This window comes from Paraburkholderia sp. IMGN_8 (assembly GCF_038050405.1).
Taxonomy (GTDB): Bacteria; Pseudomonadota; Gammaproteobacteria; order Burkholderiales; family Burkholderiaceae; genus Paraburkholderia.
The window spans coordinates 918799-1841544 of record NZ_CP150901.1; the positions used below are offsets into that span (position 1 = coordinate 918799).

Genomic DNA, 922746 nt, shown 5'->3' on the forward strand with positions numbered 1-922746 from the left:
GCGGCGACGACGGGGAGTGCGGCCATCGACTCGCACTACTTTAAGGGCGATAGCGCCGGCCCCGAACGTGAAGCGACGGCGAGTCGCAAGCTTCGCATGACGGGTAAAGCGACTCTCCACGCCGAACAGCTCCGGTTGGCCGACCAACTCGTCTTTCGCATAACCGGATACGGCGATGAAGGCCGGATTGCAATACTCAATGCGGCCGGTCAGGTCGGTCGCAGAAACGAGCATCTGCGACGAGGGGAATTCGAACTCTTGCTGTGTGACAGGATTGTTGTTGCGCATGGCTTTCCTTGGAGGGTGGACGCGCACACGGCGCAGCCCTATCGTCGCTGCGAGCTTTAACGGCATGAACCTGACGGCCTTTAGGGTTTTCCTGGTATTCCGCTCAGGTTTAGTGGACAGGCGGCCGTTCTTGCAGGGTTGGCTCGCCTATGCCGCCTGCATGGCATTCACCGCAGGCCAGAGCACCTGCTCCTGTCGTTCCAGACGAGCCCGGACGCCGCGGATCCCTTTGCGCAGGCCGGTAGTACGTATGGTCCGCCTATTCCAACAATGCGCACCTTTGTTATTCCCGATGTCAAAGACACGGCTTGACAATGGGAGCGGTGAGCTCGTTTCCGTCACACTTTTGCCTGATTATATCATATATGATAATAAACTCATTGACGACGTTATAGTCAACCATGACGAAGTATCATACAATTCACGCATGGATGCGCGTGCGATCGCTGAGTCGGCGCGTTGTGACTGATCGTGCGGCGGGTTACGAATACGGCTCGTGGTGGGTACTGACGTCTCAATAGGTGGGGAATGAATGAAGAATATTGTCTCCGGTCACGCGCTCGAGCTGGGCCAGATGCTTGCCGAAAATGCTGCGCGTGTGATCGCTGTCACAGCCGGCCCGGAAGGAGTCGGCCGCACTGCTGCCGTTGTCAATCTCGCAATTGCGCTAACCAGACAGGGTATGAACGTGCTGGTCGTCGACGAATGTCGTGATGAGCGATCGGCGAGCGCCATGCTCGCAGCCATTCAATCCGCCGACGAGTCGGCTTCCGCAGTACATCGCAAGCTGCCGCGCGTGCTAGCGGTGGACAGTCGTCCGGGGCAGTTCACCTCGACGAGCGCAGTCCATGGGGATCGCGAAGACTTCGCCGGCCTGCAATACGGCGCGGTGGACGGAAACACCCCGGACATCGTGCTAATTGATGCGACACTCGACACCAATGGCGCGCTGTCACCACTTGCGTTGCAGGCTCAGCACATTGTCGTCGTCATGCGCCTGTCGGCTGACGCAGCAGCGGACACTTACGTTTGCATGAAGCGCCTGCGTCTCGCACAAGGCATCGAGGAATTCCGCGTTATTGTGAGCCTGCTTGACGATGAAGCAGACACTCATTCGGTGCTGGAGAGCCTCGAAGTTCTCGCCCGAGATTATCTGGCTGTATCGGTTCTCGATGCAGGCAGCATCTCAAATGATCCGCGTACTACGCAAGCGGCGGAGCTATCGCGCTGTGTTACCGATGCATTTCCCGCTTGTCCGGGGGGCAGCGATTTTGCTCGCCTTGCTGCCGATATGCTGTCCTGGCCCAGGCTGCCCGCAGCATCGCGGCGGCCGCCTGCAACAGCGTATATGCCGGCAACGCGCACAGTGCACGCGTCGACGTTTGCGCTGAATGGCCGCGTTCCAGTCAACGCTTGCCGATCGATCTCCCCGACTCAACAGGAACTCCCAGAGGCCGACGTGTATTCCCTCTACGCGCCATTTATGAAAACGCGACGTATCTTGCCTGGGGCAAAGGCGTCAGAAAGATCTCTGTCGATGCAATCCGAGCGATAGTTATCGATGAAAGCAGCAACTCGCGGTGGCGCGACGTATAAGCGTTCGAACATTGCACTGGGGAAAGCGGATTATGAATTGCGCTGTTGATGTATGGAGGATGACCGTCGTAAGGCTCGGCGAACCACCCACTGGGGGCGGATCTGTCCTCGAAGGTTTGTCTCGCAGACGGTGGATGGGATCGAAAGCCGAGCCCATCGCACGCATACTTGACCAGCCGACCGCTCAAACGCTGATTGTTTCCTGGTGCGATGCCCGCTCCGGACACTATGGTTATCAGACATGGCGTGCAGTCGTCGCGTGCGTGCCAGGCATCTGTGTGTTGACCGGCCGGTCCATTAAAGTCGGAGATGCGATCTACAAGCCGCGCGTCCTTGGGAGCGCACCGGCTAACGCTGACGCGATGATCTGCGCGAAAAGCGTTGGCACGATAAAGCAGCGCAATTGATCTTGTTCGAATTTGCCGATGCCTCGGCGCGCGCGATATTACAGCGCTAGCGAACGCAAGGATACCCCGCGCATCCGGGCGTCAGCAGTCATTGCAAAAAACGGCAGGCTGGCCGAGCCTGCGCCTGCCTGAATCGTCATGTAGCAGACGGACGTAAACGATGGAATATATCGAAAGCTTGCGCCTATTCCGCACAATTGTTGAAGTAAAAAACTTCAGGCGTGCCGGCGAAATGATGGATCTGTCGCCTTCAGTCGTCTCGCGGGCAATCGCAGCGCTGGAAGAGCGCTTGGCGACGCGACTATTTCATCGCTCGACCCGGCAGTTTTCGCTAACCGAAGCTGCTGAGTGCTTTTACCTCGGTTGTTGCCGCATTCTCGACGATCTCGACAGCCTGGAAGCCAGCGCTGCGGGTCACGGTAGACTGCCGACGGGGGTATTGCGACTGGTCGCGCATACGACAGCCGCATTAACGTGGCTCGCACCGCTGATCGCTTCGTTCAAACGCAAGCATCCAAACGTCACCCTGGATATCACATTGACTGAGCGGCCCGTCGACCTGACGGCTGACGGTTACGATCTGGGTATCGTGCTTCCTTTCATGCTGGCTACGGACCTGGCTGTGACGCGGCTTCTGCAGCGGGTGCCGCTCGTTATTGTCACAACGGAAGCTTATTTGAGCAGGCGTCCTCGGCCCCGACATCCCGCTGACTTGGTCGACCATGTGTTCGTCGCCGTCCCTCCGTCAATGCACAAGCCATTCGTCACCTTTCGGATGGACCAGCAAAACGTCGCGGTCCCGATCAACTATGAGATCGCTTCGAACAACCCGATATTCAATCGCGACATCATCCTCGAAGGGTTCGGTATTGGTCTGCTGCCCATTACCCTTGTTGAGCAGGACCTGGAAGCCGGACGGCTTGTCCGTCTGCTGCAAGACTTCGAGATCGCCGATACAGCGGCGGAAGTCCGGTTGGCATACATCGGACGGGCACTGTTACCCGCGAAGGTCAGGGCGTTCATCGACCATACCGCGGAGTTTTTTGAACGGAACATGGAACCGCCCAGTTCTGCTTGCTAGATCGCGACGTGACAGTACGTGCACGCAAACATCCGAAAGGCGGTTTCACCATCTGAAGCGCTGGTGGCGTATCAGCAACCGCTGCAGCAGTCCCGCGCCGTGCTGGAGTTGTGGATGCAGATTCGCACGACGGCCTGGACGTTGGCCCAACTGCCGAGTCTGGCGGTCCGAGACGCCTTCCCGATCGAGGCGGTGGCACCCTCGCGCACGCAATGGCTGTGCATGGAATTTGCGGACGTGCCTTCGCGACGGCTTCGACCGCAAGTCCCAGAAATTCGTCTTCCCGGAACAGCGCAACGCCCCCCGCTTGAGGCTTTAGCCCTGCAACTGTCCGGAGCTCTTTACGATTCATCGCGTTTTGTCGTTGGTTTCGCTAGATCACTGCCACGCACTGGAGCTGGTGAGGGAGCGATGCCGATGTCTAACGTCGAGAAGAAGTTGACAGTGCTGTCGCAACTCTTCGGGCGTTATCCGACGCTTGCGGCCTGGTTGCTATTGCGGGTCAAGCAGCGCCGCGTCCTGCTGCAGCAAATCAACTCCGATGGGCGATCGCGCCATGTCTGCGACGCTTGCAGTTGCGGCACGATGAATTCCTGCGACGGTGAAGGCTGGGCGGGCTGACAGCCGCGGATTATCCGTTCAACACGGCCGGGCACGCGATCCGCTCGCTGTCGCAGCGACTGAATGCTGAGATGCCGCGCGGTCATGGAACGGCCGCACGTTCGGCGGGGTCTCGCCCCTGAAAGGTCAGCCGCGCACTGATGACATAAAGAGTCCGGCCGCGACTCGGCCGTATGAGGTAGTGGAATTCGACGGCCACCGGCTCGACATCCGCGTGAAGGTGGTCGTGTGTGATTCACGGGGCTTCGAGCACGAGTTCGAAATGAAGAACTTTCGTTTTACGGCGTCCGCAATGCGGAGGACGGCAGCCGATACAATTTGCAGATCCATAATATTGCCTAACCGTCACCGCTGCACTGCCGGCTCGCAGTGCCTTCGTCTTGCTACCGCCGGGCAGCAAAGCTAAACGCTCGCCGCTGGCTTGCACGTGTTCATCCGCGTTTGCGGTCCGACGAATCGGACGCGGTCGTCGCCACGTTCAGGCGCAAGCGACGATTGGCGGCGAGAAGCATACCGCATGCAGACAGAGCGCCGATGAGCAACGCGCCCAAAGCCCCACATGCGATAAGTTGGACTCTTGACGGCCCTGACGCTGGTTGCGATGTGTCGCTCTGCTGCATCGATGCTGAGATGTCCGACGCCGCCTTCGGCGCGACGGCCTGTTGCGCGACTACGGTTGCTGCTGGGCTAGACGCCGGGTGGGAGGAAGCTTGCCGATGAGGCTTACGTTTCGGCGCTTGCGCCACGGTGCTCACCGGCCGAGACGCTGCGGCCGCGACAAACGGGGGCGGCGCGGGGAGCTCGATAGGGGGGCGGGGAGGCCCGGCCGAGACTGGTTGGCCCGGTTGCGACGACGGCGGGGTGGGCAAGGCTGGGCTGGGCATTGAAGGAGCGGGGCCGGGACCAGGTGCCTCGATGACCGGAGGTAGCGGGGGCGGTAGAGCCACCATGAGGGGCATATCGACGGTCGTGCGAGCCAATGCGATATGCGCAGCCAAACCCGACGCTGCAACGGTTGAAAGAAGAAAAAAACTTTGGAGTTTCATCGGGTTCTGCTTCGCGAAACTTCGCCTTTTAGTCCGATGAGAGGGGGCGCCGCGAAGCGGCGCTCCAAGTAATGATCTTGGGGTAATTGTCCTTGTCTATCGTCATCGCTGTCCCGTCAAGTCGCTCAATGGCTTGCGCGCGCAAGAATTAGGCGACCTGTCGCGAAGCGGCATGCAGCGGAGCGAGAAGGTTAGCTAGCGCGGTCCGGGCGCTCATTGGGGGAACGAGGGAGGCGGGGGCAACTGCGGCGGGTGGTTCGACACATACTGCTGGATCTGCGCCGGCGTGACATAGCCCAAATGATTGGTGTCGATTTCATCGAAATGCGCGGCGAGAGGCGGCATGGCGGCTTGCACCTGCTCCTTTGTGAGCTTGATGGTGGAGCCGCCGGTCGCGGCTGCAGCGGACGCAAGCTGCGGCGGCACGCTGCTTTGCGCAAACGCCGATGTGCTAATAAGGAATCCAAACATTGCAAAGTGAATCTGCTTCATTTCTATTCTCCTGAGGTTGAGGGTGGGCCCGCTGGCAGTCAGAGTAGCGGCCATATTGGCAAACCGACAAGCTGGTGCGGGCCGCCGGCATATCGCTCGGCCGGACAAATTGCGAGCGATCGGCGGTGGCACCGCTCACCAGTCAGCTACCGAAGCAGACCGGCTTATCCGAAGCCACGTGAGCTGGCGGACCCACAGTCGACGAACTGTTCGCGCCGCCGTAGCTTTCAAATGCTTGCTGCTGAGCCGCCACGCGCGGTAGCGCGGCCTGGAAGTTCATCGAATATTGCATATCGGCGCTCGAGCGGTCGTGGTAGCCCGTCTGTTGGAGCTGAACCGGTTCCGCACGCACTTGCTCAAGCCTTGGCGGACCGCAGCTGTGTGCGAACGCGACGTGGGGATGGAGAGCACTGACGCGACAACGGGAGCGGGGATGAATGCCTTAGCCTTAGTCATGATGAGACCTCCATATCGAGCGTCGGATACAACGGACGTGGGTTTGTGAAACAACGGCCTGGCGGGGGGCGCAAGCCTGAATGCCAATTCGTTGAGCGGCAGTTTATCCACTTACTGTCGGATTACAAGCGCGCGGGAGGCAACGAACAGTTCCCGTTGCAGCAATGTTGCATGCCAATCCCGCGAAGCCGTCCTTACTTTTCGAATATTTCGACGGAAAGGATGCGGCGGTAGCGTGTGCTCGGCCAGAACAGCCGGCAGGCGCCTGATGACGGCCTGCCCGACCGGCAGACTAATACCGAACTTCTGGTTGCAATCCTTGAGCTGTCAAGCCGGAGAGTCAGCCGACCCGGCGTCAAACACGGTGTTGCGGGCCGTGATTGCCCACGCCGTTCGGGCCAGCTTATTGGCCAGCGCTGTTTTGCGACGACTGAAAATTGATGACGTGAACGGCACAGTGGCCTGGCGGCAAACCTGATCAAGAAACAAGTCTTCAGACTGTGTCCGTTTTTAGGACCGTCAGGCGCAAATCTCATCGTGGCGCGGGAGCTATCCCCAAAACGACGCCGAATAGCGATCGGCCGCCGGCCGCTGACGGTTGGTCATACGAAATAAAGGTCGACGGCTACCGGCTGATGTGCAGGACTGAATCCGGCAACGTGAAGTTTTCACGCACAACGGAAACGACTGGACAATCCGCATGCCCCGCCTACGCGGCGCGTTAACCGGATTGCCGGTCGACAACGCCTGGCTCGACGGTGAGGGGCGGGCTGGATGCAGCGGGCAAGCCGGACTTGGGGGCGCTTCAGAAAACGGAAAATAAAGCACGTTAGCGACAGGCCACCGTCGCTTGTCGCCCCTCTCCCGCCATTTGACGCTGCCGCGCGCCAACGACCGCTCACGAACTTGGACATTCTGCCGACCAAAGTGCTCTCTGACGGCTTCACGCGAACGACAACTCGCTGACCTGGCAAGTACGGGGTAACGGATTGAGTCGCTTAACGGGATGTCTGTGGAAGAGCGGGCAAGATCAAGCCAGGGTTCACTTAGCACGACGGCCTGAAGAACATCCTCGTGAAGATGTTGCACCACACCGCTTCGACCGAAGCGTTCGGCAGCTCGTTGCGCATGGTCATGTTGAAGTAGAGGACACCGTCCATCAGTGCGATAGCAGCGAGCGCATGGTCGGCGCAAGGGCCAGGCAACTGCATGTTAGCGCGCTTGCAGAACTGCTCGATGATCGACGCGACCATATCGCGCTTTTCCAGCCACAGAACGTTCACGCGTTGCCGGAATTTCTCGTCGCGCATGGCGTGTAGACGTGCCTCAGCCCAGATGACGTAGTGGTTGTCGTCGCGATAACACTGCGCATACAACAGGGTAAGCTGCTTTTGCAGTTCTTCGCTGCACGGGGCGGCGTCTAGCAGCTTCCGCAGGTTTTCGCGGATGTTCTGATGATCGAGACGGAGCAGTTCGACAAACAGGTCGCTCTTGCTGTTGAAATTCGAGTAGAACGCACCGCGGGTATAGCCGGCCCGGGCGGCGATTTCCTCTACGCTGGTCGCGGCCAGCCCTTTCCTGGCAATGCTCAAGGCCGCTGCGTCGAGCAGACGCATGCGGGTCTGTTGGCGGGCTTCTTCCCGTGTCAATCGTTTGCGTGGCATACGACAAGGTACCCAGCCATCTGGCACATGTAATTCGCGTTATTGAATTTTGGACGTCCAGCCTTGTAATGAAAGCCGATTGCCCATCCCGCGGGTTGACGTGCGGGTTGCGGACCGAATACTTCCATCAGCGCACCCGAACATGAATCAGCCGGGTGCTGCGCGTGGTGCAGGCGAAACGCTGCGCTTCCATTCCTTGATGGCAGGCGACGGCGGGGACGGTTCGACAGGCAGCCGTTCCGGTGCACGGGTGAAATGGAGTCCTCAGCAATGGCCATGGAGCAACGAAGATGGCGAAATTCCATGCTCCTCCTTGAGCGCTATAGGCGCGTGTAGTTGCTACCTGATGGCTACCGCCGCCTCGGATTCGCCAGGTTGCCAACCACCCCCGAGTGCCTTGAAGGCAGCGACCGCTGCACGTGCTGATTCCGTTTGCGCCTGCGCTCGCTCATCCGAGGCGCGCAGCAAGTTTTCATCGGCCTGCAGGACCTCGATCAGGCTGACGACACCTTTTTGATAGGCCGCAAACGAAGCCCCTCGCGCGCGGCCGAGCGAATCCACGCCCTGGGCGAGTACAGCGGCCTGTTCCTCGCGCTTGACCAGTGCCGAAAAAGCGTTCTCTACGTCCTCAGTTGCATGTAGCGCGGCAAGCCGATACGCAGCCAGCATCTCGGCCTCCCGGCCCCGGGCCTCGCTGATCTGCGCATTAATCCGGCCAAAGTCGAACAGACGCCAGCGCAGACCCAGCACGCCGGCAGCCTGGCTGGCGCCGCTCGAGAACAGATCGCCGCTGGCCACTGATGTCGCGCTACCGATCAGTCCACTCAGGGAGAGCTTGGGGTAGTACTCGGCGATGGCGACACCAATACGTGCATTCGATGCGGCGAGCCGTCGCTCGGCCACGATCAGGTCAGGCCGGCGCCTGAGCAGCTCGCCCGGCGATCCCGTGGCTCCGATCTGCGGGGCGGCCGGAATGTCGCCCGCTTCGAACAGTTCCGCCCGATGCGTGCCGGGCTGCGCGCCCAGCATCACATCCAGTGCGTTCATGGCCGCGTCCAGTCCCGTCTCGAGGACCGGGACGGATGCCCGGACCTGGGCAAGCGCCCCCTCGGCCTGCCTCACCTGAAGCTCGGCCGCCAACCCCTTGCCATACAGAAGGTTGATCGTTGAGAGCAGATCCTGCTGCGTCTGCACCTGCCGCCGGGCAACCATCAGACGGGCTTGCAAGCCACGGATGCTGATGTAGATGTCGGCGGTCTGTGCCGCCACAGCCAGGCGCGTGGCCGCTGCGCCCGCTTCCGAAGTCTGGTACTCGGCAAGCGCCGCGTCCCGTCCACGACGCAGCCCACCAAACACGTCCAGTTCCCAGCTCGCGCCGAGATTGGCTTCGTAATCGTTGCCGTAGCGGTCGAAACCTGGCGTCGAGTTCAGGACCCGCCCCAGGGGCGTTTCAACGGATTGATAGACTCTGGCTGCCTGGCCGCTGACATTGCCGGAAGGCAGCAACGCGGCATTCGCCGCCCCAAGTCCTGCACGCGCCTGGGCGACGCGAGCGGATGCCTGCACGAGGTCAAGGTTCTGCTCCAGCGCAAGCGCGACGAATCGTGTCAGTTGCGGATCGCCGAAACCCGTCCACCAGGTGACGAGGTCGGCCGTGGCCGTCGCATGCCGCTGATCGACCGCGCCCTGGCCCTGGAACCGCTCCGGCATCGGTACGTCGGGCCGAACGTAATCGGGACCGACGGCGCAGCCGGCCGAGAGGCTGGCGATGATGAGCATGGCAAGGGTGCGTTTTGGCAGCATGAGCTTCTTCCGGCGAAGAGAACGGGTAATGTGACTATAATACATTTTGGTCACTTGTTGTCGATTCCAGAGAGCGGCGGTAAGCTAGGAACCATGAAAAATGCAGCCACCTATCCCGTTTCGGCCCGCGGCCCGGCCGACCACGACGTGCGCGATCAGATCGTTGCGGCGGCCACCGAGCACTTCAGCCGGTATGGCTACGAGAAGACAACCGTTTCCGATCTTGCCAAGGCCATCGGCTTTTCCAAGGCGTATATCTACAAGTTCTTCGAGTCCAAGCAGGCTATTGGCGAGATGATCTGCGCGAACTGCCTGCGCGAGATCGAAGGCGAGGTCAAAGCGGCCGTTGAAGAGGCCGACCGGCCGCCAGAGAAGCTGCGGCGGATGTTCAAGGCGATCGTCGAGGCCACCCTTCGCCTGTTCTCCCAGGACCGCAAGCTTTACGAGATTGCCGCGTCGGCCGCCACCGAGCACTGGCAGGCGACGATCGCCTATGAAGAGCGCATCCAGAAGCTGCTTCAGGACATCCTGCAGGAGGGCCGGCAGAGCGGGGACTTCGAGCGCAAGACGCCGCTGGACGAGACCGCGATGGCGATCTACCTGGTCATGCGCCCCTACCTCAACCCGCTGATCCTGCAGCACAGCTTCGATTACACCGTGGAGGCGCCGGCGCAACTGTCCAGTCTGGTGCTCCGCAGTCTGTCCCCTTGAAGCGACGCGTCTGTGACTGTTGACTATATTGGTCACTAGAACCATAATGAAAGCCATCATCACTTCGTCGATGGGGCTTTCATGCTTTCGCGTCGCTTCGCCACCTCTACCGTCGTCTGTGCCTTGCCGTTTGCGCTGGTCGCTTGCGGCGCAAAAGCGCCATCCGATCCGCGCACCGAGGCGCCCATGGTGCGTGTCGCCACCGTCCGGAGCGCGACTCCAGCGTCGCGTTCGTTCACGGGAACCGTAGCCGCCCGGGTGCAGAGCGACCTCGGGTTTCGCGTCTCTGGCAAGGTGCTCGAACGGCTTGTGGATGCCGGGCAAACCGTCAGGCGCGGCCAGCCGCTCATGCGCATCGACCCCGTCGATCTGAAGCTCGCTGCGCAGGCGCAGCAGGAGGCAGTTGCGGCCGCGCGAGCGCGGGCGCAGCAGACCGCGGCAGATGAAGCCCGCTACCGCGATCTGCGCGGCACCGGTGCGATCTCGGCTTCGGCCTACGACCAGATCAAGGCGGCGGCGGACGCGGCCAAAGCCCAGCTCAGCGCAGCCGAGGCCCAGGCCGACGTAGCCCGGAATGCGAGCCGCTATGCAGAGCTCGTGGCCGATGGCGATGGCGTCGTCATGGAAACGCTGGTCGAGCCCGGCCAGGTCGTCAACGCGGGGCAGGTCGTGGTGCGCCTCGCCCACGCCGGGCGCCGCGAGGCCGTTATCCAGTTGCCGGAAACCCTGCGCCCTGCGGTCGGTTCGGTCGCGCAGGCCGCGCTCTTCGGCAAGGAAGGCGTGAGCGTTCCGGCCACGCTCCGGCAGCTCTCGGATGCGGCGGATCGCCTGACCCGCACCTTTGAGGCGCGGTATGTGCTGGACGGGGAGTTCGCCAACGCACCGTTGGGCACCACGGTCACGATCCGGATTCCGGATGGACATTCCTCCGCGCAAGGCGGCTTGCAGGTGCCGATTGGCTCCCTGTTCGACGCGGGCAAGGGGCCCGGGGTGTGGGTCATCAACGGCGAGCCGGCAAAGGTTGCCTGGCGGCCGGTTGCGATCCAGCATCTGGACGACGATGGCGCACGTATCGCCGGTCAACTCAGCCAGGGCGACCGGGTCGTCGCGCTCGGCGCGCATCTGCTGCGCGAAGGTGAGCAGGTCCGGCTGGCAGGCCAGGCCGCCGCCCGTATGACCGAGGGAGCCCGTCCGTGAGCGAAGGTCGTTTCAACCTGTCGGCGCTCGCCGTACGCGAGCGCTCCATCACCCTGTTCCTGATCTGCCTGATCTCGCTGGCCGGGCTCATTTCATTCTTCAAGCTGGGCCGGGCGGAGGATCCCGCATTCACGGTCAAGGTGATGACCATCATCACCGCCTGGCCTGGGGCCACCGCGCAGGAAATGCAGGATCAGGTCGCCGAAAAGATCGAAAAGCGCATGCAGGAACTGCGCTGGTATGACCGTACGGAGACCTACACAAGGCCGGGCCTCGCCTTCACGACCTTGACGCTGCTCGACAGTACACCGCCTTCGGAAGTGCAGGAGCAGTTCTACCAGGCCCGCAAGAAAGTCGGCGACGAGGCAGCCAACCTTCCGCCTGGCGTCATCGGGCCGATGGTCAATGACGAATACGCAGACGTCACTTTTGCGCTGTTCGCGCTCAAGGCCAAAGGCGAACCGCAGCGCCTGCTGGTACGCGACGCGGAGACGCTGCGCCAGCGGCTGCTGCATGTGCCCGGCGTGAAGAAGGTGAACATCATTGGCGAGCAGGCGGAGCGGATCTATGTCGAGTTCTCGCATGACCGTCTGGCAACGCTGGGCGTCAGCCCGCAGGACGTCTTCGCCGCGCTCAACAGCCAGAATGTGCTGACGCCGGCTGGCTCCGTTGAGACCAGGGGCCCTGAAGTGCTGATTCGCGTGGACGGTGCCTTCGACGAAATGCAGAAGATCCGCGACACGCCGGTGGTGGCGCAGGGGCGCACGCTGAAGCTGTCGGACTTTGCCACCGTCAAGCGTGGCTATGAAGATCCGGCGACGTTCATGATCCGCAACGGCGGCGAACCTGCGCTGCTGCTGGGCATTGTCATGCGCGACGGCTGGAATGGGCTTGATCTCGGCAAGGCGCTGGACGGCGAGGTCGGTTCGATCAACGCCGGATTGCCGCTGGGCATGAGCCTGACCAAGGTCACCGACCAGGCCGTCAACATCAGCTCGGCGGTCGATGAGTTCATGGTCAAGTTCTTCGCCGCCCTGCTGGTGGTCATGCTGGTCAGCTTCTTGAGCATGGGCTGGCGCGTGGGCCTTGTGGTCGCCGCGGCCGTGCCGCTGACACTGGCGGCGGTCTTCGTGGTGATGGCCGCGACCGGCAAGAACTTTGACCGCATCACCCTGGGGTCGCTGATCCTGGCGCTGGGCCTGCTGGTGGACGACGCCATCATCGCCATCGAGATGATGGTGGTGAAGATGGAAGAGGGTTACAGCCGCGTCGCTGCCTCCGCCTATGCCTGGAGCCACACCGCTGCGCCCATGCTGTCGGGCACGCTGGTCACGGCCGTCGGCTTCATGCCAAATGGCTTCGCCCGATCCACTGCGGGCGAGTACACCAGCAACATGTTCTGGATCGTTGGCATTGCACTGATCGCGTCCTGGGTCGTCGCAGTGGTTTTCACACCCTACCTGGGCGTCAGGCTGCTACCCGACTTCAGGAAGGTCGATGGTGGTCACGGCGCGATCTACGACACGCCGCGCTACAACCGTTTCCGGCAACTGCTGGGGCGCGTCATCGGGCGCAAATGGCTGGTCGCCGGTTCGGTGGTGGCCCTCTTTGTCGTGGCCATACTCGGTATGTCGGTGGTCAAGAAACAGTTCTTCCCGATCTCCGACCGCCCCGAAGTGCTGGTCGAAGTGCAGATGCCCTATGGCACGTCGATCGCCCAGACCAGCGCCGCCACGGCAAAGGTGGAAGCCTGGCTGGCCAGACAGAAGGAAGCCCGGATCGTCACCGCCTACGTCGGCCAGGGCGCGCCGCGCTTCTATCTGGCGATGGGACCGGAACTGCCTGATCCGTCGTTTGCCAAGATCGTGGTGCGCACGGACAGCCAGGATGAGCGCGACGCGTTGAAGCAGCGACTGCGCCAGGCGATCGCAAACGGTCTCGCGTCCGAGGCGCGCGTACGCGTCACACAACTCGTATTCGGCCCGTATTCGCCGTTCCCGGTCGCCTACCGGGTCACTGGTCCGGACCCGGACAGGCTACGCGGTATTGCGGCTCAGGTTCAGCAGGTGATGGATGCCAGTCCGATGATGCGCACGGTCAACGCTGACTGGGGCACGCGCACGCCCACGCTGCACTTCACCTTGCAGCAGGACCGGTTGCAGGCGGTGGGACTGACCTCCAGCGCGGTGGCGCAACAACTGCAATTCCTGCTGACCGGTGTCCCTGTCACTACCGTGCGCGAGGACATCCGAACAGTGCAGGTCATTGCGCGTTCGGCCGGCGACGTCCGTCTCGATCCGGCCAGGATCGGCGACTTCACGCTGGCTGGCGCCAACGGGCAGCGCATTCCGCTCTCACAGGTGGGCAAGGTCGACGTGCGCATGGAGGAGCCGATCATGCGCCGTCGCGATCGCATGCCGACGATCACCGTGCGGGGCGACATCGCCGATGACCTGCAGCCGCCGGATGTGTCGGCGGCGATCACCAGGCAGCTTCAGCCCGTCATGGACAGGCTGCCGGGTGGCTACCGCATCGAGCAGGCCGGCTCCATCGAAGAATCAGGCAAAGCGACGGTAGCCATGTTGCCGCTATTTCCGATCATGCTGGCGATCACCCTGCTGATCATCATCTTCCAGGTGCGCTCGATCTCCGCGATGGTCATGGTGTTCCTGACCAGTCCATTGGGGCTGATCGGCGTCGTGCCAACCCTGATTCTTTTCCGGCAGCCATTCGGCATCAATGCGCTGGTCGGCCTGATTGCGCTGTCGGGAATCCTGATGCGCAACACGCTGATTCTGATCGGGCAGATCCACCAGAACGAACGGGCGGGCCTGGATCCGTTCCACGCAGTTGTCGAAGCAACCGTGCAGCGTGCCCGACCGGTGATTCTGACTGCGCTGGCGGCGATCCTGGCCTTCATTCCGCTGACCCATTCGGTGTTCTGGGGAACCCTCGCCTACACGCTGATCGGCGGCACTTTTGCAGGGACGATTCTGACCCTGGTGTTCCTGCCGGCCATGTATTCCATTTGGTTCAGGATCAGGCCGGGCAACACGGCCAGTCGGAAAGGCCGCCACAAACAGGCCCAGCCTGTGGAACAGATGTTTGAGGACTCGCCCGCCGGTCAGAGGTAAACAACGCCGCGCAGCGAGGAAACGAGATGACGATCGGAGACTGCGTTGCCCTGGTCACAGACGTAAAAGGTAGCGTATTCGTCCGACTCTTCTCCCCTCTGGCACAAGTGAACCTTAACCGCAAGACCAATCCGGCTGCTGATCTGCCTTCCTGTTCCAAATCACCTGTATCGAAGGGAACTGCTATGTCGAATTCCACCGTTGTCGTTGTCACTGGCGTCTCATCGGGTATCGGACGCGCTGCCGCTGAAAAGTTTGCGAAACGGGGATGCCGGGTATTCGGCACCGTGCGCCGTTTAACCAAAGCGACCCCATTACCTGGAGTCGAGCTTATCGAGATGGATATTCGCGACGACGCTTCTGTTCAACCCGGCATTCAATCCATCATCGACCGGGCCGGCCGCATCGATGTACTGGTGAACAACGCGGGCATGAACATGATCGGCGCAGTGGAGGAAACCGCGATCACAGAGGCGGCGTCTCTGTTCGATACCAACGTATTCGGTGTACTGCGCACGACACAGGCAGTCCTTCCGCACATGCGGACGCAACGTCACGGAAGAATCGTCAATGTCAGTTCCGTGCTCGGTTTTCTGCCGGCTCCGTACATGGGACTTTATTCGGCTTCCAAGCATGCCGTGGAAGGACTGTCTGAAACGCTCGATCACGAGGTGCGCCAGTTCGGCATCCGCGTCACGCTCGTCGAGCCGTCCTATACGCGAACCAGTCTGGACGCCAATTCGCCTCAGGCAAGCTCACCAATTGCCGACTATGATCGCGAACGCGACATCGCATCGCGCTCTGTCGCTAACAGTGTCAAGGGCGCCCCTGAGCCCGACGGCGTGGCAAACACGATTGTCGCCGCGGCGCTCGGGAACTGGCGCATGCGTCACACTCCGGCCGGACAGGCATCTCTCCTGAGCAAATTGCGCCGCTTCATGCCGGCCGGTCCCGTCGATTCCAGCCTGAGAAAAGCACTTGGACTCGCCTGAAATCATCGCTCCGATTTCACACGAGGGGCGGGACTGCATATGGTGTTGTTCTTAAAAATTCGGCGCACGGATCCATAACTGAATCCGCAAACGTCGGCTTGGGCGGGCGATGAATTCCCGCGTCCAGACCGATGAAATCTCTACTCCTGCTCACGAGAGGTAGAACATGGAAATTGGCATCATTGGAATCGGCAACATCGGCGGCACGATCGCTCGCAAGCTGAAGGCCGCAGGGCACACCATCCGAGTGGCGAACTCAAAAGGACCGGATGGCGTTCGAGGCTTTGCTGATGGAATCGGTGCAACAGCCGTTGATGCAAATGGCGCGGTCGGGGGCGCTGACGTGATCATCCTGGCGATACCGCTTCCCGCCATGGCCCATCTTCCCACAGGCCTGTTTGAGGCGGTTCCTCCGGAGGTGCCGATCGTCGATACGAGTAATTACTACCCCGGCTTACGCGACCAGCGGATCCCGGAGATCGATGAGGGAATGCCAGAAAGCGCGTGGGTGTCGAAGCAACTCGGCCGCCCTGTGATCAAAGCCTTCAACAATATCCTGGCGTATTCGCTCGCAGAGCTTGGTGTTCCAGAGGGGACGCCGGGTCGCCTGGCCGTGGCCGTAGCGGGTGACAACTCCAGGTCGAAGCAGATCGTCACGACACTTGTGAATGAGGCCGGATTCGATCCTGTGGATGCCGGTCCGCTTGAACAATCCTGGCGGCAGCAGCCGTCGACACCCGCCTATTGCTGCGACTACGGCGCGGAGATGATGCGCAAGGGGCTCGCTGCAGCGGTCAAGGGTGACGCGCCGAAAAAGCGCGATCAGATGCCTGAACTGTTCGTCAGGCTCGGGCCTAACCCGAGCCATGACGATGTCATCGCCATGAACCGTTCGCTTAATCCGCTCACTTGAACGCAACATCGGCCGCTCGAATGACATCCTGTGTATGGTGACGAGCGGCGCAAACTGGCCGGTCTGAGCCGCTCAGCCAGCCTAAGCAAAACAGTTGTCACACTCAACACGCTATCAGGAAATGTTGACGCTAGTGGTCCCGGGCGGGACGCAGTGGCCGGAATCCACCGCGCCGCGTCTTCGGATCCTCACGCCACACGTAATCGCCTGTCAGGTTGATGTGCTCCCAGCCGAGTGGAGAAAGGTATGGTAGTAGCGTTGCGTCGATCGACTCGCCCCGGGCGAGCATTGCCTGCACGGCCCGCTGCAGATAGACGGCGTTCCACAGTACGATCGCCGCGGTCACCAGATTCAGGCCGCTGGCGCGGTAGCGCTGCGCTTCAAAGCTTCGATCGCGGATTTCACCGAGACGATAGAAGAACACTGACCGCGCGAGTGCGTTGCGGGCCTCGCCCTTGTTCAACCCGACGTGAACGCGGCGACGCAGTTCGACGTTTTGCAGCCAGTCGAGGATGAACAATGTGCGCTCGATGCGCCCGATTTCGCGCAACGCGATGGCGAGGCCGTTTTGTCTCGGATAGCTGCCGAGCTTGCGCAGCATCAGCGAGGCAGTGACGGTGCCTTGCCGGATGGATGTCGCCAGGCGCAGCACTTCGTCCCAATTCCTCCGGATATGTTTCTCGCTATATGAGTCGCCAATCATCGACGCCAGTGCGGGATAATCCTTGATGCTGCCCGGCACGTACAGTTTCATATCATGCAGATCACGGATGCGGGGCGCGAACCGGAAACCGAGTAAATGCATCAGCGCGAAGACGTGATCCGTAAAGCCGTTGGTATCGGTGTAATGTTCCTTAATGTGTAGATCTGACTCGTGATAGAGCAGTCCGTCGAGCACGTAAGTTGAATCGCGCACACCGACGTTGACGAGATTCGGGTAGTACGGTGCGTACTGGTCGGAGATGTGGGTGTAGAACATCCTGCCGGGTTCAGTGCCGTACTTCGGATTCACGTGCCCGGTACTCTCAGCGCGCCCGCCGGCCCGGAAGCGTTGGCCGTCCGACGACGAGGTGCTGCCGTCACCCCAGTGGATCGCGAACGGATGCGCGAACTGCGCGTTGACCAGTTCGGCCAGGGCCTGGGAATAGGTCTCGTCCCGAATATGCCAGGCCTGCAACCACGACAGCTTCGCGTAGGTCGTGCCCGGGCATGCCTCGGCCATCTTGGTCAGCCCAAGATTGATCCCGTCGGCCAGAATCGTCGTAAGCAGCAACGTCTTGTCCTTCGCCGTCTCGTCGGTCTTCAGGTGCGTGAAGTGACGGGTGAAGTCGGTCCACGCGTCGACTTCCATCAACAGTTCGGTGATTTTCACGCGCGGGAGCATGATCGACGTCTGGTCGATCAGGGCCTGGGCAAGGTCGGGTACCACCGCGTCGAGCGGGGTGATCTTCAGTCCCGATTCGATGATGATGGCGTCCGGCAGATCGTTTGCCGCTGCCAGCCGGTTGACGGTTTGGAAGCGCTGTTCCAGCGATTGCCGCCGCTCGTTGAGATACTCGTCGCAATCGATGATGATCGGTAACGGCAGCGCGTTGTCCTGCCTGATCGCCTCGAATTTGTTAGCGGGCAACAGATACTCGTCAAAGTCTTTGAACTGGCGCGAACCCTGCACCCAGACATCGCCAGATCGCAGCGAGTTTTTCAGTTCGGCCAGCGCGCACAGTTCATAGTAGCGGCGATCGATGCCGGCGTCGGTCACTACCAGCGACTTCCACCGCGGCTTGATGAAGGCGGTCGGCGCATCCACGAGCATCTTGCGCACACCGTCGTTGTCCATGGTCCGGATAGTGTCGATGGCGTCGAGCACATCAGTGGCCGCCGGTGCGGCCCGCAGCTTCAGGACATCCAGGAAGGCCGGAACGTAACGGCGCAGCGTCGAGTAATGGTCACCGATCTGATGCAGGAAATCGAATGCTTCGGGCTGTGCAAGCTGTTCGGCTTCACTGACACTTTTCGTGAAGGCGTCCCACGACATAAGGGATTCGATCGCTTCGAACGCGTCACCGCCACTTTCCTTCGCTTTCAGCAGCGCGCGGCCGAGCTTCCCGAACAGTCTCACCTTGTCGTTGATTGCCTTGCCCGACCGGTGGAACTGCTGCTGGTGCTTCTTTTTCGCGGCGTTAAAGATCCGGCCGATGATGCGATCGTGCAGGTCGACAATCTCATCCGTGACGGTTGCGGTGGCCTCCACTACGATGGCTGCCAGTGTCGCGTGACGGCGCTGCGCTTCGAACTTTGCGAGATCGGCCGGCGTCATCTGCGCCCCTTCCCGGGCGATCTTGAGCAGCCGGTTCCGGTGAATCAGCCGGTCGAGGCCAGCAGGCAGGTCGACCGCCTGCAGGATCTTCAGTCGGTCGATGTGTTGCAGCATCTGACGGGAACTGGCCTTGCCCGGCGGCAGCCGCAGCCACGCGAGCCACGTCATGCGGCCATCCGCCCGGCGCTGCAACAACTGGTCGAGTCGTTGCCGATGATCGTCCGACAGCGACTCAACGAGCACGTCGTGGATCCGGCGTGTCGCGCGCGTGACCGCCTCCGCACAGATCCGCTCGATGACGTTTGTCCCGGGAGCCAGTATTGCCCGCTGACGCAGGTACTCGAGCAGCGCACGGGCGAGTACGATGCCCTTGTCAGTCTGCATCGACAGGTCAACGAGCGCCTGCACCGCCGGGCGATAGTCGGCTACCGTAAACAGCCGCATCTGCAGCGCTGCCTGCAGTTCGAGCGCATGCTCACGGCGCGTTTGATCCCGCTGTCCATACTCTGTCCAATGCGTCGGTGCGATGCCGAGTTGCCCGGCAACGAACTGCAGCAGCGCAGGCGGTGGCATTTCGCCAGCGGCCAGCGTAATTCCCGGATAGCGCATGAAGCAGAGCTGAACGGCAAATCCCAGACGGTTCGCGGCGCCGCGATGCTGTCTGATCAGTGACAGGTCCGGCTCGCTGAACGTGTAGTGGCGAATGAGGTCATCATGGTTGTCCGGAAACGAGAACAAGCTGTCTCGTTCGGTAGACGAGAGAACTGAACGACGGGGCATGGCGGGCTCGACAGGGGATGGAGATGGTATTGCGACGGAGCACAACACCGATTCCAGCGGACTGAAGGATCAAAAATCAGCAGTGTAATACGATCTATTCAGATAATCCTTCTTATCGTAATTGGCACATTTTTACACTAAACTTCAGGTCATGAAAACGCGTCAGTCCTCGGTCCCCGTTCCGACCCATGAGCCAGAATCGCCGGTGTTTCCCGATGCGGACCGGCTTGCAACGCTGCGCGGCTGGTATGCGGGCCTGTCCTCCACGGCCGCGGTGGACCGTTACTTGTCGCACGGCAAAGCGTCGGGCCGGTCGGCGCGCGGCGTCATCGGCCAGATCCGCCAGCAACTGATCGCGTTCGCCCGGCATCGCCAGCGCACCGATATTGCTGATCTCCTCCAGCATCCCGTCAACGAACGGCTTGAGCGGGCCAGTGCGGTCACACACGCGCTCAAGATACTCGGCGCTTTGCCAGCGCCGCAGCCCCAGATCGCCGACGACGTCGAACTGTGGCTGACACCACGCGCCGTACGCGTGCTGCGTGCGCACGGAATCGCAACGCTCGCGGACCTGACTGTGCGCGTGCCTCGCCGGCGCCGCTGGTGGAGCACGATCCCGGGTCTTGGCCAAACGAGTGCCCGACAGATCGAGATTTTCTTCGAGGCCCATCCGCGATTGACGGAACGGGCGCGCGCACTAATCGCTACGGCCTCTCCAGGCCTGGTCGTGCCGTGGGAGCGGTTGCGGATACCGCATGAGGTTGATGGCTCGCACGGTAGCTTCCGCGCACCCCGGCAGGCCTGTACGCTGGACGCGTCGAACGACTACCAGGCCGTGCAGGCGTGGCTCTCGCTGCACGAGGCGCCCACGACCCAGCGCGCCTATCGCAAGGAGGCGGAGCGGTTGATTCTGTGGGCAATCATGGAGCGTGGACGGGCACTGTCGTCACTCACTACGGAAGACGCGATCGCCTACCGCAGCTTCCTGCGCCGGCCGACGCCGCGCGAGCGCTGGGTAGGGCCTCCACGGCCGCGCACGGCACCGGACTGGCGGCCGTTCGCTGGCAATCTGTCCCCGCGCTCGACCGCCTACGCGCTGTCGGTGCTGGGCGCACTGTTCCGCTGGTTGATCGAGCAGCGTTATGTGCTCGCCAACCCGTTTGCCGGCATCAAGGTGCGGGGCCGCTCTCGCGTCGCACCGCTCGACACGTCGCGCGGACTTACCGAAGGCGAATGGCTGCTCGTGCGTACCATTGCAGACGGGCTCGAATGGTCGTATGGCTGGGAGGCGCCTGCCGCGCAGCGGATGCGCTTCATGCTCGATTTCTCCTACGCGACCGGATTGCGCGCGAGCGAACTCGTCGGAGCGACGCTTGGCGACATCCGCACCGACGAACACGGCGATCATTGGCTGCATCTGGTCGGCAAGGGGAGCAAGCCCGGCAAGGTGGCGTTGCCACCACTGGCACGTACAGCGCTCGACCAGTATCTCGTACAGCGTCGTCTTCCGGTCACGCCGACGCGCTGGGACCCAAAGACGCCGTTGCTCGCGAGCTTGGAGCAGGACAGTACAACCAGCATCACCGGTACCCGCCTGTGGAATGTGATGCGGCGCTTCTTTGATCAGGCCGCTGATGTCATTTCGGCCGGCCACCCCACAGCCGCCGAAAAGCTGCGACGCGCCAGCCCGCACTGGATGAGGCACACCCATGCCACTCATGCACTGGCACGCGGGGCGGAACTGACGACGGTTCGGGATAACCTACGCCACGCCTCGATCGCGACCACCTCGATCTACCTGCAAAGTGACGAGGTTAAGCGGGCACGCCAGATGACTGACGCCTTCGCCGCTCGATAGCGCCAAGCCCGAGCCAGACGTGCGCTGCCGCTTAACGTGCATTATTTTCCGTTTTCTGAAGCGACCCCGACTTTAACGCACTGCAGAATGCGTTCGACAGCGCAGCACTGCTGAAATAACTGTTTTCTTTCGATCGGCACCGTCAACTTCTGGGTGCGAGGCGAAACAGTGGCAGGCATGACCACTGCTCGGAAAGCAGTTGACGGATTTTGGGTGACTTCGGTGAATTGGTGCCACGCAGCGAACCGAGCTGCAAGATGTTTGCGGTAGACGGGGGCGCGCAGCAAATGTCGGTTAAGCGCGAAGTGCTGTCGGATCGGGCCGAAGCTCGAGAGGCATGCCCGCGTGCGTTTCCAATCGCGAAACCCACGCATGGGGCGCTCACGTTCACGGATGGGCTGGTGGCTGTTCCCGGCCCGATTGTTCAGGCGTGCGGCGACTTTGACGAACACGTGTCTGAAGTTCGCCAGATCCGGGATGTCGGCCTTGGCGGCCGTGTAACTGCGCAATTGGTCGGTGACGATCTTGCGATGCACTGAACAGGAACGAAGCACCCGTAAGAAGAAGCGCTTGGCTGCGGCCTTGTCGCGTCGCTTCTGCAACAGGATGCCCAGTTCCGCGCCGTGCCCGTTGATCGGCCGCCACAGCAGATATGGTTCGCCGCGCAGCGTCACGAAACTCATCGAGATGCCAGGTGCTGCCGGGCTTGCGCCGTGCGGCCTTCACGCGATGGGCATAGCCGGCGCCAAACCTGTCAAACCAGCGGCGAAGGGTCCCGTAGGTCACGACCACACCGCGTTCGAACAGCAGTTCCTTGATGTCGCGCAGGCTCAGGTTGAAGCGAATACCAGCGCACCGCGTGGGTGATGACCGTGGGAGGAAACCGGTGGCCGTGATAGAAGAGCGATTTCGTTCTTGTCATCGCGCCATCTTACGCGGCCGCCACGTCAACGTGACAGAACCCCTGGGATCAGCACCTGTTGCCGGCATTTGCGGAGAACACATGAGCAGGAACTGGCTCGCGATCGCAATGGCTCACTTCCCGGCTTGAGAAGGCATCGGGCATCTCTCTGACCACCACCGTTCGGGGGGTTGACAGCGGGATGTGGGCGGCACGTAGCCGTTTGAGGATTGCAAATAGCAGTTCACTTCTTGTGTCCGCGGAGATTCGAGGACTCTTCACATGTCCGGTGACAGTCAGACTGATGCCGTCAGGCGTCAGTTGGCTGAACATGACGGACGGTATGGGATGGTTGAGAACCGATGGGTGATCCATGTAGGCTTCGAAAAGAATGTCGCGCACCTGCTCCGGGTCGATGTCCAGCGGAAACGTAAGCACGAGCGTCGCGACCCCTTGCGTGCTGTTACCCATCGTCACGTTACGCACGTTTTGGGATATAAGCTGCGAATTCGGGACGATTACCGTTGATCTGTCTCCGAGTTGGATTTCGGTAGCACGCACACTGATGCGCCGGATATCTCCTTCGATGCCGGCAATACTGATCATGTCACCCACTTTGACCGGCCGCTCCGCAAGCAATATGAGTCCGGAGAAGAAATTCTTCACGATCTCCTGCAAGCCAAAGCCGATACCTACGGATAGCGCGCTGACGATCCAGGCGAGGTTGTGCCACCGGACGCCGAGCACGGACAGACTTTGCAGCGCGACAAGAATGTAGCCGATGTTGGCATACACCGTCAGCAGTGAGGCACGCATACCCGGACTCATCTCGGTCTTGGGCAGGAACTCCCTGTCCAACCATTTACGGACCGATAGAACCAGGTACACCCCCACGCTGCACGTAAGCATCGCACTGAAGATATGGGCGGGAACGACATTCAGCGCAAGCAGCCGCTCGCCGCCCAGCACGTCAAGGATGCTATCGATCAGATCGGCAGGCGTTGTCCCCAGGCCGCCTGTGAGCAGCGCAATGACTGCAGCGATCATGAGTGCGCTGCGACCGGTTCCGGAAAGGATCGTTGCCACCTGTTCGAGATGGAAGTCCTTCAGACCGAACAGGTGCTTGATGGTTTTGCCGCTTGCGTGCAGCGGCGAAAAAATGCTCTCACAGCCATCATGTGTCAGCTTGACCAGGAGGTAGAGACTGCTCAGCACGATGTCGAACCACACGAGTTCGTAAGTTACGAATCGCGCGACGGAAATATAACCGCAGAGCAATGCAGCCAGAGAACCCGCAACGGACAGGATCACGGCGGCGTGAATCACGCCCGCGAGCGTCGCGCGAGCCTCAGGCGGTTCTCCGGCTGCGGCGAGCGCCGTACGTACCCGGTTTACCCGCAGCAACGACGCCCCGATGGTCAGGGCCACGACCAGCGCAACCAGGCCGCGAGTAAAGATCGTGAACTGAAGGCTGGTATCAATGGCCAGGTTGATATGCTCGACAGCCCCCGAAAACAGCAGTAATGCGGCCAGTGTCCGCGGAAAAGGGCTGAGCGCACGCGCAACCGGGTCCGCGATGGCCGGCAGCCGCCAGGATGGATGCCGGGTACAGAGCAACGCCCGGCCGAGAGCGGCGACCAGCGCGCAGTTGACGATATGTTTACCGAATCCATCGGTGAAGGTCTGAAGGGCGGGGGGCAGCGTCTGCTGACCGGCAATGACAAACGAGACAAGATGTACGGCACATAGGGTGGTCGCCACCGTCGCGAACGTAGTCGATATAGCGATCGCGCTGCGCCGCAAGCGGCCTTCCGGGAGCCGGCGCAAGCAAAACGACCCCAGAGTTGTTTCAAGAATGCGAGCTCCAACTGTCGTGATGGCCAGCGCGATCAGCACAAGCATCGCGGTCGCGAGCCGCCGGCCCGGTTGCCACGCCAGCTGGATCTGCGTCTCGAGCTGCTTACTGAACTCTAGCAGGCGTTGATAGTCTGCCGGTTCCGGATGAACGACAGGCGCCCAGAATGCAGCGCCAAGAATGCTGCCGGTGCGGAGTGCCAATTGGTCTTTGAGATGTTCGTGCAGCAATCGCGCAATCTGTGCGTTTACGTTGGAAAGGTTCTCCTTGATGCTTTCTGCCTGCCTGCCTGACCTCGGCGTCGAGTCGCTCCTGCTGCGCCGTGAGGGCGTTGCGCTGGTGCGCGACGGCGGGCGTTTCCGTATTGGTGTCAGGAGCGGGCGCTGGACCGAGTACGTCGAGCTGTGCATGTGTTCTCGCGAGCTCGGGCTGCAGCGACGTGGTCATCAATCTATCGACGTCGCCGGCAACCCCCCGGCTCATCGCGTCGAGCTCGAACAGCTGAGCATCGCTCGTTGCGGTGGACGCACGCTGCTTGATTTGATCTTCCTTGTCCCGAAGCGCGTTCAGCATCCTTGACGCGCCGGGTACCACGTCAGTCGCGGGCAAAGAATAAGCAGGAGCATGTATGCCGGAAGGCGGCAGGCTCTGCGCGCAGAGGGCGGCCGGCATCCCGCTGGACAGCGCCAGGACGGCAAGGCGAAGAACGAATGAAAGTACTTGTGGCATAACGCGAGGGCGGCGAAAGGGGCGTCCTTGAAAGCTCTTGCTCGTGGCCGGCGGACCGGCCGCCAGTACCGTAACGATGCTGCGGCCGGGCGAAGAGACCCACGAATGTTCGCGAGCGAAATTTTGCCGATGTGAATCAGTAGTGACGATAGTATCATAAACGAGCTTTTTACCAATATCGGACGAATCCATGCAAGCCTAGGGTCTTTTGCGGAAGAACAGGATGCCAAGGCTGATGCTCAGCGATGACCAATACGAACGGACCGGCCCCCTGCTACCAGGCAAATCCACAGACCCTGGTCGGACGGCAGCAGACAATCGATTGTTTGTCGAGGCTGTGCTATGGATCGCGCGCACTGGCAGCCCATGGCGAGATTTGCCGCCCGATTTTGGACCGTGGAATAGCGTGTACCAACGCTTTGCCAGGTGATCTCGGGCAGAGATATGGCATGCGGTATTCGCCGAGCTTGCGGGCGACGCCGACCTTGAGGAGATCTTCATCGACAGTACGATTGTGCGTGCCCACCAGCATGCTGCCGGCGCGGCCAAAAAAAAGGCGACCAGGCGATCGGGCGCTCGCGTGGCGGATTGAGTACCAAGATTCACGCGCTCGTCGATGGCCCGGGTATGCTGACTCGCTTTCACCTGACGGGCGGGCAGGCGGGAGACAGTCCCGAAGCTCTGCCTTTGCTGGGCGAACTGAAACCCGCCAGTCTGGCTGCCGACAAAGCCTACGATTCGAACGCGATCCTGCAACATCTGGAATCGACTGGCATTCAAGCCGTCATCCCCAGTCGCGCCAATCGTCTTGAGCAACGTCCCTTGGACGAACATCTGTATGCCTCTCGAAATCTGGTCGAACGGTTCTTCTGTCGCATCAAACAATTTCGTCGCGTTGCTACGCGATACGATAAGCTATCCGAACGTTTTTCATCATTTGTTGCGCTCTCCGCCTCTTTCATCTGGACCTGCTGATTGTCAACAGGCCCTAGGCGGCGCAGCATGTCCGACAGCGCCAGGACGCAGCCGATGCATTGCAGCGTGAAAGTTTCCCTGGCTGCAACATTGCACGCGAATGGCCTCCGCGCGTCCTCGCCCCAATCCTCGTGATCCGGTTGAGCGCTCGGTGGCACCATCAGCGGTTCGGATATCGGGTCGACCGCGTATTGACAATTTCGCAACTAAGAATTCCAGCGATCGAATGACTGCCCGATGTGCATATACTGCACTGCGCATCTGAGACACGTACCGGGTTGTTCGCCGGCTCAGCAAGTTGAGCAGCTTCCCGTGCTCTGTTTCGTTGCTTTTACGAATCGTTTCCCTCCCGCCTGTCGGGCTTAGCGGGCGTTCGCGCTCGCCGGGTGCTGGTGTGAACGGTAAGTCAGCTTTCTCGCGTACCTGCCCATGCAGTTTGACAGTGGTATGCAGGCTCAGTTATTAAGCAGGAACAGTTATGGCACAACTAATCATGTCCATGAGCGGGCAATCGAGAACCGAAGTCATTCACGAGATCGTGCAGCACGCGCTGCGCAGCGCTGCAACAGCGTCCAACCCGAATGTCGCTATCGATGTGCTCGGCGACGCACTGCTCGAGCTCGAGCGCCTGGTCGCGCTCAGGAGCGTTCTCACGCACTCATCGCCTGCGTGCCTGGATGTGCAACGAGGCTTTCGCGCGCTCTTTCGCGCGCCGAGTGGCGTCCGCGTAAAAGTAAGCGAACCGCCAGGATTGGGGCATTGAGCGCTGTGGCGACTTTTAATACGAGGTATCGCAAATGAAGAGGTGGTTTGCCGCGTTACTGTTTTCGTTCGTGGCTAGCTCGCACGCGGCCAGCGATTCGCCGATCGACGCAAGCGTCGAGAGCGTAGCGAGTACGAATGAAAACGGCGGATTGGTGGTGCTTCGGTCGACGGACGGACGGTGCCATTATTTCGGTGCACTTCAAGAGACTGCCCGCGCGCCTAAAACACTGCGTGAGCGTGTCATGGCCCTGCCAACCGACGGGAAGGTATACGACTGGATGACGGTCGTCAGCTTCTCTTCATGCTTGCAGAAAGATGGAACCTACCGCAGCGAACGGGTTTCGCTGCAGTCGCCAAGTGGACTGCGGCTTCGGATCGGGGACAGTGTTGTGCTGCGATGGTCCATATAGGCGAATTTCAGCGACGATTTTGCGTGGCTTATCGTCGGCAACGCTCGCGACAGCACATTTGTAGCAGAATGCGATCAGCAGCGACTGCGCGACAAGAGAACGACGGGCGGCTAGCGCCGAAAAACAATGCCAGGTGCGTTGAAGTGCTTCGCACCATCCGCCTTCTGGGCAGTGACTCGCCCACAAGTAGTTTTTGGGTCAAAGTTGACGCCGTGCGCAAAAATGATAATAATATCATATGCTAGGAATCGCGAAGGGTTGCACCCCGCGACTCTCGTCTATCGTACCAATGGTTTGCAGCGTGGACACGTCGAAAACCATCGAACGCTGCCTCGCTACCGTAAAGGTGTAACAGATGAATTTGTATTTCAATCCAAATGGCTCGCTGGACACGTGACGAAAATGAAACAACGCATGCCTTTCGTTTCGGCCTGCGTGTGCCTTTTCTCCCTCATGGCGACGACTAGCGGTTGCACGATAGTCACCCCCAGGCCTCACGTCATAGCGATCATCGTGCCGACGATGCCAGGACCACCGGTGGCAGCCGTACCTCTTGCGCCACCGTGTCCGTTCGCTCCCCTGCAGTTGAAAGAAATCATCGGACAACCCGGGGATCGATTACGGAATGGGGTTGCGCCTCCCACGTCGGAGGATCACTCGAGGCCGGAAGGTATCGACGCCAGGCCTCCCAACGCGTTTCGCACAACGACGCCCATCTGACGGACATCGCTCTTCGTGACTGCGGAGCCGGATGGTCAGTGGGTCCACGCGAAACTTTTGGCGCGCGGCTCTCCATCTAGCCGCGATGAGCCACTAGCTTACTCGCCGACAGGCGCGCCTATGACTGTAAATCATCGCCAATCTCTGTTCTGGTCTGCCGCAGCTTTAGCGGCTGGCGTCCTGCTGTGGAACCTGCGAGTCGTTCTTACGCCGTTTCTCCTTGGGGCGCTGATTGCCTATGTCTTGCAGCCCGGCGTGGAGTGGCTGGTACGCCATCGCACGCCGCGCGGACTGGCGGCGTTGCTGATGATGTCTGTGTTCGCTTTGCTTGTGGCGCTTCTGATACTGCTGGTGTTCGCCGTGATTCAAAAGGAAGGGCCTGAACTTATGAAGCGCGCTCCTTTGGTGCTCGCGAAGTTCGATGAATGGCTGAAACCTTCGGTGGCTTTCCTCGGACTGAGCTATTCGCTCGATCCGACCCATATCCGCGACGCGCTGGCGGCCCATTTAAAGGCGGGCGAGCACGGGGCCGTTTTCGCCGTATGGCAGTACCTGCGCACGAGCGGCGACGCGATGATCAGTGTCGTAAGCAACGTGGTGCTGGTGCCGCTAGTCCTTTTCTATCTGCTGTACGACAGGCCTGAAGCATTCGCGCGCATGGAGAGCTTCGTGCCCCGGCGCTGGCTCGGCAAGACGCGCGAATTCGTGCGAGAGATAGATCACATGATGTCGCAGTACCTGCGCGGGCAATTGCTGGTTATTGCAGTGCTAGCCGGGTTCTATTCCATTGCACTGAAAATTGTAGGGTTGGATATGGCGCTGCCCGTCGGACTCCTCACCGCGGTCGCCGTACTTATCCCGTACCTTGGCTTTGCGAGCGGGCTCGCATTTGCTTTGCTCGCCGCGCTCTTGCAGTTCGGCAACTGGTATGGGTTTGGCGCGGTGCTCGCTGTTTATGGCACCGGCCAGATCCTCGAAAGCATTGTTCTTACCCCGAGGTTCGTTGGTCAGCGCATCGGCCTGCATCCGCTTGCGGTCATCTTTGCCTTGCTGGTTTTTGGGCGGCTGTTCGGCTTTTTCGGCGTGCTGCTGGCGCTGCCGGCCAGCGCCATCGTCGCTTCGGCACTGCGTGAATTAGGTCGCCGCTACGTGTCAAGCACACTTTATAGGAATTGACTGGTATCGCCATGGCGCAAACGAATCTTGAAGCTCTCATGTTCGATACCCGTGGACGCAGGGTCACCAAACGCACCCCGTCGCCGGAGCGGCCTGCGGTCGTCGCGGCGACGAGGTCCACTACGCGGGGCGTTCGCCGGAAAGAGGAGACGCGAACCCGTCTGCTGGACGCGGCTCTTCGACTAATGGCCGAACGCGGCATGGAGGGCGTGGCCATTAGTGAAATAACCGCCGCCGCCGACGTGGGCTTCGGCTCGTTCTACAACCATTTCGAATCGAAGGGCGCGATCTATGCTGCACTCATCGAGCAGGTATTCGAAGACTACGCCGACATGCTCGATGTCATCGCGGGTGGGCTGCCCGATCCCGCGGAAGCGATCGCGGTGTCCGTTCGTCACACACTCATGCGGGCGCGCGGCGAGCCGCTATGGGGACGCTTTCTGATCCGCGAAGGACTTTCGGACCGAGCGCTACGCCATGGTCTGGGACAGCGGCTGTGGCGTGATACTCAACGGGGCATTGCAGACAAGCGCTTCTTCATCGCCGATCCGTTCGTCGGTTTGCTTTCGCTCAAGGGTACTTTGCTTGCTGCAGCGGCCGCACAACTTCATTTCATGACGCCCGCGAGTGGCGTACTGGACGGGCTGGGCGCTGAACGTGAGCATTTCGCGGAGCGAACCGCCGCAGTCGTGCTGCAGATGCTGGGTCTCCAGCGCGCCGAGGCGGAGCATATCGCAATGCGGGCTCTCCCCGAACTGAACGGCACCGGAAGGAGCGGGCAGCCGCGACTGCGAACGGTGCCGCTCGGCCCACCCGCGTTGCGCCGTCCTGGGAAGCGCAAGTCATCCGCCGGTTGACGGGCAAGTGGCACCAGCAGTATTCCGTCTGCGCGAGCGGAGGCTTCCGCGTGAAGCCTTTGCCCGCGCTGCATAGCGGGCCATCAAGCTTCTGGGATGGTCGGCAGATCGGGGACAACGGGCAACGGACGCCGTGCAACACGCTCCGCCTCCATACGTTTGAGACCAAACGCCTGCAACACAATGGCCGCAGTGCTTTCGGCGAATATCTCCTCTTTGGACGGGGCCATCTTTCGCACGCGAACGGTCCGCTTGGACGAGGCAGCAAAGTGCAATTCGACGGCAGTCCCGGCCAGGACGGTACCAATCACCGAGATCAGACACATCAGCTGATCTGCGACCACAAAGCGTCTTTGCGAAATCCCTCTTTCGCTATCTCGCAGCAACCGCTGACCCAGACCTCTGTTCAGCGCGCACGGGGATAACCCTTCACGTATGAGCATTCGCCCCCATACCGGCTCCCGGTAGGCGCGCAAGAGCGTATGGCGCACGGATACAGCGACCACCTCCGCCGGATCCGACAACCCGCTCGCGAGACGATCCAGCGTATTGGCGAATTCTTCGAAAAGCCAATCGACGAGCGCCGTGAAGATGCCTTCCTTCGAATCGAAGTGGTTATAGAAAGAGCCAAAGCCGACGTCGGCTGCCTCCGTGATCTGGGCGATGGTGACGCTGTTCATGCCCTTCTCTGCGACGAGCCAGAACGCAGCGTCGAGCAGGCGAGCGCGCGTCTCACGCTTGCGCCTGGCGCCTCGCGGATAGCGTCCATCGCTGGTCTCGCGCGGCGAGCTGGGCGCTTTCTGCGCGCGTCGACGACTGGCGCGCGGGTTCGGGACGTCTGGCATGTTCTCTCCATGATTGTTTTGTACGACCTGATTGTAGAATTAAAAGTCATGATTGACAATCTAATCAGTTATGGGTCTAATGTCACGTGTGCAGCCTGCACAACGGAAGAATGAAGAACCGGATGTGCCGGTGGGCGCGGGTGCAGAACCTGTAAAGGCCTTTCGCCGATGCCGGCGTAAAGGCCAAAAGGCACGAGAGCACGTAAGCATGAAAGCGCGCGGATCCGACCATTTGCTTATTGCGCGCGTCCCATTTGGGATGGTCTGTCGCCGGTATGCCAGGCGATAAGCAGGAAATCTAACGTACTGAAGAACGTTTGCTTGATGCGCCCGAACTGACACAAGCCGTGCTTTCCAGCACGGCTTGTCTGCACAGCCTGAGGCGACTTTTTAACTGGATCACCATCTGCCTTGAACATCGTGAAACATTCCGGTCCTCTAGCGCGTAAGCGTATGCATTCCTTCCTGCCTTCCTTCGTCCGGTCGCCGCACCGGACGCACATCGTGATCGCGGCTTGCGGCGCAATCCTGCTTTCGGCATGCCATCAGCGTGAAACCGTCGCGCCGGAGCCCAAACCCGTCGTTGCCCGCGCCGTTCATACTGATGGACGCATGGTGAGCACGTCGCTGCCCGCTCAGGTACAGGCGCGATACTCCACGCCGCTTTCGTTCCGGGTAGGCGGCAAGGTCATCGAACGGCGGGTGCGCATCGGCGATACCGTCAAGGCCGGTCAGATCGTCGCGCTGCTAGACCCCACCGATCTGCGCAGCAACCTTGCGAACGCGCAAGCGCAACTGGAGGCCGCCGAACATCGCCTCGTGTATGCAAAACAGCAGCTCGACCGCGATCAGGCGCAAGCGCATGCCAACCTCATCGCGCCGGCGCAACTGGAACAGACTCAGGACGCGTACGCGTCGGCTCTCGCCCAGCGCGATTCGGCCCGGGCGCAATTGGCGCTTGCCAGCGATCAGCTCCGTTACGCCAGTCTGGTGGCCGACCATGACGGTGTCATCACGTCTGAAGATGCCGATACCGGCCAGAACGTCCAGGCCACCCAAGCCATCTATCACCTCGATTGGACGGGCGATGTGGATATCGTCTGCGACGCACCCGAGCGGGCCCTGAACTCGCTGACGGTCGGCAGCAAGGCACGCGTGACGCTGCCCGCGCTGCCTGGCAAGACCTTCGACGCACGTGTGCGCGAGGTATCGCCCGCGGCAGATCCGCAAAGCCGCACCTGGCGCGTCAAGCTGACGCTCGCCGCCCCGGGCCCCGAAGTGCGCCAGGGCATGACGGCCAATGTCGCGTTCGATGCCGTCGGCGACGGGTCCGCCGCACAGACCTTCACAATTCCCGTGACCGCGCTGTTTCACCGGGGCGAGGAGCCGGCGGTGTGGGTGGTGCGTGCCGGCAGCGACACGCTCGAACTGCGCCCTGTCACGATCGGACGATACGACGAACGCACGGTTTCGGTCAGTTCGGGTCTGCACGACGGTGACCGCGTCATGTTGCAAGGCGTGCATGCCGTCAGCGCCGGCCAACACGTGCAGCTGGTCGCGCCGTTGCATCCGGAGGATTTCCCGTCATGAACGTACGCGACCGTGAAAATGCGCACGACAGTGCGCCCGTCACCACTTCCACTACGCGAAGTGCTGACGAAAGTGGCTTCAATCTCTCATCGTGGGCGTTGCGCCACCAACAGCTCGTGATTTTTCTGATTGGCCTGGCAACGCTTTTTGGCGTGATCGGCTATATACACCTCGCACAGTCCGAGGATCCGCCGTTCACGTTCCGCACGATGGTGATCAAGACCTACTGGCCGGGCGCGAGCGCCCACGAAGTGCAGGAGCAGATCACGGACCGGATCGGCCGCCAGCTGCAGGCGGCGCCCTTCATCGACAACATCAAGAGCTACTCGCGGCCTGGCGAGTCGATGATTTTCTTCGCAATGAAGGACTCGGCACCCGTCAAGGAAGTGCCCGAGACGTGGTACCAGGTGCGCAAGAAGGTGGGCGACATCGGGGCGACGTTGCCCAAGGGAACGGTCGGACCGTTTTTTAACGACGAGTTTGGTGACGTTTATACCAACATCTACGCGCTCGAAGGCGATGGCTTCTCGCCCGCGCAACTGCACGACTATGCGGACAAGCTGCGCACGGTCCTGCTGCGCGTACCCGGTGTTGCAAAGGTCGATTACTTTGGCGACCCAGACCAGCACATCTTCGTCGAGATATCAAATGCGCAATTGACGCGACTCTCGATCACGCCGCCGCAACTCGCCCACGCCATCGACGCGCAGAACGCGGTCGCGCCCGTCGGAACCATTACGACCGCGGACGACCGCGTGTTTGTGCGGCCGAGCGGCGCGTTCAAGGATCCAGAGGCGCTCGCGAACCTGCTGATCACCGTCAATAAACGCACGTTCCGCCTCGGCGACATCGCGACGATCAAACGCGGTTATGACGATCCGCCGGTGACGCAGATGCGCGTCGGCGGCCAGGCCGTGCTCGGCATCGGCGTGACGATGCAAAAGGGCGGCGATGTGATCGACCTTGGCAAGGCGCTCGACGCCAAAGCGGCTGAACTGCAGGCGACACTGCCGGCCGGTCTCAAGCTGGCTCCCGTTTCCAGCATGCCGCACGCGGTCAAGCAGTCGGTTGACGAGTTCGTGCGCTCGGTCGGCGAAGCAGTTGCGATCGTGCTTGTGGTGAGCCTGGTTTCGCTCGGCTTGCGCACGGGCATGATCGTGGTCATCACGATTCCGATCGTGCTCGCGGTGACGGCGCTGTGCATGCACATCTTCAATATCGGACTCGACAAGGTCTCGCTCGGAACGCTTGTGCTTGCGCTCGGGCTGCTCGTCGACGACGCGATCATTGCCGTCGAAATGATGGCGGTGAAGCTCGAGCAGGGGTGGAGCCGCATGCGCGCGGCGGCCTTCGCGTACTCGAGTACGGCGTTCCCGATGTTGACGGGCACCCTCGTGACGGTCTCGGGCTTCCTGCCGATCGCGCTCGCCAAATCGAGCACGGGTGAGTACACGCGTTCAATCTTCGAAGTGTCGGCCATCGCGCTGATTGTTTCTTGGTTCGCGGCCGTCGTGCTGGTTCCGCTGCTGGGCTTCCACATGCTGCCGGAGCGCAAGGGCCATGCGGGCGGCGGACATGATCATGAGCACGATGTCTATAACACGGGCTTCTACCGGCGCCTGTCGGGCTGGGTCACGCTTTGTATCGACCGCCGCTGGCTGGTGCTCGGTGTCACGGGCGTGCTGTTCGTGATCGCGATGGCGGCCTTCACGCGCGTGCCGCAGCAGTTCTTCCCGAACTCGGAGCGGCCGGAACTGCTGGTCGATCTGCGGCTGCCGGAAGGCGCGTCATTCGAGGCGACGCTGCGCGAGTCGAAACGCCTCGAGAAGGTGCTCGACGGCAAGCCGGAAATCGAGCACTTCGTCGACTTTGTCGGCACGGGCGCGCCGCGCTTCTACCTGCCGCTTGACCAGCAACTGCAGCAGCCGAACTTCGCGCAGTTCGTGATCACCGCGAAGAGCGTTGAAAACCGCGAGGAACTGATGCGCTGGCTGGATCAAAAACTGGAGAAGGAATTCCCCGGCGTGCGCACGCGTGTCGCGCGGCTCGAGAATGGTCCGCCCGTGGGTTTTCCGATCAAGTTCCGCGTGAGCGGGGACGACATCGCGACGGTGCGCTCGATTGCGCAAAACGTTGCCGACAAGGTCCGCGGCGATCCGCGCACGCGCAACGTCCAGTTCGACTGGGACGAGCCGGCCGAACGCTCGATCTCGTTCGAGATCGACCAGAACCGGGCGCGCGAGCTGGGCGTCACGTCGGAGGACGTATCGGGATTCCTGGCCATGACGCTCTCAGGCTATACGGTCACGCAGTACCGGGAGCGCGACAAGCTGATCAACGTCGATCTTCGCTCGCCGAAGAGCGAGCGCGTCGATCCGGCCAAGCTCACGAGTCTCGCGATTCCGACGCCAAACGGGCCGGTTCCGCTCGGTTCGCTCGGGCACATTCGGGACACGCTCGAGTACGGCGTGATCTGGGAGCGTGACCGGCAGCCGACCATCACGGTGCAGGCCGACGTGCGCGGTGACGCGCAGGGTATCGACGTGACCCGCGATATCGAGCACGGGCTCGCCGGACAGAGCGCCAGTCTGCCTGTCGGCTATCGCATCCAGGTGGGCGGCGCGGTCGAGGAGAGCACCAAAGGCCAGACTTCGATCAACGCGGAAATGCCGCTGATGATCATCGCGGTGCTGACGCTGCTCATGATCCAGCTGAAGAATTTCGCGCGCACGTTCATCGTCGTACTGACGGCGCCGCTGGGCCTGATTGGCGTGGTGGCGGCGTTGCTGCTGTTCGGCAAGCCGTTTGGCTTCGTCGCGCTGCTCGGCGTGATCGCGATGTTCGGAATCATCATGCGCAATTCAGTGATCCTGGTCGACCAGATCGATCAGGACATCGCGGCTGGGCATGGACGCTTCGACGCGATTATCGGTGCAACGGTGCGGCGTTTCCGGCCGATCATGCTGACGGCTGCCGCCGCCGTGCTCGCACTCATTCCGCTGCTGCGCTCCGGCTTCTTCGGGCCAATGGCGACCGCGCTGATGGGCGGCATCACGGTTGCCACGCTTCTGACCGTGTTCTTCCTGCCGGCCCTCTACGCGTCCTGCTTCCGGGTCCGGCGCGACGAGCGCGGGATGCAACAGGTCGTCGTCGAGCATACGGAGGTTTGATCATGAGCTTTGCATACAAGACATCCGGCCTCGCCGTGGCGGTGGCCCTCGCGCTGACGGCGTGCTCATTCGGCCCCAGCGGAGAGCCGCCGGCGATGGCTTCGCCTGAGCATTACGGCGCACAGGCGCAGCCGCCGAGGACGGTCGCGGCTGGTGGCGTTGCCCAGCAGTTCGATATTGGCGCCACGTCCGTACCGCAATGGTGGCGGCTTTACCGCTCGGACGCACTCGATGGGCTCGTAGAGGAGGGTTTGCAAAACAGCCCGACGCTGATGGCTACGCAGCGCACGCTAGCGGCCGCGCAAGAGGAGCTTCGCGCGCAGGTCGGCGCATCCACGATGCCGTCAATCGACGGCACCGCGCAGGTCCAGCGCGCACGATCGCCCGTCGTGCCCGGGCTCGGCCCTCAGCAGGTGCAATACAACTATTTTGCGGGCCAGCTTGTCGCGAGCTACAACTTCGACCTGTTCGGGCAGACGCGTTACGCGAACAAGGCGAGCGCCGCTCGCGTGAACGTGCAGGCGTATCAACTCGAAGCGGCGCGGCGTGCGCTTGCGGCTAACATCGTCGGCACGGCGATCAGTGTGGCCACGCTCGATCGCCAGATCGCGCTCACCGAACGGCTCGTTGCCGTCGCCAATGAGGCTGCGAACGAGGACCAGCAGCGCTACGCGCTTGGCTCCGTCTCGCGCGCACAGGCACTCGCTTCGACGCAGGATGCCGCGTCCGTTGCGGCGGCGCTGCCCGCCTTGCGTCAGCAACGCGCGTCGGCCGTGCACGCACTTGCGGTGCTGATGGGCCGCACGCCCGATAACGCGCCGGCCGTTCCCGACCTGGACAGCCTCGCGCTGCCTGAGCACGTGCCTGTCGCGGTGCCGTCCGATCTGCTGCGTTCGCGCCCGGACATTCAGGCAGCGGACGCCGCTGTGAAGGCAGCCGCTGCCGACGTGGGCGCTGCGACTGCGCAGCTGTTTCCAAGCCTGTCGCTTACCGGTTCGATGGGCCGGGGCGGCTTCAGCTGGCCCGCGCTGCTGTCGGGAGCGGGCGGGCTGTGGGCCATCGGCGCGGGCCTGTCGCAGCCGATCTTCCATGGCGGCGCGCTGTTCGCGCAACGCCGCGCATCAATCGATACGTACGATGCGGCGGTTCTGCACTACAAGTCGACGGTGCTGTCGGCATTCCAGGACGTCGCCAATTCGCTGGACGCCCTGGATAACGATGCGCAGACACTCGCCTCGACCGAAGCGGCGGCCCAGGCAGCGCGGGCAGCATTCGACGATACGGTGGCACGCCACCGCATCGGCTCGCTGCCTTCCACGGCGCAGCATGCGAGCGAGCAGCGCTTTCTCAACGCGCAACTCAGCTCTGTCCGCGCGACGGGGCAACGCATGAGCGATACAGCAGCGCTGTTCCAGGCGATGGGTGAGCCGCCTGCCGATCAGAAGGCGGCGTCAACCAAATGATTGCGCGTCCATGAAGCTCTGGAGGGCGACCTGGTTCAACGGGGTCGCCCTCCCCGTAGCAAGAGCCGGAACAACAATAGTCTGGTGTCGAAATCGAGCAGCGTTTGTAGCCAGATAGTGCCGGCGCTCCGCCGACGTTAGCGGCACCGGAATCTCAACTACGTCCAACATGGAATATCGGAAACTGATTGCCTGCCACGAATGCGATTTGCTCTTTTGCAAGCCTGCGAAGGTGACAGGGCACGTCGCCAGTTGTTCGCGCTGCGGTGCGGGTATGACAGCGGCAGAGGGTGCGGACTTGCCCCTGGACCGGACCTGCGCTCTGACCATTGCGGCGCTAATTACCTTTTGTATTGCGCAGGCTTTCCCCGTCATCGAGCTTCACACCAGCGGCATGACATCCAGGGCAACCCTGTTCGGCGCCGTGCGGTCGCTATGGGCAGGCGACATGCGCCTCGTCGCAATCATGGTGTTCTGCGCGTCAATACTTTTCCCGTTGATCGAACTGCTCGCCTTTTTATATGTGCTGGCCCCGCTTCGCATAGGTAAGGTGCCGCCCCATTTCAATGGGATGCTGCGAGTCGTGCAATTCGTGCGGCCGTGGGGCATGGTCGAGGTGTTCATGCTCGGCGTGCTCGTCACAATCGTGAAGATGGTGAGCATAGCCGAGGTGATCCCTGGGCCGGGACTCTTCGCGCTGGGTGCGTTGACCGTGATGCTGGCGGTGGTCGCCACGCTCGATCTCGGCGGGCTCTGGGACATTTGCGACGAAATTAAACTTTCTCGACCCGCTGGCATTCGCTGGCAGAAGATCAGTCGCAGACTCGCGGGGCCGAACGGGCTATTCCGCTCGCACAAAGCGTGGTCAACGGCTTTTGTTACGGCAAGAGATGCAGGGCTTGTCGCCTGTCATACCTGCGGACTCGTCCAGAAGCATATCGAAGATCAATCGCGCCAGTGCTGCTCGCGATGCGGGTCCGTCCTGCACGAACGCCGTCCGGAAAGCCTGACGCGAACCGTAAGTCTGCTTCTTGCCGCTGCTCTTGCCTACATTCCAGCGAATCTGTTGCCCATCATGCACGCAACGTCGCTGGGCCGCGCCGAGGACGACACGATCCTTGGGGGCGTTGCGTATTTCTGGACGTCTGGAGACTGGCCGCTAGCCGTCGTCGTCTTCGTTGCCAGCGTCGTGGTGCCGATCCTCAAACTTGTGATTCTCACGCTTCTCACCGTGGCCGCCCGCCGCGGCTCGGCCTGGCGACTGCGTGAACGCGCAAGTCTATATCGGCTGGTCGAGCGCGTCGGCCGTTGGTCGATGCTCGACGTCTTCGTCGTAGCACTGACGGTTACCCTGGTGCATTTTGGCTCGCTTGCCGTCATCACTGCAGGCTCGGGCGCGCTCGCTTTCGGTGCCGTGGTGATCCTCACGATGCTCGCGTCACATCAGTTCGATCCCCGGCTGACCTGGGACAACGTGGACTCCAAACAGCACGTCCTTCGCGGCGATGAATGAATAGGGTTTTGGCTGCTCCCATGACCAAAACCAACCCGAATCTCTGAAACGGTTTACAAGCGATGCATATTCCCAACCTACCCAGTCCCGCATTCAAGCCGCGAAAACGTTGGCTTCCATCCCTGATCTGGTTAATCCCGTTAATCTGCGCGCTGATTGGCGCCGCGCTGGTGGTCAAATCTATTTCGGAGAAGGGACCGATGGTGACGGTCACTTTCGATAGGGCAGAGGGCCTGGAGGCGGCCAAGACAAAGGTCAAATACAAGGACGTGGAGATCGGTTCGGTACAGACCATCACGCTGTCGAAGGACCTCGGGCATGTCATCGTGAACATACAGTTGAGCAAGGAGGCCGAGAAGTTCGCGACCCGCGGCACGCGCTTCTGGGTGGTTCGCCCGCGTGTCGGTGCCAGCGGCATCTCCGGCCTCGGTACATTGCTCTCTGGCTCGTACATCGGCGTTGACATCGGGCGGTCGACAGAAAGACAAACCTCGTTTGTTGGCCTTGATAATCCACCCATCGTCACGACTGGACAGGCGGGGCATCAGTACACGCTGCGTGGCGAGTCGCTGGGCTCGGTCGATATCGGCGCGCCCATCTTCTACCATCGTATCCAGGTGGGGCAGGTGGTCGGTTTCTCTCTCGACCCGCACGGTGCTGGAGTAATCGTCAATGTTTTCGTCAACGCCCCGTTCGACCAGTACGTCGGCACCAATACACGGTGGTGGCATGCGAGCGGCGTCGATCTTCGTCTCGATTCCAACGGTCTCAAGCTCAATACGCAATCTCTGGCGACCGTGGTCGTCGGTGGACTGGCATTCCAGATGCCACCAGGGCAGGACGCAGGACAACCCGCTGCCGACAAGGCCGAGTTTCGACTGGCATCCGACGAGTCAGACGCGATGCGTGAGCCCGACGGTCAGCCACTCAATGTGGTAATGCGCTTTAACCAGTCGCTGCGCGGACTGTCTGTGGGCGCGCCCGTCGACCTTCGCGGAATTGCGCTGGGGCAAGTTACGGAGATCGGGATTGAATACAACGAAAAGCAGAAGACATTCAGTATGAAGGTGTCGATGGCGCTTTATCCCGACCGGCTCAGCCGGCGCTCCAGCGAGGCGCTACCCGCTCCGGACACAGCCGGCGGCCACGAGTTGCTGCAACACCTCGTCTCCGAAGGGCTGAGGGGCCAGCTGCGAACGGGGAACCTGCTGACCGGGCAGCTCTATGTCGCGCTCGACATGTTCCCGAAAGCGCCTCGAGCGACCGTCGACGTGCGCGAAAACCCGATCGAACTGCCGACCGTGCCCAACACGCTCGACGAGCTTCAGGTTCAGATCGCGGACATTGCAAGGAAGCTGAACCAGGTACCGTTCGACAAGATCGGAGCGAATCTGAACGGCGCACTTGAAAACGCCAGCAGGCTGTTCGGGCACATGGACAGCGAGGTCGTTCCGCAAGCCCGGGACACGCTGGCTGCCGCGCAGAAGACCTTCAGTACCGCCGAATCGACGCTCCGTCAGACCGCGCCGATGCAGGCCGACGTCCAGGATGCGATGCAGGAATTGACGCGCACGCTGCAATCCCTCAACGCGCTCGCCGACTATCTGGAACGTCATCCCCAAGCGCTGCTGTTCGGCAAGAAAGGAGATAAACAATGATGCGATTCCGGTTCTCCGCGCGATGCGCGATGCTGTGGGCGGTGGCTGCCGTTGGGCTGGCCACGCTAGGGGCCTGTTCTTCCCCGCCAGGGCGTTTTTACACACTCGGCACAGGTGACGAATCCGCAATCGAAATCGGTACCACGCACCCGTCCTATCTGATCGACATGCGTCAGGTGAAAGTGCCTGCGTCCGTCGCGAGGAGCCAGTTGGTCGTACAGGTGAACACGGCCCAGGTCAAAATCCTGGAAGACGATCGTTGGGCGTCGCCGGTTGCCGATGAAATCCACAATGCACTGCTCGTGGCCGTGGCGCGGCAGGCGGGCGCGCTTGACGCGAAAGAGTTCACACGAAGCGACAACGTTCCTGTGTACCAGATTTCGGCCGACGTGCAGCGTTTCGAGTCGTGGCCAGCGTCACACGCGTTGATCGACGTCGTATGGAGCATACGGGCGTCGAATGCGTCGCAAACGTTGGTCTGCCGTAGCCTGGTCAGTCAGCACGTGTCCGCGGGCTATGAGGCGCTCGTCGAGGGGCACCGGCGCGCAATACAGACTCTCGCTGCACAGATCGCCGCGGGCCTGCGGGACTTGTCAGCAAGGTCAACGACGGTGCACGGCGGAACGGGGCAGGCGGCGTTATCGTGCCCATCCCTCGCGCGACCATCCGACGCGGGAATTGAGGCGCCAGTTCTGGGCGCGGCGCACTGATCATCCCGGCGGTCGTATTTCGGGGAAAGCTTTGCGAGGCTTGCACGGGTCAGCAGAGCTTTCAACCGGACCGGCAGTAACAAAATTACAGTCGACTGACGGTCACGTGCAGCGTCGTCATCGCCAGTCGATGACTTGCATGGCCAGACGGTGTCTACACCGGCGTTCCAGCTTACTCGGCTTCGGTAGTCTCCTCGACCAGCGGCAGCGGACGCGCCGCGACCCTCTCCGCCTCCGCGCGCTTGAGCCCGAGTATTTGCAGTAGCGTTGCCGCCGTACGCTCGGGCAAATGCTCTCCGCTGAATCCGAGCTCCTTGATGACGTCTGCCGCCGGCGCTCCCGGAGCAACATAGTTGAGTTCGGCAGCAATGGCAGAGAGCACTGTGCCGCCGACGGAAAGAAAACCGACGAACGGGTCCGTGACCAAGAAGCGCTTGGCCGCAATGCCGTTGCCGATATCCCGCAGCAGCCGCTGACCCAAGCCGCGGGTCAGAGTGTGTGCCGAAAACCCTTCGCGTATCAGGAACCGTGCCCACACGGGATCACGCCGCGCTCGCATCACGGTATGGCGCACGGAGACGGCGATCACCTCTGCCGGGTCGGAGAGGCCACCGGCGAGGCGGTCCAGCATATCCGCGAATTCCTCGAACACATTGTCGACGAGCGTCGCGTAGATAGCCTCCTTCGATTCGAAGTGGTTGTAGAACGAGCCGAAGCCCACATCGGCGGCCTCCGTAATCTCGTTGATAGCTACGCCCTCCATCCCCTTTTCAGACATGAGCTTGAGCGCTGCGTCGAGCAGGCGGCCACGCGTCTCGCGTTTGCGGCGCGCGCCGCGCGGCTCGCGTTCTTCCGCAGCGGTAACCGGGGAGACCGGCGCAGCACGGGGAGTACGTTTCGTTGTCCGGGACTTTGATGTGGTCGGCATGGCGGATCCAGTTTTGGCTATACCCAAGTATAGATTCAAATGTCTTTATTGACAAAACTATCAGGTATGAGTTTAATGTCGCTAAGGGCGACCCTTGAGCCAGCCTAACAAACTACACATAGAGACTCTAGGTGGAGAGATTGTGGAGACAGGAACAATAAGCGGCGTCGCGCCGAAAACCCGGTGCGGGGGGCTTCCCCCGCAGATCGTGGTCGCGAATACGCTGTCGCGGCGTTGTGCGTACAGGCTGGTCATCGACAGGTCGACCGGACTGCTGGCGGCGCTCCCTCCGCTCGCGTTGAGCAGCGAAGTGCTGCGCCTCCTTCAGATCGTGCCCGTTAGCCGGCGCGATTCAGAGACTATCGCCGTTCCGCCGGTGCGGATGAACTCGCCGATGCTGCGGCAGTTTGACTCAATCCGTTTGCTCGGCAGCCCGAGTCTCACGCGCGCCTGCGCAACCGAACGCACCACAGATCAATCTGATAAACGCATCTTGCGGGACGCTGCTCGTCCGGGCCGCTCCTCCGCGAAGCGGTCATATCGTGCGCAAAAGCCTTGCCTTGCTGGACGGTTCCGTCAGCGCACCGGCTCAGCCAGCGCAATCCGCCATCCGAACCGTTTTATCTCCGTTCAGCCATGAAACTGACTACTGCACAGCCGGCCCGTCACCCCAATCCCACGTCGAAAGCGTCGGCATTAGCCTATCTGATATTCGACCGGCCAGACCTTGGGAAAGCCGAGCAATTTCTCAATGATTTCGGGCTACAGACCGTATCGCGCGATGAAGCGCAATTGCTTCTGCGAGGAACGGGTGCTTCGCATTACTGCTATGTCGTCCGGAAGGCGCCGAAATCCCGGTTCGTTGGTTTTGGGCTACAGGTCGACAGCAGGGCGGATCTTGATGCACTTGCAAAAGTGCCTGGCGCCTCTGAGGCCGAACGGTCGTCCTTGCCCGGCGGCGGCTATATCGTACGGTTGACCGACCCTTCCGGCTTTCGCGTCGATGCGATATGGGGCCAGGCGCCAGCTTCGACGCTGTCGCATCGGCCGCCATTGCCGTTCAACTCCGTGGATGCGGCCGTCCGGATCAACGGGACGCAGCGACCGCCCGAGTGCGCGCCCGAAGTTATCCGGCTTGGGCATGTCGTGCTCGAACTCGCCGACTATCAGGACACCTGCGCATGGTACACGCAGCATTTCGGCTTCATCCCGAGCGATGTGCAGGTGCTTCCCGATGGCTCGCCCGTTGTCGCGTTCATGCGGCTTGATCTGGGTGACAAGCCGGCCGATCACCATACGCTCGCGCTTGCACAAGGCTTCCTGCCCACCTACAGCCATAGCGCCTACGAAGTCGTTGACGCCGACGCGGTCGGCATGGGCCAGCGCGTCCTGCGCGAGAAGGGCTGGACGCACGCGTGGGGGATCGGCCGGCATATCCTGGGCAGCCAGATCTTCGACTACTGGCAGGACCCGTGGGGCAACAAGCACGAGCACTATTGCGACGGCGATCTCTTTACGGCCGATGCGCCGTCGGGTCTGCACGCGGTGAGCCGCGAAGCAATGGCGCAATGGGGGCCGACAATGCCGCGCAGTTTCACAAAACCCAAATTCACGCCCGCGAGCATCGTGGCGCTCTTCAGGAACCTGCGTCGCAGCCCCGACCTGACGCTGAGCAAGCTGCGCTCGCTGGCAAAGATTTTCGCCTGAACCAACCCCTTCCATAGAATCCGGAGATCGACAAATGGCACTTCACGTTCTGCATTATTTGCATCAAGACCGCGCCCAGTGGGGCGTGGTCGCTAATGGCGCTATCACGCCGATTCCCGGCGAGTTCGAGTCGACCGCCGAATTTATTGAGGCCAACCCGGTCGAACAGCTGCTGGTGCTAAGCGGTCCGACGATTCCCGAATCGGAAGTGCAATGGTTGTCGCCCGTGACCGCCAATCAGCAGTTCATCTGCCAGGGGGCAAATTATCGCCAGCATATGATCGAGTCCGGTATGGACCCGGATGTGAAGAAATTCAACATGATCTTCACGAAGGCGACGAGCTGCATCGTTCCGGCCGACTCCCCTGTGGTGAAGCCAAACGGGGTGCAGTTCCTCGACTACGAGATCGAACTCGGTCTCGTCCTCAAACGCGACATAACGTCCCGCGAAACTGTCACCGAGGAGAATCTGCATGAGTACATCGCCGGCGCCGTGATCGTCAACGACTATTCCGCGCGCGATGTCCAGATTCCGCAAATGCAGTTTTACAAGGGCAAAAGCTATCGTACGTTTGGCCCTGTCGGCCCTTACCTTTGTCTCCTGGAGAAACAGGACATTTCAAAGCTGAAGGAGCTTGTGCTGACGCTGACGGTAAACGGAACGGTTCGCCAGAATGACTCCACAGCGGGCCTCGTCTACGGACCGGCGGAGACCTTGACGGAGCTTTCCACCATACACGATCTACGCACCGGGGACCTGCTCGCGACCGGCACGCCCTCCGGCTGTGCGCTGAGCATTCCGTCACCTGAAAAGCAGCGCGCCGCGGCGCAACTGCCTGAAGCGGAAAAGTGGCGTCTGTTCCTGAAGATGCAGGAGGAAAGGCCGCAGTATCTGCGCGTGGGTGACGTCGTGGAGGCGCATATCGTCAGCCATGACCGCTCGATCGATCTGGGCGTACAGCACAACGTCGTTATGGAACAGGCGGCATGAAAGGCGTCGCAAACGTACACGATGTCCTTGCCATCGAAACGCAGGGGCAACCGGCGGATCTTCCGTCGAGTACCTACGAGATGATCTGTCGGGGCGCCGCCATCAATCCGGCGGCACCCGCACTTTCGTTCTTTGCAGCGGCCGACGACCACCGGAACGCCGAGTGCTGGACGTATAGTGAACTCGTGCGCGATGTCACGCGAACCGCGAATATGTTTGCGCGCCTGGGAGTACACCGCGACTCGGTCGTCGCATACGTTCTGCCCAACCTCCCTGAAACGCACTTTGTGATCTGGGGCGGGGAAGCCGCCGGGATTGTCTGCGCGATCAATCCGCTGCTTGAGAGCGAGGCCATCGGCGAACTGCTCAATGCCTCATGCGCGAGCGTGCTCGTAACCCTTGCGCGGTTTCCCGGAACCGACCTTTGGCAGAAGGTGCAAGCGGTGCTGCACAAGCTCCCTTGCCTGCAGCATCTGGTGCTCGTGAATCCGGCCGACCGCATGCCGGGTGAAAAGGGATTCGCGGCCCGGGCGCTGCAACGTGGCGAGTGTTCAAGACTGAATGGGCCTGGCGGCGTTCATGGTGCCGTTCCTGCGCATGTCGGCATCCACGACTTCAGCACAGCTATCGCAAGGGAGTCCGGGGTGGCGCTCAGCAGCACGCGTCAAATGAGCATCGATGACGTATCGTCGTTCTTTTGCACGGGCGGCACCACCGGGCTGCCGAAGATTGCGATTCGCCGGCACGGCAACGAGGTGGCCAATGCGCGGAACGCGGGTCAATTCTTCGGCGAAAGCATTGGTCCGGGAAAAACGATTTTTTGCGGACTGCCGCTTTTCCACGTCAACGCCGTGATGGTGACAGGTCTGCTGGCGTTCTCGCGCGGCGCCCACGTCGTGCTCGGCACACCACAAGGTTATCGGGGTGAGGGCGTTGTAAAGCGCTTCTGGGAAATTGTCGAGCATTACCGCATCAACTTCTTCAGCGGTGTCCCGACACTCTACGGATCGCTGCTGGACGTTCCGGTTGGCGAGCACGATATCAGTTCGCTCGAGTGTGGCCTGTGCGGCGCCGCCCCGATGCCGGTGGAATTACTTCGCACTTTCCAGGATCGCACAGGAATCAGAATCCTTGAGGGCTACGGTCTCACGGAAGGTACCTGCATTAGCAGCGTGAACCCTCCGCTTGGCGAGCGCAGGGTCGGTTCGATTGGTCTTCGTCTGCCCGGTCAGGCAATGAAGGCAGTCGTGGTCGATGAGAGCGGCCGGTATGTACGGGATTGCGTTGCGGATGAGGTCGGCCAGCTGGTTATCTCCGGCCCGAACGTGTTCGCTGGCTATACCCGGCCTGAGCAGAACAGTGGCATCTGGATGGAAAGTGGTGATGGCGGGCGCTGGCTCAATACTGGCGATCTCGGACGCTGTGACCCCGACGGTTACTTCTGGCTCACCGGCCGGAAGAAGGAGTTGATTATCCGGGGTGGACACAACATCGACCCCGCGGCAATCGAAGAACCATTGCATCGCCATCCCGCAGTCCAGATCGCGGCAGCCGTAGGCCGTCCCGATATGCACGCGGGTGAGTTGCCGGTTGCCTATGTCCAGCTAAAGCCGGGCACAACGGCAACGGAAGCGGAACTGGCCGAGTTTCTGCGTCACGAGATCAACGAACGCGCCGCGTTGCCAAAGGGGATACGGATCGTGGATGCGATGCCACTGACGGGCGTCGGCAAGATCTTCAAGCCTGCACTAAAACGTCGCGAAACGGCGGACGCCCTGGAGTCGGCCCTCGTAGAGGCTGGCGTCGAGGATGCAATCGTTAGCCTCATTGATGACATCTCGCGTGGAATTTCACTTCACGTCGAACTTGGCGACCCCGCGTTCGAAGCATTGGCGACTTCCGCGCTCGGACGCTTTCCCTTCGCATTTTCGATCTCGACCGCCGCGAGGCCATCGCGGGCGGAGCAATCGACGGGGACGGACCCGGCAGCAACAGATGCGCAGGGCAGGCCAACGTGACACGAGCCACGACGTCAAAGGGACGTGTTCGGTCGTGCGACGGGATTAGAGGTTAATCGGAAGTACCCGCCGAGATGCCGCGTTGAAATGCTTTCCAGCGTATTTGATTTAGTACACCTATTCGTTTGGAATGGAAAGAGGATGAGTATTGCATCAGAAAGGTCTTTGCGTTCGCAGGTCGAAAAATGGCTCGGGCCCACTTCTTCGACACCGGTTCGGGTTACCCGATTCAGTCGCGCGCGCTCGAATCAGAGACCCTGCGTGCGTATCGAGCTACTGCTACCGACTGGCCCGCTTGGATTCCTTTTCTTTCGGCACCGCGACGGTACGTGGTGCGTGTTCCCGCCTGAGACGGAACGCCTGGCCATGCATGCTTACTAGGGTGCAGGGCGATCGGAGTAGGCGCGGTGTAGCTGTACGAAAGGAAGAGAAAAATCAATTGAGTAGATCCAGCTGCGACACCAACCATTCATAAAAATTTCGACACAGAGCGACAGGAGAAGAGACATGAGGAATTACAAACGCGCGATCAGTTCGGTCGGTATGGCGGCTTGCATCTGCTCGGCTGCGCTTATCGACAATGCCAATGCGCAGTCGGCCGGAAGCATAACGCTGTCGACAGGATGGCTTCACGTCGCGCCACAGGGCAATGCAACGCCGCTTACAGTAGAAAGCGTCGGCGGCATTGCGGTGAATCAGCAACTTTCCGGCACCGGCGCGCATGCCAGCTCAACGGATACGATGGGAATTACCACCGAGTATTACGTCACCGACAGCATCGGTGTCGCCACGCTCATTGGACTGCCACTCACAGTGAACCTGGTTGGTGATGGCACGCTCAAGAAGTATGGAACCCTCGGGTCGACGAGACCGATGCCGCCCGCTATCGTCCTTCGATACCACCTGTTTGCAGCCCAGTCAAAATTCCGTCCTTTCGTCGGATTAGGCGTGAACTATACGTGGTTCACGCAGGTTCGGACAACCAATAATCAGTTCGTAACCGATAACCTTGGTCCGGGCGGCTCGGCACACGCGTCACTCAGTTCATCCTGGAATCCGGTATTCGAGATCGGGGCAAATTATGCGATTACAAAACACTGGTCGGTCGGAACCGCTGTCGGTTACGTTCCGCTAAAGACTCACCTTACCCTGGACGGGACGACCGCAACCGGAACGCACATCGTTTCCAGATCGACGCTCCGAATCAATCCGGTTAACGTCTTCATGAACGTCGCCTATACGTTCTAGCGGCTACGACCAGCGTTTTCCGGCATCCACTTTGGCGGCAGACCGTGCCGCCAATGCACCAGACTTGAGGTTTCAATGCTCATCGAAGACATCGAATACGTTATTTTTCGCCACCCGGACCTGGCCGCGGTTCGAGCCTTCATGGTCGATTACGGCTTGCTGGATCTGCAGCAGGGCGGCGACATGCTCTATCTGCGCAGCTACGGCGACGCGCCTTTCTCCTACGTCTCGACCAAAGGCGAGACGGCGTTCGTCGGTTTCGGTTTTCGCGTGTCCTCGCGCGAGGCGCTCGACAGGCTGGCGGCCCGCTTCGGCTCGGCCGTGACCGAGTGCCCGCATCCGGGCGGTGGCGTGTATACGGCGGGGACCGATCCCGATGGCCGGCGGCTGGAGTTCGTGTTCGGCGCCGAACGTCTCCCTCGGGTTCCGTCCGGCGGAGCTCCAATCGTCTGGAACGACGCCCATGCCAGGAACCGACTGGGCCACTTCCAGCGCCCGGTATATGGTCCGTCGCACATCCAGCGGCTCGGCCATGTGGCCGTCTTTTCGCCGACTCCGCAGGAGATGATCTCGTGGTATTGCGAAACGTTGGGCATGAAGCCGTCGGAACTCATTTACCAGGGTGACGAGAAGAACGTTGTGGCCGCATTCATGCACCTCGGGAAAGGCGCGGAATGGACCGATCACCACACCCTGGCCATTGTCGGCGGCAAGGCGGCCGGCTTGGACCACGCCTCCTTCGAGTGCCGGGACATCGATGATCTGGGCGTCGGCCACATGGTTATGGGCGACAAAGGCTACAAGCGCCGCTGGGGCATTGGCCGCCATTTCCACGGCAGCCAGATTTTCGATTACTGGACTGATCCCGCTGGCTTCCACATGGAGCATTACGTGGACGGCGATGTGGTCAACGGCGACTCGCCAGTCCTGAGCTATCCGTTCGGACGAGAAACGCTGCTGCAATGGGGCCCTGCCTTCCCGGGGCTCTGATCCAACGCACGGCATATCTGCGCTTGGCCGGGCGGCTCGTCAATTCGGGGAACTGGTCAGCCATGCCCGGATGTCAGCGCCCCGCATCAAAGCAACACATTGGATTGAATAATGAAACGACAGGTCCTCAAGACCATTCTTTTTGCCTTGCCCAAAGTCCTTGACCTGACGGCACACCGCTTTCCCGCCTATCGTGATCGCCTGAAAGAGCGCGATCTGGTGGCCTGGATCGGACTCATGGATGAAAGCATCGGTCGCGTCATCACGTTCAGGAACGGGCGCGTTCGGTCGCGCGCCGGCAGGCATCGGCGGCCCGACGTGCGCATGGCTTTCAAGGATGTGGCCACCGCCCTGAAGTTCCTTTCGCCCAAGCCGGATCAGGGCGAAATCATCCACGCCGCCAAGAACTTCAAGGTAGTCACTGAGGGCGAAGACGAACTCCTGGTTTGGCTATTGCAAACCCTGAGCATGATGCAGACCGTCGGCCTGCCGATGGGCACACCCATGCGCGATGGTACCCGCCGCTACACTACCTGCACCAACGGCGGCCCTCTGTTCGTCTACGTCAAGGATGGTCGCGTCGTTCGGGTGACACCCATCGATCTGGACAGCACGGATGCGCCAAGTTATGTGATCGAGGCGCGCGGACGCCGCTTCAGCCCGCCACGGCGTGGATTGGTCGCGCCCCATGCCTTGACGCTCAAGTCGCTCGTCTACTCCGACAAGCGCATCCTTCATCCCATGAAGCGGGTGGATTTCGACCCTGACGGCGAACGTAATCCCCAGAACCGGGGCACGTCTGGTTATGTGCGTATTGGTTGGGACGAGGCCTTGGACATTCTCGCCAAAGAAATCAACCGGCAGAAGCGCGTTCACGGTCCTGGTTCCATTACCTTCCCCATGTCGTCCCACCACCAGTGGGGCAATGTGGGCTACTACCTCAGCGCGCTGACGCGCTTTGCCAACCTGATCGGCTTCACCCGGGTCGCCGCAAATCCGGACAGTTGGGAAGGCTGGTACTGGGGCGCCATGCATCATTTCGGCAACTCGATGCGCATCGGCGTGCCATCCGGCTATGGCGGCGTCGAGGATTGCCTCAAGGAAGCCGACATGATCGTCTTCTGGTCCTGCGACCCCGAAAGCACCAACGGGGCCTATGCAGGTTTCGAGGGCACGCCGCGGCGCATGTGGGCCAAGGAACTCGGCATCGAGTTCGTTCATATCGACCCGCACTGCAACCCGTCCGCCCAATTGCTGGGCGGGCGCTGGATTCCGATCCGACCGCAAACGGACGCCGCTTTCGCCACCTCCATCATGTATGTGTGGGCCCTTGAGGACTTGTACGACAAGGATTACGTCGCCACCCGCACGACCGGGTTCGACGAGTGGAGGGCCTATCTTCTCGGCGAAACCGACGGCATTCCCAAGACTCCCGAGTGGCAGGAGAGCGAGACCGGCGTGCCGGCCAAGGACGTCCGTGCGCTTGCGCGCCGATGGGGGAACAGGAAGGTCCATCTGGCCGTCGGGATGACCGGCGCGGGATTCGGTGGCGCGGGCCGAGGCGCGACGGGAGCGCAATGGGCGCGCTGCATGATCATGATGATGGCAATGCAGGGCTGGGGTAAGCCGGGGGTCAATTTCGGCTGCCTTGAAGTCGGTGTTCCCCATGACCTCCATTTCTATTTCCCCGGCTACGCGGACGGCGGCATTTCCGGCGACCTGGCGTGGACCGCCAATGCGGTGAACAATTACCAGCGCATGCCGCACATCCTGACCATGAATCCTGTCAAGCAAATGGTCCCGCGGCAGCAACTGCCCGACGCCATCATCAACGGCCATGCCACGGGCTACCTCTGGGACGGCATCTCGCAGGAAGCCCAGTTCGCGCCGTTCAGCTACCCGATGCCCGGGTATTCGCCGATCCACATGATCTATCGTTACGGCGGGTCCGCCTTCAGCACGGTGACGAATTCCGGACGCTGGGCCGATGCCTATCGGCACCCAAGCATCGAGTTCGTGGTCAACCAGTCGATCTGGATGGAGGGGGAGGCCCAGTTTGCCGACATCATCCTGCCGGCGTGCACTGCGCTGGAGCGCTGGGACATCGGCGAATGGTCGAATTCCGGGGGCTACGCCCATCATGGGTACGGCACGGTCAATCATCGCATGATGACGCTGCAGCACAAGTGCATCGAGCCTTTGGGCGAGTCCCGCTCTGACTACGACATCTTCACCGCGATCCTGACCCGGCTGGGTCTGGGCGGGGTGTTCACCGAGGGATGCAGCGAGCTTGACTGGGTCAAGCGGGTCTTCGACTCGTCGGATCTGCCCGATTACATTTCGTGGCGCGAGTTCTGCCGCAAGGGCTATTTTGTCGTGCCAGCCGAAAAGCCCGAGTTGCGCCATCCGGTGGACATGCGTTGGTTCGCCGAGGGCCGGCGGAAAGACCTTCAGGAACCACATCCGCTGCCGTCCCAGTTCGCCGAAAAATTTGGAACAGGACTGCAGACGCCGAGCGGCAAGCTGGAGTTCGTGCCGGAGTTGCTGAAGCGGCACACTGCGGACAATCCCGAGCGCCCGGCGCTCAACCGGTATATCCCCTCCTGGGAGGGGCTGCGCTCGGACCTGGCTGAGCGCTATCCGCTGCAGTTGATCGCCACTCACAGTCGTTACAGCTTCCATACCCATAGCGACGGCAAGAATTCCTCGGTTAACAGCATCGAGGACCATCGCGCGCTGATCGGCGGACACCGCTTCTGGCTGCTGAGGCTTGGTCGGGAAGACGCAGCCGTGCGAGGCATTGCCCATCGCGACCTCGTGAAGGTTTACAACGACCGGGGCGCGGTGATCTGCGCGGCCGACGTCTCGCCGCTGGTCAACGCGGGAGTGGTCAAGTCGTACGAGGCGAGCGCCGAATTCAAACTGATCGAAATCGATGGCGAGCGCGTCGAAATCGGCGGCTGCATGAATATGCTGACCCCTGACCGGCCTCAAACTGCCGGCACGAGCAGCATGAGCCCCAACTCCTGTCTCGTGCAGGTCGAAAAGTGGCGAAGTGCCGAGGCGTTCAAGCTCGGTCGCGCAGCGTGAGGAACATGGAATGAGCAAGTGGAATCTGGTTATCAAGGTCGGGCGTTGCGAGAACTGCCAGAACTGCGTCATTGCCGCGCGCGACGAGCACGTCGGCAACGACTTCCCCGGTTATGCCGCGCCCGCCGCGGCCGACGCCGAAAGTCCCGTGCGCATCCTGCGCCGTGTTCAGGGCGACTCGCATATGGTCGAGACCACGTATCTGCCGGTCATGTGCAACCACTGCGACGAAGCGCCGTGCATGAAGGTGGGCGGCAGCGCCATTCGCAAGCGCGCCGACGGCATCGTCATCATCGATCCGGACAAGGCGCGAGGCCGGAAAGACATCGTGAAGTCGTGCCCGTACAAGGCGATCGTCTGGAATGAAGAGCTTCAACTGCCGCAGACCTGGATATTCGATGCCCATCTGCTGGACCAGGGTTGGCCCCGGCCGCGTTGCCAGCAGTCCTGTCCCACCGACGTCTTCGAGACGGTCAAGCTCGATGACACAGCGATGGCCGAAAAGGCTAACCGAGAGGGGCTCAAGGTTTTGCGGCCCAACCTGGGCACGAAGCCTCGCGTGTGGTACAGCGGCCTGGAGCGCTGGGAAACCTGCTTCATTGGCGGAAGCGTCAGCGCGCAGATGGGAGAAGTGGTCGAGTGCGTCACGGATGCCGTCGTCGCCCTGTACGTCGGCAATGAGAAGGTGGGCGAAACCGTCTCCGACGGCTTTGGCGATTTCAGGTTCGGTGGCCTGGTCAAGGGAAGCGGCCTCTACCGGGTCGAAATCCGTCATGACCTTGGCAACGCCTGGCGCAAATGCGAATTGGACGAAAGCGTGTACCTGGGCGAGATCAGGCTCGCCCAGTCGACAAACGGCGTGGGGGTCGCGTGATCATGAGCACCGCAACGACGCTGCTTTGACTGAGACCGGCGGACCCTATCCAACTGGAGAGACGAAGGACCGCGATGCCCCGACCGGGAAGAGGCGAGGTTCTGGTCCGGGTCGAGGCGACGTCGGTCAATCCCATCGACGTCAAGCGCGCCAAGGGGTACGGCCGGCGTCTCCTGGGCCTCAAGGGGGCAGGAAAGTTTCCTCTGGTCCTCGGCAACGATTTTTCCGGAGAGATCGTTACCGTCTTGCGTCGCGCCGACGACAGCAGTCCCCACCAACCTGAGCCCTCAGCCTCTCGTGGAACCCGACGTTCGAGGTCGGATTCAACCTCGCGCTCAGCAAGCATCCTGGAATCAAAGCCTGGGTGACTTTTATCCCGACGTCGACCCCGCTCAAGACCGACGCATTGGATGCCGTGGGTATGCACGGCGTGACAAAGCTGCACGTCCATACGAATCCGCTCATCACGCACCTGGACCTCGTCTACACATTCTGAAGATGGCTGCTGGTTACGCTCCAAGGGAGCGTTGGCTGGACCGCAGATGAAGAAAGGGGCGTGCCACATCGAGAGGGCAGGACGGCGCGAAGCTCGCGCCGTGCTCCGCACGGGCTGCGCAGGCAGGACCCTGGTCGCCTGCATGCGGGACGGTTTGATATTACATGGCGACACGCAGCGTGCAGCACCAGTGAGTGGTTTCGTTTGCCGCACCAGGCTGCCGACGTCCGCTTCGACTCCCGCCCGTTTCGGTGCCTGTGACGGATGCGTCCGGGATGGGCGCTTCCGCGTCCCGTCATTCCGCTGTTCGGTATGACGATTCACCTTTTGCCTTCCCCTCAGTGTAAACTTTATCGTTCATGTTGACATAACCATCATTATTGAGTTTAATGTCATGTTATGGCGTAACCGATGTCACAACGGAGGGCGGTGTCATGGACGCAGCCACGTGGCTGGCGCGCAGTCGGGAAGTTGCCGGGAACATCATGCATGTACCGCAAAAGCGTGCACGGGGCGTGCTCGGGTCGTGTGAGAAGCGATTGTGCAGAGCCCTCGATACTGGGGTCAATCGCAGCTCTGAGGTCAAGCCGTTCGTGGCGTCACTCACTACCTGGAGGACTTGGCATGAGGCCGTTGAACTCGCGCAGCGGTCCCTCCGTTTCTGGGACACTCGCCTTGCGCCGCGCTGTGCGGGCTTCGCTCGACTTACCTCGGAGCGCTGGTCGACGCGACCTCCAGCGGGCGCGCGAGGTGAGCTCGTGTGCATCGTCGACCGACGGCATTTTTACGCCTTCGAATACCCTGGCAGAAAGCCGGACCGCATCAAATTCAGCAGGCTGATAGAGCTCGCGAGGCAACTTGATGAACGCAACGCTCCTATCCGCAATGGCGGCACTGTTCGGTGCATCGATCGCTGGCCTGACATCCGTTGTCACGCAACGCACGCAGGCGAAGGCAGAGTGGCTTGCGCACGACCGCATCCGCCGGCAGGACCTCTACAAGGGGTTCATCGAGGAGGCGTCGCATTGCTATGTCCACGCGCTTCGGCACGATGAGCCAGACCTTGCTGCTCTTGTCAGTCTGTTCGCGAAGATAAGCCGTATGCGTGTCCAATCCTCGACAGAGGTTGCGAACGAAGCCGATCGGGTTGGACGAAAGATTGTGGATACCTATCACGCCCCGGAAAAGACGTTCCTTCAACTGCGCGAAATGCTCGCCGACGGTTCGATCGACATCCTCGGCCGATTCAGCGACGTTTGCCGCGCCGAATTCGATTCGCTGCGGGCGCAGCAATTCTGAGTGAAGAATCAACCCGGAGTTTGCGCGAACCCTCGGGGTTGGGGCCTGACATTGTCAAATCTCCTGTCGAAAGAATCATTGCGAAACCCGTCATCTGACACGCGCGGACATGTGATGGCGCCGCAGATGGCGATCCGACCGGTACGTTATGCCATGAAACGGGAACGCCTGACACACGCACAGCGCAGGGAGCAGACGCGAGAGCGTCTGCTTGAGGCTGCGCGGAAGATGTTCGTCAAAAAGGGATTGGCCGCTACCAGCGTGGAGGACATCGCCGAGGCGGCCGGCTACACGCGCGGCGCGTTCTACTCGAACTTCGACGGTAAGCCGGAGCTGCTGTTTGAGTTGCTGCGCCGGGACCACGATAGCGCGCAGGTCAATCTGCGGGCGATCATGGAAGAGGGCGGCACGCCCGCGGAAATGAAGGCGCGCGCCATCGCGTACTACAGCCGATATTTTCGTGATCAAGACTGCTTTCTGCTTTGGGTCGAAGCCAAACTACTCGCGTATCGGGACACCGCGTTTCAGGAGCGCTTTAACGCGTTCCGGCACGAAAAGCTCGACCAGATCAGCGCGTACATCCGCACAGTGTCAGAGCGCGACGGCAGGCCATTGCCCCTGCAGGCGGACGCGCTCGCGCTCGGCTTGGTGAGCCTGCACGATGGTGTGCAGTTTTCCAGAATGTGCGATCCGCAGACGGCGAGCGACAAGGTGATGCAGACCGTGCTTGCCGGATTTTTTTCGTGCGTATTGTGGCGGCAATCGGAAGAAATACAGCACGCCGATCATCGCGCGGGCGTGCCCGGCCGCGGCCGCGGACGTCGGACGCCCACCGCGGGCGCCGACAACATCTGTGACCCGGGTCCAGCACGATGAAATTGAAGGCAACTGCCAGGGCAACGCGCTGTACCCCGCTCAGCCTGTCGGTCGTCAGAACTCGGCCCCCGACAGAACCCTTCAGTCTCGTACGGTTGGCGCGGGTAGTTGTATATGTCAAGCTGTCAAAGGAGATAACCATGTTTTACGACCACACGAATTTCCAGAAGATCGATCACCGAAGCGGTAAGAATGATCGGAGCGACGTGGGTTCGGCGTCCAACCATGTCGTCGAGGTGATCAACCCCACTCCGGCAAGGAACTGGGCATGGGCGCACCACAGCGACTCATACGACTGGATGGACTGGCACAGTCCGTTTCCTGCGACGTCCTCGGCCTCGACATCCGGCTGACTTGACGGACCATGTGTTCATCATTGTTTCTCCTTCGATGCACAAGTCATTCGTCACCTTTTGAATGGAGCAGGAAAGCGTCGCGTTCCCGATCAACTACGGGATTACGTCGAATAACCCCATTTTCAATCGCGACATCCTGCTCGAAGGATTTGGTGTTGGCGTGCTGCCAACACCCCTTGTTGAGCAGGACATAAAGGCCGGACGGCTCGTCCGCCTGCTAGAAGAATTCGAGATCGCAGATACTGCTGCGGAGGTTCGCCTGGCGTACATTGGACGTGCACTGTTGCCCGCGAAGGTGAGGGCTTTCATTGACCACGCCACGGAGTGTTTCGAAGGAGGCGTGAAGGCTTTGGCCGCAGTTCGTTAGGTGGCCCCGCATTGGTGCGGTATCCTAACGTCATCTATCGGCGGCGATGTATCGCGCGGCGCTGTTAGCGGTCCTGTTGATTGGAGTCAACGACGTGACAGGCGCCGTGCGCACTGCAACCCGACTTGGCCGCCAGAGGCAGCTTGCGGCGCTGCTCGTGCAAAGGTACCGCGGGAAGCCCGTGTTACTCCCGAGCCTGCCCTGATGCACGAGATGCGAGCGCTTCCGCAGCCATTGCGCTTGCTGCTCGGTTGCGCGCGCTGCGTTTCAACTCGGAGTTGGCCGCCGCAGTGAGCCAAGGGCGGAATTGCGAACTGCTGCCGGTGGCGTTGCCTGTGCATCCGGATGCTTTTGCGTCTGATGGTTTCCACCCCAACTGGTTGGCGTACCAGCATTGGGCAACACAACTGGCCGGGCGAATCAGGGAACTCGAATCGCATCCGTCGTCCATTGGCTACTGACTGGGAAAATCGCCGCAGACTCCCGACAGACTTCTTGAGGCTATCCATGCATAACGAATACTTTCAGATCAGCAACGAATCCGGCATCGCACATCTCCAACTAAACCGCCCCGACCGGCTCAATACGATGGGCCCGACCTTCTTCACCGGGTTGCGCGACGCCGTGCTGGCGCTCGATGACGCGGGCGACACTCGTGCCCTGGTCATCAGTTCCACCGGAAAGCATTTTTCGGCCGGCATGGCGCTCGACGTGTTCACCGGCACGACGGATGTGTTTGACAACAGCAGTCCACGGGCCCGGTTGGGTTTCCAGCACGCGTTGAGAAATCTGATGGATTGCTTCGATACGCTCGATCAGGTCCGGTTTCCCGTCATCTGCGCAATTCAGGGCGGCTGCATCGGCGGAGGCCTCGATCTCGCCGTCGCCTGCGACATTCGCACTTGCACGACCAATGCATTCTTCGCACTGCAGGAAACCCATCTCGGCATGACGGCTGACCTCGGTGTGCTTCAGCGCCTGCCGAAGATCATTCCCGCCGGCGTGGCTCGCCAGATGGCCTACACCAGTGAGCGGTTGAGCGCCGAGCGTGCATTGGCAGTCGGCCTGGTGAATGCCGTGTTGCCCGATGCCGAGGCGCTGCTCCGGCACGCGATGGAGCTGGCCCGAACCATCGCGTCGAAGTCCCCGCTGGCCGTTGCCGGGTGCAAGACTGCGATCAATTTCGCGCGCGATCATAGTACGTCCGAATCTCTGCGACATATGGCCTTGCTCCAGAGCGCCATCTTCGACACCCAGGATCTTGCCGAGGCAATTTCGGCCTGGCAGGGAAAGCGACAGGGACACTTCGACGCGCTATCGCCGCTGACAGCCTGCCAGACGGCGAATCCGCATGACCGGGAACCGCTGCAGGCCAGTCGCGCGTCCGCTGACGCGCAGCCGTCCCGCTCCGAAGATCACAACCTGACGAGACTATCGATGCCCTATTCCATTGAATCGACCGTCCGCGACTTGCTCGGCAACGACACGACGAAAGCGATCATCGAGCAGCATTTACCCGGTTTTTGGTCCTACCCGCAAATCGGCATGGCACAAGGCATGGGGCTGTCTACCGTCGCGAAGTTCTCCAACGGCCTGATCACCGAAGACGCGCTTCGGAAGATCGACGTAGCCCTCAAGGTTTTGTCGCGGTAAGGCTTGCCACAGGTGTCCGGCATCGAGTGCGGCTATGGCGGCGGCAAGGTGTTTGATTGCGTCTCCATGACAGTGACGCGGGGAGAGATAATCGCGTTGATCGGTCGCAATTGTGTGGGCAAGTCCACGCTGATGCGTGCGCTGAGCGGCCCGTGCAGGTCGAGGAAACCCGACATCGGAGACCGCGCCAAGTTCCGGCTTGCGCATCTGGGTGAACGGAGAATCTATAGTGGGTCGGCAAAACGCTTATGCTCGCACAACCCAAACGTTGCCATTGACAGGGTGTTCGGACCGGCGAAGAACTGGGCCGACTCGCAAACCCGCATCTGGCCAAGACCGATCTACCGTCGCAAATTGATCGAGGGTACGCCGATCACGGATTCCGGCTGATGGCGATCGGCAGCTTCGGTTGAACGCGTGATCGCTGATTACTGTGGATAAAAGCAGCGCCAATCTAGCCGCGCTGGAAGCGCTCGACGTGGACCGGCACACGCCGATCAAGGTCTGGCAGGGTACTCAACAACGGAACGGGCGTTCCGAAAGAAACGCTCGCAGCATCAACCCCGCGGCCCGATCCCGAGCGAGTCCGCTCCGATGTTCACGAGCAGCGCATGAATTTGTGCGACGACGGCCGCCCCCTCACCGACCGCGGTCGCCACACGCTTCATCGAACCGGCCCGTGCATCGCCGACCGCGAATACGCCTTCCACGCTTGTCATCAGATTGGCAGATGTCGCGTCCCCGGCGCGCCGCCGCTCGCCCGCGGGCACCGCCGCGCCGGTCAGCACGAACCCGTGCGCATCGAGTTCGACGCCGCACGTGCGCAGCCAATCGGTATTGGGATCGGCGCCCGTGAAGAGGAACAGATGCTGCACGTCAAGACGTGCGGCGCCGCCTTCGAGCGGCGCTTTCAGCACAACCGACGCAAGCCCGGTGGCATCCCCCTCGAGCCGCTCGACTTCGGTATGCGGATGCACCGTCACGTTCGGCAAGCCGGCGATGCGATCGATGAGGTAGCGTGACATCGTCGCCTCGAAGCTGTCCCTGCGAATCAGAACATGCGCGTGCGCCGCGTGCCCCGCGAGAAAGACGATGGCTTGACCTGCCGAATTGCCGCCGCCCACGAGCGCCACCTCGGCGTCCTTACACATGCGTGCTTCGAGCGGCGAGGCCCAGTAGTAGACCCCGTGCCCTTCGAAGGCTTCGAGGCCCGCGATGGCCGGCCGCCGGTAGATCGCCCCGCTCGCGATGACCACCGTGCGCGAGAGCACCGAGCCGCCGCCGCGCGTGTCGAGCGAATACGGCTGCTTGCCGCAATGCAGCGCCGTCACTTCCACGGGAATGGCGATGCGTGCGCCGAACTTGTTGGCTTGCGTGAACGCGCGGCCCGCGAGTTCCTGGCCCGAGATGCCCGTCGGAAAACCGAGATAGTTTTCGATTTTGGCGCTTGCACCGGCCTGTCCGCCGAACGCTCGACAATCGAGCACAAGCACGGACAGCCCTTCTGATGCGGCATAGACAGCCGCGGCGAGCCCCGCGGGACCGGCGCCAACGATCGCGACGTCGTAGACCTGCGACGCGTCGAGGTCGGACAGGTACCCGAGCGCCATGGCAAGCTGCGTGTCGCTCGGCGAGCGCAGAATTGTGCCGTCGGGGCATATCGCGAGCGGCAGATCGCCGGGCGCCGCGCCCAGCTGCTCGATGAGCAGGCGCGCTTCGCAGTCCGTGGCCGCATCGCGAACGCTGTGCGGATGCGCGTTGCGGGTGAGGAACACGCACAGGTCGTGCAGCCGTGCGTCGTGGCTGTCCCCGATCAACATCGGCCCTGCACCCGCTTCGATGGCCGCAATGCGCCGCAGGATAAGCGTATGCAGGATGCGCCCGCCCAGCTCCGCCTCGCCGTTGATGAGCGCGCGCAGTTGGTCCGGCGGAATCACGAGCCCGTCAATGGGTTCGAGCGCAGCGACATCGACAATCGCGTGCTGGCCCGACAACTGACCGACGTCCCCCACGAAATGGCCCATGCAGTGCTCGGCCACAACCTCGGACCGGCCCAGCCCGTCCCGGCGGGCCACACTCGCTGCGCCGCTCAGCATGAGGATCAGCCCCGGCACGGGGTGACCAGCCTCGATCAGCATTTCACCCGTGGCCCAGTGGCGAGGGGTGCCAAAGCGCCGCACGCGTTCCATTTCATCCGCGGTGAGAGCATAGAGTAGCTTATTCAGCATTTCGCCGGTGGCCCAGTGGCGGGGGGTGCCAAAGAGTGGCGCGCGTTCCATTTCATCCCCGGTGAAGGAGTGACGCGTGCTACCGATGCTGGTATCGCTGCCGGGTTCTTCAGCGGAATCGTGAATCATCATGCAACTCCAGAGAAGGCAGCAAGGCGTCCCGCCGGACGAGCACCGCGCTGCTTTCGCGTGTACCAGGCGCCTGGAAATCGCCTTCACTATGGAGGGAGGGAGCGGATCCTCCCACCATACGCCCATTCTCTGCTGCCCGAGCGTTGGGCGCTCGCGAAGAACACTTCGTGCGTCCTATTCCTCATAGGAGTTTGGCTCGAAGGCCTGCCACCGCCGGTTGCCGCACTAAAAGTACGCGTGCCCCACTCATCGAACGCAAAGGGGCGAGCCAGCCGGTGTGCGTTGGCGAGTCCCTGTCACGCTGCTTCTGGTCTTACCGGTAAAAGGGTTAAGGCGCTATTGCGTGGCCGCGCCTCCTGCCCGGATTGTGCTCGGTCCTTGCCCGGTGATAAAGCTGGCCAAGGTGATCAAGAAAACTGCCGTGGTGTTGGGCGTGTGCGATGCCTTCGTCGGCAAGCGCATGGTGAAACCGTACGTCTGCGAGGCCGGCTACCTGCTCGATGAAGGCGCGCTGCCCGAACAGGCAGACAAGGCCACCGAGAAGTTCGGCTTTGCAATGGGATCCCTTGGTGAGCTTGCCCCCGGAAAACGGATCTCTTGCTGAAGGTAAAATTGAGGCAAGGAGAACAGAAGATGTCCGGTAAGGTAAAGCGGGCGCAGTACACGCTCGAATTCAAGCTGGAGGCGGTCCGGCTTGTCAGGACTAGGCAGAGCATGGCGGCAGTGGCGGCCACGCTGAACATGCCGGAGCAGACCAGCACAACTGGATCAAGTATGCAGAACCGGAGATCGGGAAGCTGCCGGAGGGAGATGCGCTGGACCTAGAAAGGACATGCGTCGGAAGTCCCTACGTTCAAAGTACACAATCGGCTCATCCGTGCTGCGCGCGCAGCACTAGCTCTGCAGTCGCGTTGAAGAGTGCAGAACCCAGTAGATTCTGACCGCCATCGCAAACTACCACGCAGCCGGTGATGTAAGAGGCGAGCGGCGATGAAAGAAATGCCGCTAGCTGACCAATATCGTCTACGGTTCCCGTCCGAAGTAGCGGAACGGCGGCAACCAGTTTTTCCTTTTCCGCAGGATCGGAGAGGCGCTTGAGCCCTTCCGTCTCTTCAATGGGACCGGGCACGATGCTGTTGGCTCGGATGCCGAATCTTCCCCATTCGAGAGCGATGTTCTTCATCATCATGTCGATGCCCGCCTTCGCAGCGCCGACATGGACCTGAAAAGCATGAGGCATGTAAGCCATGCCTGCCGATATATACAGGATCGTCCCTCTGGTCCCCTTGAGCTGCTCAAACGCGCTGCGAGTCGCATTGAAAGATCCAAGCAGATCGATATCGACGACTGCCTTGAAACCGTTGAGCGACAGTTTCTCCGCAGGGGCGAGAAAGTTGCCAGCGGCACCGCAGACCAGTACGTCCATTGCACCGAGTTCCGTTCTCGATTGCTCGACCGCCGCTTCAAGTGCCGCGCCGTCGCGCACATCGGCGCTGACCGCGCAGACCTCGGTGCCGAACGCGCGCAATTCCTCAGCTGCTGCGTCGAGTTTTTCTTGGGTGCGCCCGCAGATGGCGATGTTGGCGCCCAGCGCGGCGAAGTTCTTCGCTACACCGAGATTGATGCCACTGCCTCCGCCGGTGACAAAAACGGTTTTGCCTTTGAACAGGTCTTTCGCGAAATACTGGGTAGAGAGCATGGCGACGCCTCAGAAAGTGCGGAATGAGGTCTCGCTTCCTTTGCGTGGAAGGCGAGGACTAGGAACGGCCTGACAGGAAAGTGTTCACCCGCCGAATTGAGTATTCGAAGAGAAACTTCTTCATTTCGATATCGACCTTTTCGACGGTGGCATCGTCGGCACCGGCCATTGTGACGATAATGGTAAGGCCGTGCTTCCCAACCTCTTGCGCCTCGATCTGGACTGATGCATCGAGAGCAAGGGCTGCGAATGTCGACTCGAGCAGCCGTACTATTGCATCGGCCCGCAGCGCGGGCTTATAGACTTGCCGACCGCAGTAAGCGGCAACGATCGAAGCGCACGAAGTTGCCGGGGCGCAAACAGTACTGCGTTTGCCTCGACGGTCGCAATGCCCGGCAACGTCAGCCGGAAGGGGCGACCGTTGATGGAAAGCAGGAGCATCACGAGTGGACGCTTGCACAGACCGGCAACGAGTGCTCCGTCGCGACGACGAACATACGCGGTTGGAACAGACCGCGTGGCGTGAGGGCGGTAGCTGGCAACGAATCTCTCCTTGAAACAGGAAGGCTGCCGACTGGGCCTGGTTCGCGGCCGCCGTGCAAGCCGGCGCCCGATGCGTCAACGTGCCTGGACGCTGCTTCCGTTAACCACGGCCTGTGGCTGGACCCCGTTTTGCGTTCGACGCCCGACGCCCGACGCGCACGCCGAGCAGGCGCAGTCTCTGGTTGAGCGTTACCCGCTTGAGGTATGCGCCCGCCGCGCGCCGTATCGCCCCAGCATCGGCAGTCGGTGCCGGAAGCGTCAGGTCGCGTGTGACCGTCTGGAAGTCTGCGAACAACAGCTTGATGCCGACCGTCGCCATGCCGAGCGCAGCGAGCCGTTCGGTCGCCTTCGGACCGATCCGGTTGACCTTGCGCACGGATAACTGCCATATCCGTACCGGGACGTCTGCGTGCATCAGAAGCGTCAGCCCGTCCGGCTTGTCGAGTTCGGAGCCGATTTTCGCGAGCAACTTGTTCGGCGCGACGCAGATCGAACAGGACAACCCGGCGTCGCGTACCGCCTGCTTGATGTTCGATGCAACGTGGCGCGGGTCACCCGCCACGTCCGTGGGATCAATGTAGATTTCGATGCCGCGATCTTCGATCTGCGTCGTGAATCCTCTTTCCGGTCAGGAACCGGCCACGTCGGCGCCATTGCCGCGGATGTAGGGCACCGGTCCGATGTCGCGCGCCGCCGCGAGGGCCTCGATCGCGTACCGGATGGAGACCGCGTCATTGAGCGAGTGGAACGTGCCGTCCTCGTTGAAGCTGACTTGCGCGCCTTCGATCCAGGCGATGGTGATGGTGTCCTCGGTGTTGTCCTCGGGGGTGTAGAAGGTGTGCACCGAGCCGCCGGGCTCGTACAGGTAGGAGCCCGCCGTCTGCGGCTGGTCGGGGTACTCGCGATACATCCAGCAGCCCTGGATCGTCCACACCTGCGCGGTACCGGTGTGGTAGTGAATCGGCAGGGAGCGACCGGGTTCCACGATGGCCATGAAGACCCACTCGCCGCGCTCCAGGTCCAGGCGCAGCGGCTTGATGTGGATGCCCGGAAAGACATCCCTGATCAGCGGGATCTGCTCGATGTTGACGGTCAGGAGCTTGTCCTGGGGCAGGGCGGGCAGCGGCAGCGGGGCGCCGGTGGACGTGGTGGGCTGCGTGAGAATTCTTGCGTTCATGAGTTGTCTCCTGCTGTTAGTGGATGTAAAGCAGTGGATGGAAGCCGCCCTTTGATAAGGAAGCCGGACGCAGGCTGCTCCGGCAAACAGCGCAGGGAGGCCGCGGCCCCGCGCGGAAGAAACAGGAAGTCACCCGGGGCGAGACCGAAGTCCTGCCCGTCGACACGTGCGTCGATCCGTCCGTCTTCGACGTAGAGAACCTGCTCGGCGTCAGGCTCCGTGCTGCAGACCGATGCGCTGCCGGCAGGCATGCGCAGCGCCGCAATGTCGACCCAGCGCGCGCCAGCGGTCTCGCGGTCGATGAGGGGAACCGTGCCGGTGGCGGCGTCGCCGGCGGCAAGCACGCGCACCTTGCCGTGAGCGGGCGAGGCCGCAGCGCCGTCGGGTTCCGTGATCGTGTGCGCCGGGTTCTCGCCATACGGCGGCGTATAGACGACCAGCACACGCCCGGGCTGGTCGCTGGTCACGCGAAACGAATGGAACACGCCTGCCGGCACGTAGGCCCAGGTCCCGGGCTCCATCGCTTCCACGCGGCCCTCCGCCCCCGACTCGCCGGTTCCCTCGATCATGTAGGCGCATTGCTCCAGGTGGGGATGCGCGTGCGGGCGCGCGCCGTGCGATTTCACGATCGTGCCGACCAGCACTTCGAGCGCCGTCGCGCCGACAGTCTCGGGGCCGATCACGCGCACGTTGGAGGTGCCGGTATGGTTGGCCGGCGAGTAGGCGGCAAGGTCTGCCGCCCGGATCACGGTTGGGACGGTCTTCATTCCGGCTGGCTCCCTGCAGTGAAGCCGGAAGCGGCGGGGCGGTTGCCGACGATGACAGGCTGCCCCGTCCTGGCGGCCAGCAGGAAGAAAAAGTTGCTCATGCGCATGCAGTCTCCAAATTTGAAATGTCTATTATTAGAATGTTAGGCACAGTTTAGGCATGAACGAGAAGGTTCGTCAAGTACCCTGATTCTGGATAAGCCAAGAGCTTGATAAGGACAAAAGCGCCTCACAAACGGCATAAGATCATCTATTTCCGACAACGATATGCAGGCGGAAGGAGCCGCGCGGAAACAGTCTAATGGGACGGTTTTGCCCCTGATGGATGATTTCCTGGTTCTTCGAGCACCGTGGCGAGCAGCTTCCTATTCCTGGCGATATCCCTAGGCAGCGTCTCGAAGACCCGGGCGGGCACGTAAATCTCGGCGTAGCAGAACGGCTCGCCGGAATAGGTGTGCAGCTTGCGCACGCACACGTATTCGTCGGCAGGCCGATCGTCCGGCCCAAGCAGTTCTTGGGACACCGGAGTGCCGCGCCGGACTTTGAGTATCTCGAAGACAAACCCCTTTGGCGCGGCAAACGGATTGTTGATCGCCAGGTCGAGGTCGCCCGTGACGGCGGGCAACGCCCGAACAGGCCGGGTTCGACTCTCTTTCTTCTCTCAAAACCTGCGCCAACTTCTTCGCCGAAGCACACGCACACGGCCTTTTGCCTCCGGCGCTGAGGCTGGCGAGCCGTTAAAAGAGTCGCAGCAAGGCACACCCTTAGCGTTTGTAGAGGCCGGTCAGCGTAGCCGTGGCGAGCGTGTTCTGGTAGATGAAGAAGCGCACCACAGCGTTGGTCGCGTTGGCTGGCAACCCCAGCTTGGGCACGCCCAGCGCGTGCACGGTGAAGATGTAGCGGTGCGCGGGCAAGCCCTTGGGCGGGCAGGGACCGCCGTAGCCGATGGTGCCGTAGTCGTTGGCGGCCTGAGTGCCGCTGGAGCCCAGGTCAGTGCCGTCGGTGGCGCCCAGGCCCTCGGCGAGTTGGGTGACGGACGAATCGATGTCGAACAGGATCCAGTGCCAGAAGCCGCTGCCGGTGGGCGCGTCCGGGTCGTACAGCGTCAGCGCGAAACTCTTGGTGCCTTCAGGCGCGCCCTGCCATTGCAGCGTGGGCGAACGGTTCTGGCCGGTGCCGTCGTAGCCATCGAACTCATGCACGAGTTGCAACGGATCCTGATTCTTGAATTCAGGCGATGTTAATGTGAAGTTGCTCATGCCATTTCCTTTCACGTAATTTTGAGAACTCAGAAAGCTGTATCGCTTGCACGTGCCCGCGGCCTCAGGACGATCCCATCACCGTCAGCACACCTCGAACAGGCTGGCGGCACCCATGCCGCCGCCGACGCACATAGTAAGCACGACGTACTTGGCACCGCGGCGCTTGCCCTCGACCAGGACATGCCCGACCAGGCGGGCCCCGGTCATTCCCCAGGGATGGCCGACGGAAATGCCTCCGCCACTGGCATGCATCTCATCGCTTGTCTCTCGCGTTCGTTTTCATCTTCACCCCGTTCCTTGCGCATTCTCACGCGTCTTATTTATCGGAACCGGCATCGATGGCACGGTCGCCCCTCGTCGGCCAGGAGCCCTTCGCGAGTCACATTATGCGGACAGGTGCGCCGTGGCCCGGGCATAGGCAGCGCCCATTTCCGTAATTGTCGGATTGCGGCGTAGTGTCAGGCCGCCACTGACCTGCAGGTCCTGTCCCGTCATGAAGCACGCGTCGCTTGCCAACCACAGGGCCGCTTCGGCGACGTCGTCCACAGTGCCAATGCGTCCGAGCGGATAGCAGGCCTCGAAGGCCTGCAATATTTCGGGGATGTTCAGGGCGTCACCCGACATCGGCGTGCGGGTGATGCCAGGAGAGATCGAATTGGCGCGAATTCCGAATTGGCCGAACTCGTTGGCCACACAGCGCACGACATGGTCGGTGCCAGCCTTGGTCCCCATATAGGCGGCATGGTTCTCGAGCATGATCGTCGCGGTCGCCGACGAGATCATGATGATCGAGCCCCCCGGCGTCGAATTTTTCCTCATGGCTTTCACGAGCGCCTGCATGAACTGAAACGGCGCCTTGAACTGGAGATCCATGATCGCCTGCAGTTCTTCTTCACTCGTGTCTTCGAACGGCCGGAGAAGTCCCCAGCCCGTGGCGTTGATGCCGACATCGACGCGGCCGTAGCGCTCGCGCGCGAAGGCGACGAGCGCATCGATGTCTTCCTTGCGCGTGAAATCGCAAAGCCGGCTGGCGCCTCCGATTTCGCTGGCCAATTGAGCCAACGGCTCCGCGTGTCGTCCAGCCACAACCACGCTGGCGCCCTCGCCGGCGAAGCGTCGGGCAATGCATTGCCCCATGTTGTCTTTGCCTGCGGCGCCGACCACGATCACGACCTTACCCTCAAACCTCTTCATGAAACTCTCCTCTTGGCGGTGTTCGTTCTCATGTCGCACTTTCCCAAGCTCGGTCGTGATCGATCACCATTGATTGATCCGGCTGGTGTCGCAAGGCGTGGCTCTGCCGCGCCCTGGATGCGCCGCTCTTGCGCTGCGCCGATCAATACGACTTCGGCAATCCGAGCGCCTGCTCGGCGACGTAGCACGGCGCGAGTTCCTGCGTTACCGGCGCGAGCAGAGGCAGCACGGCTTTCGCGCAGGCCGCGCTCGACGTGGTACTCCTGCGCGAAGCCGAGTCCGCCGAACCAGCCACCCCGCGCGACGGCCTCGTAGAACTCGCCGGGCCAGCGCCCGTCGCGCTCGAGCCAGTAGTCCGCGCCGAAGTCGGCGCAGATTGCCTCGACGGCGTCGCGGATCGCGAGCTGGTCGTCGGAGAAATCGAAGTTCACGACGGCTGCAGCAGGCTCTCGGGCACCTCGACCGGCATGTCGAGCAGCATCTGCGCCATGCCCTTGCCGAGCGGATCGTTGCGCAGCGAAGCCATGCCGCCGCCGCCCAGCGCCCGCTCGCACACTAGGTTGATGGCGTTGATGCCAGGCAGCTCGTATCGGTGGACCGACCCCTGCACCAGGTGGCCGAGGTACTGCTTCACGCGCTCGGGCGTCACCTGGTCCTTCAGTACCGGCAGCAGCGCCGGATGGCGCGCGATCAGACCGATGTTGGACGTGTCGCCCTTGTCGCCGCTGCGCCCGAAGGCGATCTGCACGAGCGGCACGGTCTTGCGCGGGCCGTCGGGCAGCGTGATCTCCGAGGGGGCAAGCGGTTCCGGCGCGACCTGGGGTCGCAGCGGCGGCAGCGTCGCGGTAAACGTCTCCTCGCCCAGTGTGACCGTCGGCGTCACTTGCTCCTTCGAAATGAGAAAGGCGAACTGCCGCAGCACGGGCGCCACCGAGGGGCGGCCACCTGCGCCGGTCGTGCCCGGCGACCAGGAGGTGCCGGGTGCGGCGAACTCGCGGCTAAACGTCTCCAGCGCCCGCCGGTTGGCATGCGTCACGGTCAGGCGCAGCACAACTTCGCGCGTCGGCAAGGACCGGGCGTGCGGTCCGTAAGCGGACTCCGTGCCGAGAAGCTCGATATGGGTGGCCAGGAAATCCGCGAACCCGCTCTCGCGCAGCAACCGGCGGCCGCGCTCGAGCAGCGCCTCGCCAGTGCGCTTCGCCTTGGCGGGGGCATCGATGCCGACGATGGCGAGCTGCGCCGACACCTTGAAGCCGGCGGGCACGGTGGAGCTCACCTTGTACGTACCGGTCGGCGGGCGGCCGCGGGCGCCGCTCACGAGCACGCGATGCGGCTCGGGCTGTTCCATGCGCACCTGACGGAAGTCGCACACCACATCCGGCAGCAGGTAGTTGGCCGGATCGCCTATCTCGTACACAAGTTGCTCCCCGACCGTCGCCGGCGTGACGAGCCCGCCGGTTTCCGGCGGCTTGGCGACGACGAAGCTGCCGTCTTCGCAGCACTCGACGATCGGATAGCCGATATTGGCCCAGTCGGGCACGTTGGCCCAGTCGGTGTGCAACCCGCCCGTCGCCTGGCAGCCGCATTCGATGATGTGGCCGGCGAGGCTGCCCGCGGCGAGCCGGTCGAAGTCGTCGGCCGCCCAGCCAAACTCGTGCATCAGCACGCCGAGGGTGACCGCACTGTCGACGCAGCGGCCGGTGATGACGATGTCGGCGCCTGCGGCCAGCGCCCGCGCGACCGGCAGCGCACCGAGGTAGGCATTGGCTGTCACCAGCCGTTCCGGCATCGGCTCGCCGCTGGACATTTCCAACGTGCCGGCCGCCCGCATCGCGGCAGCGAGCGGTAGCACGTCGTCGCCTTCGACGATCGCGATACGCACCTTCACGCCGAGCTCGTCGGCCAGGGCCTGCACCGCCGCGGCGCAGCCCTTCGGGTTCACGCCGCCGGCGTTGCTGACGATGCGGATGCCCTGCTCGCGGGCCTGCTTGAGCACAGAGCGCAGCGCCACGGTGACGAAGTCGGTGGCGTACCCTTCCTCCGGCCGTTTCATGCGCGCGCCCGCGAGGATTGACATCGTCAGCTCGGCGAGATAGTCGAACACCAGGTAGTCGATGCCGCCCGTGCGCACCAGTTGCACCGGCCCGACGCTGCTGTCGCCCCAGAAACCCGAGGCGCCGCCGATGCGCACTACCTTTCCCGCGGCTTGCGGCTTCACTTTCCGGTCCATTGCGGTTTCCTCTTGTCCTTGTATGCGGCCAGGCCCTCGCGCGCGTCCTGCGTCATCGCCAGCAGGCCGATCTGCCCTTCGCCGAATGCGATCGCCTCCTCGAAGGACATCGAACGCATCGCCTTCATCGCATACAGGCCACGCCGCAGCGCGGTGGGCGAGTTGGAAAGCAGGCGCGACAGCAGGCGCTCAAGCGCGCCGTCGAGATCGTCCGCCACCTCGTTGACCAAACCGATGTCGCGGGCCTGCGCGGCGTCGATCGGCTCGCCCGTCAGGCACATTTGCGCGAGCCAGCGCTGCGGCACCTGGGCCTGCAGCACCGCGAGCACCTGCATCGGAAAGACGCCGACTTTCGCCTCGGGCAGGCCGAAGATCGCGCGCGGGGTGGCGATGGCGAGATCGCACATCGCGAGCAGGCCCATGCCGCCGGCCATGCAGGCGCCGTTGACCCGCGCGACGAGCGGCACGTCGAGCGTGCGCGCCGTGCGCAGCAGATCGGCATAGGCGCTGGTCGGCGTGGCGTAGTCGAACGCGAAGGCATTTGCGCCCAGGTCGGCGCCGGCGCAGAACGCCTCGTCCCCGGCGCCGGTGAGCACCACGGCGCGGATCGTCTCGTCTGCCTTCACGCCATCCAAGGCTTGCTGCAAGGCGCCGATCACTTCCGCATTGAGGGCATTTCTGCGCTCCGGACGGTCGATGGTGAGCACCAGCCGGGCGTCCTGCCGGCTGGCATTGACAACGTTCTTCATGTTGCAACCTCCACTTCGCCCGATGCCGTCGTCACTTGCGTCACGCCGGTCTCGACCATCTCGCGAATCTGCTCCGCGGAGTAGCCCGCCTCGCCCAGCACTTGCGCGCTGTGCTCGCCCAGCAGCGGCGGCGGGCGCAGCGGAGGCAGCGGCGTCTGCGGCCACTCGCTCGGCACGGCCATGGTGCGCAGAACGCCCTCGGTAGGATGGTCAAGCTGCTGGAAGAACCCGATGTCCCGCAGGTGCGGATCGTCCATCAGCGACTCGAAGGTGTGCGCCGGCAACAGCGGGATGCCAAGCGGCTCCAGCAACTCGCGCCATTGCTGCGTGGTCTTCGTTTTCAGCTGGTCGGAGAGGATCTCGTACAGCGCCTCGACATGCTGCGTGCGCGATTCACCATCGGCAAACCGCGGGTCGCTCTCGAACCGCTCGGCCTCGCCGACCGCGCGCATGAAGGCCTTCCACTGTTCGTCGGTGTAGACAACGAGGCACACCAGACCGTCCTGCGTGGCGTACGGCCTGCGCTGCGGGTTGAGCAGCCGCGGATAGCCGAAGCCGCCGCGCGGCGGGACGAACGTGTGGCCGTACAGATGGTCGCCCAGCATCATCTGCGCGGTCGTCTCGAACATCGGCACCTCGACCGCCTGTCCGCGGCCGGTGCGTTCGCGCGCGAGCAGCGCCGCGCAGATCACGCCGAAGGCGTACAGGCCCGTCGCCCGGTCCGAGAGGTTGAGCGGGGCATAGCGCGGCACGTCGGAACCGGCCCGTACGCTGGCCTCGGGGATGGCGACTGCCGCCTGGATCAGGTCGTCGAAGGCGCGCGAGTCCGCATAGCGGCCGCGCTGGCTGAAGCCGAAGGTGCCGACATAGATGATGCGCGCGTTCATCTGCCGCACCGCCTCGTAATCCAGCCCGAGGCGCTTCATCGCCTGCGGCCGCACGTTGTAGACCAGCGCGTCGGCCGTCTGCGCCAGCTTCAGCAGCGCTTCCTTGCCGGCGGGCCGCTTCAGGTCCAGCACGATGCTGCGCTTGTTGCGGTTCACGTTGAGGAACAGCGGGCCGGCACCCGAGCGCCCGCCGGGCCCGACTGCGCGCAGCATGTCGCCGCCGGGCGGTTCCACCTTGATCACATCGGCCCCCAGGTCGGCCAGCATCTGCGTGGCCGAAGGTCCCATGACGACTTCGGTGATGTCGATGATGCGCAGGCCCGCGAGCGGGCCGCCTTGGTTGGAGTCGTTTTCCATTCTATCCGTGCTCCTCTTTCCGGTCAGGAACCGGCCACGTCGGCGCCATTGCCGCGGATGTAGGGCACCGGTCCGATGTCGCGCGCCGCCGCGAGGGCCTCGATCGCGTACCGGATGGAGACCGCGTCATTGAGCGAGTGGAACGTGCCGTCCTCGTTGAAGCTGACTTGCGCGCCTTCGATCCAGGCGATGGTGATGGTGTCCTCGGTGTTGTCCTCGGGGGTGTAGAAGGTGTGCACCGAGCCGCCGGGCTCGTACAGGTAGGAGCCCGCCGTCTGCGGCTGGTCGGGGTACTCGCGATACATCCAGCAGCCCTGGATCGTCCACACCTGCGCGGTACCGGTGTGGTAGTGAATCGGCAGGGAGCGACCGGGTTCCACGATGGCCATGAAGACCCACTCGCCGCGCTCCAGGTCCAGGCGCAGCGGCTTGATGTGGATGCCCGGAAAGACATCCCTGATCAGCGGGATCTGCTCGATGTTGACGGTCAGGAGCTTGTCCTGGGGCAGGGCGGGCAGCGGCAGCGGGGCGCCGGTGGACGTGGTGGGCTGCGTGAGAATTCTTGCGTTCATGAGTTGTCTCCTGCTGTTAGTGGATGTAAAGCAGTGGATGGAAGCCGCCCTTTGATAAGGAAACCCAGCGCGCGCCAGCGGTCTCGTGGTCGATGAGGGGAAGCCTGCACCGTGCCGATGGCGGCGTCGCCGGCGGCAAGCACGCGCACCCTTGCCGTGAGCGGGCGCGGCGGCAGCGCCATCGGGTTCCGTGATCGCCGGGCCTCCAGTTGAAGTAAAAATCTAAATGTCCAATGTTAGAAGATTAGGCGCAAAGAAGACGCCTTGTCAAGCCGGGATCCGCTTCTTGATTTTCGAGATCGTGTGGACCTTTACCTTGCGAGCCCACGGTCCATCGATGGTCCGCAGATTCCGGGCCACGAGATGCGCCAGGCCAAGCTCGTCAGCAAGCTGCGAAATGGCTGCCTCTACATCGAGCGACAGGTTGGTGACAAGCACGTCGTCACCGTGGAATACCAGGCTGTTCGACCAGAGAAAGCCGATGGGTGCCCCATCGCGATCGATGCCGCAGAAATCGCCGAGCTTGGCGATCACGGCCCTGCGTCGGCTCGAGCACGAGAATCAAATTGGATTGATTGCACGCGATCCAGAGGTTGTCGTGCTCGTCGATTTTCAGACCGTCGGGGCCGCCGCCGATCCGGTTGACGAAGACTTCAGGCGTGCCGGGCTCGAGCGTCGAGCCGGTCACCGGTATCTTGACAATGGTGTCGTTCGCCGTATTGGTGACGAACAAGGCCGTCTTCTTGTTGTTGAACGCCAGACCGTTCGCGCCGGTGGTTGGCGGTATCCTCGTCGGCTTGAGCAGTGGGCTGTTGACCCATGCCGACGCTTCGTCACCGTCGGGTCCGACTTTCCAGATCATGCCCTGGTGGGCGTCGGTCACGTACACGTTGCCGGCGGCGTCGAACGTAATCCCGTCGAGGCCGGAGTGCTTGTCCGTGACCGTCATGAACACGGATGAGGCACCCGTGTTGGGATCGACGCTCAGGACCTTCCCGGCCCCGTAATCGACCGCGAGCAACTTACCCGTCTGTGGAGGGAAGCCGACGTCGAGCAACAACCCTGCTCGAGCCCTTGATGCCGACACTGCGCAGGCGCTTGCCCAGCGGGTCGAACACAAGGAGCGTTCCCTCGCTTGTCCTGGGTTTGTTCGCCGCCACCGTGACAACGTAGACGTTGCCCTCGCGGTCCACGGCGATCCCCTCGGGATGCGCCTCACCGGGGGGCAACGTGGCGAATGTCTCGACCTTGCCGCGCTCCCAGGCCTTTGCCGCGAGCGGCGTCGTCAGCAACATCCAGCAATATCAGCATCGATCCGAATTGGTGTCGTAGGGCGTGGCCCTGCCACGCCCTGGATGCGGCTGTTTTGCGCTGCGCTGATCAATACGATTTCGGCAATCCGAGGGCCTGCTCGGCGACGTAGCACAGCGCGAGCTCCTGCGTCACCGGCGCGAGCAGGGGCAGCACGCTTTCGCGCAAGCCGCGCTCGACGTGGTACTCCTTGGCGAAGCCGAATCCGCCGTGCGTACGGACGGCACGCAAAGCCGTCTCATAGCCGGCCTCCGCAGCCAGGTACTTGGCCGCAGTGGCCTCGACGCCGCACGGCTTGCCCGCGTCGTACAGCGCAGCGGCCTTCCACATCAGCAGCTCTGCCGATTGCAGACGCATCCAGCATTCGGCCAGCGGATGCTGGATCGCCTGGTTCTTGCCGATCGGCCGCCCGAACACGACGCGTTCCTTGGCATAGTCCGTCGCACGCTCGAGTGCCGTCTGCGCGGCACCGAGCGCGGCAGCGGCGACGAGGATGCGCTCCGGGTTCAGGCCGTGCAGCAAATACTTGAAGCCCTGGCCTTCCTCGCCGATGCGATCCTCGACAGGGATCTCCAGCCCGTCGATGAACAGTTCGTTCGAGTCCACGGCCTTGCGCGCCATCTTCTCGATCTCGCTGATGCGCACCTGCGAGCGGTCGAGGTCGGTGTAGAACAGCGTGACGCCGTCCATCGGCCGCGCGCATTCCTCGATCGGCGTCGTGCGCGCCACCAGCAGGATCTTGTTGGCGTGCTGCGCGGTCGAGGTCCAGACCTTCTGGCCGTGCACGACATAGCGGTCGCCGGCGCGGCGGGCGAGGGTTCTGACGCGGGTGGTGTCGGAGCCGACGTTGGGCTCCGTCACGCCGAAGCAGGCGCGATGCGAGCCGTCGATCAGCGGCGGCAGCATGCGCCGCTTCTGCTCCTGCGTGCCGAACACGACCACCGGCTGCGGGCCGAACAGGTTCAGATGCACCGACGACACGGCCGCCGAGCCGAGCTTGCCGATGGTGCGCATCACCATCGCGGCCGCCGCGATCCCGAGGCCGGCGCCGCCATGCTCCCTGGGCATCGTCACGCCGAACCACCCGCCGCGGGCAACGGCGTCGCAGAATTCGCTGGGCCAGCGCCCGTCGCTGTCGCGCTCGAGCCAGTAATCGGCGCCGAAGTCGGCGCAGAGGGCCTCGACGGCGTCGCGGATCGCCAGCTGGTCGTCGGAGAAATCGAAATTCATGCGGGGCGCTCCTGCAGCAGGCTTTCGGGCACCTCGGCCGGCATGCCGAGCAGCATCTGCGCCATGCCCTTGCCGAGCGGCAGCGAAATCATGCCGCCGCCCGGCGCCCGCCTGCAGACGAGGTTGATGGCATGGATGCCTGGCGGCTCGTTCCTGTGGACCGGCCTCAGTTTGGGCTTGGCCATCGTCTTGGGCGTGCCGAACTGCTTGATGTCGGCGCCACCGGAAAACGCCGTGCCCGGATGCGAGACGAGACAGGCGCAGGCCCCACGAGCGGTCGGCCGCCAGATGGCGACGTCAGAGGTCGAAGGTACGACCCACTCGCCACTGATGAAGAAAGAAGAATTGCGTCGGATCGACATGCCGGGTCTCCAGGTATCTGAGTGGGCATTATACCTAAATGTCGAATATTGGAATGTTTAGGGCAAACAATTAGCTTTGCTGAGTCTCATGTGGGTGTGGCTGAGAGCGCGGCGCCAAGCGGTGCGATATTTCGCGCACCCAGCAGGATGAGTTCGGGGTCGCCGCTAACGTAACATTCGCTCGACGGAGCGCAACCAAGCGCGCAAAGATGGGAACCCGAAAACACCGACGACGCGAGCACTGAACACGCCGAAGCCGGGCGTTTTCGGTCTTGCCAGTCGGATGCTTTCGGTGTCTGCGGTGGTTACGTTTGTGCTTATGGGTGTTTACTTGAGGTTCAAGCGAGAGCTTTCAGCCCCGCTTGCGCTCGCCGGCCAGTCCGGCTGGGGTTCGGTGATGCCGGGCATGCTCTTCAATACGGACACGGGGAAGTCAATCTCCGAGACGTAGCGGTCGCCCCGATACCAGGTGACACCGGCGTACAGCAATTTGCCTTTGCCGTCGACCAGGCGCCGCGACATTTTCGCGACGGGGGAGGCGAACGGCATCTTCAGCATGTCGCACAGAGGAAAATCGGCGGGCATTACGGTTAGGCGTTGCCGCACGCGTTTGCAGCGCGTGCCCAGTTCGTCGAGCACCGCGGCGAGCAGCTTCCTTTTCTTGGCGATGTCCCTGGGCAGCGATTCGAAGACCGGCGTGGGCACATAGATCTCGGCGTAGCAGAACGGCTCGCCGGAATAGGTGTGCAGTTTACGAACGCACACGTATTCGCCGTCCGACGAGTCGTTGGGCCCGAGCAGCTCCGGCGGCACCAGAGTGCGCCGCCGGACTTCGAGTATCTCGAAGGAAAGCGCATGCGGCGCGGCGAACGGATCGTTGATCGCCAGTTCGATGTCACCGGTGGCGGCGGGCAGCGCGGCCACGTGGGTGCCAACACCCCGCTGGCTGCGGATCAGCCCTTCCCTGGAAAGCAGCTCGTACGCTTGCCGGACAGAGACGACGGCGACCCCAAAGTCGTTTGCCAGTTGCGTGATTGACGGCAGCTGCGTGCTGAGCGGGTAATCGCCGTTCGCGATCCGATGCCTCAGTAAGGAAGCCAAACGCTGATATTGTGCAACGCCGCGTTCGGCCCCCAGCTCCGGTCGCTCGGCCTTGATGTCGACATGACTGTTGCGCTTGATCACAATGGCCCTCACCCGAATGTCTAACATTCGAATTATATCAGGACCGGCACCGGTCGTCGCTTGCCCGCCGCTCCGTGTTGTACGGGGTTTTCCTTCTAAAACGGGCTCGCCATCAGCGATAACTCGCGCAGGTAACCGGCCAGCAGGTCGCCGAAGGTCATTCACCCTTCGGCCCTTGGCGTAGTCGACGAACAGGCCGCTACTGCGCTCTAGTTCCAGGCGCTGCTTGATGTCGATGACCTCTTGCTTGCCTGATCCGTCCGGTGGGCCAGATCGACCGGCAGCTCATCATCAACGAGAAGCCGAACATCGACCAGATCGTCGCCACGCTGGGCCTCAAGGAACTGACCCAGGGCACGCTGATCCGCAAGCTGTGCACCTACACCGCGCCGAATCCGACACGGCGCGCGATATTCGAGTTCGACAAGCTCATCCGCAGCATCTACACGTTGCGCTATCTGCGTGATCCGCAACTGGAACGAAACGTGCACCGCTCACAGAACCGTATCGAGTCCTTCCACCAGGTACGCTCGACCATTGCGCAGGTCGGTGGAAAGAAGGAGTTGACCGGTCGCACCGACATCGAAATTGAGATTAGCAACCAGTGCGCCAGACTGATCGCCAGCGCGATCATCTACTACAACTCGGCCATCCTTTAGCACCTGCTGCCGAAATGCGAGGCGAGCGGCAACGCCAAGGCCGTGGCGCTGATCACCAAGACGTCGCCGGCGGCCTGGCGGCACATCCTGCTAACGGGCATTACACCGTCCAGAGCGGCGGCAACATGATCGATCTGGACGCGCTCCTGGCCGGGCTGGGGTTTGGATGACGGAAATTTCGGCAGTTCCGGCTTACAGCCCCAGGTACCGGGTCTACGAGGGCTCTTCGCCCCGAACCGGGGAAGGGACAGACTCAAGCAGTCTCGCAAGCCTGGCGCGCTGCTGCGGAGTCAGCCCTCGTGTAGCGCTCACCTGCTGAACACGTCCGCGTCAGTAGGTCCTGCTGAACAATGAATCTGCGCCATCCGCTGACAGGATCCGTTCGAGATCAGCAATCGCGTCCTCGGCTGTTCGGGGCGTGTAAGGGCTCTCCCCATCTCCGGGTCCTTTTTCTATTGTTGTTTTCATCCAGGTCTCTCATGGGGTTACCGACTGGGTCCGGTCCGTACGCCAGGCTTCAGTTGAGCCTGTTTCTGTCAAACAACAGATGCGCGTGTGCTCTCGCTGAACAGCGACCATGCGCCCCCCCCGGAACCGCGACGTGCTCCGGCCGACGCCTCGGCGTGACCCATCGCACGCGCACGGCACCGGGAATGGTTAGCAAAGCCCTGCAGTGGCCACCCACGCCATCTTCTCGAACTGCCTGAGAACGGTGTTCAGCGACCCGGTGAACGTTTCTGCAAACGATATCGTCATGTCCTCGAAACCACGTTCGCGGTTGGTCACAATCTGGACGCGCTCGATGTCACGGGCGACCGGCATCAGCACCTGCCAGACTGCGGCGTACGAACCGTGATCTGATGGCCTTTGGGTTAATAGCCCGGCAATTTCGTGTGTCATCCTCCAGCCCTCTCTCCGATGTGTGTGTCTGGTTATCCGCACGGGCAGTGCGGTCACATTCGCCCGCGCGTTTGATGCCACCACTCATGATGATTCAGATGCCGTAGCATTCTTGCCCGTGTCCGCTCACGGCGATAGTGACCAATCACCATGAGCATCGCGATACTGAGGGCCGAGCCCCCGATGATCAGGCCCATCCAGGTTTCACTCATGACACATTCCTCTCATGGAAGCACAGGGGTGTTGCGTGAATGGTTCACGCCGGTTCGTGCGGTCTCCCTGCACGAACCGGCCGGCGCGCGCGTCCTGTTACTGCATGTGCTGGCCACCGTTGATCGCGATATTGGAACCGGTCACGAAGCCGGCATCGTCCGAGCACAGGTAAAGCACGAGCGCCACCACTTCTTCGGGCTTGCCAAGACGCCCCATCGGGATATGGGACAGGACCTTCGTATCAAGGATCTCCTGCGGAATCGCCGTGACCATCTTCGTCGCCAGGTAGCCCGGTGAAATCGTATTGACGGTCACGCCTTTACGCGCCACTTCCAGCGCCAGCGATTTGGTGAAGCCGTGCATGCCAGCCTTGCCTGCGGCGTAGTTGGTCTGACCGACTGAAACTTTCGAACCGTTGACAGAGGAGATGTTGACGATGCGCCCCCAGCCGCGCGCGACCATCTCTTCGCACAACGGCCTGGTCATGTTGAAGACCGAATCCAGATTGGTGCGAATGACCGCGTCCCAGTTGACCTTGTCCATCTGTCCTGCGTGATCCCGGCGTTGTTCACCAGGACGTCAACAGGACCGGCTTCAGCCCGAATTCTGGCCACGCCGTGCTGGCAGGAGTCGTAGTCGGACACATCGACTGGGTATGCGCGAAAGGTACGGCCCTGAGTTTCCATGCTAGCCAGCCATTCGGCTACGCCCGTGTTGTTCGGCGAGTGCGTGATGACCACCTCATAACCGGCGTCATGCAGTTTCGTGCTGATCGCTTCGCCAAGGCCGCCCATACCGCCCGTCACTGCAGCGATTCGTTTCGTCATTCTTTCCATCCGTGATCGTAATATCGCGGGGATCTTCATTTCGTGAAGGCGCGCGACGCTTTCTGCCAGAACGGATCTCCGAGAAACGGGCGGTTTCTCGCCCGTCTACCGAATTTGCACCACAACCCCTTGGCCTTCCTCGCCGATGCGGTCCACGACGGGAATCTCCAGCCCGTAAATGAACCACTCGGTCGAGTCCATGGCCTTGCGTTGCATCTTCTCGATCTCGCTGATCTGCGCAGGCGAGCGGTCGAGGTCAGTGGAGAAGGGCAGCAGGATCTTGTTGGCGTGTTGCGAGGTCGAGGTCCGGACCTTCTGGTATCCGCTTCTTGATTTTCGAGATCGTGTGGACCTTCACCTGGGCAGCCCACGGTCCATCGATTGTCCGCTGATTCTTGGCCACGAGATGCGTCAAGCCAAGCTCGTCACTATGCTGCGAAAGTGCAGCGGCGTAATCCAGAGACAGGTTAGTGACAAGAACGTCCTCGCCATGGAATACGAAACTAGTCGGCCACAGAAAGCCGATGGGTGCCCCGTCGCGATCGATTCCGCCGAAGTCGCCGAGCTTGGCAATCACCCGGCCCTGCGTCGGCTCGAGCACGAGAATCTCGTTGGACTGGTTGCACGCGATCCAGATGTTGTCGTGCTCGTCGATCATGAGTTTGTCGGGGCCACCGCCGACGCGGTTGACGAAGACTTCAGGCGTGCCGGGTTCGAGCGTCGAGCCAGTCACCGGTATCTTGACAATCGTGTCGTTCGCCGTGTTGGAGACGAACATCGCCGTCTTCTCGTTATTGAACGCCATATCATTCGCACCGATGGCTGGTGGTAGCCTCGTCGGCTTGAGCAGCGGGCTTGTGACCCACGCCGACCCTTCGCCGCCGTCTGGTCCGACTTTCCAGATAATGCCCTGGTGGGCGTCGGTCACGTACACATTGCCCGCGGCGTCGAACCCCAACCCGTCGAGGCCGGGGTCCTTCCCCGTGACCGTCATGAACACGGATGAGGCACCCGTCCTGGGATCGACGCTCAGAACCTTCGCGGTCTGGTAATCGACCACGAGCAACTTGCCTGTCTGCGGATGGAAGTCAATGTCAAGCAATAGTCTGCTCGAGCCCTTGACGCCGACAGTCCGTAGGTGCTTGCCCTGAGGGTCGAACACAAGGAGCGTTCCGTCACTCGTCTTGGGTTTGTTCGCCGCCACCGTGGCGACATAGATGTTGCCCTCGCGATCCACGGTGATCCCCTCGGGATGTGCCTCACCCGGGGGCAACGTGGCAAAGCGCTCGACCTTGCCGCGCTCCCAGGCGTTGGCGGCGAGCGGCGTCGCCAGCAACACCAGCAATGTCAGCATCGGCAATATCAGCATCGTCTTGACTCTGTTCATTCTCATGTCGCACTGTTCCAGGTTCGTGGGGGTTGATGGATCGTTACGCCAGTCATACGATTTCGGCAATCCGAGCGCCTGCTCGGCGACGTAGCACAGCGCGAACTCCTGGCTCACCGGGGCGAGCCGGGGCAACACGCTTTCGCGCAAGCCGCGCTCCACGTGGTACGCCTTGGCGAAGCCGAAGTCGCCATGCATACGCACGGCACGCAATGCCGTCTCGAAGGCGGCTTCTGCTGCGAGGTACATGACCGCCGTGGCCTCGACGCCGCAGGGCTTGCCGGCGTCGTAGAGCGCAGCCGCCTTCCACATCATCAGCCTGGCCGATTGCAGGCGCGTCCAGCATTCCCATCAAAGCCACGGTAACGATGAACATGCGCTTGCGGCCCAACCTGTCGCCCATCGCTGAAAGGAGCATTCCTCCGACAGGCCTGACCATATAGCCGGCCGCGAAAATAGCGAGTGTCTGCAGCGCGCTCAACCAGCGCTCAGCGGCGGATGAAAAGAACACCCGTCTAAGCGTTGGCACCATGACCCCGAAGACGATGAACTCGCAATACTCCAGTCCGCCGCCCAACATCGCGATGCCGAGCATCATGATTTGCGTTCGGGTCAGCGGTGATGCGGCGGCGGACGCGTCATGCAGGCGTTCTGTCGAGGCATGCCGCGATATCGGCGTTTGCTCCATCCATGTGTCCTCGTTTTCAGGGGTTGCTTTAGCAAGGGACGCAGTTGGCGACAGCGTTCGGAAAGTGCGGCGCCATTCGCCTTGTCGCAATAGTTATAAACGTCTATTTATAGAACTATAGTATTCGACGCCGACCGTCCACGCAACTCAGTATTACTACGGGGTGTCCATGCACGTGTGCTTTCGCTCAATATGACATCGGAAGTCCCAGGACCTCTTCGGCGATGAAGCTGATGCGAGAATGGTAGGGCGAGTCGCCGAGCGTGTGGGCTAGGCATGGCACGCCGGCGCGATCGAGTTTTTCGATCCGTTAATTCTGAGGAGTCCGTCGAATCCGCACTGACGCCCGCATTGTCCCACGCGCTATTTTTTGGATCCGGGTTCAGTTCCTTGCATAGCTGTTTTCTTCAAGCCCGTGGGATTTGTGTTTTGCAGAATCGTTGTCAGCACAGGTCGACTGTGCACTCAAAGATTTACTCAATTCGTGTCCGTCGGACGCACCAACAAACAGATAGGAGACGTGCATGCGTGCCATCAGTCGGGGAATTTGCGGTGCTACGTTGGCTCTTTTAGCAGGCCATGCAGTAGCGCAGTCGAGTGTGACACTCTATGGCGTGGTCGACGTTTTTGGTCAGTATCTGAACAACGGCGGAACTCATTCCTTTTCCGAAAGAAGTGGCGGCTCCACAGCGTCCCTTTTCGGGTTCAAGGGGAGTGAGGACCTCGGCGGTAAATTGACGGCCGAATTCGACCTCGAGAGCGGCTTCAACGTGAACAACGGGACGTTCTTCGCGGACAGCAATGCGCTCTTCTACCGTCAGGCGTGGATCGGGTTGAGTCATGCCGACTTCGGTTCGCTGACCTTCGGTCGTCAGTATCAACCGAGCTTCAAGGTCGTCTATCCCGCCGACCCCTTCCGCATCAACGAAGTGATTTCGCCGATCGCCGCGGCCGTCCTCGCAATTGACCGAAACACCTTGTCGACGCAGTACGCCACCGGACGCACCAGCAATTCGGTCAACTATCAATCGCCGAATCTGAGCGGTTTCACGTTCAACGCGATGTACGCGTTCTCTGCGACGGTCACGCAGCCTTTGCCGTCAACGTCGGGGAATTTTCTCGATGTATCGGCAACCTATTCCAACTATGGTCTGTTTGCGGGTTTCGGATATCAGTATCAGCATGCTGGACAGCTGAGCTTTCCCGGACTTCCTGGCCGCCTGGATCTGGTGGGAACGGCTCACTACACGGGGGCACTTGCTTACCGGTTCGGCATCGTGAACCTGCAGGTCGCCTATCTGTACGTGCAACCCAAAGATGCCGCGGCGGGTTCACTCGCGGCCCGTCTTGGTACGGTCCATTCCGTCAGCATTGTTGAAGTGGGGGCGACGATTCAGGCGACGGCGCAGGATGCCATCCAGATCGCCGTAATTGAACGTAATGTGCGTGGTTCACACGACAACACGCCGGGAATAGAAGTGGGCGCAGAACATTACCTTACGAAGCGCACGTCCGTGTACATGCGGGCAGGCTATATGAAGAACAATGGAAGCGCGACGACGAGCTGGCCCGGCATCACCGTGACCGAACCCAACGCGTCGCAGACGCTGGTGCTGATGGGCATGACGCACCGGTTCTAGCCGACACGGCCGTGCCCGGCAGCGCTAACTGGTCGCACGGCTTCGTGGATGCGAGGCGAAAGCCTGTTCCTGAAGCGCTCACCTTTCGGCGGATGGCTCTGCGTCCCGGTCGTGCCGAAGGTGGAATCGCTCTGGACGCAACGCTGCGCGCTGCGCCGCAGGCGATGGTAGTGCGCCACCGGCGTGACCTGTCCGCGCCGATCGCCGGCGTCGGAGGAGTTGGGGCGCGGAAAACGTCAGCCGGAGTACGCCGTCGCGCCATTCACTTGCGGCATGACCTGCGACGCGGCGAACGTGCCGAACCTCGCCGAGCCAGTCAATCAATGCCCGCTGCCGCTCGGCGCCCCAACTCCGTCACGGAAAGTGCAACCGTCAATCTGCGACTCCGAATACCGAAGTGCATGACCGCTCAAAAATCCGCTGGCGGCGCCGGAGGCACAGCGGTCGCCGCTCAGCCCCCAAAGGTCACGCTCAAAACATCGAGCAAGAACTCTCTTCGAGGCTTTGACGGCGGCCGCCGCCGTTCAAGGCACTACTGATTTTCAACAGCTTCGACGGGTACAACCGCATGGCGAGGCCGTTTGGCAGAGGACGCAGAGTTGAGGTTGCTTTCGACAGTCTCCACTGCCTGCTTGGCGGCTTTCGCCGCAGTTTCGTACGCTGAGTTGACCGTCTGGCTTGCTGTCGTGATGAATGTCTTCCATGCCGTCCATGCGGTTTCATTTCCCGACGGCGCGTTTTTCGCGAGGCCGTCGATGAAAGCCTGCGCATCGCTCCGGAGCTGCTTGTACTGTGCTTCGGTGAGCGCCGCAAATCCGGCCTGGGTGCTGGAGAGGATTTCGTAAACGTGGCGCCAGTACGACTGCACCTTTCCAGTGGCGGGTTGCGCCTCACTCGTCGGTTGCGAAAACAGCTCCTGTGGCTCTTTGGCCAAAAGAGCCTTGATGACGACTTCCTGATTTTCAGCAAGGGTCGATTTGACGGCTTGAACGTTCAGCTCGACGAGCTTTTCGACGCCTTCAAACGCTTTATTCAGCATAGCAAACGTTGTTTCGACGCCGGCTTTCTGTGCGGCGACCAGTTGCTCAGTCGTAGGACTGCTCATCGATATCTCCATGAAAAGTAGAAGTGCCTGAATGTCCATAACGGCAGCTCACGGACAACAAGACACAGAGTAGATTCGGTGGTGCGGTGCAGCAATATCGCATTCTAAGGTCGCGTTCGCGTATGTCAATCATTTGTTGGATGAAGTCACCTTGTTTCACGCAAGCGCACCGGCTAACCCCTGTCGTGCTTGAGGAGCAGACGTTGTGTAAGTGAAAACCCGCAAAGGACGCGCCCGCTTCAACTGGGAACCCTTTTAATCAATTGTTTGCGGTGCAGCAAAACGGATGGCGGTCCATCTTCGGCTCGGTGTCAAAATGGCGAACAAGTCTTCTCCAGTGCCCGGCTCTCGCTATCTGTTTTTGAGGCGACTGTGTCGCCGCTGGTCGCGTAGCTCCGGATTGCGGCGACGCTGACCATCATCCACGAAGCCTGTTTGCGACGTCTCCTACTGAAGAATCCGGGCGCAGTCTTCTACCGCGGAAATACAAGAGTGACCTCGATGCAAGGCAAAGATTTGTTCAGAGTTATTTTTCATTTGACAGTAGTGCGCACGCTGGGAAATAGTTGTGCAAACTGCCTGTATGCAGGTCCGCGGTCAATGACCCGAAGGTGGCAACGCTGAGTCACCTGGGTGTCACGACCAACACGTTCGACGCCGCGAAAGGCGTCGGCACCAGATGGCATAAAAAATAGATGCTGAGAGACGTACAAGATGAATGTCCATGAGACGAATATCGGTCACCTCGACCGTAGCATCGAGGGCGTCCGCCTGGTGCGAGCCCTGGCCGCGCGTCTCGACAGGGCCTTCAAACGGGCAGACATCGGCTCGGCGCGCGCAGCGACGTGGCTGGGCGTACCCGAATACGACGTGCAATATTGGCCACAGGGAATCACCGTCCCGCCGTTGAACGCCTGTATGCGTCTCGCCGCCGACCTCAATCTCGACGGTCACTGGCTTTGCACCGGGCAGGCAACTGTCATCGACTAACTTGTATCCCGTTCGAATCACGCGAGTCACGCGTTCGCGTGTCGTGTGCGCCCATACGTCCTGATGCTTCCTCACGGTCGGCATCGCGGTCACGGCAACAGGGTCGGTGACTTTTCAGACGGAGCATTCAGGCGTGCATCTAACCGGGGAGTCAAGGTAAAGGCAGTTAAACACGAGCGGGCATCTGACGACGTTGGCCCATCAACGATTACAAGATGGAACTGGCGCGCGGCGCCTCCTATATCGCGAGCGCGCTGCACGGGGAAACGCTTCACGCGGCGGTCGCGGAAACCGTTGGTCAGTTCGATGCTGTGCATGGACGTGGCAGGCTGAAGACATTTGCGGGCTGCCTCTCCTGAGGTTGGAGCGGCGCGACAAGCTGGAGGCAGTCAAGGTACTTCGCGAGTTCATGGAACATGGACGCCGGCAGGAGGTGATGCCCCGCGCTCCACATGAATCAGCGTTTGGCAGTAAGTCGTCGCCCGAAAGAAGCCGGCGAGACAGTCGTTGAAGGGCAAGACGCGAGTGCAATGAACGAAGCTGCTCGTACGTCACTGCAGGTTGCCGCAGAAAGAAGCCTTGGCTGAGACGCGTACGCAGATGGGAGCTTGATTGATTCCCGGGAAAAGAATTTGATCGTTAACCGTAGCAAAAACGGGGGGTGGAGCATGACACAGCGAATTGCATACGTAACCGGCGGTATGGGAGGAATTGGTACCGCGATATGTCAGCGACTGCACGCGGACGGACTGACGGTTGTGGCGGGATGTGGGCCTAACTCGCCGCGACGCGAGCGGTGGCTGGCCGAGCAGGCGGAGCTTGGATTTTCCTTCGTCGCCTCGGAGGGCAATGTCAGCGACTGGGAATCGACCGAAGCTGCTTTCGCAAAGGTGAAGAAAGAAGTGGGTGACATCGACGTGCTCGTGAACAACGCTGGCATTACGCGGGACGGAGTGTTCAGGAAGATGTCTCGCGGAAACTGGAACGATGTCATCAACACAAACCTGACGAGTCTCTTCAACGTGACCAAGCAGGTTATCGAGGAGATGGTCGGCAAGGGTTGGGGCCGCATCATCAACATTTCGTCTGTGAATGGACAGAAAGGGCAGTTCGGCCAGACCAACTATTCGACAGCAAAAGCCGGTATTCATGGCTTCACGATGTCGCTGGCCCAGGAAGTGGCGACAAAGGGCATCACCGTGAATACGGTTTCGCCGGGGTACATCGGAACCGATATGGTTCGTGCCGTACGCCCAGAAGTACTGGACGCAATCGTACAGAGCATCCCGGTACGCCGTCTCGGGGAAGCTACGGAAATTGCCTCGATCGTCTCGTGGCTTGCCAGCGCCGAAGCAGGCTTTGCGACCGGTGCAGATTTCTCATTGAACGGTGGCCTGCACATGGGCTAGCAGTCATCTGCGGTTGAGGGAAGTCCGGATGCGTCCGGCTCTGGCGTTCATGACAGGGCGCCGGAGCCAGCAATGATGGGACATTCAGACGACATTTCATGGGGCTGCGGTTGCGCAGGTTCGACATGCATCGGTCGTACCGATACAAAGACTTCACCATCGAGCTGGATGCCGGGTCCATCGACGGAATGCCACTCGAAAAAGTCCGTTCCGCCCCGGCCGATACGCGCAGCAGTCTGCGTTTCACGCGCCACAAGTGCCGAAATAATTCAACGGTTGAGCGTTAGTCAGGACGACCGCCGATCGTTTGCCAGCGAGGCCGAAGCATTGATGAGGGGCTACGGCGCTGCCCAGAGCATCATTGACGGCATGGTAACCGGCGCCGCGGTACGGGCAATACGTTGAGCGCGTGTTCCGTCCGCTTCGAGCTGTTGAGGGCAGTGCGGACGTTCCGCAGACTGTCGAACTAATCGAGAGGCTGAATTGCAGATGCCGTTTGCAATTGGTAACTGATCGATGGGCGCATTGGCAATTTCATCGAACAAAGTGGGCCGTACGACGCGAGCACCATCAATGCCTATCTGACGGCGCCGATGTGGGATTGACTGCGGCGGGTGCCTCGTACTTGGGATTCTCGACTTCGGTCTAGGTTCGCTTATATAGTGACAGACTGCGGGCAGCGACTGTTTTCCTTTCACTGCCTTTTCCAGCGTGCACCCTATCCGACCATGGCCATGCATCCACCCGGCGCGACCGTACCGATCTCCCTCGTCCAAGGTTTTCTCGACGGCGTGAGCGCACGGTCAGACGTCCTCGACCGATACCTCGAAGGAGCCAGCATCTCTCCAGCCCTGTTGACTGAGCCCGGCGCGCGCGTGACGGAGGCGCAGTTCGCGGCGCTGTACCGCGCACTGGCAATCGAGTTCGACGACGAAATGCCGGGCATCTTCGCCCGGCCATTGCGCAATGGCACGCTGAAATTCCTGTGCCTGAGTCTCCTCGACGCGCCGAACCTGGAAACCGCGATGCATCGGTTCGGCCAGTTCATGCATATCGTGCTCGATGACTTCCGGTTCGAATCCCGCCGCAGCGCTCTGGTGGCTGATGTCGCGCTAGGACAGGGAGCCGCGGCCGTCAGCGTCCTTGGTCAGGAATTGATGCTGAAACTCGCGCACGGCGTGGCGTCCTGGCTCGTCGGCCAGAAGATTCCGCTGCTGCAAGTCCGCTTTGCGTTTCCGCGTCCACCGCATGCGCATGAATATCTCTACCTCTTTCCTGGACCTGTCCAGTTCGACTGTGAACAGACGCTGATGCAGTTCAGCGCGTCTTTCTTCGACATGCCAATTCGCCAGCGCAAGGCGAACCTGCGTAAGTTTCTCGCGCGGGCGCCCGAAGACTGGATCTTTGTGGCGTTCGACGAACAACTCACGAGCCACCGCGTCAGGGAATACCTGGCCTCCCGCTTGCCCGACATGTCGTCAATCGAGGAAGCCGCGCAAGGCCTGCACTGCTCGGTGCGGACGTTGTGCCGCCATCTTGCCGCCGAGGGTGCCGCGTTTCAGACGCTGAAGAACGAATTGCGACGGGATATCGCGATTCAACGCCTCACGGGAACCGAGGACACGATCGCGGCGATTGCCGGCGACATCGGCTTCGATGATCCGACCGCCTTCCATCGGGCCTTCCGGCACTGGACGGGCAGCACACCCGGCGCGTATCGCCGCGGCACCTGATTCCATCGACAACACCGGGCCTGCGCGAGAGGCCGGTGTTGTCGCGCATCGGCCGTCATGAACGGCGCCGCGCCAAGGCGACTCGGCCGGATTGCTCGTATTCCCTGGCCGACTTTGTCAATAGATGGTCCGGTTTGGTCAACCGGATTCGCGATGTTCGAGGCTACGATGCCCGTCAATCGTTGCCGTGCAGGACCTGACGTTCCAGTGTCATGGCACCCCTTTAAATTCCACCATTGGGAAGACACAGGATGAGCTATTCGGCCCCCGTCAAGGACATGCTGTTCGCCATTAATGAACTTGCAGGTCTCGATCACGTATCGACGCTGCCCGGCTTCGAGGACGCGACGGTTGAAACTGCGCAGGCAGTGCTCGAAGAAGCCGCCCGCTTTAACACGGACGTGCTGGCGCCACTGAATTTCGAAGGAGACAGGAACCCGAGCAGTTGGAAGGATGGTGCGGTCACCGCCTCGCCGGGCTTCAAGGAAGCATTTCAGCAGTTCGCCGAGGGCGGCTGGCAGGGTGTCGTTCACCCCATCGAATATGGCGGCCAGGGCTTGCCGAAACTGCTTGCCACACCGTGCATCGAAATGCTGAATGCCGCGAACCTGTCGCTTGCGCTGTGTCCGTTGTTGACCGACGGCGCGATCGAGGCGCTGTTGACCGCGGGCAGCGAGGAGCAGAAGCAACGCTACGTGCCAAAGCTGATCTCCGGCGAGTGGACCGGTACGATGAACCTCACTGAACCGCAGGCCGGTTCCGATCTCGCGCTCGTGCGCACACGCGCCGAACCGCAAGGCGACGGCACGTACCGGATTTTCGGAACGAAGATCTTCATCACCTGGGGCGAGCACGATATGGCGGGGAACATCGTGCACCTTGTGCTCGCGCGCATACCGGACGCGCCCGAAGGTGTGAGGGGTATTTCGCTCTTCATCGTCCCGAAGTTCATGATCAACGACGACGGCACGCTTGGCGCGCGCAACGACGTGCATTGTGTGTCGATCGAACACAAGCTGGGCATCAAGGCGAGCCCCACTGCAGTGCTGCAATTTGGCGATCACGGAGGCGCAATCGGTTACCTGATCGGCGAGGCGAACCGCGGCCTCGAGTACATGTTCATCATGATGAACGCGGCGCGCTTCGGTGTCGGCGTGCAGGGCATCGCTGTTGCCGATCGCGCGCACCAGAAAGCCGTTGCCTATGCGAAGGAGCGTGTGCAGAGTCGGCCGGTTGACGGTTCGGCTAAACAGTCAGTGGCGATTATTCAGCATCCCGACGTGCGCCGCATGCTCGCGACGATGCGCGCGTTGACTGAAGGAGCCCGTGCGCTCACCTACGTCGCTGCTGCCCACAGCGACATCGCGCATCGTCACGCCGACGAGGCGGTGCGAGCCGACCATCAGGCGATCTACGAATATCTGGTGCCAGTCGTGAAGGGTTGGAGTACGGAGCTGTCGATCGACGTCGCGAGCCTGGGCGTACAGGTGCATGGCGGGATGGGTTTCATCGAAGAGACTGGTGCCGCGCAGTACTACCGCGACGCGCGCATCCTGACGATCTACGAAGGCACGACTGCGATCCAGGCGAACGACCTGGTCGGACGCAAGACGCTCCGCGACGGCGGCGCGGTCGCCAAGGTGCTGATTGAGCAGATTGACGAAACCCTCTCAGCGTTGTGGGAGCATGCCTCGTATGAGTCCAGCCCAGCGTTCCAGGTGCTTTACCGTCATCTTGCGGCAGGTCGCGTGGCGCTGGCGAACGTCGTCGAGTTTGTGCTCGCCCGAGCCCAGCAGGAACCGAACGTGGTGTTTGCCGGCAGTGTGTCGTATCTGAAGCTGGCCGGCATCGTGCTGGCTGGCTGGCAGTTCGCCCGGGCGCTACTGGTGGCCACGGAGAAGCGCAGCGACGATCCGTCGTTCTACGACGCGAAGATCGCGACGGCACACTGTTTCGCGACGCAGGTCCTGCCGCAGGCACTCGCGTGGGAAGCGGCCATTGTCGGCGCGCAGGATGACGTGGGCGTGCTGGCGCTGACGGAAGACCAGTTCTGATGCAAGGGGGGATCATGACTGAAGCTCGCCTCATCGAGCAATACGGTCCACGCGAGTCGATGGAATACGACGTCGTGATCGTCGGTGGCGGCCCGGCTGGCCTGTCCGCAGCGATCCGCCTGAAGCAGCTGGCGGCGGAACAAGGCGCTGAAATAGGCGTGTGCGTACTGGAAAAAGGCTCGGAGATTGGGGCTCATATCCTGTCGGGCGCGGTGATGGATCCGCGCGCGATCACCGAACTCATCCCCGACTGGAAGGAAAAAGGCGCGCCGCTGACGGTGGATGTGACCGAAGATAAATTCCTGTTCCTGACAGAGACGAGTTTGAAAAGCGTACCGGTCTGGGCATTGCCGGATAACTTCAAGAATCACGGCAACTATGTGATCAGCCTTGCGAATGTGACGCGCTGGCTCGGTCAGCAGGCCGAGGCGCTGGGTGTCGAGATTTTCCCGGGCTTTCCGGCCGCTGAAATCCTGTACAACGACGACGGTTCGGTTAAAGGCGTCGCCACCGGCAATCTGGGCATCGGCAAGGACGGCGAGCCGACCGAGAACTTCCAGCTCGGCATGGAACTGCACGCCAAATACACGCTGTTCTGCGAAGGCGCGCGTGGACACCTCGGCCGTCAGCTGAACGATAAATTCAAGCTGCGCGAAGGCGCCGATCCGCAGGTCTACGGGATCGGCATCAAGGAACTGTGGGAAATCGATCCGTCGAAGCACAAGCCGGGTCTGGTCATGCACACCGCCGGCTGGCCGCTGGAAAACGACACCTACGGCGGCTCGTTCCTGTATCACATGGATAACAACCAGGTGGTGGTCGGCTTCGTGGTGGGTCTGGGCTACACGAATCCGTACCTGTCGCCATTCGAGGAATTCCAGCGTTACAAGACGCATCCGGCGATTCGCGCTGTGCTCGAAGGTGGCAAGCGTGTGTCGTACGGCGCGCGGGCGATCACCGCGGGTGGCCTGATGTCGCTGCCGAAGCTGGTGTTTCCGGGCGGCGCGCTGGTCGGCGACGATGCGGGTTTCCTGAACGCATCGCGGATCAAGGGTTCGCACGCCGCGATCAAGACCGGCATGCTGGCCGCAGAAGCTGCTTTTGAAGCCGTACAGGCAGGTCGCACCAGCGACGAACTCACCGCTTATCCGGAGAGCTTCAAAACTTCGTGGCTGCACACCGAACTGCATCGCGCGCGCAACTTCAAGCAGTGGATGAGCAAGGGCCTGTACCTTGGCACGCTGATGGTCGGCATCGAGCAGAAGCTGCTGGGCGGCAACGTGCCGTGGACGCTGCATCACCAGCATTCGGATCACGAGATGCTGAAGCCCGCATCGCAGTGCAAGCCGATCGTGTATCCGAAGCCGGATGGAAAGCTGACGTTCGACCGGTTGTCTTCAGTGTTCATCTCGAACACGAACCACGAAGAAAACCAGCCGGCTCACCTGACGCTAAAAGATCCGTCCGTGCCGGTGAACGTGAACTGGCAGACGTATGCCGGTCCCGAATCGCGCTATTGCCCGGCGGCGGTGTACGAGTTCGTGAAAAACGACGACGGCAGCGAACGCCTCGTGATCAACGCGCAGAACTGCGTGCATTGCAAGACATGCGATATCAAGGACCCGACGCAGAACATCGTCTGGGTGACGCCTGAAGGCGGTGGCGGTCCAAATTATCCGAATATGTGATCGGCCGACAGCGCTTCGTTTCAAGAAGGGCGCAGCAACCAATTCAAGGAGCAACTGATGCAGAGAGAAGTCGTTGTTGTCAGTGGTGTACGCACTGCCGTCGGGAAGTTCGGCGGCAGCCTGAAGGATCTGCCACCGACTGAGCTCGGCGCGATCGTCGTGCGCGAGGTGCTGGCGCGTGCGCAGCTCGCGGGCGACCAGGTCGGCCATGTCGTGTTCGGAAACGTGATCGCGACCGAGCCCAAAGACCTCTATTTGGGGCGCGTCGCCGCGCTTAACGGCGGTGTCTCCGAAGCGACGCCGGCCTTTACCGTCAACCGGCTTTGCGGGTCGGGCCTGCAGGCCATCGTCTCTGCTGCGCAAACCATTCTGCTCGGCGACGCGGATGTTGCGATCGGCGGCGGCGCGGAGAACATGAGCCGCGCCCCGTATGTGACGCCCGATGCGCGCTTCGGTGCGCGCATGGGCGACGCCCGCCTGATCGACATGATGCTCGGCGCGCTGAACGATCCATTCCATGCCGTGCCGATGGGGGTTACCGCGGAGAACGTCGCGCGGAAGTACGGCATCACGCGTGACCAGCAAGACGCACTGGCGCTGGAATCGCACCGCCGGGCCACCCGCGCGATCTCCGAGGGACGCTTCAAGGAACAGATCCTCCCGATAACGCGGAAAGTCAAAGGCAAGGAGGTCGTGTTCGATACCGACGAGCATGTGCGTCAGGACGTCGATCTGGCGGAACTCACCGGGATGCGCCCGGTGTTCCAGAAAGAGAACGGCACGGTGACGGCCGGCAACGCCTCCGGGATCAACGACGCGGCAGCGGCGGTACTGATGATGGAGCGTAAGAAGGCCGAAGCGCTTGGACTCAAACCGATGGCACGCCTGGTGTCGTACGCGCATGCGGGTGTCGATCCTCGTTACATGGGGATCGGCCCGGTGCCTGCCACGCGCATCGCGCTGGAGCGGGCCGGCCTCACTATCTGTGAGCTCGATGTCATTGAGGCGAACGAGGCGTTTGCCGCGCAGGCGTGTGCGGTGACGCAGGAGTTGCAGCTCGATGCGGCTAAAGTCAATCCGAACGGCTCGGGCATCTCGCTCGGCCATCCGGTCGGTGCGACAGGCGCGCTGATCGCGGTCAAGGCGCTTTACGAGTTGCAGCGCATCCACGGGCGCTACGCGCTCGTGACGATGTGCATCGGTGGCGGGCAGGGCATCGCGGCCATCTTCGAGAACCTTCAGTGAACGGCACACGAGAACTTGCAGGAGACGACAGATATGGCAATTGAAACGGTAGGAATCGTCGGCGCGGGCACGATGGGCAATGGCATTGCCCAGACCGCCGCGGTGTCCGGACTGAAGGTCGTGATGATCGACCTTGCCGAGGCGGCGTTGGTGAAGGGAATGGCGACGCTTACGTCCAGCCTCGACCGGCTGGTCGCGAAAGAAAAAATCGATGCAGCCGCGCGCGATGCCGCGCTCGCCCGCATCGAGACCTCGACCGACTATCAGCGCCTTGCGAACGTCGATCTCGTGATCGAGGCCGCCACGGAAAGCACTGAACTGAAGGTGCGTATCCTGAAGCAGATCGAAGCCTCAGCTCGTGCCGACGCGATCATCGCATCGAACACCTCGTCGATCTCCATCACGGCGCTTGCATCTACGCTGTCAGATGCTTCCCGCTTCGTTGGTATGCATTTCTTCAACCCGGTACCGCTGATGCCGCTGGTGGAGATCATCCGTGGCTTGCAGACGAACGATGCCACTGTGCAGGCGATCCGCGAACTGACGACGCGGTTTGGCAAGTCGCCGATCTGCGTCAAGAACGCCCCAGGTTTTGTGGTCAACCGGATTCTGGTGCCGATGATCAACGAAGCGTTCTTCGTGCTTGCAGAGGGCGTTGCCACGGCGGAAGAGATCGACGCCGGCATGCGTCTTGGCGCGAACCACCCGATCGGCCCGCTAGCGCTCGCAGACCTCGTGGGGCTTGACGTCTGCCTGTCCGTGCTAGACGTATTCGCGAAGGATTTCGGTGACCCGAAGTACCGCGCGTGCCCGCTGCTGCGCGAATTCGTGGCCGCCGGCCGGCTTGGTCGGAAGTCTGGGCACGGTGTCTATCGCTACGACTGAGCAGCATGGCGATGAGCGAACAGCACTCGATCCGGTCGGCATGAAGGAATCGAAGGTCATCGTCGCGGTCAAAAAGGACCCGGAAGCGTTGATTTTCGGCGTCGCCGCGCCCATGTAGTCGCCCTTATTTTTTTGGAAAACCAGACAGGTATGGAATACTCAACGATCAAGGCGACGTTGTCCTTCCGTGACGAGTCGCCGAGCGTGGAATTGCCACTCTACAAGGGCACACGTGGCCCGGACGTGATCGACGTCCGCAAACTGTACGGCCAGACTGGCAAATTCACGTACGACCCGGGCTTCATGTCAACGGCGGCGTGCAATTCGGCAATCACCTACATCGACGGCGGCAAGGGCGAGCTGCTGTACCGCGGCTACCCGATCGACAATGTCGCGCAGAACGCCGACTTCCTCGAGACCTGCTATCTGCTTCTGAAGGGCGAACTGCCGAACGCGCAGCAAGCCGAAGAGTTCGTGAAGACCGTCACGAAGCACACGATGGTGCACGAGCAGATGCACTTCTTCTTCCGCGGTTTCCGTCGCGACGCGCACCCGATGGCGATTCTGGTTGCCGCAGTCGGCGCGCTGTCGGCGTTCTATCACGACTCGCTCGACATCAACAATCCGCAGCACCGTGAAATTTCCGCGATCCGCATGATCGCGAAGCTGCCGACGCTGGTGACGATGGCGTACAAGTCCACGGTGGATCAGCCGTTCGTTTATCCGAAGAACGACCTGTCGTACAGCGCGAATTTCATGCGCATGATGTTCGCGAACCCGGCGCAAGAGTACAAGGTCAACGACGTGCTGGTGCGCGCACTGGACCGTATCCTGATCCTGCACGGGGACCACGAGCAGAACGCATCGACCTCGACCGTGCGACTCGCCGGTTCGTCGGGCGCGAATCCGTTCGCGTGCATCGCAGCCGGTATCGCGTGTCTGTGGGGCCCGGCTCACGGTGGTGCGAACGAAGCGGCACTGAACATGCTGGAAGAAATCGGCTCAGTCGACAACATCCCCGAGTTCATCGCGAAGGTGAAGGACAAGGAATCCGGCGTGAAGCTGATGGGCTTCGGTCACCGCGTCTACAAGAACTACGATCCGCGTGCGAAGCTGATGCGCGAAACCTGCCACGAAGTGCTGGAAGAGCTGGGTCTGCACGACGACCCGCTGTTCAAGCTGGCTATGGCACTGGAAAAGATCGCACTGGAAGACGAATACTTCGTGTCGCGCAAACTGTACCCGAACGTCGACTTCTACTCGGGTATCGTGCAGCGCGCGCTGGGCATTCCGACGGCCATGTTCACGTGTATCTTCGCGATGGCACGTACGGTCGGCTGGATTGCACAGTGGAACGAAATGATCGCCGATCCGGAACAGAAGATTGGCCGTCCACGTCAATTGTTCGTTGGAAATGGCGCTCGCACGGTACCCGCTCGCTAGTTCGTGCGCGGACATAGTGAACTTGTCCCGGTGAGGCAGATCTGCCGTTTCGCGTGACGGAAATTCTGCTTCGCTTCATCCAATAAAGCGTTCCCAAGACGTTGAAAGAGGGGTCTATGCACATCGGAGTGCCAGCCGAGACACGCGCGCATGAAACCCGCGTCGCCGCGACGCCCGAAGCGGTCAGGAAGTACGTGACCCAGGGCCATCGGGTCACCATCCAGAGCGGCGCCGGCACCGGCGCGAGCTTTCCTGACGATGCCTTTGCCGCGGCCGGCGCGGAAATCGTCGACGCGGCCACCGCGTTCGGCGCTGATCTCATCCTCAAAGTCCAGTCCCCGACCGATGCCGAACTGCCGATGCTCAAACGCGGCGCTGTATTGGTCGGCATGCTCGATCCGTTCAACGCCGACAACGCGCTGAAACTCGCCGCGGCCGGCGTCACCGCCTTCGCGCTCGAAGCCGCACCGCGTACCACGCGTGCGCAAAGCCTCGACGTACTGTCGTCGCAGGCGAACATCGCCGGCTACAAGGCGGTGCTGCTGGCGGCGACGCTTTACCCGCGCTTCATGCCGATGCTGATGACCGCCGCCGGGACCGTGAAAGCGGCGCGCGTGCTGATTCTCGGCGCGGGCGTGGCCGGCTTGCAGGCGATCGCGACTGCCAAGCGCCTGGGCGCGGTGATCGAAGCCTCCGACGTGCGTCCGGCCGTAAAAGAGCAGATCGAATCGCTCGGCGCCAAATTTCTCGACGTGCCCTACGAAACCGACGAGGAGCGCGAAGCCGCGCAGGGCGTCGGCGGCTATGCGCGGCCGATGCCGCCTGGCTGGCTGCAACGCCAGTCGGCGCTGGTGCACGAACGCGCGAAACAGGCGGACGTGGTGATCTCGACCGCATTGATCCCGGGCCGCGCCGCGCCGACGCTGATTTCCGTCGAAACCGTCCAGGCGATGAAGCCCGGCTCGGTGCTGGTGGACCTCGCGGCCGGACGCGGCGCCGAATATGACGGCCGGCGCGGCGGCAACTGCCCGTTGACCGAAGCGGACCAGGTCGTCACTAAACACGGCGTGCAGATCGTCGGCTATACGAATCTGGCCTCCATGGTGCCCGCCGACGCGTCGTCCCTGTACGCCCGCAACCTGCTCGACTTCCTCAAGCTGATCATCACGAAGGAAGGGGCGCTGAACATCGATCTCGCAGACGACATCGTCGCGGCCACGCTGCTGGCCCGCGACGGCGAAGTCGCGCGCAAGGCCTGAAGCAAACCACCACTACATAGGAGAGCGGCGATGGAAGTCATCAACCACACCGTCATCAACCTGATCATCTTCGTGCTGGCGATTTACGTGGGCTACCACGTCGTCTGGAACGTCACGCCTGCGCTGCATACGCCGCTGATGGCCGTGACCAATGCGATCTCGGCGATCGTGATCGTCGGCGCGATGCTGGCGACGGGCCTCACGTTAGGCACGCCGGGCAAGTTCTTCGGCACGCTCGCCGTCGCGCTGGCGGCGGTCAACGTATTCGGCGGCTTTCTCGTGACAAGGCGAATGCTGGAGATGTTCCGCAAGAAAGAGCCGAAGAAGCTCCCCGCTGACAAGGCACAATCCACGACCAGGGAGAACGCGTAATGAGTCTGAACGTCGTCACGCTGCTTTATCTGGTTGCGTCGGTCTGCTTCATTCAGGCGCTCAAGGGGCTGTCGAATCCGAAGACGGCGCGCGTCGGCAACACCTTCGGCATGGTCGGGATGGCGATCGCGATCCTGACGACCCTCGTGCTGATCACCAAACAGGCTGCCGCGCTCGGCTCGAATCTCGGCCTGGGACTCGGCCTGCTGCTGGTCGCGCTGGTGATTGGCGGCGCTGTCGGTGCGTTCGTCGCCGCGCGCGTCGAGATGACCAAGATGCCGGAACTGGTCGCGGCGATGCACTCGCTGATCGGTCTCGCGGCGGTGTGCATCGCGTATGCGGTGGTGTCGGAGCCGTCGGCGTTCGGTCTGGTCGATCCCGAGAATCCGGTGCCGGGCTTCCTGCCGTATGGCAACCGCGTCGAACTGTTCATCGGCACGTTCGTCGGTGCGATTACGTTCTCCGGTTCGGTGATCGCGTTCGGCAAGCTGTCGGGCAAGTACAAGTTCCGGCTCTTCCAGGGCGCGCCGGTCGTCTATGCGGGGCAGCATCTGATCAACCTGATGCTGGCGATCGCGATGCTCGGCTTCGGCGCGATCTTCTTCCTCACGCAGTCGTGGCTGCCGTTCATCCTCATGACGGCGATCGCGTTCGCGCTCGGGGTGCTGATCATCATTCCGATCGGCGGCGCGGACATGCCGGTGGTCGTGTCGATGCTCAATTCGTATTCGGGCTGGGCGGCGGCGGGTATCGGTTTCTCGCTGAACAATCCGATGCTGATCATCGCGGGTTCGCTGGTGGGTTCGTCCGGTGCGATCCTGTCGTACATCATGTGCCGTGCGATGAACCGCTCGTTCTTCAACGTGCTTCTCGGCGGCTTCGGCAACGAACCGGGCGCAGCCGCTGCGGGTGGTGCGGCGGAACAGCGTCCGGTGAAAGCCGGTTCGGCCGACGATGCGTCGTTCATGCTCGGCAATGCCGAAACCGTGGTGATCGTGCCGGGTTACGGCTTGGCGGTGGCGCGTGCGCAGCATGCGTTGAAGGAACTCACCGACAAGCTGGTCGAGAAGGGCATCGAGGTGAAATACGCGATTCACCCGGTGGCCGGACGGATGCCGGGGCACATGAACGTGCTGCTCGCGGAAGCCGAAGTGCCGTACGACATGGTGTTCGAAATGGACGACATCAACGGCGAGTTCGGCCAGGTCGACGTGGTGCTGGTGCTCGGCGCGAACGACGTCGTGAATCCGGCGGCGAAGAACGATCCGAAGTCGCCGATTGCCGGCATGCCGATCATCGAGGCGTACAAGGCGCGTACCGTGATCGTCAATAAACGTTCGATGGCAGCGGGTTACGCCGGCCTCGACAACGACCTGTTCTACATGGACAAGACGATGATGGTGTTCGGCGATGCGAAGAAGGTGATCGAGGATATGGTGAAGTCAACGTAACATGAGCACAGATGGTCCTAGTGAAAATGGGGTCGGCATATCGATTAGAGTTGTCAGAGCAAAACGAACGGATGACCCGCGATAAGCAAGCTGAAGAGTCGCAGCGAAGCAGGCTGCAACAAGGCCGAAGTAGAGCTGCAGCCCATCGTGTTCGTCGATACCTCGAGAACGTGGCGCCAAGGGGGCGTTCATGTAGGCAAATTTGGAAGCGAGAAACAATAGGTGAAAAGCTCGCCGGGGAATTCACGAAGAATGTCATGGCCGTTCTTGATTTCGCGCCACGCTTGTCGTCAGACGCGAGCAAAATTGCCTTCCGGCTGTCCGAAAAGACGGACTTTGCTGAGTGTGCTATTACACGTGAGGCACTTGAGGCGCATTTCTGGCTGCCGCCAGGCGCCGACGAAGTCCGTACGCTCAGAACGTTTGCAGATGGCTGCGAACGCATTATGGCTGTCGCGGAAAGAAAAAGGCGGGGACGCCCCGGTCACCCGTCCGGCTGATCATTGCTGACTTCCTCGCCAAGCGCTAGGCCGCCGGTAGACGACGGTTGGGCCGCAAACTGCCGATTGCTCGTGCATCGGAGCTCGAGTTCGCGAAGGACTGGCACCACAGCAAGAAAAGCACGACCGTTCAAATGTTGCTTCTTGGCACCTATGGTGTGGTGTTGCGTTGGTTTGGTTTTTCAGGTTTTGTTATATTTCAACGGGTAAGGCGGCCGAGTTATCCACAGGCTATTCCCTTTTTAGGAGTTGCCTGTTGCGCGCAGGCGGCCCCCATATTTGTTGCGTTTCTCGTGGCGGAGCGACGCAACAGGATTTCGCCTGACATCGCTCACTTGCCGCCCAGGTGTTGCACGCCCGGCTTTACGCCGGCTGGCCGATTTGCGTCTTGGGGTTCACGCCGAGGCGCCACAGCACGTCGATGTTTTTGAGATAGACGGCGACGTCTGCGCGTGATGTATGGATGATCGAATGTTCCTGACCTTCCGCGGTATCGATCTGCGCGGTCCACGGGTCCTCCAGGCACTGGCAGATGTCGTTGATCTCGTCGCGATACTGTTCCAGTCTGTCCGCTTCCCAGTTCCGCGCAACGTCGGGTTCCAGCAGAACAGTCAGTACACCTTTTCTTTCCCCGATATACCGTACAGGGGGAAGCAGACCACTGATGTACATAACCATTATCGCGTCGATCACGCGGTCGTCGTGATCTTCATCCCAGACGACGGCGAAATCGAGAAACGCACACCGGTCGATCCGGTTCAGCAACTCGTCGTGCCACACCGGCGCGCGAAGCACCGAGTAATGGGTGCCACGGCCGAGCTTGCCCACCGGGTGGGTTTCGTCGTACAGGGTCTGGAAGAAGTGGCAATAGGACATCTGATGCTCCTTTCGGGAGGGAGGCAGCGTTCGGTTCGCTGTGAACCCGCGCTGTTTCGTAGCCTGGAGGATTCGGTAAGCACTATCGGTTGACCTTTTTCCCACCTTGCTGTGCCGGCATGGCCGAGACCGGTGCCGTCGGTATCGCGCCGCATTCTGCAAGCCTGTCACGGGCATCCCGGTGATGCGCATAGAACGTCGCCCACTTGCTGAAGCCGCCGAGTTCGCCGACGGCGCGCAGCATGGCAAGGTGCGAAGCGGTCAACAGTTGCACTGTGGCTTCAAGTTCGGCAATCCGGGCATCCTTGTCGGCAAGCGATGCCGCGGTATCTGCTCCGGACCGCTTGGAAACAAGTCCGCGCCAGCGTCGGTAGTCGGCCTGCCGCTGCTGATATTCAGCAAGCAGTCTGCTGCGCGACTCGCTGCGGGTGATCGACGATGCTGCCTTGATGGACGGATGTAGTCGTGCAACGGCGCGCGCGGTGATGTCTTCGTCATCAGCCAGCAGTGTTTCCAGAATCTTGCGCATCTGGTCGTCGACGCTGGATGGTGCGGTCTCGTTCGGTTCAGTCATCAAGTACTCCGCGTTGCCGGGGCAGTGACAGGTCAACGCCGTCAGGATAGGGATGTTCACCAGGCGGCGTCGCGAGGAGCTTCTGTACGCCGGCCAGCCGCTTTTCGGCATGATCGAGCTGGTTTCTCCAGCCAACGCTCGTTGAAGGACGGGCCCTGATCGTCTCTAGTGCCCGCGCGAACTTGCCCTCGAGCCGGATCAGATTCTGCCGGTGCTCCGGCAGGTCGGTCGCCGAGAGATGGCGGCAGTCGGCGAAGCACTCGAGATGCCTCGGGCAAGGGTCGACAGTGAACGAGTTCAGACAGTGCCCGTAGGGGGTGGCGTGGAAGCCGTCCGCTTCCGCACGCAGGTAGTCGTACGCAGCGGCGTCGCCCTCGGTGGCCTGGATGTGCATGAACGCGTCAACGATCGGTCCGCTGGCCTTGCCGCCCTTGATGAGTCTGGCAACCGTGCTGGCTTTCTCGCCGAGCATGATCTCGACGTCCTCCGGAATCTCAATCTGCTCGAGATCCTCAGCAAGGCTACGGTGATCGTATTCATAGCTCTGGGCAACACTGCGCCGGTTGAACCGCTTCGAGATGATCGTGTCGGCCACGCCGAGCCGGAACAGCTCGGTGTTTTGCAGATGGCGCAACATGTGCGCCTCAATCTTCATGACGCGGTCTTCATCCGTTTCACCATACTTAGCGAACAGGTTTGGCACAGCACCATCGTCTAGCAGGCCATCTTGGATAAATTCGGGATCCGGGCGGCTTACGGCAATATAGCGGGATACGTCACACAGGCCATCGTTGCGCTCTTCAGCAAGTGAGCGCTTCGGTTGCACGAAGAGAAGCTCCCAAGTCTGGACGGACCCAACGGCCAGCGGCAAGGGAGTGATGTCGGACACCTTGGATGGTGTCGCGCGCCGGATGTGTTCCTCAAGCTCGCCGACATGCACATATGTATCGTGCCAGTTCATACGTTCGGTAGGCCATCCTCGGTTGCTAGTGGGGGCAATAGTCGAGCCGTTTGAACGGCGGAAGCACAGTTCGATATCTCCGCCTCGCATTTTGTCCAACAGTCTCTTGCCAAACTGATATACGGCCATGTCAAGCCCGTTCACGCCATCTCTTTGCTTCTGCCGCTGATAGTTGTGTATATCAGCAAACACACCCGGCCCGAAACCTTCCCGATAGCGCTCGATGAACAGCTGCCGTTCAATATTCAACCAGAACGGGTTACCCGTGAGACGCGGGTAGATTTCGACGAAAGGCACGACACTGTCTACCGGATACCATGGCAGCAACCGACCTGTTTCGCATTGCAGCTTCAGTGTCGCGCGCAGCGGTTCCGTTATCCTGGCCACGTGGTCAAGGCTCTCTGTCAGCAGAGTCTGGAACATCTCTGGCACCGGCTGCGTCTCTTCACGCAGGATGCGGCTGTCCGATTCATCATCCTGCTGCTTTTCCGCGAAGTGCCGCAACATCAGGGATCTTGAAATGCCCCCGGCGTCGCCAGCCCGCCGTCCTTTTGCATCCAGATAGACGCGCTCCCGCTTCCAGTCAACGGGGAGCAGCGCAACTTCACCTGCACGCAGGCCCGTCACGATCAGGGTACGCACCGCCGCAAACCGTAGATGATCCATGAATGTGCGCGGCGTTTCGGTCATCACGATGCGCGTCAGCTCCCAGAACGCCCGGCGTTCGGGCAGGCGCTCGCGGCGCTTGCGGGCCTCGAGATCATCGCGAAGCTCGTCAGGTGACCATGTATGTTTGGCCCTGATCGCGCTTTTGCCTTTCATCCGCGGAACGGCAAGCGCCGGATACAACGGGCTGGCGTCGCAGATGTGCTGGGCGTCGAGCACAATCTTGACGATGCCCGCAACTGCTGCCCCCAGTTTCCCCGAGGCCTGGACAGCCGTGCCAATGCGGACGGCAACATGCAGGTCATCAACTGTTAGCGCCCACGGCTCCTTGTCCACGCACGTTGCAATGATCCGCAGAGGGCGTGCGACGCATTGCATTACGTGAGCAACGGTGTTGCGCCTGAACAGCAGCTGCTCGGCAACCGCGGCCTTGACGAGGTCCTGCCATGCGGCGGTCAACGGTCGCCTCGCCAGCGGCGCAAGACCACTTTCAATGCGCTCCTTGTTGAGGATCGCCAGCGTCTTCACGTCCGGGCCGAGGTCCCGCAGGTAGTAAGTCGGTGGCGGCACGTCGCCGGCGGTGACCGTCAGGTTCCAGCCTGTGTCATCCTGCGCGGAACCGAGCTTGTTGAGAGGCATCGCCCAGCGCAGACCCTTTTCGCGAACGAGAGCCTTACCCAGCTCGATAAACGCAGAGTAATGGGGATTCATTGATCCTCGTTTTCAAGTTCGGCTATGACCGCCTGTATCTCGGCGATCGTACTTTGCAACTGCAGATAGGTCGGAGACCGTGTGTCGCCACGCGAGCTTTGCTCGAAGAACATCACCACCTCGCGCATCGAGGCTAGCACGCCCTCGTGCATCGCCTTGTCATGCAGGGGCATGAACTTCCTGCATCCATAGCACGACGTCACCGGGTTATAGGGGCACGCGGGCTGTCCAGAAGTGCAGGCGCCGATGCCTGCAATCGGAATGCCGTGAGGCACGCCGGCGATCTGCTGGTCACCCTTGAGTTGGGTGAGTTCTTTCGGGGAGATGAACCGGTCGTGCGCGATCCTTGCCACCCGCCGGTACACATCCGACGCGCCGAGCGCGCGGTTGACCCGCTCGGCGTGCGAGGCCGACGTCCGGAAGTACGCCAGTCCGGTCTGGACGTACGAATGCCCCATGAATTCAGCGAGCTCCTCGTGGCTGGCACCTGCATCAACGAGCCGTTGGGCTGCTGTATGCCGCAAATCTGTGGCTGAGCCCCGATCATCGGAACCGATCAGCTTACGCACCAGTGCAGCGATGCGAGCCCCAGCCTCGGCGATCGATTGCACATTGAAGAAGCGCGCGTTCCCCGCGGCTCCGTCGAGCCGCCGCCATTTATCCAGCACAACGAATACCGGTGCCCACTCACGCTTGACCCGACGCGTAAGCGGGCGTCTCTTCGAGTTACTTCGCTGCTTTGCCATGTGGAAGGTCAGGTGAACGGTCGGCGGCCCACCAGGAGCGTCATGCCAGATGCGAACGTTCCGCATATGTAGCATCGCGATCTGGATGGGCCGCATGGCGAATTGATAGGCGCAAAGCAACATGCCTGCGTCGAGGATCGTTTCGGCCGAAGAAGCCGAGACTGCCGACGACCCAAGCGCCGCAACCAGCTCATCCAAGTGCCTCACAATTGCCGCTTCCTCATCGACAGACAGGAAGACGTCCCCTGAGCGCACCCCTGCATGGGCATCGCTTGCCGGTCCCGGCAGGGAAGAGTGTACGAATTCCTCGTAGGTTGGCGACCAGCCGCATAGCCTATGGGCACACAGTAGCCGCAGCAGCGTCTTGGCGAAGCGGTATGCATCCGGAGGCAGGTCGCGGGCTCGTATGATGGTCCACTCGCGACTGATCCTGTGTGGACCGGCACCCACCAGTTTCTCGACTTCTTCAACCGGGAAGTGGGTCGCGCCGCCTGCTGCCTTGAAGGCGGACGCAACATGAAGTCCTTCACCAAGCAGATACAGGAAGAGCTGTTTTACCAGCATGCCATATGCTGCCGGATAGCGGACAAAGTCCAGCTTGTGGATTCGTCCGTATATCAACAATCTGAACGCTTCCGCTTTGTCAGGCGAGGCAATGGAACGGATGACGTCATCGAACTCGTCGTAGTAGCGGATAACCGGAGGGAGCTTGGGAAGCGAAGAGACAACGCTGGCAATGTGCCCATCACCATCGAGAGCGGCATGAGCGGGACGTTGACCAGAATGCTGACTCATCGTCACAGTCCTTTCGGGATGGCGCGAAGCAACGCTACACGTTCGTCGAAGCTGTCGTTCCAAACGTCGGCAAGCCGGTCTTCGAATACGGCCCGTGCATAGCGTGAAGGCATGACAGATTTTTTGGACCAACCGAAGAAGGTTCGCACCTTCTGCAAGTCCTCGTCCATTGCGTCACCCTGTTCAAGCAGTTGATGAAGCCGCATAACCACGCTCGTGTGCCTCAAGTCGTGAGGGGTGACTGCATCCTTGTTGCAGCGGTCGATCAATTCCTCACGCACCGCGGAGGGCAATGCATCTGAAGCCTTGCGAAACGCCTTCGTCAGCGATTCAGTCGCCAGGGGATTGTCGAGATACGAACTGAGCAGGAAGGGATGACTGGGGCGGCCACGGTAGTTTTCGACGTAGGTTTGAACCAGTTGCGCCGTCACCTGACTGACAGGAATCTGGCGCACAGAATGAACGTTTTTGATGCCTGGCTTCGAGTACCTCGAGTCAATCGTTTCCTCAGCCTCGTCGTCCTCGTATTCGTTTTGCTGCACATTGATCCAATGACGGAGCATTTGCCGCTTTTTCTCGAAACCGGATTTCACGCAGTCGGCCGTCAGCAACAGCAGCTCGCCGCGTCGCAGGCCTTGATGCAGCATGAGCACAAAGGCGACGTAAATGCGCCAGCGCGTCTTGCCATTCTTGAAGGGATTCCGGTTTGACTCCGGATCCAGCATTTCGTAAAGAGCTTCAACGACGGAAGACGGCAGCGAGCGAATGGTCTCGACATGGCCGCTTTTCCGCACGTGCAGTTGACCGTATAAGGTCGACAGCCGGTGCAACCGAGCCACCACATCGCACAGCCGACTGTCCGGAATCCGGCTTTTGGACAGCCAGGTCAGCACGTCGGTCACAAACACGAGGCCGGCGTGCCAGCGCAACTCGTCGGCTCTGGTCGCTCTCGGCCGGTTCCGGATCACAACAAACCATGACTCGAGGACGTCAGCCAGCGCCCGGTCGTTCATCTCAGCCAGCGCATCATCCAGGCCATTGACGCCGAGAATGCCGTCCGCGTGGCGGTACAGGTCTTCGATGTATCGAAGCGCGCCCGTTTGAGTGGATTCGGCAAGATGTCCCATCGAAACCAGCATCCACACGTTGGCCCAGTATCGAGGGACGGCGGAATCGTCCACGAGCGCGACGCCGCGTAGACGACCAGGCACAAGCGGATTCGAGAGCTGCAAAAAAGCCATGAATTCGCGCAACAGCAAAAGGTACGCAATCCTACGTCGCTGTTGCTGACGACTTGATGACAGACGCCCGATGGGCGCAACAGTAAAAAAGGTACCTCTGATGTTGATAATTTCTTTTATGCAAAATCCGCGAACGGCAGGGAAGCCCCCAGCTCTCTGTGCCATGCGGTCACCAAATGGTACACGCTTCAACGCTGGCGCTATGCCTGCAGCCGCAGCGGCGCTGAGGCCTTAACTGCCGTCATAGCATCTTCGGTGTAAGGGAGGCGTGGGAGGCGCAGCCGAGATAACACCCGTTATCGCGGCGAAGTCCGTCCGGTGCGCCGATGCTGATCATCTCCTGCTTGTGTTCAGCCGAGGACCCGGCACGGTGCGGACTAATCTTATTTTTCTAACTTGTCCTCAAGACTTCTTTGAATGAGGGCGCGCATCGATTTACTTCGCTTCACATGCGCTAGCCGCATGACTGCGCTAGTGCTCGGTGTCCGGTTCATTGAGCGTAGCTCTTGTACGGCCCAAACCACACGACGTTGGGGTAGAGCGAGCCTGGCACTTCGTACTTGTTGGCTAAGTTCGTGATCGAATTTTAGGGTCACTTTGATCATCGCAACCGAGAGGCGCGCACGATTGCCCAGTTCTGCATAAGATATGGCGGCAGGGAAGCCGTCAGCGGCGAGCGCTGACCGTAAAGCATCGCGGATGACCGCCGTCTGCGCCGTCTGATACCTCTTTGCGTTGGTACGTGCTGAACTCGGACCAGGTTGTTCCACTTCTTGCCGTCTTTCGTCCAGACAAGCGTTTTGTGAAAGTTTTGCACAATAGTCGCTGAGCCATATCGAATCGCGTATGCGAGCCCGTACTCCCGCGCGGCTTCGGATGGCCGGCTTTATTAGATCTGTCTTCGTCCCCCTTGAGGCGTAGGGTCTTTTCAGCAACTGCCGGATGGACGCCCGATCCGCGTTCACGGTAGGCGCTGCGGGAAACGCGTGGCTGTGCGGAAAGTGGCGGCGTAACCAGCTTGAGTCGCGAAGCCTGACGTTCCAATAGTGCAGGGCGCCATTATCGCCTGAAGAAATCCAACGATTTTCGCTGGCGCGTTGTAGCAGGAACGCTCGGGAATTGCTAACAGAAGGTGCGGCGCTGCTTAAGGAATTTTTTCTATTCTTCGACACCGCCGCCCGCACCTTGAACTTGCTGGAACACTGACTAGCGGTCTCAAACTCAATATTCAGTGCGGCCAGAAGAGCGCAGCATTGCACCGAGCGATAATTTTGGAACTTTTCGACCTCTGGAATCCACACCATGTCCGCCTCGGTTACGGCATTCTTCAGTGTATAACGATCACCGGTCAAAAATTCGCCATACGCGTCTTGCATAACCCGTCTGCAGTTTGCAGGACCGATGGCCGTCCGGAGGAACGCACGCATTTGAGCGCGGGTGCATATAGGCGTACCAGATACCAGTGCGTCAGCGCTAACCTTCATCAGCTTTCCCCGGACGTCGGACACTTCACGCAGAGTGACGCTAGCGGACAAATCGTATCCGCAGATGCATGTCATTCGGAGTAACTTAATCACGCCTTCGGCAAGCGCTGTGGGTGATCTGCCGCACCTCGGGCAGGCCGAAAGAAGACGGACGCTATGCTCGGGGCAACACATGACATTTGGCAGTTGGTGCACACGATGCCAATAGGGCTCGCCTGCCGTCTGGACATCGCAGGACAAACATTCCGGGCAGAATCGGATGCCGGCGGCGGCGCGGTATTGTTGTGCGACTTGTGCTAGTTTTCGTATGGGTTGACCGCGATCGCCGCAGAGAATCGGAAGCGCTTCTGTACCCGGTAAGATGCCTTCTGCAGGACCCCCTGCATCGAAGGCGAGCCAGTAGGGCAAGGTCGTTCGCTCCAGCAATACCTGCTCGTAACTCTTTGCCCCCAAGAGCTTGATTAACGCATCCAATGCAGGCGTAAAGTCGGGGATGTCGAATACCTTCGTCTCTGATGACTTGATACCCACGTCGCGTAGGAGAGCATGCCATGCCCCTTGACCGTTGTGTAATTCGTTTCGCGCGAGCCACGATCCGAAGAGTTCGTCGTGGTAGGGCGCGAGTGTAAAGGGAAGTGACATCACAGAGTACCTTTCCGATGCTCTGCAGCTATCGTAGGGAACGGTGTAATTGTGCGAGTGTCGCTCGGCCCGTTTGCCCAGCGCGGCAAACGCACGGAGTTGGTCGCTGCAAACACCAGTAGCCCATTTGGAGGCTGTGAAGATCTCGAAACGTGTACAGGCCGGCCACGACGCACAGTTTTTTCGAGGCACAAGTTATATTCACCGAGAGCGTGCATTGGTGAGACGTGCGGATGTTTAATTTTGACGGTCTCGAACGACGTCCCGTAACAGATAGCAATGGAGTCCGCTCGGGGCAGGAACCGGATGCCAGCGCCAACGGTGCAGCCTTGTAATACGGGCGTCCGGAAGGAGCGCAAGGTGCCGGCAACATCGCTGTTCGGGGTATCGTGCTTTCCGTTTGGCCTGCCGCTTGGACCTCCAGCCAGTAGGGCAAAGTCGCGCGCTCCAGGAGAACCTGCTCATAACCTTGGGCATCTAATATCTTGAAAAGAGCCGCGATGCTAGGAGGAAAGTTCGGAATGTAGAAAGTATGCGCATCCGAAGACCGAACGCGTACTTCGCGCAGAAGGACACGCCGCGCTCCCAGTCCATTGTGCAATGCGTTTCGGGCAATCCAGGATTTATTCACTGTCACGGCTGACTTAGAAAGATCTGGATTCCTGACATGCAGACTGAAAATAATCAGGTACATTTCGTTCAATATCTCTTTGAGCCCATGATTCGCCGCCCAATCGCGTTTTCACCACGAAGCGGACTATTTCGAGATGGCGCGAGAAGAATCGTAAGGTTTCCTTCCGTAGGCAAATGAGGTTTTCCGTTAAGCGCTGTCACGGGCTTCTTTCCTCAACCACGTCTTTGATCAGGTCGGAGTTCTGTTTGTTCCGTGTAATTCGGGCAACGACGGTAACCGACGCTATGGATAACGGCATCCCTTGCCCGTGGATCATCCTGACAGCCCATTCAATACGACGTCGAGGGAGTGCCTCTTTCGCATGCTGAACGTCGAGGGCAAGGTCGCTGTCCTGTTTCAACGTTCTCTTTGTCATTGATACGGTCATTCCGGCCCTGGTCGCAAGTGTCCGGATTGTGATGCGGCTTGGAGGGGGGGGCATCGCCGCTAACCGCGGTCAAGGCGTTGCGAAGCACGCTGACCATGCGGGAGACGACCGCCAAACCTGCGACTGGCGGAACAGTTGTCTGTAACCGGGGTTGAACGACAGGGCCCACGCGGAAGTCGAAATACCGGCGTCGCTGTTTTTCAAACCAGGTGGTGTCCCGGATTGCGGCTCTCCTCCCTGCAACGGTCTGTGCAATCAGCCGCCAGTGGTAGGTTCTTGTAGAACCATCCGGTATGGAACGATTGGCAGACCAGCGAATCAATTCGCGGTCTTTCTGCATCGAAGGTACTTCGGTAAAATGGCTTTGCGGGAAGTTCTGGCGTAGCCATTCGCTATCGAGTAGGCGAAGCACCCAGTAGTTCAATCCGTCTCTTGACGCGGACTCGCTTGGAGCAGTCCGTGCGCGTTGCAGCATCACTTTCCGTGCGGCTTCGATAGATGGAGCATTTCTCGGTCTGCCGCAATCAACCCGGGCATCCTGGCGATTGCGAGTTGCTACGGCATCGCGCTGCGCGGAACGAAAGTCTATGTTCATTGCAGCTAGTAGTGCGCAGCAATCGTTTGCACGGAGTTGTGAGAAATGTCCGGAGGTTGAAAGCCACAGCCAGTCGTCACGGTCTGGAAGCGCCGGGGGAAGGGTAGCTGTTAGGAAGCGATCTCTATAAGCTTCGTCGATTATTGGTCTGAGTTCACGAGAGCGCACGCGTGATCGAAGGAACGCTCGTATCTCTGTGCGGCTACAGGCTGGCTGGCGAGCAATCAACGCATCGCGGCTGATAATCGCGAGCTTCATCCAGGAACTCGTCTTGTCAACCGGGACGGCTGACTTATTGAGTTCGCAGCCGCACTCGCATTTCGTCAGCGGGAGGGGGATGCGACCGGTATGATCTGGTATGTAGGCGCGTCCACAGCGAGCGCAGCAGGTTCGCAATAGCACGTGATGATCAGGACAGCATGTCACATTGGGTAACTGATGCGCTCGATGCCAGTATGGCTCGCCGACAGTCAGGATGTCTTCGTCTAGGCATCGGGGGCAAAACCGGATTCCCGCCCATGCCCTGTACCGCCGGGCCATTGCTGAAACTCTTTTTATGATGCCTTTGCGCGTACCAAGCACAGGAAGCAGACTGGTGCCCAGCAATGTGCCGCTATCTGGCGCACCGGCGTCAAACGCGAGCCAGTAAGGCAACGTCGTGAGGTCCAGCAATACCCGTTCATAGCTCTCCATGCCGATACTTTGCAGGAACGCTTCCATTGGGATGGAGTAAGTCGGTATGTCAAATACGTAAGCGTCTGATCGCAACCCGAAACCGGCTTCATGTAGAGCGGCATGCCACCAGCCATCGCCATTATGAAGGCGGATACGCGCAATCCATGAACCGAGAATCTCATCGGGGCGAGGAGGAAGCCAGAAGGGCGGGGCAGACACGATGTATTCATTCCGGGCGTGAGCGTGATAAAGACGTGGTTCGGTTGGCATTGCCTCCGCCGTTTTTTCGTCACTCGTACTTCAACAAGGGATTCTCAACGGGAAAAATGGGATCGGTGGTTTCTGCGGCTTTCTTTTTTCCTTTACCGGTCTCAAGGTGCGCTTTGCCGTCCGGCGGGTCAAACCGGCCCACGCTGCAAGGCTCCCGACGGTCACCCGGGCGGGAGAGTCTTCGCCTGTCATCACGGTGCGGGTCCGGGCTGGGAAAGCTGTCCCACTGGGTCCACTGGCCATACGCTGCCTTGATGACCGGTCCAAGCTCGCGAGAGTGTAGGCGTGATCGGAGAAAGGCGTGCATTTGGGAGCGACTGCACACCGGCAGGCGGGCCAGCAGAGCGTCACGGCTCACAATCGCCAGTTTTTGCCGGACGTCCGCCTTGCCCGCCCGAATGGCGACCTCATTCAGTTTCAACCCGCATTCGCAGTTCAGTCTTGGGAGGGGAATGCGACCGATTTCATCCGGTATGCAGGCCCGGCCACAGCGAGGACAGCAGGTCTGCAGGCGAACGCGATGATCCGGACAGCATGTCACGTTGGGCAACTGATGCGCACGGTGCCAGTATGGTTCACCGACGGTCCGGACGTCCTCGTCCAGGCACCGAGGGCAAAACCGGATTCCGGCCCGTGCCCTGTACCGTCTTGCCATCGCTGAGACACTGCGTACGACACCTTTGCGCGTGCCAAGCAAGGGAAGTAGATTGGTACCAGGCAGAAAGCCGCTATCTGGCGGGCCGGCGTCAAACGCAAGCCAGTAAGGCAGCGTCGTAAGGTCCAGCAGGACCTGTTCGTATCCAGCCATTCCGATGCGCCGAAAGAACGCTTCGATCAAGGGCGAGTAGGCCGGGATGTCGAACACATATGCATCCGAGCGTGGTCCATAACCTGCATTGCGCAAGGCAACCCACCACCAGCCATCGCTGTTATGCAGTCGGAGACGTGCAAGCCATGACCCGAGAATTTCGTCGGGATGAGGAGCGAGCCGGAAGGGCAGGGAAGACACGATCAATCCCATTTACAGGTGCAATACGTCGAGGGGCGCATCGGGCAGGACGCCAGCGCAGCCCTTCGCCTTCACTCGTATTTCAGTAAAGGTCTCTCGACGGGAAAGTCAGGTTCATCCGTTTTCGCGGTCTTCTCTCGCCCTTTGGGGGACGCTGGGCGTTGCTGATCTGCGTCGTGGGCGGCAAGGAGTTCATCGAATTCATCTTCCACGGTTGATTGCTCCGGTGGTCCCACCTTAAGTTGTTTCATCAGATCCCAGTACGCTTTGCCCCAAAGGAGATCGTCGAATCTCTGAAGTTTGGCAAGATTCCTCGTGCGTAATGCGGCGATGGCGGGTTGCAGGATGGCCATGTCGGTCGCCATTGTGCGGCGGAAGCCCGCTTCGTCCACCACTTCTGCCCCGCCGATTGCATTTTGTTGCGTCAGCATATAAGACAGCACGGCGAAGGCAGTGTCACCCGCCGAAGCGTCGTGCCACGCATTCCGTATTCCGTCAGTCAGCCTTTTCTTATGCTTAACGTACATGTAATCCCACTTGGTCTCGCAGAACTCCTTCCACTCGGGGCTGTTTCGCGCCATAGGAACGAGTGCTACGCAGCCGGATGACGCCGATTTTCGCGTATTCCTCACCACGTTAATCAGCACCTTGTCGATGGCCGGCGTCGCCATAAGGAACAGCGATATGCCGAGACGTTCGACGATTTCACTAAAAAGGTTGAGTACAAACTCTGCTGTTGCCCCTTTGGCCGCGCGAAGATTCTGAACATCGTCGATCACGACGATTCCAAGCGAAACGGCCGTGGCTACTGTATGCATGAGCTGAACCATCAGTGCAATCGTACGCACGCTTTCGGCGGCCTTCCGGTACTTGGTATCGCCAAGAATGCGATCGATCTCCTCGAAGAACTGGACGCACAAGCTCCTCAGGGTTGCATCATGGGGGACCCTAAGTACAATGTACACGATCTGACGCACCATCAAGGGGCGATCACCATAGGCACTGTGTTCGATGAGCTGTGGGTAGCGCAGGAAGAATGCGTTGCAAAACGTGCTTTTTCCCATTCCAGTGATGCCCATCAACAAATGTCCCTGGGCGGACGATTTCCAGTCGGATGGGAACGGCAGCCCATCTGCGCAATTGGTGGCGAGTGCATGCCGTCGCTGGATATCCGTCGCGTTGAGGGGATTGCGAGCTACGTAAGATTCCCTGAGGATTTTTGCCAGGTCAAGTGCACTTTGTCGATATTCTGGAATCGGGTAGACGACGTCTGAGAGTGTCGAAAGCTCCATGGTCCGAACGATTTCCGATGCTAGCCGAAGCTTGGGCGTCGGTTTATCGGGATAGTTCGACAATTGCAGGAGAAGGGTCTCCTTTGTTTCCGGTAAGGGAGGCAGGGCCTCAATAAATGCGTTGCCATCAAAGCGACGGATGCCTGTACGCACGTATACCGCGGGCACTCTTGTAACCGTTCTCATTTTGCTTTCCTCTGCCGGTGGATCGCTGCCAGCGTCCTCTCACGTTCCTTCCGAGCAACCGTCTTCCAGTCGACCTCGTCCACGCGCGCGTTGCTCCCAGGGTCATCCTGTTTCTGGGGCCGGTTTTTCGTCATGCGTTGCTTGATATCCGTTGTTTCGCGCTCGCGCGTTGCCCGCGCTGAGCTTCGCAGTTCGGACGCAGACTTTCGTTTGGATGATGGTCGATTTGATTTGGTGGTGGGCGTGGCGAGCGTTGCGACACGCTTTCTGCGAGCCTGAGTGTCTGCCTCAGCCCACAGAAATGAACCCGTCGTGGACAGGGCCTCCTCCTCGTCGAGAGACAGGCCACGCAACTCTTCCGCGGAATCGGCCGTCATACGGAACTCTGCCCAATCGTGCTGCGTCGTGGGGATATAAATGGAACAGGGGAAGGTCCGGTCATAACGGACGCCAATTTTCTTTGAACGATTTGTCGACCTCGCTGCGATAGCCATCGCTTCGGAATTGGCGGGGAGATAGGTTCGGTTTAAAAACCTACAGGCACCCCTGCCGATGGATCCCATGTCCGATGCCGTCAGCAGCCGCTTGTAGTCGGCGTCCGTGAGCGGCGGGGAGTGAAAACCGCTGAGATTTTCAAGTCCCCACAGGTAGGCGTGCGTCGGAGTTGGTAATACATTTGCCTGCAGGAGCGCCTTGCGTCGCCTCAATGCCGTATGTGGGCGATTATTGTGCCGTACGACCTCATCGACCAGCGCACGGTAGAGCTCCGCGAGTGCACGGACGGCCACGGCTTGTGCCTGACGGGCGGCCTTTTTGGTTTTTGGGTCAAGCGGTCGATCTTTATACGATCCTTTCATCCCCCAACTGGACATACGTTTCTTAAGAACGCCGATTGCTCGTTCGACAATAGCTTTGCCATCGGGGCACAGGGGAGGCAAATATGTTAGCTCAATGAGCAAGTCATCTGCGGCCGCCTGCTTGGTTGACTCACATAGAAGTTCGGATCCCCGATCAGCAGTTATTACTGCACTCAGCCTTCCGTATGGCCATTCCGTGTCGTTGATATTGACGTTCATCCAGCTAAAACGTGCTTTTCTCGAAGTCATGCAGATGAGCAGGAGGTAGCGGAGTTCATCGTACGATGCAGACTTTAGCGAGACATAAACTCCGGTTACAAATCGGCTCCAGCGGTCGATGGCAATGTAAATGATCGGAGTGCCTAGGATCTCGGATGGATTGTCTGACTTCACAAGGAAAACCCTGCCACCCGTGGCGTCGATTTCCGTTATCTCGCCCGGGCTGGTCGCCTGCAGGGTTCCCTTGCTGGTGAGCCGGCGCTGCGCACGATCTGTTTTAGCGTCTACGTCAAATATTTTTGCTTCTTCGCAATAGTAGCGAAACTGTCGCAAGGTAACGGGCTCTGCACGTAGATCATTCTCGTACGCATTGTATTCCTCAGGGTGGCGAACTCGGAATTCGTTGGCGAGATATCTATCGTGAGCTTGCGATACCGTGCTGTTTCTGTTCCGGCAGAACTTCGAATATACGCGAAGCATATCTTCGACATCATCACTGGAAACAACAAAATCGTTGACGCCGTATCGTTCAGTTTGGACGGACTTCCGACCACGTCGCTTCGCAGGTTCGCCGTCGTTCTTTAGATTTCGCTTTCCTGTGCGAAATTCAGAATCAGGCTTTCTGCCGGGAGGAAGTGGAAGTAGGGTGTGTTTCGTGGAACCGAAGTAATAGAATCGTAGTACTAAGCGCTTGATAGTAGTAGCGCTGGTTTGTGTATCCTGTGCTCTCTTTGCAATCAGGCTGGTAAAGTGTTGCCGGGTGAGATTGTGAGCGTCGCAAAACTTGGTTATCAATGGCTTGACCAGATGCCAGGTGTGTTCGAGAGTTCTCGCGGCGCTTGAATTTGTATCAGGGACATCCGATAGACCTGGGGGAAGGGACAGGTGTCCCCACGTTGCATTGATCGTCTTCGCGAGGCGATCAAGTTCGCCAAGCTTTAGTTTTCGTGGGCGTCGGGCGTTTCGCACTTCATTGGGTTCCCCAACCCACATGACGTAAGCGCAATTGTCGAAGAGATGCGTAAGCCGAAGAAATCGAGTCTTATCGTTCTCGGTCACACGCAGCACCATGCCTGCGCATGGTCTCGCGAGAGGGGCGGGTTGAAAGTCAGGCATCGTTGACCTTACGCAATACCACCGGGCGGTTCTTCGCAATACGGTCCGTCAGGGAGACAGGAATACGATGTGACCAAGCGCAAAAGCGAAATAGATCTAGTGCAGTATCGGCTCGAATCCGTAGTTTCTTGCGTGCCAATTCGACCAAATCATCGAGAACGAGGTTGTTCTGATATTGGGCCATGAAATTTTCGGCGAACAAATCGGCAATTCTCCCGTCCGGTACGTACCTGTGTCGATACCAAGCGCGAACAAAGCGCAGTGCGTCGAGTACCGTTCTATCGAGCTGGGAGGTATCAACCAGTGTCCAATCGATATCGTGATCGTTGCACCATTGCTGCTGAACCTGCTTCAGGCGTCGATCTCTTATGCTCATATGATGACAGCCGACTAGCGCTACGGCACGATAGCGAACATCTGCTGGACCAGTCTCCGTGATCAGGAAGTCGACACTCAGCGGCTCGGGGAAAATGTCGTGTCGGGGATGATTGACCTTGAATTTTTGGGATAGTCGCAAGGTACTATCGATATCGAGAATCGGCCATGTTTCCCTGATGTCCGCAATGTGACGAGAGCGTTCTATGAGGAAGAAGTACGTTCGCGCTCGATCGTCAAGAATTTCATAGCGGCGGTCTACAAGTATGCCGTGCACACACGCGACGGTCCCTTTGGTGCCGGAATTCTGGATGTTTTTCCAGGGGCGGTACGACGTACGCGAACCTATACCTAACCCTCGCCGGACCCGAGATCGCAGGTACGGCGGATAAAGGTCCGGATCGTTTTCCCATTCCATGATGCCTATAGAATAGTTCGCGATAGCGAAAGATCCATAGTTTTGGAAGAAAAGTCCCTAATTTTAGGAATTTGAAGCCAGACTTCAAATTCCTAAAGTGATGGATTTTTTCGTCGGCCGGGAGGCCCACTCTGCCGGGGTTTCGTGTTTAACTGACTAAAAATTTCAGTTATGGATTTTTCTGAGTAAGATTTGGTGTTGTTTCTTCGCCGGTTCTTTGGCAGCGGCCTTCATGGCATAGCTAGGATTTTAGCCTCTTGTCGGGAAGCTAGGCTTTACAGGAAATTTAGTAGCTAGGCACAGGGTGTTGCCGGTTCCAATGACGCCTCTGTCGCGTCGCTGGGCCCACCGTCAGAACCAGGAACAGGCAGCTTGTCGGCCATTGCTGACATTGGGCGGGCTCGGTTCTACGTCGGCAATATGGCGAATTGCTGACGATGGCGGCATTGAGCAACCCGACGGCAGCTTCCTGCATCAGCGAACTCACCCTCCCGACCCTTTGCAGCCGGTGGCTATACTCGCGTCGAATGGCTGGTGATGGTCGGACTCCGGCCGTTGGAACCCAAGGCGCTTATCCGCTCGACCGGAGCCTTGCCTACAGGCGTTTGCAACGTGTGCGATGCGCCCGAGGACCGTTACCCGAGCTGCCGTGTGACAGCTACGCGAGCGGTCAAGTCTCTATGACGTCTCCCATCACATCTTTGAGCGCTAGTAAAACGCTGAGCGAGGAAAGCGTTTGTAGGCGGCCTTTTTAGCTCGATGATTTCCTCTGTACTTAGATGTTTCGACTGCTCGGAACAGAGAGTACGCTGGACGACTAAGTCCCACTTTCGCTGATAACTTGCAGACGCAACTCCTTCCGCATTACCTTACCGGTGGCGGTCATTGGCAAGGTTTCAACGAAGCGAATTTCGCGAGGATACTCGTGAGCAGCAAGCCGGGTTTTCACATGTTGCTGGATATCACGCGCCAGATTTTCATCACCGACAAACCCTGCGTTGAGGACGATAAACGCCATCACGATCTCCGTGCGCGCACTATCGGGCGCCCCAATAACCGCAGCCATATAGACAGCAGGGTGGCGCAATAAAGAGTCCTCAATTGCCCCGGGCCCTATGCGGTATCCTGCGCTCGTTATAACGTCATCGTCACGGCCGACGAAACGAAAGAAACCATCCTGATCGCAGGTCGCCAGATCTCCCGTGACGAGATAGCGGCCCCGATACTTCTCGCGGGTCGCTGCGTCAAGTCGCCAGTAGCCCAAGAACATGACAGGGTCAGGGCTCTCGACGCCGATATTCCCGATCGTCCCGGGTGGCTGCTCCTGTCCCGCATCATCAACGATCTTAACGCGATGCCCCGGCACGCACCGACCGATTGCACCAATGTGTGGCTCGTAGAGGGCAGCACAAGATGAGAGAACGACATTGCACTCGGTCTGACCGTAGAACTCGTTGATTGTCACGCCCAGCGTGTTCCTGCCCCACTCGATCAGTTCCTCGCCTAAAGTCTCACCTCCACTTGCAACGGATTTAAGCGACAACGACCAGCGCTCCGGCCGCTCCACAGCCCGCATCATCTTCAAAGCTGTCGGCGGAAGAAACGTATGCGATACACCGTGACGCTCCATCAGATCGAATGCCGCCTCCCCATCAAATTTCGCAAATCGCCTCGCGAGCACCGGGACGCCGTGATGCCACGCCGGCAGCAGGACATCAAAGAGCCCCCCAATCCAGGCCCAATCAGCAGGGGTCCACATCAAGGTTGCGTCGGTCGGAAATCCTTGCTGTGAAAGCTCGACGCCCGGAAGATGTCCCAGCAGGACCCGATGCGCATGAAGCGCCCCTTTAGATTTTCCGGTAGTTCCAGACGTATAAATAATGACGGCGGGGTCATCGGCCGTCGTTTTGGCGGCCGTGAAATCACCGGACGAAGCTTCCAACTCGCCCCAGAACGAATAATTCCCCGCTTGAGTTCCCGCCTCTCCACCGTCGACGTTATAAATGCTTTGCAGTTCTGGCAGCGACTGTCGGATGTCCCGTAATTTCTCGATGCCTGAAAGATCGGTAATTAGCGCGACGGTGCCGCTGTCGCCCAAGCGGTGCTCAATAGCATCGACGCCGAACAAGGCAAAGAGTGGAACCGCAATCATGCCCGCTTTGTACACAGCCAGATGCGCTATCGCCGTTTCAGCAGACTGAGGAAGGAAAATCGCGACCCTGTCACCACGGCGCGCACCATGACGCAGAAGCGAATTTGCAAAACGGTCCGACAGCGATTTCAGCTGATCGAACGAATACTTCGTCGCCTTCCCATCATGGTCCTCATAAATGAGGGCAAGGCGCCCGCTACCGTCGGCCCACTTGTCGCAGGCGTCCACACCGATGTTGTAGTTTGCAGGGATATTCCACGCAAAGTCCGCTGTAATACTCTCGTACGTCTGTCCTTCTAGCTTCATCTCCGCCCCCAACTATCAAAGTACCTCTGTGCTTAGTCCTGGAGCCCTTTAGGCGGTTCGTAGCGAGGGAACCCGTTATATTCGGTGATTCGCTCAGCGTTGGCGAGCGGCCAGGAATGTCGGGCGTTGGGAACCCCGCCGTCCACGCGGATCACTGTACCGTTAATGAAGGTCGAGGCCTCCGAGAGTAGGAAAACCGCAGCGCTCGCAAGCTCAGATTCGGTACCAAAACGTTGAAGCGGCACTTTATGCTTCAGTTGGCGAAGCAATGCCTGGTATTCTTCGTTATAGCTGTCCATGCCTGCGGAGGCGATCCACCCCGGCGCCACGGCGTTCACCCGAACGCCGGCATGCCCCCATTCACAGGCTGCCGTCTCGGTCAAATTCCAAACACCCGCCCGTGCGGCGCCCGAATGACCCATCCCGGGCATGCCCCCCCAAATATCCGCGAGCATATTCACGATCGCACCACCGTGACCTGCCATCCATTGGGTAAAGCACTCGCGCGACATGAGGAATGTCCCGTGCAAGTTGTTACGCACTACAGCGTCCCAGCCATTCAGTGAGATTTTTTCCAGCTTTGCCGGGAATTGTCCACCGGCACAGTTAAACAGGCCATCGATGCGACCGAAGTCCGCGAGAGCCGCCGCAACCGTCTGTTTCACGCTGGCTTCATCGCGAATATCGCAAGAATATAAGCCGATTCGGTCCGCACTTTCCGGATAGTCCACAGTTAGCTCGTCACGAACCGCAGTCAGTTTGTCCGGATTCCGTCCGACCATGATCAGCGTCGCGCCCAGCGAGGCAAGCTCATGCGCCGTGCAGCGACCAAGGCCACTTCCGGCACCGGTTACCATCACAACTTTTCCATCAAACAGGCCCGGTCGAAACACCGAACGGTAGCGGGCACTGACTGATTCATTTACGCGGTCCTTCATATCGTCTCTCCGAATTGGCGATGCGGGCGCCCGGCCTTTGGTGCCGATTGTTCCGTAAAAAGGCCTGTTCGCCAGGGATAGTGGCTCGGCAGGCGTTTTAACCCGCATCAGATACATATCGTGAATCATGCTTCCATCTGAGCGGATATCCGCCGCTGACTGTGTCGGGTCAGGCCAGGTTGAACGGCAACTGGCGCTGCGGCTTGCCGGTGAGGCTCGCAATGGCGTTGGCAAACGCGGGCGCCAGCGGCGGCAGGCCGGGTTCGCCCATGCCGGTGGGTGCATCGGCGCTCGGCACGATGTGGACATCGAACGCCGGTATGTCGGTGATGCGGGCCACGGTGAAGTCGCCGAAGTTGCTCTGCTCCACCTCGCCGTCTTTCAGTGTGATTGCCGAACCCGGCAGGCACATCGACAAGCCCATGACCGCTGCTCCCTGCACCTGGTCCACACTGCGGGGGTTCACGGCCAGGTTGCAATGCACCCCGGCGGTGACACTATGCAGCACGGGACGCGACTCCCGCATCGAGGCCACCACCACGTAGGCGACCACCGAGTCGAAGGACTCATGCACAGCCACGCCCCAGGCACGGCCGGTCGGCAACTGCTTCCTGCCGTAGCCGCTCCTGTCCACCGCCAGTTGCAGCGCAGCGCGGTGGCGCGGATGCTTGTCGCCGAACAGGCGCATGCGGTAAGCCACCGGATCCTGCTTCGTGGCGCGTGCGATATCGTCAAGCAAAGTCTCCATCACGAAGGCAGTGTGGGTGGAACCCACGCTGCGCCACCACAGCACTGGAACGTTGGGCGTGGGGTGGTGCACGGTCAGGCGCATCGGCAGCGGGTAAGGACCACGCATGCCCTCCGTGGCGGTGGCGTCGATGCCGTTCTTCACCTGGAATTGCTCGAATACCGTGCCCGAGGTGATGGACTGCCCGACGATGACGTGCTCCCAGGCCAGCACGTTGCCGCGCTCGTCGAAGCCGATGCGTGCGCGGTGCAGATGCAGGGGGCGATAGTAGCCGCCCTTGATGTCGTCCTCGCGGCTCGAGAGCGTGCGCACCGGCGCGTTCAGGCCGACGGAACGGACGGCCTTGGCCACCTCACAGGCTTCGACCACATAATCGCTCGTGCCCGCGAAGCGCCGGCCGAATCCGCCGCCCGCCATCTGCACGTGCACCTTCACCTGCTCGGGCTTGAGACCCAGCACACGCGCGGCCGCGACACCGTCCAGACCGGCGCACTGGGTGCCCACCCATAGCTCGGCGCGCCCGTCAGAGAGCTGGACAGTGCAGTTCAGCGGCTCCATCGGCGCATGGGCCAGGTACGGGAACACGAACTCGGCTTCCAACTGATGCGGGGCAGCGGGCAGCGGCGTCATATCGGCGTCGAACTGGCGCGGACCAGGGCGAATGGCCAGCTCGCGGTACTGGACCAGCAACTGTTCGCTGTCCACTTTCTCCACGGAAGCCGTGTCCCACTGCAGTTGCAGAACGGCGCGTCCCTGCCTGGCCGGCCAGTAGCCGTCGGCCACCACGGCCACGCCTTCGCCACCGCGGTCCAGCGGCACACGCAGCACGGCCTTTACTCCCTTGATGGCGCGTGCGGCGCTGTCGTCCACCGTGGTCAGTCGCGCGCCGAACACCGGCGGATGTGCCACCACGGCGGTGAGCTGACCGGGCAGGTGCGTATCGATGCCGAAGTCCTGACGTCCACTGCTCTTGGCCTGCGCATCGAGGCGCGTGGTGGGGCGGCCAATGATGCGGAAGTCCTTGGGGTTCTTCAGCGTGACCTTCTCGGGCACGGGTAGCGCCATGGCGGCTTCTGCCAGTTCGCCGTAGCTCAGCCTACGGCCACCGGCGCCCAGCACGGTCCCGGCCCGCGTGCGCAGCGTGGCCACGTCCACTTTCCAGCGTGCTGCCGCCGCGGACAGCAACATCGCCCGGACGCGCGCGCCGAGCTCGCGGTATTGGGTGAAGCTGTTCTTGACCGACTGGGAACCGCCGGTGAGGTGAATCCCGAAAAGCGGGTCGACGTAGGCAGCATCGTTCGAGCCCTGCCGGCTGCGCACCAGATTCCAGTCCGCGTCGAGTTCTTCGGCAAGAATCATCGGCAACGCAGTCTGCACGCCTTGCCCGAACTCCAGTCGGTTGATGGTCACCGTGACGTCGCCACCAGGAGCGATTTGCACGAAGGCCGACGGCTGTTGCGTCGGCTTCAGGGCGCTGGCTGCCTGGCCGCTGCCGTTGGTTTGGCCTATGGCCAGGTAGGGAAACACGCCAAGCGCCAGTCCGCCGACACCCGCCAGCTTCAGGAAGCTGCGGCGCGGCAGCGTGGCGGCTTCCCCGGCCCTGTCCCTGGTCAGCAGGTGCTGCAGGGCGCGTGGCATTTCGCTGTAGTCGAATTCAGGCAACATGGTGGCTCCTTCAGACCAGGGCCCTGGCGGCGTCGGCCACCGCGGCGCGGATGCGGGCATAGGTGCCGCAGCGACAGATGTTGCCGGCCATGGCCGCGTCGATCTCGACGGCGGTCGGCTGCTTGCCGCGAGGCAACGACTTCAGGAACGCCGCGGCGCTCATGATCTGGCCGCTTTGGCAGTAGCCACACTGGGCTACGTCGTGCTTGACCCAGGCTGCGTGCACGATGGCGCCGACTTTGTCGCTGCCGTCGGTGGTGGCTTCGATGGTGGTGATCTGCTTGCCCTGGGCCACCGAGATCGGCGTAATGCAGGAGCGGATGGCCTGCCCGTCCAGATGCACGGTGCAGGCGCCGCACAGCGCGGCGCCGCAGCCGAACTTCGTGCCCGTCATGCCCAGCGTGTCGCGCAAAGCCCAGAGAATGGGGGTGTCCGGGGCGACGTCGACCGTGTGCTCACGGCCGTTGACGTTGAGCGTGCTCATGATGGGTCAGTCCTTCGCAGTTAGGTGTGTCGTGACAAGGGCAACTCGCCTCGCGATCAGAAGCCGCCGTCCGTCGACTTCGAAAGCGCCTCGAAGGCGTGCACTGCCTTCAATCGAGCCTCCACGGCCGGCCCGACCGCCGCCAGCGCATCGCTACCCGCCACGAACACTCTGGGCGGAGTATCCATGCCCACAAGCTTTACCAGGACCTGGCCGAGCTTGTCCGGATCGCCCGGTTGCTGGCCGGCGTAGGGGGACCACATCTCCTCGGCGCTGACCTCGGCGGCTGCGTAATCGTCGATACGCTTGTCCGGCCATTTGGCGTTGGCTGCGTCCAGCAGGTCCGTGCGAAAGAATCCCGGCTCGACCACCGTGATCTTGATGCCAAACTTTCCGACCTCTTCAGCCACAGCAAGCGAAAGGCCCTCCACGGCGAACTTGCTCGCGCTGTAGGCGCCGCAGTGCATCAGGCCGACAGCGCCTGCCACGGAACTGACGTTGATGATGTTCCCGGAGCGCTGCTTGCGCATGACCGGCAGCGCTGCCCGCATCACGTTGCTCACGCCCCAGAAGTTTGTCGCGAACAGGTGTTGAATGTCTTGCGTTCCCAGTTCCTCGTAGTTGCCTAAGAGGCTGTATCCAGCACTGTTCACCACTACATCGATACGACCGAACTTCTTTTGCGCCTCTTCGACCACGGTCGTTGCCTGCGCCTCATCGGAGACGTCGAGCCGGAGAATCTCCAGGTTCTCGCCGGCCAGGTCGCGCAGGGCATTGCCCACTTTGTCCAGGTTCCTGCCTGTGGCAACGACCCGATCACCCGCCTTCAATGCGGCCCTCGCTGTACCAGCGCCGATACCGCTGCCAGCACCCGTGATAAACCACACTTTGCTCATGCTTAAACTCCCAGTCCTAGTCAATGCCCTTCACTCTAGGCAGATTGACTGAGAAGAAAAACACCCTGGTGCTGAACACGCTTTGAAGATATTCTTCAAAGTATGAGACTCAACCAGCTTGATGGACTGCTCGCATTCTGGAAGGTCGCAGAGCACCGCGGGTTCTCTGCCGCCGCGGCAGCGCTCGAGGTCTCGCCTTCTGCGCTCAGCCAGGCGATCCGCCATCTGGAGGCACGGCTCGGCGTCAGGCTTCTCAACCGGAACACGCGCAGCGTCAGCCTCACTGAAGCCGGGCAGGCATACCTGTCCCGGATTGGGCCGGCGTTGAGCGACGTGCTGGAAGCCGGAGAGCAACTTCATGAGCTTCAGGGCCGGCCATCGGGCGTCCTGCGCATCAACGCAGCGCGAATCTCGATCGCCATGGTCCTCCAGCCGCTGCTGGCCGGGTTCCTGAAGGCCTATCCGGACGTCCACGTGGAACTGACGAATGACGAGGGCTACGTGGACATCGTCGAAAGAGGGTTCGACGTCGGCATTCGAATGGGAGAGAGTGTCCAGAAGGACATGATCGCTGTGCCTCTCGGTGGCCCGGTTGCCGTATCCATCGTTGGATCTCCCGGCTACTTCAAGCAGCATCCCGTGCCACGGCACCCCTCCGATCTGATACATCACAACTGCGTGCGATTCAGGTTTTCAGGCAGCGGGGCCATTCACAAGTGGGAGCTCGAGGTCGACGGCCGTATCGTCGAGTACGAGATCAGCGGCAATCTCACGATCAGCGACTCATTGTTCTCGGTTGAGGCTGCGCTGGATGGGATTGCACTGGCGTACACGTTCGAGCAGCTCGCGCTTCCTCACATCCGGGCCAGGAAGTTGAAACGCGTCTTGAGCAGCTTTTCACCGACTTTTCCAGGGTTCTACCTGTACTACCCCAGCAGACGGCAGCAGCCTGCCAAGCTGAAGGCTCTGGTGAATTACGTACTGGCGTATTCCAGCTCCGGGACGATTGGAATGTCAGCCACCGTGCTCGCGACAGACGTGTAGTAGTACGCCGATTTTTTCGGCGACCGAAAGTCTGCGTCGGGCCGATAAATTCTGCACAAAGGTCAGCATCGCGCGACCATTAGACAGTGGAAACAACGAAACAACCGCCGACTGTACCGACGGCCATTCGAATCAGGATGCAAAATTCGAATGGCCGGTTTGCCCCAATCAACGGTCAACCGTTACACGAAAAACAGCATTTCACCCTGCGAGACGCCGAGATATTTGGCTGGCGCTATGTCGCCGATTCACGGCCCCCTGTTCACTTGAACGGGAGTTCCGATGCGTACGCCAAGCTGCGTCGCGGCGCTGCCGCGATTCACGGCGATCTCGACAAGCCCGATCGAGTTTTCGTACCAGAAGGCTTGACCGGCCATTGCGTCGGAAAAGACCCGGGCATATTCGACGTCGGCATCTGCAATGCTCAGCCGTGCAGTCCTCGGCACCGCTCCAGCCCGCAGCCCCGTTAGTGCATTGCCGTAGTGATCTATGTATATGATCTCGGCGAGATCGCCCGCATCCAACTGTACACGCAAGCCTGTCGTCTCAACGAGCTTGTCGTGAGGCGACGCGCCGCGGCTGACCCATGCTGCCATCGGGGCGAACAGGTCGCGACCATGAAATGAGGCGGAGAGCGCGGCGGGACGCCAGATAATCCGCCAGGTCCGGGTACGCGCCGCGCGCGCCGCCACGACCGAGAGCAGCCCGTTGTCCGGCCCGACGAACCGCTGCCCGTCGGCTTGCAGCACGACGGCATCCCGCTCGCTACCCACGCCGGGATCTACCACGGCCAGAAAGACACTATCTGGCGGATACCACTGCGCAAGTGCCGCGAGCAGATGCGCGCCTGCCTGCGAGTTATAGTTTGGGGCAGTATGCAGCACGTCGATGATGGGGGTGCCGGCTGCCGCGTGTCGCAGCAAGGCGACACGTACCTGTCCAACATAGATGTCGTCGGCCCCGAAATCGGTAAAGAGTGCGAGCATCGCATAGCCTCCCTTGCAGTCCTGTACCGCCTTTCAGGTCAGCGTTCCTCGCATCGCGGTGATGAGTAACCGCGATGCGCATGTCTCCTGCTCCGTTCTGGCCGGGGCAAGGCCTGGCGACGCATCGCCGTGCGCGGGACAGGTCCCGATTGTAAAACCTCGCTTCGCGACGGCGAAGTGGTGGCGGACCGCCGTCCGATACCGAAGTCTGACGATTGGGAACGACATGCGCCTGAGAGCGGACGCAAGCCGTCGGCCGGATTTCTGCCGATGGCACGGCTGTCGGCAGGGTAGCCGCTACAGGTGCCGGCGGCAGCAACGGCACGGAGTAATCGGGCAAGGCCTGGACCTCGGCCAGCCGGCCTGGTAGCATCAGTGCGAGATGCCGCGACGTACTGCGGCCCCTGCGATTCGCTGCATGTCTCTAGAGATAGCCGTATGGAAAAGAAACGATCGCGGGCCGGGCGCGAAATCTCGTGCCCAACGATCGGCGCGTTACTGCGTTACCGGACGCGCATCGTGCGCGTCATTGCGGAAGCCCGCGGGCAACGCGCGATGATCGAATCGCTCGATACCACAGGCAGGACCTTCGTGAGCACGGTGAAGTGGGTCAGCCTGCGTGAGCTGGGTAATCAGCTTTTCTGAAGCTGGATCTCTTCGCGGGCGATCGTCGGTCATTCCGGGATGCCTGCGGATCAGATACCTCGGCTCTCGAGCTTCGATATGGCCGCCGGTGCCCGAACGTGGCGAGCGCGTGCTCATCCCATCACACTGGATGCGGAAATTTGCTGCTCGTATACTGGCGCTGACATCGGGAAAGGAAAGAGTATGCGGCGCGTGATTGTTCGGCGGTCTCCAGTTCACGGCAAAGGCGTGTTCGCCATGCATGCGCTCGCGGCGGGCGAGCGCGTGCTTGAGTACAAAGGTGAAATCACCTCGTGGCGAAATGCGCTGCGCCGTCACCAACGTGAAGGCGTCGAAGGCCATACTTTCCTGTTCGGTCTGTCCGATGGGTCCGTGATTGACGGCAGTCGCGGCGGCAATAGTGCACGCTGGCTGAATCACGCTTGCGCACCGAACTGCGAGACTATCGAGGACGAGGGACGGATTTTCATCCACACGCTGCGGCCGATCGAGCCGGGCGAAGAACTGTTCATTGAATATCTGCTCGCCACTGACGATCCGCCGGATGAAGACGTTCGGGCGCAGTACGCGTGCCGGTGTGCCGCGGCGAACTGCCGTCAGTCGATGCTGGCTGACGCAGCGTGAAAGGGGGGCGGGAGAGTCAGTTGGCAGCATTACAATCCTCAAAATTGCTGTGAGGCCGAAGCGGGAGAATGATGGATTCATCCAGATCGGCGTGGATGTGTTTTTCCTTCCCGATGTGCTGAAGCCACTGTTGCCAAAGGGAGGTGTATCGGACGATGCCCCTGGCGCAAACACGAAGGAGCAGATGTCGCTGGAGCTTGACGATCGGTGGTGACATTGATGCCAGCGCGTATGTCGACAGCTATAGGGGAGCGGTCTTATGCAGAAGCGGAAGTACGCACGAAAGAGCGCAGGGACAGTGAGTCTGCCGGAACTGCTGGACCGGCTTGAACTGGCCCTGACGGGCACACCCGCTCGTGTGTCCGTCTGTCGGGCGCTGTCGGATCTGAACCGCGGGCTTGGCTCGACCAGCGAGAAGACTGCTGGAGGGCGCAGTCGATCCGGGTCCCCGCGGCGTCGGCGCCAAACCGCCGTCGAAACCTTGCCATTGTTTTCTTGAATAAGCGCCAACAGCCGAACACCCCACATCCGGTCGTTTCTGCGAAGCGCGACCGGTTGATCGTTTCCGACGTGTCGACAGCAAAAGTTCGAAGCAGCTACGGGTATGAACAAGGTACGCGCTTATGCTCTGCAGCACATGAACGCGTACCTTGTTCATCCCCCATTTTCCGATGGAACGCGCGGCGCTGCCCTGGTGGGTGCCGAGCGTCGCCTTGAGCGATCATTCGTCGTTCTAGCGGCGGGGCAGTCGTCGCGCGGGCGTTGGTCGGCCAGCGCGCGGCGGTGCATAGGGCCGCGGTGCTCGGCGTCGATCACGCCGTATCCGGCGCAGTGACGGGCGAGGGACTTGGCGCCCGATCGCTTCGTTATACGGACAGTGCGGAAGTACTTGGGGCAAACCACGGATGATTCGACAGTCGGCAACCGGTACCGCCTGGAGTATGGCGGCCGGGCGCCAACGTGAGCGCCGTGCTCGGCAATCTGGGCAGCCATATCTGACCGTCGCGAGCAAGCGTGTCGCCTTCTCGATTTGCTACGAAGACTTCCAGTGGTGGCCGAACTGGCGCCTACTTATCGAACGATCGAATGTGCTTGTCGGCATGTCGAACGGCTGGGTCAACACCGACTTGGCGATCGACGCCACTCAACGGCAGAGCGTGGAGTCGATCGCGCGGCTTATCGGCGTGCCGCTGTTACGGGCCGCGAACCGTTAGGCCGGGGGGCACGGACGACGTGGTGGCGGCGCCGCCTTTCCTTGTGCGGTAAGGCTTCCTCCAAGGCGTGAGCCGTATCCATCACCTGGAGGACAAACGGGACGGCGCCGTGACAATTCCGGTCATTGGCCTCGACAAGCTTCGGAACGAGAACTTTCAGCTTTGATATGAGCTCCTCCAGTGTATCCGCCTCCGTGAACAAACCTGGAATGTTGTCGCTCCGTGCGACCCAGACGGCAGACTCGGTGTTCCAGAATGCCGTAACTTCTACTTCTGCCATGGCGCCCCCTTCGGTTGCTCGACACGAATGCGCCTAGTGTTTGACGACGAAGGATAAGTCTACGCTCCGTTTTGCGATGTCGAAAGTCGGGTGTTCGCGCATATAAGGAAATTTTTCGCATGTGCCCGCCGCGTGAATGGTTCCGACAAATCGGTCGCTTCACCAACGTTGACGGTGATCGTCCTGCCGTTTTGGCAGGCTTGGCTGCACCCGATGTCCCGACACCGCCAATCAGCAACGTCGAACCGAACATCTCACTCTTCGATGCCATCCGCCTGCCGACACCGACGATCCGCGCCTTGTCGCGCCAAACTGCACTCTCGATTGCATCGAAAGTAGATACATACATAAAGAAGTGTCGAACTCGGCACGCAAGGCGCGCAAGTCGTCGGCTGAAGCTGCGGTCGCCGCGGGCACCGATTCGCAGCGCTTCTGATAGGCGCGCGGGGCACGCATGAAGTGCGGAGAATCGCCGCCAACACGCATGCAGTATGCATGTGCACGCAGTCCGTGTCTTGCCGAGCCCAGTCGCGCCGGTGAGAAGCAGATGTACGTTGCGGATCCAGTCGCATCTGGCGAGCGTGGTGAACACGTGCTCGTGGAGGCGGTGTGTGCCGATATGCGATGCCTTCAACGCAGGCTTGCAGATTCTTCAGCGTCGCCGCTTAGAGCGAGCGTTCGACGGCCAGTGTCAAAGCAGTGGTATCCCCAGTCGAACTCCCCGGGGGCGGTGTATCGCTTAATAAGGTGTGCGCATTGAGGTCGTAAGTATTGCCTGCAACCAGAATATGTAGGCGTATTCCAGTCAGGCCTACCGGGTCGTCATGGCGAACGGAATCGACTGTGGAATGGCGCGGATTCGATCCGTCGATAATGGTGACCCCACCGCTGCCTACGACCTCCAGCGTATCGTCTGGGCCGATGAATGCGGCCGTATCCTCGTCCAGTCCGATGCCGACCCCAAATGGCGTAGCGGCCACTGCCGTCAGCAGGCGCCCGAGTCGATCCCGCTGACTGAAGTGTTGGTCGATGATCAAGCGGCTGATGAGCCCCAGGCCGGGTGCCAGATCAACCATCCCGGCACGTGGCGTGGCCCCGCTCTTGCCGCCGGCGATCATCGCGGCGGACATCGCGGAGGCGCCGGCCGAGGTGCCGGCTATGTGCATGCCTGCTGCGTTGCGGGTGCGCAGCTTCTCTGCCGCCGACGTGCCGCTCAGGATCCCGGCAAGGCGCACCTGGTCGCCTCCTGTCATGAAGACCCCATCGGCGCGATCGAGCTCCTTCAGGTATCTCTCCGACTCGCAGTCGGCGGGGGTCTTGAACGGCAAGATACTGACCCGATCAGCCCCGAGGGCGCGAAACACCGTTTCATAACGATCCCCGGTGTCATCCCGCGACGAGGCCGTGGGGATGACCGCGATGTGCGCACGCGGCCCACCGCAAAGCGTCACAAAGCGTTGCAGGATAACCGGGTTCTGGACCCGGTTCTCGGCGCCACCGATGGGGATAATGAAGCCTCGCATGACACCCTTCGACCGTTTTGCGGGACGCATCATTCAATCTCTCTTCAAGCTTGACCGGCGACCGTGGCGGACCCGCCCCTGGCACGGCAATCGCGGTTTTCCGCTGATCATTCGAGCAGCGCCATGACGATGCTGAATCAATCGGGTGGCACGCTCGTCAGCGCTTCGCGGCGAATCAAGCGCGTTCAGTTCATACTCCAGCAAACCGAGCCGAGACGCCGGAAGGAGCGATGCCTGCACACATTTGCGCGTTTTCGCGTCGCGATAGGTTAGTAGCTGTCCCACCCAACAAGCAGTGTACATAAAGAACATATTTCTCGTTCTGCTCGCGCTGAAGCAGGCAGGTCCGTCTCCGCAGGCGACGATGAGAAGGTTCAGGCAAGGGCATTGCGCGAAACACTGGGCGCGAAATTATGAAGAGTTCTGTTGCGACTGGCGCGACCTGTGGTTCAACCAACGGTCGAGCTTCCGAGTGGGGTCATCGGTGACGTGGTGCTGGCCGCAGGAGGCATCGTGTTTCCTTCGCCTGCGGTGCTCGGCGGCACGAATGCAGTTCTCTACACGGCCGCGCTTGCCGACGATGATGTGATCGAGGTTTTTCGATCCGTAAGCGTCCGATCAGTCACGACTCGCGGTGATGATGAGACGAAGAGCTTCCATGGGTCTGTGCAACTTCTGCGGGCACAGACAGGTGTCCGCTTAACAAAAGCGGCCATGCAGACGGACAGCGAGCATTCAGGAACCGTATCGCTCTTTCAATACGCCGCGCGGGTCGATGACCGCGCGCGACCGATACGGCGCCCACTTGTACCCGACGGGCGGAAGCCCGAGCACCGGCCACGGGTAGCACGGGCGTAACGTGCAGACCACCATGTTATGCACGGCGGGCGTATTCTCCAGCGCAACCATGTGTTCGCCCTGTCCGCCGGTGTAACCCGGCGAGGCGATCGCCGCACTGGTGTCGTCGAGCAGCCATTTCTTGTATGCCGGATCGCTCCAGGCCTTCGCGACCACGCGCGCGCCATTGGGCGGTCCGACCTTGTGCGCGTATGTCTCGATCAGGATATCCGGGGCCTCGGGATCGACGTATCCCTTCTCTACCAGCAAGGATTCCAGCGCGCGCACGCGCAAGTCCATCTCCGACAACGCACTACTTTCGTGGTGGTGAGCATCGGCGTGCCGATGCCCTGGTCGGTTCCCTTGAGGATCGCTGATTGAAGTTCGCCCGGGAGATTGCCAAACAGGACCAATATGGTTGGCCCAGGGCGCAAATGCAAACCGGCCGGATGCAACCTGGAGCGCCGCGTGCTGCTGAGCCTCGCGACCGCGGACACTACTTCGCCGTCAGCAATGAAGATTCGCCCCCGAATAGGCTGGTGCAGGCCAAAGCAGGAGTGGGTGGTTCCTCCGGCTGTTTCTGGCCATACTCGGGCAGCAGTCGCGACGGGTAGTAGTCGACCCAAACCCGCCTGTCGTATTTCTCAGAAGCGGACGCTCAAGGAGCGACGCGGGCGGCACCACCTTGCCTGCATTCAATGATGTTCATTCACCTCGGCCAGTCGCGAAGGTGCTTAAATGCGCGCGATTTTTGGTCGTCCCAGCCTTGATCCTTGGTGATCAGCGCGGTCAGCATCTGGGTTAGATTGCGTGATGAATGACCGCTATCGAGGACAACGCGCGCATCGACCAGCGCCGCCGTTGCGCTGGCGGACCATCCAGAGTCGCCAACGAGCGGCTGTGAATGGGCTCGTTGTCCCCACGGTCGTCGAATGAACACCGCCGACGCTAATCAAGGGGACCGGATCGGACAACAGAAAAGTCCGAACCGACAATTACAGAAGAGAGGTTGCTTTATCTCGAATTATCGCTATTTTTGTAGTGGAGTTCTGCATGCCTGCCCCGACGCTTTGTGGCGGGTTTGCGGCACAGCCTTGGCCGCCAACCGACCATGGCGGCTCAGCGCACGCGTGGCGCGACCTGTTTGCACTACACGATGGTGTACGCAGCCCTCAAGCGCAAGACGGAACAACGGCCGCGATGCCGTCAACACCGTCATCGCTAAAACCGTTGCTATCCCACTGATTCAATGCCCATAGCCGTCACTACCGGCGGAGCAGTTTAGCTCAAAGAATTTTTAGCGAAGTGGACGCGCCTTTCGTGCCGTGCCTGTGGCCATCTCCGTGCGCCGCCTCCGCTTCGCTAAAAATCCTCTGCACGAGAGGACGAAAGCGGAGGGAGATCAGCCAACGATTGTTATGACAATTCGTCGTATTTTGAATGCCGTTTAGTGCCTCTCTACGATGGCTCGAAGGGGCTGCGGCTTACCTGAAATCAGAACTTCAGGAGGTCATTCGATGGAAATCAAGTCAATCGTGGCTTACCAGGGACCTAATATTCATGCCCACTTCCCGGTGATTCGGTGCACCGTCGATCTGGGGGTGCTTGAAGAATGGCCAACCGTGCGCCTCGGCCAGGGTTTCATTGATCGTCTCCTTGGCTATCTGCCGGGCCTTCAGCAGCATGGCTGTTCCTACAATACCCCCGGCGGGTTCGTGCGACGCATGTGGGAAGGCGAGGGAATCTGGCTGGGTCACGTCATGGAGCACATGGTCATCGAACTGCAGAAGGTTGCAGGCTCGGATGTGAGTTTTGGCAGGACGCGTGCCGCCGGTCCGTGCGGGCATTACGAGATAGTCTACGAATACCATGACGAGGATATCGGTCGGCAGGCCGGAAAGCTGTCCCTTGCCTTGATCGGGCATCTGCTTCCTGACGAGCTGAAGCCGGAGCGGGACCTCGATGAAGAATTCGACTTTGAACGTGAACTGAATGATTTCATCCGTTATGCGCGGAGTCGCGACGTGGGGCCAAGCACTGCCGCGTTGGTGAGCGCCGCTGGGAAGCGTGCAATCCCTTGTACGCGCCTGAACGGCGAGAGCCTGATGCTGCTCGGCTACGGGCGCTTCCAGAAACGCATCAAGGCGACGCTCACGAGCGAGACGCGTCAGATCGCCGTAGATCTGGCTTCGGACAAGGAGGAGACCAATAGGATCCTGCGTGACGCGGGCCTGCCGGTGCCGAGGCAGCGCAAGGTCTTTAGGGCCCGGGACGCCGTCCGTAGTGCCGAAGACATCGGCTATCCGGTCGTGATCAAGCCCATGGACTGTAATCACGGGCATGGCGTATCCACTCAACTTACAACGCCGGAGCGAGTGGAACTAGCTTTCGACAGGGCCCGGGAGTACAGCAAGGCAGTGCTCGTCGAAAGCTATATCCCGGGGTCTGATTACCGCATGCTGGTGGTCAATGATCAATTGGTGGCGGTTGCCAGACGCATCCCTGCACATGTGTTGGGCGACGGCGTTCGCACCATCGAGGAGTTGGCGGAAGAGGTCAATCGGGATCCACGCCGGGGTGTGGGGCATGAGAATGTGCTCACCCGCATCGCGCTCGATGGCGTGGCAGAACGTCTGCTGGCCGAAAAGGGTTATAGCCCCGCGACGGTGCCTGAGCCTGGCGAGACCGTCTATTTGTGTGCCACCGCCAACCTCTCCACCGGTGGCACAGCCATCGACGTCACCGATAGCGTGCACCCGGACAATCGGGAAATGGCCGTCCGGGCGATCAGGGCCATTGGCCTGGACGTCGGTGGTGTTGATTTCATCACCACCGATATCTCCGCGTCGTATCGTGAGACTGGCGGCGCCATTTGCGAGGTGAATGCCTGCCCGGGTCTACGGATGCATCTGGCGCCGAGCGACGGCACGCCCAGGGACGTGGCCGGGCCCATCATCGACATGCTGTTTCCACCCGGTGCTCCAACGACCGTCCCCATTGCAAGCATTACCGGCACCAACGGCAAGACCACCACGTCGCGCATGCTGGCCCATATCATGAAGCTGGCGGGCTACACGGTTGGTCTGGGTACAACCGATGGCGTCTACATCGACGGACGGCTGACTGTGGAAGGCGACATGACCGGGGCGACATCCGCGCGCATAATTCTCGCGGATTCCGCTGTCGACGCCGCCGTACTGGAGACGGCCCGGGGCGGCCTGCTGCGGTGTGGTTTGGGCTATCCGGAGTGCAACGTGGCGGGCTGCCTCAACGTGACCGCCGATCACCTGGGCCTGCGTGGGGTCGAGACCGTGGAGCAGATGGCCGAGGTCAAGCGCATCGTCATCGAAGTGGCGAAGGACATGGCTGTCGTCAACGCTGACGATCCCTTATGTCTGAAGATGGCGGATCATAGCCACGCAAACCGCCTGGGCTACGTGACCATGAACCCTGCCCACCCGCTGGTCAATGAGCATATACGGGCGGGCGGGGTGGCGGTCATCCTGGAGGAAGAGATAAACGGCCACATGATCACCCTGTGGGACGGTGGTCACCGTTTTCCGTTGCTGTGGACGCACCTGATTCCGGCCACGGTGCAAGGGCTCGCTCTGCACAATGTGCAGAACGCGATGTTCGCCGCGGCGCTCGCTCGCGGTCTCGGGATCGATCTCGAGGGCATCCGCCTGGGCCTGCGCACGTTCGAAAACACCTTCCAGCAGACCCCCGGCCGCTTGAACATCTATGATCAGCATCCGTTCAGGGTGATTCTGGACTATGCGCACAATCCGGCGGCCGTGAAGACCATGTGCGCTTTTGTAGACCGGCTGGGCGCCGCGCGCGCGAAGATCATTTCGCTGACGGTCCCGGGCGACCGCCGTGACGAGGACGTCCTGGAGATCGCGCGTATTGCGGCCGGACACTTCGAGCATTACATCTGCCACCGGGACTGCGACTCGCGTGGGCGGGCTCACCTCGAAGTGCCGGAAATGCTGTGCTACGCGCTGCGCGAGAACGGGGTCGGGGCAGAGCAGATCCAGGTCATCGCCGATGAGCAGGCAGCGAATCAATCGGCGCTCGAGATGGCTGGCCCTGGCGATCTGCTCCTCCTGTTGAGCGAAGACTACACGCGTGCCTGGGAGCAGATTGTGCACTTCAGGCCCAATGGGCAAGCAGGGCATGCGGCCGAGAGAAGGCCGGTCCCGGTCAAGGTCCACTTGGACGACCTGGGCGGGTTCCATGGAGATCATTCGTGACGAGCGCGGCGTGCGGCTGGCGCGAGAGATCGAAGACTGAATGAGTTTTCGCCGTGGTTACGACGACATGCCAGGCGGTCTCAAGCTGACCTGGTGACAGGGCTCCAGGGCGGGTGAAGCATAAGGCCCATCCTTCGTGGAGTTCAATACCTTGGAGAGTCAAAATGGACGAGAAACAGAAATTTCTTCTCTACAACGATAACGACACCACGCTTGATGCCTTCGCGAAGCGGAGGATGGCCGTCGAAGTCGCCCTGGACTTCATACGTAATGAAGCAATGAGCGGGTCTTCGCGCAATTCCGTGGATTACAATATGAGACACCTCTCGGACTACGCCGATTTTATTCAGGAAGCCTTGAGAGGCAGTGAGCGAGAAGCCTTTAGTGGCAGGGATCGAGAAGCGTCGAGAGGCAGGGATCGAGAAGCGTCGAGAGGCAGGGATCGAGAAGCGTCGAGAGGCAGGGATCGAGAAGCGTCGAGAGGCACGGAGCACTAGCGGGCCTGGTGCGCTTGTGCATGGCAGGCGCAGCGCACGCTCTTGAGGAACTCTGTCGCGGTCGCAAGCGGCGCCTCCGAGAAGACCTGGAGAGAATGGGTCGGGCGTATGCCCGGCCCACGCCAGTCTGCGAGTGCGCCCCGGGCAAAGGGAATCGGGAAGACAGGGAATAACTGTTATTTTGACCCACACTGGCTTACGTTGCTCGGACTCGGCCCGCTTCAGCCTCAGAGCATCTGACGCGTGGAGGTCACAGACCTCTCATTTGCATTAATTCTGCCTTCACACTCAGGACGATTCCGCTCGCCTGTGTAACGGCAAAACAGCAATTTTTGATTCACGCCTGTGCATCTGTCGGTAGACCCGCGGACGACTCACGCCGTGCCGGGCGGCCAGGGCGCTGATCGGTTCAGCGGCCGCCAAAGCCCGAATGGCCATCACGTGGCGTTCGTTGGTAGCCAGTTTTAGGGGGCAGCGCAAACGGATAGATTCATTGCGACGTAGCGTTGAAAATGGGGCCATATTATCTCGTACTATTCTTCGCTCCTCGCCGATGTAACCCCGTTGAACCTCGCCCGGTGTCGAACGGAATAAGCGCTTCCACACAAACGCATCCAAGCCGCCGACTCCAGCCGCGGCGGCTTGTAGCGACAGACCAGATATTTGATGGTGCAGGTTGCTTTATCTGTAGATGTCTCTATTTTTAATAGACCGTCTGCCGGACGGGTCGATGGCTCCGAGTTGATTGAAGAACGCCCGTGTGTCCTCCTGGGAACTGCGCTCTTCGTCACTCCTGCGTAACGCATGCGACACCGCTAGGAGATCATCCGATGGAAGTCAAGTCGATCGTCGCGTATGAAGGCCCCAACATTCACGCCCATTTCCCGGTCATCCGATATACCGTTGATCTGGGCGCGCTGGAGGAATGGCCGACCGGGCGGTTCGGCCAGCGATTCATAGACGGTTTGGTCGGCTATCTGCCGGGCCTCGCACAGCATGGCTGCTCGTATCAGTCCCCCGGCGGACTCGCGCGGCGCATGACGGAAGGCGATGGCACGTGGCTCGGCCATGTCATGGAGCATGCAGCCATTGAACTGCAGAAGATGGCGGGTTCGGACGTCAGCTTCGGCAAGACGCGAGCTGCGGGTCCGCATGGCCACTACGATGTCATCTACGAATACCATGAAGAAGCCGTCGGCCGGCAGGCCGGAGATCTGGCATTAGCGCTGATCGAGCATCTCTTGCCTGCCGAGTTGAAACCGCAGACGGATATCGAGACGCAGTTCGACTTCGAACAGAAGCTCGACGATTTTCTCCGTGATGCGCGCAGTCGCGAGGTGGGGCCGAGCACGCCAGCATTGATGAAAGCCGTGGCGGACAGGGCGATTCCGTGTACGCGGATGAACGCGGACAGCCTGATACGACTTGGCTATGGGCGCTTTCAGAAGCGGATCAAAGCGACGCTCACCAGCGAGACGCGTCAGCTCGCAGTCGACATAGCCTCTGACAAGGAAGAGACGAACCGGACGCTGCGGGACGCCGGCTTGCCGGTGACCATGGATAGCAATTTGAGGCATCTTTTCGAATACGCCGATCTGATTCAACAAGCATTGGCGCGCAGAGAGCCGTAATGGTTCAGACGCACCCCGGGTACCGGCGCTGTGCTTCGCCCATCGAACCGACAGGAGGACTGATGATCACCGCGATAAGACCGCTCTTTTCAAAAAACATCAGCTCGATCGATAGCAATGAGGAGGACGCGATCTTTGTTGTGGACCCTGATCTCGGCGGGCTGGGCAGGATCGATGTCCGCACGGGCCTCTTTCAGTGCCTGCTCAATTTCAAGCATTTCAATGAGTTCGAGAGAGCGGCGGCACTATGCATGCGGCCCGACGGCACGATCCACTATTGCCGTTCCAATCTAATCCACACAGTCAGCATAGAAAACGGCTCGGTACATGCCGCAACGGGACCGATCACGATCGATGCTGCGCAAAGCATCGTTGGTTTGTGCTGGAAGGACGGCCGATATTACGTCGCCGACGTGACGGGCAGCCTGCTCGTTGTCGAGAACAGCGAGTTGATACGGACGGTTCGCATTGGAAACGGCATCAACGACATGACGCTGCACGGCGATCGGCTCCTGATACTTCGCGGCGTCAGCCGTGCCGTCCATATCGTTGATCTTGATGGAACACATGTCGCATCGGTTACGGTACCGCATGACGGCGCGGTGGGCATAGCCGCTGTCAAGACGTCCGATGCGAAAGAGCCGTGCGTCTATGTGTATTACAACCAGTGCAATTGGGACGTGTTTGACGACGCGGGCTCGGAGCTGACGTCAAACGGGAGCGCCAATATCACGCTCAGAAACGACGCCCGCGATGGATTCATCGAGCGGCTCGACTATCAGATCGCGGATCTCGGTCGAGGAAACAATTTTTGCCTGTCGGGAGGCTATGAAATCGAGTTCACCTATGCCGAAATGCTCAAGCCTATTGGCGATATCCTCGACGAGCTGGAAGGCATCAAGCTGTGTATCAGACTGTCGATACCCGTCGACACGCCGAGGCAAAAAGTCAAATCGCTCGAGACGATCGGCGATATTCCCGCGGCCGTCACAGAGGACGAGGAAGGTAACGCGATTGTCGAGTTTGACCTGACCGGGATAAGGCTGGACAAGGAGTGTCGTATTTTTGGTTACCACGCGATCATCGACGCTTACGGTATCCGGTACAAGTTGAACGGCGCGAGCACGGACGACTATCCTGCCGATATCAGGCGGCGCTTTCTGAAAGAAGAGTCCCGCTATGACATGGGCAGGCAGGAATTGAAGGATATTGCGGAGCGCTTGCTTGCAGGCATTCCCACGCAAGAGCGCGGCAATGTGATCAGAATTGCCAAAGCCGTGCGCGAATACGTCTATAGCCGGCTCGGGTACCGCTGCAACAGCAGATATACGAGCCCCGTCGAGACGTTGCGGCTCGGCGAGGGAACATGCGGCAAGTACATGGAGCTGATGATCGGGCTGCTGAGGCTTTGCGGCGTCGCTTGCCGACCCGTCGGCGACTTCAAGGTACCCGAGTACAAGCTGAGGTATGTGCCGGTCGGCTCGATATGCACACCCGATAACGATCACGCGTGGGTGGAATTCTATGTGCCGGAGGTCGGATGGGTTCCGATGGAAAGCTCGTCGGATGGCGTTCCGGAAAAGCACGACCGATTCTTTGGTGCGCTATCGTGGGTCTATATAGAAAACAGCAGGACGGATAAGATGTGCAAGATATGCAAACCGGGCTCGTGGGAAAACATCGATCAGGACTTGCGGTATTCGGAATTATTTATTCCGGAGATTCAGATCAGAATCCTCAAAGCGCTCAGGCCGTCATTGGATCCGTCACATTAGCGCCCGATGCTGGCCATATGCGCAGACATGTCGTAGGCGTCGTCTTCAACCAGAATGTCGAGGTGCAGGCCGACCATGTTCACCGGCGCATGGCGGCGATGGGGATGAATCGCGGAGTGCTGAAGTCGAGAGGTATCGACGACGGTGATGCCTCCCGTCCCCACAACTTGCAGCTTCTGGTCCGGACCCGTTTGCAAATGGCACGAACACGACCTTGTAGCCGCTATACGGCTTGCGATTCCACGATCCATGCTGACCGACGAATGCGCCGCTCCAATAGTGTTTGGGAAATAGCCGCGCAGTGTAAAACACCAGTCCGAGCAGTCGAATCGCGCGAAGCCATGGCACAGTTCGGTGAACGATCCGGACCAGATAATCGGGATGAAGAGCGGGGCGGAAAGTTGAACTTCAAACGATCTAACAGGAAGCTGGGGGACGGGGAATGCGCCAGCTTCTCCATGTCGTAGTGAAAACCTACCCAGTTTCGTTTCAAGATCGGATGGTAGCTGTTGGTGCTAACCCGGTTGTGCCACGCGGAGAAAGCCGCCGGTACTAGGGGGTACCCAATGTAACAAAGCGTCGCGCCGGCGTTGATCTGTACGGGAAGAGCGTTCCCGCCAGCTGCGTGGAAGGTGGACCCGTCACATCGCCTTCAGATCAGGCAGCAGTCTTTCGCACTCTCTCCTGACAACGCCATAGCACTCGCACACGCGCTTTTCGAGTCCAGGTCGGTCCAGCACCTCAATACGGCCATAGCTGTAGCGGATCAGTCCGGCATCCTGCAGTTTCATCGCCGCTTCCGTCACGCCGGCTCGCCGGACGCCGAGCATGTTGGCGATCAGTTCCTGCGTCATCGTCAGTTCATTCGACGGTAGCCGGTCGATGCTAAGCAGCAGCCACCGACACAGTTGCTGGTCAATTGAGTGGTGCCGGTTGCAAACGGCGGTCTGCGCCATCTGCGTGATCAATGCCTGGGTATAGCGCAGCAACAGGCGTTGCACCGCACCCGCGCGATTGAATTCCTCTTTCAGGACACCGGCATCCAGTCGATAGGCGCGTCCGGCGCTCTGCACAACCGCCCGGTTCGGCGTGGTTTCACCGCCCATGAAGAGCGCAATGCCGATGATGCCTTCGTTACCCACGATGGCAATTTCGGCGGATGCGCCGTTCTCCAGTACGTACAGCAACGAAACGATGGATGTTGCCGGGAAATAGACGTGGTCGAGACGGCAGCCAGGCTCGTAGATGACCTGCCCCAATGACAAGTCCACTGGCACCAGGTGAAGAGCGACGCGCGCCCACTCCGCCTCGTCCAGCGCCGCGAGCAGGTGATTGCCATTTCGATGATCTTCCTTCAGCATTTACCACATCCCTCACAGACAGTCTGGAAACTGCACCGCTTTCGCCGGCCCGTTCCTGTGCGTGACACGTCGAAACAGATATTCGAGGCACCGCGCATGGTACATCGAGCATATAGTCACGAGTCTGTTTTCACACTAAACCCGTTCTCGCCTGGTCCGTTTGCGACACTGGACGACAGAAGCGAAATGCCCCTGCATCTGAAGGTCGATCAGTCGCCGCGTAATAGGCGCTACACTGGCGCTCCAGCAGTCATCGGCGATGCATCATGAATGATTCCAATAACACTTCTATCGCGCCCGGGCTGGCCGTCTCTCCCCGAATAGTTGCGATCGGCGCGTCGGCCGGTGCCCTTCATGCGCTGAGCCTGTTTTTCAGGGCGGCTACCGCGATTCCGAACGACGTTGCGTTTGTGATCGTTGTCCACCTGGCTCCGGGCTCCGAGAGCCATCTCCCGGGGTTGCTGGCCAAAGACACGCCTTTGCCTGTGTCAGCCATCGAGGATGGCGCAGTGCTGCGAGCGGGGCACGTCTATGTCATCCCGCCGAAGGTATCCGTCGTTATCAGGCAAGACGCGTTCAGGCTGCGGGCCGCCGTTGATCGTCCGGCAATTCCCATGCCGATCGACGAGTTCTTCACGTCGCTGGCCGCTGACCAGCACGATCGCGCCATCGGGATCGTGCTCACTGGCGCGAACGCGGATGGTTCAGCAGGCCTGAGAGCGATCAAGGCGGAGGGCGGCATGGTGATGGCGCAAACCCCTGAAACGGCCCAGCACAGCGCAATGCCCAGCCATGCAATTGCAACGGGGTTGGTCGATTATGTGCTGCCAGTCGAAAGCATGCCTGCTGCACTGTTCGATTACATCACACGCTCCACCGCCGGGACGTCGCCGACCTCGGCTGATTTTGCGCAACAGGTCGATCTTGAACCGGTGCTCAGGGCACTTGCTGCAGCCGGATCGGATTTCAGGGGCTACAAGCGGGGAACACTTCAGCGTCGCATTGCCCGCCGCATGGTGGTCAACCGGGTCGACAGCCTTGATGCTTACTGCGAGATCCTGAGAACCACGGCCGGGGAGGCTCAGGCGCTTAGCCTGGACATGATGATCGGTGTGACAGAGTTCTTTCGCGATCCCGATGCATGGACCGCGCTGTCCGAACGCGTTCTGACTGTCCTTCTGGAAGAACCGGACAGCGAGCAGCCCGTTCGCGTCTGGGTGCCGGGATGCGCGACAGGCGAAGAGGCCTATTCGATGGCCATGCTGCTGACCGAGGAAATCGAGAAGCGCCGGGCGACGCGGACGTTCATGATCCTTGCCTCTGACGTGAACCGCGTTGCGCTGGGACGCGCACGGCAGGGCATCTATTCAGCCAGCGTGGCGTCACCGGTTGGTGAAGCGCGGCTCGAGCGATTCTTTCAGGCGCACAGCGATGGATTCCAGATCCGGCAGGAACTTCGCGAAACGGTTCTGTTCACTCCGCAGAACCTGATTGCCGACCCGCCGTTTTCCCGGGTCGATCTGATCAGTTGCCGGAACCTGCTGATCTACCTCGAGCCGGAGGCCCAGCAGCGGGTGTTTGAGCTATTCCACTTCGCGCTCAATCCGAAACGCTATCTGTTTCTGGGGCGATCGGAGAGTACCGACCCTGATTCTACCCAGTTCCAGGAAGTGTCGAGGGCCTGGCGTATTTACCAGCGCAGTCCGGTCGTCGCGCCGACAGTCTCTGGCTACCGGTTTTCCGCCAGAACGGCACGCCGCGAGGAATTCCCGCCCGCGAGCCGCGTCGGTGTCCGCAGCAAGGGGTACGCGGAACTGGTCAACGCCACGCTGCTCGAAGAGCACCATGCCGCATCGGTGCTGATCAATTCCGCTCACCAGGTGCTCTACGTGAGCGGTTCGACAGATGAATACCTGACGCAACCGGCAGGTGAGCCGACCGGTAACATTCTCGACATGGCGCGCGAAGGCCTGCGCTTGAAACTACGGATTGTATTGCGCCGGGCGATTCAGGATCACGCAGCCTCACCGGTCAGTGAGATCGTCGCTGACGGAGGTGCACCTGCGGTAAAAATCACGGTGACGCGACCGTTCGACACGACGCATGCCGGCAAAGCCTTGCTTGTCATCTTCGCCAGGTTGCCGACGGTCGACCGGGCTGTGTCGATGGTCCCCTCCGGCGAGGATTCCGACCTCTGGCATCTCGAGAGCGAGCTTCGCACGACGCAGGTTGAGCTCGGCAGCACGATCGAGGAACTGGAAGAGAGCAACAGCGAATTACGGGTATCGAACGAAGAAATCCTTTCGATGAATGAGGAATTACGCTCCGCAAACGAAGAGCTCGAAACTTCGAAAGAGGAACTGCAGGCGGTCAACGAGCAGTTGAATGTCGTCAATTCCCAGCTCGAGCAGAAGGTCCATCAGTTGGAGATCCTCAATGACGACGTCACGAATCTGCTTGCCAGCACGGAAATCGCGACGCTGCTTCTCGACCAGCATCACGCGATCAGACGCTTCACACCAACCGCAGGGCGGATTTTCGGACTTGCGCCGCCTGACATCGGACGCGCGATCGTCGATGTCCTCGGTAATCCGCTTGGCGACGCGTTGCCGGAGGATGTCGACCGGGTGCTTCGGGGCCTGGACCAGAAGGTCGAGAAGGAAATCGAAACCGCGACCGCGGAATGGTATGTTCGCCGTGTCACGCCGTATATCGCGATTCGCGGAACGCCGCCTGCTGGCGTCGTGGTGACCTGGACCGATATCACCCATGTCAAGCTGTCCGACCTGCGCGCCCGACGCCTTGCCGCAGTGGTTCAGGATTCGAACGACGCGGTGACGGTATTCGACCTCAAAGGCCGCTTTCTCGCCTGGAACAAGGCTGCGAGTGCGATGTATGGTTACAGCGAGACCGAAGCGTTGCGCATGACCGTCTCCGACCTGGTGCCACGCGGTGCCAGGCAGGATCATCTCGACTTCATCCGCCATGCTGAGCACAACGAGGCGCTGCATTCCTACGAGACACAGCGGGTAACGAAGGACGGGCGCGTGGTCGATATCTGGCTTACGCTGTCGGTCCTGTCGGACGACGCCGGCAACGTTATCGCGGTGGCATCGACTGAGCGCGACCTCGTTAACCGCAGCGTGAGCAATGCTCACCTTCGCGAGCGTGCTGAACAGCTGGCTGTAGCCGACCGGCGAAAAAACGAATTTCTGGCAATGCTTGGCCATGAACTGCGCAATCCGCTTGCGGCGATGGTTTCAGCCGGAAATCTGCTCGCGTCGGAAATGATCGCAGATTCACAGAAGGCGTGGGCCGCCGGCGTCATACAGCGGCAGGGTCGCGCGATGATGCATCTCGTGAACGACATGCTCGATATCTCGCGGATAACGAGCGGCAATATCGAGTTGAATCGACAGACGGTTTTGCTCAAAACGATCGTCCAGAGCGCCATCGAAGTTTGCCAGCCGATCGTCGATGAGCGTCGTCATACGCTGTCCGTCTCCCTGCCGGAAGAATCCATCTGGCTAAACGCGGACCCGACGCGCCTCTCGCAGGTCATCGAGAACATCGTGATCAACGCGGCGAAATACACCGCGCCCGGAGGAGCCATCCAATTGCGGGCGACCAGAACGGCTCATCGGCTATCGCTCAGCATCAAGGACAACGGGAGAGGTATCCCCTCCTCGATGCTCGGGAGCCTTTTCGACATGTTTGTTCAGGGACCCGCATCCGATAGCCAGCGCCAGAACGGTCTGGGTGTCGGCCTGTCCGTGGTGCGACGACTGGTCGAGTTACATGGCGGCTCGGTTCGGGCCGTCAGCGACGGCAAGACCGGCAGTGAATTCATTGTCGATCTGCCGCTCCACCCGGGACCCAGCGCCGGGGAGCAGGTCAATTCGCAGCCGGCACCGGTCGCCGTGCGACCAAACCGGATTCTCATTATTGATGACAACGCCGACGCGAGTGAGGCCCTGGCGATGCTTCTCGCAAACGAAGGTCATCAGGTCGAGACCCGCCTGGATGGTGTTTCGGGAATCAGCGCGGCGGCAACTTTCAGCCCTGACGTCGTACTTCTTGACATCGGACTCCCCGGCATGGACGGTTACGAGGTAGCGAGAAGGCTACGTGAATCCGGATCCAATCGAAACGTGATTCTGGTAGCCGTCACCGGGTACGGACTGCCGGCGGATCGCTTCAGGTCGGCCGAGGCTGGGTTCGACCACCATCTGACCAAGCCAGTCGATTATGAAGCATTGATCCGGTTGTTTGGCGCGGGAATGGAGGGGAAGTCGCATACGTAGTGAGCTCGATAACGGCAGGTAAACGCCGGCGCGCCTGCAGCCGCTTTTCGTGCAGACTGAAAGTACGCACGACACACGCGGAAAACCGGATGCGGTAAATCGGTCTGTGTAAGAGCTTCCGACTCTACTGACCAAGCACTTTCCCCTGTAGCACGCCGAGGCGTGCGCTCCCCAATCGTCGAATCTGTTTTCGACGATTGGTCGTGGTGCCCGCACGGCCAGGTGAGGTAAGCGATGGTTCGCGATGCCATGTTGTCGCCATGGTGCGGCAACGCACATATCTTTCGCGACCGCACTCGATGATGACAAGCCCGCAGGTCTCGTGCAGATAGTCATCAGGCGCGTGCGCCCGAGTCGATTCGAGTTGGGTTTTCCATCAGACGCTCGACGTCAGGTAGGCGGCCGGATAGGAACCGTAAGGAAGTGACGAATTGGCACCGAAGCGGCACTTGCACGAAGCGCGCGCCCTGCACACTTATCCTGCGCAGGGCCCGTCGTGGGGTTATCGCTTCGATCGAACATTGTGGCGCCGGTGCAGTCGCAGTAAGGCCCGCGATATCCGCCCTTTGCGAGCCACTGACACGCATTCGCTACGATCTGCCTTTGTCCGTTCAGATCAAGGGCGGAGGTCCGCGTAAATTCGATCTGCGGAGAGACGTCTCCGCTCTTTTGCTCAACGTACCAGAGGTCCTGCGGAAACTCGACGGCCGGATCGGCCGTCGGATTACCTGCCGGAAAATTGGCCGCGTCAGAGTATTTGGTCAGCGTCCAACGGCGCCTCTCAAGCGTTCCAACGAGGTCACCTAGGACCAGACACATTGCCGCGATAATTTGAGCAGGGTCATCAGGTGTAGCCGACACGCACACAGGCGTTCGTAGCCCTCGGTGCCCTTGAATTTCCATGGTTGCTGGCGTGACGTGCGCGCGGCGTCAGTTGCTGAGTCTCCGATGCCACACGACCGACTCCGTGTCGACCATACCGGCCGTTCAAGTCCTCCTTGCCAGCGGATTCTCAATGTCGAGTTTCGAGGGGGAGGGTAACAGGCGCTATCGACACCACCATTGGCGCATCCGCGGCGGGCGTCAGCGGAACGCCACTGTCCGGTATGGCGAATCCCAACAGACCGGAACATACGCTTAGACTCTGTGCGTATCCGGACGGCGCATCTTCAGTGCAGCAAGGTGCACGAAGCCTTCGATCCATTTCACACTCTCCTTTTCGCGAAAGCCCTAGTGTTTTCTCCGCCACGCGGGTCCTATTATGAATTGACCGGGGTGGCGATGCCGCGTCCTGCTGCGACGCGCGACGACATGCGGACACGCAACGACGGACGAGGTGACCGTCCACGACAGGCTGCACCCGTCTGGAGAAACCAGCCGGAGCAAGTTGATGAGCGCGCCTGCCAGAAATCCAGCCACCGGCCAGCGAGGCAAACGGGGGCGAATGCTGGCCATTCTGGTGGCATGCTGTCTGCTGTGCCAGAGCCTGGCGGCGAATGGGTCGGACGATGCTGACAGGTTGCTCGAGACGTATCAAAGCCTGATTCCAAGGCTCGACCATAACCAGTTTCAACGGCGGCTGTATCTTGATTCGGAGGAGTCGCCATCCACGCTCAAAGGCGAAATCTACGCCGTGATGGACTACCCATTCCCGACTGTCGACGGCGCACTCAATGACCCGTCGCTAGGCCCGGTGAACTGGTGCGAGGCGTTGATCCTGCATCCCAATATCAAGTATTGCCATGCCTCCAGCGGCAGCAACGGCAACACGCTGATCGTGAACGTCAGCAAAAAGGAAGTCGCCGAAGAAATCGGGACCACTTACCGCGTGCAATTCGATTACGACGCAGCGACCACCAGCACGGGATACTTGCAGGTGAAGCTCCACGCTGACAGCGGACCGTTGAACACGCGGGATTATCGGATCGTTCTGGAAGCGGTGGCCCTCAACGGCGACCACACGTTCCTGCATCTGACCTATGCCTACAGCTACGGCGTGATCGGGCGTCTTGCCATGAAAGCTTATCTGGCCACCTTCGGACGCGGCAAGGTCGGCTTCACCGATATCGCTGATCCGTCAGCGGCACAGGCGGAATACGTCAGCGGGGTGCGCGGTCTCGTGGAGCGCAACACCATGCGCTACTACCTGGCCATCGATGCCTATCTCGGCGCGCTGTCGAGCCCGCCCGACAAACGGCTGGAGCAACGCCTGAACAACTGGTTCAACGCCAGCGAGCAATATCCGCGACAGCTGCACGAAATGGATCGACAGCAGTATATGCAGATGAAATATGACGAATACCAGCGGCAGCAGACGAAGCAGTAGTTGGGGAATCGAGCCGGAGCGACACGCCGACGCTGGGCTTGGCGCAACGCGATTCGATATGGAAATACGCGCGCAAACATGAGGATCGTGAGCACGGCGCTTTTTCGGGTCACGCAACGACACCAGGCTACTCGAATCCTTTTGCGTGCACGCCTATTTGGCGGGATGGGGGCGCATGCCCTGGCACTCGGCGAACCGGCCGGATCGTGATCGGTGTACTCGGGATACGCCACGCAAGCGCCGCCGCGTGGGGGAATCCGGCTGCTGCGTTCGCCGCGCCGTGCCGCCGATCCCGCTGGCCCAGCGGCACTATTTTCCCGATCTGTTGCCTCAGGGCAGCGAGATCGTTCGCGCCGTCGGCAGTACGCCCGACGATCCGTTCAGTCTCATTTATCTGACGCTCATCGCGGCGATCAGCAATGCGGAAAAGTACGTGTACTTGACCAACGCCTACTTCGTCCCCGACCCGCAACTCGTCAGAGCGCTCGTCGATGCGGCAAAGCGACGTCGACGTCCGGCTGATTCTGCCCAGCCACTCCGATTCGGCATCCGCGTTTTATGCGGGCCGCTCGCACTACGAAGATCTGCTGGAAGCGGGCGTGAAAATCTACGAGAGACGTGGCGCCCTGCTGCACGCCAAAACGGCGATCGTGGATGGCGTCTGGTCGTGCGTCGGCTCCAGCAACCTGGATTGGCGCAGCGCGCTGGACAACGATGAGATCAACGCCGTTATGCTAGGCCGGACATTCGCACGGCAAATGGAAGCTGCATTTACGGAGGACATGGCGGGATCCGATGAGATCGACGTGGCGAGCTGGAAGCATCGATCCTTGCTGCTGCGCCTGAAGGAGTGGACCGCCCGATTGTGGGGGCAGCTTCTTTAGCTGCGCAAGGCGCGTTCCTGATCGCGAAGGTCTCTGGGGGACTCGGTGCAAAGAATCCTTATGCAATAGGGCTTTTCGGGCTTCTGGCGTAAGTAAGCGTCCGTATCTTGACGCCACCCCTGCAGCGCTTCAGGCTACCGCGCCAAACAAGGCGCCGACACCTGCTGACACGCCCATTGCCAAAGCACTCCAGAAGACCACGCGGATAACGCCGGGGCCGACTTTCGCTCCGCCCGCTTTTGCGGCCAAACCGCCGAGAATGCCTAGTGAAACCAGAGCAGAGAGGGTTGTAGCAGGGAGCAGCACCGATTCGGGCGCGAGTGCGGCAATCATAGCCGGCAACGTGGCGCCCACCGAAAACCTGCAGGCAGAAGCCAACGCGGCTTGCAAAGGTCGGGCGCGGGTGACTTTCGAAATGCCGAGCTCATCTCGCGCATGAGCACCAAGTGCGTCGTGCGCCATCAGTTTTTCGGCAACCTGCCTTGCAAGCGGAAAATCGAGCCCACGACGCACGTAGATTGCAGTCAATTCTCGATGCTCGCGCGGAAAGTCAGCATCGAGTTCGGCCTGCTCTTGGGCCAGGACTGCCTTCTCTGTATCTGCCTGCGAGGAAACAGATACGTATTCTCCAGTCGCCATTGACATGGCCCCAGCCACCAGCCCAGCCATCGCCGTGAGCACAATGCTTCCATGAGCGGTGTGTGCTGATGCTACGCCGGTGACAAGGCTCGCCGTCGAGACAATGCCATCATTGGCGCCCAGCACAGCGGCGCGCAACCAGCTGATGGATTCGAGACGGTGCCGTTCCTTATGTCGCCCTGGCATAATTCCTCCACATTGGAAACGTTGATGCACTCTCTCATGGCGGGTGGACGCAGGAGCAGCCTGATTGTGTAGCTACGGTAGCGGCGCGTCACTTGGTCGACGGATATTGACATACCGCCGTGCTCGGGCGACAACAACGTTTTGAATGTCAGCCGATCCCATCACCAAGGATTGCCATGGACTTCGATTACGACTTGTTTGTCATTGGCGCGGGATCGGGCGGCATCCGGCTGTCCTGGATGGTCGCCGCCAGCGGTGCCAAAGTGGCGGTCGCGGAGCAAAGCCGCGTTGGCGGAACCTGCGTGATCCGCGGCTGCGTGCCGAAGAAACTGCTGGTCTACGCGTCCCGCTACGGCGAGGACCTGGTCGATGCCGCCGGTTATGGATGGCAAGTCGAGACGAGAGGCTTTTCGTGGGAAACGCTGATCGAGCGCAAGAACCGCGAGATCGACCGGCTCAACGCGGCCTACGTCGGGATGCTGGAGAACGCCGGTGTCACGCTCTGCCCAAGCCGCGCTGTCATTGCCGATCCGCACACCGTGGTGATCGCGCAGGACGGGCGCCGCATTACTGCCCGCCATATCGTTGTCGCGACCGGTGCATGGCCGGCACTGCCGTCGATTCCGGGCGTCGAGCACGCCATCACGTCGAACGAAGCGCTTGAAATGCGCAAGCTGCCGCGGCGCATCGCCGTGGTCGGCGGTGGCTACATTGCGGTCGAGTTCGCCGGCATCTTCAATGGGCTCGGCTCGCAGGTCGACTTGCTGTATCGCGGCGAGCAGATCCTGCGCGGGTTCGACGACGACGTGCGGCAGATGCTGGCGGACGAGATGGCGAAAAAAGGCATCGCGATCCGGAACCGGACCAGCGTGCTCGCACTTGAGAAGGCGGCCGACGGCACGTTGCACGCGACGCTCGATTCCGGCGGCCGCGGTGACTATGACGCGGTGCTGTTCGCGACCGGCCGCGCGCCGAACACTGGCGGCCTCGGACTGGAGGCCGCCGGCGTTGCACTCGATGCCACGGGCGCGGTGGTGGTCGACGCGTTTTCGAGGACCCGCGTCGAGTCGATCCACGCGATCGGAGACGTAACCAACCGGGTGCCGTTGACGCCCGTCGCGATCAATGAAGGTGCCGCGCTGGCGGCGACGCTGTTCGGCGGACGGCCAACCCCGGCCGATCACGACAATGTGCCATCGGCGGTATTCAGCCAGCCGGAAGTCGGCACCGTGGGCATGACCGAGGCCGAGGCACGCGCTGCGTTCGGCGAGCTCGACCTGTACAAAACATCATACCGTCCGATGCGCCACGCGCTGAGCGGTCGCGACGAGCGCTCCTTTATGAAGCTGGTCGTCGAGCGCGCGAGCCAGCGAGTGGTGGGCGCGCACATGGTGGGACGCGATGCGGCCGAAATCATCCAGGGCGTCGCGATCGCGGTGAAGATGGGCGCGAGCAAGGCGCAGTTCGACATGACGGTCGGCGTCCACCCGACTTCGGCCGAGGAATTCGTGACGATGAGGGACCCGTGGGCGCCGCCCGCTTCGCCAACATGCCCGGTGTCCGGCGATCCGGGGTTACAGACGCCGCGATGAAACTGCAGGATGCCGGACCGATTCGTCACCATCGCTGCAGCCATATCGCGGCGTAGGAGCGGCTAGGGCTCGACAAGCGCGAGTGCGATGTCTCTGCATGATGGACCCCTCCTGTTCCAAAGAATAGGTGTCCACGAAACCGGGTCAACTCCACTTCGTGCTGGCAAACGGCGATCGATGCGTCACGCATCCGTTGCGTTTCTGTTCCGGGAACAGGCGCTCCGCGTCGCGCGAGCGTCATTCGCGCAACTGCCCGCGCGCGTCGTCCCGTTTCGCTGCGAGGAGTCTGCCGTGGCCACAGCAGGCCCGACCTCAGACCGATAGCATCAACGCCATCGCGAAACTCGTCCGCACCTTCATTCATCTGCTCCACGACCACCGTGTGGAATCCTGAACAGCGCGCCGACGACCCCAGTAGGGGCGGAGGTGAGTGTCGACGTTCGGCTATGACTTGTCATTTCGAGTTCTTTACCGAAAGCGGTCACCGTCGGCCAGTCACTGGGTCACTATTCGTCGCATGATTCGCGTCGCGCCTTGAGCTTCGGCCTGCATGGAACGTGACGACGCGGCGCGCCGCAATCAGAATCGCTATCCGGCTTTTCGGTTTGCGTGCGGGACGCTGCGATTGCGAGCGGCGGCACTCAGATCCACGTCACGATGCCGCGCCAGTCGATGCCGACAGGCGAAGCAGACAGCACCGACAGCAAAATCGTCTAAAATTAATCTGCTCCGATCCTGATTTGAACAAGGGGAAGATAATGATTCGATTGATTGCATGGATGCTGATTGCTGGTACCGCAGTTCTCGCCGGTTGCAGCACGATGGCGGGCGTAGGCCAGGACATTTCGAAGGGCGGCCAGGCGATCAAGAATGAGGCACAAGAGCCCAAGTAAGGGAGCCAGCTGAGGGAGCGCGCCAACGAAGTCAAGAGCCGAGGTCAACAAGCCCATTCGCTGCCAATCATCGCAGCAGACGCGGCGCCGTGATGGTGCCGCGTTTTCAATTGCGCGCGGTGATCGTCTTATTGTGCCGTGAGCTCGATTGCCGACGTATCCGCATCGCCCCCTCGGGGGCAACAAGGATGTGGATGTCGCCTGGCGTAGTGTCGCCGATCCTGCGCTTCCTTCAACTTCAGTTCACCTGGCTTCCTTCGCATTCAACGGTTCTCGCATAACTTGTAGATGCGGGCATAACGGAGGGGATGATTCAGGCGCCCGCGACGCCCTCCGCACCGCGGTCTGTCGACGGCGCTTCCCTTTTCGCAAAAAGACCACTCCTCAGTAAGTGGGAGCTGCTGTCATTGTTAAATTCGTCCCATTAGCACCAGGATGAGCAAGATCACCACAATTACACCGACAATGCCGCTAGGGCCATAGCCCCAGCTCCGACTGTGTGGCCAGCTCGGGAACGCGCCAACGAGAATCAATATCAAGACAATCAGAAGAATTGTACCTAAGCTCATGGTTTGCTCCGTTTATCAAGCACGAAACGTTTTCCTGCACGAGTATCGCGAGGTTCGCCGGCGAGTTCGCTCCAACGTTCCACATTCGGGACGTTTGATTCTTGAACTGTTTCCCGTTACTTCAATGACATCCAGATTCATTTCAATCCCCCTTGACCCGTAATTCAACTAGCAAAAAAAGCAAAAATACACATCACATATTGTTCGGGTTCCCTCAGACTACTCCGTGCGGTTAGAGGCCTGCGAGCGCGGCAGATCTAACGAGTGAGCCATGTCCACACTCGCTTCCATCCGCGGCTCGTTCAGTCTGCCGGCGCAGCGGCGACTTCGCCTCAGAAGGCTTTGCATTAACTCTGCTCCTGAAGGTCCAGCCCAACCAGGTCCATCAACGCCGAGCCACCGATTCTATTGATAGTGCAGTGCAGCGAAGATACAAACGAGTCCGAATCCTGCAGTCCCCCTTAACGTGATCGGTCGCTCAGCGGCAAGAACATCCCGCACCCGAGAGGCATGCCGAGGGGGCCTCCGACAAGAGCCAGGCTGTTCGTCGGGCGAAAGTTGGAAGGAAATCGCCGGCAAGAGACCTCTGCCACGCCGGCCAAGGCTAATGACAGGTTGAGGGGAGCCGTGGCGAAAGAAATGTGGGTTCGCCGTTATCAAATCTTCTTAGTGTTGGTCGACCCTTCAATGGGCCAGGTGCCCCCACGCTACTCGGAGTCTTCGCGCGGCTTGTGCGTCTCACCGCCCACACCCGGGAAAAAAACGTTCAACGCGTCCCGGACACCTTCTGCTAGAGTCGCCTCCGCGCCGATAGCCTCCGTTTCGCCAGACCTGGCGGGGTCGGCGCTCAAGCCGCGCCAATGAGTGAATACGAGCAAAGGCTTTTCAGTCCATTCACCGCCGCCAAACTTCGCAAAGGTCGTCTCCCCACTCACAAGTTGCACCTCGTACCATCCATCGCGGACAGGGGTGTATTTGTCCAGCGGAAACCAGTTGGTTGTTTGGATTCCCATAAATTCCTCGTTGATCTGTCGCTGCCTGTACGTCGAAGTGTCAATCCAGCCAGACTAACCAGTGGTCGATCTCGTCATGCAAATCGCTCCACGCTGTTGGGTGCTCTCGCAGGGCCTCGATCCATTCGAAACGCGCATTCACCGCGCTCTTCTAACGCCTCCATGTACATCTCGGGTCCGCCCATTCCTCTGGCGGGCAATTGCCGATTCCGCGACGCAGCGCGGAAGTTTTCCGGCCCACGACTGAGTGTTCGCCGCTCAAAGCGTGGCTTCAACACGCGTCGGATTCGGATCGATAGATTGATCGTTCACCAGTGGCGCGATGAACGCATGCGCGTTCGATTTGCAGTCGAGTTGTGCATCCAGAGTGTAGGCGCAGCACAATACTGGAGCGAGCCCCGAGCCTATTGCAGCAAGCACTGTTGGCGTGTTGAGAGCGATCTTGGTCATGATTGTGGTGCCGCCGGTACTGTCCATCGAACCCTCTCATGTCCGGCGGGGGATGTCTGTACGGTAGCGGTCAAGACCTGTAGCTCAAGTTCCTGCTGCCGCCTCCTACCGAGGCGTTGTCGGTTGCAGCAATGTGAACCTGGCGCTCTTGATGCAGTTGTTTTTACTGGTCTGAACGCCAGCGTATAGACTTACCACGTCGTCCGCGGGACGCTGCTATTTCAACCTGCGCATACCAGTGATCTTCGGGTCGCTCTTGCGAGGCGGGCGTTTGCGTACCGCCGGTTGTGGGTGGTCGCCGGGCGCGAAGTGGAGATCAGCATGTCAATTTATTCAACGTCTTTCCGGTGGTCCGTCGGTACTCCCGGCGCTCGCCACGCTGACGACACCGATGGAATTAATGAACGCCCTCTGAGCCCGACTACCGTCCTTCGCTTCAATGCCTCCCGACCAGCCAGCGGCTACGTCAACGCCCCGCAGATGAAGAATCAGATTGTCGCGATGGTGGCGCACGAGCTTCGCCGACCGTTGACTCCGCTCCAGATCGCCACCCAGCTCATCCGCAGGTCGCACAGATTGCCCGGCTGGCCGAGGATTTGATGGACGCGACGCGGATCGACCGGGACGCGCTTCGTATGACGCAGATATTCGATCTTTTCGTGCAATCCAGCAGAACGATTACGGCGAGCGCCGGCGGTTTGGGGGTGGGTCTTGCCGTCGTGAAAGCCGTCGCGGAATCGCATGGCGGAACGGCACGCTGTCCGCGCTCAGGTGGATCGCTTCTTCCACCTCGCTGTCGACGCGCTCGTCAGGCACGGCGCTTTGTCCCATGAAGTCGACGATTTCGCGGTCGGTGATATCGCCGAGAAGCACGCGGTCGACAGCTGTCTTGCCGTCGCGGATGATGGTGCACACGTCCGCGATCTGCCGAATCTCGCACATCCGGTGAGACACGAAGAGGACGGCGAGTTCGGTGTCCGCTATCAGTTTGCGCAGGACGGCAAAGAGGCGCGCCGTCTCTGCTGCGGTGAGGTTGGCAGTCGGCTCGTCGAGCAGCAAAAGCTTCGCGCCGGAACCGAGCGAGCGGGCAATCTCCACGAGTTGTCGTTCGTGCAGTGTCAGATCGCCTACCAGACGTCCCACCGACTCTCGCGCGAAGTGCGGGTCGATCAGCGACAGTGCTTCGATTGCGAGCGCCTTCGACGCGCGCTCGCTGTAGGTGCGCATAGCGCGATGCAGGCGCGGCAGCGCGACGTTTTCCGCGACCGAAAGATGCGGCAGCAACGCCAGCTCCTGATTAACGAGCGCGATCATTCCCGAATCGACAGGCGATGCTGATGAAGCGCCCATTTCGTGTCCATCGAACTCGAGCGTGCCGCTATCCCGCTCATGCTGGCCCGAGATGATCTTGATGAACGTGGACTTCCCCGCGCCGTTGCCGCCGAGAAATGCATGAACTTCGCCCGGCGCGATGGATAGATCGAATCCCTTCAATACGCTCGTCGGGCCGAAGCTCTTGACGATCGAACGTGCATGCAGCAAATACGGCTGTTGAGCCATCGCAAATCTCCATTGAAACGAAATCTGGACGCATGCTGCGAGCACCTCGTGCCGTGCTCCGACGGCGAGGAGGAGCGCACAATATGTGTCAGGGTGATTCCCTAAGCCGAAAGGAATGTAGCCGGCGTGAAGGCCCTCAGGGAACCAGCTAGACGTCCCTAAGCATTAGGCGCTCACACTGTGCCGCGTCGACTCGGGCATCGTCGCCACGGTTGATAGATCGTTGCGCCGAACTGAGGAGGGATTCGGATGGGTCATGTTTTGTCTCCTGCGCGATGCTGCATCGCGCAATGCTTGTATTGGAGCGGGGGTCCTGTCATCCCGCCGCCCCGGCGCAGAGGAGGCTTGCTTTTTCTATTCGTTTCCACGCCGCTTGGTGTGAGAATGGCAGCGTTGACCATCAGTGAGCAATGCAGTTTTCTTCAACTGCGCCTGAAAAAAATTTGACTATGCGTATTCCACCGCTCAAGGCGATCATTGCCTTCGAATCTATTGCCCGGACGAAAAGCGTAAACCGCGCTGCCGAGGAACTCGGCCTGACGGCGTCGGCCGTAAGCCACCAGTTGAGCAATCTCGAATTGATGATCGGTCACCCCTTGTTTCAGCGAACCGGGCGCGGCCTCATCCTGACGCCCACGGGCGAGCGATATCTGTCGGACGTAACGGGCTCGTTGGCGGACCTAAGCCGGGCAACCGAGCGCGCTTCAAGTCGCAAAGATGTTGACATCCTGCGCGTGCATTCAAGCCCGAGCTTTGGGCTCATGTGGCTGCTACCGAGGCTGTCGTCTTTCCAGGAGGCCAACGGAGATGTTCAATTGAACGTCGCGTGTTCATACGAAGACGTTTCGTTCTCGAACGGCTACTACGACATTGATATCCGGCACGGTTACGGCGGATGGAACAACCTCAAAGTAAAGACTGTGCGCGGAGAATTCATCGCCCCGCTAGCGTCACCTCGATACCTGGAGCGTCACCCCGTTGCCAACCCCGAAGACTTGCTCAGTCACCGGCTTATTTATTCCGAAACGCCTCTGGTCCAATGGCGGCAATGGTTTGGGCGAGTTGGGGTGGCTGGCCAGAGCAAGACGTTTGACTTCTCGTTCGACCGTTCATACATGTCTATCGAGACAGCGGCGCTTGGTCTCGGAATAGCGCTAGAAAGCACCATGATGGCCTCGCGGAAGATTCGCGACGGCGAACTCGTCCAGGTATTCGACAGCAGCCAGTCAGTGGAAGTTGCGGCGCATCATCTGGTTTACCCTAGTCAGAACGTCGAACTTCCGAGGGTCGGCAAGTTTCTGTCGTGGATCGAAAATGAGATCGAACGCGGTGCGTCTGGTTCTTAGGGAAAAACGCTAGGACCTGAAAATTTCTCAGCTTCAGTTGAATGAAACTGCGTTGATGCGTAGCCGGGGGACGACGAAACTTCGAGCTACACCTAGTTCATCAACGGAGACGCGACATGTTGCTCGAGAATCAAGTGGTCGTCATTACAGGCGCGGCGTCGGCACGCGGCATCGGCAAGGCAACGGCGAAAGTGATGGCGGCGCAAGGCGCGCGCATAGCCATCCTCGACCTGAATCAGGCCGACGCCGAAAGCGCCGCACGCGATCTCGGCGACGGGCATCTTGGCGTGGCTTGCGACGTGACGGACAAGGAAGCGTGTGTGTCCGCCGCAAATGCCGTCGTCGCCAAGTATGGCCGTATCGACGCATTGGTGAACAACGCCGGTATTACGCAGCCGATCAAGACACTCGATATCACCCGTAACAACTTCGACGCGGTCATTGGCGTGAGCCTGCTCGGGACGCTGTATATGTCCCAGGCGGTCATCCCGCAAATGAAGAAGCAGCAAAGCGGCAGCATCGTCTGCATGTCGTCGGTGTCGGCACAGCGCGGCGGCGGCATCTTTGGCGGACCGCACTACAGCGCGGCGAAAGCAGGCGTGCTCGGGCTCGCCAAAGCGATGGCGCGCGAATTTGGCGGCGACCATATCCGCGTGAACTCCATCACGCCCGGTCTCATTCAGACCGACATCACGGGCGACAAGCTCACGCCGGAAATGCGTGCGGACATCATCAAAGGCATTCCGCTCGGACGTCTCGGCGAAGCCAACGACATTGCGAACGCCTGCCTCTTCCTCGCAAGCGGACTCTCGACCTATCTCACCGGCATCACGCTCGATGTCAACGGCGGCATGCTGATTCACTGACGTTCTGCACCCGTGTGCGCTGGCATACCGGTGCATGTTCATGACGCACCCGGATCAACCGAGGCGTCGCGCCGCTTGAGCGGCCCCAAAGTTCGACGCTGAACTCAATGCTGACCGGTGAGTTCGGCCGACAGGAGACACCCATGAAATCCAAACTGGCCGCACCGGGAATCGGTGCAGAGCTGTCCGCTCCCGGCGATGTCGCAAGCTTCGAAGCGAGAACCTATACGAAGGTCGCACGCCGGCTCATTCCCTTCCTGATGCTTTGCTACCTCGGTGCATATCTGGACCGGGTGAATGTCGGTTTCGCCAAGCTTCAGATGCTCAACGACTTGCGCTTCTCTGAAACCATATACGGTGTCGGCGCGGGCATTTTCTTTCTCGGTTACTTTCTGTTTGAAGTACCGAGCAACGTCATCCTGCATAAGGTCGGCGCTCGCAACTGGCTTGCTCGCATCATGCTGACATGGGCACTGATTTCCGCGAGCTTCGTGTTCGTGAAGTCGCCCACGCTCTTCTATGTTCTGCGCTTCCTGCTCGGCGTCGCGGAAGCCGGCTTTGCTCCGGGGGTGATTCTCTACCTCACGTACTGGTTTCCCGCCGCGCGGCGCGCGAAGGCGCTCTCGATGTTCTTCATGGCGATTCCGCTGGCCGGCATCGTAGGCGGCCCGCTGTCGGGCTGGATCATGCATGCGTTCCAGGACGTACACGGTCTCGCAGGGTGGAAGTGGCTTTTCATGCTGGAAGCTCTTCCTTCGCTGGTTCTGGGCTTTGCCATCATCCTTTACCTTGACAACGGCATTGCGGGCGCCAAGTGGCTGACCGACGACGAAAAGGCCCTGCTCAAGCGCAACGTCGAGAACGACCGCACGCAAACGACCGAGCACGGGTCCATCCGCTCGTTCGTCGGTGACCGCCGACTGTGGTTGATGGCTGGGATTTACTTCTGCGTCGTTCTGGGTCAATACGGCCTGACGTTCTGGCTGCCGACGATCATCCGGCGCACGGGTGTAGCGGACCCGCTGTGGGTGGGTATCCTGACCGCGATTCCGTACATCTGCGCCATCATCGCGCTGCCGCTGCTCGGAAGCAGCGCGGACAAGCGCCGCGAACGCCGCCTGCATCTCGCCATTCCTCTGCTGGTCTCGGCTGCCGGGTTTGCCACTTTGCCGATGCTAGGCAGCGTGGGCGCCTCGATCGTATGTGTGAGCATCGCTGCCGCGGGCATTCTCGCGTCGTCATCGCTCTTCTGGGCGCTGCCTACGGCGGTGCTCGGCGGCATGTCCGCGGCGGCCGGCATCGCCGCGGTCAACTGCTTCGCAAACCTCGCAGGATTCTTCTCGCCGGCCATCGTTGGATGGCTCAACGACTTCACGGGAAAGCCGACCGCAGGCCTCATCTTCATATCAGCGGCCGTCGTGCTTGGCGCGGTGCTGGTGTTCTTCGTTCCCGCGAAGACCGTCAACCGCTGAATCCGACTCTTTTAAGGAGACACGCAAATGAGTACTCCAATTCTCGAGGATGTGACGCTCGCCGAGCGCGCCTATCGCATCCGACGCAACGCCCTCCTGATGGGCGAAGTGCAAGGCCAGGGCTATATCGGGCAGGCCCTCGACATTGCCGACGTGCTGGCCGTTTCATATTTCGGCGCGATGAATTATCGTCCCGCCGATCCCGAGTGGGAAGACCGCGACCGGTTCCTGCTTTCGAACGGCCACTACGCCATCGCGCTGTATGCTGCCCTGTTCGAAGCGGGCATCCTTCCGCAGGACGAGCTCGAGACGTATGGCAGCGACGACAGCCGTCTGCCGATGTCAGGCATGGCGAGTTACACGCCGGGGATGGAAATGTCCGGCGGATCGCTCGGCCAGGGCCTGACCATTGCGGTTGGCCGTTGCCTGGGCCTGAAGCGCAAAGGCTCGAGGTCGTTCGTCTATACGCTCTTCTCGGATGGGGAACTCGACGAAGGCGCGATCTGGGAAGGCCTGATGTCGGCGGCGCACTGGAAGCTCGACAACCTCATCGCGATGATCGACGTGAACAACCAGCAGGCCGATGGCCCATCGACGCAGATCATGGCCTTCGAGCCGCTGGTTCCGAAGCTCGAAGCCTTCGGCTGGTATGTGCAGCGTATCGACGGCAACGATATCGATGTCGTGAAGGAAGCCTTCGACAACGCGCGCAACCTGCAGGAAGCGAAGCCGCGAATCATCGTATGCGATACGAAGATGGGCTGCGGCGTGCCCTTCCTCGAAGAACGGGAGAAGAACCACTTTATTCGCGTCGATGCAGACGAGTGGCAGTTGGCGTTGCAAGCACTTGATGAGACTTTCGCAGGGAGAAAAGCATGAGTTCGGTCGTCGATAAAAAGCCTCGCCTGAAGACCTCGGCGATGATTGCGTCCATCGCGGGCGAAGGACAAGTTACTCGCTCGGCGCCGTTCGGCCATGCGCTCGTCGAGCTGGCTCGCACCAAGACCAACGTCGTCGGCATGACCGCCGACCTCGGGAAATACACCGACCTCCACATCTTCGCGAAGGAGTTTCCGGAGCGTTATTACCAGATGGGAATGGCCGAGCAACTGCTGATGGGCGCGGCCGCTGGCTTTGCTCACGAGGGTGCGCAGCCGTTCGTGACCACATACGCGGTGTTCGCGACGCGCCGCGCTTACGACTTCATCCACCAGGCCATCGCCGAAGACGACCTGGATGTGAAAATCGTCTGCGCTCTGCCGGGACTCACGACCGGCTACGGCCCGAGCCACCAGGCGGCCGAAGACCTGGCACTCATGCGAGCAATGCCGAACATGACGGTAATCGACCCGTGCGATGCGCTCGACATCGAGCAGATGGTGCCGGCCATCGCGGCGCACGAGGGCCCGGTCTACGCCCGGCTTCTGCGCGGCAATGTACCGGCCGTGCTGGACGAGTACAACTACCAGTTCGAACTGGGCAAAGCCAAGATGCTTCGGGATGGGTCGGACGTACTGATCATCTCGTCCGGCATCATGACGATGCGCGCCCTCGAAACGGCGAAGGCGCTGGAAGCGGACAAGGTGGACGCCGCCGTGCTGCACGTGCCCACCATCAAGCCGCTCGACACCGAGACCATCATCCGCGAGGCGAAGCGGAGTGGTCGCATGGTCGTGGTCGCAGAGAATCACACGGTCATAGGCGGATTGGGTGAGGCGGTGGCGACGACGCTGCTGAGTTCGGACGTGTCATGCACCTTCAGGCAGGTTGCGTTGCCGGACGCGTTCCTCGATGCCGACGCTTCACGACCGCTACGGGATCTCGACGAGCTTGATGGCGGGTAACATAAAGCAGTGGCTAGCGTGAAAGCGGCAGGCGTTACTACAAAGGTATAACTGCTTCCATACAGGATCTTCAGAGACGTCTCGTCTTGTCTTCATCCGGGATGGATTTGGCCCACCGTCACGGTGGGCCTTTTCATTCTCGTTCGATAAGCAGCTAACCTTTAGGTTTTTGAGTGGCCGGGATTCGCGAAAAAGACGACCGCCGCCAGACGTTAGAGGAAGGGGCGCAGGAGCAAGCCCGGCTGTCCAGCGCCGGGCGAAGAAACGTTAACCGAGTGAGACCCGGTTTGCCTGTGCTGCGTGTACCGATTCTCTGGGTCCCCGCTTTGCAAGTGTCAGGACCAGGATTGCAACGGCCGTTACGGCGCATGCCCCTGCCATCCAGGCGACCGTCTGGATGAGTCCGCCGGAGAACCTGCGAACCGATTCGACAACGAGCGGACTCAGGAAATTACCGAGGAAGAACGATCCCATATACCCGCCAGTAGCTCGACCGCTTTGCGCGAACGGCACGCGCGCCAGTGTCCACGTGCCGAGTAGCGGAAGCGCCATGCCGGCGCCCGCCGCGGCAAGAAAAGCGCCCGCAACGGTCGCGTTCACGCCTGTGCACGATGCGATGATAATGAAGCCCAAGCCGAGCAGTCCGAAGGCGAGGACCAGAAGCCGGTTGATCGGCCATCGCGCGAGCCGGTGAAAAGCAAACGAACCCACGGGTATGCCGGCATTGGCGATGGCACCCCCGAAACCAAGAGTCGGCGGTGCCGTGACGCCGCGCGCGCTGAGCAAAAAGCTGATCTGGACCGGCACGACGAAGAACATGACAGACGCGAACAGGATAAACAGGCAGAGGGGGCCGACCTCGCGCCACGGAAAGGGCAACTTCTGAACGGGTGCATGCTCCGCATGCGTTTGCTCGGGTTCCCAGATCATCACCGCGATAAACGGAAGGAACAGGACCGCGCATCCGTAGACCAGGAAAGGCGTGCGCCAGCCCGCCGCCAGGCTGCCGAGCCCGCCGCCCACCGCGAACATCAAGGCGGCCACGACGGAGGCCGACGCGTGCTGCATCGTCAGCCATTTCTGTCGCTGCACACCGGAGAAATAATTGGCGACGAGCGCGGTGGCGATCGTGACGATCGCCGCCTCCGCGAGACCGATCACCGCGCGCGAGGCGGCGATCGCGTAGAGGTTTTTCAGCCAGAACGGCAAGACGCCGGCAACCGCATAAATCGCAACCGCGGCCAGATAAAGGCGCTTGCGTCCGAACGCGTCGACCAGCGATCCGACCAGCGGGCTGAACAGCGCGATCATTAGCGCGGGAATGACCAGCACGATCAGCGTCAGCACGTCCGCATTCGGGACGCCCGCATAGTCGTGTCGCATCTGCGGAAGGACAGGGGCAATCAGCACTGCACCGGTCGAAGAGAGCCAGCAACTGGCCATCAGGAGCCAGCCATGTCGCGTGCCGGCGACGCGTGCCGGCCGGGCTTCAGGGGAAAGATGAGTCATGTCGTCTCCAACGTTCTTGTATTGGCTGCTCCTGACGCAGGGCGCCAGGAAACGTGTCACTGTCCGCGGACAGAACAACGGACATCGAGCGCCGGGTCCGGGATCGCCGCCGGTTTCAAGTCAGCGACCGGGGGCGATCCCTGTCCGGTATTGTTAGAAGGCCACCTGATCGTGACCCTTCAGATCGAGCATCCGTCTCGCTTCGTCCGGCGAGGCGATCTCGATGCCCAGTTCGTCGAGAATCCGGCAAATCTTGCGCACCTGGTCAGCGTTGCTTTGAGCAAGCTCGCCGCGGCCGATATACAGGCTGTCTTCGAGGCCGACCCGGACGTTGCCGCCCATCAGACTCGCCATCGTCGCGACAGGCATCTGATGCCTGCCGGCCGCCAGCACGGACCAGTTGTAGTCGTTGCCGAACAGCCGGTCGGCGGTGCGCTTCTGATGCAGCAGGTCCTCGGCGTGGGCGCCCATCGCGCCGCGCAGGCCGAATACCGTTTGCACAAAAAGCGGCGGCTTCACGAGACCCTTCTCCAGGAAGTACTGCAGGGTGTACAGATGGCCGACGTCGTAGCACTCGAATTCGAAGCGCGTGCCGCCGACCTTTCCGACATGCTCGAGAATCCACTCGATGTCGTCGTAGGTATTGCGGAAGATCAGCCCGCGCGTGCCCTTCAGAAACGGCACCTCCCAGTCATGCCGCCATTCGCGCTCGCGTTCGGCCATCTCCGATAGCACCAGGTTGAGCGAGCCCATGTTGAGCGAGCACATCTCGGGCTTGAGCGCCCGGCCTGCCGCCGTGCGCTCCTCGATGGGCATGTTCGGACCGCCGCCGCCCGTCGAAATGTTGATCACGGCGTTGGTGGATGACTTGATGGCCGTCACGAAGCGTCTGAAGATGTCGGGGTCGCCGGAGGGGCGGCCGTCCTCGGGATTGCGGGCGTGCAGATGAATGATCGAGGCGCCGGCCTCCGCGGCCGCGATGGATTCGGCTGCGATCTGTTCCGGCGTGACCGGCAGAAACCGCGACATGGAGGGTGTATGAGCGCCACCTGTCACTGCGCACGTAATGATCGCCTTGCTCACAGCGGCTCTCCTTCGACGAGATCGAACAGCACGAACGCCATCCGGCACGGCTTGTCCGAGCGGTTCGCCCAGCTGTGATTAGTCGCGCGCTGGATCAGAACGTCTCCGGGGCGCATGAGTGTTTCTCCTTCGTCGAGCAGCGCCCAGATTTCCCCTTCGAGCACGATTGCATAGTCGAGCGACTCCGTTTTGTGGAACCAGAAATGCCGTGCGCCGGATTTGTCGCGCACGCCGCTGTCGTCGAGGAATTGCTTGAGTTGCGCTTCGTCGTAGTTTTCGTCGGGCGGAAAGTCGACGATACGCAGCAACGAGCCGCCTTTCGAATGGAAGCCGAACGCGTGACCGGCCGGCGCCGGTTCGTCGCCGGCTGCACGCGCTTCGCCTGTGGCCCACACGACGTGCGCGAGTGGCAGCCCCGGCCGGTTCGTTCTGTTCGGTGTAGGTCCATCCGACACGAAGCAGGACTTACCTTGGGTGTTGGTGCCCGTGACGATCCGCCTGACCGGGCGATACCCGTCCGTGTTCGCCTGCTGCAAGCCCTGATCCTTTACCAGCGTCTCCATGTTTTCTCCATTAACGAGTCGTACCGTATCGTTAATCAGTCGTGGTTGACTGTCAATAGGGAAATTGAGCAGGGAAGATTCGCGATTTTTGGCCGCATTCACGCTTGACAAATATGAACGGTCCGTTTTGTAATGGCGGCAAGCAAATTACAACGGCCGGGATTCATGGAGACAGAGAAAATTCGCGTGATGTGGTTTGTGCCGCCGCTGCTTGCGCTCGTCGCAAGTCAGGACGCACAGGCAATGACGGTCCACGCCGATCGCAACTGCTCGTCGGATGAGCAGTTTGACGCTCTCGTGGCCGGGGACGTGGATGCGGTCGTGACGTCGATGGACAATGTCATCGGCTGGAACCGCCGCGCGGGGCCGCGAGACTTTCGCGTCGTCGCTCAGGTCGAGCGAACCACGCCATTGACGGTGGTCGCGCGGCCGCAACTGCGCAACCTGCACGATCTGCGTGGCGCGGACCTGCTGGTCGATGCGCCGGACAACGGCTTCGTCGTTGCGCTCAGGGCCATGCTGCGCGATGCGGGCGTCGCATCCGATGCAGTGCGCCTGACGCCCGCAGGCGGCGTCAAGGAGCGCTTCGACGCGCTCGTGGCGGGACAGGGCGACGCAACCTTGCTGGGACCGCCCTTCGATTCGATGGCGGTTGCGTCGGGCTTCGCGCGCATCGCCAGTGTGCAGGAATCGTACCCAGACTTTCCCGGCCAGGGGGTCGTCGTGCGCAAGGCTGGCGAGGCGAACCCCAATGTCGCGGCATGGCTGCGAGCGCTGGAGCGCGCCCGCCGTCGCATTAGCGGGAACGCGGAATCTGCGCGGCAGGCGGTGCTGGCGGCCGGTTTTCCGGGCACCGTTGCAGAGGCGATGATCGCGCAGAACCCCGGCTCGCTGCGCCCGACGACGGAGGGCATCGCGCTGCTCATCGCGCACCGCCGGTCGCTCGGCCTGGTGGGTGCGGACAATGACTATTGGACCATCGTCGACGATTCGATGGTCGAGCAATGCATGGGAGGCATGAAGTGAAGCGATATGCGCTTGGAACGTTTTCGGTGGGGGATGGTGCCCGGTTTGTCGGCTTCGTCGTGAATGATCGCGTGACCTCGCTTGCCGAACTGGCGGCGGTTTATGGTGAACGCGATCTGGCAAACGCGCCGGGCGTGCTGGCGCTTCTCGAGACCTGGTCGACGAGCGAGCCCGCGCTGGGCCGTCTCGCCGCGAAAGTCTCGGGAGAAGAGGGCGGATGGTATGCGCTGTCCGAGTTGTATACACACCCGGCCATCGATCTGCCGCGCCAGATTTTTTGCACAGGTGCGAATTACCGCAAGCATGTCGTCGATCTGACGGTGGATGCGAAGATCGGCCCTGACGGACTCGACGAAGCCGGGCTTCGACGCTGGGCGGAGACCATGATGGATGAACGGCTCGCGAACGGGGAGCCTTACGCATTCACGAAGCCGGTCTCCGCTGTCTCCGGGGCGTTCGATCCGCTGGTGTTGCCGGTCACGACAGTGAAACCGGACTGGGAACTGGAGCTGGCCGTCGTGATTGGACGTGGCGGCTACCAGATTCCGCGCGAGCAGGCGCTGGACCACGTGGCGGGTTACACCATCGTCAACGACATATCGGCGCGCGATCTCATTCCACGCACCGACTACAGGATGTTGGGCACCGACTGGCTGCGCTCGAAGGGGCAGCCAGGCTTTCTGCCGCTCGGGCCGTATCTGGTGCCGAAGGCATTTGTGCCGCAGCCGCATCGTCTGCAGATGCGGCTCACGGTGTCGGGACAGGTCATGCAGGACGAGACGACCGCCGACATGCTGTTCGGCATCGAGCGCCAGATCGAATATATTTCGCGCTATTCGCGGCTTTTGCCCGGCGACGTTATCTGTACCGGTTCGCCCGCCGGCAACGGCACGCACTACAACCGCTTTCTGCGCGATGGGGATGTGATGGAGGCTGAGATCGAAGGACTGGGCCGCCAGCGACAGATCTGCATCGCACAACAACATGGCTGACCTGACCGAAGCGACAGTACGCCGCGACAATCCCGATCGTGCCTTGCTTCACGATCTTCTGTCGGCGCAAGCTCGGGACGTCAGGCTCGACATGAACCCCGCGTTGGTCTCTCTTCGCGCCACCTTGCTTGCGGGTCGCGCAGGGGCGCTGTCTATTGGTTTCACCGCGCCGGACTACTCGGTCCAAGGCAATGGCGTGGTATCCGGTGGGACCCTTGCATCGATGCTCGATCTTGCGATGGCATTGGCCTTGCTCTCGCAGCTTCCGCCCGGTCGCACGTGCGCAACCATCAGTCTCACCGTCAATATGATCGAGCCGGGGTATGTCGGAGAGTTCGTCGCCGATGCCCGCGTCAAACGTCTGGGCGCTCGCGTGTCGTTCGTGGAAGCCAATCTGCACGATGCAGCAAGGACGCGGTGCGTCGCCACTGCCACAGCCCCGTTTGCAGTATTCGATGTGCGCGGCTGATTTCACACCGCGTTGTCTTCGATATCCCGGGTAGTCCATCGTCGCAAGTACTGAGCGCCAAAGAGCAGCGCGAGGGTAGGTCGCTCATGATTTGTGTGTCAAGAGCGACGACCCAGGAGCTCATCATCGATTTCTGAATCATGAACGGAACACCCGATAACGCTCGCGAGGGTAGTTGAAATGCGGAAGGACCCTGGCGAGCCTGCGAGGTCAAGCTTTGGCAGCACCGACGCAGTTTGCCGCGGCACACAATGGCCGCTTTATATCTGTTGCTTTGGCAGCATGGCCTCCATGCGCATGTGCGATTCGATGCTGCCTGCTCTTGCGGGGGAGTTTGCGGTCCCTGCCGACCGCGCCTCGCAGACCATATCGTTGTTTGCAGTCGCCTACGGAATCTTTCAGTTGTGCTCCGGGCCGCTCGGCGACCGGCTCGGGAAAATGCGCGTGATCGCGCTCTCGGCGTTTGCCTGTGCGCTTGGCAGTATTGGAGCGTGCGTTGCAGGAAGTCTGGACGAACTGCTTGCCGCGCGGCTTTGTTCGGGTGCCGCGGCTGCAGGCATCGTTCCATTGACGATGGCGTGGATCGGCGATCACAGTCCGGACGGCGAGCGTCAGGTAGCGCTGGCGCGTCTGATCGGTGCGACCGTCCTCGGCATGATTGCGGGGCAATGGGGCGGCGGAGCACTCGCTTCCTCTTTGGGATGGCGGACTTCCTTCATGTCGATCGGTGCGGTGTTCGCGCTCGGCTCGCTGACGGTGCGAAGCGTATCGCTGCGCATTCCGCGAGACACACCGGCGAAGCAGCTGACGTTCGTACGCCAGACAATCGAGATTCTCGGCGTAAGCTGGGTGCGTCTCGTCTTGCTGGTGACGTTCGTTGAAGGCATGTTTGCCTACAGTGCATTGGCATTTATGCCCACCTACCTCAACACCTCGTTTGCACTGCCTTCGTCCGAAGCGGGACTGATCGCCTCCAGCTACGGAATGGGAGGGTTGATTTTCAGTCTGAGCTCGAAGCGCATCATATGGCGCTTGAAGGACGTTCGTCTGGCGCGAGTGGGAGGGCTGTTGCTCGCAATAGCACTCGTTGTGCTTGCGGGCTCACCGGCCTGGTGGCTGACCGTCCCTGCCTGTGCGCTCGCCGGATTTGGCTTTTATGCACTTCACAATGTCTTGCAGAACCATGCCGCGCAGATGGCACCGCAAACGAGAGGCACGGCCGTTTCGCTATTTTCCTGTGTGCTTTTTTTGGGGCAATCGTTCGGAATTGTGTTGGGTGCGTGGTCGATCGGTCACGCTTCAGTGCGCATCCTGTTCGCTGTCTGCGCGCTGGGACTGCTTGTTCTTGCCGTCGTCTTTGCGCACTTGTTAACGGCAAGGCACGCGCCGCAAATGCCAGGTGTCCTTGAGTGAGCCAGCAGTCGCAATATGACAACCCGCTCTGATGAGGGACCGGTGTCGGGCGATGCGGCCGCAACGCCCGACACCGCGCCGCTAGAACTTGATGAAGGCGTTAAGCCACAGCGCATTGCCGTAGGCGGCGTTGCGCGCATATATATGACGTTGCCAGTGAAGCACGGCGCCCCATTTCTGCGTTGCATAGCCGACCTGCGGCCCCATGGTTAGCTCGTTAGTCCGATGTCCGTCGCCGAACGCAGCCTGTCCATCGATCTTGTCGTCGTTGAGCTGGGTATTCGCATACCCGCCAACGCCGACGAGCCAGTTCTGGTTGATGTGGTAATTGACACCGTAGTCTGCGGTAAGCTGGACGCCCGACTGATAGTGGGTGGCCGAATTGACGCTGCTGTAGTTCAGGTTGATCTTGGAGCTAAGCTCGAGCTGCTGGAGCGGCATCCAGGTAAACGCATAGGCTAGATAGAGGCTCGTGACGTTGTTTCCCGGATTGAAAAGCCGTGTCTTGTCGTATGAACCCCACGGGGCGACGAAATCGACCTCGACAGTCTGGAAATAGTGCGGCGAGGCCCAGCCAACGAGCACGCCGAACAGTGGGTCGCCAAATCCCCGTCCGCCGCCGGAGAGCCCAAACGACGGCAGGTGGAGGGTGCCGTCGATGTAGGGAACGGCAGTCTGGACGGCGACGTTGCCACCCAGAATGGTTGGTGTTTCAAAGACGTGAACTGCTCGCAGCGCATGGGCCTGCACGCCGCCATTGGCCCCTTGCGGACTACTGTTGCCGCCACCGTCGCGCAGTGACGTCATGTCCTCGAATTTGTTGTAGCTGTAGATGTATGTTCCAGGGCCCCCAAGCAGCCCGCTCATCACGGTCATGATCCCGGACGGGTAGCTGCTCGTGCCGTTTTCAAGCGCAAAAGCAGGGCTCTGGGCCAGACCGGTCACGACGCACGCGACGCCGTAAAGTTTGTATCGCTTCATTGCAGTGTCTCCTGTATTTGTAAGTTTTTGATTCGTAGTACGAAGTTATTGTTCTATGAACATGCTTCTGTATGTGTGTCGTCAGCTTCATGCTGACGAATCTTCGCAAAAACAGCCGGTGATTTCGTCAACGCGGCATCGGGAAGAGCGCGCTGACGTACCTGCCTTCTTCAATCTTCAGGGTGACGGCCTCGAGGTACTGGCCCGCGCAGGGTCCCGATATGCACAGGCCGTCATGAAGCGTGAATTTCGCGCCGTGGCCGTGGCAAACGATGTGATTCGCACCCTGATCGAGATAGGCATGCTTTCGCCAGGGAAGAGAAGCCCCGGGCCAATGCGGACACGAATTGATATAGCCACGCAGGAGCTCGCGCCTGCGCACGACGAAAAGGTCGTCGACGCCGCGCCCCTGCAAGTCGAATCCGCGTGCGCCAGTCGGCGAAAGCGCGTTCAACTCGCACAGGCGGATCCATTGAACGGTGCCGGAGTCTGGCATGGCGTTTCGCGTTCAGGATTGCTTTCAGGATTGTGCTGTGGGCGGGCCTCCCGGCGCCCACGTCTCGCGCCACTGGAAGAGGAATTCCTGTGAGTTCTCCGCGATGGCGGGGGCAACACGGGGAACCCAGGAGTCATCGAGCTGATCCATGTCCGCGTCGTATTCGATATGGCAGCCCATCGGGCTATTGAAATACCAGAACCAGTTCGAGCCGAACCGGTGACGCCCCGGTCCCCAGAACGATTCATAACCCTTCGCTGCGAACGCGTAGCCTGCTCGCAGCACCTCCGACGGACCGCCCATGTGGAACGTGAAGTGGTCGCAACCCTGCATGGCCGGCGGGGTCTTGATGAAGAACAGCGTGTGGTGATCGAGGGTGCCCCGCGGGCGCAGGAACGGGCCCATTCCAGTGAAACGGTCGTTGACCCGGAACCCCAGCCGGTTCACGTAGAACGCCTCGGCCTTGTCCGTATCGGGCACGAAGTAGACGACGTGCGAAAGCGTCCGGGGAAGCGGCGGCGGTTCGTCGCGATTTGCCGGCGAGCCCGTAACGTTCAGGCCGCGGTGCGCATCGCCCGGGGCGTTGACCTGCTCTGCAGGAAGTGTTGGCGTTCGGCGCACGGACACCTGAAATCCCAGGACGAATCCCGTGTCGTCGGTTGCTTCGATGGAGCCGTCCGCCAGAAATTTGACCTCGCGATCCTTGCCCAGCTCGTGCGCGATTTCGTCGAGTGCCGCTCGATCTTCCACGCCGTAGATCGTCTTGCGTAGCTGATTGGTCGTCGGCAGCGTCCACTTCGGCAGCGCCGGGTCATCCTTGTGGCGAATGACGACGCCCGTCCCGTCGAGAGCCGCGAATGCGCCATCGCCTGTTGGCGTCAGCCCGTAGTCGGCGAGAAATGTCGCGCAGCTTTCGACGTCGTCGACGCCGAAAACGAGTGTGTCAGGTCCAAGGATTCTCACTTTAAGCGTCCTGTTGAAAGAGGAAACGTGATGTCGATTAATACGATACGATGCGGATCATAATATTCCGCTTGCTCTGGATCACGCAAGAGGGGTTCGGGTTTCCACGCGACTTTTCAGCATGAGGAAAAACCCTCGCTTACGATACGTAGCGTATCGTATATATAATGAAACGGTCGCTAACGAGGGTGCGTGTGGTTGGACCGGGGAGGCCGGTATTGCCGCCGTATTCAGAAACTGGAGCCGAACAATGAAGCTGGGTCGCATCGCTGTGAACGGGCCGGATGGGGATGTCGCCCGTCTGGTGCTGGTATTGCCTGAAGAGGGGCGCGTCATCGATCTGAAGCGCGCGTCCGTATTGGCGCTGGAGAAACAGGGGGCGACGGGAGAGTCGGCGCGCCGGTTATCGGAGGCGCTCTTTCCCGGCAGCATGTCGGCGGCGATTGGTCTGGGCGGGCGGTTTCTCGACGCGGCTCGCCGCGCGGAGAGCGAGCGCCCCGATGAGGCGTCCGTGCCGATCGGAGAAGTGAGGTGGCTCCCGGCAACCGATCCGTCCGTTGTCCGCGACGGGTTGACGTTCATCGGACACATCAAGGGCTTTCACGAGAAGATCGGGCACAAGCCGCATGAGAGCCTGCTGAAGGTGCCGGGCTATTTCAAGGGCACGCCGCACACCGTGATCGGCCATGATGCGGAAGTGCCGTGGCCGGGTTACATCGGGCATATGGATTACGAGCTCGAACTCGGATACATCATCGGCCGGCGCGGCGGTAATCTGAGACCGGATGAGGCGCGTCCCTATCTCTTCGGTATCACGGTGTTCAACGACTTCAGTGCCCGCGATCGCCAGTCGATCGAAATGCCGATCCAGATGGGGCCGACCAAATGCAAGGACTTCGCCTATGGGGTTGGTCCGTGGATCACGACGATCGACGAATTTGCCGATCTGGACGCCATTTCGATGGAAGTGCGGGTCAACGGCGAGACCTGGGGGAAAGGAACGAGCGCGAACAAGCTCTGGAGCGTCGACGAGCTGATCGCATGGGCGAGTCTGGGCGAAGTCTTGGAGCCGGGCGACGTTATCGGCTCAGGCACGATGGGAGGTGGCTCCGCGCTCGAACTCGATCGCAAACTTCAGCCCGGCGATGTGGTGGAGCTTGAAGTGGGCGGGGTCGGTATCCTCCGCAACCGGATGGGCCAGCCACAGTCCGGATTGTGGTGGCCCGAGGAGCGCGCTCCCTTCATGTGAGTTGACGCGACTACAACAATTTCAAGGAGACACAGTCATGGCTTCGCAGCACAAGGTGCTTGTCGTCGGCGGAGGGATCGCTGGCATGACGCTCGCACACGGACTCGCGCGTGCCGGTTTGGACGTGAGGGTCGTGGAGAGCGGCCACCGAACGGATCAGCAGGGAACCGGCATTTCCCTGCTTGGCAACGCGTTGCGCGCACTCGATCGCGTGGGGCTCGCCGATAGTTGCATGGCGGCGGGATCCGGATGGGACACGGTCAGTGTGCGCAACGATGCAGGCGAGATTGTGAACGAGCGGCGTCCACCGCGTACTTTCAGGCCGGACGCCCCCGGCGCGATAGGCATCATGCGGCCGAAGCTGGCCGAGGTGCTCGAAGGGCAGGCGCTCGCGAGCGGTGCCCGGATCGACTACCGGACCACCGTCGAAGATTTCGAGCAGGACGGCAGCGGTGTGTCATACCGACTTTCGACGGGCGAAACAGGGCGCTGCGACCTGCTTGTTGCCGCTGATGGAACGTATTCAAAGACGCGTTCCAAGGTATTCGGTAGTGAGTATCAGCCGACCTATGCGGGACAAGGTGCGTGGCGTTTTACCGTTGAGCGTCCCGCGGAGTTCGACGGGCTGGTGCTGTACAAGCACCGGGACGGCCGCGCGGTGGGCGGCCTCCCGTTATCGGACAAGCTTTGCTACTACTTCTTCCTCGAAAATGCCAAGGTCCATGCGCATATGCCGCAAGACAGGCTGAGCGAGATGTTCAGGGAGCGTCTCGAGGGGTTTTCGGCGCGGGATCTTCTCGCGGCGATCGGGCGTTGCGATGGCACACGCTACATCAGTTACCGCCCGTTCGATATTCTGTTCATGCCGCAACCGTGGCATCGGGGGCGAGTCGTATTGGTGGGAGATGCCGCGCATTCGGTCACGCCGCAGTTGACATCGGGTGGTGGCATGGCGATTGAAGACGCGGTCGTGCTTACCGAAGAACTGACCCAGCGGGCGAGTATCGACGATGCACTCGTGGCGTATGGGCAGCGTCGCTACGAGCGGGTGAAGCGCGTTTTCGACATCTCACTGGCCATCTGCCAGGCAGAGCAGGATCCACGCGCGGATGGGCGACGTGCCGTCGAACTCCTGTTCGAGGGGTATGGTGTGCTTGCCCAGCCGTTCTGAGCGGGGCGAGTGTTGCGCCCATTAGAATGGGCGGCCCGGCGCCGATGATGATTGGCAACCATCCGACGGCGGCCGGGCTGCAGCTCAGCGCAGACCGAACAACTTCACCCGCACCGAGCGCAGATGCTCACGCATCAGTTGTTCGGCCTTGCCCGGGTTGTGCGCGCGAATGGCGTCCACCAGCAAGTGATGTTCGCCATCAGTGTCGTGTCGAGGCCCGATCTGGGGGGTGAATACCTCCTCCATGCGGGCGTCGAGATTGACGCGTACCTGTACGCGCATGGTGTCGTACAACATGAGAAGCAGGGCGTTGTGCGTGGATTCCGCGATGGTGCGGTGCAGGTGCTCGTCGAGGCGCTTCCACGGAACGAAGGGTTCCGTGCTCGCCATGTCGGCCAGGCACTGGTCCATTGCGGCGATGTCGGCAGGCGTTGCATGGACCGCGGCCTGCGCGGCGAGTTGGGGCTCCAGCACTAGCCGGGCATCCATGATGTCGTCGACGCTGATCGACGATGACCAGCTCTCGTCGTCCGGCTGAACCTCTCTGGGACCGACGAACGTGCCTTTGCCGACGTGGCGCCAGATAAGCCCCTCGTCCTCCAGTCTTTTGAGCACGGTGCGCAGCCGCCCCCTGGACACGCCCAGTGCATCGCTGAGCTTTGGTTCAGGCGGCAGGCGCAGGTCTCCACTCTTTGCCACGTGGCCCTCGATGTACTCGCGCAGCCGCAGCACATCGTCATCGATCAATCTTGCTTGTTCCGACATCCCCATTGCACTCCCAACCGAGGGAGCCTCTCCTGTCCAGATTGTGACCGTTGATCAAGGAGCACTCGTGCCGGCCTTGTACGTCCCAATTTTGAGGTCGCATGAAGCCGGCGCGGCGGGCCGCAAGCGCGTAATCAATTGATTCGCGGGGTCGCCCATTGAGCGCATCAATAGGGAAGTCATTATGCACTAATTCGACGCGGACCCCTTGATATAAGAGGAATTGCCTAGTTTGAAGCGACTCAATATTTGTATTGATGTATTGTAAAGCTTGCATTGATTGATGTGAGGCGTGTAGCATCGGGTCCATACGAACAGCCCCGAACGTGGGGCCTGGAGACACTGCATGTTCAGCACCCTGTTGGCAGCCTTGCGTTCCCTGCCGCTTAAGGCCGCGGTCATCGAGCCGGCGCCGGCGTCAGCTCGCGCGACCTGGATGATCGAGCCCGCGCACACCCACATCGGCTTTTCGGTTCGCCACCTCGGCTTGACGCGTACGCCGGGAATCTTTCGACGCTTCCATGCACAACTTGCGTTCGACGACCAGCGTGTCGAAGCGTCGAGCGTTTTATTCGAGATCGAAGCGGCGTCGATCGACACGGCTCTCGACGTCCGCGACGAACACCTGCGCGGCGCCGAGTGGTTCGACGTTCAGTCGCACCCGACGATCGTCTTCGTGTCCCGCTCGGTGCGGCATACAGAGGGCCGCCAGTACGTGATCGAAGGCGATCTCACCATTCGCGGCATCACGCTGCCGACCTCTTTCGATTCCACGCTCATCGATCGCGCAGTGAATCCCTGGACGCAGAGTCCCGTGGTTGGCTTCGAGGCAACGGCCAACATCAGTCGCAGCGCCTATGGGATGGATGCAATCCCACATGCGCTGTCGGACACGGTCCAACTGACGATCGCGACCGAGGTGACTTGCCAACCCTGATCTAGGGCATGCATCGGATTGCGCAGAAACGCATTAATGCCTCTTGCCGGCAGCCAGCTCCCTTCAAATCACTCTTTTCTTTTGCTCATGACCACCACCTCGTTTGCTCCTGTGTTCGTCTCCAGCGAGGCCGCCAAGGCCGTCTTTGACTGGACAGATGCCATACGCGCGCTGCAGTCGGCCTATGCCCGTCCGATTTCGCGCAGGTCCACCCCGCCGCGTACCGTGGCCGTCGCTGGCAAGACCTGGCTGCGCACGCTGCCGGCCGTGCCGGTGGGCGGCCGCTACTACGGCGCCAAGATCATGGGCATGGCGATGGGCTCCGCCGTGCCCGGCGTGGAATACGTGATCGTGCTGTTCGACCAGGAAACCAGCCGCATCGCGGCGTTTGTCGACGGCAACCTCGTTACCGGCTTCCGGACGGCAGCCACCTCGGCAGCCGCACTTGACCGGCTGGCACCTGGCGGAGCCGCACGCCTCGCCGTGCTCGGCAGCGGCCTGGAAGCCACGATGCATACACGAGCCATCGCCAGCGTGCGAGATCTGACGGAGGTCGTCGTCTTCAGCCCGACACCCGGGCGGCGCGCCGCATTCGCCGAGGCCGTGACACGCGATCTCGGCGTGCCTGCCCGCGGTGTTGCGTCGGCGCAAAAAGCGGTGGAAGGGGCCGATCTCGTGCTTGCCGCGGCCCGCTCCCGGGGCGAACAGCCCATCCTTTTCGGCGACTGGCTCAAGCTCGGCGCGACCGTCGTATCGATCGGTTCGACCATTCCCGAGCAGCGCGAGATCGATGTCTCGGTCGTCGCTCGCAGCGACATCATCGTGTGCGACACGCTCGAGGAAGTGCTGGAAGAAACCGGCGACATGCTCGCGGCCCATGAAGCCGGTATCGCATACAGGGACAAGTCATTCAGCCTGGCGGATCTGATGAGCGGAGAAATCGACGAGCGCCTGAAGGGCGCCGGGAGCCGGATGTACAAGTCGGTGGGCGGCGGCCTGCAGGACATCGTGGTGGCGGAGCTCATCCTCAACAAGGCGATCGAGGCCGGCCTCGCGACGACGCTGCCGATCGAATTCGAAACGAAGCGCTGATACACGCGACATTCAATAGCAACGCAGACCAAAGGAGCACAGCATGGCCCGCTACACCAGAAAGGAAGCCCGCGAATGGGCACGTGAGCATCTCGTTGGCGTTGCCAACGTGACAATTCCGACGATGACATCGGACTTCAAGCGCATCAACGAAAAGGCAGTCCGCCACGACGTCGAACTGTCGATCAAGCACGGCTTCGTCGGCTCTCTCTCATGCTCGGAAGTGGCCATCACGCAGGCCCAGTACGGCGAGTTCTGCGGCATCATGGCCGACCAGGCTGCGGGCCGTCTCGTCATCGTTCATCACGCGGTCTTCAATACTCTTGAGGACAACATTGAGGCGATCAAACTGGCAGAGGCGGGTAGTGCCGACCTGGTGTTGCTCGGCTATCCCCCGTACTTCTATCCGAAGTCCTACGACGAAGTGTTCGAGTACACGAAGGCGATCTGCGCCTCGACGAATCTTGGCGTGATGGTGTTCCCGCTGCCGGCCTGGGGCTTCTCCCGCCTGCATCCTGCCGACATTCCGCTGCCGGTGCTGCGCCGGATGGTGGATGAGATACCCAACGTGGTCGCGATCAAGGCTGAAGGCGGTATGCCCTACATCATGTCGGCAATCGAAGTGCATCGCGAATTCCACGAGGAAGTCGTCATTTCGTCTCCACTGGAATATGAGTACGTACCGCTCGCGCAGGTGATGGACATCCCGTTTTGCGGCACCAACTACTCGGCATATTACGGCCCGCTGTTGCCGCGAATCCACAAGCTGATCCGCGCTGGCGAATACGACGAGGCCACGCAGCTCTGGTACCAGATGGACCCGGCACGAAAGGCCTTTGCCAGCCTACCGATCGCGGCCAACGGCCTGCTCAACCGGATGCTGTGGAAGTACCAGGCATGGCTGCAGGGCTACAACGGCGGCCCCATGCCGCATCCGACGCAGCGTGTGTACCAGCGCGACATGACGGTCTTGCGCAAGGGCCTCGAAGCAGCCGGCCTGAATCCGACAAGCGATCCCGACGAGGCATTCTTCGTCGGCCGTAATCCTGTGTGAGAGCCGACCGTCATGAATGAACTGATCACGCTCCCCCTGAAGGACCCTGGCCTGCTGCGCCAGGCCATGCTGATCGACGGCGAATGGGTGCCCGCCGACAGCGGCGAGACGCTGGATGTGCGCAACCCGGCCACCGGCGAACTGGTCGCACGCGTGCCCAATGGCGGCGCGAACGAGACCCGCCGTGCAATCGCGGCAGCCGAACGCGCGATGCGGGTCTGGCGCAAGGCGTTGCCCAGGGAACGCGCCAAAGTGTTGCGCACGCTGTACGACCTGATGCTGGCGCACATTGACGACCTCGCTATCATCATGACCGCGGAGCAGGGCAAGCCGCTCGTTGAATCGCGTGGCGAAATCCTGTATGCCGCCGGCTTCATCGAGTGGTTCTCGGAGGAAGCGAAGCGCGTCTATGGGGACATCATTCCCCGCAACGTCGATGGCCGGCGCATCCTCGTGCAGAAAGAGCCGATCGGTGTTTTCGCGGCGATCACACCTTGGAATTTTCCGTCCGCAATGATCACTCGCAAGGCCGGCCCGGGGTGGGCCGTCGGTTGTGCCGGGGTCATCAAGCCGGCGAGCCAGACGCCGCTGTCCGCGCTGGCATTGGCGGTGCTCGCTGAGCGCGCCGGTTTGCCGCCGGGCGTATGCAACGTTGTCACCGGCTCGGCTCGCGCCATTGGCGGCGAGCTCACTTCCAGCCCTCTGGTACGCAAGGTATCGTTCACTGGTTCGACGGAAGTCGGGGCGCAACTGCTGGGGCAGTGCGCGCCGACCATCAAGAAGACCAGCATGGAGCTGGGAGGCAATGCTCCGCTTATCGTCTTTGACGATGCGGACGTGGACGCAGCCGTAAAAGGCGCGCTCGCCGCAAAGTACCGCAACGCCGGGCAGGCTTGCGTCGCTGCCAATCGCATACTGGTGCAGTCAGGCATCTATGATGCCTTCGCCACGAAGCTCGCCGAAGCCACGGCCGCCCTCAAGGTAGGCAACGGCATGCATGAAGGTGTGGTGCAGGGGCCTCTCATCAATGAGGACGCTGTCCGGAAGGTCGAAGAGCATATTTCGGATGCGTTGTCCAAAGGGGCTCGTGTGTTGACCGGCGGCAAACGCCACGCGCTCGAAGGCTTCTTCTTCGAACCGACCGTGCTGGCCGATGTGTCTCGCGACGCCCTGATCTTCAACGAGGAAACCTTTGGACCGGTTGCGCCGCTGTTTCGCTTCGAAACAGAAGAGGAGGCAATCGCGCTAGCCAACGATACTCCGTTTGGTCTGGCCTCCTATGTCTTCGCGCGTGACGTGGGCCGCATCTTCCGTGTTGTCGATCAACTTGAGTTTGGCATGGTGGGTGTCAATGAGGGCTTGATCTCGACGGAGGTTGCGCCGTTCGGCGGGGTCAAGACCTCCGGTCTTGGTCGCGAAGGTTCGAAGTATGGCGTCGACGACTACCTTGAAATCAAGTATGTAGCGCTCGGCGGACTTTGAGGCTTCGGATGGCGTCGGCAGACGTTGTCATTCTGGCGGGGACGCCGGGTTAGCGTTTTCTAAATTCGGCAGGCAATTAAGATACGATGTGTCTTATAATTCCGTGCTGCGCGTTTCGCGCTCGCGGTAACGCGTTCGCCCAGGTGTCCAAGGCGGCGCGTACATCAACGCGATATTGCCAGCCGACTCTCCTTTACGCCAATGAAGACAAACGCCCAGCTTCCCGTTACAGCACCTTCCAGCGCACGAGGCGTCGGCCGACCACGCAGCGAGGAAACTCGCACGCAGATTCTTGCTGCGACGGTTCGCCTGCTTGAGACCCGCACGATTCAGTCGATCTCCATCGAAGCGATCGCCAAGGAGGCAGGGGTAGGGAAGGCGACGATCTACCGCTGGTGGGATTCGAAAGCCCTCGTCGTGATCGATGCGTTCATCGAACACCACCTCGTCAAGACGCCGATGCTGCACGATTTGCCGCCCGGCGAAGCTATTGCGGCGCATCTGATTTCGCTGATTCACGAATATGCTGGATGGTCCGGCAGGATCGTCGCACAAATCATCGCTGAGGGGCAGGCCGACCCCGCCGTGTTGCGCGAATTTCGCGAGCGGTTTCACTATGGACGTCGGGCGCTTGTCCGTGAAATGCTTGAGGAGTGGCGAGGTGCAGCGAAAATACGCGTGCCGCCGAACATCGAGACGCTAAGCGAACTCCTGTACGCGCCGGTCTACATGCGTCTGCTGGTTGGAAATGGCCCACTCGACGACCATTTCGCGCGGGAACACATCAGTTACGTCTACACCCTGCTGGGCGTCGAGGTGCCGGATATGGCGCAACTGGGCGAGCGGATGAAGCGGAAAGTGTCCACGAAAAAGACGACGGGTGCTGCACGCTGAGGCATTAGCCGACTTGCTGCACGTACGTCCTGGAGTTCAGCTTTCCTGGCACGCCGGTTTCGGCCCCACGTTGGCAGCACTGCGCAACGCGATCTTCGGGATAGGGCGGCGATCCCGGAAAAGCGCCTCAGAGTTCGCTATACGTTTGAGAAAAGTCTGCTGGACTTTCCGTTGCATTGAGTGCGCCGTGCCTGGCTACGAATCAGGGCTGTTCCGGCTCCACTTCATTCTCGATGGGGTACCGGCCATCTCAGAGTCCAGAAAGAGACGACCATCCAGACGGCCATTCAGCCGGGTGACGAAGCCCGCCGCTTCATCCATATGTTCGCGCATCAGTTCGCGGACTCTTTGCGCGTCCCGCGTTCTGATCGCCGCCAGTATTTCGGAGTGGCAATGGACATTGGCAGCGCCGAACTTCTCATGCTCTTCGATAGGTGTGTCGGTACTGAAAACGACCAGTCGTCGAAGCAGCTCGTTGATCATCTGGCAGATGAAGCGGAGAAATGGGTCGGGGTTGGCCATGGCGAGAATGTCGTGGAAGTCCAGATCCGCCTGCCGCTGCCGCACGAGACTGGCTGTTTCCTTCGCTGCCGGCGCACAGGCCTCGATGTTTGCTTCGAGGGCATCCAGCTGCTCGTCCGTGATGAACGGCACGGCGCCCGCGGCGAGCTCCGGCTCGAGCAAGCGGCGCGCGTTGTAAATGTCCTTCATGCTGATGTCCTTGAAGAACAAATAGTTCTGCACCAGCTGCAGCGTCCTATCCAGCGGCACTTCACGAATGGTCGCTCCGCCTCCCGGCCCCGGGCTGATAGTGATCAGCCCTTGCACTTCTAATGACTTGAGCGCTTCCCGCGTGGTGCTCTTGCTCACTGAAAACAGCTCCTGCAGGTCGCGCTCGTTAGGCAGCTTGTCGCCGGGCTTGAGATTGCGCTGTGTGATCAGGCGCTTGATGTCCTCGGTGACCATGTCGGCCCGCTTCACTTGCTGCTTCAATTGAACTGTCGGGTATACCCGCATCGCACGCGCTTCCAATTTGCCTACTCCGTTGATCTTTATGGGGAAAAGGTGGGTTATCCGGATAATCCCGCAGTCCCTTGACTCCCGGAATTTGAGTATATACGATCCAGTTCATCCTATTTATCATGATAGTTATGATGATCATGACCATAGCTAGTGACTGGAGAAACGCGTGAATTCATTCCTTCCGGGCGCCGCGCCGACCCCGCTCTGGGCAGCGATCCATACGCCCTTTCAGTCATCGCTCGAGCTGGATGAAGCCGGCTTGCGTCACAACGTTCGGCGCTACGTCGAGATCGGATTGCGTGGCGTTTTCTGCAACGGCCTGATGGGGGAGGTCTGGGCGCTAAGCCTTGAGGAGCGCAAGCGGATCGTTGAGATTCTGTGCGATGAAGGACGCGATCGATTGGGCGTGTCGGTCGTCATCACGGCGGCGTCGGTGAACGAGACAGTGGATCTCGGCCGGCATGCAAAGGCGGCCGGAGCGGATCACGCGGTATTGATGGTTCCCACCTCGGGCTCGCGTTCCGACGAACAGCAGCTCGCGTACTTCAGGCTGATCTGCGAGCGCCTGGATATGCCGATCGTGCTTTTCAACGCGGCGACGGCGGCGGGCACGGCCCTTTCGCCCGCGTCATTCGCCAAGGTATGCGAAATACCGCAGGTCACGATCCTGAAGTCGACCGCCTACCGCGAGAATTTGCAGCTCCGGGCGGCAGCGCGGAACGGCGTCGTGGTCTCCGACCCGCTCGAAGAGCACTACCTCCGGAATCGTCTGGACCATGGGCAACGCATCCTCTACGCCGACCCCGAGCCCTATCTCTATCAGGTGCCCGGTTACCGCCCGATCGCCGACTACGTCGCGAAACTGGACGCAGGACTCGACGCCGGCCAGGTCATGGACGAGCACGAAGCGCTGTCGCCGTTGCGAAGCGTCTTCAACAAATGGGTCATGGACCCGCTCATCGACGGCCACATGCCGAACGCCGCGCTCAAGCACTGGTGTGAATTGATCGGCCTCGCGGGCGGGCCTGTCCGCCCGCCTGTTCAGCCCCTCTCCGGCGCGCAGGTGCGCGAACTGGAACGCGATCTCGTTCGCTGCCATGCCCCCGGATTGAACACCGCAGTTCTTTCGAGCTGAATCGTGACCCCCTTACGTTTGCATCGTCTATTCAGGGAGACCGCCATGACCGCATTTGACCGACGTACATTTCTCAAGCTGCTTGCCGCATCGGGCGCTGCCGCATCGTCCACGCTAATGAGCGACCTCGCGAGGGCGGCGGCCGGCCCCCTTACGGTCGGGATTCTGTATTCCGGCTCCAGGCAGGACTACGGATACAACCAGTCGCATGCATTGGCTGCCGCAGAGCTGAAAAAAGTCCCCGGGACCAAGGTCGTGGAGGAGGAGCGCGTACCGGAGACGATCGCCGCACAGCGCACCATGGAAGGGATGATCGTCCAGGACGGCGCCAGGCTGATCATTGCGACGTCGTTCGGCTACTTCAAGCCGCATGTGCTCGAGATGGCCAGGAAATACCCGGACGTCACGTTTGCGCACACGGGCGGTGTCTGGGCGCCCGGCATGCCGGACAACGTGGGCACGTTCTACGGATACATCTTCGCCGCCCAGTATCTCGCGGGCGTTACGGCGGGCCACATGACGAAGTCGAAGAAGCTGGGCGTCGTGGCGGCCAAGCCGACGCCGAACCTGATTCGCAGCATCGACGCATTCGCCCTGGGCGCCCGGTCGGTCGATCCGGGCATCAAGGTTCGCGTGATCTTCACCGGCGATTGGGTGCTTCCCGTGCGGGAAGCCGAATCCGCGAATTCGCTTGCCGACCAGGGCGTCGATGTCATCGCATGCAATGTCGACAGTCCCAAGGTCGTGGTCGAGACCGCGGAGAAGCGCGGCGTGATGTCCATCGGGTATCACTCGAGCCAGGCCGACGTCGCGCCCAAGGGCTTCCTGACCGGCGCGGAGTGGAACTGGATCATGCCGTACATGGAATACGTGAAAGGCGTTCAGGCGGGACAAAAGCCGGTTCACTATCTCCGCGGCGGCCTTGCCGAGAAGTTCGTCCGCAATACCGCGTTCGGCAGCGCGGTGCCGCAGAAGGTTCGTGACGCCGTCGCCAAGGTCCATGCCGAGCTGGTATCCGGCAGCCGCGTGATCTACTCCGGTCCTTTGTCGGACAACAAAGGCAATGTCGTGATTCCGGCCGGCACGGTCTATCGCGACAGCGATCGCGCGCTCGACACGATTCACTATCTCGTCGACGGCGTGATCGGCGAAGTCTAGGAGCCGCGATGAATCAGACCGTTATGGTGAAATCCGCCGCGACGATCGCGCGGCCCGGGCGCATGCATTCCGGCATCGCCTTTCCCGCCATTGCCGTTCTCGTGGCATCCGCGTTGTTCTCGCTTTTCGTCGCGTCGAGCGGAAACAATCCTGTCGACGTCTTCTCGCTGATTTTTGTCGGCGGCTTCGGCAGTGCGTTCGCCTGGCAGGACACGCTCGTTCGCGCATCGCCTCTGATCCTGGTCGGCCTCGCGGTTGCGTTGCCGGCGCAGGCCGGGATGGTGATGATTGGCGGGGAAGGGGCGCTGGTGCTCGGCGGGCTGGCCGGCGCCGTCGTGACGCTGCCGTTCGCCGGCGCATCGCCGTGGCTGATGCAAGCGGCCATGCTCGGCGCGGGTGTCGCGACCGGTGCGTTGTGGTTCGGCATTGCCGGCTTCCTCCGGCAGTACCGGGGGCTCAACGAGACCATCTCGAGCCTGCTGCTCTCGTACATCGGCATCGCGATCTTCCATCACCTGACGGAAGGCGCGCTCCGCGATCCGGCGAGCCTCGACAAGCCGTCGACGCACCCGATCGACCCGAGCTACATGCTGCCGGCCATCCCGGGCCTCAACGTGCATGCCGGACTGCTCGTGAGCGTCGCGCTTGCCGTTCTCGCGTATTTCGTCCTGAAGTATACGTTCGTCGGCTTTGCGCTTCGCGTGGTGGGCGGAAGCCCGAAGGTCGCCAGGATGATCGGGCTATCGGTGAATTGCTGGGTTGTCGGCATTGCCGCGATCGCCGGTGGCATGGCGGGTCTCGCGGGTGCGATCGAGGTGGCTGCCGTGCAAGGCACCGCGAATTCATCGTTGATCGTGGGGTACGGCAACAGCGGCATTCTGGTCGCCTTTCTCGCCCGGCAAAACCCGCTCGCCATCGTGCCGGTCGCCTGCCTCATCGGTGGCCTCCAGGCGAGCGGAAGCCTGCTGCAGCGCCGGCTCGACCTTCCCGACGCCACGATTCTGGTGTTTCAGGGCTTGATCTTCGTTTGCGTCCTGGTGGCCGACGCACTTTCTCAAACCTATGCTCAGGCGGACCGGAGGGGATGATGAGCGTGACTTCAATCGGTTGGGCGGCGTTGCCGCTGGCCATCCTGGGCGGGGCGATCCGCGTGTCGACGCCCTTCATTTTCGTCAGCCTCGGCGAATGCATCACCGAGAAATCCGGCCGTATCAATCTCGGCCTGGAGGGCAACCTCGTTCTGGGGGCGATGGCCGGCTATGCCGTCTCCTATCTGAGCGGATCGCCATGGCTCGGCGTCTTCGCGGCGGGACTCGCCGGCATGTTCCTGGGCGCCTTGCACGGCCTGCTGTGCAGCGTGAAGCGGGTGAACGACACCGCGATCGGCATCAGTCTCATGGTACTGGGCACCGGCCTCGCGTTCTACCTCGGCAAGCCGTATATCGAGCCGAAAGCGCCTTCGCTGCCGTCGATCGATCTCGGCCTCTGGTCGCACGTTCCGCAGCTGCGCGCGGCCCTCGACGTCAATGCACTGTTTCTCGTTGGGATCGCGCTGGCGTTCGGCATCTACGTGTTTCTGAACCGCACGGGATGGGGGCTGATGCTGCGAACCGTCGGAGACAGCGAGGACGCCGCGAGAGCCTTGGGATTTCCGGTGCTTCGCACGCGGATCCTCGCCACGATGACGGGCGGCTTTCTTGCCGGCATCGGCGGCAGCTTTCTTTCGCTGTCCTATCCCGGGAGCTGGAGCGAAGGCCTGTCGAGCGGGCAGGGCATCATGGCCGTCGCTCTCGTCATCTTCGCTCGCTGGCGCTCGCTGCGCGCCCTGTGCGCCTCGCTCCTGTTCGGGGGCGCCGGCGCAATCGGCCCCGCACTGCAGGGCATGGGCATCACCGGCTACTACTATCTGTTCAACGCGGCGCCTTACGTGTTGACGCTGGCGATCATGATCGCATCCAGTTCGCGCGCAGCGCCCTTCGCGGATGCGCCCGGCGAGCTCAACCTCCATCGTTAAATACGGCACTTCGCGATCGGCGAACCAACCAGGAGTTTGGCATGAGCGCACTCAGGCTCGACATCACGGACATGACCAGGCGCTTCGGAGCGGTGACCGCGCTGGATCGTGTTTCCCTATCGGTCAAGGCCGGCACCGTTCACGCGTTGCTGGGGGAAAACGGCGCAGGGAAAAGCACGCTCGTCAAATGCCTGGTCGGGTTTTATCAACCTGACGAAGGCGCGATTGCCGTCGACGGCGAGGCGAAACAGATCGCATCGCCGAAGGACGCGGATGCGCTGGGTATAGGCATGGTCTATCAGCACTTCACGCTGGTGCCGTCGATGACCATTGCGGAGAACCTGGTCGCGAGCGCGGCAAAGCTGCCTGGACTCATCAACTGGCGCCGTGAAATGGAACGGCTGAGATCGATTACGCACGGCTTGCCGTTTTCGATTGATCTTGATGTCCGCACTTCGCAACTGTCGGCGGGGGAAAAGCAGAAGGCGGAGTTGATCAAGCAGCTATATCTCGGCCGGCGCCTGCTCATTCTCGACGAGCCGACATCCGTCCTTACTCCTGACGAAGCGGAGCAGATCCTCGGCTATGTTCGCGAACTGGCGTCTACGGGCGTGCTCAGCGCAATCCTGATCACGCACAAATTCGACGAGGTGCGCAGATATACCGACAACGTCACGATCTTGCGAAAGGGGGCTGCGGTGCACCGTGGCGCCGTGCGCGATCTGTCGAACGGCGAGATGGCGGAAGCCATGATCGGAAGCCCTCGGGCACAGGAGAAAGAACGCAAGGCCAGACCGGTTTGCGCTCAGGAGCGGATCCTCGCCATTGAAAACCTGACGGTCAAGGGCGACATTGGCCTCGACGTGGTGAAGGGTATCGATCTTCACGTGAAAAAAGGCGAGATCGTCGGCGTAGCTGGGGTATCGGGCAATGGACAGACCGAAATGGTGGAAGCCCTGATGGGCCAGCGCAGCAGTCACGGGGCAATTCGCGTCGGCACGAAGCGATTCCATGGATCGCGCAAGGAGATTGCGGCGCTTGGTGTTTATGGGCTCCCGCAAGAGCCGTTGAAGAACGCCTGCGTGGCAAGCATGTCTCTGGCCGAGAACCTCGCTTTGCGGAATTTTGATCGGCCACCGATCCGCAAGGGATTCTTTCTGAATCGCAGGGCGATCCATGCCCAGGCCGCCCGCCTCGTGAAGCAATTCAAGGTCAAGGCGGGCGGGCTGGACGTCCGGATGAACACGCTATCGGGCGGGAACGTGCAACGCGCGGTGCTCGGGCGCGAGCTGACGCAGGACGTCCGGGTCCTCATCGCTTCGAATCCCACGTTCGGCCTGGATTTCCTGGCCTGCGAGGAAACGCACAATCGGATACTCGAAGCCCGCAATAGGGGAGCGGGGGTCTTGCTGATCTCGGAAGACCTCGACGAGCTGCTCCAACTCGTCGACCGCATTGTCGTGATGAGCGGCGGACGCATTGTCTACGAGGTGCCGGCGGAGCACGCGGAAAAACATATCATCGGCAACTACATGGCCGGCGATTCCATTCGTTAGCGACAAGCAGCGAGCAATCGTGATGACGAACATGGCGAACGTCGCAGGTCTGATGGCGATAACACACGGCTACAAGCCATCGATTCGTCAAGACGTGCTGGTCTTCGCGACTTGCTTCGCTGGGACATTCGTTCTGGTGGGCGCGGATTTCATAGCGGGATTCCTTCCTTACTACTACCTGACCATGTGGATCTTACTTTCGATCTATCTCGTCTACTTCATCGTGAGACTGATAAGTAGCGGGGCGATGTTCCGTGCGATGGCCATGGTCGTAGCCCTGGTCACTTCGCTCGCCATCGCGGGAATCTACGACTTCTACAAGATTCCGGGAGAAGAGACGAACGTTGTGTTCAATTTTTATACGCTGGCTCTGTGTTCGTGGGCGTACTTCATGGTGGCGATGTATTACGGCTACTGTGCGCTGGAGCGTGCACAAGACGGAAGGCAAGCGTTAGCGCGACCCGCCCCGTACGGTCGATAAGTGAAGAAGGTGACTCAGTTGAGAATCGGAATTCCGAAGGAGCAGAGGAGCGGTGAGCAACGCGTCGCTGCCACGCCCGAAACGGTCAAAAAGCTCGTCACGCAAGGATGTTGCGTTTCTGTCCAGCGCGGCGCGGGCTTGCCGGCAAGCTATATCGACGATGCGTTCGCTCAGGCGGGCGCGGAAATCGTCGATGCCGCCACGGCCTTATCCGCCGAGATCGTCCTCAAGGTGCAATCGCCCAGCGCAAGCGAGCTTGCGATGCTCAAGCCGGGCGCCGTGCTCATCGGCATGTGTTGTTGTTCGTTAATTATGCTAATGGTGTCCATACCTTGCGCTAATGAAAGACGAGCTGCAACCGCTTGTGCGGCGGGGCTGAGCGGGAATTTCTCGTTGACTTGTTGACGTTGCGCTTAAGCAACGTGCGACGGAATGTTCACTATTTTTGCTAGCGCGTTCGGCTTGTCCCTTAATTCTGCTAACGCGTATCGAGCTTGACGCGCGAGATCAGGCGAGAACAAACGACCCTGAACGTTGGAGTGTGTCGTAGATGACCCGCCGCAGCGTGAGGCCGACCAAGAATATGGCTTACGCTAAGCATTTTCTGCGGGTGACAGGCGGTCGTCCTCATCCATCCGGTGACCGTAGTCCGTAGGGAAATCGCGTCGCAAATGACGGGAATCAGCTGCGGACCCCAGCCGAGTTGCGTTAGCAGAATTTATGGACACTACTAGCGCTTCAATGAACGCCATTAGCATAATTAACGAACTCCAACAACTACGGCGCCCGGCATCGCAAGGGCTTCCGATCAGCAGCAGCATCGCCGAGTCCGCGGTGAACCAGGTTGTCAGCTACCGTATGGCCAAGAAGCGACAGATGCGCTGGACGGACGAAGGGGCGCACTGCATGGCGCAGGTCAGGGTTGCGGTTTTGAACGGGGAATTCTCGCCTCGTCGCATCTCGGCGTTCAAGATTGCCGACACGGATTACGGCAAATGCATCGGGCCAGCGTCGGCAGGCAGCCGCCGACGGACAGAACAGACCGTGCAACCGTGCCGTAAGCCAGGGATCCCTGACGAAATCTGCCTCCCCAACTTTTGCACGCTCTCTGGCTATCCGTGCTCGACAAGGAGAATGCCGCCGCTCGCAAAGGCATTTTCATGATCGACGGTCAGCGTGATTTTCGGCCACCATTGCGAACCGGACTTCGCGAACAGCTTGCTCTTTTCGGCACCCGCGATTTTGATTTCCACCAACGTAGCGCCCGTGTTCCGCCAGAGCCATTCGAGACCCGGCTTGTGCGGCTGGAGGCTTCCGTTCGGGGATATGCCGCCTTGCGGAAAAACCATCACGTTCGCGCCTTGCCCCTCTGCGGAGCGCTCGGGTCGTCAATCATGGTGAGGTTCCTTGGGTAAGGAGTCGGTCGGCCAGCTCGGCGAGGCCGCGTAGCGGCACACCGATCCATGCAGGTCGGTTGGCGGCTTCGTAGCAGACCTCGTAGGCGGCTTTTTCGAGCGTGAACAAATCGAGCAGCGCAGCGGCATCGGCGGGCGTGCGCCAGTCATGGCGGAGGTTCGCGGCAGCTTTGGCATAGGCCGCGCAAAATGCGTCCTGCGACACCGGCAGGACGCGTTCGATCAGTGTTTGCTTGCGAGCGCGGGCGGCGTCGGTCAAGTCGCCCAGACCGGTGCCGCCTGCGATTGCTGCGGCATAGTAGAAAGACCGCAGCATGCCGGCGACGTCGCGCAGCGGGCTGGTTTTCGCGCGGCGCTCGGCCAGTGCGCGGCCCGGTTCGCCTTCGAAGTCGATGAAATAAGCATCGCCCTGCGCGACCAGGACCTGGCCGAGATGCAGGTCGCCGTGAATCCGCATGCAGAGCGAGCCCTCGCCGCCTTCGGCGAGCTTGACCACGGCTTGCAGCAATGTCGCGCGCAGTCCGATCAGTTTGCCGGCCATCTCGAGCTCAGGCTGGCTCAGCACGCTGCCGCTATCCGCCTTCGCCGCCGCCAGCAGGGCCGACAGTACATCGAGCGCGCGCGCAATCTGCTGCTGCGCCGAGTCGGCCCATTCGCGCGCGTCGCCGGGGCCGGCGCAATACGGCGCGAAGGCCTGATCGTCGGTGTCGCGCGCGAGTACCGTGTGCAACTCACCCAGTCGCCGCCCGAGGATTTTGGCCATCCGCGCAAATTCGTCCAGTGCGCGGGCGACCGCATGGTTCAGGGCGTCGGTTGCCGCTGCGCTGACGATCGCGGTGTCGGTGGCGTCACCCGGTGCCAGCGGTTCGGCGCCGACCAGCGATGTATCGGCGACATCGGCGATGACACGGGCCAGCGCATCGAGCGTCCATCGCCAGGCATCGCCCTGATTGTCGATAAAGTCCTGGATCACCGCCAGCACGGTCGGCGTGCCATCCGGCGTGATGCGCGAAACCTCGCCGAGCAGCGGCGCAATATGGGCAAAGCCGGCATCGGTCAAGTAGCGGGCCATTTCCGCTTCCGGATGGATGCCCTGCAGGACCCGCCGGATCAACTTGAGTATCGCGCGCTCGCCGATCACCACCGAGCTGTTCGATTGCTCGACCGACAGGTAACGGATCTCCACGTCGTCCGCCAAGGTGACTCCGGCCATCCGCGAAGTCGGGATAAAGCGCAGCTCACCTTCGGCCTCGTTACTGCAGCTTAGTGTGGCGCCGGTCTGTGTCAGTTCGAACATGCGCAGCACGAAGCCGCGCAGCGCAAATGCGTCGGTCAGGAAGCCGACCTTGCGGCCGCGCCGCACGCGGGCCAACGCGAGTTGCTCCGGCAGCGCCGAGGCCGCTTCACCCTCGGCGACAAACCCGAATGGCAACACGTAGCGGGCGGTGTCGCGGCTCATGCGCGTCTCGATTTCGGCCAGCAGCATCGACTGCGTCGTGTTGCCTAGCTCGACTGCGACTGCGATCCGGGTCTGCTGCAGCTTTTCATTTTTTGCCGCGTACCAGCGACGCATCTGCAGGTAGGCCGGCAGGATGTCCTGTTCCAGCGTATGGCGTACCGGGGCGCGCAACACATCGGCGATGCCCTGGCGCAGCACCAGCGTTGTCAGTTCGGGCATGCTGGCGAGGCCGGCCGTGCGGAGCGCCAGGAGCTGCGGGTCGGTGCTCAGCACGAACCAATAAACAGCGTACGGTTGCAGCGTCAGCAGATAGGACAGTTGGCCGATCGGCGGGAACGCGGCGCCGCCTATCATTTCGACGGGTACGCGGCCGGCGAACGACGACATGTCGAGCTCGACCGCCTGTGAGGCGCGCGACATATTCGCCACGCACAGCAGCGTTTCTTCTTCGCCTGCGCTGCTGCCGCTGTCGGCGCCCGGCGCTTTGTAGTCGCGCAGATAGGCGAGCACCTTGCGGTTGTTCGGGTAAAGGATTTTCAGTGTGCCGCGACCGAAGGCGCGATGCTGGCTGCGCACTACCAGCATGCGCCGCACCCAGTTCAGCAGCGAGTGACGGTCGGCACTCTGGGCTTCGACGTTGACGGCCTCGAAGCCGTATAGCGGATCCATGATGGGCGGCAGCACCAGACTTGCCGGGTTCGCGCGCGAGAAGCCGCCGTTGCGGTCCGGCGACCATTGCATCGGGGTGCGCACACCGTCGCGATCGCCTAGATGAATATTGTCGCCCATGCCGATTTCGTCGCCGTAGTACAGCACCGGGGTGCCGGGCAGCGACAACAGCAGCGAATTCAACAATTCGACCCGGCGCCGGTCGCGTTCGACCAGCGGCGCTAGCCGGCGCCGGATGCCGAGGTTGATCCGCGCGCGCAGGTCCGGCGCGTAGAAATTCCACAAATAATCGCGTTCTCTGTCGGTCACCATTTCGAGCGTCAGCTCGTCATGGTTGCGCAGGAAAATCGCCCACTGGCAGTTCGGCGGAATATCCGGCGTCTGGCGAAGGATATCGGTAATGGGAAAACGGTCTTCCTGCGCCAGCGCCGCGTACATTCGCGGCATCAATGGAAAGTGAAACGCCATCTGGCATTCGTCGCCGGGCGCGTCTTTCTGCTCGGGGTCACCGCCGAAATACGGGCGCACGTCTTCGGGCCACATATTGGCTTCGGCGAGCAACAGCCGAGCCGGATAGCGCTGGTCGAGGTCGGCACGGATCTGCTTGAGGATCGCATGGGTCTCGGGCAGGTTCTCGTTCGACGTGCCTTCGCGTTCGACCAGATAGGGCACCGCATCGAGCCGTAGCCCGTCGACGCCGATGTCGAGCCAGAAACGCATCACCCCGAGCATCGCTTTCAGCACCTGCGGATTATCAAAATTCAGGTCCGGCTGGTGCGCATAGAAGCGATGCCAGTAGAACGCATTGGCCACCGCATCCCAGGTCCAGTTCGATTTTTCGGTGTCGCAGAAAATGATGCGCGTATCGCCGTACGCGTGGTCGTGATCGGACCAGACATAGTAGTCACGCGCAGCCGAGCCAGGCTTGGCCAGGCGGGCACGCTGGAACCACGCGTGCTGGTCGGAGGTGTGGTTGATTATCAGCTCGGTGATGATGCGCAGCCCGCGCTGGTGTGCTTCGGCGATAAAGCGACGCACGTCGGACATATTGCCGTAGTCCGGATGCACAGCGCGGTACTCGGAAATATCGTAGCCGTCGTCGCGGCGCGGGCTCGGGTAGAACGGCAGCAACCAGATGGTGTTGACGCCAAGCGTCGCAATATAGTCGAGCTTGGCGATCAGGCCGGGAAAGTCGCCGATGCCGTCGCCGTTCGCATCGAAAAACGATTTGACGTGCAACTGGTAAATGACCGCATCCTTGTACCAGAGCGGATCAAGGTCGGCGACGGTGACCTGTGCGGTCGCGCGTCCGCTCGCGCCGGCCGCTTCAGCGGCCGGCGCGTTCTTGTTGGTAGTGCCACGACGGGACATGCTTTGGGCTCTGGTGCAAATAGCGAAGGCGAGCGGGGCGCGGCCCGCTTGCTTATCATCTCAGCGAGCTGAAAGGACCGCCGTCCATACAGCGGGCGCAGGTATCTTTGAGGTGCAGCTTTGTGAGGTTGAACTGGCCTTTGCGAATGCGACGCACCAGCTCGATGCCGGAGACCGTAACGGCGGCGTTTTTGAAGCGCTTGAAACCGAGCATCGCATTGACCCTGCACTTGATGTTGCGATGATCCTGCTCGATCAGGCTATTCAAGTACTTCGACGATCGCAACGTCGTGCTCTCGGGCAGCAGGTCATCGGCTTTCATCTCGCGCACCGTGCGGTGTAACGCTGCATACCCGTCCAGGGTAATCACGACCGTCGAACAACTTGTCGATGCTTCTCAACTTACTCATCGGCTTGCCATGCGCTCGCCAAAACCCCGAGCGTAACCGATCCGCCCTCCTATTTGCACCAGAGCCAGCTGGATCAATGCGTTGGAATGATCGGTCAGTCCGACGCCGGGGCGCCCGCATCACCGGTTTCAGCCGCGTCGTGAACCGCCATCTCCTTCTCGACGAGCGCACGGGCCTTGTGCCAATACTCGTCTGCGCACCCTTCAAGGCAACCGTCCTGTTGCCAAAGTTCGTACGCGCGCGCACGGATTTTTTCTTCCATTGTCATATCGCTCATTGCAATAGTCTCCGTTAGTCGCAGGGACGGGAGGGGAGTACACATAGCGAGCGCCGCACCCGTGCCGCAGCTAGCTTCGAAGCAGTCACCGGTACCGTCCATCAGAGCAGCATAAGCCTGTTGCGTGCTGTTGAAAAGCGGAAGCAGCTCCGTCTGCTGTGTCCGCACTACTCGTAGGAGTATCCTCCGCACTGAGGCCAATCTCCTTACCAGTTCATGCGATGCCTGTTACCGGTCTCGCGATGACGGCGATCGTCGTCGGCATGCAGGTACTGGCTGGTGGTGGTGAGCGACGCATGGCCAAGGTTGTCGCGCACCAGACGCAGATCGACCTGCTGGTCGACCATGTGCGAGCCTGCGCTGTGGTGCAGCCAGTGCGCCGAAGCGCGCTCCAGTTGGGGTGCCGTCATATTTCGACGAGAAGTAGGAGAACCCCGGATTGCGCGGCCGCAGGCGGAGTGTGTAAGATGAAACGACGTCAGCGCTCCTAGCGCGATGTGTGTGTTCTTGCCGCAGGAATGTCTGCGGCTTTTTTTATGCATTCGGAAAGGTTGTCCTGCGTCTGCCGCTACCTATCGCTAGACATGTGCGCCTTTAGCCTCGGCGATTTCGAGAGCATTCTCGTGGATCCATCCGACAGCCCATCTGTTCGAGAACGCGATTGCTTCAGCATCAGTCCCAAAATCCGGAAGGTTGATGGCCGCGAAGATTTCTGTCTCTTCATGGGTAGCGGGTTGGACCTGAAAAATCCGCGCTTGCGCAAAGAAGCGACCGACTGAGAAGGCAGGAATGCTATCGACGCGGAAGTTGCGGTAAGTGACTCCCATGGTGGACCTCCATTGAGTGAGTCGCCGCACCGTTAGTGTGGAAGCGCCTTAAGTGTACGTCGTTCCAAAACTGCGTAGGCTAGTGGTTTGCGAGTCTCATAGCCCTATGAGCCCGGCCAACGTTTTTGCGCGTGCTTATGTTTTTAAAGAATTTGCGTCAGCCTGCAAAGTCGTTTTGACGGGTAGTGCGAGGCGCGCACCCTCGATCGGCGGGAGTCGGCCAGAAGCTGCGACGCGCTTTTTACAGAGCTTTCAAATCGGGCAAAAGTCGGTCGAATTCCCGTTTTACCACGGCGTAGCACTCGCACACGCGCTTTTCGAGCTTTGGCCTGTCTAGCACCTCGATATGGCCATGGGAGTAGCGAATCAGCCCCGCATCCTGCAGTTTCAAGGCCGCTTCGCTCACGCCGGCTCGCCGGACACCGAGCATGTTGGCAATCAACTCCTGCGTCATCTTTAGCTCATTCGAACCCAGGCAATCGAGACTGAGTAGCAGCCAGCGGCACAGTTGCTGATCGATCGAATGGTGCCGGTTGCAGACCGCGGTCTGCGCCATCTGCGTGATCAGCGCCTGGGTATAGCGCAGCAACAGTCGTTGTACCGGCCCGGCCCGCAGGAACTCCTCTTTCAGAACCCGGGCATCCAGTCGATACGCCTGCCCCGCACTTTGCACGACCGCCCGGTTTGGCGTGGTCTCACCGCCCATGAAGAGCGCGATGCCGATGAGCCCTTCCTTGCCCACAATTGCAATCTCAGCCGATGCGCCGTCCTCCATCACATACAGCAACGATACGATGGAGGTCGTTGGAAAATAAATGTGGTCCAGGCGATCGCCTGACTCGTACACAGCCTGCCCCAGTGGCATATCGACCAGCACCAGATGCGGGGAAAGGCGTGCCCACTCGGCTTCGGGCAGAACCGCAAGCAGGTGATTTCCGTTGGGATGATGCTCGTCCGGCATGTGTCACTCCTAGACGCCCTGTCCGGCGCCGCCGTGTATTCGTAGAGTCATGCTGAACAATATCAGGTATTGGGGACAGGTGGGGTGACTCAGAAAGCATTGATTTGACCCGTAAACTGTTGATCCTGGTCGGTGGGCCTTTTGTCTTTTTACAGCGAACCTGGTATTAGCAAACAGGAAGTGTGCTGAGAAATGTGCCAGAGCCCTCAGAGCCGTGAGGCGGATGGCGGGTATCCGACGCACAACATCCGTCGGTTCGGGCGCTACAAGCTGCACCTCGATCGCACGTCTCACCCTGGGGACGAAGGCTCGTCACTGATTGGTCGTCGCTTTAGTGACGCGCATCGCCGGGAGGCAGAGCCGGTCTTAGCCCGCAAGTGCGCCGGAAGGGTTCGTTTTCGTACTGCCTTGCTGTACAAAAAAGGTCGCTCATCGAAGGGTTGATGGCGGCCTGAACGCACGTCTCGAGAGCCGCAGTCGGCCCTGAAAACAATCATGCTGCCAGCGCAACAAATCTGTTTGTACGGTAGTGGGCACGTTCATCGGCCAGATTTAAGCGCCACCTCAATCCCTCCACCGCATAGGCGACGGCGGCATATTGCCCGTGGCGCGAGATGGCGCACAAGTCTCTCGCGGCGTCACTCCTTCGCGGCGGCACCAGAGATCCGCTTAACGTGCGGTGCGATGAGTCTATCGAAGCAGTTCAGAGTTACGATGATAAGAAGCAGGGCTAATACGACAAGCTGCCCAACCAGGAAAACCGGCACGGCAAATATGGCCCACAGCACCAATTTGAGCATCTGGCCCCCCTGGATTGTGCGATAGGTCGACGGAAGCTGGCGGCGACCTTAGCGGCTCGTTCCGAGGGCTTGCTGTCAACCCTCGAAAGCATCATATCGCGACCCGTCAGATCTGTTTGTACGGTAGTGGACGCAGGCCGCCGACGGGCTGGGAGACGCGCCAGGTGCAGCGCTGACACGCAGAGACAATGAGGCCCGCAAAGCCGTTGCAAAGCGGGAGGGTTGAGCGCGAAGTGTTGACGGGTCAGGCCGAAGCTCGAGAGAAACGCCAAAGAATGGATGGCGAGGCGTGAGGGCGTGTGCAATCGGGCGCCGTGCTGGAATCACGTAGGCAGCCAGGATCCCGAGGACTGCAGGTCGTTGACCGCTATCGTACCGACGTGCCACGTCGCATGTAAGAACATTGTGTTCCACCCTGCGCGCTCCAGCGATTTTCGGGTCGCTCTCGCGAGGCAGGCATTCGCGGGCAGCTGGTTACTGGCGTAACCCGGCAAGTCTTTGTTGTAACGGAACGCCAGATGCCGCAGCGCATCACGCAGCCGTGATGGATGAAATGATCGAACGTCCTTTCCGGCAAACGGCCGTCGCCTTTCTCAACGGCTATCCGTCCATTGATGACCCTGTCGACGCGCCGCAACTGAAGGATCAGATTCTGGCGGTCGTGGCGCACGAGCTTCGCGGACCCTTGAGTCCGCTGCGCCTCGCCAGCCAGCTTATCCGCAGGGTGTCGGCGGATCGGCCAGAAGTGGTTCGGTCGATTGACGTGATCGACCGCCAGATCTGCCAGATCGCCCGCCTTGCTGACGATCTGATGGACGCCACGCGAGCCGGCCACGGCGCGCTCCGCGTACACAGGACGTGCGTTGACCTCATCGACGTTCTGGCTGATCCGTTCGAGGCGGCTGCACTGGCAGCGGCCAAGCGCGGCCAGATACTCACCCTGCAGGTTCCGGACAGGGCGCTACGCGTTGAGGGCGATCCGGTCCGTCTCGCGCAGGCCATCCACAACCTGCTGCACAACGCCGTGAAATACACGCCGGCGGATGGTCGCATCACAGTGACCGCGCGCGCGGAGGGCAAAGACCTCGTTGTATCTGTCAAGGACAATGGACTGGGCATATCGGGCGCGCTCCTGCCACATGTCTTCGACCTCTTCGCTCAAGCCAGCCGGACGCTTGCGGCGAGCGCCGGTGGGTTAGGCGTGGGCCTTGCCGTCGTGAAGGCGATTGCCGAGGCGCACGGCGGCACGGTGACGGCGACCAGTGCCGGCCCCGGTACCGGCAGCGAATTCACGCTCCGGCTGCCCATCGTCACTAACTCTAGTCAGAATGTCTGCCTGCCCGGTCCGGATACCCGATAGCTCGATCCACTACGCTATTTCTGAATAGGTCCGGCTTTTCATGTGGAAACATGATTCCGGCGCCATCGCTTCGTTTTGGAAAGCTGTCCAGGCGCCGATCAACCCGCGGCGGCACGTCGCAACACCGGGCGCCTTGATGCCTGAAGGAGTGACGTATAGCTGTCGACGTAATTCTGCGCCATCGTTCTGGCACCGAAGCGACGTTCGAACTGGGCGCGGATTTCCGTACGTGACAGCTCATCAAGACGTTGCAGCACACTTACGGCACCCTGCAGGTCTTCGCAGATATAACCGGTGATGCCTTGGTCAATCACTTCGGGTACCGAGTCACGATTGAATGCAATCACTGGGGTACCGCACGCCATCGCCTCGATCATGACAAGGCCGAACGGCTCGGACCAGTCGATCGGGAACAGCAGCGTCTTCGCACCCGAGAGGAACGCGGGCTGCTGCTCGTTGATTTCGCCAAGGAATTCGACGTGCGCCTGCGACATCAGCGGCTCGATCGTGGACTTGAAGTATTCCTGGTCGGTCTTGTCTATCTTGGCGGCGATTTTCAACGGCAGACCGCCTTGTGCAGCGATCCTGATGGCGAGATCGGGGCGTTTCTCCCGACACATACGGCTGAGGAAAGCGAGGTACTGCGGCTCCTTCTGCGTTTGCGGCATGAGCAGCTCTTCCGGCAGACCGTGATGAATGGTGTCCAGCCAGTTTGCCTGCGGCAGCGGCAAACGTGATGAAGCGGAGATCGACACGACCGGCGCCTTCGGAAACGTATCGAACACGGCCTGCAGTTCCGGCAGGTCGAGGCGGCCGTGGAGCGTTGTCACGGACGGCGTGTCGAGCTGGGAGAACAGCGAGAACGGCAGATCGTCGAGGTGGAAGTGCAACACGTCGAATTCGTGGGCGACACGGCGCACCTGTTCAAGCATCAGCATGTGCGGGGCGAGCACATCGCGGGTCGACGGGGCGAGGCGCAATGCACGCGGCCAGGCCGCTTCGAGCGTCGCCTTCGTGTGCGAGTCACCACTTGCGAACAGGGTCACGTCGTGCCCCAGGTCAACGAGCGCCTCGGTGAGGTAGGACACCACGCTGAAAGATCGGCGGCAATATTGATCGTATTCGCCACGAGCAGGAGAATAACCGTGCCTTAGAGCCCGCTTGTTTTGTACCAGGTGATGCGGCTCGCCAGCCTTGAAGCGTTCGAGCCGCTCGCCCGTTCCAGCCTGGATTACCGTCCAATGCCCATCTCAGGCAAGGCCCTACGCTTGCTGCCTTTGTTCGACGCGGCCGTCTAATGTACAGGCTCGCCCACCCGATCGGACATGAGCAGCGGGACGGATCGAGTGAAGGGCGTTGACCGCTACCGTACAGACGTACCCTGCCGCAGGTGAGAACGTAGAGTTACACCCTGCGCGCGCCAACGATTCCCGGGTCGTTCCCGCGAGGCAAGTATTCGCAGACAGCCGGTGACCGGCGCAACGTAGCACGTCCTTGTTGTGACAGAACGCCAGAAGCCACGGCACGTTCCGCCAGTTGGTCGCGACCCAGGCGTCGCGCGGCTGTTGAAGGGGTGTCGAACTTAAGGAGGGCATCATGTACAACGCTTACTTTGCCAAACCAACCTTCTGCATCGCACTGTGCGCGGCCCTGTCTCTGAGTGGGTGCGTGGCCCCTGGCGGAAGCATGCCTTACGGTTCGAATCCAGCGCAGCCAACCTATGAGCAACCGACGTACGCCCAGCCGACTTATGTGCAGCCCACATATCCACAGCCAGTCGATAGCGGAAACAGCTATCGAAATTCACCTCCGGCAAGCTCCGCTTACGGTCTTCAGTACGGGGTTATTTCGACAATTCAGCCTCTCGCGAGCGCCAACGCGCTGAGCCCGGGCAGCGTAATGGGCACAGTGGTGGGTGCAGTTGTCGGCGGTGTGGTCGGCAATCAGTTTGGGGGCGGACGCGGCCGCGACGTCGCGACCGTGGTGGGTGCGCTTGGGGGGGCGGTGGCCGGAAATCAGATCGGACAACAGTACAGCAGTTCGACACCGAGCGCTTACCGAATCGTTGTGCAGGTCAATGACGGCTCGTCACGCTCGTTCGATGTCGCCAACCCCGGCGATCTCCGTCCGGGCGACCGTGTGCGAATTGACGGTAACCGGCTGGACCGTTATTGAGTGGTCGGCATGCCAGTGTCGCAGACTCCAGCACTTCATCGAGCTTGTTGATCGGAGGGGAGGTGGAAACTGACTGCATTGACGCCTTCACTGCGAAGTATGCGACTTTCGCGACCGTCTGCCGTTGCGACGAACGTTGCCGCCGCGCCACTGCTCGCTGACAAACATCAGCGGAGACCGGCACTTGTCGAGGCATCGATACTTGAGCGAACTGAATTGATACGCGCCTGCGAGCCCCAATATGGAGGCACCGAGGATCCACCCATGCTACGCCAATCCGGGAGAAGACGTTCGAGCCCGACGGGCGGATGGCCGCTCCGGGGTCGACTTGCGACAGACGCGACCCGGTCGAAGGCACCATCAGTCGGCGTGGTGCGCCATCCAATCATCGTCGTTTTCACCCGATACCGCCTCAGCTGAGCACATCTGACAGGGTCGATCGCCAGAAAATGGCGAGCGAAAAATCGATGCTGGACCGATAAATAACGTTATCAGTCCGTCTCTGATTTTGAACTAAACTGCCGATCATGAAAACGCGTGACACCTTACCCGTCGACCACACCGGCCCAAACTTCCCGGACGAAGCCGAACTCGCGGCGCTGCGCGGGTGGTACGCCGGCCTGGACGCGCGGGCCGCCATTGCCCGCTACTTGGGGGATCGGCGATCAGCCGGAGCGTCGTCGCGCGGCGTGCTCGGCCGGATTCGCCGCCGGCTCGTCGCGTACGCGCAGGCGCGCCATCGCGGGGATCTGGCGGGCGTCTTCGTCGATCGCGCGACGACAGCATCGGCGGATCGGGTGGCCGGCGCAATCGAGACGCTGCGCAATCTGCCGGTGCCCGTACCGATGATCGTCGATCCGGTCGACCTGTGGCTGCCCGCACGCATTGCCGAGGCTCTACATGCCCACGGCATCCGGACGCTGGCCGACCTGACCGTGCGGATTCCGCGACGGCGGCGCTGGTGGTCGGTGATCGCCGGACTCGGTGCTGCAGGCGCACGCCGCATCGAGGCTTTCTTCGCCGCGCATCCCGCGCTGACCGAACGGGCGCGCGCGTTGATCGTCGCGGCGCCGTCCGGCAGCATTGTGCCGTGGGAGCAGTTGCGTGTGCCGCACGAGGTCGACGGCTCGCGCGGACAGTTCCGCGCCCCGGCGGACGCCTGCCTGCTCAAGGCTTCGAATGACTATGAGGCGGTTCAGTCCTGGCTGTCACTGCACGAGTCGGCGGCCACACAGCGCGCTTACCGGAAAGAAGCCGAACGCCTGATTCTGTGGGCGATCGTCGAGCGCGACTGCGCACTGTCGTCGCTCACCACCGACGATGCGATCGCCTACCGGAGTTTCCTGCGGCGGCCGACGCCGCGTGAACGCTGGATCGGACCGTCGCGACCGCGACACAGCGTCGAATGGCGGCCGTTCATCGGCCCGCTTTCGGCACGCTCGGCGGCGTACGCGCTGAACGTCCTGTCGGCGCTGTTTCGCTGGCTGGTCGAGCAGCGTTACCTGCTCGCGAATCCGTTCGCCGGCGTCAAGGTCAAGAGCCACGCACGGCGTGCCGGACTGGACGTATCCCGAGGTTTCTCCGAAGGCGAATGGCTGCTGATCCGCACGCTCGCCGATGGCCTCGAGTGGTCGTACGGCTGGAGCGTGCCGGCGGCGCAGCGCCTGCGCTTCCTACTGGACTTCGGCTATGCGACCGGCCTGCGCGCGAGCGAGCTGGTCGGCGCGACGCTCGGCGACATCCGCCGCGACGAGCACGGCGATCACTGGCTGCACGTGCTCGGCAAGGGCGGCAAGCTCGGAAAGGTGGCGTTGCCGTCGCTCGCCCGCACCGCGCTCGATCAGTCTCTCGTGCAGCGCGGACTGCCCGTAACACCAGCGCGTTGGGACCCGGCGATGCCTCTCGTCGCGAGTCTCGATGAGGATGGCGCGGGCATCGAAAGCACGCGGCTGTGGCGCGTGCTGAGGCGATTCTTCGTGCTGGTGGCCGATGCGATCCAGGACGAACGGCCGGCAACCGCTGAGAAGCTGCGGCGCGCCAGCCCGCACTGGATGAGACACACGCACGCGTCGCACGCGCTCGCGCGCGGCGCCGAGCTGATCATGGTGCGCGACAACCTGCGCCACGCGTCGATCTCGACGACGTCGACCTATCTGCATAGCGACGAGGTGCAGCGAGCGCGGCAGTTCGATCAGGCATTCGAGGCGCGAAAGGCCTAAAGTATGAGCGCGTCGATCGCAAATTGGCCAAATGAGGCGGCCTGGTGACGAACGAGGTCGCGATTGTGCCGCCACAACGACCAAGGTTTTGCAATGGGATACTCGATTCGAACATTTCTGATCACGCCGGACGACGTCATCCGGAAGATCGGAATGACGCGTTACTGGAACATGCTCGGTACTCCGGACAGTGACTGCCTTCCGGAGTTTGCGGATCAGCGCGTGCGCCTCGCAAACCTGACCATTGAGTTGGTGGACCGCAAGCCCGTGCACGTGATCAATCGGGATTTTGTGATTGTCACTTTTGATGCTCAGGGCCGTCTCAATGTCGGTCAGATCATGCAGCGAGGTAGCTCGCTGTTTGAAGTCTTCATGGCCTCCAACCTGAGCCGTTACGACAAGAAAGGCACTGCGAAGGTTGTCGATGCGACGGCCCGCTTTACCGTACAAGGAAGTCAATGGACGCCAACACCGGCCTTGAGCCAGGCCCTTGACGAGGCAGCACTGGGGTTGCGACGGCGCCCTGGCATTTAGGCGGATAGACGCTTATGGCGATCCGCGCATAAGCCGGGCGCATTTCATAACCAAAAGGCTTATGATAGAAAATTGCGCTTACCTTGTTCATACCCCTCTTGTCTTCGCCATTTTCCGTTGAATGATCAGCATCAACGGAAGGCTGCAACGATAGGGCCGCCTTTTGGGCGGCCTTATCGTCTACCTGGAGAGCGCACAGTACGGTTCGAACGCCCCTCGCAACTCAGGAGACATCCCGTCAGGTCGACGAGTTGCCTTCAACGGTCGTCGGCATCGCGACCCGCAGACGCCGGCCGAGGCGGGTTTACGGTTATGGCGGCACCAGTAAGTACCCAGGCCCGCTGGCTGGGCGCGAACCGCGGCGCCAGGGAGCCGTCATTGATTTCGCGCGTGACGGCAAAGCGACGGAACGAAGTCGCCGGTAAGAACAGGCGGGAATTGTCCGGGAACCCATCGCTGGGAGTATCCACGTCTCCCTCGCGTGCCGATATTACGCCGTCGCCATTGGTATCGACCCGTTTGACTTCGGCCACATAGGCGTCGTACAAGCGCTGCGGGAATGGCGTGCCCTGCTCGAACGATGCCACTCGCACATAGGTGTCCAGGTAGATTTCGTGGGCCAGCCCGCTCGGGATGAAGCGCTGGCGGTATTCCCGCTGGTTATCGACGTTCGCGTCGAATCGGTCGGGGTCGCGCGGACCCGCACCACCCAGCGGAGCCGCATTGTTCGGATCGTCACCATAGTCGATCGGACTGTTCTTCACGCCTGCCGGTCCGGAGCCGGGAATCAGTGACGAGAGCGCGCCAACTTTGCCGGCTTCAAAGGTACCGGGGATACCGCCGGTAAAAGGCAACTCGTAGAGTGGATGGATCCAGTTGGTCGTGTAGTTGAATTCCCAGTAGCCGTGACAATCAGACTGCTGCATGCAGTTAAGCGCCCCCATGCTTAGCTGGATCGGCACGATATTGGTCTGGCGGTCGGGGAAGTGGTCGGAAGCGTCGGGCAAATGCGGTGCCCTGCCATCCATTGTGAATAGCCGGCCCGGCACGTTGTTGTGTGTACCCATCTCCCGCAAGGCGGCCGCGTCCGCGGCTGTCATTGTGCCGAACTGGGCGTGCCCGTCGGGTCGGGGTGGTGCGACATCCGGCACGTGTAAATCGTGGATCATCCAGCCCTCGTACCAGCCGCTTTCGTTGTTAATCACAAACAGATATGACAGGTCGGTAAATACATCGATGAAGGCACGAACGTTGTTGGGATCAGTGGGCAGCCCAGGCTTCGGTTCGACCACCAGGCGCACCGCACCGATGGTTGGCAAGCCGCAGTTGGCGCCAGTTGCCGTCAGCATCGCCTGGTCGTTGATGCCCGGGAATCGTGTCGTGAACGGATTGGGTTCGAATCCTGTTGTGGACAGCAGGTAATACTGGAACAGCTGGCTGGGTTTGTCGGCCTCGGCAAAGGCCTGAATGGGCAAATAGGAATGGGGCCGCTCGGCCATCCTTTGGAGGAGATCCTGCAGCGGATCCGGCAGGTGCGCGATGTCACCGCGCTGACGCACCAGCAAGCCGTCAGCGGCAGCGTTCGGATTCGGATGGCAAGGTGGCGGCGGCTGTTCCGCGCATGCCTGGCCTGCGGCCAACGCGGCGATGAAGGCGGCAGCGGACAGGCTGGCAGCACGAGAAACCAGTGGTCTGAAGCTGCGGGGCTTGAATAACGATTTCATGATTGCTCCTGAGGTTGACCCGCTTCGACGGACAGATCTGCAGTTAGGTAATGATGTGTGGCTTAACCTCCATTGAAAGTTGAGTCGCGGGGTGTCCATGGTCGGGCAGCGGGTCGCCTGTCACAGGGCATGACGCTGCCTCGCGGTGGGCAACCCGCGATGCGATGTGGCTGGGTGAAATCGGCAAATCGGATGCCGTGAGAAACGTGTTGAGTAAACGGGTTGGAGAATGAGATATTCCGGGCGCGGCTAAAGAATGCAGCGGCAGTCATAGCTGTCGGAGTCCATTGTGCGCTCGTGGAAAGCTTTTCGAGGTCGACAACCGGCAGTAACAGTGCCCGCTGTCGCTCGGAGTTCGTCGCCGCGACCTGTATGGAAACCATGCCTCGCGCGGATTGCGTCGCGACGGGCGACGGGAGATTTACAAGTTGGCGATAAGACCGCGTCGTTATCGCATCCGGATTGTTCAGCTACGCATGGGGTGGGTTTCATAACAAAGCAAGTTTATGAAGCAAGCGCGTATGACGCGCTCCGCGTACTTGCCACAACATCGGGCTGTATTCTCGAACTACCTTAAGGCAGGCTGAAGAAGTCGCAGTTCGTCGTCGCAGCAGCAGTAAAGTTGCGTCAAGTTGCAGGCGTAACGGCGTCGCCGTAGTTTGATCGCGCCACGTCGCCCTGGGCGGAAGAACGATTGCTTCCAATGGCGCGTTTGCGCGCGCCGTGAGATCCGGACCTGCTTGCCGCGCGATTCATTTTTGTCGCACCGGAAGAGCGGACGCTCGACATGGGTTGTTACGGTGGCGCACCCTGACGTTGGTTTTGAAGACGGCGCGTTTTTTTGCCGCGCTGGTGCGCATGTATGAGCAAGTGTTGATGTTCGTTAATTCCGATAGCCATGTTCATAGTTTGCGCTAGTGAAAGAAAGCTCGTGGCCCGCCTCAAATAAGGCTGGCAGCGCGGAAGTCTGCCTACGCTGCCGTTGCGTTTCAGCAACGCATGTTCCGCCGTGTGTCCGCTAATTTTGCTAGCGCCGCCGAAGTGTCCGTCATTTCCACTAATGCGGCTGTTTAGCTTCTCAGCAGAAAAGGACTGGCTCGGCCGGAGTGGGCGTAAATTTCAGCAGTCGTTGCCGCCACCATATGTTGGCGTACACAAACCTCGCTAGCCGTGTTCACAGGTTTGCGAGCGGCGGAAAACGCTGTATCCCTTGCTGGGGAAGGGCAATCCGGCGATCTGGGGCGACTCGGCGTCTGTTGCAGTTGCACAACAATCGCGCTGCATACTGTTCAGTAACTCCGCTAGCGCGCCTTGCTGGCAGGCGTATCAAAAACGCCGATGAGGCGTGTCGAGCAAGCGCGCTGATGCGCGGAATCCAGTTCGACGTTCGATGATTGAGCATTTCGAGAAAGTTTGCGCCCGCTTGCAATCGTTGCTTTCGCAAGCGTGACGAGGAAACAGATCTACCCCTTCCATGAAGGACTATTCTGGCTTTCCAGTCGTCGCCGAGTCGATGGCGAATATGCTGGACCGAGATCAGTGCCGCACAAAACCACGTTCGCTTCAGCGTAGCGACGCACAATGCTCCGATTCAATTCCTCGGTCGTATGCAAGCTGCGCTAGCAGAGTTTGTGATCACGTTAGCGCCGCTGTGAACACGGCTAGCGCTAGTTGTGATCTCCTACACCAACTCATGGAAACGGAACAGCGGCGCGCTGCTGTGGATCAGCTGAAGGAGCAAAGATGGAAGCTCATCAAGCTTGAAGACGAACGCTCCAGGCTTCAGGACCGGATCGCCATGCTTGGCGACAACGGTCGCGCGGATTTGGAGTTCAACAAGTTGAGGTTGCGGATCCGTGAACTGACGGTCAAATGGATGGATGTCCTGAATACACCCAATGTCTCGCGTGACATCGAGATCGACCTGGATTTTCGATTCAGGTTTGGTCACGAGCCGGTAGATATTATCGGCGGCAGCACGAAGAGTCGGTTGATTCTGGCAATCCACGCAGCTCTTTTTGAACACTATCTGACGATTTGAAGAGGTTTCTCGACGCCCTGTGTCTTGTCTGCGATGAGTACAGCGGCCAGGTACTCATATCTGCGTCGGAATATAGACATGCGATTCGCGACGATGACAAGGAGTGGCTGCCAACGTACGACGGTGTCGAGAAGAAAATGTACCTTGGTTCACCAAAACAGGATGCCTAAGCCTGAGTGGCTCAAGGTGATCGCGCAGTCATTGGTGGGCGCGTATGCGATAGGGGCGGCGACCCGACTGGGCCAGGCAATGATATCCCCTCGTTCCCGTCCATGCGGCTCGAGTAGCTGTAGGCGGATGCGCTACGGTCCAATACTGCATGGGCGAGAACGAAACCGCCCCTTGCCCGAACGACTTCGGCGTGGGCGTGGGCGCGCAGCGCCGAAGCCCCATCGCTTAGAGCAATTTGGCCGCGGACCGCATGCGGCGCTTTCGCTCCTTTTTCAATGCGCGCAGTGTGGCCTGATGTACATCCGCATCCGGGAAAATTTCCGGGTGAGCGCTAAGCAAGGCCTCACTGGTGACAATATCGTTGAGCGCACCAAAACGCCTGTGAATCTCGCCTAAGCTTTTTAATGGTTTCAACTCCCGCTTTGTGAGCATGGGACCGAAAAATTCGAGCAGACAGCGGACCTTTTTTCCGGACTTGCGCACCTCATGGAGGGCATAGGCGCGGCGTTTCGCTCGGGCGGCTGCGCGCATCTGCCCGTGAAGTGCGCGTTGTGCAGATGCCAGCCGCTTGCTCGCGAATTTCGTCAACAATGTCGAATCGCCGGTGGCATTTATGGCTCTGTTTGCATCCGCAACTGCATTTTGCAGGGCCGCACTGGCATCCTCGTGCGAGAGCGAGCGTCGGCTGGTTTCCAAGGCTTGTTTCCGCGCATTCATGAGGCGAGCGGTCGGAGTGAAAGCATTCGGGGCAGTTCGGCCATGGAGCTCAATCGCGATGTCCCAATCGCGAGTCCCTCCTGCCGCGTCCGCAAGTTGCTTGAATAGCGCCCGTTGATTCTCTTCAACTTGCAGATCTAAGAGCGGCCGGTATGCCCAGAACAGCGCTCTCAATCGCCTCAGCGCCACACGCAATCGATGCAGGACTTCTGCGTCAGGGTTTGTGCTCAGCTAGCGAGTTGGAAACAGCATTGGCCGTCTACCCGCGCAACAAAGGCCATAAGCGGTCTGGTGCCTTATTTGCATGTTCGTTAGCTCGGAACGCCACAATCGGTAAGCGTGAGGTCCAGCACTCGAACCGATTGCCCCAAAAGAAAAACGCCCCGCAGGGCGTTTTCCAGAACCTCGGGACAGCAAGGAGCTCGCGCTCCCCCGCCGACAACACCCGATCAGAACTTGTGGCGGATACCGACGCGGAATGCCAGCTGGTTGTCCGCACCCGTGCCCGACGTGTTGAAGTAGCTCGTGCTCGAACCGATCTGCGCTTGCAGATCTTGCGTGCCGTTGTGGCCTGCTGCGATCTGGTAGATACCCAGTGCATACACGTCCGTACGCTTGCTCAGTGCGTAGTCGATGCTCAGGTCAGCCTGGTTCCAGTGGCCCGTGTTGGCATTGCTCAGGTGCATGTACGTGTAGCCTGCGCCTGCCGTCAGGGCCGGCGTGAACGCGTACTTCGCGCCCGCTTCGTATGCAGCGAACGTCGTCGTACCGCCCGAGATCGGCTCGAAGCGCGTGTTCGTGTACAACGCCCACAGCGTAGCTGCACCGATCGAGTAGCGGCCGCCGACGCCGAACGTGCGCAGATCGCGGACGTTGCCCGTCGACACGTTGGCGATGGTCGTCGAGAACGCCGGCGTCGATTGGCTCGGGTAACGGATGTCCGTGTACGCCGCGCCGATACCGAACGGGCCGTTCGCGTAGTTCAAGCCGAAGCTGTATGCACGCGACGAACCTGCGACCGGTGCTGCGGTCGTGCCGCTTGCCGGCGAGCCGGCAAATGCGCCAGCCTGGTTCGAGAAGCCATACATCATGCCGAAGGTCAGGCCCGAGAAATTCGCGCTGCTGAACTTGACCGAGTTGTTGATGCGGCTCGACGTCAACTGGTCGACGTCGTTGATGTGGTAAGCGTAGTTACCCGCGACGGTTTGGCCACCGGTCGAGTAGTTGCCGCCCAGGTAGTCCGTCGAAAACGAGTACTGGCGACCGAACGTCAGCGAGCCGATGTCGTTCTTCGACAGACCGACATACGCTTGACGGCCGAACAGCGCGCCGCCCTGGCCGAGCGTGCCGTTGCCGCTGTTAAAACCGTTTTCCAACACGAACAGTGCCTTCAGGCCGCCACCGAGGTCTTCGGTGCCGCGCAGGCCCCAACGGCTGCCTTGAGCAACGCCGTCGTCGTACTTGAAGAGCTTGTCGTGGCTGGTGCCCGACTTGGAGTTGTTCACGTAGCTGATACCGGCATCGATCAGGCCATAGAGCGTGACGCTGCTTTGCGCGTGGGCGGCGCTGGCGAAGACGGCGAGAGTAGCGGCGGTCAATACTTTCTTATTCAAGGCAATTCTCCGATTAAAAATTAAGCGATCGCGACGCCGGCTCTCCGGCGAGGTCGTGCGATGGGGCGAAATTTAAGGGAACGCAGAGTAAGGTATGTGACAGCTTCAGTTATTTTTATCGTCTGTCGCGCCGGCGCGACATTCACATAGCTTCGCTAACAGAAATCGCTCATATAGCCCGCGTATAAGCTTTTTCCATTCCGTGCGGATATGCGTATGAAAAATGATTGGTTTTGGGGCGCCGCGGCGGCATGCGACGATGCGCCCCTATCAATCAGAATCGCTTGTGGGGGAACGTATGCAACGCCGGACAATCATTCAAAACCTGCTGGTTATGGCCGCCGTTTCGTTGGCGGCAACGTTTGCGCACGCGGACGACAAACAACTCAGGATTGGCACGATGAGCGGTCCGGATGCACAGATCTGGTCGGTGGTGACCAAGGTGGCGGCGCGCGAAGGACTGAACGTCAAGGTCATCGAATTCAACGACTACGTGCAGCCGAATGCCGCGCTGGACGCCGGCGACCTCGACGCCAACGGATTCCAGCATCAGCCGTTTCTCGACAGCCAGATCAAACAGCGCGGCTACAAGATCGTCAACGTCGGTCTGACCTATGTGTCGCCGATGGGCTTCTACTCGAAGAAGCTCAAGTCGCTGAAGGACTTGGCCGATGGGGCGAAGGTCGGCATCCAGAACGATCCGTCGAACGGCAACCGTGCGTTGCTGCTGTTGCAGAAGTACGGCGTGCTCAAGCTGAAGCCCGGCGTCGGCACGAACGGTGTCAATGCGACGCCGCTCGACGTCGCCGAAAATCCGAAGAAGATCAAGCTGGTCGAGCTCGATGCCGCGCAATTGCCGCGCGCGCTCGACGATCTCGACGCCGCGTCGATCAATACCGACTACGCGGTCAAGGCCGGCCTGCAACCGACCAAAGACGCCATCGCGATCGAAGCCTCAAAGGTCCGTACGCGAACCTGATCGCCGTGCGTGCGCAGGATCGCGATAAGCCGTGGGTCAAGAAGCTGGTCGCGGCCTATGAATCGGACGAGGTGCGCAAATACATCGATACGCAATTCAAAGGCGCGATCATTCCGGCGTTCTGAACGATCGGGTCGATTCTGACTTGACCGCCGCCGCATGAATGCAAATCGCCCGCTACTCGGGCGGGCGATTTGCTTTATAGCCAAAGACTTGCAGGGCAGCGGCCGAGCCGCGGGCCGGGTTGCCGGTTAATTGCTCAACAGCGAACCGCTTCTGAACGCCTTCGCGCCGGCAATGCGCGCGAACTCCAGCCCAGCCGTCGCAAAGCGCGTCAGATGCCGTGCGTACAGCACGCCGGCCACGCTGCTCTTCAGCGTCACCACGCGATCGGTCAGTGGATCGACGATATCCGCGATCTCATGACCCACGTCGACCCAGGTGCCGACATCGCAGCGGTACACCAGCACGCCGCTGATCGGCGCGACGAGCGGTTCGGCGCCGGCCAGCGGCGTCGCGGCGAATTCGAGCGCCGGCAGCGGCGCGGGCGTGCCGTCGATCACGCCGCGCGACGTCAGGTACTCGATGATCGCTTGTGCGTCATGGTCGGCGTACTCGTACGACACCTCGCGCTGGCCGCGCAGTTCGATCGTCACCGAAATCGAGCCGTTCGGAATCGGGAAGCGGTCGCCGTAACGGCCGCGCAGATCCGACCAGCAGAAGCTGTGGATTTCGTCGAACGGATTGCCCACCGAATTCAGCGCGAGCAGCGACGCCTTGGCGTCCAGATAGCAGGCGAGCGGCTCGACTTCCGGCCACAGATCGGGGTTCGTGTAGAGGTGCATCGCGGCTTCCCAGTCGCAATGCAGATCGAGCACGACGTCGGCGTCGTAAGACAGCTTTTGCAGCGCCAGGCGTTGCGATTCGAGTTCGGTTTCCGGCTTTTGCTCGTCGAGCGCCTCGCGCATCGCCGCGCGGATCGCGAGGCGATTGGCGTCGATGTCCCCGGTCAGGCGCGCCTCGATGCCCGGCTGCACCAGCGCCGCCAGTTCGTAGAAGTTGCGGTTGAAGTTCTGCGCGGTATTCGTCTCGAAGCGGCCGCTCAGGTGACCGAGAAAGTGCTGATTCAGGCCGATAGGATTTGCCACCGGCACGATCACGACCTCGCCGCGCACCTTGCCGGCGGCTTCCAGCGCCGCGAGCTTGCGGCGCAACGCCCACGACACCAGCATGCCGGGCAACTCGTCGGCATGCAGCGACGACTGGATGTAAATCTTCTGCCCGCCGCCGGGGCCGTAGTGAAAACTCGTCAGGTTGCGGGCGGTGCCGAGCGTCGGGGCAATCAGCGGATGGGTTTGGGTTTGCATGGTTTTCAAAGTGCGCCGGCGAGTGATGCGTGCCGCGCTATGTCGTTGATTACAAGGGAAAGAGTAATTCGTGGTCAGTCTACGGCGGGCCGTCGCGCGGCGCCTCGATCGCACGATCTTAGCCGATATGGTGCGGCACGTGGTTTTGCGCGGCGTTCTGTGGATCGCCGTGCAAACGAAACGGGCCCCGCGTGTGGCGGGGCCCGTCTTCATTACGCTTCCCGTCGGCGCGCTGTCAGGCACGCCGTACTGGATTAGCTGCCGTACACGTCGAAGTCGAAGTACTTCTTCTCGAGCTTCTTGTACGTACCGTCCTTGATGATGTCGGCGATGGCCTTGTCGACCTTCGTCTTCAGATCGGTGTCTTCCTTGCGCATGCCGATGCCTGCACCGTTGCCGAGGATCTTCGGATCGTCCAGATCCTTGCCGACGAAGTCGAAGCCTGCGCCGCGCGGCGTCTTCAGGAAGCCGATCTCAGCTTGCACCGCGTCTTGCAGTGCGGCATCCAGACGGCCCGACAGCAAGTCGGCGTAGACCTGATCCTGGTTCTGATACGGCACGACCTTCGTGCCCTTCGCTTCCCAGTATGTCTTCGCGTAGGTTTCCTGGATCGTGCCTTGCTCGACGCCCACCGTCTTGCCCTTGAGCGAATCAGCCGTCGGCAGGATGCCCGAACCCTTCTTCGCCACGAGGCGCGTCGGCGTGTTGAACAGCTTCGCCGAGAAAGCGATCTGCTCAGCGCGTTGCGGCGTCATCGACATTGACGACAGCACGCCGTCGAACTTCTTCGCCTTCAGTGCCGGGATCATGCCGTCGAAGTCGTTTTCGACCCAAACGCATTTGGCTTTCAGGCGTGCGCAGATTTCATTGCCGAGGTCGATGTCGAAACCAACGAGCTTGCCGTCCGAGCCCTTCGATTCAAACGGGGGGTAGCTGGCGTCAACGCCGAAACGGATAGTCGACCAATCTTTAGCGTGTGCGCCAATCGAGACGGTGGCAAGCAGAGCAACCGTCAAAGCCGCTAGCAGTTTTTTCACTGTTTAACTCCTCGGTGTAGTTCAAATACTCCCACATGCGGTTGTGCCGCGGCGGGACGCCCGGCGCGACTCACGACCGGACTTGGGTTTAAGCTGCCGGCCGGGGCGGCCAGCAGCGCGCGCCAAGCTTATCAGGTCAAAAAGATTGGGTAGTTAGTGAAACACCGGATAGCGGGCGAGAATAGCTTCTAAAGCCTGAATATGGTGGAGATTTGACGGCGCCGCCGATGCACGCCGCAACGCGGTTATGCATCATTTACTGTCTTGTAAAGACGCTGTAAAGAAGTTGGCTAATGCTTGGATTCGAAGCGAATTGCGGCGTCGACTTTCGGCGTCTTTAACCTTGCCGATCAGCATGCTGTAAAAACCGCCCGATTCCTTACCGGGCGAATTCGCGAGTTCTGGGCTGAGGGCGCCACATCAGGCGGGCTAGAGAGCGCGCTGAACGCTCCGATTTGGTTAAAGATCTCGCGAGACCGCCCGTTATACATAAGGCGAGCGCGTTTAGTGCATCTTGCCAGCAGCCTGTTTCTGTCGACCCCGGCGAGGCCCGACCAAAAACGCGCTTCTTGGCGCTATGATCAACGCGTTGCGCGCATACCGCACGGCGTAAGCAATATCTGTCTGAACAAAGTCATCGAGCACCGCGCCGGCAGGCGAATGCCGTGCGGCTGTGGACTCTGGTCGTTACGGCATCCTGCCGAATGGTGTTGATTGAATGCACACGATTTGGAGGGCAGATGAAATGCGTTGCGGCATCCCATCCTTCTGGCGGCGAATCGCATCCGGTGCAAGACGCTCGAAGCCATCGCGCAACGGCGCTTTTCCCGGTTTTTTGACACTGCTGCCAAGCGTTGTTTTCTGCGCTAGCCTGTTGTCGGCGGCGCCGGTCGCCGCTGGCGAGAAGGTCCTGCGTGTGCTGGCATGGCCGGGGTACGCGGACAGCGACGTGGTCAAAGCTTTCGAAGCGCGTTTCCACACGAAGGTGGAAGTCACGCTGGTCGATTCCGACGAGGCCCTATGGGACCAGATGCACGCCCAAGGCGCGCCGCGTTTCGACGTGCTGGCAGCCAACACCGCCGAAATCCAGCGCTATACCCGTGCGAATCTGCTGGCGCCGCTCGATCTGGCCAGTCTGCCCAATACCAGAAGACAATTGCCGCGTTTTCAGGCGCGGTCGTCGATCGCAGGACTGACCGCGGCAGGCAAGGTGTACGCCATTCCATTCACGTATTCGTCGATGGGGCTGATTTATGATCGCAAGCAGATCGCCGTTGCGCCGCGCTCGATGCGCGAATTATGGAACCCGCGCTACCGCGGCAAGGTCCTCGACTTCAACAGTGCCCAGCATAATTTCTCGTTCACCGCGCTGGCACTGGGTTATGCCCATCCCTTTCAGCTCGATGCCGCGCAGATGCGCCTGATCGCTCACAAGCTGGTCGAGTTGCGCCGCAATCTGCTGACGTATTACACGCTGCCGGAAGAGGCGACCGCGTTCTTCATCCAACATAAGGTGGCCTTGATGTTCGGCAACTATGGCACCCAGCAGGTCGCTTTGCTGCGCCGCGCCGGCGCGGACGTGGGTTATGTGATTCCCGACGAAGGGGTGCTCGCGTGGCTCGACTGCTGGGCGATGACGAGTTCGGCGGCCGATCGTCCGCTCGCGCTCGCGTGGATCAATTACATGCTCGAACCGGACGTGAGCGAATTGTTGACGCAGCGCCAGGGGCTCGCCAACACGTTGACGGCGCCTGCGGAAAACAGCGACTACGCGCACATCGTCTGGATCGGTCCGGTGGAGGATATCCAGCGACGCGAGGAGCTGTGGAGCAAAATCGTGTCGGGAGACCGGTCGGAGCGCTTTTGATCATGCACCGAGGTCTCACTTTCAAGTTATCGGTGCTGCTTGCGTGCATCGGCGTGCTTGCGTCTGGAGCGACCGGCTATTACGCGTATCGTGCCAATCGCACGATGCTGGTGAACGAAGCCGAACGCAGCCTGCTGACCTCGACGGAACTGTTGGGTCAGCGCCTTTCAGTGGAGATCGGCGACGCCGCCGCCGACGCACAGGTGCTCGGCGGCATGCCGTCCGCGGCCGCCGTCGCGCAGTTCGACAGCGGTCTCGGCGCAAATGAACCGCGCGAAAGGCTGGCGCAGGTATTCGCCAGTTTCATGGCTCACCACCCCGAGTATTTGCAGATCCGTCTGATCGCCCGTCAGCACTACGGGCTGGAATTGATCCGTTTCGATCGCGATGCCAACCGCGCGGTGCGAGTCGCGGGGAGCGCCTTGCAGGAGAAAGGCCAGTTTGCGTACGTGTTCGATACGCTGGCGCTGGCACCGGGCCGCATCTATACCTCGCCGATCACGATCAATCGCGAGTACGGCGCGCATTCCGCCGAAGGCAAACCGACGCTGCGGCTCGGCACGCCGGTGGCGAACGCAAGCGGCGCGGTGGTGGGCGTCGTGGTCCTCGACATCGACCTCGCCGGACTGCTCAAGCGTTTGCAGAGCGATCTGCCAAGCGACTACCAGGTCTATCTCGCCAACGAGTGGGGCGATTTCCTGGTCCATCCCGATGCCTCGCAAACATTCGGCTTCGACAAGGGGCGGCGCGTCTTCATGCAGGACAGCTTTGCCGCCACCAGGCCGCTCTTCGAGCAGTCCAGCAGCGAAGTACGTCTGAACGGCCTCACGCTGCCGGGGCAGGCTGCGGGTCAGGTGCTCGCCTTCGTTCGCAGACCGTTCGGCGTGTCAGAAGGCAACCGCTTCATCGTACTGGGCCTTTCCAAGCCGCTTGCCGACGTACTATCCGGCGCCAACCTGCTGGGCGATCGGATCATTCGCATGGTGTTGGTCTCGAGCACGTTGGCGATTTTCCTCGCGATCCTGTTTGCTCGCGCGTTGACCAAACCTTTGCATATTCTGGCGTACGCCGCGACCCATCTGTTCGCCGGGCACGCGATGGAAACGCTGCCGCTCAAACGTACCGACGAAATCGGCGTACTGGCGCGCTGCTTCGATCGTCTGCGCCGCGAAATCAAGTCGCAAATGGATGTGCTGCATAACAAGCAACATGAACTCGTTCATCTCGCCACGCACGATGGGTTGACCGGCCTGCCCAACCGCGCGTTGTTCATGCAGAAGCTCGAGGCGGCGATCGAAGAGGCGACGAGGCGTGGCGAACGGCTTGCCGTGCTGTTCGTCGATCTGGACCGCTTCAAGCAGATTAACGACCAGTACGGTCATTCCGTCGGCGACAAGGTGCTCGTTGGGGTGGCGCGGCGTCTGAGGGATGGGCCGGCCGCAGCAGACGTCGTGGCGCGCCTGGGCGGCGACGAGTTCATCGTGCTGCTCGAAGGCTCGCGTTCTGCCGACGCGGCGCAAAAGATCGCGGCGCGGATCATGGACACGTTGAATGAGGAACTGGTGATCGACGAACACTGTATGACGGTGGGCGCCAGCATCGGCATCAGTCAGTTTCCGGTCGATAGCGCGACGGCCGAGGAGTTGCTGCTCAACGCCGACGCCGCAATGTACGCGGCCAAATCCGGTGGACGTTGTGCGTATCTGAGCTACCGGGACCTGCTTGACGCGCAAAAGCTCGAGCAGGAGCGAGGCATGCAGGAGGACGCGGAAGGCAGCGGGCCGAGTCTGCTGCCGGAAGCGCCGGTTTGACGCGGTGAGCCGTGCTAAGCGTGCTAAGCGTGCTAAGCGTGCTAAGCGTGCTGAGCGTGCTAAGTCCGGCGGTCCGGATGCCCGCGGCAAGGGCGGTGTTCATTGCGACGCGGCTATCGCCCCTCGTGCGCCGTTTTCATGGAGCAATTGCAATGCGTCATGAAGGGTTGTTGTGAAGAGCGGCAGCGCGGCAAGCTTCTCCGGAAATACTTCGCGCACGGACAGTAACGCGGCAAGCAGCGCCTGCGGTTCGCCACGCGCCGACGCTGCGAGTGCCTTCAATCTATCGCCAAGCGGATCGCTGATTTCATAATGCGTGCCGTCGTCCGCATGGCCACGCAAAAACATCATCCATGCCGCGATCGCCAGTGCCAGGCGCGTGAACGGCTGGCCCGCCTCGATCCTGGCGGCAATCGTGCCGAGCAGGCGCGGCGGAATCTTCTGACTGCCGTCCATCGCAATCTGCGCGCAGCGATGTTTGAGTGCCGGGTTCGCGTAACGCTCGAGCAATGCATCCCGATAGGCGAGCAGGTCGAATGAGGCGGGCACGCTCAGCGTCGGCGCGATTTCGTGCGTCATCATCGCGTGAATGAGATTGCGCATGCCGGGGTCGGCGATCGCCGCGTCGATGGTGTCGAAGCCGCCTAGCATCGACAGATAGGCGAGCGTCGAATGCGTGCCGTTCAGCATGCGCAGCTTCGCCAGTTCGAACGGCGTGACGTCGTCGACGAGTTGCGCGCCGACCGCGTCCCACGCGGGACGTCCCCCCGGAAAACGGTCTTCGATAACCCATTGCCGGAACGGCTCGCACGGCACCGGCGCGGCGTCCTGATAGCCGAGTGCGGCGGCGGCCGAAGCGCGTTCGTCATCGGTGGTAGCCGGCACGATGCGGTCGACCATTGTGGATGGAAACGCGACCTCGGCGGCGATCCAGTCGGCCAATGAAGGATCGAGTTGCCGGGCGAACGAACAGACCACCTGACGCAATGCAGCACCGTTATGCGCAAGGTTGTCGCACGACAGCACGGTGAATGGTTTGCCGTCCGCGATGTCCGCAATACCCGAATTGTCGCGCCGCTCGCGCAACGCGGCCACGAGAATGCCCGGCACCGTGCGCGGCGAGAGCGGGTGCGCCAGATCGTGCGCGACGGCGGCGTCGTCTAGCGCGACCTCGCCGGTTTTGGGGTCGCGGCAATAACCTTTTTCAGTCACCGTCAGAGAAACTATTCGCACCAGCGGATCGGCGAGGCGCGCGAACAGCGCTGCGAGATCGTGCGGCATGGCCAGCACTTCTCGCAGTGCGCGCACGACGGTCACCATCGCGCCGTCCGGCCCGCGCTCCACCACGCTGTATAGACCTTGCTGTTCCATGAGCGCGTCGCGCTTGCCGACGTCGCCTTGCAGCGTCACGCCGCAAATGCCCCAGTCGCCACCCGCGGCAAGCATGGCTTCTTCCGTATAAAGCGCCTGATGCGCGCGATGAAAATTGCCGATGCCCAGATGAACGATGCCGATGCGCGGCTCGCGCCACTGCGCAGATAACAGGTGGGTTTCCAGCATGGGCAATGCTTGACGGCTGAGGCGAGGCAGGGCGGCGGCAGATGTCATGAGATGGAATCCAGGTAGCTGAAACAGCTCTAAAAACGTCGTCGAAATAGTATCGATTAGCGGGAAAACAGCGGGAAAACCCTGATTTGACGCCTTGATATACTTGTATGGTAGCATCGTTCGAACGGCGTGAGTGATGCATGACATACGTGTTTTCGCACCTCGGCCACTGCTCGAAACCACCACGAAAAGCTGCAAGTTGCGTGCCGCATGTCGCGGTCTGCAATTCGCCTCTGCAAGGAAGCTGTCATGAAGATCGTTCGCGCCGATGTGATCGTCACGTGCCCGGGCCGCAATTTCGTCACGCTGAAAATCGTCACTGACGAAGGCGTGCACGGCATCGGCGATGCAACGCTGAACGGCCGCGAGCTCGCGGTCGCGTCGTATCTGAAAGACCACGTGTGTCCGCTCCTGATCGGCCGCGATCCGGGCCGTATCGAAGACACCTGGCAATATCTGTACAAAGGCGCGTACTGGCGCCGCGGGCCGGTCACGATGACGGCGATCGCCGCGGTCGATATGGCGCTGTGGGACATTCTCGGCAAGGTGACGGGTATGCCGCTGTACAAGCTGCTCGGCGGTGCGTCGCGCGACGGCGTGATGGTGTACGGCCATGCCACCGGCCGTGACATTCCCGAAGCGCTCGATCGCTACGCCGAGCACATCGAGGCCGGATACCGGGCCATTCGCATTCAATGCGGCGTGCCGAATATGCGTTCGGTGTACGGCGTGTCGAAAGGCAGTGGCATGTACGAGCCGGCCACCAAGGGCGCGGTCGAAGAACAGAGCTGGTCGTCGGAAAAGTATCTCGACTTCGCGCCGAAACTATTCGAAGCGGTGCGCGACAAATTCGGCTTCGACACGCATTTGCTGCATGACGTCCACCATCGTTTGACGCCGATCGAAGCGGCGCGCCTCGGCAAGTCGGTCGAGCCGTATCGGCTCTTCTGGATGGAAGACCCGACGCCTGCCGAAAACCAGGCCGGCTTCCGGCTGATCCGCGAGCATACGGTTACGCCGATCGCCGTCGGCGAAGTCTTCAACAGCATCTGGGATTGCAAACAGTTGATCGAGGAGCAGTTGATCGACTACATCCGCGCGACCTTGACGCACGCGGGCGGCATTACGCATCTGCGGCGTATCGCCGATTTCGCTTCGCTGTACCAGGTACGCACCGGTTGCCACGGCCCATCCGATCTGTCGCCGGTGTGCATGGGCGCGGCGCTGCACTTCGATCTGTGGGTGCCGAACTTCGGCGTGCAGGAGTACATGGGCTTTCCTGCCGAAGCGCTCGAGGTATTCCCGCATGCATGGCGTTTCGACAACGGGATGATGCATCCCGGCGACGCGCCGGGCCACGGCGTCGATATCGACGAAGCGGCTGCCGCGCGCTATCCGTACGACCCGGCCTATCTGCCGGTCGCACGTCTCGAAGATGGGACGCTTTGGAACTGGTGAGCGGGTAGTGCAGCAGACACGTCCGCGCCAACCTTCTCGTCATCTTCTTCTTCCATCGCGCAGCACTGAGCGCGCGACTATTGCCCTACCGGAGTTCACCATGCTGGCAGCCGTCCTTCACGAACCCAAACTGATTCGCATCGACGAAGTCGATCCGCCCGAACCCGGCCCAGGCCAGGTACGAGTGCGCGTGCGCGCCGGCGGCATTTGCGGCTCCGATCTCTCGTACTACTTCAAAGGCAAGAGCGGCGATTTTGCGGTGCGCGAGCCGTTCGTGCTCGGGCACGAAGTGGCTGGCGAGATCGATTCGCTCGGCACGGGCGTGAGCGCGGAAACGAGCCTGACGCCCGGGCAGCGCGTCGCCGTCAATCCGGGGCTGGCGTGCGGGACGTGCCGCTTTTGCATCGGCGGCATGCCGAATCACTGTCTCAACATGCGCTTCATGGGCAGCGCTTCGACGTTTCCGCATACGCAAGGCATGTTCCGTCAGTACATCGTCGTTGCGGCGCGGCAGTGCGTGCCGGTGCCGAATGGTGTCGATTTCGCTCAGGCGTCGATGGCCGAACCACTTGCCGTCGCGTTGCACGCGGTGAAGCAGGCCGGCTCGCTGGTCGGCGCGAGCGTCCTGCTGGTGGGCTGCGGGCCGATCGGCTGCATTCTGCTGACGGTCGCGCGCCGTGCGGGCGCGCATCGCACGGTTGCGCTCGATCTGTCGAGCCGCGCGTTGCAGGTTGCCTGGCAACTCGGCGCGGATCAGGTCGTGAACGCCGCCGATCGCGCCACGATCGATCAATGGTCCGCGCAGCGCGGCACCTTCGACGTCGTCATTGAAGCGTCGGGCAGTCCCGCCGGTCTCGACACGGCGTTGCGCTCGGCGCGTGCGGGCGGCACAGTGATCCAGGTGGGCAATCTGCCGGCCGGCCAATCGCCGGTGGCGGCCAATCTCGTGATGGCCAAGGAACTCCGCTACCAGGGCTCGTTCCGTTTCACCGACGAATATGCGATCGCCGCCGATGAAATCGCCTCGGGCAAGGTCGATTTGCGCCCGCTGATGACGCATGCGTTCGCGATGAACGAAGCGAACCACGCATTCGAAGTGGCGCTCGACCGCTCGCAGTCGATGAAGGTGCATCTGAACTTCGACTAAGCACTGACCGTTACCAGGGCGTCGCATCCGCCGCGCCTCCACAATTCATTCAAGCGCCCGTCAAGAGGCGAACCGAAGGAGACATTCGATGATCAAGAGCCAACGCTGGTTTGTCGTCGCGCTGTTGTTTCTGGCAGGCGTGATCAATTATCTCGACCGCTCGGCGCTGTCGATCGCCGCGCCGCTGATCCAGAAAGACCTGCACTTCTCGCATGCGCAGATGGGCATCGTGTTCAGCAGTTTTTTCGTCGGCTATGCGCTGTTCAATTTTGTCGGCGGCGTGCTCTCGGATAAGGTCGGCGCGAAGCGGGTGTTCGGCACCGCGATGGGCGTCTGGTCGATTTTCTGCGGCGCGACCGCGTTGGCGACCGGCATCGGTTCGCTGATCGTGCTGCGCGTGTTGTTCGGCATGGGCGAAGGTCCGTTCAGTTCGTCGAACAGCAAGATGGTCAATAACTGGTTCCCACGCAAGGAAGTCGCGAGCGCGATCGGCGTGATCAGTTCGGGCACGCCGCTCGGCGGCGCGCTGGCAGGCCCGGTGGTCGGCTTTATGGCGGTGCAGTTCGGCTGGCGCTGGGCCTTTGTCGCGATCATGATGCTGGGGCTCGTGTGGCTCGTATTGTGGGCGGCGACGACCACCGAACATCCGCACGAGAATTCGCGCGTGACGCCTGACGAGATCGAACTCATCCGTGCGGGCCAGGCCGATGAACATGCCATTGCTCACTCCGCCGATGGCGAACGGCTCGGCCTGGGCCACTTTTTGCGCAAGCCGATCATTCTGGCGACCGCCTTTGCGTTCTTCTCATATAACTACGTGTTGTTCTTTTTCCTGTCGTGGTTTCCGACCTACCTGACCGAAGCGCATCACCTGAGCTTGCACGACATGAGTTTCGCGACGGTGATTCCATGGGTGCTCGGCAGCATCGGGCTTGCGGCAGGCGGCTTCATCTCGGACCTCATCTTGCGTTTGACCGGCAAGCCGCTGCTGTCGCGCAAGATCGTGCTCAGCACATGTCTCGGCACGGCGGCGGTGTGCGTTGCGTTGGCCGGCCGCGTCGCCAGCATGCAGGGCGCGGTCGCGCTGATGTCGGTGTCGATCTTCTTCCTGTATGTGACGGGCGCGGTCTACTGGGCCGTGATTCAGGATACCGTGCCGCGCGAACACGTGGGCGGCGTCGGCGGCTTCGTGCACTTGCTGGCGAATCTGGCCGGCGTGATCGGGCCCGCGGTGACCGGCTTCATCGTCGAGGCGACGCACGGCGCTTACGGCAGTGCGTTCGTGCTGGCGGGCGGGGTCGCGGTGCTCGGCGCGGTGTGTTCGCTGGTATGGATTCGCGAGCCGGGCGCCAGCGCGCTGCGGATGAAACGTGCATGGTAGTATGGTGCGACGCGCCTGCATTGGTTTGTCGCGCGTGTCGTCTTCCTCGTATTTCATCCGCTGTTCTGCCTGATGCCGAATAAAAACCTCCGCGCTGCCGAGTCGTCTTTCTCCGCCGATGCGGCGCTCGCTGCACCTCGCACGCGACGTCGTGCGAGCTTCCAGGCCGGCCCTCGCGTTGCGCTCCCGGATCTCGCTGCCGACGTCTCGTTCGATTCCCACGAGCCGATCGGCAAACAGATTTTCCGCGCATTGCGCCAGGCGATTTTCGCCGGTCAGTTGGTGCCGGGCACGCCGCTCTCGGAGAAGGAAGTGTCCGACATGTTTCAGGTGTCGCGGCAGCCGGTGCGCGAAGCGTTCATCAAACTGGTCGAAGCGGGCGTGCTGCAGGTATTGCCACAGCGCGGCACCTTCGTTAAACGCATATCGCCGCGTCAGGTGCGTGAAGGCCGCTTCATTCGCGAGGCGATCGAGACCGCGGTAGTCCGCAAGGCAGCCGTGTCGATCACCGACGAACAGTTGCAGGCGCTCGCCGACAATCTGCGCGATCAGAAGCTCGCGGCGAAATCGAACGACACTGCCGCGTTCCTCGCGCTCGACGAGGCGTTTCACTATGCGATTGCGCAAGCCATCGACTGCACGGCGGCATGGGACACGATTCAGGACATCAAGGCGCAGATGGATCGAGTGCGTTATTTGAGCTTGCCCGACGTGTCGCCGCTCGATCTGCTGATCAAGCAGCACGCAAAAATTCTGGCAGGCCTGCGCGCGCACGATCCGAGCGCCGCTGAAGAAGCGATGCGCAACCATCTGCGCGAGATTCTGGTGTCGCTCGTTCCGATTGCCGAGCGCAACCCGGCGTGGTTCGAAGCGGACGAGCCGGAGCGCGTGCCGCTGTCGACCTGACGCGCTTCGATAAGCAGCCAGCACGCCTTCAGTCTCGCAGGCGGCCTGAGAACCTCGCCGCCTGACCGACTGCTCCCCGATTCATCCATCCCGGCCGCTTGTCGAAACCGTTTTTTCGACAGCCAATCATCAGACGATTTCACAACCGAAACCACGAGGCAACTTTGCTTCGAACGGTGCTTCGCCGAGCGCCGAAGCAATCGTTTGCGCGGATCTTGAGGTAACTCTTTTTGATTTTCGCGGGTGTCTTTTACGCCTATCAACTTTCTCCGCCAGCCTGCCGAAAACCTCGATATAGCAATGAGACTGACAGGAGATTCGTGTGAAGCGACAGGTGTGGTTTGCGGTAGCTTTTCTCGCGTTGGCCGGATGCGCACAGATGCCCCCGTCGACTGCCACGCGCCCGGACAAGGCACCAAACGAGGTCATCAGTTTCGAGATTCCGCCGGACGCGCTCGGCGCGCGCGACCCGCAGCTCACCGTCGTGCTCGCCAAAGCAGGTGCACTGGCTGCCGCGCAGAAGCAGTCCACAGTCGTTCTCGTCACGGCGTTGGGTCAGGACTTTGCGTACCTGAATCAGGCTGTCTGGAAGGGCGTGCCGGCCCAGCGGATGACAAAGGTGAGCTTCGAGAATCGGACCGCGGGCCTCGGTCAGCCGTATAGCGTGTCGATCAGGACGGTTCAATGAAGGAGGCCATCGTGATGGTCCGGATAACTTTACTGGCGGTGGCAACGCTTCTGGGCGCGCCGGCCTTCGCGGGGCAGCCGGGCGCCGACCTGCAGTCGGCGAGCGCTTTTCCCGCTGCGGCGGACAAGGTTTATCCGCCGTTGCCGACGCTGGCGATGCTGCCACCGTCGAGCGGCGACGATGACGACGTGCCGGTGAAGCCGACGCTGCATCGAAAGAAGCCGCGTGCACCGGTACACGTTCAGGAGATCAAGCCGCCTCCGATCCCGGTCGCACGGCTCGTCGTATCCGACGCCTCGCATGCTTACCTCGAATCCGTGCAACGGCAGATCGACCAGGCGTCGATCAAGTAAACCGGCCGGCGACCCGGAGCTCACTACTCTTTAACGCTATCAACGGGAAGGATGAATCATGTCCTTGAAAATCTGCCTCGCTGCGCTCGCATGCTTTTTGGCGTGCGGTTCGGCGCACGCAGCCGACGATTGCTTTAATCAGGCGGCGGCTTATCAGGGCGTCAACCCGTGGGTGTTGCGCGCCGTTGCGTGGTACGAATCGAAGGGGGACCCGAGCGCAATCCGGCAGAACGCGAACGGTTCGATCGACGTCGGTCAGTTGCAGATCAATTCGATTCATTTCGGCGACCTTAAGCGCGAAGGCGTACCGCATCGCGCGCTGACCGACCCGTGCGTCAACGTCTACGTGGCCGCCTGGCTGCTGAAACAGAAGATGGTGAAGCACGGCAATACCTGGCGCGCGATCGGCGCCTATCATTCGGAAACGCCGAAGCGGCGCGACGCCTATGCACGCGGCATTCAGAAGGTACTGGTCGCATGGGGGCAGTTGCCGTCCGACCGCTAGACATGCCCAGCAGCCCAGCACGAGCGGACCATCCGCACCGGGCATCAAAGCCGGCATGATGTGAACCGCGCACCGCCGTCACGTATCGTTACGCACTGTCACGCGCCGTCACGAAAACGCAGCTTTGATCGAATATCATGAGGCACCCGAGGGCCTCGATTTCACGCGCGACGCAGCGCCATGCATGCCGCGTCGTGCGGAGAACGGCGCCTTGCTAACCGCGCCTGCTGAGGCCTCCCCGTGATCGGATCACATACGCGTAAAGCGGCGGTGCTGGTGGCGCTTGCCGGTATCGGCCTTGCCATCGGCGCGCCTTTTGTCCTCAATTCACAAGCCGCGCTCGCTGGGCTGCGCGACATCTCCTTGTACGTCTTCGTCGCGCTTGTCGCGAGTGCCGCGGTCAGCGCGATGGCCAAGGCCGGCAAGCTGCATCTGATGCAAACCGCACTCGGCTTTCGCGTGAGTTTCCTGCGCACGTTCGCCATCACCCTGGCCACCGATTTCGCATTTCTGGCCTCCCCGCTGGGCGCGGCAGGCTATGGGGTCAACATCGGTTTGCTGCAGCGCGCCGGCGCATCCTGGTCGCTGGCGACAACGGTCGTCAGCGCGGATCAGGCGCTCGACCTGGCGTTTTTCGCGACCGCTGTGCCGATTTCCCTTCTGTTTGCATTCGGGCCGCTCACGCAAGTGATCCCAGGCGCGAGTGCGCCTATCGTGTTCGGCGTGCTGGCCGTCGGTGCGTTTGTAGCGGGCGTCTTCTGGTTCAACCGTCAGCGTGTGGCGGTGGCATTGGATGCCACCGGCCGGCGGGTTCGTTGGCTGAACGAGCGTCGAGCGCGGTTGAGCCGGTTTTGCCGCAGCGTTCGCGGGCAATGGCTGGAACTGGTCGCCGTGCCCAAGTGGCGGCTTGCCGCATTGTTACTGCTGACGACGCTGCAATGGCTGCTTCGCTATGGCGCCATCTGGTTTATCTTGCGCGAACTCGGCTACCGCCTGCCGTTGGGTTTCGTTCTGGCCGTGCAGGCGGTTGCCCTGCATGCCGCGCTGTGGACCGGCGTGCCTGCGGGCGGCGGCACTGGCGATATCGCGCTGGCTGCCGCGTTCGCGAGCTGGGTGCCCCGTGCGAGCATCGCGACGGCACTGGTGCAGTGGCGCTTCGCGACGCTTTACTGTCCGCTGATGCTGGGCGCGGCGGGTTTCGTTGCGCTTGCAACGAGGGGCAGTACGCTCCCCGCGGCCGAATGAGCCCCGAACGTCAAAGCAAACGGAACGGCGCGGCGAATGCGCTTCACCGCGAGTTATCGGGCGCCTTTCTGATACGCGCCGAAAAACGCGCCCGTGGGCCGTGGTCGATGCGTAAGCAAAGCAGTTGAAAGGTCTGTGAAATCAGTGCGAGCGGATAAACCACCTTCAGGAGGTCCGCGATCATGCGCCATTCCGCACGGATGCCCTTCCAGTAGCCGAGTTTCTCGGTCTTGCGAGCCTGCGTGACGTGCGGCCAGTGAGTAACCGCGATGGGCAGGCGGCGCTCGATGATCCGGCGGTTCATGAACACCTCGACGCCGAAGCGTGGCAAGCCATGAACCTCCTGCAGCACTTCGCCCAGCAGCGTTTTTTTGACCACCCGTTCGCCGGAAACGAAATCGAGGCCGATGGCGCGAAACGCCAACAGGCTGTTCTGGCGCAAGCTCAGGCTCACTTGTGCGTTGCCTTGCAAAACGGGCAGGGCGAGCGCACTGATGTACTCGGCCGTCAGACCCTTCAAATCGGCATCCAGCAGCATGATCAACTCGCCTTGCGCGGCAGCGATCCCGGCCGCCATGGCGGCGCTTTTACCGCGGTTTTCGCCGCACCGGATCAACTGTACCGGCGTGAAGCGCTCGACGACCTCGGCGGTGCCGTCGGTCGAACCGTCGTCCACCACGATGACTTCACCGAACAAAGGGTGCGCGGCGGCCACGGCCAGCACGCTGCCGATGCGGGGCGCTTCGTTGTAAGCACAGATGACGCAGGAAATTCGTGGGGGACGGCGCAGTGGGGAACGAACAGTCATTGGCTAGGCCGTTACGAAGAGGGAGGTGCCTCGCTGGACGCGCTGGGCGCGTTGGGTAGCGGTCCAACCGTCACTGCCCGCGCCCAACGAGGCTTGAAAGCATCTTCAAACGATTCGCGCTCCGGCCCGATAAGTCGCGCGCGGCACCGGCAGCGTGTCGAGCATCGTCACACGTACGAAGTCGCCACGCAAGCCCGGCGCGATCGCGCCGCGGTCGTATAGACCGGCCGTGCGAGCCGGCTCGGCCGAAACGGTCGCCATGGCGCGCGGCAAACTCCAGCCGGCCTTGTTGACCAGTTCGAACACGGCGGTCAGCAAACTGGACGGCACGTAATCCGACGACAGGATATCGAGCAGGTCCGCTTTGGCCAGTTCGAGCGCGGACACGTTGCCCGAATGCGAACCGCCGCGCACGATATTCGGCGCGCCCATGATGGTCGAGATGCCGTGCTCGCGCGCGGTCTCGGCGGCGATGCGCGTGGTCGGAAATTCGGCCAGCACAATGCCCTCGGCCTTGGCTTGCTCGACGTGCTCGATCAGCGTGTCGTCGTGGCTCGCGACCGGAATGCCGAGCCGGTTGCAACGTGCGACGATCTCGCGGCGGTGCACGTCGGCGTAACGTTCCTGCTCGACGGACAGTTCGGCCAGTGCGGTAGCCACATGTTCGTCGCTCAGCTTGCCGTTGCGTTCCTGAAAGCGGCGCCATTGATCGCGATCGTGCCATTGACGCTGACCGGGCGTGTGGTCCATCACCGAGGCAAGCCGCAACAACGGATGCGCGCACAACGAGTCGAATACCTCCACTACGTCGGCGGTCGCGATTTCGCAGCGCAGATGCAGGAAGTGTTCGGCGCGCAGCAAGTTGCGCTCGGAGAAGCGCGTGAGCGCTTCGGCGCATTGGGTTTGCAAATCGCGGCCACGTAAGCCGACATTCGAGCGCGAACCGATCGCAAGCGCATCGAAAACCGTGGTGATGCCGGCCGCGGCCACTTGCGCGTCGTGGATCACGAAGGCGGCATCGGTGTTCCATTGGACGCCCGGACGCGGCGCGAGATGCTTTTCGAGGTTGTCCGTGTGCAGTTCGATCAGGCCCGGCAACAGATAGTCGCCGTCCCAATCTTCTGCTTCGCGTGCCGATGTCGTGCCGCGCTCGACGTCGCGAATCGCGCCGTCTTCGATGCGGATCACGCCGGTGAATACTTCGTCTCGCGTCACGATGCGAGCGTTTCTGATCAACATCGACTTGCTCCGTAGTCAGTCAGACTTGAGTGTTTTAGCTCAGTGCCTAGTGTAGTGCCGTTTCGTGTCGCTTCGTGCCGGCTAGTGGCGCAGCGGCGGCTGGAGTTCGAGACGACGTGTCGCAACCTTGTGGCGCGTATCTTCGTCGTGAAAGATACCGACGATCGCCGCGCCACGCTCGCGCGCTTCGACGATCAGATCGGCGACCACGTCACGATTTTCCGCATCGAGCGAGGCGGTCGGTTCGTCGAGCAGCAACACCGGATGCCCGGCGATCAAGCCGCGGGCAATGTTCACGCGTTGCTGCTCGCCACCGGAAAAGGTGGCAGGCGCCAGCGTCCACAGCCGTTCGGGCACATTGAGCCGGGCCAGCAGCGCGGCGGCGCGCGCACGGGCTTCATCTTCCGCCACGCCGCGCGACACCAGCGGCTCGGCTACGAGCGTGAGCGTCGGTACTCGTGGAATCACGCGCAGAAACTGGCTGACATAGCCCACTACGCTGCGGCGCAGACGCAACACGTCGCGCGGCTCGGCGCCGGTGATCGAGACCGGTTGCCCATCATCCGCGCCATCACGAATGGCGATGGAACCCGCGCTCGCGAGGTAATTGCCATACAGACACCGCAGCAACGTGCTCTTGCCCGCGCCGGACGGCCCGACCAGCACCACGCACTCGCCGCGTTCGACGTCGAGCGAAACATCGGCGAGCGCTTCGATTTGCACGCCGCCCTGGCCGTGCAGTGTGAAGGTCTTGCCGATATTGGACGCGCGCAGCATCAGCGCGGCGTTGTCGATGAACGCGCGATCGGCCGCGCGTGATTCAATGCTTGTTTGGATGGATCGCATTGTGAGCCTCAAACCGGCAGGACCGAGGAAACCAGCGTTTGCGTGTACGGATGCTGCGGATCGTCGAGCACCTGATCGGTCAGACCCGCCTCGACCACCACGCCGCCTTGCATAACCATCAGGCGATGCGCGAGCAAGCGCGCCACGCCGATATCGTGCGTGACGATCAGCACCGACAGATGCAGTGTGGACGTCAACGTGCGCAGCAGATCGAGCAGGCGCGCTTGCACCGATACGTCGAGACCGGCGGTCGGCTCGTCCATGAAGACGAGGCGCGGGCCCGTGACGAGATTGCGCGCGATCTGCAAACGCTGTTGCATTCCGCCGGAAAACGCCGACGGATATTCGTCGATACGGGTGGAATCCAACTCGACGCGCTCCATCCATTGCGTCGCCGTGTGGCGAATGTTGCCGTAATGACGCGCGCCGATCGCCATCAGGGGTTCGCCGATATTCGCGCCGGCAGAAACGCCGCTGCGCAGGCCGTCGCGCGGATTCTGCTGCACGAAGCCCCACTCGGTGCGCATCAGCAGGCGCCGGCGCGGCTCGGACAAGGCCAGCAGATCGAGCATCTCGCCATGCGTCGCCGCGTAATGCAGCGAGCCGCTGTCGGCTTCGGTCTTCAACGCGAGCGTATTCAACAGCGTGGTTTTGCCCGAGCCGGATTCGCCGACGATGCACAACACCTCGCCCGGATAGAGATCGAAGCTGACATTCGTGCAGCCGTTGCGGCCGCCGAATTGTTTGGTGAGCGAACGGGCGCTCAACAGCGGCGTCATGCTGTCTCTCCTTTGCGCGGTTCGTCCTGATCGCCGCGGCGTTCGTGGCAGTAGTCGCTATCGGAGCAAACGAACATCCGCTTGCCCGCATCGTCGACGATCATTTCGTCGAGGAAGCTCTTCGTCGATCCGCACAGCGCACAGGCGTGCTGCCACTTCTGTATCTCGAACGGATGATCGTCGAAGTCGAGACTGCGTACCGGCGTGTACGGCGGAATCGCGTAAATGCGGCGCTCGCGGCCGGCGCCGAACAATTGCAGCGCGGGGTTCATGTGCATCTTCGGATTGTCGAACTTCGGAATCGGCGACGGCGAACTCAGATAGCGGTTGTTGACGATCACCGGGTAGTCGTAGGTGGTGGCGATACTGCCGTGATGGACGATATCCTCGTATAGCTTCACGCTGATCAAACCGTAGTCGGCCAGCGCGTGCATCTTCTTGCATTCGACGACGCGCGGTTCCAGTTTGAACAACGGCTCGGGCATCGGCACCTGGTAGACAAGAATCTGCTTGTCGGTGAGCGGCTTTTCTGGAATCCGGTGACGTGTCTGGATGATCGTCGCCTCCGCCGTGCGCTGCGTGGTCGCCACGCCGGCAGTGCGGGCGAAAAAGCGGCGGATATTGACCGCGTTGGTCGTTTCGTCGGAGCCCTGATCGATCACTTTCAGCGTATCGCGCTTGCCGATGATCGCTGCGGTGACCTGAATGCCGCCGGTGCCCCAGCCGAACGGCAACGGCATTTCACGCGAGGCGAACGGCACCTGATAGCCAGGTACGGCGACGGCTTTGAGCAACGCGCGGCGGAGCATGCGCTTGGTCTGCTCATCGAGGTAAGCGAAGTTGTAGCCGTCCGCGGCGCTGTCGAGTGAGGTATCGGGCGCGTTCATGCGGCTTGCTCCTGCGTCTGAGCCTGGTCCTGAGCCTGGTCCTCGTTCGGCGCGCCGTGCTGCGCACGCAGGCGCCGAACGAGTTCGAGTTCGGACTGGAAGTCGACGTAGTGGGGCAATTTCAGATGCTGGACAAAGCCGGACGCTTCGACGTTATCGCTGTGCGACAGCATGAATTCGATGTCCTGGGTCGGCGACCCGAGCGTTTCACCGAGTTCTTCGGCGCGCAAGGCGCGGTCCACCAATGCCATTGCCATCGCTTTGCGCTCCGAGTGGCCGAACGCGAGACCGTAGCCTTGCGTGAACGTCGGCGGCACCTCGCCGCTGCCGGCAAACTGGTTGATCATCTGGCATTCGGTGATATCGATATCGCCGATTTCCACGGCTTCGCCCAGTTCGTCGAGTTCCATTTCAACGGCTATCGTGCCGAAGCGGATCTCGCCGGCAAACGGGTGCGAGTGTGCGTAGCCGCGCTGCGTGGCATAACCCATCGCGAGCAGAAAACCTTCGTCGCCGCGCGCGAGATTCTGCAGACGCGTTGAGCGGCTCGCGGGAAAGGCGAGCGGTTCGCGCGACAGATCGCCGGGTTCCCGCGCATCCGGCGTGGGGCGTTCCTGTTCGATCAGACCTTCGCTGTCGAGCAGCGTGACGACACGCGGCATGGGTTCGGCTTCGGGCGGCGCGGCCTGAATGGCGGATGCCGGCGCGGCCGCATCGGTTTTAGTGCCGCCTTCAGTGTCACCGTCAGCCAGCAACGCGAAATCCAGCAGACGCTGCGTGTAATCGTAAGTCGCGCCGAGCAATTGACCGCCGGGCACGTCCTTGAACGTCGCGGAAATACGGCGCGCGACCTGCATGGCTTCCGTATCGATTGCCTGCGTGTAGCCGAAACGCGGCAACGTAGTGCGATACGCGCGCAGCAGAAAGATCGCCTCGACCAGATCGCCGGCGGCCTGCTTGATTGCCAGCGCGGCCAGTTCTTCGTCGTAGACCGAGCCTTCAGTCATGACTCGCGCGACGGCGAGGCGCAATTGCTCGCGAATCTGCGCGACGCTGAGTTCGGCGAGCCGCGTATCGCCGCGGCGCGCCTTGTCGAGCAGACGCCACGACGCCTCGATCGCACGTTCTCCACCTTTGACGGCAACGTACATCAGTTCACCTTTGCTTTGGTTGTGCGCGGCAGACCGATCAGCGTGCTGCCGCAGACGAGATAGCAATCGATGCCGCACGGAAAGAGCGGCGCGAGGGCGGCGCGTTCGCGCCAGAAATGCTCGGGCAGGCCGACCGGCGCGATCGTCGCGGTGTGTTGGATGCCAGGGCCGCTCAGCACGACCGGCGTGCCGCCCGTGAGCGCTTCCACGCGGATCAGCAGCGTCACCGATTGTTCGGGCGATTCCGCTTCGCCAAGCGCAAAGCTTTCCAGCGACGGTAGTGCGCCTGTGTCGTGGATATAGGCGAAGGCAGCTTGCGCCGGTTCATCGACGAGCGGCGCGCCGGTATGAAAGCGCAGCGCCGAAGCCAGGGCCGCATCAGGTTGCGCGAGCCAAACGGGCGTGGCGTAGTCGCATAGCGTGAGCAGCGCGGCGAATGCGGCGAGCTCCGCGCGGGTTGCCCGCACCTCCGGCAAGCCGTTCTCGACGACGCCGACTGTGCCCGGTCGCGACAGCGCGTCGAGCAGGGTGCGGAATACCGCCTGGGTGTTGTGGACCGGGTCGGCGAAACCCGGCGTTAACCTGGACAATGCACTTTGCGAGTTTTCCATCAGTCGCCCCGGACCATCGTGAAGAATTCGACGCGTGTCGACGCGGCGTCATGGCGGTGTTCAACGCGTTTGGCGGCCTGCTGTGCTGCAAACGGCTCGATTAACTGTTGATGCAGCGCGGCGCGATGCTCAGGCATTTGCAGCAGCGCGTCTGCTAGCGCAGCGAGTTCGGCGCGGCGGCGGTCGCGGCCCAGATGACAGGCGACGCCAACCGCGGCTTGAGTATCACCGGTACTGCGCAACCGCAAGGTGGCGCGCGTCACGGTGGCTTCGCCGAGATTGAACGGGTCGCCGGTGCCGCCGACGCGGCCGCGCACCATCGCGAGGCCGATTTCGGGTGGCCTGAGCCAGTCGTAAACAGGGGCCGGGATGCCTTGCAGCGCGCGTTCAAGCGCGGCTTCGAGATCGGCGCGCGGCGTGCGCGCAAGCACGGCCATCCATGCGCGCCGCATGGCGGAGGAAGGCGAGGCGGAGGTGGCACTCATCGAGACTCCTGTCGGCCTGAGTTAGCGCTTTAGCGCTTACTCAGGCCCCATGCAAGATAATTGCGGTTGATCCAGCGAGCAGACATTTGACCATCTATTCGTCTAAACGTCTAGACGTTTAGAGGTAGACTTGTTGCGTGTTGTCGCACGCGGCCGCCATTTCACATTTCCATCACGGCTTGCGCACTACAATGCACGATAGAGCGAATATTTGAACCCAAGGGAATGACAGCACCATGACATCGAACGACAACGCGACGCCGGGCACGCTGCTCGAACGCGGCGCGGGCGTTGCCGTGTGGCGGCAGATCGAGCAGATTCTTGCCGCGGAAATCGCGGCGAGCGGTTTTGGCGAGGAGGGCCGCTTGCCCAGCGAAGGCGAACTGGCCAAGCGCTTCGACGTGAACCGGCATACCGTGCGCCGGGCGATGCTGGGTCTCGCCGCGCTCGGTCTTGTCAGCGTCGAACAGGGACGCGGCACCTTCGTGCAGCCCGGTGCCATCGACTATTCAATCGGCCGCCGCACACGTTTTACTGAAAACTTGCGGCAGCAGCATCATGCGGCAGCGGGCACGATGCTGTCGGCCGCGCGCGTGAAGGCCGAGCCGAGTGTCGCGAAGGCGCTCGGCCTGCGGGCGGGTGCGTCGGTCTATCGGATCGAATCGCTGCACGAGTCGGACGGCGTGCCGCTCACGTTCGCGCGCAACTGGTATCCGGCGGTGCGTTTCGCGGATCTGCCAGAGGTGCTGGAGCGCACCGGCAGCATCACGAAGTCGATGGCGAAATTCGGCGTGACCGATTACTTGCGCAAGTGGAGCCGCATCGGCAGCGTATTGCCTGAGCCGGAAGTGGCGCGGCGTTTGAATATCAACCGGCAGCAGCCGGTGCTGTGGGTCGAGAACGTCGATGTCGATCTGGAGGGCACGCCGATCAAGTACGGCTTCACGCATTTTGCCGCTGACCGTGTGCAACTGCTCGTGGAGCACGACGTATGAGCGGCGCCGTCTGGGGCGCTGATGCACGTTTCGCGGTGTACTACGCGCCTTCGCGCGATTCGGCATGGTGGCGGGCGGGATCGCAGTGGTTGGGCCGCGATGCGGAAAGCGGCGAGGAGTGCGTGCCGCCGCAACCGGAAGGCGTGACGCGGCCATTGGCGGATTTGACCGAGGCGCCACGTCGCTATGGATGGCATGGCACATTGGTTGCGCCGTTTCGTCTGGCCGACGGGGTGACTCAGCACGACGTGCTGCAAACGGCGCGTGAATGGGCGCACTCGCAAGCCGCGTTCATGTTGCCGGTAGGAGCCGCGACGCTCGGCGATTTCGTCGCGCTGCGTCCCGCGGATCAGGATGGCGAAGCGAACATCGGTGCCGTCGCCGCAAGCGCGTTGCGGTCGCTCGATGCACTGCGCGCCAGGCCGTCCGCTACCGATCTCGCCCGCCGTCTTGCCGCGCCGCTGAGCGAACGGCAGCGCGCGCTACTGGTCGAATGGGGTTATCCGTACGTCTTCGACGAATTCCGTTTTCACATGACGCTATCCAATTCGCTGGCCGATGCCGATGAGCGTGCGATGCTGGTCGCATGGTGGCGGGCGCAAACGCCCAGGCTCGGGCCGCTCGCAATCGACCACGCGGCGCTCTTTGTCGAGCCTGCGCCCAGCGCGCCGTTCGTGTTGTGGCAACGTGTGCCGTTTCAGAACCGTGAGGTGAATTAACGATGGCAGGTCGTTTGATCTATGTAATGGGGCCGTCCGGTGCGGGCAAGGATTCGCTGCTGGGTTTTGCGCGCAGGCGCTTGATGGGCGAACCGATTCTGTTTGCGCATCGCTACATCACGCGGCCGAGCGGCAATGGTGAAGAACATATCGCGCTGAGCGTAGAAGAGTTTGCAGCGCGTTCCGTGCTCGGTCTGTTCGCGCTCGAATGGTCGAGCCATTCGTTGCGTTATGGCATCGGTATCGAACTCGATGCGTGGCTCGCGCGCGGTTGCACGGTGGTCGTCAACGGTTCACGTCAGCATGTGCAGCACACGTTGGCGCGTTATCCGCGCACGGCAGTCGTGCACGTGGACGCTGCGCCGCACATTCTCGAAGCGCGGCTCGGCGCGCGCGCACGCGAGTCCGCGGAACAGGTCACGGCAAGGCTCGCACGGCGTGCGCCGTTTTCGTTGCCTGACGGAATTCGTTGCAAGACGATCGATAACTCGGGTGAACTCGATGACGCTGGCCATGCGTTGATCGATTTTCTGATGGCCCACGCCAACACGCGCTAGGCCGGCACGACCATCTGTTGCGGCATCGGCATTCGCGCCGGCGTGCGTGTAAAAAACGCACGCCGCCATCAAACTAGCCGCGTCGCGCCACCATCTCCGACACCGTCTGCGCCGCCCGCTGCAACGGTTCCAGAAACGCCTTCACCATCTGCCTGGCCGAATTGCGCTGAGCGTTGCCGCTGATATTCATCGCCGCGATCACGCGCCCCTGGCGGTTGCGAATCGGTGCGGACAGCGAAATCAGACCGCCTTCCAGTTCCTGATCGACGATCGCCCAGCCCTGACGGCGCACCTGTGCGATCAGTTTTTTCAGCTCTTCCTTGTCGGTGACCGTGCGCGGCGTGTGCGCGTAGAGCGGCGCCGAACTCAGGGTCGCGTCGAGCGCTTCGTCGTCGAGTGCGGCGAGCAGCACGCGGCCCATTGACGTGCAATACGCCGGCAAGCGGCTGCCGATCGACAGATTGATCGTCATGATCTTGTGGGTCGGCACGCGCAGCACATAAACGATCTCGGTGCGATCGAGCACGGCCGCCGAGCAGCTCTCGTGCACCTGCGCCGACAGTTCTTCCATCACCGGCTCGGCGAGGTTCCAGAACGGCATCGAGGTCAGATACGCGAAGCCGAGATCGAGAATCTTCGGCGTGAGACGAAACAGGCGGCCTTCGGCCTCCACGTAGCCGAGCGTCTGCAAGGTCAACAGGATGCGGCGCGCGCCCGCGCGCGTGAGGCCGGCGGCGGCGGCGACGTCGGTCAGTGTCTGTTCGGGGCGCGTGGCGTCGAACGCGCGAATCACCGCGAGGCCGCGCGCGAACGACTGCACATACGAATCGCCCGGTTTGTCCGGGGCCGGTTCGGCGCTGACGGGAACGGCGGAAGACGGCGGCAGGACTTTGCTCATGGGCCTTTGCTAAAAGCGTTCGAAGAGGGCGTATGCCGGTCGCGGACAAGCGAGACAACCGAGGCACGACCGGGACAAAAGCGGGGCGGCGCGATGTCGCGGAAAGCCGTGACGATAGCTTAAGCCTTCCTTTTCGCCAACCTCGCAGGTTTTTGGATCGATAGCCCAGGGTTTGCATGGATGCAGTCTGGATTCAAAATTTGTATGATGACCAGATAACATGATCAATCGAGGCAATCGATGTTCGACAAGATTCCTGCCCGGGCACTGAGCGACACGGTCGCGCAGCAGCTTCTCAAGCAGATCGACAAAGGCACCTTCAAGCGCGGCGGCAAGCTGCCGACCGAGGCCGTGCTGGCGCAGCAGTTCGGCGTGAGCCGCACGGTGATCCGCGAGGCGATCTCGCGGCTGAAGAACGAAGGCGTGGTCGAGCCGCGCCAGGGCAGCGGCGTGTTCGTCGCCGCGCACGGCGCGATCCGGCCGTTGCGCATCGATTACGCGGAAGCCGTTGAGGCCGGTTCGGTGCTGCAAATCCTCGCGCTGCGGCGGGCGATCGAAGCGGAAGTCGCATCGGAAGCCGCCATGCGCCGCAGCGACGCCGACATGGTGTCGATCGATATCGCGCTCGCGAAGATCGACGAAGCGGTGGCCGAAGGCGAGGACGGCGTCGCCGAGGACGTCGCGTTCCATCGCGCAATCGCTGCGGCCACCGGCAATCCGTATTTCCTCAAAACGCTCACATTCCTGAATCAGTACCTCGAAGCGGGCACCCTGGTGACACGGCGCAACGAAGCGCTGCGCGAGGACTTCTCCCGTCAGGTGCGTGAAGAGCATGCGGCCATCGCCGCCGCGATTCGCGCGGGCGATCCGATGGCGGCGCGCAATGCGGCGCGCACGCATATGTACAACGCGGCACGGCGGCTCGCGGAAGCGGGTATTTGCTGAGCTGGGCCGGGTTGGGCGCCATTGGGGCGCCCGCCGCTCACGAATTCTCAAAGGTCAAACATGTCCAGAAATGTCGGTGTCATCGGTCTTGGTGCAATGGGCCTGGGTGTCGCGCGCTCGTTGTTGCGCGCGGGTTTTCGGGTTCATGCGTGCGATCTGCGCAGCCAGGTCCTGCAAGCGTTCGTCGCGGAAGGGGGCGTGGGTTGCGCCTCGCCTGCGGAACTCGGGGCGCAATGCGAAGTGGTCGTCACGCTGGTCGTCAATGCCGCGCAGACCGAAGCGGTGCTGTTCGGTGCACAAGGCGCGGTCGCTGCAATGAAGAAGGGCAGTGTGGTGATCGCCAGCGCGACAGTCGCGCCGGACTTCGCGATCGAACTTGGCAAGCGGATCGAGTCGGCCGGTTTGCAGATGCTCGATGCGCCTGTGTCGGGTGGCGCGGCGCGCGCCGCATCCGGTGAAATGACGATGATGACGTCCGGCCCCGATGCGGCCTATGCCGCGTGCGAGGACGTGCTGGCCGCGATGGCCGGCAAGGTGTATCGCCTCGGTTCGGCGCACGGCGCCGGGTCGAAAGTGAAGATCATCAATCAGTTGCTGGCCGGCGTGCATATCGCGGTGGCCGCCGAGGCGATGGCGCTCGGTTTGCGCGAAGGCGTGGATGCCGATGCGCTGTACGAGGTCATCACGCATAGCGCGGGCAATTCGTGGATGTTCGAGAACCGCGTACCGCACATTCTGAACGGCGATTACACGCCGCTGTCGGCGGTCGATATTTTCGTGAAGGATCTCGGCCTCGTGCTCGATACCGCGCGCCGTTCGAAGTTTCCTTTGCCGCTCTCGGCAGCGGCGCATCAGATGTTCATGATGGCGTCCTCTGCCGGTCACGGTGGTGAGGACGATTCCGCGGTGATCAAGATTTTCCCCGGCATCGACGTGCCGGCGGCGAAATAAGCGCTGGAGCCCGCTATGACCACCCCGTCAAGACGCGCGCTGCTCGGCTGTATCGCCGACGATTTCACCGGCGCCACCGATCTCGCCAACATGCTGGTGCGCGGCGGCATGCGCACCGTGCAGACCATCGGCGTACCCGCGTCGAACGAAGTCATCGAGGCCGACGCGCTGGTCGTCGCGCTGAAATCGCGCACGATTCCCGCTGCCGACGCGGTCGCGCAATCGCTCGCAGCACTCGACTGGTTGCGCGCGCAAGGATGCCGCCAGTTCTTCTTCAAATACTGCTCGACGTTCGATTCGACCGATGCGGGCAACATCGGTCAGGTAACGGATGCGTTGCTCGATGCGTTGTCGCCGGACACGGAAGCAACGGCCTTGACGATCGCCTGCCCGGCGTTTCCTGAGAATGGCCGCACGATCTATCGCGGTCATCTGTTCGTCGGCGATACCTTGCTCAACGAGTCCGGCATGGAAAACCATCCGCTCACGCCGATGCGCGATGCCAACCTCGTACGTGTGCTGCAACGGCAGACCGGGTCGAAAGTCGGCCTGGTGCGTTATGACGCCGTTGCCAAAGGCGTTTCCGCTGTACGCGAAGCGTTCGATGCTTTGCGTAACGACGGCGTGCGGATGGCGATTGCCGATGCGGTGTCGGACGCGGACCTTTACGTACTCGGCGAGGCATGTACCGATTTCGCGCTCGTCACGGGCGGCTCCGGTGTCGCGCTAGGTTTGCCCGGCAATTTCCGCCGTGCAGGATTGCTCGCGGAGCAAACCGACGCCGCGCAGTTGCCTCGAGTCGAAGGATTGTCGGTCGTACTGGCCGGCAGCGCATCCAAAGCGACCAACGCGCAAGTGGCGGCGTGGCGCGAAACGCGGTCTTCGTTCCGCATCGATCCGCTGGCGGTTGCGCGCGGTGAGCCGGTGGTCGAGCAGGCATTGGCGTTCGCCCAGGAGCACTTCGGTAAAGATCAACCAGTGCTGATCTACGCCACTGCCACGCCCGACGAAGTCAAGGCCGTGCAGCGCGAACTCGGTGTCAACGAAGCGGGGCATCTGGTCGAAACGACTTTGGCGTCGATCGCACGCGGCCTGCGCGAGCACGGCGTACGCAAGTTCGTGGTGGCGGGCGGCGAAACCTCGGGCGCGGTGGTGCAGGCACTCGACGTGCACACGCTGCGCATCGGCGCGCAAATCGATCCCGGCGTGCCGGCCACCGCGACGACCGGCGGCGAACCGCTCGCACTGGCGCTGAAATCCGGCAACTTCGGTACGACCGACTTCTTCGAAAAGGCGCTGCGCCATCTCGATGGAGCGGCGCAATGACCGGCACGCCCGCACTCCATACGACGAACGAGGCCAAGGTTCGTGAAGAAATCTGCGTGACCGGCGCGAGTCTCTATCAGCGCGGCTACACCGTGGGCACCGCCGGCAACATCAGCGCGCGTCTCGACGACGGCTGGCTGATCACGCCGACCGATGCGTGCCTGGGCCGGCTCGACCCCGCCGACATCGCCAAAGTCGATCTGGCCGGCAACGCGGTATCCGGCGGCAAGCCCTCGAAGACGCTGGCGCTGCATCGCGGCATCTATGCGCGCAACGGCGAAGCTCGCGGCATCGTCCACACGCACTCGACCCATCTGGTCGCGCTGACGCTAGCCGGCGTCTGGAGCGACCAGGACGTGTTGCCGCCGATCACCCCGTACTACGTGATGAAAGTGGGACACGTCCCCTTGATTCGTTACAAGCGTCCGGGCGATCCACACGTAGCCGGGCAGATCGCCGCGCTCGCCGATACCGTTCGCGCTGTTTTGCTCGAGCGCCTCGGCCCGGTGGTGTGGGAGCGCTCGGTCGCGCAGGCGTCATATGTGCTCGAAGAACTCGAAGAGACCGCGCGCCTGTGGCTGATGACGAACCCGCGGCCCGCGCCGCTCGACGAGGCAGCACTCGAAGAACTGCGCACCGTGTTCGGCGCGCGCTGGTAGAACCCGACGTACACAAAGCCAGGCGCCCCACGCGGCGCATCAGACTATCCATAGAAGGAGACAATGCATGAGTTCCTATCAGACGGCATCGAGCCGCCCCATTGCAGCGGCTGCGGGACAACCTGGCGCTGCTGAAGTCGAACGCACCTATAAGAAAGTGTTCTGGCGCATCGTGCCGTTTCTGATGCTGTGCTACGTGGTTGCGTATCTGGACCGCGTGAATGTCGGTTTCGCGAAGCTGCAAATGTCGCAAGACCTCGCGTTCAGCGAAACGGTGTTCGGCCTCGGCGCCGGCGTGTTCTTTATCGGCTACTTCCTGTTCGAGTTGCCGAGCAACATTCTGATGCACAAGCTCGGCGCGCGTATCTGGATCGCGCGGATCATGATCACGTGGGGCCTGCTGTCCGCGCTGTTCGTGTTCGTCAAGACGCCGATGCAGTTCTACATCTTGCGCTTCATGCTGGGGCTGGCCGAAGCCGGTTTCTATCCCGGCGTGATTCTGTATCTGACATACTGGTTTCCGTCGCATCGGCGCGCGAAGATCATCGCTGTGTTCATGTCGGCGATCCCGGTATCGGGGATTTTCGGCAATCCGCTGTCGGGCTGGATCATGCAGTCGTTCCATAACAACTCGGGTTTCGCGGGCTGGCAATGGATGTTCCTGATCGAGGCGATCCCCGCGATTGCGATCGGCATCGCGACGATCCTGTATCTCGACAACGGCATCTCCAGTGCGAAGTGGCTGAGCGAGCGTGAAAAGCGTTTGCTCACCGATGAAATCGCCGCCGCGCAGCCGCAACAAAAAGCGCAGGCGCACTCGCTCGGCGCGGTGTTCCGCGATCCGCGCACCTGGTGGATGTCGCTGATCTATTTTGCGTTCGTCACCGGGCAATACGGCTTGACGTTCTGGATGCCGACGCTCGTCAAATCGACCGGTGTGAGCGGCGCATTCGAAATCGGCTTGCTGAGCGCGATTCCGTTCCTGTGCGCGATCGTCGTGATGAACCTGATGGGCCATAGCGCGGACAAGCGCCGCGAGCGCCGCTGGCATCTGATCGTGCCGGCGCTGTTCGGCGCGATCGGCTTTACGGTGGCCGCTTCGTTTGCGGACAATACGGTGGTGTCGATCGCGTTTCTCTCGCTGGCGGCGGCGGGCGTGCTGACCTGCGCGCCGCTGTTCTGGTCGCTGCCGACTGCGTTCATGTCGGGCGCGACCGCTGCTGCCGGCATTGCGATCATCAATTCGATCGGCAATCTCGCGGGTTTCGCGAGCCCCTACATGATCGGCTATCTGAAGGATCTCACGCATAGCACGCAGACCGGCATGTATGTGCTGGCCGGCATGCTGGTGATCGGCGCGATTGCCACGTGGCTGACGCCGGCCAGGCTGGTCAATCGCTAAACCGATGTCGCGCGCCGTGCGCCGTTTATGGCGGTTGCCGCGCGCTGATTCAACTGTTTTCAAGGAGTTGCTGCCATGCCTCGCTTCGCCGCCAACCTGACGATGATGTACAACGAGCACGCTTTCCTCGACCGTTTTGCCGCCGCGGCAAAAGACGGCTTCAAAGCGGTCGAGTTTCTGTTTCCGTACGATTTCCCCGCCGCGGATATCAAGGCGCGGCTCGACGGCAACGGTCTGACCCAGGCGCTCTTTAACGCTCCGCCCGGCGACTGGGCCGCGGGCGAACGCGGTATTGCCTCTCTGCCGGGCCGCGAAGATGAGTTCCATCGCAGTGTCGAAACCGCGCTCGATTACGCGCGCGTGCTGGGAAACCGCACGCTGCATGTGATGGCGGGTTTGATCGGCGCGGATCAGCCGCGCGCGCAGCATCGCGAGGTGTATCTGAAGAATCTCGCGTATGCCGCGAAGGCCGCGCAAGCTGAAGGCATCACCGTCGTGATCGAGCCGATCAACACGCGCGATATCCCCGGCTTCTTTCTCAACCGCCAGGACGACGCGCAGGCGATTTGCGCGGAAGTGGCTGCGCCGAATCTCAAGGTGCAGTTCGATTGCTATCACTGCCAGATCGTCGAGGGCGATCTCGCGGTGAAACTCAAGCGCGATATGGCGGGCATCGGCCACATTCAGATCGCGGGCGTGCCTGAGCGCCATGAACCGGACGTCGGTGAATTGAATTACCCGTATCTGTTCGACCTGATCGACACGCTCGGCTATGACGGCTACATCGGTTGCGAATACCGGCCGCGTGCGGGCACCTCGGCAGGCTTGGGCTGGATGAAACCGTATCTGCACAACGCTCGCCAAGAGGAACGAACGACATCATGAAAGTACTGATTACCGGCGGCGCGGGTTTTCTCGGCCAGCGTCTCGCGCGCGAACTGCTGGCGCGCGGTTCATTGAAGGGCGCGGACGGCAAGCCGCAAGCCATTACCGAACTGGTGCTGCTCGACGTGGTGCGCGCGAGCGATTTCGGCGACAGCCGTGTGCGCACGGAAGTGGGCGACATCGCGGAGCCGCGCGTGCTCGAAAGCGTGATCGACGCTAAGACCTCGGCGATTTTCCATCTGGCCGCGATCGTCAGCGGCCAGGCGGAGTCGGATTTCGATCTCGGCATGCGCATCAATCTGGACGCGTCGCGTTTGCTGCTCGAAACGTGCCGGCAGCGCGGACACAAACCACGTGTGCTGTTCACGAGTTCGGTGGCGGTTTACGGCGGCGATCTGCCCGAGGTCGTGCGGAACGACACCGCGTTGAATCCGCAATCGTCGTATGGCGCGCAGAAGGCGATCGCCGAACTCCTGCTCAACGATTACGCGCGGCGTGGTTTCGTCGACGGCCGCGTGCTGCGGCTGCCCACTATCAGCGTGCGGCCGGGCAAGCCGAATGCGGCGGCGTCGTCGTTTGCGAGCGGCATCGTTCGCGAGCCATTGAACGGCGAAGCGGCGGTGTGCCCGGTAGCGGGCGCGACGCGCTTGTGGCTGCTGTCGCCGCGCAAGGCGATCGAAAGCCTGATCGCCGGGCTGGAAATCGATGCAGCCGCGCTCGGCCACCAGCGGGTGCTGAATCTGCCGGGGATTTCGGTGACTGTCGACGAGATGGTCGCGGCACTGCGCGAGGTCGCCGGCGACGAGGTTGCCAGGCGGATCGTCTGGCAACCGGACGCGCGCGTGGAGAAGATTGTCGGCAGCTGGCCGGGGCGGTGGGATACGTCGCGTGCCGAGCGGCTCGGCCTGAGCGGCGACCGCAGTTTCGCCGATGTGATTCGCGGCTATATCGAAGACGAGCGGGTTCAGGTCCGCTGAGAAAATACTCCCCAAGCCTCGTGCCGGTGGTCCTCCACGGGCCGCCATGCTGATTCGAGCGGCACGAGCGCGCCATTTGTCTGATGCTTTGCGCAGGCTGCAAGGCTGCACGTATTCCCTGGTACTGGCGTCGCTTTGCTTGACACGGTTTCCGCCACACGCCTATTATCGAGTCTTAATGTTCGATATATGACCTATTGTTCGTGTAAAGAACAAATGGCCGCGATGTCGAGCCCATGATTCATCATCCTGCGCTAAGCTGATCTGACGTGACGGCCGCCATGCAGCCGTTTTTCGTTGCGCTCGCCTGGGTCGATGCCTTTGCGCATCCAGCCCGCGCCATGCGCAAGCGGCCGGCGCCGCTAGCCGGTAGCAGCGCACGCAGCACACCAACTGGAGACATCACATGACCGAAGCATTCCTGTGCGACGCCATTCGCACCCCGATCGGCCGCTATGCGGGTTCGCTGTCGTCGGTTCGCGCCGACGACCTGGGTGCAGTGCCGCTCAAAGCGCTGATGGAGCGCAACAAGGACGTCGACTGGAACGCGATCGACGACGTGATCTACGGCTGCGCGAACCAGGCCGGCGAAGACAACCGCAACGTCGCGCGCATGTCGCTGTTGCTGGCCGGTTTGCCGCAAGGCGTGCCGGGCTCGACGGTGAACCGCCTGTGCGGGTCGGGCATGGACGCGGTCGGGATCGCCGCGCGTGCGATCAAATCGGGTGAGGCCGCGCTGATGGTGGCCGGTGGTGTCGAAAGCATGAGTCGCGCGCCGTTCGTGATGGGCAAAGCAACCAGCGCGTTTTCGCGCCAGGCCGATATCTTCGACACGACGATCGGCTGGCGTTTCGTCAACCCGTTGATGAAGCAACTCTACGGTGTCGATTCGATGCCGGAAACCGGTGAAAACGTCGCGACCGACTACAACGTCAGCCGTGCCGATCAGGATGCATTTGCGCTGCGCAGTCAGCAGAAGGCGGCCCGCGCGCAACGCGACGGCACGCTCGCGCAGGAAATCGTCGGCGTGACGATTGCGCAGAAGAAGGGCGATCCGATCACCGTTTCACAAGACGAACACCCGCGCGAAACCAGCCTTGAAACGCTCGCCAAACTGAAGGGCGTGGTGCGCGCGGACGGCACGGTGACCGCCGGTAACGCATCGGGTGTGAACGACGGCGCCGCTGCGCTGCTGCTCGCCAACGAAGCCACCGCCAGGCGCTTCGGCCTCACGCCGCGTGCGCGCGTGCTGGGTATCGCAACGGCCGGCGTCGCGCCGCGCGTGATGGGCATCGGCCCGGCGCCCGCCACGCAAAAGCTGATGGCGCGTCTGAACATGACCATCGACCAGTTCGACGTGATCGAATTGAACGAAGCATTCGCATCGCAAGGGCTTGCCGTGCTGCGCGCGCTAGGTGTCGCGGACGACGACGCGCGCGTGAACCCGAACGGCGGCGCGATCGCGCTCGGTCACCCGCTCGGCATGAGCGGCGCACGTCTGGTGACGACGGCCATGTATCAACTGCAACGCACGCAAGGCCGCTTTGCTCTGTGCACGATGTGTATCGGCGTAGGCCAGGGTATTGCGATCGCTATCGAACGCGTGTGAAGCGCTAGCTCTGTGTAGCGAAGGCGGATGCGTCGTCGGACGCGAGCCGCCGTGCTAGCGGTCAGACAGCTGGGTTCATCGAAGCCCGCGTGTCTGATCGGCTAACACCTCCAAACACCCCTCAATGCAGGGGTGTTTGCTTTTCTACTGGCGAAGTTTCGGGCATCGCGTCACATCGCAGCATGTCATGCTAACGCGGCGCCGGTGGACCCAGGTTCAGCCCTGCCAGCCGCGCCAGCAAGCGGCTGACCCGACCACGGCGCGCGGGCAACGCGCAGCTCAACGAGACGCGCGCGGCAATCTCGCCATCCGTGCTGAGCCACACGCGTTCGCCGCGTTGCAGGCGAAACTCGCTGCCAGGTTGGAGCCAATGATCGTATGGGGAACTGACGCGTGTGAGCCATACGCGGGCATCTTGCACACAGAGCGCGCTGTCGGCATCGACACGCCATGTCAGCGTCGCGCCGGGCATCACGGAAAAATGCACCACCACCTTCGGGAGACGTTCATCGTGCTGGTACGCGTACCGGCTTGAGTCGTCATCCATGCACTGCGGGCTTGCCTGATCCATCTTGCTCTCCGTCATCGAGCCGGCGGACGGAGGCGCCCACAAAACAAAAGGCCCCTTCCGTTACCGGCGGGGCCTTGGGGGTCTTGTTTTGCAGATTCAGACTGCTAACGCGCACACGCTCCCGAAGGCCAGCCGATGATGGCTCGCGTTGGGTTTTTAACCGCGTGGACGGTGAAGGTGTGCGTCAACATGAGAATGAGTGTGCCGTTTTGCCGCAGGTCTTGTCAATAAAAAAATCGCAATAGATTCAAGCGGGAAGACCGTAATGTGCGCCGCTTCAGCGCGCCGTGCCGGCGGCGCCGTTCAAGCGAATCTGTGCGGCAAGCGCGCTTCGCCATGCATAGCGCTTGCAATCAGCTGGCCAACGCTCGACTCATCTCTTATGTGCGTTAAGCGCCGCTATCCACCATCACCGTCGTTCGCACGCGCAAATACGCCAACGCGCAGGCCGTCATCACCAGCGGCCACAGCAGATACCACCCGGTCGCCACACACAGTCCCACCACCGCGACCAGCGCAACTCGCGCGCAGCGCTGCGCCCAACTGCCGCGCGGCAGCAGACGCAAAGCAGCGGCGGTGCCGAGCGCGTAGACGGTGACGAACGAGCCCGTTGTCAGCAGTACCAGGGGCCGTGGACCGACGCCTGTCAACGCCACACATCCCAGCGCCAGCACCGAGAGTCCTGCGACCACGCCGAGACTGCGCCGCGGCACGTCACCCGCTCGGCTGCCGGCGGCGAGCCACGCAGGCAGCGCGCCGTCGCGGCCAAGCGCGGCGCCGAGTTTAGCCGCGCCTGCGAAATACGCGTTCATCGTGCCGAGCGTCAGAAGCAACGCGGCGGCGGCTGCCAGAATCTGCACCTTGCCGCCGAGCCCCAAAGCCAGCAGTTCAGCAAGCGGCGCGCTCGACGTGCCTGCAGCCGGCCCGAGCACCATCACGCTCGAGGCCGCGATCGCCATGTACAGCATGCCGACCACCACCACCGCGATGCCCGCGGCAATCGGCAGATCGCGCGCCGGGCGGCGGAATTCGCCGGCTAGGTGGGTGATCGCTTCCCAGCCGGCGAAGCTCCACACCAGCAGCGCGGCAGCGGGCACGATCGCGAGCCAGCCATGCGGGGCGAACGGATGCAGATTGGCGAGCCGGGCGTGCGGCGCCGAGGCGGCCACCGCGGCCAGCAGCAAGGCGACGAGCAGCGCGGCCAGCACCAGTTGCAGGCGTCCTGACACGGTCACGCCGAACAGGTTGGCCGCCGTCACGACGCCGATCAGGGCCGCTGCGGTGACGAGCACGGTGGACTGGCCGCCGCCGAGCGCCGACGCCACGTAGGCTCCGCCGAACATCGCCGCGGCCGGCGAACCCGCCGGCACCGCGAAGTAAAAACACCAGCCGACGACAGCTGCGGCGCGCGGCCCGAACGCGTTGCGCACATAGGTGGAGACGCCGCCGGCGTCCGGATAGCGCGCGCCGAGCGCGGCAAAGGTGGCCGCAAGCGGCACCGAGAGCATCACGAGCGCGAGCCAGGCCAGCAGCGACGCGGGCCCCGCGGCTTCGGCCGCCAGTGCGGGCAGTGCGATGACGCCGGTGCCGAGCACCGCGCCGACATAGAGCGCCGCGCCTTGTATGACAGTCAAACGGCCGCCCGGGGATGTCGCGCTCATGCGTGCGGCTCCTGAAGGGTGCGTTGAAATATGAATACGGTCATTGCTTGAACTCCGCTCGATGACGCAGCCAGGGATCGCTGCCAGCCACCTTTATAATCCTCAATAGCTGACAACCTATGTCAGGATATTTTGCCGAGGAACGAAATTGCGCACGAGCCGGCTGGTGTCGATGCTCTTATTGCTACAGGTGAGAGGCCGTGTGACTGCGCAGGCGCTCGCCGACGAGTTCGAGGTCTCGATCCGCACCGTCTATCGCGACGTCGAGCAGTTGGGTGCGGCGGGCGTGCCGGTCTATGCCGACCGCGGCCCCGGTGGCGGCTTCGCGTTGCTCGACGGCTATCGCGCGCGTCTGACCGGCATGACCAGGGCCGAGGCCGAAACGCTGTCGATTGCGGGTTTGACCGGCGCCGCGTCCGACCTCGGTTTGTCCGAACAGTTGCACGCTGCGCAGTTGAAGCTGGTGAGCGCGCTGCCCGATGCCGCGCCGGACGCGTCGCCGATCGGCTCGCGTCTGCATGTCGATACCGTCGACTGGTATCGGCGGCCGGCCGCGCTGCCGCATTTACCGCTGCTGGCGAGCGCCGTGTGGGAGCAAAAGCGCGTGTCGATGCATTACGAAAGCTGGGACGCCGACGGCCAGCGCATTCGCGATCCGCTTGGTCTCGTGCTCAAAGGCGGTGATTGGTATCTGGTCGCGCGCGCGCGCACGCAAACGCGCACGTACAAGGTCGCAGCCATTACGCAACTGACCGTGCTGGACGAATTGTTCGAACGTCCCGCGGATTTCGATTTGCGCGCGGAGTGGACGGCTTCGGTGGCGCGTTTCGAAAAGGGCTTGCTGACCGGCACCGCCAAGTTGCGCGTTACGCCGGAAGGGATGAAACGGCTAGTGCGCCTCGGCGCCGCTGCGCTCGAGCAGGCGCGCAGCGAGCCGTCATCGAAAGCGGGCTGGCTGGACGTTACGCTGCCGGTGGAGAAGATCGACTACGCGGCCGAACAGTTGCTGAGTCTCGGTGCGCATGTCGAAGTGCTGGAGCCGCGCGAATTGCGCGAACGGCTGCGGCGCCTCGCGCGGCGTATTGCAACGCTTAACGCATGACGCAGTAGAACCGCATCAGCCGCGATGCGGTCCCACGATGCCGAGCTTCGCAATGCGCCGGTACAAGGTCGCGCGCGAGATACCCAAAGCCTGTGCGGCGGCGTTCGGCCGCCATTGATGGCGCGTGAGCGCCTCGACAATGCGCGCGCGCTCGTCGCGCGGGTTTTCGTGGGGGGCGGAATTGCTCGATCGGCTTGAACTGGCATTGGCGGTAATGCAAGATAGTCCGTCTGCATGCAGGGCACTGTCGGATCTGAATCGGCGGCTCGGTTCGACTGGCGTGAGTTCCACTGCGCGGACGAGTGCGCCGATGTTGGCGCGTCGGCTCCATTGGCTTACTATCGAATCCCTGCCGCTGTTCTCGTGAGCGGTACTGGCGTAGACCGCATTATTCCGGTCACTCCAGATTCCCAGTGGCACCAGGGATTCGTGCCGTCGAAGTGACAATTTCATTTCCACTCCGAACGAAATAAAGGCGTCCCTTCGCGTCAGTCCGCAATAATTCCGTCAATTCGCATCGCAGACCGCTGTCAGGGCGCGACAGCGGTTTCGGGCCGAAATATCGCACATTTCGAACGTTAGAACACCTGTTTTGCGGCGGTTATAGGATGGCTAGCCCGAGAATTTCTTTTGACGTCGCCGGACGGCCCGCACCACGCCGCTGTTGACACCCGCGCGGCACCTCGTAGGTGACAACTTTAATGTGGTCTACGGTATCAGCGCGCCGTATTCCCGCATGCCGGACCAGGCGGTCATCCCCGAGTTGCAAAAGATTTCCATCAGCGCTTCAGGTGACCACTTGCGGACCAGCGCGGGCCTGAAAACATAGGTCCAAGGCCAGTTCGTACGATTCAGCACCTTCACGTGCTCGCTGGGTTCGTTAAAGCCAACCGGCAGATCCAGGCTGCTGATGATCTGATACTCCTGCGATGTAAGCAATCCTCATCAATCGCTATCGTTCACCCAAATCGCCTTACCGCGACAGAACCTCCTCGAGTGCACAGTAGTCGCCAGCGATTCGGAAAGGCAGAAAACACAGTGACGTTGGCCGCATTTGACGTGTGCTTCTGATTGTCACTGCTCGTGAATCGAAACACACTATTGATGATATATTACATATCAGAGTGCGAGGCATTTTCTTGCAAGAACGTCCCATTACGGAAAGGAATCGCCATGAGCAAGGCATTGGAGGGTCTGAACATTGTCGACTTTGCACACGTGCACGCCGCCTCCTTCGAGCGGCGCGTCTTTGGATAAAGCTCGTCTCGCCCCGAATCGGGACATGCCTGAAACCGACTTTCCCGATACCGGATCTGCGTGCTACGTGCTTGTAGTCGGATGGTGGTAGGAATGTTTATTACTGTGCGAGTCGCACCTTCGTTCCAGGTTCCGCAATGTTCGATCCTTCGCTGTTTGGCCGTCTTTCGTTCACCCCCGCTGAGCTGGCCAAAGACCCATTGCCCCCAGGCCGCAACCGTCTAGGCATCGCTGACGAGCGCGACTCGGTACTGTTCGTGCCGACCGGGCTCGACGCACTTGGGCCGGTACCGCTTTTCGTGATGTTCCATGGCGCGGGCGGCTTTCCGGAGAAGGTTCTGCCTTTCATCGAAGAGCACGCCGAGCGCGACAAGTTCCTGATCCTCGCGCCGCATTCGATGTATCCGACCTGGGACATCGTGGTTGGTGGCAGCGGCCCAGACCTCGATCGGCTGCATCGTGCGCTCATCGAGGTCACTTCCCGCTACCGGATCGATCGCGACCATCTGGCATTTGCCGGGTTCTCTGACGGCGCGAGTTACGCGCTGTCGATCGGCATTACGAACGGCGACATCGCGAGCCACGTGATCGCATTTTCCGGCGGCTTCATGTCTATCTTCACGCAGGAAGGCGCGCCGAAGGTGTTCATTGCGCACGGCTTAAACGACGAACAACTGCCGATCGAGACCAGCGGCCGCGCGAACGCAACAAAGCTGAAGGCGGCCGGCTACGACGTGCAATACATCGAATTCAACGGTTTGCATGCGATCCAGCCGGTCATTGTAGGCATGGCAATCCAATTCTTCCTCAAATAGCGTGCAGGTCGCTGTCGGCCGGGTTGCCGGACGACAATCAGATGGGAGTGTGTTTATGGACTTTGAAATACCGGAATCACTGGTTCACCCCCTGCTCGCGATGATCGAATCCGAATCGCCGCTCGCAAGACAACTGAATGAGCACGGTGTGTGTCACGGCAAAATGCTGGTGTCGAGCAAGCTGTTCGATTCCAAGTCGCTGAATACCCTGTATTCGCTGAGCAAGGCGAATAATGAGCGCGCGCTGATGTTCCAGATGCTTGCGCTCGACAACATCTACAACGCACCGCAGGCACGCACGATTCCGTCGCTGGATCAGCTTGTGCCGGGCCTCGTCGCGTATCTGTCGCGCGAGGCGATCGATGGCTGGCTTTACCGCCGCGCCAAGGATGGCACGCTGCTGCCGTGGCTCGTGCGCCGGATGCGTTACGTCGAGCCCGATCAGGGCATGCCGTACGTCGTCGTCGACATGCTGGCGAATACGATGCAGTCGGCCAACTCGGAGCGGACCGACCATCAGATGCGCCTCTCGGGCATGACGACGTCGCTCGTGATCAACCGTCACGACATCGTCAACCGCACGATCCCGGAACTGCTGGCGGAGTTCGGGTTTTACAAGGAGTGCGCGGAATTCAAGCTCGAATACGAACGGCACGCGCAGCGCTTCCTTAAGTTTCAACCGCGCTTTGGCGCGCAGTTCGTCGTCTCGAAGGCGGCTTTCACCGTCGATGCGAAGGGTGTCGCCGAGCTAACGCGCATCGTCGACGGCGTGAGCGCGAAGTGCGTCAACGACGAAGAGACGCTGGAACGCCGCTTCCAAATGACGACCGACGCCGATTTCTGGCGCGGCGCGAACGTGGACACTGGTTTCGAAAAGGTCCCGCTGCATTGCTACGTGTGCCTGTTTCATCTGGAGTGGCATCGGAATATCTGGGTGCATGTACAGCACATAACCGAGTATCGATACCAGCCCGAACTGCGCGACAAGCTGGTCCTGCCCAATCATCATCGCGATCTGATCGACATCCTCACGTCGAAAATGAGTGTGTTCGTGCAGGACTTCGTGCCGGGCAAGTCGGGCGGCACGACGATCCTGTGCCAGGGCGCGCCGGGACTCGGCAAAACGCTGACCGCGGAGATCTATTCGGAAGTGGTCGGCAAGCCGCTGTACCGCGTGCATTCGGGGCAACTCGGGACGACGGCGGCGTCGGTCGGCGCGACGCTGTCCGGCATCCTGCAACGCGCGGCGCGTTGGGACGCGATCCTGCTGCTGGACGAGGCTGACGTCTACATCCGTCGCCGCGATAACGATCTCGAGCACAACGCGATCGTCGCGGAATTCCTGCGCACGCTCGAGTATTTCAATGGCCTGCTGTTCATGACGACCAATCGCATCGACGATGTCGACGACGCGATCCTGTCGCGCTGCATCGCAAAGATCCAGTACGAAACGCCGCCTAAGCCGGACGCGATGCGGCTGTGGAAGCTGCTGGCGGAGCAGTTCGGCGCGGACCTCACTGATGATCTGATCGAAGCGCTGACGAGCGCGTATCCGAAAGCGAGTGGACGCGACATCAAGGAACTCCTGAAACTTACGGCCCGCTATTGCCGCGCGAAACAGATCCCGCTTTCGGAGGATGCGTTCAGGTTGTGCGCGTTATTTCGCGGGCATGCGTGACGGGGCGTGCGGAAATGGACGGGCACGCAGCCTGATCGCCAGCAGCTTGCAATTTAACGCCGCTAATGGCCGACGCCCTCACTGATGCGAAAAATCAGTTGCTCGCCGTCAGGAAGAATCTCCGCATTCGGACAAACTCCTGGACCTGCTGGCGGCAGGCGCCGCGCGGAACTCGCAATCTAGTGAACCGATTGATGGTACTTCAATGCAAGCAATGGCTGCTGCTGCGGCGTCAAGCTTGATCAACATGGCAAACGGTATTGGGTGGACGGACTTGGCTCTGTCAAAGTTTAACAACAGCCGTTATACGTCGTTGCGCTCGATGCCCTGACGTTGCGGTCATTGCGATCGTGACGATGCACCGCGCTGCGCTGTCTTCGTGGTTCGTTGGCGAACTGTTGCACGAAGTTGAATCGCTGGGCGCGGTCGCCGAAGAACATGGCACCGGCGCACTGGCGTTCCACTTCTATTCGCTCGCCGCGCCTCGAGGCGCAAGCGGCAGGCGGACCTGGAACGTCGTACGGCCCGGACGCGAATCGACGCGAATCTCCCCGCCGTGCCGCTGGACCACCGTCTGGTACGAGATGTCGAGACCCAGCCCCGTGCCCTCGCCCAACGGCTTGGTCGTGAAAAACGGCTCGAACAGGTGCGGCATCACTTCCGGCGCGATGCCGGGCCCGTTGTCGGTGATTTCGATCACGGCATCGTTCGCGTCGCGGCCAGTGCGGATGACGATCTCTCCCTTGCCCTCCATCGCGTCGATGGCGTTGTCGATCAGGTTGGTCCATACCTGGTTCAGCTCGCTGCCATACACTACCAGGTGCGGCAGGCTGCGGTCGTATTCCCTGCGCACGGTGACCCCGTGCTTGAGCCGGTGGTGCATGATGGTGAGCGTATCTTCGATGCCGTTGTGCAGATCGACCGCCTGCTGCGGTGCCTGGTCCATGTACGAGTAGGACTTCATCGCTTTGACGATCTCGGAGATGCGCACCGCGCCGCGCCGCGTTTCCTCCACCAGCGAACGCAGCTCCAGGGTTGCCGCGAGCCACCGGATGCCGGCCGCAAACTGTTCCTCGTTCAGGCGGGCCGCAAGCGGTTCGAGGTCCGCGGGCCTGATCCCGATTCGCGCGAGGCACGGCGCCATCAGCCATGGCCTCGCGATGCCGAGCGTCGCCAGCCAGTCGAGAAGCGCGTCCTCGGCCTCGCTCTGCCGCAGCGCGTCGGCGGCGGGGCCGTTCCCCGGTCCCTTGCGCGCGCCGAGGCTGTCGAGCGCGCTCATCGCGTCCGGCGGAATGGTGCTGTGACTGAGCGCGACCGCCGCATCCTTCAGCATCGCGAGTGTTTCGACCGCGCAATCCGCCGTGCGCGCCACCGCCGCCGACGGATTGTTCAGCTCATGCGCGAGCCCGGCCGCGAGGGTGCCTAATGCGGCCAGTTTCTCCCGGTTGCGCACGGTCGCCTCCAGGGCGGTGAGGCGATCGAGGGAGCTACGGAAAATCGACCGGCTGAAAGCCTCGGAGGCCACCAGCAGTTCCTTGAATGCGCGTTCCGAAAGCAGCGCCAGGTGGCCGTCGGTCGCGGCGGCGACCGTGCCCGGAGAAGGCGTACCCGCGAGCAGGGATGCGCCCCCAAAGAAGCTTGGCGCGATGAACCGGTTAGTGGGAATCTGCTTCGCCCCGGAAAACTTCGTGGCCTGGCACTCTCCTTCGAGCACGACGAAAAAGACGGGCTTCGTTTCGCCTTCACGTGCGAGAACCTCCCCCGCTTTTACGTCGACTTCCGTCAGGTGTTCGCCCAGCCACCGCAACCGTTCGTCCGACAGATCCGCGAAGGGCGGCACTGCGCGCAGTTTTGCAAGGTCGATCATAAGGTGGCCAGGTATTGATGAACCAGATGCACGGTGATCGAGCCTTCGCCCACGGCTGCCGCGACGCGCTTGATCGAGCCGGCGCGCACGTCACCCGCTGCAAAGATGCCGGGCACGCTCGTCTCCAGCAGGAAGGGGTCTCGAGCCAGCGGCCAGCCCCGCGGGCGCTTGCCGTCCGTGAGCAACGCGCGCCCGGTCACCACGAAGCCGTAGTCGTCGCGCTCCACGACATTGCCGAGCCATTCGGTGCAAGGCTCGGCACCGATGCAGATGAACAGGGCGCTGGCCGGGACGACTTCGATCGCGCTGGTGTTGACATCGCGCAACGCAATTTCCGATAGATGGCCTTGTCCGTCGACGCTGGCCACCAGGGTATGAGGGCGCACACTGACGTTCGGCGTCTCGTCGATCTCGTCGATCAGGTAGCGCGAGACCCCGGCACTGAGCGACGGGCCACGGCACACGATCACCACATTGCGCGCGTACTTGCAGAGGAACATCGCGGCCTGGCCGGCCGAATTGCTCGCGCCAACCACATAGATTTCCTGATTCGCGCAGCAGGCCGCTTCGGTCATCGCCGCGCCGTAGTAAACGCCCGCTCCGGTGAGACGCTCCACGCCGGGTGCGTCGAGCTTCCGGTACGACACGCCGCTCGCCACCACGAGCGCGTGGCAACTCACCTCCGAGCCGTCGGAAAGGGTGACGAACTTGTAGGGACCTTCCACCCGTGTGCCGACCGCCCGCTGGGTCAGGATGATCTCGGCGCCGAATCGCTTCGCCTGGGTGAGCGCGCGCCGCGACAGCTCCGCGCCGCTCACGCCGGCGGGGAACCCGAGGTAGTTCTCGATGCGGGAGCTGGTACCCGCCTGTCCGCCCGGCGCTTCGTGCTCGATGATGGCCGACTTCAAGCCCTCCGACGCGCCGTATACGGCAGCCGCCAGCCCCGCCGGTCCGCCGCCCACGATCAGCATGTCGTAAAAGGGCGTGGTCGAATGGGTGACGAGTCCGACCTTGTCGGCGATCTGCGCGATCGTCGGGCGGCTCAGCGCAGAGCCGTCCTCGAAAATCAGCACCGGAAGCTGGCTCGCGGCGGCGTCGAGCGAACTCAGCAAGACGTCAGCCTCGCCGCCGCTCGCCACGTCCAGCCATTTGTATGGAATATGGTTGCGCGCCATGAAGTCGCGCAACTGGTGGCCCTGCGGCGACCAGCGATGGTCGATCAGGCGGATCCCCTTGAAAGTGCCACGCCACGTGGTCTGCCAGGCTTCGAGCAGATCGTCGAGCACCGGGTAGAAAGTGAGCTCCGGCGGATGCCAGGGCTTCAGCAGGTAATAGTCGAGCCGAACCTTGTTGATCGCGCGGATCGCGACGTCGGTGTCGGCGTACGCCGTCAGCAGCACCCGCTTGGCTTCGGGAAACAGCGCGATCGCCTGTTCGAGGAACTCGATGCCGCTCATTTGCGGCATGCGCTGGTCGACGAGGAACAGGGCGACCGAGCGGTTCTGCAAGCGCAGCTGATGAGCCGCTTCGAGCGCTGCCTGCCCCGATCCGGCACGCACGATCAGATAGTGCTCGCCGTATCCGAGCCGCAGGTCGCGCGCGACTGCGTCAACCACTTCCGGGTCGTCGTCGACCGCGATGATGACGGGCTTGTCCATGTCGATTGCGGACTCGATAGCGGCGCCGGCCAACGGACTGGACATGATCGAACGCGGGGTCGGCCGGTAAACGGCCGATCTCATGCGGCCCGCCGCAGTGCACATATGTCTCTACAAGCCTAGCACTTTAGTCCGGGGTTGCCAGATCGGTCTTCGCGGACTGCTTTACCGCCTGCTTCACGGCCCGCCTTGCGGCCGGCACTTCCTGCGGGCTTTTGCGCGCAGCGCGTCGGCCCGGGGCCGTCCAGCGGACGCAGCGCGTCACCGATGTGAGGGCTGCATCGTTCGTCCCCGTCGAGATCGAGCGGCAGCTGGAGCGGCGCATCCCTGCGCGCTGCTCCGCGAGCACCGTCGCCTTCGTTCATCGCAGCGCGCAGCAGGGTCCCCTTGTTTTCCGTAAAAAAAGTGACGGTAGGAAATCGAGCGCTAGTGGTTGTTCTTTTGCTATTAAGCCCTACCCAAGGATGAACGAGCGCCGCTGAAGAACCTCGGCGCTGTGTTCGGGAAAGAACTCCGAGCGTGTGCTATTGACCTTTCCATGAGACGCGAAACGGAATTCTCACCCGAGATCCCAGCTTTCCACCTGTTGGCAGCAGAATTGGCGTGGATATCGCATGAACAGTGCACGCGGGAAATGGCGTCGTACGAGAAGGATGTGTACTACTACCGAGAAAGCCTTCCCCGTGTCGCGGAGTCTTACGAGCGATTCAAGGCAAGTTGTGCGAGCGAGGTGGGTGACCGGGCGGTGTCCATTCATCTCGGTGGACAGCGGCCGGTTCAACAAGATCACGATGGGCTGCGGAAGCACGGCGTCTTTTGCAAATGTGCTTGACGAGCATGCTGTTGCGATAGCCTCCAGATAGCTTCAGCATTACCGCCCAACGAGCGGTTTCGACCGTCGCTTCGCGTAATCCGCCGGTGGGCACAATCGTAAATTTTTCGCCAAAACGTCTGTAGCTCTTTGACGAGAAAGGTGAATCCGACTCGGCGCTACTTAGGAATTGCTTTCGCTGAAAGTGGTAAACGTACCTGAAACGTCGTCGCGCGCGGCTGCGAGTTGACGAGAATCGTTCCGCCGTGCCGATTGACAACGATGCGGTAGGCAATATCGAGGCCCAGGCCAGTCCCCTGGCCAACCGGCTTGGTGGTAAAAAAGGGCTCAAACACCCGCGACTGGATCTCCGGCGGAATACCAGGACCGCTGTCAGTGATCTCGACCACCGCGTAGTCTCCCTCACGGCGCGTGGAGATGACAAGATCGCCGCAGCCTTCCATGGCGTCGACGGCGTTGTCGATAATATTGGTCCACACTTGATTGAGCTCGCTACCATACACCTGAAGACGGGGTAGGCTTCGATCGTATTCGCGCTTCACGGCGATGGCCTGAGTGAGCCGGTGGCGCATGATGGTGAGCGTATCCTCGATACCATCGTGGATGTCTGCCTCCTGTTGCGGCGCCTGGTCCATATATGCGTACGACTTGAGCGCCTTGACCATGTCGGAGATGTGCGCTGCGCTGCGCGTGGCTTCCTCCAGCAGCGCGCGCAGCTCGATCGTCGCACCGAGCCACCGCATACTTACGTTGAATTGTTCCGGAACCAGACTTTCGCCGAGCGGAGCGATGTCATCACACACGATTCCGCTCGCAATCAAGCTGGGGGCCACGAGCCAAGGCTTCGCGACCCCCTGGGCAGCCAGCCAATCGCTCAACGTGCTTTCCTGAGCGCTTCTCGCCAGGTCGTCCGGGGGTGACTGTGTCGCCTTGGTACCAGCACGCGCGCTCAAGGCGTGAATGGCTCTGATTGCCTCGTGGGGAATCGAGCTGAGGCTGAGGGCATAGAGCGATTCATTCAGAACATCGCGAACCTCGTTCGCGCGGTCAGCCGCGCGCGCCAGTGCCGCGGCCGGGTTGTTCAGCTCGTGCGCAAGGGCAGCCGCCAGCATACCCAATGCAGCCATCTTCTCTCGGGTGCGCAGCAATGCCTCAAGGTTGGTGAGGCGCTCAGCCGTGGCGCGGAAGATGGTTCTGCTGAAGGAGTCACAGCACGCGAGCAACTCGCGGAGCACCTGCTCGGAGAGCCGGACCAGGTGGCTGTCGGACTCGGCCTTGAGCGTCGTCAACGATGGTGTCCCCGCGAGCAATGGCACCGCACCACAGAAGCTTGGCGCAACGTATCGACGAACCGGCATCTGCTGCCCGTCGATTAGTTTGCTCGCCACAATTTCGCCGTCCAGGATGACAAAAAAGCCGCGAAACGTCTCGCCTTCGCTGCGAAGCACTTCCCCTGCTTTGACGCGCACGTCCTCAACGTTCGCTTGCAGCCACTGCATGCGCTCTTCGGATAGGTCCGCAAAGAGCGGCATCTCGCGTAAATTTTGCAGCGCAACCATAGGTTCACCAACTCTTAGTGAACGAAATACACTGTGCCTTATGACGTGACTGAATTGTGGCCATGAACCCATGGTTTCGCAATGGGCCGATTGCTCTGCCGTCATATCACTAAAAGAAAGCGCTGGTGAGGCTGGGGATTGCAGCACTGGAAGACAAGATCGTCCAGTGCGCGGTGGTCGAAGTGCTGAACGCGATCTATGAGGAAGACTTCTTCGGGTTCTCGTACGGGTTCCGGCCCGGACGTAGCCAGCACGATGCGTGGCGCTTGAGCGCGACGCCGGGTTTTTCAATCGCGGGGCGGGCGCAAAGAGGCTTTCGTTGGCGCAGGCGTCGTGATCCTTGCCGGCGACCGTGGCCGGTGCTGCAGGTCATCCTGCGGATAGCGTCTGCGCTATCTCGTCCCAAGCCGCCGGATGGTTGGCGAGCGCAGGCCCGAGAAGTTTCAGTGGCCGACTGCCGCTCTTAAACGCCCGCCAGCGCCGGTAAATCAGAATCGCACGACGAGCGCTCCCACTGTGACCCGGCACGCAACAGGTGCGACGCGTTGTTGACGCTCACTGCGCTTTCCCTGCGCGTCGCGAAGCATACCGGATAGCGCGCGTTCTTTTTCTCGAGAATGACCTGGCTCAGGAATTCCGCGCTGTACGCTTTGAGCAAATGCGCATGGTGGGCCTCTATGTACGCGGCGATGCGCTCCCGTTCGCCGTCGATGGTTGTGAGCGACGTGAGGGTGCGCTCGTCCCAGCGAAACCGCAGACCCAGTTCCGCGAAAGCGGTGTTGTATGCGCAAAGCTGCGCCTGCATGTCCTGGTCGCGCTCGGTTTCATGTGCGCTCAGGCGCGAGTGGCTCATGATCGTCTCCTTCGGGCGGATGGCTTGCCAGAAGCATAGGATCGGCCATAAATAAACAACTGTTAAAGTTATTGTGACAAACCATAAATGTTTGCTTATGCGCGGAGTGAAGCCGACGCCGGCACGCTGTGCCCTGACTTTCGATTATCCGTTGGACTGACCGCGCAGCAGATCGGCGTCGACGTGGGTGATCTGCGCGATCTGCGTGGCGCCTTCGCCGATCAAGAATTCCTTGAACGCAAGCGCGACAGGGGCAGGCGTTTGCTCTTGCGGTGCACCACGTACCAGTGGAGCATCACCGGAAAGCCTTGTACGTCCGGTACGGCGAGGTGACCGACCTGCAGTTCCAGGCCGATGGTATGCGCGGAGAGGAAGCTGATGCCCATGCCTGCAATCACCGCCTGTTTGATCGTTTCCGTGCTCCTGATCTCCATGGCGACATTGAGCCTGGCGACTCCTCCCGCAAACCCGTCTTCCATCGAATGCCACGTGTCCGAGCCTTTTTCGCGGACGATGAACGGCTCTTTTGCGATCGTCGACTGAGGGATACGCTTGTTGCCCACAAGCGGGTGTCGGGGCGGCGCGACGATCACATAAGGATGAGGCGCAAACGGTTCGTTGCGCGTATCGAGGTCCTGCGGCGGCCGCACCATGATCGCGAGATCGGTCAAGTTGTTCGCCAGCTGATGCAGCAGTTCCTCGCGATTGTGCACCGCCAGGTTGAGCTTGACGTCGTCGTTGCGGCGCACGAATTCGCCCACCATTCGCGGGAAAAAATGGGCCCCCGCACTGATCACCGCAACGTTCAGTTGGCCGCCCGCAATGCCCTGCAGGCGGGTCATCACTTCGTCCATTTCGCGGAACTGCTCGATGATCGAGCGCGCGTAAGGAAGCATTTCGGAGCCCGCTGGAGTCAGATAAATTTTCCGGCCGAGCTGCTCGAACAGGGCCAGTCCGGCGTGCTCCTCCAGCTGTTTGACCTGGGTTGAGACGGCGGGCTGCGTCAGGTACAACTCGTCGGCCGCGCGCGAGAAGCTCAGATGCCGGGCGACCGTTTCGAAGATCTTGAGTTGGCGCAGGGTAGCGCTTTTCATGGCTGACGTTCGTTGAGGCACCGACGCATACAGGATGCCTGATGCAAACCATAAAATGTTTTAACTTTCACTGATCGCCGTTCTCGCGCAGCATGCCCCCAGATCCCGTGAAGACGCAACCACTTTTACAAGACCGTTTTGCGCGCCCCCGCCGGTCTTTTGTTGTTGGTGCGATCCCCATCTGACCGACCCTTAGCGCTTCATTGCCCGCGTGCATGCAAGCGATGAAGTGATTCGACAACGTAATTCAACGTGCCACTCGGGCGCGAAGAGTTCTAGAAAGAAAGGAGATGGAGACATGGGACATTCCAACGTGGACGAGCCGGGCAGCACAGCACTACGGCATAACCGGTGGGTCCAGCTGGCAATCGGCATCGTTTGCATGGGGCTGGTGGCGAACCTGCAGTATGCGTGGACCTTGTTCGTCGTGCCGATGGACGCGGCGCATCACTGGGGGCAGGCGGCAATTCAGACTGCGTTCACCATCTTCATCGTCACGGAAACCTGGCTCGTGCCAGTCGAAGGATGGCTCGTCGACAAGTTCGGGCCGCGTCCTGTCGTCATTGGCGGTTCGCTGTGTGCCGCACTCGGCTGGATCATTGACGCACACGCAGGCAGTCTGGGCGCACTGTACATCGCGGCGGTGATTGCGGGCGTTGGTGCGGGTTGCGTCTACGGCACCTGCGTCGGAACCGCGCTCAAGTGGTTTCCCGATAAACGCGGCCTGGCGGCGGGTCTGACTGCGGCTGGCTTTGGTGCCGGCGCGGCGGTTACGGTGATCCCGATTGCCAACATGATCCAGCGTTCCGGCTACGAGCACACGTTCATGTTCTTCGGCATTTTCCAGGGCGTCTGCATTCTGCTTCTCGCAACCTTGCTGGTGCGCCCGAAACCGCCCGCGAACGCGGTCGCCGCCAAACGCGTGGTGGCCACCAAACTCGACTACACCCCCGGCCAGATGATCCGTTCGCCGCTTTTCTGGGTGCTGTACCTGATGTTCGTCTTCGTGGCGGCAGGCGGCATCATTGCGACCGCGCAACTCGGCCCGATCGCCAAGGAATACGGCTTCGCGAAGTTGCCGGTCAGCCTGATGGGCATCACGCTGCCGTTGCTGACGATGACGCTGTCGATCGATAACCTGTGCAACGGTTTCACGCGTCCGCTGTGCGGCTTTCTGTCGGACAGGATCGGCCGCGAGAACACGATGTTCATGATCTTTCTCGGCGAAGGCATCGCGTTGCTCGGGCTGATGCAGTTCGGCCACAATCCGTACGCATTCATGTTCTTTGCAGCGGCCGTGTTCCTGTGCTGGGGCGAGATTTTCTCGATCTTCCCGGCGACCTGCGCGGACACGTTCGGCAGCAAATACGCGGCGGCCAATGCGGGGACGCTTTACACCGCAAAGGGCACAGCGTCGATGCTCGTGCCGATTGCTTCGGTGTTGTCGGCGAATGGCTCGTGGAACACGGTGTTCATCTGTGCGGCGGTCGTGTCGATTACAGCGGCGGTGTCCGCGAAATTCATCCTCGCGCCGATGAGACGGCGCTGGATCGACCGAACGGTCGAGGCCGGCGCGCTCGCCAAGGGATATCTCTGATTACCGGAAATGGACATGTGTGCGCCATGACGGCGTTGAAGCGCCAATAGCCGATCGAAATATCTGGGTGGTCGGATTGGGTTAGCACATGGCGACCACGGAAATATCCCGTCTTGATTGGATAAGGCCCCCGCCGGCCGGAGGCGGTCCGCGTAGCAGCACATAGGGAAGGTGGCGAGCAACCCGAATCGGCTGATTCTGCGCGTGATTCTCATCGGATCGAAATGGAGGTTTTGGGTGTGATATCTATTTTTATTATTAGTTAGCATAATTAATTAATATTGGAGGAGATGATGAGAATAAGGAATCTGAAACCGCGTCATGCGGCGGCTTCGCTATGCCTGTTTGCAGCTGGCAGCGTGACCTGTTCGGGAGGAGCATTCGCTCAGGCAAAAGCGGCGGATGACGACAAACAACAGATCCAGTTGTTGAAACAGCAAATGGAAGCGCTCAATAAGAAGCTCGATGCGCTGATGACAAAGCAAGCCCAGACAGCGAACAGTCAGCAGGCGGTCAGCCCCGCTGTCGCAAGCACAAACGCAGGTACAGGTACAGGTTCAGGTTCAAGCGCAAACACGGGTACAACCTCAGGCGCGCAAAAAACATCGGATGCCGACGCCTCCGGGTGGGGCGCCGGCATGCCGCCCAAGCTTAAGTCGTTGCTGGCTGCGCTGGGGGATATGGAGTTCTACGGCAATCTCGATCTTTCCGTGGACTATGCGACCAAGGGCCTCAAAGACTCGTATGTCACGCCGGGCGGGACTGTCGTCTCGCCTAGAGGGCATATGGGCTGGCAGCCCGACGTCTCATCCAATCTTTCCTATGTCGGCGTTCGCGGCAAGCGGCCATTCGGTTCCGACGCCAGCCTGGCCTTCGTCTATCAACTGGAAACCCAACTGGACATCTCGGCAACCTCAGGGTCTTCCAATTCGAACTCCGCTCAGGATTCAACCGTCAAGGGCGCCCTGACGTCGCGCAACAGCTTCATCGGCGTCGCATCGCCCGCCTGGGGCGCGTTGAAGATCGGCAAGACCGATGCGCCCTACAAAACGTCGACCGCACGCATGAATCCGTTTTCCGGCATGCTCGGCGATTACTCCGTCATCATGGGTAACACGGGCGGCGACAATCGCGTCGAATTCGGTACGCGGCTGGACCATGCGATCTGGTATGAGTCGCCCAGTTTCCATGGCTGGTCTCTCAACGCACTGGTTTCGCCCGGGCAAAACCGCGGTTACGAAAATTCGGTGCAGGCTTCGGGTGAGTCGAGTTGCACGGGCGGCAATGTCCCTGGTAGTGGGGGAAGTCCAATTGCGTGTAACGACGGCAGCTACGGGTCGGCCTACAGCGCGAACCTCGCCTATAGCAACGGCCCCCTGTACTTTACGACAGCCTATGAGATACACCTCGGCGTAAATCGCTCAAGCGATGTCACGAACACGCCTGCGGCGCTGGCTTCGCCCGATGGGACGGACCCCAACGATATCGGCAACGAATGGGCATTCAAGGTCGGTGCGCAATATAAATTCCCCACTCTGACCACGGTGAGCGCCATTTATGAAGTGATGCGCAGAAAGATTCCGGCCTACCTGCAAACACAGAACGAGCGGAGCCGTAATGGCTTCTGGCTCGCCCTGACGCAGGAAATCACCCCCAAGGACAGCGTGAGCGTCGGTTGGGCGCACGCCAATCGCACGCCGGGTGACCCGGGGCAACACAACACGGCTCCCGCCGACCCGAACGCTATCGGTATCCCGAATCCTTCCAACGGCGCCAATATGGTCACTGCGATGTACAAGCATGCGATCGACAAACATGCAACTGTGTATGCCGACTATGCCCTGGTCATCAATCAGGCGGCAGCGCACTATGCGCTGGGCGCAGGCGGGCGAAGCGTCACCGTCGATTGTCATGACGGCAGCTCGATCTCCCAGGGTGCGCCGTTTTGCTACGCGGGCGGCAGAGAAATGGGTTTCTCCGTCGGGCTGAATTACAAGTTCTGAAAGCGCTGTCAACCTGGCGGAGGCGGAGACGTAAGCAGTCGGGGGCGTCTCGGGGTACCCAGGATTCGGATTTCGTACGCCTGGGTACGCTCCAAGCTGATCGTCGCCGGCAGCTCGTCGTGCCGTCCGTTTCCGAGCCGCCTACGGACGCCGCGCCGTCCGCCAGCGCTGTTAAAGGGCGGGTCTGTGAGCGTCGCGTCCGTCACTGGCGCCCGTCGCCTCGACTGTTTCTTTCCGGTCACCTTCCATCGCTGCAGCGTCACCGCCTTCCGCTGCCATCCCACACCTTCCAGCGCACTTCGCAGACGATTACAAAAAGCGCCTTGAACTCCCCATATACGGAATATAATATTCTGTATATCTAAGCTACGCGCGGATGGCATATCAGGCCGCGGCAGCCACACAGGAGGACAGCCGCGCCGGCCTGTCGGCAGAAGATTCGGGCGGCGGGCCCGGCAAGACCGTCACAATGGGTTATCCGAATCTGGGGAAGCAAATTATCAATGTCTGATGATACGCAAACCGGTGTCCGCCCAGCGCCCCTCACACTGGCGCTAGTACCGATCAATGCTTCGGCTTCGTTGCGCGATCAGGCGTACGCAAAGCTGAAGCAGGCCATCGCCGACGCCGACATCTATCATTCGCGCGAGGAAATCCGGCTCGACGAAAAGGAACTGACTGAAGCGCTCGGCGTGAGCCGCACGCCAGTTCGCGAAGCCATGACGCTGCTCGAGCAGGAAGGTTTCCTGCGGACGGTGCCGCGGCGCGGAATCTATATCCAGCGCAAGACGAAGAAAGAAATCGTCGACATGATTTGCATGTGGGCGGCGCTCGAAAGCATGGCGGCCCGGCTTGCGACGCTGCGCGCGTCCGATGAGGACATCGCGGTGCTGAGGCATATGTTCGACAATTTTCGCGACACGACGCCGGCCGAGCACATCGAGGAGTATTCGGAAGCGAACATCGCGTTTCACCAGTCAATTGTCCAGCTGTCGCAATCGCAGATCCTCCTGGACACGATGAAGAACCTCTTCGTGCATGTGCGCGCGATCCGGAAGATAACGATCGCGCAGAGTGACCGCGCGTTGCGCTCGATCGTCGATCACATGCGCATCATCGAAGCACTCGAGAAGCGCGACACCGAGCTGGTCGAGCGGCTCGTGCGCCAGCACTCGCTCGATCTCGCGGCGTTCGTCGAAGCCAACTGCGACTTCCTCGACTGACGACGCGATGTCCTTTGGGTGCTGAATCAAGAGGGCAACCGGAGAGAGGGCGACCGGAGCACACCAACCCGAAGCACCGGAGCGGCGAAGCGCTGAAACGCCCGACGCGTTGCAGCGCTTCTCCTTCTCGCCCTGCACCTTGTTCACAGGCGCCTACCGGGTGTCCCTCGCGCTTACCGGGTGCCCCTCATCGCACACGAACCATCGTGTCGCCCAACGTGGCCAGTGAAGCGGCCACGTGAATACCCGCCGGTTTCATTGCGTCGAACTTTGCGGTCGCCGAGCCTGCGCGGCCGCGAGATGATCGCGCCCGCGTGGTTCGCGCGTGCAGCTGCGCCGGGTTCGAGCGCCGACGCGCTTCTGGGTGTCTGGCAGCGCGTGATTTGAAATACGAAATATTACATTCCATTGACCGCTCGATTGGTACACCCATCGATGCGGGCCCGTCAGAATTCGACGCTCGAAGGCCAATTTCGGCGTTATCAAAGCTTTGTGCGCCGCAAATCGATTTTCGTGGGTCGCCTTTGAATTCGGGCGTTTCACGTCCATCGCAGCGCAGCAATGACATCACGGCATCAAAATGCGCTTGAACAAATACTGTGTGTGGAATATTGTATATCACGATGCACGCCACGACCCGTTGAGGAGAGACGCCATGCCAGAGCCCGGGGACATCCTGCCGCAGAGCACCTCATCGACCGCAATGACGGCCGGGTTGATGAAGGCTTGCACATCCTCCGCGTCCTCCACCTGCAGGTTGCCGTAACGACGGCCCGCCGCGCAGCACAAGTTCAATAGAAGGCAAGACAGCGAGACATCTCAACATGACAAACGACGCACAAGCTACCGAGACGACCGACGGATTCCACATCGTCATCGATGCGCTGAAACTGAACGACATCCACACCATCTTCGGACTGGTCGGTATCCCGATCACCGACCTGGCGCGGCTTGCGCAGGCGGAAGGGATGCGTTTCATCGGCTTCCGTCACGAACAGCACGCGGGCAATGCGGCGGCCATTGCCGGTTTCATGACGCAGAAACCGGGCATCTGCCTGACGGTGTCGGCGCCGGGCTTTCTGAACGGCCTGACGGCGCTCGCCAACGCGACCACCAACTGCTTTCCGATGATCCTGATCAGCGGCTCGAGCGAGCGCGAAATCGTCGATCTGCAGCAGGGCGACTACGAAGAAATGGACCAGTTGAATGCGGCCAGGCCGTACGCGAAGGCCGCGTATCGCGTGCTGCATGCGGAAGACATCGGCATCGGCGTGGCGCGTGCGATTCGTGCCGCGGTGTCGGGCCGCCCGGGTGGCGTGTATCTGGACTTGCCGGCCAGGCTGCTCGCGCAAACGCTGGATGCCGTGAAGGCGCAGCAGTCGCTGGTGCGCGTGGTCGACGCCGCGCCGCGTCAGTTGCCGGCGCCGGAATCGGTCAAGCGTGCGATCGATGTGCTGAAGAGCGCCAGGCGTCCGCTGATCCTGCTCGGCAAGGGGGCGGCGTACGCGCAGGCTGACGCGGAGATCCGCGCGTTTGTCGAACAAAGCGGCATTCCGTATCTGCCGATGTCGATGGCCAAGGGCCTGCTGCCCGATACGCACGAGCAATCGGCGTCGGCGGCGCGCTCGTTCGTGCTGCAGGAAGCCGATGTCGTCGTGCTGATCGGCGCGCGGCTGAACTGGCTGCTGGCGCACGGCAAGGGCAAAACGTGGGGCGCGGAGCCGAAGAAGTTCGTCCAGGTCGATATTTCGCCGACCGAAATCGACAGCAACGTCGCGATTGCCGCGCCGGTGATCGGCGATATCGGCTCGTGCGTGGCGGCGCTGCGCGCAGGCCTCGATGCGGGCTTCGCGAAGCCGGGCGCCGAGTGGACCGGCGCGATCGCCGAGCGCAAGAACAGGAATCTCGCCAAGATGGCCGCGACGCTCGAGAAGAACCCGTCGCCGATGAATTTCCACAGCGCGTTGCGCGCGATCCGCGATGTGCTGAAGACGCGCCCGGACATCAACGTCGTCAACGAAGGCGCGAACACGCTCGACTACGCGCGCAGCATCATCGACATGTACGAGCCGCGCAAACGCTTCGATTCGGGCACGTGGGGAATCATGGGCATCGGCATGGGCTTCGCGATCGGCGCGGCGGTGACGAGCGGCAAACCGGTTGTCGCGATCGAAGGCGACAGCGCGTTCGGATTCAGCGGCATGGAACTCGAAACCATCTGCCGTTACGACCTGCCGGTTTGCACGATCGTATTCAACAACAACGGCGTGTATCGCGGCACCGACGTGAACCCGACGGGCGGCAAGGACGTCGCGCCGACCGTGTTCGTGAAGGGGGCGCGCTACGACAGGATGATCGAGGCCTTCGGCGGGGTCGGCTACAACGCGACCACAGCGGAAGAACTGACGAAGGCGCTCGTCGAAGCGATCGCATCGGGCAAGCCGACCTTGATCAACGCCGTCATCGATGAAGCGGCGGGCACCGAAAGCGGCCGCCTGACCAATCTGAACCCGCAAAGCGCGGCGATGAAAAAGTAATCCAGGGCAACCACGGAGATATCAAAGTGACCAAACCTCTCGAAGGCATCAAGATCATCGACTTCACCCACGTTCAGGCCGGCCCCGCGTGCACCCAGTTGCTCGCCTGGTTCGGCGCCGACGTGATCAAGGTTGAAAGACCGGGTTCGGGCGACGTCACGCGCAACCAGCTGCGCGACATCCCCGACGCCGACGCGCTGTACTTCACGATGCTCAACAGCAACAAGAAGTCGCTGACGTTGGATACGAAAAAGCCCGAAGGCAAGGAAGTACTCGAAAAGCTGATTCGCGAATCGGACGTGCTGGTCGAAAATTTCGGTCCGGGCGCGTTGGACCGGATGGGCTTTTCGTGGGAGCGCCTGAACGAACTCAATCCGAAGATGATCGTCGCTTCGGTGAAGGGCTTCAGCGACGGCCATCACTACGACGACCTGAAGGTCTACGAAAACGTCGCGCAATGCGCCGGCGGCGCGGCGTCCACCACCGGCTTCTGGGACGGTCCGCCGACCATCAGCGCCGCGGCGCTCGGCGACAGCAACACCGGCATGCATCTGGCGATCGGCATTCTGACGGCGCTGCTCGGGCGCGACAAAACCGGCAAGGGCCAGAAGGTCGCGGTGTCGATGCAGGACAGCGTGCTGAACCTGTGCCGCGTGAAGCTGCGGGACCAGCAGCGGCTGGAGCGCGTGGGTTATCTCGAGGAATATCCGCAATATCCGCACGGCGAATTCAGCGATGTGGTGCCGCGCGGCGGCAATGCGGGCGGCGGCGGTCAGCCGGGCTGGGTGCTCAAGTGCAAGGGCTGGGAAACGGATCCGAACGCCTATATCTACTTCACGATCCAGGGCCACGCGTGGGAGCCGATCTGCAAGGCACTCGGCAAACCCGAGTGGATCGACGACCCGGCTTACAAGACCGCTGAAGCACGTCAACCGCATATCTTCGAGATCTTTGCGACCATCGAGGAATGGCTCGCCGACAAGACCAAATTCGAAGCGGTCGACATCCTGCGCAAGTTCGACATTCCATGCGCGCCGGTGCTGACAATGAAGGAACTGGCCAACGATCCGTCATTGCGCGCGAGCGGCACGATCGTCGAAGTGCCGCACAAGAAACGCGGCACGTATCTGACGGTCGGCAGCCCGATCAAGTTCTCGGATCTGAAGCCGGAAGTCACCGCGTCGCCGCTGCTCGGCGAACACACGGACGAAGTGCTGGCGAGCCTTGGCTACAGCCAGCAGGAAATCTTCAACCTGCGCGAAGTCAAGGCTGTTTGACGGCGCAAGCAGGTAGAACTCGACGTATCTGAAGTTTCATTTTCGGAGCCTGCATGTACGGCGCCCCGAGCGGGCGCCATACCGACTTGAATAGCCGCTTTTCCAAATCCGGACAGCCTCCATGCAAACAGTCATCGACCTCGAGCAACTGGTCGCAGCAATTGGCGATGCGATCATCATTTCAGATGCCAAAGGAAGCATCACACTGTGGAACCCTGCTGCCGAGCGCATGTTTGGTTTCACGCAAAGCGAGGCCTTGGGGCAGTCGCTGGACCTGATCATTCCGCAACGTTTGCGCGAACGTCACTGGGACGGCTATCACAAGACCATGGCAACCGGGCAAACCCGCTATGGCCACGACGTATTGCGGGTGCCCGCCGTGCATAAAGATGGTCGCGCCATGTCGATTGCATTTACGGTGGCCTTGCTGCATTCCCCGCAACATGAACTGACGGGGATTGTCGCCGTGATTCGCGACGAAACCAGCCGTTTCCAGGAGGAGCGCAATCTGCGCAAACGCCTGGCCGAACTGGAAGCCCAAGCGGGAGCGTAACGCAGCGCCAGCCGCGTCGATCCGGTTGACTTTCTCTCGTGACGATCTATCAGGAAGCATCCGATGCACGTCGAAGTACTGGGACAATACCGGCTCGAGTTGTCCGCGAGGCAGTGGATCCACAACGGCGGCTGGACCGCCTACGTGGCGATTCGCACGGCCGAAGAAAATCATCCGGCACAACCCGATCTCCTGCCGTACCAGCGGGTCGTCGACGAGGCTGTCTTTGAAAGCGAGGAAGCCGCCATCGCCGGCGCGCGTCGCGTGGCGCTGGCGCTGCTCAGTCCGGCAACCCGGTAGCCCGGGCGTGCAGGGCGGGTACAGATCAATTTAGGGGAACGCGAGATGGGCAAAGCATTGGAGGATGTGAGAATCCTCGACTTCACGCACGTGCAATCGGGGCCGACGTGCACCCAGTTGCTGGCGTGGTTCGGCGCGGATGTGATCAAGGTGGAGCGCGCCGGCGCGGGCGACGTCACGCGCGAGCAACTGAGGGATATCCCCGAGGCGGACAGCCTGTACTTCACGATGCTCAACCACAACAAGCGTTCGGTCACGATCGACACGAAGAACCCCGAGGGCAAGCAGGTGCTCGAAGCGTTGATCCAGAAGTGCGACGTGCTGGTGGAGAACTTCGCGCCGGGCGCGCTCGACCGGATGGGCTTCACGTGGGAGCGCATCCAGGCGCTCAATCCGCGCATGATCGTGGCGTCGGTCAAGGGGTTCGGCCCAGGGCCTTATGAAGACTGCAAGGTCTACGAGAACGTCGCGCAATGCGTGGGCGGCGCGGCCTCGACCACCGGCTTCGACGACGGTCCGCCGGTTGTCACCGGCGCCCAGATCGGCGACAGCGGCACCGGGCTGCATCTTGCGCTTGGCATTGTCACCGCGCTGTATCAGCGAAAAACGACAGGGCGTGGTCAACACGTGCTCGCCGCGATGCAGGACGGCGTGCTCAATCTGTGCCGCGTGAAACTGCGCGACCAGCAGCGCCTCGAGCGCACCGGCGCGATGCGCGAATATCCGCAACATCCGAACGGCACCTTCGGCGAAGCGGTACCGCGCGCGGGTAACGCGTCGGGCGGTGGTCAGCCGGGCTGGATTCTGAAGTGCAAGGGCTGGGAAACGGACCCGAACGCGTACATCTACTTCATCACCCAGGCGCCGGTGTGGGCAAAGATCTGCAACGTGATCGGCAAGGAGGAATGGGCCACCGATCCGAACTACGCGACGCCCGCCGCGCGCCTGCCGCATCTGAAGGAGATCTTCGCCGAGATCGAGCGCTGGACGATGACGAAGACGAAGTTCGAGGCGATGGAAATCCTCAACAGGTATGACATTCCGTGCGGCCCGATCCTGTCGATGAAGGAGATCGCCGAGGAGCCGTCGCTGCGTAAGACCGGCACGATCGTCGAGGTCGATCATCCGGTGCGCGGCAAGTATCTGACGGTCGGCAATCCGATCAAGCTGTCGGACAGTCCGACCGAGGTCACGCGCTCGCCGCTGCTGGGCGAACACACCGACGAGGTGATGGCCGAACTCGGTTACCACCCGGATCAGATCGCGCATTTACGTGCGGTCGGCGCGATATGAGCGCGTAAGCCAACCGTCGGCACGCGTTTGACGCGCCGCACGCCGTACAAGACATCGCCGCGCGACCGGTCTGATCGGTCGCGTGATTGCAGCAAAAAAAATCGAAGGAGACATTCCCATGAAATCGTGGATACGTTTTCGGCTCGCCGATGGCCATACTGGCTTCGGCGTGCTGGAAGACCATCGCGTCACTGAATACGAAGGCGACATGTTCGGCGACGCGGTCCCAAGCGCCAACGTACTGAGCTTCGATGACGTGACGCTGCTCAATCCGTGTGTTCCTACGAAGGTGGTCGCGTTGTGGAACAACTTCCGCGCGCTGTCGGAGAAGCTCGGCAAGGCCGCGCCTTCCCATCCGCTATTTCTGATCAAGCCCTCCACCTCCGTAATCGGCCCGGGCGAACCCATCCAGCGGCCACAAGCCTACGGCGGCAAGATCGCGTACGAAGGGGAACTCGCGATCGTGATCGGCAAGCGCTGCCGCAACGTCCCGGTAGACGAGGCGAACGATTACATTTTCGGTTACACGTGCATCAACGACGTGACCGCGGCCGAACTCCTGAACGAAGACCCCAACTTTGCGCAATGGTGCCGCTCGAAGGGCTTCGATACGTTTAGCTGCATCGGTCCTGCGATCCAGCGGGATTTCGACTGGCGTAAAGCACACGTCGTGACGCGGCTCGACGACGTCGAGCGGCAGAACTATCCGCTGTCGGACATGATCTTCTCGCCCGCCGAACAGGTCAGCCTGATCTCGCACGATATGACGCTGTTGCCCGGCGACGTCATTGCTATCGGCACATCGATTGGCATCGGCTCGATCAAGGACGGCTCGACGGTCGAGGTGTCGATCGAAGGGATCGGCGTGCTGTCGAACACGCTGTCATCAGGGGCCTGACATGGCGATGACGATTGCAGTGCCGCGCGAAGTCCGCGCGGGCGAACGCCGCGTCGCGGCGACGCCCGAAACCGTCGGCCAGTTGCTGAAGCTCGGCTTCGCGGTGAACGTCGAAGCGGGCGCGGGCCTTAGGGCATCATTCGACGATGACGCGTATCGCGCGGCCGGCGCGCAGGTGGTCAGCGACACCCGTGCGTTGTGGACCGATGCCGATATCGTGATCAAGGTGCGCGCGCCCGAACTGAATCCGGAGCTCGGGCTGGATGAAGCGACCTTGCTGAAAAAAGGCGCGACGCTGATCAGCTTCATCTGGCCCGCGCAGAACCCGGCGCTGCTCGCGCAGCTCGCCGACGGCGGCACGAGCGTGCTGGCGATGGACTGTGTGCCGCGCATTTCGCGCGCGCAGAAGCTCGATGCGCTTAGCTCGATGGCGAACATGGCCGGTTACCGCGCGGTGATCGAAGCCGCGCAGCATTTCGGGCGCGTCTTCACCGGACAGATCACCGCTGCGGGCAAGATGCCGCCCGCAAAAGTGATGGTGATCGGCGCGGGTGTCGCCGGGCTCGCTGCAATCGGTGCGGCGCGCGGCTTGGGCGCGATCGTGCGTGCGTTCGACACACGTCCTGAAGTCGAGCAGCAGGTCGAAAGCATGGGCGCCGAGTTTCTCAAGCTCGATGTCGAAGAGGAAGGCAGCGGCTCCGGCGGTTACGCGAAGCAGATGAGCGCGAAGTTCATCGAAGCGGAGATGGCGCTGTTCGCCGCGCAGGCGAAGGACGTCGACATCATCATCACCACCGCGCTGATTCCGGGCAAGCCGGCTCCCAAGCTCATTACTGCGGCGATGGTCGAAGGCATGCGGCCAGGCAGCGTGATCGTCGACATGGCCGCGGAGCAGGGCGGCAATTGCGAACTGACGCAGCCGGGCGAGGTGGTATCGGTCAAGGGCGTGACGATCATCGGTTACACCGATTTGCCGAGCCGGATGGCGACGCAATCGAGTCAGCTCTACGGCACCAACATTCGCCATCTTTTGACCGATCTGACGCCGCAGAAGGATGGCGTGGCCCGCATCGAAATGGATGACGACGTGATGCGCGGCGCGACCGTCGTGTATCAAGGCGCTGTCAGCTGGCCGCCGCCCCCGCCGAAACAGGCCGCGATCGCCGCGCATCGCCCGCCGCCCGACAAGCCCGCGGCGAGCCCCGTCGATCCCGCGGAACAAGCGGCCGCTGCGGCTCGCTCGCGGTATACATCGCTCGTCTTGCTAGCGGTCGCGGCGTTGGCGCTGCTGGCGCTCGGCGCGGTGGCACCGCCCGCGTTCGTCGCGCATCTGACGGTGTTCGTGCTGGCGGTATTCGTCGGCTACCAGGTGGTCTGGAATGTGACGCCGGCGCTGCACACGCCGCTGATGAGCGTGACCAACGCGATCAGCGGAATCATCGTGATTGGCGCGCTGCTGCAACTCGGCACGCCGAATGTGCTGGTAACGGTGCTGGGCGGCGTCGCTTTGCTGGTTGCCACGATCAACATCGCGGGCGGGTTTCTCGTGACCCAACGCATGTTGAAGATGTTCCAGCGCAACTAAGGAGTGGTCATGCTGAACGGAATCGGCAACATTGCGTATTTGGGCGCGAGCACGCTGTTTATCCTGAGTTTGCGCGGACTGAGTCATCCGACGAGCGCGCGCCGCGGCAATCTGTATGGCGTGGCGGGCATGCTGATCGCAGTCGTTGCGACGCTGATCATCGCACAGGGCGCGGGGATCGAAGTCGTATTGGCGGCGGCCGTGATCGGCGCAGCGGTCGGCGCACTGCTGGCGCGGCGTGTCGAGATGACCCAGATGCCGCAACTGGTCGCGATATTGCATAGCTTTGTCGGGCTGGCCGCGGTGCTGATCGGCTTTACCAACTATCTGATGCCGGCCGGCGAGTTCGGCGGCGCGGAGCGGGTGATTCACCTGTCCGAGATTTATCTTGGCGTGTTTATCGGCACGATCACGTTCACCGGTTCGATCGTCGCGTTCCTGAAGCTGCAGGGCACGATCAGCGGCAAACCACTCGTGCTACCGGGCCGGCATGGGCTGAACCTGCTCGCGCTGGTGCTGTGCGTCGCGATTGGCTACCGGTTCCTCACGGCGCCGTCGGGCGCAGACGGCATCGTCGCATTGCTCGTGATGATCGTGCTCGCCGCGGCGCTCGGCGTGCATCTGGTGATGGCCATCGGCGGCGCGGACATGCCGGTTGTCGTGTCGATGCTGAACAGTTACTCAGGATGGGCCGCCGCGGCCACGGGCTTCATGCTGAGCAACGACTTGTTGATCACGACCGGCGCGCTGGTCGGCTCGAGCGGCGCGATCCTTAGCTACATCATGTGCCGCGCGATGAACCGCAGTTTCATCTCGGTGATTCTCGGCGGCTTCGGCGCGGCGAGCGGCACGAGTTCGGCGGATATCGCGGGGGAGGTGGTGGCGACCAGCGTTGACGAAGTCAGCGCGATTTTGCGCGACGCGTCCGAGGTCATCATCGTGCCGGGCTACGGGATGGCCGTCGCGCAGGCACAGACGACCATCAGCGAAATCACGCGCAAGCTCGACGGTCTCGGTGTACGGGTGCGTTTCGGCATCCATCCGGTCGCCGGACGCTTGCCGGGCCACATGAACGTGCTGCTTGCCGAAGCGAAGGTGCCGTACGACATCGTGCTCGAAATGGATGAAATCAACGAAGATTTCAGCAACACGGATGTCGTCCTGGTGATCGGCGCGAACGACATCGTGAATCCGGGTGCGCTCGAAGATCCGGGCAGTCCGATCGCGGGGATGCCGGTGCTCGAAGTGTGGAAGGCGCGCACGGTGGTCGTGTCGAAACGCAGCATGGCGACCGGCTATGCAGGCGTGGACAACCCGCTCTTCTACAAGGACAACACCCGGATGCTGTTCGGCGACGCGAAGGGCAGCGTCGACGCATTGCTGAGACAACTCGACGCTTGACCGGCTGTTGCCGCGCTCGCTCGCCCGTCACCTCACCTTACTGACCGATTATGATCCGCCTACGCAAAGCAAAGATCGTCGCGACCCTCGGCCCCGCGACCTCCGATCTCGAAACGATTACCCAACTTTTTCACGCCGGCGCTGATGTATTCCGGCTGAATTTCAGTCACGGCTCGCACGAGGACCATCGGCGGCGCTATGAGCTGGTTCGCGAGGTCGAGCGTGCTTCGGGCCGGCCCATTTCGATTCTGGCAGACATGCAGGGACCGAAGCTGCGCGTCGGCCCGTTCGCCGAGGGCAAGGTGATGCTCGTGACGGGCGCCGAATTCGCGCTCGACCGGAACCCGGCGGACGGCGACGTCAATCGCGTATGCCTGCCCCATCCGGAACTCTTCGACGTCGTCGCCGCCGGCCAGTCGCTGCTGCTCGATGACGGCAAACTGCGCCTGGAAGTGCTCGACAACGACGGCGAGCGGATCCGTACCCGCGTATTGCACGGAGGAACGCTATCGGATCGAAAAGGGGTGAATGTTCCCGACGCGATACTGCCGATTCCCGTGCTGACCCAGAAAGACCTGATCGACCTGGAATTTGCATTGTCGCTCGGCGCCGACTGGATTGCGCTGTCGTTCGTACAGCGTCCCGAGGATTTGATCGACGCGCGCGAACTCATTGGCGAGCGCGCCGGGCTCATGGTCAAGCTGGAAAAGCCGGCGGCGCTCGATCGGCTCGATGAGATCGTGATTGCGGCCGACGCGGTGATGGTCGCACGCGGCGACCTGGGCGTCGAGCTTCCGCCCGAACGTGTGCCGGGTGCCCAGAAGCGCATTCTTCGCTCCTGCCGCAGCCACGGCAAGCCGGTGATCATTGCGACACAAATGCTCGAATCGATGATTTCAGCGCCAGTGCCTACGCGCGCCGAAGCATCGGACGTCGCGACGGCGATCTACGATGGCGCGGACGCCGTCATGCTGTCTGCGGAGTCGGCCAGCGGCGGCTTTCCCGTGCAGGCCGTGGCGATGATGGAGCGAATCATCAAGGAGGTCGAACATGACCCGCTCTACCGGAGCCTGCTCGATGCCCAGCATGAACTTCCGCTGGGCACACCGGGAGACGCCATCTGCGCGGCACTGCGCGATGTCGCGCAGACCATCGCTGCAGTTGCGACGGTCACGTACACGACGTCCGGACACACCAGCCTGCGGGCCGCCCGTCAACGTCCGGTCGTGCCGATTCTCAGCATCACGCCGAAGCTGTCGACGGCGCGGCGTCTTGCGCTGGTGTGGGGCGTGCATTCCACGGTCAGCCCTGACGTCGAATCGGTCGACGAGATGGTGAGTGCCGCGTGCAGCATCGCCGCGAGACAGGGCTTTGCAAATTCAGGGGACCCGGTGGCGATCGCGGCGGGCATGCCGTTCGGCGAATCTGGTACCACCAATTTGCTGCGAATCGCCAGAGTCTAGGCGACGCCGCACGCAAGCTGGACGGGTAGACGGAGATAAGTGGCCGGAGCGCTTTCGATCGTGCGCGGGCGCGCTCGCAGTGACTGCAAAGTTTCGAGGATGTATTAACGATAGCTAATATGACGCAGAGGAAACTTTAACTTTTGTTAATTGTTGAAGCCGTCCATCATGGTTCAAGCGCCATGACAGTTCAGCCTTGACATGCAGGTGTTTTGATCAGGCAAGCAAACAAGTCAATAGACGGAGATAGAGAACGTGTTACAGACTGACACAGCCTTCAGCGGCTATACGGCGCGGCGGCATAACCGCTGGGTCCAGCTGGCAGCCGGGATCGCCTGCATGGGTCTCATAGCGAACCTTCAATACGCATGGACCCTCTTTGTCGTCCCGATGGATGCCAAACATCACTGGGGGCAAGCCGCCATCCAGCTGGCGTTTTCGATTTTCATCGTCACCGAAACCTGGCTGGTGCCTGTCGAGGGTTGGCTCGTCGACAAGTTCGGTCCTCGTCCTGTCGTCATTGGCGGGTCGATCTGCGCGGGTTTGGGCTGGATTCTCGACGCCTATGCGCCGAATCTGCCGGTGCTCTACGTCGCCGCTGTGATTGCCGGTATCGGAGCAGGATGCGTTTACGGCACCTGTGTGGGCACGGCGCTCAAGTGGTTTCCCGACCGGCGCGGTTTGGCCGCCGGTCTGACCGCGGCGGGCTTCGGCGCCGGCGCCGCGCTGACGGTGATCCCGATCTCCAACATGATCCAGAGCGCCGGGTACGAGCATGCGTTTGTGTTCTTCGGCGTGTTCCAGGGCGTCTGCATCCTGCTGCTGGCAACCTTGCTGGTGCGCCCGAAGCCGCCGGCGCATGCGGTTGGGGCCAAGCGCATCGTCGCAACGAAGACCGATTACACGACGAAGCAGATGATTCGCGCACCGCTTTTCTGGGTGATGTACGCGATGTTCGTGTGCGTCGCGGCAGGCGGCATCATTGCCACTGCGGAGATCGGTCCGATCGCGAAGGAGTATGGCTTTGCGGCGATGCCGGTCAGCGTGCTGAGCGTGACGTTGCCGCTGCTGACGATGACGCTGTCGATCAACAATATGTGCAACGGTTTCACGCGCCCGCTATGCGGTTGGGTCTCCGACCGGATCGGCCGTGAGAACACCATGTTCATGACCTTTATCGGCGAAGCGCTGGCGCTGCTGGGGCTGATGCACTTCGGTCACAACCCGTACCTGTTCGTGCTGTTTTCCGGACTCGTGTTCCTGTGCTACGGCGACATTTTCTCGAATTTCCCTGCGACGTGTGCCGACACGTTCGGCGCCAAATACGCGGCGGGCAATGCCGGTACGCTTTATACCGCCAAAGGGACTGCCGCCATGCTGGTGCCTGTGGCTTCGCTGTTGTCCGCGCACGGTGGATGGAACGCGGTGTTCATCTTCGTTGCGTGTATTTCGTTGATGGCCGGTGTGTCGGCGAAGTTCATCCTGTATCCGATGCGACGCCGCTGGATTCTGAACTCCGCTGCGCTTAGCACGGCATCGGAAAGCCACTTTCGACCGTCGCCTCTCGGTTCGCATGAGTGAGCGCTGTTGTAGTAGCGCTCACTCGGCATGCAATGCGGGATCAGAACGTGAAGGCATCCCAAGGCCGCTCTGCAGGAGACTATCTTGGCCGGTTCGAATGAGTTGATTGAGCGGCATATCCGCCGTGGTGGTTCCCTGCTCGCGGTACTGCACGCGATTCAGGATGAACTCGGCTACGTGCCGCCAGACACGGTTGCGCCGCTCGCGCGGGCGATGAACCTGTCGCGCGCGGAAGTGCACGGCGTCATCACCTACTACCACCACTTCCGCACGCAGCCCGCCGCGCCCGTCACGGTGCAGTTGTGCCGCGCGGAGGCGTGCCGCAGCATGGGCACCGAAGCGCTCGCGCAACATATCGAGGCGCACACCAGCTGCCGTTTCGATGCGGAGCATCGGCATGACGCGACGGTGGAACTGGAATCGGTGTATTGCCTCGGCCAATGCGCGCTCTCGCCGGCAATGATGCTCAACGGCACGCTGCACGCGAAAGTCACGCCGCAAAAGTTCGACGCGCTCTTCGCCGCCGCCAGCAAATGCGTGGAGGTAACGGCATGACGTGCGTTTACGTTCCCCGTGATTCGTCGGCGCTCGCGCTCGGCGCGGACGCACTGGCGCAGGCGATCGAAACCGAAGCCGCGCGCCGCGGTATTGAAATCGAATTGGTCCGCAACGGTTCGCGCGGCCTGTTGTGGCTCGAACCGCTTGTCGAAGTCGCAACGGCCGAAGGCCGCATCGGCTATGCGAATGTGGAAGAGACCGACATCGCCTCGCTGTTCGACGCCGGTTTCATCGAAGGCGGCGAGCATGCGCGCCGCGCGGGCGTTGTCGATGAGATTCCGTATCTGAAGAAACAGCAGCGTCTGACCTTCGCGCGCATCGGCATCACCGATCCGCTGTCCATCGACGACTACGTCGCGCACGGCGGCCTCGAAGGCTTGCAGCGAGCCCTGAACACCGACGGCGACGCCGCCTGCGAAGCCTTGATCGAATCGGGCCTGCGCGGCCGCGGCGGCGCGGCGTTCCCGGCCGGCATCAAATGGCGCACGGTGCGCGGCGCGCAAGCGGCGCAGAAATACATCGTCTGCAATGCGGACGAAGGCGATTCCGGCACCTTCTCCGACCGCCTCGTGATGGAGAGCGATCCGTACGTGCTGATCGAAGGAATGATCATCGCGGGCGTCGTGACCGGCGCGACGGTCGGCTATATCTACGTGCGCAGCGAGTATCCGCACTCGATCGCGACGCTCGAAGCCGCGATCGCCAAGGCGCGCGCCGCGGGCTGGCTCGGCGACAGCGTGCTCGGCTCGGCGCACCGCTTCGAGCTGTTCGTCGCGAAAGGCGCGGGCGCCTACGTATGCGGCGAGGAAACCGCGCTGCTCGAATCGCTCGAAGGCAAGCGCGGCATCGTCCGCGCGAAGCCGCCGGTGCCGGCGCTGGTCGGCTTGTTCGGCCAGCCGACCGTGATCAACAACGTCATCACGCTCGCAACGGTGCCGATCATCTTCGCGCGCGGCGCCGCGTTCTACAAGGACTTCGGCATGGGCCGCTCGCGCGGCACGCTGCCGTTCCAGCTCGCGGGCAATGTGAAGCAAGGCGGCCTCGTCGAGCTCGCGTTCGGCGTGACGCTGCGCGAACTGCTCTACGACTACGGCGGCGGCACGGCAAGCGGGCGGCCGGCGCGCGCCGCGCAAGTCGGCGGTCCGCTTGGCACCTATCTGCCGGAAAGCCAGTGGGACATTCCGATGGACTACGAGGCGTATGCGGCCGTCGGCGCGGTGGTCGGCCACGGCGGCATCGTCGTGCATGACGACACCTCGAATCTCGCCGAACTCGCGCAGTATGCGATGCACTTCTGCGCGCTGGAATCGTGCGGCAAATGCACGCCGTGCCGGATCGGCTCGACGCGCGGCGTCGAAGTCATCGGACGGATTCGCAACGGCGACACCTCGACGCGGCAAGTGCAGCTGCTGCGTGACCTGTGCGACACGATGGTGTCCGGCTCGCTGTGCGCGATGGGCGGCATGACGCCGTTCCCGGTGCTGTCCGCGCTCGACCATTTCCCCGAAGATTTCGGCCTCGATCACGCGCCCAAAGCGGCCGCGGCCTGACCCAGGAGCCTCATATGTCCGACGTGCCCAACTCCCCTGCCGGTGGCTGCGGTTCCGGCAACTGCGCGTGCAAATCGCAAGCACTGCAGACACAACAACAACGCGCGCCCCGCTCGTTCTTCGACGACACCGACTACGGCACGCCGCTCCGTCATGCCGACATCGACGTCACGCTCGAAATCGACGGCCAGGCGGTGACGGTGCCGGCCGGCACGTCGGTGATGCGCGCCGCCGTGGAAGCCGGCGTGAACGTGCCGAAGCTTTGCGCGACCGACTCGCTCGAACCGTTCGGTTCATGCCGCTTGTGCCTGGTCGAAATCGAAGGCAAGCGCGGCTATCCGGCCTCGTGCACGACGCCGGTCGAAGCCGGCATGAAAGTGCGCACGCAAACCGATCGCCTGCAATCGCTGCGGCGCAACGTGATGGAGCTGTACATCTCCGATCACCCGCTCGACTGCCTGACCTGCCCCGCCAACGGCGACTGTGAACTGCAGGACATGGCGGGCGTGACCGGCTTGCGCGAAGTGCGCTACGGCTTCGATGGCGCAAATCACCTGAAGGACAAGAAGGACGAATCGAATCCGTACTTCACATACGACCCGTCGAAGTGCATCGTCTGCAATCGCTGCGTGCGCGCCTGTGAAGAGACACAAGGCACGTTCGCGCTGACCATCGCCGGGCGCGGCTTCGAGTCGCGCGTCGCGGCCAGCGAAAACCAGCCGTTCATGGAATCGGAGTGCGTGTCGTGCGGCGCGTGCGTCGCCGCGTGCCCGACCGCGACCTTGCAGGAAAAATCCGTCATCATGCTCGGCCAGTCCGAGCATTCGGTGGTCACGACGTGCGCGTATTGCGGCGTCGGCTGCTCGTTCAAGGCGGAGATGAAGGGCAACCAGGTCGTGCGGATGGTGCCGCACAAGAACGGCCGGGCCAACGAAGGCCACGCCTGCGTGAAGGGCCGCTTCGCATGGGGTTACGCGACCCACAAGGACCGCATCACCAGGCCGATGATCCGCGCGAAGATCACCGATCCGTGGCGCGAAGTCAGCTGGGAAGAAGCGCTCAGTTACGCGGCCTCGGAGTTCCGCCGCATCCAGGCGAAGCACGGCCGCGATTCGATCGGCGGCATTACGTCGTCGCGTTGCACGAACGAAGAAACGTATCTCGTGCAGAAGCTCGTGCGCGCCGCGTTCGGCAACAACAACGTCGACACCTGCGCGCGCGTGTGCCACTCGCCGACCGGCTACGGCCTGAAGACGACGCTCGGCGAATCGGCCGGCACGCAGACTTTCGCGTCAGTCGATAAAGCCGACGTGATCATGGTGATCGGCGCGAATCCGACCGACGGCCATCCGGTGTTCGGCTCGCGGATGAAGCGCCGCATACGCGAAGGCGCGAAGCTGATCGTGGTCGATCCGCGCCGCATCGATATCGTCGATACGCCGCACGTGAAGGCGTCGCATCATCTGCAACTGCGTCCGGGCACCAACGTCGCGATCATCAACGCGCTCGCGCATGTGATCGTCACCGAAGGCCTGCTCGACGAAGCCTTCATCGCCGGGCGCTGCGAAACGCGTGCGTTCGAGCAATGGCGGGCATTCGTCGCGCTGCCTGAAAATGCGCCGGAAGCCACCGCGGAGCTCACCGGCGTGCCGGCCGAAGAAGTGCGCGCCGCCGCCCGCATTTACGCCACCGGCCACAACGCCGCGATCTACTACGGCCTCGGCGTCACCGAGCACGCGCAAGGTTCGACGATGGTGATGGGCATCGCCAACCTCGCGATGGCGACCGGCAACATCGGGCGCGAAGGCGTCGGCGTGAATCCGCTGCGCGGCCAGAACAACGTGCAGGGTTCGTGCGACATGGGCTCGTTCCCGCACGAACTGCCCGGCTATCGTCACATCAGCGATCCGATCACGCGCGCGCTGTTCGAAGAAGCATGGAACGTCACGTTGCAACCGGAACCGGGCCTGCGCATTCCCAACATGTTCGACGCCGCGGTGCATGGCACCTTCAAGGGCCTGTACTGCCAGGGCGAGGATATCGTGCAGTCCGATCCGAACACACATCATGTGTCGGCGGCGCTGTCGTCGATGGAATGCATCGTCGTGCAGGACATTTTCCTCAACGAGACCGCGAAGTATGCGCACGTGCTGTTGCCGGGTTCGTCGTTCCTCGAAAAGGACGGCACCTTCACCAACGCGGAACGCCGCATCTCGCGCGTGCGCAAGGTGATGCCGCCGGTGCCGGGCTACGCCGACTGGGAAGTCACGGTGCTGCTCGCGCGCGCGCTCGGCTATGAGATGGACTATGCGCACCCGTCCGAAATCATGGACGAGATCGCCCGTCTCACGCCGACCTTCCACGGCGTTTCGTACAAAAAGCTCGACGAGCTCGGCAGCATCCAGTGGCCCTGCAACGAGAACGCGCCCGACGGCACGCCGACCATGCACATCGACACCTTCGTGCGCGGCAAGGGCAAGTTCGTGATTACGAAGTTCATCGCAACGCCTGAAAAGGTCACGCGCAAGTTCCCGCTGCTGCTCACCACGGGCCGCATCCTGTCGCAGTACAACGTCGGCGCGCAGACGCGCCGCACCGAAAACTCGCGCTGGCACGACGAAGACCGTCTGGAACTGCATCCGCACGACGCGGAAGAACGCGGCATCAAGACCGACGACTGGGTCGGCATCGAATCGCGCGCGGGCCAGACCGTGTTGCGCGCGAAGGTGACCGAGCGGATGCAGCCGGGTGTCGTCTACACGACGTTCCACTTCCCCGAATCGGGTGCGAACGTGATCACCACCGATAGCTCGGACTGGGCCACCAACTGCCCGGAATACAAGGTTACCGCGGTGCAGGTGATGCCGGTCGAACAGCCGTCGCAGTGGCAGCAGGAGTATTCGCGCTTCAACACCGAGCAGCTCGATCTGCTGAAGCAGCGTGAGTTGGCCAATGCAACGTCGGGTAAGTGAGGCAAGCCATGGATGACCAGAACCTGATCGACATGGCGAACCGGATCGGCGAGTTCTTCGAGTCGATGCCGGACCGCGAAGAGGCGCTGGCCGGCATCGCCGATCATATTCACCGCTTCTGGGAGCCGCGCATGCGGCGCGCGTTGCTGGCAGTGCTCGATACGCCGAACAATGAGGCGTTGTGCCAGATCGCGCGTGAGGCGCTGGCGGGCCATCGCGCTTGGTTGACGCCCGTTCGAGCATAAGCGGCGAAGCCTGCGGCGGCGTCGCATGCGCCCGCGATACGGCGCACGGTGATGACGCCCCGCTGGGAAAAATTCGCATCGTCGGAGTCGAAACGGATGTCGATTTCGACGCGACAGCGTTCGTGACTTCAAAACAGGAGGAGACAGATGAAGATCTGTATTTATGGCGCCGGCGCGATCGGCGCGTACCTCGGTGCACAACTCGCACTGGCAGGCGCCGACGTCAGTTTCGTGGCGCGCGGCCCGCACCTCGCCGCCATGCAGGCAAACGGCGTACGTCTGCAGATCGACGGTACCGAGCGTATCGTCAAGGTGCGTTGCTCAGCGGACCCGCGTGAACTCGGCGTGCAGGACTATGTGATCGTTGCGCTGAAGGCGCATTCGGTGCCGGGCGTGGTGGGCGCGATGCAGCCCTTGCTGGGGCCGGACACGGCGATCGTTACCGCCGTAAACGGGATCCCGTACTGGTATTTCTACAAGCATGGCGGCGAATTCGCCGGCACCACGCTCGACAGCATCGACCCGGGCGGCAAGCAGTGGAACCAGCTCGGACCCGAGCGGGCGATCGGTTGCGTGGTGTATCCGGCGGCCGAAATCGTCGAGCCCGGCGTGATTCGCCATGTGTACGGCAAGAAATTCCCGATTGGCGAGCCGGGCGGCGAACAGACGCAGCGGATCCAGAAACTGCACGAAATCATGGTGGCGGCGGGTCTGGACGCGCCGATCCGCGACACGATCCGCGACGAGATCTGGCTGAAGCTATGGGGCAATCTCTGCTTCAATCCGATTAGCGCGCTGACCCACGCGACGCTGGACGTCATCACGAGCAATCCTGCAACGCGTGCGGTATCGCGAACAATGATGCTGGAAGCCAAAGCGATCGGCGACCGCTTAGGCGTGCATTTCCGCGTGGATGTCGAAAGGCGCATCGATGGCGCGGGTGCGGTCGGCGCCCACAAGACCTCGATGTTGCAGGATCTTGAAGCCAACCGCCCGATGGAGATCGACCCACTACTTACCGTTGTCCAGGAAATGGGCCGGCTGGTCGGCGAGGCAACGCCGACGATCGATACGGTGCTGGCATTGATCAAGCTGCGCGAGTGCATTGCGCAGCAAGCGCCGGTTCAGGCAGCTTCTTCGCCGGTCAAGGCTGTTTCTTCATCTTCGGAAAGCGCGGGCCGGACGGTGGCGGCCTCCCGCGCGGCATAGGCGCGGCGAGCGCGCCTCTCACGGATGGACCCGTGCGCCTGCGGAAGTGTGCACGGACCCGCCGTGAGTGCAGTCGTCGCTCAATATCGAATCGGAAACGGCGCAGTCCTCGCGAGGGATCTGGTGCAAACAGGTGGCGTGGTTGAGATATTTATTATAGATATGGATACCTTATCGACTGAACAGGACAAAATTCCAGACGGAGGGCGCAGCGATGTCCTCGAGCGCGAGAGCGGCGAGGTCGAACTGCCCCTTGCGAAAGCGATGCATCAACTCGATGCCTGAAATCGTGGTCGCGGCGCTCCTGAACCGTTTGAAGCCGAGCATCACGTTCGTTCTGGACTTGATGTGACGATGGTCCTGTTCGATCAGATTATTGAGATACTTCGAAGACCGCACCTTCGTGTCCTCGGGCAGCAGGCCATCAGTTTTCATCTCACGCAAGGCCCGGTGCGAGGCGGCATACCCATCGAGCGTGACCGTCTCCGGTGCCCGGCCCTGATGTTTGATTGCTTTGCTGAAAAAGGCTTTTGCCGCAGCCACATCGCGCTTTGCCCTGAGCATAAAGTCTACCGTCTGGACGACCCGATCCACCGCCCGATATAGATAAACCCATTTGCCCCGGATCTTCAGGTACGTCTCGTCAACTCGCCACGACCGTCCCGCAGGTGTTGCGAAATGGTTCCAGCGCTTGACGAACTCGGGCGTATAGCGCCGCACCCAACGCAGGACCGCCGTGTCCCCCAAGGGGACTTCCTGCGGGGCGTGAGCAAGCGACAACCCTCGCTCAGCCATCATCTCGACGATATCGCGCAGGCAGAGTTTGTAGCGCAGATACCAGCGCACACAAAGAATAATCACGTCACGGTCAAAGCGACGGCCCGCGAACAGCCCGTCCAGACTCTTCAGTTTGCTCATCACGGGCCCCCAAATCGGTCAGCCCGACACTCTATCCGATTCGTTGATAGCTATTTGCACCACAGCCTTGAGTATCTGGTCGCGAACGATCGACGAGCTCGCCGGGCTTTGATCGCTCGCGTTGACGTGCCGTAGATGGATGACCGCGAGGCGATCCGGCGTGTCAGTGAGAATGACGCGATAGGTCTGCGTGCATGGTCGCCCTGACTCGTCAGGAAAGATCAAGTCCGCGAAAGGAGTTTGATAAGGCATGCGAATCTCCGCAATGGGTATGTCCGGTTCGGATGGACCGACATAACCAGCCTACGGAGTGCAGCGGGAAGTCAAAGGCAACACCAGACCAGCGCGCATAAACCAGGAATCGAACAGCACCCGCACCGGCTTGTCGGCCACCCCTGCCAGTGCGCGCAGCAGCGCCAGCGCAATCACGAGCTTGTCGCGGTTGCCGGTCGTCGGCACCAGGCGGGAGAGAATCGGCAGCACCAGGTTGGCTCCGCCATGGCCGAGCACGCTCAACCCGACGGTGACCCAGCACTGCGCAAGCAGGAACGGTGGCCGGTTGGTCTTGCGACTGTGGTCGTGGCGATATCAGCAACTGGGCGCCGACGCCGAGGAACGCGGGACCAGCGTACCGTCGAGGACCAAGGTCAGCACGTCGAAGGGTAGCACCGACAGCACCAGACGAAACAGCGCGCGGGCCGGGTGCACGGTGCGCACGCTGCCTCGCTCGATCAGCTTGTAGTAGGTGGTCCAGCGGGACGGCGACAAGCAGGAAGCTGATCCATTCGGACAGGCACAGTCGGGCGAGGTTGGACAGGGACATGAGCAATTGCATGGGGATCGAAAACGATCCTCACGACTCCTGCCTCATGTCAAGGTTTACGATTGCATAATACATTTTCCGCCCCGCCGACCTGGCCGGGGACGCAGATGTCTAAAGTTCAGACGGGTTCAAATGCTTCGGTGAATCCTCAAGAACGGGGGTGCGTAAGCCAATCCCTACAGGATTCCACGAAAGAGTTGATTGCCGCAATTGACTGGTGCGTCAATACTGGCAGGCCGAAGGCATGCGCGTCATCAGTTTTCGTCATGAGCAGAACGCAGGCAACCCAGCCGCGATTGCCGGCTTTATCACTAAAAGGCTGTCTAAGAAGTAAGCTTGATGGAGAGCCACCTCCGCATCGCAGCACGCACTCCCCATCTAGAATTCCGTCAGACTGCAGCATGATGGACTCCTTATGAAGTCGATTCAGCGTTGACGGCGTAGCGGGGGCAGGGTGGAGCGGCGAGGAAACGGTGACCAGGTCACGGGTCTCGTCTCCCGATTCACTGTGACGGCCAGCATGCGTTGCGGTTTGAACATGTCGGCTTTCCACTGGGTCTCGATCCCGGGATGTTGTGACAAGGCGGCCTGGTGGTTGACACCCGCAAATTTTCAATCTTCCGCGTAACGTCCAAGGCCCACGCTGCCAAGCAGCGATACCGCGGAGAGTCCGTTGAAGAAGACCGCCAGCGGCAGCCACTCGCCCTTGTAGTTCTGTGCCAGCATGGCGCCGATCAGCGGGGTCGTACCGCCCTTACCAGGACTAATTTGGTCATGGCATCGTTTGCGATACGTCCGTCGCGCCGGTACGTATCGCGAAGTATGAAGCGTGAAGAGGGGACTAGCTGCGGTAATCGGATTGCGGGTCGTCTATGAGCCGTAGCGCTGCGCGCCACGCCAAGTTCGCGATTTCCGCCGAGTCTTCACGATTGAACTGGGCAGCGGTCAACTCGCAGACTTCGCGCGGCGGAATGCGCAGCGCGGTACCGCCGGCCAGCGCCTGGATCTGCGCCTGGCAGGCCCGTTCGAGAAAATAGATTTCGTGAAATGCTTCGGCAGCCGTGGCGCCCGCTGCGAGCAGCCCGTGATTGCGCAGGATCATCGCCTTGCAGGAACCAAGATCCCGAACCAGACGTTCGCGCTCGCCGAGTTCGAGGGCGATGCCTTCGTAGTCGTGGTAGGCGAGCTTGCCGTAGAACTTCAACGCATGCTGACTGATCGGCAGCAGCCCATGCTCCTGCGCCGACACGGCGGTTCCGGCCGCCGTGTGCGTGTGGATCACAAAATGCAGATCGTCACGCGCCGCGTGAATGGCCGAATGAATCGTGAAACCCGCGGCATTCACCCGGAATAGTTCCGGCTCGCTGTGCGCGCGCTCGTCGATGACGTTGCCGTCATGATCGATCTTCACCAGGTCCGACGCGCGCATCTCGTGAAAAAGTACGCCGTAGCGATTGATCAGGAAGGTCGGCGGCTCTCCCGGCAGGTCTGGCAGGCGCGCCGTGATGTGCGTGTCGATCATGTCCGTCATGCGGAAGTGAGCGACCAGACGATAGAGCGCGGCGAGCTCCTGTCGTACGTGCCTTTCTGCATCGAATTGGGCGTCGAGCGGCCCGGCTTTTTCGATCATGGGATCGGGCGTGTGCATCGTTTGCATTTCAAAAGACTCCGGGTTCGCATAGGCTGTCGTGTGTGTAGTGTTCGCCTGCGCGGAAGGCTCGTCAACTTTATTGTTCTAATGCCGATCATTGGACGCATGAATACTGTGCGGCATGAAGCATTGCAGGACATCGCGAACCGGCTCTTTCGCGTCGAGACGCGCCGGAATCGCTGCTACTGCGCGACTGGATTCGCGAGGTGTGGCAAGACGTGCATTCGTCGATGTCGGCCCGGGTGTCGGCACGCTGACGAATGGCGACCACGTGATTCCGCTCTACACGCCGGAATGCCACCAGGGCAAGTTCTGCCTGTCGCGCAAGACCGATCTCTGCCAGTCGATCCGCTCGGTCGTGCTGTACTAAGTGAAATGATCGGTCAGCTATTTCTGATTGCCGATAAACAGATTAGATGGAGTTGGGCGCTCCTTTAGGTGCTTCCAAGGTTCCTTCGAATCCTACAATGGTGCCTGTCACATAGCGAACAGTGGTGGGTTAGAAATGGCAGACAAGGCGATGTTGGTGGTCAGTGCGCACAGCGCCGACTTCGTGTGGCGTGCAGGCGGCGCGATCGCACTACACAAGCAAAATGGATACCGCGCGAAAGTCGTGTGTCTTTCGTTCGGCGAGCGTGGCGAGTCGGCCAAGCTTTGGCGCAAGGGCGACATGACGATCGAGAAGGTCAAAGCAGCGCGAAGGGAGGAGGCCGAGCGCGCCGCGGAAATTCTCGGCGCCGAGGTCGAATTCTTCGATCTCGGGGATTACCCGTTGCGCGTATCGGACGATGCATTGATGCGGCTTGTCGATGTTTACCGCGACCTGCAGCCGGCTTTCGTGTTGAGCCATTCGCAGAAAGACCCGTACAACTTCGATCATCCGCTCGCCATGCATGTTGCCCAGGAAGCGCGCATCATCGCGCAGGCTGAAGGCCATCACCCCGGGCAGAAAGTTGTCGGTGCACCGCCCGTGTATGCGTTCGAGCCGCATCAGACCGAACAGTGCGAATGGATGCCGAACACCTTCCTCGATATCACCGAGGTGTGGGAGACCAAGCGCCGCGCCATCGAGTGCATGGCAGGTCAGGAGCATCTTTGGGAATACTACACGCGCGTCGCATTGCAGCGCGGCGTGCAGGCAAAGCGCAACATCGGCATCACCGCGGTGCGCGACATCAAATACGCAGAGGGCTATCAGCGCGTAACGCCGGCTGTCACGGGAGATCTGGCATGAAACGGGGCGTCGTGGTGACCCATATCCGGCGTGCCGACGCGCGCGATGTGGCTGTGCTGCAGCATGCGGGCGCTGCGACCGTGCACGAGGCACAGAGCCGCTTGGGCCTGCTCGCCTCTTACATGAGACCCATCTACTCGGGCCCGGCAATCGCGGGTTCGGCGGTCACGGTGCTCGTGCCGCCGTCGGACAACTGGATGCTGCATGTCGCAGTCGAACAATGCCGCGAGGGCGACGTTCTTGTCGTGGCGCCGACCTCGCCGTGCGAGGATGGCTATTTCGGCGATCTGCTCGCTACCTCGCTTGCTGCACGCGGTGTGCGCGGATTGATCATCGACGCGGGATGTCGCGACGTCGCCTCGCTCAAGGAAATGAAATTCCCTGTCTGGTCGAAGGCAGTCTCCGCGCAAGGTACGGTCAAGGAAACACTCGGCTCGGTCAATATTCCGGTGGTGTGCGCGCAGCAGATCGTGAATCCCGGCGACGTCATCGTCGCGGATGACGACGGTGTCGTCGTCGTTCCGATCGACACGGTGGCACGCGTGGCGCAGGCGTCGCAGGCGCGCATGGCGAAGGAGGAGAAGACGCGTTCGGTGCTCGCCGGCGGCACGCTCGGCCTGGATTACTACGCCATGCGCGAGAAGCTCGCGGAAAAAGGCGTGCGCTACGTCGCCTCGGCCGAGGACCTTTGACGGAGGGCACGGCGATGTCCAGTCACTCACAAACGCGCATCCCCTGCATGATGATGCGTGGCGGCACGTCGAAAGGCGCTTACTTCATGGCGTCGGATTTGCCGGCCGATGCAGCCGAGCGGGACCGTGTCCTGCTCACCGTGATGGGCTCGCCCGACCCGCGTCAGATCGACGGCATCGGCGGCGCCGATCCGTTGACGAGCAAGGTTGCGATCATCTCGCGCTCCACACGCCAGGATGCCGACGTCGACTATCTGTTCGCGCAGGTCTTGGTGAACGAAGCGCGGGTCGATTTCGGGCAGAACTGCGGCAATATTCTCGCGGGCGTCGGCCCGTTTGCGATCGAGCGCGGCCTGGTTGAAGCGCGGGACGGCAGCACGCGGGTCGCCATTCACATGCTCAACACCGCTCAGATCGCGGTTGCCACGGTCCGCACGCCAGGCCGCCAGGTCGCCTATGAGGGCGATGCGCGCATCGACGGCGTGCCTGGCATGGCGTCGCCGATCCCTCTCGAGTTCAGGGACACGGCCGGTTCCACATGCGGCGCGCTGCTGCCAACCGGCCGTCTTCGAGATACCGTCGACGGAGTCGACGTGACGTGCATCGATAACGGCATGCCGCTCGTGCTGATTCGGGCACGCGATCTGGAGCGCACCGGCTATGAGACGCGCGAGCAGCTGGAAGCGGATGAGGCACTGAAGGCGCGCATCGAAAAGATCCGGCTCGCGGCGGGACCGATGATGAATCTCGGCGATGTGAGTGCGCGCACGGTCCCGAAGATGTGTCTCGTCGCTGAACCTCGCCATGGCGGAACGATCTGTACGCGCAGCTTCATCCCGCATCGCTGCCATGCATCGATCGGTGTACTCGGCGCGGTGAGCGTCGCCACTGCAGCGGTGCTCCCGGGCACGGTCTGCGACGGCATTGCCGATCTGGACAGCGACGGTACGCGAAAACGCGTATCGGTCGAGCATCCAACAGGCGAGTTCACGGTGGAACTTGCCCTCGGCGGAGAACCGGACCGGCCCGAGGTGCTGAGCGCCGCGCTGTTACGCACGGCAAGGTGGCTCTTCGACGGGGCGGTAGGCATTCCTTCTTCCGTATGGCAGGGGCGGGCATGAACGGCCTTACCCGGTTCGCATTCGTTGGATTCGGCGAGGCTGGCGGCATTCTCGGCGCCGCGCTTGCCGCGAAAGGTATGCAGGTATCGATGTATGACCTGCGACGGGACCTGCTTCGCGAGAAAGCCGTCACCGCAGGCGTTCGTGTAGCCGACACCCTGGATAGCGCGATCGACGGCGCGAACATTGTTGTGTCGGCTGTGACCGCGCAAGCCGATATCGAGGTGGCCGAAGCGGTCGCACGATGCATTGCGCCGAGGCAGACCTACCTCGACATCAATTCGGTCTCACCGCGCACCAAGCAGCACGCGCAGGCTTGCGTCGAGGGGGCTGGCGCGCATTATGTCGAGGCTGCTGTCATGGCGCCTGTGCCGCCTTATGGGCTTGCCGTGCCCATGCTTCTGGGCGGGACGGACGCCGCGCGCGTCGCCGCGCTACTGAATGCGTCCGGCTTCAATGCGCGCGCCGTCTCGGAGAAGGTCGGCGTAGCCTCCGCGGCGAAGATGTGCCGCAGCGTCATGATCAAGGGTATTGAAGCGTTGACCGTGGAATGTCTACGCGCCGCGCGGCGCTACGATGCCGAGTCGATCGTGCTGGCGTCGCTTGGTGAAACGTTCGACAAAATGCGCGATGCCGCGGATCTGCCTGGCTACCTGGTCAGCCGGGTAGCGGAACACGGCCGCCGGCGCGCGGCTGAAATGTGGGAAGTGTCGCAGACCTTGCAGGAGGTCGGCATCACGCCGTTCATGAGCGAAGCGTGTGCGCGTCTGCAGGACAGTATTGTTAATACGATGTCGCAACGGGACATCGACTATCCATCGCTGCCCGTACCGTTCGACTGGCGTGCATTCTTCGACGACCTGTCAGGCGAGGCATTGTGAGGTGGTGCGGCGACTAACTGCCGGCCATGCTGATCGTACGCGTCACGTCGACAACTGACAGACGGATCGCATCGATCAACGCACGCGCAGCGGGGGACGGGGTGCCGGCTGCGCGCATGGTCAGTCCTATGTCGCGCCGGGTATTGTGCAACCTGACGTCGAGCACCGCCAGCTGACCGGACTGAACCTCATAGTGCAACTGCTGGGCCGATAGCGCGGCAACCATGTCCGTGCCGAGCAGCAAGCCTCGAATCACCGCGAGGTCAGCGGTCTCGACCGTCGGCATGGGCGGCTTCACTTTCATCCGCTTGAACTGCGTTTCGAACAACCCACGAGCCGGCGCGTTGCTGCGCGGCAAGATCCATTGCGCGTCGCGCATGTCCATGACTGTCAGATCACGCGCGTGAGTAAGCGGATGATCGCGGCGAACCAGCACCACCATATCTTCCGACATCAAGCGCTCGTTTTTCAGGCCGCTGGCGGCGTCATTGTCGCGCAGCGCACCGAGAATGAAATCGATATCGCCCGCGCGCAGCCCCGCGACCAGTGCCTCATAGGCGCTCTCGTCAGTCACGACCCGCACCCCCGGATTCTCCGCGCTCATCCGGGCAATCGCTCTGGGCAGAATCAACGTGCGCCCAAGCGGCAGCGCGCCAACGGTCACCGCGCCCTGGATCTTGCCGTGCAGTGCGGCGATATCGTCGGGCACATGCCGTAACTCGTTCAACGCGCGACGCACGTGAAGCAGAAACGTCTCGCCTTCAGTCGTGAGCAGAATGCCGCGCGGGCTGCGATGGAAAAGACTCAGGCCGGAGCCGCTTTCCAGCACGCGAATAGCAGTGCTCACGGCCGGCTGGCTGATGCCAAAGGTCTTCGCCGCACTTGGCATGTGCCGGTGACGCGCCAGTGCGGTGAACAACTGGAGCCGCCGGGTGTTGAGCAGATACGCCGGCAGTGCGCCCTCTACCGCCGGCCGCCGGCGCGCCTGTTTTGCTGAACACCACTGCGCAAGTTCCTCGAGTTCGGCGAAGATCCGCTCGCAACGCTGCAGCACGGCGCGGCCAACCGCGGTAGGGAGCATGCCCGAGGGGCTGCGGTCAAAGAGTGGCTCGCCCAGTGCCGATTCGAGTTCCTGCACGGAACGGGTCACCGCCGACTGGGCGCGAAACAGCGCCGCTGCCGCACGCGTTGCGCTGCCCATATCGGCAACGAGTCGAAACGCGCGCAGTTGCGCCAGGTTGAGAAGTTCTTTGTTGCTCACGGATGGTGACGCTCTGGCTGGCGGATTGTTGTTGGCGGGGCAGCCTGTGCCGTCGTCATGCCGCGCCTGCGATCAGGTGCAACGCCGGCAGCGACAGATTCAGGCTTTCTTTCGATATTTGCGTATGTTCTTTCATCAACGCCTCCACGCGCGCGCCTTCACCTTTTTTCAACGCGTCTGTGATCGCATGATGCTGGCGATGTGCGTACATGAGCATCATGAACTGGCGTTCCCTGGCGGATTCGTCGAAGGCGATCGTGAAGGGCTAGACGAAAGGAATTTTGTCGTTCAGGCTCAAAGCGGCGCTGACTGCCATGTTCTGCGCAGCATCGACGATGAGCGCGTGAAAGCGCCCATTCATCGCTGCATATCGCACGTCGTCGCCTGGCTTTAGATGCCCTGCGTTGAAGATATCGTCACCTGCCCGCAGACAGTCCTCGAGAGAAGCCGCCAACGCAGCGCCCACTCCGCCTTCGGCGACCGAGCGGGCGGCGAGTCCTTCGAGTACGCCTCGCACGTCGATGGCGTTGAGTACATCGCGGACGCTGAAGCGCCGTACGACATATCCACGCGCGCCCGACCTGTCGAGCAATCCTTCCGCGGACAGCACGCTCAACGCATAGCGCAACGGCGTGCGCGACACGCCGAGCCATTGCGCGAGCTGCGCTTCCACCAGGCGTTGCCCGGGTGAAAGCTCGCCGGCAAGAATCTTCTCGCGCAACGTCTGAACAATCGCCTGCTGGGTAGTCTCGTTCATGGGTCAATACTCTTTCGACGCCGTCAAGTATAGCGACGCGCCAAGCCTCGCACCACGCTTACAAACCGGCTTGCGACTTCGTTTCAGTGCCATCTGTTTTGTTTATGGTATGCGGATAACCGGATGGAGGGGGCCGAAGACGATTCGCGCGCTCGGGATACCAGGCGCGCTTTACGTGGTGGGGCTTGCAGCGGCTGCCGGCGTGTCCGGGCGGGTGCAGCCAGGCGCCTTACGGGCAATTTATCGCGATCGCATGTGGTTTACCCGCACTTCCTGAAAACCCATGCAATTTATATCTTTGTATCCCAAGATGGTTGCGATTGCTACCTCCCCGGTAGCCGCGGCCCATCCGATTGGCGCGTGGGTGCGCGCAGCGCGAAGTAACGGAAGACAACGATATGGCAAGGATCATTGGTGGGATCGGTACGTCGCATGTGCCGACTATCGGCATGGCGTACGACAAGGGCAAGCAGAACGATCCTGCGTGGGCTCCGCTATTTCTCGGCTACGAACCGGTAGCCAGGTGGCTCGCCGAGCGCAAGCCGGACGCGATGGTGATGTTCTATAACGATCACGCCAACAGCTTCTTCTTCGATTGCTATCCGACGTTCGCGCTGGGCGTCTCCGCCAATCACGAGTTTGCGGACGAGGGCGCGGGCAAGCGTCCGCTGCCGGACATCGCGGGTCATCCCGATCTTGCTATCCACATTGCAGAGCAGCTCGTCGCCGAAGAGTTCGATCTCACGATCTTCCAGGACCGTCCGCTCGACCACGGCTGCAACTCGCCGTTGTCGCTGATGCTGCCGCATGAGGGCGGCTGGCCGGTGGCGCTGGTGCCGTTGGAAGTCAACGTGCTGCAGTATCCGCTGCCCACCGCGAACCGTTGCTACCGCCTCGGTCAGGCGCTGCGTCGCGCGATTGAGTCTTTCGAGCAGGATCTGGATGTGGTGGTTGTCGGTACGGGCGGCCTCTCTCACCAGGTCCACGGGGAGCGAAGCGGCTTCAACAACACGGATTGGGACATGGAGTTCCTCGATCTGATCGTCCATGATCCGCAGCGCCTCGCGGCGATGAACCACGTCGACTACGTGCGGCTCGGCGGTGCTGAGAGCGTCGAGACGATCATGTGGCTGGCGATGCGCGGCGCGCTGGGGCCGAAGGTCCGCGAGCTGCATCGCAATTACTACCTTGCGACGAGTACCGCGATGGCGGTGACGATCTACGAAGATGAGGTGGCGCAATGAACCCGCAGCTGGTCGGCATCGAGGAACTGACGGGTACGTATCCGTTCGATATTCGCCAGAGCATGAAGGCGATGCGCCTGAACCGTTTCTTCTGGCAGATGCGTGAATCGCAGGCTCGCACACTTTGGCTGGAAGACCGCACGGCCGCGTACGACGCGGCCGGCCTGACGGCAGAAGAACGCACACTCGTCGACAACACAGACTGGATTGGCCTGATTCGCTATGGCGTGTGTTTCTTCGTCCTCGAAAAATTTGCGCGAGTAGTGAAGATCACGAACCTGGGGATGTACGCGAGCATGCGAGGCGAAACGCTCGAAGCGTTCCTGAAGACACGCAGGGTGCCCGAAGCAGTCTGAAGCAACTCACCCCCTGCGCCGCATCCGTTTGGCGGCTTTTCATTTCGATACCAATAAGACCCCGGATTCGACAGAAATCGCGGGCGGGAAAACTATTTTCTCCGGAGACACGCATGAAATCTGCAGACTCAGTCGACATCAAGGCGTTCATCGACGCGCGAAAAATGTCGCCGTACCAGTGGCTTGTCCTTGTTCTATGTTTTCTGATCGTCATGATGGATGGACTGGACACGGCCGTGATGGGCTTTGTCGCGCCCGTCATCATGCACGACTGGAACGTCAGCCGGGCGGCCTTCGGCCCTGTCATGAGCGCCGCAATGGTTGGGCTCGCAATCGGCGCGCTGGCCGCGGGACCGATTGCCGATCGCATCGGACGCAAGAAGGTGCTGATTGCGTCCGTCTTCTGCTTCGGCCTGTTCAGCCTGATCTGCGCATTTGCCGAGTCGCCCATCCAGCTTGTCACGCTGCGCTTCCTGACGGGACTTGGATTGGGCGCCGCGATGCCGAACTCGACGACGCTTCTGTCCGAGTACGTCCCAACGCGCAGCCGATCCCTGCTGCTCACCATCATGTTCACGGGGTTCAACTTCGGCTCGGGTGCCGGCGGCTTCGTGGCGGCTTCGCTGATCCCGCACTTCGGCTGGCGTGCGGTGTTCATGTTCGGCGGCATCCTGCCGATCCTGAGTATTCCCTTGCTGCTGTGGCTGCTGCCTGAGTCCGCGCGCCTGATGCTCGTGCGCAAGATGGCGACTGAACGTATCGCGGCAACGCTGGGACGGGTGTGCGGATACCCCTTCGGGCAAGACGTGCGATTCACCGCACCTGAGCCGGCGATCGCCGCGAAGGCGCCCGTGCGCATGCTGTTCGCGGACGGATACGCCGTTAGCACGCTGATGCTGTGGGTGACGTACTTCATGGGTTTGCTGATCATCTATCTGCTGACTGGCTGGCTGCCGACGCTGATCAAGGACGCGGGCTTGCCTGTCGAGCGCGCTGCCGCGATCACTGGGATGTTCCAGTTGGGTGGGACCGTGGGGGCGGTGGCTGTCGGCTTCGCGATGGACCGGATGGATCGCAATGCGGTGATCGGCGCGGCGTATCTGCTCGGTGGCGTGTTCATCTTCGCGCTGGGCATGGGGACGCTCAAGTCGAACCTGCTTCCGGTTCTCGTCACGTGTGCCGGCTTCTTCATGAGCGGTGCGCAGACCGGGCTTAATGCACTCGCGCCAACCTGCTATCCGACCCGCGCCCGGGCAACCGGCGTGAGCTGGATGCTTGGGTTCGGCAGGCTCGGCGGCATTCTGGGTTCGCTGGTGGGCGGTGCCTTGCTGTCGCTCGGATTCAGTTTTGCAACCGTATTCTCGGTACTCGCTGTACCCGCACTCATCGCTGCCGTGGCCATCGTCATGAATCGCCTCGCGCTGCGCTTCATTACCAGTCCCGTGGCCGATGCATAAGCGGATCTGCAGCGGTCTTATAGAAAGAGGCGGTGACTGCCAACGTCACGACATCCGTCATATGACGCGTTTCAAGGAGAGCAGACATGGGTGGCAATTTCAGCGTGAGCGGAACTGAACTCAACAAGGGTATGACGCCAAACGTTTCGGACTGGCCAAGCCGCAAGGCGATGATCCGCGCCGGAGTGATCGGTGGATTGATCGGCGCCGTGATCATCTGGATTTACGAAGCCCTTATCTGGGTAGGGGCGCAGCACTTGATGCCGTTGGCGGGTATTCCACGCAACGCGACGGGGCTGGTGTTCGGCAAGCAGGTGCAAGAGTCGCTCGGCATATGGGCTTATGTCGTCGGCACGGGCATTCACTTTGTGTTCGCGACTGCGTGGGGCGTTCTGTTTGCGACGATCTGGCCGTACTTCCGCCGGCGCGGATACGAAGCGACTTTAGTGGCGTTGTTTTACGCGGTGTTGGCGTGGATCGTGATGCATGTGGCGATCATGATCGCCTCCGACAATCATCCAAACTATTACGACCCGGTCGTGATCATCGGCGGCTTCATGTCCCACATCTTCTTCACTGTCCCACTGGCCCTGACGGTGAAGCGACTGCTGCAGCCTCGGGGGGAATAGCGCAACTAGCTTGATGAGCCTTTCGCAACACAGCTGATTAAGAATTTCAACGACACGTAGAAGACCTGGAGATTTGGAGAATGGATAAGAAGAGCAGACGAGTAGAGGCAGTGCTGTGTGGGGTAGCGATTGCGACCTCGGTGCCGGCCTTCGCTCAAAGCAGCGTCACGTTGTACGGTATTGTCGACAATGGCATTGCCTATCAAAGCAATTCGACGAGCCTCGGTTCCACGAGCGGCGGGAAATCGGTCGTCAAGATGACACCCGGCGTGTGGGCGGGCAGCCGCTTCGGCTTGAAGGGCGCCGAAGACCTGGGCGGAAACACGAAAGCGATCTTCCAGCTCGAGTCAGGTCTCAATTCGGCAACGGGCGCCCAGCAATATGCCAACGCGATGTTTGGACGCCAGGCGTGGGTCGGCGTGACTAACCCGGCGTACGGGACGTTTACCGCGGGCCGGCAATACGCGTCGTACTACCAGCTGCTGTCGCCCTACAGTCCGACGACATGGATCACGGGTTTCTATGGCGCGCACCCTGGCGATATCGACGGCCTCGACACCATCTACCGGGCGAATAACACGCTGGAATATACGTCGCCGAAGCTCCATGGCCTGACGGTCAGCGGCTCGTATTCGTTGGGCGGTGTCGCTGGCAGCGTGAACCAGGGGTCGACCTGGGCGGCGGCTGTGCAGTATGCGATGGGTCCGGTTGGTTTCGCTGTCGGCTTTTCGCGGATCAACAACTCGACGTCGGGTGGCGGCGCGTGGGGTGCGGATTCGACGACCACGAACGGCGGCAGCCAGATCGGTGTGTCCGCGCTGACGAACGGCTATCAGACCGCGCAGGCGCAGCAGCGCTTCGCGGTAGGTGCCGGTTATACCTTCAACAGCGCGTGGGACGTCACGGCGACCTACTCGAACGTTCAGTACATTCCGGGTAGCGGCTCGAAATTCCACGACACGGCGATCTTCAACACCGGCGGTGCCGTACTGCACTGGAAGCCGCTCACCACCTGGGATTTCGGCGCGGGCTATAGCTATACGCGCGCCACGCGCGCGAACGGCATCCAGAGTAACGCTCAATACCAGCAGTTCAATCTCTCCGAGTACTACGCCTTGTCCAAGCGCACGGGCCTTTATGCATTGGAGGCTTATCAGAGGGCGAACGGCAAGACGCTGGGAACGAACGGCGCTGGGCAAATCATCAACGCGACGGCGACAATCGGCGATGGTTTCAATTCGACGCCATCGTCGTCAGCCAGCCAGTTTGCGTTCGGCGTGGGTATCGTTCACCGGTTCTGACCCGGGGCTGACGCGCGGGGCATCGCGCCGCTATCCGTTTCAGCGCGGCATCGCCTATTTAAGGCGGTGCCGCGTCGTCACGGTCGAAAACCGAAACATCCCAGTTGCATCAAGCGCTTCCCGTGGAATTCAAGCCGCCGGTGCAGCCGGCGCGTCCGGGGGCGTGTACTTCCGTAGCCGCTGGGAAATCAGATGCGAAGGCCGTTCGATCATCCGGTAGAACGCATAGCTGATCGCGAACGCCAACGCCACCTGGACGAACCATGCGAAGCGGGATGTGTCGTCGAAGCCAGTCATTTCCAGCAGTGCAAGCGCCATCTTGTGGCAAAGATAGAGGCTATAGGACCACGCGCCGAAAGCTGCCAGTCTGGACCAGATGCCGGCTTTGGAAGGCGTGGCTGTCTCCGCTGCGATCCAGATTGCCGCAAGAAACTGAAATAGCGGCAGCGTGATATCGGGCGTGATCAGCGGCACGATTGCCGGCTTGAGATTCGATTCGGATAACAAAATCATCACTGCCGCCCCGGCCGCGACAACCGCCACTCTCAGTGCAACCAGATGGTTTGCCAGGGAATGAGTGGTCCGGTCGAGGCCGCGCTTGATCATCATGGTGAGCGGCGAATACGCGCCGCGTATGTGGAACTGCTCCGCATTGCGCTGGGTTTCCGCGATCAGGCAGCCAAAAATCCAACCAGCCGCATACAGTAAAGCCGTACCCGGAATTCGATACGTTTCATAAACGCAGCTGTGGCAAACGGGGTGCCCAAACAGACGAACCACTGCCACCATCACACCGGCCGCAATCGTGCTGCCAATGATCATTTCGCCGATGTAGCGAAACCGCGGGCGCAAGACTGGGTAAATGGCGTAGTACACCATCTCGCAGTAGAGCGACCAAAGCACGGACTCCAGATAATTTTGCCCCGTCGGTAAAGGTTGGACGAGGCACAGCAGGATAACCAGCGGTAATCCGATGCGGATGAATCTGGACGCGTAATAGTTGATCGGCTTGAGCGTGACATCCTTCTGATAAGCGTTATGGATGCAGTAGCCGGAAATGACAAAGAACACGATGACGGCGGCGGGACCCGCAAACAGCGCGGTCGACCCTGACCACAATGCGCCGCCCAGGAAGGCGAGCCGGTGTGGCAGAAGTTCTTTGAACAGGGGCGGACGAAAGTGATACATCAGCACCCAGACCGCCGCGAGGAATCGAATGGCGTCTATCTTTAACGACTTGTTCAGATTTGCGGACGCTGACAGATTCAAGGTGATCGCCATTTTCTGCCCCTCTTATTCAGGCTGCGACGATCTTACCTCCGGGGTAAACAACAAAAATCGAAAAAAATGGCGAAATTAATCACGCCGCAGGCTGCCTCGCCTCGTGATCTGGCGGTGCGTGAACGCGCGGCCTTTGTCGCGCCCGCCCCGATGATGTCGGATTGCAGCGCATCCGGTTGCAATTCTACGAGTCATCCAGGCGAGCGCGAGAGATCATCTTTGCACTTCAATATTGCGGATGGGTGACGGACAAAATAGCCCGGCGCGAGTGAGATTCAAGACGCCGTACGCGGCCCGCGATGCGATGTGATGCGCTGCGTTGGCGATGTCACCACGCAGTAACAGTCGCGTGTTTCCATAGGTTACCTATCCTTACCGGCCATTACATCGGATCAGCCTCGGGCGAGTCCATTTGCGCCTCCGGCTTCGCCCATTTCTCCCCCCGCGTACACGTCACAGGAGCCAAACATGGCAAGCACTCGACGTATTTCCGCAACCAACCGCATTTTCAATCGCACCTCTTTAGCGTTCGCCGCGTTATGTTTCGCGACTAGCGTCGCTCACGCGCAAGCGTCACCCAAGCCGGTGCAGACGCCAGGTTTTACCCTAAGCGTCTTCGCGGCTGCTCCCAGCGGATCCTCCGCGCCCGACTCTCTGGCCGTACTCGACGATCACATCTGGGTTGCCTATGCAAACGGCGGCGCGCCGGATGGCACGGGCAATGCTCAAAGCCAGATTGTCGAATACTCGCGAGACGGCAAGGCCTTGCGGACCTTTACTGTGGCCGGCCACAACGATGGTTTGAAGGTCAATCCCTACACCCGTGAAATCTGGGCGATGCAGAACGAGGATGCGAATGCAAATCTCGTCACGATCAATGCGGCGACGGGTCTGACCAAGCTCTATACGTTTGGTAAGCCGCCGCACGGCGGCGGTTATGACGACATCGTATTCAAGGACGGTCAGGCCTTTCTCAGCGCGTCCAATCCGACGCTTGACGCCAACGGCCTCAATACGGGGCCCGCGATTGTTCGCGCGATCCTCCACCCGAACGGCACGATCGACGTTTCCGCGGTGTTGTCTGGAATGCCTGATGCCAGCAACATTCCGTTTGGCAAAGTGGCGAAGCTCAACCTGACCGATCCGGATTCGATGACGCTGACGCCGTCGGGTGATGTTCTGCTCGATGATCAGGGAGACAGTCAGCTTGTCCTGTTGCGCTCGTCAGGCGATGAACCGCGCGTGGAATTTTTGCCGCTGCTCGGCAAAGTGCAGATTGACGATACGGTGTTCGCTACAGCGCGACGGGGTTTTCTCCTCGTGTCCGATACGAAGGCGAATACCGTTTACAAGATCAGTGCCGATGTCTGGCAGCGCGGCGCGGCTTTTTCCGCATCAACGGGCGTAGCTGCTGCGCCCGGCCAACCGGCGGTGCCGGGTTATGTCGGCCAACTCGATTTGCGCAGCGGAGCACTGCTGCCGTTGGTGACCAATCTGCAAGCCCCGCACGGCATGGCCTTCGTACCGGCTGAAGACGACGGGCAGTGACGCGATTGCGTTGCCTCGCGCGAGACGGTCGCTGAAAGCAGCACCCTGGCGATCGTCTCGCCCAGCGCGTCCTGACCCGATACCTGCACGGGTCACCATGAATGGCCAGACCCACTTCCATTTCCTGATACTTTTAGACGACCACGACACACTTCCCAGCGGCCGCGTTGCGCTCCATCAATTCGTGGGCGATCGGGACCTCGGAAAAGCCGAATACATGTGCGGCCCGACCTTGATATAGACCGCTCGCCTCGAAGTCCACGATCTGTTGCATTGGCACATCCGATAGCGGAAAGTCGGGAGCCCCGAAGTTGAAGCTGCCGAAAAAACTCATCTGAACGCCGCTTGGCATCTGGCCGAGCGGATTGAAGTCGACGAGCGGCGCGAGCCCCCCGAGAAATCCGGCCAGGCACACGCGACCGCCCCGACGTGTGGCGCGCATCGAGTCGAGAACGGTGCTGTTTCCGATGAGGTCCAGCACCACGTCGGCCTTGCCGCCTGGCCAGCCTGGCGCCGTCAGTAACTCGCCCGCGAACTCACCCGCAGCCGTCACGACATGTGCGGCCCCACGCGAGCGCAGCAAAGCTTCGCCCTCTGGCCGGCGGGTGGTTGCAATCACCTCCGCGCCGAGTCGGCAGCCGATATCGATGGCGGCCAGCCCAAGGCCCGACGTCCCCCCGCGCACCACGAGTCGCTGCCCGGCACTAATTTCGAGGTTTCGGTGAAGGCACGTCCAGGCGACCGCATAGGCTTCCGGCAGGGCAGCGAGACGTTCCCAGTCGAGTGTGGTTTCAACGGCCACGACATTGGTTGCAGGTGCGACGACGTATTCTGCATAGCTGCCATCGATCGTTCGTCCCATCCCGCCCATCAGCGCCACAACGGTCTGGCCCTCGCGCAGGATCCCGCTCGCATCCGACACCACTGACCCAACACATTCGATGCCGCTTACTTCCGCCACCTCTCCCCACAACCCGCGCCGCATATAGAGTTCGGCCCGGTTCAGGCCAAATGCGCGAACGCGAATCAGCACGCAGCCTGGTTTTACGGCTGGCAGCGGTCTCTCGACAATGTCGAGCACTTCGGGACCGCCAAACCGCTTCCTCACGATTGCCTTCATGTCGATCTCCTCAGTGGGAGACTGAATGGTAGGATCGACAATCGTCGAAGAAAATTACTATATTTCGACAGAGACTGAAGCCAATTTCTACAATGAACGAGCCCACGCTCTTACAGTTGCAGTGCTTTGAGGCGCTGGTTGCCGAAGGCAGCTTTGCCGCGGCCGCAGTGCGTTTGAACCGGACGCATCCAACGGTCCATGCGGCTGTGAGTGCGCTTGAAGCTCAAGTGGGAATGGTCCTGCTCGACCGGGCGGGGTACCGTGTCTCGCTCACCGCGGACGGCGCGGCGTATCACGCGCGCGTCGCGCAGTTTCTTCGTCAATATGAAAATCTCCGGCGCGAAGCGGCTCAGCTCGCAGCCGGACAGGAGGCGGAGTTACGCGTCGCCGTGGGTGACCTGTGTCCATTGCCGGAGACACTGGGCACGCTCAAACGGTTCTTTGACACGAGTAGCGGCACGCGCCTGACGCTTCTGTTCGAGGCGATTAGCGGTCCTTGGGAGCGGCTGCAAAACGGCGATTGCGACCTGATCTTCCATCACCTCGACAAACCGTCGCCAGCGATCGAAGCCGTCGAACTCTTCGAGGTAAAGCTCGTGCCGGTCGCCGCACCGGGGTTTCTCAAGCAGCCCCCTCACGAATCGCTCACGCCTGATGACTTGAGGCCCTACGTTCAATGCATCATTCGCGACACAAGCAAACAGCCCTCGGAGGCCAATTACTATCTGATCGAGGGCGCGGCAACCTGTACCGTGCCTGACCAGTTGATGAAGCGTGAGCTGATTGTGCAAGGGCTTGCGTGGGGCCACATGCCTTATCACCTTGTTGCTCGCGACCTCGAGGACCATCGGCTGGTGTCGCTGGAAGGGCGGCACCTGCAAGGCGCGACGCTTAAGCACTACGCGGCGCGGCTTCGAGATGCCGCGCACGGCCCAATTGCGCAGCGTCTTTGGAGTCAGTTGCTGGAGCAGGGTACACGTTGAGCACGTGGCACCTCGACAGGGTAATAGGCAGAAGGCAGAAGATTCGCCGCGAACATTAAATCCCGCATCAGCGCCCGTCATGCGGCGGGGCGTGGTTGCTTTTGTTGCACGGCTATTTGCTGCGGAGCGGCTCTCCAAGGCAGTATTTCCCGTAAATCAGACAGTGCGACGGAACATTGTTTGGCTTCGCACTGTTGGGTGGCCCTTGCGTGGAAAGGCGCACCGTATCCACAGCGGGCAGCTGACAGGTTTCGTACACGGATGCGAACATAAGTAGCGTCATCGCCCCGGTCGAAAGAAGAACGGCCGAAAACGTGTGATTGAAGTGTAAGCGGTTCATAGCAGTATTCCCCTAACAGCTAGGCTCAATCCCGTTCGCGTTGTCCAGATGTCTACCCGGTTCGACGGTTAGAGCTAGCAGAAAACGTCTTGTTGCAGCCTGTCTCGCTAACCTCCCTGAGTCCAGAACAACTGGCTGTACGACTTGCGCCATTTCCGATGTCCGCCACCGGTTCCTGTCGCATAACACCTATGCGTACGCGCGTTACGCGACAGTATTGACCAGCGCCGCAGGCACGCGCCTGTCGGCACGGGCAAACCTGGTGCGGTCTTCAGCGCATCTGTCGAACCGTTCGAATCACGCCGATTAGCAGGACTGACCAAACCAGCGTCATCAGGGCGCAGGCCCACGCGACGATGAGAAACCACTCACTGAGACTGAGCGGTTTGTCTCGTGAAGTCCTGCGGACGCGCGCCATCCGGTCGCGAGGCCAATACAGATTCGACATGCGTAAGGGTGTTTATCGCCGACAGATGACGTCGCTTGCGTATGCCGGATAAGAGCGCGGGCTTACGAGACGAATGTTTTGACGCGCTGCCAGAATGCGGCAAATTTGCACGGTGCGGGCGCGTGCAGGGCAAGCATGGCGTCGTAGTGGAGGCGCGATTCCTGGACGTGCGGCAGGTGCGACAGAAGGAGGCCGAAGGTCATGATATTTCTCCGTGCGTATATCGCTAAACGCGTGGCTTAGTGCGTGGCTTGACGCGGTTCGCGGAAAGCCAGCAGACGGAGAGGTTGTGCGTATCACGCGCAGCAACGAAGGTCTACTCGCTTTCCTTGGGCAAAAGCAAAAATAAAGGTGAGCGGCATATGGGGTAACTGTCACCGTCCGGCATGGCGGCTCCTTATCGGCGTTCGTACGTGCGTCTGCTACGTGTTTGCTGCGCACGCGTTGATCCACGCGTCCGCTCGCGCCGTTAATTCGAACGGACGCGAGCAGACGCAGCCGAGAGTGGATGCTCGCGACGCGGTGCCATTCGGACGCGCGTCATCACAACGGCCATATGGCGCTATTTAGGGTGCACGGAGAGGGTTACTATGGCGCGCACCGTCTGCCTTAAGGCAAGACGGCGGCTGGATGAAGAGAGCGCGGACGTCCTGCCGGTCAGGCAGCGAAACTGTTCGAAGGTCGACTACTGCAGGTGTCCAAGGCATTCGCCCCGTTTGTGAAAGCGCCCGCAGTCTGCGGAGTGCGAACGGCAGGCTCGCGGGGGCGACCGCGATCAGTCTGTCACGCCGCCGTAATTTCGCTGCCCCCGCAGACGCTTCGCGATCCGGCCGAACGCGTACCACTGCTGCGCGATCAAGCCGTCGCCGTATGAACGTGCTGCGCCATGCGGCATGGGCAATTGATCCCGGATGCCGGTCGGCTCGACCGTGGGGTCCCACGACGCGGTCCGGAACATCATGTCCCACCACGGAAACAGCACGCCGAAGTTGCAGCCGTAGCGCGTGCCTTCATGGCCGTATCCGACCGCGTGATGACGCCGATGAAAAATCGGGCTTACGATCACGCGCTCGAGCAGCCATCCATAAGGCAAGCGGGCGTTCACGTGTTGCACGCTTTGCATGAAATTGCCAACCGCGACGAGTACGACGAACTGGGACGGCGGTACGCCGATAAACAGCGAAATCGCTGCAAAAAACGCTGCCTGGATAATGTCGTCCAGAAAGTGATTCCGGTCGTCGGCCCACAGCGACATCTGCTGCTGGCTATGATGCACTGCATGCAATTCCCACCATACGCCGAACCGGTGTTGCCAGCGGTGATACCAGTAACCGAAGAAGTCGAGCACAACCAGATAGATGACGAACGACACGACCGGCTGATCGGTGACGCCCGGCCAAAGGCTGTCGACGTCGATGTTCGGCACATCGTAGATCGCCATCAGGCTCTGCCAATGATTGAAAAGCGGCTGGAGCAAAAAGAAAAACGCGATATTGAGGATGCCGAGCTTGGCGATCCACGTGTAGATCACGTCGGCGCGCAGCGCCTTGCGGTCCGACCAGGTTTCTACCGGGCGCAGTGCTTCGAGTGGCCGCAACGCGAGATACGTCACGAGGATTTCAAGCACACCGATGATCACCCAGTAAAGCGCGTCGTAGGTGTCATCGTCGTAGTCCATCAAATTGAACCGGTAAAGGAACGGCTGGACGACATCGACATACAAAAGTGTTTGTAGCGCCGAGATGCCATTGTTCAGCTGAGCGACGATTTCGTGGATCATCTAAAGCCTCTTGAATTGCGGGAACCAGTAAAGCAGGGGAGCGAGCTCAGTCCGGATCGATCAGCGTCAATTGCGCTTCGCCGGAATCGAGCACAATCACTTTATCGGCAGCCTGAGCCAGATTGGTGACTGTCGGCGTCGAGTAAGCCAATGCGGCAAAAACACCGGTTTTTTTAATCGAAACGATAGAAATCGACATCTGGACCACAGACGGGTGGAAAAATATACTGGGTAGGATGGCGGTACGGCCGGTGAAAAGCGATCAACGCGCGTAGACGTTGACGCGTTAACGCGCGAGGTCGCGCTGTCGATGACAGGCGACACTCTGTTGAAAGTATGAATTACTCGATGAAGCAGTGCCCAGTATTTTCCGCACTTCTTGCTGGATGAGGCAAACATGGATGATCGCCTCAAGGAGAAGGTCCGCCACGGTACGTTGACCGAAAAGACGACCATTGCGATCCGCGAGGCGCTCGATGGGCACCGCGGCGGGATGGCCATGCTCCTTCCGTTCGCTGGCCCGGCGGTGGTCGTATCGGTCGCCTATATGGACCCGGGCAATTTTGCAACGAACATCCAGGCGGGCGCGCGCTACGGCTATTCCCTGTTGTGGGTGGTGCTGCTGGCCAACGTGATCGCGATGCTGTTTCAGGCGCTCTCGGCGAAACTTGGCATTGTCACGGGGCAAAATCTTGCGGAGTTGTGCCGCGCACATTTCCCGAAGCCGCTCGTCTGGCTGATGTGGGGCGTGAGCGAGGTTGCCGCGATGGCGACTGATCTCGCTGAATTCCTCGGCGGCGCGATCGGCCTCGCGCTGCTTTTCCATATGCCGCTTCTCGCAGGCATGGTCCTGACGGCGCTGATCACTTACGGTTTGCTGCTGTTCGAGAGAGCGGGCTTCAGGCCACTCGAGCTGGCGATCGGGGCACTCGTGGGTATCGTCGGGCTATGTTATCTGGCAGAGCTTTTCCTGACGCCGGTTCATTGGCCGGACGTGGCCGGCCACCTTTTCACACCGCAGCTACCCGATGCGCAGGCGCTCACCATTGCGGTCGGCATCATCGGCGCAACCGTGATGCCGCATGCGCTTTTCCTGCATTCCGGGCTGACTCAGGGCCGTGCGCCCGCAAGAACCGAAGGCGAGCGTGTGAAGCTGGTGCGCTTCTCCAATATTGAGGTGATGATCGCGCTGACGATCGCCGGACTGATCAACATGGCGATGGTCATCATGGCCTCCAGCGCATTTCATGCGGGCCACCCGGAGGTCGCGGAAATCGAGTCCGCCTATCACACGCTCGCTCCGCTGCTCGGAATCGGGGCGGCAGGCGTGTTCCTGCTGTCTTTGATCGCCTCCGGAATATCCAGCTCGGTCGTCGGGACGATGGCGGGGCAGATGGTCATGCAGGGTTTCGTCGGCTTTCAGATTCCGCTTTGGCTGCGCCGCGTGGTCACGATGATCCCGAGTTTTCTTGTAATCGGCTTCGGCGTGAATGCCACCCAGGCACTGGTCGTCAGCCAGGTCGTGCTGAGTATCGCGCTACCGTTTCCGATGGTGGCGCTCGTGTGGTTCACCTGCCGGCGCCAGGTGATGGGCGCGTACCGCAGTCACGCCGTGACTGCGGCGCTGGCTACCGTGGCGGCTGTCGCCGTACTGTCCCTCAACCTCGTCCTGGTGTTGCAGATTTTCGGAGTCGAGATACCGGGCTTCGCTACGTGACGAAATGTTCGTTGCCGCGTGGAGCGCGGCCGTTCGTCACCGTGCAATCTCAAACAGGAGATTGCATCGTCGAATCTCCCGCAGCCAGGATGAAGTCCACAAATGCTCGGAGCGGGCCTGGCATATACGTTCGGCTGGGATAGTAAAGAAACGGTCCGCTGAACGATTGCCACCACTCGGGGAGCACCGGTATGAGCGCGCCGCTCTCGATTGCCGGGCGCAGAAACTCATCGAAGGAATAGACAATACCTAGCCCCTCGATGGCCGCGCCTCTTTGCAATTCGATCACGGATGCGATCATTGGTCCGTTCGGCTCGATCCGCACGACCTCGTCGCCCTGCCTGAATTCCCATGTCGCCAGCGCGCCGCTGTCGAAGCGGTGTCCGATGCACGCGTGGCTCACCAGTTCGTGTGGATGTTGCGGTATGCCGCGAGCCGCGACGTAGGAGGGCGCGGCCGCTGCGACGAAGCGTTGGACGCGCGGGCAGATGGGCACGGCGATCATGTCGCGCTCGAGACGTTCGTCGTAGCGGATGCCGGCATCGAAGAAGAGATCCTGCCGACCTTGCGCGAGCTCGGTATCGGCGTGACGGCGTGCGGTGTGCTGTCGCGCGGCCTGATCAGCGGGCACTGGAGCAAGGACTCAGCAGGGAAAGGCGATTTTCGCGCCATGAGTCCGCGCTTTCAGGGGGACAACCTCGATCACAATCTCGCGCTCGTGGATGCCCTTCGCAAGGTGGCCGATGCCAAAGGCGTCTCGGTCGCGCAGATTGCCATTGCGTGGGTTGCAGCGCAAGGCAGCGATATCGTGCCGCTCGTTGGCGCACGACGGCGCGATCGTCTTGCCGAGGCGCTCGGCGCGGTCGACGTGACGCTCACCGCAGAAGATCTGGCCGCGATCGCGCAGGCAGTGCCGAACGGGGCCGCGGCAGGTGAGCGTTACGCGGCGGCGCAGATGGCGCATCTCGACAGCGAAAAGGGAAGCCACGGCCACGCGGCCTGATTCAACGGTTTCTCAAGTGTCGCTCTTGACCTTGCGTGGCGAGCGTACAGAGCGCGGTTTCTTTTTGGCCTCAGGAGAGGCCGGCCACTGGTTGTCGTCAAGCAGCCGATCGAACAAACGTCCGCGCTCTTTTTCGGAAAGCGGGCACAGGCCAAGGAGGGCCGTAAAGACAAGGCCTCTGGCTGCTGCCCAGCGCAGGAGCGCGAGTTCCGGGTCGGCTGCCTCGGCCTTGATGCGTTTGACTTTTTCCGCAGTGACCTCGCGCATGGCGGACAGGAGAGAGGGATCTTCAACCAGCGCGGCAAGGATGGCAAAACCCGCGGCATGGGGATTGTCCGTGGCTTCGCGCATGGTTGCGATCTCTGTTGCCAGATTGGGCTCGGACTTCGTCGCGCCTTCCCCAGCAAGATAGTCTCGCGAGAACTTATCGAAATACTCGATCTCGTGCTCGAGCAACGCCTTCAGCACATCTCCTTTGGTGCGGAACTGATGCATCAGTCCGCCCTTGCTAATACCGCTTTCGCGAGAGATCGCGTCAAACGTGAGTTGACCCGGACCGTCGCGGGCAACGACGGTGAGCGCAGCCTGGAGGGCCGCTCTGCGGGAGCGTTCCGAACGAGTGGGATTATCCATGGCTTCTCTGGAGAGTTGTCGCGAGTTCGCATGACCGGAAAAAGTACGCGAGCGCGGTTGAACCCCGCATTTTACAAGCACGGTTCCGCTGACGATCGTTTGAACCACGGCGCCCCTGGGAATGGACGCCAGCCGAACGCCACTGTCGTGCCGGCGATTTCGATGGAGCCTTCGCCGTAAACATGAACGCCGCTGGGAATCTTGATCGGCGTGGAGTTGTGATCTTCGCACCATGGAGGTGGTGTGCCAATAACATTTAAGGCGCTCAGGCAGGCTAAAACAATCTGAATGTAACGATTGATTCGCAAGACTTGTTATGATTATATCAATCGTTGTAGCATAGATGCGGATACATCGTCAGCCGCTGGTTGTGCGTCGCATCAAAATTTCGGATGTCTCATGCCTGAAAGTCCTTCCTTGTCTTCTTCGGTCATCGCGCTGCGCGGCGGCCCACTCATCCATCCGGTCCGCAACCCGGGCACGACGTTCGACGCGTCATGGCTGGATGGCCTGCGCGTCAACCAGTCCGCGGTCGAACGGCGTACGTCCACGCTTGCCACGCGCCGCACCGTCAAGAAGGATGCGCAGGCCGCGTGGCTGCTGAAGGCCGTCACCTGCATCGACCTGACAACGCTCAACGGCGACGACACCGAAGGCCGCGTGCGGCGCCTCTGCGCGAAAGCGCGCCAGCCGGTGCGCGCCGATCTGCTCGAAGCGCTCGGCATCGCGCCGCGGGGCATCACGACGGGCGCAGTCTGCGTGTATCACCGCTTCGTCGCGGCGGCAGTGGATGCGCTGCAGGGGAGCGGCATCCCGGTCGCCGCGGTATCGACAGGTTTTCCAGCCGGGCTGATTCCGCATCCGCTGAAGCTGAAAGAGATCGAGGCTTCCGTCGCGGACGGCGCGATGGAAATCGACATCGTGGTGACGCGCGAATACGTGCTCACCGGCAACTGGCAGGCGCTTTACGACGAAGTGCGCGACTTCCGCGCGGCGTGCGGCCCAGCGCATCTGAAGACGATTCTGGCGACCGGCGACATCCGCACGCTGTCCAACGTTGCGCGCGCATCCATGGTCTGCATGATGGCCGGCGCCGACTTCATCAAGACATCGACCGGCAAGGAGGGCGTCAACGCGACGCTCGACGTGTCGCTCGTGATGGTGCGCATGATCCGCGAATACCAGGCGCGCACGGGCGTGCCCATCGGCTTCAAGCCGGCGGGTGGCGTGTCGAACGCGAAGTCCGTGCTGTCCTACCAGATCCTGATGAAGGAAGAACTCGGCCGCCCGTGGCTCGAACCGGCGCTGTTCCGGATCGGCGCGTCGAGTCTGCTGGCCGATATCGAACGCCAGCTCGAACATCATGTGAGCGGCCGTTATTCCGCTTTCAACCGTCACCCCGTAGCCTGAACACAAGACCGATCCCATGAGCGTAGCCGAGTATTTTTCATCGATGGAGTACGGTCCCGCACCCGAGGACGACCAGGCCGCGCGCGCATGGCTCGCGCAGCACGAGGCGAGCTTCGGGCATTTCATCGGCGGCGCGTGGCGTGCGCCGGCCGCCGGTGAGCGCTTCGTCTCGCACGCGCCCGCGACGGGCGAACGGCTCGCCGATATCGCCCAGGGCGATGCGGCCGATATCGATGCGGCCGTGGCCGCTGCGCGCACCGCGCAACCGGGCTGGCTCGCGCTGGGCGGCGCCGGACGTGCGCGGCATCTGTACGCGCTCGCGCGCATGGTGCAGCGCCATAGCCGGCTGTTCGCCGTGCTCGAAGCGCTCGACAACGGCAAGCCGATCCGCGAAACGCGCGATATCGACGTGCCGCTCGTCGCGCGTCACTTCCTGCATCACGCGGGCTGGGCACAGTTGCAGGACAGCGAATTCGCCGGTTATGCGCCGCTCGGCGTGGTCGGTCAGATCGTGCCGTGGAATTTCCCGCTGCTGATGCTCGCGTGGAAGATCGCACCGGCGATTGCAACGGGCAACTGCGTCGTCCTGAAGCCCGCCGAATACACGCCGCTCACGGCCTTGCTGTTCGCCGAGCTCGCACATCGGGCGGGCTTGCCCGCGGGCGTGCTGAACGTCGTCACGGGCGACGGCCTTACCGGCGCGGCGCTCGTTGCGCATCCGCAGGTCGACAAAATCGCCTTTACGGGTTCGACCGAAGTGGGGCGATCGATCCGCTCGGTCACGGCCGGCTCGGGCAAATCGCTGACGCTCGAACTCGGCGGCAAGTCGCCGTTCATCGTGTTCGACGATGCGGACCTCGACGGCGCTGTAGAAGGCGTAGTCGATGCAATCTGGTTCAACCAGGGGCAGGTCTGTTGCGCGGGCTCGCGGCTGCTCGTGCAGGAGGGGATCGAAGCGCGCTTCATCGCGAAGCTGAAACGCCGCATGGAAACGCTGCGCGTCGGCACCTCGCTCGACAAGAGCATCGATATCGGCGCGATCGTCGATCCGGTGCAGCTCGAACGCATCGAGTCACTGGTGGAAAGCGGGCGGCGGGAAGGCTGCTCGATCTGGCAATCGCCCAATGCGACGATGCCGGCCGGCGGCTGCTTTTATCCGCCCACGCTCGTCACCGGCGTGGCGCCGGCTTCCACGCTCGCGCAGGAAGAAATCTTCGGCCCGGTGCTGGTGACGATGAGCTTCCGTACGCCCGACGAAGCCATCGCACTCGCGAACAACTCGCGCTATGGGCTCGCCGCCAGCGTCTGGAGCGAGACGATCGGCCGCGCGCTCGACATTGCGCCGCGTCTTGCGTGCGGGGTCGTGTGGATCAATGCGACGAACCTGTTCGACGCGGCAGTCGGCTTCGGCGGCTATCGCGAATCGGGCTATGGGCGCGAAGGCGGACGTGAGGGCATCTACGAATATCTGAAACCGCGTGCGTGGCTCAACCTTGCGGAGCGTCGGTCGGTGGTTCCCGCGGCACGCGCAGGCGAGCGTAGTCAGTCGGCGAATATCACGCTGATCGACCGTACCGCGAAGCTGTTCATTGGCGGCAAGCAGGTGCGTCCAGATAGTGGGTATTCGTTGCAGGTTCACGCGCCGGATGGCACGCCGGTCGGCGAAGTGGGCGAGGGTAACCGGAAGGACATTCGCAACGCGGTCGAAGCGGCACGGGCGGCGCAGAAGTGGTCGCAGGCGAGCACGCATCACCGGGCTCAGGTGCTTTTCTATCTTGCCGAGAATCTTGCCGTGCGCGCGGACGAATTCGCGCGGCAACTCGTCGCGAGAAACGGGGTGACGGAAGCGGCGGCGCGTGCGGAAGTCGAAGCAGCGGTGGCGCGCCTCTTCACCTACGCCGCGTGGGCGGACAAGTTCGATGGCGCTGTGCATACGCCGCCGCTGCGCGGCGTCGCACTGGCGATGCACGAACCGCTCGGCGTAATCGGCATTGCCTGTCCGGACGAGGCGCCGTTGCTCGGCTTCGTTTCGCTGGCGGCGCCCGCGCTTGCGATGGGCAATCGCGTCGTCGTGTTGCCGAGTGAGGCGTGTCCGCTTAAGGTCACCGACTTTTATCAGGTGGCCGAGACCTCGGACGTGCCAGGCGGCGTGCTCAACATCGTGACGGGTGAACGCGGCGCGCTGCTGCCGGCGCTCGCCAAACACGACGATGTCGATGCCGTCTGGTGCTTCGGCAAGGCGGCGGATTCGACGCTGGTCGAACGCGAGTCGATCGGCAATCTGAAGCGTACTTTCGTCGATCACGGACGCCAGTTCGACTGGTTCGACCGATCGAGCGAAGGCCTGCCGTTTTTGCGTCAGGCCGTGCAGGTAAAGAACATCTGGATACCGTACGGAGACTGATCGACAGTCGGAATAAACGTCTGAACGACATGCACGCCAACCAGAAAATGGAGGAGACAACGTGCTGAAGAATCTGGACCTGCTGTTGAACACCGCGCTGCTGAATGCCGATGGACTGATCGCGACTGTTGCCCCGCGAGGGGAACGCACATGAACACGCCTCAGGAACGAAGCGGGCGCGTCGTCATTCTCGGCATATACGTCACCGACCTGACGTTTCGCGCTGAGCGCATGCCGCTGATCGGCGAGACGATCGCCGGCTCGGCATTCGCGATGGGGCCGGGCGGCAAGGGCTCGAATCAGGCGGTCGCGGCGGCGCGTGCCGGCGCCGAGGTGGTCTTCTGCACCCGCATCGGCAACGACGCGTTCGGCGCGATTGCACGCACGACGTGGGCGGCTGAAGGCATCACGGCGCGCGCGTCGGTCGTCGAGGGTGTTTCCACCGGCGCGGCGCATATCTTCGTCGACGACACCACCGGCATGAACGCGATCATCGTCGCATCCGGCGCGGCCGGCACGATGATCGCAGCCGACGTCGACGCGATCGAAGCCGACATCGCCGCCGCGCGCGTGTTTGTCACGCAGCTCGAACAGCCGCTGCCTGCCGCGCGCCGCGGTCTGGAAGTTGCGCGCAAACACGGCGTCATCACCGTGTTCAATCCGGCGCCCGCGTTGCCGCTCGACGACGGCATCTTCCCGTTGTGCGACTACATCACCCCGAACGAAACCGAAGCCGCCGCGCTGACCGGCATGCCGATCGCGAACGCCGACGATGCACGCCGTGCCGCCGACGTGCTGCTCGCCAAAGGTGTCGGCGCGGTGATCGTCACGCTCGGCGAAGGCGGCGCGCTGCTGCATTCGGCGACCCAATCGGTACATGTGCCGGCTTACCAATGCGGTCGCGTGGTGGAAACCGCCGGTGCCGGCGACGGCTTTACGGGCGGCTTCGCGGCGGCGCTCGCACGCGGCGACGATGCGATCTCCGCGATGCGCTTCGGTTGCGCGCTCGCGGGCATTTCCGTGACGCGTCCGGGCACGGCGCCTTCCATGCCGACGCTCGATGAAGTGAAGCGGGTATTGAACCATTCGGGTCAGACGTCCCAGGCATTCTGACTGTTTGCGCAGGTTGAAGGAGATCGTCATCACCATGAAGTCCTCGTTCGCCGCTGGAAAGCTGTTTGCCGACCGGCAACTGAATTTCTTGCTGATCGTCAATGTGCTCGTCGTGCTGGTCGCGACGTGGCTATCGCACGGGCAGTTCGTCGATATCGACAACCTGCAATCGATGGGCGGTCAGTTGCCCGAACTCGGTTTGCTCGCGCTCGGCATCATGCTGTCGATGGTGTCCGGCAACGGCGGGATCGACCTGTCCGGCGTCGGGCTTGCCAATCTGTCGGGCATGGTCGCCGCGATGGCCGTGCCGCACTTCGTCAACGGCGACGACTCGCCGATGCTCTATACGGCGCTGTTCTGCGCGATCGTGGTGGCGGTGGGGCTGCTGGGCGGGCTCCTGAACGGCGTGGTCATCGCGCGTCTCAGACTCACGCCGATTCTCTGTACGCTCGGCACGCAGCTTCTGTTCACGGGCTTTGCCGTGGTACTCAGCAACGGCGCATCGGTGCACGTCGACTATGTCGACCCGTTGTCGAATATCGGTAACGGGACGGTGTTTCAGGTGCCGATCGCGTTCTGCATCTTTATCGCGGCAGTCGTCGTGCTGGGGTGGCTGCTCAAACGCAGCCCATTCGGCCTGCGCCTCTATCTGATGGGCACCAATCCCAAAGCCGCGTTCTATGCCGGCATTCCGCGCGCGCGGATGCTGATCACGACCTATGCAATGTGCGGCGTGCTCGCTTCGCTGGCAGGGCTCATCAGCGCGACGCACACCTCCAGCGCGAAATGGGATTACGGCAATTCATACCTGCTGATCGCGATTCTGATCGCGGTGATGGGCGGCGTGAATCCCGCGGGTGGCCACGGCCGCATCATCTGCGTGTTCTTTGCCGCGACGGTGCTGCAGTTTCTTTCGAGCCTGTTCAATCTGCTGGGCGTGTCGCAGTTCTTCGGCGATTGCGCGTGGGGTTTTCTGTTGTTGTTGTCGCTGGCGTTTGCGGGCGGCGAGCGGGTGCGCGCGATTTTCGGCTTCGGCGGTGGTGGTACTGGCGTCAGCACCCGTGGCGCGGGCACGGCGCCGAAGCGTTAGCTCGAGAGCCGGCGCAAGCAGAAGACGCAACAGGGGTTTCAGTACGCGGCGGACAACGAGCCCTGGCTGTCCGTGACCGTGAAGAGGGGCGACATCGAACGATAAAGGAGACATCGCATGAAATTGACTCGACTGGGTGCCGCGCTTGCAGCAGGCGCCCTGACGGTGGGCGTGATTGCCGCTGCGCAGGCTGCGACCAACGAGACGATCGTCACGGTCGTCAAGGTGACGGGCATCAACTGGTTCAACCGGATGGACGACGGCGTCAAGGCGTTCGCGAAGGACAACCCCGGCGTGAACGCCTATCAGACCGGCCCGGGCCGTGCGGATGCCGCGCAGCAGCTGAAGATCATCGAAGACCTGATCGCCAAAAAGGTCACGGCGATCGCCGTGGTGCCCTACGATCCGCCCACGCTCGAACCGGCGCTGAAGAAAGCGATGGATCGCGGCATCAAGGTGGTCACCCATGAGGCCGACAACGCGAAGAACACGATGGTCGACATCGAAGCGTTCGACAACACCGCATATGGCGCCGGCCTGAACGAGCGTCTCGCCTCATGCATGCACAGCGACGGCAAGTGGGCCGTGCTGGTCGGTTCGCTCGGCAGCCGCTCGCAGGTGCAGTGGGCGGACGGCGGCATCGGCAACGCGAAGGCCAAATATCCGAAGATGAATCTGGTCGAACCGAAGCTCGAAACCAATAACGACGGCGAGCGCGCGTATGAAGTCGCGAAGGAAGTGCTGCGCAAGCATCCGGACCTGAAGGGCTTCCAGGGCTCGTCCTCGCTCGACGTGATCGGTATCGGCCGCGCGGTCGAGGAAGCCGGCATGCAGGGCAAGATTTGCGTCTACGGCACGGGCTTGCCGACCGAAGCGGGCAAGTTCCTCGAAAGCGGCGCCGTCAACGGCATTGCGTTCTGGGATCCGAAGCTTGCGGGCATCGCCATGAACAAGGTCGCGCAGATGCTGATCGATGGCAAAACGGTCGAGAACGGGGCCGATCTCGGCATTCCTGGCTACACGAAGGTCACGGTCGCCAAGGGGCCGGGCAAGGGCATCATCGTGCGCGGCCAGGGCTGGGTGAACGTCGACAAGTCGAACTACAAGCAGTATCCGTTCTGATCCACGTTTCATGTTTTATGTGTCACGGCGTGCCCATGTGGGCACGCCTTACCTAGCGGTTCGCCATCATGAATCAAGACGTATCGTCACCGCGGTCTCGACCGTCGCAGCCCGTTCTGCAGGTTGTCGGCGTGCACAAGCGGTTTACGGGTGTGCATGCATTGCGCGGCGTGAGCCTGTCGTTCGAGCGCGGTCAGATTTATCACCTGCTCGGCGAGAACGGTTGCGGCAAGAGCACGCTCATCAAGATCATTTCCGGCGCACAGCCGCCTGACGAAGGCGAGCTCATCATCGAAGGCAAAAGGCATGCGCGGCTCTCCGCGCTTGAAGCCCTCGCGGCAGGCATCGAAACGGTCTATCAGGACCTATCGCTGCTGCCTAACATGAGTGTGGCCGAAAATGTCGCGCTCACTTCCGAGCTGGCCCTGCACGAAGGCAGGCTCGCCCGCACGTTCGACCGGCGCGCGCTGGCGCGCACGGCGGCGCGTGCGCTCGAAGCAGTCGGTCTGCCCGGCGATCCGGATTTTCAGTCGACGCTCATCGAACAATTGCCGCTCGCGACGCGTCAGCTCGTCGCGATTGCCCGCGCGATCGCGAGCGAGGCGAAGTTCGTCATCATGGACGAGCCCACGACGTCGCTCACGCAAAAGGAAGTCGACAACCTGATCGCGGTGCTCGCCAATCTGCGCACGCAGGGCGTGACGGTGCTGTTCGTGAGTCACAAGCTCGACGAGTGCTATGCGATCGGCGGCGAAGTGATCGTGCTGCGCGATGGACAAAAAATGGCGCAGGGACCGATCGCGCAGTTCACGAAAGCGCAGATCAGCGAATTGATGACCGGACGTCATCTGTCGAACGAGCGCTATCGTGAAGGTGGTCTTGGGCACGACGTCGTGCTCGATGTGCGGGGTTTCACGCGCGCCGGCCAGTTCAATGACGTGTCGTTCGCATTGCACGGCGGCGAAATTCTGGGTGTTACCGGTCTGCTGGATTCGGGGCGCAACGAACTTGCCCGTGCGCTGGCAGGCGTCGCGCCGGCGCAGTCGGGACACGTCGTGCTCGACGGCCGTGCCATTTCATTGCGCACACCGTCGGACGCGAAACGACATCGCATCGGCTACGTGCCGGAAGACCGCCTGAACGAAGGTCTGTTCCTCGATAAGCCGATCCGCGACAACCTGATCACCGCGATGATTTCCGGTTTGCGCGACCGTTTCGGTCAGATCGATCGCGCACGCGCGCAGGCGCTTGCGGAACAGACGGTGAAGGATTTGCAGATCGCGACGCCCGGCGTCGACAAGCCGGTGCAGTCGCTGTCCGGCGGCAATCAGCAACGCGTGCTGATCGGCCGCTGGCTCGCGATCGATCCGCGCGTGCTGATCCTGCACGGACCGACGGTCGGCGTCGACGTCGGATCGAAGGACATCATTTACCGCATCATGCAGCGCCTGTCGCAACGCGGCATCGGCATCATCCTGATTAGCGACGACTTGCCCGAACTGCTGCAGAACTGCGACCGCATCCTGATGATGAAGAAGGGGCGCGTCGCAAGTGAATACCGAGCCGACGAGCTGAATGAAGCTGACCTGTATCACGCGCTGCTTTCGGAAGCGGCATAGAGGACGCCAATACCCATGAACTCGCGCATGAATCCGCGCATGAACCAGACCATGACCACTCCGACCGTCGTCGAAGTCGCGCCCGAGGTCACGCCGCCGAGCTTGCGGGCGAAGCTCGCGCGCAACCCCGAATGGTTCACCGTCGCGCTGATCGCGGTGACGTGCCTGATTGTCGGTGCGATCAATCCGCGCTTCTTCCAGCTCGCGACGCTATTCGACCTGTTGCACTCGGCCACCACGATGTCGCTTTTTGCGCTGGGAACGCTAGTCGTGCTCGCTTCGGGCGGGATCGACGTGTCGTTCACCGCGATCGCCGCGCTGACGATGTACGGCATCACCAAGGCAGTGTTCGCATGGTGGCCCGACGCGCCCTTCGCGCTGATCCTGATCACGGGCGCGCTCGGCGGCGTCGTGCTCGGTGTCGTCAACGGCCTGCTCGTGCACCGGTTGAAAGCGCCTTCGCTGATCGTCACGATCGGCACGCAATATCTGTATCGCGGGCTTTTGCTGACGTTCATCGGCACGAAGTTCTTCATGAACATTCCGCACAGCATGGATCGTTTCGGCCGCATTCCGCTGTTTTTCTATCACACGGCTGACGGACTGCGCGCGGTGCTTCCGGTTTCGGTGCTGGCGCTGGTGGCGGCCGCCGCCGTCACGTGGTGGCTGCTGAACCGGACGATGATGGGGCGGGGCGTCTATGCGATGGGCGGCAGTCTGGCGATTGCCGAGCGGCTCGGCTACAACCTGCGCGCGATCCATCTGTTCGTATTCGGCTATACGGGCATGCTCGCCGGTATCGCCGGCATTCTGCATGTGTCGAACAATCGTCTCGCGAATCCGTTCGATCTGGTCGGCTCGGAACTCGATGTGATCGCGGCGGTGATCCTGGGCGGCGCGCGCATTACGGGCGGTACGGGTACGGTAGCGGGTACCTTGCTCGGTGTCGTGCTCGTCACGCTGATCAACAGCGTGCTGATTCTGGTCGGCGTGCCGAGCACCTGGCAGAAGGTGATCATCGGCGCCTTCATTCTGATCGCCGGGACGCTCTTCGCGTTGCAACGCAAAAGCTGAACGTAGCGATTGGCACGCTCGCAGCGCGACGCGCGCGCCGTCGTGGCGTCGTGCTTTGGGCGATTACCGGCGTTTGCGGAGCTCCTGGCCTTTTTCGGTGATGATCGAATCGAAGTCGTCGATTTGCGAGAAACGCACCGCTTTCACAACGCCGAACTTGCTCTGGTCCACCACCAGATGCCGTTCGACGGCACTCGCCATGGCGGCCTGTTTCAGCGCGACTTCGTGAAAATTCCAGCAGGTGACGCCGCGTGCGGTGTCCACGCCGCCCGCGGAAATGAACGCCTTGTTAATCCCCATGCGGCGCAGCATCTCCAGACTTTCTTCGCCCGCAAACGAATCTGACGACGGCACATAGACGCCGCCCAGCAGAATCATCCGCACATTCGGCTTGCGCCGCAGAATCTCCGCGACATTCAACGAGTAGCACACCACGGTGACATGGCGCTCGACCGGAATCAGCCGGGCCAGCGTGGTGAGCGTCGTGCCGCAATCGATGAACAGCGTTTCGTTGTCGCCGATCAGCTTCGCCGCAATCGCGGACGCTTCTGCCTTGGCCTGCGCGAAGTGGTCTTTTTCCTCTTCGAGCGAATAGCCGGCATTGTTCGGTACGTCAGTCGCGCTGACGATGTAGCCGCCGAGATACGTGAATCGTTCCGGACTGCCTGCGATGTCGCGCCGGACAGTCATCTCCGATACGCCCAGCAGGCTGGCGGCGTCGCGCAGGCGCATCACGTTTTGCCTGGCCAGCGCATCGGCGAGGGCGCGGAGGCGATCGGGTTTCAGCATGGAGGTCCTGTCGCGCAGTGTGGGTGGGGCGTTATGTTTTGTTCGATTTGGTGAAAGAATTATAACAAGCCCTTGCCTGCGCGGCGAGCCTGGCGTGATTACCTCAAGATGTGCGTTGAAGCGTTTGCGCAGTCGACGTGTTGTGGTTTGCAGGCTCCTCGTCGAATCTGTAGAAGGAATGCGGGGTTGTGCAAAGAATCGAGTCGACGACAGCGGGATCCAGTCCAAGGTCCAACAGCGTCGATAACGACTGCCCGTAGTCCACCACATGTTCATTCTGTGTGTGGGGCCAGTCGCTTCCCCACATCAGGCGCTCAGGACCGAAGTGTTCCAGGAGTTGGCTCGTCGCGTCACGGACAAAGCTTGAATCAGGAGCCGTACAGCGGTACGCACCCGAGATTTTGACCCAAACCCGCGCTGTCTTGCCAAAGCCAAGAAGCGTTTTGAATCCGGGGTCGCCTGTTCCCTTGTCTGGGTCGGGTCGCCCGAAATGGTCGACTACAACCGGCAATCCCGCATCGAGAAGGCAGTCGATCAACGGTGCCAGGTCATGCGCTTGCCTGTGCAATTCGACATGCCAACCGAGTCGCGACAGTTGGTCCAGCAGGGTTGTCCAGGATTTCGCGCGCAGGTCTGGTAACGCCTGCTCCATCAAGTTGAGCCGTACGCCGGTAATGCCTTGCTCATGCAGGTCAACTAACGTTTGTTCGGAGATATCGGGCGCGACAACTGCAACGCCCCTCAAACGGCGGGTGTCATGTGACAGTGCTTGCAGCAGATAGCGGTTGTCGGTCCCGAGAAAGCTCGGTTGCACCAGAACGGCCTGGCCGATGTCGTGGGCATTTAGAAGCCGCAGGTAGGCGGCGAGCGTTGCATCGTAGCCCGGCGCGTAGCGCCTTCCGGCTGTCAGTGGCAAGCCCCGCTCGAAGACGTGCGCGTGTGTGTCCACGCGACAGGGTCGCGACTGTACGGTGAGTACTGGAGCGGTCATCGTCATCCCCGCGGAGGGTTCAAGGTCAACCGCGCATTGTCGGCAGCATCGGGGGTGTGTTCCCGCGCAGCCTCACGTAGCCGCTTGCCGCGCGTCTCGGGAAGGAGCAGAACGGCGACCATCGCAAGTCCGTACGCAACTGCCGCGTCAATGCCGATCGCTGCGCCGAGCGACATCGAATGACTCATGTAGCCGACGAGAACCGGGAAGGCCGCCGAGGCGATGCGCCCGAAGTTGTAGCAGAATCCAACGCCGGTGCCGCGCATGTCGGCAGGGTAAAGCTCATTGAAGAGGGGCCCCAGGCTGGCTGGGATGCCCGCGGCGAAAAACCCGAGCGGGAAGCCGAGAACGAGCATCTGTGTGTTGGTCAGCGGAAGCATCACGTAGGCGAGCACGGTGACGATGCAGCAGAACGCGAACAGTGCAATGTTGCGTCGACGGCCAATGCGGTCGAGCAGATACGCGCTTGCCATGCAGCCGCACCAGAAGGCAACGATGACAACCGCCAGATAGCCGCCGGTGTTCAAAACCGAGAGGTGCCGCTCTTTTGCAAGGAAGGTTGGCAGCCACGTCATGATGGCGTAGTACCCGCCGTGAGCGCCGGTGCCCAACACCGCGCCGATGAGGGTGGTCCGGATCACCCGTGGCTGAAAGACCTGGGTGATTTGCCCCAACGCGGAGACCTTGGGTTCCGCGCTTGCCGGAGCGGCGCGCACGGGTTCCTTGAGGTTGCGCCGTACGAAGAGAACCAGGCCGGCCGGCAACAGGCCAACAGCGAACATCACTCGCCACGCCGTGTCCGCCGGTAACCAGGAGAAGACCGCGGCATAGAGCAGAACGGCCGCGCCCCAGCCAACCGCCCACGCGCTCTGCACGGCGCCCATGGCCCTGCCGCGGTGTTCGGTCCGGATGGTTTCTGCCATCAGCACCGCGCCCGCCGCCCATTCGCCGCCGAATCCGAACCCTTGCAGCGCCTTGAGGACAAGGAGTTGAGGGAAGTTTTGAGCGAACGCACACAGAAACGTAAAACCGGCGAACCACAGAATCGTCATTTGCAGCGTTCGCACCCGCCCAAAGCGATCTGAGAGCGCCCCAGCGAGCCAGCCGCCGAGCGCTGAAGACACAAGCGTCACGCTGCTGATCGCACCGGCCTGCGTATGGTCGATGCCATAAGCCGCAATGATGGCGGGAATGGCCAGCGTGAACATCTGCACGTCGAGCGCATCGAGTCCCCAACCTGCGAAGCACCCCCAAAAGGTGTTGCGCTCGAGGGGCGTGCCTTGCTTATACCAACCGAACATACCTGTCTCCGTTCATGCATCTCATACAGTCATATATATGACTGTATGACAAGTCTAGGCCGCCAGGCGAGAATGTTCATTCGGGATTAACCCTCGATAACTCGCCGGTTTCGGATGCGGTACAGTGGTAGCTCCTGTGAACAACTATATGAATCCATGAATGCGTCGTCTTTCCTGACCAAGCCAGATGGTCGATTGCCTCGGTATCAGCAATTGCGGGACGACCTTGTCAGCCGGATTGCCGCGGGGGAATGGGCGCCTGAAGAAGCCATCGCTACAGAGGCGGAGCTTGGTGAGTTCTATAACGTATCCACTGGTACGGTGCGTAAGGCAATCGATTTGCTGGTTGTCGACGGTGTGCTCACGCGCAGCCAGGGCAAGGGAACGTTTGTTCGCCGGCCCCGCTTTGATTCATCGCTGTTTCGCTTCTTCCGTTTCAAGTCGCGTACGGGTGAACCAGTGCGGCCGACTGCGCGCGTGCTTAAACGCGAAGTGGTCAAGCCCAGCGAGGAGATTCGGGCAACGCTGCGGATGAAAGCTTCCGAGAAGGCGATTCATCTGTCACGCGTCCGGCTGATCGAAGGGCAAGCTGTCCTGTCCGAGGAAATCTGGCTGCCTCGCGCCCGCTTCGAGCCACTGGCCACCTTGCCGCTCGAGGATTTTGAGGACCTGCTGTACCCCCTATACGAGCGGCTCTGCCGGCAGATTGTGGCGTCCGCCACGGAAATTCTCAACGTGGAACAGGCCACGTCCGACGATGCATCGCTTCTGGGCGTGCCGGCCGGCAGCCCCGTGATTCTGGTTCACCGCGTCGCGTCGGACTTTGCCGGGACGCCGTTTGAATGGCGCAGCACACGCGGCGGCGCCGCCACTTTCCAGTATCAGGTCGAAATCCGCTGAGCGGCAAAACCGCCTTCAAGACGAGGGCGGTGTTTCGATGCCGTCCCGCACCGGGTGCGGGTATCACCTCATAGCGCGCATTTCAAATTCATACAAACATATATATGACTACATCAATTTGGCTGATTTCGCCGACGTAGCGACTGCCGCTCCATGACGGGATGGTCGCAGTCGGCCAGCGAGGAAACTGGAGCAGACCATGTCTACACCGACAGGATTTGAGCAGCAGGTCATGAAAAAGATGGCGTGGCGGCTGATGCCGTTGCTGATCATCATGTTTCTCATTTCGTTCATCGACCGCCAGAACGTCGGCTTTGCCAAGCTGGAGATGGTGCATGCCCTCGGCATGACGGAAGCGTCATACGGTCTCGGGGCGTCGCTATTCTTCATCGGCTATCTCCTCTTCGAAGTGCCTAGCACGCTTGCGCTTCATCGCTTCGGTGCGCGGACATGGCTTGCAAGAATCATGATTACCTGGGGGATCGTCACGGTTTTGATGGCGTTCGCCCGGTCGCTACCGGTCTTCTATTCGTTTCGCTTCGCATTGGGTGTCGCCGAGGCAGGTTTTTATCCCGGCGTCATCTACTACCTCACCCAATGGTTTCCGCAGAGTTACCGCACCAAGGTGCTCGGGTTCTTCACGCTGGGAAGTTCGCTGGCGAACATGCTCGGCTCGCTGATTGGCGGTCTTCTGCTCACGCTCGGCGGAACGTGGGGATTCGCAGGTTGGCAATGGGTGTTCATCGCGACGGGCATTCCGGCCATCCTGATTGCATTTGTCGCGCTCAAGTTTCTACCGGATTCGGTGAAGGACGCGCCGTTTCTTTCACAAGGGGAGAAGGACGTCGTTATTGCCGCGCTCAAACGTGAAGAGTCGGTTGAGGCGAAGGGGACACGGCCTTGGGGCGCGCTGCTCGACCCGAAGGTTCTTATGTTCGCGCTGACGTACATGCTGATGTCGACTTCGCTGTACGGCGTGACCTACTGGATGCCGACGCTTCTGAAAAGCGATGGCGTGTCGTCGTCGCTCAATGGCGTTCTGAACATGATTCCATGGGCGCTCGCAACGCTGCTTCTGCTCTGGCTTCCCGGAAAGCTCAAGCGCGAGCGCGTCGTTCTGAAGGCAATGAGTCTGGTGGCGGGAATCGGGGTGGTCTGCTTCGCGTCGAGCCTTGTATTGCCGAGCGCCTCGATGCGCTTCGCCGCCCTGTGCCTGGGGGGAGCATGCATTCCGTTGCTGTACCCGTGCTTCTGGTCGCTTCCCCCGCGGTTCTTCACGGGCGCGAGAGCTGCGGCGAGCGTCGCGGCTATCAATGCAATCGGCAACCTTGGCGGGTTCGCCGGTCAGAACCTGATGCCTTATGTCGGCAAGGTGGCTCATAGCCCCGTCGCGCCGATGCTGGTGCCGACCGCCTGTTTGTTCGTGTTGGGGATTGGAACCGCTGTCGCCGGGCTTGCTAGCGCGCGTCGCAGGATGGCGCTGGAGTCGGCAGCGGCTCGCTCGATTTAGTGTGCCGGCATCGCCCGTTTGGACTTATTGCCCACCTCGGGCGTGACCGTACTCGCTTGCAATAGCGTCTTGCGAAGACGATTAAGGCGATTGACGTTGCCGGAGGTCTACCCCGGCAGCTTGTATATCTGCGGCATCGCCTTCTGCCTGCCAGCCGCCGCCCAGCGCTTTGTAAAGCGCAACGCGTTCGAGCGCCGTGTCGCGCTCGCTTTGCGCGAGTTTGTCGTCGGCGGCATACAGCGAGCGTTCGGCATCGAGTACGGAGAGGAAGTCGTTGAGACCTTGCTTATAGAGTCGCGTCGCGATGGTCACGGCTTCCCGGTCGGCAGTGACCTCGGCCGCCAGCCTCTCGTGCCGTACCTTGGACTGCGCATAAGACACGAGCGCAGTCTCGACATCCCGCAGCGCGCCGAGAACTGTCCGTTGGTACGCGGCGGCGGCCTGACCGGTCCGCGCTTCTTCAGCGCGCATTTCGAAGCGAACCTTGCCGGCGTCGAAGATCAGCCAGTTGATGCTCGGTCCGATCGAGAAATAGCGGCTCGGCGCGGTTAGAAAAGTCGACGCATTCAGGCTCTCCAGACCCGCAACCCCGGTCAGCGAGAAGTGCGGATAAAGATCGGCTTGAGCGACGCCGATGCGGGCGTTCGCGGCGGCAATCCGGCGTTCGGCGGCGCGGATATCCGGCCGGCGGCGCAGAAGGTCGGACGGAAGACCAACGGGCACATCCTCGATCGCCGAAGGAATCGCTTGTGGGGTATCCAGCTGGGCGAGCAGTTGTTCCGGCGGATGACCGATCAGCGCACCGATTCGATAAATGGATGCGCGTTCATTCGCCTCGAATGTCGGAACGACGGCTTCGGTATCCGAGACTTGCGCCTGCGCACGCAGCACGTCGAGACGCGAGGCCAGCCCCGCATCGAATTGCGAGCGGGTCAGCGATAGCGAGTCCTGCTGGATCGACAGATTGCTGCGGGCGACGGCGAGTTGCCGCTGCACGCCACGCAATTCGATGTAGTTGCGGGCGACCTCTGCGAGCAGCGTCAACTCGACATCCCCGCGGTCCGCCACGGCGGCCTGATACGACGCGTCAGCGGCCTCGACGCCGCGTCGCTTGCCGCCGAATACGTCGATCTCCCATGACGCGTCGAACCCGGCCTGCCATAGATTGCCGTTGGCGCCCGGACCGAGACCGCCAGGCGGTACGCCGACCGGCACGTTGGCGCTGCCATGGGTCCGGTCGTATTTGGCGCCGACGTCGACGCTCGGGTATTGATCTGCTCCAGCGATACTGCGCAAGGCCCGCGCTTCGCGTATGCGTGCTTCGGCAATAGCCAGGTCCGGAGCGGAGCGTAGCGCGTCTGCCATGAGCGAGTTGAGCGTCGCGTCGCCAAAGCCTTGCCACCAGGCATCGTTCGATGTTTGCGGTCCTTGCGTGGCGCTCGTTGCCGAGGCCGTATGTTCCGTAAAACTCGCCGGCATGGCCGGTTTCGGCGGCACATAGTCGGGCCCCACGGTGCAACCCGCGAGGAGCCCTGCCCATGCCGCGGCGATAGCGGCGATGACGGCGACATGGCGCCGCCGGTAAAGAGGAAGCCCCGCTGGCCGCGCTGCCGCTAGTTCCAGAAGCCAAGCCATGCCGGGCGCTCCCTCACGAAGATTTCCGTCTCGACAGACATGCCCGGCGAGATCAATTTAAGTGCTTCCCCAGGGTTGTCGAGTTCGATTTTCACCGGCACCCGCTGTACCACCTTCACGAAATTGCCCGTTGCATTTTCCGGCGGCAGGAGCGCAAAGTGCGAGCCGGTCCCGCGTTGAATGCTGTCGACGTGACCGCGAAGCCGCAGGTCCGGAAACGCATCGACGAGGACCGTGACTTGCTGGCCCGGTCGCACGTGGGTCAACTGTGTCTCCTTGTAGTTCGCGGTCACATAGAGCTTGTCCGGGACGACCGACAACAGCGTCTGCCCGGGCTGCACAAAGTTGCCCTGTTCGACGCTCTTGTTCGCGACACTGCCGGACTCGGTTGCGTAGATTCTGGTGTACGACAGGTTGAGCGTCGCCTGCTCCAGCGAGGCCTGAGCCTGGGCGACGGCGGCCTCCGCCGTTTTGACCTGGGAGCGCGCAAGCTTCGCCTGCGCTTGTGACGCGTCGACCTTGACCTGGGCCGCGGTAACAGAGGCGCGTGTACCGTCGGCGGCCGACTTCGCTTCGTCGACCCGCTCCGACGACACGGCGCGCACATCGGCGACGGATTGCAGCCGTGCGAGGTTGATGCCGGCAAGCTTCGCATTCGCTCGGGCCACTTCAAGCTCCGCCTGCTGCTGGCCGGTATTGGCGTCGGCCACCGCGACCTGATTGCGCGCCTCTTCCAGCTTGCCAACGGCCGCCGCGACGTTGGCGCGCGCCTGGTCCACCTGAACGACGTAGTCGCGCGGGTCGAGTTCGACGAGGAGATCGCCGGCCGTCACCTTGCTGTTGTCGTTGACATGCAGTGTCTGCACGTAAGCCGGGACCTTGGGGATGACCGAGACGAGATGCGCGTCGATATAGGCGTCGTCCGTCTGCTTCTCGTAGAGGTCCGGCACCAGGAAATACGCGGCGATTGCCAGCAGCACGATCAGCGCGAGTATGCCGAGAATCAGCCCGCGTCGATTGGCGGGCGGCGGGGGCGGAGCAGGTGCAATGACGGGCGGCGGCGTGGTTGCCGGTTTTTGAACCGGTGGTGCTTCGCTCATCGCTGCCTCCGGCCGCGCAAATGGATAGGGGTTGGAAGAGACACTGTTTTCATGGCCGCGCTCCTTATTTTTTGGCCACCGGGGTCGGCGGAATGATGGGAACGAGGCATAGCGCGATGACACCGACGACCGCCATGAAGGCGAACGCATCCGCGTAGGCGAGCGTGGCGGCCTGGTGTGTGCCTGCTTCGGCGAGAACGCTTAGTGCTGCGCGCTGGCTCTCGATGGGGGTATAGCCGCCGCGCGCGACCAGCGTTGCGCTCACCGAAGAGAGCCAGTCTCGCGTCACGGGATTGTCGTGGCGAAGGTGTTCGAACAGGCGCGATGAATGAAGCGTCTCGCGATGCCCGATGAGAATGGTCAGCAGCGCGACCCCGAGCGAAGCGCCGAACTGCCGGAAGGTCATGTAAAGGGAGACGCCGTCGAGCAGCTTGTTCTGCTCGATTCTTGCCACCGTGCCGCTGCCCACCGCCGGCAACAACGGGGACAGGCAGCAGGCGTAAAGAATCAGCGGAACCACATAGTAATAACCAGGCGTGTCCGTCGTCAGCAGGCGATTGAACAGAACCATCGACGCGATCAGCATGACGAGAGCAATCACGATCGTCTTGCGTTGGCCGATTCGCGCGATGAGGCCGACCATGAGCGGCCGGATGGCGGCTGCGGTCAACGCATAGATGCAGATGATCTGCCCGGTCTGGGTCGCGCTATGGGTATGGGTCGAGAGATTGCGCAGAAACTCGGGCAGAACGAACAGGCTGCCCGACAGGATCATGCCGGTGAAGACACCGATCAACGCGGACGACAACACGTAGCGGTCACGCAGCAGACCGAGCCAGAGCAGCGGCGTTCGATTCGCCGGACTCGCCTGCCAGACGACGAACAGAAGCAGGGCCGTGCCGCCCGTCCAGGCGAGCACGCGAATATGTAGCGATCCGAACCAGTCGTCGATCTCGCCGCGATTGAGGATGATCTGAAGCGAGATCAGCGCCGTTGCGAGAAGAGCAATGCCGAGCCAGTCGGTGCTGACCACGCGCGCTGAGGCGGGCGGCGGGAGTGTCGGGAAGTAGCGGGCCAGCAGCCATATCGCGGCGGCTGCATAGAGCAGATTCGGCAGGAAGATCAGGCGCCAGTTGAAATGGTCCGTGATATAGCCGCTGACCAGAAGCCCTGCCGCGCTCGACAGATAGAGCAACGTGGAAGCCTTCATCAGCGACGGGCTGCGCTGCGGTTTGGGCATCAGCACGTAGATGCTCGCGCGCCACCATACGACGAGACCCGCCCCGGCCAGCCCCTGGACGGCGCGCCAGATCAGCATCGAACTGAGATCCGGAGAGATCGCGCAACCCATCGAGGCGATCGCGAACACGACGATGGTCGAGAGCAGGAAGCGCTTGTAGCCGTAGTGCCCAGCCATCCAGATCGAGACGGGTACGCCGAGAAACAGCGCGCAGCTATAGACGGTCAGCAGCCAGCTGGCTTCGTCCGCGGACACGCCCAACGTGCCGGTCAGATCCGCCAGCACCAGGTTCATGCTGTCGAACGTATAGAACTCCATCCCGGTGGCGAGGCCAAGGCCTACGAGCAGCAGGCGGGTATGCGCCGGCGACATCACGAGCGTCGGCGCGGGCGGAGGCGAAGCGGGCATCGCTGCCGGCCGTGCAGTGTCACTCATGGCAGGAGCCGATCCGTACTTGACAGGCGATGATCACGAGAAGAGCCGCAAGACGGCATGCATCGCCGCGGTGATGAAGAAGAACGCCACGCCAAGCAAGGTTGCGCAGATTGCCCCTGGCAGGCGCCACGTGGATGTGGACATGGCCTTCATGGCTGTGTGCCCCGGCCACGCGATCCTGCGTCCGCGACCGCGCAGGCCTCGGGCGAACACGGGTCGTAAGGCATAGAAGGCTCCTTCAAGATGACGTGCGTTTCCAGGCAACGTCAGGAAAGCGCACAGACCGGGCTCAGTTGCCGCACCGCACGACGGCCCCGGCCGGTCCTGCGCGCTATCCAGTGGGACAGCTTCCGACATCGGCACAACAGATCTGAAGACGGTGAGGCGATGATGCCGCATGGCAACCTTAAAAGTCCTTAGCGGGTCATAAATCCTGCTAAAAGCGCCGGTCCCCCAGGCATCGACAACCGGTGTCCCAGTGTTCCGTGCGCGCTCACGCGGTGTCCGCGGCTACGTTTAAGAACGTTTAAGGCAGTCGTCAGGACATTTAGCGCGCCCTCACCCTAATCTGCTTCCCAGGTCGTGATGCCGCATTGGTCTCAAGCCGGCGCGTCACATCGTGGAATCCCGCGCGTTCCGGGCGCGGGGCAACGGATCATCCAGGGCGGCGCATAAGTGCGTCCCGCGATCTACGTGAGCATCGTGGCCCGGCAGAAGCATGCCGGGCGAAACTGACAGGAGCGCGATGATGAAAGCGCCGGTACAACCCGCACGCGTGGCGGATCTGGTGATCTACAACGGCAGGATCGTGACGCAGGACGGCCAGCGCTCGTTCGTCACCGCGCTCGGTTGCAGCTGCTTTGCGTTTTGGACGGCAGGGCGCCCTCGATGAACCGCCTCGATTCTGACCCGGCACCGGCACCCGCATCGGTACCGTCATGCACGGCCGACGCCGCGCTGCTGTTCCTGCGTGTCGCGGCCAGCGTGCTGGTGCTGATGGTGCACGGCCTGCCGAAGGCCATGCACTACGCCAGTCAGCTGGCGGCGATCGAAGACCCGCTGCACCTCGGCAAGACGCTGACGCTAGGCTTTGCGATCTTCGCCGAGGTGCTGTGTCCAGTGCTGATGATCGCGGGCATCGCGACGCGGCTCGCCGCGTTGCCGATCATCGTGATCACGCTGATGGCGCTGACGCTCGTGCATCCTGAGTGGACGCTCGATCAGGCGCAGTTCGCATGGATGCTGCTGATTCTGTTCGGCACGATCGTGATCGGCGGCGCGGGACGCTACCGTGTTGCCTGGTTTTTGCGAACGCCGGCGAGCCGGCGCGCATGATGCAAAGTGGAAAGACTGGCGAGCGATCCGCAAACAGCCAGCCGTGCAATGCAGGCGCAGTCCCGATGCGCAGACATAACCGAAGGTTCAAAAAATTTGATTTGATCAATCAAAAATTTGCGCTATTTGCGGGCTACGAACTGCCGTAGTATTCCCCAAACTGGTGATCCAGATAAGATCCTGCTCGTGGAGCTTTTCAGGGTCCGGTTGCCCACGCGTCCGTCCTGACCTGAAAACCCATAGAACAGACGATCGTGACATACGCAAAGCCGTCGCTCAATCAATTCACTCTCCTGGATTCGCGAGCTTGCGATGATTCAAATTGGACAACTTCATATTTCGCTCGAGCATCGCGAAATACGCTCGCATGGCGAATCAGTGCGTCTCGGCAGCCGCGCCTTCGACATCCTTGAATTGTTGATTTCCGCCAAAGGGGCGCTGGTCTCCAAGGAGGAGATCATGCGGCACGTCTGGCCCGACACGATCGTAGAGGAAAACAACCTCCAGGTGCACGTTGCGGCGATACGCAAGGCGCTGGGCGCGGATCGCGACCGCATCGTGACAGTGCCGGGCCGTGGCTACCGTATGACCGGCATGAAGATGGCGGCGGGCGCTGAGATAGTAGATGTGGGCGAGGGCGCCCTCGCTACACAGCGGTCAAATACGCACAATCTTCCTCTCCATGTGTCGGCATTGGTGGGGCGGCAATGCGCCGTCGCGGACGTGCTGGACGCCATCGAACCCGCGCAGATCGTGACGCTTGTCGGCTCGGGCGGCATCGGCAAGACGTGCCTCGCTATCGAAGCGGCAAGACAGATGCTGCCGCGCTTTCCTGATGGTGTGGCGTTCGTGTCGCTTGCGCCGGTGTCGGACTCGCGTTTTGCGCTGGACGCACTCGCGATGGCGCTAGGCATGAAGATTTCTTCGAGCGGCCATTCGCTTGCGCATATCGCGCATGAAATGAGGGGCAAGCGCCTGTTGATCGTGCTGGACAATTGCGAGCACGTGGTCGAAGCAGCTGCCGCGATGGCGGAGGCGCTGGCGGCAGCCGGCGAGGGCATGCGGGTGCTGGCGACAAGTCGCGAAGCGCTGCGGGCGCGTGACGAAGTCGTCTATCCAGTTCTGTCGCTCGACGTGCCCAGCCCCGGAAACCCAAGCGATGACGTGTTGGAGACGAGTGCGGTCCAGCTGTTTCTCACGCGCGCTCGCGCTGCCGATCCGCAATTTTCGTCCGACGAGCGCAGCATTTTTCTGATCGGAGAGGTCTGCCGGCATCTGGACGGTATTCCGCTCGCCATCGAACTGGCCGCGGCGCGTGCCGCGGTCCTTGGCATCGAGGTGTTGGCGGCGCGCCTCGACGACCGCTTGCGGATACTGTCGGGAGGTTACAGGACGGCGTTGCCGCGCCATCAGACGTTGAAGGCGACACTCGACTGGAGCTACCGTCTGCTCGACAACAGCGAACGTGTCATCTTGCGCTGGCTCGGCATGTTCGTCGATGCGTTCACGTTCGATTCGGCCTGTTACGTCGGCGCGCAACTCAGCCTCACGCAGGCGGAAGTGCTGAATGCGCTGAGTGGCCTCGTGTCGAAGTCGCTGGTGATCCGCGCCGACGGCAGCGCTTCACCGAGGTATCGTCTGCTGGAAACGACACGTGCCTATGCGCTGCAGCGACTCGACGACAACGGCGAGCGTGGCGCTGCCGCACTGGCCCACGCAAAATCGTTCTGCGAGCGCTTCAAACGCGCGCGCGACGATCTATCGGTGACGTCGCCGCAAGAAGGTCTGGCGGATTTCACGCGTGAAATCGGCAATGTGCGAGCCGCGCTCGACTGGGCTTTTTCGGCCACGGGCAATCGCGAGGTCGGCGTCGAGCTTGCCTCGATTGTCGTACCGTATCTGTTCGATCTTTCACTCGTCGACGAATGCCGTAGCCGCGCGCGCGCCGCGCTCGATGCCGCGCGTGGCGCAGACGCTTCAAACTTTCCGGCCGAAGCGCGCTTGAGGCTGACGACGAGCTGGGCGGCTGCGCTTGTCTATACGCAGGGTCCGACCAGGCAGACGCTGGACGCATGGTCCGAAGTGTTGACGCTTGCCGTTGCTGTGGGCCATGCCGGATTTGAATCGCGCGCGTTGTGCGGACTACGGCACTCGTATCAGGCGGGCGGCGAGGCGCGTCAGGCGCTGGTCGTGGCGCGGCGCTTCGAAGCGCTGGGCTGCCAGTTCACCGATGCGACGCACAGGCTGATCGGCCGCCGCATGGAAGGCGTCGCGCTGCACTACGTCGGCGAGCAGCGCGTGGCGCGCCAGAAGATCGAAGAGATGTTGAGCGCCTGGGTATCCACTGCTCATCGGTGGAACACGATCGGCTTCAGGTTCGACCAGGCCATCGTCGCGCGGGCGCTGCTCGCGCGCGTGACGTGGGCGCTGGGAGACACTGCAGGAGCGATGCGGCTTGCCGGGGAGGCGTTGGAGGCTGCCCTTCAGCACGATTTCGAACTCGTGACCTGCTATGTGCTCGGCGACGTTTTTGTGCCGCTAGCGCTGCTCACGGGCGAGCGCGCGGCGGCGGAACGCGGGCTCGCGATGCTGAAGCGTATCTCGTCGCGTGTATCGCTATCGATCTGGCACACCTGCGGCGCATGCTACGACGAGTATCTGTTGTCGCTTTCCGGCGAGCAGCCTTACCGGCTGGCGCAATTTCGCAGCGCGCTGGACGAACTTCGCGACATCGACTTTCTGGCGCCGCTGACGATGCTGCTATGTCAGTTCGCACGCGCGCTGATGCGTGCGGAACAGTACGCAGAAGCGCTGGCCGCAATCGACGAAGCCTTGCAGCATGGCGAAGAGACGGGGGAGCGGTGGTACTACGCCGAGCTGTGCCGTGCGAAGGCGGACGTGATGCGCACATTGCAGAGGGACGCGGATGCCGAAGCGTGGTTCACGACCGCGCTGGAGTCGGCGCGCCGGCAGGGCGCCGCGGTTCTCGCGTTGCGCGCCGCAAGTAGTCTCGTGCGGCTCTGGATCGAGCAGGACCGCCTGGGTGAGGCGCGCAGGTTGCTGTCGCGAGCGCTTGCTCGCTTGAGCCGGTACCCGGCCGATCCGGATGTTCGCGACGGGCGGGCCTTGCTGGCCGAACTGGAGGCAAAGATCGCCGCCGTGGACGACGAGGACCGCCGGCCGGCCTGTATCGGCGCCTGACACGTTCCGGCAGCCGTCATGCGTACGGATGCCCGACGAAACGCTCCACGAGATCGGGCGCATCGAGACGATCGATCCACCAGCGCATCGCCTGTCCGGTTTCGTCTTCGCGCCAGGCCATATAAAAGTGTGTTACTTCCCGCATGCCGAAGACCTGCTTGGCAACGAGCTCGCCGCGTGCGATAGGCGCTGTCGCGAGGCACTCGGGAATGGTGCCGACAGCGAGCCCTTCGAGTTGCGCAGCGAGTTTGCCGGCGAGCGTGGGCAGCGTCAGGCAATTCTGCGTAGCGGCGGCGCCGACGGTGCGCGGCATCAATTCGCGCGAGGTATCGCCGATGACCGCGCCGCGATGGCGCGCGACGGTTTCCATGGTCAGCGGATCAGGAAGCGCCGCGAGCGGATGGGTGGGCGCCACCACGAAAACATGGCGCATCGAACCGATCGGGCGGGCGACGAGATTGGGCACGTTGGGTGGATCGCCCGCGGCGCCCACCACGAGGTCGGCACGCCGCGTGATCAATGCATCCCACGTGCCGCCCAACACTTCCCGGGACAGGCGCAGGCGCGTCTCCATGTTCATGTCGTAAAACGCGTGGACGTACGGCCAGATCGCGTCGAAAGGCAGGATCTCGTCGATGCAGATGCGCAGTTCCGATTCCCAGCCGTGTTGCACGCGTTTTGCCTTGAGCTCGAGTTCTTCGGCGCCTTGCAGCAGACGCCTGCCTTCCTCGACCACCACCCGTCCTGCGTGCGTGAATTTCGCCCGCCGGCCGCTCCGGTCGAACAGGGCGACTTCGAGGTCGCTCTCGAGCTTCTGCACCAGATAGCTCAGCGACGACGGCACACGATGCAGAAGTTCGGCGGCCTCCGCGAACGTACCGGTGCGATCGATTGCATCGAGTACTTCCAATACCTCAAATGACAGCTTCATCAACGATTCCTGGGGTGGTTGCCTGATTGCGCCTGTCCTGGACCGCGCGTGGTCCGATACCGTGGATTGTCGCACTGAGCGGGAGGCCAGTGGCGGCACACATGCGCCCTTCAGAAGTCTTCAGGAAAAGATAGCGCGAATTTGTTCTCGCCAGAATAGGGTGGACTCAGGCGATGCCTGGTCTGTGGAAGGGGAGCCGGACTTCGAGGAATTGCGCCTGAAGCGGCTGTTGGGGGCGTGAACCGGGGCAGATTGCCCCGTACCGCGGCTTTTCCCCGGTGTTTGCGGAAAGGACTCGCGCTAGTGCGCGCCTATCGGGCTACAAAGCGGCCTACAAAGCAAGCCTGTCCATTTCGCCATAAACGCGATGCAGCCACACCTTGACGCGCTGCCGCTCCAGCAAGCCGAGCCCATTGGCGGCGCGATCGGGGTGATTGACTGCCGCCCAGAAGCTCGCGCTTTGCTGATCGATCTTCTGCATCGTCGTATCGGGCAGACGGCGCAGGGAGATCACGCTGGCGCCAAGCGCTTCGGCTCGGGCGCGTTCGCCGGACGCATCCAGAATCTGGAAACGGTCACCGCGGATTTCATTCAGGACGAGCACAAGCTTGAGGCGTCCGCCGAACTGGTCGAGCCACTCCCGTAGCAAATCGACCGAATCGCGTCCTGCGTCCATCACGTGCCACCAGGTCAGCTTCAGTCCATGCTCTTCCGCGAGACCGATCACGTCCGCATCGTCTAACCATTGGGAGAGGGGCTGCTGTGTCTGAGCGGCGAGATCGACCAGAACGCGCCGCTCGGGATCCTCGAGTGCGTGTTCGATGATGGGATCGAGACTGTCATGCTGATCGAGCACGGCCGGTGCGGCAAAATCGGCATAGAAGCGCAATAAGGCGCCATGCGATTTGTCGGTATCGAAGCCGACGAACGGCATGCTCCGGTCGATAAAATGCTGGGCTAGCACGCGCGCGACGAGCGATTTGCCAACGCCGCCTTTTTCGCCACCAATGAAGTGGATATGGCTCATTTCTGCTGATCCTTTGTGGTGATGCTGCCTGAGTCGAAAAGGACGGTACCAAACTTCGGTGACGTATCCGCGAAACAGGCTACACGGAAAAGAAATGAGCGGCGGCAATACGATGCGTTTTTACACGGCGCTGCCAAACTGAAGCGTTGCTGCTTGGGCACAATGAGCGCAGCGCTGTCTTCCTGTCGGTCCTGTATAAAGAGGTGACCAAGCGTGACAGCGCCGGCGAGACCGCAGTCGAATCGTTTTAGTCTTCGCGGTGATGGTGCCTGTGGTGACGCTTGCCGCCATAGCTACCGTGACCGTAGTCATTCGAATACGCATTACGCGACATATTGCCACCTAACGCCGCACCCGCGCCGCCGCCAACGGCCGCGCCGACCAGGCCGCCAGTGCGCCCGCCCATCGCATTGCCTGCCGCAGTGCCGGCTCCGCCACCCAGCGCGCCGCCGATGATCGCGCCCGTGCGCTCATGACCGTGCGACGTCACTGCGCCACCAGCGCCACCGCCGACCGCACCGCCGACCACAGCACCCGTGCTGCCCCCGAGTGCGCCGCCGACTGCAGCGCCGGCAACGCCGCCGAGCGCGCCGCCGAGGGCATTGTTCATGTCGCCGGCAACAGCCGGCAGGGACGCTGCCGCCGCAAGCGCTCCGATGGCAATAATCTGGACGAGTTTTTTCGACATATGCAAACCTTTTCTTTGTTCGAAGGACGCCGGCCAATCGCGTATCGACTGGCGTCCCGTTACCGTTGTGAGCCCTGATGGGGCGGTATCCGCCCATTGACCGGACATCGCGCCTGCTCATGCACTTGCGCCGATCGTGCCGACCGTGTGACGTGAAAAACGCGTCTTTTCCGATTTTCGGCCCGAAGAATAGCATTTCCCCTCGCCGATTCCATCCAGAGATCTGGTAACAGACTGTTAAGAAATGCAAGTGTTGATCGGCGCTGATAGGGCCAGAAGCCGACGACTCGCCCGGTCTGCGCGACGGACTATCGCGGGGCGAAAACCGGGTTCATCTGCCGCGCCCGCCTGGTGGCATCGCTGCGCATGTCGAGCGAAATGATCGCCACCCAGAGCGAACCACATCGCAACATGGAAAAGCGGGAACACCGTAGTTTTCTAAAAGATAACTTCTCATTACGCGGGCGTTCTTTTGACTTCTCTATGGAAGGCATTGAGAGACGTTTCATTCCAGATCAAAACGTGCACAATATTTTTCGCGTGTAGAACCAGGGCCATCCTGTTGAACAAGGGACGGTCGCGCTTTATCACCCATGCCGCGCCGCACCAACGATTCACCTCCCTCCAGCGCTCTTCCATCTCCAGACAAAATTCCGCACGCCGCAAACATTACATGAGCGGCGTGAATGAGCGCCATCGATGTTTCAGTTCGATTACACGCATAGCGCACACTGAATGCAGATCATAAATAAGATTTACTTTCCGATTCTTTCTCGTGCCGCCATTGTGTGAGCCATACAGCCGGTCCATAGCCACAATCCGTGCGCCGCTCAGCAGCGTCCATGTGAAATCTGGCTATCTCTTCAGTTAACGATTTCTTAAGAATCCTTAAGAAATCGTTCGTTGACCGTAGTCGCTCTCGATCAGGTGTGGGCCGTGTTCCTCCACACCAACGGTAACGCACGGCGTCGATCAATCTGACGAGAAATTCCAGTACACAGGCCGATTCCTGGACCGGTGGTCAGGCCATTAGAAGGGTAGGAGACAAATCGATGGAAAAGCGTCTGATGAGCGTGATGCTGCTCGCTGTGGTCACCTTGGCCGCCTGCGGAGGTGGAGATAAGGTCAGCGATCCGCCGACACAGCCGAAGCTGCTGATGAACATCGCAGTACCCAATGCTTCGAGCCCCCCATTCAGTTTCGACATCGGCTACGTGGAGGCCGGCAAGTACTTTCTTGCCGACCGGAACAACAAAGCGATCGATGTCGTGGACACGAAATCGATCGCGTTGATCGCGCAGCTCCCTGGGCCATTCATCGGTGCCGGCGCCACGACAAATGAGTCCGGGCCCGATGGAATCGTGGGCATCACCGGCACGAATACGATCTATGTCGGCGACGTCGACTCGGTCAAGGTGATCGATACGGCTGCGCAAAAGACGGTCAACACAATCGTCATCAGCAATTCCGGATCGCGTGTCGATGAAGGCTGCTACGATCCCGACGATCATCTCGTGATGTACGCGAGTCCCGGAGATTCGCCGCCGTTCGTCACGTTCATTTCCACGCTGACTCAAACGCCAGTGGCGAAGCTGCCTTTCAACGGTTCGTCGGGGCTCGAAGCGTGCACATACGATTCCGCCTCGAAGAGCTTCCTGATCAACAATGACGGGACCTCAGCCAACCCCGACGGCGAACTCGATGTCATCACCGCGAGCTCCGCGGTAGCGGCAAGCCCTTCTGTCAGCAAGTCGTTTCCGTTAGGGAAATGCGGACCGACGGGGATCGTGCTGGGCCCGAATAACGACGTGCTCGTTGGATGCGATCCGCCGGCCGGCAACCCCCTCATCACGCTGATCCTCGATCGTACGAGCGGCGCGATTCACGCAAGCGTGCCATTTGGCGGAGTAGATCAGGTCAACTACGATCCGGCCTCCAACCGCTATTTCCTGCCGGCCCGGCACTATGTCGCAGGTGGTACCGCTGCCGCGTCGGGATTCGACCCGCAGATGGGCATCGTCGATGGAGCGTCGCGGCAACTGATCTTTACGATTCCTGTGGGCAACGGCGCGCACTCCGTCGCCATCGACAGCACGCTCGGGCAAGTGTATGTGCCCTTCCAGTCAGGCGCGGGAGGTTTCCCTAACGGCGGCATTTCGGTGTTCTCCACCCACTAGTCTTTCCGGTGTGGGGCGTCTTCCGGCGGACCAGCGCGACGACCGCCTCAGCAATGACAGGGCTGGGGCGGTCAGCTTGGGACGCAAGTGTCGACGCCTGCTCCGGTTGTGCAGACAAGAGGCTACATGTCGTGCCCGACCGTGCGCAGAAAATCGCCGGCTGACGTCCGCGTATTGATCGCATTGATGATATCGGTGAGGAACCACGGCAGGATCAGCTGCGTGTCGGGATCGCTCACCCCGACGCTAATGATTGGCGCATTCGCGGGCGGCGCGGTGTATTTCTGGCCGGTCACGGCGGCTGGCGTGGGCACAAGCGTATCGGGGTGCGCCGTATGCGCGAGATGACCGCTGGCATCCGGCCACGCCGGCGAACACGCGGCAGTGACCAGGATAAGGGGCATGGCAAAACGAAGGGCGGTCATAACGTGATCTCCAGAGAAGGGTCAGGATTTGATTGCCCCGGACGTTCACCGACACTGGCCGTCCCACGGCGCGCGTCGGCAAAGGACTGGGCGACGATTGGAATGCGGCGTCGCCGGTCGGGTGCGTCGGGTGCAATACCCAGCAACTCTGTCATTGCATCTATCACCCTATTTGCGTCCAGCGTCAACAGGCAATCGCTCCAACTGTGAATGTGGGCTTCGCAGCCCTCCAGCTTGCAGGGCACACACGCGCCGGTTCCCTGAAGCAGATAGACGTTGCCTCGCCGCCCCGAACCGGAGGTCATCCAGGGGCTGCTGCCGGTCCAGCCCTTCGGCCAGGGTCCCCAGCGAACCGGATTCGATGGGCCGAACAGGGCGAGGGTCGGGGTGCCGGTCGCAGCCGCGATGTGCGAGACCGAGGTATCGGGGCCCACGAAGAGCCGCGCGCGCCGAATCACTTCGGCGGTTGCAGCGAGGCTTAGCTTTCCCACCAGATTGACGGTGTCGCTTCCCGCCTGCTCACCAATATCGCGCGCATACGCCACTTCAGCTGCCGCCGGGCCGCCTGTCAGCACAACGGCATAGCCGCGTGCGTGCAGGAACGCCAGCACGGCGATCCAACCTTCGGCATGCCACATCTTGTAGGTATACCGCGGATACATGTGCACCACCGCGTAGGGCTTGCCGTTGGTGGACGCGAGCAGCAGATCCAGTTGTTCGAGCTGCGCCGGCTGATTCAGTACCGCGGGCGGGACGACTTCAAAGCAGGGCGTGATGCCAAGCAAGGCCATCAGCGACACACCGCTTTGGACAGTGTGCACGCTGTGACCACGCTCGATCACAAAGCGGCTCAGCATCAACCTTTTGAGCCAGCTTTTGCGAGCTGGCGCGACGATGCCGATTCGCTTGCGTCCTGCCATCCAGCAAAGAAAACTGGCGAGGCTGGACGTTCGCAGTGAGCATCCGAGATCGTATTTGCGCCAGATTTTGCGGACATCTGCAACACGCTCAGTCGGCTTCGCATGAGGCGTTATACAGACGATACGTCTGATGTCGGGATTGTTTTCCAGCACCTCGCCGGTGCCTTCGAACACCAGCATATCGATTTGCGCATCGGGCCAACGCGCTTTCAGGGAGCGCACCGCAGGGGTGCTGAGCAACACGTCGCCGATACGGCCGGTACAGATCACGAGAATCGAGCGGGGCGGGGCGGTGTCGGGGAACAATGCGGCCATGTAGCGCTCTCTGGGTGGATTCACACGACAGTACCGACCCGATAGCCGTCGCACATTTTCAGTAGACCTCGGGCATGCCTGCCGGGCGGTGTTTGAAGCGCCTGTGGACCCAGTAGTACTGGTCGGGAAGGCGCAGGATTTGCCCTTCAAGAAACGCGTTCATCGTGCGTGCGTCGAGCGTTTCGCTGTCCGCGGGAAAGTTTTCGAGCGGATCGAAGATGGTCAGTTTGTAGCCGCGAAATGCGGGCAATACCTCGGTTACAAAGGGCACGACGCGCGCACCGCCTAACTTCGCGAGACGTGACACGGAAGTGAGCGTGCAGGCCGGCACACCGAAGAGCGGCGCGAACACCGAACCCGTTGTTCCGTGGTCCATGTCCGCCGCCAGCATCACGGGAACGCCTGAGCGCAGCAGCCTGACAACATGTTTCGCACTCGCGCTGCGTTCGATCATGTCTGCGCCGAACCGTCCGCGCTGACGCCGTGCGAGCGCGCAGACACGCGTGTTCGACATGCGCGTGTAGAGCGCGGCGACCGGCAGACGCGAGGAATACAGCATGCAACCTACCTCGATTCCGACGAAGTGAAAGCCCATGAATATTGTAGGCGGCGCGTGCGGATCGTGCAGATCGATGCGACTGTCCATCTCGACCAGCCGCTCGATCGTGCGCAAACTGCCGAACCACTGAAAGCCCCGCTCCAGGTAGCTGCGCACGACGTGCTGGAAATGCGCGAGCGCGAGGTCTTCGCGCTCGCGTTCGGTCTTCAGTGGAAAGCACAGGCGCAGGTTGACGAGCACCACGTGCTTACGGTGGCTCGGCAGCGTGTACAGCGCGGCGCCAAGCGCGTTGCCGGCTCTCGCAACCAGCGCGTACGGCAGAACCGACAGTAGCCGCAGCAAACCGAGCAGCAGCCAATAACCGAGACTTTTCATGCTGACGTCCATTGTCAATTGATACATTGATGGCCATGCAGTTCAACGTGCATCTGGACCAGCCACGCAAAGGGGCAGTCATCGTCAATCCATGCTTCGAGACCGTGCTTTTCGATCAGTTGAACCTTATGCGCTTGCCTCGCTGCATCGAACGCTCGCCGTGCGCCCCAGCGCAGCACCAGCATGATCAGGGCTGCGAGCAGAAAAATGCTGCCCTGGTAAGGCAATGTAGGCATGCTGTCGTCGAACAGGCTGATCAGCGACGCGAGACTGATGCAGGGGGCAACTGCGATAGCTATCGAAACCGAACAGAGCACGAGGTTGGCGCGCAGCGCGGTCGCAGTACTGGCTTTCATGGACACGCTCCCAAAGTCAGATGAACCAGGTCTTCATGCTGGACGCGCATGGCTTACTCGACACTTACCGGTGAGCTGCGCAGACCGTCATGCGTCGGCCGTGCAGCTATTGAAGCGAGGGATCCGCGTAGTCCGGCAACTTGTCGGCGTCGCCGGATTTCGTCGAGAGCATGCGGCGCCTCTGCAGGTAGAGGTCGCGAGTGAACGAATAGGGATCGATCGCCGCCTGCGAGAGCAGATTCGACGCGTTCAGCAGATCGGCGCGGGCGCTGACAAAGCGGGTGCCGGTCACAGATGCCTGGACAGCAACCGGTGCTGCCGCGAACGGGTTGAGGAAGCTGTCGACGGCGACGTTACTCACGTCCCGCACGCTGCTCGGCCCGAACAACGGCAACACCAGATACGGCCCGATCGGTACGCCGTAGTGAGCAAGCGTCAGCCCGAAATCCTGATGATGCTTGGGCAGCCCCGCGGGCGTCGCCCAGTCGATCAGACCCCCGATCCCCAGAGTGGAGTTGAACGCAAAGCGCACCACATCCTCGCTCGCGTCCGTCGCTTTCAGCTGCAGCAGGTCATTGGCAAAGTTGCCGATATCGCCAAGATTGGAGAAGAAGTTGCGTACCGCGGTTTGCACCGGTGACGGCATCACCTTTTGATAGGCCTTCGCGGTTGGTTTGGCCACATAGGTGTCGACTTTGTCGTTGAACGAGTAAATGGTCCGGTTCGTCGGTTCGAGCGGGTCGCCGGCGGTGCGCCCGGGCCCCGTCGCACATCCCGGTGAAAGAAGCACCGTGGCGGCGAGCGCCAAAGTATTCAGATCGCGCCTTTTCATCGCGGGACTCCCGGTACAGGAATGACAAAAGGGGTACTAACCATGCGGCGCAGTGGCCGTGGCAAAGGACAGTCGATTCGATGGTGCGACCGGAACACTTACCGGCCACTTACCAATTACCTTGCGATCCCTTACCGCTAACACGGCGTGAATCGCTCTGATCGGAGCAGGCGGCGCGATCCGGACGGTAAGTGTCAGGTAAGTCGCCTGGCTGCACGATCGCGGCACGTACTGCAGCGACGCGGCTCAAGGGGTGCACGATCCGGCCCGCCGAGCTCGAATCGCACTACCGCAACCCCGTTGAGACTTTTCAATGACTGACCTGCTCGATCTCGAAAGGCCGGCGACTGCATGCACACCCGCTGCCGGCCATATCGCCAAGCGGCGCTTCACGCCCAGGCGCACGTGTGCCTTCTAACCGCCAGCGAAGCGCTGCCAGACGGGGGATGGCCGTGGGGCTCATCTGCAGCGTACTCGATGCATGTTCGGTGCAGCCCCCTTATGTGCCGCCCGCGCTCGAGGTTCGTCCGGACTGGGCGAACCTGCAGGCTCGCGCGCCGGTTACCCTGCCTCCTGAAGAACAATGGTGGACAGCGCTGGCTGACCCGGTACTCGATGGCTTGATCGAAGCAGCCTTTGAGAGCAGCCCGTCGCTGGCCGTTGCCGCCGCGCATCTCGACGAGGCACGTGCGACGCTGGGCATCCAGACCGCTCAAAGCCGGCCACAGGTTTCCGTCAGCGGGAACGCGCTGCGCGCTCGCGTTCAAAGCGGGGGCGGCGGCATTGGCAGCGGTGGCAACACGATCGTGGGGTCGGAAGTCACCGGCGGGCCGACTTTAGCCTGGGAAATCGATGTGTTCGGCCGCTTGCGGCAGGCGCAAGCAGCTGCCAGCAGCCGGCTTACCGCCCGCACGGCGGATGCCGCCGCAGCCAGGCTTCTGCTGGCGGCACAGGTGGCGGGCACCACGACATCGCTACGTGCATGCCGGGCCGTGCTGAACGTCAGACGCTTCGATATCGAGTCACAGGAGCGCGACCTCGTGCTCACGCGCCAGCGAGTCGCGTTGGGATTTGCCGCACCGGTCGACGAAAGCCGCGCGCTGAGTTCACTGGCTGCCGCTCAGACGAACCTCGTCGCCCAGGACGAAACCTGTGTGCAGGACAGGGATGCGCTCGTCGAACTCACAGGACTCAGCGCCGCCGAGCTGGACACGCGCCTCGGCGAGGCTGCTTCTGTGCCGCCGGGGCACAGCGACGATTCGTTTGGGTTTCCTAAAGTTCCGCAAGCGACGCTAAGCCTGCCGGCAACCGTGTTGGCCCGCCATCCGGCCGTCATCGCCGCCGAGCGCGAAGCGGCGGCGACCTACGCCGAAATCGGCGTTGCTCGCGCCAACCGGCTGCCGGTTTTCAATCTGACGGCGGCGCTCACCGGCAACTGGATCAGCGCGTCCGGGTCCACGCTGTCCTATCTGGCGTGGTCATTGATGCCGGCGGTCAGCGCGCCGATCTTCGATGGCGGACGGGGCGCAGCGTCGGTCGACGCGGCGACCGCGCGCTACCTTGCCGCGCTCGGCAACTTGCGCGAGACCGTTCGCACGACGACACAAGACATTGAAAACGCGCTTTCGGCGCAGGCCCATGCAAGCCAGCGGCTCGCTGCGGCGGCGCGCGCCCAGGATGCCGCGCAGGCCACGCTGGCGGCGACCGAGTCGCAATGGCGGGCAGGCGCGGTGAGCCTGTTCCAGCTCGAAGACACGCGCCGGCAACGCGTAGCGGCGGACGAAACCGCGGTCGATGCGGCGCGCGCCAGCGTGCAGGCGTGGGTGGACGTGATCCGCGCGTCGGGCAATGCCGCCACATTTGCGACCCTCGGCACCTCTGGCACCTTCGACACCTTTAGTGCCGCGCACACTCAACCGGATTGATACGACATGTCCCACTCATTCACTACTCGAATCGCCGGGCTCAGCCGTGATGCCACGACCCGGCGGCGCGCTGCCGCTGCCGCCTTCGTTGCTATCGTCCTGCTCGCGGCGCTGGGCACCGTCATCGCGTTTCGCGCCGGTTCGTCCGACGACGCCCATGCGACCGTCGCCAGTGCACTGACGGTCGCGGTCGTGACGCCGCATCACGAACGCTGGACCCGATCGATCGACGCGTCCGGCGCAATCGCGCCATGGCAGGAAGCATCGATCCGTTCACTGGTGGCCGGCGCGCGTCTGGCGGAAGTCCGTGTCGATGTCGGCGACACGGTGAAGCGTGGTCAGGTATTGGCCCGTTACGACACGGCGATGCTGCAGGCCAACGTCGCGCAGATGGCCGCTGCGCTCGCGCAGGCCGAGGCGAATGCGCTTCAGGCCGGCACCAACGAATCCCGCGCGCTGCAGATGAAGGACAGCGGCGGCATCAGCATGCAGGATCTGCTGCAATACCGGACCGCGGCCGCGGTGACGAAAGCACAGGTCGGCGTCGCGCGAGCCCAGTTGCAGGCGCGCAGGCTCGACCTGCAGAACGCCAGCGTCGTCGCGCCCGACGACGGCACCATCAGCGCACGCGCCGCGACCCTCGGCTCGGTGACGCCGGTCGGCGAGGAATTGTTCCGGCTGATCCGGCAGGACCGGCTGCAGTGGCGAGCGGAAGTGACGGCCGCCGAGGTGTCGGCGATCGTGCCCGGCCAGCCCGTCTCGCTGACGCTGCCGGATGGCAGCGCGGCGCACGGCGTCGTGAGCCGGATCGCGCCGGCGCTGGACCCGCAGTCGCGGGTCGTCATCGTCTACGCCGATGTGGAACCGGGCTCGCACGCGCGCGCCGGCATGTACACGGGCGGCCGCGTCGCATTGGGTGCGAGCGATGCGCTGGTGGTGCCTGCCTCCGCGCTCGCCATGCATGACGGACGCAGCAACGTCGCCGTCGTCGTGGCTCGTGATGGCGTACAGCGCGTCGCCTTGCGGGAAGTTCAGACCGGCAGGCGCGAGGGCAGCGTCGTCGAGATCGTGCGTGGTCTCGCCGGCACGGATCGCATTGTCCGGGAAGGGGCGGGCCTGCTGAACGAAGGGGACATCGTAACGCTCGCGCCCGCTCCCGTATCGACCATAAGCGAGGCGCTGCAATGAACTTCGCATCATGGTCGATTCATCACCGGATTCCGGTCGTGGTGCTGTTCATCTTTCTGTCACTGGCGGGATTGTGGGGTTTTCATCGCTTACCCATTCAGAACATGCCGGACCTCGATCTGCCGACGCTCAACGTCACGCTGACGCTACCCGGCGCGGCGCCGCTTCAGCTCGAAGCGGATGTTGCCCGCAAGGCCGAGGATGCGCTCGCCACGCTGCAGGGCCTCAAGCATCTGAATACGCAGATCGTCGACGGGCAGGTGCATATTCAGATCAAGCTGATCGTCGGGCGCAATCTCTCCGATGCGCTGAACGAGGCGAAGGACGCACTCGACGGCATCCGCTCCGAGCTGCCCGCCGATCTCGATCCGCCTGTCGTGACGGCCGTGAGAAGCGACGCGAATCCGATCATGACGTTCGCCATTTCGTCCTCCCGATTCGACGAAGAGGGCTTGTCGTGGTTCGCCGACAACGCCGTCAGCAAGGCGGTGCTGGCGGTTGACGGGGTTTCGCAATACGAGCGGGTCGGCGGCGTCACGCGCGCGGTGCAGGTGCGAGTCGATCCGGTCAGCCTCGCATCGACCGGTGTGACGGCGGTCGATGTCTCGCAAGCGCTTCGTTCGATGCAGATGGATGCATCGGGCGGACGCGGACGCCTCGGGCGCGGCGAACAGTCGATGCGCGTGCTCGGCACCGTGCCGCAGGCGAGCGGAATCGCACGCTTGCCGATCGTCCTCGCCGACGGGCGCTCGATCAGGCTGGACCAGGTCGCACGTGTCGAAGACAGCTTTGCGGAACCGGTTCAGACCGCGCTGCTCGGCGAGCGGCAAGTGGTCGGCTTCAGGATCTACCGCGCCAAAGGTGCCGACGAGACCCGCATCGCGACCGATGTCGAAGCGGCGCTCGAGCATCTTCATGCCGCGGACCCGACGTTCTCGTTCCAGCTGGTGTCCAGCACCGTCGACTATACGAAGGAGCAGTACAAAGGGTCGATGGACATGCTCTACGAAGGCGCGCTGCTCGCTGTGCTGGTGGTGTGGTGGTTTCTCCGGGACGGCCGCGCGACTCTGGTGGCTGCTGCCGCATTGCCACTGTCGATTCTGCCGGCCTTTGCCGCCATGCAGTGGCTCGGCTATTCGTTGAATACGCTCACGCTGCTGGCGCTGGCGGTCGTGACCGGCGTGCTGGTCGACGATGCGATTGTGGAAATCGAGAATATCGAGCGGCATGTGCAGATGGGTAAGCCGATCCGCGAGGCCGCAACCGACGCCGTCACCGAGATTGCGCTGCCGGTGATCGCGACGACCCTGACGCTGGTCGCGATCTTCCTGCCTACGGCGCAAATGAGCGGTGTGCCGGGGCTGTTTTTCAAGCAGTTCGGCTGGACGGCGGTGGTCGCGGTCCTGATGTCGCTGCTGGTCGCGCGGCTGCTGACGCCGATGATGGCTGTCGCCATGCTGAAGAACGCGGCGCCGCGAGAACAGGCGCCGTCACGGTTGATGCAGCGTTATCTGCTGGCGGTGCGCTGGTGCCTCGCGCACCGCAAGACGACGCTGGGCCTGACCGCGGCGTTTCTCGCCGGCTCAGCCGCGCTGATTCCGCTGATCCCGAGCGGCTTCGTACCGGCCTCCGACCGCGGGTTCGTCACGATCAATGTCGAGTTGCCGCCGGGCAGCGCACTGGATTCGACGCTCGCTGTCGAGCGTGATGCGCGGCAGGCGCTGGGCGGCATTCCAGGCATCCAACGCATTTTCAGCGTGGCCGGCGGTAACGCGACGACCAGCTTCGATTCGGCGCAGACCGCCGGTGTTCGCTTTGGCTCGATGACGCTCATGCTGGCACCGCGCGGTGTCCGGGAGTCGCAGGCGACTATTGAAGCGATGGCTCAGCGGCGCCTCGCCAGAGTGCCGGGTGCGCGTTTTTCGCTCGGCAACGGCGGCCTCGGCGAGAAGCTCGAACTTGTCCTGACCAGCGACAACACCCCCGCGCTGACCGAGAGCGCGGCCCGGGTCGCACGCGAGATGCGCGGCATCCGTGGGCTCAGCAACGTGGCCTCGTCGGCGAGCCTGGAGCGGCCCGAGATCGAGATCCGGCCCGACATGGCGCTCGCGGCCGAACGCGGCATCAGCACCGCGGCGATCGGCGAGACCGTGCGCATCGCCACCAGCGGCGACTTCGATGCACAACTGGCGCGACTCAATCTCGACGACCGCCAGATCTTCCTGCGCGTGCAGCTCGGCGATCGCGAGCTGGAACATGTCGGCGCGGTGTCCGGTTTGCGCCTGAAGGGGCGGGGTGGCCTGGTCCCGTTGGGATCCGTGGCCAGTGTCTCGGTGGGAAGCGGGCCTGCGGCGATCGCACGATACGATCGCAAACGCTTTGTTCTGCTATCGGCCGACCTCGGCACGACGGCGCTCGGCGAGGTACTGACGTCGGTCAAGGCACTGCCGTCGGTCCGCGCGCTGCCCGCTGATGTCCAGCTGCTCGACAGCGGCGACGCCGACACCATGGCCGAACTGACGTCCGGCTTTCTCTTTGCGATGGTGACGGGCATCCTCTGCGTCTACCTGTTGCTCACCGTTTTGTTCAAGGACTTTCTGCAGCCGGTCACGATCCTGTCGGCGTTGCCGCTGTCGCTAGGCGGATCGTTCGTGATGCTGCTCTTGACCGGCAGCGAGCTCGACGTTCCCTCGATGGTCGGACTCGTAATGCTGCTGGGCGTCGTTACGAAGAACTCCATCCTGCTGGTCGAATATACGATCCGCAATCTGCAGCTGCAGCAGATGCCGCTTGTCGACGCGCTCGTCGATGCGTGCTCGAAGCGGGCGAGAGCCATTGTGATGACGACCGTCGCGATGACCGCGGGCATGCTGCCGATTGCGCTCGGCTTCGGCTCGGACGCGAGTTTCAGGCAGCCGATGGCCTTCGCCGTGATCGGCGGCCTGCTGACCTCGACGGCGCTGAGCTTGCTGGTGGTGCCCGTGGTGTTCTCTTACGTCGCCGGCTTCAGGCACCGCGCCGCGCGCTTGTCCGGGCGTTTATCGGACCGCTTGTCAGATCGCATCAAGCCGCGCTGCGGATAAGGCCCTTTGGCCGCTTTGGCCATTTTCCTGGCCGTGCCGTCAAAAATCATTTCTGGTCGTCCAGGATTGCCCGAGTAAGTAGCGAGTAAGTCAGCCGCTCTTAAAGTCGATTCCGTCTCATCCCTCTACTTTAGGAACGACTGTGAAAAAAACCTTTCGTCGTGAGTACCATGTGTTGCTAGCCGTGGCGTCCGTCTTCCTGTATTCGGGCAGCGCGTGGGCGGACGATGTCGGCGAAGATCACGCCGAAGCAGACTCCTCCGGCTTCACCGTGCTGAGCAATGCCACGAATGTGACGCACTGGGGCTTGGGCGTGGGAGGCGGTGTCGAGGCGTCGCCGTACAAAAACGGCAACACCAAATTCTCGCCGATCCCGCTGATTTCCTTCGAAAATAAATGGGTCCACGCGTTCGGCACGACTGTCGACCTGAAGATCGGGAAGTGGGACAACGTGAGCTTCGCGCTGCGCGGCGATTTCGCCATCGGCGACGGCTACAAAAATTCCGACGCACCGATCCTGAATGGCATGGAGAACCGCGGCGGCGCGTTCTGGTACGGCCCGGCGCTCGCCTGGAAAACGGCATTCGGCACCCTGGAGGGCGACTATCTGCTGGGGGGGAATAAGGGCGAGCGCGCCAAAATCGACTTCAGCAAATCCTTCGATTACGGGCATTTCTCATTCGAGCCACATGCCGGCGTCGAATGGCTGAGCAGCAAGTACGTCAACTACTACTACGGCGTTCGGTCCTCGGAAGTGCGGGCGGGGCGCCCCGAATACACTGGAAAGGCCGCCTACAACATGTCGGTCGGCACGCGTGTCGACTACAAGTTCACGCGCCATCAGATGGTGATTCTGGATGTCGGTGTGTCGCACTCCAGTAGCGGCATCACCAACAGCCCAATCGTAGGCCGGCGTTATATTCCTGAAGCCAGGCTCGGCTACCTTTATCAATTCAATTGAGGACGGCCTCATGTCGCGAGTTGCAATTGTCGAGGACCGTGAGCGTCTCGCGTCGCCGCCCAATGGCGTAGTGTCGTTGATCGTCGTCCGCTTCACTGGTGAACCGCTGTCAACTGCCGCAGTTGCTCCAGCAGCTTGACCGCCGGGCTCGGCAAAATACCCTGACGCCGCCGGAACGCCGTCAAGGTGCGGCGTCCCACCAGCCCCGGAATCGGCAACGTATCGAACACGCCGGCCGCGCTTTCGGTGTCGTACATCGGCGTAGCCATCCAGCTCAGAAAACCCGCGCGCGTGACGAGGCTCTTCAGCACGGTAATCGAGCGGGTTTCGACCGCGATACTGGGCATGCCCAATCCATGCTCGGCGAACACGTGCTGCATGTGCTCGAACGGACCTGTACCGCGCGGCGGCACGCACCACAGCTGATCGAGCGTGTCGGCAAGGCATAGATCCGCTTTGCGCCTCAGCGGATGATCGAGCGCGGCGACCACATAGCTCGTGTCCTCCCAGCGGCAATCGGCGATCGCGGCGATCTCGTCCGTGTCGGGCACCGCCATGCTGAGCGCGAGGTCGATCTCGTGTTTCATCAGGCTATCGGCGAGCCGGTCCCACACGCCCTCCATGATCTCCACCCGCAGATTCGGCCAGCGCGCGAGCACGCCACTCACCGCGAGCGGCAGCACGAGCGTCGCGATGCTCGCCACCGCGCCGACCCGGATCGTGCCTTTAGCCAGGCCGCGCATCGCGTCGATTTCCTCGCGTGCGTGGTCGGCCTCGCGTTGCAGCAAGGCGGCGTGCGGCAGCAGCGCGCTGCCGATCGCAGTAAGCTGCATACCCTTCGAGTGCCGTTCGAACAGGGGCGCGCCGACCTGATCCTCGAGCCGCTTGATGGTGCGGCTCAGCGCCGGCTGTGTGACATGCAGCACTTCCGCGGCACGGCCAAGACTGCCGCTCGCGACGATGGTCGCGAACGCATGCAATTGCTGGAGGTTGAAAGTCATGCTTAAAAGTAATGCCTTTTCTCAAAAAAGGCAATTTTCAATCAAGAGCCCGCTTTCGATAATGGGCGCTCAAGAAACGGCGCTCATCGACAGCTTTGCATGGGATTGGAGTAAGCGCTGAAGCGCTAACTCCACTCGACAGCTTTGCATGGGATTGGAGTAAGCGCTGAAGCGCTAACTCCACTCGACAGCTTTGCATGGGATTGGAGTAAGCGCTGAAGCGCTAACTCCACTCGACAGGAGACAGGCATGACCAGCAACGCGCCCCGTTCAGACGCATCGGGTACCTCTCGACACGCAGCGTTCACCGTGCGCCACGCCGTGATCGACCTCATGCGCCACCTCGGCATGACTTCCGTGTTCGCCAACCCGGGTTCGACGGAACTGCCGCTGTTCCGCGATTTCCCGGCTGATTTCCGCTATGTGCTGGGCTTGCAGGAAGCTGCCGTGGTCGGCATGGCCGACGGTTATGCGCAGGCCACCCGCAACGCGTCGTTCGTCAATCTGCATTCGGCGGCGGGCGTGGGCAACGCGATGGGCAATATCTTCACCGCATTCCGCAACCGTACGCCGATCGTGATTACAGCCGGCCAGCAGGCCCGCTCGATTCTGCCGTTCGACCCGTTCCTCGCCTCCACGCAGGCCGCCGAATTGCCCAAGCCGTACGTGAAGTGGAGCATCGAACCGGCGCGCGCCGAGGACGTGCCGCTGGCGATCGCGCGCGCTTATCACGTGGCGATGCAGGAGCCGCGCGGACCGGTGCTGGTGTCGATTCCCGTCGACGACTGGGACCGGCCAGCCGAGCCGGTGGCGGCGCGCGTGGTGAGCACCGAGACGCGGCCGGAGCCGTTCGTGCTGGCGCAGATCGGCGCCGCGCTCGATGCCTGCGAGCGGCCGGCTTTCGTGGTCGGCGGCGCGGTCGACCGGGCCGGCGGCTGGGACGAGGTGGTCAGCCTCGCCGAGCGCCACAACGCCCGCGTGTTTGTCGCGCCGATGTCGGGCCGTTGCGCATTCCCCGAAGACCATCGCCTCTTTGCCGGTTTTCTGCCGGCCATGCGCGAGAAAATCGTCGAATTGCTCGGCGGCCACGACCTGATCTTCGTGATCGGCGCGCCGGCGTTCACGTATCACGTCGAAGGACACGGGCCGCATGTGCCGGCAGGCGCCACGCTATGCCAGCTGATCGACGATCCAGCGATCGCGGCGTGGTCCCCTGTCGGTACCGCCGTGGTCGGCAATATCCGCCTTGGCGTGGCCGATCTGCTGACGCGGCCGGCACCGAAAAAGCGCCCATTGCCCGCGCCGCGCGCGGCACGTCCACGCGCCGAGCCGTCCGCGTTGATGTCGGTCGCGTTCGCGTTGCAGACCCTGGCAGAGGTGCGCGATGCGAGCGATATCGTGGTCGAGGAGGCGCCGAGTTCGCGGCCCGTGATGCAGAACTATCTGCCGTTCACGCGCAGCGGCACCTTCTACACGATGGACAGCGGCGGTCTCGGCTACGGCATGCCGGCCGCGGTCGGCGTCGCGCTGGCAAAGCCGGGCACGCGCGTGATATGCCTGATCGGCGACGGTTCCAGCATGTATTCGATCCAGGCCATCTACAGCACCGTACAGATGAAACTTCCGATCACGTTCGTGATCCTGAACAATTCGCGCTATGCGGCGCTGCAGGACTTCGCGCCGGAATTCGGTTTCGCTGCCACCGATCCGGTGCAGGGCACCGATCTGCCCGGGCTCGACTTCGTGGCGCTGGCCGCGGGTATGGGTTGCCCCGGTACGCGCGTGACCGAGGCCGGGCGCCTGCATGACGTGCTGCGGGAAGCGTTGGTGTCGTCCGGGCCGATGCTGGTCGAAGTCGTCGTGGCCTGAGCGCGAGCTACGCCCGCACCGATAAAACTTTTCGTAGGAGACAAACACGATGCAGACCATTTCGATGCTGATCAACGGCGTAGCAGTACAAGCCAGCAATGGCGCCACCTTCGAGCGCCGCAATCCGCTCGACGGCGAAGTGGCGACTCGCGCGCCCGCGGCGACCGTCGCCGATGCGGTGGCCGCCGCCGATGCTGCCGCAGCGGCGTTTCCGGCATGGTCCGCAATGGGTCCGAGCGAGCGCCGCGCGCTGCTGATGAAGGCGGCGCACGCGTTGGAAGCACGCAGCGCAGCGTTCGCCGCGGTGATGGCGGCGGAGACGGGCGCCTCCGCGATGTGGGCGGGCTTCAACGTCCATCTCGCCGCAGGCGGGTTGATGGAAGCGGCGGCGCTGACCACGCAGATCGGCGGCGAGCTGATTCCGTCCGACGTGCCCGGCAGCCTGGCGATGGGTGTGCGGCAACCGGCAGGTGTCGTGCTCGGCATCGCGCCGTGGAATGCGCCGGTGATCCTCGCGGTGCGCGCCATCGCGTTGCCGCTCGCGTGCGGCAATACGGTCGTGCTGAAGGGCTCGGAAATCTGTCCGGGCACCCACGGCCTGATTATCGAAGTGCTGCAGGAGGCGGGTTTGCCCAAGGGCGTGGTGAACTTCGTCACCAATGCGCCGGCCGATGCCGGGGCGGTGGTCGAAGCGCTGATCGCGCATCCGAAAGTGCGGCGTGTCAATTTCACCGGCTCCACGCATGTCGGCAAGATCATCGCGGCAACCTGCGCGCGTTATCTGAAACCCTCGGTATTGGAGTTGGGCGGCAAGGCGCCATTGATCGTGCTGGACGACGCCGATCTCGATGCCGCCGTCGACGCTGCCGCATTCGGTGCATTCGCCAACTCAGGGCAGATCTGCATGTCGACGGAGCGGATCATCGTCGATGAACGGATTGCCGAGCGGTTCGTCGGCCAGCTCGCACAGAAAGCACGCGGCTTGCCGCTCGGCGATCCGCGCAAGGGCCCGGTCGTGTTGGGTTCGGTTGTCGACATGAGCACGGTCGAGCGTTGCAATGCGCTGATCGACGACGCGCTGGCCAAAGGCGCCACGCTGGTCTGCGGCGGCAAAGCCGACAGCACGCTGATGCCCGCCACGCTGCTGGACCATGTGACGCCCGCCATGCGCATCTACGGCGATGAATCGTTCGGTCCGGTGAAGGGCATCGTGCGTGTGAACGGCGAAGACGAAGCCGTGGCCTGCGCGAACGATAACGACTATGGGCTTTCGTCGGCGGTGTTCAGCCGCGACGTGGCGCGGGCGATGAATGTCGCCAGGCGCATCGAGTCGGGCATCTGCCACGTCAATGGGCCGACCGTTCACGACGAAGCGCACATGCCGTTCGGCGGCGTGAAGGGCAGTGGCTTCGGCCGCTTCGGCGGGCAGGCGGGGATCGCGGAGTTCACCGATCTGCGCTGGATCACCGTGCAAACCACGCCGCGTCATTACCCCTTCTAAAGACTCTTTGGTACTGCAATCGCCACGTTCAACGCGATCGTAGTATGTACACCTGAAAGAAAGCCATGCATCCACGTCATGGCTTTTGCGCGAAACGGCAATGTCAAAGGCCGCCTGCTCGCTCACATACTGACTACAAAAGCGCGGCTGTCAAAACGCGCACATAAACCAGGAGACAGTTTCATGACTAGTTATGTACCGCCGGCCAATGCACCAGGCGCACCCGGCGCGGCCGGCGTGCCGCTTGCCGACCATCAGGCGGGTATCGAAGAGGCAGGTCGCGCGGTCGACATTGGCCGTACGCTGGACGAAGGTCCATACACGACAATGCAGAAGATCGTGGTGTTTCTGGCGGCGTTATCGATCGTGCTCGACGGCTTCGACAGCCAGTTGATCGGCTTCGCGATTCCGGTGCTGATCAAGGAGTGGGGTGTGACGCGTGCGGTGTTTGCGCCGGTGGTGGCGGCGGGTCTGATCGGCATGGGAATCGGCAGCGCGTGTGCCGGATTGCTGGCCGATCGCTTCGGCCGCCGCTGGGCGGTGATCGGCAGCGTGCTGGTCTTCGGCACCGCCACGTGCGGCATCATCTTTGCCCACGATGTCCTGACGATTGCCGCGCTGCGCTTTGTCGCCGGCCTCGGCATCGGCGGCGCGTTGCCCAGCTCGACGACCATGACCGCCGAGTTCACGCCGGCCCGCCGACGCACGCTGGCGGTGACCGCGACGATTGTCTGCGTGCCGCTCGGCGGAATGGTGGCGGGTCTGGTCGCGCATGAGATTCTGCCGGCGTACGGGTGGCGCGGGCTGTTCCTGATCGGCGGTCTCATGCCGTTGGCGCTCGCGGTGCTGCTGCTGTTCACGTTGCCCGAGTCGCCGCGCTTTCTTGCGCGTCGGCCGCAGCGCTGGCCTGAACTCAACCGCCTGCTTGGCCGTATGTCGCGGCCCGTGGCAAACGGCTGCGTGTTTACCGACGTCCGCGAACAGGCCGTGGAGAAACACGCCGGTTTTACCGCGCTGTTCCGCGATGGCCTCGCGTTCGATACGGTCGCGATCTGGTGCGCGTTCTGCATGTGTCTGCTCGCCGTGTACAGCGCCTTCAGCTGGCTGCCGACGATGTTGAGCACGCAGGGCCTGTCGGTGTCGGTCGCGGGTGCGGGACTCACGGCATACAACCTTGGCGGCGTGGTGGGCGCGTTGCTGTGCGCGGTCGTGATCGCTCGCGCCGGTTCGCGCTGGCCGTTGATTCTCTGCAGCGCGGGTGGCGCGCTCAGCGCCTTACTGCTGCTCGGCGTGAACATTTCCGGGCATACCGGCTCCGGGCATACCGGCTTGCTGATCTTCGGTCTCGGTGTGCACGGCCTCTTTGTCAACGCGGTCCAGTCGACGATGTTCGCGCTTTGCGCTTACGTCTATCCGACCAGCGTGCGCGCCACCGGCACCGCGTCGGCGCTCGCGTTCGGGCGGCTCGGCGCGATTGCCAGCGCATTTGCGGGTGCGGTGGTGATTACGGCCGGCGGGGCGTCGTCGTATCTGTGGATGCTTGGCATCGCGATGACGATCGTGATGGTCGCGCTGATCGTCGTCAAGCGGCATATTCCGAAGCCCGTCGTTTGACGGACGTCATGACCTGAACGGGTCTTAACGGCGGCCGTCGAGCGCGACACGCGGATCGCCGTCATCTGAAGCGGGCAATCTTCGACGTTATAAGTCGGTGTGAATAGCGATCGGCGTTGCCACGCCTGTAATTAGTATGACTATATAAAAACACTTCGAATGGAACGCGGCTGGATCGTTGCGCGCTTTTCAAGCGAAGCACCCATCAAGGAGACATGGAGACGATGAAATACAAACTCGCATTGGGCGGCATGTTGCTGGGCATCAGCGCCTCGTCGTTCGCGCAGAGCAGCGTCACGTTGTACGGGATTATCGATACCGGCATCGAACTGGTCACGCATGCGAATGCCGCGGGAGACAGTGTCGTGCGAATGCCCGGCATTACTGGCGAGTTTCCGTCGCGCTGGGGCATTCGCGGCAAGGAAGGCCTGGGCGGTGGGCTGTCCGCCGTATTCGTGCTGGAAAGCGGCTTCAACACGAAAAGCGGTACGCTGAATCAAGGCGGCCGGTTGTTTGGGCGGCAGGCCTATGCAGGGCTCGAAAGTCCGTACGGCACGCTGAGCTTTGGCCGCCAGTACACGATGACGTACTGGGCCATCCTCGATTCCGATCTGCTCGGCCCCGACATCTACGGCGGCACGGGTTCATTCGACCAGTACATGCCGAGCGCGCGCAGCGACAACACGATTGCGTACAAGGGCACGTTCTCGGGTTTCACGGTCGGCGCGACCTATTCGTTCGGACGCGACTCCGCGGGTACCGGCAATTCGCCGGGGCAGGGCACCTGCGTAGGCTCGATCCCGGGCAGTTCGCAGAGCTGCCGTGAATGGTCGGCGATGTTGCGCTATGACATGAACGGTTACGGCGTGGCGGGCGCCTACGACGAACAACGCGGTGGCCCGGGCGCGGCCGCGAATCTGTTCGACGGCACCGCGCCATTCGCGCTGACCAATTCCGGCGACAAGGACGTGCGCATGCAACTGAACGGCTACGGCCATATCGGTCCGGTTAAGCTCGGTGCAGGCTGGCTTGGGCGTCATGTCGAGACGGTCTCGCCGGGACTGCCGAATGTGCGCTCGAATCTGTATTACCTGACTGCCGCGTACAACGTGACGCCTGCGTTCATTCTGGATGGCGGTGTGTACCGGATCATCAATCGCGCCGACGACACGCGCGGCACGATCGCCGCGCTGCGCACCACGTATCTGCTGTCGAAGCGTTCCGCGGTTTACCTGCAAGGCGCGTATCTGTTCAACAGTACGCACGCGGCCTATACGGTGAGCCAGGGCGGCGGGGGCACGACACCGGCACCAGGTGTTGGACAACTCGGCGTGATGGCCGGCATCCGGCATTCGTTCTGATGGAGTAGCGAACGTCATGATGGCCGCGTTAGGCGAAAGCCGCTGCGGCCCTGGACGTAAAAACGGCCACGTCGGTTTTTCCGAGGTGGCCGTTTTTTACTTTAGATACCGCCGACGCACATGTACTTGATGACCACATAATCGTCGATACCGTAGTGCGAGCCTTCGCGGCCGAGACCGGATTGCTTGACGCCGCCGAACGGCGCCACTTCGTTCGAGATGAGGCCCGTGTTGATGCCGACCATGCCGTACTCGAGCGCTTCCGCGACGCGCCAGACGCGGCCGATATCGCGGCTATAGAAGTACGACGCGAGGCCGAATTCGGTATCGTTGGCGAGGCGGATCACTTCCTCGTCCGACGAGAAGCGGAACAGCGGCGCGAGCGGGCCGAACGTTTCGTCGCGGGCGACCTTCATGTCCGGCGTGACATCCGCGAGCACCGTCGGTTCGAAGAAGCCGTGGCCGAGTGCATGGCGCTTGCCGCCGGTGAGGATGCGTGCGCCTTTGGCGAGTGCGTCTTCGATATGCGATTCGACCTTGAGCACGGCCGCTTCGTTGATGAGCGGACCTTGCGTGACGCCGTCGTCGGTGCCGCGGCCGACCTTGAGTTGTTCGACTGCGTCGCGCAGTTTCGCGGCGAACGCGTCGTAGACTTTATCGTGCACGTAGAAGCGATTCGTACAGACGCAGGTTTGGCCGCTATTGCGGTATTTCGACGCGATGGCGCCGGCGACGGCCGCATCCAGATCCGCATCTTCGAAGACGATGAACGGCGCGTTCCCGCCGAGTTCGAGCGACACTTTCTTGACTGTCGGCGCGCACTGCGCCATCAGCAGACGACCGACCGGCGTCGAGCCGGTGAACGACAGTTTGCGCACGATCGGGTTGCCGGTCAGTTCCGCGCCGATGGCTTTCGGCTCACCGGTGACGACGTTGAACACGCCGCGGGGGACGCCCGCGCGTTCGGCCAGCACGGCGAGCGCGAGGGCTGAGAGTGGAGTGGCCTCAGCCGGTTTGACGATGATTGGGCAGCCGGCGGCGAGGGCAGGACCGACCTTGCGGGTGATCATGGCCGCCGGGAAATTCCACGGCGTGATGGCTGCGCAGACGCCGATCGGCTCTTTTGTCACGACAATGCGTTTGTCGCCTGCCGGCGTGGGGATGGTGTCGCCGTTGACGCGTTTACCTTCTTCGGCGAACCATTCCAGGAATGAGGCGGCGTACTGGATTTCGCCTTTTGCTTCGGCCAGAGGCTTGCCTTGTTCGGCCGTTAGAATTTGCGCGAGGTCGTCGGCGTGCTCGAGCATGAGGTCATGCCATTTGCGTAGTACCGCTGCGCGGTGCTTGGCTGTGGTTGCTCGCCATGCTGGCCATGCTGCGTTTGCTACGTCGATGGCTCGACGGGTCTCTGTTGTGCCCATGCGGGGCACGGTGGCGATTGTTTCGGCTGTGGCAGGGTTTTTTACTTCGAAGGTGCTCGCGTCGTCCGAGTCTTGCCATTCGCCCGCGATGTAGGCTTGTGTCTTTAAAAGGGTTTTGTCTTTTAAGGTCAAATTCGTCATTTTGTCGTGCTCCGTGTACTTTGGATTTTGATGGTCTTTTTGCCTGCGCGGCGCTTGTCGTCTGTGTGCCTACGGCGCTGGCCTTTCCTTGATTTGATATTGGTTTATTAGCGTTCCCCCTGTGCGGGGGGGCACCTACTTTTCTTTGCCGCCGCAAAGAAAAGTAGGCAAAAGAAAGCGGCTCAAACCGCCAACTCTTAAGCGGGTCCCCTGGCTTGGAGGAGGTAGTGGAGCATCTGGAATCGGTGTTCTCGCACATTCAGCGTGAGTGACAAGGCAGTCATACTTCCGGCGGCGCTGCGCGCGCCGACGCGGTACTTCACAAAACCGACCTCCATTTTCGCGTCAACGTTTCGTTCGGCGTGGTGCCCGCACTCCCACAATTCAGCGCCTCGCCAAGGCGAAGCCGATGGCACCCAACCGCGCGCAAACGAAGCCCTTGGTTTCCCTCGCCGACCGTTCCGGCGAGCACGCAGTGCGCGGCGGGAAGAATGACGCCGGAGGCGCATACACACAATCGGTGTTGGGAAGTACCGCTGCGGCGCGCGCAGCGCCGCCGGAAGAATGACTGCCTTGTCACTTACGCCGAATGTGCGAGGGCACAGATTCCAGATGCTCCACTACCTCCTCCAAGCCATGGGACCCGCTTAAAAGTTAGCGGTTTGAGCCGCTTTCTTTTGCCTACTTTTCTTTGCGGCGGCAAAGAAAAGTAGGTGCCCCCCCGCACAGGGGGAACGCTAATAAACCAATAACAAAACAAGGAAAGGCCAACGCCGCAGGCACACAGACATAAAGCGCCGCGCAAGGCAAAAAAACCCTTAAACAACAACCGCCACGGTCTCCTTAATCACGTCTTCAAGAATAACCAAAGCCTCATCGAAGACAGAATCCTGAATAGTGAGCGGAAACAGGAACCGAACGACGTTCGAATAAACACCACAAACGAGCAACAACAACCCGCGCTCAAGCGCACGAGCCTGCACCCGCTTGGTGAACTCAGCATCCGGCTCGGAAGTGCCAGCCTTGCAGAATTCAACAGCAACCATCCCCCCAGGCCCGCGCACATCGGCAATCTGCGGAACCTCGCTTTGAAGCGCGATCAGCTTCGCTTTAACGCGATCACCAAGCACAACAGCCCGCTCGCAGAGCTTCTCTTCATCGATGATATCGAGCACAGCATGCGCAGCAGCAACCGCCAACGGGTTACCGGCATAGGTGCCGCCCAGGCCACCAGGCGCCGCAGCATCCATCACGTCGGCGCGACCAACGACACCCGACAACGGCATGCCGCCGGCCAGGCTCTTGGCCATCGTCATCAGATCAGGCACCACATCGTAGTGATGCATCGCAAACAACTTCCCGGTACGGGCAAAACCCGTCTGCACTTCATCAGCGATCAGCAAAATCCCGTGCTCATTGCACAACTTCCGCAATGCACGCACAAACTCGGGCGGCGCGGGATAAAAACCGCCTTCGCCCTGAACCGGTTCAAAAATGATCGCCGCGACACGCTTCGGATCGATGTCGGCCTTCAACAGAAACTCGATCGCCTTCAGCGAATCGGCAGTCGTCACGCCGTGCAGCGGATTCGGGAACGGTGCATGGAACACGTCCGAAGGGAACGGACCAAAGCCGAGCTTGTACGGTGCAACCTTGCCGGTCAGTGCCATGCCCATCAGCGTGCGGCCATGAAAACCGCCGGTAAAGGCAATCACGCCCGGACGGCCGGTCGCAGCGCGGGCAATCTTGATCGCGTTTTCGACCGCCTCGGCACCCGTCGTGAAGAATGCCGTCTTCTTCGGATAGTCGCCCGGCGCGCGTTGATTGATCTTCTCGGCCAGTTCGACGTACGACGCGTACGGCACGATCTGATACGCAGTGTGCGTGAAATGATTGAGCTGGTCGCGGATCGCCGCCAGAATCTTCGGATGACGGTGGCCGGTGTTGCACACCGCAATGCCCGCAGCGAAGTCGATGAAACGGCGGCCCTCGACGTCCCACAACTCGGCGTTCTCAGCGCGCTCGGCGTAGAAATCGCACATCACGCCTACACCGCGCGGCGTGGCGGCATCCTTGCGGCTCTTCAGTTCAGCATTCTTCATAGTCATCTCCTCACTCCTCGGTTTTTGCGGGGGGCCGCCGATGGACGCCGCGCCCACAGCGCAGCACATGCAGCGACTATAATGAGATTTGGCTCTTAACTTCAGAGCCATTTCAATAAAAATGTAGGAGCCAATCATGCGCGCGAGCGTTTTGTCCGACTGGCTGGCGCAGCGCCTCGATCGTGGCAACGGCCAGCCGATCTATCGTCAGCTGCATCGGCTGTTGCAGCAAGCGATTCTGTCGCGTGAATTGCCGGCGGGCACGAAGGTGCCGTCGTCGCGTTTGCTGGCGCAGGAACTGGGCATCGGGCGCAATACCGTTACCCAAGTGTATGAGCAGTTGGCCCTCGAAGGCTATGTGAGCTCGGCGACCGGGCGCGGCACCTTCGTCGCCGATAGTGCGCCGGACGAAATCGTCGGCGCGCCCGATGCCGAGGCGCCCGCGGCGCGGCCCGAGCCGCTCCCGCTGCCGTTGCAGGCCAAGCGCGCGCTGTCCACGCGCGGCGCGAGGCTGATTGCGGGCGCGGGCGTGTCCAAGCGTCAATGGGGCGCGTTCATGCCGGGCGTGCCGGATGTCACAAAGTTTCCGGCCCGCGTGTGGAGCCGCTTGCATAACAAGTACTGGCGCCGGCTGCGTCCGGACCTGCTGACTTACGCGCCGGGCGGCGGCCTGGCGTTGCTGCGGCACGCGCTGGCGGACTATCTGCGTACGTCGCGCTCGGTGCGTTGCACGCCCGAGCAGATCATCATCACGACCGGGATTCACCAGTCGGTCGATCTGGCCGTGCGCCTGCTGTCCGATCCGGGCGACGTGATCTGGACCGAAGACCCCTGCTATTGGGGCGTGCGCAGCGTCATGCACGTGTCCGGCCTGCAATCGCGGCCGATCGCCGTCGACGAAGAGGGCATCAATCCGTCCGCCGACGACCTCGCGCAGCCGCCGAAGCTGATGCTCGTCACGCCCTCGCATCAATATCCGCTCGGCATGGTGATGAGCCTCGCGCGGCGCCGCATGCTGCTCGAATATGCGCGGCAGAACCAATGCTGGATCATCGAGGACGACTACGACAGCGAATACCGCTACGGCAGCCGGCCGCTGGCATCGCTGCAAGGTCTGGACACGTCCGGCCAGGTGATTTACGTGGGCAGCTTCGGCAAGACGCTGTTTCCGGGTTTGCGCATCGGCTACCTGGTCGTGCCCGAGGCGCTGGCGGAGAGCTTTGCCACCGCGAGTGCGGAGCTGTACCGCGAAGGACAGTTGCTGCAACAGGCGATGCTCGCGGAGTTCATCGCGGAAGGGCATTTCACGTCGCACATCCGCAAGATGCGCACGCTTTACGGTCAGCGGCGCCAGGCCCTGCTCGACGCCGCCGCGTGCCGTTATGGCGATGCGCTGCCGGCAGTCGGCGGCGATGCCGGTTTGCATCTCGTGATGCAGTTGCCCGAAGGCACCGACGACCGCGCGGTGGCCGCGGCGGCGCTGGAGCGCAATATCGTCGTGCGGCCCTTGTCGGGGTATTACGCGCAACCGTCGCTCGCGCCGTCGGGCTTGCTGATCGGCTACGCGTGCGTGCCGGACGAAGAGATCGCGCCGGCCTTCAATACGCTCGCCGATGCGATCGACGCCACGCTTGTGCAATTCGCGTGAGCCTGAACGTACGCGTGCGCATGCTTCACCGCTTCAAATCCGGATTGGGACGGCACCCAGCGTGATCCGTGCGCGGGCAACGATGGCGCCGCGTTCAGGTCACACGCTCCCGCAGCCACGCGGAAGCCAGATCGATCGCCGTCACGACCACGATCACCATGATCATCACCGCAGCGGTCTGCGCATAGTTGAACGAGCGGATCGCCTCGTACAGCACCACGCCAATGCCGCCCGCGCCGACCATGCCGACCACCATCGCTGAGCGCACGTTGGATTCGAAGCGATACAACGCGTACGAGATCCACAACGGCAGCACTTGCGGCAGCACGGCGTAGATGATTTCGTCGAGACTGGTTGCGCCGGTTGCGCGGACGCCTTCGGCCGGACGCGGATCGATCGCCTCGACCGCTTCGGCAAACAGTTTGGCGAGCACACCGGTGGTGTGCACCCACAAGGCCAGCACGCCGGCGAACGGACCGAGGCCGACCGCGACGATGAACAGCATCGCGAAGACCATTTCGTTGATCGCGCGGCAGGCATCCATCAGGCGGCGCATCGGCTGCACGATCCACATCGGCGCCATGTTGTGCGCGGACATCAGCCCGCACGGCACCGCGCACACCAGCGAGAGGGCGGTGCCCCACACCGCCACCGAAAGCGTCACAACCATCTCGTGCAGATAGTTGCGCCACTCGGTGAAGTCCGGCGGGAAAAAGTCCTTGGCGAACTGGCCCATGTTGCCGGCGTCGCTGAGCAGGTCGAGCGGGCGCATGTCGGCGCCGTGCCAGGCTCCGCCCAACACGGCGAGCACCGCGATCCAGCCGAGCAGCGACAGCCAGCTGCGCTTGCCCGCGGCCGGCGCGGCATGCCGTGCCGCCGATGCCGCGAGCGCCTCGTTCGCGCGCGCCGGCGACGTGACCAGATCGGCCGTGTTCATTGCTTCGCTGCGGGCACGTTGAGCGCGCTCAGCTTCGCATCGAGCGCGGCCAGCTGGGTCTTGCGGTCGTCAGCGGAAAGATGCGTGTCGCTCTCGATCTTCTGCTTCTGCTGGAACAGCGCGACCTGGCGGATCGGCAGCAACTGTGCATCCGTGGAGGCCGCGAAGCCGGCATAGCCGGTGATCGCCGCCATCACCGCCTTTTCATGCGGATCGGACTTCGCGTAGTTCAGGAAGAAATTGCGGATCTTGTCCTTGGTGGCTTGCGGCAGATCCTTGCGCCACACCAGCGGGTCCGACGGAATCAGCGGCGAGGTCCATAACACCCGCACTTGCGCGAACTTGTCCGGATGCTGCTTCTTGAGCGTGTCGAGCATCTCGGTGTTGTTGGTGGCGATGTCGATTTTGTTGTTCACCACGGCCAGCAGGTTCGCCTCATGGCTCGACGGCAACACGGTCTTGAACGAGGTGTTGACCGGCGTATTGTGTTTGGCGAACAGGTAGTAGCCCGGAATCAGCGTGCCCGATGTGGAGTTCGGATCGCCGAAGCCGAGCGTGACGTCCCTGGTGTTCCTGAAGACGTCATCGAGCGTCTTGAAGCGGCTGTTCACGTTGGTGATCAGCACCGAGTAATAACCGGCGTCGCCGTTCGCGTACTCGACCTTGGCGAACACTTCGCCTTGCGAGCGATCGACCGCTTCGATCGCCGAGGCGTTGCCGAAATAGCCGACCTGCACTTTATTGAAGCGCATGCCTTCGATGATGCCGGCGTAGTCGGTCGCGAAAAACGCCTTGACGTTCAGGCCGGTTTGTTTGTTCATGTCGTCGATCAGCGGTTCCCAGCGCTGTTTCAGCACGGAGGACGAATCAGTCGAGATGATGCCGAGATTGATGTCTTCGGCTTGTGCGGTGGCGACGCAGGCGAACGCGGCGGCGCCGACGGTCAGCGTGATCAATGAACGCAGGAATTTCATCGGTTGAGATCCGGTTGAGTGGACAGAGTCGGGAAGCGCGCTTAACTCGAGTGCGCTGGATTGAGGGCAAACGCGTAACGCGTCGAGGCGGGTGTTTCGTCAGGCGTCGCTGCGGTGCTTTCCGCAGTGTTGGCGCTGTTGGCCGTGTCGTCGAGCAGTTCGCGGGCGTCGTCGCCGTAAAGCTTCTTGAGCAGGGCCGGGGTCAGCGCGGCGGACGGGCCGTCGTAGACGATCTTGCCGCGTCGCAACGCAACAGTGCGCGGGCAATACTGCATCGCGATGTCCACCTGGTGCAGCGACACCAGCACTGTCAGCTGATGCTCGATATTCAACGTACGCAGCATGTCCATGACGCGGCGCGACGATTCGGGGTCGAGCGAGGCGATCGGTTCGTCGGCCAGCACGATGCGAGCGCGTTGCACCAGCGCACGCGCCAATGCCGCGCGCTGCTGCTGGCCGCCGGAAAGGGTGGCGGCGCGTTCGCGCGCATGTTCGGCAATGCCGACTTCATCGAGCGCGGCCATCGACAAAGCCCGCTCCGCACGCGGAAAACGCCCGAACAGACGGCGCCAGAACGGCAGGCGCGCCAGCGCGCCGATCAGCACGTTGCTTTCGACCGACAAGCGGTTCACCAGATTGAATTGCTGAAACACGAAGCTGATATCGCGGCGAATGCGCCGCACTTCACGTACGATGCGGCCGTTCTGCTGAATCGGCCGGCCGAGAATCTCGATCCGCGACGGCTGCGCATCCGAAGCGGTGAAGCCCGCGATATGCCGCAGAAGCGTCGACTTGCCTGAGCCCGATGCGCCGATCAGCGCGACCATTTCGCCGGGCTCGACGCGCAAATCGATTTCGTCCAGTGCCTTGCGGCCGTTGCCGAACGTCTTGCTCAGCCGTTCGATACGAATTGCTTCCCGAATCGCTTCCATAAATAAGTAGCCCTTGATGCATCCGGCCGTTGTCGGAATGTGTGGGGCTCATTCTAGGAAGCGTCTGTGACGGTTGAGTGAAGGCATCGCAACGTCTAGACGACTATATCTTTTAGTGTCCGTTTTGCGTCTGCGGCAAGGCAAATTGAAGTCAAACGGCTGAACAGAAAATGACACCCTTATGACATGATCTGCGCGGGGCGGGCCTGGCTGTTCATGATCGCCGCAAGCCAGGCTATATTGCGTCATTCGCTGTGCCGTCCCCAATAACCTTGCAGTTCCATTCGCCGTCGTCATGCAGCCTTTGAGTTTTCTTCCCGACAGTTTTGCGGAGTACGAAGATCTCAAGACGATCCTCGAACAGGGCGGCGCCAACTTCGAAATCCGCACCGCCTGCGAGACGACGGTGCGTGGCAGGCATTTCGCCGTGCACACGGCGAGCATGGGGTCGAGCGACCCCCTTGCGCCGGCGATCGGGTTTTTCGGCGGCATTCATGGACTCGAACGGATCGGCTCGCAACTCGTGCTCGACTACATGCGCGCGCTGCTGGCGCGACTCGAATGGGACGAACTGCTGGTGCGGCAGCTGCAATCGATTCGTCTGATCTTTATGCCGATCGTCAATCCGGGAGGCATGTGGGCCGCCACGCGCGCCAACCCCAATGGCGTCGATCTGATGCGCAACGCGCCGCAGAACGCCGACGAACGTGTGCCGTTGCTGGCAGGCGGTCAGCGTCTGGGCGCATGGCTGCCCTGGTATCGCGGCCCGCTGGGCGCGCCGATGGAGCCCGAAGCCGCGGCGCTGCTACGGGTAGTCGAAACCGAACTGGCCGCGCGGCCGCTCAGCATCGCGCTGGACTGCCACTCGGGTTATGGCTGGCGCGACAGTATCTGGTTTCCGTATGCGCGCACCCGCAAGCTGATGCCGCATCTGCCGGAAATGTACGCGCTGAAGACCATGTTCGAACGCGCGCATCCGCATCACGGCTACGCGTTCGAACCGCAGAGCCACCAGTATCTGTTGCATGGCGATCTGTGGGATTATGCGTACGACCGCACGCCGCCACCCAACGTATTTCTGCCGATGACGCTCGAACTGGGCTCGTGGCTGTGGATCAAGAAGAATCCACGCCAACTGTTTTCGCGTCAGGGCATGTTCAATCCGGTGAAAGCGCATCGCACCGCACGCGTGCTGCGGCGTCATGCGAACCTGTTCGACTTTCTAGCGCGCGCGGCGTTCTCTTCGCAGCGCTGGCTGCCGGAGGGCAGTCGTCGCGAACAACTGCTGCAAAGCGCAATCGACCTTTGGTATAAGGCGGAAGGCGTATGAGCACGTGGATTCTATTGCGCGGACTCACACGCGAAACACGGCACTGGGGCCGCTTGCCCGACTTGCTGCGTGACGCAATCGGCAGCGATCGCCTGCTGCTGCTCGATCTGCCCGGCAACGGCGAGTTCAACAATTTGCGCGCGCCGGCCGCGGTGGCGGATATGGTGGGCTTCGTGCGGCTGGCTGCTTTGCAAAGTAAGGCGACCGGTCCGTATCGCGTGCTCGCGATGTCGCTCGGCGGCATGGTGGCGACGGACTGGGCGCAGCGTCATCCCGGCGAGATCGAGCGGCTCGTGCTGATCAATACCAGCATGCGGCCGTTCAGCCGCATGCACGAGCGGCTGCGTCCATCGGCATGGCCGACGCTCTTCGAGGTGGCCGCGCATTGGCGCGATGCCCAGCGCGCCGAAGTGGGCATTCATCGGTTGACGTGCAATAACGTCGAGACGCTGGCCGCCGATCTCGCCGCATGGAGCGAGATTCGTCAAAACGCGCCGGTGAGTCGAGGCAATGCGCTGCGGCAGCTATGGGCGGCCGCGCGCTTTAGCGCCGGGAGGGAGAAGCCGCGCTGCCCGACGCTGCTACTGTCCTCACGCGGCGACAAACTGGTGAACCCGGTATGTTCCGCAAAGCTCGCGGTGGCGTGGGGCGCCGCGCATCGTGAGCATCCACTGGCCGGTCATGATCTGCCGCACGACGATCCGGCGTGGACCAGCGAGCAGGTCCGCGCGTGGCTGGCGCAGGATGCGGGCGCGTCGAAAGCCCCGCTTTAAACAGCGAACAGTAGACCCTATTCGGGGCTTCCGCTAGCGGGTATAACCTATGTGCGGTCGCACATCGCTTTTCGAGCGGGCAGGTGCATAATTCCTGTTCGGACGATGCATGCGATTCAAGCGATATACGGTTATTGCCGGCCGCCGGGGAGCTCATCATGCAAGCGAAGAATGAAGAAGCCGTCACGCACCTGCTGAACGATGTCTTCGAATTTGCACGTGGGCGATTGCCTGAAGCAGCCTTCGCCGTCGTCGAGCCTTTTTTGCGGCACTACTACGATTTCGTCGACGCAGACGATCTGCAAAGCCGCGCCATTGCCGATCTATACGGCGCGGCGCTCGCGCACTGGCAAACCGCGCAGCGCTTCGTGCCCGGCAGCGAACGGCTGCGCGTCTATAACCCGATCCTCGAACAGCACGGCTGGCACTCCGATCACACGGTGATCGAGATCGTCAACGACGACATGCCGTTCCTCGTCGATTCGGTATCGATGGCGGTCAACCGGCTCGGGCTTGCGCTGCATTCGGTCGTGCATCCGGTGTTTCGCATCTGGCGCGGCCTCGACGGCAGCATCGTGCGGGTGGGCCAGGGCGCCGCAGAGGCAGCCGATACGCGTTCGCAGCTTGCCTCGTTCATCCACTTCGAAGTCGATCGTTGCGGCGACGCCGCAAAGCTCGACGCGTTGCGTGACGAGATCGCCAGGGTCTTGCACGACGTGCGTGCCGCGGTGGAAGACTGGCCGAAGATCGTCGAACTCGCGCGCGTCACCATCAAAGGCATGAAGGCGGGCGAGGCGGGGCCGGAAGGTGTCGAGGCCCGCGCGTTCCTCGAATGGATGGTGGCCGATCACTTTACCTTTCTCGGCCAGCGCGACTATGAACTGGTGCAGCACGATATCGGTTTCGGCTTGCGCGCCGTGCCCGGCTCCGGACTCGGCATTCTGCGCGACGCGCAGCCTCCCGCGGGCGCCGCTGAAATCACGCCGTTGCCGCCCGCCGCGGCCGATATCATCTCCGGTTCGTCGCCGATCTTTCTGACCAAGGCGAACTCGCGGGCAACCGTGCATCGGCCCGGCTATCTGGACTACGTCGGCATCAAGATGACCGGTGCGGACGGCAAGGTCACGGGCGAGCGGCGTTTCATCGGTCTGTATACGTCCACCGCTTATCTGGTGTCGGCCTCGGAAATACCGATCGTGCGCCGCAAATGCGCGAACATCGTGCGGCGCGCCGGATTTTTGTCGAAAGGTCATCTGGCCAAGTCGCTGGTGACGGTGCTCGAAACCTATCCGCGCGACGAACTCTTCCAGGCCGAGGAGAACCAGCTCTACGACATCGCGCTCGGTGTGCTGCGTTTGCAGGAGCACCAGCGCACGCGTCTGTTCGTGCGGCGCGACCGCTTTGATCGCTTCGTGTCGTGCCTTGTGTTCGTTCCGCGCGACAAGTACAACACCGATTTGCGCCAGCGCATCGCCAACCTGCTGGCCGACGCATTCAACGGCGCGAGTGTCGAGTTCACGCCGCTGCTGTCGGAGTCGACGCTCGCGCGCATTCACTTCGTCGTGCATGCGAAACCGGACGGCATGCCCAGCGTCGATACGCGCGAACTCGAAGCGCGGCTTGTGCAGGTATCGCGCCGCTGGCAGGACGATCTCGCCGACGCCTTGCTCGACGCATTCGGCGAAGAGCAGGGCAATCGCCTGCTGCAACACTACGCGGATTCGTTTCCCGCCGGCTATCGCGACGACTATCCAGCCCGCACCGCGGTGCGCGATATCGAACTGATCGAACGCGTGCAGGGCAGCGAGCGGCTCGCGATGAACCTGTACCGCCCAATCGAAGCGGGACCGCGTGCGTTTCGCTTCAAGGTCTATCGTGCCGGCCTGCCGATTGCGCTGTCGCGCAGCTTGCCGATGCTCGAACATCTGGGCGTGCGTGTCGATGAAGAGCGGCCCTATCTGATCGAGGCACAGGGCGCGACGCCCGCGTGGATTCACGACTTCGGTCTTGAAGTCGCGGACGATACGGAGTTCGATATCGAGCGCGTGAAAGACCTGTTCGAAGAAGCGTTCGAGCAGGTGTGGACGGGCGCAATCGAAAGCGACGATTTCAACCGCCTCGTGCTGCGCGCGCACCTGAATGCGCGCGAGGTGACGATTCTGCGTGCTTATGCCAAGTACCTGCGGCAAGTGGGATCGACTTTCAGCGATGCCTACATCGAACGCGCGGTGACCGGCAATCCGGCGATCGCCCGCATGCTGGTCGAGTTGTTCATCGCGCGCTTCAATCCGGTGTTCGGCGACACGCGCGAGGCGCGCGTCGACGGCTTGTTGAAGACGATCGACAGCGCCCTCGATCAGGTGCCCAATCTCGACGAAGACCGGATACTCCGGCAGTTTCTCGGCGTGATCAAGGCGACGCAGCGCGCGAACTATTATCGCTTCGACTCCAACGGGCAGCCGAAACCGTATCTGTCGTTCAAGTTCAATCCGGCGCAGGTGCCCGGTTTGCCTGAACCGAAACCGATGTTCGAGATCTGGGTGTACTCGCCGCGCGTCGAAGGCGTGCATTTGCGCGGTGGCCGTGTCGCTCGCGGCGGACTGCGCTGGTCGGATCGCCGCGAAGATTTCCGCACGGAAGTGCTCGGCCTGATGAAGGCGCAAATGGTGAAGAACGTTGTGATCGTGCCGGTCGGCTCGAAAGGCGGCTTCGTCGTGAAGAATCCGCCGCCGCCGACCGATCGCGATGCCTGGATGCGCGAGGGCGTTGCGTGCTATCAGACGTTTTTGCGCGGCCTGCTCGATTTGACCGACAACCTCGCGAGCACGGCGGTGGTGCCGCCGCCGGACGTGGTGCGCCACGATCCTGACGATCCCTATCTGGTGGTCGCTGCCGACAAAGGCACGGCGACGTTCTCCGACTACGCGAACGCCATCTCGCAGGAATACGGCTTCTGGCTCGACGACGCATTCGCGTCGGGCGGTTCGGTCGGCTATGACCACAAGAAAATGGCGATCACCGCGCGCGGCGCATGGGAGTCGGTGAAGCGGCATTTCCGCGAGATGGGCGTCGATACGCAGACGACCGACTTCACCGTGGTCGGTGTCGGCGACATGTCGGGCGACGTGTTCGGCAACGGCATGCTGTTGTCGCCGCATATCAAACTGGTGGCCGCGTTCGATCACCGGCATATCTTTCTGGATCCGAATCCCGATCCGGCGGTAAGCCTTGCCGAGCGCGGACGCCTTTTCGTACTCGATCGTTCGAGCTGGGCCGACTACGATCCCTCGCTGATCTCCGCCGGCGGCGGCGTGTTTCCACGCACCGCCAAAACGATTCCGTTGTCCGCGGCGGTGCAGGCGGTACTCGGCATCAACGCACCGGCGCTGGCGCCGGCCGAACTGATGCGCGCGATTTTGCAGGCGCCTGTCGATCTGCTTTACAACGGCGGCATCGGCACGTATGTGAAGGCGAGCCGCGAAACGCATCTGCAAGTCGGCGACCGCGCCAACGATGCGATCCGCGTGAACGGTGCCGATCTGCGCTGCAAGGTGGTGGCCGAAGGGGGCAACCTCGGCCTCACGCAACTTGGGCGCATCGAATTCGCGCAGCGCGGCGGCCGGATCAACACCGATGCGATCGACAACTCGGCGGGCGTCGATTGCTCGGATCACGAAGTCAACATCAAGATTCTGCTCGGCCTCGTCGTTTCCGATGGCGAGATGACCGAGAAGCAGCGTAATGCACTGCTCGCGGAAATGACCGATGAAGTCGGCCTGCTGGTGTTGCAGGACAATTATTACCAGACCCAGGCGCTCTCGATTGCTGGCCGTTATGGCACCGAGTTACTCGATGCCGAGGCGCGCCTGATGCGTTGGCTCGAACGTGCGGGTCGATTGAATCGCGTGATCGAATTTCTGCCGACCGATGAGGAAGTGGCCGAACGCCAGGCCGCAAGACATGGCCTGACTTCGCCTGAACGCGCAGTATTGCTCGCCTATAGCAAGATGTGGCTGTACGACGCGCTGCTCGAATCGTCGATGCCGGAAGACCCGCTCGTCAGCGACATGCTGATCGAATATTTCCCGAAGCCGTTGCGGCAGCGCTTTAGCGAACCGATGCAGCGGCACCCGTTGCGGCGCGAAATCCTCGCGACGCACCTGACCAACGCATTGGTGAACCGTGTGGGTTGCGAGTTTGTGCATCGCCTGATGGAAGAGACGGACGCGCAGCCTGGCGAAATCGTGCGGGCCTGCATTATGGCGCGAGACGTGTTCGATCTCGATGAGGTATGGCGCAGTATCGACGCGCTCGATAACCGCGTCGCCGATGATGTGCAAGCGCGCATGTTCGTTGAAGTCGCGCGGCTCGTCGAACGCGCGGCGTTGTGGTTCCTGCGGCAACTGCAATCGGGCGCGGTGAGCGACGGCGATGTCGCCGGTCTGCTCGCGCGTTGCCGCGACGCCGCGCAACGCCTCGCGCCGCAATGGCCCGTGCTGTTGCCGACCGCCGATCTGGAAGCGCTGTCCGAGCGGCAACGCGTGCTGGCGGATGCGGGTGTCGATAGCGAACTGGCGGTGCGGATCGCGAGCGGCGACATCTCGGCGGCTTTGCTCGATATCGCCGAAGTCGCGGCCACCTGCGGGCGCAGCCTGGAGCAGGTGGCGGGCGTGTATTTCGCGCTCGGCACGCTGCTGAACTACAACTGGATCAGCGAGCGCGCGGTGGCGTTGACGGCGCCGACGCACTGGGACATGCTGGCGCGCGCCACGGCGCTGGCCGAACTCGCGCGTCTGAAGCGCGCGTTGACCACGAGCGCGCTGGCCGACGCCGACGAAGCGTCGACGCCGGATGCACTGGTTCATACCTGGCGCGAGCGGCGCACGTCGCAACTGGAACGCTACGCGCGGCTGCTTGCCGATCTGCGGGCGACCGGCGGCGCGAGCCTGTCGATGCTGCTGGTGATCGTGCGTGAGATGGCGGCGCTCGAAAGGGCGTAGTACGGCGGGCTGTGGGCGAGGGGAGACGGCGCAGAACGTAGCGCAAAACACGGCGCAGAACGGCGCCGGTTGGACGCATGCCGCCCGGCATGCCCATAATACGAACTATTGCCAACCGAAAGCTCGCCGAAAACTCACGGAAAACAATTAACGACGATGAAAGAAGAATCGCCGAAAGCCATTTTTTACGCGCTCGCCGCCAACCTCGGCATCGCCGTCTGCAAGTTCGCCGCGGCCGCGTTCACCGGTTCCGGTTCGATGTTCGCCGAAGCCATTCACTCCACCGCCGATTGCGGCAATCAGCTGCTGTTGCTGTTCGGCCTGCGTGAAGCGCGCAAACCGGCGAGCCCGCTGCATCCGATGGGCAAGGGTCGCGAAATCAATTTCTATTCGCTGCTCGTCGCATTGCTGCTGTTTTTTGTAGGCGGCGCGTTTTCGGTGTACGAGGGCGTGCATCGTCTGTTTGCGCGCGAGCCTCTGCAGTATGCGTATGTGGCGCTGGTAGTACTCGGCGTTTCGGTGGTGCTCGAAGCGCTGTCGTTGTGGGGCGCCGTCAAGGAGATCCGCAAAACGAATCCGGACAAAAGCATGTGGCGCTGGTTTCGCGAGACCCGCGAATCCGAGCTGCTGGTCGTGGCAGGGGAAGATATTGCCGCGTTGGCCGGCCTCGCGATCGCGTTCGTTGCAGTGCTTCTGACGATGGTGACCGGCAATCCGCTGTATGACGCGTTGGGCTCGATCGGCGTGGGCCTGCTGCTGATGGTGATTGCGTGGCTGGTGGCGCGTGAAGTGAAGTCGATGATCGTCGGCGAATCGGCGAGCCCGGAAGTGCGCCGTGCGATCGAGGCGCATTTGCGCGCACGTAACGAGATTCGCGGCATCATCAATATGATTACGCTGCAATGGGGCCGGCATGTCGTGGTGGCGGTGCAGGCGGAAATGATCGACTACGCGAGCGGCCGCGCGTTGGTCGATGCGATCAACGTGATCGAGGCCGATTTGCAGGCAGCGTTTCCGCAAGTGCGCTGGGTGTTTTTCGAACCGGACGTGCCGCGCGTTTGACCCTCTAATGCCTGACTCGATCCGCGCCGATTGATGAATTTTGCTTGAAAGCCTATTGCTCCCGAGGTGGTTGAAGCGTGCCGCCGTGATGCCAATAATGGTTTCACGGTTTTCCACTTCACCAGGAGCAACACATGCGTACGTGGTTCATTACCGGCGTCAGCAGCGGCTTTGGCCGCGCCCTCGCCGAACGTCTGCTCGAGAAAGGCGAGCGTGTTGTCGGCACGTTTCGCCATGCAGCGGGCATCGCGGAATTCGAAGCGCTACCGAACTCGAACGGCCGCGCATTCGGCGTGCTGGCCGACGTCACCGATGAGGCCGCCGTGTACCGGGCGGTGCGCGACGCGGAAGAACGCACGGGCGGCATCGACGTGCTGGTGAACAATGCGGGCTACGGTCTCGAAGGCGCGATCGAGGAGGCCACGCTCGATCAGGTGCGCCACCAGTTCGAAGTCAACGTGTTCGGCGCGGTCGCCGTGATGCAGGCGGCGCTGCCCTCCATGCGCAAACGCCGCGCGGGACACATCGTCAATATCACGTCGATGGGCGGGTTGACCACGTTTGCGGGCGTCGGCATTTACAACGGCAGCAAGTTCGCGCTCGAAGGCATCTCCGAGGCGCTGGCGAAGGAAGTCAAGCCGCTTGGGATCAAGGTGACCATCGTCGAGCCAGGCGGTTTCCGCACCAATTGGGCGGGTGGGTCGATGGTCCATGTCGAACGCCGGATCGGCGATTACGACGAGACCGCGGGCGCGTTCCGCAAGGCCTTGGAGCAGCGCAACGGCCGCCAGCCAGGCGACCCGCAAAAGGCCGCCGATGCGATCATCCTCGCGGTCGATGCGCAAGAGCCGCCGCTGCATCTGCTGCTCGGCCACGACGCGTTGCAATGGGTCGGACAGAAGCTCGGCGCGTTGCAAGCGGAGTTGCTGAAGTGGGCGCCGGTTTCGGCGGGTACGAACTTCGATGCGTGATCGATGCGGTCGACGTAATGGGTGAGCGACGCCCGGTCCGGCCTCAGGCACGGGCAGGGCGTTTAGCGCCCGCAGCGGTTTTGAGCTTGGGCTTCGGCTGTGATTTCGCTTTAGGCGCGGCTTGTGGTTCGCGCAACGCCGCAACGAGGCTTTCCGGAAGCGCCGCGCGGTTCGTGACCTGCTTGATGAAATCGATAAATACGCGCAGCTTGGGCGGCATGCTGCTGCGATTGAAATAGTACAGATACAGGTTCATCGGCGGACTCCAGTCTGCGAGAACCTGCACCAGCTGCCCATTGCGCACGAAACGCTCCACGTAGTGATTCATCAGATACGCCACGCCGACGCCGTCGAGCGCGGCTTGCAGCATCAGAATCGAATCGTTGGTGGTCAAGCGTCCGTTGACTTCGATCTGCACGCTCTCGCCGTCGCGTTCGAATTCCCAGCGATATAGCGTGCCGGTGCTTTCGCCGCGAAAATGCACACAGTCGTGATTGCGCAGCGCCAGCGGATGGTCCGGCACGCCGCGCCGCGCGAGATATTCGGGCGACGCGACCACCGCCGCCTGCAGATCCGACAGTAACGGCACCACCATCATGTCTTTCTCCAGCACGTCGCCGAAGCGAATGCCGGCGTCATAGCCTTGCGACACCACATCGGTAATGCCGTTGTCGATGGTGATGTCGAGACCGATGTCGGGATGCGCGTCGAGAAACTCGCGCAGCACCGGTTCGAGCAGCATCACACTGGCGCTGCGCGGCACGTTCAGACGCAGGATGCCTGCCGGTTTGCCCGACGAGCCGGCCATGTCCTGTACCGCAAGACGCAACTGGCTGACGAGCGGCTCGACGCGCGCGAGGAACGCAGCGCCCGCTTCAGTGAGGCTGACGCTGCGCGTGGTGCGATTGAAGAGCCGCACGTCGAGACGATTCTCGAGTTGGCGAATCGTATGGCTGATCGCCGAGGGCGTGACGCCGAGCGCGATTGCCGCCGCGGTGAAGCTGCGCGCCTCGGCGACGCGTACGAACACGCCCAGTCCATCGAGTCCGTCTGATTCCACTTGTCCTCGTCCCTCGCAGGTCTGCCGTTTATTGGAAGCCGGTTACCGCATGCGGCACATACAGTTCTTCGAGCTGGCGGATTTCGTCCGCGCTAAGATTCAACGACAGCGCCGCGACCGCGTCGTCCAGATGATGCAATTTGGTCGCGCCGACGATCGGCGCCGTAATCGGCTTCTTTTGCAGCACCCACGCAAGCGCGACCTGGGCGCGCGGCACGCCGCGCTGGCTGGCGATCTGACCGACCCGCTCGACGATGCGGCGATCCGCGTCTTCGGTTTGCGCGTAAAGCGTACGGCCGAATGCATCGGTTTCCGAGCGCGCGCTTTCGGTGTTCCAGTCGCGCGTGAGGCGTCCGCGCGCCAGCGGGCTCCACGGTATCACGCCGATGCCTTCGCTTTCGCATAGCGGCAGCATCTCGCGTTCTTCCTCGCGATACAGCAGGTTCACGTAGTTCTGCATCGTCACGAAACGCGTCCAGCCGTGTTTTTCGGCGACGTGCAGCGCCTTGGCGAATTGCCACGCATACATCGACGATGCACCGATATAGCGCGCCTTGCCGGCCTTCACGACATCATGGAGCGCTTCCATGGTTTCCTCGATCGGCGTGGTGTAGTCCCAGCGGTGGATCTGGTACAGATCGACGTAATCGGTGCCGAGGCGCCTCAGGCTGTTGTCGATCTCCGCCATGATCGCCTTGCGCGACAGACCGGCGCCGTTCGGCCCTGGATGCATGCGGCTGTTTACCTTGGTGGCCAGCACGATCTCGTCGCGCTTCGCGAAGTTCTTGAGCGCGCGGCCGACGATTTCTTCGCTGGTGCCGTCGGAATAGACGTTCGCCGTATCGAAGAAATTGATGCCGTGGTCGAGCGCCTGCTTGATGAACGGGCGCGCCGCTTCGTCGCCGAGCGACCAGGGGTGCGTGCCGCGAGACGGCACGCCGTAGCTCATGCAACCGAGACAAAGACGCGATACATCGAGGCCGGTACGGCCGAGTTTCACATAGTCCATCGTGGTGCTCCTGTTTTGAAGTGCACAAAGGCGGTGCGTGCAGCGGACCTTCGATTATAGGAAGCGGTGGGGCGCGATTGACAAGCTGATCCGCATGCTTTGCTGAGCAGGATTTGACAATGGTGCAGGAATTTACACATCGCGTAGTGGAAAATAATTTCTTCACATCTATACTTCTTTCGGCTTGAAAGCAGCACCTTCTCCCAATCCGCATCACAAGCAAAAGGAAGGATCACGATGCTGACTCGCACACTCGGTGCAATCTCTGCTATTACGCTGGCGGCCTGCGCGGCCTTTTCAGCCGGACCCGCCAACGCGGACGACAACGACGGATTCGCGCAAGGAGACGGCGGCTCGCGCGGACGGCCGGTCAAGGTAATGATTATTTCGATGTTCGGGCCGGAGGGGCAGGTGTGGCTCGACCGGCTCGGGCCATGGCGTGACATTCCGGTCGATGGGTTGTCGCCCGATTACCCGAATGTTCATTGCAATAAGCAGGACGTGTGCGTCATGACTACTGGCATGGGGCATAGCAACGCTGCCGCGTCGATCATGGCTTTGACGTTTTCACCGCGGTTCGATTTGCGGCATACGTATTTCATGGTGGCTGGGATTGCCGGGATCGATCCCCAGCAGGGGACGGTTGGGTCCGCCGCCTGGGCGAAGTATCTGGTCGACTTCGGGATTCAGTGGGAGATCGATGGGCGGGAGATCCCTCCTGGCTGGAGTACGGGCTACCTGGGGATCAATACCAAGAGTCCTACCGATAAGCCGCCGCTTGACTATCGGACTGAGGTTTTTCAGTTGAACACTCAGCTTGCCGATACGGCTTTTGCTTTGTCTCATAGTGTCGTGCTGGCTGATAATGCGCAGGCTCAGGCTGCTCGGGCCAAGTATTCTTATGCGCCTGCCAATCGGCCGCCTACTGTTGTTCAGTGCGATACGTTAGCTGGCGATACCTGGTGGTCAGGGACGCTGCTTGGGCAGCGGGCTCGGGATTGGACCAGGATTCTGACCGATAACAAGGGCGTCTATTGCACCACGCAGCAGGAGGATAACGCTACTTATGAGGCGCTTAAGCGCGCGGCCTCTGTGCATAAGGTCGACTTGAATCGGGTCGCTGTGCTGCGGGCTGGGTCTGATTTTGATCGGCCTTACGATGGGCAGTCTAGTGCGGATAATCTGCTCAACTATGCTGCGCAAGGGGGCTTTACTATCGCTATTGAGAACCTCTTCCGGTCTGGGAATCCGCTTGTGCAGGATATTGCCACGCATTGGAGTGAGTGGAGGGACGCCGTGCCGCGGCGTTAGGAGTTTTTTGCTTTCGCGGCGCTATTGGGCTGTGTGCCTGCGGCGGTGGCCTTTCCTTGATTTGTTAGTGGTCTATTAGCGTCGCCCCTGTGCGGGGCAGGCACTTACTTTCTTCACCGCCGCAAAGAAAGTAAGCAAAGAAAGCTTCACACCGCTAATTCTTAAGCGGGTCCCCTGGCTTGGAGGCGGTAGTGGAGCATCTGGAATCAGTGCTCTCGCACACTCCGCGCCGGTGACAAGGCAGTCATTCTTCCGGCGGCGCTGCGCGCGCCATGGCGGTACTTCCCAACCCCGATGGGGCGTACGCGCTTCCGGCATCATCCTTCCCGCCTCGCACTGCGTGCGCCGCGGACGGGGCTGCCAGGGAAACCAGTGGCTTTGTTTGCGCGCCATGGGTGCCATCGGCTGCGCTTCGGCGAGGCGCTGAATAGTTGAAGTGCTAGTCAATTCGCCAAACTAAATGCAGCCGCGAATTACAAGCCACTTTGCCGAACGAAACGCAGGCGCGAGTTACGCCGGCATGGCTAAGAAACGCAGCCACGAGTTACGCTAGCGCAGCAAAGGCAAGCCGTTAAGCTTGAACGATCGCTGGCGCTGGAAGCACCCGACGGACCCGACGGTTTTATGAAGTACCGCTACGGCGCGCGCAGCGCCGCCGGAAGGATGACTGCCTTGTCACTAGCGCGGAGTGCGCGAGGGCACGGATTCCAGATGCTCCACTATCCCCTCCAAGCCAGGGGACCCGCTTAAGAGTTAGCGGTGTGAAGCGGGGCTTTCTTTGCTTACTTTCTTTGCGGCGGCAAAGAAAGTAAGTGCCTGCCCCGCACAGGGGCGACGCTAATAGACCACTAAGAAAGCAAGGAAAGGCCAACGCCGCAGGTACCCAGACAAACAGCGCCGAGCAGGCAAAGAAACCAAGGAAAGGCCACCGCCACAGGCACAACAACCAAAGCGCCGCGCAGGCAAAAAAACCAAAAAAACCTATCGTTGAGGCGCCCGATACGGCGTCCAAACCGCCGCATCCGTATCCCAGTGATCAAGCTCGGATGGATTCATAATGAGCTCCTTTATAAAGAGTGCATGCCAGGCACCGCAACGACAATTTCTTTTGGAAACCGAACCATTGCGGCGCTGCCGCTTACTGCCCACGAGCAACGCGAGTAACGTCAGGGCTTGTGCCTTCCTGCAACGCAATACGCGCGGCCTGCGTCTGGCCGATTAACCCTTTGTTTGGATAAGTAGTCCGATTCAACGAAGGCAACGACCCATCGCGATACGCAGCGACCAGTTCCGCTTGCACTTCAGCGCGTGTCTTGCCGCTCGTGCTCGGCGTGGGTTGCGTTTCGTATGTACCAGCGCGGCCAATTCCTCCGCTGCTGCTGCTTTGAGCAAACACCGGCGCACTCGCGACCAGCGAAAGAACAAGACCTGCTATGAGTTGGCGTTTCATGATTCACTCCTGTCGATTCATTCGCAGCACAAGTAGCGCCGCGACAGGGTGAAATGTAGGCTCTGAGCCGATGCGGATAAATCGCACTTTCGCGAAATGAATTGTCGCGTTTTCAGAACAATCGCGGCAACTCAAGCAATCGCGGCATTAGAACCGCGATTGGAATTCACTATTTCAATTACTGTACTTCAAATCAACGCCGATTAAGCCACCCACTCCGTTATCACCGGCGTATCGAGCGTCGGAGCAGACTCGCGTTCTTCAAAAGTACGTTTCGTGCAAGTCGCGTCAAGCGAACCGCGGCCGCTCAACAATGGGCAGCGGTCGAACAACTCTGCAATCCAGTCTACGAAAACACGGACTTTCGGAGACAGATGCCGACTGTGCGGATAGACTGCGGAAATCGGCATCGGTAACGGCTTGTGCTCAGGCAACACCTCGACCAACTGGCCCGAACGCAGATGCGGCAGCACCATGAAGAGCGCCGGCTGAATCAGGCCGAAGCCTTCCAGTCCGCATGTCACGTAGGCATCGGCGTCGTTGACCGACACGATGCTTTTCATCTTCACTTCAATTTCTTTGCCATCAATCATGAAGGCCCAATCGATTGTGCGCCCCGTGCGGCTCGAAAAATAATTGACTGCTTTGTGATTCTCGAGGTCTTCGAGCGAGGTGGGTACGCCCGCACGCTCGATGTAGTCCGGCGACGCGCACGTCACGCCCTCGAACAAACCGATCCGCCGCGCAACCAGCGACGAATCCTGTAGCGCGCCCACTCGCACCACGCAATCAACGCCTTCCTGCAACAGATCGACAGGCCGGTCCGTCAGTCCGAGTTGCAGGTCGATGTCCGGGTAGCGCGTGTGGAATTCACACAGCGAAGGAATCACCAGCAAGCGGCCGATCGATCCCGGCATGTCGATGCGCAGCTTGCCGTGAGGTTTTTTATTGCCGCTCTGAAAACTGGCCTCGGTCTCTTCAACGTCCGCAAGAATGCGCACGCAACGCTCGTAGTACGCCGCGCCGTCGGGCGTGAGCGACAAACGGCGCGTGGTCCGGTGCATCAGACGCGTGCCGAGGAACGATTCGAGATTCTGAATGATGGTGGTGACCGATGCGCGCGGCAGATCGAGCGTTTCCGCTGCACGGGTAAAACTGTTTGTGTCGACGACACGCGTGAACACTTGCATGGCCTGAAGCCGGTCCATTGCAAACCTCCAGAAGGGGCGGGCGTTCTGAGCAAACGAGCGAATCAGCAGAGCAATTGATTCGATTGTTCAGAGACGCCGAATTGTGTTGCCGGATTATAGGCATTTATTTACGAGTCTGCCGAACCCACAATTCGCACCATTGAAGTTCTATGCGCATTGCGCGGCTCGACATGGATGCATTTAAACCGCCGTACTCTTTTATGCCTGCCGGCAGCGGTCCGGCACAGGCCGACAGCACGGCACTCGACGTCACTGACGTCCAGATCGAAGGACACGCACAGGACATTACGTTGCGTTTGTACCGGCAGCCGCAGAAAACCTCACTGCCGGTACTGCTTTATTTCCACGGCGGCGGTTTTACCAAGGGCTCGATCGATCAGGCCGACTTCGCCGCGCGTTATTTCGCAGAACACTTACCAGCATTGGTGGTGTCGGTCGGTTATTCGCTGGCACCGCAGTTTCCGTTTCCCGCAGCGCCGGAAGACGCGCACCGCGCGGCGCTGTGGGTGCAGACCCGGGCGCGCGCGTTCGGCGGCAACAGCAAGAAGGTCGGCGTGGCGGGCCACGATGCGGGCGGGCAGTTGGCCAACTGCCTCGCTTTCATCGCGCGGGACCGTGGCGACGTGCGGATCGCCGCGCAAGCGCTGTTCGGACCGATGCTCGATCCAAGCCTGACGCGTCTCGGCGACGAGCAGCGCCTGGGCTCGGACATTACCGCGAAAGAATGCGCGGCGTGCTATCGCGCGTATCTGCCGCAAGCGTCGCAACGCATGCATCCGTATGCCGCGCCGCTCGAATCGTCGCGCCTCGCGGGCCTGCCGGCCACGCTGATCGCGACGGCGCAAAACGATGTGCTGCATGTGGAAGCGGAGAAATACGCGAGCAGTCTGATCGACGCCGGCGTGCTGACCCAGGTGGTCCGCTATCCGAGCGTCTCACACGCCGCGTTGGCGGACCATCCGCCTGCGTTGCAGGAGGCCGTGCGATTTTTTCAGTGGCGCTTCGATGCGCGCGCCCATCGATAAACAGAACTTTAACCAACGATACCGGGAGCTTCTCATGACTATCCTTCCTCTTTCCCGTCGCCGTCTGGCGATTGCCGTTCTAGCCGTCGCAGTAGTGGCCGGGGTGGGCACGTTCGGCGCGATCCGCGTGGATGCGAGCTCGCCCGCGGCGCCCACCATCGTGCCGGAAGTCGATGTCGCCACTGTGGTGCAAAAGACCATCACCGACTGGCAGAGCTATTCGGGCCGCCTCGAAGCAGTCGAAAAAGTGGACGTGCGTTCGCAGGTGCCGGGCACGATCGTGTCCGTCAATTTCAAGGACGGCGCGCTCGTGAAGAAGGGCGACACGCTGTTCGTGATCGACCCGCGTCCGTACGCCGCCGAAGTGGATCGCGCCGAAGCACAGCTGGCGGCCGCTCAGGCGCGCACGGGCTACACGCAAAGCGATTGGGAACGCGCGCAACGCCTGATCGCCGACAACGCGATCGCCAAACGCGACTACGACGAGAAGCAGAACGCCGCGCGCGAAGCGAGCGCCAACCTGAAAGCCGCACAAGCCGCCGTCGAAACCGCACGCATCAATCTGGGCTACACGAAGATCGTCGCGCCGGTGGCGGGCCGCGTATCGCGTGCGGAGATCACGGTGGGCAACGTCGTGTCGGCGGGCGCGAGCTCGACGCCGCTGACCACGCTGGTGTCGGTTTCGCCGATCTACGCATCGTTCGACGTCGACGAACAAACCTACCTGCAATACCTGAGCCGCGCGAAAGATGGCGGCAAGGTGCCGGTCGACCTCGGTCTCGCGGATGAAAGCGGCTACTCGCGCAGCGGCACGATCGAATCGGTCGACAACCGGCTCGACACGTCGTCCGGCACCATTCGCGTGCGCGCGCGCTTCGATAACCAGGATGGTGCATTGATTCCGGGTCTGTATGCGCGCGTGAAGGTCGGCGGCAGCGAGCCGCATGCGGCTCTGCTGATCGACGACGCGGCGGTGGGCACCGATCAGGACAAGAAATTCGTGCTGGTGGTCGACAAGAACAACCACGTCGTGTACCGCGAAGTGTCGGTGGGCGGCATGCAGGGCAACCTGCGCGTCGTCAAGGGCGGCTTGCAGGCTAGCGACCGGATCGTGGTGAACGGCATCCAGCGGGTTCGTCCGGGCGATGCGGTACGCGCTCACATGGTGCCGATGGACGCCGATCAGGATCCGAACAGCGCGCCGCTCGCGCAAACGCGTGCGAAGGCGGACAAGAATTCGTGAGCCTCGTGCGCCGCGCTTCGGTTGTGTTTCGGTCGCGCGCGCATGCTCCAACGTTAAGAGCTTCCAATGAACATATCCAAATTCTTCATCGATCGGCCGATCTTTGCCGGCGTGCTATCGGTCTTGATTCTGCTGGGGGGCATCATTTCGCTCTTCAAGCTGCCGATCTCGGAGTACCCGGAAGTCGTGCCGCCTTCGGTGGTGGTGCACGCCCAGTATCCGGGCGCGAATCCGAAAGTGATCGCCGAAGCGGTGGCTTCGCCGCTCGAAGAGCAGATCAACGGCGTCGAGAACATGCTGTACATGCAGTCGCAAGCCAATAGCGACGGCAACCTGACGCTGACGGTCACCTTCAAGCTCGGCACCAATCCGGACCTCGCGACGCAACTGGTGCAGAACCGCGTCAACCAGGCGCTGCCGCGTCTGCCGGAAGACGTGCAGCGCCTCGGCATCACGACCATCAAGAGTTCGCCCACGCTGACGATGGTGGTCCACCTGATCTCGCCGAACAATCGCTACGACATGACGTATCTGCGCAACTACGCGCTGCTCAACGTCAAGGATCGGCTCGCGCGGATTCAGGGTGTAGGCGAAGTGCAACTGTGGGGTTCGGGCGACTACGCGATGCGTGTATGGCTCGATCCGCAGAAAGTGGCGCAACGCGGCTTGACCGCGACCGAAGTGGTCAACGCGATTCGTGAGCAGAACATTCAGGTGGCGGCCGGTGTGATCGGCGCATCGCCTTCGGTGCCGGGCACGCAATTGCAGTTGTCGGTGAACGCGCGTGGCCGTTTGAAGACCGAGGGTGAATTCGGCGACATCATCGTCAAGACCGCGCCGGATGGCGGCGTGACATATCTGCGCGACATCGCGCGTATCGAACTGGCGGCGTCGGAATACGGCCTGCGCTCGCTGCTCGACAACAAACCTGCTGTGGCGCTGGCAATCAACCAGGCGCCTGGCGCGAACTCGCTCGCGATTTCCGATCAGGTGCGTGCCGCGATGAAGGAACTGGCGGAAGACATGCCGGCGGGCGTCGAGTACAAGATCGTTTATGACCCGACGCAGTTCGTGCGCTCGAGTATCGAAGCGGTGATACATACGCTGCTCGAAGCGATCGCGCTGGTGGTGATCGTGGTGATCGTGTTCCTGCAAACGTGGCGTGCGTCGATCATTCCGTTGATCGCTGTGCCGGTGTCGATTGTCGGGACCTTCTCGTTGCTGCTCGCGTTCGGCTTCTCGATCAACGCGTTGTCATTGTTCGGGATGGTGCTCGCGATCGGTATCGTGGTGGACGATGCGATCGTGGTGGTGGAGAACGTCGAGCGGAACATCGAAAACGGGCTCAGTGCGCGTGATGCGACGTATAAAGCCATGCAGGAAGTGAGCGGGCCGATTATCGCTATCGCGCTGACGCTGGTTGCCGTGTTCGTGCCGCTCGCCTTCATGACCGGCTTGACGGGCCAGTTCTACAAGCAGTTCGCCATGACCATCGCGATCTCGACGGTGATCTCTGCATTCAACTCGCTGACCTTGTCGCCGGCTTTGTCCGCGATGCTGCTGCGCAGTCACGGCGCTAAGGAAGACTTCCTGACGCGTGTGATGAATCGTGTGCTCGGCCGCTTCTTCAAGGGCTTCAACAAGGTGTTTCATCGCGGCTCGACGGAATATGGCCGCGGCGTGACGGGCGTGCTACGCCGTAAGGGTGCAATGCTCGCGGTCTACGCGATCCTGCTGGGCGCGACGGTGCTGATTTCGCGCGTCGTGCCGGGCGGCTTCGTGCCGGCGCAGGACAAGGAATACCTGATCGCGTTTGCGCAGTTGCCGAACGGCGCGTCTCTGGATCGCACAGAGAAGGTGATCCGCGATATGAGCGCGATTGCGCTGAAGCAACCGGGCGTGGAAAGCGCGGTGGCGTTCCCGGGTTTGTCGGTGAACGGCTTTACCAATAGTTCGAGCGCGGGCATCGTGTTCGTCACGTTGAAGCCTTTCAAGGATCGTGGCGGCAAGAAGCTCTCGGCAGGCGCGATTGCCGGTGCGTTGAACCAGCAGTACGGCGCGATCAAGGATTCGTTCGTCGCGGTGTTCCCGCCGCCACCCGTGCTGGGTCTCGGTACGTTGGGCGGCTTCAAGCTGCAGTTGGAGGATCACGGCGCGGTCGGCTACGCGGAGTTGAACAAGGCCGCGGAAGCGTTCGTGAAGCGAGCTGCAAAGACACCTGAACTTGGCCCGACCTTCTCCAGCTATCAGATCAACGTGCCGCAATTGAACGTCGACCTGGATCGCGTGAAGGCCAAGCAACTCGGCGTGCCGGTGACAGACGTGTTCAACACGATGCAGATCTATCTCGGCTCGCTGTACGTGAACGACTTCAACCGCTTTGGCCGCGTGTATCAGGTGCGGGTGCAGGCCGATGCGCCGTTCCGTCAACGTGCCGACGACATCTTGCAGCTGAAGACGCGTAACGCCGCGGGCGACATGGTGCCGTTGTCGTCGCTGGTGACGGTGACGCCGACGTATGGCCCGGAAATGGTGGTGCGCTACAACGGCTATACGGCTGCCGACATCAACGGTGGGCCGGCGCCGGGCTTCTCGTCGGGCCAGGCGCAGGCCGCGGCTGAACGCGTGGCAGCCGAAGTCTTGCCGCACGGTGTGAAGCTCGAATGGACCGACCTCACGTATCAGCAGATTATCGCGGGCAATGCTGGCTTGTGGGTGTTCCCGATCAGCGTGCTGCTCGTGTTCCTCGTGCTGGCCGCACTGTATGAAAGCTTGACGTTGCCGCTCGCGGTGATCCTGATCGTGCCGATGAGCGTGCTGTCCGCGCTGACCGGCGTGTGGCTCACGGGAGGGGACAACAACATCTTCACGCAGATCGGTTTGATGGTGCTGGTGGGGCTATCCGCGAAGAACGCGATCCTGATCGTCGAGTTCGCTCGCGAACTCGAGCATGACGGGCATACGCCGCTGTCGGCGGCAATCGAGGCAAGCCGCTTGCGTCTGCGTCCGATTCTGATGACGTCGATCGCTTTCATCATGGGCGTGGTGCCGCTGGTGCTCTCGAGCGGGGCCGGTTCGGAGATGCGTCATGCGATGGGTATCGCTGTGTTCTTCGGCATGCTCGGCGTGACCTTGTTCGGCCTGATGCTGACCCCTGTGTTTTATGTAGTGTTGCGTACGCTGGCCGGCGGGACGATTCATGTCGCGCAGAAAGACGCGCCGCACTATGCGTTGCCGGCGACGGACGCCTGAGGAGAAAACAATAATGAAGCGGTTTGAATCTTTGAGCGGATGGGGCCGGGCGGCAGCCAGCGGTTTGCTGGTGGCGCTGCTCGCGGCCTGCTCCGTGGAGCCTACGTATAAGCGGCCGGAGGTGGATACGCCGGTCGCGTTCAAGGAGACGCCGGTCGCGTCGCCGCAGGACACGGGCACGTGGAAGCCGGCGCAACCCGCCGACGATGCGCATCGCGGCGAATGGTGGACGGTTTTCGGCGATGCAAAGCTCAACGAACTGGAGCAGCAGGCCGCCGCGGCCAACCAGGACTTGAAGGCGGCGGCGGCGCGCGTGCAGCAGGCGCGTGCGGTGACGCAAGCGGCGAAGTCGGACTGGTTCCCGAAGCTCGACGCGGGCTTCGGCCCGACGCGCGAACGGGCATCGGCGGCATCGCAACTCCAGCCGGATAGCGCGGGCGGTACGACGGGCACGATCTGGCGCGCACAGGTCGGGGCGTCGTATGAAGCCGACCTGTTCGGGCGGGTTGGTTCGAACGTGAATGCGTCGCGTGCGGATGAGCAGCAGAGCGAAGCACTGTTCCGTTCGGTGCAACTGTCGCTGCAGGCTGACGTTGCGCAGAACTACTTCCAGTTGCGCGAGCTCGATACGGATCAGGATCTGTACCGCCGTACCGTGGCGCTGCGCGAGGACACACTGAAGCTGGTCGAACGGCGTTTCAAGGAAGGCGATATCGGCGAACTGGATGTGTCGCGAGCCCGCAATGAACTGGCGAGCGCGCGTGCTGACGCGGTGGGCGTGGCGCGTCAGCGGGCTGCCTCCGAGCACAGTCTGGCTATTCTGCTCGGCAAGCCGCCGGCGGATTTCTCGTTCGCGGAAGCGCCGCTCGCGCCGGTGACGGCGCGGGTGCCGGCCGGTTTGCCTTCGGCGCTGCTCGAACGGCGGCCGGATATTTCGGCGGCGGAGCGGGCGATGGCCGCGGCGAACGCGCGGGTCGGCCTGGCGAAGTCGGCGTTCTTCCCGAGGCTCGATATCACCGGCGCTTTCGGCTATGAATCGGCGACGCTCGGCGATCTGTTCAAGTGGTCGAGCCGCGCGTTCATCCTTGGGCCGCTCGCCGGTACCGCGTTGACTTTGCCGCTGTTCGATGGCGGCCGCCGCAAGGCGAATCTCGCGCAAGCTCGCTCGAAGTACGACGAGGATGTCGCGCAGTATCGTCAGCAGGTGCTGGTGGCGTTCCGCGAGGTGGAAGACAACCTGGCCGATCTGCGTCTGCTCGACGATCAGATTCGCGAGCAGAACAACGCGGTGGAGGCATCGCAACGGGCCGCGCATCTGTCGCGCACGCAGTACACGGAAGGCGCGGTCAGCTATCTGGATGTGATCGACGGCGAGCGGCAGGTGCTGATTTCGCAGCTTCAGGCGAGCCATTTGTCGGGCACGCAGGCGGTGTCGACGGTGAATCTGATTCGCGCACTGGGTGGTGGCTGGGGGGGTGTTAACGCGCCTGATGCGGCGGGGGGGGCGGTTGCGCCTGCGTCCGCACCTGCGGCTCTGGAGCAGGTGGCGAAGCGGTAGCGTTGCTTTTAATCGTTAGTTGGCTGGTGATGGACGCCGGGTCGCGCGAAAGCGCGGCCCGGCGTTTTTTATCGTCTGTACCGTGCGGTGCTTCCAAATCATTTTTCCCACTTTCCTTCCAGAAATTCGTTCGTAGACCGCTGGTTTGCCGCCGTCTATCATGATCCGCGCCGCATCTGGAGAGCGGCGCTGACGACTCTCGTGCCGCTCGCCAAACCTCTTTACGTGGAAATTGCATGAACGAAGCTCGCCGTCCCGAGCCGCGGGAAACGTTGCAAACAACCGCTGCACCCGCGGTGCACGATCTCGCCGGCTTGCTCGACGCATTACATGCCAGCGCCGCGCAACGCGATCGCGACGGCGGCCACGCCGCGCAGGAGAAACAATGGATCGCCGACGCGGGTCTGCTGACGCTGGCCGTGCCGCGCGAATTCGGAGGCGCCGGCGCACGCTGGCCCGACATCTACGAAACGATCCGTTCGATTGCGCAGGTCGACAGTGCGCTCGCGCATCTGCTGGGCTTCACCTGCTTGCAGGTGGTCAGCGTCGATGTATGGGGCAATCCTGAACAACGTGCACGCTATCTGAGCGGCACGGTGGAAGGACGCTGGTGGTGGGGCAACGCCGTCAATCCGCTCGACACGCGACTCGTTGCACGTGCAATCAGCGATGGCGGTTATCGTCTCGACGGCCAGAAGGGTTTTTGCTCCGGCACGCGCGGCTCGCAGATGATGACCGTGTCTGCGCACAATCCGGCAACCGGCAAACCGGTCTTCGCCGTCGTACCGACGACGCGCAAGGGCATCACCGTCCATGAAGACTGGAACCCGATCGGTCAGCGGCAGACCGACAGCGGCAGCGTGTCGTTCGCGCAGGTCAAGGTCGAACCGCACGAAGTGCTGGAGCGCGCCGACACGCCATACGCAAGTCTACGCACGCTGATCTCGCAGCAGGTACTGACCAATCTGTTCGTGGGCATCGCTCAGGGCGCGCTCGAAGAGGCGCGCACCTACGTCACGCAGCACGGCAAGCCATGGATCAGTTCCGGCGTCGAGAAAGCCGCCGACGATCCATACCTGATCCAGCGTTTCGGCGAGATGCGTTTGCAAGCGGTCAGCGCGCAAGCGCTGGCAACGCGCGCCGCCTACGCGCTCGAAGACGCATGGCAACAAGGCCCGGCGCTCGCTGCCGAAGCACGCGCGCACGTCGCGCTCGCTACTTCGGAGGCGAAGATTCTCGCGCACCGCGCCGCGCTCGACGTCAGCGAAAAACTGTTCGACGCCTGCGGCGCCCGCTCGACGCACGCGCCGCTCGCGCTCGATCGCTTCTGGCGCAACGCGCGTGTGCACACGCTGCACGATCCGCTCGACTATCGCGTGCGCGATGTCGGCCGCTACGCGCTAAGCGGGACATTGCCGGACGTTTCTTTGTACACTTGAGGCGGTTCGCGGCGGCCCTGCAGGCGCGCCGCGTTTCATCCACCTCAAGAGACCACCGGATTGCAGTTCAAACTACCGACTACCGCAACAGCGCCGTTTTGCCCATCCGAGGTGCAAGGCACGGTCGCCGGCTCGCAAGGCGCACCTTTCTGGAAAAAAATCCTGCAATTCGCAGGACCCGGCCTGCTGATTTCGATCGGCTACATGGACCCCGGCAACTGGGCCACCGATATCGAAGCCGGTTCGCGTTACGGCTACAGCCTGCTGTTCGTCGTCATGCTGTCGAGTCTCGCGGCAATGGCGCTGCAATGCCTGAGCATGCGTCTGGGTATCGCCACCGGGCGAGACCTCGCGGAGTTGTCGCGTACGCGCTATTCGCCTCGCGTCGCGCGTGCCCAGTGGCTGCTCGCGGAGTTGTCGATCGTCGCCTGCGATCTGGCCGAAGTGCTCGGCGGCGCGCTGGCTTTCCATCTGCTGTTCAAATGCTCGCTGACTACCGGCGTGTTGCTGACCGCATTCGATACGCTGATCGTGCTCGGCCTGAAGGGCAAGAATTTCCGCGATCTCGAAGCGATCATGCTCGGGCTGATCGCGACCATCGGCGTCGGTTACATCATCGAGTTGGCGCTGGTGAAACCGCATTGGCCGACGGTCGCGCAAGGGCTGATTCCGTCGTGGCAGGCGCTCAGCGTACGTGAGCCGATGTATCTGGCGATCGGCATTCTCGGCGCGACGGTGATGCCGCATAACCTCTATCTGCATTCATCGATCGTGCAGACACGCGCGGTGAAACGCGATTCAGCCAGCATCAAGTCGGCGATCGGTATGTCGCGCATCGATACGATTGTGTCGCTGGTGATCGCACTCCTGATCAACATGGCGATCCTGATTCTTGCCGGCGCGGCGTTCCATGCGACCGGCCACAACCAGGTCACTGAAATCGAAGACGCGTACAAGCTGCTCGCGCCGATCGTCGGTACCGGTTTCGCGGCGGTGCTGTTCGCGATCACGCTGCTGGCCTCGGGACAGAGCTCGACCTTCACCGGCACGGTGGCTGGGCAGGTCATTATGGAAGGCTTTCTGAAGCTGAAAATCCCCTGCTGGCAGCGGCGCTTCATCACGCGAGCACTGGCCTTGATCCCGGCGCTGATCGGCGTGCAGATGATGGGCAACGGCGCGGTTGGGCAACTGCTGGTGGCAAGTCAGGTCGTGCTGAGCCTGCAACTGCCGTTCGCGCTTTATCCGCTGATCCGCATGACTAGCGATCGTTCGCTGATGGGCGAATTCGCCAACAGGCTGCCGACGCGGCTGCTCGCCTGGGCGCTGTTCGTGGTGATCAGCGCGGCGAATTTGTGGCTGGTGGTGCAGACGGTGGGGTGGGTGGGCTGAGAGTCGAGCCGGCTCGGCGCCGGACGCCGAAAAAGAGAGTGACAAAGCAAAGCGGTCCGCGACAATGGCGGACCTCTTTTTTCAAGCGCTTCGGTTCGAATCAGGCCGGACCAGCCCGCATCGATTCAATTCAGGCTGCTTGCGCGATTTGCGACGCTTCGAGCGCCTCCTGCCGGGCGGCGGCAGCCTTCTTGGTCTTGCCGGCGCGCGATGGCGGCTGGCAGGCGCCGCACACGACATTGTGTTGCAGGTCGTGCTTGTGCGCGACGAACTTGCCAGTGCAACGGCAGCACTTGGTCAATTGCAGGATGTCGGCGTCGAAGAAGCGCACCAGCGTCCACGCACGTGTCAGGTCCAGCACCGGTTCGGTCTCGCTGTGCCGGCAATGTTCCAGATACAGCCGATACCCTTTGGTCAGCGCATCCAGATGCGAGCAACGCGCTTCGTTCTTCAGGAACAGGTACGTGTTGTAAAACAACGATGCGTGGATGTTCGCCAGCCACGTCATATACCAGTCCGCCGAGAACGGCAGCATGCCCTTGGGCGGCGATACACCCTTGACCTCGCGATACAGGCGGATCATGCGGTCGCGCGACAGCGTCAACTCGCTTTCGAGCACTTGCATGCGCGCGCCGAGTTCAATCAGCGCGATGGCACGGAATACTTCTTGTGCGTCTTCCGTCAGGCTACGCTTGAGCATCGCAGTCACCTCGTTTTAAGCAAACTGCTCGGCAGGCTGGCCTGCAAGCAAGATAGCCGTGTGAGTCGGTGCAACTGCCGCATGCTTCGCTGTTTGCGTCAACGCCGACAACATCGAGTGGTCGTTGAAGCGGAAGAAGCATAAAAGCTGATCGGAAGCGGCCAGCTTGACGATCTGCGCGAGCGACAGCCCGGCAAGCAAATCAGCCAGTTCCGATGACAGGCCCAGCCGGAACATCCCGACCGGTTTGTCCTCACGCAACATACGTTGCGCGAGCATGATGTAAGACAAGTTAATCTCGCGGATTGAATCCAGCGTCTCGCTGCTGCGGTCCATTTTTTCTGTTTCCGAAGCCCCGAATTACGATGTCGGCATTTTTTGCCGTTATGTCTTTTCTGCCTCACCGGAAACGATGACCTCCGGCTACATGTCACCACCTGATACAGATCGCGACTTCTTGATACAAGGAGTTACATTTCGTAACAGCTTGGGACGAATTGTATGAAGGGCAAAACAAGAAATCAATCCCTTCTCGAAAAAATATCTCAAAAAAATGCATCAAATTTCGGTAACTATTTCACAGTCCTGTAATAGATGTGGCCGAGTCGCTTTGTGGTCGACGAAGTTTTCATTTGATCCGTTCAAACCCTTGTGTGGTGGGAGCCTGGTCGGATTTCTCAGGAAGCGGAAGAGGCGCGGCTGGGGGGCCGGGAAGTCGCACTTTGGCGAGAAAGGAAATGGAAAGAAATCTCAATAAAAGTAATAAATACCGGTATTTGACATTGCGATGGGGACAAATCAGAGGCGTAACATATTGGTGCGGCCCCAGTTACAAACAGGAGCGTATTTGTAACTTCTAGAAGCCGGTCAGGTGAATTCGCCAGACGGAAAGACCGAAAGTAGGCGGCAGGCGTGTGCCCAGCACGTTGCTGGCGATCGCGGCGACCAGTCAGAGCCTGTCGTACAAGCTGCCTGACACGGCGCCGCAAAAATATGCGCCGATGTTACAACCGCAGGCCAGCCGGGCTCCGCAGTCGGGCATCAGGCCGCCGATTACCGCGGCGATCAGCAAGCGGGCCGGCACTTTCCAGGCCGGCGTGTAACGACCGGCGGGCGTAGCGGCTGTCCTGGCGCTGAGGATGATGCCGGTAGTCGTTACGGAAGTGCCATCGTGTGTAACAGGAGACCGCACAAGAGACCGCAAGACGCGCGGTGGTGCGGACATCGGGTCGGCGTTACATGAAGCGTGCCATCAGATCGGCATCGTGAAACACGCCGTCTATATTCAACGCGGCGACCTCGCAGCCATACTTGCGAAAACCAAGCGATTCATAGAGTCCGCGCGCCGCCTCGTTGCGACTCGTGACCACCAACTGGATTTGTCGCAGACCGTCGATCCTCGACGCCCGCGCCAGCAACTCGTTGAGCAGCGCACGCCCGACGCCGCGGCCCGCGGCTTCCGGCGCAACATACATGCCGACCAAGGCCGCCTTGTGCCGCTCCTTGTCGCGCTGATGGCGCTTCAGCCCGACCACGCCGATCAGCGATGTTTCGGCCGATACATATGCGCCCAGTAAAAAATCGCCTTCGGCAGCGCGCGAGATCTGCAGCATCGCGTCGTGCTGCGCAGCGCCTTTGGCCAGCGCGTCCTCATAGCTCTGCCCGAACGACTCCGGATGCGCCTTCAGACCGCGCAGGCGAAGCTGGAAGTACGCGTCGCGGTCGGCGGGGCCGAGTTGGCGTACCAGTAGGGCGTCGTTGTTCAAGTTCGTCTCCGGTGCAATTCGAATCGGACAGCAGGTTGTACGGGTTCGTGTTCGAGTCTGCCAGGGTTCGTCTATTGCGCTATGGCTTCGCTGTTCCGGCGGCCTGAGTTTCCGCGCGTTGGGTTTCGGCGAACGCGCGCAATGCGGCTGCGGTCTGCTGATCGGCGGGAAAGAACGCCTCGATTGCGAGTTCCGATAGCGTCACGTCGACCGGCGTGCCGAACACGGTGGTTGTGCTGAAGAACGACAGTACCCCGATCGGTGTGCGCAGCTGCAGCGGTACAGCGATCTGGCTGATCGCGGTGTTGTCGTGCCCGGTTGCGTCCGCGTCAGGCGGTGCAGGATAGGCCGCCAGCTCGTCGCGCAGTGCGCTCAGCGCGTCGTCACCGCTTACTTCGATTTGCCGCTGCAGTCGAGCCAGCACGTGCGCGCGCCATGGGTGCCAATTGACGATCGACGCTGCGATGCCGTCCGGATGCAAGCTCAGGCGCAGCGCGTTGACCGGCGGTTTCAGCAACGCCGGGTTCGCTCCGGCCAGCAACGGAGCGAGCGCGTTGTTCGCCGCAATGATGGTCCAGTGGCGGTCGATCGCGAGCGCCGGATACGGCTCGTGCCCCTTGAGCACCAACTCGACCGCCTCGCGGGCGGCGGCGAGCTGCGGGTCCGTCAGCGGACGTTCGCGAAACAGCGGCGCATAACCTGCCGCAACGAGCAATGCATTGCGAGCTCGCAGCGGCACGTCGAGCCGCTCGGCAAGATGCATGACCATTTCCCGGCTCGGCACCGCCCGGCCCGATTCTACGAAGCTCAGATGCCGCGTCGAAATATCGGCTTCGGCGGCGAGTAGCAACTGGCTCATTCTTCGCCGCTGCCGCCATTCGCGCAGCAGATCGCCGACAGTGCGGCTGGCCGTCGGCGCGTTCGACGGAATGGTCTGCGCCAGAGAGAGTGTGTTCATGCTGCCGATGATAGCCAAAGCGCGCTGGCGATCCATTACCTGACAGGTAATGGAATACCCGGCAAAACGGTTGACCTGGTTGATGGCTTCGCTGCCAGGAACCAGAACAAAGGCGCTAGACGTGCATGGTTTCAATATCCCGCCGTGCCTGCTTCGCAAGAAATCAAACGCATGGACCTTTGTGTGCGGTGGCGCATACCGGCGGCCAGCTCAAGCCGGGGCCGAAACATGGCGGGCGCAGATCAGGCAGGCGCCACGCCCTCCGGTACTGCGTTGAGTTTGATGCCGAGCGCGTGCAGCAGTTTGAACACGGTATCCATACGCGGCTTGGAGCCGGGCGCGAGCGTTTTGTAAAGGCTTTCACGTCCGAGTCCGGCGTCGGCCGCGACCTTCGCGATGCCGCGCGCTTTTGCGATGTCGGCAATCGCGGCGAGGAGGAGGTCGGCGTCGCCTTCTTCCAGCGCGGCGTTGAGATACTCGGCGATCATTTCCTCGCTATCGAGGTAGTGCGATGCGTCGAAACGGGCGGTTTTGATCTTGCTCATGACAGTTCCTTTCTGATTGCTGCCCACATTGTTTTGGCGTGCTTGATGTCGGCTGACTGGGTGGACTTATCCCCACCGCAGAGCAGCAGATACACCATGCGCCCCTGGCGCGCGAAATAGATCCGATAGCCGGGACCACAATCGATGCGCATTTCGGACACACCGTCTTCCAGCAGCTTTGCATCGCCGAAATGACCGCGCTCAGCGCGCCGCACCCGGACCAGGATTTTCGCCCGCGCCTTGAGGTCGGCGAGGCGGGCAAGCCAGCGATCGAATTCCTCGGTGCGGTTGATCGTGTACACAGGCGGTGAACCGATCTGCTGATAATTGTATCCATGTAGATACGTTCTTGCAAGTGTAAAAACCATATTTAAAAAAGCGGCTCGTGTCCGCGCTCGTTCAGTTCGTCGCCATGCCGCGAGCTCGCGCCGCGCGGCCCCCATTTGCCACACGAGGTTAGCGGCGGGTGCCGTCCCTGACGATTCGGCCAGATGGCCAACCCTGCACACATCGAGACCATGTTCAGCGCAGCGGTGAGTGCGCATGCTTACCTGCGACGTAATCGACACGCCGCACGCAAGCCGCCAATCTTCATTCCGAGCCCGCCGCACACACCGTGTCTGCCGAGCGTAGTGCTCAGTGATGCCACTCAAGGAGTTTGTGATGAACGCGCATACCGACCTGATCGACCGTTACTTCGACGCCTGGAATGAAACCGATGCGGCGCGCCGTCGCGAGCTGATCGCCGCGACATGGACCGTCGATGCCGACTACCTCGATCCGCTGCTCTCAGGCGCGGGACACGACGGTATCGATGCGATGATCCGCGCGGTGCATGAGCGTTTCCCGCATCACACGTTTCGACGCACGACGGAAGTGGACAGCTTCGCGAACCGGCTGCGCTTTTCGTGGGAGCTGGCGACGCCCGAAGGCGCGGCGATCGTCAAGGGTTCCGACTTCGGACAGGTCGACGCGAACGGCCGCTTGCAGACGGTGACCGGCTTCCTCGACCAGGTTCCTGGCGCCGCGTGACAACCTGCAACGCTTTCTCACGGAGACGATCATGCTCGAGCCCGCTGCCGCCACGGCTCCCGGTACTTGTGTCAAGTTCGCGCGCCTCTCGGGCGCCGTCGACGCCCTTTGCAGTGCGATCGCCGGTTTCGCGTTGCTCGCCGGCGCGCGTGCTTTCACGTTCACCGCATTGCTAGCCTGGCGCGAGCCGGTGCTGGGCGGCGCCGGTCTCGTACTACTGGCGTTGGTGGGATGGCTGCGCTGGCAGTGGCGCAATGATGCGGCGCCGCACTTCGTGCAGAACGGCCGATCGTCAATTCGGCCATAATCGACGTTCAATGCGAGCCGGTCGTGAGTCGATCGGCACACCCTACCGGGGCTGACCGGCCGAACCCCGACAGTCAGCCCTCCAATCGGACACCAAGGAGACACCGTGCTGAAGAATCTGGACCCGCTGTTGAACGCCGATGTGCTGCACGCGCTACGCTCGATGGGGCATGGCGACGAGCTGGTGATTTGCGACGCGAATTTCCCGGGCGCTTCAGTGGCGCATACGACGGTGCTGGGCAAGCTGCTTCGCCTCGACGGCGTGAGCGCGCCGCGTGCGATTCGAGCGGTTCTGTCGGTGATGCCGCTCGATACGTTCATCGAGCATCCTGCTTCGCGGATGGAAGTGGTGGGCGAGCCAAACGCGATTCCGGCAGTGCAGCGCGAAGCGCAGATCGAAGTCAATGCCGCGGAAGGGCGCGACGTGCCGTTTGCTTCGATCGAGCGGTTCGATTTTTATGAGCGCGCGCGTAAAGCGTATTGCGTGATCGCGACTGGCGAAGAGCGGGGCTATGGCTGCTTCGTATTCACCAAGGGTGTGTTGCTCGCGCCGGATACCCCGCGGTAATTGCAGCGCGCAGCGTGCCGCTCACTTTTGCCCGAGCTTGGAATAGGCGGGCAATACACCTATTCTCAGATGCAAACCGGGGAACTGCGGCCGCCCGGCCGGGTCTGCTGCTTATTCATTTATAGGAGCATCCTCATGACGCGTCCCGTCGATTCCGGCGTCATCCTCATTGCGCGCATCGCCCTTGCCGTGCTCTTTCTGTGGGGCGGCGTGATGAAACTGCTGGGCTATGCGGGTTTCGTCGGCTATCTGCATTCGAAAGGCGTGCCGTTCGTGCAGGTCGCGGCACCGATCGCGACCGCCGTCGAGGCGCTCGGCGGTTTGTTCCTGATCGTCGGCTTCAAGATGCGCCCGCTCGCGCTCATTATGGCGGTGTATACCGTGGCAACGGCGGTGCTTGGGCACGACTTCTGGAACGGCGCCGATCCTGTCTTGCAACGCGACATGGTGATCCATTTCTGGAAAAACATCGGTATCGCCGGTGGTTTCCTGCTGCTGTTCGTGACCGGAGCGGGCCGTATCAGTATCGACGGTGCGCGTGCGCCACGCGGCGGGCTGAATCGCTGATAAGACAGGCCGTGCTGGTCGCTTTTGATTCCGGCTGTCATCAAGGGGGCAAAGAATGATTCAAAATTTCGAGCAAACCATTGGCGGCAAGGTTACGCAGTTGTGCGCGAGTCTCGGCGAAGGGCCCACGCCGCATCGCGTCATCATCAGTCTGGCCGATTCGGCTACAACACTGGTGATTCTGGATGCTTCCGGGCTTATCGGTACGATCAAGGCCGAGATCGAGGAGCCGGAAAAGCTGATCGCCGACGCAATCAGCAAGGCGCAAAGCGAAGGTCTGATCGAGCGCGCCATCGATACCGGCACGATTCAGGAGGCGTCGCTTTAAGCGTCGTGCGGCTGCTTGTGGCGATCAGCGTGGCTCGGCTGTTCGTACAGGCCCTGACTTGCGTTCGCTCGCCGCCCGCGTGTGCGGCTCGGGATGGACGAGGCACGCGAAGGCGCCGGCCAGCAACAGCAGTCCAACAGAGATCGCGGTTGCGGCCTGCAGGCCGAAGACGATGTTGGTGGATGCCGTCCCGCTTGCCAGTGCGCCAAAAGCAGCCACGCCCACTGCACCGCCGGCCTGACGCGCCGTATTCAATACCGCTGACGCGGTACCCGCGCGCTGCGGTTCGACCGATGCAAGCACAGCGGTCGTCATCGCCGGAACGGCGAGCCCCATGCCCGACGGAATCAACAGGAACGGCAGCAGGAGACCCGGGAGCGGCGTCGACGCATCGACCAGATGCAGCAGCCCATATCCGAGCGCCGCGGTTACCGCACCGGCGATCATCGGCACGCGCACACCGTAACGGCCGACCACCCAGCCGCTAGCCACGTTGGAAATCAGGAAGCCGCCTGTCAAGGGCAGAAACGCGAGACCGGCCTGCAAGGGCGTATAACCGCGCGCCCGCTGCAGATACAGGCTCAGCACGAACACCATGCCGTAGTAAGTCAGGTTCACGCAGATGCCGAACAACACCGGCGCGCTGAAGGTGCGCTTGCTGAATAGCGACAACGGCAGCATCGGCGCGGCGACACGCGTTTCGACCATGACGAAGGCAACGGCCGCGACAAGTCCCAGCATGAAGCCGCCCGCGACGATCGGATGGGCCAAACCCAGCGGGCGCCACTCGATCACAGCGGCGACCAGGGCGGTTAGCGCGACGATCGCGAGACACTGGCCGCTCAGGTCGATGCCGCGCGGACGGGGCCTTTGCTGTGGAGTCGAGCGCTCGTCGGTTCGTGCCGTGGCTTGATGCGCTGTTTTCGCAGCTTCAGGCCGTGGCACCCACAGCAACGTCGCCAGCAAACCGGCCGCGCAGATCGGCAGATTGACGAGGAAGATGCTGCGCCAGCCGAACGCCGCGATCAGCAGACCGCCGGCCACGGGACCGGCCGCGATCGAAATCGCGCCGGCGGCGGTCCACAGCCCGACAGCACGTGCACGGAGCTTCGGATCGTGACCGTATGACTGATTGAGCAGCGCCAGTGAGTTCGGCAGCATGGCGGCCGCGCCGATGCCTTGCCCCGCGCGCGCGGCGACCAGCATGGCGGCGTCCAGCGCCAGTCCGCAAGCCAGCGACGCCAGCGCAAACAGCACGATGCCGGCCGCGTACATGCGCCGCGTGCCGAACCGGTCGCCGAGCACGCCGGCGGACAGCATCAGCACGGCGAACGCGAGCGTGTACGCGTCAACGACCCATTGCAGTCCCGCGACGTTCGCATGCAGGTCCGCACCGATCTTCGGCAGCGCGATGTTGACGATGGTCACGTCGAGTTGCGTGACGACGAAGCCGACGCTGACCGTCGCGAGGATGCGGGCGAGCGCGGGCGTGAGGGAGGAATTGGGCGTTTTCATGCTGGTGACGTACAAACGAAACCTGTGATAGGTTGTCTCTGTAACGTATTGATTTTTAAGGAATGTCGTATAAATCAAGTTTGAGGCTCGAACAAATAAAACTGACCTAGACGTTGCACGCTTCTTCTCGCAAGAGACAAACAAAACCTGTTCTGCTGAAAATCGACGTCGGAAACCAGCCGAGTCCACCGATCCATTCAGCAGCAAACGGATGGCCTGAGCGATTGCACAAATGGTGGTTGCGTCCTCACGCTTGCAATGTAGCTACCCAGAGTTGGGCAGATTCGCCGTAAGTCATAAGAGGCTTTCGCAAGCGGACGATTATGAGACTTCGCTAGCTGGAATATTTCCATCCGTCCTGAAATTTGGAATGCAGGAAATTGGGGTCGAAATCAGAAGTTCGGTGGCAGTTAGAGGCGGACGCAGGAGTGGAATCCAGATGTAATCGAACAGTCGAGCGGGCATGCGCCGCACCACGAATGCGAGAAAATTGTCCACAGTTTCTGTTGGCAAAGCTGTGGACAAGTGTGGCGCGACGCTGATAACGGGTTGATCCAGCGATGAAACTTGGTGTTGCGATGGTCGCGAGCGTAGTGTTGCGCTTCGCGCTATGGGTATTTCGCGTCGCAAGTTTCTCGGCGCTCAGCCAGAAACGATCGCAGCAGCGACGCACTGTATCGCGTCACTTAGATTTGCTGTCTGCTATTGGCAAGGACGTCGACAATCTTCTCCCAGCGCCCATCGGCCCTCATTCGACTGTAGAGCATCGGGCTTACTGAGAAACCCCTGCGTTGATTCCAGAGTTCGCTCCAGGCTATTCCCGTTCCCATCTTGAGTATGGCGCCATTGACGACGTCACGGAGTAAATATCCAGATGGTCGGCCGGGGCGGTCAGCGTCCCGGCGATATGAAGCGATTGGCTCAATGACGGCCCATTCCTGGTCAGTCATGTCCCATTCGTTGTTAATCGGTCTCAAGCGAGCATTGCGGGTCTTGCGTTGTGTAGCACCGCTGGAAAAGATGTAACGTTCCCGATTGTTCTTTGCCCACTCAAGGGGACGTTCGAGCGGATTCAGTTCCAGAATGTCGCTGCTGATAGCGTAGAAAGTATCCCCAACATACTTGCCGTGTACGGACAGCAGCACTTCGGCAGCGGGAAGCTGTATAGCAATCTTTCCGGCACATGCGAAGCGATAGACGCTGTTCCACGCGCGGTACGCTGTTGGGTAGGCATAAAGCCACTCCATTCTTTGCGTAAAGTCGTTTGCTTTCTTTGCCTTCCAAAGTTCTTTTCGTGGAGGAATCGCTACCGTATATTGGTCACCATTTAGAATTGGCGAGCAAAATTGCTCTAGGCCGTTCGGTACATAAATGTATTTTGTGATGTGGTTGTGAGGGCCGAACAGGCTACGCTGAAGTAGCCATGTCGGAAGCACGACTCGTGTTCGTTCAGTTGGTATGAGATACGCCTCATGGCGTTCTGTAACGCCCGATTGGATACTAAATGCCGTGGCGTATTCGCGCGGTGACGCCCGCTCCCAATGACAGAACGAGGTCCTCAGCGTTATCGCATCCGAAACGCTTTTGCCTGGCCTGGACTTATACACCTGCTCCGGGGGGAGGAATCTTGCCTGACCTGACTGTTCAAGTCCGACCAGTGTCAATTTGCCATCAATCCGCTCAAACCGATCCAGCCACATGAAACGTCTCCTTTGATATCAGAAAACGTGTAGGCACAGGGTTTATTTAGGTAGGCGACCGACTGCTGTGTTACACAGCCTTTCGCGAGAGGGGTTCGGCACCGCGACAGCCGTTGGCTGCTTGCGGACATTTAGGGGGACGGGACTAGGTATCTGCCAGGATGCTGTTCAAGCCAGATTTGCGAGCACGCTGTGCCTCACAGGCAGCGGGCGCGGCTGAGGGCGAGCGTTCCCGCGTCGAGCCGCAACAGCGGCGTCTGACAAATGCAACAGCGGTCGTTATGGCGAAACGAAAGACGAAAGGCGACTGCGCTGCCTATGCATAACGTCTTGGCTTGGCTGCAAGGTGGATGGGAGCTTCGGCAATATCCTTTTGCCGAGTCTCAACTTTTAGACGCTTAACGGCTGCTCGAACGGTTGCGCTTCGGCTCGCCGACTAACCGCAAATTCCGTTCGGCGCTCAAGCGACGCTTTGCGTTTTTCTTCGGCGTACACGATGAAGTCAGACAGTTCGCGTTCCATGGCCGATTCTTTGGTGCCCTGTTTCCATCTTGCGGCTCTGTGTCGACGGCGCGTGACTCGAGCCAGTATCAATGCAGACGTCGCAGCCTTGGCGCATTCGTATTCAACATGCCCGCAAAGGTCCACCGGTTCACCGAATTCCCGAAAAGTTTCCACGTGCTCTCGGGCAGCATGCACTGTAGCTGGGTACTCGCGCAACTCGGAGACAACGCCGCGGCTTAAGACTTGCCACTGCAATTTGTCTGGATAAGCAAAAACGGGGATAGAAACGCCTTTGCTGGCGTCGTGGATCGTATGGTCAATCGACGCCGAAGCTGCCCACGCAGCTTTATGCATCATCGTCCGGCAGGTCCGAGCGTAGCTTTCCAGCGATAGCGCAAGTTCCAACGCGGTGTCATGTCGCTGCCGCTTGCGCGCGCGAACATCTTTTGCCGCAATCCAAGCGAGCGATACACAAGAGCCGAGCGCTGCTGATACCAACGCCAAGCTTACCGGAGTGTTGCAGCTAAGTTGCTGGAGATATTCAAGCCATTCCCGCTGCATACGATGCGCCTCGGAGAAAAGAGGTCCACAGAGTATAAGCAATCGTTTGCGGGAGTATGCAGAACAAAAAATGCGATGTGTGTTTTCGCCACAAATGCTTTGTTCAGTCGACCGGCATCTTGACAGAAGATGCGAAGTGGGGGCTCCAGCTGTTTAGGATCTGCCGCAGAGTCTTCGAAGATTTGAGTCTGCTCTGCCGCATCGGCGTCCGGCGCGACGACCTTGGTTCGGACCCAGCAGCGGGTTCATTGGACGAGCAAAGCTGACGGAACGCTGGCCATGCGCGGGCACGGCCGTCCGTGCTCAGGCTCGAGGTCGTCATCATGCCCACGAGCTCCCTGCAAGAAAAGGCGAGGATTCGTGTGGTATCGCCGAGCTTACCGTTCGTGCTGCGTGCGGACTTATATGCACGAGCGTCGGCTGGTCGCCAAGGAGAGAGGAAGCCCTTGGGCTGGTAGACGACGTGTCATACAGATAAAAACGATCGCTATTCGACTGTGTTGGCATCGAAGTATTGCTTCCCTGCCTTTGCCGGGAGCGCCCCGGCTAATCAGTCCACTTATCGAAATGACCCATCGACCACAGACCATTCAAATCTTCCTGCCAGGGGGCGACCCACGCGGCATTCGAATTGCGGAAATCACAACGCGCATCGTTCAGGTCATAGAAGTCCCCCGTAGCCTGCTGGCGGATTTTCTCAATATGAGAGAAAGCGAGCAACTGGCCTTGTATTTTTTGGTCGGGGAGAGGGATGATGGTCCGGGCAAGCGTCTTTACGTTGGTCAGAGCGGTGACATCCGCAAGCGTCTCGCCGCGCATAACAAGGAAAAGGACTTTTGGGAGAAGGTGCTTGTCCTAACGACACGAACGGAGAGTCTCACGTCCACTCACGCGTTGTTCCTGGAGTCTATGTTTATCCAGGAAGCAAAGAGAGTCGGTCGGTACGAAACTGAGAATGCTAACGAAGGAATGCGCTCACACACTCCACCTCCGCTGGTTGCGGACTGCCTCGAGATATTCGAAACTGGTCGCGCACTGCTTGCATGTCTGGGTCATCTCGCTTTTGAGCCATTGACCAAGCTTGCCTCCGACGCGTCATCCAAAGACGTCCTGTTCTGCAGGCGCGGCGGCACCACAGCTCAAGGAGCATACACCGAGGAGGGGCTTGTTGTTTTCAAAGGCTCATTGGGTAAAGCAGAAATCGGAAAGGGATTTCAAGGACACGCATTTGCCAGGCTTAGAAACGAGCTGCTTCGCCAGGGAAAAATCATGCTCGACGACGGGGTGCTGATTTTCAAGGAAGACGTTCTCTTCTCGTCACCAAGCGGCGCATCTGCCGTAGTGTGCGGGGCGGCGTGCAATGGCTGGTTGGATTGGAAGGACGCCGTTGGCCAGACATTGCATGACCTCAAAAGAAAGGACACTGTGTCATAACCGACTGACTTTTCCGCAGGGGTAGCCTTATTAGCAACCGCAGGCGAAGAACCTTGGTTCCACGAAAGACGAGGACGCTAGAGTAGTCATCCTCTATTTCGTTAACCTGCTGTCGGGCTAAAGACGTACGATCCGTCAGTCATCGCGACGCTGTCTGTCTAATGGCTGACGGCACGGCGCCCCCTGAGGCGCCCCTTGCAGTCAAAGGCAGAACTCAAAGCTGTGCGGCACGAGCAATTTGCGCGACCATCGTGTCAAGCGGCGATTGCACAAATTAGTTTTAGCTTTTTGCCGGCATGGCTCCACTCAATTGAACCAGCCTTCAACCAGTCTCTCTACGAGGCCCTTGTCCGCCCCGGGATTTTCGCTGACGTAAGCCTTCCGCAGATTTTTACTCGCCAAAACCTTAGAACGGTCAACGAGATTCGTGAAGATTGCGGGCTTGGTTGAAGTTCCATCTGTAGGCATCGACGTGTGAAATCCAGCTGCTCCGTCATGCTTCCATTCGGTATCCGAGATTTCAAGTGTGGGTAGGTGCTTGCGTGAAACATCAGAGACAGCTCGCAAGTCGGAAAAATGGTTGAATCGGTAACGCGCCAGGACACATTTCCCTTTAAACACGAAGAGCACTGGTATCGAGCGTCGAAACCGGAAAAGTTGAGGCCAAAGATACTCGTTACTGCACCAGAAGCTCCGATTTATGCTCAGTGTCAAATCTGTGTCTTCGGTGCTGCTGTTCGTCCAGTAAAAGCACTCCAGGTTGGCCGGCGCAGACAGTATGTGCTCCGCCCGTAGCCATCGCTCCGGCAATCGAACAGCGAGAACAGAATTTTCGTCGGTGAGCGAGCGAAGGCTTCGAGGCAATGCGTCCGCGTCGATGACGTAGCAGGTGCTTCCGCCCCGGAAGGCTCTCCGGATATGGTCGACTTCAGCATTCCACTCGTCGCTGCATGTTACCGGGCTTGCGGGCTGTTCCTGCGCTGAATCGCGACGTTTGACCATATCCCAGATGCGTCGCACCCAAGCAGCAACCTCAGTACCGTCTTTTCCATCTTGACGCACAAATTGCTCAATGACATGAAGCGCTTCGGACTCGTTCTGCTCGGCGCGGAGCAGAGCGCGAATAGGGTAGCTAATGCCGACCCACAGTCTCTCTACCTCTTTCATCTGCTTTACGTACGACCAGACATGATTGAAGTACGGCGAAACCGCGCCGGTAGCTACTATCTCAGCAGCGACATCAGGGAGGTCCTCCTCAAGCCAATCGCCCACGACCGAAGTATAGATTTTGCACCAGAACTCTGGGTCATATCCGGTGTCGAATGCCAGCAGTTGTTGCCGCGCGTGCCGCAACGCTATCTTAAGCGTCGGCGACGTGTCCGGGTCCAAGCCATCTGGTGCACCGAATTCGGGATTGCCGGGGCGAGGAACATCAAAGAGACACGGTGCAGACAAAGTCTGCTGCGCATGTCGGTCCGTTCTGTCGTCTTCGTGCCGTTCGAACGCAGTATGCAGGACGAGGCTGATACTATCGCGGGCCGCGGTGTCGTTGCACTTCCAGTTTCCCTCGGCGATGGCGTATAGCACATCTTCTAAAGTAAGGTATCCCCAGTCCTCAGCAGGGATTCCACAATCGTCGCAGGCTGAAAAGAATGCTTCGACGCGCAACTATTCCGCCACTTCGCGCAGAGAGACATAGTGGCGAAGAAGCTCAACGAGTTTGTCTGTCTGACCTGTTTCACGCACAGGCTTGACGAGAGACGGCTTCAGTCTTTCGACTGCCCAGACGATGGCGTCAGGGGCAACGATAGGCTTGCCGGGTGCGCAAGACTTGTCCATTTTTTCAAGCAGACGTACTGCGTAATAGAAGGTACGTTCAACAGCGGTAAGTTCGAGGGACGGTCTGTTTTGTAGTTGAATGGTGTATTCCGGTGACGACATTTTATTGACCTGTGGGATTCGGCACGGGTGTGCCGGGAACGATGAAAATCCGTGTAACGATCGTTTTTAGCCGTTCGGTCGATTTCCCGGATTCACATCGCAGATTACGCAAACAGTGCTTCGGCCTCTGCGGGCCCGCGACCGTGCGGAATTAGGAAGCAGGCGTGGGCACGAGCTTGGCATGTCGTCGCAATCCAGATGGGCTCGCGACGAAGACCTGCGGTGCAACTATCCGCATTGCGCCCCACCGCCTGTTAGTCCTGAATGGCCTTGTACAAAGCCGTGCCAATGCGGGTGACGATGCCGACGATAAGTGCATTGCCCATCAACATTGCACGAGCGGTCGCGGACACCTTCGGCAAGTCGGTGAATCCGCGCGGAAAGCCCATCAGTTCCTCCAGTTCTTCCGGCGTGAGTCTGCGCAGGAGCCCAGATTTCTCGCGAATGCAATGTTTGGTGCGCGATGGCGTGCTGCCGCCTTCGGAAGTGATGATGGTCCGCGCGGGCCTGTTCAGCGGGTCGGGAAAAGCCATGCTGCCTTCCGAATAGTCGTAAGCAAAGCCGTTCTTTTCCCGAGCGACGCTCTTTGCGCCTTTCGCTACTTGCCACGCGTCTTCTGATTCTGTCTTGACATAAAAATCCGTCGGAACAACACCAGTTTTGCCGATAACGTCTCCCAGCGTGAGCGGAGCCTCGGTGCCGGTGAACTCGGTGAAATCTTCAATGTCCTGCGCACGCGCCGCGCACGTCCACACCTGACCGTCGCACATGAACCCGGAGTTTGCGAAGCGAGTTTTCCCATTCGAAAGTGGGCGATAGCCAAGCTGCTCTCCGAACGGGTCGCTCTGAACTGTGAGTGCCGGCGCGTACCCATCAAGTTCACCGGATAGCACGCTGGGTAGGGCAGCATTCAGAACTCCCTCGGAGTGCCACTCGCCGCGTTGCCTTGTTGCCGCCGCCTTTGTCCGGCCATAAAGAGCGGTAGTGACGTGGTAGGCGACTATGAACACACGACGGCGCCGTTGAGGGAATCCATATTCAGCTGCATTAACCACGCGCCATTCCACTGCGTATCCGAGGGAGCCAAGCGCGGCTAGAACGACGGCGAAGTCTCTTCCGCGTGATGACGCTGGCGAAGACAGCAGACGGTCGACATTTTCAAGTATTAGATACGGCACTGGTTCGCCGTCAGCGAATCGCTGCTCGAGCAATTTCGTAATCGACCAGAAGAGGACACCTTTCTTGCCCTCAAGTCCATGCGACTGCGATAGAGGGCGAGCGACGCTGTAGTCTTGGCACGGGAAGCCGCCAACTACCAGGTCTGGCTTCGCATCACGAATAGCCTGCTGACCCGTCGCCGACTCGAGCGCTTGAGCTATGTCTTCGTTAATGTGAGCGTCTTGCGGCCAATGAGCGGTGTAGATTTCGCTTGCGTGCTGCCTTTTCTTCGATGGCTCGAACTGGTTGCTAAGCGTGACTTTATACGGCCTCCCGTGCACGGCTTTGAGTGCGGTCGTGTTACAAGCAGCCGCATCGTTTAAATACATGGCTGCGCCACTCGATGGAATGTCCCCAGAACGGGATGACCGCACCTCCGGCAGTGCCGCTCGCCCGCGCTCCGGTCGACTGTCGTTCGCGACGAACTGATCCGTCCCACACTGAGCTGAAAGCATGGGCTTAGCGAGCAAACTTCAATCATCTCGGTTATGGTGTTATAGTCGCATATATGAGAGTTTCGGGGCGTAGACGCAGACGTCTGCAGCGGTAGCATCGGTCCGGTGAGAAAGCAGGAGTTCGCCTTGAACATCGGTGAGATGCACTGAGCTAAGGGGGCGGTCAATGAAAGTACGAGAGCTATTGAAGTCTCTGCGGGAAGTGGACGCAGATAGCACCGTGTTGTTCCTCGCTGAACACGCAGACGCCGACGACGCCGATGAGGTTTGCGAAATCTGCCTGGCACCTCGTCTGTGGACGCACGAGGTAGGAATGTATGGCGGCCGTGAATACCAGTCATGGTATCCATATCCGCCTGAGTCGCGAGACAGCGCGTACACGTCGGTTAGATATGAGCCGAGAAGAGTGGTTGTGCTATCGACCGGCCCGACGAATCTCCGATTTGTTCGGCCCGAGGACATGCTGCCAGATCCCAGGCCGAATGAGCGCTAACAGCGGGCGCCCAATGGAGCGTTCGATGTGCGTTGCCGTGCCCAGACAAACGACGGGTGTACGCTGGCCGACCGGACAGACAGATGGGGTGGAAAATTCGGAGCCGGGGTGCCATTGACAGGGGGATGCAAAATGCCGGTGCCATACGAACGTACGCGCGCGGTGCTTGATGGGCGCGAGTTTTTAATTCAGCTGTCGGTTGCAGCGGACAAGGGTGATCTGAGCAAGTTTCACGCGCGGGCACGTGCGCTACTCAGGCACTATCCAGAGGCCGTCCATCTTCATCTCACCGCCGCGATGGCCCCTGAAATCTGGGCGGACCCAGACTCGGTTGGGCGTGGGTAGGTTACCGCACTTCGTAAGTGGGAGGCCGGCCATGACGCACGCCGAACGTGTGTATCAGTGGTTCGACAGCGTCCCATTCTTCGTCCGTCAACTCCCACTTCCCGATTCGCGATAGAACGCGAGAATCGACCGTCTGAAGAGCAATGCGTCGTTCGGCTTTTCTCGCATCAAATGTGAATTCACGCAGAACATTGTTGGCCCATTCGTGTCATGGCGATGTCGCTTGCACACACCTTCGTGCCCAAGCTACTAGAGCGTGTTAGGAACTTTGAAGGACTGGCACCGCGTGAACAAGCATAAGCATCGCGAAGACCACAAAATGAAGCCCGGCGAGGGTTTCGGGTAGCCGTTCATAATCACGTGCGAGACGGCGGAAACGGTTGAGCCAGCCAAAGCTGCGCTCGACCACCCACCGCCGGGGCAGCAGTACAAATCCCTTTTTCGCTTCCTCCAGTTTGATCACCTGCAGTTCAATGCCTTCGTCGCGTGCGGCCTGCGCTGGCTCTTTGCCCGTGTATCCCTGATCCGCAAATGCCACCTTGACGGTATGTCCCGTTACTTGCTGAACCTGACGCGCAAGCTCTGCCACCTGTGCGCGCTCCTGTTCATTGGCTGGTGTCACGTGCACCGCCAGCAACTGTCCCAAGGTGTCCACAGCAATGTGCACCTTGCTGCCGCGTTTGCGCTTATAACCGTCATAGCCCGCGCGTGGACCACTCTCGCAGGTCGACTGTATCGTGCGACCGTCCAGAATCACGGCGCTGGGCTGGCCCTGCCGTCCCTGTGCCACGCGTATCACCGAGCGCAGGTCGCAGACCATGTGCTCAAAGCAGCCTGCCTGTAACCAGCGTTGAGTCTGCTGATACACCAGTTCCCAAGGTGGGAAATCATTGGGCAGCATCCTCCAGGGCGCGCCGGCCCGAGCCATCCAGCGTAACGCGTCAAACATGTCGCGCAGTTCGTATTTGCGCTGCGGCGCCGTGACGTCCATCAGCGTCAGATAGGCGGCCGCGAAGCTCCATTCTTCGTCGGACACGTCGGTCGGGTACCCTTTGCGGTCTGCTTTTTTCATCCCGCCAGGATACCAGGTCTCACACCAAGTGCCTAACACGCTCTAGTGCGAAGACCCTAGTGCGGATCTCAGTAACTGCTTTGCCCGGGTGTACGCAGGTCAAAGCGTCGCGTATGCGGTATCCTCGCCGTGTTTCACCCAGCAAAATCGCAACTCGAAGGCGAAATCATACAACGACGAAATCGCGCAGTCTGACCGTGCGCAGTCGGAAGGCGACCGACCATCAAGTTTCAAGATCGGCATGCTGTCCACAAGCGACAAGGGCCCGTTGTGATCGTTGTCCGGCCTCATGCCTAGGTCAGGTCCACCATGTTCCTCTTGACCGCCGGGACGGCTACCGTGCAGTCGGGAAAGCGCGTCTCAAACTGTTGAGGTGTCACTTCTTGACAGCCCCTTTCTGCACACAATGTCCGGACCCACAGATAGCGCAGGTCGTCAAAGTGAGTATAGGGATGCGCTACAAGAACAGATTTGACAGAGCCCACGTACAAAATGGGGAGTTCATGCCTCATCAACCTGAATATGTCATACGCTTTCTGCGCATCGAGCCACAACGCATTGATTCCAACGGAAAACACGGACACTGGCGCTACGTTACCTTCAATCCGAACGAACCTGTGTTTGAACCCTTCGACGGCGCAAAGAAGAGTCGGGTCCGCGAGCCATTGGTCAGCAACTCTCACAACGATACAACGCTTTTCTCGTGATTTGCCCTGCAGGCTTACTGGTAAAGACCTGTCGTTAATCACATAGAAGCTCGTCGGAGACGCAAGGCTGTTTCGCACTTCATCGATGATGGCGCAGACATCGTCAGTCTCAATGAAGGGGTATTTTGAGTCGTGGCGTGGATGAGGGAGCCTCTGTTGCCGGCCGATGATAATTCGCAGCGCCTCCCGTGCGATCGTCTCGATCGCAAAATCTTCATATGCATCGTCTTCTTCTGTATCGTCCCAGTCGTCAGCGTAATCTTCGTCATCTTCCCATCCTTGGCCGTACTGCCATTTTTTGGTATTTACATAAGCCTTTTCTGAAATATATTGCTTGACTGCATCGATTTGAGCCTCGTCGCTGATTTGAGCGAGAATGGCTTGCAGGTCGAGCGGCTTCATTCCGCTCACCATCGACTCTGCTTGTTCCGACAAATGGAGCCGTTCCTTAAGTCGGCGATGAAACTTCTGCTTGAGGTCGCGTGTTCGAATACTCTCCGCCAATTCGGGCTCGTCTTCTTGCATCCAGCTATAGACGTCGTTCGAATCGATGTGATGCCAGAATTCCAATGTATGGCATTCCCAGACTTCGTTGAGTATTGATACCGCATAGTCGACCGCTTTTTCGGTTATCGCGTCTACTTCTGCGCCGCGAGGGATTGCTGCATCGGTATTGAACTGCTTATCAATGTACTGTTCCATGGTTTCCTGGTTTTACTGATTTAATTGAAACTTTCGGTTGCGAAACAACGGGCACGATTTTTCATGGCTGAGAACCACTGAAGCTCTTGAAAGCGTGGTTGAATATATGTAATAAACTTCTAAGGAATCCAAAGCGAGCTGCGACTGTGCTCGCCATTACGTCAAGGTGCGAACTGCACTGGACCGTAAGGGCGCGTTACCGAGGTCGAACCACACGCAGCAGTTAAGGGCTGTGATTTAACGGTTCTGCCTATTGGGTGACGCGAGTCAGCGATGGAATCCGCGAAGAGGTTTGATTGATAGCATTAAAATATATGTGCAGTCTTGCCAGCAGCGTAAATTGAGCCCTCTTAACAGGAGTCAGGCAAGGGAAACGGAGGGGCGAACCCTCCGCGCAAGAAAGAGGTTGAAGTTGGCCTTGAGAAAAGAGACGACCTTATGCCGAAGCCCGCTCGGTGGGAGTTCCGCGCATTACAAAATTGTCGAATAGCTCAATCACGTTACTCTCTGCCGGCGGTTGATCATCGAAGGGGCGCTCATGACTTTGCGCGACTAGCGTCGCCACCCCCAGGTCCTCATCCGTCTCAGACGTGTATGGATACTCTCGCAGTACCTTCTTATCCTTGAACAGCCAGAGCGTCACCAGTCGCGAGAACCCGGGTGGGATCGCCGCAGCGATAGCTCGCTCGGACACAGCGACGTTTCCGTCCGCCAGTGCGAGACAGGCAGCAGATTCTCCATCCGGTGTGACACGAACCTCAACTCGAAGTGTCCTGGAAAGATATGGAATGTCCTGTGAATCCGTCTCCGGCAGAACGATGACCAGACACTTCTCCTGGCGGACAGACGTGACTCCCAGGAGAGTGCCCAACTCGACGACGTAGGTAGCGGGCGCTGGCTGTTCCTCAGCATGACGTTGCAGCACCTCGACGAGGTCAAGATTGAGATTGTCTTCGGTGCACACTTGCGAGTTCTGACTATCAATGATTACTCGGATTTGTTCCATTTGATTGGCCTAAGGTAGTTGCTGTTCATCCACCGCGTTTTACTGCGGTATGTTGTATAGGTAACGCAGCGCGCGCGTCGGGCTTAACTTGTACTGTTTCTCGCGTGGCCCTTCGTCGCCAGATTATGGAGACGCTTTCGTGCCGCGTCTCGGCAATCTTTCACAGTTCGGCCAAGCGATGTCAGATAAGTTTTTCCGCTGTCAGCGGCGTCGATGCAGCGATAGATATCGAATGCGCGTGCGCCGGCGGAAATACCGTCCGCCTGCAGTTGCGCTAGATTTGAAAATGCGCCGATACGGCGGAGGTCCGTGCCGATCTGCGCAAGCGCCGCTGCGGCACTAGATGGGCGCTCTGCGGCGGTAAGCGCAAAGAAACGCTCGGCATTCTCTTCGTCAAATGCGTTCATCCACATCTGCCGACGGATTTCAAGGATGAACTCGTCCAGCGGCATCGCCATACCCATTTCCGGTGGAAGGCTGCGCCATTCGGGCAGGTATGCGTCGAGTGCGTCCAGAACCGTCGAGAAGTCAAAGGCCTGCCAAAAGCCACGAACGGGACGATGCGCTGACTCGGCAACGGTGAGCACATTCAGCACGTTCACGTGCTCTGCTGAAAACCCGCAGTCCTGCATGAAGGAGACCATCTCGCTAATCAGTTGCTCGCGACGGACTTGCGGTCCGCATTCGTCGGCCGGTAAATCAACTTCTTTCCATTTTGACATTAAGGTTTGCGTTTGCATATTTGAATATGGAATATGGTGGTGGTCATGAACAGAACGTCTCGATGGCGCTAGATTAATCGTAGTCAGCGACGAATTCAATAGGATTCGTAAAATATCCAATTATTTATACGGATCGCCTCGGTGCGACGTGATATCCGTGATTTTGTTCAATGAAAACAAGGCGTTGTAAAATGTGATTTACCGATTGAATACGCTCAGGATGGTTGCGTAAATTTTGCATGGCTTAAATACTATGTTGGCATGTGAGGCGCTCTGCAATATGATTTTCATGTCCGCATTGATAACACGTCCTGTCAATTTTTATACACTTTTAGAATGATTCCAGATAATTCGAAATCGAATACTCCGATTGGCCATGCAGCGCTGCCGCTCGGCGCGCTTGACCGAGCGAGCACCTATGCGCCGTTCTCAGAAGACGCGGCCAGGATGCGGTCGGCTACGCCCGTTTTCGTTACGCCAATAGCGACAGACGTGGCCAACAAGCTGAAGGGGTTAGCTTTGTTCAGGCTGGGCAGCATGGAGATTGACGGATGTGTTGTCCTGACAGCCAGGGTGCAAAAAGGCTCAGCACAATTTGTGTGGCTTGCTGACGCCACGGACCCGGACGTGTGGTCTGGTCTCGATAACATGAGAAAGACTGGTCAGGCCGGATTCGCTTTCATTAATGACGAAGACACGTGGTTCATGCAGTACAAAATCGAGCATCCAGGAACCGCGATCGACCGTCATCGGCGACAGCTTGGTCGCAAGGATGCCGACTTCCTAAGAGTTGCCGGCTCGCTCATCGCCCATGGAACAATTCAGGAAATGGTCTCGAGCATCATTCCGGGTTTGACAGTTGAGCATTCGCAAATCAACATCCTCGGAACACGGCGTGTGCGAGCTGCGGCAGAAGCCTTGGGCGGAATGCTTGTGCGGAAAAGCTCCGATGTCGCAACCTTTGCTGCTAGCCTCATGTCGGCGCCAAGCACCGTGCAGTGAATCTGACATCCTCCTCCCCGTGAACGGGGAGGGTTCCTGGTGGGGCGCCGGGGCACAACGCAATGGTCGCAAACGAACCGCGTTGCTCAGACCGGCAGCAGCATGCGCTGCTGTTGCTCCTCAACAGGAATTTCAGGCGAACCGCTCTGACAGCCTGCGAAGTCAGGCTATGGGCTGGCTGGGCCAGCCTCTTGCGGCTTGATGTCGTACCAGCCCGCCTGCTGCAGCAAGGATGCGAGCTCATGCCAGGCTTTTTCAAGCACTGGCGGCTGGTGCGTGTTCCCTTCGGAGTTTCTCGCCAGGAACGCACTGTAGAGGTCGCGTTGTACGCGACCTCTACCATCACCGAACACGTGCCGGCGTTCACTGAGCTTCTTCTTTCTGAACGTGTCGGTTGTATGGTCGTACTGGCTGGTTTTTAACCGGTACACATCGATGATCTGACGCTGCCCGCCGGCTCTGTCAGCCTTGCGGGTCAGCTCGCTCATGAAGTGCCCCGGTGCCCGGACGCTGATGCTGCGTCCGTACCGTCTCTGCAAGGCTTTGGGAGAGACGCCATCATCGCGCCACGTCCGGGCCTTGCTCAGCAGGAGGTTTGTGTCGCGCCCGTGCGCCTGCCTGCGCACGTCCGCCTCGTAGCGATACATCTCCGCCATTCGACGTTCGGCCTGCATCTGTCGAAGCGAGCGCACCCAGCTTCGGCAACCCTTCCTTGCGCGGCCATCCGGGTGATAGTTGCCGGGATTGTTCGAGCGGCGTTGCCGGTCGATGTGCCGCTGCAAGCGGCGAATCTCAGCGTGCGGGCGCTCGACCTCCGGGGCAAATCGCTGCAGACCGGCGTCGGCGTGCGTGACCCACGCAATATTTGATGGGCCGATATCGATGCCGCCGACAGTCCCCTCGGGCGCGATCCGGTGGAGAACGCTGGCTTTAACGGGTGCCTTGCCGTCCTGAACGAGCTGAACGAACCAGTGCAGCTTACCGTTGAGCGTCTTCCAGACCACCCGGCAGTATTTGGTTCGGAACTGCAGGGCGGCTGCAAGCCATTCATCCTTTCGCAGGTCAGGCAGACTGACGGGAATGACCCATCCCCGTTCGACCTGAAACGAACTGGGCCCGGCATTCCAGCGCAACATCCCGTCGTTATTTTTTCCTTCGAGACTGTGCAGCGGGCGGTGCACGCCCTTGAACCTCGGACGGCCGCGCTTGCCGTAAAGAAACTGTTCAAGTGCAAGAAAGACGCGTGTAGCGATGGCCTGGGTTTCGTGGGAGCCGATCCGGTCCGCAAAGCCCGCTGCGTTCTTGTGCGCTACCGCGAGGGCGTGAAAGGCGTATTGCGTGAAGCGGTGTGCTTCGCGCACCGCCCTGAAGGCGTTGTAGCGTCCGGTGCCTCTGGGCAGCCTGCGTGCGGCGGACCAACGCTCGTCGCCGCGAATCGCATCAACAATACGCAAGCCGTCCTGCAACGTTACGTTGAATATCCGCTTACCGCATTCGAGACGCGAGCGAAGTCTGGACACGTCGCTCAGCGACGTGTCCAGTGGCAAGGTAATGATGAAGGTCGGGCGCTCTTTGCGCGGCATTTTTGACTTCGGCCCGGTCCGATAGCCGGACCAGCAGGGTTGCAATGCTACGTATAGCGAGCGTTCCTTTTAGACGTGCGAGCGAAGTCGGGCACGTTGCTGGGCCACGTGTCCAGTAGCAGTGAAACTGTGAGAATTGGATGGTATTTACGCGGAATAATCCCGTCCGGCCTCGCCTCGGGGCGAGGCTCGCAGGGGTGGATCGACCTGTATAACGACCACCCGATTACAAAGGTTTCGCTAACTCCGCCCTGAAGGACGGAGTTAGCGCGAAAATCCCTTCGGGTCAATCGAAAACCGGGAGCCAGCGGCGTCTGTAAGGACGTTTGGCCGGTCGGCAGAGAGCGCCTGCTGTGTCTATAGTCTCTTCCCGAAGCACCAGAAGAGTGTGCGGTTGTTAAGACTCTCGCGCGGTCAAAGCTCTTGCTTTGGCTATGCCGCCCGTGAACTTCGGCATACGGAGCTAGCGCTCGCGTGACGACGGACCGCGCCACGGATGTTGCGTCGCTTTGCAGAGACGTTGCGCAAATGGCGTGGAGAACATTTCCGAGGTCGCCTAGTTTCGGCGATTTAAGGTCGCGGACGGGAAATTCTCGAAGAATATCTGCAACAGCAGATACTGCAAGGTAGTGAAGGTCGCTGTCTCCGCTTGACGAATCATTAAGGCAGGGCGCCGTTCCACAGACATTCGGAAATTTGGCCAGGATACATTGGTGTACGTAAGGTAAGCGGTTCCGTAAAATTTCTCAAGTTGGCTTGATAAGCAACGTGGGACACAGCCTTTTGAAAAACTAAGTCCTAGTTCTTCGACATGCTGCGCGTGTGCGCGGATCTCGTCGAGGCGCGCCGAAAAGTTTCCCTCCAGTGCGTCTTTTGAGTCCATGGCCACCGCGTCTAAAAGATGCTTGGACAGGGGAAGAACTATCTCGATTCCCGGATCATCCGAGGGACACGCTTGGGCGCGAGAAGGCTCGCACCACCCCAGCGGGATATCTGTTCCAAGAAGCGGCGAGCGGTGTTTTGTACACGTATACACTCCAGGCAGCACATGCAGTCTATGCCAGTACGATTCCCCATGCTCCCGCAAGTCGTCGAGCAAGCATTCCGGGCAAAAGCGACGACATGCCAAACGGCTCCACGGCGCTCCCACAAGCCAGTTAAAATCAGACCGTATTTGCGGGGCGGCCGCGACCAGGCTCGCACGTAATCGCTCGCGATGTCCGTTTGTCATAAACGCTGTCACATATGGATAGAGCGTGTGATTAACGAGGATCTCGTCGTATGCCATGCCAGTCGAATCTGCGATTTTTTTCAGCGCGAATGGATTCAGGAAATGGAGTCGCTTCCTGCCCACGCCCGTAAGATCCTTAAGGACCTTGTCGAACGGAATACCGAGGTGCCGTGACGCCCTGATCAAAAGGCTGCTTGTCAGTTCGTCAGGATAGGGGCGAGGGAAATACATTTCACTATCCCAGATCGAGTAGAGAATCCACGTCGGAGACAGCGCCCATATTGCGTAAATTTTCGAAAATTGTATTGCCGTTGTTGGCCGCGTCGTTGATTGCCTTGCGATAGTCGTCCGGAGCGAGTTCCTGCGCAACACTACTGGCGGATCTGACCTTGGTCTTCTTGGTACTTCTGTGTGGTGTTAAAAGCTCAATTGCGGTTTTGGTACCATCAAGGACGCTTTTTGCTTTCCCCTGTGCCTCTACTGCGTTCGCGACGCTTAACGCACGGTCTTTGTCCACGCCAACGCTCACCAGCGCCGATGCGATCGTCGGAGTGAAGTCCTGATGGCCAAGTGTCACCGAGCCTTTCTGGTTGCGCAATCCCTCGTACTTGTTCAGGGAGCCCTCGAGTAAACTAGCGAATTTGATGGGCGCTATGTCGCCGTATTGGTCGAGCAGTGTCGCGTCGCCCGACCGGTACGCATCTATCATCGGATGAACTCGCGTAAAGTCGCGATTCCAGACGAGCTCGAGAGTTTGGGCGGTGATTGTTTCGCTCGAGTCGATGATTGACTGCCACTGGCAGCAAGCGAAGAGCTTGATTGCGATGTCGATGATTCCCTGGCTGTAGTAAAACAGGAGGTCAGCAAGCGCCTGAGTGAGCGCGACAGGTTTCTTCAGCCACTGGAATACCCACAGTGTCGTAATAAAATCCTCCCATTCGAGGGGGTTCTGAAGGTCATGGCTGGCGGAAAGGTGGCCCCACTCGGGGAAGCCGCTGCCAACGGAGCGCCGGCCTTGCCGGAAATCCAAGCCGAGCACTTCAACAGCCTTATTTGTGCCCACGAAGAGAATGGGGACACCGAGTTCGTTGGAAGCTGAAACGAGGGCGGCCATCAGCTTTTGCGTGTTTTTGCTGCCGTGCTTCAGATTCTGCACTTCGTCCACGATGAGAATGCCAACGCAATGGATATGCATTACCCGGGCAACATGATTCAGCAAGGTCTCGACAGATATGGTGACTCTACCGTATTTCTGGTAGTAGTTGCCGTCTGGAACCAACTGGTCAATTTTTCGAAGAATGGAATGAGCAAGGCCTTTGATTGACGCTCCGTCATGTGGCGTTTCGATATGAAGGTGCGTAATTTGTGTTATGTCCAGGTCCGGATGGTAAATCGCCTGAGGATACCGCGCCATCAGGCGCTTCAGAGTCGTCGTTTTGCCTTGCCCAGATACGCCGATCAGTGCACTCGAGTATTGTGAAGTTGCGTGCACTAGATCGTTTATCGGGCTGAATGCCTTTCCGGCCTGTTGAGCTTCATAAAGTTTTTGGAACACCTGGACGTGCGCGGCTGTCCGCGGTGTCCGTCCGACATACCCCTGCCGTAGCATGGTATCCAGCGCCCAGCCGAGTACGACATGGCGTTCGAGCGGTGCCATAAACGCTGAAAGTTCGGCGACCAGATGCAGCCTCTCGAATGGCGGCCATGTTCGCTGTTCCTCTTCGAAAGAGGGCAGTGCATGGAGGTACTCTCAGAGTGCTTCGTCGTCCAGAGCCGGTGGCAATGCTGCGATGAGTGGGTTGTTCCGAAATCGCGGAATCCGCTGTTCCGTGTAGACGGCGGTTACAGCAGCCGACATAATGTTATTTCGCGATTCCATTGAGCATCTTCTGCTTCTTCAGTCGTAGCTTTTCCTGAATTGAAAGCGGTCTGGTCGGTGTTTCGTCTGCAACTGGCTGTAGCTGCGGCGCGGTTACGGTTGCGGAACGGTCTGGCATCGGGACGACGTTATCTGGCAAACCGGTGGGAAAGGGCGGTTGCTGAGGAGGTGAGGGTCTTGCTGCCTCACGTTGTCTGCGAGCTTGTTTTTCAGCCTCACGGTCAGCCGCGATGTCAGCCTTACGGGAAGAGCGTGATTTGCCTTTGGTTGCTTCCTTCATTGCGGCGTGCGCCGGTTGCGCGATGTCTGCAATGAATTTCTTGAGGTTGATTTTCTCCTGCAGGGCATTATCTTGACCCTCTTGCAGAAGTCGCGTCACAGTCTTCTGCACGTATTTGACTTCCGCAAACGAGTAACCCCGGTAAGGCTCACTTGTCGTGGTAAGTTCGCACGTGTATGACTTGCGAGCGTCCTGCGGATCGTGGACGATTATCGAATTCACAAGTCGACGGTCGTAGGAAACATTGACGTCAAATCTGCCACGGTTCGCCGCGCTCACGAACCATCCCTTCTTTTCTATGTCCTTGCACGAATAGAAACAGCCCTGGAAGAGAATACCTTGTTCAGTAACAGTCGCTTCGTCACGGGGAAGCAATTGAAGGCGCAGATACTCTTCGCTGTAGCGTGAAATAACGCCCGCGCTGTAGATGACGTTGTCCTCCCAGATTTCGCGTGGAGCAGGGCTGACCCCACGGAGCGCCGCCCTCGGGTCGAGCGGATATTTCTTCATCTCGCGACGGTTATGGGCAACGATTGCGCGCAAGATTATCGCTATAAATTCGTCAAGCGTGAGGCATGCGTCCCGATCATAGTGCTTTCCCCGACGTCGAGTCACGTTTGAGGGTGGTTCGTACCCGGGCGTAGCGGGTGCGATTGACGCGTGAATCAGTTTGAATCCACACTCAACTGTGCCTTTGTTTTGTGGCGAGAGAGGAGGCGCGTTCGAAATCGTGCTCTCCATCCCGTCGCATATGCGGCTGCTGTTGCGGGAAATCATCTCTCCGCAGTCGCCGAGGAATTTCTGCGGAAAAATTCTGTCAGCCGGCCAATCTCGCGGGTCGTAGGGAACGCCATACTTGTGGCAAAGTGCTGCCTTGTCTTCGGCCAGGCTTAGAATTGCCTGTACCGCTGTTTCCCAGCCAGGATGCTCCAAACCTACATAGAAGCCGACGCAAAGGCGACTGTACCTGTCATAGATGAGATACATCGTCGGCTTGCCGATAATCTTTGACCGGTCTGCCTGCGCCACGAGGAAGACGTCGGCGATGGTCGCGTCAATCTCATAGATGTACCCGACACCGATTGCCTCATATAGCGCGCTGCCAATTCGCTGGTCGTGATCGCGCTCGAAGTCCTTGTTCCCCTTTTTGCGGCGTAGAATTGTTTCCAGGGAGAAGCAACGCTTCACCACCGTATAGAATTGCCGATAGGAAGGGCGTTCCCCGGACGGCTTGACGAAGCTGTCGCCGTTACCGTCCTGATACGAGTAGTGCTCCTTTAGCATCTCCTGATATGCGTGCTCGAGCGTAGATACGTCCCCGTTCAGGTAGTGCTCATTGACTGCGTCCTTGACATGTTGGTCATCGACGCTACGGCTCATCTGGTAAATCTCGTAGCGGTTGTCAGACGGGCGTCGTCCTCGGGCATTAGTAGCTTGACGCTGGTTCAGACCAATATTGGGAAAATCTGGTAGCAAGGCATCCTGAGTCTGGCCGCCACGCCAGTAGTTGCGCAGATACTTGTTGATTGTGGTCTTTGATACGCCAGTCTCCTCAGCGCGTGCCGATACCAGTGGCCCACGCAGTTTCGGGTCAAAAATTGCAGCACCGGTAAGGAGTGGACTGATGATTTCCCATGCCTCCTTGCGCCTCTTTTTTGCCGCGTCCGTGTATTCAGACACACTCCGTTGGCCAGTGCTCGTCACAAGAGCCGACTTGTGCTTGTCCATGTCGTCGAGCAGCGCGGAGTAGGAACACTTTCTGGGCCACGTGGACTCGTCAGACACATTGATGACCCAAGCCTCGTCGGTCTCTGGCGCGACTTGAAGCAGCCGGTAACAAGTCCCTGTTTCGTTGTGGTACAGGTCATTCTTCAGGAGCGCCATTATTGACCTCCCATCGCACGAAGACCTTCCGTCTTGAACGTACAACGGAAGCTGGCCAAGGGCGCGCTCGCAAGGTCGGGGTTGCTCAAGTCACAAATCAGGACACGCTCGTGCATCAGCAGTTTCGCTATGCGCAGCCCTTCGCCCGGATTGAGGCCCTGTCGAATCTCAAAATTCCGACAATATTCCTGGAGTGGCTGATTCCTGGTCGATCTTGCAAGGTCATGAGCCATGATGAGCGATTGTTCGCGCAGGGCACCGGCATATCGCTCGTCTTCGCCGGACTTGACCATGCCACCGCGAATCCACTCGATGTTGCGAATCTTCTGCATCGGTAGTTCAGAGTGGAAGGCGAGGCGGTGCGGAATGTCCATTCCTGCAAAGTACGTTCGTGTAATCTGCAGCTTCTCGATCTTACGTGGATCTTCAGAATCCTCGGTCCGCTTGCAGTCCCACGCCTCGAGTCGCTTTTGGTCGTTTTCATGGAAGTCGACCAGGAAGTCGACCGTCATAACCGTGGGAACTTTCGTCCCTGGATAATACGGGTGAGCGATGCCAAGGGCGGCAGCTATTTCGAGCGTGAGTTCCCGGTCGAGCGGGTATTCCTCCCGAATGCCGGTGACACGCTGGGACCACTCAAGAGCATAGAACGTATTCGCTTCGACATCTGATAGCAGATGTACGCTGCGACCGCATTTCGGGCTGTGCGGGCGGCTGACGCGTCCAAGGGAGGAGAGGTCGAACGCCTCCAGCCACGGTTTGTAATTGGCACCTTCCCCGCGGCCTCGGCCTTCGGCCTGCCATTCCTTGATGAGCGCTTCCGTCATCTTTTTTGGGCCACGTCCCATTTCCTCTACTCCGTACGATTGCAAGTGCCGGGCGGAAGACGCCAGGCTTCAAGTGCGTGTAGATACCCAAATTCGCACAACGCTTAAATCGCTATACGAAAAAACATAGATCTTTTATGTGGCGTAAAGATCCCACATATGAGACTATAGGATGGCCGTGACGAGAGTGCGAGTGATACTCGCGCTTTTCGTCTGGTGTGGCATCAATGATCGACTGGAACCGTGAGGCAAAGCGTTTGCTTCGGGCTGAGCTCGTGCGTAGGCAGATTGGCTACAAGCAACTGGCCGTTCTGCTGGAAGGGCTCGGGGTGGAGGAAACCGAGCGTTCAATAGCGAACAAGATCTCGCGAGGGGCCTTCACGTTCGTTTTTTTCCTGCAGTGCATGAAGGCGCTGCGTCGGCCTGCGATTCACATCGATCTCACCGACATCGGGGAGTAGCAGGGCGTAAGCGGGCAACTTGGCGGTGGCGAGCGCGGCAGTGTTGTCCTGCTCGGCGGATATGCGTTGCGCGGCTCAAGCCCGCGTAAGTGGCGATTCGAGGACTGACTGAGGGAAGGCCGGCGACTGGGTGAGCCGATCAATCGAGTGGATTACGAATAGGTGTGCGAATTAAAGTGGAATCTGCGTCCATCGTGACCCTCTCAGCCGACTCAGATTTGTCTAAGGTGATTGCTGGGAAGATGGTGTTGGGTTAAATGTTAAGGCGAAACCCCGGGAAAGGTAAGGCTGCGGCACTTTGGATTGCCTGAATGTTCGTAGATGAGCGGCCCGTGGGGAGGAGGGGAAGTGAAGATCCAGATTGCGTCTGACCTTCATCACGAGATGGCACAGCACCGCGCGGATCTCGCTGCACCACTTCCAGTGACGCGTGAGACGGATGTCCTCGTTCTGGCTGGGGACATTCACGAGGGCAGCAGAGCTATCGACTTGTACAGCGGTTGCCGTGTCCCTGTCGTGTATGTCACTGGCAATCACGAACCGCTTGGGCACGACTATCAGAAATTGTTGAGTGAACTTCGCGAGCGTGCACAAGGAACATCAGTGCGTTTTTTGCAGGACGATGAGCTCGTTCTTGGAAACGTAAGATTCCTCGGTGCGACCCTTTGGACGGACTACAGCCTCTACCCATTACGGCTTAACGATGCCATGCGTGCTGCCGGTGCGGCGATGGTGGAGCATAAGGGCATCAAACAGGGATCAGGCCGCTTTTTCCGACCCGAAGACGCGCGTGAACATCAGGGCCGGACACTGCGCTGGTTACGCGAACGTCTCGATGAGTCGTTTGACGGAAAAACAGTCGTGGTCACGCATCACGCACCGTCGGGCATGTCGATCCCTCAAAAGAACCGGGCACACGTTCTTGCCGCCGCATATGCCTCGAACGTTGAACTTCTGGTGATCAAGGCGGATTTATGGATTCACGGTCACATTCATGCATCAAGCGACTACCGGATAGGTGATTGCCGCGTGATCTGCAATCCGCGAGGACGACCGGGCAAGAACCGCGACAACCCAGATGTGCCTTATGAAAACGCGAATTTCGACCCGTCGCTTGTTATTGAACTGTAGCAGTCTACGGAATTCCCGGGAGAGAGTGATGCCAATCTACGTAGGCACTGCCACTGACGACAAACCCGAGATTTTGCTCGAGTGCTGGTCTATCCGGGAGACAGATAATGGAGACCGTCACTTCGTCGGGTTTAACACAGCTCATTGTGATGGCCGTGTAAGCACACCAATAGTCTCGTTTGATCCGCGCACCAGATTGGGAGTGACGTCTAGTTGTCGGCAGTATAGGCTCATAGGTAGGGCTGGTTTTGACAAAGACGCCGAGTACGTCTGGAACTGGGCGGTGAGGGTCTGGGACATATCAAACTGGTCTGACGTCACGGGGCAACTGTGCCCGGATTGGCGAAATCCGGTCCCGGAGGCGGAGAGGACTGCGGATTCATCTCGAATCGACGGATGCCTGACACCGCCTGCGGATGCTGAGGGAGGCTAGCGAGTTTCCTGCCTCAATATGTTCGGGAGCGCGTCTTCTCGACGTCGCTTACCGGAGATTCGTATGGCCTGAGTCGACTGAGCTACAGCACGCTGAGCCATGTTCTTGAGTATCGGCGGACGATGATGGCAAAACGAAAGTGCGAACGTAAACGGCCTGATGCAGCGAAATTGCAATCGCTTTCGAGAGAGTTGGGAGCCGCTTTGCGCAAGAGTGGAGCTGCAGCCATACTTAAGCAGATGAGTCCGCGCGAATTCGTCGACTTCATGACCAGTTCGTCCTTCGAAATAGGACTTATCTTCAAACGTGATCTCAGAGACGCACTCTATGACATGCGGCGGGACTCGAGCAGAAAGCGGTCACGGGCTCGACGTGGCACAGGTAAGTAGATTCATCTCGAATTAGCGCGTGCCAGGCGGGGATGGTTGCCGACGCCCCACGGTACCTCTTTGACCTTCACGCCGCACTGGCGGCAGTCGACGTGGCGCATCGAATAGAGCAGAATCACTGCGAAACCCCAGACCGGAATGAATTCGAAGCGACGTTCATGGAGTCTGTCATACCCGCTGCCAAGTTTGTTGCAACACGAGCAGATCGGCTTGGAGCCCTTGCGCGGGCGCGCGTCAAATTCAACGCTCTGGGTCGCGTCGCACAGGCGTGCACCTTCGTACACGAAACCGGGAAAATGATGGCAGGCATTCAGCAATCGTGTCAGCAGCATGGCTAGCAAACGAAGAAGCGTCGGTAAGACAGATATGGTCGCGCGCGGAATGAGCGACCTCGAACGCTTTGTGCCTGACTTGCAAAATTGGGCGGCTTGCTGGAGCGTCGAAGACCAAGATGTTCCATATAGATGGCGATGATGCGAGCAATTGGTGGCCGCGCGAAGTCGATTTGAGAGGTGAATCGTGTTGAGTTCGAGGGATGACGCATACAACCTACTGGCCGAGCTTGGCGCCAGTCTTCGCCTTGTTCGTCATGTCAAGCTGGTCGGCGAGGCCGCCGACTTGCTGATACAACGCTATCGGTCAATGGGCCTAACGTTCGATGCCCAAGTAGTCGAGATGGGCGTTGCGGTCCACGATGCTGGCAAGATCCTGTATCCGAACGAGCTCGACGGACCGGGCTCGTTACACGAGCCCGCCGGGGAGCAGCTCATGATTGAGCACGGCGTACAAGCCAACATCGCACGCTGCTGCATCACGCATGCCGCGTGGGGTGATGAGGGTGTGTCGCTTGAAGAACGGACCGTCGCCCTTGCCGACAAGTTGTGGAAAGGCAAACGGGAGGCCGAGCTTGAGCTTCTGGTGATCGATGAAGTCGCCAAGCGGCTGGGCGTCGGCCGCTGGGACGTGTTCGCAGAGTTAGATTCGACATTCGAGGACATTGCGGTCGGCGCAGGTGACAGATTGAAACGCAGCCGAGTCTGATGGTACTACGGTGATCGACAGCACACCGACTTGGCAACCGACTGCAACCGGATCGTAGCGTCGCCAGCTCATACACCACACTTACTACCGCTACCCCTGCGACAACAACCTGCACGTACAGATTTGTGCACCCTTAAGCTAACGGTGGAACACCCAGACCAGGTGACATGACTGCACTATGCTCGCGTCTCGTCCCATGATCGGCCGAACAACTGAAGACGCAAGCGGCGTGGTTCGGGGAACATTGCCGCGAAGCCGGTTTTAGCGATGTCGAAGTCGTCACCGATTTGGGCCGTGTCCCGAACTGCTGTAAGAAAGGGCTACATGACTTTCCTGCTGGAGATCGTTCGCGGGCGCGTCGCGCGGCGGACGATAGTAATGAAGGATCGGAGACTGCGCTTTGTCCGCGAAGGAGCCCGTTGCAGGCGGAGTTAGGCCGTCGTGCGTCGGGATTTGTCAGAGTTGTGCAGCCCCTTCTTCCGTCGTCGATCCTCGAGCATCGTTCCCCTGCAGTCGGGCAATGAGCAATAGCAACGGAATTCCTCTCGAATCTTGCAGCTGTGGCGTCCATCTACAACCAGCGCGTAGTCGAGCGTGAGTTCCTCGCCAGGTGATATGTCGCGCAGCGCGTAAATGAAGATGCAGTTATTCGACAACTCGGCCTCGCAGTTCGGCGAACATGCGTGATTCAACCAGCGCGCACCGTTTCCGCCTTTGCTGCCGTCAATGACGATCCCTTCCTCGACGTCGAAGAAGAACGTGTGCCCAGGCTGTGAGCGGTCACTTGGCAGCTGGTCCAAAACGTCCTTCCAGCTGACTCGAGCGCCCTTGTATTCGCAGACGAATTCGCCTGCGACAATGGTGTTGTTCGCAAAAAGGCCTCGGCCATGCACCGGCGAACGGCGCACCACAAATCGCGGACGTACTTTGCGGGCGAGTTGATTCATGAAAGCGTCGCCATTTCGGAAAGGGGGGCGCAATGCCGGCGAAGCCACTGGCATAGTTTGCAGACATCCAGATGCTGACCAGGCAAAATCTAACTGTCAATTGGATCGCAAAGCCTGACGCCAGCCCAGTGGTCAACGTTGTGGGGGAATGCGGTGACCGGCTGGTGGTTCGCTTTGCACGGGTTTGCCGCCTACTTCAAAGCCGACGCAATCCAGCGCCCGGCGACGGCAGCAAGTTGTACCGGCACGGCGTTGCCCAATTGACGCATGGCTTGGGACCACGAGCCCGGGATTTCGAGTGTATCCGGCAATCCTTGAAGTCGCGCAGCTTCCCGAACTGTGAAGTGACGACTGGTTCCGTTGAGGTCCACCACCATGTTTTCGCCGCCAGGCACGCCGTGGACGCCTGCTTTGAGCGTCTTTGCCGGCTCATCGATAAAGCTGCCGGTGTGGCCTTCGTATTGCTTTCCTGCCCGACGAGGTTCATGTCCGCTTACGGCGGCTTCAAAGGATGGCGCACCTAGCCCGAGGAAGGCGTCTCGGCAGGTAAGCCAGGCCGCTTCTTCTAGAGCGTGTTAGGCACTTGGTGTGAGACCTGGTATCCTGGCGGGATGAAAAAAGCAGACCGCAAAGGGTACCCGACCGACGTGTCCGACGAAGAATGGAGCTTCGCGGCCGCCTATCTGACGCTGATGGACGTCACGGCGCCGCAGCGCAAATACGAACTGCGCGACATGTTTGACGCGTTACGCTGGATGGCTCGGGCCGGCGCGCCCTGGAGGATGCTGCCCAATGATTTCCCACCTTGGGAACTGGTGTATCAGCAGACTCAACGCTGGTTACAGGCAGGCTGCTTTGAGCACATGGTCTGCGACCTGCGCTCGGTGATACGCGTGGCACAGGGACGGCAGGGCCAGCCCAGCGCCGTGATTCTGGACGGTCGCACGATACAGTCGACCTGCGAGAGTGGTCCACGCGCGGGCTATGACGGTTATAAGCGCAAACGCGGCAGCAAGGTGCACATTGCTGTGGACACCTTGGGACAGTTGCTGGCGGTGCACGTGACACCAGCCAATGAACAGGAGCGCGCACAGGTGGCAGAGCTTGCGCGTCAGGTTCAGCAAGTAACGGGACATACCGTCAAGGTGGCATTTGCGGATCAGGGATACACGGGCAAAGAGCCAGCGCAGGCCGCACGCGACGAAGGCATTGAACTGCAGGTGATCAAACTGGAGGAAGCGAAAAAGGGATTTGTACTGCTGCCCCGGCGGTGGGTGGTCGAGCGCAGCTTTGGCTGGCTCAACCGTTTCCGCCGTCTCGCACGTGATTATGAACGGCTACCCGAAACCCTCGCCGGGCTTCATTTTGTGGTCTTCGCGATGCTTATGCTTGTTCACGCGGTGCCAGTCCTTCAAAGTTCCTAACACGCTCTAATGGTTCGACCGAAGCCGTCCATTTCAAAAGTTTGGCGCGTGCAGCGCGAGAAATCGCGTCATCGGTCGGGCGTGGCAGGCCGTGGCTTCGCCAGTATTCGCCGGTTATCCACTTGTCGAAGGCGAGTCGGCGTTCACTGTGCGTCTTCTCGGGAAATGGCGGCAGGGTGCCACAGTCGACCCGAACGCCGGCAATGAGAACTCGCTCGCGCTTCTGGGCGGCCCCGTAGTCCGCTGCATTGACTCTGATGAGAGTGACTTGGTACGTTGGGGCATTAACAGAATCTTCGAGGCCGCCTCGTTCGAGACGATGGAGCACCTGGCCGAGGTATTCGCTGAATGCCGGCCGTAGCAGTCCTTTAACATTTTCGAACAGAAACGCCCGTGGCTGCATCTCCCGCACGGCGCGTATTGCCTCCGGCCACATATCACGCGCATCTGTTGGCCCTGCAGCTCGGCCGCCGTTAGAGAATGGCTGACAGGGCGGCCCGCCGGCGACGAGGTCGACACCACGATAGCTGGTCCAGTCGATGGTCCTGACGTCGGTTTCGAAGATTTGGAGTGAGTTACCAGCGCCCTTATTCAGATAATTTGCGCGCAGAGTGGTGCACGCTGCCGCGTTGAATTCGGCCATCGCCAGGTGTTGAAAGTCGGCAATCTCTAGGCCTTTCGCCATACCGCCGCAGCCGGCAAACAGTTCGACGCATGTTGGGCGACTGCCGCCGCCGTCGAGCAGATTTTCATTTTGTACGCCTGCGACTGCAGGCGCGTTTACTTTAATATGATCTTCGATAGAACGCATAACACGAGCTCAAGTAAAAGCTCGTGTAGGAGCGGTTTTTAGCCGTCGTCTGCGTTTGTAGTCTCGACAGTTCTCAATGCAGTGTTTCGATGGAAATCTGGAGCTGTTTTAGCGCCTTCAGACCGGGTGACCGGTCAGCCGTGGCTAGTGCCCGCGCTGCCCGGACGCCGTGGACGAGATAGAACGAGTGAAAAATAATCAAGGCCTTCGGGAGCGAGCGGGCGTTTTCACGAAGCGACGCCGTTTCCTCGGGATCGGCGCTGCGTTGGTGTCCCTTCCTGCAGCTGCTACCGAATTTTTCGCCAGCAATGCCACGGCGCTCCCTGTCGACTGGAGCGACCAAATATCGCCAGTGCGACAACCTGAGAACATCGACCTGTGCTGGCTCGCTGCTGCAGCAATGATTCAGTCATGGCTTGCCCAGCGTTCAGTTACCTTGGCAGACGCCGCGCAACGACTCGGACGGGACTACGAGTCCCTGTTTGCAGCTGGAGCAGGACTGCCGCCGGCCAAGATTCCGGATATGGCGGCGAAGCTCAACATGAAAACCGCACCGCTCGCGACCTTGCATCCGGACTGGTGGGCGCAGCAGATGACTTGCGGACCGATGATTCTCATTGGAATGACGGAAATCTCGCCTGGGCCTCACGCACGGGTACTGCTCAACATCGGTCCTGGCACCGATATCGAGCACACAAGCGTGAAATATATCGATCCTCTAGACGGAACAGTCTATCTGCGCTCGATGGCAGCGCGGCAATGGTTCTATGCGACGCTGCCATTGCAGCACCCTGACAAGGTGCCACCGACGCAGGTGCTCTATTTTGATGAAGAGCCGACAAACTCACGACTACAATTCAGTGTGCAGGAGGGAGCCCGGATACTTGTTCAGTAGTTCAGACTTGCTATGTGCTACCGCTCACTGTTTGAACCATCGCTTGGATACGTTATCGACGATGATCTTTGCGTGAGCGTCGGTTTTTGCCCTGATTTCCGCGAGCTCGGCCGGTGTCTGGCTCATGGCCATACAGGTTTGGCGGTAGTCGGGCATCTTGATGGAGCAGGCCATCGCCATGTCCTTGCTGCGCTTGATATCGCCGCTGTCCCGATAGAACGCGATCACGTCAGGCCACGTACTGGGGGCCTCACCGAAATACGCGAATTGCTGCTGGACGTATGTTTGAGCAAGCTGTCGGTTTGTGGGAAGGATGGCATGAGCGAGTTGCATCTGCAGATGCCATGAGCGTTCGCGTGAATCAAGATTGCGCATGAACACCTGCGCCGCCGTGACCTTACCTGAGGTGTGAGCGAGCGCCATTAGATTACCGAGGTAAAAATCTGGCATCGCATCGTTAAGTGTCGGGCCGGATGCGGCCTGTTGAGCAAGTCTCAACGCATCAGGATATCGGTGTTCGGCCTCGAGCATTTCAATCTGTGGGATGAGCGCGTAGTGGCCAAGGACAGCCTTGGTTCGCGGCTGATTTCTTGCGGCTGCCCATGACTGTTCATGTGCGGGCGGTCGATTTGCTGCAAGCAGCGGTGCGACCGCCTTGCTGAGATCATCCTCGCGTGCCGCACCTTCTGGATGCGTGTCGCGGATGGCCGCCGCTCCAGTGACAATTGCGCTGTCAATTGCCTGTGTGGCATCAAAGGCTTTTTGCTTCAGGCCAACTTGCCCCTCGGCTAACGCAGCGTTCAGCTTGCTGAGGGCATCGTTAATGCTGGCTAGCGCCTGCAGCGGGGCCGCTGCGTCAGATGCTACGGCTGGAGGGGGCGGTGCCTTTGGAATCGAAGCGAGCGTACGGGAGGTGCACAGGCACGACAAGACCAGCTACAAGAACTGGAAGCAGTCAGTGCTGGGGGCGGGGCAGCGACAACCTGGTGTATTCGAGATGTTTTTTTCGTCCAGCCTTCTGATGTCGCTCAACCCGCTTATTTCAGGTATTCCAGCGAATTTGGAAGAGGCTCGAGAGCGTATTGGAAGTCAGCTAATTTCAAAGCTTGATGAGCGTGGTATATCCGCCCGGAGGACAGTAAAACGGCCGTGTCTGCCTACTCACGTACTGTTGATCGCGCTGACACCGAAGGATGAGTGGGCGCGTGCAAAAGCGACGTGGATAAAGGTATCTGCCGCCTTTGCCAATCGGGCGAAGGTAAGTGAGGACATGGTTGAAAGGGCGATTGCCTCGTGGGAGAAGCTTGTACCCGATGTTCTTACTGAAGTCCATAAAAGCAAGGAGCTTCAGCCGCTCGTGGAGCTTGCGCTCTCGTCGCCGGCGGTAGTCTTTGGCCGGGCGCTTCTGCGGCACTGGCCAGAAGCTATGTCCGATAATCAGATTCGAGGCGGCAAGGGAGTCGCTAGCACTTCTGGTCGTCAGCTCACACAGGAGTTCGCGCTGTTTGGCTTGCGTCGGTACCTTGACACCCACTGATTCTATGCCGCGCTTTCGAAGGCGAGACAGAAAGATTTCTCAAAGATGCTGATGCAGGCTGTTGTAGAAGGAAATCTTGAAGCTGTCCTGGACGAACATTTCTGGTTGCTGAATCGGACCAGTAGCGACCCTTGGCCGTCGCGATTGAAAACGCTGGAAGCTTCACTGGCATTGAGCGGCGGGCGAACAGTTCTTCACGAGAACGGGCGTCGTCCGAAGACTGGGCGGATCCGATGCCATGTCGCACTTCCGTTACACGAAGCAAAGATTGAGGAGGCTAAAACCGGAACTGACAGTGGTAAGAAAGACGATGAGGCGCCGGTACGTCCCGACCTGGTCAGAAACGCTTTCAACACTCCCTTCTGGCCTATGGTTCTGACGACGACGTCAGTTGGACAGGAGGGTTTGGATTTCCATCTGTGGTGCCGTGCGATTGGTCACTGGGATCCGGCACGCGGTCCGGTCGAGTTGGAGCAACGGGAAGGGCGCGTCGACAGATATGCCTGTCTTGCGGTGCGCCGCGCATTATCCCAGAAACTCGGACACAAAACCGCCGGGAATATGGAAAGCCCATGGGCGTCAATGAGCGACGTTGCGCACGAACTTGAAGACGACGAGCAGATGGCGCCTTGGTGGCGGCTCGACGGAGCAACTACCCAACAACTTTACTTTAGCGCAGCTGGTAGCCGTGAGTTGGAATTGCGACGGCGCCTGGAATGGGGACGTGCGTTCTACCGTATGCTGTTGGGAATGCCGGATGCCCGTGCACTTCTGGACGAACTCCAGGCAGGGGACGCACTTACAGAGGAGGCGGCCTCTCGGGCGGCGTTGCAGCTCAGCGCGTGGAAGCTCGCGCAAAAAGACCTAAGCCTCTCAAAGAAGAAACCATGAGTCTGAAGCTAGAGCGGAATTGATGGGCGCGGGATAAAAATGTTTTGGGACGCCTGCGTTTCTCCAGAATCCTTAAAAAATCTCGTGATTGACCATGGCACAGAAGATACGTGCAGCTACTGCGGGAACAGGACGCATACGGTTACCGGGTGTAGAAAATCCCCTTGAAACGCTGTGTTCAGATTTGTTCACGGCCCGCACTCACTGCTGCAAACTCCGCACTCTCTCGTCCATTAAGTCGTTTTCTTCAAAAGGCAACCGGCGCATTGTCAGGGAACGCCCGTAGGAGGCGCAGTCTGTCGCAACTAAGGAGGCTTCTGTTCGTGAGCATCGTCGCTTCGACAATATTTGGGAGCTAGTGTTCGTCAACTCGCCAGCACAGTAAAAATAACGTCTATTACGCCCGAATCGATACCAATGGGATCCACGAACGTGGCATAGTGCGATTGTTTATCAACAATAGGGAGAGTTTCAATGGCGACACTAGAGCAGATCCAGGCAAAACTGAAGAAGCTCCAGGCTCAGGCTGAAGCGATGCTCGCGAAAAAAGCACAGGATGCAGTCGACAAGATTCGTGCGTTAATGCTTGAGCACGGCCTTACTACTGCGGACATTGAAGCAAAAGCGAAGGTGACGCGAGAAGGGAAGACCTCGAGGAAAGTTGCGTCGAGCAATGGGAAAGTTGTGGCGAGCGTCAAAGCCAAAGGCGCACCCAAATATCAACACCCGAAAACGGGTGCAACGTGGAGTGGCCATGGGCGAGCTCCGGCGTGGATCGCCGACGCAAAGGATCGCGCCAAATTTTTGATTGCAAGTGTGGCCGACACTGCCGTTGCTATGAGCGAAGCCACTACGGGTAAGACGAAGGCTGCAGCCAAAAAACCGACGGTCACCACCCGCGCAGTTGGTCGCAAGGGGCAGCCGAAGGGGCCGCAGCCGGCCATGTACCGCGACCCGAAGTCTGGAGCGACGTGGAGCGGGCGAGGCCGCGCGCCAGCTTGGTTAGGGACGGACCGCAGCAAATTTTTGATCGATGGCGCAGTTGCGGAATCGAAGGAAACCAGCGCTGGTGCGACAGCCAAGCCGAAGGTTGCACGGGTCATGAAAGCAGCGGCCAAGAAAAGTGCAGTCAAGAAGGTCGTTGCGAAGAAAGCAGCTACGAAGAACGTAGCGACTGCGAAGAAGTCCACCGCAACGAAGGCGCCGGCTGAGAAAGCCGCTACTGCGCCCACTGCAAAAAAGGCCGTAGTCAAAAAAGCACCGGGGCGGAAGGCCGCAGCGAAAAAGGTGGTCGCTGCCGCTGAAGTTGCACCGGTGCCGGTAGTCTCTGCTGCTGAAGCAACGGCCTAGCGAGCCGGAGAGGCAAGTTGCTAGTGGCGACGGGATGCAAAGTCCCGTCGCCACTGGCACGTTAGTCACGGCTGGCCAGAATAAATCCGATAGCTACTCATATCAAAAACTCTTCATCAAAGAAACTCTACGTTCGATATGTTAGCTATGCCTTTGGCGGAAGAACCGTTATTCGAGGGTTGCCGGCCTTCGGCCGGCGGCGGCGTCATCGACGCCTGTTTGCCAAGGCAGCGTCACACTCCGCTGCTGGGCCGTGAGGCGCGGTAACGTCGTCCTCCTCAGCGGGGACAACCGTTTCCCATGCGAAGACAAGACGATCTGCATGGGCAGTTTTGTGCACCTTCATACTAACGGCGGATGTCGTCTCCAACTTCGATGAGCCTTGAGGACGGGATTCACCTGCTGCAGCAAAAGTCGCTACCGATAATGTCTAAGAACAAAAAAACAAATGGTGGCACGCCAGTTAGCACACGACACTGCTCGTCAGCCGTTGCACACGGGATATCTCTTGCCAGATCAATGACTTGGCACGTTAATAGGCAGGATATCCACAGCCTTGCTAACAAAATCTGTGGATAAGCGCTCGCGAGGCTAGGCTTGCGACATACCGAAGCCATGGTTATCCGGTACGTCGACGCTGCGACTGACAGCTTGCTGGCGCTAGATCCCGCTTTGCCCTGAGCTTATTATGGTATTCCTTGGCGGTCCAATCGAGGCGTTCGACGAGGAAATATAGTCGGCGAGCGTAGCCAGCTACGAGGAGAAGTCAATGTATTGCGTGCCAATTCCAATATAACCGTGGATCTGCGTCCGGCCGCCCGAGACCGCAACGCTGTACCAGTCGCTTTAACCAACTCCGAACGTACGGCGCTCGAACAGGCAATTTCCACAAAGTTCTTCGACCGTGAGGGATGGCGTTCTGACGATCGTGGGCGCGTCCTAAACGGGAATGGGAGAGTGATCTTCGACGTGGGCTTCGTCATAGGACTACGGAAGCGACTGGGCTAAAATTGCTGATCACCCGCAAAGTGAAAATCTCGCTTTCAAGACTGACAGGCGTCGCTTTGATTGCCCTTGGGGTGACCAAAGTCGGGATAGATTTTGTCACCTGTGACGTTGAACCGGGGAGATGAATTGAGTCCTTTCGGAAGGGCGAACGCAGGGCAAACTTTCACGATCGACTGCTCCCCTCTATGCAACGAACGACTAGGGCAGGTTAATAGCGGTTGGAGGCTATCACCCAGTATGATGAAGCGACTGTGCTGCACGGCGATTCGGATAAGTCAAACCGCTCATGCGCGTTGAACCGCCGTCAGCAGGCTCATGATTAGGCAGAGCTTGCCTCCACTCGCATAGCTCGCGCGCCTACGGAGTGGCTGAAATAATCGTTAGCATGTTTGCTTAATCAGCATGCCTCAGTTCCTCGGACAGCATCCGATACGGGTGCGGTTTGTCAAATGATAAGTATCGCATGACTATCGGAACACTTGCGATCGATCCGTTTCATCAACCGATCGGAAATAGCAGGGTTGCGCGGTCTGAGATTCATGGCTTCCTCCAGATTTACGCGTTGCGGAATGCTCTCAAGGATGATTAAGCGTCCTGACCAGGGGTACGACAATGCACGAAAAATATTGATTCTGTGGAAAACGCCACAGATCGGGGCGGGCGACTTACCGATCACCAATTCGCCTTGGACGTGTTCTCAGTCAACCGCCCCTTCACCGCCCAAAAGCGTGGGGCCGGTATCGTTCGGGCCGGCAGTGGATGGCGTGCGACCGAGAAACCCAAGCACGACGAGCGCGGAGGCCAGCGTGATTGCCGCAAGAATATGGAGCAGGATGCGGAACGCGCCATCGTACGCCTGCGCAAGAATGGGCTGCCCCAGCGTGGGCAGAAGAGCGACGGCATGTGGCAGATCGCCGGTTGCCACGCGCTGGGCGGCTTCCGTGGCGGCATTGCGCGAAACGAGCGGGAACGCTGCGAGTGCGTCGGATAGCCTAAGACGTGTGAGGACCGCCAATATCGCGCCGGCGATTGCGAGCGTCATGCCCTCTCCCGCTACACGTGTCGTGCTGAAGATGCCGGTTGCCATGCCCGCGCGTTCCTTTGGAACGACGCTGACTGACAAGCCATCCATCAGGCCCCACGGCAGGCCGGCTCCGACTCCGATGACAAAGAGCGGAAGCGTCAGGGCGCCGGATGGCGCGTTAGGCGCGATATCACTGAACCAAAGCATACCGACGGCCGCTACGACGAGTCCGACCGCTGAAATGACACCGGCCGACATCCATCGGGTGAGAAATGCGGCCGTGATGGGCACAAAGAGCATCGGCGCCGATAGCGAGAGCATCATCAAACCAGCCTCTATAGCAGAATGTCCTTCAATGCCGATGAATCGCGTGGGCAAGACCAGAAGTAGGGTGACGTAACAAAATGCCGTCGCTAGCGGGAGCACCTGCACACCCACGAAGCGTGGATAGCGAAACAGCGACAGGTCGAGCATTGGCCGGGCAGCGCGCTTTTCGATCCAGACGAACGCGAGGAGCATTGCCACGGCGCCCGTGAACAGTACCACGATGAGAGGACTGTTCCAGCCGCTTTCCGGCCCCTGCAACAGCCCGAAAGTGAAAAGTGTCAGCGCGGCGGTAAAGCTGGTGGCGCCGGGCCAATCGAGACCCATGGCACTGGGGTCGTACGATTCTCTTAGCTTCGGAATTCCGAGTGCAAATCCGGTCAAGCCGATTGCGGCATCCACCAGGAAGAACGAACGCCAACCGAACGTCTCCGTGAGAAACCCGGCGAGTAGTGGGCCAAGCGCCAAGCCGAGGCCGAAGGTGGTGCCGAGCATGCTGAACGCTCGGGCGCGCCGATGTCCGTCGAACTCCTGCGCGAGCGCTGCCGAAGCGCCGGCCAGGACCAAGGCGGCGGCAATGCCCTGTAGCGCACGTTGAAAATCGACCCACAACAGAGTCGGCGCCGCGGCGATTCCAAGTGACGTTAATGCGAAAAGCACCAGGCCTATTGCGAATACACGCTTTCGTCCGAACAGATCGGCAAGCGTTCCAGAGGCCATCAGACTGCTGCCGAAGCTCAGCATAAAGGCGTTGAGAATCCAGTTGACCGCCGCTGGGCTCCCTCCCAAGGCGGTGCCGATGGTCGGCGCAGACACGGCCGCACCGCCGAAATTTAGCGGCAGCACGAGCACTGCGATGCAAATGCCCACGAGGATCAGAATCTGTTGCGAGGCGCTACGGGGGGCTGCTACGTCTATGGTTGGCACGACACAGGCCGAGGCGGCCGGTCGTGGTGCGGACGGAATACCGCTCTTTTCCTGCACGGACTACCTCTCTGTTCAACTTCCACGGTTATGCTCATCAGGACACGCGAATTCGCCCGGATCAATTTCGGGCTATCGCAATGCGGTTCGCGTATGACCTCTCATCTCCCGGCCTGCATCCGGTTCTACGCCGATAAAGTAGGGGCCGAGATCAGCACCAGCACAGCCACTAGCAAGAAAGCAACCCGGAAATCAGCACTGTGAGTGCTGTGCGTGATTTCCATGAACCAGGACCGCAGCGTGCGGCGCGATGATGACCGGCTGGCGGTTTGACAAAGGCATGAGCGGAGAACGGAATCTCGGTTGTGCGACAGGCCCTCAAACGCTTCAGATTGAGGCGCTTGCAGTCGGTGGCAACAAAGATGGGGCTCGCTTCGCGGCAGCCTTAGATAATGGATGGGTGCGCCCGGGGGCTAGTGAGACTCTTCATCGAACCTGGAGGATATACTCTATCAAATCATAAGTCGTCATGTGAAGACTTATCTTCTAAAAATAATGGAAACGGGAGTGTCATGAAGGCCAAACCTAAGGATGTTGCAGAGCCGGGCAGCAAGGCCGTAGCGGGTCGCGCTCCGATCAAGCGGCCGATGAAGAATGCACCGTAGCGTCTGCCACGCGCCGAGCGTCAGGCCCGCGTGCTAGAGAAAGCCGCCGAATATTTCGCCGAGCACGGCCTGAACGCGCAGACTCGTGCGATTGCCGAGGCTTGTGGCGTGTCACAACGTTTGCTGTATAGTCTGTTCCCTAGCAAGGCTGCGTTGATCGACGAAGTTTACAAGCGCGAAATTGTGGGGACCTTCAAGGCGATGTGGTTTGTTCAACTGAAAGACCGCAGTGTGCCCATTGAAAGCAGGCTCAATACTTTCTATCGCGAGTACTACGACACCCTGCTGACTCGGCAGTGGCTTCGCCTGTTCCTCTGCTCGTCGCTTGAAGATCTGAAAATGGCACCGGCGTACACGAATGCTGTCGTGACGCATGCGCTTGAGATCATTGTCACTGAGACGGCACACGAATTAGGACGCGGCGTACCGGCCGAGCCAGCTCATCTGATCGAGGTGGGCTGGCTGCTGCACGGCGCGGTATCCCACCTTGCGATTCGCCGCCGTATTTATTCGAACGACAACACAACGCCCAGCGACGCGGTGATTGCGATGCACGTGCGCGCCTTCCTCACGAGCGCGCCAGCGCTGCTTCCGGCGCTGGAAGGCTCCTGAGCGTGACGCGTTGGCGGCCTCGTCCAGCGCGGAAGATAACCATCAACCGACGCGCGAACGCGCGCGTCGTGGACCACTTCGCCGTACGGTACGAATTGACCGAAGTCGCCCGGAAGCCATCAACTGGTTTCCAGGCGGTCGCCGCCGACGCTTCTCAAGCGGGTGCTGTGCTCGAGCTGCAATAGGTTTTGTGTTCAGTCACCGATCGCTCGGGCATCTTGCTCCGTGTCCGCTTGCTCACGCATGAGCAGGAGCAGCGCGATTAGCACAAGGAGTATCGTCAAGCCAACAAAGAGCAACGTCGCGCGCTGAATGTCAGCGATCTGCACTGCGATACCGAGACCGATCACGGGTAGTGAGATCGCCACATAAAGCACGACGAAAACTGGACATGACTTCCGCTAGCCGGTGCGCAGGCGCCGCCGACGCGATCTCGCCCAACCCGGCGCGGAAGCTGATGCCCTGTCCGACCCCAGTCAAGGCGGTGCCGAGCAATAACGCGCCGAGTGAGCGCTGTCCCGGGCTCAGGTAAGGCTTATATTGGGTTCCGCCGTAGTATCACACTGATGCCGTGGTCTAGCTGCTCCCTTGATCATTATCACGAACGCGCTTGCGCCAATCAGATAGAGGCCCATTACCAACAGTCCGGCAGAAAATGAGTTGGTAATTGACGTTCTCCCCGCCCTGAAGGACGGTGATTCCTGACCTTCGCAGAGTCAGGTTCCTGTTTCACAGCAGTCTGCCTTTCAGGGAAACCCTGTCAGGTCTTACGTCCGCTCCACAGGCTTAACCTACCGCGGGCGCCGCGGTAGCTGTTGCGATTAAATCCGGCGCGAGGATGTTCCTCGCGCCCGGACTCGCCGCAACAGGTACCAGATCTCGCTTTCTTCGCATCCATCCCTCCCGGCAGGCCATTCGTCGGCACAACGCTCAAGGGGTTGACGTCCTCCCCGCCCTGAAGGACGGGGTATCTCGGCGGTTCAGGATGATCTGGTTGTCAACCATTTCCCGAATTCTCAACAAGAGTAGTACTCGTCGGCCAGCAGCATGTCTTCGAAGAAGGCCCCGAACCGTTTCTGCGGATCGCGCAGGTGGATCTCGAGAATCCAGCGTACGGCCGAAGGCGTCATCTCAAACTCCGCAAGCGAACCGGTGTGGATGGCTGCATGAGGAAACTCCGATACCCGATGGCCCGGCAGGTCAAAGTTGAGTTCCCAACCCATGGACTGGGCGACCTTATCCGCATAAGCGTAAAGCTCCAGGCCTGTGAGCCGCTCCTTTTCCCAGACGTTGCGTACGTCGTGGAACAAGGTTTCGGCATCGCGCGCGCACTTTTTGTATTCGGGCTGATATCCCACGATGAAGGAGGCACCACCGTCGCCTTCCCAGGCGTCGACCCGGGGCGCGATGTCCAGGAAGAAGATGTCGTTCTCCTGTAATACCACGCCTGCGACGGATGCCTGCTTCATCGGCTTGATCGTGTTGACGCCGAAGCGAACGCGTGTGGGGTGCCAGCTCAACTTCATTCCCGACTGAATCAAAAGCTCTTTTGCCATGGCGACAGCATCTTCCTCTACCATGCCGGGCTGGACACGACGCGCGATGTCGCTGATTGCCTGTCGAGTCCGCTGGCGAGCTAGCAACATGCCGTCCACCGAAAAGCCAGGGCCAACGCGTTCGGCCGTTTGTACAATTGTATTCATCATTCCGAGAATCTCCTGTCTGTTAAGGATCCTGCGATCCAGCCGGGGCAATAGAGTGAATTATGGGAATGACACGAGGAGCGTTGTCGTCAAATGGCCGTCAAATTCCAGCCAGGATGCGGTGAAGTCGGGCCAACAGGGAAGAGTGGGTGTTCGGAGGGGGCTTCACGGACATTAAAGGGAATTTTCCTGCCACTACAGGCGTGGTAATTTCTTCGTGCGGTTATCGTTTCAACGCGCATTTCGAGCAACGCCGGCTTCCGGCTTATTACCGTCCTCCCCGTTCGTGCCATGACCCGAATCGTCTGCCTGCTTGTGTTTCCCGGTGTCCAGTCGCTGGATGTGAGTGGTCCCATGGACGTCTTTGCAGAAGCAAACCGATTTCTGCCGGCGGACGATCGCTATCAGCTAGAAGTTGTCGGTTCCGAAGCCGGCTTGCTGGCCTGCTCTAACGGTCTGCTGATCCAGGCACAGTGTGTATTTCGCGAGGCAACGGGACAATATGACCTTCTGTTGGTGGCAGGTGGTCCGCCACTTGTCCATCAGGATCTTGGCGAGGATCTTCACGCTTGGCTGCGCTCGGCAGTGCTGCGGTCGCGCCGGTTCGGCTCGATATGCAACGGCACTTTCATCCTGGCCCGCGCCGGCCTGATTGGCGATCGCACTGTCACGACCCATTGGAACGACGCCCCCGCGCTCGCCGAACTCTGCCCGTCGGCGCGGTTGGAAGTGGACCGCCTGTATATCCAGCACGGGTCACTTTATACGTCCGCCGGGGTGACTGCAGGCATCGATCTGTCGCTGTACCTTCTGGCGCAGGACCACGGTGCCGAGGTAGCCCTAAATGTGGCAAAGCGCCTCGTGATGTTTGTGCAGCGCGGTGGCGGTCAGTCGCAGTTCAGCCCCTACCTGACGCCGTACGTGGAACCAACCTCACCGGTTGCCCACGTGCAGCAGTACGTCCTGGGCCATCTGGGCAAGGACCTTAGCGTGGCCGTGCTGGCTAGGGTGGCGAACATGAGCCCGCGCAATTTCTCGCGCATCTTTGTCCGTGACACCAAACTGACGCCAGCCGGTTTTGTTGAGAGCGCCCGCGTCGATGCGGCGCGCGTCATGCTGGAAGACGGCACCACGCCCATCAAGCGCATTGCCTATGAATGCGGTTTCGGCGACGCACACAACATGCGCCACGTTTTTAAGCGCCGTTTCGGCGTGTCGCCGCGGCAATACCGACTGAATTTCAGTTCTCCCACAGTCGGGACAGCCACACAAGGCTGAGTCCTCAAGTGTGACTTTCAGGAGCAGTTCGTTCGGGAGCGCCATGTAACCTTCTTTCGCGGCGAGATACGGTGAATGTCCCGATCAGTGAGGATCCTATCGCAAAGCGATTCAGAATCGAGTGCCCGCCGATCATCCTTGCCAATGTCTGTTTACATCGCCCTGTCTCCTTCAGCCGCCTGCCAATGGATAGGGCGGGCACGGGTTGTTCAAGGACTTCTCGCCGGAAGAGTCGCTTCTCACGACCATGACGCTGCCCGCCGGTGGGCAACCCGCAAGGCGACACTGTCTGGTTTGTCGGGTTCAGGTCTTCGAATTCGAGCGGTGAACGGTAGCCCAGGCTGCTATGCAGGCGGCGTACGTTGTACCAGCTCTCCAGAAACCAGAAGAGGCGGCGCCTGGCCTGCTCAAGGGTGTCGAAGTGCTCGCGCGTAAGCAACTCCGCTTCAAGCGTGCCGAAGAACGGATTCACACATCGCGTTATCGAAGCAGTCTCCTGCGGTACCCATCGAGGGCTGCACGCCCGCCTCGCGGCAGCGTCGTCCGAAGGCGATAGAGGTATATTGGCACCCTTGATCGGAATGATGGATCACGCCTTCAGGGCGCCGCTGCAGCAACGCCATGTCCAGTGCACGCAGCATCAGTTCCGTGTACAAGTGACTGGACATCGCCCAGCCGACGATGCGCCGGCTGAACACGTCAAGCACCACCGCCAGATACAGGAACCCTTCACCGGTCGGCACGTAGGTGGCGTCCGCCACCCACAATACGTTGCGCGCTTCGGCACTGAAGTGCCGGCGCACCAGATCGGGCGCGCGCCGCGCTCCCGCGCGTTGACGCGTGGTGACCTTCCAGTGCCGCCGGCTTGCGCCACACAGACCCGCCATACGCATCAGGCGCGCCACGCGCTTGCGTCCCACATGCACACCATCACGCGTGAGCTGCACATGAATGCGCGGCGCCCCGTAGGTGCCACGCGAACTCGCATGCAAGGTACGGATGCGTGCGAGCAGGTGCGCGTCACTGCATGCCTGCTTCGACGGTTTACGCACCAGCTACGCGTAGTAGCCGCCGGTGGAGACCTGCAGCAGCCGCGCCATCGTGGCAATGGGCCAGCGGGCCCGGTTCGCCTTCATGAATCCGTACCCTTCGGCGGTACGACCCCGGTCTCGCGGGCGAACCAGGCGGCCGCGTGAGAGAGAATATCGCGCTCCGTCTTCAGTTGCCGGTTCTCGCGGCGCAGCCTCGTGAGTTCCTGCCGCTCGGCCGTGGTCAGCCCGTCCTGACGCACTCCCGCGTCACGATCGGCTTGCGCCACCCAATTGATGATCGTCTGCGCGGTGGGCTCGAACTCGCGCGAAAGCTCCTCAGGCGTGCGCCCCGCCTTCACCAGCTCCACCATTTGCGCGCGGAATTCCGCCGGGTACGGCGTGCGATGCTTTCTCATCACGGCACCTCCTTCTCAAAAGGATAGGTGTCCGTTTCGGCGGGTCAACTTCAGGCGGATATCCACAAGCCCATCTGAAGGACTTCAGCGGAACGTTGCAGGCCGATGCGTTTGCGGGTTATGTGGCGCAGGAACTTATGTTGCGTGCGAGGGCCCATGATCTTCGAAAAGGGGCAGCATTACTGTGGCACCTGTCAATGTCCTGATATCTGATACGCACAAATTTTCTCTAACTGCTGCTATTGCGTTCCGTATCTCGCTGGCAGAGTGCTGGCTAGGCAAACTCTCTCATCTGATGCATGCGATCTTCTCGTCGGGATCTGAACGCAAGGTCTGGTGGCAATAGGGTAATACCGTTGTCGTTTAGAGCATTGGATATGACGTCCTACATTCGGATTGTCTCTTTTCGAGTGACGGCGCGCCTCACTGCTGGGTTCTTCGTCGCTTCCGTTGTTAGTTCGTCTGTGCATTCCAATGCGGCAGAAAGAGTTGTCTCGTCAGGTGACGCTGCGCTTGCGGCCAATGTGTGGCAGTCAGGAACTATCAGACTCGGCAGTTCCACTCAACCTCGCTTTTACACGAAGTGCGAGCTTGCCGGAATAGTCTCCTTTATCCCGGCGACCCTTATTGGACCTAATGCGGGGCCGATCTCGAATTTGTCTACTGCTTGCGTCTTGATGATCAATAGGAGCCACAAGCTAAGCAAGGGTTCAGATTCGATTGCGAGCTCGACGTCGCGGTCTGCGACGTTGCTGCATGCGTTGCCGTGGACTATCGGAGCTCCCCAACCGGGCGAGCGGCGCGATACGGTTTCAAATTCGATGCATTCAAGAGCCGCATTAGTGAGGTTCGACCGAACGCGCGGAACTTCGCAGACCGAAGTCGCGTCGCCGCCATCTGACGGTGCAACGCGCAACGCGAGCGAACCGCATCTGGCCCACGCACCGGGCATAGTGGACCAGCCGGTCTCGCCCGCATCGGTAACCCTGGATCCTGAAACGGCAACACGGCTGTTTGGTTTCGTCCTGTTGTCGGTCCTGTTCGCAATTGTGCTCGGAGCCGCTGGATGGTTTTTGAGTCGATGGCTGCGTTACGACAGCTCGTTGTTGCGTGCGGCGCGCGTAGGATTGCGACGGGGCGAATTTCGTTTGGAATATCAGCCTGTAATTGCAATAAGCGAGGCTAGGTGCATCGGCCTTGAGGTGCTACTGAGATGGAACCATGCGAAGTACGGCGGATTAGGGCCCGCGCACTACATGCCATTCATCGAAAAGAGCCGCTTGATTCGACCGTTGACACGTTTCGTATTTAAACAGGCCAGCGACGAGTTGCGTGAGATTGGCGTGTCGAAGTCCCTCTATTTCAGCCTTACCGCGAGCGTCGAATATATCGCAAGCCGCTCCTTCACGGAGGATCTCGACCGCGCTGACGAAGGCGGGATGCCTTCACTGATTGTGAAAATGGATTCGACCCTCATCAAGGCATTTAGCAGCCGGCTTATCCTCGTCATGAAACAGGTGCGCGAGAAAGGTGTGCGCTTTGCTTTGTCAGGCGTTCGAACGGAAATTGAACTGCCTGTGGGTATGTCATTTGAAATGTTGAAGATCGATAGGGACGTACTCGCATTGGACGACTGCGAGCGATCGACAAGGATCACTGCGCTGACGAAGATGGGACATGAGTTGGGTGCGGTGGTGGTTGTCGAAGGCGTTGAAAATGCGACCCATCACGACATCGCACGCGCGAGCCACGCCGAGTTAGGGCAAGGTTTTTTCTATAGCCGCGCCCTCAATGTCACGCGATTGAAGGAATTCCTGCACAGAGACAATCCAAAGACTTCGGGGTCGAGTGCAACCTCGACCATGCTAGGCTGGCGTGTTCTGAATCACTGAGTTTGGCTGTGATCGGCGGTCGTTCTTCTCGGCACCCAGGGAACACGTGGTAGGGCCGTACCTGCAAACTAACGGCCGGCCTCGCGTAGAGCATTGACCGAGGCGTCAAGTTCCGCGGTAGTGCCTATACGCCATGCGGGCAAAAATGTCAAGGGTAAATCCAAGTGCTCCAATTACAAGGATGGTGGCAGTCAACTCAGAGTAAGCCAGTCGGTCGCGTGTATCGAGAATAAGATACCCGAGCCCGCCGCTCACGCCGAGCATCTCCGCAGGGACGAGTACGATCCACAGAATGCCGATCGCAAGTCGCACTCCTGTGAGCACGTGAGGTGCAATGCCGGGTACATAGATATGCCACAACATCTCCGCCCGCGTCGCGGCAAGGCTCTTGCCCAATTCGACCCAGCGCCGGTCGATCTGGTGGACGCCCGCTGCCGTGCTCATCATCACAGGCCAGACGGCGGCGAACGCCAGCAGAAAGTAAACCGCATTGTCTCCAACGCCAAGTGCCATAACCGCAATCGGCATCCAGGAAAGCGGCGACACCATACGCAGGAACTGCAGCGTTGGCGATAGCGCGTGCTCAAGCCATTTAACGCGTCCGATCGCATAACCTGTCGGCACGCCGACGGCGAGTGCCCACCCCAGTCCGATGGTTACGCGCTTGAGGCTGGTGACGATATGGCTGAACAACTGGTCCTGCGCGACCAACGTCGGCAGGGCCGCTAGTGCGCGCAGAGGAGTGAACTGGGCAACCATCGCGTTCTTTCCTGAAAGCAGCGCAGTGGCGAGCCACCAAAGCGCGACGGCGGCCGCAAGACCAAAGCCGCCGAGCGTCACGCTGAACAAGCGTGAGCGGTGACGATACGCGGAGGTGGGAAGGGTATGTGGAACTTTCCGAGGGAGAACACTAGACAACGATCGTCTCCTTGCGCGCAAAGCCGTCAGGCAGGCCGAACGCCGCCATGCCGCCTGCTCTTTCAATGCTCTTCTTCACGAACCGGTCATCGACGAGATCACGAGCGACAAATGCGGGGTCCAGCTTACCGAGGAACTGGTTCGAGCCATCGACCTGAGCGGTCTTCAGGTGACGAACCAGTTCTTCGGTGTAGCCCGGATACGGGTAGGGCTGAAAGTCGATGCGTTTGGCGTGCCAGTCCGCGTGCATGATGGCGCGGTCACCGAGATATCTGCTCTCGTCTCCCGTTGCCGGTGCCAGCACGCGCGCGAGCAGTTGCGAAGCATGCGGCGTGTAATGATTTGGTCCCTCCCTCGATAGCAGCTTTGCCGCATCCTGAGGGTGAGTGCGGGTCCATAATTGCGCCTCGACGATTGCGTCGACGACTTTCTGCGACCATTCGGGACGCTGTGTCAGATCCTGTTCATGCATAAACACGACGCAGCAGGCGTGATTGCGCCACACGTCTCCCGTAAAGCGGAGAATCTTTCCGAAATTCAACTGTTCCGCTGCCGCATTGAAGGGCTCGGCGACGATATACCCTGCAATCTGCCGCGATGCGAGCGCTGGGGGCATGTCCGATGGCGCCATCACGATCAGGTTGACTTCCTTCGCCGTCAGCGGTCCTGCTTTCTTCAGCACCGGCTGCAGTCCCCGCGCGCGGAGCATGTCCTGCAGAACGACGTTGTGAATGGAATACCAGAAAGGAACGGCAACGCTTTTGCCACCTAGGTCGGCGATTGTCTGGACCTCAGGCGCTACGGTCAGCGCGGAGCCGTTCACATGATTCCAGGCAACGACCTTCGCCGGCACCTGACTGCCGTAGCGCGCCCAGATGGTCATCGGAGAAAGCAGATGAATGACGTTTACCTGTCCCGAGAGGAATGCCTCGACCAGTTGCGCCCAGCTACGCAACAGCACGGGTTTTTCCGCAGTGATACCCGGCGCCTCGAAATAGCCATTGCTATGCGCGACCAGCAAGGGCGTCGCGTCCGTGATGGGCAGATAGCCGATGCGCACAGGCGCATTAGGTTCGGCGGCGGCTTTCGCAGTGAGCGCGCCCAGCAAGGGCGCGGCCCCCGCGACCGTAAACATGGACGCGAGTTTCAGGCATTCGCGGCGGGACATTCGAAGTTGGGACATCTGAGTTTTCCCCGTGTTGGATCAGGCGGCGCGAAACATCGAGCTATGCAGTGCCCTCAGTATCTGAATGCGCAGTTCGCCGAGGGCTTGGATCTGTGTCGCGCGCGGCTCGGGTACGTCAACGTTCCACTGGTTAACCATCGTGCCGTCATTCCCGAGTAACAGGATGCGATCGGCGACGAGCAGTGCCTCGTCGATATCGTGCGTCACCAAAATGGCGGTGGAGCCGGTATGCCGTACAACCTTAACCAGGAGTTGTTGCATTTCGCCGCGCGTCACTTCGTCGAGGGCACCAAATGGCTCGTCAAGAAGTATTGACCGCGGCTCTCGTGCGAGACAGCGTGCGAGCGCTACGCGTTGGGCCATTCCTCCAGAAAGCTGGGAAGGCGACCACGTTCGTACATGCTCAAGGCCCACTTCACGAAGAGCGTTCGTTTCGCGTGACTGACGGGTTAAGCGAGAAAGACGAGGCTGCCGTGCAAATTTCAGACCGAACGCGACGTTGCGCTCCACGGTTAACCAGGGCAGCAGACACGGGTCCTGAAATGCAAATACGACATCAGCGCGGGGACCGGAAACGACCTCATCGTCAACCTGAACCAAACCTCTTGTAGGCTGGACCAGTCCCGCAACGATCCGCAAAAGCGACGATTTTCCTGCTCCGCTCGGACCGAGAATGGCAACGAGTTCACCTGGCTCGACAGACAGGTCGATGTCGTGCAACACACTTCGCGTTGGATAACTTGGCGTGACGCGAGCGGTGCGTATACGCGCGCCTGTCATTACAGGCTTGTCCTATACAGTTCCAGTTGAGTTTTCAATTGAACAAGACTCGGTGTAACGATAGGAATGAATGAGGCCTCGCGTACGCGGCGCGCGGTGTCTCCCGGGTTGCACAAATAGCCTCGTCCGCCAGCTGCTTGTACTTCCAGGCTCACTGCGGAGTTCACGGTGTTGGCGAGCGCGATGCGGAGTTCGAACAGGTGCGATGGGTGCCGCAGATAGTGACCGTCGGTCACGCCAACCAGGAGTTGTCCGGTTTCACGAGTGAGTTTTGTCGCAGTATCGTTGGCTTCGGCTTGGATTGCCGTACGCGAACCCGCGCCTGCATCGGCAACTGCAGCCAACGCTCGCCGGGCCAGGCCGATAGACATTCCGCACTGAAGTCCCAAAAAAGCGGGGCGCACTTGCGTCAGGAAGGTTCGTGCGTCGTCGGTGATCCTGTATTGGTCGTCGAGGGTCGTTCCTTCGAGTCGAAGTGCGGCCGTGTTGCTAGCTCTCATGCCGATGAGCTCGAGGTCATCGCTGCGCTGAACACCGTCCGCGTTGTGTGGAATTGCGAAGATGGACGCCGGTGCTCCGTCGGCATCCTCAAACGCAGCGGCGGCAAGGAATCCCTCGCGACGCAAGTTTGTGATCCAGGGCAGGTTGCCACTGAGCGACCAGCCAGTCGGAGTTCGGGACGCTCGCATCTGAAGCAACTCGATGCTCGACAGATACTTCATTGCGTTCGACAACCCACTTGCACCGGCGATTTCTCCAGCCAGCAGTGGGGGCAGCCATCGGTCGCGCAGCTTGCTGTTTGAACTCTGTACGACGTATTCGATGAATGTTCGGTGACCCCACAGTACGAAGGCCGCAGTTAGGGAGTGTTGGGCGACTCCAATGACAGATTCAATGGCGGTCGCAATCGTGCCTCCTGAGCCACCGAGCGCAATAGGCACCCCGGTACGAAAGATATCTGCATGCGCGAGTGCGGGTAGTACTTCTCCCGCACGAGACTGATCAAGATCGAGTGCATTAGCATGCGAGTCAAGCCAGTTCGAGAGTTCGGTATGCTCTATCTCGTCATGCTGAGCCTCGGGTGCGAGAGTACTCATGCAATGACCGCCTTCGGCTCCCAGCGGTAGGGCGCGAGTTGTGGATTCAATTCATTCTGGGAAAGATTGTTTGCAAAGTTGCAAAGTGTCGCAAGACTTACGCCCAGAATGACTTCAAGCGCGTTTGCATCGGAGAACCCGGCTGTGCGGAATGCGGTCAGTTCTTCGTCTGATACGTTACCGCGCTTTGCGATTACCGCACGAGTGAACACAGCTACTGCATCAAGTCGAGTATCGGGAAGCGGTTGCTGGTCTCGCACGGCCCTAACAAGACTTTCGGGGAGTTGCGCCTTTTTCAGAGCAACAGCACTATGACCTGCAACGCAGAAGCCGCAGCCATGAATGCCCGCTGCTGTGATTTGAACGACCTCGCGCTCCGCCAGTGTCAATCCGCTGCGTCCGTTGATTTCTCCGACCTTCAGATATGTCTCGAGTGCCGTGGGCGCATTCGCGAGTGACGCGACGAGATTTGGCAGGAAGCCGTTGTTTGCAAGCGACTTTTCCAGATAAGGGCGGCTAGATTCGGGAGCGGTGTCGATCGTGTGCAGTTTAAGGCGGCTCATGGCTTTCTCACTAGATAAAGCCTCATTGTTATCGCGTCGCTTGGTGACAACAATACGCGTCCGTCTGCAATTTATGCGGATTCGTCTCGGTACTAACGGATCAATGCATAGGTGCACCAGCTGTAGCCGATCTCCGAGAGACCGAATGGATTCGCGCTCGTCGACATGCCCCGGGTAGTAGCCCTGTCACTCGTTTGAATGCTTGCGCAAATGCCGACTCCGATTGGTATCCAACGTACTCCGCCGCATGCATGGTACTTGCCCCTTGCCTAAGCATTTCCGCTGCGACCTTCATTCGCAGTATTGCAAGGAATTGTGCAGGCGGCTGTCCGCAAACGTCGGTGAAATGTTTGCAAAAACGAGCTCGGGACATGTGACAAAACGCCGCCATTGAGTTCGTCGACCATCCTGCTCCGGGTTTTTCGATGATGGCGTTGACCAGCGGCGAATATTCTGTACGACACATCACCGTCCAAAGGCCGGGCGAGCAATCGTCTGAACTCGCGGCGGCACGTAAGGCATATAGGAAAAGTACATCGGTAAGACGATTGATTACGGGCGACGGAGTGTCACCGGTACGAATCGCCTCTGCGCGGATAAGCTCGAACACAACGTGTGCTCCGGCGAGTCTGGCGTCTGAATGCCGCGCAACGATATGCTCTGGAAGGAGTGACTGCAGTGACTCCCCAAGATCGGATCTGAACTCGAAGAAACCGCAAGCGAGTGCCACACTTCCGGCCTGAGACAATAAGACGCCATTGTCGTCCTCCTGCAATGGAGTCATGCTGCCCGCTCCGACGGAGAAGTGCTCCGTACTGGGTGCATGGGAGTCGGGCGACAGGCAATGAACTACGTCATGAAGGAAAATTGCAGCGTCCCCTTTTTCGAGGCGTGTGCTGCTGGGAGGGCGTCCATTTTTCGACGGAATATGAAGCCAACATTCCCCTTCGAGAACAATATGGAAGCTCGCCCGTTGGTGCCCCGCGGTTGAAGTTCGGTAGGAGCCACAGTATTGCCCGACGTGAAAGAGCGTGCTGTGCAGTTCTATACTCGAGAGCAACCAGTCAGCAGCTTTATCAGTACTTATCAGCATGGTTTTCAGTTGCAGGATGTTGAAGGCGAGCCCAAGGGAGCGTTCAAGATTACTTGTCCTGTGTGCTTTAGCAACAATCGTTTCGTTCGAAGCTTATGCCCGGAAGCTATAACGAGCGGCAACTGTCGTCGGCCCTGCATTTGCTCGTGTAATGTCGCGGGTTGGCAAAAGCCGGACAGGTGAATGATCTGTTGAAACTACCGGTGGAGCAGTGAGTGGTTGAATTTGCCCCATGGCTCGGGCGTCTTGCCGAGAATGGATGCGAACATCGCGGGATGTTGTGGCTCGGTCAACGGCGGAATTGGCGATCCAACTGCAATCAGTTTGGTGCGAGCTTAAACTATTCGATGTCGATTCGAACGGACGCTTACGTTACGGTCGATTACCCAGCAGTGAATGGGTTGGACCCAACTGGCGCTAAAGCAGTAGCGAGCCTAGCAAGCCGGTTATCTTCGTCATGAACTGCCGAGATACCCCGTTCTTCAGGGCGGCGAGAACGTCAAGAAGATGGCGCGTGTCCGGCGTGCGCTCGTTGCTCGCGCCGGAATAAGAAAAGTCCTGCGGCGGCACGTTACGAGACCGTTTTCTCTTTTAACTATGACTCGGATGCGGTTTCGAGTAATTGGCCAAGGATCTTTACAGATCCTTCAATCTTGGCAGTGAGCGGATGGCCGAAGTTGATTCGGATACACTGACGGTATCCGTGGCTCGCAGAAAATATTGGACCGGGGGCGAGGCTCAAGCCCTGTGAGATTGCCTGTCGATGCAGTTCCATCGCATCGACTTCATGTGGGAGTTCAAGCCAGAGGAAATAGCCTCCTTCTGGCTTCGTCCATCGCACGCCTGGCGGCAACCATCGACGCAGTGCACCGTCCATGTCGACAAGCTGATTGCGGAGCGCGGTTCGAAGCTTCCGAAGGTGCTTGTCGTATCCACCATGCTGCAAATAGTCCGCGATGCCTGCTTGCGCCGGGATGCTGGCCGACAGCGTGGTCATCAGCTTGAGATTTTGTACCGTAGATGAATACCTTCCGGCAGAGACCCAGCCGACTCTGTAGCCAGGTGCTAGAGTCTTGGAGAATGAACTGCAGTGCATAACCAGTCCTTGAGTATCGAAACCCTTGGCGGGGATAGGGTATTCGGGCTGGAAATGGAGTTCTCCGTAAACGTCGTCCTCGATCAGGGGCACATCGAAGCGCGTCAACATTTCAACGAGAGCCTGTTTTTTTGCGGTCGACAAGCTTGTCCCGGTCGGATTCTGGAAACTGGTCATGAACCAGCATGCCTTCACTGAATGCGTGTTCAAAGCGTTTTCCAGCGCGTTCAAATCGAGCCCTGTTTCGGGGCTGACAGGTATCTCCACTGCTCGAAGGTCCAATCGCTCGATTGCCTGCAGTGCGGCATAAAACCCCGGGGATTCAACCGCGACGACGTCGCCCGGGCGTGTGACCGCCATCAGGCAAAGATTGAGTGCTTCGAGAGCACCATTGGTTATGACAATATCGTCAACCGATTGTGGTATACCCATTGCCATATAACGAAGTGCGATCTGCCGTCGAAGGTGCTCATTACCGGGCGGCAGGTCAACGACAGTGCTCCACGGATTGACCAGGCGCACAGCATGCCCAAGCGATTTCGCCAGTCGCGCAAGAGGGAACAATTGCGGGGAGGGAAATGCCGATCCTAAAGGAACAATGCCGGGGTGTCGTGCAGCCTCCAGCACTGAAAACACCAAGGTGCTGATGTCCACCTTTCCTTCAATAGTGACATCGTTCGACTTTTGACTACTTACCAGACCTAGGCTCGCGCCGCGTGCGACGTAGTATCCTGACCGCTCGCGCGCGCGAATGAGACCCCATTCCTCGAGCAAGTAGTACGCGCGTGAGACGGTCGCCTGACTAACTCCATGCTGCGCCATCATCTGGCGTAGCGATGGCATTCGCGAGCCTGAGGGCACTCGCCCCGCTCGTATTTCGCTGGCCATCCCATTCGCAAGCAACTCGTAACGATTCTTCATTTTCAGGGTATCCCGTGAGCTGTTCGGTCGTGCGCGTAGTTGGGACTCCACGGCTTTCCCAGCGGGCCCGCCGTCAGCTTTTGTAATCTTTGGCTGGCTTCGCCATTGAGGTCCGCGACGCCTTAAATACAGCGTTACCGTCCATCCGTCTGATCACTTTGCGATATCCATTGCGCAATGGTGAAGCTTGTTCGGACAAAGGCGGGACTCGTACGATGTGCATCGGCTTGCAGGCCATCTATGTTCGGAGCAGTGTGCTAAACCAGTCTATCGGCGAATCGCACAAATATCCAAGACGCCAATGATACAGGTAGCTGCGTCGTGAATTGTCGTTGCCTAGCAACGTCGGAATCGGGCGTATTGTTAGCCTGGTTCGGGCATCCCTGTCTAGGTCGGACTGAGGAGATTCAAATGCGGCATACCGTCGCATTTGCAGGCGCTACGCTGGTTTATCTGCGATTCCTCGCCGCAATGGAAAATCGATTCTTAAAACTATAAGCTCTCCACTGGTATTGCTAGAGTAGCCACTTCGCAGCCGCGATGTTCGAGATCGCATACCGATGCGACTCGCTGCTTAGCGAGTCATCCACATCAAATGTTCTGTTCCGTTAGATCAGGAAGGCGGTCAGTCGAGATCGCCAGCGACCACGGCGTTCGCCAGGGGGCAGCCCGGCGATCGCTTCCTGCACAACGGGGTCGTGAAAAAGCGGCCGGCAGCGTCGCGCGACGAAATTCCGGCCCGTGTGTCGAGATGCTGTAGCCACATCTGCAAGGCGGCGATGGACACGTCGAAGGGATATGCCTGAGCGTGCTCGGCGTCGCGGCGTTGTGAATGTAGTTTGATTCGAAGCAGTCGCGGCACCGCTGTTGGCGCCGCGCCAGTATGTGGTCGTGGACGAAATGTGAAGGTAGGAAACATGGTGCGTGCGCCGAAGGCGCGGCAGGATGCCGCCGGGCGCTGGTTGCCAAACGGCCGGAGCCAGAAGGCCGGGTTGAATAAAGCCATTCTCCAGAGCACCTGGGGTCGCACGCTAGACTTCACGGAATACAAGGCGCAACGACGCAACAAGCTGGTGCTGGTCGTGGCGCCGCATCACACCTCCCAGGAGTGCTCCCGCTGAGGGCGCACTCGCCCGGAGAACCGGCAAGGCGGCCGGTTTCTCTGTGACATTTGTGGGTTCTCAGCGCACGCGGACACGAATGCCGCATGCACCATCCGACGGCGCGGTATCAAGCTGCTGCGCGACGGCGTGCCGGAGGCAAAGCCCAGGAAACGTGTGTCGTTCCGAAAGAATCCGAACAGGGCGGGACGTCCGATGTGCCTGTGGAGCGCGTGTAAGACGCGCCGGCATCGCAAGATGACCGTCGTGCAGTGTGCAACGAAGCAGGAAGTTGAGAGCTGCGAAGCTGGAAGCACCGGCCTTTAGGCCGGTGAGATGTCACAGGGTTCTGCTGTTGCGAAATGTCTGTCATCTGCTCCTGTCGGTGTGAGGTCGTTTTCCCTATGCTGGCGTCGTACCAGAAGAATCGACCCAGCGAGTGGTAAGTCTGTGTCCGGCTAACGATAGGGGGAGAAGTTTTGTCGGCTGATTCATTCGAGTTCTCGAGTTCTGCGTCGCGCGTGGCGACGTCGCCTATCCGAGAGCTTTTTGGTCTGCTTGATTGCCCTGACATTGTCTCCCTCGCTAGTGGATTGCCGTCGAAAGAAGCTCTTGATATCGACGGGCTGAGCAAAGCGACAAGCATGGCAGTCAAGCAATCCGCGGCTGTTGCATTCCGGTACGGAGCAACAGCCGGCTATGACCCGCTCAGAGAGCTTCTTGTTCAACGGGAGAGGGATAAAGGCATTCCCGCGGAGAGGGGGCGACTGCTTGTCACGTCAGGCTCGCAGCAAGCGATTGACTTGGTTTGCCGGATCCTCGTCAACCCGGGTGAAAACGTAGTCGTTGAGGCACCAACCCGCTTGGGGGCATTGCTAACGCTCCGGTTTCAAGGTGCGAAATTGAGAGCGGTGGTGACGGACGAGGAAGGCATTGACGTCGACGAACTGAGGCGTACAGCCGAACTTCACCGTCCAAAGTTGCTTTACCTGATTCCTAGTTTTTCGAATCCGACTGGACGAATCACCTCCCTCAAGCGACGGAAGGAAATCCTCTGGCTTGCGAAAGAGTTCAGGTTTTATGTCGTTGAAGACGACCCGCACAGTGAACTCTACTTTAATGAGCCGCCGCCGCCTTCGCTTTACGCGCTTGCTGATGATGAGGAGCGCGACTGGGTGATTCATATCTCAAGTCTTTCGAAGATATTGGCACCAGGCTTGCGCGTGGCCTGGCTGGCCGCACCGCAACGGTTAATGGGGCACCTAACTACCGCAAAGCAGCTATGTGATACCCACACTTCTATGTTGTCACAATTGGTGGTGTTTCATTATCTCAATGGAGGCTCACTTGAGCCAGCATTGAGCCGTGCGCGACGCTTCTATGTTGCTCAATCTGCCGTAATGAGTAAAGCAATCAGGACCGAGCTGAAAGGAAGTGCCTTCAAGTTTGCTCGACCAGAAGGTGGACTTTTTTTCTGGGGACGGCTTGAGGGGCTTGACACAACTAAGGTCTTGGAAGATGCGATCCGGTCTGGCGTCGCCTTTATGCCCGGGGCCGCGTTCTATACAACAGATTCAGTCAACGACTGCCTTCGCTTGTCGTTTGCGAGCGCCACTGCAGAGCAGATTGTTACGGGTGTAAAGCATCTGGCGAAGGTTATTGACCGTTGGAGTTGATAAGTGTCTGACCATTGGAGGATTGGCATAAGTGAACTTTATGATTAATCTCTGCGGTCCAATGGTGGCCTTACTAACGCCGTTTAAGATTGACAATACAGTTGATTTCAAAGCGTTTGATCAGCTGATCGATTTCCATGCTTGGTCGGGGACGACAGCGGTTGTTGTGGCATCTGCAATTGGCGAGGCACAGACCCTGTCAATTGAGGAACACAGTGCCTTGTATCGCGCGGCTGTCCAACGTGCGGATGGGCGCATCGCGACAATTGCCGGAATTGAGTGCCAGTCCACAAGAACTGCTTGTCAATTTGCATGCGAAGCTGCAATCGCAAATGACTTTCTATCAGCGGAGCCCAATCCAATACCGGCGAAGTTCCTTGTAGGTGAGATGGGGTTGATGAGATCAAACGTGCGGCCACCGCTCGCTACTTCTTCTGAACTTGCAAGTAGGTTTGCTACAAGTTCAGGTGCGCACCGCTGGACCGGATCTGTTTCCTACGAGGAAGTAGGCTGAAACAGATACCTCGAGCTACACACGCGAAACAAGAAATCAGGCGGGGCATCCTGACAAATTGCGATTCTTGGAGACTCGGCTCAGCGCTCTTTCATAAAGCGCCTAATTGAGCGCCTGCCGCTGAACCATCGAAGGGAGAAAGAGTTCATGGCGGCGCCGAGTAGCGCACCAGAGCGAGTGCCAGAACCAATGTCGATACGATAAGATAAGAATCCACCTGTAGTGGACTACAGGCGTCGTATTTTGAGAATAGAGCGCGGATCTCTTCGTCGGATGGGAAGCGCTTACGGGGGTGACACGATCCAGCCGATTCAACCAGCGCGGTCTCGATGAGTGATGTAGGTGAGCTCTGTCCGTGTTGGGTAACGGTCGAATCAGGCGGATGCAGAGCATTGCCTCCCCCGAGAAGGGGGGGCAAGAACCGAAGCAAAATGCTAGGCTAAGGTCGGCCGCAGCGTTTTCGTGGCGCAGTCGCCCGGCTTTTACTCAGCGCAAGCGATCGAACTACGCGCCCCGATTCATTGATGACGCCGATCAAGGAATCCAGGGCTGCTCGTCCTGCTAACCTTGACCGTTCGTTTCCTGATTTTTGCAATCTACTTCAGTCCGAAACCGAGCGTCCGTAACGCGCTCATAAGCCGATCACGCCCCGATAGCGCCTCGGGACCACGCACGCGGCGGGAGGCTTGCGTAGTCCAATCCAGTTCAGCCATGCGTTGCAGACGCTGGAACGCGTTCATGGTGGCGTCGTAGTCCGTCAGCGCTTCACTGGATTCCTGTTGATAGCGCTCGAGATGCATGATCACGCGCTGAGGCAGGCGCGGCTTGACGTCGGTCTTGACTGCGGGATCTGGATAGCCGATGGTCAGTCCGAACACCGCGAACGCTTCAGGTGGCAACCCCAGCTCCTTTGCGACGTCTTCCGGCTTGTTGCGCATGCCGCCGATATAGCAGCAGCCCAAGCCTAGCGATTCGAGCGCCACTACCGCATTTTGCGCGGCGAACGCCGCATCGGCCACCGCAACGAGGAAAGCTTCGAAGTAGTCGAGGCCAGGAGTATTCGCCCCCGCAACATCGGAGACGCGGCGCAAGCGCGACAGGTCCGCAATAAACACCAGGAGCAAGGGCGCCGCCGCTACATGCTTCTGGTTGCCCGCGTAAACAGCAAGGCGCTTCTTGCGGTCAGCGTCGCGCACTGCCACCACGCTCCACGCCTGCAGGTTCGACGAACTGGACGCGGACTGCGCCGCAGCCATGACCGTCTGAAGAAGATCGGCTGGCAGTGGCTGGGTCGAATAGGCTCGCACCGACCGGTGACTTAGGAGGGTTTCGATCACATCGTTAACGCGCGTGTCCGGCGCATTGGGCGTTGGCAACCACGACGTTCCGTAGCGGTTGCGCATTAGCGCATGCAACGTTGGAGCATCCGTTGCCTCAACGCTTTCAGTATTAAGCTCACTCATGTTCAGCTCTTTCTCGTCAAAGTTCGTGGGTGGGAACAATCACCGCCGGCGACGATAGCACCATCGCGCAAGGCCAGCAATCGCAGTGCTCCGACTATGCGCCAAAGAATCACGCGTTTCTTTTCCTGCTAATGGACCAGGCTCGCGGCTGGCTGAACGCGCATTTGCGGCAACCCCTCTAATTGCCATTGGCGCTCGTTAGCACAGAGGAGAAAAGTGATATCACGGCAAGAAGCTAGTTGTTTAACGCGTCGGAAGTGCGATTAGCCAATCGCTCGCTTTTGCGTCAACCGGGACGGGTGGCCGATACCGGTTGCGTTTCCCCGTGCGACCGCGGCGACTCCTGTTACTCCGCCCGCAGCATGAGCGCAGCCGGCTATCTTTGGTCGTACATTGAGGTCGCTGGGAGGCAACTGAATGTCCGCTTGCCCTGAAATCTATTGATTAGTCGCGCCTGATGTAGCAACCGGACTCGGCTGCACAGAGACCTTCGGAGCTCTGTTGTAAAGCATCAAGCTGCATTTTATGGGTATTCAACCGCGCAGAACGTCGACATATTTGAGGAACTCGCGTACGGCGTGAGCGCGCTCATGACGACGGAATGCGAGAGCCACCTCGGAGACAATTGGCTTGCCCACAAGTGGGCGATAGATGACACCAGGAAGTGTGACGCAATCACACAAAGTACGGGGTACAACGGCAATCATATCTCCAAGCGAGACACACGCGAGAACGGCAGCTAGTGGGCCCGGCCTCGGGCCCAGCTTGGGTCTGAAGCGGCCACGGCGAGCCACCTCCAAGGTACCGAAATCCTGCTCTGGAAGGGCGAAGCACGCTTCGCGCAACTGGGGAGGCGCGATCGCTGGGTGGCCGGCAAGTAGTGAATCCTCCGGAATGGCGAGGACGAACTCGTCTCGGTACAGGCCTACTGCGTGGATTCCTTCGGGATAGTTCATCGGCGGTCGTACGTATGCGACGTCGAGTTCACCATCGGCGAGCATGGATGGGACCTGGTCCATAGGTGCCTCGATTAGCACGACATCAACCTTTGGTCGATATTGCCGGAAACCCTTAATGGCCGTTTGCATGATGCCTGCGAAGGCTGCGGATGCGACGTATCCGATCTGGATTCGACCTAGTTCGCCGCGTTCGGCGAGCTCAGCCAGTTCCCGCCCGCGTTCGAGAGATGCGAGTGCTGCGGTTGCCTCCGGCAGGTAGGCTTCGCCCGCTGCAGTCAGTGAGACAGAGCGCTTGGTTCGATGGAAAAGCCGGACCTGCAGGAGCCTTTCTGCTTCCTGGATCTGTTTGGTGAGAGAAGGTGGGGCAATGCCTAGTTCGTCAGCGGCCCGCGCAAAGTGCAGGTGCCTGGCAACCGCGATGAAACATCGGATGTGGCGTAGTTCAAGTTTCACAGTATTAGCGATTTGATGAATATTATTGAATAATTTTGATATCGACTGGAAATGGAGGAAACGCTAACATTTTCACTAATCAATTAATGCAATGGTAATGAGATGACTCGATTGAATCAAGGAGAACGGGAGCCCGGAAGTATTGATGGGCTCGCCGTCGTCTCCTGTGTGCTCCCGCAGGCAACACCAGTAGAAGGCACAGGCACATCGTCCTGGTTTCTCCTCGCGACGGCTTCCGCTACCTGTGGACTGATCACGCTGGACACAAACGTGGTTGCAGTGTCACTACCTTCGATCGCACGATCGTTCCATGCGGGTTTCGCTGATGTGGAGTGGGTGGTCAGTGCATACATGGTCGCGTTTGCTTCATGCCTGCTTCCGATGGGGGGGCTGGCAGACCGTTACGGACGAAAAAAAATGATGATCGGAGGGCTGGTCCTATTTGCCCTGGCCTCCCTTGGATGTGGGCTCGCTCCGTCGGCGTCGTTTCTTAACATGGCGAGAGCCATAAAGGGGGTGGGTGCCTCGATGTTACTTACTGCGGCATTGGCAGTCATCGCTAACGCGTTTCCCGGAACAAAGGAGCGAGCCCGGGCCTGGGCCGTCTGGGGAATGACGATGGGGATCTCGACGACGGTGGCACCATTGGTCGGTGGTGTGATTACACAGTGGATTGGCTGGCGGTGGATTTTTTTGCTCAATCTTCCGGTCTGCGCAGTGTTGGTCGTGTGTGCCCTCCGATCGATTGTGGAGTCGCGAAATCCGAATGCCGGTCGCATTGATCTTGCAGGTAGTGCGCTCTTTGGCTTTGGCTTGGCGCTAGGGATATGGGCGCTCATCGGTACGCAGGACGATGGCTGGGACAGCGTGCGGACCGGGCTTCGATTTGCAGCGTGCGTGATGTTGCTCGCCACTTTTGTACAGGTCGAACGGAAACGAGTGCATGCCGTGGTCGATCTATCCCTGTTTTCTCAGCCCAGATTTGTGGCAGCCGTTCTGGGCATGTTCGGATATGCGGCATGTGCACAGGTAATGATGACGTTTCTTCCGCTGTATCTTCAGAACGCGTTCGGCTGGGCAGCAGTGAGTGCTGGCGTGGGCATGCTTCCCTTTGCACTGGCGATGATCGTGGGTCCCTGTATCGGGAAGCGCCTCGCGGCGCGTTTGTCGATTGCTTCCGTCCTGTCGATCGGCCTTACTCTGGTTGGCGTAGGCAATCTGCTGACGGCGGTGGTTGCTGGAGGCAGGCAGTATTGGTTAGTTGCGGTCGGTATGATCGTGACTGGAGTGGGTGCCGGAATACTTAACGGCGATACGCAAAGGGCAATTATGGCGTGCGTACCGTCCCACCGTACGGGCATGGCGTCCGGTATCAGCACGACAACTCGGTTTACCGCAATCGTAACCTCGGTTGGTGTACTGGGGGCAGTACTTTCCTGGCGGACGCAAACTTTGCTTGATCAGAGTATGGCGGGCGAAGGAGCAGTCAGAGCCAACCTTGGTGGAACGTTCATATCTGATCTTCTGGCTGGTGATACGGCGCATGCGATTTCCCAACTGGCGCCTGCGGTTCGGGTGGCGGTCGAAAGCAGTGCATCCGCCAGTTTTGCGGGCGGATTTGCCGCCACGTTAATGGTTGCAGCTGCTTTGGCGCTGGTAGTTGCGTGCGTTGTCTGGATGCTGGCCGGTCGTCCAGACAAACAGCTGTCCCGCGCAGTGGTGCGATCGTAGAGCAAATTTTCCTTGAGATGATCCTCTGTTCAAGGGGTTATTCAAGAATGTGTGAATTAATCTGGGCGTAGGTGTTAATGACACGTGGCGGCGCGCTGCACGAAAATTGGAGCTAGTCGTCTCCCGGTGCGCCAAGCGTTCACACGGAGGTGTTCTGGAGCGCGATGTTACTTGCGGCCATAGAGAAGGGAGTTGAGTAATGGATCTGGCAAGTCGTTATGCGAGGATTGGTGTAGTTGTCGCTTTATCGCAGTCGCTCTCCGCGGGGGCGGCGGCACCGCTCCCTTCCGGTCCCCAACTGGACCTTGCAGCCGCTCGCAATGTGGTGACTGTTGCCGAGCAGTATGCTGCATCAAAAGGATCGCCGTGCGCAGTTGCGGTCGTCGACGAAGCAGGATGGCCGATCCTCGTCGAGCGAATGGATGGGGTGTCGGCTACTGTTGCGCCAGAACTAGCGTCGGGAAAGGCTCGCACCGCTTGCTGTTCAAACGCCCGACGTCGGACCTTGAACAGGCTGTCAATACAGTGCGTGCTGCGGCGATCACAGCAGGATTCAACATGATGCAGGGAGGGCGGCCTCTTATCGCGAACGGGCATGTTATCGGAGCTGTTGGCATCAGTGCAGACTCGCCTGCACACGATGATGAAATTGCCCGAGCCGCTCAGGATGCATTGGGCCAGTAGTCCGCTGGGCCGATTCGCTTTCGAAACGAGCCGCCAGAGAGCGCTTCTGGAGTGAGATGGCGCTGGCGATGATGGATCAGGTGCTTATTGTGACGTCGGAACTGAGTTCCTGGAGAACGGCGTCGCCTCTACCTGACACCGGGACATGTTGACCCGACCGCGAATCTGCACGACCAGTACATCTGTTTTCGCGGGACCACAGTGGAAGAAATATGGCCGGTTGACGCCCGTGGACTTAGTCGATAATAAGGAGAACTCTGAACAACCGGTCGAAAGCGCCGAGCTACCTTTTTAAGTTTTACTCACCGCTCACCGCAGATCGCGTCGTACGTAGTTCCGACTTCAGCCATGTGATGAACAACTCAATGTAGCTGAATTGCGGAGAGGCGGCAGACCAGGTTGCGTAGTAAGCGTGCTGCCCTTTGGCGGCGATCTCGAAGAGCCTGACAAGCAGGCCACACTCCAGCCATGACTGCGCCATCAGTTCCCGCGCCAGTGCGACCCCCTGTCCACTTAGTGCGGCCTCGACCATCAGTCCTACGTCTACGAACTGTGGGCCAACGATCGGTTCAGGCAGGTCAAGTCCCGCAGATTTGAACCATGGGCGCCACGGCTCGATCGGGCACCTCAACAGATTCGCTCGCGCGAGATCAGCCGGTGTATCAAATGGACCGTGCCGATCCAGGTAAGCGGGACTGCACGCGGGGAAAACGGGTTCGTTCACCAGTTCAGCTACCTCTAGACCCGGATAGTTCCCGCTCCCGAATCGGATTTCCAGGTCGGCGTCGTCCGCCGTCAATCCAACAAAGGGTACTGACAGCTGCAACACGACCTCAACGTCCGGTTGCCGCTGCTGGAAAAACTGGAGCCGTGGAACGATGATCTGCCGGGCAAACGTAGGTGGCGAAGAAATACGGAGTTGAACCTGGTCGTTTCCAGAGGCGCTTCGCGTAGGGTAGCGGCTCAGCGATTCCAGGGCCTCCCGGACCACATCCAGATACTCAAGACCTGCCGAGGTCAAAGTGAGCTCGTTGAGTGAGCGCTTGAACAGGCTCACTCCCAGGCTTTCTTCGAGCTGCTTGATCCGATGACTGATTGCGCTGGGCGTAACTGACAGTTCGACCGCCGCGAGCGCGCCGGAGCCAAGACGAGCCACAGCTTCGAAGGCAACGAGGCATTGAAGAGGAGGTAATCGTGAAAAGCGTCTCATATCATTATCCGATCAATGCGGATGGGCGTGCACCGCGGCCGACGAGGCCCACTTTGCCGGAGGTTCATGGTACGGCCGGGTCTCGCCCGATTCAATTATTTTCAACGCTACATCAAAAAAATATCAACGGACCGGGCGTGCATGTCACAACGCTGACGCCTGAGAATAGCCGATTCAATATTCCTAGACAGAGCGTCCGTCATGAAAATCTCTAATTGGAGTGAGACAAACGAAAAGGCAAACGTGCCGGAAGTAGCAAGTGTGCGGATCCGACCGGTGATGGTCCCCCTGGACCCGCCGTTGCGAACCGCCAGCGGCGTGATGGCGTCGGCGCCTTTGGTGCTGGTCGATATTGGAACGGAAGGCGGCTGTGTGGGACACGCATACATCTTTACGTACACACCAACTGTGCTACCCGCGGTTACACGGCTTCTTGAGGATGTCTCACGGTTGCTGATCGGCGAACCACTTGCTCCAAAAGCGATAATGAGGAAGCTCCGTAGTCGCTTTGTGTTGCTCGGAACGCCCGGATTGATGGACATGGCGCTTGCGGCACTCGATATGGCAATGTGGGATGCCCATGCGCGAGCCTCAGGACAATCGCTGGTGCGTCTTCTCGGTGGGGAGCCCAGGCCGATCAAGGCTTATGCGAGCTTTGGCATGGATGGGCTTGAGCGGGCGCTCGACGTCGCGGCAAGCAGCGTTGAGGTGGGCTTTCGTGCGATCAAGATAAAGATCGGCTATCCCACGCTGAAGGAAGACCTTGACGTGATCCGGAACGTTCGGCGAGTCATCGGTCTGGATATCGATCTGATGGTTGATTACAACCAGGCTCTGAGTGTCCCAGAGGCAATTCGCAGAGGTCATGCACTTGACGGCGAGGGGCTCACTTGGATTGAGGAGCCTACGGCGTGTGATGATCTTGATGGACACGCGCAGATCGCTTCAGCCTTGAGGACGCCTCTGCAACTTGGAGAGAATTCGTGGGGGGCGAAGGGCATGATGACAATGATTTCGCGACGCGCTTCTGACCTTGCAATGCCGGACCTGATGAAAATTGGCGGCGTTACAGGGTGGCTCGATGCCGTTTCGATCTGCGAGGCTTGGGGCGTGCCAGTCTCTAACCATTTCTATCAGGAGATGAGTGCACACCTGCTCGCGCTATCACCGGTCGCTCAATATCTTGAGTACTTTGGTCTGGCAGACGCAGTCCTTGCCGCGCCTTCGGTTTCTATCAAGGGATATGTCACGCCATCGGATAACCCGGGTGGAGATGTAGGGTGGAACGAGGACGCGGTGTTCCGCTTTACTCCCGAGTAAACCCGATTGAGACTGATTTTATCCGGAATGAAAATAACTTCAATGTACTAAGAGAATAGTTTTTTATTGGCTTGAAGATAATGGATTCGCCAACCCTGACATTCTTAATCGAGGTGGGGAGCAGACATCCATTGGAGGATCAAGTGAGTAACGAAACTGCGTTCGAACAAAACTATCCTGACGTGTCCTACTCTGCACGTAGCAGAGTTTTGCTGGTGAAGTCTTTTTCGCTCTTGATATTGATGCTTGCATGTGCTTAACGCGATCTCTTGTTCCAACGAGTTACGGAACCCCTACGGACTGGATGTTATTCCCTATGCGAGGTGCTGTGGCCAAAGTCGTGAACCATGGATCCCGCGACAGGGAACCACGGATTTCGAGCGCACCGGTATCCGCGATCGGAAGGTGGCTTGCACGGGGATGAGCGCATCGTCGATTGAGTGCGATTGCGCGGTGATCGATCTACTGCTGAAGCGGAAAAAAATTGACAATCGATGTGCAAAACATTCAATTGCACCGCCGTGTAGGGACCTCCAGAATGTCGTTTCCATCCCGTCCGGTACGGCACCTTGACTATGCAATTGCAGCAACTCGCCTGCGCATAACACGGAAAGTGCCGCGGCACGCAAGAATGACCTAGGAGACGAGTGGTGCGTTCAGTCAAAAAAAATCGGATTTCAGCAGTGTTCGCGGCTGTGATTGTGATTCTCTTTTCAGCATTCATAGGCATGTTTACTTTTGGCCGGGACGTCTTTGCCGAGCCAGTCGTTCCAGGCGTGCCATGGAGTGCCGTCGTCGAGCCATTGCTGATTGTGGTTGCCCTGCTGATAAGCGTGGCGTATTCGTTGGTGATCGGGCGTGTTGAGCGTTCGACTGGAGAGGTATAAGTATGGTCACGACACACACAAACGGAGCCGCGCTGTTCTGTTTCTTTGCCTTCCTGCTCGTCACTGTCGGTATCACCGTTTTCGCTTCGCGCAAGGCACAGTCTGCCAGCGAGTTCTTCAATGCAGGCGGACAGATTGGCGCTGGTCAGAACGCATTTGCCATGGCGGGAGAGTTTCTGAGTGCTGCTGCACTGCTTGGCATGACAGGAGCACTGGCTCTCACAGGTTTTGACGCAATTCTGTACAGCATCTGTGTTGTTGGGAGCTGGCCTCTGATTCTCTTTGGACTGGCGCAGCCGATCAAACGACTGGGAACGTTCACACTGACCGACGTGATTGCATGGCGTCTGTCGAAACAACCGGTCAGAATCGCGGTCGTGCTGGCTAGCATCCCGATCGTGCTGTTCTATCTGATTACCCAGTTGATTGCTGCAGGTGGCCTGGTCAATCTGATTTTTGGGCTTCCGTATTTTCCCGCCGTCGCCTGCGTCGGGGCGATCATGCTTTGTTATGTGCTCTTTGGAGGAATGCGGGCCACAACCTGGGTGCAGATAATCAAGGCGATCCTGTTGCTGGGCGGCGCGATTGTGCTGACAGTGCTTGTACTGTCCCGGTTCCAGTTCAACATATTCACGATGCTCAGAGCCGTCACGGCAGCCTATGGCATCGAAGTCCTCGCACCACGCCCGAGTCACGGCATCGCTCGTTGGGACACCATCTCCCTTGCAATCGCCATGACCGTCGGCGCTCTCGGTATGCCGCAGATCCTCACGCGTTTCCTGACCGTCAGCACGCCGGCCGAAGCCAGACGATCGGCCCTGTATTGCACCGGAATTGTGGGCGTTTTTCACATCATAGTCTTGCTGCTCGGGTTCGGCTGCCTGGCGCTTTTGGGACGTTCGGCAATCGCTGCAGCTGGTGGTGGCGGGAATATGGCTGTGCCGCTGCTGAGCCGCATGCTCGGTGGCAACGCTTTTTTTGGCTATGTCTGTGCGGTGGCGTTTTCCACCACGCTGGCAGTTGTGGCGGGACTAACCTTGTCTGCTGCAACGACGTTCGCACATGATATATGGGCTGGCGTCGTGAAGCAGGGGCGATCGGCCAATGAAGCACGAGTTGCGCGCGTCGCAGCAACTGTTGTGTCCATAGCAGCCGTTTTCCTTGCGCTTGCATTTGAACACCAGAACGTGGCGTTTATGGTGGGACTGAGCTATTCAATCGCGGCGTCGGCGAATTTCCCGGTTCTCGCGCTGGCGCTTTTCTGGCGGCGGTTGACCACAACTGGTGCTGTATGGGGGATTCTCGTAGGCGCAAGCTCTGCTGTTCTTCTGATCATGCTTTCGCCCACCGTGCAAATCGATGTTCTGCACCGGACGCCTGCAGAATTTGCCCGTCTGTGGTGGTGTTTTCCGATGAAGAACCCGGCGCTGTTCTCGATTCCGCTTTCCTTCGCATCGGCCATTGCCGCGTCACTGTTCACGCGGGAACCTGCGGCGTACAGCGGCTTCGAAGATATGCAGCGAGTACTTGGAAATTCACCCGCGCAGCGTTCCCGGTCCGCGACGGAAGAACTGGTCATCTCGTCAACCCAAGCAAACTGACTGAACATAAGAGAATATGCCAAATCAATCGTCACAGCGCATCAATCGTACAAATCTGAAGATTTCCGCGGCCGATGTTGTGTCTGGAATAACGGTGCAACTGGCGTCGCCGGAAGTCATCGAAATGTGTGGGTCATCGGAGTTCGATTTCGTCTGGATCGACGCGGAGCACGGGTCGTTTGACCTCGAACGCGCAGTCGAGATGTTCCGGGCGGCGGATGCACAGGGAATGACCCCTCTGTTTCGTGTGCCAGCACTCGATGCGGCCTCGATTATGCGTGCACTGGATGGTGGCGCCATGGGTGTCATTGTTCCGAATGTTTCGACTGCAATTCAGGCACAGGCAGCTGTGGATTACGCACGATATAAGGTGGGTAGCAATCGCGGGCTCCGTGGAGCCTGCCCCAGTACGCGTGCGGCCCGGTACTTAGCCGATGATTGGGACAGTTTTGCACGCTGGTCCAACGAGAACGTTACGGTGTGGGCGCTAATAGAGACAGTTGAAGGGGTCGCAAATATCGATGAGATCCTCGCCGTTGAAGGACTCGATGCGATTGCGCTCGGGCCGTTCGACCTCTCTCATGAGATAGGATTCAGGGGGCAACCGTTTCACCCGGAAGTCACGGGGATGCTTGAGCGGGTGGTCGAGAAAGCGCGTAGCAGGAATGTGGAGGTGGTCGCCTCTCTTTTTTCGGCAACTCCGTCGGATCTGGCTGCGGAGCGCGATCACTGGCTTGCGAAGGGGGTCCGGCTATTTAGCGTGGGCAGCGACAGGGCTGTGTTCTCGCGCGCCTTGAGAGAGCGAGCCGCAATGCTGAAACCGTCATCAATGCGCTAGCGGCTGTTATCTGAAGCAGTGTGTGGTAGTCCGCCGAACGAAGTCTCGCTCCGAAATCGACTCGGACGACGCGCTAGTGGCGGCGTAGTGTGTTCGATACTCCTTCGCGCATGGCGTTGAGGTCAGCATTGCGCGACGTTGCTTACGGGGGCTACTCCTGTTTCGCGCGCCAGTACGTGGGCCATTCCACGCTTTGTTCAGATTGGACACTGAGATATGACGGCGCCAGTGGACTTCGGGATAGCGATACGGTTGGCAGAATGGCCGCACCAACCTTCGCGGCAAACACTCGCGGTTAGTCCTGGCCGAACCGAACGGCGATCTGGCGTCTGGCGTCTTCGATGATGGCGATGGATGAAGAGGTACTTGGTGTCTGTGCCAATGGACACCAGTACCGTGGGGCGTAATATCGAGGCCAGTGCATAGATTCTGGTCAAGCCATGCGATATTCAATACCTCCCATTCACTGCCTGACGGCATTTGAGACGGTTGCCCGTCTTCGCAGTCTCAGCAAGGCGGCCGACGAGCTGCATGTTTCCGCGAGTGCTGTCGGACATCGACTGCGGCAACTGCAGGAAGGCCTAGGATTCAGGCTTTTCACGGGGGCGCAGGGCGAATACATATTAAGCGCAAAGGGCACCGAGTATATTGAGGTGGTAAAAACGTGCCTTGCCTCACTCAATCATTTTCCATTAGAGACATCACGCTCGAGTGCTCGGCGCACATTGAGAATCGCTTCACCGCCGAGTTTCGCACGACAGTTGCTGGTTGCCCGGCTGCCCGATTTCATCAGGCGACATCTGCGGTTGAACGCTTCGCTTCAACTGTCTGTCCCACTGGTTGGTTTAAAATCGGACGACGCTGATATAGAGATTCGTTTTGGTGATGGCCGCTACGAAGGGCAGGAAGTCATTCCGCTGCTATCCGAACCGGTATTTCCCGTGTGTAGTCCACAGTACCTTGCTCGCCACGGTCCATTTCCGCGCCCAGAGAATCTGGCAAAGGCCACGCTGCTACGAAGCGCGCTCGAGCCCTGGAGACCGTGGCTCGATGTGGCAGGACTGGACTGGTCAGAGCCGGCGGCCGACGTGGATTACTTTGACATGGGGCTCCTGCTCGAGGCATGCGTGAACGGACAGGGGGTTGCGCTCGCGCGTCAGACAATGGCAGCAGGCTATCTGGGAAGCGGAACACTGGTGCGCCTTTTCGACCTGACTGCGTGGCCGACGTACGGTTACTATCTGACAGTGCTGCCAGAAAACATGGAGCGCCCAGAGGTCGCAGACTTCATCTCCTGGCTCAGAGAGGTCGTGGCGGAACCGGAATCGTCCGACGTCGCGCATACCATTGAGCCATCCGGTTCAACCGGCAGGTCGCTTCAGGTCGACAAGGGATAGCGCGCGACGGTCGTGCAGCCGGGCAATCGATCACTCGACAACCGGCTCAAGATTGAAGTGAAGGGCATCGCATCGCCATACCTCGACGCCGTCGCGATAGAAGACTGCCTGTCCGCTCGTAATGTTGCATCGGCCTTGTGGGAACATCGATCCATGACCGTTAACGGCAGCGGCCAGCGCGTTCCGTTCCTTGCATGTTGCGTTGTATTGGCCTTCGCGTACTGCGTCCATTGTCGTATGGCCTTTCAGGGATGCAATCATTTTTTGCCGGCCCGATGGATGTAAAGGGGCGATCGTAGCGAATGGATCCGGTCTTGCGCATCGCACTTTCGCCCCGGTGACGGGTAGCAGCCGATTCAGGCAGTGGCCTTCAGTGCAATGCGGAATTTATGCAGCAGCGGCTCGGTATAGCCGCTCGGCTGTTCGCGCCCCTCGAACACCAGCGCGCAAGCCGCCTTGAACGCCAAAGAGCCCTGAAAATCTGGCGCCATCGGGCGGTAATGCGGATCGCCGGCATTCTGCCCGTCGACGACCTTTGCCATCCGTTCGAACGTCTCTTGCACCAGTTCGCGCGTGACGACGCCGTGATACAGCCAGTTGGCAATGTGCTGGCTGGAAATACGCAGCGTCGCGCGGTCTTCCATCAAGCCGACGTTGTTGATGTCCGGCACCTTCGAGCAACCGACGCCCTGATCGACCCATCGCACCACATAACCGAGAATGCCCTGTGCGTTGTTCTCGACTTCCTGGCGGATTTCGTCGACGTTCCACTTCGCGGCTTCGACAACCGGAATCGTCAGCAGGCCGTCCAGCAGCTCGTCGCGCACGCTGGCGAGATCGATCTTCTCCAGCTCTTTTTGCACGGTCTGCACGTCGACTTGGTGATAGTGCAGTGCGTGCAGTGTCGCAGCGGTCGGCGAGGGCACCCATGCCGTATTGGCGCCAGCCCTGGGATGCGCGATCTTCTGATCGAGCATGGCATGCATCAGATCCGGCATGGCCCACATACCCTTGCCGATCTGCGCGCGGCCACGCAGCCCTGCAGCGAGGCCCACCAGCACGTTGCTGCGCTCGTAGGCACCGATCCACGCGGTCGACTTCATCTCGCCCTTGCGCAGCATCGGACCGGCTTGCATGGAGGTATGCATCTCGTCCCCGGTGCGGTCGAGGAAGCCGGTGTTGATGAACGCGACACGTGCCGACGCTTCGGCAATACATGCGGCTAGGTTGACGCTGGTGCGGCGCTCCTCGTCCATGATGCCCATCTTGATCGTGTTGCGCTGGAGGCCGAGCAGGTCTTCGACACGCGTGAACAGTTCGCTCGCAAACGCGACTTCCGCTGGACCGTGCATTTTCGGCTTCACGATATAGACTGAGCCGGTGCGCGAATTGAGCTTCTGCCGGCGGTCGTGCAACGCACACAGCGTGGTGATCACCGCATCGAGAATGCCTTCGGGAATCTCGTTGCCGTCGCGATCGAGCACCGCGGGGTTGGTCATCAGGTGACCGACGTTGCGGATAAACAGCAGCGATCGACCGTGCAGCTTTACCTTCGAACCATCCGCGCCGGTGTATTCGCGATCGGCGTTCAGACGGCGCGTGAAGGTCTTGCCATTTTTCGTGACCTCTTCGACCAGATCGCCGTTCATCAGGCCGAGCCAGTTGCGATAGAGCTGGACCTTGTCGCCCGCGTCTACCGCGGCGACCGAGTCTTCGCAGTCGATGATGGTGCTCACCGCCGCTTCCATGAGCACGTCCTTGACATACGCCGCATCGGTCTTGCCGATCGGATCGTTCGCGTCGAGCTGGATTTCGAAGTGCAGCCCATTGTGCTTTAACAGCACGGCGGACGGCGCGCTCGCTTCACCTTGATAGGCGATGAAGTGTGCGGGCGTCTTCAGTCCCGCGCTGCCGTTCTTCAACGTCACAACGAGCTTGCCGTCTTCGACGCTATAGTGCGTGGCGTCCGCATGCGAGCCGTTGGCGAGCGGCGCGGCTTCGTCGAGGAACCCACGTGCGCGAGCAATCACGCGCGCGCCACGCACCGGATTGAACGCGGCTTGCCTTTCCGCGCCATCGGTTTCGGGAATTGCGTCGGTGCCATACAGTGCGTCGTACAGGCTGCCCCAGCGCGCGTTGGCGGCGTTGAGCGCATAGCGCTGGTTCGACAGTGGCACAACGAGTTGCGGGCCAGCCTGTTCGGCGATTTCGCGGTCCACGTGGTCGGTCGTGACTTGCACTGTGGCAGGCACCGGTACGATATAGCCGATGCTTTCGAGGAAGCTGCGGTACGCGCGCAGGTCGCGCACCGGACCCGGATTGGCGCGATGCCAGTTGTCGAGTTCGGTTTGCAGGCGGTCGCGCTCGGCCAGCAGCGCGCGGTTCCTGGGCGCCAGCTCGTGCACGAGGGCGTCGAAGCCCGCCCAGAAAGCGGCGCTGTCGATACCGGTGCCGGGCAGGGCTTCCTGTTCGACAAACTGGTCGAGATTCGCGGCTACCTGCAGTCCGCTTCGCTTGGTCATCTGAGTCATGGACTGCTCCATTTGATTTGGCTGAGGCCAGTGTGAGGGCACCGGCCTGTTCCCTTCGTTTTACTTCGCAGGCTGCGATGCTGCATTTTTCAACCGTTGAGCACGGCGGCACCCGCCTTGGCCACTTGCGCGTCCTGATCCGCCTTCACCCCGGAGACGCCGACTGCACCGATCACCTGGCCGTCGACAACGACCGGTACGCCGCCTTCCAGCATGCCGGCAAGCGGCGCGCTCAGGAAAGCGGTGCGGTGGCCGTTGATCATGTCTTCATACCGCTTCGATTCGCGTCGGCCGAGCGCCGAAGTGCGGGCCTTCTCGGTGGCGATGTAGGCGCCGATCGGGGAGCAGCCGTCCAGACGCAGCAGGGTAAGCAGGTGGCCGCCGTCATCGACCACCGCAATCGCGACGGCCCATTTGTTCTTCTCGGCCTCGGCGCGCGCGGCGGCGAGAATCTGCGTCGTTTCGGCAACGATCAGCACGGGTTTCGTCAGCATGATGATTTTCCCTTTCGATTAGAGGTTTGGTCTGCCACAAATGTCAATTTGTATCGGTCAGGTACTCACTCCGCCAGTCTGAACCGGGGCGCGGTACGCATGCGGAGGGGCTGCCAGCTGCGGCCCCGATGTCTTCGCGATATTGCTGGATGTTTTTGGCGGTCGGATCAGGGTTCGTGGTTCCCCAGGATTGACCGCAAGCTACGAAGCAACGCATCGCATTCATCGTCGGTCCCGACCGAGATGCGCAGGTGCTGATTGATTCGCGGTAGATCGAAATGCCGGACCAATATCCCTTGTGACCTCAGCAACGCAACTAGCGTTGTCGCATCGCGCGCGGGGTGACGCGCAAAGACAAAGTTTGCAGTGGAGGGTGTGACCTCGAACCCTTGTGCGCGTAATCCTTGTGCCAGGCGTTCACGGCTTGTGATCACTTTGGCACAGGTCTTGCGGAACCACGCATCGTCGTCGTACGCGGCGGTCGCTGCGACCTGTGCAAGGCGGTCGACTGGGTAAGAGTTAAAGCTGTCCTTTACTCTCGTGAGGGCATCAATGAGTACTTCATTGCCGAGTGCGAAGCCGACGCGCATCCCCGCCAGAGAGCGTGCTTTCGATGTTGTTTGAATTACCAGAAGATTGGGGTGGCTTGGGATCAAGGTCACCGCGGATTCTGCACCGAAGTCAACGTATGCCTCATCAATCACGACCACAAATTCTCGGTTTTCCGTCAGCAACCTGGTGATGTCCGTCAGCCGCAGCGCAAGGCCTGTGGGAGCGTTGGGATTGGGCAGAAGTACGGGACCGCCAGACGGGTCGTAGTCGTCAATGTTGATGGTAAAGTCGCGATCGAGTGGTTTCGCGTCAAACGCGACGCCGTACAATCTCGCATACACCGGATAAAAGCTGTAGGAGATGTCAGGGAAGCGTACAGGCCTGTCGTGCTTCAGGAGTGCCTGGAAGACATGCGCAAGCACCTCATCCGATCCATTTCCAACAAAAACCTGTTCGCTGGATAGTCCGTGGTACCGCGCCACGGTTTGGCGCAGGGCGCGCGACTCCGGATCGGGATATTTGCGCAGTGAATAGCCGTCCTGATCCAGCTCTCGCCGGATTGCATCGACAACGCGCGGTGAGGGTGGATAAGGGTTTTCGTTCGCGTTCAGCTTTACCGGATTCGCGTGCGCAGGCTGTTCGCCCGGTACGTAAGGTGTCAACTGGTGGACGACATCACTCCAGAAATGACTCATTCAATCTCCAGATACGAAACGCCGATGCCTGCCAGCTGGCGGACGCTATCCCCGGTGGCGAGGCTGCCGCTGTCATGCATGCTCATCCTCGAACTCCTTCATGTACTGGACAAGCATTTTGACCCCGTCCAGAGGCAGTGCGTTATAGATAGACGCCCGCATGCCACCGACTAGCCGGTGGCCCTTCAACTGGAGCAACCCGCGAGCTTTTGCTCCGTTGAAAAACGCTTCGTTGCGGGTCTCATCGGCCAGATGGAATGGCACGTTCATCCTTGAGCGGAACGGGCGGGCAATCCTGTTGATATAGAAGCTGCTTGAATCGATGGCGTCGTACAGAAGTTTCGATTTTTCAATATTTTTTGCTTCAATTGCGGTCAACCCGCCCTGCTGTTTGAGCCACTTGAATACCAAGCCGGCAATATAAATTGCATAGGTCGGCGGGGTGTTATACATCGAGTTGTTCGCAGCAATCGTTCTCCATTCAAAAGCGGATGGACAGATTGAAAGCGCTCGATCAAGCAGGTCCTCGCGAACTATGACAACGGTAACGCCGGCGATACCAATGTTCTTTTGCGCACCTGCGTAAAGTACGCCGCACGCAGAAACATCCATGGGGCGCGAGAGGATGTGAGATGAGACGTCCGCCACAACGGGGGCTGTAGGCACATCGGGAATTGTGAAGATCTCGACGCCGTCGATGGTTTCATTGGTACAGAGATGGAGATAGGCTGCATCCGGGGAGAGATCCCACATGTCGACGAGGGGCACATATGTGTAACCATCGTCGCTCTTCGCCTGTGCGACCAGACGTGGAGTGCAGTATTTATGGGCTTCCTCGAAAGATCTGCGAGACCAGGTCCCCGTCACGACGTAGTCAGCACACCCAGCCGCGTGCAGGAGATTCAAAGGGACGATGGCGTTTGAACCAATCCCACCGCCCTGCATGAACAGGATCCGGTGAGACTCGGGAACGTTCAGGAGCTCTCGCAGGTCGGCGAGCGCGGCTTCGTGGATCGACGTGAATTCCGTGCCCCGATGGCTCATTTCCATCACGCTCATACCGCTGTCTTGCCAGTCAAGCATTTCATTCGCTGCTTGACTTAGCACTTCTTCGGGCAGCGTTGCCGGTCCGGCGGAAAAATTGAATGCACGCATAGGAAAAGTACAGGATGTATTCGGACGTGGCGCGCTGGGCGCACGTTGGCGTTAGACCGGGCAATCGTTATCTGGCCATGGTCGCGAGGACATCCTCGAGGCAGGTAATGAACAGGTTGGCGTTCTCGCTGACCTGTTCGGCCTGATATCCCGGTCGATACAGGCTACCGCCAAGCCCGAAGCCACCAGCGCCAGCCTCCATAAACCCCCTGACACTGCTAGGGGTGACCCCACCGACAGGCATGATTCGCATCTGCGATGGAATGACGGTGCGCCAGGCGCGTAGTGTGGAGGGTGACAGTCTATCCGCAGGAAACAGTTTAAGAGCGTCGGCACCGTTGAACAGCGCAGCGAATGCTTCAGTTGGCGTGGCCACTCCGGGTGTGCAGGCAAGGCCCGCCGCTTTGGCGGCACGGATGACAGTCGGATCACTGTGGGGCATAACGATCAGTGTTCCGCCCGAGTCGGCCACGTCGGTGACTTGGCTGGGCAACAGTACCGTGCCTGCTCCCACCATGACCTCGGGAGGCAGCGTATCCCGTAGCGTACGTATGCTCTGGAGAGGGTCCGGGGAGTTAAGGGGGACTTCGATAGCGCGAAAGCCTGCCTGATAGAGTGCTCTCCCTATCGGCGCGGCGTGATCGGGTGTCAGACCGCGCAGAATGGCAATGAGGGGGCAGGTGTACATGGCTGCGGCGAAGCCGGCGTGGGGTAGCAAGGGGATTCGGTCGGGCAGTGTCTTGTTCATCTTTTTTCCATTTTTTCCGTGAGACGTCGTTGTACGTGATGGTATAGGGGCGCTCGAGGAACAGAGTGCTACTGGGGGTGATAGCTCAGGCGCATTAGCCGCCGAGCAGTAGTACATGGAATTCAAGTGCTACTGCTCCGACGCAAACCACGCCTGCACACGAGAGTCCGACGAACCAGAGTCCGCGCGTGAGTGCCGTACGCATTGCAGGGTGTCGGTCAGTGGTAGTGAAGTTCCGCATGGTCAGTCTTGCCGCGGAAGACCCGGTAACCGAGCGTTGTATAGATAAGAATGATTGGCACGATGATTACGGCACCGACCAGCGTGAAGGCCTGGCTCGAATGGGGCGCTGCTGCTTGCCAGATCGTGATACCAGGCAGGATCGCGTATGGCCAGATGGTGGCAAGCAGCCCGATATAGCCCAGCAGGGCGAATCCAAGCGCAAGCAGAAACGGTGTGATGCCGTGGCGCGAGTGGACGGCCTTGTGCATTCCCCAGGTGCAGACAGCAACCAGAACCGGGATAGGGATCAGCCAGTGCAGAACGGGCGAATCGAACCAACGAGTCGAGAACATCGGTGCGAGAAGCGGTGTCCACAGTGTAACCACGATAATCGTGAGCACCTGGAGTGCGGTCAGCGGAAGTACAGCGCGGTAGAGCTTGCGCTGCAGGTCGCCATCGGTTTTCGCGATCAGCCAGCAGCAGCCAAGCAGCGCATAGGTAACGAGCAACGCGAGGCCGGTGAAAAGACTGAAAGGTGTGAACCACTCGAATGCGTGACCGGAGAACTGACCGTTGACAACGGGGATTCCTGACAGCCAGGAGCCAAGAACTACGCCCTGGAAGAACGTAGCACAGGCAGATCCGCCGATGAACGCGAGATCCCAGAGCTGGCGGGTCCGGCGCGCCTTGCCACGGATCTCGAACGCGACGCCGCGGAAAATCAGGCCGATCACCATGAAGAGCAGCGGAACATAGAGCGCGGATAAAACGACCGAGTAGACCATCGGGAACACTGCGTACAGCGAGGCGCCTCCCAGTACCATCCAGGTCTCGTTACCGTCCCATACCGGTGCGACACTGCTCATCATCCGGTTGCGATCCTCGTCGCGAGGAAAGAAGGGAAAGAGGATGCCGACGCCCAGGTCAAAGCCGTCGAGCACGATGTACATCCCGACACCAAAGGCAATGATTGCCGCCCAGCAGATGGTGATATCCATGGCGTAGATCCGGTAGGAAATTTAGTGACGGTCAATAGTGATCTTTGCGGTTTCCCTAACCTGTGTGGCGATAGGGACCGGGCTGTGCTGCAATGAAATGCTGGCTCCGCTTCCGCCGGCCTCGGGTGAGAGGGCGGGGCCGGCGCAGGCAAGCTTGATCATGTAGTAGATACCGGTGCCGAAGACGAGCGAATAGACCACGACGAACGCGAAGAGCGATACACCGACCTGTTGCGCGGTGATGGGCGAGAGCGATTGCGAAGTGCGCATGACGCCATAGACTACCCACGGCTGACGGCCGGCTTCGGTAGTGATCCAGCCCGCGAGCAGACAAATGAACCCCGATGGTCCCATCACCAGCACAAAGCGTTGAAACAACTGTGAGTTGAAGAGTTGGTCACGACGGCGCAGCACAAAGCCGGCGACGGCCATCAGCGCGATGAGCATGCCAAGTCCAGCCATGATGCGGAAAGTCCAGAAGATCAGCGTGGAATTCGGCCGGTCTGCGGGGGGAACGGATTTCATGCCGACGATCGCGCCGTCCCAGCTATGCGTGAGGATCAAGCTTCCGAGGTGGGGAATCGCGACACGGTAGCGGGTTGTCTCCGCGGCCATGTCCGGAATGCCGAAGAGATTAAGCGCCGTGCCGCGTTGCTCGGTATCCCAGAGCCCTTCGATGGCAGCAATCTTGATCGGCTGATAGCGCCGGGTGTTCAGGCCGTGCGCGTCGCCGACAAGAATCTGCAGTGGTGCGAAGGCGAGCAGCAGCCACAGTGCCATCGAGAACATCGTGCGCACGGCGGGGTCGCGTCGTCCGCGCAGCAGGTGCCATGCTCCAGTGGCCGCGACAACCAGAGCGGCGACGATGAAGGCCGCGAGTCCCATGTGGGCCAGCCGGTAGGGGAACGACGGATTGAAGACAATTTTCCACCAGTCGACCGGTACCACGCGGTTGTTGACGATGGCGAATCCCTGCGGCGTTTGCATCCAGCTATTCGACGCCAGGATCCAGAACATGGAAATGATCGTCCCGATCGCGACGAGCGCAGTTGCCCCAAAGTGGGCGACGCGGCCGACGCGATTCCAGCCGAACAGCATGATGCCCAGGAATCCCGCCTCAAGAAAGAACGCTGTCATGACCTCGTAATCGAGCAGTGGCCCGGTAACGCCACCGGCGAAGCTCGAGAACCCGGACCAGTTGGTACCGAATTCGTAGCTCATCACGATCCCGGACACAACGCCCATGCCGAATGCGACAGCAAATATCTTCGACCAATACAGACACAGGTCCTTGTAGACCTGACGCCCCGTCTTGAGCCACAGGCCCTCGAGAATGGCAATGAAGCTCGAAAGCCCGATGCTGAGGGCGGGGAAGATGATGTGAAACGAAACGGTAAAGGCGAACTGGATTCGCGCAAGTGAAAGAACATCGGTGCTGACCATGATTTGATGCCCGATTTGCCTGTACGACCCCGGGGGACCGTCCAAGGCAAGAGTAGAGAGGAGCGCCGAGCGGAATCAATTTTTGTTGATCGCCCGTTTGAAAATATTCTCAACCTCATCTGGCTCATTGCAAAGCAGCACTTGAGTGCAAAAAAAGCACAGCAGCCCCTTGATAGATGTGGCATTTCGTCTCATGTGCGTCGCTGCGAGAGCGCCCTGGGCGGGTACGACCTGTGACCGAACGCCCGTGCTATCGCGCATATTTCCGCAACGGGCGCGTTTCATCGATCGCTGCGCTCGGGTTATCGACCAGTTACGGCGGACGGTCGTTCAGTGCGAAACACCCACAGTGCGAACAGGGCGAGTAGAAGTTCGGCTGCAGCGAAGGTACCCAACGCTCGAGTAAAGCTGTATTGGACGATCTCGCCAAAGATGAGGCTGCCGGCACCGAAGCCGACAAAGAGTGAAAACACGTTCAGCCCCATAGCCAGTCCGGGACGTTTGCCACCGAGGGACGTCACGATGCCGGCGAAGAGCGGTTGTGTGGTGTCGTAACCAAGGGAGAGCACAATCGCAGCAAGCGGTATAAAAAGAAGCGGCAGGTGCAATAGCAAAGCGGCGGCAGCCATGGCGCTGAGGCACAGCCCAACTGGAATGAGAATGGCACGCCCCCACCTGTCTGCTGCACGACCGATAACGGGGCCGAGCAGAAAGCCGGGAATACCGTAACCGAGCAGCGCGAGTCCGATACCTGTCGGTCCGAGGTGATACTGTCGTTCGATGAACACACCGAGCCAGGTAAATACCCCTGAATGAAACATCGAGTTGAGGAAGACGTAGGCATAGGTGCGCTGTGCGCGGATGGTAGTGAGCAAGGTGAGATATCCGGATACCACCTCACCGAGCGTGCCGTTGACAGGCGACGCTGCTCTCGTGATGTGTGTTCCGTAACGCTGGAGCAATGCCAGGGTGATTGCTCCAGCTACACCGACAAAGATAAAGAGTCCCCGCCAGCCGACAATGGGTAGCAGCATCGCGCCGAGCGGCGAACCTACTGCCATACCCCCGGCCATGGCGCCGAACAACCAGCCAAGAGGTCGGCCCCGCTGTTCGTAGGGAAACAGCCGGCCTACGAGCACGAGTGCGAGTGGGACGACACCGCTCGCGCCCAGCCCGGTTAGTATCCGCCACGCGGTAATTTGCTCAATAGACTTGGCTGTCGCAGTCCCTATCGTTAGGACCGTGAATGCGGTCAATGATGCAGAAATGACGCGGCTAACGCCAAAGCGATCAGCCAGAGGGCCATAGACTAGCGTCGCTATGCCATATGGAATGAGATACGCAGGTACGATCAGGGCGACGGTTTGAACTGACGTACTAAAAGTCTGGGACAGGGCGGGTATGATCGGCGCAACCATATACGCCTGAAAGAAGATGAGGAAAGTCACAGCCGCGAGCATTCGAAGCAGGCGCTCCCGGTCGCCATGACCGGTCTGCGGTGGGGGTTGATTGCCGCTTGTCATATCAGTTTTACAATGATGAGTTGGATCTGCTGTTGGAAAATGTCCAAGATACGGAATGGCCGGATGCTGGCCATTCGACGTTGAGACAACGTGAATGCAGGAGGCACGTTGCTCTTCGCTGCGTTACCGTTCGTGACGAAGGTCAACAGCGCCACTGTCAGTGATGATTGAGGCGAAATCATGGAATCTGGCGAACCATATCGGATCGACCTTTCCACATTTACCAGCGTTGACAACGAGATGAGATTTAAAGGAACTCGTTATTGCGATCCGTTTGACCGCAGCATCCAGAAAGTGGTTACAGAACGCGCCACGGACTTCGTCAAAGCCGCTTGCTGATATGAACGCGGTGTTGATTCTGAGGTTTCGAAGCACGGCGATACTTTCGTCGGAGAAGAACGTGGCCGAGTTATGCGCGTAATGTCCCCCGAGCAGGACTATCCGTACGTTTGGTTTCTGGCGCAACGCATTCGCGACGTCGATTGAATGGCACACGACCGTAAGGCTGATTTCGCCGGAAATTTGACGGGCCAGCATTGCCAGGGGCTCACCGCTGTCAATGAAGACCGTCTCACCGTCCGTGAGGTGCTTAACTACGGAGCGGAGTGTCTCGGATACGGTGGTTTGCTTCAGGCTGGTCGTTGACGTGGCATTAAAGGTCAGAGGGCCACGGAAGACATGGCCGCCAAGGCACACAAGCCGGCCTGTACTGGCCGCGATGTCTCGGCGCACGGTCATCTCCGACACGCCAAGTATCTTGGCGGCCTCTCGCAGACGTACAGGGCGCCTGTAGCACAGCGCTTCGAAGAGATGATCAACTCGTTCTTTTCCCGTCATCATCTGGTCCTGGTTATGGAAAAGGGACTTGCGCATGATCGGAGACGAGTCAGACCGAGTGAGCAGAAAGGACGGCAAAAAGGCCGTTGTGCAACGAGTCAAGCCGGCTCATACGTGGGGGCTCGCCCGCCTCCTGGCCGTGATTGCGTCTCTGTAAATCATCCATATGTCGTGCGTGAGGGCTTCACCTGGCGCAACTGTTTCGAATCCGGGAATGTCTTCGCAAAGTCCGAGAAGACAATCGCAGAAGGTTTCGAAATCTGCATTTGCTCCTGCCTGCTGAGCGATAATTTTGGCCAGATTGCGTTTCTGTTCGGAGGAGAGAGTTGACAGCACGCTGAGTTCCGGAAAACGGGTTGGATTGAGCTCTAGATATACCCATCGGGTGATGGGATTTACAAGGACGGTGATGTGTTGAACTGAAAACGGACACCATCGCCGACGGACGGACACATGTGACAGCGGTCGCAGACGGCTTTCACAGAATCGATAGTCAGGCAGCAACTGCGTCGGACAGGCGTTCGGCGACGCGATCGAGTCGCAGTACTGCCTCGTCGATCTCGGCGTCAGTGACCGTCAACGGCGGCAACAGCCGAAGTACGTTGTTGCCTGCTGGAACACACAGGAGTTTGTGCTCGTGCAGCATCGCAAGAACTTCCCTGACGGGAGGTACGCACTGCAGGCCAACCAGAAGGCCAGCGCCACGCACTTTGCTGAAGACCGTGGGGTATTTCGATACAAGTTCGTCTAACCGCAGCATGAGCCTGAGGGACGCATCTCGTACCCGCTCCAGAAACGCCGGGGCACTGATGATATCGAGCACCTCGCTGGCTACAGCCATGGCCAGCAGGTTGCCACCGAACGTCGATCCATGCGTCCCGGGCTGCATGACAGACCCGACCGCTTCAGTTGCAAGGCACGCTCCGATCGGGAAGCCACCACCGAGCCCCTTTGCCGCAGCCAGGATATCTGGCGTAACGTCTTCGGCAGCGTAGGTAAAGAGACTACCAGTACGACCGATGCCGGTTTGCACTTCGTCGAGCAGCAGCAGAATCCCGTAGAAATCGCAGAGATCACGGAGTGCATGAAGATAGCCGGGCGGCAATGGGCGGATGCCGCTTTCTCCTTGGATAGGTTCAATGAGAATGCCGGCGGTATGCTCGGTGATGGCTTCTTCGATCGCAAGCAGATCGCCGAAGGGTACCTGGTCAAACCCATCGACACGCGGTTCGAAGCCCTCCAGATACTTCTCCTGACCTGTGGCCGCTAGCGAACCCAGTGTCCTGCCGTGGAAAGCGCCTTCGAGGGTGATTATCCGGTTGCGCTGTGGCGCGCCGCTGCAATGGTGATACCGACGGGCTGCCTTGATGGATAGTTCAATCGCTTCGGTGCCGGAATTACAGAAGAAAACGCGATCGGCGAAACTGAGTTCGCAAAGTTGGTCGGCCAACATCTCCTGTTCAGGGATCGTGTAGAGGTTTGATACATGCCACAGCTTCTCTGCCTGACGCTGAAGCGCCTGGACGAGCCGCGGGTGACTGTGTCCCAATGCGTTGACCGCGACGCCGCTGCCAAAATCGAGGTAGACGTCGCCGTTGGGCGTAAACAACGTACAACCGTGGCCGCGTTCGAATTGTATCGGCGCACGGGCATATGAGGGAAAAAGATGGGATGCTACCTGGGAGGTCATGTTGATGGTGTCAGTAAGCTAGGACAGGTCAGTGCGCCGGACGGCACCAAGATATTCATGCGTCACCCAGTGCTGCTGTATTCATTAAGGAGCGTTAAGTTCAGATGTGATCGTTCGTCGCCACGTCGATGCCGTAGATGGTCTTACTCTTCAACGGAGCATTGAAGGTCACGGCCGTGCGGGCGGCAGTGTCTACCCTGAGGTCGAAAACGTCCGGCCGTGCATAGTGGCCCACGACGTCAAGGTCGAACTTCCCACGTTCGCAGTCGTCGGAATCGATGTTTGCGAATAGCAGGCCTTCCGTATCGTGAAGTGGACCTGCAAGGATATCGCCCAGCGGCGACACGATGACGCTGCCTCCCTGAATGAGCACGGTTTCTGGGGCGTCGCCCTGGACGCACGCATACTCATCTGGGGCATCGGCGCGAGTTGCGTACTGACACGCACTCAGCACGAAGCAACGCCCCTCGTATGCGATGTGGCGCATGGTCGCTTTCCAGATATCCCGGTCGTCCACAGTAGGAGCACACCAGAGACGAATTCCTTGAGCGTATAGCGCACTCCGGAAGGAGGGCATGTAGTTTTCCCAGCAGATGGCAGCGCCGAACCGCCCATAAGGCGACTCTGCCAACTGGATTGTCGAACCGTCACCGCATCCCCAGATCAGTCGCTCGCTAGCGGTCGGCATTAGCTTCCGGTGCTTGCCGAGCAGCTGTCCGTCTGGTCCGAAGTACACTGCAGTACAAAACAGGGTACCTCCCTGGCGTTCAATAACGCCGACGACCAGATAGGCCTTCAAGGCCGCAGCGAAGCTCCCGATCCGGTCGGTCTCCGGGCCCGGAATCTCGATGGCACCCTGCCAGTAGCGCAGGAATTCGTCGCGTCCCTCTGCGGTGCGCGATCCGACCCTGGCACCAAAGTCCAGACCCTTGGGATAACCACCAATGTAAGCCTCGGGAAAGACAAGAAACTCAATGTCCTGTTTCTGCGCTTGCGCACACCACATTTCCATGTCATCAAGCGTTTTAGGGGTATTGAAGATTTGGGAGCCGACTTGAGCGACTGCGACGCGAACCATGATTTCTTTCTCCTGTCAGACCAACCGCCGGTCGGGACGAGTCGTCAACTATGACTTGAGTGGCGATCTTAAACACATCTGTGCGGAGCTGATAGAGACAGTTGACAGCAAAAATGCGAATGCAGGTATTAAACAGGAGTTTGCGTTTGACTATGCGACGGTTATCCGGTCTTTAATCGCCTGCAGTGACAAACTGCTGCGGTTGTTCTCTACGAATCTGCATCTATACAAAGTCTGCCTGGTGTGCAGATAACCTAAGTTCCAATGCCGGGTAGACTCCGACCTATCCGCCGGCGTCGCTCTGGAATAGGCGCATAAGTTACTGGTGAGCAGGTCTAAACCTACAGAGCTTACGGTTCTCTAGTTATTGTGTGGCGTCTTTAGGACCAAGCCTCGACACGCATATACTGTCCGAGCTTTTTCAACGACATAGCCCGAGCGTAGCGCTATGACATCGTTTGAGGGCGAACGCTCGACGGCGGGAAAAGACGCTCGGTGCTCCGAAAACGCAAGTTCAAGCTGCTTCTAGAGTATTTTTCAAGACGAAGTAAAGACCTACCGATTGACGTCCTCCCCGCCCTGAAGGACGGGGTCTCACGGCGCTGCCAGATGAATGTGCTCGAGAGCGATTCGAAGATCGACGCATGATTCGCGGCTGCTGGGAGCTATCTGAATCTGCTGCGCCAGATTACCCGGTATCTGCTTCTATACCTGAGGTTGTGGTTCGGCGAATAATGTTGTGAGACTCCCTCTATCCTTCGGCCCAAAAAGCATTGGGATAAGTGCGTGAGTTCCCGGGCATCACACCTGAACCCGCAAAGCTTGTTGTTTTCGGCCTGCAGGACACAAGCATGGAGTCCCGGCGCAGTGTGCCGGGCCTCTTCAAGTGGCTTGATAATCGCGCATTTATGCTGTGGCACACATTGAATCCGTCGGCTCATAAACGTCTACCTTCCTGCGGTCGGTTTCTCCTGGGCGGGTGTGGCGTTAATTTCAATTTGATCCGTGACAACAATAAGGTTTAACGCCAGTTGTGTCGACGGACGAGCATGCGTGGAAGGGGCGACGCGGTACGAATTCGGGGTGGCGATAATTGCTTGCTGTTCCGGAATTGATGAGCATGCGGACATCTCGGCGCACGACGGTTTAAGGCGAAAATGATTCTGTAAAACCCAATGAGAGAAGACGACGGTCGTAAGCTTTCGCATGAAGCGCTCGAACAAATCCGGATCCACGCAGTCATGCGCGTCCAGGCTGGTGAGTCGCCAGGGAATGTCATTCGTGCGCTTGGATTCACCCGGCCGCGCATCTATGAATGGCTGGCAGCCTACCGCAGAGGCGGCATTGAGGCGTTGCGTTCCAAGCCGGTTCCCGGGCGCCCCATGAAGCTGTCCGTAGAAGATGTGAACTTCATATACGAAGCTGTGACTACCAAGACCCCAATGCAATTGGAATTCGAGTCTGCGTTGTGGTCGCGTGACATTGTGCGCGAACTGATCCGTCGCCATTTGGGGATCGGGATGTCGAAGAATTCAGTCGTTAGGCTGCTTAGTAAGCTCGGGCTTTCCGCACAACGGCCTTTGGCGCGCGCATATCATCGCGATCCTGAATTGACCGACACATGGATGCGGGAGCAGTACCCGGCAATCGTGAAGAAAGCTAGGTCCGTCGGCGCACGGATCATGTTCGTGGATGAGTCGATGGTTCAGTCGGGCTGTCGCAGCGGGACGAGCTACGCAAAGAGGGGAAAAGCGTCGCTAGTCGGGGTAACGAATGGACGCTTCAAGGGTAATCTGATTTCGGTGATCAACTCTCACGGGGAAGTACGCTTCATGTTTGCTGAAGGCCCGTTGAATGTCGAGGTATACGTCGACTTCGTGACGCGACTACTCCTTACCGAAGACGGCCCAATTTTTCTGATTGCAGATGGCCAGTCGATACATCAAACGAAGGCGGTTAAGCAGCTCGCTGCGCAGTCCGACGGTCGCTTGCACATGTTCCAGCTACCGCGTTATTCATCAAGCCATGTATCTTGATGGGCCGCCGTAGTGTCGTGAGTTAGAAGTTCGTAGAATCAATTCTCCGTTCTTTCCGGAATGACGAAGTGCTGGTCACCACGCCGCTCGAAATCGCGTAGGCTCGACGCGTTCGGGTTATTACAGAACATCGCCTGGTCCGCGAAAGTGGCTCGGCGCTGGAGCCGGCTTCACCGATAGTTAAGACGAGCACGGGCATCGTGACATTCATATGTGGAGCCGACCGTATCATTCATCAATTGCTGTGTTCACAGTTTCACCACATTGGCCGCTGTCGATGTGTTTTGCAGTAACGTCGCTCGGACGGATCCGGGCGCTTACGTCAAGGAAAATTTTATGACTGTGCGTTCTGGCAAGCGCAACTTCGCGCGCATTGACCGACTTCCCCCTTACGTCTTCAACATTACCGCCGAACTCAAGCTCGCCGCCAGACGCCGCGGTGAGGACATCATCGATATGAGCATGGGCAATCCCGATGGCGCCACTCCGGCGCATATCGTGGCAAAGCTTAATGAGGTAGCTCTACGGCCCGACACGCACGGCTATTCGACGTCCAGAGGCATTCCGAGGCTACGTCGGGCAATTTCGCGGTGGTACGAAACGCGATACGGGGTGGACATCGATCCAGATAGCGAAACCATCGTTACGATCGGATCGAAGGAAGGTCTCGCCCACCTGATGCTCGCTACGCTCGATCGTGGAGACACGGTCCTCGTGCCTGACCCAAGTTATCCAATTCACATCTATGGTGCGGTCATTGCTGGTGCAGATATCCGCTCTGTGCCGCTGATTCCAGGCGTTGATTTCTTCGCTGAGCTTGAAAACGCGATTCGGGGCAGCTACCCGAAGCCGAAGATGATGATCCTCGGTTTTCCGTCTAATCCGACGGCGCAATGCGTCGAGCTCGATTTCTTTGAACGTGTGATCGAACTGGCGCGAAAGCACGATATTCTTGTTGTCCACGATCTCGCGTACGCGGACATTGTGTTCGATGGCTGGAAGGCTCCTTCAATCATGCAGATACCCGGTGCGAAGAACGTCGCTGTCGAGTTTTTCACGCTATCGAAGAGCTATAACATGGCGGGTTGGAGAATCGGCTTTATGGTCGGAAACGCTGACCTGGTTCATGCGCTTGCACGCATCAAGAGCTACCATGACTACGGTACGTTTACTCCGCTTCAAGTCGCCGCAATCGCTGCGCTTGAAGGTGACCAGCAATGTGTCATGGACATTGCTGCCCAGTATGAGAGCAGACGCAATGTCTTGGTCAAAGGGCTTAACGAAGCCGGATGGTTGGTCGATCGGCCGAAAGCCTCAATGTATATATGGGCACGCATTCCGGAACCCTATAGTTCGCTGGGCTCGCTTGAATTTGCGAAGCGTCTGCTTGAAAAGGCGAAGGTGTCCGTATCACCCGGTATTGGATTCGGCGATTACGGCGATGGCTATGTGCGTTTTGCGCTGATCGAGAATGAGAGCCGCATTCGTCAGGCTGTACGGGGGATTAAGTCGATGTTCAAAGTCGATGGTCTGGTCAATCCGGCGACCGAGGTAACTCCGCTGGCGTGACGGCGCCGAACGGTTGAACTAAAGTGCAGGGTCTCCGGGCGGGGCCCGACGGCCCCGCCAGGCACGCGCGGTCAACTTTCTCTGGAACTACTGCAACGAGCTGTCGGTAAGGGCGTGGGAACGGGAGCGGTGGTTCCTCTCGGGCTACGATTTTCATCCATTCACGAAGGGCGCCGGCAAGGCAGGACTTGACCTTCACTCGGGCACGATCCAGGCTGTCACTGAAGAATATGCCACGCGCAGAAAGCAGGCCCGGAAGGTGAAACTGCGCTGGCGGTCGTCGCGTGGTGCGCGGCGTTCGCTGGGCTGGATACCCTTGAAGGGAAACGCAATCCGCTACCGCAACGGACAGCTGTTCATCGGCCAGATGGTCCTGTCGCTGTGGGACAGCTACGGCCTCGCGGGCTACGAACTCGGCGCCGGCAACATCAGTGAGGACTCACGTGGCCGGTGGTATATCAACATCTGCGGGAAGCTGGGCCCACAGCAGGGGCCGCGTCACAGAGAAGCAACGAGGTCCGTTGGCATTGATCTCGGGCTGAAGGATTTTGCTGCCTTGAGCGACGCACACGTGGTCGGTCCGGCGCGCCACTATCGCGAGCTTGAGGCTAAGCTTGCGAAGGCGCAGCGCGCGCGGAAGAAGGCTCGCGTGCGTGCGATTCACGCGAAAATAAAGAATTCCCGGAAAGATCAGCTGCATAAGCTTTCCACGGCGCTCGTGCAGGAGTATGGCGCCATCTTCATCGGCAACGTGAACGCTTCGGCGCTTGCGAAGACACGGATGGCGAAGTCCGTGCTCGACGGGGGCTGGAGTTCGTTCCGAACCATGCTGCAGTACAAGTGCGATTACGCGGGCGTGTGGTTCGATGAGGTCGATGAAGCGTATTCAACCTAGACCTGTAGCTGCTGTAAAAGGCGCACAGGCCCGAAGGGCCTGGAGGGACTTGGAATGAGAGAGTGGGCCTGCCTCGAGTGTGGCGCGTGTCATCATCGCGACATCAATGCGGCAGACAACATTCTCGCGGCGGGACGTCGCCGTCTGGCAGTAGGAATCCCCGTCCTTCCCGCGCCCTGCGCGGCAGCCGCAGGCTGAGGGCGGGGAGGACGTCAAAATTAGGGCTTCATAAGATTGGCGTTTGAGCGCCTGAGAGTCCACCGCTAGACGTGGATCGACGAGGAGCAATTGCTGACGCTCGCCAACCCGCTCGCGAAGAACGCCTACGGGCGATATCTGAAAAACATTATTACGGACCAAGTTGCATGACCATCCTAGTAACCGCTACGGCACTGCCTGAAGTCAAGATTATCGAGCCGAAAGTGTTCGGCGACGCGCGGGGTTTTTTCTTCGAAAGCTTCAATGCGAAGGAGTTCGCCGAGCAGGTCGAGACCGGCGTCGAGTTCGTGCAGGACAACCATTCGCGCTCCTCGAAAGGCGTGCTGCGTGGCTTGCATTATCAAATCCAGAACGCGCAGGGCAAGCTTGTGCGCGTGGTTGAAGGTGAAGTGTTCGACGTTGCTGTCGACATCCGCAAGAGCTCGCGGAATTTCGGCAAGTGGGTGGGCGTCACACTGTCGGTGGAGAACCATCAACAGTTGTGGGTGCCGCCTGGTTTCGCACACGGGTTCGTCGTGTTGAGCGAATCGGCGCAGGTCCTCTACAAGACCACCGATTACTGGTTCCCTGAATACGAGCGCAGCATCGTCTGGAACGATCCCGCGGTCGGCATCGAGTGGCCGATTAACTTCGAGCCATTGCTGGCAGCGAAAGACGCAGCAGGCAAGCGTCTTACCGATACTGAAGTTTACGCCTAAGGGGTTGCCGCATGAGCGCACCTGATGCCAGGCGGACGATTCTCGTCAACGGTGTTAATGGTCAGGTTCGCTTCGAGCTCGTGCGTACGCTGCAAGGGCGTGGCAGCGTGGCAGCGTGGTCGCGGTCGACCGCGTCACGCTGGATCCGTCCAATCTGAATCAGGTCCGTGTCGTTGTTCGAGACGTGCGGCCTGCGCTGATCGTCAATCGTTGTTAGCAGCGGATGGATGGCGGATAGAGCCGGCATTTGCGTTGAAGGTTGCCGATTTCGCAGACGGCATCGACACGCGAAGTTGTGCTGCAATATGCAATGGCAACTCGAAGGCTCCGATTCAGTGCCGGGAATGATGCGATCTATTGAGCGCCACGCGCTTACCGTAAGTTTGAAGGTGCATAAACCTGCACATGCAGATTGTCTTCGGCTACAAAACCCTCAGGACAAAGGTTGGTAACCGAAGGGACGCTTCCCGTGAGCGTCCAGTGTTGAACGCCTCCTACCGGGCGGAGAGCAGTTGCCTATAATTGCAACGCCTCCATGTTCGAGAGAAACTTCATCCCATTGGACAGGCCGACAGCGCCCGCGAGTTCACCGCTCAGTAATGACGGGAGCAGACTCGCACGTAGCGCTGTATTCTCGCTTTGAAGCAGGCATTCGATGAACGCTCGCTGTCCCCAGAATACCAATGCCGCCGCCATTGAATCTTCAGTTATCGTCGCGATTGCGTCAATGGCATGCAGAATGGTTCCACCGGAACCGCCGATATCTGTCGGAACGCCGATACGGAACAGGCCCGCTTGTCCCAGTTGAGGGAGAACCTGTGAGGCGAGATGACGATCAAGATCGAGTTGTTCGGCTCGCGCCTGAAGCCAGGTCGAAACCTCACGAATCCGGAACCTGACGTGGGCTGGCTGATCCGTTAGCGGATGGACTCCAAAGTTGTCGTTCAGCATCACGTCGGTGTCCATCGAAAATCCTGCAACTCAGCGTTCATTTCGTTCTGGGTGAGGTTATTCGCAAAATTGCAGAGGGTCGCGAGGCTCACACCCAGCTCTATCTCCAATGCGTTCGCTTCGGTCAGTCCCGCATTTCGAAACTCCTCGAGCGATTGACCGTCGACCGCTCCATGCATGGCAATGACAGACCTGGTGAATATCGCGATGGTGTTCAAGCGTGTGTCGCTGAGAGGCCTATTACCTCTGAAGGCAGTGACGAGATCTGACGCGAGGTCTGGTTTCTTAAGGGCTATTGCCGTATGTCCGGCTACGCAGCAGGCACAGCCATGTATGGTCGCAGCGGTAATCTGAACCACTTCACGCTCGGCGAGCGTGAGCCCACATCGACCACTGATCTGGCCCAGTGTGAGGTATGCCTCAAGCGAGTCGCGCGCTTCTGTCAGCGATGCGACCAGGTTGGGCAGGGATCCATTGTTTGCAAGTGCAGTCCTCAAATATGACCGACCCGCTTCTGGTGCGGTCTCGATGGTGTGTGAGGGTAGACGACTCTAAACCGGTCTTGGGCGTATATGGACACGTGCACTCACAATTGATCGTCCTCGCCGAGATATGCGTAGCGGCCGTCACGCGCGCCCTTCAGCGCGTCTACGTCAGAAAGGAAGTGCGCGATCAGGCAGGTAGCCAATGCGCCAAAGGAAAGCGCACTGATCGAAGCGACGAAGAGGAGTTGCATACCGAATCCTATCAAGTTTTTACATGTTGGAATGGTAGACGGACCAGCGGAGGAATTGCAGAAGCAGTTGACGGAGAAACGATAGACGCAGCACTAAATATTCCGTTCATCGGCGGAAATTTGCGTGAATCTGAATCTGCTGCGCTTTTTTCAGGTGGCGACTGATACTTGTACAGCCTGTGGCTAACGTCCTACGGTGACATTGCATTGCTGACTGCGTATTGGACACAGAGCGCGGCGGGACCTCAAAAGTATCTCGTCTGCAATGCGGACGAGGGTGACTCGGGCAACTCCGTGTTGGGTTGAATGCGCTCAGGGGAACTCGTCCAGGTGTAGTCAAGTTCACAAATCAGCTCGCTGGTGAGTTGGGTGCTTTCCGCTGGACCTGGAATAACTGCGAAATCGATCTCCCCGCGCTTCAGTTTTCTCTCGCAGCGAGCTGTGAAATCTACTTGTGGTTCGAGTACAAGCTCGGGGAAAAGCGATTGCACCCGGCGTACGAAGGCGGGAAACCATGTGGTCGCGACAAGCTCGCTGATACCAAATCGGCATATGCCCCGGAAGGTGCTGGAAGGTGTTACGTCGGTCCGTATCCGATTTTGAATCTCAAGCATATGGCGAGCATGTTCGATAAGGCGCTCGCCGGAGGCCGTCAGCAATGCACGCTGGCTCGATCGATTGAATAGGCGCGTGTCCAGCTCAGCCTCCAGCTCTGAGATGCGCTTGGACAACGTCGATGGCGTAAGGTGTAGACGAGTTGCTGCAGATGCAAAATTCCTCAACGTGGCTGTCCAATAAAAGGCTTCAAGTTGCTTCAGTGTCATAGCGGCATCTCTATCGATGGATTGCCCAATTTTTCGTTGGATTTCTGGATTGCCCACTAACCAGTCCGCGACCAGCCGAGGTGTCGGTCGGGTTAGAGGGCGAAAATTCAGTTGAGCGGTTCTTGTATGTGTCGAGACCTGCCGGTTGAGTGTCGGATGTTCTGCTGATTTTGCGCTCGACGCAATTCAGGGAAACCGGGGGCGTGAACCTGCCAGACTAAGCCGCGCAAAGCGTCACGTGACGCTTTGCGCGAGATAGGCACTGGACCACTCGTTTGAATGTGCACAAAGCTGCACCTACTGATTAGCCTTGCGCCCCTTCTTGCCCCATGCGAAGGCCGTCCGCAGTGCATCGGTCACTCGTGCCGGCCGGGGCGACGCGAATGCGTAACGGCCTCGCTCATTGCGATGCAGCCGCAAGCACAGCACGATACCTGCCGGCGCGCCGTGACGTAGTCGATGCCCAAATGCTTGCTTGCACCCGGCGGAAGTCGATCCGGGATATGGGCCTCGATCGTACACGCGTGGCCGGAATTTCGACGCGACCACCACCGGCGGGCCGCCGTCTCGTCTCCCGATTCGACGAAAATGAAGTGGTGCGAGCGACTGGTCTGCTGTTGGCGACGGAACGATCCGCAGCTGTCCCAACGAATCAGTCTTCCGGACGAAAACACTTTACTCCCGCCAGAACGTCCTCTCGCAAGACATTGCTTTGCCGCCTTGGGCCGCCATGGTCCTTACACAACCTAGCCTTCCTGGTCAGATACGTGCGTGTTGACGGCTAAAGTATTTAGAAATTTAACTTTCGGGCCTGCTTCGCTATCTTTTCCAGCAACTGCACCTTACGTCCGACAACAAAGGTTCGTTAGCATGAGATGTGTGATATTTCGATTCCCTTTAATTTCTGGCGAGGTTATTGATGGTTCGTGTCGGTGTTGCCCAAGTAGGATCAAGGATTTTCAATACGAAGGCGACGCTTGGTCTTATGGGGGATTGGTGCCGAAAAGCGCGAGAGGGGGGCGTCCAGCTTCTCGTGTTTCCCGAAGCATACATCGGAGGGTATCCAAAGGGGCTCGACTTTGGCGCTCGCGTTGGATCTCGCACATCCGCAGGCCGAGAGGACTATCTGCGATATTTTCAAGGCGCCATCGAGGTTCCAGGTAAAGAGGTTCGAGAAATGGGCAGATATGCTGCGTCGATGAATGCATACCTAGTTGTTGGGGTAATTGAGCGAGATGCTGGAACGCTTTACTGTACCGCCTTGTACTTTGGACCGAACGGTGAACTGTTGAATAAGCATCGAAAGTTGATGCCTACGGCGAGCGAGCGACTCATTTGGGGATTTGGAGATGGATCGACTATTGGGACTGTCAACTCTCCTTTCGGTCGGTTCGCTGCCGCGATCTGTTGGGAAAACTACATGCCATTCTACCGAATGGCCATGCACGCGCAGGGCATTCGTCTGTGGTGTGCGCCGACCGTTGACGATCGAGATATCTGGCAAGCGTCCATGCGTCATATTGCGTACGAGGGACGTTGTTTTGTCTTAAGCGCTTGCCAATTTATGACGCGCGCGCACGCGCCAGAGCAATACGACTGCATTCAAGGGGATGAACCGGACACCGTGTTGATCGCTGGAGGAAGTACGGTGATTTCGCCGCTCGGGGAGGCGGTAGCCGGACCGATGTATGGCTGTGAAGGTCTTCTTGTCGCCGATATCGATCCGGAAGATTGCGAGCGTGGAAAGTTCGACATGGATGTGGTGGGACACTACGCGAGACCGGATGTATTTCGCTTGGAAGTTGATACAACTTCGAGGAAAGCCGTGATTTTTCGTCAAAGCCCTCCATTTCCGGAAAGTAGCTTCGATGAAAGCCTTGACGGCGTGGGTGCGAAACTCCGCGAGTCTGCTTGTGAACGCAACGACCCCGTCTAAAGAGAGGTTTCTAGCATCACGCGTACATCCTTTTTCTTCTAAATCGATGCAGTCTTAAAAAACAGCGGTAAGCAAAGCGTGCGCTCAAAAAAGATAGGTGACTCTCATGTACGATAGACGCTCGTCGGTGTTGTTTTCAGACGCCGTCTCCGATAGTGATGTGATCCTATATCGACATGGGTGTTGGGCAGACACAGCAGATGGTCGTAGTCTGCTCGATTTCAACAGTCAGAGTTCAGGTGGAGCTTTCGGTCACCACAATGCACGCTTGGACGCCGCGGCCATCGCCGCGTCATGCGCATATCAGGAGAGGGGTGAGCAGGCGGTTGTTGAAGCACAAGACGGTTTATCAAGAATATTGTGTCAGGCAACCTTCGCAGACCAATCAATTATCTGCTCCGGGGTAGCATCGGCACGTAACCTTGCCATTGATGCCGCAATTGCATTGTTTCGCGAGCGTAGTCCTGTAAGCGATAGCCATATAATCCGATTCTCACCGTCCGAAGGCGCTTGTAAAGTCGGTAAACGAGCGGGAGTGACACGTAAGTTATCACGTGCTGCGTTGAACGGATCAGGGCATGTTGACGCAAAAATTCGTCACATCAATGGAGGGTTTGAAATACTTGAGAAATCAATCAACTACGGAACTGCGGCGATACTCGTGGACTGCATGGAATGTGGATACGGGAGGCCGCATCTGACAGTCGAGCAACTCTCGGAATTGCGTGATCTTTGTGATTTCTATGATTTGCAACTCATCTTTGACGAAGGACGCATTGGCATAGGCAGATCGGGGCATGTGTTCGCATATGAGCCAATGGGTGTGGTCCCCGATGCTCTTGTGACAGGCCGAGAGGTCGGTGGACCATTCAAAATCGGCTTCTGCCTCATGACTAGCGAAGCAGCGCAAGGGGTGTCATTGTGCCGTGAACCCAAGCGGACAGTAGCGCGTGCGTCCATTAAATCGATTGCTTATGCATCGTCGGCTATCGCTATGACGACTGAGCGCGCATTTGCGACCCATGTTCGTTCGATGTCACGGCGAATAACTACAAGACTAAAGAGACTGGCATTGAAGTTTCCATTTATAGTAAGAAATACAAGATGTGTTGGTCTCAAGTTCGAAATTGAATGTTTTTCGCAGTCTCACGAGCTACATCTGTTGATGAAGGAAGAGGGGCTGCTTAGCGCGATTTCTCAAAGCGAAAAAATCGTAATTACACCGCCGCTTGTTATAACCGCGAAGGAGGTTGACGAGGGGCTGGTCCGTATTACTCGTGCCTTGACTCGCCTTCAAAAATCACGGAAACCACCTGCTACTGCTTGAAATCTGGTTTTCCGTGTATCGATTTCTTCGAGATGTTGCGTCATAGTAAGTTGGACGCAGGAATTTCGTAATTTGGTTTGTGTGATTGGCAGACATTGTTTCAACTAGAATGCAGCGAAGGATGATGAAATTTCCCCACACTTTCGTTGGGCATGCATTTATCTCGAAACCGGCAACGCCGGTCGCCGCCCCGGAGTGCGGAAGGCACCCCTGGTCGCGGCAACAACGTCGCGCCCCTCAGCAGGGACAACCGTTTGCCAGCGAAAACAATCTGCATGAGCAGATTTGTGCACGTTGAAACAAACAGCTAGGTCTGTATGTATCCATTCGATATTGGGCATGCGATGTTGCCCTCACCAAGTGCCTCCCTCAAGGTCGCCTCAATGCCCATGCACAGCGCGGTGAGTGGGAGATCATTGGGCTCTAGGCCAAACGGATCCTCAAGTTCTGCTCCGAGCTCTTCCAGCGCAAAGAATGTGTAGGAAATGAATGTGGCGATGATGGGCGTCATGAGGCCGATAGAGTCAACGAGGCCGAATGGAAGCAGCAGGCAATACAGGAATATCGTTCTATGAATTATCACCGAATAGGTGAACGGAATGGGAGTGGCGGCAATACGTTCGCACCCACCGATTGCGTCGGAGATCTTTCCCATTGATACTTCAGTCGCTTGTACGACCGCGGGTGACACATTGCCATCGCGTAACTGCTCACCGATCCATTCGCTAGCCATCTGTAGAAGTATTGTTGGCTTGTAGATGACGTCGTTCAACCTGATACATTCCTCCCGCGATAGGAGTCGCGCAAGATCTGGGCCGGTATCGGTGCCTCGGAGTTGGTGCCGAAGGGCGTGAACAGTCGCGATCAATCTGTACACAAACACGTGTGTTGTTGACTGATTAAGCATTAGCGTAATTGCTTGTCTTGTCGCTGAACGTGTGTCATTGAGTAGGATTCCCCAAAGGGTTCTCGCTTCCCAGAAGCGTGCATAGCTTGTACTGTTCCGAAATCCTAGAAATATGGCTAGCGTCAAACCAATTAACGTGAACGGAACAAAGTTCATCGGCACTTTCCAGACGAAAAGGCGCCCGTGAAACGCAACGACCAGCGCCGAGAACACAGATGTCAGAGCAAGGCGTGGGGCAATCTGAGGTAAAACTGACCCTCGCCATACGAAGAGCATGCGGAGCCAGTGTAATCTGGGGCGAACTATCATCGTCGAGCTGGTTGGTGGCCAAAAGTCTATTCGACCTTCGTCCGGTTAAATCCAATTGAGAAGTCGAAGGGTTGATTGCTGGAAGAGGCGGTTTTTGTGGCTACAGCTGTCAGGTAAGCTCCGTCCGTCGAGAGCTTTTCGTCGGCGACAACGCGAGGGGGCAGAGCCCAGCTTGAGGGTTCTGTCAAGGACACGAAAACAGTGCGGGGTGAAAAATTGACGACAGGCGTGGTCCATACCAGAGTGAATACAGACATCAGAAAATCTTTGTCATCGTATACGAGAAAATTTGTTCGTATGTCGTATGTCGTATGTCGTATGGCAATTGATCGCAAGATACCGAGTCAACTGTAGTGCGATTGAACCTTCTTTTCGCCAAGGCTAGTCGATTCCGCTATTGCAGCATTCGGCCGATGTTGTCCGTAAGCGCAGTAGCTACTGCCAATCGGCGGAACGTCCCGCTGGCACGTTGAAGCAGCGGTACCACAAGTACAACCCATCGATATTGAGAGCGAGGTAGCTCTCGTCTGCAGTATGGCCGAGTCAATCACGGGCGTGAAAAAGCCTGCGGCACTCATAGACATTAACAATACTACGAGGCGGCAGGAAGGAGGCCGGCCGACTGTACGAGCAGGGGGCACCCGTCGTGGTCAGCCAAGCAAGAACTAGTCAGCTTTCGGCAAATTGTGATGTACTCGCGACGTTTCGGCAGCCGTGACCAATAGGGTGAACGCTTCGTCTATGCCCATAACCTTTCTGGCTGCCTTTTTCGCCTTGTTCAAAACCTCGTATTTTGTTTCTTCGGAGACGCGGCTGTATTCCGCAGGAGGCAGTTCGAATGAAACCCCCTCAAGCGTGATAGTGCGCCGAAAGCCTTCCGCGGACATCTCTTCATGTAGTTCGTTGTATTTTGCCGATCCTGGCGTCGCACCATGGAGTTCAACACGTACGGTGAAATTCATTAATATAACCTCGTCAAAGTGAACGGTACCCATGCTAACCCCAAGTTGGTTGTTTGTTGCCAGTCACCCAGCCCCTTGCATGTTTCGGCCACGATATTTAGGCATACCTGAGCCTGTCCGTGAATGTTGAGTTGGTAAGATTCCATCATCACCGTCGCATTTGATGTTTAACGCAAGCAGTGAATTGACTACGCCGATAGCTCGAAGGTCCGTGTCATAAATAATCGCCGAGAAGCGTCACTCCAATGCCATTCTTCGCAATATCGCCCGGCTAGTGTGCGGAGACTTCAAAATTTGCAGATATCGTTGACAGGAGTGGCTTTAGGTGCAGGTCGATACCTTGGCCGAGATGACATTTATCTTGTTCAAGCGGGCCCTTCGACGCATGTGAACAATCTCAGTCGCTTGGACATCATCATAACGTGTGTTATGTATGACACAAAGCAGCAGATGAAGCGAAAGAGATGCAAGCAGATCGAAACTGCTTGGTGATAGTTTCTGTTAAGACTGAGAATGGAGCATGTTGAGTCTGTGCGAACGATCAGGATGGGAGGAATTATTCAGGTCTTTTGACGATTGACATAAGGTCGGCTGAGAGAAGCTCAAAAAAAGATCCGCCCACATGGGTCGGCCATAAGATAAGGTCTGCTCGGAAAAGCAATGAACAAGCTCTGGAAGCCGCCAATGCCGTTCGCGGACGATCTGGCCGAGTCGCCGCACCGCCCGTGTTCATCGTGCGGTTCGACCCGTTGATTTGGCGACAGTCTCGCACGGTTGATTGCAAAGTCAGTGCTGTTCGAGAGCGCGTACACAGCGCCGAACTTGATGCAAGCATAGTTGTTGCTCGAGTACTTGATGGGATTGCTCATGCCCACTGAGCGGTTCCCACACACGTGGAGGTGGCTAACCATGTCGTGTTGAAGCGGAAGGAACTGGGAGATTTTGCTGTCGAAAAGCAAAATCGGTGATCGTCTCCTAGTGCCTGAAGGCGATGAAGCATGCATCCTTTAATAGTTGAATCAACTCTGCGCCCGGCGGCTTCCGATCAATCAGCTATAGGTAGATCAATCCGACGAGGGCGGCATTATATGTCGTTTGCGTTGCCGGCTGCTCTCGTCCACGGAAATTGACGTCCTCCCCGCCCTGAAGGACGGGGTCCCACGGCGCTGCCAGATGAACAGCGGTCTGTGGAGGCGGACGCAGCCAGGTCTTGAGTCAGGCGCTCGCACCTCTTGCCCATGGGGCGGTCTGAGTCCGACTCGGTTCGATGCCCGGGCCGAGTCGGCAAATAACTGCGTCGATGAAAGAAGCGTCAACTGCTGATCGCCAGGCCAATTGAATTGTGATTAGATGCTGCTATTTAACGGATGGGTCACGTTAATGTCAATGCTCGACTTTGGATCACTGCGTGCCTTGGTCTGTGTGGCCCGAGAAGGCAGCTTTACGAGGGCGGCCAATTGTCTGCATCGGACGCAGCCTTCTATCAGTCATCAAATTCGAAAACTCGAGGAAATGGTTGGCGAGCGTTTGCTTGACCGATCAAGGTCCGAAAACTCGGTGCGTTTAACCCGTACTGGTGAGATTCTTGTCGGGTACGCGTGGAAAATCCTAAACCTAGTCCACGAAGCAGAGGAAGTGTTGAAAGCGGATTTGGGGGCAGCGGATGAGCATCCGGAGAGGCTCCAAGATGTGGAGGTATCGTGTCGCAGAGCGAACAGTGTGGGACAGTAATCTGCTTACTTTCCTGTGTGCGGCCGGTAGCATGGATTTATAGGTTTCTCGATCAGTTTCAGTTAATGCCCATTTAGGTACTCCAAGAGTTGGATATATGGAAAATCGGTCAGGTACATCCCTTCTTGATGAGTATGGGCACAATCGACTACGCACTGCATATCGAGATCATTGGTTAGGGTTTCAGGAACCGGATCTGGTCCGGTGGTTGGAGGAGCAGGCCGAGAATCTCGACTCGTCAGATGGTTGTGCGGATGAGATTTTATCCCGCTTGGGGAAAACGAGTTTGCTGCGGGTGGGAGTAGCTCCGGCCGATGGATCGATTTGTGATGCTATTGAGGTCGTTGCCTCACTAGCAGAGTACTCAATGACCGCGGCCTTCGTCTTCTGGAGTCAGAGGGCATTCATCGAATGCCTGGTGAACGGCACAAGTGATAGGCTACGCTTGGAACTGCTGGGTCGACTCTGTCGAGGCGAGGTGGCCGGGGCGGTTGGACTTTCGAACGCAATGCGATTCCTCACAAGGATGGAGCCCCTGCAAGTTACTGCCTCAGAACATGGCGAACGGGATGGGATGAGGCATTTTGCTCTCCAAGGAAGGCTCCCTTGGGTTACAAATATCCGGAGGTCGGAATTCGTTGTTGCGATTGCTGCTGCGCGTGAGGAGGGGGGTGCGCCTGCGATTTACGCGGTCCACGGTGGCGACGCTGCGCTCATTCGTGCCGAAAGTATTGATCTGGTCGGGCTACAGGCCAGCAATACGGCAGCATTGGAGTTCAACGGGGCCGTTGTTGGCGAATCGTCAATGATTTCAACTGACGCGGCCAAATTCTTGGCAAAGGTCCGACCGGCATTCCTCGGTTTGCAGTGCGGATTGTCGATCGGTTTGGCGCGACGATGTCTGCGCTCCGTCGCACACGCGTTGCCCCATGCCAAAGCCATGCTGGGAAACGACGCATCCGCATTGGATGGTGAACTGAAGGATCTTACGCAGCGGTTATTCGACGGAATTTCGGACGGAAAATTCGCGCTAGAACCTCAAAGCCTTTTCAGAATTCGAATCAGACTTGCTGATGTTGTCGATAGCGCTTCGCGACTCGACCTCCAGGCCACTGGCGCGCGAGCTTATGTCAGAGGAGCCGCTACCGGTGTTGCGCGCCGGCGGCGGGAAGCGATGTTCATTCCAATTGTTACACCCAGCATCGTACAGTTACAGGCTCAACTCAAGGGATAGAAGTTTCTTGTACGGGCGCTTGGTGCAAGCCTGCTGTTCTGCTACTCGGAAGAGCGCGGGTGCTTGATTGATAGGAGCCGGTTCCTACTTTCGTTGCGCTGAGGCAGCATGCTCTTCAATTTTCACTCGAGGAGTTGAGTGAGTTATGAGTTCGACCGTTGGCTAGGCTGATTGCTTTGAAACTGCTGCCCGGATTTATTCGCCATCTGCTCCTGTGTTTGGGTCTGTACTATCAGGACAATTCGGGAGCGGTCAAAATTCCACTCTGCGGTGAGCGACCATGCGAACGGAGCATCGCCCCTTCGAGAGGGTCGCAGCATCACGTAAAACTAATCGCTCGTGCGATCCGTCTCGTGGGCCGGTTTCGCAAGTCGTATAACTTCCGTTGGCTTTCCGGATTTACTATTTATGCACTCTAGTTCTCTTACCGCTACCTCCGATCTACGTTTAACCGAACTTGCACACGGAGGTGGCTGTGGTTGCAAGATAGCACCAGAACTGCTTCGACAATTACTGAGTCGATCAGAGGTCTTCTGTGAGTTTCCGGATCTACTGGTAGGTACGGAGACGTCCGATGACGCAGCTGTTTACAAGATCAATGACACTCAGGCGATTGTCGCGACGACTGATTTCTTCATGCCCATAGTCGACGATCCGTTTGAGTTCGGGCGCATCGCAGCGACGAATGCGCTATCGGATGTCTATGCAATGGGCGGTCGGCCACTGTTGGCGCTGGCCATCACTGGTATGCCGATCAATAAGCTCGCTCCACACACGATAGCTTCAATTCTTGAAGGCGGGGGGTCTGTATGCGCGAGCGCTGGCATTCCCGTCGCGGGCGGGCACTCGATCGACTCAGTGGAGCCGATCTACGGACTAGCTGCAATTGGACTGGTGAATCCGAATCGGATTGCGAGAAACAGTCGTGCTCGTGCCGGTGATGTTCTAGTGCTTGGAAAACCTCTCGGAGTGGGTGTCCTATCTGCCGCTTTGAAAAAAAGATGTCTAAGTGATCAAGGTTACAAGTCAATGCTCGACGTAACGACACAGTTAAATCGAACGGGTACTGTTCTGGGTTCAGTGGATGGCGTGCATGCGATGACGGATGTTACGGGGTTCGGTGTTCTAGGTCATCTGCTAGAAATATGTCGAGGTGCCCGGTTAGAAGCACGGCTAACGTACTCCGATTTACGATGGATGCCAGGTGTTATCGAGCTGGTCGAGGGGGGCATGGTGACGGGTGCGTCTGGTCGTAACTGGAAATCTTACGGGGCGGATGTAACGCTCGCTGATGATTTACCCAGCTTCGCTCGAGATCTTCTCACGGACCCTCAAACGTCTGGCGGCTTGCTCGTAGCGTGTGACCCGAGTGTGGTCGGCCACGTTGTCTCGCTATTCCATGGCGATGGCTTCGCTGATGCGGCTGTGATTGGAGAGCTCGTTGATGGTGAAGCGAGGGTTAAGGTGAATTAAGGTGGGCTGGGGCGAAAACACCTCCAGTGAAGATGCACGTCGGATTGAGCAAACTCTATCGGTGCAAGTGAACGCTGTAATCAAATACACAGTCAGCGCGGTGGTGACACTGAAGCCGAGCACCACCCACACCAACACGCGCACGCGGCCATAGCGGTCGGCCAGCGCGCCACCAAACATCCCGCCGATGGCTGAAGCGACGAGACTCACCGTGGAGATCGTGCCGCCAATGCCGATCGAGAGGTGCAGCGACGTGAGAATTGCTCCTAGCGCGAGCGCAAACATCGTGTGGCCGAAACCGTCGAGCCCCCACCCTAGCGCGGAAGCTGCCACCACGCGCCGGTAACCCGTCCTGTCTGTAGGTTTGACGCCATCGACCGCGTTGGTAGATGTCAAATCATCAAGCGAAAGAGAGCGCTTCATGCCAATGCACCTGTGACGGAATAGATTGAATCCATTTTGATATGGTCCGGGAAGAATTCTGATTTCTGTACGACTACGTCTTTTAGCAACGGACACGAGCAAACGGAATAGGCACGACAGAGCCACGCGTATTTGCAGCGTTGAAACGCGTTATGTGGTTCAAAAGGGCTCCGCTGCATCCGTATTGCGGATAATCAGTCCGTTGCGAGATCCGTGCTCGTAAATTGCCGAAGCGACGTCCTCGGCGTTTTGTCCAGCATGAGTTTCAACACGTCGGGCCGGGAGAAATGTCCGGCGCCGTCCACCAACCGCTTCATGTCGATGATCATCTGGAAATCGAGGTCAACTATCAGGATCTGTTCACTTTCCGCGGTGGCTTTGCAAATGTATTTGCCGTTCGGCGCAACCACTGATGACGCACCCCCGCCCAGCCGTAAATCGGCTCCGCCGAATTCGCCCAACGCGTCGAGCATACCTTGATTCAGCACCGCCGTTGGCGAGACAACGAAGCACTGACCTTCGATGGCGTACTGGCGCGCTGCGGCGTCCATTGCCTCGATCGACCAATGAGCGCCGCGGGGCCAGGCCCCCACATGGATTTCTTGTCCTTGTGCTTGCAGCGAGTAGCGGAATAATGGATTGGTATTCTCAAAGCAAATCAATCCGCCGACGCGCCGTCCGCCCAGTTCGAACACGGCAAGATCGCTGCCGTCGCCTTGTCCATAGAGCATCTTTTCTTGCAGCGTAGGAAGCAGCTTGCGTCTAACGCCTACGATGGCCCCGGAAGCGTCGATAAAAGCCTGCGAGTTATATAGCGTTCCGCCCACTACCTCGTTCATTCCCAGCACCACGGAGCAGGCATTGTCCAGGCATCGCTCCTGAATCGGAGCCAGGTCTCCCGCGCGAACGTCGACGGCTTGCGCGATCAGCTTTCGGCCAAGTTCGATAACTGGACGAGACGATTCCCGCAGGCCCCTCATGTCATACGCCTGCACGAACATCGACCAATACGGATACCCCGACACGAATGCTTCTGGGAACACCGCAAGCTGAGCGCCTTGCTTCGCTGCATCATCAATCGCGTTGCATGTCTTTTCGATTGTTGCCGCTCGCTCGAAGGGCACGGGCGCGGCCTGAACCACTGCTACTTTCATACAGATTCCTGAATTATTGAAAAGAATCGACAGCGTTGGGTGGCCCTTTCGGAACACAGTCGGCTTGCTCTCTTACCCTGGCATACCCATTCTCATGCGTTTTCCCGTGCTCGCGGTCCAACGTTCGAGTACGGCGTCACCCTACTGGCGATCCGGCGGTCAGCTTCGTTCGCGCGTCAATCCCGGGCAGAGTGAGCACCGGGTTCATCATAGGTCGGCCCAGACATGCGCCGAACCGCCGCCATAAATACCCCTATCGACGGCATTTGTGGCTGATTCCAAAGATCAAGGACTGCTGGAAGGGCTATCCGTAAAGACCCCAAAGTGGTTACCGAGAGAAGGCAGCACATCCGCAAAGCTTTTCGCGAAGCTGCGTCGCCAATACAAGCACAAGCGTGCGAATAACGGGACAAACAACACAATTGGGTCACCCACTAGTTCTTACCCTTCTGCGTCGAGCTGACATTCAGATGCGACCACATAACGAGAAGCTAGACCCTCCGCACGGATGACCTGCCGAGCGGCCCGAAGGAGTGAATGACCGCTTCCATGAGGACTTGTTTGTCAAGCCGTTTTTGATTGCGGGAAGGGCTTGGACTTCATGGGGGCCCCTGAATGTTGTTGAGCGCGTGAAGCCTTTGCACGACATGGCCGATCGATCCTGGTCCGAGGTCGGGGTGTGACGAGCGTTCGAGCCAGTGCTCAAACGAACTCCTATCCGTGCAGGGCGCGGACACCCTCCACCTCATGCAGCATGCGCGCAGCGGGCGCTGGAACACCCCAGCTGTTTGCACGGTCACGGGGTTGCCGTGACCCGCGATCATTGCGGGCGCGCAGACCTTCGATCATGGTGATGTGTCGCGTGTCAAGCCGTTGCGTGAGTACGGGTGCTGCCGGAATTTCAGGCAGCCGCCGGCTTGAGCAAGGCCCCGGCCGGGATCTCCCGGTGCTCGAGGCAGCGCCACGGCGCGATGCCGAGGTGCCGCGCCAACGCCGCGATGCCCACGCACCGCATGCGTTTGCCGCTGCTGGCAAAGCGCCGGTTAAGCCACTGGGTCAGGAGACTGTCGGGCTGCAGATGCAGCCAGCGCCAGGCCAGTTCCAGTTCGACCAAAACGATACGGACGACCGGGCAAGCGCCGAATTCAGCGAGGCGAATCTGGGCGATACACGTCTGGTGCAGCGTCTTGTTGCCTTGGCGCGCCGGCTTGCGTGCAGTCCGCAAGGTTCCTTTCCACAATCGCTCAAGCCAGCCGAACTGAAGGCCGCGTACCGATTCTTCGACAACGCGCAGGTTGATTCGAACGGGATACTCGCGCCGCATATTGCTCAGACGCTCGATCGCATGAGCCAGGCACAGGTTGTGCGGGCGGTGCAGGACACGACCGAATTCAACCTGTCGCATCTGTCTGCCACCGAGGGGCTGGGCTACGGCACGGGCAACAATCCGCACGGCCTCTTGATGCACAGTTTGCTTGACATTTTGCCGAGCCCCTAGGCACGTTTATGGGGTAAGCGGGCCGGCCCAGAGGGGGAGGGCTAGCAAAGCCTGGCCGGGTTCGCATATCCTCTTGTTTGTGTCGCCAAAGACGATCAGATGTCAGCCTGCAGATGATTTCCGCCTGTACCCGCGGCCGGAACCGTCGGCTATCGCGCGGGAGCTGATCGAACGGGTTCTCGAGTCACGGTCTTCTCGGTTCTGATCCTGCTTGCCGCGATAACGCCGGCGGCCACGCATATCGCAATGAAGTACCACCCGTACGTATAGTCCTTCTTGCCAAGCGCATCGACTGTCACCAATGCGGCGAAAATTTTTGCCGAGAAGGCGGCGACGAAGTAGCCGGCTCCATTGACGAATCCCATCGCCTTCCCGTAGACCTCAGGTGAAAAAATTTCCGCGGGCAGGGCAAGGAACGGGCCCCACGCCATGTTTCCGAAGAAGCCCATCCCGCACAACGCGACGGCCAGCAGGATCTGATTCGCATGCTGCAACGATCCCAGCAGGAAAACAAACGGCGCGAGTCCGATGAAGCAGACGAGGATCATGATCTTCCGGTTGCCGCGGAATACCTTGTCCGACATCCAGGATGAAAGCAGGCTGCCGACCGCCCCCGAAACGAAATAAAGTCCGCTCCACCAACCCATCGTCTGCAGCTTGAAGCCGAATGCGTCCGAGAGATAGAGTGGGATCCAGGTCAAGGCGCCGTATAGCGTGATCTGCATCACGATGTCGACAAAGACCACCGCGACGTAAGTCGGATTCTTGAACAGATCGAGGAAGCGGACCGATCCCCCTTGAGAATCGTCTGCTGTGCGTTCGCGTACTGACCTTTCTTGATCGTGCCTGCGGCGATTTCGTCGCGATAAGCGTATTCAAGATCGTCTTCCGTCGCTTTCGGATACTGCTCCGGACGATCGAAGACGAGCAGGGCAATCATCACAAGCGGGATTACGCCCATTGCGCCCGTCACGAAGAACACGACGCGCCAGTTATTCGCATGCGCCGCGAACTGTGTCGCGAGCACGCTTGCCCAGGCGGGTGTCAGGATCCAGGCCCACGCGAGGATGGTTTGCGCACGCGCGCGTCCTTCCTTGTTGAACCAGCGCATCAGGATGCGGGCGGAAGGCACATATTCGGTGCCGACCAGAATCCCAAACAGCGCCATCCGCCAGAGATATTCATCCCGTGTCTGGATCAATCCCATGTACATGGTCATGACCGACCATGCAATGACCGAGAAGATCAGCACTTTCTTCGCGCCGAAGCGGTCCGTCATCAGACCGGAAACGTATTGCGACGGCCCATAAAACAGCAACATCAGAAATGCGCCGGTGCCGATATCGGTGGTCGTCAGCCCGAGGTCATGGGCGATTGCCGGATTCAGCACGCTGCTTTTCACCCGGTCCAGATACTGGATGCTGTACGCGATGAACAGCACGATCGCGATGACCCAGCGGTACGCCATTCGGTTTTTCATAAGCCGTCTCCTCTTTAAGTGCTTGAAAGTAAGCGATATGTGTGTGGTATATTAGCAATATGTTGACAGGATAGTCGTCGTATATATAAAGTGTCAACAACAGAAAACAGTCAGGAGGAGATGTGGATCAGAGCCAGGTGACGGCCGTTGATGGACGTCCGGTGGAAACGCTTTCTGCTGATGTATTTATAACGGGGGGCGGCGCGGCGGGCCTTGCTGCAGCGGTGACCGCTGCGCGACAGGGGTGTCGTGTCGTGCTCGCGGAGCGCTACGGATTTTGCGGCGGCGGCGCGGTAGCGGGTCTTTCCGGCACCGTGTGTGGTCTTTACGAGGCGACCGAAAACGGCAGCGGTCCTGCACAGGTCGTGCATGGTTTCGTCGATGAGTTCATCCGGAAAATGCGTGAGCGCAACGGCCTTGGCGATCCGGTCAAGTACGGGAAGACGTGGACGCTGGTTCACGATCCGCTCGTATGGCGCGAGGTCGGCGATGCCTTCCTGCGTGAAGCAGGCGTGACAGTGATCTATCACGCCACGGTCACCGAGGTGCTCATGGAAGGTGAGGCGTTTCGGGGCGCACAGCTGTACACGAAGCAGGGCAAGGCTCGCGTGTTGGCACCCGTTACCATCGACGCGAGCGGTGACGCCGATCTCGTCTCGATGGCCGGATGGCAGACAACCATGGGTGATAACGGCCACGTGCAGAACCCGACCATGATCTTCAGGCTCGGTGGCGTCGATGTAGAACGTTTTCTGGCCACCTACGGGGCGGACACGATCATGCCGCCGGAAGTCTCCGCAAAGATTGCGGAGGCGAACGGAAAGGGGTATCAGCTACCGCGCGGCAAGATCTGGTTGTTTCCCACCACACGCCCCGATGAACTGCTCTGCAACTGCACGCGCGTGACAGGTTTGGACGGGCGTGAGCTGAATCCGGTCATTCATCGCGACTTCACGGAAGCCGAGTTCGAAGGCCGTGCACAGGTTCGCGAGTACGCACGCTTCTTCAAAGATTTCCTTGCTGGTTGTGAGCGCAGTTGGGTCATCGATACCGGTGTTCAGGTCGGTGTGCGGCAAACGCGGCAGGTTGCCGGCGCCAAGACTTTGCGCAACGCTGATATCCTCGCCGGCGCCAAGTTTGCCGACGGAATCGCGCGTTCGCCCTGGCCGATCGAATTGCATAGCGGCAGCCGGCCACGCGTCGAATGGCTCCTCAACGATTACTATGAAGTGCCCTTCGGATGTTTTGTGCCGGCGGCAGGTGAAAACCTGCTCGTTGCCGGGCGCTGTCTGTCGGCGGAGCACGAGGCTGTCGCATCAGCACGGGTGACTGCCCAATGTTTTTCATATGGTCACGCAATCGGCCACGCCGCGACGCTGGCATCGAAGGAACGCATGAGTGTCCGGAAAATCGCGGGCGAAGACGTCCGTCTTTTGCTGAATCGCGACGGCGCACAACTTAACTGAAGGGATGAAAGATGGAACAGCGAAAGCTTCGCAGCAGCTTTACACCGGGCACCACCCGTTGGGCCGTTCGACGCGCGCAATGGCTTGCGATGGGACTGTCCGAAGAGGATTTCGAAAAACCGAAGATTGCCATCGTCAACTCTTCCAGCAAGCTGTCGGTCTGCTATCAGCATCTGGATGGCGTGTCCCAGGTTGTTCAGGATGCGGTGCGCGCCGCAGGTGGCGTACCGCTGGAAATTCGGACGGTTGCGCCATCTGATTTCGTCACGAGTGCCGGCAAGCAGGGCCGCTATCTGATGCCGACGCGCGACCTGCTCGTCAACGATGTCGAAGTGCAGGTGGAAGGGGCTGAACTGGACGGCATGGTGCTGCTCGCTTCGTGCGACAAGACGACGCCTGCTCAACTGATGGCTGCGGGGCGCCTGAACGTCCCGAGCATTATCGTCGCTTGCGGATTTCAGCTCGGGTCGCAGTGCGGAGACCATCACGTCGATATTGAGGAAGTGTACAAATCGGTGGGGGCGTACAAGGCGAAAAAAATCACGCTCCAGAACCTAACGGACATGACGTGCCATGCGATCAAGGGTCCGGGCGTGTGTGCAGGGCTGGCGACAGCCAACTCGATGCACTGCGTTGCTGAAGCGCTGGGTATGGCACTGCCCGGGAACGCACCGATTCGCGCTGGAAGCGATGAACTCAACGGCTATGCCGAACGCGCGGGGCGGGCGATCATGGATCTGGTCGAGAAGGATATCCGGCCGCGCCAGATCATGACCGCAGCCGCATTTCGCAACGCAGTGCGAACCGCTGTCGCGATCGGGGCCTCGGTCAATGTTCTGCGACACCTCCTTGCAACCGCGATCGAATCTGAATGCGATGTGGACATCATCAGGGAATTCGAGGAAGCCGCCTCGCTCGTTGGGCAGATCACAAAAGTGCGTCCGAACGGCCCCGATCGAATCGAGGATTTCGCCGCTGCTGGGGGGTGTGCTGGCGCGATGAAACAGTTGCAAGGCGTCCTCGATACATCAGTGATGACGGTCAGTGGTTTGACGCTTGGCGAGAACCTTGCGGCGCGGCCTGCGCCGGACGAAAGCGTCATCGCGCCAATGTCCCAACCGTTCCGGGCAGAACCAGGGCTCGTCATCATTCGGGGAAATCTCGCACCGGACGGTGCGGTCGTGAAGCTTTCCGCGGTTCCGGCAAGCGTCCGGCGATTTGTTGGTCCGGCGGCGGTCTTTGAAGATGAGAACGACGCGATCAACGCTATCGAGCAGAGTAAAATCGCGGCTGGCTCAGTCGTGGTGTTGCGCATGCTGGGCCCGAAGGGCGGGCCAGGCACGGTGTTCGCGGCGAGTTTCATGGCAGCGCTTGTTGGCGCAGGGCTTGGCGAGACCGTCGCGGTGGTGACAGACGGCGAACTGTCTGGCCTTAATAGCGGCATCACGATTGGTCAGGTGATGCCGGAGGCGGCCGAAGGCGGACCGCTCGCCGCCGTTCGTGACGGCGACACCATCGCAATCGATCTGAACAGAAAATCAATTGCGCTGGAGTTGACGCCTCAGGAGCTGACCGAGCGGCTTGCCGCCTTGCCACCGTTGCCGCCGACACGGGAAAAGGGGTGGCTCGCAATGTATCGCCAGCTCGTGCAACCGCTCTCGAAAGGCGCGGTGCTCGGCGAGCGATAATTCAACAATGCAGTTGGCAAATCGAGAGATACGTAATCATGAATGGGCCTGTTCCGCTTCCTTCCACGGTTGATTCTGACGACCAGAGTCTGGCCGAGCAGGCCTACGCACAGATCGAGGAACGAATTGCCACGATGGAGTTGAAGCCCGGCCAGATCGTGTCGGAAAATGGACTGTCGAAGCTGCTGGGCCTGGGCCGTACCCCTGTGCGTGAGGCCCTGCAGCAGCTTTCGCGGGAAGGGCTGGTTGTCATCCTGCCGAAGCTCGGCATCGTGGTCTCGGAGATTGACGTTCGCAAGCAGTTACGTCTGCTGGAGGTCCGTAGGGAGGTCGAGCGGCTGCTGGTCGGTGCGGCGGCGAAGAACGCGGACTCCGCGCAGCGCGCCCACTTTGCACATCTTGCGGACCTGATGCCTGTCGCAGGGCGCAGTAACAACGGCAATGAATTCCTTTCGCTCGACCGCACGTTCAACAGGCTTCTGGTCGAAAGTGCGAAGAACGAATATGCGACCTCGGCGATGAAGTTGATGCAGGGCCTGTCGCGACGCTTCTGGTACGCGCACTCTGAGCGCTTCGCCAATCTGCAGGAAACGGCGCAACTCCATGCGGACATCGCGAGCGCCATTGCTGCAGGCAATCGAGATGGCGCAAGGGACGCGCTCGATCGGCTTATCGACAACGTCGAAGCGTTTACTCGGGCCACTCTCGAATCCTGAACGGGCTTCCGGCCGTCCAGTCCGTCGATGAAAGGCTTCGTGCCGTTGCCGACGGCAGTCAGGAAATCATCTATTTGCTGCTCGTGAAAGAAGTACAAGGAATCTGCGGAATTGAAATGCTCCGCATCCGCTTTTCTCCACAAGGCGAGCATTCCTTCTTCGCTTTTGATCGTCCAGTTATCGTTGTAAGGCGGTTCGGTGATGGTCGAGACGCCGGCGATGAAGATCGCACCGCCTCCGTCTGCATGCCGACCGACGCGCCGTTATCTCCGTGAATATGGACCTTCCCGTACAAAGCAGGATTCTGTGAGTTGCTGACCAGAATGTTGGCAATCGCGCCGCTTTTGAACTTGATGATGGCCGCCGCGGTGTCTTCGACTTCGATGTAGTCGTGGTTGACGTTCTTCCACACTCCGTAGACCTCATCGATATCGCCCAGATACCAGAGCAGCAGATCGAGCTGATGAGGTGCCTGGTTCACGAGCACGCCGCCTCCTTCGCCAGCCCACGAGCCACGCCATGGATCGCTTTCGTAGTACTGGCGGTCGCGCCACCCGAGCATGGCGACATTCCCGATGACAGGGCGGCCGATCTTGCCCGCATCGATGGCCTGCCTGATTCGCATCGCGGACGGATAAAAGCTCCGTTGGCACACGACGCCGACCGTGCGCCGGTGTTCTTCGGCACATGAAAGGATGACATCGCAGTCTTCGAGCGAAGAAGCGAGGGGCTTCTCTACGAGAACGTGACAGCCGCTTCTTAAGGCGGCGATCGCAACGGGGGCATGCTGAGGATGCGGAGTGCAGACGCATACAACGTCGACCTGCGCGGCTTCCACCATCTCTTCGACGCTATCGAACGCACGCACGCCGTATTGTTCGCCGAAGGCCTTTGCTCGATCGAGAGAGGTGCTGCATACCGCGACGAAGTCCGAGTTCTCGAGATTCGAGAGCGCCCGGGCATGGAAATGACCGACCTTTCCGCAACCGACGATGGCCGTTCTGAGTTTTTTCATGATGAATCGGTGTTACGTCGTTAGTTTGAAGGCGAGCGAAGCGCTGCTGCCACCGGTCCGGTGGCAGCACACGATGTCGATCGCGGATTGCGTGACGCCAGGAGTAAAGGGGCATCCATCGGCTTGATGGCGCGGCAGGCTCCTGACGGCGTGCCACGGTCAAGTGAAGTCGCTGCAAGCGCAAGTCGACTTCACGATGGAGCTACTGCGATCCGGCCAAGTTGGACATCTGTTTATGACCTGCGATCCTTCAGGGCGCCCGGGGGGCGATCTCGGCCGCATCAGTCTCTACGCGTTGAGATGGGGCCCCAGCAGTGACAGGTCTGCAACTGAAAGACGATCGTGCGCGGTCTGCACCTGATGCCAGTACGGGTAGAGCAGGGGTGGCGCGCTCACCTTGTCGAGCCGCTCGCGATGTTCGGCGCTCAGCCTGAGATTCGCCGCGCCGAGGTTGTCGAGCAGTTGCTTCTCGTTGCGTCCGCCGATGATGACCGACGTGACGGCGGGGCGCCCGAGCGTCCATGCGAGTGCGACTTGAGCGGCCGAGACGTTCTGTTCGCTGGCGATCTCGACAAGCGTGTCGACAATCGACCACAGTCGTTCGGCGTCGCGGATCGGCGGCTCCGTCCAGCCGGCGAACTGGCGCGTGCCCTCGGGCGTCGCGGCGCGGCGGTGCTTACCCGACAGCAGGCCGCCTGCGAGCGGGCTCCAGACGAGAATGCCCAGGCCTTGATCGAGCGCGATCGGCGCGAGTTCGTATTCCGCTTCGCGTGCTTCGAGCGTGTAATGTATCTGCTGGCTCACGAAGCGCGGCAGACGATCGCGTTCGCTCACATGCAATGCCTTCATCAGGTGCCAGCCCGAGTAGTTCGAGCAGCCGACATATCGGACCTTGCCATGCCGGACAAGCAGGTCGAGCGCTTCAAGCGTTTCTTCGAGCGGCGTGAGTCCGTCCCATTCGTGCACCTGGTAGAGGTCGATCACATCGGTCTTGAGACGGCGCAGGCTCGCCTCGCAGGCTTCTATCAAATGGTGCCGCGACAGACCCCGGTCGTTCGGGCCGTCACCCATGGGGAAGCGGGCTTTCGTCGCAATCAGCACGCCGCCTTTGCGCTTGCCGCCGAGCGCCTGGCCGACGATTTCCTCCGACGCACCGTTTGAATAGACGTCCGCAGTATCGATCAGGTTGACACCCGCGTCGATGCACATGTCGATCTGTCGCCGCGCCTCGTCGAGGCCAACCTCGCCGACGCTCGCGAATTTGCCTTTGCCGCCCATCGTCATCGTGCCTAGCGTGATGGTCGACACCTTGAGGCCCGAACGGCCAAGTTGACGGTAGTCCATGATGAAGCAATCTCCATATATGTTGCGAGGATTTACAGCCGGCGTGCGGTCGTTAAGTCAGATTGCGCCCGCATTTCGTGCCCAGTGTTCCTTGACGTCCCCAGACGTTCGACGATAGCGGAGATTGAATTACCATTCCAATAGAAAGATATGATTCAATTGTGCGGGTTTCGTGATTAACCGTCTCTGCAAGAAAGAGTGCCAACGTGGATTTAAAGCAGCTGGAACATTTCGTGGCCGTCGCGGAAGAGCGGCATTTCACGCGCGCGGCGCGGCGCCTCAACCTCGTGCAGTCCGGATTGTCTGCGTCGATCCGCTCGCTGGAAGAAGACCTGGGCGGACCGTTGTTCAATCGCAGCACGAGGCGAGTCGCCTTGACGCCTGCCGGCGAAGTGCTGTTCGCAGAGGCGCAGCGGGTGCTGGCTGCCGCGCGCGACGCGCGGCACGCCGTAACGCAGGTTCACGGGCTCGCACGCGGCCGGCTGAGTATCGGTGCGATTCACGGCCTCGCGCCTTTCGTCGACCTGCCCGCATCGCTAGGACAGTTTCGGGCCGCGTTCGGTGGGATCGATATCGAATTGACACTGGACGGCTCGCGCGCGTTGATCGACGAGGTGAGGGAAGGGCGCCTCGACCTCGCGTTCACACAGCCACCGGATACGTCGCTCGATGGTGTCGGATCGCACATGTTCGCATGCGAAGGAATGGTCGTCGTCTGCGCGACGCATCATCGCCTCGCGGGCGCAAGCGGGCTGTCGTTGGCCGATCTCATCGACGAAACATTCGCCGACCTGCGCCCGGAGTGGAGCGTGCGGCGGCTCGTCGATCGATGCTTTGCGGCGGCAGGGCTGCAACGCCGGACCAGCTTCGAGGTCAACGACATGCCGATGTTGCTTGAACTGGCCGCACAGGGGCTTGCGATCAGCATGGTGCCCGAATCGGTGGCCGCCGCGAGGGGGAGCAACACGCGCGGCGCGCCGGTAGCAACGGCGAGCCTGTGCGAAGCCGAGGAGCCCTGCTGGGAACTCGCGGCCGTTTTTAAGGGAAGTGCGGGAGAACCGCTCATACCCGTCGCCCGTGCTTTCCTGGACTTGCTCAAATTGCCCGCGGTGACAACCTGACGCTCGACTGGCTCCGCGCGGCGATCCTGAACGTGGCGGTAAGCGAACATCCAGTGAACGTGGCCGAATGTCGCTGGCGGGTCACAGCCGTCCGCGCCATGCTTCGGACCGCTCCCCAGCGGTGCCCCCTGTCGGTCACGCAAAAAAAGCAGTCATGCTACGATCGTCGACTCACTGTTCGAATGGATCGGGATCGGGATTGCGACCGCTTGGTGGCGCCGCGATTCCGGCGCTAACGAGGATTCTGATGACTCATTCTGCCCTGACTCCGGGCGCCGTCGCCGTGATCACCGGCGGCGCCGCCGGCATCGGCCTGGCTGCTGCCAAACGCTTTGCGCAGCTTGGGCTGCGCATCTGCATTGCCGACCTCGGCACCGACCGCGTTGCGCGGGCGGTGGGGGAAATCGCCGCGCTGACTGCAAACGGCACGCAAGACGTCTTCGCGGTTGAGACCGACGTCAGCGTCGCCGACGAAGTTCGCCGCCTGCAAGCAACCGTCGTCGAGCGCTTCGGCGGAACAGATGTGCTGATGAACAACGCGGGCGTTCAGCCCGGCAGCGGGATGTTCGGTCCAGCCGAGAACTGGGAGCGCGTGCTGGGTGTCAACCTGTGGGGCGTGATCCACGGTACGCAGGTCTTCGTGCCGGACATGATCAAGCGCGGTCGTCCGGGGCTCGTAATCAACACCGGTTCAAAGCAGGGCATCACGACGCCGCCGGGCGACCCCGCATACAACGTTGCGAAGGCCGGTCTGAAATCGTTCACCGAAGCGCTGCAGCACGAACTGCGCAACACCGTCGACTGCCAGATCAGCGCTCATCTGCTGATTCCTGGCTTCGTGTTCACGGAACTGACACGGAACGGCCGCGTGGAAAAGCCCGTCGCCGCATGGACGCCCGAGCAGACCGTCGATTTCATGTTCGAGCGTCTCGACGCCGGCGACTTCTACATACTGTGTCCCGACAACGACGTGCCGCGTTCGCTCGACGAACTGCGCATTCTATGGGCGGCTGGCGATATCGTCGAGAACCGGCCCCCGTTGTCGCGCTGGCATCCGGACTACGCTCGGGCATTCGAAGCGGTCATCAAGCAGCCCCGTTGACTCAAGGGCCAGCACTATGTGGCAACAAAGTGAAACCTATCCCGATCCCGCAGTGGAAGTGCTCGATCCGCGCTTCCTGAAATACCGGATCACGAACGCGGCGGTCGAGCGGCTTGCGACGGGCATGCGCTTCGGCGAAGGCCCGGTGTGGTTCGGCGACGGCCGCTTCCTGCTGTGGAGCGACATTCCGAACAACCGCATCATGCGGTGGGACGAGGAATCCGGCGCGGCGTCGGTATTTCGCAAACCCTCGGGGTACGCGAACGGCAATACACGGGACCGCCAGGGGCGGCTCATCACCTGCGAGCACGGCAACAGGCGCGTGACGCGCACCGAGTACAACGGCGCGCTGACCGTGCTGCTCGACCGCTTCGACGGCAAGCGGCTGAACTCACCGAACGACGTGGTCGTGAAGAGCGACGACAGCATCTGGTTCACTGATCCACCGTTCGGCATCTCATAACAACTATGAGGGTGTCAAAGCTGAGCCCGAGCTGCCGACCAACGTCTACCGCTTCGACCCGGCCACCGGCCGGGCGGAGGTGGTCGCCGACGACATCGTCAATCCGAACGGCATCTGCTTCTCGCCCGATGAACGCCGCCTCTACATTGTCGAATCGGGCTCGAAGCCGCGGCGCATCCGTGTGTACGATGTCGAGGACGGTCGGCGCCTCGTGCACGGGCGCGTGTTCGTCGATGCGGGCGAAAACGGCGCGCCAGACGGTTTCCGTTGCGACACGGACGGTAACCTGTGGGCCGGTTGGGGCACTGGACCAGGACTCAACGGTGTGATGATATTCGCGCCGGACGGCAATGCGATTGGCCGCATCGCTCTGCCCGAACGCTGCGCGAACGTCTGCTTCGGCGGCGCAGCGCATAACCGGCTGTTCATGGCGGCTGGGCAGTCACTGTACGCGCTATACGTCGATGCGACTGCGGCGGTCGCAACCTGAGCGCGGCCGCCGTGCGTCCACGCTGAGCGCCTGCACCAGCGCCTCATGAAACGGCGTCAGCCGGGTCGACTGCAAGCGCTGCTGATACTTCGGTTCTTCCTGAACCTCCATGTTCAGGTATTTGCTAATCGTGTTGCGCGACAGGCTTGTGAGACGCGCTATCTCGCGTACCGACTTGTTCTGGCGGTGGAACATCCGCCGCACCTTGCCAATCATCGTCATCGGGATCATCCTCAAATACCCTGCCTGAAAAACTAGCAGGATAGGTTGATTGCCCGGCTCAATTTTCAGTCGGCACGATCCCTACAAGTGGCTCAATTTTCGGTCGGCGTAAACAGCCCGCGACGGACAGGCCGGGCTTCTTGGGATGACGGAGATGCCCGTAGTACCGCTGAAGCCGGGTATTCAGCAGAGTCCATTTTTCTGCGGAGTGGGCACGATCTCCTGGGCAGTTTAGGAAGATATATCAACGAGATAGCGTCGCCAACTTGCTGCTGGACTGCGCACAAAAATTGTTAGGCGCAGCACCGCCTAACGGGTAATGCCGGTGGAGGGAAGGAGCTTGTGGTGCAGCGCGATGGCCGCAAGCGACACTCCCGGTCCCTGGCATGCCGCAACGACCTGAGCCTTGAACTCGTGGCTGTAGCGGCGGCGACGACGCCGTCCGAGCGGTGTTTCTTCAATAGTGTTCACGTGTCCACCTATTCGTGGACACGATGCTCCCAAGACCTTCAATGCAACTCAAGACGGGTTGCCCGTGTGCTTACAAACATTCCGCGCCGCAGAGTGGTCCTCTGGTCGCATCGTGGATGCGCTCCGTTCAGAGGTGAAATGCCCGCACTGCCCTGCGAAGGTATTGCGCTTGAGCTTCGAGCGCACTCGCCGCCTGGACGCCATCTTGAGCGAACGCCGCATTTTTCTGCGTCATTCGGTCCATCGTCGTCACGGTAGCATTGACCTGGTCGATGCCTGCACTCTGCTCGCTCGATGCGCTGGCAATCGACTCGACCAGTTGCGAGACACCGGTGACGGCACCCATCAAGTCGACAATGGTTGAGCCGGCCCTGTTGACAGCGTTGCTGCTCAAATCAACTTCTGATGTCATGCCCTTGATTAGGGCGTCGATCTCCTTGGCGGCGCGTGAACTACGTTCGGCAAGCGCGCGCACTTCCTGTGCAACCACCGCGAAGCCTCGACCATTTGCGCCAGCCCGCGCTGCCTCCACGGCCGCATTCAGCGCCAACAGGTTTGTCTGAAACGAGATGCCTTCGATTACTGATGTTATCTCGCGTACGCGTCCTGAACGATGCGCAAGTTCGGTCATTCGCTCGATTGCATCTTTCGCAGCACGGTCACCATCTCCAGCCTTTACGGACGCGACGCGTGCAAGGGCATGGGCCTGCTCTGCGTGCTCAGCGTTCGCCTTGACCGTCGATGCCAGTTCCTCCATCGTCGCGGAAGTCTGCTGAATACCGGCGGCCTGTTCTTCTGCTCTGGCCGCTAGCAGCGTGTTCCCCGCAGCGATACCGGCTGACGCTTCAGTAATGTTTTCAGTTGACGCCCGGATTTCCCCAATCATCGATGCAAGGCGTGCCCGCATTGCTCCCATGGCGAATAGAACGCTCTGCGTATCGCCGGGCTTGACATGGACGCTCACTGAGAGGTCTCCGCCGGCCACTTGTCGGGCTACTTCCGCCGCAAGATGTGGTTCGCCGCCAAGATCCCGAAAGAGGCTCCGTGCCATAGCGAAGCAAATCAGCGCAACTACGCCTAGTCCGCCCAGTACGAACACCACGACGACAAGTTGGACGACATGACCGGAGGCACGTGCGCGGTCGTATTCCTGCTGCGCGACGACCAGTTCCATGTTGCGTAGCGCTGTACCCTGTGCGCGTACTGCCTTCGTCGTTGGTTCAATGGTCTGAGTCTCGACCCACTGAGCCTCGGAAAGATTGTTCGCGGCAAGTAATTGCACCGCTGGACGAAGGCCCTTGTCACGCAAGGAGGCCCAGTTCGACAGAAACTGCGAGGCAAGCTTGCTCTCTTCCTCGGCAGGCGTATTCGCAAGATGCTGCCCCATCAGCGCGTCCACCTGCTGGATGCGACTCGCGGTGGCTTCAGTTACGCGCTTCGTTTTGTCTGCGGACGGGTCGAGAATGGCGTCGCTTACCGAGAAGCGAGTGTCCGCAACTAGTTCGTCAATTGTCGAAATATTTTGCACAGCCTTCGCGCGGCCCTCAAACATGAGCTGCAGCGCGTTGGTTGCGCGGGTAACGCTTATCAGGGCAGTCGCACCTATTACAAGCAAGACAAGGGCCACTGCCGCAGTGACAAAAACGAGGCGGCTTTTAACTGTGAGGTAGCGCATTGATAACCTGCCAAAACCGGAGTGGCGCCACGATCAAGTGCTTGCAGAGTGGTGCCTATCAAATGGAATCGCTGCACACATCGCAGCAGGGCGACTTGATTACGGCGGACGGCCAAGATAATTTAGTGAAAGTTTCGTGACTGAAGGCGGCGGTGTGGAGCATGTGGCGGGAGTGTGTTCGACACTACAAACCTATCGCAGAGCCAGAGTGCATGAAAGAGCGACATCAACCTGCGGCAAAGGGCAAACGCATCGGCACGGACCATGTGTCCGGCAAGTGATGGAGCATTCCTTTAACGATTTCATCCTGAACCGCCGAGATACGCCGTCCTTCACGGCGGCGAGGACGTCAACCAGATTGGACCGTTCCGGCGAGTCTGGCACCAAGTGGCGCGTTTTCCGCCATGCTGGTGGCGCGGCGTCGAGGTTCGGATGATCAATGAATTTACGATCTCTCCACGTGTGAAACTTCGCGATAAATTTCCCATATTTCGCGTAGCGTTTTTCTTTCTGGAACGACATTTTCAAAGCCGGGGATATCTTCGAAAAGCAGCAGAAGGTAGTCGCAGAATTTTGCAAAGTCTCTTTGACTGCCTGCCTGCTGGTTAACGATGAGGGCTAACTCCCGCTTCTGATGATCTGTCAGTGGTGTGCGCACGATTCAGGATAGTTGTAACGATGACCGTTTTTGAATGATGCGCATGAGTCCACGCAGCCACCGAAGCGTTAATCAATTCATAACGATCTAAATCAATCGAGTGAGTTCGTTTGAGTTGCGTTGGCGCACGCGAAATTTCAATGAGTAGGCTCTGTTCCCATTCTTTGCACCATGGCAACGAGTTGACGGGCTCTCTGTCTAATGGACGAGAAGTCACCGGTTTTTGCGCATGAGGTCAGGGCACCGCCGACGCCAACCGCAACTACTCCTTTTACAAACCAACGGCCGACGTCGTCTACAGATACCCTACCGCTGGGCATCAAAGAAGCTTGCGGTAGCTGCGCACCGATACTTTCAATGTGGGTGAGACCGCCAGTGCTCGCAGGAAAGATCTTGACAATATCGGCGCCTGCCTCCAAGGCAGATAAGACTTCTGTGGGAGTGAAGGCGCTGGGGATCGAAACAGCTCCGTATCGTGAACAGACGCGGATCATTTCTGGTATGACCGAAGGAGATAGCAGAAATGACGCTCCCATTCGGATCGCTGTAGACGCTGTATCGGCGTCTAGGACGGTTCCAGCACCTACGGTGATATCGGATATTTTTGCAAGTTCGCTAAGGACTCCTAACCCGTTGACTGTCGTCAGAGCGATTTCAATGCACGTGATGCCGCCTTCGCAGCAGGCGATAGCGGCGTTAAGAGCGACATCCGGATCCTTTTCCCTAACGATAGCGACAATCTTGGAGGCGCGTATCCGGTCGAGCGTATTCAATTTGTTCATCGTGGTTTCGTGGCGATGATGCAACCTCTGTCCTAGCTCCCGTTCAGGCGCATAAGCGCATTTGCAGGCCCCGATTGGTGGCGTTCCTTGAATGACAACCGACAGTCAAGGCGAGCAACTTTGGACTAAATCCATACATGAAGAATGGTAGTGACCATTGTGTGGATACTAATGCCTCTATGTACGTAAAGGCAACAACCTCACGGCTCAGTATGCTGACCGTCGATCTGCTTGGCCCTGCTATCACAAGGGTCTGGCTCATGTCTGATCGAAGCTGATGCGACACCAGGTCGCATCCATCGAAACCTCAAACGCTTTTTGATCTGGTTTAGCTGACGATCGCCTTGAGCCCGTATCTCGTGCGGCTCCCGGAGGAGGATGGCATCTCTCTAGAACGCGTTCACGGGGGGGCGCGTCAATTTGATACAGATTCGTCCATGTGAAACTCCAGAAAAGTGCCATACAATCGCGCTCAACTTTTGACGTTTGTTACTTGTATGTAGTAATAGAAAGTTTGTATGGTATGAGGGCGCATTGGGGTGGCAAAGGCGCGTGCGTGTCGCGCTGGTCAGTCCACTTTTAGCCGTCTTCCTTCTACTCCTTGGGGCGACCACAGAGGAAGGTCTTAGTATGAGAGAAATCTGCAGGAACCTATTTCGATACTCCGGCTTGGCACTTGCGCTTTCAAGCGTCAGCGGTTGCAGCAGCTGGGTACTGTTCGACACGAAAGGCAGTGTCGGTCTTCAGGAGCGTGACCTGATCATCCTGTGCATCGGGCTGATGCTATTTGTAGTCGTACCGGCCATCTTATTGACCTTTGCGTTCGCGTGGCGGTATCGAGCGTCCAACACAAGTGCTCGTTACACACCTGAATGGGCGCATTCCACCAAGATCGAAGTGGTTGTTTGGGGTGTTCCGCTGTTGATTATTATTGCGTTGGCAGTGATCGTCTGGACGTCAACTCATAAGCTGGATCCGTATCGACCTCTTGACGTTCCAGGCGAACCGATCAATGTCGATGTGATCGCAACTGACTGGAAATGGATTTTTGTCTATCCGGATCTGGGCATCGCTACGGTCAATCAACTGACGTTTCCCGCTCATCGGCAGCTGGCGCTCAGAATTACTTCAAATTCTACGATGGGCACCTTTTTCATTCCGCAACTGGGGGGGCAGGTGTATGCAATGGCCGGAATGCGGACCCAACTGCACTTGATGGCAAACGAAGAAGGCAAATACCGAGGGATGTCAGGCAATTTCAATGGTCCTGGTTTCTCGGACATGAAGTTTGTCGCAAATGCCACCAGTGAAGAGGATTTCAAGCGCTGGGTTACGCAAGTGAAGACTTCCCCCCTGACGTTGGATTTCAACACTTTCCTTAAGATTGCAAAACCTAGCCAAGGCAACGGGGTTGTGCAGTTTTCACAGGTACAGCCAGGCCTGTTCAAAATGGTCATCGATCAGTTCGTGGATTCCGGAACCGTTACCGCAGCGGCCCATGCCACCGCGGACGTAGGCTCTTCGTCGGAAAAAAAGGAGTAAATAACTCATGTTTGGCAAATTGACTTGGGCGGACGTGCCATTGCACGAGCCCATCATCGCCATCACTCTGGCCGTCATCGCCGTGGGCGGACTAGCTGTGTTGGCGGCAGTTACGTATTACCGCAAGTGGACGGTCTTGTGGACTGATTGGATTGTCTCAGTTGACCACAAGCGCATTGGCGTTATGTATATCTTCGTTGCCCTTATCATGCTGGTACGAGGATTTGCAGATGCGATTATGATGCGGACGCAGTTGGCACTCGCCGGGCCTGGCCATGAAGGATTCTTGCCTCCGCATCACTATGATCAGATATTCACCGCCCATGGCGTGATTATGATCTTTTTCGTTGCGACGCCATTTATCGTTGGTTTGATGAACGTCGTGGTTCCGCTGCAGATCGGCGCGCGCGACATGGCATACCCGTTCTTGAACGCATTCAGCTTTTGGCTGTTTGTCGTCGGTGTCGTTCTGGTTATGTTGTCATTGGGAGTAGGGGAATTTGCCCAAACCGGTTGGGTGGCCTATCCACCGCTCTCCGACATCCAGTTCAGTCCCGGGGTAGGGGTCGACTATTACATTTGGGCTTTACAGGCATCGGGGCTTGGGACGCTGCTTACCGGCGTCAACCTGTTCGCGACAATCTTGAAGATGCGTGCACCAGGTATGACGCTGATGAAGATGCCCATCTTCACATGGACAGTCTTTGTAACCTGCGTGATTATTATTGCTGCCTTCCCGATCTTGACCGTTGCATTGGCCGCACTGGCGCTTGATCGTTATCTCGGTTTTCATTTCTACACCAACGAACTCGGCGGTAATCCTACGATGTACGTGAATCTCGTATGGGCGTGGGGACATCCCGAGGTATACATCTTGGTTCTTCCTTCGTTTGGTGTCTTTTCGGAAGTAACCGCTACGTTTGCTCGCAAAAAATTGTTTGGCTACAAGTCCATGGTCGGTGCAACGCTGGCTATTGGCATCCTGTCGTTCCTCGTGTGGTTGCACCATTTCTTCACGATGGGTTCAGGTGCGAATGTCAATAGCTTCTTCGGCATTATGACAATGATCATTGCCATCCCCACTGGCGTGAAGATCTTCACCTGGCTATTTACCATGTATCGCGGGCGTGTGGAATTTACTCCACCCATTCTATGGACACTTGCGTTTCTGGTGACATTCACTATCGGTGGTATGACCGGCGTGCTGTTGGCTATCCCGGGGGCGGACTTCCTGCTGCACAACAGCCTTTTCCTTGTTGCGCACTTTCACAATACGATCATTGCTGGGGCACTCTTCGGCTATTTCGCTGGATTTTATTACTGGTTCCCTAAAGCATTTGGCTTCAAGCTGAATGAGCGTCTAGGAAAGTACTCTTTCTGGTGCTGGGTCATTGGGTTCTACTTGGCGTTTATGCCTTTGTATATGCTGGGATTCATGGGCATGACGCGCCGCTTGAATCATTACGACAACCCCGCCTGGACGCCTTATCTGCAGGTGGCGCTGGTTGGAGCTGTTTTTATTCTTGCAGGCATTGGTTTCATGATCCTGCAGATAATAGTGAGCATCCGTGACCGCAAGAAGAATCTCGATCTGACAGGCGATCCGTGGAATGCTCGTACGCTCGAATGGGCAACGTCGTCGCCGCCTCCGTTTTACAATTTTGCCGTGGTGCCTCGAGTAGACAAAATAGATGCATTCCACGAAGCGAAAAAACGTGGTGTGTCGGCGAAGCAGACAAAGTACGCACCTATCCATATGCCCCGCAGCACCGGGGTTCCATTTGTTATAAATGTATTTATTCTGCTTCTCTGTTTCGCGCTCATCTGGCACATCTGGTGGCTCGTTGGAGCAAGCTTTGTCGCTACGATTGTTACCGTCATTATGCGTTCATACGACGACGACACCGACTATTACGTGTCGGCCGCGGAGGTAGAACGCATCGAGAACGCACGCCGTTCACACCTGACGCAAAGGGCCTGAACTTATGTCCACTCAAACATTAATTGAAATTACAGACGACCGTGTCCATGAAAGCGACGAACACGCTCATGCCCACGACGAGAACGCTCACGGCTCGGTTAAGGTGTTGGGGCTCTGGGTCTACCTGATGTCGGACTGTATCCTTTTCGGATCGTTATTTGCCTCATACGCGGTGCTAAGCGGTGCGTTTGCAGGCGGCCCTGGTCCGAAGGATATCTTTGAGTTGCCGTACGTGCTAGTCGAAACATTCGTGCTGCTGTTTTCGAGCATCACCTACGGCTATGCCATGCTAGGTGTGCATCGCCGTGATCAGCGCGCTGTCCAGAGGTGGCTGGCTCTGACCTTCGTACTTGGAGCAGTTTTTATTGGTATGGAGGTGTATGAGTTTCATCACCTGATTGCTCACGGTTACGGTCCGAATAGAAGCGGATTTCTGTCAGGCTTTTTCGCACTCGTGGGAACCCACGGTCTTCACGTAGCGTCTGGCCTGCTTTGGATGGCAGTAGTGCAGCACCAAGTCGCGACAAAGGGATTGACGGCAACGAATGTGACTCGCCTTTCCTGTCTGAGCTTGTTTTGGCACTTTCTGGACCTTGTCTGGGTTTGCGTCTTCACTATCGTCTACCTCATCGGAGCGTTCTGATAATGTCAAATCATGCGACTAACCGCGCCGGAGAAGCTCACGGCACCGCAAAATCTTACAACGTCGGATTTCTGTTTTCGATAATCCTGACCGTAATCCCATTTGCTTTGGTTATGCATCCGGTGCTTCCGCGCTCTACTACGTTGCTAGTGGCCGTAATTTTGGCCGTCGTGCAGGTTATCGTGCAACTTGTGTATTTCTTGCACATGAGTCGATCTTCCGAGGGTGGGTGGAACTTGATCAGCTTTGTTTTTACGTTGGTCATCCTCTTCATCATTGTTGCGCTATCGGTCTGGATCATCTGGAGCATGCATTACAACATGATGATCAACTGATGCGGCAACGCGCACGTTCAACCGTGGACTACTCAGACATGTTTCGCCCATACCTGCAGCTTACAAAACCCGGCATCGTGATCGGCAATCTCATTTCCGTCACGGGAGGCTTTCTGTTGGCCTCGAAAGGAAACGTGAACTGGATCCAGGGCTGCATGGTAGTACTGAGCGTCGCGCTTATCGTTGCTTCTGGGTGCGTGATCAACAACATCATCGATCGCGACATCGATGGGCTGATGACACGTACCCGGAGCCGTCCCATGGTTACCGGCAGAATCCCTGTCGGACTGGCGCTGCTCTATGGATGTGTCTTGGGCGTGGCGGGAACAGCGATTCTGTACGGTGCGACTTCATGTCTGCTACCGGTGATACTTGTGTTGCTGGGCTATGTTGTATATGCAGGCCTTTATAGTCTCTACTTCAAACGAAATTCGATCCATGGAACACTGATTGGAAGCATTTCTGGGGCCATGCCGCCAGTCGTCGGATACTGCGCGGCTAGCGGCGGATTCGATGGAGCTGCGGTGACGTTGCTGGTGATGTTCAGTCTCTGGCAGATGCCTCACTCGTACGCCATTGCCATCTTTCGCGCGAGAGACTACAAGGCTGCCTCGATCCCCGTATTCCCAGTCATGAAAGGCATTTCAACCGCCAAGCGGCACATTGTTGCTTACATCGTAGCCTTCACAGGCGCGACGCTCATGCTCGGCGTTCTGGGCTATGTTGGCAAGGTCTACATGCTCGCTGCGCTCATAGGTGGGGTTTACTGGTTTTGTTTGGGACTCGCGGGCTGGACAGCCAGTAACGATATCAAATGGGCGCGGAAAATTTTCTTCACATCAATCGCCCTCATAACCGTACTAAGTGTGGCGATGTCGGTGGATTTCCATCGACCACTGCCTGCCCAGAGCCTGGTTTTCCAGGGACAGTAGCTGCCACTTGTCGCAATGACGGAGACAGGTGTTGGGTCGACCTCGTCAACGCGAACACCCAAATTAAGCGCTCATGTACGGTCACCTGATTGGCTGACTTTGTGCCTTCGTCGGGTGTTGCTTTTGGGACAGGGGACGTACTATGTTGACGTCCTCGCCGCCTTGGAGGACCCGGTCTCACGGCGCTACCAGTTGACATCCTCCCCGCCCTGAAGGACGGGGTATCTCGACGGTTCCTGATGAAGGAGGCTCTAGTGGTGGCTCTATTGAGCGTCGTACCGGCCGCGTTTGCCGAGGCACCGGTATGCCAATGTCATCTCTAACCATCGACGGATGCTGAATGCGACTCCTGCCTATGAGCGCACCGGCGGCTACTTAGTTCGTCGTGAGGAATTCAAATCGTTAGCTTGACGGTGAACAAAACTGCGCATGCAAATTGTCTTCGCATGTCAAAGGGCTGCCTCCCTACGAAGGAGACCGGCGCAAACGCCGCCGCCACGGGTACCTTTCGCACTCAGGTGCGGCGAGCCGCTCCGGGTGGCAAGCCAGTGCTCGCGCATCTTTCTGTACGCTGCATGGACGCCGCGTCTCTCTTCACTACACCTCAAAGCAATTGCCGAAGGTCATCAACGCAGTCTTGAGCGCTCTCCTCATAGCGCAGGGCGAAACGAAGATGCCCGGTGGTGTCAATGACGTAATCGAGCGAAGAGTGTTCCATGGTGTACGAATCTCCTGAGGGAACCTTTCGATAGAAAGCACCAAAGGACTTGGCGACATTGGCCGTTTGCTCTGCGTCACCGTATAGACCGACGAACGTCGGATCGAATGCAGTTGTGTATGCCTTGAGGATTTCGGGAGTATCGCGCTCGGGATCGACAGAAACAAAAAGTACCTGCAGTTTCTTGCCTTTGTCTCCAAGTAACGCCTTTATTTGAGCGGCACGCGCGAGGGATGTCGGGCAGACGTCGGGACAATGGGTATAGCCAAAGAGCAGGATGATTACGTCACCGCGGAACTCGTTCAGGGATCGCAGATTTCCGTTGAAATCTCGCAACTGAAATGTGCCAGCAAGGGGCAGGGTTGACAGGTCCACTCCGTGCAGTTTCGACGTCTCTTTCTGATCGCAGGCCGCGAGACTGAACAGCAAGACTGAACCGAGCAGGAGGCGGCGACGTCCGGGTATAAATGGGCTGCTATCGGACAGCCAGGTCTTCCTGGTGCGAAACATGTGGGAAACTCCATAACTGGCTCGCGATGGAGTTCTGCGCGCATCGCGGACCGACTTTGTCGCCGCCTTCATCGTGTGAAATATGATGAGACAGAGTTTTTAATGGCTGCCACTGGGCTTGGTACTCCAGGGGCAGTAGCAACCGACGACCACCGTTGTGGGGAAGGGTTCGACATGCCGCCCGGCAACGAGCTTGTCCAGAATGGGCTCGACAAAGCTATTCGTCGAACTGCAGACCAGACCTTGGCTATACGGTCCGGCATACGCCAGTTTGCCGTCCGGTCCCCAGATGGCCATCGATGGACTTGCCGGTATACGCTCCATCCCATCAATATGGGACAAGGGTTTGAGCTTGCCTCGCAAAAAGGCAGGCAACTGTCCGCGCGTGCCTGGTTTCTGCACACTGTAGAAGTCAATATTCGATCCCCTGAACATCGTAATCAGATAGTTCAGATGCGCGTCCGTATTCTCGTTGCAGGTTGTGCAGTCAGGGTCCCAGAAATGCACAACCCGGATATGACCAGTGTTTCCTGCCAGTTCTGGTGGCAGGCGCAACTGCGCATCCTGAAATAAGACGGCTTTATCGGCATAGCTCGTCAGACCACCAACGCCGAAATACCGCCATAACCCAACTCCAGTGGCTATCAGGATGGCCGAAGCTGCACACAAGAAGAGAACAACAGGACGGCGACGCAAGAAGGGGATGGCTGACGGGCCGCGATCGTCCTCGTGACTTAACGACATTTCAATACACTCCACTAGCGCTTGGCGTGGCTAGCGCCGGTGCTGGAATTTAAGCTGAAATTGTTTCTCCATCTCCCGGCATGAATCTTCTTGGAAACTACGGGAGGGTGACGATTGAGCGAGGTCTTCGCTGCGACGCCGGCACTCATCAATGGCGCGACGCTCACCGGCCTGGACCGCGGCCGTTTGAGGCCGCGAGATCCCGTATACAAGGACCCCGAGGATCAAGGCGACGAGCAGTATTGCGCTCAGTAGTAACAGTAGGAATTGCTGCCTGCTTGCATCGTCGCGTCGTTCTTGAGGATTCGCAATTTCCATACAAATGTGTAAATTTTAACTGACATACATTAATTGTACGGAATACCTGCGCAGCTTTGTTGTGCTCGGTCGACCGGTGCGCTGTTTTGTCGTACTCCTGGTGGGCGGTCGAACTTGCGTCTTCTTGTCGCGGGCCTAGGGCAATGTAGGGCGCGGTCGAACCCACTTTCCGTGCCCGAGACTGCTACGGGCCGCGTAGTTCTACTTTGGTCGCCGGGACAGGAAGTCGGTCTCCAGGCACCACTAGCGCGAACCTTGGTCGTAAGCGGCCGGTGCGTGCGCGTTGGGCAGGCGCGGCGCGCCACCTTCTTCCTGCAGCAGTGCGATGGTTTTTTGCATGGTTGTCAGTCACGCGTTGCTTCTATATCTTAATCCATACATTGAGTTATAGTACGCATACACAAAGCAGCAGATGCATACAAACTGTAACCAGGCAATTTTTCGGGATTTTCAAGCCAAATCGGCATCGCAACTGGCGATACGATGAGGGCAGCCGGTTCGTCCAGACATGGGAAAGATAGGCAATGACTGAGCGTTTCTTGATTTCAGCCAATCGGTTGCGTGATGGAGCCGTCGTCTGGCTCGACGCCCGGCATAGTTGGGTGGAAAGTTTGGTGGATGCGTGTGCGTTCGATGAGGCCCAGCTTGAGGCGGCGAAAGCAGCGGGGCAGGTCGATGCGCTCAACTACATCGTCGCGCCGACGCCACGTGCGGCGCACTTGGTCGGCGGGCGGCCTGAGCCGGTCGACTTTCGAGAATTAATCCGTTCGCGCGGTCCCTCGGTGAGAGCGGATCTCGGCAAGCAGGCATCCGATTTGGAGCGACGTTTGCCACGTCGCACGCCGCCTCTCGTTTCGGTCGATGTGAGTCACGCAGGGATATACCGATATGATCACTCCGAGCGCGAATTCCTGAAGGATCGCGCAGCCCAGTTCGGCCAGCAGGTTGAGCGCCGCCTATCGGGTGAACTCGATGAGGAGGAGTTCAAGGTCTATAGGTTGATGAATGGTCTGTATCTTCAGTTGCATGGCTACATGCTCAGGGTGGCGGTGCCCTATGGCACGCTGAGCGGCATTCAAATGCGTCAACTCGCGTATATTGCGCGGACATACGACAAGGGATACGGACACTTCACTACCCGCCAGAATCTGCAGTTCAATTGGCCGCGCCTTGACGATACGCCGGAAATTTTGTCTGTTTTGGCCGACGCCGATCTGCACTGTATTCAGACAAGTGGAAACTGCGTGCGCAACGTAACGACAGACCATTTTGCCGGGGCTGCCGCCGATGAAGTTGTAGACCCACGAGTTCACGCTGAGATCCTGCGGCAGTGGTCGACAGACCACCCAGAATTTACTTACCTGCCACGCAAATTCAAGATCGCCATCACGGGCAGCCCGGTCGATCGGGCTGCCGTCCGATTTCACGATATCGGAATCCTTGCGCGTAGGAATGACAAGGGTGAAACCGGGCTTCAGGTGTACGCGGGGGGCGGGTTAGGTCGAACTCCGATCGTCGGTACGAAGGTGCGTGACTGGCTCCCCGAGCGTGATCTGCTCAGGTATGTCGAAGCTATCCTTCGCGTCTATAACGCGTTGGGTAGGCGTGACAACATCTACAAGGCCCGAATCAAGATTCTCGTCCGTGAAATGAAGCCCGGGAAGTTCATCGAGATGATCGAAGAGGAGTTCGCGGGGCTGCCAACCGATCGGCAGTATGTCGAGCCGGAAATTGTACGGGCCATCCAGGCTCGGTTCGTCACGCCGAATTTCGAGAGATTGTCGTCTGACTCGTCGGAGTTCAGTACAGCATTGAACCAAGATAAGGCCTTTGGCCATTGGGTCCGCAGTAACACCCATCCGCACAAGATGCCGGGCTATATCAGTGCGGTCGTTTCCTTGAAACCGCCCGGTGGTATTCCTGGCGACATCAGTGCCGAGGAGATGGAGGCCATTGCCGAATTGGCGGAAGCTTATTCGCTCAACGAGGTTCACGTGTCTCACGAGCAAAACCTGGTGCTTCCGCATGTGAAGTTAAGCCAACTGTATGAACTGTGGGGAGCGCTTGGGGCGGCAGGTCTGGCTACGCCGAATATCAATCTGATCTCGGATTCCATCGCGTGTCCGGGTCTCGACTATTGCAGCTTGGCAATGGCGAGGTCGGTTCCGGTCGCCCAACGTATCGCGTTGCGCTTCAACGAAGACAAGCAGCGCGATATCGGTGAACTGAAGCTTAACGTCTCAGGTTGCATCAACGCCTGCGCTCACCACCATATCGCACATATCGGGATTCTGGGCGTGGACAAAGGCGGCGAGGAACATTACCAGATTACGCTGGGCGGTAGTGGGGATGAAAAAGCAGCCGTAGGTAAGATTCTGGGGCCGTCCGTCTCTTATGACGATGTACCTGCCGTAATAGAGTCCATCGTGGACGTGTACCTCAAGCAACGGGAAGACGGTGAACGCTTTATCGACACATACCGCCGTCTAGGCATCGATATTTTCAAGGAGGCCATCCGTGGTTTTGATTGATAGAAGCGGTGCTGTCACCGAGGATCCATGGGATTATCCTCAAGAGGGACGGGACCTTCTGCATTCACAACACGCCAACTCTGAACGGATTGTGGTCCGTTTGGAACAGTGGGGAGAATTTGAGTCCAGGTTCGGCGCTAGTGCGTCCGGAATATGGGTGTTCGCCGAACAGGACGCAGGCAGTCTAGTCCCGCTGCTTGACCACGTCGAACTCATCGTAGTCGAATTCCGCGCGTCCCGCGACGGCCGTGGATTCACGCTCGCCCGCATGCTCAGGGAGCGCTATCGATTCGAAGGCGATATCCGCGCCGCAGGGCCGTTGCTCCCAGACCAGTTCGCCGTCCTTCTGCAGTGCGGTTATACGAGTTTGCTGGCCTCGTCGCGTGTCCCCATAATCCGATGGCGCGATGCTGCTGTTTCGCTTGATAAGGCGAAAGCGAAACCACGGACGTTTTTGGATCGCCTGTCTCGCCAGAGTGGCGGCTAGCATTGACCGTAAGCGTCGTGGTGATCGCACACATTCAGTCTGGATTTACGGTGTCTAGCGGCATCCGAAATCGGGCGATCGCCTTCCGATTACAGCCCGATGCATAGTAGCGGTTTCTCTCGCAATGAACGGACACCGTGGCGAGGGCCGGTTTTTTTACTTCACGCTACTACGTGGCATCTAAACAGTCAGCGTAGCCGCAGGCTCTGGAACTGAGAGATTTTCTTGTAGAGCCTCGACCGATAACTGAAACAAGAGCACTTATCATGTCAATTGACTTTCTGTCGCTGGCAGTCAGCGACGTGCAAAAGCTTGCCCCTTACGTTCCGGGGAAGCCGATAGATGAGTTGGAACGGGAGACGGGATTGGCCGCGGGAGAAATCATCAAGCTGGCTAGCAATGAGACACCGTTGGCTGTGAATCCACGGGTTATCTCAGCGATTGAAAAGGAACTCGAAAACGTCACTCGATATCCGGATGGGAACGGTTTTCGGCTTAAGAAAAAGATTAGTGATCGTTTTGGCTTGGCACCCGACGGCATTACGCTCGGTAATGGCTCCAATGACCTTCTCGTCATGATTGCGCAAGCCTTCCTCACCAAAGGCCGGAATGCGGTTTTCGGTCAACATTCGTTCGCGGTCTATGCCTCGGCGACAGCTGCCGCCGGTGCCGAACGGCGCGAGATTCCTAGCAAAGATTGGGGCAATGACCTGGATCGGATGCTCCTGGCCATCGATGGCGACACGCGAATCGTGTTTATGGCCAATCCGAATAATCCTACAGGCACCTGGTTCGACCGTGACGCACTCGTACGATTTCTTGAGCGGGTTCCGGCTCAAACGCTGGTCGTCCTGGACGAGGCATACATTGAGTATGCGGACGATTCATCGTTGCCGAATGGTCTGGAATATGTAGCCTGGCACCCGAACCTCATCGTTTGCAGGAGTCTGTGCAAGGCATATGGGCTTGCAGGTCTGCGCGTCGGATACTGCGTGTCTTCACCGCAGATCGCTGACATCTTGAACCGGGTGCGGCAACCCTTCAACGTCAACAGTCTGGCACTGGCTGGTGCCTGCGCAGCAATTGACGACGAGAAGTATCTCGAGTTAGGGCGCGAGGTGAACAGGCAGGGGCGCAAGCAATTGCAGGGCGGCTTCACTGAGCTTGGCCTGAACTGGATACCCTCTCGGACCAACTTCGTTACGGTCCATCTGGGGCGCCCGGCTGCGCCAATCTACGAGGCCCTGCTACAAAAGGGGGTGATTGTGCGACCGCTCGCCGGTTATGGCATGCCTGATCACCTTCGGATATCGGTCGGAACGCAGCTCGAAAACGCGCGCTTCCTCGATGTGTTGAGTGCAATCCTGAGCGCGGCAGGACAAGAATGATGGAGACGGTGTCACGTGACTTGTTTGACCGTGTAATGGTGCCAAACTATTCGCCAATGGGCACGGTGCCGGTGCACGGCTCAGGCTCCCGGATTTGGGATCAGAATGGCAAAGAGTACATCGACTTGTCGGGCGGAATTGCGGTGAACGCCCTTGGTCATTGCCATGCTGTTCTGGTCCAGGCCCTTGTGGAGCAGGCGCAGAAGTTGTGGCATGTCTCCAACATTTATACAAACGAGCCCGCCTTGCGCCTCGCTAGCGAACTGACCCAGCGCACGTTTGCCGACCGCGTCTTCTTCGCTAACTCGGGGGCAGAGGCTAACGAGGCCGCATTTAAGTTGGCGCGCCGATTTGGAATCAACACAGGCGGTGATGCCAAGTACGAAATTATCGCGGCTAACAAGAGTTTTCACGGGCGCAGTCTGTTCACCGTAAGTGTGGCCGGTCAGCGCAAATATTCGGAAGGGTTCGGTCCTGCCATCGGGGGTATTCGGCACGTAACCTTTAACGATGAGGTCGAACTGGAGGCGGCCGTTTCCAACGCGACCTGCGCAGTGGTGCTTGAACCCATTCTTGGGGAAAGCGGTGTACTTCCAGCCACGCTGTCCTATTTGCAACGGGCGCGGGAGTTGTGTGACAAGTATGGTGCACTGCTGATTTTCGACGAAGTGCAGACGGGCATGGGGCGTTTGGGCTCACTGTTTGCCTATGAACATTACGGTGTCGTCCCCGATGTCATGACCATCGCCAAGGCGATCGGCGGTGGTTTCCCACTGGCGGCAATGCTGGCGACGGACGATGCCGCTCGACATCTGTCGGTCGGGACGCACGGGAGTACCTTCGGCGGAAATCCGTTGGCGTGCGCGGTGGGCGAAGCGGCGTTGCACTACATCAGCCAGCCAGATGTTCTTCAAGGCGTTACCTCCCGGCACACGTACCTGGTTTCATCCTTGTGTGAACTGGGCAAGCGGCATGGGTTGTTTGAGGGCGTCCGTGGCATTGGGCTGTTGCTCGGCTGCGTCCTGACTGAGCCTTGGAAAGGGAGGGCACGTGAGCTCGTTGAGATGTTTCTCAGCCACGGTGTCATGGTGTTACAGGCCGGACCGGACGTTATTCGTCTGGCACCCAGTCTGGTGATCGAACAAGGCGAAATCGACGAGGGACTTGCCCGGTTGGAAGCTGCAGCGATGCTGCTTAGCCATGTCCAGCGAAGCACATCCGAAAATGTGGAGATATAAAGTGAATACAACGAAGGAGTTTCTGAAGATTCGGGGCAGTCTTGTTGCCTTGGTGACCCCCATGTTCGCCGACGGCGCGATTGACTGGGACACGTACCGGCAGCTCATCGACTGGCACGCTAGCAAGGGAACCGATGGATTGGTCATCATGGGTTCGACGGGCGAGACGCCCACGATCCCACCGAAAGACCATATCGAACTGATCAGGTTAGCTGTGGAGCACGCCGCTGGCCGTATTCCGGTCATCGGCGGCACAGGTGCTAACTCGACTAATGAAGCCATCGAACTGACGGCTGCCGCACAGGAGGCCGGCGTGGCGGCGTGTCTGTCGGTGGTTCCGTACTACAACAAGCCCACGCAAGAAGGTCTGTACCAGCATTTTCGCGCGGTGACAGAGAATTGCGACGTGCCGATTATTGTTTACGACGTGCCGAGTCGGACCATCACGCGGTTGACGGTGGATACAATTGTCGCACTGGCAGAACTGCCACGTGTGGTAGGCCTCAAGGACGCGACCGGTGATCTGGCGCGTGCGAATGAATTGTTTGCGCGCCTGCCACGAGGTTTCTCGGTATTTAGCGGCGACGACGGCAGTGCGGCCGCACTCATCCTCATGGGCGGTCACGGCAACATATCCGTCACGGCAAACATTCTGCCCGATGTGATGCACGACCTTTGTCATGCCGCTCTGGGGGGCGACCTGGGAGCAGTTCGGAGGTTGAGTTATCAGCTCGCTGCGCTCAATCAGGCGCTCTTCGTGGAGTCTAATCCGATTCCCGTCAAGTGGGCGATGAGCCGAATGGGGTTGATCCGGGAAGGGATACGCCTTCCCTTGACGCCGCTCTCGCAATCCCAGACGAAAACCGTTGAAGCCGCAATGCGCGACGCAGGTATCGAATTATCCTCGCGCCGTGGCGACGCGTAGCGCATCCCGACGCTGATGCCGAATTTCGTTAGAAGCGAGCGCAAGTCCAAGGAGAACAGTCTGCGCCGACGACCGGGAGCGCTAGATGTTGTTGTAGCTCACGGCTCGCAACGTTTCTTTTCTTCCACGCGTAGATCATCCGTATGGAGCTGCCGCATGCCGGGCCTGTCATCGTATATGGGTGCAGGTTTTTCGGTGGAGACCTCAGCCGGAAATCTGTCCCAGATTCATCAACTCGGGCAGAGTGCACCGGGAACGCAAGTTAATATTGCGTTTCTCGGTAACGAAACCTTTGAGCAACGTCTCCATGCTGTGGCGACGATTGCAGAGAGCGGCTTGGAACCTGTTCCCATTCTCTCTGCTCGCAGGATTCAGTCGGCCGAGGCGTTGGAGTCCTTCCTGATACGAGCCAACGGTCTAACACGGGTCAAAACAGTATTTCTGGTCGGAGGCGACCCCGTCGCGCCGCAGGGCCCTTTTGCAGATTCATTGGCGCTGATACATAGTCCCATCCTGGGACGGTGCGTGCCCGAGAAGGTGGTCATTGCCGGCTATCCGGAGGGGCATCCTCGTATCCGGGATGACACGCTGTGGGAGTGCCTGCAGCACAAAGTCGCCCATCTGGAATCGAAGGGGCTCGACGTCGAAATCACGACCCAATTGGCTTTTGACGCGGAGGCGGTCGTGGCGTGGATCGAAAGGGTTCGGCGCTCGGGCATTCAGTCATTGATTCGCATAGGCGTTCCTGCGCCGGCAACCATGGTCGGCCTGATGCAGTTCGCGGCTCAATGTCGAGTTACTACGGCCTTGGTATCTCTGCAGAAACACGGTTGGCCGACTTCCTCGATGCCGGAACGCGCCAGCCCGGAAAACTTTCTGGTCAATCTACGGAGGTACCTTGACCGTCGATTGCTCAACAACATCGCATTACACATTTTTCCGTTGGGCGACTTGCCCCTTGCTGTCCAATGGTTTCAAACCTTCTACGGAAAGCCAGCGGCTCGCAGCGCAGTGACATAGTTGCCGAGGAAATGAGATTCCGGAAGAGGGCGCGGCTATCACTTTCGCATGTGAGCAGCGGATCTGCGATCGATCTGGTGAGTCGGGGAGGACCTGTGCGGTTCTGGTTGATCGCGGCAGCCTGCGCGATGTGGTCACAATATGCGTGGGCGAACTTTGGCCGAACAGGGTGGACGAGCCGGAACCGCGCGGGCACGAATTCGAGCTGCTCGGAGACGTCCTCGCCGAGCAGCCTCATTGCTGCACCGCATTCGCGCAGACCTCAGGTGAGTCGGGCAGATGTGTCCTGATCTCCCGAGTCAGGTGATCTGACAGCGGTTTGCGTTGGATCTGCTCTGGCTACCCGAACGTCGCGATGGGCGCGTCAAGTGGATCTATATTCTAGATGACCACCTCGGTGCGCTCCGCTGGCTTACTTGCCAGCAACGCTGAAAGGTTTCTGAGCGCTGTCGAAAGCTGGTTGCGATCTCGGCCGCCACCAAGTGAAACGCGGATCGCGCTAGGAGGTTTGCCCGGGCCAAGATAGAACGCGTCCGGTGGCGTAACCGCAAGGCCGTCGGCGCGTGCGGCCCGTGCGAGGTCGCGTGCTTCCCAATGATCGGGTAAAGGATGCCAGATATGAATTCCTTGGCCGCGCGTCGAACGTTCTAGGTTGGGAAAGATGTGAGCTGCCAATTGCTGACGTGCACGAGTTTCGGCCTGAACGCCTGCGAGCAGGGCTTGAGCGGAGCCGTCCTGAATCCAGAGGGTAACTAGCGCCGTAGCTAACGGCATAGCCATGAGCGCAAATGACCGCATCGCGGAGAGAAAGCGGTCTTCTATCGCCGGATCAGGTAGAACGACAAACGCCGTGCGCAGACCAGGCGACAAGCACTTGGAAAGAGTCGAAATGTAGAAAACCCTGTCCGGTGCGAGAGTTGCCAAAGGCGCGGGAGCGTTGTCGGCGAACAACCAGTAAGGATCGTCCTCGATGATTTTCGCGTCTGCCCGAGCCGCCGCCGCAACAAGATCCCGCCTTCGATCAATGGGGATTGTGCGTGCGGAGGGGTTTTGTAACGTTGGGTTGATATAGATCAGTCGAGCCCCGTGCTCACGACAGGTGCGTTCGAGTGCATCGGGCTGCATGCCAGCTTCATCTCCAGAGACTGGCTCTATACGTCTTCCCAGTTGTTGGACTGCAGTGCGCAGGCCGGGGTAAACGAGTGACTCCGTGAGAACTGTATCACCGGGTTGAGTCAATGTGAGAATGGCAGCGGCAAGAGCCGCCTGTGCTCCTGGGCAGATCACTATCCTTGAAGTTTCGACTGACTCGAACATCGGCGAGAGCCATTGAGCCGCGGCCAACCGATCGGTTGGGCTTCCGCCACCTATGTGATACGTCATCAATAGATTGACATCGGAACGCGTCGCCAGGTGCGATAACCCCTGCTTAAGGAGCGTTGACAGATCCACCTGTGTTGGAGCCGGAGGGATGTTCATGCTCAGGTCGACCCATTGCGTCAGCTCCCCTGGCGGTGCGCTCACGTACGTACCGCGGTGGCCGTAAGCTTCCAATAGGCGGCGTAGACGTGCTTCATCATAGCCACGTGTAACAGTAGTCAGGTCGACGCCGAGGGCCTCCGCTAGGAGTCGCTGCGGAGGAAGTCGATCGCCTGGATGGAGCGTTCCTTCCGAGATCGCTTGCTCTAACAGGTCTGCGATTTGTAGGTATCGGGGGCCGCCGTCGGGCGACAACGGCGTAACCCAATCCATTCCTTTGTTAACAGGAGGTTTCTTCCGTTTGAGGGCCATATTTCAACGCAGCGTGCAGTGTGACAAGCCGATAGTATTGCCTGAATTTCCAAATAAATCCATACATGTTCGACGTGTATGATCCGAGCCTTAAAGGCAACGAGGCGGCAGAGCAACTGGATGTGAGTGTCCGTACATGCGGCGCTGGCACCTTGTATGGACTGGCGTCCTTGAGACGAACTGTCAGAGAGACCCGTTACCGTCACGATACGTTACGCGCGAGCCATACAGGCGCAGATGAGCTTGCCGGGGAGACGGTCTGTTGCGCCCGTGTTTCCCAGGATAATCAGGCAGAACAGCTGGAGACTTAGGATGGGCCGCTCGAGACGTACCGCGCTGAGTCCAGCTTCACAGGTATCAAAGTCTTGAGTGACTTGAACCGCCGACTGAACTTCCGAAAGAAGTGCCGGCAGCGTCTATCCTGTGCTTTCGCTTGCTTTTCTTTTTTTGATGCAACGGCTGGCCTTTCTGAACGAGGGCAAGCGTCTCGTTGGCGTCAACGAGTTCCCACACTGGTGCCTTTCGTAGTTGTTGATCGTACGTTGTTACGATCTGCGCAAATTGCGTGAATGTCTCCGGTTCGAGAAGCCACGTGCCGGTCTCGCGGCCGCGGTTAAATATCGTCTTAATCCCTTGGTCGGCGGTTTCCAATTGCTCGAAGATTGTTGTTTCGTAGCCCGATTCGGCTAAAAGTCCTGTAAGTATTGTTGCGCCCATCAGCGTCTTGACAGCACTCGCGTTGCCACGACCTCTTCGCAACGCATCAAGCGCGGCGTGCACCGACAAAGAGAGTTTGTCAGCTTCCACGCGCGGTAGTGGAAGTAGCAAAGACTTGTTTTGGCGTGCGCGCACGACATCTACATTTCGATAAAACGGGATAAGTCCGGCCATGTTTTACAGGGCGTTTAAGTAAAATGGAACGCAAGAACCATGTGCAATGGAGTACAGCGACACATCAATGTGACAATGGTGCACTTCAGTAGATCTACCTGGCTGGTCGGCTTGGCAAAAGCATTGCTACCACTCTCCATTTGCAACTGGAGGGAGCACGAAACCATACGCGTACGCTGACGGTGACTTGCATTCTTATATCAGTTTTCTGGCTTGCGAGCTTATGCATTCTTTCTATCCTCGGGTATGCCTACACGGAGAAACAAGGTACCGTTACATGCAGAACACTATCCGGGCTCTCCGCCTCCGACTGAAAGACACGCGCGCGAGCTGCAGAAGCAGGCAATTACGTGTGACTGCCTGGCGTAGCGTTCATGCGGTGTACAGAGGTATGGTGCGCGAGCAATGGCTCGCACCCCTCGGTCGCGGCGACAACGTCGTGCCACTTAGCAGCGACAACCCGTTGTCCTGCGAAAACAATCTACATGAGCAGATTTGTGCACATTGAAGAGAACGGTGCAATACAGCGCGAGGTGGAGAACCGGGACAATATGTCTCCCAGTTCTCCGTCTAAGGTGGTCAGGACTGGCGGTTAGCGTCGATCACGGTCAACGCAGCCATGTTAATGATGCGACGGACTGTCGCGCTGGATGTCAGAATATGCACGGGCGCATTGACGCCGAGGAGGAATGGTCCAACTGCAACATTGCCTCCGGCTACTGTCTTCAGCAAGTTGTACGCTATGTTGCCGGCATCAGCATTGGGGCAGACCAAGAGATTGGCGGCGCCTTTCAAGCGCGGGGTAGGCAAAACGCGTGAACGCAAAGCTTCGTCGAGCGCGCAGTCTCCGTGCATTTCGCCGTCAACCTCCAGGTCAGACGCGTGCCGAATAATCAGTTCTAGAGCCCGTCGCATCTTGGTTCCAGATGCTGCGCCACCCGAACCGAAATTTGAGCGAGACAATAAAGCCGCTTTGGGCACCAGGTTCAGGCGCCGCATATTTTCAGCTGCGGCTATCGTGAACTCAGCGATCTGTTCGGCTGTTGGATCGTCGTTGACGTGTGTATCCACGAGGGCCAAGGTGCGTCCATCAAGCAGGAGGATGTTCATCGCCGCGTAGGTCTGAGATTCCGCCTTTTTGCCGATGACCTGGTCGACGAATCGGAGATGATCATGATACGCCCCGACTGTGCCGCAGATCATTCCGTCAGCATCACCCAGCCGCACCATCATCGCCCCGATCAGGGTCAAACGGCGCCGCATCTCGACCCGTGCCATTTCCTTCGTGATTCCGTCACGGCACATGATTTCCCAATACGTCGTCCAGTATTGACGAAATCGCTCATCGTGCTCGGGATTGGTTACCTCGACGTCTTGCCCGAGTTTTATTCGTAGCCCGCATTTCTGGATCCGCGAAAGCAGTACCTCAGGACGTCCGACGAGAATCGGGCGTGCAAGATTCTCATCGACGATGACCTGCACCGCTCGCAAAACCCGTTCGTCCTCTCCCTCCGTGAAGACAATTCTGGATTTGCCACCACTTCGAACTTGCAGCCGCGCCGCTGCAAACAACGGCCTCATGAACGCACCTGAATGATAGACGAACTGTTGCAACTGCTCAGCATAGCTCTCCATGTCTGGCAGAGGCCGAGTGGCTACGCCACAATCCATGGCGGCCTTGGCGACGGCCGGGGCAATTCGTGCAATCAGGCGCGGGTCAAATGGCTTCGGGATAAAGTAATCGGGGCCGAAGGAAATGTCGTAGGTGCCATAGGCGGCTGCAACAACCTCACTTTGCTCGTCTTCAGCAAGGGCCGCGATCGCATGCACTGCCGCCAACTCCATCTCTCGTGTGATCGCCGTGGCGCCGACGTCTAGAGCGCCCCTAAAGATGTAAGGGAAGCAGAGCACGTTGTTAACCTGATTGGGGTAGTCCGAGCGCCCGGTTGCGACGACCGCATCATCACGAACGGACCGCACAATCTCAGGCAAAATCTCAGGAGTTGGATTCGCGAGGGCGAGAATCAAGGGGCGTGATGCCATACTCGCAACCATTTCAGGCTTGAGCACGCCGCCAACCGATAGGCCCAGAAATACATCGGCGCCGTCGATGACTTCATTCAACCGTCGAGCCTGAGTCTCCTGCGCGAAGAGCGCCTTGTCCGGGTCCATCAAAGTTGTTCGACCTTGATAGACGACGCCTTCGATATCTGTTACCCATATATTTCTTCGGGGCAAACCAAGCGCAATCATAAGTTCAAGGCATGCCAGGGCTGCGGCTCCGGCGCCGGAAGTCACTACCTTTACTGCAGAAATATCTTTGCCGACCACTTTCAGGCCGTTAATCAATGCGGCAGATACGGTAATCGCGGTGCCGTGTTGATCGTCGTGGAAGACAGGTATCTTCATGCGCTCTCGCAGCTTTCGCTCCACGAGGAAGCATTCGGGCGCCTTGATGTCCTCAAGGTTGATACCACCAAAGGTGGCCTCGAGACCGGCAATAATGGTGACGAGCTTGTCCGGGTCTGTTTCGTTGATCTCGATATCGAAAACATCGATACCGGCGAACTTTTTGAACAATACCGCTTTGCCTTCCATTACTGGTTTGGATGCCAACGCTCCGATGTTGCCGAGTCCCAAGACTGCAGTCCCGTTGCTCACCACGCCTACAAGGTTTCCTCTGCCGGTGTAGCGAAAGGCATTGAGTGGATTTGCTACGATTTCTTCGCAGGCGGCTGCCACCCCAGGCGTGTACGCCAACCCGAGATCTCGCTGCGACGCTAACGGCTTGCTTGCAGTGACTGATATCTTTCCGGGAACCGGAAACTCGTGATAGTCCAACGCCGCCTGTCTATCGGTCTTGTTCATGTCCATTCCTTATCGTGGGGAGCGGCCGTCATTTCTAAAAGATTCGCGGGATTTGCGCGATGCTCTGAGGCCGCGGTTAAATTTCGGCCGGTCTGGTTGCTGCAGCCTCGCGACCTTCAGCGGTAGATGGTTATCCGAAGTCATCAGGAAGCGATACTTGACTGAGAAGAGACCGGATTTCGTGCTTCCAGAGCAAGCTCGGAGCGTATTGCAACCAGACGGGCAACTACCTTGCACTGGAGAATGATTCTATGGATGCGCGACAGGCGCGGCATTTTGATTTAGTATGGAGCTATCATCTTTTTCTGATAAGCGTTCTGTTAGATGGCGTTATTCGACTCAGTCGGGATTGCCAGAAGGCTTGGCACACGCCTCAAAATGCGTCATTTGATGTTGCTGCTCGAGATAGAAGAGGTTGGCTCCCTGACTCGTGCAGCCGAGCGCGTAGCAAGCAGCCAACCAGCGGTGACCAACGCTCTCGCTGATCTGGAGAGTATGTTTGGCTCACCGTTGTTCGAGCGGACCACGCGCGGAATGGTCCCAACCTCGCTAGGCGAAGCGGTTCTCGCGAGAGCGAGAGTGATAACGCAGAATATCGAACATCTGGTGTGTGACATGGAGGTGATCGCATCGGGACACGCTCCGAAGGTGCATATCGGCGTTACTCCGTATGTTTCAGGCGAGATGCTTTCGAAGGCCATTCGCCAGACCCCCTCGCAGGCCGGACGAGAACTGGCTTTCTCTGTCCATGAGGGTGCCAATGATTTGCTTCTGAAGCAGTTGCAAGATCACGCGCTGGACGTTGTGATCGGCCGTGCCTCCCCGAAACTGGGCACAGAGCGTCTCAGGTTCGTGGTCTTGCGTCAGCAGTATCCACGGCTGATAGCGAGCCGGCGCTTGGCATCCAGACTTGCGCGGACGCCGCTGAATTGGCAGAAACTCGCTGAGCTTGATTGGGTCTTGAGCGCTCCGCAGACACAGATGCGCGAACAGGTTTCTGATATTTTTCTGGCGGCAGGACTTGTTCCACCGGTGCCCATCATAGAAAGTCCGTCTCCAAAGCTGATCGGGGAACTCGTTGTTGCCAGCGAGAGATTGGTATCGATCGTCCCGGATGATATCGCTGAAGAATTGGCCCGCATATCTGGCGTTTCAATAGTTCCTTATTCATTTGACTGGACGCTGCCACCCATTGCTATTTTCACGCGTGCAGGTGAGCCGGAGCGACCAGCGAATATCATCTTCGCTGAGTCTGTGCATAACGTTTGTCGCGCTACGCCGACGTGAAAAAGGTTGTACATGCAGCCTGCGCGAATAGTCCCGGTCGTTCGTCCGGCGAGACGGGGCAGAAGAGTCGCGAAGAGGTGCGGCTTATGTTGGACACTGACGGTTTCTATAACTTGGTTTGAAGTGGACGGAACTGTTGCCTTCGTGAATGCCAGATTTTCTACTGCTCCAACGTAGATTTTTGAGTAACTTTTTGACTGTCGCTACGTGGTCGTCGCCTGAAGGCTGTTAAAATTTGCAGCTGACGTGTCTGCGTCAAAAATTTCGATCCCGCTCGCACTGGCTTTTGCCCGACGTTTAGCGACGGCCGCAACCGATGCGATATGCTCGCTATGCAATCTTCGATTCAACCGTTCCGGGTCGACGACAACACATCCCGCTGACATCGTGACGAAGCAAAAGAAGGATGGGTTCCCACGCCTGTCCTCCCCGCTGATGCCGCCCGCGTCACGGTCCTCCGCGGCATAGAAACTGACAGCACTACGGTTGAAGTCACGTATCGCGTTACGCATCCGTGATTCCCAATCCGGACTTCGAAACAGAATAAGGAAATCGTCACCGCCCACGTGCCCGAGGAAATCGGACGTCGGGTCGCAGGCGCCGGCGAGTCCGGAGGCCGCAAATTTCAGGACTCTGTCGCCTTGCCAGTAGCCATATTGGTCATTAAATGGTTTGAAGTTGTTCAAGTCGACGTAGCATGCAGTGAAAATCATTTCGCTATCGAGTAACCGTTCGATATGTGCGCTAATCGGGACATTTCCCGGGAGAAACGTAAGAGGGTTAGAGTATCGCGCAACCTCGATTCGTCTCTCGGTGACCGCTCGCACGAGACTCTCACCCGTCCCAAGACCGGCGTAGGAGCCATTCTCCGTAATGATGAAGCCATCAGCGAGGTAACGATGATCGTCGCCCGATAGAAACTGCAATATCTGGTCCAGACTCGTCGATTTATCGATTATCGCAGGCGATACATTTGCAAACGTGAGACATGAGCGCTTGCCAAACAATTCACGATGAAATGGTCTGGCGTACTGGTCTGTGAATACCCGGCGGTTTAGAAGTGCAACGGGCTTACCATTTTCAACTATTGCCACAGCATGCAAGTACGGTAACTCACCAAACAGTTGCGCCACTTCGTCATTTTTTGCGCACGTTGGAAGGCTGGGAGCGTGCACCACCATTTTTTCAGATAACACTCCCGCGGGAGTTCCTGTCGGCGAGGCGCGCCTTCTTTCGGGGGAGACTGAGATATGTGGTCCCGCCAAAACGCGGCTTGCTTCATCCGCTATCTCGACGCTCGGTCGTGCTGAAGGTCGAGCGATCAGGTATCCCTGGCCACAATCTATGCCAAGGTCCCTCAAGACCGTCAGGTCTCTAGTGCTTTCTATACCCTCGGCAATCAAGCGCGTGCGGCTTTCCGTTGCAAAGCTGAGCATGGCACTGACAGCCGAGTATTTTAACGGATCATCCGAAATCCCTTGAACAAAGAAACGGTCAATTTTGACGAGATTGGGCCTCAGCTTTAGCCACAAGCTCATGCTTGCGTTCTCGGTGCCGTAGTCATCGAGTGCGAGGCACGCGCCTCTTGATCGAATGACGTCTATGACTTCAATGAACCTCGCCACGTCCGAGACCACACTTTTCTCTGTCAACTCGATCACGATTCGATTTGCCTCAAGGATTGTGCCTTGCATGAATGCAAGCGGGTCACCCTGATCAGCAGCTCGACATAGTGCGTCTGCACTGAAGTTGACAAATAACTTTCCTTTACACTGAAGTCCTGTGAAAGCATCAATGCACGTACGAGCGGCTAAAAGTTCGAGTTCAACTGATCTTCCTTCAAGCGCCGCTTGGGAAAAAAGCTCGTGCGGCATCTCGATGCCGGATCTCGCGGGTCCACGGATCAGTCCTTCGTAGCCTTCAATCGATCCATCTTGCAGAGCCACAATCGGCTGGAAGAGGGGGCGCAATCCTCGATTGCACAGCACCTCTTGGACGGTATTGCTTCGAACCCTTGAAACCTCGAAAGTGCGCATGTTGAAGATAACCTTGCGGAGGACATCAAATTTACGTCTGATCTGACGCTGACATGGATGAATCTTTCGTGATTGATTTCGGCTAGAGAATGTGTATTGGACCGGTGCGTGGTTTCGTGCGATTGACCGACGGGCTCGTGCACCCACCTTTGCAGTATTCTGAATGTTCTTCACGTTTTACGACGACTGTCTTACCCGCTGACGCGGGCTCCGACATACGAGGCAATTTGTCGAAAATTTAGCGTGTTATCGCCGAGCCAGTCATTGCAGGAATGAGCGAGGCGAAGCTATCGAGGGCCTTTAAATGATGGCAGGAACGAAAGCGACGGCGTGACCCATTCCATCGCACACAGGCTATTGAGGCTGTTTTTCGCGAAATTCCGGCAGTTGCTGGAGAAGAAGTACTTCCCCGCGGGTGTCGTACTGATCCTGATTGATTGGGCTGGCAGTCGAGTATCTGCGCGGTCATCCGGAGCGGCTCGCCGTCCCGGAGTGCAAAAGACAAATTTGAGACACTCGGTTTCCAGCTTGTGAATCTCTGAATAACCACTATGGTCTCCCGTCTATGGATGGCAGCGGTATGCGTACTAGCGAACCAGCGCAGACAGCTGCACGACGATGCGTGGACGAACTACAACTACGCATCGGACAGTGTCTTTACAGACGGCAGTGTGAGAGCGCGAAGGTGCCGATGCCAATTCAAAATTTCTATAAGTGTTGTCAAGGTGTGGATTGAGAGGCTGGGTGGCTTTGGCTCGTCTGGTTTGAAGACTGGCATTTATGACACGACAAAAATAAGGGCTATTCAGAATAAAGTGTGGAACCGCTCTCGGCGTATAAAGCCGCTGCCTAGATTGCACATCCCTGTCCCCGATGTGCCTACCCCTTGCCGAGAAAGCCAGCCACTGCGTCGATTACACGCAGTTACCTCCTCAAAGTCGCACCGGAAGTCAATCCTGGCAAGCTTGCCGCGCTCGCGGCTCTGGGCTCGGAATGGACGCGCACGGCTACCGCGGCATTCCGCTGGTACTGGCGTCCGTTTCTCCGGCACGGCGAGTTCGTACGGCGCCCTCCCGTAAGTGGCCCTGGCTCGAAGTTTCCCCGCACCAGGCTTGTTACGTCACAGAAAGACCTGTTGCTGGTCGCGCTGGCCGCCCAGGTCGATAGCTGGCCGGCAACCTGGTCAACCGCGATCGGCGCGCGCTGGGAGTGGTGGCTGACGAGGGGCTGCGTCATGAGCTGTGGTGGATCAACCGGATGCGCCTGTGGCGCGCTCCGAACGCGCGACACAACGAGGTGCTCTAGACGCTGCGTGCCGGAAGCGACGAAGACAAAGGTCTGTCGTCGATCTCTTCTACAGCCTCACGTATCGCGCGCCGCTGGTTCGATGCCCATCTCAGAATCCACAGGCTTCCCGACCCTGCCGGGCTGCCGCCGCAATTCAACGTCAACAGCGCCCAGTTCGAGGAAAGCGCCCGATCGAAGTTCCGGCATTTCGGCTACTGGGCAAGGCTTTCCACGCTCCAGCGCGGGCGCCGTATCGAGGTGCCGGTCCAGTCGTACGACTGGTTCGAGACGCAGCCCGGCGAACTCTCCCAGACCCTCACCCTGCTGCAGCGTGAGGATGGTCTTTACCTGAAACTTACCCGGGGGAAATTACGGGCGGCATTGACAAGAACCAGCGCGGACGTTCCGTGCTGGAGCGTGACACGGCGCCCACCAGCCGGCACGAGTGGTGGTCTGGGACGCTCGAACGGTGGGCTACGCGATTGCGTAGCCTGCTTGACGCAGCCCCGCCCGCATCAACATGGAAGTGGCGCCTCGTTTGGAGGGCGCGTACGGGTGCGCTGGCCTTGACGGGACTGCGGGAGCAGGCGCAAGCCTTGCCCGCGGACCTGCGCCAACAACTGGACGGCTGGCTTGCAGCCGCACCCGGTTCGCATCTGCACAAGAGGATTTGAGCGTGATTCGGTTTCGACCCAGATCACTGGAGCGACGCATTCCACACTTTAATCTGAATACCCAAAGAGTCAATGCGCGAAAGCCAGCGCCAGGCCAGATAGGCGTCAAATGCACCGCAGCCAATGACGCCATTTTCATGTTCTTAAGAAGGTCTCAATAGCGGCGATTCTTTTTTTCCAACGGAATTCTTCTTGGAAACTCCATTGGCGTGACTCTCGGTAACATTGGTAAAATTCTCAAGGATTCCCAGTTTTTTTAGCGTGAAATCGCTATCCTTGGAAAGGTGATGATCGCGGCCGACATTTCGGGCGGGTCGTTGAATCGTGCAGGCGAATTGCGCGGGTGGCCTTGCGGCGGCAGTCCAGTAGCGGTAGATTGCGGAGATGTTCGCCGGGATCTTTTTGGCCAGCTCTTCCCGTTGATAGGGCCATCGAGTCAGGGTTTCCTCCTCCGATGTGAGATTGGCTGCGCCGAGCAGATGGAGTGGACGTAGCCATTCCCGACCTTTAGGATCGTCAAAGAGCGGCTGCCAGCTCTGCCTGCGCAGCGCGACGCCGTCCATAAAGCCAATTGCCCACGGTTCGGCTTCGATGTACTCATGCGCATCGCGGCCATAGGCGGCCTTGTCGAACACCGGTTCGAATCCATCCGGATTGCTCAGTCTGAGGATAATGCCGTTGTAAAACCTCAGGATCAAGTCGAGGATGCGCTGCGCCTGATCCGTTGTTTCGACGTCGGGAGCGCTGTCCTTTCCCGGTCCCCAGACGCCGGGCAACCAGTCTTTCAATTCAAGGATAGTTGGCCCGATTGAGATAGCGGTCAAATACCCCTCTAGACTATCGAGCATCAATGTTTCGTCCGATGTCAGATCAGACATCAGAAATTGATCAAGCTCATCCATGTCTTCGTCGGACAAGGGTGCCAAAATTCGGTTCCCGTTGGATAGTGATTTCGACATGGCTGAAGCTTCCAAAATGGTAAGAGTTTTTGGCGCCATAACAGTACCAGCAATTTGGCTGACAAAAAATTGTAAGGAGTGCGTAAGTACGAAATTCGTAGATGCTGACCACTTAAGCATTTTTGCATCCTTCATGTAGCTTTAACCTATTTTCTGCGTTGCTTCGACTCAGGCTAGGATGTGCATGTTGCGAATTTCGTGAACGACTGGACGAGTGGAATGAAGCGTTCGATTGTCCGGTGGCCCTGTTGGCGGATATGTCGAGCGATTCTTGGCGATATCATTCGGATGCTTGACGTCTTCGACCGGGGAGAGCGTCTCGCGCTGGATATTGCCCTCCCGCAACGCCGCGAGATTGATGCCGATCCTGTCGAGTATCACCGATGCGATTCTGTTCCAGGACCTTCTCGGAGTAGCACCGGGCGGCGAGTTCAGTCCGCCCAGCAAGAAACCGGAGTTCAGCCGTGTTTCTCGCGTTATCAATTGCGCGGTGTAAGTAGTTCCAATTGTTCTTGACCTTGTTACTGGTCTCGTCCGTCCCCCAGTTGTGGCTGACTGAAGTTTGTCTGGGCGAAGCGCGTGTTCAGGCCTCGGTCGAGGCTTGACCGCCCAGTAGTGCGCGGCGGAGCGATCCACCACTATAGTCGGCTCACCCGTCATCTCTTTCCGATGACGAAGGCAAAGGGCGGCGGCAGCGCAACAGCGCTCACAAATCAATAGCATATCGAGCGGATACTGCAACCGCTTGAACGCCCCTCCCACACCCGGAATCAAGCTCTTCATCGTCGAACGAGTCCTTCGTTTTCCCGAGGCCAAGATAGTGGATCTGTTCATTGCGACATCCTTAGTCGGCCGATGACCTGTCTTCAACCGGCTATGCCTAGGGTCTCTTGTTGATCGACACAGTCGTGCTATCCATATCAGCGTCGGCATAACATCGATATCGCCATCCACGTAATACTTATATATGTAAAATGTATGAATTCAAGGGAGAGTTAACCCTCAGCGTTCCGTTTCCCAAGGGTCAATTCCGCCGTGGTTGAAGGGGCAGGCCAGCGTGGCAGCAAGGATTAGACGGATTGCCGAGACGCATATCCCGAATCAAGGGCAAATGAAGTGACAGGGTCGAGAGCGATCTGCGGTCTCCTGCGCAGTTCTGGCTGGAAGGCTGGTGCGCCCAGATCAAGGAGTGCGGTTGCGGGTGGGGGGCAACGCGAAGGCATCGCTGCCAGCGCCGCCAATCCCCGGCGGACGCAGTCGGGCGGTGAACTCCGCACGTGTCCCGGCGCCATGATTGGCTAGCTAGAGGTGAGGGTCTTCAAGACTCGCGGGGAATGCGCCAGGTGGCAGAAGGGCGCTCGCAATTTCCATTCGGGCCCCGGTTTCGTTGCAGATTGCTGCGACGATGGCGTCTGCTACGTCATTCTGAATCCAGCGCGTCGCGGCCGTGGCCGTCAAAGCGCAAGCCATTGAGGCGAGGGGAAGTATTCCGCCGGCTAAGCGTTTGATGGAGCGCGCGTGCGCGTGTTTGCCAAAACGGATGTCGGCGATTCCTTTGTCCGCAATCCTGCCGGCTCTCATTCACATCTGAAGTCTTGAGGAGGTGAGGGTTAACCATCCTTTCCATCCCTACAGAAATTCATACAATGTACATATAAATGCATCAAGATCGATCGTTTGGTTGGATGGTGGGTGGCATAGGCCATATACCGATGTGGCAGGTCATTGTCGGAAGAGGCGTCGGCGCATGAAGTTGTGGGTCTAGATGCATTCAACAGCCGAACAACGTGTGGGTGCCGAGCGTCGACAACGCTGCCTCGAACTGGGAGCGGTTTGAGGCGCCGGTGGCTCTCTGTGGTGTCTCTGAAGAAATAACAATGCACAGACTGTGCTGCTAGGCGCCCAGGAATACTACACAGATCGACTGCTAGAAATGAGCGGCGATAGACGGGGTCACGGAGGTGCTGAAATGCCCACGTCTTACGAAGTACTTGGTGAATTGGTTGCCTGCATGACCTATTGGCACGTTGCTCGCAAGGTGCCGCTTGCCAACGACAGCTTCGTCCTTGAGGACTATGTCGAGCACCTGCGCGAGTTCATCGAGTTCCTCCGACCGGTCACCCTTGGGGTATCGGTTCGCCAGTCGATTTTGCCAGCGCTGTTCACGATCTCTTCGATAGCGCGCAACGGCGAGTCAACGCGTAAAAGTATGGCACCGACTAGCGATCGGAGCGATGTACGTCGAGGCCGCACGGTGGTCTGCGAACTGGTACTCAGCAAGCGACTCGACTCATTCGAACGTGGGCTGATTGACATCGTGGAGGCCAGCCCCCTCAGTGAAGGGCGCAGCGCATTTCCAGGTCTCGTACGTGGGGCGTTCGTCGAGATGAGTCTGTCCCATAGCGTTACGTCGCACCCGGATTTCAGCTTCTGCATAGCTGTCGGCGACACCGAAGCGGCCGACTCGCATCGGTGCGTCTATGACGAATTCGGCGCTGTGCTGGACAGGTCTGCCGAGTGTTACCTAAAGACTGTTTGCGTAGCCTTTCAGGTAGTGCGCCGTCAGGCAATCACGGATATCGCATTGACCTCAATCGAAGTTGAACGACATCTGGCGCCTGGACCAGCCCCGCGACGTACACGACCTCAGCACCGGCTCCGATATGTCGCGCACGCCTTGCGGGCGCTACCTGTTGCAGTCGCCGCGGCATTTTTTTTGGAGCACGTGCAGGGCGCCGAGATCAATCCACGAATTCACGATGAGATCCGTCGATACGAGCCGTCCGGACGTGTGCTGCGCAGGCACCGAAGGTGTCATGGCATATGGCGGCTAAGCGCCTATGCGATGCGACGAGGTCAAAGTGAAAATTGGGGCGAAGAGGTTTTCGGGAGAAGCAGATGAATACGGGAACTGGATCTTTACGTTCGGTGATCGAAAAATGGCTTTCGCCGAACCCGGCGATGCCATTGCGAGTTGCTGAGTTCAGCCGTTCGCCGTCGAACCGGAGGCGCTACATACGAGTCGAGTTGGCACGATCGACGGACACACTCGCGCTCTTTTTCTTTCGGCACGATGACGGCACTTGGTGCGTGTTCCCTAGCGAGGCGGAACGTCCTGCGATGGGTACGTGCTGGCCGTCCCACTGATCCTTCGTAGGCGCTGCGGCAACCGAGTCGGAGAGGCCTGGTTCGGCCGACTTCGATTCAGATCTCAAAAGGAAGTTCTTGAGGCTGAGGCAGGAGGAGCGTTGATAAACCATCCCCATTGCACGTTCTCCGCTCAAGAGAGCGAGGGCGTGGGTACGCCAACGCGGTGGAGTGTAGAAATCGCCACTGAACCGCCGTTAGGTGCGCATCTGGTTACACCGCGCCGCGGCTATAGTCACCACGGCATATACGTAGGTGACAGCAAAGTAGTGCATTACGCTGGACTCTGCAGCTCATTGCGAGTCTGCGCAGTGGAAGAATTGTCCATAGTAGATTTTGCTGCGGGTCATGCAATTTGGGTCAAACAAGAACGATGCCCAGAATATGTTGGTCAGGATGCCATTCGGCGGGCTCGCTCTCGATTGGGAGAGAACCGCTATCGGCTGTTGACCAATAACTGCGAGCACTTTTGCTCTTGGTGCCTGTTTGGGGAAAGTCACAGCGAACAAGTGAGACAGTGCATCGCCCACCCCTATATGGCGATATGTACGGCGATGATCCTGGTAAAGAGGTTTCTCGAGAGTAGGTCGAAGGTCCGGAATAAATTTGCGCCTGAAAGTTTCAATTGATCGAACGTGTTAGAGCCGGACAGTTAAGTTTGTCCATCCTCGTAGCGGGTTTGATCGCAACAGCTACCGCGGGACGCGCGGTAAGTTAAGCTTGCGGAGCGGACGTAAGACCTAACAGGGTTTCCCCGAAAGGCAGACCGCTGTGAACAGGAACCTGATTCTGCGAAGGTCAGGAATCCCCGTCCTTCAGGACGGGGAGGACATCAATGATGCAAAGGTTCGGCTTGCGTGAGGCACCTGCTCTCACTGCAACTACGAAATTGGCTTCTGATTCCCGCGGCTAGGGGCTGACGACCCGCGGACATGGCGACTCAACCCTTCAGATTCCAGCTTTGCTGATGAGGTTTCCCTCCTCCTGAGCTTGCAATTACCCACTTCTTTTTAGCGCAAGCTCATAGCCGAGCTGAATGTCTGTTAGCCGTCGCATCCCGCGCCAGATCACAGTATTGCCTGGTGGAGGATCACTGGCGCGCGCGAGGTACCCACCCAGTTGAGCGAGTCTTATAACGTTTCGTACGAGAGGAGGCGCCTGTGCGTTGTGAGGCGTGTCATGGACAACGCGCTCAAGCAGTTCAATTTCAGTGCGTGTGAAGGCGAGTTCGGCGGCGGACTGCGGCGCTGATCGGCCGAGCATTGTGAGCCAGAATATGCGCCAACTCAGGATGCAGAAAACCGCGATCAGGTTCGTAAGCCGATCAGCTGTGCGAAGCCGGGACTCTTCAGCTTTGCAGCCCGATTTCAGGATTTTGTGGAAGGTCTCGATTTTCCAGCGCATCGAGTACCAGTCAAGTTTCTCGATTGCCTCGGTACGAGAGCTTACTGGGAGGTTGGTGATCAGTTTCCATTCAATGCGAGGACGCCCGGGCGGCGGATTGCGTTCCTGAGCATGAAGGACTGTCATCTGTAGCGCAGGATAGCGGTTCTGCTTGCCGATGGGGGGCAGCACAGTCATTCGCTGGTAGCGCAGTTCAAGCGTCACCGTCATTGGCCGACCCGCCGCGTCGCGAAGCTCGACGCGATGCAATCCCTTGACCTGAACCTGCTGCATAACCTTGGAGATCGTGAGCTGGCCATCTCCCGCGAGCCGGTCGACGCAAGTCCTCACCAGGAAGTAAGTGCACAGGTCATGGGCAGTGGAAAACAGCTCGTAAATATCGCTTTCCCGATCACCGATGTGAATGCAGCGGACAGGGGCGTCGAGAAGCTCAGTCGACTGGCGCATATTCTCCAGCCAGCGCCAGCTTTCTTTTTCTTCAATCGGTACGCGCGTCGGATTGATGTGGCGTTTGAGTTCCGAAGATCCCTTAAACTGCTTTCTCGTCCAGAACTTCACCGCCGCCAGGCCAAGTGGCAGTCCATCCGTAGTCACAACAAGGCTCGAATGCATCAGGATACCGCACTGCGTGAGCGGCTTCGACGGACCCGTGCCGTTCTTTCCTGTTCGCAGGGACGTCTTGCCGGTGTAGCCGATGAGTTCGGGACGCTCCCTCTGATACGAGAATGTGGTCGTGTCCTGCAGGATAAGCACGGGCCCATCGGTGGCCATGACACGTGCAGCGCTCGCTTGGAAATGCCCGCTCAGGATATCGTGTTCGTTGATGCGGTCGTTCGACAGAAACCGGTAGGCGGCCTTGGTCGAAGCCCAGTCCTGACAGGCGAATGGAATAGTCTGCCCCATGCCGTCCCACAGCTTTTCCAGCAGGCTTGCGAAGCGGCGGCGCAATCGGGTGTCCTGGAATTCGCTTCCCCGGACCTCCAGATCCAACCGCGACCGATCATCCGCCTGTCGCTTGCCGGCCATCTCGCTCGCACTTGGGACATGACGTGTGCCAGGTTACCAGGTTTCGCGGCGAAGATGTGGGTAATTGCAAGCCTCCTGAGACGCTTACGTAGCCTGCGAATCAGTGGCGAGTTCATGGTCGGTTTTGCCGCGAGCCGAGGCAATGCTCTCGTAAATTGCAATGTGTTGCGCTGCCGTAGTGTTCCATGTATAGCGGGCCGCCAACGCAGGTCCGTGCTTTCTAAGTCGTCGCGTGGTCGCTGGCTCGTCAATCAAACGAGCCATTCCAGCAGCGAGGGAATCTGGCTCCCCGACTGTAGTAAGAATCGCATCCTCCTCATGAACGAGAAATTCACGAAAAACCTCGATATCTGAGGCGACGACGGGTAACCCTGCGCCTGCAGCCTCCAAGATTGCAAGCCCCCAGCCCTCGTTGACCGATGGAAAGACGAACCCATCAGCGGCGGCAAACCATTCGGCAAGCTCTTTTTCAGTGACAGTGCCCAGGAGGATGAGATCGTTCCCAAGCTCGAGGCCAAGCCCTTGCAGCGACGACAACACATCTTCACGGTACTCCCGGTAGTCCTGAAAGGAGTGGCCGCCGACTACCGCCAGTACCGGCGAATTGCGTCTGCTTGCCTTGACCTTGGCAAGTGCCTGTATGAGGAATCGGCTCCCTTTACGAGGCTCGATACCCCCGACGGTGAGATAAAGGAAGCGGCTCTCCGCTCCAACTCGTCGCCTTAGTTCGGCTAATCGATCGCCATCTAGTGACACGGCGAAACGTTCAGGCCGGACGCCGTTGGTGACAATCGCGGCTTCCACGCCAAGATCGGCCTTTAGTCGATCTTGCCAAAGCTTGCTAACGACCAGGATTTGATCTGGCTCGATAATGGCGTTACGTTGACAGTCAATGAGGGCCTGCGTAGTGAAGTCGTCGACATGATGAACAGTCCGAACGAGATGGAATTTTGCACCTGCGTCACGTACTTTGGCCGCTGCGCGTGCCGAGATGCAGTCTTGGCTATGGACGATGTCGAAATCGTCGCGCATCTTGCTCAGTCCTGCGGTCATCGCGTCGATCCAACTGAACACGCGTTCTTCCAGCGTGTCCGCCCAAGGTGGCGTGTCAATCATCCGCACTGGGACGCTAACGTCTCTGAAGAATCTCGCACCAGGCTCCCCCATCGCAATAACGGTGACCGCCATGCCAGCTGCCTGGAGAGCCTCAGCGAGTTCCAGTGTGTGCACGACCCCGCCTCGCGGCTTTACCGAATAGGTGGTCAACGCGATACGGGGGGGAGATACACCCTCAGTTAAGCGAACGATCGATGGCGTCATGTCAGAAAATGTGCATAGAAGGACGTCGTAAGCAGGATGTGAAACGGGCGGAGAAATCAGCCAAAACCGCAACGAGGCTCAAGCAAGATCAAGCCCATCGGGGCCGTCGAAACGGCGGCCTGTCTGCCGGGCAGCATAAATCGCAGTGCCAATTCCAACGGCATTGCGAAACCGGCCGACACAACCGCCGTAACGAACATCGGATATTACTATAGTACATATATCTAGTCGTATAGTAAATGATATTCCACGATCATGTGCTCCTTAGAGCTGAGGCTGGAAAATGAGATCGCGGGGAGGGATGTGTGACGAAGCAGGAAGTTGAGAGCTGCGAAGCTAGAAGCACCGGCCTTTAGGCCGGTGAGAAGTCACCTTAGGCAGCCATGACTGCGAGGGACGCGCGCAGCTCGGTCAGGACTAGCGCGGGGTCCCGCAGGACTAACGCTGCGGCCGCCAGTGCTGCCCGGGCCGCGGTTGCCGTAACGATACAGCCGGCCTTCTGGAACGCTTCCTGCTGCGCCTGGTGGCCTTGTGGGTCGCGCGCGGTGCCTAAAACGTAGACGACCACGGCGGCCCCAGAGCGCACCACTTCTGCCGCTACAGGGGCGAGAACGCTGGCCGGATCCGGATGAGCGCCATCACCGATGACGACGTCGAGCAGCACGGCCGCAACCGTCGGATCTCGTGCCTGGTCACGCAGGTAGCTCGAGCGCGCCTCGGCGTCGATCATAGGGTGTGGGCGTCCATTGGTGTACTGCTCTTCGCCGAGGTCTAGGCAGACGTGCGCGTGGGCTCCGGCGGCTTCGATTGTCCATCGATCGTCCAGGGGCGTATTGGAGTGGATGGGGCCGATGTGTCCGATGGCTATGTTCATCGCCTCGTAGCACAGAGTCCCGCCGCTGAATAGACCTATGAGCCGGGTTCGGCTGGGTGCCAAGGTGGTGACGACGTTGGCGAGATCGTTGGCTAGGTTGCCCGCGACATCTGGCCTGTCCACACCTAGCACTTCGAGCGTGCGCGCAGCGCCTTGCTCCAGAGTGTCCGCGACGATGACGTTGGCTGGAGCCGCCAGTGGCTTGCGCAGGCCGATCAATGACGCCACCAACGGCTTCTTCGGCACACTAAGCAGCTTTTCTGCGACTTCCGGGGAGGGTACTTTGGATACGAGCAGGATGGTACGGGTGGCTTCGTCTGCGTCGAGGGCGCGCAAAGCCGACTCTGCCATCAGGCCGCCAACCTCTGGCGAGAGATCGCGTCCACCGAGGCCGATGACATGCGAGACGCCGACGCCCCATCGGTCGAGCAGGCTCATCACTTCCTGCGCACCGGTTCCGGCGGCGGCTACGATGCCCACGGGGCCTGCGCCCACTCGGTTAGCGAACGCGAGGCCGGTGCTTCCGAGCATCGCGGTGCCTGCACCTGGCCCCATCACGAGGAGTCCGAGCGACCGTGCGCGCTGCTTGAGCGCGATCTCGTCCTCCAATGGAACGTTGTCGCTGAAGAGCAGCACGTGCAGACCAGCGCTCAGTGCCTTTTGCGCCTCTAGCGCCGCATATTGCCCCGGGACCGAGATGACTGCGATGTTAGTGGCAGGATTTTCCTGGAGCGCCGCGCGTAGGTCCGGTGTGACCTGCTTTTCTTCGGTGACCTCGCCGGCTACAGCACCGAATAACGTCTCTGCCGCCGTGGCGATCGCAGCGGCGGCAGACTCTTCCTCCGCGGCGCGAACCGCAATGACCAAATCATTGATGCCGGCTTTATCTAGACCGGTGGTGAAGCCCTCTCTGGCCAAGGTCACGATGTTGGCAGGGGTCGCCATGAGCGCGCAGCCCCACTCCACGCCGGATGCGGCGAGCACGGTGCGGGTCGTCTGGAGCAGGCGAACGCTGTCTTTGTACGAGTTAGGGTGGACGGTGATGAGGTGGGCCATCGGATGGGTACCTTTGCTGACTGAGGGAGAGACGACGGCGATGGCGAACGATGCGGGTTCCGCGGTCGCTTTCGATAGCGCCATGCGATACGTCAAGGGTGGCGTTAACGTGCTTCAGAGTACTAATCGATGAGACTCGATAAGCGCAGTGCCTAGCCACCAGCCGGGCGTTTCGTTCATGTTGGATGGCGAGATTGCGGCCTCACTGGTCGTTGCCATCCACAATGAAGACGCGCCATCGCTGGCGAATCATAGGGCGCACTGATCTCGCCATTGGTTTGGCATTCTCGTACTGCATGCATCATGCTGGATGCCCCGCCGGCCCTTTGCGACTATGGCATTGCTTCCGGGCGCGAAGACTGCAATCTTGGCCACGGTTGCTCCTGTGGCTGCCTGCCGGGTCTGCGGACAGTTCGCAGCAACAGCATATTGGTTGCGTTGCGATATTTGTCGCATCATGCACGATGTATATCGTATAGTAAACAAATTGTGGTGACGAGCACAAGAGGAATCGATCGTGAATGACCGTGCGTCCGGCGTCAAAGCGGTGCGCATGCCCCGAGCAACGTGCGCGAAAATGCACGTGGCATCCACGCTCACCGTGATCTCGCAGGTTCAGCCACCCTAGGCGCGAATTGGTCACGTTCGTGGTGTCGGTCGGCAAACTTGCTCACTCTCACTTGCGAGATGGCTCGATGCCACTCCGGGAGTTGATGGTTGGACGGGGAAGGGGGTGCCGAGGACTTCGGGATCCATCGTCCGGTCATTCGTGATCGGATCAATTCATAAACCGGACGGCTATGCCAGAAGATATCCCATTGGTTTTGCCGGACTGTCTCCGTTGACATCGTTTCCTATAGTGGGAAAATTCGTTTGACTATGATAAAAGAAATCGGGTTGTAGCCACGAGCATCCGACACAAGCCTGGTTCAGGACGAAGCTCATCCGTATCGGTAACTATTGGAGCCAGTCGCAAATTGAAACCATCGAAGATAGCTCGAGGTTTTTCAGAGCTAATCCGTGACTCGCAAGCCGAGGCCAAGTGGACTGAGACATCGTCCGAGCGCCGCTCCCGTCAAAACCGCCACGCGGTTCATACCGCTTTGTCCTTAAAGGAATAGGCATGTCAATAGCTAACCGGCGTACAAGGCTTGGTAAGCTGTCCTTGGTCTCAGGGACAGGGGTTCCACGTCCCGTCGATGATCACGCGACGTCAGCGCCTTCGCTGCCCGAAGGATGGTTCTGCGACGAGGTGGGTCTTGTCAGCGAGACTGCCGCCGTCGATCGCATTCCCGGGCCTGTACGTCTAGAGCAGGAAGATTAAAGTCGTGTAAGAGCATTGCCTGCGAGACCGGTCTTCGCGTCCGGTATTGTCGTCATCTTAATGGCGAATCTCATAAAGAATATTGCTCAGGCTACGGACATCCGCTGACGTACCAGCCGCTGGGTTTGGCCGCTTTGCCCAGAGAGGCAACTGTGAGAAACGATCTAACCGCTCACTTCACCATTAGACTTCGCGTGTTCGTCAACGGGCAAGGCGCCTTGGCGTTCACTGATGTTGACCATTGGAATCCCAACGCGTAAATCATGCACGTCCGGGCCGCACGCGGACACAGTTGCGCCGGATACGGTGGCCGGTTCCCCTGCCTCGGTCTTCCACACAAGCCGATGGTGTTCGATTTCTCGAAGGCGGGGCCACTTGATTGGCCTAGGTGTCCCGACTCGCTGACGCGCGACGCCCCGGTCGATGTCGGCGATGAGCTTCTCTGCCCGAGCCTGACACCCACTGCGGCCGCCGTAGCGTAAGCGTCTTCCTCATCCCCACAGCCCGGTCACTGACTCCTTTGTTAGATCAAGTAGCACTCGGTTCCTGTCATCGTCGACTAGGACTAATTCGCCACCGTCGACGGTCTTGCCCACGCGAGCACAAATCAGCCCCTTGGACTCGAATATGGCTGCACATCGCTCCGTCCACTCGGGTTCGACGGCCAGCCAGAATGCATAGGTGGGAAACGAGATTAACCACCTCAGCGGATCGGTATCCGCCGGCATCGGGAGCTTGCGTATATCGACGGTGGCGCCGCAGCGCCTGAATTCGAGCAGCATTGCCAGTGAACCCAGCGGTCCGGCCATCGACACATCCTTTGCGGCGACCGCAGCCCCGCTCGCAGCGACTTCGGCCAATAGTCGAACATCGCGGGCCAGCGTCGAACGTTGACGTTCGATTGTGGTGAAGAATGGAAAGTCCTGTCGCATCACACCGTCAAGCGAACATGCAAACAGCAGGTCCTGCCCTGGGCGAATGTTCGCCATGGTTAACACTCGCTCGGCATGGCCTACGGCAAACGCCGAAATCGACGCCTCGCCGTCGTGCTCGGTGAGATGGCCGCCGATGATTGGTACATCGTACATGCGCGCCGCATCGGCCATGCCGCGCAGCGCCTCGGATGTAACCTCCCGTCGGCCCACCACTGTGTTGACGACACCGCGAGGCACCCCCCCCATGGCGGCAACATCGTTAATGTTCGCGAGTATTGCCGCAATGCCTGCGCCATAGGGATTGGCGGCAACGAACGCCGGCGAGATAGCCTCACCGCAGGCGACGATCTGTCGGCCGTCTATCTCGACGATTGCACCGTCATCGCCTGGTCCGTGGATCGGATCGCTCGAATCGACAAATCGACGAACGGCCGAAATGCTCTGTTTACCTGTAAGCCCTGTGTGCTGCCGGACAGCGATCACAATGGCGTCGAGAAATGCGTGCGACGGGTCGTGAGGGGTGAGCATGTCATAAATCCTATAGTAGACGACACAAGGGGGATCAATTGGCGCCTCGGTCTATTGAGTAAATGGGCTCGTGTCCTGTTCTTCAGCCGATTGCATCGAAACATCTATCGGGCGTGAGTGGTTAGGGTGTGCCCGTGGTGTGTATTATAGTAAATGTTGTAGTAACATGGTGTCTGAAAAAGCCAATCATCGCTGACACGTGAAAACGTGTGCCCACCTCGGAAGGAGTCTCGTGGAAGCGCTACCCGTTGTTGAGCTGCCAAGATTAGTCAACGTCGTGAATATCGGTTTGCCGCTGTTCGAAACAGCGATCCGAAACCAAGGTGTTACGGTCGTCGGGGTTGACTGGCGGACACCTGGCGGGGGAGTGACTGAAGTCGTGGCGGCACTGTCCAGGCTAATGGGACCCAAGTCTGCGAAGATCGATCAGGCGAACGCTGAAGTCATTTCGCGCTTGAATAATGGGGTGCCCATGCTGAAGGCCATTGATCGGGCAGGCGCGGTGGTGCCCGGCATGAGCGAGCGTACCGTTCTTCATTGCGGACCTGCCATTGAGTGGGAGGATATGTGCGATCCGCTGCGCCGTTCCATCAAGGCAGCGATCATTGCCGAAGGTTGGGCCAAAGACACGGAGGCTGCAGGTTGCCTGGCTGACAGAGGGGAAGTGGAGTTGCGGCCAGCCAATGAGCATTCGGCCGTGGTGCCGATGGCAACTTCGGTTGGCCCGTCGGCGCCGGTTTACGTATTGGAAAACGCGATCGGCGGCACAGTTGCATACGCTAGCATCAATCAGGGCTCGGGCGAGGTGCAGTGGTTTGGCGTTGACAGCGACGCAGCAATCGAACGGTTGCGCTTCATTCGTGATGCAGTGGGTCCTGTGCTAGCAGAGGCCATCGCCAGGAAAGGCGCGATCGATGTTCTTGCGCTCGCGGCGCAAGGTGTAGCAATGGGCGATGACGTCCATATGCGAGTGCAGGCGACGACCAATTTGTTCCTGCGTGATTTGCTCCCGTACCTGATTCGCAACACACATGTTGCCACGCCCGAGGTTGCTGCGTTCCTTAGTGGCAACCATCTTATGTTCCTCAATGTGGCCATGGCAGCCGCCAAGTCGCTGGTCGACTCGGCCTCGTCCGTCGAACATTCGAGCATCGTGACCACGATGTCGAGAAACGGAGCCACCTACGGAATCCGGCTGCCCGGCGCGAAGAGCAAGTGGTTCATCACCCAGTCACCCCCGATCCAGGATGCTCTGTATTACGCCGGCTTCGGTCCGGAGACGAGCGCCCGCGATATCGGTGATAGCGCAGTTCTCGAATTGATCGGTCTTGGCGGCCCAGCGGCGGCCAATTCGCCTGCAGTGGCGGGCTTCCTCGGAGGTCGCATGTCCGACGCGATCGCTGCGACGCGAAGCATGCAGCGGATCTGCTCGGGAGAAAGCGTGAGATTCCGCCTGCCGATTCTGGACAACATCGGGACGCCAGTGGGTGTCGATGTGCGCAGAGTGGTCGAACTCTCGATCACGCCGGCAGTGAACACCGGCATCATCCACGCACAAGCAGGCACAGGGCAGGTTGGAGCCGGCGTAGCGTGGGCACCGATCCAATGCTTCACCGATGCGATGCTGGATCTCGATCAACGAATCCAATGACAGCGCACAGAATTTTATTGGCTACCAGCATTGGTGACGGCGTCGCAGCAGCGTGCTCGTCTGCAACGACGCCATCGGGCGGTACTGGCAGAGTCGTTGGCAGGTTCTCTTCGGGTTTCTACGTCGAATCGGCTACGAGCCTGTTCGCCGTGGGCGGCCCGAGTATCTCTGCCGGGCCAATTCACCTCGTACTTGAGTCCTCACCGCCGCTACCGCGTGAGGGTTCGATCGTGCACCTTGGGGCTGAATGCCTGTGGACGGACGCGGGCTCGATCGTTCTGTCTCGTGTTGCGAGGTACCGCCCTTATCTGCCATCTCCCGCGCAACTCCGCGCAATTGGACCGGTATTGGCGCGCCTCGGGCGTTTGGTTTCCGTGCCCGGCGATGCTGCTCATGTCTGGACGGCAGTCGAGGACGCCATCGGGCGAATGAATCTTCATGTGGCGAGGCAGTTGTTGCAAGGCGTCGGAAGCGGACTCACTCCCACGGGAGATGATGTACTTGCCGGTCTTGTGCTATTCGTTCGTTGGGCCAAGCCGTTATCCAGGTTGCCCGCTGAAGTCGCCGAGCGTGCAGCAACCACTCATCTCAGTCGCTGTTTCCTCAAGTGGGCAGCCCAAGGTCAGAGTATTCAACCTATCCATGACCTGATCGACGCGGCTAGGAGTCTGGCATCTCCAGGTGACGCGTCCGGCACTAGGGACGCGCAACATCGCTTTGAACGCGCGGTTGCAACCGCTGCGTCTGTTGGGAGCACCTCTGGCAACGCAATGCTGTCCGGTCTCGCTCTCGCAGCCACAGCGTGGCCCATGACGTCACAGCAGAAGATGCCGTCACACGCAAATTGATTAGGTTCGAAATGTTTAAGCATTGTCAGCGGAATCTGTGGGTAGTTTGATGTGGTTCAGGAGGGTAGAGGAAGCACTACATTTTTCTCGGGTGGAATCAATTGGTCGGAGCTTGGAAAGCGGGGCACCGAAGTCGTGGAATTGATTGAAAGCCACGGTCCGGATATCCATTACGGCGGAGTCTAAGTCATCTTGATGGAGTCTGATGCAGTGGTTACCAAACGTCCAAAGGTGATCGCCGTGACGGGGGAGCGTTTAGCAAGCATGCCGGTGGAGCGGCGTGTGTCGCAAGAGCAGAGTGAAGACCCTCACGAACACCTGTCCGACTGGATGCTCTAGTCCTCGAACCGCCACGAGGCGCCCAGTCCGGGACAGAGCGTCAGTGTGCGTCCGATTCTTAGGCGGCAATAGCGTCCCTACCGATTCCCGCTCGCTGGCTAACTGTGTTGCTGACCGGCTGCTCAATGCATGTGAAAATTTCCCCGGATTCGTCTATGAAAATGGCGGACTCCCGAGCAATTCGACACCATCGAGACAGGTCTGCGAGCACGCAAGGGTCCCAGACCAATCGACTCATATTGCAGCGAGGCGGGCAGCGGCTATGACACGCACACGGCACGCAGTTTTGAATTTATTTCCACTTGGGGTTTCGCGGTGATTAAAGGTACAGGCCGGCGTCTTTGCTGCACGCATGGCGAAACTGGACGGCATCACAACAAGGGTATGGAGGAAGGATGGGCGTATCAGAACAGGTGAACTCACCCGTTGTACCGGGACGAGGCGTGGGTTACAAAAAGGTCACGATCGGTGCTGTCATCGTGCTTCTGGTTGCCGGCCTTGGCTGGCTCTTCGATGCGATCGTTATCAACATCTTTTCGCTTTTGCTGCCACAGATCGTCGCGGATTTCCACGGCGGTCTCCTGATGGGGGGATTCATTACCTCCATGTTTCTTGTGGGATATACGCTAGGCACTTTTGGCGGGGGGATTCTCGCGGACTATCTGGGGCGCAAGCGCACCTTGAGCTTTTCGATTGTTATTTACAGCATCGGGATGGCTGTCAGTGCATTCGCCCCGACAATTGGTTCGTTCAATTTCCTGCGTTTCCTAACCGGCGTGGGCGGCGGTATGGAGCTTCCAACCTCTGCTGTCTACGTTGCCGAGGTTTGGCCAAAGCGTTTACGGTCGCGCGCCATGGGTCTCATGCACTCGTTTTATCCCGCAGGCTATCTGGTGGCTGCGGGACTTGCTGCAACCGTGGGTGCGCACTTCGGCTGGAGAACCGCCTTCTTTGCGTGCCTCGTTCCCGGTCTGCTGATTTTTGATCGCAAGAATGCGGCTCGAGGAATCCGAGCGATTCCAACAGGTCATGGAGGCAATCAGACAACGCACCATTACGCGGCGCAAAGTAACGGTGCTAGAACTATTCTCCAGCGCATTCAGGCGGGACTTGATTGTCCATGGCCTCATCTGGATTGGAGTTGCGTGGGGCTACTGGGCATTTGCCATCTTCGCTCCGTATTACCTTCTTAAGGTGATGCATTATGCAGCCGAGCAAACTTATTTCTATATCGCCATTTTCAACGTGGTTGGCATAGTTGCCTCATGGATATTCGGCGTGCTTTCCGATCGCGTCGGCCGCCGGCCTATCGGCATCGTATGCGCATTGCTCGCCATCGGAAGCATGCTGGCGCTGGCCAACAGCCATGCTCCGCTGCTCATCCTGTTTTTCGGATCGTTGGAATTCGCAGGCATTTATGGCGCTTGGGTCCTGGGCGAGACCTATACGTCGGAATGCTTCCCGACAAAGATACGTGGGACCGCATTCTCGACATGCTTGACGATCGGTCGTATGGCATCGATTCTGGCGCCGATAGTCGTTGGGTTCATCGCATCCAGGACTTCGTTGACTTTTGCTTACGAAGTCAGCGTTATTCCTTGGATTTTGCCGATTGCTGGCTACCTGCTCGGCCGCGAAACCCGCGACTCCGAGCTGTCCGACGCATGAGGAGAAACGCTACCGGAACGAACGCGGCATCGCACGACATAGGCAAGAGTCGTATCGAATTCATCCCCGGACTGAGGACCTCGGCCTTCAGGGCGAGGAGGACGTCAAGTCTTGAACTAACGACGATGTTGAGTATGAAGTTGGCCGGAGCCTGTGAGGCCAACCGCTTAGGCAGCGACCTGGCAAGTTTCTTTGCCGCTTAACGGCACTTTCTTCTCGTGGATAGCTTTGCGGATTCGATTGATGTATTTCCGATCCTAAATGCTTACGGGATGTTGATGTCCACTTCTTTGGTCCGCCGTACTCTCCCGCCCGATCGCGCAGGGTCTCATGGCGGAACCGGGGTCGCAGTGTGAATCATGGTTGACAAGAGGCAGCGACGATTTGTGCACAACAGCGATCGTCCAGTCAGCAGAACTGCATCAACCTAGACGTGAGGCGCGCGGCGACTGTCGGCGGCGCAGCAGTACAACGAGAGAAAAGCCGACTCCGGACCTGTTTCGGGAGAGTGCCGTTAGACCTGTTGACATGTCTCTTGTACGGCATCTACAATAGGAAAAATAACATCTCCGATGGGAGATGAAATGCGCTGGGATCGAGACCGAAGGAGACGGCCGTGAAAATTGTCGTGATTGGAGGGGGGGCTGCGGGGCTGGGTGCGGCAGGCGCTGCGCTGGGGGTGAACCCGTCAGCGGAGATGAATGTGTACGCCGAGTTTGAGGACGTCGCCTATGGCCCGTGTGGCAGTCCTTTATTGCACGGCAAGGAAATCGAGTCGATCGAAAAGCTGTTTGTCTCAACCAAGCAGCAGTACGACGAGCAGGGCGTCAATTTTCACTGCACCACGGTAGAGTCCATCGACACCCGCAGCCATACGATCAAGGTACGTGGTGAAGGAAAGGTCAGTTATGACCGGCTGGTTATCGGTACTGGCTGCAACTATGTGGACCCGGGTGTGGACCGGCATGGCCTGAAAGGTATCTACGAGGTCAAGAACATTCGTCACGCCGTGGAGTGGGACAAGTACCTTGATACGGTCAAGGAAGCGGTGATTGTCGAGTGCGGTCCGATTGCCCTGGAAATGGTGTCGGCACTCGTTCACCGAGGTATCAAAACGACGGTGGTGGACCCCGGGCAATGGCCGATGGCGGGCGTGGTCGATCCGGACATCATCGCTCCGGTTCGCAAGGGTTGGGAGGCTGCCGGCGTCACGACGATGTGGGGAGAGCGCGTGACGGCGTTCGGTGGCAACGGCACGCTGACGCATGTCGACACCACGGCCGGCAGGATTCCTGCGCAGCTGGCGATAATCGGGACGCGCAAAGTGTCCAACAATGCGCTCGCGAAGGCGGCGGGCATCGAACTGGGCGGCACGGGTGGCATCGTAATTGACTCCCACATGCGTACGTCGGCACGCGATGTCTTTGCCGCCGGAGACTGCACCGAGATTCCGCATGGCGTCACCAATGTCCCGCTGCAGGGCCTCTCGGGCAGCCATGCCTATGCGCAGGGCAAGGCGGCGGGCACGAATGCCGCCGGCGGCAACCGTGAGTACCAGCCAGTCTATGTGCCTTGGGCGATGCTCGCGGGGGAATGGATGATCGGTGGCATTTCGTTTGGTGAAACCTCGGCGGCTGCGATCGGCATCAAGTTCGTGAGTGGGGTTGCCAATGGCATCACCCGGGCGCGCTACTTCCCGGGGGTCAAGCCGATCACGGTGAAACTGCTGGCGGATCCGGCGACACATCGGCTGATCGGGGCGCAGATGGTTGGCGGCGAAGGTGTCAAGGAACGGGCGGACTTTCTGGGTGTCGCAATCCGTGCCGGGATCACCATCGATGAACTGGCCAGCATGGAGAATGTGTACTCGCCCGCGATCGGAGCGCTTAACGAGCCGATCAACATGGCCGCGCTGGAAGTGATGAAGAAGTTCTGACAGGAGGGTTAGTCATGTCGTTCCCGAGTTGGTTTCGATCAAATTCGGAGTACTACATACTATATGATGCTCAGGCCCGCGTGGCATGGAAATGGGGTATCGATATGTACGCCGCTCGGCGTAGCCTGAAGGATCGCTTCTGGCTGCAGGTTTTTGTGCCTATCTATCGGGCGCTGCCGTGGAGGCTGCGACCTGCAGTTATGCAAGCGCTTCCCGGTAGTCACCGACAGGTGTGGCCAAAACAGGGATCACGCCCCCCGAAGCCGTAGAAGAGGCGTTCCGCCCGGCGTTTGTGACTACGGGCAAACACTGACCCACAACCAATGAGGAGTCACCGTGCCTAAGACAGTTACCGTCGATCCTACGACGATCGGAGACATCCTGTTTGCTAGTTTTTGTGCGCACTTATCGATCGCTGTCTTGGGGGGATCGACACTTTGTTATGCAGGCGCTTCCCGGGAGTCATCGACAGGCGCGGCCCACGCCGAGGCTCCGCACTCCGATGCAGTGGAAGAGGCGTTCCGCCCGGAGTTCGCGGCTCCGGGCAAACACTGACCCACACCTATTGAGGAGTCGAAGTGCCTAAGACAGTTAGCATCGACCCGCCGAAAAGCGGGGACATCCTGTTCAATGTTGAGGAAAAGGTTTTCCCCGACTACAAGGCGTCGCCAGGCGACAAGGCGTACGTTTTCATGCACACCGTTCCCTTCGAGGGTTCAGTCGGGTTCGTGAACATGCTTACGGCAACGCGACTGCAACGCAAGGGTTTCGAACTTTCGTTCATCCTGTTCGGTCCGGGCGTGCTTATGGCGGCTGCCTCGCGTGGCTACCCGGCAGTCGGCACAGAGGCCTTCGCCGGCAACCTCGCGTATAACCGGCAACTTAAGACCCTGATGGATGAGGGCGCCAAAATCTACGCATGCCGGTTCGCGATGGGTGCGCTGTACGGGATGCGCGAGGATGACCTTATCCCGGGTGTCAAGGCAATCAACCCGCTCGACGTGCTGGATGCAAACATCCAGGCCTGGAAGGAGCGCGCGATCCTGATTACTACCTGGACGCTGTAGTTCGGCAGATATGGCGCAAACGTAGCTCAAAGCATTGCAATAATTCTGGAGAAGAAGCATGCCAGCAAGTCCGCAGGCGACTTTTTTGAGGCTGCCCGAACGATCGGTTAAACCTCGCCGTACCGGGCTCACGCATGTGCTCGATAAGGGTTGTACGCTGCTGACGACTCAGGAAGTGCTGTCGTCTGTTGCGGGGATCATCGACATCTGGAAATTCGGATGGGGGACGGCGTATCTGGATCCGGCTGTCCGATCTAAAGTGGTTGAACTTCACGCAGCCCAGGTCAAGGCTTGCACGGGTGGCACGCTACTCGAGGTGGCGTGGTTGCAGGGTCGAACCGAGGAATTCTTTGCGTTCGCGTTAGACGTCGGTTTCGACTGTGTTGAGGTATCCGACGGTGCGACTTCGATGCAGGTGTCTGAGAAGCGCGAACTGATAGCGCGAGCCCGAGAACTTGGATTCGTGGTGTTGGCGGAAGTGGGCAGCAAGGATCCGACACGGGCGGTCACGCCCGCGGATTGGCATGATGAAATTGAAGGTGATGTCGCGGCCGGCGCCAACTGGATTGTCGCCGAAGGTCGCGAGAGTGGGACTGTTGGTCTTTATGACAAGAACGGCGAGGTCCGGGAGTCGCTCCTTCAGGTTCTGGAGAGCAGTGCCTACGCCTCCAGGATCATCTACGAGGCACCGCAGCGTGCGCAGCAGTCGTTCCTGCTTCGGCTTCTCGGCTCCGAAGTGAGCCTTGGCAACATTGCCCTCGACGAGGTGATGGGCCTTGAGGCACTGCGGCTGGGATTGCGCGCCGATACCCTCGGAAGCGTGCCTGGTGAACTGGTAATTAACAGCGAAAGAGGTCTCGGTGTTTGACTTTGACCCATCCGCTCCGAATGTGCTGCCATCGCGCTATCGCCAGGTTGCGCTGAGCACTGATCTGGAGAGTCTTGAGCCGGACTGGCTTGAGCAGCATTTTGTCGGCCGCGAGGCATACATGCGTACGCGGTTTATCGTTGCTAGAAAGGGGCGCGACACTGCACTGGTGGAAGTGGATCGGCCAGCGAGTTCGGAACTGTTTTCTTGCGTCACAAGTGCTCGTGTGCTAGCCGACACCTCCCAATGCCGCTATGTGGTTGCCCCCAATGTCGACTGTGGTGTGCCGTCAGATCTGGCAGGCGTAGCGATGGCTCATCGTGACGTGTCCTGCGTTGTTGTCGAAGGGCGATATTCACATGTAAGCTTCATTCTCAACGCCGCCCCATTGGTTTTGCGCGTCCTAGACATCGTTCCGCCGTTCCCTTCGAAGCTGCTCGATCAGGTCCATCGCGTTCTCGAGACAGCAGAGAGCCTACCGCCAGTCGTTGTCGAACCGATCCTTGTCGACAGTTGCGCCAAGCTGGCTGAAGCCTGCGAACCCCTTCCGGGTAAGGTGCTGATCCCGTGCCGGGGGTCGGGCATTGAGTTGGAGGGAGTCGCCGTAGCGTATCTTGACGAACGCCCTCCGATTGCTGACTGGACCTTACTGGGGTGCGAGCGCTCCCATCAGATCCATCGTTGGTTTTATGGCACAACTCCGCCGACGGTCGATATCTGCCCGGTGCGGTTCGTCAGTGAGAGCAAAGGAGCTGAAGGTCCCATGCTGACGCGATGCTGCCTCATGCAGGAGGGCGTAGAGGAGCGTCGGTTGGCGACGTTTGTTCCATGGGGTTCGTCGCTTGATGAGGTTCGTGAAGCAATCGAGATGATTGTGCGCCGGTCGGGGGTAGCATGGACACCCACCTGATCGACTCGGAAATCTTTGGGCATCAATGGGCCAGCACGGAGAGCCGTGCCATTTTCGCGGAGAAGGCGCGCGTTACGCGGTGGCTCGAAATCGTAATTGCGCTGGCTCGGGCGCAGGCCGAATGCGGGATCATTCCCACCGAGTCTGCCGAAAAGATCGCGCAGCTTCGAGGTGTCGAACTGCCGATCGGCGAGATCGGTACGCGTACCAGAGAGACGTCGCACTCCACACTCGGGATGATCCAGGTGCTGCGGGGCATGCTGCCGGGCGAAGCTGCCGAGCATATCTACTATGGCACCACGGTACAAGATATCACCGATACATCGCAGGTAATCGAGTTGCTCGCCGTTGGTGCATTGCTCTGGCGCGACCTGTGGTGGATAGAGGATGCTCTGCTACAGCTGGCGATCCGGCACCGACTGACTCCGATGGCGGGGCGTACGCATGGACAACCGGGTGCTCCAATTTCATTCGGCTTCAAGGTCGCATCGTGGGCCGACGAGATCGGTCGTCATCTGCAACGCTTGCATGACGGGCACAACCGTTGGCGGGTTGGGCAGCTCGGCGGGGCAGTTGGCACGCTCGCGTTCTTCGGGGATCGCGCGCTCGACTTGCGGGCCGCGTTCTGTCGCCAGTTGTCTCTGGGCGAACCGGACGTCTCGTGGCTTTGCGCGCGAGACCGGCTGGCCGAGTTTTCGCACGTTGTGGCGATGTGCGTGTCCAGCTTGGCGCGCATTGCAAACGAGGTGTACGCCCTGCAGCGACGAGAGATTGGCGAACTCGCAGAGAGGACTCGCGCGTCAGTTGTCGGAAGCATTACTATGCCGCACAAACGCAATCCGGAGGTGAGCGAGCAGATCGTGACGCTTGCCCGCCTGGTTCGGTCTCAAGCGAGCGTCCTTACCGACACGATGGTGAACGAGCACGAGCGTGACGGAAGAAACTGGAAGGCCGAGTGGGTCGTGTTCCCTGAGATATGTCACTTTGCCTTGGCTGCCACCACCATGGCGCGAGAGTTGGTGTCTGGTCTGGAAGTCAACTCGGACGCGATGGGTAGGAATCTCGGCGTCAACTCGTCGTCGGAGCGCCTGCTAAGTGCGATGTCAGTTCGTTTGGGGAAGCACCGTGCCCAAGGATTGCTGCAGGACGCCTACCGTCAGGCGCACGAGGAACAACGCGATCTGTCGGCTGTGCTTATCGGAGTGGCAACCGAAGCGGAACTCGCCGAACTATCTCATGTGAATATTGGCGCATCTGGGCTGATGGTCGACCGCGTGGTCGACACCGCCTTACGCCGCCGGGCATCGGAGTCGGAACAATGGCAATGAACGAATTACCCCGGGCTCGGCTCGGGTCTTTCCCCACGCCCTGCGAGCGGGCTTCTGACCTTGGAGCGGTACTCGGGGTCGATGCCTTGTGGGTTAAGCGGGATGACCTGATCGGGTACTCGTGGGGTGGCAACAAGGTAAGACCGATCGAGTTCCTCTTGGGCGATGCTCTCCAGCAGGGTGCCGATACCGTTGTCGTGTGCGGCGGTCCGACGTCGAACTTCGCAGCGCTCATGGTCGCGGCGTGCTCCCAACATGGCCTTGCGGTTCACCACGTTAGCTATGGTGAGCGTCCTTCCCGTATACCAGCAGCGTTCGAAGTTTCGATTCAGTCGGGTGCCGTGGTGGAATTTACGGGCTCATCAGATCGCGAGACCATGGATGCCACAGCGGACGTCGTTGCCCGTCGACTCCGTGCCCATGGAAAACGTCCTTATGTGCTGCCCCGCGGTGGCGCAACGTCTGTTGGCGCGCTTGGGTTCGCGAATGCGGCGCTCGAATTGAGCGAGCAGCTTAAGCTGCTCGGAATCGATGCTGTCACCGTCGTGGTCCCCGTCGGCTCTGGCGGTACGATCGCGGGCCTGATTACCGGATGGACATACGCGCTCGACGCCGGAAATCAGACGGAACCGCTGGACGTCGAGATTGTCGGGGTGAGTGTTTCCAGACCGCCCGATGAGATGCGCGAAACCATCGAATCGGTTGTCCGCGGTTGTGGAGCGACCGCGGCAGAGGGCGTCCTTCGGCCGCTGGCAAGTCGCTGCCGATGGCGCCTGGTGGACGGACGCAGCTCAGGGTTCGGTGTCGCGGATGTGTGGGACATTGAGTTGGTGGAGGAAATTAGCCGCCAGACACGGTTCCTCGTTGACACGACCTACAACGGCAAGGCGATGCGGTGGATTCGCGAGTCGGCAAGTCAACTTTCGCGGCCTGTTGTCTATTGGCACACCGGCGGGGCGCTCGGAGTCGTCGACCGCATTTCGGCTCGAAGTGCAGAACGGGAAGCGCCCTCCATAGAGGAATGCAAACAATGACTTTCACTGGCACAGGTATCCCCCTCCGTCGATTCGAGGGGCCTTCTTCGGACGAACCAGCACAGGAACTGATCGATGCTGGCTTCGCATGGGAGATAGCGGACGCGCCGTACTTGCACCACGGCCTTAACGTGGCAGACTTGGGCCATGTCCTCGATCTGCATCACCGAGGGATCATCCCCGACGCTGCAGCGCGTGCGCTGTTAAACGTGCTTGTCGAAGCCTATCGCGTCGATGCTGCCGACTTTCCCTACGATGCCCGCTACGGCGAACCGTACAACTCCCGTGAACGCCACTTCGCTGCGCGCATCGGTGACGCAGCCGGTTGGCTGCACGCCGGCAGGCCTCGGCGCGAGGCCGCGCGTGTGGCGCTGCGCGTCGTTCTGCGTCGACTGACCGCCGAGCTGCTGCAATCGGCGGCCGCTTTTGCCGAGACCACTGCAACGGTTGCTGCACGGCACCGCGACGTGTTTATGGCCGACCAGACCTACCTCCAACAGGCTCAGCCGTCTACTTTTGGGCACTACCTGCTCGCGTTTGCTCCCCCCGTTCTGCGTGACAGCAAGCGGCTGCTCGATGCACTCGGTGAGATCAATCAGAGCCCGGGCGGCGCCGGCTGCGTCAATGGGAGTCGGTTGCTCGGCGACCGGACACACTTTGCCAACTTGCTAGGCTTTGACGGGGTGATAGACCACACGCGGGATGCGATGTGGCAGACAGACTGCTTTGTCGACGTCCTGGCCACCAGCGCGAGCGTGTTGTTGAATCAGTCCAAGTTGGCCGAAGACCTGGAGATCTGGTCAAGCCAGGAGTTTGACTACGTCGACCTCGCCGGCCCCTATACGCGTGCCTCTGTATTGATGCCCCAGAAGCGTAACCCTTATTCGCTGTCCATCGTTCGCGGAAGCTGTGGCGTGCTAATTGGACGTTTGACCGGGTTCCTGGCCGTTGTCAAGAGCCCTTCAGCGCGTAGCGATAACCTGATTTACGGGTATGGGGAGATTCCGCGGGCACTTGAGTTTTCAACGAAGATCAGTAACCTGATGCGAGGCGTCGTGTCGACGCTGACCGTGAACCAGGCCCGCATGTGGCAAGTCCTTGAAGACGGCTTTAGTCAGGCAACCGATTTGGCCGAGCACATCATGCTTACTGCTGGGATCGACTACCGGACCGCCTATAGGGTTGTTGGCGAGGCCGTCAAGACGGCTAGTCGTAAGGGATTGCGCGGAATTGATATAGATTCGCGTGCGATTGACGAGGCGGCGCAACTACTCGGGATTCCGCCACTCTTGCTCGATCCAAATGACCTTGCAAGCGCTTTAGACCCTCGCGCGATTGTGGCCACCCGCACCGCTTCTGGTGGAGCTGCGCCGGACGTGGTCGCCGCAATGGCTGAGCGCGACGTAGCGCGGGCAAGCGACATGGCTGCTCACGCCCACAGGCAACTCGCTAGGTTTACGCAGGCCGAAACGGATCTTCTAAGCCGCGTAGAGTGGTTCCTTGCGGGAGGTCGGCGATAAATCAGCCAGTTAGGTTTTGTCGCGCCGTTCGCATCGGATTTGCTTCTTTCGAAACACATCATGCCGAGGTGTCGGCAACTGGGATGATCTGGTTGCCCTTGTTAATACTGCAGTTGTAAATTGATACGACAGTTGATCACAATTACGATGTAACAGGCGGTACGGGCAGTCGCGAAGGCGTAAGAACGCGAACTGAATGTATCGCACGAACGACCTGGATTGTTCTTCCGGCATCCGGAACGCCTGTAGCGCCCGGTGGACTATGTTAAGGGGCTGCTTGGCGTGGCAGAGCACATGAGCGGCGGAATAACTTGCCGAATTGATCGGTGAGACGATACCGGACGGCATGCAACATCTGCTTGAACGGGCGCGGCGGAATGCCGCAAGCGACGTTGTGAAGCAACAGGTTGTTGAAGCTTTGATATGCGTGACTCGGTGCTGATTACCTGCGGGGCTGGCTCAGGCAAGAAGCGTGAGCGCTGGGCCGGTGTCGAGCGCCAATATTGCAGCACGGCAAGGCGCATAGAGAATGGCTAGGTCTGCTATTCCTCTGCTATGCCACTTACGGCGGCGGGGGCATTTCATCGACCGCGAACGCTCTGTGCCGCAACGGTCGAACCCGTCGCTGCGAGCGATGCGAACTCACGATCGGTTTGGGAGCAGTCAGGGGCGAATGCAAGTTTGAGCAGTATGAGGTGCGTCGATTGCAGAGCTAGTATGGGCATATTATTTGGCCTCTTCTGGTTCGTGCCGCGAGTCACTCTTGGGACGCAAGGCAAAACACATGAAGAATTGGTGCTACTTAGTGTGCGCGAGACGGGGCAGGTGAAGGTGCGACGCTTCTGCGTCGAGTTGTCAATTCATTCGCTCACGTGATCTCCCGGATGACGGCATGCCTGTCAACTTGCTTCCGGCCGTACCGCTACCGAATGCGTGGTTGTGCGTCGCTGGCCCCGCGACAACTGAGGCTTTTACTGTGTGTCACGAACGCAGGCAGACCCTTATGGTGCTGTATCAAAGATTGGAGGCCGGATCTTTCGAAGCCGACTTGCAAGAGCAGCCTTCAAATTTCCCGACGCCACTAAGTTAAAAGGGCTCGGGGGTGAGCGATTGCGTAAAAGTCATTTTCGAAGATGTCGGGTACGTATCGGAAAGACAAGTGCAAACTAACTATCCGAAGACGCATCTTTTTTCAGTAGAGATACTGTAACCAGTGTTGACTGCGATACCTGTGTGCGGCCTGTCGATAGTTGGTGCAAAGGTGGCGTGGGCATAATACGGTTTGGATGAGGAACGCAGGGACCTTGTTTCGGATACAAACGGACATGACAACGAGCTCGGCAAAGCCAGGGAATGTGCGATGGCAGTGCACCAGCGCACCAGCGAGAGCTTCCGGGAGGGATGTTTGTGGAAACGGCTCGGTGGGCACAAGCGTGCCTGGGTGTCCGCCTCAAACGGTTGCGTAAGAACTCGGGGGCCGCCGACGCTCGAGATGCACGCTCAAGGCGACCATCAACTTTGGGTATTTGTGCTTCTAGCGCAATATCTGACGGTTTGGTCCAGAAGATCGTTATGTATTGTCCGTCGAATGCATGCGGGTCGTGGCCTCGCAACGTTATACTGCGAGCACCCTCCGCCAACGACTATCGCTGGATTTCGCACGAAAAATGCCATTGTTGAGTTGTGCCGTTGGTCGTAGCATCGTTGCGATGCGAAAGATGGCTTTAAGGACCGCATCGAATGGATTCCTGATGAGAGAAACTGACGCGCCGCAGACCGGGTGGGCCGTGGAGTCGAGGCCGGCGAAACGGAAGGGGATGATATCTATCTAGACCGATACGAATGACCAGGCTCGCTGCCTCGCTGGCAATGCCGACCTGTTAGAAGTGGCTCACAGATTGGTGCGCAGGTGGTTGTCAATCTGGCTGTTGACAACAAGTGCAACGAGGCTATGAGAAAATTGTCATCGGTTGCCGCCATTTGCTTGTTCCGGGGCAAGGCAACGAACGATTATGGACAGTGCACGCGTGCTCAAGCCGACCAGACGGTTCAATAGTCCGCTTGGTATATTTCGAGTCTGCGCAATGCGCAAGCAGCTGATCGTTCGCGATAGGGGCAATCGTTACACATCGTTCCTCCCGCAACCGATGGCTGGGGAGGGTTCGAGATATTTCGGGCGGGTGAAGACTGGTTCGTTTCTTGATCTGGCTCTATTTTTTGACAGTAAACTGCCCTCCAGTCGGCGATCCTGTCGATGAGCTTGTCTAGATTATTCTTCGATATCTGATGATGCCGTGGACACCTATTAAAGCAAATCAACTATTTTTCTCTGGAGGATCTGTTGGCTACAAGAAGGACCAAGACGGCGAAAGTTGCCCTGGATGAGCCTGTCAAAGGGCAAAGGGACGTAGCTGAAATAGTCAACGGGGTAGGGCAGCGGATAGCACTTCTTCGCAATAACCAGGGGTTGTCCTTGCACCAGCTGGCAGTGAGAAGTGATGTCTCTTCAGCAGCCATTCACAAGATTGAACGAAGCAGTATGGTGCCCACCATCACCACATTGCTCAAGCTCGGCGCGGCCTTGGGAGTTTCGGTGAGCTCTCTTCTCCAGGAGGACGAAGCGATCCCCGATCCTGTTCAGTTTACGGGCGCCACCGAACGTCAAGCCGTCTATACGCCTCACAAAGGCATTAGTCTGGAAGGCATTTCCGGTTCCTATCGACAGTTTCGAATAGCGGCAGCAATTGCCCGCGTGATCCCCGGAGCAACAAGCGGTCGGAATCTTCTTCAGCACCCCGGTGAAGAACTTGTACACGTCATTTCGGGCGAAGTCGCGTTTCGGGTTGGTGATCAGGACTTCCAGTTAAAGGCAGGTGATTCGCTGCACTTCAGTGGTGACGTGCCCCATCATTGGGAAAATACCACCAACAAGCCCGCGAACCTGATTTGGGTCGTCTTTCGTAATGAATAACACGCATGCAGAACGTGCTGGCGCCGCAATGCAGTTCGCGAATTGCCCGTCATTGCCCTCCAATCAACTCGCACATACACGCCCATGAACAAGGTATTGCGTCTCTCCGATCTGATCGCCGACGGCAAGCTATCCGGCAAACGCGTGTTTATCCGCGCCGATCTGAACGTGCCGCAGGACGATCAAGGCAACATCACCGAAGACACCCGTGTCAGCGCCTCCGTGCCGGCGATCAAGGCCGCGCTGGACGCAGGCGCCGCCGTGATGGTCACCTCGCACCTGGGCCGCCCGACCGAAGGCGACTTCAAGCCGGAAGACTCGCTCGCGCCGGTCGCGAAGCGTCTGGCCGAGCTGCTCGGCCGCGACGTGCCCCTGGTCGCGAACTGGGTGGAAAACGGCGTGAACGTGGCGCCCGGCCAGGTCGTGCTGCTGGAAAACTGCCGCGTCAACAAGGGCGAAAAGAAGGATTCCGACGAACTCGCGCAAAAAATGGCGAAGCTCTGCGATATCTACGTGAACGACGCGTTCGGCACCGCGCATCGCGCCGAAGCCACCACCCACGGTATCGCCAGGTACGCGCCGATCGCCTGCGCCGGCCCGCTGCTGGCCGCGGAGCTCGACGCGCTCGGCAATGCGCTCGGCGCGCCGAAGCGTCCGCTGGTGGCGATCGTCGCCGGTTCGAAGGTGTCGACCAAGCTGACCATCCTGAAGTCGCTGGCCGAGAAGGTCGATCAGCTGATCGTCGGCGGCGGCATCGCCAATACGTTCATGCTGGCCGCGGGCCTGAAGATCGGCAAGTCGCTCGCCGAAGCGGATCTGGTGAACGAAGCCAAGGCCATCATCGACGCAGCGAAAGCGCGCGGCGCCTCGGTGCCGATCCCGACCGACGCGGTCACGGCCAAGGAGTTCTCGCCGACCGCCAAGGCGGAAGTGAAGGCCGTCGCCGACGTTCAAGACGACGATCTGATCCTCGACATCGGACCGGAAACGGCCAAGGTGCTCGCCGCACAACTGGAAAAAGCCGGCACGATCGTGTGGAACGGCCCGGTCGGCGTGTTCGAATTCGACCAGTTCGGCAACGGCACGAAGACGCTGGCTGACGCGATCGCCAAGTCGCCGGCGTTCTCGATTGCAGGTGGCGGCGACACGCTCGCGGCGATCGCCAAGTACGGCATCCACGACAAGGTCAGCTACATCTCGACGGGCGGCGGCGCCTTCCTCGAATTCCTCGAGGGCAAGAAGCTGCCGGCGGTCGAAGTTCTGGAATCGCGGGCTTAACGCACTGCCGAGCTCAAACGACCATTGACGAGAGTGCAGGTTGTTCGTCGACGAGGTCGGCAACGATCTGCAAGCTTCTGCGCAGTTCTTCTCGGGAGGCTGGCGCACCTAAGCCTAGGCGTACGGCTTCGGGAGCAGGTCCCAAAGCGAAAGCATCGCTTCCAACGACGCCAATGCCAAGCAGACGAAGCCGGGTGGTGAACTCCGCTCGCGTCCAGGGGGCCGGGATCGGTAGCCATAGGTGAAAACCCTCGGGGCTCGCGAGGAATGCGCCAGGCGGCAGAAGGGCGCTCGCGATTTCCTGTCGTGCTGCGGTTTCGTTGCGGATTGCTGCAACGATGGCGTCTGCTGTGCCATTCTGGATCCAGCGAGTGGCGACCGCGGCCGTTAAAGGAGACGCCATTGACGTGAGGGAGCGTATGGCGCCGGCCAGACGTTTTGTGGAGCGGACATCCGGTGGGACGACGTAGGCCACCCGAAGGGCGGGCGACATACATTTCGCCACCCCTGCTATGTAGTAGACAAGCTCAGGCGCAAGAGCGGCAAGCGGAGTAGGCGCCTCGCGAGGCAGCATGCCGTAAGCGTCGTCCTCGATGATGGGCACGTGGTGTTTGCGCGCGATAGTCACGATAGCTTCGCGCCGCTTCAACGGCATGGTCGCGGTCGTCGGGTTGTGAAGCGTCGGTGTGCAATAGAGAGCTTTGGGTTTGTCCGTCCGGCACACAGAATCGAATGCTTCCGGGATTACACCATGCTCGTCCATCCCCACGGGAACGAGCCGGATTCTCAGATGTGCAGCTAGTGACCGAAAACCCGGATAGGTCAGCGATTCAGCGCAAATCGTATCGCCTGGCGCGGCTAGCAGACCGACCACAGCGAGAAGTGCACCCTGGACTCCGGGGCAAATCATCACCTGTTCAGGCGAAAGCGCCGAAAGCCGCGGAGCCAGCCACATTGCCCCGGCGCTCCTGTCAGTTACCGTTCCACCTGGCTCCTGGTAACGAAGAAGCAGGTCGAGTCCACCACTGGATTCGAGGCTGGTTATTCCGCTCCACATACGCGCTACGAGTCCGGCGTCATCAAAGCGCGGCGGCAGGTTCATGCTCATGTCGATCACGCCAGTGGCCCCGGACTGCTCCACAGCTGCAGGCTTCGCGCGCACATAGGTGCCTTGTCCTACTCGACCCTCCACGAGACCGCGGCGGCGTGCTTCGGCGTACGCCCGGGTGACGGTCGTGAAGTCGATGCTCAATGCCTCCGCCAGGCTGCGCTGCGTGGGCAGCCGCGTGCCTTCTGGCAGAACTCCCGACAGGATATCTGACGAGAGCGCGTCGGCAATCGCCAGATAAACTGGCCCATCCGACTTCCTGACTACTGGCGTCCAAGTACCCGCTTCTTCGCTTCTGGCCATCGCACCCTCATAAATCCAGATATATGTATATTGTAAGCCATGGTGCGGCCGGGCGACTAGAGGATCCTCCGCCTTCTCGATATAGGCAGAAACTTACGCGACGAGCCGGCACCGTTGATGATGGCGGAAAGCGAAAAATTCGTGACGCTGGTTGTCTTTGCCTCAATCACGACCGCGAACTGGCAGTAGCTCCGAATATTCCCGCTCGAGATAGGCCGACGTGTTTTCAAGCAGGAATGTACGGTAGGCCTGACTCGCCGGCGACAACCATTTGCTTGTCATGTGAACGATATGCCACGCGCGATCGATCGGTGTGCCGAGGACATCAAGGAGCACAATTTCCCGGGATCTCAATTCAAGCGACAAAGTGTGTAGCGACAGCACACCGATCCCCATGCCCGCCATGGCAGCCTGTTTGATCGTTTCATTGCTCCCCAGAGTGGTCACTTTAGCGGGGGTGAACAGGTGATCCCTGAACATCCGCTCGGCGACTGCACGCGTGCCGGAGCCTGGTTCGCGCAGCAAGAAAGTTTCGTGCCGTAATTCCTGCAAGTCAAAACGTTTCTCATTGCGCAGCGGATGCCCGGTCGATGCCACGATGACATAGGGATGCGGGGCGAGTGGTTCGGATATCGCATCGAGCTCGCGGGGCGCTTGTCCCATCAGGGCTAGATCGATTGCATTGTCTCGCAGCAGGCCAAGCAGGGTTTCGCGATTTCCTTCCGAAATCCTTACGTCCACCCCGGGGTGCTGTTTCACGAACTGCGCGAGAAGTTTTGGTAAAAAATATTTCGATGTACTGATAATGCCGATTGAAATAGAACCAAGATCAAGGCCCTTTAGGGCTTGTAAACCGTCCTCAGCATCTTTAATTTCGCCGAGAATGCGCGACGCGTGGTGAAGCAGGCGATCTCCAACTTCGGTCAGCGTCAATTGTCGGTTGATACGCTCGAACAGTGGGAACCCGACAATAGATTCGAGCTGTTTGAGTTGCATCGATACGCCGGGCTGGCTCAGGTGCAACTCTTCGGCGGCGCGCACAAAGCTCGCGTGTCGCGCGGCGGCGACGAAGATTTGTAACTGGCGGAGTGTGAGTGAACGGAGCAGGGACATGGCTAAGAAACAGTTTCCTGAAGAACCCCAAGGGTTGTTAGCTTGAGACGTGTCTCAGTTGGCCTCGATCGTCGTGACAAATGGATCGAAGGGGCGGCCAAGCCGGTCATGGATGAGGAAGTATTGGCACTGTTTGAACCACTGCCGCATCCCGAAGGGCCGGGTACTTTTTTTGTTTTAGTGTCTCGTCCCCACGACGGTGCCGGACCGCTTTTCTTGAACCAGCATCCCGTTCGTACTGCGAGCCGAAGTCCCTGTGAGTGTCGCCATCGTGCCCATCGTGGGGAGTACATGGGCAGCGTTGATGTCGCGCCGACATTCATGAAGCCTTCCTCAAGCTCGGCAATTGATTGATCTGCTTAATACTTCTCGACGAACTCAGCAGTCTTGACGAAACCACCATCGCGGGGCGCGACTTACTTTTTTCTTATGTCGCTGCTAAGAATAATTGAATTTACCTTATCCCTCAATAGCCTTAACGTTCCTATACCGAACAAGCCAAGAGAGAGGACTGAATGAATACCGTTGAAAAAACAAAGGAAGTCACTGCCAAACCGCGCAAGCGTTACGACGCAGGTGTACTCAAGTATCGCGAGATGGGCTACTGGGAGCCGGACTATGAGACGAAGGATACGGACATCATTGCCCTGTTTCGTGTTACGCCCCAAGACGGTGTCGAGCCAGAGGAAGCAGCAGCTTCTGTCGCCGGCGAATCGTCTACGGCCACCTGGACGGTCGTCTGGACAGATCGCCTGACGGCGTGCGACATGTATCGTGCCAAAGCATATCGCGTCGAGCCGGTGCCGAATAACCCGGAACAGTACTTCTGCTGGATCGCCTACGACTTGTCGCTGTTCGAAGAGGGGTCGATTGCCAGCGTGACCGCGTCAATCATCGGAAATGTATTCAGCTTTAAACCACTGAAAGCGGCACGACTCGAAGATATGCGCTTTCCGGTGGCTTACGTGAAAACCTTCGCTGGGCCGCCGACCGGTATCATCGTCGAGCGCGAGCGTCTTGATAAATTCGGTCGTCCGCTGCTCGGCGCGACCACCAAACCTAAGCTTGGCCTGTCCGGGCGTAACTATGGCCGCGTCGTGTATGAGGGGCTCAAAGGCGGTCTCGACTTCATGAAGGACGACGAGAACATTAACTCGCAACCTTTCATGCATTGGCGCGACCGGTTCCTCTTCGTCATGGACGCTGTGAACAAGGCGTCGGCTGCGACAGGCGAGGTTAAGGGAAGTTACCTCAATGTCACCGCCGGCACCATGGAAGAAATTTATCGGCGTGCCGAATTTGCCAAGGAGCTGGGCTCAGTGGTCATCATGATCGACCTGATCGTGGGTTGGCCATGTATCCAGTCAATCAGCAATTGGTGCCGCCAGAACGACATGATCCTGCATCTGCACCGCGCGGGTCACGGCACATATACCCGTCAGAAGAATCATGGGATATCGTTCCGCGTGATTGCGAAATGGCTACGCCTGGCTGGCGTCGACCACATGCACGCCGGTACCGCAGTCGGCAAGCTCGAAGGCGACCCGCTTACCGTTCAGGGTTACTACAACGTCTGCCGGGATGCAGTGACCAAGCAGGACCTGTCTCGTGGAATTTTCTTCGATCAAGACTGGGCGTCACTGCGCAAGGTGATGCCGGTGGCATCGGGGGGGATTCATGCGGGTCAGATGCACCAGTTGCTCGACCTGTTCGGCGACGAGGCGGTCCTTCAGTTCGGTGGCGGTACCATCGGCCACCCCCAAGGCATCCATGCCGGCGCCACCGCCAATCGTGTGGCACTCGAAGCGATGGTGCTGGCACGCAATGAAGGGCGCGACATCAGGAATGAAGGGCCAGACATCTTGCGCGAAGCTGCCAGGTGGTGTTCGCCGCTGAAGGCTGCGCTCGACACGTGGGGCGAAATTACCTTCAACTACACGTCGACCGATACTTCGGATTTTGTACCGACTGAATCGATAGCCTGAAACTACGTCGAGCAATGCAATTCAGGAATATAGAACAAGAGGACATCATGCGTATTACACAAGGCACCTTTTCCTTCCTGCCCGATCTGACGGACGGGCAGATATCAAAGCAGCTCGAATACTGCCTGAATAAGGGCTGGGCGGTTGGTATCGAATACACCGACGATCCACATCCTCGCAACACATTCTGGGAGATGTTCTGTCTGCCGATGTTCGATTTACGCGATGCAGCCGCGATCATGCTTGAGATCAGCAATGCCCGAAAGACCTTTCCTAATCACTACATTCGGGTCACGGCCTTCGACGCGACGCATACGATTGAATCGGTGGTGATCTCCTTCATCGTCCATCGGCCGCAAGACGAGCCCGGTTTCCGGCTGGTCCGGCAGGAGGAGGCAGGTCGCCGGGTCCGCTACTCGATCGAGAGCTACGCGGTACAGTCGCGCCCCGAGGGGCAGCGGTACTAAGTGTCATCCCCTACCACGGAGATTGGAATGTCTGCGCCAGATGTCATCGAGCAATCAGAGTCCCCTGACACGTTGTCGAAATTGCTGGCTGCGTCCGGAGTTCTCGAGTTGCTGGGGCAACTTGACCGGGAGCTGATTGGATTGGCACCAGTCAAATCGCGCATTCGAGATGTCGCAGCACTGTTGTTGGTGGACAAGCTGCGGACGGCACGTGGTTTGAGTGCAGGCACGCCCAGCCTGCACATGTGCTTTACCGGCAACCCCGGCACGGGCAAGACAACCGTCGCCATGCGCATGGCAACAATCCTGCATCAATTGGGCTACGTTCGAAAAGGGCATCTGGTGGCCGTGACGCGCGACGATCTGGTGGGTCAGTACATCGGCCACACCGCGCCTCGCACGAAGGAAGTCATCAAGAAGGCGATGGGCGGTGTGCTTTTTATCGACGAGGCATATTACCTCTATCGTCCGGAGAACGAGCGTGATTATGGCCAGGAGGCCATCGAGATACTTCTGCAGGTAATGGAAAACAATCGGGATGATCTGGTTGTGATCCTCGCAGGCTATTCAGACCGCATGGATCGATTCTTCGAATCTAACGCTGGAATGTCGTCCCGTATTGCGCATCACATCGACTTTCCGGACTACAACGTCGAAGAACTCCAGCAGATCGCGGACCTGATGCTTGAATCGATGCAATACCGCTTGAACGAGAAAAGCAGGCAGGTATTCGCAGATTATCTGGCGCTGCGCATGGCGCAACCGCACTTCGCCAATGCCCGCAGCGTGCGCAACGCGCTGGACCGAGCTCGCCTGCGGCATGCCTCACGCCTGCTCATGGACCCCGATGTTGTGGCCGATGATGCTGTGCTCAGCACCATCACTGCGGATGATCTGCTTGCTAGCCGGGTGTTCAGCCGGCCTCAGGCCAGGGAGTAAATCGTGCAAGCATTAATTTTCGACGTCGATGGGACACTTGCCGACACCGAAACCGCGCATCTGGAAGCCTTCAATTCCGCATTTGCTGAGGTCGGGCTTGACTGGTGCTGGGACGAGTCGCTGTACACGCGTCTGCTTCGCGTGGCTGGGGGAAAGGAGCGACTGCTGCATTACTGGACCGTTGTCGAACCCGAAGAAGCGATCGGCAGCAAGATGAAAGACACTATCGATGCCGTACACGCAATCAAAACTCGCCATTACGTCGAGCGCGTTAGCCACGGCCTGCCGCTGCGTCCGGGAGTGAGCCGCCTTATCGACGAGGCTAATGCCGCGGACGTGCCGGTCGCGATCGCTACGACCACGACGCCGGCTAATGTCGAGGCGCTCCTGCGCCCCGCGCTTGGAGTTCATTGGCGCGAACGCTTCGCGGTGATTTGTGACGGGGTCACCAGTCCGCTCAAGAAACCAGCGCCCGATGTCTATCGTGACGTACTGCGACAGCTTGATCTACGCGGGGAGGATTGTCTGGCCGTCGAAGATTCGGAAAATGGATTGCGCGCCGCGCTCGCTGCCGGCATTCCCACCGTCATTACGTCGAATGCATATACCGTGGAACACCGATTTGACGGTGCGCTGGTCGTACTGCCGAGCCTCGGCGACCCGGAGCAACCGATTTCACAGCATCTGCCTGACGCGGACCATCGTTGGGTGGATCTCGCCGCCCTGAACAAGTGGCACCGTGGCACTCTTTTCGAGGCGACGTGACATGAACATTGCACCGATTCGTATTGCGCCTTCCATCCTTTCTGCCGATTTCTCGCGGCTGGGTGATGAAGTGCGGGCGATCGAAGCGTCGGGAGCTGATCTCGTGCACTTTGACGTAATGGACAACCACTATGTGCCGAACCTCACAATTGGCCCGCTTGTCTGCGAGGCGATCCGGCCTCATGTGTCGATTCCCATCGATGTGCATCTGATGGTCGAGCCGGTTGATGCGTTGGTGCCGATGTTTGCGAAAGCGGGCGCCAACATAATCACCTTTCATCCTGAAGCCAGTTTGCACGTGGACCGCACTCTTAGTCTGATCCGGGATCACGGGTGTCAGGCCGGGCTGGCGTTAAACCCGGCCACGCCGCTCAGCTTTCTCGACCATGTCCTCGACAAACTTGACATGGTGTTGCTGATGAGCGTGAACCCTGGGTTCGGCGGACAGAAATTCATTCACAGCACGTTAGACAAGCTGCGGCAGGTGCGTGAGCGCATCGACTGTCATCAGAAAAACGGTGGGCACCCGATCTGGCTGGAAGTCGACGGCGGCGTCAACGCAGAAAATATCGCCGAGATTGCTCGCGCGGGTGCGGATACTTTCGTCGCAGGCAGCGCCGTCTTTGGTGCGCCAGACTCCGATGGCGGTTACCGGACCATCATACAGCGCCTGCACAAAGGAGCGAGCGGCGCCGTGCACTGACAGATCACGACTTTCTGAATACACGATTGACTATAGGAGACGGACCGTGCAGTTAACCCAAAAACTCACTCTTGCGCAATTTCTAATTGAGGAGCGCCGGCCTCATTCGGATGCCGCTGACGATTTCAACAACCTGATCCTCAATATCGCCACGGCCTGCAAGCAGATCTCGCGAGCGATCGCGTTTGGTGCCTTGGCGGGCGTGCACGGCACCGACGGCGTGGTCAATGTGCAGGGCGAGCAGCAGCAAAAGCTCGATGCCATTAGTAACAACGTCTTCCTGAGCATCAACGAAAGGGCCGGTAATCTGGCGGGTATGGTATCGGAAGAAATGGAGGCGCTTTATCAGATTCCCGAACAGTATCCGCGCGGAAAGTATCTGCTTTCGTTTGACCCCATCGACGGCTCGACAAACATTGATGTGAATGTATCTGTTGGCAGCATTTTTTCCATTCTACGTGCACCGGAAGGTGTCGTCGATGTGGTCACAGAAAGCGACTTTCTGCAGCCCGGCAGCAAACAGGTGGCGGGAGGTTATGCGATCTATGGTCCGTCCACGATGCTGGTCCTGACCGTCGGCAACGGCGTCAATGGCTTCACGCTCGACCCGGATTCCGGCGACTTTATCCTGACACATCCCCAACTGCGCATCCCGGAAAAGACCCAGGAATTTGCCATTAACGCTTCCAACAGCCGTTTCTGGGAACCGCCCATCAAGCGCTACATTGCCGAGTGCCTGGAGGGAGAAGCCGGTCCGCGAGGAAAGAATTTCAATATGCGATGGGTTGCATCGATGGTCGCTGAAGCACATCGCATTGTCATGCGCGGCGGAGTCTTCATGTACCCGCGCGACGGTAGGGATCCCTCCAGGGCGGGGCGACTGCGACTCTTATATGAGGCAAACCCGATTGCGTTCATCATGGAGCAGGCCGGTGGTTACGCCAGCACCGGTACCCAGCCGATTCTGTCCGTCCAGCCGAGCGCAGTGCACCAGCGTATCGCTTTAATCTTTGGCTCGAAAGAGGAAGTCGATCGGCTCGAGTCTTATCACACGGGTCAGTCGCCAAGCAGTTTGCCCGATCCACTGTTTCGCGAGCGCAGTCTGTTCCGCGAATCTGCCTGAGGCCGAGACCATGTCAGAACGTTACCCCATTATCGCCATTACGGGCTCTTCCGGTGCCGGCACAACATCTGTCACCCGCACTTTCGAGCATATATTCCGTCGTGAGCGTGTGAAATCCGTGGTTATCGAAGGTGATAGTTTCCATCGTTACGATCGGCAGGAAATGAAGGTCATGCTCGCGCAAGCTGAGCGAAGCAACAACATGGATTTCAGTCACTTCGGCCCAGAAACGAACCTTTTCGACAGGCTCGAAGGCCTACTTCGATCTTATGGCGAGTCAGGCACTGGTGTTCGACGGCGTTACCTGCACAGCGCGAGTGAGGCCGCTCCTTATAACCAGGAGCCAGGTACATTTACTGAATGGGAATCGCTCCCGGAAGATACTGAACTGCTTTTCTATGAGGGACTGCATGGGGGTGTGGTGACCGACAAGGTCGATGTGGCGCGCCATGTGGATCTGCTGATCGGCGTCGTACCAGTGATCAACCTGGAGTGGATCCAGAAATTGTGGCGAGACAAGTCGCAACGGGGCTATTCGACCGAAGCGGTAACCGACACGATCTTGCGCCGCATGCCGGATTACGTGAATTACATATGCCCGCAGTTCTCTCGTACCCATGTGAATTTTCAGCGTGTGCCTTGCGTCGATACGTCGAATCCGTTTATTGCACGGGAAATCCCAGCGCCGGACGAGAGCATGGTCGTGATTCGGTTCGCAAATCCGAAAGGCATCGATTTTCAGTATCTCCTGAATATGGTGCACGACTCGTTTATGTCCCGCGCCAACACCATTGTGGTACCCGGCGGGAAGATGGAACTAGCGATGCAATTAATCTTTACCCCTTTTGTGCGACGCATGATTGAGGGCAGCAAACGCGCGCAGCGCACAAGTTGAGGACGTCTGCAATGAATGCTCCAGAAACCATAAATCATGCGGTGAGATGCGCCAGTGCGTTGCGTTTTCTCGCCGCGGATGCCGTTGAGCAGGCCAAATCCGGCCACCCCGGTGCGCCGTTAGGCATGGCGGAAATGGCAGAGGTAGTGTGGCGCCGACACCTGCGGCATAACCCGGCGAATCCGAGCTGGATCAACCGTGACCGCTTTGTGCTTTCCAATGGTCATGCTTCGATGCTGTTGTATGCCTTGTTACATCTGAGTGGCTACGATCTGGGCATCGAGGATCTGAAACAGTTTCGGCGGCTCCATTCACGTACTCCGGGGCACCCTGAATTTGGATTGACGCCCGGCGTGGAGACCACTACCGGGCCCCTCGGGCAGGGGTTGGCCAATGCGGTGGGCATGGCACTCGCTGAGAAACTGCTTGCCGCCACTTTCAACAACGACGGCCATACGATCATTGACCACTTCACCTATGTATTCGTCGGTGATGGTTGTCTTATGGAAGGCATCAGTCACGAAGTGAGCTCGCTGGCTGGCACACTCAAGCTCGGGAAACTGATCTGCCTATATGACGACAATGGCATTTCCATCGACGGCGACACGCGCGGATGGTTTGGCGACAATACAGCGCAGCGCTTTACCGCGTATGGCTGGCATGTCACAACGGTCGATGGTCACGATGCTGAGGCGATCGACGAGGCTGTGCGCGCAGCCAAGCTCAACGACAAGCCATCGCTTATATGCTGCCGCACGATAATTGGTAAATGCGCTCCGACCAAGGCTGGCGGGCATGACGTGCATGGCGCACCACTAGGCACGCACGAAATCGCGGCCATGCGCGAAGCATTGGGGTGGACGGCCGCACCTTTTGAAATCCCGTCGGATGTGGCCGAGGCATGGAATGCGCGTCCCCAGGGCGCGGAATATCAGGAAGAGTGGGATATGCACTTTTCCCGTTACCGTACCGCGCACCCCGACCTGGCCGGAGAACTGCTACGCCGTTGCGAGGGAATCCTTCCGCCGGGGGTGGTGGATGGCGTGATTCAGCTTCTGAGTGCGCCGTCGTCTCCCCTTCAGCAGAAGATCGCTACGCGAAAGGCGTCGCAGTTGGTTTTGGAGCACCTAGTGGAAGCCTTGCCGGAAATGTTGGGTGGTTCGGCCGATCTCTCCGGCTCGAACCTGACCAATGTGAAGGCCTCAAAGTGGGTGAATCATCACGGAAGCGGTAATTATCTGAGTTATGGCGTTCGCGAGTTCGGCATGGCCGCAGTGATGAATGGTGTTGCCCTGCATGGCGGGCTGATTCCGTACGGCGGCACATTCCTGGCGTTCTCGGATTATTCTCGCAACGCGATCCGGATGGGAGCCCTGATGAGGCAGCGTGTGATCCATGTGCTGACGCACGATTCGATTGGCTTGGGCGAGGACGGCCCAACGCACCAGCCGATCGAGCACACGTCCAGTTTGCGTCTGATTCCCAACAACCACGTCTGGCGTCCTTGTGATGGCGTAGAAACCGCGATTGCCTGGCTTGCAGCCGTGCAGCGCGACAAAGGTCCAAGTTGTCTCGTGCTATCGCGGCAGGCATTGACACCATTCGAACGTAGCGCGGAGCAAATCGAAGAGGTCAAGTACGGTGGTTATGTGTTGCGTGACGCTGCTGTGGTCGAGGTCGTGCTGATCGGAACCGGCTCCGAAGTCGAGATTGCTATTCATGCGGCGCAAATCCTTGCCGGGCAAGGCATCGGTGCGCGCGTGGTGTCGATGCCGTGCGTAGAATTGTTTCTTGCGCAGGACGCCGACTATCGCGAAGCCGTGCTGCCGGCGGCTGTACCCCGCGTGAGCGTGGAAGCGGGAGTGACCTGGTTTTGGCGCGGCATGGTAGGAGAGGGGGGCGAGTGCGTTGGCATCGACAGCTTCGGCGAATCCGGGCAGGCCGACGCACTGTATGAACACTTTGCCTTGACCTCTTCGACGGTCGCAGATCGCGCAGAGTCGCTTGTTCGACGTCAAAGTGGTCGGTGATACAAGCTTCTCGAAACGGTTCGAATCGACTCGGTCTGTCCGCTGGTTGGCATTACGACAGACCCTGTCGCTTTATCTGAGCTGATCGCAGCGGGCTTTCTCCCTTTTGTTCGGTGACGGCAAAAGGACCGCCGTCATTTGCGGTGCCGGCGATGTGTATCTTAATACACGAAAAACATCATACACAGCATTGGATAAATTTAGGAGTACAGAAATGGCACTAGTTTCATTGCGTCAATTATTGGATCACGCGGCGGAGTTCGGCTACGGGATCCCTGCGTTTAACGTCAACAACCTTGAGCAGATTCACGCCATCATGGAAGCCGCGTACGAGACGGATAGTCCCGTCATTCTCCAGGCTTCTGCCGGAGCCCGGAAATACGCCGGCGAGGCCTATCTTCGGCACATGGTGTTGGCGGCTGCAGAAACGCACCCGGAGATTCCGGTCGTGTTGCATCAGGATCATGGATCAAGTCCTGCAGTATGTCAGGCATCGATCCGATCTGGCTTTACCAGCGTAATGATGGATGGCTCGTTGCGCGAAGACATGAAGACTCCGTCAGACTATGAATACAACGTTGCGGTGACGCGACGCGTGTGCGAAATGGCGCACGCAGTTGGGGTTTCGGTCGAAGGCGAGCTTGGATGTCTCGGTTCGTTGCAAACGGGTATGGCCGGTGAGGAGGATGGCTCTGGTGCTGAGGGCACACTGTCGCATGACATGTTGCTGACGGATCCCGAACAGGCCCAGGATTTCGTCTCCCGCACTGGGGTCGACGCGCTCGCGATTGCCATTGGCACGAGCCATGGTGCCTATAAGTTCTCGCGCAAACCTACTGGCGACATTCTGAAAATTGACCGCATTCAGGCGATTCACGACAGGATTCCGAACACCCATTTGGTGATGCACGGCTCGAGTTCGGTACCACAGGAATGGCTTGACATTATCCGCGAGCACGGCGGCGAGATCAAGGAAACCTATGGAGTGCCCGTCGAGGAGATTCAGCGAGGTATCAGAAGTGGTGTGCGCAAGATCAATATCGACACCGACATTCGACTGGCAATGACGGGTGCCATACGAAGGGCATTGACGAGTGACCGCAGCGAGTTGGATCCGCGCAAGGCCCTGGAGGCAGCGAAGCGGGCTGCCAAGGACATTGTGCGCCTGCGCTACGAGGCGTTCGGCTGCGCTGGTCAGGCGTCGCGAATCCGGCCGGTCCCGCTGGAGCGGCTGATTGCGAACTACCGGCAACGAGAGAACGCTGTGGCGGCGTGAGACAGCGAGCATTCTGACTTCCGTCCCATGAATGACGAGAGACCCTATGACCATTAAGATCGGCATCAACGGCTTCGGCCGAATCGGGCGCATGGTGTTTCGCGCTGCAGTTCAAAACTTCGCGGACGACGTGGAGATCGTCGGTATCAACGATCTGCTCGAGCCCGACTACCTCGCGTATATGCTCAAGTACGACAGCGTGCATGGTCGCTTCAAGGGCAAGGTCGTGGTCGACGGCAATACACTGGTGATCAACAATAAGAAGGTGCGCCTGACTGCCATCAAGAACCCGGCTGAGCTGAGGTGGAACGAGGTGGGTGCCGAGGTGGTGATCGAATCCACGGGCCTATTCCTCACCAAGGAGACCGCCGAAGCCCACCTGAAGGCGGGCGCCAAGAAGGTGATCATGTCGGCGCCGTCCAAAGACGACACACCGATGTTCGTCTATGGCGTGAACCACACGAGTTACGCTGGCCAGGCCATCATCTCCAACGCCTCGTGCACGACCAACTGCCTGGCGCCTGTGGCCAAAGTGCTCAACGACACGTGGGGCATCAAGCGCGGCCTGATGACCACGGTGCACGCGGCCACAGCAACACAGAAGACGGTGGATGGGCCAAGCAACAAGGACTGGCGGGGTGGCCGCGGCATCCTGGAAAACATCATCCCCTCAACCACTGGTGCGGCGAAAGCGGTAGGCGTAGTGATTCCAGAGCTAAACAACAAGCTCACCGGCATGGCTTTCCGCGTGCCAACCTCGGATGTCTCGGCGGTAGACCTGACGGTCGAACTGAACAAGGAAGCGAGCTACGCGGAGATCTGCGCGGCGATGAAGGCTGCCTCGGAAGGCAGCATGTCTGGGGTTCTGGGGTACACGGAGGATAAGGTGGTTGCCACGGACTTCCGGGGTGAGCCATGCACCTCGGTGTTCGATGCCGAGGCTGGGATTGCGCTGGACAAGACCTTCGTGAAGATTGTGGCTTGGTACGACAACGAGTGGGGTTATTCCAACAAGTGCGTGGAAATGGTGCGCGTGCTAGGCAAGGGCTAGGCTGAAGATCACTTTTCGGCAGTCGTTTGCCGAAGGAGAAAGAAACAGGAGCGATTTGCTCGCATCAACGTTCGCCAGGACACCAGCCAGCAACGGTGCCAGGCGATCGTTGACGCGTTCCTGAGGGGCTGGTCGCGGGCACTCGTGTGCCAAATGGTGAGTTCTTCACCTGATTAAGAGCGTGCACAAAGTACACAGATTATTTTGGCAAGTACTTTACTTCAATCTGTCGACTCCGCGCCGAATATCCCGCCTTTACCTAACACGTTAGTTAGGTATTCACGCGAACTTTGATTGAGAGAAATTTCGATGACACCAACCATCATGCCGATTAACATCGGCAATACTGCATTCATGCTCCTTTGCTCGAGCTTGGTTATGCTGATGACGCCCGGGTTGGCGTTCTTTTATGGCGGCTTGGTTGGTCGCAAGAACGTCCTGGCTATCATGATGCAGAGCTTTACCTCGCTTGGCTGGACGACGGTGCTTTGGTTCGCGTTCGGTTACTCGATGTGCTTCGGACCGTCATGGCACGGAATAATTGGCGACCCAAGATACTACGCCTTCATGCATGGCGTAACCTTGGACAGTATGTACATGGGCAACGATGCGGGTATCCCACTCATAGTTCACGTCGCCTACCAGATGATGTTTGCCATCATCACGCCGGCGTTGATCACCGGTGCCTTTGCCAACCGCGTCACCTTCAAATCCTATTTCCTGTTTCTGACGGGATGGTTGATATTCGTGTATTTCCCGTTTGTCCATATGGTGTGGAGTCCAAGTGGTCTATTGGCAAAATGGGGGGTCCTCGACTATGCAGGTGGTATCGTAGTACACAACACTGCCGGATTTGCCGCTTTGGCCTCCGTTCTGTATGTCGGTCGTCGCCAAAAGGTCGATCTCAAACCCCATAATGTACCTTTGATCGCACTCGGATCCGGGTTGCTTTGGTTTGGCTGGTATGGGTTCAATGCTGGGTCTGAATTTCGAGTGGATGCGGTCACTGCGTCCGCTTTCCTGAATACGGACGTTGCGGCGTCATTCGGTGCCATCACCTGGTTGCTTACTGAATGGCTTTGTCACGAGAAGCCAAAGTTCGTAGGCCTGTTGACGGGAGGAGTGGCTGGACTTGCGACAATCACTCCTGCTGCCGGTTATGTGTCTGTCGGTTCGGCTGCACTGATCGGTATCTTGGCTGGTTTAATTTGCTATTACGCTGTTGCACTCAAAAACCGATTGGGCTGGGACGATGCACTCGATGTCTGGGGTGTTCACGGAGTCGGTGGCCTTATCGGTACTATTTTGCTCGGCGTATTCGCGTCCAAGCAGTGGAACGCAAACGGTGCGGACGGTTTATTGTTCGGCAACACCTCTTTTTTCTTTAGGCAGTGCGGTGCGGTGATTTTATCCGGTGTGTGGGCGTTTCTCTTCACCTACTGCATGTTGTGGTTCATAAATATGATCACACCGGTCAAGGTCAGCCCAGCAATGGAAGAGTCTATGGATGAGGAACTACACGGCGAGTACGCATACCTGGAGTAAGCGGGGGGCACGCGGCGATTTGGCCTTAGTGCCAGATAACCGCCGACAGTAGACGAGTTCATCACGCGGGGTATGTCTACGCTGTAGGTGCTGATGGACGGTGACCTATCCCGGCGAGTTCGATGCAAAGAAACCACGGAATTCACACAAAATGGCCGCCTCTCGTGTTTGCTGCCTGGCCAGTTCGGTCCGGTCTACATCGATGCACAATCGAAACCGTTATCCATGGCTAGATTTCCTCAATGGCAACAGAGCAACCAGATCCAGTGTAGCGTGAGAATTGTCAAGCCCCGAGTCGTACGACAGATTGACCGGGCCAAGGCCTGCTTGGCGGAACGCGTCATTGACGGAAATCACGTTGCCGGACGAGATCTGATGAGGCTGTCATGGCGGTGTCGCTCGACCTGTCTGCTGCTTGGCGGAGGGCGGTGCTTAACGGCGGATTCAACGAGAAGCTCCACGTCCCACACTGTCAGGGCGCGGCGAGTGGACGTTCGACTGCATGTTGTTCTTGGTCAGATCGTTGAGCACAAACGGAAGTGCTCGCTGTTTTCGCACGCGCGCGTGGTTGTCACCTATGAAGCCGGACAGAGAACGGATGATGGATGCTTCGAGCGCTACGCTCCCGTGGCATCGACTGCAATATCGTCGATGCCACGGGAGCATTCCGGTCGAGCGCGCAAGCTGCTCGTTAATCTCTGTTCCTGGGATGAGCTCGATCCCTGTTCGTTTGCCGAGCGACTCGTGTTGTGTTCACTCACCTGTCACTACGGCATGCCAGCGCTGGGCGGAGTTGTGCCGACGATCTCAGCGTTCACAGCCTGGTGTCCCGAGTTAGAAGTTCGCAGTTAAACATTGCGATTGACGGAGGGGATTCGGCCGGCGTAGGACAAGTTGTATCACACGTGTGTAAGCAGGACCGTGGCATCAAATGCGATGAAGGAGAAGTCGTGAATAGTGCGAAAAACTCGTTGCGCGAGATGGTCGAGCAATGGCTCGCCCCAGATCCGGCGAACGGGCTTCGGGTCATTGAGTTCAGAAACAGACGATCCAAACACGAATGCTACGTATGCGTCGAGACATTAACGGCGGCGGGTCCCGTTGCGCTGTTCTTTTTTCGTCATCAAGACGGCGCGTGGCGCATATTCCCACCGAATCGGGAACGGCCGGCGATGCGCACCGCCCAAGATTAGGCGAACTTTTAACTCACCACACTAGGTGGTCCTCGCGGACTTCAACTCCATCATTGGGCGGATCAACAACAGGTAGAGTTTCCATGGGGTTCCTTTCGAGGGTAGCTCAGGCCTCGATTTTGCGACGAGTGTCAGCAGTTGCCGACACGGATGATCCTCCTTCTGAACCGGTCTTGTGGCGGCTGCTCACGGCCGGCCACCGGATTCACTTTTTATCACGACCAGTTATCGGTGTCTACTATAGGAATCGACACCAAAGGAAACGGTCCGACGAAATGAGGGGGCAATCATCCGGCACTCCCGATCTGTCGTGAAGTGATCCGATCGCGAAGGACCTGCCGGTGGGCCATAAAGTCCTCGAGACGAGCATGTTCCGTCCAGTCCTCAATGCCGGGGCTTGAATCGAGCAACTCACCAGTCAGCGGAGCGAGTTTGACGACCAATACGATGAACATGACCGCGCCGCGCTCTGGGTCCGGCTGAACCTGCGAGATCACGGCGAGTCCAGATGCCACATGCATTTCGGTGCATCGATAGGGGTCGATCAGCCCGGACTCAAGCTTGCCGGACTCATCAAGCACCACCCAGGCCGCTCCAGATTCACGTGCGGCCTCGATGCGGCCGCGCCGCGCGTGACGTTGAATTTGCTCGCTGATTTCGCGCTCGCGCAGCGCAAACGCGGCCCCCACAATCTGCTCCCGGGGAAGAGCCTGTGCCAGCAGGCCGCGCGCGGCCGCGACGGATGAGAACATCGCGGTTGCCTGTGGCCACATGGCTATCAGTTGCTCGACCGATTCTGCCGTGTGCATCTCGTCTGCCAGAGCGCGTACAGCCACGATGATCTGCTGGTAGCGCGACGGATCTGAGGCCGCAATGGGATACAGATGTCTCTCGCATTCTGCCCAGGACAGGTGCGCCGCTTCGATGCTGGTCGTGGCTTCAGTCATGATTACGTCCTCTTGTGCCCGGTACTCCGTTTGTTTATGATACGATAAAAATCGTGTCCCATACGACATGTTTTACTATACTACTACTATCTTGCTGCGGCGTGCTGCTCGCTGGCTAGACAGGCAGCAGGAGCAGGGGTGGCCAGGATTGCATCGTCGCGGCGGGAGGAAATCCCCCCGGCTGTGAGGGGCAGCAGGAGCACCCAGAATGAGCAGCACGAGAATGCGATAGCGATGGCGAGGGCCGTGGGTCCAATGATTTGGCAAGGGGGCACATCGTCATTGTGGATCGCAACGACTCGCAGGTCGGCAATCTCGCCATGCAGTATGAAGAAGGCGTCCGGCCGGTTCCGGCTCAACCACTGCTCGCGGTGACGGCCGTAACGCAGAAGACGCTCGGTGGCCTGATCAGCCTTGCAGCGCATAAAGTGTGTGGCGCGGAGATTCTGGGGAGGCGTATCGGTCATCAGGCACGTGGTTGTCGCTCACCACGCCCCGACGTTCAATAAACTGACCAAGCTCGATCGAGCAGCTCTTTAGCGAATGGCAGATGAATGAACTCATGGTAGCCCGTGGCTTGACCATGAACCCTGATTCCAGGCGTGGCTACCGGCAGGTGGTCGCATCGTTGGAGTCGCGAACCACCTTCGAGGCCAATGCGATTGCGACCTCGATCGGCTTCGGGTGGATCGTGGCGACCGTAGCGCTGTACATCGCATCAAGAGTACGGCGTCAGCCCGTTCGGGCACGCTCGGGCTATTGCCGCGATGTTCTGGAAGCGATCTCGAAAAACGGCCAAGAGCCCTGACTAAGGAGCATTTACACCATGCAGAAACGTCTCATCACTTTTGATCTCGACGGCACATTGCTCAACTCCGCACCGGAAATTACCGCCGCGGTCAACCTCACGCTGGCCTCGTACGGGATACCACCCCTAAATATGGGAACAGTTATCGGATTTATCGGACAGGGCACGCGTGAATTGATGCGACAGGTTCTTGCGGCCGTTGATCCAGCATCGCCGGAAGATGCTCTGGAAACGTGGCTGCACGACGTCATGCCGGTGTTCATTCGAGAATACGAAAATTCGGTTGGTACACTGGCTCAGCCTTATCCGGGGGTAGAAAAGGGACTGGTCACGCTACAGCAAGCTGGAGTGCGAATGGCTGTTGTCACCAATAAGGAGGAGCAATTTGCACAGAATTTGTTGGCAGCGACCGGATTGTTGTCGTATTTCGAAATGGTGATCGCGGGTGACAGCCTTCCATACAAGAAGCCACACTCTCTGCCGATCGTTCACGTTCTTGAGCAACTTGTCGTATCGGTGCAAGACGCGGCGCACGTCGGTGATTCCCGCATTGATGTACAAACCGCGCGTAACGCGGGAGTTACAGCTTGGGCAGTACCTTATGGCTACAACCATGGCGACCCGATCGAGCTTGCCCAGCCCGACCGCATCTTCATGTCGATCAACGATCTGGCAAATCATGTCGTTCCGGCCATATCGGCGTAGTGTTGCCGGGAGAGCGGTAAGGAGTAAAGGGTGAAAGTCCCCGGCTACGAAGATTTAGCCAATCACGTTTTCCCGAGTCATGCGCCGCGTGTCGTGAAGCCCCCGGTGGAGCGTTTCCAGGGGCGCGTGGACGAGTCATTGGGCCATGGCAGAACGTTATCCCAGGTGCAGATTTGTGTATACGGAAGGCAACGCGGCGGAGCGCGATACATGCGATTGTTGCGGCGCTCCAGCGTGGTCTGAGACCTTGGCACGCGGAGACGCTTCCTACCTAAGAATCGGGAGATATCTCGCCTTGCCAGTCTCATCGCTAAGGCGAGGAGCCGTAGCGATGAATTTCGTCACTCTGTTATCGACCCGTGGCGGCGCGGTTACAAGAACGCCTCGACACGGGATGCGATGAAGTGGATCGCAGATGCTTTGGTCCTGCACCCGCGAATCTTTCATCCGTGGCCGGGTCGACGCTTCGCCGTCAGCCACCCAAGGCGCTCATGCCAGAGTTGACTGCCCTCTATGACCCGACCCATCGACACTACCTCAAGGAGGTCATGATGATTGCTCCGGTTAGTGAACGCCCCACCGACATCGGGTCACCCACAGTCGCGGCCTTGAACGTCGGGCTCAAGGTCCATCCCGTGATCTTGGCCGGCGGCTCCGGCACACGGCTGTGGCCTCTGTCGCGGGAACAGCACCCGAAGCAGTTGATCAACCTGCTTGGTGAGGCATCGTTGCTGCAACGGACCGCCCGCCGGCTTGAATCACTCGAAGCCAGTTACGCGCTTGCCGGGCAATTAATCGTGGTTGCCAACGAGGCGCACCGCTTCACGACCGCCGAGCAAATACGCACGAGCGGGAGGGCCGCCACGTTAATACTTGAATCCGCCCGGCGCGATACCGCCCCTGCGCTGACCGTCGCGGCGCTTTCAATCGTCGCGGAAGATCAGGATGGCATCATGGTCGTGATGCCTGCGGACCACGCCATCACGGATATCGACGGATTTCACGCTGCGGTGGCGGATGGCGTGCAATACGCTGCGGCCAACCAGATCGTAACTATGGGAATTGTGCCCACGCGCGCTGAGACAGGTTACGGCTACATCCGGCTCGGGGCGCAGCTTGAAAACGCAGGCCGACTTGGTGCGTACAGGCTCGATCGATTCGTTGAAAAACCGCACCGTGAACTGGCCGAACGCTATTTCGAGTCGGGGCAACACTGGTGGAACAGCGGCATTTTCATTATGCTCGCGTCGACGTGGTTGAAGGCAATCAAGCATTTCCAGCCGGCCATTTACGACGCGTGCGAAGCGGCCTACGTAGGCGGCAAGGCGGATGGTGATTTCTACCGGTTGCAGAGTGACGCGTTCACAGCTTCGCCGTCGACATCGATCGATTACGCCGTAATGGAACAGCTCGGCAGCGATCAATCGGTGTGTGCCGGCGTGGTCGTGCCATTGCAAGTGGGATGGTCGGATGTCGGCTCCTGGGATGCAATCTGGCAGACCTTGCCGAAGGACGAGAATAACAACGTCGGTCGCGGCCATGTGATGTTCGAAGGCGCAGCATCGACCTTCGCGCATTCGGAAGGGTGCCTGATTGCGTGTGTGGGAACTCACGATCTCGTTGTCGTCCAAACCCCCGATGCGATTCTGGTTGCCGACAAGTCGCGAGTGCAGGACATAAAGAAAATTGTCTCTCGGATTCGCGCTGCGGGAGGCACTGAAGCAGCATGCCATCGGAAGGTTAGCCGCCCATGGGGCCACTATGATTCGGTCGACGCTGGCGAGCGCTTCCAGGTCAAACGCATTGTTGTAAACCCCGGGGCACGACTATCGCTGCAAATGCACTATCACCGCGCTGAACATTGGATCGTCGTGCGCGGTACAGCACTCGTCACACGCGGTGAAGAGCGTTTTATCGTCTCCGAAAACGAGTCAGCTTATATTCCGCTGGGGGTTATCCACCGTCTTGAGAATCCGGGGAAGACGCCGCTCGAAATCATCGAAGTGCAGTCCGGCTCATACCTCGGCGAGGATGACATCGTGCGCTTCGACGATTCCTATGGTCGGCAATGACCATAGCCATCGATCACCATTTGGCTTCTCGCCGCGGTCGCTTATACCGGCCGTGTGTCGGAGGACTGAGTTGCCAAGGTGCCGTTTGCTGCCGAGCTTGAGTCGGTCCGTCGGGTTCGGTCCGGTTCTTTTCAAAAGCTTTGCGCATACGGATGAACTGTCGACGATGGCACGCGCTAGGTCGTGCTGGCCACAATGGCTCGATGAGTGACCGCAGTTCGCGGTCTATGAGCTCTTTAGCCATCGCTTCCTGTCGGACAAAACAAGAGATGAAGCTAACACCGAGCGGGAAAGGTAAACAGCCCCGATAGGTAATCTGGCAAAAGCTTTTAAGATAACTTCACCGAATCGTTCAACGGCCATCGGGAGTTAAATTTCCTATGCCAAGCAAGGCAAACGCTTGCGACATGACACCGGCCCGGCGCCACTGCAGCCATTTGATATAGCACGTCTGCTGAGGCGGGTAGTGTTGAGGCAGGTGATGCCACTTCTCACGATTCTCGAAGACCCATAAAATCGCCTCGAAAATCTCGCGAGGGTGCCGGCGAGGTCGACCAGAACGTGCCAAGGTATCTTGAGGAAACAGGTGAGAAACCCGATTCCAGTCTTCATCTGATAGAGGAGTGGGCGACATGCACATTCTCCGATGGCCGTTCGGTATCGTTAAATCATCCGAAATCAGTGCCGGCATCTATTGTGATCCGGTGATTATCCTTAACGGCTCACACGATGGTCGGCTAATTTAAAGCTGTTCTTCGTCTGTCTTTCCTTTCCACAGGGTACCGAACCATTTACGCAAGGCGTCAACGGCGACAATTCTCCCCGTCACGCCTCCCTCCAAGGGGGCGTGTCGTTCAGCAGCACGCCGCAAAGTGTTACCTGCCTGCCACCGCTCGTTCGTCCCCAACTCCCTCGCGATACGGTATTTTCGCAACAGTCTTTAAGCTTTATGGCCTCCTCATATTTTGCACTGAGAGATTACAGAGCCGGGCTCGAGGGGCCTCTATGCCCGTTGCCGATCTTGTCGACGACGGCTGCCGGGGTGTAGCTGGGTCTGAAGAGGACGTCAGTAACAGGCCTGTCCAGGTGAGGGTTGCGCTGTCGCTGCGGTGATAGCTGATGACCGTCAGGCTGGGCAGAGGAGTTCATTGTCGACATCGACCGGAGTATCGAGCGTCAGCGAGTCGGGGCACCCTGGCCAGTCAAGTGGCCCAGCCTTCGAGAGATCGAACAACATCGGCTGGTGTGGAAGACCGAGATAGGGATAGACGTTGCCGTCGCAGCACCAGCCCAAGCGCTCAAAGAATGTGACGTTGGCGAGTTGCACGTTTGCCTCCATCAACTTGCCGCCATGCGCCGCCGCTGTGGCGGTAGCAAAGCGCACGAGCTGGGCGCCAACGAGCGATGCGCGGTGCTGCCTGAGCACGGCCAGCCGGTCACCGCGCCAGCGCCCGTGAGCATCAATCGGGTAAAGTCTGACGGTTCCGGCGCAGCTATGTCCGCGGGCGGCCAGCACATGCACGACTTGCGCGTCGGCGTCCCAGCGGTCTACGTCAGTGAACACCAAGGCACCTTGCTCGTTGACGAACACGCGGTGCCTGATGGCGAAGTGAGCGGCCAAGTTTGCTGGGCTAGCGCGCCACACGGCGATTAGTGGATCGTTCATGACCGGATCGGAATTACAGGACGCCCGCGGGTGATTGGGCCCGACAGCGTGAGGGTCTGCTCCATTGCGCCAACCACGGAGCACGCCTGGCATCGTGCGCAACCTGCCGACACCTTGTCGGCAGTGATGCCACGTTCGACGAGATAGGGGGCAACTAGGCGGGCGATGCGTTCGGTGTATTCACGGGGCGGCGGCAGCGCGTCCGCCATGAGGCTACCGGGGACAGGCCGCAGCGGGACGAGGAAGGGATAGACGCCGATATCGATAGCCCGCTTGCATGCCGCTACGGTGAGTTCGGGATCTTCACCCATTCCGAGAATGACGTAGGTGCTGACTTGCCCTTCGCCAAACCGTTTGACCGCATATTCCCAAGTCTCGAAGTACCGTTCAATGCCTGTGCGTGCCTTCGGAGGAGCGACTCGAGCCAGGACTGCGGGGTCAAAGGTCTCGATGTGGATGCCAAGGGAATCGATGCCTAGGTCGGCGACGCGATCGATGACCGAAAGATCCTCGGGTGGCTCGAACTGCACCTCAACGGGCAAGCCTGAGGCTTCCTTCATTGCGTTGCCACAACGAGCGACATACAGGGCGCCCCGGTCTTTCGCACGGGTGGAGCCGGTGGTCAGCGTGATGTCCACCGCGCCGTCCAGCCGGGCGGCGGCGGCGGCCACTTCGGCCAGTTGCTCCGGTCGCTTGACTTTTACCGTGTTTCCGGAGGCGAGCGAGACTCCAATGCCGCAAAAGCGGCACTGGTCGTCGTTGCCCCAGTAGGCGCATGTCTGTAACACCGTGCTGGCCAGCGAGTCTAGATGCATCAATGCGAGCTTCCAGTACGGTGTTCCGTCGGCGGTGCTTAGGTCGTAGAACTTCGGGCGATCTGCCGGCATGGCGGCGGCGACCCGGACACCGTTGCGGTAGATCCCGTGGCCGAGGTCTTCGGCTTCGAGCGTATACGGGCTCGCCGTGACATAGGCCGCGTCAACTGGCACGGTCACGGGGGAGCCTTCTATCCACAACATTCCGGCGTCGGATGGACCCGCACCGCCTGACCGGCGCTCGAACGGCGCCTTGATCTTGATGCCCTGTGCCTGCAGGTCAAGGATCAGATCCGACAATCTTGTTCCATCTTCAATGGTCGCGATTTTGCGACGAGTCTCGGCAGTTTCTAACACGGATGATCCTCCTCCTGAACGGGTCTCATGGTGGCTCTGCTTGACGGGCCGCCTGATTCACTTTTTATCATGAGCAATTCTCTGTGTCTACTAAAGGAAACGTTTCTGTCATCGAAAAGTCACTCGATCCATTACCGTCAGCGACGCCGTTGATCTCAGCCCGTTCTTCTGCGTCAGAGGGCGCGGCAGACCGGCAGTCTCATTTCACGATGACCAAGGTGCTATGGACCTCCATCGAATCATAAGACTCCACGTAGTCCACTTGCCGGCAAAGGAAGCCAGTGCATATAAGCGGATTTTATAAGCTTTTTCTGTGCAAAATTCTACGAAAACTCAAGGAGCCGCTTGGAGAGTTGGAACACGGAATCGAGAGTCGTCTAGTGGGTTGCACTACACCTACCGGTGCTCGTGTTTAACAAGCGGACCGCCTGCATACAAAGAAAAGCTATGCCAAGGTGGTCTCAAATCGGGTTGCTGACCGGCAATGTCATACGCAAAGATGCCGTCGCGTCCAATCCATTACGAGACCTGGTATTTACTATAGTATACGACACGCGTCGCAGATCAATAAACTTGCTACCACTTAAGAGGCGGAGGTTGGCATGGATCGGATTGATGGCACGGGTGGAATGCAACGCCGGGGAACTGTCGAGATCGAGCGTCGTGAGCCCACAGTTCTGATTCCTTGGCGTGGTCGGGCGTTGGCACTGGGACTGGCATTGATGGATGTTTCGGGTGTCAACCTCGCTGCTGCCCTTAACGGCTTGGAGCAGCGTCATCCACTGAATTGTCTCGTCGATGGCTGTCAAGTGCAGGCTGGTGGCGACGCGGGAGCTTTGTGAACGGATCCTCAACTTTCTCTCCGCCTCAAGGAATGCCACTACAACCATGACCGAAAAGACGAGTCTTGCTTCTCCTGAGATGACTTCGCTGCGTTCAGTTGAGGGCATGTGGCGCGGCGGTCTGCGTTGCGACGTCACGGCGCAGTCTTTCGTCATCGTTGTCGATGAACCTAAGAGCGTGGGCGGAACCGACAGTGGCCCGCAACCAACGGATTTGTTCCTCGCCTCTGTCGCTTCCTGCTTTACGCTTGCCGTGGCGTATAGCGCTCGAAAGCAATCTATCGAACTGGACGGCCTTTCGGTTACGGTGACGGGCACGTACGACGGCCCTCGCTTTCGCGCAATCAATATCGTGAGCCGACTGGGCTGCAATCCGGCCGAGGTGGCGAAGCTTGTGCGCGCTGCGGAGCGTATCTGTTACGTAACCAATACGCTGCGATCCGATGTTGATATCGCCGTAGAAGCAAGCGCCGCCTCGACGTAGGAGTATCGGTCTAAGCCCGTCCTACCGGGAGCGGCTTACTGGTCGGCTTTTAAGTCGGTTAGCCGAGCATTGTTTAGCAAAATCAGTGGGTGCATTTCGCAAGTTCGACTACCTGACATGAGGGATTTTGAGTGGAACAGTACATTGCGCGGAGACCATCCTTAGCAATAGGAAATGCGTTAGCTCGCGACCCGTACGGGTTGTATACCGAATGGCGGCGCCGCGGACCGATCCATTGGACCGACGAGCTATTCGGGGGCGCGTGGCTATTGACGAGCTACGAAGGCGTGCAGTCGGCGCTTCGAGACACGCGGCTTTCGGCACAACGTACGGGTGGTTGGGTGATGCGAAATGCGCCCAAAGGAAGTGAACGTCGACGTGAGCTGATCGGACTTCAGCAACTGTTTGCTCGTGCCATGCTGTTCGTTGATAAGCCGAGTCACCCGCGCCTGCGTCGTGCGATGCAGATTGGATTTCGACCTGACGCGATTGAAGCGCTCAAGCCCTTCGTGTCCGTGACCATTGAGGAACTGCTCAACGACATCGAACGAGGGGGTTGCCACGAACCCTCTGACTTCATCGCCGGGTTTGCGAGGTTGTTGCCTGCGCGAGTGATCGCCAAACTGCTTGGGCTCTCTCATGTAGATCAGTCGGAATTCCTGACTTGGTCTGCGGACCTCGCAACCTTCATCGGTGCTGGGTTTCCTAACGAAGACCAAACGCAGAGGGCGCTGCGCAGTATCGTAGAGATGGGTCGGTACTTCGAATCTGTCATTCGTGACCGCCAATATTTAGAGGGCGAAGGCCTACTGGGTGTGCTCGTGAAGGCGCAGCAGTCCGGTCAAATCAAGGAAGGTCCGGAGCTGCTTGCGCAGTGCGCGATGCTACTGTTCGCGGGTCACGAAACGACACGTCATCTACTTGGAACCGCGGTGTATTGGCTTCTGCGTCATCGACGGACCTGGGAGGCGTTGAAGTCCGACCACTCCCTGCTGAAGAACGCAGTACGTGAGCTGCTTCGCTGGGACAGCCCCGTCCAATACACGGGGCGGCGTGCAAACTGCGACTTCAGTCTATACGGGATGCAAATACGGCGCGGTGATTTGGTGCTTCCTCTCATCGGCGCGGCAAATCGCGATCCGGGGCGATATGAGGACCCGGAAGAACTGCGGCTCGATCGGCAGGTAGGGATGCCGTTGTCGTTCGGTTCGGGTCCTCATGTCTGTATCGGAGCAACGTTGACGTTGATGGAGGTTGAAGCGACCATCGCAGCGCTCCTTCGGCGGTGGCCTGAGTTGCGGATCGCTGAGGAGCGAGACGACTGGATCGCTTCGCCGCTCTATCGCGGGTTTGTCTCGTTGCCGCTGTGGCCCAAGGGGATCGTGCAGAGGCCGGTAGCCCGCGCGGCAGGATGCGGTTCGGATAGTCATTTTGATTGCAGGTCTGGTCTGCTGACCGCCATTGACGACCGAGACTAGCCGCGAAAGACTTTTCCCTCCAATCAAAGCAGCCGGTGATAACCCTTTATGACCCGTGCGGCACATGCCGACGATCGCCGGGTAGAGCGTCGGATGCGGTGCCGCGGGAGCTGCGACGCGCGCTGTCGACCGTTGCGCGCTCGCGATCGTGCGTCCACCGGAACGGGTGCGGCTTGAACATTAGAGAGCCGGTGATTGACTTCCGCCAGTACGGCGCAGAGAGCGGGTAACCAGGGTTTGTTTCGAGTGTGCGCCAATTGACATGTTTGTCTCGAGGCATATACCATAGGAAATGATATGTATCGGATAAGAAATAACGTTGTCACTGGAAATGGAAGGAGTCGGCCGTGAAAATTGTCGTGATTGGAGGAGGGCCTGCGGGGCTGGGTGCGGCAGGCGCGGCGCTGGGGGTGAACCCGTCAGCGAAGATGGATGTTTATACGGAGTTTGAGGACGTAGCCTACAGTCCGTGCGGAATTCCTTTCGTGCACGGCAAGGAAATCGAATCGTTCGAAAAGCTGTTTCTCGCGACCAAGCAGCAATATCAGGACCAGGGCATCAACGTTCACTATACGACGACAGTCGAATCCATTGACACCCGAAACCATACGATCAAGGTGCGCGGTGGAGCAAAGGTCAGTTATGACCGGCTGGTCATCGGTAGTGGCTGGAACTACGCGGATACTGGTTTGGACCGGCATGGCCTGAAAGGTATTTACGAGGTCAAGAACATCCGCCGGGCGATGGAGTGGGACAAGTACCTTGATACGGTCAAGGAAGCGGTGATTGTCGAGTGCGGTCCGATTGCCCTGGAAATGGTGTCTGCACTCGTTCACCGAGGTATCAAAACGACGGTGGTCGACCCTGGACCATGGCCGATGGCGGGCGTGGTCGATCCGGACATCATCGCTCCGGTTCGCAAGGATTGGGAGGCTGCCGGCGTCACGACGATGTGGGGAGAGCGCGTGACGGCGTTCGGTGGCAACGGCACGCTGACATATGTCGACACCACGGCCGGCAGGATTCCTGCGCAGCTGGCGATAATCGGGACGCGCAAGGTGTCCAACAATGCGCTCGCGAAGGCTGCGGGCATCGAACTGGGCAGCACGGGTGGCATCGTAATTGACTCCCACATGCGTACCTCGGCACGCGATGTCTTTGCCGCAGGAGACTGCACCGAGATTCCGCATGGCGTCACCAATGTCCCTCTGCAGGGTCTGTCGGGCAGCCATGCCTATGCCCAGGGCAAGGCGGCGGGCACGAATGCCGGCGGCGGCAACCGTGAGTACCAGCCAGTCTATGTACCCTGGGCGATGCTCGCCGGGGAGTGGATGATTGGTGGCATTTCGTTTGGTGAAACCTCGGCGGCTGCGATCGGCATCAAGTTCGTGAGTGGGGTTGCCAATGGCATCACCCGGGCGCGCTACTTCCCGGGAGTCAAGCCGATCACCGTGAAACTGCTGGCGGACCCGGCGACACATCGGCTGATCGGGGCGCAGATGGTTGGCGGCGAAGGTGTCAAGGAACGGGCGGACTTTCTGGGTGTCGCAATCCGTGCCGGGATCACCATCGATGAACTGGCCAACATGGAGAATGTGTACTCGCCCGCGATCGGAGCGCTTAACGAGCCGATCAACATGGCCGCGCTGGAAGTGATGAAGAAATTCTGACAGGAGGGTTAGTCATGTCATTCCCGAGTTGGCTCCGATCAAATTCGGAGTACTACCTACTCTGTGACGCTCAGGCCCGCATGGCGCGGAAATTGGGCATCGATATGTACGCCGCTCGGCGTAGCCTGAAGGATCGCTTCTGGCTGCAGGTTTTTGTGCCTATCTATCGGGCGCTGCCGTGGGGACTGCGACGTGCAGCTATGCAAGCGCTTCCCGGTAGTCACCGACAGGTGTGGCCAAAACAGGGATCACGCCCCCCGAAGCCGTAGAAGAGGCGTTCCGCCCGGAGTTTGTGACTACGGGCAAACACTGACCCACAACCAATGAGGAGTCACCGTGCCGAAGACAGTTACCATCGACCCGCCGAAAAGCGGGGACATTCTGTTCAACGTTGAGGAAAAGGTTTTCCCCGACTACAAGGCGTCGCCAGGCGACAAGGCGTACGTTTTCATGCACACCGTTCCCTTCGAGGGTTCAGTCGGGTTCGTGAACATGCTTACGGCAACGCGACTGCAGCGCAAGGGTTTCGAGCTTTCGTTCATCCTGTTCGGCCCGGGCGTGCTTATGGCGGCTGCCTCGCGTGGCTACCCGGCAGTCGGCACCGAGGGCTTTCCCGGCAACCTTGGCTACAACAAGCAACTGAAGACCCTGATGGATGAGGGCGCCAAAATCTACGCATGCCGGTTCGCGATGGGTGCGCTGTACGGGATGCGCGAGGATGACCTGATCCCAGGTGTCAAGGCAATCAACCCGCTCGACGTGCTAGACGCAAACATCCAGGCCTGGAAAGAGCGCGCGATCGTGGTTACCACCTGGACGCTGTAACAACACCGCCAGCCGCTTCCCGCAGTTGGGTGGCCGGAGAGGCAGAAAGTTTCCTCTCCGGCCCAAACGTCGCGAAGTGGGTCGCACCGACGCACTTCCATCTTCAACAGACGGCGTTATTTCTTAAGGCGCCGGCTTGCTATGCATTGCACCGACGTTCTATTACACCTCTAGATTTTGGAAATATCGTCCCTCTAAACACATTTACTCCTTCTTAAGGCTGAGATCACCATGTCTGAGAAACGCATCGTCCGTGCCGCCGCAGTCCAGATTTCACCGGACTTCGAGCGCGTCGACGGCACGCTTAATAAAGTCTGCGAGGCGATCGATCAGGCGGCGCGCGAAGGCGTGCAACTGATCGTCTTTCCCGAGACCTTCGTTCCGTACTACCCGTACTTCTCGTTCGTGCGCACGCCGGTTGCGGCTGGCGCCGACCATATGAAACTTTACGAAGAGGCGGTGGTGGTCCCGGGCCCCGTTACGCAGGCGGTCGCCGAGCGAGCCCGGTTGCATCGCATGGTAGTCGTGCTCGGAGTGAACGAGCGCGATCATGGCAGCTTGTACAACGCCCAACTAATCTTCGACGTGGACGGGCAGTTGGTACTCAAGCGCCGCAAGATAACGCCGACGTATCATGAACGGATGATCTGGGGGCAAGGCGATGCAGCGGGATTGAAAGTTGTGCAGACAGGAGTGGGGCGCGTGGGCGCGCTCGCCTGCTGGGAGCACTACAACCCGCTTGCCCGTTATGCATTGATGACGCAGCATGAAGAGATTCACTGCAGCCATTTTCCGGGGTCGCTGGTGGGCCCCATCTTCGCCGAGCAGATCGAAGTGACGATCCGCCACCACGCGCTAGAATCGGGCTGCTTCGTTGTCAATGCAACGGGTTGGCTGACCGAAGCGCAGATCGCCTCGATCACCCCCGACACAAACCTGCAGAAGGCGCTACGCGGCGGCTGCAATACCGCGATCGTATCGCCTGAAGGGCAGCATCTGGCGGCGCCATTGCGTGAGGGTGAAGGCATGGTGATTGCGGATCTCGACATGTCGTTGATTACCAAGCGTAAGCGCATGATGGATTCGGTTGGCCACTATGCGCGGCCCGAACTGCTCAGCCTCGCGATCAACGAGCGGCCTGCGGCGCCGATTACGCCAATGCCAGCGTGGGGCGCTCCTGTCGGCACTGATCTCAACTCGGCCGTGGGGTCGCGCGATGAACCGCAGCGAGACCTCGCAAGCCGCGAGCCGGCACTGAATGACTGAACTGTAGTGTGAGTCAGCTCGCGATTGCATGACCCGGCGGCGAAGGGCCGTCGGGCCAGAAGGCCGCGACAGTGGATGGTGTGGCGGTCATGGAATCGAGAGATAGGAGCCAGAAAGCGGCATGATTGCGCGTGTGACCACAATCACGTTGCAGCGCAATTTCGACCTGTCGCAGTGTTAAGTATTAGTTTGGTCAGTGCATAGACGTCGTCGTTTGCTTGCGTTCTGTATCGCTAGGAGTGGGGGAGAAGTGTTGGTCTCAAGAGGGAAGTCAGAGATATCACAGACGGGAGAAGCTTGACGTCCTTCCCGCACTGAAGGACGGGGTATCTCGGCGGTTCAGGATGAAACGTCCCCCTTGACGATACGCACGTATTCCAGAAAGTCGGTCACCCTCTCGAAGAAGTGAGGATGGAGGTTTCTGTCGCAGAAGAATCGATTCTCTGGGCCCACGAAAATGTTAAGAACGGGTCGCTCAGAACGGCCGTGAACTTCTGAAATGTACAGGGCGAAAGGCGCGTACAGATCGGTAGGCTGACCAAGTAGCTGTTAAAGCTTGACTTTTGTTTGCGACAGCGACTTTTACGAGAGCTCGTATGACGCCTTCTAGCTATGCGCGAGTGATTGCTCTGAAGAGCGTTGGAAGCTTGCCATCAAGCAGCACGCTTTGCTCAAGATGGTGTTTCGGTGATCGGCCGCACAGACATGCGCTTTTTGATGCGAAGGGAAGCCTCGTGTTGTATGTTCTTCTGCATACTGGGGAGGTGATGGGCGCGCGCAATCCGCTCGAGAGTACTTGCCAGCAGTAAGTCTCAACGACGATGAGCCGCATGTATAGGCCACTCGACCATCGCCGTTGGGTAAGTCTTATTGGACCGTTTGACTTTCAGCTACACCTTGATGTAGCCACCGGCCGTTGTATTCGGCTTCCTCTTTGTGCTTTGGGGAGGCAAACCTGCAGTGGTTGACTTGCCAATCGTCGCCTTCTCGATCTCCGCAGTCAGCGTAGCGTAAGTCTGGTCACCTCGGCTTCTTTTGGCCGCCCGTCTCTTGGTTCGAAGACGCTGAATTGCTTTACGCTCGCGCTTGCGTGCAGTAATGGCCATCGCATCTCCGTTTCTATGTTAGTTGGCTTTTCGAAGGTCTTTCCCGTTGCGCCGTTGCATCTCCAGATGCCCGGCCTCGGTCAAAACGACGGACCGGCCTTCCAGCGTAATCCATCCATTCTCAGACATCGATCGAATGTGCGGCAGATTGCGAACGAACTGAGCAAACGCGGGATTTTCCTGTCCAGTCTCTAGTTCAACGGTACTCCGGATGTCGAATCTGTGTCCGGAAGTTGCGCCATCAAGCCAATTGAACACCATGCTGATTTTATCTTCAACGGTCATATCCATATCTAATTCCTAAAAGTATTCACAACGCGTCAGGGATTTCAACGATACAGTCCTCGCATTGCTACGACAAGGGGTTCCGATAGCGCGCATTGAACACCTTTCGCTCATTCGGAAAGCCCGCTATAGGTCGCGCAACATTTCTTCGTGTTGCAACAGGGGTAATATCAATGAGTTGCACCCAAAGGACACGGTCCACTCGACCGGACCATCTCCTGAGTCTCGCGTTGACAGGTATGTCCTGTCAGGCTGCTTTAGGGCTTTGGTGACCAAGTCACTGCGAGCCGCGATGACGAGAGCGAATCGCTCTAGTGTCTTGTCCTTGAGATGCTGGGGAAAGTAATCGCGTGTAACCAGGCACGCCGCGTTGTTTTCCTGTAGCTTGCGAAACTCTTCCAGAGTCCACCGTTCGAAGTCATGCCTAGCAATCAAGGACTGGGGGGCGGACTTTTCGCTGTCGTGCCGGACTGGTTGCTGGCGGCGTTGCGACATGCCGCAAAGTTCCGCAACTGGCGCCGGAAGAACGTTCTTCCATTCGTGTTTCGGTCTTTCGCGAATTGTAGATAGCACGCCTGGAAAGAATTCGTCGCAGTGCGGTTGCTCGGCCCTGCTAGGGAAAAACCGCCCCTGCTCGACTTCAAAAGCAATGGTGGCCGCTGCTGAGAGCATGCGACAGTATCGTGACAGCTCGTGTTTGAAAACGCCGACTAAGCCGCGAACCTCAAGCACGTCCAGCAGGTCCGGATGGTCCTCAAAAATCCAGCGCTCGATGATTGACGCCTCCAAGGTATTGAAGAACGACAGACCATTCTCAAGTTCCGAAATCAATTTCTCGGCGTAATCCAAGCCCCATTGTGTCGGGTCTTTCTTGTACTGGTCGAGGTAAGAATAGGGTGGGTCGGGTTCCCATTCCGGGTCTTCGCATCGGGCGTAGTCGAAGTCGAGGACATCGTGGAAATCATCAGAGGAGACATTCAGTTCGGCGGCCATGTTCGAAAAAAAGCAATTGGAGAACAGGTATTGCGATGGCTTTTATCCACTGCTTCGTACTCGGGATGGCTTCCAGTTCTGATGTTGACGTGGGTGCCTGCCCACCGCCGCGCAGTTCCAGCGTCACATTGCTAAGTCGGCAGATGTTTATGAGCGCTGTCGCAGCCGTTCCGGAAGAGGCAGAGAAGCAAGAGATGCGACTTACCGTTAGTCCGCAGGGGTGGCCGGTGAACATGTGTAGACCGGAGGCATAGGTGCCAGATGTTGCCATCATTGCATCTTCACCCCTGAACTGAAGTACGAGAACCCCTGTACATAAAGTGTCAACGATGTCCTCGCACGAGTGTCGATCATGTCTCCCGTCTATACAAAAAACCAGGAACGGATTGCAGGTCGACCCATGAGCGCGCCGGGCGCCGCAAATGGGTAATGCAGATATGGCGTCACCCCCAACCTCCGGGGATTGTTTTCACGAGCATTCGGCCACGAAACCTTGGAAAAGGGTGAATCATCTGTGCTTGATGAGACGCGGTCGATGTCAGATTTGTTTGCGATTTGTTTTCGCAAAATCAGTTTTCTTTGTCGCAGACTTTGACCGGAGGCGGCTGCACAAGGCTTTTGCGCGATATAAGGTCTGGCGACCTGACGAGGGCAGGCGCTGAGCGACGCTTGGTCTATGCCAAGTGTTTCGCTTTGCGCTTACAGACCAGAGCCTGTTGCGAAAAATCTTTTTGCGGATCAGAGGGTTAGCGCCAAATCAGGTTTATTTGTCTGCGGTCTCTGCGGAGTGGCTCGGCCATAGCACGGGTTTATTTGTCAGAAACAGCCAAATCAGGTTTGTTTGAATCAGATCAGGTTTCGATTGAACGTCACCAATGCGATACATCGTAAGTTCGACGCAGCGCACCATGTTTCGCGACGGCATGAAGTGTCGATGTCGCTAAAACAACGCGTAAAGCAGGGCATGAGCCCGAGGGGGGACAACGGCGCGCCGCGTGGCGCGCCGTTGCGATGCTACGCAATCAACGCGCAATCAACGCGTTTGTGTCCGCGGCGCATCCTTGATGAAGAACGTGGTCAAAGCACCAACGACGCACAGCGCGCCGACATACAGCGGCGCGGCCATCGGGTTCGACTTCATCATCAGCGACACGGCGATCGGCGTGAGGCCGCCGAACACCGCATAGGCGACGTTATACGAGAACGAGATGCCCGAGAACCGCACGACCGGCGGGAACGCCTTGACCATCACGAACGGAATCGCGCCGATCACGCCGACGAAAAAACCCGCCACGGCGTACAGCGGCACCAGCGCCGACGGATCGACGGCAAGCTGCTGGAACATCACGTAGTACGACACCGCCAGCGCCAGGCCGCCGATGAAAATCGTGCGTCCCGCGCCGATCCGGCCAGCAATCGAGCCCGCCATGACGCAGCCGATCGTCAGGCACAGTGTCGCCACGCAATTGGCCAGCAGCGCGGTGGCCGGTGCGATATGAAACTGCTTCTGCAACAGCGTCGGCGTCATCAGAATCACCACGACGATCGCCGCCGACAGCATCCACGTGAGCAGCATCGACACGATCACGGCGCGGCCATGGTCGCGCAACACGGCTTTGAGCGGCACTTCTGCGGCAATCGCCTTGCGCTGCTTGAGTTCGGCGAACACCGGCGTTTCATGCAGCCAGCGGCGCAGATAAACCGAGAACATGCCGAACACGCCGCCCACCAGGAACGGGATGCGCCACGCGTAGGCGGAGATCTCCGCCGGTGCGAAATGGCGGTTCACCGCCGAGGCGATCAGCGAGCCGAGCAGGATGCCGGCCGTGAGACCGGCCGTCAGCGTGCCGCACGCATACCCGACGTGCCGCTGCGGCACGTGCTCGGAAACGAATACCCATGCGCCCGGCACTTCGCCGCCGACCGCCGCGCCTTGCATCACGCGGAACAACAGCAGCAGCACCGGCGCAAGCACGCCAATGCTGGCGTAGGTGGGCAACAGGCCCATCATCAGCGTCGGCACCGACATCAGCAGTACGCTCAGCGTGAACATGCGCTTGCGGCCGAACAGGTCGCCGAAGTGCGCCATGATGATGCCGCCGAGCGGCCGTGCCAGATAGCCCGCGGCGAAGATGCCGAAGGTCTGCACCTGGCGCAGCCAGTCCGGCATCGCGGCCGGGAAGAATAGTTGACCGATCGCCGGCGCGAAGAACACGAAGATGATGAAGTCGTAAAACTCCAGCGCCCCGCCCAGCGCGGCGAGGCCGAGCGTCTTGTAATCGCTGCGCCCAAGAGGGCGTGGAGTGACAGCCTGTGCTCCACCCAGATTTGTTGCTTGCATTGCTATGTCATTGTCTTGAATTGAAAGCCACGCGTAGCGCGTGGAATGCGGCGGTCGTCGGGCGAGAAGTGTGGCAAGCGCTGGGTAGAGCACGGGACACCGGCGTGCCGGCCCGGATAGGGCGGGCGCGATGACGACTGGGGCCAGGACGGGATTTTACAGGATGAAAGCGATTCGACTCGGGAAGTGCTTAATTAGATTGGAAAAAGTTCCCTTGAAGTCGTTTTTCTTCGGCCGCCCGGCCTTGGTATGTGGGATCGTTGTACGTGGTGTGGAAGTCTGCTGTCGGAACGCGACGTCGGCTCGTCAGATCGGGGTGCCGGACATGCAATTTAGGATTGCTCCTATGTAATAGAGAGGGTGCCTCTCTGAGAATCGCGTCCGAGCTATCAGTTGAGAGTCATCGCCATGCGTATTGCCATCCTCCAGTGTGACCCCGCGCAGCGTCAGTCGATCGAGAGGATCGTCATGCAGGCCGGACACACCTGCATGAGTTACGACGACGGTCTAACCATGTCGAAAGCGCTTGCTCATTCCACAGTTGATCTCCTCGTGCTGGATTGGCAGGGCACACGCTTGTCCGGCGCCGAAGTGCTGAGGTCGGTGCGGGCGGTGAGTGGTGACCGCCTGCCGGTCCTGTTCGCTTCGGCCGAAACGTCGGAGGAGCGTGTAGTGCGCGCTTTCACCGGTGGAGCGGACGACTACGTCGGGCTGCCGGTGCGCCCAGGCGAGTTCCGCGAGCGCATTACCGCGCTCTTGCGCCGCGCCTATCCGGACCGTTTCAGCACGGCGGGCTTCGATGTCGGCCCGTACCATTTCGACGCCCGTCGCCAGCTCGTCATGCTGCGCGGGCAGCCGGTGCCGCTATCGGGTACGCAATACCGGCTGGCGTCGCTGTTCTTTTCCAATATCGGTCGCGTGATGTCGCGCGATCATATTTTCGCGATGGTGTGGGGCCGCGAATTGCGCGAGTTCACGCGCACGATCGACAGCCACGTATCGCGCCTGCGCCTGTTGCTCGAAATCGAGCCGCAAAACGACTTCCGCCTGCAACCGGTGTATAAGAGCGGCTATCGGCTGCTGCATCTGCCGCAAGGCGAGGGCGGCGCGGTGAAGCAGGCCGCCTGAGCTTATTACGGCCCGCGCCGGCGTTGCGAGCCGCTCAAGTAGCCCGCAACCCTCGTCACTCAAAGCGACGGCAACGCCGGACGCGTCTCGAGCGACCGGCGGATCAGCGCTTCCACAGCCTCGCGTTCGTCGCCGATCAGCGGCAGGCGCGGCGGCCGCACCGGTTCCGTGCCGAGTCCGACGATCGCCTCGGCCAGCTTGATGTTTTGCACCAGCTTCGGCGACACGTCGAGCGCGAGCAAGGGCGCGAACCAGCGATAGATTGCGCGGGCTTCTTCAAGGCGGCCCGCCTTCAGCAACTTGTAGATCGCTACCGTCTCGCGCGGAAATGCGCACACGAGACCGGCCACCCAGCCATGCGCGCCCATCAGTATTGCTTCCATCGCCAGGTTATCGACGCCGCACAGAATCGCGAAGCGGTCGCCGACCACGTTGATCAGATCGGTCACGCGCCGCACATCGCCGCATGATTCCTTGATCGCGACGATTTTCTTTTCGTCGGCGATTTCGGCGAACATCTTGGGCGTCATGTCGACGCCATATGCGAGCGGATTGTTGTAGATCATCAGCGGCAGTGCGCTGGCATCGGCGACGCTGCGGAAGTGGTGCAGCGTCTCGCGCCGGTCGGACAGATAACGCAGCCCCGGCAGCACCATGAAACCGGCCGCGCCTCGCCGGCTGCCGGCTTCGGCCTGACGGCAGGCGTCGAGCGTGCTGTTTTCGGCGATCGTCAGCAGAACCGGCACGCGGCCGCGCGAGGTGTCGACGGCGATGTCGAGTACTTGCAGCTTTTCGTCCAGAGAGAGTGTCGACGCCTCGCCGAGCGATCCGCACACGATGATGCCGTCCACCCCCGCCTCGATCTGCGCTTCGATATTTTTGCCGGTCCACGCATGGTCTATGCTGAAATCCGCGTTGAATTTGGTAGTGACTGCGGGCAATACGCCTTCCCAGATATGCGCCACGACTGCTCTCCTGAATGTGATGAGTCGAAGCGCAGTGTAAGCATGGAAATTACTGCCGTCTTGCGCGATTGCCGCGTACTGAATGACGATTTCAGCATAGTGGTTGTGCGTGCAGGCCCGTCAGATTGAAGTTTGGCGGATGTTTCAAGATAGAACCGCACATGTGGCGAGGTGGCGGCCATAGCGCGCCCCAAGCGCCTGGCGCTGCCGCTACACGCGTACTATCCAGACGCCGCCAGCGTCAGCTTCAACAGCGCGGCGTGCCGCAAAACGCGCTGTCGGGCTATGCTGAAATCGTCACAATCCGCGCGCACACGCACCAAGACTTGCTAGCCCGGCATTCCTACCATGGACGTCATGAAAACCTTGAACATCATCGACTCGCACACCGGCGGTGAACCGACCCGCCTGGTGGTGTCGGGTGGGCCGGATCTCGGCGGCGGCACGCTGGCGCAACGCCTCGACGTGTTTCGCACGCGTTTCGACGACTGGCGCGCGGGCATCGTCACCGAACCGCGCGGCTCCGAAGTGGTGGTCGGAGCGCTGCTGTGCGAGCCGGACGACCCGGCGTGCGCGGCGGGCGTGATCTTCTTCAACAACGTCGGCTATCTCGGCATGTGCGGACACGGCACGATCGGCCTTGTCGTCTCCCTTGCGCACATGGGACGGATCGGGCCGGGGCGCCATCGGATCGAGACGCCGGTCGGCGTTGTCGAAGCGACACTGAACGAGGACGGCAGTGTTGCCGTGCGCAACGTGCCAGCTTATCGGTACCGCAAAGGCGTGCAAGTAGACGTGCCGGATTACGGCACGCTGAGCGGCGACATTGGATGGGGCGGCAACTGGTTTTTCCTTGTCGCCGAACATGCGCGCGTGCTGGAAGCCGCGCACATCGGCGAATTGACTGCATTCAGTTCGGCGATTCGCGACGCATTGATCGCGCAGCGCATCACGGGAGCGGATGGTGCTTTGATCGACCACGTCGAACTCTTCGGACCAGGCTCGCGCGACGGCATCGACAGCCGCAGCTTCGTGCTGTGTCCGGGCAACGCGTACGACCGCTCGCCATGCGGCACCGGCACGAGCGCGAAAGTTGCCTGCCTCGCCGCCGACGGCAAGCTGGCCGAAGGCGCGGTGTGGCGCCAGGAAAGCATCATCGGCAGCGTGTTCGAGGCAAGCTATCGCCACGCCGACGATGGCGTTTCGGTGATTCCGACCATCACCGGCCACGCGCACATCATGGCCGAAGGGCGCCTGTGTTTCGACGAGCGCGATCCGTTCGCATGGGGCATCCGCACGGCATGACAGCGGACGCGGTGATTGTCGGGGCGGGCATTGTCGGCGCGGCCTGCGCGGCGGAGCTGGCCGCGCTCGGCATGCGGGTCGATGTGCTGGACGAGCAGGGCGTCGGCGGCGGCGCGACCGCGGCGGGCATGGGCCATATCGTCGTGATGAACGATTCGCCGGCGGAATTTGCGCTGAGCCGCTATTCGCGCGAGTTGTGGCTGGAACTGGCGCCGCAGTTGCGTCCTTGCGATGCATTCGCGCGCTGCGGCACGCTGTGGGTCGCAGCGGACGACGAGGAATGGCAAGCCGCGTGTACGATGCAGGCCGCGTTTGCCGCACAGGGCGTCGCCGCGGAACTGCTCGACGCGGCTGCGTTGCGCGAGTGCGAGCCGGCGCTGGCGGAGCCGATGGCAGGCGGCTTGCGGATCGAGCACGACAGCATCGTGTATGCGCCCACGGTCGCGCAGTGGCTGCTGACGCAATCGCCGGGCGCGGCGAATATCCGTGTGCGGCTGGGCGCGCAAGTCACCGCGATCGGCGTGCATGGCGTGACGCTCGCCGATGGCGAGCGCGTGAGCGCGGCGCACGTGATCGTCGCGAATGGGCTCGGCGCACAGCGGCTCGCGCCGTGGCTGCCGTTGCAAGCGAAGAAGGGCCATCTGCTGATTACCGACCGCTATCCCGCGCTGATTCGTCATCAGCTGCTCGAGCTCGGCTATATCAAGAGCGCGCATCATGCGACCGGCACGTCGGTGGCGTTCAATGCGCAACCGCGGCCTACGGGCCAACTGCTGATCGGCTCGTCGCGCCAGTTCGATACCACCGATCCCGCTGTCGAGATGCCGGTGCTCGCGCAAATGCTGCAACGTGCCGCGCGCTATCTGCCGGTACTGCCCACGCTCAATGGCATTCGCGCGTGGACCGGCTTTCGCGCGGCGTCGCCGGACGGTTTGCCGCTGATCGGTCCGGCCGGCGATTGCGCGCCCGGTGTCTGGCTGGCCGTCGGCCACGAGGGGCTGGGTGTGACGACGTCGCTCGCCACCGCCAAGCTGCTCGCCGCGCAAATCACGGCGAGCGCCGCGCCGATTTTTGTCGAGCCGTATCTGCCGGCGCGATTCACCAAACGGGACTGTCATGACTAACTCGATGATGGCCGGCGGCGCGCAGGTTCGCTTGACGATCGACGATAGACCTATCGACGTCGAAGCCGGCACCACAGTCGCCGCCGCGCTCGTCATGGCCGGGATACGCGGCACGCGGACTTCGGTCGGCGGCCAGCCGCGCGCAGCGCTGTGCGGCATGGGCGTGTGCCAGGAATGCCGCGTCACAATCGACGGCCGGCAGCATGCGCTGGCGTGCCAGACGCTTTGCCACGACGGGCAAACCGTGCACACGAGCATCACGGGCTTCACGGGCACACGATGAAACAGCACTTCGATATTGTCGTCGTCGGTGCCGGTCCGGCTGGGTTGAATGCTGCACGTGCGGCGGCGCGCGAGGGCGCGTCTGTCGCGGTCCTCGACGACAATCCGCGCGCGGGCGGACAGATCTGGCGACAGGGGCCCGGACATGCGCCGCAAGCGCCGCTACACACGTTGCTTGCCGCCTTGCACATGCAAGGCAACGTCACGCTATGGCCTTCGACCCGCGTGATCGCGCCGTTGGCCCCACGCGGTTTGCTGCTCGAATCGGCCGGGCACGGCGGTGTGTGCGTCACCTATGAGCGATTGATCCTGGCGACCGGTGCGCGCGAGCGCCTGTTGCCGTTCGGCGGCTGGACGCTGCCCGGCGTGAGCGGCGCGGGCGCGCTGCAGGCGCTCATCAAAGGCGGCATGCCGGTGCGCGGTGAACGGATCGTGATTGCCGGCAGCGGTCCATTGCTGCTTGCCGCGCTAGCCACCGCGCGCGCCGCCGGGGCGCATGTGGTGGCGGTGGTCGAACAGGCATCGGCGGCGAAGGTCGCACGCTTCGGCGCGTCGCTGTTCGCCGAGCCCGTGAAGTTGTGGCAAGCCGCTCGCTTGACGCGCGGTTTTGCGGGCTTGCGTTACTGGACCGGCAGCGTCGTGCGGGAGGCGCAAGGTGACGGTCGCGTCGAGCGCGTGACGATCCGGCGCGGCAAACGCGACGTGACGCTGGATTGCGACCGCATCGCGTGTGGCTATGGACTCCTGCCGAATATCACGCTCGCGCAAGCGCTAGGATGTGAGATCAGCGATGCGGGCGAGATCGTCGTCGACAGCGAGCAGCGGACTTCGATCGACGGCGTGCTGGCCGCCGGCGAATGCACGGGCATCGGCGGCGTGGAGCTGGCGCGCGTGGAAGGCGAGATCGCAGGCGTCGTGGCAAGCCACGTCACCGGAAGCCGCGCCGAGCTGCACACGCAATGTACTGAGCGTGCGCGATGGCGGCGTTTCGGAAAGCGCGTCGAAGCGGCGTTTGCATTGCAGGACGCCGCGCGCGCCACGCCCGCCGACACCACGCTGCTCTGCCGTTGCGAAGACGTGAGCATCGGCGAAGTGCGCGCCTATCCGAACTGGCGCGAGGCCAAGCTGCATACGCGCTGCGGCATGGGGGCGTGCCAAGGAAGAATCTGCGGCGCGGCGGCGAGCCTGTATTTCGGCTGGCAAGCCGCCGCGCCGCGCCCGCCGTTCAGTCCGGCGCAAATCGGCACGTTGATGGCGGTGAGTGCCGAGCCGCCGCCGTCTGAATGACGCCAGGTCCAAAGGACCCGTCCCCCGCGGGGACATCCTTCGGGGCGGATATTGTCACCCGCCGCCTGGCCCTATAATCGACTGCACAGGCCAACCGCCCAGATGCATGGACAACCGGCACAAAAGGCACAAAACGGGACACGCACGATGAACACGCTGGCTCATCCGCTCGAAGCTGACGACGCAACGCTGTCCGGCATGCTGTCGCATTTCACGCTGCTCGAGCCGGTGTTCGACGCGATGCCGGACGTCGTGTTCTTCGTCAAGGACGCGCAGGCGCGCTATGCGCTGGTCAACCGCACGCTGGCTTCCCGGTGCGGCTACAAGGAAAAAGCCGCGCTGCTCGGCAAGACCGCCGAGGACGTGTTTCCGCGCCGCTTCGGCCGCATCTACACCGCGCAGGACAAAGCGATCATCAACGTCGGCAACCAGATGATCGACCAGCTGGAATTGCACCTTTATCCGGGCCGCCAGCCCGGCTGGTGTCTGACCTGCAAACAGCCGTTGCGCGATGCGGCGGGCAAGGTGGTCGGCCTTGCCGGCATTTCGCGCGATCTGAAAGCGGACGAGGGCAGCCATCCCGCGTATAGCCGGCTCGCCGCGGTGGTGCAGTCGATCCAGGAAAACTACGTGCAGCCGTTGAATTTGAAACAGCTCGCGGCGATGGCGGATATGTCGGTGGCGCAACTCGAACGCTACTTTCACAAAGTGTTTCATTTGACGCCGCGCCAGGTGTTGCTGAAAACACGTCTCGACGCCGCCACCGCGCTGCTGGTTTCGCATGACAAGGTCACCGACGTTGCCGCGCTCTGCGGCTACACCGACCATAGCGCCTTTACACGGCAATTCAAGGCGACCGTCGGCGTGACGCCGACCGAGTACCGGATGCTGCTGCACGGAACCGCGCGAAGCTGAGCCGCTGTACATGGTTCGTCGCAAGCATCACTATTACGTCTACGTCGTCCTGCTGGACGACAAGGTCTGGAACGAGGCGCGCTTTCGCCGCGCGAATCCGGACTACCGGTTCGACAGGCCTTGCGTGTATGTGGGAATGACGGGGCTGGACCCGGATCTGAGGTTCGACCGGCATAAGGCCGGCATTCAGGCAAATCGCTATGTGCGCGATTACGGCCTGCGCCTCGTGCCCGAGCTGTATGAAGTGTTCAATCCAATGCCTTACCGCGGCGCACAGGATATGGAAGTGGAATTGGCGATTGGGCTACGCGAAGCGGGGTATGGCGTGTGGCAGGCGTAAAGCCTTACTTCACCCCGAGCCCACGCAGCACTGCATTGCCTTCAGGCGTCAAGCGGATATGCGACGAGCCGGCATCGCCGGATACCGTTTCGATCAGGCCGGCTTCGTGAAGCTGCGGAATCTCGGGTTTCGCGGAGGCGTCGATCGGCGCGTGCAGCAACAGCAGCAGCGTCGCCAGTTCGTGGTGGCTCAGCAGGCGGCGCAAAATGGTGGGCCGCCGGGCTGGAGCCTGCGTGTCGTTCGTGTTGTGATCGGGCTGGTTCATTGAACGCACCTTTTACGGAATAGTGTCGGACGGATCATGCGGATGAAGTCTTAAACGATTCTTAAGACTGCATTGTCCTGTAACACCGTGACACTATGATTGCGTCGGAACAAGTTACCGATCGTTACGCTTGCCGATTTTTACCTCACGGCGCGCAAGTTTTGCTGGCCGACTCGATCCACAAATTGGCGATATGGCGTTTGCCCGCATAGAAGCGGTAAATGGTCGCGCCGTTGTCGCTGCGCACCTTGACGATATTCGAATCGCCGAAGTCGAGCATCTGGCCCTGCGGGATCGCCGTCGACTTGAAAGCGGCGTTGTGGCTGGTCGCCACTTGCGTCAGGCAGGCGACCACGTCGTTGACCGAGCGTTGCGTGGTGCTGTCGGTGACGGGTTCGCCGGCATCCGGGTTCTTCTGAAAGTACGCGCAAGCGCTAAGCAGCAGTGGAATTGACAGGACTACGGCAAACTTCTTCATATCTCTCCTGGCGTTTCGGTCCGGCCGACTGTGGCGCGGCGCCCAACCGAAGGCGCCGCCGCGTCGCACCGGACCGCGGATCAACCGCCATTATATCGGTGGAGCGGGCTCGCCCGAGCAAGCGCCGCGCGGACCCAACCGATTCGCCTGGCGCGCCGGCTGACCACCTACTTGCGGCGCTGCGCCTGCGCCGCGAGGCGCACGGCCGCATTGGCCGCGCCATAGCCGTCGTAGCCGCCGCGCCGTTCGACGATTTCGAGGAAAAAACGCTGGTCGAGCAACTCTGTGTAAGCGTGGAAGAATTCGCCGCCGCGTTCGTCGCGGTCGTACAGGATGTTGTGTGCGCGCAGCGCGTCAAGCGTCTCGTCCGGCAGCGCATAGCGGGCGGCGAGGTCGTCGTAGTAATTGCGCGGGATGCGCAGCACCGGCACGCCGTCGGCGACGAATTCGGGGATCGCGCTGAAGATGTCGCCAGTGCTGAACGCGACGTGGTTCAGCCCGGAGCCGTGATAGGTGTGCAACGCCTCGGCCACCGCCGTGTGACGGTCCACCGACGCATTCAGCGCGATGCGCACCGAGCCGTCGTGGCTGCGCAGCGCGCGGCTGCGCACCAGCCCGTAAGGATCCGGCACGAGCACGCCGGGCTCGGCTTCGAAACCGAAGGCGGTTCTCAGAAACAGCACCCAAGTATCCAGTGAATTGGCCGGCACCGACAGACAGACATGGTCGATGCGGGTGAGCGGACCCACTTCGCTTGGACCGTTGATGTCGGTGAGGACGAAATCGGCTTCGAACAGCGTGGGCTGGTCCGGCGCTTCGTCGACGAAATAGTTCAGGCTGCCGTCGGGCGCCTGCACGGCGGGCAATACGCGCTCGTTCGGACCGATCTGGCCCGAGAACGGCGCGTAACCGAAGCCGGCGGCGCGTTCGAACGCCTGGTTCGCATCGTCGACGCGAAAGGCCGACGCGCACAGCGACAAACCATGCTGCTGGAAGAACGCGTTGGCGAACGAATCGGGTTCGGCGTTCAGCACGATCGACGCCGCACCGTGCTGATACAGCGTCACATCTTTCGAGCGATGCTGGCCGGCCTGGCGAAAACGCAGCTTGCCGAGCCAGTCGACGAGTTGCGCGCGGGTCGCGTGGTCGACGGCGAATTCGAGGAACTGATAGCCGACGTGCGCGGGCGCGGCGGGTGACTGATAAAGCTGCCCGACCGGCTGCTGCGCGGATTCGAGCAGCGCCCGGGTTTGCTCCTCGAGGAACAGCAGGGAGCGGTGGCCGTCCGCGGCGGTAATCGCGGTCGGCGCGGCGCGAAAACCGTCGTTGAAAATTTCGAGCGAAAGCGGCCCCTGGTAGCCGGTTTTGACGACCTGGGCGGTAAAGCCCGCCAGATCGAAGTCGCCCTGGCCCGGAAAGCAGCGGTAGTGGCGGCTCCATTCGAGCACGTCCATGGCCAGCTTCGGCGCATCCGCGATCTGCACGAAGGCAATGCGATCTCCCGGGATGTCGGCGATCGCCTCCACCGAATCGCTCAGCGACAGCGTGTGAAAGCTGTCGAGCACGAGCCCGAGATTCGGATGATCGACCGCGTTGACGAGCTTCCACGCGTGCCGGTACGTCTTCACATGTTTGCCCCAGGCCAGCGCTTCATAACCGGCGATCACGCCGGCTGCTTCGGCCGAGCGGGCCAGTGCGCCTAGCTGATCGATCATCAGCGCGTCGTCGCAAATGGTGTCGGGAGACACGTTGCTGCACACCAGAATGCGGTCCGTGCCCAGTTCGTGCATCACGTCGAACTTGCGCTTCGCCCGATCGAGATTGCGCGCGAGGCGCTCCGCGCTCACGCCGTCGAAATCGCGGAACGGCTGGAACAGCATGATTTTCAGCCCGAGATCGTCGGCAATGCGCTTCACGTCGGCGGGCGAGCCGTCGAAATACAGCAGATCGTTCTCGAAGATCTCGACGCCTTCGAAGCCCGCCGCCTGAATCGCGGTCAGCTTTTCGACCAGGGTCCCGCTGATCGACACGGTGGCAATCGAACGTTGCATGAACGGCTCCTGCAAAAAAACGGTGAAACGGCTGCTGAAAAGGGCGCGGACCGGCGTCTGCGTCAGTGTCCGCGTGGCTGGCGCCGATCATGTTGCGATGCGCAAAATGATCTATTTCGTTACCTGACGCCAGTAAAAAGCAGGCCGCAATGGCCCAATTTAGCCCAAGTTTTTGCAAGTCTATACAAACTAACTAGATCGTACAAATTAGAGCAAACCCCGAATGACGGATGCCGCCAATGCGCGCACACTGCACTCACGTTACAAAGAAGCGGCGTGTCTCATGGTCCGCTTCATGGTCCGCTTCATGGTCCGCTTCATGCGTTATTTTGCAGGAGTAGTTGTCGTGAGTTTTGCATCAGTGCTGGTCCTCAACGGACCGAATCTCAATCTGCTGGGCACGCGCGAGCCGGCCATCTACGGCTCGGAAACACTCGACGACGTCGCGAGACTTTGTCGCGACGCGGGCGAGCGGCTCGACCTGTCGATCGACTTCTGTCAGTCGAACGCCGAGCATCAGCTGATCGACTGGCTGCATGCGGCGCGCACCAAGGTCGACGGCATCGTGATCAATCCGGCTGCTTATACGCATACGTCGGTGGCGATCGCCGACGCGCTCTCCGCGATCGAAAAACCTGTAATCGAAGTGCATATTTCAAACGTGCATCGGCGCGAGGCGTTCCGGCATCACTCGTTTGTATCGGCGGTGGCCGAGGCTGTGATCATCGGCTGCGGCACGCAAGGTTATGTGCTCGCGCTGGAGCGGATGGCGGCCATTCTTAAGAATAGGGCGGCTAAATGAACACGAAGTCTTATCTTGTCGGCTTGATCGGTTCGGGCATCGGCGGCTCGCTGAGCCCCGCGATGCATGAGGAAGAGGGCAGCCGGCTCGGCTTGCACTATGTCTACCGGCGCATCGATCTGGAAGCATTGAAGCTCGACGCCACAGCGCTCCCCGATCTGCTCGTTGCGGCTGAGCGCATGGGTTTTAACGGCCTGAACGTCACGTACCCGTGCAAGCAGAGCGTCATCCCGCTGCTCGACGAGCTGTCCGACGACGCGCGCGCGCTCGGCGCCGTGAACACGGTTTTGCTTAAGGACGGTAAACGCATCGGCCACAACACTGACTGGTCTGGTTTCGCCCGCGCGTTTCAGCGCGGTTTGCCGGATGTGTCGCTGGAGCGCGTTGTCCAGCTGGGCGCGGGCGGCGCCGGCGCGGCGGTTGCCCATGCCGCGCTGACGATGGGCGCGAAAACGCTCACGCTGTTCGATGTGGATGCTACGCGCGCCGCGTCGCTCGCCGCGGAATTGCAAAAACGCTTTCCCGCGTCGACCGTGAGCGCCGAGGGCTCGCTTGCCGAGTCGCTGAAAGCCGCCAACGGCCTGATTCACGCAACGCCCACCGGGATGGCGAAATTGCCCGGCTTGCCGTTGCCGGTCGAATTGCTGCACCGCGACTTGTGGGTCGCCGACGTCGTCTATTTCCCGATTCGCACCGCGTTGTTGCAGGCGGCCGAAGCGCTCGGCTGCCGCACGCTGAGCGGCGGTGGCATGGCGGTCTATCAGGCGGTCGACGCAATGCGCATTTTCACCGGACTGGAACCGGACGCCGAGCGCGTGTACACGCATTTCCAGTCGTTGCTGGAAGGCTAGTCCAGTCACACGCTTCTGGCGCACGAGCAACGTACAAGAAGATCACCGACGATAAGAGAACTTTGGAGAAGACATGCCCCAACCGATTCATTCCAACCCCGCCGGCGCGACGCTGCCGGGCGATGCCGTGGTCAGCACGACACGCCGTTCGAAAGCCCGCTTTCAGATTCTCACGCTGCTGGCAGTCGGCACCATGATCAATTATCTGGACCGCACGGTGCTCGGCATCGCGGCGCCGCAGTTGACCAAGGAGCTCGGCATCAATGCCGCGCTGATGGGGCTGTTGTTCTCCGTGTTCTCGTGGAGCTATGTGGCCTCGCAGATTCCGGGCGGGCTGTTTCTCGACCGTTTCGGCAGCAAGATCACCTATTTTCTGTCGATGACGTTCTGGTCGCTGTGCACACTGGCACAAGGGCTGGTGCATGGCATCGGCGCGTTGTTCGTGTTCCGGCTCGGTCTCGGCGTGTCGGAAGCGCCGTGTTTTCCGACCAATAGCCGGGTAGTGGCGACGTGGTTCCCGCAAAGCGAACGCGCGATGGCAACCGGCACCTACACCGTCGGCGAATATATCGGCCTGGCGTTTTTCAGCCCGTTCCTGTTTATGCTGATGGGTGTGTTCGGCTGGCGTTCGCTGTTCTACGTGGTGGGCGGCGTGGGCATCGTATTCGGCTTCATCTGGTGGGCGTTCTATCGCGAGCCGCGCGATCATCCGTCGGCCAATCAGGCGGAGCTGGACTATATCGAAGCGGGTGGCGGTTTGACGCATCGGAAGAAGGATGCTGGTGCTTCTGGTGTCTCCGCCGCGTCCGCCGCGGCAGGCAAGAGCGGTTTCGAATGGCGGACCATCGGCCGCCTGCTCAAGCATCGCCAGTTGACCGGCATCTGTCTCGGCCAGTTCGCCGGCAACTCGACGCTGGTGTTCTTCCTCACCTGGTTTCCGACGTATCTCGCCACTGAGCGCCATATGGCGTGGCTGAAGATCGGCTTCTTCGCGATCATGCCGTTCATTGCCGCGTCGATCGGCGTGATGTTCGGCGGGCTTTTCTCCGACTGGCTCCTGCGGCGCGGCAAGTCGCCGAACGTCGCGCGCAAGCTGCCGATCATCGCCGGCCTGCTGCTCGCCTCGACGATCATTCTCGCCAACTATGTCGAGAGCAACGTGGCGGTGATCGCGATTCTGTCGGTGGCGTTTTTTGCGCAGGGCATGGCCGCGCTTGGCTGGACGCTGGTGTCGGATATCGCGCCCGACGGCCTGCTCGGCGTGACCGGCGGCATCTTCAACTTTGCGGCCAATCTGGCCGGCATCGTGACGCCGCTGGTGGTGGGATTCATCGTCGCGGCAACCGGCTCGTTTGTCGGCGCGCTGGTGTTCATCGGCGCGGTCGCGTTGATCGGCGCGCTGTCGTACATCTTTATCGTCGGCGATATCAAGCGGATCGTGCTGGCGGATTGAACGGCGCCTGAAGCGCTGGAAATGAAAGGGACGCGGCTTGCCGCGTCCCTTTCGTTATTTCAGTCTTCCTTGCGCACGAAGCGCAGCACGGCATCGACGATCATCGCGCGATGCCGGGCGCGCAAGCGCGGATGCGACGGATCGCGGCCGAACGCCGTGCCGAAGGTATGGCGATTGCCGATGCGGTGAAAGCACAGCGAGCTGATCAGCAGATGCAGGTCGATCGCATCGACGTCGCTGCGAAACTGCCCCGCCGCGATACCGCGTGAGAGCAGATCCTCGATCGTATGAATGACCGTGACGTTACGGCCTTTGAAGGTCTTCACCTGCTCGACGTACTTCGCGCCGTGAATGTTTTCGATCGTCACGAGGCGCACGAAGTCGCGCTGGCGGTCGTGATAGTCGAATGTGAACTCCACCAGCGCGCGCATTCCCTCGATCGGGTCGAGTTCGCTGACATGCAGATCCTGTTCGAGCGCGCGAATGTCGCCGTACACTTTTTCCAGCACTGCCTGATACAACCCTTCCTTGCTGCCGAAGTAGTAGTACAGCATGCGCTTGGTAGTGTTCGTGCGCTCCGCGATCGCGTCGACGCGCGCACCCGTCAGCCCCATTGCGGAGAACTCCTGGGTCGCGACGTCGAGAATGTTGCGCTTCGTCTGTTCGGGATCGTACTTGCGACGGGCGTCGCTACGCCGGGCGTCGGACGGGATGCCGTTGATATCAGGCTCGGCGGCCTTGCTTCCCTTTTTCATTGTGTATTCGAGCGGCAGTGACGGCGCATTCTAGCATGGTGAAAACGACGTCCGGAGCGGGTCCCGGGCATAAGCGGCGGCATAAGCGGTGGTGTACGGAGCAGCATCACAGCGGTGGGCGAGGTGCACGGCGCCGGGCTGCGAGCGCGTCGCGTGTTTGCATTGTGGTGTAGGTCAGTTGAGCGGCTGCCAGACCGAGCGCGCCGTACGTGCGCGTCAAACCGAAGGCCGCGAACGCTTCGGGCACCGGCCGTTCACCGGAGATCGCCGCCGCCAGCAATTCGCCGGAGACGGTGGTCGGCGCCATGCCGTGACCGCCGAAGCCGACCGCGTACCAGACACCGTCCGCACTGCGGCCGATTTGCGGCATCTTGTGCCGCGCGTAGCTCATCAGGCCGCCCCAGGCGTGCTCGATACGCACGTCGTGCAACTGCGGATAGACCTTCAGCAGATCGCGTCTCAACAGGCGCGCGATGACCTCCGGCGCGCGGTCGCGTACCGAGATGCGGCCGCCCCACAGGATGCGCGTGTCGGGCAGCGGGCGGTAATAGTCGAAGGCGAAGCGCGTGTCGTAGACGGCGGCGGATGTGTCGAGCGCGTCTTTCAGGCGCGCGCCGAGCGGTTCGGTGGCCATCACGTAGGTGGCGATCGGCAGCACCGCGCGCTCCACTTTGGCGTAGACGTTGCGCGCATAGCCGCCGCCTGCCATCACGACGTGGCGCGCTTCGATCGCGCCGTGCGGCGTGTGCACGATAAAGCCGGCGCCCTCGCGCTGCAAGCGCACGACGGGCGACTTCTCGTAGATCTGCACGCCTGCGTCGGCCGCCGCTCCGGCGACACCGAGTACGTATTTCAGCGGATGAAAATGGAACGCGTTGTGCTCGAGCAGGCCGCCGTGATAACGGCTCGTTTTCAGTTGCCGCGCAAGTCGCGCTGCCGGCACGGGTTCCCACTCGACGCCGAACGATTCCTGCATCAGGCGCCGCTGTGTGTCGAGCCGAGCGGGTTCATCGAACCAGTTGGCGAGGATCACGCCGGCGTAAGTCGCGTCGCAATCGATGCCGTAGCGCTGGATGCGGCGACGCATCAGATCGACGGCGTTGGTGGTCAGCGCATAGAGTTCGCGTGCGCGGGCCGGCCCCAGGGTTTTCAGCAGATCGGCGCAATCGAGACTATAGCCGCCGAACACGAATCCGCCGTTGCGTCCCGATGCGCCGAAGCCCACTTGCTGGGCCTCGAGCACGACCACCTCAGCGACGCCGCGCTCGGCGAGTCCCAGCGCGGTCGACAAACCCGCCAGCCCGCCGCCGATAATGCACACATTGGCGCTGTGGCGGCCGGACAGCGGAGCACGTTCGGGGCGGGTAACGGTGGCTTCGTAATAGCTTTGCATCCGGCTAGGGTAGCGGCAATCTCGCGCACACGTCCAGCCTTTGCTCGTGAATAGATGTAGCGGCGCATTGATAGAACCAGCGATAAAACAATCGCCGGCATTTGCAGACGGCGAATGCCGGCCCGCCAGGCACCTTTGCTCCGCTACTTGCTCCAGCGCAACACCAGCGGATCGAGCCGGCGCGCGACCTTCAGCAAGCCTTCTCGCGTGGCCGGATGCATCGGCGGCAATGGGTGGCGCACCGCGTCCGAGCGGATGATGCCGCCTTCCTTCATCAACGCTTTGCACGACGCGAGACCGCCCTGGCGGTTTTCGTAGTTGATGAGCGGCAGCCATTGCTGATAGTGCGCGGCGGCCGCTTCGGTATCGCCCGCGGCGTAGGCGTCGACGATCAGGCGGATGCCGTCGGCATAGCCGCCGCCGGTCATCGAACCGGTTGCGCCCGCATCGAGATCGGCCATCAAGGTGATCGCTTCTTCACCGTCCCACGGACCGATGACCGCGTCGCCGCCCAGTTCGATCAGCTCGCGAAGCTTGTTCGCCGCTTGCGGCACTTCGATCTTGAAGTACGACACGTTTTGCAGTTCGCGCGCCATCCGGGCGAGGAACGGCGCAGAGAGTGCCGTGCCGCTGACCGGTGCGTCCTGGATCATGATCGGAATCCCGATCGCGTCGGATACCGCGCGATAAAACTCATAGATCCCGCGCTCGCCGATGCGGATCGTCGCGCCGTGATACGGCGGCATGATCATCACCATCGCGGCGCCGGCCGCCTGTGCGTTGCGGCTGCGTTCGGCGCACAGGTGCGAGCTGAAATGCGTGGTCGTGACGATCACCGGCACGCGGCCCGCGACATGCTCGAGCACCGCGTGCATCAGCGTGTTGCGCTCGTCGTCGGAGAGCGCGAACTGTTCCGAGAAATTCGCCAGAATGCACAGGCCGTTGGAGCCCGCGTCGATCATGAAATCGATGCAGCGCTTCTGGCCTTCGAGGTCGAGACGGCCGGCGTCGTCGAAGATAGTCGGGGCGACGGGGAACACGCCGCGAAAAGGGACCTGGTTGGATGCGTTTGTCATGATGGCCGGTATGAACGAAGGTTGAGGGAAGGCTGTGAAGCGAGGGTGTTTTGAATGTCTCCGGCGTTGACTATACGGCGAGGTTCGCAAAGCTGTATATTGAATTGTTTCCATCTTGTGATCGCTTTTGCGACTCACCTCGCTGCCAGCTCGAAGCGCGCCGATCCCATGAAAGACACCCTGAACGTATTACTGTCGAGATTGCGTATGAAACAGCTGCAACTGCTGATCGCGCTCGACGATCACAAGTCCCTGCACAAAGCCGCCGGCACAATGTCGATGACGCAATCGGCCGCTAGCAAGGCGCTGCAGGAGCTCGAATCGATGCTGGAGGCGCCGCTCTTCGAGCGCTCGAAGAACGGCATGATCCCGAATCAGCTCGGCCATTGCGTGATCCGCTACGCGCGGCTTCTGGCGACGGACCTCACGTCGTTGTGTCAGGACGTCGCCGAAATACGCTCAGGGCGCGGCGGCCGTCTGGTGATCGGCGCGATCATGGGGGCGATTCCCGAGCGGGTCGTGCCGGCGCTGAACGAATTGCATGCCGGGCAGCCGAATCTGTCGATCGAGGTGGTGGAGGATACGAGTGCGCGGATGCTGCTGCAACTCGACGAAGGCCGCCTCGATCTGGTGATCGGCCGCGCGGCGGTCGCCGCCGATCCGTCGAAATACCACTATCGGCCGCTCGGTGACGAGCCGTTATCGGTGGTGGTCGGTTATAGCCATCCGGCGCTGCCGAAGAAGGAAGTGAAATTGCGCGATCTGGCCGGGCACCGTTGGGTGATGTATCCGTCGCATATGCCGCTGCATGCGTTGCTCGAACGGGAGATGGATCTGGCCGGCCTCGACATGCCGGACAATCCGATTTCAACCGCCTCCACCTTTGTGACAGTCGCGTTACTGCAAAGCAGTCCCGATCTGGTCTCGCTGTTACCCACGGGTATCGCCGAGTTGTTCGTCCGGCAAAAAATGCTGCGCATGGTGCCGGTCAAACTGAAGTCGCCTTCGCAGACGTTCGGCATCGTGACGCGCAAGGGCGGCGTGCTCTCGCCGGCGGCCGAACAGTTTATCCAGTTGATGCGTGGACAGAAGGAGGGGGAGGCAGCGCAAAAAAACGTCTGAAACGGCGGTTTTTCGGAGCGTGAAAGACCCCCAATATCGCATGGCAACTCGCGCTGCGCCATGCTTCGCGAGAGGGTGTTGCAGCGGCGACACTTTCGGGTAAATCCGAACCAATTGTGCGCTTCGGTTCCGCGCTACACTTACTGGAAGGTGCGCCTTAACTTGCAGCGTGGCGCCCGCCTCGGAGAGCAGCCATGAATCGGCCACTGGTTCGGTTTCCGCTTCGCGCGACAGGTAGGGCACCTGTCTGGAAGTGGCTCAAATGGGGGCTGGTAGCGGCATTTTTGTTTGCGCTGGCATTGGCGGCACGCTTTTGTCAGATCGAAATCGAAACCTCGCGGTTGCAGGCGCGCTATCTGTCCGAATTGACGAGCGACGTCGCTTTTTCCGTCGCCGACGGTCCAAGTCATTCCATCCGCTTTCCCTTAGCCGACCACGGTCCCTACGACAGCCGCCTTGGCTACGCTTTGCTGCCGTCATTCCAGCAGCGCCTGCTCGAACGCGGATTTGAAATCCGTTCACAGGCGCGCGATTCCGAGCGGATGCTGTGGCTGGCGGATAACGGTTTGTTCTTGCCTTACGCGGAAAAAGATCAGGCCGGGCTGCAACTCTTCGACGGCACCGGTACGCCACTCTTTGGTGCACAGTTCCCAGGCCGCGTGTATGACGACTTTGACGCGATTCCGCCGCTTGTCGTGGACTCGCTGCTTTTTATCGAAGACCGCTACCTGCTCGACCCGAATCAACCGAACCGCAACCCGGCAATCGACTGGGGACGTTTCAGCCGCGCGCTGGCCGATCAGGGCGCGCGTTTGTTCAACCGGCATCAGTCGACGCCCGGCGGCAGCACGCTAGCTACGCAGATTGAGAAGTTCCGTCACTCGGCGGGCGGACGCACCGCGGCGCCGCCGGAGAAATTGCGGCAAATCGCGTCGGCCTCGGTGCGTGCGTATCTGAACGGCCCGCAGACCATGCCCGCGCGCCAGCAGATCGTCGTGCACTATCTGAACTCGGTGCCGCTTGCCGCACAACCGGGTATCGGCGAAGTCAACGGTATCGGCGACGGTCTTGCCGCGTGGTACGGGCGCGATTTCAATGACGTGAACCGCATCCTCAAAGCGCCTTCGACGCTAGAGAATCTCGACGAGCAAGGCATCGCGTTCCGGCAGGTGCTGTCGCTGATGATCGCGCAACGTGCGCCGTCGTATTTCCTGAATCACGGCTATGCCGAACTCGAACGCCTGACGGACAGTTATTTGCGCCTGCTGGCGAGCAACAGCGTCATCTCGATCCCGCTGCGCGACGCCGCGCTGTCCGCGCAAGTGGAACTGCGTCACGCGTCCAGAACGCCGAACGCGGACTCGTTCGTGTCGCGCAAAGCCGTGACGTCGATGCGCTCGCATCTATTGGTGGCGCTCGGTATCCCGAGTTTCTACGAACTCGACCGGCTCGACCTGCAGGCGACCGGCACGCTCAACAACGCTGTGCAGCAGGCGGTCAGCGAACGGCTCGCCGCCGCGGCGACTCGCGACGGCGCAAAAGCCGCCGGCCTCGTGGGATACGAAATGCTGCGCGCGTCGGACGATCCGTCGCGAATCGCGTATAGCTTCACCCTGTTCGAACGGCGCGACGGCGCGAACCTCGTGCGGGTGCAAACCGATAGCGTCAACCAGCCGTTCGACATCAATTCGGGCGCGCGCCTGAATCTCGGTTCGACCGCAAAACTGCGCACCCTCGTGACGTACCTGCAAATCGTCTCCGAGCTGCATGCGCGTTATGCACCGCTAAGCACAGCGGAGCTGAAAGCCGTCAAACCCGATCCGAACGACAGATTGACGTACTGGGCGCTCGATTACCTGTCGCATACCTCGGACCGCTCGCTGCAAGCAATGCTCGATGCGGCCGTCGAACGCAAATATTCGGCAAGTCCTGGCGAGACGTTCTACACGGGCGGCGGCGCGCAGACCTTCAACAATTTCGAAGCCGACGACAACGGCCGCATCCTGACTGTGCACCGCGCGTTCCAGCATTCGGTGAATCTGGTGTTCGTGCGCCTGATGCGCGATATCGTGCACTACGAGATGGTTCAGACCACCGGGCCGTCGTCGCAATGGCTTGGCGATCCGGCGACGCGCAAGATGTATCTGACGCGTTTCGCGGATCAGGAAAGCCGCGTGTACATGAATCGTTTCTACACGAAGTATCACGGCAAAACCCCCGATCAGGCGCTGGCATTGTTGCTGCTCGGCGTGCGTAAATCGCCGCCTAAAGTGGCGACGGTATTGCGCAGCGTCGCGCCGGATGAATCCAACGCGTGGTTCAACGCGAAGATGCGTGCCGCGTTGAAGAACACGCCGGCCGCTTCCATGCTGGACGATGTGGATCTCGCGAACCTTTACGACAAGTACGCGATCGACCGCTTCAATCTGAACGACCGCGGCTACATTTCGAGTGTCCATCCGCTCGAATTGTGGACCATCAACTATCTGCGCGAGCATCCCGATGTGACGCTCAACCAGATGCAGAACGCGAGCCGCGACGTGCGTCTTTCCACGTACTCGTGGCTCTTCAAGACGCGCTATCACGCCACCCAGGATCGCCGCATCAAGCGGATGGTCGAACAGCGTGCGTACGCTGCGATCGGCAAGTCATGGCAGGCGCTCGGCTATCCGTTCGCGACGCTCACGCAGTCGTATGCGGCGGCGATCGGCGCGTCAGGCGACCGGCCGGCCGCGCTCGCGCAACTGATCGGCGTGATCGCTAACGGCGGCAACAAGGTGCCGACCGAAAGCCTCACGCAACTCGACTTCGCGAAAGACACGCCGTATGAAACGCATTTCGAGCGCGCGGCCGTGGCGCCCCAACAGCAGTTGTCGCCGGAAATCACCGGCGTGGTGAGAGGGTTGCTGCGCGACGTCGTAACGGGCGGCACAGCCCGGCGTCTCGCGCAAGGCATGACGTTCCCCGATGGGCAGACACTCGAGGTGTATGGCAAGACGGGTACCGGCGATCAGCGCTTTAACGTGTTCGCCAAAGGCGCGCGCCTGATCGAGTCGCGCAAGGTGAACCGCAGCGCAACTTTCGTGTTCGTGATGGGGGATCGTTTCTACGGCACGCTGACCGCGTGGGTGCATGAACCTTACGCGGCGCGTTACGAGTTCACGAGCGCGTTATCGGTGCAGCTGCTGAAGTCGCTCGCGCCGGTGTTGCAGCCGTTGCTGCAGGAGCAGCCCGCGAAAACCGCTTCTGCGACGAAGATAACCGCGGCGCAATAATGCCTAGTAGTCGGCGTCCACCGCCGGCTTCAGAAACAGCTCATGCACCGGCGCGAAGTGCGCATAGAGCGGCAGAATCGCGCCGCCCATCGCGCGCGCGTCCGCGCCGATGGTGCCTTCCAGCAGTTGCGGACGCACCATGCCTTCCCATTCGAAACGATCGAGCACACGCTCGGTACGGCGGATGATTTCGCGTACCAGTTGCCGGTCGAATTCGCCGTCGATCACCACCGCTTCCAGGTCGAGCAGCGCCGCCGCGTTGGTCAGTGCGTTGGCAATCGCGGGGCAAGCGGTGTCGAGCCATTGCTCGGTCTGCCGCCACAACTCCGGCGACAGCGCACGATGGTCGTGCGCGGCGGCGGCAGGCGCGCCCGCATCGCTCAACAGCTGTTCGAGCACAAAGCCGGATGCCGCATGCAGTAATTGCCGGGCAGGCTTGCGCGCGCTACCGTCCCTGAGCGGAATCGAACCGACGGCGCCCGCGTTGTCGTGCGGTCCTCCATGCAAGCGGCCGTCGATCACCAGACCGCCGCCGATAAACGTGCCGACGAACAGATACAGAAAATTGTGAATCCCGCGGCCCTGGCCCATCACGAGTTCGGCGGCGCAGGCGGCGGTCGTGTCCTTGGCGAACTCGACGGGCAAGCCTGTCATTGTCGCCACACGGCTGCGCAAGTCGATCTCGTTCCACGCTTCCAGCGCTTCGGGCGGCGCGCCGAGAAAGTCACGCCAGCCGCCGAGCCACAACGGCGCGGCCACGCCTACGCCGACCACTTTGCCGGCCTTCGCGCCGAGCGTCTGGTTCACGCGCGCCAGTTTGCTTTCGAGCGCGGGGAACAGCGTGCGCGGATCGGGATAGGCATACTCGAATACATCGCGGCACACCACGTGGCCCGCGAAGTCCATCGCCAGCACGTCGAGACTGCGGCGTCCCACCTTGATACCGATGGTGTACGCGCCCTCGGCACGCAACGCGATCGGCACCGACGGCTGACCGATCCGGCCGCGCACGCGCGCCTGCTTCTCGAGCAGTCCGTCGTCGATCAGACGCTCGACGATCATCGAGACCGTCTGCATCGACAGGCGCGTGAGACGGCCTACGTCGGCTTTCGGCAGCGGCCCGTGCAAGCGGATCGCCTGCAACACGATCCGTTCGTTGAACTGCCGCATGCCGACCTGATTCGAGCCGACCGTGCGTTTGAGGGGCGAGCGGGTACCGGTGGTTTCCATCGTCGAGTGCCGCCGCTCAGCAGGATGAAGACATCATGCAATCGCCTTGACGTCCGCTGTCTTCGCGCCCGTCATGATCGCGACAGCCTCTGACATGTGGATGTCTTTGGTGTTGACCAGCGCGGCGCGCCGGCCGAGCCGCTGAATGTGAATGCGGTCGGCGACTTCGAACACGTGCGGCATGTTGTGGCTGATCAGGATCACCGGCAGGCCGCGGTCGCGCACCCGGCGGATCAGTTCGAGCACCATGTTGCCTTCCTTCACGCCGAGCGCGGCGGTGGGCTCGTCGAGAATCACCACGTGGCGCGCAAACGCCGCGCTGCGCGCCACGGCGACGCCTTGACGCTGACCGCCTGAGAGGGTTTCGACCGCCTGGCGCATCGAGCGGATGCCGATCTGCAAGTCTTTCATATGCGAGGTCGCTTCCTCCAGCATGCGGCGCTTGTCGATCATCTTGAAGATCGAGCCGCGCCAGCCGGGCTTGAGCAACTCGCGGGCAAGGAACAGATTTTCGGCAATGCTCATCGCGGGCGCCACCGCGAGTTCCTGATACACGGTTTCGATTCCTTGAGCGCGTGCATCCAAAGGGCTGCGGAATTTGACCGGCTTGCCGTCGAGCAGAATCGCGCCTTCGTCGGGCACCGTGGCGCCGGAAAGGGCCTTGATCAACGACGATTTGCCCGCACCGTTATCGCCGATCACGGCGAGAATCTCGCCGGGCAGCACTTCGAAATCGCAACCGTCGAGCGCGGTGACGTTGCCGTAGCGTTTGACGAGTCCGCTTGCCTGCAGCACGGGCATCACGGCAGAAGCGGAAGTAGATGTCGACATGACTGACTCCTGTCGGCCTGAGTTAGCGCTTTAGCGCTTACTCAGGCCCCATGCAAGATAATTGCGGTTGGGTGATCAACCGCGACGATGAGAGAGTTTGTCCGCGGCGACCGCGAGAATCACCAGCATGCCGGTAATCAACACCTGGTACACCGAAGAGACGCCGATCAGCGTCAAGCCGTTGCGAAACACGCCGACAATCAGCGCGCCGAGCAGTGTGCCGACAATCGACCCTCGCCCGCCGAAAAGACTGGTGCCGCCCAGCACGACCGCGGTAATGCTGTCGAGATTCTCGGTTTGCCCCGCTTGCGGATCGCCGACGCCGGTGCGCGACACCGACAGCAGCGCGGCGATGCCGTAGATCGCGCCGGCCAGCGAATACACCGTGAGCAGGATCTTTTGCGACGAGAGGCCCATCAGGCGCGCGGCTTCGGCGTTATTGCCGAGCGCGTACAGATGCCGGCCGGGGACGGTGTCGCGTAACACGAACCACGTCGCCAGATACATCAGCAGCGTGAGCACCGTGCCGTAGGTGACCTCGGCGGGACCGAGCTTGAACGTGTTGCCGAAGAACATGATCGCGTCCGGCAGATTCGACACGCTTTCCGCGTTCGAATAAATCTGCGTCAGCGCGAAGGCAATGTTCAGCGTACCCAGGGTGACGATGAACGCGGGCAGTTTGATGCGTGTGATCAGTACGCCGTTGAGCGCACCGAATAGCGTGCTCGCGGCGATGCCGCACAGAATCGCAAGGACGGGCGGCACGCCGAGCGTGACCGCGAATTTGGTCATGATGATCGAGCCGAACGCCATCACCATCCCGCATGACAGGTCGATACCGCCGGTGAGCACGATCAGCGTCTGACCGATCGCGATGACGGCGACCACCATCGTCTGCTGCAGGATCAGCGACAGGTTCTGGAAAGACAGAAACCGGTTGCTCTGCGAGATGAAGAAGCCACAGGCAAGCACCAGCGCGATCAGCGGACCGATTTCAGCGAGCGACGGCAAGCGGTCGGTGAAGTGGCGCGAGTGGCTGACAGGCGCGGAGGGAGTCGACATGATGGGTGTCCTCGATGCATGAGCGTGGCTGGCAGGCCACGCGGCAAGTCCGGCGGCGGCCCACCAGGGGAGACCGCCGCCGCCGTACTATGTGCGTTACTTGTTGCCCCAGCAGTTGTCGAGGCCGAACTTCGAGTCCTTGCTGTCGACGCCGGACATTGCTTTGTCGGTGATGAGCGTCACGCCGGTGTCCTGATAGCCGGAGACCTTCTTGCCGGTCTTCGCATACTCGACGCCCGCCGTCACGCCGAGCGACGCCATCTTCAGCGGATACTGTTGAGAGGTTGCGGCAATCGCGCCGGCCTTCACATTGCGCACACCTTCGCAGCCGCCATCGATCGAGACGATCATCACGCTCTTATCCTTGCCCGCTGCTTTGAGCGCGCGATAAGCGCCGGCAGCGGCGGGTTCGTTGATCGTGTAGACGACGTTGATGTCGGGCGACTTCTGGAGGCAGTTTTCCATCGCCGTCTGGCCCTTCGACTGATCGCCGCGCGTGTCCTGGCTGCAGACCACAGAGGGGTCGCCTTCCTTCACGCCGAAGCCTTGCAGGAAACCGTTGTGGCGCAACACGCCGACCGACACGCCAGGCGCGAGGTCGAGCGTGGCGATCCTGGCTGGCTTGCCGTTCAGCGCGGCCTTCGCGTATTGGCCGATCAGCACGCCGGCTTTGAAGTTGTCGGTGGCGAAGAGGGCGTCGGTGGCATCTTGCGGATCGGTCGGCGTGTCGAGCGCGACCACCATCACGCCGGCGGCGCGCGCTTTCTTGATGCTCGGCACGATGGCTTTGGTATCGCTCGGCGTGATCAGAATCGCTTTCGCGCCGGCCGTCAGCATGTTTTCGATCGCGGTGACCTGGCTCGCGTTGTCGCCGTCGAACTTGCCGGCCGCGGTGAGCAGCTTGGCGCCGTCTTTTGTGGCAGCTGCTTCGGCGCCCTGTTTCATCTTGACGAAGAACGGGTTGGTGTCGGTCTTGGTGATGAGACCGACGACCGGTTGGTCGGCAGCCTGGGTGGCGCTCGCGCACCACACGGCGGACGCCGCTACGCACATCGAGACGATTTGCCTGGCGACAGGATGCCTGCGGGATTTCAGATTCATGGGACGCTCCTCCGGTTATTGGTAACGATGTCGTGGACTGCGGGCGGTTGGGCACACGAACGCTGCGCGTTTGCAACCTGGTGCTACGGGACGGCAGTCCGAAGCAGACCGCCTAAATCACTCAGCTTGATTTAGTACAGCAGGCGCGCGGACGCTCGTCAAGAAAGCGATCGGCCGGGACGGTGCTGCACCGGCTTCGCTATAAACGCGGCGCGCCTTATGTGACAGGACTTTTCGGGAGTGGTGCGCTGCAAGATGGAAGCGCGGGACTTGGGGAAAGTCCTGGCTCGGTTGAAAGCTATTTGAATGCTGAATGAGGTTTTCGCGAGGGGTTAGCCTCTTATCTATCCGGCAGCAGAAAGAGAGGCCGGTCGTCTGCGCGGCAAGTGAGATTCAGGCCGCGTTCCCATGCAACCGTCATTGGATGGGCGACCGCGGCAAACTCGGAATGCGCGGCTGCATAGTCGTGCAGTTCAGTCGTGGCTTGCTGAACGCCGTGCGCGACTGCATCGAGCGCATGGCGAACGCGCGCGGCGGACAGATCGCAGGCCAGACGGCCGAATTTCATCAGCTCGCTGTGCTTCGGATAACGGCTTGTACCGTTGAGCGTCAGAGCCAGCGGGTCATTGGGGATATAGGCTTGCGTACACACGATGTCGAACGCGGGCGCAAGACGAACGTCTTCGAGCGGATCGTCATACAGGACGCCGAAGTTTTTTAGGTGCGCGTCGCCGTTACGCAGCGCGCAAGACAGCGCGAGCGACGTAAAGAACTGCGACAGCGCTTCAGCCTTGTTTTGCGGCGAAACCATCTCTTTGATGCGCCTGGCGATACGCTCGTACGTGGACTCGTATTTATCGCTAGTCGGCATCACATAGAGGGAGCAGAAGTCCTCGAAGCCGCGATAGTGACCTTCCGGCGCCAGATCGAAACGCTCTACGATCAGCAGCGCGCCATCGTCGGATAGCGATACACGCGGCACAGGCAATCCCGCAATCTCCGCGGCGCGCATGCAGAAGAACTCGTTTGCGGCCAGCCCCGGAAAAACGGCTGGGTCGAACGACTTGACGATGTGCGTGGTGCCGCGCACCGCGAGATGGTTCGGCCGGGTCTCGTCTACCGCGCGCACGAGTACTTTGGGTTGCACGCCGGCGACGCCGGAGTAAGTCGCGTATTCCTCGAAGATGTTTTCGAGCAGACCCTCTGTGCCGGGCTTCGCGAGCAGGCTGGAGAGTTGCAGGTTGGGCGCCGCCTCGACACGGGTAGAAGTCTCCGCGTAGCGAAGGCGGCCGATCTGCGAATGCCCGACCACCTGCAGAACCGAGAACTCGTCGGGATAGGCTGCGGTTCCGCGCAGCATCCGCATCACTCTGTCGAGCAGATAGCCTTCCGGAATGTTCGACTGGAAGATCGGATGCAGATGGCTGTAGATCTTGAACTGGTCGGGTCCGACCGGCATCATCAGAGACACCTTGTCTGCCGGTGTCGCCTCAGGAAGATAGTTGAAGACGTAACAATTGGCCTCGAGCGCGCTTCGGTCAAGGATGCCGATCGGCTTGCTATTGTTGAAGACGTACATGATCAGTCCCGCTGCGCCGACGTACGCGTTGCATTGAGCGTTGCCAACTTCAGGCGCTCATTCTCGGCAAGCTGCTCATCCCAACTCAGCAGCTTTTGCTCTCGCGGCCGGACGACGAGTTCCAGGTTGAACTGATCGCAAAGCGCCATGACTTTTCGGATGCCGACTTCGCTGACCGTGCCGTTCTCGATTCCCGAAATGGTGGCCCGGCTCATTCGCAACGGGCTGCCAGCCTGCTCCTGGCTCAGGCCCTTCGCCTTGCGGGCGGCACGAATCGCTTTGCCAATTTCACTAAAGTCCATGATTGCACCGTATGTAATGCATAAAATTTTAAGATGCCTGAGTTGATGCATCTTTAACATCTTTTTGCATTATATTTGATGCAAAATGGAAATCAAGATGAACGTATCATATACGATGCATTGATGGCAAAATCGGTCTTATTTTTTATAAATGCATTATATAAGGTGTAATTCAACTCGGCGACAAGCGCGTCGTGGCCGATACGCACCGAACTGTTCGATAATGCCGATCGCCGTTTTTGTACTGTTCGACATCCAGCTGATACGGGCACTGGAGGTTGCCGACTGCGGCCATCAGACACGCAAGCTCATCGGCGGGAATGAGTCGCGGCACACGCACCGGGATCTTCGGAATACCCCGATGCTCAACAACGGTCTGCGCGGTGTGTCGTCCCACTCCCATGCAGCGGTGTTACGAAAGAACTGAGATATATCTTTCGCTCATCTGGACGCATCGCCGCCTCTCCACACTGATGTCTTTCGCTTCGGCGAGTCCAGTCAAAGAGAAGATGATGAAGTGGCCAGCACTCGCAATCGCTGCAACGACCCTCGCCGCGACCGGCGCGGTTGCGGCTCAAGGAATGCCCGAGAGTCAGGGCAAGACCCGGGAGCAGGTGCGCGAGGAGATGATTCAGGCGCGGCGGGACGGATGGTTGCCGTACAGGCGGCATGACTATCCTCCGAGCACAGCGACCATCAAAAGGAACAAGGAACTTTACGCAATCGCCCATCCGGACGATGCAGCGGTCAAAGAAGCGTCCGCAGACGCGAAGTGAGCATCCTTGCGGCTTGTGCCTGGCGTTCCATCGGCGACGTCAACACTGACCTGCCGACGCTTCATTGAGGGCGCCCGGCACTCACGCCCGCCAATCAGTCAATATATCTGTCGCCCGGACGGTCGCGGCGTCGCGAACGTCGCCGTGCGTTCGCCATGCGTCGCACGGCGTCAACATCCCCCTCATCGCAAGTTTCAAATCCCACGGTCGCCGCCGAATCTGGAGTACATCCGGAACAGTCACGCGCCGTGTTCAGCTCTCTGTCGAAGATGACAGAAATATCATCCTCGCATCATCTTTGCACCGCAGCAGAACCGTAGCATCGCTCATACCCCTTCATGACTTCACCCTTCCATGCTCATCCGCCACCTTGCTGCCGCACTTGCGATTGCCGCAGCAACCCCAGCTTACTCACAGTCGATATCACTCCCGGCGGACAGTAGCCACCAGCCGCCAGCAGGCGCCGCCGTGACCACGGCCAGCGAAGTCGCGCTGACGCCGTTGTCGCTCGACGACGCGCTCGGAATCGCGACTCAGAGCAATCCGTTGCTTCGCGGCGCGCGCGCCGATGCGGACGCGTCTCAAGGCACGTTCATGCAGGCGGGCGCCCGACCCAATCCAGAGATATCGTTGCTGCAGGAGGGGTTCGGGGGCACCGAGCGCACGACTACTGCGCTGGTGAACCAGACTCTTGAGCTTGGCGGCAAACGTCGGGCTCGGCTGGACGTCGCTTCGTACGGGCGTGAGGTAGCACTTGCTTCACTCGACGGTCGTGGGGCGGCTCTGCGTTCGGATGTCGTTGCGGCCTTTTATGGATTGCTAGCAGCTCAACGCCAATTGCAGGTCGCGCAGGAGTCGGCAGATATCGCAGAGCGGTCCGCAGAGCTTGCCGGGAAGCGCTCGCGCGCCGGCAAGGTTTCTCCCGTCGAGGCGACGAAAGCGCGGGTTGCAGCGACAGGCGTCCAGATTGAGCTCGCGAATGCGAGGACACGCGTCTCGACTGCAGGGGAGGCGCTGGCCAACGCAACGGGCAGTCCGCTCGTGCGGGGACGGTCCGCAACCGGCGACATCGAAACCGTGCCGGCAGTCGAACCGCTATCGCAACTCCTGCAACGTCTATCCAACGCGCCTCTCTCGCGAGTCGCCCGAGCCGAAATGCTCCGCTCCAACGCCACCATTTCAGTGGAGCGGGCAAAGCGTATCCCCGACATCACAATCAGTGCTGGGATGAAGCGGGTCATTACCGGCGGCATACGGGACAACCAGGCAGTCGTCGGTGTCTCCATACCGCTTCCCCTGTTCGATACGAACAAGGGCGCACTCCTTGAAGCGGTTCATAAGGCCGAGAAGGCGAACGCCGATTTCGACAGCGAAAAGGCACGACTGCAACTGGAATTGACCCAGGCATACGCGAACTATGAGAACTCGACGCACGCTGCGCGCAGGTTGAAGACCGACGTCCTGCCGGCCGCGCGCGAGGCGCTCGATGCCATGTCGCGAGGATATGAGCTCGGCAAGTTCGGTTTTCTCGATGTGCTGGACGCACAGCGCACGCTTTTCCAGGGGCAGTCGCAATACGTGCAGGCTTTGACCGACGCGCATCTTGCCTACGCCGACATCGGCCGGCTCGTTGGCATGCCCCTGCGCAGCGACATCGACCAGACGACCCATTTACCTTGAAGGATTCATCATGACGCGCAGAAAAATCATCATCGCCACGGCGGCCACCATCGGTGGCATAAGCATTGCGCTTGCGGCGTTGGCATTGACACGCGAGTCGTCAAGCACCGCATCTGTTTCTGGAGCCGTTGAAACGTCGCAATCGGCGGAGGGAGCCATTGGACAGCATGGAGGGACCGTGCTCAGAAATGGCGCAATGGCCGTTGAAATCGTCCTGTCCGAGAAGCCCGGCGATGCCCGTCTTGTCGTCTATCCGTTTATCGACGGCAAGCCATCCGATAAGGGCGTGGCAGTGTCCGGCACCGTTACTCGCTACGACGGTGTGAAAGAGCCGCTGCAGTTCATGCCTGCGGGTCAAAAGTTCACGTCCACGCAGCCGATAGCCAAACCCCATGTATTTGATGCGTCCATCGACCTCAAGTGGCTAGGGCAATCCGCATCATTTGCTTTCTCTCGCGTCGATGGTGCGGTCGCGTTGAGTGCCGAACAGGTAAAGGCGGCTCAGATTGGTCTGGCTCAGGCTGGCCCGGCGCAAGTCGTCACGTCATTCCAGCTTCCTGGCGAAATTAGATTCAACGAGGACCGCACCGCTCACGTCGTGCCGCGTGTGGCTGGTATCGTCGAGCGCGTCACCGTATCAATCGGAGAGAAGGTCGAGAAAGGACAGTTGCTCGCGGTCATCGCAAGTACTGACCTCGCTGACCGCAGAAGCGAACTCCTGACTGCGGAGCGTCGGCTCTCGGCTGCACGAACCTCATACGAGCGGGAGAAGACTCTCTGGCAGGAGCGGATTTCCGCTGAGCAGGACTATCTCCAGGTGCAGGTGCAGTTGCGCGAAGCAGAGATTGCCACGCAGAACGCTCGGCAGAAGCTGTCCGCTCTGGGCGCTCCAGTTTCTGCGGGCGCACTGAACCGCTACGAACTGCGCGCACCGTTCACCGGAACAATAGTTGAGAAGCACGCGACACCTGGCGAGGCAATTGCGGCAGATGCGAATGTTTTCGTTGTCTCCGACCTTTCATCCGTGTGGGCCGAGATGGCGGTGCCCGCCCAGCGGCTGAACGATGTTCGAGTCGGCCGCGAAGCAACCGTGAGCGCCACAGCGTTCGAATCGAAATCGAGCGGCCCCATCGCGTATGTAGGCGCGCTACTGGGAGAACAGACCCGCACGGCACCGGCGCGTGTTGTGCTGCCGAATCCTGACGGCGCGTGGCGTCCGGGCATGTTCGTCAATGTCTCGGTGGACGCGGGCAGACAGCACGTGCCGGTCGCAGTGGCGAGTGACGCACTGCAGGATATCGAAGGTGCGCAGGCAATCTTTGTGTGGTCACCCAAGGGATTCGTTGCTCAAGCCATCGAGACTGGACGCCGTGATGATCATGTGGTTGAGGTTGTCAAAGGGCTTAAGCCTGGTCAGCAGTATGTCGCGTCCAACAGTTTCGTACTCAAGGCCGAACTCGGGAAAGGCAGTGTTGAGGAAGAGTAGCTCCAAAGCCCCGAACCTCTGACGACCTGCAGCAGGCAGGTTGCGCACCCCTTACCCGGTTTCATAGGACCATCTCAATGTTTGAGAGACTGATTCGCTTCGCGATAGCACACCGCTGGCTCGTCATGCTGGCTGTTATCGCTGTCGCAGCGCTGGGCGTTTACAGCTACCAGAAGCTGCCGATCGATGCCGTGCCGGACATTACCAACGTCCAGGTCCAAATCAACACGTCAGCGCCCGGATATTCGCCGCTTGAGGTCGAGCAGCGCATAACGTATCCGGTAGAGACCGCGATGGCGGGCCTGCCTGATCTGGAACAGACGCGTTCCATCTCGCGCTACGGTCTGTCCCAGGTAACCGTCATCTTCAAGGACGGGACCGACATCTACTTCGCGCGCCAGCTGGTCAACGAGCGAATTCAGGAAGCAAAGGACAAGCTGCCACCTGGCGCCGCGCCTGCGATGGGGCCGACTTCAACCGGGCTCGGCGAGATTTATCTGTGGACAGTCGAAGCTGACGCCGCGGCGCACAAGCCGGATGGGACACGCTATACATCCGCGGACCTGCGCGAGCTTCAGGACTGGGTCATCAAGCCCCAGCTCCGCAACGTACCAGGCGTCACCGAGGTCAATTCCATCGGTGGTTTCGTCAAGGAGTTCCGCGTCGCACCGAATCCGACCAAGCTGATGTCATACGGTTTGACGCTGGCAGACGTGGTTCGCGCGCTCGAGCGTAATAATGACAACGTGGGTGCCGGATATATCGAAAAGCGCGGTGAACAATATCTGGTGCGCGTGCCTGGGCAGGCACGCTCGGTCGAGGATATCTCCAATGTGGTGCTGACAAACGTCGGCGGCGTACCTGTGCGCGTGAAAGATGTCGGGCAGGTCGATATCGGTCGCGAATTGCGAACGGGCGCGGCGACGGCGAATGGCGAAGAGGTGGTGCTTGGTACCGTGTTCATGTTGATGGGAGAGAACAGTCGTACCGTCGCGAAGGCTGTCTCAGTCAAGATGGATGATGTCAATCGCACGTTACCTCCGGGCGTGCGTGCGGTGCCGGTCTACGACCGTACGGTGCTGGTCGAAAAAGCTGTGCAGACGGTGAAGAAGAACCTCCTCGAAGGTGCGGTTCTCGTTATCGTCATTCTCTTCCTGTTCCTCGGCAACATCCGGGCGGCGCTCATTACCGCGCTCGTTATCCCGCTGTCGATGCTGATGACATTCACCGGGATGGTTAATGCGAAGGTGAGCGCCAACCTCATGAGCCTCGGGGCGCTCGATTTCGGCATTATTGTGGACGGCGCGGTCGTGATTGTTGAGAACTGCGTGAGACGCCTTGCTCATGCGCAGACGCTCGCAGGGCGACCATTGAGCCGCGAAGAACGTTTCGCCGAAGTCTTCGGGGCATCGCAGGAGGCGAGGCGCGCCCTCATTTTTGGCCAGCTCATCATCATGGTCGTCTATCTGCCCATCTTTGCGCTCACGGGCGTCGAGGGCAAGATGTTCCACCCGATGGCGGTTACCGTCGTGATGGCGCTCGCCGCAGCGATGGTGCTGACGGTCACCTTCATTCCTGCCGCAGTTGCGCTGTTCATCGGTCAGCGCGTTGAAGAAAAGGAAAACTGGCTGATGGGCCGGGCACGACGGCTTTATGAGCCCGTGCTCGCCGCGTTCATGACGCGCCCAAAGCGTGTGCTGGTCGGCGCAGTAGTGATTGTCACGCTGACCATGGGGCTGGCGACACGACTTGGCAGCGAGTTCATCCCGAGCCTGAACGAGGGCGACCTTGCCGTTGCCGCGCTACGCATTCCCGGCACGAGCCTCTCACAGTCGGTGGACATGCAGAAGTCCATCGAGAAGACGCTCAAACAGCGGTTTCCAGAAATCGACCGTGTTTTCGCACGGACGGGTACGGCAGAAATCGCCGCAGACCCGATGCCACCAAACCTGTCCGACGGTTACGTCATGCTAAAACCGACAGACAAGTGGCCCGACCCGAACAAGTCGCGTGACCAGCTCGTGCAGGAAATTGAGGCCGCGCTCGCGGAACTGCCGGGCAATGCGTATGAGTTCTCACAGCCTATCCAGTTGCGTTTTAACGAGTTGATTTCGGGCGTGCGTAGCGACGTGGCAGTCAAAGTGTTCGGCGACGACATGGCCGTGCTCAATGGAACCGGCGAGAAGATTGCGGCGGCGCTTCAAAAAGTGCCAGGTGCGTCGGAGGTTAAGGTCGAGCAGACCACCGGATTGCCGGTTCTTACCATCAACCTGGACCGCGACAAACTCGCACGGTACGGCGTGACAGTAGGAGACATTCAGGACACGGTTGCAGCTGCTGTCGGTGGGCAGAAAGCGGGCACGCTGTTTCAGGGGGACCGGCGATTTGATATCGTGGTCCGGTTGCGGGACGAGCTTCGCTCGGATATCGAGGCGATTAAGCGGCTGCCGATTGCGTTACCATTTTCGCCGCAAGGCGTCGCGAGCGGCCCGGTGGTCCAGGCGCCGTACGTCCCGCTTGCGGAGCTGGCGACGGTCGAGGTTGCCCCGGGCCCCAATCAAATCAGCCGGGAGGACGGCAAGCGGCGCGTGGTCGTGAGCGCGAATGTGCGCGGCCGTGACGTGGGCTCGTTCGTCGCGGATGCGCGCGAGAAGATTCAACAGGACGTTCAGGTTCCCTCGGGTTACTGGTTGTCGTGGGGTGGACAGTTCGAGCAATTGCAGAGCGCGAGTGAGAGATTGAAACTCGTCGTCCCGCTCGCGCTCTTCATGGTGTTCGTCCTCCTTTTCATCATGTTCAATAATGTGAAGGACGGCTTGCTGGTGTTCACGGGTATCCCGTTCGCACTGAGTGGCGGAGTGCTGTCGCTATGGATGAGGGGCATCCCACTGTCCATCACCGCCGCCGTCGGGTTCATCGCGCTGTCAGGCGTCGCCGTACTGAACGGGCTCGTCATGATTTCCTTTATCCGTAATCTGCGCGGGGAAGGTGTGCAACTGGATGTGGCTGTTCGCGACGGAGCGGTGACGCGGCTCCGGCCGGTATTGATGACTGCGCTGGTGGCGTCGCTTGGCTTTTTGCCGATGGCATTCGCGACGGGCACAGGCTCGGAAGTGCAGCGCCCGCTGGCGACAGTTGTAATTGGTGGCATCCTGTCGTCGACGGCTCTGACATTGCTGGTTCTTCCTGTCCTGTATCGGGTCGCCCATTCAGCGTCGTTTCGTTCCGTCGTTATGGACGGGTTGGTAAAACGGGCGTCAGGTCGGCTACTGCGCTGGTTCGGTATTCCTTCGAGGTAGTGTTCAATGCGGATTCTTTTAGTGGAAGATGAGCCGAAGACCGGTGTCTATCTTCGTAAAGGCCTGGCGGAGGCTGGGTACGTCGTTGACTGGGTCGAAGATGGCATCACCGGCCAGCATCAGGCCGAGACGGAGGACTATGACCTCCTCATACTCGACGTGATGCTGCCTGGGCAGGACGGCTGGACTCTGCTGCAAAATCTTCGGCGCTCGAGGTCGACTCCGGTGCTGTTTCTGACGGCGCGTGACGATGTAGGAGACCGGGTAAAAGGCCTGGAACTCGGGGCAGACGACTACCTTGCGAAGCCGTTTGATTTTGTCGAACTGGTTGCCCGCGTGAGGTCCATACTCCGCCGCGGAAAGCCGGGTGAGTCGACGATGCTCAAAGTTGCGGACCTCGAACTCGACCTGACGCGGCGCAAGGCCACACGTCAGGGCGATACCGTTCTATTGACCGCGAAGGAGTTCACATTGCTGTGGCTTCTGATGCGAAAAGAGGGAGAGATTCTGCCCCGCGCGACCATTGCGTCCCAGGTCTGGGATATGAATTTCAACAGCGATACCAACGTCGTGGACTCGGCCATCAGGCGGCTCCGTTCAAAGGTTGACGACGCCTACGAACCCAAGCTCATTCATACAGTGAGGGGGATGGGGTACGTGCTCGAAGTGAGAGGCAGTGGGAATTGTTAAAGCGCCTGGTTCCACGAACCCTCCGCGCACGGCTGACTGCGCTCATCATCCTGTCGACATCGTCGATTCTCGCCGTGAGCGGATTTGCCCTCTATGAAGCACTAAGAAGCCGTATTGAGTCGACATCGGCCGAGCAGATATCTGGCACGATGTCCTCGCTGCAGGTGCATCTGACCGAGATTCAGACGACAGACGACATTGGCCGCAATGCCGAGATGTGGATAGACCAGTTGCATGGGCATCAGAACATGGACCTGGCCATCTATGACATTGCGGGCAATCGCCTGCTGAGCACGGCAGGATTTCGACCATATGCCCCGATTCTGACAACCCGGACGACGCACGCTCCGATGAGTCTCACACCGGCGCGCTCCAGGCTCCGCTACATGGTTATGACTGTTCCACTCGAGGGGGCGGTCGGGCCGTCAGTTCGCGTCGCGATTCAATATGACGGGACCAATGACCAGGCTCTTCTGCGGGCGTATGCGTACACAATCGTCATCATCGAAGTGCTCGGTGTGATGCTGGCAGCTGCGTTCGCGTATGGCATCGCAATGCTGGGCCTGAGTCCGCTTCGCCGCCTCGTGGCCCGCGCGGAAGAAATGTCGACGAGTCGCCTGGCGCACCCGTTGCCCGAGCTTGATGCATCCGGAGAACTAAAGGAGTTGGGCCACGCGTTCAACGGCATGCTTGCGCGGCTTGACGAATCGTTCACGCGGTTAAGTCAGTTTTCGTCGAATCTTGCCCATGACATGCGAACACCGTTGACCAATCTGCTTGCCGCTGCCCAGGTTGCGTTGTCGCAGACCCGGACCGCTGCAGAGTACAGGGATGTCATTGAATCGAGCATCGACGAATATCAACGCCTGTCCAGGATGATTGAGGACATGCTTTTTCTGGCGCGCTCGGAGCAAACCGACGAGCCCCTGTCTGTGCGAAATCTGGATGCTGCCCATGAGGCAGAACGCGTCGCCGGCTATTACGAGTCGATGGCGCAGGACGCCGAGGTCACAATTGAGGTGAAGGGAAGCGGTACCGTCTGCGCGGACCTTCTTCTCTACCAGCGCGCGCTGAGCAACCTGCTATCCAATGCCCTCGCGCACGCCCCGAAAGGGTCGACAATAACGATTGACTGCAGGGAAGAGTCAGACTCGACAACGATTGCCGTATCGGACACCGGCCCCGGAATCGGAGCGCAACATCTCACTCGGATATTCGAGCGGTTCTACCGTGTTGACCCGTCCAGGCACAACTCGGCTTCCGGCACCGGACTTGGGCTGGCCATCGTAAAGTCAATAATGGACAGCCACGGAGGGCGATGCGGCGTGGAGAGCGCGCCTCACGTTCGCACAGCTTTCTGGTTGCGCTTCCCGCGCCGCGAGTCCTGAACCAACCGCACCATTGACGGCGCCGCTGCCCGCCTGTGGCGGACAGTCACCGTGCGCGGAGGCTGACGCACATCGCGCCCAGGCCGCCGGGCGGCTTTCGTCCGGCGGCGCTCACGTTTATCGAGCAGCGAGGCTGTCATGATGGTCGGCCGTTGGCGCAGTTTCGCCTGCATGCCTCAAAATCGCATGAAGTTCCTTGTTGCGGGCAATAGTGTCAGCGTTCGGCGGGTACTGCGTTTTGCTTACTGGTGTCACGCCGTCATGCTGAGCCCGAATCAGTTCCTCGCGAACTTGTTCGCGAGACTTGCCTTGCGCCTGCGCCGCCTGGGAAGCTGCGCCAATAGACACTATTGCTGCCACGGAAAGTGCGAAGAGTTTTGCAGCTTTCATTTGAATCTCCTTTGTTACGACCACCGGTTGGCGAGTCAGGCGTCCAGTATGAGTAGCCGACAGTGCGCAATCGTGACCGCCACATGGGAAAAATGTCAGATTCGCCGCTCTAACGACCCGCGGTGACGCGCCTGCACGATAAGCCCCTGCGTCTCGGTCAGAGGGTCGAAAGGCCGTTGTCTTGAACGGACTCTGCCATGCCTAACCTGGCAGCCACGCTGTTTGTGCTTACCTGCCTGCGACGGTTGCTTGCGGGATGAAGCCACGTTCACTTTTGCAATTGAGTGGAGGTGGGTACGTCCGGGGCTCAAATGAGATTTTCGTCACGTTGGCGTCACGTTGGCGCAGGGCCCGCGGAGCAGGATGCGTTCTCGATGTCGTTGCGGTCACTCAACCGCCGACCTTTCCTTCCCGAACCAGCTTGCAGGCCGAGGTGCACTCTTGTGCTGTTCGTTTCGCTGCCCGTCTAACGTGAAAGCGGTCGCTTGCGGGGAGGCCGTCCGCCTCCACATCATGGTGAAACATGCGCGTATTCTTGTTGAAATCTCTCTTCGCGGCCGTTATTGTCGCAAGTCTCGCCGGATGTGCTACGCCCGACAGCAAGCCGATAGTCGCTGGCGACACATCGCCCCGAGTTCAGGAGACGAAGGCGTTGACGGACCTTGCGCCGGGCGAACAGGTGGACTATGCCGGCCATCGCTGTGGGAATCCAAACCTGCACGTTAAGACGCACCTGTGTATTTTCCCGCGCCGATAGCGATGCCATTCTCGCGTCAATAGACACAGTTGTGCGTGAGTAATCGCCAGTGGGCGTTGGCTGTGTGCGATGATTTTTGAACTACACCTTGGGACATGAACGTATGAAGCTCGAATTTTACAGGATTACCCAGAAGACGATTTTGGGGTTGGTGCTGGGTATTGTTTCATGCTACACATTTGGCGGCACACCAACCATGAACTGGGAAATAGACTCAAAAGGGAGTCCAATTACCATTTTAACGTTTGGGTTAACTGTCAACGCGACAGCGAGTCGCGATGAATTTTATTTTGCCAACCAATTCGGATTTACAGGCGGTGGGGGTATTGGATATATTGGAATGCAGCCCACGGCTTATACGTCGGATGGAGAAATGCAATTTAGAGTTTTATTCAGTAGCTTCCGAAAAGGAACGGTACCGTTGTATCCGAGTTGCAAAGGTGGCGCTGACGGCTCCACGGATGGAGCCACGTGTCGTATCTATGTTCCGGCGACTTTGGGGGCCTTGTACAAGCTAGATGTCAAAAAAGATGGGAATGTTTTGACGGGAACTGTTACAAACACGAAAACAGGTCGGGTGGATGTAATTGGAAAGTGGTCAGTAGATAATGAGGCCGGTAATTTGTCTCGAAACCAGGTTTCTTGGGTCGAAAACTATCTTATGAATAATTCGTCGTTTAAACTGACGTGCGATGTTGATGGTTGGCCATACTATGAGGTGAAATTTTCAAACCCTGTAGCCAATGGTGGGACTTTGGCCGGACAGATTTCCGAGCCCGATCAAGGCTCGACAGCATGCCCTGGCGCACTAGTTTGGGTTCACGATTCAACGGGCACTCTGCTGCAGGGGGGGTATAGATAAGGTTTTGTCGCAATAAGGAAGGCAAGTCAAACAAATGTCGGTATGGTAAGGACTACTCACGCGACCAACGAGTAGAACTGCTGCGCGGGAGTTTGCGCGATGCCACTGTCTTTCATCTGGCCTTTGACGATCATGTGCATGAACTCGATGCCGCCCAGAATGATGCGTGCACAACGGAAATTCTTGAAGCCCAGCATCGGTCGGGTGCGATGCTTGATGGCACGGTGGTCCTGGTCGACGACGTTGTTCAGATACTTCTTCTGGCGGATCCTGATCGGCGCCTCACATTCAGCGTTCAGCGTTGAGCGCCTGTAGCGCCGCCAGATTTGATCCGCTTTTATCAATCGTCACGGTCTCCGGCTCGCCGTTCTGGGCAATCGCCTTCTCGAAGTAGCACCGGGCCGCAACCTTGTCACGATGGGCTCGCAGCAGGAAATCGATCGTGTTGCCAGCTTGGTCAGCATCACATCGAGCGGATAGTGCAGACGCTTGAGCACCTTCGCCACAGCCGGATTCAGGTTCTGCTTCATCGATCAGATCGTTCGTTCTCGGGACTTCAGCATAGCAGGTCCCTTATTGCGACAAAGCCCCGAACACTGGACCTGCTCGCCGAGCGTCACGGTTTCCCCAAAGTGCATTGATGAAATAGGCACGCGTGCTCCATGCATCGAGCTGATTTGCATATCTGAAATGGTCGTTTTGCCGGCGTGTCGAGGCCCTTTAGGATGGCCTGATTTTCTGCCCCTCACGCGAAGCTCAATATCATGTCTACCGTTGCCTATCCGTCGAGCGCAATCGACTCATCAGCCGCGCACACTGCCGGTGCTTCCGCTTCCCACATCATCCGCTCCGCGCAAGATGTGTCGCGTCTCGTCAACGCGGGCGCCGCGAAAGGCAGCAATGCGCGGGTGGTGATCGCCATCGCATTAGGCGGCGTGTTTCTCGATGCCTACGATCTGACCTCGCTTGCATACGGCGTGAAAGACATTGCCCGCCAGTTTGCGTTGAGCCCGGTGCAGGTCGGCTTCGTGTCATCGGCGATTACTTTCGGCGCGATTCTCGGCGCATTGTTCGGCGGTTATCTGACTGACCGCATCGGCCGATACCGGGTGTTCATGGCCGACATGCTGTTCTTCGTGGTCGCTGCGATCGCCGCCGGACTCGCGCCGAACGCATGGGTGCTCGGCGGCGCGCGCTTTTTAATGGGTTTCGGCGTGGGGCTCGACTTGCCGGTGGCGATGGCTTTTCTCGCGGAGTTTTCCCGCGTGGCGGGCAAGGGCAACAAGGCGGCCAGTGTCGCGGCGTGGTGCCCGGCGTGGTATGCGGCCACCAGTACCTGCTATTTGCTGATCCTCGGGCTCTACGCGATTTTGCCGGATGCGCACCTTGGCTGGCTGTGGCGCCTGACGCTCGCGTTCGGCGCGGTCCCGGCGATCGTGATCATTCTGGTGCGCAGCCGCTATATCAGCGAATCGCCGGTTTGGGCAGCCAATCAGGGCGATCTTGAAGAAGCCGCGCGGATTCTGAAGCGTTCATACGGCATCGACGCCGTGGTGGAGCGCGGCACTGCGCCGGTCAAGGCGCCGCGCGCCGCGTCGTGGCGCAACTACGGCGTGCTGTTCAACGCGACGTATCGGCGCCGCACGATTCTCGCCGCCGTGATCGGCAGTGCCTCGTCGTTCGGATATAACGCGATCATTTTCGGTTTGCCGGTGATCATCACGAGCTTCTTCCATCAGGGGCCGCTTACGACGATCATTGCCGCATTGGCGTTGAATCTGGGGTTCGCGTTCGTCGGCGGCTTGATCGGCGTGAAGACCGCGCCGACCGTCGGCGCGTGGAAGATGACCGTATTGGGGCTCTCGTTGCAGTTCGTATCGCTGATCGGCCTTGCGTTGATCGGCAAGCCGGGGAGTGGCGTCCTGGTCGTGCTGGCCATCCTGTTGCTCGGCGGCTATCTGTTCGGACAGGGCCTCGGTCCCGGCTCGCATTCGATGACCTATGCGTCGCTGAGCTACCCGACCTCGCTGCGCGGTATCGGCGTGGGTTTCAATCAGACGCTGGTGCGCTCCGCATCGACGATTTCGCTGTTTCTGTTCCCCGTGCTGGCGGCGGCGCTCGGCACCAAGGTGTTCTGGGTCATCGCGATCGCGCCGCTGACGTCGCTGCTATTCCTTTCGTTGATTCACTGGGAGCCGTCGAATTACGACATCGACGGCGAAGATTACCTGGTGTCGGCAGACAAATGAGCAAAGCGAAATTTGTTGGTTGGGACCTGCCCGGACCGACGCGATACCTGGATTTCCGGCAGTACTGCGCAGCCTGTGTCGACGTATTCGTCCGAGTCGCGTTAGAACATCGGGTTTATCACTCCAGCAGATAACCGTATCGGATTTGCTTCGTTGTCGTCGCGGCCGTGCGCCGGTAAATTCGTCTGACTGCGCCCTCGTGGGCGTCCTCCGAACAGATTCGATGAAGCGTTTCCTGTGACAACTGCCATTGCATCCACCACGGCCGGCGATCCCGGCCACGCTAGCCCAGCCCGGCGTATCGAGATTCGCGCTTTCGGCGGCCCTGTCGGCGCTGAAGTGCTGGGTCTCGATCTCAACCAGCCGTTGAGCAGCGAAGATTTCGCGCGCATTCGCCGCGCGCACCTTGATCACCATGTGCTGGTGTTCCGCGATCAACGCATCACGCCGGATCAGCAGATCGCGTTCAGCCGCCGTTTCGGCCCGCTGCAGATCCATGTGCTGCATCAATTCCAGTTGCCGGGCTACCCGGAAGTGCTGGTCGTATCGAACATCGTCGAGAACGGTCGGCCGATCGGTCTGGGCGATGCCGGGCATTACTGGCATTCCGATCTGTCGTACAAGGAAAAGCCGAGCCTGGGTTCGCTGCTGCATGCGCAGGAATTGCCGTCGGAAGGCGGCGACACGTTGTTCGCCAACATGCACCTCGCGTGGGACACCTTGCCCGCGCATTTGCGCAGCGCCGTGCGGGGGCGCTCGGCGGAGCACACGTATCTTGCGAAATACGCGGAATTGCAGAAACGCAGCCCGTGGCGGCCGAATCTTTCTGCCGAGCAGATCGCACAAGTGAAGCCGGTGGTGCAGCCAATCGTGCGCACGCATCCGGAGACGGGGCGTAAGGCGCTTTTCGTCAGCGAGCATTTCACGACCCGCGTGATCGGGCTGCCCGAAGACGAGAGCAAACAATTGCTCGAGGAGATTTTTGCGCACAGCGTGCGTCCCGAGCATCTGTACCGGCATCAGTGGGCCGAGCACGACATGGTGTTCTGGGACAACCGTTCGTTGATGCATCTCGCCGCCGGCACGCCGGACCATCTGCGCCGCAAGCTCTATCGCACGACTATCGAAGGCGATGTGCCGTTCTGACGGCAACTTTGCCCGCTTCAACCATCGCACGCTAACCGGAGTTCCGATGCTCGCCAAGTTTCGCCCGACCGCTGCGCGGTTATCCTTTGCTCGCCGTTTGACCGCAACGATCCTGACCTTATCGATGGGCGCGGCCGGCTTCGGCGCAGCCGTACCCGCGCATGCTGAAGGACAGATCCGCATTGCCGAGCAGTTCGGGATTGTCTATCTGCTGCTGAACGTGGCGCGCGATCAGCAATTCGTCGAGAAAGAAGGGCGTAAGCAGGGGCTCGACATCAAGGTGGACTGGGCGAAGCTGTCGGGCGGCGCCGCCGTCAACGATGCGCTGCTCTCAGGCGCGGTGGATATCGCGGGCGCCGGCGTCGGCCCGTTGCTGACGATCTGGGACCGCACGCACGGCAGGCAGAACGTGAAGGGCGTCGCGTCGCTGGGCAATTTGCCGTATTACCTCGTGAGCAACAATCCCGAAGTGAAGACGATCGCCGATTTCTCCGAGAAGGACCGCATCGCGGTACCGGCCGTCACCGTCTCGGTGCAATCGCGCGTGCTGCAATACGCGGCGGCGAAACGCTGGGGCGACAAGGATTACAACCGGCTCGACAAGCTCACCCAGGCATTGCCGCATCCGGATGCGGCCGCGGCGATTATCGCGGGCGGCACGGAAATCACCGGGCATTTCGGCAATCCGCCGTTTCAGGAGCAGGAGCTGGCCGGCAATCCGAAGGCGCATATCGTGCTGAACTCGTATGACGTGCTGGGAGGCCCGAGTTCGGCAACGGTTCTATACGCAACCGGGAAATTCCGCGACGACAATCCGAAGACCTACCGGGCATTCGTCGATGCGCTGGCCGACGCGGCGCGTTTCGTGACAGCGAATCCGGATGCCGCTGCGGATATTTACATCCGTACCAATCAATCGAAGATCGACCGCGATCTGCTGCTGAAGGTGATCAGGAATCCGCAAGTGCAATTCAAGGTCACGCCGCAGAACACGCTTGGGCTCGCGCAGTTCATGTATCGCGTCGGGGCGATCAGGAACGAGCCGAAGTCATGGAAGGACTATTTCTTCGACGATCCGGCGACGGCGGCGGGAAGCTGATCATGGCGTTTTTCTCCAACTTCGCTAGACATTCATCGGCCCGTATGGTCTGCTTACAGGGAGCGATCTGATGGTGGCTAATCCCACGCTGCTGTTTCCCAACCGCGCTGAGCAAGCAGGCAGTCCGCCGCTTGCGGACGGCCCGGCGACCAGTGAAAAGTTGCTCGCGGTCGAGCACGTCAACCTCGAATACCGCACCCGCGAGCGGATCGTCCGCGCCACGCACGACGTGAGCTTCGACGTCTACGGCGGTGACCGCTTCGTGCTGCTTGGACCGTCCGGTTGCGGCAAGTCGACCTTGCTCAAAGCAGTCGCGGGTTTCATTCAACCGAGCTCGGGCAGCATCTCGCTCGACGGCGAAGCCGTACGTGGCCCCGGCGCCGATCGCATCGTCGTTTTTCAGGAGTTCGACCAGTTGCCGCCGTGGAAGACGGTTCTGCAAAATGTCGCGTTCCCGCTGCGCGTAGCGAAAAAGCGCTCGCGTGCGGAATCCAACGAGCGTGCGCTGCATTATCTGGAGAAGGTGGGTCTCGCTTCGTTTGCTCATGCTTATCCGCACACTTTGTCGGGCGGCATGAAGCAACGGGTCGCGATTGCCCGCGCGCTGGCCATGCAACCGCGCGTGCTGCTGATGGACGAACCCTTTGCCGCGCTCGATGCGCTCACCCGCCGCAAGATGCAGGAGGAACTGCTGCGCTTGTGGGAAGAGGTGAACTTCACCTTGCTGTTCGTCACGCATTCGATCGAAGAGGCACTCGTGGTCGGCAACCGGATTCTGTTGCTGTCGCCGCATCCCGGGCGTGTGCGGGCCGAGCTCAACAGCCACCAATATTCGCAGGACAGTTTCGGGCGCAGCGATTTTCAGCGCGGCGTCGCGCGTATTCATCACCTGTTGTTCGAGCAGACGGAGGCCGTGCAATGAGTTCTCCCGTCACCTTGCTGCCGCCGGTTCGCGAAGAGTATGAACGTCCGCTCGAACCGCTCGGTGAACTTGCGCTCGAAGCGCCGCTGCCGCTCGGCAAGCGGATTTTTGCGCAAGCCTGGTTGCGCAAGACGTTGATTGCGCTGGTGCTGATCGCCGTGTGGGAGATCGCCGCGCGCGCCGTCGATAACGATTTGCTGTTGCCGACTTTCGGCGCGACCTTCAGTGCCTTCGTACAAGGTATCTGGTCCGGCGAACTGCTGCAGAAAACCGCTGTGTCGATGTCGGTTCTGTTGCGCGGCTATCTGCTGGGCGCCGTGCTCGCGTTCGTGTTGACGTCGCTGGCTGTGTCGACACGCGTGGGCCGCGATTTCCTGTCGATGCTGACCGCGATGTTCAATCCGTTGCCTTCGATCGCACTGTTGCCGCTCGCGTTGCTGTGGTTCGGCTTGGGGACCGGCAGCTTGCTGTTCGTCCTGGTGCACTCGGTGTTGTGGCCGCTTGCGCTCAATACATACTCCGGTTTTCAGTCGGTGCCCGCGACGCTGCGCATGACGGGCCGCAACTACGGGCTGACCGGCTTGCGTCACGTCCTACTGATTCTGGTGCCGGCGGCGTTGCCGTCGATTCTCGCCGGCTTGCGCGTTGGCTGGGCATTTGCTTGGCGTACGCTGATTGCGGCCGAACTCGTATTCGGCGCGAGTTCCGGCAACGGTGGCCTTGGCTGGTACATCTTCCAGAATCGCAACGAGTTGTACACGGATCGCGTTTTCGCTGGGCTGGCGGCGGTGATCGTGATCGGCTTGCTGGTCGAGCATCTGGTGTTCGATACGCTCGAGCGCATCACCGTGCGGCGCTGGGGTGTGCAGCATTAGCAGACAGTGTGGGAGAGGCGGGCAGGCGATGGGAAAGGGCGAATCGTGGGATTCGCCCTTTTCCATTCAGCGCCGCCTGTCATCGACAGTGGCTCCGCCTCGGGCCGCTACCTTCCGCGCGAATGATATTCTTGCTCGCAAAAGTGCGACCGTCGTTTCGACCTTCATAGCGCGGCAACCCCATGGAAAACCTCCTCAAAAAACTCGACCTCACTTCGCTGCGCCTGTTCGTTGCCGTCTGCCAGGAGCAGAACATCGCGCGCGCGGCCGAACGCGAGTTCATCGCGTCTTCCGCGGTGAGCCGGCGCATCGCCGAGATCGAGGCGCTGATCGGCCTGCCGGTGATACAGCGCCAGTCGCGCGGCATCACGGTGACACCGGTCGGCGAGACCGTGCTGCGCTATGCGCAGGCGATCATCGGCAACATCGAACAGATGAGCGCCGAATTGTCGCGCTTTTCTTCGGGCGCGAAGGGCCGTGTGCGCGTGGTGGCGAATCTGTCGTCGATCGTGCAGTTCTTGCCGGAAGACGTCGCGGCGTTCGGGCGCGCGTTTCCCGAAGTGTCGATCGAACTGGAAGAGGAGAACAGCGCGGACGTGCTGCGTATCGTCGACGAGCATGGCGCGGACTTCGGCATCTGCAACGCGGTGGCCGGCAGCGAGGCATTCGAGCAGGTACCGTATCGGGAAGACCGCCTTGCGGTGCTGGTGCCGGGCGGCCATCGTCTGGCCGACGCGTCGCGCGTGACGTTCGACGACCTGCTCGGCGATAGCTTCGTCGGCCTGCGCAGCGAGAGCGCGCTGACGCAGCTTCTCACACAGCAGGCGGCGAACGCCGGCCGGCGGCTCGACGTGAAGATCCGCGTCAGCAGTCTCGACGCATTGTGCAGGATGGTGCACGCGGGGCTCGGCATCGCGATTGTGCCTGAGCAGGTCGGCCTGCTTTATCTGAATGCGCTCGACGTCCGCCTGCTGGCGCTCGGCGATGCCTGGGCGGCGAGGCGTCTGGTGATGATCTTCAAGGCCCGCGACCAGTTGAGCGCCAGCGCGGCGGCGCTGGTGGGGTTTCTCGGCAACCAACCGTAGCGCGCGGCCCAGCAGCGTTCGCCAAACGAGACGTCAGCGTTGCCGGACCGGCACTTCGGCATTGCCCTTGCGCGCCTTATAGTGAGCGCAAGGAGAATGCAATGGAAGATACGATTCGTCTGGACGGCCGCGTGCTGTATCTGTCGGAAGACCCCGCGGTGCTCGAGGCGCAGCTCGCGGGCGAAAATTTCACGCGTGCCACGGCCGGAGCGCTGCGCGATAACGTTTCCACCGACGAAATCACGCCAGTCACTGTGATGCTCACTTACGACGAGCGCCTCGGCCAATATCCCTACGTTGGTTTCAAGGCCGGCGAGCGCATGCCGATCGGCCGCAATGCGATCAGGGACGGCGGCTTCCAGGTGACGGTGGCGGGCAAGCGCTACGGCAAGGGTTCTTCGCGCGAATCGAGTCCGTTGGCGGAGTTGTCGGCGGGAATCCGCTTGATCGTCGCGGAGAGTTTCGAGCGTATCTATCAGCAGAACTGCGACAACATCGGCATTCTCACCACGACCGATTTCTCGGTGCTCGATCGTCTGATCGCGGGCGAAGCGGTGCCGATCGACGAATTCCTCAAAGGCCGCGATGCGCTCACGCAGCAGATCATTCGCAGCGGCGGCCTGCTTGCGTACAGCAAGTTCGCGGACTGGCCGGCGCCGCGTGTGCGTGATGTTATGAGCGCGGCTGGCACGCATGCCGCGGCGGAGCGCAAAACGCTGGTGGAGAAGATCATCGAGCGGCATCTTCATCCGGGCATTGAACGCGCGCAACGCGGCGACGGCGTGTTCATCGCCGCCGACTGGCGCTTCAGCCACGATTACTTCACCGGCATGTGCGCGCATCTGATGCATCGCGCGTTCGGCAAGCCCGCGCCGTTGCATGCGCCGGATCACATCATCGCGTTTCAGGACCATCTGGTGCTCGCCGCGCAAAGCATTCCGCACGTGCGCGACGGTTTGCTGCCGGGCGTCGCCAATCTGATGGAAGGGCATACGTCCTTCTCGCGCGACTATCCGGTGCGCTCGCATGGCGCGCTCGACGGCACGCCCGGTTCCGAAGGCATCTGTCATGCGCTGATGGCGGAGCAGTACGCGTTGCCGGGGCAGGTTGCATGCGGCACCGATTCGCACACGCCTCATTCGGGTTCGCTCGGCTGTCTCGCATTCGGTGCGGGCGCAACGGAAATCGCCAATAGCTGGGTGACGGGCTACGTGCGCTGCAAAGTGCCGGAAACCTTGCGCATCGAAATCGACGGGACCTTGCGCGACGGCGTGACCGCCAAGGACGTCGTGCTGCATCTGTTGCAAATGGATGCGATCCGCTCGGGCGGCGCGATCGGACTGGTGTTCGAATACGGCGGCGAAGCAGTGCGCGCGATGTCGATCGACGAGCGCGGGACGCTGACCAACATGGTCGCGGAATTGGGCGGCTTCACCGGCATTGTCGAGCCGGACGAACGCACCGTGGCGTTTCTGAAGGAGCGGCGCGGTGTCGATTTCGTCCTCGAAAACTGGATGAAAAGCGATGTGGGCGCGACCTATCGCGACACGATCCGCATCGACGCCACCGCAATCGAGCCGATGCTCGCGCGTCCCGGCGATCCGGGCAACGGCGTGCCCGCGCCGCAACTGGAGCAGGACGTCGCCATCGATATCGCGTACGGCGGCTCATGCACCGCGGGCAAGCGCGAAGACTTCGACTTCTATCATGAGGTGTTGCGCTGGGGCGTGGAGCAGGGCATGCGGGTGCCCGACGGCAAGCGTCTGTTCCTGCAATTCGGCACGATGGCGGTGCGCACGTATTGCGACGAGCAAGGCTATTTGCCGGTATTCGAGCGCGCCGGCGTGACGCTCGTGATGCCGGGCTGCGGCTCGTGCGCGAACTGCGGACCGGGGCAGTCCGCCAATGCGAACGAGGTGACGATCAGCGCGATCAACCGAAATTTCCCCGGCCGTTCGGGACCGGGCAATGTGTGGCTCGCGAGTCCGTACACGGTCGCGGCGAGCGCGCTGGCCGGGAAAATTACCACCTTCGAACAATTGAAGCGCACACGCGGCTAGAATGCTGGCCGGACCTTGGGCTCCGGTATCGTGAAACGCGCGTGACGCGCGCAGGGTACGAAAGGCCGGCACCAGACCGGCCCCGACCGGCCTCGACAGGCATCACCTGGAGACAAACAACATGGCATTCCCCGATCACGCAGCGTCCGTCGCGCGCAGCGACGGCGCGGCGTCTTCCATCACCGCCACTGCCTCGTCGGCCACTACGCTCGACGCCGGCAGCATCTCGGCGCGCCTCGACCGCCTGCCCGCCACGCGCTCCGTCTGGAAGCTGGTGGTGCTGCTGAGCCTCGGTTTTTTCTTCGAACTGTACGACCTGCTGTACTCCGGCTATGTCGCGCCGGGCCTCGTCAAAAGCGGCCTGCTGACTGCGACGACGCACGGCCTGTTCGGCTCGACCGGCGTCGCGAGTTTCATCGCCGCTTTGTTCTCGGGGCTTTTCATCGGCACGATTGCTTGCGGCTTTCTGGCGGATCGCTTTGGACGCCGCGCGGTGTTCACGTATTCGCTGCTGTGGTACACCGCGGCCAACGTCGTGATGGCGTTTCAGGAAACGGCCACGGGCCTGAATTTCTGGCGCTTCGTCGCGGGTATCGGCATCGGCGTCGAACTGGTGACGATCGGCACGTACATCTCCGAGCTGGTACCCAAACAGATTCGCGGCCGTGCATTCGCGTGCGAGCAGGCGGTCGGTTTCACGGCGGTGCCGGTGGTCGCGTTTCTGTCCTATCTGCTGGTGCCGCGCATGCCGTTCGGCATCGACGGCTGGCGCTGGGTGGTGCTGATCGGCGCGCATGGTGCGCTGTTCGTCTGGTGGATCCGGCGCGCGCTGCCGGAAAGTCCGCGTTGGCTCGCGCAACAAGGGCGTCTCGCCGAAGCCGATCGCGTGATGAGCGAACTCGAAGCGAAAGTGCGTAGCGAGTATGGCCGCGAATTGCCGCCACCCGCGCCGCCGGTGCCGGTTGCGCCGCGCGGCAGCTTCCGCGACATGTGGGTGCCGCCGTACCGCAGCCGCACGCTGATGATGACGATCTTCAACATCTTCCAGACGGTCGGTTTCTACGGCTTCGCAAACTGGGTGCCGACGCTGCTCATCAAGCAGGGCATTACGATCACCACGAGCCTGATGTACTCGAGCGTGATTGCGCTGGCTGCTCCTGTCGGACCGATAATTGGCCTGTTTATCGGCGACCGCTTTGAGCGGAAGACTGTCATTGTCGTGATGGCGGCTGTGAATATCGTATGTGGCCTGTGGTTCAGCCAGGCGTCGGGCGCGGTGTTGCTGGTGAGCCTCGGCGTGTGTCTGACGCTCGCGGGCAATATCATTTCGTACAGCTACCATGCGTATCAGACCGAGCTCTTTCCGACCAGCATCCGCGCGCGGGCGGTGGGCTTCGTCTATTCGTGGAGCCGCTTCTCCGCGATTTTCACGGCCTTTCTGATTGCGTCGGTGTTGAAGCACTTCGGCACGACCGGCGTGTTCGTGTTCATCGCCGGTGCGATGCTGATCGTGATGCTGGCAATCGGCTTGATGGGGCCGCGGACCAAGGGCCTTGAACTTGAGCAAATATCCAGATCAAGCTACTGACAATGAACCAGCAGGAATGGGCGGGGGCGGTTGATGTGCCGCCGTTCGGCACGCTGCCACTGTAGGCCTTCAGGCGGGACGATCGTCCGGGGCGCGAGGTGAGTCGAGTCATGCCATTTGCGACCATCGCAGCGCTGTCAAATGCTCATCAAGAAAGGACAGGCGAGATGTTCAGGCAAAACTCCGCTGCCTGCTGCCCAGCGATTTTACTCGTGGGTTTCATAAGCCATCCTTGGCCGCCTTGCCGCGAGAGACCCGCAGCGTCCGCTGCATCGCATCTCCAATCTGCCGCCACAGGAACTCAGCCGCCGGAGAAAGCCGCCGCCCGACGCGCCTGAGAATCTGACTGCTGAATTCACGCGCGATGGGGTGCTCCAGTTCCAGCGCGACGAGCCTTCCCGCGTCGAGATACTGCCGCGCCGCGTCGGTCGACATGAATGCCACGCCAAGCCCCGCCGCCGCGATGGCTTGGGCCGCGGAAAAAAGATCGCAGCGGTAGGCCGGCGCAAGATTCAGCCGTTCCGCGTGAAGGATCGCATCGAGATACTGCTGCGCGCCGAACCGTTCCGGCATGAAAATGAGCCGCTGCTCCTTCAATTCGTCGAGCCTGATGTGCCGCGGCCCGGCCGCAGCCAGCGCATGGCGCGGGCTCACGAGCGCGCAGAAGGGCGCCGCCCGGAAAGACTTTGCCCGGATCGCCGGGTCGCGCTTACCGCCCGCACAGAGCCCGATATCCACCTCGTCGTTGCGCACCATCGCCGTGATGGCGGCGGTCGGGCCGCTGTGCAGTTCGACCACGATATCGGGAAACTCCGCGCTGAACCGCTCCAGTGCGATCGCCAGCAGATTCTCGACGAAGCCCTCGCCGACGCCGATTCCGACCCGTCCGCGCCGCAGGCCCCGGAAATCCTCCAGTTGGGCCAGCATCTCGGCGTCGCGCCGGGAGCTCTCGCGGAAATGCTCGACCAGGCTTCGGCCAATGTCGCTCAGCGCCACCCGGCGGCCGTGCCGCTCCAGCAGGACCACCCGATGCTTGCGTTCGAGCTGCGCGACCTGGCGGCTGATCACGGACGCATTGATCCCCAGCGCGTCAGCCGCCGCGCGCACGCCGCCGTGCACCTCGATCTCGTGCAGATAGCGCAGGCTCCGCGTGTTGAGCGCGTTGTCCCGGTCCGCCGATTCATCTTTCTCCATGCCGTCACCTGTTGACTCGCAGGTCAACATTATCATCCCTTGAACGTCATTGATCAGGGTTTATTGCAACGAAATACTGACCCGATTATTTTCTACCGAATGCAATCCGACCATGGCAAGCACGCCGCACTTTTGCGCACTCGACGATACGAAAGACCTCCGCGACGAGCTGAGCACCATTCGCCGTCACCTCCATCAGCACCCCGAGCTGGCGTACCAGGAGTTCCAGACGGCCGATTTCGTGGCGCGGCAGTTGGAGAGCTGGGGCTATCAGGTCACGCGCGGCCTCGGCGGCACCGGCATGGTGGCGTCGCTCACCGCGGGTGACGGGGCGCGCGCGGTGGCCGTGCGGGCCGACATGGATGGGTTGCCGATCACCGAGGAAACCGGGCTGCCTTACGCCAGCGCGCACCAGGGTTTAATGCATGCGTGCGGCCACGACGGGCATACGACGATGGTGCTCGGCGCGGCGCGCCACCTCGCCCGGACCCGCCGCTTCAACGGCACGGTCCATCTCGTGTTCCAGCCCGCGGAGGAAATCGGTGCGGATAGCGGCGCGGAGCGGATGATTGCCGACGGCCTGTTCGAGCGCTTCCCGTGCGAGGCGATTTTCGGGCTGCACAATCACCCCGGCTATCCCACGGGTACGTTCATGTTCCGCAGCGGTCCGTTCATGGCAGCGTGCGACACGGTGGACGTCACGATTCACGGTCGCGGCGGGCATGCGGCGCGTCCGCATCTCGCCGTCGATCCGGTGGTGATCGGCAGCACGCTCGTGACCGCGCTGCAGACGGTGGTCTCGCGCAACGTCGACCCCATGCAGACGGCCGTGATCACGGTGGGCGCATTCAACGCGGGGCACGCGGCCAACGTGATTCCCGAATCGGCACGTTTGCAGATCAGCGTGCGCTCGTTCGACGCCGAGGTTCGCAAGCTCCTCGAAACCCGCATCCGCGCGCTCGTGGAAGCGCATGCGAGCGCGTACGGCGCGCGGGCCGACATCAAGTACATCGCCGGCTATCCGGTGGTCGTCAACAGTGAACGGGAAACCGGGCTGGCGCTGCAGGTGGCGCGCGAGCTGGTCGGCGACGAACAGGTGATCGACAAGTTCGGGCCGATTGCGGGCAGCGAAGACTTCGCCTATTACCTGCAACACAAGCCGGGTTGCTTCCTGCGCCTCGGCAACGGCGAAGGGGCACCCATGCTGCACAACGCCTCCTACGATTTCAACGACGACAACCTCACCGTCGGCGCCGCCTACTGGACGCGGCTCGTCGAGCGCTTCCTCGCCGAGGCGGCCTGAGGCGTCCGGACACCATAAAGCAGGCGCCGCGCGGTGCCTGAGGCATCGCGCAGAGGCGTTGCGCCTGACCAGATCATCAATGGGGATTTATTCATGTCAGTCAATCCTGTGTCGTCAAGCATCGTCGAGCAGAATCGTGCTGTGTCGTCGAGCAGAATCGTGGTGGCCGCGACCGTCGGCAACTTGCTGGAGTTCTACGATTTCACGGTCTACAGCTTTTTCGCGTTGACGATCGCGAAGCTTTTCTTCCCTTCGCACGATCCGATCGTCTCCACGCTGATGGCGCTCTTCGCGTTCGCGATCGGCTTCGTCGCGCGTCCGCTCGGCGGCTTCGTGCTCGGCCGCTACGCGGACAAACGCGGCCGCCGTGCCGCGCTGACGCTGACCATTTTCCTGATGGCGCTCGGCTCCCTGACGATCGGCCTCACGCCGACTTACGAGTCGATCGGCCTGGCGGCGCCCGCCATCATCATCGTCGCGCGTCTGGTGCAAGGGTTTGCACAAGGCGGTGAGTTCGGCGCCGCCACTGCGACGCTGCTGGAAACCGGTTCGGCCAAGGGGCGCGGTTTCCGCGCGAGCTGGCAGCTGGCCAGCCAGGGCGCGGCCGCGTTGCTGGGTTCGGGGATCGCGGCGATCCTCACTTATCAATTGAGCAGCGAGCAACTGCTGGAATGGGGCTGGCGTACGCCGTTCCTGATCGGCACGCTGATCATGCCAGTGGGCGTCTATCTGCGCCGCCATATCGTCGAGGAGCCGCCGAAGGCGGAAGCGTCGAAGCAAGTCGTGCTCGAAGGGTATCTCGTGCGCAAGTGGTTCCTGACCGTGTTCGCGATCATGGGCATGACCGTGGCCACCTATGTGCTCATGTACTACATCCCGACGTACTCGATCCAGTACCTGAAGATGCCGGCCAAGCTGTCGATGCTGGTGTCGATTTCGGCCGCGGTCGTGTCGCTGACGTTCTGTCCGATATGGGGCGCGCTGTCCGACAAGATGCAGCGCCGCAAACCGCTTACGATGGCGGGGCGCGTCGTGCTGATCGCGCTGCTGTATCCGGCGTTCTGGCTGATGAACCAGTTTCCGTCGCTGCCGGTGGTGATGGGGCTCATCATCGTGCTGATGTTCTTCTACACGATGGGGTCGGCGCCTGCTTATGCGCTGATGCCGGAGAACTTCCCGAAGCACGTCCGCGCCGGCTATCTGGCGAGTGCGTATGCGGTGTCCGTGTCCGTGTTCGGCGGGACCGCGCAACTGGTCGTCGCGTGGCTGATCCGCGTGAGCGGTAACACGATGGCGCCGGCGTGGTACATGATCGCGTGCGTGATCATTTCCCTGATCGCCGTGTCGATGCTCGAGGAAACCGGGGGACGGGAACTCACCTGAACGGAGCGCTCAGAACAACTGTTTCTGACCGCTCATCAGCGTCGTGAAGTTATCGCGCAACATCGGCAGGATAGCGTCGGCGACGGGCTGCAACTGGCGCGTCAGATAGTGCTCGTAATCGATCGCCGAGCGCAGCGTTTCGAGCGGTTCCGGTCCGGCGACCGTCATCACGTAGCTGATCCAGCCGCCGTTCTGGTATTGCAAGGGCCGGCCCTGCCGGCGATTGAACTCGTCGGCCACGCGTGCCGCGCGGACATGAGGCGGCACGATGCGCTCGTAGTCGCCGAGCGGTCTGCGCACTTGCTTGCGGTACACGAGCTGGTCATCGAACTTCCCCTCCAGCGTATCGCGCACATAGTCGCGCACGTAATCCTCATACGGCTGCTGTCTGAAAATGCGTAAATAAAGCTCCTGCTGAAACCGCTGCGCAAGCGGGGTCCAGTCGGTACGCACCGTTTCCAGTCCTTTATAGACGACGTCCTCGCTGCCGTCCGGCAGAACCGTCAACCCGGCATAGCGCTTCTTGCTGCCTTCTTCGGCGCCGCGAATGGTCGGCATGAAGAAGCGCCGGTAATGCCGTTCGTATTGCAGTTCAAGCGCACTGTCGAGGCCGAAGCGCTCCCGCAGATGTTGCCGCCACCACTGGTTGATGTGTTCGACAAGCGCCCGGCCGATGCGGCTCGCTTCTTCCTCGGTATGGGCGGTTTTCAGCCACACGAAGGTCGAATCGGTATCGCCGTAGATGACCTCGTAACCTTCGGCCTGAATCAGCTCACGTGTGCGATGCATGATTTCGTGGCCGCGCATGGTGATCGACGACGCCAAACGTGGGTCGAAGAAGCGGCAGCCGGTGGAGCCCAGCACGCCGTAAAAAGCGTTCATGATGATCTTCAACGCCTGCGAAAGCGGCTTGTTGTGCTCGCGCTTGGCCGTTTCGCGTCCTTGCCAGACCTGGCCGACGATCGACGGCAAGCTGTGGCGATCGCGCGAGAAACGCGCGCCGAGAAAGCCCGGCACCGATTGATCGTCGCCGGGATTCTGCATGCCTTCGACGAGACCCACGGGGTCGATCAGGAACGTGCGAATGATTGACGGATACAGGCTCTTGTAGTCGAGAACCAGCACCGAATCGTAAAGACCGGGCCGCGAATCCATGACGAAACCGCCCGGACTCGCGGCGCCCGCTACGTCGCCGAGATTCGGCGCCACATAGCCTTGCCGATGCATCCGCGGCATGTACAGATGCGTGAACGCCGCCACCGATCCGCCGCTGCGGTCAGCGGGCAAGCCGGTGACAGTCGCACGCTCCAACAGGAACGGCAGCAACTCTGTCTTCGCGAAGATGCGCGTGACCAGCTCGCAATCCTTGAGGTTGTATTGCGCGAGAGCGGGCTTGTCTTCATCGAAACGGCGCTGGATTTCATCCATCCGCTGATACGGATTGTCGATCGACTTGCCTTCACCCAGCACCGAGCGCGCGACGTGTTCGAGACTGAACGACGGAAAACTCCACGTCGCGGAGCGCAGCGCTTCAATGCCGTCGATGATCAGTCGGCCGGCCGCACCGGCGAAGAAATGATTCTGCTTGTGGCCGTGCTCGCGCCACTCCATCACGGCGCCGCCACGTCCCAGCCGCAGCGGCACGCGATACTGTTCGGCGTGCTGCCGCAACACGCGCAAATCGAACTGCACGAGGTTCCAGCCGATGATGGCATCGGGGTCGTGCCGCTCCAGCCACACGTTCAGCTTTTCGAGCAACTGGGCGCGTATCTCGCAGTATTCGAGCTGGAAGTCGAGCCCGCCGGGGGCGCCGTTCGGCGGGCCCAGCATGTAGACCTGGCGCTGTCCGCAGCCTTCGAGCGCGATCGAGTAGAGCTCGGCGCGAGCGCTGGTTTCGATGTCGAGCGACACCAGTTTTAATGACGGGCGATAGTCCGTGGCAGGCTTCAACTCGCCGTTCAGCAGCGCGCCGTTGTCTTGCGCCTCGCCGCCGAACCACACCGGCGCGGTGATGAAACGCTCCATCATGTAGCGCTCGGGCGGGAAGATATCGGCTTCATAGACGTCGACACCGCCTTGCTTCAAACGCTTCTCGAGCCCCGTCAATTGCCGGTACTGCGGGCAGTAAAGCCCCATGACCGGCCGACGCTGGAAGTCGCGCAGATCGAGCGGGCGCAATTCGATCTGCGTTTCGCGGCGCAGGATCGTTTCGGCGCGCTCGCGGTGCGCGGCCGGGATGAACGCAACCGAAGGCTGTGGACGCAGACGGATGTGACGGGGCCCTCCGTCTGTTGCCAGCCAGAAATCGACCTCCGTGCCGGCCGGCGTGTCGCGCCAATGTCGGGTCAAAATGAAACCCTGTTCAAGCTCAGTCAAACGTCCACCTCGAAACGGCCACCATCGCCATGCGCAATTTTACCGCCATGCGTTTGTTGCCGTGGACGTTGCCGCCGCCGCGCCGCCGTTTGCGTGTGCCCCGTGACTGCAGCCGCGCCGCGTAGTCTGTATGATCGTTTTGCAGCGATTCCTTTGGCACAGTCGATGTGCCGGTCAGTCTACTAAGAGCGGAGTGAGCAATATGACTTTGGGTAAACTTGTTGTTGTGGTCGCCGTGGCGGCAACCAGCTTTGGTGCACAGGCGCAAATCGCCGGCACCCAACCCCTTAGCGTCACGGTCGAGCAATCCAACGCGCTGCTGAGCGGCTGGAGTGCGAAGAAAAGCATTCTCGGCAAGGCCGTATACAACGACCAGAACGAGAAGATCGGTTCGATCCGCGATCTGGTGATCGCACCCGATGGTTCGCTGTCGGCTGCAATCGTCTCCACAGGTGGGTTTCTCGGCGTGGCGTCGCATGACGTAGCCGTGCCGGTCGCGGCACTCGATATTCGCTCGGGGAATTTCTATCTGGCAGGCGCGACGAAAGACGCGTTGAAAGCGACGCCTGCGTTCCAGTACAGCAAGGTTCAGGCGCCGCCGAAGCCTAAAAAGCTGACCGGGCAGTAAGTTGTCTATCAGGCTTCCAAAGCGAGCGTGGCGAAGGTGCCGAGCCAATGCTCGCCCATATAGTCGCCGGCCACGTGCGCCAGCGCGCATTCGAGATGACGCTCGGCCGACTCGAACAACGCGACCCGGCCTGCGTCGCCGACGGGCAGCGCGCGCGCCAGCGACCGCTGACACCATGCGCGACTCAGGTTCAAGCCGTCGAGGTGGGCGATCTTGCCATCGGTGCGATCCGTCACGGTAACGGGTTCGAACAGGGTGGCGGGTTGGCGCGCGCCGAGATCCGGCAGAAAGCGGCCTAACCATGCAACGAACTGCGCGGGCGGCAGCACACGCCGCATCAACTCCGCTTCCATGAGCGAAGGCGACAGGAACTCGTCGCCGGCGGGCTCCCATGCCTGACACGCGACGTCGTTCAGAAACCAGCGCTCTGCAGTGCTCACCAGCAGCGCTTCGAGCGATTCACGCGAGGTTTGACGCGCGAAATCGAGCGTTAGCGCGAGTGCGAACGCCATGTTGAAGTGCGTGCCGACACGCAGCGGGTAAGTCGCTTTCGGCAGGAAATCTTCGAACCGTTCGACAAAGGCTTCGGTGAGCGGCACAAAGGTTTTGGACCAACGCGCCGCTTCCGAGAGCTTCAGCGTCTGGAGTTGCGCGCTCAGCGCGAGCAGCCAGGCCCACCCATAAGGACGCTCGAAGCCGCGGTTGTGCGGCAAGTCGAGATACGCGCGTTCGCCGGCCACGTTCGCATCGGTGAAGTGCTCGTCGACCACCGCGATAATGCGCCCCGCTTCGGGCAGATCGGGAAAGCGCTCGAGCAGATGCAGAATCAGCCAGTAGCCGTGCACGCACGAATGCCAGTCGTAGCTGCCGTAAAAAATCGGATGCAATGCACTCGGGCCCTGCACGTCTTGCGGACCGGCGAGGGCGTGGGTCAGCTTGTTCGGATACTCGCGCGTGAGGTGGTTCAGTGCGAGATTGGCAAATTTGGACGCGAATTCGGGCGTGAGTTGAGCAATCATCGAGCGCCTCCTCAAAAGCGGAATACGAAGAGATATATCAGTATGGTATTGACCCTCAACAATAGCAAAGCCTCCGGCCATCGGGCTTCATCAGGCCTTTCTTGCCGCACTCGATTTCACCTCAGGTAAAGGGAGCCGAGCCTATGCGTTGCGGGTGCTCTGTTTTAAAGGAGGATGGGGCAGCAAATCCAAAGCCGACGGCAAGTTCAAAACCATCCCAACATTTCGACAGCCGCCGATTTCTCGAACCCAGCACAATTATTCTATGCCGGTACGGCGACCGGGGCCGACTCGCTGCCAGCGTCAAGCATGCGCACGGCAAAGCCGTAGCAGCGCTCGATCAGTTCGGGCTGCATCATTTTGTGTGGCGTGCCCTGCGCGATTATCGTGCCTTCCGCGAGCAAAGCGATCGCGTCGGCATGACGCGCCGCCAGATTCGGGTCGTGCACGATCGCCAGTGCACCTATGTTCCAGCGGCGCGCCACGTCCCGGACTGTCGCAAGAAGACCGTGCTGGTGGGCAATATCAAGGGCGGCAGTCGGCTCGTCCAGCAGGAGATACCGGGGCATTGCCCGAACGTGCTCTGGACAGATACTGGCAACAGGCCAGATCTGGGCAAGGACCCTGGCAAACTGGACGCGCGCCAGTTCGCCCCCGGACAGTGTCGTGATGTCGCGCCCTGCGAGTCCACCGGCCTCCGCCAGTGCCAGGGCCTCGCCGACAATCTCCCGATCGCGCCTTGAAGGCGCGCCGCCGCGTACATGAGGGTAACGCCCGAGCAGCACGATTTCCTCGACGCTGAACGGGAAAACAGGCTGGGAAGATTGAGGCAACACGGCGCGCTGCAGAGCGAGGCGTTGAGGCGGGATCGTACGCAGCGGTTCACCGTTGAGCGTCAGATCGCCGCTGATGCGCAAAGCACGCATTGCGCCTGAGGTGTCGAACTCTCCGGCCAGCGCCTTGAGCAGCGTACTTTTGCCGACGCCGTTGCGTCCGAGGAGCGCCGTCAAGGCACCGGGCTTCACGGCTAGCGAAAGGTTCCGTAAAACCGTGATTGCGCCTCGCGTCACGCTCAAATTGCTCGCGATCAACATCTTATGTCTGCTCCATCGGATTCACTGAAGTGCCGCTCACAAGCCGAGTTGACCGCGGCTGCGCCACAACAGCACGAGGAAGAACGGCGCACCGAGCAACGCGGTGAGGATGCCGAGCGGTACTTCTGCCGGCGCGGCCACGGTGCGCGCAGCCAGGTCTGCCAGCACGGTCAAGGTGGCCCCGAGTAGCATGGCGCCGGGCATCACCACACGCTGGTTCGGGCCGCATGCGAGCCGCACGCAATGAGGAGCCACCAGCCCGATAAAACCGATCACGCCGGTGCATGAGACTAACGCACCCACGCTCAGCGCAGAAGCAGCCAACACCGTGCGCTTGACACGTTGTGTCGGCACGCCCAGATGCTGCGCCTCAGTCTCGCCAAGTTGCAATGCATTGAGCGCATGGCCGTTGCGTGCGATCAGGACGACGCCGACCAGAACGAAAGGAATCACCGCGGCAAGCATTGGCCATTGTGAGCCACCGAGGCTGCCCAGGCTCCAGAACGTCAGGGAGCGGAGCTGGGCGTCGTCGGCGATGTAGGTGAGCAGCCCGATGGCGGCGCCCACCAGCGCGTTAATCGCGATGCCCGCCAGCAGTAATAATGGCAACGCAAGCCGTCCGCGAGCGGAGGCGAGCCGATAAACCAGCGCGGAAACTGCCAGAGCGCCGACGAACGCCGCAACCGGCAGGGCATACAGGCCAACTGCAGCAAAGGACGCACCCAGAAGCGGCCCGAGCACGATCAGCGTGGACGCGCCCAGGGCGGCGCCGCTCGAAATGCCAATCAGTCCCGGGTCAGCCAGTGGATTGCGAAAGAGCGCCTGCAAGGCGCTGCCGGCAGCACCGAAGCCCGCGCCGACGAGCAGCGCGAGCACTACACGCGGCAACCGGATAGTGAACAGCACTGCCTGGGCTTGCTGGACCGCAGGGTCATTCACCACGGCGTCGGAGCCCGCCGTTAGCGCGGACCAGACAACCAGGGGCGCCATGCCGTAAGCGCCAATGCAAATTCCAGCAAGTATCGCCCCGCAAAGCGCTACGACGAGGCAGCACAGCAGCACAGCCGCGCCCCGATGCCGTCGGTCAGCGAGGGTGAACGATTCCGCATGAGAGGCATGGTCCGCTGGCATACCGGGACGCGCTGCGCTTGATGTGTTCATCGGTTTGGTGGCAAACGTGTGTTCGTCAAGCCTGCCCCAGACGCTGGTTGAGCGTCACCACGGCAGCAGGCAATCGAGGGCCAAAGCCGAGCATGAACAGGGTGTCGAGCGACTCGACCCTTTTCGCCCGGCCAGCAGGTGTGGCGCCGAAGCCAGGACTCGCGAGCAGCTTCTCAGCACCGCCAATCGCGCTCAGCGCTTCATCGGTGGTGAGCACGATGTCGGGTGCCGCACTAACCAGTGCTTCGGCGGACAACGGCCGGTACCCGTTGAAGCCCTGCATCGCGTTGCGCGCGCCGGCATAGGTGAGCATGGCATCTGCGGCGGTGCGCTGCCCCGCGACAAACGCCTGATTGCCGGTGTTGTTCAGCACGAACAGCACGCGCGGTGGCTGGGCGCGCGTGGCGAATGGCGATGTGCTGATTGTCTGGCGGGCCACCTGCCATTGCTCGTTAAAACGAGCCTGTAGCGCCTTGCCTGCCTCGTGCACATCGAGCGTCCGGGCGATGCCGCCAATCTTTTCGCGTACAGAGTCGACGTCATGGCGCTCAGCAAATGTCACCACTTCCACACCTGCCTGCTTCACCTGGCTTAGTACGTTCGGCGGTCCCGCTTCCGAAGACGCCAGAATCAGGTCGGGCCGCAACGACAGCAGCCCTTCCGCCGATAGCGCTCGCTGATAACCGACCTTCGGCAACGCGCCTGCAGCGGCGGGGAACGTGCAGGTCGTATCGGTTGCGACCAGCACGCCGCGTGCATTCGCTTGCGCGTCAAGCGAATAGACGATTTCGGCCAGCGCTCCGCCAACCACGATTACCCGCCGTTGGCCCCGCTGTGCGTCCGCGCGCATCGAAATTCCAGCGAGCAGCAACGCGGCGCCGCCAAAGACGAAGGCGCGGCGAGGTCCCTTAACGCGCCCGGAATTCATACCGAAGCCTCGTCGAGCAGGGGGGCGAGTTCTGCGATCAGTTCGCGCCATTCTTCCAGTTCGGGCGCGCCGGGTTTGCGCGCCCCAAACAGCATGGCGATGTTCTCACCCTGTAAGTCGAACAGTTCCAGAGACGTGACAATGCCGTCGGACGTCGGCTTACGAACCACCCACGCACTCGCAATCAGGTCCGTGCGCAGATGCAGGTTGAAACCCGGGTCTAGCACGTTGAGCCAGGTACCCATGACACGGATGGTCTTAACCGGGCCGGTATGAATCTGGATCATGCCGCGATTGCCCACGAACACCATGATAGGTACGGCGGCCTCAGACGCACGGACCAGTAGATTCTGCAATGCTCCGGTTGAAACGGGTAGCGCATATCGTCGCTCCGCGAGGCGCAGCGCCTGCGTGCGAGCAAGCCCAAATTGACGCAGCATGCCAAAGAACTGATGCGTGTCGCTCATTGCGTCCCACGCCGCATGAAATGCCGGCACGTCGATTTCGCTATCGTCCTTGACGACCGGCGAGGCCGCCAGTTCGCCCAGCATCAGCCCCGGCACTTGTTCCGCAGCGCTCCAGCGCTCGACGAAAGCGTCGAATGCCACGTGATTGCTGTGTTCGCGCAGGAAAATCTTGTGCACCGCGTGGCCTTGAGCATCGAAAAATTGCAGGCTCTTCTGTTCACCGTGAGCAGTCGCCTCCCGCACGGCGAAGCCCGATGCCCAGTGCTGGTAGAAGACCCGCAAGTCAATGGCGCCGCCCAGTACAAGGCCGACGTCGCCGTTGTGGCTCATGTTCCCGTACTGCCCGTCTTTTTCATGGACGGCCGCTTCATTGCGCGTGAGCGCCATGACTGGACCGAGATGTGGCACTTCTTCGAACAGCTCGATAAAGCGCGGCGTCAGGCGCACGACATGCTCGCCGGTAAACGCGGCGAGTGCCTCGCCTTCGCTGATGCCGAGTGCGAGCGCGGCATCGCGATTACGCAGTTTCTGCTCGGTCCTGAGCTTGACGAAGGCATGACGCAACTGTTGCAACGAAGTCGCGTCAAGGCGAGCGGTGTTTTGCATGGCAGGCTCCTAAGGTTGAGGATAGCGTAATGAAAATTGGAGAGGTCGAAGTGCTCGCCGTTACATGTCGATCTTCATGCTGACGGAGACGTTGCGCCCAGGCGCGGTATACGCGTCCTTGATAGACGACGTATCGGCGATGCCTCGCACGTCCGACCAGTTCCAGTACTTCCGGTCAAACAGGTTGAACACGCCGAGATACGCGACCACGTGCTTGCTAAAGCGATATCCACCGCGCAAGTCGACCACGAACGATGAAGGCGGTGCGAAACACGTTGCCGAACTGCACCCTTTGGGCGTGATGTCGCTGGACTTTTTGGCAGCTTGGAACAACAGGTCTGCCTGTGCGAACCATCGTTCGCCCGGCTCGTAACGCACACCGAACACGGCGGAGAACGGGTTGACGGTGTCGAGCGGCTGATTCGCGGCTCCCGTGTTCTCAACGCTGCCTTTGGTGAAAGCCATGGCTGTCTTCACAGAAAAACCTTGCGGCAGGAACCACTCGGCTCGCCCCTCAAGACCGTGAATGCGAGCCTTCCCAAAGTTGACGTACTGGAATACGAGCGGGTCGGTCGGCGTGCCGGTGCCGCCAACGGTCTGCTGCGAGATGAAATTCCGATAGCGGCCTGCGAACACCGCCGCGCTATAACTCAGCGGTCCGAAACCGGTGCCAAGTTTGCCGCGCAGACCGGCTTCAATGGTGTCGCTGGTTTCCGGCTTGAGGTTCGGATTGCCGATCGACGTGTAGCCGTAGAGCGGGTTGGCAAAGCTGTTGTTCACCTGGTCCGGCGACGGCGCACGAAAACCATGGGCATACTGGGCGTACGGAATGAGCGCCGGTGACACTTCGTAAAGCACGGCAAGCCGCGGCGACAGCGCGTTGTCGCTCGATGAAACCGGCGTGCCCGCGTACTGCGGGTCGCCTGTCTTTGCGCTGAGCCGGTAGCTATCGAAGCGCAGGCCTGGCGTGACTGTCAACGCGCCGAAACTGATCTGGTCCTGCAGGAAGGCACCGAGAAGCGTGTAATCGGTATCCGGAAATGCCTTGTTGGGGAAGGACGCTTCGCCCGCACCTGGAACCGTGCCGTTGCGCAGGTTGGTCACCCGGTCGATACTGCCGTCGCCGCCGTACAGGAGCTTGTGCGTCAGGATGCCCGTGTGAAAGGTGCTCTCCGCAAACGCGGAACCGCCGACGATGCGTTCGCTGTAATTGTTCTCCCGGCTTCGCGACGGTTGTGATCCGCGTGTCTCATAGGACTTCTGGTCCTGTGAAGCGTCCTGGTAGTAGAACTGCACATGCGCGATCTGGAAGAATCGCGCAGCTTCGTTACTGAAGTCGTAGTCGAGGCTGTAACGGTTGCGCTCAAGGCGGTCGTTTGCCGTCAGCGCGAGTGTGGTCGGTGGATTCACCGCGGACAGCACATTGGTGTCGATACGCTGCCTGACGGTTTCGGCCGTGAACTTGAACGTGTCGCGTGCCGTCGGCTTGACCACAAGCTTGCCGAGTACCGATTCAGAGTAGGTGTCCTGAGGATTCGCCGTCGTGCGGTTAGGCCCCGCCGAATTGTTCGAGCCGGTGCCGTCCAGTTCGTGGCCGCGCCGGCCATCGGCTATCACCATGCCCTGGATCATGTCACTGCCGCCGGCGGCCTGAACGGTCGCGCCGAAGCTGCGGTCGGCCGATTCGTAATTTGGCCGCACAGAAAAGTACGTTTTTTTGCCGTAGATGTTGAGCAGGTCTTGCGGGTCTTTGGTAATGAAGTTGACGGCGCCGGTCAGTCCATCGCTTCCATACAGTGCCGAGGCCGGACCTCGCAGAATTTCGATGCGCTTCAAGGTGCCGATGTCCGCATAGTCGCCGCGACCCGCTTCCAGCGGACCAAAGCTGAACGAATTCGGCAGACGGATACCGTCCTCCATCAGCAGGATGCGGTTGCCTTCGAGGCCACGGATATTGATGCTCGAGTCGCCATCGCGCCCTCCGGCTGTGGCTGCCGAAGTTGGCCGATAGGGTGTGCGCCGAACAGTGACTCCCGGCTCGTACCGCAGCGCGTCCTTGATGTTCTCCGCCTGCTGTTCTTCCAGGTCTTCGGCCGTGATGACGGAGACGCTGGCTGCGGTGTGGCTTGCCTTCGTTGCAGTCCGGGTCGCAGTAACCGTTACCGGGTCGAGCAGGTCCGAGGTACTGCGCAACTCGGCATATTGCGCAGCGCCTTGATTGATAGCGGTAGCAGACGATTCCGTTGCCGCATGAACATGAGGCCAGAAGCCAACGACGCCATAGACTCCAGCAAGCATGACGGACAGCGGACGTCGCGCCAGACGAGAAGAATGCACGTGAAAATCCCCGATGAAGAGGCCCGATAAGCTCGCTGGGTGATTCACGGCACCTGGCTGGCAGCCCAATAAAGGTTGGGCTGGGCGTGGTTAACAGGTAAAGCTCAATTAATGAAGTCGTTAGCTTTATGAAAGTATGACTTTATTGATAATGAGAATCATTGTCAATAGCAGTCGGGGCGCGACTTGGGAATGGTGCCCGTGAATTTCGAGCCACAGGCAAGTCAGAGCCGGGAATGCTCGCGCTAGCGCGGACACTCTCCGCTGCACTCGATCAGCGCAGGCGCCCTAGAACAGCTCGCGAATCCGGTGGTACATCATGCCGAGTTCGAGCGCCGGCCCGCGCAATGCCGGGCCGCCTGGAAAGCGCGCATGCCGCAACCGCGCGAACAGATCGAAGGCCGCCGTTTCGCCCGCCATCGCTTTCGCGACGACGCGTCCGGCGATGCCGGTCAGCGCGACACCGTGGCCGGAAAAGCCCTGCACGTAAAAGTAGTTCGGATCGATCGAGCCGAAATCGGGCGCGCGATTGCGCGTCACGTCGACGAAACCGCCCCACGCATGGTCGATCCGCACGTCCGCGAGTTGCGGGAACACACCGATCATGCGCTTGCGAATCTCTTCGCCGAGTTGCACGGGCGACGCGCCGGTCGAGCTCGCCCGCCCGCCGAACAGCACGCGATGATCGGCCGAGAGGCGGAAGTAATCGAGGAAGAAGTTGTTGTCGCAAATCGCCTCGCGTCCGGCGATCAGCGCGTCGGCACGCGCTTTACCGAGCGGCTCGGTGGCGACGATGTACGACGCGATCGGTGCGATGCGCGCGGCGACCGGCGCAGGTAACACGCCGCCGATGGTCGCGTTGCCACACGCCGCGACGAAACGGCAGCGCACTTCGCCGGTAGCGGTACGCACGATAGGCCTCGCGCCGCGCACCACCTCGATTACTGGCGAATGCGCGAACAGTTGTGCGCCTTCACGCCGCGCCGCATCGGCAAGACCGAGGCAGTATTTGAGCGGATGCAGGTGGCCTGAAAACGGATCGTAGACGCCGGCCAGATATCGTTGCGAAGCGACGCGCGCGCGCACGTCGTCGGTGTCGAGCCACGCGAGTTTCGTATAGCCCCAGCGCTGCGATGCCGAATCCATCCACGCGCGCAAGTCCGGCACGCGCTTCGGTTTGGTCGCCACCGTCAGGTAGCCCGCGGTGAAATCGCAATCGATCCCGTAGCGTTCGATGCGCTCGCGCACCAGCGCAACGCCTTCCACCGACATCGCCCACGCGGCGCGTGCACCGTCGAGACCGAGTTGCTTTTCGATGATTTCGTCTTTCGCGAAACCCACCAGCGTCTGCCCGCCGTTGCGGCCCGATGCGCCCCAGCCCGGGCGATGCCCATCGAGCACGACCACCGACAAACCGCGCGCCCGGCATTCGAGCGCCACCGACAAACCGGAGAAACCCGCGCCGATCACGCAGACGTCGGCGTCCAGCGTGCCGTCGAGCATCGGATCGTCGACGAGCGGACGGGCGGCGCTCGCTTCATAGTAGGAGTTGGCGATCAGCGCATCGGCGCGGCGGTCGAGCGTGTTAAAGCCGGGAGTCGGAGCATTCATCAAAGCAGGTCCTTCATTCGATACCAGGCCATCGCGAGCACGAGGGCAGGGGTGCGCAGTGTAGCGCCGCCCGGAAAGTCACGGTGACGAATCTTGCCGAACAGATCGAAGCGCGACGCCTGGCCGTCGATCGCCTCGGCGATCAGTTTACCCGCGAGACCAGTCGTGTTCACGCCGTGGCCCGAGAAGCCTTGCGCGAAATAAACCGTCGGCGACAGGCGGCCGAAATGCGGCGCGCGATTCATCGTGATATCGACGAAACCGCCCCATGCATAGTCGATCTTGACGTCGTCGAGTTGCGGGAAGGTTTTGAGCATGTCGCGGCGCATCGCTTCGCCCAGATTGCGCGGCGCGAACGTCGAGTAGCTGACTTTGCCGCCCCACAGCAGGCGGTTGTCGGGAGCGGGGCGAAAATAATCGAGCACGAAGCGGCTGTCGCACACCGCGGCTCGCGCGGGCATCAGCGCTTCCGCGCGGTCGGGGTCGAGCGGTTCGGTGGCGATCACGTAGGTGCCGACCGGCATGATTTTGCTGGCCACGCTGGGCGCCAGTTGGCCGAGGTACGTGTTGCACGCGAGCACGACGAATTGCGCATGCACCTTGCCGCGCGCCGTTTCGACCACATGCCGGCCGTTTTCCTGGCGCAGCGCGGTGACGCAGCTGTCCTCGAAAATCTGCACGCCGGCGGCGCGTGCGGCGCGCGCAAGACCCAGCGTGTAATTCAACGGATGCAGATGGCCGCTGTCCGGATCGAACAATCCGCCGAGGTAGCGCGACGATTCGACGTATTCGTCGAGGCCTTCGTTCTCGACATAACGAAAGCGGTCATAGCCGAAGCGCTGTTGTGCTTCGTCGCGCCATTTTCGCAGATCGTCCGTATCGCGCGGTTTGTTCGCGGCGGTCAGATAGCCCAAGGTCAGATCGCAATCGATCTGATGCTTCGCGATGCGACCCTTGACGATATCCAGTGTCTCGAGCCCCATGTCCCAAACACGCTTCACGTCATCCGCAGGCATGAACTTCGCAAACGTATCGATATCGCACGCAAAGCCGCCGATCAACTGGCCACCATTGCGGCCGCTAGCCGCCCAGCCGACTTTCGATGCTTCCAGCACCGCGACCGAATGGCCGCGTTCAGCGAGGTTCAGCGCAGTCGAAATGCCGGTGAGTCCGGCGCCGATCACGCAGACGTCGACCGTCAGCGTTTCTTCGAGCGGGGGATGGCGAGTGGTGTCGTTAGCGGTTGCTGCGTAATACGAGGCGACGTGAGGCTGGTTCGAGAATGGGAGCATAGGCAGAGCATGCAGGAGAAGCCTGAACGCGCGGCCTTTGGTAAAGCCAGGCCGCGCGCTCAGACGGTACGGATTAGAACGAGTAGATGAACTGCGTCGCGAGCAGGTCGTTGGACTTGCCGTACGAGCCGTCGTTCTTCAGGAACACCTGTTTGTTGGCCCAGTCGTGACGATATTCGACCTTCACCGTGATCTGCTGAGTCGGATAGAACAACAGGTCGAGCGAAACGTCCTGACGGGTGGCGCCCTTGCACTCGAAGCCGAGACCGCCGTTCGCCTGCGAATTGGCGAGGCAGTCCGCGCCGATGCCGAAGCCGTTCGCCGTGTCCATACCGCGCGAATTCAACGCGATGCCACCGCCGCCGCCGCCATTCTTGCTGTCGACGAGCAGGTCGTAGCGCACCGTCGCGCCCATGCGGCCCACCACCGGCAGATTGAACTTGCGGTGCGCGAGCAGCGACAGGCCGTACCACTGCGCTTGGCCGCCGTTGAACGCGGCGTTCTGCGCCTGGCCGTAGTCGATCTCGGCGTTGTACTGCACGTCGGCGAGCGTGTAGGCCAGGTCGGCTTCGGTGAAGAAGAACGTACTGCCCGCGCCCGGCGCATTGCCGCCTACGCCGTAGGTGACCGCGCCGGTAGTCGCGTTGGTCGCGCTCGGCAGCGTCTGACGCCCGATGTTGAACGAACCGCCGATATCGAGTGCGCTCGACCACGTATAGTCCGTACGCGCCGTGAAGGTCGGGATCTTGTTGCTCGTCGTGATCGGATCGCCCAGCGAGTTGGTGCCGATCTGCGTCGTCGCGCCATACGTGCGGTACTGCTCGTTGCCGAGGAAGAACTTCCACGCCCAGTTGCCCGAGGTGTAATTCGCACCGATACCGACATAGCTGCCCGGATCGGAGAAGTCATACAGCAGGTTGTGGGTCAGCGTCAGCATCTGGTTCGATTGCTGCACTTCGTAACCGCCGAAGCTCGGAATCAAACCGGCGACGAGTGTCGTCGTCGACGTCAACGGCACATTGACCACCGCCGTATTCAGGATGTTGTTGCCGATATTGCCGTGTTCGTTCGTCAGCAGCGTAATACCGTTGCCGCGGTTCGGCATCAAGGTGATCTCGGCCGACGGCGCCATCGGGCCGACACCGAAGGTCTTCTTGATATCGAGGTACAGATCGCCGAACGTACTGTTGAAGTAGTTGTAGGCGCTCTCGTGGTTCGCGAACAGGAACGACGAGCTGCTCTGCGCGCGGTTATAAATGTAAGTCGGGTCGATATAGCCCGTTATCGACAGACCCGCGATCGGACCTGTATTGGCCGCGTCCACCAGCGAGTCGACCTTCAACTGCTGATTGGCGATCTGCTGCTTCATCGACGTGACTTCGTCGTTGGTCAGCGTCGCGCGGGCGCTGCCGTACTCAGGCGACGAGATGTCGACCGGCGCGGCTGCCGTTGCCGGGGCAGGGGCAGCTGTCGCCGCCGCTGCCGCCTTCGGTTTGCTGGCGACTTCTGCCCGGAGCTGCTTCACCTCCTTTTGCAGCGCGTTGAGCTGGGCCTGTAGCGCCTTGATCTGGTCGCTGGTGGCATCTGCCATGGCAAAGCCCGGCAAACTCCCCGCCACCAACAGACAGATGAGCTTCTTTCTCATGCAAATTCTCCTTATTGGTCGTATTGCAAAGGACTTCTTATGCGCGTGCCGTATCGAGCGATTGTCGTGCGGTGGCTTGTTGTGGTGCGGCAGGCAACGGGTCGGCGGCTTCGGCGAGCGCGAAAGCCATCTGCATGTCGCGGTTACGCTTGCGTTCGCGCAGCTGCATCCAGCGGTTGACCGCGATCACGCCGATCGTCACCGTGGTGATGAAAATCGTTGCAAGCGCGTTCATTTCCGGATTCAGACCGAGGCGCACCCGCGAAAACACGACGAGCGGCAGCGTGGTCGAGCCCGGACCGGACAAAAAGGCCGACAGCACGAGGTCGTCGAAAGAGAGCGTGAACGACAGCAGCCAGCCGGACATCAGCGCCTGCGAGATCAGCGGCAGCGTGATCAGGAAGAACACCTTGAAGGGCGTGGCGCCGAGATCGAGCGCGGCTTCTTCGAGCGACTTGTTGAGCTCTTTCACCCGCGATTGCACGATGATCGCAACGTAGGACACGCACAGCATCACGTGACCGATCCAGATCGTGAAGAGGCCACGCCCCTTCGGCCAACCCAGCATCTGTTCGAGCGCGACGAACAGCAACAGCAGCGAGATGCCCTGGATCACTTCGGGAATCACGAGCGGCGCGTTGATCATCCCGGCAAACAGCGTGAAGCCGCGAAAGCGTCCGAAGCGGGCGAGCACGAAACCGGCCCACGTACCGATCACCACCGACGCACAGGCGGTCAGCAGGCCGATCTTCAACGAGAGCCACGCAGCGTTCAGCAGTTCCCCGTCCTGCAACAGCGCCCCGTACCATTTGAGCGAGAATCCGGACCAGACTGTGACGAGCTTCGACTCGTTGAACGAATACACCACCAGGCTGATGATCGGGATGTACAGAAACAGGAAGCCAAAAGTCAGCACACCCGTGGAAAGCGTTCTATTTGGCTTGATCATTTCGTGCCCTCCAGTTCCTTGACCTGGTAGTACTGGAACACGGCCATCGGCACGAGCAGCAGCAGAACCATCGCGACGGTGACGGCGGATGCCATCGGCCAGTCCATATCGTTGAAGAATTCATCCCACATCACACGGCCGATCATCAACGTATCGGCGCCGCCGAGCAGTTCAGGAATCACGTACTCGCCGACTGCCGGAATGAACACCAGCAGGCTGCCGGCGATGATGCCGTTCTTCGACAGCGGCAACGTGATGCGCGTGAACGCGGTCCACGGTTTGCAGCCGAGGTCATAAGCGGCTTCGAGTAGCGTCAGATCCCTCTTCACCAGGTGCGCATACAACGGCATCACCATGAACGGAAGATACGAATAAACCATGCCGATATACACGCCAATATCAGTGTGGTAAAGGCGCAACGGCGAATGAATCATGCCGATCGCCATCAGCGTGTGATTGAGCAGGCCGTCGTCCTTCAGAATGCCGATCCATGCGTAGACGCGAATCAGGAACGATGTCCAGAACGGCAGCATCACGCCCATCATCAGCAGGTTGCGTTTGGTCGGCTCCGAGCGGGCGATGTAGTACGCAATCGGATAGCCGATCAACAGGCAGAAGAAGGTCGAAATCCCGGCCATCTTCAGCGAGCTGATATACGTCGCGACGTACAGATCGTCCTGCAGCAGGAAGGCGTAGTGGCTAAGCTGCATCGCGAAGTGCACCATGCCGTCCTTGACCGTCACGAGGTCCGTGTACGGCGGAATGCCCAGGCGCAGATCGGCGAAGCTGATCTTCAGCACCAGCACGAACGGCAACGCGAAGAACACCGTGAGCCAGAGGAACGGCACGCCGATCACGGTCGAGCGGCCCGACGGCACCAGCATCGAAAGGCGGTTTTTCAGCGCGCCGAGCAAGCGGCTGCCGGACGGCGCACCGAGCGCCGCGGGGGAGGTGGGGGCGGGATTTCTCATTGCGTCAGCACCACACCGCTTGCCGGCGACCAGTGGACGAACACGTCGTCGTTATAGGAAGGCGCACCTTCGCTCATCAGGTGCGAGCTGGAGAGATTCGACACCACGGTCTTGCCGCTCGGCAGGCGCACGTGATACAGCGAATAGCTGCCCATGTACGCGACATCCGAGACCACACCGCGCGCCCAGTTGTGCGGCGTGCCCGGCTTCTCAAGCGACACCTTCACGCGTTCCGGACGCACCGAGATGCCGACCGGCATGCCGAGCGGACCGGTAATGCCGTGGCTCACATACATGCGCGTTTCGAGGTCTTCGCTTTCGACGAAGATATGGTCCGGTTCGTCTTCGACCACCGTGCCTTCGAACAGGTTGGTCGAACCGATGAACTCCGCCGAGAAGCGGCTGTTCGGGAATTCGTAGACCTGGCTCGGCGAGCCGATCTGCACGATGCGGCCTTCGCTCATCACCGCGAGGCGGCCGGCCATCGTCATCGCTTCTTCCTGATCGTGCGTGACCATCACGCAGGTGACATCGACCTTTTCGATAATGTTGACGAGTTCGAGCTGGGTCTTCTGGCGGATCTTCTTGTCGAGTGCCGACATCGGCTCGTCGAGCAGCAGCAGCTTGGGGCGCTTGACGAGCGAGCGGGCGAGCGCGACGCGCTGTTGCTGGCCGCCCGAGAGCTGATGGGGCTTGCGCTGCGCGTATTTGCTCATCTGCACGAGATTGAGCGCGTCGGCGACGCGTTCCTTGATCTCGTTCTTCGGCGTGCCTTCCTGCTTGAGGCCGAAGGCGATATTCGCTTCGACGCTCATATGCGGGAAGAGGGCGTACGACTGAAACATCATGTTGACCGGCCGTTTGTACGGCGGCATTGCCGCGAGATCTTCGCCATCGACGAAGATACGGCCGGAGGTCACCGACTCCAGCCCTGCGAGCATGCGCAGTAGCGTGGACTTGCCGCAGCCGGAACTGCCGAGCAGCGCGAACAGTTCGTTCTTCGCGATGCTCAGATTGACGTTGTCGACAGCGGTACTGTCGCCGAATTTCTTCACGACGTTTTCGATGCGGACAAACTCATCCGATTTCGATTTCGTCGTCGGAGCGGGGCGGGCCATCTGAGTGGCGCCGGCTGCGCTATTTAAGGTCGTCGAGTTCATGATGTAACCATTCCTTGCGGATCGCGGGCGCAAGTGTCTCCATACGGGGCGCTGGAAGCGGCTCGCAAGATACGCTGCGATCTGAAAACATGGGACTGCGCGCAGGTGGGACCCTGAAAGCGCGCAGGCTGACTACCGTTACTGCAATTCATGCGCTCAGGGTTCGAGCGATCCCTGAGCGCGGGATCAATGCTTCGTCTGATTGGCCAGAATCAATGGCCGGTTTTGAGCTGCGCCCAAAGACGGTTTTCGAGGCGCAGGATGTCGGTCGGCATGGGCTTCATCAGCGTCATCTTGCCCAACACTTCGTCGCCCGGATAAACGGTCTTGTCTTCCGCGACAGCCGGCGTCACGAACTGGCGCGCGGCCTTGTTCGCGGTCGGGTAGAACACTTCGTTAGTAATCGCGGCGTTGACCTTCGGGTCTGAAATGTAATTGATCCACTTCAACGCGGCTTCAGGATGCGGGGCGTCTTTCGGAATCACCATTACGTCGAACCACAGCAGGCCGCCTTCCTTCGCGTTCGAGAATTTGATCTGATACGAGCGCTTGGCTTCCGCACTGCGGCGGCTCGCAATGCCGACGTCGCCGGACCAGCCGAGCGCGACGCAGATGTCATTGTTCGCGAGATCGTTGATGTAGCCCGACGAGTTGAATTGGGTAATGTATGGGCGGACTTTCTTCAGCACTTCGAAGGCGGCCTGATAGTCGGCGGGGTTCGTGCTGTTCGGGTCCTTGTGCATGTATTGCAGCGTGGCGGCGAACACGTCGACGGCCTGGTCGAGGAACGACACGCCGCAGCTCTTCAGCTTCGACAGATTGGCCGGATCCAGCACGAGGGCCCAGCTATCCACCGGCGCGTTGTCGCCGAGCGCCTTCTTGACGGCCTGTACGTTGTAGCCGATACCGTCGGTACCGTAGGCCCAGGGCACACCGTACTGGTTGCCCGGATCGGCGTCGGCGATCATCTTCATCAGTACGGGGTCGAGATTGACGAGATTCGGCAGCTTCGATTTGTCGAGCTTCTGGTACACGCCGGCCTGGATCTGCTTGGCCATATAGTTCGACGTCGGCACCACGATGTCGTAGCCGGAACTGCCGGCGAGCAGTTTGGCCTGCAACGTGTCGTCGCTATCGTAGTTGTCGTATTTGACGTGAATACCGGCTTGCTTCTCGAAGTTCGGAATCGTGTCCTTCGCAATGTAGTCCGACCAGTTGTACACGTTCAGTTCCGTATCGGCCGCAAGGGCCGGCGTGACCGACAGCGCCGCAAAACCCGTGAAGGCGAGAAGCGCGGCCCCCGCGACCGCATGACGAAGATGACTAACGCTCATGGTTTTTTCCCTTGATGTGAAGAACCGGCATGAGCATGGATCGTGGGTACGCCCATGCCGGAACGAACTGCCGTTACGAAATTCCGAGTTGTTGTGCCGTTGCATCGATGGCTTTTTTGGCCTTCGAAACGATTTCATCGATTTCCAGCTTCGTGATCACGAGCGGCGGCGACAGCAGCATCCGGTCGCCGGTGGCGCGCATGATCAGGTTGCCGTTGAAGCAGAAGTCGCGGCAGATCGTGCCGACGTCGCCGCCATTGGCGAAACGCTTGCGCGTTTTCGGATCTTCCGCCAGTTGCACGCCCGCCACCAGCCCCACGCCGGAAATCTCGCCGACGATCGGATGGTTAGCGAAGGTTTCTCGCAACTGCTTCTGGAAGTACGGACCCGTATCGGTCTTGACGCGCTCGACGATCTTCTCGTCGCGCAGCACCTTCAGGTTGGCGAGCGCGACCGCGGCGGCCACCGGATGCCCCGAGTAGGTGAGACCGTGATTGAAGTCGCCGTTCTCGATGATCGCTTTCGCGACGCGATCATGCAGACCGACCGCGCCCATCGGGATATAGCCGCTCGTCAGGCCTTTGGCCAGCGTGATCAGATCCGGTTCGAAGCCGAAGTGTTGATGCGCGAACCATTCGCCGGTCCGGCCGAAGCCGCCGATCACTTCGTCGGCGACCAGCAGAATGTCGTACTTGCGGCAAATGCGCTGAATTTCCGGCCAATACGTCGAGGCCGGGAAGATCACGCCGCCGGCTCCCTGGAAAGGCTCACCGATGAACGCGGCCACGTTGTCCGCGCCGATTTCGAGAATCCTGGCTTCCAGTTGCTGGGCACGCGCGAGAGCGAATTCTTCCGGCGTCAGATTGCCTTGCGCTTCACCGAAGAAATACGGCTGGTCGATGTGCACGATGTTCTCGACCTTCGATGGCATCTGTTCATGCATGTAGCCCATGCCGCCCAGCGTGCCGCCCGCGATCGTCGAGCCGTGATAGCCGTTCTTGCGCGAGATCACGAACTTTTTCGAATGCTTGCCTTGCGTCGCCCAGTATTGATGGACGATGCGCAGCACGGTGTCGTTGCCTTCTGAACCGCTGTTGCAATAGAAGAAGTGATTGAACGGCTCGGGCGCCAGTTCTGCGAGCAACGCCGACAGTTCGATCACCGGCGGATGCGTCGTCTTGAAGAAGGTGTTGTAGTAGGGCAGTTCCTGCATCTGCCGGTACGCTGCGTCGGCCAGTTCCTTGCGGCCGTAACCCACATTGACGCACCACAGGCCGGCCATGCCGTCGATCACCTTGTTGCCTTCCGAGTCCCACAGGTAGACACCCTGGGCTTTGACGATCACGCGGCTGCCGCTGCGATTCAACGATCCCATGTCCGAAAACGGATGGATGTGATGCGCGGCGTCGAGTGCGCGGTATTCGGCGGTGCTGCGTTGCTGCTGTGCGGCCTGTGCGCTGGCGGCGGGCTGCGCCGGCTGCACGTATGCGACTTCTTCTGTCCTATAGCTCATACTGCCTCCAATAGTTCTGCGTTTGCGTTGACGTCCCTGACGGTCTCAGACCCGGCCTTGGACCGGGCCTTAAAGCCGGCCTTAGACGTGCAGCAGCAAATGCCGGCGTTCCCACGAACTGATCACGCGGAAGAACGCTTCGTATTCGGTTTCTTTCAGTGCGAGGTAGGCTTTGACGAATTTCTCGCCGAGCACTTCGGCGATCGGTTCGCATGCGCCCATCAGCGTCAGGCCCTCTTCGAGATTGCGCGGCAGCTGGTACGGCAGCTCATAACCGTCGCTGAGCAGCGGCTCGGTGGCTTCGAGGTTCTGTGTCATGCCCAGGTAGCCGGCGGCCAGCGTCGCGGCGATCGCCAGATACGGATTGCAGTCCACACCCGGAATGCGGTTTTCGATACGGCGCGCGGCCGGCCCCGAATGCGGAATCCGGAAGCCCACGGTGCGGTTGTCGTAACCCCAAGCCACATTGATCGGCGCGGCCATGAAGCGCGACAGGCGGCGATACGAGTTGATGTACGGCGCGAAGATCGGCATCAGCGCGGGCGTGTATTTCTGCAAGCCCGCGATATAGCCGGTAAACAACGAGGTGGGCTTGCCGTCCTGACCGGTGAACAGGTTGTGGCCGGTTTCTTCGTCCACGAGGCTCTGGTGCATGTGCATCGCCGAACCCGGTTCGCCTTCCATCGGCTTGGCCATGAAGGTCGCATACATCTTGTGACGCAGCGCGGCTTCGCGCACCGTGCGCTTGAACAGGAACACGCTGTCGGCGAGCTTCAGCGGGTCGCCGTGCATGAAGTTGATTTCCATCTGCGCGGCGCCGACTTCGTGAATTAGCGTATCGACTTCCAGTTCCTGCACTTCGCAGTATTCATAGATGTCTTCGAACAGCGGATCGAATTCGTTGACGGCTTCGATCGAATACGCCTGGCGTCCGGTTTCCGGACGGCCGGTGCGGCCGATCGGCGGTTGCAGCGGCAGGTCCGGGTCCTTGTTCATGTCGACCAGGTAGAACTCCAGTTCGGGCGCGATCACGGGCTTCCAGCCCTTGGCCCTATAGAGTTCGAGCACGCGGCGCAACACACGGCGCGGCGAGATCGCAACGGGCGTGCCGTCGAAGTGAACGCAATCGTGGATCACCTGGGCGGTCGGGTCGACGGCCCACGGAATCATACGGATGGTGCTTGCGTCGGGAACGCAGACCATGTCCGGGTCGGTGACGCCCGTGAGCGTGCCGTCTTCCGGATAATCCCCTGTGACGGTCTGGATCATCACCGCCTGCGGCAAGCGCATGGATTCGCCCGATTCGAACTTGCTGCGCGGAATGATCTTGCCGCGTGCGATTCCAGCCATATCCGGAATGATTGCTTCGATCTCGGTGACGCGGTTCTTTTTCAGAAAATCGTCGATGTCATGCATGATTGTTCTCTCAGTTTAGTGCGCCACCGGCTCAGGCATGCGTGGCAGCGGCGGATGCCGCGCCATAGCCGGCCTTGGTGCGCATTCGATCGCGGCAGGCGTCGCCGAACGCGCGAAAGATCGCGGTGGACAGCGCGTCGTTCGCGTGCTTCCACTCCGGGTGCCACTGCACACCCAGGGCGAAGGCGCGCGCGTCTTTCACGCTCACCGCTTCGATCAATCCGTCCGGCGCGGTGGCTTCGGCCACGAGGCCCTCGCCTAACCGCTCGACGCCCTGGCCGTGCAATGAATTCACACGCGCTTCATCCACTCCGCCTGCAAGACGCTGCAACAAGCCGCCTTGCGTAAGCGTGAGCGAATGCGACGGTGCGTATTGCACGTCGAGGTCGTCTTCCTTGTTCTCGCGGTGGTCGTTGAAGCCCTCCACCGCGTGAACGCTTTGATGCAACGTCCCGCCGAAAACCACGTTCATTTCCTGGAAGCCGCGGCATACCGCCAGCACCGGCACGCCGGCCTCGATCGCCGCGCGCAGCAGCGGCAGCGTCGTCGCATCACGGGCGGCGTCGTGCAGCGTGCCCGGCGCGCTGGGGTGGCCGCCGTAGCGATGCGGCTCGACATTCGAATAGCTGCCGGTAAACAGCAGGCCATCGACAGTGGCCAGCACGTCCGCGGTGGACTGTCGCTCGCCGAGCGCCGGCAACAACATTGCCAGTGCCTGTGAGCCGTCAACGATCGCGGCGATGTACTTCTCGCCGACCACATGCGACGGGTGGACTCCCATCATCGTTCTGTCAGCGCTGATGCCGACCAGAGGTTTGGTTCGCATAACGAATAGACGTGTGTGTCCCCCAAGAGGACTTCCTTCGGGGCGTTCACCGCGGGACGCGGCATGAACAACGTTAAACCCGGCGCGGCACAGTTCCGCAGCCGGGCGTAAGGCGCCAGGCCGCCGGGTAGTGCAGGCGGTCGTCGTCGACGAAACGCGCCGCGCGTGGCAATCAGACAGGCCGTTCGATTCGATCCACTGCGGTGCGCAAGCAATCTGATCCGCATGAAGCGCGCAGGCGGCAGACGGCACCGCATACGCACGAACGCCTGGCTCAATAGAGCGCGCTCACGCAAACGGACGAATCGAACGGCGAAAAGAAGGGAGGCGCTACGGCAGCAGCGAGGCGACTTCGTCCGTGCGCACAGCAATGAAGGCGCGCGCGGAGATGGAGTTGTGGCGTCGGACTGAACGGCGGGACAGGATCGTGAAGACGGACAGAAAGCGGCGGAACGCAAGGCTGCCGTTGCTGCCGTCGGCGATGGCGCCGTCAGCGCGAAGACATCTCGCCTGACTACGATTCCATCTCACCAAAGGGCCTCGGACTCTCACGATTACACTCGACTAGCGACGTTGAAAGTATTGAACGCTTGCTCGAAAAACGTACAGGGCGTTTAAAGAAGCATGACGCTGGGATGATCGCCGAAACCGTAGCGAAGCGGGTTCGCTGCATCACAAAAGACATTTTGGTGCTTCGTGACGTCGGCATGACGATCGCCTGAGAACCATCGTATACGAGCCAATAATGCCGTCAAATCATTTTTATAAAAGATTTATAAGGGCTTTCCCGAGGGCATGGCTAGAATCCCACCGGGTGGGAACGTTCGTTGCGCCAATCATATTTCGGAATGCTTTCAGGGTTTTCCCCAGCGGCGCAACGATTAAAGTGATTAGAATATTCAACACTCGCGCACAGCGCACTGTTCTGGTCCACGCGCCTCGATCATCTTCATATGTCAGAGAATTCAGCGATGTCCATAGAAGTAGCCACCCGCCTGCAGTACATCCGTAAGAAGAATGGTCTGTCGCAGCGTGAACTGGCCAAGCGGGCGGGTGTGACCAACGGCACGATCTCGTTGATCGAGCAGAACCGCGTGAGCCCGTCGGTCGGCTCGCTGAAGAAATTGCTCGAATGCATACCGATGAGTCTCGCCGAGTTCTTTACCTTCGAAGTCGAAGTGGAGCGCTCGGTGGTGTCGCGCCGCGCGGACATGCCGAACCTCGGCAACGAATCGATCGAGTTCTATCTGGCGGGCTCGAGCGTGAAAGACCGCAACATGGGCATTCTGCGCGAGGTCTACCAGCCCCTGTCGGATACGGGGCCGGAAATGCTGGAACACGCGGGGCACGAGGGCGGCGTGGTGGTCAGCGGTCAGATCGAATTGACCGTGGACGGCACCACGTGGCTGCTCGATCCCGGCGACAGCTACTACTTCGAAAGCCGCTTACCGCATCGTTTTCGCAATCCCAGCGCGGAGCATCTCTGCGAGATCGTGTCGGCCAATTCGCCGCCAACGTTCTAAAGACTCCGCGCCAACGCGCTGCGACGCAGTTCAATGCCGCATGCGGTTGATGCTGCATGAAGTCGATGCCGAGATGCGTCGAGCGCACAACATTGAGGCATCCTGATGGACAAGAAAACTCTCTCCTTCTGGCAAGACAAGGCCGCTGCGCTTTCAATCGAAGGCCGTGCGTTTATCGACGGTGAGTACCGCGCTGCCGAGGGCGGCCGCACGTTCGACTGCCTGAGCCCGATCGACGGCAAGTTGCTCGCCAAGGTCGCCGATAGCGGCGCGGCCGATGTCGACGCCGCGGTGGCGGCCGCCCGCCGCGCGTTCGATTCGGGCGTATGGTCAGGCCTGAATCCACGCAAGCGCAAGGCGATCCTGCTGCGCTGGGCGGCGTCGATCCGTGAACATCTCGACGAACTGTCGCTGCTGGAAACGTTGGACGCAGGCAAACCGATCGCCGACACGACCACGGTGGACGTGCCGGGCGCGGCTTATTGCGTGGAATGGTTCGCCGAGGCGATCGACAAGGTCGGCGGCGAAGTGGCGCCCGCAGATCATCACCTGGTGGGACTCGTCACACGCGAGCCGATCGGCGTGGTCGCCGCGGTGGTGCCGTGGAATTTCCCGATTTTGATGGCGTCGTGGAAATTCGGTCCGGCACTGGCCGCGGGCAACAGCGTGGTGCTCAAGCCTTCGGAGAAATCGCCGCTCACCGCGATCCGCCTCGCGCAACTCGCTTTGGACGCAGGTATTCCCGCTGGCGTGTTCAACGTCGTGCCGGGCGCGGGCGAGCCGGGCAAGCTGCTGGCGCTGCATCAGGAGGTGGATTGTCTCGCCTTCACCGGTTCGACCAACGTCGGCAAGCTGATCATGCAGTACGCCGGGCAATCGAACCTGAAGCGCGTGTGGCTCGAACTCGGCGGCAAGTCGCCGAACATCGTGATGCCGGATTGCCCCGATCTCGACCGCGCGGCGAATGCGGCGGCCGGCGCGATCTTCTACAACATGGGCGAAATGTGCACGGCGGGTTCGCGCCTGCTCGTGCATAAAGACATCAAGGACCTGTTCCTCGATAAGCTGATCGCGGCGGCCCGCAGCTACACGCCGGGCAATCCGCTGGATCCGCAAACCTCGATGGGCGCGATTGTCGATAACGTGCAACTCGAGCGCGTGCTGGGCTACATCGAAGCGGGCCGCGCCGAAGCGAAACTGCTGCTCGGCGGCTCGCGCGTGAAACAGGAAACCGGCGGCTTCTATATCGAGCCGACCATCTTCGAGATTCCGGCGTCCGGCGCGAAGGTCGCACGCGAGGAAATCTTCGGGCCGGTGTTGTCGGTGATTACGTTCGATACGGTTGAGGAAGCGATCAGGATTGCCAATGACAGCGAGTACGGTCTCGCCGCCGCGGTCTGGACCTCGAACCTGACCACCGCGCACGAGGTGTCGCGCAAGTTGCGCGCGGGCACGGTCTGGGTCAATTGCTACGACGAAGGCGGGGACATGAACTTCCCATTCGGCGGCTACAAGCAATCGGGCAACGGCCGCGACAAGTCGTTGCACGCGTTGGAGAAGTACACCGAGCTGAAGTCCACGCTGGTGCGGCTGCGCTAAAGGATTCGCAAGCCAGCGCGGCGGCGCGCGTATAAGGCGCCGCCGCGTTCCCAATGAATCCGAAGCCGGACGCCGCATGCATCACCTGGAAGCCCCGCGTGTGGCGCCGGCATGTCTATCAGGTATCAGGTCATCCATGACTGAACTCGTTTACGGCGACGGCGCGATCCGTCGTTCGTCGCTCTATGGCTCGTCGATCGAAAACACCTATGCGGGTGTGTTGTCGTTCATGCGACGCAAGTACACCCGTGAACTCGACGGCGTCGATGTCGTGGTCTCCGGCGTGCCGCTCGATCTGGCCACCACGTTCCGCTCGGGCGCGCGTCTCGGCCCGGCAGCGGTGCGCGCGGCCAGCGTGCAGTTGTCGGAGTTGCATCCCTATCCGTGGGGCTTCAATCCGTTCGACGATCTCGCCGTGACCGACTACGGCGACTGCTGGTTCGACGCGCACAATCCGCTGACGATCAAGGAATCGATCGTCGGGCATGCGCGCACGATCCTGCGCTCGGACGCGAAGATGCTGACCCTCGGCGGCGATCACTACATCACCTATCCGCTGCTGATCGCGCATGCGGAGAAGTACGGCAAGCCGCTCTCGCTGATCCATTTCGATGCGCACTGCGACACGTGGGCGGATGACAGTCCGGACAGCCTGAATCACGGCTCGATGTTCTACAAGGCGGTGAAGGATGGCTTGATCGATCCGAAGACCTCGGTGCAGATCGGCATTCGCACGTGGAACGACGACTTCATGGGCATCAATATCCTCGACGCCGCGTGGGTCCACGAGCACGGCGCACGTGCCGCGGTGGAGCGGATCACGTCGATTGTCGGCGAGCGGCCCGCGTATCTGACCTTCGATATCGATTGCCTCGATCCCGCGTTCGCGCCGGGCACGGGCACGCCGGTGGCGGGCGGTTTGTCATCGGCGCAGGGGCTCGCGATCGTGCGCGGGCTGGGCGCGTTGAATCTGGTGGGCGCGGATGTCGTCGAGGTGGCGCCCTCGTATGACCAGAGCGAGATCACCGCGATAGCCGCCGCGCATATCGCGTGCGATCTGCTGTGTCTGTGGCGGCAGCGGAAGGTTGCTGAGCGCTAGGCACTTTCTGTCGGCTTGATGCAGAACCGGCTCAGCCCATCGACTGCGATCGATCGGGCTGACGCCGGCCTTCGCGCAAGCCGAGCGTGTAGGCGGCGAGCGCACCGCTCATGATCGCCAACTGCCACAGCAGCATGTCGCTGCCCCGTGCTTTCATCGCGAAGCCCGCGACGAGCGGCCCCACGATCGAACTCGCGGTGAAGGTGAGCGACACCAGCCGCATATTGCGTGTGAGCGCGGCTTTGTCGCTGCATGCCGCCGCGTACATGCCGAGCGTGATGAACGAGCTGTTCATGCCGCCGAGCAGCAGCGCGCTTGCCGCGGCGAGCCACGACGCAGGCGCCGCAACCGCGAAACCGCAGATCGCCACCGTGCCGAGCGCGGCGCAGACGATCACGGCGGCCGCCAAACCCGCGCGATCGGCGAACCAGCCGACCGGAAGTTGCAAGGCCATCCCGCCGACGCCGAACAGCGTGAGCAGTGTTGCCGTTTGCGTGGCGGTGAGACCGTGCGCGTCGGCGAATAGTGGAAAGAGACCGTAGAGCGCGCCGTCGCCGATGCCGCCGGCGGCGACGACCACCATGCCGAGGCTCACCAATGCGCCGATCGGCTCGCTGCGTTTGACGGTGCGTTTGACTTTATTCGGGCGCACAGGCCGTGCTGCTTCGACAGGAGGCCTGTCCGATGTGGTTAGCCACAGCGGAAGCGCCGCGGCGAACGTGAAGGCCGCACCGGCCGCGAACGTGATCCGCCCATCGACCGCGCACCACACCGCCAGTGCCGGGCCGATCACGCCGGCGGTGGCGATCAGCGCTTCGTGCACGCCGACCACACGCCCACTCGATTCAGCGGGGACGAGGCGATAGAGCCATGTTTCGTTGGCGATCCAGCGCAGGCCGATGCCGAGGCCGGTCAACATACCGGGCACGAGCCACAGCGGCCACCACAGCGCGCTCATCGTGGCGAACGCAGCGAGCGTGGCGGCAAGACCGAGCGACACCGTGCGCTTCGCGCCGATGCGCGCTACCAGCCACGGCGCGATTAGCAGGCCGGCCAGCATGCCGGTCCATTGCGCGGCCGAAAACAGACCCGCGCGCGGTGCGTCCAGGCCGCGATGGGCCAGCCACACAGGCAGCACCATAAAACCGATGCCGAACTGGCCGACCTGCGACAGCGCCGACACGCCGGTCAGTGCGGCGATCGCGTGCCAGCGCACCGGCGCGGCGGCAGTCATGTGCTGCTCCGCGCGGGCATTGGCAGACCCTGTTCACTGCATTCGACCGGGCAGCCGGCCTTCAGGCAGGGACCGTCGTCGCAAAGGCGGCACAGTTGCATTGCGTGCGCCGGATCGCGGGTTTCGTTCCAGAGGATCTTGATCAGCAGGTTTTCGAGCACCTCGCGCTCGTTATCGTCGAGCCGGCCGACGATGCGTTGCAGCATGCGATCGCGTGCCGCTTGCAGGCGTTTGGTTTCGCGCTTGCCGGAAGCGGTCAAAGCCAGTGCGACTGAACGCTTGTCCGCGCCGGATTTCTTTTCGACGAGACCGGCCTCGACCAGGCCCGCGACGGCGCGCACCGCGGCCGGGTGTGAGAGGTCGACTGCTTCGCGCAGTATTTCAATGGACGAGTTCGGGTATTGACCGATCGCATTGAGAATGGCGCGGGCGGTGGGGCCCGCGAGCGCGTCGACCGAAGTTTGTGAGTTCATTTCGTCTGTGACCAGCAGGGCTAATACGCCGAGTAGGTTTTCTGTGCGTTGGGTCATGGGAGCACCCTTGATGTGTGCAATGTGCATATATGTATGCTGCACATGTTTGGTGGGGAGTGCAAGTGGTTTTTTTGCCTTTTGCGGGGGCATTGGTTGTGTGCCTATGGCGTTGGCCTTTCCTTGATTTCTTAGTGGTTTATTAGCGTCGCCCCTGTGCGGGGCAGGCACTTACTTTCTTTGCCGCCGCAAAGAAAGTAAGCAAAGAAAGCGGCTTCACACCGCTAATTCTTAAGCGGGTCCCCTGGCTTGGAGGAGGTAGTGGAGCATCTGGAATCGGTGTCATCGCGCATTCCGCGCTGGTGACAAGGCAGTCATACTTCCGGCGGCGCTGCGCGCGCCGTAGCGGTACTTCTCAAAACCGATAGCGGATATACGCTTCCGGCATCATTCCTCCCACTCCGCACTACGTGCGTCGCGGACGGGTCTGCATGGGAAACCCTGGCTTCGTTTGTACGCATTGGGAGCCATCGGCTTCGCCTCGGCGAAGTACGCGAATGTGCGAGCACGGGCCATCACGCAAAGAGAAGAGCCGGTACAGCAGAGAGGATTGGCAATGCAACGACGATCCAACGCGCCGGACGAAACGCGAGCACCGCGGCGAGGCATGGGGGGCGCGAGGGTGCGCCACCGCGCCGCGCAAAACGTTGACGCGAAACTGGCAGGCGGTTTAATGAAGTACCGCCACGGCGCGCGCAGCGCCGCCGGAAGTATGACTGCCTTGTCACAAACGCTGAATGTGCGAGAACACCGATTCCAGATGCTCCACTGCCTCCTCCAAGCCAGGGGACCCGCTTAAGAATTGGCGGTGTGAAGCCGCTTTCTTTGCTTACTTTCTTTGCGGCGGCAAAGAAAGTAAGTGCCTGCCCCGCACAGGGGCGACGCTAATAGACCAATAACAAATCAAGGAAAGGCCAACGCCGCAGGCACACAGCAAGGAAAGGCCAACGCCGCAGGCAAACAGCAAGGAAAGGCCACCGCCGTAGGCACACCAAACGCGCCTTAACACTTACACATCATCGGCCGGATCATACGGCACCACTTGCTCATGTTCGTCAGGATGATTCCTCGCGACAATAGCTCTAGCAGCCGTGGTCTCATTCAGATTAAACGGCTGATGCGGCACGCCAGGCGGAATGAACAGGAAGTCGCCCGCATCGGTGATGACGGACTCGCGCAGGCCCGGGCCATAGCGGGTTTCGATGCAGCCCTCGAGCACGTAAATCGCGGTTTCATAATCGGCGTGCAGATGAGGCTCGGCGTGCCCGCCCGGCGGGACTACGACCATGTACATCGACAAACCTGTCGCACCAGCCGTACTCGCGGAAATCCCGACGAAGTAGGGCAGCCGCTGACGCGTCGCCATTTCCCGGTCAGGGCGCACCTTGATAATGGGCGCTCGCGCGTCGTGTGAAACATCTGACATATTCGCTCCTGCTCAATCCGGACAAGGCGCCGTCGCTCTCATGCGCTGTGTTCAAGCGCTCATGAGTTCAAAGTCTAGGCGATGCACGCGTACATATCAGGTTTTGTCGGCGAGCGCGAAGGGCCGCCCGGTTATTGCACTTAGCGGCCCGCAGCGCGCGCAGCCGTCCCTGCGCCTAGCCGGTCCTTATCCCCAAGGAGCGCGGCGCGCAATCTCGGCACTGCGAAGTCGATGAAACTGCGCGTTTTCAGCGGTAACGGCCCTTGCCCCGCGTGCATCAAGCTAACCGGTATCGGTTCGGGTTCGAATTCCCGCAGCACCAGTTGCAGCTTTCCTTCCTCTACGGCACGCGCAGCCTGATAGGACAGCACGTGCGTGAGCCCTACGCCTGCGATGGCTGCGTCGATAGCGGCTTCCGCGGTATTGACAGACAGGCGTGGCCGGATCGGCACGGACTGCTCCAACCGCGCGCCGCGCGCAGCGAAAGTCCAGATCGCCCCGGACGGCAGTGCATCGAAGTTCACGCAGGCGAAACGGGCAAGGTCGGCAGGAGTCTTCGGTCTGCCGCTTCCCGCAAGGAAATGCGGACTGCCGCAGACCACCCGGCACACAGTGCCGACCTGAGTAGCGACCATGCTGCTGTCGGGCAGCCTGCCAATGCGCAAGGCCACGTCGATATGCTCGTCGAGCAGATGCAGCGTGCGGTCCGCCAGCACCAGCCGCACCGCGATTTCCGGAAACGTCGCGAGGAAGTCGTTGACGATGGGCAGTAGATGCAGACGCCCGAACACCATCGGTGCAGTGACGACAAGATCGCCGCGCGGCGTGCTGTATTCGCCCGATGCCGCGCTTTCGGCATCGGTCACCTGTTCGAGGATCAGCTTGCAGGCGGCAAGGTAGGCGACGCCCGCGTCGGTCAACGTCAGCCGGCGCGTGGAGCGCACCAGCAGCCTCGCATTCAGATGGACTTCGAGTTCCGCAACCTTGCGGCTGACTGTGGGCAACGGCGTGCCGAGCTTGCGGCTGGCAGCGGAAAAACTGCCGGTTTCCGCCGCTGCCACGAAGATTGACATTGCCTCCAGGCGATCCATAGAGCCTCTCGATCCGCGAGATTTGATCTGCCGAAAATACAGGATTGTCAGTGCTTCTGGAAGGGCTGGCCCGGTCCCCACACGGGGGCAGGCGTTGCATGCGCCGCTAGCGCGGGAGCATGGCGCCGCACGCCGACGAGCCTGGCGGCACGATTGCTACAATCGTCGTGCATTTGCATACTTGCATATACAAAGGAGACACGCCATGGCAAACCTTCAGCCGATCAGCCGCTATCCCGTGCCGGAGCCGGGCGAATGGCCCGACGACATCCGGGCTCGCATCCTCGAAGTGCAGGAGAAAGCCGGTTTTGTCCCGAACGTGTTCTTGACGCTGGCGCATCGCCCGGACGAATTTCGCGCGTTTTTTGCGTATCACGACGCGCTGATGCTCAAAGAGGGGGGACTCACCAAAGGCGAGCGCGAAATGATCGTCGTCGCCACGAGCGCGGTGAATGATTGCCTGTACTGCGTGGTCGCGCACGGCGCGATTCTGCGCATTTATGAAAAGGCGCCGCTGCTCGCGGATCAGGTGGCCGTGAATCATCGCAAGGCGGATATCACCGCGCGTCAGAAGGCCATGCTCGACTTCGCGCTGAAGGTCTGCCGCGAGTCCGGCACGGTCGGCGATGCAGACTTTCAGACGCTCCGCGAGCACGACTTTTCGGACGAAGACATCTGGGATATCGCGGCGATTACCGCGTTTTTCGGCCTGTCGAACCGGATGGCAAATGTCATCTCAATGCGTCCGAACGACGAGTTCTATCTGATGGGACGCGTGCCGAAAGCATCCGCCGAGACAGCGCAAAAATAGCAGCGGCGCTTGCTTCGGATTTCAGATCGAGCCGGCACAACGCGTAGACTGTGCTCGGGTTCGCGCCGTGGTGCGCTTATACGCTTGCTGGTCTGGACCGCAGGGTCGGCGAGCTCACCGCGGTGTCGTCGATCGGGAAGTGCAGCATCGCCGCTACGAGTCCGGCCACGACCGTGGCCTCCCACAACAGCGAATACGAGCCGGTCAGATCGAACACCAGACCGCCTAGCCACGCGCCAAGAAACGAGCCGATCTGATGGCTCAGAAAGCAGACGCCGAACAGGCTCCCGAGGTGGCGCGTGCCGAAGACCTTCGCCACGAGTCCGCTCGTCAACGGCACGGTCCCGAGCCACGTCAAACCCATGACGGCCGCAAAAATCGCCACCGAAGCGGATGTTTTCGGCAGCAGAAAGAACGCGCCGATCGTCACGCTTCTAATGAGGTAAAGCCATCCGAGCACATGATGTTGGCGGAAACGTCCGCCCAACCAGCCGCATCCCCAACTGCCCGCCATGTTGAACAGGCCGATCAGCGCGAGCGCCGTCGCTCCCAGCCCGATAGGCATGTGGCAGAGCGACAGATACTCCGGCAAATGCGTGGCGATGAAGGCGAGCTGAAATCCGCAGGTGAAAAAGCCGAGCGTCAGAAGCCGGTATCCGCGATGCCGGCAGGCCTGAGCCAGTACCTTGCGCAGCGGCATGGCGGGCGGCTCCTGCGCCGGCATACCGTTGCTCGCGCGGCGGTCGAGAACCATGCCGAACGGCGCGACCACCAGCATCAGGAACGCCAGCACGAAGAGCGAAGTAGACACGCCGGAACTGAGTCGAACGCTTTGCACGAGTGGAACCATCAAGATCTGACCGGCCGAGCCGCCGGCGCTGACGAGACCCATCGCCATGCTGCGTTTTTCCGGCGACGCGATGCGGCCGACAGCCGGCAACACCACGCCGAAAGTCGTGCAACTTACGCCGATGCCGACCAAGAGGCCCATGCCGACAATCAGCATCGCGCCCGACGGCGCCACCGCCGCGAGTCCTAGGCCGGCAGCGAAGGTGGTTGCGCCGAACGCAACGACCGGCGCCGAACCGTAACGGTCCGCAGCGGCGCCCGCGAACGGTTGGGCGAAACCCCACACCAGATTGTGTAGCGCGATCGCAAAAGCGATCAGTGTGACCGGCAGGCCGCGGTCGAACGAGAACGGCCCGATGAAGAGGCCAAAGGTCTGCCGGATGCCCATTGCAGCGCTCAAAATAAGCGCGCCGGCGACGATCACGAGCGTCGTCTGGTTGAGGGTTGGGATGAAGCGTCTGCTATTTGTGGTCGACATGGTTCTGATCTCCTTCGACACCATGGTCGCAGCGAGCGTCAGAAGCGGCAAAAGAAAAGATTTTGACGACAGGTGAGCGGTGCTCACCTGTCCTGGCCGAGCGGGCTGGTTTAGTTGTTGGCGCTGCGCGGTCCTGCATCGGTGACGGCAGGCGAATGGTCGAAGTGCTCCGCCTCCGTGAGCAGCCACCGTTTGAAGTCGAAGAGTTCCGGGCGATGATCTGCACTCTCCGAACTCACGAGCCAATAGGCGGTGGTGGAACCTATCGTCTGTGGACTGGCTTCGACTAATGCGTGGCTGGCAAGATCGCGGTCGACCAGCGGCCGTCTGCCGAGCGCGACACCCAATCCCATCGCCGCGGCTTCGAAAGCCAGTTGGATCGTGTCGACGCGCAAGCCATCGGACAGATCGATTCCGTTCGTGTCGGTCGAGCCTGTCGTGTCGGTGGTGCCAGTGGCGCCGGTGGCTTCGAACCAGGCTTGCCAGTCTTCGCTCGCCGCGTTCACATGAATGAGCGTCGCGCGACGCAGATCGACGTTGCCCTGCTCGTCGAGCAGGCTCTCGCGGTAAGCGGGGCTGCACACCGGCACCAGCCGTTCGCCGAACAGCCGTGTCCACGCAGTGCCCGCGACCGGAGCCCGGCTCATGCGGATGGCGAAATCGAAACCGTCGACGGGAAAGCCCACCTGGCGATGCGACGTATCGACGGTGACGTTCGCATTCGGCCAGCGCGCTCGAAAACCCTGCAAGCGCGGCAGCAGCCAGCGCGACGCCAGCGTCGGCGCGCAACTGAGCGCGATCGTGCGATTCGGCCGGTTATTCGGCAGACGCTGCGTGCCGATGGCGATCAGCGAAAACGCTTCGGAAACGTAAGACAGGTAGTCGGCGCCCGCTGGCGTGAGCGACAGTCCGCGCGGCTCGCGCACGAACAGCTCGACGCCGAGCGCCTGCTCGAGTCCGACGATTCCTGACTGATAGCGCTGGGCGTCACGTTCAATTCCGCCGCGGCGAGCTTGAAGCTCTGATGCCGCCCGGCCGCCTCGAAGAAGCGAAGCGCGGGCAGGGGGGAAGACGAAGCGGCATGGCACATTCCCAAGGGCGGCGCGGCGGGCGCCGTGACGGTGTTATAGCGCGCCGGCGCGCGCATGCTTTTCAGCAAAGCATACCTTGCAATCAGGTGCCGGTTCTCGTCCGCGTTGGGCATGGACACTGCCGCGCCGGATTTGCGTTCCGCAGCGGCCGCAATAATTTCGCCGAAGTTGTCGATTTGCCGAGGCGCCGTTCGTCGTCGCTATATGGCGGCGAAAATGCGTGGGAGCGGCAATGCACTTGCCGATCGCTCGGCCTCGCATCGCGCCCTTTATCCTTTTTCTGCAAGAGGAGATCGCTGATGACTGACGCAAGCGCATCCGCACAAACGCTGAAGCCGGCCAGGCTGCTGGCCGAATTGCCCCGCCGGTTTCCGGGGGAGAGCGCCGAATATCGTAGCGCGCGCAACGACCTGCTGGCCGAAGAAATCGAGTTGCGGCGCCACATCGAACGAGTGGCCGCGCAGCGCCGTGCGTTGCCGCCCGGCGGCGTCGTGCCGCAAGATTACCGTTTCGAAGGTGAAGAGGGCACGGTGACGCTGTCGGAAATGTTCGGCGCACACGATACCCTCGTCACCTACAACTGGATGTTCGGCCCGAAGCGCGCACGGCCCTGTCCGATGTGCACCTCGTTGCTGAGCGCGTACGACGGCGAAATGCTCGACATCCTGCAACGCGTGGCGTTTGCGGTGATCGGCCGCTCGCCGATCGAAAAGCTGGTCGCGTTCAAAAAGGAGCGAGGCTGGCGGCATCTGCGCTTGTATTCGTCGGGTGGCAACAGCTTCAACCGCGACTACGCCGCCGAAGATCCCGATGGCGACGACTACGCCGCTTTCAACGTTTTTACTCGCTCGGGCGGGACGGTGCGGCACTTCTGGGCTGAAGAGATGGGGCCGTCGATAGCGGACCCCGGTCAGGACCCGCGTGGCGCACCCGACCCGATGCCGATATGGACGGTGCTCGACATGACGCCCGGCGGCCGCGGCAGCAACTGGTATCCGAAACTGGAGTACGGCAGCGCGCCGTGACGCGCTTTGCAGCGCCGGGCTAACCCGGCTTTGGTTTGCGGCCACGTCCGGCGCACGCGGCCATCGCTTCGCGCACCGCGTCGCGGAGACGGGAGGAGAGGGGAATTTTGAAAACACAAAGGATAACTGAGTGCTGAAATGGAGGCGGTATCCGGCTAACCGAACTCTTCGCATCCTCGCGACGTTTGCGCTGCACACGCAGCTTCATGAATCGGTGGCCCGGATGTCACCTTGAGCTTGTTCGAGCGGATTTGAACGCGTTTTGAACAGACGGTAAATACGTCCTGCGAGCGGTCTGTGGCGAGTCATTTCTTCCGCGGGAGAGTGTGCTACGTTGCACAGTTCAGGAGCGTACGCGCTGCATGGCTGCTGCCCTTTGCGTCCGGGTGCGGCGTATCCCGTAGGACAATCGATCAGCAACGATCTTTCGCGTTAGAGCGTCGGACACGACAGCACGCGCTGCGGTGCGAGCGTCGTTCTAGGTTCGCCGCTTTTGGCCGGCGCACCCTGAGTGGGTGTGGAGATCAAACGGACGCTGTTCAAACCGGCATCCGCCAGCACATATTTTTCCGGGCTATTTTCGGGCTGCCAGTACGCGTGATACGTGCCGCCATCGACGAAGAGCAGCAGCTTGCCATGCACTGTTTTTGTGCCGCTGACGAGGTCGACCGGTTCGCCGTCGCGCAACCGGAAGCTCTGGGAAGGGGCTGAATTTGCCGTTCCGACCAGCGTGGCGCACGCGGTGTCGTCGGTCGCCGCGAACGTGCAAAACGACGCGGCGAGCAGAGCCGATGTTGCAATATGGCGAAATTTCATCGTTTTGTAACTCACCGATCTTTAATTTCCGCATGCGGCGCCAACGGCGAATGCCGAATATTTGCGATCCACCTTAACATAGGCGGAAAAGCCCGCCAGCGGTGGCCTGCCCACGCTAAAGCACTGAAATTGCAACGGATTGTGATGCGCGGCGGCGCGTTGTAAGGCGGCAAGAGGCCGTAAGCTCGCGATTCTTATGGCGCTTTGCGATAAAAAAACGTCAAATTGGCGCTGGGCGCCTGATACAAGGCTTACACCCAAGGTTTGCGCGAATACGCGCCTATGCGTTAGTGTGTCGGTCCCGGCGCGACAGATGTGGCGCCGGTTCCATGATTACCATACGGGAAGTGCTATGAACAAACAGGAACTGATTGATGCAGTCGCCGCAGCGACGGGCGAAAGCAAAGCGGCCACCGGCCAAACCATCGACGCGATCGTCGACGCGGTAACCGCAGCAGTGGTGGGCGGCGAGACGGTGCAACTGGTCGGTTTCGGTTCTTTCTCGACTGGCGCGCGCGCTGCACGCGTGGGCCGCAATCCGTCGACGGGTGCCGAGATCCAGATCGCCGCAGCCAAGACGGTGAAGTTCACCGCCGGCAAGGCGTTCAAGGAAGCCGTCAACGCGTCGTAATGCAACGCGCCTCGCGCCGGCGCATCGCCTCCCGCCACTGAAACGCGCGGCGAACGATGCATCGGGCGTGAGGAACAACGCGCAGCCCAACCCCGGTGATGTAGACAATCGGCGGTTGGTGCGGCGCGTGCGGTGCTTGTGTGCGCTCCTGGTGACTGCCAGGCTGCGATCAGCGCGCGCGCCGTTGCCGGGTTGCTGCTGCCAGTGCGTCGAGCGCCGGTTCGGTTTGCGCCCAGCTGACGCACGCGTCGGTAATCGACACGCCGTGGCGCAACGGCACACCCGTCTTCAGATCCTGACGGCCTTCTTCCAGATGACTTTCCAGCATGACGCCGATGATGCGGTGCTCGCGCTGCGATAGTTGCTGCGCGATATCCTGCACCACATCCAGTTGACGCAAGTGCGACTTGCCCGAGTTCGCGTGCGAACAGTCGATCATGACCTGCTCGCGCAACCCTGCTGATTTGAGTGCCGCGCAGGTTGCCTCGACCGATGCGCTGTCGTAATTCGGTCCTTTCTTGCCGCCGCGCAGAATCACGTGGGCGTCGTCGTTGCCGCGCGTCTCGAAGATGGCGGCCATACCCATCTTGGTCATGCCCATGAACGCGTGACTCGCACGTGCTGCGACGATTGCATCCGCGGCGATTTGCACGCCGCCGTCCGTGCCGTTCTTGAAACCGATCGGGCAGCTCAGTCCCGATGCAAGCTGCCGATGACTCTGACTCTCGGTCGTACGCGCGCCGATAGCGCCCCACGCGATCAGGTCCGCGATGTATTGCGGGCTCAGCAGGTCGAGAAATTCGGTGGCGGTCGGCAGGCCGAGGCCGTTGATATCCAGCAGCAGTTGCCGGGCGAGGTGCAGACCTTCGTTGATGCGGAAGCTGCCGTCGAGGCGCGGGTCGTTGATATAGCCTTTCCAGCCCACTGTCGTGCGCGGTTTTTCGAAGTAGACCCGCATCACGATCAGCAGATCGTTCTTGCACGTGTCGGCGGCTTTCTTGAGCAGGTGTGCGTATTCGATCGCCTGATCGTGATCGTGGATCGAGCAGGGGCCGACGATCATCACAAGGCGGTCGTCGCGGCCGTGCAGGATATCGGCGATCGCCACGCGGCTTTCTTCGACGAGCGTCTGGACAGCGAGCGGTACGGGCAGTTCATCCTGCAACAGGGCAGGGGAAATGAGCGGACGTACCGCGCCGATACGAACGTCGTCGATGCGCGTGGTGTCCTGGGTGGCGTCGGCAGAGCCGACTTCCTGGTCGTGCAGAGGATTGTCGATGACGCTCAAAATATTCTCCCGGGCCTTGATGATGAGATGTCGATGGCTGAAGGCCTGATGCCTGTTCGTTGCCGGGATTATGACACTCGTGTGGCGTTATCGGGCTGCCGCGTCGGAGCCTGTTGTCAGAGGCGCTTGATGAGCGCCATCGCGGCCGCCGGGTTGCGTTCCTTGAAGCCGCTGATGATGTACAGGTAGACGTCTCGTGCTGTGATTGTATCGGGTGCTTCGGCTGATGTTTCGAGGTCTTCCGGTGTTTTGCCTGCGGCGAGTTGGCGGGCGCGCTCGGCCCATGCGTCGAGGGCTTTGGTCGAATAGCCTTTTGCCTGTTTGTCTGTTGTGCCCATGATGCGGGCGTAGACGAATGGCGCGGTGATATCCGCGATTTGCGGGTAGTCGCTGTCGCCGGCTAGCACGATTGCTACCTGGTATTTTTTTGCTAGCGCGATGAATTCTGGGGTTTTGAAGCTTGCGTGGCGGACTTCGATTGCGTGCCTCAGGTTTTGACCTTCGATGCTTTGCGGCAGCAGTTTCAGGAAGGCTTCGAAGTCTTCTTTGTCGAATTTTTTTGTTGGCGCGAATTGCCAGTTTATGGGGCCTAGTTTTTGTTTTAGTAGCAGTACGCCACTGGCGAAGAAGCGTTCTATTGTTTCATTGGCGTCCGCCAGGATTTTTCTGTTGGTCGCGTAGCGAGGGGCTTTTAGCGAGAAGACGAAGTCTTCGGGGGTTTCCTGATACCACTTCTCGTAGCTCGAGGGCTTTTGCAAGCCGTAAAAGGTGCCGTTGATTTCTATCGAAGTGAGGTTTTTGCTCGCGTATTCCAGCTCGCGGGTTTGTGTCAGGTCTGACGGGTAGAAGGTGCCACGCCAGGGGGCGTAGGTCCAGCCGCCTATGCCGATTCTGATGTTTGGTTTTTTTGCCGTTGGCATGGGGGGCCTGGGGTTTTTGGCTGCGCCGGGGAGGGGATAGATTAGCGGATTTTTTTGCCTATGCGGCGCTTTGTGTCTGTTTGCCTGCGGTGTTGGCCTTTCCTTGATTTGTTAGTGGTCTATTAGTGTCGCCCCTGTGCGGGGCAGGCACTTACTTTCTTTGCCGCCGCAAAGAAAGTAAGCAAAGAAAGCGGCTCAAACCGCCAATTCTTAAGCGGGCCCCCTGGCTTGGAGGAGGTAGTGGAGCATCTGGAATCTGTGCCCTCGCGCACTCCGCGCTGATGACAAGGCAGTCATACTTCCGGCGGCGCTGCGCGCGCCGTGGCGGTACTTCCCAACACCGATCGCAGATTGGCGCCTCCGGCATCATCCTTCCCGCCTCGCACTGCGTGCTCGCCGGAACGGTCTGCAAGGGAAACCAGTGGCTTCGTTTGCGCACGGTGGGAGCCATCGGCTTCGCCTTGGCGAAGTGCCCAAACCGCCAGGCGGTTTGATGAAGTACCGCTACGGCGCGCGCAGCGCCGCCGGAAGAATGACTGCCTTGTCACTAGCGCGGAGTGCGCAAGGGCACGGATTCCAGATGCTCCACTACCGTGACTGCGCGGGGGACCCGCTTAAGAATTGGCGGTTTGAGCCGCTTTCTTTGCTTACTTTCTTTGCGGCGGTGTATAGACCGGGGACATAGCTGACAGGTGTGCGGGGACATGGTTGACACTTCCGGGTATTAAAACGCCCGGTCCCGACCATGCCCTGGAACGCAAGAGACACCATGAGCCTCCGACAGGAATTTGTTCATCTGGCCAGTCAGGACACCCTGACGATCACCGAGTTGTGCCAGCGCTTCAACATCAGCCGGCAGACCGGCTACAAATGGCTTAAGCGTGGCGAGAACGCGCTGTCAGATCAATCACGGCGCCCAGCCACCAGCCCCTTGAAGACTCCCGCTGCCATGGAGCAGGAAGTGGTGCGGCTGCGCCAGGCCCATCCGCGCTGGGGCGGGCGCAAGATCAGTCGGCGCCTGCAGGATCTGGGCTTTGAGGCGGTGCCGCAGCCCAGCACCGTGACCGACATCCTGCACCGGCATAACCTGATCCTGCCGACCGATTCAGCAATGAGCGAACCGTGGAAGCGCTTTGAACACGAGCAGCCCAACGTACTCTGGCAGATGGATTTCAAGGGTCACTTCGATACCCTCCAGAAGCAGCGTTGCAGCCCCCTGACGGTGCTGGACGACCACTCGCGTTTCAGCATCCTGCTGCGTGCCTGCGGGCCGACGGACACCTCGACCGTGCAGGCGGGATTACGTGAGGCGTTTGGGCACTACGGCCTGCCGTTGCGCATCAACACCGATAACGGCTCGCCGTGGGGTTCGCCCAGCAGTCCGGGGCAGCTTACCGAGCTGGCCGTCTGGCTGATCCGGCTGGGTATCCGTATCAGCTACAGCCGGCCGTATCACCCGCAGACCAATGGCAAGGATGAGCGGTTTCACCGTACGTTGAAGGCTGAAGTGCTGAACGGACGAAGCTTCGCTACGCAGGAGCACGTGCAACAGGAACTGGACCGCTGGCGCACCGTGTATAACTGCGAACGTCCGCACGAGGCGATTGGCATGGACACGCCGGTCAGCCGTTACAAGCCCAGCCCCCGGGCGTATCCATCGATCCTGCAGGAGCCTGAATACGGCCCGGACGACGTGGTGCTACGAGTCAGGTCAGATGGCCAGCTACGCTTTAAGGGACGGAAACTTAAGGTCTCGAACGCACTTTATGGACTGCCGGTTGCGGCACGCGCAAAGGTGGGCGAAGACGGCGTATTTGAATTCTGGTTTGCACATCACCGCATCCTCACCCTTGACCTGAGGAGCGAGAATCACTGACCATAAAGTGTCAACGATGTCTCCGCACGTTTGTCAATCATGTCCCCGGTCTATACACGGCGGCAAAGAAAGTAAGTGCCTGCCCCGCACAGGGGCGACGCTAATAGACCACTAAGAAAACAAGGAAAGGCCAACACCGCAGGCACACAGCCACAAAGCGCCGCGCAGGCAAAAAAACTATTCCGAGTCTTCAACTTTCCGCGCCTTGCGCACCCCGACGTGCGCTTCCTTCGCAGAAGATTCCTCAAACCGCCTCGTGGCCTCCGCCACTTCCAGTTGAAATTGTTGCAAAGCACTAACCGCCACATCAGGCGGCATAAGCGCCGTCCACAGCACATCAATCAACTGCCCCGCGGTAGCATCAATATCGATATGCCGATTCGCCAGCGTAGCGTCCCACAGCACATGTTCCATCGGCCCAAACACCATTGAGCGAAGCAACCTCAACGGCATATCCGATCGAATCTGCCCCGTTTCCTGCCCCCGTGCCAACACCCGCATCAACGGCGCGGTATACCGGCGCTGCAATTCGGTCAGCGCCTCGCTAAGCTCATGATGCCGCGCCCGGCCCTCCGACAAAACCAAAGCACACAGGTCGGTGCCATTGACCAGCATCAACCGCAAATGCGTCCGCACAATGAAAGCAAACTGCTGACGCACACTGCCATCGCGCGGCAAGCCCGATTCGATCGCTTCAATAATCTCGTCATACCAGTCGCCAATCACCCGCGCGCATAACTCCCGCTTGCCACGGAAATAACTGAACACGGTCGCCTCGGAAATGCCCAGGCGCTGCGCAATCTCCGCCGTCGTCGCGCGCTCGTATCCCCTCTCGGAGAATACGTCGCGTCCCGCCTGCAGAATCTCCTTCACGCGCTGCTGCGACTTGCGCCCGGCCGGCTGGCGGCGCGAGGCAGGTAACTCGGCCTTCAAGGCAACCGTCATATGAGTCCAGTTCAGATTTGTGAGGAAGATGGCCCCGATGACGTCAATCCTATCACGTATGAATGCCGATAAAGGCCCAAAAGTGAGTTTCTGAGTAACACTCAAAAATACCTATTGACGCTTACGTAAATCTAGCGTGAAATGCGCCTTGAGCGTTGCGCGCCTCGTGCGGGATGATGGTGGCAGCCCACAAGGCCGCACCGTCCGCTGAGCCGCACTCAGACACGCCGGCGCCCACCATGGCCGGCCGCCAACGAAATTCTGGAGACACAGCAATGAGTAACCTGCCCGGATTGCAATTCCCGCTCGGCGAAGAAATCGAAATGCTGCGTGACAGCATCGCGGGTTTCGCGGCCAAAGAAATCGCCCCGCGTGCCGCGGAAATCGATCGTACGGATCAATTCCCCATGGACTTGTGGCGCAAATTCGGCGATCTGGGCGTGCTCGGCATGACGGTTGCGGAGGAATACGGCGGCGCGAACATGGGCTACACGGCGCACATGATCGCGATGGAAGAAATCTCGCGCGCGTCGGCATCGGTCGGTCTGTCGTATGGCGCGCACTCGAATCTGTGCGTCAACCAGATTCATCGCAACGGCACGGAAGCGCAAAAGCAGAAGTACTTGCCGAAGCTGGTCTCGGGCGAACACGTCGGCGCGCTCGCCATGAGCGAGCCGAACGCGGGTTCGGACGTCGTCAGCATGAAAATGCGCGCGGACAAGAAGGGCGACCACTACGTGCTCAACGGCACCAAGATGTGGATCACCAACGGCCCGGATTGCGACACGCTGGTCGTCTACGCCAAAACCGATCTCGAAGCGAATTCGCGCGGCATCACGGCGTTTATCGTCGAGAAGGGCATGAAGGGCTTCTCGGTCGCGCAAAAGCTCGACAAGCTCGGCATGCGCGGCTCGCATACCGGCGAGTTGGTGTTCCAGGACGTCGAAGTGCCGGAAGAAAATATCCTCGGTCAGTTGAACGGCGGCGCGAAAGTGCTGATGAGCGGTCTCGACTACGAGCGCGCCGTGCTCGCCGGTGGCCCGACCGGCATCATGGTCGCGGTCATGGACGCGGTCGTGCCGTATATCCACGACCGGAAACAGTTCGGTCAGCCGATCGGCGAGTTTCAGCTGATTCAAGGCAAGGTCGCCGATATGTACACCACGCTGCAAGCGTGCCGCGCGTATCTGTATGCCGTTGGCCGTCAACTCGACACGCTCGGCAAGGAACACGTGCGCCAGGTGCGTAAAGACTGTGCGGGCGTGATTCTCTACACCGCCGAAAAAGCCACGTGGATGGCCGGTGAAGCAATCCAGATTCTCGGCGGCAACGGCTACATCAACGAGTATCCGGTCGGCCGTCTGTGGCGCGATGCGAAGCTCTATGAAATCGGCGCGGGCACCAGTGAAATCCGTCGCATGCTGATCGGCCGCGAACTGTTCGCCGAAACAGCTTGATCGACAACGCTGCGTAACAGCGCTGTCTCAGTGCTGGCCCATAAGAAAGCGGCGATAGCAACCACTTTGCATGGGATCGGAGTGAGCGCTATGGGACCAGAGTAAGCGCTGAAGCGCTAACTCCGATCGACTGCTTTGCATGGGACCAGAGTAAGCGCTGAAGCGCCAACTCTGGTCGACATACGAGTGCATGGGATCGGAGTAAGCGCTAAAGCGCTAACTCCGATCGACATACGAGTGTATGGGACCAGAGTAAGCGCTAAAGCGCCAACTCTGGTCGACACAGGAGAAGCCACGCAATGCCGAATATCGAATCAAAGCTGAATCCGCGCTCGGACGATTTCCGCGCCAACGCGGCAGCGCTCGAAGCGCTGGTCGCCGATCTTCGCGCGAAGGTCGAGAAGCTCGCGCTAGGCGGCGGGCAAGCGGCGCGCGACAAGCACACGAGCCGCGGCAAGCTGCTGCCGCGCGATCGCATCGAGAAACTGCTAGATCCGGGCACGCCGTTTCTCGAGTTCTCGCAACTCGCGGCCTACGGCATGTACCACAACGATGCGCCAGGCGCTGGCGTCATCACCGGCATCGGCCGCATTGCGGGGCAGGAGTGCGTGATCGTCTGCAATGACGCGACGGTCAAGGGCGGCACGTACTATCCGGTCACCGTCAAAAAGCACGTGCGCGCGCAGGAAATCGCCGCGGAAAATCATCTGCCGTGCGTGTATCTGGTCGACTCGGGCGGCGCCAATCTGCCGAATCAGGACGACGTGTTCCCCGATCGCGACCACTTCGGCCGTATCTTCTATAACCAGGCGAATCTGTCGGCGGCGGGTATTCCGCAGATCGCCGTCGTGATGGGTTCGTGCACCGCGGGCGGCGCCTATGTGCCGGCCATGAGCGACGAGTCGATCATCGTCAGGAATCAGGGGACGATTTTCCTCGGCGGCCCGCCGCTCGTCAAAGCCGCAACCGGCGAAGTGGTGAGCGCGGAAGACCTCGGCGGCGGAGACGTGCATACGCGTCTGTCGGGCGTGGTCGATCATCTCGCGCAAAACGACGCGCATGCGTTGGCGATTGCGCGCAGCATCGTCGGCAATCTGAATCGCGTGAAGCAGGTGCCGGTGGCGTTGCAGGAACCGAAGCCGCCGCGCTACGACGTGAAGAGCATGTACGGCGTGATTCCAGTCGATACGCGCAAGCCGTTCGATATCCGTGAAGTGATCGCGCGCATTGTCGACGACTCCGCTTTCGATGAATTCAAGGCCCGCTACGGCACCACGCTCGTGACCGGCTTTGCGCATATCTGGGGGCATCCGGTCGGCATCATCGCTAACAACGGCATTCTGTTTTCGGAGTCGGCGCTCAAGGGCACGCACTTCATCGAACTGTGCTGCCAGCGCAAGATTCCGCTGGTGTTCCTGCAGAACATCACCGGCTTCATGGTGGGCCGAAAATACGAAAACGAAGGCATCGCGCGTAACGGCGCGAAGATGGTGACGGCCGTGGCGACGGCGAAAGTGCCGAAGTTCACGGTGATCATCGGCGGCTCGTTCGGTGCGGGCAACTACGGCATGTGCGGCCGCGCGTATTCGCCGCGTTTCCTGTGGATGTGGCCGAACGCGCGGATCTCGGTGATGGGCGGCGAGCAGGCCGCATCGGTGCTGGCCACCGTCAAGCGCGACGGTATCGAAGGCAAGGGCGGCTCGTGGAGCGCGGAAGAGGAAGAGGCATTCAAGCAGCCGATTCGCGATCAATACGAGCATCAAGGCCACCCGTACTACGCGAGCGCGCGTCTGTGGGACGACGGCGTGATCGACCCGGCGCAAACGCGCGACGTACTCGGTCTCGGCCTCTCGGCAACCATGAACGCACCGATCGAAGACACGCGTTTCGGCGTGTTCAGAATGTGACAATGCGCTGAGCGCAGGAGCCTGAACCATGCAATACGAAACGCTGAATGTCGCGTTTAGCGCTCAGATCGCCACGGTCACGCTGAATCGTCCGGACGTGCGCAATGCGTTCAACGAAACGATGATCGCCGAAGTGACCTCGGCCTTCACAGCCTTGAACGGGCGCGACGACGTGCGCGCGGTCGTGCTGGCCGCGAACGGCAAAGCGTTCTGCGCGGGCGCCGACCTGAACTGGATGAAGAAAATGGCCGGTTACTCCGACGAGGAGAACCGCGCCGATGCGATGCTGCTGGCGAACATGCTGTCGTCGATCTATCGCTGCAACAAGCCGGTGATCGCGCGCGTGAACGGCGATGCCTACGCGGGCGGCATGGGTTTGATTTCGGCATGCGATATCGTCGTCGCCGTGGACAGCGCGCGCTTTTGCCTGTCGGAAGCGCGTCTCGGCCTGATTCCCGCGACGATCGCGCCGTATGTGATCCGCGCGCTGGGCGAGCAGGCGTCGCGCCGCTACTTCACGACCGCCGAGCAGTTCGATTGCGCGACGGCATTCCGGTTGGGGCTGGTGAGCGAAGCGGTGAGCGCCGGGCAACTCGATGCGACGGTCCGGCAAATCGCGGACACGCTCTGTGCGAACGGTCCGCAAGCGGTACGTGCGTGCAAACAACTCGTGCAGGACATCGCGGGCCATGAGTTGAACGATGCAATGATCGAAGACACCGCAGCGCGCATCGCGCGCACGCGCGCCGGTGCGGAAGGCCGCGAAGGCGTCGCGTCGTTCCTCGAAAAACGTACGCCGTCCTGGCGCAACTGACGCGCATCAGCACAGATTCCAGGGCGCTTGCAGGCCTTCACGAGAACAACAGTCCCAGAACGCGACACCTAATCGAGACATCTCATGTTCAACAAGATCCTGATTGCCAACCGGGGCGAGATTGCGTGCCGCGTCGCGGCGACCTGCAAGCGGCTCGGCATCGCGAGCGTGGCCGTGTATTCCGATGCGGACGCCAACGCGAAGCACGTCGCCGCCTGTGACGAAGCGGTGCATATCGGCGGGTCGGCGGCGGCGGAAAGCTATCTGCGCATCGAGCGCATCATCGAAGCCGCGCGCGCCACCGGCGCACAAGCAGTGCATCCGGGCTACGGCTTCCTGTCGGAAAACGAAGACTTCGCGCATGCGTGCGAACTCGCGGGTATCGTCTTCATCGGACCGCCGGTCGAAGCGATCGCCGCGATGGGTTCGAAAGCCGCGGCGAAGGCGCTGATGCATGCAGCGGCCGTGCCGCTCGTGCCGGGCTATCACGGCGACGATCAGGATGCGCGGTTGCTGCATCGTGAGGCAGATGCGATTGGTTACCCGGTGCTGTTGAAGGCAAGCGCGGGCGGCGGTGGCAAAGGCATGCGCGTGGTCGAGCGCAGCGAAGATTTCGCTGCCGCTCTGGCCTCGTGCAAGCGCGAGGCGGCGAGCAGCTTCGGCAACGACCGCGTGCTGATCGAGAAGTATCTGACGCGGCCGCGTCACGTGGAAGTGCAGGTGTTCGCGGACCGTCATGGCGGCGCGGTTTATCTGTTCGATCGCGATTGCTCGGTACAGCGGCGTCACCAGAAAGTGCTGGAAGAAGCGCCGGCGCCGGGCCTGTCGGCTGAAATCAGGCGCGAGATGGGCGAAGCGGCCGTGGCCGCGGCGCGCGCGGTGAATTACGTCGGTGCGGGCACGGTCGAATTCATCATGACCGGCACCGGCGATTTCTACTTCATGGAAATGAATACGCGCTTGCAGGTCGAGCATCCGGTCACGGAAATGGTGACGGGGCAGGATCTGGTCGAATGGCAACTGCGCGTCGCCGCGGATGAACCGCTGCCGCTCACGCAGCAACAAGTCAGGATCGACGGTCATGCAATCGAAGCGCGTATTTACGCTGAGCATCCGGCGCGCGGTTTCTTGCCGTCGACGGGTACGCTCAAGTATCTGCGCATGCCGGAAGGCGTCGAGTTCAGCATCAGTGCGGCCGGCTTAGGTGACCCTAGCCGCAAAGCGCCGGTACGCATCGACAGCGGCGTGCGCGAAGGCGACACGATCACGCCGTTCTACGATCCGATGATCGCGAAGCTGATCGTCCACGGCGCAACGCGTGAGGAAGCGCTGGCGCGTCTGAATCGCGCGCTGCGAGCCTGCGAAGTGGTCGGGCCGCACACCAACGTCGAGTTCCTGCAACGTATCGTCACCAGCGAGCCGTTTGCGACCGGCGATCTCGACACGGGTTTGATCGAGCGGCATCACGATGCGCTGTTCGCGCCCGTGAAAAAGCCGTTCAAGGAGGCGCTCGCGCTCGCCTGCGCCGCATTGTTGACGCGCGAAGGCGGCACCGCGCACGGCGCGTCGCCGTGGGATGCGCTGTCGCACTGGCGCCTGAACAGCGGCTACACGCAAACGCTCGGCTGGCGCAATGTCGACAATGACAATGCCTTCACCGTGACCTTCGCGCGCGACGGCAGCACGCAAACGCTCGAACACGACGGCGTGCGAGAGGACTTCAGCTGGTCGGACGGCGCGGGCCTGCATGAATTCCGCGCGACGATCGGCGATGCGCGAGCGACAGGCCGTGTATTCGTCGATGGCGATACGTTCCACGTCTTTTGCCTCGGCGCAGCGCTCGCGTTCGAATGGCAGAACCTGCTCGCGCATGCGGCGGACGCGGAAGGCGGCGAAGGCCGCCTGACCGCGCCGATGCCGGGCAAAGTGATCGCGGTACTGGTCGAACCGGGCACCGTGGTGGAAAAGGGCACGCCGCTGATCGTGATGGAAGCGATGAAGATGGAGCACACGATCGGCGCGCCGGCGGCGGGTACGGTGTCGGAAGTGCTGTATGGCGTCGGCGATCAGGTTGCCGATGGGGCGCAGCTTCTGGTGCTGGATGTGGAATAAACGCGAGGCTCAGGCGAGGCGCGGATAGCCGACGGCTTGCGCCTCGTTTTCGAGTTGTGTGATGCGGTCGTAGTCTGATAGCGAAAACGAAGAAAATCCCTTCAAACGCAGGCGTTTTGCGCGAGCAGGTTGTGCCGACAGCGCATCGCTCAGAGACTCTCGCAGTGCTTCGATAGTCGTCGAAGGCACCGTGTTAGAAGCAATCAAAGGCAAACCCGGCGACAAAACCGTTGCGCCGATCTGTCGAACTTTCTCCGCCAGTTCCGGCAATTCATCGCGGAAAAAAGCGAACGTCACGCAATCGATCGCGGCGACGTCTGCTTGATTGTTGGCCACCGCACGCAGTGAACCGAGATGCGAGCCGGTGCGCACGATACCGCCAAAAAACCGGCCACCGCGCGCAAGCGGCGCCACCGCATGCCGGAACACATTCATGCCGCTATTCGAATCGCCCTGGTTGTACGCTGCGCGTGCGCCACGGCAGTCCGCCAGCGAATCGAACGGCGCGTCCGCTCGTGTCACCAGCACGCTTGAATAAAGAGCGCCGTCACAACCCGGCACGTCGAATCGCGGCGTCGCGATCAATTGCACATTCTCGCGCAAGCCATGCATCAACGGATAACCGCAAGTCTGCGAGATCAGCAGATCAGGGCGTCGCCACAGCGCGTGCAGATCGCCATCAGGCTCTGCGATACGGCCCGCCGGCTCGACCGCCCGCAACACATCACCCAGCCACTCGCGCCAAACAGAGGCGAGGGCGGGCGTCACGTTATACATCGGCAGGGCGGCGATCCAGGTCATGCACGGGATTCTGACATATCGGCCACGCGCTACATGTCCACTTGTGCGGACAGGAAGACGGTGCGCGGCGTGCCGGGCCAAACCGAGCTGTAGTTCGCTGCGGCCCAGTAGCGCTTGTCGGTCAGGTTCTGCACCCCGGCGCGAAATACGGTGGACAGCCCGCCGATGCGCGTCAGATAGCGAACGCCCGCGTCGAACCGTACATAGCCCGGCAGATCGACGGAGTTCTGCGCGTTCAACGGCCGGTTGCCGACGTAATAGACGCCCGCGTCGACGCTCAGACCCGTGACGACCGGAATGCGGTAGTCGAGGAATGCGTTCGCCTGGAAGCGCGGTACATTGGCGGCGCGCTTGCCCGAGGTAGAGGGGTCGCCCGTGTCCTCCTGGACGGTATCGAGATACGCCGCTCCGGCCACTACCGACAAATCGCGCGTAGCCCGTCCGTTCGCGGTCAGCTCGACGCCGGTATGGCGTTGCGTGCCGCCTTGCACGTAATAGTTCGCGCTGTTGACGTACTGCAGCGTCTTTTCGATGCGGAACACGGCGGCATTGACGCTCACGCGGTTGGCGATGTCGGCTTTCACGCCGGCCTCGTATTGCTTGCTTTTCACCGGCGAGAGATACGTGCCGGCATTGAGCGTGTTGTACGGCGCAACGCCACCCTGTTCGAAACCTTCAGCGTAGCTGAGGTAGGTGGACAGATTCGGCAGCGGCTTGAAGATCAACCCCGCCGACGGCACGTTGACGCTGGTTTCGTAATGCGACGCCGCGCCGGACGCCGGATACGAATCGTTGCGATATTTCACGTGACGCACGCCGAGCGTCACGCTCCACTGCGAGCCGATATCGATCAGGTCGCTGATGAACACGCTCGGCTGGAAGTTCTTCGTTACCGTTTTCTGTGGGAACACCGTGTCCGTGGGCGCCGGCGAATAAACCGGATTGAAGATGTTGCCGACCGTCAGCGGGATGGCAGCAAAACCCGCTTCGTGCGAATCGTAGTTGCGGGTCGAGATGCCGGTCACGAGCTGGTGTTTGAGCGGGCCCGTGTTGAAGTTGCCCGACACGAACGTGTTGGTCGACAGGACCCGGAAACTCTGGTCAGGCGACAGATAGATGTCGCCGCTCAGAATGTCGCCGTTGGCGGCGACCGAGTAGACATCGGGAAACGCGGCGTCGCGGTTGTTGTACGACTGCGCGATCTGCGTGGTGAAGCTCCAGTTCTCCGAGATCTTGTAGTCGAAGTGGGCGCCGAGGTTGAACGTGCTGCTGCGGTATTGCAGCCACGGCTGGCCGAGCAGTGTGCGCGGATCGAATTGAGGCGGCAGCGAGCCGTCCGGTTGCAAGCCGATCACCGGTTGGGCGGCGAGCTTCTTGTCCTGATAGTCGAAGTCGAGGCGCAGCAGCGCGCGTGGCGTGATCGCCCAGTCGAGCGCGCCGCTCACGAAAGTACGCGTGCGGTCGCCGCTATGGTTGAAGTTGCCGACTTTCTCGCCCGCCACGTTGAAGCGGTAGCCGAATTGTCCGTCGCCGATCGGACCGCCGGTGTCGACCGCGCTGTAGTAGCCGTCGTAGCTGCGGATTTCGGCGATGGTGCTGACGAAGCGGTCGCGCGTCGGCCGCTTGATCACGTAGTTGACCGTGCCGCCCGGTGAATTCACGCCATACAGGAAACCCGACGGTCCCTTCAGCACGTCGATGCGCTCGGTGTTTTCGAGCGGTATGTCGTAGTAGGGCGCCACCGGCATGCCGTCGCGGCGCATCGTGTTGGTCCAGTCGATTGGAAAGCCGCGGATGCTGATGTTGTCCATCGCGCCGCCCACGGCGGTGTTCTGCACCGATGGATCGTTCTTCAGCACGTCCATCAAGGTGCGCGATGCCTGAGCGGTGATCAGTTCGCTCGAATACGATTCGACCGACATCGGCAGGTCTTTCGGATCTTTCGAACCGAGCGCGCCGACGTTGACGTCCGGCACCGCGTACAGCGAGGGCCTGGTGCTTTGCACCGCGACGGTGTTCAGCGTGCCCTCGGTGCCTGATGCCGCGTCCGCGGCGGTGACGACCGTGGCAGCGGCAACCGGGGCCACACTCGCTGCGCCCGCCGCTTCGGCTGCTTCAGCTGTTTCGACGGTGACCGCATTGTCCGCGGTCTTCTGGTAACGCAGGCCGGTGCCTTGCAACAAGGCGTCGAGCGCGGCTTGCGGCGCCATCGTGCCTTTCAGCGCGGGCGCGGTTTTGCGGGCTACGGCTTCGGGCGAGAACGACACCTGCATATGCGCCTGCCGCCCTAGTTCGAGCAGCGCCTTGCCGAGCGGCTGTGCGGGCAGATCCACACTGACCGTGCCGGTTGAGGCGGTCTGTGCATGCAGATGAAGCGGCGCAAAAGCGAGCGCGCAGGCGAGCACGATAGCGGCTTGCGTGCCCGACTTGCGGCTGACGAGCGCCAGCGTTGAGGCAGGTTGACGGATCCGTCGATTGAGTCTGGTCTGAAACGACATCGGGTTTCCTAAGTGGTCTTTCCCGTATGACGTTTGCCGGGGTGCATCCCCCTACCGGTTTGCAAAAATATTTTTCGGTGAACCGACGAGCAGCACGCCGGGCATGGCGTGCACGTTGAGTTTCGCGGCGGCGGCGAGCACGCGCACGGCGGTATCCGGGTCGCGCGGGTCGACCAGCGCGGACACCCGGCGCTCGCCGGCGCTCCGCTCGGCGAGCCAGATGCGCCGGTGCGTGTAGCGCTGCAAGTCGGCCAGCGCGTCGCGCAAGCTCACGTTTTCGAAAGTCAGCGTGCCTTGTGTCCAGCCTGCGATGGCGGCGGCGTCGGTGGTCCGCGGCGTGCTCACGCCCAGCAGCGTGATATCGGCCTCGTCACCGGGACTCAGCACGCGCGCCGCGGAGGGCTCGTCGCAGGCCGTACAGCGCAGCGCGACACGGCTTTGCAGCACGGCGACGCGCGAATGGCCGGCCAGCGCTTCGACCGTAAAGCGGGTGCCGAGCGCGGTGGCCTCCGCGTCGCCGGTACGCACCACAAAGGGTTTGGACGGGTCGTGCGCGACCTCGAACAGCGCGCGGCCGCGCAACAAACGGATGTTGCGCGCCGTCGGCGTCAGCTCGACGGCAATCGCCGACTGCGCGTCGAGCGTGACGTTGGAGCCGTCGGCGAGTTCGACCGTGCGCACTTCGCCGATGGCGGTGGCGGCGTCGGCGAGCGCCAGCACCCGCAACGAGTCGCGGTACAGCAACACGCTGCCGGTGAGCAGGAAGGCCAGCACCGCGAGCGACATGATCGCGGTGCTGGATCTGTTGCGGCGCCGTTTGGCGCGGATCGCACCGGCGTCGACCGCGGACAGTTTGTGCCAGATATCCAGCAGTTCGTCGTATAGCTGCGCGTGGCGCGCATCGGCGGCGTACCACGCAGAGAACGAACGGCGCTCGTGCTCATCGGGGTCGCCCCCGGTGTTCAGCACCACCCAGCGCGACGCGGCGTCTTCGAGCGCGCGCTCGTCCAGCTGGCGAGCGGACGCCGCGGCCCGCGCCGACTCCCGTGTCTGCCGCGAACCCGCTGAAGCAGGCGTCGCCGATGTGCGATCGTTCAAACGTCTAGTCCCTTAGCGCCATGCGGCACGCCAGCAGCACCCGCATCATGTGCTTTTCGACGGCCTTCACCGAGACCGCCATCAGCGCGGCGGTTTCACTGTGACTTTGGCCTTCGAGCTTGTGCAGCAGAAACACCTGCTGTGTGCGCAGCGGTAGCGCAAGGATTGCCGCCTCCAGGCGTTTGACGGTCTGGCAGGCGATCGCCGTGTCGGCTACATCGGGCGCGGTATCGCCACTGCGCATCGCCGCGTAATCGTCGGTCATCGCGCGCCGGCGGCGGTCTTGCCGATGCCAGTCCATCGCGACGTTCGATGCCACCCGGAACACGTATGCCTTGATGGAATTGAGTGCTGCGGGCATTTCCGCGCCGGCCAGCTTCAGGAAGGTCTCCTGGGCGCAGTCCTGCGCGCTATCGCGCGAGCCGGTGCGGCGCGACAGGAAGTCGACGAGTTCAGCGTAGTGCGAGATGAGGGTCTGAGTGGACGGTTGCACAGTGGCAGACGATGGCGGAAACGTGGCAGTGAATGGTCAGGTTGTCGGAGCGCGGGTCGGTACACAATGCGAATTGCGTAAATGACAATTATTCGCATTTATGCGAATGTGTCAAGCAAACGCAAGCGGACTGAGGGTTTTTAGTCAGGCATACGGCGCGGTCTGGGCGAAGACCGGATGGCGGATCGACTTCTGGCCGAACTCGATTGACGCAATGACACCCTTGCAGGGCGAGGCGCAACCGTACGAGAGCTGCCTGTTTGGGGGGGCGGGTTTGCTGCCGGTCGCAACAAGCGAGGCGATACCGCGATGCAGCGGCGCGCCAGTTCCACGTTAAAGATCAGCGGCCAACCAGCCAACAGCGTGTCCGTGAGCAATCTGGCAGTCATGCCGTAGACATGATTCGCAGAACGTACTGTAATCTAGAACAACACGGTTGGCATCGCGTTTCCATTGGCCTCGGGGCTCCTGCGTTGTAGGATTGAAATACGCAGGCAATCGCCATACCGGGTCCGTGCACGACATAGGTTTTTCTGCACGCGGTTAACAGCGTTGTGCTGTCCTAGTCCACCTCGCGGTCACAAGGCGCTCGCGGAAATGAGTTCCCACCCTCCAGTCGCTGCAACGGAAGAAGCAGCCGACTCAAACTCGCCCTCTGATCGTGCCCACGCAGGGCCGATAAAGTGTGAAACGCCGGTTGCCGAAGCGTTTCTGCTTCTGGCTGCATCGACCGCTCAGGAAGCGGTACGGCGAGTACATAAGCTGGATTCGAAAGCAGATCCCGAGGTCTTGCACAAGCTTCGCGTCGCGTTACGCAGATTGCGCTCGCTTTGGTGGGCATATGAACCGCTGCTCGACAAAAAGGACGCGAAATTTCAGCGTAGCGAGTTCAAGTCTCTGGCCGACGCTGCCGGCAAAACACGAAACTGGGACATCTTGCGCGACCTGCTCGCCGCCGACCCGTCGACGAAGCACTCGTTTACGGCACTTATCCAGTTGGTCGACGAACACCGGGCCGACGCGCTCTCGTTCAGCCGGAGGGCGATCGGCAATGCCGGCGTCGAGCAGATACTGGCGCGGGCGCTTGCAGGCGCCCGGCACCAACTGGACACGCGCGCCGCCAGTCCGTCCCTTGCTGCTTTTGCAGAAGAGCGTGTGAAACTGGCTGAGAAAGCCTTGAAAAAAAGAGTGGAGCGAGCAGCATCGCAAAACGACGTAGTCTACGCCGCGCTCCATGAAGTGCGCATCGCGGGAAAAAAATTGCGATATCTGCTGGAGTTCTTCTCGCCAGTCCTGGATGGCAGCCATCAGGCCACGATCGAGCGTTTGAGCGTGGTGCAGGACGAACTGGGGAAGCTTAACGACCTCGTCACGAGCGAAACCTTGCTGCGGGAATATGCAATTCAGCTGGGCGAACCGAAGCATGTCAAGGAAGCTGTCAGTTATCTGAAAGACCAGCAATTGCATCATATGCACAAAGCGCACGAGATATTGCGCACGGTATGCTAGCCGTTCAGCCGCCGACCCGCACCAACCCGCAGTGTGGTTATCTTCCGGCGGATTTTCGTTTCTTCGATTCCGCTCGGCGCGACAGGTCGGTAAGCAGCCACTTTGCCACGACTTCGGGCCCATTCAGGCCGTAGTCGGCAAACTTGATGTCATTTTCGAAGTAGACAATGACCGTACCGCTCATGACGCGATACCGGCCGCGATAGCGCAAACCATTCAATTCGATTTCAATTTCCCTGGTTGTTTCATAGTTGTCGGCCATCAATCCTTACTCTGCGGTCGTGCTGATTTAACAAACGGTACGCAGCCGAATTGCCTTCGTCAACGACGGGCAAACCCGCGAAGGCCGGGAAGGCTGTTCAGGGTCCCGGTATTTTCACACCGTCGCTGTGTTCGGCCAACGTGTCCCCACACATTTTCGACTCAGTTTCGCCAGGTGTATTGGTGCCAGAGGCCATCGCCTTGACGACATCTTCAAAGCCGGGCTGGGCCATGAGGCACGCCTGACTGCCGAAGAGACGGGGTCATAACCGCAGGGTGGCATCGCCAATATGGAAATGCTTAAAACTGTATATACTGTTTGTATGGTTTTATCGATCAGGAGATGATTGTGAACGAGGCCGGCACCAGGAAGCCGGCCAGGAAGGCCTTTCACTTTTTCAGGCGAGGACCGAAGATGTCGGATAAGCATCTCTCCAGCAGGTTTGACCTCGACCTCAACCTGCTGCTCACCAGGTTGCTCGAAATGGGCGGATTGGTCGAGGCGCAGATTGCGCGCGCGATGGAGGCACTGAACGCGTTCGATCTGACACTGGTCGAGCAGATCCTCGAGAGCGAACGCCGGCTCAACGCGATGGAAATTGAAATCGACGAAGAAGTGAGCAACATCATCGTTCGTCGACAGCCCACCGCTCGCGACCTGCGACTCCTGATGGCCGTCTCGAAGTGCATCACCAACCTCGAGCGTGCCGGCGACGAGGCCCGGAAGATTGCGAAGCGAATCCGCCGCATTGACGAAAAAAACGCGGGGTTGACCGTCAACATCGCCGAAATCAAGGCCTCCGGCGAAATGGCCGCAGATATTCTTCGCCGGGCGCTGGATGCCTTTGCACGAATGGATACCGCTGCAGCAGCGCAAATTGTTCGGGATGACGAAGCCATTGATAACGAGTTCGTGGCCTTCGTGCGCAAGCTCATCACGTCCATGATGGAAGACCCCCGGACAATCCCGGTGGGTCTCGATTACCTGTTCATAGCGAAAGCCGTCGAGCGTATTGGCGATCACGCGACCAACATTGCCGAGTTTGTCGTCTACATTGTTGAGGGTACCGACGTTCGCCACGCGTCACGGGAGCAGATCGAGCGTGACTGAACAGTATCCGCGTCCGGCTACTCAACTCCCCACGGGCGACGCAAGATAATCCCAGTCGTGCAGGAAGATCTGCTCGAAATAAGCCGCGGCATCGACGTTATGGATGATCAGTCCTGCATCGCGATTGCGCAGCGTACCATCCGCCGACCAGTTCTGGCTGCTGACCATCACGACACTCCCGTCGACGACGATGCCCTTGTTATGAACGTTCGCCTGGCGCCGCAGTACGGACGAGGGGATGCCCGCTGCGACTAGCTTCTCAACCCACGCGTCGTTCTGGAACTGGCTGGTAATCAGACGCACGTCGATCCCCCGGTCGATAAGCGCCTTCACGGCTGCGATCAACGCGTCATGCTGCGCATCGGCAGGATTTCCGCTCGGATGGATATATTGAGTCTGCATGTAAAAGCGTCGCTGGGTGGATTCGATGAGCGCCTGCACATGCGGCTGATAGTTATCGGGCGTGAGTAGCGGCTGGATCTGGACGGTGTCGGTGAGTGTCTTCGGGGCGAAGAACTGGCGCGGGGCCTTGCCGGCCGCGAGCGCTTCGATCGGCACGTCGAGGGCGGCGGCTCCATTCCCGGCAATACCAAGGCCCTCTGTTTGAGCCGCGACGATCACGTGGTGCGAGACAGCGTAGTCGTGCTGGAGGAAAGCCCGAAACGTGTCCGCCAATGCCTTGCTGGTGACGATGACATGCCAGTCGCGATCGTGGGTCGTGGCGAGCTTGCGTGCGGCTGCCACGTCCGATAGATCGATTTCCGGCTGATTGCTATTGTTCCAGTTGCCCGAAGAAAGCCAGAACGTATCGTCTTCGCGCACAGCAACCTTGATGTGATACGCGTTCGGATAGATCCAGACGGGTGCTTTCGGATCGGCGTTAGTGAGCGCCCAGGTGCCGGCGAAGCCGGCGCCGAGACTGGTTGACAGATCGGCCTGTGTCTCTTCGTCCGTTTGATCGGCTGAAGGGTTCTTCGCCGGATGGTCGAGCGTGAGCGTTAGTTTTTTGCCGCCGGCAAGCGCATTTTCGAGGGCGGTGAGAATGTGCGCCGAGGTGAAGTCGTACATGCCCACGACCAGTTCTTCGCGAATGCCCGCGATAAAACTCGATAGCTCGGCCCATCCCGCATCGGGGCTCGCGTGCAGGACGAGCGAAACCGGCGCGGTGACTGCGTCGAGACTCGCTTCAGGCGCGGGTGTGTACGGAATCTCTTCTTTATGCGCGCGTGCGGTGGCGAAGGCAGTCAGCGGCATTGGCGGATTCGCGAGTGCGTTGCCTTGTCCGTCGAAAAAGACTTCGTCCGCGAAATCCGGTTGCCGAAGTTCGTGCCGTGCTTCGGCCAGCGCGAAATATCGCGCCGGGTCGAGCGCGCGCAGCGATTCCATCGGACCGGCGGCGCGCACGTCGACGGGTACGCCTTCGAACTGCTGCGGCAGCGAAGCTTCTACCGCGGCACGTTTGTCCGGCATCGTCGTGACGACGATGGCACGCGTGGCGCCGCTGGTAAGCGTCGACCATTGCAAGCCGCTCCGTACCGACAGGATGCCCGGTTGCCTGAAGGACTCGGCGTGCGCGTCGAGCATCGCTCGAATGTTGATCGCCTGCATGTCATGGGGTGCGCCGGCGGGTCCACTCTTCACCGCGGCGAGCGCCGCGGCGAACAATGCAGCACGGGTCGGCAAAGCGCTCGCGAACATCATGCGCCGGGCATCGCGCCGGATCACGGCCGGTGCGCCCGCCTTGAGATGCGAGAGCGATCGTGAAAACGGAGTCAGACTGTCGACGAAGCTGCGCAGAGAACGCCCGCCCGTCAGCGAGCCGCTGCCGGGTTGGCCGGTCGCGAGGCCGACGATCTCGGGCGCGCCGAAATGCCGGACTTGCTGGAGCTTGTTGTTCCGCGGATTGAACCAGGTGAGGTAGCCGTTCGGCAGCACCTGGCGCGGGCGGCTTATCCGGCCACTGAAACTGTACTGCGCGCCCGATGTGCCGGCGGGATCGAAATAGTGAGGCGTGTAGAAGTCCGAAACGAGCACGGTGTCGATGAGATAGGCGTTACTCGCGTCTTCGGCTGGATCGCAGATCTCGACCAGGAATTCGACTTTGCCGTCGCTGTCATGCACTTCGTTGTCGACGATCGCCACTGCATTGGCAGCAGTGAGCCGGTTACCACTGGGATCGACCAGCATTTCAAGTACTTCGTGACTCGCCGACAGAGACCAGGTGTCGCCGGCGAGCACCACGGCGAACGGCTGGTTGTGCTCGGTCAGGTGAAAGCCGGCCGCGCCCGACTGAACTTCGTCCACGATGTAGACGGGCCAGACACCCGGATCGATATGGTCGGCCGATTCGAGGGCCATGACCGTGCCCGACACGCTCCAGATAGGGCCGAGATCGCGGCTGACCTGCAGATTGAGCGCCTGCGCGACGCGGACGACGTCGGTGTAAGGCACAGCGGTGGATTGCGAAACGATTCCAACGCGAGCAGTCAACATGGCATGCCTCCTTTACTGGTTGTGCGGCGGCTGCTGCCTAGCGTGCCGCGCTGATATGGCGCGGCAATGACAGAAATGCGGAATGCATTGAGCGTTCCACACGAATGAATTCCAATGCGGCACGTCTTGAATTTTTTGTGATTGAGTTCGCCTACAAATAGTGACGGGAACAATTACGTCTACTAAACTGGCTTTACTCATACATATCTGAGGGCGTCGCGATGAAAGCAAAACGAATGCAACGCGGCCTTGCGGCCCTGTTGCTGTCGCTGGTCCCCATCGGGATGGTCTATTCGCAGACCGCCACGACCGGCACCATCAATTTCACCGGCAGCATCACCGATGTTCCCTGCGAAATCGATTCGACTGCCACCAGTAGTTCGGTGACCATGGCGAAGGTCTTCGCGAACGACTTCAGCGGAGTGGGATCGACCACCGGCACGACGTCCTTCGTTATCGTGCTCAAGAATTGCGGGGCGTCGACCACGGGCGCGACGGTGCTGTTCACGGGCACGACGGACAGCACCAATTCCACGGCGCTGCAAACGACCGTCGGCGGAGCGGGCGGGGTTGCGCTGCAACTCGTCGACGATACCGCCACCCCGATCAGCATCGGCTCGAGCAGTAAGGAGTACACGATCGCCGAGGGCGACAATACTTTCAACTTCGCGGCGCGCTATATCGCGACGTCGGCAACCGTGACGGGTGGCGCGGCCGATGCCACGGCGGTGTTCGCGCTGACGTACAAGTAGCCGGCTCCGAACCGTCCGGCGCATGCGGCCGGGCGAGTATGCAAAGACTGGTTTCACCCACGCGGCGTCCACGCCGTGGTTTTCCCACAGAGAGACGAAATATGCGCTTGCCTATCGTTTGTCATGCCGCTTTTGCCGCCGTGCTGGCCTTTAGCGGCGTCGCAGCCCACGCCGGCATTCAGGTCGGCGGCACCCGGGTGGTGTTCGAAGCGAAGGTCGACGTGCGCGATACGTCGGTCGCCGTGCGCAACAAGGGCGAGACGCCGTACGTGATTCAGATTTTCGTCGACGACGGAAATGGCAACACCCGCCGCATGCCGTTTACGGTCACGCCGCCGCTCTTTCGTCTGGACGGCGGCAAGGAGCAGCTCGTCAGCGTGCGCTATGTGAAGCGGGGCGCCGGTTTGCCGCAGGACGTCGAATCCGTCTACTGGATCAACGTCAAGGAGATCCCGCCCACCGAGAAGCGCAAGGCAGACGTCAACACGCTCAAGATCGCCGTGCTCACGCGCATCAAGCTCTTTTACCGGCCGGCCGGCCTGGCCGGCAGCGCGGCCGGCGCGCCGTCGCAACTCAAATGGTCGGTCGTGCCGAACCCGATCGGGCATGGCGCGGCGTTGAAGGTCAGCAACCCGACGCCGTATCACGTGACCTTCTCGACCATCGAGATCCAGGCCGCGCAGAACGCAAGCATCAACGTGGACATGGTGAATCCCAGGAGCGACTTGATCATTCCGATTCCGACCAAGGCGGTCTCGCAGCCCGGTCCGGTCAAATTCACCTATACCACCATCAACGATTACGGCGCCGTCACGCCGACAACGGAAGTGACCGCGCAACCGCCCGGATCAACAGGGGCTTCGACACAGTAAGTAAGGATGCCGATGATTCGGCATCGTAGTGCCGATGTCGGCCGTTCGCGCCTACGAGTGACCATGCTGGCCGCTGCGCTGGCGGGGCTTTCGTCAGCCGCTCATGGCGAGCGGGCGTTCGAGTTCGATCCTGCGTTTCTCGAGCTGGGCGGCGGCCAGGGCGGGGCGGATCTTTCCGTTTACGCGACGTCGAACCGTGTGCTGCCGGGCGTCTATCTGGTGTCGGTCTTCGTCAATGGCGAGGCGATCGAGCGGCGTGACATCGCGTTCGCGTCTGACGGCGCGCAGGCAGGCCGGGAGGACGCAACACCCTGCCTGAGCGCCCGGATGTTCGACGAATGGGGTGTCAACGTCGCTGCGTTTCCCCGGCTGGCGCAGGCCGACGGGGACGCGTGCGTCGACATCGCCGACAGCGTTCCCGAAGCGCGCGTCGACTTCGACAGCTATCAGTTGCGGTTGAACGTGACGGTGCCTCAGGCGGCGATGAAGCGCCGCGCGCGCGGCTCGGTGGACCCGGCGCGCTGGGATCAGGGCGTCAACGCAGCACTGCTCGACTACCGGCTCAGCGCCGCGCAATACGCGGGCAGCAACTACGCGTCCGTCAACTCGCGCACGACGCTGTACGCCGGCTTGCGCGGCGGCATCAATCTGGGCGCCTGGCGGTTGTCGCATACGTCGTCGTTCTTGAGGGGGCTCAACGGTCAGAGCCGCTTTCAAATCATCAATACGTTCGTGCAGCGCGACATCGCCGGCTGGAACAGCCGGCTGATGGCCGGCGAAGGTACTACCCCCTCCAACATCTTCGACGGCTTCCAGTTTCGCGGCGTACAGCTCAATACCGACGAAACCATGCTGCCCGACAGCCTGCAGGGTTACGCGCCGACCGTGCACGGCATCGCACAGACCAATGCGCAGGTGACGATCAAGCAGAACGGCTTCGTCATCTACAGCACCTACGTGCCTCCCGGACCGTTCACGATCGACGATCTCTATCCGACTTCGTCGTCGGGTAACCTGGAAGTGACGGTCACCGAGGCCGACGGGCACGTCACGACGTTTATCCAACCGTATTCCGCCGTGCCGATGCTGTTGCGAGACGGTTCGTGGCGCTACAACGTCACAGCGGGTCAATACCGTGACGGCATTTCGGGCTCGCATCCGAGCTTCGCGATGGCGACGGTTGCGCGCGGCTTGCCGGGCGAATTCTCGTTGTACAGCGGGTTCATCGGGGCCGGCATGTATCAATCGGTACTGGTCGGAATCGGCAAGAATCTCGGCTACATCGGGGCGATATCGCTCGACGTGACGCACGCGCGTAGCGCGGTCGATCTGGCCGACAGCAGCACGGTGTCGGGGCACGCGTTTCGCGTGCTTTACGCGAAGGCCGTGGGCGGTTGGGGCACGGATTTCCGACTGCTCGCGTACCGTTACTCCACCGCGGGCTATCGAAGCTTCGCGGATGCGGTGCAACTGCGAGACGGCAGCGAGCCGGCCGCGCTGGGCGCGAAACGCCAGCGCCTGGAAGGCACCGTGAACCAGAGTCTCGGCCGGTTCGGCTCGATGTATGCGACCGTGGCCGTGCAGACGTACTGGGGCAGCACGGCGCGCAGCACCCAGTACCAGCTCGGACATAGCGGAAACTGGGGACGCGTCAGCTACGGGGTTTATGCGAACTGCAGCAAAGGAAGCGGCGTGCCGTCGAGCTGGAACGTATCGCTATCGCTGTCGATGCCGCTGGAAGCGCTGTTCGGCGGCCCGCGAACGCCGGCGGCGGGCGGCGGCAGCTCGAACGTCACCTACTTCGTCAGCCGGAACAACGAGAACCACGTCAATCAGCAGATGACGATCGGTGGCAGCAGCAGCGATCAACGGCTGAATTACAGCGTGGGCGTCGCGCACTCCAACCAGTCGGACGTGAGCGGGTCGGCAGCGACGAGCTACCTCGCGCCGTTCGGCCGCTACGACGCATCGATCGCCAGTGGACAAGGCTATTCGCAGGCCGCGTTCACGGCGGCGGGCGGCATGCTGTGGCACGAGACGGGGCTGTTGCTCACGCAGCCGCTCGGCGATACGGTGGCGATCGTGGACGTGCCGAACGTGAAGGGCGTGCACTTCGAAATGCATCCGGGCGTGAGCACGAACCGGGCCGGCGAAGCGGTCATTCCGCGTCTGAATCCATACCGCATCAACCGCATCGTCGTCGATCGGCGCCAGATGCCGCAGGACGTGGAGATCCGCAACCCGGTGAGCGAAGTCGTGCCGACTCGCGCGGCGGTCGTTCAAACCCGCTTCGATTCCGTCGTCGGCCACCGGGCCATGTTCGCGTTGACGCGCCCTGACGGCTCGTCTCCGCCGCAGGGCGCGACCGTCGAGAACGACGAAGGACAGGCGCTCGGCGTCGTCGGGATGGACGGCGAGGCGTTCGTGGCCGGATTGCCTGACCTCGAAGGACAGTTCGTCGTTCGCTGGGGCGCGGAGCGGCAGAAACAATGCGGGGTGAATTACACGCTGCCCGAGAAAATGGCGGTCGGTGCGTATCTGGCGGTGGAGGCGACATGCGATTGAAACGGGAATGGTGCGTGCGATTCCGTGGCTTCCGCGCGATGCGCGCGGCGATGCTCTGCATGTGGTTCGCCATTGCCGTGCTGCCGATCGGCGCACGCGCGGCGACCTGCGAAGGCGACAAGATGCTCGTCACGCTTCCGGCCATTAAGGTGGCGTCCGACGCCAGCGGTCGTGGCTACACGCAGGCGACGTTCACGGTGGCCGGTGGGCTGCTGTGGCACGGCAGCGCGCTACTGTTGCCGCAACCGCTGGGCGAGACCATGGGCGCAACGGCGGAAAACGACGCTGGCCACGTGCTGGGCGTGGTGGGCATGGACGGCGAAGTCTTCGTCGCTGGCCTGCCGGACCAGCAGGGGCACTTAGGGTACGCAGGGGCTCCAATCGGGAGCAGGCGTGCGGGGTGGGCTACACACTGCCAAAACCGGCGGCTGATGGGGCTTATCCTTCTGCCGAAGCCGTTTGCCGATAGAGAGGTCACTCCATGCTGACACGAAGCCGATGGAGCCGCGTGGTCCGCCGTGCGGCGATCGCGATCCTGTTCTGCCTGCCTTGGTGGGCGCATGGATCGACGTGCCGGAATATCGGCAGCAGCGACAAGACGACACCCAACACGCTGCTGACGTTGCCCAGTATCACAGTTGCATCTGATGCCCCGGTCGGACAAATTCTCTGGAGCCAGTCGGATATTGCTTTTACGGTGCATTGTTCCTCTGGCATCCTTGATTGGGCAACAATCGTCCAGTTCTGGCGACAGGATTTGACATTGCCGGCATACGGGCTAGAACTGCTGCTGACGTACAATGGCGATCGCGGCAGCGGCAACACAACGATTTCCACAGGCATTAAAGGCGAGAACGTCGATTTGTCGGGGACGGTCAATCTGGAGTTGCGCAAAACGGGCACAACGCCGTCGCAGGGCACCGTGGCCGAGATAACACGGACCTTGTTTTACCTGACGGGCGGACAAAACCAGAATGCCGATGCTCCGCAGGTTCTCGCCGGCTTGAACAACATCAGCTTTGTTTCCTACACCTGCGACATCGACACGGGGTCGCGCAGCATGACCGTGCCGCTGGGCGACGTGCGCGTCGACCGCTTTACCGGGATGGGTTCGACATACGGAGATCTGAATTTCAACATCGGCTTGACCTGCACGCAGCCTTCCGGAACGTACAACGTCGCACTCACGTTTTCCGCGACGGCCGACAGTTCCGGTGCGTCGGGCGTACTGGCGATCACGCAGAGTACGGATGCGGCGTCCGGCGTCGGCATTCAACTGCTAATGAGCAGTTCACCGGTGACATTCGACACTGTCCTCGACGCCGGAAGCGCGACCGCGGGCGCGACGATGACGATTCCGATGACGGCGCGCTATTACCAGACCGGCAGTGTCGTTACGCCGGGCGCGGCGAACGGCATCGCGACGTTCACCATCAGCTACAAGTGACGCACGCCGCGGCGGCGAATCGGCTCACGCACCCGCGTCCGTTCGCAAGGAGCATGACGCCGCGAGCGGCCCTTTACGAGGCAACCCCTGATTGGAATTCATTCGTGGGGAACGCCCGAAACGGGCTGCAGTGCAAGGCGTGAGGAGCGCCGTTTCGCCGCGCCAAACAAGCGACGAGCGACGCCGCAATGCGGCCCGTTTCGGGCGTTCGCAGGCGCGTTTCATATGTGAACAGGCCCTCGCGTGCCGTGCGCCCTGACAAACTTCCATGTCTTCGACCCCGCCACCGAGACGAGCAGATACATGGAGTCGCGGTCACGGAGCTTATAGGGCTTGTCTTGCGGTTTGGCGTTCAGCAGTAGCGGGTAAGTCAGCTTCATGGAGCTCTCCTCGACGGATAACTTCCATGAATTTCCCCCGCAATTTACCTGCAAAACTGGCGGAAACAGGCGGATTCCTCTGGATGAAATCGGACAGATTGTCATGCACCGGACGCGCGACCGGAGCGAATGCGTAAAGCCTCAACCATTCGCTGTAACCCTGTACGAGAAAGCCTCCTGAGCGTTCTACGTATTGCTGGCGGGACGTTTCATAGACTTCCCGGAGTGCAAACCAGGGGACATGAGGTAAGTCATGGTGGACCAAATGATAGTTGTTGTTCAGGAACAGCAGCCGCCAGAACCACGCCGCTTCATTGATGACGGTACGATGCTCGTGAGCATGCGCCGCGCGATGTTCCTGAAACGAGCGGATCGAACCCAACGCCAGCGATGCATATCCGGCACCGATAATGAACAGCCACGCGGGTATCCCGCAAGCACGCTGGAGCCACATCGTCAGCGCGGCTAGCGCAGCGAAATGAGCAAGCCACACCGGCACGTCGCGCCAATCGCCTCGCCTGATTTTCGCCAATGCATCCACACCGGTTGCCGCAATCGCGAACGCCGGCCCGACCAGCAGGCGGCCGATAAACGTATTGCGGAACGTCAGCAGCGCACGAATCGGCCAGCCAGCACGAACCCATACCGCGTGGCTCACGAAGTAACTCTCGGGGTCGTGCTCGGGGCGCGTCAGATGCGGATCGTCGTGATGCTGAAGATGCGAGTCGCGATAGATGCGATACGGAAACCATACCGCCAGCGGCGCGAAACCCAGCAGTGCGTTGACGAGCGGCGAGCGGGTCGGATGACCGTGCAGCAGTTCGTGTTGCAACGACATGTACCACGCGCCCAGTAGCGCCAGCAGTGCGGTGGTCAGAGGCAAGCCGAGATCGCGCGCATGCGTCGCGACGCCGAACCATCCTCCATAGATCGTAACGAGCAGCGCCCACGTCGGCCATTGGGTGCGCCATGTCCAGCTCGCGGCGAGCCGGGCGAGCGCTTTGCGTTGGGTATCGTCGAGGTAAATCGCCATCGGTTGGATCGGTCGGAATGCACGTTGAGGCCGATCCTACGGACCAATCCGCTGCACAAGAACCATTTTGTTTAGCAATGCATCTGCAAAATCGTGCATAGGCGAGGGCTACATCGCCATGCCGTATTCAGTTGAACGGTTGATATCAGAGCATGAACGTTAGAGGCTGGCCGGTTTTACCGCCGATGAGGAAAGCGTGATCCGCCGCTGGCTGGTGAGCCTTGCCGGCGAAGAAGAGGGCGAGCGCTAAACGTGATGGCGGGAAGGTGCGTCAGCCGCCGTCCGCCACGCGGCAGGCATGATCGAGCAGTCCTTCCGCCGTGCCGCTGCCGTTGTCGACTTCGGTGCCGCTATTCACCACCAGCCAGCCGTCCTGCTCGGCTGACGATCCCGCGCCCGTCACAAGAATGGTTTGCGTGGCCATCGTGTCGGCGCCCTTGTTGTCGCGCGCGACCAGACGGAACGGATCGCTTCCTTGCGTGAGCGCGGTGACTCGCATGATCCGATAGCGGTTTCCGTCGAGCGTGTCCCAGCGCCACGTGCCGGGCGCATCATGCGCGTGACGCGCGAGCGCGTTGCTCACGTCGCCGCGCATGCAATCGATATGGATATGCAGTTGCTGCTGCGAGCGCCGGAAAGCGGAATTGATCTCGAGGCCGAGCCGATTGTCGGGCAGCGATCGCTTGACCGACTTCTCCACGTAGTGCCGCGACGCCCACGCGTCGGCCCAGTAGTCTTGCGCATGGGCGTCCAGCACGCGCGGGCTTTCGATGCCGGTGATGCGGTCGGTCGGAATCAGCAGATACTGCGATCGGCCGGCGATGTCCTTCAGAATCGCATAGCGTTTGTCGAGATCGACTGCCGTGCACTGCTCCGACGTGCCATTGGCCTGCTGCGACGGCACGCAGCGCAAATTGACGATCTTCCATAGCGCGTCGGAATCGACTGCGGCGAGGCGCGTGCAGGCGCCGGCGAGCACGACCGATAGCGCGACCGCTATCGCCGCGGCGCTTCGCCACGGGTTTCGCAATAGTCCTCGCTGCACGCGGTTGGCCGTCCGCATCAAAGCGCCGGCGCGGGGAGCACGCCGAGCAATTGCTCGAACGCGACGCCGATCGCCAGCAGCCGCCTGTCGCTGCCTAGCGGGCCATCCAGTTCGAGGCCGACCGGCAAGCCGCGTCGCGTCATTCCCGCAGCCAACGATAGCCCCGGGATGCCCGATGTGCTGGCCGGATCGGTATTGCGCAGAAACGCGTCCATCGTATCGATCGGCGCGGCGCCGTCGATCGATACCGTCGACGAACCGTGCACGTCGTCGATCGGCACCGCGGCGAGGCGGGTGGTCGGAAACAGCAGCGCGTCGAGACGCTCGTCCGCGAAGGTCGCGGCGACATATTGCTGCAAGCGCGGCCGCCACTGGTTCAGCGCCGCTTCGTATTGCGCGCCGAGCGTATCGGCGAGGACGGCGTCGTAGATCGCGCGCACGTCAGGGCTCGCGATGCGGGCCGCCATTCCGGCCACGGTCTTGACCGGCGCGTCGTTAGCGACGAGCCAGGCGAGCACGTCCTCGCGCGCCTCGTGGATCGCAATCGGGCCGCCGATCAGACCGTTCAAGGTATCCAGTTCGCTCATCTCGACCGGCACGAAGCTCACGCCGGCCGCTTCGAGCCGGCTCAACGCGGCGCGCGCGATGTCCTCCACCTGCTTTTCGAGCCCCTCCCACAGCGGCGCGGGCAAGCCGATGCGCAGTCCGTTCAGCGCGACCACCGGCAACGGACCCGCGCCGGTGATCACGCCGTCGAGCAACGCGATGTCGGCGACCGTGCGCGCCATCGGTCCCACCGTATCGCGCGTATGGCTGATCGGCACCACGGCGTTCGGATCGTGATAGCGCCGCTCCGCGCCGCCGTTGCCCACCGAAGGACGAAACCCCGCAATGCCCGTCAAGGCGGCCGGAATGCGGGTGGAGCCGCCGGTGTCGGTGCCCAGACCCGCGGGCGCGATGCGCGCGGCAATTGCCGCGGCGGTGCCGCCCGACGAGCCGCCCGGAATCAGCGTTGGGTCGTACGGATTGCGTACCGGGCCTGCATGCGTAGCGAGATTCGTGCTGGTGATACCGAATGCGAGTTCGTGCATATTGGCTTTGCCGAGCACGATCGCGCCGGCGTCGATGAGACGTTGCACCGAAGGCGCGTTGGTCTTCGGCGCGAAGTTTTCGAGCGCGGGCGTGCCCGCCGAAGTTTGCAGGCCGGCCGTGTTGATGTTGTCCTTCACGACCACGGCGAGACCCGCGAGCGGCAATTGCGCCTTCGCTTCGGGCGATAACGCGTCGATGCGCCGCGCGGCGGCCAGCGCCCCGTCCAGATCGATTATGGTCAGCGCGTTGAGGCTCGCGAGGGAGGCGGCGCGGGCCAGCAGCGTGGCGATGTAGTCGGCGGCTTTGAGCCGCCCCGACTGGATCGCCTCGACTGCCTGAGTCGACGTCAAAGCCAGTTGTTCATCGACAGTCCATGTCATGGCCGACGTCTCCTTGATGGGTGCGGCCGGTTCGGCGCGATGGTTTCATGAAGCGTAGCGCAAAGCGTGCGAGGGTCGGCATCAGCCTCGGACGCAGCAGTCTCGCATCGTAACCGCTCATGCGCCGATCGTTTTCCGCCAGGCACAGTTCGATCAGTTCACGTGCTTCCAGCGCTTCGCCGATCACGCTGCTGCTCTCGGGCAGGAAGTTGGAATCGTGGGCGACGCCTTGGGCGTCGATGCCTTTGGCGATGGCGATGCGCTGCCAGATCAGCACGCCCCAGATCGCGGCGACCCGCAGCGCATGCCAGGGCCGGCGCCACAATGGCATTGTGCGCCGATGCCACGCGACCCAGTTGGCGAAAAACAGAATATGGCGCGCCGCTTCCTGAATCACCGGCTCGAAGGTCTCGACCAGCGCCTCGGGAAAATAGCCCGACTGCTGCGCCGAGCGAAACAGCCCGAAGGCGAAAAAGCTGTCGATGCACTCGCTGTAGCCGGTGCGCATCCAGGCCCACTCGGCGTCGCGTGGCGCCGAGTGGGGCGGCTCGGGCGCGATTTCGACGCCGTACGCGGCGATCAGCCTGGAGAGCACGCGCTTGTGGCGCGCTTCTTCGTCCGCATCCATCATGAGCGCGTCGCGCAGCAGCGGATCGCCGATCTGCGCGGCATAGGTGCGGACATCGATCGACGCGCGGCCTTCGGTCTGCACCGCGATGTCCCAGATCGGCAGCGAACACAGACGTTCGAGCGCGTCCGGCGGCAGCGGCGGCCATTCGATCATCGCCGGTTTGTAGGGGTTGTGGGTTTCAAGCAGCATGAGGCAAAACATCTGCTTGTGAGCTTCTGAACCGGTCTTCACGCGGGCGGGGCCGCGGAATGTCCAATGGCGTAGGGTGCGGCTTCGGCAGCATCTGTCAGTGTGTCGGACATGGCAGGCGTACAGAGGGCGAACGGACGTATCGCCTATTCTGGCACAACCATTTAAAACCCGACGCGCAAGCCCGCAGCCTGTGCCAGCCTGCCCGGCGGTCTACGGCGTTACTTGCGGCTGTCGATCCACATGCGTCCCCAGCGGAACGCATAGGCGAGCGCGTGTTCTTCGTCGAAGAAGTAATCGAGTGCGTCGAACGAATAGGCCTGGCCCTGGCTCGCGGTGGTTTTCTCGATGGTCAGGTTGGCGGCGAACAGACCGTTGGGTAGGCGTTGTGCCGCCGGTGCGACTTCGTAGCCCTTGTAGCGGATATGTGAATTCATGGTCGTGGCGGTGAGTGTGCCCGCTTGCATTGCTAAGGAGGCCGGCGTTCGAGGCGCAACCCTGTGCGTCAGGCGGCCGGTGAGTAAGGGGGCAGGGTGAAGCGTAGGCCGCGCCGCGCAGCGGGTGAACCAATCTTTCGTCGTAAGCAAATCAGCGAGGTCCTGGAACCGTCTTCAGGCGGTCGGATCGGACCAAAGCCGCTGTTTTCACACACACTATCCGACGCCGTTTTCGGGCAGTCTGTTCTGTGCCGCACGGTTCGTGCAAAGGCGTTGCGGCTGAGTGCGAGTGCCGGGTTTGGGCTTCGACGGGATCGTGGGAAAGGGACGCGCTGCTGGTACGGCCTGAATGCGTGAGCGTGCGAACTCAACGTCGCGTGAACCGGCGTGGACAGTTCGTGGACAGCCGTCAGCCGTTGCAATGCAGGGAGCGTCGTGGACCGCTTTCGGACCACGACGTAGTACGAAAAAAGCGTTAAACCGCGTGCAGCAGCCGCGCAGGCTGTGCTTCCTTGAGCGCGTTGCCGAGCGGCGCAGCCGCCGGCGCGCGATGCGCATTGAACGCCAGCGCGAATTGCGCGGCTTGCTGGCCGACCGTTGCGAGCTGGTCGACCACCTTGGCATCCGAGCACGTATCGACGGTATCGAAGCGGGTTTCCAGCGTATTGATCCCGGCGCCGAACGGCGTCGGCCAGCCGCGCAATGCGTGCACGATCGAGCGCAGGGAGGTCAGCACCGAGCCCGCGGCCTGCCAGCCGTAAGCCGTGACAATACAGCCGACCGCGCGGCCATCCAGGTACGGACGCTCGTCGGCGCGCAGTTCTTCGAGCGTGTCGAGCGCATTCTTGACGAGACCCGACACCCCGCCGTGATAACCGGGCGTGGCGATGATCAGCGCGTCCGCGTGGCGCACGGCTTCGATCAGTTCGAGCTGTTCGTCGGTGCGTTGCGGGTTTTCCGGGGCGTAGTGGGGCAGGCTATGCAGGAAGGTGCCGCCGAACAGACGGGTATTCGCGCCGGCGGCTTCCGCGCCGCGCAACGCAAAGCCGAGCGCGCGCTCGGTCGACGACGCGGCGCGTGTCGTGCCGCCGATGCCGATGACGAGAGGCCGGCGGTGATGATCGAAACTGGTCAACGAAATGCTCCTTCGGTAGCGGCTGGCGGTACGCTGGCGCGGGGCTGCGCGAGAGACGAACCGGGACGAACCGGACTTTGAAGTGTCATCTTAATGACGCCCGCCAGCCCCGCGAAGCGACTTTTTGTTCTAACGATATAACCGCGCGGGTTATCGCGCGGTCGGCGGGCACTGTGGCAGGCGACCGGGCGGGCTTCGATCCGGATGCGGCGCGCCGTGCAATGCAGCTCAGGCCGCGCCGGATAAGCATATGGCGAACGATTGTTTGGGGGTGCGATGACGCGAGGCTATGATCGAATCGTCTCCTCCATGACATCTCCTTGACATGGGACTTGGCCTCGCTGCGCCAGTGGCGGGGCCTTTTTTTGCCCGGCCTTTCATTTGCGTAAGTGTTCGCGCTTCACAATAAAGCAGTTTTTCGCATGCTACGATGGTCCACGAAGCGATTCCCGCCGAGGTCGAGCAAGCGATGGCAACCCTATATGACACGCTCGGCGTGCACGCGCACGCCACCAGCGACGAAATCAAGCGCGCCTACCGGAAGGCCGCGATGAAGTGGCATCCCGACCGCAATGCCGGCGCCGAAGCCGTGGCGCGCGCCACCTTCCAGGAAATCAAGGACGCGTACGCAATCCTGTCCGACGCCGCGCAGCGCAAGGTGTACGACGCGGTCTATGCCGAGCAGATGCGCGGCTGGGAAGCGCGGCACGCACGTCAGCAGCAGGCGCAAGCCGAGCGCGAGGCGGCCGCGCGGGCGGCGGACGAAGCCGCGTATGCGGAAATGGTTTCGCTGGCCATGCGTTTCGCCGACGAAGGCCACAATCGCGATGTCCTGTTCGGCGTGCTGCTCGGGCGCCGGTGCGAGGCGCGGCGGGCGGCGCAGATCGCCGATAGCGTGACGGCATTGCAGGCGGCGCGGCGCGAGGCGGAACAAGCGGAAAACGCCGAAAGGGACGAGAAGGCCGAGTTTGCCACCGAGGCTTCCGAGGCTTCTGTGGCACCTGCCAAAGCCGAGGCGGCGGCAAAGGACGAATCCAGCAGCCACGTCAACCACGCGAGGCGCGAAGAAAGTCCGCACGACGCTCACCCGCTTGGTGCGCTGGGTGGACTCTGGTATCAGTTTCTGAACGGCCTGCGACTTTGACTCGCGGCTGAAATTTCCGGTGGACCACATTCGCGTCAACTCTGACGCGAGCTCATCGATATAAAGATCGCTCACGCCGCAGTCCGCGTGTGCGTCCGGTGCATTTGTCCGGTAGACGATGGACGTAGACCGAATTCATCGAGGTAGCGGCCTTTAGCGCCGGGGAATCCGCTTCTAGAATCAAAGCACACCTGCGGCTCATTTCTTTGCGGTGGATTTTATTTCCCAGCGAGAAACCTGCTTCGCCAGGCTTCACCTTGTCGATTGTGAGAGGCTGACGGCCATGGTTACTTTCATCGTTGTAGTTGCTTTAGCGGCGTTCATTCCATACGTTGCAGTACCAGGAATTGAGAACGGGGTGAAGGCCCTGGCTCCCCATCCGGCGGCGTCGGTCCGCTTTGACGCTTCGCCTCCGACGCCTGACGGCGGGGCGGACGCCGCCAATCGGATTCTCTCGGACCGGCACGAAAGCGAGGCATCCGTCTGAAGAGAGGCTGCCGAACCGATATCCTCATTCCTTCCTCCAAAAAAGCGCCTTAAACGCGTTCGTATCGCGGATCTGTATACCCCTCCCCCCTATCTATATTCTCCAAAATGTCTATACTCCCCCCGGGTATAGACGGAGGATGGTATGGGTCACACGATTCAGGATAAGCAGAAGCTCCTCAACCGCGTCCGCCGCATCAAGGGACAGGTCGAAGCCATCGAGCGAGCGCTCGCGGAAGAGCACGGCTGCGCAGACGTTCTGCAACGCATTACGAGTTGCCGAGGCGCAATGAACGGCCTGCTTGCCGTCGTGCTGGAGGACCACATCAGAAACCACCTTGTCGACGCGGAAACCGACGAGGAGTCAGGGGGCAGCGCGACCGAGCAGATCATCGAAGTTGTTCACAGTTATTTCAAATGAGCAGGGCAGGGAATGAGTGATTTCAAGAATGCCGCGTTCGGCGCGGGACATGACCACATCTTTCTGGGTGCTGGCCATGAGAAGAACGAGCGCAAGACGTGGGCGGTGATCGCGCTATGCAGCGCGATGATGCTGATCGAAATCGTCGGTGGGAGTATGTTCGGGTCGCTTGCGCTCGTGGCCGACGGTCTCCATATGTCGACGCACGCAGGCGCCATGCTGATTGCCGCGCTCGCTTACACGTATGCACGCAGGCACGCTACCGATTCCCGCTTTGTGTTCGGTACCGGCAAGCTTGGCGATCTCGCCGGATTCACGAGCGCCATCGTGCTGGCAATGATTGCCGTGCTCATTGGCTACGAGGCGGTTGCGCGTTTTCTGTCACCCGTACCGATCCACTTCGGCGAAGCGATTCCCATCGCGGTGGTCGGCCTGCTGGTTAACCTGGCAAGCGTGTGGCTGCTGAGCGGCGGCGACCACGGACACAGCCATGGGCATAGCCACGAACACGGTCATGGTCACGACGACCATGCTCACGAAGACGAGGCGCAGAAGATTTTCGCGCCGCCCGGTGTGTTTGCCATCTCCATCTTCGAGGATGGCGTACCGCCCGTTTTCCGGATTACGCCGGCGACGGAGGGTTCACGACTGGACGCATCGGCAGTGTCCGTGACTACGGTGCGACCCGATGGCACGCAACAGGTATTCGCGCTGGCGGACCGTGGTGGCTATCTGGAATCGAAGGAAGACATTCCTGAGCCGCACGCCTTCAAAGCCATCGTGCGGATGCCGGACGGCGAGCACGAAGTTGCGTTCGAAGAGCATGAGCACGGCCACGACGCGCATGAGGCAGCAACCCGGGACCACAACATCCGGTCGGCCTACATTCACGTCATGGCCGATGCCGCGGTTTCCGTGCTGGCAATCATCGGTCTGGTGCTGGCGCGCGCGTTCGGCTGGCTGTGGATGGACCCGCTGGCGGGTGTCATCGGTGCACTCGTGATTGCAAACTGGTCCTACGGCTTGATGCGCGACACCGGCGCGATTCTGCTCGACATGAATCCCGACAGGCGTATGGCGGACAATATTCGTCACGCTATCGAGGACCGTGGCGACAAGGTTGCCGACTTGCACGTATGGCGGGTGGGGCCGGGTCACATGAGCGCCGTAGTCTCGGTTGCTACCGGCGAGCCACAGCGGGATTCACGCTTCTATCATGCCGTGCTCGAGCGCTTCAAGGGGCTCTCGCATGTCACGGTTGAAGTGCAGCCTCCGCGAGCATCGGCCTGAACCGTGAAAAGACGCGCGCGGCTAATCAGGATCGACTGCTCGGCCGCGCAAGCGGGCTTCCCGCAAAAGGATCGTTTTGCCAATCCACGCGCGGTTTTGCAGGCGGTGTGGCCGCCGGCTTGGCCGACAATTCGAAGTGGTCGATTGATTGGCCCGCGCTGATTGCCTGTTTAAGCCATTGGGGCATTTCCCCCTGGCCGTCCCAGGTATCTCCCTTGGCGCTCCGGTAGCGCTCCGCATTTTGTCCTGCAGCTCGCCCGGATTGCTCAGACGCTAGCGCCGAAGCCAGGTCTTCCGGCTTGATACCAAACTCTTCCATGCGGCGGCGGAGATACGCAATCATGCTATCTCGCTTCCTTTCGTCCATAAGATATTCGTCCTTCTAAATCGTGCGGCTTTCTGTCAAATGCAGATTGCAAGGGGCCACGAAGACAGCGAGCCCATGTAATGGGGTCGGCCTGCGGGGCTAGGTTTTACGTACGGTTGGATGAGCGTCACGGCCGCAATGGAAAAGACGGTGCTGACAACACACGGGTTGCGAACGCCCGGTCTCATAGGCAAGTTCCGTCAACTCGACGGCGCCTCGCGCGGGCCAATTTCTGCGTTATGTCGATATCATAGCGCACTGTACGGCCACCGCACGCCGTGTTGCGCTGGTTTCAGCCGGAGCGCCCATATCGCCAGTTGAATTCCTGAGCACCCGACCTATAACAAAACAGCAGAGCAAACAATCTGCACTTCCAGCCGTGTGAATACTGATTCCGGCAAAAACGCGAGGTCGCGGTCGACATCAGTCGAAGGCTTGGCAACTACATATTCATTTAGTTCTGTGACTCGCCGCAGCAGCCCCTGTATCAGGGCATTCGTCCGTCAGCTCGATTTGGCTACATGGCGTTTTTTCGCGGATTGGACCCTCGGGATATGAAAATTTTCCCGATCGGGCCAATGCTGCTGCGCCGCATTCGAGGAGTCTGGACATGAAATTACGTTTAGTGGTGGCTTTGGCAAGCGTGGTTCTGTTGCTGGCGCCGACGGCAGCCGTCGCGCTGGACAGCCAGCAGGGCCGCGCACTGATGCTGCATAACGCAAACGAAACAGCACAATCCAATACCGACATATCGCTCGGTGAAACCGGACAGGACGCAGCCTACGGTGGCGTGGCCGGTGGCCAGTCGGAGGCCGGAAGCCGGCAAGACCGGCCGTGCACCGCCGGAGTGCAATGCAGGGTTTATTTTGGTCAATGACACGTTGGAGCATCGCGGCAAATTCGAATACCCATACGATCGAGTCCAATTTTTCGGGCTCGTCAGCGACCGATTTAACACGATGTTACGGTGTAGACGGCTCAGGTTTTCACTGGGTGACGTTTAAAACCGTTGTCACAGGCAGGCGATTATCGCCTGCTTTTTTATTGTGACTATTGGTCCGGATTCGATTAGTCCGGTGAAACCATCCCAATCCCACTCGTTGTTTAGTTACTCGCAAACAATACTATGTCGATGGAAAATAATCTGCCGGCGAGCAATGTCTCACCGGAGGATGGCCGCTCGTCGCCTCTACGTTCGTGGCTGGCCGTCGTGGCGGTTGTCATCGGCAGCCGCATTGCGGTTCGGCGATCTGGTGGCTCTGTTGCGCCGGCCGCATCCGCGCAGAAGCATGCTGATGGTTGCGCTCGTGTTTGACGCGCAACCTGAAAATGTCCGTCGCGGCGATGGTCTCGCTTTTGATGTTCGCGCTGCTGTCGATGCCGCTTCTGCAGCATTCGCCATGGTGCTTGCGTGGGGCGTCTCTTTCGGCGCGCTCGCTTCCTTTGTGTTTCAGCGTGTGGATTTAACGCGCCACGCCGGACTCGCCGGAAGCAGGCTCCGCGCTGTTTGTGAGCATCATCCAGGTGGCCATCGCACTCGGGTCGCTAGTGGGTGGTGTGGTGGTCGACCACGTCGGCATTTCTGCTGACTTCCTCTTCGGCAGCGGGCTGGCGCTGCTGGGGCTCGCCACACTCGCCAGTTTTGCGGGGCGCGAAAAAGGCGTCGAGGCTGAGGCGCTCGCTTGCCCGGCATCTTCGGAGTAGGGGGTAAACGAACGCTGATTTGCGTCTGAGTTTTCGCGTCGATAAACGGTATATACTGTTTGTATCGTTTATACACCTGGAGATTTCTGATGACCGAACCGACCGTCAAAAAGCCGTCAAAGAAGGCGTTTCATTTTCCCACGGGCGCTGTCGAGGCACCGGAGGCTGCGGCCGAGGTTGCAGAGCCGGCGGCGACCGTAGCCAAGAAAAAAAGAAGTACAACTGCCAAGAAGGCATCAAAGAAGCAACCGGCTGCCAAGGTGAAAGCTGCGCCAGTCGATGCGGCGCCAGTCGATGCGGCGCCGGTCGAAGCTGCGCCAGTCAAAGCTACGCAAGCCAAAGCAGCCGCGGAAGCGAAAGCCAAACGCGCGAAGAAAGAGAAGGTTGTGCGAGACAGCTTCACCATGCCGAAGTCGGACTACGACAAAATTGCGGCACTGAAACAGAAGTGTCTGGCCGAGGGCGTTTCGGTGAAGAAGAGCGAAATCCTGCGTGCCGGACTGGTTCTGCTCGAATCCGCAGCGCCGAAGCGACTGCTCGCGGCGGTGTCTGCCGTTGAGCAAGTCAAGACGGGCCGTCCCGCAAAAACGTAAGCTTGCGATGGGCGTCGGTGCGATGCAGCTTGTCCACCAGCTGGCCCATCGGTCTTTTTCCCAGCCGGTTTCCGCGGTTACGGCGGTTACATCACCGTGGCGAGAGGTGCAAATGGGGTACCCGGCCAGCGTGTCCCGCAGACGCAGCCGGCTGGATAGGGCCTGCGCGGAATTTTAGCGGCGACGATTTCCGAAGCCGTTGATTGGCCCGCTCTCCGGATAGCTGCTTTCGAACGTTTGATGCATGCGCTTTAACAGCGCAAGGTATTGTTGCCCTTGGGGCGTTAGAACCGTCTGCGCCGCAATGGCGTTGGTTTCGTCCCAGAGCCGTTCGAATTTGTCACGGGCGATGGTGTCGGGCAGCTTCGACGCCATCAGATCCGCAAAGTCCTTGTCGATGGCCTCCGGCGAACGCGCAAGTTTGGCAGTATTTTCGGACATCTCGCGAATATTCGAAAAGGGTTTAAGTTGACTTTGCGTGATTCACAGGGCACCACTGTAGCTGGCCGACCAGCCTGACGGCTGGCCGCCGGCGCTCTTTGAGTCATTGTACTGTCACGGACCTGCAAGACTCGCTTGGCAAAATCCCGCACATAAGCAAAATACATGGTCGGGGAATGAGATTGACGAGGAAATATAACGTGCTGTTTCTCTGTCGGGAGAACGCAGCGCGCAGCATTATCGCCGAGGCTTTGCTGCGCGAGCTGGCCGGCCATCGATTCGAAGCGTTTAGTGCCGGTAAAGAGCCGGCCGCACGCGCCCACCCCCTCACGATCGCTCAACTACGCGCGGGCATCTCCGACCTGCGTCCGCTCAGTCCGAAAAGCTGGCTCGAATTTACGGGTGAATGGGCGCCACGGATGGACCTCGTCATCGCGCTGGACGACAGCGTCGACGAGTACCATGCGCCGACGTTTCCCGGGGCGCCTCCATTTTCCAGATGGAATTTTGCAGACCCATTGGCCGAGGGCATGACGCTGCGCGAGCGCGAGCGCTCATTTGAAAAGGTGTTCTGGCAGATAGTGCGGCGGGTCAGCGTTTTCGCGGCGTTGCCTGGATGCGCGGTGACTGCGCCGGTGCGTGTGCCGGTCGTCAACGAACCACCTTATGGCGACGAGGCGTATTGTGCGACCTGAGCGTCGCGAAGGCAGGACTCCAGCGTGGTGCTCACGGGCGTGGACTACCCGCAATAAATCGCATCCTGGAACACCGCGCGAAGATTACTGACAAAGGCCGTCGCTCGCTTGTGACGGCTGGCCTCTCTTGATGCGCTGCTGGGGGCGATGGCCAGTACGTCGACAATCCCCTTCGTCGAGACGCTCGTTGCGAAATTAGCCACGTCCGTTACCTTGACCCAACAGCAACGCGTAATCTCGTTGCTGGGCACAGGGCGTTGCCCTTGTGCAATCTGCGCGGCAAACACGTGGTGACACGTGTGCGCACCGGTAAAGCCGAACATGTATCGCACGCTCACCGCATCAAGGCGGGTTTCCTCCATCAACTCGCGCACCGCGGCTTCCTGAAGGTCTTCGCCGACCATGGGCCTGCCGCCGGGCAGTGACCAGCGAGAGCCTTCCCGGCCGACCAACAGAATGCGCGTACCAAGCCGACAGATGACAGTCGCTCGTTGCTTCACAGTGTCTCTTCCACTTTTGGGACCGTGGGTTGCACGCGCGTCCTGCACACCTGATTTCGGCGCAGCGGGGACGGCTCCAGTACGGTTCCTGTTCTCCACAGAGCGTGGTAACGGGTTCCCGTCACGTCAATCGCTCCGCCCTCGGTAAGGGTGTGTCCGACGATAGTCGTTCTGAAGTGTGACAATTTTGTGGCGTGGGTAGCGCGGTGCCGGTCTTCAAAACCTTTGAAGCCGTCACACGATGGAGTCGCGCTTGCGGGATGACGAGAATCGTCGAGGAGGTTACGGGCTCCTTTGCCGATAGCTGCTTGCCAGGGCCAGGACCAGAGCCAGCGCTTGCGTAGCTACGTTTTCCGCCAAACCGTCCGCGAATTGGAGCGCATCGACGAAGATGGCTAGGTGACGCTTGCGCTGCGACTGGGCGACGGAGAGCCAAGCCTCGCGAACGCGCGCAGCCCGCATTCAACGACCGCTTCATTTCGATATTTCTTGAAATATCGAAAAGGTGTGACTATCATCCGCCGTATGGACTCAAACATTGCCATTCGCTCGCTTGCCGCGCTCGCCCACGAAGCGAGGCTTGCCGTCTTCCGCTTGCTCGTTACGGCGGGTCCTGACGGCCTGCCCGCTGGGAAGATAGCTCAACAGTTAAACGTCTCGCCCTCGAGCCTTTCGTTTCACCTGAAAGACCTGTTGCATGCCGAACTCGTTTCGTCGCGCCAGGAGGGTCGCTACGTCTTCTATTCGGCAAACTTCGATGCGATGAACGAGCTCATTGGATTCTTGACCGAGAACTGCTGCGCGGGCGCGCCTTGCGCGACCGTCGACGCCCTCAAGCCCTGCTGTGGAGAAGAGTCATGAAACGCATGCATGTACACGTGTCAGTCGAAAATCTCGCGGACAGTATTCGCTTCTACTCCGCGCTTTTCAGTGCACAGCCGGTCGTGGCGAAGGATGACTATGCCAAGTGGATGCTGGACGACCCGCGCGTCAACTTTGCGATTTCGCAACGCGGCCATGAGGTCGGCGTGGACCATCTTGGCATCCAGGTCGAGTCGGATGAGGAACTGAAAGAAATGAACGCGCGGCTTGATGCCGCTGCGCTTCCCAGGGAAACACAAACCGGCACGGCCTGCTGCTATGCCAGGTCCGATAAGTACTGGACCATGGACCCTCAAGGTATCGCCTGGGAGACGTACCACACGCTGGATTCGACTCCGACTTTCGGCGTGTCGCGCGCGAAGCCTGTCGATGAGACGGCAGGTGCATGCTGCGCACCCACCGCGTCGACTATCACGTTCCGGAGCCGTTCATGAGCGACCGGACCTACAACGTGCTGTTTCTCTGCACAGGCAATTCGGCTCGCAGCGTGCTCGCCGAGGTCCAGTTGAATGCGCTTGGCGGTGGGCGGTTCAGAGCGTACTCAGCCGGCAGTCATCCGAAGGGCCAAATCAGCCCGTTGACGCTGCAACTCCTGCAGCAAATGGGGCTTGCCACAGACGGCCTGCGAAGCAAGTCATGGGACGAATTTGCCACCCCTGATGCCCCGGTGATGGACTTCGTCTTTACCGTATGCGACCAGGCTGCAGGGGAGCAGTGCCCAGTCTGGCCAGGGCAACCCATCACTGCGCACTGGGGCGTTCCCGACCCGGCCGCAGTCGAGGGTTCCGACGACACGAAGAAGCGCGCCTTCAAGGATGCGGCAGCGACACTACGCAAACGGCTCGAACTCTTCAAGAGCCTGCCGCTTGCCTCCCTCGACCGCCTCGCGCTGAAAAAGCAAGTGTCCGACATCGGGAAATCACCACTATGAGGTTGCGTCATGCCATCGTCGCCGAGTCCTTTGGCTCGGCGCTGCTTCTCGCTACCGTCGTGGGTTCCGGCATCATGGGCGAACGACTTGCCGGCGGCAATGCGGCAATCGCACTCCTCGCCAATACAATCGCGACCGGGGCTGGTCTGGTCGCGCTCATTGCCACCTTCATCAGCATCTCGGGCGCACACTTCAACCCGTTGGTGACGTTCGCCGAGGTCTGGCTTGGCAAGCTGCGATGGAAACATGCTGCGGCCTATGTCGCGGCGCAAGCCGTCGGTGCGATTGCCGGAGTGATAGCCGCTCACGGGATGTTTGACCTGCCGTTGATAGAAGCATCGCGGCACGTACGCACGGGTCCATCGCAGTGGTGGAGCGAGGTGGTTGCCTCGTTCGGCTTGCTCACGGTGATTCTGAACGTCGCGAAACGACGAATGGAGTTCGTCCCGGTGGCGGTCGGCGGCTATATCACGGCGGCCTACTGGTTCACGGCGTCGACCTCGTTCGCCAACCCGACGGTCACCATCGCACGTTCGCTCACGGACACCTTTGCGGGCATCCGACCTGTCGACGCACCGGGATTCATCGTCAGCGAACTGATAGGCGGCGCCCTCGCAGTCCTCCTGTTCCGCTGGATGGAGCGTACACATGATTCATCGGGCAGTGTTCCTCAAGCTGTCAACAAAGAAGGTGCCAGTGGTGACGCTGGACGTCTGCGCGAGGAGACGGATGTGCAGATTGACGTAGCCGGATTGGGTGGCGGGCAGAGACGCTAGTGCCCACGGGAGGTGAAAGCGCAGTTCTTCCACCTTGGCGATTCGCCTGCGCTTACAGGGTGGGCAAGCGCTCGAAGATGTCAAAGCGAAGAAACGGGGGCGGCACCTCGGTTACTTCAAGCTCTTCAACCAGCGCAGCCGACATGCCCTCGCTTAGCCAGGCGCACATGTTGGCGAGCTGCTCCGGCGAGCCCTGCAGCATCGCCTCAACTGAACCGTCCATCCGGTTACGGACCCAGCCAGTGACGCCGAGCGAATGGGCGCGGCGTACGCAGGCTTCCCGATAGCCGATTCCCTGCACGGCGCCACGTACCCGCACCAGCCGGGTTTCAAGCGGCTCGTTCTTATCGCCAGATTCCATGGGCGTACTCCGATGCACGTTGATACTCTTGCGAGGGCGTTTCAGTGAACAGGCTCGGCCGCAATCGCATGCTTGCGCATCTTTTCCCACAGGCTCTTCCTGGAAATGCCGAGGGCGTGGGCGGTTTCGGATATGCGGCCATGGTACTGCAACAACGCGGCGCGAATAAACGCGCTTTCGCAGGCAGCCGTGATGCTTTCCTGCTTCATGGAGAAGTCAGTGGTAACAGTACGGCAAAGCACGTCCAACCTGGAGCGCTATCGACTGAAATTGTGCCACCAAGCTGCGTCGCGATTTGATAGCTTACCCACAGACCGATGCTGTACGACCGCCGTCCCGCGGCTACCGAAACCGAGCCGAAGGGCTCGAACAGATGTTCCATGGCATTTCCGGAGATGTGCTGACCGGTATTCGATACCGTGATTTGCAGTCCAGCACCGTTGACTGCAAGGCAATGAACAAACCCAGCATCAGGAAGTCGACGAAGAAAAGCGTTTACGACGAACCAAACGACACCGGCCAAGCGCGCGCGAAAGTAATTCCCGATCCACTTTTGTTATCGCCCCCTCCAATACTCGGATTGTTCGCGCATCGCACCGCTCGTATATTTGCTGAACAGAAAGCAGAACCAGCAGAAATACAACAACTGAAAGGCACGCCGTTCGCGCGTGCCGCAGGAGCACAGCGATGAATCGAATCGATCTGGAGGGGCGCGTCGTCGTCATTACCGGTGGCGCGCGCGGCATCGGCTACGCGGTGGCGCAACGGGCATTGAACTCGGGCGCCTCGGTCGCGCTGTGGGACATCGACGCGGAGCGGCTGGCGCGCAGCGAGCGCGAATTGAGCGAACTGGGCAAAGTGTCCGCCGTCGCGGTCGAACTCACTCAGGAAGCGGCGGTCGCTCAGGCGGTGGCGCAAACCGTCGCCGCCCATGGTGCAATCGACGTGCTGATCAACAGCGCGGGTATCACCGGCGGTAACGGCGCGACATGGGAGCTGGACCCCGACATCTGGCGTCGTGTAATCGACGTGAATCTGATCGGCCCGTATCTCACCTGTCGCGCGGTCGTGCCGCAAATGCTCAAACAAGGCTATGGCCGGATCGTCAATATCGCGTCGGTGGCCGGCAAGGAAGGCAACCCGAACGCGTCGCACTACAGCGCGTCCAAAGCCGGGCTGATCGGCCTGACCAAATCGCTTGGCAAAGAACTCGCAACGAAGAACATTCTCGTCAACGCAGTCACGCCCGCCGCGGCCAAAACCGAGATCTTCGATTCGATGTCGCAGCAGCATATCGACTACATGCTCTCGAAGATCCCCATGAACCGTTTCCTGCTGCCCGAAGAGGCGGCTTCGCTGATTCTCTGGCTGGCGTCGGAAGACTGTGCGTTCAGCACCGGCTCGGTGTTCGATCTGTCCGGCGGACGCGCGACGTACTGAAATTGAGTGCACCGCGCCCGACGAACCAACAACGGAGCCCTGTTCATGGCCATGCCCACTATCCGGCACGTGCGTGCCTTCATCGTCCGCGGCGGCGGTGCCGACTATCACGACCAACCCGACGGACACTGGATCGACGATCATATTTCAACGCCGATGGCGCGTTACCCGGAGTATCGGCAGAGCCGCCAGTCGTTCGGGATCAATGTGCTCGGCACGCTGGTGGTGGAGATCGAAGCGAGCGACGGCACCGTCGGCTTCGCGGTGACGACGGGCGGCGAGATCGGCGCGTTCATCGTCGAGAAACATCTGGCGCGTTTTCTCGAAGGCCAGCTCGTCACCGACATCGAGAAGATGTGGGATCAGATGTACTTCTCGACGCTGTATTACGGCCGCAAGGGTGTGGTGCTGAATACGATTTCCGGTGTCGATCTGGCGTTGTGGGATCTGCTCGCCAAGGTCCGTAAGGAGCCGGTGTACCAACTATTGGGCGGGCCGGTGCGCGACGAACTCGTGTTCTACGCGACCGGTGCGCGTCCGGATCTCGCGAAGGAAATGGGTTTCATCGGCGGCAAATTGCCGTTGCAGCACGGTCCTGCTGAAGGCGATGCAGGGCTCAAGCAGAATCTGGACAAGCTGGCCGAGATGCGCAGCCGCGTCGGCGGCGATTTCTGGCTGATGTTCGATTGCTGGATGAGCCTCGACGTGCCGTATGCAACGCGGCTCGCCCAGGCGGCGCACGAATACGGCCTGAAATGGATCGAAGAATGCCTGCCGCCGGATGATTACTGGGGTTACGCCGAACTACGCCGCAACGTGCCGCGCGGCATGATGGTCTCGACCGGCGAACATGAAGCAACGCGCTGGGGTTTTCGCATGCTGCTGGAGATGCAGTGCTGCGATCTGATTCAGCCGGATGTCGGCTGGTGTGGCGGCATGACGGAGCTGATCAAGATCTCCGCGCTCGCCGATGCGCACAATGTGATGGTGGTGCCGCACGGTTCGTCGGTGTATAGCTATCACTTCGTCGTCACGCGGCACAACTCGCCATTCGCCGAGTTTCTGATGATGGCGCCGAAAGCCGATGAGGTGGTGCCGATGTTCACGCCGCTGTTACTCGATGAACCCGTGCCGGTGAATGGGCGGATGAAAGTGCCTGACACACCGGGCTTTGGCGTGCGGTTGAATCCGGAATGCGCACTGGTGCGGCCTTATCCGCGTTGAAGGCGCGTTGCACGCTCAATGAGCGATAAGACTCAATGTCGATCCAGCCAAGGAGAATGACGTGCTGCTCAAGGACAAGGTCGTGATCGTCACCGGCGGCTCGCGTGGCATCGGCCGCGCGATAGCTGTTGCGTGCGCAACCGAAGGCGCGGATGTAGCGATCAACTACTGGGGCGATAACGACGCATCATACGGACGCCGTTCCGCCGTCGAAGAAGTGGTCGGAGAGATCGAGGCATTGGGGCGGCGTGTGATCGCGATTGAAGGCAACGTCGCCGCGCGCGAGACCGGTCAGCAACTCGTGAGCCGTACCGTCGAAGCATTCGGCAAAGTCGACGTGCTCGCCAGCAACGCCGGTATCTGTCCGTTCCATGCGTTTCTCGACATGCCGCCCGAGGTCTTGGAGTCGACGGTGGCGGTCAATCTGAACGGCGCGTTTTATGTCACGCAAGCGGCTGCGCAGCAAATGAAAGCGCAAGGCACGGGGGGCGCGATCGTCGCGACGAGTTCGATCAGCGCATTGGTGGGCGGCGGCATGCAAACCCACTACACGCCGACCAAAGCGGGCGTGCATTCGCTGATGCAATCGTGCGCGGTCGCGTTGGGGCCATACGGCATTCGCTGCAATTCGGTGATGCCGGGCACGATCGCGACCGATCTGAACGCGGAAAATCTCGCCGACGAAGCAAAGAAAGCGTACTTCGAAAAACGCATTCCGCTCGGCAGATTAGGCCGTCCGGAAGACGTTGCCGATTGTGTAGTGTTTCTCGCGTCCGATCGCGCGCGCTATGTGACCGGCGCCGCGTTGCTGGTGGATGGCGGCCTGTTCGTCAATTTGCAGTAACGCCGCGCGATGCCGATTTCAATTGACCGAAGCAGGTGCGATCGCGGAACCCGGTGCGGGAGCGGCGGGGTCGTCGCGCGCGAGCTTGCGCGAAAAACCGCGCAACAGGTCGATGAAACGCAGCGCCGGTTCGGCGAGCGCTTCTTCCTTGCGCGTGAGAATGCCGAAGCCCGCGAGGCTCTTGCCGATTTCGAGCGGCAGCACAACCAGCAGCTTGCCGCGCACATGATCGCGCACGACCGACTCCGGCAGCATCGCCACCGCATCGTAGTTTTCAAGCAATTGCAGGGTCGCGAAGATCGAAGCGCATTCGGTCAGGTTCACGGGCGTGGCGAGTCCCGCGCGCGCGAGTTCCTCTTCGAACAGTACACGTGCCGGACTGGTGACAGGTTGCGCGACCCACGGCCAGTCGATCAATTCCCGCAAAGTGATGGAAGCGCGCTGCGCCAGCGGATGCGCCGAACGCACGACCAGCAGCAAGGTCTCGCGCGCGAGCGGATCGAAACTGAAGTCGTTGTGCTGCAGCGGACTGGTCAGGCGCCCCAGCGCCAGATCGACTTCGCGGCGATGCAGCAATTGCACGACCTGATCGCTGGTTTCGCCGAGAATGCGCACGTTCAGCAACGGGCTTTCGGTTTTCAGCGCGGCGACCGCCATCGCCAGCAGATCGGGCGCGGCGCCCATGATCGCGCCCACGGTCAACTGGCCGTGTCCGCCGCGGCGTTTGACGTCGAGGTCTTCGGCAAAGCGGGTCAATTCGGCCAGCGCGCGCCGCGCGTAAGCGAGCGTGGCGACGCCGAGCGGGGTCGGCGTCATGCCGCGCGCGTTGCGCTCGAACAGCAGGAAGCCGAACGCGTCTTCGATATCGCCGAGCATGCGGCTCGCGCTGGGCTGCGCGACGTTGACCGCCTCGGCGGCTTGATGGAGATTGCGCGCGTCGTCGAGCGCGACGAGCAGCGCGAGGTGCTTGAACTTGAGCCGATTGACGAGGGCGACGGCAGCTGAGTGTTGGCTCATGGTTGCGGTGCGATTCGGTTTCTGGATCGCCCAATCCCAACAACGGATTGAGATGCTATCGACGCAGGAATTATAGTCGCTTCAGACGCTTATACGCTTCGCCGGGAAAGCGCCCGAAGACGACGGGAGACAGGCCGCAATGGAAACAATCGCTTTCCGGATGGTGCTCAACCCCGGCATGCGCGAGGAATACGAACGACGTCACGCGCAGATCTGGCCCGAGCTGGTTGATGCATTGCACAACGCCGGTGTGCGCGACTATCGAATCTTCTTCGACGAGGACTCTCACTATCTCTTCGCCATTCTGACCCGCGACACGAATCATCGAATGGACGAGCTGCCGCAACTCGACGTGATGCGCAAATGGTGGGACTACATGGCCGACATCATGCACACGGCCCCCGATCACACACCGCTTCAACAGCCGCTCGAGCTGGTCTTTCATCTGAGTTCGCTTAGCTGACGTTGCTGACTTTGTGCCCCCAATGGGCGGAGGGTGTCGCATGCAGGTCGTCGATTCGCATATCCATCTGTGGGATCTGAAAACGCATCGCTATCCATGGCTGGAAAATCCGGGCGTGTCGTTTGTGGGCGACGCACGCGCGTTGAAGCACGACTATCTGCTCGCCGATTTGCTCGGTGAAGCGGGCGATATCGAGGTGCTGAAACTGGTGCACGTCGAAGCGAATCACGATCCTGCCGATCCGGTCGAAGAAACGCGCTGGCTGCAGTCGATTGCGGATCGCGCCGAATCGCGCAGGATGCCGAACGCGATCGTCGCGGCCGTCGATCTGTCGGCGCCGAACGCGCCGCAGGTGCTCGAAGCGCATGCGGCGTTCGCCAATACGCGCGGCGTGCGGCAGATCCTGAACGTGCACGGCAACAAGCTGTTCGATTACGTCGGCCGGCATTTCATGCGCGAGCCGCGGTGGCGCGAGCATTTTGCATTGCTGCGCCGTTACGACATGTCGTTCGATTTGCAACTGTATCCGTCACAGATGGAGGAGGCGGCAGCGTTGGCGCGGGAGCATGGCGACACGCTTTTCATCGTCAATCACGCGGGGATGTTCGTGGACCGCGATAGCGCTGCGGGTTATCGGGCGTGGCGGGACGGTATGCGCTTGCTGGCAGGTTGCAGGAATGTGGCCGTGAAGATCAGCGGATTGGCGATGTTCGATCATCGATGGACCGTTGAAAGTCTGCGGCCCTATGTGTTGGAAACGATCGATACGTTCGGCGTGGAACGCGCGATGTTCGCGTCGAACTTTCCGGTCGATCGATTGTTCGGGTCGTACACGGATTTGTGGCATGCGTATGCGTCGATCGTCGGCGGCGCGAGCGCGGCGGAGAAAGACGCGCTGTTCTGCCAAAACGCGGAACGTATCTATCGCATCTGAAGAAGACCTCACAAGCCAGGCACAAAGAAGGAGACAAGCAGTGCAGCAACCGACATCCGCTGTGCCCAGGCTCGAACTGCGGCATGCGAGCAAATCTTTCGGCCGGGTCCGTGCGCTATCCGACGGCGATCTCGCGCTATGGCCGGGCGAAGTGCATGCGCTGCTGGGCGAAAACGGCGCGGGCAAATCGACGGTAGTGAAGATTCTCGCGGGCGTGCATCAACCGGACACCGGTGAGCTTCTGATCGACGGCGTTGCACGCCGCTTCGCAACACCGGCTGAAGCGCGCGATGCGGGCCTCGCGGTCATCTATCAGGAGCCCACTCTGTTCTTCGATCTGTCGATTGCGGAGAACATCTTCATGGGGCGCCAGCCGGTCGATCGGTTCGGCCGCATTCAGTACGACGCGATGCGCCGCGAAGTGGACGGCCTGCTGTCCTCGCTCGGTGTCGAGCTGCGCGCCGATCAATTGGTGCGCGGGTTGTCGATCGCAGATCAGCAGGTGATCGAAATTGCCAAGGCGTTGTCGTTGAACGCGAACGTGCTGATCATGGATGAGCCGACCGCCGCGTTGTCGCTGCCGGAAGTCGAGCGGCTCTTTGCGATCGTGCGCAAGCTGCGCGAGCGCGATGTGGCGATTCTGTTCATCACGCATCGGCTCGACGAAGTGTTCATGCTGACGCAACGTGTAACGATCATGCGCGACGGCGCCAAAGTGTTCGATGCACTCACGGCGGATCTCACGACCGAGGCAATCGTCGCGAAGATGGTCGGCCGCGATCTGGAAAGCTTTTATCCGAAGGCCGATTGTCCGGCGGGCGAAGTGCGCTTGTCGGTGCGCGGCCTCACGCGAGTGGGCGTGTTCAAAGACATCTCATTCGACGTCCGCGCCGGCGAGATCGTCGCGCTGGCGGGCCTGGTGGGCGCAGGGCGCAGTGAAGTGGCGCGGGCGATCTTCGGCATCGATCCGCTCGACTCCGGCGAAATCCGGATCGGCGGTAAGCGTCTCACAGCGGGCCGGCCTGCCGCGGCGGTGCGCGCCGGTCTCGCGCTGGTGCCGGAAGATCGCCGGCAGCAAGGTCTGGCGCTGGAGTTGAGCATCGCGCGCAACGCATCGATGACGGTGCTTGGACGCCTCGTCAAACATGGCCTCATCTCCACGCGCAGCGAGACGCAACTGGCGAATCAATGGGGCACGCGCTTGCGCCTCAAAGCCGGCGATCCGCATGCGCCGGTCGGCACGCTGTCTGGCGGCAATCAGCAAAAGGTCGTGCTCGGCAAGTGGCTGGCGACCGGCCCGAAAGTGTTGATCATCGACGAACCCACACGTGGCATCGACGTCGGCGCCAAGGCCGAGGTGTATAGCGCGCTCGCCGAACTGGTGCGCGACGGCATGGCGGTGCTGATGATTTCAAGCGAATTGCCTGAAGTGCTCGGCATGGCCGATCGCGTGCTGGTGATGCACGAGGGACGTATCAGTGCGGATATAGCGCGCGCCGAAGCGGACGAAGAGCGCATCATGGGCGCCGCGCTCGGTCAACCGATTCCGCCGTTAGGGCACGCCCCGAAGGAAGTCCCCCGCACCGAAGGACGTCCCCTTGGGGGATTGGGGGGCGCTGCATGATGCGCCATTCCTCGACCCATCCCGCGCCGGTTCAGGCGCCCGTTGCGAAGCGCGCGAGCGCAAGCTCCGGCGGCTTCCTCGCGAACCTCGCCAAAAGCCGCGAGACGACGCTGTTCGTCGTGCTCATTCTGCTGATCGCCGGCACCGGGCTAGCGAAGCCGCAGTTTCTCAATCTGCAAAATCTGCGCGACGTGCTGCTGAATGTGTCGATCATCAGCTTGCTGACGGCGGGCATGACGGTAGTGATCCTGATGCGGCATATCGATCTGTCAGTGGGATCGACGGTCGGCATCAGCGCCTATGCAGTCGGCAGCCTGTATGTCGCGTTTCCGCATATGCCCGTGATCGTCGCGCTGGCCGCGGGGCTTGCGATCGGTCTGGTGGCGGGCAGCATCAATGCACTGCTGGTTGCGGTGGGACGCGTGCCGTCGCTGGTGGCGACGCTTTCCACGCTCTACATCTTTCGCGGCGCTGACTACGCGTGGGTGCACGGCGGGCAGATCAACGCGACCAGCTTGCCCGACGCGTTTTCCCGACTCGCTACCGGCGCTTTCGTCGGCATACCAACGCTCGCGCTGATCGCTATCGTCGTGCTGGTCGGTCTCGCTGTCTATCTGAAACAGTTTCGCGGCGGCCGCGAACACTACGCGATCGGCTCGAATCCCGAAGCTGCGCGCCTTGCCGGTGTGAACGTCGAGCGTCGCGTGATGGCGGGTTTTCTGCTGTCCGGCGCGATAGCCGGGTTCGCGGGCGCGCTGTGGCTCGCGCGTTTCGGCACTGTCGATGCGAGCACCGCGAAGGGTATCGAATTGCAGGTGATCGCGGCAGCGGTGGTGGGCAGCGTCGCGATTACTGGCGGCGTCGGCACGATTCTCGGTGCAACGCTCGGTGCGCTCGTGCTGGGCGTCATCAGCATCGCGCTGGTCGTGCTGCACGTGTCGCCATTCTGGGAACAGGCGATCGAGGGCGCGCTGATCGTCGCCGCGATTACCGCCGATACCTTGCTGGCCCGCTCCGTCGCCAAACGCATGATGAGGAAACGCGATCATGGCTAGACCCGATTCCGCCTTGCTCACGCGCAAACGCGAAACGCCGCTGCAATGGGAAGTATTGCTGGTGATCGTGCTGGTTTTGTCGCTCGCGCTTGGGCGGTTGTTGTCGCCTGTGTTTCTCACCGGCGCGAATCTGAGCAACGTATTGGCGGATCTGACCGAGATCGCGTTGATGGCGTTGCCGATGACGCTGATTATCGTCGCGGCGGAAATCGATCTGTCGGTGGCGTCGGTGTTGGGTGCATCCAGTGCGTTGATGGGCGTGCTCTGGCATATGGGCTTGCCGATGCCGGTGGTGATCGTGCTCGTATTGATTGCCGGCGCGTTGGCCGGCTTGCTGAACGGATTGGTCATTGTGAAGCTCAATCTGCCTTCGCTCGCGGTCACGATCGGCACATTGGCGCTGTTTCGCGGCCTCGCGTATGTGCTGCTCGGCGATCAGGCGGTGGCGGATTTTCCGGCGGCTTATACGGCGTTCGGCATGGATACGCTGGGTGCAACGTTTATTCCGTTGCCGTTTGCGATCGTGATTGTGGGGGCCGTGCTGTTTACCGTGTTGCTGCAGTCCACCGCGTTTGGCCGCAGCCTTTATGCAATCGGCGCGAACCCGACCGTAGCGGCTTTCTCCGGCATCGAAGTAGCGAAAATCAGGCTGCGCCTGTTCGTGCTCTCCGGCGCGATGAGTGCGTTGGCGGGCGTCGTCTATACGCTGCGGTTTACCAGTGCGCGCGGCGACAACGGCGAAGGGTTCGAGCTGTCGGTGATCGCGGCGGTGCTGTTCGGCGGCGTGAGTATTTTCGGCGGACGCGGCTCGATGATCGGTGTCTTGTTGTCGCTGCTGATTATCGGCGTGCTGAAAAATGCGCTGACGCTCGACGACGTATCGAGCGAAACGCTCACGATCGTCACCGGCGTGCTGCTGCTTGCATCAGTGCTGATTCCCAATTTGGTCGCCCGTTGGCGTGCGGCGCGCGACCGGCGTTTCATCGCGAAGTCTGCGTCTTCCCTATAACTTCCTCGTAAAACCGGCTGACAAGAGAAATACCGACAACCCGAATAGCATTACGTCCAACAACCAAAGCAGGAGACACTTCATGTTCAAACCTCTACGTCACACCGGCACGGCCGCGCTTTGCGTTGCGCTGCTGGCGATCAGTTGCGCGGCGGGCGCCGCCGGCCTCAAGAGCGGTCTGAAGATTGCGTTCGTGCCGAAGCAGATCAACAACCCGTACGAAGTGATCGCCGATGACGGCGGCATGGCCGCAATCAAGGAATTCAACGGCGCAGGCAAGGTAGTGGGCCCATCGGATGCGGGCGCATCGTCGCAAGTGCAATACATCAACACCTTGATCACGCAACGGCAGGACGCGATCGTGATCGCGGCGAACGATGCGAACGCCGTCGTGCCGTATCTGAAGAAAGCAATGTCGCAAGGCATCAAGGTCGTGACCTTCGATTCGGACACGGCGCCTGAAGGGCGGCAACTGTTCGTCAACCAGGCGAATGCCGAAGGTATCGGCCGCGGACAGATTCAGCTGGTCTCGAAGCTGATGGGCGGCGAGGGCGAGTTCGCGGTGCTGTCGGCCACGCCGAACGCGACCAATCAGAACACGTGGATCAAGTGGATGCAGGAGGAGCTGAAAAAACCCGAGTATTCGAAGATGAAGCTCGTGAAGATCGCATACGGTAACGACGACGATCAGAAGTCGTTCGTCGAAACGCAAGGCTTGTTGCAGGCGTATCCGAATCTGAAGGCGATCATCGCGCCGACCACGGTTGGCATCGCTGCGGCGGCGCGTTATATCTCGACGTCGTCGAGCAAGGGCAAAGTGGCGGTGACCGGTTTGGGTACGCCCAACCAGATGCGTGCGTTCGTGAAGAACGGCACGGTCAAGGCGTTCCAGTTGTGGGACCCGAATCAGCTGGGTTATCTGGCTGCTTACGCGGCGGCGAGCCTTTCTTCCGGCGCGATCAGCGGCAAGGAAGGCGAATCGTTCGACGCAGGCAAACTGGGCAAGCGCACGATCGGGCCCAAGGGCGAAATCATCCTTGGACCGCCGACCACTTTCGATGCGAGCAATATCGACAACTTCAACTTCTAGTCCGCTTCACGATAAACGAGGCACGTCGGCGGGCACCGCTACGCCGACGCGTGCGGCGGCCTCGCGATACAACTGCGTCTGATTGATCTTCGCCGCAATCCCCGCGTAATCCGCGCGCCTATCGATCATTCCCCAGCGTTCGAACTGCGTGAGAAACCACGCGCCCTCGATCGCGTGCGGGTAATTCACCGTGCCATCGTCGAAGAATCGAACCGGCAGACGTTGCGGCATCGATGTTGCAACCTCATTGCCGAGCCGCGCCGCAATCAGCGCTTCATCGATGCCGATGAATTCGGGCCGCGCGAGCCAACGCGCAATCTCCGCGCGATGTCCGGCGCCGTCGAGCCAGCGGCACGCTTCGAGCATCGTCTGCACCAGCGCGCGCGCCGCATTCGGATTGGCAGTGACGAAATCGCGCCGGCACGCCAGCACCTTCTCAGGATGATTGGGCCAAACCTCGCTCGTATAAGCGACCGTGCGGCCTACGCCGTGAGCTTCGGCCATGGCGTTCCACGGCTCGCCGACACACAAGCCGTCGAGCTTGTCTTCGGCGAGCGCCGCGACCATTTGCGGCGGCGGAATCACAACGCTTTCGATATCGCGCAGCGGATGCACGTCTTGCGACGCGAGCCAGTGGTACAGCCACATCGCGTGGGTGCCGGTAGGGAAGGTCTGCGCGAACACGGGTTTGCGGCCGAGCGTGGTCAATGCCTTGGGCAAGGTGCCATGTTCGGCCAACGCATCCGCGAGACGATTCGACAGCGTGATCGCCTGGCCGTTGCGATTGAGCACCATCAGCACGGCCATATCCGTTTGCGGACCGCCCAGTCCGAGCTGCACACCGTAGACGAGACCGTAGAGCGCGTGCGCGGCGTCCAGGTCGCCGCAGAGGAGTTTGTCGCGCACGGCAGCCCATGACGGCTGGCGACATAGCTCAAGCGTCAAGCCGTGGGCGTGCCCGAATTCGAGCAGCTTCGCGGCGACGAGCGGCGCGGCATCGGACAGCGACACAAAGCCGAGCCGCAGGTGCGTTTTCTCGAGCCGCGTGGGCGTGGATGATGGGGTCAGGGGGGCGGGAGAGTTCATGAGCAGCGCTTCATTTGAGCGAGTCTGCCGCGGCGACGATGGCGCGCGCGACCTCGGCGAGTTTGACGCCCTGGTTCATCGCGCGCTTGCGCATGTTGGCGTAGGCGGCGTGTTCGGTGATTTTCTGCTGATCCATCAGCAGGCGTTTGGCGCGGTCGATCAGCTTGCGTTCGGCGAGTTCGTTTTCGACTTGCGCGAGGCGTTCGCGCAGCTGCGATTCCTGCGCGAAACGCGCGAGCGCGACTTCGAGAATCGGCGCGAGCCGCTCCGTCTCCAGTCCTTCGACGAGATAAGCGGTGACGCCCGCGCCGACCGCATCGCGAATCAGTTGCTGGTTCGCGTCGTGACTGAACATCAGCACGGGGCGTGGCGCGGTGGCGTTCATCACGGCGAGTTGTTCGAGCGTGTCGCGCGACGGCGATTCCGTATCGATGATGATGACATCCGGCCGTTCGCTTTCGACCACGCGATGCAGCGCTTGCGGCGTCGCGGTGCCGGCGAGCATGTCGTAGCCGAGCCGCGCGAGGGCATCGCGCAGATCGCCTATGGGCTTATCGGTATCGGTGACGAGGAGGACGCGCAGCATGAGGTGTGGCTTATCGGATCGCCGCAGGCGTTGAGTACGCTACGGCGAAGTCGAACAACATTGTTCAACAAATTATGTGCTGAAGCGCGCAAGCGTGTGCGTCGCGGGCCAGCGAGTCGTATCGAGAGGCCAAAACAGGTATGGCTTCGTCGCGTCCAGCATCGTTGCCGGATAAAACGTTTAAGCAACGGCCGTGCCAGAAGGCGGCCGGCTGATAAAGGCGAAGGTAATCATGGCGTTGCGAGGCCGGTGTGTGGGGTCGGCTGCACCCTGACGGGGCACGGCATCGCTATGCACCGAACCGGCGCATAGCATGAGTCGCAATACGCTGAGGGCGTACTGCAGCGTGGTAGTGGATTACACGTCAGACCATGTCGATAATTCATCCCGTACTGCTTCGATCACCGCGTCCCACTCATGAGAGATGCATCAGGTTCGGACTTTGCGAGCATTTGAAATCCGCCGCTGCTGGAATCTTGAAGGCTTCTATTTGTTCGTCGGATAACTTACCCAGCGCGTCAGACTATCGGCGCGCCTGGTCAGGAAGAGCGGGTCGTCGAACAGGCGCGCAGAAGCGCCGCCGGAGACGATCTCGGGGCGGTATTCGGGTTGTACCAGGAAGCGAGGAAGGGGGCGAAACATCCGCTGGCGGCGGAAAGCACCAGGCGCCGAAGCGAGGGATAAAGCAGGCAATAAAGCAAAGCGACGCCGCGGCGCGCCGCTCAGGCCCGAGTCATCGAGTCAAGCCGGAGAAGGCGCGCGAAAGGCTTCGCGAACAACTAGCTGCATCTGGGCAATCGGTCACGCAACAATTGCTCAGAAAGCGCGGTCAGCGTGCCGCCGGCATCAACGACGACGGAATTGTGTTTGCGTATTGCGGGCGCCGCCGCCACCGGAGGCGCGCTCGTCTTTGTGACGGAAATTGATCCGGCCTTTGGTCAGATCGTAAACCGACAATTCCAGCGTGACGCGGTCGCCCGCGAGAATACGGATGTGGTTCTTGCGCATGCGTCCGGACGCGTAAGCGCCAACCACGACGCCGTTGTCGAGCGTCACGCGGTAACGGCTATCCGGAAGTACTTCGTCGACGATACCGTCAAGTTCAAGCAGTTCTTCTTTCGCCATGCATAACTCCTGGTCGATGGGATAAGTGGGTGTTGGTCGATAGGCAGAGCCGCTCGGCACAACAACATCTGATACGTATGACGGAGGGCTCAGGAGCCTCCCGCCGTGCGGCAATAGCAGCGGATGCGCTGCTATTGCCGCTCAAAGATCGGCGACAGACTGGCCTTCGATGCGGCCGTCGATCAACTGCTCGGCGTGCGCCATGCACGCAATGCGTGCCTTGCCCGTGCCGTCGAACGGAAACAGATACTGCAGACGGAACACACGGCCGTCTGCCGCCGGATTGGCGCCGACGCGGCAAATGCGTACCGATGCGTCGTAGCCTGCGTCCGGATTGCGGCCCGTCTGCGCGTCCGTCGGGCGGCGCGGATAGACGAGCGGGTGAATTTCGTAACCCTTGTAGGTCTTGACTGCTGAATTCATGAAGCACATGTCCTGTATTACGTGGCTGCCGTGTCACGCGTGTTACGCGCGGCACGACAGACCGGGCAGCGCAGCACCTTGGGGCGCGCCGCCATGGAAAAAGGTTGGCACAGGCCCGATGGCAAGGGCTTGAGCGCGGCCGCGCAAAATCGCGGATTCGATGGAGAAGAAACACGCTGATGTCGCGCAGACATCGGGCGTGTAAAAGCTGAACAACTCAGCTGCACAACTCGCGACGGCGAATGCATGCGGCGCATTGCCGGAGTGACGGGATCGCCGACAGGCGGCGGTCGAACAGCCGGGGATGGTGCGGAGATGCCGATTTGGACTGCCGGTGCTACGGATGCGGAATACAGCTATTCCAATATGATGCACTAAATGGGGCTAATTGGATAGCAAAAAGTTCCGCGCATGGGCAAACCGTCCAACCGGCGGGGGTTTGGGCGAGAAAGACCGTCCGCGGGCGACGCGCCGGCGGACGCGGACGGCATGGCGTCGTGGGGGGAGAGGGCGGGCGACGTTCAGCGGGAGGTTTCGGCGACGCGTTTTTGCAGCTCGCGCGATGCCGCGAGCGGAATGCGCGCGTCATCCCAGCCGGCCAGCCATTCGACTTCCTTCGACGTAAAAATCTGTCCGTGATTGCGCAGCGTGTATTGCAGTGAATCGATGATGTGATTGCGGATGATTTCCGGCGTGCCTTCGTCATCGAGCACGGCGCGAAACGCTTCGAGCGTAGCCATCTGTTGCTCCGTGAAATAGATGGTTCTTTTATCGCACGAAAAAAAATCGCTCGCCAAGCGGACAAAATTCGCCGTGTGCCGACGCACCAACATAAACGTCTGCCGCTGCGGTCGCCGCCGCTGATCGGGGTGGCTACAATGGCGAGCTGACGTGCCAGGCTGCGCAACCTTGTTGTGCTTGCAAGGCTTGCTGGTTTCAACCCCGGCGATGCCGTATCGGCTCACCTGAGCGGAGCGGCGCCGCATACATCCAAGACTGCGATTTCCAATGGGCAAGACAAAAGTCTCTCCTGTCAAAGACCTGCTGCTGGACCGCTACGCTCCCATTGCCGACGGCATCGCGGCGCTGTTCTATCCGTGCGCCGAAGTCGTGATTCACGACCTGCGCGACCAGACCATTGCGTATCTTGTGAACAACCTGTCGAAGCTCGAAATCGGCGGGCCGTCGGTGCTCGACGAAGTCCACTACGCGGCACGCGGCCGGACCATCGGTCCGTACGAAAAGCTCAATTGGGACGGGCGGCGCATGCGCTGCGTGAGCAACATCCTGTTCGACGACGAAGGCAAGCCGGCCGGCATGCTGTGCGTCAACTTCAATATCGCGGTGTTCGAAGACGTGCGCTCGACCCTCGATCTGTTCATCAAGGGCGGCAATCTGACGGACGCGCCCGCGGAAGAACTGTTTCGCGACGACTGGCAAGACCGCATCAACACGTTTTTGCACGGCTGGCTGCGCGAGCGGCAAATCGGCGTTAATGCGCTTACGCGCGAACACAAGCGGGAGATCGTCGAGGCGTTGCACGCACAAGGCGCGTTTCGCGGCCGCAGTTCCGCGAACTACGTGGCCGCCGTGCTCACGATGGGGCGCGCGACTGTCTATAAGATTCTGAAACAGATGAAAGAGGGCGGCTGATCGGGCGGCTAATTGGGCGGGGTGCGCGGCCGAAAAGCGCTGCAGTTTTCAATTCAAGGAGGATTCGAATGGTGCGTTACCGACACTACAAAGGCGGCATTTACGAACTGCTTTGCGAGGCCACGCTGGAGTCCGATCCGACGATCACGATGATCGTCTACAAAGCCAGCAATGGTACGATCTGGACGCGTCCGGCTTCGGTGTTTTTCGAGCTGGTCGAGTACGACGGCGACAAGGTGCCGCGCTTTGCGCCGATCAATTGACTGGCCTGCTCACGCGAATACGCGGGCGCCGGGCCGAATGAAAAAACAGGAAATCTGAATGCGTCTATTGCTTGCCATCATTCTGCCGTGGTTTCAGTTCTTTACGATCGGCCGCCCGTTTGCCGGGATCATCTGCCTGATCTTGCAGATTACGTTGATCGGCTGGATTCCGGCCGCGATCTGGTCGGTGTACGCGCTTAGCCAGTACAACACCGACAAGAAAATCGAACGCGCGATGGGCGGCCGGCAGTAAGGCTTGCGGTGGCGTTCGCAGCAGCCGTGCTCGCTAGCGCCGGTGCCGGGCGTGGGACGGGTGGTTAGCGCGGCGGCAATTCGACCGCGTCCGGCGCTTCGATCACCACGTCGGTTTCCGCGATCGCCACGCACGGCAGGATATAGCCTTCGGTCTTTTCTTCCCGGCTGAGACCCGGCCATTCGATCGTGTAGCGCACGCGCCCCGCGGTCATTTTGCATAGGCACGTGCGGCACGTTCCGTTGCGGCACGAACGCGGCAGACGCAGGTTGACGAAACCGGCTGCTTCGAGAATCGTCAGTGAATCGGGCGCTTCGAAGGTTTGGCCGAGCGGTTCGACGCGAACGAGAGGCGGGCGGACAGGGTCGGACATCGTGTGGAATGGTGACGGAATGCGCCACACTTTACACGGAGCGCGCGACGCTCACCCAGTGCCCGCCGCGCGCCTATTCCATTCACACAGCATCGCCGTTGCGCTTTCAGTGCGTGCTACCGCGCCGCAAATACCGGTACACCGTATTGCGCGCGAGCCCAAGCTCACGGGCCGCCGCCGATACATTGCCGTCGAGCCGCGCTAGCGTCTGGGCGATTAACGTCGTCTGCCAGTCTTCCATGCGAGCGGGCGAGGCCGCGACCGGTGCCGCAGCGGCATGCACGCCATTGCCATTGTCATCGCACGAAGCCGATGTGGGCGGCTCCGCGATGTCGTCAGACGCGGCATCGATGCAATCCTGCAGGAAGTCGTCCGGCAAATCTTCGAGTTCGATCTGCGGCGTGCCTTCGGCCATGATGCTTGCGGTGCGCAGCACGTTCGCCAGTTGCCGCAGATTGCCCGGCCAGCGGCATTGTGCAAACTGCTCGAGCACGGCCTCGGACACGCGTCGCGGCAAGCGCTCGCTGTCGGGTTGCAATTCCAGCATGCGCGTGACGAGGGCCGCCAGATCGGTGCGATCGCGCAGCGCCGGCAAGGTCACGACGAGTCCGTTGATCCGGTAATACAGGTCTTCGCGAAAGGTGCCGGCTTCGATCATCGCGCGCAGGTTCCGGTGGGTTGCGCAGACGATGCGCAGATCGACCGGAATTGCCCTTGTGCCGCCGAGCGGCACGACGGTGCGCTCCTGCAGGACGCGCATCAGCCGCACTTGTTGCGCGAGCGGCATATCGCCGATTTCGTCGAGAAACAGCGTGCCGCCGTCCGCCTGCACGATCTTGCCGACGCTGCCGCGTTTTTTAGCGCCGGTGAACGCGCCGTCTTCGTAGCCGAACAACTCCGCTTCGATCAGCGTATCCGGCAACGACGCGCAGTTCAGCGCGACAAAGGGTGCGGCCCGGCGCGGCGAATCGTGATGGATCGCGCGGGCGAGCCATTCCTTGCCGGTGCCGGTTTTGCCGAGCACCAGAATCGGGATATCGCGGCCGCGCAGCTTCGCGACCCGCCGCAGGATCGCGGAGACTTGTGCGTCGCCGGTGTCGAGCGTTTCGAGCGTGGCGCGGGGCGCCAGTTCGCACGAACGAGCGCTGGAGCGCGTTTCGCCCGCGGCCACCATCCGCGATGAGGCGGCGAAGCCGTCTGCCGGCCCGACGTAGCGCGGCGCCGCATATTCGCCGCGCGCCACCACGCGCACGCCGCTTGGCAGCGTCAGCACGATGTTCTCGCCCGGTGCGCGGGTTGTCTGCTGTAACAGCGTGGCGAATGCGATGCCGAACAGCGCGTCGAACGGTTGGCTTTGCAGATTGGCTAGCGGCTGGCCGAATTGAAACAGGGCACTGCGATTTGCCGACTGAAACGTGCCATCCGGCGCGAACGCCGCGAGCCCTTCGAACAGCGTGCCGATGAATTCCGCGCGCGCATGAAAGTGGATGCGGATCGAGTCGGCGAATTGATTGGAGAACAGATGATTTTCAATCATCTGCGCCGACATCCGCACGAGCGCCAGCGTGTGCTTGTGAAAACCGCGCGTGTCGCCGCTCACATCGAGTGCGCCGATGGTGCGCCCGAACGGGTCCGCGATCGGCGCACATGAGCAGGTAAGAATCCGGTTGGCGTGCAGAAAGTGTTCATCTGCATGCACGACGGTCGGCTGCCCGTCGATGAGCGCCGTGCCGATTGCGTTCGTCCCGCGATCCGCCTCGGCCCACGAAACGCCCGGACATAGCGCGACACGATTGGCTTTTTCGACGAAGTCGCTATCGCCGAGACTATGCAGGATGACTCCGCGATTGTCGGTGAGAAGCACCATGCTTTGGGTATCGACGATCTGCGCGTGGAGCGTCTCCATGACAGGAAGAGCGTGGATATAAAGCGACTGATTCCGATCGACGAGTTCACGCAGCGCGGACTTGCGCAGCGGATGAAAGTCTGGCGTTTCCGACGCACGCAGGCCGACTTCCAGCGAGCGCGCATGAGCTTGCGCGATGACATCAGGCCGACCGATGGTGGCCGGCGTGGCAGGACGATGGATCAAAGCATGTCTCCGGTAATACGGACACAGCGGGTACGTTGCCCGCCGTTGTCGTTCCGCAGCGCACCATAAGCGGCGCGCCGGCCGAACATCGATATTACAGGACGAAGCAAAGACCGCGCAGCGCGGGAAAAAACCAGGGGAGCGGCGTGAAGAAGTACCGCTCGGCGCGCGCAGCGCGAGCAATCGGGCCTGAACCAAACGCAGACGCCAAAGCCGGCTAGTGGTTTTGTGAAGCACCGCTATGGCACGCGCAGCGCGAGCAACCGACCCTGAACAAACACAGACGCGAAAACGGCGGGCGGTTTTGTGAAGTACCGCTACGGCGCGCGAAGCGCCGCCGGAAGAATGACTGCCTTGTCTCCAGGGTGGAATGTGCGAGAACACAGATTCCAGATGCACCACTACCGTGACTGCGCGGGGGACCCGCTTAAAAATTAGCGGTTTTAGCCGCTTTCTTTTGCCTACATTTCTTTGCGGCCGGCGCCCCGAAGGAAGTCCACTTGGTGGACAAAGAAAAGTAGGTGCCGCCCCGCACTGGGGCAACACTAATAAACCAATAACAAATCAAGGAAAGGCCAAAAAAACAGCAGGGCTACGCCAAAAAACCTCTCGGGCTACGCCCAAAAACCAAACAAAAAAGGAAAAACTTGCACCGCGCTACAACTCGTCTAAAGTAAATCCAATCACCTCCGCGAGGCGCGAACTACGCCAATGACGCAAAAGGAGTGATAAGCCCGCGCCACCGGCATTCGAAAAGGAGGGGAAAAAAGGCAAAAAGCGCGATTCCATCAGACTAGCGTGCGCAGCACATCCAACCCATGCGCAGCACCCGACCATTTAGGTGAACTCCCATGCAGATACTATTCCCGAACGAATCCCCTGAATATTCAGGGCGCGAACTTACCTTGGCGTTCCCGGCGATGGTCGATGGAGAGAGGGTGGAGTGCATGATCACCGCCGAGGCACTTGAGGACCATTTCGGCGCCGCGTCGCCGCGTATTGAGGACATGATTGGCGCATTCGACGCGCACCGGGCTCGCATTGAGGCGGCCACGAGGCGTTTGCTGTCGGAGACGAGAGCGCAATGCCTGATACTCCGCAGTGGCTACGTGCGTTTCTACGAAGCAAACTGGCGCAACTGAAGGAGGACGCGCTGACTGGCTGAAAGCAGGGAAGAAAGCCGCGCTAATGCAACAAACGCAACAAACGCAGACCAAGGCGCGGCGCCAGCAACAAAACTGTCAGCGGCCAGTCATGCCGCTAGCGTAGCGTTCGCGCGCTAAAGAATCAAAGAACAATCAAACCATCCGCCGCCGCGTCCGATCCTTGATCGAGCCACGCGAGGGTCACCGCATGCCCAATCATCTGATGACAAAGCGTGCCCGACCAGAGCGGCACCCATCGATCCAGATCTAACCGAGGTTAACCGCTCTGCGCCTCAGCGCGCCGCCGCGCTCACTCGCTGCCGAGGTAGAAATAACGGAACAGGAAAATCGCCGCGATAACCCACACTACCAGCTTGACCTTACGCGCCTGCCCGGTCAGCAGTTTCAGCCCCGCATACGAAATAAAACCGAACGCGACGCCGTTAGCGATCGAGTAGGTGAACGGCATCAGCAGCGCGGTCAGCGCGGCCGGCACGACCTCGGTGGCGTCGTCCCACGGCAGATCGAGCATTTCGCGCAGCATCAGACACGACACATACAGCAGCGCCGGCGCCGTCGCATAGCCGGGCACCACGCTTGCCAGCGGCGCGAAAAACAGCGCCGCGAGAAACAGCACGGCGACGGTGAGCGCCGTCACGCCGGTGCGGCCGCCTGCCTGCACGCCCGACGCGCTTTCGATATACGCGGTGGTCGACGAGGTGCCGAGCATCGAGCCGGCCAGAATGGCCGTGCTGTCGGCGAGCAACGCGCGATTGAGCCGATACATCTTGCCTTCGACCAGCAGGCCGGCGCGGTTGGCCACGCCCATCAGCGTGCCGGTCGCGTCGAACAGTTCGACGAGGAAGAACACGAGGATCACGTTCAGCACGCCGCCGGACAGTGCACCGCGAATGTCGAGCTGGAACAGCGTCGGCGCAATCGACGGCGGCGCTGAGACGATGCCGTGAAACTGATTGCCGCCGAAGAAAAAGCTCAGCACCGTCACTCCGACAATGCCGAGCAGGATCGCGCCGCGCACCCGCAGATAGTCGAGCGTGACGATCGCGAAGAAGCCGACTACGGCGAGAATCACATGCGGGTTATGCAGGTCGCCGAGCGTGACGAGCGTGGCCGGATTGCCGACCACCACGCCGGCGGACTTCAGCGAAATGATCGCCAGAAAGAGCCCGATGCCGCCGGTGATCGCAATGCGGATCGAATGCGGAATCCCGTTGACGATCACTTCACGCACGCGAATCAGCGTGACGATCATGAACAGACACCCGGAGATGAACACCGCGCCGAGCGCGGCCTGCCAGGTGAAGCCCATGCCCTTGACCACCGTGTACGCGAAGTACGCGTTCAGGCCCATGCCGGGCGCGAGCGCGATCGGATAGTTCGCGTAGAGGCCCATGATCAGCGAGGCCAGTGCGGCCACGATGCAGGTCGCGACGAACACCGCGTCTTTCGGCATGCCGGCGTCGCCGAGAATCGCCGGGTTGACGAAGATGATGTAGGCCATCGTCAGGAAGGTGGTCAGCCCAGCGAGCACTTCGGTGCGCAGGTTGGTGCCGGCGGCGTCGAGGCCGAAGTAGCGTTTTATCGAGTCCATGAGGCGCTTCTCTCGTCGTTTCAAAAGTGTTTCTTGTTGGGGCGTGTGATGCGTAACGAATGCCCAGGGCCGGCGCGCCGCGCGATGCGACACTGAAGCTCGGCCGCTCGAGCAAGGCTACGGGCGGATTGTAATCATGATTGGTGGCGGCAAACCGCATCGCGGGGACAACGTGCGAGGCGCAAGGTCATTCGGCGGGTGGCTCGTCAGGCATGTGCGGCGCCGGCGCATCGGATTGGAGCCGTTGCCGTGCCAGCCAGCGATCCAGCTCACCCGCGAAGTTTTTGCTGTCGCGTGGGCTGAACGCCGCCGGTCCGTCGGTATCGACGCCGCTGCTGCGCAGCTGGTCGAGCATCGAGCGCATGCGCAGCCGTTCTTCGATTGTGCCCGGCGTGTACCAGTTACCGCGCGGGTCGAGCGCCTGCGCGTTTTTGGCGAGCACGGCGGCGGCCAGCGGAATATCGGCGGTGATCACGAGGTCGCCGGCGGCGACGCGCTCGGCGATCAGGTCGTCGGCGGCGTCGAAACCGGCCGGCACCTGGATCGCACGGATCAGCGGCGACGGCGGCACGCGCAGAAACGAGTTGGCGACCAGCGTGAGCGTCATGCCGGTGCGGCGCGCCGCCCGATACAGCATCTCCTTGATCACGACCGGACAGGCGTCGGCGTCTACCCAGATTGGCATCGTTCGAATTCCGGCTGCGTGGGGAAAGGGGCGAGATGATACCTTGCCAGTGTGCGGGGCGGGGCGGCAAGCGAATTTATGTTGTTCCGGCGTGAAGCGGCCGGCGTTCAAACATGCGGCGAAAGATGAAGCCCGGTGGGACGGTTGCGCGACGGCGCGGGTGAAACGGATTCAGGCAGAAGGATGCAGCAAGAAAAGGTCATTCGCGAGGCATGCCAGGCCGACATTGCCCGCGACCGTTGCAGTCGCGGGCGGCCAGGCATACCGCGTTAAAACTGGACTCACTGAGCGGGTCCGACTACTGCGTCACGCTCCCGCCCGATCCCTGCGCCCGCCGCGCGGCGACGATGCGGCCCGCACGTAGCGCGTTGTCCGGATAGTTGATCCAGTCGAGCGGATCGTAGCCGGCGGCGCGCCAAGCGGCCAGATCGGCTTTCACTTCGGCACGCGTTTTCGGCGCCGACGGATCGTAAGGCCGCGCCGACGTCTGCGCGAACGCCGTGCTCATACAAACGGCGGCAAGCAGTGCGCCGAGTCCAATTCGAGAAACGATTTTCATGACTAGCTCCCGTGGAGCGGTTAAAAATGACCTCCGTATTTTAGTTTTCAGCAGCCTTTCGAGTAAGACGAAGAAAGGCAATGCACCATTTCATTCAGCGATTCAAAGCGACCCACGGCTCACGCTTGTGGCGGCTTGCTGAAGCGATCCAGTACCGCGCTCAGCAGATCGATCGGCAGTGGAAACACGATGGTCGAATTCTTGTCGGCGGCAATCGTCGTGAGGGTTTGCAGATAGCGCAACTGCATCGCCTGCGGCTGCCTCGCGAGGGTCTGCGCCGCTTCCAGCAGATGCTGCGAGGCCTGCAATTCGCCTTCCGCGTGAATTACCTTGGCGCGCCGTTCGCGCTCGGCTTCGGCCTGGCGCGCAATCGCCCGGATCATCGTTTCGTTGATGTCCACGTGCTTGATCTCGACGATCGACACCTTGATGCCCCACGCGTCGGTCTGTGTGTCGAGCACTTTCTGGATGTCGGCGTTCAGTTGCTCGCGCTCCGCCAGCAGTTCGTCGAGCTCGTGCTTGCCGAGCACTGCGCGCAGCGTGGTTTGCGACAACTGGCTGGTTGCTTCGAAGTAACGCGCCACCTGAATCACCGCCTTCTCCGGATCGACCACGCGGAAATACACCACCGCGTTGACCTTCACCGAGACGTTGTCGCGCGTAATCACGTCTTGCGGCGGCACGTCGAACACGACGGTGCGCAGATCCATCCGTACAGCCTGTTGCACGATCGGGATGATCAGCACCAGGCCCGGCCCCTTGACTTTCCAGAAGCGCCCGAGCATGAAGACGACGCCGCGTTCGTACTCCCTGAAAATCCGTATCGCTGACGCGAGTAGTACGGCCACCAGCAGAATCAGAATGCTGCTGAAGCCAAATGTGAAACCGATCATGAGCGTTCTCCTTGTTGTATTGCTTCCGCGGGCTCAACGGTCAGCGTCAGGCCGTGCCGCGCGGTGACGCGCACCGCATGGCCCGCCGCGAGCGGCGCCGTGCTGGACACCCGCCAGCGTTCGCCGTGTACCCGCGCCCAGCCGGCCACCGTCCCACCGTCCGGCAGCAGACCGCCGTCGAGCACGACGCCGAGACTGCCGACAATCGCTTCCGAGCCGGTCACCACGGGCCGGCGTCTGGCGCGCAACGCGACGCTCGACACCGCGAACACGAACACGACGCTGAACACGGTGACGGCGGCGATCATCGGCAGCGGAATGCCGTAGCCGGGCACATCGGTATCGATCAGCATCAGCGCGCCGATCGCGAACGCGACCACGCCGCCAAAGCCGAGCGAGCCGAAGGTCGGCAAAAACGCCTCGGCGATCAGGAACGCGGTGCCGAGAAAGATCAGGCTGAGGCCGACGTAGTTGATCGGCAGCATCTGCATCGCGAAGAGCGCGATCAGCAGACTGATCGCGCCGACCACGCCCGGCAGCACAAAGCCCGGATTGGCGAACTCGAAGAAGAGGCCGTACATGCCGATCATCAGCAGAAGCAGCGCGACGTTCGGGTCGGTGATGACCGCGAGGAAATGGGTGCGCCAGTCGGCTTCGAGCGTGACGACCTGCGCGCCGGCGGTGCGGAGTGTGACGTTGCCGCGAATCGTATTGACCGTGCGGCCGTCGACCTGACGCAGCAGATCGGGCACGTCGCGCGCATTCAGATCGACGACATGCTGCTCGAGCGCATCGCTGGCCGACAGGCTGACGGCTTCGCGAACCGCGCGCTCGGCCCACTCGGTGTTGCGTCCGCGCATTTGTGCGAGGCCGCGGATGTAGGCGGCGGCGTCGTGGACCTGCTTGCGCAGTTCGGTCGATTGGGTGTCGAGCGGCAGTGTGCCGCTCGCTGCACTAGTTGCATTGGCCGCACTGGCCGCACTGGCCGCACCGGCTGAGGCCGGCGTCGCGGGCTCGGTTTTCGGTGTGCCGGGCATCCCAGGTGTTCCCGGTGCCCCGCCAGGCGGCTGCGCGCCGCCAATGCCCAGTTGCACCGGTGTTGCCGCGCCGAGATTGGTGCCCGGCGCCATCGCTGCGATGTGGCTGGCGTACACGATGTAGGTGCCGGCACTCGCCGCGCGCGCGCCGCTCGGGCCGATAAATGCCGCGACCGGCACCGGCGAGCCGAGAATCGCCTTGATGATCTGCCGCATCGACGTATCCAGCCCGCCGGGCGTATCGAGTTGCAGCACGGCGAGCTGAGCGTGCTCGTCGTCGGCGCGTTGCAGGCCGCGCACGATGAAATCGGCGCTGGCCGGATCGATCGCGCCGCTCACCGGAATCACGATGATCCGGTTGGGCGCGGCGGCGGCCTGAAGCGGCGAGGGGCCAACGGGCAGCGCTGCCGCAAACGTCAAAAGTACGCCAAGCGCGGTCATGCCGCGCATCAACCGGCCCACGATTCCGCTATGGATAAGCGGACGATGTGGACCAGACTGCCGGAACGGGAGACGCGGATACGTTCTCATCGCTGACGGCCGCCACGCCGCATCGACGGATGTCGAGCGGCGCGGGCCGCAACCCCAAAAAAGGCTGGCCTGTTACTAACAGCTTAGTCCGATTCCGCGCGCCGCGTGAGATCCGTGCGCGCCGGCCGGTAATCGGTCGGCCGCATGCCGGTCCACTTGCGAAACGCGCGATGAAACGCGCTCGGCTCGGCAAAGCCGACGGCGGCGGCGATGTCGGCGATGGTGCGGTCGGTATCCTGCAATTCGCCGATTGCGATGTCGCGCCGCAAGTCGTCTTTGATCGACTGATACGTATAGCCTTCCTGCTTCAGACGCCGCCGCATCGTCGCCTCGGCGACGTTCAGGCGCTGCGCCATCTGATCGGCGGCGGGCCAGCTGAACATCGGCAGCGCGCGCAGCATCTTGCGTACGCGCGCGGCGAGCGAGCCGGGATTGCGATACTTGACGATGAAGCTGCCGGGCGCATCGCGCAGGAACGGCTTCACCGATTTCGCCGTCTGGATCACCGGCAGTTCGAGAAACGCCGGCGACAGATCTACGTAGGAGTCGGGCTGATCGAACGTCATATCGTCGCAGAACATCAAGCGGTATTCATGCGCGGCGGGCGGCTCCGCGCAGCGAAAGCGCGCTTCGAGCAGCGGAATGCGCCGCCCGACCAGCCAGCACAACAGGCCGTAGACGACGATGAAGTAGGTCGCGTAGGCGAACATCGCGGGTGGCGGCGCGCCTTCGCGTTCGACGAATCTGAGCCGCACGCGCTGCGCGTCGGTTTCGATCTGCGCGCCGAGGTCGTCCAGCACCAGCCGCATGAAGCCGACCGCGCGCGCCAGGGCTTGCGCGCCGCTGCGCGCGGTCAGCGCCGTTTGCGTCATCGCGATGAAGCTGCCGCTCTTCATGGGATGCGAGTCCTGGCCGAAGAATTCGTCGTCGAGCGCGCGGGCGATGCCGGCCCACAGCGCGCCGTATTGCGCCGACGACACCCGGCTTTTTGGCGACGCGAGCATCGGCGCGGCGATGCCGGCGGCTTCGGCGAGCGGCAACGCATCGAGCCCGCGCGCTCGCGCCAGCGCCAGGGTTTCCTCGACGAGGCTCACGGAAATCGTGCCTTTATCGTTTTTCATGAGTGTCCGGCTTGTTTGGCAAGGCTGGTAAATGCGCTCAACATTTTCCTTGTGGCGATTCGCTAAGCCTTTGAAAACGCAGCTCGAATCGGGTTTGCATGATCTCGGTATGGTAAATGCGCTCAGCCAGAATGATCGGGCTGAGCATCGAACCTGTCCAGCAGCTTCCCTACACTTGCCTGAACCGTTCGCGAGCCGGAGGTCACATCAAGGCCGCGACCAGACGCAAAAGACAGGATCGAGCCATATGGACAGCTTCTACACCGATGAACAACGGATGATCCGCGACGCCGCCCGCGACTTCGCCTCCGAGCGCCTCGCGCCGAACGCCGCGCAGTGGGACCGGGACGCGAAGCTGCCCGCGGAAGTCGTCGCGCAGATGGGTGAACTCGGCTTTCTCGGCATGATCGTGCCGTCCGAATGGGGCGGCTCGTACACCGACTACGTGGCCTATGCGCTCGCGCTCGAAGAGATCGCCGCCGGTTGCGCCGCATGCGCGACGCTAATGAGCGTGCACAACTCGGTCGGTTGCGGGCCGATTCTGAACTTCGGCACCGACGCGCAGAAAGACCGCTATCTGCAAGACCTCGCCACAGGCCGCCGCATCGGCGCCTTCTGCCTGACCGAGCCGCAAGCCGGGTCCGAGGCGAACAATCTGCGCACTCGCGCCGTCTTGCGCGACGGCAAGTGGATTCTCAACGGCAACAAGCAGTTCGTGACCAACGGCGCGCGCGCCAACATCGCGATCGTGTTTGCCGTTACCGATCCCGACCGCGGCAAGCGCGGCCTGTCCGCGTTCATCGTGCCGACCGATACGCCTGGCTTCAACGTCGGCCGGCCCGAGCACAAGCTCGGCATTCGCGCGTCCGATACGTGCCCGATCTCGCTCGACGACTGCGCGGTGCCCGAAGTCAATCTGCTCGGTGAACCCGGCGAAGGCTTGCGGATCGCGCTGTCGAATCTCGAAGGCGGGCGCATCGGCATTGCCGCGCAGGCAGTCGGCATTGCGCGGGCCGCGTTCGATGCCGCGCGTCTCTACGCGAACGAACGCATCCAGTTCGGCCGTGCGCTGAAGGAGCATCAGACCATCGCCAATATGCTCGCCGATATGGCGACCCGGCTGAACGCCGCGCGCCTGCTCGTGCATCACGCGGCGCGGCTGCGTACGGCGGGCAAGCCGTGTTTGTCGGAGGCGTCGCAGGCCAAGCTGTTCGCGTCGGAACTGGCTGAGGAGATCTGCTCGAACGCGATCCAGATTCACGGCGGCTATGGCTACCTCGAGGACTATGCGGTCGAGCGGCACTATCGCGACGCCCGCATCACGCAGATTTACGAAGGAACCAGCGAAGTACAGCGGATGGTGATCGCGCGCCATGTCTGAACGAAAGCGCGGGCAATTTGAGCGCAAAATAGCCTGCTCAATAACATAAAAGCGGAGCGCATACCGCGCCACCAGCATGGGATCGGAGTAAGTGCTTTGCATGGGACCAGAGTAAGCGCTATGGGGCTGGAGTAAGCGCTAAAGCGCTAACTCCAGCCGACACGCCAACTCTGGTCGACTGCGTTGCATGGGACCAGAGTAAGCGCTGAAGCGCCAACTCTGGTCGACACAGGAGACGACGATGACTGCAGCGAAGGACTTTTTCGACGCGCGTGACCTGTTATTGCGCCATCGAACCGACTACGACCGTGCGTACCGCGAATTCGCGTGGCCGGCGCCAGGCGAGTTCAACTGGGCGCTCGATTACTTCGACGTGATCGCGAGAAATAACGACAATCCGGCGCTGTGGATTGTCGACGATCCGGCGAGCGAGGGTTTGCGTCTGTCGTATGCACAGATGTCGGAGCGCTCGGCGCGCATGGCGAATTTCCTGCGCGGCGTCGGCGTAGGGCGCGGCGACCGTTTGCTGCTGATGCTGCCGAACCGCGTCGAACTATGGGACGTGATGCTCGCGGCAATGAAGCTCGGCGCGATCGTGCTGCCCGCCACCACCCAGCTTTCCGCCGACGACGTGCGCGACCGCGTGCAGATCGGCGGCGCGAATTTCGCGGTGGTCGATTGCGCGGAGCTGGCGAAGTTCGATGCACTGGATGTGCCGCTCACCCGCATCTCGGTCGGCACGCCGCGCGACGGCTGGATCGACCTCGCCGCGGCTTACGCGGCATCGCCGCAATTCACACCCGAAGGCGTCACGCACGCCACCGATCCGCTGCTGCTGTACTTCACCTCGGGCACCACCTCGAAGCCGAAACTGGTCGAGCATACGCACCAGAGCTACCCGGTCGGCCATCTGTCGACGATGTACTGGATCGGTCTGCAACCGAACGACATCCATTGGAATATCAGCTCGCCGGGCTGGGCAAAGCACGCGTGGAGCTGCTTCTTCGCGCCGTGGAATGCGCAGGCCTGCGTATTCGTTTTCAACTTCCCGCGCTTCGTACCGAAGGACACGCTCGACGTGCTGGTGCGCTTCAACGTCACCACGCTATGCGCGCCGCCGACTGTCTGGCGCATGCTGGTGCAGGAGCCTCTCGCCGACTATCCGGTGAAGCTGCGCGAGATTGTCGGCGCGGGCGAGCCGTTGAATCCGGAGATCATCGAACGGGTGAAACACGCATGGGGCGTCACGATCCGCGATGGTTTCGGCCAGACCGAAACCACCTGCCAGATCGGCAATTCGCCGGGCCAGCCGGTGGTGCCGGGTTCAATGGGACGCCCGCTGCCGGGCTACAGGATCGAACTCCTCGATGCCGACGACCAACCCGTGAGCGAAGGCGAAATCGCGTTGCCGCTGGCCGAACGTCCGCTCGGTTTGATGACCGGCTACGCGAACAACGCCAATGCGACCGCGCAGGCGATGCGCAACGGCTTCTACCGCACGTCCGATGTCGCGCTGCGCCGTGACGATGGCTACTACGTCTACGTCGGCCGCGCGGACGACGTCTTCAAATCGTCCGACTACCGGCTGAGCCCGTTCGAACTCGAAAGCGTGCTAATCGAACATGAGGCGATTGGCGAAGCGGCCGTGGTGCCGAGCGCCGACGCACTGCGTTTGTCGGTGCCCAAAGCGTTCGTCACCGTGCGGCAAGGTTACGAGGCCGGACCCGAACTCGCACGCGCCGTGTTCGCGTTCTCGCGCGAAAAACTGGCACCGTACAAGCGGATTCGCCGTTTGCAATTCAGCGAATTGCCGAAAACCATCTCCGGCAAGATTCGCCGCGTCGAGTTGCGGCGCCGCGAAATGGAGCGCGAAGCCGAACCCGCGCGCCTGCCCGGCGAATACTGGGAAGAAGATTTTCCGGATCTGCGTTGATTCTTTTTCATTTCTAGTCACTGTCCGGCCGCCGCGCGGCCACTGCACAGGAGTTTCAGCATGAGCGCAATTGCTTCGACCCAAGCCGGGCGACAGATCGCCACCGTCAAACTGCTGATCAACGGCGAGTTCGTCGATTCGAAGACCACCGAGTGGCGCGATATCGTCAACCCGGCTACGCAAGAGGTGCTCGCACGCGTGCCGTTCGCGACCGTCGATGAGGTTAACGAAGCAATCCGCTCCGCGCACGCTGCCTTCAAGACGTGGAAGGACACGCCGATCGGCGCGCGCATGCGCATCATGCTCAAGTACCAGGCGCTGATTCGCGAACATATGCCGCGCATCGCTAAGACCTTGAGCGCCGAGCAGGGCAAGACGATCCCCGATGCCGAAGGCGATATCTTCCGCGGTCTCGAAGTGGTGGAGCACGCAGCGTCGATCGGCACCTTGCAGCAAGGCGAATTCGCGGAGAACGTGGCGGGCGGTGTGGATACGTACACGCTGCGCCAGCCGATCGGCGTGTGCGCAGGTATCACGCCATTCAATTTCCCCGCGATGATCCCGCTGTGGATGTTCCCGATGGCGATTGTCTGCGGCAATACGTTTGTGCTGAAACCGTCCGAGCAGGATCCGTTGTCGACGATGCAACTGGTCGAACTGGCGCTCGAAGCCGGCGTGCCGAAGGGCGTGCTCAATGTCGTGCACGGCGGCAAGGAAGTGGTCGACGCGCTTTGCACGCACGAGCTGGTGAAAGCGATTTCGTTCGTCGGTTCGACGGCGGTCGGCACGCACGTTTACCGTCTCGGCAGCGAACATGGCAAGCGCGTGCAATCGATGATGGGCGCGAAGAATCACGCCGTTGTCTTGCCCGATGCGAACCGCGAGCAGACCCTGAATGCGCTGGCCGGCGCGGGCTTCGGCGCGGCGGGGCAGCGCTGCATGGCGACCTCGGTGGTCGTGCTGGTGGGCGCCGCGCAGCAATGGCTGCCCGATCTGGTGGCGAAGGCCAAAACGCTGAAGGTCAACGCAGGCAACGAACCGAACACGGATATCGGCCCGGTGGTCTCGCGCGCGGCGAAGCAGCGCATTCTCGGCCTGATCGAAGCGGGTGTTAAGGAAGGCGCAACGCTCGCGCTCGACGGCCGCGACGTGAAGGTGAGCGGCTATGAACAGGGCAACTTCATCGGTCCGACGGTTTTCACAGATGTCACCACCGAGATGGAAATCTATCGCACCGAAATCTTCGGTCCGGTGCTGCTGGTGTTGAGCGCGGCCACGCTCGATGAGGCGATCGCTCTCGTCAACCGCAATCCGTTCGGCAACGGCGTAGGGCTCTTCACGCAAAGCGGCGCGGCGGCGCGCAAATTCCAGAGCGAGATCGACGTCGGCCAGGTCGGCATCAACATTCCGATTCCGGTGCCGGTGCCGTTCTTCAGCTTTACCGGCTCGCGCGGCTCGAAGCTCGGCGATCTCGGACCGTACGGCAAACAGGTCGTGCAGTTCTACACGCAGACCAAAACCGTCACCGCCCGCTGGTTCGACGACGAAACCGTCAACGACGGCGTCAATACGACCATCAGCCTGCGCTAAGGCCCACTGAGCGTACTAGGTTAAGTGCAACAAGCGCACGCGAAAACGGAGACGACACCATGAAAATAGGCTTTATCGGACTCGGCAACATGGGCGCGCCGATGGCGCACAACCTGCTCAAGGCGGGCCACGCGGTCAACGTATTCGACCTCAGCGCGCAGGCCGTGCAGGCATTGGTCGATGCTGGCGCGAAGGCTGCGGGTTCGCCGAAAGCAGCGGTGAGCGACGTCGAATGTGTGATCACGATGCTGCCTGCCGCTGCACATGTGCGCAGCGTGCTGACGGCGGACGACGGCATATTCGCCGGTATTGCCAAAGGCGTGACGATCATCGACTCGAGCACGATCGACCCGGCAAGCGTCAAGGCTTTCGCAGAACTGGCTGCGCAGCACGGCAACACCTTTGTCGATGCGCCCGTGTCGGGTGGCACCGGCGGCGCGGCGGCGGGCACGCTGACCTTTATGGTCGGCGGCAGTGCGAGCGCGTATGAGCAGGTCAAGCCGGTGTTGTCGGCGATGGGCAAGAACATCGTCCATTGCGGCGATACCGGGACCGGACAGGTCGCGAAGATCTGCAACAACCTCGTGCTCGGCATCACGATGGCGGGCGTGGCCGAGGCGATGTCGCTCGGTGAAGCACTCGGCATCGACCCGAAGGTGCTCGGCGGCATCATCAATACCTCGACCGGGCGTTGCTGGAGTTCGGACACGTATAACCCGATGCCTGGCGTGATCGAGACCGCGCCGTCGACGCGCGGTTATACCGGCGGCTTCGGCACCGATCTGATGCTCAAGGACCTGGGCCTCGCCACCGACGCCGCGAAGTTCGCACGCCAGCCGGTATATCTCGGCGCGCTGGCGCAGCAGCTCTATCAGACGATGAGCACAAAGGGCGCAGGACGCCTGGACTTTTCGGCGGTGATCAAGCTTTACCGTAACGACGGCAAGGACGGGGGCGCGAAATGATCGAACTCGACTACGCGCACGATGGCACCGTCGCACTGCTGACGCTCAGGTGGCCACCCGCGAATGCGTTTACGCCAGACGGTTTGCTGCAATTGCAGGAGACTGTCGAACGCCTGAACGGCGAGGCGCGCGTGCGGGCGATCGTGATGACTGGCGACGGCCCCAAGTTTTTCAGCGCGGGCGCCGACCTGAACACCTTCGCTGACGGCAATCGCGAAATCGCGCGTACCGTGGCGGCGCGCTTCGGCAGTGCGTTCGAAGCATTGCAGAATGCGCGTCCGGTGGTGATCGCGGCGATCAATGGCTATGCGATGGGCGGCGGCCTCGAATGCGCGCTGGCGTGCGATATCCGCATTGCCGAACAGCATGCGTTAATGGCTTTGCCCGAGACCGCGGTCGGCTTGCTGCCATGCGGATGCGGTACGCAGACGCTGCCATGGCTGGTCGGCGAAGGCTGGGCGAAGCGGATGATTCTGACTGGCGAACGCGTCGATGCGGCCACCGCTTTGCGCATCGGCCTGGTCGAAGAAGTCGTGGAAAAGGGCGCCTCGCGCGAGGCCGCGCTAACGATGGCGGCGCGCGTCGCGACGCTGAGCCCGCAGGCGGTCGGCTTCAGCAAGACGTTGATTCACCAGGGACGCAACGGTGTGCCGCGCGCCGCTGCGCTGGCGGTGGAGCGCGAGCGTTTTGTCGATCTGTTCGATGGTGCGGATCAGCGCGAAGGCGTGAATGCGTTCCTGGAGAAGCGCGCACCGCGCTGGCAGGTTACGCAGGATGAGCACGTGGAGCAGGAGACACATCGATGAGCGCCTTGCAGAGCGTAGCGATCGAAGCGAGCGTGGAGGCGGAGCGGGAGATTCTGTTTCGCGTCGTCAACCGCGTGGCGATCATCACGCTGAACCGGCCGGCGGCGCTCAATGCGTTGTCGCACGCGATGGTGCGTGAACTTGCGGTACTGGTCGAGCATTGCCGAACTGACGACGGCATCGTCGCGCTCGTGCTGAAGGGCGCGGGCGCCAAAGGCTTTTGCGCCGGCGGCGACGTGCGCGAAGTTTACCGGCTGGCGAAGAATGGCGACAGCCGATGGCTGGCATTTTTTGTCGACGAATACCGGCTCGATTACGCGCTGCACACGTTTGCGAAGCCGGTGGTTGCTTTGCTCGACGGCATTACGATGGGCGGCGGCATGGGTCTTGGCCAGGCGGCGCGATTGCGGATCGTGACCGAGCGCAGCCGGATCGCGATGCCGGAGACGCGCATTGGTTTTTTGCCTGACGTCGGCGCGACGCGGTTTTTGAGTGTGATGCCGGCGGAGGTCGAGTTGTATGTCGGCCTGACGGGCGTGACGCTATCTGGGGCTGATGCATTGCGGCTGCAACTGGCCGATATATGCGTGCCTGCGGAGTGGCTCGCTACGTTTGAGGAGCGTTTGCAGCGCATGTCGCATGAGGGGGATTTGCTGGCGGCGTTGCGAGGGGTGTTCGAGCCGCCATGCAACATTATTCCGCATGCTGCGTTGGGGCCTTTTACGCAGTTGATTATGCGGCATTTCGATCGGCGCTCGAGTGTCGAGCGGATGGTCGCGACGTTGCGGCATGATTTGGACCGCGAGCCGCCGCGGGAGGTTCGGCAGTGGCTGCAGGCTACTTATGATGCTATGACTGGGCATTCGCCTACTATGTTGTGTGTTGCTCGGGAGGCTTTATTGCGGGGGCGGCAGATGACACTGGCTGAGTGTTTTCGGATGGAGTTGGGGATTGTTAAGCGGGTGATTGAGGAGGGGGATTTCTGCGAGGGGGTGAGGGCGCAGTTGATCGATAAAGATCGACGCGGGAGGTGGGCGCCATTTAGCCTGGCGGAAGTTCGCTCAGAGAGAATTCGGTGGTTTTTGGCTTCGCCATGGAGAAGGGAGCAGCATCCGTTAGCTGCTATGGGAGCTGAAGAAAGGTGATGGTTTTGCCTTTGGCGGCGGCATTTGTTGTTTGCCTGCGGCGTTGGTCTTTTTCTGGTTTATTTGCCTGCGCGGCGCTTGTTGTCTGTGTGCCTACGGTGTTGGCCTTTCCTTGTTTTGTTATTGGTTTATTAGCGTCGCCCCTGTGCGGGGCAGGCACCTACTTTTCTTTGCCGCCGCAAAGAAAAGCAACCGTATTGGAAGTCAAGCGGCGAGCTGTCCCTCAAGGTGCGAATTGTCGGTCGTGGAGAGCATTTTGTGGGCGCGCGTAATCCTCGCGACCCGCACGATTGAGCAACCTGCAGAAGGTGGGCATGGGCGGCGTGAATGCTTGCGTTAAAAGCGCAACAGCCGGACGCAACCCTGCCGGAAGTCAGTCAGCCGATGGTCTCCAGGGTGTCGAGTTGTGGACCATGGCGTTGAGCGTGACGATGAGTTTGCGGATGCAGGCCGTCATGGCAACCTTGAACGGCTTGCCGGCGTTGCGCAGACGGTCATAGAACGCCCTGATGGTGGGGTTAAAGCGCAGCGCAGGCACGCAGGCCATGTACAGCGCGCGCCGCACGATGGCGCGGCCGCCCTGGATGCGACGCTTGCCGACATGCTTGCCGCTGTCGCAATTGAAAGGTGCGACGCCGGTGAGTGCGGCGATCTCGCGGCGGTTCAGCGAGCCGAGCTGGGGCATGAAGGCGATCAGCGTCGCGGCAGCGCCGGGGCCGATGCCGGGCACGGAGCGCAGCAGGTCTTCCTTCTGGCGCCAGGCAGGTGAAGAACGCAGGAACGAATCGATGTCATGATCCGCGAGCCTGAGCTGCTGTTTGAGCCACTTGATGTGATCGTTCAGGCTCCCGCGGGCTGCGGCATGGGCGCGCTCCAGGCGTGCTTTCTCGGCGACCAGCATGTCCATGAGCTGGGCCCGGCGCAGCAGCAGGGCCTGCAACTGCTCGGTCTGTACATCGTTCAGGGGGCGCACGACGGGCTTGATGGCAGCGGCGAATTGAGCAATGACAAACGCGTCGATGCGATCGGTCTTGGCGCGCGTGCCGGTGGCCCTGGCGAAGTCGCGCACCTGTCGGGGATTGACCGCGACAGCGGGCAGTCCGGCCTGACAGAGCGCCCTGAGTACGGCGAGCTCGAGCTTGCCGGTGGCCTCCATGACGATCAGTGTGGGATTGAGCGCGCCAAGGCGCTGGACCAGCTGGTCGATGGCGACGGTTTCATTGTCGACACTGAAATGTTCGGTGGTGTCGTGGATGGCGACATCGAGGGTGCTGCCGCTGACGTCGATGCCGATATAAACGGAAGAAGAAGGCTGGTTCATCACGGTACCCATACTTGCAGGAAAATACGAGCTCGGGGCTCAGTCAACTGTTCGGGTTAAGAGGATGAAAAGGACAGTCGCTCAGGCTTTTCTGCGGGCTCGAAGCACTTTAGGCAGACGAGCTGACTGTCCATGTGGCGACAACTGATCGGATCGGCGCCACAGGAGGGAATATACAAGTAGGCAAAAGAAAGCGGCTCAAACCGCTAATTCTTAAGCGGGTCCCTCGGCTTGGAGGAGGCAGTGGAGCATCTGGAATCTGTGTTCTCGCACATTCAGCCTCGGTGACAAGGCAGTCATTCTTCCGGCGACGCTTCGCGCGCCGTAGCGGTACTTCATAAAACCGTCGGGTCCGTCGGGTGCTTCCAATGCCTACAGTCGTTCAAGCGTAACGGCTTGCCTTTGTTGCGCTAGCGTAACTCGCGGCTGCGTTCCTTAGCCACGCTGACGTAACTCGCGCCTGCGTTTCGTTCGGCCAAGCGGCTTGTAATTCGCGGCTGCATTTAGTTAGGCAAACTGACTAGCACTTCAACTATTCAGCGCCTCGCCGAGGCGCAGCCGATGGCACCCATCGCGCGTAAACGAAACCACTGATTTCTCTTGCAGATCGTCCCGGCGAGCACGCAGTGCGAGGCGGGAAGGATTGTGCGGCAAGCGCATACATCCCATCGGTGTTGAGAAGTACCGCTACGGCGCGCGCAGCGCCGCCGGAAGTATGACTGCCTTGTCACCGGGGCGGAATGTGCGAGGACACTGATTCCAGATGCTCCACTGCCTCCTCCAAGCCAGGGGACCCGCTTAAGAATTAGCGGTGTGAAGCCGCTTTCTTTGCTTACTTTCTTTGCGGCGGTGTATAGACCGGGGACATGATTGACAAACGTGCGGAGACATCGTTGACACTTTATGGTCAGTGATTCTCGCTCCTCAGGTCAAGGGTGAGGATGCGGTGATGTGCAAACCAGAATTCAAATACGCCGTCTTCGCCCACCTTTGCGCGTGCCGCAACCGGCAGTCCATAAAGTGCGTTCGAGACCTTAAGTTTCCGTCCCTTAAAGCGTAGCTGGCCATCTGACCTGACTCGTAGCACCACGTCGTCCGGGCCGTATTCAGGCTCCTGCAGGATCGATGGATACGCCCGGGGGCTGGGCTTGTAACGGCTGACCGGCGTGTCCATGCCAATCGCCTCGTGCGGACGTTCGCAGTTATACACGGTGCGCCAGCGGTCCAGTTCCTGTTGCACGTGCTCCTGCGTAGCGAAGCTTCGTCCGTTCAGCACTTCAGCCTTCAACGTACGGTGAAACCGCTCATCCTTGCCATTGGTCTGCGGGTGATACGGCCGGCTGTAGCTGATACGGATACCCAGCCGGATCAGCCAGACGGCCAGCTCGGTAAGCTGCCCCGGACTGCTGGGCGAACCCCACGGCGAGCCGTTATCGGTGTTGATGCGCAACGGCAGGCCGTAGTGCCCAAACGCCTCACGTAATCCCGCCTGCACGGTCGAGGTGTCCGTCGGCCCGCAGGCACGCAGCAGGATGCTGAAACGCGAGTGGTCGTCCAGCACCGTCAGGGGGCTGCAACGCTGCTTCTGGAGGGTATCGAAGTGACCCTTGAAATCCATCTGCCAGAGTACGTTGGGCTGCTCGTGTTCAAAGCGCTTCCACGGTTCGCTCATTGCTGAATCGGTCGGCAGGATCAGGTTATGCCGGTGCAGGATGTCGGTCACGGTGCTGGGCTGCGGCACCGCCTCAAAGCCCAGATCCTGCAGGCGCCGACTGATCTTGCGCCCGCCCCAGCGCGGATGGGCCTGGCGCAGCCGCACCACTTCCTGCTCCATGGCAGCGGGAGTCTTCAAGGGGCTGGTGGCTGGGCGCCGTGATTGATCTGACAGCGCGTTCTCGCCACGCTTAAGCCATTTGTAGCCGGTCTGCCGGCTGATGTTGAAGCGCTGGCACAACTCGGTGATCGTCAGGGTGTCCTGACTGGCCAGATGAACAAATTCCTGTCGGAGGCTCATGGTGTCTCTTGCGTTCCAGGGCATGGTCGGGACCGGGCGTTTTAATACCCGGAAGTGTCAACCATGTCCCCGCACACCTGTCAGCTATGTCCCCGGTCTATACACGGCGGCAAAGAAAGTAAGTGCCTGCCCCGCACAGGGGCGACGCTAATCGACCAATAACAAAACAAGGAAAGGCCAACACCGTAGGCAAACAGACACAAAGCGCCGCGCAGGCAAAGAAACCAGGAAAAGACCAACGCCGTAGGCAAACAACCATGCCGCCGCCAAAGGCAAAAGCAAAAACTAAAACATCATCCTTCTGCGACAGCATCAGCCCGCATAACCCCCACCGGGGGCGAATCAACCACCTCAGTCGTCGAGCGATTCGTGAACCGCTTCGGCCCCCTGTTTCCAGTAGCTGGCAGCGCGAATGCGTGATTTGTCGACGCCACGTTCAGTGCACAAGTGATAGCGCACTGCACGCATCGTCGCGGATTCGCCGGCCGCCCACACGTAGCCTTCGCCGTCTTCGGGCAGATAGATTTCACGCATCGCCTGCAGCAACGCGTCGCCGCGATACGCCGACTCGCTGCGATAGCGCCAGACGATATGCAACTCGGCTTGCGTCGAGAATTCGATGCGCGCCAACGGGTCAGCCACTTCGATCACCGCCGCGACGCGCGTGCCGGCAGGCAGTTCTTCGAGGCGGCGGGCGATGGCCGGCAGCGCGGTGTCGTCGCCGATCAAAAGATGCCAGTCGAAGCCGGTGGGTATCACCAGCGACCCGCGCGGGCCACCGACGCCGAGATATTGGCCGACTTCGGCTTGCGCTGCCCACGTCGCTGCCGGCCCGGCCTCATGCATCGCAAATTCGATGTCGAGTTCGCGAGCCTCGCGGTCGAAGCGGCGTGGCGTGAAATCGCGCGCGATCGGGCGTGGCTGGTCGGCGGGGAACACGGGGCCGTCCGGGCCGGCGACCGGTACCACGGGTTTGTCGGCGCCAGGTTCCGGGAAGAACACTTTGATGTGGTCGTCGAATGAAGCGGAGATGAAGTCGTGCAGATCCTCGCCGGTGAAGGTGACGCGAATCAGATGCGGCGTCAGCGCGCGAACCCGCTTGACCTGCAACAGACGGAACTTCAGCGGGTGCCGCACGCGGTTGACCGCCAGATCGGCCCGGTTGTTATTTGCCGGCTCATTGCTTAACTCATTTGTCAGCATTCGGTGCTACTCCTGTTGGTTGGATCGGCGCGCGAGGATGCGGGGATGCAAGTGTGCGTAACGACATGTCATGGCGCGCGGCGCTTATGCAGCGCGATTTCAAACGGTCTGGTCGCCGCCGTCGTTATCGTTTTTGCCTTCGATTTCCTGTGCCGCACGCATCAGGATCGCGGCGATGCGGCGCTGTTCTGCGGCCGGCGCATTGTCCCGGCGCAGCAGCGCATGCTTGAGCGCGCGGCGCGCTTCGTTCAGTTCCGGCAGCCAACCACCTACGCTGATGTCGGCCGGTTCCTCGCCGGCAAAAGCGCGGCGCACGGAATCCATCTTGCGGGCAATATGGCTTAGTTTCGCGAACATCAACTCGACGCGGTCGCGGTTGGCGCTCAGATACTCGCGGCCCGCTTCGGCCAGTTCGTAGCGCTTGCGGTTGCCTTCGAGTTGCACGGTCACGTAGCCGAGCTCTTCCAGATACGTGAGCGCCGGATAGACCATGCCGGGGCTCGGGCTGTAGAAGCCGTTCGAGCGGGTTTCGAGCGCCTTGATCAGCTCGTAGCCGTGGCTCGGCTGGGCGTCGATCATCGACAGCAGCAGCAATTGCAGGTCGTCGGAGCTGAATTTGCGGCCGCGCGGAAAACCGTCGCCATCGCCGCCGAAGCCGCCGGGACCGCCGCCGAAGCGTCCGCCGCCGCGGTGCTCGTGATGGCGGCCGATTGCGTGCCACAGCGCATGCAGCGAGAAGCGGTCGTAGCCGTGATGGCCGTGATGGCCGAAGCGCCGGCTGCGGCGGAACTCGCCACGCTCGTCGCCATGAAAGTCATGCCGGTCGCCGCGCCTGTCGTGCTCATCGCGCCCTTCGCGACGGCGCTCGCCGCCATACTCATGATGGCGGGTGGACGCGTGCCAAAGCGCATGCAGCGAAGAATGGTCGTGCTGGGCGTAGGAACGGTCGTCCGCGTTGCGCGACCGGGAAAAACGGTGGTGACGACGCATCTTGAGTGCCTCATTTGTGTCTTAAGATGTGTCGTAAGATATATATCTAAAGATAGTTTGTCAAACTACTTTTCAAGAGATATCGGCGCACAACAAAGTCTGCTGGAACGGAAGGTTCGCCGTTCGGATACAACAAAGTCTGCAGCACCGGGAATATTCGGTGTGCGGCGCACAATTGCGAGTGCGTTATGGCTATCGCTGATGGCCTGTCGATAGTTGGCGAGGGCCGCTTGTCGCAAGGTGGGCTGGCGGCCGTAAGCGTGAATTGCTCGCTTCGGCTCTGACCAACCCGGTCCGTTCAGGGTTGCGTAGGGCGTCAAGGGACACGCCCGAGCGCGCGGTCGTTCCTGCTGCTACGGATCCAGGGGGTAGGCGGCGCTGACCGAGTTCACGCGCGATTTGCAGCACCCGGGGTTTCGACTGGCACCTTCGAAGCTTCAGACGCCGCTATCCAACTGTCCAGCTCGGCGGCACACAAGCACTCGTCGTTGCCGTTTGCTTGGGTCGCACCTTGTTGGGCAACACCCGCGACGCGGAACAAGTTCGTCAACCATCGGGCCGCCGGAGATGCCCTTCCGGATTAACGAGTTGATCTCGAACCTCTGCAAGGCACTGCGCGGATATCGTAGATACAGTTTCCTTAGACCGGCGCCAACTTGCCGTAGCCGTGTAGACGGCGCGGGCGCAATATAACCTGCGGCGCTACCGCATCGGCGTATGATTTCTCCGTCACATTCGACGCAAGACAGCGTTATGAGAAATCGCCACATCAGCCTGTCGAGTGCCCAGTCCGGAATTGAACGCCTGATTACCAAGTTAACCGCGAAACGTGGCTTCATCGTCTGTCGTGCGGGCAAGCCTGTAGTGAAGTTGGTACTTCCAAGTCCATGTGGACGACAGGTGCGCCGCGTACCTAACCCGCGGCGACGAAGAAGGCAGCGACAAGTCGGTTCGCAATGACCGGCCACGGCAAGGAGTGGGGTTGGTCGGGATTCTTGAATATCTGAAGCTTCGGATATTTACGAATCTCGGCCAGACCTCGACTATTCTTCGCGCGGAAAACTCCACAACGGTAGATGGGTACGCGAGTAGCGATGTACACGGAATACTAGCGACCGTCTGCACCTCAAGGCGCCGGCTTCGCCTGCCCATTCTGGCCAGCGCTCATCATCGCATTTCGTTCCGCTTGATGTTTGGCGGCAACCTTTTCTTGTGCAGCCTGAATGTCGGCGGGATATGAACCGTCGTCGCCCTGGGACGGGTTGTAACCCGCCGCCTCCAGCTCGTAGAGTTCCTGCATGACCTCTGCGCGCGTGACTCGATGCGTCGCCGGGTCAGGCATGGTTTGCGCAAACACGCCAACTGAAGTCGACATCAGAATCGCGCCTGCGACCGCCAGGTTGCGCAATGACTGGTCGAATAACCGAATTTGTGAGACTGATTTCATGGCGATACTCCTAGTGTTTCAAGGTGCTTGTTCGCAGGATAGACAGGGCGAGCCGAGAATCAGATGAATGACGGGGCCTCAGCATTGGCTCGAGCTAACAAGACGCAAGTTCAATGAGTCGTGCTGTCGTCGATAGACGCGCTCTGCTGCACAAAATGGTCGTGCTTGATGCGCTTGACCTGTGCTGCGTAAATTGGGTTGACCTCGGGGTACGACGTTTCTGTGACGTAGTTCAGCCCGCTTTGCTGTGCTTCGATCAGTTCGTGGTAGACCTCGGCGCGGGTCTTGCTTTGAGCAAACGCGCTCGATGAGGTGAGAGCGGCCAGAGAAATGACGATCACAATGGATTTATCCATTTCAGACTCCTTAGTGTTTCATGAGTATTGTGCGATGTGCATTGAGTAGACAGCGTTTGGTCGACGGATATTCCCGGGCTTGTGAAAAAGAACGCGGGCACCCGTGCAACGCCCCAAATAATTTCGAGCAAGATCGGAATAAACGTGCCGCGTCCCTGGTAAAAGCCGTCATCCGGCATCGTCGTCAAGCCGGACGGAGCCACGCGCGAATGACCAGGATGTCGGTTGACGTCGAGCAGGTCGCGCATGGTTGGAACACGGACATCCGTGGTGCGGATGCGCCAATGTCTTGCGGGTTAATGGCAGGCAATCTGGGGATCACACAATGAAGAAGCAACTTCTGGCATTAGCAACTTTGTGCCTGCTGGCAGGTGTCGTCCATGCACAAAGCAGCGTGACGTTGTACGGCCTGATCGATGAAGGATTCGAGGCCGTTAGCAATGTGCCGGTGGCTCGCAAGACCGGCGGCGGAACCAAATACGCGCTCGACGCTCTCAATGGCCTGAATAGCACACGCTGGGGTTTGCGAGGCACAGAGGATCTGGGCGGTGGCCTTGCTGCGGTATTCACGCTCGAGAATGGTTTTGACCTCAATACCGGCAAGCTCGGGCAGGGTGGTGCCGAGTTCGGACGCCAGGCTTTCGTTGGCTTGAGCAGTAGCCGATTCGGCACGCTCACGCTCGGCCGTCAGTACGACAGCGTAGTGGACTATCTGGGCAACTTCGAATTCGGCGATTCGAATGTCGGTACGGCGCACGCGGCTCACCCAGGCGATCTGGACAACTTCAATAACAGCCGTCGAACCAACAACGCGATCAAGTTCAGGAGCATCGACTACTCAGGGTTGACGTTCGGCGGCGTATACAGCCTGGGAGGTGTGGCGGGATCGTTCACGACTGACCAGGTGTATTCGCTCGGGGCGGCCTACAAGCAGGGGCCGCTGGCCATGGGCGTGGCTTACCTGAACGTGAAGAACCCGGCGGCTTCGCTGTTCGGCAGCAACCCCGCCGATACGGCAACATCCAATGGACTGACGGGCACGCCGGTCTTTAGCGGCTACGCTACGGCGCAGTCGTATCAGGTTATCGGCTGGGGCGGTTCCTATGCGCTCGGACCTGCTGTGTTCGGCGCAACCTATTCGAACATCAGGTTCGGTGATATCGCGGCGCTGGAGCGCAGCACGGCGGTTTTCAACGATGCCGAAGCGAGCTTCCAGTACCACGTGACGTCCGCTTTCCTCGCGGGCATTTCTTATAACTACACGCGCAGCAGCGAGGTGACGGGCAAGGTCGGCGGCGTGAACTACAACCAGTTCGCCATCGGCGCGAATTACACGTTGTCGCCGCGCACGGACGTCTATGCAGCGGTCGTCTATCAGACGGTCAACGGCCGCGATTCGACGGGGGCACCCGCCGTCGCACACGTGAACGGCGTATCGCCGTCGACTAATCAGCATCAGGCGGTGGGCCGGTTGGGAATCCGTACGCGGTTCTGATCGTCACACGTCGACGCGTGACGCAACCGTCGGCCTACCGAGTGGCGCCGGAGGCGTGCTAACCATACCTGGTTCGCTCATTGTGAGCGCCGCGCTGTTGGCAGCATCGAACTGTGTACGCGCAAACGTCGCTGGGGTCCGGCACACATCACATAACGCGTGCGGAGGTTATGTCTGAACTCGAAGAGCTGAAGTCAGCCGGATATAGCCCTTCTCCAGCCGCCGATCTGTACTGCCCTCCCGACATTCAGGCGGTCCAACAGCGGGTCGAAGCCAAACGTCAGGCGGAATAGAATGCGCTAATGGGCTGTAACGACGCGGTGCAGACCCGATCCGCGCCTTGATCAAGATTGACGATACGTCTATGAAAAACTCCTTCCTAAATGGCTCCACTGCACGCGGCGTCGTGGCCGCGTTGAGTCTCGCGACCTCGCAACTGGTGAACGCCCATGCCTACCCGAAACATCAGGCGCCGCCCCCTGGGGCTAGCATGTCTGTTTCGCCAAAGGAAGTGTCGATCGATTTCGATGACGGACTCGAAGCCGAATTTAGCGCGATCATGGTGACGGATGCACAGCGCAGGTCCGTGACGCTCGGCAAGGCGATGGTCGATTCGTCCAACTCGAAACACATGTCGGTGATGCTGAACCCGCTAGCGCCTGGTGTGTATACGGTCACGTGGGTTGCGGTTGCCGCCGACGGGCATCGCACGGAAGCCGAATACACCTTCACGGTCAAATAGCGGCGATCTCGCTTGGCGTTGTGCTTGCATTAGGAGTTCAGCAATTCTTTCTGCAATCTTCGACGCTCAAGTCCGTTGCGCGATTGGCCCGCGATGAAGGCGCTGACGGTCGCGGACCTCTCCCCGTCGCGAGGATGAGTGATGGCATCGGTGCACCCAAAAAGGGCGAGAAGCGGGCAAATAGCCGGCTCGCAATACCCGAAAAGTCAGAGCTGAAGTGTGGGTCGACGACTGACTGATGAACTCCCACATGCCGAGGACGCGCTCAAGTTGCGCGGCTTGTTCAGCATAACCCTAAAGGAATTCCTTGCTGATGTCGACGCTCGATCGTTGGCCGACGTGGTGGTAGTTCTCCTCGAGCCATGCCCCGGCCTCGGTCCGTCCCTTATCACGCAAAGAGCAAAGAAAGTTCCAATCGGCGTTGTACTTGCTCGACACACCGAGTGCGGCCATTGTCTGGTCGGACCGAATCGAGTGGATCAACATTTCCTTCATCCCGCCGGGCTCAATCCTTCGTTGCTGGATCAGCTCGGTTACGAAAGCGATTGCGCGCATCTCACGCATCAGTGACGAATTGAAGCTCACTTCGTTCATGCGGTTGAGGATATCGGCCGGCGTGGTTGGTACGCCGGGGCGCACAATCGGATTGATGTGGACAATCACTACATCGTGTGTTCCGCAGGTATAGATCAGGGGGAAAATTGCCGGGTTACCGACATAGCCTCCGTCCCAGTAATGTTCGCCGTTGATCTCTACCGCCTGGAACAGCGTTGGGAGGCAGGCCGAAGCAAGCACCGCCTCTATACACAGTTCCTGGCCAGAAAAGATTCGTATTTTGCCGGTCTCAACATTAGTTGCGCATAGATATAGATGTATCGGGCAATGTCTTCGCAGCGCGTCGAAATCGACGTGTTGGTCCAGTATCCTGCGCAGCGGATTCATGTTGTGGGGATTGAACTGGTACGGTGACAGGATACGAAGAACAATGTCCGCCAGTAGGTACATGGGCGAGTGGTCCAGTCCGAACGTGTGGGTTCCTTTCAACCACGGTATCTTGCCGAAGGGGTCGTAGCTCTCCGCCGATTGTGCAACGGCGCGCCAGAAGTCGTGCAGCGCCTGGCGCGCGTCTTCGGAATCACCCGTTAATAGACCGTGGGCCAGCACGGCGGCATTCATCGCACCTGCACTGGTGGCGCTGACGCCTTCAATTAGAAGCCGGCCGTCCTCCAGCAGGCGGTCGAGCACGCCCCAGGTGAACGCTCCGTGCATCCCGCCGCCTTGCAGTGCGAGTGCGATCGTCTTCTGCGCGATCTGCCGCTTTCTGTTCTTTGTAGCCATCGAAAACCTCCTCAATGCCGGGTCCAGCCACGCCCCCGATTACCTACCCGTCCCGGCCGTTCTCGCATGCCTATGTTCAGTTGGCGCCACGCCGGCATGGCCTGGTTCTGAATATAAAGTCCTGTCACGTCAATGTTCACGCCCTGAGAAGACATTCGAGTGAAGCCAAGGCATCAAAAAGAAATACTACGTTGCATCGCTGCGACGCACGATGTCATGTCTCTACCGCCCGTGTCTTTAAGGCAGAACGTATCGATCGACCAGCTCGAAAGGATGGCCTTGAGACCGTAGATGATGGCTGATCTGCGTGTTCGCGGTGGTGCCCTCAGGCGAAAACGGCAAGCTGATCTCGGCCCCGAACGTTTATCCTTCTCTTGAACGACACCTCAGGTACACCCGCGGCGCGCTCGGGCGCCGCGGGTTGCCGGATGAATTCCGCCTGAATCCGCACGTTTACGTCGTCGCCTACGGCCGGGAACCACGTCGATAGTCCAAACCTCGCGCGGCTGAAATGGCCTTCCGCCGAGAAGCCGAGCGTGTCCTGTTTCGTCAGCGGATCGGGTGCGAAGCCGTTGAACGTCACTTCAAGCGTGACCGGTTGCGTGGTGCCGCGGATCGTCAGATCGCCGGTCAACGTGCCGCGGGCGTCTCCTGTACGCTCGAAACGCGTGCTGACGAACCGGATCTGCGGGTAGTGCGCCACGTCGAACATATCAGCGCCTTTGACGAGCTTGTCGAGGAGCGGCACGTTGGTATCCACGCTGGCGGCATCGATGGTCGCCGCGACTGAACTCCTGTCGAGCCCGCCTTCGTCCCAGTCGAGCTTTGCGGTCGCGCGATCGAGGCGCATCGTGAAGCGCGAATACTTGAAGTGATCGACGTCGAATGTAATGCTCCAGTGGTGCTGATCAAGTTCGTACTGACCTGGCGGCACTCGCGTTTCAGACTGGCTGACGGTATGCGTGACCACCTGGAGCGGCGTGCATGCAGCGACCATCGCGAGCACCGAAATCCACAACGCACGCGCGACAATCGCAAGAACGGAATGCTTCTTCATCGCTTTCATCCCTGTGCCCGACCAGCGTAACAAGAGCGCAGGCGATACGACCAACACTGGATCCAGTTAGGGTGCCGTTGATGGCCCGCCAGCGCGCATTCGAATCAGCCACGTGACATGCCTGGATTCGATGACGATCAGACTCCCAATTCAATGCAGCCAGCTATCTGCAGTACATCCTGCACCAGGCCGGATCGTCTTGACCCTCAATTTTTCGACGGCGGCACGACATAGGTCCTCACGCCGGCTAGTGGCGATCCGTATCCACCAGACTGCGCATTGTTCGGCAAACCATTGGCGAGTTGCGCCCGCGGATCCGTCGGATTCAGATTCAGCTCTCCCGCCTGCCGATCACCGTGGGTGGGATACTCGCTCCCGCGTGCAGCCTGCGGCAGCAACCGGGTGCTGTTCTCGGGCGCGTTGATATCGTCATATGGGCTGAGACCTTGCGCCGCGACGCTACCCGCGGCGATACACGACACCGCTAGCAGGAGTCCTCTCAATGCCATCAGTGCGCGCGGCACGATCGCTCTCTCGAAAACGTTTTTCATATCACACATCCTTAATGTGCCGAAAGCGCGAGACCCGCTATCGACCTTGTTCTTCATAACGACGCTCTATACAACAAGGCGGCCGAGTCGGCTTCCTCATTCCCAGCGTCGGTTCGCTGCTTGCTTCGTCATGCGCGCAACATCCGGTACCCCTGAGCGGTTGCGATGATGCGCTTGCTGCCTAATTTTCGGTATTCCTCGCCGTGGTTGCGTTCGGTAGCACCAGATGCGCCTGTTTCATGCGTGTAACCTGCTCCGTGAAGATCGGGTTGACGTCCGGGTAGGAGGTTTCGGTGACGTTGTTCGGGCCGTTCGCTGTGCCTCGATCAGTTCATCGATAGACCTCCGCGCGGGTCTTGATTTGCGTAAATGCACCTGACGACGCGAGAGCGGCCAGAGCAAGGACGACCACTGCAAATTCCTTCATTGCAGACTTCAGACCGTTTTGCGATATGCAATGAGTAGACTCTGTTTCGTCGCCGGATATTCCCGCAGCCTGTGAAAAAAGGGAAATTTGCGCGGCCGAAACACCTAAAAATGAGATCGATTGTGATGCGAGTGATCGAGCCGTGGTCCCGTTGACCGGGTCAACGGGCCACATCTTCAGGCCGGACGGAGCGATAAGCGAAGGGCGGGTCCGGGTGTCATCGGGGATGTCATGCGGGACGTTCTTGTTCCGGCCGATCCCGGGCATGGCGGCGGAGGTAGGGGCGATCGTTGGACAACTGCACGGTTGGGCGTGCCACGGTGTCCTCTTATCGCAGATGTCAAGGATGCCTTTTTGTCCTGCGAAAGAGAGTAGGGAATAAGGATGCCGGTTCAGTGGTTTACCCGTGCAGAGCGCCGTGCGCTGGAGTCAAGTGGACTGTGGACATCACGCGCTCGAAAACCAAGGAGTAGCAACATGAAATCGAATTCGCTTAATCGGCTTGTTGGTCAATCCGCGCGTGGTTCGTTCATCGTGAGTGCGGTGCTGATGGCAACGTCAGCCTGTGTGTACGCGCAAACGTCGGCGGAGCCCGGCACGCATCAGATCACCCGTGCAGAAGTGCGACATGAACTCAAGGAGTTGGAGGCGGTCGGATATCGCCCTGTTCCCAATGATCTCTACTACCCAGATGACATTCAGGCGGCGGAACAAAGGCTGGAGGCCAAACATCAAGCAGAAAAGAATGCGCTGACGGGAGGAAGCCAGATAGCGCAGACAAAGCGCACGCCATGAATGCGACGGATTGCGTGTACGGGTCGCACACGGTTTTTCGAAGCCGGGCAGGGTCGGTTTGAGGGTCGCCCGTCGATAGTTACGAACAACGCTTTCGGCTTGATGAGGAGCGCAGGCAAAAAGGTACAGGTCTCGCATTGCTCAGCAAGTGGCATTCGGACTTTGGGGGCTGCTGGTAAAGAGGCGCCACGACGCGAAGCGTCTGGCAAGGTGACATCGATAGTGAGCGGCATCGGGGGGCGCACCTTTTGATCGCGAAGTGCTGATGGTTCGTAAGCCGGCGTTCACTAAAGCGTGTCTGACATTGGTCCATTCGTGAATCCGTGCTCTGGCCCACGGGGGACTGCGCGGCTCGTTGAGGACAGGCTTGCTCGGCACGCGCGCGCACGCGCCGGGCAGCCGACAAAAAAGAGCGCTTCGCCACGGTTTTGCTACGCGCTCCTGTCTGCGATCACCAGCCGTCTACCATGCACCTTCGTCCCCCTTGACATCAGACGTCGAGAGAACTGCCATTTAGGAGCCGAAGAACAGCTGGCAGTAGCTGACCGGACCTACGCATTCATTGCTGCTGGTCTGGGGCAGGGACGTGCATCCAGCAGCCATCAGTCCCGCGAACGCGGCGGCGATCCAGACTGCGCGGCGAACGCACGACGAAGCCTTCTTGCCTACGGGCTGGCTGCGCAAACCTGGGATGCCGTTCGCCGCCTTGTGGTGGCAGGCTGCGCCGGCGCTGTGCGCACCGGGGATCGGGCTGTCGCGAAGATCGAACTGGTTCATTTGCACTTCTCCTGTCTTCAGGTTTGAGCGAGGGACGGGCCTGTAGGTCTTTGCACTTTCAGGCGCGGCATCGCATGGACATGAGCATGTCTCATCGACGTGCACATTTAGTTAGCTTTATTGCCTGAAGTACCGCCGCTCCCACCCTTGCTGGCTGCATTTTGTTGAGGTGAGCTGCTGTTGCTTCATGCGAGTAATCTAGGCCGTGAAAATCTGGTTGACGTCTGGGTACGAGGTCTCGGTGACGAGTTCAGGCCGTATTGCTGCGCTTCGACCAGTTCCTGATCGACTTCGGCGCGCGTCTTGCCTTGAGCAGCTGCGCCCGGTGACGCGAGAATGGCCAGAGAAATTGTGACCGCGGCGAACTTCTTCTCTGCAGACTCCTGAGCGTGATGTGCGATATGCAATGTAGACACCGTTTCGTCGCTGGATATTCCCGCGCCTTCAATAAAACACATTTGGCCGACCGCAAAGTCAGTTCACCGTCGGCTCGCCAGCATCAGGTGGCGGGTCGGTATTTGCCACCGATTCTGATCACGTCGCCGTGACGCGCGTGCCAATGCGATCCTGGTGCGCGGCCACTGCAGCCAACCAGGGCGCGAACCGGTTGCGCCAACCCCACGACCACATTCGAAATGTGCGGCGGGCTGGAATAAAACGGATGACCCGGCAGTCTATGCATTGAATCCAGTCGGAAGGCCCGTCGGATAATCTGGCGGTCTACCTCCTGAACCTAATCGTGAGGGCACTATGTCGTCAGATCTTCCATCCGATCCGTCGCGCCGCGGCGCGTTGAAATGTCTCGCCTTCGGTGGCGTAGGCACCGTGTTTGTCCTGGCCGGCGGTATTCTCACGCCGGTGGAATTAGCCCTCGCCGCCACAGCGAAGGATTCGTCAGTTGCCTCGGGCGTTCCCCTGTTCCTGCAGATCAGCGACACGCATATTGGTTTCAACAAGGAAGCCAATCCGGATGTCGCCGGTACGCTCAAGCAGACGATTGATTTTGTCAACGCCATGCCGGTCAAGCCGGCGCTGACGATTCACACAGGTGACATTACGCATCTTTCCAAACCGGCAGAGTTCGACCTCGCGGCCCAATTGTTGTCGGGCCTGAATATTACCGAGTTGCATACCGTGCCCGGCGAACATGATGTGACAGACGGGTCAGGGACGGAATACTTCAACCGCTTCGGTCAAGCCTCGGACAACAAAGGTTATTACAGCTTCGACCACAACGGCGTGCACTTCATCGGGCTGGTCAACGTAATGCATTTCAAGCCGAATGGATTGGGCGGCTTGGGCGACGACCAGCTCGCCTGGCTGGAAAACGATCTGAAGGGGCGCTCGTCCAGCACGCCGATCGTCGTCTTTGCGCACATGCCAATGTGGACGATTTACGAACCTTGGGGGTGGGGCACCGGCGATGCTGGCCAGGCGATGAGCTATTTGAAGCGCTTTGGTTCGGTCACCGTCCTGAATGGGCATATCCATCAGATCGTGTCGAAGGTGGAAGGCAATATCACTTTCCATACGGCGCGCTCGACGGCGTATCCGCAACCGACGGCCGGCAATGGGCCCGGCCCCATGCCGCTGACAGTGCCGAGCGATCAGCTTCCGAGGATGCTTGGCGTGACCAGCATCAAGATCGTGCGCCACCCGCTGAAGACGACACTTGCCGACACGACACTCGTCTGATTCCAGACACCGCTCATCCACAAGGATCCTAATCATGCGAACCACTTTCTTTCGTCGCGCCTTCGTCGTCTCCCTCGGCGTCGGGATGCTGATGTCGGGAATCGCTTCCGAGTTCACCGTCGCGCAGGCGCAGGAGGCCAATGCGGTCGTGATAAAGAACTTCATGTTTTCGCCGATGTCGCTCACGGTCAAGGCCGGTTCGACCGTGACCTGGAAAAATCTCGATGGCGAACCGCACGTGGTTGTCAGCGACTCCGGCCTGTTCCGCTCCGGTGCGCTCGATCAGAACGACACCTACCAGTTCAAGTTCGATAAACCAGGTGTCTACAAAATCTTCTGCGGGATACACCCGAATATGAAAGAGACCATCACTGTGCAGTAGGTGAGCTCAGGTGAAAGTAGTGCCGCCAGAGGTTGAGTAACCGTCCGGAAGAAGGCGCGAGGACGCGGTGTTCACGAAATTGACTATGGGACCCTGGCGGCGCATACACCATTCCCTTGGGTGCGGAGGACGGCGGATAGACTTTGGATGATCCGCGAAGGTCGAAGGAGGTCAGGTGGAAGATCTTGTCGAAGCTGGCCGGTACCGCCCTGGTTTGAGCGCCGCTGACAGCGTCGGCTCGTGGCGCTGCTTCCGGCCGGTTCAGCAGCCAGGTCTCGCGCAGCAAGGCGCCTTGTGATCAGAAGGCGCACCGACTCAGCGGCATACGGTGATCAGTTCTGGGGTCTCGATAATAGATAGTCTGGTCGGACAGCGGACCCGAACATGCCGGATCATCATCATGGGCTCCGCCGACTCAGGGTGTCGGCTTCGTCTGTCCGGTCTGGCCCAGGCCCATTACTGCACTTCTTTCCGCTTGATGTTTGGCTGCAACCGTTGCTTCCGCGGCCTGAATATTGGCGGGGTAGTCAACCTCGTCGCTCTCGGACGGGTTATACCCGGCCGCCTCCAGTTCTTCGAGTTCATGCCGCACTTCCGCGCGAGTGAGCTGATGTGCGGCAGGGGCAGACGAAGTTTGCGCATACACGCTGGCTGAAGTTGCCATCAGCACCGCGCCCGCGACAACCAGCGCACGTAATGCCTGGTCAACAAACTGTTTCATTGAATCCGATTTCATAGTGGTGCTCCTTGCTTCTTGGGATGCTGATTCGCGCGAAGGTCGGCCTGGGCTGAACATGATGCGAGTGATGGTGACAGGACGGAAAGCATGCGTGTCGTCAACCGCCAGGCAAGATCAGCCGGGGCGAGACGCGTGTTCAATTCATAGTGCTGTCCGTCATGGTTGCGCGCTGTTGCGCAAAATGCTCCTGCTTCATGCGGGCGACCTGCGCCGTGAAGATCGGATTGACAGCCGGGTACGAGGTGTCGGTGACGTAGTTCAGGCCGTTCTGCTGCGCTTCGATTAATTCCTGATAGACCTCGGCGCGTGTCTTGCTCTAGGCAAATGCGCCCGATGACATAAGAACGGCCAGCGATATGGCGGCAATGGCGAGCTTCTTCATTTCAGACTCCTGAGAGTAGTGTGCGGTATGCAATGAGTAGACGCCGCTTCATCATCGGATATTCCCGGGGCTTCAATAAAAAGCATTGGCCTGACTGTCGACGTCAGCTTGCCGTCGGCGACAGGCATCGGATGGCTGGTCGGGGTGATGTCGGCCGTCCGCGGAGGCTTTACCGTTTCACAGGCAGGGTCACGTTCGCGAGGGCAGAGAGTGCGTCGTTGTGACCTTCAGCGCGGATGCAATGTCTCTGAGATCACTCATCCGTCTGCCGCGCTCCAGGGCGTCGCCAGTCGGGATGGGTAGAATTAGGCGAGGGCTTCGGATCGTGCACCGGACGGGGCGTGGGGAGCAGTTGACTGGCGGCGCAAGCCGGAGATAATCCACATCGGCAGGCTTGGTTAGCTTGATTAATTTGCGTCAGCCGAGGCTTTCCCCAAGGTTTCTCCGCACACCTGTATCGATCACATGACCTCCGCGTGGTACGCCAGAGTAATACGGCGCGATTTTGACCGTCGGGGAATAAAAACGACGTGCTGGCGGTCTGATAACTGTCGGTCACGGATTGCGGTTACTGCAGGAATTTCACAATGGCCGATCCAGTCAGCGCGCAGCGCTTTGAGAAGCTCGTGTTACCTCATATGAATTCGGCCTTCAATGTTGCGCGATGGCTGACGCATAACGACCAGGATGCCCAGGACGTGGTGCAGGAGGCGTATCTGCGCGCGTTCCGGTTTTTTGGCGGATTCCGCGGCGACGATGCCCGCGCCTGGTTGCTAAGCATCGTGCGCAATACCTTCTACACCTGGTATCAGCAGAACCGGGGCCACGCACCGGATACGTTGGAGTTTGAGGAAGACATGCATAGCCTTGAGACGAGTATCGCTGATCACGACGACAGTCCTGAAGCGATGCTCATACGCAGTCAGAGCCAGAAGCGGGTGCACAAGGCGTTGCAGAGTCTGCGTCTGGAATACCGGGAGGTGATCGTGCTGCGGGAGCTGGAAGAATTGTCGTACAAGGAAATCGCCACCATTGTGGGCATCCCGATGGGGACGGTGATGTCGCGCCTCGGACGCGGCCGCCAGCAACTTGCGGCGCTGCTCGCCCCGACGGATCAGGAGGTGTGATGGATCACGAACAGGCCTTCGAACTGCTGCCAGGCTATCTCGACCAGGAATTGAGCCTGTCCGAGGCGCTCGAATTCGAGCGCCATCTGGCAGGCTGCGAGCAGTGTCAGCAGGTCTACTCGCAGCACCGCCAGGTGAGTGCGCAGCTCAGGCAGGCGGATTTGCGCGTCGAGGCGCCCGTGGAACTGGTGAAACGCATCAAGGCGGCGTTGCCGGGGCGGCCATCGCTCTGGCAACGGCTGGTTGATCTGTTCGGTTGGCGCCGCGGCGAAGGGTCATTGGGCTGGGCACCGGTTGGCGCGATGGTGATGAGTGTGGTCGCGTTGACGTGGAGCGCGGGGTTGTACCTCTCGGTGCCGTCGAGCGAGACGCGCCTGAGTCAGGAACTCGTGGACAACCATGTCCGCTCGCTGCAGTTCAATCACCTCTCGGATGTGATTTCAACCGACCGGCACACGGTCAAACCGTGGTTTGACGGCAAGCTGGACTTTGCGCCGCCGGTTGTCGATCTGGCGCAGCAGGGATATCCCCTGGTCGGCGGCCGGCTGGATTACCTGAACGGGCGGCCGGTCGCCGTGATGGTCTATCGGTACAAGCTGCACCCGATCAATCTTTATGTGTGGCCGGGCGATGACGCGGGCGCCACGCCTCATATCTACCAGCGGCAGGGCTATCACCTCGCGCACTGGAGTGCTGCAGGAATGAATTACTGGGCAATTACCGATGCCGGGGACATGGAACTGAACAGCTTCATCTCGGACCTGCGAGCGCATCCCGCTTCCTAGCTGGCGCCAGCTCGCTGTCGACACTACCCCTTTTTCGCGGCGGGCGCTGAGTGCCGCGCAATATCGCGAAGTGTTGTCAGGCCTGAGGCATCTGGGACGCCTTGGACAGCACACGGACGGGAACCGGGCCATTGCGGCCTTTCAGGTGTGCATCAAGCTGCGGCAGGTCTGCCGCCGAAACGCCGGCATGCTGGAATACCTGTTCGGACACAATAGCATCGCAAGCGATTTCTTTTGTCAGTTCCTCAAGTCTTGAGGCCACGTTCAGTGGGTCACCAATTGCCGTGAATGTCACATGCTCGCGAAAGCCAATTTCACCCATTACAGCCCGGCCGCAATGCAATCCAATGCCAAACCGGATGGGCGTTTGCAACTGCTGTTCGAGCGCAGCGTTGAGTTGGTCAATGTTGGCTGCCACCAACGGCACCGCGCAGAGCGCCTGGCGACAAGCAATGGCTGGCTCGCTGCGTAAGCCAAAAATCGCGAGCACAGCGTCGCCCATGAACTGGTTTGGCATACCACCCGCCTGGACCACCGCGGCACAGACAGCGCTCAGGAAGCGACTGACTACGAATATGCTGTCGAACGGTAGTTGCGCCGCCGCAAGCTGTGTGGAACCCCGCATGTCCACGAACATGAACGCCGCGAATCGCTCTTGCGGCATGACGTCCCGCTGACGCCGTTGCAGGAAGGCCGTGGATGCGGCCGGCGGCACCAGTGGCCACACGGAGAGATCATGGGTCGGCCGCAACTGGCACGCAAGACGCACTGTCTGCGAGTCAGCGCCCAGTCGCGCCAGGACACGCCGCTCCGCCTCGGCTGGAGTTGGCAGCGGCACATCGCTGAGCACGCGCACCCTACACAATGTGCATCGGGCACGCCCACCGCACGTGCTGGCATGCGGAACTCCGGCCATCCGGCTAGCTTCCAGCACCGAAAATCCGAGCGGCACGAGTACCTTGCGCCCGTCTGGATATAAGATGCAGAGCTGTCCGTGCCGGCGCTCCCGGACCGTGCGCAGCAGCCGCGCTCCAAGTACCAACAGCAGCGCGCCACCATCGAAGAGCAAAAAGTCGTTGCGCAGATTAGCGAGCCAGAGATTTTGCGATCCCGTCCCGACGACCGTCGGCCGAGTCGCCGCGGCGCGCCAGACGGGATCCTGCGCAAGCGCGATCACTTCCCGTCCGCCTTGGAGGAAGCCTAGCAGAGCGAGCACCGGGAGCAGCACGGCGACGCTCAGCAGCACGCTCCGCCACGCCCCAAACCACGGCTTCAGCCGCAACCAGAACCAGACGCCACAACACCCATGCGACCAGGCGACCACCAACAGCATCAGCTGCGCCCGGCCGAAGAATGGCGAAGCGATCCAGAACGAGTACAACAACTGCGCGTAACCCTTGTTCAGGCCGAACGCGGCAAATGCGACCCGCGTATTGGCGAGATGGTTCGCTAGCAGCGGCGGAATGCACAATCCGAGGACGAGTTGCGCTGCCTCACCCCGATTCCAATGCACCGAGCGCCGCTCATACAGAGCCCACAGACCCAGGAAGAAATGCGTCACGAGCGCGCTGTACAGCACGCCTGTTCCAAGCCATCCTTGCCAGATAAACTTCTGTACAAGCAGACCACGCTCCAGCCACGCGAGCGAGATATTCCCCAGCGAGTGATTCAGGAGGTGTGCCCCTACATAGGTGAACAGCACCAGTCCGGTGGTCAGCCGAACCGATCGCACTCCCGCTGGCCGCCATCTTTGAAAACTGGGAAAGCTCAGCATGCTCTGCTCTCCACCCTCTCGATCAGAGGCATTTCGTTGGGATATCGACCGGCGGCCTCGGTTCGACGTGGTTGCAATGCGTGTTTAGTCATGCATCCACCGACTTGCCGCCAAGGTCGTGGAGCCTTTTGAGAAACTGTCAGCTTGCACCCGGCTTGCTTGCGACGCCAAGCCTGGTGACCACGTGGATTGACACATTACAGTGGAGCTGGATCTTTCGAAGCGTGCCTTTAGGGATCTTACTATTGTCGATCCAGCGACTGACGAAACTGAGTGCACGCGACTCACGCATCAACGATGAGTTGAACAGGCGTTGTCAACTTGCCGCGAGTGAGACGAAACGCCGGCAGGTGTGACTTTCGTTCAGAAGCCAGTCGACGGATTTTGGGCTTGTTCCGTGAATTCGCGCCAGGCAACGAACCTTGCAGCAAGCTGTTTGCGATACAGTGAGGCGCGCAGCAGATGCCGCTTGAGCGCGAAGTGTTGTCGTATCGGTCCGAAGCAGGAGAGAAATTGTTGTGTGCGTTTCGGGTCGCGAAAGCCGCGCATGCGGCGCTCGCGTTCCCGGGTCGGTTGGTGGCTGTTCTCCGCCCGGTTGTTCAGCCGGGCGGCCGCTTTGACGAACACGTGCTTCACGCTGACCAGCTCCGGAATGTCAGCCTTTGCTGCCGGATAGCTGCGCAGCTGGTCGGTGACGATCTTGCGCGGTACCAGGTTTGAGCGCAGCACACGCTTGAAGAAGCGTTTGGCGGCTGCCTCGTCGCGCCGCTTTTGCAGCAGGATATCGAGTTCGGTGCCGTGCTCGTCAACAGCACGCCAGAGCAGGTACGGTTCCCCACGCAAAGTCACAAACATCTCATCGAGATGCCACGTGCTACCCGGTTTGCGCCGCGCTGCCTTCACACGGCGAGCCAAGCCCGCACCGAATTTGTCGCACCAGCACCGGATCGTCTCATACGTCACGATCACGCCGCGCTCGACGAGCAACTCTTCGATGTCGCGCAGGCTCAACTGAAAGCGAAAATACCAGCGCACTGCGCAACTGATGACGCTGGCTGGGAAACGGTGACCGTGATAGAGCGATTTCGTTTTCTTCATCGCGCCATCTTACGCCACTGATAAATCAACCTGACAGCGCCCTTCGATGCCAAGGACATAGCCCGCTTGCCCGACCAAGATGACGGGGTGCCCGTACGCGGAGGAGCACCTTGAAACCCTGAGTGACCTCGTTCGCGGCGAGGATGTGCAAGTGCGGCATTGACAGTCGCGGCGGCCCGCTTGACAGCGGAAGTCGTCACAAGGGCCGGCGCCCGCCCGGAATGCGTAGGCAGACCTATTGTCCGTGAGTGATCGTACCGTGCGACTGCTCGACGTTTGATACCGGCCGTTGAACCTCTGGCGACTCGACCGGCTGCTCCGGGTCGAAATGCGTCCGCCGAGCGGCGCACGGTTAGTGTGCCCAATTTTTGCAATTCAACAGAGAACCCCGGCATCAACCAGCAAATACGGACACCCCAAACTTTTTGGGGTGTCTGCGCGAGTGGTATCAAAAAATCGACTGCGCGGTAAGCGTGGTCAACCATTCCAATGCCAGCACGCCGGCCAGCGAATTGCCATTGCTATCGAGCCCCGGTGACCACACGCACACGGCCATCTCGCCCGGCAGCACGGCGACGATCCCACCGCCCACGCCGCTTTTCGCCGGCAAGCCGACCCGATAGACGAAATCGCCCGCCGCATCGTAGGTGCCGCAAGTCAGCATCAGCGCCGATAGTCGCTTGGCGGAACTGGTGTCGAGAATCCGTTCGCCGGTGGAGGGCACAATCCCGTGGTTGCTCAAAAACAGCGCCGCCTTCGCCAGTTCGACACAGCTCATCGAAATCGCGCACTGCCGGCAATAAGCGTCGACCACCACTTGCGGCGGCATTTCCATGTTGCCGAAGCTCGCCATGAAGTGCGCCATCGCCCGGTTGCGGTGAGCGTGCTGCAATTCGGACTGGGCGACACGCGAATCGTAGTCAATGCTGGTTTCGCCGGTCAGACGCCGCATGAATTCGACCAGCGCCGTCTCGGCTTGCACGAAACGGCGGCACAGCACATCGGTGACGACAAGCGCGCCGGCATTAATGAACGGATTGCGCGGCTTGCCCTGTTCGGCTTCGAGCTGGACCAGCGAATTGAAGGCGGTACCGGATGGCTCACGCCCGACGCGCTGCCACAATGCGTCGCCGAGCAGCCGGAACGCCATCGTGCAGGCGAACAGCTTGGAGATGCTCTGAATGGAAAAACGCGTGTCGGCGGCGCCGGTGCGAAACACTTCGCCCGAGTTCGTGACGATCGCCATGCCGAAGCTGTCGGCGGGGATTTTCGCCAGTTCCGGAATGTAATCGGCGACCTTGCCGGTGCCCAGATAAGGCTGGAGATCGCGATGAATCTGTTCGAGGATGGATGAGTAGTTCATTGGGCTCGGCGCGTTGAAGCCGCGATTTTACTGGCAACCTGAAGCGAATTGTTTGTCCGGCGCGGCGCTGCCGGGCTCGAACACTGCTTCGCGACGACTATGCTAATCTTGCTGCCTTTCCAACTGCAACCGGGCAAAACGGACATCCATCATGGGAGCCTTCGATCCGGACAGCTTCGAGCGTTCGGTATTCGTGGTCGAGGAGCGGTACGACGCGCTGGACGAGCCGTGGCACGCGTACCGGCGCGCGCGCCTGATTCATGCGAACGAAGGCGTGCTGACCGTGCGCACCGAAACCGGACGGTGGGTCGTGCCGCCGGGCCATGTGGTCTGGATGATGCCGAATGTGTTGCATCGCCTGGCCGCGGCCGAGCCGGTGCACCTCTACTCACTGTATGCCGATGCGGATGCCGTGCCGCTGGCCGAACAGGGCGGCGCGGTTGTACTCGACCGGCTGGTGGAGGCCTTGCTGATGGCAGCGGCCGATTTGCCGAAGGACCAACCGCTCGATGCGCAGTCCAGGCGCCTCATACAGGTGTTGCTGGACCGGCTGCCGGGCTTGCCCGCCGCGCCGCTGGCGGTGCACTGGCCACGCGATCCGCGCACCCAGCGGATCGCCGATGCGCTGAACGCCAACCCGGCGGAGCAGGCGGTGCTCGAGGATCTGGCGGCAGCCGCCGGCGTCACCGCTCGCACCGCGGCTCGCCTGTTCGTCAAGGAGACCGGGCAGACCTTCGGCCAGTGGCGCCAGCAATTGCGGCTGCTCGTTGCACTCGAGCGCCTGGGCGCCGGCGCCAGTGTCACGCAGGTGGCGTTGGAAGTAGGCTACAGCGATGTGTCGTCGTTTATCGCAGTGTTCCGCGAGGCGTTCGGCGACACCCCGGCGCGCTATTTCCGCTGAGGTAGTGGCGCAAAAGTAGCTGCACAAAACGCGCCGTTTCGCGCATTCGAAGCGCCACCCTACCGTCGCCCTCAGTGCGCGCCCGCCGCATCCGGGCCGCCGCCGCCTTTGGCCGGCCGCGTAATCCAGATCAGCGGAATGATCAGAATGAAAATGATTGCCGACACATAGAAGATGTCGTTCAAACCCATCATCGCGGCCTGCGTGTTCACGGTGAAGTCGAACAGCGCATGCGCCGATTGCGTATTCAGATGCAACAGCGACTGGGTCGAATCGATCTGCTGATTGAAAAGCGGGTTATCGACGGTGGCGCGTTCAGTGAGCCGCTCGTGATGCAGCACCGTGCGGTTGTTCCACTCGTTGCCGGCGATCGAGGTGCCCACCGCGCCGCAAAACACCCGCACGAAATTCGACAGACCCGCCGCCGCCGGAATCCTGTTCGGCGGCTGGCCGGACAGAATGATCGACGTCAGCGGCACGAAGAACAGCGCCATCGGAATGCCTTGCAGCAGCGTGGGTAACACGAGGTGCCACGTGTCGATTTCGATCACGTACTTCGAGCGCATATAGAACACGATCGCGAAGCCGATAAACGCGAGCGTGGCGATGACGCGCGCGTCGGAGCGCGGCAGCACACGGCCCATCACCGGCGCGAGCAGCACCGCGAAGATGCCTAGCGGCGCGGTCACCAGCCCCGCATCCACCGAGCGGTAGTTCAGATACTCCTGCATCCATTGCGGAAGCAGCACCAGGTTGCCGAAGAACACGCCATAGGCGACCGAAATCGCAATCGTGCCGCCGAGGAAGTTACGTTGCGTGAAGAGCCGCAAATCGACGATCGGATTCTCCTCGGTCAGCTCCCACACGAGGAAAAACGCAAAGCTGATCAGCGCCGTGATGCCCAGAATCACGATCACCGGCGACGAGAACCAGTCGAGGTCCTTGCCCTTGTCGAGCATGATCTGCAACGAGGCGACCCAGGTAATCAGCAAACCGAGGCCGACCACGTCGATCGGCGGTTTTCTGATGGCGGATTCGCGGGTGCGGTAGATCATCCACGTGACGCCGGCCGCGAAAATGCCGACCGGAATGTTGATGTAGAAGATCCACGACCAGCTGTAACTATCCGTGATCCAGCCGCCGAGCGCAGGGCCGGCAATCGGGCCGACGGTCGCCGTCATGGCCCATAAGGCGAGTGCGGTCGACGCTTTCTCCTTGGGATAGGAGCCGAGCAGAATCGCTTGCGACAGCGGAATCAGCGGGCCGGCCACGGCGCCCTGGAAGACTCGCGCGACCAGCAGGATCGGCAGCGTCGGCGCAATGCCGCACAGCCACGAAGCCAGCACGAACATCAGAATCGCGCCGACGAACAGCTTCACCTGGCCGAAGCGCTGCGTGAGCCAGCCGGTCAGTGGAATCGACACCGCGTTGGCGGCGGCGAATACCGTGATGACCCACGTGCCCTCGTCGACCGAGACGCCGAGGTTGCCCGAAATGGTCGGGATCGCGACGTTCGCAATCGACGTGTCGAGCACATTCATGAAGGTGGCGAGCGCGACGGCGATGGTCGCCAGAACCAGTTGGCCGCCTTTTAACGGCGGTGGCGAGGCCGGCGGCGCGGCGGTTGGCGCGGAAGTGGGCTGGCTCAATCAATTCTCCGGACGGAAAACCTACGGATGGTCCATTCACCGCTCGCAAAAGCATACCTGCATTCACGTGTTGACGTGGTCGGCGCGGGCAGGCATGACGGCAAACTCACGGCAGAAAGCAATCTGGCAGCGTATCCTCGCGCCAGAGGCAACACGTTGCCGCGCGGTTTGCCGCGCGCGCAGAAACACGAACCGAGAGCACAGAGAGGAAGGAAACGGATATGGCCTGGGAGCAATTCGAACACGGCTGGCGGCGCGCGCCGGCCAATGCGCCTGCCAAGGCATTGGTGGTGCTGCTGCACGGCGTCGGCAGCAATGCACGCGATCTGATGCCGCTCGCGGACATCTGGAGCGAGTCCTTGCCGGACGTCGCCTTCGCGTCGCTCGACGGCAGCGAGGCATTCGACGGCGGCTTCGGCGGGCGTCAGTGGTTCAGCCTGCGCGAGGTCGTCGAGGCCAACCGCGAGGCGCGCGTCGCCGCGGCCTATCCGGCGCTGCGGCGCATGCTCGAAGCCGAACTGGCGCACTGGCAGCTGGATTTCAGCCGGCTTGCACTGGTAGGCTTTTCGCAAGGCTCGATCATGTCGATGCATCACGTGGCGACCAGCGCGCAAGGCGCTGCCGCTGTCGTCGCGTATTCCGGGCGGCTCGCCTCGGCGATCGTCGCGCAAAACGGCACGCCGCTCACGCTGGTGCATGGCGAAGAAGACGAAGTGATTCCGGTGCGGGAGCTCGAACGCGCCGCCGATGCCTTCAGCAACGCCGGCTACACCGTCGACGCCTACGTGCTGTCCGGCACTGGTCATACGATTAATGCCGACGGCGTCGAGCTCGGGCGCGAGGCGCTGGTGAGCGTGCTGGGTCCGTTGTCGCGAGACTGACACGGCCCTGATTGAAAAATTGGTCTAAAGAATTTGATCTGCTTGCCGTTAACTGCTCATTAGCATGAGAATCACCCCCGCCGCGCGGATCGCGCAGCGCCCGTCAGGGCGAACCACGCGGCACGGGTGACCGGGGGCGCATTTTCCAGACTGCCCGGCAAGGGCGGATAACGACATACCAGAGCCTTCCTATGGCCAGACCGACGCCGCATTACCCGCTTTTCGATCGCTTGTTCCGTCATGCCGTGGCGGTGGACCTCGGCACGGCCAACACCCTGATCTATACCGACGACGGCGGCATCGTGCTGAATCAGCCGTCGGTCGTCTGCTTCGAGAAACAGCCTGCCGCCGGACAAAAGCGCGTTGCCGCGGTTGGCACCGAAGCGCGGCAACTGCTCGGCAGGGCGCCGCGCAATCTCGAGGCAGTGCGGCCGATGCGGCACGGCGTCATCGCCAATTTCTCGGCCGCCGAGCATATGATCCGGCAATTCGTCGACATTGCGCGCCCGCGGCCGCTGTTCAGCCGCCGCGCGGCTTTCACGCTGTGCGTGCCGGCGGGCGCGACCCAGGTCGAGCGTCGCGCGATCAAGGAAGCCGCGGTGGCGGCCGGCGCGTGGAAGGTGAGTCTGATCGGTGAATCGCTGGCGTCGGCGGTCGGCGCGGGCCTGCCGGTGTCGGAGGCGAGCGGTTCGATGGTGGTCGATATCGGCGGCGGCACCACCGAAGTCGGCGTGATCGCGCTGGGTGGCATGGCGTATAGCGGCTCGATTCGCGTCGGCGGCGACAGCTTCGACATGGCGATCGTCAATTACGTGCGCAATCTGTACGGCGTGCTGCTAGGCGAGCAAACCGCCGAGCATGTGAAGAAAAGCATCGGTACGGCCGTGCGTGACGTGCCGATTGCGTACATGAACGCCACCGGGCGCAGCGTCGACGACGGCCTGCCGCGCACGGTTCAGCTGAGCAACCACGATATCGCCGACGCGATCGACGGCCCGCTGCGTCAGGTGATCGGCGCGGTGAAGCGCGCGCTCGAAACGGCGCCGGCCGAGCTGGTGACCGATATCGCGCACAGCGGCATTGTGCTGACCGGTGGCGGCGCGCTGCTCGGCAACCTTGGCCAGCGGCTGACCAATGAACTGGGCCTGGGTGTCCGCGTCGCCGACGAACCGCTGACTTGCGCGGTGCGCGGCGCGGCTGCGGCGGTGGCGGCCGGTTTGCTGGATGAATGCGCGTACGAGTGACGTGCCGCGGCAGTGGCGTACCGCGCATCGCGCGCCGTACGACGCAAGCTTCGGCGTACATTTGACGCCAATGTGACAATACGCGACGCGTCCCATTTGCCGGGACGCACGCTCGCTTTCCTTTCCCCGATTTTTTCGAGCAGGCATCGCTGCATTCAGGCGTTGCCGCGCCGCCCGTGAATCCGCCTGTGAATCAACCTGTTTCTGCTTCGTCTCCATCTTTTATCGAACTGCAAAGTCGTTTGCGCATGCCCTACGTGGAAGCCGGCGAGGGCGAACTGCTGCTGTTCGTGCACGGCTCGCTGTGCGATTACCGCTATTGGCAACCGCAACTCGCCGGACTTTCGAAGCATTACCGCTGTGTCGCAGTGAGTCTCACGCACTACTGGCCGGTGACCGATACCGAGCCGGACCTGCCGTTCAGTTGGAGCGGGCATGCGGATGAAGTGGCCGAGTTCATCGAACGTTGCGGCGCAGGGCCGGCGCACGTGGTGGGGCATTCGCGCGGCGGCTGCGTGGCCTATCATTTCGCGCGGCGCCATCCCGAACAGGTGCGCACCTTGACGCTGGCCGATCCCGGCGGTCCGTTGCAGATCGCCGGGAGGCCACCCGCGCGTTTGCCGGAGACAGTTAACGCGTTGCGCGCCAAAGCCGCGCAGCTGATCGAAGCAGGCGAAGTGGATGCCGGCTTGCAGTTGTTCGTCGATTCGGTGAGCCGGCCCGGCTTCTGGGCGATGAGCACGCCGGGTTTTCGCAGGATGGCGACCGACAACGCGCACACGCTCGCGCGCCAGTTCCGCGACCCGTTGCCCGCGTACGTGCCGGAGGAGGCGGCCGAGGTACGCTGCCCGGTGCTGCTGATCGACGGCGAAAAGAGCCCGGACATGTTCCGGCGCACGGCAACCGCACTGCAATCGTGGCTGCCGGACGCGCGCCGCGAAACGGTGCGCGGCGCGTCGCACGGGATGAGCCTCGCGCATCCGGCCGCGTTCAATCGCTATGTTGATGAATTCATCCGTGCAATGAGTGCACGCTGAGCGCGCAATGAGCAGCAATGAACGCGCGCTGAGTTCCGCACAGCGATGCGCGCGCGGGTGATCAGCACGCGCGGGTCAGAACGTATGAAGCTCAAGCTTTGCGATGCGCGTCGGTATCGAGTGCGCGTTCCGCTGCTTCGCCAACGAGGCCGTGATAATACAGATGCACGCCGATCGCGAGCGAGTCGTTGCGAATTTCGTGGAATGCTTTCCACGCCTTTACCGGGTCTTTGAACAGCAGGTAGTGCGCTTCCCGCGCGATCAGGTCAGCCACTTCATGCAGACCGTGGCCGTGCAATACGTTCACCAGCGCATCGAGACTGTGATGGGTGCGTGCGTCGGTACGCGGATAGAGCATATGCAGCACCGCGACGTTTTGCGTCTTCAGCGCCGCCGACAAGGCGACGACGATGTCCTGATGATTCAGCGCGGTGACGATGCTGTCTTCGTTGTGGACGTGATCCGGAAACAGCGTTTCGAGAGAGGCATTCATCGGGTCCTTCCTGTTCTTCTGGCTGATTAAAAAAGCCCGCCGTAGGACGGCGGGCCAAAGACAGCGATGTGCTTGCAGGGGAAGCAAAACACGGATCCAGTATCGCAGAGCCGCCGCACTTGTGCTGCTCGACAGCCGCAAAACATTGTTGCATTGCGCGCACCAACTTTCATTTGGCTGGCAGGGCAGGTTTGCGTGTGCAATGCGCGTGTGCAGTGCATTTCTGCCCGGTATTTGCACGTGGCTTTTCAGGCAACGAATGTTGCGCCAGTCGAGATGGATTGTTGCGGTCAATCGGCGCAATCAATGCATCATCGAACCGTAGAATGCGAAGCGGAGCCTGAGCATGCGTGACGAGCGACGATCGAGCATGCCGGCACGTGTGCGATATGACAGTGAAAGGAAACGTGTAGATGAACTCGAAGACACACGCAACGCTGAGCTTTTCCGACAGCGACCAGACGATTGAATTGCCGATTTACCAGGGTACGCTTGGGCCGGATGTCATCGACATCCGCAAACTGTATGGCCAGACGGGCAAGTTCACCTACGACCCGGGTTTCATGTCGACGGCGGCCTGCAATTCAGAGATCACGTATATCGATGGTGACAAGGGCGAGCTGCTATATCGCGGCTACCCGATCGACAATCTCGCGCAAAACGCCGACTTCCTCGAAACCTGTTATCTGTTGCTGAAGGGCGAGCTGCCGACTGCGCAGGCGAAGGAAGAGTTCGTGAAGACTGTCACGCAGCACACGATGGTTCACGAGCAGATGCATTTCTTCTTCCGTGGCTTCCGCCGCGACGCGCACCCGATGGCGATTCTGGTGGCGGCGGTGGGTGCGTTGTCGGCGTTTTATCACGACTCGCTGGACATCAATAACCCGCTGCACCGCGACGTGTCGGCGATTCGCATGATCGCCAAGCTGCCGACGCTGGTGGCAATGGCATATAAGTACACCGTGGGCCAGCCGTTCGTGTATCCGAAGAACGACTTGTCGTACAGCGCGAACTTCATGCGGATGATGTTCGCCAATCCGGCGGAGGAATATAAGGTCAACGACGTGCTAGTGCGGGCACTTGATCGCATTCTGATCTTGCACGCCGATCATGAGCAGAATGCTTCGACCTCGACGGTTCGGTTGGCGGGTTCATCGGGTGCGAACCCGTTTGCTTGCATTGCGGCGGGTATTGCTTGCTTGTGGGGCCCGGCGCATGGCGGCGCGAATGAAGCTGCGCTGAATATGCTGGAGGAGATTGGCTCGGTCGACAACATTCCCGAGTTCATTGCGAAGGTGAAGGACAAGAACTCCGGCGTGAAGCTGATGGGTTTTGGCCACCGTGTGTATAAGAATTACGATCCTCGTGCGAAGCTGATGCGGGAGACTTGCCACGAAGTACTGGAAGAGTTGGGGCTGCATGACGACCCGCTGTTCAAGCTCGCGATGGCGCTCGAGAAGATCGCTCTCGAGGACGACTACTTCGTGTCGCGGAAGCTGTATCCGAATGTTGATTTTTATTCTGGCATCGTGCAGCGGGCTTTAGGTATCCCTACGGCGATGTTTACCTGTATCTTTGCGATGGCTCGCACCGTTGGATGGATTGCGCAGTGGAATGAGATGATTGCTGATCCGGAGCAGAAGATTGGGCGCCCACGGCAGTTGTTTGTTGGGCAAACGCAGCGCGAGGCTAAACGGATCGAGCAAAGGTAGTTTTTTTGCCTTCGCGGCGCTCGTGTTCTGTGTGCCTGCGGTGTTGGCCTTTCCTTGATTTGATATTGGTTTATTAGCGTCGCCCCTGTGCGGGGCAGGCACTTACTTTCTTTGCCGCCGCAAAGAAAGTAAGCAAAGAAAGCGGCTTCACACCGCTAACCCTTAAGCGGGTCCCCTGGCTTGGAGGAGGTAGCGGACCATCTGGAATCGGTGTTCTCGCGCATTCCGCGCTGGTGACAAGGCAGTCATTCTTCCGGCGGCGCTGCGCGCGCCGTGGCGGTACTTCATCAAACTGCCCGTTGGTTTCGGCGCTCGGCGGTACTTCGCAAAGCCGCGCGCCGGATTGGGTGCTCGGCAGTACTTCGCAAAACTGCCCGCCTGGTTCAACGCCGACGTTTCGTCCGCATAGTGGCTGGCACTCCCAAACTTCGGCACTTCGCCGAGGCGAAGCCGATGGCTCCCCACAAAAAAAGAATTACCCACTGGATTCCCTTGCAGACCGTTCCGGCGAGCACGCAGTGCGAGGCGGGAAGGATGATGCCGGAGGCGCCTATCTGCGATCGGTGTTGGGAAGTACCGCGACGGCGCGCGCAGCGCCGCCGGAAGTATGACTGCCTTGTCACTAGCGCGGAGTGTGCGAGAGCACCGATTCCAGATGCTCCACTGCCTTCTCCAAGCCAGGCGACCCGCTTAAGGGTTAGCGGTGTGAAGCCGCTTTCTTTGCTTACTTTCTTTGCGGCGGCAAAGAAAGTAAGTGCCTGCCCCGCACAGGGGCGACGCTAATAGACCACTAAGAAATCAAGGAAAGGCCACCGCCGCAGGCACACAGAAACAAGCGCCGCGCAGGCAAAACAAAAAAAGCTCTGCATCTCCCATGCCACAAAACCCAGAAACTCACATATGTTAAGGTCGTCTGACACGCACAGACCTTCTACAATCGGAAGCGATGGCAGAACCCCGAAACCGGAAAGCAAAAGCGAACACCATAGGAGCGACCCTGATGCAGCAGCCAGAAGCCCTCGGCGGCCTATCCCACTCGGGCGGAATCGACCACCTCGACCTCGAGCCGGACGGCGCATTCATCCCGACGGAAAATTTAAACGTCGCGAGCGCCACCCAGCACGTACTGAAGTCGGGTGACACTTTCATCGTCAACGACCCCCTCGGCGATATCACCGGCCACGACGACGGCTTGTTCGTCAACGACACCCGTGTCCTCTCGCAACTGCGCCTCACGTTCGGCGGCCGCGCGCCGTCCCTATTGTCGGGCAGCGTCAGCAGCGACAACACCTCCTTCACCGCGCACCTGACCAACCGCCCGTTGCCGCCGCTCGGCGGCGATAGTACCCCCGAAGGCGTGATCCACGTCGAGCGCGTACGCGTGCTGTCCGGCACCGTGCTCAACGAAGCAATCGAACTCACCAACTACGGCACGAGCGACGCCGTGGTACCGCTGTCGATCTCCTTCGCCAGCGACTTCCGCGATATGTTCGAAGTGCGCGGTCTCAAGCGCAATAAACAGGGGCGTGTGGAACCGGCTCGCATCGAGAACCGCGAGGTGCTGCTCGGCTACATCGGCCTCGACAATGTGGCGCGCAACGTGCAGATCGCCTTCTCGCCGGAGCCGGACAAGCTGTTCGCCGACCGCGCCGACTACACCGTGAAGCTGCCGGCGCAAGCGTGCGTGTCGATCTATCTGTCGGTCGCCGTGCAGGTCGTCGCGCAAGCGGACAGTCCCGGCGCGGGCGTCGCCAGGCCGACGCACTCGTTGAGCGAAGCCCATCTGTCGCAAATCGACGCGGAACGCCCGCGAGTCGGCCGCACCGCGGTGCGTGCCGCGCTGGTCGACGCCCACCTCGTGATGCGCGAACGGCGCCGCGCCACCGCGCGCGTTCGTTCGAGCAATCCGCTGTTCAACGCGTGGATCGACCGCTCGTTCGCCGACCTCGGTCTGCTGACAACCGATCTCGCCACCGGCCCGTATCCGTATGCCGGCATCCCCTGGTTTTCGACGCCGTTCGGCCGCGACGCGGTCATCACGTCGTTGCAAACGCTCTGGCTGCAACCCCAATTGGCGGCCGGCGTGCTGCGTTTTCTCGCTGAGCATCAGGCGCGCAAGAATTCGCCGTTTCGCGATGCCGCGCCCGGCAAGATCATGCACGAGATGCGCAAGGGCGAAATGGCCGCGACCGGCGAAGTGCCGTTCGCGCTGTACTACGGCGGCGTCGACAGCACGCCGCTCTTCATCGTGCTGGCCGGCGCCTATGCGGCACGCACAGGTGACCTCGCGTTGATCGACGAATTGTGGCCGGCGCTCGAGCGCGCGGCGCAGTGGGTCGCGGGCGTCTGCGACAAGAACCCCTACGGCCTGCTCGACTATCAGCGCGAGTCGGATGGAGGACTCGCGAATCAAGGCTGGAAAGACAGCCACGATTCGGTATTCCACGCCGACGGCCGTTTTCCCGACGGCCCGATCGCATTGGTCGAGGTGCAGGCGTACGCCAGCGCGGCGTTCGATACCATGGCGCATTTTGCCAAGCTGCGTGGCCTGTCCGAGCCGGCGGCGCACTATCGGGAGCGGGCGAAAAAAATCCGCCAGTGCGTCGAAGAAAAGTACTGGATGGAAGAGTCCGGTTTCTACGGCATCGCGCTCGACGGACACGGCGAACTGTGCCGTGTGATGGCGTCGAATGCGGGGCATCTGCTGGCCTTCGGTCTGCCCGCGCGCGCGCGCGGCGAAGCGGTGGTGCGCGCGCTCGACTCGACGCTGTTCCACACCGGCTGGGGTGTGCGCACGCTGGCCGCGAGCCAGGCGCGCTTCAACCCGATGGCGTATCACAACGGCTCGGTCTGGCCGCATGACAACGCTCTCTGCGCGCGTGGCCTGTCGCGCTACGGCGGCAAGGCGTCGGCGGTGAAGCTGTTGCAGGCGTTGTTCCAGGCGGCGGTCAATTTCGACATGCGCCTGCCCGAGCTGTTCTGCGGTTTCCCGCGGCGGCGCGGCGAGCCGCCCACCGCCTATCCGGTCGCCTGCCTGCCGCAGGCATGGGCTGCGGGGTCGCCGTTCATGATGCTCGAAGCCTGTCTTGGCATCACGATTGACGCAACCAGGCGCGAAGTGCTGATCGAACAGCCGATGCTGCCCGAAGGCATCGACTGGCTCGAAGTCGGCGATTTGCAGGTGGGCGATGCGTCCGTGTCGATCACGTTCCGGCGCATTGGCGCCAAGGTCGTCGCGTCGGCCGAGCAGGGCGACGTACGGGTGGTCGCCCTGCTTTAACCGGACGCTTAACCAGGCACTGAGCCCGGCACTTAGGCAGACGCCTAAGCAGCCACAACTAGCACGCTGGAATTGCTGTTGGATGCGATGTCCCGGGTGGTAACATTTGTTGTCATCCTTATCGACCGTTCGCCCGGTATATCGCATGCCAGACAGTTTCGACCAGCTCGCCGCCCTGATCCGGGCGCGCTTCTCCGAACTGAGTCCGCAGTTCCAGATGGGCGCAGGTTTCCTGCTCGATCATCCCGACGAAGTCGCGGTCTCGTCGATGCGCAAAGTGGCCGAGCGGGCACAGGTGCAACCGGCGTCGCTGGTGCGGTTGTCGCAGCAACTCGGTTTTCCCGGCTGGAACGAATTGCGCAACCTGTTCGTCGCGCGCGTGCGTACCAGGCCCGAGCCTCTCACCAGCCGCGCACGCTCGCTGGTCAAATCGAAAGACGCGCTGGCGAACGATCTGCTGGTCGCGCAACAACACAACCTCGAAGTCACTGCCGCGCACAACGGTCGCGCGATCGTCGAAGCGGCGCGTCTGCTGCGCCGCGCGCCGCATGTACATGTGGCGGGTTTTCGCTCGTGTTATGCGGTGGCCTTCGGTCTCGTCTACGGCTATCGGTTTTTCCGCTCGTCGGTGTCGCTGCTCAACGGCGAAGCCGGCACGCTGGAGATGCAGCTGCGTACGGTCGAGCGCGATAGCGCCACCGTCGTCATCAGTTTCGCGCCGTATTCGGTGGAAGCGGCGCGCGTCGCCGAAGCCGCGCTGGAAAAGGGCAGCAAGCTGATTGCGATTACCGACAGCGCGGTTTCACCGATCGCGCTGAACGCCGACAAGGTGCTGATCTTCTCGCACGAGAGCCCGTCGTTCTTTCCGTCGCTGGTGGCGGCCACGGCGATCGCGGAATCGCTGGTCGCGCATCTGCTCGCACTCGAAGGGGCGGGCGCGGTCGAGCAACTCGGCATCGCCGAGCAGTCGTTGCATGCGAAGGGCGCGTATGTGCCTTGAATGTGCGTTGAATGTGCCTTGATTTTCCTCATTTGACTCAAGCGGATTGCTTCCACGGAGCAGGGCTGCTTCGTTCGTATCACGGCCGTACCGTTTGACAACAAATGTTGTTTGAAAGTATAAAGACGTATCGATTGTTGAATGGGTGCGAAACGGTGGTGTCGACGCAGGAGTTGAGTCTTTTTCAGGTGACCGGTGAGCCGTATGACATCGGCTACCGGTTGGGCGAGCTTGCCAGGCCGGTGTTCACCGAATACATGGTGCAAAGCCGCGCGTGGCAGGCGGTTCGCCGGTGGCGCGGCGATCCGGTCGTGCAGCAGCTGCGGCGGGCGGCCGAAGCGCATTTTCCGGCGCTGCTGGTCGAACTCGATGGCATGGCGGCGGGGCTCGGCTGGTCCGCGGATGACATCTTTCTGTGGAATTGCCGTGGCGAGCTGATTCACAACGCGCCGGACGGCTGCACGACATTGGCGGCCGCCGGCAGCACGCGTTTCATCGCGCACAACGAAGACGGCGATCCCTATTTGCGCGAGCGCTGTTGTCTGGTTCAGGTGCAACCGGCCGGCAGGCCGGGTTTTGTAAGCTTCTACTATCCGGGATCTTTGCCGGGACACACCTTCGCCGCGAATCGCGCCGGTCTGGTGCAGGCGATCAACAATCTGCGCATCCGCGTGCCCACCGCCGGCGTGCCGCGGATGATCCTCGCGCGGGCGGTGCTCGATGCAACGTCGCTCGACGAAGCGCTGCGAACATTGCGCGATGCGCCGGCTGCAAGCGGCTTTCATCACACGCTCGGCTGCGCGGGCGATGCGCGGCTCATGAGTGTTGAAGCAACCGCGCAGCGATGTTCCGTGCAAACCGTTGCGAACCTCGCCGGCCATGCGAACCATCTGATTCACACGGGTTGCGAGGCTGAAGCGCAAATCGTCACCGATTCCTCGCGCGACCGTCAGGCGCGTGTCGAACAATTGCTGCCCGCGCTCGCCAGTCCATTGAACGCCGCGGCGTTGCTCGACGTATTGCACGATCGTGCGCCTTCAGGCTTGCCGATCTACCGCGACGATCCACTCGACCCCGACGACGAAAACACGCTCGCTACCGCGCTCTTCGAGATCGGGAAAACGGGTGTGACGATGCAGGTTTTCCGGCAAGGCCATCTCGCATTCGACACCTTCATCGCACGCACTGCGCCTCTGCAGGCCGGCACGCTGACCGGTTAACAAGGAAAAAACATGTCCACCGTATTCCACCGCTCGCCGAGGCAGTCGTTGCCGGTTGCCGTCGCCGGCGAAGGCATCGAGATCATCGATTCCACCGGCAAGCGTTATATCGACGCCTCAGGCGGGGCCGCCGTCTCGTGTCTCGGTCATAGCAACCAGCGCGTGATCGACGCGATCAAACGGCAGGCGCAGCAGTTGCCGTATGCGCACACCTCGTTCTTTACGACCGAGGCCGCCGAGGAACTCGCCGACCGTCTGGTGGCGAGCGCGCCGCAAGGGCTCGAACACGTGTACTTCGTGTCCGGCGGATCGGAGGCGATCGAAGCGGCGCTGAAACTGGCGCGTCAGTATTTTGTCGAGAGGGGCGAGTTGCAGCGCCGTCACTTTATCGCGCGCCGCCAGAGCTATCACGGCAACACGCTGGGCGCGCTGGCGATCGGTGGCAATGCTTGGCGTCGCGAGCCGTTTCTGCCGATCCTGATCGAAGCGCACCACGTGAGCCCTTGTTATGCGTATCGCGAGCAGCACGCTGGCGAAACCGAAGAGGCGTTCGCGCAGCGTCTCGCCGACGAACTCGAACAGAAGATCCTCGAACTCGGCGCCGATACGGTGGCCGCCTTCGTCGCGGAAACGGTGGTGGGTGCGACAGCCGGCGCGGTGCCGCCGGTGCGCGAGTACTTTCGCAAGATCCGTGCGGTGTGCGATCGCTACGGTGTGCTGCTGATTCTCGACGAGATCATGTCGGGTATGGGACGCACCGGCTATCTGTACGCGTGCGAAGAAGACGGCGTCGCGCCGGACATCCTGACTATCGCCAAGGGACTCGGCGCCGGCTATCAGCCGATCGGCGCGACGCTGGTGAGCGAGCGGATTTACCGGGCGATCGTCGGCGGGTCGGGGTTCTTTCAACACGGGCACACCTATATCGGCCACGCGACCGCGTGTGCCGCGGCGCTCGAAGTGCAACGCGTGATCGCCGACGAGCATCTGCTGCCCAACGTGCAGGCACGAGGCGAACAGTTGCGCGGGCTGTTGCGCGAGCACTATGCGCAGCATCCGCACATCGGCGACGTGCGCGGGCGGGGTCTCTTTGTCGGCGTCGAACTGGTGAAGGAGCGCGCGAGCAAGACCCCGTTCGACGCGCAGCTGAAACTGCATGCGGCGATCCGGCGCGAGGCGTTCGCACGCGGACTGATGGTGTATCCGATGGGCGGCACGGTCGACGGCAAGAGCGGCGATCATGTGCTGCTGGCGCCGCCGTTCATCTGCACCGCGCGCGACATCGACGAGATCGTCAGCCGGCTGGCCGACGCGATCGACGGCGCGCTGGCTTCCATTCAGTAACTCGCCACTTCCTGTGAGATTGCGATGACCGAGCGTTTACCTCGCTTCGACCTGTCCGCTGCCACGCCCGAACAAAAGGCCGTGCTCGACGAGATTCTGTCCGGCCCGCGCGGCAATCTGAATGGGCCGTTTCTCGGCTGGATTCACAGTCCGGAACTTGCCCAGCAGGCGCAGCGTCTCGGCGCGTTCTGCCGCTACCGGACCGGCTTGCCGCTGCGCCTGTCGGAGCTGACGATCCTGGTGACCGCGGCGCGTTGGCAGGCGCAGGCGGAGTGGTACATCCACTATCCGATCGCATTGGAAGCGGGCGTGGCCGAAGCGGATGCGCAAGCGCTCCTGCACGGGCAGCGCCCAGACTTCGCCGATGCAGACGATGCGTTGATTTACGATTTCGCGAGCGAGTTGTACGACACGAAACGGGTCTCGGACGCGACGTATGCGAAGGCGCTCGAGCGCTTTGGGCACGAGGTGGTGATCAACCTGGTCGGCTTGCTCGGCTACTACGCCTTGGTGGCGATGACGTTGAACGTGTTCGGCATGCGCGCGGTGGGGCAGGAGAGTTTGCCGTTCGCTGAGTAGCGGCAAGACAGCTGGGGCATCGGCCTGGATCGGTGGTTTTTACGAAGCCCCCGCCGAACGCTACTCGCAATAAAAGCGCCCCGGTTGCGAGTTTCGCAACCGGGGCGCTGGTACTTCTGACTACCGCTTTACCTGCTCTTGACTACGCTGCCACTTGCGCAGCTTGCCGACTGTGCAGCTTGCGGCTTATTGCCCGCGATAGGTCGAGAACGGACCTTGTTGTACCGAAGACGGCGCACCGGAAGCCGACGAGACGGCGCTCACGCCCCCCACGTCTTGCGAGCTCTGAGCAACCGCGGCCACAGTGGTGCCGGTCTGCGGAACGCTCTTCGGATAGTTGGTGTCGTTCTGATTCAGGAGGCCCGCTTTTTGCGCGGCCACCAGTTCAGCACGCACCTGTGCGCGCGTCACCGGACCGTTTGCCTGCTGTGCGAACGAAACAGCCGGGACGATAAGAGCGGATGCAACGATTACTGCGGAAAGAAGCGATTTCATGATGACCTCCGGTTTTCGATTGTTGATCAGATCGACTTGAATTGCGTTTCCTGATCTGTTGGAACGAGTTTATTTTCCGTAGGGCAAGTAAAAAAGCGCCTTTCCATGAAAAGATTGTTACGAATTTTGAAATGGTCTGGAAGCGGTTTCACGGGCCTGCATCGTCACGACGCTGGCACACAGAAGCGCCTATCATGAAGTTCGGTCCACGTCCGCGCCCGCAGCGCCGCGCGGCACGCCCCGAAGGAAGTCCTCTTGGGGGACTCGCGATCGATGCCGAAGCCGCAAGCACCCGGACGGGACCGTTGCGGCGGGCATCATGTTCGGTTAAAGAGCGGCGTCAGGCAGGGCACAACAGGAGAGAACGATGAAGCGCAAGGCATCAGCAGTCTGGCAAGGCGGCCTGCAAGACGGTAAGGGCTCGATTTCCACCGACAGCGGCGTCCTCAAGGAGACTCAATACTCGTTTTCGACACGTTTCGCGGACGGCATCGGCACGAATCCGGAAGAGCTGATTGCGGCTGCGCACGCGGGTTGTTTTTCGATGGCGTTATCGGCGGAACTGGGCAAGGCCGGCATCAGGCCCGAACATATCGGCACCACGGCAACCGTCACGCTCGACAAGGATGGTGGCGGCTTTTCGATCACCGCGGTGCATCTCGATGTGGCGGTGAAGATCCCCGGCGGCGACAAAGCCGCATTCGACAAAGCCACCGCGGACGCCAAGGCGGGCTGCCCAGTATCGAAGGTATTGAACGCAACGATCACGATGGACGCCAAGCTCGAAACCTGAGCGCGTGGTTCTTCTGCTGCGAAGATATTCGAGGCCGGCGGGCGGGTAGCACTCGCCGCCGGCATTGACCTGTTGATCAACACTCACGACGGTCCGCTGCCGCGCTTCGCGCGCGGCGCGGTCGTCGTCTTCCATGGAACCGTCAATGACAACGCAAACAGAAAAGGCACGGCAATTCCAGTCTTATCACACAGCCAGCGAGGCTTTCATCATCCCGAATCCGTGGGACATCGGCACCGCGCGGTTGCTGGCGCTGGCCGGCTTCAAGGCGCTCGCGACCAGCAGCGCCGGCTACGCGTTTTCGCGCGGCTTGCCGGATAACTCGATCGGCCGCGCGCAGATGATGGTGCACCTCGCCGAGATCGCCGGCGCGACCGATTTGCCGGTGAGCGCCGATCTGGAGAACGGTTTCGGCGACGCCCCCGAAGATGCCGCTGAAACGATCACGCAAGCGGCAGCTGCAGGCGTGGTCGGCGGCTCGATCGAGGATGCGACCGGTCGCGCCGACGAACCGATCTACCCGTTCGAGGCCGCGGTGGAACGGGTGCGCGCGGCCGCCGAAGCGGCTCGCTCACTGCCGTTTCCGTTCACGCTGACGGCGCGCGCCGAGAATTACCTGGTCGGCCGGGCCGATCTCGACGATACGATCCGGCGCCTGCAGGCCTATCAGGAAGCCGGCGCCGACGTCCTCTACGCGCCCGGTTTGAAGACGCGCGAAGAGATCGCCGCGGTGGTCGGCGCGCTTGAGCGGCCCGTCAATGTGCTGATGGGTTTGCAAGGCGTGCTGCTCAGCTTCGACGAACTTCAGGCGCTGGGCGTGCAGCGGGTGAGTGTGGGCGGATCGCTCGCGCGTGCGGCGCTCGGTGCGTTCCTGCGGGCGGCGTATGAAATGCGCGATCACGGCACCTTCAACTATACGAAAGACGCTGTCAGCGGCAATGAAATCAATCAGCTTTTCACCACCGCATCGCAGAAGTGGCAGAAAGAGCGATGAGACAGCCCTGACCATCCGGCTACGAGAACTCGCCTTGATTTATTGAACGGGTAGTCATAATATCCGTCACATGAAGCAATCTGGCAATTCCAACCAATCCGCGAAAAAAGGTGGCGAGGTCTGCCCTCGGGGCCGGCCGCGCGAGTTCGACACGGACACCGTGCTGGCGAGCGCGAGTCAGGTTTTCTGGAACCATGGCTATCACGCCACCTCGATCGACGATCTCTGCAAGGCGACCGGCCTGCTACGCGGCAGCCTGTACGGCGTGTTCGGCGACAAGCACGGCATCATGCTGGCCGCGCTCGATCATTATGCGGAGGGCTCGGTCGCGCGGCTGGCTGAACGGCTGAATGCGCCAGTCGCGCCGGAAGTGGCATTGCGCCACGCTTTGATGCATTACGCGCGGGTTGCGAGCGCGCTGACGGGCGAGCGCAGTTGCTTCATCACCAACACCACGTTGGAGATGCAACCCGGCGACGAAGAGCTGCGCACGCGCGTCGCGGCGATCCAGCGCCGCATGGCGACTTTGCTGGCGGCGGCGGTGATTCGCGGCCAGGCGAGCGGCGCCTTCGATTCGACGCTCGATGAAAAGGCCGTCGGCGACTTCCTGCTGTGCGTGATACAAGGATTGCGCGTGCTCGGGCGGGTGGCTCATGGAGAAGACGCGCTCACGAACATCGTGAACGTCGCCATGCGCGCGCTCGTCTAATTTTTTTTGCCTAATTTTTGAACGATCAGTCATGAATTGCGAAACCATCAAGTCCGCTCCGGCAGCATTTGCCGGACCCGCTGGACCCGCCGCCGCCGTGGTGTGCGCTGTTGAACAGACCGCGCCGCGCTTTGAGCGCCAGGGGCTCGCGCTCGCCGTGCTGTTCGTCGGCGCGTTTCTCGCGCCGCTCGACTATTTCATTGTCAACCTTGCGTTGCCGTCGATCCATACGGGGCTGAACGCCAGCGACGCGCAGTTGCAACTCGTAGTGTCTGCCTACGCGTCCGCGTACGCCGTGTTGCTGATCACGGGCGGGCGCCTGGGCGACCTGTACGGCCGGCGCCGCATGTTCATGACCGGGATGGCGGCATTCGTGGTCGCCTCGGCGTTGTGTGGTTTTGCCACCAGCGGCCACATGCTGGTGATCTCGCGGATCGTGCAGGGCGTGGCGGCCGCGGTGATGGCGCCGCAAGTGCTGGCAACGATTCGCGCGGTCGTGCCGCTGCATCAGCAGACCAAAGTGATGAGCTTCTACGGCTTCATGTTCGGCATGTCGTCGATCGTCGGGCAACTCGGCGGCGGCGCGCTGATCACGTATCACCCGTTCGGACTCGACTGGCGCATCATCTTTCTGCTCAATATTCCGATCGGCATTCTCGCGTTCATCGGCACGTGGAAGTTCGTTCCGGAGAATCAGCCGGCCACGCGCATCGGCATCGACGTGAAGGGTGTCGCGCTGCTCTCCGCGGTGCTGCTGCTCATCATCTATCCGATGACGCATGGCCGCGAAGCCGGCTGGCCGGCGTGGACCTTCGCGATGTTCGCGCTTGCCGCGCCCGCGTTCGCGCTATTCGTGGCGACCGAGCGGCGTGTCGAGCGGCGTGGCGGCCATCCGCTGGTGGATCTGCAATTGTTTCGCAACCCGGCGTTCGCACTGGGTCTCGTGCTCGCGTTCCTGTTCTATTGCAACAGCGCATTTTTCCTGACCTACGGGATCTTTCTGCAAACCGGTTTGCACTGGAGCCCGCTCGCTTCGGGCATGGCCATCATGCCGTTCGCGGTCGGCTTCGTGGTCGGCCCGCTGACCTCGCCGGCCGTGGTCAATCGCATCGGCGGGCATGTGCTGACGCTCGGCTTTTCGATGATGACGGTGGGTTTCACGGTCACGGGCTGGTCCGCCACTCACGCCGCTATGCCGGACCTGCTGTTCTATTGCGGGCTGGTGTGCGCGGGCGTCGGCCACGGCCTGTTGCTGCCGTCGATCATGCGCATCGTGCTGCTGGAAGTCGTACCCGAGAAGGCAGGGCTCGCTTCGGGCGTGGTGTCGTCGACCTTGCAGATCGGCTCGGCCTTCGGCACCGCGGCGATCAGCGGCGCGTTCTTCGGCGTGATCGGGGGCCGCGCGACGCCGGATGCGTATGCGCATGGGTTCCAGTACAGCCTCGCAATCAATGCGTTGCTCATGCTCGCGTGTATTGGTTTGAGCGTGCTGCTGGTGCGGCATCAGCAATTGGCATTGCGCCGGGTTGCAGCGCCGCTTTGATAGCGCGCGGAGAAAACGATTTCAACTACGCTGCCTAAAAACTTTTATGCACTTTAAACAAAGTGCTTCCGCAGCATCGCGGATTTACCGGTGAGTTTTCCGTTCACAGGTAATTTCGTTTTAACGGCGATCAGAATAAACCCGAATTAAATCGCCATCCGTAGATTAGATGTGACAAAAACCAGGACGCATCTTTTACGTGCCGATTTGAGTCGCTGCCGTAAAATTTCCTATCGTGCAGTGCCGCATGGGCGGGGGTTGTCGCTGTTTTTGAAGGGTTTTCCCGAGATATTCAGCCGATGGAGCGAGTCGAAGAGACACTTCGGTGCGGTTGGAAACAGTATCAACAAAAAGCACTTGCGGCGGATAAATTCGATTGCTAATCTTGGCAAACTTTTTAGAGGTTCTCTTCAGTAGGTCGAATGTCGAAATGCGCGTCTCAATGGCCTAAAACCACTTAACAGGTCCGTAGGGGAATGAATATGCTGACCGCTACCATTGACGAATTCCAAACTCAGCCAGCCGCACGCTTCAGTGCCGGCGACGTCGTTACGTTGAAGGAAGGTGGTCCGCGCATGACCGTGACCTATGCGGGTCCCGTGGCGCTCAATCCGGGCGACTGGCTGATCTGCGAATGGTTTGACGAACACGGCGAACTGCGCCGCGAGATGTTTGCGTACGAGAGCGTACGGGCCGAGCCGCGCTCGATTCCCGCGGCCTCCGTGCTGTGGGGCAGGATTGGGCGGGCGGCTTAAAGCCGCGAGTAACAGCTCCGTCATTGAACTGTGCCTATAGACTTGTGACTCAGCCGGCCCCGTAGAGGCCGAAGATCGCTTGCGCGACGAGGCTAGGGGAGCGCGCGGAGGTGGGGCGAGGCGTTCGGCTGCCCAGATGTCCCCCCGCTGTCGCGTCCGCCCCGATCAGAAGCGCGCTCATCAGATACTCCACTGCCTCAGACATGGGCTGCCTCCTTCGGCGAGGCTGACGCAGACGGCGCTCGCGCGCTCACCACCCAGCAAGCAGCGGTGTAGCGAACTTCGATTCCATGCACATAGGGATCGAAGGCGGCACGGACCGTCTCGATAACTTGCGTGCGCGTGTGCTCGTCCGCCTCCTGAAGGATCCTGCCGACGGGGCCGAGCCGGCTGAGGTAGCCGACCAATTCCTTTTCGGGCAGCGTGCAGTCCACGTCGATCGGCCGGATGTCGATCCCGGCCCAGCCGCTCTCGTCGAGGATGGAAGAGATCCGCTGCCGGTCCGCGAAGGCGAACTGCCCCGGCGCGCCTGGTTGGCGGGCGGGAAGGTTCGGGCGTAGCGGCGCCGCGGCGCGCTCGGGGGTCGTCATGAACGGATTTTCCGCGGCACTGCGCCAGGCGATGAACCGGAGTTCGGCGTCGTTCGTTGCGGCGCGCCGCAGGTTCGCGAAGGCTTGGACCGGGTTGTCGAAGAACATGACGCCGAAGCGCGACATGATCCTTTCGAAGCTCGCCGGCTCGAAGGCATGGGTCTGCGCGTCGGCACAGATGAAACGTGCCGTCGAGCCATCCCGTTCGGCGCGTGCCTGGGCGGCGGCGATCATCGGAGCCGAAATATCGGCGCCGACGCAACGCCCCTTCGCGCCGAGCCGCCGCGCCACGGCCAGCGTCGTGCTGCCCGTGCCACAGCCGACGTCGAGCACCCGGTGCCCGGATCCGGCACACGTCATGTCGACAAGCAGGTCTTCAAATGGCTTGAACATCTCGTCGAGCACCTCCTGCGCTGCCACCCAGGCGCGTCCGGCGCTGCCGTTCCAAAGCGCCGTCTGCTCGTTTTCAGTCTGCTGGTTGACACTCATGGTCGTTGTCCTTTGCTTGCGCCCCGGGGAGCGGAAGCTAAACTATGCAAGTTCAAGTCGACTTGAGGTCAAGAGGTGAACAAGCTAGACATCGCCGAGGTGGCGCAGCGATCCGGCGTTCCCGCATCGACGCTGCGGTTCTACGAGGAAAAGGGGCTGATTGCCTCCTGCGGCCGGCGAGGGTTGCGCCGCCTGTTCGATGCGGGCGTGCTGGAGCGGCTGGCACTGATCGCGCTGGGGCGCGCCGCCGGCTTCTCGCTTGATGAGATTGCGCTGATGTTCGCACCGGAGGGGCCGCCGCGTATCGACCGGCAGATGCTCGCGGCCAAGGCGGAGGAACTGGACAGGACGATCCGCAAACTGAGCGCCATGCGCGACGGTCTGCGGCACGCCGCGGCTTGCCCCGCACCGAGCCATATGGAATGCCCCACCTTCCGTCGCATCGTGCGGGCCGCCGCCTCTGGCGCGATCCGAGCGCGAGAGAGGAAGGCTCCGCCGCCACCCTGGAATTAGTCCGGCGCGCAGCGGAGCGCTATCCGTCGATCAATTTCAATCCCGCCACCGAGAGCACGATCAACGTCATGCAAATCACACGGGGCGCGGAAACCGGGTCGTTGAAAAGCATCACGCCGAGCACGGTGATGCCGAGCGACCCGATCCCAGTCCACACCACGTAAGCCGTCCCGGCCGGCAAATGCTTCATCGCCAGCGTCAGCAAAAACACGCTGCCGAGCGCGGCTGCAATTCCGCCGATGCTCGGCCACAGGCGCGTCCATCCATTTGCATATTTCAGCGCCAGCGCCATCAGGATTTCGACCGCGCTTGCTGCGAGCAGAATTAGCCATGCCATCGTGAGCTCCATTGATGAGTGAGTGGTTAATGAGCGGCCAGCTTAGGGCTATAGTGATGCGCTCACCATTACTTACCCACTGGTAACCATGGCATTGCCCGAGTCCGTCAACGAGCCCTTCGCACCGGCCGATCAGCCCTATCGCGGCGACGTCTTCGACGCGGCCTGTTCGTCGCGCCTCGCGCTCGAACTGATCGCGGGGAAGTGGACGCTGCTTATCCTGCCGGCGTTATTGTCCGGCCCGATGCGCAACAATGCGCTGCTGCGCAAGATCGGCGGTATTTCACAGAAGGTGCTGACGCAGACGCTCAAGGAACTCGAGCGCAACGGTCTGGTGATCCGCGAGGCGCAGCCGGGTGCGGTGGCGCATGTGGAGTACCGGCTCAGTGAACTGGGACGAACGCTCAGTGACGCGCTGGTGACGCTCGATCATTGGGCCGAGGAAAACGCGGCCAGGCTCGACGCTGCGCGTGAACGCTACGACGCGCGGCAGCAAACGCACCGCTAGCTGATGGCGGCCTGATCGCTGCCGGGTTGCTACATGGTTGCTACATGGTTGCTGCTTATTTAAGGGTGCTTATTTTCCGCTTGCTCACGCGCCGTTGCGCGCTTCTTCACGCGCATCAGAAGCGCCGACGAAAACGATCTCATCAGCACGACCTTACGCTTCTGCACGATTTCACCCGCGACATTCTTCGGCGGGTTCGGCTGCAACGACCAGTAGAGCGCGAGCAGCCAGCCGAACCCGGTCCAGCCGATGCACGCGTTGAACAGCGCCAGCGTCAGCAGGTCGTGGCGCTTGCGGCGGTCCGCCAGAATCGACGGCAGGAAATACAGCGCCAATGCAAGCACCGCGGCGATGGCCTGAACGACGATATTGCCACCCATAGCCCGGCTCTCCAATACACGACGTATGCCACGATTGTCGCGCGATTGCCTTGTTTGCGCACCTGATTTACCCCTTGCCAGGCGGAGCATCGCCAGCGTCTCGCGCGTGAAAACGCGGCGAGGGGTTTAGCCGGTTCTTCATCAGGACTATCATGGGCGTTTCGACTGAACAGAACCCGAACGGACCGCCATCATGATCTCCGACGATACGACCCAGCACGCTCAGCGCATCAACCACGACACGCTACGCGAATTCGTAGACCGCAAATGGAACGACGAGATCGTGCCGGCGCTGACGGACTACATCGCGGTGCCTGCCAAGAGTCCGGCGTTCGATCCCGACTGGGTCGCGCACGGCTATCTGGAGCGCGTGATCACCGATGCGGCGCAGTGGGCCGAACAGCAGCCGGTGCGCGGTCTGAAGCTGGAAGTGGTCCGTCTGCCGGGCCGCACGCCGGTGATTTTCTTCGAAACGGCCGCCACCCGTTCGGGCAGTGAAGAAACGATCGTGCTGTACGGCCACCTCGACAAGCAGCCTGAGTTCGACGGCTGGCGCAACGACCTCGGGCCGTGGACGCCGAAGCTCGAAAACGACAAGCTGTACGGCCGCGGCGGCGCCGACGACGGCTACGCGATTTACGCCAGCCTGACGGCGATCGCCGCGCTGGACGCGCAAGGCATCGAACGTCCGCGCTGCGTTGGGCTGATCGAAACGTGCGAGGAGTCGGGCAGTTACGATCTGCTGCCGTACGTCGACGCCTTGCGCGAACGTCTCGGCAAAGTGGGGCTGGTGGTGTGCCTCGATTCCGGCGCGGGCAACTACGATCAACTGTGGCTCACCACGTCGCTGCGTGGCCTGGTGGCCGGCGACCTCGAAGTCCAGGTGCTCGATGAAGGCATCCACTCGGGCGGCTACGGCGGCATCGTACCGTCGAGCTTCCGCATCATGCGGCAACTGTTCGACCGCCTCGAAGACGCGTCCAACGGCAATCTGCTGCCGAAGGGTTTTCATTGCCCGATCCCGGTCGAGCGCCTGCGCGAAGCAGAGGCGACCGCCCAGATTCTCGGCGACGATGTCTGGAAGAAAATTCCGTGGGCCTGCGGCCAGGATGGCCGCCAGGTGCTGCCCACCACCACCGATCCGCAAGAGGCCTTGCTCAATTCGACGTGGCGTCCGTCGCTGTCCGTGACCGGCGCGGCCGGCTTGCCCGCTCTCGCCGATGCCGGCAACGTGCTGCGCCCGCGCACGGCGTTCAAGCTGTCGCTGCGCCTGCCGCCGCTCATCGAGGCGGAGAAAGCCGTCGCCGAACTGAAGTCGCTGCTCGAATTCGATCCGCCGTACAACGCCAAGGTGACCTTCAAGCCGGACGCGGGCGCGGCTACCGGCTGGAGTGCGCCCGATCTGGCGCCGTGGCTCGCAACGGCGCTCAACGACGCATCGCGTCAGCACTACGGCGCGGACGTCGCGTACATCGGGCAGGGCGGCACGATCCCGCTGATGAACGTGCTGAAAGCCGGCTTCCCGCAGTCGCAGTTCATGGTGTGCGGCGTGCTCGGGCCGAAGTCGAACGCGCACGGGCCGAATGAGTTTCTGCACGTGCCGTATGGCAAGAAGCTGACGGCAGCCGTTGCCGAGGTGATCGCCGCCGCGCCTTGAGCGCGGAGCAGGCCGACCGCTGGTCGGCGCGTCTGCCGCATCTGCAGCAACGCCGCGTTCGATCAAGCGGGTGAGTGGGTCACCCGCGCCATTTATGCCATTTGAATGCTCCGCGTCTGGTGGCGCTGCCCGGCAGCCCGCCAATAGCAAAAACAAATACCCACAAGCTATATTTTCGATTGCATTACCTAATCAAAAATTACTTCTTTTGCTTCCCATTCCGGCAAGAAATTCCGTATTTGCTCGTTCACTAATTAGTTGGCAGTTTGCTGTCTTCGTGCCGGTAATTTCGCCCATCTTCGGTGCGCAACCGTTTGCGCTCGCGTGGTGTTTTAAACAACGCCGGTCCTCCCGCCACAGCTCCGCCTGGCGTGCTTTTGAACATGCTTTACATTCATCTGTTCGTTACCCCGCTCCCATCCGATTCTGGTCTGCTTTAGGCTCGCATTGCATTGCCAATGTTTAACCTTAAAAGGACCATTCAAATGAATCTGCATAGCCACCACGCCTGCCGCCCATTCCTCGAAGCCGGCAATTTGTCGCAAGTCTCCGCTTACTACGAAGAAGGACGCAACGTCATGTGGATGATGTTGCGCGCGCAGCCGCGTCCCTGTTTTAACCTCGAACTGGTGCACGACATTCTGGGTCTCGCGCAGGCAGCGCGAGAGTCCGGCTTGCCGATCGACTTCTGGGTTACCGGCTCGTTGATTCCAGGCGTGTTCAATGTCGGGGGCGACCTCGATTTCTTTGCCGACGCGATCCGCTCGGGCAAGCGCCCGGCGCTGATGGCCTATGCGCGTGCCTGCGTCGATTGCGTGCATGCCGCGGCGCGCGGCTTCGATACGGGTGCGATTTCGATCGCGATGGTGGAGGGCTCGGCACTTGGAGGCGGGTTCGAAGCCGCGTTGGCGCACCATTTCCTGCTCGCGCAAAACGACTCGCGCATGGGCTTCCCGGAGATCGCGTTCAATTTGTTCCCGGGCATGGGCGGCTATTCACTGGTTGCACGCAAAGCGGGCATGCGCCTCGCCGAAGAGCTGATCGGCGTGGGCGAATCGCATACGGCGGAATGGCACTTCGGCAAGGGCCTCGTCGACCACCTGTTCGAGCCGGGCGAAGCCTATATGGCGACACGCACCTTCATCGACACGCTCAAGCCGAAGATGAACGGGATTCGCGCGATGCTGCGGGCGCGCCAACGCGTGCTGCAACTGTCGCGCGCCGAGCTGATGGAAATTACCGAAGACTGGGTGGACGCCGCCTTCACGATCGAGGAGAAGGACCTCGCTTTCATGGAGCGGCTCGTGATGCTGCAAAATCGCCGCACTGCCAACCTGCGCCAGACGGCGGCCACTACGGCCAGTTTCGCCTGAGTCGACCCTGGCTCAACGTCAATAAGCCGCTGGCGAGGGTCCCCCACCAAGGGGACTTCCTTCGGGGCGCCCCCCAAGGGGACTTCCTTCGGGGCGCGCGGAAGCTCAGGCAATCAGTCTGAGCTTCTGTCTATCCTGCAACCAGCGTTCGAATTCCAGGACCGGCATGGCCTGACCGTACAGGAAGCCTTGCACGTAGTCGACGCCCAGCCCCCTCATGAACATCTCTTCCGATTCGGTTTCGATGCCTTCGGCGACCACCTTGAAGTTCAGCTCCTGAGCGACCGCCACCATCGAGCGCACCAGCGCTTGGGCTTTGGTATTCGCGTTGATCGAGCGCACGAAGCTGCGATCGAGCTTGATGACGTCGAGCGGAATGCGCCCCAACTGCGACAGCGACGAATAACCGGTGCCGAAGTCGTCGAGGTGGACCTGTGCGCCGAGCTGACGGAATTGCCTGATCAGATCGATCGCAGCCGCTTCGTCCTCGATCAGGCAACTCTCGGTGAGTTCGAGGTCGATCAGACACGGGTCGAGCCTGGCGTGCTGCAGCGCTTCGCTGAAATGCCGGACCACGGCGGTATCGACCAGTTGCCGCGCCGACACGTTGATCGCGACGCGCAGGTTGTAGCCGTCCGCCTTCCATTTGGCGGCTTGCCTCGCGGCCGTTTCCATGACCCAGCGGCCGAGCACGCCGATCAACCCGGATTCTTCCGCATAACGGATGAACTCGGCCGGCATGATCTGCCCGCGTTCCGGCGAATTCCAGCGCACCAGCGCCTCGACGCCTTGTACGACGCCGGTGGCGAGCACCAGCTTCGGCTGATAGTGCAGCGTCAGTTGACCCTCTTCGAGGCCGCGACGCAGGTTGGTATCGAGCCACATGTACTCGGCGACCTTGCGGTTCATTTCCGGCGAGAACACGCGGTAGGTGCGCTTGCCTTCGTCCTTGGCGACGTACATCGCCGTGTCCGCCGAACGGATCACGGATTCGAGGCTGTCGCTGTGCTCCGGATAGAGCGCGATGCCGATCGAGCAGCCGGTGTAGACCTCGACCAGCCCAAGGCTGAACGGCGTGCGCAGACGTTCGAGGATGCGCTGCGCGGTGGCTTCGAGTTCGTGAGCGGTGCCTTTGGCGGCGAGCACGATGAATTCGTCGCCGCCCAGACGCGCGAGCGTGTCGTCTTCGTGCAGGCAGGTGCTGATGGCCGCCGACACATCGCAGATCAGCCGGTCGCCGAATACGTGACCGTAGTGATCGTTGACCTTCTTGAAGTTGTCGAGATCGAGGAACAGCACGCCGACCGATTCGCCTTCGCCGGCTTCTTCGATGGCGGCGCGAATCTTGTCCTGGATCGCGTTGCGATTGGCGAGGCCGGTGAGCGAATCGGTATTCGCCAGTTCGGAGAGCCGTTCCTGCGCGTTCCTTTCTTCCGTGATGTCGGTGCCGGAGCAGATCAGGAATTGTTCTTCGACACCGCTGCCGCTGTGCACGAACTTGTTGCGAAACAGGAACAGCCGTTCGCCTTGCAGGGTTTTGACGCGACGCTCGACTTCGTATGACACGCCGCGATTGAAGAAGCCCGCGATGTTCTGGCTCGACGCCGCGCCTGCCTCGGTGGACATGAACAGCGCCCACACATTGCGGCCGATGATGTCTTCCTCTTTCACGCCGGTGAGTTCTTCGGCGAGGCGATTGAAGCGCTGTATCCGGCCATGCCTGTCGACGATGACGACGACCGAGTTGACTTCGGAGACGACCTGTTCGGCGAACGACAGACCGTGGACCAGATCGCGGGCGACGGATTCCGTGTCGTCGTAGGCCGAGGCGGTGCCGGCCCAGGTGTTGCTGGACAGTTTTTTGCCGACGAGGTGCAGCCGCAGCGGTTCGCCGAACAGCCGCACGTCGAGGATGAGACTCGAGGTGACGCCGGTGAGGCAACGGATTTGCGAAGCCTGCTGGGGATTTAGCGGAATGGCGACATTGGCGGGCACGTCACCGGTGACGGGGGTGAGTTCCAGCGCGTTGCTGTCGTTCGACAAACGCCAGCATGGGCTGCTCGTGCCGAACTGCGCATAAAGCACCTGGTCGTGTTGGTCGTCGTTCATGAGATTCCCGGCGGAGTGTGCCTGCGGGCCTGCAGTGGTTGCGGGTTGACGGGCAAACAGTCTTCATCAGATGTAAGACTTGTCCCATTGTAGCGAAGCGGCTGGAGTTCGGGCTTATAAACATTAACGGTTTCATAAGCTGGGGCTTTAGGTTTTTGTCGCTGGCGCGGTTTGTGCTCTGGTTTTTGCCCTTCAGGCGGTTTCTGTCTGTTTGCCTACGGCGGTGGGCTTTGCTTTCGTTTTTGTCTACGCGGCGCTTATGTCTGTGTGCCTGTGGCGTTGGCCTTTCCTTGATTTCTTAGTGGTCTATTAGCGTCGCCCCTGTGCGGGGCAGGCACTTACTTTCTTTGCCGCCGCAAAGAAAGTAAGCAAAGAAAGCGGCTCAAACCGCTAATGCTAAGCGGGTCCCCTGGCTTGGAGCTCAGGATTACCCACATCTCGTGATGTGAATCACCCGTCCTGGCTAAAGATCCGGTACATCTCGGTGATTTCGTGAAGGACCAGGAACCCTCGCCACATGACGGTGGGCCCGGGCGGGTGATCATGCTTACGGTTCAGATAACCGCCGAGTTTGGCGATCCACAGTACGACTTCGCCTAGCGAAGGCGTTGCCACCGGTGGTTTTGAGGTGCGGTTGGCGCGGCAGTAAAGCGCGCGCCATTCGTCGGGCTGAAGTAGCACTTCACACGACAGATCCGGGTCGGCCCGACCCAGCAGCGTGGCGTACATGATTCGCCAGCTGATCACTGCAAATAGCGCGGTCGCGCGGACGAACCGTTCAAGATTGCCGAACTGGCGCGCCTCGATCCGACAGCCGCTTTTGAGCACACGATGCCACGATTCGATCGTCCAGCGACGTGCATACCATTCGAGTCGTTCAAGTGCATCGCTCAGCGTGAGCGTGGGCACAGAGCTGAGCAGCATCCACTCGAGCGGCTCGACGCCCGCTGGCGGATCGGTTTCAAGTGCGTGGATTGCAAACACCTCCACCGGGGTGAGCCGGGCGCGCCCGGTGCCTTTGGTCGACGCTCTGGGTGGTGCAATCAGGCTGACCTGCGTGCAACGCAGCGTCAGACGCGCAATGCGCCGGGCCATGTTGCGGTGTGCCGGCAACTCCAGCTCGATTTCGCCCAAGGGGGCGCTCGCCGTCACCGTGTCCCAGAGATAACGCTCGGGGTGCGCCGTCCGACGGTCCCATGCCGCACGAATGAGCCAGTCTACGCCAGCAGGCCGCTCGGCCACGAACACTTCATAGACGTCGCTTTCGCGGTCGCCCACGCCCACCATGCGCGTATCGGGACATCGGGTCTTAAGGGCTGCCAGATGGTTCAGACCCTCAACCCATTTAACGCTTTCCTTGTCATTGAAGTCGCGCTTTGAGCGTTGACGCCTGCGGCCCAGATCTGCGTCATCGCGCACCCACGTCTTCATGCCCAGCACGCCGAGCGGCAGGCCTTCCGGTGTCACGGCCAGCAGGCTGTGCAGCATGAAGCCGCGCGACTGGTTGCCCGTGCCGTAGCCCAGGCCTTCGGTCGCGCCCAGATGCGTCAGGTTGAATTCGGTTGTGTCCTGCACCGCGAGCACGACTGGCACCTGGGTCATGCGCTTGAGCGTCTGGTCTACGTGAGGTGCAAGCACACCGTCCGTATCGACCTGGTCGTTATCGAAGAAGCGATAGGCCGCCTTGAGTTCGGCGGCATCCATGGAGCGTGGAAACGAGCAGTCCGGTGTGCTGGCAAGCCGGCGTGCCAGTGCAACGAGCCGATTCGTCAAACGGGCATCGCCCAGATTTGCCGCACCGAATTCGATGTCGGCCCAGTCGTCCTGGTCATCCTGATTCTCGGTCGAAGGCAATTGCGTCTGGTTCCTGTGGCGGTGCCTCAAGTTAACACCACCTCAAGCTGTTTACAAGCGCTATCCCGGCACAGATGTGGGTAATCCTGAGGGCTTGGAGGAGGTAGTGGAGCATCTGGAATCAGTGTTCTCGCACACTCCGCGCTGGTGACAAGGCAGTCATACTTCCGGCAGCGCTGCGCGCGCCGTAGCGGTGCTTCATTAAACCACCCGGCGCTTTTGGCGCCTGCACCTGGTTCGGCGCGGTGGCTCGCACTCGCGTCCCAAATGCCTGGCCCTCGCGTCCCCCATTCCTTGCCGAGCCGCTAGCGTTTCTGTCGAAGTGGTGGCCCGCATTCCCACTTCGGCGCTTCGCTGACGCAAAGTGGCCCGCACTTTCGCAATTCAGCGCCTCGCCGAGGCGAAGCCGATGGCTCCCATCGAGCGAAAAACCAGCTACTGATTTCCGTAGCAGACCGTCCCAGCGAGCACGCAGTGCGAGGCGGGAAGAATGACGCCGGAGGCGCCAATCTGCGATCGGTGTTGGGAAGTACCGCTACGGCGCGCGCAGCGCCGCCGGAAGTATGACTGCCTTGTCACCAGCGCGGAGTGTGCGAGAACACAGATTCCAGATGCTCCACTACCTCCTCCAAGCCCTCAGGATTACCCACATCTCGTGATGTGAATCACCCGTCCTGGCTAAAGATCCGGTACATCTCGGTGATTTCGTGAAGGACCAGGAACCCTCGCCACATGACGGTGGGCCCGGGCGGGTGATCATGCTTACGGTTCAGATAACCGCCGAGTTTGGCGATCCACAGTACGACTTCGCCTAGCGAAGGCGTTGCCACCGGTGGTTTTGAGGTGCGGTTGGCGCGGCAGTAAAGCGCGCGCCATTCGTCGGGCTGAAGTAGCACTTCACACGACAGATCCGGGTCGGCCCGACCCAGCAGCGTGGCGTACATGATTCGCCAGCTGATCACTGCAAATAGCGCGGTCGCGCGGACGAACCGTTCAAGATTGCCGAACTGGCGCGCCTCGATCCGACAGCCGCTTTTGAGCACACGATGCCACGATTCGATCGTCCAGCGACGTGCATACCATTCGAGTCGTTCAAGTGCATCGCTCAGCGTGAGCGTGGGCACAGAGCTGAGCAGCATCCACTCGAGCGGCTCGACGCCCGCTGGCGGATCGGTTTCAAGTGCGTGGATTGCAAACACATCCACCGGGGTGAGCCGGGCGCGCCCGGTGCCTTTGGTCGACGGTCTGGGTGGTGCAATCAGGCTGACCTGCGTGCAACGCAGCGTCAGACGCGCAGTGCGCCGGGCCATGTTGCGGTGTGCCGGCAACTCCAGTTCGATCTCGCCTGATGGGGCGCTCGCCGTCACCGTGTCCCAGAGATAACGCTCGGGGTGCGCCGTCCGACGGTCCCATGCCGCACGAATGAGCCAGTCTACGCCAGCAGGCCGCTCGGCCACGAACACTTCATAGACGTCGCTTTCGCGGTCGCCCACGCCCACCATGCGCGTATCGGGACATCGGGTCTTAAGGGCTGCCAGATGGTTCAGACCCTCAACCCATTTAACGCTTTCCTTGTCATTGAAGTCGCGCTTTGAGCGTTGACGCCTGCGGCCCAGATCTGCGTCATCGCGCACCCACGTCTTCATGCCCAGCACGCCGAGCGGCAGGCCTTCCGGTGTCACGGCCAGCAGGCTGTGCAGCATGAAGCCGCGCGACTGGTTGCCCGTGCCGTAGCCCAGGCCTTCGGTCGCGCCCAGATGCGTCAGGTTGAATTCGGTTGTGTCCTGCACCGCGAGCACGACTGGCACCTGGGTCATGCGCTTGAGCGTCTGGTCTACGTGAGGTGCAAGCACACCGTCCGTATCGACCTGGTCGTTATCGAAGAAGCGATAGGCCGCCTTGAGTTCGGCGGCATCCATGGAGCGTGGAAACGAGCAGTCCGGTGTGCTGGCAAGCCGGCGTGCCAGTGCAACGAGCCGATTCGTCAAACGGGCATCGCCCAGATTTGCCGCACCGAATTCGATGTCGGCCCAGTCGTCCTGGTCATCCTGATTCTCGGTCGAAGGCAATTGCGTCTGGTTCCTGTGGCGGTGCCTCAAGTTAACACCACCTCAAGCTGTTTACAAGCGCTATCCCGGCACAGATGTGGGTAATCCTGAGCTCCAAGCCAGGGGACCCGCTTAGCATTAGCGGTTTGAGCCGCTTTCTTTGCTTACTTTCTTTGCGGCGGTGGCAAAGAAAGTAAGCGCCTGCCCCGCACAGGGGCGACGCTAATAGACCACTAAGAAATCAAGGAAAGGCCAACGCCATCGGCACACAGCCAAAAAGCGCCGAGCAGGCAACCAGCACAGGGGGGAACGCAAATAAACCAATAAGAAGAGAAAAAAACCACCGCCATAAGCACACAAAAGAATGCCGCCGCCAAAGGCAAAAAAAAACCTCAAAACCTTCGAGCCAACACCCCCCGAGCCAGCTCCCGCTCCGAAGGCACCACCTCAATTGAAGCTTGAAACCAGAAAACCCCCGCCACGAGAGTGGCAACAACCACGCCATCGCGATACAAAACCCGATTGCCAGCGACAGCAGGCACCCTATCACCGATCAGCAAAGTACCAACAAGATTCAAAGGATCCGTCCCCGCGACACAAACAAAAGCACCATCGTTCGCATGTCGCCGAACTTCCCGCAATAACGGAATTGCCTCCGGCAAAGCAAACTGCTCCCCAGCAAGCCCATTGACAAAGCGGCCACCACGCACGAGGCCGCGCGCTTCGAGCCGCTGAAACACCCGCAATAAATCCCGCCATGGCGGCAGCCACTCCGCCTCACGTTCGAGCAAACGCCAGAACACCACCCCATAGCGCCGCAACAAAGTCATCGCGACATGCTCGAGCACCTCCGGCGCAAACTGCTGCCGCCTGCCAGGGCCCGGCAAATCCTCCGCTCCAGTGGCGGCAACCGCGCGACGACTGACCAATGCCCAGCGCCCGGCATCGTCCATCCCGCCGATCAGTGCGCTCGGCCTGCCGCGCCGGCTACCCGGAAACGCGCTACGTTTGGCGGCCGGCTTCAACAACGCACGCAATCCGGCAAAACTATCGGAATTCACAAGGCCAGCGGCAACCAGTTCACCCAGCGCGCTTTCCAGTTCCATACGCAACACGTGCACATCGGTCAGCAATTCGTCGAAGAACATCGCTCCGTGTCGCAGCAGCGCGTCGTACACGTCCTGCGCACGTGCGGACAACTCCGGCTGTTTCGACTGATCGAGCAACGCGCTCCACACGTTCAACCGACGCCGCGGCAGCAGCACGATCGGCGTGCTGCGCACCGGCCCGCTGGCGCCGCGCGCGCGCTCGGTCAGACGCGTCCAGACAATCTTGCCGGCACGGCACAATTCGTCGAGCGAAGTATTCGAATACGCCTTCACGCGCGCGGGCAGAATGTCTTCTTCCCATGCGCCCGCAGCGGCCTGGAAACCTTCCAGCTGATCGAGCACCGCCGCCAGCGCATCGCGTCCTTCACTGCGCGTGTCCGGCGTCAAATGCTGCCACTCGAACAGAAAACGCATGAAGTCGTGCCGCTCCACCGGTTCGATCTCGCGCCGCAAACGCTTGACGGTGTAGCGGTGAATTCGCGCCAGCAAATGACGCTCGCACCATTCTTCAACGGTCGCGCCCGGCGAGAAGCGGCCGCGCATCACGTAACCTTCGGCTTCGAGGCGTGTGAGCGTCTGTTCGATCGAGGCGCCGGGCAACGTCAATGCCTGCGCAATCGCGTGCACCGGCAGCGGGCCGAAGCCTGTCAGCCGCGCGCGCAGAACGTCGAGCAGCGCATCGTCGGCATTCCAGGCGTCGGTATAGCCTTTCGGTGCTTGCAACGGCGGTTCGCACGGCGCGCCGGGGTAGAGCGCCTGCAAACAGGTCAGGCGTTCGGCGGGCAGCCATACCGCGTCGTCGGCGGCGATCTGCATGCGCGTCGCGCGGCCGGATTCGGTGAGCGATGTCAGCCATGTCTGCCAGCCTTCGTTGTCGCGCGCTTCGGCGTCGGTGACGCACGCAAGGCCGGTCAGCGCTTCGTGCATCTCGTCGGCGTTGCGCGCCTGCGGCCACGCTTCGTCACGCACGCTGTCGATGGCGTCGGCATCGAGCGCGCCGAGGTCGTCGGCGGAAGACGGGTCGGTCCAGCGGCGGTTCAGCACGGCTTGCGTGCGGCGTTCTTCGATCGGCGCGTCGTCGAGATAGGCGTAGGGTTTCGCGTTGAGGATTTCGGCGGCGAGCGGCGACGGTGCCGGCAAATCGCGTGCAATCAGCTGCACGTCGCCCTGTTCGATACGGCGCAGCAGCGCCAGCCAGCGCTCGCTGTCCATCGCGTCGTGCAGACAATCGTCGACGGTTTGGTCAACCAAAGGATGGCGCGGCAGTTCGCGCTCGCCGACGATGTTCTCCAGACACGCGGCCTGCTCGGGAAACACACTCGCCAGCAAATCTTCGCTGCGCATGCGCTGCAATTGCGGCGCGGTCTTGCGCCCACCGGTGTAACGCGGCAGCCCGAGCGCGACGGTCGCATTCCAGCGCCAGCGCACGCCGAATAGCGGCGCATCGAGCAGCGCCTGAATCAGCAGATGCTCGGCGCTGTTCGAATGCAGATAACGCCACACCTCATCGAGCACGAACGAGTGGCTGCCGGTCAGCGACAGCACGATCGCGTCTTCGGTCGCGGCGGCTTGCAATTCGAAGTTGAAGGTGCGGCAAAAACGCTTGCGCAACGCGAGGCCCCACGCGCGATTCACGCGGCTGCCGAACGGCGCATGGATCACCAGTTGCGTGCCGCCGGATTCGTCGAAGAAGCGTTCCATCACCAGCGTGCTTTGCGTCGGCAGTACGCTCAATGCGGCGCGCGCCCGTGCGAGATAGTCGACGATCTGCCGCGCGGCGGCTTCGTCGAGACCGATCGTATCGACGAGCCAGTCGATCGCGCGTTCGAGGCGTGGCGTCATCGACTGAGTGTCGGACGGCGGCGCTTCGGCAACAACCAGTGCTGACGCGCCGTGAGCGGCGCCCGAATCGGCCGCGATGCGTGACGCTGCTGCGGTGAGCGACTCTGCCGCTGCGCGTGACGTTGCGCTCGACTCCGCCGCTGCGCGCGACCCTGTCCGTTTGGACTTGCGTCGTAGCGAAGGCGGCTCGCCGATCGAAACCACCGCATCAGCCTCCCCATCTTTGCCATCGAGCAATCGGCCGATCTGTTCGCGCAAACGCGCGACGCCGAACGACAGTTCATCGCTGCGCCCCGGCGCTTCGCCGAGCCAGAACGGAATGTTCGGCGGCTGTCCCTGCGCGTCCTCGACCCGCACGCGGCCGCTCTCGATCCGCAGAATCCGGTACGACGCATTGCCGAGCTGAAACACGTCGCCGGCCAGGCTCTCGACCGCGAAATCCTCGTTGACGGTGCCGATATTGACCGCCTGCGGCTCGAGCACCACCGCGTAGTCGGCGTTCTCGGGAATCGTGCCGCCGGAAGTCACGGCGACCAGTTTGCCGCCGCGCCGGCCGCGCAAGGTGCCGCTCACCACGTCGCGATGGATATAAGCGCCGCGCGGACCGTTGCGGCTCGTATAGCCTTCGACGAGCATGCGCAGCACCGCGTCGTATTGCTCGCGTTCGAGCCCCGCGTACGGCGCCGCGCGGCGCATCAGCTCGAACAACGCGTCCTCGTTCCATTCGGCGCTCGATACTTCGGCGACGATCTGTTGCGCCAGCACGTCGAGCGGCGCGCGCGGAATCCGCAGTGCGTCGAGTTCGCCGCGCCGCACGCAATCGAGCAGCGCCGCGCATTCGATCAGATCGTCGCGCGAAGTCGGAAAGAGCCGGCCCTTCGGCATGCCGCCGACATGGTGCCCCGAGCGTCCGACGCGTTGCAGGAACGGCGCGATCGCGCGCGGCGAACCCATCTGGCAGACCAGATCGACGTCGCCGATATCGATGCCCAGTTCCAGCGAGGCGGTGGCGATCAGCACGCGCAACTCGCCGCGCTTCAGGCGCTGCTCCGCATCGAAGCGATGCTCCTTGGCGAGACTGCCGTGATGCGCGGCGACCGCCTCCTTGCCGAGCCGCTCGGTCAGATGGCGCGCGGCGCGCTCGGCCATGCGGCGCGTATTGACGAAAATCAGCGTGGTACGGTGCAGTGCGATCAGTTCGGCGAGCCGGTCGTAGACGCGCTCCCATACTTCGTTGGGCATCACCGCTTCGAGCGGAACGGGCGGAAGTTCCAGCGCGAGATCGCGCTCGCGTATATGGCCCACGTCGATGATCGCGCACGCCGCGGGAACCTCGCTATCGATGCTCGCGCCGCCCACCAGAAAACGCGCCACGGCGCTAACCGGCTTTTGCGTCGCCGACAGGCCGATGCGTGGCAGACGCCGCTGACAAAGCGCGTCGAGCCGTTCGAGGCTGAGCGCCAGATGACTGCCGCGCTTGCTGCCGGCGAGTGCATGAATTTCATCGACGATCATCGTGCGCACGGTCGACAGCATGCGCCGGCCGGAATCCGAACCGAGCAGCACGTAGAGCGACTCCGGCGTGGTCACGAGGATGTGCGGCGCGCGCTTCTTCAACGCGTTGCGTTCCTGCTGCGTGGTGTCGCCGGTGCGCACGGCGGTGCGGATGTCGAGCGGCGGCAAGCCGCGCTGTGCGAGTTCTTCGGCGATGCCTTGCAACGGCATTTGCAGATTGAGGCGGATGTCGTTGGACAGCGCCTTCAGCGGCGAGACGTAGACCACCAGGGTTTCGTCGGGCAATACGCCGCCGTTGGCGAGACCCTGGTGCACGAGATCGTCGAGCGTGGACAGGAAGGCGGTGAGGGTCTTGCCCGAACCGGTCGGCGCGGCGACCAGCGTGGAGCGGCCACGGCGAATCTGCGGCCAGGCGGCGGCCTGGGCGTCGGTGGGAGCGGGAAAGGTCCTGAGGAACCAGCCGGCCACCGCCGGATGGAAACCGTCCAGCGCGCGAGCCGCGGACGAGCCCTCAGTTGCACCCGCGGTCGCGCCAATGGGCGCGCCGAAAGCCGGGGCGGAAGTCGAGGCCGGAGTCATGCTGGCGTAATTGGGGGCGCGGCGTGCCATATCCAGAGGGCGGCGGGGGCCGGCCCGTTGCGAGATTCAGAAGCCAGTCTGGCAGGTTTTTGCGGGCTTTGCCGAGGGCATCTCCGAATAATCGTAAGGAGCCTGACGCATGAGTTCGCATGGCGGCTCGTGCGGAATATCGCCAACTGCAGTACGCTCTACGGCTCCCCTGTCCACGATGGAGTTCAGGTAATGCGATACAACCAGTTAGGCCGTACCGGTGTGTTTGTTTCAGAACTATGTCTCGGCACGATGACCTTCGGCGGCGGCGAGGGCATGTGGAAGCAGATCGGCGATCTGCAACAGGCGGACGCGGAGCGGCTGGTCGGCCGCGCGCTCGACGCGGGTATCAATTTCATCGACACCGCCGACGTTTACGCGGAAGGCGTGTCCGAACAGATCACCGGCCAGGCGCTGAAGAACCTCAAGGTGCCGCGCGATAAAGTAGTGGTGGCCACCAAAGTGTTCGGCGCCACGGCGGAATATCCGAACGCGCGCGGGGCGTCGCGTTATCACATCATCGACGGTATCAAGGCGAGTCTGAAGCGCCTGCAACTCGATCACGTCGATCTGTATCAGATCCACGGTTTCGATCCGGCCACGCCGATCGAAGAGACCGTGCGCGCGCTCGACACGCTGGTTCGGCATGGTCACGTGCGCTATGTCGGCGTGTCGAACTGGGCCGCGTGGCAGATCGTCAAGGCGTTGGGCGTTTCCGAGCGCCTCGGTCTTGCGCGTTTCGAAACGCTACAGGCGTATTACACGCTGGCGGGCCGCGACCTCGAACGCGAACTGGTGCCGATGCTGCATAGCGAAGGGCTTGGGCTGATGGTGTGGAGTCCGCTCGCGGGCGGCTTGCTGAGCGGCAAATATGGGCGTGAGCAACAGGGCGAAGCAGGCAGCCGTCGCACGACATTCGATTTTCCACCGGTCAATCGCGAGCGCGCGTATGACTGTATCGACGTGATGCGCGGCATTGCCGAAGCAAAGGGTGTTTCGGTTGCGCAGATCGCGCTGGCGTGGCTGCTGCATCAACGCGCGGTGACCACGGTGATCGTCGGCGCGAAGAAGATCGAGCAACTCGACGACAACATCGCGGCCACGCAAGTTTCGCTCACCGCGGACGATCTCGCGAAGCTCGATCAGGTCAGTACGTTGCCGGCGGAATATCCGGGTTGGATGTTGACGCGCCAAGGCGAGGTGCGCCGTGGCCAACTCGGGCAGGCACGTCATCCGGCACAACGTTAGATCGAATCCGCTGCGCCAATCGCGTTATAGATAACCGCGCGGTGCCGTCACATTGCTTACTTGCTGTCCGCTTGATAGGCGGCGACGGCATCCATCGTGCGTGCCGAGTACACCATCGCGGCGCCCGCGTTCACGGCGATCGCCACGCCCAGTGCTTCGGCGATCTCTTCGCGCGTCGCGCCGTGTTTCAGCGCTTCGGCGGTGTGCACGGTGATACAGCCGTCACAGCGCACGCTCACCGCCACCGCGAGCGAAATCAGTTCGCGCGTCTTCGCGCCGAGCAGGTCCGCCTTCTGGCCCGCGCTCGACATCGCCTGATAGGCTTTCACGGTATCCGGCGACAGTTTGGCGATTTCGCCGATGCGGCCGAACAGTTCTTTGCGGTAGTCGATCCAGTTCAACATGACAGTGCTCCTATGTTTGCGTCGCGCCGGCGGGTGCCGGCGTCGTGAACAAAGTATTGCGTCGTGCCGCGATATCCTGAATACTCGATTCGCTCAACTTTTAGCGCAGCCGTCTCATGGATACGCTCAGCCGATTGATCGACCTCGCCCGGCCGCAAGGCAGTCTCGATTTACGCTGCCTGCTCACGGGCGGCTTCGACATCGATCATGCGCAGATGGAAGCGGGTGTCGCGCCGTTTCATCTGGTGCTCGACGGCGCGTGCGTTGTGGAAACCGCCGACGGCACGCAGATTCCGCTGAGCGCGGGCGATTTCATGCTGTTTCCGCGCGGCGCGGCACATCGCGTGCGCGACGTGCAACAGATGCCCGCCACCGCACCGTTGATGCTGACTCACGACGGCATGTTGCCGCTGCGCCGCAATGACGATGACGGCGGCAACAGTAGCCACAGCGGCGCTGGTCTCGATCTGTTGTGCGGCCGTTTTGTGTACGCGCCGGGGTCGTCCGCATTGCTGCTGAACGCGCTGCCTGATCCGTTTCATGTGTCGCTTGGCGGCGTACAACAGCTGGGCGCATTGCAAACGTTGATCGCGTTGATGCGCTCCGAGTCCGAGCAGCGTCAACCGGGCGCACTCGCGATCGTCACCGCGTTGAGCCACGCGCTGTTCGCGATGGCGTTGCGCGTGCACGGCGAGCGCAACGCGTCTACTTCCGGTGTGCTGGCGCTGTTGGCCGATGCGCGCCTGGCCGCTTCGGTGCAAGGCATGCTGGCGGCGCCCGAGCGGGCCTGGACGATCGCCGAACTAGGCGAGCTCGCGGCCATGTCCCGCGCGACCTACGCGCGTCATTTCAACGAGCGCGCCGGCATGACCGTGATGGACTTCCTGACGCAGATTCGCATGACGATCGCGTGCGATCTGTTGCAGCGCACTCAGCGCAGCGCGGCGGAGATCGGCGAGGCGGTCGGGTATCAATCGGAAGCCGCCTTCGGCAAGGCGTTTGCCCAAAGCGTCGGTGTGACGCCGGGGCGCTACCGGCGCCAACCGCTGGAGGGGATTTAGCTACGGCTTGGCGGCCTGGCCGAACCAGCGCCGCTCGATCCACGACATGAGCCCGGCCACCAGCAGTGCGCAGACCGTGCCTATCGTCACTTCGCCAAGGCGCAGCAGTGCTTTGTCCCACGGCGACCCCATACCCGGCACCAGCAACATGATGGTCGCGGTAATGCCGCTAAGACGCGCCGCGCTGCCCACGTTGACACACCAGCAAATCACGACCGCCGCCGCGACGGTGGCGACATACGTGGCGAGATGGCCGCCGCCGATCAACGCGCTGGCGAGACCGCACAGGCCGCCGACCATCGCGCCGATGAACTGGTCGCGCGACAGATTGCGGGTGTCGATATAGCTGTGCTGGCTGACCGCGATCGCCGTGATCGCGGCCCAGAAGGCCTGCTCGGTATGCAGTGCCTGGCCGATCGCGAACGCGAGACTGGCGCTGCCGACCGCCTGCACGGCCATCACGCCGCCTTCGATCAGCCGGTCACCCAGCGGCAACGACTTGAAAAAAGCAAACAGCGAGTCAGCGGCGCTCGCCCGTGCTGCACGTTTTGATTCCTGGGGTGACGTCATCGAGTGGGGAGGGCGCTATTGCCACATGGAGGTTCCGTATTCTAGCGACTCAAATTGTCGCGCACCCACGAAGCCGGTAAGGCCGGACACCGGATCTCCTTTTATGAAGAAACCCGTGATTCCGGCGTGCTGGTCGCCGTACACGTGTCGCCGGGCAATCAGTCGGACGCCGCACGTGTGCTGCGCGACGCGGGCGGTATGGCCGGCTGCCGTACGGGCTTCGCCGCGCAGCGAAGCCCGCTGCGGCAGACGGATTCAGGCTGAGGAATAGGGGGGGCGGATGCCTCGCCGCGCTGCTGGCGAGCTGCGTGGGCACAGACCGGAATTTGCCGGGTACTTGTAAAAATGGCGTTCGCCGTCTGCGCAATCGGCGGGCCTGAAAAAGTAAAGCCTAGAAAAAACAGTATGTTGGGCGAGTTGGTATGACAGTTGCTGTGTAGAGGCCTCAGATCATTTTTCAGCCATTACGGGACCTGACTACGATGCCTTCAATTGAACTACGCACAAGGCAGTCTCTCGCACTCACACCGCGTTTGCAGCAGTCGGTGCGCTTGTTGCAATTGTCGACTCTGGAGTTCCAGCAGGAGTTGCGCACCGCGCTCGACACCAATCCATTCCTCGAATACGACTCGTCGGAGACCGAAGACGTCGCGTTGGCCACGGCTTCCCCTGGCGATGATGCCGGCCCAGCGCCGGCCACGGATACCGCCGCGGCGGCCGAACCCGATTCGCTGCCGGCCGAAAGCCGCGGTAGCGACACGATGGAAAGCGCGGGGCAGGACGACATGCCCGGCGACTTTTCAGGCGATTACGGCAGCCGCGGTTCGACGCGCCAGAACGGCGATTCCGACGGCAGCGATCCGGCCGAATGGGCGCGCTCGCAACCGACCTTGCGCGACCAGTTGCACGCCGCACTCGGTCTGTATCGTCTCGACGAGCGTGACCGAGCGGTCGCGCGCTTCATTATCGAGGCGCTCGACGACGACGGTTATCTGCGCCAGGATCTGGCCGATCTCGCGAACAGCGTCGATCTCGAACCCGCATTGACCGAAGAAGAATTGCTGGTGGCGCTGCGCCTCGTGCAATCGCTCGACCTCGCAGGCCTCGGCGCGCGCTCCTTGTCCGAGTGTCTCTTGCTGCAAGTGAATGCATTGCCGCCGGACACGCGCGGACGAGACGTGGCGCGCCAAATCGTCGAGCATCATCTTGAACGCCTCGCGCGCCGCGAACAGGCCGAACTGCAAAAGCAGATCGGCTGCAGCGCTGAAGAACTGCGTGTGGCCTGCGCGCTGGTGCGCAAGCTCGACCCGAAGCCGGGCAATTGCTACGGCCGCAGCGACGACAACTACGTCGTGCCGGACGTGATAGTGCGCCAGGTCTGCAATAAATGGATTGTGACGATCAATCCGGCGGTGCAGCCGCGCGCCCGGATCCACCGCATGTATGCGGAACTGTTCGCGCAGTCCTCGGGTGCGAGCCGCTCGCCGCTCGCACAGCAGTTGCAGGAAGCGCGCTGGCTGATCCGCAATGCGCAGCAACGCTTCGAGACGATTCGACGGGTGGCCGAATGCATCGTCGCGCATCAGAAGGCTTTCTTCCAATATGGCGAGATCGCGCTCAAGCCGATGGTGTTGCGCGATGTCGCCGACGAACTCGGCCTGCACGAATCCACCATCTCGCGTGCGACCGGCAACAAATATATGGCCACGCCGCGCGGCATCTTCGAGTTCAAGCACTTCTTCCCGCGCGAACTCGGCACGGAAAGCGGCGGCACCTGTTCGGCGGCGGCAGTGCGCGCGCTCCTCAAGGAAATGATCGCCGCGGAGAATACGCGCGATCCGCTGTCCGATGTGACGCTGGCCAGGATGCTCGCGGACCAGGGCGTGCTGGTCGCGCGGCGCACGGTCGCGAAATATCGACACCTGATGAAGGTGCCGCCGGCGGAGTTGCGCCGCCAGCTCTAGTCGATTCCCGGGTGCTTTACCGAAGGGCCACGCAAGGCCGATCTTTCGCGTGGCCCTTTTGCTGTCTGGACGTTTCGCGCGCGCCCCAGTACATTGGCGGCTCAAGTCGAAACGGGGTGGCTCAATGAAGTACTCGAATCTGGTCGAGCGCTTGCAAGGTAAGCGCACGTCGGCGTGGGAAATCCATCGTGTCGCGCAACAGGCGCTCGCCGCCGGCGAAGACGTGATTGTGCTAAGCGTCGGCGACCCCGACTTCGCGACACCGGCGCCGATCGTCGAGCGCGCGGTCGAGGCGCTGCGCGGCGGCGATACGCATTACAGCGCGGTGTCCGGGCGCGATCCGCTGCGTGCGGCGATTGCCGAAGAACACGCGCGCACCACCGGCTGCGCCGTGAGCGCGGCCAACGTGATCCTGACAGCGGGTGCGCAGAACGGCGTATTCGCCGCGTCGCTATGCCTGTGCGAAGCGGGCGACGAAGTGATCGTGCCCGAGCCGATGTACCTCACTTACGAAGCGTGCGTGCGCGCCGCGGGCGCCACGCTCGTGCCGGTGCCGGTCGATCCGGCGCGGGCCTTTCACCTCGATTGCGACGCGCTCGAAGCCGCCGTCACGCCGCGCACCAAAGCGATTTTCTTCGCAACGCCTTGCAATCCCACTGGCGTGGTGATGCCGCGCGCGGACCTCGAGCGTATTGCGCTGCTTGCTTGCAAGCATGACCTTTGGGTGTTGTCCGATGAGGTCTATGCTGAGCTCACTTTCGAACGCGAGCATGTGAGTGTTGCCGCGCTGCCCGGGATGGCGGAGCGTACTGTGACGCTCGGCAGTTTGTCGAAGTCGCATGCGATGGCGGGTTGGCGCGTTGGCTGGGCAGTGGGGCCCGCTGTGTTGATCGAGCATATGGGGCGGCTTGCGCTGGCTATGCTGTATGGCTTGCCGGGCTTCATTCAGCAGGCGGCGCTGACGGCGTTGCAGAACAAGGCGCCGATCGTCGCCGAGATGCGGGAGATTTATCGGCGGCGGCGTGATGTGGTGTTTGAACGCCTTCATCGTGTGCCGGGGTTGCGGTGTTTGCTGCCTGAAGCCGGCATGTTCATGATGGTCGATGTAAGTGGCACGGGGTTGGATACGGTTGATTTCACCTGGCAGTTGTTTCACGCGCAAGGCGTGTCGGTGCTGGATGCTAGTGCTTTCGGCGAGACTGCGGATGGGTTTGTGCGGTTGGGGTTTGTGGTTGATGAAGCGCGGTTGGTTGATGCATGTGAGAGGATTGCTGCGTTTGTTCGTGGGTTGAGGGGGGGCGCGCAGGCGCGGGGTTTCTGAATTTAATCAGGTTTTTCTTTGCCTCCGCGGCGCTTTGTCTCTGTGTGCCTGCGGCGGTGCCTTTCCTTGCTTTGTTATTGGTTTATTAGCGTTGCCCCTGTGCGGGGCGGCACCTACTTTTCTTTGCCGGCCGCAAAGAAAAGCAACCGTATTGGAAGTCAAGCGGCGAGCTGTCCCTCAAGGTGCGAATTGTCGGTCGTGGAGAGCATTTTGTGGGCGCGCGTAATCCTCGCGACCCGCACGATTGAGCAACCTGCAGAAGGTGGGCATGGGCGGCGTGAATGCTTGCGTTAAAAGCGCAACAGCCGGACGCAACCCTGCCGGAAGTCAGTCAGCCGATGGTCTCCAGGGTGTCGAGTTGTGGACCATGGCGTTGAGCGTGACGATGAGTTTGCGGATGCAGGCCGTCATGGCAACCTTGAACGGCTTGCCGGCGTTGCGCAGACGGTCATAGAACGCCCTGATGGTGGGGTTAAAGCGCAGCGCAGGCACGCAGGCCATGTACAGCGCGCGCCGCACGATGGCGCGGCCGCCCTGGATGCGACGCTTGCCGACATGCTTGCCGCTGTCGCAATTGAAAGGTGCGACGCCGGTGAGTGCGGCGATCTCGCGGCGGTTCAGCGAGCCGAGCTGGGGCATGAAGGCGATCAGCGTCGCGGCAGCGCCGGGGCCGATGCCGGGCACGGAGCGCAGCAGGTCTTCCTTCTGGCGCCAGGCAGGTGAAGAACGCAGGAACGAATCGATGTCATGATCCGCGAGCCTGAGCTGCTGTTTGAGCCACTTGATGTGATCGTTCAGGCTCCCGCGGGCTGCGGCATGGGCGCGCTCCAGGCGTGCTTTCTCGGCGACCAGCATGTCCATGAGCTGGGCCCGGCGCAGCAGCAGGGCCTGCAACTGCTCGGTCTGTACATCGTTCAGGGGGCGCACGACGGGCTTGATGGCAGCGGCGAATTGAGCAATGACAAACGCGTCGATGCGATCGGTCTTGGCGCGCGTGCCGGTGGCCCTGGCGAAGTCGCGCACCTGTCGGGGATTGACCGCGACAGCGGGCAGTCCGGCCTGACAGAGCGCCCTGAGTACGGCGAGCTCGAGCTTGCCGGTGGCCTCCATGACGATCAGTGTGGGATTGAGCGCGCCAAGGCGCTGGACCAGCTGGTCGATGGCGACGGTTTCATTGTCGACACTGAAATGTTCGGTGGTGTCGTGGATGGCGACATCGAGGGTGCTGCCGCTGACGTCGATGCCGATATAAACGGAAGAAGAAGGCTGGTTCATCACGGTACCCATACTTGCAGGAAAATACGAGCTCGGGGCTCAGTCAACTGTTCGGGTTAAGAGGATGAAAAGGACAGTCGCTCAGGCTTTTCTGCGGGCTCGAAGCACTTTAGGCAGACGAGCTGACTGTCCATGTGGCGACAACTGATCGGATCGGCGCCACAGGAGGGAATATACAAGTAGGCAAAAGAAAGCGGCTTTAAACCGCTAATGCTAAGCGGGTCCCTCGCGCAGTTGCGGTAGTGGTGCATCTGGAATCTGTGTTCTCGCGCAATCCGCGTTAGTGACAAGGCAGTCATTTTTCCGGCGGCGCTGCGCGCGCCGAAGGGTACTTCTCCGCGCGCTGCGCGGTGCGTCTCGTGGGTCGACGAGCATCCTCGCTCGTGCGCATCTCGCGCTCGTGACAACGATGTTTGACGCTCCTGGCAGCGCTCTGACAACTCACTTGCTTTAGGTGCCTTAGGCTGCGCTGCGCCAGTTGCTTGCCAGCGGAACCCTTCACGGAGTTTGATATCATCACTGTATATACATACAGGTTCCGTGGAAGTGCCGTGGCAACAGAAGCCCCTTCAAATGCTCCTTACTATCTGCTGAACTTCGAGCGGGCGCTGGCGTGGGTCGCGGAACGTTACGACGATCTGCTGAACGTGCGCGAGCACGGCTTCCTGCTTGCCTTCGCGGCTCTGCCGCAGGCGTCGCGGGCGCTGCTGGTTCGTATGCTGATGCGCAAAGGCACACTGTTCCGCGCGAGCCGTCTGGCGTACGACGAGATCGGTTGCCCAGTTCAAGCGTCCGCTCCACTCGTCGATCTCGGTTGGGTGGACGCCGAGCCGCCATTAACGCTCGACGATCTGTTCGCGCTCACCACCCGCCCCGAGTTGCTGGTCATCTTTGCCGATGCCATCGCGTTGATCCCGGGTGCCCGGGGCTTGCGCAAACCGGACTTGCTCGAAACGCTGCGCCCCTTTTATGAGGCGGAGGGCGACGCTGCGCGTCCACTCGCCGCGTGGCACGCGGCAAGTACCGACTCCGTGTTGCACGTCGTGATCGCGCCGCTCTGCGAGCGGCTGCGTCTGATGTTCTTCGGCAATTTGCACCAGGACTGGTCGGAGTTCGTGCTCGCCGATCTCGGCGTGTTTCAATACGAGACGGTTGCGTTCGGACCTTCGTCGCGTGCCTTCCAGCAACGTGCCGATGTCGATGTCTACCTCGCTTTGCATGCCTGCCGCGAAGCACTCGAATGGCTGTCTGATGGCGAATCCATCGGCGAACTGGTCGCCGCCGTCGCCGCGATCGAGACGTCGAACCCATGGCTCGAAACGCGCCGCGCGAAACTGTTGTTCCGTATCGGCCAGCATTGTGAGCGTCAACACAATTGGCAAGGTGCGCTCGCCGTCTATGCGGAATGCGCGTGGCCCGGTGCGCGGCATCGGCGCATACGCGTGCTCGAGCGCTGCGAACGTTTCGACGACGCCTTCGCGCTCGCCTCGCAAGCCGCCGCGGCGCCCGAAAGCGAAGAGGAAGCGCAGCGCATCGCGCGCATGCTGCCACGCTTGCAACGTCGGCGCGGTGAGCCCGTGGCGCGCACGCCGGCCGCGCGGCCGGTCGAGCGCAGCACGCTGGTGCTGCCACGGCCCGAGGCGGCGCAACCGGTTGAATTCGTCGCGCGCGATCATCTGAACCGCGAGGACGCGCCGGTTCATTACGTCGAAAACGCGCTGATCAACTCGCTGTTCGGTTTGCTGTGCTGGGAGCCGGTGTTCGCGGCGCTGCCCGGTGCGTTTTTCCATCCGTTTCAGCGTGGCCCGGCCGATCTGCATGCGCCTGATTTTTACAGCCGCCGCGCTGCGCAATTTGCCGCCTGCCTTGCGCAACTCGATAGCACCGTCTATCGCGAGACGATTCTGCGGCACCTCGAGACCAAGGCCGGTCTGCAATCGCCATTCGTGTTCTGGGGCGTGCTGACGCCCGAGCTGATTGCGTCGGCGCTCGATTGCCTGCCTGCCGCGCATCTGAAGCTATGCTTCGAACGTCTGTTGCGCGATATCCGCAGCAATCGCTCGGGTCTGCCGGACCTGATCCGTTTCTGGCCGGCTGAGCGCCGCTACGAACTGATCGAAGTGAAGGGCCCGGGCGACCGCTTGCAGGACAACCAGATCCGCTGGCTCGCGTACTGCGCGCAGCACGGCATGCCGGTGCGCGTGCTCGACGTGCGTTGGGCCGACGAAGCCGACACCGGTCCCGAAGCCGCTCAAGAGGCTGCCGCATGACCTATGTGGTCGCCGTGCGGGCGATGTGCGAATTCACAGCAAGGCGTGGCGATCTGGATCTGCGCTTCACGCCCGCGCCGACTTCACTGGAAGGCATGGCCGGCCACGTCACGGTAGCCGGGCGGCGCGCGAGCGGCTATGAAACCGAGATCACGCTGACCGGCACGCATCGCGGCTTGACCGTGCGCGGCCGTGCCGACGGCTATGACGCCGCGGCAAACCGGCTGGAAGAGGTCAAGACCCATCGCGGCGATCTCGAGCGGATGCCGGCCAATCACCGCACGCTGCATTGGGCGCAGGCGCTGGTGTACGGTCATCTGCTGTGCCAGACGCGCGGGTTGAGCGAACTGACCATCGCGCTCGTGTACTTCAATATCGGCAGTCAGAAGGAAACGCTGCTGACTGAAACGCATACGGCGCGCTCGCTGGAAATTTTCTTCATCGAGCAATGCGAGCGCTTTCTCGACTGGGCCGTGCAGGAAGAGGCGCATCGCGACGCTCGCAACGCCGCGCTTGGCGCATTGCAGTTCCCTCACGGGCAATTTCGCAGTGGGCAACGCGAACTGGCGGTGTCGGTCTATCGTGCGGCGCGCGACGGCAACGCGTTGTTAGCGCAGGCGCCTACCGGCATCGGCAAGACGCTCGCGACGATTTTTCCGTTGCTGAAGGCGTGCGCGTCGGATCAGATCGATCGCGTGTTCTACCTGACCGCCAAGACACCGGGCCGCGCGCTCGCGCTCGATGCGGTTGAGACACTGCACCAGGGCGCCGCGCCATTGCCCTTACGCACGCTGGAACTCGTGGCGCGCGACAAAGCCTGCGAGCATCCCGACAAAGCCTGCAACGGCGAGTCTTGTCCGCTCGCGCGCGGCTTCTACGACCGGCTCGACGCGGCCCGCAGCACGGCATTGTCCGGGCGGCGGCTCGATCGCTCGGCGGTCCGCGAAGCGGCGCTCAAGCACGATATCTGCCCGTACTATCTCGCGCAGGAATTGGCGCGCTGGTCCGACGTGGTGGTCGGCGATTACAACTACTACTACGACAGCAGCGCGATGCTGTATGCGCTGACGCAGATCAATCAGTGGCGCGTCGGTGTGCTGGTCGACGAGGCGCACAATCTGCTCGACCGCGCGCGCCGGATGTACACCGTGTCGCTCGATCAGGCGGCATTTCGCGTCGCGCGCAAGATGGCGCCGGCGGCATTGCGCAAGCCGCTTGATCGGCTGAATCGCGAGTGGAACGCGCTCAAGCGTGCACAGACGGACACGTATCAGGTCTACGCCGACGTGCCCGGCAAATTGCTCTCGGCCGCGCAGAATCTGATTAGCGCCGTGACCGATCTGCTCGCCGAAGCGCCGCTATCGATCGACGAAGCGTCGTTGCGTTTTTTCTTCGACACGATGCATTTCGTCGCGCTGGCGGAACAGTTCAGCGAGCATTCGATCTTCGACATCACGCTCACTGCCGATCATTACGCGCCGCGCGACAAAACCAGTTGCACGCTGTGCGTGCGTAACGTGATTCCTGCGCCGTTTCTCGCACCGCGTTACGCCGCCGCGCGTACCACCGTGATGTTCTCCGGCACGCTCAATCCGCATCATTTCTATCGCGACACCTTAGGGCTTCCGGAGCAGACGAACTGGCTCGACGTCGAAGGGCCGTTTCGCGCCGAGCAGTTGCAGGTGCGTGTGGCTGCCAACGTATCGACGCGCTGGCGCGACCGCGAGCGCTCGCTACTGCCGATCGTCGATCTGATCGCACGGCAATATGCGGCGCAGCCGGGTAACTATCTGGGTTTTCTGAGCAGCTTCGATTATTTGCAGCGGGTGGTCGCGTTGATGCGCGAACGGTGTCCGGACCTGCCGGTGTGGGCACAGGAGCCAGGCATGGACGAGGCGGCGCGTGATGCGTTCCTTGCGCGCTTTCGAACCATGAATCAGGGAGTCGGCTTCGCGGTGTTGGGTGGTGCTTTTTCGGAAGGCGTCGATCTGGTCGGGCAACAGTTGATCGGTGCGTTTATTGCGACGCTTGGGCTACCGCAGATGAATGACGTTAATGAGCAGATGCGTCGTACGATGGATGCGAAGTTCGGTAACGGGTATGACTATATTTATCTGTATCCGGGGTTGCAGAAGGTCGTGCAGGCGGCGGGGAGGGTGATTCGGACCGAGCAGGATCGAGGTGTGGTTTATTTGATCGATGATCGGTATCGGAGATTGGAGGTGCGGAGGTTGTTGCCGCGGTGGTGGGAGGTGGAATAGGGTTTTTTTTGCCTTCGCGGCGCTTATTGTCTGTTTGCCTACGGCGTTGCCTTTCCTTGCTTTGTTATTGGTTTATTAGTGTTGCCCCTGTGCGGGGCGGCACCTACTTTTCTTTGCCGGCCGCAAAGAAAAGTAGGCAAAAGAAAGCGGCTCAAACCGCTAATGCTAAGCGGGGTCCTCGCGCAGTCACGGTAGTGGAACATCTGGAATCCGTGCCCTCGCACACTCCGCGCTGGTGACAAGGCAGTCATTCTTCCGGCGGCGCTGCGCGCGCCGTGGCGGTCCTTCCTTTGATGGCGCGCTCTGCGGCGGACCGCCGCGCTGATCGAAGGCGCTTTACTGAACGTCTATGAAGGCGCAGGACACGGTCTCTACTTCTCACGCATGCGCAGAGGTTGAACCAGGATTTGCTGGCGTTCCTGGGCCGCCGGCCGGCTTAGGGTCGACGGGCAATTGATCTTCCATCGGCGCGTCGGCCTTCCGGGCCGCCGCCGACAACGAAACACCGCTGTCCGGTGCGTTGCTGGGCGGTTCGTCCCTGGCCGGCGCGCTTTCCGGGTCCCACGTCAGCAGATGCCGTTGCGGGTTAGCGATCTCGATGCCGCGTGCGCCGAACTGGTCGAGAATGCGCCGGTTGAATTCGCGCTGCACGCCCCAGCGCGCGCTATCGCGGCACTGGATTTGGCCGGCCAGCGTCACGGCGGAACCGTCCAGCGCATCGACGCCCCAGAAGCTGAAGTCGGACAGGATGCCGTCCTTGAACCGCTCGTCTTCGCGCAGCGCCGCGCCGATCTCCTTGAGCGTGGCGATCGCCAGATCGACGTCCTGACCGAACACGATATTGACCTTCACCGCCGCGTTGCCGAGCCCGCGGTTGGTGTTGTTGACCGTCGATACCGAACTGAACGGCACCGTGAACAAGGAGCCGTCGCTGCCGCGCAACCGCACCGTGCGGATCGACAGATATTCGACGGTGCCGGATACGCCCGCGAGCGTGACCCAGTCGCCGACCTGCATCGCGTTTTCCATCAACAGGAAGATGCCGGTGATGAAATCCTGCACCAGTTTTTGCGAGCCGAAGCCGAGCGCCACGCCGAAGATACTGGCGCCCGCCAGCAACGGTCCGATGTTCACGCCGAGTTCGCTCAAGCCCGTGAGCACCACTACCAGCGCGATCACGCAGAAGAGCGCGGTGCGCAGCATCGGCAGCAGGGTACGCAGGCGCGCGGCGCGCGCCAGATCGCCGCTGGTGGTCCAGCGGTCCAGGCGCCGCTCGATCGACACGTTGACGCCTTCCCACACCAGCAGCGCGATCACGGCAGCGACGCCGATCGTCACCAACGCCGAGGCCAGCCGGTGGCCGACCGTCCCGGCGCGGAACAGGTCGCTCAGATCGACACCCCACACCTGCAGCAGTGCGAGCGCGGTGACGATGCCGATGATCCACGAGATGACCCGGCGCAACAGCGGGTAATAGCGATACGCGTGCTGATGCACGAGCGACTCCGCTTCGTCGTCCTGCACTTTGAAGACCCTTGCCAGCGCGCCGAAGATCACAATCGACACGACCCGCGCGGCCACCAGAATCGCGAAGGAAATGCCGCCGAGATGCAGCAGCGTGTGATAGCCGTTCTGCACGTCGAGCGCCCAGATGAACCACAGCGCCATCACGACGAACACCGCGAACCACGCCCACGCATCGGCGAGCGCATTGCCGAACATCTCCAGTGATTGGCTCGCGGCAAAGCGCTCGCGGATCAATTCGCCGACGGGCCTGGCGCATTGCAGGATCAGGATCGAGATCAACACGTGACCGGCGAGCGCGACCACCTTCATCAGCGCGAGATGTGCCGCATCGTTCAAACCGAGCGACTGCGCGATCTCCGCGACTGCCGAGCCGCCGCCGACGACACTGACGATACGCACGATCCAGCGCTGCACGAAGGCGGCCCACGAGTCGCTCATGCGCAACAGACGCAGGCGCGGCGCGGCCGGTTGCAGAAAGAAGCCGCTGACGATCACGATTACGCGGCACAGCACGTAGATGTCGATCAGCGAATCGAGCGCGCGGTCTTGCGGCGTGCCGCCGTCGGCGACGAATGACATCAGCGCGCTGGCCGCGCCGACGAACACGGCGAGCGGCAGCAGCCGCAGCACCATGGTCAGGATCCCGCGCGGCAGGCGTTGCAACAGGGTCCAGTGATGCGCGGCGTGCCGCTTGCCTTTGGTTTCAGTGGCTCTGCCGGTGACAGGCGCTGCTGCGGACGTGCTGGGTGCTGCCGCTGCGGCGTCGGGCGAAACGGCTGGAAGCGGTGCCGCATTGGGCGAATCGGTCCGAGGCGGTGCTGTGGTGGGCGATTCGGTTGGCGGCGGCGTGGCGTCGGCGGGCAGGTCGGATCGCGCTGCATCGTCGTCGTCTTCATTTTTCCGACGCCCGGCGAGGGCCGTGTACGCGCGGCGCAGCAGGCGGCGTGCCAGCCATTCGAGCACGAGCGCGGGCAGTAGTGCGGCGAGCAGCGACCACACGACGTGGGCCAGCACGCCGCGCGCTTGCGGGCTGGTTGATTGCCACTTCCACCAGGCGCGGACCGACGACACGTCGAGTAGCGCGGCGACTGAGCGGCGCAACGACATGCCGAGGCGTACGGCCCAATGCGCGCCTTGGCGGGCCAGTTGCGAGGCGAGACCATTCGATTGAAATGCCGTTGGGACCAGGCTGGCGGTGCTACTTGCCGGCGCTGGGGCTGAAGCGGCCGATGTTGCCGCTGTTGCCGCCGCGGCGGAGGCGGATGGGGCGCTGAGTGCACCGGCGGCGGCGATTGCGCGGAGCGTGTCGGTGACTTGGGCGCGGCGGTTGGGGTCGTTGAGAACGTCGAGGGCTTGACGGGCCTGGTGTGGAGTCAGGGCGATCTGTGGTGCGTTCTGTGCCGGCGCTGGGGTGGCCGACGGTGTTTTGGCCGACGCGGAAGCGGCCGGCGTGGAGAACGCTGGAGAGGTGAGGAGGGCCAGGAGCCAGATGAGGAGTAGTTTGCGCATATGTTGGGCGATTGATGGGCTGGGGCGCCGCGCAGTGGCGAGGTTTGGTTTTATGGCTTCGCGCCTGGGGCGGCGCGGGGCCGCTGCTAATTTATTAGCGACACGGAGGTGGGGGACAAGTTCCTTGTCGTTGCTATTTCGGTTTTGATTTTTGGTTTGCCTTTGAGGCGGTATTTGCCTGTTTGCCTACGGCGTTGGGCTTTGCTTGGTGTCTTTGCCTACGCGGCGCTTATGCCTGTGTGCCTGCGGGGTTGGCCTTTCCTTGATTTCTTAGTGGTCTATTAGCTTCGCCCCTGTGCGGGGCAGGCACTTACTTTCTTTGCGGCAAAGAAAGTAAGCAAAGAAAGCGGCTTCACACCGCTAATTCTTAAGCGGGTCCCCTGGCTTGGAGGAGGTAGTGGAGCATCTGGAATCGGTGTTCTCGCACATTCAGCGCTGGTGACAAGGCAGTCATACTTCCGGCGGCGCTGCGCGCGCCGTGGCGGTAGTTCTCAACACCGATGGGGCGTATGCGCCTCCGGCATCATTCTTCCCGCCTCGCACTGCGTGCGTCGCGGACGGGTCTGCCAGGGAAACCAGTGGTTTCGCTTTGGTTCGGCGGGGGCCATCGGCTCCGCCTCGGCGAAGCGCCCGAATGTGCGAGTGCGGGCCATCACGCAAAGCGAAGAGTCGGTACGACAGTGAAGATTGGCAATGCAACGGCGGGCCAACGCGCCAGACAAAACGCGAGCGCCGCGGCGAGGGCATGGGGGATGGACGGTGAGCCGCCGCGCCGGGCAAAACGTTGACGCGAAATTGGCGAGCGGTTTGATGAAGTACCGCGTCGGCGCGCGCAGCGCCGCCGGAAGTATGACTGCCTTGTCACCAGGGCGGAGTGTGCGAGAACACCGATTCCAGATGCTCCACTACCTCCTCCAAGCCAGGGGACCCGCTTAAGAATTAGCGGTGTGAAGCCGCTTTCTTTGCTTACTTTCTTTGCGGCGGCAAAGAAAGTAAGTGCCTGCCCCGCACAGGGGCGACGCTAATAAACCAATAACAAAACAAGGAAAGGCCAACCCCGCAGGCAAACAGACAAAAAGCGCCGCGTAGGCAAACAAGAACAAACAAAGACCACCGCCATAGGCAAACAGAAAACCCCCTCGGGACGAGAAAAACCTACTAATTGGCATTCAAACCAAAAGCCCCCTCAACAACCTCAGTAAAACTCCTTTCTTCCCGAAGAATAAACCTCCTCTCCTGAGCAAATCGAAAATTAGCGACCGCCTCATCATCACCCCGAAGCCGTGCGCGATAAGCCTCATACCCGGCAAGGGTATCAAACCGAATCAACCCCCAGGCAACATCATTAGTCCCTTCATGGGGCAAAAAATACCCAATCAGAAACCCGCCGCAGCGCGGAATAATCCTCCCCCAGTTTTCGGCATATTCCTTGAAAGCATCTCGTTGAAAAGGATCGATCTGGTAGCGAATAAAACAGGTAATAGCCATGAGCAAAACCCCCGGGAAACAGAAAAATTGTCCGATAAGACAGGAATCAGTATCCCGCCCCGGGGAGCTAAAACGTTTCACCTCGACATGAACTGTCGCGGAACAGCGAACACCCCGCCGCAGTCAGCAAGCGCAAAAACCGGAATGTCACCCGCGCGAGCGAAGAGTAGAAACAGCCACCCCGGCCCCCGCCAGCGCGCAAACAGCGGACACCATCGCCACCGCCCGCAAAGCCGCGCCAAGCGCATCAGCTTCCCCGCTGCCAGCCGGCAAAACACCGACCGCCGCCGCACGCGGCTGATCACGCCGCGCGCTCAGCGCCGCATCATGTGACCACACAAACACAATCCCCAACACGGCGACCGCCAGCAATCCCGCCACCCGCGCAACGGCGTTGTTGATCCCGGACGCGACGCCCGTGCGATCGGCGCTCACCGCGGTCATCACCGTGGTCGTCAGCGGGGCAACGGTGACGGTCATTCCAAGACCAAGCACCGTCAGCGCTGGAAAAAAACCGCTCCAATAAGCGCCGCGCACCCACGGCAGCGCCAGCATCCCAAAGCCAAGCCCCGCTATCACCGGTCCAGCGGTGAGCAATGCCCGTGCGCCGTAACGGCTCGTCAGCTCGCCAGTGAAACGCGACAGCAGGCCGATCGTGACTGGCACCGGCAACAGGGCCGCGCCCGCTTCAGTGGCACTGTAGCCATAGGCGCGAATCAGCGTGAACGGTAAAAAGAACAATGCGCCGCCCAAGCCGAAGTACAGCAGCAGCGTCACCAGATTCGCACCGACGAAATCACGTGAACGGAACACGTCGAGCGGCATCATCGGTGAACGGCTCTTCGCCTCGATCGCGAGAAAGCCGGCAAGCACGATCAGGCCCGCGACAATCGCGGCGAGCACGCGGCGGTCGCCAAAGCCGCGCGTCGATGCGATCGTCAGGCCGTAAGTTAGCGCGGCGAGGCCGGCTGCAGCCGTGGTGGCGCCGAGCCAATCGAGCTGGTCGGGAGCGTCGGATTGGCGACTGTCCGGCACCGCCAGGGTCGCCAGCGCGATCGTCGCGCACGCAATCGGCACGTTCAGAAAGAAAATTGCCCGCCACGAAAACGCATCGACGAGCCAGCCGCCCGCCACCGGCCCGACCGCCGACGTGATCGCGCCGACGCCGGCCCAGGTGCCGATCGCCCGGCCGCGTTCCTTGTCGTCGAACACCGCGCCGATGATCGCGAGACTGCTCGGCACCAGCAACGCCGCACCAACGCCTTGCACCGCACGCGCCGCGATCAGCGCGCCCGCGCCCGGCGCGAAGCCGCAGCCAATCGACGCCAGCGTGAACAAACCGATACCCGCGACGAACACGGTGCGCCGGCCGAGCTTGTCGCCGAGCGAGCCGCCCACCAGCACGAGCGCGCCGAGAAACAGCAGATACGCGTTGACGACCCATTGGATCGCCGCGACGCTCGCCCCCAGTTCGCTCTGGATCGAAGGCAGCGCGACGTTGACCACCGAGCCGTCGATGAATGCCATGCTCGAGCCGAGGATGGTCGCGGCCAACGCCACCCGTTTGCGGCGGCACGGGTGGTCGAAGCTGAGAGGCTGAGCGCGGATGACGAGCGTGTCACAAGGACTCGCCTGCGCGGGAAGCAGGGACGACGGACGGCGCGCAGTCGCCGGAAAGTGCTGATGCTGATCGGCCAAGTCCACTCCTATGCGGATGAACGGCTTCCAGCATAGCAACGCAGTGGCGTGTCCGATAGGCAGGTAACCAGGCCGTCACCTGGATCACCACCCGCCGGCCGTGCCTGCGAGCCGGACAAGGCCCGAAAAAAAATTTGCACCCCCCGCGAATCCGTATGCGAAATCCGCGCCTCCTAGGGTCTGTTCACATATGAAACGCGCCTGCGAACGCCCGAAACGGGCTGCAGTGCAAGGCGTGAGGAGCGCCGTTTGGCCGCGCCAGACAAGCGACGAGCGACGCCGCAATGCGGCCCGTTTGCTGGGGTGAGCGGCCGGCGGGCCACTGGGGCCGCGGGCGACTGTGGGGCTAGACCAGCGATGGCGCCTGCCGCTCCGCCTCGCCGTCGGCATCCGCGCCGCCGTTCGCACTTGACGCGCGTCCGGCCGGCTGGTCCTGGTGCAGACGGTTCGCGTGCATCAGGCGATATAGCGTCGCCCGCGAAATGCCGAGCTCAGCCGCTGCTTCGGAGAACTTGTAGCCGTGCCGCTGCAGTGCGTGCTCGATCGCATCTTTCTCGGCTTTGCTGCGGATTTCCGCCAGCGTCACGGCCCGTTCGTTCGTGGATTCCGGCAAGCCGAGATCGCTTGCCGTGATAAAGCGCCCGTCGCTCATCACGACCGCGCGACGCACGCAGTTGATCAGCTCACGCACATTGCCCGGCCACGGATAGTTTGCCATTGCGACGATCGCGTCGCTCGACAACCCGCGCAGCTTGCGTGCGCCGTCCTGCTTGTACATGCTGAGTGCAAAGTTGGCGAGCAGCTTGATGTCGCCGCCGCGTTCGCGCAACGGCGGCTCGACGAGCCGCAGCACGCATAGGCGGTGATACAGGTCGGACCGGAAACGGCCGTCTTCGACCGCCTTGTCCAGATCGACGTGGGTCGCCGAAATAACGCGCACATCGACCTTGATGGTGCCGCTACCGCCCAGCCGCTCGATGGTGCCTTCCTGCAGAAAGCGTAGCAGCACCGCCTGGCATTCATGCGGCATATCGCCGATCTCGTCGAGAAAGAGCGTGCCGCCATTGGCGCTTTCGATCCGGCCGATCTTGCGTTGCAGCGCACCGGTAAAGGCGCCGCGCTCGTGGCCGAACAATTCGGCCTGGAGGAGGCTCGGCGGAATTGCCGCGCAATTGATCGCGACGAACGCCTGGCCGGCGCGCGGCGAGCGCTCGTGAATCGCACTGGCGGTCAGTTCCTTGCCGGTACCCGACTCACCGGCGATGAACACTGGCGCATCGGTCACTCCGCATTTATCGATCCGCCGGTACAACTGCTGCATCGCTTCGCATTGCCCGATCATGCCGTGCCGCCCGAGTGACGGCTCCGGCAAAACCTCCGCATGCCGCAGGCTCGACAGCCCGTGCGCGTGACCGAGCGCGAAAACGAGCCGGTCGTTCAACCACGGCCGGGTCACGAAATCGAAGCAATAGTCGAGGATGAAGCGGCTGACCAGTTCGTCTTCGGCCTGCCCCGGTGCGATTTGCGCGACCCAGTTGGTCTCGACGCGCCGCATGCACGACGCCAGCGCCGACAGATGCCGCGAGCTGCAATTGCCGGGCAATTCGACAAGCCCTACCTTGATGTTGTCGCGCTCGATCATGCGTTCGGCGATGGCGGTGCTTTTGGCATGCACCGCATGCCAGCCCGAAGCCGCAAGAAAATTGGCGAGATTCTGGTCGGGCGAGTTCGACACATAGAGCACGGTGCGCTCCGTGTCGCCAGGTGTGCAGGTCGTATTCATGTAACCCCCGGTTCGATACTGCTCTCTCGACTGCTATTCGATGCATTGGGCGGGTCGGCAAGAGTTACCGACCCTCGGCCAACTGAGCCAGCCGGTCCGTCTGCACGGACTCGAGCATGGTTTTTCGTAGCCGCGTTCGAGCTCTGCTGCGGGTGCCCGGCGGTCACGCATTCACGGTAGCGGCAATGGCGGGGGCATGGCGCAGCGGCGCGAGCCGCTGGTTGCACGCATGGGACAGAAAGCGGAACAGCGCGCGGCGCGGAATCCGCTAAACGAACTCATCCCCGAATTACAAAACCGTTACACCTCGTTGACCTGATTAAAGGCGCTCTATGTGGCGCTTGCCTTAACGATAAGCGAAAGATTTTTCGAGCGCTATACAAACAAATCTGGATTCAGAAACAATTTCGACGTGATGCCCTATCTGGACTTGCCGTTCATAAACAGTCCGGCAATCTCCGCTGTGAGCGGCGTCCCGCACGGCAATGCGAGCGGCTGCGCGTCAATCTTGCGACGGATACGACGTGTCGAGGCCGCCGCGTCTCAGGTATGCGACAAATCGGGCGGCATGCCGAAATGGCAGCTTGGTGTGCCGAGGCGTCGGCACGTTTGAACGGACCTCACGGCAAAGCGTTGCCGGAAGTGGCGCGTAAGGGTTTTCATCCGGCGCGATAACACGAGCCGCATATCCGCCGTGCGTGAGCGCGTCCGCGGAATACGTGTCGCGCACGAATCATCGCGTGACGCGAAGTACCGTCCGGCACCGTGCGCAGCACCACACATTGCCGTCCGGCAAGGGTTTGAGTACAGGTGGCATAGCCGTTGCGATAGGTGATTCGCAAGCGAAAAAATACATTGCAGTCGGGAAGCCGGAAGCGCGGGGACGCAGCCGGTAAAAATAGCCGACGGCAATCACGGACTTCGTAGGCGCGACCGGGGAAAGTCAATGCGCCCTACGAGGCTGCGGCGGGGCCACTGATAAATGGACGTCCAAAAAAGACGGGACGAATGATCGATACGGCGTATCGGCTGTTCGTGACCGGGATGACGTGATGCGATGACCTCGCCACTTTTTTCGTCCTGCTGGACGGACCTGAGGCAGCGTGATCCGGTTGAGCTGTGTGCGACGCAACTGGCACTGCTCACTGTACTGCGCTGTGGGACATGCATACGCACACGGTTTCGACCTGGACGAGTCTTCGAACCAGGCCTCTCGATCTGTGCGATCGGCGCAGTAGTGCGATGGGGACCCGGCTCTACGGAGCGGCAATAACGACAGGCAGCGTGCTCGCGTTGTTCACCGGCGCGCGACGAACAAAACAGGGAAGGGGCAGTGCACGGTCAGGGCCGGCCGGCGCGAAGTAGCGGAGAGGAATGGCCTGAGTCTCCATAGAGAGGCGCACGTTACGAGGATAACCAGGGGCCGTGTCTGTGCATTTGCGCAGGCGCGGTCCGCCTTGAACCGGCCTTGGTCAGGCCTATCATTCGGGGGTTGTCATGAATGAGAACAGCAAGCTGGCCCTATCGCGGCCGGACCGCCGCATCGCGGATCGCGGTGCCAATCTCTCTTATCAGCGTCATTTTGCGCCACCTCGTGCGTTGTTCGCCGCGCCGCCGGTCGATTTGCTGACGCTCGTGATCGCTGACGCGATAAAGCGCAAGGCTCAGGCAGAGATTCAGGGCGACGCGCTGCGCGACGCGATGTACGAGATCCCGGCTTCAGCCGAACGAGGCCGCGATCGAAGCCCCGACATCCGCTGGCCCGATCCCGACGAGTACACCTGATACGCAACCGTCTGCCCGGCTCCGGTGTCGGCGCTGCCAGCATGATCGCGTAAGGCCGCAGTGGCTCTCGCGCGATCATCGGCGTGAGCGTGGGCACCGCTATGCCGATGCTGACCAGCGCCGTTTCCGGCGCGCTCGGGGCCGAGCGCATCGTCGAACTGGCGCACGCTTTCGCGGCGTTGCCAACGCAATAGGATCGAACCAGCGGAGAGTCCATATGATCGACATCCTCCTGATTTCGTCCAGCACGGAACGTGCGTCGCATATCGGCGTGCGCCTCGACGACAGCGGTGTTGTGTATCGGTTGCGCATCGTTCACGGCACGGCCAGGCACCTGCGCGTACACGCCGCCGCGATCAGGCGGGCCGATTTGCTGATCGTCGACGATGTCGATCTGACGGCGCGCGACCTGGCCGGCGTCGAGGAGACGCTGGCCTGCACGCCGAATCTGCATTGCATGCTGGTGACGCCGGCGCCATCTAGCGCGCTGCTGACGGCGGCAACTCGCATCGGTGTGCGGCACGTGCTGTCGTGGCCGCTTGACAACCGCCAGATCGTCGACGTGCTCGTCCATCTCGACGCGAAGAAAAACGCGGACGCGCGCCGCACTGGCCACGTCGTGTCGCTTGCTTCATGCAAGGGCGGCAGCGGCGCCACGCTGATCGCGGTGAATCTCGCTTACACGCTCGCCGTGCTGCGCGACAAACGTGTGCTGTTGCTCGACCTCAACCAGCAGTTCGCCGACGCCAGCCTGCTGGTGGCGAACAGGCCGCCGCCTGCGACGCTCGTCGACGTATGCGCACAGATCGACCGGCTCGACCCCGCCTTCCTCGAAACGTGCGTGATGCGAGTGCACGCGGGCTTCGACGTGCTGGCGGGCGCAGGCGATCCGCTCAAGGCCGCCGAAATGCGGCCTGCGCAGCTGGAGAGAATTCTCTTGCTGGTGCGCGAGCAATACGACGCAGTGCTGATCGACATCGGGCAAAGCATTAATCCGCTCGCGATCCACGCGCTCGACCACAGCGATTCGATCTGCATGGTCGTGCGGCAAGACACGCCGTACCTGCACGCAGGGCGCCGCATGCTCGATATTTTCAGGGGACTCGGCTACCCGGCGAGCAAGGTGAGGGTGGTCGTGAATCAATACGACAAGAACGCGAGGATCAGCCTGCCGACGCTAGAGGAAACCCTCGGTGCGAAGATAGCGCATCAACTGCCGCGCGACGAAAAACACGTGAAAGAGGCGCTCGATCAAGGTGTGCCGCTCGTCACCTCGGCCAAAGACAGCACGCTGGCGCAAGGCATCGGCCTGCTGACCGACTTGCTGTGGCCGGCCAGTGCCGGGTCGCGCAAAGGCACGCCAGGCCGCCTGTTCCCGATGTGGCCTGATGTGGCCTGATGTGCCGCCGCAGTTGAGGACAGGGCATTGACGCAATACGACAGCGTAGACCATCATGTCGTCGCCGGCCACCGCCACGCAGCCGTCGAGTACGACCGCGCATGGCGTGATCTGGATTGCTGGATTGCCACCGGGATTCAGCGAACCAGCAATCGGCATTTTCAGATCGGATGCAGAACCTGTATACGATGACGATGTAGTGATTAGAAAAAAACAAAGGGGCGGGATGCAATGAACAAAACAGCGGCACAGAAACGTCAGGGAAAGTCGATCGGTATTGCCGCTGCGAAGGCGGCAGACTCGAAGCCGTGCCTTACGCGACTGGCTTCGCAAGTCATTTGCATATAAAGAACGAGCGCGCCATGACAAAGACGACGCCTTTGGCGGGGATTGGCAGCGACGGCAGCCTTGCGGAAACCGTGGTCGTCGAACCGGCGGCCGCGTCACTCGAAACGCCTTGCGTCGACGCTGCTGAACACGCGTTGCCGGGTGGCGGAATGCGCGAGGCGTCGGTGGAGATCCTGGCTCGCGTGGGCGCCGCGCTCCTGCTGAGCTTCTTTGCGTATGGGGCGATCATCCAATGGCGCGCGGCGCCCACGCGCATCACGCTCTTGCTGGTGGTGGTGGGCGCTTTCCTGACCGTGGGTTTGTCGTTATTTGCGCGTGTGCCGACTCAACGTGACTGGCGCCCATTCGCCTTCATTTGTTCGATCGGCGGCACTTTTTATTTTCTGGCGGTGCGACTTTCGCCTGGCACCCAACTCGTGCCGGAAGCGATCGGCGCGTCGTTGCAGTTGCTGGGGATTTTCTGGCAACTATTCGCGAAGGTATCGCTGCGCCGCTCGTTCGGCATTTTGCCTGCCAATCGCGGCGTTGTTTCGCGCGGCGCGTACCGCTTCGTCCGTCATCCGATGTACCTGGGCTATTTCGCCATGGACATTGGCTTTCTGCTGGTGAATTTCGGCGTACAGAACATGATCGTATACGGCTGCCAGTTCGCGTTGCAGATCGGGCGAATCGTGCGTGAGGAACAACTCCTATCCACCGATAGTCACTATCGAGCCTACAGGAGCAAGGTACGTTACCGCGTGATTCCCGGCGTGTTCTGAACCGGGACATCAGGTCAAACGAACGGCGCGGCCGCGCAATTCCGGCCGCGCCGTTCCCTTTTGCATCAGTGACACGCCGGGGCGTGCCCGGCGTCCACAACATCGCCGAGGACGACGGCGCTGTGTCGAGCGAACTGGCGAAGCGCGTATTCGGGTGGCGCGCAAATTGGAGGGTGGGGCGCGGAAGGGGAGAGGGAAGAATGACGCCGCAAGCGCGTACCTCCAATCGGTGTTGAGAAGTACCGCTACGGCGCGCGCAGCGCCGCCGGAAGAATGACTGCCTTGTCACCAGGGTGGAATGTGCGAGAACACAGATTCCAGATGCACCACTACCGTGACTGCGCGGCGGACCCGCTTAAAAATTAGCGGTTTTAGCCGCTTTCTTTTGCCTACTTTTCTTTGCGGCCGGCAAAGAAAAGTAGGTGCCGCCCCGCACAGGGGCAACACTAATAAACCAATAACAAATCAAGGAAAGGCCGACGCCGTAGGCAAACAGAGGGGAGGGCCACCGCCGTAGGCAAACAGAGGAGAGGACCCCCGCCGTAGGCATACAGAAAAACAGACCAACAAAAAACCCATTGACGACAAAACAATCAAACAAATAACATATCTGTACGGTTAAAGGACAGACCCAAAACCGCCAAAACCTCTTGAGGGAGCCTCATGAGCACAGCATCATCCCCAAAGCGTTTCGACGCAACAATCTTCATTGGCCGCTTCCAACCCCCGCACCGCGGACACCTGGACGTCCTGCACCGGGCATTGGCATTAGCCCAAAAAGTCTGCATCCTCATAGGATCAACAGACAAACCTCGCACGATCAAAGACCCGTTCTCATTCGAAGAGCGCCGCGAAATGCTAGCGTCCATGCTGGACGCAGAGGACCGTGATCGCGTCACCATCACCCCGGTACAAGATTCAACGTACAACGATGGCGACTGGCTCCGTTGGATCCAGGGCGCGGTAGCAACAGAACTCGGCGAAACCTCGGGCAAAAAAATCGCGCTGATAGGCCACGAAAAAGACGCATCTTCGTACTACCTGCGCATGTTCCCGCAGTGGGAACTGATCGATGTGGAGGCAACGGAAGACATCTCCGCCACAGAAATCCGCGAGCAACTATTCGCCGAACGCAGCAACAGCTTCGTGCAATGGGCGGTGCCGGCCCCAGTCTTTGCGTGGCTCGAACAATTCCGCAAGCGGCCCGAATTCGCGCAACTGAAATCCGAAGCCGAATTCATCGCCGGTTATAAAAAGGCCTGGGCCGCGGCGCCCTATCCAGTGACCTTCGTCACGGTCGACGCGTTAGTCGTTCATTCCGGCCACATCCTGCTGGTGCGACGCCGCAGCGAACCCGGCCGCGGCTTGTGGGCGCTGCCGGGAGGCTTCGTCAATCAGGACGAGCGGCTCGAAACCGCATGCATTCGCGAGTTGCGCGAGGAAACCGGGCTGAAACTGCCCGAACCCGTCATGCGTGGTTCGCTGAAGGATCGCCAGGTATTCGACCATCCGCATCGTTCGCTGCGCGGACGTACTATTACACATGCGTTCCTGTTTCACTTTCCGCTCGGCGAATTGCCGCGCGTGAGGGGGAGCGACGACGCCGACAAGGCGCAGTGGATTCCGCTAAACGTATTGGCGACCATGCGCAACGTGATGTTCGAGGATCACTTCGATATCGCTCATCACTTTCTGAGCAAGCTTTGATTGACCCCCTCCGTCGGGATAGACCTGGCGGCAACTCAACGGCCTAGAGGAGTTCTAGCCATGCAAGACGATATCAACGGTCTCAACGATATTTCCTCGATCCTGTCCAATCTGATCCTCAACACGGATTCGTACAAGGCGTCGCACTACCTGCAATATCCGCCTGACGCATCGGCGATGTTTTCGTACATCGAGTCGCGTGGTGGACGCTATGACCGCACGCTGTTCTTCGGCTTGCAGATGCTGATCAAGGAGTATCTGTGCCGCCCCATCACGGCGGCGATGATCGATCAGGCGAAAGCATTTTTCGCGGGCCACGGTGAGCCGTTTAACGAAGCCGGCTGGCGTTATATCGTCGAGCGCTACGACGGTTATTTGCCGGTGCGGATCCGCGCGGTGCCGGAAGGTTCGGTGGTGCCGACGCACAACGTGCTCGTAACGGTCGAATGCGACGACCCGCAGGTGTTCTGGCTGGCCTCGTATCTGGAGACGATGCTGATGCGCGTGTGGTATCCGATTACGGTTGCCACGCAAAGCTGGCATCTGCGCAAGACCATCCGCGGCTATCTTGAGAAGAGCAGTGACGACCTCACGCAACTGCCGTTCAAGCTGCATGACTTCGGCGCGCGCGGCGTGTCGAGCGCGGAGTCGGCGGCGATTGGCGGCTCCGCACACCTCGTCAGTTTCATGGGTTCGGATACGGTGCTCGGCGTGGTTGCGGCGAACCATTACTACAACGAGCCGATGGCGGCGTTTTCGGTGCCGGCTGCCGAGCACAGCACGATCACGGCTTGGGGCCGCGAGCGCGAGACCGATGCGTTTCGCAACATGATTGCGCAGTTCGGCAAGCCGGGGGCGATTGTTTCGGTGGTGTCCGATTCATACGACCTGTTCGCCGCGCTCGAGGTCTGGGGCACGGAACTGAAGCAGGCGGTGCTCGATTCGGGCGGCACGCTGGTGATCCGTCCTGATTCCGGCGATCCGCTGACGATTGTGCTGCAGACCCTGCGGGCGCTCGACGCGTCGTTTGGTTCGACGGTGAACAGCAAGGGCCGCCGTGTGCTCAGCAACGTGAGGGTGATTCAGGGCGACGGCGTGAATCCGGATTCGATTGAGGCCATCCTTGCGGGGATGGATGATGCCGGGTACGCGACGGATAATATTGTGTTTGGAATGGGTGGGGCGTTGTTGCAGCAGATCAATCGCGATACGCAACGGTTTGCGATGAAGTGTTCGGCCATCAAGCTTGGAGATGAGTGGCACGATGTGCGGAAGGATCCTGTTACGGATGCCGGCAAGCGGTCTAAGAAGGGGCGGCTTACTTTGCTGCGGAATCGTCATACAGGTGAGTATCGGACTGCGACGCTGCCGCTCGCCTGGGATGATCGCACCCTTGAGGGTGATTGGGATGAGGCGTTTGTCACAGTGTTTGAGTCCGGCAAGTTAATGATCGATGTGGCGTTTTCTGATGTAAGGGCGAGGGCTCACGCGGGTGAGGGTTAAGGGTTTTTTTGCCTTTGGCGGCGGCATTCTTCTGTGTGCCTACGGCGTTGGGCTTTGCTTTCGTTTTTGTCTACGCGGCGCTCGTGTCTGTGCGCCTGCGGCGGTGGCCTTTCCTTGATTTCTTAGTGGTCTATTTGCGTCGCCCCTGTGCGGGGCAGGCACTTACTTTCTTTGCCGCCGTGTATAGACCGGGGACATGATTGACAAACGTGCGGAGACATCGTTGACACTTTATGGTCAGTGATTCTCGCTCCTCAGGTCAAGGGTGAGGATGCGGTGATGTGCAAACCAGAATTCAAATACGCCGTCTTCGCCCACCTTTGCGCGTGCCGCAACCGGCAGTCCATAAAGTGCGTTCGAGACCTTAAGTTTCCGTCCCTTAAAGCGTAGCTGGCCATCTGACCTGACTCGTAGCACCACGTCGTCCGGGCCGTATTCAGGCTCCTGCAGGATCGATGGATACGCCCGGGGGCTGGGCTTGTAACGGCTGACCGGCGTGTCCATGCCAATCGCCTCGTGCGGACGTTCGCAGTTATACACGGTGCGCCAGCGGTCCAGTTCCTGTTGCACGTGCTCCTGCGTAGCGAAGCTTCGTCCGTTCAGCACTTCAGCCTTCAACGTACGGTGAAACCGCTCATCCTTGCCATTGGTCTGCGGGTGATACGGCCGGCTGTAGCTGATACGGATACCCAGCCGGATCAGCCAGACGGCCAGCTCGGTAAGCTGCCCCGGACTGCTGGGCGAACCCCACGGCGAGCCGTTATCGGTGTTGATGCGCAACGGCAGGCCGTAGTGCCCAAACGCCTCACGTAATCCCGCCTGCACGGTCGAGGTGTCCGTCGGCCCGCAGGCACGCAGCAGGATGCTGAAACGCGAGTGGTCGTCCAGCACCGTCAGGGGGCTGCAACGCTGCTTCTGGAGGGTATCGAAGTGACCCTTGAAATCCATCTGCCAGAGTACGTTGGGCTGCTCGTGTTCAAAGCGCTTCCACGGTTCGCTCATTGCTGAATCGGTCGGCAGGATCAGGTTATGCCGGTGCAGGATGTCGGTCACGGTGCTGGGCTGCGGCACCGCCTCAAAGCCCAGATCCTGCAGGCGCCGACTGATCTTGCGCCCGCCCCAGCGCGGATGGGCCTGGCGCAGCCGCACCACTTCCTGCTCCATGGCAGCGGGAGTCTTCAAGGGGCTGGTGGCTGGGCGCCGTGATTGATCTGACAGCGCGTTCTCGCCACGCTTAAGCCATTTGTAGCCGGTCTGCCGGCTGATGTTGAAGCGCTGGCACAACTCGGTGATCGTCAGGGTGTCCTGACTGGCCAGATGAACAAATTCCTGTCGGAGGCTCATGGTGTCTCTTGCGTTCCAGGGCATGGTCGGGACCGGGCGTTTTAATACCCGGAAGTGTCAACCATGTCCCCGCACACCTGTCAGCTATGTCCCCGGTCTATACACCGCCGCAAAGAAAGTAAGCAAAGAAAGCGGCTTCACCCCGCTAATTCTTAAGCGGGTCCCCTGGCTTGGAGGAGGTAGTGGAGCATCTGGAATCGGTGCCCTCGCACATTCGGCGCTGGTGACAAGGCAGTCATACTTCCGGCGGCGCTGCGCGCGCCGTGGCGGTACTTCATAAAACCATCGGGTGCTCTTTGTGCCTGCGGTTGCTCAGGTGTTACGGCTTGTGTTTGCTGCGTTAGCGTAGCTCGCGGCTGCGTTTCGTTCGGCACTTTTTCGGTGCCTGCGGTGGCTCGCCGCTCGCCCTCAAGCCCCCCATGCCTTGCCGAGGCGCTAGCGTCTCATTCGGAGTGGTAGCTCGTACTCGCACACTTGGGCGCCTCGCCGAGGCGAAGCCGATGGCCCCCACCGCGCGCAAACGAAGTCACTGGTTTCCCTTGCAGACTGTCCCGGCGAGCACGCAGTGCGAGGCGGGAAGGATGATGCCGAAGGCACACATGCCCCATCGGGGTTGGGAAGTACCGCTACGGCGCGCGCAGCGCCGCCGGAAGTAGGACTGCCTTGTCACTCACGCGGAGTGCGCGAGAACACCGATTCCAGATGCTCCACTACCTCCTCCAAGCCAGGGGACCCGCTTAAGAGCTAGCGGTGTGAAGCCGCTTTCTTTGCTTACTTTCTTTGCGGCGGCAAAGAAAGTAAGTGCCTGCCCCGCACAGGGGCGACGCTAATAGACCACTAACAAATCAAGGAAAGACCAACGCTGTAGGCACACAGCCAAAAAGCGCCGAGCAGGCAAACAGCACGGGGGGAAAGCTAATAAACCAATAACAAAACAAGGAAAGGCCAACGCCGCAGGCACACAGACATAAGCGTTGCGTAGACAAAAACGAAAGCAAAGCCCACCGCCGTAGGCACACAGAAGAATGCCACCGCCAAAGGCAAAAACAAACCTCAATCCCAAACCAGAACGCCGTCGGCAAAAATCCCAACCCGACACTCAGCCCCCTCGCGCAAGCGAGCATCTTCACTTGGAATATCAAACCGCAAACCCGCGATATTCACGCGAACATACCGCTCGCCGCGCCGCAGCTCGACGGTGTCGACCAACCCGGAATAACCCCCATCGGGCGAGATAACAATCGAATGAGAAGAAACCCGCCACATCACCCGCTGCCCAGCAGCAAACGCAAACCCACGATCGCTAGTCGCGATTACCAAACCATTGCCGATATCGACCCGCCCCGGCGCCGTAACCACCCCTTCGCCGACATTGTGCAAACCAAGCAATTCAGCCACTCGCATCGAAGCCGGCCGCTCAAAAACGGAATCGATAAAACCCGCCTGCAGCACGCGCCCCTGTTCAACCACCAACACTTCATCCGCGAGCAGTGCAGCTTCATCGGGATCATGCGTGACAATAATCGTCACCGCGGCAATCTCGCGCTGCAACGCCCGCAACGACTGCTGCAACCGCCGCCGCCGCGGCGTATCAAGCGCAGCGAACGGTTCGTCGAACAGCAGTAACTCGCTATGACGTGTCAGCGCCCGCGCAAGCGCCACCCGCTGCCGCTGACCGAACGACAGTTGATGCGGCAAGCGCGCAAGCAGTTGCGCAAGGCCCAGATGGTCGAGCCAGTACCGCGCGCTGGCCGCATCGGCATCGACGGGAAACGCCAATTGCTGCGCCACCGTCATGTGCGGAAACAACCCGTAGTCTTGCGGCATGTAGCCGATCTGACGACGCTCGGGCGGCAGCGTGCTCAAGTCGGTCGCGCCGAGTTGCACAGCACTCGATGCGTTAGATTCGAGCCCGGCAATCAGACGCAATGCCAACGATTTGCCGGAGCCGGACGGCCCGATGATCGCAAGGCTTCGCGTGGCAGGCGCCCACGCTATGTCGAGATCGAATGGACCCAATTGCCGTCGTAACTGGAAGGCGAGGCGCAGATCGGCTGTCTCGGCGCGGCTCGCGGTTGGATTCGCGCTGGGTTCCAACGGGTCGTCGCCGTTTTCGGGTTGTTCGATCGCGGCAACATACCTGCCGCTGTAAATCGACAGCGCCGCGCAGACGATTGCAATCGCGAGCGTCGGCAGCAGCAAGGGCATCATCGCCGGCAAACCCTGGCCGCCGAACACCACATAGGTGTAGACCGGCAACGAATACGGGTGGTATGCAACCATCACGGTCGCGCCGAATTCGCCGAACGCACGCAACCACGCGAGCGCGAGTCCGGCGCGAATCGCCGGCCACGCTACCGGCAGCATGACCCGGAAGAAACGGCTGCCGGCATGGTGGCCGAGCGTCGCCGCGACATCGTCGAGCACCGGGTCGACGGCCGCGAATGCCGATTTCGCGGCGATGATGAGAAACGGCGCGGCCACGAAGATTTCAGCGAGCACGATGCCGGTGAACGAATCCGTCAGCACGCCGCCCGTGAAACGGCCGACCCAGCTGTACGGTCCGAGCAGAAACAGCAGGAGCACGCCGCTCGTGAGGGGCGGCAGCGCCAGCGGCAATTGCACGACGAAACCGAGCAGCGCCACCTTGCGCGCTTTCGAGCGCGCCAGAAAATAACCGAGCGGCACGCCGCCCAGCAGAATCACGAGCGACGCCACACTTGCGCTCGCCGCAGACACGCCGACTGCCGACCACGTTGCGCGCCAATCGACATTCGCCCAATCAGCGGCACCGAGTTGCGGCACGCTCGCGATGAACGGCGCGCACAGATAGACGGCAAGGAGCGCCGCCAGCCACAGCAGCGGTCGCGCGGCGGTACGTTTCACCGCGTTACTGTGCGGCGTCGATCACGGCCTGCACCGTGAGCGGCATCGCTTGCACGTTGCCGCTCACGGTGGGCTTGCTGACGTCCACGCCGTGCTGCTTCAACAGCGCGCGGCCCTGTGCGCTCAGCAGAAAGTCGACGAAGCTGCTCGCGCCCGCATGGTTCGGCGCGTCGCTGAGAATCGTCAGCGTGTAGCTGGCCTTGGCCTGCAATTCGGGCGCCGGGCGGATCGCCGGAATCTTCAGGTCGGAGGTCTCAGTCGAGTAGAAGAAGCCGGCGTCGAGCTGGCCGGATTGCAGGCGGCCAACCAAGGTTTCCTCGGGCAAAACCTGCGCGGGATTTTCCGCCGCGCCGAGCGTTTTCTCGACGAGGTCGGGCTGATGGTAGAGCTCACTCGCTTTGGTCACCATCTCGACGGTGAACGCGCCCTTCGGATCGAGCTTCGGATCGGTGCGGCCGACGCGGATGCCCGGCTCCTGCAAGACCTGATCCCAGCGCTTGCTCTTGAAGTCCGCGGCGAATTTGCTTCGCGGGTTATAGCCGATCATCAGCGGCGACTCGGCGAAGTTCACGTACCACGTGACGTGATCGCCGTTCGCTTCACCCATCAGGCTGCCGTTCACCTTCGGGCTCGCGCTGATGAACACGTCGCCGCGCCGCAGCTTGCCCTTGATCTCGTTGGCGATCTTATTCGAGCCCGCCGCATAGCCGCGGAACTGCTGGCCGGTGGCTTTCTCGAAGGCCGGGCCGACGCTGCGCTCCATCAGATTGACGAGCGAGCCGGCGTACAGCACGTTGACCGTGTTGTCTTGCGCGAAGGCGGGTGCAGCCGTCACCACGCCGGTGACAACCGCGAGAGATGCGAGCAGCTTGCGGATCATGCGATAACCCCGATGCGTTATTAAGAGCGCTATATTACGACGTCATCGCATTGTGTTGTCAGTCCGCGCAATCAATTGAGCGGGAAGATCCGCACGTAACTTGTGCCGCCGACGCTGCCTGCCTCCTGAGCGGCCTCGATGACGTTGTTTTTTGCAGCCGATATGTCCGGCGATATATTGCGTATCGATGCCGTTTCGTACCGCGGGCTATCATCGCAGCGTAATATACGAACGGACATAACGAATGAACAAGCCGGTCAGGTATCAATGCTGGAGATAACCGCCTATGCACAGCGTCGATGTGATTACCGCGCCTCCCGCCGAAGGCGCGCTCGTCCTGAGCGGGCGGTTGCAGCGCTCGCTGTCTTTGGATCTGGCACAGCTCAAGCGCTACGAAAGCGTAGTGGCCAAACCGTTCGATTTGCGTTGCTACACGACGGATTGTTTTATCCGTAGCGTCGAGCCGTATCGCGGCGTGCGTTTGACGACCTTGCTAACGGACGCGGGTCTGCCGAACGACGTGCCCGGTGAGTTCAAGCGCACGGTGTTCGTGGCGGTGGGGCACGATGGCTATGTCGTGACATTCTCGTGGCATGAACTGTTCAACACGCCAGTCGGCGAACACGTGCTTGTCGCTTACGAATGCGGCGGCCGCGCGCTCGACGCCGAAGACGGCGCGCCGATCCTGTTTTCCGGCGCGGACATCTTGCCTGCGCCGCGCCACGTCAAACGCCTCGCGCGAATCGAAGCGCACGTGCTGCGGGCTTCGACGTAAGCGATCCGGGCGGCTGGCGTAATATGGTTCGCTGCTTACCTCCGGGTTGCTTCTATGCCTGACGATCCGCTTTCACGCCTGGCGGCTGTCCCCGCACCTGGCGCCGAACCGCCTTCGCCGTTCGACGCGAAGGTGGCCGCGCGTACGGATGAGTGGCTGGCGGCAGCCACGGACACCGCGTCGGCCGACACCCAGCTTTTCGCCAAACTGGTCGCCGCGCGCGATGTGCGCAACGAACTCGCGCTGCTCGGCTTGCAGACGCCGGCGTGGCGTGCGCTGCTGGCGCGGCATTTCGTACACGTCGCCGCGCCGGCATTGCCGCTTGCCGTCAATAGCAGCGCGCACGCGTACTTCGTCGACACGCTGAACGCGCTGCTGCTCACCCATACCAGCGCCGCAGTCCATGCGGACGACGCTAGCTGCCTTGCCTCGATCATCGCCCATGCATGCTTGCGGCCGGACCACCTCTGGCGCGATCTCGGCCTGACCGGCCGCGAAGAAGTCACGTGGATGCTGACGCGTTATTTCCCCACCTTGGTCGTGTTGAATATCGCCGACCTGCGCTGGAAGAAATTCCTTGCTCAGCAACGCGCGCTTTCGCTTGGCTTGCCGCCTGGTCCCGCACCAGGTTGCCCGGGGTGCGAAGACTACGGATATTGCTTCGGGGACCGTCAATAACGTCCGTTCAGCCAGGATGGCGGCGCGAGGCTGTTCGTGTATGCTTTCGCGCATGGCTGACATCGCGAAAACCAAACCACGACCCGCGAAAACGCGCCCCGAAGTGCGCTTCAGAATGCGCATCCGCAGCGGCGACGCCGTTGCGCTCGGGCCCGGCAAAGTCGAATTGCTCGAAGCCGTGCGCGAACACGGTTCAATCTCGGCTGCGGCGCGCAGTCTCGGCATGTCGTACCGGCGCGCCTGGCTGCTGATCGACGAACTGAACCGCTCGCTCAAAGCGCCCGCCACGCACTCGGAACAGGGCGGTCAAAGCGGCGGCGGCTGCACGCTGACGGCCGTCGGCGAAAACATCATTCGCCTTTATCGCGACGTGGAAGTGCAGGCGCAACGAAGCTGCGCCAAACAGATCGCCGAATTGACCAGGCTAATCCGCTCCTGAGCGGCTTGTGCCCGCTTGTACCGGCCTGCGCCCGTTTTGGGGCTCAACCGTGGCGCAGACAGAACGCTGAAGGCGTCGGATTGTTGAGCTGGGCAAGATGCTCGGGATGCAGGCGCGCCATCAATTCGACGAAGCTTGCCACGCTGGCCGTGCGCAACGGGTGATAGCCGAGCCGATGGCGCTCGCAAACGCGTTTGAGCATATTCATCGAATCGTGATCGATGCAGTCGACCGGAAACACGACGATGTCGGCCCCAGGCAGCGCCGCGGCAAGCAGGCCTTTGCGGTCTTCCACGCCGCCGTCGTGCACCACGAAATCACCGCCGGCCGCTTCCACCAGCCGCTTGAGCGCGGCATTCGAACCCGGCCTGCCGCCGACATACACAATCCTTTTGCCCCGCACGCTATCGAGGCTGGCGCGGCGGGTGCCCGTTCCGTGTATGGCATGCGCCGCGTCTACGGTCGCGCGTTCCAGCGCATCGCATTCGCCCTGCACCAGCTTGAGAAGCGCCAGCGTCTGATCGCGGCTCTTGCGCAACACTTCTGCGGCACCTTGCTCCTGGAGCAGGCGCTGTTCCGCGGTCTCGCGGCGGCTGGTATGCAGCGCCACCCTCTGATCGGCTTCGACCAGCTTGTCGCGCAGTCTTTGCAAGTCGGCTTCGAGATCGGCGGCGTCGGTCGGCGTCTGGCGGGTGGCCAACGCTGTGAGCTGGGCGATCTGCTCGGTCAAAGCGCTGAGCGACGCGTCGTGCTGCATGCTGAGCGCCTGCAAGCGGCTCTGCTGCCGCTCGATTTTCTCTTTCAGCGCGGCATTTTCTGCTTCGAGGGCGACCAACCGGCGAATGTCCGCGCGATTGGCCGCGCCGACCAGATGCGACAACATGTGCAGTTCACCGAATGCTTTCTCACGCACGTACAAAGTCGCATACGGATGCGTCATCAAGGCCCAGTAAGCCGGCGGAATGTCGCCGCTTTTCAGCGCTTCGTCCCATAGTTTCAGCAAGGCCTCGTCGTCGGCGGCTTTGTCGAAGCGGCGAATCGCCGCCGCATAGTGCTCGTCCAGCAACTTATGCAGCGCCTTGGCGCCCGGGCCACCCTCGATCGCAAGTTCGACGGCCGCGTGATGAATCTCGAGATCGCTCGCGTGCTGACGGTCGAGCCCAGTGAATCTGGGCACCAGCTTGCGAAGTTCATGCGTGCTGAGACACGTGCCGATGATCGAACAATGCAGATGGCTGTCAAGTTCGGTCAGTCGCGCGCGCCGCGTGGCGTTCGGGAGCGACACTTCGGCCGGCATGCAGCATGGATCCGCCGCGCGAATGCGACTGCCGTCAAGCTCGTCGCTGGACAGTTTGAAGCGAGAAGTCTGGGCGAGACGAAAGGGGGGCGTGTGCATGTTGACCTCGAATCGGGTTCCGGTGTCAGGCTGGTTGGCCGCATGTTTTGGGCATACTCACGACGCAACGGTCGTTATCGATGTATTCGACGGGATATAGCGATGCGAAAAAAATAGCGTTCATGGGTGGCATTGGCGCGTTAGTCGTTTGAACGGACGAGGCTTGGCTCGGCGTGCGTTTGGCGCGGCGAGGCGTTTCGGCGGCCGGTGCGCTTTGCGACGGCCATGCTTCTTTCGCTGGCCTCACGCGCGTGCTGCTCCAGAACGTGTCCCACGCAAAGGCCGATAAAGGCGGCATCGAGCCGTTCGAGTTCCGCCACTACTTTGCGTAACGCAGCAAGGTCGTTGCTGAACGCATCGGAAAAAATCGCGTCGCGAAGCTGCTCGGCTGAACGCGCTTCTTCGATCGCCGCCTTCAGCTCTCGCAGACGGACGAACGCCGCTGCCTGGGCCTGTTCCGCAAGGATCGACAGCAGCTGGTTCAACGAATGCGAACCCGAGGTGCCGACCGAGGCGAAGTTCACCTGGTCGTCGGTCAGCATCAGCACGAAGCGCAACACACTGCCGTAAAGACGTCTGAATGCATCGACAACGTCGCTGATCAGGTCGGCGCGGCCACGGTCGGACGCCGGCTTCACCGCGACGATGGTCGACGAAAGCTCATTCGGGAAGCGCTCGAGGCTTCCCCTCGGGTCGGACAATGTGGATCGACTGCGCACTTCTGCTGGCTCCCGCTCGCGTGTTCCGCTTCATCATGCACTGGCGGCGGGTTAGCCGCTGCACATCACGAAGCCTACCGTGATATTCGAGAGGATATAACGAATAACGGTGCGAGTGTTAGGCGGGCATAGTGCGGCGTCACCCGTTCCGGGCGAACTCGAGGAACGCACGCACAGCCGGAGTCCGTTCGAACTTTCGATAGGCAAGCGCAATTTCCGAAGGGATTGGCTTGCCGGCGATGTTCCGGTACACGACGCCCGGCAACGCGATGCAGCCGGCGAGCGTATGCGGCACGACCGCCACATTGCCGCCCAACGAGACGCAAGCCAGCACCGCGGCGAGTGTGCCCGGGCGTGGCCCGAGCCGCGGCGAAAAACGCCCGCGGCGCGCGACTTCGAAGGTGCCGGCTTCCTGTTCCGGCAGCACGAAACATTGGTCGCGCAGTTGCGACGGCTTGATGCTCGGCGAGGCGGCCAGCGCGCAATCGTCCGGCAGCGCGAGGACGAACATGTCGCGATGCACGGTCGTCGCCTGAATGCCGTCGGCGAGCGGCATCGGCGGGCGCACGTAGGCTGCATCGAGCAGACCGTCGCTCAGCATTGTGGCGACACCGTCCATCGGCACCTCGCGAATCGAGATGTCGACGCCCGGATGCACTTGGCGAAATCCACCGACTGCCCGTTGCAACACGCCCGCGTACGCCGCCGACGCCACATAGCCGACTTCGACCCGCCCCAGTTCGCCGCGCTCGGCCAGAATCGCGCGTTCTTCACCGCGCGCGAGATGTTCGAGCGCGCTGAGCGCTTCGGCCAGGTAAGCACTGCCCGCGGCGCTCAACGCCACCGAACGCTTGGTGCGGTGAAAGAGCCGCACGCCGAGCAGCCGCTCCGCCTCCTGGATCAGCTTGGTCAGCGAGGGAGCGGCGATGCCCAATTCGTCGGCGGCGCGCGAGAAGTGCAAGTGCTTCGCGACGCAAACGAGCGCGTGGATATGGCGAAGTTCGAGTTGGCGCATGGTATTTAGTATTTCCGCTGAAGCTAATTATTTTGCGATTCTATGCCAATGACAGGTAATAGAGGCGCCGCTACCATGAGCCGACTCCGACCTGACTCTGTCCGCCTGTATGTCATCCACACCTGCCCATGCAACACCGCAGGCGCCTGCCAACGCCGCGTTCGTGCTAGCCACCGCATCGGCGACTTGCGCGCTGATCGTGCTCGACACCAATGTCGTGGCCGTCTCGTTGCCGTCGATTGCGCGCTCGTTTCACGCGAGTTTCGCCGATGTCGAATGGGTGGTCAGCGCGTACATGGTCGCGTTCGCGTCGTGTCTGCTGCCCGCGGGTGGTCTCGCCGACCGCGTCGGCCGCAAGCGGATGCTGCTGCTTGGGCTCGCTGTGTTCTTTCTGGCGTCGCTCGGCTGCGGAGCGGCGCCATCGGCGGCCATGCTGAACGTGGCGCGCGCGATCAAAGGCGTCGGCGCCGCGATGCTGTTGACGGCGGCGCTCGCCGTGATCGCGAATACTTTTCACCAAGGCCCCGCGCGCGTGCGCGCCTGGGCCGTATGGGGCACCTGCATGGGGCTGGCGACTACGGTGGCGCCGCTCGTCGGCGGCGTGATTACGCAATGGCTCGGCTGGCGCTGGATCTTTCTGCTCAATCTGCCCGTGTGCGCGGTGCTCGCATGGTGCGCGTCACGCTCGATTCGCGAGTCGCGCAATCCCGAACCCGGCCCGCTCGACGCCGCCGGCAGCATCCTGTTCGGCCTCGCGCTGGCGCTCGGCATCTGGGCGCTGATCGAGGTGCCGGCGAACGGACTCGCGAGTTGGGCGACCGGCGCGCGGCTGGCCGCATGCGCGCTGCTCTTCGGCGCGTTCGTCCAGGTGCAACGGGTACGCTCGCATGCGATGGTCGATCTCACGCTGTTCCGCCAGCCACGCTTTGTCGCCGCCGTGCTGGCGATGTTCGGTTACGCGGCTTGCGCGCAGGTGATGATGACGTTCCTGCCGCTCTACTTGCAGAACGCATTTGGTTTGTCGGCGGTGGCGGCGGGCGTCGGCATGTTGCCGTTCGCGCTGGCGATGGTGGTCGGGCCGTACATCGGCGCGGCGCTGGCGCGGCGTCTGCCGAGCATGGCGCTGCTCGCTGCGGGGTTGTTGCTGATCGCGGCCGGCAATCTGCTGACGGCACTGGTGGCCAGCGACGCACGCTATGCGCTGGTGGCGCTCGGCATGATCGTCACGGGGCTCGGTGCGGGGATTCTGAATGGCGATACACAGAAGGCCATCATGGCTTGTGTGCCGCCGAACCGAACCGGGATGGCGTCCGGCATCAGCACGACGACGCGTTTTACGGCCGTCGTGACGTCGGTCGGTGTGCTCGGCGCAGTACTGGCGGCGCGTACCCACGCCGCGTTCGTGGCCGGCACCAATCTGACGCCTGCTGTGAAAGCCGCACTGGACGCCGGTTTCATGTCGCGCGTACTAGCCGGCGATACTGCGCAAGCCACGGCTCATCTTCCGCCAGCGCTGCGCGTCACGCTGGTGTCTGCCGCGCACGTGAGCTTTGCCAGCGGTTTTGCCGCGGCGCTTTATCTGGCAAGCGCTAGTGCCGTGTCGATCGCTGCCGGTGTATGGCTGCTGGGCGGCAAAAGCGCAGCCGCGCGGGTGCGTGGCGCCGCATCGAACGGATAAGTTGCGATCCGCCAGGCGCCGCCCCGGCCGGCCCGTTTTCAGCTATCGTGTGTTGCGTGTCCGCGAAGCCTCGCGGGCGCTATCCCGCCTGGCCTTTTCGGGCACGGGGCAACGTACAACAGAAAAAATGAGCCATCCCAACACCGAACTGATCGAGCGTTTTTATACCGCGTTCCAACAGCGCGACGCCGAAGCAATGGCCGCCTGTTATGCCGACGACGTGGTTTTCAGCGATCCTGCATTAGGCGAGTTGCGCGGTGAAGAAGCGCGCGACATGTGGCGCATGCTGGTTTCGCGCGCGCAGGATTTTTCTCTGACGTTCGACGGCGTTCAAGCGGACGAACGCGAAGGCCGCGCCCACTGGGTAGCGCGCTACACGTTCAGCCAGACGGGCCGCACGGTGGTCAACCGGATCGAAGCCCGCTTCGTGTTTCGCGACGGCCGCATCGTCGAACATCGCGACAGTTTCGACCTGTGGCGTTGGGCTCGTCAGGCCCTGGGCGTCAAAGGCGCGGTGCTCGGCTGGACGCCGTTCGTGCAACGCGCGATCCGGGCGCAGGCGAGAAAAGGGCTCGACCTCTATCGACGCAGGCAGCGCCGGGCTTGAGCGGCAAGCGCGGAGGCACGCCCTCAGCCTTGCGCTTGCCTTGATCCGGCCAGATGATGCAGTATTTCGTCACGCCGACGAACGGGGAATGCTATGCGTGTAGTGGATGCAGCCTGGGAACACTGGCTGAGTACCAATGTAGAGCGCGGTTGCAGCATGGAGTCGATGATCGATTCGATGGTGCAAGCCGGTTTCGCCGCTGAAGCGGCCAGCGCCGCGGTGCACAAGGCATTCGGCACGAACGTGGCGAGCCTGGCGAAGGGCGCGACCGAGGCGGCCCTGCCGAAAGCCGCGCTGCACGCGTACCAGTACGACGATGTGCCCGTCGCGCGCGGCAATCTGATCCGCGCGCACGATCGTGATGTCAGGGTGCTGATGCGCTGCGAGCGGCCTCAGGTGATTGTGTTTGCCGACGTGCTGTCGCCGGATGAGTGCCGCGAGATGATCGAACGTTCGCGTCACCGGCTCAAACGCTCGACTATCGTCAATCCCGAGACCGGCAAGGAAGACGTGATTCGCAATCGGACCAGCGAAGGTATCTGGTTTCAGCGTGGCGAAGATGCGTTCATCGAGCAAATCGACCGGCGCGTGTCGAGTTTGATGAACTGGCCGGTGGAGAACGGCGAAGGGTTGCAGATTCTGCACTACAACATTAGCGGCGAATACCAGCCGCATTTCGACTATTTCCCGCCGGATCAGCCGGGCAGTGCGGTGCATACCGCGCAGGGCGGGCAGCGTGTGGCGACGCTGATTGTCTATCTGAATGATGTGGCTGACGGCGGGGAGACGATTTTTCCGGAAGCGGGGTTCTCGGTCGCGGCAAGGCAGGGAGGGGCGGTGTATTTTCGGTATATGAATGGGCAGCGGCAGCTTGATCCCTTGACCTTGCATGGCGGCGCGCCGGTGCTCGACGGCGATAAGTGGATCATGACGAAGTGGATGCGGGAGAGGGCTTACGGCTGAGGCGCCGTTGTGCTTTTTTCTTGGCCTTTCCTTGATTTGTTATTGGTTTGTTAGTGTTGCCCCTGTGCGGGGCGGCACCTACTTTTCTTTGTCCACCAAGTGGACTTCCTTCGGGGCGCCGGCCGCAAAGAAAAGTAGGCCAAAGAAAGCGGCTCAAACCGCTAATTCTTAAGCGGGTCCCTCGCGCAGTCACGGTAGTGGAGCATCTGGAATCTGTGTTCTCGCACATTTTGCGTGAGTGACAACGCAGTCATACTTCCGGCGGCGCTGCGCGCGCCGCAGCGGTACTTCACAACACCGATAGCAGGTATGGGCTTGCGGCGTCTTCTTCCTACTCCGCACTGCGAGCGCCGCTGCCGCTTCTCGCTAGCTTCACCGTCAGCCCTTCGCGGGATCTTCGGCGCCGCGCGAACCGCCGCCGATGCTTTGGCCGGCGTCGTGCGCAAGACCCATGTAGCCGATCACCGATATCAGCGTCAGCGCGCCAGCAAGCAGAAACGCGAGGCGGAAGTCGTCGAGCGTGAAAACGCGGCCCGTCGTCTCGCCATTGACGAACGCAGCAGCGCGCAGCGATACAGCGCCGAAGGCGATGCCCAAGCCAATCGTCATCTGCGCCGCGGCGCTCCATAGGGTACTGGCCGCGCTCATCTGCGGCTGTGCCACGTCGGCGTAGGCAAGGGTGGCAAGCGTCGAGAATTGCATCGATCGCGCCACGCCGTAAATGAAGACGACGAACAGCACGAGCGCGAGCGGCACGTTCGGCGTCAACAAGCCGCACGCGATGATGAACACGCCAGCCACCGTCACGTCGACGATCGACACCATCCGAAAACCAAAACGCTGCAAGATGCGTGTGGTCAGCGCCTTCATGCCGAGGTTGCCAAGCGCACTGGCGAGCAGCAGCAAGCCCGATTTGAACGCGGACAAGCCGAAGCCGATCTGGAACAAAAGCGGCATCAGATACGGCACCGCGCCTATGCCGATGCGCGTCAGCGAACCGGTTACCACGGTCACCGAGAAGGTCGGGATCCTCAGCGTCGATACGTCGATCAGCGGATGCGGATGCCGCTTCGCATGTTGGAACGCCACCACGCCAACCAGCAACCCGCCGGCGATAAACGCCGCGGCAATCCACGGATTCTCGCCAGGCTGGCTTGCCAGTTCGGCGCCGTACAGGATCGCCGTCAGCGTCGCGGCGCTCAGCAGCAGGCCCACCACGTCGAGCGGCTTGCGTTCGCTGCCGCGCAGGTTTGGCACCAGCGCGAGCGCAACAGCCATCGCTGCCAGACCGAACGGCACATTCAGCAGAAAGATCCAGCGCCACGACGCATAAGTCGTGATGAATCCGCCCACCGGCGGTCCGATCACCGGCGCGGCGATCGCGGGCCAGGTGATGGTCGAGATCGCTTGCATCATCCGGCTCTTCTCAGTGCTGCGGACCACGATCAGGCGGCCCACCGGCACCATCATCGCTCCGCCGATGCCCTGCAGGAGCCGTGCGGCGGTGAACTCGGTCACGTTCTGCGACAAGCCGCACAACACCGAAGCCACCGTGAAAACGCCGATCGCGCTGAAGAACACCGTGCGCGAGCCGCAGCGGTCGGCGACCCAGCCGCTCGCCGGAATGAAAATCGCCAGCGCCAGCATGTAAGCCGTCATGCCGAGGCTCAGGCTGTTCGGGCCGACGCCGAACGAATGCGCCATCTGCGGCAACGCGGTGGCGATCACCGTGGTGTCGAGGTACTCCATGAAGAAGGTGGCAGCCACGATATACGGCAGCCAGCCGACATGCGAATTACGTGCGCCGGCGCCGGTCATGGCGCCGTCCTCATCGCGCTGCGCGTGGATTCGATGACGCCGCCACCGTGCCGGCGCGTACTGCAAGATTGTTTGGACTTCATGTTCTTGCGACTTCCCTTCGAAAACGTGTTTCCGGCATCCCCAATATGTGGACGGGCAACGAGATCGCGGCCGACGGTGACGTGGCAGGGAAAGATCACGCATGGCCGCTAGCCCTGAATCCTAACGCAATAAAGTGAACGCTACCGCCGGGGAGGGCGGTTGCAAGGCGTAAGGCAAGCGGCCGGCGGGCGCGTGCAGGCTTGCCGGAAACACTTCGCTCTTCGCGTCGATCAATCCTTCGCCGCGTATTCGCGATCGAGCTTGTCGTACAGCGGCTTGTTGACGAGCCGCTGGCGTTCGCTGAACGGCGCGACCAGCGTGGCGTCTTCGTCGAGGCGCCCATTGCTCCTGAGCATGCCGAGCGCGCGTTGCATGCCGAGCACTGCGCCTTGCAGCGCCGCGTTCGCGTACAGCACGATGCCGTAACCGAGCTTGGCGAGCGCTTCGCGCGATTGCACCGGCGTCTTGCCGCCAATCACGATGTTGATCAGTTGCGGCTTGTCGAACAGCGCCGGCAGGCGCTCGATGTCGGCGAGCGATTCGGTCGCTTCGATAAACAGAATGTCGGCGCCGGCCTCGATGAAACGATGGCCGCGCTCGATTGCATCTTCGATGCCGTGCACCGCGGCCGCATCGGTGCGCGCCATGATCTGCAGATTGCCGTCTTCGCGGGCATCGACGGCCGCGCGAATCTTGCCGACCATTTCGCTCGTGCTGACCACTTCCTTGCCGGCGAAGTGGCCGCATTTCTTCGGCATGATCTGGTCCTCGAACTGGATCACGTCGGCGCCGCTGCGCTCGAGCACGCGCACGGTCTGGCGCACGTTCAGCGCGTTGCCGAAGCCTGTGTCGGCGTCGACGATCAGCGGCAACGCGACCGCGTCGCGAATCCGCGCCGTGTGTTCGGCGACTTCTGCGAGGCCGATGAAGCCGAGGTCGGGCAGGCCCAGCGACATGTTGGTGACGCCCGCGCCCGTGATGTAGAGCGCTTCGAAGCCGGCGTCTTCAATCACGCGCGCGCTCATCGCGTTGAAGGAGCCGGGCACGAGCAGGCCCTGGCGTTCATTGACTTTGGCGCGGAAGGCGGCGCGGCGGGTAGCGGAAGAGGTGGACATGATGGTTTGTCTCCGGGTCGTCAGAAGTGGGATAGAAAGGCCAGCGTGGTTTGCAGGAAGCATGCCAACTGCCGGTGCGCGGATTTGCGCCGAACAATCAGTAGGTTAGGCGCTAAGGCGCGGCACGGTGGTTCATGGCAGAATGGCCCGCATGTTCCATGAAACGTTTCGTGGAACGTTTCAGCTACGACCGGAGCGCTGCGGTGTCTACTTTCACTTCCCTTGCCAACCAGAACACCGGCCGTCCAGGCGTTGCCCTGGTCAGTATCAGCCGTCTGCAAACGCTTTGCGAAACCGTCGCGCCGCGCTATGCCGGGCGCGCCAGGTTTTTCTCGGTCCGCGAAGGGTACGGGGCCGCCGTCACCGCATTGCAGGCCTATGTCGATGCAGGCGCGGTGGACGTCGTGCTGGCGGCCGGATCGAACGGCGCCTACTTGCGCGACAACCTGAACGTGCCGGTCGTGATGGTCAAGGTGAACGGCTTCGACGTGTTGAGCGCGATCACCCGCGCCACCACCACGTGGCCCGGCGCGCAGATCGGCCTCGTGCTGCACGAAACGATCTCACACGAACTCGCCGACCTCAGCGCGTGGCTGAACGTCGGTCTGAAGCAGCGCGCCTACCGTTCAATCGACGAAGTGCGGCTCGCCGTCGACAACCTGGCCGCCGAAGGTTGCAGCGTCATCATCGGCCCGGGCATGGCATGCGATTTTGCACAGCAAGCCGGTCTGGAGAGTGTCTTTCTCTACTCTCTCGGGGCAGTCGAAGAAGCGTTCGAGCGCTCGGTCGAACTGGCGCGCGTGAGCCGTCAGAAGGAATCGAAGCGTGTGCGTCTGAACACGATCGTTGCTCACCTGCGCGATGGCGTCGCCGCCTTCGACGATGCCGGTCAGCTCGAAGCCGTCAACCCGGCGATGCTCGATCTGCTCGGCCTCGACGCCCCGAAGGAAGTCCCCTTGGGGGATCGCGAACAGGACGTAGCCGTGCAACTGGCGCGCGCTGTCGGACCGCTGTTGCGCGAGACGTTCGAACACGGCACGCCGATCGAAGAGCGCATCGAGCAGATCGGCGGCCGTGCGTTGATCGTTAACTGCGTGCCGATCGTCGAGCAGGGCATGCGCTCCGGCTCGGTGGTGACGGTGCAGGACGCGCTGGTCGCGCAGCGGATCGACCGGTCGCTACGCACCAGCCAGCGGCCGAAGCATCTGGTCGCGCGGCACGATCTGGATGATCTGATCGGCGGCTCGGCGGCGCTCGAGCGGGTGCGGCGGCTCGCGCGCGCGGGCGCCGCGCACGACGCGACCGTGCTGTTGAGCGGCGAAAGCGGCACGGGCAAGGAACTGGTCGCGCAGGGCATCCACAACGCCAGCCGGCGGCGCGGCAATCCGTTTGTCGCGTTCAATTGCGCGGCGCTGCCCGAGGGGTTGATCGAGAGCGAACTATTCGGTCACGAGGAAGGCGCCTTCACCGGCGCGCGGCGCGGCGGCAAACCGGGCCTCTTCGAGATCGCTCATACCGGGACGATTTTCCTCGACGAGATCGGCGAGATGCCGGCGGCGCTGCAAAGCCGCCTGCTGCGTGTGTTGCAGGAGCGCGAAGTGATGAAGCTCGGCTCGGGGCGCGCGACACCAATCGACGTGCGGGTGATCGCCGCCACCCACCGCGATCTGCATGCGCTGGTTGAGCAGGGCGTGTTCCGGGCGGATTTGTATTTTCGTCTGAACCTCCTTCAGATAGAATTGCCCCCGCTGCGCGAACGGCGCGGCGATGTAGCCCAACTGGCGCGGCACTTGTTAAGCCGCAGCGCGCTCCAATATGGACTGTCGGGCGCGGCGCTCGAGCGGGTACTGGCGTTCCTCACGCCCTTGTTCGAGCACTATGCGTGGCCGGGCAACGTCCGGGAGCTGGAGAACCTGCTGGCGCGCGCCGCGATTTATCTGAGCGATCCGGCCGGCGAGGCCTGGCAGGATCTGCAAGCGGTGTTTCCGGAGTTCGGGCGGATGAGTCAGGCAGCGGCTTTGCCGACGCTTGATGCCGCGGCTGACGCCGCCGGTGGCGCTCCGGCCCGCGTCACCCCGACCCGCGAGGACGTCATGCGCGCCCTCGCGCAGTCCGGCGGCAACCGCGCCGCGGCGAGCCGGGCGCTCGGGATCGGCCGCACAACCCTGTGGCGGCTGATGAAGGACTGATCCGGCGTAATAGCCGCCGGCAGGTCGGCGGATAGCGTAATACTATCGCTATCATTAAAACTATCCGCTTTACCTATTAAGCGACGTCTGACATACTGACTCCACTTTCCAACCACTCAGCAAAGAGGACTCAGTAAATGCCGATCATCAACAGTCAAGTCAAACCGTTCAAGGCACAGGCTTATCACAACGGCGATTTCATGACCGTCACTGAAGAAAGCCTGAAGGGCAAGTGGTCGGTTTTCGTTTTCTACCCGGCTGACTTCACGTTTGTCTGCCCCACCGAGCTGGGCGACCTGGCCGATCGTTACGCCGAATTCCAGAAGCTCGGCGTCGAAATCTACAGCGTGTCGACCGATACGCACTTCACGCACAAGGCATGGCACGACACGTCGGACACGATCCAGAAGATCAAGTACCCGATGATCGCTGACCCGACCCTGGCAATCTCGCGCAACTTCGACGTGCTGATCGAAGAAGAAGGTCTGGCACTGCGCGGCACGTTCGTGGTCAACCCGGAAGGCGAGATCAAGCTGTGCGAAATCCACGACAACGGCATCGGCCGTGACGCTGGCGAACTGCTCCGCAAGGTGCAAGCTGCGCAATACATCGCGGCTCACCCGGGTGAAGTTTGCCCCGCCAAGTGGACGCCGGGCGCTGACACGCTGACCCCGTCGCTCGACCTGATCGGCAAGATCTAAGGTCCAGGCCCCATCGCAGTAGGCGCCGCGTTGCGGCGCATCTCCGTGCGGACCGCTTCATAGCGTGGTCCGCGCGTCCCCGGGCTGCGCGCTTCCTATCCGGAGGCGTGCGGCGCCCGGGACCCAACACCCCTCGTCACGGAATCGAAAGCCATGCTTGACGCCAATCTCAAGACTCAGTTGAAAACGTACCTCGAAAAGGTTAGCAGGCCTATCGAGATCGTCGCGTCGCTCGACGACAGCGCGAAATCGCAGGAGCTGCTGGCATTGCTGAACGATATCGCGACGCTGTCGGAGCGCGTCTCCGTGATCGAACGTCGCGGCGACGACCAACGCAAGCCGTCATTTTCGATCGGCGAGCCGGGCAAGGAAGCGGGCATCCGTTTCGCCGGCATTCCGATGGGGCATGAATTCACGTCGCTCGTCCTTGCGCTTTTGCAGGTCGGCGGCCATCCGGTCAAACTCGACGATGCGGTGATCGAACAGATCCGCGACCTCGACGGCGACTATCAATTCGAAACGTATTTTTCGCTGTCATGCCAGAACTGCCCGGAAGTCGTGCAGGCGCTGAATGTGATGGCGCTGATCAACCCGCGCATCCGCCACGTGGCAATCGACGGTGCGCTGTTTCAGAACGAAGTCGAAGCGCGCCAGATCATGGCGGTACCGACCATGTTCATGAACGGCGAAGTGTTCGGCCAGGGCCGCAGCGGCGTGAAGGAAATCCTCGCGAAGCTCGATACCAATACCGGTGCGCGTGCAGCGAAGGAACTGGAAAAGAAGCCGGTGTTCGATACGCTGATCGTCGGCGGCGGCCCTGCGGGCGCGGCGGCGGCGATTTACTCGGCACGCAAGGGTATTGCGACGGGTGTCGTGGCGGAACGCTTCGGCGGGCAGGTGCTCGATACGCTGGCGATCGAAAACTTCGTCTCCGTCACGGAAACGGAAGGGCCGAAGTTCGCCACGGCGCTCGAACAGCACGTGAAGAGCTACGAAGTCGACATCATGGACGTGCAGCGCGCCGAAGCGCTGATCCCGGGCCGCATCAACGAAGTGCGTCTGGCAAACGGCGCGGTGCTGAAGGCCAGGACCGTTATTCTGGCGACCGGTGCGCGCTGGCGCGAAATCAACGTGCCGGGCGAGCGCGAGTATCGTAATCATGGCGTCGCGTACTGCCCGCATTGCGATGGTCCGCTGTTCAAGGGCAAGCGTGTCGCGGTGATCGGCGGCGGCAATTCGGGCGTCGAAGCGGCCATCGATCTCGCGGGTATCGTGCGTGAGGTGACGCTGTTCGAATTCGGCGCACAACTGCGTGCCGACGAAGTGCTGCAACGCAAGCTGCGCAGCCTCGCCAACGTGACGATCGTGACGCAGGCACAGACCACTGAAATCACCGGCGACGGCAAGAAGGTCAACGGTCTGGTTTACAAGGATCTGCGTTCGGGCGAAACGAAGAACGTCGAACTTGAAGGCGTGTTCGTGCAGATCGGTCTCGTGCCGAACACCGAGTGGCTCAAGGGCACGGTGGAGTTGTCGAAGCACGGCGAGATCGTCGTCGATGCACGTGGCGCGACTTCGGTGCCGGGCGTGTTCGCCGCCGGCGACGTGACGACGGTGCTGTTCAAGCAGATCGTGATCGCGGTAGGCGAGGGCGCGAAGGCATCGCTCAGCGCATTCGATCATTTGATCCGCAGCAGTGACGATGACGAAGTGGTCAGCGAGGCTGAAGCGGAACTGGCGGTTAGCTGATGTTGTTTCGGTAATGGACGGCGGCCTTGGTGGGCCGCCGTTTTTGTTTTTGCTGCAACTGAGCCCGCCTTTGTGCGGGCTTTGTTTTTTGCCTGTCCGGGCTACTTCATATCCGGTCAATGCTCGATAGGACAAGTCCGATTTGACACGAAGCGTTGTATATGGCTCAAGAGTGACGATAAGTTTGAGCCTGTCCGATTCATCTGGCGCTAGTTTACCGGTCCTCACAAAGTAGCATACCGAATGAGACCAGATGAACAGGAACAACTACCGGCTGGTGTACAGCCGACCGAGAGGAATGCTTGTAGCCGTCGAGGAAACCGCCACGGCGGCGGGCAAGGCAGCAGGACAGACCCGCACGCGCGGCACAACACGTTGCACAGCGTTTTTCACGCTCCGGCAGATCGCATTCGCCGCGCTTGCGCTGCTCGGCGCACTGCCGACGTTCTCCGGTGCGCAGATCGTTGCAGGCGGAACGCACGCACCGTCCGTAGTCCAGACTCAAAACGGTCTTGACCAGGTCAACATCAACCGGCCCACAGGCGGGTCAGGCGTTTCCGTCAATACCTATACACGCAGGCGGCGCCGGCCGATATCAACGTCACCGGCAGCGCGATCAGTCTCGACAAGGGAGCGGCGACGCTGGCGGCAGCGGGCAATGTCAACATCGGTGCGGCGACGGAAACGCATGTCGATAATTCGCAGGAATCTGGCGTCACGAACAACGCAAGCACGATTGGCTCGCTGAACGGTAACCTTTCGATTCAGGCAGGCAACAACCTGCATGTCACGGGCAGCGACCTGATTGCGGCGCAGAACATCACGGGCACGGGCGCGAACGTCGTCATTGACGCGGCGACCGACACCGCGTCCCGCTCGCAGACGCAAACCTCGCATACCAGCGGGCTGTCGATCGGGCTTTCCGGTTCGGTGGGCGATGCGATCAACAATGCCTACTCGCAAGGCCAGGCTGTCAGCCACTCTGCGAATAGCGGCAATGATCGCGCGGCGGCTCTGCATGCGATTGCAGCGGCGGGCAATGCAGCCATGACCGTGGCCGGTGTGACCGGGGGCGCGCTCATGAAGAACCCGAGTATTGGCGTACAGGTCAGCATCGGGTCAAGTAGCAGCCGCAGTGATTCAGGCGAAAGTCAGACGACAAACCGGGGTTCGAATGTGACTGCCGGCGGAACCACGGCTTTTGTAGCAACCGGAGACGGCACGCCTGGCAGTGGCAAACTGACCGCGACGCTGACGTTCTGCAAGTGCGCTGCAACAAACCTCCAAACACCCGTTTCATTCACCCGCTCGAAGCACACCCCGCACGCCCCGTCGACGGCCCCTTCGTTTGGAGCCGCGCACCTGGGCCCATTCCTTGGCTAATCCGGCCGCCAGCCATATAAATCTGTGAGTCGGACAAAGTCCTGCTGACCCGCATGCCGGCTGGCAAGCCGACGCTCGCGGACACAGGGCGACATAAAACAAGGAGGGAGACATGGCAACATCGCAAGCGGTCCCCGCGCGGTGGGTCGACGGCAAACGCTATCTATGGCTGCTCGGCGCGCTGACCATCACCTTGCCGTTGCACGCCGCCAATCTGGCGTTGCAGACCGGCTGGCATATCTTCTGGTGGTTCGGGCCGATTTTCGTGTTCGGCATCATCCCGGTACTCGACTATCTGATCGGCGACGATCCGGGCAATCCGCCCGACGACGTCGTCGCCACGCTCGAAAAAGAGCGCTATTACCGCCGCATCGTCTATCTCGCCACCTTCATCGAATACGTGTCCTTCTTCGGCGCGGCGTGGATCGTCGGCACGCACGCGCTAGCGTGGTACGACTATCTTGGCTTCGCGCTCTCGCTAGGCGCGGCGACCGGCGTGTCGATCAACACCGCGCACGAACTGGGTCACAAGACCGACCGGTTCGAGCGATGGCTCGCGAAGATCACGCTCGCGCCCGTCGCTTACGGGCATTTCTTCGTCGAACACAATCGCGGTCATCATGTACGCGTGGCGACGCCGCCCGATCCGGCCAGCGCACGCTATGGCGAGTCGTTCTGGGCCTTTCTGCCGCGTACGGTATTCGGCAGCATCGCATCGGCATGGCGCCTCGAGAAGCACCGGCTCGAACGCCTCGGCAAATCGCCGTGGACGTGGCGCAATGAAGTACTGCATTCATGGGCCATGACCGTCGTGCTGTGGGGCGCGATAATCGCGGTGTTCGGCAAAACGGTGATTCCGTTCCTGCTGATTCAGGCGGCGTACGGCGCGTCTTTGCTCGAAGTGGTCAATTATCTTGAACACTATGGGCTCGGCCGCAAACAGCTTGCGAGCGGCCGTTATGAGCGCTGTCAGCCGCAGCACTCGTGGAACAGCAATCGTATCGTGACGAATCTGTTCCTTTATCAGTTGCAGCGTCACGCCGATCATCATGCGAATCCGACGCGCTCGTTTCAGGCGCTGCGCCATTTCGACGGTGCGCCGCAATTGCCATCCGGTTACGCGACGATGATCATGTTCGCGTATGTGCCGCCGCTCTGGTTCCGTGTGATGAACCCGCGTGTGGTCGCGCACTATCAAGGCAATATGACGCAGTCGAATATCCGGCCGGCGATCCGCGAGCGCGTGTTGGCGCAGTTTGCCGGCTAGCGCGGACTTACCTGTAATGAGACACGCCGCCCGGTTATACCGGGCGGCGTTTCTTTATCAAGCACTAACGGGCAAGCTCACCGCCGGTCGACGTCATATTAAGACCACAACTCCGACATCTCGATGTTACGCAGATCGAACACCAGCACTTCAGCGTCGTGACCTTGCGTGAAGGTCAGCGCTTCTTCACCGCGGACCCGCGCACCGTCGCCTTCGCCGAGTTCGACACCGTTCACCGTCACGCTGCCGCGTGCAACATGCACGTAAGCGTAGCGATTGCTGGCGAGTTCGAGGCGGGCAGTTTCGTCACCGTCGAAAAGACCGGCATATACGCGCGCATCCTGTTGCAGCACCAGCGACTCATTCGCGCCGTCCGGCGAGATCACGAGGCGCAGCTTGCCGCGCTTTTCTTCCGCGCTGAAGTGGCTTTGCTGATAACGCGGCGGCGTGCCTTTTTGTGCGGGTGCAATCCAGATCTGCATGAAATGCACGGGATCGTTTTTCGAATGGTTGTATTCGCTATGCGCGACGCCGGTGCCTGCGCTCATCAACTGGATGTCGCCAGGCACGATCACCGAGCCGGTGCCCATCGTGTCCTTGTGTTCCAGTGCGCCCTCCAGCACGTACGAGAAGATCTCCATGTCGCGATGCGGGTGCTTGCCGAAGCCTTGCGCCGGCGCGACGCGGTCGTCGTTGATCACGAGCAGGTCTGAGAAGCCGTTCTGCTTCGGGTCGTGATAGTTCGCGAAGGAAAACGTATGACGCGAACTGAGCCAGCCGTGCTCCGCGCGGCCGCGTTGATTGGCGTGTCTGATTTCGAGCATCGTATTTCTCCTTGGTTTGTGCGATCCGGCCAGATGTTTGTCCGCGATCCATGAACGACAGTTTAGGTCAATCAGGGCGTATATAATCGCCTCTAAATCGGAAACACTGTCTCTTTCAGGTAGACAATTCCATGCAACTCGACGACATGCGGATCTTCGTCGCGACGGTCGACGCTCATAACTTCACCGCTGCGGCCAAGCGGCTGTCACTGTCGAAACAGTTCGTCAGCCGGCGCGTGATGGCGCTGGAGGAGGCGCTCGGCGTGCAGTTGCTGATCCGCAATACGCGCAAGCTCGCCGTTACCGAACTGGGCCAGGAGTTTTATGAGCGCGCGCGGCGCATTCTCGGCGAGGTGGAGGATGCGGAGCAGGCTATGTCGCTGCGGCGCGCCGGGCCGCGCGGTTTGTTGCGGGTCAGCGCGCCGATGTCGTTCGGGATGATGCATCTGTCGCCGCTTGTGGCGATGTTTCTGCGCAAGCATGGAGATGTGCGATTCGATATGGAGCTGAGCGATCGCACTGTCGACGTGGTGGGCGAGGGTTTCGATATGGCGATCCGGATCGGCGCGTTGCCGGACTCGACGCTGATCGCGCAGAGGCTCGCCGACGTGCAGATGGTGGCGTGTTGCAGTCCTGCTTATGTGCGTCGGCGCGGGGCGCCTGGGGTGCCTGCTGATCTGGAGCGGCATTCCTGCTTGCTGTATGGACACGGTGGGGTGGTGAGCTGGGAGTTCGTTGTCGGCGGCGCGGTTAAGAGTTTTGACGTGCAGGGGCCGTTGCGGGCGAATAATGGGGATTTGATTCGCGATGCGGCCGTGGCTGGGTTGGGGATTGTTCGGCTTCCTGATTTTATTGTTGCCGATGCTATTCGGCGCGGTCAGTTGGTGACCGTGTTGGATGAGTTTTTGCCCCGGGCGGCGACGGTTTATGCTGTCTATCCGCAGCATCGGCAGAGCTCAGTCACCATTCGGGTTTTTGTTGCTTTTCTGCGGGAGCAGTTGGGGAAGGTTTTGGTTTCTTGAGTTTTTTCCGTGGAGCGTTGTTATTCTTCCGGCGGCGCTGCGCGCGCCGACGCGGTACTTCTCAACATCGTTCGCTTTGCGCCGCCGCTTGCGGCGGCTCCCTGTTTATCCGTTCCGGAAAATGAAGCTATAGGCATTCAGCGCCGGTACGCCGCCCAAGTGGGCGTACAGCACGCGTGAACCGTCCGGAAATTCGCCCTTGCGTACCTTGTCGATCATGCCGTGCATCGATTTACCCTCGTACACAGGATCGGTCAGCACCCCCTCGAGGCGCGCGCACAAACGGATTGCCTCTAGCGTGCCTTCGTTCGGCAAACCGTACTCCGGGCCGCCGTAGCGTTCGTCCAATACCACGTCCTTCTCCGTGATGTCGCGTCCGAGCTCGACTTTTTCTGCCGTCTGTTTTGCGATGCGCGTGATTTGCTCGCGCGTCTGCGCGGGTTTCGCGGAGGCGTCGATGCCGATCACGCGTTCGGCCCGGCCGTCCGCAGCGAAACCGACCACCATGCCGGCCTGTGTGCTCCCCGTCACCGAACACACGACGATGTAGTCGAACTTGAAACCAAGCTCGGCTTCCTGCTGACGTACTTCTTCCGCAAAGCCGACGAAACCGAGGCCGCCGAGAGGATGGTCGGAGCAGCCTGCCGGAATCGCGTACGGTTTGCCGCCGGCAGCGCGCACGCTTTCCAATGCATCTTCCCAGCTCTTGCGAAAGCCAATGTCGAAGCCGTCGGCGACCAGCCGCACGTCGGCGCCCAGAATGCGCGACATCTGAATGTTGCCGACACGATCGTATACAGCGTCCGAATAGTTGACCCAGTTCTCCTGCACCAGCACACACTTCATTCCCAGATGCGCCGCGACCGCCGCCACCTGGCGGGTCTGGTTCGACTGGATCCCGCCAATCGATACCAGCGTGTCGCAACCCTGCGCCAACGCCTCGGGAATCAGATATTCGAGCTTGCGTGTCTTGTTGCCGCCAAACGCAAAGCCGCTGTTGCAGTCCTCGCGTTTCGCATACAGATGCACCTTGCCGCCAAGGTGATCGCTCAAACGCTTCAGCGGCTGGATCGGCGTCGGCCCAAAAGTCAGCGGATAGCGAGGGAATCGTTGCAGGTTCATGGCAGCTCCGGTTGTAGGTTTGACGCGGACAGCAAGCCTCCGCGTTAAACACATGGTAGGGAAAAGCGCTCGAAATGAGCTTGCAAAAAAATTTTGCCAGGCCTACTTTAAAGACTTGAAAATCTTGAATGACGTAATAAAACGTCGTATATAAACTCATGAGCGCAACAAAAATTCGTAAGATGTCAACGGCCGAAACCGATCCGCTTCAGGCGCTCGATCGTATCGACCGCGCGATCCTGCGCCAGCTGCAAACCGATGCATCGATTTCGAACGTCGCGCTCGCGGCTAAGGTAAAGCTGAGCGCGCCGGCTTGTTTGCGGCGCGTCGAGCGGTTGAAGGAGGCGGGGCTGATTCGCGGCGTTGTCGCGTTGATCGATCCGAAGGCTGCGGGGGCGGGGATGCTGGTGATCATCGGCGTGGTGCTGGATCGCTCCACGCCCGAGTCGTTCGCGGACTTCGAGAAAGCCGCGCAGAAGGTGCCGGGCTGTATGGAATGTCACGTCGTCACCGGCGAGTTCGACTACTTCATGACGATCCGCACACGCGATAGCGACAGCTTCAATCGCCTGCACGCGGAGCAGTTGCTGTATCTGCCGGGCGTGCGCCAGATCCGCTCTTTCATGGTGCTCAAGGAGATCCTGTCGACCACTAAATTTCCGCTGTAACTGCCGCCGTCAAGCGAAAAGACGCGCATGCTGTCATAAAAGCCGCGTCCGGCCGACTAAGCATCGAGACCACTCGCGGGAGGCGCCGGAGGCGCTGGAACGGGGTGAATGGCACGGACTTTGCGGGGCGATCATCATGGTTTGCAGCAGACGGATATTCTTCAGGTTAATCGGCGCGGCATCGCTTGCCGGCGGCACATCGGCGTGGCGGACGGCGCTCGCCGCGGAAACAAATGCGGCGGCCGCGTACGAGGTCACGCACAGCGACGCCGAGTGGCACAAGCTGCTCACCGACGCGCAGTACAAGGTTCTGCGCGAAGCCGGTACGGAGCGGCCCTTTAGCAGCCCGCTAAACAACGAGCACCGCGCCGGCACGTTTGCATGCGCCGGCTGCAAACTGCCGCTGTTTTCATCGAAGACCAAGTTCGACAGCGGCACTGGCTGGCCGAGTTTCTGGCAGCCGCTGGATCATGCCGTCATCACGCGCTCCGACAAGTCGTTCGGCATGACGCGCGATGAAGTGTTGTGCCGGCGTTGTGGCGGCCACCTGGGCCATGTCTTCGACGATGGACCGAAGCCTACCGGCCTGCGTTATTGCATGAACGGCCAGGCACTGGTCTTCACGCCGGTGGCGGCATGAGCAGGCATCGCGCGGGGCGCGCCTATCCAATCAGGACGAACATCATGAGCATCGGAAAACGCATCATTGGCAAACCGGCCCGCTCGCGCGTGGCGGCCATCACGCTTTCGCTGGGACTGTGCGCGGCGGCGCTGCTGGGGACACAGCGTGTGGCGTTCTCGTCGGAGGCCGCGGTCGTGATCGCACCGCCCGCGCTCGACGAGCCGATCTCCGCCGCCACGGCGCACGAGGAGACTGCCGTGTTCGCCGGCGGTTGCTTCTGGGGCGTGCAGGGTGTGTTCCAGCACGTGCGTGGCGTCACGAAGGCCGTGTCGGGTTATTCCGGCGGCCAGCGCGATACTGCGCAGTATGAAACCGTCAGCGGCGGTGAGACCGGCCATGCCGAGTCCGTTCAGGTCACATTCGACCCCACCAAGGTTACCTATGGGCAGTTGCTGCACGTGTATTTTTCGGTGATTCAGGACCCGACCGAGCTGAATCGTCAGGGGCCCGATAGCGGCACGCAATATCGTTCCGCGGTGTTCCCGCTTAACGATATGCAACGGCGCGTCGCGCAAAGCTATATCGCGCAACTCGACAAGGCGCGTGTTTTTCCTGCGCCGATCGTCACGAAGACGGAGCCGTTCAAGGGGTTCTATCCGGCTGAGTCGTATCACCAGAACTACCTGACGATGCATCCGAATTCCGCGTATATCGCGATTAATGATATGCCTAAGGTCGCTAATCTGAAGCGCCTGTTTCCGGCGCTGTATCGGGATAAGCCAGTGCTGGTGGAGGCCGCGCAGTCGCAGTAGTAGTTACCTACGGGGTTGGTCTTTGGGTTTTTTGCCTTTGGCGGCGGCATTGGTGGTTGTGCCTGCGGTGTTGGCCTTTCCTTGATTTGTTAGTGGTCTATTAGCGTCGCCCCTGTGCGGGGCAGGCACTTACTTTCTTTGCCGCCGCAAAGAAAGTAAGCAAAGAAAGCGGCTTCACACCGCTAGCTCTTAAGCGGGTCCCCTGGCTTGGAGGAGGTAGTGGAGCATCTGGAATCGGTGTTCTCGCGCACTCCGCGTGAGTGACAAGGCAGTCATACTTCCGGCGGCGCTGCGCGCGCCGCAGCGGTACTTCTCAACACCGATGGTGCGTAAGCGCTTCCTGCGTCATTCTTCCCGCCTCGCACTGCGTGCTCGCCGGAATGGTCTGCACGGGAAACCAGTGGGTTCGTTTGTGCGCGGTGGGAGCCATCGGCTTCGCCTCGGCGAGGCGCTGAATTATGCAGGTGCGACCCACCGCGCCGGGCCAAACGAAGATGCTGAAACCGGCTGGCGATTTGATGAAGTACCGCCGCGAGTTACGCTAGCGCAGCAAAGGCAAGCCGCTACGATTGAATAACCGCAGGCACTGGAAGTGCCCGATGGACCGGATGGTTTTCTGAAGTACCGCTGCGGCGCGCGCAGCGCCGCCGGAAGTATGACTGCCTTGTCACCAGCGCGGAGTGTGCGAGAACACCGATTCCAGATGCTCCACTACCTCCTCCAAGCCAGGAGACCCGCTTAAGAGCTAGCGGTGTGAAGCCGCTTTCTTTGCTTACTTTCTTTGCGGCGGCAAAGAAAGTAAGTGCCCGCCCCGCACAGGGGCGACGCTAATAGACCACTAAGAAATCAAGGAAAGGCCAACGCCGCAGGCGTACAACCAAAGACCCACGCCGTAGGCAAACAACCAAACCCCAACCTCGTAGTCAAATAAACCACCCCCCGGGAAGGCAAAAAACCTGTGTTACGCTTTCCCCAAGAAACTCTCGATGTAATTCCACATTCCATGCGTTCCTGGCGCATCCCCCACCCCCCGCCCAGTGGGCAAATCCAAACCGCTCGGGCCACTGACCTCGTCATGTCGATCTCACATGCCGATCCGGACGCGCTCGCCGCAAGCATATTAAAAACGGTCGGCGACACCCTCCCAATCTCGCAGTGCGCCATCTTCGCCTACGAATTCGACGCCAGACCGCGCACAGTCTCAGCGGCCGACCACCGCGGTGGCCGATTTCTACGGGACGTCGCCGATCGCTATGCCACGCACTTCTACGCGCTCGACGGCAACCGCGCGATAGTAGGTAGCCCGCAATCGAAACACCCGCACGGCGCGCTAGTGCTCCATCAGCAGCAAAGCGAAGAAATCGAAAACGAAGCGTACCGTGCCGCCTGCTACGCACAGCCCCACGTATCGGACCGGCTATCGTTGCTCGTGCAACCCATGGAAAGCGTCTGGCTCTCGGTCAATCTGTATCGCGATAGCGCCTACGGCATGTTCCAACCGGGCGAACTGGAGCACATCGAAAGCGTTGCGCATCTGTTCGCGCACGCGGCCAAAAGCCATTACGCAATCAACGGTCAGCATCAGCAAGGCTCGGCAGCCGCGATGCTGGCCCGCGTGAGGCGCGCCTGCCCGGCGCTCACGCCGCGTGAACTCGATGTTCTGCGCGGCACGCTCGAAGGGGCCAGCGCCGCGGAGATCGCCGAACGAATGGGCATCAAACCCACGAGCGTCGTCACGTATCAGAAGCGTGCCTACGCGCGGCTCGGCATCTCCAGCCAGCGCCAATTGTTCGCGCTGTGTCTGCTGCCGCAGCCGTCCTGATCCGGCGTGAACAAAATGTGACGCCGAACGTCCGACGGTCAGCGACAAATCAGCCACCGATCAGCCGAAAATCACCCTCGCTTAGGCCTCGCCTCAGCCTGCGTCTCGCGATCCCAGCGTTTTAGCCATGGCGCGATGAAATCGACGAAACCATCCGCCGGCGGTGACAGCGCGCGTTCGGTCGAGCGATAAACGCACACCTCGCGGATCGTTTCAGGATCGACGATCCGCTTCATCATCAAGCCGAACGTTCTGGCGAGCGGCGCGACATAAGCCGGCGCGAGCGTGACGGCGAGCCCTTGCGCGGCAAGGCCGAACGCTGTGGTGACGTTGTCCACCACGTCCACGGGAATGATGCGTGCCTCGACCGGCAGATTGGCCAGCATTTGCGCCACCGCGCGCTCGTGGTCGCGCCCGGTGGCGACAATCGGCACATCGCGCAGATGCTGCCACAGCACCCGGCGCCGCGCGTTCAATGGATGCGACGGCGCGCACCACATCACCCACGGGCTCACAAACGCCGGATCGCATCGGACCCGCGTGCCGCTCTGGCGGTCGGGGCCGATCGCCAGATCCACATCGCCGCTTTCCACACGTTCCACCAGCTGCTCGACCACGGTGTCGCAAATGCGAACCACCACCTTCGGCTTGTCGCGTGCATATTCGGCGATGGCCGCAGGCAGCGCGGTCGCCGCGATCACCAGCGGCGCGCCGACCCGCACGATGCCGGCGGCGCGATTACGGATATCGTCAGCGGATTGGGCGGCCGCGCGTACATGGCGCAGCACCGATTCGGCCGATGATAGAAAATCCTGTCCCGCGCTCGACAGATTGACGCGCCGCGTAGTACGGTCGAAGAGACGAAAGCCCAGTTCCGTTTCCAGCTCGGCCAGCAACTGGCTGACCGCCGACGAGGTCAGCCCGAGCCGATCCGCCGCCGCGCCGATACTATGCAAATCGACGATGGCGAGAAACGCTTCGAACTGCCGGATGGTGACGCGAGTGAGAGGCATGAGGCGATTCTAAAGAAAAACTTACGAATCGTGAAAAATCGATTGATTGTGCCCGACACACACCTGGCCGACACTGGCCTTTCTCGACACCCGCATCCAAAGGCGCATTAGACTTCGTCTCTCTGCAAAGCCAACACTCAAGGAATTGCCATGTTCGACCATATCCCCGCTTATCCCGGCGACCCGATCCTGAGCCTGAACGAGGACTTTCAACTCGATCCGCGCCCGAACAAGGTCAACCTGAGCATCGGCATCTATTTCGACGACGCCGGCAAGCTGCCGGTGATGGACGCGGTGCGCCGCGCGGAAACCGCGCTGCTCAATTCGATCGGGCCGCGTTCCTACCTGCCGATGGCCGGCTTGCCGCAGTATCGCGACACAGCTCAGGCGCTGGTGTTCGGCGCCGACAACGAAGCACGCGCAGCGGGCCGGATTGCGACCTTGCAGACGATCGGCGGCTCGGGCGCGCTGAAGGTCGGCGCCGATTTTCTGAAACGTTATTTCCCGGCCTCGCAGATCTGGATCAGCGACCCGAGTTGGGAAAATCATCGGGTGGTGTTCGAAGGCGCGGGCCTCACGGTCAACACCTATCCGTACTATGACGAACGCACCGGCGGCTTGCGTTTCGCGGACATGCTCGACACGATCGGGCGCTTGCCGGAACAAAGCATCGTGCTGCTGCACGCGTGCTGCCACAATCCGACCGGCGTCGATCTGGATCAGGCCCAATGGGCCGAACTGGTGCCGGTATTGCAGCGCCGCAAACTGATTCCGTTTGTCGACATGGCGTACCAAGGCTTCGGCGCGGGTCTGGAAGAAGACGCGGCATGCGTTCGCCTGCTCGTCGAAGCCGGTGTGCCGTTGATCGCGGCCAACTCGTTCTCGAAGAATTTCTCGCTGTACGGCGAGCGCTGCGGCGCGTTGAGCGTGGTCTGCAAAAACGCGGAAGAGGCCGGCCGCGTGCTGGGTCAATTGATGTCGACGGTGCGCGCGAACTACAGCAATCCGCCTACGCACGGCGCGCGCCTCGTTGCCAATGTGCTGGCCGATGCGACGTTGCGCGCTTCGTGGGAGGCGGAACTCGGCGCCATGCGCGAGCGGATTCTCGCGATGCGCGAGACGATTCACGAAGGTCTCGCAGGCCGCGTCGATGAAGTGATGCGCGCGCGTTACGTCGCGCAGCGCGGCATGTTCACCTATACCGGCCTGAGCGAAACACAAGTCGAGCGCTTACGCAGCGAATACGCGGTGTATGTGCTGCGTTCCGGACGTATGTGCGTGGCCGGTTTGAATGCGCGCAACGCCGACTATGTGGCATCGTCGATCGCGGCGGTGGTGGCGAGCGCATAGCGGCTGATTGTTGCCAGCACGCTGCCCGCAGGAACGAAACGATAAAAGTGGAGACCTTGATGACTACCCTCGAAGTACCACCGGCAACCGCACCGACGTACGCCGCGATGCATCCCGACGAATGGCAGGCACGCGTGCAACTCGCTGCGTGCTACCGCATCTTCGATATGCTCGGCTGGACCGAGATGATCTACAACCACATCACGCTGCGCGTGCCGGCGAGCGTCAGCGGCGGCGAACGGCACTTTCTGATCAACCCGTTCGGCCTGCACTACGGCGAGGTCACGGCGGGCAATCTCGTGAAGATCGACGCGCAAGGCCGCGTGCTCGACAATTCGCCTTATCCGGTGAATCCGGCAGGGTTCGTCGTGCACGCGGCGATTCACGAAGGCTTGCCCGATGCGCACTGCGTGATGCACACGCATACTACGGCCGGCGTCGCGGTCGCGTGCCTCGAAGACGGTTTGCAGCAAACCAACTTCTACAGCGCGCAATTGCACGACCGCATCGCGTATCACGACTTCGAAGGCATCACCGTGCATGCGGAAGAGGGGCCGCGCCTGCTCGCACATATCGGCAACAAGCAGGCGGTGATCCTGCGTAACCATGGTTTGCTCGCATGGGGTCACACGGTGCCGCAGACTTTCGCGGTGCTGTGGACGCTCAACCGCGCGTGCGAGATTCAGATGGCGACGTTTTCGATGGGCCGCGCGCGGCCAGTTCCCGAAGAGGTCGCGATCTGCTGCTCGCGCGACGCGTTGCAGTTCGATCCGCGTCATGGCGCGGGGCAGGATGTGTTCGATGCGCTGGTGCGGCGGGTGGACCGCATCGACGCCAGCTATAAAGATTGAGGCGAGGATAGAAGCGATGAAAGCAGGTATCTACGGTGCGGGCGCAATCGGCGGCTGGATGGGCGTGAAACTCGCGCAGGCCGGCCACGATGTGAGCGTGGTGGCGCGCGGCGCGACGCTTGCCGCCTTGCGGCAAAACGGCTTGCGCCTGATCGAACGCGGCGAGACGCATACCGTGAAGGTGAACGCAAGCGAGCAGCCGGCGGAACTCGGCGTGCAGGATCTCGTCGTGGTGGCGGTTAAAGGACCGGCAATGGCGTCGGTGGCCGCGCACATTGCACCGTTGCTGAACGCGCAGACGATCGTGCTCACCGCGATGAACGGCGTGCCGTGGTGGTTCTGCGACGGGCTCGGCCGCGACTTCGCCGGCAAGCGGCTCAAGTCGATCGATCCCGAAGGCGCGATTGCCGCTGCCATTCCGACCGCGCAGACGGTGGGTTGCGTCGTGCACGCCAGCTGTCTGATCGAATCGCCCGGCGTCATCAGGCACCATCAGGGCGATGGGCTGATCGTCGGCGAGGCGTCCGGGCAGCCGAGCGAGCGCGTCAAGGCGCTCACGGCGACGTTGGCCGCGGCGGGCTTCAATGCTTCGATGTCGGAGCAGATTCAGCGCGACGTCTGGTACAAGCTGTGGGGCAACATGACGATGAATCCGGTCAGCGCGATCACCGGCGCGACCACAGACCGGATTCTCAGCGACGAACTGGTGCGCGGCTTCGTCACGAGCATCATGTTGGAAGCCAAGGAGATCGGCGCGCGTTTCGGCATTCCGATCGAGCAGGCGCCGGCGGATCGCCACGAGGTCACGCTGAAACTCGGCGCGATGAAGACCTCGATGCTGCAAGACGTTCAGGCGGGCAAAGCGGTCGAACTCGATGCGCTGGTGGCCGCGGTGCGCGAGTTGGGGCAATTGACCGGCGTGCCGACACCCTATACGGACGCGTTGCTAGGCCTCGCGCGTTTGCATGCGAGCACGCTGGGGTTGTATCCGGGGCGTTGACGCGTGCTGGTCCGATGAGCCGTCCCACGTTGATTGCGCGGGACGGTTTTTTTATGCGCGCTTCACGCAGTCAAAGCGGAAGAAGATGGAAGCCGTGCCGCTTCGATCAGCGACAACGCCGTTTGCGTGTCGTTCAGTTCGGTCATACAAAGCAGCGCAAGGCGGGCGAGATACAACGGTGCTTGCGCTTCGCCTTCGTTGGTCAAGGTCTTGCAGAGTGTCGTGTAGACGACGTCGAGATCGCTATCGGTCATGTCGGTTCCCCTTGCGTTAGATCGTCAGGCTGGTCGTTACCGCAGCCAGCACGGCGGCCGCGCCGCCATTGCGCCATCGGGCGAGCACATGGCCGTCGGGCCGGATCAGATAGACGGTGCCGGGCGTGGCGTCGAGCATGTCATGCAGGCGGCCGGTGTGGTCGAATACAAGTGAATTGGCGTTGAGCGGCGCCGTGTCGGCTGTGACCACGGTGACCGTCTTGAACGGGATACGTTGTTCGCCAAGCGTGTGTTGAAGCTGTTCCCAGACGGTGTCGTGCGTGGCGTCGGCGCCGAAGCGGAGCGCGGTGAAACAGGGCCCTAGCAGATCCGTGAGATGGATATCTGCGCTGACGCCTTCGCACGCGCGTTTGAGTCTGCATTCCGGCAGCACAGCGCCAGGCGCCGGCCCGCTGGTGAATGCACCCGATGCATCGGCCGCAACCCGATTGAGCGGCGATTGAACATAGGCGATCGCATGCGTCTGCCGCGGATTGATCAAGGGCCGCACGGCGGGATGCCGCTCGGCAAGTCCGAGCACGGCATTGCGCATCAGGTCGAAGGCGAACGACGGCGGCGCCATGAATTCGGTGCTCTTCATCCCGTAGCTCAGGTTTTCGCGCGCCGCGAACGCGCGCTCGTCGCTGTAACTGTCGAGCAGACGAGCCGACGCAATGCCGTTGACGACGCAACCAAGTTTCCAGCCGAGATTGTCGGCGTCGTCGATGCCGGAATTCGCACCGCGCACGCCGAAAATCGGCACGAGATGCGCGGCGTCGCCGGCGAAGAGCACGCAGCCGTGGCGATAGCGCTCGAGCGTCAAGGCATTGGCTTTGTAGACGGTGATCCAGATCGGCGACCAGTCGCCGGTTTCGCCCATCGAATCGAGCACGCTCTGCACGCGCGGCATGACGTTTTCAGGCTGGACCGCGACGTCGGGGTCTTCGTCGTCGCGAAGCTGGTAGTCGATGCGCCAGACGTTGTCGGGCTGCTTGTGCACCAGCACCGTCGAGCCAGGATTGGACGGCGGATCGAAATAGGCGAGGCGTTCGGTGGGGCGTTCGCTCTTCAACTCGATATCGACGATCACGTAACGGCCTTCGTAGGTGGTGCCGGTGAGCTTGAGGCCGAGCGCGTCGCGAATCGTGCTGCGGCCGCCGTCGCACGCGACCACCCAGCCGGCGCGCATTTGCCATGCGGTGTCGGCGGTGCGCAGATCCAGCGTGGCGCCGCCCGCGCCGTCGTCACCGTGTTGCTCGATACCGGTCACGCGGGTTTGCCAGCGGATTTCGATCAGATCGGTGTGCTGTTCCACTTCATCGAGCAGCAACTGTTCGATCTGGTACTGCGCGATGTTGATCATCGGCGGCAGCGATTGCTCGTCGTCCTGATGCATCGAAAAACGGAACACTTCCGCTTCGCGGTAGAAGCTGCGTCCGCCGGTCCACGGCAAGCCTTTTTGCAGGAAGCCGTCCACCACGCCCAGCCGCTTGAAAATCTCCAGACTGCGCCGCGAGATGCAGATCGCGCGGCTGCCGGTGCATACGCCGTCGTCGGCTTCGATCAGCACCGAGCGCACGCCCTGGCGGGCCAGCGCGAGCGCCAGCGTCATGCCGACCGGACCGCCGCCGACAATCGCCACCGCGCGCTGCAACGGGTCGAATCCGTCGACCAGCGGCGGCACGATGCCGGCATAGTGACGAGGCGTGAACGGATAGGGTTTGAAGGTGCGGCTCATGCGTGTCTCCTGGATCTTCGCTGCAGATGATTGCCCGCCGGGGCTTGGGCGCTCTTCAGGGGCGGTGCGAATCGATCAGCGAAGTATGAAGGAGGGGCGGCCAGGGCCTGTCCTCATTTTGGGTACAGGGAGGGGTTGGCGCGCAGGCCGGAGGAGCGCCTGGCTTAGCCGGCCCCGGCCCCCGCCACGTGCGACGGCTGGCGCGTGTGCTGCAAGGTGGACGCGACCTGGCACTCTTCGATCATCGCGCGGAACGTCGGCGCCGCGTGCGAGGCGCCGCTCGCCCCCGTTTCGGCCCCGTCTTCCGATGAGTTGTCTCCAACGCCCACGATCACCGTCGCCCTCGGGCGCCATTCGCGGGTGCGCCGCAGCATATTGCGCAGATACGGCGGCCATTCCGGCGCGTCGAGCGAGACGATGCAGATGATCGGCGCGTCCTTGAAGCTCGGTTCGTCGGCATGCGCGCTACGATAACCCGAGTGGGTGGCCATCATCGGTGCAAGGCCCTGGCGCGCAAGCAATTGCACGGCGACCGCAGTGATCACTTCGTCGAACGCGCCGCGTCCGGGCACACAGAGCACCGAGGTCTTTCCGGTTGCCTGGTGCGTATGCGAGCGAGCCGGAATGTGACTGTCGTGCCGCTCCGAAAGATCAGCCGATGCCGAAGCCAATGCGGCTGCGGCGGATTCAGCCGGCTCCGGGCGCGACAGACGATCCGGCACGCCGTCCGCGATTTCCAGGTTCTCGACGATATCCACCAGCGCGTCGTTGATCCGCGCCAACTGCTCAGGCATCAGCACGCCGCGCAACGCATCGTTGCGGGCGAGCTTGAGCCCTTCCAGCGCGACTTTGTCGTAGTAATCGATCAACGACATCTCGCGCAGCAGCCGCTCGGCCTGCACGATCGCTTCATGTGGATCGTCCGCGAGCAACCGCTGATAGAAAGTCTGCGCGGGCGTGAGCGCCGGCTGGTCTCCCAGCAACACGGTCAGGAAGTTCAGCCGGTCGGCGTAACGGCCCAGCGTGACGACGCACAAGGTGAGCGGCGTCGACAGCACGAGCCCGATCGGCCCCCACAGCCAGCTCCAGAAAATTGCCGCCACCACTACAGCCAGAGGCGACAGGCCCGAGCGATGACCGTACAGCAACGGCTCGGCGATCTGTCCGGCAACCACGTCGACGACGATGAACAGGATCAGCGTGTAGACGGCCATGGTCCATTGCGGCTGGATCGCGGCGGCGAGAAACACGGCGAGTATCGCGGCGATCCAGATGCCGATGTACGGCACGAAGCGCAGCAACGCGGCGATCACGCCGAACAGTAGCGCGCCCGGCACGCCGATGATCGCAAGGCCGATGGCGATGGCGCCGCCCGCACTGAGGTTCACGCCCAGTTGCGCGACGAAGTAGCGGCTGAGCCGCCCGGCGGCATCGTTGATCGCGGTCGTGGTGCGATGCAGATCCCGCGAGCCGAAAAGACTGATCAAACGGTCGCGCAGATCTTCACGCTGCAGCAGGATGAAGATCGTCACGACCATCACGATGAAGCCGGTCTCGATCGGTGCGATTGCCGGTGACAACGCGCGTTGAGCAAGTTGCAGCGGAGTCGGCGACGGCTCGTGGACTTCAACGGGCGTCGGCACGGCCGGCGCATTGCGGGCGGCGCGTCCGGTGGGGCGCGGCGGGGTCGGCTTGCTCGGCGCGACGCGTTGCAACGTGGCGGCGGCGCGGCTCATCAGCGAATCGGCGCGCCCTACGGTCTTCTCCTGCACCGTCTCGATCTTCTGTTCGATGGCCTCCTGATACTGCGGAAGATCGTTTGCCAGTTGCACGAGCTGCGCGCCGATCAGGCCGCCGACGGCCAGCAACGTGGACAGGGCGAACAGCACCGCGATAAAGATCGACGGCAACTGGCCCATGTGCAGCCGCCGCAACGCCTGCACCAGCGGCGCAAGCAGAAAGCTGAGCAGCACCGACAGCGTGATCGGGATCAGCACCGCGCGCCCGAAGTAGAGCGCGCAAACCACCACCACGCCGGTGATTATCGAGGCCAAACCATGCAGGCCGGGCGTTCCTGGCGGGTATACGCGGTTCGGCCGCCCATGCGGCGGTAACGATAGTTTCATGAGCACACTTTCCGATGTAGTTGCGTGGGGGGCTTTATCGAGCGCGCGCGCGGAGGGAGCTGCGGCAGCCGATAGAGAGCGTCAGCAATTCGTATGCCTGGATTGTAGGCGTTTTGACGGGCGGCGGTCTCATCCCATATGCAGCCGCAACAGTTCGAACAGTAGCGAGCTTGCATACAGCAACAAGCCGATGAAGCCGCCGACGATCGTCCCGTTGATACGGATGTACTGCAAATCCTTGCCGATGTTCAGTTCGACCTGCCGTGACATTTCGCGTGCGTCCCAGTTCTTCACCGTGTCGCTGATGTGGCGCGTGAGGAATTTAGCGAAGTCCGGCGCCATTGCGCGCGCCGCTTCTTCGAGGTGGTCGTTCAGCGATTGGCGCAGTGCCGGATCGTGCGCCAGTTCGCGGCCCACCCATTGGCCCATCGCGACCACTCTCGCATGCAACGCCGATTCGCTGCTCTCCAGATCGCGCTTGAGCCAGGCGCGCAATTCGCCCCACATGTCTTTCACGTAGGTGCTGAGGGCGTCGCCTTCCACCAGGTAGCGTTTCAGTTCCTCGCCTTTTTGCAGGTAAGCCGGATCCGCTTTGAGCCTCGCGATCAGCCGTTGCACGACGTCGTCGAACTTCTGACGCAACTGATGGGCCGGGTTCTTGCTGATCTGCTCGAGCATTCGGTTTACCACGTTGGCGATCGTTTCGGCGCCTTTTTCGCCGATCCACGCGGACGGCAGGATTTTTTCCATGGCCGGATATTCGCTTTTGAACCAATCGACGATGCGCTCAGCGATGAATTCACGCGCCTGCGGCTCGCGCAGCAGCGCCACCACCTGCTCGATGCCGGCGTCGAGCAATTCCTGATGACGGCCGTCTTTGGTCAGCGTGTCGAGAATCGAGCCCATCGATTGGGATAGATCCACTTTCGCGAGCACGTCGCGCAGCGCGTCCTTGATGAAGACCTGGATGCGCACGTCGTCGGTCAACTCGAGAATGCCGCCCGTCAGTTTGACGACGTAGTTGCCCAAACGCTCGGTGTTGGCCGGCGTGGTGAGCCAGGACGTAATGCTTTGCGCCGGGTTGTGTTTCTGGATCAGCCCGACGATCGACGACACATCCAGAAACTTGTCCTGCACGAAGACCGCGAGGTTGTCGGCGATCTTGTGCTTGTTTCTCGGAATGATGGCCGTGTGCGCGGACACGACCGGGATCGGCACGCGGCGAAACAGCGCGACCACTGCGAACCAGTCGGCGAGCGCGCCGACCATCGCGGCCTCGGAGACCGCTTTGATCCCGTCGATCCAGATGCCGCGCGGCATGAAAGCGGTCACGACGAAAATGCAGGCCGCGGCCAGCAGCAACAGCAACGGGTTGCGCTTGGCCTTTTTCAGCTCGATCTCTTTGTTCATGGGCAGCGGGGTTGGTTCGATTGGCATGATGCGGTGCGATTGATGCTTGACGCGCGCGTCCGGAAACGCGAGTGTAGCGCCGCGGTTCTGGCAGTGTGTTCCTCGCCAGGGGCATTGTTAGTCCCGATGGCGCGGTAACATCCACGGTTAGACTGCGAAGCGACGATGGCAATGAACAGAATGGAGGCACAGTGATCAGGTTTCTGCACACCGCGGACTGGCAGATAGGCACGCAATTCGGCCAGTTCGAGCCGGACGAAGCCGCGCACCTCGCGGAAGCGCGCTTCGAGACCGTGCGCCGGATCGCCGCGCAAGCAACGGCGCGCAAGGTCGACGCCGTCCTGGTCGCGGGCGACGTGTTCGATCAGCAAACCGCATCGGACACGGTGATCCGCCGTTTGTTCGGCGCGCTGCAAGCGTTCTCCGGCCCCTGGATCATGTTGCCGGGCAATCACGATGCCGCGCTGGTCGAAAGCGTCTGGACCCGCGCGCAGCGTCTGAACTGCATTGCGCCGAACGTGCGGGTCGTGCTCGAACCCGGCGTGGTGGCGCTCGACGCCTGCCAATGCGCTTTGCTATGCGCGCCGCTCACGCAACGCATCACCTACGACGACACCACCGCCTTTTTCGACGCAACCGAAACGCTGCCCGGCTATTGCCGCGTGGGGCTCGCGCACGGCAGCGTCAGCGGGATCTTGCAGGACGGCATCGATTCGTCGAATCCGATCGCGCCGACGCGTGCGGCGACCGCGCGTCTCGACTATCTCGCGCTCGGCGACTGGCACGGTCACTTTCGCGTCAACGAGCGTACCTGGTATGCCGGCACGCACGAGCAGGACCGCTTCCGCGCCAACGATCCTGGCTTCATGCTCGACGTCACGCTGACGGAGCCGGGCGCGTTGCCGGCGGTCGAGCCGGTGCGGGTCGGCAAATATCAATGGCATCGGTGGGAGGCAGTGATTTCGGTGCCGACCGATGTGGACTCGCTGAAGGCGCGGCTCGCCGCGCTGGACGCCACCGACGTGCTGCGGCTGGTCGTGAGCGGCACGGCCGCGCTGGCCGAGGCCGAAGCGATTCACGTCGCAGTGGAAGAGGCCCGCGCACGCGTGCGTGCGTTGCGTGTCGATCTGGGCGGCCTGCACGTGCTGCCCACCGCTGACGACCTCGCCGAGCTCGGCGCGCAAAGCGGTTACCTCGCGAAGGTGGTGGCGCGTCTGCGTGGCTTGCAGGAAGACCCGCAGGCCGACCCGCAACAAGCGACGCGAGCCGCGGAGGCGTTGCTGCTTCTTGCACGTTTTCAACGTGAACTGCCGCGCGAAGCGAGGTCCGCATGAAGCTGGAAAGTATCGCGATTCAGGAGTTCAAGCAGTTCACCGGCCGGCTCGTCATCGACGATTTGCAACCCGGGCTCAATCTGTTCACCGGCCCCAACGAGGCAGGCAAGAGCACGATCGCCGAGGCCGTGCGGACGGTGTTCCTCGAGCGCTATAAGGCGTCGCATCTGAAAGACTTGCTGCCATGGGGCAAGGCGAGCGGGCAGCCGTCGGTGGAAGTGACGTTCGACCTCGACGGCACCGCGTGCAAGCTGTCGAAGCACTTCGTCACGCGGCAGCGCTGCGATCTGAGCATCGGTCAGGCTGTGTTCGGCGAAGACGAAGCCGAAGACAAGCTTGCCGCGTTACTCGGGTTTTCGCGTCCGGCGCGTGGGCCGCTCAAGGCCGAGAACGCCGGCGTGCCGGGTTTGTTGTGGGTGCAACAAGGCGGCACGCAGGAGGTGCGCGATTCGACCGGCCACGCGGCACAGTATCTGCGCGATGCGCTGTCGCAGCTATCGGGAAGCAATGAATCGGCGGGCGAGGATGCGTTGATCGCCGCCGTGCAGCGCGAGCTTCGTCAGTTGCTGACCGCGCGCACGCAGAAATCCACTGGGCCGCTGGCCGACGCCGAGCAGGCATTGACGGCGCTGACTGCCGAGCGCGATGAGCTGGAACAGCAGCGTCTGCAGTTTGAGGAGAACATTGCGCGTCTAGCCACGCAGCAGGAAGCCTTCGACGATGCGCAACGCAAGCGGCCCTGGGCGCTGCACGAGCAGAAGGCGGTGCTGGCGCAACAGCGCGCCGATGCCGCGGCGGAACTCGAACGCAGTCTTCAGGGGCTTGCGCAGTCGCTGCAAGTGAACGAGGCGGAGCTGGCGTTGTCGTTGCAGCAGGAGCAGGGCGCGACGGAACTGGAGGCCGCAATTTCCCGCGAGCGGCAACAACTCGACGCCGCGCGAGCCGGCGTGCTGACTGCCCAGAATGAGCATGGCGATGCGGTGGCGCGTGTTGCGCAGTTGGAGCAGGCGTATGGCGATGCCAGCCGTGTGCTTGAACTGGCTAACGCCGCCGTCATGGCGGGCGATCTGCGCAGTCAGATTGCTCTGCATCGTGCGGAAAGCGAGCGGCTCGAAGCGGCTATTGCCGCGGCCGGCAAGGCGAACGAGGCCGTTCTCGAGGCAACACGTGCAGCGGCCGCGCTTGAAATCGACGCGACGCAACTGAAACGGCTGCAATCGCTCGATAGCGAATTGACGGTGCTGCGCGCGCGAACCGATGCTGCGATGACACGCATCGAATACCGGCTGAACGGCGCGATCACGGTCGGCGATGCGCAGGTGACCGGCGAGGGCGTGCTGCGTCTCGACGAGGAGAAGTTGATCGGTCTCGGCGATCTCGGCGAATTGCGCGTGATCCCGGGTGTGTCCGATCTGTCCGCGCAGCTCACTGAACTGGCGTCGCTCGAATCTCAGCATGCTCAACTTTTGAAGACGCTGGGTGTGGCGTCGCTGGGCGAAGCGCAGGCGCGCCATGAGCAGTGGAAGACGCTCGTCGCGCAGCAGAAAAGCCAGGCGAAAATTCTCGAAGTGCACGCGCCACAGGGTATCGACGCGCTGCGCGCCGCGTTGGCTTCGGCAGCCGCACGGTTGGAGACATCGAATGAGCGTCTGGCGATGTTGCCCGATGTTTCCGCCGCGCTGCCGCCCGACGATGCACGCCGCGCTGCCGACATCGCTCGCGATGCGTTGGAAGCCGCCAGAAAAGTGCTGGCGCAGGCCGCGGAAAACCGCTCGACCGCGACGGCCACGACCGAATCGCTCGCCGGGCAGCTGCAACGCAAAGAGCAGCAAATGCAAGACGAAGCGTTTTGCCGCAACCGTGCGCAGTGGCAGACGAAAATCGTCGAGCAACGCGTGCAGGTGGAGGTGTTGAAAAAGCAGCTCGAAGGACGCGAGCGCGAACTGGAGGCGGCGCGCCTCGATGATCCGGCGGCTGAGGCGAAGCGCTACCGGGCGTCGGCTGAACTCGCGCGCAACGAGCAGCACGAGCGGCAACTGCGGATTGCGGAATTGCGCAGTCAACTGGAAACGGTCGGCGCCTCCGGGCTTGGCGAGCGTCTCGCGGCTGTGGAGGCAGCGGTGGAGCAGGCCACTCGCCGCAGGGACGAACTGAGTTTGCGGGCGAGCGCATTGAGTTTGCTCGACGAGGTGTTGGTCGACGAGCGCGATACGGCTGTGGCGCAATTGCGTGCGCCGCTGACCGAGCGGCTCGGGCACTATCTGAAGCGGATTTTCCCGCAGTCGACGATCGCACTCGGCGACGATCTGAGTCCCGCGACTTTGGAGCGCGACGGTCGCGCCGATACGCTCGATGCATTGAGCTTCGGCACCCGCGAGCAACTCGGTATTCTGACGCGGCTGGCGTATGCGGATTTGTTGAAGGCTTCAGGCCGCCCCACGTTGCTGATGCTCGACGACGCCGCTGTGCACACCGACGCCGCGCGGCGCGATGCAATCAAACGCGCGTTGATCGATGCCGCGACGCGGCATCAGATTCTGGTGTTCACGTGCCATCCGGAGCTTTGGGACGATCTTGGTGTGAGACAGCGGGCGCTTGAGGATTTGAGGGTGGCGGCTTAGGGCGCGGTGCGGTGGTTAGGGGACGTGCGCCTAGGTAAGCCTCGAAAGCACGCTTCGATTCACTCATACCACCGCGGCGTATAAACCCACTCACGACCATCGTCACCACGCGCAAAGCCCCGCGTTGTCGACGAACCGACGATCACCATCGTCCGCATATCCACATCGGAGGAACGCAGTTCGCCGAGCGTGGTCGTACGCAGCGTGCCGCCCGCTCTGCCGACATCGCGCCCGAGCACCACTTTCGTAGCCGCGGCGCGATATTCCCGCACGATATCCAGCGCCTTATCCAGCTGCCACGGTCGCGCGCGCGAGATCGGGTTATAGAACGCCATCACGAGATCCGCTTCGGCCGCGTGCCTGAGGCGTTTTTCGATGATCGTCCAGGGCTTCAGGTTATCGGATAGCGAGAGCATGCAGAAGTCATGTCCCAGCGGCGCGCCGGCTTGCGCCGCAGTGGCCATTGCCGCGGACACGCCCGGTACGATCGAAAGCTCGACTGCTGCCCAGTCGGTGTGCTCCGCGCCTTCCAGCGCTTCAAGCACCGCAGCCGCCATCGCGAACACGCCTGGATCGCCCGACGACACCATCACCACCGATCGTCCCGTGCTCGCCAGTTCGAACGCATGACGCGCGCGTTGCATTTCCTCGCGATTGTCCGTGCCATGCACGCGTTGATCGGCGCGCAACGGGCCGGCCATTTTCACGTAGGTGTCGTAGCCGAGGATATCGGTCGCCTCGTTGAGCGCCGTGCGCGCCGCGGGCACCATCAGATCGGCGCTGCCCGGACCGAGACCGATCACCGTGAGGCGGCCGCGCGCACGGCCAATGCTGTCGGGATCGATAGCAAGCGGGGCCAGCGCCAGCGCAATGCCCGCGTTGGCGTCGTCGTGCAGCGTTTCGTAGGGGATGCGCAGTGCGGCATGCAGCACATTGCGCGGCGGCTCGCCATCTTCCGGGCGCGTTTGAGCGAACCGCAGCGGCACGTTCAAACTCGCGGCGGCTTCGGCGAGCGCCGGGTCGGTCATCCGTTCCGACGCTGCCAGCAGCGCCGCCAGCGAAAGCGCCGCGAGACCGTGCGTATCCAACGCTTCGCGCACATGCCCGGCGATCTGTGCGCCCGAACCCGAACCTGTTAGCGCTGCAACCACACTACGCGGATGAATCACCAACTCGTCGGCATCGCCATGCCATGCACGCGGCGTCACACGAATCGCCAGACGCGCCGAGCTCGAACGCGGCAATTGCGCATCATCGAGCCACGGCGCTTCGCCTTCGATTCGCGTGCTTTCACCTGCCAGCAGATCCGACACGAAACGCTTGCCCTGCGCGAGGTCGGCCAACGCATAGCCTTCAGGCGGATTGAGCACGCAGGTACCGAAGCGCAGTTCGCCGCTCGTCGTGATCGCGGGCGGCACGGCCAGCGCGGCGGCGATTTCGCGCGCCATCACGTTGACGCCCGCGAGTCCGCCGAGCAGCGGCACGACCGCGCTGCCGTCTTCGGCGACGGCCAGTACCGGCGGTTCGACGCCCTTGTTCGACAGCAGCGGCGCGACGCAGCGAATCACGATGCCGGCCGCGCACAGCGCGACGATCGGCGTGCCGCGCGCATACAGCTCACCCAGATGCGCACCGAGTTCAATGTACGAGACGTCGGCTTCGACACGCCCCTGTAAAGCGTGCACCTGCGCACCGGCATACAGCGCCTGCACGCGCCGCGCGGTCGCCAACGCGCCCGCGCCGAGAATCACGATCGCGGGCGGCATCATCCTTGCCATTTTTCCCCCGGCACCACGAGCAGCGAAAAATACGGCGACGCCATCGGATCGACTTCCGCGAGCGGCACGATGCGCTGATTGCCCATCGTTGCGCGTTCGACGTAGAGCGCGCGATCCGCGAGACCGAGTTCGCCCAGCACGCGCCGCACCTTGTCGAAATTGCGGCCGAGTTTCATCACGACGGCGGCGTCGGCATCGGCGAGACGCCGGCGCAATTCGTCTTCGGGCAACACGCCGGAAAGCACCGACAAACTCTGATTGCGATACACCAGCGGCGAGCCGAGCACGGCTGCGCCGCCGAGCATCGAGCACACGCCCGGCACCACTTCGGCTTCGAAGCGCGCGGCGAGCCGGTCGTGCAGATACATATACGAGCCGTAGAAAAACGGATCGCCTTCGCAGATCACCGCGACATCGCGGCCCGCGTCTAGATGAGCAGCGACGATTCCGGCGGCGGTGTCGTAGAAGTCGGCGATGATCGCTTCATACGAGAGCGGCGGTTCGAGCGCTTCGGTCGTGACCGGATAGACGAGCGGCAGATGCTGTTGCGTGTCGTTCAGATGCGCTTCGATGATGCTGAACGCGTTGCCTTTCTTGCCCTTCGCCACGAAATACGCGACCACCGGCGCGGCTTTCAGCAGCCGCAGCGCTTTCAGCGTGATCAGTTCCGGGTCGCCGGGACCGACGCCGAGTCCGAACAAACGTCCTTGCGCGCTCATTTACTCGACCTCCGTAGCCAGCGCATTGACGGCGGCGGCGGCCATCGCACTGCCGCCGCGTCTGCCGTGGACCACCACGTAGGGCACGCCGCGGCTGTCTTCTGCGAGCAGCGCTTTCGATTCCGCCGCGCCGACGAAGCCGACCGGAAAACCGAGAATCAACGCGGGCTTTGGCGCGCCGGCATCGAGCATGTCGAGCAGATGAAAGAGGGCAGTCGGCGCATTGCCGATCACGACGACGCTGCCCGCCAGATGCGGACGCCACAATTCGAGCGCGGCGGCCGAACGCGTGTTGCCGAGTTCGCGCGCCAACGACGGCACGTCCATATGCGTAAGCGTGCAGATCACTTCGTTATTCGCGGGCAGTCGTGCTCGCGTAATGCCTTGCGCGACCATGCCCGCATCGCACAGAATCGGCGCGCCTTGCGCCAGCGCCGTGCGGCCCGCGGTGCCTGCGCCTGCGGAAAAACTCAGATCGTCGATCACGTCGACCATCCCGCAGGCGTGGATCACGCGCACGGCGAGTTTCTCGAGGTCGGCGGGGATGCGCGACAGATCGGCCTCGGCGCGAATCGTCGCGAAGGATTGGCGATAGATCTCCTGACCGTCGCGAATGTAATCAAGCATCTAAAGGGCTCCGGGCCAATTGTTCGAGCATGTCGGCGGCCTGTTCGATCGTCAGTTGGTGCGCGACGCACTCGCCGAAATCCGCCGAGGTGTCGCGTCGATAAAGGTCGTACGTGCCGGGCGCCACGGCCAGCAGCGTGTACGGCGCGCAATGCGCGGCGGCGCACGAGCGCGGGCAGCCGCTCAGATGGACGTCGACGCCGTCGGGCAAGCGAGCGGCTAATTGCAGCGCGTCGGCTTTGGTGTCGGCGAGACTTTTTGCGCAACCGGTCGAGCCGGCGCAGGCGATCAGACGTGTGATGGGCTGCGCGGGATCGCACGCAAGGCCTAACGCGTTCAGTTCAGCAAGCACGGCCGGCACGGCGTCCGCAGTGATATCGGGCAGCAGCACGCTTTGCCAGGGCGTCATGCGCATTGTGCCGTTGCCTTGCTGCCGAGCCAGCGCGGCGAGGCCGTGCAAGGTCGCGGCGTCGAGGCGTCCGAGCGGCGGATGGCCGCCCACGTGCCACGTTCCCACTACGCGTTGAGCGTGTGCGCCGAGCCGCAGCGCGGCATCGGCAGGCGCGCCGCGCTGCCAGTCGGCGAGCGACGCGTCGCGTGACAGCGGGAAATCGACATACGTTTGAGCGTGCTGCAATACCGCGCCGACGGAATGCGTGGCGAGCAGATGGCGTATGCGCGTGGCGTCGGCGGCGGCCAGATCGAGAAACGTGTGCAGAAGCGCGCGAACCAGTTGGACGACTTGCGACGGCAGGACGGCGGCGAGGGCGCTTGCACGCGACGCGTCAGTAGCGAACTCGCTCGCGCGAGCCACATGTACGGCCGCCGCATTGGCCGCCGTGGGCGGACATCCCGCTAATCCAAAGACAAATCTCACGCCGTCGTGCGCCTGCGTCGCCGCGAGCCACACATCATGCGGATGATCGAGCCTGGCAAGACGTTCGCCGCCGTCGAGCAGCAAGGCGAATTTCGGCGACAGCGCTGCAAAACGCGTTTCGCTTTGCAACAGCGCGAGAAGCTCGGCGGTCAGCGAAGTGGTGTCGTACAGCGCGAACGGATCGCGTCCCGCTGCGGGGCTGATCATCACGTTGCGCACGTCATCGGCAGCGGATACTGCAGAAGCCGACCAGGTGGCAGCATCTACGCCGCCACTCGCAGGAGCCGGCCCGAGACCGGCCGACACCAAAGCCGCAATCAACGCCGCTTCCTGCCCGTCCCGCACGCCGCGCACCTGCAGATTCGCACGGTTTGTCACTTCGATCACACCGGTGGCATGCCGCTGGCTCGCCTCGGCGATCGCGGCAGCCTGCGCGGCACTCAATGCGCCGCCGGGCAATTTGATCCGGCAAATCCCGCCATCGCGCGCGGCGACAATGCGCAGCAGCCCCGGACAAGCCGAAGGCCGCGGCGCTCGGGCAGCGGTAAACGAAGCAGCGGAAGACGCAGCGTGATTCAATACGGACACCGGGTTTAGCGTCGCGCGACGGCCCGAGCACCGCCCTGGCGGGCATTGCTGCGGCATCGGTACACCCCGCCCGATGTAGGCTGGCACGAACAGTCTCGCCGGCAGGTCTCCTGGCTGGCAGGTCGTGGTCCGCCGCTGCCTTCCCGGTCGAACCAGTGGCGCGGAGCGCAGGCGGACTCGCTGCATACAGTTGCGGGGGCAGCCACAGCGGCACTGTGTTCCCTCTTCGGCCCCGAAGGGCACCGGCGGCTGTATTATGCCTTTTTTCGAACAGCACAACGAGGCTGGACGCTTTGATCGGCGTGGCACAGCGCATTATTTGAAGGTACAGAATGAGGATGGATGCATGTCGGCGTGGCTGACCGTGGTGGGCATAGGCGATGACGGCTTCGCCGGCTTGGGGCGGCCCGCGCGGCGCGCTTTGCTGGAAGCGTCGGTGGTGTACGGCGGCGAACGCCATCTGGCGATGCTGCCCGCGCGCCTGGCCGCCCGCCGCGCGGCGTGGCCGCGTCCGTTCGATCTCGCGCCCTTGCTGGCGGAGCGCGCGGCGCCCGTGTGCGTGTTGGCAAGCGGCGACCCGATGCTGTTCGGCGTCGGCGCAACGCTGGCGCGGCAACTGCCGGCCGGCGAGTTGCGGGTGCTGCCGGCGCCGTCGTCGTTGTCGCTGGCGGCGGCGCGGCTCGGCTGGCCCTTGCAGGATGTGACGACGGTGTCGCTGGTGGGGCGGCCGCTGCCGGCGCTGAACGCGCATCTGCACGACGGCGCGCGCGTGTTCGTGCTGAGCGCGGACGGCGGCACGCCCGCGGCGCTGGCGGAATTACTGAACGCGCGTGGCTTCGGCGCGACCCGCATGATCGTGCTGGAACACCTGGGCGGCGAGCTGGAGCGCCGGATCGACGGCCGCGCGGATCAATGGTCGGCGGGCGACGTGGCGGCACTGAATCTGATCGCGCTCGAATGCCGCGCAACGGATGGCGCGCCGCGTCTGCCGCTGACCGCCGGCTTACCCGATGATGCTTTTCGCCACGACGGCCAGTTGACCAAACGAGACGTGCGCGCCATCACGCTGGCGCGTCTCGCGCCGACGCCCGGCGAATTACTGTGGGATGTCGGCGCGGGCAGTGGCTCGATCGGCATCGAATGGATGCGCGCGCATCCGAGCTGCCGCGCGATCGCGATCGAAGGGCACGCGGAGCGTCAGCGTCTCATCGAACACAATCGCGATGCGTTGGGCGTGCCGGGGCTGCAACTCGTCGCCGGCCGCGCGCCTGAAGCGTTGGACGGTCTGGCCGAACCGGATGCCGTGTTCATCGGCGGCGGCGTGACGGTGCCGGGCGTGCTGGATGCCTGCTGGGCGAGCTTGCGCGCCGGCGGGCGACTGGTCGCCAATGCCGTGACTTTGCAAGGCGAGGCGGCGCTTGTAGCGTGGCGCGAACAGCATGGCGGCACGCTCACACGCATTGCGCTCGCCGACGCGCAACCGCTCGGCGGCTTCGATACCTGGCGGCAGGCATTGCCGATTACGCTGCTCGACGTGACCAAGACAGCCAGCATGTTGCCGGCCGCGGCCGAATTGCACCATCAACCGTAATGCGCGACGAAACGCCTGAACAACCCGCGCCGCTGCGCAGCGGCTACACGACCGGCAGTTGCGCCACCGCGACGTCGCTCGCGGCGGCGCGTCTGCTGCTTACGGGCATCGCCAGCGAGATCGCGGAAATCGTCTTGCCCAAGGGCCAGCATGTGCCGATGCCGCTGGTGTTCTGCCGCCTGATCAACGATGGCGCCGATGGCGCCGAAGCGGGCACCGTTAAGGATGCCGGCGACGACCCCGACGTGACGCACGGCGCGATCGTGTTCGCGCGCGTGCGGCTGCGCGCCGAACCAGGCGTGAGTTTTCACGCGGGGCCGGGTGTCGGCACGGTGACACGTGCGGGCTTGACGCTGCCGGTCGGCGAACCGGCGATCAATCCGGTGCCGCGCAAGATGATGACTGAGCATCTGACCGATCTGGCTGCTGAGCACGCATACCGTGGCGGTTTCGAGGTGACGATCGGCGTAGAAGGCGGCGAAGAACTTGCGCTGAAGACGATGAACCCGCGCCTCGGCATTCTCGGCGGCCTGTCGATTCTCGGCACCACCGGAATCGTGCGGCCGTTCTCGTGCTCGGCGTACATCGCGTCGATTCATCAGGGCATCGACGTCGCGCGTGCGAACGGCTACACGCATGTCGCGGCCTGCACCGGCAACGCGAGCGAAGACGCAATGCGCGCGCATTACGGCCTGCCGGACATCGCGCTGATCGAAATGGGCGACTTCGTCGGCGCGGTGCTCAAGCATATGAAGCGCGCGCCGGTCGAACGCTTGAGCATTTGCGGCGGCTTCGGCAAGCTCAGCAAACTGGCTGCGGGGCATCTCGATCTGCATAGCCGGAATTCGAGCATCGATCTGGCGCAACTGGCCGTGTGGGCGTCCGAACATGGCGCGGACGCGGCATTACAGGCGGCGATTCGCGCGGCCAATACGAGTCAGCAAGCGGTGGCATTGGCGCGTGCGCAAAACGTGCCGCTCGGCGATATCGTCTGTCAGCATGCGCTCGCGGTGGCGCGCAAAATCGTGCCGCCGCAGGTCGCCGTCGAAATGTTCGCGATCGACCGCCAGGGCAATTTGATCGGAGCCGCGCAATGACGCGCATCCTGCTGCTCGGCGGCACCGGCGACGCGTTGAAGATCGCGCGTCGACTCGGGGCTGATCACGTGTACAGTCTCGCCGGGCTCGGCAAGGTGCCGGACGACCTGTTGTGTACGGTGCGCGTCGGCGGCTTTGGCGGCGCTGAAGGGATGGCGCGCTACATCGAACAGAAGCGCATTGGGCTCGTGATCGACGCGACGCACCCATACGCCGCGCAAATCAGCACAAATGCCGTGAAAGCGAGCCATGCCGCGCGCGTGCCGTGCTGGGCGCTGCGCCGCCCTGGCTGGCATCCGCAACCCGGCGACGATTGGCGCATGGTCGATCAGTGGAGCGAACTGACAGCGGTGCTCGCCGTGTTCAGGCGGCCACTCTTCACGCTCGGACGCGAACCGCTCGCGCATCTCGACGACATCCCGCCGCACCAATTCTGGACCGTGCGCTGTCTCGACCCACACGACGGTCATGCCCGCGCCCGGATTCTGGCCGCACGTGGCCCGTTCACGCTCGAAGGCGAGCGAGCGCTTTTCAGCGCCGAAGCGTTCGACGTGGTGGTCAGCAAAAACAGCGGCGGCAGCGCCACCGAGGCGAAACTCGAAGTCGCGCGCGAATGTGGCCTGCCGGTCGTCATGCTGCGGCGACCCGAGTTGCCTGCAGCCGATCGCGAGTTCGAGGGCGTGGTCGAATTGCTCGACGCGTTGCGGCACTTATCCTCCTGAGCGGCGCGTCGATGACGTGCCGACCGAATGAATCACGGAGTATTGAATGACGGTGTTTTTTATCGGCGCGGGTCCCGGCGACCCGGAATTGATCACGGTGAAAGGGCAGCGCCTCGTGCGCAGTTGTCCGGTGATCCTGTATGCGGGTTCGCTCGTGCCGGCCGCCGTGCTGGAAGGTCATGCCGCTGATGAGGTCGTCAATACCGCCGACCTCGACCTCGATCAGATCGTCGCGTTACTCAAATCAGCGCACGAGAAGGGCCAGGATGTGGCGCGCGTGCATTCCGGCGACCCTTCGTTATACGGCGCGATCGGCGAGCAGATCCGCAGACTGCGCGAACTGGACATCCCGTACGAGATCGTGCCCGGCGTGACCGCGACCGCCGCGTGCGCGGCGGCGCTCGGCTGTGAGCTCACGCTGCCGGGCATTTCGCAAACGCTGATCCTGACGCGCTACGCCAGCAAAACGACGATGCCCGAAGGCGAGCAACTCGGCGACCTGGCAAGGCATCGCGCGACGATGGCGATTCATCTCGGCGTGCGGCATCTGGCGCGCATCGTCGACGAATTGCGGCCGCATTACGGCGGCGATTGTCCGATCGCGGTGATCTATCGCGCGAGCTGGCCGGATGAAGAAAAGCTCACAGGCACGCTCGACGACATCGTCGGCAAAGTGCAATCGACCCATATCGAGCGCACCGCGCTGATTCTGGTGGGGCAGGTGCTGGCCGCGGAAGGGTTCGCGGCGTCCACGTTGTACGCGAAGGACTGACCTGTACACGTCGGCACAGCCCATCCGGCCGCAACGACGGTTCACGGATGGGCTGTGCGAACATCAAATCACGCTGTCAACTCATCAGCCTGCTCATTTACCTGCTTCACCGCCAGCTTCACGCGCAATGCCTTGGCCGCCTGAACCATATTGGTCAACGCTGCTTCCGTTTCAGGCCAGCCGCGCGTCTTCAGCCCGCAATCCGGATTGACCCACAAGCGTTCGGCGGGGATCACTTCGCACGCGCGTTCCAGTAGCCGCTGCATCGCTTCGGCACTCGGCACGCGCGGCGAATGGATATCGTAGACGCCCGGTCCAATCTCGTTCGGATACGCGAATTTGCCGAAGCCGTCGAGCAGTTCCATCGCCGAGCGTGAGGTTTCGATCGTGATGACATCGGCGTCCATCGCGGCGATCGACGGCAGAATGTCGTTGAACTCCGAATAGCACATGTGCGTGTGAATTTGCGTCTCATCGGCGACACCCGCCGCCGAAATGCGGAACACACGGGTCGCCCATTCCAGATACGCGGCCCAATCGGACTTGCGCAACGGCAAGCCTTCGCGGAATGCCGGTTCGTCGATCTGAATGATGCGGATGCCGGCTTTTTCGAGGTCGACCACTTCATCGCGGATCGCGAGTGCGAGTTGCAACGCGGTGGTGGCGCGCGGCTGGTCGTCGCGCACGAACGACCATTGCAGCATCGTTACCGGGCCGGTCAGCATGCCCTTCATCAGGCGCTGCGTCAGCGATTGCGCGTAACGGGTGGTCTCGACCGTCATCGGTTCGGGGCGATAGACGTCGCCATAGATGATCGGCGGTTTCACGCAGCGTGAGCCGTAACTCTGCACCCAGCCGTTCTCCGTGAACGCATAGCCCCACAGTTGTTCGCCGAAATATTCGACCATGTCGTTGCGCTCGGCCTCGCCATGCACTAGCACGTCGAGCCCCAGTTCTTCCTGCTTGCGCACGGCGATTTCGATTTCGGCGCGCATGCGTTGCAGATAGTCGAGCGCGCGCAGTTCGCCGCGTTTGTAGGCCGCGCGCGCCTGACGGATCGCCGGCGTTTGCGGGAACGAGCCGATCGTGGTGGTCGGCAGTGGCGGCAGCTCGAGCGCGTCGCGCTGCACGCGGTTGCGTTCGGCGAACGGGCTCTTGCGCTCCGCCATCGCCACGGTCACGGCAGCGACGCGTTTTTGCACCAACGCATTGACCACCGCGCTCGAGTGGCGGCGTGCTTCGAGCGCCAGGTCCGCGGCGGCGAGCCTGGGTTCAGCGGCGGCCGGATCGCGCAAAGCCAGCGCAATCGTGCTGACTTCATCGAGCTTTTCAGTGGCGAACGCGAGCCAGGATTTCAGGTCGGCGCCGAGCTTTTTCTCCGCGTCGAGCGAGACCGGCACATGCAGCAGCGAGCACGACGATGCGACCCATAGACGCTCGCCACGCTCCGCATGCAGCGCCTGCAACGACTCGACGATGCCGCCGAGATCCGCACGCCAGATATTGCGGCCGTCGATCACCCCCGCCGACAACACCGCGTTCGCGGGCAACGCCACGTGCCATGCAGCGAGCTGTTGCGGCGCGCGCACCAGATCGATGTGGACGCCCGCGACCGGCAGCTTCGCGACACGCTGCGCGTGGTCTGCGGCGGTTTCGAAGTAGGTGGCCAGCAGCACCTTGACGTCTGAGGTGCCGAGCACGTCATAGGCTGCGGAAAATGCCTCGAGCCACTCGGCAGGCAAATCGACGCACAACGCCGGTTCATCCATTTGCACCCACTCGATGCCGCGTTGCTTGAGCTTGTCCAGAATGCGGCTGTAGCGGATCACGAGCTTGGGCAGCAGCGCTAAACGGTCGAATCCGGCGACATGACTCTTCGACAGCCACAGATACGTGATCGGCCCGACCAACACCGGCTTGACCGGAAGATTCAGCGCGAGCGCTTCGTCGATCTCATCGAAAAACCACTCGACACCGCCGTCGAAGGTCGTATCCGGTCCCAGTTCCGGCACGAGATAGTGGTAGTTCGTATCGAACCACTTGGTCATCTCCATCGCAGGTTGCGCTTGATTGCCACGCGCGAGTTCGTAGTACTGGCCGAGTGATAAAGCCTCCGGATCGAAGCCGAAGCGCTCCGGCAATGCGCCGAGCAACGCGCTCAGGTTGAGCATCTGATCGTAGTAGGCGAAATCGCCGACGGTGACGAAATCCAGCTTTGCGTCGCGCTGCAACCGCCAATGACGCGCGCGCAGATCTCTCGCGACGCCGCGCAGACAGGTTTCGTCGGATTCGCCGCGCCAGAACGATTCTTGCGTGAACTTCAGTTCACGCTGCGCGCCGATGCGCGGAAAACCGGGGATGTGCGTGCGGGCCATGTGGATTCCTTCCATGCGTTGTTTGAATTGGCGCCCAGTTTGAAAGTCGCGCTATGATTCATCAAGCGACATGTTTTCACCAATGTATGAACGATATTCATATCCAACCCACTTCGAGCTTTTCTACCGCGGAGCGCCGGCATGCTTGAGCTTCGCCATTTGCGTTCGCTGATCGCCATCGCCGATTCCGGCAAGCTGGTGGCGGCGGCCGAACGCGTTCATCTGAGCCAGTCTGCGTTGTCGCATCAGATCCGCGATATCGAAGCGCATTACGAGGTGTCGCTATTCGAGCGCACCAAGCAGGGTTTGCGCTTCACCGCGGCCGGCGAGCGGCTGCTGGCGCTGGGTCGCGAGACGATCGCGGCGGTCAGTGCGGCCGAGCGCGATCTCGTCCGCCTGAAAGGCAACACGCGCGGCGAGCTGCGCATCGTGCTGGAATGCCACACCTGTTTCGACTGGCTGATGCCGGTGATGGACGAATTCCGCCGGCGCTGGCCCGAGGTCGAAGTCGATCTGGTCGCGGGTTTTCATGCGGATCCGCTGCGCCTGCTGAGCGACGGCAAGGCTGACCTGGTGATCGGTTCGAAACCGGCCACCAGGCGCAGCCTGCATATCGCGCCGTTGTTCCGCTTCGAGATTCTGGTGGTGATGGCCAACGAGCACCGTTTGCGCAATAAGCGCCGCGTGGTGTCGGACGACCTGCGCGACGAGACGCTGATTACCTATCCGGTGCCCGAAGCGCGCATCGATCTGATCCGCGAAGTGCTTGAGCCGGCAGGTATCAAGCTGGAGCGGCGCACGGCCGAACTGACCATTGCGATCATGCAACTGGTGGCGAGCCGCCGCGGGATTGCGGCGTTGCCGAACTGGGGCGTGAAAAATTATGTCGATCACGACTACGTGCTGGCCAAACGTGTCGGCGCGCAAGGCTTGTGGAGCGAGCTCTATGCAGTGGTAGCCAAAGGCTTTGCAAGCCGGCCTTATTTCGGCGACTTCGTTACGATCGTGCGCGATATTTGCGCGGCGCAGTTGGACGGAATTGAATTACTGGCAGGGCAAGCCTAAGCCGCGGCGGTGCTGCCTGCCAGCCGTTCGTAGCCGCGCACGCAGCGGCAGAACCGTGGCGGCGTCAGTCTTCTAGCGGTGACAGCGCTTTGACCGGGACCTTTTTAGCCGCGCCGATGTTGATCGCAGGGACGAAGGCCAGCAGCACCACGACAAAAATCGCGATTGCGAAAATCGACGTGAACGTCAGGTGAAGCGACTGATGCAGCACCTGGCGGATCGCATCGCTATCGCCGAGACTCGCCGTCTGATTCTGCAGCAGCGCTTTCAACTGATCCGACGTGACCGCGGCGATGTTCTTCGAGTGACTAAGGCCGAAGTTGAGCACCGCGCCGAACAGCGTCGCGCCGAGCGTGCTGCCGAGATTGCGCGAGAAGAGATTCGACGCGGTGGCGCTGCCGCGCTCGTTCATTTCGACGATCTCCTGGATCAGCACCAGCGAACTCACGCTCGAGGTGCCCATGCCGAAGCCTATGATGAGCGAGCCGAGCGCGGCGATCAGCGGCGAGCTGCCGGGCGAGAGCACCAGCAGTAACACCGCGCCGAGCGGCACAAACGCGCTGCCGCCGATCAGAATGCGCCGCAGCCCGATGCGGTGAAACGATTTCGCCGCGAGCGTCGCGCCTGCCGGCCAGCCCACCATCATCATCGTGAGCGCCAGACCGGCGACCACGGGCGAACGATGCAGCACGCCCTGCACGTACATCGGCAGGAAGGTGGTGGCGCCCATCAGGATCATGCCGGACAGGAGGGTCGCGCCATTGCACGCGGCAATCGGCCGGCGGCTCCAGAGCGCGAAGGAGATCATCGGTTCGGTGGCGCGGCGCTCCTGCATCGCGAAGATCTGCACGCACAGCATGAACGCGCCGCCCGCGATCGATGCCTTCGTGATGTCGTCGTTGCCGGCGTAAGTCAGCGACATCATCAGCGCTGCAATCGCGGCCATGAAAAGCGCCGCGCCGGCGAAATCGATCGACGGGCGGGCATGCCGCTCCGATTCGCGCAGGAACGCGATAAAGCCGGCCGCCGACGCGAGGCCGATCGGCACATTCATCCAGAAGATCCAGGCCCACGACAGGTCGTGAATGATGAAGCCGCCCAGCATCGGCCCAACCACTGCCGAAATGGCCCATACGCTCGCCAGATAGCCTTGCACCTTGCCTCGTTCGCGCGCGGGATAGAGGTCGGCGACGATCGTCAGCGTGACCGGCTGGATCGCCCCGGCGCCCACGCCCTGGATCAGCCGGAATACGATCATCGCGGGCATCGACCATGCGAAGCCGGCGAGCACCGAGCCGAGCAGAAAGATCGCGATACCGGCGAGCATGACGGGTTTGCGCCCATACAGGTCGGCGAGCTTGCCGAACACCACGGTCATGGCGGTCTGGGTGAGCAGGAACGACGAAAAGACCCAGCTATACAGATGCAGATCGCCGAGCTGCGCGACGATCTGCGGCATGGCGGTGGAAACGATGGTGGCTTCGATGGCGACCATCGCCATCGAAGCCATGACGGCGGCAATGACAAGAGGACGCGACGATTGCGGGTTGCGGGACATGGGCCGATAGATAGGATTAGGATGTTAGACACGTCAGGCGGCGCGGCAGGTGGCACGAGGGGGAGCATGAGCGCCGCGACGCATAAGCGCGGCCGCACGAATGCGGCCGATGTCGAGTATGCACCTTGCGGAGAATGTGCGCTGCACGTGAGGCGTTATGGTGCGGCACAGCAGGCACGGCAGCTTTGCACGTTCAACGCTTTTCTTTCGACAGATGGAGGGTAATCATGAGGATCGAATTCACCGGACGCCGCGAAGTGGTGGCGGCTGCGCGCGTTGCCTTCGAAGCCAACGTTGATGGGGCCGACGTCTGGTGCAGCGTATCGCTCGATGCCTTGAACGACCATTTCGGCAACGACGGCACATCTGCTCACAATCTCGTCGGTACATTCGAGGCAAACCGCGCGCAGATTGAAAACGCTACGCGGCGGGTGCTCGAAAGAAACGGCGGACGGTCCGTGGAACTCGAGACCGGCGATTTCAATTGAGGCCGTGCGGTTGCTAAACCTTTAAACGGTGTGAGGTCCGGTGCTGTCGCGTCGGACCAGACCGGCGCGGGGATAAACGCAATAGCCAACGCGATAGATTTTCGTCAGGAAAGCGCCTACGCTTCACAAACTACCTACGCTTTACAAACCACCAGAAGGAAATCCGCTTTCTCTCGCCGAAGTGATCGTCTTGCGCCAAACGCGGGGACAACATGCGAGAGGGATCCGGCCGGCGCGCCGCGCAATTGCGGCGAATCTTTACGCAAGTGTTAGCGAAGCGCGACGGATTCGTCTGACTTCAGGTCCTCGCGCGCGGAGGACGTCATGAAACCAGCGCTCAAAACCATGGCCGCTATCGCGATGACGATTGCCGCCGCGTGTGCGCCCGTACCCAAGGCTTTTGCCCAGGCCGCAGCCAGCGTGGTGGGTTCGTGGTCGCTGGTCTCGTTGACCGTGGCAAAGAGCGGCAATGACGTGGAATTGCTGGGGCCGCATCCGGAAGGGCAACTCATCTTCGGCAGCGACGGCCGCTATGTTCTGGTGGTGCTACGCGCCGACCTGCCGAAATTTGCGTCGGGTAACCGGCAGCTAGGCACGGCCGAAGAGAACGAAAAAATCATCCGGGGCAACGTCGCGCATTTCGGCACTTATACCGTTGACTCAGCAGGGCAGGTTATCGTTTTCCATATCCAGAAAAGCACCTTTCCGAACTGGGATGCAGATGTTCAACGGCGACCATTCACGATTGACGGTGATCGTCTGACGTACATCACGCCTGGAGCCTTCGGATATGGATCGTCGAAAGTCGTGTGGCAACGAATGAAATAGGCAGCGTACAAAACAAAGCCGCCGCTTTTTGGGCGGCGGCTCTGTTCTTATGGCGGCTTATTTCAGGAACGTCATTTGCACTACCTTCACGATAACAAGTGCGACAGCCAGCACCAGATAGCCGCGCAGCACGCCCATCCAGACCCGCTTGGACAGCGTGAGGTTCGGCGGCGGCAGTTCTTCCAGCGGCGGCATGCGCCACGTATCGCGGGCGTTCTTCGGATACGTGTGCACGTCTGCGTCCGCGGTTTCGCGACGAAGTTTTCGAATCCCGACCGTGGCGGCGTAGCCGACGACGGCCAGCAGCGTCCCGCCGGCGAGTATTTCGAGAATCGTTTCGCCGGTGATATCCGGATACATCACCGAGGCAGTCAGGATGATGGACAGCATCACCAGCACCCAGACAACGGCCCCCGTGAACAGATTGAGCTTCTTCGAATTGACCCACGGGCCAAGCACGGCCTTGTCGTTGCACAGCAGCAGCAGAAATACGGTGGCGCTAGGCAGCAGCACGCCTGCGAGTGTCTGCACCGCTTCGGTCAGCAGGCCAAGCGGGCTGCCGGGAATCAGCACCAGCGCCGCAGCGGCGGCAACGATGCCGAAGTACACGAGATAGAAACCCTTGGCGTCCGACACGGGACGATGCAGCGAGTGGCGAATCCTGAACACGTCGCCGATGGCGTACGCAGTCGACAGTGACACCGCGGCAGCGCCGATGATGCAGGCGTCAAGCAGGGCCACGGCAAACAGGACGGCCGACGTCCGGCCTGCGTATTTCTCCAGGCCTGCAATCACACCACCCGCGTCCGTGAAATTGCCGAACTCGGGCTTGCCGGCGTACAGCGCGGCGCAGAACGAAATCATCGCCACGGCGCCGATCAGCACGAACACAATGCCGATCCACAGGTCCGCTTTCTCGTACTTCATGAAGCGCGGCGTGATGCGTTTGTCGACAATGTAGCTTTGCTGGAAAAACAGTTGCCACGGCGCAACGGTGGTGCCGACGATACCGATGACCAGCAGCATCACATCGCTCAGCTTCGAATGCGCGGGCCAGCCCGGGATGAGGAAATCGCGCGTCATCTGGCCAACCGGCGGATGAATCGACACCAGCACCGGCACGAGCAACAGACTCAGCAGGCACAGCACGATGGCGAAGCGTTCGAAGCGTCTGAAGCTTCCCGTACTGACGGCGGCCATGGTCAGCGCCGCAGCGATGCAAACGCCGGCAATCTTGGAGAGGCCGAAGAAGTCGAGCACAAACGTGATGCCGATGAATTCGGTCACGATCGTCAGCGCATTGAGAATGAACAGGTCGATGACGCTGAACGCACCCCAGAATTTGCCGAAGCGTTCGAAGATGAGGCGCGCATGGCCGACACCGGTCACGGCGCCCAGTCGCAGCACCATTTCCTGGTTGACGAAGAGCACCGGCACCAGCAGCAGCATGGTCCACAGCAACGTGGTGCCGTAGTTTTGCCCGGCCTGGGTATAGGTGCCGAAGGCGCCCGCATCGTTGTCGCCGACCATCACGATAAGGCCCGGACCGAGGATGGCCAGCAGTGTGCGAAAGCGCGCCCACCAGTTGTTGCGCGGTGCGGTGTCGTGATGGGCGATGGTGCCCAAGGCACCCCTGATGTCGCCGACGTGCGCGGAGTCGAGCACGGCGCTCCGCGTGGTTGAAACTTGCGTTGGAGTAGACATTTTGGTTTCTTCTCTGAGTCTGGTTTTTTGGAGGAAAATGCGCAGCTCCGGCATACGTAAGGACGTGAGTCGTGTAACGACGGCGTTGCTTGCGTATGACGGAAAAGGGCGCGAACTTAGGAAAGGAGAAGCTTGAAACGCTGCCAGTAGGCGGCGAATTTCTGCGGGTCAGGTGCGCGCAGGGCAAGCATGGCGTCGTAGTGGACGCGTGATTCCTGGACTTGCGGCAGTTGCGACAGAAGGAGGCCGAAGGTCATGATATTTCTCCGTGCGTATATCGCTAAACGCGTGGCTTAGCGCGTGGCTTGACGCGGTTCGCGGAAAGCCAGCAGACGGAGAGGTCGTGCGCATCACGCGCAGCAACGAAGGTCTACTCGCTTTCCTTGGGCAAAAGCAAAAATAAAGGTGAGCGGCATATGGGGTAACTGTCACTGTCCGGCATGGCGGCTCCTTATCGGCGTTCGTACGTGCGTCTGCTAAGCGTTTGCTAAGCACGCGTTTATCCACGCGTCCACTCGCGCCGTTAAATCGAAAGGGCGCGAACGGACGCAGCCGCGAGTGGATGCTCGCGACGCGGTGCCATACGAACGTGCGTCATCGCAACGGCCATATGGCGCTATTTAAGGTGCACGGAGAGGGTTACTACGGCGCGCACCGTCTGCCTTAAGGCAAGACGGCGGCTGGATGAAGAGAGCGCGGACGTCCTGCCGGTCAGGCAGCGAAACTGTTCGAAGGTCGACTACTGCAGGTGTCCAAGGCATTCGCCCCGCTTGTGAAGATGCGCGAATTTTAGGCGGCGTTTTATTCCAAAGTCAACAGGATTCGTTAAGCAGAGCCAATATAACTTTCCGCGCGCGCTGCGCAAATGAAAATGACAGCAATGAAAGGCAAATGAAAATAATGGTGCGCCGCCGTCAAGACGAAAGCGGCCTCATGTATGAGGGCGGGGCCGGTCGATTCGGAGTGCGATGCCTTTATGCTTTTTTTACTTGCGGTTCTGAACAGGAGCCGAATACAATCCGCCCGTCTTATCAAAAGGAGTCCCTCGTGGACACATGCTCTAGTAGTGGAAGTCCGATGCCGGCCTGTGCCGGCGAAGTAACCGCGAGATAGCCGCCGCAGGAACACTCCTTCGCCGCTAACTCGCTTTGGTCGGGTTAGCGCGCTTCATCACTGACTGGCTTTCTGCCGGTCTGTCAGCAGCACGCTCTCTCTGTTTGGCCGCCTGTCGCAACTCCGCTTGCGAGACGCAGTCACGCGCAGTCACATCTGCGCACGTCGCCCGGCCTCGCCGGGCTGGACGGGAGTGAGCTTATGTTCGTCAAATCATTTGTTACGTTTTGTGGTGGCACGGTGCATTCGCCACGCCTTCAGCGCCTCGTCTGCCGGGCGCTGCATTCTCATATCCGCACGAATTGGGCGGCGCGAGTGGGCCATGTTGGCGGCCCCTTGACGCCCACCGGCTACGCGATTGTGGCAATTACGGTTGCTGCCGTCGCGCTGGTCGCGATGTTGTCCACCTCGTCAGTCGGTAACGAACTGAACCGTACGTTACGGCTGAGCTGGTGGTTCTCCTGAGTGGAGGCGGGTTCACGATCCCGCCACAAGCCGCGTGTTCATATCCATAGAACAAGACTACTCCGCACGATAACCTTGCTCTCACCTGCCATGAAAAAGAACCTGAAAACCACAATCCTGATGTCCGGTGGTCCCATCAGCCTGTCCTTGCTGCTCTCTCTCGGCGTTGTGCAGCCGGCTCTCGCCCAGACGAGCGGTGACGCCGCGCCGGCAGCTACGCCGGCTGAGGCCGCGCCGTCATCGTCCCCGTCGGCCGCCGACAATACTGCGGCAAAGGCGGACCAGACGCCGCCTGCGCCGACCGGGTTCTGGGACCGCGCGAATCTGTTCGGCGATATGGGCGGGCTGCGTCCGTGGCTCGGCAACTACGGTATTACCGTCAATCTTCAGGAAACCAGCGAGTATCTGAACAATCTGTCCGGCGGCGTGAAGCGCGGCGGCGCCTATGATGGCTTGACCCAGTTCGGCGTGGTCGTCGATACACAGAAGGCATTTGGCTTGCCGGGCGGCACCTTCAACGTGTCAGGGCTGCAGATTCACGGCACCAGTCTCAGCCAACGCAACCTGCTGACCCTGCAAAGCGCGAGCGGCATCGAGGCCGAGGACACGACGCGGCTGTGGGAGCTCTGGTATCAGCAGTCGCTGCTGGCGGGCAAGGTGGATGTGAAGGTGGGGCAGCAGAGTCTCGATCAGGAATTCATGGTGAGCCAGTACGCGAACGCGTTCATGAACCTGACGTTCGGATGGCCAATCCTGCCTTCGGTCGATATGCCTGCCGGCGGCCCGGCGTATCCGCTTTCGTCGCTGGGCGTGCGTGTACGCGCCAAA

755 protein-coding genes, 46 pseudogenes and 1 riboswitch (2 of these 802 cut by a window edge) are annotated in these 922746 nt (G+C 60.8%); of the genes and pseudogenes, 433 read left to right on the forward strand and 368 right to left on the reverse strand.

The window, feature by feature from the left end; genetic code table 11:
* Positions 1 to 288: the 5' portion of a PAS domain S-box protein gene (locus WN982_RS25465; protein ID WP_341318402.1), read on the reverse strand. Its footprint begins 18 nt before the window's first position; 288 of the gene's 306 nt are visible here — the first part of the coding sequence; its start codon is at positions 286 to 288; the stop codon falls past the left edge of the window.
* A gap of 532 nt (positions 289 to 820) precedes the next feature.
* On the opposite strand from WN982_RS25465, the gene WN982_RS25470 reads away from it, so the two are divergent.
* The 4 genes from WN982_RS25470 (at position 821) to WN982_RS25485 (ending at position 3993) form a co-directional block, all read left to right on the forward strand.
* Positions 821 to 1843 (forward strand): MinD/ParA family protein, encoded by a 1023-nt coding sequence (locus tag WN982_RS25470; protein WP_341318403.1) that lies wholly within the window; start codon positions 821 to 823, stop codon positions 1841 to 1843.
* A gap of 175 nt (positions 1844 to 2018) precedes the next feature.
* On the forward strand, positions 2019 to 2291 hold the full coding sequence (locus WN982_RS25475) for a DUF3331 domain-containing protein (RefSeq protein ID WP_341318404.1): 273 nt from the start codon (positions 2019 to 2021) through the stop codon (positions 2289 to 2291).
* Positions 2292 to 2451: 160 nt separating this feature from the next.
* Positions 2452 to 3372, forward strand: a complete 921-nt coding sequence (locus tag WN982_RS25480; RefSeq protein WP_341318405.1) for a LysR family transcriptional regulator — start codon at positions 2452 to 2454, stop codon at positions 3370 to 3372.
* 18 nt (positions 3373 to 3390) lie between these two features.
* Positions 3391 to 3993: a hypothetical protein gene (locus WN982_RS25485; protein WP_341318406.1), complete on the forward strand. Its 603-nt coding sequence runs from the start codon at positions 3391 to 3393 to the stop codon at positions 3991 to 3993.
* A gap of 1259 nt (positions 3994 to 5252) precedes the next feature.
* Here WN982_RS25485 and WN982_RS25490 read toward each other — a convergent pair.
* From WN982_RS25490 to WN982_RS25500, 3 genes are all read right to left on the reverse strand, one after another.
* Positions 5253 to 5531, reverse strand: coding sequence for an EF-hand domain-containing protein (locus WN982_RS25490; protein WP_341318407.1), 279 nt, complete (start codon positions 5529 to 5531; stop codon positions 5253 to 5255).
* Positions 5532 to 7033: 1502 nt separating this feature from the next.
* Positions 7034 to 7603 (reverse strand): helix-turn-helix domain-containing protein, encoded by a 570-nt coding sequence (locus WN982_RS25495; protein WP_341318408.1) that lies wholly within the window; start codon positions 7601 to 7603, stop codon positions 7034 to 7036.
* A 387-nt stretch (positions 7604 to 7990) separates the two neighbouring features.
* Entirely contained in the window at positions 7991 to 9454 is a 1464-nt protein-coding gene (locus WN982_RS25500) for a TolC family protein (RefSeq protein ID WP_341318409.1), read from the reverse strand.
* Between the two features lie 93 nt (positions 9455 to 9547).
* On the opposite strand from WN982_RS25500, the gene WN982_RS25505 reads away from it, so the two are divergent.
* The 5 genes from WN982_RS25505 (at position 9548) to WN982_RS25525 (ending at position 16401) form a co-directional block, all read left to right on the forward strand.
* Complete coding sequence (locus WN982_RS25505) at positions 9548 to 10165, forward strand: TetR/AcrR family transcriptional regulator (protein ID WP_341318410.1); 618 nt, start codon at positions 9548 to 9550, stop codon at positions 10163 to 10165.
* Positions 10166 to 10246: 81 nt separating this feature from the next.
* A complete protein-coding gene (locus WN982_RS25510) occupies positions 10247 to 11362 on the forward strand; it encodes an efflux RND transporter periplasmic adaptor subunit (RefSeq protein WP_341318411.1) in 1116 nt (371 codons plus the stop codon).
* The gene (locus WN982_RS25515) at positions 11359 to 14496 is read left to right on the forward strand and encodes an efflux RND transporter permease subunit (RefSeq protein WP_341318412.1); all 3138 of its coding nucleotides are present in this window, start codon (positions 11359 to 11361) and stop codon (positions 14494 to 14496) included. Before WN982_RS25510 ends, WN982_RS25515 begins: the two co-directional genes overlap by 4 nt.
* Before the next feature lie 185 nt (positions 14497 to 14681).
* Entirely contained in the window at positions 14682 to 15488 is an 807-nt protein-coding gene (locus WN982_RS25520; protein ID WP_341319421.1) for an oxidoreductase, read from the forward strand.
* Positions 15489 to 15654: 166 nt separating this feature from the next.
* Positions 15655 to 16401, forward strand: a complete 747-nt coding sequence (locus WN982_RS25525; RefSeq protein ID WP_341318413.1) for an NAD(P)-binding domain-containing protein — start codon at positions 15655 to 15657, stop codon at positions 16399 to 16401.
* A gap of 130 nt (positions 16402 to 16531) precedes the next feature.
* Here the strand turns inward: WN982_RS25525 and WN982_RS25530 are convergent, their stop codons facing one another.
* Positions 16532 to 19498: a Tn3 family transposase gene (locus WN982_RS25530; protein ID WP_341318414.1), complete on the reverse strand. Its 2967-nt coding sequence runs from the start codon at positions 19496 to 19498 to the stop codon at positions 16532 to 16534.
* Positions 19499 to 19649: 151 nt separating this feature from the next.
* On the opposite strand from WN982_RS25530, the gene WN982_RS25535 reads away from it, so the two are divergent.
* Positions 19650 to 21356 carry a phage integrase family protein gene (locus WN982_RS25535; RefSeq protein ID WP_341318415.1) on the forward strand — a complete coding sequence of 569 codons (1707 nt, stop codon included), beginning with the start codon at positions 19650 to 19652 and terminating at the stop codon, positions 21354 to 21356.
* Between the two features lie 194 nt (positions 21357 to 21550).
* Here WN982_RS25535 and WN982_RS25540 read toward each other — a convergent pair.
* Together WN982_RS25540 and WN982_RS25545 are read right to left on the reverse strand one after the other, a co-directional pair.
* Positions 21551 to 22278: pseudogene (locus WN982_RS25540) on the reverse strand (IS6 family transposase); the annotation flags it as partial.
* Between the two features lie 48 nt (positions 22279 to 22326).
* Positions 22327 to 24841: pseudogene (locus WN982_RS25545) on the reverse strand (DUF3772 domain-containing protein).
* Positions 24842 to 25064: 223 nt separating this feature from the next.
* On the opposite strand from WN982_RS25545, the pseudogene WN982_RS25550 reads away from it, so the two are divergent.
* The 4 genes and pseudogenes from WN982_RS25550 to WN982_RS25565 all read left to right on the forward strand — a co-directional run bounded on the left by WN982_RS25550 (position 25065) and on the right by WN982_RS25565 (position 29744).
* A pseudogene (locus tag WN982_RS25550) lies at positions 25065 to 25816 on the forward strand (IS5 family transposase).
* A 478-nt stretch (positions 25817 to 26294) separates the two neighbouring features.
* Positions 26295 to 26579 carry a hypothetical protein gene (locus WN982_RS25555; RefSeq protein WP_341318416.1) on the forward strand — a complete coding sequence of 95 codons (285 nt, stop codon included), beginning with the start codon at positions 26295 to 26297 and terminating at the stop codon, positions 26577 to 26579.
* Positions 26580 to 27831: 1252 nt separating this feature from the next.
* Positions 27832 to 28887: an AI-2E family transporter gene (locus WN982_RS25560; RefSeq protein ID WP_341318417.1), complete on the forward strand. Its 1056-nt coding sequence runs from the start codon at positions 27832 to 27834 to the stop codon at positions 28885 to 28887.
* Positions 28888 to 28925: 38 nt separating this feature from the next.
* Positions 28926 to 29744: a TetR/AcrR family transcriptional regulator gene (locus tag WN982_RS25565; protein WP_341318418.1), complete on the forward strand. Its 819-nt coding sequence runs from the start codon at positions 28926 to 28928 to the stop codon at positions 29742 to 29744.
* Positions 29745 to 29827: 83 nt separating this feature from the next.
* Here the strand turns inward: WN982_RS25565 and WN982_RS25570 are convergent, their stop codons facing one another.
* Together WN982_RS25570 and WN982_RS25575 are read right to left on the reverse strand one after the other, a co-directional pair.
* Positions 29828 to 30589, reverse strand: a complete 762-nt coding sequence (locus WN982_RS25570) for a TetR/AcrR family transcriptional regulator (protein ID WP_341318419.1) — start codon at positions 30587 to 30589, stop codon at positions 29828 to 29830.
* Between the two features lie 236 nt (positions 30590 to 30825).
* Positions 30826 to 31008 (reverse strand): hypothetical protein, encoded by a 183-nt coding sequence (locus tag WN982_RS25575; protein ID WP_341318420.1) that lies wholly within the window; start codon positions 31006 to 31008, stop codon positions 30826 to 30828.
* Positions 31009 to 31042: 34 nt separating this feature from the next.
* Between WN982_RS25575 and WN982_RS25580 the strand changes: the two genes are divergently transcribed.
* From WN982_RS25580 to WN982_RS25605, 6 genes are all read left to right on the forward strand, one after another.
* Positions 31043 to 32179, forward strand: a complete 1137-nt coding sequence (locus tag WN982_RS25580) for an efflux RND transporter periplasmic adaptor subunit (RefSeq protein WP_341318421.1) — start codon at positions 31043 to 31045, stop codon at positions 32177 to 32179.
* Positions 32176 to 35349: an efflux RND transporter permease subunit gene (locus tag WN982_RS25585; protein WP_341318422.1), complete on the forward strand. Its 3174-nt coding sequence runs from the start codon at positions 32176 to 32178 to the stop codon at positions 35347 to 35349. The genes WN982_RS25580 and WN982_RS25585 overlap by 4 nt, the downstream gene beginning before the upstream one ends.
* Before the next feature lie 2 nt (positions 35350 to 35351).
* Positions 35352 to 36812, forward strand: a complete 1461-nt coding sequence (locus tag WN982_RS25590) for an efflux transporter outer membrane subunit (protein WP_341318423.1) — start codon at positions 35352 to 35354, stop codon at positions 36810 to 36812.
* A 169-nt stretch (positions 36813 to 36981) separates the two neighbouring features.
* Complete coding sequence (locus WN982_RS25595; protein WP_341318424.1) at positions 36982 to 38325, forward strand: paraquat-inducible protein A; 1344 nt, start codon at positions 36982 to 36984, stop codon at positions 38323 to 38325.
* A gap of 62 nt (positions 38326 to 38387) precedes the next feature.
* Positions 38388 to 39983 carry an MlaD family protein gene (locus WN982_RS25600; protein WP_341318425.1) on the forward strand — a complete coding sequence of 532 codons (1596 nt, stop codon included), beginning with the start codon at positions 38388 to 38390 and terminating at the stop codon, positions 39981 to 39983.
* Positions 39980 to 40693 (forward strand): PqiC family protein, encoded by a 714-nt coding sequence (locus WN982_RS25605; protein WP_341318426.1) that lies wholly within the window; start codon positions 39980 to 39982, stop codon positions 40691 to 40693. The genes WN982_RS25600 and WN982_RS25605 overlap by 4 nt, the downstream gene beginning before the upstream one ends.
* Positions 40694 to 40865: 172 nt before the next feature.
* Here the strand turns inward: WN982_RS25605 and WN982_RS25610 are convergent, their stop codons facing one another.
* On the reverse strand, positions 40866 to 41621 hold the full coding sequence (locus WN982_RS25610; RefSeq protein WP_341318427.1) for a TetR/AcrR family transcriptional regulator: 756 nt from the start codon (positions 41619 to 41621) through the stop codon (positions 40866 to 40868).
* Between the two features lie 636 nt (positions 41622 to 42257).
* On the opposite strand from WN982_RS25610, the gene WN982_RS25615 reads away from it, so the two are divergent.
* The 16 genes and pseudogenes from WN982_RS25615 to WN982_RS25690 form a co-directional block, all read left to right on the forward strand.
* Complete coding sequence (locus WN982_RS25615; protein WP_341318428.1) at positions 42258 to 43328, forward strand: VOC family protein; 1071 nt, start codon at positions 42258 to 42260, stop codon at positions 43326 to 43328.
* Positions 43329 to 43362: 34 nt separating this feature from the next.
* Positions 43363 to 44319: a fumarylacetoacetate hydrolase family protein gene (locus WN982_RS25620; protein WP_341318429.1), complete on the forward strand. Its 957-nt coding sequence runs from the start codon at positions 43363 to 43365 to the stop codon at positions 44317 to 44319.
* Complete coding sequence (locus tag WN982_RS25625) at positions 44316 to 46337, forward strand: acyl-CoA synthetase (RefSeq protein ID WP_341318430.1); 2022 nt, start codon at positions 44316 to 44318, stop codon at positions 46335 to 46337. Before WN982_RS25620 ends, WN982_RS25625 begins: the two co-directional genes overlap by 4 nt.
* Positions 46338 to 46844: 507 nt before the next feature.
* Positions 46845 to 47585, forward strand: coding sequence for an OmpW family outer membrane protein (locus WN982_RS25630; RefSeq protein WP_341318431.1), 741 nt, complete (start codon positions 46845 to 46847; stop codon positions 47583 to 47585).
* A gap of 75 nt (positions 47586 to 47660) precedes the next feature.
* Positions 47661 to 48575 carry a VOC family protein gene (locus WN982_RS25635; RefSeq protein ID WP_341318432.1) on the forward strand — a complete coding sequence of 305 codons (915 nt, stop codon included), beginning with the start codon at positions 47661 to 47663 and terminating at the stop codon, positions 48573 to 48575.
* Positions 48576 to 48686: 111 nt separating this feature from the next.
* Entirely contained in the window at positions 48687 to 51665 is a 2979-nt protein-coding gene (locus WN982_RS25640; RefSeq protein WP_341318433.1) for a molybdopterin-dependent oxidoreductase, read from the forward strand.
* A 10-nt stretch (positions 51666 to 51675) separates the two neighbouring features.
* Entirely contained in the window at positions 51676 to 52539 is an 864-nt protein-coding gene (locus WN982_RS25645) for a 4Fe-4S dicluster domain-containing protein (RefSeq protein WP_341318434.1), read from the forward strand.
* Between the two features lie 74 nt (positions 52540 to 52613).
* A complete protein-coding gene (locus tag WN982_RS25650) occupies positions 52614 to 52907 on the forward strand; it encodes an alcohol dehydrogenase catalytic domain-containing protein (protein ID WP_341318435.1) in 294 nt (97 codons plus the stop codon).
* Positions 52904 to 53035, forward strand: a complete 132-nt coding sequence (locus WN982_RS25655; RefSeq protein WP_341318436.1) for a hypothetical protein — start codon at positions 52904 to 52906, stop codon at positions 53033 to 53035. The genes WN982_RS25650 and WN982_RS25655 overlap by 4 nt, the downstream gene beginning before the upstream one ends.
* An 861-nt stretch (positions 53036 to 53896) precedes the next feature.
* A complete protein-coding gene (locus WN982_RS25660) occupies positions 53897 to 54334 on the forward strand; it encodes a hypothetical protein (protein ID WP_341318437.1) in 438 nt (145 codons plus the stop codon).
* A gap of 153 nt (positions 54335 to 54487) precedes the next feature.
* A pseudogene (locus WN982_RS25665) lies at positions 54488 to 55096 on the forward strand (TetR/AcrR family transcriptional regulator); the annotation flags it as partial.
* Positions 55097 to 55350: 254 nt separating this feature from the next.
* Positions 55351 to 55563, forward strand: coding sequence for a hypothetical protein (locus WN982_RS25670; RefSeq protein ID WP_341318438.1), 213 nt, complete (start codon positions 55351 to 55353; stop codon positions 55561 to 55563).
* Between the two features lie 64 nt (positions 55564 to 55627).
* Entirely contained in the window at positions 55628 to 55933 is a 306-nt protein-coding gene (locus WN982_RS25675; RefSeq protein ID WP_341318439.1) for a LysR substrate-binding domain-containing protein, read from the forward strand.
* A gap of 507 nt (positions 55934 to 56440) precedes the next feature.
* Positions 56441 to 57586 (forward strand): enoyl-CoA hydratase-related protein, encoded by a 1146-nt coding sequence (locus WN982_RS25680; protein ID WP_341318440.1) that lies wholly within the window; start codon positions 56441 to 56443, stop codon positions 57584 to 57586.
* Positions 57587 to 57598: 12 nt separating this feature from the next.
* Positions 57599 to 57976, forward strand: coding sequence for an ATP-binding cassette domain-containing protein (locus WN982_RS25685; RefSeq protein ID WP_341318441.1), 378 nt, complete (start codon positions 57599 to 57601; stop codon positions 57974 to 57976).
* A gap of 37 nt (positions 57977 to 58013) precedes the next feature.
* A pseudogene (locus WN982_RS25690) lies at positions 58014 to 58145 on the forward strand (IS6 family transposase); the annotation flags it as partial.
* Here the strand turns inward: WN982_RS25690 and WN982_RS25695 are convergent.
* Entirely contained in the window at positions 58144 to 59865 is a 1722-nt protein-coding gene (locus WN982_RS25695) for an FAD-dependent oxidoreductase (RefSeq protein ID WP_341319422.1), read from the reverse strand. The pseudogene WN982_RS25690 and the gene WN982_RS25695 overlap by 2 nt on opposite strands.
* 466 nt (positions 59866 to 60331) lie before the next feature.
* Between WN982_RS25695 and WN982_RS25700 the strand changes: the two are divergent.
* Together WN982_RS25700 and WN982_RS25705 are read left to right on the forward strand one after the other, a co-directional pair.
* Positions 60332 to 60526 (forward strand): annotated as a pseudogene (locus tag WN982_RS25700) (3-hydroxyacyl-CoA dehydrogenase family protein); the annotation flags it as partial.
* A 53-nt stretch (positions 60527 to 60579) separates the two neighbouring features.
* Positions 60580 to 60746 (forward strand): annotated as a pseudogene (locus WN982_RS25705) (transposase); the annotation flags it as partial.
* Positions 60747 to 60817: 71 nt separating this feature from the next.
* Here WN982_RS25705 and WN982_RS25710 read toward each other — a convergent pair.
* From WN982_RS25710 to WN982_RS25800, 19 genes and pseudogenes are all read right to left on the reverse strand, one after another.
* Entirely contained in the window at positions 60818 to 61645 is an 828-nt protein-coding gene (locus WN982_RS25710) for an SDR family oxidoreductase (RefSeq protein ID WP_341318442.1), read from the reverse strand.
* Between the two features lie 643 nt (positions 61646 to 62288).
* A pseudogene (locus tag WN982_RS25715) lies at positions 62289 to 62804 on the reverse strand (hypothetical protein); the annotation flags it as partial.
* Positions 62805 to 62816: 12 nt separating this feature from the next.
* The gene (locus WN982_RS25720; protein WP_341318443.1) at positions 62817 to 63365 is read right to left on the reverse strand and encodes a 2,4'-dihydroxyacetophenone dioxygenase family protein; all 549 of its coding nucleotides are present in this window, start codon (positions 63363 to 63365) and stop codon (positions 62817 to 62819) included.
* Entirely contained in the window at positions 63362 to 64132 is a 771-nt protein-coding gene (locus WN982_RS25725; RefSeq protein ID WP_341318444.1) for a cupin domain-containing protein, read from the reverse strand. Before WN982_RS25725 ends, WN982_RS25720 begins: the two co-directional genes overlap by 4 nt.
* Positions 64133 to 64430: 298 nt before the next feature.
* Complete coding sequence (locus tag WN982_RS25730) at positions 64431 to 64757, reverse strand: hypothetical protein (protein ID WP_341318445.1); 327 nt, start codon at positions 64755 to 64757, stop codon at positions 64431 to 64433.
* 139 nt (positions 64758 to 64896) lie between these two features.
* Positions 64897 to 65391 carry a YbhB/YbcL family Raf kinase inhibitor-like protein gene (locus tag WN982_RS25735; protein WP_341318446.1) on the reverse strand — a complete coding sequence of 165 codons (495 nt, stop codon included), beginning with the start codon at positions 65389 to 65391 and terminating at the stop codon, positions 64897 to 64899.
* 84 nt (positions 65392 to 65475) lie between these two features.
* Positions 65476 to 65652: pseudogene (locus WN982_RS25740) on the reverse strand (acetyl-CoA C-acyltransferase); the annotation flags it as partial.
* Between the two features lie 126 nt (positions 65653 to 65778).
* Entirely contained in the window at positions 65779 to 66564 is a 786-nt protein-coding gene (locus tag WN982_RS25745) for an SDR family oxidoreductase (RefSeq protein ID WP_341318447.1), read from the reverse strand.
* Between the two features lie 20 nt (positions 66565 to 66584).
* Positions 66585 to 67019: a hypothetical protein gene (locus WN982_RS25750; RefSeq protein WP_341318448.1), complete on the reverse strand. Its 435-nt coding sequence runs from the start codon at positions 67017 to 67019 to the stop codon at positions 66585 to 66587.
* On the reverse strand, positions 67016 to 68818 hold the full coding sequence (locus WN982_RS25755; protein ID WP_341318449.1) for an acyclic terpene utilization AtuA family protein: 1803 nt from the start codon (positions 68816 to 68818) through the stop codon (positions 67016 to 67018). The genes WN982_RS25750 and WN982_RS25755 overlap by 4 nt, the downstream gene beginning before the upstream one ends.
* The gene (locus WN982_RS25760) at positions 68803 to 69567 is read right to left on the reverse strand and encodes an enoyl-CoA hydratase-related protein (RefSeq protein WP_341318450.1); all 765 of its coding nucleotides are present in this window, start codon (positions 69565 to 69567) and stop codon (positions 68803 to 68805) included. Before WN982_RS25760 ends, WN982_RS25755 begins: the two co-directional genes overlap by 16 nt.
* Complete coding sequence (locus tag WN982_RS25765) at positions 69564 to 70811, reverse strand: CoA transferase (protein WP_341318451.1); 1248 nt, start codon at positions 70809 to 70811, stop codon at positions 69564 to 69566. Before WN982_RS25765 ends, WN982_RS25760 begins: the two co-directional genes overlap by 4 nt.
* A gap of 23 nt (positions 70812 to 70834) precedes the next feature.
* Positions 70835 to 71383 (reverse strand): 2,4'-dihydroxyacetophenone dioxygenase family protein, encoded by a 549-nt coding sequence (locus WN982_RS25770; RefSeq protein WP_341318443.1) that lies wholly within the window; start codon positions 71381 to 71383, stop codon positions 70835 to 70837.
* A gap of 267 nt (positions 71384 to 71650) precedes the next feature.
* Complete coding sequence (locus WN982_RS25775) at positions 71651 to 71917, reverse strand: hypothetical protein (RefSeq protein ID WP_341319601.1); 267 nt, start codon at positions 71915 to 71917, stop codon at positions 71651 to 71653.
* On the reverse strand, positions 71826 to 72440 hold the full coding sequence (locus WN982_RS25780) for an SMP-30/gluconolactonase/LRE family protein (RefSeq protein ID WP_341318452.1): 615 nt from the start codon (positions 72438 to 72440) through the stop codon (positions 71826 to 71828). The genes WN982_RS25775 and WN982_RS25780 overlap by 92 nt, the downstream gene beginning before the upstream one ends.
* Positions 72406 to 72678, reverse strand: a complete 273-nt coding sequence (locus tag WN982_RS25785; protein WP_341318453.1) for a hypothetical protein — start codon at positions 72676 to 72678, stop codon at positions 72406 to 72408. The genes WN982_RS25780 and WN982_RS25785 overlap by 35 nt, the downstream gene beginning before the upstream one ends.
* An 85-nt stretch (positions 72679 to 72763) precedes the next feature.
* Complete coding sequence (locus WN982_RS25790; protein ID WP_341318454.1) at positions 72764 to 73924, reverse strand: acyl-CoA dehydrogenase family protein; 1161 nt, start codon at positions 73922 to 73924, stop codon at positions 72764 to 72766.
* Complete coding sequence (locus tag WN982_RS25795; protein WP_341318455.1) at positions 73921 to 74286, reverse strand: hypothetical protein; 366 nt, start codon at positions 74284 to 74286, stop codon at positions 73921 to 73923. The genes WN982_RS25790 and WN982_RS25795 overlap by 4 nt, the downstream gene beginning before the upstream one ends.
* Positions 74287 to 74613: 327 nt before the next feature.
* Positions 74614 to 75471: a GntR family transcriptional regulator gene (locus WN982_RS25800; RefSeq protein WP_341318456.1), complete on the reverse strand. Its 858-nt coding sequence runs from the start codon at positions 75469 to 75471 to the stop codon at positions 74614 to 74616.
* A 248-nt stretch (positions 75472 to 75719) separates the two neighbouring features.
* Here WN982_RS25800 and WN982_RS25805 point away from each other — a divergent pair.
* Positions 75720 to 76300 (forward strand): annotated as a pseudogene (locus WN982_RS25805) (Tn3 family transposase); the annotation flags it as partial.
* Positions 76301 to 76787: 487 nt separating this feature from the next.
* On the opposite strand, the gene WN982_RS25810 reads toward WN982_RS25805, so the two are convergent.
* The 5 genes and pseudogenes from WN982_RS25810 to WN982_RS25830 form a co-directional block, all read right to left on the reverse strand.
* Positions 76788 to 77030 carry a hypothetical protein gene (locus WN982_RS25810; protein WP_341318457.1) on the reverse strand — a complete coding sequence of 81 codons (243 nt, stop codon included), beginning with the start codon at positions 77028 to 77030 and terminating at the stop codon, positions 76788 to 76790.
* Between the two features lie 53 nt (positions 77031 to 77083).
* Positions 77084 to 77242, reverse strand: coding sequence for a hypothetical protein (locus tag WN982_RS25815; RefSeq protein WP_341318458.1), 159 nt, complete (start codon positions 77240 to 77242; stop codon positions 77084 to 77086).
* Positions 77243 to 77339: 97 nt separating this feature from the next.
* Positions 77340 to 78070, reverse strand: a pseudogene (phbB, locus tag WN982_RS25820) (acetoacetyl-CoA reductase).
* A 126-nt stretch (positions 78071 to 78196) separates the two neighbouring features.
* Positions 78197 to 78388 (reverse strand): annotated as a pseudogene (locus WN982_RS25825) (acyl-CoA dehydrogenase); the annotation flags it as partial.
* On the reverse strand, positions 78327 to 79772 hold the full coding sequence (locus WN982_RS25830; protein WP_341318459.1) for an SMP-30/gluconolactonase/LRE family protein: 1446 nt from the start codon (positions 79770 to 79772) through the stop codon (positions 78327 to 78329). The pseudogene WN982_RS25825 and the gene WN982_RS25830, both read right to left, overlap by 62 nt.
* Positions 79773 to 80669: 897 nt before the next feature.
* On the opposite strand from WN982_RS25830, the gene WN982_RS25835 reads away from it, so the two are divergent.
* Positions 80670 to 81785, forward strand: a complete 1116-nt coding sequence (locus tag WN982_RS25835; protein ID WP_341318460.1) for a porin — start codon at positions 80670 to 80672, stop codon at positions 81783 to 81785.
* 532 nt (positions 81786 to 82317) lie between these two features.
* On the opposite strand, the gene phaP is transcribed toward WN982_RS25835, so the two are convergent.
* Positions 82318 to 82890 carry a TIGR01841 family phasin gene (phaP, locus tag WN982_RS25840; protein ID WP_341318461.1) on the reverse strand — a complete coding sequence of 191 codons (573 nt, stop codon included), beginning with the start codon at positions 82888 to 82890 and terminating at the stop codon, positions 82318 to 82320.
* A gap of 714 nt (positions 82891 to 83604) precedes the next feature.
* Between phaP and WN982_RS25845 the strand changes: the two genes are divergently transcribed.
* The 14 genes from WN982_RS25845 (at position 83605) to WN982_RS25910 (ending at position 97919) form a co-directional block, all read left to right on the forward strand.
* Entirely contained in the window at positions 83605 to 83880 is a 276-nt protein-coding gene (locus WN982_RS25845) for an XRE family transcriptional regulator (protein ID WP_341318462.1), read from the forward strand.
* A 215-nt stretch (positions 83881 to 84095) separates the two neighbouring features.
* The gene (locus tag WN982_RS25850) at positions 84096 to 84239 is read left to right on the forward strand and encodes a hypothetical protein (RefSeq protein WP_341318463.1); all 144 of its coding nucleotides are present in this window, start codon (positions 84096 to 84098) and stop codon (positions 84237 to 84239) included.
* A gap of 309 nt (positions 84240 to 84548) precedes the next feature.
* Entirely contained in the window at positions 84549 to 85289 is a 741-nt protein-coding gene (locus WN982_RS25855; RefSeq protein WP_341318464.1) for a 3-ketoacyl-ACP reductase, read from the forward strand.
* Between the two features lie 728 nt (positions 85290 to 86017).
* Positions 86018 to 87022 carry an AraC family transcriptional regulator gene (locus WN982_RS25860; RefSeq protein WP_341318465.1) on the forward strand — a complete coding sequence of 335 codons (1005 nt, stop codon included), beginning with the start codon at positions 86018 to 86020 and terminating at the stop codon, positions 87020 to 87022.
* Between the two features lie 251 nt (positions 87023 to 87273).
* The gene (locus tag WN982_RS25865) at positions 87274 to 89076 is read left to right on the forward strand and encodes an acyl-CoA dehydrogenase (protein ID WP_341318466.1); all 1803 of its coding nucleotides are present in this window, start codon (positions 87274 to 87276) and stop codon (positions 89074 to 89076) included.
* Positions 89077 to 89090: 14 nt separating this feature from the next.
* Positions 89091 to 90764, forward strand: a complete 1674-nt coding sequence (locus WN982_RS25870; RefSeq protein WP_341318467.1) for an electron transfer flavoprotein-ubiquinone oxidoreductase — start codon at positions 89091 to 89093, stop codon at positions 90762 to 90764.
* A gap of 57 nt (positions 90765 to 90821) precedes the next feature.
* Entirely contained in the window at positions 90822 to 92009 is a 1188-nt protein-coding gene (gene bktB / locus WN982_RS25875) for a beta-ketothiolase BktB (RefSeq protein WP_341318468.1), read from the forward strand.
* 33 nt (positions 92010 to 92042) lie between these two features.
* Positions 92043 to 92894 carry a 3-hydroxybutyryl-CoA dehydrogenase gene (locus tag WN982_RS25880; RefSeq protein ID WP_341318469.1) on the forward strand — a complete coding sequence of 284 codons (852 nt, stop codon included), beginning with the start codon at positions 92043 to 92045 and terminating at the stop codon, positions 92892 to 92894.
* Positions 92875 to 93012, forward strand: a complete 138-nt coding sequence (locus WN982_RS25885) for a hypothetical protein (RefSeq protein WP_341318470.1) — start codon at positions 92875 to 92877, stop codon at positions 93010 to 93012. The genes WN982_RS25880 and WN982_RS25885 overlap by 20 nt, the downstream gene beginning before the upstream one ends.
* 32 nt (positions 93013 to 93044) lie before the next feature.
* Complete coding sequence (gene gltA, locus WN982_RS25890) at positions 93045 to 94337, forward strand: citrate synthase (protein WP_341318471.1); 1293 nt, start codon at positions 93045 to 93047, stop codon at positions 94335 to 94337.
* 116 nt (positions 94338 to 94453) lie between these two features.
* Positions 94454 to 95596 (forward strand): Re/Si-specific NAD(P)(+) transhydrogenase subunit alpha, encoded by a 1143-nt coding sequence (locus tag WN982_RS25895; RefSeq protein ID WP_341318472.1) that lies wholly within the window; start codon positions 94454 to 94456, stop codon positions 95594 to 95596.
* A 30-nt stretch (positions 95597 to 95626) separates the two neighbouring features.
* The gene (locus WN982_RS25900; RefSeq protein WP_341313219.1) at positions 95627 to 95968 is read left to right on the forward strand and encodes an NAD(P) transhydrogenase subunit alpha; all 342 of its coding nucleotides are present in this window, start codon (positions 95627 to 95629) and stop codon (positions 95966 to 95968) included.
* Positions 95968 to 97419, forward strand: coding sequence for an NAD(P)(+) transhydrogenase (Re/Si-specific) subunit beta (locus tag WN982_RS25905; protein WP_341318473.1), 1452 nt, complete (start codon positions 95968 to 95970; stop codon positions 97417 to 97419). The genes WN982_RS25900 and WN982_RS25905 overlap by 1 nt, the downstream gene beginning before the upstream one ends.
* Before the next feature lie 257 nt (positions 97420 to 97676).
* Complete coding sequence (locus tag WN982_RS25910; protein ID WP_341318474.1) at positions 97677 to 97919, forward strand: DUF1488 family protein; 243 nt, start codon at positions 97677 to 97679, stop codon at positions 97917 to 97919.
* Positions 97920 to 98282: 363 nt separating this feature from the next.
* Here the strand turns inward: WN982_RS25910 and WN982_RS25915 are convergent, their stop codons facing one another.
* The 15 genes from WN982_RS25915 to WN982_RS25985 all read right to left on the reverse strand — a co-directional run bounded on the left by WN982_RS25915 (position 98283) and on the right by WN982_RS25985 (position 121877).
* Positions 98283 to 98795: a hypothetical protein gene (locus WN982_RS25915; protein WP_341318475.1), complete on the reverse strand. Its 513-nt coding sequence runs from the start codon at positions 98793 to 98795 to the stop codon at positions 98283 to 98285.
* Between the two features lie 82 nt (positions 98796 to 98877).
* A complete protein-coding gene (locus WN982_RS25920) occupies positions 98878 to 99369 on the reverse strand; it encodes a hypothetical protein (protein WP_341319423.1) in 492 nt (163 codons plus the stop codon).
* Positions 99362 to 101707, reverse strand: coding sequence for a hypothetical protein (locus tag WN982_RS25925; protein ID WP_341318476.1), 2346 nt, complete (start codon positions 101705 to 101707; stop codon positions 99362 to 99364). Before WN982_RS25925 ends, WN982_RS25920 begins: the two co-directional genes overlap by 8 nt.
* Positions 101704 to 103248: a site-specific integrase gene (locus WN982_RS25930; protein WP_341318477.1), complete on the reverse strand. Its 1545-nt coding sequence runs from the start codon at positions 103246 to 103248 to the stop codon at positions 101704 to 101706. Before WN982_RS25930 ends, WN982_RS25925 begins: the two co-directional genes overlap by 4 nt.
* Before the next feature lie 2 nt (positions 103249 to 103250).
* Entirely contained in the window at positions 103251 to 104654 is a 1404-nt protein-coding gene (locus tag WN982_RS25935) for a site-specific integrase (RefSeq protein ID WP_341318478.1), read from the reverse strand.
* Positions 104655 to 104872: 218 nt separating this feature from the next.
* The gene (locus WN982_RS25940; protein ID WP_341318479.1) at positions 104873 to 105865 is read right to left on the reverse strand and encodes a hypothetical protein; all 993 of its coding nucleotides are present in this window, start codon (positions 105863 to 105865) and stop codon (positions 104873 to 104875) included.
* A 3370-nt stretch (positions 105866 to 109235) separates the two neighbouring features.
* Complete coding sequence (locus tag WN982_RS25945) at positions 109236 to 110237, reverse strand: TniQ family protein (RefSeq protein ID WP_341318480.1); 1002 nt, start codon at positions 110235 to 110237, stop codon at positions 109236 to 109238.
* A gap of 59 nt (positions 110238 to 110296) precedes the next feature.
* Positions 110297 to 111703 (reverse strand): ATP-binding protein, encoded by a 1407-nt coding sequence (locus WN982_RS25950; protein ID WP_341318481.1) that lies wholly within the window; start codon positions 111701 to 111703, stop codon positions 110297 to 110299.
* Positions 111700 to 113838, reverse strand: coding sequence for a hypothetical protein (locus WN982_RS25955; protein WP_341318482.1), 2139 nt, complete (start codon positions 113836 to 113838; stop codon positions 111700 to 111702). The genes WN982_RS25950 and WN982_RS25955 overlap by 4 nt, the downstream gene beginning before the upstream one ends.
* Positions 113839 to 113887: 49 nt before the next feature.
* Positions 113888 to 114688 carry a hypothetical protein gene (locus WN982_RS25960; protein ID WP_341318483.1) on the reverse strand — a complete coding sequence of 267 codons (801 nt, stop codon included), beginning with the start codon at positions 114686 to 114688 and terminating at the stop codon, positions 113888 to 113890.
* 817 nt (positions 114689 to 115505) lie between these two features.
* Positions 115506 to 117146, reverse strand: a complete 1641-nt coding sequence (locus WN982_RS25965) for an acyl-CoA synthetase (protein WP_341318484.1) — start codon at positions 117144 to 117146, stop codon at positions 115506 to 115508.
* A 32-nt stretch (positions 117147 to 117178) separates the two neighbouring features.
* Complete coding sequence (locus WN982_RS25970; protein ID WP_341318485.1) at positions 117179 to 118084, reverse strand: SDR family oxidoreductase; 906 nt, start codon at positions 118082 to 118084, stop codon at positions 117179 to 117181.
* 169 nt (positions 118085 to 118253) lie between these two features.
* Positions 118254 to 120497, reverse strand: a complete 2244-nt coding sequence (locus WN982_RS25975) for a molybdopterin cofactor-binding domain-containing protein (RefSeq protein ID WP_341318486.1) — start codon at positions 120495 to 120497, stop codon at positions 118254 to 118256.
* 10 nt (positions 120498 to 120507) lie between these two features.
* Positions 120508 to 120981: a (2Fe-2S)-binding protein gene (locus WN982_RS25980; protein ID WP_341318487.1), complete on the reverse strand. Its 474-nt coding sequence runs from the start codon at positions 120979 to 120981 to the stop codon at positions 120508 to 120510.
* Between the two features lie 56 nt (positions 120982 to 121037).
* Positions 121038 to 121877: an SDR family oxidoreductase gene (locus tag WN982_RS25985; protein WP_341318488.1), complete on the reverse strand. Its 840-nt coding sequence runs from the start codon at positions 121875 to 121877 to the stop codon at positions 121038 to 121040.
* 102 nt (positions 121878 to 121979) lie between these two features.
* Here WN982_RS25985 and WN982_RS25990 point away from each other — a divergent pair, with 102 nt between their 5' ends.
* Entirely contained in the window at positions 121980 to 122921 is a 942-nt protein-coding gene (locus tag WN982_RS25990; RefSeq protein ID WP_341318489.1) for a LysR family transcriptional regulator, read from the forward strand.
* Positions 122922 to 123169: 248 nt separating this feature from the next.
* On the opposite strand, the gene WN982_RS25995 is transcribed toward WN982_RS25990, so the two are convergent.
* Positions 123170 to 123907, reverse strand: coding sequence for an SAM-dependent chlorinase/fluorinase (locus tag WN982_RS25995; RefSeq protein ID WP_341318068.1), 738 nt, complete (start codon positions 123905 to 123907; stop codon positions 123170 to 123172).
* A 438-nt stretch (positions 123908 to 124345) separates the two neighbouring features.
* On the opposite strand from WN982_RS25995, the gene WN982_RS26000 reads away from it, so the two are divergent.
* The 3 genes from WN982_RS26000 (at position 124346) to WN982_RS26010 (ending at position 126390) form a co-directional block, all read left to right on the forward strand.
* A complete protein-coding gene (locus WN982_RS26000) occupies positions 124346 to 124552 on the forward strand; it encodes a hypothetical protein (protein ID WP_341318490.1) in 207 nt (68 codons plus the stop codon).
* A 183-nt stretch (positions 124553 to 124735) separates the two neighbouring features.
* A complete protein-coding gene (locus WN982_RS26005; protein ID WP_341318491.1) occupies positions 124736 to 125176 on the forward strand; it encodes an SET domain-containing protein-lysine N-methyltransferase in 441 nt (146 codons plus the stop codon).
* A 905-nt stretch (positions 125177 to 126081) separates the two neighbouring features.
* Positions 126082 to 126390: a hypothetical protein gene (locus WN982_RS26010; protein ID WP_341318492.1), complete on the forward strand. Its 309-nt coding sequence runs from the start codon at positions 126082 to 126084 to the stop codon at positions 126388 to 126390.
* Positions 126391 to 127335: 945 nt separating this feature from the next.
* On the opposite strand, the gene WN982_RS26015 is transcribed toward WN982_RS26010, so the two are convergent.
* Entirely contained in the window at positions 127336 to 128226 is an 891-nt protein-coding gene (locus tag WN982_RS26015) for a cyanophycinase (RefSeq protein WP_341318493.1), read from the reverse strand.
* 717 nt (positions 128227 to 128943) lie between these two features.
* Positions 128944 to 129408 (reverse strand): annotated as a pseudogene (locus WN982_RS26020) (nitrile hydratase subunit alpha); the annotation flags it as partial.
* Positions 129409 to 130547: 1139 nt separating this feature from the next.
* On the opposite strand from WN982_RS26020, the gene cphA reads away from it, so the two are divergent.
* From cphA to WN982_RS26040, 4 genes are all read left to right on the forward strand, one after another.
* On the forward strand, positions 130548 to 133283 hold the full coding sequence (gene cphA, locus WN982_RS26025; RefSeq protein WP_341318494.1) for a cyanophycin synthetase: 2736 nt from the start codon (positions 130548 to 130550) through the stop codon (positions 133281 to 133283).
* A gap of 164 nt (positions 133284 to 133447) precedes the next feature.
* Positions 133448 to 133780, forward strand: a complete 333-nt coding sequence (locus tag WN982_RS26030) for a hypothetical protein (RefSeq protein ID WP_341318495.1) — start codon at positions 133448 to 133450, stop codon at positions 133778 to 133780.
* Between the two features lie 830 nt (positions 133781 to 134610).
* Positions 134611 to 135411, forward strand: a complete 801-nt coding sequence (locus tag WN982_RS26035; protein WP_341318496.1) for a hypothetical protein — start codon at positions 134611 to 134613, stop codon at positions 135409 to 135411.
* Complete coding sequence (locus tag WN982_RS26040) at positions 135411 to 137186, forward strand: transglutaminase family protein (RefSeq protein WP_341318497.1); 1776 nt, start codon at positions 135411 to 135413, stop codon at positions 137184 to 137186. The genes WN982_RS26035 and WN982_RS26040 overlap by 1 nt, the downstream gene beginning before the upstream one ends.
* On the opposite strand, the gene WN982_RS26045 is transcribed toward WN982_RS26040, so the two are convergent.
* Positions 137183 to 137383 carry a hypothetical protein gene (locus tag WN982_RS26045; protein ID WP_341319602.1) on the reverse strand — a complete coding sequence of 67 codons (201 nt, stop codon included), beginning with the start codon at positions 137381 to 137383 and terminating at the stop codon, positions 137183 to 137185. The two genes, WN982_RS26040 and WN982_RS26045, sit on opposite strands and share 4 nt — an antisense overlap.
* Before the next feature lie 444 nt (positions 137384 to 137827).
* A complete protein-coding gene (locus WN982_RS26050) occupies positions 137828 to 138547 on the reverse strand; it encodes a Crp/Fnr family transcriptional regulator (protein WP_341318498.1) in 720 nt (239 codons plus the stop codon).
* 266 nt (positions 138548 to 138813) lie between these two features.
* On the opposite strand from WN982_RS26050, the gene WN982_RS26055 reads away from it, so the two are divergent.
* The 3 genes from WN982_RS26055 to WN982_RS26065 all read left to right on the forward strand — a co-directional run bounded on the left by WN982_RS26055 (position 138814) and on the right by WN982_RS26065 (position 146061).
* The gene (locus tag WN982_RS26055) at positions 138814 to 142851 is read left to right on the forward strand and encodes a CheR family methyltransferase (protein ID WP_341318499.1); all 4038 of its coding nucleotides are present in this window, start codon (positions 138814 to 138816) and stop codon (positions 142849 to 142851) included.
* A gap of 1390 nt (positions 142852 to 144241) precedes the next feature.
* The gene (locus WN982_RS26060) at positions 144242 to 145177 is read left to right on the forward strand and encodes a hypothetical protein (RefSeq protein ID WP_341318500.1); all 936 of its coding nucleotides are present in this window, start codon (positions 144242 to 144244) and stop codon (positions 145175 to 145177) included.
* A gap of 491 nt (positions 145178 to 145668) precedes the next feature.
* Entirely contained in the window at positions 145669 to 146061 is a 393-nt protein-coding gene (locus WN982_RS26065; RefSeq protein WP_341318501.1) for a phospholipase D-like domain-containing protein, read from the forward strand.
* A 129-nt stretch (positions 146062 to 146190) separates the two neighbouring features.
* Here the strand turns inward: WN982_RS26065 and WN982_RS26070 are convergent, their stop codons facing one another.
* On the reverse strand, positions 146191 to 146886 hold the full coding sequence (locus tag WN982_RS26070; protein ID WP_341318502.1) for a VIT family protein: 696 nt from the start codon (positions 146884 to 146886) through the stop codon (positions 146191 to 146193).
* A 176-nt stretch (positions 146887 to 147062) separates the two neighbouring features.
* Here WN982_RS26070 and gor point away from each other — a divergent pair, with 176 nt between their 5' ends.
* Positions 147063 to 148478, forward strand: coding sequence for a glutathione-disulfide reductase (gene gor, locus WN982_RS26075; RefSeq protein WP_341318503.1), 1416 nt, complete (start codon positions 147063 to 147065; stop codon positions 148476 to 148478).
* A 481-nt stretch (positions 148479 to 148959) separates the two neighbouring features.
* On the opposite strand, the pseudogene WN982_RS26080 reads toward gor, so the two are convergent.
* Positions 148960 to 149112, reverse strand: a pseudogene (locus WN982_RS26080) (integration host factor subunit alpha); the annotation flags it as partial.
* Positions 149113 to 149236: 124 nt separating this feature from the next.
* On the opposite strand from WN982_RS26080, the gene WN982_RS26085 reads away from it, so the two are divergent.
* Positions 149237 to 149371: an entericidin A/B family lipoprotein gene (locus WN982_RS26085; RefSeq protein ID WP_341318504.1), complete on the forward strand. Its 135-nt coding sequence runs from the start codon at positions 149237 to 149239 to the stop codon at positions 149369 to 149371.
* Positions 149372 to 149781: 410 nt separating this feature from the next.
* Here the strand turns inward: WN982_RS26085 and WN982_RS26090 are convergent, their stop codons facing one another.
* The 4 genes from WN982_RS26090 to WN982_RS26105 all read right to left on the reverse strand — a co-directional run bounded on the left by WN982_RS26090 (position 149782) and on the right by WN982_RS26105 (position 152963).
* Positions 149782 to 149940: a DUF3309 family protein gene (locus WN982_RS26090; RefSeq protein WP_341318505.1), complete on the reverse strand. Its 159-nt coding sequence runs from the start codon at positions 149938 to 149940 to the stop codon at positions 149782 to 149784.
* Between the two features lie 707 nt (positions 149941 to 150647).
* On the reverse strand, positions 150648 to 150953 hold the full coding sequence (locus WN982_RS26095; RefSeq protein WP_341318506.1) for a hypothetical protein: 306 nt from the start codon (positions 150951 to 150953) through the stop codon (positions 150648 to 150650).
* 258 nt (positions 150954 to 151211) lie between these two features.
* On the reverse strand, positions 151212 to 151430 hold the full coding sequence (locus WN982_RS26100) for a hypothetical protein (protein WP_341318507.1): 219 nt from the start codon (positions 151428 to 151430) through the stop codon (positions 151212 to 151214).
* Between the two features lie 651 nt (positions 151431 to 152081).
* On the reverse strand, positions 152082 to 152963 hold the full coding sequence (locus tag WN982_RS26105) for an ATP-binding cassette domain-containing protein (protein WP_341318508.1): 882 nt from the start codon (positions 152961 to 152963) through the stop codon (positions 152082 to 152084).
* Between the two features lie 449 nt (positions 152964 to 153412).
* On the opposite strand from WN982_RS26105, the gene WN982_RS26110 reads away from it, so the two are divergent.
* The 5 genes and pseudogenes from WN982_RS26110 (at position 153413) to WN982_RS26130 (ending at position 158513) form a co-directional block, all read left to right on the forward strand.
* Complete coding sequence (locus WN982_RS26110; RefSeq protein ID WP_341319424.1) at positions 153413 to 154309, forward strand: LysR substrate-binding domain-containing protein; 897 nt, start codon at positions 153413 to 153415, stop codon at positions 154307 to 154309.
* 116 nt (positions 154310 to 154425) lie between these two features.
* Positions 154426 to 155175: an SDR family NAD(P)-dependent oxidoreductase gene (locus WN982_RS26115; protein WP_341318509.1), complete on the forward strand. Its 750-nt coding sequence runs from the start codon at positions 154426 to 154428 to the stop codon at positions 155173 to 155175.
* A gap of 143 nt (positions 155176 to 155318) precedes the next feature.
* The gene (locus tag WN982_RS26120; RefSeq protein WP_341318510.1) at positions 155319 to 156647 is read left to right on the forward strand and encodes an MFS transporter; all 1329 of its coding nucleotides are present in this window, start codon (positions 155319 to 155321) and stop codon (positions 156645 to 156647) included.
* A 27-nt stretch (positions 156648 to 156674) separates the two neighbouring features.
* Positions 156675 to 157526 (forward strand): transketolase, encoded by an 852-nt coding sequence (locus WN982_RS26125; RefSeq protein ID WP_341318511.1) that lies wholly within the window; start codon positions 156675 to 156677, stop codon positions 157524 to 157526.
* Positions 157523 to 158513, forward strand: a pseudogene (locus WN982_RS26130) (transketolase C-terminal domain-containing protein). The gene WN982_RS26125 and the pseudogene WN982_RS26130 overlap by 4 nt, the downstream one beginning before the upstream one ends.
* A gap of 245 nt (positions 158514 to 158758) precedes the next feature.
* Here the strand turns inward: WN982_RS26130 and WN982_RS26135 are convergent.
* The 3 genes from WN982_RS26135 to WN982_RS26145 form a co-directional block, all read right to left on the reverse strand.
* Positions 158759 to 160000: an MFS transporter gene (locus tag WN982_RS26135; RefSeq protein ID WP_341318512.1), complete on the reverse strand. Its 1242-nt coding sequence runs from the start codon at positions 159998 to 160000 to the stop codon at positions 158759 to 158761.
* A 153-nt stretch (positions 160001 to 160153) separates the two neighbouring features.
* Positions 160154 to 161029 carry a 3-keto-5-aminohexanoate cleavage protein gene (locus WN982_RS26140; RefSeq protein WP_341319425.1) on the reverse strand — a complete coding sequence of 292 codons (876 nt, stop codon included), beginning with the start codon at positions 161027 to 161029 and terminating at the stop codon, positions 160154 to 160156.
* A 50-nt stretch (positions 161030 to 161079) separates the two neighbouring features.
* On the reverse strand, positions 161080 to 161646 hold the full coding sequence (locus WN982_RS26145) for a cupin domain-containing protein (RefSeq protein WP_341318513.1): 567 nt from the start codon (positions 161644 to 161646) through the stop codon (positions 161080 to 161082).
* A 165-nt stretch (positions 161647 to 161811) separates the two neighbouring features.
* Here WN982_RS26145 and WN982_RS26150 point away from each other — a divergent pair, with 165 nt between their 5' ends.
* The 4 genes from WN982_RS26150 to WN982_RS26165 all read left to right on the forward strand — a co-directional run bounded on the left by WN982_RS26150 (position 161812) and on the right by WN982_RS26165 (position 165546).
* Positions 161812 to 162672 (forward strand): ABC transporter substrate-binding protein, encoded by an 861-nt coding sequence (locus WN982_RS26150; protein ID WP_341318514.1) that lies wholly within the window; start codon positions 161812 to 161814, stop codon positions 162670 to 162672.
* Complete coding sequence (locus WN982_RS26155; RefSeq protein WP_341318515.1) at positions 162669 to 163664, forward strand: fumarylacetoacetate hydrolase family protein; 996 nt, start codon at positions 162669 to 162671, stop codon at positions 163662 to 163664. The genes WN982_RS26150 and WN982_RS26155 overlap by 4 nt, the downstream gene beginning before the upstream one ends.
* Positions 163657 to 164133 carry a PaaI family thioesterase gene (locus WN982_RS26160; RefSeq protein ID WP_341318516.1) on the forward strand — a complete coding sequence of 159 codons (477 nt, stop codon included), beginning with the start codon at positions 163657 to 163659 and terminating at the stop codon, positions 164131 to 164133. The genes WN982_RS26155 and WN982_RS26160 overlap by 8 nt, the downstream gene beginning before the upstream one ends.
* A 309-nt stretch (positions 164134 to 164442) precedes the next feature.
* On the forward strand, positions 164443 to 165546 hold the full coding sequence (locus WN982_RS26165; RefSeq protein ID WP_341318517.1) for an MFS transporter: 1104 nt from the start codon (positions 164443 to 164445) through the stop codon (positions 165544 to 165546).
* An 81-nt stretch (positions 165547 to 165627) separates the two neighbouring features.
* Here the strand turns inward: WN982_RS26165 and WN982_RS26170 are convergent, their stop codons facing one another.
* The 3 genes from WN982_RS26170 to WN982_RS26180 form a co-directional block, all read right to left on the reverse strand.
* On the reverse strand, positions 165628 to 166527 hold the full coding sequence (locus WN982_RS26170) for a transporter (protein ID WP_341318518.1): 900 nt from the start codon (positions 166525 to 166527) through the stop codon (positions 165628 to 165630).
* A gap of 127 nt (positions 166528 to 166654) precedes the next feature.
* A complete protein-coding gene (locus WN982_RS26175) occupies positions 166655 to 167023 on the reverse strand; it encodes a Rieske 2Fe-2S domain-containing protein (RefSeq protein ID WP_341318519.1) in 369 nt (122 codons plus the stop codon).
* Between the two features lie 24 nt (positions 167024 to 167047).
* Complete coding sequence (locus WN982_RS26180; protein WP_341318520.1) at positions 167048 to 167986, reverse strand: VOC family protein; 939 nt, start codon at positions 167984 to 167986, stop codon at positions 167048 to 167050.
* Positions 167987 to 168236: 250 nt separating this feature from the next.
* On the opposite strand from WN982_RS26180, the gene WN982_RS26185 reads away from it, so the two are divergent.
* Positions 168237 to 169235, forward strand: coding sequence for a fumarylacetoacetate hydrolase family protein (locus WN982_RS26185; protein ID WP_341318521.1), 999 nt, complete (start codon positions 168237 to 168239; stop codon positions 169233 to 169235).
* 37 nt (positions 169236 to 169272) lie between these two features.
* Entirely contained in the window at positions 169273 to 170406 is a 1134-nt protein-coding gene (locus WN982_RS26190) for an FAD-dependent monooxygenase (RefSeq protein WP_341318522.1), read from the forward strand.
* Between the two features lie 84 nt (positions 170407 to 170490).
* On the opposite strand, the gene WN982_RS26195 is transcribed toward WN982_RS26190, so the two are convergent.
* Entirely contained in the window at positions 170491 to 171153 is a 663-nt protein-coding gene (locus WN982_RS26195; RefSeq protein ID WP_341318523.1) for an FCD domain-containing protein, read from the reverse strand.
* A 364-nt stretch (positions 171154 to 171517) separates the two neighbouring features.
* On the opposite strand from WN982_RS26195, the gene WN982_RS26200 reads away from it, so the two are divergent.
* The 5 genes from WN982_RS26200 (at position 171518) to WN982_RS26220 (ending at position 176630) form a co-directional block, all read left to right on the forward strand.
* The gene (locus WN982_RS26200; RefSeq protein ID WP_341318524.1) at positions 171518 to 172108 is read left to right on the forward strand and encodes a YceI family protein; all 591 of its coding nucleotides are present in this window, start codon (positions 171518 to 171520) and stop codon (positions 172106 to 172108) included.
* A 36-nt stretch (positions 172109 to 172144) separates the two neighbouring features.
* On the forward strand, positions 172145 to 173200 hold the full coding sequence (locus tag WN982_RS26205) for an ornithine cyclodeaminase family protein (RefSeq protein WP_341318525.1): 1056 nt from the start codon (positions 172145 to 172147) through the stop codon (positions 173198 to 173200).
* 43 nt (positions 173201 to 173243) lie between these two features.
* Positions 173244 to 174254, forward strand: coding sequence for a dihydrodipicolinate synthase family protein (locus WN982_RS26210; protein WP_341318526.1), 1011 nt, complete (start codon positions 173244 to 173246; stop codon positions 174252 to 174254).
* A 12-nt stretch (positions 174255 to 174266) separates the two neighbouring features.
* Entirely contained in the window at positions 174267 to 175736 is a 1470-nt protein-coding gene (locus WN982_RS26215) for an NAD-dependent succinate-semialdehyde dehydrogenase (protein ID WP_341318527.1), read from the forward strand.
* A gap of 201 nt (positions 175737 to 175937) precedes the next feature.
* The gene (locus WN982_RS26220; protein ID WP_341318528.1) at positions 175938 to 176630 is read left to right on the forward strand and encodes a TetR/AcrR family transcriptional regulator; all 693 of its coding nucleotides are present in this window, start codon (positions 175938 to 175940) and stop codon (positions 176628 to 176630) included.
* Between the two features lie 195 nt (positions 176631 to 176825).
* Here WN982_RS26220 and WN982_RS26225 read toward each other — a convergent pair whose 3' ends face one another.
* The gene (locus WN982_RS26225; RefSeq protein WP_341319426.1) at positions 176826 to 177647 is read right to left on the reverse strand and encodes a FadR/GntR family transcriptional regulator; all 822 of its coding nucleotides are present in this window, start codon (positions 177645 to 177647) and stop codon (positions 176826 to 176828) included.
* Positions 177648 to 177819: 172 nt separating this feature from the next.
* Between WN982_RS26225 and WN982_RS26230 the strand changes: the two genes are divergently transcribed.
* The 8 genes and pseudogenes from WN982_RS26230 to WN982_RS26265 form a co-directional block, all read left to right on the forward strand.
* On the forward strand, positions 177820 to 178788 hold the full coding sequence (locus WN982_RS26230) for a dihydrodipicolinate synthase family protein (protein ID WP_341318529.1): 969 nt from the start codon (positions 177820 to 177822) through the stop codon (positions 178786 to 178788).
* Positions 178789 to 178833: 45 nt separating this feature from the next.
* Complete coding sequence (locus tag WN982_RS26235) at positions 178834 to 179946, forward strand: BMP family ABC transporter substrate-binding protein (RefSeq protein ID WP_341318530.1); 1113 nt, start codon at positions 178834 to 178836, stop codon at positions 179944 to 179946.
* Between the two features lie 8 nt (positions 179947 to 179954).
* Complete coding sequence (locus tag WN982_RS26240) at positions 179955 to 181034, forward strand: ABC transporter permease (RefSeq protein WP_341318531.1); 1080 nt, start codon at positions 179955 to 179957, stop codon at positions 181032 to 181034.
* Positions 181034 to 181960: an ABC transporter permease gene (locus WN982_RS26245; RefSeq protein WP_341318532.1), complete on the forward strand. Its 927-nt coding sequence runs from the start codon at positions 181034 to 181036 to the stop codon at positions 181958 to 181960. Before WN982_RS26240 ends, WN982_RS26245 begins: the two co-directional genes overlap by 1 nt.
* A gap of 71 nt (positions 181961 to 182031) precedes the next feature.
* Positions 182032 to 183516: an ABC transporter ATP-binding protein gene (locus WN982_RS26250; protein ID WP_341319427.1), complete on the forward strand. Its 1485-nt coding sequence runs from the start codon at positions 182032 to 182034 to the stop codon at positions 183514 to 183516.
* 19 nt (positions 183517 to 183535) lie between these two features.
* Positions 183536 to 183997 carry a hypothetical protein gene (locus tag WN982_RS26255; protein ID WP_341318533.1) on the forward strand — a complete coding sequence of 154 codons (462 nt, stop codon included), beginning with the start codon at positions 183536 to 183538 and terminating at the stop codon, positions 183995 to 183997.
* Positions 183998 to 184015: 18 nt separating this feature from the next.
* Positions 184016 to 184291, forward strand: a pseudogene (locus tag WN982_RS26260) (NAD(P)(+) transhydrogenase (Re/Si-specific) subunit alpha); the annotation flags it as partial.
* Between the two features lie 513 nt (positions 184292 to 184804).
* Positions 184805 to 185161 (forward strand): annotated as a pseudogene (locus tag WN982_RS26265) (hypothetical protein); the annotation flags it as partial.
* Here the strand turns inward: WN982_RS26265 and WN982_RS26270 are convergent.
* From WN982_RS26270 to WN982_RS26305, 8 genes and pseudogenes are all read right to left on the reverse strand, one after another.
* Positions 185110 to 185346 carry a hypothetical protein gene (locus WN982_RS26270; protein WP_341319603.1) on the reverse strand — a complete coding sequence of 79 codons (237 nt, stop codon included), beginning with the start codon at positions 185344 to 185346 and terminating at the stop codon, positions 185110 to 185112. The pseudogene WN982_RS26265 and the gene WN982_RS26270 overlap by 52 nt on opposite strands.
* Before the next feature lie 43 nt (positions 185347 to 185389).
* Positions 185390 to 188911: a maltose alpha-D-glucosyltransferase gene (gene treS / locus WN982_RS26275; protein ID WP_341318534.1), complete on the reverse strand. Its 3522-nt coding sequence runs from the start codon at positions 188909 to 188911 to the stop codon at positions 185390 to 185392.
* 55 nt (positions 188912 to 188966) lie between these two features.
* Positions 188967 to 189233 carry a DDE-type integrase/transposase/recombinase gene (locus tag WN982_RS26280; RefSeq protein WP_341318535.1) on the reverse strand — a complete coding sequence of 89 codons (267 nt, stop codon included), beginning with the start codon at positions 189231 to 189233 and terminating at the stop codon, positions 188967 to 188969.
* A 182-nt stretch (positions 189234 to 189415) separates the two neighbouring features.
* Positions 189416 to 189598 carry a DUF2934 domain-containing protein gene (locus WN982_RS26285; protein WP_341318536.1) on the reverse strand — a complete coding sequence of 61 codons (183 nt, stop codon included), beginning with the start codon at positions 189596 to 189598 and terminating at the stop codon, positions 189416 to 189418.
* A 206-nt stretch (positions 189599 to 189804) separates the two neighbouring features.
* Positions 189805 to 189993, reverse strand: a pseudogene (locus tag WN982_RS26290) (tyrosine-type recombinase/integrase); the annotation flags it as partial.
* A 183-nt stretch (positions 189994 to 190176) separates the two neighbouring features.
* The gene (locus WN982_RS26295) at positions 190177 to 190425 is read right to left on the reverse strand and encodes a hypothetical protein (RefSeq protein ID WP_341318537.1); all 249 of its coding nucleotides are present in this window, start codon (positions 190423 to 190425) and stop codon (positions 190177 to 190179) included.
* 241 nt (positions 190426 to 190666) lie between these two features.
* Positions 190667 to 191386, reverse strand: coding sequence for a Crp/Fnr family transcriptional regulator (locus WN982_RS26300; protein WP_341318538.1), 720 nt, complete (start codon positions 191384 to 191386; stop codon positions 190667 to 190669).
* Positions 191387 to 192024: 638 nt separating this feature from the next.
* The gene (locus tag WN982_RS26305; protein WP_341318539.1) at positions 192025 to 192186 is read right to left on the reverse strand and encodes a hypothetical protein; all 162 of its coding nucleotides are present in this window, start codon (positions 192184 to 192186) and stop codon (positions 192025 to 192027) included.
* Positions 192187 to 192730: 544 nt separating this feature from the next.
* Between WN982_RS26305 and WN982_RS26310 the strand changes: the two genes are divergently transcribed.
* Positions 192731 to 193546, forward strand: a complete 816-nt coding sequence (locus WN982_RS26310; protein WP_341318540.1) for a HAMP domain-containing sensor histidine kinase — start codon at positions 192731 to 192733, stop codon at positions 193544 to 193546.
* 98 nt (positions 193547 to 193644) lie between these two features.
* Here the strand turns inward: WN982_RS26310 and WN982_RS26315 are convergent, their stop codons facing one another.
* Positions 193645 to 194637, reverse strand: a complete 993-nt coding sequence (locus WN982_RS26315) for a glycosyltransferase family 4 protein (RefSeq protein WP_341318541.1) — start codon at positions 194635 to 194637, stop codon at positions 193645 to 193647.
* 505 nt (positions 194638 to 195142) lie between these two features.
* On the opposite strand from WN982_RS26315, the gene WN982_RS26320 reads away from it, so the two are divergent.
* On the forward strand, positions 195143 to 195721 hold the full coding sequence (locus WN982_RS26320; protein WP_341318542.1) for a glycine zipper 2TM domain-containing protein: 579 nt from the start codon (positions 195143 to 195145) through the stop codon (positions 195719 to 195721).
* 123 nt (positions 195722 to 195844) lie between these two features.
* Here WN982_RS26320 and WN982_RS26325 read toward each other — a convergent pair.
* Positions 195845 to 196027 (reverse strand): annotated as a pseudogene (locus WN982_RS26325) (DUF2182 domain-containing protein); the annotation flags it as partial.
* A 221-nt stretch (positions 196028 to 196248) separates the two neighbouring features.
* On the opposite strand from WN982_RS26325, the gene WN982_RS26330 reads away from it, so the two are divergent.
* Both WN982_RS26330 and WN982_RS26335 read left to right on the forward strand, forming a co-directional pair.
* Complete coding sequence (locus tag WN982_RS26330) at positions 196249 to 197940, forward strand: phage integrase family protein (RefSeq protein ID WP_341318543.1); 1692 nt, start codon at positions 196249 to 196251, stop codon at positions 197938 to 197940.
* A gap of 93 nt (positions 197941 to 198033) precedes the next feature.
* Positions 198034 to 198474: a hypothetical protein gene (locus tag WN982_RS26335; protein WP_341318544.1), complete on the forward strand. Its 441-nt coding sequence runs from the start codon at positions 198034 to 198036 to the stop codon at positions 198472 to 198474.
* A gap of 257 nt (positions 198475 to 198731) precedes the next feature.
* Here WN982_RS26335 and WN982_RS26340 read toward each other — a convergent pair whose 3' ends face one another.
* Positions 198732 to 200198 carry a hypothetical protein gene (locus tag WN982_RS26340; protein ID WP_341318545.1) on the reverse strand — a complete coding sequence of 489 codons (1467 nt, stop codon included), beginning with the start codon at positions 200196 to 200198 and terminating at the stop codon, positions 198732 to 198734.
* A gap of 1693 nt (positions 200199 to 201891) precedes the next feature.
* On the opposite strand from WN982_RS26340, the gene WN982_RS26345 reads away from it, so the two are divergent.
* The gene (locus WN982_RS26345) at positions 201892 to 202239 is read left to right on the forward strand and encodes a hypothetical protein (protein ID WP_341318546.1); all 348 of its coding nucleotides are present in this window, start codon (positions 201892 to 201894) and stop codon (positions 202237 to 202239) included.
* 396 nt (positions 202240 to 202635) lie between these two features.
* Here WN982_RS26345 and WN982_RS26350 read toward each other — a convergent pair whose 3' ends face one another.
* Both WN982_RS26350 and WN982_RS26355 read right to left on the reverse strand, forming a co-directional pair.
* Positions 202636 to 203358: a CHAD domain-containing protein gene (locus WN982_RS26350; RefSeq protein WP_341319428.1), complete on the reverse strand. Its 723-nt coding sequence runs from the start codon at positions 203356 to 203358 to the stop codon at positions 202636 to 202638.
* A gap of 218 nt (positions 203359 to 203576) precedes the next feature.
* On the reverse strand, positions 203577 to 204740 hold the full coding sequence (locus WN982_RS26355; RefSeq protein WP_341318547.1) for a porin: 1164 nt from the start codon (positions 204738 to 204740) through the stop codon (positions 203577 to 203579).
* Between the two features lie 298 nt (positions 204741 to 205038).
* On the opposite strand from WN982_RS26355, the pseudogene WN982_RS26360 reads away from it, so the two are divergent.
* A pseudogene (locus WN982_RS26360) lies at positions 205039 to 205844 on the forward strand (MetQ/NlpA family ABC transporter substrate-binding protein).
* 126 nt (positions 205845 to 205970) lie between these two features.
* On the opposite strand, the gene WN982_RS26365 reads toward WN982_RS26360, so the two are convergent.
* The 3 genes from WN982_RS26365 to WN982_RS26375 all read right to left on the reverse strand — a co-directional run bounded on the left by WN982_RS26365 (position 205971) and on the right by WN982_RS26375 (position 209080).
* On the reverse strand, positions 205971 to 207086 hold the full coding sequence (locus WN982_RS26365; protein WP_341318548.1) for a succinylglutamate desuccinylase/aspartoacylase family protein: 1116 nt from the start codon (positions 207084 to 207086) through the stop codon (positions 205971 to 205973).
* A gap of 254 nt (positions 207087 to 207340) precedes the next feature.
* A complete protein-coding gene (locus WN982_RS26370; RefSeq protein ID WP_341318549.1) occupies positions 207341 to 208123 on the reverse strand; it encodes an ABC transporter substrate-binding protein in 783 nt (260 codons plus the stop codon).
* A gap of 687 nt (positions 208124 to 208810) precedes the next feature.
* Positions 208811 to 209080 carry a hypothetical protein gene (locus WN982_RS26375; RefSeq protein ID WP_341319604.1) on the reverse strand — a complete coding sequence of 90 codons (270 nt, stop codon included), beginning with the start codon at positions 209078 to 209080 and terminating at the stop codon, positions 208811 to 208813.
* Between WN982_RS26375 and WN982_RS26380 the strand changes: the two genes are divergently transcribed.
* Both WN982_RS26380 and WN982_RS26385 read left to right on the forward strand, forming a co-directional pair.
* A complete protein-coding gene (locus WN982_RS26380; RefSeq protein WP_341319429.1) occupies positions 209040 to 209990 on the forward strand; it encodes an extracellular solute-binding protein in 951 nt (316 codons plus the stop codon). The genes WN982_RS26375 and WN982_RS26380 overlap by 41 nt on opposite strands.
* Positions 209990 to 211801: a diguanylate cyclase gene (locus WN982_RS26385; protein WP_341319430.1), complete on the forward strand. Its 1812-nt coding sequence runs from the start codon at positions 209990 to 209992 to the stop codon at positions 211799 to 211801. The genes WN982_RS26380 and WN982_RS26385 overlap by 1 nt, the downstream gene beginning before the upstream one ends.
* 99 nt (positions 211802 to 211900) lie before the next feature.
* Here WN982_RS26385 and WN982_RS26390 read toward each other — a convergent pair whose 3' ends face one another.
* Positions 211901 to 213409, reverse strand: a complete 1509-nt coding sequence (locus WN982_RS26390; protein ID WP_341318550.1) for a mannitol dehydrogenase family protein — start codon at positions 213407 to 213409, stop codon at positions 211901 to 211903.
* A gap of 249 nt (positions 213410 to 213658) precedes the next feature.
* Between WN982_RS26390 and manD the strand changes: the two genes are divergently transcribed.
* The 8 genes from manD to WN982_RS26430 all read left to right on the forward strand — a co-directional run bounded on the left by manD (position 213659) and on the right by WN982_RS26430 (position 221092).
* Positions 213659 to 214867 (forward strand): D-mannonate dehydratase ManD, encoded by a 1209-nt coding sequence (gene manD / locus WN982_RS26395; RefSeq protein WP_341318551.1) that lies wholly within the window; start codon positions 213659 to 213661, stop codon positions 214865 to 214867.
* A gap of 100 nt (positions 214868 to 214967) precedes the next feature.
* Entirely contained in the window at positions 214968 to 216014 is a 1047-nt protein-coding gene (locus WN982_RS26400; protein WP_341318552.1) for an L-idonate 5-dehydrogenase, read from the forward strand.
* A gap of 88 nt (positions 216015 to 216102) precedes the next feature.
* Positions 216103 to 217395 (forward strand): MFS transporter, encoded by a 1293-nt coding sequence (locus tag WN982_RS26405; protein WP_341318553.1) that lies wholly within the window; start codon positions 216103 to 216105, stop codon positions 217393 to 217395.
* 72 nt (positions 217396 to 217467) lie between these two features.
* Positions 217468 to 218301, forward strand: coding sequence for a GntR family transcriptional regulator (locus WN982_RS26410; protein ID WP_341318554.1), 834 nt, complete (start codon positions 217468 to 217470; stop codon positions 218299 to 218301).
* 379 nt (positions 218302 to 218680) lie between these two features.
* A complete protein-coding gene (locus WN982_RS26415; protein ID WP_341319431.1) occupies positions 218681 to 218989 on the forward strand; it encodes a hypothetical protein in 309 nt (102 codons plus the stop codon).
* Positions 218986 to 219342 (forward strand): hypothetical protein, encoded by a 357-nt coding sequence (locus tag WN982_RS26420; RefSeq protein WP_341318555.1) that lies wholly within the window; start codon positions 218986 to 218988, stop codon positions 219340 to 219342. Before WN982_RS26415 ends, WN982_RS26420 begins: the two co-directional genes overlap by 4 nt.
* Before the next feature lie 58 nt (positions 219343 to 219400).
* Positions 219401 to 219847: a lytic transglycosylase domain-containing protein gene (locus WN982_RS26425; RefSeq protein WP_341318556.1), complete on the forward strand. Its 447-nt coding sequence runs from the start codon at positions 219401 to 219403 to the stop codon at positions 219845 to 219847.
* Positions 219848 to 220087: 240 nt separating this feature from the next.
* Positions 220088 to 221092, forward strand: coding sequence for a lysylphosphatidylglycerol synthase transmembrane domain-containing protein (locus WN982_RS26430; protein ID WP_341318557.1), 1005 nt, complete (start codon positions 220088 to 220090; stop codon positions 221090 to 221092).
* A gap of 43 nt (positions 221093 to 221135) precedes the next feature.
* Here the strand turns inward: WN982_RS26430 and WN982_RS26435 are convergent, their stop codons facing one another.
* From WN982_RS26435 to phnG, 8 genes are all read right to left on the reverse strand, one after another.
* Entirely contained in the window at positions 221136 to 221816 is a 681-nt protein-coding gene (locus WN982_RS26435; protein WP_341318558.1) for a glycosyltransferase family 2 protein, read from the reverse strand.
* 189 nt (positions 221817 to 222005) lie between these two features.
* Positions 222006 to 223139 (reverse strand): alpha-D-ribose 1-methylphosphonate 5-triphosphate diphosphatase, encoded by a 1134-nt coding sequence (locus WN982_RS26440; RefSeq protein WP_341318559.1) that lies wholly within the window; start codon positions 223137 to 223139, stop codon positions 222006 to 222008.
* An 81-nt stretch (positions 223140 to 223220) separates the two neighbouring features.
* A complete protein-coding gene (phnL, locus tag WN982_RS26445; RefSeq protein ID WP_341318560.1) occupies positions 223221 to 223985 on the reverse strand; it encodes a phosphonate C-P lyase system protein PhnL in 765 nt (254 codons plus the stop codon).
* A gap of 8 nt (positions 223986 to 223993) precedes the next feature.
* Positions 223994 to 224764: a phosphonate C-P lyase system protein PhnK gene (phnK, locus tag WN982_RS26450; protein ID WP_341318561.1), complete on the reverse strand. Its 771-nt coding sequence runs from the start codon at positions 224762 to 224764 to the stop codon at positions 223994 to 223996.
* Positions 224761 to 225651, reverse strand: a complete 891-nt coding sequence (locus WN982_RS26455; protein WP_341318562.1) for an alpha-D-ribose 1-methylphosphonate 5-phosphate C-P-lyase PhnJ — start codon at positions 225649 to 225651, stop codon at positions 224761 to 224763. The genes phnK and WN982_RS26455 overlap by 4 nt, the downstream gene beginning before the upstream one ends.
* Positions 225648 to 226802: a carbon-phosphorus lyase complex subunit PhnI gene (locus WN982_RS26460; RefSeq protein ID WP_341318563.1), complete on the reverse strand. Its 1155-nt coding sequence runs from the start codon at positions 226800 to 226802 to the stop codon at positions 225648 to 225650. The genes WN982_RS26455 and WN982_RS26460 overlap by 4 nt, the downstream gene beginning before the upstream one ends.
* Entirely contained in the window at positions 226802 to 227413 is a 612-nt protein-coding gene (gene phnH, locus WN982_RS26465) for a phosphonate C-P lyase system protein PhnH (RefSeq protein WP_341318564.1), read from the reverse strand. Before phnH ends, WN982_RS26460 begins: the two co-directional genes overlap by 1 nt.
* Positions 227413 to 227898: a phosphonate C-P lyase system protein PhnG gene (gene phnG / locus WN982_RS26470; protein ID WP_341318565.1), complete on the reverse strand. Its 486-nt coding sequence runs from the start codon at positions 227896 to 227898 to the stop codon at positions 227413 to 227415. Before phnG ends, phnH begins: the two co-directional genes overlap by 1 nt.
* A gap of 236 nt (positions 227899 to 228134) precedes the next feature.
* On the opposite strand from phnG, the gene phnF reads away from it, so the two are divergent.
* The 3 genes from phnF to phnN are packed head-to-tail and all read left to right on the forward strand — an operon-like array spanning position 228135 to position 230169.
* Positions 228135 to 228893: a phosphonate metabolism transcriptional regulator PhnF gene (phnF, locus tag WN982_RS26475; RefSeq protein ID WP_341318566.1), complete on the forward strand. Its 759-nt coding sequence runs from the start codon at positions 228135 to 228137 to the stop codon at positions 228891 to 228893.
* On the forward strand, positions 228890 to 229612 hold the full coding sequence (locus WN982_RS26480; RefSeq protein WP_341318567.1) for a DUF1045 domain-containing protein: 723 nt from the start codon (positions 228890 to 228892) through the stop codon (positions 229610 to 229612). The genes phnF and WN982_RS26480 overlap by 4 nt, the downstream gene beginning before the upstream one ends.
* A gap of 2 nt (positions 229613 to 229614) precedes the next feature.
* The gene (gene phnN, locus WN982_RS26485) at positions 229615 to 230169 is read left to right on the forward strand and encodes a phosphonate metabolism protein/1,5-bisphosphokinase (PRPP-forming) PhnN (protein ID WP_341318568.1); all 555 of its coding nucleotides are present in this window, start codon (positions 229615 to 229617) and stop codon (positions 230167 to 230169) included.
* 73 nt (positions 230170 to 230242) lie between these two features.
* On the opposite strand, the gene WN982_RS26490 is transcribed toward phnN, so the two are convergent.
* Positions 230243 to 231067 carry an IclR family transcriptional regulator gene (locus WN982_RS26490; protein ID WP_341318569.1) on the reverse strand — a complete coding sequence of 275 codons (825 nt, stop codon included), beginning with the start codon at positions 231065 to 231067 and terminating at the stop codon, positions 230243 to 230245.
* A 240-nt stretch (positions 231068 to 231307) separates the two neighbouring features.
* Here WN982_RS26490 and WN982_RS26495 point away from each other — a divergent pair, with 240 nt between their 5' ends.
* The 8 genes from WN982_RS26495 to pcaF all read left to right on the forward strand — a co-directional run bounded on the left by WN982_RS26495 (position 231308) and on the right by pcaF (position 239821).
* Positions 231308 to 232012 carry a FadR/GntR family transcriptional regulator gene (locus WN982_RS26495; RefSeq protein ID WP_341318570.1) on the forward strand — a complete coding sequence of 235 codons (705 nt, stop codon included), beginning with the start codon at positions 231308 to 231310 and terminating at the stop codon, positions 232010 to 232012.
* Positions 232013 to 232072: 60 nt separating this feature from the next.
* A complete protein-coding gene (gene ltnD / locus WN982_RS26500) occupies positions 232073 to 232963 on the forward strand; it encodes an L-threonate dehydrogenase (protein ID WP_341318571.1) in 891 nt (296 codons plus the stop codon).
* A gap of 15 nt (positions 232964 to 232978) precedes the next feature.
* Positions 232979 to 234289: a 3-oxo-tetronate kinase gene (otnK, locus tag WN982_RS26505; protein ID WP_341318572.1), complete on the forward strand. Its 1311-nt coding sequence runs from the start codon at positions 232979 to 232981 to the stop codon at positions 234287 to 234289.
* On the forward strand, positions 234286 to 234948 hold the full coding sequence (locus tag WN982_RS26510; protein ID WP_341318573.1) for an aldolase: 663 nt from the start codon (positions 234286 to 234288) through the stop codon (positions 234946 to 234948). Before otnK ends, WN982_RS26510 begins: the two co-directional genes overlap by 4 nt.
* A gap of 67 nt (positions 234949 to 235015) precedes the next feature.
* Positions 235016 to 236350, forward strand: coding sequence for an MFS transporter (locus WN982_RS26515; protein ID WP_341318574.1), 1335 nt, complete (start codon positions 235016 to 235018; stop codon positions 236348 to 236350).
* A gap of 75 nt (positions 236351 to 236425) precedes the next feature.
* Complete coding sequence (otnI, locus tag WN982_RS26520) at positions 236426 to 237235, forward strand: 2-oxo-tetronate isomerase (protein ID WP_341318575.1); 810 nt, start codon at positions 236426 to 236428, stop codon at positions 237233 to 237235.
* Positions 237232 to 238212, forward strand: a complete 981-nt coding sequence (gene denD / locus WN982_RS26525; protein WP_341318576.1) for a D-erythronate dehydrogenase — start codon at positions 237232 to 237234, stop codon at positions 238210 to 238212. The genes otnI and denD overlap by 4 nt, the downstream gene beginning before the upstream one ends.
* 406 nt (positions 238213 to 238618) lie before the next feature.
* Entirely contained in the window at positions 238619 to 239821 is a 1203-nt protein-coding gene (pcaF, locus tag WN982_RS26530) for a 3-oxoadipyl-CoA thiolase (RefSeq protein ID WP_341318577.1), read from the forward strand.
* Between the two features lie 190 nt (positions 239822 to 240011).
* On the opposite strand, the gene WN982_RS26535 is transcribed toward pcaF, so the two are convergent.
* On the reverse strand, positions 240012 to 240392 hold the full coding sequence (locus WN982_RS26535; protein ID WP_341318578.1) for a DUF2917 domain-containing protein: 381 nt from the start codon (positions 240390 to 240392) through the stop codon (positions 240012 to 240014).
* Positions 240393 to 240781: 389 nt separating this feature from the next.
* Entirely contained in the window at positions 240782 to 242053 is a 1272-nt protein-coding gene (locus WN982_RS26540) for an amino acid permease (protein ID WP_341318579.1), read from the reverse strand.
* A gap of 172 nt (positions 242054 to 242225) precedes the next feature.
* Here WN982_RS26540 and WN982_RS26545 point away from each other — a divergent pair, with 172 nt between their 5' ends.
* Positions 242226 to 243155 (forward strand): WYL domain-containing protein, encoded by a 930-nt coding sequence (locus tag WN982_RS26545; protein ID WP_341319432.1) that lies wholly within the window; start codon positions 242226 to 242228, stop codon positions 243153 to 243155.
* A gap of 15 nt (positions 243156 to 243170) precedes the next feature.
* Here WN982_RS26545 and WN982_RS26550 read toward each other — a convergent pair.
* Positions 243171 to 243317: pseudogene (locus WN982_RS26550) on the reverse strand (helix-turn-helix domain-containing protein); the annotation flags it as partial.
* Between the two features lie 546 nt (positions 243318 to 243863).
* A complete protein-coding gene (locus WN982_RS26555; RefSeq protein WP_341318580.1) occupies positions 243864 to 244094 on the reverse strand; it encodes a hypothetical protein in 231 nt (76 codons plus the stop codon).
* A gap of 455 nt (positions 244095 to 244549) precedes the next feature.
* Between WN982_RS26555 and WN982_RS26560 the strand changes: the two genes are divergently transcribed.
* Positions 244550 to 245227 (forward strand): esterase, encoded by a 678-nt coding sequence (locus WN982_RS26560; protein ID WP_341318581.1) that lies wholly within the window; start codon positions 244550 to 244552, stop codon positions 245225 to 245227.
* A gap of 55 nt (positions 245228 to 245282) precedes the next feature.
* Positions 245283 to 246905 (forward strand): ATP-binding protein, encoded by a 1623-nt coding sequence (locus tag WN982_RS26565; RefSeq protein ID WP_341318582.1) that lies wholly within the window; start codon positions 245283 to 245285, stop codon positions 246903 to 246905.
* Positions 246906 to 247371: 466 nt separating this feature from the next.
* Here the strand turns inward: WN982_RS26565 and WN982_RS26570 are convergent, their stop codons facing one another.
* From WN982_RS26570 to WN982_RS26595, 5 genes and pseudogenes are all read right to left on the reverse strand, one after another.
* Complete coding sequence (locus tag WN982_RS26570) at positions 247372 to 248772, reverse strand: ATP-binding protein (protein WP_341318583.1); 1401 nt, start codon at positions 248770 to 248772, stop codon at positions 247372 to 247374.
* On the reverse strand, positions 248769 to 250430 hold the full coding sequence (locus WN982_RS26575) for an FAD-dependent oxidoreductase (RefSeq protein ID WP_341318584.1): 1662 nt from the start codon (positions 250428 to 250430) through the stop codon (positions 248769 to 248771). The genes WN982_RS26570 and WN982_RS26575 overlap by 4 nt, the downstream gene beginning before the upstream one ends.
* 990 nt (positions 250431 to 251420) lie before the next feature.
* A complete protein-coding gene (locus WN982_RS26580) occupies positions 251421 to 252821 on the reverse strand; it encodes an ATP-binding protein (RefSeq protein ID WP_341318585.1) in 1401 nt (466 codons plus the stop codon).
* Between the two features lie 463 nt (positions 252822 to 253284).
* Positions 253285 to 253674 carry a hypothetical protein gene (locus tag WN982_RS26590; protein ID WP_341318586.1) on the reverse strand — a complete coding sequence of 130 codons (390 nt, stop codon included), beginning with the start codon at positions 253672 to 253674 and terminating at the stop codon, positions 253285 to 253287.
* A gap of 144 nt (positions 253675 to 253818) precedes the next feature.
* Positions 253819 to 254768: pseudogene (locus tag WN982_RS26595) on the reverse strand (LysR family transcriptional regulator).
* A gap of 298 nt (positions 254769 to 255066) precedes the next feature.
* Here WN982_RS26595 and oxlT (WN982_RS26600) point away from each other — a divergent pair.
* From oxlT (WN982_RS26600) to WN982_RS26610, 3 genes are all read left to right on the forward strand, one after another.
* Complete coding sequence (gene oxlT / locus WN982_RS26600; RefSeq protein ID WP_341318587.1) at positions 255067 to 256365, forward strand: oxalate/formate MFS antiporter; 1299 nt, start codon at positions 255067 to 255069, stop codon at positions 256363 to 256365.
* Positions 256366 to 256658: 293 nt separating this feature from the next.
* The gene (locus WN982_RS26605; protein WP_341318588.1) at positions 256659 to 258368 is read left to right on the forward strand and encodes a porin; all 1710 of its coding nucleotides are present in this window, start codon (positions 256659 to 256661) and stop codon (positions 258366 to 258368) included.
* Between the two features lie 503 nt (positions 258369 to 258871).
* A complete protein-coding gene (locus tag WN982_RS26610) occupies positions 258872 to 259591 on the forward strand; it encodes a GntR family transcriptional regulator (protein ID WP_341318589.1) in 720 nt (239 codons plus the stop codon).
* Positions 259592 to 259778: 187 nt separating this feature from the next.
* Here WN982_RS26610 and WN982_RS26615 read toward each other — a convergent pair.
* Positions 259779 to 259908, reverse strand: a pseudogene (locus tag WN982_RS26615) (succinate--CoA ligase subunit alpha); the annotation flags it as partial.
* A gap of 507 nt (positions 259909 to 260415) precedes the next feature.
* Here WN982_RS26615 and oxc point away from each other — a divergent pair.
* From oxc to WN982_RS26690, 15 genes are all read left to right on the forward strand, one after another.
* A complete protein-coding gene (gene oxc, locus WN982_RS26620; protein WP_341318590.1) occupies positions 260416 to 262128 on the forward strand; it encodes an oxalyl-CoA decarboxylase in 1713 nt (570 codons plus the stop codon).
* Positions 262129 to 262154: 26 nt separating this feature from the next.
* Positions 262155 to 263405: a formyl-CoA transferase gene (gene frc, locus WN982_RS26625; RefSeq protein WP_341317832.1), complete on the forward strand. Its 1251-nt coding sequence runs from the start codon at positions 262155 to 262157 to the stop codon at positions 263403 to 263405.
* 121 nt (positions 263406 to 263526) lie between these two features.
* A complete protein-coding gene (locus tag WN982_RS26630) occupies positions 263527 to 263958 on the forward strand; it encodes a PAS domain-containing protein (protein WP_341318591.1) in 432 nt (143 codons plus the stop codon).
* A 63-nt stretch (positions 263959 to 264021) separates the two neighbouring features.
* Entirely contained in the window at positions 264022 to 264258 is a 237-nt protein-coding gene (locus tag WN982_RS26635; protein ID WP_341318592.1) for a hypothetical protein, read from the forward strand.
* Positions 264259 to 264303: 45 nt separating this feature from the next.
* Entirely contained in the window at positions 264304 to 265551 is a 1248-nt protein-coding gene (gene frc, locus WN982_RS26640) for a formyl-CoA transferase (protein ID WP_341318593.1), read from the forward strand.
* Between the two features lie 118 nt (positions 265552 to 265669).
* Positions 265670 to 266449 (forward strand): fumarylacetoacetate hydrolase family protein, encoded by a 780-nt coding sequence (locus WN982_RS26645; RefSeq protein ID WP_341318594.1) that lies wholly within the window; start codon positions 265670 to 265672, stop codon positions 266447 to 266449.
* 1 nt (position 266450) lies between these two features.
* A complete protein-coding gene (locus WN982_RS26650) occupies positions 266451 to 268034 on the forward strand; it encodes a Re/Si-specific NAD(P)(+) transhydrogenase subunit alpha (RefSeq protein WP_341318595.1) in 1584 nt (527 codons plus the stop codon).
* A gap of 9 nt (positions 268035 to 268043) precedes the next feature.
* Positions 268044 to 269435 (forward strand): Re/Si-specific NAD(P)(+) transhydrogenase subunit beta, encoded by a 1392-nt coding sequence (pntB, locus tag WN982_RS26655; RefSeq protein ID WP_341318596.1) that lies wholly within the window; start codon positions 268044 to 268046, stop codon positions 269433 to 269435.
* A gap of 50 nt (positions 269436 to 269485) precedes the next feature.
* Complete coding sequence (gene pyk, locus WN982_RS26660; protein WP_341318597.1) at positions 269486 to 270898, forward strand: pyruvate kinase; 1413 nt, start codon at positions 269486 to 269488, stop codon at positions 270896 to 270898.
* Positions 270899 to 271153: 255 nt separating this feature from the next.
* Positions 271154 to 272479 carry an oxalate/formate MFS antiporter gene (oxlT, locus tag WN982_RS26665; protein WP_341318598.1) on the forward strand — a complete coding sequence of 442 codons (1326 nt, stop codon included), beginning with the start codon at positions 271154 to 271156 and terminating at the stop codon, positions 272477 to 272479.
* Between the two features lie 84 nt (positions 272480 to 272563).
* Positions 272564 to 273034, forward strand: a complete 471-nt coding sequence (locus tag WN982_RS26670) for an NAD(P)H-dependent oxidoreductase subunit E (RefSeq protein WP_341318599.1) — start codon at positions 272564 to 272566, stop codon at positions 273032 to 273034.
* Positions 273031 to 274587 carry an NADH-ubiquinone oxidoreductase-F iron-sulfur binding region domain-containing protein gene (locus WN982_RS26675; RefSeq protein ID WP_341318600.1) on the forward strand — a complete coding sequence of 519 codons (1557 nt, stop codon included), beginning with the start codon at positions 273031 to 273033 and terminating at the stop codon, positions 274585 to 274587. Before WN982_RS26670 ends, WN982_RS26675 begins: the two co-directional genes overlap by 4 nt.
* A gap of 14 nt (positions 274588 to 274601) precedes the next feature.
* Positions 274602 to 277559: a formate dehydrogenase subunit alpha gene (gene fdhF / locus WN982_RS26680; RefSeq protein WP_341314634.1), complete on the forward strand. Its 2958-nt coding sequence runs from the start codon at positions 274602 to 274604 to the stop codon at positions 277557 to 277559.
* Positions 277560 to 277567: 8 nt separating this feature from the next.
* Positions 277568 to 277804 (forward strand): formate dehydrogenase subunit delta, encoded by a 237-nt coding sequence (locus tag WN982_RS26685; RefSeq protein WP_341318601.1) that lies wholly within the window; start codon positions 277568 to 277570, stop codon positions 277802 to 277804.
* Between the two features lie 147 nt (positions 277805 to 277951).
* A complete protein-coding gene (locus tag WN982_RS26690) occupies positions 277952 to 279013 on the forward strand; it encodes a 2-dehydropantoate 2-reductase (protein WP_341318602.1) in 1062 nt (353 codons plus the stop codon).
* Positions 279014 to 279184: 171 nt separating this feature from the next.
* Here WN982_RS26690 and WN982_RS26695 read toward each other — a convergent pair whose 3' ends face one another.
* The 6 genes and pseudogenes from WN982_RS26695 to WN982_RS26720 form a co-directional block, all read right to left on the reverse strand.
* A complete protein-coding gene (locus WN982_RS26695) occupies positions 279185 to 279931 on the reverse strand; it encodes an IS6 family transposase (protein ID WP_341318603.1) in 747 nt (248 codons plus the stop codon).
* An 18-nt stretch (positions 279932 to 279949) separates the two neighbouring features.
* A complete protein-coding gene (locus WN982_RS26700) occupies positions 279950 to 280183 on the reverse strand; it encodes a hypothetical protein (protein ID WP_341318604.1) in 234 nt (77 codons plus the stop codon).
* 51 nt (positions 280184 to 280234) lie between these two features.
* The gene (locus tag WN982_RS26705; RefSeq protein WP_341318605.1) at positions 280235 to 280414 is read right to left on the reverse strand and encodes a hypothetical protein; all 180 of its coding nucleotides are present in this window, start codon (positions 280412 to 280414) and stop codon (positions 280235 to 280237) included.
* Between the two features lie 105 nt (positions 280415 to 280519).
* Positions 280520 to 280699 (reverse strand): hypothetical protein, encoded by a 180-nt coding sequence (locus WN982_RS26710; protein ID WP_341318606.1) that lies wholly within the window; start codon positions 280697 to 280699, stop codon positions 280520 to 280522.
* 667 nt (positions 280700 to 281366) lie between these two features.
* Positions 281367 to 281507: pseudogene (locus WN982_RS26715) on the reverse strand (MFS transporter); the annotation flags it as partial.
* Positions 281508 to 281595: 88 nt separating this feature from the next.
* Complete coding sequence (locus WN982_RS26720; RefSeq protein ID WP_341319433.1) at positions 281596 to 282384, reverse strand: class II aldolase/adducin family protein; 789 nt, start codon at positions 282382 to 282384, stop codon at positions 281596 to 281598.
* 250 nt (positions 282385 to 282634) lie between these two features.
* On the opposite strand from WN982_RS26720, the pseudogene WN982_RS26725 reads away from it, so the two are divergent.
* The 5 genes and pseudogenes from WN982_RS26725 to WN982_RS26745 all read left to right on the forward strand — a co-directional run.
* Positions 282635 to 282760 (forward strand): annotated as a pseudogene (locus tag WN982_RS26725) (S-(hydroxymethyl)glutathione dehydrogenase); the annotation flags it as partial.
* Between the two features lie 150 nt (positions 282761 to 282910).
* Positions 282911 to 283639: a PIG-L deacetylase family protein gene (locus tag WN982_RS26730; RefSeq protein ID WP_341318607.1), complete on the forward strand. Its 729-nt coding sequence runs from the start codon at positions 282911 to 282913 to the stop codon at positions 283637 to 283639.
* A complete protein-coding gene (locus WN982_RS26735; protein WP_341318608.1) occupies positions 283636 to 284331 on the forward strand; it encodes a 4-carboxy-4-hydroxy-2-oxoadipate aldolase/oxaloacetate decarboxylase in 696 nt (231 codons plus the stop codon). The genes WN982_RS26730 and WN982_RS26735 overlap by 4 nt, the downstream gene beginning before the upstream one ends.
* Positions 284332 to 284345: 14 nt before the next feature.
* Positions 284346 to 285452 (forward strand): 4-oxalomesaconate tautomerase, encoded by a 1107-nt coding sequence (locus WN982_RS26740; protein ID WP_341318609.1) that lies wholly within the window; start codon positions 284346 to 284348, stop codon positions 285450 to 285452.
* Complete coding sequence (locus WN982_RS26745; RefSeq protein ID WP_341318610.1) at positions 285449 to 286333, forward strand: DUF1932 domain-containing protein; 885 nt, start codon at positions 285449 to 285451, stop codon at positions 286331 to 286333. The genes WN982_RS26740 and WN982_RS26745 overlap by 4 nt, the downstream gene beginning before the upstream one ends.
* Before the next feature lie 13 nt (positions 286334 to 286346).
* Here the strand turns inward: WN982_RS26745 and WN982_RS26750 are convergent, their stop codons facing one another.
* A complete protein-coding gene (locus WN982_RS26750; RefSeq protein WP_341318611.1) occupies positions 286347 to 287594 on the reverse strand; it encodes a LysR family transcriptional regulator in 1248 nt (415 codons plus the stop codon).
* Between the two features lie 55 nt (positions 287595 to 287649).
* A pseudogene (locus WN982_RS26755) lies at positions 287650 to 288351 on the reverse strand (GntR family transcriptional regulator).
* Positions 288352 to 288749: 398 nt separating this feature from the next.
* Here WN982_RS26755 and WN982_RS26760 point away from each other — a divergent pair.
* From WN982_RS26760 to WN982_RS26780, 5 genes are all read left to right on the forward strand, one after another.
* Positions 288750 to 289595, forward strand: a complete 846-nt coding sequence (locus tag WN982_RS26760; RefSeq protein ID WP_341318612.1) for a gallate dioxygenase — start codon at positions 288750 to 288752, stop codon at positions 289593 to 289595.
* Positions 289592 to 289951, forward strand: a complete 360-nt coding sequence (locus tag WN982_RS26765) for a protocatechuate 3,4-dioxygenase (protein ID WP_341318613.1) — start codon at positions 289592 to 289594, stop codon at positions 289949 to 289951. Before WN982_RS26760 ends, WN982_RS26765 begins: the two co-directional genes overlap by 4 nt.
* Positions 289952 to 290064: 113 nt before the next feature.
* The gene (locus tag WN982_RS26770) at positions 290065 to 291408 is read left to right on the forward strand and encodes an aromatic acid/H+ symport family MFS transporter (RefSeq protein ID WP_341318614.1); all 1344 of its coding nucleotides are present in this window, start codon (positions 290065 to 290067) and stop codon (positions 291406 to 291408) included.
* Between the two features lie 86 nt (positions 291409 to 291494).
* On the forward strand, positions 291495 to 292037 hold the full coding sequence (locus WN982_RS26775; protein ID WP_341318615.1) for a hypothetical protein: 543 nt from the start codon (positions 291495 to 291497) through the stop codon (positions 292035 to 292037).
* 80 nt (positions 292038 to 292117) lie between these two features.
* Positions 292118 to 293338, forward strand: a complete 1221-nt coding sequence (locus tag WN982_RS26780; RefSeq protein ID WP_341318616.1) for a porin — start codon at positions 292118 to 292120, stop codon at positions 293336 to 293338.
* A gap of 129 nt (positions 293339 to 293467) precedes the next feature.
* Here WN982_RS26780 and WN982_RS26785 read toward each other — a convergent pair whose 3' ends face one another.
* Complete coding sequence (locus tag WN982_RS26785) at positions 293468 to 294619, reverse strand: acyltransferase family protein (protein WP_341318617.1); 1152 nt, start codon at positions 294617 to 294619, stop codon at positions 293468 to 293470.
* A gap of 468 nt (positions 294620 to 295087) precedes the next feature.
* Between WN982_RS26785 and WN982_RS26790 the strand changes: the two genes are divergently transcribed.
* A complete protein-coding gene (locus tag WN982_RS26790) occupies positions 295088 to 296167 on the forward strand; it encodes a hypothetical protein (RefSeq protein ID WP_341318618.1) in 1080 nt (359 codons plus the stop codon).
* A 133-nt stretch (positions 296168 to 296300) separates the two neighbouring features.
* On the opposite strand, the gene WN982_RS26795 is transcribed toward WN982_RS26790, so the two are convergent.
* Positions 296301 to 297287 carry a zinc-binding dehydrogenase gene (locus tag WN982_RS26795; RefSeq protein WP_341318619.1) on the reverse strand — a complete coding sequence of 329 codons (987 nt, stop codon included), beginning with the start codon at positions 297285 to 297287 and terminating at the stop codon, positions 296301 to 296303.
* A 92-nt stretch (positions 297288 to 297379) separates the two neighbouring features.
* On the opposite strand from WN982_RS26795, the gene WN982_RS26800 reads away from it, so the two are divergent.
* Complete coding sequence (locus WN982_RS26800) at positions 297380 to 298270, forward strand: LysR family transcriptional regulator (RefSeq protein WP_341318620.1); 891 nt, start codon at positions 297380 to 297382, stop codon at positions 298268 to 298270.
* 850 nt (positions 298271 to 299120) lie between these two features.
* Here WN982_RS26800 and WN982_RS26805 read toward each other — a convergent pair.
* From WN982_RS26805 to WN982_RS26815, 3 genes are all read right to left on the reverse strand, one after another.
* Positions 299121 to 299261, reverse strand: a complete 141-nt coding sequence (locus WN982_RS26805; RefSeq protein ID WP_341318621.1) for a hypothetical protein — start codon at positions 299259 to 299261, stop codon at positions 299121 to 299123.
* A gap of 572 nt (positions 299262 to 299833) precedes the next feature.
* A complete protein-coding gene (locus WN982_RS26810) occupies positions 299834 to 300838 on the reverse strand; it encodes a sterol desaturase family protein (RefSeq protein WP_341318622.1) in 1005 nt (334 codons plus the stop codon).
* 46 nt (positions 300839 to 300884) lie between these two features.
* Entirely contained in the window at positions 300885 to 301037 is a 153-nt protein-coding gene (locus WN982_RS26815) for a hypothetical protein (RefSeq protein ID WP_341318623.1), read from the reverse strand.
* Positions 301038 to 301235: 198 nt separating this feature from the next.
* Here WN982_RS26815 and WN982_RS26820 point away from each other — a divergent pair, with 198 nt between their 5' ends.
* Positions 301236 to 302555, forward strand: coding sequence for an Nramp family divalent metal transporter (locus tag WN982_RS26820; protein ID WP_341318624.1), 1320 nt, complete (start codon positions 301236 to 301238; stop codon positions 302553 to 302555).
* 49 nt (positions 302556 to 302604) lie between these two features.
* Here the strand turns inward: WN982_RS26820 and WN982_RS26825 are convergent, their stop codons facing one another.
* A complete protein-coding gene (locus WN982_RS26825; protein ID WP_341318625.1) occupies positions 302605 to 303060 on the reverse strand; it encodes a LysR substrate-binding domain-containing protein in 456 nt (151 codons plus the stop codon).
* Between the two features lie 33 nt (positions 303061 to 303093).
* Here WN982_RS26825 and WN982_RS26830 point away from each other — a divergent pair.
* Positions 303094 to 303558: pseudogene (locus WN982_RS26830) on the forward strand (aldo/keto reductase); the annotation flags it as partial.
* 12 nt (positions 303559 to 303570) lie between these two features.
* On the opposite strand, the gene WN982_RS26835 reads toward WN982_RS26830, so the two are convergent.
* Entirely contained in the window at positions 303571 to 304191 is a 621-nt protein-coding gene (locus WN982_RS26835; RefSeq protein ID WP_341318626.1) for a TetR/AcrR family transcriptional regulator, read from the reverse strand.
* Between the two features lie 399 nt (positions 304192 to 304590).
* Between WN982_RS26835 and deoC the strand changes: the two genes are divergently transcribed.
* From deoC to WN982_RS26870, 7 genes are all read left to right on the forward strand, one after another.
* A complete protein-coding gene (gene deoC / locus WN982_RS26840) occupies positions 304591 to 305601 on the forward strand; it encodes a deoxyribose-phosphate aldolase (RefSeq protein WP_341318627.1) in 1011 nt (336 codons plus the stop codon).
* Between the two features lie 16 nt (positions 305602 to 305617).
* On the forward strand, positions 305618 to 308005 hold the full coding sequence (locus tag WN982_RS26845; RefSeq protein WP_341318628.1) for an aldehyde dehydrogenase family protein: 2388 nt from the start codon (positions 305618 to 305620) through the stop codon (positions 308003 to 308005).
* Between the two features lie 150 nt (positions 308006 to 308155).
* Positions 308156 to 309118, forward strand: coding sequence for a ribokinase (rbsK, locus tag WN982_RS26850; RefSeq protein ID WP_341318629.1), 963 nt, complete (start codon positions 308156 to 308158; stop codon positions 309116 to 309118).
* Positions 309119 to 309152: 34 nt separating this feature from the next.
* The gene (locus WN982_RS26855) at positions 309153 to 310208 is read left to right on the forward strand and encodes an ABC transporter permease (protein ID WP_341318630.1); all 1056 of its coding nucleotides are present in this window, start codon (positions 309153 to 309155) and stop codon (positions 310206 to 310208) included.
* A 117-nt stretch (positions 310209 to 310325) separates the two neighbouring features.
* Complete coding sequence (locus tag WN982_RS26860; RefSeq protein ID WP_341318631.1) at positions 310326 to 311330, forward strand: autoinducer 2 ABC transporter substrate-binding protein; 1005 nt, start codon at positions 310326 to 310328, stop codon at positions 311328 to 311330.
* A gap of 68 nt (positions 311331 to 311398) precedes the next feature.
* Entirely contained in the window at positions 311399 to 312949 is a 1551-nt protein-coding gene (locus tag WN982_RS26865) for a sugar ABC transporter ATP-binding protein (protein WP_341318632.1), read from the forward strand.
* A 15-nt stretch (positions 312950 to 312964) separates the two neighbouring features.
* A complete protein-coding gene (locus WN982_RS26870) occupies positions 312965 to 314023 on the forward strand; it encodes an ABC transporter permease (protein WP_341318633.1) in 1059 nt (352 codons plus the stop codon).
* Positions 314024 to 314086: 63 nt separating this feature from the next.
* Here WN982_RS26870 and WN982_RS26875 read toward each other — a convergent pair whose 3' ends face one another.
* The 3 genes from WN982_RS26875 to WN982_RS26885 all read right to left on the reverse strand — a co-directional run bounded on the left by WN982_RS26875 (position 314087) and on the right by WN982_RS26885 (position 317104).
* Positions 314087 to 314812: a DeoR/GlpR family DNA-binding transcription regulator gene (locus tag WN982_RS26875; RefSeq protein WP_341318634.1), complete on the reverse strand. Its 726-nt coding sequence runs from the start codon at positions 314810 to 314812 to the stop codon at positions 314087 to 314089.
* 103 nt (positions 314813 to 314915) lie between these two features.
* Entirely contained in the window at positions 314916 to 315803 is an 888-nt protein-coding gene (locus WN982_RS26880) for an amidohydrolase family protein (protein WP_341318635.1), read from the reverse strand.
* A 2-nt stretch (positions 315804 to 315805) separates the two neighbouring features.
* Complete coding sequence (locus tag WN982_RS26885; protein WP_341318636.1) at positions 315806 to 317104, reverse strand: MFS transporter; 1299 nt, start codon at positions 317102 to 317104, stop codon at positions 315806 to 315808.
* Positions 317105 to 317260: 156 nt separating this feature from the next.
* Here WN982_RS26885 and WN982_RS26890 point away from each other — a divergent pair, with 156 nt between their 5' ends.
* Positions 317261 to 318004 carry a GntR family transcriptional regulator gene (locus WN982_RS26890; protein WP_341318637.1) on the forward strand — a complete coding sequence of 248 codons (744 nt, stop codon included), beginning with the start codon at positions 317261 to 317263 and terminating at the stop codon, positions 318002 to 318004.
* Positions 318005 to 318203: 199 nt separating this feature from the next.
* Positions 318204 to 319514 (forward strand): MFS transporter, encoded by a 1311-nt coding sequence (locus tag WN982_RS26895; RefSeq protein WP_341318638.1) that lies wholly within the window; start codon positions 318204 to 318206, stop codon positions 319512 to 319514.
* Positions 319515 to 319595: 81 nt separating this feature from the next.
* On the opposite strand, the gene WN982_RS26900 is transcribed toward WN982_RS26895, so the two are convergent.
* The 3 genes from WN982_RS26900 to WN982_RS26910 form a co-directional block, all read right to left on the reverse strand.
* Entirely contained in the window at positions 319596 to 321149 is a 1554-nt protein-coding gene (locus WN982_RS26900) for an efflux transporter outer membrane subunit (protein ID WP_341318639.1), read from the reverse strand.
* A complete protein-coding gene (locus WN982_RS26905; protein WP_341318640.1) occupies positions 321128 to 322249 on the reverse strand; it encodes an HlyD family secretion protein in 1122 nt (373 codons plus the stop codon). The genes WN982_RS26900 and WN982_RS26905 overlap by 22 nt, the downstream gene beginning before the upstream one ends.
* Before the next feature lie 64 nt (positions 322250 to 322313).
* Positions 322314 to 323924, reverse strand: coding sequence for an MFS transporter (locus WN982_RS26910; RefSeq protein ID WP_341318641.1), 1611 nt, complete (start codon positions 323922 to 323924; stop codon positions 322314 to 322316).
* A gap of 748 nt (positions 323925 to 324672) precedes the next feature.
* Between WN982_RS26910 and WN982_RS26915 the strand changes: the two genes are divergently transcribed.
* From WN982_RS26915 to WN982_RS26925, 3 genes are all read left to right on the forward strand, one after another.
* A complete protein-coding gene (locus tag WN982_RS26915) occupies positions 324673 to 324816 on the forward strand; it encodes a hypothetical protein (protein WP_341319605.1) in 144 nt (47 codons plus the stop codon).
* Entirely contained in the window at positions 324813 to 325259 is a 447-nt protein-coding gene (locus WN982_RS26920) for a DoxX family protein (protein ID WP_341318642.1), read from the forward strand. The genes WN982_RS26915 and WN982_RS26920 overlap by 4 nt, the downstream gene beginning before the upstream one ends.
* 312 nt (positions 325260 to 325571) lie before the next feature.
* The gene (locus WN982_RS26925) at positions 325572 to 328460 is read left to right on the forward strand and encodes a winged helix-turn-helix domain-containing protein (RefSeq protein ID WP_341318643.1); all 2889 of its coding nucleotides are present in this window, start codon (positions 325572 to 325574) and stop codon (positions 328458 to 328460) included.
* Positions 328461 to 328476: 16 nt separating this feature from the next.
* On the opposite strand, the gene WN982_RS26930 is transcribed toward WN982_RS26925, so the two are convergent.
* The 3 genes from WN982_RS26930 to WN982_RS26940 form a co-directional block, all read right to left on the reverse strand.
* A complete protein-coding gene (locus WN982_RS26930) occupies positions 328477 to 329391 on the reverse strand; it encodes a LysR family transcriptional regulator (RefSeq protein ID WP_341318644.1) in 915 nt (304 codons plus the stop codon).
* Between the two features lie 331 nt (positions 329392 to 329722).
* On the reverse strand, positions 329723 to 330418 hold the full coding sequence (locus WN982_RS26935) for a mobilization protein (RefSeq protein WP_341318645.1): 696 nt from the start codon (positions 330416 to 330418) through the stop codon (positions 329723 to 329725).
* A 247-nt stretch (positions 330419 to 330665) separates the two neighbouring features.
* Positions 330666 to 331106 carry a hypothetical protein gene (locus WN982_RS26940; RefSeq protein WP_341318646.1) on the reverse strand — a complete coding sequence of 147 codons (441 nt, stop codon included), beginning with the start codon at positions 331104 to 331106 and terminating at the stop codon, positions 330666 to 330668.
* A 1052-nt stretch (positions 331107 to 332158) separates the two neighbouring features.
* Here WN982_RS26940 and WN982_RS26945 point away from each other — a divergent pair.
* Positions 332159 to 333283 (forward strand): hypothetical protein, encoded by a 1125-nt coding sequence (locus tag WN982_RS26945; RefSeq protein WP_341318647.1) that lies wholly within the window; start codon positions 332159 to 332161, stop codon positions 333281 to 333283.
* A gap of 122 nt (positions 333284 to 333405) precedes the next feature.
* Here WN982_RS26945 and WN982_RS26950 read toward each other — a convergent pair whose 3' ends face one another.
* From WN982_RS26950 to WN982_RS26970, 5 genes are all read right to left on the reverse strand, one after another.
* On the reverse strand, positions 333406 to 333708 hold the full coding sequence (locus WN982_RS26950; RefSeq protein ID WP_341318648.1) for a hypothetical protein: 303 nt from the start codon (positions 333706 to 333708) through the stop codon (positions 333406 to 333408).
* Positions 333705 to 334943 carry a putative lipopolysaccharide heptosyltransferase III gene (rfaQ, locus tag WN982_RS26955; RefSeq protein WP_341319434.1) on the reverse strand — a complete coding sequence of 413 codons (1239 nt, stop codon included), beginning with the start codon at positions 334941 to 334943 and terminating at the stop codon, positions 333705 to 333707. Before rfaQ ends, WN982_RS26950 begins: the two co-directional genes overlap by 4 nt.
* Before the next feature lie 58 nt (positions 334944 to 335001).
* Positions 335002 to 335877, reverse strand: a complete 876-nt coding sequence (locus tag WN982_RS26960) for a lipid A biosynthesis lauroyl acyltransferase (RefSeq protein ID WP_341318649.1) — start codon at positions 335875 to 335877, stop codon at positions 335002 to 335004.
* A gap of 14 nt (positions 335878 to 335891) precedes the next feature.
* The gene (locus tag WN982_RS26965) at positions 335892 to 336233 is read right to left on the reverse strand and encodes a hypothetical protein (RefSeq protein ID WP_341318650.1); all 342 of its coding nucleotides are present in this window, start codon (positions 336231 to 336233) and stop codon (positions 335892 to 335894) included.
* A 106-nt stretch (positions 336234 to 336339) separates the two neighbouring features.
* Positions 336340 to 337041 (reverse strand): VacJ family lipoprotein, encoded by a 702-nt coding sequence (locus WN982_RS26970; protein ID WP_341318651.1) that lies wholly within the window; start codon positions 337039 to 337041, stop codon positions 336340 to 336342.
* A 476-nt stretch (positions 337042 to 337517) separates the two neighbouring features.
* On the opposite strand from WN982_RS26970, the gene WN982_RS26975 reads away from it, so the two are divergent.
* From WN982_RS26975 to WN982_RS26990, 4 genes are all read left to right on the forward strand, one after another.
* A complete protein-coding gene (locus WN982_RS26975) occupies positions 337518 to 338990 on the forward strand; it encodes an efflux transporter outer membrane subunit (protein WP_341318652.1) in 1473 nt (490 codons plus the stop codon).
* Positions 338991 to 338996: 6 nt separating this feature from the next.
* Positions 338997 to 340178, forward strand: coding sequence for an efflux RND transporter periplasmic adaptor subunit (locus tag WN982_RS26980; RefSeq protein WP_341318653.1), 1182 nt, complete (start codon positions 338997 to 338999; stop codon positions 340176 to 340178).
* Entirely contained in the window at positions 340175 to 343261 is a 3087-nt protein-coding gene (locus WN982_RS26985) for an efflux RND transporter permease subunit (RefSeq protein ID WP_341318654.1), read from the forward strand. Before WN982_RS26980 ends, WN982_RS26985 begins: the two co-directional genes overlap by 4 nt.
* 142 nt (positions 343262 to 343403) lie before the next feature.
* Positions 343404 to 344222, forward strand: a complete 819-nt coding sequence (locus WN982_RS26990) for a MipA/OmpV family protein (RefSeq protein WP_341318655.1) — start codon at positions 343404 to 343406, stop codon at positions 344220 to 344222.
* Positions 344223 to 344314: 92 nt separating this feature from the next.
* Here the strand turns inward: WN982_RS26990 and WN982_RS26995 are convergent, their stop codons facing one another.
* The gene (locus WN982_RS26995; RefSeq protein WP_341318656.1) at positions 344315 to 345223 is read right to left on the reverse strand and encodes a LysR family transcriptional regulator; all 909 of its coding nucleotides are present in this window, start codon (positions 345221 to 345223) and stop codon (positions 344315 to 344317) included.
* 249 nt (positions 345224 to 345472) lie between these two features.
* On the opposite strand from WN982_RS26995, the gene mdlC reads away from it, so the two are divergent.
* The 4 genes from mdlC (at position 345473) to WN982_RS27015 (ending at position 351568) form a co-directional block, all read left to right on the forward strand.
* Positions 345473 to 347092 carry a benzoylformate decarboxylase gene (gene mdlC, locus WN982_RS27000; RefSeq protein WP_341318657.1) on the forward strand — a complete coding sequence of 540 codons (1620 nt, stop codon included), beginning with the start codon at positions 345473 to 345475 and terminating at the stop codon, positions 347090 to 347092.
* Positions 347093 to 347141: 49 nt separating this feature from the next.
* Entirely contained in the window at positions 347142 to 348593 is a 1452-nt protein-coding gene (locus tag WN982_RS27005) for an aldehyde dehydrogenase (RefSeq protein WP_341318658.1), read from the forward strand.
* 183 nt (positions 348594 to 348776) lie between these two features.
* A complete protein-coding gene (locus WN982_RS27010) occupies positions 348777 to 350207 on the forward strand; it encodes an MFS transporter (protein ID WP_341318659.1) in 1431 nt (476 codons plus the stop codon).
* A gap of 215 nt (positions 350208 to 350422) precedes the next feature.
* A complete protein-coding gene (locus tag WN982_RS27015) occupies positions 350423 to 351568 on the forward strand; it encodes a porin (protein WP_341318660.1) in 1146 nt (381 codons plus the stop codon).
* A 101-nt stretch (positions 351569 to 351669) separates the two neighbouring features.
* Here WN982_RS27015 and gabD read toward each other — a convergent pair whose 3' ends face one another.
* Complete coding sequence (gabD, locus tag WN982_RS27020; RefSeq protein WP_341318661.1) at positions 351670 to 353130, reverse strand: NADP-dependent succinate-semialdehyde dehydrogenase; 1461 nt, start codon at positions 353128 to 353130, stop codon at positions 351670 to 351672.
* An 818-nt stretch (positions 353131 to 353948) separates the two neighbouring features.
* Positions 353949 to 355232 carry a 4-aminobutyrate--2-oxoglutarate transaminase gene (locus tag WN982_RS27025; protein ID WP_341319435.1) on the reverse strand — a complete coding sequence of 428 codons (1284 nt, stop codon included), beginning with the start codon at positions 355230 to 355232 and terminating at the stop codon, positions 353949 to 353951.
* A gap of 136 nt (positions 355233 to 355368) precedes the next feature.
* Here WN982_RS27025 and WN982_RS27030 point away from each other — a divergent pair, with 136 nt between their 5' ends.
* Positions 355369 to 356880: a PLP-dependent aminotransferase family protein gene (locus tag WN982_RS27030; protein ID WP_341318662.1), complete on the forward strand. Its 1512-nt coding sequence runs from the start codon at positions 355369 to 355371 to the stop codon at positions 356878 to 356880.
* 94 nt (positions 356881 to 356974) lie between these two features.
* Here the strand turns inward: WN982_RS27030 and phnE are convergent, their stop codons facing one another.
* From phnE to phnC, 3 genes are read right to left on the reverse strand one after another with little or no spacing between them, the layout of a single operon-like run.
* Positions 356975 to 357817: a phosphonate ABC transporter, permease protein PhnE gene (phnE, locus tag WN982_RS27035; RefSeq protein ID WP_341318663.1), complete on the reverse strand. Its 843-nt coding sequence runs from the start codon at positions 357815 to 357817 to the stop codon at positions 356975 to 356977.
* Entirely contained in the window at positions 357814 to 358791 is a 978-nt protein-coding gene (gene phnD, locus WN982_RS27040) for a phosphonate ABC transporter substrate-binding protein (protein WP_341318664.1), read from the reverse strand. The genes phnE and phnD overlap by 4 nt, the downstream gene beginning before the upstream one ends.
* 41 nt (positions 358792 to 358832) lie before the next feature.
* Positions 358833 to 359723, reverse strand: coding sequence for a phosphonate ABC transporter ATP-binding protein (gene phnC / locus WN982_RS27045; protein WP_341318665.1), 891 nt, complete (start codon positions 359721 to 359723; stop codon positions 358833 to 358835).
* Positions 359724 to 360018: 295 nt separating this feature from the next.
* On the opposite strand from phnC, the gene WN982_RS27050 reads away from it, so the two are divergent.
* The 5 genes from WN982_RS27050 to WN982_RS27070 all read left to right on the forward strand — a co-directional run bounded on the left by WN982_RS27050 (position 360019) and on the right by WN982_RS27070 (position 368859).
* Complete coding sequence (locus tag WN982_RS27050; protein WP_341318666.1) at positions 360019 to 361053, forward strand: M14 family zinc carboxypeptidase; 1035 nt, start codon at positions 360019 to 360021, stop codon at positions 361051 to 361053.
* Positions 361050 to 361826: an alpha/beta hydrolase gene (locus WN982_RS27055; protein ID WP_341318667.1), complete on the forward strand. Its 777-nt coding sequence runs from the start codon at positions 361050 to 361052 to the stop codon at positions 361824 to 361826. The genes WN982_RS27050 and WN982_RS27055 overlap by 4 nt, the downstream gene beginning before the upstream one ends.
* A gap of 158 nt (positions 361827 to 361984) precedes the next feature.
* Positions 361985 to 366826: an NAD-glutamate dehydrogenase gene (locus WN982_RS27060; protein WP_341318668.1), complete on the forward strand. Its 4842-nt coding sequence runs from the start codon at positions 361985 to 361987 to the stop codon at positions 366824 to 366826.
* A 156-nt stretch (positions 366827 to 366982) separates the two neighbouring features.
* Positions 366983 to 367888 carry a cation diffusion facilitator family transporter gene (locus tag WN982_RS27065; protein ID WP_341318669.1) on the forward strand — a complete coding sequence of 302 codons (906 nt, stop codon included), beginning with the start codon at positions 366983 to 366985 and terminating at the stop codon, positions 367886 to 367888.
* A 134-nt stretch (positions 367889 to 368022) separates the two neighbouring features.
* Positions 368023 to 368859: an oxidoreductase gene (locus WN982_RS27070; RefSeq protein WP_341318670.1), complete on the forward strand. Its 837-nt coding sequence runs from the start codon at positions 368023 to 368025 to the stop codon at positions 368857 to 368859.
* A 43-nt stretch (positions 368860 to 368902) separates the two neighbouring features.
* Here WN982_RS27070 and WN982_RS27075 read toward each other — a convergent pair whose 3' ends face one another.
* Both WN982_RS27075 and WN982_RS27080 read right to left on the reverse strand, forming a co-directional pair.
* Positions 368903 to 369919: a LysR family transcriptional regulator gene (locus tag WN982_RS27075; RefSeq protein ID WP_341318671.1), complete on the reverse strand. Its 1017-nt coding sequence runs from the start codon at positions 369917 to 369919 to the stop codon at positions 368903 to 368905.
* 28 nt (positions 369920 to 369947) lie between these two features.
* Positions 369948 to 370928, reverse strand: coding sequence for an aldo/keto reductase (locus WN982_RS27080; RefSeq protein ID WP_341318672.1), 981 nt, complete (start codon positions 370926 to 370928; stop codon positions 369948 to 369950).
* 237 nt (positions 370929 to 371165) lie between these two features.
* On the opposite strand from WN982_RS27080, the gene WN982_RS27085 reads away from it, so the two are divergent.
* On the forward strand, positions 371166 to 372239 hold the full coding sequence (locus tag WN982_RS27085; RefSeq protein ID WP_341318673.1) for a purine nucleoside permease: 1074 nt from the start codon (positions 371166 to 371168) through the stop codon (positions 372237 to 372239).
* Between the two features lie 1138 nt (positions 372240 to 373377).
* Here WN982_RS27085 and WN982_RS27090 read toward each other — a convergent pair.
* Both WN982_RS27090 and WN982_RS27095 read right to left on the reverse strand, forming a co-directional pair.
* Positions 373378 to 373689: a DUF4148 domain-containing protein gene (locus WN982_RS27090; RefSeq protein ID WP_341318674.1), complete on the reverse strand. Its 312-nt coding sequence runs from the start codon at positions 373687 to 373689 to the stop codon at positions 373378 to 373380.
* Positions 373690 to 373892: 203 nt separating this feature from the next.
* Positions 373893 to 374897 (reverse strand): LysR family transcriptional regulator, encoded by a 1005-nt coding sequence (locus WN982_RS27095; protein ID WP_341318675.1) that lies wholly within the window; start codon positions 374895 to 374897, stop codon positions 373893 to 373895.
* A 173-nt stretch (positions 374898 to 375070) separates the two neighbouring features.
* Between WN982_RS27095 and WN982_RS27100 the strand changes: the two genes are divergently transcribed.
* The 6 genes from WN982_RS27100 to WN982_RS27125 all read left to right on the forward strand — a co-directional run bounded on the left by WN982_RS27100 (position 375071) and on the right by WN982_RS27125 (position 384806).
* Positions 375071 to 375925 carry an alpha/beta hydrolase gene (locus WN982_RS27100; RefSeq protein WP_341318676.1) on the forward strand — a complete coding sequence of 285 codons (855 nt, stop codon included), beginning with the start codon at positions 375071 to 375073 and terminating at the stop codon, positions 375923 to 375925.
* 34 nt (positions 375926 to 375959) lie between these two features.
* Complete coding sequence (locus WN982_RS27105) at positions 375960 to 377168, forward strand: efflux RND transporter periplasmic adaptor subunit (RefSeq protein WP_341318677.1); 1209 nt, start codon at positions 375960 to 375962, stop codon at positions 377166 to 377168.
* Positions 377169 to 377234: 66 nt separating this feature from the next.
* Positions 377235 to 380420: an efflux RND transporter permease subunit gene (locus WN982_RS27110; protein WP_341318678.1), complete on the forward strand. Its 3186-nt coding sequence runs from the start codon at positions 377235 to 377237 to the stop codon at positions 380418 to 380420.
* Between the two features lie 13 nt (positions 380421 to 380433).
* Complete coding sequence (locus tag WN982_RS27115; protein WP_341318679.1) at positions 380434 to 381978, forward strand: efflux transporter outer membrane subunit; 1545 nt, start codon at positions 380434 to 380436, stop codon at positions 381976 to 381978.
* A 236-nt stretch (positions 381979 to 382214) separates the two neighbouring features.
* On the forward strand, positions 382215 to 383417 hold the full coding sequence (locus tag WN982_RS27120; protein WP_341318680.1) for an acyl-CoA dehydrogenase family protein: 1203 nt from the start codon (positions 382215 to 382217) through the stop codon (positions 383415 to 383417).
* Between the two features lie 60 nt (positions 383418 to 383477).
* On the forward strand, positions 383478 to 384806 hold the full coding sequence (locus WN982_RS27125; protein ID WP_341318681.1) for an Nramp family divalent metal transporter: 1329 nt from the start codon (positions 383478 to 383480) through the stop codon (positions 384804 to 384806).
* A gap of 130 nt (positions 384807 to 384936) precedes the next feature.
* Here the strand turns inward: WN982_RS27125 and flhC are convergent, their stop codons facing one another.
* From flhC to WN982_RS27160, 7 genes and pseudogenes are all read right to left on the reverse strand, one after another.
* Entirely contained in the window at positions 384937 to 385506 is a 570-nt protein-coding gene (flhC, locus tag WN982_RS27130) for a flagellar transcriptional regulator FlhC (RefSeq protein ID WP_341318682.1), read from the reverse strand.
* Positions 385507 to 385521: 15 nt separating this feature from the next.
* The gene (flhD, locus tag WN982_RS27135) at positions 385522 to 385842 is read right to left on the reverse strand and encodes a flagellar transcriptional regulator FlhD (protein WP_341318683.1); all 321 of its coding nucleotides are present in this window, start codon (positions 385840 to 385842) and stop codon (positions 385522 to 385524) included.
* 520 nt (positions 385843 to 386362) lie between these two features.
* Positions 386363 to 386689, reverse strand: a pseudogene (locus tag WN982_RS27140) (YeeE/YedE thiosulfate transporter family protein); the annotation flags it as partial.
* A 52-nt stretch (positions 386690 to 386741) separates the two neighbouring features.
* A complete protein-coding gene (locus WN982_RS27145) occupies positions 386742 to 387272 on the reverse strand; it encodes a GNAT family protein (RefSeq protein ID WP_341318684.1) in 531 nt (176 codons plus the stop codon).
* Between the two features lie 79 nt (positions 387273 to 387351).
* On the reverse strand, positions 387352 to 388230 hold the full coding sequence (locus tag WN982_RS27150) for a helix-turn-helix transcriptional regulator (protein WP_341318685.1): 879 nt from the start codon (positions 388228 to 388230) through the stop codon (positions 387352 to 387354).
* 242 nt (positions 388231 to 388472) lie between these two features.
* Positions 388473 to 388775, reverse strand: a complete 303-nt coding sequence (locus tag WN982_RS27155; protein WP_341318686.1) for an addiction module antidote protein — start codon at positions 388773 to 388775, stop codon at positions 388473 to 388475.
* On the reverse strand, positions 388772 to 389143 hold the full coding sequence (locus tag WN982_RS27160; protein WP_341319436.1) for a type II toxin-antitoxin system RelE/ParE family toxin: 372 nt from the start codon (positions 389141 to 389143) through the stop codon (positions 388772 to 388774). Before WN982_RS27160 ends, WN982_RS27155 begins: the two co-directional genes overlap by 4 nt.
* Positions 389144 to 389438: 295 nt before the next feature.
* Between WN982_RS27160 and WN982_RS27165 the strand changes: the two genes are divergently transcribed.
* From WN982_RS27165 to WN982_RS27185, 5 genes are all read left to right on the forward strand, one after another.
* Complete coding sequence (locus WN982_RS27165; protein ID WP_341318687.1) at positions 389439 to 389807, forward strand: nuclear transport factor 2 family protein; 369 nt, start codon at positions 389439 to 389441, stop codon at positions 389805 to 389807.
* A 31-nt stretch (positions 389808 to 389838) separates the two neighbouring features.
* Positions 389839 to 390114 carry a hypothetical protein gene (locus WN982_RS27170; RefSeq protein WP_341318688.1) on the forward strand — a complete coding sequence of 92 codons (276 nt, stop codon included), beginning with the start codon at positions 389839 to 389841 and terminating at the stop codon, positions 390112 to 390114.
* A gap of 105 nt (positions 390115 to 390219) precedes the next feature.
* Entirely contained in the window at positions 390220 to 390681 is a 462-nt protein-coding gene (locus WN982_RS27175; RefSeq protein ID WP_341318689.1) for an RbsD/FucU domain-containing protein, read from the forward strand.
* A gap of 135 nt (positions 390682 to 390816) precedes the next feature.
* Entirely contained in the window at positions 390817 to 391248 is a 432-nt protein-coding gene (locus WN982_RS27180) for a DoxX family protein (RefSeq protein ID WP_341318690.1), read from the forward strand.
* Between the two features lie 55 nt (positions 391249 to 391303).
* Positions 391304 to 391576 carry a hypothetical protein gene (locus WN982_RS27185; protein WP_341318691.1) on the forward strand — a complete coding sequence of 91 codons (273 nt, stop codon included), beginning with the start codon at positions 391304 to 391306 and terminating at the stop codon, positions 391574 to 391576.
* A 24-nt stretch (positions 391577 to 391600) separates the two neighbouring features.
* Here the strand turns inward: WN982_RS27185 and WN982_RS27190 are convergent, their stop codons facing one another.
* The 3 genes from WN982_RS27190 to WN982_RS27200 all read right to left on the reverse strand — a co-directional run bounded on the left by WN982_RS27190 (position 391601) and on the right by WN982_RS27200 (position 395856).
* On the reverse strand, positions 391601 to 393091 hold the full coding sequence (locus WN982_RS27190; RefSeq protein WP_341318692.1) for an MFS transporter: 1491 nt from the start codon (positions 393089 to 393091) through the stop codon (positions 391601 to 391603).
* A 686-nt stretch (positions 393092 to 393777) separates the two neighbouring features.
* On the reverse strand, positions 393778 to 394791 hold the full coding sequence (locus WN982_RS27195) for a transposase (RefSeq protein ID WP_341318693.1): 1014 nt from the start codon (positions 394789 to 394791) through the stop codon (positions 393778 to 393780).
* A gap of 390 nt (positions 394792 to 395181) precedes the next feature.
* A complete protein-coding gene (locus WN982_RS27200; RefSeq protein WP_341318694.1) occupies positions 395182 to 395856 on the reverse strand; it encodes a hypothetical protein in 675 nt (224 codons plus the stop codon).
* A 567-nt stretch (positions 395857 to 396423) separates the two neighbouring features.
* Here WN982_RS27200 and WN982_RS27205 point away from each other — a divergent pair.
* Entirely contained in the window at positions 396424 to 397290 is an 867-nt protein-coding gene (locus WN982_RS27205; protein ID WP_341318695.1) for a GIY-YIG nuclease family protein, read from the forward strand.
* A gap of 306 nt (positions 397291 to 397596) precedes the next feature.
* On the opposite strand, the gene WN982_RS27210 is transcribed toward WN982_RS27205, so the two are convergent.
* The 7 genes from WN982_RS27210 to WN982_RS27240 form a co-directional block, all read right to left on the reverse strand.
* Positions 397597 to 398958, reverse strand: coding sequence for a hypothetical protein (locus WN982_RS27210; protein WP_341318696.1), 1362 nt, complete (start codon positions 398956 to 398958; stop codon positions 397597 to 397599).
* Positions 398959 to 399231 (reverse strand): hypothetical protein, encoded by a 273-nt coding sequence (locus tag WN982_RS27215; protein ID WP_341318697.1) that lies wholly within the window; start codon positions 399229 to 399231, stop codon positions 398959 to 398961.
* A gap of 254 nt (positions 399232 to 399485) precedes the next feature.
* Positions 399486 to 400778 carry a DNA (cytosine-5-)-methyltransferase gene (gene dcm, locus WN982_RS27220; RefSeq protein WP_341318698.1) on the reverse strand — a complete coding sequence of 431 codons (1293 nt, stop codon included), beginning with the start codon at positions 400776 to 400778 and terminating at the stop codon, positions 399486 to 399488.
* 1223 nt (positions 400779 to 402001) lie between these two features.
* Positions 402002 to 402814 (reverse strand): IS5 family transposase, encoded by an 813-nt coding sequence (locus WN982_RS27225; protein ID WP_341312036.1) that lies wholly within the window; start codon positions 402812 to 402814, stop codon positions 402002 to 402004.
* A gap of 293 nt (positions 402815 to 403107) precedes the next feature.
* The gene (locus WN982_RS27230) at positions 403108 to 404223 is read right to left on the reverse strand and encodes a hypothetical protein (RefSeq protein WP_341318699.1); all 1116 of its coding nucleotides are present in this window, start codon (positions 404221 to 404223) and stop codon (positions 403108 to 403110) included.
* Positions 404224 to 404659: 436 nt separating this feature from the next.
* Positions 404660 to 405229 carry a hypothetical protein gene (locus WN982_RS27235; RefSeq protein ID WP_341318700.1) on the reverse strand — a complete coding sequence of 190 codons (570 nt, stop codon included), beginning with the start codon at positions 405227 to 405229 and terminating at the stop codon, positions 404660 to 404662.
* Positions 405230 to 405312: 83 nt separating this feature from the next.
* On the reverse strand, positions 405313 to 405969 hold the full coding sequence (locus tag WN982_RS27240) for a hypothetical protein (protein WP_341318701.1): 657 nt from the start codon (positions 405967 to 405969) through the stop codon (positions 405313 to 405315).
* A 474-nt stretch (positions 405970 to 406443) separates the two neighbouring features.
* On the opposite strand from WN982_RS27240, the gene WN982_RS27245 reads away from it, so the two are divergent.
* Entirely contained in the window at positions 406444 to 406953 is a 510-nt protein-coding gene (locus tag WN982_RS27245) for a hypothetical protein (RefSeq protein ID WP_341318702.1), read from the forward strand.
* 167 nt (positions 406954 to 407120) lie between these two features.
* Here the strand turns inward: WN982_RS27245 and WN982_RS27250 are convergent, their stop codons facing one another.
* From WN982_RS27250 to WN982_RS27270, 5 genes are all read right to left on the reverse strand, one after another.
* Entirely contained in the window at positions 407121 to 408536 is a 1416-nt protein-coding gene (locus WN982_RS27250) for a hypothetical protein (protein WP_341318703.1), read from the reverse strand.
* A 556-nt stretch (positions 408537 to 409092) separates the two neighbouring features.
* Positions 409093 to 409998 (reverse strand): TniQ family protein, encoded by a 906-nt coding sequence (locus WN982_RS27255; protein WP_341318704.1) that lies wholly within the window; start codon positions 409996 to 409998, stop codon positions 409093 to 409095.
* A 4-nt stretch (positions 409999 to 410002) separates the two neighbouring features.
* Positions 410003 to 411424, reverse strand: a complete 1422-nt coding sequence (locus WN982_RS27260; RefSeq protein WP_341318705.1) for an AAA family ATPase — start codon at positions 411422 to 411424, stop codon at positions 410003 to 410005.
* Positions 411425 to 411629: 205 nt separating this feature from the next.
* Positions 411630 to 413810 (reverse strand): transcriptional antiterminator, encoded by a 2181-nt coding sequence (locus WN982_RS27265; protein ID WP_341318706.1) that lies wholly within the window; start codon positions 413808 to 413810, stop codon positions 411630 to 411632.
* Entirely contained in the window at positions 413810 to 414658 is an 849-nt protein-coding gene (locus WN982_RS27270) for a TnsA endonuclease N-terminal domain-containing protein (RefSeq protein WP_341318707.1), read from the reverse strand. Before WN982_RS27270 ends, WN982_RS27265 begins: the two co-directional genes overlap by 1 nt.
* Before the next feature lie 206 nt (positions 414659 to 414864).
* Here WN982_RS27270 and WN982_RS27275 point away from each other — a divergent pair, with 206 nt between their 5' ends.
* Positions 414865 to 415098: a DUF6471 domain-containing protein gene (locus WN982_RS27275; protein WP_341318708.1), complete on the forward strand. Its 234-nt coding sequence runs from the start codon at positions 414865 to 414867 to the stop codon at positions 415096 to 415098.
* Positions 415099 to 415446: 348 nt separating this feature from the next.
* Positions 415447 to 416229 (forward strand): metallophosphoesterase, encoded by a 783-nt coding sequence (locus WN982_RS27280; protein ID WP_341318709.1) that lies wholly within the window; start codon positions 415447 to 415449, stop codon positions 416227 to 416229.
* A gap of 824 nt (positions 416230 to 417053) precedes the next feature.
* Here WN982_RS27280 and WN982_RS27285 read toward each other — a convergent pair.
* Entirely contained in the window at positions 417054 to 417383 is a 330-nt protein-coding gene (locus WN982_RS27285) for a hypothetical protein (RefSeq protein ID WP_341318710.1), read from the reverse strand.
* A gap of 190 nt (positions 417384 to 417573) precedes the next feature.
* On the opposite strand from WN982_RS27285, the gene WN982_RS27290 reads away from it, so the two are divergent.
* Positions 417574 to 418092, forward strand: coding sequence for a hypothetical protein (locus tag WN982_RS27290; protein WP_341318711.1), 519 nt, complete (start codon positions 417574 to 417576; stop codon positions 418090 to 418092).
* A gap of 431 nt (positions 418093 to 418523) precedes the next feature.
* On the opposite strand, the gene WN982_RS27295 is transcribed toward WN982_RS27290, so the two are convergent.
* Together WN982_RS27295 and WN982_RS27300 are read right to left on the reverse strand one after the other, a co-directional pair.
* Positions 418524 to 419039, reverse strand: coding sequence for an SET domain-containing protein-lysine N-methyltransferase (locus WN982_RS27295; RefSeq protein ID WP_341318712.1), 516 nt, complete (start codon positions 419037 to 419039; stop codon positions 418524 to 418526).
* A 191-nt stretch (positions 419040 to 419230) separates the two neighbouring features.
* Positions 419231 to 419416 carry a DNA cytosine methyltransferase gene (locus tag WN982_RS27300; protein ID WP_341318713.1) on the reverse strand — a complete coding sequence of 62 codons (186 nt, stop codon included), beginning with the start codon at positions 419414 to 419416 and terminating at the stop codon, positions 419231 to 419233.
* Between the two features lie 234 nt (positions 419417 to 419650).
* Between WN982_RS27300 and WN982_RS27305 the strand changes: the two genes are divergently transcribed.
* Positions 419651 to 420463 carry an IS5 family transposase gene (locus tag WN982_RS27305; protein WP_341312036.1) on the forward strand — a complete coding sequence of 271 codons (813 nt, stop codon included), beginning with the start codon at positions 419651 to 419653 and terminating at the stop codon, positions 420461 to 420463.
* Here WN982_RS27305 and dcm (WN982_RS27310) read toward each other — a convergent pair.
* The gene (gene dcm / locus WN982_RS27310; protein WP_341318714.1) at positions 420423 to 421274 is read right to left on the reverse strand and encodes a DNA (cytosine-5-)-methyltransferase; all 852 of its coding nucleotides are present in this window, start codon (positions 421272 to 421274) and stop codon (positions 420423 to 420425) included. The genes WN982_RS27305 and dcm (WN982_RS27310) overlap by 41 nt on opposite strands.
* 187 nt (positions 421275 to 421461) lie before the next feature.
* Between dcm (WN982_RS27310) and WN982_RS27315 the strand changes: the two genes are divergently transcribed.
* Entirely contained in the window at positions 421462 to 422169 is a 708-nt protein-coding gene (locus tag WN982_RS27315) for a papain-like cysteine protease family protein (RefSeq protein ID WP_341318715.1), read from the forward strand.
* A 24-nt stretch (positions 422170 to 422193) separates the two neighbouring features.
* Here WN982_RS27315 and WN982_RS27320 read toward each other — a convergent pair whose 3' ends face one another.
* The gene (locus WN982_RS27320) at positions 422194 to 423099 is read right to left on the reverse strand and encodes a hypothetical protein (protein WP_341318716.1); all 906 of its coding nucleotides are present in this window, start codon (positions 423097 to 423099) and stop codon (positions 422194 to 422196) included.
* A 67-nt stretch (positions 423100 to 423166) separates the two neighbouring features.
* Between WN982_RS27320 and WN982_RS27325 the strand changes: the two genes are divergently transcribed.
* The 3 genes from WN982_RS27325 to WN982_RS27335 all read left to right on the forward strand — a co-directional run bounded on the left by WN982_RS27325 (position 423167) and on the right by WN982_RS27335 (position 425947).
* Positions 423167 to 423706 (forward strand): hypothetical protein, encoded by a 540-nt coding sequence (locus tag WN982_RS27325; protein WP_341318717.1) that lies wholly within the window; start codon positions 423167 to 423169, stop codon positions 423704 to 423706.
* 45 nt (positions 423707 to 423751) lie between these two features.
* On the forward strand, positions 423752 to 424597 hold the full coding sequence (locus tag WN982_RS27330) for a hypothetical protein (protein WP_341318718.1): 846 nt from the start codon (positions 423752 to 423754) through the stop codon (positions 424595 to 424597).
* A gap of 474 nt (positions 424598 to 425071) precedes the next feature.
* Positions 425072 to 425947: an H-NS family nucleoid-associated regulatory protein gene (locus WN982_RS27335; protein ID WP_341318719.1), complete on the forward strand. Its 876-nt coding sequence runs from the start codon at positions 425072 to 425074 to the stop codon at positions 425945 to 425947.
* Positions 425948 to 427652: 1705 nt separating this feature from the next.
* Here WN982_RS27335 and WN982_RS27340 read toward each other — a convergent pair.
* Complete coding sequence (locus WN982_RS27340) at positions 427653 to 429287, reverse strand: MFS transporter (RefSeq protein ID WP_341318720.1); 1635 nt, start codon at positions 429285 to 429287, stop codon at positions 427653 to 427655.
* Positions 429288 to 429922: 635 nt separating this feature from the next.
* Between WN982_RS27340 and WN982_RS27345 the strand changes: the two are divergent.
* Positions 429923 to 430000 (forward strand): annotated as a pseudogene (locus WN982_RS27345) (TetR/AcrR family transcriptional regulator); the annotation flags it as partial.
* Positions 430001 to 430045: 45 nt separating this feature from the next.
* A complete protein-coding gene (locus tag WN982_RS27350) occupies positions 430046 to 430504 on the forward strand; it encodes a TetR/AcrR family transcriptional regulator (protein WP_341319606.1) in 459 nt (152 codons plus the stop codon).
* A gap of 1016 nt (positions 430505 to 431520) precedes the next feature.
* Here WN982_RS27350 and WN982_RS27355 read toward each other — a convergent pair.
* Positions 431521 to 432210 (reverse strand): M24 family metallopeptidase, encoded by a 690-nt coding sequence (locus WN982_RS27355; RefSeq protein WP_341318721.1) that lies wholly within the window; start codon positions 432208 to 432210, stop codon positions 431521 to 431523.
* Positions 432211 to 432498: 288 nt separating this feature from the next.
* On the opposite strand from WN982_RS27355, the gene WN982_RS27360 reads away from it, so the two are divergent.
* Complete coding sequence (locus tag WN982_RS27360) at positions 432499 to 433485, forward strand: helix-turn-helix domain-containing protein (RefSeq protein ID WP_341318722.1); 987 nt, start codon at positions 432499 to 432501, stop codon at positions 433483 to 433485.
* Positions 433486 to 433795: 310 nt separating this feature from the next.
* Here the strand turns inward: WN982_RS27360 and WN982_RS27365 are convergent.
* Positions 433796 to 434932, reverse strand: a pseudogene (locus WN982_RS27365) (IS3 family transposase); the annotation flags it as partial.
* A gap of 377 nt (positions 434933 to 435309) precedes the next feature.
* On the opposite strand from WN982_RS27365, the gene WN982_RS27370 reads away from it, so the two are divergent.
* Positions 435310 to 436824, forward strand: coding sequence for an EAL domain-containing protein (locus WN982_RS27370; protein ID WP_341318723.1), 1515 nt, complete (start codon positions 435310 to 435312; stop codon positions 436822 to 436824).
* Positions 436825 to 436929: 105 nt separating this feature from the next.
* Here the strand turns inward: WN982_RS27370 and WN982_RS27375 are convergent, their stop codons facing one another.
* The 7 genes from WN982_RS27375 to WN982_RS27405 form a co-directional block, all read right to left on the reverse strand.
* On the reverse strand, positions 436930 to 437673 hold the full coding sequence (locus WN982_RS27375) for an ABC transporter permease (RefSeq protein ID WP_341318724.1): 744 nt from the start codon (positions 437671 to 437673) through the stop codon (positions 436930 to 436932).
* A 61-nt stretch (positions 437674 to 437734) separates the two neighbouring features.
* On the reverse strand, positions 437735 to 438925 hold the full coding sequence (locus WN982_RS27380) for an ABC transporter substrate-binding protein (RefSeq protein WP_341318725.1): 1191 nt from the start codon (positions 438923 to 438925) through the stop codon (positions 437735 to 437737).
* Positions 438926 to 438946: 21 nt separating this feature from the next.
* Positions 438947 to 439651: an ABC transporter ATP-binding protein gene (locus tag WN982_RS27385; protein WP_341318726.1), complete on the reverse strand. Its 705-nt coding sequence runs from the start codon at positions 439649 to 439651 to the stop codon at positions 438947 to 438949.
* A gap of 56 nt (positions 439652 to 439707) precedes the next feature.
* Entirely contained in the window at positions 439708 to 440805 is a 1098-nt protein-coding gene (locus tag WN982_RS27390) for an acyl-CoA dehydrogenase family protein (RefSeq protein WP_341318727.1), read from the reverse strand.
* Positions 440802 to 441368: a carboxymuconolactone decarboxylase family protein gene (locus WN982_RS27395; RefSeq protein WP_341318728.1), complete on the reverse strand. Its 567-nt coding sequence runs from the start codon at positions 441366 to 441368 to the stop codon at positions 440802 to 440804. The genes WN982_RS27390 and WN982_RS27395 overlap by 4 nt, the downstream gene beginning before the upstream one ends.
* Before the next feature lie 100 nt (positions 441369 to 441468).
* The gene (locus WN982_RS27400; protein WP_341318729.1) at positions 441469 to 442461 is read right to left on the reverse strand and encodes an AraC family transcriptional regulator; all 993 of its coding nucleotides are present in this window, start codon (positions 442459 to 442461) and stop codon (positions 441469 to 441471) included.
* Between the two features lie 595 nt (positions 442462 to 443056).
* Entirely contained in the window at positions 443057 to 444478 is a 1422-nt protein-coding gene (locus WN982_RS27405; protein WP_341318730.1) for a PLP-dependent aminotransferase family protein, read from the reverse strand.
* A 917-nt stretch (positions 444479 to 445395) separates the two neighbouring features.
* Between WN982_RS27405 and WN982_RS27410 the strand changes: the two genes are divergently transcribed.
* The 3 genes from WN982_RS27410 to WN982_RS27420 all read left to right on the forward strand — a co-directional run bounded on the left by WN982_RS27410 (position 445396) and on the right by WN982_RS27420 (position 447768).
* On the forward strand, positions 445396 to 445599 hold the full coding sequence (locus tag WN982_RS27410) for a hypothetical protein (RefSeq protein WP_341318731.1): 204 nt from the start codon (positions 445396 to 445398) through the stop codon (positions 445597 to 445599).
* A 458-nt stretch (positions 445600 to 446057) separates the two neighbouring features.
* Positions 446058 to 447254, forward strand: coding sequence for a PLP-dependent aminotransferase family protein (locus WN982_RS27415; protein ID WP_341318732.1), 1197 nt, complete (start codon positions 446058 to 446060; stop codon positions 447252 to 447254).
* 40 nt (positions 447255 to 447294) lie between these two features.
* Positions 447295 to 447768: a dihydrodipicolinate synthase family protein gene (locus tag WN982_RS27420; protein WP_341319437.1), complete on the forward strand. Its 474-nt coding sequence runs from the start codon at positions 447295 to 447297 to the stop codon at positions 447766 to 447768.
* 596 nt (positions 447769 to 448364) lie between these two features.
* Here WN982_RS27420 and WN982_RS27425 read toward each other — a convergent pair.
* The gene (locus tag WN982_RS27425) at positions 448365 to 449231 is read right to left on the reverse strand and encodes an NADPH-dependent oxidoreductase (RefSeq protein ID WP_341318733.1); all 867 of its coding nucleotides are present in this window, start codon (positions 449229 to 449231) and stop codon (positions 448365 to 448367) included.
* Between the two features lie 533 nt (positions 449232 to 449764).
* On the reverse strand, positions 449765 to 450643 hold the full coding sequence (locus WN982_RS27430) for a LysR family transcriptional regulator (protein ID WP_341318734.1): 879 nt from the start codon (positions 450641 to 450643) through the stop codon (positions 449765 to 449767).
* Between the two features lie 168 nt (positions 450644 to 450811).
* On the opposite strand from WN982_RS27430, the gene WN982_RS27435 reads away from it, so the two are divergent.
* Both WN982_RS27435 and WN982_RS27440 read left to right on the forward strand, forming a co-directional pair.
* Positions 450812 to 452374 carry an MFS transporter gene (locus WN982_RS27435; protein WP_341319438.1) on the forward strand — a complete coding sequence of 521 codons (1563 nt, stop codon included), beginning with the start codon at positions 450812 to 450814 and terminating at the stop codon, positions 452372 to 452374.
* 199 nt (positions 452375 to 452573) lie between these two features.
* Positions 452574 to 453058, forward strand: a pseudogene (locus tag WN982_RS27440) (heme-binding protein).
* A gap of 298 nt (positions 453059 to 453356) precedes the next feature.
* On the opposite strand, the gene WN982_RS27445 reads toward WN982_RS27440, so the two are convergent.
* Positions 453357 to 454268, reverse strand: a complete 912-nt coding sequence (locus WN982_RS27445; RefSeq protein WP_341318735.1) for a LysR substrate-binding domain-containing protein — start codon at positions 454266 to 454268, stop codon at positions 453357 to 453359.
* Positions 454269 to 454469: 201 nt separating this feature from the next.
* Here WN982_RS27445 and WN982_RS27450 point away from each other — a divergent pair, with 201 nt between their 5' ends.
* The 5 genes from WN982_RS27450 to WN982_RS27470 all read left to right on the forward strand — a co-directional run bounded on the left by WN982_RS27450 (position 454470) and on the right by WN982_RS27470 (position 460311).
* The gene (locus WN982_RS27450; protein WP_341318736.1) at positions 454470 to 455588 is read left to right on the forward strand and encodes an enolase C-terminal domain-like protein; all 1119 of its coding nucleotides are present in this window, start codon (positions 454470 to 454472) and stop codon (positions 455586 to 455588) included.
* A 650-nt stretch (positions 455589 to 456238) separates the two neighbouring features.
* Complete coding sequence (locus WN982_RS27455) at positions 456239 to 456475, forward strand: DUF485 domain-containing protein (RefSeq protein WP_341318737.1); 237 nt, start codon at positions 456239 to 456241, stop codon at positions 456473 to 456475.
* Between the two features lie 2 nt (positions 456476 to 456477).
* Positions 456478 to 458076, forward strand: coding sequence for a cation acetate symporter (locus WN982_RS27460; RefSeq protein ID WP_341318738.1), 1599 nt, complete (start codon positions 456478 to 456480; stop codon positions 458074 to 458076).
* Positions 458077 to 458092: 16 nt separating this feature from the next.
* Entirely contained in the window at positions 458093 to 458914 is an 822-nt protein-coding gene (locus WN982_RS27465; protein ID WP_341318739.1) for an aldolase/citrate lyase family protein, read from the forward strand.
* Between the two features lie 440 nt (positions 458915 to 459354).
* Entirely contained in the window at positions 459355 to 460311 is a 957-nt protein-coding gene (locus tag WN982_RS27470; protein ID WP_341318740.1) for a LysR substrate-binding domain-containing protein, read from the forward strand.
* 356 nt (positions 460312 to 460667) lie between these two features.
* Here WN982_RS27470 and WN982_RS27475 read toward each other — a convergent pair whose 3' ends face one another.
* From WN982_RS27475 to WN982_RS27525, 11 genes are all read right to left on the reverse strand, one after another.
* On the reverse strand, positions 460668 to 462842 hold the full coding sequence (locus WN982_RS27475) for a malate synthase G (RefSeq protein ID WP_341318741.1): 2175 nt from the start codon (positions 462840 to 462842) through the stop codon (positions 460668 to 460670).
* Between the two features lie 89 nt (positions 462843 to 462931).
* Positions 462932 to 463336: a heme-binding protein gene (locus WN982_RS27480; protein WP_341318742.1), complete on the reverse strand. Its 405-nt coding sequence runs from the start codon at positions 463334 to 463336 to the stop codon at positions 462932 to 462934.
* A gap of 167 nt (positions 463337 to 463503) precedes the next feature.
* On the reverse strand, positions 463504 to 464583 hold the full coding sequence (gene hisC, locus WN982_RS27485; protein ID WP_341318743.1) for a histidinol-phosphate transaminase: 1080 nt from the start codon (positions 464581 to 464583) through the stop codon (positions 463504 to 463506).
* Positions 464584 to 464655: 72 nt separating this feature from the next.
* Entirely contained in the window at positions 464656 to 465738 is a 1083-nt protein-coding gene (serC, locus tag WN982_RS27490; protein ID WP_341318744.1) for a 3-phosphoserine/phosphohydroxythreonine transaminase, read from the reverse strand.
* A 67-nt stretch (positions 465739 to 465805) separates the two neighbouring features.
* Positions 465806 to 466486 carry a 2-dehydro-3-deoxy-6-phosphogalactonate aldolase gene (locus tag WN982_RS27495; protein WP_341318745.1) on the reverse strand — a complete coding sequence of 227 codons (681 nt, stop codon included), beginning with the start codon at positions 466484 to 466486 and terminating at the stop codon, positions 465806 to 465808.
* A gap of 218 nt (positions 466487 to 466704) precedes the next feature.
* The gene (cydB, locus tag WN982_RS27500) at positions 466705 to 467706 is read right to left on the reverse strand and encodes a cytochrome d ubiquinol oxidase subunit II (RefSeq protein ID WP_341318746.1); all 1002 of its coding nucleotides are present in this window, start codon (positions 467704 to 467706) and stop codon (positions 466705 to 466707) included.
* 21 nt (positions 467707 to 467727) lie between these two features.
* Positions 467728 to 469149, reverse strand: coding sequence for a cytochrome ubiquinol oxidase subunit I (locus WN982_RS27505; protein WP_341318747.1), 1422 nt, complete (start codon positions 469147 to 469149; stop codon positions 467728 to 467730).
* 302 nt (positions 469150 to 469451) lie between these two features.
* Positions 469452 to 470672 (reverse strand): MFS transporter, encoded by a 1221-nt coding sequence (locus tag WN982_RS27510; protein WP_341318748.1) that lies wholly within the window; start codon positions 470670 to 470672, stop codon positions 469452 to 469454.
* A 123-nt stretch (positions 470673 to 470795) separates the two neighbouring features.
* On the reverse strand, positions 470796 to 471545 hold the full coding sequence (locus WN982_RS27515; RefSeq protein WP_341318749.1) for a DeoR/GlpR family DNA-binding transcription regulator: 750 nt from the start codon (positions 471543 to 471545) through the stop codon (positions 470796 to 470798).
* A gap of 457 nt (positions 471546 to 472002) precedes the next feature.
* On the reverse strand, positions 472003 to 473199 hold the full coding sequence (locus WN982_RS27520; protein ID WP_341318750.1) for an aspartate aminotransferase family protein: 1197 nt from the start codon (positions 473197 to 473199) through the stop codon (positions 472003 to 472005).
* Positions 473200 to 473299: 100 nt separating this feature from the next.
* The gene (locus WN982_RS27525; protein ID WP_341318751.1) at positions 473300 to 474277 is read right to left on the reverse strand and encodes a nitrilase-related carbon-nitrogen hydrolase; all 978 of its coding nucleotides are present in this window, start codon (positions 474275 to 474277) and stop codon (positions 473300 to 473302) included.
* Positions 474278 to 475452: 1175 nt separating this feature from the next.
* Between WN982_RS27525 and WN982_RS27530 the strand changes: the two genes are divergently transcribed.
* From WN982_RS27530 to WN982_RS27560, 7 genes and pseudogenes are all read left to right on the forward strand, one after another.
* Positions 475453 to 476313, forward strand: coding sequence for an IS630 family transposase (locus WN982_RS27530; protein ID WP_341318752.1), 861 nt, complete (start codon positions 475453 to 475455; stop codon positions 476311 to 476313).
* A gap of 336 nt (positions 476314 to 476649) precedes the next feature.
* Positions 476650 to 477882: an alanine transaminase gene (gene alaC, locus WN982_RS27535; RefSeq protein WP_341318753.1), complete on the forward strand. Its 1233-nt coding sequence runs from the start codon at positions 476650 to 476652 to the stop codon at positions 477880 to 477882.
* Positions 477883 to 477982: 100 nt separating this feature from the next.
* On the forward strand, positions 477983 to 478777 hold the full coding sequence (locus WN982_RS27540; RefSeq protein WP_341319439.1) for a transposase: 795 nt from the start codon (positions 477983 to 477985) through the stop codon (positions 478775 to 478777).
* Between the two features lie 54 nt (positions 478778 to 478831).
* Positions 478832 to 478975: a zinc ribbon domain-containing protein gene (locus tag WN982_RS27545; RefSeq protein ID WP_341318754.1), complete on the forward strand. Its 144-nt coding sequence runs from the start codon at positions 478832 to 478834 to the stop codon at positions 478973 to 478975.
* Positions 478976 to 479035: 60 nt separating this feature from the next.
* Positions 479036 to 479146: pseudogene (locus tag WN982_RS27550) on the forward strand (glucose-1-phosphate thymidylyltransferase); the annotation flags it as partial.
* Complete coding sequence (rfbC, locus tag WN982_RS27555) at positions 479143 to 479694, forward strand: dTDP-4-dehydrorhamnose 3,5-epimerase (RefSeq protein WP_341318755.1); 552 nt, start codon at positions 479143 to 479145, stop codon at positions 479692 to 479694. The pseudogene WN982_RS27550 and the gene rfbC, both read left to right, overlap by 4 nt.
* Before the next feature lie 11 nt (positions 479695 to 479705).
* Positions 479706 to 479902, forward strand: a pseudogene (locus WN982_RS27560) (sugar nucleotide-binding protein); the annotation flags it as partial.
* Between the two features lie 308 nt (positions 479903 to 480210).
* On the opposite strand, the gene WN982_RS27565 reads toward WN982_RS27560, so the two are convergent.
* From WN982_RS27565 to WN982_RS27575, 3 genes are read right to left on the reverse strand one after another with little or no spacing between them, the layout of a single operon-like run.
* Entirely contained in the window at positions 480211 to 480660 is a 450-nt protein-coding gene (locus WN982_RS27565; RefSeq protein ID WP_341318756.1) for an acyl-CoA dehydrogenase family protein, read from the reverse strand.
* Positions 480645 to 481175 carry a carboxymuconolactone decarboxylase family protein gene (locus tag WN982_RS27570; protein WP_341319440.1) on the reverse strand — a complete coding sequence of 177 codons (531 nt, stop codon included), beginning with the start codon at positions 481173 to 481175 and terminating at the stop codon, positions 480645 to 480647. The genes WN982_RS27565 and WN982_RS27570 overlap by 16 nt, the downstream gene beginning before the upstream one ends.
* 56 nt (positions 481176 to 481231) lie before the next feature.
* Positions 481232 to 481381, reverse strand: a complete 150-nt coding sequence (locus WN982_RS27575) for a hypothetical protein (protein WP_341318757.1) — start codon at positions 481379 to 481381, stop codon at positions 481232 to 481234.
* On the opposite strand from WN982_RS27575, the gene WN982_RS27580 reads away from it, so the two are divergent.
* On the forward strand, positions 481376 to 481546 hold the full coding sequence (locus tag WN982_RS27580) for a hypothetical protein (RefSeq protein WP_341318758.1): 171 nt from the start codon (positions 481376 to 481378) through the stop codon (positions 481544 to 481546). The genes WN982_RS27575 and WN982_RS27580 overlap by 6 nt on opposite strands.
* Positions 481547 to 481626: 80 nt before the next feature.
* Here the strand turns inward: WN982_RS27580 and WN982_RS27585 are convergent, their stop codons facing one another.
* Positions 481627 to 482262, reverse strand: a complete 636-nt coding sequence (locus WN982_RS27585; RefSeq protein WP_341318759.1) for a LysR family transcriptional regulator — start codon at positions 482260 to 482262, stop codon at positions 481627 to 481629.
* A gap of 928 nt (positions 482263 to 483190) precedes the next feature.
* On the opposite strand from WN982_RS27585, the gene WN982_RS27590 reads away from it, so the two are divergent.
* Entirely contained in the window at positions 483191 to 484141 is a 951-nt protein-coding gene (locus WN982_RS27590; protein WP_341319441.1) for a carbon-nitrogen hydrolase family protein, read from the forward strand.
* A gap of 106 nt (positions 484142 to 484247) precedes the next feature.
* Positions 484248 to 485468, forward strand: coding sequence for an aminotransferase class III-fold pyridoxal phosphate-dependent enzyme (locus WN982_RS27595; RefSeq protein WP_341318760.1), 1221 nt, complete (start codon positions 484248 to 484250; stop codon positions 485466 to 485468).
* 307 nt (positions 485469 to 485775) lie between these two features.
* Here the strand turns inward: WN982_RS27595 and WN982_RS27600 are convergent, their stop codons facing one another.
* Entirely contained in the window at positions 485776 to 486684 is a 909-nt protein-coding gene (locus WN982_RS27600) for a bestrophin family ion channel (RefSeq protein WP_341318761.1), read from the reverse strand.
* Between the two features lie 665 nt (positions 486685 to 487349).
* Positions 487350 to 487646, reverse strand: coding sequence for a hypothetical protein (locus tag WN982_RS27605; protein WP_341318762.1), 297 nt, complete (start codon positions 487644 to 487646; stop codon positions 487350 to 487352).
* 1828 nt (positions 487647 to 489474) lie between these two features.
* Here WN982_RS27605 and WN982_RS27610 point away from each other — a divergent pair.
* Positions 489475 to 490611 (forward strand): acyl-CoA dehydrogenase, encoded by a 1137-nt coding sequence (locus WN982_RS27610; protein WP_341318763.1) that lies wholly within the window; start codon positions 489475 to 489477, stop codon positions 490609 to 490611.
* Positions 490612 to 491019: 408 nt separating this feature from the next.
* On the forward strand, positions 491020 to 492084 hold the full coding sequence (selD, locus tag WN982_RS27615; protein ID WP_341318764.1) for a selenide, water dikinase SelD: 1065 nt from the start codon (positions 491020 to 491022) through the stop codon (positions 492082 to 492084).
* Here the strand turns inward: selD and WN982_RS27620 are convergent.
* Both WN982_RS27620 and WN982_RS27625 read right to left on the reverse strand, forming a co-directional pair.
* The gene (locus WN982_RS27620; RefSeq protein WP_341318765.1) at positions 492004 to 492507 is read right to left on the reverse strand and encodes an MFS transporter; all 504 of its coding nucleotides are present in this window, start codon (positions 492505 to 492507) and stop codon (positions 492004 to 492006) included. The two genes, selD and WN982_RS27620, sit on opposite strands and share 81 nt — an antisense overlap.
* 194 nt (positions 492508 to 492701) lie before the next feature.
* Positions 492702 to 493661 carry a carbon-nitrogen hydrolase family protein gene (locus WN982_RS27625; protein WP_341318766.1) on the reverse strand — a complete coding sequence of 320 codons (960 nt, stop codon included), beginning with the start codon at positions 493659 to 493661 and terminating at the stop codon, positions 492702 to 492704.
* Between the two features lie 1078 nt (positions 493662 to 494739).
* On the opposite strand from WN982_RS27625, the pseudogene WN982_RS27630 reads away from it, so the two are divergent.
* Both WN982_RS27630 and WN982_RS27635 read left to right on the forward strand, forming a co-directional pair.
* Positions 494740 to 494898: pseudogene (locus tag WN982_RS27630) on the forward strand (transposase DNA-binding-containing protein); the annotation flags it as partial.
* A gap of 108 nt (positions 494899 to 495006) precedes the next feature.
* Positions 495007 to 495159 (forward strand): hypothetical protein, encoded by a 153-nt coding sequence (locus WN982_RS27635; RefSeq protein WP_341319607.1) that lies wholly within the window; start codon positions 495007 to 495009, stop codon positions 495157 to 495159.
* A 149-nt stretch (positions 495160 to 495308) separates the two neighbouring features.
* Here WN982_RS27635 and WN982_RS27640 read toward each other — a convergent pair whose 3' ends face one another.
* Together WN982_RS27640 and WN982_RS27645 are read right to left on the reverse strand one after the other, a co-directional pair.
* The gene (locus WN982_RS27640) at positions 495309 to 495905 is read right to left on the reverse strand and encodes an MFS transporter (protein WP_341318767.1); all 597 of its coding nucleotides are present in this window, start codon (positions 495903 to 495905) and stop codon (positions 495309 to 495311) included.
* Positions 495884 to 496639 carry an MFS transporter gene (locus tag WN982_RS27645; protein WP_341318768.1) on the reverse strand — a complete coding sequence of 252 codons (756 nt, stop codon included), beginning with the start codon at positions 496637 to 496639 and terminating at the stop codon, positions 495884 to 495886. The genes WN982_RS27640 and WN982_RS27645 overlap by 22 nt, the downstream gene beginning before the upstream one ends.
* Positions 496640 to 496761: 122 nt before the next feature.
* Between WN982_RS27645 and WN982_RS27650 the strand changes: the two genes are divergently transcribed.
* The 3 genes from WN982_RS27650 to WN982_RS27660 are packed head-to-tail and all read left to right on the forward strand — an operon-like array spanning position 496762 to position 500509.
* Entirely contained in the window at positions 496762 to 498105 is a 1344-nt protein-coding gene (locus WN982_RS27650; protein WP_341318769.1) for an FAD-dependent oxidoreductase, read from the forward strand.
* Positions 498106 to 498116: 11 nt separating this feature from the next.
* Positions 498117 to 499793 (forward strand): dihydroxy-acid dehydratase, encoded by a 1677-nt coding sequence (gene ilvD / locus WN982_RS27655; protein ID WP_341318770.1) that lies wholly within the window; start codon positions 498117 to 498119, stop codon positions 499791 to 499793.
* 38 nt (positions 499794 to 499831) lie between these two features.
* Positions 499832 to 500509 carry a GntR family transcriptional regulator gene (locus tag WN982_RS27660; protein WP_341318771.1) on the forward strand — a complete coding sequence of 226 codons (678 nt, stop codon included), beginning with the start codon at positions 499832 to 499834 and terminating at the stop codon, positions 500507 to 500509.
* Between the two features lie 70 nt (positions 500510 to 500579).
* Here the strand turns inward: WN982_RS27660 and WN982_RS27665 are convergent, their stop codons facing one another.
* Together WN982_RS27665 and WN982_RS27670 are read right to left on the reverse strand one after the other, a co-directional pair.
* On the reverse strand, positions 500580 to 501524 hold the full coding sequence (locus tag WN982_RS27665; protein WP_341318772.1) for a Gfo/Idh/MocA family oxidoreductase: 945 nt from the start codon (positions 501522 to 501524) through the stop codon (positions 500580 to 500582).
* Positions 501525 to 501812: 288 nt separating this feature from the next.
* Positions 501813 to 502868, reverse strand: coding sequence for an aldo/keto reductase (locus WN982_RS27670; RefSeq protein ID WP_341318773.1), 1056 nt, complete (start codon positions 502866 to 502868; stop codon positions 501813 to 501815).
* 206 nt (positions 502869 to 503074) lie between these two features.
* Here WN982_RS27670 and WN982_RS27675 point away from each other — a divergent pair, with 206 nt between their 5' ends.
* The 3 genes and pseudogenes from WN982_RS27675 to WN982_RS27685 all read left to right on the forward strand — a co-directional run bounded on the left by WN982_RS27675 (position 503075) and on the right by WN982_RS27685 (position 506044).
* On the forward strand, positions 503075 to 503989 hold the full coding sequence (locus tag WN982_RS27675; protein ID WP_341318774.1) for a LysR substrate-binding domain-containing protein: 915 nt from the start codon (positions 503075 to 503077) through the stop codon (positions 503987 to 503989).
* Between the two features lie 247 nt (positions 503990 to 504236).
* The gene (locus WN982_RS27680; RefSeq protein ID WP_341318775.1) at positions 504237 to 505091 is read left to right on the forward strand and encodes an SDR family NAD(P)-dependent oxidoreductase; all 855 of its coding nucleotides are present in this window, start codon (positions 504237 to 504239) and stop codon (positions 505089 to 505091) included.
* A gap of 16 nt (positions 505092 to 505107) precedes the next feature.
* Positions 505108 to 506044: pseudogene (locus tag WN982_RS27685) on the forward strand (SMP-30/gluconolactonase/LRE family protein).
* Here the strand turns inward: WN982_RS27685 and WN982_RS27690 are convergent.
* The 4 genes and pseudogenes from WN982_RS27690 to WN982_RS27705 form a co-directional block, all read right to left on the reverse strand.
* A pseudogene (locus WN982_RS27690) lies at positions 506045 to 506266 on the reverse strand (IS21 family transposase); the annotation flags it as partial.
* 309 nt (positions 506267 to 506575) lie between these two features.
* The gene (locus tag WN982_RS27695; protein WP_341318776.1) at positions 506576 to 506737 is read right to left on the reverse strand and encodes a transposase; all 162 of its coding nucleotides are present in this window, start codon (positions 506735 to 506737) and stop codon (positions 506576 to 506578) included.
* A gap of 127 nt (positions 506738 to 506864) precedes the next feature.
* A complete protein-coding gene (locus tag WN982_RS27700; RefSeq protein WP_341318777.1) occupies positions 506865 to 508412 on the reverse strand; it encodes a methyl-accepting chemotaxis protein in 1548 nt (515 codons plus the stop codon).
* Between the two features lie 795 nt (positions 508413 to 509207).
* Positions 509208 to 509852 (reverse strand): bifunctional 2-keto-4-hydroxyglutarate aldolase/2-keto-3-deoxy-6-phosphogluconate aldolase, encoded by a 645-nt coding sequence (locus WN982_RS27705; protein ID WP_341318778.1) that lies wholly within the window; start codon positions 509850 to 509852, stop codon positions 509208 to 509210.
* A 630-nt stretch (positions 509853 to 510482) separates the two neighbouring features.
* On the opposite strand from WN982_RS27705, the gene cyoA reads away from it, so the two are divergent.
* From cyoA to cyoE, 5 genes are read left to right on the forward strand one after another with little or no spacing between them, the layout of a single operon-like run.
* Positions 510483 to 511394: a ubiquinol oxidase subunit II gene (gene cyoA, locus WN982_RS27710; protein ID WP_341318779.1), complete on the forward strand. Its 912-nt coding sequence runs from the start codon at positions 510483 to 510485 to the stop codon at positions 511392 to 511394.
* Positions 511395 to 511401: 7 nt separating this feature from the next.
* Entirely contained in the window at positions 511402 to 513375 is a 1974-nt protein-coding gene (cyoB, locus tag WN982_RS27715; RefSeq protein WP_341318780.1) for a cytochrome o ubiquinol oxidase subunit I, read from the forward strand.
* Positions 513376 to 513379: 4 nt separating this feature from the next.
* On the forward strand, positions 513380 to 514018 hold the full coding sequence (gene cyoC / locus WN982_RS27720) for a cytochrome o ubiquinol oxidase subunit III (protein ID WP_341318781.1): 639 nt from the start codon (positions 513380 to 513382) through the stop codon (positions 514016 to 514018).
* Positions 514019 to 514020: 2 nt separating this feature from the next.
* Positions 514021 to 514353 carry a cytochrome o ubiquinol oxidase subunit IV gene (cyoD, locus tag WN982_RS27725; protein ID WP_341318782.1) on the forward strand — a complete coding sequence of 111 codons (333 nt, stop codon included), beginning with the start codon at positions 514021 to 514023 and terminating at the stop codon, positions 514351 to 514353.
* Positions 514248 to 515285, forward strand: a complete 1038-nt coding sequence (cyoE, locus tag WN982_RS27730) for a heme o synthase (protein ID WP_341318783.1) — start codon at positions 514248 to 514250, stop codon at positions 515283 to 515285. The genes cyoD and cyoE overlap by 106 nt, the downstream gene beginning before the upstream one ends.
* A gap of 604 nt (positions 515286 to 515889) precedes the next feature.
* On the opposite strand, the gene WN982_RS27735 is transcribed toward cyoE, so the two are convergent.
* Together WN982_RS27735 and WN982_RS27740 are read right to left on the reverse strand one after the other, a co-directional pair.
* Positions 515890 to 516513: an SCO family protein gene (locus tag WN982_RS27735; protein ID WP_341318784.1), complete on the reverse strand. Its 624-nt coding sequence runs from the start codon at positions 516511 to 516513 to the stop codon at positions 515890 to 515892.
* 99 nt (positions 516514 to 516612) lie between these two features.
* Positions 516613 to 517257, reverse strand: coding sequence for a DUF6436 domain-containing protein (locus WN982_RS27740; RefSeq protein ID WP_341318785.1), 645 nt, complete (start codon positions 517255 to 517257; stop codon positions 516613 to 516615).
* Between the two features lie 842 nt (positions 517258 to 518099).
* On the opposite strand from WN982_RS27740, the gene WN982_RS27745 reads away from it, so the two are divergent.
* The 6 genes from WN982_RS27745 (at position 518100) to WN982_RS27770 (ending at position 525164) form a co-directional block, all read left to right on the forward strand.
* Entirely contained in the window at positions 518100 to 520106 is a 2007-nt protein-coding gene (locus WN982_RS27745) for a DUF2849 domain-containing protein (protein WP_341318786.1), read from the forward strand.
* 157 nt (positions 520107 to 520263) lie between these two features.
* Positions 520264 to 520593 carry a DUF934 domain-containing protein gene (locus WN982_RS27750; RefSeq protein WP_341319442.1) on the forward strand — a complete coding sequence of 110 codons (330 nt, stop codon included), beginning with the start codon at positions 520264 to 520266 and terminating at the stop codon, positions 520591 to 520593.
* 266 nt (positions 520594 to 520859) lie between these two features.
* Positions 520860 to 521981 (forward strand): histidinol-phosphate transaminase, encoded by a 1122-nt coding sequence (gene hisC, locus WN982_RS27755; protein WP_341318787.1) that lies wholly within the window; start codon positions 520860 to 520862, stop codon positions 521979 to 521981.
* Positions 521978 to 523219, forward strand: a complete 1242-nt coding sequence (locus WN982_RS27760) for an acetylornithine/succinyldiaminopimelate transaminase (RefSeq protein ID WP_341318788.1) — start codon at positions 521978 to 521980, stop codon at positions 523217 to 523219. Before hisC (WN982_RS27755) ends, WN982_RS27760 begins: the two co-directional genes overlap by 4 nt.
* Positions 523220 to 523280: 61 nt before the next feature.
* Positions 523281 to 524144, forward strand: coding sequence for a 4-hydroxy-tetrahydrodipicolinate synthase (gene dapA, locus WN982_RS27765; protein ID WP_341319443.1), 864 nt, complete (start codon positions 523281 to 523283; stop codon positions 524142 to 524144).
* A gap of 156 nt (positions 524145 to 524300) precedes the next feature.
* On the forward strand, positions 524301 to 525164 hold the full coding sequence (locus WN982_RS27770; RefSeq protein WP_341318789.1) for a methylenetetrahydrofolate reductase: 864 nt from the start codon (positions 524301 to 524303) through the stop codon (positions 525162 to 525164).
* Positions 525165 to 525276: 112 nt separating this feature from the next.
* On the opposite strand, the pseudogene WN982_RS27775 reads toward WN982_RS27770, so the two are convergent.
* From WN982_RS27775 to WN982_RS27795, 5 genes and pseudogenes are all read right to left on the reverse strand, one after another.
* Positions 525277 to 525503: pseudogene (locus WN982_RS27775) on the reverse strand (IS66 family transposase zinc-finger binding domain-containing protein); the annotation flags it as partial.
* Between the two features lie 42 nt (positions 525504 to 525545).
* On the reverse strand, positions 525546 to 526643 hold the full coding sequence (locus WN982_RS27780) for a PLP-dependent aminotransferase family protein (RefSeq protein ID WP_341319608.1): 1098 nt from the start codon (positions 526641 to 526643) through the stop codon (positions 525546 to 525548).
* Positions 526644 to 526745: 102 nt separating this feature from the next.
* Positions 526746 to 526955 (reverse strand): annotated as a pseudogene (locus WN982_RS27785) (GntR family transcriptional regulator); the annotation flags it as partial.
* Between the two features lie 357 nt (positions 526956 to 527312).
* The gene (locus WN982_RS27790) at positions 527313 to 527846 is read right to left on the reverse strand and encodes a hypothetical protein (protein WP_341318790.1); all 534 of its coding nucleotides are present in this window, start codon (positions 527844 to 527846) and stop codon (positions 527313 to 527315) included.
* A 579-nt stretch (positions 527847 to 528425) separates the two neighbouring features.
* A complete protein-coding gene (locus WN982_RS27795; RefSeq protein WP_341318791.1) occupies positions 528426 to 530714 on the reverse strand; it encodes an NADP-dependent malic enzyme in 2289 nt (762 codons plus the stop codon).
* Positions 530715 to 531104: 390 nt separating this feature from the next.
* Between WN982_RS27795 and WN982_RS27800 the strand changes: the two genes are divergently transcribed.
* Positions 531105 to 532001: a LysR family transcriptional regulator gene (locus WN982_RS27800; RefSeq protein ID WP_341318792.1), complete on the forward strand. Its 897-nt coding sequence runs from the start codon at positions 531105 to 531107 to the stop codon at positions 531999 to 532001.
* Positions 532002 to 532204: 203 nt separating this feature from the next.
* Here the strand turns inward: WN982_RS27800 and WN982_RS27805 are convergent, their stop codons facing one another.
* Both WN982_RS27805 and WN982_RS27810 read right to left on the reverse strand, forming a co-directional pair.
* Entirely contained in the window at positions 532205 to 534037 is a 1833-nt protein-coding gene (locus WN982_RS27805; RefSeq protein WP_341318793.1) for a phosphodiesterase, read from the reverse strand.
* Positions 534038 to 536141: 2104 nt separating this feature from the next.
* Complete coding sequence (locus tag WN982_RS27810; RefSeq protein ID WP_341318794.1) at positions 536142 to 537092, reverse strand: YecA family protein; 951 nt, start codon at positions 537090 to 537092, stop codon at positions 536142 to 536144.
* Positions 537093 to 538926: 1834 nt separating this feature from the next.
* On the opposite strand from WN982_RS27810, the gene WN982_RS27815 reads away from it, so the two are divergent.
* Positions 538927 to 539859, forward strand: coding sequence for a hypothetical protein (locus WN982_RS27815; protein ID WP_341318795.1), 933 nt, complete (start codon positions 538927 to 538929; stop codon positions 539857 to 539859).
* Positions 539860 to 540253: 394 nt separating this feature from the next.
* Positions 540254 to 540733 (forward strand): lecithin retinol acyltransferase family protein, encoded by a 480-nt coding sequence (locus WN982_RS27820; protein ID WP_341319444.1) that lies wholly within the window; start codon positions 540254 to 540256, stop codon positions 540731 to 540733.
* A gap of 367 nt (positions 540734 to 541100) precedes the next feature.
* Here WN982_RS27820 and WN982_RS27825 read toward each other — a convergent pair whose 3' ends face one another.
* From WN982_RS27825 to WN982_RS27840, 4 genes are all read right to left on the reverse strand, one after another.
* On the reverse strand, positions 541101 to 542534 hold the full coding sequence (locus WN982_RS27825; RefSeq protein ID WP_341318796.1) for an IS4 family transposase: 1434 nt from the start codon (positions 542532 to 542534) through the stop codon (positions 541101 to 541103).
* 84 nt (positions 542535 to 542618) lie between these two features.
* The gene (locus WN982_RS27830) at positions 542619 to 543764 is read right to left on the reverse strand and encodes an MSMEG_0565 family glycosyltransferase (protein ID WP_341318797.1); all 1146 of its coding nucleotides are present in this window, start codon (positions 543762 to 543764) and stop codon (positions 542619 to 542621) included.
* Positions 543765 to 544227: 463 nt separating this feature from the next.
* Positions 544228 to 545868, reverse strand: a complete 1641-nt coding sequence (locus tag WN982_RS27835; RefSeq protein ID WP_341318798.1) for a protein FdrA — start codon at positions 545866 to 545868, stop codon at positions 544228 to 544230.
* 1731 nt (positions 545869 to 547599) lie between these two features.
* Positions 547600 to 548571: an AIR synthase related protein gene (locus WN982_RS27840; protein WP_341318799.1), complete on the reverse strand. Its 972-nt coding sequence runs from the start codon at positions 548569 to 548571 to the stop codon at positions 547600 to 547602.
* Positions 548572 to 548803: 232 nt separating this feature from the next.
* On the opposite strand from WN982_RS27840, the gene WN982_RS27845 reads away from it, so the two are divergent.
* The 12 genes and pseudogenes from WN982_RS27845 to WN982_RS27900 all read left to right on the forward strand — a co-directional run bounded on the left by WN982_RS27845 (position 548804) and on the right by WN982_RS27900 (position 565989).
* A complete protein-coding gene (locus tag WN982_RS27845) occupies positions 548804 to 550222 on the forward strand; it encodes a DUF1116 domain-containing protein (RefSeq protein WP_341318800.1) in 1419 nt (472 codons plus the stop codon).
* A 1582-nt stretch (positions 550223 to 551804) separates the two neighbouring features.
* Positions 551805 to 552332 (forward strand): annotated as a pseudogene (locus WN982_RS27850) (MFS transporter); the annotation flags it as partial.
* A gap of 106 nt (positions 552333 to 552438) precedes the next feature.
* Complete coding sequence (locus WN982_RS27855; protein ID WP_341318801.1) at positions 552439 to 553077, forward strand: MFS transporter; 639 nt, start codon at positions 552439 to 552441, stop codon at positions 553075 to 553077.
* Positions 553078 to 553693: 616 nt separating this feature from the next.
* Positions 553694 to 555013, forward strand: a complete 1320-nt coding sequence (locus tag WN982_RS27860) for an FAD-dependent oxidoreductase (RefSeq protein WP_341318802.1) — start codon at positions 553694 to 553696, stop codon at positions 555011 to 555013.
* Positions 555014 to 555591: 578 nt separating this feature from the next.
* Positions 555592 to 556080: an MSMEG_0572/Sll0783 family nitrogen starvation response protein gene (locus WN982_RS27865; protein ID WP_341318803.1), complete on the forward strand. Its 489-nt coding sequence runs from the start codon at positions 555592 to 555594 to the stop codon at positions 556078 to 556080.
* A gap of 58 nt (positions 556081 to 556138) precedes the next feature.
* The gene (locus WN982_RS27870; RefSeq protein WP_341318804.1) at positions 556139 to 556948 is read left to right on the forward strand and encodes a phosphosulfolactate synthase; all 810 of its coding nucleotides are present in this window, start codon (positions 556139 to 556141) and stop codon (positions 556946 to 556948) included.
* A complete protein-coding gene (locus WN982_RS27875) occupies positions 556941 to 557858 on the forward strand; it encodes a hypothetical protein (protein ID WP_341318805.1) in 918 nt (305 codons plus the stop codon). The genes WN982_RS27870 and WN982_RS27875 overlap by 8 nt, the downstream gene beginning before the upstream one ends.
* A complete protein-coding gene (locus WN982_RS27880; RefSeq protein WP_341318806.1) occupies positions 557843 to 559186 on the forward strand; it encodes an adenylosuccinate lyase family protein in 1344 nt (447 codons plus the stop codon). The genes WN982_RS27875 and WN982_RS27880 overlap by 16 nt, the downstream gene beginning before the upstream one ends.
* On the forward strand, positions 559177 to 560220 hold the full coding sequence (locus WN982_RS27885) for a pyridoxal-phosphate dependent enzyme (RefSeq protein ID WP_341318807.1): 1044 nt from the start codon (positions 559177 to 559179) through the stop codon (positions 560218 to 560220). Before WN982_RS27880 ends, WN982_RS27885 begins: the two co-directional genes overlap by 10 nt.
* The gene (locus tag WN982_RS27890; protein WP_341318808.1) at positions 560217 to 561740 is read left to right on the forward strand and encodes a lyase family protein; all 1524 of its coding nucleotides are present in this window, start codon (positions 560217 to 560219) and stop codon (positions 561738 to 561740) included. Before WN982_RS27885 ends, WN982_RS27890 begins: the two co-directional genes overlap by 4 nt.
* 2341 nt (positions 561741 to 564081) lie before the next feature.
* Complete coding sequence (locus WN982_RS27895) at positions 564082 to 564711, forward strand: cupin domain-containing protein (RefSeq protein WP_341318809.1); 630 nt, start codon at positions 564082 to 564084, stop codon at positions 564709 to 564711.
* Positions 564712 to 564795: 84 nt separating this feature from the next.
* Complete coding sequence (locus WN982_RS27900) at positions 564796 to 565989, forward strand: phosphoglycerate kinase (protein ID WP_341318810.1); 1194 nt, start codon at positions 564796 to 564798, stop codon at positions 565987 to 565989.
* Positions 565990 to 566002: 13 nt separating this feature from the next.
* Here WN982_RS27900 and WN982_RS27905 read toward each other — a convergent pair whose 3' ends face one another.
* The gene (locus WN982_RS27905) at positions 566003 to 567400 is read right to left on the reverse strand and encodes a PLP-dependent aminotransferase family protein (RefSeq protein ID WP_341318811.1); all 1398 of its coding nucleotides are present in this window, start codon (positions 567398 to 567400) and stop codon (positions 566003 to 566005) included.
* Positions 567401 to 567562: 162 nt separating this feature from the next.
* Positions 567563 to 568513: a LysR substrate-binding domain-containing protein gene (locus tag WN982_RS27910; RefSeq protein WP_341318812.1), complete on the reverse strand. Its 951-nt coding sequence runs from the start codon at positions 568511 to 568513 to the stop codon at positions 567563 to 567565.
* Positions 568514 to 569028: 515 nt separating this feature from the next.
* Here WN982_RS27910 and WN982_RS27915 point away from each other — a divergent pair.
* The 12 genes from WN982_RS27915 (at position 569029) to WN982_RS27970 (ending at position 582485) form a co-directional block, all read left to right on the forward strand.
* On the forward strand, positions 569029 to 570498 hold the full coding sequence (locus WN982_RS27915; protein WP_341318813.1) for a form I ribulose bisphosphate carboxylase large subunit: 1470 nt from the start codon (positions 569029 to 569031) through the stop codon (positions 570496 to 570498).
* 47 nt (positions 570499 to 570545) lie between these two features.
* Positions 570546 to 570965, forward strand: a complete 420-nt coding sequence (locus WN982_RS27920) for a ribulose bisphosphate carboxylase small subunit (RefSeq protein WP_341318814.1) — start codon at positions 570546 to 570548, stop codon at positions 570963 to 570965.
* A 27-nt stretch (positions 570966 to 570992) separates the two neighbouring features.
* The gene (cbbX, locus tag WN982_RS27925; RefSeq protein ID WP_341318815.1) at positions 570993 to 571904 is read left to right on the forward strand and encodes a CbbX protein; all 912 of its coding nucleotides are present in this window, start codon (positions 570993 to 570995) and stop codon (positions 571902 to 571904) included.
* 3 nt (positions 571905 to 571907) lie between these two features.
* Positions 571908 to 572669 (forward strand): HAD family hydrolase, encoded by a 762-nt coding sequence (locus WN982_RS27930; RefSeq protein ID WP_341318816.1) that lies wholly within the window; start codon positions 571908 to 571910, stop codon positions 572667 to 572669.
* Position 572670: 1 nt separating this feature from the next.
* Positions 572671 to 573372: a ribulose-phosphate 3-epimerase gene (gene rpe / locus WN982_RS27935; protein ID WP_341318817.1), complete on the forward strand. Its 702-nt coding sequence runs from the start codon at positions 572671 to 572673 to the stop codon at positions 573370 to 573372.
* 46 nt (positions 573373 to 573418) lie between these two features.
* Positions 573419 to 574495 carry a class 1 fructose-bisphosphatase gene (locus tag WN982_RS27940; RefSeq protein WP_341318818.1) on the forward strand — a complete coding sequence of 359 codons (1077 nt, stop codon included), beginning with the start codon at positions 573419 to 573421 and terminating at the stop codon, positions 574493 to 574495.
* 10 nt (positions 574496 to 574505) lie between these two features.
* A complete protein-coding gene (locus tag WN982_RS27945) occupies positions 574506 to 575390 on the forward strand; it encodes a phosphoribulokinase (RefSeq protein WP_341318819.1) in 885 nt (294 codons plus the stop codon).
* A gap of 11 nt (positions 575391 to 575401) precedes the next feature.
* Positions 575402 to 577420, forward strand: a complete 2019-nt coding sequence (gene tkt, locus WN982_RS27950) for a transketolase (RefSeq protein WP_341318820.1) — start codon at positions 575402 to 575404, stop codon at positions 577418 to 577420.
* A 214-nt stretch (positions 577421 to 577634) separates the two neighbouring features.
* Entirely contained in the window at positions 577635 to 578696 is a 1062-nt protein-coding gene (gene fba / locus WN982_RS27955; RefSeq protein ID WP_341318821.1) for a class II fructose-bisphosphate aldolase, read from the forward strand.
* 46 nt (positions 578697 to 578742) lie between these two features.
* Positions 578743 to 579747, forward strand: coding sequence for a type I glyceraldehyde-3-phosphate dehydrogenase (gap, locus tag WN982_RS27960; RefSeq protein WP_341318822.1), 1005 nt, complete (start codon positions 578743 to 578745; stop codon positions 579745 to 579747).
* Between the two features lie 309 nt (positions 579748 to 580056).
* Positions 580057 to 581292 carry an ammonium transporter gene (locus tag WN982_RS27965; protein ID WP_341318823.1) on the forward strand — a complete coding sequence of 412 codons (1236 nt, stop codon included), beginning with the start codon at positions 580057 to 580059 and terminating at the stop codon, positions 581290 to 581292.
* A 950-nt stretch (positions 581293 to 582242) separates the two neighbouring features.
* Complete coding sequence (locus WN982_RS27970) at positions 582243 to 582485, forward strand: hypothetical protein (RefSeq protein WP_341318824.1); 243 nt, start codon at positions 582243 to 582245, stop codon at positions 582483 to 582485.
* 287 nt (positions 582486 to 582772) lie between these two features.
* Here WN982_RS27970 and WN982_RS27975 read toward each other — a convergent pair whose 3' ends face one another.
* On the reverse strand, positions 582773 to 583432 hold the full coding sequence (locus WN982_RS27975) for a hypothetical protein (RefSeq protein ID WP_341318825.1): 660 nt from the start codon (positions 583430 to 583432) through the stop codon (positions 582773 to 582775).
* 550 nt (positions 583433 to 583982) lie between these two features.
* On the opposite strand from WN982_RS27975, the gene WN982_RS27980 reads away from it, so the two are divergent.
* The 3 genes from WN982_RS27980 (at position 583983) to WN982_RS27990 (ending at position 587017) form a co-directional block, all read left to right on the forward strand.
* Positions 583983 to 584240, forward strand: coding sequence for a hypothetical protein (locus WN982_RS27980; RefSeq protein WP_341318826.1), 258 nt, complete (start codon positions 583983 to 583985; stop codon positions 584238 to 584240).
* An 18-nt stretch (positions 584241 to 584258) separates the two neighbouring features.
* Positions 584259 to 584945, forward strand: a complete 687-nt coding sequence (gene gph / locus WN982_RS27985; RefSeq protein ID WP_341318827.1) for a phosphoglycolate phosphatase — start codon at positions 584259 to 584261, stop codon at positions 584943 to 584945.
* Between the two features lie 551 nt (positions 584946 to 585496).
* Positions 585497 to 587017 carry a mannose-1-phosphate guanylyltransferase/mannose-6-phosphate isomerase gene (locus WN982_RS27990; protein WP_341319445.1) on the forward strand — a complete coding sequence of 507 codons (1521 nt, stop codon included), beginning with the start codon at positions 585497 to 585499 and terminating at the stop codon, positions 587015 to 587017.
* Positions 587018 to 587092: 75 nt separating this feature from the next.
* On the opposite strand, the pseudogene WN982_RS27995 reads toward WN982_RS27990, so the two are convergent.
* From WN982_RS27995 to WN982_RS28010, 4 genes and pseudogenes are all read right to left on the reverse strand, one after another.
* Positions 587093 to 587209 (reverse strand): annotated as a pseudogene (locus WN982_RS27995) (IS5/IS1182 family transposase); the annotation flags it as partial.
* Between the two features lie 160 nt (positions 587210 to 587369).
* Positions 587370 to 587651 carry a transposase gene (locus WN982_RS28000; RefSeq protein ID WP_341318828.1) on the reverse strand — a complete coding sequence of 94 codons (282 nt, stop codon included), beginning with the start codon at positions 587649 to 587651 and terminating at the stop codon, positions 587370 to 587372.
* Between the two features lie 492 nt (positions 587652 to 588143).
* Positions 588144 to 588683, reverse strand: a complete 540-nt coding sequence (locus tag WN982_RS28005) for an MSMEG_0567/Sll0786 family nitrogen starvation N-acetyltransferase (protein WP_341318829.1) — start codon at positions 588681 to 588683, stop codon at positions 588144 to 588146.
* On the reverse strand, positions 588680 to 589798 hold the full coding sequence (locus tag WN982_RS28010) for an MSMEG_0568 family radical SAM protein (protein WP_341318830.1): 1119 nt from the start codon (positions 589796 to 589798) through the stop codon (positions 588680 to 588682). Before WN982_RS28010 ends, WN982_RS28005 begins: the two co-directional genes overlap by 4 nt.
* A gap of 659 nt (positions 589799 to 590457) precedes the next feature.
* Between WN982_RS28010 and WN982_RS28015 the strand changes: the two genes are divergently transcribed.
* The 6 genes from WN982_RS28015 (at position 590458) to WN982_RS28040 (ending at position 596420) form a co-directional block, all read left to right on the forward strand.
* Positions 590458 to 590697: a hypothetical protein gene (locus WN982_RS28015; RefSeq protein ID WP_341318831.1), complete on the forward strand. Its 240-nt coding sequence runs from the start codon at positions 590458 to 590460 to the stop codon at positions 590695 to 590697.
* A gap of 46 nt (positions 590698 to 590743) precedes the next feature.
* Complete coding sequence (locus WN982_RS28020; protein ID WP_341318832.1) at positions 590744 to 591181, forward strand: OsmC family protein; 438 nt, start codon at positions 590744 to 590746, stop codon at positions 591179 to 591181.
* 269 nt (positions 591182 to 591450) lie between these two features.
* The gene (locus WN982_RS28025) at positions 591451 to 592659 is read left to right on the forward strand and encodes a cytochrome P450 (protein ID WP_341318833.1); all 1209 of its coding nucleotides are present in this window, start codon (positions 591451 to 591453) and stop codon (positions 592657 to 592659) included.
* 347 nt (positions 592660 to 593006) lie between these two features.
* Entirely contained in the window at positions 593007 to 594329 is a 1323-nt protein-coding gene (locus WN982_RS28030; RefSeq protein WP_341318834.1) for an FAD-dependent oxidoreductase, read from the forward strand.
* Between the two features lie 336 nt (positions 594330 to 594665).
* Positions 594666 to 595154, forward strand: a complete 489-nt coding sequence (locus WN982_RS28035) for an MSMEG_0572/Sll0783 family nitrogen starvation response protein (RefSeq protein ID WP_341318835.1) — start codon at positions 594666 to 594668, stop codon at positions 595152 to 595154.
* Positions 595155 to 595385: 231 nt separating this feature from the next.
* Positions 595386 to 596420 carry a Nit6803 family nitrilase gene (locus WN982_RS28040; RefSeq protein WP_341318836.1) on the forward strand — a complete coding sequence of 345 codons (1035 nt, stop codon included), beginning with the start codon at positions 595386 to 595388 and terminating at the stop codon, positions 596418 to 596420.
* Between the two features lie 890 nt (positions 596421 to 597310).
* Here WN982_RS28040 and WN982_RS28045 read toward each other — a convergent pair.
* The 4 genes from WN982_RS28045 to WN982_RS28060 form a co-directional block, all read right to left on the reverse strand.
* Positions 597311 to 597526, reverse strand: coding sequence for a hypothetical protein (locus tag WN982_RS28045; protein ID WP_341318837.1), 216 nt, complete (start codon positions 597524 to 597526; stop codon positions 597311 to 597313).
* Between the two features lie 18 nt (positions 597527 to 597544).
* Entirely contained in the window at positions 597545 to 597817 is a 273-nt protein-coding gene (locus tag WN982_RS28050) for a hypothetical protein (RefSeq protein ID WP_341318838.1), read from the reverse strand.
* A gap of 120 nt (positions 597818 to 597937) precedes the next feature.
* Positions 597938 to 598804, reverse strand: coding sequence for a hypothetical protein (locus WN982_RS28055; RefSeq protein WP_341318839.1), 867 nt, complete (start codon positions 598802 to 598804; stop codon positions 597938 to 597940).
* Between the two features lie 1033 nt (positions 598805 to 599837).
* Entirely contained in the window at positions 599838 to 601145 is a 1308-nt protein-coding gene (locus tag WN982_RS28060; RefSeq protein WP_341318840.1) for an MFS transporter, read from the reverse strand.
* 408 nt (positions 601146 to 601553) lie between these two features.
* Between WN982_RS28060 and WN982_RS28065 the strand changes: the two genes are divergently transcribed.
* Positions 601554 to 602273, forward strand: coding sequence for a response regulator transcription factor (locus WN982_RS28065; RefSeq protein ID WP_341318841.1), 720 nt, complete (start codon positions 601554 to 601556; stop codon positions 602271 to 602273).
* 59 nt (positions 602274 to 602332) lie between these two features.
* Here WN982_RS28065 and WN982_RS28070 read toward each other — a convergent pair whose 3' ends face one another.
* Positions 602333 to 603238: a dihydrodipicolinate synthase family protein gene (locus WN982_RS28070; RefSeq protein ID WP_341318842.1), complete on the reverse strand. Its 906-nt coding sequence runs from the start codon at positions 603236 to 603238 to the stop codon at positions 602333 to 602335.
* 348 nt (positions 603239 to 603586) lie between these two features.
* On the opposite strand from WN982_RS28070, the gene WN982_RS28075 reads away from it, so the two are divergent.
* The 6 genes from WN982_RS28075 (at position 603587) to WN982_RS28100 (ending at position 608491) form a co-directional block, all read left to right on the forward strand.
* Positions 603587 to 604543, forward strand: a complete 957-nt coding sequence (locus WN982_RS28075; protein WP_341318843.1) for a 4-hydroxyproline epimerase — start codon at positions 603587 to 603589, stop codon at positions 604541 to 604543.
* On the forward strand, positions 604540 to 605667 hold the full coding sequence (locus WN982_RS28080) for an FAD-binding oxidoreductase (RefSeq protein WP_341319446.1): 1128 nt from the start codon (positions 604540 to 604542) through the stop codon (positions 605665 to 605667). Before WN982_RS28075 ends, WN982_RS28080 begins: the two co-directional genes overlap by 4 nt.
* Positions 605660 to 605950, forward strand: coding sequence for a (2Fe-2S)-binding protein (locus WN982_RS28085; RefSeq protein ID WP_341318844.1), 291 nt, complete (start codon positions 605660 to 605662; stop codon positions 605948 to 605950). Before WN982_RS28080 ends, WN982_RS28085 begins: the two co-directional genes overlap by 8 nt.
* Entirely contained in the window at positions 605947 to 607236 is a 1290-nt protein-coding gene (locus WN982_RS28090) for an FAD-dependent oxidoreductase (RefSeq protein WP_341318845.1), read from the forward strand. Before WN982_RS28085 ends, WN982_RS28090 begins: the two co-directional genes overlap by 4 nt.
* A gap of 147 nt (positions 607237 to 607383) precedes the next feature.
* On the forward strand, positions 607384 to 608151 hold the full coding sequence (locus tag WN982_RS28095) for an AraC family transcriptional regulator (RefSeq protein WP_341318846.1): 768 nt from the start codon (positions 607384 to 607386) through the stop codon (positions 608149 to 608151).
* 10 nt (positions 608152 to 608161) lie between these two features.
* Positions 608162 to 608491, forward strand: a complete 330-nt coding sequence (locus WN982_RS28100) for a hypothetical protein (protein WP_341318847.1) — start codon at positions 608162 to 608164, stop codon at positions 608489 to 608491.
* A gap of 4 nt (positions 608492 to 608495) precedes the next feature.
* Here the strand turns inward: WN982_RS28100 and WN982_RS28105 are convergent, their stop codons facing one another.
* The 3 genes from WN982_RS28105 to WN982_RS28115 form a co-directional block, all read right to left on the reverse strand.
* The gene (locus WN982_RS28105) at positions 608496 to 608756 is read right to left on the reverse strand and encodes a hypothetical protein (protein ID WP_341318848.1); all 261 of its coding nucleotides are present in this window, start codon (positions 608754 to 608756) and stop codon (positions 608496 to 608498) included.
* Positions 608757 to 608901: 145 nt separating this feature from the next.
* The gene (locus WN982_RS28110) at positions 608902 to 609234 is read right to left on the reverse strand and encodes a hypothetical protein (RefSeq protein ID WP_341318849.1); all 333 of its coding nucleotides are present in this window, start codon (positions 609232 to 609234) and stop codon (positions 608902 to 608904) included.
* Between the two features lie 167 nt (positions 609235 to 609401).
* Positions 609402 to 611285, reverse strand: coding sequence for a TIM barrel protein (locus WN982_RS28115; RefSeq protein WP_341318850.1), 1884 nt, complete (start codon positions 611283 to 611285; stop codon positions 609402 to 609404).
* Between WN982_RS28115 and WN982_RS28120 the strand changes: the two genes are divergently transcribed.
* The 4 genes from WN982_RS28120 (at position 611284) to WN982_RS28135 (ending at position 614391) form a co-directional block, all read left to right on the forward strand.
* Positions 611284 to 611412, forward strand: a complete 129-nt coding sequence (locus WN982_RS28120) for a hypothetical protein (RefSeq protein ID WP_341318851.1) — start codon at positions 611284 to 611286, stop codon at positions 611410 to 611412. The two genes, WN982_RS28115 and WN982_RS28120, sit on opposite strands and share 2 nt — an antisense overlap.
* A 219-nt stretch (positions 611413 to 611631) precedes the next feature.
* Positions 611632 to 612087 (forward strand): type II 3-dehydroquinate dehydratase, encoded by a 456-nt coding sequence (aroQ, locus tag WN982_RS28125; protein WP_341318852.1) that lies wholly within the window; start codon positions 611632 to 611634, stop codon positions 612085 to 612087.
* Positions 612084 to 612938, forward strand: a complete 855-nt coding sequence (locus WN982_RS28130) for a shikimate dehydrogenase (protein WP_341318853.1) — start codon at positions 612084 to 612086, stop codon at positions 612936 to 612938. Before aroQ ends, WN982_RS28130 begins: the two co-directional genes overlap by 4 nt.
* Positions 612939 to 613011: 73 nt before the next feature.
* The gene (locus WN982_RS28135; RefSeq protein WP_341318854.1) at positions 613012 to 614391 is read left to right on the forward strand and encodes an MFS transporter; all 1380 of its coding nucleotides are present in this window, start codon (positions 613012 to 613014) and stop codon (positions 614389 to 614391) included.
* A gap of 59 nt (positions 614392 to 614450) precedes the next feature.
* Here WN982_RS28135 and WN982_RS28140 read toward each other — a convergent pair whose 3' ends face one another.
* From WN982_RS28140 to WN982_RS28150, 3 genes are all read right to left on the reverse strand, one after another.
* Complete coding sequence (locus tag WN982_RS28140; protein WP_341318855.1) at positions 614451 to 615146, reverse strand: TetR family transcriptional regulator; 696 nt, start codon at positions 615144 to 615146, stop codon at positions 614451 to 614453.
* Positions 615147 to 615252: 106 nt separating this feature from the next.
* Entirely contained in the window at positions 615253 to 616539 is a 1287-nt protein-coding gene (locus tag WN982_RS28145; protein ID WP_341318856.1) for an FAD-binding oxidoreductase, read from the reverse strand.
* Positions 616540 to 616682: 143 nt separating this feature from the next.
* On the reverse strand, positions 616683 to 617615 hold the full coding sequence (locus WN982_RS28150) for a dihydrodipicolinate synthase family protein (protein ID WP_341318857.1): 933 nt from the start codon (positions 617613 to 617615) through the stop codon (positions 616683 to 616685).
* A 168-nt stretch (positions 617616 to 617783) separates the two neighbouring features.
* On the opposite strand from WN982_RS28150, the gene WN982_RS28155 reads away from it, so the two are divergent.
* Together WN982_RS28155 and WN982_RS28160 are read left to right on the forward strand one after the other, a co-directional pair.
* Positions 617784 to 618737, forward strand: coding sequence for a LysR family transcriptional regulator (locus WN982_RS28155; RefSeq protein WP_341318858.1), 954 nt, complete (start codon positions 617784 to 617786; stop codon positions 618735 to 618737).
* Positions 618738 to 618931: 194 nt separating this feature from the next.
* Positions 618932 to 622012 (forward strand): transglycosylase domain-containing protein, encoded by a 3081-nt coding sequence (locus tag WN982_RS28160; protein ID WP_341318859.1) that lies wholly within the window; start codon positions 618932 to 618934, stop codon positions 622010 to 622012.
* Between the two features lie 3 nt (positions 622013 to 622015).
* Here the strand turns inward: WN982_RS28160 and WN982_RS28165 are convergent, their stop codons facing one another.
* The 6 genes from WN982_RS28165 to WN982_RS28190 all read right to left on the reverse strand — a co-directional run bounded on the left by WN982_RS28165 (position 622016) and on the right by WN982_RS28190 (position 628117).
* Positions 622016 to 623242: an ROK family transcriptional regulator gene (locus WN982_RS28165; protein WP_341318860.1), complete on the reverse strand. Its 1227-nt coding sequence runs from the start codon at positions 623240 to 623242 to the stop codon at positions 622016 to 622018.
* A 33-nt stretch (positions 623243 to 623275) separates the two neighbouring features.
* On the reverse strand, positions 623276 to 624073 hold the full coding sequence (locus WN982_RS28170) for an ATP-binding cassette domain-containing protein (RefSeq protein ID WP_341318861.1): 798 nt from the start codon (positions 624071 to 624073) through the stop codon (positions 623276 to 623278).
* Positions 624074 to 624148: 75 nt separating this feature from the next.
* Positions 624149 to 625135: an ABC transporter permease gene (locus tag WN982_RS28175; RefSeq protein ID WP_341318862.1), complete on the reverse strand. Its 987-nt coding sequence runs from the start codon at positions 625133 to 625135 to the stop codon at positions 624149 to 624151.
* A 96-nt stretch (positions 625136 to 625231) separates the two neighbouring features.
* Complete coding sequence (locus WN982_RS28180) at positions 625232 to 626236, reverse strand: sugar ABC transporter substrate-binding protein (RefSeq protein ID WP_341318863.1); 1005 nt, start codon at positions 626234 to 626236, stop codon at positions 625232 to 625234.
* 340 nt (positions 626237 to 626576) lie between these two features.
* The gene (locus WN982_RS28185; protein WP_341318864.1) at positions 626577 to 627815 is read right to left on the reverse strand and encodes a type II toxin-antitoxin system HipA family toxin; all 1239 of its coding nucleotides are present in this window, start codon (positions 627813 to 627815) and stop codon (positions 626577 to 626579) included.
* A gap of 2 nt (positions 627816 to 627817) precedes the next feature.
* Positions 627818 to 628117 carry a helix-turn-helix transcriptional regulator gene (locus tag WN982_RS28190; protein ID WP_341318865.1) on the reverse strand — a complete coding sequence of 100 codons (300 nt, stop codon included), beginning with the start codon at positions 628115 to 628117 and terminating at the stop codon, positions 627818 to 627820.
* Positions 628118 to 628629: 512 nt separating this feature from the next.
* On the opposite strand from WN982_RS28190, the gene WN982_RS28195 reads away from it, so the two are divergent.
* The 6 genes from WN982_RS28195 (at position 628630) to WN982_RS28220 (ending at position 637436) form a co-directional block, all read left to right on the forward strand.
* Positions 628630 to 628893, forward strand: coding sequence for a DUF4148 domain-containing protein (locus tag WN982_RS28195; protein ID WP_341318866.1), 264 nt, complete (start codon positions 628630 to 628632; stop codon positions 628891 to 628893).
* A 354-nt stretch (positions 628894 to 629247) separates the two neighbouring features.
* Positions 629248 to 630573 carry a TolC family protein gene (locus WN982_RS28200; RefSeq protein ID WP_341318867.1) on the forward strand — a complete coding sequence of 442 codons (1326 nt, stop codon included), beginning with the start codon at positions 629248 to 629250 and terminating at the stop codon, positions 630571 to 630573.
* A gap of 10 nt (positions 630574 to 630583) precedes the next feature.
* A complete protein-coding gene (locus tag WN982_RS28205) occupies positions 630584 to 632059 on the forward strand; it encodes an efflux RND transporter periplasmic adaptor subunit (protein WP_341318868.1) in 1476 nt (491 codons plus the stop codon).
* A gap of 77 nt (positions 632060 to 632136) precedes the next feature.
* Complete coding sequence (locus tag WN982_RS28210; protein ID WP_341318869.1) at positions 632137 to 635358, forward strand: CusA/CzcA family heavy metal efflux RND transporter; 3222 nt, start codon at positions 632137 to 632139, stop codon at positions 635356 to 635358.
* A 6-nt stretch (positions 635359 to 635364) separates the two neighbouring features.
* Positions 635365 to 636048 carry a heavy metal response regulator transcription factor IrlR gene (irlR, locus tag WN982_RS28215; RefSeq protein WP_341318870.1) on the forward strand — a complete coding sequence of 228 codons (684 nt, stop codon included), beginning with the start codon at positions 635365 to 635367 and terminating at the stop codon, positions 636046 to 636048.
* Positions 636042 to 637436: a heavy metal sensor histidine kinase gene (locus WN982_RS28220; RefSeq protein ID WP_341318871.1), complete on the forward strand. Its 1395-nt coding sequence runs from the start codon at positions 636042 to 636044 to the stop codon at positions 637434 to 637436. The genes irlR and WN982_RS28220 overlap by 7 nt, the downstream gene beginning before the upstream one ends.
* Positions 637437 to 637553: 117 nt before the next feature.
* Here the strand turns inward: WN982_RS28220 and WN982_RS28225 are convergent, their stop codons facing one another.
* Positions 637554 to 637826, reverse strand: coding sequence for a DUF4148 domain-containing protein (locus tag WN982_RS28225; protein ID WP_341318872.1), 273 nt, complete (start codon positions 637824 to 637826; stop codon positions 637554 to 637556).
* Between the two features lie 860 nt (positions 637827 to 638686).
* Between WN982_RS28225 and WN982_RS28230 the strand changes: the two genes are divergently transcribed.
* Complete coding sequence (locus WN982_RS28230) at positions 638687 to 639445, forward strand: hypothetical protein (protein WP_341318873.1); 759 nt, start codon at positions 638687 to 638689, stop codon at positions 639443 to 639445.
* Positions 639446 to 639501: 56 nt separating this feature from the next.
* On the opposite strand, the pseudogene WN982_RS28235 reads toward WN982_RS28230, so the two are convergent.
* Positions 639502 to 639904 (reverse strand): annotated as a pseudogene (locus WN982_RS28235) (DDE-type integrase/transposase/recombinase); the annotation flags it as partial.
* A gap of 305 nt (positions 639905 to 640209) precedes the next feature.
* On the opposite strand from WN982_RS28235, the gene WN982_RS28240 reads away from it, so the two are divergent.
* From WN982_RS28240 to WN982_RS28275, 8 genes are all read left to right on the forward strand, one after another.
* Positions 640210 to 641694 (forward strand): MFS transporter, encoded by a 1485-nt coding sequence (locus tag WN982_RS28240; protein ID WP_341318874.1) that lies wholly within the window; start codon positions 640210 to 640212, stop codon positions 641692 to 641694.
* 237 nt (positions 641695 to 641931) lie between these two features.
* Complete coding sequence (locus tag WN982_RS28245; protein ID WP_341318875.1) at positions 641932 to 642840, forward strand: TauD/TfdA family dioxygenase; 909 nt, start codon at positions 641932 to 641934, stop codon at positions 642838 to 642840.
* 46 nt (positions 642841 to 642886) lie between these two features.
* Positions 642887 to 643939, forward strand: coding sequence for an ABC transporter substrate-binding protein (locus WN982_RS28250; RefSeq protein ID WP_341318876.1), 1053 nt, complete (start codon positions 642887 to 642889; stop codon positions 643937 to 643939).
* A gap of 70 nt (positions 643940 to 644009) precedes the next feature.
* Complete coding sequence (locus WN982_RS28255) at positions 644010 to 644861, forward strand: ABC transporter ATP-binding protein (protein ID WP_341318877.1); 852 nt, start codon at positions 644010 to 644012, stop codon at positions 644859 to 644861.
* Positions 644858 to 645736 (forward strand): ABC transporter permease, encoded by an 879-nt coding sequence (locus WN982_RS28260; RefSeq protein ID WP_341318878.1) that lies wholly within the window; start codon positions 644858 to 644860, stop codon positions 645734 to 645736. Before WN982_RS28255 ends, WN982_RS28260 begins: the two co-directional genes overlap by 4 nt.
* Positions 645737 to 645918: 182 nt before the next feature.
* Positions 645919 to 646821 carry a LysR family transcriptional regulator gene (locus WN982_RS28265; RefSeq protein WP_341318879.1) on the forward strand — a complete coding sequence of 301 codons (903 nt, stop codon included), beginning with the start codon at positions 645919 to 645921 and terminating at the stop codon, positions 646819 to 646821.
* Between the two features lie 101 nt (positions 646822 to 646922).
* On the forward strand, positions 646923 to 648881 hold the full coding sequence (locus WN982_RS28270; RefSeq protein WP_341318880.1) for an aconitase family protein: 1959 nt from the start codon (positions 646923 to 646925) through the stop codon (positions 648879 to 648881).
* A gap of 121 nt (positions 648882 to 649002) precedes the next feature.
* Positions 649003 to 650469, forward strand: coding sequence for an MFS transporter (locus WN982_RS28275; RefSeq protein ID WP_341318881.1), 1467 nt, complete (start codon positions 649003 to 649005; stop codon positions 650467 to 650469).
* Positions 650470 to 650688: 219 nt separating this feature from the next.
* Here WN982_RS28275 and WN982_RS28280 read toward each other — a convergent pair whose 3' ends face one another.
* Positions 650689 to 651663 carry a LysR family transcriptional regulator gene (locus WN982_RS28280; protein WP_341318882.1) on the reverse strand — a complete coding sequence of 325 codons (975 nt, stop codon included), beginning with the start codon at positions 651661 to 651663 and terminating at the stop codon, positions 650689 to 650691.
* 112 nt (positions 651664 to 651775) lie between these two features.
* On the opposite strand from WN982_RS28280, the gene WN982_RS28285 reads away from it, so the two are divergent.
* Together WN982_RS28285 and WN982_RS28290 are read left to right on the forward strand one after the other, a co-directional pair.
* On the forward strand, positions 651776 to 652966 hold the full coding sequence (locus WN982_RS28285; protein ID WP_341318883.1) for a M20 aminoacylase family protein: 1191 nt from the start codon (positions 651776 to 651778) through the stop codon (positions 652964 to 652966).
* Positions 652967 to 653059: 93 nt separating this feature from the next.
* Positions 653060 to 654349, forward strand: coding sequence for an MFS transporter (locus WN982_RS28290; protein WP_341318884.1), 1290 nt, complete (start codon positions 653060 to 653062; stop codon positions 654347 to 654349).
* 9 nt (positions 654350 to 654358) lie between these two features.
* On the opposite strand, the gene WN982_RS28295 is transcribed toward WN982_RS28290, so the two are convergent.
* A complete protein-coding gene (locus WN982_RS28295; protein ID WP_341318885.1) occupies positions 654359 to 656725 on the reverse strand; it encodes a DNA polymerase II in 2367 nt (788 codons plus the stop codon).
* 202 nt (positions 656726 to 656927) lie between these two features.
* Here WN982_RS28295 and WN982_RS28300 point away from each other — a divergent pair, with 202 nt between their 5' ends.
* Positions 656928 to 657353: a PRC-barrel domain-containing protein gene (locus WN982_RS28300; RefSeq protein WP_341318886.1), complete on the forward strand. Its 426-nt coding sequence runs from the start codon at positions 656928 to 656930 to the stop codon at positions 657351 to 657353.
* An 8-nt stretch (positions 657354 to 657361) separates the two neighbouring features.
* Here WN982_RS28300 and WN982_RS28305 read toward each other — a convergent pair whose 3' ends face one another.
* The 17 genes from WN982_RS28305 to WN982_RS28385 all read right to left on the reverse strand — a co-directional run bounded on the left by WN982_RS28305 (position 657362) and on the right by WN982_RS28385 (position 678234).
* A complete protein-coding gene (locus tag WN982_RS28305; RefSeq protein ID WP_341318887.1) occupies positions 657362 to 658372 on the reverse strand; it encodes a DUF2891 domain-containing protein in 1011 nt (336 codons plus the stop codon).
* A 263-nt stretch (positions 658373 to 658635) separates the two neighbouring features.
* Positions 658636 to 659466, reverse strand: a complete 831-nt coding sequence (locus WN982_RS28310; RefSeq protein WP_341318888.1) for a heme ABC transporter ATP-binding protein — start codon at positions 659464 to 659466, stop codon at positions 658636 to 658638.
* A gap of 36 nt (positions 659467 to 659502) precedes the next feature.
* On the reverse strand, positions 659503 to 660627 hold the full coding sequence (locus WN982_RS28315) for an iron ABC transporter permease (protein WP_341318889.1): 1125 nt from the start codon (positions 660625 to 660627) through the stop codon (positions 659503 to 659505).
* Between the two features lie 25 nt (positions 660628 to 660652).
* On the reverse strand, positions 660653 to 661477 hold the full coding sequence (locus WN982_RS28320; protein WP_341319447.1) for an ABC transporter substrate-binding protein: 825 nt from the start codon (positions 661475 to 661477) through the stop codon (positions 660653 to 660655).
* 74 nt (positions 661478 to 661551) lie between these two features.
* A complete protein-coding gene (locus WN982_RS28325) occupies positions 661552 to 662628 on the reverse strand; it encodes a ChuX/HutX family heme-like substrate-binding protein (protein ID WP_341318890.1) in 1077 nt (358 codons plus the stop codon).
* A 60-nt stretch (positions 662629 to 662688) separates the two neighbouring features.
* On the reverse strand, positions 662689 to 664950 hold the full coding sequence (locus tag WN982_RS28330) for a TonB-dependent hemoglobin/transferrin/lactoferrin family receptor (RefSeq protein WP_341319448.1): 2262 nt from the start codon (positions 664948 to 664950) through the stop codon (positions 662689 to 662691).
* 303 nt (positions 664951 to 665253) lie between these two features.
* Positions 665254 to 666576, reverse strand: a complete 1323-nt coding sequence (locus WN982_RS28335) for an FAD-dependent oxidoreductase (RefSeq protein WP_341318891.1) — start codon at positions 666574 to 666576, stop codon at positions 665254 to 665256.
* On the reverse strand, positions 666576 to 667868 hold the full coding sequence (locus tag WN982_RS28340; RefSeq protein ID WP_341318892.1) for an FAD-binding oxidoreductase: 1293 nt from the start codon (positions 667866 to 667868) through the stop codon (positions 666576 to 666578). The genes WN982_RS28335 and WN982_RS28340 overlap by 1 nt, the downstream gene beginning before the upstream one ends.
* A 73-nt stretch (positions 667869 to 667941) precedes the next feature.
* A complete protein-coding gene (locus WN982_RS28345; RefSeq protein ID WP_341318893.1) occupies positions 667942 to 669513 on the reverse strand; it encodes a DUF3138 family protein in 1572 nt (523 codons plus the stop codon).
* Positions 669514 to 669550: 37 nt separating this feature from the next.
* On the reverse strand, positions 669551 to 670462 hold the full coding sequence (locus tag WN982_RS28350; protein WP_341318894.1) for an ABC transporter permease subunit: 912 nt from the start codon (positions 670460 to 670462) through the stop codon (positions 669551 to 669553).
* Positions 670459 to 671433, reverse strand: coding sequence for an ABC transporter permease subunit (locus WN982_RS28355; protein WP_341318895.1), 975 nt, complete (start codon positions 671431 to 671433; stop codon positions 670459 to 670461). Before WN982_RS28355 ends, WN982_RS28350 begins: the two co-directional genes overlap by 4 nt.
* Positions 671430 to 672551: a polyamine ABC transporter ATP-binding protein gene (gene potA / locus WN982_RS28360; protein WP_341319449.1), complete on the reverse strand. Its 1122-nt coding sequence runs from the start codon at positions 672549 to 672551 to the stop codon at positions 671430 to 671432. The genes WN982_RS28355 and potA overlap by 4 nt, the downstream gene beginning before the upstream one ends.
* 254 nt (positions 672552 to 672805) lie before the next feature.
* Entirely contained in the window at positions 672806 to 673927 is a 1122-nt protein-coding gene (locus WN982_RS28365; protein WP_341318896.1) for a polyamine ABC transporter substrate-binding protein, read from the reverse strand.
* Between the two features lie 73 nt (positions 673928 to 674000).
* Positions 674001 to 675440 (reverse strand): aspartate aminotransferase family protein, encoded by a 1440-nt coding sequence (locus tag WN982_RS28370; protein WP_341318897.1) that lies wholly within the window; start codon positions 675438 to 675440, stop codon positions 674001 to 674003.
* Between the two features lie 81 nt (positions 675441 to 675521).
* The gene (locus tag WN982_RS28375; protein WP_341318898.1) at positions 675522 to 676856 is read right to left on the reverse strand and encodes a glutamine synthetase family protein; all 1335 of its coding nucleotides are present in this window, start codon (positions 676854 to 676856) and stop codon (positions 675522 to 675524) included.
* A gap of 31 nt (positions 676857 to 676887) precedes the next feature.
* On the reverse strand, positions 676888 to 677682 hold the full coding sequence (locus WN982_RS28380; protein WP_341318899.1) for a gamma-glutamyl-gamma-aminobutyrate hydrolase family protein: 795 nt from the start codon (positions 677680 to 677682) through the stop codon (positions 676888 to 676890).
* Positions 677683 to 678012: 330 nt separating this feature from the next.
* Positions 678013 to 678234 (reverse strand): hypothetical protein, encoded by a 222-nt coding sequence (locus tag WN982_RS28385; RefSeq protein ID WP_341318900.1) that lies wholly within the window; start codon positions 678232 to 678234, stop codon positions 678013 to 678015.
* A 419-nt stretch (positions 678235 to 678653) separates the two neighbouring features.
* On the opposite strand from WN982_RS28385, the gene WN982_RS28390 reads away from it, so the two are divergent.
* The 3 genes from WN982_RS28390 (at position 678654) to speB (ending at position 681903) form a co-directional block, all read left to right on the forward strand.
* Positions 678654 to 679205 carry a cupin domain-containing protein gene (locus WN982_RS28390; protein ID WP_341318901.1) on the forward strand — a complete coding sequence of 184 codons (552 nt, stop codon included), beginning with the start codon at positions 678654 to 678656 and terminating at the stop codon, positions 679203 to 679205.
* A gap of 105 nt (positions 679206 to 679310) precedes the next feature.
* On the forward strand, positions 679311 to 680804 hold the full coding sequence (locus WN982_RS28395) for an aldehyde dehydrogenase (RefSeq protein ID WP_341318902.1): 1494 nt from the start codon (positions 679311 to 679313) through the stop codon (positions 680802 to 680804).
* Positions 680805 to 680940: 136 nt separating this feature from the next.
* On the forward strand, positions 680941 to 681903 hold the full coding sequence (gene speB, locus WN982_RS28400) for an agmatinase (RefSeq protein ID WP_341318903.1): 963 nt from the start codon (positions 680941 to 680943) through the stop codon (positions 681901 to 681903).
* A 31-nt stretch (positions 681904 to 681934) separates the two neighbouring features.
* Here speB and WN982_RS28405 read toward each other — a convergent pair whose 3' ends face one another.
* From WN982_RS28405 to WN982_RS28420, 4 genes are all read right to left on the reverse strand, one after another.
* Positions 681935 to 683137: an MFS transporter gene (locus WN982_RS28405; RefSeq protein ID WP_341318904.1), complete on the reverse strand. Its 1203-nt coding sequence runs from the start codon at positions 683135 to 683137 to the stop codon at positions 681935 to 681937.
* Entirely contained in the window at positions 683134 to 683838 is a 705-nt protein-coding gene (locus WN982_RS28410; protein WP_341318905.1) for a MarR family winged helix-turn-helix transcriptional regulator, read from the reverse strand. The genes WN982_RS28405 and WN982_RS28410 overlap by 4 nt, the downstream gene beginning before the upstream one ends.
* 838 nt (positions 683839 to 684676) lie before the next feature.
* Entirely contained in the window at positions 684677 to 685093 is a 417-nt protein-coding gene (locus WN982_RS28415; RefSeq protein WP_341318906.1) for a cupin domain-containing protein, read from the reverse strand.
* A 140-nt stretch (positions 685094 to 685233) separates the two neighbouring features.
* A complete protein-coding gene (locus WN982_RS28420; RefSeq protein WP_341318907.1) occupies positions 685234 to 686184 on the reverse strand; it encodes a LysR family transcriptional regulator in 951 nt (316 codons plus the stop codon).
* Positions 686185 to 686389: 205 nt separating this feature from the next.
* Here WN982_RS28420 and WN982_RS28425 point away from each other — a divergent pair, with 205 nt between their 5' ends.
* Positions 686390 to 686995, forward strand: coding sequence for a peroxidase-related enzyme (locus WN982_RS28425; protein WP_341318908.1), 606 nt, complete (start codon positions 686390 to 686392; stop codon positions 686993 to 686995).
* A gap of 76 nt (positions 686996 to 687071) precedes the next feature.
* Here WN982_RS28425 and WN982_RS28430 read toward each other — a convergent pair whose 3' ends face one another.
* Both WN982_RS28430 and WN982_RS28435 read right to left on the reverse strand, forming a co-directional pair.
* A complete protein-coding gene (locus tag WN982_RS28430; protein ID WP_341318909.1) occupies positions 687072 to 688322 on the reverse strand; it encodes an MFS transporter in 1251 nt (416 codons plus the stop codon).
* Between the two features lie 110 nt (positions 688323 to 688432).
* Positions 688433 to 689405, reverse strand: a pseudogene (locus WN982_RS28435) (LysR substrate-binding domain-containing protein).
* Between the two features lie 307 nt (positions 689406 to 689712).
* Here WN982_RS28435 and WN982_RS28440 point away from each other — a divergent pair.
* Positions 689713 to 690438, forward strand: a complete 726-nt coding sequence (locus WN982_RS28440; RefSeq protein WP_341318910.1) for a DUF899 family protein — start codon at positions 689713 to 689715, stop codon at positions 690436 to 690438.
* Positions 690439 to 690870: 432 nt separating this feature from the next.
* Here the strand turns inward: WN982_RS28440 and WN982_RS28445 are convergent, their stop codons facing one another.
* Complete coding sequence (locus WN982_RS28445; protein WP_341318911.1) at positions 690871 to 691254, reverse strand: hypothetical protein; 384 nt, start codon at positions 691252 to 691254, stop codon at positions 690871 to 690873.
* Between the two features lie 352 nt (positions 691255 to 691606).
* Between WN982_RS28445 and WN982_RS28450 the strand changes: the two genes are divergently transcribed.
* Complete coding sequence (locus tag WN982_RS28450) at positions 691607 to 691885, forward strand: HU family DNA-binding protein (RefSeq protein ID WP_341318912.1); 279 nt, start codon at positions 691607 to 691609, stop codon at positions 691883 to 691885.
* A gap of 169 nt (positions 691886 to 692054) precedes the next feature.
* Here WN982_RS28450 and WN982_RS28455 read toward each other — a convergent pair whose 3' ends face one another.
* Together WN982_RS28455 and WN982_RS28460 are read right to left on the reverse strand one after the other, a co-directional pair.
* Positions 692055 to 693173, reverse strand: coding sequence for a 3-deoxy-7-phosphoheptulonate synthase (locus WN982_RS28455; RefSeq protein WP_341318913.1), 1119 nt, complete (start codon positions 693171 to 693173; stop codon positions 692055 to 692057).
* Positions 693174 to 693289: 116 nt separating this feature from the next.
* Complete coding sequence (locus WN982_RS28460; protein WP_341318914.1) at positions 693290 to 694093, reverse strand: DUF72 domain-containing protein; 804 nt, start codon at positions 694091 to 694093, stop codon at positions 693290 to 693292.
* 745 nt (positions 694094 to 694838) lie between these two features.
* Here WN982_RS28460 and WN982_RS28465 point away from each other — a divergent pair.
* Positions 694839 to 695969: an IS481 family transposase gene (locus WN982_RS28465; protein WP_341313135.1), complete on the forward strand. Its 1131-nt coding sequence runs from the start codon at positions 694839 to 694841 to the stop codon at positions 695967 to 695969.
* Positions 695970 to 696146: 177 nt separating this feature from the next.
* On the opposite strand, the gene WN982_RS28470 is transcribed toward WN982_RS28465, so the two are convergent.
* Positions 696147 to 696914 carry a TetR/AcrR family transcriptional regulator gene (locus WN982_RS28470; RefSeq protein ID WP_341318915.1) on the reverse strand — a complete coding sequence of 256 codons (768 nt, stop codon included), beginning with the start codon at positions 696912 to 696914 and terminating at the stop codon, positions 696147 to 696149.
* Positions 696915 to 697189: 275 nt separating this feature from the next.
* Here WN982_RS28470 and WN982_RS28475 point away from each other — a divergent pair, with 275 nt between their 5' ends.
* The 4 genes from WN982_RS28475 to WN982_RS28490 all read left to right on the forward strand — a co-directional run bounded on the left by WN982_RS28475 (position 697190) and on the right by WN982_RS28490 (position 703204).
* Entirely contained in the window at positions 697190 to 698371 is a 1182-nt protein-coding gene (locus tag WN982_RS28475) for an isovaleryl-CoA dehydrogenase (protein WP_341318916.1), read from the forward strand.
* A 299-nt stretch (positions 698372 to 698670) separates the two neighbouring features.
* The gene (locus WN982_RS28480; RefSeq protein ID WP_341318917.1) at positions 698671 to 700278 is read left to right on the forward strand and encodes a carboxyl transferase domain-containing protein; all 1608 of its coding nucleotides are present in this window, start codon (positions 698671 to 698673) and stop codon (positions 700276 to 700278) included.
* Between the two features lie 28 nt (positions 700279 to 700306).
* Entirely contained in the window at positions 700307 to 701092 is a 786-nt protein-coding gene (locus WN982_RS28485) for an enoyl-CoA hydratase/isomerase family protein (RefSeq protein ID WP_341318918.1), read from the forward strand.
* 84 nt (positions 701093 to 701176) lie between these two features.
* On the forward strand, positions 701177 to 703204 hold the full coding sequence (locus tag WN982_RS28490) for an acetyl/propionyl/methylcrotonyl-CoA carboxylase subunit alpha (RefSeq protein WP_341318919.1): 2028 nt from the start codon (positions 701177 to 701179) through the stop codon (positions 703202 to 703204).
* Between the two features lie 9 nt (positions 703205 to 703213).
* Here WN982_RS28490 and WN982_RS28495 read toward each other — a convergent pair whose 3' ends face one another.
* The 4 genes from WN982_RS28495 to WN982_RS28510 are packed head-to-tail and all read right to left on the reverse strand — an operon-like array spanning position 703214 to position 708094.
* The gene (locus WN982_RS28495) at positions 703214 to 704005 is read right to left on the reverse strand and encodes a PhnD/SsuA/transferrin family substrate-binding protein (RefSeq protein WP_341318920.1); all 792 of its coding nucleotides are present in this window, start codon (positions 704003 to 704005) and stop codon (positions 703214 to 703216) included.
* Between the two features lie 29 nt (positions 704006 to 704034).
* Complete coding sequence (locus tag WN982_RS28500; RefSeq protein ID WP_341318921.1) at positions 704035 to 706503, reverse strand: TonB-dependent receptor; 2469 nt, start codon at positions 706501 to 706503, stop codon at positions 704035 to 704037.
* A gap of 51 nt (positions 706504 to 706554) precedes the next feature.
* Positions 706555 to 707601: a FecR domain-containing protein gene (locus WN982_RS28505; RefSeq protein ID WP_341318922.1), complete on the reverse strand. Its 1047-nt coding sequence runs from the start codon at positions 707599 to 707601 to the stop codon at positions 706555 to 706557.
* 4 nt (positions 707602 to 707605) lie between these two features.
* Positions 707606 to 708094: an RNA polymerase sigma factor gene (locus WN982_RS28510; RefSeq protein WP_341318923.1), complete on the reverse strand. Its 489-nt coding sequence runs from the start codon at positions 708092 to 708094 to the stop codon at positions 707606 to 707608.
* Between the two features lie 597 nt (positions 708095 to 708691).
* On the opposite strand from WN982_RS28510, the gene WN982_RS28515 reads away from it, so the two are divergent.
* Positions 708692 to 709603, forward strand: coding sequence for a CHAD domain-containing protein (locus WN982_RS28515; protein WP_341319450.1), 912 nt, complete (start codon positions 708692 to 708694; stop codon positions 709601 to 709603).
* Positions 709604 to 709640: 37 nt separating this feature from the next.
* Here WN982_RS28515 and WN982_RS28520 read toward each other — a convergent pair whose 3' ends face one another.
* Positions 709641 to 709865 carry a hypothetical protein gene (locus WN982_RS28520; RefSeq protein ID WP_341318924.1) on the reverse strand — a complete coding sequence of 75 codons (225 nt, stop codon included), beginning with the start codon at positions 709863 to 709865 and terminating at the stop codon, positions 709641 to 709643.
* A 414-nt stretch (positions 709866 to 710279) separates the two neighbouring features.
* On the opposite strand from WN982_RS28520, the gene phoU reads away from it, so the two are divergent.
* Complete coding sequence (gene phoU, locus WN982_RS28525; RefSeq protein ID WP_341319451.1) at positions 710280 to 710975, forward strand: phosphate signaling complex protein PhoU; 696 nt, start codon at positions 710280 to 710282, stop codon at positions 710973 to 710975.
* 21 nt (positions 710976 to 710996) lie between these two features.
* Here phoU and WN982_RS28530 read toward each other — a convergent pair whose 3' ends face one another.
* On the reverse strand, positions 710997 to 713468 hold the full coding sequence (locus WN982_RS28530; protein ID WP_341318925.1) for a phospholipase D-like domain-containing protein: 2472 nt from the start codon (positions 713466 to 713468) through the stop codon (positions 710997 to 710999).
* A 221-nt stretch (positions 713469 to 713689) separates the two neighbouring features.
* Between WN982_RS28530 and WN982_RS28535 the strand changes: the two genes are divergently transcribed.
* The 5 genes and pseudogenes from WN982_RS28535 to WN982_RS28555 all read left to right on the forward strand — a co-directional run bounded on the left by WN982_RS28535 (position 713690) and on the right by WN982_RS28555 (position 719104).
* Positions 713690 to 714220 carry a fimbrial protein gene (locus WN982_RS28535; protein ID WP_341318926.1) on the forward strand — a complete coding sequence of 177 codons (531 nt, stop codon included), beginning with the start codon at positions 713690 to 713692 and terminating at the stop codon, positions 714218 to 714220.
* A 101-nt stretch (positions 714221 to 714321) separates the two neighbouring features.
* Positions 714322 to 715092, forward strand: coding sequence for a molecular chaperone (locus WN982_RS28540; protein ID WP_341318927.1), 771 nt, complete (start codon positions 714322 to 714324; stop codon positions 715090 to 715092).
* Positions 715093 to 715155: 63 nt separating this feature from the next.
* On the forward strand, positions 715156 to 717657 hold the full coding sequence (locus WN982_RS28545) for a fimbria/pilus outer membrane usher protein (RefSeq protein WP_341318928.1): 2502 nt from the start codon (positions 715156 to 715158) through the stop codon (positions 717655 to 717657).
* A gap of 152 nt (positions 717658 to 717809) precedes the next feature.
* Positions 717810 to 718126: pseudogene (locus WN982_RS28550) on the forward strand (FimD/PapC C-terminal domain-containing protein); the annotation flags it as partial.
* Between the two features lie 12 nt (positions 718127 to 718138).
* Positions 718139 to 719104 carry a fimbrial protein gene (locus WN982_RS28555; protein WP_341318929.1) on the forward strand — a complete coding sequence of 322 codons (966 nt, stop codon included), beginning with the start codon at positions 718139 to 718141 and terminating at the stop codon, positions 719102 to 719104.
* Between the two features lie 324 nt (positions 719105 to 719428).
* On the opposite strand, the gene WN982_RS28560 is transcribed toward WN982_RS28555, so the two are convergent.
* From WN982_RS28560 to WN982_RS28585, 6 genes and pseudogenes are all read right to left on the reverse strand, one after another.
* Positions 719429 to 720517 carry a fatty acid desaturase gene (locus WN982_RS28560; protein ID WP_341318930.1) on the reverse strand — a complete coding sequence of 363 codons (1089 nt, stop codon included), beginning with the start codon at positions 720515 to 720517 and terminating at the stop codon, positions 719429 to 719431.
* Between the two features lie 271 nt (positions 720518 to 720788).
* Entirely contained in the window at positions 720789 to 721580 is a 792-nt protein-coding gene (locus tag WN982_RS28565) for a CDP-diacylglycerol diphosphatase (protein ID WP_341318931.1), read from the reverse strand.
* Positions 721580 to 723034, reverse strand: a complete 1455-nt coding sequence (iaaH, locus tag WN982_RS28570) for an indoleacetamide hydrolase (RefSeq protein ID WP_341318932.1) — start codon at positions 723032 to 723034, stop codon at positions 721580 to 721582. Before iaaH ends, WN982_RS28565 begins: the two co-directional genes overlap by 1 nt.
* Positions 723015 to 723967, reverse strand: a pseudogene (locus WN982_RS28575) (ferritin-like domain-containing protein). The gene iaaH and the pseudogene WN982_RS28575 overlap by 20 nt, the downstream one beginning before the upstream one ends.
* A 108-nt stretch (positions 723968 to 724075) precedes the next feature.
* A complete protein-coding gene (locus WN982_RS28580; RefSeq protein WP_341318933.1) occupies positions 724076 to 724291 on the reverse strand; it encodes a transcriptional regulator in 216 nt (71 codons plus the stop codon).
* Between the two features lie 475 nt (positions 724292 to 724766).
* Complete coding sequence (locus WN982_RS28585; RefSeq protein WP_341318934.1) at positions 724767 to 725426, reverse strand: NAD(P)H-dependent oxidoreductase; 660 nt, start codon at positions 725424 to 725426, stop codon at positions 724767 to 724769.
* A gap of 469 nt (positions 725427 to 725895) precedes the next feature.
* Between WN982_RS28585 and WN982_RS28590 the strand changes: the two genes are divergently transcribed.
* From WN982_RS28590 to dmeF, 3 genes are all read left to right on the forward strand, one after another.
* Positions 725896 to 726570, forward strand: coding sequence for a J domain-containing protein (locus tag WN982_RS28590; protein WP_341318935.1), 675 nt, complete (start codon positions 725896 to 725898; stop codon positions 726568 to 726570).
* Positions 726571 to 727201: 631 nt separating this feature from the next.
* Complete coding sequence (locus WN982_RS28595) at positions 727202 to 727477, forward strand: metal/formaldehyde-sensitive transcriptional repressor (protein WP_341318936.1); 276 nt, start codon at positions 727202 to 727204, stop codon at positions 727475 to 727477.
* A gap of 12 nt (positions 727478 to 727489) precedes the next feature.
* On the forward strand, positions 727490 to 728767 hold the full coding sequence (gene dmeF / locus WN982_RS28600) for a CDF family Co(II)/Ni(II) efflux transporter DmeF (RefSeq protein ID WP_341318937.1): 1278 nt from the start codon (positions 727490 to 727492) through the stop codon (positions 728765 to 728767).
* Positions 728768 to 728792: 25 nt separating this feature from the next.
* Here dmeF and WN982_RS28605 read toward each other — a convergent pair whose 3' ends face one another.
* Positions 728793 to 729134 carry an H-NS histone family protein gene (locus WN982_RS28605; protein ID WP_341318938.1) on the reverse strand — a complete coding sequence of 114 codons (342 nt, stop codon included), beginning with the start codon at positions 729132 to 729134 and terminating at the stop codon, positions 728793 to 728795.
* A 610-nt stretch (positions 729135 to 729744) separates the two neighbouring features.
* On the opposite strand from WN982_RS28605, the gene WN982_RS28610 reads away from it, so the two are divergent.
* The 3 genes and pseudogenes from WN982_RS28610 to WN982_RS28620 all read left to right on the forward strand — a co-directional run bounded on the left by WN982_RS28610 (position 729745) and on the right by WN982_RS28620 (position 731431).
* Positions 729745 to 730011: a hypothetical protein gene (locus WN982_RS28610; protein WP_341318939.1), complete on the forward strand. Its 267-nt coding sequence runs from the start codon at positions 729745 to 729747 to the stop codon at positions 730009 to 730011.
* Positions 730012 to 730339: 328 nt separating this feature from the next.
* Positions 730340 to 730838, forward strand: a pseudogene (locus tag WN982_RS28615) (MFS transporter); the annotation flags it as partial.
* 89 nt (positions 730839 to 730927) lie between these two features.
* The gene (locus WN982_RS28620; protein WP_341318940.1) at positions 730928 to 731431 is read left to right on the forward strand and encodes a hypothetical protein; all 504 of its coding nucleotides are present in this window, start codon (positions 730928 to 730930) and stop codon (positions 731429 to 731431) included.
* A 174-nt stretch (positions 731432 to 731605) separates the two neighbouring features.
* Here the strand turns inward: WN982_RS28620 and WN982_RS28625 are convergent, their stop codons facing one another.
* Entirely contained in the window at positions 731606 to 731872 is a 267-nt protein-coding gene (locus WN982_RS28625; RefSeq protein ID WP_341318941.1) for a hypothetical protein, read from the reverse strand.
* A 182-nt stretch (positions 731873 to 732054) separates the two neighbouring features.
* Here WN982_RS28625 and WN982_RS28630 point away from each other — a divergent pair, with 182 nt between their 5' ends.
* Positions 732055 to 732567 carry an arsenate reductase ArsC gene (locus WN982_RS28630; protein WP_341318942.1) on the forward strand — a complete coding sequence of 171 codons (513 nt, stop codon included), beginning with the start codon at positions 732055 to 732057 and terminating at the stop codon, positions 732565 to 732567.
* A 44-nt stretch (positions 732568 to 732611) separates the two neighbouring features.
* Here the strand turns inward: WN982_RS28630 and WN982_RS28635 are convergent, their stop codons facing one another.
* Positions 732612 to 733067 (reverse strand): NUDIX domain-containing protein, encoded by a 456-nt coding sequence (locus WN982_RS28635; RefSeq protein ID WP_341318943.1) that lies wholly within the window; start codon positions 733065 to 733067, stop codon positions 732612 to 732614.
* A gap of 525 nt (positions 733068 to 733592) precedes the next feature.
* Here WN982_RS28635 and WN982_RS28640 point away from each other — a divergent pair.
* The 4 genes from WN982_RS28640 to WN982_RS28655 are packed head-to-tail and all read left to right on the forward strand — an operon-like array spanning position 733593 to position 735656.
* Positions 733593 to 733928 carry a metalloregulator ArsR/SmtB family transcription factor gene (locus WN982_RS28640; RefSeq protein ID WP_341319452.1) on the forward strand — a complete coding sequence of 112 codons (336 nt, stop codon included), beginning with the start codon at positions 733593 to 733595 and terminating at the stop codon, positions 733926 to 733928.
* Positions 733925 to 734383 (forward strand): ArsI/CadI family heavy metal resistance metalloenzyme, encoded by a 459-nt coding sequence (locus tag WN982_RS28645; protein WP_341318944.1) that lies wholly within the window; start codon positions 733925 to 733927, stop codon positions 734381 to 734383. Before WN982_RS28640 ends, WN982_RS28645 begins: the two co-directional genes overlap by 4 nt.
* Entirely contained in the window at positions 734380 to 734880 is a 501-nt protein-coding gene (locus WN982_RS28650; RefSeq protein ID WP_341318945.1) for an arsenate reductase ArsC, read from the forward strand. The genes WN982_RS28645 and WN982_RS28650 overlap by 4 nt, the downstream gene beginning before the upstream one ends.
* The gene (locus WN982_RS28655) at positions 734877 to 735656 is read left to right on the forward strand and encodes an MIP/aquaporin family protein (protein WP_341318946.1); all 780 of its coding nucleotides are present in this window, start codon (positions 734877 to 734879) and stop codon (positions 735654 to 735656) included. The genes WN982_RS28650 and WN982_RS28655 overlap by 4 nt, the downstream gene beginning before the upstream one ends.
* 52 nt (positions 735657 to 735708) lie before the next feature.
* Here the strand turns inward: WN982_RS28655 and WN982_RS28660 are convergent, their stop codons facing one another.
* Positions 735709 to 736017: an acylphosphatase gene (locus tag WN982_RS28660; RefSeq protein ID WP_341318947.1), complete on the reverse strand. Its 309-nt coding sequence runs from the start codon at positions 736015 to 736017 to the stop codon at positions 735709 to 735711.
* Between the two features lie 41 nt (positions 736018 to 736058).
* The gene (locus WN982_RS28665) at positions 736059 to 736226 is read right to left on the reverse strand and encodes a helix-turn-helix domain-containing protein (RefSeq protein ID WP_341318948.1); all 168 of its coding nucleotides are present in this window, start codon (positions 736224 to 736226) and stop codon (positions 736059 to 736061) included.
* 164 nt (positions 736227 to 736390) lie between these two features.
* On the opposite strand from WN982_RS28665, the gene WN982_RS28670 reads away from it, so the two are divergent.
* From WN982_RS28670 to WN982_RS28685, 4 genes are all read left to right on the forward strand, one after another.
* On the forward strand, positions 736391 to 736708 hold the full coding sequence (locus tag WN982_RS28670) for a hypothetical protein (RefSeq protein WP_341318949.1): 318 nt from the start codon (positions 736391 to 736393) through the stop codon (positions 736706 to 736708).
* A complete protein-coding gene (locus tag WN982_RS28675; protein WP_341318950.1) occupies positions 736705 to 737457 on the forward strand; it encodes an SDR family NAD(P)-dependent oxidoreductase in 753 nt (250 codons plus the stop codon). The genes WN982_RS28670 and WN982_RS28675 overlap by 4 nt, the downstream gene beginning before the upstream one ends.
* Positions 737458 to 737502: 45 nt before the next feature.
* On the forward strand, positions 737503 to 738681 hold the full coding sequence (gene rhmD, locus WN982_RS28680) for an L-rhamnonate dehydratase (RefSeq protein ID WP_341318951.1): 1179 nt from the start codon (positions 737503 to 737505) through the stop codon (positions 738679 to 738681).
* A 61-nt stretch (positions 738682 to 738742) separates the two neighbouring features.
* Entirely contained in the window at positions 738743 to 739525 is a 783-nt protein-coding gene (locus WN982_RS28685; RefSeq protein WP_341318952.1) for an SDR family NAD(P)-dependent oxidoreductase, read from the forward strand.
* Positions 739526 to 739543: 18 nt separating this feature from the next.
* Here the strand turns inward: WN982_RS28685 and WN982_RS28690 are convergent, their stop codons facing one another.
* Positions 739544 to 740542: a LysR family transcriptional regulator gene (locus tag WN982_RS28690; RefSeq protein WP_341318953.1), complete on the reverse strand. Its 999-nt coding sequence runs from the start codon at positions 740540 to 740542 to the stop codon at positions 739544 to 739546.
* Positions 740543 to 740681: 139 nt separating this feature from the next.
* Here WN982_RS28690 and rhaM point away from each other — a divergent pair, with 139 nt between their 5' ends.
* From rhaM to rhaS, 6 genes are all read left to right on the forward strand, one after another.
* Positions 740682 to 741005, forward strand: coding sequence for an L-rhamnose mutarotase (rhaM, locus tag WN982_RS28695; protein WP_341318954.1), 324 nt, complete (start codon positions 740682 to 740684; stop codon positions 741003 to 741005).
* A 40-nt stretch (positions 741006 to 741045) separates the two neighbouring features.
* Positions 741046 to 741939 (forward strand): amidohydrolase family protein, encoded by an 894-nt coding sequence (locus tag WN982_RS28700; protein ID WP_341318955.1) that lies wholly within the window; start codon positions 741046 to 741048, stop codon positions 741937 to 741939.
* A 40-nt stretch (positions 741940 to 741979) separates the two neighbouring features.
* The gene (locus WN982_RS28705; RefSeq protein WP_341318956.1) at positions 741980 to 743563 is read left to right on the forward strand and encodes a sugar ABC transporter ATP-binding protein; all 1584 of its coding nucleotides are present in this window, start codon (positions 741980 to 741982) and stop codon (positions 743561 to 743563) included.
* Positions 743560 to 744618: an ABC transporter permease gene (locus tag WN982_RS28710; RefSeq protein WP_341318957.1), complete on the forward strand. Its 1059-nt coding sequence runs from the start codon at positions 743560 to 743562 to the stop codon at positions 744616 to 744618. The genes WN982_RS28705 and WN982_RS28710 overlap by 4 nt, the downstream gene beginning before the upstream one ends.
* The gene (locus WN982_RS28715; protein WP_341318958.1) at positions 744611 to 745627 is read left to right on the forward strand and encodes an ABC transporter permease; all 1017 of its coding nucleotides are present in this window, start codon (positions 744611 to 744613) and stop codon (positions 745625 to 745627) included. Before WN982_RS28710 ends, WN982_RS28715 begins: the two co-directional genes overlap by 8 nt.
* Before the next feature lie 82 nt (positions 745628 to 745709).
* On the forward strand, positions 745710 to 746717 hold the full coding sequence (gene rhaS / locus WN982_RS28720; protein ID WP_341318959.1) for a rhamnose ABC transporter substrate-binding protein: 1008 nt from the start codon (positions 745710 to 745712) through the stop codon (positions 746715 to 746717).
* A gap of 6 nt (positions 746718 to 746723) precedes the next feature.
* Here the strand turns inward: rhaS and WN982_RS28725 are convergent, their stop codons facing one another.
* From WN982_RS28725 to WN982_RS28745, 5 genes are all read right to left on the reverse strand, one after another.
* Entirely contained in the window at positions 746724 to 747803 is a 1080-nt protein-coding gene (locus WN982_RS28725) for a CmpA/NrtA family ABC transporter substrate-binding protein (protein WP_341318960.1), read from the reverse strand.
* 10 nt (positions 747804 to 747813) lie between these two features.
* Positions 747814 to 748389, reverse strand: a complete 576-nt coding sequence (locus tag WN982_RS28730; protein ID WP_341318961.1) for an ANTAR domain-containing protein — start codon at positions 748387 to 748389, stop codon at positions 747814 to 747816.
* Positions 748390 to 749235: 846 nt separating this feature from the next.
* Positions 749236 to 749514, reverse strand: a complete 279-nt coding sequence (gene infA, locus WN982_RS28735; protein ID WP_341318962.1) for a translation initiation factor IF-1 — start codon at positions 749512 to 749514, stop codon at positions 749236 to 749238.
* A gap of 141 nt (positions 749515 to 749655) precedes the next feature.
* On the reverse strand, positions 749656 to 749937 hold the full coding sequence (locus WN982_RS28740) for a hypothetical protein (protein WP_341318963.1): 282 nt from the start codon (positions 749935 to 749937) through the stop codon (positions 749656 to 749658).
* 521 nt (positions 749938 to 750458) lie between these two features.
* Positions 750459 to 750677 (reverse strand): hypothetical protein, encoded by a 219-nt coding sequence (locus WN982_RS28745; protein ID WP_106277571.1) that lies wholly within the window; start codon positions 750675 to 750677, stop codon positions 750459 to 750461.
* 268 nt (positions 750678 to 750945) lie between these two features.
* On the opposite strand from WN982_RS28745, the gene WN982_RS28750 reads away from it, so the two are divergent.
* The 3 genes from WN982_RS28750 to WN982_RS28760 all read left to right on the forward strand — a co-directional run bounded on the left by WN982_RS28750 (position 750946) and on the right by WN982_RS28760 (position 752106).
* The gene (locus WN982_RS28750; RefSeq protein ID WP_341318964.1) at positions 750946 to 751590 is read left to right on the forward strand and encodes a PAS domain-containing protein; all 645 of its coding nucleotides are present in this window, start codon (positions 750946 to 750948) and stop codon (positions 751588 to 751590) included.
* 68 nt (positions 751591 to 751658) lie between these two features.
* Positions 751659 to 751853, forward strand: a complete 195-nt coding sequence (locus WN982_RS28755; RefSeq protein WP_341318965.1) for a DUF1653 domain-containing protein — start codon at positions 751659 to 751661, stop codon at positions 751851 to 751853.
* A gap of 58 nt (positions 751854 to 751911) precedes the next feature.
* Positions 751912 to 752106 carry a YqaE/Pmp3 family membrane protein gene (locus WN982_RS28760; RefSeq protein WP_341318966.1) on the forward strand — a complete coding sequence of 65 codons (195 nt, stop codon included), beginning with the start codon at positions 751912 to 751914 and terminating at the stop codon, positions 752104 to 752106.
* Between the two features lie 64 nt (positions 752107 to 752170).
* Here WN982_RS28760 and WN982_RS28765 read toward each other — a convergent pair whose 3' ends face one another.
* Both WN982_RS28765 and WN982_RS28770 read right to left on the reverse strand, forming a co-directional pair.
* The gene (locus tag WN982_RS28765) at positions 752171 to 752479 is read right to left on the reverse strand and encodes a 2Fe-2S iron-sulfur cluster-binding protein (protein WP_341318967.1); all 309 of its coding nucleotides are present in this window, start codon (positions 752477 to 752479) and stop codon (positions 752171 to 752173) included.
* 106 nt (positions 752480 to 752585) lie between these two features.
* On the reverse strand, positions 752586 to 754571 hold the full coding sequence (locus WN982_RS28770; RefSeq protein WP_341318968.1) for a sigma-54-dependent Fis family transcriptional regulator: 1986 nt from the start codon (positions 754569 to 754571) through the stop codon (positions 752586 to 752588).
* 851 nt (positions 754572 to 755422) lie between these two features.
* Here WN982_RS28770 and WN982_RS28775 point away from each other — a divergent pair.
* Entirely contained in the window at positions 755423 to 755713 is a 291-nt protein-coding gene (locus WN982_RS28775) for a DUF1488 domain-containing protein (protein ID WP_115100227.1), read from the forward strand.
* A gap of 313 nt (positions 755714 to 756026) precedes the next feature.
* On the opposite strand, the gene WN982_RS28780 is transcribed toward WN982_RS28775, so the two are convergent.
* The 6 genes from WN982_RS28780 to WN982_RS28805 all read right to left on the reverse strand — a co-directional run bounded on the left by WN982_RS28780 (position 756027) and on the right by WN982_RS28805 (position 762154).
* Positions 756027 to 757328, reverse strand: coding sequence for an NCS2 family permease (locus tag WN982_RS28780; protein WP_341318969.1), 1302 nt, complete (start codon positions 757326 to 757328; stop codon positions 756027 to 756029).
* 187 nt (positions 757329 to 757515) lie between these two features.
* Positions 757516 to 758013 (reverse strand): YaiI/YqxD family protein, encoded by a 498-nt coding sequence (locus WN982_RS28785; protein WP_341318970.1) that lies wholly within the window; start codon positions 758011 to 758013, stop codon positions 757516 to 757518.
* A 298-nt stretch (positions 758014 to 758311) separates the two neighbouring features.
* Positions 758312 to 758572 (reverse strand): DUF4148 domain-containing protein, encoded by a 261-nt coding sequence (locus WN982_RS28790; protein WP_341318971.1) that lies wholly within the window; start codon positions 758570 to 758572, stop codon positions 758312 to 758314.
* A gap of 119 nt (positions 758573 to 758691) precedes the next feature.
* Entirely contained in the window at positions 758692 to 759465 is a 774-nt protein-coding gene (locus WN982_RS28795; protein WP_341318972.1) for a slipin family protein, read from the reverse strand.
* A complete protein-coding gene (locus tag WN982_RS28800; RefSeq protein ID WP_341318973.1) occupies positions 759462 to 761033 on the reverse strand; it encodes a nodulation protein NfeD in 1572 nt (523 codons plus the stop codon). The genes WN982_RS28795 and WN982_RS28800 overlap by 4 nt, the downstream gene beginning before the upstream one ends.
* A gap of 83 nt (positions 761034 to 761116) precedes the next feature.
* The gene (locus WN982_RS28805) at positions 761117 to 762154 is read right to left on the reverse strand and encodes an AraC family transcriptional regulator (RefSeq protein ID WP_341318974.1); all 1038 of its coding nucleotides are present in this window, start codon (positions 762152 to 762154) and stop codon (positions 761117 to 761119) included.
* Between the two features lie 247 nt (positions 762155 to 762401).
* Between WN982_RS28805 and WN982_RS28810 the strand changes: the two genes are divergently transcribed.
* From WN982_RS28810 to WN982_RS28835, 6 genes are all read left to right on the forward strand, one after another.
* Positions 762402 to 763535 carry an acyl-CoA dehydrogenase gene (locus WN982_RS28810; RefSeq protein ID WP_341318975.1) on the forward strand — a complete coding sequence of 378 codons (1134 nt, stop codon included), beginning with the start codon at positions 762402 to 762404 and terminating at the stop codon, positions 763533 to 763535.
* 241 nt (positions 763536 to 763776) lie between these two features.
* Positions 763777 to 765468 carry an AMP-binding protein gene (locus tag WN982_RS28815; RefSeq protein WP_341318976.1) on the forward strand — a complete coding sequence of 564 codons (1692 nt, stop codon included), beginning with the start codon at positions 763777 to 763779 and terminating at the stop codon, positions 765466 to 765468.
* Between the two features lie 60 nt (positions 765469 to 765528).
* Complete coding sequence (locus WN982_RS28820; protein WP_341318977.1) at positions 765529 to 767058, forward strand: CoA-acylating methylmalonate-semialdehyde dehydrogenase; 1530 nt, start codon at positions 765529 to 765531, stop codon at positions 767056 to 767058.
* Positions 767059 to 767117: 59 nt separating this feature from the next.
* Positions 767118 to 768023 carry a 3-hydroxyisobutyrate dehydrogenase gene (mmsB, locus tag WN982_RS28825; RefSeq protein WP_341318978.1) on the forward strand — a complete coding sequence of 302 codons (906 nt, stop codon included), beginning with the start codon at positions 767118 to 767120 and terminating at the stop codon, positions 768021 to 768023.
* Positions 768020 to 768829 carry an enoyl-CoA hydratase gene (locus WN982_RS28830; protein WP_341318979.1) on the forward strand — a complete coding sequence of 270 codons (810 nt, stop codon included), beginning with the start codon at positions 768020 to 768022 and terminating at the stop codon, positions 768827 to 768829. The genes mmsB and WN982_RS28830 overlap by 4 nt, the downstream gene beginning before the upstream one ends.
* The gene (locus tag WN982_RS28835; protein ID WP_341318980.1) at positions 768826 to 769974 is read left to right on the forward strand and encodes an enoyl-CoA hydratase/isomerase family protein; all 1149 of its coding nucleotides are present in this window, start codon (positions 768826 to 768828) and stop codon (positions 769972 to 769974) included. The genes WN982_RS28830 and WN982_RS28835 overlap by 4 nt, the downstream gene beginning before the upstream one ends.
* Positions 769975 to 770347: 373 nt before the next feature.
* On the opposite strand, the gene WN982_RS28840 is transcribed toward WN982_RS28835, so the two are convergent.
* The 6 genes from WN982_RS28840 to WN982_RS28865 all read right to left on the reverse strand — a co-directional run bounded on the left by WN982_RS28840 (position 770348) and on the right by WN982_RS28865 (position 777305).
* Entirely contained in the window at positions 770348 to 771295 is a 948-nt protein-coding gene (locus tag WN982_RS28840) for an IS110 family transposase (RefSeq protein WP_341312542.1), read from the reverse strand.
* Between the two features lie 907 nt (positions 771296 to 772202).
* A complete protein-coding gene (locus tag WN982_RS28845; protein WP_341313135.1) occupies positions 772203 to 773333 on the reverse strand; it encodes an IS481 family transposase in 1131 nt (376 codons plus the stop codon).
* A 327-nt stretch (positions 773334 to 773660) separates the two neighbouring features.
* Positions 773661 to 774512, reverse strand: coding sequence for a siderophore-interacting protein (locus WN982_RS28850; protein ID WP_341318981.1), 852 nt, complete (start codon positions 774510 to 774512; stop codon positions 773661 to 773663).
* 99 nt (positions 774513 to 774611) lie between these two features.
* Positions 774612 to 775502 (reverse strand): PadR family transcriptional regulator, encoded by an 891-nt coding sequence (locus WN982_RS28855; RefSeq protein ID WP_341318982.1) that lies wholly within the window; start codon positions 775500 to 775502, stop codon positions 774612 to 774614.
* 1126 nt (positions 775503 to 776628) lie between these two features.
* Positions 776629 to 776949 carry a DUF4148 domain-containing protein gene (locus tag WN982_RS28860; protein WP_341318983.1) on the reverse strand — a complete coding sequence of 107 codons (321 nt, stop codon included), beginning with the start codon at positions 776947 to 776949 and terminating at the stop codon, positions 776629 to 776631.
* A gap of 110 nt (positions 776950 to 777059) precedes the next feature.
* Positions 777060 to 777305 carry a DUF4148 domain-containing protein gene (locus WN982_RS28865; RefSeq protein WP_341318984.1) on the reverse strand — a complete coding sequence of 82 codons (246 nt, stop codon included), beginning with the start codon at positions 777303 to 777305 and terminating at the stop codon, positions 777060 to 777062.
* 325 nt (positions 777306 to 777630) lie between these two features.
* On the opposite strand from WN982_RS28865, the gene WN982_RS28870 reads away from it, so the two are divergent.
* The 3 genes from WN982_RS28870 to WN982_RS28880 all read left to right on the forward strand — a co-directional run bounded on the left by WN982_RS28870 (position 777631) and on the right by WN982_RS28880 (position 779542).
* Positions 777631 to 778800 (forward strand): porin, encoded by a 1170-nt coding sequence (locus WN982_RS28870; protein ID WP_341318985.1) that lies wholly within the window; start codon positions 777631 to 777633, stop codon positions 778798 to 778800.
* A gap of 170 nt (positions 778801 to 778970) precedes the next feature.
* Entirely contained in the window at positions 778971 to 779093 is a 123-nt protein-coding gene (locus tag WN982_RS28875) for a hypothetical protein (protein ID WP_341318986.1), read from the forward strand.
* Positions 779094 to 779164: 71 nt separating this feature from the next.
* On the forward strand, positions 779165 to 779542 hold the full coding sequence (locus WN982_RS28880; RefSeq protein WP_341318987.1) for a copper resistance protein CopC: 378 nt from the start codon (positions 779165 to 779167) through the stop codon (positions 779540 to 779542).
* A 294-nt stretch (positions 779543 to 779836) separates the two neighbouring features.
* Here the strand turns inward: WN982_RS28880 and WN982_RS28885 are convergent, their stop codons facing one another.
* From WN982_RS28885 to WN982_RS28895, 3 genes are all read right to left on the reverse strand, one after another.
* The gene (locus WN982_RS28885) at positions 779837 to 780880 is read right to left on the reverse strand and encodes a patatin-like phospholipase family protein (RefSeq protein ID WP_341318988.1); all 1044 of its coding nucleotides are present in this window, start codon (positions 780878 to 780880) and stop codon (positions 779837 to 779839) included.
* A gap of 325 nt (positions 780881 to 781205) precedes the next feature.
* A complete protein-coding gene (locus tag WN982_RS28890; protein ID WP_341319453.1) occupies positions 781206 to 781877 on the reverse strand; it encodes a YceI family protein in 672 nt (223 codons plus the stop codon).
* Positions 781878 to 782143: 266 nt separating this feature from the next.
* Positions 782144 to 782446: a hypothetical protein gene (locus WN982_RS28895; RefSeq protein WP_341319454.1), complete on the reverse strand. Its 303-nt coding sequence runs from the start codon at positions 782444 to 782446 to the stop codon at positions 782144 to 782146.
* Positions 782447 to 783392: 946 nt separating this feature from the next.
* Here WN982_RS28895 and WN982_RS28900 point away from each other — a divergent pair.
* Entirely contained in the window at positions 783393 to 783710 is a 318-nt protein-coding gene (locus WN982_RS28900; protein ID WP_341318989.1) for a DUF4148 domain-containing protein, read from the forward strand.
* A 513-nt stretch (positions 783711 to 784223) separates the two neighbouring features.
* Here WN982_RS28900 and WN982_RS28905 read toward each other — a convergent pair.
* Both WN982_RS28905 and WN982_RS28910 read right to left on the reverse strand, forming a co-directional pair.
* On the reverse strand, positions 784224 to 784487 hold the full coding sequence (locus WN982_RS28905; protein WP_341318990.1) for a hypothetical protein: 264 nt from the start codon (positions 784485 to 784487) through the stop codon (positions 784224 to 784226).
* Between the two features lie 185 nt (positions 784488 to 784672).
* Positions 784673 to 784945: a DUF4148 domain-containing protein gene (locus tag WN982_RS28910; protein ID WP_341318991.1), complete on the reverse strand. Its 273-nt coding sequence runs from the start codon at positions 784943 to 784945 to the stop codon at positions 784673 to 784675.
* 292 nt (positions 784946 to 785237) lie between these two features.
* Here WN982_RS28910 and WN982_RS28915 point away from each other — a divergent pair, with 292 nt between their 5' ends.
* Positions 785238 to 786182, forward strand: a complete 945-nt coding sequence (locus WN982_RS28915) for a metallophosphoesterase (RefSeq protein ID WP_341318992.1) — start codon at positions 785238 to 785240, stop codon at positions 786180 to 786182.
* 34 nt (positions 786183 to 786216) lie between these two features.
* Positions 786217 to 786564, forward strand: a complete 348-nt coding sequence (locus WN982_RS28920) for a cupredoxin family copper-binding protein (protein WP_341318993.1) — start codon at positions 786217 to 786219, stop codon at positions 786562 to 786564.
* Positions 786565 to 786979: 415 nt separating this feature from the next.
* On the opposite strand, the gene WN982_RS28925 is transcribed toward WN982_RS28920, so the two are convergent.
* Both WN982_RS28925 and WN982_RS28930 read right to left on the reverse strand, forming a co-directional pair.
* Positions 786980 to 787300 carry a DUF4148 domain-containing protein gene (locus WN982_RS28925; RefSeq protein WP_341318994.1) on the reverse strand — a complete coding sequence of 107 codons (321 nt, stop codon included), beginning with the start codon at positions 787298 to 787300 and terminating at the stop codon, positions 786980 to 786982.
* Between the two features lie 139 nt (positions 787301 to 787439).
* Positions 787440 to 787685 (reverse strand): annotated as a pseudogene (locus tag WN982_RS28930) (DUF4148 domain-containing protein).
* Positions 787686 to 788272: 587 nt separating this feature from the next.
* On the opposite strand from WN982_RS28930, the gene WN982_RS28935 reads away from it, so the two are divergent.
* Positions 788273 to 788812 carry a sigma-70 family RNA polymerase sigma factor gene (locus WN982_RS28935; protein ID WP_341318995.1) on the forward strand — a complete coding sequence of 180 codons (540 nt, stop codon included), beginning with the start codon at positions 788273 to 788275 and terminating at the stop codon, positions 788810 to 788812.
* Complete coding sequence (locus WN982_RS28940; protein WP_341318996.1) at positions 788812 to 789597, forward strand: anti-sigma factor; 786 nt, start codon at positions 788812 to 788814, stop codon at positions 789595 to 789597. The genes WN982_RS28935 and WN982_RS28940 overlap by 1 nt, the downstream gene beginning before the upstream one ends.
* 76 nt (positions 789598 to 789673) lie before the next feature.
* On the opposite strand, the gene WN982_RS28945 is transcribed toward WN982_RS28940, so the two are convergent.
* The 3 genes from WN982_RS28945 to WN982_RS28955 form a co-directional block, all read right to left on the reverse strand.
* Positions 789674 to 791371: an adenylate/guanylate cyclase domain-containing protein gene (locus tag WN982_RS28945; protein ID WP_341318997.1), complete on the reverse strand. Its 1698-nt coding sequence runs from the start codon at positions 791369 to 791371 to the stop codon at positions 789674 to 789676.
* 363 nt (positions 791372 to 791734) lie between these two features.
* A complete protein-coding gene (locus WN982_RS28950) occupies positions 791735 to 792469 on the reverse strand; it encodes an IS6 family transposase (protein ID WP_341318998.1) in 735 nt (244 codons plus the stop codon).
* Positions 792470 to 792917: 448 nt separating this feature from the next.
* Entirely contained in the window at positions 792918 to 793832 is a 915-nt protein-coding gene (locus WN982_RS28955; RefSeq protein ID WP_341318999.1) for a glutaminase, read from the reverse strand.
* Positions 793833 to 793980: 148 nt separating this feature from the next.
* Between WN982_RS28955 and WN982_RS28960 the strand changes: the two genes are divergently transcribed.
* The gene (locus WN982_RS28960; RefSeq protein ID WP_341319455.1) at positions 793981 to 794733 is read left to right on the forward strand and encodes a helix-turn-helix transcriptional regulator; all 753 of its coding nucleotides are present in this window, start codon (positions 793981 to 793983) and stop codon (positions 794731 to 794733) included.
* A gap of 71 nt (positions 794734 to 794804) precedes the next feature.
* Here WN982_RS28960 and WN982_RS28965 read toward each other — a convergent pair whose 3' ends face one another.
* Positions 794805 to 796382 (reverse strand): DHA2 family efflux MFS transporter permease subunit, encoded by a 1578-nt coding sequence (locus tag WN982_RS28965; RefSeq protein ID WP_341319000.1) that lies wholly within the window; start codon positions 796380 to 796382, stop codon positions 794805 to 794807.
* Positions 796383 to 796603: 221 nt separating this feature from the next.
* Here WN982_RS28965 and WN982_RS28970 point away from each other — a divergent pair, with 221 nt between their 5' ends.
* The 3 genes from WN982_RS28970 (at position 796604) to WN982_RS28980 (ending at position 799544) form a co-directional block, all read left to right on the forward strand.
* A complete protein-coding gene (locus WN982_RS28970; protein WP_341319001.1) occupies positions 796604 to 797263 on the forward strand; it encodes a dienelactone hydrolase family protein in 660 nt (219 codons plus the stop codon).
* Positions 797264 to 797454: 191 nt separating this feature from the next.
* Entirely contained in the window at positions 797455 to 798507 is a 1053-nt protein-coding gene (locus WN982_RS28975) for a rod shape-determining protein (RefSeq protein WP_341319002.1), read from the forward strand.
* Between the two features lie 248 nt (positions 798508 to 798755).
* Positions 798756 to 799544 (forward strand): alpha/beta hydrolase, encoded by a 789-nt coding sequence (locus WN982_RS28980; RefSeq protein ID WP_341319003.1) that lies wholly within the window; start codon positions 798756 to 798758, stop codon positions 799542 to 799544.
* 91 nt (positions 799545 to 799635) lie between these two features.
* Here the strand turns inward: WN982_RS28980 and WN982_RS28985 are convergent, their stop codons facing one another.
* Positions 799636 to 800037 (reverse strand): hypothetical protein, encoded by a 402-nt coding sequence (locus tag WN982_RS28985; protein ID WP_341319004.1) that lies wholly within the window; start codon positions 800035 to 800037, stop codon positions 799636 to 799638.
* 413 nt (positions 800038 to 800450) lie between these two features.
* Here WN982_RS28985 and gltA (WN982_RS28990) point away from each other — a divergent pair, with 413 nt between their 5' ends.
* The 6 genes from gltA (WN982_RS28990) (at position 800451) to WN982_RS29015 (ending at position 809172) form a co-directional block, all read left to right on the forward strand.
* Entirely contained in the window at positions 800451 to 801749 is a 1299-nt protein-coding gene (gene gltA / locus WN982_RS28990) for a citrate synthase (protein ID WP_341319005.1), read from the forward strand.
* 1000 nt (positions 801750 to 802749) lie between these two features.
* Entirely contained in the window at positions 802750 to 805029 is a 2280-nt protein-coding gene (locus tag WN982_RS28995; RefSeq protein ID WP_341319006.1) for an amylo-alpha-1,6-glucosidase, read from the forward strand.
* Positions 805030 to 805174: 145 nt separating this feature from the next.
* Positions 805175 to 806029, forward strand: a complete 855-nt coding sequence (locus WN982_RS29000) for a MurR/RpiR family transcriptional regulator (protein WP_341319007.1) — start codon at positions 805175 to 805177, stop codon at positions 806027 to 806029.
* Between the two features lie 104 nt (positions 806030 to 806133).
* Positions 806134 to 807249: a C45 family peptidase gene (locus WN982_RS29005; protein WP_341319008.1), complete on the forward strand. Its 1116-nt coding sequence runs from the start codon at positions 806134 to 806136 to the stop codon at positions 807247 to 807249.
* 12 nt (positions 807250 to 807261) lie between these two features.
* Entirely contained in the window at positions 807262 to 808593 is a 1332-nt protein-coding gene (locus tag WN982_RS29010) for an aspartate aminotransferase family protein (RefSeq protein WP_341319009.1), read from the forward strand.
* Positions 808594 to 808617: 24 nt separating this feature from the next.
* Positions 808618 to 809172 (forward strand): carboxymuconolactone decarboxylase family protein, encoded by a 555-nt coding sequence (locus tag WN982_RS29015; RefSeq protein ID WP_341319010.1) that lies wholly within the window; start codon positions 808618 to 808620, stop codon positions 809170 to 809172.
* Positions 809173 to 809358: 186 nt separating this feature from the next.
* Here WN982_RS29015 and WN982_RS29020 read toward each other — a convergent pair whose 3' ends face one another.
* Positions 809359 to 809667 carry a DUF4148 domain-containing protein gene (locus WN982_RS29020; RefSeq protein WP_341319011.1) on the reverse strand — a complete coding sequence of 103 codons (309 nt, stop codon included), beginning with the start codon at positions 809665 to 809667 and terminating at the stop codon, positions 809359 to 809361.
* Positions 809668 to 810034: 367 nt separating this feature from the next.
* Between WN982_RS29020 and WN982_RS29025 the strand changes: the two genes are divergently transcribed.
* From WN982_RS29025 to WN982_RS29045, 5 genes are all read left to right on the forward strand, one after another.
* Positions 810035 to 810460, forward strand: coding sequence for an OsmC family protein (locus WN982_RS29025; protein WP_341319012.1), 426 nt, complete (start codon positions 810035 to 810037; stop codon positions 810458 to 810460).
* Positions 810461 to 810605: 145 nt separating this feature from the next.
* Positions 810606 to 811454: an isocitrate lyase/phosphoenolpyruvate mutase family protein gene (locus WN982_RS29030; RefSeq protein WP_341319013.1), complete on the forward strand. Its 849-nt coding sequence runs from the start codon at positions 810606 to 810608 to the stop codon at positions 811452 to 811454.
* A gap of 70 nt (positions 811455 to 811524) precedes the next feature.
* On the forward strand, positions 811525 to 812163 hold the full coding sequence (locus tag WN982_RS29035) for a TetR/AcrR family transcriptional regulator (RefSeq protein WP_341319014.1): 639 nt from the start codon (positions 811525 to 811527) through the stop codon (positions 812161 to 812163).
* A 31-nt stretch (positions 812164 to 812194) separates the two neighbouring features.
* Entirely contained in the window at positions 812195 to 813706 is a 1512-nt protein-coding gene (locus WN982_RS29040) for an MFS transporter (RefSeq protein WP_341319015.1), read from the forward strand.
* Positions 813707 to 814188: 482 nt separating this feature from the next.
* Positions 814189 to 814461 (forward strand): YodC family protein, encoded by a 273-nt coding sequence (locus tag WN982_RS29045; RefSeq protein ID WP_341319016.1) that lies wholly within the window; start codon positions 814189 to 814191, stop codon positions 814459 to 814461.
* A 49-nt stretch (positions 814462 to 814510) separates the two neighbouring features.
* Here the strand turns inward: WN982_RS29045 and WN982_RS29050 are convergent, their stop codons facing one another.
* Complete coding sequence (locus WN982_RS29050) at positions 814511 to 814666, reverse strand: hypothetical protein (RefSeq protein WP_341319017.1); 156 nt, start codon at positions 814664 to 814666, stop codon at positions 814511 to 814513.
* Positions 814659 to 815540, reverse strand: coding sequence for a methyltransferase domain-containing protein (locus WN982_RS29055; RefSeq protein WP_341319018.1), 882 nt, complete (start codon positions 815538 to 815540; stop codon positions 814659 to 814661). The genes WN982_RS29050 and WN982_RS29055 overlap by 8 nt, the downstream gene beginning before the upstream one ends.
* Before the next feature lie 75 nt (positions 815541 to 815615).
* Here WN982_RS29055 and WN982_RS29060 point away from each other — a divergent pair, with 75 nt between their 5' ends.
* The gene (locus WN982_RS29060; RefSeq protein WP_341319019.1) at positions 815616 to 816053 is read left to right on the forward strand and encodes a helix-turn-helix domain-containing protein; all 438 of its coding nucleotides are present in this window, start codon (positions 815616 to 815618) and stop codon (positions 816051 to 816053) included.
* A 19-nt stretch (positions 816054 to 816072) separates the two neighbouring features.
* Here the strand turns inward: WN982_RS29060 and WN982_RS29065 are convergent, their stop codons facing one another.
* Positions 816073 to 816390, reverse strand: a complete 318-nt coding sequence (locus WN982_RS29065; RefSeq protein ID WP_341319020.1) for a multidrug efflux SMR transporter — start codon at positions 816388 to 816390, stop codon at positions 816073 to 816075.
* Positions 816391 to 816478: 88 nt separating this feature from the next.
* Here WN982_RS29065 and WN982_RS29070 point away from each other — a divergent pair, with 88 nt between their 5' ends.
* Complete coding sequence (locus WN982_RS29070; protein WP_341319021.1) at positions 816479 to 816898, forward strand: helix-turn-helix domain-containing protein; 420 nt, start codon at positions 816479 to 816481, stop codon at positions 816896 to 816898.
* A gap of 59 nt (positions 816899 to 816957) precedes the next feature.
* On the opposite strand, the gene WN982_RS29075 is transcribed toward WN982_RS29070, so the two are convergent.
* Positions 816958 to 817278 (reverse strand): superinfection immunity protein, encoded by a 321-nt coding sequence (locus tag WN982_RS29075; RefSeq protein ID WP_341319022.1) that lies wholly within the window; start codon positions 817276 to 817278, stop codon positions 816958 to 816960.
* Between the two features lie 193 nt (positions 817279 to 817471).
* Between WN982_RS29075 and WN982_RS29080 the strand changes: the two genes are divergently transcribed.
* Together WN982_RS29080 and WN982_RS29085 are read left to right on the forward strand one after the other, a co-directional pair.
* Positions 817472 to 818935: a M20 family metallopeptidase gene (locus WN982_RS29080; RefSeq protein WP_341319023.1), complete on the forward strand. Its 1464-nt coding sequence runs from the start codon at positions 817472 to 817474 to the stop codon at positions 818933 to 818935.
* 485 nt (positions 818936 to 819420) lie between these two features.
* On the forward strand, positions 819421 to 820308 hold the full coding sequence (locus WN982_RS29085) for a crotonase/enoyl-CoA hydratase family protein (RefSeq protein WP_341319024.1): 888 nt from the start codon (positions 819421 to 819423) through the stop codon (positions 820306 to 820308).
* Between the two features lie 105 nt (positions 820309 to 820413).
* Here WN982_RS29085 and pdeR read toward each other — a convergent pair whose 3' ends face one another.
* From pdeR to WN982_RS29105, 4 genes are all read right to left on the reverse strand, one after another.
* Positions 820414 to 822417, reverse strand: coding sequence for a cyclic di-GMP phosphodiesterase (gene pdeR / locus WN982_RS29090; protein WP_341319025.1), 2004 nt, complete (start codon positions 822415 to 822417; stop codon positions 820414 to 820416).
* 450 nt (positions 822418 to 822867) lie between these two features.
* A complete protein-coding gene (locus tag WN982_RS29095; protein WP_341312775.1) occupies positions 822868 to 824271 on the reverse strand; it encodes an IS4 family transposase in 1404 nt (467 codons plus the stop codon).
* Positions 824272 to 824936: 665 nt separating this feature from the next.
* On the reverse strand, positions 824937 to 826340 hold the full coding sequence (locus WN982_RS29100; RefSeq protein ID WP_341316138.1) for an IS4 family transposase: 1404 nt from the start codon (positions 826338 to 826340) through the stop codon (positions 824937 to 824939).
* Between the two features lie 371 nt (positions 826341 to 826711).
* Positions 826712 to 831364: a DEAD/DEAH box helicase gene (locus WN982_RS29105; RefSeq protein WP_341319026.1), complete on the reverse strand. Its 4653-nt coding sequence runs from the start codon at positions 831362 to 831364 to the stop codon at positions 826712 to 826714.
* Between the two features lie 222 nt (positions 831365 to 831586).
* Here WN982_RS29105 and WN982_RS29110 point away from each other — a divergent pair, with 222 nt between their 5' ends.
* Positions 831587 to 832642 carry an aldo/keto reductase gene (locus WN982_RS29110; RefSeq protein ID WP_341319027.1) on the forward strand — a complete coding sequence of 352 codons (1056 nt, stop codon included), beginning with the start codon at positions 831587 to 831589 and terminating at the stop codon, positions 832640 to 832642.
* Positions 832643 to 832698: 56 nt separating this feature from the next.
* Here the strand turns inward: WN982_RS29110 and WN982_RS29115 are convergent, their stop codons facing one another.
* Positions 832699 to 833046: a carboxymuconolactone decarboxylase family protein gene (locus WN982_RS29115; protein ID WP_341319028.1), complete on the reverse strand. Its 348-nt coding sequence runs from the start codon at positions 833044 to 833046 to the stop codon at positions 832699 to 832701.
* A 116-nt stretch (positions 833047 to 833162) separates the two neighbouring features.
* On the opposite strand from WN982_RS29115, the gene WN982_RS29120 reads away from it, so the two are divergent.
* A complete protein-coding gene (locus tag WN982_RS29120; protein ID WP_341319029.1) occupies positions 833163 to 834107 on the forward strand; it encodes an AraC family transcriptional regulator in 945 nt (314 codons plus the stop codon).
* On the opposite strand, the gene WN982_RS29125 is transcribed toward WN982_RS29120, so the two are convergent.
* Positions 834108 to 834677 (reverse strand): FUSC family protein, encoded by a 570-nt coding sequence (locus WN982_RS29125; protein WP_341319030.1) that lies wholly within the window; start codon positions 834675 to 834677, stop codon positions 834108 to 834110.
* Between the two features lie 54 nt (positions 834678 to 834731).
* On the opposite strand from WN982_RS29125, the gene WN982_RS29130 reads away from it, so the two are divergent.
* The 3 genes from WN982_RS29130 to WN982_RS29140 all read left to right on the forward strand — a co-directional run bounded on the left by WN982_RS29130 (position 834732) and on the right by WN982_RS29140 (position 837962).
* Positions 834732 to 834941, forward strand: a complete 210-nt coding sequence (locus WN982_RS29130) for a hypothetical protein (RefSeq protein WP_341319609.1) — start codon at positions 834732 to 834734, stop codon at positions 834939 to 834941.
* Between the two features lie 218 nt (positions 834942 to 835159).
* Entirely contained in the window at positions 835160 to 836641 is a 1482-nt protein-coding gene (locus tag WN982_RS29135; RefSeq protein ID WP_341319031.1) for an RNA polymerase factor sigma-54, read from the forward strand.
* Positions 836642 to 836765: 124 nt separating this feature from the next.
* Positions 836766 to 837962 carry an aminotransferase class I/II-fold pyridoxal phosphate-dependent enzyme gene (locus tag WN982_RS29140; protein ID WP_341319032.1) on the forward strand — a complete coding sequence of 399 codons (1197 nt, stop codon included), beginning with the start codon at positions 836766 to 836768 and terminating at the stop codon, positions 837960 to 837962.
* A gap of 327 nt (positions 837963 to 838289) precedes the next feature.
* On the opposite strand, the gene WN982_RS29145 is transcribed toward WN982_RS29140, so the two are convergent.
* Positions 838290 to 839237 carry an IS110 family transposase gene (locus WN982_RS29145; protein ID WP_341312542.1) on the reverse strand — a complete coding sequence of 316 codons (948 nt, stop codon included), beginning with the start codon at positions 839235 to 839237 and terminating at the stop codon, positions 838290 to 838292.
* A 551-nt stretch (positions 839238 to 839788) separates the two neighbouring features.
* Between WN982_RS29145 and WN982_RS29150 the strand changes: the two genes are divergently transcribed.
* Both WN982_RS29150 and WN982_RS29155 read left to right on the forward strand, forming a co-directional pair.
* Positions 839789 to 841507, forward strand: coding sequence for a VRR-NUC domain-containing protein (locus tag WN982_RS29150; RefSeq protein WP_341319033.1), 1719 nt, complete (start codon positions 839789 to 839791; stop codon positions 841505 to 841507).
* Complete coding sequence (locus tag WN982_RS29155) at positions 841504 to 843768, forward strand: ATP-dependent DNA helicase (RefSeq protein ID WP_341319034.1); 2265 nt, start codon at positions 841504 to 841506, stop codon at positions 843766 to 843768. Before WN982_RS29150 ends, WN982_RS29155 begins: the two co-directional genes overlap by 4 nt.
* Positions 843769 to 844146: 378 nt before the next feature.
* Here the strand turns inward: WN982_RS29155 and WN982_RS29160 are convergent, their stop codons facing one another.
* From WN982_RS29160 to WN982_RS29175, 4 genes are all read right to left on the reverse strand, one after another.
* On the reverse strand, positions 844147 to 846804 hold the full coding sequence (locus WN982_RS29160) for a mechanosensitive ion channel domain-containing protein (protein WP_341319035.1): 2658 nt from the start codon (positions 846802 to 846804) through the stop codon (positions 844147 to 844149).
* A 1158-nt stretch (positions 846805 to 847962) separates the two neighbouring features.
* Positions 847963 to 848292 carry an NIPSNAP family protein gene (locus tag WN982_RS29165; protein ID WP_341319036.1) on the reverse strand — a complete coding sequence of 110 codons (330 nt, stop codon included), beginning with the start codon at positions 848290 to 848292 and terminating at the stop codon, positions 847963 to 847965.
* 147 nt (positions 848293 to 848439) lie between these two features.
* A complete protein-coding gene (locus WN982_RS29170) occupies positions 848440 to 849990 on the reverse strand; it encodes an MFS transporter (RefSeq protein ID WP_341319037.1) in 1551 nt (516 codons plus the stop codon).
* A 346-nt stretch (positions 849991 to 850336) separates the two neighbouring features.
* Entirely contained in the window at positions 850337 to 851773 is a 1437-nt protein-coding gene (locus tag WN982_RS29175; protein WP_341319038.1) for a sigma-54 dependent transcriptional regulator, read from the reverse strand.
* 1497 nt (positions 851774 to 853270) lie between these two features.
* On the opposite strand from WN982_RS29175, the gene WN982_RS29180 reads away from it, so the two are divergent.
* The 5 genes from WN982_RS29180 (at position 853271) to WN982_RS29200 (ending at position 859276) form a co-directional block, all read left to right on the forward strand.
* The gene (locus WN982_RS29180) at positions 853271 to 853558 is read left to right on the forward strand and encodes a hypothetical protein (RefSeq protein ID WP_341319039.1); all 288 of its coding nucleotides are present in this window, start codon (positions 853271 to 853273) and stop codon (positions 853556 to 853558) included.
* A 217-nt stretch (positions 853559 to 853775) separates the two neighbouring features.
* Positions 853776 to 854957 carry an AAA family ATPase gene (locus tag WN982_RS29185; protein WP_341319040.1) on the forward strand — a complete coding sequence of 394 codons (1182 nt, stop codon included), beginning with the start codon at positions 853776 to 853778 and terminating at the stop codon, positions 854955 to 854957.
* 497 nt (positions 854958 to 855454) lie between these two features.
* Positions 855455 to 856066, forward strand: a complete 612-nt coding sequence (locus WN982_RS29190) for an isoprenylcysteine carboxylmethyltransferase family protein (protein WP_341319456.1) — start codon at positions 855455 to 855457, stop codon at positions 856064 to 856066.
* Positions 856067 to 856729: 663 nt separating this feature from the next.
* Positions 856730 to 857773 (forward strand): bifunctional nicotinamide-nucleotide adenylyltransferase/Nudix hydroxylase, encoded by a 1044-nt coding sequence (locus WN982_RS29195; protein WP_341319041.1) that lies wholly within the window; start codon positions 856730 to 856732, stop codon positions 857771 to 857773.
* Positions 857774 to 857833: 60 nt separating this feature from the next.
* Complete coding sequence (locus tag WN982_RS29200; protein WP_341319042.1) at positions 857834 to 859276, forward strand: nicotinate phosphoribosyltransferase; 1443 nt, start codon at positions 857834 to 857836, stop codon at positions 859274 to 859276.
* Positions 859277 to 859513: 237 nt separating this feature from the next.
* On the opposite strand, the gene WN982_RS29205 is transcribed toward WN982_RS29200, so the two are convergent.
* From WN982_RS29205 to WN982_RS29215, 3 genes are all read right to left on the reverse strand, one after another.
* The gene (locus WN982_RS29205) at positions 859514 to 860644 is read right to left on the reverse strand and encodes an IS481 family transposase (RefSeq protein ID WP_341313135.1); all 1131 of its coding nucleotides are present in this window, start codon (positions 860642 to 860644) and stop codon (positions 859514 to 859516) included.
* 1029 nt (positions 860645 to 861673) lie between these two features.
* A complete protein-coding gene (locus tag WN982_RS29210) occupies positions 861674 to 863506 on the reverse strand; it encodes an ATP-binding cassette domain-containing protein (RefSeq protein ID WP_341319043.1) in 1833 nt (610 codons plus the stop codon).
* 4 nt (positions 863507 to 863510) lie between these two features.
* Positions 863511 to 864386: an extracellular solute-binding protein gene (locus WN982_RS29215; RefSeq protein WP_341319044.1), complete on the reverse strand. Its 876-nt coding sequence runs from the start codon at positions 864384 to 864386 to the stop codon at positions 863511 to 863513.
* Between the two features lie 286 nt (positions 864387 to 864672).
* On the opposite strand from WN982_RS29215, the gene WN982_RS29220 reads away from it, so the two are divergent.
* The 3 genes from WN982_RS29220 (at position 864673) to WN982_RS29230 (ending at position 866278) form a co-directional block, all read left to right on the forward strand.
* A complete protein-coding gene (locus WN982_RS29220) occupies positions 864673 to 865161 on the forward strand; it encodes a molybdopterin-dependent oxidoreductase (protein WP_341319045.1) in 489 nt (162 codons plus the stop codon).
* 54 nt (positions 865162 to 865215) lie between these two features.
* Positions 865216 to 865839 (forward strand): nitrogen fixation protein NifQ, encoded by a 624-nt coding sequence (locus WN982_RS29225; protein ID WP_341319046.1) that lies wholly within the window; start codon positions 865216 to 865218, stop codon positions 865837 to 865839.
* Positions 865840 to 865954: 115 nt separating this feature from the next.
* Positions 865955 to 866278, forward strand: coding sequence for a LysR family transcriptional regulator (locus WN982_RS29230; protein WP_341319457.1), 324 nt, complete (start codon positions 865955 to 865957; stop codon positions 866276 to 866278).
* A 43-nt stretch (positions 866279 to 866321) separates the two neighbouring features.
* On the opposite strand, the gene WN982_RS29235 is transcribed toward WN982_RS29230, so the two are convergent.
* The 3 genes from WN982_RS29235 to WN982_RS29245 all read right to left on the reverse strand — a co-directional run bounded on the left by WN982_RS29235 (position 866322) and on the right by WN982_RS29245 (position 869408).
* The gene (locus WN982_RS29235; protein ID WP_341319047.1) at positions 866322 to 867674 is read right to left on the reverse strand and encodes a DUF2325 domain-containing protein; all 1353 of its coding nucleotides are present in this window, start codon (positions 867672 to 867674) and stop codon (positions 866322 to 866324) included.
* A gap of 140 nt (positions 867675 to 867814) precedes the next feature.
* Positions 867815 to 868375, reverse strand: coding sequence for a hypothetical protein (locus tag WN982_RS29240; RefSeq protein ID WP_341319048.1), 561 nt, complete (start codon positions 868373 to 868375; stop codon positions 867815 to 867817).
* A gap of 157 nt (positions 868376 to 868532) precedes the next feature.
* Positions 868533 to 869408, reverse strand: coding sequence for a LysR family transcriptional regulator (locus WN982_RS29245; RefSeq protein ID WP_341319049.1), 876 nt, complete (start codon positions 869406 to 869408; stop codon positions 868533 to 868535).
* A gap of 109 nt (positions 869409 to 869517) precedes the next feature.
* Here WN982_RS29245 and WN982_RS29250 point away from each other — a divergent pair, with 109 nt between their 5' ends.
* The 3 genes from WN982_RS29250 (at position 869518) to WN982_RS29260 (ending at position 872656) form a co-directional block, all read left to right on the forward strand.
* Positions 869518 to 871086, forward strand: coding sequence for an MFS transporter (locus WN982_RS29250; protein WP_341319050.1), 1569 nt, complete (start codon positions 869518 to 869520; stop codon positions 871084 to 871086).
* Positions 871087 to 871213: 127 nt separating this feature from the next.
* Positions 871214 to 871693, forward strand: a complete 480-nt coding sequence (locus WN982_RS29255; protein ID WP_341319051.1) for a nuclear transport factor 2 family protein — start codon at positions 871214 to 871216, stop codon at positions 871691 to 871693.
* 93 nt (positions 871694 to 871786) lie between these two features.
* Positions 871787 to 872656, forward strand: a complete 870-nt coding sequence (locus WN982_RS29260) for a 2OG-Fe(II) oxygenase (protein WP_341319052.1) — start codon at positions 871787 to 871789, stop codon at positions 872654 to 872656.
* Between the two features lie 378 nt (positions 872657 to 873034).
* Here the strand turns inward: WN982_RS29260 and WN982_RS29265 are convergent, their stop codons facing one another.
* Together WN982_RS29265 and WN982_RS29270 are read right to left on the reverse strand one after the other, a co-directional pair.
* The gene (locus WN982_RS29265) at positions 873035 to 874474 is read right to left on the reverse strand and encodes an MFS transporter (RefSeq protein ID WP_341319053.1); all 1440 of its coding nucleotides are present in this window, start codon (positions 874472 to 874474) and stop codon (positions 873035 to 873037) included.
* 314 nt (positions 874475 to 874788) lie between these two features.
* Positions 874789 to 875673 carry an oxaloacetate decarboxylase gene (locus WN982_RS29270; RefSeq protein WP_341319054.1) on the reverse strand — a complete coding sequence of 295 codons (885 nt, stop codon included), beginning with the start codon at positions 875671 to 875673 and terminating at the stop codon, positions 874789 to 874791.
* Positions 875674 to 875876: 203 nt separating this feature from the next.
* Here WN982_RS29270 and prpR point away from each other — a divergent pair, with 203 nt between their 5' ends.
* The 6 genes from prpR (at position 875877) to WN982_RS29300 (ending at position 882962) form a co-directional block, all read left to right on the forward strand.
* Complete coding sequence (prpR, locus tag WN982_RS29275) at positions 875877 to 877862, forward strand: propionate catabolism operon regulatory protein PrpR (RefSeq protein WP_341319055.1); 1986 nt, start codon at positions 875877 to 875879, stop codon at positions 877860 to 877862.
* Positions 877863 to 877999: 137 nt separating this feature from the next.
* Complete coding sequence (gene ahpC, locus WN982_RS29280) at positions 878000 to 878563, forward strand: alkyl hydroperoxide reductase subunit C (protein ID WP_341319056.1); 564 nt, start codon at positions 878000 to 878002, stop codon at positions 878561 to 878563.
* 153 nt (positions 878564 to 878716) lie between these two features.
* Entirely contained in the window at positions 878717 to 880312 is a 1596-nt protein-coding gene (gene ahpF / locus WN982_RS29285) for an alkyl hydroperoxide reductase subunit F (protein ID WP_341319057.1), read from the forward strand.
* A gap of 298 nt (positions 880313 to 880610) precedes the next feature.
* Entirely contained in the window at positions 880611 to 881060 is a 450-nt protein-coding gene (locus tag WN982_RS29290; protein ID WP_341319458.1) for a hypothetical protein, read from the forward strand.
* A complete protein-coding gene (locus tag WN982_RS29295; RefSeq protein WP_341319459.1) occupies positions 881057 to 881695 on the forward strand; it encodes a hemagglutinin repeat-containing protein in 639 nt (212 codons plus the stop codon). Before WN982_RS29290 ends, WN982_RS29295 begins: the two co-directional genes overlap by 4 nt.
* A gap of 112 nt (positions 881696 to 881807) precedes the next feature.
* Positions 881808 to 882962, forward strand: coding sequence for an alkane 1-monooxygenase (locus WN982_RS29300; protein ID WP_341319058.1), 1155 nt, complete (start codon positions 881808 to 881810; stop codon positions 882960 to 882962).
* Positions 882963 to 883060: 98 nt separating this feature from the next.
* Here the strand turns inward: WN982_RS29300 and WN982_RS29305 are convergent, their stop codons facing one another.
* Positions 883061 to 883786, reverse strand: a complete 726-nt coding sequence (locus tag WN982_RS29305; protein ID WP_341319059.1) for a pirin family protein — start codon at positions 883784 to 883786, stop codon at positions 883061 to 883063.
* 131 nt (positions 883787 to 883917) lie between these two features.
* On the opposite strand from WN982_RS29305, the gene WN982_RS29310 reads away from it, so the two are divergent.
* Complete coding sequence (locus WN982_RS29310; protein ID WP_341319060.1) at positions 883918 to 884808, forward strand: LysR family transcriptional regulator; 891 nt, start codon at positions 883918 to 883920, stop codon at positions 884806 to 884808.
* Positions 884809 to 884913: 105 nt separating this feature from the next.
* Here the strand turns inward: WN982_RS29310 and WN982_RS29315 are convergent, their stop codons facing one another.
* On the reverse strand, positions 884914 to 885930 hold the full coding sequence (locus WN982_RS29315; protein WP_341319061.1) for a 1-aminocyclopropane-1-carboxylate deaminase: 1017 nt from the start codon (positions 885928 to 885930) through the stop codon (positions 884914 to 884916).
* Positions 885931 to 886088: 158 nt separating this feature from the next.
* Between WN982_RS29315 and WN982_RS29320 the strand changes: the two genes are divergently transcribed.
* From WN982_RS29320 to WN982_RS29335, 4 genes are all read left to right on the forward strand, one after another.
* Positions 886089 to 886598 carry an Lrp/AsnC ligand binding domain-containing protein gene (locus WN982_RS29320; RefSeq protein WP_341319062.1) on the forward strand — a complete coding sequence of 170 codons (510 nt, stop codon included), beginning with the start codon at positions 886089 to 886091 and terminating at the stop codon, positions 886596 to 886598.
* 136 nt (positions 886599 to 886734) lie between these two features.
* Positions 886735 to 887238, forward strand: coding sequence for a peptide-methionine (R)-S-oxide reductase MsrB (gene msrB, locus WN982_RS29325; RefSeq protein WP_341319063.1), 504 nt, complete (start codon positions 886735 to 886737; stop codon positions 887236 to 887238).
* Between the two features lie 44 nt (positions 887239 to 887282).
* Positions 887283 to 888032, forward strand: coding sequence for a peptide-methionine (S)-S-oxide reductase MsrA (gene msrA, locus WN982_RS29330; protein ID WP_341319064.1), 750 nt, complete (start codon positions 887283 to 887285; stop codon positions 888030 to 888032).
* A gap of 1003 nt (positions 888033 to 889035) precedes the next feature.
* Positions 889036 to 889854, forward strand: coding sequence for a helix-turn-helix transcriptional regulator (locus WN982_RS29335; RefSeq protein ID WP_341319065.1), 819 nt, complete (start codon positions 889036 to 889038; stop codon positions 889852 to 889854).
* A gap of 71 nt (positions 889855 to 889925) precedes the next feature.
* On the opposite strand, the gene WN982_RS29340 is transcribed toward WN982_RS29335, so the two are convergent.
* Positions 889926 to 890867, reverse strand: a complete 942-nt coding sequence (locus WN982_RS29340) for a LysR family transcriptional regulator (RefSeq protein WP_341319066.1) — start codon at positions 890865 to 890867, stop codon at positions 889926 to 889928.
* A gap of 150 nt (positions 890868 to 891017) precedes the next feature.
* On the opposite strand from WN982_RS29340, the gene WN982_RS29345 reads away from it, so the two are divergent.
* The 3 genes from WN982_RS29345 to WN982_RS29355 are packed head-to-tail and all read left to right on the forward strand — an operon-like array spanning position 891018 to position 894068.
* A complete protein-coding gene (locus WN982_RS29345; RefSeq protein ID WP_341319067.1) occupies positions 891018 to 892217 on the forward strand; it encodes an amino acid aminotransferase in 1200 nt (399 codons plus the stop codon).
* A gap of 59 nt (positions 892218 to 892276) precedes the next feature.
* Positions 892277 to 893068, forward strand: coding sequence for a class II aldolase/adducin family protein (locus WN982_RS29350; protein ID WP_341319068.1), 792 nt, complete (start codon positions 892277 to 892279; stop codon positions 893066 to 893068).
* Between the two features lie 16 nt (positions 893069 to 893084).
* Positions 893085 to 894068 carry a 2-dehydropantoate 2-reductase gene (locus tag WN982_RS29355; protein ID WP_341319069.1) on the forward strand — a complete coding sequence of 328 codons (984 nt, stop codon included), beginning with the start codon at positions 893085 to 893087 and terminating at the stop codon, positions 894066 to 894068.
* Positions 894069 to 894130: 62 nt separating this feature from the next.
* Here the strand turns inward: WN982_RS29355 and WN982_RS29360 are convergent, their stop codons facing one another.
* From WN982_RS29360 to WN982_RS29375, 4 genes are all read right to left on the reverse strand, one after another.
* Positions 894131 to 894322 carry a hypothetical protein gene (locus WN982_RS29360; protein WP_341319070.1) on the reverse strand — a complete coding sequence of 64 codons (192 nt, stop codon included), beginning with the start codon at positions 894320 to 894322 and terminating at the stop codon, positions 894131 to 894133.
* Positions 894323 to 894338: 16 nt separating this feature from the next.
* Positions 894339 to 896060 carry an FAD-dependent oxidoreductase gene (locus WN982_RS29365; RefSeq protein WP_341319071.1) on the reverse strand — a complete coding sequence of 574 codons (1722 nt, stop codon included), beginning with the start codon at positions 896058 to 896060 and terminating at the stop codon, positions 894339 to 894341.
* A gap of 164 nt (positions 896061 to 896224) precedes the next feature.
* On the reverse strand, positions 896225 to 898186 hold the full coding sequence (locus tag WN982_RS29370; RefSeq protein ID WP_341319072.1) for an AI-2E family transporter: 1962 nt from the start codon (positions 898184 to 898186) through the stop codon (positions 896225 to 896227).
* Between the two features lie 129 nt (positions 898187 to 898315).
* The gene (locus tag WN982_RS29375) at positions 898316 to 899596 is read right to left on the reverse strand and encodes a DUF445 domain-containing protein (protein ID WP_341319460.1); all 1281 of its coding nucleotides are present in this window, start codon (positions 899594 to 899596) and stop codon (positions 898316 to 898318) included.
* A 191-nt stretch (positions 899597 to 899787) separates the two neighbouring features.
* On the opposite strand from WN982_RS29375, the gene WN982_RS29380 reads away from it, so the two are divergent.
* Together WN982_RS29380 and WN982_RS29385 are read left to right on the forward strand one after the other, a co-directional pair.
* Positions 899788 to 900930: a DNA repair exonuclease gene (locus WN982_RS29380; RefSeq protein WP_341319073.1), complete on the forward strand. Its 1143-nt coding sequence runs from the start codon at positions 899788 to 899790 to the stop codon at positions 900928 to 900930.
* Positions 900927 to 903551: an AAA family ATPase gene (locus WN982_RS29385; RefSeq protein ID WP_341319074.1), complete on the forward strand. Its 2625-nt coding sequence runs from the start codon at positions 900927 to 900929 to the stop codon at positions 903549 to 903551. The genes WN982_RS29380 and WN982_RS29385 overlap by 4 nt, the downstream gene beginning before the upstream one ends.
* Positions 903552 to 903610: 59 nt before the next feature.
* On the opposite strand, the gene cobJ is transcribed toward WN982_RS29385, so the two are convergent.
* The 4 genes from cobJ to cobG are packed head-to-tail and all read right to left on the reverse strand — an operon-like array spanning position 903611 to position 908140.
* Entirely contained in the window at positions 903611 to 905320 is a 1710-nt protein-coding gene (gene cobJ / locus WN982_RS29390) for a precorrin-3B C(17)-methyltransferase (RefSeq protein ID WP_341319461.1), read from the reverse strand.
* The gene (locus WN982_RS29395) at positions 905317 to 906048 is read right to left on the reverse strand and encodes a precorrin-2 C(20)-methyltransferase (protein ID WP_341319075.1); all 732 of its coding nucleotides are present in this window, start codon (positions 906046 to 906048) and stop codon (positions 905317 to 905319) included. The genes cobJ and WN982_RS29395 overlap by 4 nt, the downstream gene beginning before the upstream one ends.
* A complete protein-coding gene (locus tag WN982_RS29400) occupies positions 906049 to 906675 on the reverse strand; it encodes a precorrin-8X methylmutase (RefSeq protein WP_341319076.1) in 627 nt (208 codons plus the stop codon).
* Complete coding sequence (gene cobG, locus WN982_RS29405; protein ID WP_341319077.1) at positions 906668 to 908140, reverse strand: precorrin-3B synthase; 1473 nt, start codon at positions 908138 to 908140, stop codon at positions 906668 to 906670. The genes WN982_RS29400 and cobG overlap by 8 nt, the downstream gene beginning before the upstream one ends.
* Positions 908141 to 908222: 82 nt before the next feature.
* A riboswitch (cobalamin riboswitch) is annotated at positions 908223 to 908402 on the reverse strand.
* A gap of 84 nt (positions 908403 to 908486) precedes the next feature.
* On the opposite strand from cobG, the gene cbiE reads away from it, so the two are divergent.
* Genes cbiE through cobM form a run of 4 tightly spaced genes read left to right on the forward strand, consistent with a single transcriptional unit; the run spans position 908487 to position 912322 of the window.
* Positions 908487 to 909731 carry a precorrin-6y C5,15-methyltransferase (decarboxylating) subunit CbiE gene (gene cbiE, locus WN982_RS29410; RefSeq protein WP_341319078.1) on the forward strand — a complete coding sequence of 415 codons (1245 nt, stop codon included), beginning with the start codon at positions 908487 to 908489 and terminating at the stop codon, positions 909729 to 909731.
* Positions 909731 to 910828 (forward strand): cobalt-precorrin-5B (C(1))-methyltransferase, encoded by a 1098-nt coding sequence (locus WN982_RS29415; protein ID WP_341319079.1) that lies wholly within the window; start codon positions 909731 to 909733, stop codon positions 910826 to 910828. Before cbiE ends, WN982_RS29415 begins: the two co-directional genes overlap by 1 nt.
* Positions 910825 to 911550, forward strand: coding sequence for a cobalt-precorrin-6A reductase (locus tag WN982_RS29420; RefSeq protein WP_341319080.1), 726 nt, complete (start codon positions 910825 to 910827; stop codon positions 911548 to 911550). The genes WN982_RS29415 and WN982_RS29420 overlap by 4 nt, the downstream gene beginning before the upstream one ends.
* Before the next feature lie 46 nt (positions 911551 to 911596).
* Complete coding sequence (cobM, locus tag WN982_RS29425; protein WP_341319081.1) at positions 911597 to 912322, forward strand: precorrin-4 C(11)-methyltransferase; 726 nt, start codon at positions 911597 to 911599, stop codon at positions 912320 to 912322.
* Positions 912323 to 912390: 68 nt separating this feature from the next.
* Here cobM and metE read toward each other — a convergent pair whose 3' ends face one another.
* On the reverse strand, positions 912391 to 914697 hold the full coding sequence (metE, locus tag WN982_RS29430; RefSeq protein WP_341319082.1) for a 5-methyltetrahydropteroyltriglutamate--homocysteine S-methyltransferase: 2307 nt from the start codon (positions 914695 to 914697) through the stop codon (positions 912391 to 912393).
* 141 nt (positions 914698 to 914838) lie between these two features.
* Here metE and WN982_RS29435 point away from each other — a divergent pair, with 141 nt between their 5' ends.
* Positions 914839 to 915762 carry a LysR family transcriptional regulator gene (locus WN982_RS29435; RefSeq protein ID WP_341319083.1) on the forward strand — a complete coding sequence of 308 codons (924 nt, stop codon included), beginning with the start codon at positions 914839 to 914841 and terminating at the stop codon, positions 915760 to 915762.
* Positions 915763 to 915826: 64 nt separating this feature from the next.
* Here WN982_RS29435 and WN982_RS29440 read toward each other — a convergent pair whose 3' ends face one another.
* Complete coding sequence (locus WN982_RS29440; protein WP_341319084.1) at positions 915827 to 917320, reverse strand: MDR family MFS transporter; 1494 nt, start codon at positions 917318 to 917320, stop codon at positions 915827 to 915829.
* A gap of 227 nt (positions 917321 to 917547) precedes the next feature.
* Here WN982_RS29440 and WN982_RS29445 point away from each other — a divergent pair, with 227 nt between their 5' ends.
* Together WN982_RS29445 and WN982_RS29450 are read left to right on the forward strand one after the other, a co-directional pair.
* The gene (locus WN982_RS29445; protein ID WP_341319085.1) at positions 917548 to 917808 is read left to right on the forward strand and encodes a DUF1488 domain-containing protein; all 261 of its coding nucleotides are present in this window, start codon (positions 917548 to 917550) and stop codon (positions 917806 to 917808) included.
* Between the two features lie 324 nt (positions 917809 to 918132).
* Positions 918133 to 918636 carry a lipocalin-like domain-containing protein gene (locus WN982_RS29450; RefSeq protein ID WP_341319086.1) on the forward strand — a complete coding sequence of 168 codons (504 nt, stop codon included), beginning with the start codon at positions 918133 to 918135 and terminating at the stop codon, positions 918634 to 918636.
* 57 nt (positions 918637 to 918693) lie between these two features.
* On the opposite strand, the gene WN982_RS29455 is transcribed toward WN982_RS29450, so the two are convergent.
* Positions 918694 to 920340 (reverse strand): NRAMP family divalent metal transporter, encoded by a 1647-nt coding sequence (locus WN982_RS29455; RefSeq protein WP_341319087.1) that lies wholly within the window; start codon positions 920338 to 920340, stop codon positions 918694 to 918696.
* A gap of 116 nt (positions 920341 to 920456) precedes the next feature.
* A complete protein-coding gene (locus tag WN982_RS29460; RefSeq protein ID WP_341319088.1) occupies positions 920457 to 920597 on the reverse strand; it encodes a hypothetical protein in 141 nt (46 codons plus the stop codon).
* A gap of 1057 nt (positions 920598 to 921654) precedes the next feature.
* Here WN982_RS29460 and WN982_RS29465 point away from each other — a divergent pair.
* Entirely contained in the window at positions 921655 to 921918 is a 264-nt protein-coding gene (locus WN982_RS29465) for a hypothetical protein (protein ID WP_341319089.1), read from the forward strand.
* 90 nt (positions 921919 to 922008) lie between these two features.
* A protein-coding gene (locus WN982_RS29470; protein ID WP_341319090.1) for a carbohydrate porin crosses the window boundary here: on the forward strand, positions 922009 to 922746 show its beginning. 771 nt of this gene lie beyond the right edge of the window; the window shows 738 of its 1509 coding nt (coding positions 1–738); its start codon is at positions 922009 to 922011; its stop codon lies off the right edge, out of view.

What these genes read in the sequence shown, in the direction of transcription:
- WN982_RS25470 (WP_341318403.1), top strand. Translation starts at nt 821, where the DNA reads ATGAAGAATATTGTCTCCGGTCACGCGCTCGAGCTGGGCCAGATGCTT.
- WN982_RS25475 (WP_341318404.1), top strand. Translation starts at nt 2,019, where the DNA reads ATGGGATCGAAAGCCGAGCCCATCGCACGCATACTTGACCAGCCGACC.
- WN982_RS25480 (WP_341318405.1), top strand. Translation starts at nt 2,452, where the DNA reads ATGGAATATATCGAAAGCTTGCGCCTATTCCGCACAATTGTTGAAGTA.
- WN982_RS25490 (WP_341318407.1), bottom strand. Translation starts at nt 5,531, where the DNA reads ATGAAGCAGATTCACTTTGCAATGTTTGGATTCCTTATTAGCACATCG.
- WN982_RS25495 (WP_341318408.1), bottom strand. Translation starts at nt 7,603, where the DNA reads ATGCGTCTGCTCGACGCAGCGGCCTTGAGCATTGCCAGGAAAGGGCTG.
- WN982_RS25500 (WP_341318409.1), bottom strand. Translation starts at nt 9,454, where the DNA reads ATGCTGCCAAAACGCACCCTTGCCATGCTCATCATCGCCAGCCTCTCG.
- WN982_RS25505 (WP_341318410.1), top strand. Translation starts at nt 9,548, where the DNA reads ATGAAAAATGCAGCCACCTATCCCGTTTCGGCCCGCGGCCCGGCCGAC.
- WN982_RS25510 (WP_341318411.1), top strand. Translation starts at nt 10,247, where the DNA reads ATGCTTTCGCGTCGCTTCGCCACCTCTACCGTCGTCTGTGCCTTGCCG.
- WN982_RS25520 (WP_341319421.1), top strand. Translation starts at nt 14,682, where the DNA reads ATGTCGAATTCCACCGTTGTCGTTGTCACTGGCGTCTCATCGGGTATC.
- WN982_RS25525 (WP_341318413.1), top strand. Translation starts at nt 15,655, where the DNA reads ATGGAAATTGGCATCATTGGAATCGGCAACATCGGCGGCACGATCGCT.
- WN982_RS25530 (WP_341318414.1), bottom strand. Translation starts at nt 19,498, where the DNA reads ATGCCCCGTCGTTCAGTTCTCTCGTCTACCGAACGAGACAGCTTGTTC.
- WN982_RS25535 (WP_341318415.1), top strand. Translation starts at nt 19,650, where the DNA reads ATGAAAACGCGTCAGTCCTCGGTCCCCGTTCCGACCCATGAGCCAGAA.
- WN982_RS25555 (WP_341318416.1), top strand. Translation starts at nt 26,295, where the DNA reads ATGGCACAACTAATCATGTCCATGAGCGGGCAATCGAGAACCGAAGTC.
- WN982_RS25560 (WP_341318417.1), top strand. Translation starts at nt 27,832, where the DNA reads ATGACTGTAAATCATCGCCAATCTCTGTTCTGGTCTGCCGCAGCTTTA.
- WN982_RS25565 (WP_341318418.1), top strand. Translation starts at nt 28,926, where the DNA reads ATGTTCGATACCCGTGGACGCAGGGTCACCAAACGCACCCCGTCGCCG.
- WN982_RS25570 (WP_341318419.1), bottom strand. Translation starts at nt 30,589, where the DNA reads ATGCCAGACGTCCCGAACCCGCGCGCCAGTCGTCGACGCGCGCAGAAA.
- WN982_RS25575 (WP_341318420.1), bottom strand. Translation starts at nt 31,008, where the DNA reads ATGTTCAAGGCAGATGGTGATCCAGTTAAAAAGTCGCCTCAGGCTGTG.
- WN982_RS25580 (WP_341318421.1), top strand. Translation starts at nt 31,043, where the DNA reads ATGCATTCCTTCCTGCCTTCCTTCGTCCGGTCGCCGCACCGGACGCAC.
- WN982_RS25585 (WP_341318422.1), top strand. Translation starts at nt 32,176, where the DNA reads ATGAACGTACGCGACCGTGAAAATGCGCACGACAGTGCGCCCGTCACC.
- WN982_RS25590 (WP_341318423.1), top strand. Translation starts at nt 35,352, where the DNA reads ATGAGCTTTGCATACAAGACATCCGGCCTCGCCGTGGCGGTGGCCCTC.
- WN982_RS25595 (WP_341318424.1), top strand. Translation starts at nt 36,982, where the DNA reads ATGGAATATCGGAAACTGATTGCCTGCCACGAATGCGATTTGCTCTTT.
- WN982_RS25600 (WP_341318425.1), top strand. Translation starts at nt 38,388, where the DNA reads ATGCATATTCCCAACCTACCCAGTCCCGCATTCAAGCCGCGAAAACGT.
- WN982_RS25605 (WP_341318426.1), top strand. Translation starts at nt 39,980, where the DNA reads ATGATGCGATTCCGGTTCTCCGCGCGATGCGCGATGCTGTGGGCGGTG.
- WN982_RS25610 (WP_341318427.1), bottom strand. Translation starts at nt 41,621, where the DNA reads ATGCCGACCACATCAAAGTCCCGGACAACGAAACGTACTCCCCGTGCT.
- WN982_RS25615 (WP_341318428.1), top strand. Translation starts at nt 42,258, where the DNA reads ATGAAACTGACTACTGCACAGCCGGCCCGTCACCCCAATCCCACGTCG.
- WN982_RS25620 (WP_341318429.1), top strand. Translation starts at nt 43,363, where the DNA reads ATGGCACTTCACGTTCTGCATTATTTGCATCAAGACCGCGCCCAGTGG.
- WN982_RS25625 (WP_341318430.1), top strand. Translation starts at nt 44,316, where the DNA reads ATGAAAGGCGTCGCAAACGTACACGATGTCCTTGCCATCGAAACGCAG.
- WN982_RS25630 (WP_341318431.1), top strand. Translation starts at nt 46,845, where the DNA reads ATGAGGAATTACAAACGCGCGATCAGTTCGGTCGGTATGGCGGCTTGC.
- WN982_RS25635 (WP_341318432.1), top strand. Translation starts at nt 47,661, where the DNA reads ATGCTCATCGAAGACATCGAATACGTTATTTTTCGCCACCCGGACCTG.
- WN982_RS25640 (WP_341318433.1), top strand. Translation starts at nt 48,687, where the DNA reads ATGAAACGACAGGTCCTCAAGACCATTCTTTTTGCCTTGCCCAAAGTC.
- WN982_RS25645 (WP_341318434.1), top strand. Translation starts at nt 51,676, where the DNA reads ATGAGCAAGTGGAATCTGGTTATCAAGGTCGGGCGTTGCGAGAACTGC.
- WN982_RS25650 (WP_341318435.1), top strand. Translation starts at nt 52,614, where the DNA reads ATGCCCCGACCGGGAAGAGGCGAGGTTCTGGTCCGGGTCGAGGCGACG.
- WN982_RS25660 (WP_341318437.1), top strand. Translation starts at nt 53,897, where the DNA reads ATGAACGCAACGCTCCTATCCGCAATGGCGGCACTGTTCGGTGCATCG.
- WN982_RS25670 (WP_341318438.1), top strand. Translation starts at nt 55,351, where the DNA reads ATGTTTTACGACCACACGAATTTCCAGAAGATCGATCACCGAAGCGGT.
- WN982_RS25675 (WP_341318439.1), top strand. Translation starts at nt 55,628, where the DNA reads ATGGAGCAGGAAAGCGTCGCGTTCCCGATCAACTACGGGATTACGTCG.
- WN982_RS25680 (WP_341318440.1), top strand. Translation starts at nt 56,441, where the DNA reads ATGCATAACGAATACTTTCAGATCAGCAACGAATCCGGCATCGCACAT.
- WN982_RS25695 (WP_341319422.1), bottom strand. Translation starts at nt 59,865, where the DNA reads ATGGAACGCGCGCCACTCTTTGGCACCCCCCGCCACTGGGCCACCGGC.
- WN982_RS25710 (WP_341318442.1), bottom strand. Translation starts at nt 61,645, where the DNA reads ATGCTCTCTACCCAGTATTTCGCGAAAGACCTGTTCAAAGGCAAAACC.
- WN982_RS25720 (WP_341318443.1), bottom strand. Translation starts at nt 63,365, where the DNA reads ATGAACGCAAGAATTCTCACGCAGCCCACCACGTCCACCGGCGCCCCG.
- WN982_RS25725 (WP_341318444.1), bottom strand. Translation starts at nt 64,132, where the DNA reads ATGAAGACCGTCCCAACCGTGATCCGGGCGGCAGACCTTGCCGCCTAC.
- WN982_RS25735 (WP_341318446.1), bottom strand. Translation starts at nt 65,391, where the DNA reads ATGAGCAACTTCACATTAACATCGCCTGAATTCAAGAATCAGGATCCG.
- WN982_RS25755 (WP_341318449.1), bottom strand. Translation starts at nt 68,818, where the DNA reads ATGGACCGGAAAGTGAAGCCGCAAGCCGCGGGAAAGGTAGTGCGCATC.
- WN982_RS25760 (WP_341318450.1), bottom strand. Translation starts at nt 69,567, where the DNA reads ATGAAGAACGTTGTCAATGCCAGCCGGCAGGACGCCCGGCTGGTGCTC.
- WN982_RS25765 (WP_341318451.1), bottom strand. Translation starts at nt 70,811, where the DNA reads ATGGAAAACGACTCCAACCAAGGCGGCCCGCTCGCGGGCCTGCGCATC.
- WN982_RS25770 (WP_341318443.1), bottom strand. Translation starts at nt 71,383, where the DNA reads ATGAACGCAAGAATTCTCACGCAGCCCACCACGTCCACCGGCGCCCCG.
- WN982_RS25785 (WP_341318453.1), bottom strand. Translation starts at nt 72,678, where the DNA reads ATGTTGCTGACGACGCCGCTCGCGGCAAAGGCCTGGGAGCGCGGCAAG.
- WN982_RS25790 (WP_341318454.1), bottom strand. Translation starts at nt 73,924, where the DNA reads ATGAATTTCGATTTCTCCGACGACCAGCTGGCGATCCGCGACGCCGTC.
- WN982_RS25795 (WP_341318455.1), bottom strand. Translation starts at nt 74,286, where the DNA reads ATGTCGATCCGACGCAATTCTTCTTTCTTCATCAGTGGCGAGTGGGTC.
- WN982_RS25810 (WP_341318457.1), bottom strand. Translation starts at nt 77,030, where the DNA reads ATGACACACGAAATTGCCGGGCTATTAACCCAAAGGCCATCAGATCAC.
- WN982_RS25815 (WP_341318458.1), bottom strand. Translation starts at nt 77,242, where the DNA reads ATGAGTGAAACCTGGATGGGCCTGATCATCGGGGGCTCGGCCCTCAGT.
- WN982_RS25830 (WP_341318459.1), bottom strand. Translation starts at nt 79,772, where the DNA reads ATGATGTGGAAGGCGGCTGCGCTCTACGACGCCGGCAAGCCCTGCGGC.
- WN982_RS25835 (WP_341318460.1), top strand. Translation starts at nt 80,670, where the DNA reads ATGCGTGCCATCAGTCGGGGAATTTGCGGTGCTACGTTGGCTCTTTTA.
- phaP (WP_341318461.1), bottom strand. Translation starts at nt 82,890, where the DNA reads ATGAGCAGTCCTACGACTGAGCAACTGGTCGCCGCACAGAAAGCCGGC.
- WN982_RS25845 (WP_341318462.1), top strand. Translation starts at nt 83,605, where the DNA reads ATGAATGTCCATGAGACGAATATCGGTCACCTCGACCGTAGCATCGAG.
- WN982_RS25850 (WP_341318463.1), top strand. Translation starts at nt 84,096, where the DNA reads ATGGAACTGGCGCGCGGCGCCTCCTATATCGCGAGCGCGCTGCACGGG.
- WN982_RS25855 (WP_341318464.1), top strand. Translation starts at nt 84,549, where the DNA reads ATGACACAGCGAATTGCATACGTAACCGGCGGTATGGGAGGAATTGGT.
- WN982_RS25860 (WP_341318465.1), top strand. Translation starts at nt 86,018, where the DNA reads ATGGCCATGCATCCACCCGGCGCGACCGTACCGATCTCCCTCGTCCAA.
- WN982_RS25865 (WP_341318466.1), top strand. Translation starts at nt 87,274, where the DNA reads ATGAGCTATTCGGCCCCCGTCAAGGACATGCTGTTCGCCATTAATGAA.
- WN982_RS25870 (WP_341318467.1), top strand. Translation starts at nt 89,091, where the DNA reads ATGACTGAAGCTCGCCTCATCGAGCAATACGGTCCACGCGAGTCGATG.
- bktB (WP_341318468.1), top strand. Translation starts at nt 90,822, where the DNA reads ATGCAGAGAGAAGTCGTTGTTGTCAGTGGTGTACGCACTGCCGTCGGG.
- WN982_RS25880 (WP_341318469.1), top strand. Translation starts at nt 92,043, where the DNA reads ATGGCAATTGAAACGGTAGGAATCGTCGGCGCGGGCACGATGGGCAAT.
- gltA (WP_341318471.1), top strand. Translation starts at nt 93,045, where the DNA reads ATGGAATACTCAACGATCAAGGCGACGTTGTCCTTCCGTGACGAGTCG.
- WN982_RS25895 (WP_341318472.1), top strand. Translation starts at nt 94,454, where the DNA reads ATGCACATCGGAGTGCCAGCCGAGACACGCGCGCATGAAACCCGCGTC.
- WN982_RS25900 (WP_341313219.1), top strand. Translation starts at nt 95,627, where the DNA reads ATGGAAGTCATCAACCACACCGTCATCAACCTGATCATCTTCGTGCTG.
- WN982_RS25905 (WP_341318473.1), top strand. Translation starts at nt 95,968, where the DNA reads ATGAGTCTGAACGTCGTCACGCTGCTTTATCTGGTTGCGTCGGTCTGC.
- WN982_RS25910 (WP_341318474.1), top strand. Translation starts at nt 97,677, where the DNA reads ATGGCCGTTCTTGATTTCGCGCCACGCTTGTCGTCAGACGCGAGCAAA.
- WN982_RS25915 (WP_341318475.1), bottom strand. Translation starts at nt 98,795, where the DNA reads ATGTCCTATTGCCACTTCTTCCAGACCCTGTACGACGAAACCCACCCG.
- WN982_RS25920 (WP_341319423.1), bottom strand. Translation starts at nt 99,369, where the DNA reads ATGACTGAACCGAACGAGACCGCACCATCCAGCGTCGACGACCAGATG.
- WN982_RS25925 (WP_341318476.1), bottom strand. Translation starts at nt 101,707, where the DNA reads ATGAATCCCCATTACTCTGCGTTTATCGAGCTGGGTAAGGCTCTCGTT.
- WN982_RS25930 (WP_341318477.1), bottom strand. Translation starts at nt 103,248, where the DNA reads ATGAGTCAGCATTCTGGTCAACGTCCCGCTCATGCCGCTCTCGATGGT.
- WN982_RS25935 (WP_341318478.1), bottom strand. Translation starts at nt 104,654, where the DNA reads ATGGCACAGAGAGCTGGGGGCTTCCCTGCCGTTCGCGGATTTTGCATA.
- WN982_RS25940 (WP_341318479.1), bottom strand. Translation starts at nt 105,865, where the DNA reads ATGCAAGACGCGTATGGCGAATTTTTGACCGGTGATCGTTATACACTG.
- WN982_RS25945 (WP_341318480.1), bottom strand. Translation starts at nt 110,237, where the DNA reads ATGGGATTGATCGTGTCTTCCCTGCCCTTCCGGCTCGCTCCTCATCCC.
- WN982_RS25950 (WP_341318481.1), bottom strand. Translation starts at nt 111,703, where the DNA reads ATGAGAACGGTTACAAGAGTGCCCGCGGTATACGTGCGTACAGGCATC.
- WN982_RS25960 (WP_341318483.1), bottom strand. Translation starts at nt 114,688, where the DNA reads ATGGAATGGGAAAACGATCCGGACCTTTATCCGCCGTACCTGCGATCT.
- WN982_RS25965 (WP_341318484.1), bottom strand. Translation starts at nt 117,146, where the DNA reads ATGAAGCTAGAAGGACAGACGTACGAGAGTATTACAGCGGACTTTGCG.
- WN982_RS25970 (WP_341318485.1), bottom strand. Translation starts at nt 118,084, where the DNA reads ATGAAGGACCGCGTAAATGAATCAGTCAGTGCCCGCTACCGTTCGGTG.
- WN982_RS25975 (WP_341318486.1), bottom strand. Translation starts at nt 120,497, where the DNA reads ATGTTGCCTGAATTCGACTACAGCGAAATGCCACGCGCCCTGCAGCAC.
- WN982_RS25980 (WP_341318487.1), bottom strand. Translation starts at nt 120,981, where the DNA reads ATGAGCACGCTCAACGTCAACGGCCGTGAGCACACGGTCGACGTCGCC.
- WN982_RS25985 (WP_341318488.1), bottom strand. Translation starts at nt 121,877, where the DNA reads ATGAGCAAAGTGTGGTTTATCACGGGTGCTGGCAGCGGTATCGGCGCT.
- WN982_RS25990 (WP_341318489.1), top strand. Translation starts at nt 121,980, where the DNA reads ATGAGACTCAACCAGCTTGATGGACTGCTCGCATTCTGGAAGGTCGCA.
- WN982_RS25995 (WP_341318068.1), bottom strand. Translation starts at nt 123,907, where the DNA reads ATGCTCGCACTCTTTACCGATTTCGGGGCCGACGACATCTATGTTGGA.
- WN982_RS26000 (WP_341318490.1), top strand. Translation starts at nt 124,346, where the DNA reads ATGGAAAAGAAACGATCGCGGGCCGGGCGCGAAATCTCGTGCCCAACG.
- WN982_RS26005 (WP_341318491.1), top strand. Translation starts at nt 124,736, where the DNA reads ATGCGGCGCGTGATTGTTCGGCGGTCTCCAGTTCACGGCAAAGGCGTG.
- WN982_RS26010 (WP_341318492.1), top strand. Translation starts at nt 126,082, where the DNA reads ATGATTCGACAGTCGGCAACCGGTACCGCCTGGAGTATGGCGGCCGGG.
- WN982_RS26015 (WP_341318493.1), bottom strand. Translation starts at nt 128,226, where the DNA reads ATGATGCGTCCCGCAAAACGGTCGAAGGGTGTCATGCGAGGCTTCATT.
- cphA (WP_341318494.1), top strand. Translation starts at nt 130,548, where the DNA reads ATGGAAATCAAGTCAATCGTGGCTTACCAGGGACCTAATATTCATGCC.
- WN982_RS26030 (WP_341318495.1), top strand. Translation starts at nt 133,448, where the DNA reads ATGGACGAGAAACAGAAATTTCTTCTCTACAACGATAACGACACCACG.
- WN982_RS26035 (WP_341318496.1), top strand. Translation starts at nt 134,611, where the DNA reads ATGGAAGTCAAGTCGATCGTCGCGTATGAAGGCCCCAACATTCACGCC.
- WN982_RS26040 (WP_341318497.1), top strand. Translation starts at nt 135,411, where the DNA reads ATGGTTCAGACGCACCCCGGGTACCGGCGCTGTGCTTCGCCCATCGAA.
- WN982_RS26050 (WP_341318498.1), bottom strand. Translation starts at nt 138,547, where the DNA reads ATGCTGAAGGAAGATCATCGAAATGGCAATCACCTGCTCGCGGCGCTG.
- WN982_RS26055 (WP_341318499.1), top strand. Translation starts at nt 138,814, where the DNA reads ATGAATGATTCCAATAACACTTCTATCGCGCCCGGGCTGGCCGTCTCT.
- WN982_RS26060 (WP_341318500.1), top strand. Translation starts at nt 144,242, where the DNA reads ATGAGCGCGCCTGCCAGAAATCCAGCCACCGGCCAGCGAGGCAAACGG.
- WN982_RS26065 (WP_341318501.1), top strand. Translation starts at nt 145,669, where the DNA reads ATGCGGCAAAGCGACGTCGACGTCCGGCTGATTCTGCCCAGCCACTCC.
- WN982_RS26070 (WP_341318502.1), bottom strand. Translation starts at nt 146,886, where the DNA reads ATGCCAGGGCGACATAAGGAACGGCACCGTCTCGAATCCATCAGCTGG.
- gor (WP_341318503.1), top strand. Translation starts at nt 147,063, where the DNA reads ATGGACTTCGATTACGACTTGTTTGTCATTGGCGCGGGATCGGGCGGC.
- WN982_RS26085 (WP_341318504.1), top strand. Translation starts at nt 149,237, where the DNA reads ATGATTCGATTGATTGCATGGATGCTGATTGCTGGTACCGCAGTTCTC.
- WN982_RS26090 (WP_341318505.1), bottom strand. Translation starts at nt 149,940, where the DNA reads ATGAGCTTAGGTACAATTCTTCTGATTGTCTTGATATTGATTCTCGTT.
- WN982_RS26095 (WP_341318506.1), bottom strand. Translation starts at nt 150,953, where the DNA reads ATGGGAATCCAAACAACCAACTGGTTTCCGCTGGACAAATACACCCCT.
- WN982_RS26100 (WP_341318507.1), bottom strand. Translation starts at nt 151,430, where the DNA reads ATGGACAGTACCGGCGGCACCACAATCATGACCAAGATCGCTCTCAAC.
- WN982_RS26105 (WP_341318508.1), bottom strand. Translation starts at nt 152,963, where the DNA reads ATGGCTCAACAGCCGTATTTGCTGCATGCACGTTCGATCGTCAAGAGC.
- WN982_RS26110 (WP_341319424.1), top strand. Translation starts at nt 153,413, where the DNA reads ATGCGTATTCCACCGCTCAAGGCGATCATTGCCTTCGAATCTATTGCC.
- WN982_RS26115 (WP_341318509.1), top strand. Translation starts at nt 154,426, where the DNA reads ATGTTGCTCGAGAATCAAGTGGTCGTCATTACAGGCGCGGCGTCGGCA.
- WN982_RS26120 (WP_341318510.1), top strand. Translation starts at nt 155,319, where the DNA reads ATGAAATCCAAACTGGCCGCACCGGGAATCGGTGCAGAGCTGTCCGCT.
- WN982_RS26125 (WP_341318511.1), top strand. Translation starts at nt 156,675, where the DNA reads ATGAGTACTCCAATTCTCGAGGATGTGACGCTCGCCGAGCGCGCCTAT.
- WN982_RS26135 (WP_341318512.1), bottom strand. Translation starts at nt 160,000, where the DNA reads ATGACTCATCTTTCCCCTGAAGCCCGGCCGGCACGCGTCGCCGGCACG.
- WN982_RS26140 (WP_341319425.1), bottom strand. Translation starts at nt 161,029, where the DNA reads ATGTCGCGGTTTCTGCCGGTCACGCCGGAACAGATCGCAGCCGAATCC.
- WN982_RS26145 (WP_341318513.1), bottom strand. Translation starts at nt 161,646, where the DNA reads ATGGAGACGCTGGTAAAGGATCAGGGCTTGCAGCAGGCGAACACGGAC.
- WN982_RS26150 (WP_341318514.1), top strand. Translation starts at nt 161,812, where the DNA reads ATGGAGACAGAGAAAATTCGCGTGATGTGGTTTGTGCCGCCGCTGCTT.
- WN982_RS26160 (WP_341318516.1), top strand. Translation starts at nt 163,657, where the DNA reads ATGGCTGACCTGACCGAAGCGACAGTACGCCGCGACAATCCCGATCGT.
- WN982_RS26165 (WP_341318517.1), top strand. Translation starts at nt 164,443, where the DNA reads ATGCTGCCTGCTCTTGCGGGGGAGTTTGCGGTCCCTGCCGACCGCGCC.
- WN982_RS26170 (WP_341318518.1), bottom strand. Translation starts at nt 166,527, where the DNA reads ATGAAGCGATACAAACTTTACGGCGTCGCGTGCGTCGTGACCGGTCTG.
- WN982_RS26175 (WP_341318519.1), bottom strand. Translation starts at nt 167,023, where the DNA reads ATGCCAGACTCCGGCACCGTTCAATGGATCCGCCTGTGCGAGTTGAAC.
- WN982_RS26185 (WP_341318521.1), top strand. Translation starts at nt 168,237, where the DNA reads ATGAAGCTGGGTCGCATCGCTGTGAACGGGCCGGATGGGGATGTCGCC.
- WN982_RS26190 (WP_341318522.1), top strand. Translation starts at nt 169,273, where the DNA reads ATGGCTTCGCAGCACAAGGTGCTTGTCGTCGGCGGAGGGATCGCTGGC.
- WN982_RS26200 (WP_341318524.1), top strand. Translation starts at nt 171,518, where the DNA reads ATGTTCAGCACCCTGTTGGCAGCCTTGCGTTCCCTGCCGCTTAAGGCC.
- WN982_RS26205 (WP_341318525.1), top strand. Translation starts at nt 172,145, where the DNA reads ATGCCTCTTGCCGGCAGCCAGCTCCCTTCAAATCACTCTTTTCTTTTG.
- WN982_RS26210 (WP_341318526.1), top strand. Translation starts at nt 173,244, where the DNA reads ATGGCCCGCTACACCAGAAAGGAAGCCCGCGAATGGGCACGTGAGCAT.
- WN982_RS26215 (WP_341318527.1), top strand. Translation starts at nt 174,267, where the DNA reads ATGAATGAACTGATCACGCTCCCCCTGAAGGACCCTGGCCTGCTGCGC.
- WN982_RS26220 (WP_341318528.1), top strand. Translation starts at nt 175,938, where the DNA reads ATGAAGACAAACGCCCAGCTTCCCGTTACAGCACCTTCCAGCGCACGA.
- WN982_RS26225 (WP_341319426.1), bottom strand. Translation starts at nt 177,647, where the DNA reads ATGCGGGTATACCCGACAGTTCAATTGAAGCAGCAAGTGAAGCGGGCC.
- WN982_RS26235 (WP_341318530.1), top strand. Translation starts at nt 178,834, where the DNA reads ATGACCGCATTTGACCGACGTACATTTCTCAAGCTGCTTGCCGCATCG.
- WN982_RS26240 (WP_341318531.1), top strand. Translation starts at nt 179,955, where the DNA reads ATGAATCAGACCGTTATGGTGAAATCCGCCGCGACGATCGCGCGGCCC.
- WN982_RS26245 (WP_341318532.1), top strand. Translation starts at nt 181,034, where the DNA reads ATGAGCGTGACTTCAATCGGTTGGGCGGCGTTGCCGCTGGCCATCCTG.
- WN982_RS26250 (WP_341319427.1), top strand. Translation starts at nt 182,032, where the DNA reads ATGACCAGGCGCTTCGGAGCGGTGACCGCGCTGGATCGTGTTTCCCTA.
- WN982_RS26270 (WP_341319603.1), bottom strand. Translation starts at nt 185,346, where the DNA reads ATGGTTTTTCCGCAAGGCGGCATATCCCCGAACGGAAGCCTCCAGCCG.
- treS (WP_341318534.1), bottom strand. Translation starts at nt 188,911, where the DNA reads ATGTCCCGTCGTGGCACTACCAACAAGAACGCGCCGGCCGCTGAAGCG.
- WN982_RS26280 (WP_341318535.1), bottom strand. Translation starts at nt 189,233, where the DNA reads ATGAAAGCCGATGACCTGCTGCCCGAGAGCACGACGTTGCGATCGTCG.
- WN982_RS26285 (WP_341318536.1), bottom strand. Translation starts at nt 189,598, where the DNA reads ATGAGCGATATGACAATGGAAGAAAAAATCCGTGCGCGCGCGTACGAA.
- WN982_RS26295 (WP_341318537.1), bottom strand. Translation starts at nt 190,425, where the DNA reads ATGGGAGTCACTTACCGCAACTTCCGCGTCGATAGCATTCCTGCCTTC.
- WN982_RS26300 (WP_341318538.1), bottom strand. Translation starts at nt 191,386, where the DNA reads ATGCCGGACGAGCATCATCCCAACGGAAATCACCTGCTTGCGGTTCTG.
- WN982_RS26305 (WP_341318539.1), bottom strand. Translation starts at nt 192,186, where the DNA reads ATGCTCAAATTGGTGCTGTGGGCCATATTTGCCGTGCCGGTTTTCCTG.
- WN982_RS26310 (WP_341318540.1), top strand. Translation starts at nt 192,731, where the DNA reads ATGGATGAAATGATCGAACGTCCTTTCCGGCAAACGGCCGTCGCCTTT.
- WN982_RS26320 (WP_341318542.1), top strand. Translation starts at nt 195,143, where the DNA reads ATGTACAACGCTTACTTTGCCAAACCAACCTTCTGCATCGCACTGTGC.
- WN982_RS26330 (WP_341318543.1), top strand. Translation starts at nt 196,249, where the DNA reads ATGAAAACGCGTGACACCTTACCCGTCGACCACACCGGCCCAAACTTC.
- WN982_RS26335 (WP_341318544.1), top strand. Translation starts at nt 198,034, where the DNA reads ATGGGATACTCGATTCGAACATTTCTGATCACGCCGGACGACGTCATC.
- WN982_RS26340 (WP_341318545.1), bottom strand. Translation starts at nt 200,198, where the DNA reads ATGAAATCGTTATTCAAGCCCCGCAGCTTCAGACCACTGGTTTCTCGT.
- WN982_RS26345 (WP_341318546.1), top strand. Translation starts at nt 201,892, where the DNA reads ATGGAAACGGAACAGCGGCGCGCTGCTGTGGATCAGCTGAAGGAGCAA.
- WN982_RS26365 (WP_341318548.1), bottom strand. Translation starts at nt 207,086, where the DNA reads ATGCAAACCCAAACCCATCCGCTGATTGCCCCGACGCTCGGCACCGCC.
- WN982_RS26390 (WP_341318550.1), bottom strand. Translation starts at nt 213,409, where the DNA reads ATGACATCTGCCGCCGCCCTGCCTCGCCTCAGCCGTCAAGCATTGCCC.
- manD (WP_341318551.1), top strand. Translation starts at nt 213,659, where the DNA reads ATGAAGATCGTTCGCGCCGATGTGATCGTCACGTGCCCGGGCCGCAAT.
- WN982_RS26400 (WP_341318552.1), top strand. Translation starts at nt 214,968, where the DNA reads ATGCTGGCAGCCGTCCTTCACGAACCCAAACTGATTCGCATCGACGAA.
- WN982_RS26405 (WP_341318553.1), top strand. Translation starts at nt 216,103, where the DNA reads ATGATCAAGAGCCAACGCTGGTTTGTCGTCGCGCTGTTGTTTCTGGCA.
- WN982_RS26410 (WP_341318554.1), top strand. Translation starts at nt 217,468, where the DNA reads ATGCCGAATAAAAACCTCCGCGCTGCCGAGTCGTCTTTCTCCGCCGAT.
- WN982_RS26415 (WP_341319431.1), top strand. Translation starts at nt 218,681, where the DNA reads ATGCCCCCGTCGACTGCCACGCGCCCGGACAAGGCACCAAACGAGGTC.
- WN982_RS26420 (WP_341318555.1), top strand. Translation starts at nt 218,986, where the DNA reads ATGAAGGAGGCCATCGTGATGGTCCGGATAACTTTACTGGCGGTGGCA.
- WN982_RS26425 (WP_341318556.1), top strand. Translation starts at nt 219,401, where the DNA reads ATGTCCTTGAAAATCTGCCTCGCTGCGCTCGCATGCTTTTTGGCGTGC.
- WN982_RS26440 (WP_341318559.1), bottom strand. Translation starts at nt 223,139, where the DNA reads ATGTTGATCAGAAACGCTCGCATCGTGACGCGAGACGAAGTATTCACC.
- phnL (WP_341318560.1), bottom strand. Translation starts at nt 223,985, where the DNA reads ATGCGATCCATCCAAACAAGCATTGAATCACGCGCGGCCGATCGCGCG.
- phnK (WP_341318561.1), bottom strand. Translation starts at nt 224,764, where the DNA reads ATGACGCCGCTGTTGAGCGCCCGTTCGCTCACCAAACAATTCGGCGGC.
- WN982_RS26455 (WP_341318562.1), bottom strand. Translation starts at nt 225,651, where the DNA reads ATGAACGCGCCCGATACCTCACTCGACAGCGCCGCGGACGGCTACAAC.
- WN982_RS26460 (WP_341318563.1), bottom strand. Translation starts at nt 226,802, where the DNA reads ATGTACGTTGCCGTCAAAGGTGGAGAACGTGCGATCGAGGCGTCGTGG.
- phnH (WP_341318564.1), bottom strand. Translation starts at nt 227,413, where the DNA reads ATGGAAAACTCGCAAAGTGCATTGTCCAGGTTAACGCCGGGTTTCGCC.
- phnG (WP_341318565.1), bottom strand. Translation starts at nt 227,898, where the DNA reads ATGAGTGCCACCTCCGCCTCGCCTTCCTCCGCCATGCGGCGCGCATGG.
- phnF (WP_341318566.1), top strand. Translation starts at nt 228,135, where the DNA reads ATGACATCGAACGACAACGCGACGCCGGGCACGCTGCTCGAACGCGGC.
- WN982_RS26480 (WP_341318567.1), top strand. Translation starts at nt 228,890, where the DNA reads ATGAGCGGCGCCGTCTGGGGCGCTGATGCACGTTTCGCGGTGTACTAC.
- phnN (WP_341318568.1), top strand. Translation starts at nt 229,615, where the DNA reads ATGGCAGGTCGTTTGATCTATGTAATGGGGCCGTCCGGTGCGGGCAAG.
- WN982_RS26490 (WP_341318569.1), bottom strand. Translation starts at nt 231,067, where the DNA reads ATGAGCAAAGTCCTGCCGCCGTCTTCCGCCGTTCCCGTCAGCGCCGAA.
- WN982_RS26495 (WP_341318570.1), top strand. Translation starts at nt 231,308, where the DNA reads ATGTTCGACAAGATTCCTGCCCGGGCACTGAGCGACACGGTCGCGCAG.
- ltnD (WP_341318571.1), top strand. Translation starts at nt 232,073, where the DNA reads ATGTCCAGAAATGTCGGTGTCATCGGTCTTGGTGCAATGGGCCTGGGT.
- otnK (WP_341318572.1), top strand. Translation starts at nt 232,979, where the DNA reads ATGACCACCCCGTCAAGACGCGCGCTGCTCGGCTGTATCGCCGACGAT.
- WN982_RS26510 (WP_341318573.1), top strand. Translation starts at nt 234,286, where the DNA reads ATGACCGGCACGCCCGCACTCCATACGACGAACGAGGCCAAGGTTCGT.
- WN982_RS26515 (WP_341318574.1), top strand. Translation starts at nt 235,016, where the DNA reads ATGAGTTCCTATCAGACGGCATCGAGCCGCCCCATTGCAGCGGCTGCG.
- otnI (WP_341318575.1), top strand. Translation starts at nt 236,426, where the DNA reads ATGCCTCGCTTCGCCGCCAACCTGACGATGATGTACAACGAGCACGCT.
- denD (WP_341318576.1), top strand. Translation starts at nt 237,232, where the DNA reads ATGAAAGTACTGATTACCGGCGGCGCGGGTTTTCTCGGCCAGCGTCTC.
- pcaF (WP_341318577.1), top strand. Translation starts at nt 238,619, where the DNA reads ATGACCGAAGCATTCCTGTGCGACGCCATTCGCACCCCGATCGGCCGC.
- WN982_RS26535 (WP_341318578.1), bottom strand. Translation starts at nt 240,392, where the DNA reads ATGGATCAGGCAAGCCCGCAGTGCATGGATGACGACTCAAGCCGGTAC.
- WN982_RS26540 (WP_341318579.1), bottom strand. Translation starts at nt 242,053, where the DNA reads ATGAGCGCGACATCCCCGGGCGGCCGTTTGACTGTCATACAAGGCGCG.
- WN982_RS26545 (WP_341319432.1), top strand. Translation starts at nt 242,226, where the DNA reads ATGCTCTTATTGCTACAGGTGAGAGGCCGTGTGACTGCGCAGGCGCTC.
- WN982_RS26560 (WP_341318581.1), top strand. Translation starts at nt 244,550, where the DNA reads ATGTTCGATCCTTCGCTGTTTGGCCGTCTTTCGTTCACCCCCGCTGAG.
- WN982_RS26565 (WP_341318582.1), top strand. Translation starts at nt 245,283, where the DNA reads ATGGACTTTGAAATACCGGAATCACTGGTTCACCCCCTGCTCGCGATG.
- WN982_RS26570 (WP_341318583.1), bottom strand. Translation starts at nt 248,772, where the DNA reads ATGATCGACCTTGCAAAACTGCGCGCAGTGCCGCCCTTCGCGGATCTG.
- WN982_RS26575 (WP_341318584.1), bottom strand. Translation starts at nt 250,430, where the DNA reads ATGGACAAGCCCGTCATCATCGCGGTCGACGACGACCCGGAAGTGGTT.
- WN982_RS26580 (WP_341318585.1), bottom strand. Translation starts at nt 252,821, where the DNA reads ATGGTTGCGCTGCAAAATTTACGCGAGATGCCGCTCTTTGCGGACCTA.
- WN982_RS26590 (WP_341318586.1), bottom strand. Translation starts at nt 253,674, where the DNA reads ATGAGCCACTCGCGCCTGAGCGCACATGAAACCGAGCGCGACCAGGAC.
- oxlT (WP_341318587.1), top strand. Translation starts at nt 255,067, where the DNA reads ATGGGACATTCCAACGTGGACGAGCCGGGCAGCACAGCACTACGGCAT.
- WN982_RS26605 (WP_341318588.1), top strand. Translation starts at nt 256,659, where the DNA reads ATGAGAATAAGGAATCTGAAACCGCGTCATGCGGCGGCTTCGCTATGC.
- WN982_RS26610 (WP_341318589.1), top strand. Translation starts at nt 258,872, where the DNA reads ATGTCTGATGATACGCAAACCGGTGTCCGCCCAGCGCCCCTCACACTG.
- oxc (WP_341318590.1), top strand. Translation starts at nt 260,416, where the DNA reads ATGACAAACGACGCACAAGCTACCGAGACGACCGACGGATTCCACATC.
- WN982_RS26630 (WP_341318591.1), top strand. Translation starts at nt 263,527, where the DNA reads ATGCAAACAGTCATCGACCTCGAGCAACTGGTCGCAGCAATTGGCGAT.
- WN982_RS26635 (WP_341318592.1), top strand. Translation starts at nt 264,022, where the DNA reads ATGCACGTCGAAGTACTGGGACAATACCGGCTCGAGTTGTCCGCGAGG.
- frc (WP_341318593.1), top strand. Translation starts at nt 264,304, where the DNA reads ATGGGCAAAGCATTGGAGGATGTGAGAATCCTCGACTTCACGCACGTG.
- WN982_RS26645 (WP_341318594.1), top strand. Translation starts at nt 265,670, where the DNA reads ATGAAATCGTGGATACGTTTTCGGCTCGCCGATGGCCATACTGGCTTC.
- WN982_RS26650 (WP_341318595.1), top strand. Translation starts at nt 266,451, where the DNA reads ATGGCGATGACGATTGCAGTGCCGCGCGAAGTCCGCGCGGGCGAACGC.
- pntB (WP_341318596.1), top strand. Translation starts at nt 268,044, where the DNA reads ATGCTGAACGGAATCGGCAACATTGCGTATTTGGGCGCGAGCACGCTG.
- pyk (WP_341318597.1), top strand. Translation starts at nt 269,486, where the DNA reads ATGATCCGCCTACGCAAAGCAAAGATCGTCGCGACCCTCGGCCCCGCG.
- WN982_RS26675 (WP_341318600.1), top strand. Translation starts at nt 273,031, where the DNA reads ATGACGTGCGTTTACGTTCCCCGTGATTCGTCGGCGCTCGCGCTCGGC.
- fdhF (WP_341314634.1), top strand. Translation starts at nt 274,602, where the DNA reads ATGTCCGACGTGCCCAACTCCCCTGCCGGTGGCTGCGGTTCCGGCAAC.
- WN982_RS26685 (WP_341318601.1), top strand. Translation starts at nt 277,568, where the DNA reads ATGGATGACCAGAACCTGATCGACATGGCGAACCGGATCGGCGAGTTC.
- WN982_RS26690 (WP_341318602.1), top strand. Translation starts at nt 277,952, where the DNA reads ATGAAGATCTGTATTTATGGCGCCGGCGCGATCGGCGCGTACCTCGGT.
- WN982_RS26695 (WP_341318603.1), bottom strand. Translation starts at nt 279,931, where the DNA reads ATGAGCAAACTGAAGAGTCTGGACGGGCTGTTCGCGGGCCGTCGCTTT.
- WN982_RS26700 (WP_341318604.1), bottom strand. Translation starts at nt 280,183, where the DNA reads ATGCCTTATCAAACTCCTTTCGCGGACTTGATCTTTCCTGACGAGTCA.
- WN982_RS26720 (WP_341319433.1), bottom strand. Translation starts at nt 282,384, where the DNA reads ATGATCGAAAAAGCCGGGCCGCTCGACGCCCAATTCGATGCAGAAAGG.
- WN982_RS26730 (WP_341318607.1), top strand. Translation starts at nt 282,911, where the DNA reads ATGGCAGACAAGGCGATGTTGGTGGTCAGTGCGCACAGCGCCGACTTC.
- WN982_RS26735 (WP_341318608.1), top strand. Translation starts at nt 283,636, where the DNA reads ATGAAACGGGGCGTCGTGGTGACCCATATCCGGCGTGCCGACGCGCGC.
- WN982_RS26740 (WP_341318609.1), top strand. Translation starts at nt 284,346, where the DNA reads ATGTCCAGTCACTCACAAACGCGCATCCCCTGCATGATGATGCGTGGC.
- WN982_RS26745 (WP_341318610.1), top strand. Translation starts at nt 285,449, where the DNA reads ATGAACGGCCTTACCCGGTTCGCATTCGTTGGATTCGGCGAGGCTGGC.
- WN982_RS26760 (WP_341318612.1), top strand. Translation starts at nt 288,750, where the DNA reads ATGGCAAGGATCATTGGTGGGATCGGTACGTCGCATGTGCCGACTATC.
- WN982_RS26765 (WP_341318613.1), top strand. Translation starts at nt 289,592, where the DNA reads ATGAACCCGCAGCTGGTCGGCATCGAGGAACTGACGGGTACGTATCCG.
- WN982_RS26770 (WP_341318614.1), top strand. Translation starts at nt 290,065, where the DNA reads ATGAAATCTGCAGACTCAGTCGACATCAAGGCGTTCATCGACGCGCGA.
- WN982_RS26775 (WP_341318615.1), top strand. Translation starts at nt 291,495, where the DNA reads ATGGGTGGCAATTTCAGCGTGAGCGGAACTGAACTCAACAAGGGTATG.
- WN982_RS26780 (WP_341318616.1), top strand. Translation starts at nt 292,118, where the DNA reads ATGGATAAGAAGAGCAGACGAGTAGAGGCAGTGCTGTGTGGGGTAGCG.
- WN982_RS26785 (WP_341318617.1), bottom strand. Translation starts at nt 294,619, where the DNA reads ATGGCGATCACCTTGAATCTGTCAGCGTCCGCAAATCTGAACAAGTCG.
- WN982_RS26790 (WP_341318618.1), top strand. Translation starts at nt 295,088, where the DNA reads ATGGCAAGCACTCGACGTATTTCCGCAACCAACCGCATTTTCAATCGC.
- WN982_RS26795 (WP_341318619.1), bottom strand. Translation starts at nt 297,287, where the DNA reads ATGAAGGCAATCGTGAGGAAGCGGTTTGGCGGTCCCGAAGTGCTCGAC.
- WN982_RS26800 (WP_341318620.1), top strand. Translation starts at nt 297,380, where the DNA reads ATGAACGAGCCCACGCTCTTACAGTTGCAGTGCTTTGAGGCGCTGGTT.
- WN982_RS26805 (WP_341318621.1), bottom strand. Translation starts at nt 299,261, where the DNA reads ATGACCTTCGGCCTCCTTCTGTCGCACCTGCCGCACGTCCAGGAATCG.
- WN982_RS26810 (WP_341318622.1), bottom strand. Translation starts at nt 300,838, where the DNA reads ATGATCCACGAAATCGTCGCTCAGCTGAACAATGGCATCTCGGCGCTA.
- WN982_RS26815 (WP_341318623.1), bottom strand. Translation starts at nt 301,037, where the DNA reads ATGTCGATTTCTATCGTTTCGATTAAAAAAACCGGTGTTTTTGCCGCA.
- WN982_RS26820 (WP_341318624.1), top strand. Translation starts at nt 301,236, where the DNA reads ATGGATGATCGCCTCAAGGAGAAGGTCCGCCACGGTACGTTGACCGAA.
- WN982_RS26825 (WP_341318625.1), bottom strand. Translation starts at nt 303,060, where the DNA reads ATGATCGCCGTGCCCATCTGCCCGCGCGTCCAACGCTTCGTCGCAGCG.
- WN982_RS26835 (WP_341318626.1), bottom strand. Translation starts at nt 304,191, where the DNA reads ATGGATAATCCCACTCGTTCGGAACGCTCCCGCAGAGCGGCCCTCCAG.
- deoC (WP_341318627.1), top strand. Translation starts at nt 304,591, where the DNA reads ATGCCTGAAAGTCCTTCCTTGTCTTCTTCGGTCATCGCGCTGCGCGGC.
- WN982_RS26845 (WP_341318628.1), top strand. Translation starts at nt 305,618, where the DNA reads ATGAGCGTAGCCGAGTATTTTTCATCGATGGAGTACGGTCCCGCACCC.
- rbsK (WP_341318629.1), top strand. Translation starts at nt 308,156, where the DNA reads ATGAACACGCCTCAGGAACGAAGCGGGCGCGTCGTCATTCTCGGCATA.
- WN982_RS26855 (WP_341318630.1), top strand. Translation starts at nt 309,153, where the DNA reads ATGAAGTCCTCGTTCGCCGCTGGAAAGCTGTTTGCCGACCGGCAACTG.
- WN982_RS26860 (WP_341318631.1), top strand. Translation starts at nt 310,326, where the DNA reads ATGAAATTGACTCGACTGGGTGCCGCGCTTGCAGCAGGCGCCCTGACG.
- WN982_RS26865 (WP_341318632.1), top strand. Translation starts at nt 311,399, where the DNA reads ATGAATCAAGACGTATCGTCACCGCGGTCTCGACCGTCGCAGCCCGTT.
- WN982_RS26870 (WP_341318633.1), top strand. Translation starts at nt 312,965, where the DNA reads ATGAACTCGCGCATGAATCCGCGCATGAACCAGACCATGACCACTCCG.
- WN982_RS26875 (WP_341318634.1), bottom strand. Translation starts at nt 314,812, where the DNA reads ATGCTGAAACCCGATCGCCTCCGCGCCCTCGCCGATGCGCTGGCCAGG.
- WN982_RS26880 (WP_341318635.1), bottom strand. Translation starts at nt 315,803, where the DNA reads ATGACCGCTCCAGTACTCACCGTACAGTCGCGACCCTGTCGCGTGGAC.
- WN982_RS26885 (WP_341318636.1), bottom strand. Translation starts at nt 317,104, where the DNA reads ATGTTCGGTTGGTATAAGCAAGGCACGCCCCTCGAGCGCAACACCTTT.
- WN982_RS26890 (WP_341318637.1), top strand. Translation starts at nt 317,261, where the DNA reads ATGAATGCGTCGTCTTTCCTGACCAAGCCAGATGGTCGATTGCCTCGG.
- WN982_RS26895 (WP_341318638.1), top strand. Translation starts at nt 318,204, where the DNA reads ATGTCTACACCGACAGGATTTGAGCAGCAGGTCATGAAAAAGATGGCG.
- WN982_RS26900 (WP_341318639.1), bottom strand. Translation starts at nt 321,149, where the DNA reads ATGGCTTGGCTTCTGGAACTAGCGGCAGCGCGGCCAGCGGGGCTTCCT.
- WN982_RS26905 (WP_341318640.1), bottom strand. Translation starts at nt 322,249, where the DNA reads ATGAGCGAAGCACCACCGGTTCAAAAACCGGCAACCACGCCGCCGCCC.
- WN982_RS26910 (WP_341318641.1), bottom strand. Translation starts at nt 323,924, where the DNA reads ATGAGTGACACTGCACGGCCGGCAGCGATGCCCGCTTCGCCTCCGCCC.
- WN982_RS26915 (WP_341319605.1), top strand. Translation starts at nt 324,673, where the DNA reads ATGAAAGCGCCGGTACAACCCGCACGCGTGGCGGATCTGGTGATCTAC.
- WN982_RS26920 (WP_341318642.1), top strand. Translation starts at nt 324,813, where the DNA reads ATGAACCGCCTCGATTCTGACCCGGCACCGGCACCCGCATCGGTACCG.
- WN982_RS26925 (WP_341318643.1), top strand. Translation starts at nt 325,572, where the DNA reads ATGATTCAAATTGGACAACTTCATATTTCGCTCGAGCATCGCGAAATA.
- WN982_RS26930 (WP_341318644.1), bottom strand. Translation starts at nt 329,391, where the DNA reads ATGAAGCTGTCATTTGAGGTATTGGAAGTACTCGATGCAATCGATCGC.
- WN982_RS26935 (WP_341318645.1), bottom strand. Translation starts at nt 330,418, where the DNA reads ATGAGCCATATCCACTTCATTGGTGGCGAAAAAGGCGGCGTTGGCAAA.
- WN982_RS26940 (WP_341318646.1), bottom strand. Translation starts at nt 331,106, where the DNA reads ATGTCGAAAAAACTCGTCCAGATTATTGCCATCGGAGCGCTTGCGGCG.
- WN982_RS26945 (WP_341318647.1), top strand. Translation starts at nt 332,159, where the DNA reads ATGGAAAAGCGTCTGATGAGCGTGATGCTGCTCGCTGTGGTCACCTTG.
- WN982_RS26950 (WP_341318648.1), bottom strand. Translation starts at nt 333,708, where the DNA reads ATGACCGCCCTTCGTTTTGCCATGCCCCTTATCCTGGTCACTGCCGCG.
- rfaQ (WP_341319434.1), bottom strand. Translation starts at nt 334,943, where the DNA reads ATGGCCGCATTGTTCCCCGACACCGCCCCGCCCCGCTCGATTCTCGTG.
- WN982_RS26960 (WP_341318649.1), bottom strand. Translation starts at nt 335,877, where the DNA reads ATGAAAAGTCTCGGTTATTGGCTGCTGCTCGGTTTGCTGCGGCTACTG.
- WN982_RS26965 (WP_341318650.1), bottom strand. Translation starts at nt 336,233, where the DNA reads ATGAAAGCCAGTACTGCGACCGCGCTGCGCGCCAACCTCGTGCTCTGT.
- WN982_RS26980 (WP_341318653.1), top strand. Translation starts at nt 338,997, where the DNA reads ATGTCCCACTCATTCACTACTCGAATCGCCGGGCTCAGCCGTGATGCC.
- WN982_RS26985 (WP_341318654.1), top strand. Translation starts at nt 340,175, where the DNA reads ATGAACTTCGCATCATGGTCGATTCATCACCGGATTCCGGTCGTGGTG.
- WN982_RS26995 (WP_341318656.1), bottom strand. Translation starts at nt 345,223, where the DNA reads ATGACTTTCAACCTCCAGCAATTGCATGCGTTCGCGACCATCGTCGCG.
- mdlC (WP_341318657.1), top strand. Translation starts at nt 345,473, where the DNA reads ATGACCAGCAACGCGCCCCGTTCAGACGCATCGGGTACCTCTCGACAC.
- WN982_RS27005 (WP_341318658.1), top strand. Translation starts at nt 347,142, where the DNA reads ATGCAGACCATTTCGATGCTGATCAACGGCGTAGCAGTACAAGCCAGC.
- WN982_RS27010 (WP_341318659.1), top strand. Translation starts at nt 348,777, where the DNA reads ATGACTAGTTATGTACCGCCGGCCAATGCACCAGGCGCACCCGGCGCG.
- WN982_RS27015 (WP_341318660.1), top strand. Translation starts at nt 350,423, where the DNA reads ATGGAGACGATGAAATACAAACTCGCATTGGGCGGCATGTTGCTGGGC.
- gabD (WP_341318661.1), bottom strand. Translation starts at nt 353,130, where the DNA reads ATGACGAATTTGACCTTAAAAGACAAAACCCTTTTAAAGACACAAGCC.
- WN982_RS27025 (WP_341319435.1), bottom strand. Translation starts at nt 355,232, where the DNA reads ATGAAGAATGCTGAACTGAAGAGCCGCAAGGATGCCGCCACGCCGCGC.
- WN982_RS27030 (WP_341318662.1), top strand. Translation starts at nt 355,369, where the DNA reads ATGCGCGCGAGCGTTTTGTCCGACTGGCTGGCGCAGCGCCTCGATCGT.
- phnE (WP_341318663.1), bottom strand. Translation starts at nt 357,817, where the DNA reads ATGAACACGGCCGATCTGGTCACGTCGCCGGCGCGCGCGAACGAGGCG.
- phnD (WP_341318664.1), bottom strand. Translation starts at nt 358,791, where the DNA reads ATGAAATTCCTGCGTTCATTGATCACGCTGACCGTCGGCGCCGCCGCG.
- phnC (WP_341318665.1), bottom strand. Translation starts at nt 359,723, where the DNA reads ATGGAAGCGATTCGGGAAGCAATTCGTATCGAACGGCTGAGCAAGACG.
- WN982_RS27050 (WP_341318666.1), top strand. Translation starts at nt 360,019, where the DNA reads ATGCAGCCTTTGAGTTTTCTTCCCGACAGTTTTGCGGAGTACGAAGAT.
- WN982_RS27055 (WP_341318667.1), top strand. Translation starts at nt 361,050, where the DNA reads ATGAGCACGTGGATTCTATTGCGCGGACTCACACGCGAAACACGGCAC.
- WN982_RS27060 (WP_341318668.1), top strand. Translation starts at nt 361,985, where the DNA reads ATGCAAGCGAAGAATGAAGAAGCCGTCACGCACCTGCTGAACGATGTC.
- WN982_RS27065 (WP_341318669.1), top strand. Translation starts at nt 366,983, where the DNA reads ATGAAAGAAGAATCGCCGAAAGCCATTTTTTACGCGCTCGCCGCCAAC.
- WN982_RS27070 (WP_341318670.1), top strand. Translation starts at nt 368,023, where the DNA reads ATGCGTACGTGGTTCATTACCGGCGTCAGCAGCGGCTTTGGCCGCGCC.
- WN982_RS27080 (WP_341318672.1), bottom strand. Translation starts at nt 370,928, where the DNA reads ATGGACTATGTGAAACTCGGCCGTACCGGCCTCGATGTATCGCGTCTT.
- WN982_RS27085 (WP_341318673.1), top strand. Translation starts at nt 371,166, where the DNA reads ATGCTGACTCGCACACTCGGTGCAATCTCTGCTATTACGCTGGCGGCC.
- WN982_RS27090 (WP_341318674.1), bottom strand. Translation starts at nt 373,689, where the DNA reads ATGAAACGCCAACTCATAGCAGGTCTTGTTCTTTCGCTGGTCGCGAGT.
- WN982_RS27095 (WP_341318675.1), bottom strand. Translation starts at nt 374,897, where the DNA reads ATGGACCGGCTTCAGGCCATGCAAGTGTTCACGCGTGTCGTCGACACA.
- WN982_RS27100 (WP_341318676.1), top strand. Translation starts at nt 375,071, where the DNA reads ATGGATGCATTTAAACCGCCGTACTCTTTTATGCCTGCCGGCAGCGGT.
- WN982_RS27105 (WP_341318677.1), top strand. Translation starts at nt 375,960, where the DNA reads ATGACTATCCTTCCTCTTTCCCGTCGCCGTCTGGCGATTGCCGTTCTA.
- WN982_RS27110 (WP_341318678.1), top strand. Translation starts at nt 377,235, where the DNA reads ATGAACATATCCAAATTCTTCATCGATCGGCCGATCTTTGCCGGCGTG.
- WN982_RS27115 (WP_341318679.1), top strand. Translation starts at nt 380,434, where the DNA reads ATGAAGCGGTTTGAATCTTTGAGCGGATGGGGCCGGGCGGCAGCCAGC.
- WN982_RS27120 (WP_341318680.1), top strand. Translation starts at nt 382,215, where the DNA reads ATGAACGAAGCTCGCCGTCCCGAGCCGCGGGAAACGTTGCAAACAACC.
- flhC (WP_341318682.1), bottom strand. Translation starts at nt 385,506, where the DNA reads ATGCTCAAGCGTAGCCTGACGGAAGACGCACAAGAAGTATTCCGTGCC.
- flhD (WP_341318683.1), bottom strand. Translation starts at nt 385,842, where the DNA reads ATGGACCGCAGCAGCGAGACGCTGGATTCAATCCGCGAGATTAACTTG.
- WN982_RS27150 (WP_341318685.1), bottom strand. Translation starts at nt 388,230, where the DNA reads ATGAACACACTCTCTCTGGCGCAGACCATTCCGTCGAACGCGCCGACG.
- WN982_RS27155 (WP_341318686.1), bottom strand. Translation starts at nt 388,775, where the DNA reads ATGAGCAAGATCAAAACCGCCCGTTTCGACGCATCGCACTACCTCGAT.
- WN982_RS27160 (WP_341319436.1), bottom strand. Translation starts at nt 389,143, where the DNA reads ATGGTTTTTACACTTGCAAGAACGTATCTACATGGATACAATTATCAG.
- WN982_RS27165 (WP_341318687.1), top strand. Translation starts at nt 389,439, where the DNA reads ATGAACGCGCATACCGACCTGATCGACCGTTACTTCGACGCCTGGAAT.
- WN982_RS27170 (WP_341318688.1), top strand. Translation starts at nt 389,839, where the DNA reads ATGCTCGAGCCCGCTGCCGCCACGGCTCCCGGTACTTGTGTCAAGTTC.
- WN982_RS27180 (WP_341318690.1), top strand. Translation starts at nt 390,817, where the DNA reads ATGACGCGTCCCGTCGATTCCGGCGTCATCCTCATTGCGCGCATCGCC.
- WN982_RS27185 (WP_341318691.1), top strand. Translation starts at nt 391,304, where the DNA reads ATGATTCAAAATTTCGAGCAAACCATTGGCGGCAAGGTTACGCAGTTG.
- WN982_RS27190 (WP_341318692.1), bottom strand. Translation starts at nt 393,091, where the DNA reads ATGAAAACGCCCAATTCCTCCCTCACGCCCGCGCTCGCCCGCATCCTC.
- WN982_RS27195 (WP_341318693.1), bottom strand. Translation starts at nt 394,791, where the DNA reads ATGTGGCTGGATCGGTTTGAGCGGATTGATGGCAAATTGACACTGGTC.
- WN982_RS27200 (WP_341318694.1), bottom strand. Translation starts at nt 395,856, where the DNA reads ATGCAGCGGGAATGGCTTGAATATCTCCAGCAACTTAGCTGCAACACT.
- WN982_RS27205 (WP_341318695.1), top strand. Translation starts at nt 396,424, where the DNA reads ATGACCCATCGACCACAGACCATTCAAATCTTCCTGCCAGGGGGCGAC.
- WN982_RS27215 (WP_341318697.1), bottom strand. Translation starts at nt 399,231, where the DNA reads ATGTCGTCACCGGAATACACCATTCAACTACAAAACAGACCGTCCCTC.
- dcm (WP_341318698.1), bottom strand. Translation starts at nt 400,778, where the DNA reads ATGTATTTAAACGATGCGGCTGCTTGTAACACGACCGCACTCAAAGCC.
- WN982_RS27225 (WP_341312036.1), bottom strand. Translation starts at nt 402,814, where the DNA reads ATGAAAAAAGCAGACCGCAAAGGGTACCCGACCGACGTGTCCGACGAA.
- WN982_RS27230 (WP_341318699.1), bottom strand. Translation starts at nt 404,223, where the DNA reads ATGGAACAGTACATTGATAAGCAGTTCAATACCGATGCAGCAATCCCT.
- WN982_RS27235 (WP_341318700.1), bottom strand. Translation starts at nt 405,229, where the DNA reads ATGGAACAAATCCGAGTAATCATTGATAGTCAGAACTCGCAAGTGTGC.
- WN982_RS27240 (WP_341318701.1), bottom strand. Translation starts at nt 405,969, where the DNA reads ATGCAAACGCAAACCTTAATGTCAAAATGGAAAGAAGTTGATTTACCG.
- WN982_RS27250 (WP_341318703.1), bottom strand. Translation starts at nt 408,536, where the DNA reads ATGCCGCGCAAAGAGCGCCCGACCTTCATCATTACCTTGCCACTGGAC.
- WN982_RS27255 (WP_341318704.1), bottom strand. Translation starts at nt 409,998, where the DNA reads ATGTATTTCCCTCGCCCCTATCCTGACGAACTGACAAGCAGCCTTTTG.
- WN982_RS27260 (WP_341318705.1), bottom strand. Translation starts at nt 411,424, where the DNA reads ATGGCACCGCTCGAACGCCATGTCGTACTCGGCTGGGCGCTGGATACC.
- WN982_RS27265 (WP_341318706.1), bottom strand. Translation starts at nt 413,810, where the DNA reads ATGGCGCTCCTGAAGAATGACCTGTACCACAACGAAACAGGGACTTGT.
- WN982_RS27270 (WP_341318707.1), bottom strand. Translation starts at nt 414,658, where the DNA reads ATGGGACGTGGCCCAAAAAAGATGACGGAAGCGCTCATCAAGGAATGG.
- WN982_RS27275 (WP_341318708.1), top strand. Translation starts at nt 414,865, where the DNA reads ATGATCGACTGGAACCGTGAGGCAAAGCGTTTGCTTCGGGCTGAGCTC.
- WN982_RS27285 (WP_341318710.1), bottom strand. Translation starts at nt 417,383, where the DNA reads ATGCTGCTGACACGATTGCTGAATGCCTGCCATCATTTTCCCGGTTTC.
- WN982_RS27295 (WP_341318712.1), bottom strand. Translation starts at nt 419,039, where the DNA reads ATGAATCAACTCGCCCGCAAAGTACGTCCGCGATTTGTGGTGCGCCGT.
- WN982_RS27300 (WP_341318713.1), bottom strand. Translation starts at nt 419,416, where the DNA reads ATGGTGGTGGACCTCAACGGAACCAGTCGTCACTTCACAGTTCGGGAA.
- WN982_RS27305 (WP_341312036.1), top strand. Translation starts at nt 419,651, where the DNA reads ATGAAAAAAGCAGACCGCAAAGGGTACCCGACCGACGTGTCCGACGAA.
- dcm (WP_341318714.1), bottom strand. Translation starts at nt 421,274, where the DNA reads ATGCGTTCTATCGAAGATCATATTAAAGTAAACGCGCCTGCAGTCGCA.
- WN982_RS27325 (WP_341318717.1), top strand. Translation starts at nt 423,167, where the DNA reads ATGTTTTTTTCGTCCAGCCTTCTGATGTCGCTCAACCCGCTTATTTCA.
- WN982_RS27330 (WP_341318718.1), top strand. Translation starts at nt 423,752, where the DNA reads ATGCTGATGCAGGCTGTTGTAGAAGGAAATCTTGAAGCTGTCCTGGAC.
- WN982_RS27335 (WP_341318719.1), top strand. Translation starts at nt 425,072, where the DNA reads ATGGCGACACTAGAGCAGATCCAGGCAAAACTGAAGAAGCTCCAGGCT.
- WN982_RS27355 (WP_341318721.1), bottom strand. Translation starts at nt 432,210, where the DNA reads ATGATGAATACAATTGTACAAACGGCCGAACGCGTTGGCCCTGGCTTT.
- WN982_RS27360 (WP_341318722.1), top strand. Translation starts at nt 432,499, where the DNA reads ATGACCCGAATCGTCTGCCTGCTTGTGTTTCCCGGTGTCCAGTCGCTG.
- WN982_RS27370 (WP_341318723.1), top strand. Translation starts at nt 435,310, where the DNA reads ATGACGTCCTACATTCGGATTGTCTCTTTTCGAGTGACGGCGCGCCTC.
- WN982_RS27380 (WP_341318725.1), bottom strand. Translation starts at nt 438,925, where the DNA reads ATGTCCCAACTTCGAATGTCCCGCCGCGAATGCCTGAAACTCGCGTCC.
- WN982_RS27390 (WP_341318727.1), bottom strand. Translation starts at nt 440,805, where the DNA reads ATGAGTACTCTCGCACCCGAGGCTCAGCATGACGAGATAGAGCATACC.
- WN982_RS27395 (WP_341318728.1), bottom strand. Translation starts at nt 441,368, where the DNA reads ATGAGCCGCCTTAAACTGCACACGATCGACACCGCTCCCGAATCTAGC.
- WN982_RS27400 (WP_341318729.1), bottom strand. Translation starts at nt 442,461, where the DNA reads ATGCTGATAAGTACTGATAAAGCTGCTGACTGGTTGCTCTCGAGTATA.
- WN982_RS27405 (WP_341318730.1), bottom strand. Translation starts at nt 444,478, where the DNA reads ATGAAGAATCGTTACGAGTTGCTTGCGAATGGGATGGCCAGCGAAATA.
- WN982_RS27410 (WP_341318731.1), top strand. Translation starts at nt 445,396, where the DNA reads ATGGTGCGTGCGCCGAAGGCGCGGCAGGATGCCGCCGGGCGCTGGTTG.
- WN982_RS27420 (WP_341319437.1), top strand. Translation starts at nt 447,295, where the DNA reads ATGATTAATCTCTGCGGTCCAATGGTGGCCTTACTAACGCCGTTTAAG.
- WN982_RS27425 (WP_341318733.1), bottom strand. Translation starts at nt 449,231, where the DNA reads ATGAGTGAGCTTAATACTGAAAGCGTTGAGGCAACGGATGCTCCAACG.
- WN982_RS27445 (WP_341318735.1), bottom strand. Translation starts at nt 454,268, where the DNA reads ATGAGACGCTTTTCACGATTACCTCCTCTTCAATGCCTCGTTGCCTTC.
- WN982_RS27450 (WP_341318736.1), top strand. Translation starts at nt 454,470, where the DNA reads ATGAAAATCTCTAATTGGAGTGAGACAAACGAAAAGGCAAACGTGCCG.
- WN982_RS27460 (WP_341318738.1), top strand. Translation starts at nt 456,478, where the DNA reads ATGGTCACGACACACACAAACGGAGCCGCGCTGTTCTGTTTCTTTGCC.
- WN982_RS27465 (WP_341318739.1), top strand. Translation starts at nt 458,093, where the DNA reads ATGCCAAATCAATCGTCACAGCGCATCAATCGTACAAATCTGAAGATT.
- WN982_RS27470 (WP_341318740.1), top strand. Translation starts at nt 459,355, where the DNA reads ATGCGATATTCAATACCTCCCATTCACTGCCTGACGGCATTTGAGACG.
- WN982_RS27475 (WP_341318741.1), bottom strand. Translation starts at nt 462,842, where the DNA reads ATGACTCAGATGACCAAGCGAAGCGGACTGCAGGTAGCCGCGAATCTC.
- WN982_RS27480 (WP_341318742.1), bottom strand. Translation starts at nt 463,336, where the DNA reads ATGCTGACGAAACCCGTGCTGATCGTTGCCGAAACGACGCAGATTCTC.
- hisC (WP_341318743.1), bottom strand. Translation starts at nt 464,583, where the DNA reads ATGAGTCATTTCTGGAGTGATGTCGTCCACCAGTTGACACCTTACGTA.
- serC (WP_341318744.1), bottom strand. Translation starts at nt 465,738, where the DNA reads ATGCGTGCATTCAATTTTTCCGCCGGACCGGCAACGCTGCCCGAAGAA.
- WN982_RS27495 (WP_341318745.1), bottom strand. Translation starts at nt 466,486, where the DNA reads ATGAACAAGACACTGCCCGACCGAATCCCCTTGCTACCCCACGCCGGC.
- cydB (WP_341318746.1), bottom strand. Translation starts at nt 467,706, where the DNA reads ATGGATATCACCATCTGCTGGGCGGCAATCATTGCCTTTGGTGTCGGG.
- WN982_RS27505 (WP_341318747.1), bottom strand. Translation starts at nt 469,149, where the DNA reads ATGGTCAGCACCGATGTTCTTTCACTTGCGCGAATCCAGTTCGCCTTT.
- WN982_RS27510 (WP_341318748.1), bottom strand. Translation starts at nt 470,672, where the DNA reads ATGACAAGCGGCAATCAACCCCCACCGCAGACCGGTCATGGCGACCGG.
- WN982_RS27515 (WP_341318749.1), bottom strand. Translation starts at nt 471,545, where the DNA reads ATGCGCAAGTCCCTTTTCCATAACCAGGACCAGATGATGACGGGAAAA.
- WN982_RS27520 (WP_341318750.1), bottom strand. Translation starts at nt 473,199, where the DNA reads ATGACCTCCCAGGTAGCATCCCATCTTTTTCCCTCATATGCCCGTGCG.
- WN982_RS27525 (WP_341318751.1), bottom strand. Translation starts at nt 474,277, where the DNA reads ATGGTTCGCGTCGCAGTCGCTCAAGTCGGCTCCCAAATCTTCAATACC.
- WN982_RS27530 (WP_341318752.1), top strand. Translation starts at nt 475,453, where the DNA reads ATGAGAGAAGACGACGGTCGTAAGCTTTCGCATGAAGCGCTCGAACAA.
- alaC (WP_341318753.1), top strand. Translation starts at nt 476,650, where the DNA reads ATGACTGTGCGTTCTGGCAAGCGCAACTTCGCGCGCATTGACCGACTT.
- WN982_RS27545 (WP_341318754.1), top strand. Translation starts at nt 478,832, where the DNA reads ATGAGAGAGTGGGCCTGCCTCGAGTGTGGCGCGTGTCATCATCGCGAC.
- rfbC (WP_341318755.1), top strand. Translation starts at nt 479,143, where the DNA reads ATGACCATCCTAGTAACCGCTACGGCACTGCCTGAAGTCAAGATTATC.
- WN982_RS27565 (WP_341318756.1), bottom strand. Translation starts at nt 480,660, where the DNA reads ATGGACACCGACGTGATGCTGAACGACAACTTTGGAGTCCATCCGCTA.
- WN982_RS27575 (WP_341318757.1), bottom strand. Translation starts at nt 481,381, where the DNA reads ATGCAACTCCTCTTCGTCGCTTCGATCAGTGCGCTTTCCTTTGGCGCA.
- WN982_RS27590 (WP_341319441.1), top strand. Translation starts at nt 483,191, where the DNA reads ATGGGGGATTGGTGCCGAAAAGCGCGAGAGGGGGGCGTCCAGCTTCTC.
- WN982_RS27595 (WP_341318760.1), top strand. Translation starts at nt 484,248, where the DNA reads ATGTACGATAGACGCTCGTCGGTGTTGTTTTCAGACGCCGTCTCCGAT.
- WN982_RS27600 (WP_341318761.1), bottom strand. Translation starts at nt 486,684, where the DNA reads ATGATAGTTCGCCCCAGATTACACTGGCTCCGCATGCTCTTCGTATGG.
- WN982_RS27605 (WP_341318762.1), bottom strand. Translation starts at nt 487,646, where the DNA reads ATGAATTTCACCGTACGTGTTGAACTCCATGGTGCGACGCCAGGATCG.
- WN982_RS27610 (WP_341318763.1), top strand. Translation starts at nt 489,475, where the DNA reads ATGGAAAATCGGTCAGGTACATCCCTTCTTGATGAGTATGGGCACAAT.
- selD (WP_341318764.1), top strand. Translation starts at nt 491,020, where the DNA reads ATGCACTCTAGTTCTCTTACCGCTACCTCCGATCTACGTTTAACCGAA.
- WN982_RS27620 (WP_341318765.1), bottom strand. Translation starts at nt 492,507, where the DNA reads ATGAAGCGCTCTCTTTCGCTTGATGATTTGACATCTACCAACGCGGTC.
- WN982_RS27625 (WP_341318766.1), bottom strand. Translation starts at nt 493,661, where the DNA reads ATGAAAGTAGCAGTGGTTCAGGCCGCGCCCGTGCCCTTCGAGCGAGCG.
- WN982_RS27635 (WP_341319607.1), top strand. Translation starts at nt 495,007, where the DNA reads ATGAGCCAGGCACAGGTTGTGCGGGCGGTGCAGGACACGACCGAATTC.
- WN982_RS27645 (WP_341318768.1), bottom strand. Translation starts at nt 496,639, where the DNA reads ATGAAAAACCGAATGGCGTACCGCTGGGTCATCGCGATCGTGCTGTTC.
- ilvD (WP_341318770.1), top strand. Translation starts at nt 498,117, where the DNA reads ATGGAACAGCGAAAGCTTCGCAGCAGCTTTACACCGGGCACCACCCGT.
- WN982_RS27660 (WP_341318771.1), top strand. Translation starts at nt 499,832, where the DNA reads ATGAATGGGCCTGTTCCGCTTCCTTCCACGGTTGATTCTGACGACCAG.
- WN982_RS27665 (WP_341318772.1), bottom strand. Translation starts at nt 501,524, where the DNA reads ATGAAAAAACTCAGAACGGCCATCGTCGGTTGCGGAAAGGTCGGTCAT.
- WN982_RS27670 (WP_341318773.1), bottom strand. Translation starts at nt 502,868, where the DNA reads ATGGACTACCGTCAACTTGGCCGTTCGGGCCTCAAGGTGTCGACCATC.
- WN982_RS27680 (WP_341318775.1), top strand. Translation starts at nt 504,237, where the DNA reads ATGACTCATTCTGCCCTGACTCCGGGCGCCGTCGCCGTGATCACCGGC.
- WN982_RS27700 (WP_341318777.1), bottom strand. Translation starts at nt 508,412, where the DNA reads ATGCGCTACCTCACAGTTAAAAGCCGCCTCGTTTTTGTCACTGCGGCA.
- WN982_RS27705 (WP_341318778.1), bottom strand. Translation starts at nt 509,852, where the DNA reads ATGAACAAATTGAATACGCTCGACCGGATACGCGCCTCCAAGATTGTC.
- cyoA (WP_341318779.1), top strand. Translation starts at nt 510,483, where the DNA reads ATGAGAGAAATCTGCAGGAACCTATTTCGATACTCCGGCTTGGCACTT.
- cyoB (WP_341318780.1), top strand. Translation starts at nt 511,402, where the DNA reads ATGTTTGGCAAATTGACTTGGGCGGACGTGCCATTGCACGAGCCCATC.
- cyoC (WP_341318781.1), top strand. Translation starts at nt 513,380, where the DNA reads ATGTCCACTCAAACATTAATTGAAATTACAGACGACCGTGTCCATGAA.
- cyoD (WP_341318782.1), top strand. Translation starts at nt 514,021, where the DNA reads ATGTCAAATCATGCGACTAACCGCGCCGGAGAAGCTCACGGCACCGCA.
- WN982_RS27735 (WP_341318784.1), bottom strand. Translation starts at nt 516,513, where the DNA reads ATGTTTCGCACCAGGAAGACCTGGCTGTCCGATAGCAGCCCATTTATA.
- WN982_RS27740 (WP_341318785.1), bottom strand. Translation starts at nt 517,257, where the DNA reads ATGTCGTTAAGTCACGAGGACGATCGCGGCCCGTCAGCCATCCCCTTC.
- WN982_RS27745 (WP_341318786.1), top strand. Translation starts at nt 518,100, where the DNA reads ATGACTGAGCGTTTCTTGATTTCAGCCAATCGGTTGCGTGATGGAGCC.
- hisC (WP_341318787.1), top strand. Translation starts at nt 520,860, where the DNA reads ATGTCAATTGACTTTCTGTCGCTGGCAGTCAGCGACGTGCAAAAGCTT.
- WN982_RS27760 (WP_341318788.1), top strand. Translation starts at nt 521,978, where the DNA reads ATGATGGAGACGGTGTCACGTGACTTGTTTGACCGTGTAATGGTGCCA.
- dapA (WP_341319443.1), top strand. Translation starts at nt 523,281, where the DNA reads ATGTTCGCCGACGGCGCGATTGACTGGGACACGTACCGGCAGCTCATC.
- WN982_RS27770 (WP_341318789.1), top strand. Translation starts at nt 524,301, where the DNA reads ATGCCGGGCCTGTCATCGTATATGGGTGCAGGTTTTTCGGTGGAGACC.
- WN982_RS27780 (WP_341319608.1), bottom strand. Translation starts at nt 526,643, where the DNA reads ATGAACATCCCTCCGGCTCCAACACAGGTGGATCTGTCAACGCTCCTT.
- WN982_RS27790 (WP_341318790.1), bottom strand. Translation starts at nt 527,846, where the DNA reads ATGGCCGGACTTATCCCGTTTTATCGAAATGTAGATGTCGTGCGCGCA.
- WN982_RS27795 (WP_341318791.1), bottom strand. Translation starts at nt 530,714, where the DNA reads ATGAACAAGACCGATAGACAGGCGGCGTTGGACTATCACGAGTTTCCG.
- WN982_RS27800 (WP_341318792.1), top strand. Translation starts at nt 531,105, where the DNA reads ATGTTGCTGCTCGAGATAGAAGAGGTTGGCTCCCTGACTCGTGCAGCC.
- WN982_RS27805 (WP_341318793.1), bottom strand. Translation starts at nt 534,037, where the DNA reads ATGCGCACTTTCGAGGTTTCAAGGGTTCGAAGCAATACCGTCCAAGAG.
- WN982_RS27810 (WP_341318794.1), bottom strand. Translation starts at nt 537,092, where the DNA reads ATGAAGGATGCAAAAATGCTTAAGTGGTCAGCATCTACGAATTTCGTA.
- WN982_RS27815 (WP_341318795.1), top strand. Translation starts at nt 538,927, where the DNA reads ATGCCCACGTCTTACGAAGTACTTGGTGAATTGGTTGCCTGCATGACC.
- WN982_RS27825 (WP_341318796.1), bottom strand. Translation starts at nt 542,534, where the DNA reads ATGGCCGGCAAGCGACAGGCGGATGATCGGTCGCGGTTGGATCTGGAG.
- WN982_RS27835 (WP_341318798.1), bottom strand. Translation starts at nt 545,868, where the DNA reads ATGGCGCTATCGAAAGCGACCGCGGAACCCGCATCGTTCGCCATCGCC.
- WN982_RS27840 (WP_341318799.1), bottom strand. Translation starts at nt 548,571, where the DNA reads ATGCTCACCCCTCACGACCCGTCGCACGCATTTCTCGACGCCATTGTG.
- WN982_RS27855 (WP_341318801.1), top strand. Translation starts at nt 552,439, where the DNA reads ATGGAGGCAATCAGACAACGCACCATTACGCGGCGCAAAGTAACGGTG.
- WN982_RS27870 (WP_341318804.1), top strand. Translation starts at nt 556,139, where the DNA reads ATGCCAGCAAGTCCGCAGGCGACTTTTTTGAGGCTGCCCGAACGATCG.
- WN982_RS27880 (WP_341318806.1), top strand. Translation starts at nt 557,843, where the DNA reads ATGGACACCCACCTGATCGACTCGGAAATCTTTGGGCATCAATGGGCC.
- WN982_RS27885 (WP_341318807.1), top strand. Translation starts at nt 559,177, where the DNA reads ATGGCAATGAACGAATTACCCCGGGCTCGGCTCGGGTCTTTCCCCACG.
- WN982_RS27890 (WP_341318808.1), top strand. Translation starts at nt 560,217, where the DNA reads ATGACTTTCACTGGCACAGGTATCCCCCTCCGTCGATTCGAGGGGCCT.
- WN982_RS27900 (WP_341318810.1), top strand. Translation starts at nt 564,796, where the DNA reads ATGAACAAGGTATTGCGTCTCTCCGATCTGATCGCCGACGGCAAGCTA.
- WN982_RS27905 (WP_341318811.1), bottom strand. Translation starts at nt 567,400, where the DNA reads ATGGCCAGAAGCGAAGAAGCGGGTACTTGGACGCCAGTAGTCAGGAAG.
- WN982_RS27910 (WP_341318812.1), bottom strand. Translation starts at nt 568,513, where the DNA reads ATGTCCCTGCTCCGTTCACTCACACTCCGCCAGTTACAAATCTTCGTC.
- WN982_RS27915 (WP_341318813.1), top strand. Translation starts at nt 569,029, where the DNA reads ATGAATACCGTTGAAAAAACAAAGGAAGTCACTGCCAAACCGCGCAAG.
- WN982_RS27920 (WP_341318814.1), top strand. Translation starts at nt 570,546, where the DNA reads ATGCGTATTACACAAGGCACCTTTTCCTTCCTGCCCGATCTGACGGAC.
- cbbX (WP_341318815.1), top strand. Translation starts at nt 570,993, where the DNA reads ATGTCTGCGCCAGATGTCATCGAGCAATCAGAGTCCCCTGACACGTTG.
- rpe (WP_341318817.1), top strand. Translation starts at nt 572,671, where the DNA reads ATGAACATTGCACCGATTCGTATTGCGCCTTCCATCCTTTCTGCCGAT.
- WN982_RS27945 (WP_341318819.1), top strand. Translation starts at nt 574,506, where the DNA reads ATGTCAGAACGTTACCCCATTATCGCCATTACGGGCTCTTCCGGTGCC.
- tkt (WP_341318820.1), top strand. Translation starts at nt 575,402, where the DNA reads ATGAATGCTCCAGAAACCATAAATCATGCGGTGAGATGCGCCAGTGCG.
- fba (WP_341318821.1), top strand. Translation starts at nt 577,635, where the DNA reads ATGGCACTAGTTTCATTGCGTCAATTATTGGATCACGCGGCGGAGTTC.
- gap (WP_341318822.1), top strand. Translation starts at nt 578,743, where the DNA reads ATGACCATTAAGATCGGCATCAACGGCTTCGGCCGAATCGGGCGCATG.
- WN982_RS27965 (WP_341318823.1), top strand. Translation starts at nt 580,057, where the DNA reads ATGACACCAACCATCATGCCGATTAACATCGGCAATACTGCATTCATG.
- WN982_RS27975 (WP_341318825.1), bottom strand. Translation starts at nt 583,432, where the DNA reads ATGACTGAAGCCACGACCAGCATCGAAGCGGCGCACCTGTCCTGGGCA.
- WN982_RS27980 (WP_341318826.1), top strand. Translation starts at nt 583,983, where the DNA reads ATGAATGAACTCATGGTAGCCCGTGGCTTGACCATGAACCCTGATTCC.
- gph (WP_341318827.1), top strand. Translation starts at nt 584,259, where the DNA reads ATGCAGAAACGTCTCATCACTTTTGATCTCGACGGCACATTGCTCAAC.
- WN982_RS27990 (WP_341319445.1), top strand. Translation starts at nt 585,497, where the DNA reads ATGATTGCTCCGGTTAGTGAACGCCCCACCGACATCGGGTCACCCACA.
- WN982_RS28000 (WP_341318828.1), bottom strand. Translation starts at nt 587,651, where the DNA reads ATGTCGCCCACTCCTCTATCAGATGAAGACTGGAATCGGGTTTCTCAC.
- WN982_RS28005 (WP_341318829.1), bottom strand. Translation starts at nt 588,683, where the DNA reads ATGAACGATCCACTAATCGCCGTGTGGCGCGCTAGCCCAGCAAACTTG.
- WN982_RS28015 (WP_341318831.1), top strand. Translation starts at nt 590,458, where the DNA reads ATGGATCGGATTGATGGCACGGGTGGAATGCAACGCCGGGGAACTGTC.
- WN982_RS28020 (WP_341318832.1), top strand. Translation starts at nt 590,744, where the DNA reads ATGACCGAAAAGACGAGTCTTGCTTCTCCTGAGATGACTTCGCTGCGT.
- WN982_RS28040 (WP_341318836.1), top strand. Translation starts at nt 595,386, where the DNA reads ATGTCTGAGAAACGCATCGTCCGTGCCGCCGCAGTCCAGATTTCACCG.
- WN982_RS28045 (WP_341318837.1), bottom strand. Translation starts at nt 597,526, where the DNA reads ATGGCCATTACTGCACGCAAGCGCGAGCGTAAAGCAATTCAGCGTCTT.
- WN982_RS28050 (WP_341318838.1), bottom strand. Translation starts at nt 597,817, where the DNA reads ATGGATATGACCGTTGAAGATAAAATCAGCATGGTGTTCAATTGGCTT.
- WN982_RS28055 (WP_341318839.1), bottom strand. Translation starts at nt 598,804, where the DNA reads ATGGCCGCCGAACTGAATGTCTCCTCTGATGATTTCCACGATGTCCTC.
- WN982_RS28060 (WP_341318840.1), bottom strand. Translation starts at nt 601,145, where the DNA reads ATGCAAGCAACAAATCTGGGTGGAGCACAGGCTGTCACTCCACGCCCT.
- WN982_RS28065 (WP_341318841.1), top strand. Translation starts at nt 601,554, where the DNA reads ATGCGTATTGCCATCCTCCAGTGTGACCCCGCGCAGCGTCAGTCGATC.
- WN982_RS28075 (WP_341318843.1), top strand. Translation starts at nt 603,587, where the DNA reads ATGGACGTCATGAAAACCTTGAACATCATCGACTCGCACACCGGCGGT.
- WN982_RS28080 (WP_341319446.1), top strand. Translation starts at nt 604,540, where the DNA reads ATGACAGCGGACGCGGTGATTGTCGGGGCGGGCATTGTCGGCGCGGCC.
- WN982_RS28085 (WP_341318844.1), top strand. Translation starts at nt 605,660, where the DNA reads ATGACTAACTCGATGATGGCCGGCGGCGCGCAGGTTCGCTTGACGATC.
- WN982_RS28090 (WP_341318845.1), top strand. Translation starts at nt 605,947, where the DNA reads ATGAAACAGCACTTCGATATTGTCGTCGTCGGTGCCGGTCCGGCTGGG.
- WN982_RS28095 (WP_341318846.1), top strand. Translation starts at nt 607,384, where the DNA reads ATGAACACGCTGGCTCATCCGCTCGAAGCTGACGACGCAACGCTGTCC.
- WN982_RS28100 (WP_341318847.1), top strand. Translation starts at nt 608,162, where the DNA reads ATGGTTCGTCGCAAGCATCACTATTACGTCTACGTCGTCCTGCTGGAC.
- WN982_RS28105 (WP_341318848.1), bottom strand. Translation starts at nt 608,756, where the DNA reads ATGAACCAGCCCGATCACAACACGAACGACACGCAGGCTCCAGCCCGG.
- WN982_RS28110 (WP_341318849.1), bottom strand. Translation starts at nt 609,234, where the DNA reads ATGAAGAAGTTTGCCGTAGTCCTGTCAATTCCACTGCTGCTTAGCGCT.
- WN982_RS28120 (WP_341318851.1), top strand. Translation starts at nt 611,284, where the DNA reads ATGAACGGCTCCTGCAAAAAAACGGTGAAACGGCTGCTGAAAAGGGCG.
- WN982_RS28115 (WP_341318850.1), bottom strand. Translation starts at nt 611,285, where the DNA reads ATGCAACGTTCGATTGCCACCGTGTCGATCAGCGGGACCCTGGTCGAA.
- WN982_RS28130 (WP_341318853.1), top strand. Translation starts at nt 612,084, where the DNA reads ATGAACACGAAGTCTTATCTTGTCGGCTTGATCGGTTCGGGCATCGGC.
- WN982_RS28135 (WP_341318854.1), top strand. Translation starts at nt 613,012, where the DNA reads ATGCCCCAACCGATTCATTCCAACCCCGCCGGCGCGACGCTGCCGGGC.
- WN982_RS28140 (WP_341318855.1), bottom strand. Translation starts at nt 615,146, where the DNA reads ATGAAAAAGGGAAGCAAGGCCGCCGAGCCTGATATCAACGGCATCCCG.
- WN982_RS28145 (WP_341318856.1), bottom strand. Translation starts at nt 616,539, where the DNA reads ATGCAAAGCTATTACGAAGCCACCGTTACCCGCCCCGAACGTGCTCCG.
- WN982_RS28150 (WP_341318857.1), bottom strand. Translation starts at nt 617,615, where the DNA reads ATGACAAACGCATCCAACCAGGTCCCTTTTCGCGGCGTGTTCCCCGTC.
- WN982_RS28155 (WP_341318858.1), top strand. Translation starts at nt 617,784, where the DNA reads ATGAAAGACACCCTGAACGTATTACTGTCGAGATTGCGTATGAAACAG.
- WN982_RS28160 (WP_341318859.1), top strand. Translation starts at nt 618,932, where the DNA reads ATGAATCGGCCACTGGTTCGGTTTCCGCTTCGCGCGACAGGTAGGGCA.
- WN982_RS28165 (WP_341318860.1), bottom strand. Translation starts at nt 623,242, where the DNA reads ATGGAAACCACCGGTACCCGCTCGCCCCTCAAACGCACGGTCGGCTCG.
- WN982_RS28170 (WP_341318861.1), bottom strand. Translation starts at nt 624,073, where the DNA reads ATGTCGACATCTACTTCCGCTTCTGCCGTGATGCCCGTGCTGCAGGCA.
- WN982_RS28175 (WP_341318862.1), bottom strand. Translation starts at nt 625,135, where the DNA reads ATGTCGACTCCCTCCGCGCCTGTCAGCCACTCGCGCCACTTCACCGAC.
- WN982_RS28180 (WP_341318863.1), bottom strand. Translation starts at nt 626,236, where the DNA reads ATGAATCTGAAATCCCGCAGGCATCCTGTCGCCAGGCAAATCGTCTCG.
- WN982_RS28185 (WP_341318864.1), bottom strand. Translation starts at nt 627,815, where the DNA reads ATGTACGTCTTCAACAATAGCAAGCCGATCGGCATCCTTGACCGAAGC.
- WN982_RS28190 (WP_341318865.1), bottom strand. Translation starts at nt 628,117, where the DNA reads ATGGACTTTAGTGAAATTGGCAAAGCGATTCGTGCCGCCCGCAAGGCG.
- WN982_RS28195 (WP_341318866.1), top strand. Translation starts at nt 628,630, where the DNA reads ATGAAGTGGCCAGCACTCGCAATCGCTGCAACGACCCTCGCCGCGACC.
- WN982_RS28200 (WP_341318867.1), top strand. Translation starts at nt 629,248, where the DNA reads ATGCTCATCCGCCACCTTGCTGCCGCACTTGCGATTGCCGCAGCAACC.
- WN982_RS28205 (WP_341318868.1), top strand. Translation starts at nt 630,584, where the DNA reads ATGACGCGCAGAAAAATCATCATCGCCACGGCGGCCACCATCGGTGGC.
- WN982_RS28210 (WP_341318869.1), top strand. Translation starts at nt 632,137, where the DNA reads ATGTTTGAGAGACTGATTCGCTTCGCGATAGCACACCGCTGGCTCGTC.
- irlR (WP_341318870.1), top strand. Translation starts at nt 635,365, where the DNA reads ATGCGGATTCTTTTAGTGGAAGATGAGCCGAAGACCGGTGTCTATCTT.
- WN982_RS28225 (WP_341318872.1), bottom strand. Translation starts at nt 637,826, where the DNA reads ATGAAAGCTGCAAAACTCTTCGCACTTTCCGTGGCAGCAATAGTGTCT.
- WN982_RS28230 (WP_341318873.1), top strand. Translation starts at nt 638,687, where the DNA reads ATGAAGCTCGAATTTTACAGGATTACCCAGAAGACGATTTTGGGGTTG.
- WN982_RS28240 (WP_341318874.1), top strand. Translation starts at nt 640,210, where the DNA reads ATGTCTACCGTTGCCTATCCGTCGAGCGCAATCGACTCATCAGCCGCG.
- WN982_RS28250 (WP_341318876.1), top strand. Translation starts at nt 642,887, where the DNA reads ATGCTCGCCAAGTTTCGCCCGACCGCTGCGCGGTTATCCTTTGCTCGC.
- WN982_RS28255 (WP_341318877.1), top strand. Translation starts at nt 644,010, where the DNA reads ATGGTGGCTAATCCCACGCTGCTGTTTCCCAACCGCGCTGAGCAAGCA.
- WN982_RS28260 (WP_341318878.1), top strand. Translation starts at nt 644,858, where the DNA reads ATGAGTTCTCCCGTCACCTTGCTGCCGCCGGTTCGCGAAGAGTATGAA.
- WN982_RS28265 (WP_341318879.1), top strand. Translation starts at nt 645,919, where the DNA reads ATGGAAAACCTCCTCAAAAAACTCGACCTCACTTCGCTGCGCCTGTTC.
- WN982_RS28270 (WP_341318880.1), top strand. Translation starts at nt 646,923, where the DNA reads ATGGAAGATACGATTCGTCTGGACGGCCGCGTGCTGTATCTGTCGGAA.
- WN982_RS28275 (WP_341318881.1), top strand. Translation starts at nt 649,003, where the DNA reads ATGGCATTCCCCGATCACGCAGCGTCCGTCGCGCGCAGCGACGGCGCG.
- WN982_RS28280 (WP_341318882.1), bottom strand. Translation starts at nt 651,663, where the DNA reads ATGGAGAAAGATGAATCGGCGGACCGGGACAACGCGCTCAACACGCGG.
- WN982_RS28285 (WP_341318883.1), top strand. Translation starts at nt 651,776, where the DNA reads ATGGCAAGCACGCCGCACTTTTGCGCACTCGACGATACGAAAGACCTC.
- WN982_RS28290 (WP_341318884.1), top strand. Translation starts at nt 653,060, where the DNA reads ATGTCAGTCAATCCTGTGTCGTCAAGCATCGTCGAGCAGAATCGTGCT.
- WN982_RS28300 (WP_341318886.1), top strand. Translation starts at nt 656,928, where the DNA reads ATGACTTTGGGTAAACTTGTTGTTGTGGTCGCCGTGGCGGCAACCAGC.
- WN982_RS28305 (WP_341318887.1), bottom strand. Translation starts at nt 658,372, where the DNA reads ATGATTGCTCAACTCACGCCCGAATTCGCGTCCAAATTTGCCAATCTC.
- WN982_RS28310 (WP_341318888.1), bottom strand. Translation starts at nt 659,466, where the DNA reads ATGTTGATCGCGAGCAATTTGAGCGTGACGCGAGGCGCAATCACGGTT.
- WN982_RS28315 (WP_341318889.1), bottom strand. Translation starts at nt 660,627, where the DNA reads ATGAACACATCAAGCGCAGCGCGTCCCGGTATGCCAGCGGACCATGCC.
- WN982_RS28320 (WP_341319447.1), bottom strand. Translation starts at nt 661,477, where the DNA reads ATGCGCGCGGACGCACAGCGGGGCCAACGGCGGGTAATCGTGGTTGGC.
- WN982_RS28325 (WP_341318890.1), bottom strand. Translation starts at nt 662,628, where the DNA reads ATGCAAAACACCGCTCGCCTTGACGCGACTTCGTTGCAACAGTTGCGT.
- WN982_RS28335 (WP_341318891.1), bottom strand. Translation starts at nt 666,576, where the DNA reads ATGAATGCTCCGACTCCCGGCTTTAACACGCTCGACCGCCGCGCCGAT.
- WN982_RS28340 (WP_341318892.1), bottom strand. Translation starts at nt 667,868, where the DNA reads ATGCTCCCATTCTCGAACCAGCCTCACGTCGCCTCGTATTACGCAGCA.
- WN982_RS28345 (WP_341318893.1), bottom strand. Translation starts at nt 669,513, where the DNA reads ATGAGAAAGAAGCTCATCTGTCTGTTGGTGGCGGGGAGTTTGCCGGGC.
- WN982_RS28350 (WP_341318894.1), bottom strand. Translation starts at nt 670,462, where the DNA reads ATGATCAAGCCAAATAGAACGCTTTCCACGGGTGTGCTGACTTTTGGC.
- WN982_RS28355 (WP_341318895.1), bottom strand. Translation starts at nt 671,433, where the DNA reads ATGAGAAATCCCGCCCCCACCTCCCCCGCGGCGCTCGGTGCGCCGTCC.
- potA (WP_341319449.1), bottom strand. Translation starts at nt 672,551, where the DNA reads ATGGCCCGCCCCGCTCCGACGACGAAATCGAAATCGGATGAGTTTGTC.
- WN982_RS28365 (WP_341318896.1), bottom strand. Translation starts at nt 673,927, where the DNA reads ATGAGCGTTAGTCATCTTCGTCATGCGGTCGCGGGGGCCGCGCTTCTC.
- WN982_RS28370 (WP_341318897.1), bottom strand. Translation starts at nt 675,440, where the DNA reads ATGAGCTATAGGACAGAAGAAGTCGCATACGTGCAGCCGGCGCAGCCC.
- WN982_RS28375 (WP_341318898.1), bottom strand. Translation starts at nt 676,856, where the DNA reads ATGCATGACATCGACGATTTTCTGAAAAAGAACCGCGTCACCGAGATC.
- WN982_RS28380 (WP_341318899.1), bottom strand. Translation starts at nt 677,682, where the DNA reads ATGCGAACCAAACCTCTGGTCGGCATCAGCGCTGACAGAACGATGATG.
- WN982_RS28390 (WP_341318901.1), top strand. Translation starts at nt 678,654, where the DNA reads ATGTCCATAGAAGTAGCCACCCGCCTGCAGTACATCCGTAAGAAGAAT.
- WN982_RS28395 (WP_341318902.1), top strand. Translation starts at nt 679,311, where the DNA reads ATGGACAAGAAAACTCTCTCCTTCTGGCAAGACAAGGCCGCTGCGCTT.
- speB (WP_341318903.1), top strand. Translation starts at nt 680,941, where the DNA reads ATGACTGAACTCGTTTACGGCGACGGCGCGATCCGTCGTTCGTCGCTC.
- WN982_RS28405 (WP_341318904.1), bottom strand. Translation starts at nt 683,137, where the DNA reads ATGACTGCCGCCGCGCCGGTGCGCTGGCACGCGATCGCCGCACTGACC.
- WN982_RS28415 (WP_341318906.1), bottom strand. Translation starts at nt 685,093, where the DNA reads ATGTCAGATGTTTCACACGACGCGCGAGCGCCCATTATCAAGGTGCGC.
- WN982_RS28420 (WP_341318907.1), bottom strand. Translation starts at nt 686,184, where the DNA reads ATGGATCGCCTGGAGGCAATGTCAATCTTCGTGGCAGCGGCGGAAACC.
- WN982_RS28425 (WP_341318908.1), top strand. Translation starts at nt 686,390, where the DNA reads ATGGCAAACCTTCAGCCGATCAGCCGCTATCCCGTGCCGGAGCCGGGC.
- WN982_RS28430 (WP_341318909.1), bottom strand. Translation starts at nt 688,322, where the DNA reads ATGTCGACCACAAATAGCAGACGCTTCATCCCAACCCTCAACCAGACG.
- WN982_RS28440 (WP_341318910.1), top strand. Translation starts at nt 689,713, where the DNA reads ATGACTGACGCAAGCGCATCCGCACAAACGCTGAAGCCGGCCAGGCTG.
- WN982_RS28445 (WP_341318911.1), bottom strand. Translation starts at nt 691,254, where the DNA reads ATGAAATTTCGCCATATTGCAACATCGGCTCTGCTCGCCGCGTCGTTT.
- WN982_RS28450 (WP_341318912.1), top strand. Translation starts at nt 691,607, where the DNA reads ATGAACAAACAGGAACTGATTGATGCAGTCGCCGCAGCGACGGGCGAA.
- WN982_RS28460 (WP_341318914.1), bottom strand. Translation starts at nt 694,093, where the DNA reads ATGCCAACGGCAAAAAAACCAAACATCAGAATCGGCATAGGCGGCTGG.
- WN982_RS28465 (WP_341313135.1), top strand. Translation starts at nt 694,839, where the DNA reads ATGCCCTGGAACGCAAGAGACACCATGAGCCTCCGACAGGAATTTGTT.
- WN982_RS28470 (WP_341318915.1), bottom strand. Translation starts at nt 696,914, where the DNA reads ATGACGGTTGCCTTGAAGGCCGAGTTACCTGCCTCGCGCCGCCAGCCG.
- WN982_RS28475 (WP_341318916.1), top strand. Translation starts at nt 697,190, where the DNA reads ATGAGTAACCTGCCCGGATTGCAATTCCCGCTCGGCGAAGAAATCGAA.
- WN982_RS28480 (WP_341318917.1), top strand. Translation starts at nt 698,671, where the DNA reads ATGCCGAATATCGAATCAAAGCTGAATCCGCGCTCGGACGATTTCCGC.
- WN982_RS28485 (WP_341318918.1), top strand. Translation starts at nt 700,307, where the DNA reads ATGCAATACGAAACGCTGAATGTCGCGTTTAGCGCTCAGATCGCCACG.
- WN982_RS28490 (WP_341318919.1), top strand. Translation starts at nt 701,177, where the DNA reads ATGTTCAACAAGATCCTGATTGCCAACCGGGGCGAGATTGCGTGCCGC.
- WN982_RS28495 (WP_341318920.1), bottom strand. Translation starts at nt 704,005, where the DNA reads ATGACCTGGATCGCCGCCCTGCCGATGTATAACGTGACGCCCGCCCTC.
- WN982_RS28500 (WP_341318921.1), bottom strand. Translation starts at nt 706,503, where the DNA reads ATGTCGTTTCAGACCAGACTCAATCGACGGATCCGTCAACCTGCCTCA.
- WN982_RS28515 (WP_341319450.1), top strand. Translation starts at nt 708,692, where the DNA reads ATGAGTTCCCACCCTCCAGTCGCTGCAACGGAAGAAGCAGCCGACTCA.
- WN982_RS28520 (WP_341318924.1), bottom strand. Translation starts at nt 709,865, where the DNA reads ATGGCCGACAACTATGAAACAACCAGGGAAATTGAAATCGAATTGAAT.
- phoU (WP_341319451.1), top strand. Translation starts at nt 710,280, where the DNA reads ATGTCGGATAAGCATCTCTCCAGCAGGTTTGACCTCGACCTCAACCTG.
- WN982_RS28530 (WP_341318925.1), bottom strand. Translation starts at nt 713,468, where the DNA reads ATGTTGACTGCTCGCGTTGGAATCGTTTCGCAATCCACCGCTGTGCCT.
- WN982_RS28535 (WP_341318926.1), top strand. Translation starts at nt 713,690, where the DNA reads ATGAAAGCAAAACGAATGCAACGCGGCCTTGCGGCCCTGTTGCTGTCG.
- WN982_RS28540 (WP_341318927.1), top strand. Translation starts at nt 714,322, where the DNA reads ATGCGCTTGCCTATCGTTTGTCATGCCGCTTTTGCCGCCGTGCTGGCC.
- WN982_RS28545 (WP_341318928.1), top strand. Translation starts at nt 715,156, where the DNA reads ATGCTGGCCGCTGCGCTGGCGGGGCTTTCGTCAGCCGCTCATGGCGAG.
- WN982_RS28555 (WP_341318929.1), top strand. Translation starts at nt 718,139, where the DNA reads ATGCTGACACGAAGCCGATGGAGCCGCGTGGTCCGCCGTGCGGCGATC.
- WN982_RS28560 (WP_341318930.1), bottom strand. Translation starts at nt 720,517, where the DNA reads ATGGCGATTTACCTCGACGATACCCAACGCAAAGCGCTCGCCCGGCTC.
- WN982_RS28565 (WP_341318931.1), bottom strand. Translation starts at nt 721,580, where the DNA reads ATGCGGACGGCCAACCGCGTGCAGCGAGGACTATTGCGAAACCCGTGG.
- iaaH (WP_341318932.1), bottom strand. Translation starts at nt 723,034, where the DNA reads ATGACATGGACTGTCGATGAACAACTGGCTTTGACGTCGACTCAGGCA.
- WN982_RS28580 (WP_341318933.1), bottom strand. Translation starts at nt 724,291, where the DNA reads ATGAATTCACATATCCGCTACAAGGGCTACGAAGTCGCACCGGCGGCA.
- WN982_RS28590 (WP_341318935.1), top strand. Translation starts at nt 725,896, where the DNA reads ATGGCAACCCTATATGACACGCTCGGCGTGCACGCGCACGCCACCAGC.
- WN982_RS28595 (WP_341318936.1), top strand. Translation starts at nt 727,202, where the DNA reads ATGGGTCACACGATTCAGGATAAGCAGAAGCTCCTCAACCGCGTCCGC.
- dmeF (WP_341318937.1), top strand. Translation starts at nt 727,490, where the DNA reads ATGAGTGATTTCAAGAATGCCGCGTTCGGCGCGGGACATGACCACATC.
- WN982_RS28605 (WP_341318938.1), bottom strand. Translation starts at nt 729,134, where the DNA reads ATGGACGAAAGGAAGCGAGATAGCATGATTGCGTATCTCCGCCGCCGC.
- WN982_RS28610 (WP_341318939.1), top strand. Translation starts at nt 729,745, where the DNA reads ATGAAATTACGTTTAGTGGTGGCTTTGGCAAGCGTGGTTCTGTTGCTG.
- WN982_RS28620 (WP_341318940.1), top strand. Translation starts at nt 730,928, where the DNA reads ATGACCGAACCGACCGTCAAAAAGCCGTCAAAGAAGGCGTTTCATTTT.
- WN982_RS28625 (WP_341318941.1), bottom strand. Translation starts at nt 731,872, where the DNA reads ATGTCCGAAAATACTGCCAAACTTGCGCGTTCGCCGGAGGCCATCGAC.
- WN982_RS28640 (WP_341319452.1), top strand. Translation starts at nt 733,593, where the DNA reads ATGGACTCAAACATTGCCATTCGCTCGCTTGCCGCGCTCGCCCACGAA.
- WN982_RS28645 (WP_341318944.1), top strand. Translation starts at nt 733,925, where the DNA reads ATGAAACGCATGCATGTACACGTGTCAGTCGAAAATCTCGCGGACAGT.
- WN982_RS28650 (WP_341318945.1), top strand. Translation starts at nt 734,380, where the DNA reads ATGAGCGACCGGACCTACAACGTGCTGTTTCTCTGCACAGGCAATTCG.
- WN982_RS28655 (WP_341318946.1), top strand. Translation starts at nt 734,877, where the DNA reads ATGAGGTTGCGTCATGCCATCGTCGCCGAGTCCTTTGGCTCGGCGCTG.
- WN982_RS28660 (WP_341318947.1), bottom strand. Translation starts at nt 736,017, where the DNA reads ATGGAATCTGGCGATAAGAACGAGCCGCTTGAAACCCGGCTGGTGCGG.
- WN982_RS28665 (WP_341318948.1), bottom strand. Translation starts at nt 736,226, where the DNA reads ATGAAGCAGGAAAGCATCACGGCTGCCTGCGAAAGCGCGTTTATTCGC.
- WN982_RS28670 (WP_341318949.1), top strand. Translation starts at nt 736,391, where the DNA reads ATGTTCCATGGCATTTCCGGAGATGTGCTGACCGGTATTCGATACCGT.
- WN982_RS28675 (WP_341318950.1), top strand. Translation starts at nt 736,705, where the DNA reads ATGAATCGAATCGATCTGGAGGGGCGCGTCGTCGTCATTACCGGTGGC.
- rhmD (WP_341318951.1), top strand. Translation starts at nt 737,503, where the DNA reads ATGGCCATGCCCACTATCCGGCACGTGCGTGCCTTCATCGTCCGCGGC.
- WN982_RS28690 (WP_341318953.1), bottom strand. Translation starts at nt 740,542, where the DNA reads ATGAGCCAACACTCAGCTGCCGTCGCCCTCGTCAATCGGCTCAAGTTC.
- rhaM (WP_341318954.1), top strand. Translation starts at nt 740,682, where the DNA reads ATGGAAACAATCGCTTTCCGGATGGTGCTCAACCCCGGCATGCGCGAG.
- WN982_RS28700 (WP_341318955.1), top strand. Translation starts at nt 741,046, where the DNA reads ATGCAGGTCGTCGATTCGCATATCCATCTGTGGGATCTGAAAACGCAT.
- WN982_RS28710 (WP_341318957.1), top strand. Translation starts at nt 743,560, where the DNA reads ATGATGCGCCATTCCTCGACCCATCCCGCGCCGGTTCAGGCGCCCGTT.
- WN982_RS28715 (WP_341318958.1), top strand. Translation starts at nt 744,611, where the DNA reads ATGGCTAGACCCGATTCCGCCTTGCTCACGCGCAAACGCGAAACGCCG.
- rhaS (WP_341318959.1), top strand. Translation starts at nt 745,710, where the DNA reads ATGTTCAAACCTCTACGTCACACCGGCACGGCCGCGCTTTGCGTTGCG.
- WN982_RS28725 (WP_341318960.1), bottom strand. Translation starts at nt 747,803, where the DNA reads ATGAACTCTCCCGCCCCCCTGACCCCATCATCCACGCCCACGCGGCTC.
- WN982_RS28730 (WP_341318961.1), bottom strand. Translation starts at nt 748,389, where the DNA reads ATGCTGCGCGTCCTCCTCGTCACCGATACCGATAAGCCCATAGGCGAT.
- infA (WP_341318962.1), bottom strand. Translation starts at nt 749,514, where the DNA reads ATGGCGAAAGAAGAACTGCTTGAACTTGACGGTATCGTCGACGAAGTA.
- WN982_RS28740 (WP_341318963.1), bottom strand. Translation starts at nt 749,937, where the DNA reads ATGAATTCAGCAGTCAAGACCTACAAGGGTTACGAAATTCACCCGCTC.
- WN982_RS28745 (WP_106277571.1), bottom strand. Translation starts at nt 750,677, where the DNA reads ATGGCTACGCTCGAAGCGTTTCGCGCCGTGCTCGATGACGAAGGCACG.
- WN982_RS28750 (WP_341318964.1), top strand. Translation starts at nt 750,946, where the DNA reads ATGGGCAAGACAAAAGTCTCTCCTGTCAAAGACCTGCTGCTGGACCGC.
- WN982_RS28755 (WP_341318965.1), top strand. Translation starts at nt 751,659, where the DNA reads ATGGTGCGTTACCGACACTACAAAGGCGGCATTTACGAACTGCTTTGC.
- WN982_RS28760 (WP_341318966.1), top strand. Translation starts at nt 751,912, where the DNA reads ATGCGTCTATTGCTTGCCATCATTCTGCCGTGGTTTCAGTTCTTTACG.
- WN982_RS28765 (WP_341318967.1), bottom strand. Translation starts at nt 752,479, where the DNA reads ATGTCCGACCCTGTCCGCCCGCCTCTCGTTCGCGTCGAACCGCTCGGC.
- WN982_RS28775 (WP_115100227.1), top strand. Translation starts at nt 755,423, where the DNA reads ATGCAGATACTATTCCCGAACGAATCCCCTGAATATTCAGGGCGCGAA.
- WN982_RS28780 (WP_341318969.1), bottom strand. Translation starts at nt 757,328, where the DNA reads ATGGACTCGATAAAACGCTACTTCGGCCTCGACGCCGCCGGCACCAAC.
- WN982_RS28785 (WP_341318970.1), bottom strand. Translation starts at nt 758,013, where the DNA reads ATGCCAATCTGGGTAGACGCCGACGCCTGTCCGGTCGTGATCAAGGAG.
- WN982_RS28790 (WP_341318971.1), bottom strand. Translation starts at nt 758,572, where the DNA reads ATGAAAATCGTTTCTCGAATTGGACTCGGCGCACTGCTTGCCGCCGTT.
- WN982_RS28795 (WP_341318972.1), bottom strand. Translation starts at nt 759,465, where the DNA reads ATGATCGGTTTCACATTTGGCTTCAGCAGCATTCTGATTCTGCTGGTG.
- WN982_RS28800 (WP_341318973.1), bottom strand. Translation starts at nt 761,033, where the DNA reads ATGAGAACGTATCCGCGTCTCCCGTTCCGGCAGTCTGGTCCACATCGT.
- WN982_RS28805 (WP_341318974.1), bottom strand. Translation starts at nt 762,154, where the DNA reads ATGAAAAACGATAAAGGCACGATTTCCGTGAGCCTCGTCGAGGAAACC.
- WN982_RS28810 (WP_341318975.1), top strand. Translation starts at nt 762,402, where the DNA reads ATGGACAGCTTCTACACCGATGAACAACGGATGATCCGCGACGCCGCC.
- WN982_RS28815 (WP_341318976.1), top strand. Translation starts at nt 763,777, where the DNA reads ATGACTGCAGCGAAGGACTTTTTCGACGCGCGTGACCTGTTATTGCGC.
- WN982_RS28820 (WP_341318977.1), top strand. Translation starts at nt 765,529, where the DNA reads ATGAGCGCAATTGCTTCGACCCAAGCCGGGCGACAGATCGCCACCGTC.
- mmsB (WP_341318978.1), top strand. Translation starts at nt 767,118, where the DNA reads ATGAAAATAGGCTTTATCGGACTCGGCAACATGGGCGCGCCGATGGCG.
- WN982_RS28830 (WP_341318979.1), top strand. Translation starts at nt 768,020, where the DNA reads ATGATCGAACTCGACTACGCGCACGATGGCACCGTCGCACTGCTGACG.
- WN982_RS28835 (WP_341318980.1), top strand. Translation starts at nt 768,826, where the DNA reads ATGAGCGCCTTGCAGAGCGTAGCGATCGAAGCGAGCGTGGAGGCGGAG.
- WN982_RS28840 (WP_341312542.1), bottom strand. Translation starts at nt 771,295, where the DNA reads ATGAACCAGCCTTCTTCTTCCGTTTATATCGGCATCGACGTCAGCGGC.
- WN982_RS28845 (WP_341313135.1), bottom strand. Translation starts at nt 773,333, where the DNA reads ATGCCCTGGAACGCAAGAGACACCATGAGCCTCCGACAGGAATTTGTT.
- WN982_RS28850 (WP_341318981.1), bottom strand. Translation starts at nt 774,512, where the DNA reads ATGCTGACAAATGAGTTAAGCAATGAGCCGGCAAATAACAACCGGGCC.
- WN982_RS28855 (WP_341318982.1), bottom strand. Translation starts at nt 775,502, where the DNA reads ATGCGTCGTCACCACCGTTTTTCCCGGTCGCGCAACGCGGACGACCGT.
- WN982_RS28860 (WP_341318983.1), bottom strand. Translation starts at nt 776,949, where the DNA reads ATGAAATCAGTCTCACAAATTCGGTTATTCGACCAGTCATTGCGCAAC.
- WN982_RS28865 (WP_341318984.1), bottom strand. Translation starts at nt 777,305, where the DNA reads ATGGATAAATCCATTGTGATCGTCATTTCTCTGGCCGCTCTCACCTCA.
- WN982_RS28870 (WP_341318985.1), top strand. Translation starts at nt 777,631, where the DNA reads ATGAAGAAGCAACTTCTGGCATTAGCAACTTTGTGCCTGCTGGCAGGT.
- WN982_RS28875 (WP_341318986.1), top strand. Translation starts at nt 778,971, where the DNA reads ATGTCTGAACTCGAAGAGCTGAAGTCAGCCGGATATAGCCCTTCTCCA.
- WN982_RS28880 (WP_341318987.1), top strand. Translation starts at nt 779,165, where the DNA reads ATGAAAAACTCCTTCCTAAATGGCTCCACTGCACGCGGCGTCGTGGCC.
- WN982_RS28885 (WP_341318988.1), bottom strand. Translation starts at nt 780,880, where the DNA reads ATGGCTACAAAGAACAGAAAGCGGCAGATCGCGCAGAAGACGATCGCA.
- WN982_RS28890 (WP_341319453.1), bottom strand. Translation starts at nt 781,877, where the DNA reads ATGGTCGCTGCATGCACGCCGCTCCAGGTGGTCACGCATACCGTCAGC.
- WN982_RS28895 (WP_341319454.1), bottom strand. Translation starts at nt 782,446, where the DNA reads ATGGCATTGAGAGGACTCCTGCTAGCGGTGTCGTGTATCGCCGCGGGT.
- WN982_RS28900 (WP_341318989.1), top strand. Translation starts at nt 783,393, where the DNA reads ATGAAATCGAATTCGCTTAATCGGCTTGTTGGTCAATCCGCGCGTGGT.
- WN982_RS28905 (WP_341318990.1), bottom strand. Translation starts at nt 784,487, where the DNA reads ATGAACCAGTTCGATCTTCGCGACAGCCCGATCCCCGGTGCGCACAGC.
- WN982_RS28910 (WP_341318991.1), bottom strand. Translation starts at nt 784,945, where the DNA reads ATGTGTTTTATTGAAGGCGCGGGAATATCCAGCGACGAAACGGTGTCT.
- WN982_RS28915 (WP_341318992.1), top strand. Translation starts at nt 785,238, where the DNA reads ATGTCGTCAGATCTTCCATCCGATCCGTCGCGCCGCGGCGCGTTGAAA.
- WN982_RS28920 (WP_341318993.1), top strand. Translation starts at nt 786,217, where the DNA reads ATGCGAACCACTTTCTTTCGTCGCGCCTTCGTCGTCTCCCTCGGCGTC.
- WN982_RS28925 (WP_341318994.1), bottom strand. Translation starts at nt 787,300, where the DNA reads ATGAAATCGGATTCAATGAAACAGTTTGTTGACCAGGCATTACGTGCG.
- WN982_RS28935 (WP_341318995.1), top strand. Translation starts at nt 788,273, where the DNA reads ATGGCCGATCCAGTCAGCGCGCAGCGCTTTGAGAAGCTCGTGTTACCT.
- WN982_RS28940 (WP_341318996.1), top strand. Translation starts at nt 788,812, where the DNA reads ATGGATCACGAACAGGCCTTCGAACTGCTGCCAGGCTATCTCGACCAG.
- WN982_RS28945 (WP_341318997.1), bottom strand. Translation starts at nt 791,371, where the DNA reads ATGCTGAGCTTTCCCAGTTTTCAAAGATGGCGGCCAGCGGGAGTGCGA.
- WN982_RS28950 (WP_341318998.1), bottom strand. Translation starts at nt 792,469, where the DNA reads ATGAAGAAAACGAAATCGCTCTATCACGGTCACCGTTTCCCAGCCAGC.
- WN982_RS28955 (WP_341318999.1), bottom strand. Translation starts at nt 793,832, where the DNA reads ATGAACTACTCATCCATCCTCGAACAGATTCATCGCGATCTCCAGCCT.
- WN982_RS28970 (WP_341319001.1), top strand. Translation starts at nt 796,604, where the DNA reads ATGGCCTGGGAGCAATTCGAACACGGCTGGCGGCGCGCGCCGGCCAAT.
- WN982_RS28975 (WP_341319002.1), top strand. Translation starts at nt 797,455, where the DNA reads ATGGCCAGACCGACGCCGCATTACCCGCTTTTCGATCGCTTGTTCCGT.
- WN982_RS28980 (WP_341319003.1), top strand. Translation starts at nt 798,756, where the DNA reads ATGCCCTACGTGGAAGCCGGCGAGGGCGAACTGCTGCTGTTCGTGCAC.
- WN982_RS28985 (WP_341319004.1), bottom strand. Translation starts at nt 800,037, where the DNA reads ATGAATGCCTCTCTCGAAACGCTGTTTCCGGATCACGTCCACAACGAA.
- gltA (WP_341319005.1), top strand. Translation starts at nt 800,451, where the DNA reads ATGAACTCGAAGACACACGCAACGCTGAGCTTTTCCGACAGCGACCAG.
- WN982_RS28995 (WP_341319006.1), top strand. Translation starts at nt 802,750, where the DNA reads ATGCAGCAGCCAGAAGCCCTCGGCGGCCTATCCCACTCGGGCGGAATC.
- WN982_RS29000 (WP_341319007.1), top strand. Translation starts at nt 805,175, where the DNA reads ATGCCAGACAGTTTCGACCAGCTCGCCGCCCTGATCCGGGCGCGCTTC.
- WN982_RS29005 (WP_341319008.1), top strand. Translation starts at nt 806,134, where the DNA reads ATGTTGTTTGAAAGTATAAAGACGTATCGATTGTTGAATGGGTGCGAA.
- WN982_RS29010 (WP_341319009.1), top strand. Translation starts at nt 807,262, where the DNA reads ATGTCCACCGTATTCCACCGCTCGCCGAGGCAGTCGTTGCCGGTTGCC.
- WN982_RS29015 (WP_341319010.1), top strand. Translation starts at nt 808,618, where the DNA reads ATGACCGAGCGTTTACCTCGCTTCGACCTGTCCGCTGCCACGCCCGAA.
- WN982_RS29020 (WP_341319011.1), bottom strand. Translation starts at nt 809,667, where the DNA reads ATGAAATCGCTTCTTTCCGCAGTAATCGTTGCATCCGCTCTTATCGTC.
- WN982_RS29025 (WP_341319012.1), top strand. Translation starts at nt 810,035, where the DNA reads ATGAAGCGCAAGGCATCAGCAGTCTGGCAAGGCGGCCTGCAAGACGGT.
- WN982_RS29030 (WP_341319013.1), top strand. Translation starts at nt 810,606, where the DNA reads ATGACAACGCAAACAGAAAAGGCACGGCAATTCCAGTCTTATCACACA.
- WN982_RS29035 (WP_341319014.1), top strand. Translation starts at nt 811,525, where the DNA reads ATGAAGCAATCTGGCAATTCCAACCAATCCGCGAAAAAAGGTGGCGAG.
- WN982_RS29040 (WP_341319015.1), top strand. Translation starts at nt 812,195, where the DNA reads ATGAATTGCGAAACCATCAAGTCCGCTCCGGCAGCATTTGCCGGACCC.
- WN982_RS29045 (WP_341319016.1), top strand. Translation starts at nt 814,189, where the DNA reads ATGCTGACCGCTACCATTGACGAATTCCAAACTCAGCCAGCCGCACGC.
- WN982_RS29050 (WP_341319017.1), bottom strand. Translation starts at nt 814,666, where the DNA reads ATGTCTGAGGCAGTGGAGTATCTGATGAGCGCGCTTCTGATCGGGGCG.
- WN982_RS29055 (WP_341319018.1), bottom strand. Translation starts at nt 815,540, where the DNA reads ATGAGTGTCAACCAGCAGACTGAAAACGAGCAGACGGCGCTTTGGAAC.
- WN982_RS29065 (WP_341319020.1), bottom strand. Translation starts at nt 816,390, where the DNA reads ATGGCATGGCTAATTCTGCTCGCAGCAAGCGCGGTCGAAATCCTGATG.
- WN982_RS29070 (WP_341319021.1), top strand. Translation starts at nt 816,479, where the DNA reads ATGGCATTGCCCGAGTCCGTCAACGAGCCCTTCGCACCGGCCGATCAG.
- WN982_RS29075 (WP_341319022.1), bottom strand. Translation starts at nt 817,278, where the DNA reads ATGGGTGGCAATATCGTCGTTCAGGCCATCGCCGCGGTGCTTGCATTG.
- WN982_RS29080 (WP_341319023.1), top strand. Translation starts at nt 817,472, where the DNA reads ATGATCTCCGACGATACGACCCAGCACGCTCAGCGCATCAACCACGAC.
- WN982_RS29085 (WP_341319024.1), top strand. Translation starts at nt 819,421, where the DNA reads ATGAATCTGCATAGCCACCACGCCTGCCGCCCATTCCTCGAAGCCGGC.
- pdeR (WP_341319025.1), bottom strand. Translation starts at nt 822,417, where the DNA reads ATGAACGACGACCAACACGACCAGGTGCTTTATGCGCAGTTCGGCACG.
- WN982_RS29105 (WP_341319026.1), bottom strand. Translation starts at nt 831,364, where the DNA reads ATGACTCCGGCCTCGACTTCCGCCCCGGCTTTCGGCGCGCCCATTGGC.
- WN982_RS29110 (WP_341319027.1), top strand. Translation starts at nt 831,587, where the DNA reads ATGCGATACAACCAGTTAGGCCGTACCGGTGTGTTTGTTTCAGAACTA.
- WN982_RS29115 (WP_341319028.1), bottom strand. Translation starts at nt 833,046, where the DNA reads ATGTTGAACTGGATCGACTACCGCAAAGAACTGTTCGGCCGCATCGGC.
- WN982_RS29120 (WP_341319029.1), top strand. Translation starts at nt 833,163, where the DNA reads ATGGATACGCTCAGCCGATTGATCGACCTCGCCCGGCCGCAAGGCAGT.
- WN982_RS29125 (WP_341319030.1), bottom strand. Translation starts at nt 834,677, where the DNA reads ATGACGTCACCCCAGGAATCAAAACGTGCAGCACGGGCGAGCGCCGCT.
- WN982_RS29135 (WP_341319031.1), top strand. Translation starts at nt 835,160, where the DNA reads ATGCCTTCAATTGAACTACGCACAAGGCAGTCTCTCGCACTCACACCG.
- WN982_RS29140 (WP_341319032.1), top strand. Translation starts at nt 836,766, where the DNA reads ATGAAGTACTCGAATCTGGTCGAGCGCTTGCAAGGTAAGCGCACGTCG.
- WN982_RS29145 (WP_341312542.1), bottom strand. Translation starts at nt 839,237, where the DNA reads ATGAACCAGCCTTCTTCTTCCGTTTATATCGGCATCGACGTCAGCGGC.
- WN982_RS29155 (WP_341319034.1), top strand. Translation starts at nt 841,504, where the DNA reads ATGACCTATGTGGTCGCCGTGCGGGCGATGTGCGAATTCACAGCAAGG.
- WN982_RS29160 (WP_341319035.1), bottom strand. Translation starts at nt 846,804, where the DNA reads ATGCGCAAACTACTCCTCATCTGGCTCCTGGCCCTCCTCACCTCTCCA.
- WN982_RS29165 (WP_341319036.1), bottom strand. Translation starts at nt 848,292, where the DNA reads ATGGCTATTACCTGTTTTATTCGCTACCAGATCGATCCTTTTCAACGA.
- WN982_RS29175 (WP_341319038.1), bottom strand. Translation starts at nt 851,773, where the DNA reads ATGAATACGACCTGCACACCTGGCGACACGGAGCGCACCGTGCTCTAT.
- WN982_RS29180 (WP_341319039.1), top strand. Translation starts at nt 853,271, where the DNA reads ATGAATGAGAACAGCAAGCTGGCCCTATCGCGGCCGGACCGCCGCATC.
- WN982_RS29185 (WP_341319040.1), top strand. Translation starts at nt 853,776, where the DNA reads ATGATCGACATCCTCCTGATTTCGTCCAGCACGGAACGTGCGTCGCAT.
- WN982_RS29190 (WP_341319456.1), top strand. Translation starts at nt 855,455, where the DNA reads ATGCGCGAGGCGTCGGTGGAGATCCTGGCTCGCGTGGGCGCCGCGCTC.
- WN982_RS29195 (WP_341319041.1), top strand. Translation starts at nt 856,730, where the DNA reads ATGAGCACAGCATCATCCCCAAAGCGTTTCGACGCAACAATCTTCATT.
- WN982_RS29200 (WP_341319042.1), top strand. Translation starts at nt 857,834, where the DNA reads ATGCAAGACGATATCAACGGTCTCAACGATATTTCCTCGATCCTGTCC.
- WN982_RS29205 (WP_341313135.1), bottom strand. Translation starts at nt 860,644, where the DNA reads ATGCCCTGGAACGCAAGAGACACCATGAGCCTCCGACAGGAATTTGTT.
- WN982_RS29215 (WP_341319044.1), bottom strand. Translation starts at nt 864,386, where the DNA reads ATGATCCGCAAGCTGCTCGCATCTCTCGCGGTTGTCACCGGCGTGGTG.
- WN982_RS29220 (WP_341319045.1), top strand. Translation starts at nt 864,673, where the DNA reads ATGCACAGCGTCGATGTGATTACCGCGCCTCCCGCCGAAGGCGCGCTC.
- WN982_RS29225 (WP_341319046.1), top strand. Translation starts at nt 865,216, where the DNA reads ATGCCTGACGATCCGCTTTCACGCCTGGCGGCTGTCCCCGCACCTGGC.
- WN982_RS29230 (WP_341319457.1), top strand. Translation starts at nt 865,955, where the DNA reads ATGCGCATCCGCAGCGGCGACGCCGTTGCGCTCGGGCCCGGCAAAGTC.
- WN982_RS29235 (WP_341319047.1), bottom strand. Translation starts at nt 867,674, where the DNA reads ATGCACACGCCCCCCTTTCGTCTCGCCCAGACTTCTCGCTTCAAACTG.
- WN982_RS29245 (WP_341319049.1), bottom strand. Translation starts at nt 869,408, where the DNA reads ATGCGCCAACTCGAACTTCGCCATATCCACGCGCTCGTTTGCGTCGCG.
- WN982_RS29250 (WP_341319050.1), top strand. Translation starts at nt 869,518, where the DNA reads ATGTCATCCACACCTGCCCATGCAACACCGCAGGCGCCTGCCAACGCC.
- WN982_RS29255 (WP_341319051.1), top strand. Translation starts at nt 871,214, where the DNA reads ATGAGCCATCCCAACACCGAACTGATCGAGCGTTTTTATACCGCGTTC.
- WN982_RS29260 (WP_341319052.1), top strand. Translation starts at nt 871,787, where the DNA reads ATGCGTGTAGTGGATGCAGCCTGGGAACACTGGCTGAGTACCAATGTA.
- WN982_RS29265 (WP_341319053.1), bottom strand. Translation starts at nt 874,474, where the DNA reads ATGACCGGCGCCGGCGCACGTAATTCGCATGTCGGCTGGCTGCCGTAT.
- WN982_RS29270 (WP_341319054.1), bottom strand. Translation starts at nt 875,673, where the DNA reads ATGTCCACCTCTTCCGCTACCCGCCGCGCCGCCTTCCGCGCCAAAGTC.
- ahpC (WP_341319056.1), top strand. Translation starts at nt 878,000, where the DNA reads ATGCCGATCATCAACAGTCAAGTCAAACCGTTCAAGGCACAGGCTTAT.
- ahpF (WP_341319057.1), top strand. Translation starts at nt 878,717, where the DNA reads ATGCTTGACGCCAATCTCAAGACTCAGTTGAAAACGTACCTCGAAAAG.
- WN982_RS29290 (WP_341319458.1), top strand. Translation starts at nt 880,611, where the DNA reads ATGCTTGTAGCCGTCGAGGAAACCGCCACGGCGGCGGGCAAGGCAGCA.
- WN982_RS29300 (WP_341319058.1), top strand. Translation starts at nt 881,808, where the DNA reads ATGGCAACATCGCAAGCGGTCCCCGCGCGGTGGGTCGACGGCAAACGC.
- WN982_RS29305 (WP_341319059.1), bottom strand. Translation starts at nt 883,786, where the DNA reads ATGCTCGAAATCAGACACGCCAATCAACGCGGCCGCGCGGAGCACGGC.
- WN982_RS29310 (WP_341319060.1), top strand. Translation starts at nt 883,918, where the DNA reads ATGCAACTCGACGACATGCGGATCTTCGTCGCGACGGTCGACGCTCAT.
- WN982_RS29315 (WP_341319061.1), bottom strand. Translation starts at nt 885,930, where the DNA reads ATGAACCTGCAACGATTCCCTCGCTATCCGCTGACTTTTGGGCCGACG.
- WN982_RS29320 (WP_341319062.1), top strand. Translation starts at nt 886,089, where the DNA reads ATGAGCGCAACAAAAATTCGTAAGATGTCAACGGCCGAAACCGATCCG.
- msrB (WP_341319063.1), top strand. Translation starts at nt 886,735, where the DNA reads ATGGTTTGCAGCAGACGGATATTCTTCAGGTTAATCGGCGCGGCATCG.
- msrA (WP_341319064.1), top strand. Translation starts at nt 887,283, where the DNA reads ATGAGCATCGGAAAACGCATCATTGGCAAACCGGCCCGCTCGCGCGTG.
- WN982_RS29335 (WP_341319065.1), top strand. Translation starts at nt 889,036, where the DNA reads ATGCGTTCCTGGCGCATCCCCCACCCCCCGCCCAGTGGGCAAATCCAA.
- WN982_RS29340 (WP_341319066.1), bottom strand. Translation starts at nt 890,867, where the DNA reads ATGCCTCTCACTCGCGTCACCATCCGGCAGTTCGAAGCGTTTCTCGCC.
- WN982_RS29345 (WP_341319067.1), top strand. Translation starts at nt 891,018, where the DNA reads ATGTTCGACCATATCCCCGCTTATCCCGGCGACCCGATCCTGAGCCTG.
- WN982_RS29350 (WP_341319068.1), top strand. Translation starts at nt 892,277, where the DNA reads ATGACTACCCTCGAAGTACCACCGGCAACCGCACCGACGTACGCCGCG.
- WN982_RS29355 (WP_341319069.1), top strand. Translation starts at nt 893,085, where the DNA reads ATGAAAGCAGGTATCTACGGTGCGGGCGCAATCGGCGGCTGGATGGGC.
- WN982_RS29360 (WP_341319070.1), bottom strand. Translation starts at nt 894,322, where the DNA reads ATGACCGATAGCGATCTCGACGTCGTCTACACGACACTCTGCAAGACC.
- WN982_RS29365 (WP_341319071.1), bottom strand. Translation starts at nt 896,060, where the DNA reads ATGAGCCGCACCTTCAAACCCTATCCGTTCACGCCTCGTCACTATGCC.
- WN982_RS29370 (WP_341319072.1), bottom strand. Translation starts at nt 898,186, where the DNA reads ATGAAACTATCGTTACCGCCGCATGGGCGGCCGAACCGCGTATACCCG.
- WN982_RS29375 (WP_341319460.1), bottom strand. Translation starts at nt 899,596, where the DNA reads ATGAACAAAGAGATCGAGCTGAAAAAGGCCAAGCGCAACCCGTTGCTG.
- WN982_RS29385 (WP_341319074.1), top strand. Translation starts at nt 900,927, where the DNA reads ATGAAGCTGGAAAGTATCGCGATTCAGGAGTTCAAGCAGTTCACCGGC.
- cobJ (WP_341319461.1), bottom strand. Translation starts at nt 905,320, where the DNA reads ATGATGCCGCCCGCGATCGTGATTCTCGGCGCGGGCGCGTTGGCGACC.
- WN982_RS29395 (WP_341319075.1), bottom strand. Translation starts at nt 906,048, where the DNA reads ATGAGCGCGCAAGGACGTTTGTTCGGACTCGGCGTCGGTCCCGGCGAC.
- WN982_RS29400 (WP_341319076.1), bottom strand. Translation starts at nt 906,675, where the DNA reads ATGCTTGATTACATTCGCGACGGTCAGGAGATCTATCGCCAATCCTTC.
- cbiE (WP_341319078.1), top strand. Translation starts at nt 908,487, where the DNA reads ATGTCGGCGTGGCTGACCGTGGTGGGCATAGGCGATGACGGCTTCGCC.
- WN982_RS29415 (WP_341319079.1), top strand. Translation starts at nt 909,731, where the DNA reads ATGCGCGACGAAACGCCTGAACAACCCGCGCCGCTGCGCAGCGGCTAC.
- WN982_RS29420 (WP_341319080.1), top strand. Translation starts at nt 910,825, where the DNA reads ATGACGCGCATCCTGCTGCTCGGCGGCACCGGCGACGCGTTGAAGATC.
- cobM (WP_341319081.1), top strand. Translation starts at nt 911,597, where the DNA reads ATGACGGTGTTTTTTATCGGCGCGGGTCCCGGCGACCCGGAATTGATC.
- metE (WP_341319082.1), bottom strand. Translation starts at nt 914,697, where the DNA reads ATGGCCCGCACGCACATCCCCGGTTTTCCGCGCATCGGCGCGCAGCGT.
- WN982_RS29435 (WP_341319083.1), top strand. Translation starts at nt 914,839, where the DNA reads ATGCTTGAGCTTCGCCATTTGCGTTCGCTGATCGCCATCGCCGATTCC.
- WN982_RS29440 (WP_341319084.1), bottom strand. Translation starts at nt 917,320, where the DNA reads ATGTCCCGCAACCCGCAATCGTCGCGTCCTCTTGTCATTGCCGCCGTC.
- WN982_RS29445 (WP_341319085.1), top strand. Translation starts at nt 917,548, where the DNA reads ATGAGGATCGAATTCACCGGACGCCGCGAAGTGGTGGCGGCTGCGCGC.
- WN982_RS29450 (WP_341319086.1), top strand. Translation starts at nt 918,133, where the DNA reads ATGAAACCAGCGCTCAAAACCATGGCCGCTATCGCGATGACGATTGCC.
- WN982_RS29455 (WP_341319087.1), bottom strand. Translation starts at nt 920,340, where the DNA reads ATGTCTACTCCAACGCAAGTTTCAACCACGCGGAGCGCCGTGCTCGAC.
- WN982_RS29460 (WP_341319088.1), bottom strand. Translation starts at nt 920,597, where the DNA reads ATGACCTTCGGCCTCCTTCTGTCGCAACTGCCGCAAGTCCAGGAATCA.
- WN982_RS29465 (WP_341319089.1), top strand. Translation starts at nt 921,655, where the DNA reads ATGTTCGTCAAATCATTTGTTACGTTTTGTGGTGGCACGGTGCATTCG.